We start from the raw sequence: 922,746 nt of genomic DNA, 5'->3' as shown, positions 1-922,746 counted from the left end.
TCCTGCGCGCGTGGCGTGCGATCGATCGGTTCGACGGTCGCGCCGAGCTCTCGACGTGGCTCTACCGCATCTGCATCAACGTCTCGCTCAACACGCTGCGGCGCCGGAAGCGCGTGGACGCCGCGGACATCTCGGATCCGCGAGTGCCCGAGCCGGCGGCGGATCCGACGCAGGGACAGAACGATCCGCGTCATTCGGCGCAGGCGGCGCAGCTCTACGGTCGCCTCGCGAAGGCGCTCGACGACCTCTCGCCCTCGCTGCGCGCGACGGTGGTGCTCGTGCTGCTCGAGGGCGTGCCGCAGAAGGAAGCGAGCGAAGTGCTCGGGTGCTCGGAAGGGACGATCGCGTGGCGCGTGCACGAGGCGCGTCGGCGCTTGCGGCTCGTGCTCGGTGATCATCTCGAGGAGAGCAGCGACGAAGGCGCTGCGGTGAGCGCGGCAGCGACGGGGAGGCGCGCATGAGAGACGATCTCCAGCGGCGCATCTCCGCGGCGCTCGACGCGCCCGGTGGGATCGACGGTGATCCCGGCCTGCGCGAGCTGCTCGACGGTGATCCGCAGGCCGCGGCGTACGCGCACGACGTCGCGCGCCTCGGTCGGCTGATGCGCGAGTGGCCGCTGCCCGAGCCCGACGACGCCGCGTTCGAAGCGCTCGCGTCGCGCATCGAGCAGCGCCTCGACGAGACGCTCCCGCGCGGCGTGGACGTGACCGGCGCGCCGCAGTTCGACGACGACGACGATCTGCGCGACGCGACGGCGGGCTTGCTCGGGCCGGTGATCACGAGCGGCGAGTTCCAGGTCGAAGAGCTCGAGAGCATCCCGCCGGTGGCGCCGGTGGTCGTCGCGAAGGCGACCGGAGCGCCGCCGCCTCCGCCGAGCGCGCGTCCGGTGGCGCCGCCGGTGGCGCGCGAGATCCCGAAGCTCGCGCCCGCGTCGGATCAGGCGAGCGATCGTCTGTCGTTCCCGTCGATTCCTCCCGCGCCCGGCGCGTCGTCGCTGCAGCAGGCGCCGGTGGTCCCGCTGCGCAAGCGCGGTCGATATCAGTGGCTCGCGGGGCTCGCGGCAGCGGCCGCGGTCGGCCTCGGTGTCTTCACCAGCACGCAGATCTACCAGGACGCACCGGGCGCGGAGCGCGCGGCCGTGCCCGCGCAGACGGTCGCGCCCGCCGCGACGCCGACGGTCGCGCCCGAGGAGGCCGCGTATGCGGCGCTCGCGGAGGAGGCGGCGCCCGCGCCGATCACGCCGATGCCGGCCGCGCCGATGCAGCGGCGCGCCGAGCCGATCGGCGCGCCGCAGGCAGCGCCTCCGCCCCCGCCGCGTCCCGGCGCCGCCGCAGCCGCGGCCGAGGGCTACGCGCTCGACGGGCCGCACGGGATGTTGGGCGGCGCGCTCGCGTCGGGCGGCGCCCCTGCCGACGAAGCGCCCGTGCGCGCGCGCGCTCGCCGGGCGCTCGCCAGCGACGACGCGTACGCGCGTGGCGGCGCGGGAGGTGCGGGCGCGCCGGCATCCGTCAGCGAGGCGCCGGCGACCACCGCGACCGCGCGCGCCGATCAGGGGGCAGCTGCGCGCAGCGCCCCGCGCGCGCAGGTCGCCGCTGCGCCCGCCGAAGCGGAGCTCGACGCGGATCTGCCCGCGACGCCCGATCGCGGCGCGGTGCTCGCCGCGATCCAGGCGGTCGAGCCCGCCGTGCGCGCGTGCGCGGAGGCCGAGCACGGTGTCGCGTCGGTGCGCATCGTGGTCGCCGGCACCGGCCGCGTGACCACGGCGACCGTCGGCGGGCAGTTCGCGGGCACGCCGGTCGGGAGCTGCGTCGCGCGCGCCGTGCGCACTGCACGATTCCCGCGCTTCGCGAGCGAGCGCTTCGAGGTCACGTACCCCTTCCAGCTCTGATCGCTGTCGCGCGTTCGGATCAGGTACCTTTCCTCCTCCGTGGGCGAGCCCGTCCTCTTCGGCAGCTACGAGCTGCTCGATCGCATCGCCGAGGGCGGCATGGCCGAGGTGTGGCGCGCGCGCTCGCGCGGTGTCGCCGGCTTCGAGAAGACCGTCGTCATCAAGCGCGTGCTCCCCTCGCTGATGGCGAAGCCAGGCTTCGCGGATCTGCTGATCCGCGAGGCGAAGATCGCCGCGCGGCTCTCGCATCCGCGCATCGTCCAGATCTTCGATCTCGGCGAGGAGAACGGCTCGTACTTCATCGCGATGGAGTACGTGAGCGGGCGCGATCTCGGACAAGCGATGTCGCACCGCGGCGGCCCGCAGGGCGAAGGGCTCTCGCTGCCTCTGCGCGTGTGGATCGTCGCGGAGGTCGCGGGCGCGCTCGACCACGCGCATCGACGTCGCGGCGACGAAGGACGCCCGCTCGCGATCGTGCATCGCGACGTCTCGCCGCAGAACATCCTGCTCGGCTACGAGGGCGAGGTGAAGGTCGCGGACTTCGGCATCGCGCGCGCCGACGAGGCAGGTCTCGGGCGCGGCGAGGACCCGAAGATCCTGCGCGGCAAGTACGCGTACATGTCGCCCGAGCAGGCGCGCGGCGAGCCGCTGGATCGCCGCAGCGACGTGTTCTCGCTCGGCATCGTCCTCTACGAGCTGCTCGTCGGGAAGCGGATGTTCCGCGGGCGCAGCTCGCAGGAGACGCTCGCGATGGTGCGCGCGGCGCAGGTGCCCGAGCTCGACGCCGCGAAGCTGGGCGTCGACGACGCGCTCGCGCGCGTGCTCGCGCGCTGTCTCGCGCCGCAGCGCGACGATCGCTACGCATACGCGAGCGAGCTCTACGCGGATCTCACGCAGTGGCTCTTCCGGCGCGGCGAGCCGGTCGGGCAGCCGATGCTCGCGGCCGCGATGGAGCGGATGTTCCCGCCGGAAGACGCGATGTCGCCGAACAAGCTGCGCGTCGACGTGCTGATGCGCGCGTACCAGGACGCGACGTCGATCAGCCTCGCGGGCGCGTCGCTCGCTGCGCCGGTCGCGGAGGCGAGCACCGACGAAGCGGGCGGGCAGCGCACCGCCGCGATGCCGAGCTCGCGGCGCGTGAAGGTCGAGCGGCGGCGTGTCGCGCTGCTCGCGGTGGAAGAGCGCGACGGAGAGATCGATGCGTTCGCGGCGGCGTGTGACGCGGCCGGCGGGAGCGTGCTCGGGACGCAGCACGGGATGCGGCTCGCGCTGTTCGGGCTCGCGGCCGGGGTGGAGCGCGGCGAGGTGCACGCGGTGCGCGCGGCGCTCGAGCTTCGTCGCGCGCTGCGCGCCGAGGGCGGCGTCGAGCCGGTCCCCGGGATGACCGTGATCGACGGCGAGGCGCGCGTCGTCGAGGGCGTCACGACGGATCCCGAGCCCGAGCTGATCGAGCGTGCGCGCGCGCTGCTCGACGGGGCGATCGGCGGTGAGATCCGCGTCGAGCCCGAGCTCGTCGAGGAGCTCTCGCATCACTTCCGCATGGACGAGCGCCCGATCGTGCCGGGCGCCGGGCGCATTCCGATCGTCGAGGGCTATCGCGCGCGCGCCGAGCGCAACGCGAGCGCGCTACGACGTCGTGCGCCGCTCGTCGGTCGTCGCGACGAGCTGCGCCGGTTGTCCGAGGCGATCGTGGAGGTCGCCGCGGGCGCGCACCGCGTCGTGCATCTCGTCGGGGAGCCCGGCGCGGGCAAGTCGCGGCTGCTCGCGGAGATGCGCGCCCTCGTGACGCCGCGCGACGTGCACGTGGTGACCGGTCGCGCCGACGAGGCGGGCGCGGATCGCCCGTTCGCCGCGCTCGCGGAGCTCGTCGGCGATCTGTGCGGCGTCGAGCCCGACGACACGCCGAGCGAGCGCTTCGCGAAGGTCGAGCGCATCCGCGTGCTCGGCCTCTCGCCGCGCGAGGCGCGGCTCTGCGGCGAGCTGCTGGGCCTCGCGTATCCGGTCGCGCCGATCGAGCGCCCGGGACGTCCTCGCAGCCTCGAGATCGTGGTCGCGATCCGCAAGGCGATCGACGCGCTCGCACACGAGCGGACGGTGCTCGTCGTGCTCGAGGATCTGCAGTGGCTCGACGACTCCACGCGACAGGTGTTGCCGCTGCTGATGCGCGGACTGAGCCGCGCGCGCGTGATGGTGGTGCTCACGCGACGGCCGGGCGCGCTGGTGCCGCACCTGCCGGGGATGATCGTGCGGCTCGCGCCGCTGCCACCCGACGCGGCAGGGCGGCTCTTCGCGGCATCGCTCGGCGCGCGCGCGATCGAGCCCGAGCTGCTCGACGCGATCACGCGCGAGACCGGCGGCAACCCGGAGTGGATCGAGCTCCTCGCGTCCGACGCGCGCGATGCGGCGTCGGTCGCGGTCGACGCGGGCATCGTGAGCGCCGTCGCGCCGCTGCCGACGACGGTGTCGAACGCCGCGCGCAACCGGATCGGCGCGCGGCTCGGTCAGCTCCGGCCGATCGATCGCGCGATGCTCACGACCGCGGCGATGATCGAGCCGCCGATCCCCGTCGATCTGCTGTGCGCGGTCGAAGGGCTGGTCGGCCACACGGGCGTGCCCGCGCTGCGTCGCCTGCTCGCGCGACGGCTGCTCGTGGCGAGCGAGCACGGCGCGAGCGAGCACGAGCCGACCGGCCGATGGGGCGGCGACGACGGCGCAGGCGCGCGGCCCGAGCGCGTGTCGTTCCCCGGCGCGATGATCGCGCGAGCCGTGCGCGACGCGCTCGACGCGCAGGAGCAGCGACGCCTGCATGCGCGTGTGGTCGCGACCCTCGAGCGCATCGGCGCGGCGTCGACGCCCGAGGGGATGCGCCGTCTCGCGTTCCACGCCGCGCGCTCGTTCGATCGCCGTCGCGCGCCCGAGTACCTCGAGGAGGTCGCGGCGCACGCGGAGTCGCGCGGTGCGCCCGGCGAGGCTGCCGACGCGCTCGCCGAAGCCGCGCGCGTCCTGCGCGAAGAGGGCGACGATCGCGAGGGCGATCGCGCCGTCGAGCTCACGCTGCGCGCGTCGAGGCTCGCGATCCAGGGCGGCCAGGTCGAGCGCGCGCGCGCGCTGCTCGACGAGCTCGCGAGCTCGCACGGCGCGCACGGCCGACCTGCGACGCGCATCGCGATCGCGCTGGCGCGCGCCGAGGCGGCGATGCGCGTGGACCACGCAGCCGATGCGCTCGCGGCGCTCGAGGAGATCGATCCCGCGCTCGTGCAGGCGCCCGTCGCGTCGCGCGCGTCGGTGCGGCTCGCCGCTGGGCGCGCGCTGATCGAGCTCGGGCGCACGGACGACGCGATCGCCACGCTGGTCGAGGCGGTCGCCGCGTTCCGCGAAGCGAACGACGGAGCGGGCCGCGGCCATGCGCTCGCCGTGCTCGCGCTCGCCGAGGCGCGCGCCGATCGTGCACGCGCGGCCGACGACACCGCCGAGGAAGCGCTCGCGGTCGCAGCGCGTCTCGGGCACGCCGATCTCCGCTACGCCGCGCTCGCCGCGATGGGCGCGGCCGAAGAGGCCGCCGGCGATCTGCGCGGCGCCGCGGCGCGCACGCGCGAGGCGCTCGAGGTCGCGACGCATGCCGCGCTCGAGGCGGAGCTTCCGGTCGCATCGCTGCGCGCCGCGCTCGCGTCGCTCCGCGCAGGCGAGGGCGTCGAGGCGGCGCAGCGCGCCGAGCAGGCGATCCGCCTCGCCCGGAAGCGCAGGCTCGAGCGCATCGTGCTCCTCGGGAGCGCAGTGCAGGCCACCATCGCGGTGCAGGAGCATCCCGACGCGTCGTTCGTGCCCGCGATCGTGCGCGCGATCGATCGCCTCGAAGCGCTCGGCCGTACCGGCGATGCCGCGCTCGCCGTCGAGCTGCTCGCGCTCGCGCATCGCGCGCTCGGCGACGAAGGCGCGGCGAGCCGTGCGCGCACGCGCGGCGCGGATCTGGCGCGTCGTGCGGGATGGCTCTCGCTCGCGCACACGCTCGAGCGCGCGTCGTCGTCGTGAGCGCGCGTGATCGCGTGCACGATCTCGCGCGATCGCCGTTTGACTCCGAAACGACTGCAACTTAGTCTGCCGGCCCCGCCGAGACCGTGCGGAACAGGCGCGAGCGATGACGGAAGAGAACGGTACCGTGACCACGACCGACGGCGGCGAGCGCAACGCTCCGCCGGCTGAGAACGCGCCCGAGCGCGAGCGCACCGAGGCGACCGCGGTCGAGGCGCAGCACACGCAGTCGAGCGCCGACGAGCAGGGCGAGACCGACGGCGGCGAAGGCGACGAGTCGGAAGGCGAGGGCGAGGCCGCTGTCGAAGGCCAGCCCGGCGCCGAGGGCGCGAAGCGCAAGCGTCGTCGTCGTCGCCGCAAGAAGGGCGCGGGCGAGACGTCGGCGGGCCAGGTCGCGGCCGAGGGCGCGACCGGCGAAGGCGCGACCGAGGGTGGCGCGGCGCAGCCGCAGCAGCCCCGCGAGCCGAAGAAGGAGCCGCACCTCCCGTTCGCGCGCTTCTTCGAGGGACGCGATCGCGGCGATCGCCGCCACGCGTTCTCGGTCGGCGAGATCGTCGCGGGACGCGTGCAGCGCGTCGAGCACGGCGCGTCGGTGATCGACCTCTTCGGCAAGGCGACGGCGTTCGCGCTCGCGAACGAGCCTCGCGAGGTCCCGATGCCCGCGCCGGGCACCGAGGCCGTCGAGACCGAGGAGAGCGAAGAGGCCGCGAGCGCGAACCTCGCGCAGGTCGGCGACGCGGCGGCGCACTTCGAGGGCGCGGTCGGCATGCCGGCGAGCGAGGCGCTCCCCGAGCAGCCGGCGCCGGAGGGCGAGCAGCCCGTCGGCCCCGGGCCCGACGGCATCTGGGGCACCGCGGACGATGCGCCCGCGTCGGTCGACGCCGCGCGCGTCGCCGCGGCGGCGCACGAGCTCTCGGCGCTCGGCGGCCCGCAGGAAGAAGGTCAGCCCGCGAGCGCGAGCGAGGCCGGCGGCGTGGAAGCGCCCGAAGAAGCCGCGCCCGAGGCGCCCGAGGAGGAAGCCGCGCTGCTCGAGGTGGGCACGATCTTCCGCGGTCGCGTCGCGGCCGTCGCGGAGAGCGGCCACGTCGCGATCCACAACAAGCTCGCGACCCGCGCCGAGGCGCGCCTCAAGCTCGCGAAGGCGCGCGAGGAGCACCGCCGCGTGTGGGGCCTCGTGTACGGCTTCAACCGCGGTGGCTTCGACGTGCTCGTCGAGGGCGTTCGCGCGTTCTGCCCGGTCTCGGGCATGACGACCGAGCACCTCGAGGATCCCGAGACGCTGCTCGGCCGTCGGCTCGAGTTCTCGGTGCAGCAGGCGAAGAGCGGCCATCAGGGCATCGTCGTCTCGCGCCGCTCGATCCTCGAGAAGGAAGCGCGCAAGCGCGCGAAGGAGCTGCGCCGCTCGCTGCAGCCTGGCCAGCGCCTCAAGGGCCGCGTCACGCAGGTGCGCGACTTCGGCGTGTTCGTCGACCTCGGCGGCGTCGAGGGCCTCGTGCACATGAGCGAGCTCTCGTGGGATCGCGCGGTTCGTCCGAGCGACGCCGCGAAGCCCGGCGACGAGGTCGAGGTGCAGGTGCTGCGCGTGACCGAGCCGCAGGGCCGCAAGGACCGCGACGGTCGCATCGCGCTCTCGCTCAAGGCGCTCGCGGCGGACCCGTGGGACGTGCACCTGCAGGGCCTCGAGGAGGGCCAGGCGCGCAAGGGCAAGGTCACGCGCACCGCGGAGTTCGGCGCGTTCGTCGAGCTCGCGCCGGGCGTCGAGGGCCTGCTCCACGTGACGGAGCTCGGGCGCGACCTCAAGCACGCGAACGAGCGCATCAAGGAGGGCGAAGAGGTCTTCGTCGTCGTCGAGCGTCTCGACAAGCGCGCGCGCCGCATCTCGCTCTCGAAGATGAGCGACGCCGACGCGAAGCTGTTCCAGGAGGGACAGCTCGAGACGGGCGGCGGCGGCAAGGTCGTGCGTCCGGGCGCGAACCTCAAGGTCAAGGTCGAGCGCGTCGAGCCCGGCGGCCTGCACGTGCAGGTCGAGGGCGTGCTCGGCCGTCGCGGCCGCGGGTTCATCCCGAACGTCGAGATGGCGACCGAGCGCGGCACCGATCACCGCAAGAAGTTCCCGCCGGGCACCGAGCTCGACGTGAAGGTGATCGGCACCGATCGCGACGGCGGCCTGCGCCTCTCGCGCAAGGCGCTCCAGCAGGACGAGGAGCGCCGCGCGATCCAGGACTATCGCAAGGACGCGGCGCGCAAGGGCTTCGGCACCTTCGGCGACCTGCTGAAGAGCAAGCTCGGAAAGCGCTGATCGCGCTTGCGCGAGGGCCGGCCGTGCAGTAAGTAGCCGGTCCCTCGCGCAGCACCAGATGCGAGCAGGATCGGGCGTTTAACTCAGTGGTAGAGTGCCACCTTCACACGGTGGAAGTCGCTGGTTCAAATCCAGCAACGCCCAGACAGTGAAACGGGGCTCGTAGCGTCAGCGCGCTACGGGCCCTTCGTCTTTCCGTCCCGTCGCTTCTCCAGCCGTTCGTCTCTCCGCTTCGTCGGGCACGTCCTCGACGCGCGTGAGAACGAGCGCGCCGCGCGCGCGGAAGCGCTCCACCTCGTCGTCCGCGCCCTTCGACGGACCGCCGACACGCAGCACCGCGTCGCAGCGCTCGGTGAGCGCGAGCGAGACCGGCATCATCAGCTCGTCGAAGCACTGCGCGCCTGCGACCGCGATCATCGGCAGCGCCATGTTCACGCCGATGATCGGCACGTGACCGCGCCGGAAGACCTCGACCGCCGCTTCGTTCATCACGTCGAGGTTGCGCTGCCGATCCGCGTCGCTCCGCGCGCCCGACGTGTACGGCCCCGAGATCATGATCCACATGTCGAGCCGTACGCCCGCGCGCGCTCGATCATCCCGGCGCTTCGTGCGCGTGCTCGTGGGCCTCCTCGACGGTCTCGACCGTGCCGCGACGCTGCAGCACCGTCATCGCGGTCCAGCAGAACAGCGCCCACGCGAGCCCGAGCGTCCATCCCGCGAGCACGTCGCTCGGAAAGTGCACGCCGAGCGCGACGCGGCTCACCCCGACGAGGAACGTGACGAGCGCCGCGACGCCGACGATGTACGCGCGCAGCCGGCGTCGCTCGACGAGCCGCGCGAGCAGCGCTGCGAGCGTCAGATAGACGACCGCCGAGAGCGCCGAGTGCCCGCTCGGAAAGCTCGTCGTGCTCACGATCGCATCCGCGACGAGACGCGGTCGCTCGCGCGCGAAGAGCTCCTTCAGCAAGAAGGTCCACGCCGTGCCGCCGAGCGCCGCGACGAGCACCAGCACCACCGCGCGATGCAGCTTCGAGAGCGCGAGGAACCCGACCACCGCGGTGGTCACGAGGGTGAGCACCGTGATCGATCCCAGCGCCGTGACGTCGCGCGCGATCTCGCCGAGCGTCGTCGAGCCCGCGACCTCGCGCGGCGCGTCGGGCTCGCGCACCCATCGGATCACCGCGTCGTCGAAGACCTGCGTCCCGCCTTCGCCGACCTCGTCCGCGACCCACGCGAACACCCAGAGGGCCGAGACCGTCGCGAGCATCACGAGGAGCAGGCGCAGATCGGTGGGCCGCAGCTTCATGCGCCACCTCGCGCGGCGCGTCGTCGTCGCGTGACCTCCACGCTCTCGCTCATGAGCGCCGATCGCGCGAGCCCAACGAGAGACGTGAACGTGCTCGGCGAGGCGCGCGGAACCGTGGCCGCACGCCTCGCCGAGGGTGATTGGTGGCGTGGCACCGCGCCGTGTCCTGGCCAGGCGCCCCGGTGCTCGCCGCGCACTCAACTAGCCGCAGCTCACCGTGACGACAAGCGACGCGTCGGCGACGTGCGGGCGACGGCTCTCGGGCGTGTGGTAGGGTCGCGACGTGCGCTTCGTTCGCTGCCTCACGTCCGCACCGCTCGTCCGATCCGCGCTCACCGTGCTCTCGCTCTCGGGCCTGGTCGGCGGCTGCGGCGGTGGCGAGCACGCCGACCTCCGCATCGAGCTCGCGCCCACACCCGAGCCCGGCAGCACCGATGGCGATCGCGAGTGCGAGCCCGGCTCCGACGCGGCGTTGCCCGCCGAGGTCGATTGCGTGACGGTCACCGCGTGCCGGCGCGAGGGCGCGAGCTGCCTTCCCGTCGAGGTGCTGCGCCCGTCGGACTCGCGCGACGCGCGCACGACCGAGCTGCGCTTCCCACGCGAAGGCACGGGCGGTGATCTCGCGTTCGATCTCGCGCTCGAGGAGGGCGCCGATCACGAGATCGAGCTCCGCGCGTACGCCGACGGAGTGCCCTACGCGCGCGGTCGCGCCGAGGGAGTGCGCGCGGGGCAGGACACGATTCGGGTGCGGCTCGAGCCCTACGGCGTGTGGTCGTGCGCGCCGCCGCGCGACGACGGAAGCGCACCTGTCGCACGCGCGCTGCACGCCGCGGTGGCGGTGCCCAACGGCGACGTGCTGCTCGTCGGCGGCGTCACCGGCGAGTCGGTGCAGGCGCTCTCGGTCGAGGGGGGCGCGCTGCTGCAGCGCACGATCGAGGTCTACGACGCGTCGGAGGCGCGCTTCGTCCAGATCGACGTGACCGATCACGACGGCAGCGAGGGATTCGGCGCGGTGTTCCATCGCGCGCTGTTCCTCGACACGCTCGCCGACGGTCGCTACCGCGTGCGCGTCATCGGCGGGTTCACCGCGCGCGATCAGCCCGGCGCGCGCTTCGACGCGATCCAGGGCCTCACGAACTACAGCTCGCCGATGCTTCCCGGCGCGCGCGCCGAGCATCGCGACTCCGTCGATCTCCTTTACGATCCGCGCACCCGCGCGATCGAGGTGCAGCTCGTCGATCCCGGCGTGGTGCGCCGCGCAGGGATGAACGGCGTGAGCGAGCCGGACGCGTCGGGGCTCGTGGTGGTCGCGCTCGGGCTTCTCGATGGCGGCGGCACTGCGCTGCGCCCGAGCCCGATGATCTCGGGCCAGTGGTACTCGCTCGCGCGTCAGGTCTCGCCCGTGACGGCGATGCCGATGCTCGCGCCGCGCTTCGGGCACACCGCGTCGCGCCTCTCCGACGCGAGCGTGCTGGTGTGGGGCGGCGACGTGACCCAGGCGACCGTCGAGGACGTCGCGGCGAACGCAGGCGAGGTGCTCGGCAGCGGCGCACGCGCGATCGCGAGCACGCCGGATCTGCCGCCGCCGACGGCGTTCCACACCGCGACCGCGATCCGCGGCGGCGTGCTGATCGCGGGCGGAATGGAGATCGCGCCGGTCGCGGGGATGTCCGGCGGCGTCAGCACCACCGCATCGACGCGCCCGCTCACCGTGATCTCCGCGGACGGCGACGGAATGCTGCGCGGCGTCCCGGTGAGCTACGACGCGACCGCGTGGCCCACGCCGAGCATCCATGCGGCGACCGCGCTGCCCGGCGGCTCGGTGATCGTCAGCGGCGGCGCGCTGCGCACGATGCCAGCGGGCGCGCCGTCTCCGTCGCACCTCTGGGCGACGGACGCGGTGCTGCTCGTGTCGCGCGACGAGGCCGACGCGTACGTCGCGCAGACGCTCGCGCGCATGATCGGAGCGCGCTGGGGACACGCGATCACGCCGCTGTCCGGCGGGCGCGTGCTCGTCACCGGCGGCTTCGTGCGCGACGGCGGCACCCTGCGCGCGATCTCGAGCGGCGAGACGTTCATCGTCGAGCCGGCGCCGCCGCCGATCTCGAGCTGCGAGGGGCAGACGAGCGGCGATGCGGGCACGCAGGACGGCGGCGTCGCCGGCGACGCGTCGATCGCGCCCGACGGGGCCATCTCCGACGACGCGAGCGTGCCTTCCGACGACGCCGCGATCACGCCCGCGGACGACGCGGGAGCGTGACTTCGCGCCACGTGCGCGCGCGCTCCCGACAGCCTTGACGCCGCCGCGACGCGGGTGCCAAAGACCGTGCTCCAGCACGGAGGAACCATGTCGAAGCGTGAGGTCTTCATCGTCGCCGCCGCTCGCACGCCGATCGGCTCGTTCCAGGGCGCGCTCGCGGAGGTCCCCGCCGTGCGTCTCGGGGCGACCGCCATCAGCGCCGCGCTCGCGCGCTCGGGCCTGAGCGCGGACGACGTGCAGGAGACCTACATGGGCAACGTGCTGACGGCGGGTGAGGGCCAGGCGCCCGCGCGTCAGGCCGCGCGCTTCGCGGGCATTCCCGATCGCGTCCCCGCCACCACCGTCGGCAAGGTGTGCGGCTCGGGCCTCCAGGCCGTGATCCTCGGCACGAAGTCGATCCTGCTCGGCGACGCCGACGTGGTCGTCGCAGGCGGCATGGAGTCGATGAGCCAGGCGCCGTACCTCCTGCCCCAGGCGCGCGGCGGCTTCCGCATGGGCAACGGGCAGGTCGTGGACTCCATGATCCACGACGGCCTGTGGGACCCGTACAAGAACTTCCACATGGGCGTCGCGGGCGAGCTCTGCGTGAAGGAGAACGGCTTCACGCGGAAGGAGCAGGACGACTTCGCGATGCAGTCGTACCAGCGCGCGCTCTCCGCGATGGAGAAGGGCGAGTTCGCCGCCGAGATCGCCGAGGTGCGCATCGAGGGCAAGAAGGGCGACGCGGTCGTCGTGAAGGAAGACGAGGAGCCGCGCCGGGCGAAGCTCGACAAGATGGGCTCGCTCAAGCCCGCCTTCGATCCCAAGGAGGGCACGATCACCGCGGCGAACGCGTCGAAGATCAACGACGGCGCGTCGGCGGTGATCCTCGCGAGCGGCGAGACCGTGAAGAAGAAGGGCCTCACGCCGATCGCGCGCGTGGTGGGCTACGGCGCGCACGCGCAGGCGCCCGAGTGGTTCACGACGGCACCCGTCGGCGCGATCGAGAACGCGCTCGCGCGCACCGGGCTCGCGGTCGGCGACGTCGATCTGTTCGAGGTCAACGAGGCGTTCGCGGTGGTCGCGATGGTGACCGCGAAGAAGGCGGGCATCGATCCCGCGAAGATGAACGTGCGCGGCGGCGCGGTCGCGCTCGGGCACCCGATCGGCGCGAGCGGCGCGCGCGTGCTGACGACGCTCGTGCACGCGATGAAGGATCGCAGCGCGAAGCGCGGCCTCGCGACGCTGTGCATCGGCGGCGGCGAGGCGGTCGCGGTCATCGTCGAGCGCGTGTGAGCGCGAGGAGGCGAGGGCGCGAGCGGAGCCTCGCGCTCTCGTGATCGTCGTGGACGCGGTGATCGGCGCGTGGGCGAAGTTCCGGGTGTCGCGCTCGCTCGAGCCGAGCGGGCGCGAGGACACGGTCGATCTCGACGAGCTCTGCGCGCAGCTGCGCGAGGTGTTCGTGCGTCGCGCCGGGGGCGACGCGGCCTCGCGCTTCGCGCTCCCGGAGTCGCTCCGCAGCTGGATCGAGCTCGCGGGCGCCACCGCGTGGAGCGATCCGGACGGCTGGGTCTGGCTCGGCGCGGCGCGCGATCTCGCGCGGATGATCGACGAGCGCTGCGACATGCTCGGCATCGAGGTGCCGGCGCGGCGCGAGCTCTGGCTCGTGATCGGCTCGTGGTCGGACGCGCACGACTGGATGATCTGCGTCGATCGCGGCTCGTCTCGCTTCGGCGTCGTCGCCGACTGGAACGACACCCATCCGTGGTGGGACGCGAGCGCCGAGCCGGAGCGGACGTGGCCCGATCTCGTCGCGTTCTTCGCACGCGCCGACCTCGACGAGGAATCCGAGGAGGACGACGCCTGAGCGTGTGATCGCGCTCTTGTTCGGCCCCGGACCTTCGGTGATCCTGGGCGCCGACATGGGCGCGGTCCCCGTCTCGATCGGATCTCTCGCCGGCGTGCGCGAGCTCGCCTCGATGCGCCGCGACGAGCTCGTCGCGATGGGCGAGGAGACGGCGGATCTCGCGCGCGTCGTCGACCTCGGGGTGCCCTTCGGCGCGATCTGGGTCATCGGGCTCTCCGACGACGCCGAGGGCAAGACGCTCGCGGCGGTGACCGCGGCCCTCGCGCTCGATCTCGCGCGCCCGGTCGTCGAGCTCGGCGCGTTCTTCCGGACCCACGCGCTCGCATCGCGCTGCCGCAGGCTCTGGCCCGCGACGATCGCGCTGCGCCGCGGTGACGACGTGCGCGCCCGCGTGCACGAGCTCTTCCGCGTGCTCGAGTCGCGCGAGATGCTCGTCGCGATCGGGGGCGTCACCGTCGCCGGCGCGCGCACCGAGGTCGGCGTGCGCGTGACGGTGCGAGACGAGGGCGCGAGCGGTGTCGCGGCGAGCGTCGATCCGCGCACCGGTGACCCCGACGTCGTCGCCGTGTGGTCGGAGCGCGGCGCGCCCGCGCTGCTCGATCGCAAGACGATGCGGCCCCTGAGCGACGCGCCGAGCGATCTGCGCGCCGACGTCGTCGAGCGCGCCGCCGATCTCGCCGATCGCGCGCAGCTCGCGCTCGGTCGTCCGGTGGAGCTCGCGTTCGGTCACCTGCGCGGACGGCTCGTCGTGCTCGGCGTGCGCCCGCTCGCGCTCGCGCCGTGCTTCACCGAGGCGCCGTACCGCCGCGTCGCGCTGCTCACCGCGGACGAAGGGCCGATCGCGCCGCTCGCGATCGACGCGCTCGATCGCGCGCTGCGCCGCGCCGACGACGATGCGCCGCGCGTCCTGCGCATCTACGCGCGCGCCTACCGTCGCGTCGAAGCGCGCATGCCAGGCGCGCCCGCGATCGACGGTGCGTCCGCGCTCGCGCGCGCCACGCAGATCGCGTCGGACCTCACGCGTCCGGTCGCCGCGGTGCGCGCGTTCGAGGAGTCGCTCGAGGCGCGCCTCGACGAGATCGATCGTGCCGCCGCGGATGCACGCACCGGCGTCGAGATGCTCGCCGGGCTGCGCGAGCACCAGCGCGTCGTCGTCGATGCGCTCTCGCTGCTCGAGAGCGCGCGCGTCGCGACGCTCACCGCGGTCTCGGTGCTCGAGGCGACGTGCGGCACGCTCCCGCGCGAGGCGGTGCACGCGCTCGCCGCGCTGCGCCGGACCCGCGCGCGTCGTCGCGTCGACGAGCGGCTGCTCCGTCTCGCGCGTCATCTCGTCGATCAGCTCGGCGAGATCCCCGAGGCGCACCGGGTCCCCGCGGCGCTTCGTCGCCGCTGGGACGAGGTGAAGCTCGAGCTGCGCGACGTCCGGCCGATCGGCGTCGACGTGCGCCCGCTGCCGTACGGCGCGAGCGATGCCGCGCTGCGCTCCGCGCTGATCGACGCGCTCCGCACGGTCACCGACGCCGAGGAGACCGCGCGTCGCGAGGCCGTTCGTCGTCTGCTCGCGACGGCGCGCGGTCGTCCGCTCGGCCGGATGCGCGAGGGCATCGCGGGCACGCTCTCGATGGGCCTCGCCCAGCTCGCGGACATCAAGGGCCGCATGGGCGAGGCGCTCGCGATCGCGCTGCTGCGGCTGCGCGCGTCCGCCTCGAACGTCGGCGCGCACCTCGTCGATCACGGCATGCTCGACGATCCCGACGACGCGCTCTACCTCGGCCTCGGGGAGATCGAAGAGGCGGTCGGCGGCGAGCCCGGCGCGTACGCCTCGCGCGTGCGGCTGCGCCGCGAGGCCGACCTGCGGTGGCGCGCGCTCGAGGCGCCGCGCCGGCTCGCCGCGCGCGCGTGAGCGGCACGCTCAGGTCCCCAGCGCGCCCTCTGCCTCGATCAGGCGGATCATCCACGCGCGGATGCGCGGCCAACCGTGGATACCGACCGAGTTCGTCTCCTCGTAGTGATCACCCGGCGCTTCGTTCACGTACGGCACGCCGGCGCCCAGCTCGTAGTCGAAGTCGGGCACGAAGTATCCGAGGAAGTCGTTCGTGAGCCCGAGCAGCCACACCTGCTCCGCGTCGGGGCGACGCTCGAGCAGACGATCGCGGAGGAACGGTCCGCTCGGCGCCATCGAGAGATCCGGCGGGTTCTCGTCGTCTTCGTCGATGAGCGCGTCGCAGCCGCCCGGCGTGTAGTCGCACGGCGCTTCGTAGCCGCCGACGAGCTCCGCGGGATCGAGCTCGCCCGGCGCGGTCAGCATCGTCGCGCGGCCCACGTCGATCAGCGCGAGCTCGGTGAGCACGTCGGGCACGTTCCCGTAGCGCTCTCCGATGCGGCGCGTCTCGTCGTAGTTGTAGAGCGCGCGCACGAACACCCCGGCGCCGTACGCGATCTGGTAGCGGAGGTTCTCGACGGTCACGTAGACCTGCAGGCGATGGAACGCGAGGTCCGCGCTCTCCTCGAGCGTCGTGCCCTCGCCGCGGATCGCGTCGAGCGCGATCACGCCGAGCTGCGTGCCCACCACCGCCGCGTGCTCGTCGCCGTCGTCGCCCTCGAGCGCGGTGCCGTCCCAGCGCTCGATGCGCAGCCCGTTCGGGCCGATCTGCGATCCGAGCGCGCCGTTCACGAACACCGTCACGCCGCCGACGCCCGCGACCGGCGTGCCTTCGGGCCCGACCTCGACGCCTTCCTCGATGACCTCGCGCATCCAGTGCGGCCAGTCGCTCGAGAGGCGCGGGTTGCGCGAGCCCTGGTACTCGGGGTGCGACGCGAAGTTGATCATCGTCCCGATGGTGGTGCCGCTCCCGGGTGTCGCGACGTCCGCGGTGCCGTGCGCGACGAAGCGCAGGATGCGGATCTCGTCGTCGATCACGTTCGGATCGCGGTTGTCCCCGACCCAGCGGCGCACGTCGCCGCGATCGCGCAGGCGGACGTCGGCGTACTGCACGTTCGCGCGCTGCATGCCGGCGAGCGCCTGCTCGATCGCGGCGACGCTCTGCTCGCGGACGTAGCGCTGGTAGTCGTCGGAGATCCCGGTGTCGTTGAGCGTCGGGCCCCAGATGCCGATCGTGTCGCGCGCCTGGTGCACGTGCGTCGCGGAGACGACGACGTAGTCGACGTCGAGCCCTGCGGCGTCGACGGCGTCGCGGATCAGCAGGTTCTCGTCGAGGAACCAGCCGACCACGTCGAGCGCGACGAACGCGATCGTGACGTCGCCGTTGCGCAGCACGAGCGCGCGCGCCCACTGCGGGTTCATGACGCTCTGCGCGGCGCGCGCATTGCCGAACCCCGCGATCCACGCAGCGTCGAACACGTCGTCGCCGTCGCGATCGTCGAACGGCTCGCTCTCCGGATCCCACTTCGAGTCGCCGTTCGTGTCGGTGAACGTCTCGAAGCCGACCGGCGTGATCTCGAGCGCGGCCGCGCCCGCCTGGAGCTCGCCGTCGCTCCCCGCGGTGCAGCCCTCGTCACCGGGACAGCGCTGCTCCTCGGCCGGCGGTCGCTCCATCCAGGCATCGGGCGGCGGCGGTCCGGCGTCGGTGGGACCGGCGTCCGGAATGATCGCGCCGTCGTCGTCGCCGCACGCGATCAGCACCGGCGCGGCACAGAGCATCGCGACCGCGAACAGGCGGAACATCGTGGCCTCCGGGATCGATCGATGCTGCGGGCGCCGCGCGATCCCGTTCAAGAGTCACGAACGGCCAGCCGAGCGGCTTGACCGGCCCGCGGGCACGCTGGTACGCCCCACCGACTCGTGGAGGCGACAGTGGCGGAGATCCGGATCTTCGGCGTGATCGGAGCGGGCCAGATGGGCGCGGGAATCGCGCAGGTCGCGGCGCAGACTGGCTACGAGGTGAAGCTCCTCGACGCGAGCGCGGCGCTCGCCCAGAAGGGCCGCGACGGCATCGCGAAGCAGCTCGCGAAGGCGGTCGAGAAGGGCAAGCTCGCGAAGGAAGACGCGGACGCGGCCGTCGCGCGCATCGCGGTCGCGGACGGCTACGGCGATCTCGCGACGTGCGACATCGTGGTCGAGGCCGCGACCGAGAACCCCGAGCTCAAGAACAAGATCTTCGAGAGCGCGGACGCGGCGATGAAGCCGGGCGCGATCCTCGCGAGCAACACGTCGAGCATCTCGATCACGAAGCTCGCGGCGCGCACCAAGCGCCCGACGAACGTGATCGGAATGCACTTCATGAACCCGGTGCCGGTCATGAAGCTCGTCGAGATCATCCGCGCGCTGCAGACGAGCGACGAGACCTACGCGACGACGAAGGCGCTCGCGGAGCGGCTCAACAAGACGGTGATCACGAGCAAGGACAGCCCCGGGTTCATCGTGAACCGCATGCTGATCCCGTTCCTCAACGAGGCGTGCTTCGTCCTGGCCGAGTCGCTCGGCACGCCCGAGGACATCGATCAGGGCGCGAAGCTCGGGCTCAACCATCCGCTCGGCCCGCTCGCGCTCGCCGATCTGATCGGGCTCGACACGTGCCTCGCGATCGCCGAGGTGCTGCACCGCGAGCTCGGCGACGACAAGTACCGCCCGGCGCCGCTGCTGCGGAACTACGTCGCGGCGGGCTGGCTCGGCCGCAAGACGGGCCGCGGCTTCTACACGTACGAGTCGAAGTGAGGGACGACGTGGCCAACCGATCGTACGTTCGGCTCGAGATCGACGGCGCGCTCGCGACGCTCACGATCGACCGCCAGGACAAGCTCAACGCGCTGAACGCGCAGGTGATCGCGGAGCTGCACGACGCGGCGCGCGAGGTTCGCACCACACGCGACGTGCGCTGCCTGATCGTGACCGGCGCGGGCGAGAAGGCGTTCGTCGCGGGCGCGGACATCAGCGAGATGAAGGAGATGCGCCTCGATCAGGCGCGCGCCTTCGCGCAGGCGGGCCACGCGGCGTTCGACGCGCTCGAAGCGCTGCCGTTCCCGGTGATCGCGGCGGTCAACGGGTTCGCGCTGGGGGGCGGCACCGAGCTCGCGCTCGCGTGCGACTTCATCTACGCGAGCGAGAAGGCGAAGTTCGGGCAGCCCGAGGTGAAGCTCGGCGTGATCCCGGGCTTCGGCGGCACGCAGCGCCTGCTGCGCCGCGTCGGCAACGCGCACGCGCGCGAGCTGATCTACACGGGCGCGATCATCGGCGCCGACGAGGCGCTGCGCATCGGCCTCGCGAACCGCGTGCTCCCGCACGGCGAGCTGCTGAGCGCGGCGCGCGCGACCGCGGCGACGATCGCGCAGATGGGCCCGCTCGCGGTCGCCGAGGCGAAGAAGGTGATGCGCGAGGGCGAGGGACGTCTGCTGCGCGACGCCAACGCGCTCGAGATCGACGGCTTCGCGGGCTGCTTCGAGACCGACGATCAGAAGGAAGGCATGCAGGCCTTCCTCGAGAAGCGCGCGGCCGCGTTCAAGGCCGAGTGATCCTCAGCGCGGCGTGACCGGCGGCCCGAGGACACCGTCCCAGGGCTGCCACGTCGACGCGAGCGTCGCGTTCGGGTGGAACACGAGCTCGTGGATCACGCCGTCGCGCTTGGTGTCCTCGAGCCGCGCGAGATCGGCTTCTTCGAACACGACGTCGACGCCGCGATGGCGATGGACCTCGACGTAGTAGTAGTAGCCGACGACCTGCTTCACGACCTCGAAGCGCGCATCGCGCGAGATCGCATCGAGCAGCGGCTCGAGCGCGACGCGGCGACGATCCGAGAAGAGCACCACGTGGTTGGTCGCCGTGGTGCGCGGATCGGTCTTCATGAGCTGGCGGAACACGACGTTGTCGACGCCGAGCGAGCGCGCGAAGTCGAGGTACTCGACGATGTGATCGAGGGTCTCGATCGCGCCGCTCACGAGGACGCACGAGAGGCGGACGCGCGTGCCGGCCGCGCGCGCGCTCGCGACGATCTCGCGCAGATCGCGCGGGGTCGGCGCATCGGAGAAGCCCATCAGCTTCGCGTTGCGCGCGTCGTCGGGATGCGCGCGGCTGATGTTCAGGTGACGCACGCCGGTCGAGGTGATCCACTCGAGCACGGTGCGTCCTTCGCGCACGTCGAAGAGGCCGGAGCCGTTCGTCGTGATCGTGCGCTTGCGCGCGCCGCGCTCGGCGAGCAGGCGCAGCACCCGCGGAAGGCGCGCGTCCTTGCTCGGCTCGCCGCCGGTGATCGACACGCTGGGATCGAGGGGCTCGAGCGCGTCGAGCACGCGCGCGAGGCCATCGAGCCAGCGCGCGTCGTCGTGCTCGATCGTCTTCTGCGCGTCGAGCGCAGTGCCGCGCGACGCGGGGCGCAGCTCCTCGACGCAGAACGCGCAGCGCGCATTGCACTGCTGCGCGCTGTAGATCGAGAGGTTCGCGTTCGCGTAGATCGTGCGCGGCTGGCCCCAGAGCTCGATCGTGCGCGTCGCGCGCGCGGTGCTGTTCGTCGCGAGATCGAACGCAGCGCTCTTCGCGCGCCGATGGCGTAGGTCGATCATCGGAGCACCCGCATCGCCTCGGAGCGCGCGATCAGATCGGGCCCGAGCACGCGACCGTCGGGGCTCACGAAGCGGAAATCGTGGCCCACGAGGTGTGGCGGCTCCCACGAAGCCTCGTCGCGCGCGAAGCCGTAGCGCTGGAGGAAGAACACGTTCGCGTGGGGGAGCAGGCCCGCGTCCTCGATCGCGCGCACCACGCGGGCATCGTCGTCGTCGACGCCGCGGCGGCGACGCACGTTGAGCACCAGCAGTCGATCTGCACCGAGCTCCACGATCAGGTCGCGCATCGAGCGCGCGAGCGCGACGAGCCCGGGATCGTGCTCGAGCAGGTGATGGTTGACCGAGAGCTTGATCGTGATCGGCGCACCGAGCCGCGCGATCCATGCGCGCAGCCGCTCCCGATCGCGCGGGATCACCGCGCCGTTCGTGCAGAGCACGACGCGCGTGCAGCGCGGATGCGCGCGCATCCGATCGACGAACGAGAGCCACTCGGGGTGCGTGGTCGGCTCGCCGCCTTCGAGCTGCACCTCGAACGCGCCGTGCTCGGGCAGCGCCGCGATCAGATCGTCGAGCATCAAGAACGTCGATCCGCGCGGCGACGAGCACGTGCTGCACCACGGACAGCTGCGGTTGCAGTGGTTCGTGAGCGTCGCGTAGACGCGATGCGGGCGGCCCTCGTACGGATGATCGAGCGGCTTCATTCGTCGAACGGGAGCTCGCTCCGGTAGGGCAGGACCTTGCCTTCGCTGCGATCTCCGAGCGCCGCATCGAAGCGCACCTCGATGCCGACGTCGCCGAACAGCGCGACGAGCGCGTCGTGGATCGCGCGCGCATCGACGCCGCCCGGTGCGGCGCGCACGACGAGGTCGATCGAACGATCGGCGCGCTGCACGAGCGCGTGCTGCACGAGCGGGAAGGGCCGCAGCGCACGCCCGACGTCGACCGTGTTCACGAGCGCGCCGTCGTTCGCGCGCAGCGGCACCGGTGCGCGGCCCTCGAGATCGCAGAGGCGCGGCGTGGGATCGCCGCAGGTGCACCGCGCGCGCTCGATCCGGGCGAAGTCCCCGGTGCGATAACGAAGCAGCGGCACGAACGGATTGCGCCCGCCGGTCACCGTGACCTCGCCGCGCTCGCCATCGCGCATCGGCGCGCCCTGCTCGTCGACGATCTCGACGTGGACGTCGGGGCTGAGCACGTGATGGCCACGACCGTCGCGACACGCGTACGCGAGCGGCCCGGTCTCGGTGAGCGAGTACCAGTCGATCACCGGGGCGCCGAAGTGCGCGCGCAGACGATCGCGCAGCGCGTCGCTCATCGCGACCGCGGTCGTGAGCAGCGCGCGCGGGCGCGACGTGATCCCGACGCGCATCGCCTCCGCGAACGAGATCGGATCCCCGGTGAGCAGGCGCGGCGCGAGATCCGCGAAGAAGTCGACGGGATCGCGCTCGCGATGCCACTCGCCCGCGCTGACGTTGAGCTTCGCGAATCCCGTCCCGCCCCACGCCGAGAGCGTGCACGCGTACGTCACCGTGCTGCGCTGCGCGCCGACGTTGAATGCGCCGATCTCGTCGGCGCCGCACGGCGCGTCCACGCCCCAGCGCTCGAGCGCGACGCGCACCAGCGGCAGATAACACGACGCGGCGCGCGCATCGTGCGGCACGAGCAGCGCGTGCCCCGTCGTGCCCGCCGTGCGGTACACGATCATGCGCTCGAGCGGCGCGTCGTCGGGCACGAGGAGCTCGGGACGGAGCGCGAGATCCTCGCGCGACGACGTCGCGATCTCGGAGAACGAGCGCGCGAGATCGATCCCCTCGCGGATCCGCGCGCGAAAGATCGGCACGCGATCACGCATCGATCGCAGCCACGCGATGACGCGCTCGGGCGGCGCATCGCTCGGATCGTGCGCGAGGTCCTCGCGGCGTGAACGCAGCGTCGCTTCGAACGCCGCGATCGCGCGGAGATCCTCGCCGTCGATGCGATCTCCCGCGCGCCATCGCCAGATCGGCGCGCTCGGATGCTGCTCGATCCGTCGCACCCGCGCTGCTGCGCGCGCATCGGCGAGCGGCGAGAGACGCAGCAGCTCGGGCGAGGGCGGCTCGAGCTCGGTCATTCGCGCGACACCTTCGCAGCGGCCTCTTCGGCCGCCTTGCGCGCCATCTCCACGCGCACTCTCCGCGCTCGCGCCTCGGCCTGCCGCGCGGCCTCGATCACCCGCGTGCGCTCGACCGAGTCGAGCGACGAGAGACGATCGCGCGCCTGTGCCTCGGTCTCGCCGTCGGGCACCATCTCGAGCGCGAGCAACGCGCGACGCGCGAGCTCTTCGCGTCGCTCGGGATCGCGCACGAAGAGCGAGGCATCGACCAGCGTCGCGAGCTCCTCGAGCTCCTTCGCGAGCAGGAACGCGAGCATCGCCTTCGCGAGCTCGGGCCGTCGCAGCGAGGGCTCGTGGAACAGCCACGCGGCGATCGCGCGCAGCCGCAGCAGGTTCGCGCGCGACGCGTGCGCCTCGTCGAGCGGTGTCAGCGATGAGCGATCCATCGGCTGTCCCGACACCTCCCAGAGCACGTCGCCGACGATCGCCGCGACGTCGATCACGCCGCTCGCGCCGATGCGCGGCGCCGCGAGGAAGTCTTCCGGCGTCTCGGCGAGCCGGCGCACGAGCGTCGCGATGTCGGGCCCGCTCTTCATCGACGCGCGCGATGGTACCGCGAACGCGCGAAGGCACGCGCGAACGCGACGAGCTCCTCGAGCGCGCGCACGTGGTGCACGTCCCAGCCGTCCTGCCGCATCCGCGCGACGTCGGCGGCATGCGAGCTCGGATCGAGGCGCAGCACGTACGTGCCACCGCCGCGCGCTCTTTCGATCGCGTCGCGCGCGATCGACCACCCGCTGCGGCCCTCGCGCTCCGCGCCGAGATGCCCGAACACGTCGGAGTCGGTCACGACGAGCACGTGCACCGCCCTGCGGCGCGTGGGCCAGTCGTCGGCGAACGTGTCGCGCAGGCGATGGATCCCGAACGCGGTGCCGGTGCCGAGGTACGACGTCAGCAGCTTCATCACGGTGCGAGCGTCACGCTCGAACCCCGGCGTCGAGATCGTCCGACCCGGCTCGCCCGAGAGAACGACCTTCACGCGCGCGCCCGCTCGCAGCGCCGAGAGCGCGAGCACCGCGCCCGCGACGATCGCGTGGCTGTGCACGAGCCGCGGGTTGCCCATCGATCCCGAGCAGTCGATGCCGACGTACAGATCGAGCGGCTCGCGCGCGGGATCGGCGCCCGGCGACTCGCCGTACGTGCGCTCCATCGTCGTCACGCCGGGGATCACGACCGGGCTGCGCACGACGCTCTCGACCCAGTCCACACGCTCGATCGGCGATCCCGGCTCCCACACCTCGAGCCCCTCGGGCTGCGGCTCGGTCGCGCGCGGGCTCTCGCGCCGCGGGAAGGGCACGAGGTGCGGCCGCGCCTGCTCGGTGTAGTAGCGGATCGCGACGTCGTCTTCGTCGGTGTACGCGCCGATCGCGCGCAGCAGATCGCCGTACTCGCGCGGCCCGCGCGGCGTCTTCGTGCCCGTGCGCATCACACCGCGCGACCGCGGGCTCGCGCTCGGAGTCTCGTCGCGCGGCGTGTCGCGGCCGGTGACCTCCGGATCCTCGGCGGGATGCAGGACGTCGTCCTCGCCCTCGTCGACCTCGCTGAGCCCGTCGACCTCGCCGCCCGCGCCGATCGACTCGGTGTCGTTCAGGATCGCCCACCGCTGTCGCGCGCCTGCCGCATCGTCGGTGAGCAGGTGCCCGAGCAGCAACGACGCGAAGCGCCCCGCGCCGCGCACGAAGTCCTTCGAGTACGCGCGCACGACGCGCGCGGCGAGCTGCGCGTCGCCCTCGAGCTGCATCCCCTCGGGCGTGCTCGAATCGACGCGCTCCGCGAGCGATCCGCGCGTGAGCCCCCACAAGAGCTCGTACGTGCGCAGGTAGATCCACCACACCGCGTTCGTGCGCTCCGCGAGCCCGAGCGCGCGATACACCGCCGCCATGTCGACGCCCGCCGAGCGATGCAGGCGATCGTTGATGAGCAGATCGCTCCACAGGTTCGACACGAACGGCGCGAGGTGCTCCCGCGTCGGCAGCGCGCGCCGCACCCGCGCGATCACCCGCGCGTGATCCGAGAGATCGCCGGGACAGTACACGTGGTGCCCGATCTCGTGCGCGAGCACCGCGAGCGCGTGCGACTCGAGCCCCTTGTCGACGATCTGCGCGAGGTCGATCGCCACCGCGTGATCGACGAGCCGAATCAGCGCGAACGCCGTCGACATCTTCTCGCGCTCGAGCTCCTCGCGCGTCACGCAGATCCGCGGCGCAGAGAGGCGCGTGTAGCGGCTCCAGCACGCGAGCGCGTCCTCCCATCGTGCGAGCCACTTGGCGCGCAGCGCCTCGAGCTCGCTCACGTCGACTCCGCGAGCCCGATCACGCACACGCGATGCGAGCGCTCGGGGATCGCGATCAGCGTGCGCCCGATCGACGCCCACGACGCGACCGGCACCGGCACGAGCGGCGCGGGGCTGCGCGCGCCGAAGCCCGCGACGCGCCCGTCGTGCATCAGCGCGAGCGCATCGCTCGTCGTGGTCTCGCTCGCATCGCTCGACGCGCTCGCTTCGAGCGACACGCCGTAGCGATCGGCCCACACCACGAACCGCTCGTCGCCCACGGTCGCGAAGAGCCGCCCGCCCCGCACCTCGGCGCGCGGCGGGGCGACGAACGGGCCGCCGAGCCCGCGGAAACCGCCGACGATCGCGGCGCGCACGAACACCGGGTCGGCTGCGCCACGCCGCGCGAAGCGCGAGGGCATCGACCACTCGTCCGCGCGCAGCTTCGCCACGATCTCCGTGATCGGCGCACCGTCGTGCGATGCGATCACCGCGCGCGCCACGCGCTCGGGGAGCCGCAGCAGCGCATCGAGCGCCGCCGCGCGCAGCATGGGCACGCCGGCCTGCCATGCCGCGACCACGAGCGCGTCGCCGAGCGCATCGCGATCATCCTCGAGCGCGCGCGCGATGCGCGCACAGCTGCCTCGCCACGCGTCCAGCGACGTTCCGAGCACGCTCGCCACGCGGAACGTCGCGTTCACCACGATCGCGAGCGTCCGGCGCGGCGCGTCCGCGATCACCGGCGCGAGCCCCACGCCGTTCGCGCACAGCACGTCGACGACCGCGGGCCGCGTACGGTCGAGCTCGCGCGCCACGACCTCGAGGAGCACGTCGTGCACCGCGTCCGCCGCCGCGCGCGTCCGCGACGCGTCGAGCGCGTGCACCGCGCGCACGATCGGATCGCCGACCTCGACGAGGAGCGTCGCGAACCGCGCGCCATCGATCGACGGGAACGCTCGCTTGATCGTCGCGAACCGCGCGTTGTGCCGCTCGCGACCTTCGCGCAGCGCGTCCGCGAACGGCCCCGCGATCATCATCGCGCCCCGCCCCTCCACGTGAGCCAGCGCAGGTAGTTCGTGTAGCGCTGGTGCACGTACTTGAGCACGAGCGCGTCGTCGAAGAGCGGCCCGTACAGCTTGCGCCCCTTCGCCTGCTCCGCGAGCGTTCGCTCGATCGTCACGAGGCGCGCGCGGACCTCGCGCTCGTCGAGCCCTTCGAGCCCCGCGCGCATCTGCGCGAGGAGCGCGCCGACGGGATCGTCGCGATCGAGATCGAGCCGGTCGTACTCCGCGCAAGAGAGATCGAAGAGCTGCCGGATCCACGCGATGCGATCCACGCGATAGACGTCGTTGCCCGCGGCCTCGAAGAACGGCGAGTCGAGATCGGGCACGAGCTTGTCGTGCAGCACGAAGGGCAGGATCTGCCGCACGTCCTCGAGCGACACCTCGCGCGCGCCGCGGAAGTACGCCATCGCCTTCGTGAACACGAGCGACGTCATCAGCGCGCGCACGCTGAGCCCGTTCTTCGTCTGCGAGCCGAGGTCCTTCACGCGATCGCGTCCCTCGTCCTTCGCGATCACCGCGTGCCACTCGACGTTCGAGAGCTTCAGCGTGTCCTTCGTCTTGTACTCGAACTGCGCGCCCGCGGGCTCGCACAGCTCGAACTGCGACGCGAAGAACTCGAGCCGCCGCCGGATCGCGGTCGGGATCACGACCGCGCGGATCTCCTTCTCCGCGCGATCGAGCTCGGCCGCGGTGAACACGATCTCGGGCGGCACCGCGCGCGCAGGATCGACGCCCTGCTCCATGCGCGCGAGCAGATCACCGAGCAGCCGCGGGTTGAAGTGCAGCGCCTTCACCACGACGTCGATGCGATCGCGCAGCGCCTCGATCACTTGGTACGTGCCACCGCCCGCGTCGTCGTTCGCGGTGAGGTACCAAGCGCTGTCCGGGCACTCGTAGATCTGATCGAGCACCTCCGCGTAGCCGTCGGCCATCACGGTCAGCAGCGCGCTCTGCGTGCGCGTCGGGATGCGGTTGTACTCGTCGACGATCTTGACGCGCATGCCGAGCCACTTCCGCCACGCGATGCGGATCTGCTCGGGATCCTCGGCGTTCACGAGATCCTTCGGCAGCGGGTTGCCGAGCAGATCCATGACCGTCATCTGCGGCTGACCGTGCTGGATCGCGCGCTGCACGTCGCGGATCGAGTAGCCCGCGATGACGCCCATCAGGATCGCGCTCGCTGTTTTCCCGCGCCCCGGCCCACCGACGAGCAGACATCGTCGCCGCACCGCGAGGTTGAGCAGCGGCAGCAGCACGAACGACGAGTAGCTCTGCCCGCTCGGCAGCACGAGCCGGCTCTTCGCGTCTCCGAGCACCACGCTCGCGCTCGGCCCGTCCTGGTACTCGATGTCGTAGAAGGGCGAGAGGATCGCGCTGTTGACGAGCCAGAAGTACGCCTGCCGCAGCTTCTCGTCGATCGCGATCTCCGCGTGCTCGAGCGCGATCGCTCCTTCGAGCGGCGCCGAGTAGAGATCCGCGACGTCCCAGTCGCGCGGCCCTGCTGCGGGCGTGGGGAGCGTCGGTGCCTGCGAGACCTTGCCGAAGCGCGTCATCCGCGCGCGAGCGTACCAGCGTTCATTCGCGCGGCGGGTCGTCGGCGCCGTAGCCGCACTCCGTCACGAGCGTCGGCGGAAGGTGCCATCCCCCGAGCTCGAGCGGACGCCACGGGTCGTCGTACGCGACGCGCGAGCGCTCGCGGAGGGCCTCGTCGAAGCGCGCGCGCGCGCTCGCACAATCACCTCGCGCCGCGGCGAGCTCGGCCTCGAGCTCGAGCACGTTCGCGCGCGGCGCGCCCATCCACGCGGCGAGATCGAGCTCTCGCGCTGCGCGATCCAGATCCTCGTCGCGCCGCGTCTCCCACGCCGACGCGAGCATCGCGGTCGAGTCCCACGGATCGATCCGCAGCCGCGTCCATGCGTCGCCCGCGAGCGGTGCGTCGTCGATCGCGATCGCGGTCACGTGCTCGACCAGCAAGAACGTCGTGACGAGCCCCGCGCCGATCGCGAGCCCCACGATCGTCCCGACGCGCGTGCGCGGCGGGGCAGGGCGGGGCCCGGGATCGCGCCCGCACGCGACGAGCCGGTCGTAGAGATCGGGATGCACGCGACGCGCGCCCGTCGTCATCGGTGCGCGCGCGTCCTCGTGGATCTTCGTGAGCGCGTCCGCGAGCGCCGCGGAGCCCGACGTCGATCGAGCGCGCGCGTCGGCGCGCTCCTCCATGCGCCGCGCGAGGCGCCGCACGAGCAAGATCCCCGGCACCGCGATCACGATCCCGAGCGCGATCGCGATCAGCGCGCCGTCCGGGTGCAGCGCGCTCCCGATGCGCACGCCGGTCGTGAGCACGAAGATCAGCGTGATCGCCGTCCCGAGGCGCGCGCTCGCGACCCACGGCCCTTCGCTGAGGTGCCCGGCCTCGTGCGCGAGCACCGCGCGCAGCTCGCTCGGCGTCAGCAGTGCGACGATGCGATCGGTGACGATCATCGTGCGCGCCCACGGGATCGCGGCGGCGTTCGCGAGCCGCGTCGTCGGCATCCGGAGGACACCCGCGAGCCGCACGCCTTCGGCCTCCGCGGCGGCGAGCGCGATCGCGCGCACGCTGTCGCTCGCGGGCACCATCGCGCGCGTCGCGACGCTGAGCGCGAGCCCACCGAACATCGCGCCGAGCGCGACGACCACGAACGCGAGCGCGACGACCTCCCAGCGCACGGCGTCGCCGTCGACGACCGGCAGGCGCGACGCGAGCCCCGCTGCGACGATCGGCCCACCGACGAACGGCACGATCCGCAGCCGCAGCGCGATGGTCTCCCGCACGTCGCGCCACGTCCGCGATCGCTCCTCGATCAGCCGCCCCACACCGCCCGCGCAGAACGCCACGATCGCGCACACCGCGCCGAAGAGCTCGGCCGCGATCGTCCCCGGCGCATCGACGAAGCGCGGCCCGAGCGCGGTCGCGCCGAGCATCCACGCGAGCTGGATCTGCACGATCCCCACGACGAACGCCGCCGATCGAAACGGCGCCACGGCCCGCGCCTCCTCGCGCCGATCGTCCGGCAACCGCCGCACCAGCACGACCCACATCACCCAGGCCGTGAAGAGCGGCACGAGCGCGCACAGCACGAGCGACCCGATCGGCCGAGCCAGCGCTTCTTCGATCGGGATCACCTCGCCCATCACACGCTCGGTCTACGGTGCCATCCCGCGAGTTGCTCGTCCGCCACGAACGCGCTTCATTGCCCCTCGATGTCGCACGAGAACGCGGACGCCGCGACGGTCGAGGGGTTCGGCCAGGAGTGGAGCACCTTCGACTACGCGGAGGACACCGAGGAGCTCCGCCGCGCCTTCGCGAACTACTTCGCCGTGTTTCCGTGGCACGAGCTCCCGCCTGCGCCGGTCGGGATCGACGTCGGGTGCGGCACCGGTCGTTGGGCGCGCTACGTCGCGCCGCGCGTGGGGCGTCTCCTCTGCGTCGATGCGAGCGCGGATGCGCTCGCGGTGGCGAAGCGAAACCTTCGCGACCGGCCCAACGTGGAGTGGGTGCACGGCACGATCGAGCAGTCCTCGATCCCCGAGGACAGCCTCGACTTCGCGTACTCGCTCGGCGTCCTGCATCACATCCCGGACACCGAGGGCGCGCTGCGCGCCGCCGTCCGGAAGCTGAAGCCGGGCGCGCCGATGCTCGTGTACCTCTACTACGCGCTCGACAACCGCCCGCTCGCGTTCCGCGCGCTGTGGCGCGCGAGCGACGTCGTGAGGCGGACGATCAGCCGCTTGCCGTTCCCGCTGCGGCTCGGCGCCAGCGAAGCGATCGCGCGCACCGTGTACTGGCCGCTCGCGCGCGGCGCGGCCGCCGCCGAGAAGCTCGGCCTCGACGTCTCGGGCGTTCCGCTCTCGCACTACCGCGACAAGAGCCTGTACATCATGCGGACCGACGCGCTCGATCGCTTCGGCACGCGGCTCGAGAAGCGCTACTCGCGCGCGGACGTCGAGCGCCTGCTCCGCGCCGCAGGGCTCGACCGCATCGAGTTCCACGAGGGCGAGCCCTACTGGTGTGCGGTGGGCCGCCGCGTGCGCTGATCACGCGAACGTCGCGATCACCGGCGCGTGATCCGAGGGCTGCTTCCCCTTCCGCTCCTCGCGATCGATCCGCACCTCGAGCAGCCGCTCCGCGAGCGGCGCCGTCACGTCGACGTGATCGATCCGCAGCCCGTCGTTCTTCGGGAACCCGAGCATCTGGTAGTCCCAGTAGCTGTACAGGTTCCCCTCCTCGGGCCGAAGCCGGCGCAGCGAGTCGATCAGCCCGACGCCGCGGATCCGCTCCAGCGCGGCGCGCGCATCGGGGCGGCACAGCACGGTGTCGGCCCACTTCTCGACGTTCTTCACGTCGAGGTCGGTCGGCGCGACGTTGAAGTCTCCGCACAGCGCCAGCGCCTCGTCGGGCGTGTGCTCGGTGCGCAGCTTCTTCTCGAGCCGCGCCATCCACGCGAGCTTGAACGCGTACTTGTCCGAGTCGGGCGTCCCGCCGTTCGGGAAGTACGCCGAGTAGACCCGGATGCCGTGCAGTCGCGCCGAGATCAGCCGCGCGTGCCCGTCCTCCTCGCCGTCGCCCATTCCGCGGCGTACATCCTCGGGCGCGGTGCGGCTCAGGATCGCCACACCGTTGTAGGATTTCTGTCCCAGCACCGCGGCGTGGTATCCCGCGGCTCGGACCTCGTCCCACGGGAACTTCGCCTCCTCGAGCTTCAGCTCCTGGAGGCATAGGACGTCGGGCTCGTGCCGGGCGAGCAGCGCCAGCAGACGATCGTGGCGAGCCCGGATCGAGTTCACGTTCCAGGTGATGATCTTGATAGGCACCGGCCGGGTACTACCTCGGCGCTCGGCGGCGGGGAAGAGCGCCGCTGAACGTGCGCGGCGGGCGCAGCAACGAGTCCTTCCAGGAGCCGGAAAATGCGCGGATTCCGTCGCGTTGACGAAGCAGAAGGTCGCCGATATAGTCGCGGCACCTCTGATCAGAGGAGGGGTGGGATGCGTCTTGGCCGCGGCAGTCTGCTCGCGCTGATCCTGACAGGAGCCCTCGGCGGCATCGGATTCGTCGCGGCGCAGGACGCGGCGACAGGCGAGGAGACCGACACGGACGAGACCGGCGAGATCGCGGCGCGTCGTCGCGCCGATCTCAGCCCCGCCGAGCAGATCGCCGAAGCCCAGCGCATCCAGGAGCGCGGTACAACGCTGAGCCGTCGCGTCGGCTCGATGCTCGACGAGGCGCGCCGCGAAGGCGACGTGATCCGCGTCACCTGCCTCGACGACAAGCTCACGCAGATCAACGCGCACCGCCGCACGCTCACCGATCGCGTCGAGTCGCTCCAGACGGCGAGCCAGGTCGGCGACGAAGGGCGCCGCAACCACGAGTTCACCGTGATCTCGGTGCTCGCGCAGAACCTCGACCAGCTCGAGCGCGCGGCCAGCGAGTGTATCGGCCAGGACATCTACGAGACGGGCGCGACCCGCATCACGACCACGATCGACCCCGCGACGCCGGACGAGGATCCCACCGTGATCCCCGAGGTGCCGGAGGCCGACGTGCCGTTCATCCCGCCGCCTGCCAGCCCCACCATCTGATACCGCCCATTCGAGGCACGCACCCGCCTACTCGAGGCACGCACTGAGGGGTCGGCAGTTTCGTTGCCCCGACGGAGCCCCGCCGGATGAATCTTCGACAGATTGGCTTTGCCCTCGCGATCGCAGCGCTCGTGATCGCGTCCACCGCGAGGACAGCCGCAGCGCAGGGATGGCTCGAGGATCGCGATCGCGCCGAGGGTCCAGGCATCCGCCTCGGTGATTTCGAGCTCCACCCCGGCATCGGCCTCGAGGTCGGCTGGGACTCGAACGTGTACTACACGAGCGACGATCCTGCGCCGGGGCTCCCGCAGCGTGTGGACAGCGCGATCCTCAGGGTGACGCCGCACCTGCTGTTCTCCACGCTGGGTGCGGAGCGCCGCGCCGAAGGCGAGGGCGCTCCCAGCGAGCCGCCGGTCGTGCAGTTCCGCGGCGGGCTCTCGGCGTCCTACTACGAGTTCTTCGCCGACGAACGCCGCCGCAACGTCGCGATCGACATCGGGCTCAACCTGTCGATCCTCCAGGGACGCCCGGTCTCGTTCACGCTGTACAACCAGTTCGGCCGCTCGATCCGACCGTTCACGGAGAACACGTCGAATGTCTCCTACGCCCGCATCCGCGAGGACGCGGGCCTCCAGGTGATGTTCTCGACGGCCGGCCAGATCCTCCAGGTGGGCGTCGGCTACGACTTCGGGCTCGACTTCTTCGAGGACGAGCAGCTGCAGTACGGGAACACGTTCAACCACGCGATCACGCTGAGCGAGTCGTTCCGGTTCCTGCCCCAGACCGCGCTCGTCCACACCACGAGCGTCATCATTCGCGACTACTACCAGCCGCCGGGCGCGGGGAGCGATCGCCCCGCGCAGCTCGACAGCGTGCGGCTCAACTCGATGCTCGGTGTGAACGGCGCCATCACGAACGAGATCTCGTTCATGGTGCAGGGTGGCTACGGCGCCGGCTTCTTCGAGAGCATCGGGACCACGTACGACCAGGACTTCGACACGTTCCTGGCTCGTGCGGAGCTCCGATGGCGCCCGATGCAGTCGTTCCGCCTGAGCTTCGGGTACGACCGCAGCGTGCACCCGTCGTTCGTGGGCAACTACTACTCGCAGGATCGCGGGTACATCAACACGCAGATGATGTTCGGCGGCGCGTTCCTGCTCGGCGCCGATCTGAGCCTCGCGTACTACGACTTCGGGCAGATCGTCGCGCCCGACGGCGTGACGCCGATCGGCAACTCCACGGAACGCACGGACGTGCGGTTCATCGGATCGCTCTTCGCCGAGTACCGCTTCACCGAGTGGCTCGGAGTGAACGGTACGTTCCGCTACACCGGCAGCTTCACCGACTTCTCCTACGACGTCCCGGTCGGCGGCGGTGCGGTCGTCCTCGACCCGGCGCAGTACAACAAGATCGAGCTCTGGCTCGGCGTGCGCGTCTTCTACTGATCCGTCGGCTCGGCGGATTCGCGCTCTGGCGCTGAACAGATCTCGCTTTCGATGCATCTTTCGGGCTCGATGCGTCCGGCCGCGTTGCTGTCGTTTCTCGCGTTGGGTTTCTTCGCGACCTCGTGCGGCCCCTCCGGCCGCATCGAGCGGCCGCCGACCAGTGGCGAAGAAGACACCACGCTCGGAGCGAGCGACGTGTTCGACGTGCGCGTGTTCGGCGAGGAAGAGCTCTCGGGGACGTACCGCGTCGCCCAGGACGGCACGATCGACTACCCGTTCATCGGACGGATGGAGGTCGCGGGGCTCGAGCCCTACGAGATCGCCGACCTCGTCGAGGGCCGGCTGCGCGATGACGGATACCTCGTGAACCCACAGGTCTCCGTGTTCGTGCAGGAGTACAACTCCAAGCGGATCTCGGTGCTGGGCGCGGTGCGGAATCCCGGGAGCTTCCCGATGCAGAGCGGGCTCACGGTCGTGCAGGCGATCAGCCTCGCGGGCGGCTTCACGAGCCTCGCGAATCGCGACGGCACCACGGTGTCGAGGCGCGTCAGCGGCGAGACTCGTCGATTCGCGGTCCCGGTCGACGCGATCACCTCGGGACGCGAGGGAGACTTCTCGGTCCAAGCGCAGGACATCATCTACGTCCCGGAGCGCATCTTCTGAGGCGCGGGTGGGGCGCCCCTCGGACCCGCGCATGCGCTCTCGGAACGGCCGCGAAACGCGAGAGCGCGTCGCGCTCGTGGCCCTCGCTGGCGTGATCGTCGTCTCGCCCGAGCTCATGGGCGGGGCGACGCCTGGGGCGCTGCTCGCGATCGTATTGCTCGCGATCGCGGCTGCATCGAGCGCGGTGTGGTTGCTCTCCGCGACCTCGAGCGGCTCGTTCGTGGTGGGTCGCGGCGTCGCGCTCGCGGTCACCATCGCGCTCTCGCTCACGATCCTCCAGGCGGTGCCGCTCCCGACCGCGTTCTCCGATCGTTTTTCGCCCGACGGTGTCGACGCGCGCGCATCGATCGCCGCGCTTGGGATCGACGCGCCCTCGTGGTGGCCGCTCTCTGCGTCGGAGATCGCCACGCGTTCGCAGATCCTCGTGGGACTCGCGATCATCTGCGCGTTCTCGGCGGCCACCGTCCTCTGCAGTCGAGGGCAACGGGAGTGGATCGTTCGGCTGGGCGCGACCTCGACGCTGCTCGTCGCGCTCGTCTCGCTCGCACACGTCGCGCTCGATCTCAGGGCGCCGTTCGGCATGCTTTCCGAGCCGTGGTGGAACACCCCGTTGATTGGGCCGCTGCTCAATCCGAACCATCTCTCGGGGTTCGTCGCGATGGGCGTGCCGCTTTCGCTCGCCGCCGGCCTCGACGCGCGCGCACGCCCCGCACGGATCGGCTGGTTCGTCTCGGGCGCGATCAGCGCTGGCGTGGTCGTGGTCTGCGCGTCGCGCGGAGGCATCGCGTCGCTCGCGATCGGCGTTCTCACGCTCGCGGTGCTGATCTTCGCGCGCCGGCGAGCGCTTTCCCGGCGCGTGCTCCTCGCGTCGCTCGGCGGCATCGCGGTTCTTTCGATGGCGGCGTTGGTGGGCGTCGCCCTCGTGCTCGACTGGCTGCGACACGAGCTCGAGGGCGGGTCGTACGAGAAGCTCCGACTCGCGGCGCGAGGGCTCGAGCTCGCGCTGACGCACCCCTGGCTCGGCGTCGGGCGCGGCGCGTTCAGCGCCGCCTTCGTCAGGCTCTTCGGCACCGACGAGCGCATCGATCACCCCGAGAACATCGTCGTCCAATGGACGAGCGAGTGGGGCTTGATCGTAGGCATCGCGCTGCTCGTCACGCTCGCAACCGCCTGGGCGCGAGGGGCGCTCGCAGCACGCTCTCCGGCGCAGACGGGCGCGCTCGCGGCCGTCGCGTCCATCGCGGCGCACGATCTCGTCGACTTCGCGCTCGAGATGCCGGGCATCGCGATCGTCGCCTCGGCCGTGCTCGCGGCAGCGATCGCGCCCTCCGCGCGCCGGGAGGAGGCCGACGACTCGGTCGCGATCTCGTCTCGCACGCTGGCTGCGCTCGCGGGCACGGCGTTCGTCGCCGTCGTCGCGCTGGGGCCGAGCATCGTCTCGCTCGATCAGCGCCGACTGCAGAACGAGCTCCTCAGCGCGCTTCGTCGTGGGGACTTCGAGACCTTCGATGCGCGGATCGTCGATGCCGTACGCGCCCACCCCAGCGAGCCCGTGTTCACGCTCCTCGGCGCGCACGCCGCAGCGCGGCGCGGCGACGAGCGCGTGGCGCTCTGGTTGAACCAGACGATGCGGCTCGCACCGGGCTGGCACGAGCCCCACCGGATCGCCGCGCGCTGGCTGACGCGTAGGGGTGCGCTCGAGCAGGCCTGGCTCGAAGTGCGCGAGGTTCGCGATCGGCTTCCGACGGTCGCGCCTCGCGTAGGCTGCGACGTGCTCGCCGCGAGCCCCGACCCGTCGCTCGCCATCCGCGTGTTCGGGCACGACATGGCGCTCCTCGATGCCCTCGCGTCTTGTCCCGGTCTGCCGGACGAGTTCGTGGCGCAGCTAGATGCTGCGTTGGTGGCCTCCGGGCTCGCGGGACCCCGCGTGCGTCGCGCGCGGCGAGCGATCGCCGCTGGGCGGCCGGCGGACGCGCTCGGTGAGCTCGACGGTGTGGCCGGCACCCCGACCCCGAGCCCGCAGGTGGCGTTCGTCCGCGCGGAAGCGCTCCTCGCGCTCCAGCGGCCCTCGGGGGCGGCCGAGGCGCTCGAGCAACTCCGAGCGCACGGCGAGGCCGAGCAGGAGCGGCTACGCCGGCTCGCGGAGGCCCGCGCGGCAGCGGGTGACGCCGACGGTATGCGCGACGCGGTGCGGGACCTGGTGGCGAGCGCATCGGGCGCGCCGGCTCGAGTCGCGGCGGCGCGGATGCTGCTCGCGCGCCTCGAACGACGGATGGGAAACCACGGGCGCGCGCTCCGCGCGCTCGAGGAGGCCCACCGCGCAGATCCGAGCTCCAGCGCGCTCGACCAGATCGCGAGCCTCTCGGACGAGGTCGGAGACGTCGCGCGCGCCCGTCGCGCGCGCATGGAGATCTGTCGGCGCGACGGACGCACCAGCGCCGCATGTGCTCCTCCCGGAGTCGAATGATCCCGGAGATTCCCGCAACTCAGGGTTGCTTGACTCGTGTCTCGAACGAGAACACCTTCGCCGCCGGTCGCGGATGAGCGCCTCCCCCGAGAAGCCGAATAGCGCGGCGCGGGCGCCTCGTGCGTCTGCGGCCAATCTCGGCGAGATCCTCCGAGGGCTGCGCAGCTATTGGTGGCTGGTGCTGCTGCTCGGCGCGGGCGTCACGGCGATGGCAGCGGCATGGAGCGTGCGGCAGCCCAGGATCTACGAGGCGTCCTGCACGATCGAGTTCGATCCGAACCCTCCGCGTCCGCTGGGCCGCGACATCGAAGACGTCGCGACGCCGATGACGAACTTCTGGCTGAGCCGGGAGTTCTTCGCGACACAGGAGCGGATCCTCGGGAGTCGGGTCATCGCCGAACGCGTCGTGCAGCGCCTGGAGCTGCATCGCGACCGCACGTTCCTGACCGACCCGAGCTCGGTTCCTGCGAACTGGGACGGGATGTCGGTCGAGACGGCCGCCGCGCTGCTGCAGGGCCGACTCACGATCGAGTCCGTCCAGGGCACGAGGCTCGTGTATCTGAAGGTCCGCGACACGCGTCCTGACCGCGCCGCGCTGATCGCCAACACGATCGCCGACGTCTACATCGAGAAGACGCTCGAGGACCGCATGGGGGCCACGGTGAGCTCCCTCGAATGGCTCGGAGGGCAGCTCGACAACCTCCGGACGCAGCTCGATCGATCCGAGCTCGCGCTCCACGAGTTCAAGCTCGACCACAACATCCTGTCGGTATCGCTCGAGGACCGGCGCAACCTCGTCGCCGCGGAGATCGAGCACTTCAACACGGCGCTCACGGAGGCGCGTGCGAACCGCATCGCGCTCCAGGCGCGCGTCACGAGGCTTCGAACGCTGCTCGCCAGCGGAGACATCGAAGCGCAGGCGAGCGCTCTGACCGAAAGCACGACGGTGCAGGAGCTCCACGGCGCGCTCCGCACCAAGATCGCGGAGCGCACGGGCCTCGAGGAGCGTTACGGCGCGCGTCACCCGCGCATGACCGAGCTCGACGCGGAGATCGGCGCGCTTCGCGAGCAGCTCCAACGCGAGACCGCGGCGATCCTCCGCTCCGCCGAGGCGGACGTCCGCGAGGCGACCGCGCTCGAAGCGGGGCTGCGCGGAGCGGTGGATCAAGCGCAGGCGGCCGGGCTCGAGCTGAACCTCCGCGAAATCGAGTACTCGCGTCTGAACCGGGAGCGCGAGAACAGCGCGAAGCTCTACGAGGTCGTGCTGCAGCGGACGACCGAGGCGGACATCACGCGCGCGCTTCGCACGACGTTCGTGCGCATGGTCGACCGAGCGCTCGTTCCGACCAGCCACGTGAGCCCGCGGACCACGACGAACGTCGGCATCGGCCTCGCGTTGGGGCTCGCGCTCGGCCTCGCCCTCGCGTTCGGCCTCGCGCAGCTCGACACGCGCCTGCGTTCGCCCGATCAGATCGCCGAGCTCGGAGCGACCGTGCTCGGCGTGCTGCCGCTGATGTCCGAGCCAGACGCGCGCAAGAACGGGACGCAGCGCCCGCGACGACGCGCGACGGTCGTCCAGGGCGCGAGCAGTCGAGATCTCATCGCGCATCATCAGCCGCTCTCCGCGGTCGCGGAGAACTTCCGAACGATCCGCACGAACCTCGTCTTCATGGAAGGCGAGAAGCTCCATACGCTGGCGGTCACGAGCGCGAACCCACGCGAGGGGAAGACGACCGTGACGGCGAACCTCGCAGTGTCGCTCGCGCAGAGCGGCAAGCGCGTGCTCGTGATCGACACCGATCTCCGGCGTCCGCGCGTCCACCGCGCGTTCGGCGTGGCGAACCGCGTCGGGTTGACGAGCTACATCGCCGGGCAGAACGACATGCGTTCCATCGTGCAGAGCACGATCGTCCCCGGTGTCCACGTCATCCCGTCCGGCCCGATCCCGCCGAATCCCGCAGAGCTGCTGCATCGTGAGCGCTTCAAGGAGTTGCTCGAGGAAGCGCGACGTGAGTACGATCTGGTGATCTGCGACTCGCCCCCGCTCGGTGCGGTGATCGACGCGGCGGTGCTCGGGCCGCAGGTGGACGGGATGGTGGTCGTCGCGCGCGTTCGTGAGACGACCAGGCATGCGGTGCGCGCGGTCTTGCAGCAGCTACGCGACGTCGGTGCGAACGTCGTGGGCGCGATCGTCAACGGGTTCGACCCGCGCTCCGGCGGCGGTTACGGCGGCGGCAACGGCTACTACAACTACTACTACCAGTCGAAGGGCGGGTACTACGTCTCCGACGAGGCGGCGCCCGCCGAGGAACGCTCCAGCGATCCCGACGGCGAGGACGAGCGTCGTCCTCGCGCCTGAGCCGAGCGATGTGCGGCATCTCGGGGATCTGGTCGATCGAAGGTCGCGGGGACGCGCTCCGCGCGCGTGCCGCGGTGATGCGCGACTCGCTCGCCCATCGCGGCCCTGACGACGCGGGCGAGTGGGAAGACGCGACGTGCGGGCTCGTGCTGGGCCAGCGACGCCTGTCGATCCTCGACCTCTCGCCGCTCGGGCATCAGCCGATGATGTCAGCGTCCAGCCGATACGTCGTCGTGTTCAACGGCGAAATCTACAACCACCTGCGCATTCGCGAGGATCTCCCGGATGCCCGGTTCCGCGGCACGTCCGACACCGAGACGCTGCTCGCTGCCATCGAGCGCTGGGGCCTCGAAGGCGCGCTCTCGCGCTTCGTGGGGATGTTCGCGATCGCGCTGTGGGATCGCGAAGCCCGCACACTCCAGCTCGTGCGCGATCGCGTCGGGATCAAGCCACTTTACTGGGGTCGCACGACGCGCGGCGATCTTCTGTTCGGCTCGGAGCTCCGCGCGCTGCGGACGCACCCTGAGTTCGACACGACGATCGATCGCGAAGCGCTCACCGCGTACTTCGAGACGAGCTGTGTCCCGGCACCGCTCTCGATCCATCGCGCCGCGCGCAAGCTCGAGCCCGGGACGATCCTCACGTTCCATTCGCCGCGGCGCGATCCGCGAGCGACGCGCTACTGGCGCGTGGAGGATGTCGCACGCGACGGAGCTCGCGACTGGCTTCGCGATTCCGAGCCGGAGATCCTCGAGCGGATCGAGGAAACGCTGCGGGACGCGGTGCGCCTGCGCCTTCTGTCGGACGTACCGCTCGGCGCGTTCCTCTCGGGGGGCATCGACTCGTCGCTGGTCGTCGCGATCGCGCAAGAGCTCTCCACCGAGCCGCTCCGCACGTACTCGATCGGCAGCACGGACGCGGCGTACGACGAATCCGGGTTCGCGTCGGAGGTTGCGCGTCGCCTCGGGACGCGCCACACGGCGCTCACGGTCCGCGACGCCGAGGCTCGTGAGATCGTGCCTCAGCTGGCATCGATCTACGACGAGCCGTTCGCGGATAGCTCGCAGATCCCGACGTTCCTCGTCTCGCGCCTCGCGCGCAACGACGTCACCGTCGCGCTCTCGGGCGACGGCGGAGACGAGCTCTTCGGCGGGTACAACCGGTACTTGTGGGCACCGCGCCTCGCGCGCGTTCAATCGGTCCCGCGTACTGCCCGTCGGGTCGCTGCGGCCGCGCTCGAGCTGCTGCCGACGAGCGCGTGGGACTCCGTCCACGCGCACCTCAGTCCTCCGCTGCCGCCTGTGCGGCTCGTCGGCGACAAGCTGCACAAAGGCGCGCGAGCGCTGCGCACGAGCTCGCTCGACGAGATGTACGCCGCACTGCGAAGGCAGTGGTGGCCGTCGCCCGTGCTCGACGTGCTGACGCACGACGAGTCCCCGCGCACTGGTCGGATGGTGGACGCGGCACATGCGCTGATGGTCCGCGACGCGGTCGGCTACCTCCCGGACGACATCCTGACGAAGGTCGACCGCGCGAGCATGGCCGTCGCGCTCGAGGCGCGGGTTCCGATCCTGGATCACCGTGTGGTCGAGCTCGCGTGGCGTGTGCCGATGCGGATGAAGATCCGCGACCGCAAGGGCAAGTGGGCTCTCCGCGAGCTGCTCGCGAAGCGGCTTCCTCGTGACGTGTTCGAGCGTCCGAAGACCGGCTTCAGCGTGCCCGTCGGCGCGTGGCTGCGAGGTCCGCTGCGCGACTGGGCCGAGTCGCTGCTGGACGCGAAGTCGCTCGCGTCCGTGGGCCTCGATGCGCGGCTCGTGCGCACGCGCTGGAAGGCGCATCAGGAGGGCCCGGCCGACGCGGGTCTCGCCCTCTGGGACGTGCTCGCATTCGCGGCCTGGCACCGGGAGATCACGCGAGGCGCACGCGCGGAGCCGCGAGACCTGTCCGCGAGGAGCTCGGCGTGATCGCGGTCCTGCTGAGCGTCGTCTTCGCGGTCACCGTCTACTTCGCGCCCCAGGCCGTTCTCCCGCCGGAGGAGGCGCGGAAGTTCGGCGTCGTGCTGCTGCTCGGATTCCTCATCCGAATGGGCGCGGCTGTGTTCCTCCGTGAAGTACCGCTGTTCTCGCACGGCGCTTCGAACACCGCAGACGCGGGCTTCTACGAGTTGGCCTCGGGGATCGTCACGCAGATCTGGTTCGGTCAGGGCTATCCGTCGTTCATCACCGCCGACGAGATCAACATCCCGCAAGCGCGCAACGCGATGCTCGCGGTCAACGTCTACGCGCTCGTTCATTACCTGAATGGTGGTGAGATGTCGCGAATGGGCTGCGTCGCGATCAACGCGCTCGTCGCGTGCATGACGTGCCTGCAGCTGGTTCGTCTCGGCGTGACCATCGGCGGATCCAGCGCGGACTCGCGTCTCGTCGGGGCCGCGATGCTCTTCAGTCCCGGCTTCGTCTTCCACACGGCCGACCTCTTCAAGGACGGTATCTCGGCGCTGCTGGTAGTCACTGCCGTCGTGTCGGCCTTCCGGCTCGCGGAGCGGTTCACGATCTCCGACCTCTGCATCGGCGTCGTGTGCCTCTTCGGCACGTGGTACGTGCGGTTCTATCTGGTGTTCTTGGTCAGCGCGCCACTCGTCTTGAGCCTGCTCGGGATCCGTTCGGGCTCAGCCGCGCGCGCCGTCATCGCGCTCGCCTTCGCGTTCGCCGCTGCGGTGGCGATCATCGGTCTGACGAGCGCCGCGGACGAAGCGCTCGAAGTCGGGCTCGACACGTTCGAGACGGCGACGTCGGCGAACGCGCGGGACTACAACGCACAGGGCGGCTCGGGAGTTCGCTTCGACGACTCGAATCCGTGGGTCTCGTTCCCACTCCGATTGCTCTACACGCTGTTCTCACCGTTCCCCTGGCAGTCGGGATCCCTCGGATTCCAGGGCGGCAAAATCGACGCGCTGATCTGGTATTTCTTCTTCTACCGCGGCGCCCGTGCGGCGCGCGTGATGTGGCGCGAGGACCGAGGCACGCTGGTGATGTTCCTCGTCGTCCTGATCCCGCTCACCGTCGCGTACGCCACAACGATGGCCAACGTGGGCCTGATGCTCCGACAGCGCATTCCGATCGTGATGCTCGGCTCGGTGCTCGCGGTGCGCGATCGTCGGCGCCAGCGCGCGATCGACGAGTCCGCTGGTGGTTCTTCGGTGAGCTCGCCGTTCGATCACGGGAGCCAGGCCGCCGCATGAGACCGAAGCTCTTGTTCGTCGTGAACGAGGATGCGTTCTTCGTATCCCACCGCCTCGAGATCGGAACGGCCGCGCGAGACGTCGGGCTCGACGTCGTCGTCGCCGCGGGTCCGGGCGGAGCGCGAGCGACCCTCGAGTCGCACGGGCTCCGCACCGTGGAGCTTCCGTTCGATCGAGGGGGGCGCTCGCCGACACGCGATGCTCGAACGCTCGCGCGTCTCGCCGACCTTTACGCGCGGGAGCGTCCGACGCTCGTTCACCACGTCACGATCAAGCCCGTTCTGTACGGCTCGATCGCGGCGAAGCTCACCGGCGTGCGCGCCGTGGTGAATGCGATCAGCGGGCTCGGGTTCGTCTTCTTGTCGCAGCACCTCTCCGCCCGCGCTCTCCGGGTCGGCGTCGAGGTCGCCTACCGAGTGGCCCTGTCGGGGCCTCGTGTGCGCGTCGTGTTCCAGAACGCCGATGACGAGGCGCTCTTCGTGTCGAGAGGGCTCGTCGACGCCACTCGCGCAATCAGGATCCCCGGTTCGGGCGTCGATCTCGAGCGCTTCGCCGAGCGCCCACCGCACCGCGCAGAGGTTCCGCTCGTCGTCCTTCCGGCGCGATTGCTCTGGGACAAGGGCGTCGGAGAGTTCGTCGATGCGGCTCGTTCCCTACGCGCGCGAGGCGTGCGCGCGCGGTTCGCGCTGGTCGGCGGCGGCTCGACCAACCCGGCGAGTGTTCCGCCGGCTCGCGTCCGGGAATGGGTCGACGAAGGTCTGATCGAGGCCTGGGGGCACCGCACCGACATGCCGGACGTGCTCGCCGAAGCGAGTCTCGTCGTGCTTCCTTCGTATCGCGAGGGCTTCCCGCTCGCGCTCGCGGAAGCGTGCGCGGTCGGCCGCGCGTGCGTGACGACCAACGTGCCCGGTTGTCGCGACGTCGTCGACGACGCGTGTGGTTGGCGCGTGCCCGTTCGGGATGCGCCGGCGCTCGCAGACGCGATCTCCGATGCGCTGTCCGATCGAGCGAGGCTCGAAGCGATGGGGCGGCGAGCGGCGCAACGCGCGCGTGACCGGTTCGGACGAGGTGCGATCGTCGCGTCGCATCTTGCGCTCTACGAAGAGCTGCTCGGCGACGCCTGGCCGCGAGCTACAACCATGTCGCCGCAGGAGCGTCGCGCCGTCGGGAGAGTGGGAGAGTGAAGGTACTTCACGTTCAGAAGCTCGGTGGCATGGCGGGTTCGGAGCGGTATCTGCTCGAGATCCTGCCTGCGCTCCGCGCCGCAGGGGTCGACGCCCGCTTCGCCGCGCTGGTGACGGCTGCCGACCGCTCGCGGAACGACGCGATGTACCGCCGACTTCGCGCCGCCGAGGTTCCGTACTACGTACTCCCGCTCGGCCGGGTCCCGCGCGCGAGCGACGTCCTCGGCCTCGCTCGCCTCGTGCGCGACGAGCAATTCGACGTCCTCCACACGCACCTCGTCCACGCCGACTTCGTCGGCGCCCTCGCGCGTCCCGCACTGCCGCGACGCGTCGCGCGCGTCTCGACGAAGCACGGCTACGAGGAACGCTTCACCAACGAGCACGGCTTCGACCCTCGACGCGTTCCACGCAACGCGTATCGGACTGCGTGCTGGGTCGCCGAGTCGCAGGTCACGGCGTCCTACGCCATCTCGCGTGGGCTTCGCAGGCTCTTCGTCGAGTCCGGCATCGCGCGGCGGGAGATGGAGGTCATCCACTACGGGTTCGACTTCGCCGCCGCGCCGATGCAGCCGCGCGCCGAGCATCGTCTCGGAGCTCCGCAGATCACGATGGTAGGGCGCCTCGTCGGCTTCAAGGGCCATCGCCATGCAGTCGACGCGATGGTCCACGTGCGTCGCGCGCATCCGAGCGCGAAGCTGGTGATCGTGGGCTCGGGTCCGCTCGAAGACGAGATCCGTGCGTCGATCGCGGCACGAGGTCTCTCCGAGAGCGTCGTGATGACGGGTTATCGCCCGGATGCCGCTGCGTTCATGGCCGCGTCCGACGTCGTGCTCGTGCCGTCGATCTCGGAGGGGTTGGGTGTCGTGTTTCTCGAGGCGTTCTCGGCCGGAACGCCGGTCGTGGCGTTCGACGTGCCGGCGTCGAACGAGATCCTCGACCACGACGAGACTGGGCTGCTCGTGCGTCCGTACGACATCGACGCCTATGCGCGTGCAGTGAGCGCGCTGCTCTCGGATGGCGCGCTGCGCGAACGGCTGGCAGCAGGTGGGGCGCACAGACTTCGCTCGTACTTCACGCGGGAACGCATGACGCGCGAGACGATCGCGTTCTACGAGCGCGCATCGCGACGCGCGCGAAGCGAGCGGCACGCAGCCGCCGCGCCTGCCGCTTGACCATGGGACCCCAGCATGGTTCCGTTCGGTCCTCCTCGTTGAATCCTCGCTGACCGGCTGCAACGAACGAGAGCGCCGAGATGTGGACGGATCTTGCCATCGCCGCGGGCGTCGGGCTCGCGGTCGCCGGGATAGCGACTCCTGCGGCTCGGGCTCTCGGTCGAAGGCTCGGCGCCGTCGACCAACCCGGCGGGCGCCGCGTGCACACCACGGCCACCCCACGCATGGGAGGCCTCGCGGTCGTCGCGGGGTACGTGACGGCGCTCGCGTGCGTCGCGGCGTGGGACGTTCACCAGGGACGCGCGTTCGCGGGCGCGCCGACGCCGATCCTCGGCTTCCTGGTTGGCGGCCTGCTGCTCGCGGGCGTCGGCGCCGTCGACGACGTCCGGGCGCTCGGAGCGAAGAAGAAGCTCGCCTTCCAGAGCATCGCGGCGAGCGTCGCGTGGGCCGCGGGCGCGCGGATCGAGGCCTTCGACCTGCCGTGGATCGGCAGCTTCGAGTTCGCGCCGGTAGCGAGCTACGTGATGAGCGTCGGGTGGATCCTCGCGTTCGTGAACGCGATCAACCTCATCGATGGGCTCGACGGCCTTGCGAGCGGGATGGTGTTCTTCGCTGCGATCACCAACACGATCGTCGCGCTCACCACGGAGAACCATCTCGCGGCGGTGTTGAACGTGGCGCTCGGTGCGTCCGTGCTCGCGTTCCTCTACTACAATTTCAACCCCGCGACGGTGTTCCTCGGCGACACCGGAAGCATGTTCCTCGGGTACGTCCTCGGGGCCTCCGCGTTGCTCAGTGGGCGGCAGAAGGAGAGCACGGTCGTCGCGCTGCTCGTGCCCGTCGTCGCGCTGGGGGTGCCGCTCACGGACACGCTGTTCACGATGCTGCGTCGCTTCCTCGAGCGCCGCCCCATCTTCTCCGCGGATCGCGGGCACATTCACCATCGACTGCTCGACCTCGGGTTCACCCACCGTCGCGTGGTGCTGCTGCTCTACGGGATCAGCGTGCTGACGTGCGTCGCCGCGATTGCCGCGGCGTTCGGCAAGGACTGGCAGGTCGGTCTCGCGCTCCTCGCAGCGGTCTTGGTCGTGCTCGCGAGCGCCCGGTTCGCTGGCTATTTCCGCCTGCGCGTTGTGCGCGAGGCGTCGGAGGTCGCGAAATCCCAGGTCCGCAACCGCATCGCGCTCGCGCTCGCCGGGAGCCACACGACGGCGTCGGAGTATCTGTGCCGGCTCTCGACGGTCGTTCTGGAAGTGGACGGGTTCGTGCGGTGCGAGCTCGTGCGTGACGAGCAGGTCCTGTGGAGCTGGCAGGACTCGCACGAAAAGGTCGCGCACCCGAACTCGTACGAGTACGTGTGGAACGTCGACGAGCGCACGTGGCGTCTTCGTTTCTTCGTCGACCCGGACCTGGCGTCCAGCACCGAGATCGAGCCGCTCCTCCAGCTCACGGGAGAAGTCGCCGCGCACATCCTCGCGCGCGACACGTCGTGGCGAGCGGTGGTCCGCGAGTCCCGGCCTGCGCTGCAGGCGGCCACGCGCGTCACCGCGGCGCCGCGCGAGGGCGAGCCGCTCGGCGCTTCGTCCGGCGCGGACGCCTGAGGCGGGTCGGATCGACGCCCCTCGATGCGCAGGCTCGCGCTCCTCAGGTCGATCGGGACCTACACGCTCCTCGGGTTCGTGCCGGTCGCCACGAACCTCGTGGTCGTGCCGATCTACCTACGGCATCTGTCGGTCGAGGAATACGGCCTCGTCGGACTCGCCAACGTCGCGTACACGTTCACGCTGCTCGTGACGGGGCTCGGGCTGCCCGAAGCGTACGGCCGCTTCTACTTCGAGAAGCACAACGCAGGTCGCGAAGGCGGCGGCCGGCTCCTCGGCACCGTGCTCGCGGGCGTCACCCTCAGCACGGCGCTCGCCGCGATCATCGCGCTCGTGTGTGGGCCGCGCCTCTACGATCTCGCCTGGCCGTCGCTTGCGTTCGAGCCGTACGGGTGGTGGATCGCAGTGTCCGTCGGTGGAGCAACGCTCCAGCAGCTCGCGTTCCTCGCATTTCGGAACGCCGAGAACCTCCGCATGGCGGCGCTTGCCAGTCTCCTACCGTTCGCCGGAGGCACGATCGGCACGTACGTCGCCGTCGCTTCGCTGGACGGTGGCGCGGAGGGCGCCGTCTCTGGGCGCGCGCTCGGGTACCTCGCCGGCGCCTCGCCCGCGCTCCTCGTCCTCGCGTCGAGTCTGCCGCTGCGCGTCCGTATGCCGCAGTTGCGAGAGCTGCTCGAGTACGGCCTTCCGATCGTCGTGTATTCGCTCTTGAATCACGTGCTCTTCCTCGGCGATCGCCTGCTCTTCGAGAGGTGGACGGATCTCGAGACCCTCGCCGTCTACGTTCTGGCGGTGACGATCATCTCGCCCGCAGACATCCTCGCGAATGCCGTCTCGCCCGCAATCGTGCCGCGAATCTACCGCGGATGGTCCGCCGGGGACGCGCGCGTCGATGTCGATCTACAGCGCATCTACGAAGGTCTGTTCGCGATCCAGGTGATCTTGCTGTGCATCGCGCTCACGTGCGCAGGCCCGGTCGTGACCTGGCTCGGCAGCGGCGAGTACACGGCATCGCTGCCATACCTGCCGTTCCTCGCGTTCGCTCACCTCTTCCGGGTCCGCTATCTCTATTTCTCGATGCCGCTCTTCTTCCACAAGCGGACTCGTTTCCTTCCGCTGATGACGCTGGCGTCGATCGGACTGGGCCTCGCTGCGGCCTATGCCGGGTTCCGATGGTTTGGCCCGGTCGGAATCACGGTCGGAGTCATCGCTTGGAAATTCTCCCAGCAGGCGCTCGCGCACGTCTTCGTCGTGCGGAGTGGATTGATGCGCGCAGCGGGGATGCCGAGGAGCACGATCCTGAGTTGCCTGTTCCTCGCCTACGTCGCGGCGAGCTACGCCGCGGATTCGACACCGGCCGTCCTGTGGGGCGGCGCCGCGTTTCTCACCGCCGCGTCCGCGCTCGTGCTGGCTCGGGTCCTCGCGGCGCATGGGGCGCTTCCTGTACACCGGGGCTCCGCGTGACGAACGACTCCCGCGCGAACCTGCCGAACGGTTTCCGGCTGCACCAGATTCTCTTCGGGGGGTTGGGCGGTCACGCGAGTGTCGCGCTCTCGTTGATCAGGAGCACGCCGCAGTTGCAGCACTCGGTCACGTTCTTCGGTATCGACGCGCCGCGTTCCGAGCACGTCGAGCTCTGTCGCGCTCGACAGGTCGCGTGGACGGGGGTGACGAAGCGTCCCGGTCTCGACCCGCAGTCGTTGCGCTCCGTCCTTGCCGATCTCCGCGCACGTCGACCCGACGTCGTGTTGGTCCACTCGCCGACCACGGTGCCGGCGGCGCTCGCGCATCGGCTGTCGACGGGCGTTCCCTTCGTCGTGGTGGATCACACTCCGAACTCCGCGAAAGAGCGCAGAGAGTGGATTGCGCTCGCGATGAGCCTCGTCGCGTCCGACTCCGTCGTCTTCCTCACGCCCGTGTTCCGCTCGGAAGTTCGCGCGCGCCTTGGAGTTGTGGTCGATCACGCACGAACGACCGTCATCCCAAACGGCATCGACACCGAGCGTTTTCGGCCCGCTCCGCGCGCCATCGGGGACTCGAGTCGCATCGTCGTATCGATGCTCTCTCGCTTCACGCCGCAGCGTGACCACGCGACGATCATCTCCGCCATCGAAACGCTCGTCGCGCACGATACCAATCTGCGCGCACGGCTGAGAGTCGTGCTCGCCGGCGACGGGGAGACGCTCGGCTCGATTCGAGCGCTCGTCACGAGCCGTGGGCTGGACGACGTGATCACGACACCAGGCGTGCTCGACGAGCCGAACGTCGTGAAGCTGCTCCACACGTCCGATATCTACGTTCATTCGTCCCTGGCCGAGACGATGAGCACGTCGGTGATGCAAGCGATGTCGACAGGGTTGCCCGTGGTCGCGACCCGCATCACGGGAATGGACCTCCTGATCGACGATGGACGCAGCGGCGTGCTGTTCACACCGGGTCGGGCTTCCGAGCTCGCCTCGGTCGTCGCCGGCCTGATCGGCGATCCGCACCGGCGCACGTCGCTGGGCGCCGAAGCGCGCCGTGAGGCGGTCGAGCGCCTTTCTGCCGCGCGAATGGCCGCCGACTATCAGCAGCACCTTCGAGAAGCGGTCTCGCGTGGCTCGACGTCGGTGAGTCGCTCTGCCGAGAACGGCGGAGCTCGAGTATGAGCGAGGAGCAATGTCCCTTCAGAGGATGATCGACAAGACGCTGCCCGTCCGAAAGGCAGCTTTCCGGTTCCTCGATCGCCGTGGGCTCCGAGGCGTTCTCGGTGGCGGGGTCAGTGTCTATAGCCTGCTCCGACGCGGCCGTGGAGTCTGGGTGACGCCGGAGAATGGGCTGTGGGTCCATCGGTTCGCCGATGGCTATCTCGTCAATCGCGTCATCGATACGACTCTTCTCGAGACGATCGACTACGTCGCCCGCGACACCTTTCTCCACGGTTTGACCGTGAGCCCGGGTGATGTCGTCGTCGACGTCGGCGCGGGCGTCGGCACCGAGGTCCTGACGTTCTCACGGCTCGCGGGTCCGGGCGGTCGCGTGCTCGCCATCGAAGCCCACCCAGAGACCGCGCGCGCGCTGCAACGCACGGTGATGCTCAACCGTCTTCGTCAGGTCGAGGTGATCGCCGCCGCCGCGACGGCGAAGGAGTGCGAGCTCTCGATCACCGACGACGAAGATCACATCAAGAGCCAGGTGCGCTCCGACGCGTCGTCCGGCGCCCATCGTGTGCCCGGAAGGCCTCTGGCGACGCTGCTGCGGGAGCGAGGCATCGAGCGGATCGACCTCGTGAAGATGAACATCGAAGGCGCCGAGCTCGACGCGCTACGCGGCATGGGCGCGGCGCTCGCGAACGTGCGGCAGGTGGCGATCAGCTGCCACGACTTCCTTGCGCCGGAGTCCGCCCCGCACGACTGGCGACGCACGTTCGACGGCGTGCGTGAGTTGCTGAGCGACGCGGGCTTCGAGCTGTGGACCAGGGAAGCCGACGAGCGCCCCTGGGTCCGCCACACCTGGTACGGCAGGCGTCGAACCTGATGGGCGAACCGCCGAACCGGCTCGTCTCGATCGATCTCCTGCGCGGCCTGTGCGCCATCGGTGTCGCGGTGTATCACGTGACGAGCTGGTTGCAGATCGCGCACCTCTACAACCTCGGCCTGTACGGCGTGTACGCGTTCTTCGTCATCTCGGGTGCGAGCATGACGCTCGCATACGACGCGCGCTTCGAACGCGGCTATTCGATCTCGAGATTTCTCGCTCTGCGGTGCGCGCGTCTTAGTCCGCTCTATGTCGTGGTCTGCGGGTACGTTGTACTCGTCGCGCTCGTAACGGGCACTCTCGACAGCAACCTCCTGAGCAAAGCCGCGCTGAACGTTACGTTCCTATTCGCACTAGCCAACCCAGGCGAAACGTCGATCGTCGTCGGCGGGTGGTCGCTCGGAATCGAGTTCATCTTCTACCTCCTGTTCCCAGCCCTGATCGCGCTCTCGCGTGAACGGGCGTACTCCGTACTCGTGGTCGCCCTCGTGATGTTCCAACTCGGGTTCTTGAACCTCGTACTCCGGGGCGACACGTCGTTCGCGGACAATTGGGGTCGATACACGCAGTTTGGGTCGTTCGCCGGGTATTTTGCGGTTGGAGTCTGGATCGGCCGACGACGGCTCCGAAACGCGAGCGATCGTGCCGACGTGAGGCTCGCGGTGGCGATCTCGGTTTCCGCCGCGGTGCCTCTAATCATCGCGCATGGAACCAGCTCCATCGATGCGCTGGTCGGCGTTCGCGGAACGCTGATGACGCTCTGCACGCTCGCGCTCGTCGCCAGCGTTGCGGAGGTCGACGTCCGGGGGGCCTCGGCACGTGCTGCCGACGTGCTCGGTGAAGCAAGCTATCCGCTCTACTTGCTACATCCGATCGTCTTCGCTCTGCTCCGCTCCCGTCGCATTCTTGGCACGTTTGCTGATGCGAATCCTCTCGTATTTACCGTTGTTGTGCTTGCGGTTTCGTTCGCCCTTGCGCTGGTCGTTCACCGACAATTCGAACGGCCGCTCCTCCGGAGAGCAAAGACGCTGTTCGGCTGACTGCCACCGAGATAGTCAATGCGTTCGCGATCTAGGCTTCACGACCGCAGCGTTCCGAAACTCGCGATCGTCGTCTGGATCGCGTCGCCCAGACGTGAAGTCGCGGTGCCGTCGGTCGAGTGGAAGTAGTCGCGGACAAAGGTGTCGAATCCAGAGCCTTCCTTCTCGATCGAACCGAAATCCACGTGTTCGGGATCGTCATCTAGGTCGCGCATCACGACCGCGACGCCGAGCGCTGCAAGGCGCCCAACGTCGTCGTGTGGAAACGCCCCGATGATGCAGAGCCTGTTCAGGAGAGCTGCGGGGATCATCAACGTTGAGGGCATCGAAAAGACGACCTGTGCGTCGCGCATGATCGCGGGAAGGTCGCAGTCTCGAAGCCACTCGACGTCAGGCCACGCAGGCCGCCAATCGTCTGCATAGCTCTCCGGGTGAAGCTTGATCAGTAGGCGTTGCCCGCGAGCGGCAGCGTACGCTCGAAGTCGCTCGTAGCAGGCGACCACCTCATGGCGCTCACGGAGGATCTTGCCCCACCGATTGCCCGTGAGGGGGCTATCGACGAGGAGCACGTGCCTACGCTCGCGCGCTGGCGGACGTTGGAACTCCAACAGATACGCATCGTACTCCGGGTTACCAATGAAGTACGAGGAACTCGCGGTCGCGCCGTGAATCTGCTCGTAGACTCGCGACGCACGCGCCGTGTAGCGGATGAACGAGTCAGGTAGTCGGAATCGGCCGCGCATCCTGACGCTCGCTTCCAGCGTGCCAACGCGTCGCGCGAGCAGCAGATATCCGACCGCCGCCGCGAGGCTCGGCCACCTCGTTGGAGTCCCGGATTTCAACAAGAATGAGATCGAATCGCGGCCACCACCCCCAGGCACCTGTGCTACGGGCTGAGAGCGCCAGTTGCGATGCACCGCACGATAACCTTCGAGATCGAGAAATAGCCCATGTTGGTACAGGATGGTCGGGATTCCGAGTGACTGGGCGGCGAGGTTCGTCGCGATCGAACGGGCGTCGTCGATTGCCATGAACAGGACGGCCTCGGCGTGGAGGGCGCAGAGCATCTCGCGCGCGGACGAATAGTCGTCGAAATACGCCCTAGGCAGGTCCGTATGAATCGACTCGGCCGCCGATCGACGGATCGAGCTGACGAAGACGAAATCGAAGCGCTCTCGAAGCGATTCGAACGCGGTGACGAATCCTCGTCGGTAGTAGGGCCAGCACAGGACCACTCGCGGCCTGTGCCCGGGCGAGAAGGGCGGGGGTCGCATCGAGCGTCTATCTCTTTCCGTCAACGGCGACGGCGCGGTACGCGCGATAGAGCGCGGACGCCATGCGCAGATCCTCCGGCTCGTCGATGTCGACGGCGCGATGCCACGGCATCGGGTGGAATCTGTGATCGGGCCCGTAGAACGTGCGCGCTTCGAGGAGCGCTTCGGTTCTCGCGATCCACGTCGCCCCGGTCGGGCAGTAGATGGGCTCGAGATCCTGAGAGCGCTTGAGGCGCTCGGACGGGAAGAGCGGCGCGGGACGGCCCTCCGCGTCCAGCCGCACCGCCCACCACGCGTGCGCCCATCCCATGTCGAAGCAAGAGATCTGGAAAGCAGCCCCGGAGCGCTCGAAGTGCTCGACGCCATCGCGGATGTCGTCTGCGTTGCGCAGCGGACACGCGGCGAAGAGTTGGACGACGACATCACACTCCAGTCCCTCGGCCGCCAGTCGCTCGATCGCGCTGATGGTTGCGAGGCTCACGGGTGAGTGATCGTCCGCGTAAGCCTCGCGCAGGAAGGGGACCTCGGCGCCCGCTCGTCTCGAGATCTCGGCGATCTCCTCGTCATCCGTGCTGACGATGATGCGATCGAAGAGGCCGCATTCGCGTGCCGCGTCGATCGTCCACGTGATCAGCGGCTTGCCTTCGAGCTCGACGACGTTCTTGCGGGGAATGCGCTTCGATCCGCCACGTGCCGGGATGAGCGCGAACCGACGCTGCGGGCTCATTCGACGACCTCTGCCCGCTCGGCACGCTCTGCGAGCTCCATCACCTTGAGAAGGTGGAGCGAGTCGGAGAGCGTCGCTGCGGCGCTCGCGCGACCCGACACGAAATCGAGGAAGTCGTTCATCTGTGCTCGATAGAAATCGAAGGGCACTTCGCCCGCGCGATGGAGCTCGATGGCCGCGCCATCGTAGGGCGTGAATCGCACGACACCCTCGGTGAACGAATAGTCGAGCCGGCCGCGTGTGCCCTGGATCCAACCGTGTCGACGATAGGACGGCGACAGATAGTCGAGATCAACCATCACCTGCGCGCCGCACTTCGTTCGGAGCACGAGAGCAACACTGTCGTCCACGTCGATCTCCAGATCGGAGAGACGCGCGACATCGCCGGTCACGCTCGCGAGGCGACCCATCCAGTGGAGCACGAGGTCCAGCTCGTGCGAGATCGTACGCAGGACTCCGCCACCGAGATCACGCCGGGCCGAGTATTCGGTCCGGTAGTCCGCGTCCGGATGGAACTTCGGCAGATGTTGCCCGAACGACAACTGCGCGCGGACGACTCGACCCAGCCGCGCGCCTTCATCAGCAAGGATGGCGTGCACCGCTCGCACGAGGGGATGGAAACGCAGGCAGTACGCAACACGAATGCGATCGGCGGCCGCGACCACTGCGTCGGTCAGCTCGCTTCGGTGCGCGACGAGCGGCTTCTCGACGAGCGCCGGAAGGCCGGGTACGGACGCGACGCGCGTCAGGGCCTCACCGTGGAGCGCCGTCGGGGTGGCGACGATGACGCCGTCGAGTGACGACGACCAGAAGCGCTCGGCATCTCGCTCCTCGACCACGAACGAAAGATCCGAGGGCAGCTCGCGCGCTGCTCCACGCCCGCTCCGCAGGGCGACGACACGATCGACACCGACGTCCTTCAGACAACGAGCATGGCGACGACCGATCGAGCCCAGGCCGACGATGCCGATCGTGACGCTCATCGTCGCCCCGCTTCGATCAGCCGTACGATCGCTCGTGTCTCGTCGCGCGCGATCGGAACGCTGCGCTCGGCGATCGAGGTCACGAACACTCGGAGCGCTTCGCGGAACGCGGTGAACGAGTCGGAGAACACGAGCGACGCATCGCCGGCGCTCCCGAGCACGTGAATGCGGATCGCCGAAGGCAGCGACGACGTCGTCGTGAAGCGCACGTCGAGCCCGTCGGGAAGCGCCACGTCGAGATGGTCGAGCGGACCACGTCGAAGGCGGCTCGCTCGCGCGTCCGCCCACGAGACGTCGGAGAGCTGGGCGACGACGGTCTCGATCCCGTGCACCGCGTAGGTGTCCCAGTACTTCGGGATCACCGCGTGCACGAGGCGCGGCTCGCCGACCTTTGCCGGGTCCCAGCGGAGCTCCGACGCGTAGCGCAGGGCCGAGCACGAGTAGATCTGACCGTCGTAGCGCTGCATCGCGAGCAGCGCGTCGAGGTCGCGCTCGGTGAGCGCGATCGGTTTGTCGACGTAGACGGGCAGCCCTGCATCGAGGAACGGTCGCGCGAGGCTCGCGTGTTGCGCAGCGTCATCGCGCGCGAGCAGCACGGCGTCGATCTCGCCCAACATCAGCTCCGGACGGTCCACGACCCGCGCGATGCGCGAGGCGCGCGCGACGTGCTCCGCAATCGCGCGCTCCTGCGCCCATACATGCGTCACGCGCGCGAGCGCCCCGAGAGACTCCTCCGGGAATCTCCGGAGCCGCAGGTACGCCGGAATGGCGGGGAACGGACACTCCGCCATGTGCTCGGCGTCGTAGCCATTGAAGATCGCCGACCAAGAATACGGGTGACCGTTGCCGTCCGAGAGCCCGAGGATCCCGAGTCGAAGCGTCACGTCAGCTCCAGTTCGTCGGCAGCAGGATTCGTTCGTCGTCGAGGGCGAGCCCGCGTGTCGCGTCCTCCACCGCGCCTGCCTCGAACGACCGGTCGGCGGTCCGAAGGTGCTCGCAAAGGTGATCCACTCCGTCCACACCCACGACCGCGGCATCGATGCCGCGGTGTGACAGCACGAACGTCAGCGCGATCTCGATCGGCGTCGCCTCGAGGTCGGCGGCGATCCTCCCGAGCGCTCGCAGCGTCGGTAGGATCGCTTCCAGTCGCGACGGGACCCGCTCTGCCGGCAGCGTCAACAAGCCCTGGAGGAACACGGATCGTGCGTGGACCTCGACGCCGCGCGCGCGCAGCTCCCGGAGCAAGGGCTCGAACCGACGATCGACGACGCTGAAGGGGATCTGCACGAGATCGATCGGCACGCTCGACCGCAGCACGTCCTCGAGATCCTGGGGCCGGTAGAACGAGACGCCGATGCGAGCCGTTGCTCCTCGCGCGCGATGCTCTGCGAGCGCCTGGAAGACGGCGGGGTCTCGTCGGAACGTCGCCACGTCGTGGAGAAGCACGGCATACGGGGTGACGCGGAGCCTTGCGAACGACTCCGAGAGGCGCGCATCGACCTCGTCAGCCCGCGTGTTCGCCGGAAGCTTCGTGACGACGCGGAATGCATGCTCGGGCGGCATGCTCTCGCCGAGCACGCGCTCGCTGTCGCCATAAGCGATGGCCGTGTCGAGCGTGCGCACGCCCGCGTCGTGGGCGCGCGCGAGGATCTCGCGAACTTCGTGCGGGAGGACCTGGCCTCGCTGGTTCGCGATGCCGTAGCCGAGCCCGAACTGCACCGTGCCGAGCGCGAGCTTGGCGATCCGATCGGACACGCTCACTCCAACGCGTCCCACGTAAGCCGCGTGCCGCGCGGGAGGTCTCGACGCGCGGTGCGCCCGAGCACCTCGGGCAAGTACTTGGGCGGAAGCCCGTAACCAGGGCGGATCGCGCGGACGTTCTCGCTCGTGAACGCCTCTCCCGCGCGCACGTCCTTCACGACATAGAGCGAGCGACGGAACGCGACGTTCTTCTCCTCGCTCACCTCACGCGCATACGTGATGTTCCCGACTGCTTCCCAGGCGGTGCGGCAGCCTCGTACGAGCTCGGCGAGCTCGGCGGGCTCGAGCGAGAACGCAGAGTCGGGGCCGCCATCGGATCGCCGCATGGTGACGTGCTTCTCGATGAACGCAGCGCCGAGCGCGACCGCTGCTGCCGCGACCGTCGTGCCCAGCGTGTGATCCGAGAGCCCGGTGACGACGTCGAATGCGTCGGCCATGTGCGGGATGGTCCGCAGGTTCGCGTCGGTCGCCGGCGCCGGATACGCGCTGATGCAGTGCAGGACGATCAGCTCACGCGCGCCGTTGCTGCGCGCCGTGTCGACAGCCTCCTGGATCTCGCCCAGGTTCGCCATCCCGGTCGAGATGATCATCGGCTTGCGCGTGCGCGCGCAGCGCGCGATCAGCGCGAGGTCGATCGCCTCGAACGACGCGATCTTGTACGCCGGCGCACCGAGCTCCTCGAGCAGGTCGACTGCGGTCTCGTCGAACGGAGTGCTGAACACCGCGAGGCCGAGCTCACGAGCTTTCGCGAACAGCGCGGCGTGCCACTCCCACGGCGTTTGTGCCTCCTCGTACAGATCGTAAAGCGAATATCCGTCCCACAGGCCGCCGCGGATCTGGAAGTCCTCCTGCGGCGCATCGATCGTCATCGTGTCGGGCGTATACGTCTGGAGCTTCACAGCGTCCGCGCCTGCCGCCTTCGCGGCCTGCATGATCTCGAACGCGCGGCCGATATCGCCGTTGTGATTCGCAGAGAGCTCGGCGACGACGTAGGGCGGGTCCTGCGTCGAGATGCGGCGACCAGCGATCGTAACGGCTCGCATGCGTTATCTCCTGGGCGTCGGGTCAGGTCGGTGAGGTCAGGGGTCGAACGAGGAGCCAAGCGGATACGCCCGCGACGACGGTGTCGGCCTCGTACGCGAACCCTGCGCGCTCGAACGCCGCTCGCGAACGTAGATTGTCGCATCGAATGAACGCGCGTACGCGGCGCGCTCCGGAGCGCCATGCGACTCGCGCGACGCCGGCCTCGATCACGCGCGCGGCCAGCCCGCGGCCACGATGCTCTGGCGCGATCGTGATCCCGATATCGACCACGTCGGCTTCGGACCTGTCGAATCGAACCAGGCCGATGTCCCGCTCCTCGCGGTCGACGGCGATCCACAGCCATGCGTCCGCGCTTCGACGCTTGCTGGCGAACCAGCGCAGGTGATCGTCGAGCGGAATCGGCGCGCTTTGGAAGGAGCCACCGCGCGTCCCCGGGTCGTTCGCCCAGGCGTGGAGCGGCGTACCGTCTTCGGCGCGCACGGCTCGCAACCGCAGCTCGCCCGCGTCGAGGTGCATCGCAACGCGAGCGGCGCCTTCACCGTCGATCAGTTCCTGGCCGCGTTGCGCGAGCTCCACTCGTGCCGCGCGCGATGCGACGAGGTGCGCGAGGGCAGCACGGACCTCGGAGGACCCGAACTGCTCTGCGGATCCGAGCGCGTGTGCGATTCCCAGGCGCGCGGCCGACCGGAGCACGGGCTCTTGGTTCGGCGCCGTCGAAACGAGCGCTGTCGGCGTACCGAGGTAAGCGAGCTCCCAGGTCGTGCTTCCCGATGCGGCGATCGCGAGATCGGCCCGCGCGAGGCGCACGGGAACGTCCGGAGGATCGACCAGCGTCTCGACACCGGGATCCGTGGTGGAGCGCGCGGCGAGCAGGGTTGCGTCGGGATTCGCCGCGCCGACGAGCGCAGTGATCGTGAGATCGGGCGAGATGCTCGCCAGCAGCTCGATCGCGCGCGTGGTCAGACGCGCGGGGTCGGCGCCCCCGAAGGTGACCAGCGCGCGGGACGCGCGCTCCGGGTGGATTCGATCGGAGCGCGGCGACGAGAGGAACTCGCGGCGGAGCATCGCGAAGCGCGCGCCCGCGAGCACTGCGCCGCTCGCGCGCGGGTAGAGCGATTCGTGTCCGTGCAGGTTCTGGTTGAGCACGTCGCTGGCGATCGCCTCGCGAGAGCCGTCGTCGTCGATCACGAGCGTGCGGTGCCCTGCGCGCGCCAGCTCGTCGGCATACGGCGAGCCGATGTGGTAACCGTCGACGACCACGGCCCGCGGGGCGATCTCGCCCAAATTGCGCATCGTTTCCTTGAGTTCGTCACCGTCTCCGGTGCCGCGAGTCCCGATGACCTGAACGTGCTCGCGCGCGAGGCGCTCCGCCACGCGCGGTGGCGACGACGTCAAGAACACGACGCGCCCGCCGCGCTCCTGCCACGCCTGCGCGAGGGCGAGCGAGCGCAGCACGTGCCCCACACCAATCCGAGGTCCGGCGTCCGCGCGGACGACGAGCACCGGCGCGGTCATCGAGCGAGCGCGGCCGCGATCACGTCCGCGACGCGATCGACGTCGGCGTCTTCCATCGCCGGAAAGAGCGGCAGGCTCAGGCACCCGGCGTAGTAGCGCTCCGCCCCGTCGAACGACCCGCCGGAGAGCCCGTTCGCGACGAAGTCGGGTTGGCGGTGGACCGGGATGTAGTGGACCTGCGGGAGGATCGCGGCCTCTCGCAGCGCGCTGTACAGCGCGAGTCGGCGTGCCGCGACCGACTCGAGCGTCTCTCCGTCTCGCGCGACCAGCCGTGCCACGTACAGGTGGTACGACGACGTCGCCCCGGCGCGAACGCGGAGTGGCACGATGCGATCCGCGAGCGGGGCGAGAGCCCTGTCGTAGCGCGCCGCGAGCTCCCGACGTCGCTCGACGAAGCGCGCGGCCTTGCGCATCTGCGAGAGGCCGAGCGCGCACTGGACGTCGGTGATGCGGTAGTGATAGCCGAGCGTTCGCTGCTCGTAGTACCAGGGCCCCTCGTTGCGCGTGAGGCGCGCAGGATCCTTCGTGATCCCGTGAGTGCGCAGCTCGAGGAGCTCGCGGTACGCGCCCTCGTCGTTCGTGACGATCGCGCCACCCTCGCACGTCGTCACGTGCTTGACGGGATGGAACGAGAAGATCGCCATGTGCGCGTGCGATCCGCTGCCCGCGCGATGCACGCGACCTCCGTGCTCGTAGCTCGCGCCGAGCGAGTGCGCGGCATCCTCGATCACGATCGCGCCGAGCTCGTCCGCGAGCGCTCGCACCCCCGGCAGATCGGCGACCGTGCCCGAGAAATCCACCGGGATCAGCACGCGCGCGGGGTGGCCCGCCCGCGCGAGGTCGTCCGCGGCGGCGCGCATCGAGTCCACTCGCACGAGCGCGGTGTCGGGATCGACATCGGCCAGGCGAGGTGGTCCGCCAGCGTACCGAATCGCGTTCGCGGAGGCGACGAACGTGATGTCCGACGTCACGCCGCCCACGCCCGCCCGCACGCCGGCGGCGAGACATGCGAGGTGGAGCGCCGCCGTGCCCGACGCGACCGCGACGGCGTACCGCGCGCCCGCCAGCTCCGCGACTGCCTCTTCGAAGCGAGCGACGGTCGGTCCCTGCGTGAGCCAATCGCCGCGAAGCGTCTCGACGACTGCCGCGACGTCATCGTCGTCGATCAGCTGCCGACCGTAGGGAAGAAGCCGCTGGCTCACGTCACCACGCCCAGCGGTTGGAGTCGAGCCACGCGCGCGTGCGGCGCAGGCCCTCTTCGAGGCTCGTCGTCGGCTCCCATCCGAGAAGCTGCTTCGCCTTCGACGCGTCTGTGCAGAGCCGCATGATCTCGGCTTGCGGGTGATCGTGCGGCACCCGCTCGACGACGTTCGAGCCCGTCCGGCAGAGCTCCGCGAGGTCGCGGACTGCGATGTCGCGGCCCGTGCCCGCGTTGATCACCTGGCCTTCGGCCGCGTCGCTCGTCGCGGCGCGCACGACGAAGTCGGCACAGTCCTCGACGTACAAGAGGTCGCGCGTCTGCTCGCCCGTGCCCTTCACGAGCAGCGGCTTCCCGGCGAGATCGCGCTGCAAGAAGATCGACACGACGCCGCCCTCGCCGTTGCTCTTCTGGAACGGTCCGTACGTGTTGAACGGGCGGACGACGGTGACCGGCAGCCGGTACGCGTGGAAGTACGACAGCGCGAGGTGATCCGACGCGATCTTCGACGCTGCGTACGGCGACGCCGGTCGGAACGGATGCGTCTCGACGATGGGCATGGACGAGGTCGCGTACACCATGCACGTCGACATCACGACGACGCGCGGACGCCGATCACGCAGGCGCGGCACGTCGCGATCGAAGTCGAACTGTCGCGCATCGACGTCGAGCCCGTTCCGCGCGAAGTACTCGCGGCGACACGCCTCGAGCACGCGGAACGTCCCCTCGACGTCGTTGCGGAACGTCGGGTAGGGGTCGTCGATCGACTTCTGCACGTGGATCGACGCGCCGAGGTGCAGCACGAGGTCCCACGGCCCGCGCTGGAACACCCGGGCCAGGGTCTCGGGATCGGCGAGATCACCGTGGACCAGACCCGCGAATCCCGAGCGCCCCTCGAACTCCCGCAAGTTCTCGCGGCGGCCGTTGCTCAGGTCGTCGAGCGCGAGCACCTCGTGCCCGTCGTCGAGCAGGCGCTGCACCACCCAGCGCCCGATGAAACCCGCTCCTCCCGTGATCAGACAGCGCATCTCAGCTCCTCGGCGCGAACGGATCGAGCACTCGGGTCTCGCGCAAGTACGCGACGATGTCGTCGCGCGTCATCAACCGGTCGTTCCCCGAGTGCCACTCGCGATCGACGGGACGACCGTCGGGGAAGTCGCTCAGCTCCGGGCGGTCGACGTAGCGCGTGTCCGGCGGCGGCAGGATCACGAGCAGCGCGTCGAGCTCCAGGGCGCGCGGGCGCTCGTCGGCGGAGAGGAGCTCTTCGTACAGCTTCTCGCCGGTGCGCGCGCCGGTGCGAACGATCTCGCAGCGACCGCCCGCGAGCAGCTCCGCCATCGCGTGCGCGAGATCCGCGATCCGCAGCGCGCGCATCTTGGTGACGAAGACCTCGCCGCCCTTCATCCGCGCACCCGCCTGGAGCACGAGCTCCGCGGCTTCCTCGATCGTCATCACGTAGCGCGTCATCGCGTCGTCGGTGAGCGTGAGCGGCTCCTGCCCGAGGAGCTGGCTCGCGAAGATCGGCAGGACCGATCCGCGCGACCCGATCACGTTACCGAACCGCACCGACGCGAAGCGCGTGCGGCGCGGGCCGCGGATCTGGTTGGCGGCGGTGACGAGCCGCTCGCCCATCATCTTCGAGGCCCCCATCACGTTCGTGGGGTTCACGGCCTTGTCCGACGACGTGAAGATCACGCGCTCGACGTTCGCGTCGAGGGCGGCGCGGAGCACGTTGTCGAGCCCGACGAGGTTCGACTGCACGACCTCGAACGGGTTGTACTCGCCCAAGCCCACGTGCTTGAGCGCGGCGGTGTGGAACACCACGTCCACGCCGCTCATCGCGAAGCGCAGCCGATCGAGGTCGCGGATGTCGCCGAGCTGCGGCGCGACGTGACCGCGACCGTGCAGCCGCTGGTGGAGGAAGAAGAGCTCGCTCTCCGCGTGATCGAAGGCGCGCACCGCCTTGGCGTGAGGAGCGAGCCGGGCGCAGAGGGCCGAGCCGATGGTCCCGGCGGCGCCGGTGACGAGGACGGTCTTGTCTTTCACATACGCGGGAACGGGCACGCGATCTCCTCGATCCACGACTGTTGCGGGTCGACCCGCCGACGTTCGGCCGGCCGGTGTACCACGGTGCGGTCGCGGGCGGCCAGGCGACGAGCGGGCACACCGCGCGCGTCGCGCGCCGCCCGATCCCGATGTGCGCTCATGCGCGTGTGGGCCGCGATCATGCACCCTCGGGTCGACACGGCGCGCCGCGCCCGCTCCGTGCCTCGAGCCGCCGCGGTGGTGCGGAGCGCCTAGCATGCGAGCGCAGATGGCCGGCGCGGTGGACGCCTTGAGCGCGCAGAGGGTCGGCGGAGGAATTCCACCCGTCGGTCTTCTGCAGGAGGGTCGCGGCTGGAAATCACACCGCCGACTTTTCTGCACGACGCCCGCGGTTCGAACCAACTCAGACCGCGAACCCTTCTGCAGAACGTGCGCGGTTCGAATTCAGACGGCGGACCCTTCTGCAGAACGTCCGCGGTTCGAATTCAGACGGCGGACCTTCTGCAGAACGTCCGCGGTTCGAATTCAGACGGCGGACCTTCTGCAGAACGTCCGCGGTTCGAATTCAGACCGCGGATGCTCTTTTCTGCGCAACGGGTCCGCCGCCGCTCCGATGGAGCCCCTCGTGAGCATCGCAGCCGTGGTGGCTGCGCTCGCGAAGGAGAAGCGCCCGTGTCCATCATCCTGAATCCGCCCGACTTCCGCGCTTATCACGGCCTCCGCGTCGGCGCGCAGTACGCGAAGCCGGTCGCGCGTCAGCTGTTCAACGTCGCGCCGGACGACATCACGCCGGACGAGCGCAAGGCGCTCCGCGTGGTCGTCGCGGTCGGCGATGACGTGCAGTCGGTGTTCGCCGAGCGCGATCGCTTCTCGAGCGCGCGCCTCCAGCCCATCCGGATCTCGTTCATGAACTACTGGGCCGCGCTCCACGGCGTGCTCGATGCGAAGGCGCGCCTCGGCGACGCGTTCGGCGACGAGGGCGCCCGCGCGCGCGCGGTCCTGGCCGCGTACTTCGCCGACGGCGTCTCGTTCTCCCGGCTCGACGCGCACGCTGCGTGGTTCGAGGGGCAGCGCCGCCTCGATCGCATGAGCGACGAGGAGACCGCGGACGAGGTGGAGGCGCTCGCCGGCGCGGCGGTGTTCGCGGCGGTGAAGGCCGGCACGGCGGCGATCGGAGAGGCGATCGGCGTGGGGAAGGCCACGCGCGCGTCGGACGTGCCGAGCGCGACGGCGCTGCAGGAGACGCTGGCGAAGTTCTCGCGCGCCGTAGGCGCGTACACGCGGCTGCTCGCGGCGAAGGTCGACGAGGAGGACGCCGCGTCGATCGAGAGGTTCCGCCGGGCCGTGGCTCCGATCGACGACTACCGCGCCATGCGCGGGAAGGAGAGCGGCGCCGGCGCTCCCAGCGAGCCGCCGGTGGTCGAGCCGACCGAGCCCGGCGAGCCGGCGACCCCGGCGGACGAGTGAGGGCGCTCCGGCGGAAGGCACGGCGACGCGGCTCCCGGGGCGCGACCCCGCGGAGCCCCGCGCTCGTCGCACGAGGAGGACAGCGATGACGAACGGCGATCGAGAGCCAGCCCCGCTGGCGTGGAAGACGGTGATGCTCGTCGAGAACGACGAGCCGCTCCGCGCGCTCGGCGTGCAGATCCTCCAGCTCGCGGGCGCCGAGGTGATCGCGTGCGATGGCGCGGAGCAGGCGAGGGTGGTGCTCGCCGACGCGGTGCCGGACTACGTGATCACCGACGTCGAGCTCCCGGACGACGGCGGACGTGCGCTCGCTCGCGAGCTGCGCGCGCAGCCGGATCTCCAAGGCGTGTTCGTGGTGGCGCTCGCGCCGCCCTCGCTCTCGCGCGCGTCCCTCGACGAGACCTTCGACGCGGTGATCGAGAAGCCGAGCGGGTACGAGCACGTGGTGACGACGCTGGGCTCGCTGGTCCTGCCCGACGACGCCGCGCCGAGGCGCGTGCGCGCGCGGGTCGCCGACCGTGTCTTCCTGCGCGACGGCGGCGACTCGCTCGGGCTCGTGCAGCTCGTGCGCGACGAGGGCTTCGTCGCGCACGTCGAGCGCCTCGGACCGACGTTCGTCCCGGCGGACGCGGTGGCCGCGCGCCACGAAGGAAAGGTCCTGCTCGACCTGTCGCGGCTCGACGACGAGCTGCGGGCGGGGCTGCTCGCCACCGATCAGGCGCGATAGAACTCGCGGTACCAGTCGACGAACCTCGAGATCCCCACCTCGATGGTCGTCGCGGGCTTGAACTCCACGTCGCGCTCGAGGTCCTCGACGTCCGCGTACGTCGCGGGCACGTCGCCGGGCTGCATGTCGAGGAAGCGCTTTTCGGCCTTCTTGCCGAGCTTCTCCTCGAGCACCTCGATCAGCTTCATGAGCTCGACCGGCTCGTGGTTGCCGATGTTGTAGACGCGCCACGGCGCTGCGCTCGATCCGGGATCGGGCCGCGCGCCCGACCACTCGGGGTTGCGCTGCGCGGTGCGATCCGCGATGCGCACCACGCCCTCGACGATGTCGTCGACGTACGTGAAGTCGCGGCGCATGCGCCCGTGGTTGAACACGTCGATCGGACGCCCCTCGAGGATCGCCTTCGTGAAGAGGAAGAGCGCCATGTCCGGGCGACCCCACGGGCCGTAGACCGTGAAGAAGCGCAGACCCGTCGTCGGCAGCCCGTACAGATGGCTGTACGTGTGGGCCATGAGCTCGTTCGCCTTCTTCGTCGCGGCGTAGAGGCTCAGCGGGTGATCGACGTTCTGGTGCACCGAGAACGGCATCTCGGTGTTCGCGCCGTAGACCGAGCTCGACGACGCATACGCGAGGTGCTTCACGCCGTGATGACGGCAGCCCTCGAGGATGTTCACGAACCCGACGACGTTCGCGTCGACGTACGCGTGCGGGTTGACGAGCGAGTACCGCACGCCCGCCTGCGCCGCGAGGTTGATGACGACGTCGAAGCGCTCCTTCGCGAAGAGCGCGGGCACGAGCTCGCGATCCGCGATGTCCCCGCGGACGAAGCGAAACCCGGGTCGCCCTTCGAGGCGCGCGAGGCGCGCTTCCTTGAGCGTCGGGTCGTAGTAGTCGTTGACGTTGTCGAGCCCGACGACCTCGTCGCCGCGCTCGAGCAACCGCAACGACGTGTGGAACCCGATGAACCCCGCAGCGCCGGTGACGAGGTACTTGGTCACAGGCACCAGTACGTGAGACCGCGGGGCAGCTTGCTCGCGTCGAGCGCGCTCTTCACGTCGACGACGATGCCGCCGTCGCGCACGTGACGCGAGATCGCGGGGCCCGAGAGCTCGAGGTACTCGCGGTGCGCCACCGCGAGGATGAGCACGTCGAGGTCGCGGAACTTCTCGAGCGACGAGAGCTCGAGACCGTACTCGTGCTGCGCCTCTTCCGCTTCGGCGCGCGGATCGTGGATCAGCGGCTCGACGCCGAACTGCTTCAGCTCCGCGATGATGTCGGGCACGCGGCTGTTGCGGAGATCGGGGACGTTCTCCTTGAACGTGAGGCCGAGGATGCCGACCTTCGCGCCCTTCACCGCGACGCCCGCGCCGATCAGGAGCTTCACGGTGCGCTGCGCGATGTACGCGCCCATGCCGTCGTTGATGCGACGGCCCGCGAGGATGACCTCGGGGTGGTAGCCGACCGACTGCGCCTTCGACGTCAGGTAGTACGGATCGACGCCGATGCAGTGACCGCCGACGAGACCGGGCTGGAACTTGAGGAAGTTCCACTTCGTGCCCGCCGCCTCGAGCACGTCGCGCGTCCGGATGCCGAGCCGATCGAAGATGAGCGCGAGCTCGTTCATCAACGCGATGTTGAGATCGCGCTGCGTGTTCTCGATGACCTTCGCGGCCTCCGCGACCTTGATCGACGGCGCGCGGTGAACGCCCGCCGGGATGATCGCCTCGTACGCCTTCGCGACGCGCTCGAGCGTCTCCGCGTCCTCGCCCGACACGACCTTCGTCGTCGTCTCGAGCGTGTGCTGCTTGTCGCCCGGGTTGATGCGCTCGGGCGAATAGCCGAGCCGGAACTGATCGCGCGAGAGGCCCGAGACGCGCTGCAGGATCGGCGCGCAGATGTCCTCGGTGACCCCGGGGTACACCGTCGACTCGTAGACGACGATCGCGCCCGGCTTGAGCAGCTTCCCGACGCTCTCCGACGCCTTCACGACCGGCGTGAGATCGGGCTGACGGTTCTCGTCGATCGGCGTGGGAACGGTGACGACGAAGAACGTGCCGTCGGTGATCGTCGCGGGGTCCGCGGTGAAGCGGATCGTGGAGCGCTTGAGCTCCGCGGGATCGACCTCGTTCGTGCGATCGATGCCCTTCACCAGCTCGTCGATGCGGCGCTGGCTGATGTCGAACCCGACGACGCCCTCGAACTGTCGGGCGAACGCGAGCGCGACCGGCAGGCCCACGTAGCCGAGGCCGACGACGACGATCTTCTCGTTGCTCTTCATGCTCCCTGCTCGCTCTCTCATGTCAGCCGGCGCGGACGCCGATCCCCTCGTAAGTGAAGCCCATCTGGCCGAGCTGGTACGTCGACCAGATGTTGCGCCCGTCGAGGAGCAGAGGCCGGCGCATGGTGGTGCGCAGGCGCTCGAAGTCGGGGTTGCGATACTGGCCCCACTCCGTGACCAGCACGAGCGCCTCGGCGTCTTTCGCGGCCGCGTACGGATCGGTCGCGAGCTCGACGCGATCGCCGTAGCGAGCGCGCGCGTTGTCGAGGCCCTCGGGATCGTGCGCGACGACGTGCGCGCCGTCGGCGAGCAGCGCGTCGATCAGCGTGAGCGCGGCGCTGTCCCGGATGTCGTCGGTGCGCGGCTTGAACGCGATGCCCCACAGCGCGACGCGACGCCCTCGCACGTCGCCTTCGAAGTGGTGCCGCAGCTTGCGGAAGAGCACGCCCTTCTGGCGCTGGTTCACGAGCTCCGTCGCGACCGCGAGATCGAGCTCGAGCCCGTGCTCGCGCCCGGTGTGCACCAGCGCGTTCACGTCCTTCGGGAAGCACGAGCCGCCGTACCCCGGGCCCGCGTAGAGGAACTTGGGCCCGATGCGCGCGTCGGTGCCGACGCCGAGGCGCACCTGGTGCACGTCCGCGCCGACCTTCTCGCAGAGCGCGGCGATCTCGTTCATGAACGAGATGCGCATCGCGAGCATCGTGTTCGCGACGTACTTCGTCAGCTCGGCGCTCGCGGGATCCATCCACACGATGCGATCGCGATCGAGACACAGCGGGTGATAGAGGCGCGCCATCACATCGCGCGCGAACTGATCCTCGGGGTCGACGCCCACGACGATGCGATCGGGCCGCAGGAAGTCGTTGACCGCGTCGCCTTCCTTGAGGAACTCGGGGTTCGACACGACGTGCACCGCGTGCGGCGCTTCACGCACGAGGCGCTTCACGCGCACGTTCGTTCCGACGGGCACGGTGCTCTTGCAGACGAGCACGCACTCGCGCGTGGCGTGCTGTGCGACCGCGAGCGCGACCGCGTCGACCGCGCTCAGATCCGCGCCGCCGTCGGGGCGCATCGGCGTGCCGACACCGATGAAGATCACCTGGGCGTTCGCGATCGACGTCGGCACGTCGTCGGAGAACGCGAGACGGCCCTCGGCGACGTTGCGCGCGACGAGCTCGTCGAGGCCCGGCTCGAAGATCGGCATCTCACCGGCGCGGAGCTTCGCGATCTTCGTCGCATCGATGTCGGCGCACACGACCGTCGCGCCCGTCTCGGCGAACCCCGCGCCGCTGACGAGGCCGACGTAACCCGTGCCGACCATGCAGACCTTCATGCCGAAGCCTCCGATCGCTGCGGCTCGCTGGTGTGCCGCGCGAAGTACTCGATGGTGCGCGCGAGCCCTTCGCGAAGCGGCACGCGATGACGGAACCCGAGGCGCTCGCGCGCGACCGTGAGATCCGGACGGCGCTGCGTCGGATCGTCCGCGGGCAGCGGGCGATGGACGATCGGCGATCGGCTGCCGGTGAGCTCGCGGACGAGCTCGGCGAGCTCGAGCATCGTGAACTCGCCGTCGTTGCCGATGTTGACGGGACCCGTCGTGTCGGGGTGCTGCATCAAGAGGAGGAAGCCGTCGATCAGATCGCTGACGAAGCAGAAGCTGCGCGTCTGCTTGCCCTCGCCGTAGACCGTGAGCGGCTCGCCTCGCAGCGCCTGCACGATGAAGTTGCTCACGACGCGCCCGTCATTCGGATCCATGCGCGGGCCGTACGTGTTGAAGATGCGCACGATGCGCACCTCGAGGCCGCGCGTGCGATGGAAGTCCATGCAGAGCGACTCCGCGACGCGCTTGCCCTCGTCGTAGCAGGCGCGCGGTCCCAGCGTGTTGACCGAGCCGCGGTAGGTCTCGGGCTGCGGGTGCACCTCGGGGTCACCGTAGACCTCGGACGTCGAGGCCTGGAAGAAGCGCGCGCCGTCCGCGCTCGCGCGCTCGAGACCGTGGAGCGTCCCGAGGAAGCTCGTCTTCGTCGTGAAGATCGGATCGCGCTGGTAGTGCGGCGGGGACGCCGGGCAGGCGAGGTTGAACACCCAGTCGAAGCGACCGCCGAGCGCGGGCAGCGGCTCGATCACGTCCTGCTCGACGAGCGAGAAGCGCGCGTGCGACCGGAGATGCGTGAGGTTGTCGCGGGTGCCGGTGTAGAAGTTGTCGAGGGCGACGACCTCGTGACCGAGCTCGAGGAGTCGGTCACAGAGGTGCGACCCGACGAACCCGGCTCCGCCGGTGACGAGGGCGCGCTTGGTCATGAATCAGCGGGTTTCGTAGACGCTGCCGGCGGGCTCTGCAACCAGCGTATATGTCCTCTGCGAATGCGGTCGAGGGAGTTCGTCGGAGAGCCGAGAGGGCGCGTGTGAGCATCGGAACGACGTTCGCGACGCTGCGACGGCTCGGTGGGGCGCGTGGCGAATGGGCGCGCGCTGGCGCGCTCGGCGCGCTCGGCGCCGCGGCGGAGATCGGGCTCGCGCTGGCATTCGCCGGGCTCGCGCGGGGCGCCTCGGAGGACGCAGCGTCGATCGCCGAGCTCTGGACGATCGCGCTCGCGCTCGGTGTGGCGGCGGCGGCGAGAGCCTGCGTGGGGATCGCGATCCACCACCTCACCGGGACGAGCGCGATCGAGGCGTCGCGCGCGCTGCGACGAGTGGGCCTGGACGTGGCGTTGCGTGCCGATGCTCGCGGTCTCGAGCCCGCGACCGACGTGCTCTCGCGATGGGTCGAGCGCGTGCCTCGCGCGGCACAGGCACGGCAGGCATCCGTTGGGTTGGTCGCGTGGTCGGTCCAAGCCGTGTGTCTCGGTGCGCTCGTCATCGCGAAGGCACCGTCGGTCGGGCTCGCGATGATCGGCGTCCTCGCGGCGAGTGGGGCGATCGCGGCGGTGCTCGCGCGCCGCGTGCGCCGCATCGCGCGCGGGCTCGCGCCGGCGCAGCGCCGCATCGCGGCGACGCTCGAGCGCGCGACGCGACGCGCGTGGGAGATCCGGGCGCTCAGGACCGTATCGATCGAGCGCGCGCGGCTCGCACGCGAAGTCGACGCGCACGCGGACGAACAGCGGCGCGTGGCGGCAGCGAGCGCGCTCGCCAGCGCGTCGCCGCTGCTGCCGGCGCTCTTGGCGATCGGCGTGCTCGCCAGCCTCGGGCTCGTGTCGGGTGTCGCGCTGCCGGACCTCGTCGCGATGCTGTATGCGCTCGTGCGGCTCGCGTCGTCGCTGACCGCCGCCGGCCACGCGATCGGCGCGTTGTCCGCGGCGGGCCCGGCGCTGGAGGAGATCGCTCGCGAGGTGCCGCTCGAGACGGCGGGAGCCACACCGTCGCACCGAGCGAGCAGCCCGCCGTGCGCGCTCTCGCTGGAGTCCGTACGGGTCGAGATCGGCGAACGTGTGGTGCTGCGCGACGTCAGCCTCCAGGTCGCGCCTGGACAGGTCGTCGCGCTCGTCGGCCCGAGCGGCATCGGCAAGACGACGCTGCTGCGCACGTTGCTCGGTGTGATCGAGCCCTCGCAAGGGCGGGTGTCCATCGATGGTGCGGCGCCCGCGCTGTGGGCTGGCCGCGGCGGACGACTCGGGCTCGTCACCGCCGAGCCGCTGCTGTTCGCTGGGACCCTCCGCGAGAACGTCGCGTACGGAAGCTCGGACATCGCAGACGACGCGCTGCTCGACGCGCTCGCACGCGCCCGAGCGTCGAGCGTCGTCACGCGGGGCCTCGACCGCGTGCTCGGCGAGGGAGGGGAGGGGCTCTCGAGCGGTGAACGTCAGCGCGTCGCGCTCGCTCGCGCGCTCGCCGCCGAGCCGAGCTTGCTCGTGCTCGACGAGCCGACGTCGGCGCTCGACGTCGCGCTCGAGCGTGAGATCGCGGCGTTGCTGCGCGAGTCTTCCGGTCGATGCACGGTGCTGGTCGCGACGCATCGCGCAGCGCTCCTGGGCGCGTGCGATCGCATCGTCGAAGTCGTTCCCGGCGATGATGGAGCGACGCTGGACGAGCGCGGCCGCGAGGCGACGAGCGCATGAACGAGCACGCGAAGCTCAGGCTTGCCGCCCGCGCCGTCGCGCGCCGCGTCGCTGGCCGCATGGTGGTCGTCACGCTGCCCGGTCTCGAGACGCGCGTGCTCAACGAGGTGGGCGCGCGCGTCGTCGAGCTCGCCGACGGGCGCACGCTCGGTGAGATCGTCGAGGTCGTGGCGAGCGAGCTCGACGCGGACCGTGAGGTCGTGCGTCGCGACGTCCGCGCGTTCGTTCTCGACCTCGTGCGCGAACGAGTGCTCAGCGAGGACGCGTAGCGAGCCACGCCCGCAGCGCGCGCGCGATCACCAGCGGATCGAGGAGGGCGTCCGGGCCGGCGACGAGTCGCGCGGCAGGGACTGCCGCGAGGTCCGCGAGGATATCGATCATCGCGTCGCGATGCGGCGCCCCAGGCACCACCGCGAGCGCGCTCGATCCGAGCAGCGTCGCGAAGACGGCAGCTGCCTCGACGGGCTCGATGGAAGTCCTCGCGCCTCGATCGATCGTCGGCAGCACGACCGCGTCGATCCGCGCGGGCGGTGCGTCGCGCGGGTCCGGAAGCCGTGCGCGGAACTTGGAGACGCTCCCATCGAAGACGGCCCCGAGGACATCGAGATCGGGATGCGCCGCGAGCGTCGTGTCGCTGACGTGAGGAGGGCGCCGGACGGGCCACACGACGCGGTCCACATCGACGTACGCGGCGTCGTCGCACACCAGCACGCCGCCTCCGCGAGCGACCGCGAGCGCCGCGCTCGTCTTCCCCGATCCCGACCCGCCCGGCATGAGCAACGTCGCTCCGTCGAGGCACACGACGGCCGCGTGGGCGTGAGCGAGCCCGCCGTGTGCAGCCACCACGTGCAGTGCAATCGATGCTGCGAGCGCGCACGGTCCCTCTGCGCGGCCACGCAGTCCTTTCGGCGTGACCCGCAGATCGGCGCTCGGGCTCCACACGCGCACTGCGTCGAAGGGCTCGAAGACGAGGCGGACAGGGCCGTAGAACGCCGCGTAACGCTCGGGCGCGATGCCGACCGGGCCTCGGTCCACGATCCACGGAAACGTCGCGACGTCATCGGAGCGCGTCGTGGCGGGCAGATGTTCGAGCCCGCCCGTCGCGCCCGGGAGCGCGTCGGGCACGTCCCACGCGACGCTCAGCGCGCCGAGGCGAGCTTCACCCCGCGACATCCGAGCCGACGACGTCGATCAGTCCGAGCTCGTGCAGCTCCGCGAGCCAGCTCTCGACATCCGTGCGTGCAGTCTCGAAGCCCACTTCGAACTCGCGGGCCAGCATGCTCGCGAGCTCCTCGAGCGTCGCGGGCGCGCTCAGCGCGGACCACAGCGCCTCGCCCGTCTCGTTCAGCGTGAAGTACGCCTTCGAGGCAGGGTCGAGGACGACCCCACCTCGCGGCAGCTTCGTGTGGATCGCGCGCGTCGAGGCGCGCCAGCGGCGGGTCACGTCAGCGCGCGTCGACGGGCTGCTGGGGGCGGGGATCTCCGACCGGGCTGACGAACAGGCCGCTCGTGCTCAGCGGGCCCCAATTCGTCGGCGTCGCGTAGTAGGCGACGTAGCCCGCCTCGGTGTCGCTCGGGTACGAGAGGCCGAGGCGCTGATCGCCGCTCTGAACCGCACCGGCGAGCGGAACGAACGCGGTGTCGGGCATCAGCTGAATCGTGCTCGCCACCCAACAGCGGCGAAGGTCGTTCGCCGCGGGCGTCGCGATCGGCGCCCCGGTATCGCAGACGTAGATCTGCGTCCCCGGCGCGCTGAAGCCGGACCAGCTCTGCGGCGGAACCAGACCCGCGGTGGCGTTCCCGCGGAAGGCCACGAAGCGGCCGCTCGGCGAGAGCGTCGGGATGCCGTAGGTGTTCGGGCCCGCAGTCACCGCGGTCCCGCTCGGGTTCGCGGTCACGACCTCGAGCCCGCCGACACCCTCGGCCGAGCTCGCGCGCACGACACGCCCACAGCTGTCCGTGCAGAACGCCACGACCGAGCCGTCGCCGGAGATCGCGGTGTGCGACGGCGCGGTCACGGCCGGCGTGACCGGGTACACGACGACCGAGCCGGTCAGCGACTCGCTGTGGTCGTAGACGTACACGTCGGGCGCCGCGTCGGTGTCCGCGGCCGGATCGAGCCGCCCACCACCGACGAACACGATGCGCTGTCCGTCGTCGCTCACGTCCGCGAAGCGAACGCTATCGCCGGTCGCGGCGCACGGCGCGTAGCGCGCCGTCGTCGGCGCGTAGAAGTCCGAGCCCCGGATCGCGCTCACGTGATGGATCTCGCCGGTCGTCGAGTCGTAACGGTAGACGTCCGGGCACCCGCGACCGTTCGGGACGGTCTGGCCCGCGAGGTTGCGTGCCTGGCTCTGGAACACGAGGACCGTGCCATCGCTGTTGAGCCGCGGGAGCCGGCTTGCCTGGTTGCCCGCGCCGCCGCCCGTCGCGGTCGAAATCAGTGTAGGCGTACCTCCCACACCGTAGTCGTAGCGGTAGATCTGCGACAGTCCGAGGCACCCGGCCGCCTCGTACGCCAGCACCGCGCCATCGTCCGAGAGGTCGAGGTTCAGCACGCTGCAGCCGGCGTCGAAGGTCGACAGCGAGCCGGTGCTCAGGTCCTTGCGATGGACGATCGCACCGACGACGTACGCGGCGTACTGGCCGTTCGCGGAGAGCGCGATCGGACGGCCAGCGGTCGGGATGATCGCGGCGTTCGAGGGGTAGGCGCCCGCACCAGGATTGTCGCGCACTCCGTTGCTGAGGCTCGCGCGCACCGTCGGCGTCACGAGGAGCCCGCGCACCTGCACCAGGAAGCGGAACGTGAACTCCGTGCCGGTCGTCGTGCCACGGAACGCCCACCGCATCGTGACGCTGTTCGCGATCGAGCTGCTCCCACGACCGAGCTCGCCGAAACGGAACAGCCCGTTGGGGATGGTCGGCTCGCCGAAGCCGAAGTCCGGCGTCGCGATCTGCGCCCCGTTGGGGACGATCTCGACCGACGTCGTGGTGCCGTTCGGCGTGAGCTCGATGAGCTCGGCGTACGCGCGCTCGATCTGCTGGCCCGGGTAGAGGTTCCGCAGGCGCACACCCTGACAGATCCCCGAGAGCGAGCCCGTCGGCGGGCTGCCGCACGCGGCGACCCACGAGCCCGACGTCACCGTGCCGTTGATCACCGTCGCGCGCTGGCCCGCGACGTTCGAGAACGCGACGTAGCCGCCGCCAGTGCAAGACGTGGTCGTGCACGACTGGGACGGGATGTCGACCAGCGGCTCCGCCGCGACGCCCACGATGGGGTCCGCGTCGACGCGGCCATCCGGCGTCAGGAAGCGATAGCTGAGCTCCTCGCCGTCGAACTCACCTTCGATGAGCTGGATGACCGGCAGGTCGTCGACCTCGACCGGGGCTGGCAGGGTCGGCTCCGCTCCGTCGGGCGCACACGCGACGAGCCCGGCGGGAAGCCCGACGAGCGCGAGGATCACGGCGACTGCGCGACACGACGAGTGACGTTGCATGCGATTCTCCCTCCGGCGCTCCGGTACCCAACCCCAGTTGCACGCCAGCATAACACGTTCACAGAAAATTCGATGCAGGGTGTTCCCGGCCTGCGCGCGTGCTCAGCGCGCCACCGGAAGCGAGCGCTTCGCGCTCCTGACGCGGTGTAGCGCACCCCGCCAACGTGGCCGCTCGGCGGACGGTCCATCACGGCCATCGACCGACCAGTGAGGGCGGCCGAACCGCCGCAGGCACGAGTTGCAGGCGTGGTGGCGCCAAGGGCCCGCATCGTCATCCGCGGCGCGAGCGAGGATCGCTTTCCGTTGGATCTCGGCGAGCGCTCCACGGACGAGGCGCAGCCCACTCGCGACGTCGCCGGCGACGCTCGGATCGACACCCTGGTGCGGGACCTGGGAGTGCAGGCAGCAGAGCGTCAGCCGGCCGTGCACGTCGACGTGCAGGGTGTCACCGCGGAGCGGACCGCACAGTGCGCCGGGCTCGTCCGCCGACGGCCAACCCGTGGTCGTCAGCACGGGGATGGACCGGCGCGCGCGCAGCGCTCGCACCCGCGCGTCCACGATGCGCCACTCGTCCGGCTCGAGGCGAAGCTCGTCGTCGAGCGGTGTGCCGGTCGCCTGCATCGCGCCGAATCGGACCCATCCGGCACCGAGCGCCTCGGCCTCTTCGGCGATCGCCTCGAGCTCGTCGACGTTTCGCGCGTGGACCGTGGTCGTGATCCCGAACGGCACGCCGAGCGCGACGGCGACGGACGCTGCGCTCAGCACCTCGCGTCGCTGCCCGGCGCCGCGGAGAGAGTCGTGCGTGGCGTCGCTGGCGCCATCGAGGCTCAACGCGATCCACCGACACGCATCTCGTCGCGCCGGCACTTCGTCGAGCCAGCAGGCGACACGGTCGAATCGGCGGCCGTTCGAGACCATGTCCCAGCGCATGCCGTACGCGACCGCGAGATCGAGGATCGCGGGGAGCTCGGGGTGCAACGTCGGCTCGCCGCCCGTCAGCGAGACGTGCCGGATCCCGAACTCGGAGGCGGCCTCGGCGAGCACGGCCGCGATCGTCGACAACGGAAGGTCGACCGGCTGCGCGCCCGGGTCACGCAGGCAGTGATCGCAGTCGAGCTGGCAGCGGTCCGTCAGGTGCAGCCCGACGCGCTGCACCCGCTCACTCCTCGCCGGGACCGAAGATGTCCTCGGTGCCCGAGGTCGGTTGCAGCGTGTTCGAAGCGATCGGAATGCGGCGCTCGATCCGCGGCGACTCGTACGCCCTGCGACCGGTCGGCTGAGCCTGGGCGTCCTGCGCCGCGCGGCGCTCCTCCGCCTTCTTCCCCTCGCGCATCGTCGCCCCGTTCTGCATGGACCCCGTAGTTGTGTCAAGAGAGGCAATCGTTCGATGGACGAGCGCGAAATCGCTGCGGCGATGACCGTGGTCGCGGGCCGCGAGCTCCTTGCGCGCGCCGCCGACGCGCTCTCGGTCGTGGGCGTCGTGCCGGTCGCTCTGAAGGGCGTCGTGCTCTCCGCGCTCTCGGAAGGATCGGGCGCGCCCCCGCGCCCGATGTCGGACGTCGACATCCTCGTCAGGCCTCGCGACCGGCGAGTCGCGGAGCGCGCGCTCGCGGCCGCGGGGCTCGAAGAGATCGCGCGCTCCCCCGTCGCGACCACGCTGCGCGCGAGAGATCTCCGGCTCGACCTCGATCTCCACACGGCGCTGGTCGAGCCCGAGCTCTTCCGTCTCGATACGGACGATCTCGTCGAGCGCGCGGCGGATGCGTCCTCGCTCTTCGGACGGCCGGTCCGGATGCTCGAGCGCCACGACTTCTACGCGCATCTCGTGGCGCACTTCGCGCGGAACCGGTCGAACGCGCACGACCGGCGACATCTACGCGACTTCGCGGTCGTCGCGCGCGCGCTCCCGATGCGGCCCGACGACGTCGCGTCGCACCTCCTCGAGCGGGGGCTCGCGCGCGCGGCGCGGTACGCGCTTACGCTTGCATCACGCCGCGGCGACGAGTTCGCCGCGCACGTCCTCTCCAGGCTGCCCCGAGATCGCGTGGGCGCGCTGGTCGCACGCAGCGCCGAGCTCTGGCTCGCGACGCACGCGGGCAACGCGCCGCTCGCCGTGCCCGCGCTCCACGCGCTCAATCGTTCGCTCCCCGCAGGCATGCGCTCGCTCGGCGCGCATCTCGCGCGGGGTCTCGCGTCACGCGCGCGGCGGGTGCTCGAGCGTGCGCCGGAAGCGCGGTGATCGAGGCTCGAGGAACGGCACGCCTGCGAGCTCGACCCACGCGTGGCCTTTCGCGACGTCGTCCTCGTCGATCCCCATCACGAAACGCGGCGCGTGCCCCGCTTCGTGGAGCAGCGCGTACCGCGCGAGCGCTCGGAAGAGGCACGTGTCCGACCCGACCGGCCAGTGGCGCGCGACCCGCTCTCCGAGCCTGATGGCTTCTGCGACGTCTTCTCGCGTCGCGGGCACGCGTCGCGACGAGCCATCGAGCGAGGTGAGCAGCGCGTCGAGCGGGTCCGAGCGGTAGCGGTGCGCGAGCTCGATGCGCAGCGCGACGTAGCGCACTGCGCACCGGGCGCGCCGGACGGCCTTCGCGATCAGCGGCAGCCCTGCGTGCGCGTCTCGATCACCGGCGCACACGCCGCCGAGCAGCTCGCGATGAACGCCGCCGACGCGCCGCACGCGGGAACGGTCGCGGACTGCCAGCCCGTCGTCGTGGTGCACGCTCCGGCCGAGCCGACGCACGAGCCCTGAGCTTCGTACTGCGGCGTCTCGCTGTAGTCGCAGTCGAAGTCGAACGCGACGATCCCGTCGACCGCCGGCGTCGTGAAGAACCCGGTCACCCCCGTGTGCGCTCGCGTGTCGCCATCGGCGCAGTCGAAATCGTCGAACTGCGGCGGCCGCGACGTCCACACGGGCGAGGCGGTCGTGCAGCCGGTCGCACCCGGCGTCGGGGCGGTGCAGCCATCGACGCTCGGCGCGGACTCCACGGCCCAGCCGTCGCCGTCGCAGTCGGGATAGAACGTGCCGGTGAGCATCTCGTCGATCGCGTCGTCACAGTCGTTGTCCTCGGCGTCGCACGCCTCGGTCGCACCCGAGTGGCGCAGCGGGTCTGCGTCGTTGCAGTCGGTGCACGCGCCGTCGCCGTCGCCGTCACCGTCGACGGGCGTGTAGACGCATCCCGTGGCTGCGTCGCAGCTGTCGGTCGTGCAGTCCATGAGGTCGTCGCACGTCAGAGGCGCTTCGGACGGTGCGCACATCCCGTCGACGCACTGCTCCTCACCATCGCAGCGATCGGCGTTCTGGCACTCGGCGTCCGTCGTGCAGAAGCCGCCGCCGTCGAAGGGGCCGCCGTCGAAGCCGCTGTCCGTGCCCCCGCCGTCGCTGGGGCCTGCGTCGTCGGATCCCGCGTCGACGGGACCCGAGTCGAGGGGGAGCGCGGCGTCGACCGCGCCGGCGTCCGCCCCTCCGTCGGGCGTGGCGGGCGCGTCGTCGTCTCCACAGCCGGCGATGAGAGCGAGAAGCGCGGCGAGAACGATTGGCGTGCGGATCGACATGGGGCCTCCCTCGGCGTTGCGACGTCAGTCGAAGCAGCGACGATGTAGCAGACGCGGGCGGGCCCGCGTGATCCGTGTGGCCCGCTCAGCGCGAGGGCGCGGGCAGCTGCGCGCGGGGATCGCTCACCGGGCTCACGAACACCTGGAGGTCGCTCGTCGCGACGGCGGCCCAGCCGGCACCATTGGTCTGATACGCGACGTAGCAGGCCTCCTCCTCGTCGCCGCACGCCATCGCGGTGCGCCCCGCGCCGACCGTGGCACCGCCGAGGATGCTGAAAGCGCTCGTCGCCGTCGGCTGGAACGTGCTCGCGACGAAACAACGCTCGAGCTCGATCGCCGCCGAGCCCATGTCGCAGACGTAGTACTGCGTACCGCTCACGAGGAACGAGCTCGTCGACGCGAGGTTCGTGTAGCTGCTCCAGAACCCGACGAAGCGGCCGTTGCGGGAGAGCGACGGCCACGGCGACGCGAACGACGGACCCGTCCCGTTCACCTCGGTCGGGCTCACCGTCACGCGCTCGACGGTCCGACTCGCCGTCGCGCCGCTCGCCGACGAGCGGCGATAGACGTGGCGAGTGCCGCTCGTCGTCGGCGTCCCCGTCGAGACGTTCGTCGCGAGCGACGAGAACGCGATGAACGCGCCGTCCGCGGAGATCGACGGGTGATCCGACGCTGCACTGAGCTGCGTGTTGTTGTGGCGGAGGCTGACGCGATGGACGTTCGTCGTCGCGCCGCCGTGGCGGTAGACGTAGACGTCCGACGCGTTGTTGGTGTCGCCCGTCACGAGGGTCGCCCACGAGCCGCGGAAGACCACGGCGCTTCCATCCGCGCTCACGTCGGGCGCTTCGCCGGCGTTCGCGGCATCCCAGCCGGCGAATCCGGCGACCGCGTTGGGCGCCGTGCCCGCGCGTCCGCTCACGTGCGTCGTGGTCCCCCCGGCGAGGTCGCGGCGATACGCGTCGACGCACAGACGGAACAGCGGGAACCCGAAGAACTCGAACGCGGGCGTGCCCGCCACGAGATCGAACGCGTTGCTCTGGAATACCACGACCTGGCCGTTCCCGCTGATTTGCGCGCTCGTCGCAGCCTGGTTCGCGTACCCACCTGCGGTGTCGGCGCTCGCGAGCGTGGTCGTCCGCGCGGCGACGTCGCGCACGTAGACCTGGGTCGTGCTCGTCGCGCCCAGCCCGACGAGATCGCAGCCCGAGCTCTCGAACGCGATGCGATTCCCATCATCGGAGATGCTCGGGTTCGTCGACGTGCAGCCGGTCGCGATCGTGTCGGTCCCGTCGATGCGCTCGACGACAGCGCTCTCGCCCGTCGTCATGTCGTGGCGGACGACGTACTGACCGCCCGTCTGGCCGTGCAGCGACGAAGACGCGGTCGTGTACACGACGTAGCGGCCGTCCGCGGACATGTCGATCGACGATGCGCCGACCGTCGCGCCAGCGGTGCGCGCCGGATAGTCCGTCGCGGGGTCGTCGTTCCCGACGACGCTCGCGCGACGCGTCGGGGACACCAGGTGCCCGCGCACCTGCACGAGGAAGCGGAACGTGAGCTCCGTTCCCGGCGGCGTCGCACCGTGGAAGACCCAGTGCGTCGTCGGGCTCGTGGTCGCGGTGCCGTTGCGCCCGATCTCTCCGAAGCGCCAGAGACCGTTGCTGACCGCAGGCGCGAGCGAGAAATCGGGGACCGCCGCGAACGGCTGCGCGGGCACGCTGACGCTGGTCGTCGCACCGGTCGGCGTGATCGAGATCAGCTCGGCGTACGCGCGCTCGATCTGCGTCGCGTAGAGGTTCCGGAGCCGGACCTGCTGGCACACGCCGGACGTCGGGCTCACGGGGGCGGCACCGCAGAGCGTGGGGTCCCACGTGCCGACCGCCGTGCCGTGAGTGACCGTCGCACGGCCACCCGCGACGTTGGAGAACGCGACGTAGCTTCCGCCGGTGCACGTCGCGGTGGTGCACGAGCGCGAAGGGATGTCGACGAGCGGCGCCGTGACCACGCCGTCGAGCTGCTCGCTTTCGTCGAGCTCGAGCGTGCGGAACGTGAGCTCGTGACCGTCGTACTCACCCTCGATCAGCGCGACGACTGGCAGCGGCGCGACGGGCGGGTCGATCGTTGGGTCCCCCGCGTCGGGAGCGCCGAAGCATCCGACGAGCAACGCAGCGCTCGACGCGCGCAGCCACCAGCCATTCTTCCGTCCACGCTGCTCCGGTCGCCCCGACATCACGGCCTCCCGAGCGCGAATCCCGCCGATTCGAGCTCCCCATCAGGGAAGCACGGGAGCTACGCCGGATCCAGTGCCGAGCGACGAATCTGCTCACACCGTCGCAGGGAAGTCAGCGACATCGCTGCACACGCATCTCCAGGCGCTCGCCGCATGCCGCGTCGCAGCCCACGACGAACGAGCCCTCCGCGCCGCACACGGGCACGCCGGTGGCCCAGCCGGGCGTGTGCTCGCAGCCGGTCCCGACGCTCGCGCACTCCCCGGATGCCGTGCTCTCGAACGTGATCCTGCCGTCGCAGTCGAAGTCGAACTCGAGGCCGGTCACGTGCCGGAGCAGCGGCGACGCGAACAGCTCCGACTGGCCCGAGTGAGCGCGCGCGTCGGTGTCGTCGCAGTCGTACGACGGGTCGCTCGGCGCGTTCGTGATCCACGCCGCGCCGGCAGCGCCGCAGCCGGTCGTCGCCGGATCGGGCGCAGCGCAGCCGGTGTACGTCGTCGCGTCGCGCGGCGCGTGGCCATCGTCGTCGCAGTCGGCGAAGTACACGTCGATGCCGTCTTCGTCGATCGCGAGGTCGCAGTCGTCGTCGCGGTCGTTGCAGACGTCGAGCGCGCCCGGGCGCACGTCGGGATCGGCAGGTGCGCAGTCGTTGCAGTCGTCCGCGCCGTCCGCGTCGGTGTCGGGCGCGACCATCGCACAGCCGCTCGACGGTTCGCAGAGGTCGAAGCTGCACTCGGCGCCGTCGAAGCATCCGAGCTGGGCGCCCGGCACGCATGCCTCGTCGACGCAGCGCTCGATTCCGTCGCACACGTCGGCGTTCGAGCAGTCCTCGTCCGACGTGCACTCGGCGGGATCCGCGCCGCCGTCGTGATCGCTCGCATCGCCAGCGGGCGCTGCATCCGTCGGCGACGCAGCGTCGCGCGGAAACGCCGCGTCCATCAGCCCGGCGTCCGTCGGGACGGCGCCGTCGTCGTCTCCGCAACCAGGCTGGACGAGCACCAGCAGGAGGAGGATCGAGCTCCGAGCGAGCCAACGCACTGCGAGCGCAGTCTACGCTCGAACGTGTGATATCCGTTCGACGAATGCGCGCGATGGTGTTCGCCGCGGGGCTCGGGACGCGACTGCGGCCGCTCACGGACGTGCTCCCCAAGCCCGTCGTGCCGCTGTTCCATCGCCCGCTCTGCTGGTTCGCGCTCGATCATCTGCGGCGCGCCGGCGTCACGGACGTCGTGCTCAACACGCACCATCTCGCGCAACGCGTGGAGGAGGAGGTCGCGAGCGCGCCGCGCATCGACGGGCTCGCGGTGCGGTTCGCGCACGAGGGCACGCTGCTCGGCACCGGCGGCGGCGTGAAGCACGCGATCGCCGTGCAGTCGCGCGCGCTCGGGCGCGAGGTCGCGGACGACGACGTGGTGATCGCGTTCAACGGCGACATCTCGTTCGCGCCCGATCTGCACGCGGCCATCGCGCTCCATCGCGCGAACGGTGCGCTCGCGACGATGATCGTCCGCGAGGATCCCGACGCGGCGCGCTTCGGTGCGATCGAGATCGACGAGGAGCACTCGGTCCGCCGCATGCTCGCGCGTCCCGACGGAACGCTGCGCGCGACGATGTTCACCGGCGTGCACGTGCTCTCGGGTCGCGCGCTGCGCGAGCTGCCGGACGAGGGGTGCATCGTCCGCCGCGGGTACGTGCCGTGGCTCGCGCGCGGCGCGCGCATCGCGGCGCACGTGGAGCGCGCGCCGTGGCGTGATCTGGGCACGCCGCGCGAGTACCTCGCCGCGCATCTCGACGTGCTCCGCGGCGCGCTCGCCTGGCCGGGCCTCGATCCTGCGCGCGAGGCCGTGCACGCGAGCGCGACCGTCGGCGCGAGCGCCGTGCTGCGCGAGACGACCATCGGCGCCCGCGCGTGCGTCGCCGAGGGCGTCACGCTCGAGCGCTGCGTCGTGTGGCCGCGCACGCGCGTGACCGCGTCCGCGCGCGACGCGGTGCTCGCCGGCGCGCACTGTGTTTCCGCGCTGTAACGAATGCCCCCACTGGTGCCGATTGCGTGAGCGATGGCAGTCTCTGTGGTTGCGTCGGAGTGGACGTCCCCATTAGCGTCCCCCGACTCGACGCGTGGGGGCTCAATGCGTTCTTCACTTCTGTTCTCGTTCGTCTCGTGCTCGCTGATCGTGTCCGTGGGGTGCACCGAGCCGGTGGGTGGCGGAGGCAGGCCACGTGACGGCGGGATGACGCCACCGGACGGCCAAGGCGCGACGCCGTGCACCGCCGGTGGTCCGGCTCGGATCTGCCTCGGGGCCGAGGAGGTCAGCTGCAATCCGGACGGCACGGAGTCCGGACGGCGCAACTGCAGCGAGACGGGTGGCACGTGCGCGCCCGGAATGGGCTGCGTCGCCTGCCTTCCCAACCGCGGCATGTGCGACGGCGACACGCTGCAGCGCTGCCGGCCCGACGGCTCGGGCTACGACGTCGTCGAGACGTGCGACGCCTCGGCGGGCCTCGTGTGCAACGCGACCAGCGTGACGTGCAGCTCACCGTGCGCCGACGCCGAGGCCGCGAACTCGTACATCGGCTGCGAGTACTGGCCGGTCACGACGCTGAACTCGCAGGTCGCGTCCGACTTCCCGTTCGCCGTCGTCGTCGCGAACCCGCAGTCGAGCGCCGCACAGGTCACGGTCACGCGCGGCACCGCGATGGTCCGCACGGTGACCGTCGCGCCCGGCGCGGTGCAGACGATCGAGCTGCCGTGGGTCACCGAGCTCAAGCAGCAGTTCTCGCAGACCGATCAGATCGAGGAGTCGACGCTCCTCCGCGGCGCGGCGTACCGCCTGCGCTCGTCGCTGCCGGTGACGGTCTACCAGTTCAACCCGCTCGAGTACCGCATCGCGCGCGACTGCGCCGACGAGTCGCCGCTCGACGACGGCTTCGGCGACGGGCAGTGCTTCTCGTTCACCAACGACGCGTCGCTGCTCCTGCCGACGCACGCGCTGACCGGCAACTACCTCGTGACCTCGGTCGCCACGCGTCACATGCGGATCACGCCGATCAACTTCGGCACCGAGGGCACGCCGCAGGAAGGACAGAGCCCCGGGTTCCTCACGATCGTCGGCGCCTCGGATGCCGCGACCGAGGTGTCGATCACGTTCAGCGCGCACGTGCGCGCGTCGACCGACGGGATGGTCCAGGCGTTCACGCCCGGCCAGACCGGCATGTTCACGCTCAACGCGGGTGACGTGCTGCAGCTCGTCGCCTCGCGCCCCGCGTCGTGCACGCCGTTCGGCGCCGCGGACATGCAGGGCTCGGTGCTCGCGGGACGCCGCGTCGAGTACTGCACGGTCGGCGCCGAGTACGATCTCACCGGCACCGAGATCCGCGCGACCGGCGGCCGCGTCGCGGTGTACGGCGGCCACAACTGCGCGTTCATGCCCGCGAACCGCTGGGCGTGCGATCACCTCGAGGAAGCGCTCTTCCCCGAGGAGGCGTGGGGACGCGAGGCGATCGTCTCGATCACGCAGCCGCTGATGAACGAGCCGAACGTCGTCCGCATCATGTCCGCGCGCGACGGGAACATGATCACCTTCGATCCCGCTTCGACGCACGCGGCGGTCACGCTGAACCGCGGTCAGACCGTCGAGTTCGAGGCGCGCCAGAGCTTCCGCGTGTCGGGCACCGAGGCGATCAGCGTCGCGCAGTTCCTCGTCGGCCAGAACTACCCGGGCATCAACGCATCGATCGGCGACGTGGGCGATCCGTCGATGTCGCTCGCGATCCCGACCGATCAGTACCGCACCGAGTACACGTTCCTCGCGCCGAGCACCTACGTGCGCAGCTTCGTGAACGTCACCGCGCCGATGGGCGCGACCGTGACGCTCGACGGCACGAACGTGCTCGGGTTCCTCCCGGTCGGCGGCACCGGCTTCGGCGTGGCGCGCGTCGAGATCACCGGCGGCGCGCACACGATCACGAGCTCGCAGGAGTTCGGCATCGTCGTGTACGGGTTCGGCCAGTACACGAGCTACATGTACCCGGGCGGCCTCGACCTCGAGTCGATCAACGAGCCCATCTGATCGTCACGTGATCACGCGCGACGGCGCGCGATCACCTCGAAGGTCGTGTTCTTCGCGAGCACGCGCTTCAGGTGGTCGACGCGCCGTCTGCGTTTCGGCGCGGGCTCGGGATGCAGCGCGCGGTGCAGGATCTCGAGGTCGTCGCGCGCGACGAGGCGCTCTGCGTCGCGCGCCGTGAGGTGCACCGTGTGATCGGCGAACGGGCCACCGAGATCGCGCGGCAGACCGACGTGCGTCACGAGGCCGTACGCGCGCGACAGCACGTCGTAGATCGCGTGGTGCACGTGCACCGTGAAGTAGAGGACGCCGCCCGGAGCGAGCACGCGCACGAGCTCGTCGACGATCGCGGCAGGGCGCTCGGCGTGATCGATCACGTTGTCCGAGACGACGAGATCGAAGCGCGCATCGTCGAACGGCAGGCGCTCGCCGTACGCCGCGATCGTCTCGGCGCGCGACTGCCACGGGAAGAGCGCGCGGTACTCGTCCGCGAGCGGATCGACACCGATCGCGCCCCGCACGCCGAGGAAGAACACGTGCCCGTGCGCGCCCGAGCCGACCTCGAGCACGCGCGTGCTCGCCGTGATCGCGACGTGCGGCGAGAGCGTCGCGACCAGCGCGCTCGTCCGCGCGCTCATGATCCGCTCGATGCGCTCGTGGTCGCGCGCGATCGCCGATGCTTTGCGACGCTGGTAGTCGAGCTGTCGCTCGATCGCGCGCGCCGCGCGCTCCGAGCTCGGTCTCGCGCGCAGCTCGCCGACCCCCTCGCGCAGGCGACGGAGCGCGGAGATCAGCCCTTGCCGATCCACTTCGCGAGCACGACGGTGACGTTGTCCGGTCCGCCGTTCGCGTTCGCGCGCTCGATCAGCTTCGACGCGACGCCCTTCAGATCGTTCGAGGACTGCGCGATCTCGCCGATCTCCTGATCGCTCACCGGGCCGCAGAGCCCGTCCGAGCAGAGCAGGTAGACGTCACCGGGCTGCGGCGGATCGAGGCGCGTGTCGACCTTCACGGTCTCCTTCATGCCCAGCGCGCGCACGATGACGTTCTTGTGCGGGAAGTTCGCGATCTCCTCCTCCGTCAAACGCTTCATCTTGATGTAGTCGTTGAGGAGCGAGTGATCGTCGGTGAGCTGCTCGAGCTTGCCCTGCCGAAGGCGATAGACGCGCGAGTCGCCCACGTGCGCGATGAGCACTCCGTCGTCGATCACGAGGATCGCGACGATCGTGGTGCCCATGCCGCGCAGGCGCGGCTCGCGCTGCGCGGCCTCGTGGATGCGCAGGTTCGCGAGCTTGATCCCGGTGATCAGCCGGTTCTCCTCGTACCCGCGCGCCTTGTCCATCTTGTACGGCCAGGTCGCCTCGGGATCCTGCGACGTCGCGGAGAAGAACTCGCGCAGCGTCTCGATCGCCATCTTGCTGGCGACCTCACCGGAGGCGTGTCCGCCCATGCCGTCGGCGACGAGGTACAGACGCTCGTCGTCGATGAGGTCGTAGGCGTCCTCGTTGTGAGTGCGCTTCATCCCGACGTTGGTCTCGCCGGCGACGAGAACACGAGCACTGGACGCCACTTCGCGGTTCCCTCCGTTGAGCCCGTGAACGCTAACGCGGCGCCACGAACGCAGTCAATCGATGATCCAGCGCGCGATGACCGATCGGTCGCTCAATTGCGCCGCGCCGCTTCCGCGCGCTCGGCGGTGCTGCGCGCGTCGTCGCGCTCCGCATCGCGCGCCGCCGCGGCCTGCGAGCGCGCGACCTCGGCCGCGCTGATCCGCGCGGGCACGCCGTAGCGGACGATGCAGTAGACCGCGCGGAACGCGTCCTTCAGCCCGATCTTCTTGCCCTCGGCGTAGGTGCGGCCGTGGTAGCTGATCGGCACTTCGTAGACGCGCACGCCGAGCCCCGCGACCTTCGCGGTGAGCTCGGGCTCGATGCCGAAGCGGTTCTCCTCGAGCGTCAGCTGCTGCAGCACCTCGCGGCGGAAGACCTTGTAGCAAGTCTCCATGTCCGTGAGGTTCAGGTCGGTCAGCATGTTGCTCAGCGTCGTGAGCATGTGGTTCGCGACCGAGTGCCAGTAGTAGAGGACGCGGTGCGACCCGCCGCCCGCGAAGCGCGATCCGAACACGACGTCCGCGCGATCCTCGAGCAGCGGCTGGAGCAGCTTCGGGTACTCGTTCGGGTCGTACTCGAGGTCGGCGTCCTGGATCAGCACGAAGCGCCCGCGCGCTTCCTGGAACCCGGTGCGGAGCGCCGCGCCCTTGCCGCCGTTCTGCGCGTGGAGGACCACGCGGACGCGCGGGTCGAGCGCGGGACCGCGGGTGAGCAGGTCGCGCGTTCCATCGGTGCTCCCGTCGTCGACGACGACGACCTCGATCGACTCGACGGGCGAGCGCAGCACGCGCTCCAGGCACGAGTGGATGGTCCCGCGCTCGTTGTAGCAGGGGATCACGACCGAGAGGACGGGCTCGCTGCTGGGCATGGACGCGGCGAGGCTAGCCGCTCGCGTGCGCAGTGGCCAGAGCCGGACGCCGTCGTGATCGGGCGCGCGGTCGTGGTAGAGGGAACGTCCCGTGAGCGCGTACGACGAGGAGCTGGCCGCGATCGCAGCGATGGTGCGCGAGCACCTCGCGTGGGAAGAGGGCATGGGCGGCGCGGCCGTGCCGTGGGCCGACGCGACGGAGAGCGCCGTGCCGGTCTCGCCCCCGCAGGGCGCCGCGACGGCCGACGTCGCAGGAGCGCCGGCGGAGGTTACGCGGCACCCGGCCGAGGTTACACGGCACCCGGCCGAGGTCACACGGCACCCGGCGGAGGTCGCACGCCAGCCCGAGGCAGTCGCACGCCAGCCCGAGGCAGTCGCACGCCAGCCCGAGGCAGTCGCACGCCAGCCCGACGCAGTCGCACGCCAGCCCGACGCAGTCGCACGCCAGCCCGACGCAGTCGCACGCCAGCCCGAGGCAGTCGCGCCGCAGCCGGCGGCCGCGACGCGTCACCCCGCGACCCCCGCATTCGAGCCGGCGGCAGCTCCCGTCACCGCGCTCGCGCCCGAGCAGAAGCATCGCGCGCTCGAGGTGCTGGCCGCCGAGGCCGCGACCTGTCGCGCGTGTCGTCTGTGCGAGGGGCGGACGAATTCCGTGTTCTCGCGCGGCACGCCGATCACCGAGATCGCGTTCGTCGGCGAGGGGCCGGGCTACCACGAGGACCAGCAGGGCTCGCCGTTCGTCGGGCCCGCCGGGCAGCTGCTCGATCGCATGGTCGCCGCGATGGGCTTCGACCGCGACGCGGTCTACGTGTGCAACGTCGTGAAGTGCCGCCCGCCCGAGAACCGCACGCCGCTCCCCGACGAGGCCGGCGCGTGCGAGCCGTTCCTCGCGAAGCAGCTCGAGATCGTCGCGCCGAAGGTCATCGTCGCGCTCGGGCGCTGCGCCGCCGAGAACCTCGGGTGCGCCGAGCCCGGTCGCTCGTGGCGCGGCATGTGGGGCACCTGGCGCGGCGTGCCGGTCATGCCGACGTACCACCCCGCGTTCCTGCTGCGCTCGCCCGAGATGAAGCGGCCGGTGTGGGAGGATCTGCAGAAGGTCCTGCAGCGCCTCGGGCGCCAGGTGCCGCCGCAGGGCTCGCGAAAGGGCTGACCGAGGGCTACATCATCCATCGATGATCCGTGCTCCCCGACCGCAGACCGCCGACGACGACGAGCTCCCCGGGCTCCCCGACATCGCCGGCGACGACGAGCCCGCGGGCGATCTCGGGCTCGGCCTCGCGGACGACATCGACGAGGGCGACGAGGGCGACGAGACGGTGGGGCTCGACGTGTCGACCGGCGTCGAGGGCGAGGAGGACTTCCTCGACGCGCTCGACGACGACGACGCGGACGAGAGCTGGGACGCGGCCGAAGAGCCGCTGACCGAGGATCCCGAGCTCGACGAGGGCGAGGAGGGCGGCTGGACCGAGGGCTCGGAGGCCGCCGAGGCGCCCGGGTGGGACGCCGATCTCGACGACGCGGATCTCGACGAGGAGCGCGAGCCCTCGCTGGTGCGGGACGCAGGCGAGGAGGGCGTCGAGGAGCGCCTCGACGCGCTCGACGACGACGACGCGCCGGTCGGTCTGCCGGCGTCGACGCCGAGCCGCGAGGACGAGCTCGCGGACGATCTGGAGCTCGAGGGGGAGGGCGAGATCGACGCGCTCCCCGGCGCCGACGAGCGCCCCGAGCACCCCGCGCTCTCGCTGCCGCGCATGCCCGCGACGTCGCGGTGGCTGGGGCCCGACGACGACGCGATCCTCGCGATCGGCGGCGGCTTGGCGGGCGGACGCACGCTCTACCGGATCGAAGGCGACGAGGTCTCCGAGATCGACGCGATCGGGCTCGATGGGGACGAGCCGACCAGCCTCGTGCGCACCGCGTCGGGCGCGCTGCTCGTGGGCCTGCAGCTCGGCGGCGTCGCGCGCTCGACCGACGGCGAGCGCTTCGAGCCCGTCGAGGCGCTGCGTCGCGGCGAAGCGACGAGCGTCGGCGCGTTCCACCTGCTCGCGGAGCCGCACGCGGGCGGGGTGCGCCTCTGGGGGCTCACGCGCGGCGGCGCGCTCGTGCGCAGCGACGACGAGGGCGCGACGTGGTCGCGTCCGCTGATCCCGGGCGCGGTGCTCGCGGTCGGGCACGACGTCGAGGGCGGGGTCGTCGGCGTGCTCGGCGCGCGCGGCGGCGCGATGCGGTTGATCCGCACGCGCGACGGCGGGCGCTCGTGGCGGAACGTCGCCGGTCCGACGATCGCGGGGCTCCCCGACGAGCACGAGATCTTCGTGGCGGCGCTCGGCCCGATCGTGGTGCTCACGACCGACGTGCCGGGGCTCGCGCCGTACGTCACGCGCGACGACGGGCAGCGCTGGGAGGTGCTCGACGCGCTGCGCGACGCGGGCGCGATCGCGCTCGCGGCGGAGCCCTCGGGCGCGGCGCTCTACGCGGGCGTGCTCGCGGAGGGGACCGATCGCGGGCTCGTGGTGCGCGCCGCGATCGCGACCGGCGAGCGTCCTTCGATCGTCGTCGATCTCGAGGAGGTGCGCGCGAAGCACCACGTCACGGGGGCCGGCGATCCCGAGGGCGATCAGCGCGTGCACGCGCTCGTCGTGGAGCGGCGTGACGAGGAGACGACGCTGTGGATCGGCAGCGGCATCGGGCTCGTCCGCACGAGGGTGAAGATCGCGTGAGCGACGTCGGGCGGCGCCTGGTCGAGCGCGTGCGTCGCGGCGCGGCGCCGGGCGAGGACGCGCTGCGCAAGACGCTCGGCGTCGGCGGCGAGGCCGACGATCGCGAGGTCGCGCGCGAGCTGGTCGCGACGATCGCGCGGGGCGCGCTCTCGGACCTGCGGGTGGGCGAGCCCGAGGACGCGCGCCCAGCCGCGAGCACGCCCGTCGACGGGTCGTTCCTCGGTCGTCTCGCGGCGCGGCCCGGCGAGGATCGGCCGTGCATCGCCGAGCTCGACGACGTGCCCACGCTCGTCGCGGTGCTGCGCGGCGGGAGCTTGCAGCAGCGGCGCGCGGCGGCGCTCCGGTTTCGCGAGATGCTCGAGCGCGGGGACCTCGACGACGCGCGCATCGGCGCGATCGAGCAGGTGCTGATCGGGCATCGCGATCCCGACGTCGCGTTCGAGGTCACGCGCGCGCGTGCTGCGCTGCCGGGCGAGGTCGGCGACGAGGCGCGCGACGAGGACGAGCCGTGGGCCGAGCTCGTGAAGAAGCTCGAGCCGGAGATCGCGCGGTTCTGGGAGGGCGAGACCACGACCGAGCCGATCGCGGAGCTGCCCGGCGAGCAGCGCGCGTGGATCGGGCTGCGTGCGCGGCTCTTGCCCGATCGCGTGATCGCGCACCTGTCGGCGGTGCTCGAGGGGAGCGACGGCGCGTCGGATCTCGCGTCGCGCCGCGCGCTGCTGGAGTCGCTGCGGTGTGCGGGCGATCCACGCCTGCTGCCCGCGCTGGTGTCGTTGCTCGAGAGCCGCGTGCCCGAGCTCGTGCCCGATGCGGCGCGCGCGCTGGCGCGCATCGACGATCCGCGCGCGCGTCCGGCGCTCGTCGCGGCACACGAGCGCAGCGTGGTCGATCTCGAGCGCGCGGTGCTCGCGGGCGCGCTCGCGCTGGCCGGTGATGCGCGCGGGCTCGCGTATCTGCGCACGCTGCTGCGCGGCGACGATCCGCGCGTCGTGCTCGCGGCCGCCGAGGCGATGGAGTGGGCCGCGACGAGCGAGGACGTCGAGCTGCTGATCCGCATGCTCGATCGGCGCGACGCCGCGCTGCTCGGCGTGCTGGTGCGCGCGCTGGGGCGCATCGGTGACGGTCGCGCGCTGCGCGCGCTCGAGGCGCTGCGCGATCGCGAGCCGCCGAGCGCGCTGCTCGCCGACGTCGAGGACGCGGCGGCGGCGATCCGCGCGCAGATGGATCTGCGCGGCGAGGAGCCTCCGGTGCCCGCCGAGCCGAGCTCGCTCGCGACCGCGGCGCGCGCCGGCGTCGTCGCGCGCGGCGCGGAGGAGACGTTCTGGGCGCGGCTGCAGGGCCGCTTCGATCTGCTGCTCGGTCGGCTGTGGCTCGCGATCGGCGCGGTCGGGCGCGCGATCGCGTGGTTCGAGCTCGCGGCCGCGCGACGCCCGCGGTGGCCGGAGCCGCTCGCGGCGATCGCGCTCGCGCACGTGCGTCAGGGCGAGCCGGCGCGCGCGCTCGGCGCGTTCCGCCGCGCGATCGAGGCCAACCGCGCGTGGGTGGAGCACGAGCGTCCGGTGGTGCGCACGCTCGCGGGCGTGGTGCTGCGGCGCGCCGAGGAGATGGAGCGCGCAGGTCGTCTCGACATCGCGCGCGGGCTGCTCGACGAGGTGCTCGATCTCGATCTGCGGCGCGTGCCGAGCAACGTGCGCTTCGAGCTGCGACGCCGCCGCGAGGCGCTCGCGTCGTCGGCGTCGGTGGAGGCCGCGTGAGCCTGCGCGACTCGGCGCGCCGCGCGCTCGGCGACGATCCGATCACGGTGCCGTCGATCACGCTGCCCGACGCGCCGCGCGGCGGGAAGGCGCGCACCACCGATCGGTTCTCGATCCCGCCCGAGGCGACGCGCGAGTCGAGCGTGGAGCGCGTCTCGCTCGACGTGCGCGTCGAGGGGCGCGTGGAGCAGGTCACGCTCGTGCTGCGCGATGGCGAGCTCGCGTGGTCGTGCACCGACGGCAGCGCGGGGCGCGAGAGCTCGGGCGCGCCGTCGTCGCCGTGGGTGCGCGCGGCGCTCCGCTGGGTGCTCGCGGAGGCGCGCCCGGAGCCGCAGGTCGCGCGCCCGCTGCGGCCGGTGCCGAGCGCCGCGGGCGACGAGCTCGTGGACCGCGGACGACGTCTCGCCGACGCGCTCGACGACGTGGTGCTCGCGGTCGTGCGCGCGGGCATCACGGGACGCGACTCGCCGAGCGTGCGCGAGGCGCTCGATCGCGTCGCGCGTGGGATGGTGCCGGTGCCGAACCCGGTGTCGCGGTGGATCGGGCGGCTCGAGCGCGCGATGGGCGCGGGCGACGCGCGCACCGTCGCGCGGCTGCTCGACGGCGCGACGCGCGCTGGCGACGATCTCCGCGGCGCGCGCACCGGGCCGATCGGACGCGCGCGTGCGGCCGCGTGGCTCGGCGCGCACGGCCCATCGGAGCTCGAGCGCGTCGTCGATCGCGCGATGATCGAGCTCGCGCGCGAGTCGCTGGACGGGATCCAGCGCGCCGCGATCGAGCGCCGCTACCTGCTCGATCTCGCGACCGGCGAGGTGCTCTGCGAAGAGCGCGCGCGCAGCGCGACGCCGCCGTCGCTCGGGCCGTGCCCGCGGTCGCTCTTCGTCGGGCTCGCGGAGATCGAGGAGGGCCCCGCGCCGCGGCGGGTGCGCATCCTCCAGTACACGGTCGCGATCGACGTGCAGCCGAGCGAGCTCGAGAAGGCGCTCGCGCACGCGGTGCGTCGCGCGTCGATGCTCGTCGACGTGTATCGCGAGGCGCTCGCCGCGTCGCCCGCGCTCGCCGAGCCGGTGCAGCTGATCGGGTGCACCGGGGTCGAAGACGGGTTCCTCGTCGACGCGGTCGGCGAGCCGATCCCGATCGCGCGCGACGAGGATCCCGGCGCGGCAGCCGCGCTCGATCTGCTCGCGAAGGAGCGCCCGCCGGCGTGGATCGTCGGGCGGCTCGTCGATCTCGAGGGCGCGGTGCGGGTGGTGCCGTGCGCGTGCGGCGACGCGTCGAGCGTCGCGCGGCTTCGCTGACACGAATCGCAGTGGGGCCGTGACGCATGCGCGCGTGTCGCTGTATCTTCGGCCGTCTTTCCGGGGGTGGCCGATGCAGTGGCGCTGGTTCGCGGTGTGGGCGATCGCGGGGCTCGGGTGCGTGTCGGGGGCGAGCGAGCTGCCCGAGCGCGACGATGCGGGGCGGCGACGCGACGCATCGTCCGCCGGCGACGCCCAGCCATCCGACGACGACGCGGGCAGCGGGGTCGACGCGGGCACGGAGCTCGACGCGGCCACCGAGCTCGACGCGGCCACGGAGCTCGACGCGAGCGAGACGCGTCCCGACGCGGGATCGCACGACGACGACGCGGGCGCGGTCACGGCACCGCCCGTGATCGACGGCGTCGTCGGCGACGACGAGTGGGCCGGGGCGAGCTCGGTCGCGAGCACCGTCGCCACCGTGTGGGCCGGCAACGAGCTCCGCCGCATGCGCGCGATGCTGCGCGACGACGGGCTCTATCTCGCGATCGAAGGGCGCATCGACGCGAACGCACCGACGAACGCGATCACCGTCTACGTCGATCGGGCGCTCGGCACGACCGAGGGCCTCGCGCTCACGGCGATGAGCGACACCGACGGCGCGATCGACGACGCGCTCTCGCCGTCGTCGGCGTACGTGGTGCCGAGCGGGTTCGTCGCCGATCTCGCGTGGGCCACGAACGCGATGTCGCGCACGGCGTCGGGCTCCGACGCGCGCACCGGATGGCGTGACTTCGTGCGCGCGAGCAGCCCGTCGGACTTCTTCTGGATCACCGCGAACGACGCCCCGACGACGTGCGGCGCGGACGCGTGCGAGACGTTCCTCCCGCGCGCCGTGCTCGATGCGGGCATGGGCGCGGCGCGCCCGCGCACCGTCGCGCTCTTCGCGCGCATCGCGAACCACGACGGCGCGCAGTCGCCGAACCAGACGCTCCCGATGGACGATCCGAGCGCCCCGCGCACCGTCTCGGTGCTGCTCGAGCTCGAGGAGTGATCACATCCCGCGGAAGCGCTGCTCGGGCCCGGCGGGCGCGTAGATCTGGATCGCGCGCAGCGGGCGCGTGCCCGCGCTGCGGAACGAGTGGAGCGTGCCCTCGGGCACGTAGATCGCGACGCCGGGGCGCACCGCGATCTCCTGGTTTCCGAGCCGCATCGTGCCCTCGCCGTCTTCGAACAACAGCACCTCGACGGCCTCGCCGTGTCGGTGCTCGGGCACGGTCACGTCCGGCGGACCTTCGAGCCACGAGAGCGCACCGTGCTCCGCGCCGGCACCGTCGGTGTCGAGCAGGATCCGCACGTCCATGCGCCCGCCGGGCGCGCGCAGCGGCGGCGTCGTCGCGACCGAGCCGATGCGCAGCGGCCGCACCAGCGGATCGTGATGCGACGCGGCGATCGCGCATGCGTCACCGCGCGGCGCGGGTGCCCGCGCGGCGCCGGTGCCCGCGCGACGCGCGACCGCCATCACGGTGCGCACGCGCGTGGTGCCCGGGTTCACCGCGAGACCGTCGCCCTCGGGGCCGAAGCGCACCGCGTCGCCGGCGTAGAGCGTCGCAGGCGCGTCGCTCGTCGCGATGCCGGTGCCCGTCGCTTCGAGCTGTCCGGCGCGCACGAAGAGGATCACGTCCTGGCACGTCGTCGCGGGCGGGCGGAACGCGTGGCCGGGCGGGAGCTCGAGCGTGGCGAGCATCACGCGCTGCGGCGACGCCGGCGCGATCGCCCACTCGTGCGCGTCCCACGGCGACGGCTCGGGGCGCGGGACCGCGACGACGGAGTCGCGGCTGAGGTAGAGGCTCCTTCCGCTGCCCGACGAGTCCGCGCTCGCCGGCATCGCCGCAGGCGCGGAGGCGGCCTCGGACTCGACCGAGACGCTCGCTTCACCGCCGCCCGACTCGCGCGCGCTGACTTCCTCTCCGCGCGCGTCTCGCGGTGTGTAGCCGCCGCAGCCCGTGATGCCGACCGGCGCGAGCGCGAGGAGCGCGAGCGCGATGCGATGCGCCCGCGTCACGTCGTCGCTCCGCCGCAGCTCGATCCCGCGCCCGCGGTGCACCCGAAGCAGTGCCGATCGATCTCGATGGTGCGCGCCTCGAGCGCCGCGCGATCGAAGTCGCGCACGTGTCGCGGCGCCGACGCGTGCACCGGCATCTCGAGCATCTGGTTGAAGTCGCAGTCGTAGAGCGTGCCGTCCCAGCCGATCGAGATCGTGCTCCGGCACATGACGCCGCGCGCCGCCGCGGGGTTGAACGCGGCGACGAGCGCATCGAGGTAGCGCTTCAGGTTGCCGGAGCTCTCGAGCCACTCGAGGTAGCGGCTGATCGGCATGTTCGTGATCGTGTAGAGCGCGTCGAAGGACACGTCGTGGCGCTGCTTCATCTCGCGCTTCCACTCCGCCTCGAGCGAGGCCTGCGCGCCCGGCAGGAACGCGCCCACCGGGTTGGTCACGAGCACGAGGCGCAGGCCGGATCGCCCGTCTCCGTACCCGACTTCGTTGAGACGGCGGAGCGCGCGGATCGATCTCTCGTGCACTCCGTCGCCGCGCTGTCGGTCCGTGGAGAGGCGCGCGTAGTGCGGCAGCGAGCACACGACCTCGACGCGATGCTGCGCGAAGAACTCGGGGAGATCGCGGTGCGTCGGGGTCTCGAGGATCGTGAGGTTGCAGCGATCGATCACGTGCCGCCCGAGCGCGCGCACCTGCTCGACGAGCCACCGGAAGTGCGGCGTGAGCTCCGGCGCGCCGCCCGTGATGTCGACGGTCGGGATGTCGGTGCGCGCGAGCGCGTCGAGGCAGAGCTGCATCGTCTCGCGGCTCATCACCTCGCGGCGATCGGGCCCCGCGTCGACGTGGCAGTGCCGGCAGGTCTGGTTGCACAGCTTGCCGACGTTGATCTGCATCACGTCGATGCGCGCCGCGCGCAACGGGCTCCCGAGCGCGTCGTCGAACTCGCGCGCGATCGGGAGCGAGCGCAGCAGCGCGCGCTGTGCCTCGGAGCTCGCGAGCGGAGCGCCGCGCGCGCGGAGCGTCGGGAGCGACTTGGGCGAGCTCACATCGAGATCCCGTTCGCCTTGTTCCGCATCTGCACGCCGTGCACGAGCGACGCGCCCCCGCGGATCGCCGCCGCGACGTGCACCGCCTCGGTCATCTGATCGAGATCCGAGCCCTTCTCGAGCGCGTCCTTGCTGTACGCGTCGATGCAGTACGGGCACTGCACCGCGTGCGCGACCGCGAGCGCGATCAGCGACTTCTCGCGCGCGCTGAGCGCGCCGTCCGCGAAGACCGCGCCGTACCAGTCGAAGAATTTCTTCGCGAGCTCGGGCGCGTTCTCGCCGACCTCGCCGAAGCGTCCCAGGTCGTGCTCGTCGTAGTAGTGCGGGCGGTGCATCTCGAGATCCTCCGTGTGCGCGCAACGTACCCCGGGCCTGCTGCGAATTGGGAGCGTCGCGCGAGGTCGGGCTAGCGTCGCGGGCGTGGTGCCCTCCGGCCTCGACAGCACGCTCCAGGATCCCGATCCGTCGCCTCCGGCCGTGCGTCGTCGGGGCGGGAGCGGGGTGCACGCGATGCGCGCGCCGCGGAACCGGTGCGCGACGTGCGGGCAAGACTTCCCGCCCTCGTACGTGGTGTGCCCGCGGGACGCGACGCCGCTCGGCGTGGCGGGGCAGGGCGGCGATCCGCTCGTCGGCGTGGTGCTCGCGGGCACGTACCGTCTCGCGCGCACCATCGGCCGCGGCGGGATGGGGCGGCTCTACGAGGCGGAGCACACGCGGCTCGATCGCCGCTTCGCGGTGAAGGTCCTGCACGAGTCGCACGCCGACAAGCCCGAGGCCGTGCGGCGCTTCGAGCGCGAGGCGAGCGCGCTCGCGCGCATCCGATCGGACTTCGTGCTCGACGTCGTCGACGTGCTGCGCACGAACGACGGGCGCACCGCGATCGTGACCGGCTTGCTCGAGGGCGAGGATCTCCAGCGACGCCTCGATCGCTCGCAGCGTGTCCCGCCCGCGGAGGCGATCGCGATCGGACGTCAGGTCTGTCGCGGGCTCGCGGCGGCGCACGCGGCGAGCGTGGTGCATCGCGATCTGAAGCCCTCGAACCTGTTCCTCGAGGCCGCGCCCGACGGCCGGCTCGCGGTGAAGATCCTCGACTTCGGCGTCGCGAAGCTGAGCGGCGAGGACGAGATGACGCGCACCGGCGTGGTGCTCGGGACGCCCGCGTACATGGCGCCCGAGCAGGCGCGCGGCAGCTCGTCGGCGGATCCGCGCAGCGACGTGTACGCGGTGGGCGCGGTGCTCTACCGCATGCTCACCGGGCGCATGCCCTACGAGGGCGCCGACCCGGGCGCGACGCTCGCGCGCCTGCTGATCGAGCCGCCGCCGCGGCCCCGATCGATCGCGCCCGACGTGCCGGTCGCGCTCGAGGTCGTCATCCAGCGCGCGATGGCGCGCGACCCCGCGGAGCGCCCCGCGAGCGCGCTCGAGCTCGAGGCCGCGCTCGCCGCGCTCGCGACGCTCGAGGACGCGCCCCTCGCGAGCGTCGGCACGATGCGCCCCGAGCGCGACGACCCGAGCACGCTGGCGTTGCCCCAGGGCACCATCGAGCGCGCCGAGCACATCGAGCGCGACGCGAAGCGCGCGCGACCGCTGGCGGCGCTGCTCGCGATCGTCGCGTGCATCGCGTGTGGCGCCGCGACGGCTGCGCTCCTCGGCGCGATCGCCTCGTGGCCCGACGGTGCGCTCGGCGCGGGCGAAGCGCGCGTCGCGCTCTCCCGCGCGCTCGCGATCGTCGGGGGCCTCGCCGGCGCGATCGCGTGCGCCGTGGGCACCGCGCGCTGGCTCCAGCCGCGCTGGTCGAGCGCGCCCGCCGTGCAGCACGCGAGCGCGCGCCTCGCGGCGAGCGTGCAGATCGGGCTCTCTCTCGCGGGAGGCTCCGCGCTGCTCGGTCTCGCGCGCGCGGCGATCGCCGGAGCGCGCTTCGAGCTCTCGCCCGCGATGATCCTCGCGGTGGTCGCGGCCGCCGCCATCGCGTCGCTCGCCGCGCTGCGCCGCAGAGCGTGACGTCTTTGCGTGTGGCGCGACGACGCGCCGCACGTGCGGCGCATCGTCCTTCTCGCGCGCCCGCCGTCGTGGACCGAGGCCCCACGAACCCGGGCACGCCGTCTGCCACGCTCCAGCCGCGACACCGAGCTCGCACTGCGAGCGATCGACGCGCCCGGCGGTGCGATGGAGCACATCCCTCACCTCGATCAGCTCGCGCTCGTCGCCGGCCTCGGCGTCCTGGTGTCGGTGCTCCTCGCGAAGCTGAAGCTGCCGCCGGTCGCGGGGCTGCTCGTCGCCGGCGCGCTCGCCGGGCCGCGCGGCCTCGCGCTCGTGGCCTCGACCGAGGCGATCGCGGCGCTCGCCGAGATCGGCGTGATGTTCCTGCTCTTCTCGATCGGCCTCGAGCTCTCGCTCGCGCGGCTCCGCGCGATCCTGCGCGACGCAGCCGTCGGCGGCGTGCTGCAGGTGACGCTGACGATCGCGGTCACGTTCGTGATCGCGCGCGCGCTCGGGCACGACGCAGCCGCGGCGGTGCTCTTCGGGTTCGTGTTCGCGCTCTCGAGCACCGCCATCGTGCTTCGCGCCCTCACCGAGCGCCGCGAGCTCGACGCGCAGCACGGGCGCTTCGTCGTCGGCGCGCTGATCCTCCAGGATCTGTGCGTCGTCCCGATGGTGCTCGTCGTGCCGGTGCTCGCGCGCGGCGGCGAGGCGATGGACGCCACCGTCGCGATCGCGTGGGCGCTCGTGAAGGCCGGCGTGCTGGTCGCGGCGGTGCTGCTCGTGTCGCGCTGGCTCGTGCCGCGCGCGCTCGCGTGGGTCGACGCGAGCGGGAGCCGCGAGGTCTTCCTGCTCGCGGTGCTCGGGCTCTGTCTCGGCACCGCGTGGCTCACGTCGCTCGCCGGGCTCTCACTCGCGCTCGGCGCGTTCCTCGCGGGAATGATGCTCGCCGAGACCGACTTCGGCGATCGCGCCCTCGGTGACGTGCTGCCGCTCCGCGACGCGTTCGTCAGCATCTTCTTCGTCTCGCTCGGGATGCTCTTCGACGTCGAGGTCGTGCTCGAGCACCCGCTCGTGATCGCGCTGCTCCTGCTCGCGTTCGTGGTGGGCAAGCTCGTCATCGCCACGTTCGCCGCGCTCGTCATGCGGTTCCCTGCGCGCGCTGCGTGGCTCGCCGGCGTGGGGCTCGCGAACTTCGGCGAGTTCGGCTTCGTGCTCGCGAACGTGGGCCTCGAGCGCAACGTGATCGCGCCCCACGACACCCAGCTCCTGCTCGGCGCCGGCATCCTCAGCATGTTCCTCACGCCCGTGCTCTCCGGGCTCGCGCCGCGCATCCCCGCGGAGCGCGCGCTCGCGCCGTTCGCGCGCCTGCTGCGCGCGCGTCCGCTGCGCGAGCTCGAGGTCTGCCCCACGCGCTCCGGGCACGTCGTCGTCGCGGGCAGCGGCCTCGGCGCCCGGCTCGTCGCGGACGCGCTCGCGCGGTGCGGCATCGGGCACGTCGTCATCGACTCCGACGCGCAGAGCGCGCGCACCGCGCGTGATCGCGGCGAGGCCGTCGTCTACGGCGAGCCGACGAGCCGCATCGTGCTGGCGCACGCCGGCCTCGCCTCCGCGAGCGCGCTCGTCCTGGTCGGCACCGATCCCTCCGCGGTCGGGCGCGCGGTCACCGCGGCGCGCGCGATCGCGCCGAAGGTCCCGATCCTCGTGCGCGCCCACTACGTGCGCGAGGGCGCCGGCCTCGAGGAGCGCGGCGCGAGCGACGTCGTCTCGGACGAGGTCGAGACCGGCGTCGAGATCGTCGCGCGCGTGCTCCGCCGGCTCGAGGTGCCGCGCAACGTCATCGAGGCGCGCCTCCGCGAGGCGCGCAGCGAGCTCCCCGAGGACTGTGCGCGGCGCTCCTCGACGCTCCCGCGCAACGTGCTCGGCGCGTCCGCCGAGCTCTCGAAGATGAAGGTGGACAGCCTCGAGATCCACCCGGGCTCGCACGCCGAAGGGCGCACGCTCGTCGACCTCGATCTGCGCCGTCGCTCGGGCGTCACCGCGTTCGCGCTGCGGCGCGACGGCGGCATCGTCGACGCGCGCGAGCTCGCGACCACCGCGCTGCACCACGGCGACGTGCTCTTCGTCGTCGGGACCACCGAGGCCGTGCGCGCCGCGGGCGACGTGCTCTCGCACGGCGAGGAAGCGTCCGCCGAGATGCCTTGATCACGTCGATCAACGGATCTCGTCGAGCGACCAGAACGCGGGCCTCGGCAGCGCGCGGAACGCGGCGAGCAGCTCGCGCGCGTCGGCGAAGCGCTTGCCGGGGTTCTTCGCGAGCGCGCGCGCCACGAGCTCCTCGAGCTCCTCGCGGAACACCACGTCGTCGCGCATCGCGGACAGCGCCGGCGGCGCCTGCAGCGCGTGCGCGCGCAGCACGTCGACCACCTCCTCCGCGACGAAGGGCCAGCTCCCCGTGAGCAGCTCGAAGAGCAGCACGCCCGCGGAGTACACGTCGCTGCGCGCGTCGACGCTCGGCCCGAACACCTGCTCGGGCGCGACGTACGCGGGCGTGCCCACGAACGTCCCGCGCGACGTGAGCGTCGTCTCCGCGCCGAACGCGACGCGGTCGTGGAACTTCGCGAGCCCGAAGTCGAGCAGCTTCGCGTGCGGCGCGCCGCCCGGGCCCTCGCCGACGATCACGTTCCCGGGCTTCACGTCTCGGTGGAGGATCCCCACCTCGTGCGCGTGGGCGAGCGCCGAGATCACCTGATCCGCGATCGCCAGCGCGAGCGCGGGCGCGAGCCGCGCGCGCTGCAGCATGTCGTCGAGCGACACGCCGGTCGCGAGCTCGGTCACGAGGTACGTGCCGAGCGGATCGACGCCGAGATCGAACACCTCGAGCACGTGGGGATGGCGCAGCGCCGCGAGCGCGCGGCCCTCGCGCTCGAGCCGCTTCGTGAGCTCCTCGGTCGCCGCGCTCGCGGGGATGATCTTGATCGCGACCGCGCGCCCGTCGGGCTCGCGCGTCGCGCGGTGCACCGAGCCCATCGTGCCCTCGCCGATGCGCGCCTCGATGCGGTAACGACCGCCGACGAGCGTGCCGGTCGCGATCTCGTCGGGCATCGAGGAGAGAGAGTACACGCGCGCGTCAGGGCGCGCTGGCCGCGGGGAAGGGCGGTGGCGTCGTCGCGCCGCGTACGTCGACGACGCGCAGCGAGCCCGCGGTCGGGGCCACCGCGACGGAGGAGCGGCTCGGCCCCGCGCCGCTCGTGCCCCACGCGCGCCAGTGCACGACGTAGCCGTCGGCGTGCTCGTCGGTGAGGCTCGTCGACGTCGCAGGCACGCCCGACGACGCGGCGCACGAGACCGCGCCGAAGAGCGCGCGATCGCGCGCGTAGTCGCGCCCGAGCAGCGTCCCGCGCGACATCGTCTCGGCGCGTCCCGCGCCGATCGCGACGCCGACCCACGCGACGCAGCCGCTCGTCGGCGCGACGCCCGCGGGCGGGCTGATGAACCCGGTGCTCCGCGCCGCGTGGAACTCCTGCACGATCTCGTCGCGCGGCTCCCACCCGCGCGCGCGCCACAGCGCTTCGGCCTCCGCGTGCGCGAGGACGATCTCCGCGCCGAGCCCGGTCGCGCTCACGTCCGACGGCGTGATCCCCGGCAGCTGCCACGCCGCGATCGTCGCCATCCCGGTGCCCGTCGCGCGCACCGACGTCGCGCCGCACGCGGCGATCGCGACCACGCTCGGATCCGACGCCGCGACGGCGCCCGCCGGCCCGTCCACCGCGAGCAGGCTCGCGTTGCCCACGCCGAGCACCGCGACGATCCCGCACGCGCCCTCGAGCGCGCCGATCGCCGCTTCGAACGGAAGCGACCGTCCGCGCGCGTCGTCCGCGACCTGCACCTGCACGTAGCCGCGCGCCGCGAGCGTGTCCTCGAGCGCGACCCGCGCCGCGTGCGCGTCGGGCACCGCGGGCATGGCGTACCCGGGACGCGCGCGCGTCGCGTCGCGCCACGCGAGCTCCTCGATCGCCGCGGCCGCGCCCGCGAAGGGCTCGCTCGCCGCGGGGACCGGCGCGATCGCGCTCGGCACGCACGACGTGCACGAGCGCGTGCACGTGGCGACCAGCGTCAACGACGCGAGGCACAGCGCGCCGAAGATCGCCCCGATCGCGAGCCCCGCCCCTCGTGGTCCGACCTTGCCCGGCTCTCCGCGCGCCATCGCCGCGAAGCATACGGAGATCGCGGGTCCCACGGAGGGCCCCCGACACGTGGCGGGAGCGCTCCTGCGATTCGCAGGGAGCGCCCGGACACGCGGCGGCGACCCTCCTGCGACCTGCAGGGAGCGCCCGGACGCGCGGCGGCGACCCTCCTGCGATCTGCGGGGCGCGCCCGGACACGCGGCGGCGAGCCTCCTGCGATCCGCGAGGCGTGCCCGGACGCGCGGCGGCGACCCTCCGGCGATTCGCAGGGAGCGGCCGGACACGTGTCGGGAGCGCTCCTGCGGTTCGCAGGGACCCTGCCGCCGCGTGTCGGGGCTCGCCCGATCGTTTCACGCGTGCTCGCGGCCGCTCGACGCCGCGCGTGCGTGATCGGGTGGTGATGTCGTGGAGGACGATTCGCGATATGAAGGCGCCCGCATGGCCGCGGACTTCCCCTCGTTGCTCACCGACGACGATCTCCACTGGTTCAACGAGGGCACGCACGCGCGCCTCTACGAGAAGCTCGGCGCCCATCCAGGCGTGGTCGGCGGTGTGTCCGGGACGTTCTTCGCGGTGTGGGCGCCCGACGCCGAGCGCGTCTCGCTCGTCGGGGACTGGAACGGGTGGGACCCCGCCGCGCACCCGATGCGCGCGCGCGGCAGCTCGGGCGTCTGGGAGACCTTCGCGCCCGGCGTCGGCAAGGGCGCGCTCTACAAGCTCCACATCCAGTCGCGCCACGGCGGCTATCGCGTCGACAAGGCGGACCCGTTCGGGTTCCTCCACGAGTGCCCCCCGAGCACCGCGTCGATCGTGTGGGACCTCCACCATCGCTGGGAGGACCACGACTGGATGAACGCGCGCCCGCGCGGCAACGCGCTCGACGCGCCGATGTCGATCTACGAGGTGCACCTCGGCAGCTGGGCGCGCGTGCCCGAAGAGGGCGATCGCATGCTCGGCTATCGCGAGATCGCGCCGCGCCTCGCGGACTACGTGGTCGAGCACGGCTACACGCACGTCGAGCTGATGCCCGTGATGGAGCACCCGTTCGGCGGCTCGTGGGGCTATCAGGTCACCGGCTACTTCGCGCCCACGCATCGCCAGGGGAAGCCCGAGGACTTCATGTACCTCGTGGATCACCTGCACCAGCGCGGCATCGGCGTGATCCTCGACTGGGTCCCCGCGCACTTCCCGACCGACGAGCACGGGCTCGGCTACTTCGACGGCACGCACCTCTTCGAGCACGCCGATCCGCGCAAGGGGTTCCACCCCGACTGGCGCTCGTTCATCTTCAACTACGGCCGCCTCGAGGTGCGCTCGTTCCTGCTCTCGAGCGCGATGTTCTGGCTCGACCGCTACCACGCCGACGGGCTGCGCGTGGATGGCGTCGCGTCGATGCTGTACCTCGACTACTCGAGGTCCGAGGGCGAGTGGATCCCGAACCCGCACGGCGGGCGCGACAACGTCGAGGCGATCTCGTTCCTCAAGCAGCTCAACGAGCACGCGTATCGCGAGCACCCGGGCGTGCAGACGATCGCGGAGGAGTCCACGGCGTGGCCGATGGTGTCGCGCCCGACGTTCGTCGGCGGGCTCGGCTTCGGGCTCAAGTGGGACATGGGGTGGATGCACGACTCGCTGCGCTACCTCTCGCACGACCCGGTGCACCGCCGCTGGCACCACAACGAGATCACGTTCCGCGCGCTCTACGCGTTCAACGAGAACTTCGTGCTCCCGCTGAGCCACGACGAGGTCGTGCACGGCAAGGGCTCGCTCCTGAACAAGATGCCGGGCGATCGCTGGCAGAAGTTCGCGAACCTGCGCCTGCTCTTCGGATGGCAGCACGCGCAGCCCGGCAAGAAGCTGCTCTTCATGGGCGGCGACTTCGGCCAGTGGCGCGAGTGGGATCACGACACGAGCCTCGACTGGCACCTCGCCGAGGAGCCGCCGCACGCCGGGCTGCGCCGGCTCGTCGCGGATCTGAACCGGCTCTACCGGAGCGAGCCCGCGATGTACCGCTTCGACTGCGAGCCCCGCGGGTTCCAGTGGATCGACGGGAGCGACGCCGAGCACAGCGTCGTGTCGTTCCTGCGGCTGGGCGACGAGCACGAGGCGCAGGTGCTCTGCGCGTTCAACTTCACGCCGGTGGTCCGTTACGGGTACGGTCTCGGCGTGCCGCGCGGCGGACGCTGGGTCGAGGTGCTGAACACGGACGCCGAGATCTACGGCGGCAGCGGCGTGGGCAACCTCGGGGGCGTCGAGGCGCAGCCCGGCGGGCTGCACGGGATGTCGCACCACGTCGAGCTCACGCTGCCGCCGCTCGCGTGCGTGATGCTCCGAGGCCCGACGTCTTGATCGCGTCGATCGACCCATGAGCCGATCGAGCGCCACCGGCGTGCGTATGTCTCGCTCCGTGCACGAGCGTCGCGCCCCGAAGGGCTGCCGTCGGTGATCGTATGAGCGGCCCCAAATACATCTGCATCCACGGCCACTTCTACCAGCCGCCCCGCGAGAACCCGTGGCTCGAGGCGGTCGAGCGGCAGGACTCGGCGTACCCCTTCCACGACTGGAACGAGCGCGTGTTCGCGGAGTGCTACGGGCCCAACGCCGCGGCGCGCATCCTCGACGCGCACGGGCGCATCGAGCGCATCGTCAACAACTACGCCTCGATCTCGTTCAACTTCGGGCCGACGCTGCTCTCGTGGATGGAGCAGGCGCAGCCCGAGGTCTACGACGCGGTGCTCGCCGCCGATCGCCGCGCGCGCGAGCTGCGCGGCGGGCACGGCTCCGCGATGGCGCAGGTCTACGGGCACGTGATCCTCCCGCTCGCGAACGAGCGCGACAAGCGCACGCAGGTGATCTGGGGCGTGCGCGACTTCGAGCGTCGCTTCGGGCGCGCGCCGCGCGGCATGTGGCTGAGCGAGACCGCGGCCGACGTCGCGAGCCTCGAGGCGCTCGCGGAACAGGGCATCCGCTTCACCGTGCTCGCGCCGAACCAGTGCCGCCGCGTTCGCGCGAAGGGCTCCGCGACGTGGCTCGACGTGAGCGGCTCGCGCGTCGACACGCGCCGCGCGTACGAGGTCGCGCTGCCGAGCGGGCGCTCGATCGCGGTCTTCTTCTACGACGGCCCGACGTCGCGCGCGGTCGCGTTCGAGCGACTGCTCGACGACGGCAAGACCTTCGCGCGGCGGCTCGCGTCGGTGCTCGACGATCGCGTCGAGCCGCAGCTCGTGCACATCGCGACCGACGGCGAGAGCTACGGGCACCACCACCGCTTCGGCGAGATGGCGCTCGCGTACGCGCTGCAGACGATCGAGCGCGATCCCGACGTGCGCCTCACGACGTACGAGGAGTTCCTCGATCGCCACCCGCCCGAGTGGCAGGCCGAGATCGTCCCGAACACGTCGTGGAGCTGCGCGCACGGCGTCGAGCGATGGCGCGCCGACTGCGGGTGCAAGACGGGCGGTCCGCCGCAGTGGAGCCAGGCGTGGCGCGCGCCGCTGCGCGCGGCGTTCGACTGGCTGCGCGATCAGCTCGTCGAGGTGTACGAGCGCGAGGCGCTCGGCCTGCTGCGCGACCCGTGGGCGGCGCGCGACGACTACGTCGACGTCGTGCTCGATCGCGGCGACGACGCGCTGCGCCGCTTCTTCGGGAGGCACGGCGCGCCGCGGCCCGAGGGCGCGCTCTCGCCGCGCGAGGTCGTGCGCGCGCTCGAGCTCCTCGAGATGCAGCGCCACGCGATGCTCATGTACACGAGCTGCGCGTGGTTCTTCGACGATCTCGGCGGGCTCGAGACCGTGCAGTGCATCCTCTACGCGGCGCGCGCGGTGCAGCTCGCGACGGAGATCGCCGGCGACAAGTTCGAGGCGGGCTTCCTCGCGCGGCTCGCGCGGGCGCGCAGCAATCGCCCCGAGCTCGGCGACGGCGAGCGCATCTACGTCGAGCGCGTGCGCCCCGCGATGGTCGATCTGCGAAAGGTCGGCGCGCACTTCGCAGCGAGCTCGCTGTTCGAAGAGTACCGGGCGCGCGAGCGCGTGTTCGGGTTCGACGTCGACGTGACGGATCGCGAAGAGGCGCGCGCGGGTCAGGCGCGCATGTCGATCGGCCGCATGGAGGTGCGCTCGCGCGTCACCCAGGCGAGCGAGGATCTCGAGTACGCGGTGGTGCACCTCGGCGATCACAACCTCAGCGGCGGCGTGCGCGCGTGGCAGGGCGACGCCGCGCACGCGTCGCTGCACAACGCGCTGCGCGCGGCGTTCGGTCGCGCCGACATCGCCGAGGTGCTGCGCGCGCTGGAGCGCTCGTTCCCGAACGCGACGTACACGCTGCGCACGCTCTTCCGCGACGAGCAGAAGAAGATCCTCGACGAGGTGCTCGCGTCGACGCTCGAGGGCGTGGAGCGCGACTACGAGCAGATCTACGCGCAGTTCGCGCCGCTGATGCGCTACCTCGCGAGCCTCGGTCAGCCGGTGCCGAAGGCGCTGCATCAGGCCGCCGAGTACACGCTGACGGCGCGGCTGCGGCGCGAGCTCGAGCGCGGCGCCGGCGTGGATCTCGAGGGCGCGCGTGCGCTGCTCCAGGAGGCGCGCGACGCGGGCATCGTGGTGCAGCGGGACGAGCTCGGGCTCGCCGCGCAGGCGTCGCTCGAGGAGCTGCTCTGCGATCTCCAGCGCGACCCCGACGATCGCGAGCTGCTCGAGCGCATCCGCGCGATCGCCGCGTTCGCGGGCGAAGCCGAGCTGCGCTATGCGCCCGCCGTGGCGCAGAACCGCTTCTACGCGATGCGCGAGACCGTGTACGTCGCGCGCCGTCGCGCGCTCGGGCCCGATCAGCGCCCCGAGAACGACGCGTGGCTGTGCGCGTTCGCGGAGCTCGGCGCGCAGCTCGGTGTGAAGGTCGACGGATGAGCGATCCGAAGAAGGACGACGACGCGCTGCGCGTGCCCGCGGCCGCGCCGCTCGAGGCGCAGATCGGCGCCGCGCTGCCGCGCTTCGTCGCGGTGATGCGGCGCTTGCTCGGGCCCGGCGGGTGCCCGTGGGATCGCGAGCAGACGTTCGAGACGATGCGTCCCTTCGTGATCGAAGAGGCGCACGAGGTCGTCGACGCGATCGATCGCGCGTCGCCCGACGCGCTGCGCGAGGAGCTCGGGGATCTGCTGATGCAGATCGTCTTCCTCGCGGAGCTCGCGCGCGCGCGTGGATGGTTCGGCCCCGACGACGTGGTCGACGCGATCAGCGACAAGATGATCCGCCGTCATCCGCACGTGTTCGGGGACGCGCAGGCGTCGACGCCCGCAGAGGTGCTCGAGCGCTGGGAGCGCGACAAGGCGCGTGAGAAGGGCGCGTCGGGCGAGCCGAAGGGCGCGCTCGACGGAGTGCCCGTCGCGATGCCCGCGCTCCTGCGCGCGGTGCGCGTCGGCGACAAGGCCGCGCGCGTCGGCTACGACTGGCCCGACGCCGAGGGCGCGCGCGCGAAGATCGACGAAGAGCTCGCGGAGCTCGACGAGGCCGCGGCATCGGGCGATGCGACGCGCACCGAGGAGGAGCTCGGTGATCTGCTGTTCGCGCTCGCGAGCTGGTCGCGCAAGAAGACGATCGACCCCGAGGCCGCGCTGCGCGGCGCGCTCGATCGATTCACGCATCGCTTCCGCGACGCCGAGCGCATCGCGAACGAAGAAGGGCGCCCGCTCGCGGAGCGCAGCGCGGACGAGCTCGACGCGCTGTGGCGACGCGTGAAGGCGCGCGCCCGCTGAGGCCATTCAGCCTCCGAACGCGAACGTCCCATCCCCGAACGTAGGACGTGAACACGCATCGTGGGCGGAAGCATCCAGCTCATGTCGCTGTTCGCGCAACGAACGCACACTGCTGGCGCGGGCTGGTCTATGCTGCTCGCTGTGCCCGCGTACGTGATCCGACTCGGTCCGCAGCGCATCCGCCTGTACCCGGGGGTTTCGCGCGTCGGTCGCGACTCGCTCTGCGAGATCCAGCTCACCGACGAGTCCGTCTCGCGTCGACACGCGACGATCCGCGTCGACGAAGAGGGCGCGAAGCTCTCCGACGACGCGAGCCGCAACGGCGTGCGCGTGAACGGAGAGAAGATCCGCGGCGCGCATCTGCTGCACGACGGCGACAAGATCCGCGTCGGCACCGTCGAGATGCAGTTCGAGGTCGAAGACGAAGCGACCGACGCCGGTCTCTTCGGCGCGGGCACGCGACCGCTGCCTCGACCGGGATCGGGCGAGCCCGATCCGCTCGCGGCGCTGAGCCCTCGCGAGCGCGAGGTGCTCGCGCGCCTCGCGCGCGGCGAAGCGCATCGCGACATCGCGGAGGCGCTCGACGTGAGCACGAAGACCATCGAGACCTACCGCGCGCGCATCGGTGAGAAGCTCGGCGTGAAGGGCCGCGCCGACCTCGTGCGCCTCGCGCTGCAAGCGGGTCTGCTCTCGCCGGATCGCTGATCGTCGCGCGAGCGCCACCTCGAGCGCGGACACACGCGCGGGGTGTACGGGTTCTCCCGGATACTTCGATCGCTGGTGGAATGACAGTTCTACCGTGCGATGCTGCCACCGCTCCGTTGCGCCGGTCTGGTGCTCGCGCTCCTCGTCTGGGCGCTCGATCCGAGACCCGCGCGCGCCGACGGCAGCGCCCTCGATCAAGCGATCGAACACGTCGAGAACGCCGACTTCGCGAGCGCGCTCGCGGCGTTCGAAGAGGCGGAGTCGGCGTCCGACCTCACCCGCGACGATCTCGTGCGTCTCTACGCGCATCGCGCGACCGTGCACTTCGCGCTCGGCGAGCAGCGCGCGATGGAGGCCGATCTCGCGCGCCTCGTCGCGCTCGATCCCGACGTCACGCTGCCCGCGTCCGCGCCGCCGCCGGTGCACGAAGCGCTCGAGCGCGCACGCGGTGACGTGCAGCCACCCACGCTCCGCGCCGATGCGGTGCCGACGGGCGCCGGCGTCGAGGTCCGCGCGCGCGCCGAGGAGCACGGCGCGGATCTCGTGCGCGGGCTCCGCGCCTGGGCGCGTCGTGATCGCGACGGGGAGGACGCGTGGCGGCGCGGAGATGGCGGCGCGATCGCGGTCGAAGCGTCGCCGGGCGAGACCGTGCTCTGGTACGCGGAGGCGATCGGCCCCGGCGGTGCGGTGCTCGCGAGCGAGCGCTCGCGCGTCGAGCCCGGCGCGCTGATCGTGCCCGAGCCGCCGCCCGCGCCGAGCGGCGGCAGCGACGACTCCACCGCGTGGTGGCTCGTCGGCGGTGGCTCCGCCGCGGTCGTCGTGGGCGTGATCGTCGCCGTGGTGGCGGTGGTCGCGACGACGGAGCCGAGCACGACGCTCGGCGGACCGACCCTGGTGCCGTGACGTGAGGACGCTGTGATGACGCCGGCCGCCTCGGACGAGCTCCGCGAGATCGCGATCCCGCAACCCGCGCCGGCCGCGCCTCCACCGACCGTCGGCCGCTATCGCGTGTGCGGCGAGATCGCGAGCGGCGGCATGGCGAGCGTCTACCTCGGCGTGTCCGAGGGCGAGACCTCGCCGGGCGCGGTGCGCGCGATCAAGCGCGTCCATCCGCACCTCGCGCGACAGCGCGCATTCGTCGAGATGTTCGTGGACGAGGCGCGCATCAGCGCGCGCATCAAGCACCCGAACGTGTGCGAGGTGCTCGAGTGGGGCGAGGCCGACGGCACGTTCCACCTCGCGATGGAGCTGCTCGCGGGCGAGCCCGTCGTGACGCTGCTGCGAAGGCTCAAGAAGAAGCCGCAGCTCCTGATCGATCCGCGCTGGCATCGCTGCGTCGCGCGAATCGTCGCGGGCGCGTGCGCGGGACTGCACGCGGCGCACGAGCTGACCGACGACGAAGGCGAGCCGATGTTGATCGTCCATCGCGACATCTCGCCGCACAACCTCTTCGTCACGTGGGAGGGCACGGCGAAGGTCGTCGACTTCGGCGTCGCGAGCGCGAAGCACCGGCTGCATCACACGACCACCGGCACGGTGAAGGGCAAGTTCGCGTACATGTCCCCGGAGCAGCTCCAGGGGGCGAAGGTCGATCGACGCGCGGACGTGTGGGCGCTCGGCGTGGTGCTCTGGGAGCTGCTCACGGGGCGCCCGCTGTTCCGGCGCAACACCGAGAGCGAGACGATCTTCGCGGTGCTCAAGGAGAAGGTGCCGACCTTCGCGAGCGTGCGACCGCAGGCGCCGGAAGCGCTCGAGCAGATCGCGCGTGCCGCGCTCAAGCACGATCTCGCGCGCCGTACGCCGACCGCGAAGGTGATGCAGGACGCGCTCGAGGCGTGGCTCGCGGCGCAGGGCGGCTTCGAGGCGAGCGACGTCGCGGCGCTGCTCGACGAGCTCATGCCCGGCGAGCGCGACGCGTACCACGCGTGGTTGCAGAAGGCGCTCACCGGCGGGAACACGCTCACGCCGCAGCGCGAGGCCGAGCTGACCGCGCCCGCACCCGCCGCGACCGGGAGCGCGCGCGTCGAGCTCGACGATCAGTCGATGATCCAGCGACGCGCCCAGCGAGGGCGCGCGCGATGGATTCTGCTCGGCGTCGGCGTCGGGCTGCTGATGTCGATCGGCGGAGGCGCCGCGGCGTGGGAGCTCGCGCGCGGATCGAGCCGCGACACGACCTCGGTCGGGACGACCGAGCGACCGCCCGTGACGCACGCGCCGGCGCCTGCGGTCGAGCTCCCGCTCGCTGCTGCGCCGCCGATCGACGTGACGCCGGTGCCGAGCACGCCCGCGCTCGCGCCGACACCGCCCGCCGCCGAGGCCGCGCCGATGGTCACGGCCGAGCGCCCCGCCGCGCCCGCGACGGCGGTCACTGCGGTCCGTCAGGCCGCGCCGCGTGCCGCGCGGATCGCCGCACGCGCCGTCGCCGACGGAGACGACGACGGCTCCGGCGTGGGCTCGCTCGACGTCGCGACGCCGGGCGGCTGGGCCGAGGTGTGGCTCGACGGACGTCGCCTGGGTCACACGCCGGGCCGCTTCGAGCTGCCGGTCGGTCGGCACACGCTCGTGCTGCGCCCGGGAGGCGGCGGCGAAGAGCGGCGCGCCGCCGTTCGCATCGTGGGCGGCCAGCTCGCCCGCCTGCGCGTCGAGCTCGCGGAATGATGCGCGCCACGTTCGCCCTCCTCGTCGCGATCCTGCTTCTCGCGTGCGAGCGCACCGAGGAAGTGCCGTGGGAGATCCGGAGCGCGGATCCGAGCGCGCTCGAGAGCGCCGCGGTCATCGAGACCACGGTGCGCCGCGGCGGCTGTGAGGGCGTGCTCGTCTATCGCGAGTCGATCGCGCCCGATCGCCCGGGGCCGCGACCGCAGGTCGGCCGCGGCCTCCACGGCTTCGCCGCCGAGGTGCGTGATGCCGAGTGCCGTCCCCTGGTGCGCGGCTGCGTCGAGCGCGATCTCCCGCTCCGCGCGGGCGAGCGCGTCGAGCTCGTGCTCGAGCGCGTGCTCCCCACCGCCGCGTGCGCGGCGAGCGCGTGCGTCGATGGCACGTGCACCGATCGCGACGCCGGCGCGGTCGAGACCGGCGATGCCGGGACGCACGACGCAGGCATGCAGGACGCGGGCGTTCCGCCCGACGGCGACGGAGGCACGACGACCGAGGACGCCGGCGCGGAGGACGGCGGGATCGGCGTCGATGCCGGCGCGCCGCCCGACGCTTGCGATGGCGCCGAGTGGTCGGGGCACTGCTACAGTTTCCGTAGCGCGACCCACGACTGGTCCACCGCCGAGGCCGCGTGCGTCGCGTGGCGCGGGCACCTCGTGAGCATCGGCGGCCCGGACGAAGAGGCGTTCGTGCGCACGCTCGCGGGCGGCGCGACGTACTGGACGGGCCTCAACGACCTCACGGTCGAAGACATCTTCACGTGGGTCGACGGAAGCTCGTCCTCGCACCGCCACTGGGGCCCCGGCGAGCCCAGCGGCAACCCTCAAGCGCACTGCGTGCTCGACGACCCGACGACCGACGGCTGGGCGCTGCGACGCTGCCGCGAGCTCCAGGCGCACGTCTGCGAGCGCTGAGCCGCCGCCCTTCGCGCCCACAGCGGAGTGCGCCGCGCCACGGACTCGTGGTCCGATGTCGCCAACCACGGAGTAGGTCCGCGGGATCACTGGATCTTTCCCGGCACGACGGCACGCCCCGCCGCGCGAACGTGGCCACTTGGCCTTCCAGGATTGCTGGAATCAGGACTGACGGTCTAGGCTCGCGCCGTGGCCCGAATCCTCCACATCGAGGACGACCCCAAGAGCCGCTTGCTGGTCCGCAAGATCCTCGTCGCCGCGGGGCACGAGGTCGTCGACGCAGGCACCGGGCTGGAGGGCATCCGCCTGGCGGGCGAGGTCAGCCCCGAGCTCGTGCTCGTCGACATCAACGTGCCCGATCTCGACGGCTACGAGGTGACGCTGCGCTTGCGCGGGATCCCGCGCCTCGCGGGCGTTCCGATCGTCGCGATCACCGCAGAGGGCGATCGCGCGATGAGCCTCGCGGTCGGCTGCGACGGCTTCCTCGAGAAGCCGATCGATGCGCGGCGCTTCCCGAAGCAGATCGAGAAGTACTTACGTGGGCACCGCGAGCGCGCCGAGGACAACACCGGCGAGATCCACCTGCGCCAGCAGTCGCATCGCATGGTCGAGCGGCTCGAGAAGAAGATCGTCGAGCTCTCGCAGGCGAACACGCGCCTCGAGGAGATGATGCGGCTGCGCCGCGAGTTCCTGCGGAACCTGTCGCACGAGCTCGCGACTCCGATGACGCCGGTGGTCGGCTACCTGAAGCTGCTGCTCGGCGAAGAGCTCGGTCCGCTCACGCCGGTGCAGCGCAAGGCGCTCACCAGCGTCGACGCCGCGACGTCGCGCCTGCGCTCGCTGATCGACACGCTGCTCGACGTCAGCTCGCTCGAGACCGGGCGCCTCCACTTCTACGCGCGCGACTACGACTTCGCGCAGGTCGCCGCCCGCGCGATCGACGAGAGCAAGCCGCGCTTCGACGATCGGCGCCTGACGCTGCGCGACGGCCGGAGCAAGGAGGCGCTGCTCGGGACGGGCGATCCCGACAAGCTGCGACGCGCGATGGCGCACCTGCTCGACAACGCGGTGAAGTTCACGCCGCCGGGCGGCGAGGTCGCGATCGCGGTGCAGCGCGTCGCGGGCGCGACGCCCGAGGATGCGTCGTACGAATTCGTCGTCGCGGACAACGGTCCGGGCGTGCCGCCCGATCGCATCGCGAAGATCCTCGAGCCGTTCTATCAGGTCGACGGATCGGTCACGCGACAGCACGGCGGCGTCGGGCTCGGCCTCGCGTTCGCGCGTCGCGTGGCGGAGGCGATGGGCGGCGACGTGGCGGTGCACAGCCCGCCGAGCCCGGCGCTCGCGGCGCGCGGGCTCACGGGCACCGAGGTCGTGCTGCGCGTGAAGGTCCGCCCGCGGATCCCGGCGAGCACGCATCCGATCGAGTAGATCGATCGGGTGCGCATCTACCTCGATCACCACGCCGCGACGCCGCTCTGCGAAGGCGCGCGCGGCGCGATGGACGAAGCGCGCGAGCGAGGGTGGGCGAACCCGGCGAGCGTGCACGCCGCGGGTCGCGCGTCGCGCGCGCTGCTCGAGAAGGCGCGCGATCGCATCGGCGCTTCGATCGCGGCGACGCCGGCGGAGATCGTGCTCACGTCGGGCGGCACCGAGGCGTGCAACCTCGCGGTCCGTGGGCTCGCGCGCCCGGGCTCGCACGTGATCACCACGACGATCGAGCACCCCGCGATCGCGATGAGCGTCGAGTCGATCCCGGGATCGCGCGTGACGCGGCTCGCGGTCGCGCGCGGGCGTGCGCCGACCGCGGACGAGGTCTCGCGCGCGATCACCGGCGACACCTCGCTCGTCGCGGTGCAGTGGGTCAACCACGAGACCGGCACCGTGCTGCCCGTCGCCGAGATCGCTGCGTCGTGCCGCGCGCACGGAGTCGCCTGCGTGATCGATGCGACGCAGGCGCTCGGGAAGATCGCGATCGACGTGCGCGCGATCGGCGCGACCGCGATGGCGTTCGCGTCGCACAAGATCGGCGGTCCGGCAGGCGCGGGGGCGCTCTGGATCGCGCGCGACGCGCCGGAGCTCGCGTCGCTGATCGTCGGTGGTGCACAGGAGCGCGGGCGGCGCGCGGGCTCGCCCGACGTGATCTCGCTGTCGGGCTTCGGCGGTGCGTGCGCCTCGATCGACGAGCGGCTCGCGGCGATGCCGACGATCGCCGCGCGTCGGGATCGGATCGAGCGCGCGCTCGAGGAGCTCGGCGCGTCGATCAATGCGCGCGAGGGCGAGCGGGTCGCGACGTGTGTGAGCGCGAGCGTTCCCGGGTGGCGCGGCACCGCGCTCGTCGCGGCGCTCGATCTCGAAGGGCTCGAGGTCGCGAGCGGCGCGGCGTGCTCGTCGGGGCTCGATCGGCCCTCGCCCGTGCTCGCCGCGATGCACGAGGACGAGCCCTGGCGTGCGAGCAGCGCGCTGCGGATCTCGCTCGGGCCCGAGACGAACGACGCGATGATCGATCACGCGATCGCCACGCTGCGTCGCGTGCTGCCGCGCGCCTGAGAGACTTCAGATCGCGTCGAGGTTTCGATCGATCGGATCAGCGCGCGTCGCGATTCGGATCGCAAGTGCGCGAAAGAAGATCGAAATCGATCGCGTGCTCTCGCGCGATCGAGCGTTCGCTCGAATGGAACGCGAGGGATCCAGATGTTCAGCGGTCGCATTGACGATCGCGCGCCGTTGCGCCAGGTCGAGCGCGGTGAGCGGTCCCGAGCGCGTGTTGGTCGCGATGAGCGGCGGTGTGGACTCGTCGGTGGCAGCGGCGCTGCTGCGCGAGCAGGGGCACACGCTCGTCGGCGTCACGCTGCACCTCTGGGACGCGACCGGCGAGAGCAAGGTCGGTCGGTGCTGCGCGCCCGAGGATCGCGACGACGCGCGACGCACCTGCGAGGCGCTCGACATCCCGCACTACGTGATCGACGAGCGCGAGGCGTTCCGGACCGAGGTCGTCGATCCCTTCCTCGACGCGTATCGCGGCGGCACCACGCCGAGCCCGTGTGTCGCGTGCAACCAGTACGTGAAGCTCGGCCGGCTCGCGCAGCTCGCGGATCAGCTCGGATGCACGAAGATCGCGACCGGGCACTACGCGCGCGTCGAGCTCGATCCCACGGGCCCGGTGCTCCTGCGCGGCGCGGATGCGAGCAAGGATCAGAGCTACTTCCTCTACGGCGTACCGAGCTCGATCCTCGCGCGCCTCGTGCTCCCGCTCGGCGGGATGACGAAGGATCGAACGCGCGACGAGGGCCGTCGCCTGGGCGTGCCGAACTGGGCGAAGAAGGACTCGCAGGAGCTCTGCTTCGTGCCCGACGGTGACATCGGCGGGTTCGTCGAGCGCGAGGCGGGCGCCGGCACGGCGGGCCGGATCGTCGACGAGACCGGCGCCGTGCTCGCCGCGCACGACGGCGTGCAGCGCTTCACGATCGGACAGCGCAAGGGCCTCGGGCTCGCAGGGCCCGCGCCCGATGGCAAGCCGCGCTACGTGCTTCGGATCGTGCGCGAGACCGGCGACGTGATCGTCGGCGGCGAGGACGGTCTGCGCGCGGACGCGCTCACCGCGCGTCACGTCACGTGGATCGGCGACGCGCCGCGCGAGGCGTTCGAGGCCGAGGTGCAGATCCGTCACCGCCACGCGGCGTCCCCCGCGCGCGTCGAGCCGACCGCGGACGGGTTCGTGGCGCGCTTCGCCTCGCCCCAGCGCGCGGTCGCGCCCGGTCAGGCGGCCGTGGTGTACGTTGGACCGCGCGTGGTCGGTGGTGGCACGATCGCCTGAGATCATGCGCGCGCTGCTCGGGATCGGGATCGCGACACTGCTCGCGTCGTGCTCGGTAGGACAGGGCACCGGCGAGCTCGTGGGATCGGTCGTCGATCCGCTCTGCGAGCTCGACGAGCCCGCGTACTCGCTGCGCCCGACGTTCTTCTCGGCCGACGTGATCGAGGATCGCGGCGACCCGGACGACGACATCGCGCGGCGGCTCTCGCTGCGCATCCAGCGCGGCAGCTTCCGCGAGGGCGAGAGCGACGGGCTCGTGGTGCTCGTGCAGGACGCGAACGAGCTGCAGCGCACGTCACTCGGAGTGCCGATCCCGCTCACCGCGCTCGCCGAGGCGCCGGTGAAGATGACGCTCTACCTCAACGAGACGTGCGACTCGGGGTTCCCGCGCGAGTTCTGGCGCATCCCGCTGATCCTCCAGGCGTACTCCGGCACGATCACCTTCGACGCGATCTACGCGCCCGACATCGACTCGACGCAGACCGAGATCAGCGCGACGTTTACCGACGTCGTGTTCGACGATCCCGAGCGCCCTGGCGAGCGCACCGCGCGCGTGTCCGGGAGCTTCACGTTCTTCTACCAGCGCGGGCGTCCCGCGCAGACCTTCCCGTAGTGAAGTCGATCGAAGGGCGCGTCCGAGGGCTCGCGAAGGACGGCGACGCCGTGGTCGAGACCGAGCGCGGGCTGGTGTTCGCGCCCGGCGGACTGCCCGGCGAGCGCGTGCGCGTCGAGGACGTGCGCAAGGAAGGCAAGCTGCTGCGCGCGCGTCGCCTGGTGGTGCTCGAGCCGTCGGCGTCGCGCGTCGAGCCCGCGTGCGCGCACGTCGCGCGCTGCGGCGGGTGCCCGTGGATGCACGGCTCGGCGGAAGCACAGGCCGAGGCGAAGCGCGCGACGGTCGAGCGCGCGCTCGCCAAGGTGCCGCGCGCGTCGAGCGCGGTGTCGCTCGCGATCACGCAGCCCACCGCGATGTTCGCGTATCGCGGCCGCGCGCGGCTCGCGTGGAAGGGTGGGGCGCTCGGCCTGCGCGCTCGGCGCGACGAGCGCATCGTCGACGTCGAGCGCTGCCTCGTGCTGCGCCCCGAGCTCGACGCGGCGCTCGCGCTCGTGCGCGCTCGGCTGCGCGCGCACCTGTCGGGATCGGGCGAGATGCAGCTCGCGATCGGCGCGGGCGGACGCGCGGTGATCGTGATCGAGACCGACGCGGTGCTCCCGCGCGCGGCGTTCGCGGAGCTCGAGGCGATGGTCGCGGAGGGGACCGTCGCCGGCGCGAGCGTGCGCGCGGGCGGTGCGAGCGTCGCGACGCGAATCGGCGATCCCCGCGAGGTCGGGCGCGACGTCGAAGGTCGCGTCATCCACGGCGCGATCGGCGGGTTCAGCCAGGCCCACGACGAGATCAACGCGGCGCTCGGCGCGCGCGTGATCGCGTGGGCCGAGCCCCAGGGCGCGCGCGTGCTCGAGCTCTACTGCGGGCACGGCAACCTCACGCTCGCGCTCGCTGCGCGCGCTGCATCCGTGCGCGCCGTCGAGCTCTCCTCGGGCGCGACCGAGGCGTTGCGCGAGAACCTCGCGGTGCATGATCTCCGCGCCGAGGTGATCACCGCCGACGCGCTCGCAGGCGTCCCGACCGGCAAGAAGGAGCGCGTCGACGTCGTCGTGCTCGATCCTCCGCGCACCGGCGCGAAGGAGGTGATCGATCCGATCGCCGCGCTGCGCGCTGCGCGCGTCGTCTACGTCTCGTGCGATCCCGCGACGCTCGGCCGCGATCTCGAGCGCCTCGCGACCCACGGCTACGTGCTCGCGCGCGTCGAGGCGTTCGACATGTTCCCGCAGACCGCGCACGTCGAGACGGTCGCGCTCATGATCCCGCGCGCTTCGTCGTGATCATCGCGCGCAGCGCCTCGGCTGCGTGCGACAACGCCGCGCCTCGTCGCCAGAGCACGCGATAGGTGACCGGCGGCAGCGCGCGCAGAGGCCGCGCGTGGAGCCCGTTCGGTACGCGACAGAACGCGTTCACGATCGCGAGGCCCAGGCCCATGCGCGCGAAGTGCGCCATCAGCTCCCAGCCCTGCGCCTCGACCGCGGGCGACCACACGAGCCCTTCCGCCTCCATCGCGCGCGCGATCGCATCCCGGTGCGGCGCGCCGATCGGAGGGACGATCAAGCGCTCGCCCGCGAGGTCACGCAGGCGCAGCGCGCGCTTGCGCGCGAGCGGGTGGCGCCTCGGGATGAGCACCTTCGCGCCGACGTGCGCGAGCGCCTGCGCCTCGAGGTCGTCGGGAACGCTCGCGAGCGCTGTGACCGCGAGCTGTGCCTCGCCGCGTCGCACCGCCTCGAGCGCGGTCGGCCCGGAGCGCGTCAGCAGGCGCAGCGGTGCGAGCGCCTTCCCGTGGAACGCGCGCACGGCGGGCCCCAGCAAGTACAGGAACGCGCCTTCCCCCGCCGCGAGGACCACCGGCTGAGAGCTCGCGCCGGCACGCAATTCGTCGCGGAATCCGCGGATCCGCGCGTCGGTCTCGCGGGCGAACGCGAGCACGCGCACGCCGTCCTCGGTGAGCTCCACGCCGTGCCCCACACGCCGGTAGAGCGGCACGCCCAGCTGCTCGGAGAGGCGCGCGATCTGCCCGTGCAGCGTCGCCTGCGAGACGTGCAGCGCGCTCGACGCGCCCGCGAAGGTGCCGTGCTCGGCGAACGCGACGAACGCGCGGAGGAGGTCGAGATCCATCGTTCGGATTCTCCGATCGATCGTCGGGATTCTTCAACGGACGCGAATCCTCGTTCCGCCCAGCTTCGATGCGGACGAAAGGACGTCGCGAACATGAATCGACATCTCCCGCTTCCGCCCGGTGCGCGCCTCGGCGTCGACATCGGTCGGGTCATCATCGGTGCCACCGCCGACGACGGCACCACCGACACGTCGTTCCTCTCGGGCAGCGAGGACGACGCGCTCCGCACGCCACCCGTGCCCGGCGCGTTCGAGACGATCGCGCGGCTTCACGCGCACCTCGAAGGGCGCGTGTGGCTCGTCTCGAAGTGCGGCCCGCGCATCCAGGCGCTCACGCGCCGCTGGCTCGCGCACCAGGGCTTCCACGACGTGACCGGGATCCCACCCGAGCACGTGCGCTTCTGCCGTGAGCGCAGGCAGAAGCGCGAGCACGCGCTCGCGCTGGGGCTCACCTGCTTCGTCGACGATCGCCTCGACGTGCTGCGTCACCTCGAGGGCGTCGTGCCCGCGCTCTGCTGGTTCGGCGTGCAGCGCGATCCCGCGCCCGACTGGGTCGTCGCGACGCGCACGTGGCGCGACGTGCAGCGCGTCCTACTCGGGGATCCCGAGGTGCTCGGCGGGCACGTAGTCGACGAGCCACACGCGTGAGCCCGGCGCGCGCGAGAAGCGCACGCCGCGCGCATGCATCGCCGCGGCGCGGACCTCGATCACGATCGGCGGTCCGCGCCGCGCGCCCACCTCGATCGCGTCCTCACGCGTCTCGGCGAGGTGGACGTGACGGCGCGCGCCCGGCACGAGCCCCTTCGCGCGGATCGACGCGAGCCGCGCGCGGATCGTGCCGTGGAACAGGATCTCCGGCGGGGCGATCGCGGGATGGTCGACGTCCACCGCGACCGAGTGCCCGTGCAGCGCGCGGATGCGCGAGCCCTCGAGCTCGAAGCGCTTCTTGCCCGGCATCGCGAGCACCGCGTCGAGCTCCTCACGCGTGATCCCGAGCGCATCGAGCAACGCGTCGACGTCGGTCCATCCGGCGCCGTCGAGCGTGATCCCCACCGCGCCGGGGCGATGGCGGAGCGCCCACGCGAGGCGCTTGCTCAGCTCGATCGAGGGCATGCGGGGTGCAGCGATCGCGGGCCGGAGGACGAGTATGCAGAAGGTCCGAGACATCATGACCCGCTCGCCCGCGTGCTGCAGCGCCTCGACGTCGCTCGAGGAGGTCGCGCGCATGATGATCGTGCACGACTGCGGCGAGATCCCGGTGCTCGACGACGTGGGCACGCCCATCGGCGTCGTGACCGATCGCGACATCGCTTGTCGCACCGTCGCGCAGGGCAAGAACCCGCTCGAGATGACCGCCGGACAGGTCATGTCGAGCCCGTGCGTGACGGTGAACGTCGACGACAGCATCCACGAGTGCTGCGAGGTTCTCGAGTCGAACATGATCCGGCGCGTGCCGGTCGTGGACTCGAAGGGACGCTGCTGCGGCATCGTGTCCCAGGCCGACGTGGCGCGCGCGGGCGACGAGCACGAGACCGCCGAGCTGCTGCGCGAGATCTCCCGGCCGCTGCAGGCGACGTCGACGTTCATCTGAGCACGAATGGCGCGAGACATCGCGCCACGTTCGTCACGCGCGCTCGTCTGCCTCGTCGTCGCGCGGGCGCGCGGCCTCGGGCGGGATCGTGGCGATCGCCTGCTCCGGGAGGTCGCGCACCGGTGGTGCGCCGTAGAGCGGGATCGGGATGTCCCCCGCGTCGACGCCCGCATCCCGTCCCGCGTCGCGCGGCGTGCCCGCGTCGGCCACCGGCGTCGCGGCGTCCTCGCGCTGCGCGGCGTCGTCGCGCGCGCTCGCGTCCTCGCTGCCGAGGTCGGTTCGCGCGCCGCACGCGCTGACCGTGATCCCCAGCGCGACGACGCGCGCTGCGCGCCCGAGCCCGCGCGGAACGAGGCTCGCGCGCGGCCTCGCCCACCCGACGGCGAGGTCGACCCCGCACATCGGACAGCGTGGCTCGCGGACCGCGACGTGGCGGTGGCAGACAGGGCAGGGCTCGAGCGCGCGCATGCGCCGACGCTGCCACGGGTCGCGCCTCCCGATCCAGCGAGCGGACTCGCGCACATGCCTGTTTGCCCTTTTGCGCCCGAGGGGTTAGCGATCGGCCGCGATGAAGTGCCCCTTCTGCGGCACCCTGGACAACAAGGTGATCGACTCCCGCCTCTCGCAGGGCGGTGAGGTCACGCGCCGGCGTCGTGAGTGCGAGGGCTGCGCGCGCCGCTACACGACCTACGAGCGCGTCGAGCAGGTGCTTCCGCTCGTCGTGAAGAAGGACGGCCGGCGCGAGCCCTTCGATCGCATGAAGATCCTCGGCGGCGTGCGCCGCGCGTGCGAGAAGCGCCCGGTCTCGCAGGAGTCGCTCGAGCGGCTCGTGGATCGCCTCGAGCGCGAGCTCGTCGAGACCGGCGAGAAGGAAGTGCCCTCGTCGATGATCGGCGAGAAGGCGATGGACGCGCTGCGCGAGCTCGATCCCGTCGCGTACGTGCGCTTCGCGAGCGTCTATCGCTCGTTCGCCGACCTCCACGAGTTCATGGCGGAGATCGCGCAGCTCCTGCCCGACGGCACGCCGAAGCGCGAGAGCTCGTCGTCGTGAGCGCACCGGTCGCGTCGTTCGACGAGCGCATGATGGACCTCGCGCTCGCCGAGGCGCGCAAGGGCCGGACCGCTCCGAACCCTCACGTCGGCGCGGTCATCGTGCAGGGCGGCGAGGTCGTCGGCGTCGGGCACCACGAGCGTGCAGGCGAGGCCCACGCCGAGGTCGTCGCGATGCGCGCGGCCGGCGATCGCGCGCGCCGCGCGACGCTCTACTGCACGCTCGAGCCGTGCAACCACCACGGGCGCACCGCGCCGTGCACCGACGCGATCCTCGCCGCGGGCATCGCGCGCGTGGTCGTGGGCTGCGTCGATCCCGCGAAGCACGGCCCCACCTCCGGCGCGGCGCGGCTGCGCGAAGCGGGCGTCGAGGTCGTGCTCGGGGTGCGCGAGGCGCAGGCGCGCGAGGTGATCGAGGACTTCGCGTGCCTCGTCGTGAAGAAGCGCCCGCTGGTGATCCTGAAGGCCGCCGTGACGCTCGACGGACGCATCGCGTCACGCACCGGCGACTCGAAGTGGATCACCGGCGAGGACGCACGCCGCGAGGCACATCGACTGCGCGATCGCGCCGACGCGGTGATGGTCGGCGTGGGCACGGTGCTCGCGGATGATCCGCGCCTCGACGTCCGCATGGTCGAGGGCCGCGACCCCATCCGCGTGGTGCTCGACACGCACCTGCGCACGCCCGAGAGCGCGAAGCTCGTGGCGCACGGCTCGTCGCGCCCGACGTGGATCGTGCATGGCCCGGACGCACCGAACGAGCGACGCGACGCGCTCCGCCGCGATGGTGTCGTGCTGATCGAAGCGCCGCTCGAGGGCGAGACCGTCGACGTCGCGTGGACGCTCGCCGAGCTCGGCCGTCGCGACGTGATGCGCCTGCTCGCCGAGGGCGGAGGGCGCGTGCACGGGGCGCTGCTGGATCGTGGCCTCGCCGATCGGGCGGAGATCTTCGTCGCGCCCGTGGTCCTCGGGGATCCCGATGCTCGGCCCTTGGCAGCGATGCACGATCCCCCCATGCAGATCGCGAGCGCGTTCCAGCTCGCGGATCTCGAGATCGATCGGCTCGGACGCGACGTTCGCTTCCGCGGTCGTGTCACCAGAGGCCCTCGGGAGGCGTGATGTTCACGGGTCTAGTCGAAGAGATCGGCACGGTGCGGGACGTCCAGCGCGGCGCGCTCGGATCGACGATGCGCATCGAGTGCCCGTGGCGCGACCTCGTGCTCGGCGAGTCGATCGCGGTGAACGGCGTGTGCCTCAGCGTGACGACGATGCCGGAAGGCGGGTTCACCTGCGACGCGTCGGCGGAGACGCTCGAGAAGACGACGCTCGGTGCGATCACGCGCGGCACGAAGGTGCACCTCGAGCGCGCGCTGCGCGCCGGGGATCGCTTCGGCGGCCACGTCGTGAGCGGGCACGTCGACGGCGTCGGCAAGGTCGCCGCGAAGACGCCGCTCGGCGACGCGCTGAAGGTCGAATTCGAGGTGCCCGAGGTGCTCGCGCGCTTCCTCGCGCCGAAGGGCTCGATCACCGTCGACGGCGTGAGCCTCACCGTGAACGGCGCGACCGGCACGCGCTTCGACGTCGTGCTCGTGCCGATCACGCGCGAGAAGACGCTGCTCGATCAGAAGGACGTCGGCGCGCCGATCAACCTCGAGGTCGACGTGCTCGCGAAGTACGTCGCGCGCCTCCTGGGCAACCCGGGCGTCGACGGCGTGCCCCCGCAGAACCCGCCCGGCGCGGGCGGTGGAGGTGTCACCCTGGATCTCCTGGGTCGCACCGGATTCCTTTGATTCGCAACGAACGAGAGACGAGGTCAACGATGCGTCGCACCGCGATCGAGAGAGTCCACCGTGCCCTCGAGGACATCCGCGCCGGTCGGATGGTGATCCTCGTCGACGACGAGGACCGCGAGAACGAGGGCGACCTCGTCATGGCCGCCGAGAAGGTCACGCCCGAGGCGATCAACTTCATGGCGAAGTGGGGCCGCGGCCTCATCTGCCTGACGATCACCGACGAGCACGTGCGGCAGCTCGATCTGCCGATGATGGTCGACGACAACCAGTCGCAGCGCTCGACCGCGTTCACCGTCTCGATCGAGGCACGCCACGGCGTGTCGACCGGCATCAGCGCCGCGGATCGCGCGCACACGATCAAGGTCGCGATCGCCGAGGACGCGCGTCCCTCCGACATCGTGAGCCCCGGCCACGTCTTCCCGCTCAAGGCGCGCCCGGGCGGCGTGCTGCAGCGCACCGGTCACACCGAGGGCTCGGTGGATCTCGCCCACCTCGCGGGGTTCCGCCCCGCGGGCGTCATCTGCGAGATCATGAACGACGACGGCACGATGGCGCGCATGCCCGATCTCGTCGAATTCGCCGAGAAGCACGGGCTTCGCATCCTGTCGATCGCGGATCTGATCCAGTACCGCCTCGAGCACGAGCAGATGATCGAGAAGCGCCTCGACGGCGAGCTCGCGCTGCCGAGCGGCAAGCAGTGGCGCGCGCACCTCTTCGTGCAGAAGCACGACCAGCGCGAGTTCCTCGCGCTGACGCTCGGCGAGATCGACGAGAGCCCGACGCTCGTGCGCATGCACACGGGCAGCGTGCTCGGCGACGTGTTCGACGTGCGCAGCCGCGGGCGCGTCGCGATCGACGACGTCGTCGCGCGCATCGAAGAGGAAGGGCGCGGCGTGATCGTGTTCATCCCGGGCCCGATCGATCTCGAGTCGGATCTCGCGCAGCGCCTCGGCAAGCAGGTGAAGCCGAAGCACATGGACAGCGGCGAGGTGCTCCGCGAGTACGGCCTCGGCGCGCAGGTGCTGCGCGCGATCGGCCTGCGTCGCATCCGCCTGCTGACGAACCGTCCGCGCCGCATCGCGGGCGTCGACGGCTACGGCCTCGAGGTCACCGAGCAGCTCGTGGTGAGCGAGGACGCCGCGCTCAGCGGCGAGATGGACGCGCCCGAGCTGAAGCACTGAGCTTGCGGGAGGGGTCTTGGAAGACCCCTCCCCCCGACCGGCAGAGCCGGATCGGGTCCCCCCACCCTGAACACTGCGCGCGGGGCCCCAACCCCGCTTGCTCGCGCTCGAGCGACGAGCCGATGCACCGCAGCGCGTCGACGCACGTACGCGCGCGCTCGTGCTCGTCCTCGGCGTGCACGAAAGCGCGGCGTGCGTTAGACACGCGACCCGAGGGAGTGATGCCTGACATCCTGGAGATCGAGGGGACGTTCGAGACGCCCCAGGGCGCGCGCTTCGCGATCGTCGTGTCGCGATTCAATCACTTCATCACCGATCGACTCCTCGAGGGCGCGCTCGACGGTCTCCGCCGCCACGGCGTGCCCGACGCGAACGTCGTCGTCGCGCGCACGCCCGGCGCGTTCGAGCTCCCGGTCGCCGTGCGGCAGATCGCGTCGAGCAAGAAGGTCGACGCCGTCATCGCGCTCGGCGCGGTGATCCGCGGCTCGACGCCGCACTTCGACTACGTCGCCGGCGAGGCCACGAAGGGCTGCGCGCAGGTGATGATGCAGACCGGCGTGCCCGTGATCTTCGGCGTGCTGACGACCGACACCATCGAGCAGGCGATCGAGCGCGCCGGCACGAAGGCGGGCAACAAGGGCTGGGAAGCGGCCCTCGGCGCCATCGAGATGATCAACCTCCGCCGCGCTCTGGAGAAGGCCGGCTTCTGAGCGCGCACGCGCTCGGTCCGGGTCCGACGACGATGAGCTCCACCGCGCGCACCGGCTCGAGGCGCAAGGGCCGCGAAGCGGCGCTCCAGATGCTCTATCAGATGGAGGCATCGGGAGTGCGCGCGGAGCAGGCCATCCACCTGTTCTGGGCCAACCTCGGCTCGTCGCGCGAGGGCGAGGACTTCGCGAACCGGATCGTCCGCGGCTGCGAGACCGAGGGCGACAAGATCGACGAGATCATCCGCAAGGTGAGCCAGCACTGGCGGCTCGAGCGCATGACGCGCGTCGATCGGAACATCCTGCGCCTCGCCACGTACGAGCTGATCGCGATGGAGGACATCCCGCGACGCGTGACGCTCAACGAGGCGGTCGAGCTCGCGAAGCGCTACGGCAGCGACGGCAGCGCGGGGTTCGTGAACGGCGTCCTCGATCGCATCGCGAGCGATCTCGGCAAGGACTGAGCGCGCGTGGAGCTCCGGTTCGTCGCGCCCGACCTCCGCGCGCTCGACGGGCTCCGCTCCGAGGCGCTCGCGCTCCCGTTCTTCCAGGACGAGCGCCCCCTGCGCGGCGCCGCGGGGCTCGTCGACTGGCGCCTCTGCGGACGACTCTCGCGCTTGCTGGTGCGCGGTCGCATGCGCGGCGCGCTCGGCGAGCGCGTGCTCATCCCGGCGCGCCCGCGCCTCGCGTTCGAGAAGCTCTTCCTGTTCGGCCTCGGGCCGCGCGCGGCGTTCGACGAGACCGCGTTCGTCGCGTCGGTCGACGACGTGCTCGACACGCTCGAGAAGATGCGCGCGCGCACCGCGGTGATCGCGCTGCCCGGACGCAGCCTCGAGCTGGTGGGCCCCGAGCGCGCGCTCGAGCTCTTCTTGTCCGCGGCGCGTGACCGCCACGAGCACGACGAGCTCACGCTGATCGAGCCGCTCGACGCGCAACGCTCCATGATCCCGGTGCTCGAGCGCGCGCGGCGCAAGGCCCGCGCCCTCGAAGGCGGAGCCTGACGCGCGACGCCACGGTGCTCACCTGACGAGCCGTGCAGAAGCTCGGCTCGGGGATCGCGTTCGTCGGTGCGATCGACCTCGCGCGCAACCACGAGTACGCGAAGCTCGTCGAGCTCCTCGGCCCTGCACAGCTGATCGGCGCTCCACCCACGCGCGTGGACGAGGACGACGAGTGGTCGTTCCAGACGCGCGCGATCCTGCGCCCCGAGCTCGGCGCGCGCCTCGGCCTCGAGCTCTCACGCGCGTTCGTGTTCCCGGTCCGCAAGCTGCGCTCGACGTTCGCCGACACGATCCTCGTGGGCCGCGCGAGCACCAGCGACGTGTTCGTCGACGACGCGAGCATCTCGAAGCTCCACGCGCGCATTCGGCGGCAGAGCGACGACGCGTGGACGATCGCCGACGCCGGCTCGACGAACGGCACCGCGCTCGGCACGCGCGCGATCGACGGCGAGGACACGTCCCTCCCGTACGGCACGCGCCTGCGGATCGGGAAGTGGTCGTTCCGCTTCGAGCGCCTCGACGGCACGCTCGCGATCCTGCGGAACGGATCGACGTGACGCGCCCGCGTCCCGCGGCTCGCCACCCGGCACGTCGCGATCGTGAGATAGTCCGCGCGCCCTCATGCGTGCGACACGTCTCTCCGCGATCTTCGTCCTCCTCGCGCTCGGCGCGTGTGGCGGCGCCGGCCTCCGCGCCGCGCGTCCATCGGCGCCCGAGCCGAGCCCCGCGCCGCCGCTCCTCCCGTGGCAGGCGCAGCGTCCCTCGGTGCCCACGATCGAGTCCCCGCTCGTCGTGCTCGCGGGAGGCACCGTGCTCACCGCGACCGGCCGCACCATCGAAGACGGCGTCGTCGTCATGGAGGACGGGCTCGTCCGCGCCGTCGGTCCGCGCAGCGAGATCACGATCCCCGAAGGCGCCGAGGTGATCGACGTCTCCGGACGCTTCGTGACGCCCGGGATCATCGACACGCACTCGCACATGGGCGTCTACCCCGTGCCCGAAGCGCAGGCGCACGAGGACGGCAACGAAGCGACCGCCCCGGTCACGCCGCACGTGCGCGCGTCCGACTCGTTCTGGCCGCAGGATCCCGCGCTCGCGCGCGCGCTCGCCGCCGGCATCACGACGATCCAGGTGCTGCCCGGCAGCGCGAACCTGATCGGCGGCGCGGGCGAGACGTACAAGCTGCACCTCGGCCGCACCTCGAGCGAGATGGAGCTGCCCGGCGCGCCCGACACGATGAAGATGGCGTGCGGCGAGAACCCGAAGCGCGTCTACGGCGGCCAGCACCAAGAGCCCTCGACGCGCATGGGCAACGTCGCGGGCTATCGACGCGCGTTCCAGGAAGCGATCGAGTACGGCCGCTCGTGGAGCGACTGGCAGGAGACCTACCGCCTCTGGTCGATCCGCCAGGAGCGCTGGGCGCGCTGGCAGAGCGAGCAGACCGAAGAGCGCGACGCGAGCGAGATCCCGGGCGCCGGAGGGGAGGGCGCAGGCGACGATCCCGGCGCGCCCGAGGAGCACCCCGAGGATCCCGGCCCGGCGCCCGCGCCACCCACGCGCGACTTCGGTCACGAGCTCCTGCTCGGCGCGATCGAGGGCCGCGTTCTCGTGCAGATGCACTGCTATCGCGCCGACGAGATGGCGCGCATGATCGAGATCGCGCGCGAGTTCGGCTTCCGCATCCGCGGCTTCCACCACGCGGTCGAGGCCTACAAGATCCGCGACCTGCTCACGGCCGAGGAGATCTCGATCTCCACGTGGGCCGACTGGTGGGGCTTCAAGATGGAAGCCTTCGACGCGATCCCCGAGAACCTCGCGCTGCTCACCGAGGCGGGCACGCGCGCGGTGCTGCACTCGGACTCGCCGATGCTGATCCAGCGGCTCAACCAGGAAGCCGGTAAGGCGATGGCGGCGGGCCGTCGCGCCGGGATCGAGATCACCGAGGACCAAGCGCTGCGCTGGATCACCACGAACGCCGCGTGGACGCTCGGCATCGACGAGATGGCGGGCACGCTCGAGCCCGGACGCATGGCCGACGTCGTCGTGTGGTCGGCGAGCCCGTTCTCGGTCTATGCGCACGCCGATCTCGTGTTCGTCGACGGCCTGCGCGAGTACGACCGCGCGCGCGACGGCGCGTCGCGCGACAGCGACTTCGAGCTCGGCCTCGATCTCCAGCTCGAGCAGGACGGAGGTGCGCGATGAAGCTCCGCGCGCTCGCGGTGATCGCGTTGTTGGCGATCACGACCCCCACGTCGGCGCAGCGCCGCCCGACCACGACGATCGCGATCACCGGCGCGACCGTGCGCCCCGGCAACGGCCCGCCGATCGAGAACGCGACCGTCATCGTGCGCGGCGATCGCATCGATGCGGTCGGCGCGGGCCTCGCAGCCCCGGCCGGCGCCACGGTGATCGACGCGACCGGCGCGGTGATCACGCCCGGCTTCGTCGCGACGATGACCGCGCTCGGCCTCGAGGAGATCGAGCTCGAGCGCGCGGCCCGCGACACCGGTCCCGAGGACGACGACGCCGACGCGATCCGCGCCGCGTTCTCCGCCGCCGACGGGTACAACCCGCTCTCCACGCTGATCCCGGTCGCGCGCTTGGGCGGGATCACGAGCGTGACCAGCGTGCCCGAAGGAGGCCTCGTCCCGGGCACGAGCGCGTGGGCCGATCTGCTCGGCCCCTCGTCCACGGTGAGCACCGACGCGGTGCTCACGCCGCAGCTCGCGCTCCACGTGAGCCTGAACGACGAGGGCATCGACGCCGCGGGCGGCGCGCGCTCGAGCGCGATCACGCGGCTGCGCGAGCTGCTCGACGACGCGCGGCTCTACGCCCGCCAGCGCGCCGCGTTCGATCGCGGTGACTTCCGCGACACCGACGTCAGCCGCCTCGATCTCGAGCGCGTCGGCGAGGCGCTCGCCGGCCGCATCCCCGTCGTGATCAGGGTGTCGCGCGCGATCGACGTCGTCCGCACCATCGCGCTCGCGCGCGAGTACGGGCTGCGCATCGTGCTCGCGGGCGTCGAAGAAGGATGGATGGTCGCGCCGCAGATCGCGGCCGCGAACGTGCCCGTGATCGTGCAGGCGATGACGAACCTGCCCGAGCGCTTCTCGCGCCTCCACGCGCGCTACGACAACGCCGCGCTGCTCTCGCGCGCCGGCGTGCGCGTGATGTTGATGTCGCCGGGCGCGTGGGACGCGCGGAACCTGCGGCAGGAAGCGGGCAACGCGATCGCGTGGGGCATGGATCCCGATGCCGCGCTCGCCGCGGTCACGTCGCTGCCCGCCGAGGTCTTCGGGATGCGCGAGCACGGCGTGATCGCCGCGGGGCGCCGCGCGAACCTGGTGGTGTGGAGCGGCGATCCGTTCGAGACGACCAGCGCGCCGACCCACGTGATCGTCGCGGGGCAGGACGTGCCCCTTCGGTCCCGCCAGACGCTGCTGCTCGAGCGCTATCGATCGCTCGACGCGGTGCCCCGAGGCTGGACCGGGACGGTCGCGCGCGACCGCTCGGAGTGAGCGAGGCGGCCGTTGGGGCGGTCGGGGTCGACCGCTCGAACGGTCACTGGTGACCGTTCGCGAAAACGGGGCAATTCTCCTTGAGAAATGGCCCATTCGCGCCGCAACTTCGCGCTCGCGAGCGCGAATTCGTGCTGCGAGCTAGCGCTCGAGCGCTTCGCGCAGCAGCCCGAGCGCGCGCGTGTGGATGCGACACGCCCAGCTCTTCGAGATCCCGAGCTCCGCGCCGATGTCGTCGAGGTTCCGACCCTCGAAGTACATCCCGTTGACCACGATCCGCTCGCGCTCGGGCAGCGTCTCGAGCGCGGTGCGCACGCGCTGCTTCTCGTGCGCGCCGATCAGCTGCTCCTCGGGGCTCTCGCGCGTCGCTTCCTCGTCCTGCCCGACCGCCGCGAGCATGAACGTCGCGGTGATCTTGCCGAGGATGTCGTCCACCGCGGCGAGGGTGGCCTCGACGTCGGCGCGCGCCTCGGGCGTCGTCGCGCGCGCTTCGCCCTCGGCCTCGATCGCCCAGTCGATCGCCTCCGCCGCGCGCCGCTTCTGATGGATGCGCCGTGGCAGGTACGCCATCTTGCGCACGCCATCGAGGATCGCGCCGCGGATGCGGTAGTACGCGAACGTGCTGAAGAGCACGCCTCGCGTCTCGTCGAACCGACCGCGCGCTTCGAGCAGGCCGTGGTACCCGAACGCGATCAGGTCGTCGAGCTCGCACGTCAGATCGAGCTCGGCGCGCACGCGAAGCGCGATCTTCCGCACCAGGGGTGCGTGCTCTTCGACGAAGCGCTGGTCGTCGGTCTGCCCCACGCGCTCGTAGGTACCACGCGTGCGCCGCGATCGTCGAGAGTCGCTCGTTGCGCGCGTCGGACGTGCGCGCGACGATGCCGCCGCGATGATCCTCTCCGACCGCGACATCGAGGCCGCGCTCGACGCGCGCCGCATCGTGATCGATCCGCTCGTCGACCGCGCGGTGCAGATCCAGCCGTGCTCGGTGGACCTGCGGCTCGGCTCGCGCTTCGCGCTGTTCCGCAGCTCGGCGACGCCGTTCGTCGATCCCGAGCTCGACGATCCCGACACGCTCACCGAGATCGTCGAGGTGGAGGACGGCCAGCAGTTCGTGCTGCACCCCGGCGAGTTCGTGCTCGGCAGCACCGTCGAGCGCGTCGAGGTCCCCGACGATCTGCTCGCGAAGGTCGACGGTCGCTCGAGCCTCGGGCGGCTCGCGATCCTGATCCACGCGACGGCGGGCTTCATCGATCCCGGGTTCCGCGGGACGATCACGCTCGAGCTCTCGAACGTCGGTCGCCTGCCGGTCGCGCTGCGCCCCGGCATGCGCATCTGCCAGATCAGCTTCGAGACGCTGAGCTCCCCCGCGCAGCGCCCCTACGGCGACGCGCGCCGCAGCAGCAAGTACCAGGACCAGAGCGGACCGACTCCGTCGCGCATCAAGCGCGACGCGCGCTAGGACAGGGATCAAGATCGGCTCGCTGCCGACGCGCCCTTCCGTACGCGTGCGCCGCACGCTCCCGGCCGGGCCCGCCGGCAGCGAGCACTCCCGCTGGCGTCACGCCCCGTCGTCGTCTTCCGGGCGATCCTTCGGCGGCGGCGGGATCGACGAGGGCTGGCTCGGGCGATCGCTCTCGCGCTCCGCGCCCGACGGCTCCGGCTTCCGGCGCAACCGCACGCGGTGCACGCGCCGGGCGCGGACGTCCTCGACGATCATCTCCCAGCGACCGAGATCGATCACGTCACCGGGGCTCGCGAGACGGCCGAGGCTCGCGACGACGTAGCCGCTCACCGTGTCGCCGCCCTCGATCTCCGGGATGCGCTGATCCGTGAGCTCGAGCTCGTCGATCGGAACGGTCCCGTCGACGATCAGCGTTCCGTCCTTCGCGGGATGGATGCGCGTCGCGATCCCCATCGTGATCTCGTCCTGCAGATCGCCGACGATCTCGGTCACGACGTCCTCGAGCGTCACGAGGCCCGCGGTGCCGCCGTACTCGTCGACGACCAGCGCGATCGGGATCTTCGTGCGCTGGAACTGCTCGAGCACCTCGCCGACGGTCTGACCCTCGGGGACGATCAGGATGTCGCGCTTCAGGCTCGCGATGCTCGGCGGACGCTCGCGCCCGCCCGCCATCAGCAGATCCTTCACGTACACGTAGCCGATGACGTGATCGGGATCGCCGTCCTGGCTCACCGGATACCGGCTGAACCCGAAGCGGCGGACCTTCGCCATCCACTTGTCGTAGCCGTCGCCGACGGAGAGCACCTCCATGTCGACGCGCGGCACCATGATCGCGCGCACCGGGCGATCGGTCGCGCGCAGCACGCGCTCGAGCAGGTCGCGCTTCTTGCCCTCGAGCTCGTCGAACGAGGCCTGGATGACGAGGCGCAGCTCTTCGAGCGAGAGCTTGCCCTCGGCGTGCTGCGGCGCGGGCAGGCCCATGAGGCGCAGCACGAGGTTCGACGTGCCGTTGAGCACCCAGAGCGCGGGGTACGACGCGTAGAAGAACGCGCGCATCAGCAGCGAGCTGTGCCGCGCGACGTCCTCGGGGCGCTGGATGGCGAGCGACTTCGGGACGAGCTCGCCGACCACGATGTGCAGCGCCGAGATGATCATGAACCCGGCGGTGACGGCGACGCCCGACGCGGTCTGCTCGTCCACGCCGAGCGCGTGGAGCGGCGGCGCGAGCAGGCGCTCCATCGCGGGCTCACCCAGCCATCCGAGGCCGAGCGACGCGAGCGTGATCCCGAGCTGCGTCGCGCTCAGGTAGGCGTCGAGGCGCTGGGTGATCGCGTAGGCGCGCGCGGCGGAGGGATCGCCCTCGTTGGCGAGCGCCTGCAGCGCGGTGGGACGCACCTTCGCGAGCGCGAACTCCGCCGCCACGAAGAACGCGTTGGCGAGCACGCACAGGAGCGCGGCGAGCAGCGCGAGCACGGCCCCCCCGGACTAGCGCCCCTGCGGGCGCGTGTCGATACCCACCGGGAACAGCGCGATCCCCACCGGGCGCACGGTGATGATGGCGACCGTGGCGCGAGCGCGGCCCGAGAAGACCGCGCTCGCTGGGTCCGGACCGGCGCTCACAGCTTGTGGAACGGGATCGGCGACCGCGCGCCGCCGCTCGAGGTGGGTGCGGTGCCGGGCGGCGGCGCGAGCGAGGGATCCACCTCGCCGTCGAACACGGCGATCGCCGCCGACACGCGGTCGAGGCCCGCCTGCGTGGCCGCCTCGCGCTGGAAGACCTGCACCGCGCGAGCGAGGCGAAGCCCGAGCTGCTTCCCGAGATCGATCTCGCGCTCGAGGAACGCCTCGAACGAGCCGTAACCCTTGACCTCGTAGAGCTTCCGCTCGTCGATGTCCTTCAGGATCAGGCCGATGTCGTAGAAGCTGCGCTGCAGCGAGCGCTTGAGGTTGCGGATGTTCGCCGTCGCCGTCGCGAGCGCGCCGATCTTCTGCTTGAGCTCGTCCGCCCCGACGGGCGTGCGCACCGTGAGGCGCGGCGCGGTGGGCTTCGCGAGGCCCGCGGCGGGCGCAGGCGGAGGCGGGGGCTCGCTGCCGGCAGCCTTGTCGGCGGCGACGACCTTCTCGGCCTTCTCCGCCTTCTCGGGCTTGGCGACCTTTTCGGGCTTGGCCATTGTCTTGGCCGGCTGCTTCGGCAGGGGCGTCGCCTTCTTCGCGGCCGGGGCGGGCGCCGCCGGCTTCGCCGCGGTCTTGGGCGCAGCCTTCACGCTCTTCGCGGGCTTCTCTGCGGGCGCCTTGCTCGAGACGGACTTCTTCGCCGGTGCTGCGGGCGCCCGACCGGGCTTGCTCGCGGCGCTCTTCGCTGCTGCGGTGCTCTTCTTCGCGCTCGTCACCACCTGCCGCCTCCCCCTCCTCGGCGTGGGCCCTGGAGTCCGGGTGCTCCCGTGACGCGCATACCACTCTTGAAACAGGGTGTAAAGAACGTGTGCAGCGCGCGCCGTGCCAAATCGTATGAGGGCGAATGAAACTCCGAGAAAACGTCCGGGAGCGGTGAGGCCCCTGCCGATCGGGGCCCCGCCATCGCGATCTAGGCCCGGATCTGGACGGACGCGAGAAGGCCGGAGCGCCCTCTCGGATGCTCCGGCCTCCTGAAGGGTGACCGAACGGTCGGCGGGGGAGGGCGCTACTCCTCGCCTTCCTCGCCCTCGATGCCGAGGTGGAACCAGTCGTCGCCCGTGCGCGGCGTCTCCATGAGCGTCCCGTCCGGCGCGTCGCGCCGCACGATGAACGTCCGCCGCGACAGCACCTCGTCGTTCTCGCGCGCCACGACGATCACGACGTTCACGCCCGGACGCAGCGGCACCTCGGTGTCGAAGCGCACCTCGCGCGGGTCGGTCGCGTCGCGGTTCGAGACGTAGAAGACCTTGCGCGTGCCCACGAAGACGTAGGCGTCACGCACCTGCAGATCGTCGCGCACGATCGCGCGGATCGGCACGCGGTCCGCGGTGGTCGTGAGCATGCCCGCGACACCCTCGACGTCGATGCGCGGCGGCATGTGGTCCATCAGCGGCGTCACGCGCGCGCCCGACGCCGCGCGATCGGTCGTCACGTCCGACGACGCGACCCAGCCGGGGCGCCCCTCGCCGAGATCGACGCGCACGAAGCCCGAGAGCTCCGCCTGCGCCGGCAGCGACGCCGCGCCGCCTTCGACGCGCGCCAGCGTCTGCGAGTCCGCCGCCGGACGCTCGCGCACCGCCGCACCGTCGCGCAGCGTCACGCGACCGCGACGCGGCGTCGGCGCCGCGCCGCTCGGCGCGATCGGCACGTCGACGCGCTCGACCATCAGCTCGCGCAGGCTCACGTCCGCGACGCGCGCCTCGAGCCGAACGCTGTCGCGCTCGAAGTCGGGCAGCACCTCGAACGTGAAGTGGATGAGGCGCTCCTCGCCCGGCGGGATGCTCTCGAGCTCGAAGCGTCCCGCGTGGAGCAGCACGCCCTGACCGGCGCGGCTCTGCAGGTTCGCCTGGGTCTCGTAGGTGCGGCCCTGACCGGTGTTGCGCACGCGGAGGTACACGCTCGCCGTCTCGCCGCGCTGCACCAGGCCGTCGCCGTTGCCGCGCACGTCGTCCGCGACCTGCACCTGATACGCGAACTGCGGGCGCGGCAGCGCGCGGATCTGCGTGCGGATCTCGGTGCTCGGCGGCGCGTGGCCGTGCGCTTCCGAGAACTCCACGCGGATGCCGTCCGCGCGATCCGGAACCTCGCGCGGCACCACGCAGGTGCGGCGCTCGTTCTCGGTCGTGCAGATGCCGAGCGTCGTCGACCACTCGCGCGTCTGGCCCGGATCGAGGCGACCGAAGACCAGCTCGCGGTGGTTGAACAGCGCGAAGTCGCTGCGGGTCTGCGCGCGCAGGCGGTACAGCGGCGCGCTGCCGGTGTTGGTCACGCGCACGCGCAGCTCGAGGTTCTCGCCCGCCGTGATGCGGTTCTCCGGCGCGTTGGTCGTGACCTCGACCTGGACCGGGCTCGCGCCCTGATCCGTGCCCTCGTCCCAGTTCACGCCCAGGCGCTCGAGCTCGCGCGCCGCGGTCGACAGCTCCTGCCCGCGCAGGCGCTCGATCACCGGCGTCGCGTCCTCGATCATCTGGCGGCGGTTGCCGCGGCGGGGCGCGCCTTCACGCGTCGAGTGCACCAGCACCTCGCGCGCGAAGCGGAGCAGGAACTCGTCCTCCTGCTCGTTCTCCTCCTGGTCCTCGGGGCGCGCTTCGCGCAGACGCTCGCGCGTCTCGACCGGCAGGTAGTAGCGCATCACCACGGCCGACTCCTCGCCGTCGCGCGCGCTCGTGTTCGTCAGGTGCTGGTCGAGGTCCGCCTCGCGCACGTAGCCCTGGTCGACCTCGAGATCGAGATCGGTGCGGTCGACCGTCATCGGATCGATCGCGATGTCGGGCACGATGCCGACGCCCTGGATCGAGACGTCGCCCGGCGTGAGGTACTGCGCGATGGTCAGCTTGAGCGCCGAGCCGTCGTCGTAGTTGTAGAGGACCTGCACGCTGCCCTTGCCGAACGTCCGCTGTCCGACGACCAGCGCGCGATCGTGGTTCTTCAGCGCGCCCGCGACGATCTCGCTCGCGCTCGCCGAGCCGCCGTTGACCAGCACGATCATCGGGTACTCGGGCTCGGTGCCCTCACGACGCGCGCTGCGCTCGTCGCGCTGCGACGGATCGCTCGAGCTCGTCGTGACGATGATCCCGTTGTCGAGGAACGCGTCCGCGACGCGCACCGCCTGATCGAGCAGACCGCCCGGATCGTCGCGCAGGTCGAGCACCAGGCCGCGCATCCCCTGCGCGTGCAGCTGCGCCAGCGCGCGCGTCATGTCCTCGAACGTGTTGCCCTGGAACGAGTTGATCGAGATGTACCCGATGTTCCCCTCGAGCATCCGCGACTCGACCGACTCGATGTGGATCACCGCGCGCGTCAGCGTGAACGGGCGCGGCGTGCTCCAGCCGCCCTGTCCCTCGCGCGTCACCCACACCTGCACGTTCGAGCCCGGCGGGCCGCGCAGGCGCGACACCGCGTCCTCGAGCGGCATGTTCAGCGTGCTCTCCTCGCCGATGCGCACGATGCGGTCCATGCGGTTCAGCCCCGCGCGCGACGCGGGCGTCTCGGGCATCGGACGGATGATCGTGAGCTGTCCGTCGCGGATCGAGATGACGATGCCGAGGCCGCCGAACTCGCCTCGCGTGCTCATCTGCATCTCGGTGTACGTCTCGGGATCGAGCAGCACCGAGTGCGGGTCGAGCGTGCGGAGCATGCCGTTGATCGCGGCATACTCGATGTCGCGGAGCTCGACGTCCTCGTCGCGCAGGTTCGCCTGCAGGAACCCGAAGATCTCGCGCCAGCGGTAGCTGAGCGCCCACGGGCTCGTGACGTCGTCGACGCGGAAATTGCGCGACGCGCCGTACACCGTGACCCCGACCTCGTTCCCGCCGTCCTCGTAGTGCACGAGCACCGGGGCGACCGTCTGCTGCACCGCGTTCAGGCCCCCGAGCAGCATCCGCTGCGGGCTCACGCGCTCCGGGTCGACGTAATGATCCTTCACCTGGAGGATCACCCGGTTCATGACCGTCAGCTGGGTGAGGTCGTAGGGCTCGCGGCTGCGCACCTCCTGGGCGCGCGCCGAGCTGTCGATGTCGAGATCGAGCCCGTTGCGATGCGGCCAGACGTAGGTGAGCCCGACCGCGGCGCCGATCGCCAGGGCCGCGAGGCTCGCCCCCGCCAGTCGTGCTCGTGCCTGAGGGGACTGCCACAGGGGCTTGCGCTGGTCGTTCATTCGGTTGTCGTCTCGGACTCGCGCTCCGGCTCGAAGCGTGGGTTTGGAGTATAGGTGTCGCGCCCGAGCGCGGCCAAGCTGCTGGATTTCCGGGGAGGCTTCGTGACAGTGGGTGCGGAGCCCGGGGCGCGCTCGCGAATTGGAACGGCTCGGTCCGGAGCGGGAGAGCGGAACCTGGAGACGCGTGACGCTGTCCGGAAGTTCCCCTCGGGCGAGATGGACCCGGGCGATGGAGGCGTGTGAGCGACGACGGTGAGGAAGAGGTCGCCCGCGCGTTCCGGCCGGGACGACGCCCCGGTTGGATCGCGGCGGGCCTCAACGCGACGCTCGCGCTGATGTTGCTCGGGATCCCCTACGTGCGCGGCAAGCTGCGCGCGACCGACGCCGGCGCGCACTACGCCGCGCTCGCGCAGTGCATGTACGGCGGGCGCGCCGTCGACGAGCCCGGCCTCGCGCTGCCGCCCGGCGATCGCGAGGCGTTCGCGGCGCGCGTCGCCCGCGCCGACGCGTCGTGGCCGGAGCCCTGCATCGCCGAGCTGCGCGCGATGCGTCCCGAGCCCGTCATCTTCCTCTTCCCCTCGCCCAAGCAGGCCGAGGAGGATCTGCGGCGCGCCATCGATCAGGCCGAGGCCGAGCTCGTCGCGCTCCAGCGCGCGCGCACCGAGGAGGGCGGCGTCGGCGCGGTGCCCGAGCGCCCGCTGCGCGCGCTCACCCAGCTGCGCTCCGCGCTCGCGAACCTCTTCACCGCGTCGGACGTCACCGTCGATCCGAACGCGCCGGCGATCGCGCTCGACGCCGATCCCACCATCGTCGCGCCCTCGCGCATCCCGACGCGCACCGCCGCGAGCGGCGTCACCCAGGTGCGCCCCGAGCCCGGCGGCCTCCGGGCGATCACCAGCGACGGTCGCAGCGTCTCCGAGGCCGCGGTGCGCGACGGGCGCGTCGACTTCACCCAGGTCCGCCGTCCCCCCGCGGTCCGCGGGATCACGCTCGGTCCCGAGAGCGGCTTCCTGCTCTGGATCACCAGCGAGACGACGTGCGCGACCGACGCGCAGCACTGCGCCGCGCGCCTCCTCGGCATCGCGCCCATGCGCGACGTGAGCGAGCCGACGCCGCGCTGGTGGGTCGCGGCGCATCCCGCGGGACGCATCGATCGTGCGGTGCGCGTGGAGCCGGGCGGCGTGGTGCGCGTCATCGCGGTGGGGGAGGGCGGGGAAGGGCGCGAGATGCGCCGCTTCGTGCTCGATCCCGACGCGCCCGAGCCGGCGAGCGAGGACCAGGTGACGCCGATCGTCGCGAGCGAGCGCGTCGCGCTCGACGATGCGATCGACGCGCTGCTCGTGCCGGGCGGCGTGGTGCGCGCGTGGCGCGATGCGGGCGCGCTGTGGATCGCGGGCGCGGGGATCGAGCCCGCGATGGAGGTCCCGCTGCCCGGCGAGGGCGAGGAACGACCCGCGCCGCGCCAGGTCGCGCTCGCGCGATGCGGCGCGTGGACGGCGGTCGCGATGCCCGACGGCGTCGTCGTGCTCGACGGCGCGCGCGCGCTCGCGCCGATCACCCAGGCGCTGCGCGAGCCGGTGCTCGGCGCGTCGCGCGAGGACGACGCGGTGCGCATCGCCTGTCACGACGAGGGAGCGGACCTGCTCGCGATCGATCGCCGCCGTCGCGTGCTGCGCTGGGCGTGCACGACCGAGGGATGCGGCGAGCCGCAGGTGGTCGCCGAGGGCGCGAGCCAGATGGACGCGGCGCACGGCGGCGGCACGACGCTCGTCGCGTGGACCGGCAACGCGCAGCGCCCGCAGGTCCGCGTCGCGCGGGTGCGCGGCGACGTGATCGGCGCGCCCGAGGTGCCCGCGCCGTGCTGGGCGGGGCCGTCGGGCGGCGTGGGCGAGGGGCTCTGCGGCCCGCCGACGGTCGTCGCGGAGGGCGAGCGCGTGCTCGTGACCGCGCGGGATCCCCAGCTCGGCGACCTGCTGGTGCTCGAGCTCGCCGACGTCGGCTTCGCGCGCCTCCCGGGGCTGTGATCCGCCGCGCGGGGCGACCGCGCGCCGTATCTCCGTGGCGGCCCCGGACGTGTGGCGCGACCGGCGATCGCGTCCCGATCGTGGCCCCCGACGCGCGGCGGTGAGGGCGATCGCCGCTCGATCACGCCCCTCGACGCGTGGCGGGCGCCGCGATCGCGTTCCGAGCACGGGACCGGACGCCCGGCGGCAGCGCTCCACAGGATCCGATCACGCCTCGCGACGCGCGGCGGGGGCCTTCCACGGATCTCGATCGACCCTCCGGACACGCGTCCGGGGCCGTGATCGAGACCCGATTTCCGCTGCCGCCACCCGTCCGGGGCCACGATCGGACGACGGAGGGCCTTTTCGCCGCGCGAAGTTGACCGGGGCGCTCGGTTGGTGCGCGATCACGCCGGGCCGGAAGGAGGGCCCTCCGTCATGCAGATCCCCGTTCGCTCCACACCCGTGCAGCGCTGCGTGTCCCTGAGCACGTTCGCGCAGTCCGCCCTGCGCCGCTACGCGACGTTGTTCGCGCCCACGCCGGACGTCGCGGCGCGGCTCGAGTCGCTCGCGGCCACCCTCGCCGAGGCCACCGACGCGCTGACGACGCGCCAGGCCGCCTACCACGCCGCGGTGCTCGCGCTGATCGCGCCGCGCGTCGAGGTGAAGCTGATCGACCTGCACGCCGACACCGTCGTGCGCAGCGTCAAGCGCATCGCCGAGGAGGCCGGCGCCGCCGGCGCGGTGTTCCCGGCGGGCATCCAGCCGATCGTGAAGCCGGTCGGCGCGACCGAGGTCGCGGCGCTGCGCACGCTCGAGGGGCGCATCGCGTCGGCGACCGCGTGGCGCGATCGCGAGGCGCAGCGCGCGCGCATCGAGGCGGTGCGCGCCGACTACGATCGCGCGCTGCTGAACCGCCGCGACGCGCTCGCCGCGTCGTCCGACGCGCGCGCGCTGCGCGACGACGCGAAGGAGTCGTTCCTCGACACCTACGCGGCGGTCGCGGGCGCCGTGCGCGAGCTGTTCCCGCGGGATCGCCAGCGCCAGGACGTGTTCTTCGACGAGGTGACCGCGCCGCGCAGCGAGGCCGACGACGACGAGCCCGACGCGCCCGCGGCGTGACGCGCGCGATGGGCGTGGATCGGGTTCGGTATACTCGCCGGCCATGTCCACGCCCATCGCGATCCGCGCGCCTCTCGTCGGCCGCGAGGCCGAGCTCGCCGAGCTCGACGAGGCCCTCGCGCGTGCGCTCGGCACGGGTCGTCCACAGGCGATCACGATCATCGGCGGCGCCGGCGTCGGGAAGACACGCCTGCTCGACGAGTTCCTCGCGAAGGTGCGCGCGCGCGAGCGCCGCGTGCGCACCTTCCGCGGCGCGGCGCGCGAGAGCGGGCCGGCGTACGGCGTCGTGCAGCGCATCCTCCGCGCGCGCTTCGGCATCGTCGAGGGCGCCGATCCCGACGTGCAGCGCGAGGCGGTGCGCGCCGCGGTGACGGAGATCCTCGGCGACAAGCGAGTCACCGAGTTCCTCCACTTCCTCGGCGCGTTCCTCGATCTCACGTGGCCCGAGTCGCCGTTCACCAAGGCGTTCGAGGACGACCCCGAGCAGTTCGCGCGCATCGGTCGCGCGGTGCTGCGGCGCTTCGTGGAGGTCGACGCCGCGGTCTCGCCGCTGGTGCTGGTGTTCGAGGATCTGCACCTCTCGAACGACGACAGCCTCGAGCTGGTGCGCACGCTGCTCGAGTCGATGCACGACGCGCCGGTGCTGATGATCGTGAGCGCGCGCCCCGAGCTGCTCACGCGGCGCCCCGAGTGGGCCGAGAGCCACACGAAGCTCGAGCTCGCGCCGCTCAAGCCCGACGACGCCGCGCAGATGATGCTGCACCTGCTCGAGCCGACCGGCGATCCGCCGGAGGAGCTGGTCGACGCCGCGGTCGACATGGCGGGCGGCAATCCGTACCTGCTCGAGCAGATGCTCCGCACGTACGTCGCGAGCGGGACGCTGATCCCGCGCGCGGGCGGGCGCTGGGACGTCGACCTCGATCGGCTCGACGACGCGCAGCTGCCGCTCTCGGTCGACGACGCGATCGCGGCGCGCATCGCGTCGCTCACGCCGGCGGAGCGCGCGCTGCTGGAGATGGCGGCGGTGATGGGCGGCGTGTTCTGGCTCGGCGCGCTGGTCGCGCTGGGGCGCCTCGGCAAGAAGGCGCCGGAGCTCTGGGGCGGCGCCGAGGATCTCGGGGCGCACTACCGCGATCTGCTCGCGGGGCTCGCGGAGCGCGACTACGTGCTCGCGCTGCCGGACTCGTCGATCGGCAGCGAGCCCGAGGAGCTCGCGTTCAAGCACAACCTCGAGCGCGAGACGCTGTATCGCCTGACCAGCGCGTCGCAGCTGCGCCGCTACCACCGCGAGTTCGCGGAGTGGCTCGAGCTGCGCCTCTTCGAGGGCGCGCAGGCGGATCGTGTCGAGGAGCACTGCGAGATGCTCGCGACGCACTACGAGCGCGGCGGCGCGCCGCGGAAGGCGGCGGAGTACTTCCTCGCGGCAGGGGATCGGGCGCGCGCGCGCTACGCGAACGCGAAGGCTGCCGACTACTACGCGCGCGGTCTCGAGCTTCTCGGCGAAGAAGACGTCGTGGGGCGCCTCGAGGCGTACCACCACCAGGGCGACGTCCTGCAGCTCGCGGGTCGCAACGAGGAGGCGATCGCGAGCTTCCGCAAGATGCTCGAGATCGCGTGGCGCCTCGACTTCAAGAGCAAGGGCGGCGCGGCGCACAACCGGATCGGGCGCGTGTACCGCGCGATCGGTCAGCTCGAGGAGGCGATGCGCCACCTCGGCACCGGGCACGCGCTCTTCGACGCGGCCAACGACTCGCGCGGCGTGGCGAGCTCGCTCGACGACGTCGGCAAGGTGCACTGGATGCGCGGCGCCTACGAGCCCGCGGAGCGCTTCATGCGGCGCTCGCTCGAGATCCGCCGCGAGCTCGGTGATGCGAGATCGATCGCGCTCTCGCTGAACAACCTCGGGCTCGTCTACCAGGACAGCGGGCGCTTCGAGGAGGCGCAGGAGGCGTTCCAGGAGGCGCTGCTCATCCGCCGCGAGATCGGCGACCTGCCGGGCATGTCGCAGACGCTGAACAACATCGCGACGATCCACCAGGACAACGGCGATCACGCGCGCGCGAACGAGCTCTGGCGCGAGGCGCTCGAGTACGCGACGAGCGTCGGCGATCGCATGCGTCAGGCGGTGATCCTGACGAACCTCGGCGAGAACGCGTACCGCCAGGAGCAGCCCGAGGACGCGATCGCGGTGCTGCAGAAGGCGGAGGCGATCTCGAGCACGCTCGGGGATCGCATCCTCGAGGCGGAGATCCTCCGCGGCCTCGCGAAGGCGCACATGCTGGTGCACGACATCACGACGGCGCGTGACTTCATCGCGCGCTCGGTGGCGCTCTTCGAGAAGACGCGGAGCAAGCCGTTCCTCGGCGTCGCGCTGCGCACGGCGGGCGAGATCGCGGCGGCGGGCTCGTTCGGTGGCGGCGAGCACCAGCGCGCGAAGCACGCGTTCGAGCAGTCGGTGCGGATCTTCGAGGAGCTCGGCAACGAGGTCGAGCTGGCGCGGAGCTGCGAGGCGTTCGCGGCGTTCCTCGAGAGCGATCCCGACGCGAAGAACGATCCGGTGCGCGCCCACGAGGCGCGACGTCTTCGCACGCGCGCGGTCGAGATCCAGGAGCGGCTCGCGGCGAGCGGGAGCGACGACGCGCTGCCGCCGCTCGAGGGGGAAGAGACGTCGCCCGGGACCGTGCTCGCAGGGTGACGCGACGGCTCGCGCCTCGAGGGGCGCGAGCCGTCGTGGTGGGCTCACGGGCACTCGCCGTAGACCGGCAGCGTCGCGCTCATGTCGACCGGGTCGGGCATCTCGACGGTCGCGGGGAACGACACGGTGACGACGCCGCTCGTCGCGCTCTCGTCGTCGAACGTGACGCGCGTCTCGCGCTCCGCGACGTCGTCGAACCAGAGCGCGCCGTTGTCGGGGTAACACGCGTCGCGCGCCCACTCGACCTCGCGCGCGTCGTAGGTCGTGGTGACGGTGGTGCCCTCGACGGTGATCGCGCCGTCGATGGTGCGCGACGTCGTGGTCGGGCTGAGCGTCGCGTCGCTCGACACGTGCACGGCCTCGGCGCCGCCGGTCACGTCGAGGTCGAGCGCGACGTTCCACTCGAAGCCGTCGGCGGTGCGCAGCGTCGTGGTGCCGTCGAGCGTGCGGTCGTGGACGAGGAGATCGTCGAGCGTGAGCGTCAGGACGAGGTCCTCGCCGTCGCGCGACGCGACGATCTCCATCGAGCCCGCGGTCGCGCCGCCGGGCGCGATCCAGACCGGCGGGGGCGCCTCGGGATCCTCGGGCGGCGGGAGCTCGCAGCCTTGGCCCTGGATGGTCGCGGACACGGTGGTGCCGTCGAGCGTGACGGTCCCGCAGGTCGACACCACGCGCAGCGCGCTGCCGTGGATGTTCCCGGCGACCGTCTCGACCGCGCTCGTCGGGACGAGCGTGCCGAGCTCGCCGAGCGCGTCGACGACGTCGAAGACGAGCGCGGTCGCGAGGAGGCCCTCACCGCCGCGCACCACGCCCGCGGTGTCGAGCTCGGGCGCGGCGGGCTCCTCGGAGCCGCAGGCGCCGAGGGTCGCGACGAGCGAGAGGGACAGGACCGAGCGGGTGAGCGACGAAGAACGACTGGGTTGCATCGCGCGGAGCATAACGAGGACGGTCGCGCGCGCGCCGTGGAAACGCACGCTCCGCCGGCCTCCCGACGCGCACGAGATGCGCTACACCGTCGCCCCTGTGTCCGCCGCGCCTGCGATCCCTCCCGACGCGATCCCCGAGGCCGTGATCGATCTCTGCGAGCGCCTCGCGCGCAGCGGCTACCGTGCGTGGGTCGTCGGGGGATGCATCCGCGATCTCCTCATGGGCGAGCGGGTCTCCGACTGGGATCTCGCGACCGACGCGACGCCCGAGGACGTGATGCGCGTGTTCCGGCGCACGGTGCCCACCGGGATCGCGCACGGCACGGTGACCGTGCTCCACCGCGGCGGGCACTACGAGGTCACGACGCTGCGGGGGGAGGGCGCGTACACCGACGGGCGCCGGCCCGACAGCGTGCACTTCGTGTCGGACATCGAGGAGGATCTCGCGCGGCGCGACTTCACGGTGAACGCGATCGCGTTCGATCCGCGCCACGGAGAGATCGTCGATCCGTGGTGTGGCGTGCACGACCTCCAGCATCGCGTGGTGCGCGCGGTGCGCGATCCGCGCGAGCGGTTCGGCGAGGACGGACTGCGCGTGCTGCGCGCGGCGCGCTTCGTCGCGACGCTCGAGTTCACGCTCGATCCCGCGACCGAGGCGGCGATCCCGCCGACGCTCGAGACGTTCCGCAAGGTGAGCCCGGAGCGCGTGCACGACGAGTGGGTGAAGGCGCTGACGAAGGCGCGCGCGCCGTCGCGCGCGTTCGACGTGATGCGCCGCACCGGGATGCTCGCGATCAGCGGGCCCGCGATCGCCGCGCTCGACGACGAGGCGTTCGCGCGCACGCTGCGCCGCGTCGACGCCACGCCCCGCGCGGTCGCGCTGCGCGTCGCGGCGCTGCTCTGGGACGCGCCGGGCGATCACGACGCGTGGATGCGCGCCTTCCGGTTCTCGAACGAGGTGCGCGAGCTCGCCGCGCACCTGCTGCGGGCGCGCGGCGTGGAGGGCGCGGAGGCGTGGAGCGACGCGGACGTGCGGCGCTTCGTGCAGCGCGCGACGAAGGCGCACGTGGACGCGCTGCTCGAGATCGAGCGCGCCGATCGCATCGCGCGGGGCGCGCCGACGGCGCTCGTCGATGCGCTCTGGGCGCGGGCGCGCGCGCAGCTCGAGGCGAACGTGCCGCTGGTCGCGGGGGATCTCGCGATCGGCGGGAAGGACGTGATGAGCGCGCTCGGCAGCGGCCCCGGTCGCCACGTCGGGCGCATCCTCGCGGCGCTGCTGGCGCGCGTGGTGGAGGACCCGTCGTTCAACACGCGCGAGCGACTGCTCGCGCTGGTGCCCGAGGTCGCGAAGGAGCTCGCGTGAGCGGCTGGGTCGATCTCCACTGCCACTACCTGCCGGGCATCGACGACGGAGCGCGGACCGCCGACGAAGGGCTCCGGATGCTCGCCGGGCTGCGGGATCTCGGCTGGTCGAAGGTCGTCGCGACGCCGCACATCCGCACCGCGATGTTCGAGAACCGCGCGCCCGGTCTGCGCCGCGCGTTCGAGGAGATGAAGGACATCGTCGCGGGCGCGGCGCGCATGCCCGAGCTCGCGCTCTCCGCGGAGCACTACTGCGACGACGTCTTCTGGGATCTCTTCGTGCGCGGCGAGGCGCTGCCGTACCCCGGCGAGCGCGCCGCGCTGATCGAGTTCCACTACGACGCGTGGCCGCGCAACGTGGAGCGCCGGCTCTTCGACATGCAGGTGCGCGGCGTGCGCCCGGTGATCGCGCACCCGGAGCGGTACGCCGCGCTCTTCCGCGAGACCGATCCGCTCGACCCGCTGCTCGACGTCGGCGCGCTCACGCTGCTCGACGTGATGTCGCTGGTCGGGCGCTACGGCGAGCGCCCGCGGCGCGCGGCGGAGCGCATGCTCGAGGAGGGCGCGTACGACGCGGCGTGCACCGACACCCATCGCCCCGACGACGTCGCGATCGTCGAGCGCGCGGTGGAGCGCCTTCGCGCGCTCGTCGGCGCCGAAGAAGCCGAGCTCCTGCTCGGATCTCATCCGCGCGCGATCCTCGACGGCTCGTACGAGCCCTGACGATTGGACGACGGCGCGCGAGCCGTTCGGCCACGCTGGAGCATCGATCCCGACGCGCGGGACACCCACTCGACCGGATCCGCCCCCCCGAGTATCACTCCCCGTCTTCTCCGGATGTCTTCGACCGCGACGACCGAGAGCGCTTCGAGCGCGCCCACCCCCGTGACCGCTTCCCTGCCGCCGGCGCCCGCCACTGGTCCGACGTCGGAGCCCTCCTTCGCGCGTCGCGTGCTGCCGAAGCTCGGCATCTCGCTCGCGCTCGCGGGTCTCTTCGTGTGGCTGCTCGAGCGGGGCGGCATGCCGCTGATCCCGCCCGCCGACGCGTTCGCCCGGGTGCGGTGGTTGACGCTGCCCGCGTACGTCGCGCTGCTGCTCGTGACGCACTTCTTCCGCGCGAGCCGCTGGCGCTTCCTGATCGCGCCCGTGAAGAACGTGCCGTTCCGCGAGACGATCGTGCTCAACTGGATCGGCTTCTTCGCGATCTTCGCGCTGCCGCTCCGGCTCGGCGAGATGGCGCGCCCCGCGCTCACGAAGATCCGCCAGGGTGTGCCGATCTCCGCGGGCTTCGGGACCGTCGCGGTGGAGCGCGTGATCGACGGGCTCGTGACGAGCCTCTGCGTGGTGTGGGCGCTCGTCGCGCTGCCGCATCGCGACGTCGACGATCCGATCGCGCGCAGCCTTCCGTATTACGGCGGGCTCGCGGTGAGCGTGTTCGCGGCCGCGATGGTCGGGCTCGTGCTCTTCCTGTGGCAGCGCGCGCTCGCGGTGCGGCTCGTCGACTGGACGTTCGGCCTCGTGAGCAAGCGGCTCGCGTCGAAGGTCGCGGAGAAGGTCGCGAGCGTGGCCGACGGAGTGCGCTCGATCGCGGTGCCGAGCCTCGCGGCCGGGTTCGTGATCGAGACGCTCGTGTACTGGTTCGTGAACGCGCTCGGCATGTGGCTGCTCGGCTGGGGCTGCGGGCTCGACATGGGCTTCGGGCACGCGGTCGCGGTCATGGGGATCCTCGCGATCGGGATCCTGCTGCCGGCGGGCCCGGGGCTCTTCGGGAACTTCCAGCTCGCGATCTCGGTGGCGCTGAAGCTCTTCTTCGCGGAGTCGATCGTCGGCGCGGAGGGCGCGGTCTACGTGTTCCTGATGTACGTGACCCAGGCGCTCGTGATGACGCTGACCGGCGTGCTCCCGCTCTACGCGCTGCGGCTGCGGTTCTCGGATCTGCTCAGCGCGCGCGCCTGACCGTCGGAAAGTTGCGAGCGTCGCGCCGGCTCGTGTAACGGACGAGCTCGTGATGCGTCGTCGTTCGTTCCTCGCGGGCGTGCCCGCAGCGCTCGCGGTCCTCGCAGCGCCGCGCATCGCACGAGCGCGCGTGCAGACCGACTACGCGTACGCGTGGGCGCAGGTCTGGCAGGCGTCGGTGCGCCTCGTGCGCGTCGATCTCGGCTGTCCGATCACCGATCGCGACGAAGAGATCGGCTACGTGATGTTCGACTACGCCGACGCGGGGCGAACGCACGCGGGGAGCATCGAGCTCGTGCGCACGACGGGCAGTGACGGCATCGAGCGGGTGAGGGCGGTCGTGCAGATTCCCTCGATGCCGTCGTGGGTCGAGCGCATGCTCCTCGACCGTCTGTCGCGGAAGCTCCGCGAGGACTTCGGAGAGCCTCCGCGGCTCGCGCGCCCGGTGAGATCGGAGCGCGAGCGCCCCCCCGAAGACCCCGCCGAGCCCAGCGATCCGCCGGGCGAAACGCCTTCTCAGTGACTTTGCGCATAATGCGTTGACGCATCGGAGAACGCGCGTACTCTTCGCGCCCCGTGGCCCTGATCGTCCAGAAGTTCGGCGGCACCAGCGTCGGCTCGATCGAGCGGATCAAGAACGTCGCCCAGCGTGTCGCTCGTGCCCGTGCGGCCGGCGACGAGGTCGTGGTCGTCGCGAGCGCGATGTCGGGCGAGACGAATCGCCTGCTCGCGCTCGGCGCGCAGATCACCAAGCACCCGAACGAGCGCGAGCTCGACGCGCTGGTCGCGACGGGCGAGCAGGTGTCGGTCGCGCTGCTCGCGATCGCGCTCGAGTCGATCGGCGTGCCGGCGCGCTCGTTCCTCGGGCACCAGGTCCGGCTGCGCACCGACAGCGGGTTCACGAAGGCGCGCATCAAGGGCCTCGACGCCGACGTGCTGCTCGGGACGATCCGCGATGGTCGCGTGCCGATCGTCGCGGGGTTCCAGGGCGTCGACGACGCGGGCAACGTCACGACGCTCGGCCGCGGCGGCTCGGATACCACGGCGGTCGCGATCGCGGCGGCGCTCGGACAGGGCGTCGCGTGCGAGATCTACACGGACGTCGAGGGCGTCTACACGGCGGACCCCAACGTCTGCAAGAACGCGAAGAAGGTCGGGCGGATCAGCTACGAGGAGATGCTCGAGCTGGCCTCTCTCGGCGCGAAGGTCCTGCAGATCCGATCGGTGGAGCTGGCGATGAAGTACGCGGTCCCGGTGCACGTACGCTCGAGCTTCTCGGACGCCCCCGGCACGTGGGTCGTCGGCGAGGAGGCCTCGCTGGAGTCGGTCGTCGTCGCGGGTGTGACGAGCGACAAGAACGAGGCGAAGGTGACGATCCGCGACGTGCCCGATCAGCCGGGCCGCGCCGCGTCGCTCTTCGAGGCGCTCGCGGACGCGCGCATCTCGGTCGACATGATCATCCAGAACCCGAGCGCGACCGCGGGGACGAACAAGGGCACCACGGACATGACGTTCACGGTGCCCAAGGGCGACGTCGACAAGGCGCGCGAGATCGCGAAGAAGCTCTTCGAGTCGCAGGGCATCGACGTCGACGGCGACGTGGTGAAGGTGTCGATCGTCGGCCTCGGCATGCGCTCGCACGCGGGCGTCGCGGCGAAGATGTTCCGCATCCTCGCGGACGAGGGGATCAACATCCAGGCGATCAGCACGAGCGAGATCAAGGTCTCGTGCCTGATCCACTCGAAGTACCACGAGCTCGCGGTGCGCGCGCTGCACGACGGGTTCGGGCTCGGCGACTGAGCCCGCAACGATGCGTGGGGCGCGCTCGATGGCGCCCCGCGTGTCGACCGCTCGTCGTCCCACGTCGTCTCCGATCGCCGCGCTCGGCGTCCTGCTCGTCGCGGTCGCGCTGGGTGTGCTCGCCGCGCGGCATCGCTCCGCGCGCCCTCCGGTCGCCGCCATCGAGCTCGCGCCCGAGCCCGAGGAGACGCGCGAGGCGGGCCCGCTCGATCTGAACGTGGCCGACGCCGACGCGCTGCAGGCGCTCCCGCGGATCGGCCCCGCGCTCGCGCGTCGGATCGTCGAGGATCGCGAGGTGAACGGCCCGTTCGCGAGCGTCGAGGATCTCGATCGCGTACGTGGGATCGGCCCGGCGACGATCGAGCGTCTCCGCGCGCTGGTGCGGGTCGGCGACCCGACGTCGTCGCCCGAATGACGCGCCGCGCTCGCTTGCGCGCTCCCGGCGCCGAGCGTAGACCGACCGGCTTCTCACAGAAGCCAGGGGATTTCACCGCATGCGCGCCATTCGTACTTCAGCGAGCCGTGCTTCCTTCGCCGCGCTGCTCGCGTGCACCACGATCTTCACCGTCGCCTGCGGCGACGACGACGGGACCTCGAACGACGCCGGCACCGGCATGGACGCGGCGCGCTCCGACGCGTCGGCGCCCGCGTGCACGACGACCGGGCCGGAGAACACGGCGGCAGCGTGCAGCGACGGCTGCGACAACGAAGCCGATCCCGATGGCTTCGCCGATTGCGACGACCGCGACTGCTGCGGCGTGCGGAGCGACTGCCCGGCGACGACGTACTGCGGCCGGCAGCAGGACGGCGGCACGGTGATGGAGTGCGAGACCCCCGGCGATGAGAACACGGCGGCGGCGTGTAGCAACGACTGCGACGACGACGGGAACGGGTTCGCGGACTGCAACGATTTCGACTGCTGCGATCTCCGCAGTGACTGCCCGGCGTCGACCGCGTGCGGCCGCTCGACCATGCGTGACGGCGGGATGCGCTGCGACGCGGGTGGCGGCGTGGAGAACACCGCCGAGCTCTGCGACAACGGCGTCGACGACGACTGCGACGGCTTCGCGGACTGCGAGGACTTCGGCTGCTGCTCGCGCGTGAGCTGCGGCGCGGAGACGGCCTGCGGCCGTCGCCCCGACGGTGGTCCGCGCCCCGACGGTGGCAACACGGCGTGCGAGACGCGCGGTCCCGAGAACACCGTCGAGGCCTGCATGGACGGCTGCGACAACGACGGCAACGGCTTCTTCGATTGTCGCGACCGGAACTGCTGCCTCGTGCTCGAAGCAGGCGGGATGCGCTGCACGACCGGCTTCTGCTCCACGTTCAATCCCGGCACCGTGAACCTCTGCCCGGGCGACGACGTCACGATGCCGCCCGAGCGTGAGGCGACCCTCGCCGCGTGCAGCAACGACTGCGACGACGACCGCAACGGGTTCGAGGACTGCGGCGATCGCGGCTGCTGCCTGATCCGCTCCGCCGGCGGCTCGGCGTGCGGCGCGGGGACGTACTGCGCGACGTTCAACCCGGGCATGGTCAACCTGTGCGCGGGCGACGACGTCACGATGGATCCCGGCACCGAGAACACCGCCGAGACCTGCGGGAATTCGTGCGACGACGACCGCGACGGCTTCGAGGACTGCGAGGACCGCGACTGCTGTGAGGTCCGCACCGATTGCGGCGCGAGCACCTACTGCGGCATGCGCGACTGAGATCGAGCGACGCGAGAGCTCGAAGGACGCCCCCGAGCGAGCCACGCTCGGGGGCGTTCTCGCGTTCGGGGCAACGCTCGGCAGCGCGCGACGATGAGCGCGCGACCCATGACCAGGAGGACCTCGTGGTGCGATTCCGTTCGACGCCATTCGTGATTTCGCTGTTGCTCGCGACCGGAGGGTGCGAGACGCCGCTCGCCTGTGGCGAGAACCTCACGTACGACCGCGCGCAGCACCTGTGCGTGTGCCCGAACGGCGGGACGCATCGTGACGGCCTCTGCTACCTGGACGGCAGCGTCACGCCCCTCGACGGGATGGTCCTCGGCGACGCCGCGCGTACCGACGAAGACGCCGCGACCGACTCGGGCGACGTCGACGGCGATGGTTGCGTCGAGCGCACGTTCCATCGCGATCAGGACGAGGACGGCTTCGGCGATCCCGCTCGCACCGTGTCGGCGTGCGAGGCGCCCGACGGCTACGTCGTCGACGCGCGCGACTGCGACGACGCGTGCCGTGATTGCACCCCGTCCGGCACGGAGACGTGCGACGGCGGGGGTCACGACGAGGACTGCGATGGGCGCGTGGACGAGGGCCTGGCGCGGCTCGGCGCAGTCGTGCCCGTGATGGAAGGACGCGACAGCGGTTTGGAGTACCTCGCCTCGCCCATCGCGGCAGTCCCCGGCGTCGACGGCGAGACCATCGTGATCTGGAGCTGGGCAGAGCGGCAGACGGCCGGCGACCGCGACTACCTCTACTTGCAGCGCGTCGGAGCCGACGGGTCGCCCCTCGGCGCGCCCGTCGAGCTCTTTGGGGCGGAGGCGCTCGCGATGCTCGACGTACGTGTCGCCGCGTTCGCGCACGCGGGTCAGCTCGTGGTCGTCACGGCGACGGTCTTCGAGTTCGAGTGGCCGCGGATCGCGCTCGGTGTCCGTTCGCTCGAAGACCTCTCGGTCGTGCACGAGTCGCGTGTGGTCCGCCGCATCAACGAGGCGGTGACGACCGATCTCCGCACGATGGGCGAGCTCGCGGTCACGCCGCTCGACGATCGCGACGCGCTCGTCGTGCTGAGCGTCGAAGGCAGCACGTACGCGTTCGTCAGCGCGTGGAGCCCTCCCGTCGCGACGGCGACCGTCGCGCCGCTCCCCACCCCGCTCGGGACGGGCTTCGAAGGCGTCGATCTCGCGCCGGCCGGCGCAGGTCGGGCGCGCATCGCGTTCGGCGACGGCACGCATGTTCGCGTGGGCTTCGTCGATGGCGGGGGCGCGCTGTCGTCGACCGTCCCGCTCGGTGCGGGCAGCCGTCCTCGCGTCGTCGAAGCGAACGGCCGCATCGGCGTGCTGTACGCGGACGACAGCAACCGCGCGCGTTTCGCGTCGTTCACGGACGCAGCGCCGCCGGTGCCGGAGTCGGCCCTCGATCTCGGCGCCGTGGTGAGTGGCTCGGGTCGCCTCGCGCTCGCCGGCTTCGATGGCCGCGCAGAGTGGTGGGCCGCGCGCGTCGAGCAGCCGACCGTCGGTCGCAACCGCACGCGTCTCCACAGCCTCACGCCGCAGGACGACGGGTACGCGGTCCAGGACCTCGACCTGGGCGTGCCCGTCACCGGGACTCAGCGCGTCGTGGCGGCGCTCTCGAGCCCGGCCGCGGTGCTCTCGGTCGTCGGCGACACCTCGCTGCGCGCGGCCCGCTACGGCTGCGAGTGATCGTCAGATCTCGAACAGCATCTGCGCTCGGAGGATCGCGGTGATCCACACCGGGTCCGCCGGGCGCGGCGGCTGATCGCCGAACGACGTGAAGAGCACGTACGGGCGCACCTCGACGCCGATCGCCCACTCACGCGAGAGCAGCCAGTCGAGCCCGACCACCGCGTGGCCCGCGAAGTCGATCCACGCGTCGGTCGTGCCCTCGCGATCCCAGATCGAGACCGGCGCGTCGACGCCGAGCCCGAAGAACGGCACGAGCTCGAGGATGTCGATCAGGTACACCAGCTCGACCCCGACCGACGCGCGGTGCAGCAGCGCGTCGTCCACGTGGAGCGCGTACCCGGCGAGCGCCCGCACCTCCCACGTGTCGTCGAGCCCGAGCGACCCCTCGAGCTGCGCCACGAAACCGTGGTGTGGCAATGGATTGTCGCTCGCGACGGCGGCGTACCCGACGCCGAGCGCGAGGCCGATCTGGTCCTCGTAGGCGCGGGCGCTGGACGGGCAGAGCAGGGCGGCGGCGATCGCTGCGACGAGGCAGGTGGGTACGGCGCGCACCGCCGTCGTATGTCCCCCGTCCGTGGTGCTGTCGAGTCCACGTCGGAGGCCGCGAATCCTGCTCGGGCCGCGAGTTGCAGGTGTTTGGGGCCGCGTGTAATGTCCCGCCCTCGCGCCGGGCCCCGCCCGGATCGCGCGTGATCCGAGCGCTGCGCCGCCTTCCGCGACGGGGTGCTCGAGACCCGCGCGGCGCCCCACCGACGAACGACGGCGCGCGAGCGTCCGAGCCGGCCCCGCCCGGCGACCCAGGTCCTGGAGAGAAGCGTGCCCACCGAGCAGCAGAAGGACAACGAGGAGCGCGAGGGCGGCGAGCCGCAGACGCGCTCCGACGGAGCCGAGGACGACACGTCGGAGGAGACGCGCGAGGCGAGCGCGTCCACCGAGGACGGCGAGGCGGGCACCGGCGACGAGGACGAAGGCGAGGCCGAAGAGGCCGCCACGGCGAGCGGCGTCGCCCCCGTCTCGACCGCGAAGAAGCCCGCGGCCCGCAGCGGCAGCGCGGGTGCACGCCTCGCGGCCGCGAAGGCGGCCAAGGCGGCCAAGAAGGCCGCCAAGAAGGCGCAGCTCGCCGCAGAGGGCGCCCCGACCGACGAGCTGGCGATGACCGGTGGCGGCGCGCCCGCGAAGGCCCCCGAGGAGGTCCTGAAGGAGTCCGCGATCGGCGTCGCGGCCTCGAAGGCCGGCGAGTGGGCGCAGGCGAACCGCCAGATCGCGGTCGGGATCGTCGGCGTGCTGATCGTCGGCGCGCTCGGCTGGGTCGGCTACTCGTGGTGGCACGCGTCCCAGGCGCACGCCGCGGGCGCGCTGCTCACCGAGGCCGTCGAGATCGCGAACGCCGAGGTCGTGCGCGAAGGCGAGGAGCGCCCCGAGCCGGTCGAGGGCCGCGAGGAGGAGCGCACGTTCGCGACGCGCGAGGCGCGCGCCGAGGCAGCGCTCGAGGCGTATCGCCGGGTGCTCTCGGAGGCGGGCGGGTCCGACGCCGCGCGCTGGGCGCGCCTGGGCGAGGCGAGGGCGCTCTTCGACCTCGGCCGCAACGAGGACGCGCGCGGCGCGTACGAGACCGCGCTGCGCGAGGCCGGCGGCGATCCGATCGTCGCGTGGCGCGCGCTCGAGGGCATCGGCTTCACGTACGAAGCGGACCAGCAGTGGGACCAGGCGATCGAGCAGTACCAGGAGCTGCGCTCGATCGAGGACGGCGCGTACGAAGCGCCCGCCGACTACCACATCGCGCGCATGCGCATCGCGAAGGGCGAGCGCGTCGAGGCGACGACCGCGCTGCGTGGCCTCGTCGAGCGTCTCCGCGAGGAGTCGAGCGAGGGCGAGCCGGCGTTCCCGTACGTGATGGCGCAGGCCGAGGTACGGCTCCGCGAGCTCGATCCGGGCTCGGCCTCGAGCAGCTCGCCGATGATGATCGGGCCCGAGGGCGCGCCGGGTGGCTCGGGCGGTCTTCCGCCGGGCCTCGAGGGGATCGATCCGCAGATCCTCGAGCAGCTCCGCCGTCAGCTCGGTGCGGGCGGCGCGGGCGAGGGCGCGCCCGGCGAGGGCGTGCCCGAGTGAAGCGGGCGCTCGCGGCGCTGGTCGGGATCGGGGTCGGCGCCGCGTCGCTCGGAGCGTGCGGCGGCGCGCCGATCCCACTCGGCACGTACGACGAGGCCTACGACGCGCCGCGCGGGCGCACGCGCGAGGGCCGTCTGCCGATCCGCTGGACCAAGCGGATCGCGCCGGAGGACGAGGGACCGTACCTGCCGATCGAGCGGTCGGTGCCCGCGCTCGACGCGCGCGCCGATCGCATCTACGTCGGGTCCAGCGCCGGGGCGCTCTGGGCGCTCAGCGGCGCCGGCACGGAGATTTGGATGTATCAAGCGGGCGGCGCGATCGGCTCGCAGCCGCTCGTCGATCCCGACCGCGACGAGGTCTACGTCGCCAGCGACGACGGGCGCCTGCACGCGCTCGTCGCGTCGACCGGCGAGGTGCGCTGGCACGCCGAGGTCGGTGGCGCCGTGGGCCGTCCGCCGGTCGCGAGCGACGACGCGATCTACATCATCACCGACGCGGACGTGGTCACCGCGTTCGATCGGTCGACCGGTGAGGCGCTCTGGCGATACCGACGTGAGGCGCCCGAGGGCTTCTACGTGACCGAGCACGCCGGGCTCGCGCTCACGGAACGCCAGCTGATCACGGGGTTCACCGACGGTGTGGTCGTCGCGCTCGATCCGCGTGATGGCGCCGTGCTCTGGGAGCGCGACACCACCGCGGATCTGCGCACGACGAGCGACACGATCCGGTTCACCGACGTCGACACCACGCCGCTGGTGATCGGCGACACCGTGTACGTCGCGTCGTTCGCGGGCGGGCTCTACGCGCTGGAGCGCTCGAGCGGCTCGGTGCGCTGGCTGCGCGAGGAGCTGACGGGGATCACCGGGCTCGCGGAGGCGCCCGGCGGGCTCGTGATCGCGAGCTCGGGAGACCTCGGCGTGATGGCGCTGCGCGCGACCGACGGGGAGCGCGTGTGGACCAGCCGGATCGGACGCGGATCGCCGACGGTGCCGCGTGTCGTCGGCGACGTGGTGATCGTCGGTGAGAGCGAAGGCGGGCTCCTGACGCTTTCGCTCGGGCGTGGGACCGAGCTGGGCCGCATCGAAGCCGGACACGGGTTCGCGGCGCCTGCGGAGTTCTCCGAGGGGCTCGGCGGCGTGGTGTCGAACTCGGGGACGCTCTTCGTCTTCCGGCTGCTCTGAGTCACCAGAGGTCGTAGGCGACGTCGACGTGGAGCTCCTTGCCGTCGAACGGCGGGAGCTCGAGCCCGTAGAGAACGTCGGCCACGCACGAGCGCATCTCGACGTCGTCGGTCGGAGCCTGCCAGTCCGGGAGCTGGACCGACGAGACCAAGCCGTGCGGGGCGAAGACGAGTGACGCGCGGAGCGTCCCGCCGCGCGTCGCACCGACGCACCGCTGGATCGGGTCGCTGGCGCTCGCGAGCGTCTCGGCGAGGAGCGCGCCCGAGCGTGTCGGCGCCGGCGCTCCGACGATCCGCGCGCGTGGCGCCGACACGCAGCCAGGAAGCAGTAGCCCCGACGCCACGAGCGCGGCGACGACGACGAGCCTCGGTTCCATCAGCGAGGCACGTTGCTCCGTGGGGCGCGCGAGCAAGTCGCCGCGCGCGCGTCGCGAGACGGCGTGGGCCACTCCCCCGCGCCCACGCAACGAACTTCGCAGAAGATGGATTATGTCAAACGACGACCCGGGAAAAGCCCGACGATCCGCGCCACGCCGCCGCGCTCACTCCTTGCTGCCGAGGAGCAGTTTCGCGAGCGCGGTCGCGTCCACCCGCGCCGTCGAGACGAGCGCCTCGAGCAGCCCGCGACCGAGGCGCGCGACCTCGAGCAGCTCCTCGACGCGCTCCTTCTGCATCGCGATCCGGCGCCGCTCCACGTCGTCGCGCGGCGTCTGATCCGCCAGCGCGCGCAGCCCCTCTTCGAACGCCAGGATGGCCTCGTGGATCTCCACGAGCTCACGCTCGCGCAGCACCCGCGAGACCATCTTCCAGAGGCTGTTCTCCGCCGCGAAGTGCTCGGCGCGCGAGCCCTGCACCCAGACGCGCTTCACCACGCCCCAGCGCTGCAGCTCGTTGAGCGTCATCGACACCGAGCCGCTCGACAGCACGAGCCGCTCGCGCAGGTCGCGCGACGTGAGCGGCTCGTCGCTGAGGTGCAGCACGACCCACACCCGGCCCATGTTCCGCTTGAAGCCCCAGAACTCCATCAAGCGGCCGACCGCTTCGGAGACGATCCGCTCCGCGGGGCTCATCGTCGAGACGTCGCGTGTGCCCTCGTCGCTCACGTCGAACGCGTCGTCTCGCCCGCCGCGGGATCAGTCCCGCGCGAGCTCGATGTAGAAGCCGTCGTAGGCCTCGGCGTAGTCCTCGTCGCCCGCCGCGAACACGACCATGCGCACGTTGCCGCGCTGCAGGCCGCGCAGACCGATCGGCAGCACGAGCGCCGACGTGTCCGGCGGAGGCTCCTCGGGCAGCGCCTGCGGCTGCTCGCCCTGCGCGCCGCCGCCGACCGCCTGCTCGAGCAGCTGATCGATGCTGCCATCCGCCGCCGGCTGCTCGCCGCCCGCCTGCGGCGCCTGCTGCTGCGGCTGCGCGGGCTGCGGCTGGCCGGGCACCTCGGTGTCCGACTCCTCCGCGCGCGTGCTCGCCGCCTGGGCCGCCTGCGAGATCGGCGCGATCGGCTCCGGCACCACGTCGATCGCGCGCGCGCCCGTCGCGACCTCCGCGATCACCGGCTCGAGGCGCTGCATGGCCCACTCGATCGCGGCCATGCGCTGCGACGGATCCTCGTCGGTCACGAGCGTGCGGTTCTCGAGCTCGTACCAGCGCGAGAAGCCCTTGTTGGGCAGGAGCACCTCGACGCGCTGGACGCGCCCGCGGTCCAGGTGGAGCCGCAGGAAGACGTGCATCTCGCGATCGATGCGCGTCGCGCCCGGCACCGGGATCACGTAGCTCGCATGGTAGTGCTTGAGGCAGCCCTGCGGGTTGCACACCGGCGCCGGCGCCTGCCCGAACGCTTGCGAGAAATCGGGGTTCGCGCGCGCGACCGCGGAGATCGGCTGACCGAAGTTGCGAATGCCGAGCAGGGTGCGCGTCCAGAACGTGACCGCGCGCGTGACCCACAGCCGGCGCTCTTCCGCCGCGACCGCGCGCTGCTCCTGCTGGACCTCTTCGACGTGCTCCTGCTCGACCTCACGGCGCTCTTGCACCGTGCCGAGCGCCGCGAGGCGCTGCTGCGCAGCCTCGACGTGCGAGCCGTCCGGGTAGACCGACAGATAGAACTGGAGCCCCTCGCGCGTCGAGTTGCCCTCGGTCCAGATCGCTTCCTCGTGCTGCGCGCGCTCGGCGCGGACCTCTTCGATCCACAGGCCGCCCGGATAGTTCGTCGCGTAGCGCTCGAGCGCCGCGAGCCGATCGTTGCGCTCACGCGCCTGACGGACGCCGCGGTAGCTCGCGTACTCGTCGTGCGTCGCGACGGTCGCGCATCCGCTCGGAACGACCCCGAGGAGCGCGCCCGCGATCGCGAGCACCGAGATCCCGCGCTGCAGGGACTTCGCGGCGGTCAGACCGCGCACGGAGAAAAACCGCATGTCAGATCCCCTCCGGTTCGAAACCACCGCCGGATCCACCGCACACAGCTTGGCACTCGGGGAGCGAGATGTCGTCGGTGCCGACGCGCATGGGATCGACCAGCGCGCTGAAGCACGCGTCGACCGTCGACTGCGTCGGGTTGCACCCCGGGCCGAAGTTGAAGCCCGAGCACATCAACGGGATCTGGCCGACGCACGCCTGGTATCCCGGCTCGTCGAGGCGACCCGCGACGCGATCGCGCGCGCACGTGCGCTCGTTGTAGCCGCGGCAGTACTCCTGCGGATCGACGCTGCTCCCGCCGCTGCTGCACCCCGACACGTAGCCGGGCGTCGGCGCGCCGACGAACATCGCCATGATCAGGACCACTGCTGCACGCAGCAGGAAGTTCGCGCGCGGGCTCACGGAAGCACCTCGTACTCGAACATCAGACCGATCTCGCCGCTCACGGTCGGCCACACCATCGAGTCGCCTGCGAAGAACATCGCACCGTTCACCGCGGCGTACGCGCCGAGGCCGGTGAGGAACTTGAAGACGAGGCCGACCTGGAGCTCGAGGCCCCAGTTGAAGTCGGTGCTCGCCTGACGCGACGTGCCGGTGACCGCGGAGAGCGCGAGCGGCACGCCGAAGTGGCCCATCAGCTGGAACCACTGATCGAACCAGTAGCGGAGGAAGTAGCTCGGCGTGAGCACCCACTGGCCGAACGCGTCGATGCCGAGGCCCGCCGTGCCGTCGGGCGTCAGGTTCGTCCCGATGCCGAGCCCGGCGCCGTGCTGGAGATCACCGTCGCCTTCGAAGAACCAGCCGCCGCGCAGCTGGAGGTACGGCGGCGAGAAGCGACAGCCCTCGCGACCAGGCACGCCGGGATCGCAGACCGCCGCGTGCGCGAGGATGCGGACCGTGCCGCCGACGCCGAGCGACGCGAAGGCCTGACCGTAGTGGTGGTACGCGGGACGCTGCGCGCCCTCGCCTCCCTCGCCGCCCTCTTCGCCCCACGCGCGCCCGCCGCGCGAGCGGCCGGCCTCCTCGTGCTCTTCGGGCGGACCGTCCTGCGCGCGAGCGATCGTGGGCGCGAGACCCACGCAGGCGATCGCCAGCATCAGTGGGAGCGCACGGTAGGCGCAGGTCGTTGCATTTCGAAGCGAAAAAGCCTGGAGCCTCGACACGGTGGCGGACCCTAGATGAGCCTCCTGATGGGGTCAAGCGAGGCCTATGCGTGCTCGCAGGGCCGAAAACGTCGTGGTAGACCCGCGGCCGTGTCGAGGTTCCTCGCGGGGTTCGCAGCGGCGACGGTGGTCTGGGGCAGCGCAGCGGCCGCGCTGCACCTCGCGCTCGGATGGGGGCCTCCGAGCGAGCCCGAGGAGGTCGTCGAGATCGCGGACGCGACCGAGGTCGCCGCCGCGCCCGAAGAGACGACGAAGCGACGCGGCGGACGGCGCTCGGGGCGGCGCGGATCGCGCGGCGCCGAAGGCTCGAGCGCCGAGAGCGTGCCGCGCGGCGACGCGGTCACCGGCGACGATCTGCGCGAAGGCGAGATGCGCGTGATCGACGGCGAGGGCACCGGCGGCGAAGAGCAGCTGAGCGGCGCCGAGATCGACGCGGCGTTCGACGGCGCGATGGGACGCATCCGCCGCTGCTTCGTGCTCGCCGCCGGCGACGATCCCGTGACCGGACGGCTCACCTTCGGGCTGCGGATCGCGGGCACCGGACGCGCGACCGCGGTGAGCCTCAGCGGGCCCGCCGTCGTGACCACCGGCGACTGCGGCGAGTGCCTCCGCGACGCGGCGCGCGCGATCCAGTTCCCCCGCTTCGACGGGCCGGAGATGGTCGTGCGCTATCCGATCACGCTCGAATGACGAAGACGCGCGACGAGTGGATCGCGCGCGCGGTCGTGGTCGTCGCGGCGATCGCGACGTTCGCGCGCGGCGTGGGCGGCGGGCTCGTGGAGAGCTGGGACGACGGGCGCTTCCTCGTCGAGAACGCCGACGCGCGCCACGTCTCGTGGGACGCGCTCGTGCGCATGTGGAGCGGGCCGCGCTTCGAGGCGTACCAGCCGCTGCACCTCCTCTCGTACTGGATCGACGTGCCGTGGGCGGGCCCGAGCGCGCCGGTCGTGCACGCCGTGTCGCTCGCGCTGTGGTGCGGCGCGCTGCTGCTCGTGCTCGCGCTGTTCCGGAAGCTCGGGCTCGCGCTCGTGCCGGCGGTGATCGCGACGCTCTTCTTCGGGCTGCATCCGGTGCAGGTCGAGGCCGTGACGTGGGCGACCGGGCGCAAGGACGTGCTCGCCGTCGCGCTCGCAGCGGGCAGCGCGATCGCGCATCTGCGCTCGGAGCGCTGGCGCGATCGCGACGCGTGGATCTCGCGCGTCCTGTACGTGCTCGCGGCGCTCACCAAGACGATCGTGCTGCCGCTGCCGATCGTGCTGTTCGCCGCGGACGTGCTGCTGCGCAAGCGTGACGCGCGGAGCGCGCTGATCGCGCAGCTGCCCTCGCTCGTCGTCGGGGCGGGGCTCGCGGCGATCGTCGTCGCGCTGTGGAGCGAGAACGAGATGATCCGCACCGGCGGCTCGCCCTCGCTCGTGCTCGCGACGTACGCGCACCACCTCGCGACCGCGCTCTGGCCCGCCTCGGTCTCGCCCATCTACCCGCTCGCCCGCGAGGAGGCGCCGAGCCTCGCCCGGACGCTCGTCGGGTGCGGCGTGATCGTCGCGACGATCGTCGTCGCGTGGCGCGCGCGCGAGCACGAGATCGGGCGACGCGTGCTCTTCGGGATGATCGCGTTCGTGGTGCTCCTCGCGCCCGTCTCGAACGTCCTTCCTCTGCACTTCCAGTGGCACGACCGCTACGTCGTGCTGCCGCTGCTCGGGCTCGCGTTCGTGCTCGGCGCGTGCGTCGACGCGCTGCGCGCGAGCCGCGTCGTGGTCGCGATCGCGGCGCTCGCGTGCGTCGCGCTCGCGCTCCGGACGGTCGCGTACGAGGGCGCGTGGGCGAGCGATCTCGCGCTCTGGCAGCACGCGGTGCAGGCGCAGCCGCGCGCGTTCTACGCGTGGCTGAAGCTCGGTGAGGTGCGCCGCGACGCGGGCGATCACCGCGGCGCGCTGCGCGCGTACCAGGAGGCGATCGAGATCGCGCCGCAGCTGCGCCTCGGGCACGGCGCGTTCATGTCCGCGCTGCTCCTGCGCGAGGAAGCGCGCCGCGACATCACGCCGTCGCGCGCGACCGACACCGCGCAGCGCTTCATGGTGCGCATGGACGATCCCGTCGCGCTGCGCGAGCTCGCGGGCGAGATGGCGCAGCTGGGCTACCGCGACGGAGTCACTTACGCGCTGGCGCGCGCGCTCGACATCGAGCCGATCTCCGACGAGCGCCTCGAGCGCGCCGCGCAGGTGCAGCTCACGCAGGGCAACGAGTGGCTCGCGCGCTTCTATCTCTCGCGCATGGGCCGCAACCCCGTGATCCCCGAGGTCATCCGCTACGTCGAGCGCGAGCGGGCCCGGGAGCGCGCCGAGGACGAGGCCGTGCCCTCGCCTGCGCGCGCTCCCAGCGAGACCGAAGAGGCTACTCGCCCTTGAACACCGGCTTGCGCTTGTGCGCGAACGCCGCGAGCGCCTCGAGGCGATCCTTCGACGCGAGCGTGCGCTCGTAGCAGAGCCGCTCGATCGAGAGCCCTTCTTCGAGCGGCTGATCGGCGGCCGCGTCGATCGCGGTGAGCGCCGCGGAGATCGCGATCGGCGCGCCGGTGAGCAGCGGCTGCGCCCACTCGATCGCGGCGTCGAGCGCGCGCTGCTCGGGCGCGGCGAGGCGCTGCACGATCCCATAGGCGAGTGCCTCCTCGGCGCTCAGGCGACGCGCGAAGAGGATCAGCTCCTTCGCGCGCGCCGGTCCGAGCTCGCGCGTCAGGCGCTGCGTGCCGCCGGCCCCCGGGATGATCCCGAGCGAGGTCTCGGTGAGCCCGAGCTGCGACGTGCGCGACGCGATGCGCAGATCACACGCGAGCGCCAGCTCGAGCCCGCCGCCGAACGCGACTCCGTCGATCGCCGCGATCACCGGCACCGGCAGCCGATCGAGATCGCGCAGCGAGACGCGATAGAGGCTGAGGAAGTCGCGCACCTCTTCCTCGACCATGCCCTGGCGCTCCTTGAGATCCGCGCCCGCGCAGAACGCCTGATCGCCCGCGCCGGTCACGATCACCGCGCGCAGCGTCGGATCCTTCGCGCCCTCGCGCGCGAGCCGACCGAGCTCGCGCACCACCGATCGCGACAGCGCGTTGCGGCGATCGGGACGATCGATCGTCCAGATCGCGAGCGCGCCACGGCGCTCCGCGCGCACGCCCACCGATCCACCCGCCGTCTCGATCTCGCGCTCGACCTGGTTCGTCATCCCGCGCGCCCTACCCCGCGCGGCGCGAACCGGTCAAGCCTCGATGGGAGTGCTCGGCCGCGGAGGGGCCGCACGGGAGCGTGCGGAGCACGCGGACGGGAGGGCCCGCCGTGGCCGAGCCGATTTTGCTCACCTCGATGGGAGTGCTCGGCCGCGGAGGGGCCGCACGGGAGCGTGCGGAGCACGCGGAGGAAGGACCCGCCGTGGCCGAGCCGAGGTTTGGAGATCACCACGGCGTCTCGACGCGGAAGCACCCGCCGGGCAGCTCGCAGAACGACTGCAGCTCGGAGCCCTGCTCGCTCGTCGTGACGACCGCGATCACCGTGATCGCCACCGCGATCGCCACCGCGCCGCCGCCGATCGCGATCCACGTGACCGGCTCCTCGTACCACTCGGTCGTGTCCGGCGTGTCCGACAGCATCTCGGGCGGCAGCGCCTCGAGCGTCAGCTGCAGCTCCTCGCGCGTGCCGGCGCGCGCTTCGATCTGCCGCACCACGTCGGCGTAGCCGCGATGCGCGACGCGCAGCGAGTGCGCGCCCTCGAGCAGATCGAACTCGACCGGCGTGTCGCCCATGAAGTCGCCGTCGACGTAGACGTGCGCGCCCGGCGGCTCGGTCGTGACCGCGAGCACCTGCGACAGAGGGAACAGCTCGACCGAGACCTCGGTCCGCTGCCCGGCCGCGACGTGCACGACGTCGGTGAACTCGGTGTAGCCGGCCATGCGCACGCGCACGGTGTGCGAGCCCGGCGCGAGCGTGATCGGATCGAGCGGCGTGGTGCCGACCGGCTGCTCGTCGACGAACACCTCGGCGCCCGCTTGCGTCGCCTGCAGCGCGAGCGTGCCCTGCGCGGGCGCGCGTGGAGTGCGACGTCGCTGCGCGTCGACCGGCGCGGACCACACGAGCACGCCGAGGAACGCGACGAGCGCAGCACGAAGGGCGAGCACGCGCCTCATCGTACGGGCGATCACGACGCGAGATCCACCACGACGGTTTGCTACCCTCCCGCGACGATGAACGCCGCACTCGATCCCGCCGACGATCTGATCTCGTACGTGAACGCGTCGCCGACGCCCTGGCACGCGGTCGGCGAGACGATCCGGCGGCTCGAGACCGCGGGCTATCGCCGCCTCGACGAGGCCGAGAGCTGGAGCGTGAAGCCCGGCGATCGCGTGTACGTCGTGCGCGCGGGATCGTCGATCGCGGCGCTGGAGATCGGCGATGCCGCGCCCGAGACCGCGGGGTTCCGCCTGATCGGCGCGCACACCGACTCGCCGAACCTGCGCGTGAAGCCGAACGCGCAGCTCAAGCGCTCGGGGCAGCACCAGATCGGCGTCGAGATCTACGGCGGCGTGCTGCTCTACACCTGGCTCGATCGCGACCTCGCGCTCGCCGGTCGCGTGATGGTGCGCGCGGGCAACGCGCTCGACGCGCGCCTCGTGCGCTTCGACCGCGCGATGCTGCGCGTGCCGAGCCTCGCGATCCACCTCGATCGCGCGGTGAACACCGAGGGGCTCGTGCTCAACGCGCAGAGCCACATGGTCCCGCTGCTCGCGCTCGAGTCGGGCGGCGCGCTCGACTTCAAGGCGCTCCTCGCGGACGCGGTGCGTCGCGACGGAGAGAGCCTCGCCGCGGGCGACGTGCTCGCGTTCGAGCTCTGCGCGTACGACGTCGTGCCCGCGACGCGCGGCGGCGTGCGCGGCGAGTACGTGTTCGCGCCGCGCCTCGACAACCTCGCGTCGTGCCACGCGTCGCTCGCCGCGCTGCTCGACGCGCCCGCGGCGCCGCACGTCACGCGCGGCGTGTTCCTCTTCGACCACGAGGAGGTCGGGAGCATGAGCGCACAGGGCGCGGACGGGCCCTTCCTGCGCGACGTGCTCACACGCGTCTGCGAGGCGCACCCGAAGTCGTCGCGCGATGCGCTGCCGCGCGCGCTCGCGCGCTCGTTCTTCGTGTCGGCCGACATGGCGCACGCGCTGCATCCGAACTACGCGGACAAGCACGAGCCCCAGCACCAGCCGCAGCTCGGCGGCGGCCCGGTGATCAAGTCGAACGCGAACCAGCGCTACGCGACCGACGCCGAGGGCCAGGCGCGCTTCGAGATGTGGTGCGCCGAGGCGGACGTGACGCCGCAGCGCTTCGTGACCCGCACCGATCTCGCGTGCGGCAGCACCATCGGGCCGATCACCGCGGCAGGGCTCGGCATGCGGGTGGTCGACGTCGGCAACCCGATGCTCTCGATGCACTCGTGCCGCGAGATGAGCGGCGCGGCCGACGTCGCGAAGATGATCGCGGTGATGCGCGCGTTCTTCACCGCGCACAGCTGACTCATCCGCGACTCGAACCGATTTCGACCCAGCTCGAGCCGGGTCCGCGGGCACCCAAACCGATTTCGACCCAGCTCGAGCCGGGTCCGCGGGCACCCAAACCGATTTCGACCCAGCTCGAGCCGGGTCCGCGGGCACCCAAACCGATTTCGACCCAGCTCGAGCCGGGGTCCATTCGGTTCGAACCGATTTCGACCCAGCTCGAGCCGGGGTCCATTCGGTTCGAACCGATTTCGACCCAGCTCGAGCCGGGGTCCATTCGGTTCGGCGACTCCGCGGACCAGCTCGAGGTGGGGTGCCATCGGCTCGGCGGTGCGCAGAGCAGCGCGCGCCCGACGTCGCGCGACGCAACGGGTCGCGCGGGCAGCGCGAGCCGGCCTGGAATCGGTCCCGACGATCAGCGCTCGGCGATCGGGAGCGCCGAGAGCTCGCTGATGCGCTCGCGCACGTCGTCCATCAGCGTGTCGAGCGGCGACGACGTGACGACCTCCGGCGGGATCGGCTCGCCGACGTGGATCACGACGCGCCCCGGCACGGCCGCCGCGGCCTCGCGCGGCCAGACCGCGCGCGAGCCGCGGATGCCGACCGGCACGATCGGGACGCCCGCCTTCCGCGCGAGGTGGAAGCCGCCCTTCTTGAAGCGCTGCACCTCGAGGCGCGCGCCCCGCGTGCCCTCGGGGAACACGAGCAGCGGGTTGCCCGGGCGCAAGCGACGCGCGGCGTCGTCGATCGTCTCGATCGCGCGATCGTGCTTCGCGCGATCGATGAACACGTGCCCGCCGGTCTCCATGATCCGACCGAAGAGCGGCACCGCCTGGAGCTCGCGCTTCGCGAGGAACACCGGGAGCACCGGCAGCGCGAGGAAGAGCGCGACGACGTCGGCGTGGCTCTGGTGGTTCGCGAGCAGCACGCACGGTCGATCACGCGGGACGCGATCGACGTCGTGCGCCTCGACCTCCATGCCCCAGCCGCGCGCGAGGCCCTGCGCCCAGAGCCGCGTGTGGCGCTCGAGCGCCTTCGCGTCTCGATGCACGGCTTGATAGCCGAGCGCGTACGAGCACATCACGCCCGTCCAGGAGAACGTGATCAGCGCGTTTCCAGCGAGGCGCGCGCGCACGGGCGGAAGATACGCGGCGGCGGGCGCAGCGAGCAACGATCCGCTACAAGGCGCGCGATGCGTTCCGTCGTCGTGTCGCTCCTCGCGTCGATGCTGCTGCCAGCGATCGCCGTCGCGCAGACGACGGGCGACGCGCCCGAGGTGCCTGCCGAAGAGGCCGCGCCGACGCCGGAGGCGGCGACCTCGGAGACGACCGCGCCCGAAGCGCCGGCAGCGGAAGCGACGGCGCCGGACGCGTCCGCGGCGGCGCCCGAAGCGCCGGCGGCGGAGCCGCGCGTCGCGCCGAAGGTCGCGGTGATCGTCGTCGGTGATCCCGATCCCGTGCTCGTCGCGAGCGCGGTGGAGATCGAAGCGCGGCTCGCGCTCTCCGGCGATCTGCGGCTCCCGTCCGACACCGCGCTGCGCGCCGCGCTCCGCGGCGATGCGGGCGCGCCGGAGGACGGGCTCGACGAGGTGCGCCGCGAGCGACGTCGCCTCGGGCTCGGGGAGTCGAGCGATGCGCCCGTGCTCGCGCGGCTCGGACGTCGCGCCGGCGCGGTGCTGGTCCTCGCGCTGCGGGAGGGCGCCGAGGGGCCGGAGGCCGTCGCGCTCGACGTGCGCACCGCGCAGTTCTTCGAGGGAACACTGCCGCTCTCCGAGCTCGATCCCGAGCGCGTGCTGCCGTTCGTGACGCGGCGCGCGCGCGCCGCGGCGAGGGGCGCGGCCGCGGCGCCGACCGAGCCGACGACGACCGAGCTCCCGGCGCCCGAAGTGCCGGCCGCGGCCACCCAGGCGGACGAGCCCGAGGACGAGCCCGACTGGTTCGAGCAGCACTGGCCCTACTTCGCGGCAGGTGGGCTGCTCGCGGCCGCGATCGTGTTCGTCGTGGTCGTCGCGGCGGACGGCGGGGACCCTCCCCCGATGCTACGGTTTCAGCCCGGCGTCCCGATGGACTGAGCGGCGCGCCGGGGCCGACCGGCATGCGCCTGCTGTCCTCGCTGCTGACCGCGTTGCTCGCGTTCTTCGCGCTCGTCTCGAGCGCGCGCGCGGACGATCCTCCGGTCCCGAGCGACGTGTCGCTCGCGCACTTCGAGGCGAGCGCGCTTCCACCCGCGCCCGAGGGGTTCGTGACGCGGGTGGTCGGCGACGTGCGCTGGGATCATCCGCGCGCCGCGAGCCCGCTGGTCGACGAGCTCGTCGCGACGCTGGGGCGCGAGTGGCCGCGCATCGAGCGTGAGCTCGGGGCGGAGATCGACGATGCGCTGGTGATCCGCATCGCGCGCGATCCCGACGAGATGGCCGCGCTCGCGCCGCCGAACGCGCCGCCGCCCGCGTACGCGGTGGGCGTCGCGTACCCCGCGACCGGGCTCGTGCTGCTGACGCTGAGCGCGCCCAGCACGTGGGAGCGCCCTTCGGTGCCGCAGGTGCTCACGCACGAGCTCAGCCACGTCGCGCTGCATCGCGCGGCGGGGGGACGTCCGGTGCCGCGCTGGCTCTCGGAGGGGCTCGCGATCCACCAGGCGCGCGAGCGCTCGTTCGAGCGCGTGCAGACGCTCTGGGAGGCGACGGTGCGCGGCACGCTGCTGCCGCTCGACGATCTGTCGCGCGGGTTCCCGGCGCAGGCGCACCGCGTGAGCGTCGCGTACGCGGAGAGCGCGGACTTCGTCGAGTGGCTCCGGCTGCGCGGCGGGGACGACGCGCACTTCCGCGAGCTCGTGTCGCGCATCGCGCGTGATCAGCCGTTCGAGACGGCGGTGTCGCAGACGTGGAGCGCGGGGATCGGGCAGCTCGAGCACGAGTGGCGCGAGGGGCTCGCCGAGCGCTACGGCGCGATGCCGCTGCTGCTCGGGACGGGGCTCATCTGGGCGCTGATCGGCGTGCTCGTGCTGCTCGCTTGGTGGCGCCGGCGGCGCGATGCGCGACGCACGCTGGAGCGCTGGGGCGCCGAGGAGGAGCGCGCCGCGCGCGCGGCGGCCGTGGCGCGCATCGCGGTGGTCACCACGGCGCGTCCGGTGCGCGACGATGCGCCGGCTCACGACGCGCCCGCGGATGGAGCGCCCGCGGACGGGCCGCGAGCGGCGGACGGGGCGCGAGCGGCGGACGACGAGGACGACGGAGACGACGACGCGAGCCCGCCGCGTGATGCGAGGGGCCCGCGTGATCCGCACGTGCCGACGATCGTCTGGGAAGGCCGCAGCCACACGCTTCATTGAGCGTGTGAGGCGCGTGCGGGCTCCCGGAGCGTCAGCCCTTCTTCTCTTCGGGATGAATCGGGAACTTCGGCGTGCCGGCCTTGGTGCGCTCGCGCTTCTGGGCGCGGCCCACCGTCGCGCGCTTGGCGCGGCGGCGACGCTCGGTCTGCTTCGTATTCGAGACCATGGTGCGGGTACTCCTCCAGGAGGCGCGGGGTCTAGTCGAGACTCGGGCCGCAGTCAACCGTCGCAATGCGCGCGGACGAGCTCGCGGTATCGCTCGAGCAGGCGGGCGGTGATCGGGCCCGGGCGCCCTTCCCCGATGCGCACGCCGTCGACGCCGACGATCGGGACGACCTCGCGCAGGCTGCTCGTGAGGAACGCCTCGTCGGCGCGCTCGAGATCGCGCGGGAAGAGGACGGTCTCGCGCCAGGGCACGCCCAGATCGTCGGCGGCGCGCAAGACGTAGCGACGGGTGATCCCGCCGAGGATGCCCATCGAGAGCGGCGGCGTGCGCACCTCGCCCGCGGTGACGACGAACACGTTGCTCGTCGTGCCCTCGGAGATCTCGCCGCCGGCGCCGACCATCATCGCCTCGTACGCGCCGCGCTCGCGCGCGGTGGAGAGCGCGAGCATGTTCGCGACGTACGCCGAGACCTTCGCGCCCGCGGCGCGCGTGTGATCCGTCGCGCGCTCGACGCGCACCGTCGCGACCTCGACGCCGCGCGTGTGCAGGCCCTCGGGCCACGGTGAGAGCGGCGCGGCGATGACGACGCGCAGCGGGTGCTTCGCGGGGGCGGGATCGATGTTGAGGGGCCCGCGGCCGCGCGTGATCACGATGCGCACGTAGCACTCGGGCTCGCCGGAGCGCGCGATGGTGTCGGCGATCTCGCGCTCCAGCGCGTCGAGCGAGACCGGCACGACGATGCCGAGCCCCTCGCACGATCGCGCGAGCCGCTCGAGGTGCTCGCGCCCCGCGAACGGCACGCCGCCGTAGGTGCGTACGACCTCGAAGACCGAGTCGCCGAAGAGGAAGCCGCGATCGAGCACCGAGACCGTCGCGTCGGCCTCGGTGCTCGGTCGCCCGTCGATCGTGATCGCGAGGGGCACTCAGCTCTTGAGCGACGAGAGCAGCGCGCTCGCCTGGCGGTGCCCGCTCTCCTCCGCGAGCGCGCGCTCGAGCATCGAGATCGCCTTCTTCGGATCGCCCTGCTTCGCCGAGATGTCGCCCAGGTAGAAGTAGACGTCGCCCTTGGTGATGCCGGACTGGCCGTCGAGCTTCTGGAGCAGCAGCGCGCGGAACGTCTTCTGCGCGCGATCGTAGTCGCCGGTCGTGTAGCAGAGGCGGCCGAGGTCACGGAGGATCTGCACGTTCGTGAGATCGACCTTGAACGCGGCGTCGTACGCGTTGAGCGCGCCCGTCGTGTTGCCCATGCCCTCGAGCGCCTGGCCGAGGCGGTGCTGGTAGAGCGCCACCTCCTTGCTGCGGCGCGTGCCGTACGACGCGATGATCTTCTCGAGCACCGGGATCGCGTCGCTCTGCCGCCCGGCCGCGATGTAGAGGTCGCACAGCGGGAGCAGGACGTCGCGGTTGTCGGGCTCGAGCTGCACCGCGCGCTCGAGCCAGCTCGCCGCGCCCGCGGCATCGCTCAGCTTCGTCGCGTGCAGATCCGCGATGCGCTTGAAGAGCGCGATGCGGTCCGCGGGCTTGGTGAACGACGCTTCGTCGAGCGCGAGCATGTGGGCGAGCTCGGCCCAGCGCTGCGTGCGCTCGTAGAGCGCCTTGAGGCGCGTGCGCACCTCGGCGTCGCTGGGATCGTCCTCGTGGAGACCGCGGAGGGCGCGCTCGGCGCGCGCCTGGTCGTTCAGCTTCGACGTCGCGAGCTCGACGAGGCGGAACGACTCCTCGCGGCGCTCCGCGGGCGCGAGCGTGGGCAGCAGGCGCTCGATCGCGTCGGCCGCTTCCGCGTGACGGCCGGCCGCCGCGTGCAGGCGCGCGAGGGCGCGCAGCGAGCCCTCGCGCGAGGGATCGCGGTCGAGGATGCGCTGGTGCACCTCGGCCGCGGCGTCGGTCTCGCCGCCCGTCTCGCGCGCCTCGGCGAGACGCCCGAGCACGTCGAGCTCGGTCTCCGCGTCGCGCGCGTCGGCGACGCGACGCTCGAGCAGGTCGACGAGCTCGGCCTGGCGGCCGTCGGCCGCGTAGAGCCGCTCGAGCTCGTCGAGCGCGTCCGCGTTGTGCGGATCTTCGCCGAGGATCTCGTGCAGCTGCTCGATCGCCTCGGCGCGGCGGCCGAAGCGGGTCTCGGACAGGCGCGCGAGGCGCACGCGCGCCGCGATGCGGTCCGCGGGCGTCTCGGCGATGTCGAGGCGACGCTGGATCAGCTCCTCGAGATCCGACCAGCGCTCGGCGCTCTCGTAGAGCGTCTCGAGCTCGCCGATCGCATCGAGATCGGTCGCGACCTCGTCGATGACCGCGCGCCACGCCTCGATCGCGCGCGCCGGGTCGCCGACCGGACCGGCGAGCGCGTGCGCGAGCTGGCGGCGCAGCTCGACGCGGCGATCGGGATCCGACTCCACGTCGATGCGGCGCTCGAGGAGCTCGACGACCTCGGGCCACGCGCCCGCGCCCATGCGCAGGCGGATCAGATCGTCGAGCGCGAGGGCATCGCTGCCGTCGGTCTCGAGGATCGCGTCGTGGAGCGTGATCGCCTGGGTCGCGTCGCCGAGCGCGCTCTCGGCGAGACGCGCGGCCTCGCGGAGGCGCTCCTTCTTCGCGAGTTCGTCGTACTCGACCTCGGACCACGCGCGCAGCGCGGCGACGAGCTCGGCCTCGCGGCTCGGTGCGCGCAGCAGCTCGACCAGCTGGGCGTGCGCGTCGGCGGTCTCACGGTCCGCGGCGATCGCGCGGCGGAGCGCGCCCTCGGCGGCGCCGGGGTCGCCGAGCCGATCGCGGTACCAGCCCGCGGCACGCAGCTCGAGGTCGCGACGCGTCACCGCGTCGAGATCGTCGCCGCCGCTCGTCACGCGCTCGATCAGACCGCGCAGCGACTCCCAGCCGCTCACGATCGCCGCGAGGCGCTCGAGCTCGCCGAGGAGGCCCTCGTCGCGGCGATCGATCTCGAACGCGCGGACCGTCGTCGCGAGCGCGGCGCTCGGGTCGCGCAGCTCGTTCTCCTGCAGCTGCGCGAGCTCCTGGAGCAGCGCGACGCGCTCGCCGCCGTCCTCGGCGAGGCGCACGCGCACGTCGTAGAGCGCGGCCATCTTCTGGGTCGAGCTCGTGCGACGGTACGCCGCGTCGAGCGCGTCGACCGCCTGCGCGGCGAGATCCTCGTCGGCGAGCAGGCCCTCGACCGCGCCGATCGCGCGCGGCTCGTCGGGCTGCGCCTCGAGCACCTCCTGGAACGACGTGAACGCCGCGTGGCGATCGTTCTGGCGCTCCCAGCGCAACGACCCGAGGCGCACCAGCAGATCGATGCGCGCGGCGCCGTCGTTCGCGAGCTGCACGCGGCGCTCGAGCACCTCGGCGAGGTCCGGCCACGACTGCGACTTGAGGTAGAGACGATCGAGCGCGCCGAGCGCGTCCTCGTCGTCACCGACCTGCTCGAGCGAGCGGCGGTACGCCTCGATGGCGCGCGCGTCGTCGCCGAGCTTCTCCTCCGCGATGCGCGCGAGGCGCCCGTAGAGGTTCTTCGCGATCTCGGGATCGAGCGCCGACGAGCCGCGCGCGGCGAACACGTCCGCGACGCGATCCCACGCGCCGAGCTGCGCCGCGAGGCGCTCGAGATCGTCCGCGGTGCGCAGGTCCGAGGGGTCCTCGGCGAGCGCGCGACGGTACGACTCGAACGCGGCGTTCGCATCGCGACGACCCTGCTCGTGCACCTCCGCGAGCGCACGCAGACCGTCACGCTTGTCGATCGGATCACCGCTCGCTTCGGCGGTGAGCTCGAGCACCTGCGCGAGATCGTCCCAGCGGCCCTGCTCACGCAGGAGCGGGAGCAGGATCTCCGACGCGGCCTGGCGGTGATCCTCGAGACGCACGATGCGAAGCAGTGAGGCGAGCGTCGCCTCGTGCCGCGGATCGATCTCGAGCACCTGGCGGTACGACTCGATCGCCTCGGGCGTGTCGTCGAGCTCGCGCTCGAGGACCTCGGCCGCGCGGTGCAGCAGCGTCACGCGCGCGGGCGCGTCGCTCGCCATGCCCGCCTGCAGCCGCAGGTTCTCGAGCAGCTCGGGCCACATCGCCTGGCGCTCGTAGAGGCGCGCCAGCGACGTGACCGCCGTGGTCTCGCCGGGCTGATCCTCGAGCACGCGCACGAACGCTTCGATCGCGGTCTCGGCGTCGCGGAGGAACTCCTCCGCGAGCTGACCGAGGCGCAGGCCGACCTCGGCGCGCAGCTCGGGCTCCTGCTCGAGCTCGACGCGGCGCTTGAGCACCTCGGCGAGCGAGGCGTGGTCGTTCGCGTCGCTGAAGAGACGATCGAGCGACTCGAGCGCGACCGCGTCGTTCGGATCCTCGGCGACCGCCTGCTTGTAGATGACGATCGCGCCGCCGCGATCGCCGAGCAGGTCCTCCATCACCGAGCCGGCGCGACGCAGCAGCTCGCCGCGCTCGACCGGGTCGTAGGAGCGATCGACCTTGCGCTTGAGCACGTCGACCATGCCGCGCCAGTCGCCGACCATCGTGTGGAGCGCCTCGAGCGCGTCGAGCGGGCTCGCGTCCTCGGGGTCGTGCTCCGCGAGACGCTCGTACGTGACGATCGCGGCGCGCGGGTCGCCGCGCTTCTCGTCGTGGAGGCGCGCGACGGTGCCGAGCAGCGAGCTCGTGGTCGCAGGATCGGTGCTCGCTGCGATCGCCTGCTCGTACGCGATGACGAGCTCGTTCCAGATCTCGAGCGTCGCGCCCAGGCGATCGACCTCGGCGCGCACTTCCTCGTTGCCCGGATCGAGCGCCATCGCGCGCGCCATCGCGTGGAACGCGAGCGAGCGATCACGCCCGCGCTCCTCGTGGAGGCGCGCGATCTCCTGGAGCAGCCGCACGCGATCGAGCGCGTCGTCGGACAGCGCGACCTGCGCCTCGTGCACCGCGATGCGCTTCTTCCACTGATCCGTCGCCTGGTAGATCGGCTCGAGGATCTGGATGATTCGCAGCTGGTGCTCGGGGTCGGTGACGAGCCGCTCGAGCTCGGTCACCGCGGGCAGGTGACGCGGATCGTCGCGCGTGACGTCCTCGAGCAGATCGATCGCGGCGGTCTTGTCGCCGAGCTTCTCCGCCGACAGCACGGCGAGGCGGTGCTTCAGATCCGCGGCCTGCTTCGCGTCGGTCGTGAGATCGATGCGGTGCCGCAGGTGATCCGAGAGATCGTGCCAGCGCTCGCGCGACGTGAGCAGCGCGTCGAGCGCGACGGTCGCGCCCGCGTGCGCCGGCTCGATCGCGATCACCTCGCGGAACGCCTCGATCGCGCGATCGGGCTCGTCCTTCTGATCGCGCAGCACGAGCGCCGTCTTCTCGAGGAGCGACACACGATCGGCATCGCTCGGCGCGACCTGCGCCTGCTCGTCGTAGAGCTCGAGCAGCGAGTCCCACTGCGACGTGCGGCGCAGCAGCGACTCGAGCGCGCGGAACGTGCTCTGGTCCTCCGGCGAGAAGCGCAGGGCCTTGCGATACAGCTCCGCGGCCTTCGCCGCGTCGTTCGTGCGCTGGTCGTAGAGCTGCGCGGCCATCACCGCGAGGCGCTGCGTCGTCTCGTCCTCGACGCCGCTCTCCTCGATCGCGCCGCGGTAGGTGTCGGCGAGGCGATCCCAGCGCTCGAGCACCTTCGCGAGACGCGAGAGCGTCTCCCACGCGCCCTCGTCGCGCGGGTCTTCCCGGAAGAGTCGCGCGTAGACCGTCATCGCGCCGTCGAGATCCTCGAGGTAGTCCTCGTGGACCTGACCGAGGCGCTGCAGGAGCGCCTTGCGGCCCTCGAGCTCGGTCTCGCCCGAGAGGCGCGCTTCGAGCGCCTCGACGACGCGCGGCCACGCGAGCCGCGTGAGATAGATCGGCTCGAGGATCGCCGCCGCCGAGGCGCGGTGCTCCTCGTTCGTGCGCATCAGATCCTGGAGCTGCTCGACCGTCGGCTCGTGGGGCGCGCCGAGCGAGAGCGCCTCGCGGAACTGCTCGATCGCGGTCGAGACGTCGTCGAGCTTCTCACGGTGCAGCCGGCCGAGCTTGAAGCGCACCTCGACGGCGAAGCCGACGCGCTGCTCGAGCATGCGTTCGAAGAGCGCGGCGAGATCGCTCCAGCGCTCCGCGTTCGCATAGAGCCGCTCGAGCGCGACGTACGCCGGCGCGTGCGCCGGGTCTTCGCTGAGGACCTGCTCGAGCGCGTCGATCGCGGAGGGCAGCTCGCCCGTCTTCGTCTCGCAGAGCTCGGCCTGACGCATCAGCAGCGTCACGCGATCGCGCCCGCTCGCGAGCTCCGACTTGCGGCGGAGCACGTCGAGCAGCGCGGCGTGATCGCCCGCCTCCGCCGTCATCTGCTCGAGCGCGTCGAGCGCGCCCGCGTGATCCGGCTGGTGATCGAGGATGCGCTGGTAGTACCCGCGCGCGAGCTCCGGGTCGTTCAGCCGACGACGCGCGGTGTCCGCGATCTTCCGGTAGCTGTCGATCTGCAGTTCGCCGTCGCCCACGTCGGGCGCGACGTCGCGCAGCAGCGCCACGTAGTCCGCCCAGCGATCGCTCGACGCCGCGAGCCGCTCGACCTCGGAGAGCAGCACGTTCACGTCGGGCTCACCGAGCCCGGCGCGGAGCGCGCGCGACGCGAGATCGAACGCGCGCCCCGGCTCGTTCAGCCCGATGTCGGCGACCTCCGCGGCGCGACGGAGCGCGCTGAGGCGCTCGCTCGGATCGTCGGACTCCGCGAGCACGTCGAGCGCGTCGAGCAGCGCGGGGTACGAGCCCTGCGCCTCGAAGCGCGGGCGCAGCACGCGCGCGGCCGCGAGACGCGAGCTGCTCGCGGGATCGCTCATCACCTCGCGGAGCGCGGTGACCGCGCCCTCGTGCGAAGGCAGCGAGTCGAGCACCTCCGCGTACGTCTCGATCGCGCGCTCGAGCTCGCCGGTGCGCTTTCGCATGAGCTCGGCCGCGTGGAAGCGCAGCTGCGCCTTCTCGGCCGCGCCGGGAACGAGGTCGTGCACCATCTGCACGACCTCGAGCAGATCGCTCCAGCGCTCCGCCTGCTCGTAGAGGCGCGTGAGCGCGGCGAGCGCCGCGTGATCGGGCCCGAAGCGCTCGATCACCTCGTTGTACGCGACGATCGCGTTGTCGCGATCCGTGAGCTTCTCGTCCCAGATCGCGCCGATGCGCAGCGCGATCTGCTTGCGCTCGGTGTCGCCCGACGCGAGCGCGTCGCGGCTCTGCAGGACGCCGATCAGCGGCTGCCAGCGCGCGAGCTGCTCGTACAGACGCTCGAGCGCGGCGAGCGCGCCCACGTCGTCGGGATCGAGCTCGAGGCGCTCGTTGTGCACCGCGATCGCGCCCTCGAGGTCGTTCTGCTTGGTCTCGAGGAGCTCGGCGAGGCGCACCAGCAGCGCGCGGCGCGTGCCCGCTTCGTTCTCGAGCTTCGCCTGGCGGCGCAGATCCGCAGCGAGCTTCGCGTGATCGCCGCGCGAGCTGTGGATGCGCTCGAGCGAGCGCGACGCGCGAAGGACCATCTCGGGATCGTCCGACGCGACCTCGACGAGGCGCTCGTACGCGCGCTCCGCGCGCTCGACGTCGGCGAGCTTGTCGTCCCAGAGCGTCGCGACCTCGAGCAGCAGCTCCGACTGCAGCGAGGGCTGGCCCTCGACCGAGTCGATCGCACGCTCGAGCACCGCCGCGCGGCGCGCGTCGGCGCTCTGCATGGTCGCCACGCGCGCGAGCTCCGCGCGCGCGCCGCCGTCCGCGGGATCGCACTCGACCGCGCGCGACCACGCGCCGAGCGCGGCCTCGTTGTTCGCGAGACGGTTCTCGTGGATCTCCGCGATGCGCGTCAGCAGCGAGAGGCGCGTGCCGGGATCGTGGATCTGCTCGAGCTGCACCTCGAGCACGCGCGCGAGGTCCGCCCACGCGCGGCGCTGCTCGTGCACCGGCTCGAGGATCAGCGCGATGCGATGGCGCTGCTGGCGATCGCTCAGCAGGCGCTCGAGCGCGCTGCGCGCGCCCTCGTGATCACCGTCGAGACGGATCACGGCCTCGTAGCGATCGACCGCCTGCGCGGGCTCGCCGAGCTTCGACTCGTGCAGCGCGCCGAGGCGGAACGTGAGCGACGTGACGTCGCCCGTCCCTTCGATGATCTCCTGCTCGAGCAGCGCGGCGAGATCGCGCCAGCGCTGCGTGCGCTCGTAGAGGCGCTCGAGCGCGCGACGGCTCGCGGCGTGGCCCGGCTCGAGCTCGAGCACGTCGCGGTACGCGCGGATCGCGAGCTCGGGATCGTCGATGAGCTCCTCGAAGAGGAAGCAGACCTGCAGCAGCAGATCGAGCTTCGCGTCCGCGTCGACGGTCTGCGCGATGCGGTTGCGATAGAGGACCTGCAGGTCGTCCCAGCGCTCCGCGTTCGTGTAGAGCTCCTTCAGCGCGAGGAAGCTCGGCTCGCTCTGCGGATCGCCCGCGAGCACGCGGCGATGGAACGGCTCGGCGTCCGCCGGACGTCCGAGCACGACGTCGTAGATCTGCGCGACCTTCTCCGCGAGCCGCGTGAGATCCTCGGCAGGCATCTCGCCCGCTTCGATCGCGGTCGCGATCGCTTGGGCGAGGTGCTCGTGCTTGTGCGCGCGATCCGCCGCCGCGAAGAGGCGCTCCCAGATCGACTGGTCCGCGGGCGCGTCGAGGAACGCGCTCTCGAGCGCGGCGTACGCCGACTCGGGATCGTCGACGCGGCTCGAGCTCAGCTCCGCGAAGCGGAGGCGCAGCTGACGCTTCTCTTCCGCGTCCGTCGTCGACGCGAGGCGGCGCTGCACGCTGGCGCGCAGCTTCGACCACTCGCCCGCCGCTTCGTACGCACCCTCGAGCAGGCGCGCGACCGCGTCGCGCTGCGCGGCATCGAGCGCGTCGCCCGCGAGGAGCGTCTCGAGCGCCGCGATCGCGCGGCGGTCCGCCTTGCGCGACGCGAGCACGGTCGCGAGCTCGTCGATCGCCGCCGCCACGTCGGGCGTGCGCTCCACGAGCAGCTCGCCGATGCGCGTCGTGAGCTCGACCTTCTCGTCGTCGCTCTGCGCGAGCTCGCGACGCTGCTTCGCGAGCTCGATGACCTCGATCCAGCGCCCGGCGCGCTCGGCGAGCCGATCCAGCGCGAGCAGCGCCTCGCGATCGCTCGGATCGATCGCGAGCGCGGCGCGCCAGTGCTCGGCCGCCGACGCTTCGTCCCCGAGCTCGCTCTGCTCGAGCTTCGCGAGCTCGTGCAGCAGCACCCAGCGCTCGGTCTCGTCCATCTCGTGCTCGATGCGCGCGAGCAGCAGACCGCGCAGCGCGCTCCACCGCGAGCCGCTGCGATAGATGCGATCGAGCGACTTGATCGCCTCCGCGTCGTGCGGATCGTCGGCGACGATGTCGCGCAGCTGGGCGATCGCGCGCTCGACGTCGCCGAGCCGCTCGCCCGCGACACGCGCGATCGAGCGACGCAGCCACAGGCGCTCTTCGCTCGGCGCCTTCTCGAGCCGCGCCGCGAGCGCGTTCGCGAGGCGATCCCACGCGCTCGCCTTCTCGGTCGCGCTCCACAGCGCATCGCGCACCTCGCTCGAGGCCGGTGCGAGCGTCCACGCCTCGAGCTGATGGCGGAACGCCGCCTGCGCGTCGTTGAGGTGATCACCCGCGATCACGCGCAGCCGCGAGAGCAGCGCGACGCGCTCCTCGATCTCCTGCGGATCGATCGCCGCGAGCACTACCTCGTAGAGCGCGGGGAGGCGGCTCCACTTCTCGTCCTTCTCGTAGAGCGCGATCAGCTTGCGCGCGGCGCGCTCGTTCACCGGGTCCGCCGCGAGCACGCGCTCGTAGCTGCGGAACGCGCGATGCGGCTCCTCGATGCGCTCCTCGTAGACCGCGGCCGCGCGGAACGAGAGCGCGATCTTCTGCTCCGCCGAGTCGCTACGATCGGCCGCGTTGCCGAGCACCTCGGCGAGTCCGTCCCAGTCGTTCTGCTCGGCGTAGAGCGCTTCGAGGCCCTCCCAGTCTCCCGCCGCGACGAACGACTCGCGCAGCGTGCGCAGCGCGCGTCCGTTCTTCGGATCCGCCGCGAGCACGCGCTTCCACGCGCTCGCCGCCTTCGCGGGATCCTTCGCCTGCTCGCCGTAGAGGATGCCGAGCTTCGTGAGGAGCTTGATGCGCTCCTTGTCGTCCGGGGCCGCGCCGTTGTTCTCCAGCGCGCGCACGCGTCGCTCGAGCACCTCGCCGAGCGTCGACCAGTCCTTCTCGCGCTCCGCGAGCTTCTCGAGCGCGTCGAGCGCCTCGGCGTGCGAGGGCTCGTGCCCGAGCACTTCCTTCCACAGCGAGATCGCGTCCGCGTGACGGTGCAGGCGCTCACCCGCGACGCGCGCGAGCTCGATGCGCATCGCGTGGCGCGCGTCGGGATCCGACGCGAGCTCCGCCTCGGCGCGCTGCACGTCGAAGAGCTGCTTCCACGCGCGCTTCTTCGTGTAGATGTCCTTCAGCTGCGCGAGCGCGTCGCGGTTGCCCGGATCGCGCTCGATGACGAGCTCGAGCGGGCGCGTCGCCTGGTTGTAGTTCGCGAAGCGCTCGATCCAGAGACGCGCGACGCGCATGTAGAGCGCGACCTGCTCGCGCGGCTCCTTCGCCGCGTCGGCCTTGCGCGTGAGCACCTGGATGAGGTCGTTCCAGCGACCCATCTGCTCGTACGTCGCGGCCAGCGCCTCGAGCGCGTCGCCGTCGTCCGGCGCGAGCGCGAGGATCGCGTTCCAGCTGTTGATCACCATCACGTCGAGGCGGAGGTGATCGCGATAGATCACCACCATCTCGCGCAGCAGCGCGACGCGCTCGCTCACCGAGTCCGCAGGGAGCGAGTCGACCTCGCCCTTCAGCACCTCGACGAGCGCGTTCCACTTCTCGGTCTGGCGATACAGCTCGCGCAGCGCGCGCAGCGCCTCGGGGTTGCGCGGATCCTGGCGCTGCACCGTCTTCCACGCGTCGATCGCGCGATCGGCCGCGCCGCTCGCCTGTGCCGCGCGCGCGAGCTCGACCGAGAGCTCGACCTTGAGGCGCGCGTCGGTCGTCACGCGCTGCGCGTCGCCGAGCACGGTGAGCAGCTTCGCGTGATCGCCCGTCTGCGGGAGGTGCTCGCGATAGAACGCGAGCATGCCCGGGTGCGCGGGCTCGACCTTGCGCAGGCGCGCGAAGTACGGCTCGGCCTCCGCGGGCGAGCCACGGAACCGCCAGTGGACCATGCCGATCTGCAGCAGGATGCCCTGCTCGCTCTCGAGCTTCTGACGGCCGCGCAGCGCGTCGTCGTAGAGCGCGACGAGGTGATCCCACTGCTCGCGCTGCGTGAAGAACTCGACGAGGAAGCGCATCGCCTCGGGGTGGCCCGGGACGAAGTCGAGGATGCGCTCGTAACACGCGGCCGCGCGCTCCGCGCTCTCGAGGCGACGCCCGAGCACGCGCGCTGCGCGCAGGTAGAACCCGATGCGATCGTCGCGGCTGCGCGTCTTCTCGGCGGCGTCGAGCAGCACCTGCGCGAGCTCGGCCCACTTCTCGCGCTTGCGCAGGATCTGCTCGTAGAGCTTGTTCGCGCGGGGATCGCCGGCGTCCGACTCGAGCGCCTGCAGGAAGAGACGATCGGTGTCCTTGTCGCGGCCGCGCTTCTTGTGCTTCCAGACGAGCGTGCCCGCGCTCGCGAGCAGCGAGGTGCGCAGGCTCGCGTCGCTCGACGTCTCCGCCTCGTCGACGAAGCGCTTCGCGATCTCCTTCCAGTTCTGCTCGGACGCCGCGAGCGCATCGATCGCCTCCGCGATCTCGTCGTCGCCGGGGCGCAGCGCCTTCGCGCGCTCGTACGCGGCCATCGCGGCCTCGTCGTCGAGCAGCTCCTCGCGGTGGATCCGCGCGAGCTCCTTGCGCAGCTGCGCCTCGCGATCGGGATCCTGCGCGCTGAGCGTCGCCTCCAGATCGAGCAGCTGTGCGGCCGTCCACGTCTCGGCGCGCTCCTGGTGACCGCGTCGTGCCGCGCTGATCAGGCGCAGCGGGTCGGATCCCAGTCGAGCGGCGTCGCCGCTCTCGATCGCCTCGCGCAGCTCACGCAGCGCTTCGGAGTGATCGGGGTCCTCCTGGAGGAGACCGAGCAAGTGGGAGACGTCGAGCACGGAGTTCTCCGGACGAGAGGTGGCGTCGCGCGCGGCCCCTCCCCGGAGAGCGCCGCGAGCGGAACGGCAGGGCTCGGTAAGCTCGCGAAAACGCTAAGGTTCCCGGCACCTGGACAAACGTCGGGCCAGGGCGGAGCCCGATGGTAAGGGGGTTCGATTCCGCGAGGCAAGCACGGACTTCGCAGCGCTCCGAACGGTCCGGACACCCCTGCTCGAACGACCAGCGTCGTGGTCGACGGACGCGAGAAAGCCCCCGGGAGAGGTCCCCCGAGGGCTTTCGTTCGACACGATCGTGCGCGCGTCAGAACAGCATGATCGCGCCGGCCGCCCCGAGCGCGGCCCACGTCGTCCACCCGATGACTTGGTGCACCGCGGCGACGGTCTGCATCGAGTCGTAGTCGTTGGTGCGATCGCCGAACCAGTTGTTCGCGAGGCCGATGCCGATGAACGTCTGCGCGAGCATGCCCGCGAGGTGCACGAGCGCGAGCACCGAGTGGATGCGGATGCGATCGGAGTACGCGCCGCGGCCCGTGAGCACCTGGTTCGGATCGTTCACGAGGAGCCCGATCGACATCGCGAGGGTCGTCGAATAGAGCGCGGTCGTGACCACGGCGGACACGAGGTGCGGGTACGGTGTGCCCCAGCACTGGTCCTGACCGAAGATCGCGTTGCCGGTCGCGCACGGGTTGTCGTCGCGCCCGTTCCCGAAGCCGTAGAGGTTGTAGTACTGGACGAGCCCGAGCCCGACGGTGACCGTCATCGCGGCCCAGGTGACGATGCCCATCGCGCGGTGGACCTGGCCGAGCTCGGCGCGCTGGCGCACCGCGTTCGCGTAGGCCTCTTCTTCCGCGTCCTCTTCGCTCTGCGCGTCGCGCGCCTGGAGCAGCTGGGGCAGTGGCAGCGTCGCGTCGATCTCGACGACTTGTCCGGGCGCGAACCACGCTCCGCTCTGGAGCGTCGGCGCCTGGAGCTGCATGCCGAGGAATGGAGACGCGAGGAGGAGCGCGGCGAGTCCCGACATGCCGCGCAGCTTACTCCATGAATGCGATGCGCAAGCGCAAAGAAGGTCAGTGGCGCAGGGAACGAACGCCGGCCTTGTGGACCTTTCCAGGAAGGTCGCGCCCGACGACGGCCTTCGCGACCTGACCGGCCGTCCAGAGCTTCTCGAGATCGACCCCGGTCTTCACGCCCATCCCGTCGAGCATGAAGACGAGATCCTCCGTCGCGACGTTGCCCGCCGCGCCCGGCGCGTACGGACATCCGCCGAGCCCGCCGACCGACGCGTCGAAGGTGCGGATGCCGAGCTCGAGCCCGACCACGACGTTCGCGAGCGCGGTGCCGCGCGTGTCGTGCATGTGCATCGCGATCTGCGGGATCGAGAACTCGCTCATGAAGAGCCGGAGGATGTCGCGGGTCTGCTTGGGCGTGCCCACGCCGATCGTGTCGCCGAGCGAGATCTGGTAGCAGCCCATTTCGACCAGCCGATGCGCGATGCGCAGGCCGGCGCGCGGATCGATCTCGCCCTCGTAGGGACAGCCCCAGAGCGTCGAGACGTAGCCGCGCACCCGCAGGCCCGCCTTCACCGCGGGCGCGATCACCTCGCCGAACGCCGCGAGCGTGCCCTCGACGGTGTTGTTCACGTTCTTGCGGTTGTGGGTCTCGCTCGCGCTGATGAACACCGCGATCTCCGGGATCTTCGTCGTCAGCGCGCGCTCGAGGCCCTTGGCGTTCGGGCACAGCGCGCTGAACGTCACGTCGGGCACGCGCGGCAGCAGGCCCGCGACCTCGTCGGCGTCGGCGAGCTGCGGCACCCACTTCGGCGAGACGAAGCTCGTCGCCTCGATGCGCGTGAGGCCCGCCTGCGCGAGCGCCTCGATCAGGCGCAGCTTGCGCGTGGTCGGCACCGTGACCGCCTCGTTCTGAAGGCCGTCGCGCGGCGAGACTTCGTAGATCGAGACCGAGTCGGGGAGCGCGTCGAAGAGCATGGCGAGAGTCTCTGCCTCCATTTGGATCGCGGGTCACTCACATCGCGTGAGCCAACCCGATCGCTTCGTAGGGATCCCTGATGCGCGCGAGGCCCGTGCGGTAGTGCGTGTCGAGGAAGTCGAGCCACGCGGCGACGCCGACCTCCGAGTCCGCGACGTTGCCGTGGGTCGCGCGCTCGCCCTCGGCGACGAGGTCGAACTGGAGGAGCCCTCCGCTGGCAGCACCGTCCGCGAAGTTGCCCTCGATGGGGCCGCGCACGAGCTCGAAGCCCGGCTCGGGGCGCAGAAGCGGCTCGACGATCGGGACGCCGATGGCGCGGGCGAGCGCGTAGCTCGCGACGTTGGGCACGATCTCGTCGTCGAGCACGACGCCGACGAGGATGCTCGGCGTGGTCGCGCCCGCGACGGGCAGTCGATCGCGCAGCAGATGCGGCCCGTAGCTCGCGGGATCGCCGCGATCGAGCACGGTCTGCAGGATCGGGAAGAAGCGCCGCACGTCACCTCGCGTCGCGCCTCGCGGTCGCAGGAGATCGATCAGCGACCCGAACTGCGCTCCGTCGCTGATGATCGCGGAGACGCGCCCGCCCGGGACGACGAGCAGGCCCGCGCCGTAGTCGCTCGAGAGCGCGAGCAGCTCGGGGCCCATGAGGCCGCCGAGCGAGACACCGAGGTACACGATGCGCGTGACGTCGAGCTCGGGCGCGCCGTCGTCGTCGAGATCGGGATCGCTCACGAGGAGCTGCGTGAGCTGCAGCTTGTCCCACGTGCTCTGTCGGAAGTGTTCGCGCAGGCGGGCCGCCTCGAGCGCGCGCTCGTCGAGATCACCGACGCCGAAGAACGCGAGCAGCGTCTGGACGTCGCTGCGCTCCGCTCCCTCGGTCGTCGGGTGCTCGCCGTGCTGGAGCGCGTCGATCGCGACCGTCGCGTACCCGAGCGGCGCAGCGAAGCGCCCGAGGCGCTCGGCCTGCGAGCGCGATCCCGTGAGGCCGTGCCCGAAGACGAGCACCGGGAACGGCCCCTCGCCCTCGCGCGGGAGCCACATCGTGTTCGGAACGGTGTACGTCGCGCGCGGTGTCGCGGGCTCACCGCGCGGGCGACGCATCACGCCGTCTTCCGGGTCGCGGTAGTCGTAGGCCTCGAAGGTGGTCTCGCAGCGCGTCCACGAGGTCTCTTCGACGCAGGTCGGCGTGCTCGCGTACACGTGCTCGTGCGTCGCGACGTCGGTCGCGACCGCGACCGAGTCCTCCTCGATCGACTGCGTCGGGAACGCACTGATCGCCACGAGCTCGTCCGCGCTCGCGATCGCGCCGAGCGCGACGAGCGCATCGATCGCGGCGCGCGTGTCGTCGTCGGGCGACGCGATCAGCGCGCGCATGTCGCGCGAGGGCTCGAGGCATCCGCGCGCTGCGTCGGTGAGCGCGCGCGTGACGAACGCGGCGGCACGCGCGTGCGGCGGGAGCGGCGTCAGCGGCGCGAGCAGCAGCGTCGTTCCCTCGTCGGTCGTCGTGGCGATCACGGGCACGACGCGCGCGGGGCCCGGCTCGATCACGACGAGCCCGAGCCCGTCGCGCGGGATCGCGTCGACGTCGAACGCGCGCCCGAACTGGAAGAACGCCTCGGCGTTCACGCCGAAGCCGTCGATCTCCGCGAGATCGATCGTGAGCGTCGGCAGGTACGAGCCGAGGCGCGCGACGAGATCGGGATAGCGCTCGGGGTCGAACTGCAGGCGACGACCGGTCTCGGTCGTCGCGTCGTCGACGAGCAGCGCGGGCTCCGGCCAGCGCGTGATGCTCGTTCCATCGCGCTCGTAGAGCAGCTCCGTGCACGCTGGGCCCGCATCGACGGGCGCTCCTGCGTCCGTGAGCATCGCATCGCTCGCCTCGCACCCCGCGCACACGAGCGCGACGAGCGCCACCCGCGCCAATCCTCGCATCGGATCAGCGTACGTCGGTGCGCGTGATCGAATCGACGTCGCACTGGTAGCGACGGAGCGCGACCTCACGGCCCGAGGGCGCGGCGACGAGGATCGCATCGCCGGTCCACACCGCGCGCGAGCCCTCGGGCGCGACCGACGCGGGCAAGAGCCCCTCGATGCGCGACACCGCTTCGACGAGCTGCACGCGCATCGCGCCGAGCTCGATCGTCGGCCGCCCCGACGCGCACACCACGCGCGGCTCCGCGGCGCGCGCCGTGCCCAGCAGATCGCCGCGCGGCCCGACCTCCTGTGCCGCGACACCGTCTTCGCAGCGCGCGATCGCGATCGCGCCGCTCGCACCGGGCGCGATCCCGATCGGCGCGCATCCTTCGACGACGTCGGGCGCCGATGCGAGCGCACCGCCTCCGCCGCGATCGATCGCGTAGAGCGTCGTCGTCGGGGCGCCCTGCTCGGTCACGTGGCACGCGCCGTAGAAGAACGCGCTCCCGCGCGCGAGGCCGCCGACGACCAGCGGATCACAAGGCTCGCGCACCTCGTTCACGATCGTGTCGCGCCCACCGCTGCCTTCTCCGTCGCCGATCGCGGCGAGCGCGAAGCGCGCACACTCGCCCGCGCTCGCCTGGCAGGGCCCGGGCGGCGCGCGCACCACGATCGCCGTGGAGCCGTCGTCGCGACCCCACGCAGCAAGCCGGCCGCGCGTGCTGCGGTCGTACGCGCCCGCGACCGTCGCGCCCAGGTCACGCACGGGCGCGAACGCGTCGACCCCCGCGCTCGCGATCGTCGCGTGGGCGTGCACGATCGGGCCGGTGCGCGCGACCCACGCGACCGCGACGCGAAGACCCGCGGCTGCGACCACGAGCTCCTCGACCGAGCCGGGATCGTCCCCGCCGCCTACGAACGCGACGTCCGACACCACGACCTCGTGGCCACGCACGCCGCCGATCGGATCGAGGGCGATCGCGCGCACGCCGCCTCCGTCGTCCGGCGTCGCGCCCCACGCGAGCGCGGCGCCTTCGGGCAGCGCGACCAGATCGAACGATGCTCGCGACGAGATCGCGCGCGCCGCGACGACCGGCGGCGGAGGAGGCGCCGGCGCGACGGGCGGCGACGGATCCGGCGCGGCGCTCTCTCCACCGCATGCGACCAAGACGACGGAGAGGACGAGCCAGCGCATCGCGCCGAGCGTACTCGTCACCTCGGCTCGCGCGCGAGCAGCGCGCGATACTCCGCGAGCCGCGCGCGGTACGACGCGGCGCCCCCCGACGCGAGCACCGCGCGCTCGAACGACGCGAGCGCCTCGTCGCGACGCCCGAGCTCGTGCAGCAGGATCGCGCGGCCGACCAGCACCGGCGCGACGTCCGGCGTGCGCTCGAGCAGCGCGTCGTACGCCGCGAGCGCCTCGTCGTAGCGACGCTCGTTGATCAGCGCCGCCGCGAGCCCGAGGCGCAGCCCCGCGTGCTCCGGGAAGCGCTCCACCCCCGTCTCGAATTGCCGGAGCGCGCCCGCGCGATCCTCGGCGTGCCAGCGCGCCATCGCGAGCGCGTTCCACGTCTCCGCGTGATCGGGCGCGAGCTCGAGCGCGCGCTCCAGCGCCGGGATCGCGTCGGTCGAGCGCCCCCATCGCAAGAGCCGCGTCCCGAGCACGCGCCACGGGCGCGCCGCGTCGGGCTGGACGCGGCACGCCATGCGATACGCCTCGAGCGCCTCGTCGTAGTTGCGCTGCAGCTCCCACGTGTTGCCGACGAGGATGCGCGGCGTCGCGCTCTCCGGCCGCAGCGCCGCGACGCGCGTGAACGCATCGCGCGCGCGCTCGAATCGCTCCGCCGCCATCTCCGCGCGCCCGAGCGCCATCCACGTCCCGGGCTCGTCCGGATGCTCCTCGGCAGCGCGACGGTAGTGGCGCGCCGCGACCTCGAACTCCCCGCGCCGCATCGCGCTGCGCCCGTCGTGCATCGGCCCGCCCGCGCACGCAGCGAGGAGCACGCCGATCATCACCACGATCGCTCGATGTCGTCGGAGCACGGCGCGCCGCAGTCTCGCACGCAGCGCATCGCGCGCGCGTGATAACGTGCGCGCGATGGCCGCGCGGATCCTCGTGTGCGACGACGAGGCCAGCCTCCGCGAGATGCTGGGTGTCCTCCTGCGTCGCGCCGGCTACGAGACCGAGCTCGTCTCCGACGTCACCACCGCGCGCGCACGGGTCGCGACCGCCACGCCGTACGACCTCGTCATCACGGATCTCGCGCTGCCCGACGGCACCGGCATGGACGTCCTCGCTGCCGCGCGCGAGCGCGACGACGCGCTCCAGGTCGTCGTCATCACCGCGTTCGGCAGCACCGAGAACGCGGTGCAGGCCATGCGGCTCGGCGCGTACGACTACATCCAGAAGCCGTTCCGCAACCACGAGCTCCTGGTGCTGCTCGAGAAGGCGCTCGAGAAGCGCAAGCTCGCCTCCGAGAACCGCGTCCTGCGCGCGCGCGTCGCGGAGCAGGAGAAGCCCGTCCCCGGCCTGCTCGGCAGCTCGCCGGCGATGCGCCGCGTGATGGACCTCGTCCGGCGCGTCGCCGGCGCGCGCACGAGCGTGCTGATCACCGGCGAGAGCGGCACCGGCAAGGAGATGGTCGCGCGCGCGCTGCACCAGCTGGGCGAGCGCGCGAGCGGCCCGTTCATCGTCGTCAACTGCGGCGCGCTCCCCGAGGCGTTGATGGAGAGCGAGCTCTTCGGGCACGAGAAGGGCGCGTTCACCGGCGCGACGCAGCGCAACGAGGGCCTCTTTCGCGCCGCGGAGAGCGGCACGCTGTTCCTCGACGAGATCGGCGAGCTCGCGCCCGCGCTCCAGGTGAAGCTCCTGCGCGTCCTCCAGGAGCGAAAGGTCCGCCCGGTCGGCGGTCAGCGCGAGATCGAGACCGACGTGCGCGTCGTCGCCGCGACGAACCGCGACCTCGAGAAGGAAGTCGCCGAGGGTCGCTTCCGCAGCGACCTCTTCTACCGGCTGAACGTCATCCGCCTGCAGCTGCCGCCGCTCCGCGAGCGCCCGGAGGACGTCCCCGCGCTCGCCGAGCACTTCCTCCAGAAGCACGCCTCGCTCGCGGGGAAGACCCTCCGCTACTCGCCCGCCGCGATGCGCTGGCTCGCGGCCCACGACTACCCCGGCAACGTCCGCGAGCTCGAGAACGTCGTCGAGCGCGCCGTCACCCTCGCGCTCGGCGAAGAGGTCACGCTCGACGACCTGCCCGAAGGCGGCCCCCAAGTGGGCAAGGCGACCACCCTGCCCTCCGCCGACATCGCGCCGGGGTTCGACATCGATCGCTGGCTGGGCGAGCTCGAGAAGGGGCTGCTGCTCCGCGCGCTCGAGCAGACGAAAGGCAACCAGACGGCGGCCGCGCGCCTGCTCGGCACCACATTTCGCTCCTTTCGCTACCGTCTGCGCAAGTTCGGCCTCGCCGAGGGCGACTCGAGCGACGACGAGAAGTGACCAAAAACGTCAGTCCGCTCCGCATCGAGGTGACGAGATTCGACACTCACTCGAATCCTGCACCCCATGATAGGCTCGCACCCCGTGGAGCGAGCATTGCTGCGAGCCGCTCCCGGAGGAATCCCGCGAATGACGCGAGCCCCCACGAAGCGCCGAGCGGGCTTCACGCTGCTGGAGCTGATGATCGTCGTCGCGATCATCGGTGTGCTCGCAGCAGTCGCGATCCCGGCCTTCAGCGGCTATCTGCAGCGGGCTCGCACCGAAGAGGCGTTCCGGATGCTCGGCGAGATCCGCCAGCGCCAGGAGTCGTACCGCGTCGAGTTCGGGCAGTACGCGAACGTTCCGACGTGGAATCCGTCGGATTACGGCAGCGCGAGCACGCTCCACGCCTGGGACCCGACGGCAACCGGTTGGGCTCAGCTGGGCGTCTCGCCCGATGGCCTGCTGCGGTTCCGCTATCGCGTGCGGGCCGGGACTCCCTCGCAAGCGTCCGGGGTCACGGGGGTCGGTGGGAACTCGTTCTGGTTCGTCGCCCAAGCCGAAGGCGATCTCGACTCGGACGGCAACCTCGTCGGGTTCGAGACCTACAACGGCTGGAATCGGGTCTACGTCTCCGCCGGAATCGACGGCCCGTACCTCGCGCAAGGCTGGGAGTGAGCCGATGGGCCGCGCGCGCTATCGTCGCGGGTTCACGCTGATCGAGCTGATGGTCGTGGTCGCGATCATCGGCGTGCTGGCCGCCGTCGCGGTGCCCGCGTTTCGAGCGCAGATGATGCGCGCCCGGACGACGGAGGCGGTGCAGACGCTCGGCGCGATCCGGCAAGCCGAGGACTCGTACTACGGCCTCTACAGCCAGTACGCGGGATCGCTCGGCTGGAACCCCGCGTCGATCCCCGCACCGAACACGGTCGGATCCTTCGACGTCGCGGCGAGCGGATGGGAGGATCTCGGCGTCGATCCGGAGGGCCCGGTGCGGTTCCGATATCGCGTCTGGACGGGTGGCCCGGGGACGCGCCCCGCCCTCGACGGCGCACCGACGTCCGGCGCCGGCGCTGGGATTCCCGGGTTCAGCGGCGCCGAGTACTGGTTCGTGACGCAGGCGCAGGCCGACCTCGACGGCGACGGAACGACGGTGGTCTTCGAGGGCTACTCGATCAGCGACCGCGTCTTCGTCTCGCGCGGCATCGGCGGCTCGTACCTCGAAACGGGCTGGGAGTGACCACGCCGTCCTTTTCCGCTCCGTCGGCACGACCATTGCTGAACGGGAGGACGTGGGTGGCGCGGCAGCCGCCTGGGAGTGGAAGGACGAGAATGCGCAACCTGATTCAGATCGCGAACAAGCGGAAGGCCGGCTTCACCCTCATCGAGCTCATGATCGTCGTGGCGATCATCGGCATCCTCGCCGCCATCGCGATTCCCGCGTTCGTCGGCTACGTCCGGCGCTCGAAGACCTCCGAGGCGGGCAGCAATCTCCGCAACCTCTTCCAGGGCGCCGCGTCGTACTACCAGAACGAGCGCTGGGACATGCAGGGCGTCGTGCGCGGCACGTCGGCTGCCTCGAGCGCGTGCACCGTCGCCGGCGGCGCCGTGACGACCAACGCGCCGGGCACCGGCAAGACGCAGATCGACGACTGGGGCATGGAAGCGGAGTCGTTCACGGACATCGGCTTCACCATCGCCGACCCGATCTACTTCCAGTACCAGATCCAGGGCTCGACGGACAGCTGCGCGCACATGGGTGGCGAGAACCTGTACTCGTTCCGTGCGATCGGCGACCTCGACGGCGACATGACCCAGAGCCTCTTCGAGCTCTCGGCCGGCTCGTCGGGCGACAACGAGCTGATGCGCGCCCCCGGTCTGTACGTCGAGAACGAGCTCGAGTGATCCGCTGAGCAGCTCGCTGCCTTACGATGGAGCCCTCCTGCATCGCAGGAGGGCTCTTGCGTTTCCGCTGCATGCGCACCGTCCGACGAACCCTCTCGATCGCGCTGGGTCTCGCCGCTGCGGCCGGGCTCGGCTCCGCGCTGCGCTCGCGCTCGCTGGACCACTTCGTCGCGAGCCAGACGTACGAGGACGTCTACTACCTGCCGCCACCGAGCTGGCTCCCGGTGTTCTCGCTCGGCTGGGACGAGGCGCTCGCCGATCTGTTGTGGGCTCGCGCGTTGGTCTACTTCGGCGAGGAGATGCAGCAGCGTGGCGCGCTCGAGCACGTGTTCGACTACACCGACGCGATGCTCGAGCTCGATCCCGACTTCGACGCCGTCTACACGTGGGTCGCGACGGCGGGCCTCTACCGCCCCCAGGCGATCACCGCGGACGACGCACGCCGCACGATCGAGTATCTCCGTCGCGGCCACCAACGCTTTCCGGACGACGGCGACCTGGCGTGGACGCTCGGCGCGGCGCTCGCGTTCGAGCTCCCCGCACTGCTCGACGACGAGCGCGAGCGCGACGCAGCGCGCGTCGAAGCGGCCGAGTACTTGATGATCGCGGCGCGACGAGGCGCCGGGCCCGAGTGGTTGGCGATGACGAGCGCATCGCTCCTCTCGCGCGCAGGGCGCGCCGAGGCGGCCGCCGCGCACCTCGAGGAGATGTTCGCGCTCACAGAGGACGAGCAGACGCGGGGGCAGCTCGCAGATGCGATCGCCGAGCTCCGCTCGTCGGCGTACGCCGAGGCGCTCGCCGAATCGAATCGGGTCGAGGACGAGCGCAGAGCGCGCGAGATGCCGTACGCGTCGCCGACCTTCTATTTCCTCGTCGGGCCCGTTCCGGTCGTGGACTGGCGGACGAGCTACCGCGACGGCTTCGCCGCCTCGGCGTTCGCGGACGAGCGGGAGATCGTCGAGGCGATCAGCGCGGGGACGGAGTGACGTCGGGCGCGTCGGGCGCGGTCGACGCCGATGTCGAGCTGCCTCGCGGCGCGATCCCGAGATCGATCCGGAGGTCGCTCGCTGCCGCGGCCAACGTCGCGCGCGCATCCTCGAACCCGTCGTTGCGTCGCCATGCTTCGAGAATCACCTGCTGCGCGAGCTGCGGGCGGCCATCGCGCGCGTGGAGACGAGCCAGCGCGATCGCGGCGGCGCTGTTCGTCGGCTGAAGCGTGAGCGCCCGGTTCAGCGCCACCCACGCGAGGCCGCCGTTGCCGCCCGCGAGCGCTCTCTGGCCGAGGTCGGTCCAGTTACTCGCCTGGCGCCACCTCGCACGCACGGCCTCCTCGGCGAAAGCCTCGGCGCGCGCGCTCGCGCCTGCTCGCTGGGCGCACTCGGCGACGGTGCGCGCGAGCTCCGGCGTCGTCGCGGCGAGGCGCGTCACGGCAGACGCCTCGAGAATGCCGTCACAGCCACGATCGACGTACGCGCGCACTGCGTCGCGCAGCTCGCGCTCCGGCGGGTACCCGATGCCGTCCGCGATGGCGAGCGTCACGCGGAGCGTCGCCAAGTCGCGCATCGCGAGCGCGGACTCGAGCATCGCCCTGCCCTCGGTGGGTTGGACCGCGCGCGAGATCGCGCGATCGAGCAGGGCTTCGTGCATGCCTTCGGCGAGCCGGAGTCGGTCGAGGAGCGCCTCCGCATCCGGCGTGCCCGCTCGCTCGTACGCCGCGATCGCGCCTCCGACGTCACCACGCGCGTCTGCGAGTCGCCCTTCGAGCATCGCGCGGTCTCCGGAAGAGAGCGCGAGCGACTCGAGCGATGCCGCGATCGCTCGCAGCGCGCGCGGACGCGACGTCGCGGTTCCGATGCGCTCGCTCGTGACGCGCGCGACGTCGGACGAGGCGGCGAGCGAAGCTCCCGGCGCGAGCCACGGCGCATGCGCACGAGCGACGTCGAGATCGCGCAGCTCGAAACGACGCGTGTTGCTCAGCTGCGCGAGGCGGAATTCGAGGAGCGGTCGGTCGTCTCGGATGCGCTCTGCATCGCGTCCGAGGGCTCGAGCGCTCGCGGCGTCCAGCTCCAACTTCGCGCCGAGGCGCGGCACCGACGAGAGATCCGCAGCGCGCAGCAGCGCCGCCAACGCCGGCTCCTGCATCCGCGCGGCGCTGCGGTCCCAATCGAGATCGGAACGCGTGGCGACGAGCACCAGACTCGATCCTTCGACGACGAATCCGTGCACGTTCGGGAACACGTCGCTCAGCGTTCCGAGCACGCTCCGCAGGTTCGCCGCATCCATCCGGAACACGTTGAGCCACAGCGCGAACGCGCCGCCCGGATGCAGCGCGCGCGCGACCTCTTCGAAGAACTCGGTCGTGTAGAGCGCGCTCGATCCGGCGAGCCACGGGTGCGACGGCTGCGAGATCACGGCGTCCAGCGATCCGCTCGGCGCGAGCGCGATCCGGTTCCGCGCGTCGTCGATGTGCAGCGTGACGCGCGGATCGTCGACCGGGAACGGTCTGCCGCGTGCGTCGTGGAGCAAGCGCGCGGCATCGACGACTGCCTGCTCGAGCTCCACTGCCTCGACGTGCTCGAACCCACACGCGAGCGCCATCGTCGTCGTGTGGCCCGCGCCGATGCCGACGATGAGTACGCGCTCGCGCTGCTCCGCGAACAGGCCAGGGAGCGCCCCGAGCAGGACGAGCTCGTGACCGAACCCAGGATCGCCAGCGCTGAAGCCCGACTCCGGTCGACCGTCGTTGTAGAGCGCCAGCCCGGTACGCGTCCGGCGGACGGTCACCGTCGTGTTCCGGCCCTCGCGGAGGAACACGAGCTCGTCGCGCCACGACTCGCTCGGTCCAGCGATCATGGCCTGCAGTGGCTGCTGCGCAGCGCCGAGGAGGTACGGCAGCGACAACGTGGGGCGCGCCGCGAGGACGAGCGCGAGGAGCACGAACGGGCCGGTCATCGCGCCGACGCGGGCGAGCACGCTGCCGTCGACGGACGAGCGCAGCGCGATCGCGCTCGCGAGCGCCGAGAACGTAGCGATCGTGAAGAGCGTCGCCTCGACGCCGATCGTCGGGACGAGGAAGAACCCGGTCGCGAGCGCACCGACGAGGCCACCGATCGTGTTCGCGGCCAGGAGCCGACCGCTCGCGCCCGCGGAGTCGGTGGTCCGCTCCGCGGCCATCGCCCACGTGAGCGGGAGCCCGGTGCCAGTCACGATCGCGAGCGGGAAGAGGATCGACGCGGACGCGAGGAGGAGGACCCAGGTCTCGTGCGGCACGATGTCCAGCTCGCCGCGCGCGAGCGGGATCACGCGCGGAAGCTGCGGCACCGTGATGACGGCGAGCGCAGTGACGAGGATCGCGAGGCTCTGGAGCACTCCGAATGCGACGCCCGCACGCACGCGAGCGACGATGCGTCGTGCGAGCAGCGCGCCGATCGCGATGCCGAGGAGGTAGTTCACGAGCATCGCGGCGAACGCGCCGGTCGTGCCGTGCACGATGATGCGGAGGACGCGCGTCCACACGACCTCGCTGCCCAGCGCGATCGCGCCGGACAGCGTCGTGAGCACGAGCTCGATCCCGAGCTTCGCGCTGCGACCCGTGTTCACCTTCGCCGACGCGCCCGCATCGCTCTCCGAACGAGGCACGTCGCGACGCATCCACAGCATCGCGATCGCGGCGGCCGCGATCCCGAGCACCGCGGCCGCGATCACCGACGCGCGCGTGCCGAGCTGTGGGATCAGCCAGAAGCCGCCGAGCGCTGCGCCCGACACGGCGCCCAGCGTGTTGGCCGTGTACAGCGCCGTCACGCTCCCCGACCAAGCCTGCTGCGGCATCAATCGGGCGAGCACCGGGAGCGTCGCGCCCATCGCGATCGTCGGCGGAAGCAGCGCGGCGGACGCGAGCGAGAAGCGCACGAGCGAGATCATCTCGAACGAGAGCGACCCGCCGAGGCCCGCGTACGCGTCGTGCAGCCTCGGCATCAGCGGAACGGACGCGAGGGCGTACGCCGCGACAGCGACCTCGAGCGCCGCGTACGCGACCGCGGGTCGAGCGAGCCGCCCCGCGATCCGGCTCGCGAGCGCGCTGCCGACGCCGAGCCCGAGGAAGAAGCAGGCGAGGACGGTCGCGACGGCGAGGTCACTGACGCCGAAGACGCGATGGAGCATCCGCGTCCAAGCCGACTCGTACAGAAGCGCAGCCGCGCCGGAGCAGAGCAGAGCTCCGTACAGCGGGAGCGTGTTCGTTCGCATCGCCGCGGATGGTATCGGATGCGCGGCAGCCGGCGCGACGCTTCACTCGACGCGATCGCGCACGTACAGGATGCCGATCGGGACGAGCTCGCCAGTCTGCGGATCCGCGGCGGCGCGACGCTCGAACACGGAGCGAACCCCGTCGCCGTCGAGATCGCCGTTCGCGCGGAACGTGACCAAGTACGTGCCCTCTGCGCTGCGCAGACCGCATCCGTCCGTCGCCGGCTCGAACGCGTAGCTGAATCGCACCGGTCGCTCGGGAGCGAAGCCGAGCGCGGTCCAAGTCGCGGCGTCGAGCGTCGAGCCGTCCCACGCGACCTCGACCGGCTCCACACTCGGCGTCGCGGGCGTCGGACCTGCGGCCGGAGGCAGGCAGTGCCGCGCGGGGCCGCGCTCCGTGTCGTGCTCCGCGGCGAAGTACGCCGCAGCGCGCATGTGCATCAGGGCCAGGTGCTCCGATGCCTCGGAGATCTTGCTGAGGCGCAGCTGCCGAACGTACGTCGGCACGAACGCGGCGAGCAGGGAGCCGACGACCGCGACGACCGCCGCGACCTGCAGGAACGTGGCGCCCTCACGCGCTCGTCGTCGTCGTTCGCCGCTGGGGTTGCGGGCCCGCATCGGCCGCGATCATGAGCGGAGCCGGCGCGAAGTGCACGCGGGCTCCGTCTCCTCACCCGCCGGGCTGCAGCGTCAGGATCTGACGCTCGGTCTCGCCGGCGCGGATCTGCACCTGCACGGTGTGTCGGATGTTGAACTCCGAGTTCACCAGGAGAAGCGTGTGGCGACCCGCGGGCAGCGAGATGCTCGTCTGCGGCGTGTTGCCGACGAGGCGCCCGTCGACGAACACCTGCGACCACGGCCGCGTGTTCACCATCAGCGTGCCGTTGCCACCCGCCGCGGGACGCTCCTCGCTCGCCGCCGCGCCGCCACCGCTGCTGTCGCCGCCGCTCTCCGGGTCACGACGCGGCGTCGCGATGCGCACGCCACCACCACCACCGCTGCGCTCGACGCGCTCCAGCGTCGCCATGTGCACCGCGTTCGCCTGGCCCTGCGGCAGCACGAGTTCGGCCTCGTAATCGCGATGTCCGCCGAGCTCCATCTCGACGCGCCAGCCCGCGCCCGTCACGTCGACGTCGGTCGTCACCGGCGTGCGGCCGACGCGACGCTCCTCGGTCCCGCGCACGAGCGTCACCTGCGCGCCCGAAGGCTCCGACGTGATCTCGACGCTCACCGTGCGCAGCGTCAGCACGGCCGGCGGGAGCGCCATCACCTGGCCCTCGCCGAGCGTGATCTGCGTGAGCCACGGCGCGTAGCTCGTGCCGTTGTCGACGCGGATCTGATAGGTGCCCGGCTGCAGATCGGTCACCTGCACCGGCGTGCGCTGCGCCAGCTCGCGATCGCCGACGAACACGCGCGCGCCCGCCGGAACGGTGCTCAGCGTGAAGCCGGTGCCCGCCGTCGCCGGCGCCGTCGCGGGCACGCTCGTCGTGCCCTGCGCGGCGATCCCCGCGACCGCCGGGCCCGTGGCCGGCGATCCGCCCGCGACCGGCACGAGCGCGACCGGCGGCAGCTGCAGCTGCGCGGCCGACTCGATCGTCACGGTGGTCGCCCACGTCTCGAACCCGAGCTTGCGCACTTCGACGAGGTGCTGACCGGGCTCGACGTTCGCGATGACGAACGGGCTCGACGTCGACGACTGCACGACCTCGCCGTCGAGATAGACGACCGGATCCGACGGCGTCGTCGTGACGGTGATCGTGCCCGGCTGCGAGCGCAGGAACACGAACCATCCGCCCGCCGCGAGCACGCCGACGACGAGCATGCCCGCGAGGCCGAGCAGTGCGCCGCTCACACCGCCGCGACGCTCCGGCTGCTTGCGCGTGACCGCCGTCGGCTCCGGACCGATCGACGGCCCCTGCGAAGGCGCGGGCTGCGACGGAAGGTTGTCGAAGGGCGACGGCGCGCCCATCGGCGCCGGCGTGTGCGCGGGAGCGTACGGGCGCGCAGCGCCTGCAGCAGGACGCGACGGCGAGGACGGCGCGGGCGCGGTCGCCGGCGGAAGGTCCTGCATCAGCGCGCCCTGGACGCCGTCGGGCTTGTCGTAGATCTGGGTCGAGAGCTCTTCCTCGTCCCAGTCCATGTCGAGCCCGGGCGCCTTGCCCTGCGAGGCCTTGCTCTGCACGGGCGCGGACATCTCCTGGCTCGTGCTCGCGCGCGGCGGCGGAGGCGGAGGCGCCGACATCTCCCCGCTCGTGCTCGAGCGCGGCGGCGGCGGAGGCGGCGGCCCACCCGACAGACGCGGCGGCGGAGGCGGCGGCTGCATCGCGGGCATGCCCGTCATCGTGCGCTTCTGCTGGTTGCGCGGGCCCGGCGGCTGATGTGCGCTCACGTTCGCGGCCTGTGCCTGGAGCTGCGGGGGATGCGTGTGCTGCGGGACCGGCACCGAGGGCTGCGAGGCCTCGATCGGCTCGAGATCCGCGAACGCCTCGAGCCCCGAGCCACCGCTCGACGACGACGACGCGCGGCCGAGCGATCCGTCGGCCTCCATGCGCCGGTACTCCTCTTCGCGCGCGCTCTCCTTCGCGATCTCGTCGGCGAAGGCCTTGCGCATGTACGCGCTCAGATCCTTGCGCGAGAAGAAGTTGCCGCTCGTGTACATGAACGACTGCAGGTCGTCATGCAGATCCATCGCGGTCTGGTAGCGATCGTCGACGTCCTTCGCGAGCGCCTTGAGGACGATCTGCTCGAGCTCTTCGGGGATCCGCCGGTTGTAGGTCGACGGCGGCATGATCTCGACGTTGCGGACCTTCTCGAGCGTCGAGAAGTCGCTCTCGCCGACGAACAAGCGCTCACCCGTGAGGAGCTCGTAGAGGACGATGCCGACGGCGAAGATGTCGCTGCGCCGATCGAGCGGCAGCCCGCGCACCTGCTCGGGCGACATGTACCCGAACTTGCCCTTGAGGATGCCGGCTTGCGTGCGGCCCGCCTTGCCCGCGGCCTTCGCGATGCCGAAGTCGATCAGCTTCGTCTCGCCGTCGTAGCTGATCAGGCAGTTCTGCGGGCTGACGTCGCGGTGGACGAGGTGGAGGTCGCGACCCGCCGCGTCCTTCTTGTTGTGCGCGTAGTCGAGGCCCTCGCAGATCTTCATCGCGATGTAGCAGGACATCGGGACGGGCGTGGTCTCGCCGCGCTTGCGCGCTCGGTCGAAGATCGCGCGGAGGTCCTTCCCGTGCACGAACTCCATCGCGATGAAGAAGGACTCGCCGACTTTCCCGAGATCGAAGATCTGCGCGATGTTCGCGTGCGTCAGCTGGACGCTGATCTTCGCCTCGTCGATGAACATCGTGATGAATTCCTGATCCTCGGCGATGGAGGGCAGGATTCGCTTCACGGCGACGAGCCGCTCGAAGCCCTCGACGCCGAAGGCCTTCGCTTTGAAGACCTCGGCCATGCCCCCGACGTTGATCCGCTCGAGGAGCACGTACTTGCCGAACGGGATGGGCTTCTTCATCGCAGTCTCGATCCCCGCCTGCGGCGCCCGGAGTAGGTGACGACCTCGACGCGAGCCGCACCCCCGGGAACTCTCGGGAAAGGCGGCCCATAGTACTGGTCCTGCGCAGCGCAAATCAACGGTGGGTCCCCCGTCATCGGCTCATGAGTCCGAGAGGGACCTCACGGCCTGTGACGTCGGACCACCGAGCGGGCGCGCCCTTTGGCTCCGGTTCGAGACGCGATTATTGCGGCGAGGTTTCCTCGCCCTCGGCCTCGCGGCTGAAGCGCGGAGGATGGTCGGGGAAGTAGCGGACCCGTTGTCCCTGCAAGTATCCCCAGCGCGAATAGGGCATCGGCGCGTTGTCCGGGAAGATCACCTCGGCCGCGGCGCGCTGCGCGGCATAGAGCGCGAGCGCGGGCTCGGCGGACAGATCGCGCGCGGTCTCTCCGTCGGGCGCGGCGGCCCCGCCCTCCCCCGCGAGCGCGAGGCGGACGTCGTCGCCGAGCGCGATCGCGTCGGTCACGCCGGCGCGCGTCAGCGCGGCGCGCACGTCGCCGCCCTCGGCGTAGACGAGGAAGCCGTCGCGATCGACGCCCACGGCCGCAGCCGCACCGTCGGCGAGCGGCGCGCCGGAGAGCAGCACGAGATCGTCGGGCCCTGCGCGCCCGATCGCGATCTCGTGGCCGATCGACGCGCGGGTCGCGTAGAGCGAGATCGCGCCCGAGCTCGCGCCGGTGAAGCCGCCGAGCAGGCGCGGCGCGTCCTCGCCCACCGCGCGATGGAGCGGCGCCGGCACCGCGCGGCGCGGATCGATGCGCACGATCCACGTCTCGGCGCTGCGCGTGCGCGCGAACGCGTACGGCCAACCGGCGTGCGGAAGGCCCGTGCTCGAGAAGCGCCCTTCGCTCTCCGTCGCGCCCGCGAGCGCCGGTCCCGGCAACGTCGGGCGCAGCGTGAGATAGAAGAAGTCACGCGGATCGCGCGCGAGGTAGCGCGGGAATCGCATCGCCATCGAGCGCACGGCCTTGCGCCCGCGCACGCGCCAGCCGGGCGACTGCGGGAGCTCGCCGTCGTGCTCGTACTCCGCGTGGACGCGCTGCACCGGCGGAGGCGCGTCGTCGCCGGTCGCGCCCTGACGGTACGGCCGGAAGAACTCGAACCCGCAGTGCCCGCTGTTCATGTCGAGGTGCATCGCGCGCGCGCAGCGCGCCGAGACCATCGCCTGGCCGAGCGCCTCGGGCCCCAGCGAGCTGCCCCAGAAGAACGCGAGGAAGCCCTCCTGCGTGAGGCAGAGCCCGCTGCGATACGTGAAGGTCTGCTCCTCGCTCTCCTGCGGAGCCGCGCCCCACCACCAGCGCTCCCACGGGTTCCACACGCCGTCCTCGACCATCGTGGTGAGGTTCTGGCGCATCTCGATCATCCCCTCGGGGATCTGCCGGTTCGCGAGGTTCTCGTCGAAGTACTGACCGCGCCAGCTCGGTGCCGGCCAGCTGCCCATGCCGACCGTTCCGTCGTCGAACACTGCGACGGTCGCGGCCCACGGCTTCGGCGGGAGATAGACGCGGCGCTCGGCCATCATGCCGAACTCGCCGTGCATCGCCTGGAAGCCGCCGTTGAACGCGGCGACGAGCGTGCGGACCGTGCGCTCGTCGCGCGGGATGCGGCCCTGACCGACCTCGCCCGTCGCGCTCTGCGGCTCGCGCGTGCCGGGCACGACGCGGAGCTGCACCTGCCGCGGATCCCACATCGTGACGTAGACGCGCACGTACGGGCGCTCGACGTCGGGCCGCACGAAGCCCTGCACGAACGCGGGCGGCGCACCCGGGTACTGATTGACGAACGGATCGTCGATGACGGGGATCCACTCGCCCTCGCCCGCGACGGGATCATCCGTGATCACCGGCTGCATCGCGGGCGGCGGCCAGCCGAGCTCGGCCTCGGCGGCCGTGAGCAGCGCGCGCCGCTCCTCGCTCATCTGCGCCTGCACGTCCTCGCGCGTCACGCCGAGCTCGGCCGCGACCGCTTCCTGCGTGTCCTCGCCGCCGAGCAGCGCGTAGCGCGTGCGATCCCACCAGTCCTGCACCGCGAAGACGCGGTTCTCGAGCCACTCGATCGGCTCGGGGCCGACGAACGACAGGTTGCGCACGGTGTCGACGACCCACGTGATCCCGCCCGGCTGACCCGGCACGTGCTCCTGCACGTCGACGCGCTCCGCGCCTTCGCGCAGCGCGAGCGTGGCGAGCTCGAGCTCCATCACCGTGTGCTCGCCCTCGATGAGCGCGACGTGCGTCGCGTCGGCGCGCAGATCGGCGTCCGAGCCCGTCTCGTGGCGCTGGTAGCGCACGCGACCGAACCCCGCGGTGCGTCCCGTCTCCTGCAGGTTCGAGATCGCGTGCTGCACGCGCTGCACGGCGGTGAACGAGGCCGTCGCCTCAGGGTCCTCGCCGCGCAGATCGAGCACCGTGAGCGCGTCGATCTGATCGCCGGTGCGCGAGAGGAAGACCGCGTGATCGCCGGCGCGCGAGAGGCGCTCTTCCGCGGAGCTCGCGCTCTTCGTGAGGTTCGCGACCGACGTGACGTCGAGCACCGCACCGCCGCGACCGGGGCGCACCTCCGCGTACCAGACGTCGTCGAGCTCGCCCTCGGCGTGCGCGAGGAAGAGCGCGGGGCGGAGCGCCCACGGCCCGTCGTCCTCTGCGAGCCACAGCACCGTGTCCGGATCGACGCGGAGCCCGTCGCGCGCGAGCACCGTCGCGAGCGAGGCCTCGGGCGAGCCCGAGCTCGCCCCCGAGATCGCGTAGCGGACGCCGGCGAGCACCACGAGAGCGAGCAGCAGCGCGCCGAGCAGGCGGCGGCGGGGGCGCATCCAGCGGGCGAAGGGACGTCGCGGGGTGGGCGCGCCGGCCGGCTCGGAGGGCGCGGACTCGCGGGCGCGGAAGGCCGCGTGCGCGCTGCGAGAGCTCGTCGACGACATGGCTGGCGGGGCGCGAGGTAGCACGCTGCATTCCGCTCGGCAGCACCGTCCCACCGGTCCGGTGAGCCGATCCGGGCCCGACCTGGACACTTGGTGACGAGGGGACCCGTGAGTTCCCAAGGGATCTCTCGGTTGATCGCTCCTTCCGATGACGGCAAGATGCCGGCCCCGAGCGTGTTGCGGGCCGAAAAGCTCGCGTAATTCGAAGGTTTCAGAATGCGCATCCAGACGTTCCTGGCCGTGCTGCTGGCGGCCACGCTGGGCTTCTCGGCGGTGATCGCCTCGCCCGATCGCGCTTCCGCGCAGCAGCCCCGACAGCGCGGCCAGCGTCGCGCCGCGCAGTCCGCGCAGCCGAGCGAAGGCACCGCCGAAGGCCCCATCGCACCCGCGCCGACGATCGCCGACCTCGGCACGATCGTCCCGCGGCTGCAGAGCACGAACCCCGACGAGGTGCGCGAAGCGATCGACCTGCTGAGCGTCATCGATCGCCGCGAGGTGGTCGCGCCGCTCGCCGATCTGCTCCGCTCGGGGCAGCCCGACGCGATCACGGATCGCGCGCTCGAGGCGCTGCGCGGCCTCGAGGACCCGACGTCGCTCGACGTGCTCACCGAGTTCACGCGCCACCGCCGCGTCGGCGCGCGCCGCCGCGCGTACCAGGCGATCGCGGCGATCGAGGACCGTCGCGTCACGACGCTGCTCGAGCAGGGTCTGCGCGACAGCGATCGAAGCGTGCGCGCGGCCGTCGCGCTCGCGCTCGGCAACATCGGATCGCGCGGCTCGGTCGACGTGCTCTTCCGCGCGTTCGATCGCGGCGTGGTCGAGGCCGCGGTCGCGATCGGCAAGCTCGGCGACGGGCGCAGCGTCGAGCGCTTCTCGCAGCACCTCGGGCAGCAGCCGCTCTCGGTCATGCTCAGCGGCTACGAGCAGTTCCTGCGCCGCACCGACATCGACGAGGACGTGAAGGTGCAGATCGTGAACCGGCTCGGCGAGGTGTCCGGCCGCACGGTGCGCGAGTTCCTCGCGCAGGAGCTCACGCGGCTCGGCGATCGCGATCGCAGCCGCTACAGGCAGGTGGTGCAGGACACGCTGCGCCGCATCCCGGTGGACGGAGACACGCGGCGCACCACCACGGTCGGTGGGCCCGGGGCGCCGGCCACCTCGACGACGACGGGAGGTGCGCAGTGATCTCGCTGCGTCGGGTCTCGATGCTCGCGCTGATCGCCGCGCTCTCGGGCTGCGGTGGCGGCACGCAGGCGGCGTTCAGCCATCAGTTCGCCGACAACCAGGCGGAGGACTTCGCGGCGGTGCTCGAGCGCCTGCCCGAGCCGCGCCCGCACGAGCGCCCCGAGAACGCGCTCGGCGAGCCGCTCGTGGTCGCGTCGACGCACGGCGAGGGCCGCCGCGTCGTCGCGCTCGCGCCGGACGGCACCGAGCGCTGGTCGCAGGCGATCGACACGCAGACGCGCCCCGAGATCCTCGGCGACGTCGTGCTGGTGAGCGATCGGCAGCAGCTCGTCGCGCTCGATCTGCGCACCGGCACGCAGCGGTGGACGCAGCGCCTCGCGGACCTCGCGTACGTCGGCGCGACGCGCGACGGCGACACGATCTACTACGCGGCGACCGTCGGCGCGCTCGGTGGCGCGCGTCGCGTCGGCCACGTCGCGGCGGTGGACGCGCAGACCGGCGCGGAGCGCTGGCGCCACGAGGTGCAGGGCGTGTTCGGTCAGCCCGCGGCGTCGGGCGGCATGGTGATGGTGCCCTGGGAGCGCCAGAACCTCGCGATCCTCGACGAGACGACGGGCACCGAGCTGGCGCGTCTGCGCTCGACCGACGACGTCCTCGCGTGGACCTTCGACGACCCGACGGGCATCTACTACGGGCACCGCAGCGTCTACCGCATGACGCACCGCTCGGTGAGCGGTCAGCGCGCGGAGTCGACGCACCGCGAGCTGCCGATCCCCGAGCTCCCCGTCCTCCACGAGGGCGAGGTCGCGCGCGAGGTCGAGCTCTTCGACGACGGCTTCCTCCCGAAGCCCGGGACGCGCAGCGCGCGCGGCCGCATCCGGCTCTACTTCACGCCGGGTCAGACGGCGTCGCCCGAAGAGGTCGCGATCCTCGGCGACACCGTCTACTTCGTGTACTACCGCTACGCGTTCGCGTACGACCTCGAGGGGAACATGCGCTGGGCGCGCATCCTCGAGCAGGACGTCATCGGCGCGCAGGCGACCGCGGACGGGCTCTTCGTCGTCGGCGAGCAGGGCCGCATGCGCGTGCTCGATCGCGAGAGCGGGCTCGACCGCTGGGCCGGCGGCGCGGAGCTGCAGCTCGCAGCGGTCTCGCTCGACGTCACGGGCTTCACGGCGGGCGCGGCGCCCGAGGGTGAGGCGCCTTCGCTGCGCGCGAGCCTCGCCGCGATCGCGGTCGACCCCGACAACCGCCTGGTGCCGGCGCGCGCGTACGCGATCCAGCAGCTCGCGGCGATGGAGGAGCCGGAGATCACGCGCGACCTGCTCGATCTCTACGCGCAGCAGTCGATGCCCGGCGCGCTGCGCCAGGCGATCGGCAACGCGCTCCGTGCGCGCCGCACGGGCAGCGAGCATCTCGTCGAGGCGCTCGCGCGCCGCTACGACTTCCTCGAGGACACGCAGGCGCCTCCGCTCGAGGTGATCGTTCCGTCGCTCCTCGAGATGCGCGCGACGCAGGCCGTGCCCGGCCTCGTGCAGCAGATGAACGACCACGAGACGCCCGCGGCGGTCCTGCCGACGGTGGTGCGCGCGGTGGTCGAGCTCGGCGACGCGTCGGTCGTGCCCGCGCTGCGCCAGTTCCTCGTGCTCTATCACGCCGACACGACGTTCGCGGAGCACTCGCAGGCGCTCGCGGCGGCCGCCGAGGGCGTGTTCCGACACGGGGGCCCCGAGGGCCGCGAGATGCTGACCGCGCTCGCCGCGGAGCCGCGCACCGTGAACGCGCTGCGCGAGTCGATCGGCGGGTACTTCGAGGCCGAGCGCCAGCAGCAGGAAGCGCTCGCGCGACGGGAGGCCGAGGAGGCCGAGCGCGCGGCGCAGGAGGCGGCGCGTCAGGAAGAGGCGGCGCTGCCCGGCCGGCTCACGCAGGAGCAGATCGACCAGACGTTCGCCGCGCACGTCGACCCGCTGCGCGAGTGCGTCGCGGGCGAGATCGCGCGCAACCCGCTCCTCGGTCAGGTGCGCCTCGTGTTCATCCTGAACAACGACGGTCACGCGCAGGAGATCGGCGTCGCGCCGAACACGCCGGAGCTCGTGCAGTGCATGCAGGAGCGCGTCACGGCGATCGAGTTCCCTCGGTTCCGCCAGCGCCGCATGCGCGCGTCGTTCGTGATCCGCGTGCGCGGCGGCGCGGGCGAGGAGACGGCGGCGCCGTCCCAGTCCGAGATGGCCGCGATCCCGCCGGGCTCGCCGTGGTGGACGTGGTGGCAGCGTCGCGCGTCGACGAGCGCGCCGGCCAGCACCGAGCCGGTCGCGCGTGCGTGGTGGGAGCGCCGTCCGGCGCCCGTCGCGCCCACGCCGCCTCCCCCCACCGGCCCGCAGGTGCCGGTCGCCGGCACGACGACCGCTGGCGGCGGGAACACCGCGACGACGACCGGCGGCGCAGGCGCGTCGGGCGGCAGCGGCGCGTGGTGGAGCGGAGCGGGCGCGGAAGAAGGTGGCGACGAAGCGGCCCCCGAGGAGGCCCCGAAGCGCCTCCCGCCGCCGAGCCGACGCCTCCTCCGCCGCCGCAGCGCGGTGCCCGTGGCCGTCGTGGCCGCGCGCAGGCGCCCGAGGCGGCGCCGACGCCTCCGGCGGCCCCTGCGCAGCCCACGCCGCCCGCTGCGGCGCCTCCGCCGCCGGCCCAGCCCACGCCTCCTCCGGCCGAGGAGAACCCGTGGTGGGCCCCCGCCGAGGGCTGACGTGACCCGGATCGGGCGCCGCGCGTCGCGTGGCGCCCGATCAGCGCGCCGCGCGCAGGGCGCGAGCCGCGCCGTTGATCGCGCACGCGACCTCGTTCGACACGCGGATCAGCGGCTCGGGCGCGCCGTGCGCGAAGCGATCCGGGTGCAGCGTCGCAGCGAGCTTTCGCCACGCCGCGCGCGCTTCGTCGGGGCGCGCGCCGCGCGGGAGATCGAGCAGCGCCTCGGCGCTCGTCGCGCGGCGGATCTCGCGCGACTTCCGGGCGAGCAGCGAGAGCGTGTCGCGCCCCGGCGGAGGCGGCGCCGCGCCCTCGAGCACGCGCAGCGCGAGCAGGAGTCGGAACGCACGGTCGCTCCCGCGGCATGCGCGCTCGAGCGCATCGAGGGTCGACGGGCGGCGCAGCACGGCGGCGAGCGCTTGCTCGTCGGGCCAGAGCGGCGCGCCGCCGACCAGCGCCTCACCGAGCGGCGTGAGGACCAGCGAGCCCGCACCGATTCGATCACGCACCGAGGGGACCGTCGCGCCCGCGAGCGCATCGCGCATCGCACCGAGCAGGAGCTCGCCGGCGCGGCTCGGCTCCTCGTGCGCGCGAGCGCGCGGTGCGCACCGCTCGAAACGCAGCTCGACTCCGTCCCACGCCGCGATCGATCGCACTCGAGCGCGGAGCTGCACGCGCAGCGCGTGGCTGATCGCGCCCTGCCCCGCGAGCCCCGCACGCACGACCGCGTCCCCGACGCGCACGCCCGATCCGCGCGTCGCGGCGGCGCGTTCGACCGCGGCCGCATCGACGCCGGATCCGACGAGCAGATGACCGAGGCGCGGCGCGGACGCCGACGGCGCATCGATCGCGATCACTCGGCCCTCGCGGATCACGATCTTCGCGCGGCCCTCGCGCGCGCTCGCCTCGAGCTCACCGCTCGCGCCGGCACGCTCGAGCATCGTGAGCGCGCGAGCGAGCGACGCAGCGGCAGGCCACACGGTCATGCGCGTCGGATACGACGTTCGCGATCACGACGACAAGTTTTCGTCGAGCCGCGTGCGCGCCTCGAGCACGCCGCGCGTCGGCTCAGCAGCGGGCGTAGCGCGGATCGTCGGGCTTCAGCGCGAGGACGACCTGGATGTCGTCGAAGCGCTCCGAGACCGCACGCGCGCTGACGCCGTAGCGGCGCGCGACCGACGCGCGCGTGACTCCGTCGAGCCCGTGCAGGCGTGCGATCGCGTACTCGATCGCGGCGGCGCACACGTCCGGCTTCGGCGCGCGCGGGGCGCGCTCGTCGCGACGCGATGCGCGTCCTTCACGCGAGCCACGCGTCTCGCGGTAGTCCACCCAGAGACGTCGCGCGCGCGCCACGTGCTCGGGCGTGAAGCCACCATCGCGCATCACGCGCTCGAGGATCGGAAGGACCGCGTCCTCGTCTTCACCGCGGACACGGACCCCGGGCTCGGTGCGCGCGCGCGATTCACCACCGCGCGTGCGCTCGCCCGTCGGGCGCGGCGTGCGTCGCTCCGCGCGTGCTTCGCTGCGCGACTCGACCTCACGACGCGCGTCGGCCTCGCGCGGACGCGACGACGTCGACGCCGCACGGCCCGACGACGCGCTGCGCGCCGGCGATGCTCCACGTGCGCGCTGCTGCTGCTCGACCGGCGCGCGACGCGTGCGCGGGTCGCCTTCTTCTTCCGGTGCGCCGCGCTCGATCCACGCGAGCAGCTGCTTGTGCTCGCGGTTGCGCGGCTCGCCTTGCACCGCGACGGTCGCCGTCTCGCGCGCGTCGTCGATGCGACCGAGCCGCGCGAGGCAGTGCGCGAGCGATGCCGCGATCTCGTGCTCGGGCGGGTTCGCGGCGCGATGCGCGAACTCGAGATGACGCAGCGCGGTCGCCGGCTGATCGAGCGCGACGTCGAGAAGGTGACCGAGGTTGTGGTGGTACCAGGGGTTGCGCGGCGCGAGCGCGAGCGCGCGACGGTAGGCGGACACGGCCGAGCGGAAGTTCGCGAGCAGCGCGTGCGAGAGACCCATCAGCGCGTGCACGACGTCGTCGTCGGGATGCGCGCCGACGACCTTCCGCAGATGCAGCAGCGCGCGCCACGGATGATCTTCGATCCGGTACTCGGCGAGGTGGCGATGCGCGAACACGCTCGCGTCGCTTCCGTCGGGCGCGAGGCTCACGATGCGCTCGAGCAGCGGCTCGACCACACGACGTCCCTGCGCAGCGGCGATCGCGCGCTCCGCCTGCTTGCGCAGACGCTCCACGGCGCTCTCCTCCGACCTCGCGCTCATGTGGATCAGCGTATAGACCGATGCCCCCCGCAGGGCAAGCACGGCACTCGCGCGTTCAACGTCGACGGACGACCGCGACGAGGAAGCCTCCGAGCGTGCGCAGCATCGATCGGCTCGCGTGCTCTTCGGCGCGCGCGAAGAGCGTCGAGACGAGCGGAACGCGATGCACGAACGCAGCGGGCGTGACCACCCGAACACCTCGCATGTCGACGAGCTCGGTGCCCCTCGGGAGCATGCGACGGATGGCGCGCGGCGAGTCCCAGCGCGTCTCGACGTCGGCCTCGGTGTGCGCGCGACCGATGCGTCGCGCGCCCGCGAGACGACGCGCGACGTAGCGCAGGCTCCACGCGTTGTAGAACTCGAGCAGCATGTGCCCGCCGGGCCGCGTGACGCGCGCGATCTCCTCGAGCGCGCGCTCGATCGCCGGCACGTGCGCGAGCACCTTGAACGAGTAGACGACGTCGAAGGACGCGTCGCGGAACGGCAGCGCCGTCGCGCTCCCACGCGCCACGTCGAGCCCGCGTGCGCGAGCCTGCGCGATCATCCCCGCGGAGAGATCGACGCCGACGCAGCGCGCCGCGTGCGGCGCGACGCGTGCGAGCACGAGCCCGGTGCCGCAGCCGACCTCGAGCACGTCGGCGTCGCGCGCGTGATCGATCACGATCTGCGACTCGAGGCGATCGACGAGCGCGTGATAGCCCTCGTCGCGACCGCGATCGTAGGTGCTGCTGAAGTCGTCGTAGTAGCGCTTCGCGCGCGCGTCGTGAGCGCTCATCGCAGGAGCTCGTCGTAGAGCGACTCGTACGCCGCGGCCATCGCGCGCGGATGGTGGCGTCGCTCGGCAGCGTCCCTCGCGCGGGCGCCGATCGATGCGCGCGCGCTCGCGTCGTCGAGCCATCGACGCAGCGCCTCGACGAGGGCGTCGCGAGTGGGCTCGATCGCGAGCGCGGCTCCGTCGTCCGCGAGCTCCTCCGCGGCGCAGCGCGATGCGACGATCACCGGGCGCGCCTGCCACATCGCCTCGATCAGCACGAGCGGCAGATCGACCTTCGCGCCGAGGTCGCGCGTCGGCAGCGCGACGACGTCGGCCGCGCCGAGCAGCGCGAGGATCTGCGGCGTCTCGCCGATCCATCGCACGCGGGACGCGACACCGAGCTCCTCCGCGCGTGCCCGCAGCGCGCGCTCGGCCTCGCGCGAGCGCTCGCTCTTCTGGCGGTACGCGAGCGCGAGCACCACGTCGCGCAGCGAGGCGAGCGACTCGATCAGGTGCGTCGCGCCATCACCGCGCTCGAGGTCACCGGGGAACACGATCAGCGGCGCGTCGCGCGGGAGCTCGAAGTGCGCGCGCGTCGCGCGTCGTGCGTCGTCGCTCGGCACGTCGATCGGCGCGACCGCGGGCGCGATGCGCACCACGCCCCGCACGCCGGCATCGCGCACCCGCGCTTCGGTGTGTCGCGAGAGCACCACCGTGCGATCCGCGAACAGCACGCGTCGTGCGTCGAGATCGTCGCGCGGCGCGCTCGACACCGTGTGCACCGTCGGACGTCGCCGCGCGCGCGAAAGCGTCTTCGCGACGATCGACGTGCGCGGGTTCGGCTGGAAGAAGAAGTGCGCGACGTCGCCCTCCCCCACCGCGACGCGCGCGAGCACGCGCAGCGCCTCGCGCGGCGGCAGCGCATGACCGCGCGCGTGATCGCCGAACGTGCGCTCGACCTTCGCGCGCGGCGGGCTGAACGACGAGCCGCGTGTCGCCATCACGATCGGGACGTGGCGCTCCATCGAGCCCGCGAGGTCCCTCACCAGGGTCTTGCTGCCATCGTTCCACGGAGGCTCGATGGGCTTCGAGATCATCAGGATGGTCGCCATCGCTCACGCAGGATCGGATACGTTTGACCCCGACCCACCCCTGCTCTAGAGGTCCAGCGTGGTCTATCACGGCGGCCCCGAGGACGACGACGAGACGCTCGCCGCGGGCGAGGACGAAGGCGCCGCGCTCGACGAGGACGACGAGCTCGAGCCCGACAACGAGACCACGCTCGAGTCGGAGCCGCCCGATCGCGCGCACGGAGAGAGCCGTCGGAAGCGGCTCGAGCGCATCCTCCCCGAGATCCTCAAGCGCGCGATCGAGAAGGGCCTCGAGACCGGCATCGGCACGCTGACGAACAGCCGCGAAGCGCTGCAGGGCGTCGTCGGCAAGGTCGAGCTGCCGAAAGAGGTCGCGAGCTACGTCCTGTCGCAGGTCGACGAGACGAAGAACGCGATGGTGCGCGTCGTCGCGCGCGAGGTCCGCGAGTTCCTCGAGGCCGCCGATCTCGCGAAGGAGCTCCAGCGCGCGCTGACCAGCCTGTCGTTCGAGATCCGCACCGAGATCCGGTTCATCCCGAACGACGCCGGCGGCGTCACGCCCGACGTGAAGGCGCGCGTCGGTCCCACGACGAAGCAGCGCGGCCGCCGTCGCGGGCTGCGCCGGCCTTCTGCCGAAGCGCAGGAGCCCGAGGACGGCGGCGAGACCTGATCGTGATCACTCCGGGCGCTGCTGGCGCAGCTGCTCGGCCGCTTCTTCGCGACGGCGGCGCATGCCCTCGAGCGTGCGCAGCTCGCTGGGCCCGGGGCTCGCGCCGCGACCGACCGCGGGCTCGCCCGGCGGAAGCTGCGGCGTCGTGATCCGCGCCGACGCGGCACCACCCTCGACGCGCTGGATCAGCACGCGCGCGATGCGCACCGGCGTGAGCGGTCGGTTGTCGGGATCGCCGCTCTGCGGCACGCGCGCGATCATCGCCACGACGTCCTCGGGGCGGCACTGACCGAACACCGTCGCCGTGCCGTCGAGCTGCGGCGCGGGGCCGTCGAGCACGTAGAACTGCGCGGCCCCGGTGTCGCGTCCTTCGGTCGTCGCCATCGCGAGCCGCCCCGCGCGATCGTGCGCGAGCGTCTCGTGCGGCTCGAACGGGATCGTGTAGCCGATCGTCCCGCTGCCATCGCCGAGATAGTCGCCGCCCTGGATGACGAACTCGGGGATCACACGGTGGAACGTCGTGTCGCGGTAGTACGGCTGGCGACGCCAGATCCCCGCGCGCGCGTCCCACCACGCGCGCCGACCGCGCGCGAGACCGATGAAGTTCGCGACCGTACGCGGCGCGCGATCCGCGTAGAGATCGCAGAACAGCGTGCCGAGGTCGGTCGAGATCTCCGCGACGAGCTGCCCGTCGATCGGCATGCCCTCGACCGCCTCGTCGAGCGTGAAGTCGCCGCCCTCGGGATCGGGCTCGGTGGGCTCGCGCACGAGACGATCCGGCGTCTGCTTGGTCGCGCTGCGCGCGCCGGTCCGCCCCGCGAACACGATCTGCTCGCCGTCCTCGGTCACGCCGATCGTCGGCTGCTTCGTCGCGCTCGCGCCGCCGCCGCCCTGCTCGCCCGTGACCTCTCCGCCCGACGTCGCGCCCGTCTCGCACTCGCAGCCGTACAGGCCGCTCAGCGCGATCACCGCTGCGATCACCGCGTTCCCTCGACGCATGCTCACTCCCACTCCTCGATCACCAGGTCGTCGTCGTCTTCGTCTTCGATCGCTTCGTCGTCGTGTCGCCCGCTCGCGGCGGGCACCTCGCCGACCTCTTCGAAGCGCACCTCCGCGCCGACCTCGATGCCGTGCGCGCGCGCGAACCCCGCGTTGACCTCGAGCACGAACTGCGAGACGCCCTCGACCTCGCGCGGGTCGTCGGTCCGCGGCTCGGCGTTCTCCACGATGCCGAGCACGCGCATCCCGCTCGTGATGAAGATCATGTCGAGCGGGATGAACGTGTCGCGCATCCAGAAGCTCCGCTGTCGCTCCCGCGCGAACAAGAAGAGCATGCCGCGCTCGGGCGCGAGCTCGCGCCGGTACATGAGCCCGTGCGACGTCTGCGCGGGCGTGCGCGCGACCTCGACCTCGACGGTCACCGGCTCCGCGCCTTCGCGCGCGAGGATCACGCGCGGACGCGGCGGCGCCTCGCGCTGCGCGCGCTCGTCGTCGCCGCTCGCCGGAGCCGGCGCCGCGCGACGCGGCTCGTCCGCGCTCCCCCCGCGCGAGGCCTCGCCTCCCGAGCATGCGGCGATCATCGCGAGCGCAGCGGTCACGGCGAGCGTCCTCGTCATCCGGGTGGGCGTGTCGACAGTGGAGAGCGCGCCCTCGTACCACGGACCCGCGCGCGATGCCTCTCTTTGGGTCGTCGGGCGCGCCCGCGTGCGGCGCGCAGAGTATATAGACGCGCCATGCCCCTCGGCCGGGTCTATCTCCTCGGCGCCGGCCCCGGCGACCCCGAGCTGATCACACAACGCGCCGCGCGTCGGCTCGGCGAGGCCGACCTCGTCCTCTACGACGCGCTCGTGCACCCCGAGCTGCTCGACCTCTGCCGCGACGACGCGGAGAAGACGTTCGTCGGCAAGCGCGGCGGGCGCGTCAGCGAGCGACAGAGCGCGATCAACGAGCGCATGATCGACGCCGCGCGCGCCGGGCGCGTGGTGGCTCGCCTGAAGGGCGGCGATCCCTATCTCTTCGGCCGGGGCTCCGAAGAGGCCGAGGCGCTGCACGCCGCGGGGATCCCGTTCGAGGTCGTGCCCGGTGTGCCCTCCCCGATCGCCGCGACCGCGTACGCCGGCATCTCGCTCACCCATCGCGCCGCATCGAGCAGCGTCGCGTACGTGACCGCGACCGAGTCGCCCGAGAAGGATCGCTCGAGCCACGACTGGACCAAGCTCGCGACGGCGACCGAGACGCTCGTCATCTTCATGGGCGTGCGCGCGCTCGAGTCGATGATGGCGCGCCTGATCGAGCACGGCCGCGCCCCCGAGACGCCCGCCGCCGTGATCCAACAAGCGTCGATGCCGAAGCAGCGCACGATCGTCGGCACCGTCGCGACGATCGCGCAGCTCGCGCGCGAGGCGAACGTCGGCATGCCGGCGCTCACCGTCGTCGGCGAGGTCGTCAAGCTGCGCGACGCGCTGCGCTGGTACGACGTGCAGCCGCTCTTCGGAAAGCGCGTGCTCGTGACGCGCCCCGAGGATCGCTCGCTCGGCCTCGCGCGCCTGCTGCGCGACGAAGGCGCCGAGGCGACGTGCATCCCCGCGATCCGCATCGCGCCGCCCGAAGATCCCGACGCGCTCGCGCGCGCCGTGCGCGAGGCCTCCACGTACGACTGGCTCGTCTTCACCAGCGCGAGCGGCGTCGACGCGTTCTTCGACGAGGTCGATCGCCAGCAGCGCGATGCGCGCGTCGTCGGCAGCGCGCGTCTCTGCGCGATCGGGCCCGCGACCGCGTCGTCGCTGCGCGCGCGCGGCCTCCGCGCCGACGCGGTGCCCACCGAGTTCCGCGGCGAAGGCGCGGCGAAGATCCTCCTCGATCACCACGCCGGCGATCTGCGCGGCGTGCGCGTGATGCTCCCGCGCGCCGCCGTCGCGCGCGAGGTGCTGCCCGACACGCTGCGCGGCGCCGGCGCGCACGTCGACGTCGTGCACGCGTATCGCAACGTCCCGCCCTCGCCCGACGACGAGGCCGCGCTGCGCGCCGCGATCGAGGCGCACGAGCTCGACGTGATCACGTTCACCGCGCCCTCCACCGTCGAGAGCGTCGTGCGCATCCTCGGCGAGAACGCGCCGGCGCTGCTCGCCTCGTTCACGATCGCGTCGATCGGTCCGGTCACCACCGCGGCCGCGGAGAAGCTCGGCGTGCGCGTCGACGTGACCGCGCCGTACTACACGAGCGAAGGCCTCACGCGCGCGCTGCGCGAGCACTTCACCCGCTAGGAGCCTCCACGCAGATGCGCACCGTGCTTCTTCGCTTCGCGCTCGCGACGCTCGTGCTCGCGGGATGCGGGCTCACCCCACCGGGTGAGATCGTCTTCATCCCGCTCACCGATCCGCTGCTGGCGCAGCAGGTCGTCGACGTCGACGCGACCACCGGTGAAGTGCGCTCGTGGGCGAGCGCGCCGCTCGACTCCGAGGACGACCGCTGGATCCCCTACCCCGGTCGCGTCCGCATCCAGGTCGATCACGATCTCGGTCGCGCGCCCAACGGCGTGCTCGTCTATCTCTCGTTCACCGAGGACGGGCGCACGCCTGCGCTCGCTGCCGGTGACCTCGCGCGCATCGAGGTCTCGAACGAGGAGCACGTCGTCGTGTGGAACGACACGAACGGGAACTACTTCGCGCGGGTGGTCGTCTTCTGACGTCTCCGCCATGACCCCGTACCGCACGTTCGAGCACGACACCTACAACGAGCGCAGCGCCGCGCTGCTCCGCTCGGTCGGCATCGTGGTCGTGCTGCTCTCCGTCGGCGGGCTCGCGCTCGCCCTGCGCAACTGGGTCGGACTGCTCTTCTCCGTCGCCGGGCTCGCGGCGTGCGCCGGCTGGGTCGCGCTCGTGGGCCGCTCTCGGCGTCGCGCGCGCGGCACCGTCTCGCTCCGGCTCGAGCCCGACGCGCTCCGCCTCGCCGACGGCGCGACCACGATCGAGCTCCCGTGGTCCGACGTCTCCGACGTCGCGGTCGACGAGGATCGCCTCGACGTCCGCATCACGCGCCGCGACGGCGATCCGCTGCGCATCGAGCCCATGTTCCGCGGCGCCTCGGTCTACGATCTCGCCGACGCGATCTGCGCGGCGTGGCGCGCGTCCACCTCCGCGACCGACCGTTCGGGCAGGTAAGCCCCGCTCACAGCGGCATGGCGAGCCGCCGCGGCGGGAACGATGCTGCGAGGACGGTGCGCGGCGCTCGCCACCGGTTACACTCGCTCTCGCTTTTTTCGCGAGGAGACCGTGGCAGATCCCTTCGATCCCGACTCCGGCGTCATCACCGAGACGCGGTCCGAGAAGAAGGTGCAGCGGCCGCGCATGTACCGCGTGCTGCTTCACAACGACGACTACACGACGCGCGAATTCGTCGTCGAAGTCCTCAAGTCCGTGTTCCGCCACACCGACGCGGAGGCGGTCCGCGTGATGCTGCACGTCCACTACAACGGCGTCGGCGTCGCGGGAGTGTTCACGCGCGAGGTCGCGGAGACCAAGATCGCGATCGTCGAGCGGCTCGCCAAGGAGCGCGAGTACCCGCTGCGTCTCTCGATGGAGCCCGAAGAGGACGACGACGGCGACAAGAAGTAGAGGTCGGCGCGCATCGACGAACGAGACCGCCGCCTTAGAGAAGAAGCCTCAGGAGAACGATGGCCACTCCGATGATCGCGAAGGAGCTGCAGGCGACGCTGCGCAAGGCCTACGAAGAGGCTCGTCGCATGCGGCACGAGTTCGTGACGCTCGAGCACCTGCTGCTCGCGCTGTGTGATGACCCCAAGGCCGCGAAGGCGCTGGACGCCTGTCGCGCGAACCGACACAAGCTCCGCAAGTCGCTCGCCGAGTGGCTCGAGAACCACCTCGAGGCCGTGCCCGACGAGGACGGCGACGAGCTCCAGCCGCACCAGACCATCGCCGTCGAGCGCGTGCTCCAGCGCGCCGCGATCCACGCGATCTCGTCCGAGATGAAGCAGATCGACGGCGGAAGCGTGCTCGTGCAGCTCTTCCACGAGCGCGACTCGCAGGCGGTCTACCTGCTCTCGCAGCAGGGCGTCTCGCAGTTCGATCTCAAGCGCTACGTGAGCCACGGCGCCGGCCCCGAGGGCGACGCGTCGGGCGCTGGGTCTTTCGGAGAAGGGGAAGAGGACGAGAGCGACGACGCGGGCCTCGGCGACGAGGACGAGGAAGGCGGCGGCGCCGCGCGCGATCCGCTCAAGGCCTACACCGTCGATCTCAACGCCGAGGCGCGCGAGGGCCGCATCGATCCGCTGATCGGTCGCGACCTCGAGCTCGAGCGCACCATCCAGGTGCTCTGCCGGCGCCGCAAGAACAACCCGGTGTTCGTCGGTGAGCCGGGCGTCGGCAAGACGGCGATCGCCGAGGGCCTCGCGCTGCACATCGTCGAGGGCAAGGTCCCCGAGGTGCTGCGCGGCGCGACGATCTACTCGCTCGACATGGGCTCGCTGCTCGCGGGCACGAAGTACCGCGGCCAGTTCGAGGAGCGCCTCAAGGGCGTCATCAAGAAGCTCCAGGAGCACGAGGACGCGATCCTCTTCATCGACGAGATCCACACGATCGTCGGCGCCGGCGCGACGACCGGCTCGTCGATGGACGCGTCGAACATCCTCAAGCCCGCGCTCGCGAGCGGGAAGCTGCGCTGCATCGGCAGCACGACGTTCCAGGAGTACAAGGGCAGCTTCGAGCGCGACCGCGCGCTCGCGCGCCGCTTCCAGAAGATCGACATCGGCGAGCCCAGCATCGACGACTCGATCCTCATCCTCGAGGGGCTGCGCTCTCGCTACGAAGAGCACCACGGCGTGAAGTACCTGCCGGGCACGATCGAGGCCTCGGTGAAGCTCTCGGCGAAGCACATCGTCGAGCGGCTCCTGCCGGACAAGGCGATCGACGTCATCGACGAGGCGGGCGCGCAGGATCGCATGCGCAACGAGCGCACCCGCGAGGTCACGCTCCGCGACATCGAGCGCGTGGTCGCGAAGATGGCGCGCATCCCCGAGAAGACCGTCTCGGCGGGCGAGCAGGAGCGCCTGCGCGACATCGAGGCGGACCTCAAGCGCGTCGTGTACGGACAGGACGACGCGATCGCGAAGATCGCGAGCGCGATCAAGCTGTCGCGCGCGGGCCTGCGCACCGGCGACAAGCCGATCGGCAACTTCCTCTTCAGCGGCCCCACCGGCGTCGGCAAGACCGAGCTGGCGCGGCAGCTCGCGAAGACGCTCGGCGTCGAGCTCATCCGCTTCGACATGAGCGAGTACCAGGAGCGCCACACCGTCTCGCGCCTCATCGGCGCGCCGCCGGGCTACGTCGGGTTCGATCAGGGCGGCCTGCTCACCGACGCGATCCGCAAGCAGCCGTACGCCGTGCTGCTGCTCGACGAGATCGAGAAGGCGCACCCCGATCTCTTCAACGTGCTGCTCCAGGTGATGGACCACGCGACGCTGACCGACAACAACGGTCGCAAGGCGGATTTCCGCAACGTCGTGCTCATCATGACGACCAACGCGGGCGCGCAGGACATGGCGAAGCGCGCGCTCGGCTTCGGCGCGGGCGTGGAAGGCGCGGATCTCAGCAAGGCGAAGCAGGCGATCGAGCGCACGTTCTCGCCCGAGTTCCGCAACCGGCTCGACGCGTGGGTGCTCTTCGGCGGGCTCTCGCGCGACGTGATCCTCAAGGTCGTCGACAAGGAGGTCGGCCTTCTTCGCGCGCAGATCGCGGAGAAGAAGATCGAGCTCGAGCTCACGAGCGCAGCGCGCGAGTGGCTCGCCGACAAGGGCTACGACCCCGCGTTCGGCGCGCGTCCGATGGGCCGCACCGTCGAGCAGTTCCTCAAGAAGCCGCTCGCGGAGGCGCTGCTCTTCGGGCCGCTCAAGGAAGGCGGCACGGTGGTCTTCGACGTGGTCGAGAAGGACGGCGAGACGACCGTCGCGCCGAAGTTCGTCGACGTGAAGACGACCATCGAAGCATGATCGTCACGGCCCGTCCGTGCCGGTCTATCTGCTGACGAAAGAGCTGGTGTTCCCGCCGCCCGAGGGCGCTTCGCCCGAGGGCGTCGTAGCCATCGGCGGCGATCTGAGCCCGGAGCGGCTGCTGCTCGCATACGCGCAGGGGATCTTCCCCTGGCCCAGCGAGGGCATGCCGCTCCTGTGGTTCTCGCCCGAGCCCCGCTTCGTGCTCGAGCCGTCGAGCGCGCACGTCCCGCGCTCGCTGCGCAAGCGCGCGAAGAAGGGAGACTTCGAGATCCGCTGCGACACCGCGTTCACGCAGGTGATCACCGGGTGCAAGCGCGCGTATCGCCCCGGTCAGCGCGGCACGTGGATCACGCGCGAGATGGTGCGCGGCTACGAGCGCCTCTTCGAGCTCGGCTACGCGCACAGCATCGAGTGCTGGATGAACGGCGTGCTCGCGGGCGGCCTCTACGGCGTGTCGCTCGGCGGGATGTTCTTCGGCGAGTCGATGTTCGCGGAGGCGCCCGACGCATCGAAGCTCGCGTTCGCGACGCTGCTCGGCAACCTGGTGCACTGGGGCTACGACCTCGTCGACTGCCAGGTCCACACCGAGCACCTCGAGCGCTTCGGCGCCGAGGACTGGCCGCGGAAGAGGTTCCTCGACGTGCTCCACCGCTCGCTCGCGAAGGAGACGCGACGCGGGAAGTGGACGTTCGAGCTCGACGCGGTCGACGCGATCGCGAAGCTCCGCGAGGGCTGACGCCGAGACGCGAAGATCTCGGTCGTTTTCGACTCGTTCGCGCCCGAGGGCGCTGATAGCTTCGCGGCCAAATGAGACCAGGCAGTTACGTGGTCGCGGGATTGACCGCAGCGTCCTCACTCGTGCTCGCCGGATGCGTCATGTCGCTCTACGACTGGCGCTCGGCCGTTACCCAGACTGCGTCGATCCGGCACTCGTGCCCGCGCGAGCAGATCGCGATCGTCAACGACCACTCGCAGAACGGCTACTCGCGAATCGTCGAGATGGACGTCTGCGGCGAGCGGCGCGTGTATCAGGATCTCGGCGGAACCGAGGGACACGCGTGGATCGACCAGACGCCAGCAGCTCCCGCGGAGCGCGGTGATGCAGGGTGCCGCGAGGTAGCAACCCAAACTCCTCAGTCCGAGAGCCTGTTCGCCGCAACGGTCCGCGCGCGAATCGCCGAGCGCGCAAGTGCGATCCTCGTCTGCACGGACGCGCCCGTGGCCGTCGAGGCTCGCTGGGGAGCAGCAAGCTCGACCAGCGTGGCACTCGGCGCCCGTGGCGTGTCGGACCTCACCATCGACCAGTGCATCAGTGCTGCGATCGGTGTGATCGACGTGCCGCCGGGGACCCCTCCCGGGCAGCTGCTGCATCCCGTCGCCAACTGACGCGCGTACGATGCGACGCGATGCGCTCGAGCGACACCTTCTTGGGCGATTTCGACGCATTCCTGCGCGAGACACTGGCGCTACCGGCACTGGGGACCCGCACGATCGTGCGACTCGTCTATCGACCGACATTCGCCACTGAGATCGCGCTCGTCATCGAGCGCGACGACGAGAGCCGGGCGACGGTCACCGCGCACACGCTCGACCGCTCGGCGTACGGCTGCTTCCATGCCCGCCGGTTCGGCACGACGCGCCCGGATCGAGCCGATGACTGGATCGCGCCGCAGCTCCTCCGCGAGCGCTTCGTGCTCAGCGGAGCGGACGCCCTCGCGCGCGACGTGCACGCGCGCAGCGCGCTGCCCGAGGTGATCGAGCACGGTCCGAATGTCGTGTGCATCGACGGGATGATCATCGAGCTCGAGACCGCCACGCGTCGCTGGTTCCGTCGCGCTTGCGAGAGGAACGACCCGTGCGTCGCGCTGGCGCGACGCCTGCTCGGTCTCGCGTGGCAGCGCGCCGAGACCGATGCGCGCGACCGACTACTCGGCGCGCTGCGTCACTTCGACTGAGCGCGGTCACGGCGGAACTGGCGCGGGCAGCTCGACCATCTCGACGTCGCCGTCGCGCGCGACGAGATCGACCTCGTCGCCTTCGATCCGCATCACGAGCACCGCGCCCGTCCCGCGCTCCCGCATCTCGAGCCGCGGAGGATCGCCCGCGATCCGCGGGCGATCGAACCCCGTCGGGAACCACGTCTGCCCGAACCGCTCGAACGCGTCCCCGCGCCGGCGGTACGCGACGAGCACGTAGTCGCCCGGCGCCTCCTCCCGCACCAAGACGCGGATCGGGACTCCGTCATCGTCTTCGAAGGCCAAGACCTCGGCGCCAATCGACGCGCTCAGCGCATCCAGCCCCCGCTCGTCGGTACGCAGCGCAGCGGGCGTCCGCCCCGCTCGCAGCTCGCTCTCGTGGTGCACCGCATACGCGAGCAGGGCAGCGACCGCGACCAGCGCGATCACGAGCGCACGCGGATCGAAGTGCAGTCCGCCGCCACGTTCGTGCTCGGGCCCGCCCTCTTCGCTCACAGCGTCTTCACGCGCCCTGAGGGCGCCCCCTGCTCTCTCAACCCGCGCCACAACTCGCGCGGATCGCGCCCCGTCGCCGCGATCACCTCCCACTCGAGCGACTCCTCCTCCGGCTGCGCGATCAGCACCACCTGCACCGGCTGCTCTCGCTCGAACCGGGCGATGTCCACCTCGCTCGCGCCCGCTGCGCGCGCCATCGCGACGAAGTCGACGCGCAGGTACCGCAGCGCGAACCACATCAGGTGGTACCAGGCGTGCGGCAGCGCGAGCACGCGCCGCGTCACCTCGATCCAATCCGCGTACGCCAGCGTCGTCCACACGAACGCCGTCGCGTGCTCCGCGCCGTGCACCGGCTTCGCGGTCGACTTCGTCGCCATCGCCGCGACCATCAGCGGGATCGCGCCGACGTCCGCGACCTTTGCCGCGTATCGCGCCCCGACGTCCTCCTCCTGGTTCCAGCTCGCGATGATCCGCGCGAGCAGCGCCTCCGCGCTCACCACCACGCGGCGATCTCCGCGCGGTACACGTACGCCAGGCCCGCGCACGCGAAGAACACCACGCTGAACGCCAGCGCGAACGGGTCGAAGCGCAGGTCCGCCGGTGACTGCTTCACGACCCCGAGTCTACTTCGCACGCCTGGTGCGCGCCGACCTCGCCCGCTTCCTCGTCGGTGCACGCGCGCCATCCCCGGCCCAGCGACACCCCCGACGCGGCCCACCATCGCGCGCCCGTCTCCTCGTCCACCACGCACGTCGGCTCGAGCACCGGCTCCTGATCGGCGCGCGCGCAGATCGAGACTTCCTCCTCGACCGTGCACGCGCGCGCCACGTCGACGGCGCGCGCGCTCAGCACGTAGCACTCCGAGGGACACCCGTTCTCGCCGATCCACGCGTCCTGACACGGCGTCCCACACGCGCAGAGCGCCATCGCGATCGCCCACGCTCGCATCGCGCTCACGAAGAGCACGCGCCGCGCCTCCGTCTCCGAGCGCGGTCTCCCTCACTCCGGATCGCTCGCGTAGGCTCGCGCGCATGGCATCGAAGATGGTCTCGGATCGCATCGCGTCGGCGCGCGCGGTGCAGGGCTCCCTCGAACAGAACGCGGACGCGATCGCGACACGCATCGCCGCGCGGTTGCGCCCGCACCTTCGTCCCGGTGAGCGCATGCCCGACGTCGCGCTCCTCGCGCAGCTGATGGGCCGCGACATCGCGGCGCGCGCCGACGCGATGCAGCGCGCCGACCGCGCCCACGACGTCGAGCTCGCGGACGACGCCGGCCCGCGCAGCGCGCGCGACGAGCGCGCCGCCGAGGTGCGCGAGGTCTACGTCGATCTCCGCAACACCGTGCTCTCGGCGTACCCCGAGGAGGCGCTCTCGCTGCTGCACCTGCGCGAGCCCGCGTCGAGCGTCCCGAGCGTCCTCGCCGAGCAAGCGCACGCCACGCGCGCGGCGCTGCTCGATGCGTCGATCAAGCTGCCGAAGCCGCGCCGCAAGGGCACCAAGCTCGACCGCGACGACTACGCGCAGGAGCTCGGCGAGAGCGCGCTCGCGCTCTCGAAGGCGCTCGCCGACATCGAGCGCGAGACGAAGGAAGCCGACGTCGCGCTCGCCGCGAAGACCAGCGCGATCGACGCGTTCGACGACGCCTTCGGGCTCGAGGTCCCCGCGCTCTCGTCGCTCTACGCGCTCGCCGAGCAAGAGGTGCTCGCCGCGAAGCTCCGGGTGAACCCGAAGAAGCGCGGAACGCTCGTGGGGACGCCGGGAGGCGACCCCGCGACGCCGAACGACGGCGATCCCGGCGAGGAGTGAATTCCGCGGCGACGAATCGCCTCCGGCGGGCGCCGGAGGCGATCCGCGAATCGCGACACGCAGTCGGGCGGTAATTTCGGCGATCCGCGGGCCCCGAATCGCCTCCGCCGACCGCCGGAGGCGATGGCGCGCCGCAGAATCGCCTCCAGCGGGCGCTGGACGTGATTCGTCGCTGCAGAATCGCGATCCGCGGCCGAAAACGGGGTTCTCGATGAGAGTCGACGTGCTCGCGGTCGAGCGAGAGGACGAGGACGGCCCGCGCTGGGCCGTGATGTCGACGGCGCTCGGCCGGGCGCGGCTGCGCGTCCATCCGCGCTGCGCGTCGCCCGCGCTCGGCGCGCAGTCGATCGAGCTCGACGTGGACGAGCGGCTGGAGCTCGGCGGCAACGCCCAGCGGACCGACGAGCGATCGCCGCGATGGACGCAGCACGACGACGCGATCGAGTGGATCGGCTCGGTCGAGGAAGTCGAGGACGAGGGGCTCGTCTACCTGCGGCTCGCGCCCGATTGCCTCGTGACGATCGAGGCAGCGCCCGATGCGTTCGTCGCGGGCGAGTGGCTGCACCTCGCGCTGCGCGCACGCTCCGTCACGGTCTGCGCGTTCGGCGTGTAGCGCGGCGGGCGCGTCTGGTAACGTCGCGCGCCATGAAACCAGGGACGTTCTCCGTCGCCGCGTTGGCGATCACCCTCTCGCTCTCGATCGCCGGTTGTTACGACTGGCGGCGCGGCGTGACCGAGACCGCGTCGGTCCAGCACTCGTGCCCGCCCGAGCGGATCCGGATCCTGAACGACAACGGCAACGGCTTCGCGCGCACCGTGCAGATGGACGTCTGCGGCGAGCGCCGGGTGTACCAGGACGTCGGCGGAGCCCAGGGGTTCGTCTGGGTCGATCAGACGCCGGTGAGCGCCGGCGGCGAGAGCGCGCCGCGGGCCACGGCATCGGCGCCCCCGCCGCGGAGCGCCCCGCCTCCCGCGACGACGTCGATCTCGACCCAGAGCGAGAGCCCGTTCGCGACGACCGTGCGCGCGCGACTGCAGGATCGCGCGAGCGCGATCGTCACGTGCACCGGCGGGCCGGTCGCGATCCAGGCGCGCTGGGCGCCGACGTCCCCGACCGTCGAGCTCGCGGCGCGCGGCGTCAGCGATCCCGCGGTCGCGCAGTGCATCGGTGCGGTCGTCGGCGCGATCGAGGTGCCCGCCGGGACGCCTGCCGGCGAGCTGCTGCACCCGATCACGAACTGACGCGCGCTCTCCACGCCGCGGCGTGGAGAGCGCTTGGCGCGTCAGCGGCTCGCGATGCGCGTCAGGTGGCGCACCAGCGTGGGCACCTCCGAGAAGAACGGCGAGTGATCGGTGCGCATGCGCAGCACCTCCTCGCACGGCGTCGCGGCGACCATCGCGCGCTGGGCCGCGATCGAGATCGCCTGGTCCTCGAGGCACTCGACGTAGAACCGGCGCACGCTGCCGAAGCCCTCGCTCGTGAGCGAGAGCGGCGTGACGATCGGCGCGAGCGGGTTGACCTTCAGCAGCGAGCGCGCGAGCTGCACGTGGGCGTCGCTGCACCGGTGATAGAAGATGTCGCGGATCTCCGAGCGCCGGACGTCGATCGTGCCGGCGCCGGGATCGGGCAGGAGGTTCGGCGTCGCGAGCGAGCCCGCGTCGGTCGACGCGACGTCGAAGAGCGACTGTCCGTCGCGCAGCAGGAACGCCGTGAGGTAGACGAGCTTGTCGATCTTCTCCGGCAGCGCCTCGGCGACCGTCGAGATCACGACGCCGCCCATGCTGTGGCCGACGAGGACGACCGGCTCGTCGAGCGCGTCGATCACCGAGATGACGCGGCTCGCGTAGTCGTCGAGCGTGACCGTGCCGGGCGGCGCGGCGTCGATGCCGTGCGAGGGCAGATCGACGACCGTCACGCGGTGCCCCCAGCGCTCGAGCTCGGGCACGACCTCGTACCAACACCAGGCGCCGTGCCACGCGCCGTGCACCAGCACGAAGTGCGCGCCGCGACCGTGCCCACCACCGCGATGCGCGTGCGCGCGCGATGTGCCCAGCGCCGCGGCGCCGGTCATCGCGGCGGTCGCGGCCGCCAGCTCCACGAACTGCCTGCGGGATGTCCCCTTCGTTCCTTCTTCGCTCATCGGCGCTCCTTTCGTCGTCATCGCAGCGGCGCGGCCGTGCCCGACTTGCGCCGCACCTCGTAGAGCAGCGTGCGGAGCATCGGCAGCGACGCCTTGCGGCGCTCCTCGAGCCACGCGACGCCCGCGTCCTCGTCGGCGAGGAAGCCCATCTCGTAGTTCGGGCTGCGGTGCATCCACGAGAACACCGTCAGCACGCCGCGCAGCATCGCGTTGCTGTTCACGAACGCGACGTGCGGGTCGTAGTCGGGCGCGCCGGTGAGCTCGGTGAGCCGCGCGCGGGTGCGCGCGTCGGGGCGCTCGAAGTCGTTCGCGAGGAGCATGATCGCGGGGCGCGCCCCGAGCTTCTTCGACCACCCGATGACGTCCTCGACGTCCTTCAGGTGCTGGTCCCACTCCGCCGCCGTCGGGCGGCTCGGATACCAGACCGCCAGCCCGAGCCGCTCGTCCCTCGCGCTCACGTACATTCCGCTCGCCTCCCCGGTGCGTCGCGTCTCGAGACGGCGACTTCCGGACGAGGCTAACAAAAACGAATCAGCGTTCGCAGAGGGCCCGGCGCACTTCGCTGCGCGCGTCGCAGCGGCGCACCGGATCGTTCGTGCCGACGAGGAAGCGCAGCGCGATCACGTTGCGCTGCGCTTCTTCGTCGCCGATGCGGCGGTAGCACGCGAGCGCCTCGCTCCACGCGCCGCGGCGCATCGCGAGCGCCGCGCGGGCCCGCCACGCGTCGAGCTCGTCGGGCGTCCTGCGCGTCAGCTCACGCAGCGCGCGCGCGGCCTCGTCCATCGCGCCCATGCGCTCGAGCGTCTCCGCGAGGCCGACCCACAACGGGCCGTGATCGGGGCGTCGCGTCACGCCGGCCTCGAACGCGCTGCGCGCATCGCCGAGCGCGTCGCGCTCGAGGAAGACGCGCCCCAGCCGCTCGTACGAGAGCGCGTCGTCGGGATCGGCAGCGATCGCGTCGCGATACCACCCGATCGCCGAGCCTCGATCTCCCGCGGCGCGCAGCGAATCGCCTTGCGCACGGTGCTGGGCGGCGATCTCCTCGCGCGACGCGCGCATGTCGCGCTGTGCCTCGATCCGAGCAGGAGCGATCGCGATCAGGAAGAGCGCTGCGATCACGCGGGCCACCCGGGGGTCATGACACGCGAGAACCCGGGTCGCGACGCGCGTGGGGTCTGTCTATACTGCGCCGATTTTTCGCCCGGAGCGCCCGTGAACCGTCGTGCCTTGATCGATCAGAAGCGCATCGCGCCCTACGTGGCGTTCGTCCTGTCGGGCGCGTCGAGCCTGATCTTCCAGACGATCTGGACCCGCATGCTGCACCACGTGTTCGGCGCGACCTCGGTCGCGATCAGCACGGTGCTCACGGTGTTCATGGCGGGCCTGGGGCTCGGCACCTGGATCGCGGGGCGCTTCGCGCATCGCATCAAGCACCCGATCTTCGCGTACGCGATCGCCGAGGTCGGCGTGGCGATCTGGGGCTTGCTGATCCCGTTCATGGTCGCGTCGGACGGCTGGCTCGCCGACGTGAACGCATTCCTCCGGCAGTCACTGGGCGCCGAGAGCACGACGTTCATGATCGCGCGCTTCCTGTGCGTCGTGCCGATCCTGCTCGTGCCCACGACGCTGATGGGCACGTCGCTACCCCTGCTCTCGCAGCACTTCGCGCGCACCGAGAAGGACCCCGAGGTCGTCAGCGCGTACGTCGGCACGCTCTACTCGGTGAACACGTTCGGCGCGGCGTGCGGCCCGCTGCTCTCGGCGTTCGTGCTGATGCCGAACGTCGGCCTCGGGATCACGAACGTGGTCGCGTGCTCGCTGAACCTCACGCTCGCGCTGCTGATCGTGGCGTTCCGCGAGCCGCTGATCGGCAGCAAGTGGGGCAGCGGTCAGAAGATCGAGTTCCTGCCGGGCAAGGAGCCGGTGGCTGACGAGCCCGCGCCCGAGCCGGTCGCGGTGAGCGAGCTTGAGCCCGCGGAAGCCGCGCCCGCGAAGAAGAAAAAGAAGAAGAGCGCGGAGGCCGCGGCGAAGGTCGACGCGCCGGTCGCGAGCGCGGAGCGCGAGGTCTGGATCCCGCCGATCGCGCGCAAGATGGCGTTCATCGCGTTCGCGCTGAGCGGCGCGGCGGCGCTCTGTTACGAGGTCGTCTGGTCGCGCGCGCTCGCGATGACGATCGGCTCGTCGATCTACTCGTTCGCGCTGATCCTCGAGACGTTCCTCATCGGCATCGCGAGCGGCTCGGCGGCGATGAGCGCGCTGATGTCGCGCGGTCGCGCGCCGCTCGGCGGCATCGGTGTCGCGGCGTCGCTCCTCACGCTGATCGCGATGGCGCCGTGGGCGATCGACATCCAGATCGGCGACGGGCGCACGCACGGCGGCGACATCCCGACGTGGATCGCGGTGTCCGTGCTGCCGCTCGTGCTGATCGTGCTCGTCGCGGTGTACGGCATCCGCAAGGCGCAGCAGGAGCAGGCGCTCGTCGAGATGGCGGACGTGCGCACGACGCGTCCCGACGCGTTCGCCGCGCCCGGCGTGATCATGCTGCTGGTCCCGCTGACCTGCGCGATCCTGAACGCGGCGTACTTCTCGTACGGGTACCTGCCGAAGATCCTCGCGTCGGTCGTCGCGTCGCTCTGCATCATGCTCGGCTGCGCGATCTCGCTGCGCCGTCATCCGGTGCTGCTGCTCGCGATCATCCAGCTGCTGATCGCGGGCGCGACGACGGTCTCGTACGTGTGGCAGGACGAGATCCCGTACGCGTTCGCGCAGCTCGTCGTGTCGATCGGGGACCTGCCCGATCACGTCGGCACGGTGCAGCTCTTCATGTTCTTCACCGCGGCGCTCTGCACGCTGCCGGCGACGCTGGGCATGGGCGCGATGTTCCCGCTCACGCTGCGCGTGTGGACCGCGGGAGGCAGCGGCGTCGCGCGCGACGTCGCGACCGTCTACACCGGCAACACGCTGGGCTCGATCGTGGGCTCGTGGCTGCCGGGCTTCGTGCTGCTCCCGCTGATCGGCATGGAGCGCACGCTGCACGTCGGCATCGCGCTGAACATGCTGCTCGCGCTCGGCATGCTGATCGCGGGCGCGGCGGAGCCCGACACGGAGACCGAGGCGGACAAGGCGAAGCCGCGCACGAAGATCTCGCCGATCGTGTCGCTGATCGTGCCGCTCGTGATCCTCGCGGTCGCGACCGGCGTGGGCCTGTGGATGGTCGGTGACGACGCCGCGATCCGCACCGCGATCGGCCTCGGCGCGGGCGCGACGGCGCTCTTGATCGTCGGGCTCTGGGGCCTGCTGCGCGTCTCCGAGCGCGACCGCGCCGATCGGAACGTGAAGCCGCCGACCTCGGCCGAGCTGCCGACGTGGCACGCGGTGACGGTCTACGTGCTCTCGCCCGCGATCCCCGCGCTGCTCGCGCTGCTCTACGTGGGCACCCACCGCCCCGACTCGATCATGCGGTGGAACCTCACCCAGATGACGCTCGGCGTGTTCCGCGTGTCGCTCGCGGAAGGGATGCTCGATCCCGAGTCGTGGGGTCAGCCCGATCTCGTCTACTACCACGACGGTCTGAGCACGACGGTCTCGGTCGAGCGCTGGGGACGCCACTACGCGCTGAAGAACAACGGCAAGGTCGACGCCTCGAACGGCGACGACATGCCGACGCAGATCACGGTCGCGGCCTACCCGCTGCTGATGCACCAGAACGGCCCGCAGGATCTCGACGTCGCGGTGGTCGGCTTCGGCTCGGGCGTCAGCGTCGGCACCGCGCTCTCGTTCCCGGTGCGCACCGTCGACGTGATCGAGCTCGAGCGCGCGATCCCCGAGGCGGCGCGCTTCTTCCAGGACGTGAACTTCCTCGAGTACACGCGCGACACGTTCCCCTACGTCGAGATGGATCGCCTCGAGATCATCAACGACGACGGGCGCAACTACCTCGCGTCGACCGATCGCCAGTACGACGTGATCATCAGCGAGCCGTCGAACCCCTGGATCACCGGCGTCAGCGATCTGTTCACGGTCGATCACTTCCGCATCACGAAGCGGCGGCTCCGTCCGGGCGGCATCTACTGCCAGTGGGTGCAGCTCTACGAGATGAGCCCGGAGAACATCAAGACGATCTACCGGACGTTCGCGTCGCAGTACCGCTACGTCGTGGTGCTCGCGGCGGACGATCGCTCGAGCGACACGGTGATGCTCGGCTCGGACGCGCCGCTCACGTTCGATCTCGAGCGCATGCAGCGCGTGTGGGAGACCCCGCAGGTCGCGGACCGGATGACGGTGCACGACCAGCTCGAGCGCGCGTACCTGCACTCGCCGTTCGACATGCTCGCGCGCGTGCTGCTCTCGTCGAAGGACGAGATCGAGGTCTACACGCAGATCGAGCGCCGCCAGCGCGGCGGTGAGTGGCACGTCGACTACGCGTCGACGAACACCGGCACCTGCGACGCGCCCGGCTGCGTGCGCGAGCCGGTGGTGCTCAACACCGACGACAACGCGCGCATCGAGTTCGCGGCGCCGCGCGATCTGATCGGCTTCGAGCGCTTCGAGGGCTACCTCGCGACGATCTACTCGCCGGAGTGGCCCTTCGGTCGCCTCGAGGATCACGTGCGCGGCTTCGGCGAGGGCGACGCGCGCGCGCGCAACCTCGCGGAGCTCGCGATGTCGCTGATCGGCCACGGGCGCTACGAGGTCGCGGCGCACTTCATCGAGCTCTCGCAGCAGGCGGGACGCGCGAGAGAGACCGCGGTCGCGCTCGAGGTGCTGACGTACTTGCTCTCGAGCGAGCACGAGCCGCGGGTGCGCATCGAGGAGCCGGTGCCCGGGCCCGAGATGGATCGCGCGAGCGCGGAGCAGCTGGTGCGCGGCTTCGAGCGGGTGCGCTCGGCGATCGATCGCGCGCAGTGGGGCGCGGCGCTCGGCGCGATGGAGGACATCCCGTCGCCGCTGCGCATGCACAGCGGCCCGGCGATGCGCTTCCTCTACGGCTACCTGCTCTACAAGGCGGCCGACGGATCGTTCGCGCAGTACCGCGCGGCCGCGGAGCAGTTCGACGATCTGATCCGCACCGACGAGGACTACGTCACCTCGCACCCCGAGGTGTTCTACTTCCTCGCGCGCTCGCGAGACTCGCAGGGCGAGTACAGCGAGGCGCTCGACAACATGCGCCTCTACGTCGAAGCGCGGCTCACGTCGTCGCACGCCGACGCCCTCGAGGCGCCCGAGGCGCCCGAGGGCGAGGCGCCCGCGAGCGACGCGGCGGGCGAGTCGGACAAGACCGAGCACGACGACGCGACGCGCGGGTGAGCACTGGCGGGAGTGCTCGTCCCGCTGGTCCCGGACGGAAGCGCGCGAAGCATGCGGACGGCAGGGACCGGCGGGCGAGCCGATGTTCGACACCCCGTGATCCGGGGATGCGCGCACCGCGCAGGCCGGATCACGCGCGCGGCGCGGATCACCTGAGAGTCTGCACAGGACGCTGCGCACTCGGTCCGAGTGCGTAGCCCGCTGCGCAGCGATCGCGGCACCGAATGCGAAACCTGGTACGCAGCGCACGTGAAACCGGCCGGTCGGCCGGATGAAACTGCGGCCTAAGTGCCTGAAAATACACGTTCATCGCGTCCACAAGGCCCGTGGCACGTGTGGTGCTCAAGGGGCGGCCCGAGGAGGACGAAGACTTCATGAGCCAGCCGACCGCCAGCAGCGCCCCCCAACAGCAGGGCCCGCGCGCGCTGCGCATCCTCGCGAAGTCGGTGTTCCGCGAGCTGAAGAGCAGCGGCTACAGCCGCTCCGACATCGTCGCGTTCGCGACCGAGATGCTCGCCCTGGTGACCACCGATCTGCGCGAAGAGGCTCCGTCGGAAGAGATCGCAGCCGCCGAGTGACGCTCGGCGCGCGATCCCCGCGAGCATGACGAAGGGAGCCCACGGGCTCCCTTCTTCGTTCCGTCCTTCAGCCGACCCGCGCGAGGCGCGCCGCGCTCGAGTACGCCTCGTGCGGCGAGCGCGCGGGATCGTCGAGCTCGACGAGCGACGAGCGCAGCTGTGCCGGCTCGTGCGTGGGCGGCAGCGACGTGACCACGCGCGGCGTCGTCGAGAACGTCGAGATCCACAGATCGCGCACCGTCTCGAGCGGCGTCGTGAAGCCGCGCTGACCGATCAGCGCGCGCGAGGTCGCGAGCGCGGCGCCCGTCATCCACGCGAGGTTCGCGCGCAGCGGTCCGGTGCGCCCGTGGTGCCGCGCGAAGTAGCGCGCACGCGACTCGAAGTAGTAGCGAGGCAGGCGCTTCGGCATGCCCTCGCGCGTCGAGAACCCCGACGATCCACCGCCGAGATGGATCACGCGCGCGCTCGGCCAGTAGAGCATCTTCCAGCCCGCGGCGCGCACGCGGCGGCAGTAGTCGGCGTCCTCGAAGTACATGAAGAAGCCCTCGTCGAGCCCGCCGATCTCGGCGAGCACCTCGCGGCGCACGAGCACGCACGCGAAGCCGAGCCACTGCGGGTGGAACGGGCGCTCCGCGCTCGCGACCGGCGTGGGCACGCGCACCCTCGAAAGGAGGCGCGACACGATGCCGGTGCTCGCCGCGACCTCCAGCTCCGAGATGGGCGTGTGATCGCGGAACGCGCTCACGTCGAGCTCGCCGTCCGCGGTGTCGAAGCGCGGTCCGACGAGGCCCGCTTCGGGATGCGCGCGCATCCCCGCGACGAGCGCGTCGAGCGCGCCGTGCGAGACGATCGTGTCGCTGTTGAGCAGCACGTACGCCTCGGCGGGACAGTGCACGCGCGCGTGGCGCAGCCCGAAGTTGTTGCCCGCGGCAAACCCTCCGTTGACGGGCGAGCGCAGCACCGTGGCCCAATCGCTCCAACCGCGCTCCTCGATCGCGCGGTCGATGGCATCCGCGGAGCCGTCGCCCGACGCGTTGTCGACGACCAGGACGCGACGGCGCGCACCGATCTGCGGCGCGAGCGACGCGATGCAATCGAGCGTCAGCTCGGGCGTCCGGTAGTTGAGGACGACGATCGTCAGCTCGAACGGAATCACGCGCACACTCCTCCTTCGCGTCCTTCGCGCGCCACGCCGCTCGCGCGGCGCGTCCCTCGTGAGGTGGTCGAGCGAGCCACGCTCGTGCCCCGCGCCGCGCCGTGGCTTGGCGCGAACGAGGGGTCACGACGGCAGCGAAGCAGCGAGCTCATCCGGTCCTCCGCATCAGATGGGCACGTATCGCGCCGGAGTCATCCGTCGGAGCCCGCGGGCGCACCACGCCACACGGACTTCTTGCGCGACACGCCCAACCAGCTGAGCAATCGCCGGGCCCTCGCGTCGCTCCCGAGCGCGCGTCCACGACACGGCACACACGACACGGCGTCCGCGCTCACAAGCCCCAGGAACGGGGGTCACGCGCGCGCCTCGCCTCGCGCTCGCTCGTGGCTCGCACGCCACGATCGAGAGGCGTGCTGGCACGCGAGGAGTGGGCTCCGCGGCCTCGGGGCCTACCTTGACCGCGCCGAAGGGCGAGGGCTAGATTCCGCGCCCCTTCGGCAATCCCAGCATTTCACGCGTCGATCGAGCCGTTCTCGGGCGCGACGCGCGAGGGATCGAGAAGGCATCCCGAAGGAACACAGGAGTCGAATCATGGCGACCCGCATCGCGATCAACGGCTTCGGCCGAATCGGACGTTGCGTCACGCGCGTCCTCGTGGACACCAAGAACGCGGACCTCGAGCTGGTCGCGATCAACGACCTGACGGATCCCGCGACGCTCGCGCACCTGCTCAAGTACGACTCGGTGCACGGCCGCTTCGACGCGTCGGTCGAGGCGGGCAGCGACTCGATCTCGGTGAACGGCAAGAAGATCCCGATCTTCGCGAAGAAGGATCCGGGCGAGCTGCCGTGGAAGGACCTCGGCGTCGACATCGTGCTCGAGTGCACGGGCCGCTTCCGCGACAAGGCGGGCGGCGAGAAGCACATCGGCGCGGGCGCGAAGCGCGTGATCATCAGCGCGCCCGGCGAGAAGGACATCGACGGGACGTTCTGCATCGGGATCAACAGCGACAAGTACGACCCGAGCAAGCACCGCATCGTGTCGAACGCGTCGTGCACGACGAACTGCCTCGCGCCGATCACGAAGGTCATCCACGAGGCGTTCGGGGTGATCAAGGGTCACATGGTGACGGTCCACTCGTACACGAACGACCAGAACCTGCTCGACCTCCCGCACAAGGATCTGCGCCGCGCGCGCGCGGCCGCGCTCTCGATGATCCCGTCGACGACCGGTGCGGCGAAGGCGATCGGCCTCGTGATGCCGGAGCTCAAGGGCAAGCTCGACGGCACGTCGATCCGCGTGCCCACGCCGAACGTGTCGCTCACCTGCCTCACCGCGCACGTGAGCAAGAAGGTGACGAAGGAAGAAGTAAACGCGGCGCTCGAGGCCGCGGCGAACGGCGCGCTCAAGGGCATCCTCGGCTTCGAGAAGCAGCCGCTCGTGTCGAGCGACTACATCGGCGATCCGCGCAGCTCGATCGTCGACGCGGCGCAGACCTCGGTGGTCGGTGACGACCTCGTCGAGGTGCACAGCTGGTACGACAACGAGTGGGGCTTCTCGCACCGCATGGTCGACCTCACCGCGCTCATCGCGAAGAAGGGCGTCTGAACATGTCGCTCGAGGGGATTCGCAGCGTTCGTGATCTTCCGGTCGAAGGACGGCGCGTGTTCGTGCGCGTCGACTTCAACGTGCCGCTCGAGGGAGGCAAGGTCGGCGACGACACGCGCATCCGCGCGGCGATCCCGACGCTGCGTCATCTCCTCGAGCGCGGTGCGCGCGTGGTAGTCGCGTCGCACCTCGGCCGTCCGAAGGGCGCGCCCGATCCGAAGTACTCGATGGAGCCCGCGGCGCAGAAGCTCGCGGAGCTGATGGGCGTCGAGGTGCTGCTCGCGGACGACTGCGTGGGCGATGGTCCGCGCAAGGTCGTGCAGGATCTCCGCGAGGGGCAGATCGCGTGCCTCGAGAACCTCCGCTTCCACGCGGAGGAAGAGAAGAACGACGCGCAGTTCGCGGCGGAGCTCGCGAAGCTCGGCGACGTGTACGTGAACGACGCGTTCGGCGCGGCGCATCGCGCGCACGCGTCGGTCGCGGCGCTGCCGAAGCAGATCCGTGATCGCGGCGCCGGCTTCCTGATGGAGGCCGAGCTCGACGCGCTCGGGAAGATCAGCAAGGGCGAGGTGCAGCGGCCCTACGTCGCGGTGCTCGGCGGCGCGAAGGTGAGCGACAAGCTCGCGGTGCTCGAGGCGCTGCTGCAGAAGGTCGACGCACTGATCATCGGCGGCGCGATGGCGAACACGTTCCTCGCGGCCAAGGGCGCGTCGATGGGCAAGAGCCTCGTCGAGCAGGACAAGCTCGCGCTGGCGCGGACGATCATGACGCGCGCGGGCGAGCGCAAGGTGGACCTGCTGCTCCCGGACGACTTCGTGGTCGGCACGGGACTCGACGCGACGTCGGGGCGCGCGGCGCTGCCCGACGAGATCGGCGCCGAGGAGATGGCGCTCGACATCGGGCCGAAGAGCGTCGAGGCGTTCTCGAAGAAGCTGCGCGGCGCGAAGACGGTGTTCTGGAACGGCCCGATGGGCCTGTTCGAGAACGAGGCGTTCGCTGCGGGCACGCGCGCGATCGCGAAGACGATGAGCGAGCTGTCGGGCGCGTTCACCGTCGTCGGCGGTGGCGACAGCGTCGCGGCGGTGCAGGAGACCGGTCTCGCCGACAAGTTCGGGCACGTGTCGACCGGCGGTGGCGCGTCGCTCGAGCTGCTCGAGGGACGCAAGCTGCCCGGCGTGGACGCGCTGCGATGAGCGCGCGGAAGAAGCTGGTCGCGGGCAACTGGAAGCTCCACCACGATCGCGCGGCGAGCGTCGAGCTCGCGAAGGCGATCGCGGCGGGGCTTCCGTCCTCGCAGGTCGAGGTCGTGATCGCGCCGGTGTTCACGTCGCTCGACGTGGTCCGGGGCGCGATCGCGGGGACGTCGATCGGGCTGAGCGCGCAGGACCTGCACTGGGACGACTCGGGTGCGTTCACGGGCGAGGTCTCGGCCCCGCTCCTGAAGGACGTCGGCTGCACCCACGTGATCATCGGGCACTCCGAGCGGCGTCAGCTCTTCGGCGAGACCGACGATCGCGTGAGCAAGAAGCTCGGCGCCGCGCTGAAGCACGGGCTCGTGCCGATCGTGTGCGTCGGTGAGACGCTCGAGGAGCGCGAGGCCGGACGCACGCTCGAGGTCGTGCTCGGGCAGATCGACGCGGCGCTCGCGGGCATCACGAAGGACGCGCTCGCGGGCATCGTGATCGCGTACGAGCCGGTGTGGGCGATCGGGACCGGGAAGGTCGCGAAGTCGTCGGACGCGCAGGAGGTCCAGGCGGCGATCCGCAAGCGCATGAGCGAGCGGATCGACGCGGGCGCGGCGCAGAAGACGCGCATTCTGTACGGCGGGAGCGTGAAGCCGGACAACGCGGCGGAGCTGATGGCGCAGCCCGACGTGGACGGCGCGCTGGTCGGCGGCGCGTCGCTGAAGGCCGCTTCGTTCCTCGCGATCGTGAAGGGTGCCCTGCCCGCTTCGTGAGGAAGCTGGAACGCACGCCTGACCCTGCTATGTTCGGCCGTCCGTCGGTCTGGGAGCCCTGTCGATGTATCTCTTCGTGTCGATCGTCTACTGCCTCGTCTGCGCGTTCCTGATCTTCGTCGTGCTGCTCCAGCAGGGGCGTGGCGGCGGCATGGGCTCGGCGTTCGGTGGCAGCAGCCAGACCGTCTTCGGCGGTGCGGGCGCGGGCAACATCCTCACGCGGATCACCTCGGTCTGCGCGGGGCTCTTCATGCTGCTGAGCGCGCTGCTCGCGTACATGTCGTCGAGCAGCGACTCGACCCTCGAGGACGTGACGCGCGAGATCGAGGAGCGTCAGAGCGCCGCGGTGACGGCCGAGGACGAGCCCGGTGAGGCGGCGCCCGAGGCGGGTGAGACGCCGGCCGCGGCGGAGGGCGTGCCGACCGAGGACACGGTCGACCCGGATGGCCTCGAGGGCGATCCGCAGACCGGTCAGCCGATGGAGGCCGCGCCCAGCGAGGGCAGCTCCGATCCCGCCGCGGCGTCGCCGACGGCGATCGCGCCCAGCGCCGAAGCGGCCCCCGCGGCGGAACCTGCTCCGGCGGCGGACCCTGCCCCGGCCGCCGAGCCTGCCCCGGCGGCGGAGCCCGCGCCCGAGGCGCCGGCGGCGGAACAGCCCGCGACGCCCTGACCCACAGCACGGCCATCCACACGACGGCGTCGGCTCGAGAGAGCCGGCGCCGTTCGCGCTTTCGCGGCCTCGAAACGAGCCGATCAGTCCGGCATCGGGATCGGACGCGACGACTCGAGGGCGATCAGCGCGCGCTCCGCGGCCTGCATGTAGTCCGCGTGCCCGTGCTCGGCCGCGAGGCGCAGGACCTCGCGCAGCGCCGCCCTCGCCTCCTCGGGCTCGCCGCGCGCCTGGTCGATCATCGCGAGGTAGTAGCGGCCCTGCACGAGGTCCCAGACGAGCCCGCGCGCGTCGGCGAAGTCGTTCGCGTCGACGACGTGGCGTCGCCCCTCTTCGCTCCCGAAGCGCATCGCGTCGATGAAGCCGAGGATGCGCATGTCGCCCATCATCAGGCTCTCGTAGCCGTGATCGCGCGCGAGCTCGTACGAGTAGCGCAGCGACGCGAACGCGCGCTTGTAGTCGCCGAGCCGGAGGTGCGCCTCGCCGACGTTGTGCGCGTTCACGGCGGCCTCGTACGTGAAGCCGTACTCCTTCGCGAGCTCGAGCGCGCGCTCGCCCACCTCGATCGACGCGGCGTAGTCGCGCGCGAAGAAGTGCACGAGCGACTCCATCTTGAGCAGCTCGCACTCGGTGAAGCGATCGATGCGCGCCTCGGTGAGACGCCGCGCCTCTGCGAGCGCGCCGAGCGCCGCCTGGCGGTTGCCGGTCGACGAGTACGCGAGCGCGAGCGGCACGAGGCAGCGCACCTGCGCCTCGACGTCGCCGGTCTCGCGCGAGAGCGTGAGCGTCTGCTCGAAGAAGTGGATACCGCCCCGGTGATCGCCGAGCCGCATGCACGACTCCGCGGTCGCGAGGACGATGTCCCGGAAGAGCGCGCGATCGTCGAGCTGCCGCGCGATGTCGCCGGCGCGATCGAGCCAACGACGTCCTTCGTCGACGCGATGCGCCGCGACCAGCAGGCGACCTCGCAAGAGCGACAAGCGCGCGATCCAGTCGCGACGATCGAGCGCCTCGGCGAGCTCGACGCCGCTCGCCATCCGCGTGATGCCGCGCTCGAGCGCGCGCGCCTTCCAGCACAGCTCGCCGATGCGCTTGTAGAGCGCGAGCATGCGCTCGCGATCGGGCACGGCCATCTGCGAGAGCAGGTCGATCGCGCGCTCGAACGATTGGACGGCGCCCTCGTGCGCGAGCTCGCTGACCATGCGCTCGCCGGCGCGCACCAGGTACTCGACGGCCTTCGCGCGATCGCCCGCCTCGCGCCAGTGCGACGCGAGGCGCTCCGCGAGCTCGTCGAGGCGCTGCGGGTGGAGGCGCTCGAGCGATGCCGCGACCGCGCCGTGGATCTCGCGTCGCGTCTCGAGGGTCAGCCCCTCGCGTAGCACCTCGCCGACGAGATCGTGCGCGAACGCGAGCTCCGTCGCGCCCGCGCGCGCCACCAGGCCGCGTCCCTCGAGCACCGCGAACGCCTCGCTGACGGTCGTGACCTCTTCGCCCGCGACGTCCGCGACGAGCTCCGCGTGGAAGCGCGCGCCCGCGACCGCGGCGATCTGCAGAAAGTGTCGATCCGCGACGCCGAGGCGCGAGAGCCGCGCGCCGACGATGCCGCGCAGCGTCTTCGGGACCTCGACCTCCGCGACGTCCGGTCGATAGATCACACGACCCGAGCGCACCTCGACGGCGCCCGCGTCGGTGAGCGCCTTCACGTACTCCTCGACGTAGAGCGGGTTCCCCGCGCTCTTGCCGGTGACCTCGCGCAGCAGATCGATCGGCACCTCTTCCGCGGCGAGTCGCGTCGCGGTGAGCCGCGCGATGTCGTCGTCGCTCATCGGGCCGATCGTGAGCTCGTGATACGTCGGCGCGCCCTGCCAGCCGTGGACGAAGCCGGGCCGATACGCGAGCACCACAGCGATGCGCGCCTCGCGCCCGTCGCGGATCAGCGCGTCGAGCAGCATCTGCGACTCGTCGTCGAGCGACTCCGCGGAGTCGAACGCGAACACGGTCAGGCGATCCTGCGCGAGCTTGAGCGCGACGCGGCCGATCGCAGGACGCAGCGCGCGCACGAGCGGGTCGGATCCTTCAGGCAGCGGTCCCGCGCCGAGCGCCGCGCCGATCGCCGCGACGTCCTGCTGCACGAGGCCGAGCTCGCGCAGTCGTCCGACCTTCGCGTCGCGCTCGTGGTCGGGCTCGAACTCGTCGACCCCGAGCACCACGCGCATGATCTCGGTGATGCCCGAGAGCGGAACCGTGCGGCCGTGGCGCGCGCACGTCGCGATGTACATGCCGACGTCGTGACCGCCGAGCTTCAGGCGACGTCGCGTCTCGAGCAGCAGGCGCGTCTTGCCGACGCCCGCTTCGCCCGCGAGCCCGAGCATCTTGAGCTTGCCGCGGTTCGCGAGCGCGAGGATCTCGCCCATCTGCCGCAGCTCTTCGCGGCGTCCGACGAATTTGCCCGACGCGTCGGGCAGATCGCGCTCTTCCTCGAGCAGGTGCGGCGGGTCGTCGCCGTCGCCGTGGGGCAGCGTGAGGAAGAGGCCCGCGATGATGCGCTGCGCGGCGGGCGAGACGAGCACCTGACGCGTCGCCGCGCGCGACGCGAGCGTGCGCGTGCTGTCGAGCAGACGCTCGAACGCTTCGTCGCGGATGGGCTCGCCCGCGAGATCGACGAGGATGCGCCCGCAGTCGATCGCGACCTGCACCGGCACGTCGGGCGTCCCGGTCTGCGTGCCGGTCGCCGCCGCGCGCACCAGACGCAGCGCACAGCGCGCGGCGGACTCCGAGTCACGTCCATCGGGATCGCGCACCCCGAAGAGCAGCGCGACCGCGGGCACGTCGAGCGCGCGCGGAGGCTCGTCGATGCGCACGCCCCCGTAACGACGCGCGAGCCGCTCGACCACCTCGTCCGCGACGAACGACGCCGACTCCGAGCGCATCACGAGCACGGTCACGTCGCGACGCTCCGCGGTCGGACGCGCGACGCCGGTGCTCCCGCGACGCGGCTGCGACTCCGATCCGCTGCTCGACGGGCCGCTGCGCGTCGCGCGCGAGAACGGCACCTGCACGGGCGTCGCGGAGGGCGCGTACGCGCCCTTGCTGCCCTCTTCGTCGAACATCGCGCGCAGGCGCGCGGCATCGCGCTCCTGCTCGTGCGCTTGGCTCACCTCGCGCAGGTCCTGCAGGTAACGCGCGAGGTCGTGGCCTCCGACGCGGCGACCGCTCGCGTAGAGGAACTGAACGAGATCCTCGTACAGACGGCCTGCGTTGGCGTGGCGCAGCTCGGGCTGCGGCGCGAGCGCGCGATCGACGATCGCCGCGAGCTCGTCGGGCACGTCGGGCACCACCGTCTTGAGCGGCGGCGCGTCGCCTTCGCGCACCCGGCGCAGCGTCTCGTAGGCGGACTCGTGCTGGAACGGGCTCTCGCCGCTCAGCGCCTCGAACAGCACGATGCCGAGCGCGTACAGATCGGTGCGCGAGTCGACGTTCTCACCGCGCGCCTGCTCCGGGCTCATGTACGCGTACTTGCCCTTGAGCACGCCCTCGTCGGCCGCGTCGTCGGCGATCGTCTTGGCCTTCGCGATGCCGAAGTCCGTGAGCTTCACCTCGCCTTCGAACGAGAGCAGCACGTTCTGCGGCGAGACGTCGCGATGCACGATGTGCAGCGGGCGCAGGCTCGCGTCGCGACGTCGGTGCGCGTAGTCGAGCCCCTTCGCGAGCTCGCTCACGACGAACACCGCGAGCTCCTGCGAGAGCGGGCGCTTGTAGCGCGCGCCGCGGCGCAGCACCGTCGCGAGGTCGTACCCCGCGACGTACTCCATCGCGATGAAGTAGGTCTCGTCGGCGCGCCCGAGGTCGAACACCTGCACGATGTTCGCGTGCGAGAGCGTGACCGCGATCTTCGCCTCGTTGATGAACATCTCGACGAAGCGAGGGTTGCGGCTCAGCTCCGGCAGGATGCGCTTGATGACGAGGATCTTCTCGAAGCCCTCGACGCCGTGGGACTTCGCTTTGAACACCTCGGCCATGCCGCCGCGCGCGAGCAGCTGCAGCAGCTGGTACTTGCCGTAGACGACGGGGGCGAGCTCGGGCGGCATCGGGAGCGCGGCCGAGGGCTTTCGCTCGATGCGATCCCCCCCGAATCCGATCGAACGAGCATACCGCAAACGTCTCTGCGGATCGCCAGTTCTCGTGTCGCGCGCGATGCAGTTTCAGGACGCGCTGGCGGCCACCGCGGCGCCCTCGCCCGACACCGTGCCCTCGGTCTCGTCGAGGAACTGCAGGTGATGTAGGCGCGCGTAGAGCCCGCCCTTCGCGATCAGCTCGTCGTGCGTGCCGATCTCGGCGATGCGACCGCGGTGCATCACGACGATCCGGTCAGCATTTCGGATGGTCGAGAGGCGGTGCGCGATGACCAGCGAGGTGCGACCACGGAGCAGCGCTGCGACCGCGTGCTGGAGGCGCGCTTCGGTCTCGCTGTCGACGTTCGCCGTCGCCTCGTCGAGGATCAGGTACGGGCGATCGAGGTACAGCGCGCGCGCGAAGGCGAGCAGCTGTCGCTCGCCCGCGCTGAAGTTCGCGCCGCGCTCGTCGATCTTCACGTCGAGCCCGCCGCGGCGCTCGACCATCGGCCACGCGCCGACGCGGCGGAGCGCGTCCTCGACGCGCGCGACGTCGGGGGACTCCGCGAACGCGCTCACGTTCTCGAGGATCGTCCCCGAGAACAAGAACACGTCCTGCGGCACGACCGCGAAGCGGCTGCGCAGCGTGTCCGGATGCAGCGCGCGGACGTCCTCGCCGTCGACGAGCACGTGGCCGCGCGTGACGTCGTAGAGGCGCAGCAAGAGCGCGGTGAGCGTGGTCTTGCCCGCGCCGGTCGCGCCGACGATCGCGATGGTCTCGCCGCGATGCACGTCGAGCTCGAGGTCACGCACGACGGGATGTCCCGCGCGATACGCGAACTCGACGTCCCGGAACGCGAGGGCGACACCCTCGGGCACCTTCGGGACCTCGCCGACGTCGAGGCCCTCGGGCGCGTCGCGCTCGTCCATGTCGAGCAGCGCGAACACGCGCTCGGCGGCGGCGAGCGACGACTGGAGGATCGTGTACTTCTGCGAGAGCTCGCGGATCGGCACGAAGAAGCGCTGGATGTACTCGTAGAACGCGACGACCGTTCCGACGTACGCCGCGGACGAGGTCGCATCGAGCACGCCGCTGCGCACCGACGCGTACCAGAGCACGAGCGCGACGGTGATCGCGGAGATCGACTCGACGATCGAGAAGAGCAGCGCGTCGTAGCGGATCGAGCGGTAGTTCGCGTCGCGGTGGTGCGCGTTGATCTCGCGGTACTCGCCGAGGCAGTCGCGCTCGCGACCGAACGCCTGCACGATCGCGATGCCCTGCACCTGCTCCGCGACGTACGCGTTGAGCTGCGCGATCGTCGCGCGGATCTCGCGGAAGGCCTCGCGCATGCGCTTGCGGATCGCGTTCACCGCGAGCGCGAGCGGAGGAAGCGCGCAGCACACGACGAGCGTGAGCCGCACGTCGAGGTAGAGCATGAAGCAGACGATGCCGACGAGCGTGACGACGTCGGCGATCGCGAGGACCGCGCCCGACGCGAAGAGCTCGCCCATCGCGTCGGAGTCGTTGGTCACGCGCGTCACGACGCGACCGACCGGCGTCTTGTCGAGGTAGGCGAGCGGGAGGCGCTGGACCTTCTCGTACGTCGCGGCGCGCAGATCCGCGATGGTGCGCTGACCCCCGAGCTGCAGCGCGTACTGCTGCGCGAAGCGCGCGACGAAGTCGACGACCACCGCGATCCCGAAGAAGAGCGTGACGCGTCCGAGCATCGTCGCGCTGCGATCGACGAGCGCGGAGTCGATCGCGTCGCGGATCAGCAGCGGCTGCACGAGCCCAGCGAGCGCGCTCACCGGGACGAGCAGGAACGTGATCGCGAAGAGCACCCAGTGCTTGCGCGCCCACGGCACGAGACGCTTGAGCAGCGCCAGGTCGTAGGTCTTCTCGCCGCCGCCCGACTCGAGCGGCGGACGAACACGATCGCGCGTCGTCGTGGTGTCGCTGCTCATTGGAGCGCCGAGATCTCCCGCTCGAGGCGCTGTCGCGCCGCGAGCCGCGCGTAGAGCCCGTCCTTCGCGACGAGCTCGTCGTGCGTGCCGTGCTCCACCACCCGCCCGTGATCGAGCACCACGATGCGATCGGCGCGTGACGCCGCCGCGATGCGGTGGGTGACGAGCACCAGCGTGCGCCCTTCGGCCGCCCGCTCCAGCGCCTCGAGGATCGCGGCCTCGGTCCGCGCGTCGACGGCGCTCATCGGATCGTCGAGCACCAGCACGCGCGGATCGTTGAGCAGCGCGCGAGCGAGCGCGAGGCGCTGCTTCTGTCCGCCGGAGAGCTGCACGCCGCGCTCCCCGACGACCGTCGCGAAGCCCTCGGGCATCGACTCGATCTCGTCGAGCACGCACGCCTCGCGCGCCGCGTGACGGATGCGCTCCTGGGCGTCCGCCGCGTCGGGATCGTCGAGCGCGAACGCGAGGTTCTTCTCGACCGTCGTCGAGAACAAGAACGGCTCCTGCTGCGCGTAGCCGACGCGATCGCGGAGGTCGCGCAGCTGAAGGTGCGTGACGTCGTCGTCGTCGAGGAAGACGCGCCCTTCGGGCGTCGGCAGGAGGCGCGGCAGCAGCGCGGCGAGCGTGCTCTTGCCGCTGCCCGTCGCGCCGACGACCGCGAGGCGACCGCCCGCGGGCACCTCGAACGCGATGTCCTCGAGGACGCGGCGCTCCTGGTACGCGAACGTCAGCCCGTCGACGCGCAGCGCGCCCGCGTGGCCCGCGCGCTTGGCGTCCGGCGCCTCCTGCACGTCGGGCTTGCTCTCGAGGATCTCGCCCACGCGCGCGTACGAGGCGCGGCCGCGCTGCAGGATCGAGAGGATGTAGCCGAAGGCCAGCGTGGGCCAGAGCAGCTGCCCGAGGTACGCGTTGAACGCCGCGAACTCGCCGACGGTGAGCGAGCCCTCGAGCACCATCGCGCCGCCCTGCCACACGACGATGAGCGTGCCGACCGACGAGAGCCCGAAGAGCACCGGCCACATCAGCCCGCGCAGCGTGACGAGCGCCATGTTGCGATCGACCGCCTCGGCGTTGACCTTCGCGAAGCGCGCGCGCTGGTGCGGCTCGAGCCCGAGCGAGCGCACGAGGCGCGCGCCCGCGACGTCCTCCTGCACGCGCTCCGCGAGCTTGCCGATCACCTGCTGCGCGGCGCTGCTGCGCTTGAAGAGCGCACGCGCGAAGCCCGCCGACGAGAGCGCGATGAACGGATACGGGATCAGCGCGAGGAGCGTGAGCCGCGGCGACGTCGCGAACATCAGCGTGATCGCCGCGACGAACGCGAGGATCGAGTTCACGACGTTGAGCCCCGCGAAGCCGACGAGCAGGCGCACCTGCGCGAGGTCGTTCGTCGCGCGGCTCATGATCTCGCCGACCGACATGTGCCGGAAGAACGACGGACCGAGCGCGTGCAGTCGCTCGAGCAGCGCGTTGCGGAGGTCGTACTCGACGTCGCGACCGACGTTGAAGATCTGGATGCGCGACGACGTGCGCACGACCCACGCGACCGCCGCGAGCCCGATGACCCAGAGCGCCATCTCCTGCACCTGGGCGAGCTGATCGGCGCGCAGCGCGTCGAGACCGAGGCGCAGCATCCACGGGATGGCCTTCTCGGCAGCCTGCGTGAGGAGCAGCAGCGTGAAGCCGAACGCGAGACGTTTCGCGTACGGCCTCACGGTCTCGCTCAGCGTTGGCGCGCGCGCGCTCGTCGATTGATCGTGACCGGCCACGGGCGCGGTCTCTTTGGCACCGGCGATCCGAAACGGCAATCCCTGGCTCGACGGAAGGATGGAGCCCCGCAGCGCGCACACGCGCACCGCGGGGCTCCCTCGCGATCACCTCAGCGACGACGCCGCGCGCGCCACGTCGCGAGCGCCGCGAGCAGACCGATCGCGAGCAGCCCACCACGCGCGCCCTGACCACGGCCCGGCGCGCTGCACCCGCACCCACCGCTCGCGGGCGGGCGGCAGATCGACACGCTCGGATCGTCGGTCGCGACGCACGAGAACCCGTCCGGGCACGGCGCGCCGAGGTTGCAGATGCGCGTGCAGTACGTGTCGTCGTCCTCGACCGCGCAGATGCCGCCGAGGCAGTCCGCGTTGGTGTCGCACTCGCTCCCGAGGCCACCGCTGTCGGGCACGCACACGGAGGTGTCGCCCGCGGCGAGACAGCTGAAGCCCGTCGGGCACGGCGCGCCTTCGCCGCAGCGCTCGGTGCAGAACGCGTCGCCGTCGACGACCGCGCACAGGCGCGACGTGCAGTCGACCTCGACCTCGCACGGATCGCCGAGCGCGCCCGAGCGCTGACACGAGCCGCAGCCGGGCACCGAGCCGAGCTGACACGAGAAGCCGTCGGTGCAGCCGCTCGCGCCACCGGGCGTGCACGGCGTCGAGCACCGCCCGCTCGCGCAGTAGAGCGACGCGCACTCGGTCGCCGCGCTGCACGACTCACCGATCGCGCGCGTGCCCGCGGTGCCCTGCACGCACACGCCGCCGCCGCCGCCACAGCTCCCGGTCGCCTCGCCGCTGCAGTACCAGCCGCCCGGGCACGACGCGGGATTCAGCCAGTCGCACGACTGGGAGCAACGCCCCGCGAAGCAGAGGCCCGACTGGCAGTCGGTGCCCGCGCTGCAGTCCGCGCCGATCGGTCCGCCGGTCGTCGGCCGGGGCTCGCACATGCGCGTCGTGGTGTTGCAGCGCTGCGTCGAGGAGCACTGCGAGTCCGACGTGCAGCCGGTGCTCGTCGACGTGCAGCTCGGCTGACCGCCGGAGAGGCGCACGCATTGCCCGCTGCCGCCGACGTTCACGCAGGTGTCCGAGCCGCACTGCGCGCTGCTCGTGCACGCGCGCCCGCAGAACGCGCCCGCGCCGCCCGGGTACTGGAGGCACGCGCCGTTCGTGCAGTCCGCCTGGCTCGAGCAGGGCGAGCAGACGTCGCCGTCGCCCGTCATCGTCACGCAGGTGCCGCCCTCGCAGACCTGGCCCGACGGACACCCCGTCGTGGTGCAGTCGGAGGTGCCGCTGCGCGGATAGAGCGCGCAGATGCCGTTCTGGTCGTCGGTGCGCAGCGACGAGGTGCCGCCCGAGTACGCGTAGTACATCGCCGCGCTCGAGTCCGACGAGTGATCGAGGCCGTAGTAGTGGCCCGCCTCGTGGAGCACGATCGAGTAGGCGTTCACGCGGTTCCCCGAGCCGGGGCTCGTCGTCCACGTGTAGTTGACGCCGTTCATCTCCATGTCGGCTTCGGTGATGCTCGTCCAGAACTGCGGCCGAGTGACGCCGATCGCGTTGCTGTCGTAGGGCCAGCCGCTCTCGAGCCAGCCGATGCTCGAGTTGCGATCACCCGGCGTCGGGCGGCGCGTGGTCGAGCCGCGATACTCGGTGGTCAGGCTGGTGCACGACACGCGCGTCCAGTCGTCCATGCCCTGGCGCACGATCGACTCGGTCATCGCGAAGCCGCCGAGATCGGGCGAGCCCGCGTTGTGGAGCTCGTACGGTGCGGCGCCGGACCAGACCGGGCGGCGCGAGTCGATCGGCGCCCACGCCGACGCGACGTCCGCACCGAGCGCGATCACGAGCGCGAGCGCGGCGAGCGCGCGGCGGTTCATCGCGCACCTCCGCCCAGCGCATCGCCGGTGGTCGGGTCGGTCTCGATCTGCTCGAGCGTCGCGCGCACGAACGCGAGGAAGTCGGCGAGGCGCATCGCGCGCACGCCGCCGTGCTCGATCGCCATCGGGCCGCTCGCCCACGACGCGAAGCCGATCGACGTGGTGTCGCGCACCACGACGTCGTCCGCGCCGGGCACGCCGCGGCGGATGCCGAAGCGCCCCTGCACCATCGCGAACGTGCGCAGCGCGCCCTCGGGCGTGCGGCGCAGGAACACGACGACCTCTTCGCCGCGCGCGTACTCGGGCGTGCCCGCGATGCGCATCGCGACCTGCGACGTGACGCCGCCGATCTCGTCGATGCGCACGAGCTCGCCGCCCGAGCCCTTCACCCACTCGCGCACGCGCAGCGTGGTGATCGTGTGCGGCTCGGCGCCGCCGTCGGGCAGCATCACGAGACGCGCGCCGACGTCCTCGACGACGCCGACGACGATCACGTCCGCGTCGCGCACCATCGCCTCGAGCGGCACCTCGACCATCACGGTCGCGCGCGCCCGTGGCTGGAAGAGAGTGGCCGCGACCACGATCGACAGCGCGGCGAGCGCGATGCGCGCCCCCGCCCAACGCAAGCTCCCCATCACGCCCTCCACCATCCCGCGGGCGCCGTCCCGCCCGCAGGAAAATTGCGGGCGGAACTCTATCAACTCCGTCAAGCGCCGCGAGAGCGCGTCCGCTCACTGCACGATCTGCGCGCTCAGCCCCCCGCGCGCGCGGAGAGAAGAGTGCCGCGCTCGATCACGCCCCAGCTCTTGTGGTTCTTGCCCGCGAGCTGCGTCAGGCCGAGCGCCTCGTAGAGCGCCGGGATGGCCATGAGCACGCCCGGCGCGGCGCGGAGCGCCTTCTCGAGCGCGTCGCGCACCTCCGGGAGCGGACGGTCGCCGGGGATCAGGAGCTTTCCGAACACGGCGCGATGCTCGGTGGGCGCTTCGTGCTCGTGCTTGGTGAGCACCTCGCCCGCCGCGCAGCGCGCGCAGACCTGCTCGACGCGCTGGCCGTGGACGTAGAGCACGACGCCCTCGGGGAGCTGCTCTCCGAGCGCCCTCACCTGCTCCTCGGTCTGCTCGAGGGCGAGGAAGCGGAAGCGACGCTCGTCGCCCGGCTTGAGCACCGCGAGCATCGGGAACACCGGCACCGCGCGGCCCTCGTGCGGGATCGTCCCGGTCGGCGCGGCGTCCCAGAGCACGACGTCGCCCCAGTCGGCGATCGCCTCGCGGAACGTCGGGCTGCGCACGACGCCGTGGAGCGGCGAGAGCGGCTGGACCCACACGCGCTCGAACGAGGCGGCCGCGTCGGGCACGAACGCCGCCAGGCCGTGCCCCGGGCCGCGCGTGGGCACGCGGAGCTGCGCGGGCGCCAGGTCGGGCACGAAGGGCAGGCGCTCGGGCGCGGCCTCTGCGGCGTGTCCCAGCGCGCGCAGGGCGGCCGCGGCCTCCTCGCCCTCGCCGGCGCCGATCGCGGCGCCCGCGAGGTGGAACAGCACCGGGCGGCGATCCCCGAGCTTCTCGCGCGCCTTCCGGAACGCCAGGAGCGCCGCGCGGAAGCGCCCCGCCCACTTGTGGCAGAGCCCGAGATCGACGAGCCACTCGCCGCGGGCTCCGTGGCGCGCGATCGCACGCTCGAAGGCAGCGGCGGCATCGGCGTCGCGCGCCGGTCCGAGACGTCGCAGCGCGTTCGCGTACGCGATCGTGAGCGCGCCGCCGCGATCGGCGTCGGCAGCGGCCTCGGGCGGGAGCGTCGCGAGCAGACGCTCCGCGTGCTTCGCCGCGACGCTCGCCGCGCCCTCGCCGATCGCCGGCTCGTCGAGCGGGCGTCGCTCGTCGACCCGCACCAGCGCGGTGATCGCCGCCGCCGCGAGCGCGGGATCCCCGGCGCCGAAATGCTCGAGGATCGCGGTGAGGTCCTCCACCGCGCCGGGCCGCGAGGGCGACGCCTGGAGGAGCACCGACCATGCGGAGGCGACCTCGGGGTCGCGCGTCAGCGAGGCGCGGAACGGTTCGAGGTGGGACCAGGCGGCGTCGGCGCTGCGCTCGGCGAGCGCGCGCTGCATGGCGGCCTCGAGCGCGTTGGGCTTGGAGGACATCGAGGACCGCGAGTATGGGGCGAGGCCGAGGCCCCGCCACCCGTGGTCACTGCTGGAGCGTCGCGGTGGTCTCGCCGCTGAGCACGCCCGGGCCGACGGTCACGCTCAGCCGGATCTGATCGCCCGCGCGATGCGCCGCGATCGCGGTGCGCAGCTCGTCGACGTTACGCACCGGCACGCCGTCGACGGCGGTGATGATGTGCCCGGTCCACGCCACGCCGAGGCGCGCGACGAGCGGAGGCGGCGGCTCGGCCGCGCCCAGCAGCCCGGCACGCTGCGCGGCCGAGCCCGGCATCGTGCGCTGCACGCGCACGCCGACGTAGCCGCCCTGATCCCAGTTCTCGCCGACGACGCCGAGGTCCATCTGCTGCGCCGGCGCGGGGTCCGGCGGCGTCGGGGTCGCCGCGGTCGCGGTCGTCGTGGTGGTCGTCGTCGTGGTCGTCGTGGTGCTCGCCGTCGCGGTGCCGGTGCGGCGCGTCTCGCGCACGCGATCGAGCACCTCCGAGACGTAGTTCGCGGGCACCGCGAACCCGATGCCGTGCGAGCCGCCGGTTCGCGAGAGGATCGCGGTGTTGACGCCGATCACGCGGCCGCGGCGATCCACGAGCGGTCCGCCCGAATTGCCCGGGTTGATCGGCGCGTCGGTCTGGATGAGCCGGCGCGCCATGCCGCCGCCGATGCCGGGCACGTCGCGGCGCGCGCTGACGATGCCCTGGGTGAGCGTGCCGTCGAGCCCGAACGGCGAGCCGAACGCGAGCACGGTCTGACCGACCTCGACGCGATCCGAGTCGGTGAGCTCGAGCGGCGGCGAGGGAACGGTGCCGCCCTGCACCTCGAGGATCGCGAGATCGTGGCTGGGATCGATCTCGATGATCGACGCGCTCAGCGTCGTGCCGCTGCCGAAGCGCACCTGCACGCGCCCGCCGCGCCCGCCGCCGGCCTCGACGACGTGCGCGTTGGTGATGATCCAGCGCTCGCGCCCGACGACGAAGCCCGATCCGCTCGACGGGCCCGCGACGACCGTCACGGTGCTCTGCTGGAGGCGGCGCGCGATCGCGATGCGGCGCTCCTCGGTCATCGCCTGCGCATCGGCCGGCGCGGGGAGGAACGTCGTGAGGGCGGCCGCCGCGGGCGCGCACGCGCTGAGGACGAGAGCGAGCGTGCGAGCCTTCCAATGGTCGATGCGGCGGCCAGGCGCGGTCATTCCAAACCTCCGGAGATGGTTCCCCACGGACACCGCGCGAGGCCTCCGACTTGGGCCGCCCCGGGGCTCCTCGACACGACAAGCGTACGCCGTTCCAAGTTCCCGCGCTCCCTGTCCCGACGAGCAGGAGACGCGCCTCCGTCGCGACCGGGTGACAGAGCGCTCTTGACCAAAGCGCCCGCGCCCCGATAGACGGGCGTGGCATGGCGGACGATCTCGGCGCGCGCCTGCTCCGCGCGGGGTTGGTCACCCGGGATCAGCTCGCCGAGACACTTGCGACCGCGCCAGCCCACGGCGGCGCGCTCGTCTCAGCGCTGGTCGCGCGCGGGGTGCCCGAGGACGCCATCGCGGGCTTCTTCCTCGCGGACGGATTCGGGCCGCTGATGGAGGCGGACGACCTCGCGAAGGCCGATCCGGGCGCGCGGAGGAGGCTCCCGGGCGCGATGGCGTCGGACCTCCTGGCGATGCCTGTGCGCTCGAGCCCGGCGGGTCTCGTGGTCGCGATGGCCGCGCCGTCGGACCGCCACGCGGTGCGGGAGATCGCGCGGGTCGTCGGGAGCGACGTGCTGCCCACCGTCGCGTGCGTGCGCGCCCTGCGTGCGGCGATCGGTGACGCGTACCCCGATCAGGCGAAGCAGGATGCCGCGGGCTCGGAGCCCCCGCTGGACGACCGCCCGACGCTCGTCGAGTCGGAGCCGCCGGTGCTCGAGCTCGTGCGGCGGCGGACGTCCGGGGAGACGCCGGCCGCGGGCACCGCGCCGCTCGGTCCGCGGCTGATCGTGGAGGACGACGAGCCCGCGCTCCCGCTGGTGCGCACGAAGCCGCAGCACACGCCGCCGCGCGGCGTCGAGGCGGTGCCGGCGCCGGTCGCGTCGAAGGTCGTGAGCAAGGCGTTCGCGCGCCCGGAGGGCGTGCGGCGCATGCAGATCCCCGCAGCCCCGGTGCGCCACGAGGGGCGCGGGACCGCGGAGTACCCGGCGATGAAGGACGACCCCGAGCCGACGTCGACGCCCTCTCCTCCGCCCTCGACGCCCTCTCCTCCGCCCTCGACGCCCGCGGCCGAGCCCTCGACGCCTGCGCCGCCGACGCCCTCGTCGCTCACGCCGCGCCCGACGAGCATCGTGCCGCCCGAGCACGAGCGCTGGGACTTCGGTGGCCCATCGAGCTCGTCGTCCCCCGCGCCGCCGCCGCGCAAGCTCACGCCGAAGGTCGGACCACGGGCGCGCAGCGAGCTCCCGAGCGCGCGCTCGACGCTTCCCGAGGTCGGCACCGTGCTCGCGGCGATCCGCGGCGCGCCGGATCGCGACTCGGTGGTCCGCCTCGCGTGCGAGGGCGCGGTGACGGTCGCGCGCACCGCCATCTTCCTCGCGCTGCGCAAGGGCGTCCTCAAGGGCTGGGAGGGCACCGGCGGAGGTCTCACCCACGACGCGGTGCGCAACCTGTGGATCCCGACGACGAGCGCCTCGATGCTCAAGGACGTCGTCGAGCATCGCGAGGCGTACGTCGGTCCGTACGGGACGGCGGTGGCCGACGGGCTCTTCCGCGCGGCGGTCGGCAGCCGCGGCGGCGACGTCGCGCTGCACCCGGTCGTCGTGAGCGATCACGTCGTGGGCGTGCTGTGCGCGGACGACGTGCTGCCGGTGCCCATCGCGCGACAGCGGATCGAGCTGCTCGCGCACGCGGTGGGCGAAGCGTTCAAGCGCATCATCGTGGAGCGCAAGGGCTGACGCCGACGCCCCGCGTGGCTCACGCGAGCTGCGAGTCGCGCAGCGAGAACGACGCAGCGTGCGAGCGCACGGTCCGGAGCAGCGCGTCGAGCGCCTCGGCCGCGTCCGCGAAGCGCGCGGCGGGGTCCCAGCGCAGACAGCGGGCGATCACGCGCCCCAGCGCGCCGAGCGTCGAGCCCGCGAGCGCATGGTCGACCGCTGCGTCCCCGAAGGACGCGACGTCGCGCACTCGCTCGGAGACGGGATCGGGGCGCGTCCCGAGGAACATCTCGTGGAGGATGACACCCAGCGAGTAGACGTCGGCGGCAGGCGTGCTCCCGCTCTCGAAGAGCGCCTCGGGCGCCATGTAGCAGGGGGTGCCGATGATCACGCCGGACCGCGACGGATCGTTCGCGTCGACGCCGTGGATCGGGCTCGCGAGCCCGAAGTCGACGAGGCGCACGCGCGGCGCGTCGGGCTCCTGCTCGATCAGCACGTTGCTGGGCTTCAGATCGCCGTGGACGAAGCCGCACCGATGCACCGCGCGCACGGCGCGCAGGACCTGGATCGCGAGATCGAGCGTACGCGCGCGATCGATCGTCGGATCGCGCAGCTCCTCGTCGAGCGAGCTGCCGTCGACCCACTCGAGCACGATCGCGGGCCCGGCTCGGCCGGTCTCGACGACGTCGAACACGCGCGGGACGCTCGGGTCGTCGATCAGCGACATCGTCCTGGCCTCGGCGACGAGCCGCGCGACGAGATCGTCGTGCGAGCGGATCCGCTGGGACTGCGCGACCTTGAGCGCCACCTGTCGCTCGTGTCGCAGGTCTCGCGCGCGGAACACGATGCCCATCCCGCCGCGGCCTGCGACCTCCGCTACGAGATAGCGAGCCGCGACGACCATGCCGGGGCGCACGAGATCGTCGCGATGCTCCGAGCGGCGTCGCTTCGGTGCGCGATCGACCTCGGCTCGAGCGACACGGCGATCACGGCCCGGCAGGAGGCGCGTCGTGAGCTCGCTGTCGATCGCGTCCATCCGACTCAGCACGCGCAACGCCTCGCACTGCTCGGGTCGGTCTTCATCGATGTTCGTCCCACCTTCGACTGGTGTCGATCGATTGGAGGGACGGCTCTGTCTCGTCGGTCGCGAAAGTGCGCTCGCGCACGCGCGCAGCGAGCGGATGACAGGACGAGCGTCGCGCGCGTACCGTCGGTTCGTGGCACGTCGTCGTAGGGTGTGGTCCGCGCTGCTCTTCGCGATCAGCGCGCTCGTCGGATGCGGATCGTCGATGCACGCGGGGTCGACCGCCGGCGGAGGCGACGAGCAGTGCGGTCGCTGCGAGGCGTGGAACGAGGCGGATCGCGTGTGCGTGCCGTGCCTCGGCCGCGACGAGCCCGGCAGCGAGTGCGTCTGCGGGCGCTGACTAACGCTGCGTGAACGCGTCGGCGACGCGCGAGGCCGCGACCGCCGCGGGGATCGCGCGCGATGCGACGTCGCGCTCGAGCTGCGTCGCGAGCGCGCGCACCGCGGGATCGGCGTGGAGACGGTGTCGCAGCTCGCTCTCGACCGCGCTCCACATCGCGGCGATCTCCTGATCGCGACGGCGGCGGTCGAGCTCGCCCACGCGCTGGAGCGTGTCGCGATGGCCTTCGATCGCGCGCCACACCGCGTCGACGTTCGTGCCTTCGAGCGCGCTCGCGGTGAGCACGGGCGTGGTCCACCCGGGCGTCGCGGGCGCGAGGTAGCGCAGCGCGGCCGTGAGCTCCGACGACGCGCGCTCGGCCGCGGCGATGCGCTCGCCGTCGGCCTTGTTCACGACGACGACGTCCGCGAGCTCGACGATGCCGCGCTTGATGCCCTGCAGCTCGTCGCCCGAGCTCGGCAGCCAGAGCAGCACGAACGTGTCGACCATCGCCGCGACCGCGGTCTCGCTCTGTCCGACGCCGACGGTCTCGACGATCACCACGTCGAACCCTGCGGCCTCGCAGACGAGGAGCGCTTCGCGCGTCTTGCGCGCGACCCCGCCGAGCGCGCCGCCGCTCGGGCTCGGTCGCACGAACGCGCGCTCGTCGCGCGAGAGCTTCGCCATGCGAGTCTTGTCGCCGAGGATCGATCCGCCGCTCTTGCTGCTCGTCGGATCGACGGCGAGCACCGCCACGCGCTTGCCTTCGCCCGTGAGCCGCGTGCCGAGCGCCTCGAGGAACGTGCTCTTGCCCGCGCCGGGCACGCCCGTGATCCCGACGCGGATCGCGCGGCCCGAGAACGGCAAGAGCCGCGTGAGCAGCGCCTCGGCGCGCGCGCGATGACGCGCGGCGTTGCTCTCGACGAGCGTGAGCGCGCGACCGAGGACCGCGCGATCCGACGAGCGCACTCCGTCGACGAGCTCGTCGATCGAGAGCTCGACGCGCATCAGTGCCCGAGGTGCTTGCCGAGCAGCGCGAGCAGATCCGCCGCGGCGTCCGGGATCACCGTGCCGGGCCCGAAGATCGCGGCGGCGCCCGCGTCGCGCAGCGACTGGTGATCCTGCGGCGGGATCACGCCGCCCGCGACGATCAGGATGTCCGCGCGGCCGAGCTTCGCGAGCGCGTCGCGCAGCTCGGGCACCAGCGTGAGGTGGCCCGCGGCGAGCGAGCTGACGCCGACCACGTGCACGTCGTTCTCGACCGCCTGGCGCGCCGTCTCGTCGGGCGTCTGGAAGAGCGGCCCGATGTCGACGTCGAAGCCGAGATCGGCGAACGCGGTCGCGATCACCTTCTGCCCGCGATCGTGCCCGTCCTGGCCCATCTTCGCGACGAGGATGCGCGGGCGACGACCTTCCTTCTCCTCGAAGCGCGCGGCGGCCACGCGGACGTCCTGCACGCGATCCTGCTGCGCGCCCATCTCGCCTCCGTACACGCCCGAGACGACGCGGATCTGCGCCTCGTAGCGACCGAAGACCTTCTCCATCGCGAGCGTGATCTCACCGACCGTCGCGTGCGCACGCGCGGCCTCGATCGAGAGCGCGAGGAGGTTGCCGTCTCCGCTGCGCGCACAACGCGTGAGCGCCTCGAGCGCGGCCTGGGTCCTCGCCTCGTCGCGCTCGGCGCGCAGCTTCTTCAGGCGCGCGATCTGCGCCTCGCGCACCGCGCGGTTGTCGACCTTGAGGATCTCGATCTCGTCGTCCTGCTCGGGGCGGAAGACGTTCACGCCCACGATCGGGCGCTCGCCGGAGTCGATCCGCGCCTGGGTCCGCGCCGCGGCCTCTTCGATGCGCAGCTTCGGGATGCCGGCCTCGATCGCCTTGGTCATCCCGCCGAGCTTCTCGATCTCCTCGATGTGCGCCCACGCCTTCTCGGCGAGCTCGTGCGTGAGGCGCTCGACGTAGTAGCTGCCGCCCCAGGGATCGATCGGGCGCGTGGTGCCGCTCTCGAGCTGCAGCACGAGCTGCGTGTTGCGCGCGATGCGCGCGCTCGCGTCGGTCGGCAGCGCGAGCGCCTCGTCGAGCGAGTTCGTGTGCAGCGACTGCGTGTGGCCCTGCGTCGCGGCCATCGCCTCGATGCAGGTGCGCACGACGTTGTTCCACACGTCCTGCGCGGCGAGCGACCAGCCGCTCGTCTGGCAGTGCGTGCGCAGCGCGCGCGACTTCACGTCCTTCGGATCGAACTTCGCGACGATGCGATCCCAGAGCAGGCGCGCGGCGCGCAGCTTCGCGATCTCGACGAAGAAGTCCATGCCGATCGCGAAGAAGAACGAGAGACGCGGCGCGAACTCGTCGACCTTCATGCCCGCGGCGATGCCGGTGCGCAGGTACTCGAGGCCGTCGGCGAGCGTGTAGCCGAGCTCGAGATCGGCCGTCGCTCCGGCCTCCTGCATGTGGTAGCCGCTGATGGAGATCGAGTTCCATTTCGGCATGTTCTTCGCGGTGTACGCGAAGATGTCGCCGATGATCCGCATGCTCGGTCCGGGCGGATAGATGTACGTGTTCCGGACCATGAACTCCTTGAGGATGTCGTTCTGGATCGTCCCCTGGAGCTCGGATTGCGGAACGCCCTGCTCTTCCGCGGTCACGATGAAGAGCGCGAGGATCGGCAGCACCGCGCCGTTCATCGTCATCGAGACGCTGATGCGATCGAGCGGGATCGAGTCGAAGAGGATGCGCGTGTCGAGGATCGAGTCGATCGCGACGCCCGCCATGCCGACGTCCCCGCTGACGCGCGGATGATCGCTGTCGTATCCGCGGTGCGTCGCGAGATCGAACGCGACACTCAGGCCGGTCTGGCCGGCGGCGAGGTTGCGGCGATAAAACGCGTTCGAGGCCTCGGCCGTGGAGAAGCCGGCGTACTGCCGGATGGTCCACGGGCGCTGCACGTACATCGTGGGGTACGGGCCGCGGACGAACGGCGCGAAGCCGGGCATCGAGCCGAGGTGCGGCAGATCGCGCGCGTCGTCGGGCCCGTACTCGCGATGGACCGCGATGCCCTCGGGCGTGGTGCGCACGACGGCGGGGTCGGCGGCGCGCGCAGCGGTCGCTGCGTCGTCGTCCCACGAGAGCGAGGCGAAGTCGGGGATGCGGCTCATGACGAGGCCTTCGCGAGGAGCGTCTCGGCGAACGCGACGACGTCGGCGCCGAGAAAGACGAACGCGTCGACACCCGCATCGCGCAGCGCCTGCTCGTGCGCGCCGGGCTTGGCGGCGACGCCGATGGCCTTGGCACCGGCCGCGCGGAGCGCGCGCACGGCGGCGGGGACCTCGACCGGCAGCGCGGCGTCGGGCGCGGCGAGGATCACGATCGAAGCGTCGCCGAGGGCATCGTCGGTGAACGCGACGACGTCGTCGGGGAGCCCGGAGATGGCGAGGATCTCGCGCGCGAAATCGACGCGCGCAGGCGGGCACGCGTCGAGAGTGATCACGCGCGCGGCATGGCGTCGGGCGCGCGCTCGGAGCGCCTCGAAAGCCGCCGAGTCATGCAGCGACCCGTGCTCGAGCGGCGGCGCGGGCTCCTTCGTCGGGAACCGGCTGACGCCGACGATAGGCTTACGCCGCGTCGCCACCGCAGCGCGACGCGCCGCGCTCGCGCGTTCGATGCGCGATGCACGAACCGCCGGCGTGTCTCCGCCTTCGCGCTCGATGGCACGGAACGACTCCCAACCTGCGCGCGTGAGCGAATCCGTGAGCGACTCGACGAAGTAGCTCCCGCGCGCGGGATCCGCGACCGCGCCGAGGTGCGACTCGAGCGCGAGCACGAGCGGCAGGTTGCGCGCGAGCCGGCCGGTGCGCGCCGCAGCCTCGTCGCACGCGACCGCATCGGCACCGCCGATCAGCCCAGCGGCGATCGCGAGCGTGCCGCGAAGGAGGTTGTTCGACGCGTCGAGCTCCGCGAGCTCGCGCGCCGACGTGCGCGCGGCGATGAACGGACGGCTCCGCGCGCCGCACACGCTCGCGATGCGATCGACGAGCCGGCGCAGCGCACGCAACTTCGCGATCTCACCGAAGAAGTCCGTGCCGAGCCCCACCGCGAACGTGGTCGCGCGGACGCACGCATCGACATCGAGCCCGCGTGCCTCGAGCGCGCGCAGCGCGCGGACCCAAGACGCGAGGGCGAGGCCGAGCTCGTCGACCGCGTCCACGCCGAGCTCGCGGTAGAACGAGACGTTGACGCCGAGCGCGGCACGACCGGCGCGAATCGCCGCCTCGATCTCGGCAGCGCGAAGCACGTCGACACCGGACACCGAGCGCACGTGCGATCGCGCGAGCGACGCGCCCTGCGTCCCGACCGCGAGCACCTCGAGCCCGTCGATCGCCGGCAGCTCCGGGATGTCCTCGAGCGGCGCGTCGAGCCATACGAACGTCGCGCCCTCACGGCGCTGCGCGTCGAGCGTCGCCGCATCGGCGCGGTGGAGCACCGGCCCGACGAGCGGGCTGCTCGGGGCCCACGGCACGCCCTCTTCGCTCGGTCGATCGCGCTCCGTGTAGAGCGGCTCGATCGCGATGCCCTCGAGCGTCGTGCCGACCAGCGAATCGAACGGCGCGCCCTTCAGCCCGCGTTCGACGAGGGCGCGCCAGCGCTCGAGATCCTGATCGGCGTGGCTCGTCACCGCTCCTCGTCGTCCTCGTCCGACTCGTCCTCGTCGGACGCGTCCCGATCGTCCTCTTCTTCCTCGCGCTCGTCGAGGTCGAGGTCCTCGTCTTCTTCGTCCTCTTCGGGCGCCTCGAGCTCGTCCTCGCCGATCTCGACGTCCTCGAGCGCGACGCGCTCGTCCGCGTCCTCGGCGGTCTCCTCCGCGAGGGCCTGCGCCTCTTCGTCGGCCGGCGCCTCGGGCTCGGCCGCGATCTCGCCGGCGCTGGTCGCCGCCTCCGCGACCTCGGCCTCGCTCTCCTCGTCCTCTTCCTCGCCGCCCTCGGCGCCCGCCGCGCCCTCGCCTGCGGCGGCCTGCTCCGCGCCCCCACGGCCGCGGCGACGACGACGACGACGACGCCCACCGCGCTCGCGATCGCCGCCCTGTTCCTGCTGGGGCTGCGCCGGCTGCATCGTCTCGGGCGTGGCGCCGACCTCGGTGGTGATCTCGGCCGCCTCGGCAGGCGCGGCCGCTTCTTCGGTCACGGCCTCGGGGCTCGGCTCGCGCTCCTTCTCGCGCCCGCGATCCCGGTCGCGATCTCGATCCCGCTCGCGGCGTTCGTCGCGCTCTCGATCTCGATCACGATCCCGGCGCTCGTCGCGATCACGACGACCCTCCTCGCGATCACGACGACCCTCCTCGCGATCGCGCTCGCCGCGCACGACCGGCTCGGGCCGGCCACGCAGCGCGTCGAGCAGATCGAGGTCGATCGCGGAGATCGGGATCGACACCGGCACCAGGCCGATGCGCCGCGACTCCATCGCCTCCGCCAGCGCGCCACCGTCGTAGAGCGCGACCGGCAGGGTGCCCGCGACCGCTGCTTCTTCACGCGCGCCCGGCGACACCGCGCCGGTGCTCACGATCCACGCCGTCGACGCGCTGCCGTAGTGGTGCAGCGAGCCGCGCATCTCGACGACCTTCTCGCGCGCGATCTCGCGCCCGTCGCGCAGGACCAGCACCGCGACGCGGGTCTCCTCGGGGCCGCGACGGATGACGCCCGCGAGGTGGATCTCCTGCGCCGAGCTGCCCGGGCGACGCACCGCGCGCAGCCCCGAGACGCCTTCCGCGTTGAGCCACGTCGCGAGGATCTCGACGAACCCGGCCGTCGGGAGATCCTGCAGCTTGCGGAGGAACGCGCGACGCACCTGGTCGCGCTGGCGCTCCGCGAAGCGCACCACGTCCTTCTCCTGGCGGACCGCGTCGCGCGGCAGATACCAGTCGACCAGCGCGACGCGCCCTTCGACGTAGCGGAAGCGAGCCCGCTCGTGGCGCTTCGCGTCGGCGCGGATCGCCGCCGCCACCGTCGGCGCCAGCGCGGCGGCATCACCCACGAGACGTCCGCGCCGCACGAGCTGCTCCGCGATCTGCGCGTAGCTCAGCGGCTGCATCTCGCCCGACGAGAGCACCGACCCGACCGCGTCGGCGAGGTCGCGCCCGAGCAGATCGTCCTGCGCGGGCTCACGCGCGAGATCCACCTGCGGCAGACGCCCCGGCCGCTCGCCCCGGTCACGGTCGCGATCCCGATCCCGATCCCGATCCCGATCCCGATCACGATCCCGATCGCGCTCGCGATGCCGGTCTCGATCGCGATCCCGCTCCCGATGCCGCTCACCGCGGTCTCGATCGCGCTCCCGATCGCGCTCGCGCTCACCGCCACCGCGGTGCTCGGCGCGCTCGCCAGCCTCGGCCTCGGCGCCGCCCTCTTCCTTGCCGCGACGGCGACGGCGACGACGGCCGCGACGGCCCTCCTCGCCCTCTTCTTCTTCCTCTTCGTCGAGCCCCGCGAGGATCGGCTGATCGTCGTCCTCTTCTTCGGGGAACACCTCGGCGCCCGGCATCGCGCGACGCGGCGCGACCGACGGCGGCGCGGCGACCACCGGCTCGGCCTCGCCGCCTTCGCTCGGCGGTGCAGCCTCTTCGGTGCCGACCACGACGGGCGCGCTCGACGTCGGCTCGGGCTTCTGCGGCGAGGGCGGCGGCAGCGCGCTCAGGTCGATGTCCTCGTCGGAGTCGGCCAGCGCCATCATCTCGGCGGTGAACTCGCGCAGCGCGAAGACGCCGGGCTTCACCTTCAGGATCGGCTCGTCGCCGCGGTCCTTCTTCACCATCGTCGCGAGCCGCGAGCTCATCGTGAGCTCCGGCGCCTTGCCGACGTGCGAGAGCAGGTTCCGCTCGATCGCGAGCTCGGTGATCTTCTTGTAGTGCAGGGGGCGGCCGACCAAGCGGAGGATCTCGACCGCAGCTTCGGTGAAAGTCATGGAGTCTCGGGGCTGCTCGGCAGGGCGGGGCGACTTCGGTGCACAACCGCTGCGCGAGGATGTTCCTGGAAGCGCCCGAGGCGCGAATCGTCGCGCGCGTCGAGCGCGGATCCGCGCCCGTTCGGGCGGCGCGACGCTAACAGAGGGGCTCGGACGACGCAACGGCGGGACACCCACGTGAGGGCCTGGGACCCACCCACTTCGATTGACAGGCGCGGGCCAGCGCCGTACCCCGCGCGCCGTGCTCACGAGGGTCCCCGTCGTCGCGGCCGTGCTCGCCCTGGTCCTGCCGGGGTGCTGCGTGAACCCGTTCGTCGGCACCGACACCCACGTCGCGCCCGACGCGCCCGGCAGCCCGGAGCGGGAGACGCGCGGCTCGCTCGAAGAGCACGCGCCCGCGCCCGATCCGCGCGACGGCGATCAAGACGGACCGGGCGCCGGGTTCGACATCCGACTGGTGCGCGTGCAGCCCGGCATCCACCTCGGCACCGAGCAGCTCTGCGACGTCGCGGCGGCAGGACGGCTCGAGCCGATCGAGCTCGACGAGCAGGGCGAGTCCCCGGAGCAGTACTCGACCGGCGCGACGCAGCGCATGTCGGTGCAGTGCATCGCGCCGACCGGAGCGAGCTGGGCCGATCTCGCGTTCACGCCGACGAACGTCTCGCACGCGCCGGAGGTGCAGCCCGGCGCGCGCGTGCGCGTCCGGATCCACAGCGCGGACTCGGGCTTCTTCGACTATCCGATCGTCGACTTCGTCGGCATCGCGGGACGCGCGCCGGAGCGGACCATCGAGGGCGGGCGCATGCTCGGCCCGACCGCGGTCCCGACGGGCTTCGATCTGCGCCAGATCGGCGGCGATCCCGCGCTCGTCGGCAGCACGCAGCAGTGCGCGGTGAGCCATGCCGGCGACATCGACATCCTCGAGGCGCGCGACGCGCGCCGTCGCAGCTATCCGGCAGGCATCCAGAACCGCATGACGATCAAGTGCCGTCACGCCGGCGGCGAGGAATGGGCGGACCTCGTCTTCATGCCGGCGCAAGCGCGCGCGGCGCTGCACGTGGGGCGCGGCGACGTGATCCCGGTGACGGTGGTCTCGCGCAGCGGTGGGTTCAGCGACTACCCGGTGCTCCAGTTCGCCGGTGAATGAGGGTTTGCCGGCGGAGGGGCGGTCTGATACCAACGCCGGCTTCGTCGATCAGGTGCAGGTTTTTTGACGGTGGTGATCGAGACGCGTAAGGGGTGGGCATCGGGCTTCGATCGCGTGTCCCCTCGGACGCGGGAGCGAGACCCCCGGAACCCCGGTTTCGCTTCGATTCCTGCAGATCTCGGCGGGTGGCGCGAGGTCTGCGACACCATCCCGCGCGGCCCAGCGCCGCGAACGGGCGCGGCTCGTCCATCGCGGACGGTCGCGCCTCGCACGGAGGAGCTCGGCGTATGAAGAGCGGTGGCAAGCAGTTCGGGCGCGTCGGTGTGCTGATGGGGGGCCTCGGCGCCGAGCGCGACATCTCGCTCGCGACCGGTGAGGCGATCGCGAAAGCGCTCGAGGAGCGCGGCCACGACGTGGTGCGCGTCATCGTCGATCGCGACGTGGACCGCGTGCTGCGCCAGACCCCGATCGACGTCGCGTTCCTCGCGCTGCACGGCACGTACGGCGAGGACGGCTGCATCCAGGGGATGCTGGAGATGATGGGCATCCCGTACACGGGATCCGGCGTGCTCGCGAGCGCGCTCGCGATGGACAAGCTGAAGAGCAAGGAGCTCTTCCGCCTCTACAACGTGCCGACGCCGCCGTACTACGTCGCGGAGTCGGATCAGCTCGACCGGCTCGAGGAGCTGCACGGCTCGTTCGGCTTCCCGGTGTTCGTGAAGCCGCGTCGCTCCGGGTCGAGCGTGGGCGCCGGCAAGGCGAACGACATGGCCGAGCTGCGGGCGCGCTGTGAGGATGCCGCTCGCTACGACCGGTCGATCCTCGTGGAGCGCTTCGTCGCCGGTAAGGAAGTGCGCGTCGCGGTGCTCGACGGGCGCGCGCTCGGTGCGATCGAGATCGTGCCGAAGGGCGAGTTCTACGACTACCGCAGCAAGTACTCGAAGGGCCGCAGCGAGTACCACTTCCCCGCGCGCCTCGCGCCGACCCGCTACAAGGGCGTGCTCACGCTCGCGGAGCGCGCGCACCGTGCGCTCGGCTGCGAGGGCGCGACGGGCGTCGATCTCCTCGTGACCGAGGGGGAGAACGAGTACGTGCTCGAGGTCAACACGATCCCGGGCATGACGCCGACGTCGCTCCTTCCGAAGATCGCGGCGGGCGCGGGCTACGACTTCGGGGATCTCTGCGAGGCGATCCTGTCGCGCGCGGCGCTCGGCGCGCCGTCGGACGCGGAGCGCGACGAGGACGGCGCGGTCGGCGACGGCGCGGCGGTCGTCGCGGCGGAGTGATCACTCGCGCGGTCGGATCTCGATCGCGTAGTCGCCGGCACCGCCGAGCGCGGTGATCGTCACGTCGAGTGTCGCGGGATCGCCGCAGCGCTCGACGCTCGGCGTGCGTGACTCGTCGCGTGAGACGTCGTGCACCTCGAGCGCGAGGCGCGCGATCGAGCCGGTCTCGGGGCGCGCGACGACGTCCACGCATCCGCGCGGGACGCGCACCCGATGTGCGGCGACCTCGCCGCGCGCCAGCGTCCCGCGCGCCACGCGACGACCAGCGCTCGCGGCGATCACATCGCGCGGCACGGCGCCGAGCCAGAGCCCGGCCGCGCCACCGAGGCGCTCGTCGTCGCCTTCGGCGATGGTGATCGAGACCACGCCCTCTGCGTCGCCGCTCCAGAGCTCGATCGCGCGCTCGACGTCCTCCGTCTCGCAGCGCTGCAGCACGTTCTGCGACGCGTCGGCGTCGGCGAGCGGCCGCCCCGCGAGATCGAGCAGGCGCATCGCGACGCTCGCGAGCGGCGCGCGCGGCGTCGCGATCACCGCGAAGCAGCGGCCCGCGCGAGCACGCAGCGGCACACGCACGCGCTGGTCGCGCGCGAGCGTGACCTCGAGCGGCGCTGCGGTGATGTCGAGGCCGCGACGCAGGAGCGCGATCTCGAGCTCGCCCCGCGCCTCGCCGTCACGCGCGACGCCCGGCGTGCCCCCGAGCTCGCGCGCGACGACGTGCAGCGCGTCGCTCGGGATCGCGAGCGACGAGACGAGCACCGCGCCCGAGCCGTCGTACGCGTCGAGCACGAGCCACGCGCGCGACGGAGTGCTCTCCGTCGCGCAGAAGACGATCGCGGGGTGCGGATCGGGCGCGACGTCCTCGGTGATCAGCGCGCCTTCGGGCGTGTAGAGGCGCGCATCGAGATCGCGCATGCCGCTGGACGCGAACGTGGCGAGCACCGCGCACGCGCCCGCGGGCAGCTCGAGCTCGAGCGCGCGTGAGCCGCGCGCGGCGAGGAAGAACCGCGCTTCGAGCGCGGTCGAGGGGGTCGCGTCGTAGGGCTCGAGCCGCGCCGAGAGCGCCCGAGCGCGTACCGCGAGCGCGTCGGGATCGCGCGACCACGCAGGCCCGGCGAGCTCGGCGTCCCTCGTGGCGCTCGGGGTCGTCGGCGCTTCGATGCGCGGCTGCGCGCCGCACCCGAGCAGCATCACGGCGATCGCGATCACCCGCTTCACGGAGCCCCCGTCACGAGCAGGAAACGTCCGGTCGCGTCCTGCGCGCGCACCTCGACCCGCAGCGTTCGCGCGTCGTCCGCGCACGACCACACGACCGGGATCGGGCCGCGATCCACCGAAGGCGCGCCCTCGTCCCATCCGACGAGCCGCCCCTGCGCGTCCGCGACGCGCACGTCGAGATCGCCGCCCTCGAGCTCGCGCGAGCGCAACGCCGCGATCGCGACGCATCCGGCGCCGGCCTCGACCTCGAACGCCTGCGCCCCGCGACCATCGGCGAGGCCCCACGCGATCGCCCGTGGCGTCATCCCGCGCGCGCGCAGCGTCGCCGCGAGCTCGACGCTCTCCACCGACGCGCGTGGATCCACGCGCGCCTCGTCGAGCGGCTCGCCCTCGACCACACGATGCCGCAGCGCGTACGCGCCCGTGCCCGCGCGCGCCTGCACCTGCACGACCACACTGCCCGCCGCGCCGGGGCAGAGGACGACGCTCGCGTCGCGCCTGCGCCGATCGTCGCGCGCGATCTCGCGACCATCCGCGCCGATCACCACGAGCGAGAGCGCGCGCACGTCGGGCCCGCCGATCGCGTCGATGCGATGACACCCCGCGCGATCGATCGCGACGCGATGCAGCTCGGTCGCGCCGGGATCGAGCCATCCGCGCGCTGCCGCGCCCACCGCGCGCCAGCCGATCGCGCGCGCATCCGCGTCGTCGATCGCGCGCTCGAGCGAGCGCATCGCGGGTGCCTCGCCCGCATCGGTCAGCGGTCGTCCACGCCCGGCGGATCGCGCGAAGCACGCACCGACCTCGCGGCCCAGCTCGGGCGCGCGCTCCGGCCCGTCGTCGATCGCGAGCACGCGGACCTCACCGCGCCCCGCGTGCACGTGCGCCACCGCGGCGACCACGAGCCCCTCGTCGCCGCACGCGCGCACCCAGCCCCAGGCGCGCGGCTCGACGTCCTCCTCGATCACGTCCCCGCTCGTCGTGTGCGCGAGCAGATCGACGTCGCGCACGCCCGCGCTCCCGAAGGCGAGGAACGCGACGCAGCCGTCGCGCGCGAGCCGATGCTCGACGACGTGGCTCTCGCGCTCGAGCAGGAACGCGCGACCGCTCGCGACGACCGGCAGCGACTCGCGCGCCGCGCGCTCGCACGCCTCGACGTCCTGCGCCCGCGCCTGCATCGCGAGCGACATCGCGACGAGGATCGCGACCGCAACCCTCAAGGCGCGCCGCCCTCGAGGATCGCGAACTGCACCTCGCCGCCGCCGTCGCCCGCGATCGCCTCGAGCCGCAGCGGCGTCTCGAGCTCGCCTGCGCAGCGCGACACCGTCGCGTGCGACGAGGGCCCGGCCTCGCTCGCGACCAGCGCGCCCGTCGGATCGCGCAGGAACAGATCGACGTCGTCCACGCCCTCCGCGCCCGCCGCCGCGATCGCGATGCAGCGCCCCGCGGGGATCACGACGTCGCGCGAGAACGGCGTCGAGTCCGCGAGGCTCGCGGCGAAGCGCTCGATCTCCACGTAGCCGCGCGCCCGCGGGCCCGCGGTCGCCTCCTCGAGCCGCAGCCCCTGCACGCCGGTGATCGCAGCGGGCGCGCCGAGCACCGCGAGCGCGTACCGCCCATCGCGTCCGTACGCCTTCACCGCGACGCGCAGCACCGTCGCCTCCGCGCGGCACGCGCGCACCCGCGCGGTGGCGTGCATCGCGGTGTCCGCGTCGAGCTCGCGACCGGTCGCGTCCGCCAGATAGAGATCCACGTCCATGCCGGCGTGCGACGCCGACGCGACGATCAGCGCGCACCCCGGCCCGGCCACGACCTCGTGCATGCGCGTCTCGCCCGGCGCGATCGACGCGTCGCGGCTCGCGAACACCGGCGCCGAGAACCCGCGCGCCGCGAGCTCCGCGGCGAGCACACCGAGCGCGACGTCGGGCGCCGCCGCCTCGCTCCGCTCCGCGTCGAGGGCGCCCGCGATCTCCTCGGGCTCCTGCCGCGCGAACCCCGCGGCGGGCGCGGCGAGCACCATCACGCCGATCGCGCCTTCTCCCTCGAACGCACGCGCCTCGACGATGAAGAGCCCCGATGCCTCGGGGCAGTGCTCGACGGTCGGCTCGGCGTCGGTCCCGAGATCGCGCCCGACCTCCACGCCACCGGGATCGAACAAGAAGAGGTCCACGTCGCGCGTCCCGGCGCCGCCGCGCGCGGTCGCGACGTAACACTGCCCACCCTCGAAGCGCATCGGCATGCGCAGCGCCCCGCCCTCGCCCACCCACTCCACGCGCGGCGCGTCGACCGGCGAGAGCCCGCGCGCCCGCAGCGCGCTCCGCGTCTCCGCGAGCCGCGCCTCGACGTCGGGGAACGGCACCCGCGGCGCGAGCACGTCGTCGAAGAGCCCCTCGAACCCGTCGCCCTCGCCGACCTGGCTGTGCATCTCCGCGATCGACACCGAGCCCGTGCCGTCGCGCGCCTCGATCGCCAGATAGAACGGCGCGTCGCGCCCGCCTCCGGGCTCGCGATCCGGGCACACGTGCACCAGACCGCCCTCGCCCGACACGTCGTCGCGCGCGGCCTCCTCGCCCTCTCGGTCGTAGAGCGTCAGCCGCAGATCGCGCAGCGCGCTGCTCGCGAGCGCGACGAACGTCGTGCAGCTTCCCACCTCGAGATCGAGCGGGAGCACCACGCCGCGATCCTCGATGACGAACACACGCGCCGTCGGGGATCGCTCCTCGTACCCACGCGCGACCATCCGCTCGCGAAGGCGCGCGTGACGGCGGCTGAGCGCGTCGAGCGGTCCTTCCGCGCGCGGAAGGCTTCCGACGATCGGCGCGTCCTCGTGCTGCGGCTCCTGGCACGCGATCAGCGCGCACACGAGCGCGGCGAGCCCCGCGCGTCTCACCCGGGATCCCGCTCCGTCGGCGCGACCGCGGGCGCGACGGCGCGCAGCACGTCGTCGACCCGGAACGCGATCCCCGTCGGTCCGCGGAACGTGCGCGTCGCGTAGAGCCCGCTCCCCGCGGACGCGCGCACCGCGACGAAGTACGTGCCGTTCTGCGCGGGGCAGAAGCGCAGCGCCGCGATCGGCCCCTGCTCCGCATCGCGCGCGACCTCGGCGCCATCACCGTCGAACACGCGCAGATCGAGCTCGCGCATCGCGCTCGATCCGACGCCGAGCGCGACGTAGCAGCTCCCCGTGCGCATCGACGTCGAGCGCACCTCGGTCGCCTGCTCGAGCAGGAACCCGCGCGTCGCATCTCCGTCGGCCGTGAACCCGCGCGTGCGGATCACGCGCGACGCGGACTCGAGCATCGTGTCGACGCGCGGAGAGCGGAACTCCGCAGCGCGCGGCGGCGCTGCGATCCCCGCGTCCGGCGCGGCCGTGCTCGTCCCACAGCCGGCGAGGACCAGCACGATCGCCGCGAGCATCCCGTCTGCGCGCATCCCGCGGACGGGGTTAGCACACGCATGCGCGCGCAGCAGAGCAGCGGGAGAACAGCGCTCAGCCCGGCGGGAGCTGCAGCGGCGCGCCGCCGCCCGCGGTGCCGCCTCGCCCGCGCTCCTCGATCTCCGTGATCGCCTGGTCGATCGAATTCCGCATCGCGCCGACCTCGGAGCCGCGACGACGACGCAGCGAGGGCACGACGAGCGCGTCGCCGACCTGACCGAGCGACTCGATCACGCGCTGCCGCACGTCGCGCGAGGGATGCTCGAGCAGGCGCACCAACGCGTCGACCTTCTCCGGCCCCTGCAGCGCGGCGAGCGACGAGACCGCCTCGACGCGCTCGTCGAGATCGTGCGCGTCGTTCCGCACGTACGCCTCGAGCGGCTGCACCGAGGACGCGTCGCGGATGCGCCCCAGCGAGCGGATCACGTCGAGCCGCACGCTCTTCTCGGGGTCGCCGAGCAGCCGGATCAGCGCCGGCGTCGCCCGGGTGTCGCGGATCACACCGAGCGCGAGCGCGGCCCACTGGCGCGCCGAGCCGTCGGCGTCCCCGAGCAGCTCGATCAGCGCGGGCACCGCCGCGGGATCGGGCAGGCGCCAGATCGCCGCCGCGGCGACGACCCGCACGTCGACGACCGGATCACGAAGCGCACGCACGAGATCCGGCACCGCATCGCGCGTCCCGAGCCGACCCAGCGCGCGCCCCGCCGACGCACGCACGCGCCAGTCGGTGTCGTTCCGGATCATCTCGCGGAGCACCGGCGAGATCTGCTCGCGCTGGCGATACGCACGACGCCCCAGCAGATCGGCCGCGGACGCCCGCTCCTCGGGCGATCCGTTCCGCAGCTGCGTCATGGCGGTCTGGTACTCCTCGTCGCTCATGCTCTGCGCATGCACGACCGAGGGTGCGATCGCGATCGTCGCGGCGACCCCGCACGGGACGCCCATGCACAACGCGGCCGCGATCACGAGACGCCGCGCCCACGTCCCGGGCGTCCCACGGCGCTCGATGGGTCGCGACCCCACCTCGCGCGACGAGAGCATCGTGTTCGAAAGCATCGTGTCCCCCATCGCCGGGACGCGGTGCATCGACGAGCGCTCGGCTCGAGCGGCGTCCCCGGTGCGATGGTACCACAGACGCCTTCGCGCCTTGGGTGATTCACCGACGCGCGGGAGCGACGCGTTCGCGGCCGTCCGGCGCGAACGACGCGGACCTCACCGCGTCCTGCAGCTCGGGGAACGCCGAGAAGTGCCGCAGCAGCACGAGCGCGCGCTCCTGCAGATCGTCGACCGCGGCCTCGCGCTCGGCGCCGAGCTGCGCCGCGCGCTCCCGGATCGCGCCGAGCTCGATCTCCAGCTCCGCGCCCGACGTGCCGAGCCGTCCTTTCAGCTGGGAGATCTGGAACCGCAGATCGTCGCGCTCTCGCTCGCACACCGCGATCTCGCGGAGCGCGGTCGTGACCTGTGCATCGATCTCGATCCACTGCGCCGCGATCCCGCCCACCTCTCGAAGCGTGGACGCGCTCTCGCGTGACACCGTGGCGCCGAGCGTGTGCAGGCCGCGCATCATCCGCGCGAGCTTCGCCTCGCTGTCGACGAGACGACGTCGCGCGTCCGAGAGCACCGACGCGAGCTCGTCGAGCCTGCCGAGCGTGCGCGACTCGTCGCGCCCCAGCTCGCCGATCGCGCGCCCCACGCGGAGGCGCGTCGCGCGCGACGCCGCTTCGCGCTCCTTCGCCTGCTCGGTCACGCCGTGCAGCTCGCGCTCGAGCGTGCGCACCTCGGCGATCCGCGACTGCAGCGCGTCGATCGAGGGCACGATCCACTCGGGCTCGGTGTGCCCCGGGTACGCGCGCGAGACCATCTGCCGGAACACCGTGACGCGCTGCTCCCACGTGCCCGGCAGCACCGACGCGACCGAGTCCGCCGGCAGCGAGAGCGACGGCACGCGCGGCGCGGTCTCGCGGTTGATCAGCGTGTCGCTCCCCGGCGCCGCGCTGCGCGGCGCGGGCAGGCGATCCGCGATCCGACGCAGATCCTCGAGCAGGTGGTACGCGTCGCGGTGCCTGCGCTGCGGCTGCTTGTCGAGCAGCTTCGCGACGACCGCGTCGAGCTCGGGCGGCACTCCCGGCGCGCGCGTCGACGGCAGCGGCGCGGGCTCGCGCATGTGCTTCAGGATCAGATCGGGCGTCGTGCCCTTGAAGGGCGGCGTCCCGGTCAGCATCTCGAACAGCACGCACCCGAGCGCGTAGAGATCCGCGAGCCCGGTGAGCGGCGCGCCGCGCGCTTGCTCCGGCGCCATGTACTCGGGCGTGCCGAACACCGCGCCGCTCGCGGTGAGCCGCAGCTCGCCCTTCATGTGCGCGAGCCCGAAGTCGAGCAGCTTCACGAAGTCGCGGCGCGTCGCGTCGGCGACGAGATAGATGTTCTCCGGCTTGATGTCGCGGTGCACGACGTCGAGCTCGTGCGCCCGCGCCAGCGCGCTCGCGCACTGCATCGCGATGTCGATCGATCGCGAGACGCCGAGCGGACCGCGCGCGATCTCCTCCGCGAGCGCGATGCCCTGGAGGAACTCCATCACCAGGAAGACCTGCCCGTCGGTCTCCCCGAAGTCCATCACGTCGATGATGTTCTCGTGATCGATCCGGTTCGCGGCCTTCGCCTCGCGAAGGAAGCGCTGCCGGTTCGTCACCTCCGCCGAGAGATCGGGCAGCAGGAACTTCAGCGCCACGTCGCTCGCGCTCGACGCGTCGCGCGCGCGGTAGACCACGCCCATCCCGCCCGCGCCGATCTTCTCGACGACGAGGTAGCGTCCGACGATCGTCCGGCCGAGCAGCGGATCGGGCAGCTCGAGGAGGCGCCCGCCGTCGAGCGGGCACGTCGTCGGCGTGCCGCGATATCGAGCGCCGCAGAGCTCGCAGATCCTCACGCGGTCTCCCTCGCCCGGCGACTCCTGCGTCCGGAAACCGTCGCCGGGAGGTCAGGGTACATTCTCCCGCAGCGCGCGGGCAATCTCTGCACGGGAGATTCTTGACAACGCCGATGGGGGAATCCAAAACGGTCCCTTGGCTCCGCATTTCTCGCGCGAAAGCGCGCGGTTCGGAGCTCCGATTCCCACAAGGAGCGGCGGTGAAGCTCTCGAACAAGGGCCGTTACGGCGTCCGCGCGATCTTCGACATCGCCTTCCACAACGAGGGGCGCGCCACCCAGATCAAGGAGATCGCGGAGCGCCAGGCGATCCCGCCGCGCTTCCTCGAGCAGATCTTCCAGGACCTCAAGCGCGCGGGGCTCGTCGCGTCGCGCCGTGGTCCGCGCGGCGGGTACCAGCTCGCGAAGGCCCCCGCCGAGATCCGCCTCGGCGACATCGTGCGCGCCCTCGAGGGCCCGATCGCGGTGTCGGCCCCGAAGGACGATGCGAGCGCCCAGGAAGGCGACGCGACGAGCCGTCAGGTGACCGAAGAAGCCTTCGCCGAGGTCAGCAAGCGCATCGAGGCGTGCTTCGACGACGTCACGATCGAGGATCTCTGCGAGCGCGGCGAGGCGCTGGGGTATCGCCGCCGTCCGCCGAGCCGCTACGTCTACGTGATCTGAGATGGAGCGGCGGAGCGCGCGCGAGGTCGCACCGGTCGTCGACTCGGTGCTCGATCTGATCGGCGAGACCCCGATGGTCCGGCTGCGACGCATCGCGCGCGGCGGGAACGTCTGGGCGAAGTGCGAGCACCTGAACCCGGGCGGCTCGGTGAAGGACCGCATCTGCCTCGCGATGATCGAGCGCGCCGAGCGCGAAGGACGGCTTCGTCCCGGCGACACCGTGGTCGAGCCGACGAGCGGCAACACGGGCATCGGGCTCGCGCTCGTGTGCGCGACGAAGGGCTATCGCCTCGTGCTCACGATGCCCGCGAGCATGTCGCTCGAGCGTCGCCAGCTGCTCAAGTCGTACGGCGCGCAGATCGTCCTCACAGAGCCCGAGCGCGTGATGGAGGGCGCGATCGCCGAGGCCGAGCGCATCGCGCGCGAGCGCGGCGCGTTCATGCCCTCGCAGTTCGACAACCCCGCGAACCCCGCGGTGCACGAGCGCACCACCGCCGACGAGATCCTCCGCGCGATGGAGGACGAGCCGATCGACGCGCTCGTCGCCGCGGTCGGCACCGGCGGCACCGTGAGCGGCGTGGGGCGCGCGCTGAAGCAGCGCTGGCCCGACGTGCGCGTGATCGCGGTCGAGCCCGAGGCGAGCCCGGTGCTGCGCGGCGGCGTCGCGGGCCCCTCGAAGATCCAGGGCATCGGCGCGGGGCTCGTGCCGGGCAACTTCGATCGCCGCGTCGTCGACGAGATCCGCGGCGTCGACGATCGCGTCGCGTGGGACACCAAGCTGCGGCTCGCGCGCGAAGAGGGCCTGCTCGTCGGGATCAGCGCGGGCGCGAACGTCGCGGTCGCGATCGACGTCGCCGAGCAGCTCCGGAGCGTCGTGCGCGATCGCGAGCCGAACGTGATCACGATCCTCTGCGACACCGGCGAGCGCTACTTCTCGCTCGAGGCTCACTTCGCCTCGTCCGACAGCCATGCCGAGTGAGCGACACAGCGTGCTCGTGATCGGCGCCGGCGGGCTCGGGTGCGCCGCGGGGATCGCGCTCGCGCGCAGCGGGCTCGAGCTCGACGTCACGCTCGTCGATCCCGATCGCGTCGAGCGCAGCAACCTCCACCGCCAAGTGCTCTTCGACGATCGCGACGTGGGCCACTCGAAGGCCGAGCGCGCCGCCGAGAAGCTGCACGCGCTGTCCGGCGGCGCGATCACCGCGCGCGGCGTGATCGATCGCGTCGACGTGACGAACGCCGAGCAGCTCGCGCGCGCGCACGACGTCGTCGTCGAGGGCACCGATCGCCACGAGTCGAAGTTCCTCGCCGCCGACGCCGCCGCGCTCGCGCGCACGCCGGTCGTGCACGCGGGTGTCGTGCGCTGGGCGGGGTGGGCGATGGCGAGCACGCCGTTCGAGAGCGCGTGCTTGCGCTGCGTGTTCGAGGACGTGCCGAGCGGCGAGGTCGAGACGTGCTCGGAGGCCGGCGTGATCGGCCCCGCGGTCGGCGTGATGGGCGCGCTCGAGGCCGCGCTCGCCGTGCAGATCCTCGAGGGACGCCGCGAGGTCGCGGGCGTCCTCCATCGCTTCGACGCGCGCACCGCGAGCGCGCGCACCAGCCGCGTGAAGTCCCGCGCGAGCTGCCCGCTCTGTGGAGAGCGCGCGACGATCCGCGCGCTCGATCGAGAACGCTACGCCGCGCCCGCGTGCGCGACGTGATGGAGAAAACAGCCATGACGATCAAGGTCCGCATCCCCACCCCGCTCCGCACGCTCACCGGCGGTCAGGACGAGGTCAAGGCCGAGGGCACCACGGTGCGCGCGGTCATCGATCACCTCGAGGCGCAGTACCCCGGCCTCAAGGATCGCGTCTGCGACGACAAGGGCGTGCGCCGCTTCGTGAACGTGTTCCTCAACGAAGAGGACATCCGCTTCCTCGACGGCCTCGACAGCGCCGTGAAGGCCGGCGACTCGGTCGAGATCATCCCCGCGATCGCCGGCGGGTGATCGTCGATGCTCGCGCGATCGCGTCGCATCGCGGACGTCACGGAGGCGGTGGGCAACACGCCGCTCGTGCGGCTGCGTCACCTCGAGGCGAAGGAGTGCCCGGGCGTCGAGCTCTGGCTGAAGCTCGAGTACTGCAACCCGGGCGGCTCGGTGAAGGATCGCCCTGCTCTGCAGATGATCCGCGATGCGATCGCGAGCGGTCGCCTCACCCCCGACAAGATCCTGATCGACAGCACGAGCGGGAACACCGGCGTCGCGTACTCGCTGTTCGGCGCGGCGCTCGGCATCCGCGTGCAGCTCGTGATGCCGAGCAACGTGTCGCAGGCGCGCAAGGACATCACGCGCGCGTTCGGCACCGAGCTGATCCACAGCGATCCGATGGAGGGCTCGGACGGCGCGATCCGCCTCGTGAAGAAGATCGTGGACGAGAATCCGGACCGCTACTTCTATCCGGATCAGTACTCGAACGCGTCGAACCCGCGCGCGCATTACCTCGGCACGGGGCGCGAGATCCTCGAGCAGGTCGGCGATCGCCTCACGCACTTCTGCGCGGGGCTCGGCACGACCGGCACGATGATGGGCACGACGCGCCGCCTGAAGGAGCGCTCGCGCGCGATCCAGTGCGTCGCGCTCGAGCCCGCCGAGGCGATGCACGGCCTCGAGGGGCTCAAGCACATGGGCAGCTCGATCATCCCGCCGATCTACGACCCGACGATCTTCGACGAGATCCTGCCGGTCCCGACCGAAGAGGGCTGGGACATGGCGGACCGCATCGCGCGCGAAGAGGGCCTGCACGTCGGGCACTCGACGGGCGGCAACGTGTGGGGCGCGATCCAGCTCGCGAAGCGCGTCGAGCGCGGGTGCGTCGTCACCGTCGCGTGCGATCGCGGCGATCGCTACTTCGCGCCGATGCGATGGGAGAAGCGCTATGCCTGGTGAGAAGCCGTGGATCGAGGGTGACCTCGCGATCACGAAGAGCGCGATCGACGCGATCTACGCGCACGCGAAGGAGACGTATCCGAGCGAGTGCTGTGGGTTCGTCTCGGGCCCCGCGGAGGACGCGGCGCGCTGCGACGAGGCGGTGCGCGAGGTGAACGAGGCGGACAAGTACCACCGCCTCGACCCGGAGCGCTTCCCGCGCACGTCGCGCACGTACTTCAAGATCCACGAGCTGCGCGCGGCGCGCGCGTTCGAGCGCGGCGAGGCGAGCGGCAGGCCGATCAAGGTCATCTACCACTCGCACTGCGACGCGGGCTCGTACTTCAGCGCCGAGGACGCGGCGACGTTCGCGTCGGAAGGCGCGCTGATGTGGCCGTGCGCGTTCGTCGTGGTGAGCGTGATGAACGGCGAGCCGAAGGGCCATCAGCTCTGGGTGCACGTCCCCGGGACGAACGAGTTCCGCGAAGCGCCGATCCGCACGATCGACGGCTGAGCCGCGCGAGCTCGGGCCGCGACAGGAGTGCTCGCGGCGACGGGCGTGTCGGGCACGGATGGGCGCTGGCTGCGCAGTGAGCCGTTGAATTCGGCCGGAAAACGCGATTCTGCGGCGCCGGATCGCCTCCAGCGCGCGCTGGACGCGATTCCGCGCAGCGGAATTGGCTCCAGTGGCCAGAAGAGCCAATTCTCGCGCCGCGAATCGCGGTAATTCCGCCCCGACTGCGTGTCGCGGATCGCAGATCGCCTCCGGGGCGCGCCGGAGGCGATTCGGCGGCGTGACATCGCGTTCTCGGCGCCGAGGAAGCGACTCGGCGCCCCGACGTCGCGTGCGCGCTGCGCTGGACGGGTGCGGGCGGCGGCGCGGCGCCGCTGGGAGACCGCGGCGCGGCGTGGCCCCAAACGCATCGCCCCAAACGCATCGAGCCCGCGCTCCCTTCGGGAGGCGGGCTCATCTCGCCTTGCGGCGGGACTGCGATCCCCTCGGAAGGGATCAGCTCTGGGGCGCCGCGTCCTGCTCGACGTTGCGGCTCTGCTTGAGGCGGGCTGCCTTGCCCTCGAGCTCGCGCAGGTAGTAGAGGCGGCTGCGGCGGACGGCGCCACGGCTCACGATCTCGAGCTTCTCGATGCGCGGCGAGTGCTGCGGGAAGATGCGCTCCACGCCGACGCCGAAGCTGACCTTGCGGACGGTGAACGTCGCGCCGATGCCGCCGCCGTTCTTGCGGATGACGACGCCCTGGAAGACCTGGACGCGCTCCTTCTCGCCCTCGCGGATGCGGTAGTGGACGCGCACCTGGTCGCCGGCGCGGAAGGTCGGGAGCTGCCGCTGGAACGCGGCCGCGATCGCGGTGATCTTCGGAACGGTATTGGACATGTCGGACGACTCTCGAAGGGGCGCAGTGACTAGCATCGCGCCCTTGCTCAGTCAATCGCGAGAGCCCAAACACAGCCACACCATGCTCGAGATCGGACAGCAAGCCCCCGCGTTCTCCGGACGCGATCAGAACGGCCAGGACGTGCGCTCCGAGGATCTCCTCGCGAAAGGCCCGGTCGTTCTCTACTTCTACCCGAAGGACTTCACGCCCGGATGCACGCGCGAGGCGTGCATGTTCCGCGACGCGTTCGAAGATCTCCAGGGGCACGGCGCGACGATCGTCGGCGTCAGCGCGGACAGCGGAGAGAGCCACAAGCGCTTCGCCGAGCGCTACCAGCTGCCCTTCTCGCTGCTCTCCGATCCCGATCGGAAGCTCGCGCGCGACTACGCGATCGTGCGCCCGCTCGGGCTCGGCGCGCGGCGCGTGACCTTCGTGATCGGGCGCGACGGGAAGATCCGCGGCGTGTTCCACCACGAGATCTCGATGTCGCGCCACGTGACCGACGTGAAGGATCTGCTCACGCGGATGCAGGGCGACACGAGCGCGACGGCGGCGCGCTGATCAACGATCGCCGAGCAGGCGATCGAACGTGATCGCGGCCGCGGCGCGCACCGAGAGGTGGTTGTAGTCCGAGCCCGGCTGGATGGGCGCGAGCACCACGTCGGCGCGATCCATCAGCGTCGAGTGCAGCCCGTGCGCGGTCCCGAAGAGGATCAGGACGGGCCGCGCGCTCGACGCGAGCAGCGCGCGGCCGTCGGCCCACGACGTGAGCGTCTTGCCGGGCGGCGCCTTCGCGGCGGTCACCCAGAGCGCGGGCGCGCTGCCCTCGCGCTCGGTGATCGCGGCGATCGCGGCGTCGACGCTCTCGATCGGCGCGCAGATCGACAGCGCGCGCGTGCGCTCGGGGACGCGACGTGCGCCCGCGCCGTGCGCCCAGTGATCGAGGATGCGCTCGACGAGGAGGCGCTGCGCCGCGATCGGCGACACGACCCAGTAGCCGGCGAGCCCGAACGTGCGCGCGCTGCGCGCGAGATCGTGCACGTCGACGTTGGTGATCGCCGACGCGATCGGGTGCCCCGCGCGATCGCGCACCGGGTGATGCACCAGCGCGCAGTGCACACGCGCCGTCACGCGCCCTCTCCTTCGCGGCGGATCGCGTCGAGCAGCTTCTGCTCTTCGGCGTCGGGCGGGAACGTCTCGAGCAGATCGGGACGCCGCGCGAGCGTGCGGCGCAGCGACTCCTTCTTGCGCCACTTCGCGACCTGCGCGTGGTGCCCGCTGAGCAGCACGTCGGGCACCTTCTCGCCGCGGAACTCCGCGGGACGCGTGTAGTGCGGGTACTCGATGCGGCCCTGGGAGTGCGACTCCTCCCCGATCGACTCGGGGTTGCCGAGCACGCCCGGGAGCAGGCGGCCGACGGCCTCGACGATCACCATCGCGCCGACCTCGCCGCCCATGAGCACGAAGTCGCCGAGCGAGATCTCGCGATCGACGCGCGTGCGCGCGCGCTCGTCGACGCCCTCGTAGCGGCCGCACACGAGCGTGAGCGCCTTCTGCGTGCTCGCGAGCTCGCGCGCGACGCGCTGCGTGAACGGCTCGCCCTGCGGCGTCAGCAGGATGCGCAGCGGGCGCGCGCCGCCATCCTCGCGCGTGGCTTCGCGCGCCTCGGCGGACTCCATCGCGTCGACCAGCGGGCCCGGCATCATGACCATGCCGCTGCCGCCGCCGTAGGGCGCGTCGTCGACGGTGCGGTGGCGATCCTTGGTGAATTCGCGCGGCGTGATCGGGTGGATCTCGATCGCGCCCGACTCCACCGCCTTGCCCACGAGCCCGGTGCGCACGAACGACTCGAGCATCTCGGGCAGCACGGTGACGACGTAGAAGCGCATCTTCATCCTGCGGCGGGGTCGACGGGCTCGAAGTCCGCGGTGTGCGCGACCTCGATGCGGCCACCCTCGACGTCCACGTCGATCACGTAGGGCTCGATCAGCGGGATCTCGATGACGCCGCGCGCGGTCGGGACGCGCAGGCAGTCGACGCTCGGATACGCGAGCACTTCGTCGACGACGCCGAGCTCCACGCCGTCCTCGATCACCCGCAGGCCGATCAGATCGACGTGGTAGACCTCGTCCTCGTCGGGCTCGGGCATCCACGCGCGGCGCGCCGCGATCTCGGCGCCTCGTAGCGCCTCGGCCTGCTCGACCGTCGTCACGCCCTCGAGGCGCAGCACGTCGGCGTCGCCGCTGCGCTTGCTGCCGAGCACGGCGTGCTCGCGGTCGCCGGACTTCGCGCGCACCACGACGCGCTCCAGCTCGAGCAGGAGCGGCGAGTCGGGGTTGAAGCGGTGGACGCGGACTTCGCCGCGCACACCGTGCGGTCGCGTGATCGCGCCGAGGACGACGAGGTCGTCGCTCTCGGCCCGCAGGTCGCGCCCCACGGTGGTCGCCTCGTTACTCGAGGATCTCGAGGATCGCGCGCTTGCGCAGGCGCGCGGAGGTCGCGGCGAGCAGCGTCCGGATCGCACGCGCGGTGCGCCCGTCCTTGCCGATCACCTTGCCGAGGTCGTCCTCGGCGACCGAGAGCTCGTAGACGGTCGCGCGATCGCCGTCGACCGCTTGCACGCGCACCTCGTCGGGCTCGTCGACGAGGTTGCGCGCGATGAACGTCAGGAGCTCTTCGAGCTTCGGCTCGTCCATGGACGACGAAGCGCTCAGGCGATCGCCTGGGTCGCGCGGCGGTAGTCGTTCAGCACGTGGCGGACGCGCGTCGACGTCTGCGCGCCCACGCCGACCCAGTGGTCCACGCGGCTGAGGTCGATGCGCGCGCTCTCGATCGGCTTGGCCGGATCGTACGTGCCGACCTGCTCGAGGAAGCGCCCGTCACGCGGGTTCTCCGAGTCCGTGACGACGACGTGGTAGTAGGGGCGCTTCTTGGTGCCGAAGCGAGCGAGCCGGATCGTGACCATCGATATGCCTCGAGAACAGAGCGTCTAGAACGCAGAAGCGCCCAGGACGGGCGCCGAAAGGGTCGCGAAAGCTAGCGGAGGGTCCTCGGAGCGTCAAGGACGTGCCCCGTGAGCGTAGGTGGTCAGCGCGGTGGCCAGGCGCTAGAACGGGGCGCGATGTCGATTGCCTCCGGCTCTCGCCGCGCGATGCTCGTCGGTCTCGTCTCGCTGATCGCCCTCACCCTCGCGGGCGCATCCTGCTCCGGCGGCGCACGCGAGACGACGCCGAGCGCGCCCGAGGTCGCCGAGGCCCGGCTGCCGCGCACGGATCTGCGGCTGCTCGTGGTCACCGACATGATGGGCTACCTCGAGCCCTGCGGCTGCACGAGCCGTCCGCTCGGCGGGATCGATCGCCTCGCGGCGGCGGTCCGCGCGCAGCGCAGCGGCGACGTGCCGACGCTCTTCCTCGCGGCGGGCGATCTCTTCTTCGACGGGACGTCGCACGGGGTCGAGGCCGCCGAGGCGGCGACGCAGGAGATCTGGAAGGCGGAGACGATCGCCGACGTGCTCGGCGGGCTCCAGCTCGCGGCCGCGGTGCCCGGGCCGCTCGATCTGCGCTTCGGCGCGAGGACGTTCGATGCGCTCGCCGAGCGCGCGTCGTTCCCGTTGCTCGCAGCGGGCGTGCAGATCGCGCGCGACGCCGCGGATCCGAGCACGCCCGCGGCCGCGCCGCGCGCGCTGCAGTCGCGCGTCGTGCGCGAGGTCGGCGGGGTGCGCGTCGGGATCGTCGGGCTCTCCGAGATGACCGACGTCGCGGGCGTGATCGCGAGCGAGACCGATCTCATGGAGGCCGCGCGTCGCGAGGTCGCGGCGGTGCGGAGCGAAGGCGCGCAGCTCGTGGTGGTGCTCGCGCGCGCGCAGCGGCGCACCGTGCGGCGCATCGCGAGCGACGTGGAGGGCATCGACTTCGTGGTGCAGGGCGGGCTCGACACCGCGGAGCCGCACCTGCCCGCCGACACCGGCGCCGCGACGATCCTCCACGCATCGCACCACGGGCAGGGCCTGCTCGTCGTCGATCTCGCGCGCGGTGAGCGCGGCGTTTGGATGGACGCGAGCACGTGGACGCGCACCGCGGAGCGCGATCGGCTGCGCGCCGAGGCGGACACGCTGCGCGCGCGCATCGGTGAGTGGGAGCGCGATCCCAACGTCTCGGAGGCCGACGTCGTGCAGCAGCGCGCGCGCCTCGCCGAGCTCGAGGAGCGCATCCGCGCGGTCACGCGCGCGCCCGAGGTCGTAACGCCGGCGTTCGCCGCGCGCTTCGTCGAGCTCGCGCCCGAGGCCGAGCGCGACGCGACGACCACCGGCGTGCTCGATCGCTACTTCCGCCGCGTGAACGAGCACAACCGCGAGGCCTTCGCGTCGCTCGTGCCGCGCCCCGCGCCCGAAGGTCAGCCGAGCTACGTGGGCACCCAGGCGTGCGGCAGCTGTCACGCGGAGGAGCTCGCGTGGTGGCGCACGACGATGCACGGCCAGGCGTACCGGACGCTCCAGGAGCGTCACAAGGAGTACAACCTGAGCTGCGTCGGCTGCCACGTCACCGGGTACAACCAGCCCGGCGGATCGACGGTCGCGCACGTGGGCCCGCTGCAGGACGTCGGATGCGAGAACTGCCACGGGCCGGGCTCGCAGCACGTCGCCGATCCGCAGGGCGCGCTGGTGAACGTGCGGCTCGACGCGCCCGAGGAGGTCTGCGTGCGCTGCCACAACACCGAGCACAGCGACCGGTTCCACTACCCGACGTACCGACGGATGATGATGGCGCCCGGGCACGGAATGCCGTCGGCGCCGGCGCAAGGCGCCGCCGCGGAGGGGAGCTGACGTGCGCGGCGCGCTCGTCATCGCGGCGCTGATGCTCGCGGCGTGCGGCGCGCAGCGAGCACGCAGCGAGCACGCGAGCGACGACACCACGACGACCAGCGCGACACCGGTCGTGCTCCCGGTGAGCGACTGGCGTGCGGCCTACGTCGATCGTCGCGCGCTGCGCACGATGGAAGGCGCGGCGAGCTACTACCACGACTCGCTCGCGGGCCGGTCGACGGCGAGCGGCGAGCCGTACGATCCGACCGAGTACACCGCCGCGAACCGCACCCTGCCCTTCGGCACCGTGCTGCGCATCGTGCGCATCGACACCGGGCGCTCCGTGATCGTGCGGGTGAACGACCGCGGGCCCTTCGGTCGTCGCCGTCGTCTGCTCGATCTCTCGCGCGCCGCCGCGGAAGAGCTCGGCATGATCGAGCGCGGCGTGGTGCGCGTGCGCGCGGAAGTGCTCGAGCTCGGCGACTAGACGACGAGCCCGAGCACCAGGCCGATCAGGAAGATCACCAGCGCGAGCGCGACGATCATCGGCAGCGTGCGCAGCGGCTCGGGGACGCGATCGAGCCACGGCCTCGGCCCCGGTGGCGCGCTGGTGCGGCTCGAGAGCGTCGTGCCCGCGTGGATCGCGGCGTGGATCTCCGGGAGCGAGATCGCGGGCTGCGTCGTGCCCTCCGACGAGTAGTCGAGATCGGTCGCGCGGCGCGCCTGCGGCACCTCGATCGAGCTGACGATCTCGGTGCGCCCTCCTTCGAGCGGTGCGACGTCGAGCTCGTCCTCGCTCGGATCGAAGCGCACGCCTCCCGCGAACGGCTCGAGCGCACGCGCGAGCACCGCGACCGACTCCGGGCGCGACGTGCGCTCGCGGCTCAGCGCGCCACGGATCAGCGCATCGAGCTCGACCGGCACGTCGGGGCGCATGCCGCGCAGGGGCGCCGGCGACTCGTGCATCACGAGGCGGAACAGATCGGGCAGCGTGTCGGCCTCGAACGGCACGCGCCCCGCGATGCCCTCGTAGAGCATCACGCCGATCGAGTAGACGTCGCCGCGCGCGTCGACCTTGCCGGGCTCGAGGATCTGCTCGGGCGCCATGTAGAGCGGGCTCCCGAGGAACACGCCGGCGTGCGTGAGCTCGCGCCCGTCGACCGGCTGCTTGAGCTTCGAGATCCCGAAGTCGAGCACCTTCGCGCCGCCCGGCCATCCGCGTCGTGGCGCCGCGAGGAACACGTTGTCGGGCTTCAGATCGCGGTGGACGATCCCGCGCTCGTGCGCCGCCGCGACCCCCCGCAGCGCGGGCATCAGCGTCGCGATCACGCTCTCGACCCGATGCGGCCCGCGCGCGAGGAACGCGCTGAGCGGCTCGCCGGTGAGCAGCTCCATCGCGAGGAAGAGCGTCCCGCGCTCGCGCCCCGCGTCGAACACCGCGACGACGTTCGGATGATCGATCTCCGCGGCGGCGCGCGCCTCGCGCAAGAAGCGCGCGGTCAGCGACTCGCTCGACGCGAGATCGGGGCGCAGCCACTTGATCGCGACGCGCTTGCCGGTGAGCTCGTGCGCCGCCTCGTACACCACGCCGGTCGCGCCCGAGCCGAGCACGCGCGCGATCACGTAGCGCCCTCCGACCCGCTCGCCGGGCCGCGGCAGATCCTCGTGCTCCAAGCCCTCGAGATCGCTCACCGGGCCCGAGTCTGACTCGCGTCAGCCGTGCCGTACCAGCTGGAGCAGCACGTCGGGCATCACCGGCTTGAGCAGCCAACGATCGACGAGCCCCGGCTCGGCGCGATCACCGAGCTGCTCGCGCGCGTAGCCGCTCATCGCGACGAGGCGCATGCGGCACTCCGGGTCCTCGGCGCGGATGGCGCGCGCGAGCGTGAATCCGTCGAGCCCGGGGAGCCCGAGATCCATGAGCACGAGATCCGGGCGCTCGCGCAGCGCGATCTCGAGCCCGGAGCGCCCGTCCGCCGCCTGCAGGACCTCGAGCCCCGCGTGCTCGAAGTAGAGACGGATCATCTCTCGCACGTCGTCGTTGTCCTCGACGACCAGAACCCGCCGGAGCGCTGTTGCGCCCGTGCTTGCTTCGGACATCTCCGTCGCATCTAGACGCATCCGAGGACCCCCACAAGCAGGCCGCTCGTGACGTGGACGCCCCACCTGAGGCACGGGGTCGCGCGCCTCGCAGGCGCAGGTCGCTGGATCCAGCACGCCTCTCACGTGGCTCGGGGCTTGCCTCGTTCAGGACCCTGCGGCGGAGGAACGGAGGTCATGCAGCTCGAGGGCATCACGGCGCTCGTCGTCGACGATCACAGGGACACGCTGGAGCTCGCCGGGATGGTGCTCGAGTGGGACGGTGCTCACGTGCTGGAGGCCAAGTCTGCGGAGGAAGCCCTGAAGTTGCTGGATCGGAACGTGGTGGACGTGGTGGTGTGCGACATCTACCTGCCCCGGCTCGACGGTCGCGCGTTCGTGCGCGAGCTGCGCCGGAGGCACGATCAGAAGCGCGAGATCCCCGCGCTCGCGGTCTCGGGCGACGCCGATCCCGAGCGCGTGCAGCTCGCGCTCGACGCGGGGTTCGACAAGTTCCAGGCGAAGCCGCTCGACACCGACGTGCTCGTCGAGCAGGTGCGCAGGCTGGTGGGACGGTGAGCGACGGCGCCATCCGCACGCGCGCCGCGCGGGTGCTCGTCGTCGAGGACGCGCCCGACCTGCGCGCGCTCTACGTCACCTGGCTGCTCGCGCACGGCTACGACGTCGACGAGGCGTCCGACGGCCGCCGCGCGTGGGAGCGCATCCGCGCGGAGAGGCCCGACGTGGTGCTCCTCGATCTCGGCTTGCCGACGATCGACGGTCAGCGCGTCGCGACGTGGCTGCGCCTCGATCGGCAGCGGCGCGCCCCCGCGGTGATCGTGATCACCGGTCAGCTCGAGCCCGACGCGATCCAGGCCGCGCGCGACGCGGGCGTGGACGCGGTGCTCTTCAAGCCGTGCGGAGAAGCCGAGATCACCGCGGCGATCGAGGCGCAGCTCGCGCGCGCGTCGCAGGCGGACGAGCGCGCGGGGTCGAGCACGGCGTGAGCGCAGCCGACGTGATTCCCGCACACGGTCTGGAGCACGCGGCTATCCTGGGGGCTCGATGCGCAAGAGGACGCAGTCCCGTGTGGCGCGGATCGCAGTGCTCCTCGAGGGGGAGATTCCGCGGGTGGTGACGACGATCGCGCCGGGGGCCGACCTCGCGAAGCTCGCGCGCGAGCTCCTCCACTCGCGACCGAACGGCACGCGGGTGGTCCTGCGGAACGCCTGGGGCGAGCCCGTGCTCGAGTGGACGCGCGCCCCCGACGGAACGATCGACGAGCACTACCGCGCCGCGGCCGTCATCACCGCGCCCTCGAGCCCCCCGGCTTCGTGGCTGCACGACGACGAGATCGGAGAGCGCGAGGACGAGGAGTAGCGCGCTCAGGCGAGCCGGCGCGCCGCGCGGACCGGCGCGAGCGCCCGCTCGATCGCGACCAGCAGACCCGCGGGCGAGACCGGCTTCTCGAGGATGCTCGCGAAGAGCTCGCGGTCGGGGATCATCACGTCGTGGATGGAGCGCGTGAGCAACACGACGCGCGGCGCCTGGGCTCCGTGCTTGTCGCGGAGGCGCGCGCAGAGCGTGGTCGCGTCGAACTCGCCCATGCGATGGTCGGTGATCACGGCGTCGAAACGGACGGACGCCAGGACGTCGAGGGCCTCGCGTGGCGAGGTGAAGCCGCGCGCGCGGAAGCGCGCTCCGGCGAGAGTCCGCAGGACGAGGTTCACCCGCGGTGGTCGGTCGTCGATCACGGCGACCCGAGGCTGGCCGATCAGCGAGTCGGTGGTGTGCACGATCGCCGCCACATCGACGCGTGCACGCACGCCACAACGCTCCACGCCCAGGGGCACGCTTGCACCGCGCGGCCCGGCTCGGGTAGTACTGCCGCTCTCCGGAGGTCCCCCATGCGCTCGTCCTGGCTCCCGTGCTCGCTCGTGATCGCCACCCTCCTCGCGCTCGCCGGCTGCAGCGGAGCGGGAGCCGTGGGCGAGGCGTGCGAGCGTCCGGGGAGCACGGAGGACTGCGTCGACGACGCGGTGTGCGCGACGGATGCGTCGGAGACCGGGGACCCGGCCGATCCGGTGTGGGAGACCTACACCTGCCGCGCGGTCTGCGTCGACGAGAGCGACTGCCCCGAAGGCCAGGAGTGCCGCGGCGTGACCGGCGCGTTCGCCACGCGCGCGTGCCAGCCGCTGCGCTGAGCTCTCTCGGACACGGAATCTCCGAGCGCGTGCCGCCCTATCCGAAATCCGAGAAGAGCGCAGCGCAGATCGTCGCGGCCGCGACGCGGGTGCTCGCCCAGAAGGGCTACGCGCGCACGTCGCTGCTCGACATCGCGCGCGAGGCCGGGATGTCGAAGGGCGCGCTCCACTATCACTTCCCGACGAAGGAGTCGCTCGTCGAGAAGGTGCTCGAGAACGCGCTCTCGACGATCACCGACCGCACGCTCTCGGCGTGGGAGCAGGCGGCGAGCGACCCGTTCCAGGTCGACCTCTTCGAGGCGATGCGCACCGCGATCCGCGAGCTCTGGGAGGTGCGTCGCACGCGCACCGACGAGGTCGCGGTCATCGCCGATCTGCTCGCCCAGGCGCTCTACGATCCCGCGCTTCGCCCTCGCCTCGCCGAGTACTACCGCACCGCCGCCGAGCAGGTGAACGAGCGCCTCTTGCCGAACCTCGCGCGCGTCGGGCTGCGTCCGAAGGTCGCGCCCGAGCTCCTGCCGCGCATCCTCGTCGGGCTGCTCGACGGGCTCGTGATGCAGCACTTCGTCGACGATCACGCGATCGACTCGGGCGAGCTCGTGAAGGCCGTCGAGTCGATGGCGGGCGCGCTGTTCGAGCTCGCGCCGCCTCCTTCGTCATGAGCGATCCCTTCGACCCGATCCTCGCGCAGGACACCGCGGTCGCGATCCTGCGCGCTGCGGTGACGCGCAATCGCCTGCCGTCGGCGTACCTCTTCGAAGGGCCGAGCGGCGTCGGCAAGCAGAAGGCGGCGATCGCGCTCGCCCAGGCGGTCCTCACCGCCGACGTGCCCGAGCCTTCGCGCGCCGAGGTGATGCGCCGCATCGCCGCGGGCACCCACCCCGACGTGCGCCTCTTCCGACCGCGCGACGAGGGCGATCGCAACATCCAGGTCGACACGGTGCGCGAGCAGATCCTGCCCTTCGCGCAGTACGCGCCGTTCGAGGCGAAGCACGCGTTCCTCGTCCTGCCCGAGGCCGACGTCTCGTTCCCCGAGAACCACCCCGAGGGCGCGAACGCGCTGCTCAAGACGCTCGAGGAGCCGCGCCCCGGCGTGCACTTCGTGCTGCTCGCCGAGCGCCCCGATCGCCTGCTCGTCACGATCCGCTCGCGGTGCCAGAAGGTCCGCTTCGCGCGCCTTCCACCGAGCGCGCTCGCGACGATCCTCGATCGCGAGAGCGCCGACGCCGCGCACCGCACCGCCGCGATCGCGCTCGCGGATGGGCGCGCCGATCGTGCGCTCTCGCTCTCGAAGGAAGGCGCGGCCGACGCGCTCCTCGACGGCGCGCTGCGCATCGACGAGGTCACGTCGCGCGGCGTGCCCGGCGAGCTGATCGGGCTCGCGGAGGAGCTCGCGAAGAAGGCCGACGTCGAGCACGTCCTCGACGCGCTGAGCACGTACTACCGCGACGTCGCCGCCGCCGCGCTCGGCGTGCCCGACGAGGCGCTCGCGTTCCGCCACCAGGCCGAGCGCATCCGCGCGCGTGCCGCCGCGGTCGGCGCCGATCGCGCGGCGCGCGCGTGCGAGCGCATCCGGGACGCCGAGGAGCGCCTCGAGCAGAACGCGAACAAGGAGATCCTCCTCGGTCGCGTGCTCTTCGAGATCGGCAGGTAGAAGGGCTCTGGCGCGCGCGCGGTGCGCATGTACGCTCGGCGTCCCTCGACGCGCGAGCAGCAGAGCGATGCAAGCGAAGCCCTTCTACGTCACGACGCCCATCTACTACGTCAACGGCAAGCCCCACATCGGGCATGCCTACTCGACCGTCGCCGCCGACGTGCTCACGCGCTACGCGCGGGTGCGCGGGCGCAACGCGCGCTTCCTGACCGGCACCGACGAGCACGGGCAGAAGATCGAGCGCGTCGCCGCCGAGCAGGGCCTCCCCCCGGCCGAGTACTGCGACCGCATGATCCCGGCGTTCCGGCAGTGCTGGGAAGCGCTCCACTGCGAGTACGACGACTTCATCCGCACCACGTCGCCGCGGCACATGCAGTTCGCGGAGGAGATGTGGCGGCGCTGCGAGGCCGCCGGCGACATCTACCTCGGTGAGTACGAGGGCTGGTACTCGGTCGCCGACGAGACGTTCTACACCGAGAAGGAGCTCGTCGACGGCAAGGCGCCCACCGGCCGTCCCGTCGAGCGCGTGAAGGAGCCGAGCTACTTCTTCCGGCTCTCGAAGTACACCGACAAGCTCCTCGCGTTCTACGAGTCGCACCCCGACTTCGTGCGCCCCGAGGGCCGCTTCAACGAGGTGAAGTCGTTCGTGCGCGAGGGGCTGCGCGACCTCTCGCTCTCGCGCACCACGTTCCGCTGGGGCATCCCCGTGCCCGGCGCGCCCGACCACGTGATGTACGTGTGGTTCGACGCGCTCTCGAACTACATCAGCGCGCTCGGCGGTGATCGCGCGCCGCTCTACGCGGAGTTCTGGGAGCCGAACGCGCGCGCGGTGCACCTCGTCGGCAAGGACATCCTCCGCTTCCACGCCGTGTACTGGCCCGCGTTCCTGATGAGCGCCGGGCTGCCGCCGCCGTCGCAGGTCTGGTCGCACGGCTGGATGACGGTGAACGGCGCGAAGATGAGCAAGACGGAGGGCAACTTCCTCCCGCCCGAGCCCATCGCCGACGCGGTCGGCGCCGACGCGCTCCGCTACTACCTGATGCGCGACATCGCGTTCGGTCAGGACGGCGACTTCAGCCACCAGAACCTGCTCGCGCGGTATCACGGCGATCTCGGCAACGGGCTCGGCAACCTGCTGAACCGCATCGTCTCGAGCATCGTCCCCAAGAGCCTCGAAGGCCGCATCCCGCGCATCGACGCGAGCGCGCTCGGAGATCGCGAGAAGGAGCTCGTGCAGACCGCGGAGCGCGCCGCGAAGCGCGCGGGACAGCTGCTCGACGACATCGCGCCGCACCGCGCGCTCGAGGCGATCTGGGAGCTCGTCGCGGCGGCGAACAAGTACGTCGATCAGACCGAGCCGTGGCAGCTCGCGAAGAAGGGCGACACCCGGAGGCTGGAGGAGGTCTGCTACGCGGTGCTCGAGTCGCTGCGCTGGCTGAGCGTGATGCTCTGGCCCTTCCTGCCCGAGAAGGCCGACGCGATGCGCACGCAGCTCGGCCTGCCGGCGCTGATGCCGACGGTCGGGCTCGACGCGTGGCCGAGCGCGTGGGGCGGGCTCGTCGGGGGGACCAGCGTGCGCCCCGGCGCGCCGCTCTTCCCGCGCTTCGACGAGGACCAGCAGCGCGCGATCTACGAGCGCCTGGGCGCGCCGTTGCCGGACGCGCTGAAGAAGACGTCGGCGGGCACGCCCGCCGCGAAGAGCAAGAGCGAGAAGAAGATGGAAGCGAAGCCCGAAGCACCGAAGAAGGAAGCCGCCGCCCTGCCCGAGGGCGTGATCTCGATCGACGATCTCGTGAAGGTCGACATGCGGCTCGGGCTCGTGAAGAGCGGCGAGCGCGTGCCCAAGAGCGACAAGCTCCTCGAGCTGAAGGTCGACATCGGCGAGCCCGAGCCGCGCACGATCCTCGCGGGCATCGGCAAGCACTACGAGCCGGAGCAGCTCGTCGGCCGTCGCATCGCGGTGGTCGTGAACCTCGCGCCGCGCGCGATGATGGGCCGCATGTCGCACGGCATGGTGCTCGCGGTGAGCGACGACGCGGGCCTCAGCGTGCTCTCGCCCGACAAGGAGATCACCCCGGGCGTCAAAGTGAAGTGATCGGATGTTCGTCCCTCCGCCGCTCGCGCCCACGGTCGAAGCTGCGCTCCGCGACGTCGCGGCGCGCACGCCCGAGGCGCGCGCGGCGGCGCTCGAGGTGCTCGCGACCGTCGAGACCGACGAGCTCCGCGCCCGCGCGATCGAGGCCGCGCGCACGCGGCTCGACGACGAGGCCGCGGTGGTGCGGGTCGCCGCGCTCGTCGCGCTCGGACGCCTTCGCGACGACGCGTCGATCGACGCGATCCTCGCGAAGCTCGAGCGCGACGAGGACCCGGTCGTGCGCGAGGTCGCGCTGATCGCGTGCGCCGAGATCGGCGGTGAGCGCGCGCTCGAGGCGGTGATCGCGGCGCTCGGCGATCCGCGGCCCGAGGTGCGCTTCCAGGCCGTCGCGGCGATCGCCGAGCTCTCGCCGGAGCGCGCGCCCGGCCACGTGATGAGCCGCCTCGACGACGACGATGCGCGGGTGCGCGCCCACGCCGCGAGCTCGCTCGCGCTGCTCGGTGATCGACCGGCGTCGCGCGACGCGCTCGCGGCGCGGCTCGACGATCCCAGCGCCGAAGTGCGCGCCGAGTCGGCGCTCGCGCTCGCGACGCTCGGCGACGATCGCGCGATCCCGACGCTGCGCCGCTTGCTCGACGATCCCGAGCGCGGCCTCGCCGCTGCCGAAGCGCTGGGCTCCCTCTCGCCGAAGGGCGCGGCGCGCGACGATCTCGCGCGCATCGCCCGCGCGTTCCTCAAGCCGCTGATGCTCAAGGCCGCTGCCTCGGCGGCGCTCGCGCGCGCCGGCGACGAGCGCGGCGTCGAGGGCCTGCGCAGCGTGCTCAAGGCGCTGCGCGCCGACGGGCGCACCTACGCCGTGGTCGCGATCGGCGAGCAGCGCATCGCCGCGCTGGTGCCCGAGATCGTCGCGCTCGCGGATCGCCCGCGCGGCGCCGATCCGGTCGCGATCGCCGAGACGCTCGCTCGCTTCGCAACCGACAGCACCGAGGCGCGCGCCGCGCTCGAGCGCCTCGCGGCGCGCGACGACGAGGCCGGTGCGCGCGCGAGAGAGCTGCTCGCGTGACCTCGCGATCCGTGGCACCAGATCGTCCGATGCTGCGCCGTTCGTTCGTCGCCCTGCTCGCCCTGCCCGTCTTCGCGTCGAGCGCGCGCGCCCAGGACGCGACGGTCACCGGCACGATCGAGCGCATCGACACCGCGCAGAACGCGATCGTGATCCGCGCCGCGAGCGGCGAGCGCACCGGACGGCTGAGCCCGCAGACGCTGATCACGATCGACGGCTTCCCCGGCGACGTGCGCGATCTGCGCCCCGGCCAGCAGGTCTCGGCGCAGTTCGCGCTCACGCGCGGCGGCGCGACGCGCTCCGACGTCGTGCGCATCGACGTCCGCACCCGTTGACCCCTGCCGGAGTGCTCGTCCGACGGTCCCGGACGGGAGCGCGCGAATCGCGCGGACGGGAGGGCCGGCGGGCGAGCCGAGCTGTGATCCCTCGACCCCATCCACGTTCGGTGACGTACTCGGGCGAGCGTGCGTCTCGAGGCGGTGCAGGCAGTCTCGCGACCAGGAGAATCCGTCTTTCGACGGGAATTCTGCTCTCGCGACGAGCTCCGGCGTGCCAAGACCGGAATTCTCGCCTCGCGACGAGTCGCGAGCGTGTCGCGACGAGAATTTCCGTCTCGCGACGAGCTCCGGCGTCTCTCGACCGGAAATCTCGCCTCGCGACGAGTCGCGAGCGTCTCGCGACGAGAATTTCCGTCTCGCGACGAGCTCCGGCGTCTCTCGACCGGAAATCTCGTCTCGCGACGAGTCGCGAGCGTGTCGCGACGAGAATTTCCGCCTCGCGACGACGCGCTTCAGAGCACCACGAGGTCGTCGCGGTGGACGATCTCGTCGCCGCCGTGGAAGCCGAGGATCGACGCGATGTCCCGCGTGTTCGCGCCCGCGAGCTTCGCGACGTCGCGCGTGCCGTAGCGCGCGAGGCCGCGCGCGATCTCCGCGCCCGCCGCGTCGCACAGCGTCACCGCGTCGCCCGGCGAGAAGTCGCCGCGCACCCCGATCACGCCCGCGGGCAGCAGCGAGCGCCCGCCCGAGCGGATCGCCTTCGCCGCGCCCTCGTCGAGCAGCAGCGTGCCGCGCGGGCGCAGCGTGAACGCGATCCAGTGCTTGCGGCTCGCGAGCTTCGCGCCGAGCGGCGCGATCAGCGTGCCCACGTCCTCGCCCGACACCACGCGCTCGAGCGCGCGACCGTCGCGCGCGTCCGCGATCACCACCGGCACGCCGCGCTTCGCGGCGCGTCGCGCCGCCTCGAGCTTGCTCGCCATCCCGCCGGTCCCGAGATCGCTCGAGCTCGCGCCGACGAGCGCGAGCGCCTCGCTCACGTCGCTCACGAGCGGCACGCGCTTCCCCTCGCGATCGAGCAGGCCCTCGACGTCGCTCAGGAGCACGAGCAGATCCGCGCCCGCGAGCGTCGCGACCATCGCGGCGAGCTGGTCGTTGTCGCCGAACTTGATCTCCTCGACCGCGACGGTGTCGTTCTCGTTGATCACCGGCACCGCGCCGAGCTCCCACAGCGCGTCGAGCGCCGCGCGCGCGTTCAGGTAGCGCTCGCGATCCGCGAGATCCGCGTGCGTTAGCAGCAGCTGCGCGACGGGCACGCCGTAGGGCGCGAACGCCTCTTCCCACGCGCGCATGAGCCGGCTCTGCCCGACGGCGGCGCACGCCTGGAGCTGCGCGATCTCCGTCGGACGTTTGTCGAACCCGAGCGCGCTGCGCCCCAGCGCGATCGCGCCCGACGACACCACGAGCACCGCGCGACGCTCCGCGCGCAGCGCGGCGATCTGCTTGGCGAGCGCCTCGAAGCGAGGCCCGCTGCCGTCGCCCACGAGCGACTTGCTGCCGACCTTCACGACCACCCGACGCCCGTCGGGCGCCGTCCGCTCGTTCATCGCGCCAGCTCTCCGGAGCGCGCGGCGATCGCCGCGTCGAAGTGATCGCGCATGCGCTGCACGAGATCGTCGGGCGCGTCGGCCGCGCCGTCGAGCAGCGCGTCGACGAAGCGCTCGACCGGGCCGCGCCCCTCGGTGTCGAGCTGGAACGCGGCCTTCGCGGCGCGCGCGATCAGCTCCGCGATCCCGACCGGCACGGTGCGCAGCGCCTCGAGCCCGGAGTCGGCCCACGCCTGCTCCATCGCGCTGCGCACGATCGTCGCCTCGAGCTCGCCGAGCGGCGCGCCCACGCGGCGATCCGACGTCGCGAGGTAGTGATCGAGCAGCAGCGCCGAGAGGAACGTCGCGGTCGCGTCCTCGATGCGCGAGGCGATCCGGATCGGCGCGAGCGCGCGCGTGATCGCGGAGCGCAAGAGGCGCGCAGGCGCGCTCCCGAGCGGCGACGAGAGCCCGGGGCGCGCGAGCACCGCGCGTCCCTCCGGCGTGAGCCGCACGCCGCGACGCGCGGCGACGCGACGCATCGCCGAGCCGCGCGCGAGCTTCGCGAGGATCGCATCGACGAACGGCACCGGCACGACCGACGCCGCGCCCGCGACGGCCGCGTACACGACGACCCCGCCGGTCGCGGGACGCGCGAGCGCGCGCGGGGTCTCGCGCACGATCTCTGCGGCATGGAGATCCGGCTCGGTGGTCACCTCGGCGTCGATGACGCTCGCCTCGTTCTCTCGCTCGATCGTCACGCGCGCCAGCATAGCCTCGCGGAAGAGGCGCGACGACCCGCGCCGTTGTGTCTACCATCGGCACCTCGATGCTCGCGTCCGAGCTCCCCGCGTGGATCGCACGTCTCGTCGCGTTCGTCTTCGGCGCGCTCTGGGGCAGCTTCTTCAACGTCGCGATCTACCGCTGGCCTCGCGAGATGTCGGTGGTGAGCCCGCCGAGCCACTGCCCCGCGTGCGGCAAGCCGATCCCCGGATGGCGCAACGTGCCGCTGCTCGCGTACCTCTTGCAGCGCGGCAAGGCGGGGTGCTGCGGCGCGCGGATGACGCCGCGTTACTTCCTCGTCGAGCTGCTCTCGGCGGTGATCGCGGTCGCGATCGCGGAGCGCTTCGTGGTGAACGCCGCGCCGATGACCGAGCTCGGCGAGGCCGCGATCGAGACGCTGCTGTGGTTCGTGTTCGCGGGCGGGCTGATCATCGCGACGTTCGTCGATCTCGAGTGGATGGAGATCCCCGACGAGGTGTCGATCGGCGGCACTGCGCTCGCGCTCGCGACCGCGACGTGGCGGCCGAGCGTGCCGCTCGAGGAGGTCGTGCTCGGCGCGGGCGCGGGGTTCCTCGTGGTGCAGCTGCTGCTCGTGTGGAGCTGGGAGCGCCTCACCGGCGAGCGCGGGATGGGCGAAGGCGACTCGAAGCTCGCGATGTACATCGGCGCGTTCCTCGGGTGGCGCGGGGCGCTCTTCGCGCTGGTCGCGGGATCGTTCCAGGGCATCGTCGCGTGGGCGATCGCGCGCGCGGCGGGCGCGAAGATCGGACCGAGCGCGGATCACTCGCACGAAGAAGACGTCGCGAGCACGAAGCGCGAAGGTGAAGCGGCGAAGGGAGCGGAGGAAGGGGACGAGGAGGAGGACGCCCCGTCGCGTCGCATCCCGTTCGGGCCGTTCCTCGCGCTCGGCGCGATCGAGTTCCTCTTCTTCGGAGGCGCGATCGTCGACTGGTACCTGTCGTTCTTCGAGTGAGCCGAATCGGCTCGCCTCAGCCGATCCGCACGATCCGATGCACGGCGACGCCCTCGCCCACCCGCGGCGCGACCACGCGGTCCTGCGTCTCGGCGAGCGGATCGAGCGGCGGTGCGATCGCGATCGAGAGCCCCTTCGGACGCCGGCCCATGAGCGTCGGCTCGTCGTCGTCGAACAGCGGCGTCTCCTCGGTCGGCGGATCGACCGCCACGTAGGAGCGTCGCGCCTCGCGCGCGTCCGCGATGTCGCTCACGTCGCGGCGCACGGTCGCCTCGCCGGCGAGCGGCGCGTCTCCGCGCGCGATCATGAGCTCGAGATCGCGCACCTTCGCTGCGAGCGCGACGCGCGCCGGGTTCAGCGCGAGCAACGTCCGGTACATCTCGAGCGCGCGCTCGAGGTGGCCGCTGCGCAGCACCAACTCCGCTTCCTGCTCGGGCAGCAGCACGCCGGTCGCGACCTCGTCGTCCCACTCGTTCTTCGGGGGCGGGACCGGCGTCGTCTTCGCGCCGGGCACCCAGCCCTCGCCGGTGGGTCGTGCCTTGCGCTTGTCGAGCCACCCCGCTGGCTTCGGCGGCTCGCTCGCGATCGCACCCGTCTCGCCGCGCGCATCGATCACGCCGCGCAGCGCGATCAGATCGCGCAGCCGCTCGCGCGCGACGTGATCGTTCGCTTGCTCGAGCACCATGCGCCGCAGCGCACGCTCGGCCTCGGCGAGATTGCCCATGCGCATCTGGAACACGACGAAGCCCTGCCCCGAGAGCGGCACCGTGCCCTTGCTCGCGACGGGCGGCTCGTCGCCGATGCGCTCGGTCGCCGCGACGATGCGCGCGAGCACCGCGACGATCTCCGCGCTCCCCGAGACCTCGGAGGGCGCGGCGCGCGCGATCGCGAGCGCGCCGGGGAGATCGCGATCGGCCACGCGCTCGGCGATCGCGGCACGCAGCGGCTCGGGCAGCCGCGCGATCGCGACCTCGTCCGACGCGCCCGCCGCCGTCGGCGCGTGCACCGAGAACCCGCGCAAGAGGCGCGCGGCGAGCGGCACCCGGGCACGCAGCCACGGATCGCAGAGCGCGAGCTCGCGCTCGAGCGGCTCGATCGCCGCGACCGCTCCCGCGATCGCCTCGTCCCACCGCGCGCGCTGCGCGCCCGCCACCGACGGTGGGGGCGCTTCGAGCACCTGATCGAGCGCCGCGGCGAGCTCGACGGCGCCTTTCGCCGCGATGCGCGCGCCGCGCGCCACCGCTCGCGCCTCGACGAGCATCCCGGCCGCGGCGAGCGCCTCCGCGAGCCCGGCGTCGAGCATCACCATCGGCCCGCTCGGGCTGTCGTGTGGCCGCGCGCGCATCGCGCCCAGCAGAGCCTCGCAGCGCCCGCGATCCGGCCCGGGACGTCTCGCGGCGGACTCGAGCAGCAGCATCGCGTGATCGCGCGCGCCCTCCGCGACGAGAGCGCGCGCGACGTGATCGATCGGCGGCAGCGGCATCGCGCGATCGATCCTACACGAGCGCGATCGACGTGATCCGTCTTCCGCTCAGGCGGGCGCGTTCGGCAGCGGGCGGAACCAGCGGAGCACGAGGATCAGATCGATCACGACGAACGCGATGCACAGCAGCACGAGCCCGAGCGCCCACGCGTACGACGGCGGGCTCTCGTCGACGAGCACGACGAACGACTCCGCGCTCGCCGGCGTGCCCATCTCGTCCGCCAGGTGCGCCTGCACGCCGCGCATGCGCGCGCCGAGCTGACCGAACGTCACGAGCCGCCCCGCGAACTCGGTGCGGCCGCTGCGCGCGAGCGACTCCGGCATGTGCACGAACACCGTGCGCTGCCCGGCGAGCGGGAACACGACGTAGCTCTCGCCGGTCACGATGCGCTGGTAGCGCACGGTGGTCGACGCCATCGGCGTGCCCGCGACGCGCACGAACGTGTTCGTCTCGAGCGTCGCGGGATCGATCGCGGTCACGCTCCCGAGATCGCGCGCCTGCCCGGTCGCGAAGAAGTACGCGAGGTCGAAGCGCAGCGAGGTCGCGAGCGCGATCGACGCGACCACGACCATCGCCATCAGCGTGAGCGTCGCGATCCGGCGGCCCGACGGTGGTGCGGGCAGCGCGAGGAGCTCGGGATCGATCTCGTCCCCCGCGCGGCTCCCGCCAGCAACGCGTCCGCTGGTCAACGTCGGGCCCTGGGGCATGCCCAGCGGCGTCTGGTCGGTACGTGCCACGCGCCTTGTGACACCGGTCTAGGCGAAAGGTTCGTGATTGTCGAGAGTGTCGGCTCGGAGCGCGGACGGAACGCGAAACGCCGGATCCCTGGAGGAATCCGGCGTTCGTTCCGGTGCGGCTGGAACCGGGCTCAGGCCTGGGCGGCCTTGGCGGCCTTGCGCGCCGCCTTGAGCTGATCGACCAGACGCGGCGTCGACATGCGCTCGAGGCGGGTCTTGTACCCCTCGTCCTTCGAGCGCTTCTCCGCCTCGAGGATCGCCGAGATCAGGCCGCCGCGGCCGCCGAACTCGCTCTTCACGCTCGTGAGCACCGCGTGGAGGTGCAGGAGCTTCTTGTTCGAGACGCAGTCGAGGCCCTTGTCCCCGTCCACGCGGTCGATCCAGAGGTCCCCCTGGGCGAGCTCCTTCACCGCGGAGACGAGACCGGCCTTGTCGTTGAAGCGTTCCTTGACCTGCGCGAGCGGCGAGCTCTTCATGACGGACTGACTCCTGAACCTCGAAGGGCGCGTGGGTTAGCACGCACCGTGGCGACCGCGCAAGCGACGAGGACGCGCTGCGCGACGCTCGTTGTAACCCGCCCGGGAGCGGTCCACCATCGCCGACTCCCATGAGCACGCCGGAGTTCGTCCACCTCCACGTCCACTCCGAGTACTCGATGCTCGACGGCGCGATCCGCCTCAAGGCGCTCGCGAAACGCGTCAAAGAGCTGGGCCAGAAGGCGGTCGCGCTCACCGACCACCACAACATGCACGGCACGCTGCAGTTCGTCTCGGCGTGCAAGGGCGAGGGCATCAAGCCGATCGTCGGCTGCGAGATCAACGTCCAGTCCGCGCCGCGCGGCGAGCACAAGCCGTGTCAGCACCTCGTGCTGCTCGCGGGCAGCCAGGAGGGCTACCTCAACCTCGCGCGGATCGTCTCGCTCGGGTTCGTCGAGGGCAACCACGACGGCACGCCGCGCGTCGATCTCGAGGTGCTCTCGAGGTACTCGAAGGGCCTCGTCGGCACGACGGCGTGCATGGGCGGCTTCCTCGCGCAGGAGGTGCTGCTCAAGGGAGAAGACGCGGGACGGCGCGCGCTCGCGTCGCTGCGCGACGTGCTCGAGCCCGGCAGCCTCTACGTCGAGCTGCAGGATCACGGCTTCCCCGAGAGCGCGCCGCTCAACGAGGTGCTCGTGGAGCTCGCGCGCGATCTCGCGCTGCCGCTCGTCGCGACGAACGACGCGCACTACCTCGAGCGCAAGGACGCGCGCGCGCAGCTCGTCCTGCAGTGCATCGGGGCGAGCCGCGCGTACGTCGACATGGAGCGCGCGCACCACGGCAGCCACGAGCTCTTCCTCAAGTCGAGCGAGGAGATGGTGGAGCTCTTCCGCCACGTGCCCGACGCGATCAAGAGCACGCTCGAGATCGCCGAGAAGTGCGGCGGCGCGTGCGACCCGAAGAGCAAGCCGAAGCTGCCGCGCTTCAAGGTGCCTGACGGGATGACCGAGGCGGACTTCCTCCGCCATCGGGCCCACGAGATGCTCGAGGGGCGCTTCCGCGAGATCGCGGAGACGAACCGCCTCATCAACCACGACGAGTACCGGAAGCGCCTCGACTTCGAGCTCGGGACCATCATCCAGATGGGCTTCCCGGGCTACTTCCTCATCGTCCAGGACTTCATCAACTGGGCGAAGGATCACGACATCCCGGTGGGGCCCGGACGTGGCTCGGGCGCAGGCTCGCTCGTGGCGTACGCGCTGCGCATCACCGATCTCGATCCGCTGCAGCACAGCCTCCTGTTCGAGCGCTTCCTGAACCCGGAGCGCGTGTCCATGCCCGACTTCGACGTCGACTTCTGCATGGACAACCGCGACAAGGTCATCGACTACGTCCGCGGCAAGTACGGCGACACGTCGGTCGGGCAGATCGCGACGTTCCACCAGCTCAAGAGCAAGAGCGTGGTGAAGGACGTCGGTCGCGCGCTCGGCATGCAGCCGCAGGACACCGCGCGCATCGCGTCGATGGTGCCCGACCCGGTGCAGGGTAAGACGGTGCCCATCGCGAAGGCGATGGAGCAGGAGCCCAAGCTCAAGGCGGCGTACGAGGAAGACGCGCAGATCACGGACCTCCTCGACACCGCGATGACGCTCGAGGATCTGAACCGCCACGCGGGCATGCACGCGGCGGGCATCGTGATCAGCGAGGGCCCGCTCTGGGATCACGTCCCGGTCTTCTGCCCCGAGCCGAACGTCTACGTCACGCAGTACCACAAGGACGACGTCGAGTACGCGGGCCTCGTCAAGTTCGACTTCCTCGGCCTCAAGACGCTCACCGTGATCGACATCGCGGTGCGGCTCATCAACCTGAGGCCGGACCGCAAGGACGATGCGTTCGATCTCGCGCGCATCCCGATGGACGACCGCGCGACGTTCGCGCTGCTGCAATCGGGCGAGACGACGAACGTCTTCCAGCTCGAGTCGCAGGGCATGCAGAACCTGTTCAAGAAGCTGCGCCCCGACTTGTTCGAAGACATCGTCGCGGCGGTCGCGCTCTATCGACCGGGCCCGCTCGGCACCGGCATGGTCGACGACTTCGTGCAGCGAAAGCACGGGCGCGTGAAGGTCGAGTACCCCGACGCGTGCCTCGAGCCCGTCCTGAAAGACACGTACGGCGTCATCGTCTATCAGGAGCAGGTCATGGAGATCGCCCGCACGATGGCGGGCTACACGCTCGGCGGCGCCGACCTCCTCCGCCGCGCGATGGGCAAGAAGAAGGCGGAGGAGATGGCCAAGCAGCGCGCCACGTTCATCGAGGGCGCGCAGAAGAACGGCCACACCGCCGAGCAGGCCGGGAAGATCTTCGACCTCGTCGACTACTTCGCGGGCTACGGCTTCAACAAGTCGCACTCCGCGGCGTACGCGCTGATCACTTATCAAACTGCTTATCTGAAGGCGCACTACCCGGTCGAGTTCGTCTGCGCGACGCTCAGCGCGGACAAGGACAAGATCGACAAGGTCGTCCGCACGGTCGCGGAAGCGCGCTCGATGGGCATCACCGTGCTGCCGCCAGACGTGAACGAGTCGCAGATCGACTTCGCGGTCGTCTACGACCCGGCCGAGCACGCGCCGAAGCGCCGTCCGGATCGGCCGGTGTCGATCGGCGGCACGCTGCGCGATCCGATGCGCCCGAAGATCCGGTTCGGGCTGGGCGGCGTGAAGGGCATCGGATCCAACGCTCTCGAGGCGCTGTTCGAGGCGCGCGTCGAGGAGAGCAAGGAGAAGCCCTTCACGGATCTCTTCGACTTCACCGGGCGCGTCGATCTGCGCCGCGTGAACAAGGGCGTGCTCGAGGCGCTCGTGCAGTCGGGCGCGTTCGACGCGCCGCACGACGCGATGAAGATCTCGCGCGCGCAGGCATTCGCTGCGATCGAGGCGGCGCTCGAGCGCGGCAAGCGCGTCAGCGCGGATCGCGCGAGCGGCCAGACGTCGCTCTTCGGGCTCTTCGACGCGACGGCGAAGGCGAGCGTCGATCGCGCGACGAGCTCCGCGTTCCCGCAGGTGAGCGCGTGGGACATGCGCGAGTTGCTGCAGCGCGAGCGCAGCGCGCTCGGCTTCTACGTCTCGGGGCACCCGCTCGATCGTTATCGCAGCGAGCTCGCGCGGTTCGGCAACGCGAGCACCGCGACGCTCACCGGGCGCGACGACGGCACCGAGATCCGGCTCGGCGGCGTCGTCGAGGGGTATCGCGAGCGACCGACCAAGACGGGCGGCAAGATCGGCTTCTTCCATCTCGAGGACGCCGACGGGCGCGTCGAGGTGATCGTGCGCGATCGCGAGATCGAAGGCGCGCGCGAGGTGCTGCAGGCGGGCGAGCCGATCTATCTCGAGGCGCGCCTCCGCTGGGAGCGCGATCGCGACACGCCCGAAGAGGAACAGGGCGCGCCCGAGCCGAAGCTCACGCTGATGAACGTGAAACCGCTCGCGCAGGCGCTCCGCGAGCGGACGAAGGCCGTGCGCGTGAAGGTGTTCGTCGAGCGCGTCGACGCGAAGAAGCTGCGCGCGCTGCGCGACACGCTGAAGCAGCACCCGGGGCCCTGCCCCGTCGGCCTCGAGCTCGCGAGCGTCGAGCGCTGGAGCGTGTCGGTGCCGGAGGTCGGCCTCAGCGTGGAGCCGAGCGACGCGCTGCTCGCATCGCTCGAGCGGCTCTTCGGCGAGAAGATCGTCGAGCTCCGGTGAGCGCTGCCCGAGCGGCCGGTGCTCACGCGCGCGCGACGATCATCAGCGAGTCGTACTTCTGCGCGTCGGGCGCGAACGCGGTGCGCGCGAGCAAGCCCCACGCGCGACGCGCGCTGTTGCGCGCGAACACGCTCGTGCCGCGCGCGGAGAGCGCGTCGTGGATGCGCTGCTCCTCGTTCACCCACGGCTCCGCGATCTGCCGGTAGTAGCCGGTGTAGCGGACCTCTTCGACGCGCAGCTGCTGCGCGCTGCACAACGCGCGCAGGCTGCTCTCGCTGAAGAAGAGGAGGTGGCGCGGCACGTCGAACCACGCCCACGCCGGCCCCGATCGCTCGAGCGCGCGGCACGTGTTGTTCGGCACCTCGCACACGAAGCGCCCCGACGGCTCGAGCAAGCGCGCGACGTTCCGCATCGCGGCGACGGGATCGATGCAGTGCTCGAGCACGTGGATCATCACGACGACGTCGAAGCGCTGACCCTCGAGCGCCGCGGGGAGCTGCTCGGCCGTCCCCTCGTGCACCTCGAGGCCGCGATCCCGCGCGATCGCGCGCGCCGCCGGGTCGATCTCGACGCACGTCAGGTGATGCCCGAGGTCGCGCATCCGTCCGGCCGCGAGGCCGTTGCCGCAGCCGATCTCGCAGATGCGCAGCGGGGGCCCCGCGAGCACGTCGGCGAGCGCGTCGTGCGTGGGCTTGCTTCGATCGACGCGCCACGCGAGGTGCTCGCGCACGCGCTGCTCGATCGTGCGCCGCCGTGCGCCGCCCCAGTGCGCGTCGTGCGTGTAGTAGTCGACGTCGTACGCGCGAGCGACCTCGTCGGGCGTCGGGCTCGGGTGCACCATCCCGAACGCGCAGCGGTCGCACCAGTAGGTCATGTACTCGGCGCGCTCGACGGGACGTCGCCAGTCGCCGGGGACGCGCAGCCACGGGCGCATCGGGTCACGGGAGATCGGACAATTCGGGGTGGGACCGCGCACGTCCCTTCGTACCCGCGGTCCAGGAGCGCACGCAAGAGCGGCGAGGGATCTCCAGCCACAAGCGCGAACGCGAGCCGCGGAAGTCCGCGGCTCGCGTCGTCGTTCGCGAGCTCGAAGCGCGCCGGGCTCGCTCAGGCGGCGAGCGGAAGCGCCATCGGACGGGCCGCCGGCGCGCGCTCGCTCACGACCTCGACACCGCTCGCCTGGAGCTGGTCGCTGACGATCTGCGCGAGCGCCTCCATCGCGAGCCGCGTGCGCGGCGTGCCGTCGAGGTGCAGGCGCCCCGCGAACGGCATCCGCGAGGTGAGCGCACGCACGACCAACGCACGCGCCGCGAGCACCTCGGGGTCACACGCGAGACCGCCGACGAGCACCGCCTCGTCGACGACCGTCTCGTGCTGCATCTCCGCGCGGACGCGCGCCGCGAACGCGCTCGCGGACTCGGCGGGACGCTGCGCGAGGATGCGGACGTCGGCGCCGGTCGAGCACAGCTGGTCCATCCAGCTCTGCCACTCGCTGTCGCGCTCTGCGACCAGCACCACCGTCGTCGTCTCGCCCATGATCTCCTCCGCCGCCTCTTGGTGTCCGCGCTGCCGCTCCGTCTCGGCGCCTCGTGAGCGCCTGCTCGTTCGTGGAGGTCCCTGTCAGCAACGCACGTGCCAGCGAACTCTCGCGAGGTCTGCTGCATTCCGCCCCCGATCGAGCGCGGCCGGAGCGCCACACCTGTGTCGCGGCGGTCGGGGCCTTTTTTCGCGTGCGCCAGGGCTCACCGCGGCTTCGGACGTCCGAGCTTCGCCGGAGTTCCGTCGCACTTCGGCGCCGAACGTCGGATGCGCTGCGGCGCACGTCGTGCGCCGTGGGTGTGCGGTGGCGAGTGACGTAGCCACCATGACAACCGTGGCATGCGGTTCACGTCCGGCGTGCCACTGCGTCAACCGGCTGGCAGGCGCGGCACAACGGGTGGCGTCACGTGTTTGACGCAGCGCGTAACCCACATCCCACTCTCCTTGACCGATCGCGCGCGCCGGAGTAAAGGCTCGCGGCTCTCCCGAGGGCCGTTAGCTCAGCCGGCAGAGCAGCGGGCTTTTAACCCGACGGTGGCAGGTTCGAGCCCTGCACGGCCCAAACACCCCGCGCCCTCGTCATAGGGAGCCGGGCGCGCGAGCCAGAGCGCGTCAGAGCCCGTCCGAACAGAAGTACCACCGTCCCCATCGTCTAGAGGCCCAGGACTCCACCCTTTCACGGTGGCTACGAGGGTTCGAATCCCTCTGGGGACGCTCCGCCACTTCCGGGCGCGCCGACGGCGCGCAAGTGCAGGAAGACACTCGCGATTTGCGGGGTTCCAAACGCCTCGCTGTCGAAGGTCACGCCCGCGGGGAACACGGTCGCTTGAAGGGCTCGCGCCCTTGGAGTCGAGCCGCGTCCACAGTACGCCGAGGTCGGTGAGAACGCGCTCGGCGGAGGCCAGCAGCTCCGGCGCGTCGAACAGCACGTTCCCGCTCGCGAGCACCGTCTTCACGTGCTCGAACCCCGCGCGCTCGAACGCGCGCGAGCTCTCCGGCATCGAGGCGTTCATCGGCGCCACGCCGCGGAGGAGCGCTGCATAGCGTGCTCTCCGTGGGGGCATGTTCGTGCTCGGCGGAGGGCGCTCACGCGAGCGGCGCGCCCACGATCTCCGCGGCGTCTTCCGGCTTCACGCCGGCGAGCGTAGCGCTTCCTCGAACGCGCTCCGCGTCGCCTCGTCGAAGAGCACGACGCGGATCTCGTCGAGGGCCCACGCGCGCTCGCGCACCACGGACGCGGCGACGTTCGCCGCTTCGGGGCTCGGATAGCCGTACACGCCGCAAGAGATCGCGGGCAACGCGATGCTGCGCAGCGCGTGCTGCTCGGCGAGCACGAGCGAGCTACGGAACGCCGACGCGAGACGCACGGCGTCGCTCGGCGACCTGGAGTATCGCGGGCCGACGGTGTGGATGACCAGCGCGCCGGGAGCTCGAAGCCCGGTGTGATGCGGGCCTCGCCCACCGGACAGCGAACGCCGGGGGACACCTCGGGCAGCGCGCGGCAGCCCTCGAGCAGCTTCTTCCCCGCGGCGCGGTGGATCGCGCCGTCGACCCCGCCGCCGCCCAGGCACGCGACGTTCGCCGCGTTGACGATCGCGTCCACGTCGGCCCTTCGTGATGTCGCCGCGGACGGCGGTGATGCGTAGGGACATGGCTTCTCCGGGACGAGACGGGCGGAGTCTCCTCGACCGAGGCCGCGGCGTCTCGGGCGCCGAGAGCCCCGGGGCCGTTCGGGCTTGTCCCCGACCGCGGATCCGCGATCCTCGGGCGTCGTGACGTCTTCACCCGCGCTCGCGCTGCCGCTCTCTCGTTTCTCGCGCTTCGAGACGTGCGAGCTCGACGAGGCGTCGTCGGTCTACAGCCGGATGACGGCGCCGGTGCGCATCCACAAGGTCTCGAGCAGAGAGGCTTTCGGTTGGCGCGCGCACCAGCTCGCGCTCGGTCCACTGACGCTCTCGACCCACGAGACCCAGGGCCGCTCCCTCGCCGACTGTCCGGAGACGGACACCTATCTCTTGTCGTTCGCGTTGAGCGCGGCCTCGGTGGAGGCGACGACGGGTGACGGAGTCGTCCCGATCGTTCGCGGCCGCACGGGCCTGCTCGCGCATCCGCGCCAGTGCAGCCGCGTGAGCGTCGAGTCCGGCAGTCAGATCGTCCAGCTGAACATGCCGCACCACGCCGTGCGCGACGCGATGACGACCTTGACCGGCGTGGCCTCGGGCGAGGTTCGATTCCGGCCGCGTGTGGAGCTCGACGCGGCCGAGGTCACTCCGCTCCGGGCGCTGCTCTCTCACGTGCTGAGAGAAGCGGACGAAGAACACCCTTCGTTCGAAGGGGCGGGCATGGGAGAGCGGCTCGCAGAGGCCCTGTTGTTCAAGCTGCTGCTGACCCAGCCCCACAGCCACGCGCGGCTGTTCGTGCGCACGGAAGCGGCCGAGCCGGCGCACGTGCGACGTGCAGCGGAGTTCCTCGAGGCGAACGCCGATCGGCAGGTCACCATGGCACACCTCACGCAGCTCACCGGCGTCGGCGCGCGCTCGCTGCAGGCGGGCTTCCGCAAGCACCGAGGCTGCTCGCCGCTCGAGTTCGTCCGCGCGCGTCGCCTCGAGCGTGCCCGCGTGCGGCTGCTGACCGACGACGTCGCGAGCTCGGTGACGGACGTCGCGCACGATGCGGGCTTCACGCACCTCGGTCGGTTCAGCGTCAGCTACAAGGCGCGGTTCGGCGAGAGCCCCATGCAGACGCGCGCGCGGCGCTGGGTGCCTGTCGGCTGACCGAGCGCGCCGGCGGTGCGCCTCTCGTGCTGCTTCGCAATTCGGATAGCGGCGGCCGGAGGGCGCGCTGACCATCGCCGCCATGCTTTCTGCGTCGCGTGCACTTCGTGGGTCCGTGCTGCTGGTGCTCACCGTCGCCCTCGCCTCGGGGTGCGGGTCGGACGCCGCTCCCGACGGAGGGACGCCGCCCGAGGGCGACTCATCGATGCGCGACGGCGGCCTCGACCCGCTCCTCGACGCCGGCGTCGATCCCACGCTCGACGCCAGCCCGACGGGCGACGCCGGCAACGCATGCAGCACCGATCCCTGCGGCGACGCCAACTGCACGCCTCTCAGCGACGGCGGCGTCGCGTGCTGTCCGCCTCCGCTCGTGGGGGCGCGCTGCGACATGCTGGACTGGTGCACGACGAGCCCGTGCATGAACGGCGGCGCTTGCACGCACATCGACGAGCGGAGCGTTCGCTGCGACTGTGTCGAGGGCTTCGTCGGCCGGCTCTGCGAGCACCCCGACCCTTGCGAGGCGAGCCCCTGCTCGAACGGCGGCACGTGCGCGCACACCGAGGACGGCGCCTTCGCGTGCACGTGCCCGGCCCCGTACGTCGGTGACACGTGCGGGAGCGTGGACCTGTGCACCACGAGCCCGTGCCTGAACGGCGGCACGTGCACCCCGGAAGGCGAAGAGGGCTTCCGCTGCGCGTGCGCCCCGGGCTTCCTCGGCGACACGTGCGCGCGCATCGACGAGTGTCTCTCGAACCCCTGCCTGAACGGCGGCACGTGCACCAACGGAGTCGATGGCTTCACGTGCGCTTGCCCGCCGGGGTACTCGGGATCGACGTGCCTCACCAACGTCGACGACTGCCCGACCCCCGACCCGTGCCTGAACGGCGGCACGTGCGTCGATGGACTGGACGACTACGACTGCGACTGCGCGCCGAGCTTCGGTGGCGATGACTGCTCCGTCTCGTGCAGCGGCGCGACGGCCACCGCCGTCGTCGACGGCGACTGGACCGCGCCCGCCACGTGGGGCGGGGTCGTTCCCTCGAGTGGCACCTTCGTCGTGATCCCCACGGGACGCACCGTGACGATCCCCGCCGGCGTGACGGTGCGCTCCGTCGGCTGCGCAGGCATCAGCGTCTCCGGCACCCTCGTGAACCGTGGCCACCTCACCGCGGACCGGGTGCTCAACCTGCGCGGGCCGAGCCCGGCCGTGGCAGCGACGCTGCGGAACGAGGGCACGCTCGTGCTCGACGATGGCTTGTCGAGCACCGCGGGCCTGGCCGGGCTCTCGGTGTTCGTCAACGCCGCCGGTGGCACCTTCACGACCCGCGGCAGCGTCACGTTCAACCGTCTCACGAACGGCGGCACGTGGACGATCGCGGACGGCGCTGCTGGGTGCACGAGCAACACGTCGTGCGCATTCGACAGCTCGGGAACCGTGACGGTCGCCGCAGGCGCCGTCCTCGACGTCAGCGTCCCGCCCGTGCAGACCGCGGTGAGCAGCGGCAGCCTCGTGAACCACGGGACGTTCCGCACGAGCCGCGTGTTCGAGAACCGCGGCATCTTCGAGAGCACCGGCAGGATGGAGACCATCTTCGATGGGGAGATCGGCTGTTCCTTCACCAACGGCGGGACGGGCACGCTGACGAGCTCGGGGACGATCGACTCGAACTGCCCGCTCGCGAGCCACGGCGCGTTCACGAACACCGGCATCCTGGACGCGCGCGGTGTGATGCGTGCCCACGGAACGTTCACGAACGAGGCCAGCGGTGTGATCCGCGTCGCGGGCCTCACGGAGCTCTTCGGCGCGTTCGTGAACCGAGGACGGCTGAGCGCGCAGCCGGACGGGAGGGTGTCCATCCAGAGCGGCACGCTCACGAACCACGGCACGATCTCCGTCGTGGGGCGGTTCCAGGCGCAGGAGGGCGGCACTCTGCACATCGTCGCGGGCGGTCTGCTGGAGGCCTTCGAGCCGATCGGCAATTGGGGCACGTACGACGTCGAAGGGACACTCGTGGTGGGCGGAAGCCGCGGTCATCTCAACAACCAAGGCACGGTCCACCAGCGCTGTGGCAGCACGGTGAGCCTGTCTCGCGGTGGGGAGTCGTGGGGCGGCAATCCCGCGATGGTCGAGTCGCCCTGTCCGTGAAGCGCGCGGCGCGTGCCATCCGTGTCGCTTCGCTTTCCGGATAGCGGCGCCGCACTGCGAGGCAGAGCCTCGGCCCATGCCTTCGACTCGGTTCCTCGCGTCTGCGCTCGTGCTCGTGGCCACCGTCGCGCTCGGAGGGTGTGACTCCGACGTCACTCCCGACGATCGCGACGCCGGCTCGCTCCCGACGCGAGACGCATCGCCTGGTGACGCATCGTTCCTCGACGCGTCGCCCCACGATGCATCGCGGGCTCGCAGTGACGGCGACGCCCCGAGCCCGTGCGACACGGACCCGGGGCCGTGCGGCGTCGGCAACGGCTGCGAGCCCGACGACGAAGGCGGCTTCGTCTGCACGTGCACGCCGCCGCTCGCGGGCGAGCGCTGCGAGGTCGTCGACGGGTGCGCGGGGACGCCCTGCGCGAACGGCGGCACCTGTGCCCCCGACGACGAGCGCGGCTACGTCTGCACCTGCGCGGCGGGGTTCTCGGGACCGACCTGCGAGACCATCGACGTCCCCTGCCCGAGCGTGAATCCGTGTCTGAACGGCGGCACGTGCGTCGATGGTGTCGGCGCCTACACGTGCGATTGCCTCGAAGGCTTCGGCGCCGACGACTGCTCGGTCGCGTGCGGCACGGCGTCGACGGGCGCCACCGCCGTCGCGGACGGCGACTGGACGGCGGCGGCCACGTGGGGTGGCGTCGTCCCCTCGAGCGGCACCTTCGTCACCATCCCCGAAGGCACCACGGTGACGATCCCCGCCGGCGCGGCGGTGCGCTCGTTCCGATGCGCGACCGTCACCGTGACGGGCACGCTCGTGAACCGCGGTGAGCTCATCATCGACGGCACGCTCGTCCTGCGCGGGCCCGACCCCGCCACCCCGGCGACGTTCACCAACGAGGGCACGCTCGTCCTGCGCCACACGCTCACGACCGGCGCGGCGGAGGGCCCCTCGGCGTTCGTCAACGCGTCGGGCGGCACGATCACCAGCCACGGGACGTTCGGGCTCCATCGCTTCACCAACGAGGGCACGTGGACGGTCGCCTCGGGCACCGTCGAGTGCACCAGCCGAGACTCGTGCGCGTTCCTGAACGCGGGGACGATGACGCTCGCGGCAGGCGCGACCTTCGACGCGAACGTCTCCGCGGGGGAGAGCGCCACCAACACCGGCACGCTCGTGAACCACGGGCACATCGACACCAGCCGCCGCTTCGAGAACCGCGGCACGCTCACGAACACCGGCACGCTCGACACGTACACCGATGCCGCCGTGTCGTGCGGCTTCACGAACGCCGCTGCAGCGACGCTCGTCAACGCGGGCGGCATCCGGCTGCACTGCCAGCTCACCAACGCCGGCACGATCACCAACACGGGCAGCATGCAGGTCAACGCCGATCGGGGGAGGCTGCTGAACGAAGGAACGCTGACCAACGAAGTGGGCGGCGCCATCGAGAGCTACGGCGCGCTCGACAACGCAGGCACCTTCGTGAACCGGGGCGACCTCGACCTGCACGCCGCCGACATCGGCATGACCAACACGGGCACGCTCACCACCCACGGCATGCTGACGGTGGGCGGTCGGTTCCGGATGCTCGCCGGCGGCACGGTGATCATCGCCGTCGGGGGCAGTCTGGAGACGAGCGTCGGCGTCGGGAACTGGGGCACGCTCGACATCTACGGCAGCCTGACGACCTGGGCGCCGGAAGGAGGGCTCTCGAACTCCGGCACGGCTCATGAGCGCTGCGGGAGCACCGTCCTCCGCGCGAGCGGCGCCCCGGGCTGGACCGGCACGCCCGCGATCGTCGAAGCGCCGTGCCCTTGAAGGCCGCGGGACCCTCGACTGCGCCCGGAGCACCTCGACGTGCTCCGCGGATGGCTCACGTCGACCTCCTGCGCGGCGTGGCGATGCTCGCGCTGCGAGCCCTCGCAGCTCGGCGAGCACCGCGCGGATCTGATCGGCGAGCGTCGACTTCGGGCTGCGCGCAGGCGCCGCGATCCAGCGCTCGAAGGCCTGGACGAAGACCGTGATGCCGATCTCCGAGGCGAGGCGCGCGGTCTGCGCGGGCACGCCGCGCGAGCCCGGACGGCGCCGCGGCGACCGCGCTCACGACGAGCCCCTCGAGCTCCTGGGAGCCCGAGAAGAGCACCTCGCGCTCGTCGGTGAAGCGCCGGAAGAACGTGCGCTCGGTGAGCCCCGCCCGCGCGGCGATGTCGCCCACCGTCGTGTGCGCGTAGCCGCGCTCTTCGCCGTCGAACGAGACGGGTCACGAGGACTCGGCGAACCGGGAGCTACGCTGCGAGCGAGAGTGCGCGGGTCACGAACGTGTCGGGTCCTACTGGGGACGCTTTCCTGTCGCCGTCGCTGCCGCTCAGCGGCAGCGCAGCTCCGCGCACGTTCCGGCTTGGCAGGTCCGGCTGGCGCACTGGATGTCGCGCTCGCACGCGGCGCCGGCGTCACGCGGGGCGACGCATCGTCCCACGCGCCGATCGCACACGAGCGCCGGCGCGCACTCGGCGCTCGTCGGATCACCACAGGGAGCGCCCGGCGCGCCGTCGGTCACGCGCGCGCACGTGCCGGCTTGGCAACGCATCCCGCGATCGATCGGACAGACGCGCGCCACGCCGTCGCACGCCTCTCCCTCATCGACGAGCATCGCGCGCACGCACCGCGACGCCGAGCACGTCAGGCCTGCGCCGCAGACACGGCCGGGCGCGCACGCACCGCCCTCCTCGAGCGGTTCGACGCAGCGCTGCGTGTCACCGACGACGGCGCAGACGAGCCCGTCCGTGCAGCGCCGATCGATCTGAACGTCGCTCTCGGGATTCCCCATGCGACCGCAGCGATCGCCGGCGACGCTCGCGACGCTGACGACGATCTCGCGGCACGTCCCGCTCGTGCCCGTCGCGTCGGGCATGCACTCGACCATGTGATCACGAGCGCGCGTGCACGCATGGAGCTCACCGAGCGAGCACGCATCACCGACGTCCGCCGCGACGGTGCACACCCCGGGACAGCTGTTCTCGGGATGCGCACAGTGCGCATCCCGACCGCACTCGACCGTCGTCCCGCACGCCGCGCCGATCGGAGCACGCCCGACGATCACGTCGCGGCACGGAGGGCCCGCGAGCGCGAGCTCGACGCGATCACACGTCGTGGCGAGGTGCTCGATGCACGCGGCTTCGCGCGCGGGATCGATCTCGGCCGCGCCACGCTCCAGCGCCGCACCGTAGAACCCATAGAAGCGCTCGAGGACAGGCACGCAGTCCGCGTACACCGCGACCCACGACGCGAGATCTCCGCAGCGCGGCCACCGACCGCACTGCGCTCGCGCGATCGCGCGCACCCAGCGCTCGGCGGGCGACGCGCTGCCGCCGTCGGACGGCACCTGCGCGTCCTCGTCCTCGCTCGCCGCGTCGTGCGAAGCATCGATCGGCTCCGCCGCGTCAGCAGGAACGAACGCGTCCGCCGGAGCATCGAGCCCGGCGTCGATCGCCGCGCTCGGCTCGCCACCACACGCCGCAAGCACGATCGCGAGCATCGCGCGGGTTGCGCGGCTCATCGGCACAACGCTTCCGTGCAGAGGCCGTCGCGGCAGGTCCAGCTCGCGCACTGGGTGTCGTGCCCGCACGGCACGCCCGCGGGCAGCGGGACCGCACACTCGCCGATCGACCGATCACACTGCAGGCCTTCGTCGCACTCGGCGCTCGACGGATCGAAGCACGAATCCCCCACGCGCCCTTCGGTGAAGCGCGTGCACACGCCGCCCGCGCACTGGAGGCCGAGATCGAACTGGCAGACCCGCATCGTGCCGTCGCACGCGCCGCCTTCGTCGGTGACCACCTCGAGCCGCTCACAGCGCTCCTCGAGGGAGCACCCGAGACCGGGGCCACAGAGCAGGCTCGATCGCGAGCAGCGGCCTCCCTCGGGGACCTGCACGACGCACCGGTTCTCGCCGTCGAGAGGCGTGCACACCATGCCGTCGCCGCACGTGCGGAGGATGTGCACGTCGTCGTCGGCGTCGCCGATGCGGCCGCAGCGATCCCCCGGGGTGCGCGTGACGTCGCGCAGGATCTCGCGGCAGATGCCGCGCGTGAAGTCGCCGGTGACGGGATCGCACACGACCCCGTGTTCGCGCGCGCGGGTGCAAGGCGCGAGCGCGCGCGGATCGCACTCGTCGCCGACGTCGGGAGCCGCGGTGCACACCCCCGGGCACGCACCGCCAGCGTGCGCGCAGACCGCGTCGCGCCCGCAGTCGAGGCTCGTGCCGCACGCACCTCCGAGCGGCACCGAGCCGACGAGCGCGTCACGGCAGGGCGGGTGCGCGAAGTCGAACGCGGGCCAATCGCACGACGTCGCGAGGACCTCGCGGCACGCGGCTTCGCCCGCGGGATCGACCTCCACGGTCCCGCGGTCGAGCCCGTCCGCCAGCTCCGCGAGCGGCCTCGACTGCGTCGCGACGCAGTCCGCGAGCGAGCCATACACCCGCGCGTTCTCACCGCAGCGCGGCCACTGCGCGCACCACGCCTCCGCGACCTGCCGCACCCAGCGCTCGGCCGGTGTCTCGCTGCCCGCGTCGGCCGTCGAGGCGTCCTCGACGACTGCTGCGTCGACCGGCGCGTCGTCCGGCACGAACGCGTCGACGACGGGCGCGTCGGTGCCCGCGTCGGTGATGGGCGAGACCGGGTCCGATCCACACGCGGCGAGGAGCAGGACGGAGCACACGAGCAAGCGCGACATGACGCGCACGGTATGCGTGCACGGTTCGAACGCGCACCTGGGGAGATCCGCAGGGAGCGACGACCTACGGAGGTCCCCAGGTCCCGAGATCGCGCGCCCCGCGTAGGGTGCGACGCGATGCTCAGGAATTGGATGGTGCTCGTGGTGGCGCTCGTCGGATGTGGATCGAGCGCGACGGACGTGATCGACGCGGGTCGCGACGTCGCAGTCGACGCGCGCGTCGAGGACGCGCAGACGACGGATGCGCCGGGCGACGCGGCTCCCGATGCGCCCTCCGACGCGGGTCGCGACGCCGGCCCTGCGTGCGGCGACGGCGTGATCGACGAGGGCGAGGCGTGCGACGACGGCAACGACCTCGACGCCGACGGCTGCGAGGCCGACTGCACGCTGCCCGCGTGCGGCAACGGCATCGTCGATCCCGGCGAGCTCTGCCTCGGCGCGCCGAGCATCGTCGACGTGCGCGATCCCGGCGACGGCGCGCTGGCCGACCTCGATCACGACGGCGTGCTCGAGCTGCTCGCGTCGGAGTACGACCCGAGCAGGATCGTGCTCGTGCGCGTCGTCGACGGCGCGCCGACCGCGGAGCGCTTCGAGGGCGGGCTCGGTCCCTCGCGCATCACCGTCGGTCGCATCACCGCGGACCTCGCCGCGATGGCGTGGATCGACACGCGCACCCCGCAGATCTCGGTGAGACCGCTCGCCGCGAGCGGCCCCGCGGAGCCGATCACGACGCTGAGGCTGACGGGCAACGCGCACGCGCTCGACGCGGCCGATCTCGACGACGACGGCGACGACGATCTCGCCGCGCTCGTCCATCCGTTCCCGTCGCAGCCGTACGTCGCGCTCTTCCGGAACGACGGAGGCACGCTGACGGACGCGCCGGGCTTGGTGCTCGCCGATCGCGTCCCGAGCGATCTGATCGTCGCGGATCTCGAGGGCGACGGAGCGCCCGAGATCGTCGTGTTGCTCAAGGACTCGTTCGACACGCCGAGCATGCTCGCGACCTTCCGCGGCAGCGGCGCCAGCAGCGCGGCGACGTGGACCCGGACCGACTCTCCCGTGCTGCCCTGGGCGGACCGGATCGCGAGCGGTGACGTCGATGGCGACGGCGACCTCGACCTCGTGCTCTCCGGTGCGTCCGGTTACCAGCTCGTGCGCGCGAACGAAGGTGCGCTCGACGTCGGTGAGATCGAGACGATCCCGGGCAGCGTCCGCATCGTGACGCTCGGCGACGTCGATCACGATGGCGACGTCGATCGCGTCGCGCACTGGGAGGACAGCTCGCTCCACATCGACAGGAACGACGGCACGGGGCTCTTCGTGCCCGATCCCCCGCTCGTCGGCGTCGGCAGCGTCCCGCGCGCGATCCTGATCGGCGACGTGAACGGAGACCTCGCGCACGACGTGATCACGATGGTCGCCGGCAGCGACGCCATCGTCCTGCTGCTCTCGAATCCGTGACGCACGGCAGCGGCCACCACGCGCACGTCGGTCCACCTCGCGCACCCTCGGGCGCGGCGCGATCCAGATGCGGACGCGGTCGGGCTCGAGCTCGTAGCGCACGCGCAGCGGCTCGGGGAACGCGGGTCTGAACGTCGCGTGGTGGCCCGCCGCGTAGCTGAGCAAGAACGGCTCGCAGGGCCGGAAGGGCGGCGGGATGCGCGTCGAGAGCGCGATCACGTCGCAGTGATCGTGCACCTCGTGCTCGAAGTGACACGCGCTTCCGCGGCGACGTGTACGAGATCGTCATCTCCGACCGCGCGCTCCAAGGTGACCCCCAACGACGGCGTGAGCGAGATGAGCCTCGTCGCGCTGGCTCGGCGCGCACTGGTCGCTCTGATCGCGCCCTGGGGTTCTCCTCAGTTCCTCGGCGCGTCGCACCTCCAGCACCGTCCACCCGTGATCGCGCGTCGAGACGTCTTCGCGATCACGGGAGGCTCGATGGCGATTCGAACCGGATGGGAGCGCGCGCTCGTCGCGTGCGGTGTGATGCTGAGCGGCTGCGTCGCCGACGTCGGCGACGCGGAGCTCGGCGTCGCCCGCGAGGCGCTCTGCCCGCCGTACACCGAGATGGTCGCAGGCGGGTGCACGCCGACCCCGACGTTCGTCGGCGGGGTCGAGCTCTGGCTGCGCGCGGATCGCGGCGTGATCACCGCCCGTGATCGCCGCCGCGTGACGCAGTGGCAGGACCAGTCGCCGAACGATCGCCACGCGGTCGCCACGGTGAGCGGCACCGGCCCGGCGGCCGTCGTCCCCGGGCTGATCGAGCCGCGCCACGCGATTCGGTTCGTGCCGAGCGGCGCGTGGTCGGTCGCGACGCAGGACACCGGGATGCTCACCGTCGATCTCTCGCCGATCGCCGGCGCGCACGGCGTCACCGTGATGGTCGTCGCGAGCCGCGAGAGCGAGACCACGAACGATCACGTGCTCGGTGCCGGCGTGGGCACGACGGGCTGCCCTGCGGGCGAAGGCGGCGCGTTCTTCCTCGGGTACAGCGACGCCGATCACGCGACGATGGACACGAACTGCCGCGCGCTCGTCGCTCAAGCGTGGTTCGAGCCGCTCCCGCGGATCCTCACCGGGATCGCCTCGCCGGTGCCGCTCTTCGGAGACGGACACCTCCGCGAGCTCTACGCCGGTCCCTACGAGCACGTGCACGTGCTCGATCCGTACGAGCCCTTCGTCACGACGGCACCGCTGCTCGACGGTCGCATCGGGCGCGGCTTCGGCAGCACCGGGACCGACACGCGCTTCGACGGCGACGTGCACGAGATCGTGATCTTCGATCGCGCGCTCGAAGGTGAGCCGGACGACCTCTCGAGCGAGCTCGGCCTCGCGACGAGCTGGCTCCGCCGTCACTGGGGGCTCTGATGCGCGCGCTCGCATGCACCGCGCTCGTGGCGGCACTGCTCGCCGGATGCGCGCTCGACGTCGGCGATGCCGAGCCCGGCGCCGAGGAGCTGGTCGTCGTGCCGCCGCCGGATCTGCCGAGCTGTCCGCCGCACATGGAGCTCGCGAGCGGCAGCTGCACGCCGACGCCGTCGTGGGTCGGCGGGCTCGCGCTCTGGCTGCGCGCCGATCGCGGCGTCGAGACCACACGCGATCGCCGCACGATCACGCGCTGGCGGGATCAATCGTCGGCGCACCGCGACGCGATCGCCGCCGCACCCGGCACCGGTCCGATCGCGATCACGCCGGGCCTCCTCAGCCCGCGCCCGGCGGTGCGCTTCACGCCGACCACCGCGTGGTCCGAGGAGACCGCGGATCACGGCATGCTCGCGCTCGAGCTCGCGACGCTGCTCGCGTCACCCGCGGGCTTCACCATGTTCGTCGTCGCGCGCACCGAAGACAGGCCCGGCGCGGTGCTCGGCGTCGATCACGGTCACGCAGCGTCGTGCTGGAACGGCGCCGTGCCCGGGCTCGCGCTCGGTTGGCGTGTTCGCGCCGAGGTGACGCTCGACGGAAGCTGCGTCTCGACGACCGCGCCGATCGAGATCGATGCCGGCCCGCACGTCCTCGGCGCATCGGTCGAGACGATCACGCTCCCGATGGGCGGTGCGACCGACCTCGTCGCGATCTGGGCCGACGACCAGCCTGTCGGCGGCACGTTCACGCCAGGCGTGCGGGTGCTCTCGAGCCTCTCGAGCGAGGCCAGGATCGGCCGGGGCGGCATCGGCACCAGGGACTCGCGGCTCCACGGCGACGTCTACGAGATCGTGATGTTCGATCGGGCGCTCTCGGGGGTGCGTAGCGATCCCGCGAGCGAGGTCGGGATCGTGACGCAATGGCTGGAGAGCCACTGGGGCCTCTGAGCGCCGCGCGGGGACCCGGTGGCGCGTGATCGACGCCGCGCGCGGCCCCGCGCAGACTCGGTCGAGCATGGCCGACGACCTCTCGTTCTCCCGCGCCGGCGCCGAGCATCTCCCGCGCTTCGAGCAGATCCGCGCCGCGGCGTTCGCGCCGGTGTTCGCGTCGTTCCGCGCCATCCTCGGCGACGAGCTCTACGAGCTCGTCCAGGCGCGCGACGACGCCGCACAGCCTGCCCTGCTCGCGTCGATGCTCCAGCCCGACTCGGGCTGGGAGGTCTACGCCGCGCAGCGCGCCGCGATCGTCGTCGGGTTCGTCTCGGTCCGCCTCGACCCCACCACGAAGGTCGGCGAGATCGGCCTCAACGCCGTCGATCCCGATCACGCCGGCCACGGCATCGGCACCGCGATGTACGACTTCGCGCTCGCACGCATGCGCGAGGCCGGCATGCGCGCCGCGACCGTCGGCACCGGCGGCGACCCGAGCCACGCGCCCGCGCGTCGCGCCTACGCGAAGGTGGGCTTCGACGCCGCGATCCCGAGCGTGTGGATGTCCCGCATCCTCTGATCCCGCGCGCTATATCCTCGCTCGTGTCCCGCCCCGCTCCGAGCCAAGCGCCCCGCGGCATCGCGCCCGAGCTGCTCCTCTCGCAGGTCCGCAACACCGCGCCGTACGTCTTCGACGAGGGCGTGATCGACACGCCGCCCGCGACCTTCGTGCGCGAGCTCGATCGCGCGATGCCCGCGTCGCTCTCTCACGCCGAGTACTTCCGGCTCTGCGTCAGCGCGCACTACCTCACGTGCGCGACCCCGGTGCCGACCGACGTCGACAACCAGATCCGCCGCAAGCTCTGGGCGCCCGGCCTGCCGCTCGTCACCGCGCTCGAGATGGGGCGCCTCGTCCTCGAGAGCCGCGGCTGGGACTTCACGCCGCTCACGAGCCGCGCGAGCTACGGCGCGAAGGGCACGGAGTGGGAGCACGTGCCGCTGCACGGACACGCCGGCGAGTGGTTCACCGTCGCAGCGGGCGCGTACGCCGCGCTCGGTCAGTACCGCGCCGCCGACGCGAAGACGCTGCGCGCATCGCTGCTCGAGGCGATCGCGCGCGAGACCGAGCAGCACTCGCAGATCTTCGGCTCGCTCTGGCGCGCGAAGGACGGAGTCGGCGCGCTGCTCGCGTCGGTGAGCATCGCGCACAACTTCGGCGATCTCGATCGTGTGATCGACATGTGGGATCTCCCGATCACCGACCCGCTGCGCCGCGACTTCCACGGGCTCACGACCTCGCCCTTCGACGCCGAGCGCAACCTCCGCCACATGGGCCGGCTCTGGACCGCGGGCGAGCTCTACAAGTCGGTGATCGACGGCTCGTCGATGGCGCTCGAGAACCACCGACACTTCGCGCTGCGCAAGCCGCGTGGGCTCCGCGCGCGCCCCGAGCTGCGCGTCCCGCTCGGGCCCTTCTTCGACGCGTGGGGCGCGCGCGTCGCGACGATGCTCGAGGGCGAGAGCCTGCTCGAGACGATCGACGCGCTCGTCGCCGGATGCGAGCGCATGCCGACCACCGCGGGCTACGCGCGCGCCCTCCACGCGATCCGCGAGGCACGCCCCGAGCTGCACGAGCGCTCCGACGCGCTCACCAAGAGCGCGCACTTCCGCGCGCTCCTCGAGACTCCGCGCGACGTGTTCGAGGCGCGCTGGAACGACGCCGCGCTCACGCTCCTCGACGAGATCCCGGGCCGCGCCTAGTCGCTAGAACGCCTGGCCCCACGTCAGCGCGACGCGCGTCACGTCGAGCCCGTTGGTCCGCACGTAGTGCGCCCCCTCGAGCTCCAGCCAGCTGCCGCGGTCGTAGATCCAGCGCAGCGCGCCGCCGCCCTCGATCGCGACGAGCTCCGCGAGATCGGAGTCCGCGGTGCGCGGCCCGGGCGCCCCGTCGTCCTGCAGCAGCGAGGTCCAGAGCCACGGGGCCGTCTGCGTGTGCACCCGCGCGTCCGCGCGGATCCACAGCGTCCCCGGGATCACGTACTGCGTGATCCCCAGCTCTCCCGTGTGCGCGACCACGCCGAGGTCGTCCGCGTAGAGCCGGTACGCCGCCTCGCCGAACGTCATCGTCTCGAGCACCGCCTGGCGCAGCGTCGCGCGCACCGCGTAGCGCGCGCGGGTGTCGGGGAGCACCTCCGCCGCGCGCCCACCGGCGAGCGTCGGCACCGAGCCCCACGTCGTCGCGAGCTCTCCTGCCTGCAGCGTCGCGCCGCCCGCGAGCTCGATCATCGTCGTCGGCGAGAGCAGCTGCGCGAGCGACACGTTGAACGTCGCCGCCACGCGCCCGCGCTCCTCGGGCGTCGACCCGTTCGGCAGGATGCGATCGAGGTGATCCGCGATCACGTCCGCCGACACCACGAGCGTCGCGTTGTCCTCCGCGAGCTCGCGCGCGATCGAGAGCCCCACCGTGCCCGAGCGCAGCGTCTCCTCGACGTTGCCGCCCCAGCGCGCGGTGACGCGCGTGTCCGCGTCGAGCGCGAACCGGTGCGCCACGTGGAGCCCCACCGCTTCGTTCACGAGCGATGCCGTCGACACCGCGTCGAGCGCATCCGCCGACGCGCTCGTCACCACGTCGATCGGCACCGTGATCTCGTGGACGGTCTCCCTGCCCTCGCGCAGCCGCGCGTAGAGCGCGGGCTGGTACACCTCGAGCGCCTCGCTGCCCGGCGCCCGCGGATCGTCGCTCGCCTGCGACTGCCATCCCGCCCCGCGCTGCACGAACGTCGCGAACCGCGCCTCGAAGCGCTCGAAGCGCAGCCCCTCGTCGTCCTGCGACGACGCGACCCCCGGCACCGCGAGCAGCACCACGAGCAGCGCGGCGCTCACCGACCCGCGCACCACCCGCCGAGCACGACGCCCGTTCTCCAGACACGCCCGCCGACGACCAGCGTTCTCGAGACTCGCCCGCCGCCGACGACACCCGTCCTCGAGACGCGCGCGCCGCCGACGACACCCGTTCTCCAGACGCGCCCGCCGCCGACGACACCCGTTCTCCAGACGCGCCCGCCGACGACGAGCAAGGGGGCGTAGGGGCCCCCGCGCAGCGCCGCCGGAGGCGGCGGCCGGGGTTCGAAAGGGGGCGGAGCCCCCTTGGGCAACTAATTCCCGCACGCGCATCCGCCCCCCGCGCTCGTTCCGTCGCCGCCCGCCGCCGCCTCGCGCGACGTGTACAGCTGCCGCCGCGAGCGCACCGCCAGCGCGCGCGACGCCGGGTCCATCGCCGGATCCACGAACGCCCCGCGCTGGTACGCGGGCACCACCACGCACCCGCTCGCTGCCCACGCGATCCCCAGCGCCACCACGACCACCCCGCGCGCGCTCACCGCGCCGCCTCGCTCGCGCGCAGCGACACGATGCTCAGCGCGTCCGCCTCGACCGGGATGCGCTCCGACGCGATCCGCTCGCTCGCGCGCCACACCTCGACCCGCAGCGACCCGCTCGGCGGCAGGTTCACGATCGCGAAGCGGCCGCTCGACGACGTCTCGGTCCCTCCGCTCGTGAGCGCCCCGGGCACGTCGGACGGCGACACCAGCAGGCTCCCCGCCGTGATCTCGCGCCCCGCGTCGTCGACGATGCGCGGCACCACGCCCGCGAGCGGCGCGCCGTCCGCCCCGCGCACCACGCCCGCGACGTGCCCGCGCCCGTCCTGCGCCGTCACGCCGGCGTCGCGGAACATCGCCGCGAGCACGACGCGCGGCACCGTGTGCAGGCGCAGCGGCCCCGCCCCCGGCTCGACCACCGCGCCGCTCGCGATCGTCCGCACGAAGCTCGCGTCGGGCATCACGCGGTACGCGAGCCGCGCCCCCGCCGCGAGCTCCGCCACCAGCGCGCCGTCCGCGCCCGAGCGCAGCGCCACGCACGCCGGCGCCGCGCACGCGTCTCCAGCCGTCGGCGCACCCTCGACGAAGAGGTGCACCACCGCGTCGCCCCGCCGCGCGTCGGGCGCGCCGTACGGCACCACGACCAGCGCGCGTCGCGCCGCCGCCTCGCCGCCCGCGCTCCGCGTCGCCGGGGGCACGCTCTCGGGATCCACACACCCGCCGTGCGCGAGCGACAGCGCCAGCGTGACGGCGATCGGAAGCAAGCAATCGGTCTTCATGCGCGAGACCTAGCGAGCCCACGCGCCACCGACTCGACCGCTCCGGACGCGCGACCGTGCCGGAGCGGACACGCTATCCTCGGAGCGCGTGCCGAGCACCGTCCGCACCGACGCGGTCGAGCAGATCCTCGCGATCGCCGAGCGCGCCGGCCTCGATCGCGCCGCTCTGCTCGCGCGCGCGCGCATCCCCGGCGACGTGCTGCGCGGCGGCGGCGGGCGCATCGCGGTCGAGCGCCTGCACGCGCTCTGGCACGCCGTCACCCGCGACGCGGGGCGCGCCCTCACCTCGAAGGTCGCCGCGCACGCGCGCGTCGAGGGCTTCGGCCCCTACGGCTTCTCGATCCTCACCGCGCCCACCGCGCTCGACGCGCTGCGCACCGCGACCGAGCACTACCCGGTCATCAACGACGACGGCCGGTGGAGCGTCGAGCTCGGCGCCTCGCGCGTCGTCGCGCGCTGGGCCCGCGCGGGCGCCGCCACCGCCGGGGTCGACGCGGCGAGCGAGTCGATCGTCGCGCACTTCGTGCTCGGCCTGCGCAGCATCGTCGACGGTCCGATCCGCGTCGACGAGGTGCGCTTCGCCCACGCCGCGCCGCGCGGCGTGCGCGCGCTCGAGGAGGTGCTGCGCGCGCCGCTCGTCTTCGACGCGGGCGAGAACGCGATCGTGCTCCCGCGCGCCGACCTCGACGCCGTGCCGCGCCTCGCGTCGGCGCCGATGCACGCGTTCGTCACCGGCTTCGTCCGCGACGAGCTCGCTCGCATCGCCCCCGAGCGCACGTTCGTCGATCACGTCGCCGACGCGCTCGCCGCGCGCCCCGACGCGCGCGCGAGCCGCATCGCCGCCGAGCTCGGCGTCACCGAGCGCACCCTCCGCCGGCGCCTCGCCGACACCGGCACCTCGTTCCGCGCGCTCGTCGACGCGCGGCGCGCCGCGATCGCCCTCGACCGCGTCGAGCACACCGACGATGCGATCACGCGCATCGCGATCGAGCTCGGCTTCACCGACGCGAGCGCCTTCGCCCGCGCGTTCCGCCGCTGGCACGGCCGGAGCCCCTCGAAGGTGCGCGACGCGCGCTGAGCCGCGCCGCCACCCCCGACGCGCAGCACGGGTACCTGCGTTGCACGCGAGCGTCTCGCCGACCGGAGGAGAGACGATGGCGAGCGACTACGACGAGTACGAGCCGGGCAAGCCGTTCCCGGGCCGCATCGGGATGACGGTGGACGAGTCCACGCCCGCCTGGCCCGCGTACCGCCGCGCGAAGGACGGCGCGCCCAACGTGCTGATCTTCGTCCTCGACGACGTCGGCTTCGGACAGCTCTCGTGCTTCGGCGGCCTCTGTGAGACGCCGAACCTCGATCGCCTCGCATCCCGTGGCCTGCGGTACACGAACATGCAGACCACCGCGCTCTGCTCGCCGACGCGCGGCGCGCTGCTCACCGGCCGCAACCACCACACGCTCGGCCTCTCCGCGATCACCGAGCTCTCGATGGGCTTCCCCGCGCACAACGGGATGGTCGGCTTCGAGCACGGCTTCTTGTCCGAGATGCTGCTCGAGCACGGCTACAACACGTTCGCCGTCGGCAAGTGGCACCTCGCGCCGCCCGAGGAGACCACGCAGGCAGGCCCGTTCACGCGCTGGCCGCTCGGTCGCGGCTTCGAGCGGTACTACGGCTTCCTCGGCGGCGACACCGACCAATGGCACCCCGATCTCACCGAGGACAACCGTTCGGTCACGCCTCCGCGCACGCCCGAGGAGGGCTATCACCTCAACGTCGATCTCGCCGACCGCGCGATCCGGATGATCCAGGACGCCGACGCGAGCGCGCCCGAGAAGCCCTTCTTCCTCTACTACGCGACCGGCGCCGGGCACGCGCCGCACCACGTCGAGAAGTCCTGGATCGATCGCTATCGAGGCCGCTTCGACATGGGCTGGGACGCGTACCGCGAGCAGGTGTTCGCGCGTCAGCTCGAGCTCGGCGTCATCCCCGCGGGCACCACGCTCTCCACGCGCGATCCCGACGTGCCCGCGTGGGACACGCTCTCCGCCGACGAGAAGCGGATGTACGCGCGACAGATGGAGGTCTACGCAGCGTTCCTCAGCCAGACCGACCACCACTTCGGCCGCATCCTCGACTACCTCGAGCGCATCGGCGAGCTCGAGAACACGCTCGTCGTCGCGATCTCCGACAACGGCGCCAGCGCCGAGGGCGGCGTGCACGGCACGTTCAACGAGATGCTCTTCTTCAACGGCGCGCCCGAGCGCCTCGAGGACAACCTCCGGCACTACGACGACTGGGGCGGCCCCGACACGTTCCCGCACTACGCGTGGGGCTGGACGTGGGCCGGCGACACACCGTTCCGGCGGTGGAAGCGCGAGACCTATCGCGGCGGCACGAGCGACCCGTGCATCGTCTCGTGGCCGCGCGGCATCCCGGCCTCGGGCGAGATCCGCACGCAGTACCTGCACGTGATCGACATCGTGCCGACGATCCTCGAGACGCTCGGCCTCGAGCCCCCGAGCACGATCCGCGGCGTCACGCAGTCGCCCATCGAAGGCGTCAGCTTCGCGCACACGCTGCACGACGCGGCCGCGCCGACCAAGCACGTCACCCAGTACTTCGAGATGTTCGGACACCGCGCGATCCATCACGACGGCTGGCGCGCGGTCTGTCCGTTCCCCGGTCCGAGCCTCACCGAGGGCGCCAGTCGAGGCTGGCTGTTCGGCAGGACGTCCCTGACGCGCGAAGTGCTCGAAGAGCTCGACCGCAGCGGCTGGGAGCTCTACCACCTCGACGAGGATCCCTCGGAGACGCGCAACGTCGCCGCCGAGCACCCGGAGATCCTCCGCAGCATGACCCGGCGCTGGTACGTCGAGGCCGGCCGGTACGGCGTGATGCCGCTCGCGGCGGGCGACGTCGCGCGCATGAACGTCCCGCGGCCGACGGTCGCGCGCCCGCGCGACCGCTACGTGCTCCAGCCCGGCGGCGCGCCGATCCCGTTCGCCGCCGCGCCGCGCATCTACAACCGCCCGCACAGCATCACGGCGAAGGTGCGCATCCCCGCGGGCGGCGCCGAGGGCGTCCTCCTCGCGCACGGCAATCGTCACGGCGGGTACTCGCTCTACGTCGCCGAGGGCCGGCTGCACCACGTCCACAACTACCTCGGGCTCCACAAGATGAAGGTCAGCTCGAACGTCGTGCTGCCCTCGGGCGAGCACACGCTGCGCTACGAGTTCGAGCCCACCGGCGCGCCCGATCTCGCCGCGGGCAAGGGCGTGCCGGGGCGCAGTCAGCTCTACCTCGATGGCCGCCTCGTCGGCAGCGCCATGCTCCCGTTCACCGTGCCCAACGTCTTCGGCATCGCGGGGCTGAGCTGCGGGCGCGACCACTACGACGCGGTGGTTCCGTCCGAGTACCGCGCGCCCTTCCCGTTCACCGGCGAGCTCGTCGAGGTCGTGATCGACCTCTCCGGCGAGCTCACGCGCGACCACCAGCGCGACATCGATCGCCTGATGGCGCAGCAGTGAGCTTGCCGGAGTGCTCGTCCCGCAGGTCCCGCACGGGAGCGCGCGAAGCGCGCGGACGGTAGGGACCGGCGGGCGAGCCGATCTCTCTGCCGGAGTGCTCGTCCCGCGGGTCCCGCACGGGAGCGCGCGAAGCGCGCGGACGGTAGGGACCGGCGGGCGAGCCGATCTTTCTGCCGGAGTGCTCGTCCCGCAGGTCCCGCACGGGAGCGCGCGGAGCGCGCGGACGGTAGGGACCGGCGGGCGAGCCGATCTTTCTGCCGGAGTGCTCGTCCCGCGGGTCCCGCACGGGAGCGCGCGAAGCGCGCGGACGGTAGGGACCGGCGGGCGAGCCGATCTTCTGCCGCCTTCGAGTCAGCGGAAGTAGTACATGAACCCGGCGGCGCCGAGCAGCCGTCCGCCGATCGACACGCTCTCGAAGTCGCCGTCCATGAAGAGCAGGTTCGCGCCGATCGTCGCCTCGAGCGCGATGTTCCGCCCGATGAACGAGCGGATCTTCGCGCCGGCGAGCGCCTCTCCGAGCACCTGCAGCTGTCCGCCCGCGGGCTCGATGTACCCGACGCCTCCGCCCACGCCGAGCGAGAAGTCCGCGATGGGCCCGCGGTGGACCGGGAAGAACACGCGCACGGTCCCGCGCACCGAGCTCTCGAACGCGTCGGACAGGAACACGCCGAGCAGCGCATCGACGTGCAGCACGCCGAGATCGTAGGTCGCGGCGAACGCGCCCGCGCCCGCCGTCGGCGCGGGCGCGAGCAGCACGACCTGCGTCCCGAGCCCGAACACCGGCACCGCGAGCTCGGGGACCGTCGTCGGCTGCGGCGGCTGCGCGGCGGTCGCCGGAGCGGCGGCACGCGCGTCGGCTGGAGCGTGCGCGTCGGGCGATCCCTCCTGCGCGCGAGCGCGCCCGGCGAGCGCCGCGATCAGCGCCGCGGAGAGGACCCATTCGACGGGACGTCGCATCGTCGGGTCCGACAGGAGCGAACGCCGAGCCAGCTGCGCCCCGGCGCGATCGCCCGTCATCGCGCTCACGACGTCCCTCGATCGCGATCCTCGCGCACGCCGCACGAGCCCGCGCGCGGAGAGGACCGCCGCCGCGTCCTCACGCGCGCGGTTCGCGCGATCGACGCGCTCCGAGCCGGGCACGTGAGTTGCGCGAAGCGCTCTCGTGACCCGACCTACCCCCAGCGCGGTCGTCCCTGCATCGGCCATCTGCGCCTGCGTGCTCCTCGCGGCAGGCTCCGCGCTCGCGCAGACGACACCGCTCCCCGCCGAGGATCCGCACCCCACCGCACGCTCGGCGCGCAGCGTCGGCGGCCACGCGTACTCGGAGTTCGAGAACATCGAGCTCCCCTTCGTCGCGACGCGCGTCACGAGCCGCACCGGCATCGGCGTCTCGCAGTTCGAGCTGCGCGGAGAGCGCGTGCCGCGGCGCGACCTCGAAGGTGATCTCGCGCAGCTCGATCAGCGGTTCGTCCTCGGCATCGCGCTCACCGAGTGGCTCGGGCTCGAGGTCGGCGTGCACGGCGGCGCGATCGGCGGCATCGACTACGACGCCGGGCTCGTCATCGGCGCGAACGGGTTCGGCGGCGGGCGGCTCTCCGGCGTCGTGCGCGTCGTCGAGACCGACGCGTTCCTCCTGTCGCTGCGCGTCGACGTCACCGCCGGCGCCGCGGCCGGCATCGCGCCCGCGCGCACCGTGATCCCGCTGCTCACCGGACAGCGTCCGCCGGAGAGCCGCCTCCGCTCGCCCGACTTCTCGGGCAGCCGCGGCACCCTCGGAGGCTCCGTCACGGGGGTGCTCACGGCGACCGAGTGGCTCGGCTTCGCCGGCAGCTTCCGCGCCGAGGCGCGCCGCGTCGAATTCGACGACGTCGAGGACGACGAGGGCTGGCTCGGCGGCGCGCTCGGCGCGTCGTTCAACTTCGGATCGCTCGGCGTGCCGCTGCAGATCCTGCTCGGCTCGCGCGTGAGCTGGAGCTTCGCCGACGAGATCGACGACCTCGCGCTCTCGATCGTCGAGCCGGCCGACGAGGTCGTCGTCGAGCCCGAGCTCGGCTTCTACTACTTCGATCCGAAGCTGCCCGAGCTCGAGGTCGGCCTCAGCACGTCGTTCGCGTTCTCCGACGAGACGCGGCGCGGGCGCGTGGGCCTCAACCTCGCCTATTGGTTCTGACCGGCGACTTGCGCGCCCGCGCGCGCCGTCGATACCGTCGCGCGCATGGCCACCTCGAAGAAGACCACCCGCAAGGCGACGACCGCGCGCCCTTCCCCCACCGTGCAGATCGCCGAGCGCTCGCTCGCCGCGCTCGCGCCGCTGCGCGAGCCCGAGCGCGCGGCGTTCCTCGCGCAGACCACACCCGAGGATCGCGCCGCGTTGGGCGCGCGCACCCGCGCCGACGGCGTGCTGCGCGACCTCGGCCCGCTGATCGCGCACATCGACGCGAGCGTCGCGAAGTACGGCACGACGATCCGCTACGGCGCGCCGCGCCGCGCGTTCCTCGCCCAGACGACGCTCGAGCTCGCCGACGCGCTCGCTACCGCGACGGGCAAGCGCGACGGCGCGACCTCGGCGTCGGCGCAGCGCAACGCGGCGCTGCGCCGCGGGCGCGCGGTGTTCGGCGATCTCGCGCACGCGCTCTCGTCGATCGCGCGCGGCAGCGCCGAGGCGGCGCGTCTCGACGCGGTCGAGCGCGACTTCGATCACGAGGACACGCTCGCCCGAGGTCTCCGGCAGCTCGCGGAGCTCGCGCGTGGTTGGATCGAGCGCGCGCGCACCGACGAAGCGGCGCGCGCGCTCGTCGCGGGCGCGCACCTGACCGAGGCGGACGTCACGAGCGCGGAGCGGGCCGCCGAGGCGCTGCTCACCGCCGGCGCCGATCGCGTCGGCTCGGGGCGCGCGAGCGCGAACGATCCTCCCGAGGTCAACGTCCTCGAGGGCATCGTGCTCGCGGAGGCGCGCGAGGCGTGGCGCGCGTTCGAGGCGGCGCGCTCGAACCACCCGTCGATCCCGCGGCTGCCGCTGGGCACCGCGCTGCGTCAGGTGATCGGCACCCGCCCGAAGCGCGCAAAGCCGAAGCCCGCCGCGCCCAAGACCTGAAGCGCTCCCCACGCCGAGCGACCGGCTCGCGTCCGAGCCGGTCGCTTCGCGTCTCGCGTCGCGGCCGTGCTTCGCGCGCTGGCCGCTGCGCTTCCCGCGTCGTCCGCTTCGCTTCTCGCGGCGTGGCTGTGCTTCGCGCGCCGGCCGCTGTGCTTCGCGCGCCGACCGCTTCGCTTCTCGCGTCGTGGCTTGCTTCGCGCGCTGGCCGCTTCGCTTCTCGCGTCGTGGCTTTGCTTCGCGCGTTGGCCGCTTCGCTTCTCGCGTCGTGGCTGTGCTTCGCGCCCCGGCCGCTTCGCTTCTCGCGCGCTCGCGTCGCTGCTCGTGCCCGTCGGGTCGCGGCTCGGCGGAGCGCCTGGCCTCGAGGCACGCTCGATCGCGTGGCGGACCGAGCCGGTCACCACCAAAGATCGCGCGATGGACGACACGAGCTTCGAGCCCGCGCGACGCGGGCGCACGCGCCTGCCGAGCGGGCGGTTCCTGGGCTGGTCGGAGCAAGGGCCGGAGCACGGCGCGCCCGTTCTCTTCTTCGGCGGCGCGGGCACGAGCAGCGCGCTCTCGATGCGGCGCGAGGACGTCGAGCGCGCCGGCGTGCGGCTCGTCGCGGTCGATCGTCCGGGGCTCGGCGCCTCGGATCCGCTCGCGGGGCGCACCCTCGCCGACTGGGTCGAGGACGTGCGCGACTTCGTGATCGCGCGCGCGCTGGGCTCGCCCGCGATCGTCGCGTTCTCGCAGGGCGCGCCGTTCGGGATCGCGTGCGCGGCCGACGAGATCGGGCGCTCGCTCGTGATCGTGTCGGGCACCGACGAGCTCGCGGCGCCGCACCTCGCGGAGCTGCTGGTGCCCGACGTGCGCGGCATCGTGCAGCGCGTCGCCCGCGATCCCGAGGGCGCCGAGGCGTTCTTCCGCGGGATGACGCCTGCGATGATGCGCCAGATGGTGCTCGCGATGATCGGCGACGCCGATCGCGCGGTGTACGCCGACCCGGCGTTCGACGCGGCGTACCGGCGCGCGCTCGACGAGGGCTTCGCGCAGGGCGGCGAGGGCTACGCGCGCGACACCGTGCTCGCGTTCGGCGCGTGGCCGTTCGACCTCGGGCGCATCTCGATGCCGGTCTCGCTCTGGTACGGCGCGGAGGACACGAGCCCGGTGCACTCACCGGACCTCGGCGCGTCGCTCGCGCATCGCATCCCGAGCGCGCGCCGCACCGTGATCGACGCCGCGGGCGGCGCGATCCTGTGGACCCACGGCGAGGCGATCCTCGCCGCCATCTAACGACGACGACGGCGCGCGGCCACGACGAGCGCGAGGGCCGCGATCCACGGCAGCACCGAGCTGCTCGCGCGCGCTGCGATCGAGCATCCGCCCGACACCGGCGGCGGCGGTGTCGTCGTGCTTCCGTCGAGCCGGCTCACGCCGCCGTCGCGGCGCGGCGTGCCCTCGCCGACGCAGAGGCCGAGATCGCACATCTGACCGTCGGGGCAGAGGTCGCTCTCCTCGTCGGTCGCGCCGTCGCAGTCGTCGTCCCACGCGTTGCAGGTCTCGACGCCGGGATCGCCGGGCATGCAGTCGCGCTCGTCGCACGAGAGCGACGCGCGCGCGCACATGCCGACGCCGCAGACCGGGCGCACGCGCTCGTCGACGCGTCCGTCGCAGTCCTCGTCGCGCCCGCCGCAGACCTCGGTCGCGCCGGGGTTCGTGCCGGGATCCCGATCGTCGCAGTCGTCGTTGCCGACCCCGTAGCCGGGGCGATCGCAGCCGGTCACGGGATCGCCCTCGCGCCCGCCCCAGCCGTCGCCGTCGGCGTCGGGATAGAGCGTCGCGGTCGCGGTGCCCTCGTCGACCGTCTCGTCGCAGTCGTCGTCGCGGCGGTTGCACGCCTCGGTGCCGCCGGGGTGCGCCATGCCGTCGTTGTCGTCGCAGTCGTCGTCGCGCGCGGACCAGCCGTCGCGCGCCTCGCACGCGGTGATCGATCCGCGCGAGGCCGCGCCGTATCCGTCGCCGTCGAGATCGCCGTAGAACGTCGAGCCCGCGCAGCCCCACACCAGGCTGCGGCGGATCGTCGCGCCGCCGTCGCCGCGCGAGCCGCCGTCGCGGTTGGCCGACATGCCGCCGATGGTGAATTGCACGTCGCCCGTGCCGCTCGGGACGACGTAGTCGACCTCGAACGTGACCCAGCCGCCGCTCGCGGTGCGCGGCGTGCTGTGCACGATGACGTCCTCGCCCGTCGCGCGCGTGCCCTCGCCGACGGTGCGCAGCGAACCGGGGCCGCTCGTCGCGATGCGGAACCCGCCGGCGCTGCCGTTCACCGCTTCGATCTCGATGCGGATGCGCGCCGTCGAGCCCGGCGATGGCATCGCGGGCGTCGAGGTGAAGCGCATCATCGGCGCGCGCCCGCCGGAGTGACAGCCCGAGCAGTCGGCGACGTCGATGCCGCGGCCGTACGCGTGAGCCGTCGCGCTCGCGACCCAGATCGAGCCCACGAGCAGAAGACCCACGCTCCACCGCTGGCTGGTCATCCGGCGCGAGCGTATCGCGCGCCGCGCGATCGCGCATGCGACGGCGCATGGCGGGGTGGCGGCGGGTGGCGGGCGGGCCCGCCCGATCGCGGTGCGAAAACCGTTGGAACGCGTCGCGCGGAGCGCGGTCGTGCGCTTGCTCGTGGGCCGCGCATGGACCGAACGACGACATGGGTGTGCGCGGCGATGGTGGTGCTCGCGGGCTGCGCGGCGGAGTTGGACGAGGGCGAGGCGAACGACGGGGGACCGGACGGCGTGATCGTGATCGACGACGCGAAGCTCGACGCGCTGAGCGAAGCGCGCGTGCGCGCGGAGGGGCTGACGGTGTGGATCGATCCCGCGATCGACGGGCGCGTCGAGGGCGGCGTCGGGCGCTTCGTCATCGCGGGGCGCGCGTCGCGCGACGTGCTCGAGGTGACGAGCGCGCGCGGCGTGACGCGCGTCGTGTCGGCGCGTCGCTTCGAGGTCGAGCTCGACGAGGACGAGATGTCCGAGGTCGTGATGGGCATGCCACTGCGCGTCGCGCTGCGCGCCGCGCGTGCGCCCCACGCGCGCTACGTGGTGCGGCTCCGGGTGCGGCCGCGCATCGGCGCGGGGAGCGGTGAGCGCGAGGTGGCGATCGCGTCGGGGCTCTCGCCGGTGTGGATCGACGGCGGCGCGCGGTATCGAGGCGCGGTCACGCTCGGCAGAGCGCTCTCCGAGCCGCGGATGATCGCGCCGTCGGGCGGAGAGATCGCGCTCGTGGGCGAGATGCCGGTGCTGCGCTTCGATCTGCGGTACGACGACGTCGCGCGCGCGGCGTCGGATCGCAGCGCGCGCCTGGTGGTCACCGCGCGTCGTCGCAGCGGCATCGTGCGCCGCACCGCGGAGGTCGAGCTCGTGGTCTCGGAGCTCGCGATCACGCACCACGATCCCGACGCGGTCTGGCCCGACGACGTCTGCGCGGCGGACGTGCTGGTGTGCCTCGAGGACGCCGGGCGCGACACGTCGGTGTGTGGCGACGCGTGGCGCGTCACGCGGTGTCGCTTGCCATCGCGCTTCGTCGGTGATCTGCGCGCGCACTTGATCGAGTGGTACGCGGTGCACGAGGGCGACGTGCGCGCGGCGGGCGGCGCGACGCTCGCAGAGGCGCAGCGCGCGATCGAGGCATCGCGCGTCGAGGAGCTCCGCCACACCGACGACGATCCTCACGGGCACGATCGCGCGACGACGCGCGTGCTGCGACACCCCGACGTCGTCTTCCCCGGCAGCGACCGGGTGTGGCACGGCGCGTACGCGCGCGAGAGCGGGGATCTCCTCGAGATCTACGCGTTCGAGTGAGCTACACCGAACGAGTGCGGCACCACGTGTACCTCGTGCCGGGGTTCTTCGGGTTCGCGAACTTCGGCGACTTCCGCTACTTCGCGCACGTCCGGGAGCACCTGCTCGCGTGGACGCGGATGCGCGGCGTCGACGCGGTGATCCACTACGCGCCGACGTTCCCCACGGCGTCGCTGCGCCGGCGCGCGGGGCGGCTGGTGGAGATCATGGCGGAGACCTCGGGGGACGGCGGGCCGATCCACCTGATCGGGCACTCGACCGGCGGGCTCGACGCGCGGCTCGCGGTCGCGCCGCGCGCGTCGCTGCACTGCGCGGTCGATCCCGAGTCGGTCGCGTCGCGGGTGCGCACCGTCGTCGCGGTGACGTCGCCGCACTACGGCGCGCCGACCGCGGCGTTCTTCACGAGCCTGCTCGGGCAGCGGCTGCTCTTCCTGCTCTCGCTGGTCACGATCTACGCGATCCGGGTGGGCACGATCCCGCTGCCCGCGCTCGTGGTCCTCGCGAGCGCGCTGGGATCGACGGGCGCAGGCAGGCTGGTCGCGGGCGGTGTGATCGAGCAGGTCTACGATCTCGTCATCAAGGACTTCAGCCCCGAGCGGCGGCTGCAGATCGAGCAGGTGTTCGCGCAGGTGCGCAGCGATCAGACGCTGCTCGTGCAGCTCACGCCCGAGGGCCTCGATCTCTTCAACGCGCTCGCGACCGAGCGCGACGGAGTGCGCCGCGGGTGCGTGGTCGCGCAGGCGAAGCCGCCGACGCTGGGGCGTCAGGCGCGCGTGGGCCCGAGCCCGACGAACCAGGCGATGTACAACGTGTACCGCGCGCTGTACGCGATCGCGTCGTCGCTCCCCGAGCACCTGCTCCCGGCGCCCGACGACGCGCAGGCGAAGGTGCTGATCGATGCGTACGGCCGCATCCCGAGCGCGAAGGGCAACGACGCGATGGTGCCCACGCGCTCGCAGGTCTGGGGCGAAGTGGTGCACGCCGCGTGGGCCGATCACCTCGACGTGATCGGGCACTTCCACGCGCCGCACCGTGCACCGCTGCACGTCGACTGGATGCGCACGATGAGTGACTTCGGGCAGCGCGAGTTCGAGGAGATGTGGGACGACGTCGCGCGCTTCGCGTTCTCCACGTGAGCCCGAGAGGGCGTGGCAGCGCCCGCCGCCGGGGCTACCTGAGAGAGAGCCGCTCTGTATGGTGGGCGCGTGAGCCACGGGACCGAGACCAGCTTGCTGCGCGAGCTCGCGCGGCCGTGGAACCTCATGAGCCTGGTGCGGCTGCCGCTCGCCGTGGTCGCGCTGCTCGTGCGCGCGGAGCCGCTCGCGGTGCTCGCGCTGATGGTCGTGGCCGGGATCTCCGACGCGCTCGACGGAGTGATGGCGCGGCGCGCGCACGCGGATCCGAAGCTGGGCGAGTGGCTCGACCCGGTCTGCGACAAGGTGTTCGTGCTCGCGGTGCTCGCGGGCGTGTGGATCGAGCGGCAGCCTCCGTGGTGGCTGCTGGTGCTGACCGCCACGCGCGAGATCCTGGTGGTGCCCGCGGGCATCACGCTCGCGGTCTCGGTGGGGACGTTCCGCTCGCGCATCGAGTACTGCGCGCGGCCGAGCGGGAAGGCGACGACGGTGGCGCAGTTCCTCGTGCTCGGCGCGCTGCTCTTCGACGTCGATCAGGTCGCGCTGCCCGCGGCGATCGCCGCGGCGGTGCTCGGGCTCGCGGCGGGTGTGGAGTACGGCGTGCGCGCGCGCGCGTGCCTCGATGCGCCGAGGGGCACGCCGGCGGCGGGCGCCGCGGAGTAGCCGAGCGGCTCAGCGCGACGCGAGGGTGGCGAGGCGCTCGTCGCTCTCGCTGTCGGAGGGATCGAGACGGCGATCGATCGCGTACGCGGCGCGCAGATCCTCGCGCGCGCGGACCGGCGCGAGGCGCGCGATCATCGCCGCGTCCGCGGCGCTCTCCGCGATCCAGAGCTCGTCGACGCGCAGCACGACGGGATCGAGCGCGCTCAGGGCGGCGACGGCATCGCGGACGTCGCTCGACGCGCGCACCTGCGCCGCCTGCGCGGGATCGTTCGACGCGTGATGGAGGATCGCGACGACGGAGAAGCGGCGGCGCTCGGCCTCCCAGCGCACGCGGAGCGATGCGTCGCGCAACAACGCGCGCGTCACGTGCGCCTGCGCGAGCATCGACGACGCGCCGAGCTCGGGCCACGCGGCGGCCGCCTCGCGGTACGCCGCGATCGCGAGGTCGACGTCGGCGTCGCGGCTCTCGGCCCTCACGGTCGCGCGCTCGAGGAGCGCGTTCCCGCGGATCGTCAGGAGCGCGGCGACGGCGCGCGGATCGCGACCTCGACGAGCGCGCGCCAGTCGATCGTCGGCATCGGCGAGCGCGCGCTCCGCGTGCACGAGGATCTCGGCGTCCCACTCGCCGCGCTCCCACGCCGCGCGCTGCTCGTTCACCTCGAGCTCGCCGACGCGCGCGATGCGCGCCTCGAGATCGACGAGCGCGCTCGGATCGCCGCAGCGACGCAGCAGCGCGAGCTCGCGCTCCCAGGCGCCGGCGCGCCGCGGAGCGAGCACCTGCTCCTGGTGCGTCAGCTCGATCGCGCGGCGGATGCCGGGATCGTCGCGCAGCGCCGCGATCACCTCCGCGCGGTGCGCGCCCGCGGTCATGATGCCGAGCAGCGCGTCGGCCTGGCTGCGATCGAGGCGCAGCGCGCGCCCGTCGAGCCATCGCGAGAGGACGCGCAGCGTGCCGCGGAAGCGATGCGCGTCGGCGAGGTTCGAGATCGTGATGCTCTGATCCGGCGCGAGGCGGACCGCGCGCTCGAGGCGATCGAGCGCGGCATCGAGGTGCGAGGGATCCGCGGTGGCCTCGTAGCGCGCCCCGAGCGCGACCGCGGCGTTGTTGAGCGCGGGCATGTCGCGATCGCCCGCGCGATCCCAGTCGCGCGCGACCTCCGCGAAGAGGCGGTCCGCGTCGTCGTAGCGACGCTCGCGCAGCGCGCGCTGCCCGCGGACGTCGGTCAGCCGGGTGCGCACCTCGGGCGTGTCCTGCGGCGCGCGGGCGAGCCACGTCTCGGTGTCCTCGATGCGGTCCGCGAGGATCGAGAGCAGCATCGCGGCGCGACCTGCCTGCGGCTGCTGTCCGCGCTCGTACACGCCGGTCGCGACCTCCCTCGCGCGCGGCTCGAGACCGAGCTCGCGATACGCGCGCGCGACCTGGAGCGCGAGATCCTCGTCGCCCGAGGCGAGCACCGACTGGAGCTCCTGCTCGCCCTGCCCTTCGCGACCGAGACGGTAGTACACCTGACCGAGCCCGAGGTGGTACGCGGGGACGCTCGCCGCCTCGGCCTGGATCGCGAGGAAGAGCCGCTCCGCATCGGCGAGCGCGCGATCACGCTCGGCGCCACTGCGCTCTCCACCGCGGCGCAGCTCGATCATCGCGAGCTGGAGCACCGACGGAACGATCGGCGCGATCGCTTCGTAGCGAGCGCGCGCCGCGCCGAGCTCGGGATCGCGCGAGAGCTCGCTCGCGAGGTGCTCGGAGACGATCGCGCGGGTCTCGTCGTCGCTCGCGACGCGCAGGCGCGCCTGCACCTCGGGCGGGCCGAGCCCCATCTCGAGCCGCGAGACGAGGGACTCGGTGCGCTCGCGCTCGATGCGCGACATCGCCTGCTGGGCCTCGCGCAGCTCGCCGAGTCGCGGCATCACGCGGCGCGCGAGGAGCGCGCGCGCATCGTCGAGGTGCCCCACGTCGAGCTCGGCGGCGGCGAGGCTCGCGAGCGCGGTGGGCGCGAGCACGCCCGGGCTCCCGAGCGCGCGGAGCGTCGCGGTGGCGGCAGCGCTGTCGCCTCGTGCGCGCGAGAGATCGGCGAGCGCGGCGACGCAGTCGTGATCGTCGGGGAAGCGCGCGAGCGACGCGCGGAGGAGCGCTTCGTCGCCCGACGCCAGGGCGGCCGCGCGCTCGGCGTCGGCCTGCATCGCGTCGGCGGCGGCGAGCGCGTCGCTCACGCGATCGCGCAGCGGCAGCGTGTCCATGCGCGCAGCGCTCGCCCACGCGCGGAGCGATCGCGACGCGGCGAGGACGAGCGAGGGCGACGCGATCACGCGCTCGACGATCGGCGCCGCGGCGCGCACGCCCGCTTCGTCGAGCCCGCTCGCGACGTGCTCGTCGAGCGCCTCGAAGGGCCACTCGGGCGCGAGGCGCTCGCCGAGCGCGCGATGGAGAGCGCTCCGCCGCGCGTCGAGCGGCGACGACGGTGTGGTGACCGCGATCCCGCGCTCGACGACGGTGAGCGCGGCGCGCAGCGAGCGCTCGTCGCGCTCGCCGAGCTCGCTCGCCCACGCCGCCACGCGCTCCTGGAGGTGTCGCTCGGGCGCGCCGCTGCGCGCGTACTGCGGCACCGACTGCCAGCGCGTCATCGCGCGGTCGAACGCGTCGAGCCGATCCTCGGTGAGCGGCGTCGGAACGGTGCTCGCGAGCACATCGACGTAGCGCACGCCGACGGCTTCGCGATCCGCGAGATCGAGATCGTACCCCGCGCCCGCGAGCAGTCCGTCGTACGCCGCGAGCGACGCGTCCACGTCGCCGCGCGCATCGACCGCACGAGCGTCCTCGAGCGCGATCGCGGCGAGGCGCGACGGCGAGCTCAGGTAGCTCGAGACCGCCGTCGAGACGACGCCGAGCACGACCGCGGCGAGCAGCGCCCAGCGCCACCCGCGCGCGAACGCGGAGAGCGGCTCCTTCGACAAGAAGAGGTACGAGCCGTGGCCCTGATCGATCACGCGGTACGCGCCGAGCGGGAAGATGGGGACGAAGAGCGCCGAGATGCAGTGCGTGGTGACGTACGAGCCGTCGTCGCGACGATCGCGCTCGCCGTAGATGCCCACGCCGAACCCGTTGACGCGGAAGAGCGCGGGCGCGCCGTTCGTGAGCGGCCGCGAGCCGTTGAGCACGGTCTCGATCAGCTTGCGGAGACCGGCGTCCTTCGCGGTGCGCCGCGCCTCGCGCAGGATGCGATCGCCCACGTCGAAGTCGCCCTGCCGGTGGTTCCAGCGCGCACGGCACAGCGCGAGGTGCGTCGCGGGCTCGCGCATCGCGCCCTCGAGCTCCTCCGCGACGAGGCCTCGTGGACCGAGCTTGTGCGCGGCGCGCAGCAAGCGCACCGCGCCGCTCTCGTCGGCGGATGCGCGCACGATCGCGCTGAGCTCGATCGCGAGGAACGCGACGTTGTCGGCGACCTTCTCGCGGGCGCCCGGCGGCAGCTCGATCGCGAGCGTCGCGAAGCTCGCGATCACCTCGTCCTCCATCCGACGCCGGAGCTCGGTGACGTGGTTGCGCAGGCGCGGCCAGTCGGCGCGCGCAGGGTCGGGCTCGTGATCGCGGTGATCGACTGCCTTCGCGACCGCGTCCATCGCTCGGGTCAGCGTCTGGATCGGATCCATGCGAGGGAGGGCGTACGCTCACCTCGCGCGCGCCCTCCCCTCACGGCGCGCGGTCGAGCACCGCGTAGCGGAACCCCGCGCGGATCAGCGCGGGCACGAGCGCGCCGGGCACCTCGCGGGCGTCGAGGATCTCGGTGCGACCGTGCTCGTTCTCGTCCGCGAACACGAGCCAGCGGAGGCGATAGCCCGCGCCCTGCCAGCGCGCGCGATCGAGGCCGTAGAACATGTCGAGGTCGGGCTCGATCCAGCACGCGACGAGATCGGGACGCCGCCCGAGCACGTAGTCGGGATCGTACGCGTCGTGACCGACGTCGAAGCGCGTGCGCTCGCGATGCGCGAGCTCGCGATCGTTCAGCCCGAGCATGTCGATCGCGCGCAGGCCCGAGAAGAACGGAATCTTGCCCGCCGCGTCGACCGCGATCGTCGCGCCCTCGGGCGCGTGCTCCGCGAGATGACGACCGAGCGCGACCCAACGATCGGTGCGCGTCGTCGTGTAGCGGAAGCGCAGATCGAACACGCACGGGAGCAGGTGAACGAGGACGAGCGCGCCGGCGATCGCGGGCGTCCATCGCGCGAGGCGGCTCGTGCTCGCCGCGATCGAGAGCGCGAGCGCGCTGCCGACGAGATAGAGCCCGACGAGGAAGCGCTCCTGGAAGACGTCGCCGCCGACCCACACCCAGTACGCGACGACACCCGCTCCGAGGAACGCGGCGTAGCTCGGCACGAGGCGTCCGCCGCGACGCGCGAGCACCCACGCCGCGCCGATCGCGACGAGCTCGAGCGCGAAGCCCTGCTGCGTTGCGACGATGCCGAGCTGCACGATGCCTGCGGGCACGCGCATCCAGAACGGCGCCGAGACCTTCGCGTAGTAGGTGTTGGGAAGGACGTCGCCGTAGTACGAGAGACGGAACGCGAGCACGGCGGCGAACGCCAGCGCACCTGCCGCAGCGAGCGCGCCCGCGACGCCGAAGTGTCGGCGCAGCGCGAGGAACACGACGGCGATCCCGACGCCGATGAATCCATCGGCGCGCACGAGCACCGCGCAGATCGCGATCGAGGCCATCGCGACGAGCTCGATGGGACGCGCACGATCGCGCTCGGCCATCGCGTCGACGATCCTCCACAGCGCGACCTGCAGGAGCACGACGACCGGCGTCTCGAGCCCGGACGCCACCGCGATCCAGAGCGCGGGCTGGATCGCGACCACCCACGGCGCGATCACGCGGAGATGCGCGGGCAACACGCGCCGCAGCCACGACGCGACGAGCGCCGCGGCACCGAGCGCGGCGAGCAGGTTGAGCCCGACCGCCCACGCGATCACTCCGTCGCGACCGAGCAGCGCGAGGCCGGGCACGCAGAGCAGCAGATACCCGAGGTTCGTGAAGCCCTCGACGCGCTCGCCCGCGTTGAACACGAGCCCGTCGCCCGCGAGCAACCGCTCGGCATAGCGGAACGAGATGAACGCGTCGTCGCTGCCGAGCGCGTGTCCCGAGAGGTCGGAGTGCGAGTACCCGAACGACGCGTGCGCGATGCACGCAGCGGCGAGCGCGACGCCCGCGAGCGCCCACGAGATCCGCTCCGCGCGCGTCCAGGCTGGTGCTGACTGCGTGACCAAGCGCCAGAGCTTAGGAGACGCCCCGGCCCGGGCAAGCGGCTCGAAAATCGGCTCGCCCGCGTGTCCCTACCGTCCGCGCGCTTCGCGCGCTCCCGTCCGGGACACGCGCGACGAGCACTCCGGTAGGGAGTCGAAATCGGCTCGCCCGCACGTCCCTACCGTCCGCGCGCGCTTCGCGCGCTCCCGTCCGGGACACGCGGGACGAGCACTCCGGTAGGGACTCGAAATCGGCTCGCCCGCACGGCCCTACCGTCCGCGCGCGCTTCGCGCGCTCCCGTCCGGGACACGCGGGACGAGCACTCCGGTAGGGACTCGAAATCGGCTCGCCCGCACGGCCCTACCGTCCGCGCGCGCTTCGCGCGCTCCCGTCCGGGACACGCGGGACGAGCACTCCGGTAGGGACTCAGATCTCGAGGGCGAGCGCGAGCAGATCGTCGCTGCGCTCGACGTCGCGCACCCACGCGTCGGGCAGCGCACCGAGCCCGGCGCGCGCACCGGCGAGCGCGCCCGAGAGCGTCGCGAGGCTGTCGCTGTCGCCGGGGCTGTTCGCGCCTTCGAGGATCGCGCGCTCGGGATCGTCGGGCGAGCGCGCGAAGAGGTAGACCGCGGCCGCGATCGCCTCGTGCGCTGCCCAGCCGCGCAGTCGATCGAGCGTCGTCTCGGGCGCGACGCCGCCATCCGCGTCGTCGAGCGCCTCGGCCATCATCACCGCAGTGCGCGCGCTGTACCGCGCAGCGGCGGCGATCATCTCGCTGAGCACGACGCGCGTCGGATCGCCGCGCAGCACGCGCGCCACGCCGATCGCCATCGCCGCGCTGGCCGCGAGCGCGATCGGATCGCGATGCGTGAGCTTGCTGTGCGCGACCGACCACTCCTCACAGCGCGAGAGATCGTGGGCGTAGAGCAGGCCGAACGGATACGCGCGCATCACCGATCCGCATCCGCCCGCGGTCGGTCCACCGGCGCGCGACCAGTGCTCACCGCGCGCGAGCGCGCGCGACCCGCTGAGGCACGCGTTGCCCGGCGCGCGATGTCCGCCCTGCGGGCGCTCCGCCCACTCCACGAACGCACGCGCCATGTGCTGCATCGTCGCGTCGAGATCCGCGCCCTCGCGGCGCGACCACAAGAGCGAGCGCAGCACCGCTTCCGCCATCTGCGTGTCGTCGGTGTACGGCGCGAAGCGCTTGCCGCCGCGCTCCCAGTAGAGCTCGAACGCGGTCACGCCGTGAGGCGGCCACTTCCGGCGGATCGCCTCGAGCGACATGAACTCGGTGGGGTGCCCCATCGCATCGCCGATCGCGGCGCCGAGCACCGCGCCGCCGACCGCGGAGGCACGCGGAGAGAGAGCGCGCGCACGCGGCGTGGCGGGACGGATCTCCGGCGGGATCGTCTCGCGGATCGCCGCTTCGGGGAGCTCGGGACCGAGGTCGTCGTCGTCGAGCTCGCGCGCGCTCCAGAGATCGCCCTCTTCGCCGTCGTCGATGGCACTCGCCGACGCGACGTGCTGCGCGATCTGCTCGAGCCACTCGCGCTGCGCGTCGCTGCTCGCCACCTTGCGCCCACGCAGCTCGCGTGTCGCGCGCAGCGCATCGTCGAGCGCGCGCCCGCTGCGCACCTGCAGCGCGACTGCGATGGTCCCCGCGCGCCCCATCCCTTCGCGCGAGACGAGCACGACCTTCGCGTCCTCGGAGACGTGCGACTCGATGCGCTCGAGCACCTCGTGCGCGTCTTCGCAGGGCGCGCCCTCGGGCACGATCGGGAGTCGGATCACGACGAGCTCGCGCTCGTCCGCGAGATCCTCGATCGCGCCGTACCCGCCGCGCGCGCGCTCCTCGTCGGTCGTCAGGTCGACGAGCACGTCGGCGCCCTCGGCGCGCAGCGCGTCGAGATCGCTCGCGAGATCACGCGACCACTCGATGCCGGTCTCCGCGATCTCGACGACGCCGGGCGCGTGCGCGACGCCGATGCGCGGCTCGACCCACGTGACGCGCATCGGATGCGTGCTCGACGTGACCTTCGCGGGCGCATCGGCCACGACCGTGCCCGGGCTCGACTTCGTCGGACGCGCGACCTCGGCGCCGAGCAGATCGAGCTGCATCGTCCCGTCCCCGCTGCCTCTTCGCTCTCCCATCGATTCCCCCGATCAGAGATCGCTGCGCCGACCTTCGAGCGCGCGCTCGAGCGCCGGGAAGAGCCGCGGCCCGAGCGCGGGCTCGACCATCACCGCCCACGCGACGCGCCCACGAAGGTACGACGCGAAGCTCGGACGACCGTCGCGGTTCTGGCTCTCCATCCCGAAGCGAGCGCAGTTGTACAGCAACGCGCGGAGCGCGCGCTTCTCGTCGCGCGGCAGACGCACTGCGCGGTTCACCACGACGCCCGTCACTTCCTGGCGCGCGCCGCGGCGCATGACGCGCGTCTTGCCCTCGTGCTCGGCGAACCCCTCGCTCGCGATCACCTTGCGCACCATGCCGAACAGCGACGCGAGCTTCGTGGGATCGTCGCCCGAGAACGTGAGGTCGTCGGCGTAGCGCGTGTACGTGAACCCCAGCGCGCGCGCGATGCCGCGCAACCGCGCATCGAGGCGGCGGCAGATCAGGTTCGTGATCGCGGGGCTGGTGCACGCGCCCTGGGGCAGCACGCGCGCGCCGAGCGCGACGTGGTAGCGCTGCCCGTCGAGCTCGGCGGGCACGCGCGGCGGCTCGGTGCACAGGAGCGCGAGCACGGTCGCGACCTGCTCGGAGTAGCCGAGCTTCGCGAACAGGCCCTTCACGCGGCGGAACGAGATCGTCGGAAAGAAGTCGCGCAAGTCGAGGTTCACCACGACCGCGCGCCCGACGTGCGGCCGCGCGTTGCTCACGACCGAGCGCTCGCGCACGAAGCCGTGCGCCTCGTCGCTCGGCGCGATTCGTTGGAGCACCAACGATTGCACGTTCTGCTGTGCCTCGGCGAGCGCGGGCTTGGGCGCCGAGATCGCGCGAATTCCGCCGGTCTTCTTGGGGATTCCGTAGCGGTGGTAGTGCACGAGCGTCGCGCCGCGACGGTGGAACGTCAGCCAGCGCAGCTTCGCGATCGAGATGCCGAGCGCGCTCGCGACGTCGCGCGCGTCGCGCCAGATCGGAAGTCCGCACGCCTCGAGCGTCGCGACGTCGCTCTCGACGTCGTGCAGCCCCGCGCTGACGCCGAGGCCCGCGTAGACGAGGCGCTCGGCGCGCTGCGCGCGCCATGCGTCGGCGCGCTGCTTCGCCTCCGCGATGCGCTCGGCCTTCTTCGCCTTGCGACGCTCGCGGCTCTCCTTCCAGCGCCGGATGCGCTCGCGCTGCAGCGCCTTCTCGGGCTTCTCGCCGTCGCTCGCGATCTTCACCAGCGTCGCGAGCTCGGCGTCGAGCTCCGCGCGCTCGACGATCTCGCCCGGCGGATCGCCCGGCACCGGCTCGTGCACGGGCCAGAAGCCGAGCGTCTTCATGCGCGAGAGCGCGGTCGCGTCGTCGAGCGACGCGAGGACCGCTTTGACGAGCGCGGCCTTCTGCGGGTCCTTCTCGTCGCTCATGCGAGCGCGTTCCTGCAATCCGTCGAGGACGAGGGGCCGGGGCGCCTACGAAGAGCCCTGGGACGGGACCTGTCCACCATAGGGTCCCGCGGCCCTGCCGATGCCCGCGGGGACCGGAGGTCCCCAACCAGCTGCGGGCGGGCAGGGCCGTGGGACCCGGGTGCCGACCGGGCCCGTGACGAATGGAGAGCACGTGAGCCTGCGCGGCGTTGCACCGCACCGATGGCTAGGCCGTTGCGCGTGATGAGCGCGCTGGGCTCCCCGACCCCTCGTCCTCGACGCACTGCGCGCGTCACGACGACGATCCTTTCTTCTTCGCCTGATCCTCCTCCTCGAGCTTCGCCATGTGCGCGAGCCGCAGCGCGAGCACGTGCTCGCAGGGTCCCTTGGTCAGCCCGTGCTTCTCCGCGAACACGCACGTGCAGCTGGCCTCGAGGATCTGTCCTTCGTGATCCACCGCGAGCAGCGGGCGCACCGGCGGACCGCTCTCTCCGCGCGCGCTGCCCGAGAGCTTGTACCCCATCGACGTCGGACGGCGCGCGATGATCCGTACGCCGCCGTGGTCGATCATCTCCTTCGCGGTCTTCGCCTTCGGGCTCGACTCGATCTCCGCGACCTTCGCCTCCGCGATCGCCGCGCTCGCCGAGAACGGCACCAGCAAGAGATCGCGATGGCGATGCAGGCCGCTCACGACGTCGTACATCGCGCGTCCCGCCTGCGCGAGGATCGAGAGCGCGCTGCGCGCCTTCTCGACGCCGAGATCACAACGTGCGGCGATCTCCGCGTCGGTCGCGCGACGGGCATCGCGCAGCGCGCCGTAGACACGCGTCAGCTCGTCGGCGTTCGTCGGCAGGCGACGCGTGAGCAGATCGAACTTCGCCTGACCGCCGGCCCAGTCGTTGTCGGTCCAGCCCGACAGCGCGAGCGTGAACGTCACGCGTCCACCGAGATCACACACCCAGATGCTCGGCAGGCCGGAGCCCGCGAGGAATACCTGCACGCGCTCCGCGAGCGGCAGCACGCGCTCGAGCACGCGCAGTCGATCGCGGCCCCACGTGCGGATCGAGCGCTCCTTCGCGCCGTGGAACCTGCTGATCGGCGAGCCGGTCACGAGCACGTCGAAGGGCTCGATCAGGATCTTCGTGCGCTCGCCGGGCGTGAGCTGCCAGCGCAGCGAGCGCGGTGACGCCTGCGCGCGTCGAGCACGGATCACGCGGATCACGTTGTAGACGTCGACGGGCGCGAGCTCGACGCGCTCGAGCCCCATCGACATCAGGCCGTGCACCTGGAGGAAGCCCGCGAGCCAGCCCTCGGGCATCGTGATCTTCTTCTCGTGCACCGACCGCGCGGTCTCGGGCAGCGCCGCGATCGTCTCGGCCTCGAAGCCACCCGGCGCGATCTCGAACCGCGTCGCGCGATAGCTGCGCATCCGATCGAAGTGATCGTGCAGGCGCGACGAGAAGTCGACGTTCGTCGTGCCGTGCTCGATCGCGTCGATGCGCGAGAACGCCGCGTGCCCCACCGCGAGCCGCGCGTAGCTGCTCTGATCGCGCGAGAACGCCTCGAACGAGAGCTCGTCGGGGTGCACGGTGACCACGGGATCGAGCACCAGTGAGCGCTCGAGCTCGTCCTCGATCGCCCACTGCACGTACGCGCGGCGCGCCTTCTCGAACGACGCGCGACGCTCGGCGCGGGCCCGATCGAGCTCGCCGATGCGCAGCTGGATCTCGCCGAGGCGCGCCTTCGCGTGCGTGCTCTTCGCGGCGAGCCCCGCGAGGAACAGGCGGTCCTGCTCCGCGAGCCACGCACGGAACGCGGTGCGATCGCGCGGGTGATATCGGAAGTCGCTGACCGCGACGTCGTAGAGCGCGGCGAGCCCCTCGCGCAGCGGGAGCACGTCATCGAGCTCACCTGCGAAGTACGTCGCCTCGCGCAGCGTGCTCGTCGCGAGCGCGAGGCGCGCGCGATCGCCGCTCGCGACGGCACCGCTGCGGCCCGCGTACTTGTACGCGAAGGACGTCGCAGTCATGCGCCCTCCGTCGAGAGCGCGCTGCGCACCTCGGGGAAGCGTGTCTGGATCGCGGCGAGCCCGACGATCACGCGCTCGAAGTCGCGCACGGTGCGCGTGCGCAGCACGCGATCGAGCAGCGATGCCGCGAGCGCGCCCTGCTGCGCGTCGAGCTGCCCGCGCGTGACGAGGAAGTCGATCGCGCGGCGCTTCGTCGCCGCATCCGCGCGCACTTCGAGCAGCACCGTGCGGAAGAACGCCTCGCATCGCGCGAGCGGCACGTACCCAGGGCGCAGGTGCTGCGTCGCGAGCTCCATCGCGAAGGCACGCATCGCGCGCTGCGGGTGCTCGATCAGCCGGAAGAGCACGGCGTCCGCGTCGAGGCGATCGAACGATGCGAGCACGAGCTCGCGCCCCAGCGCCTGCACCTCCGCGTGGTTGGAGTCGCAGAGCGCGATCACCGCATCGAGCCCGTGCTGCTCGACCGTGATCAGCGCGCGCAGCCGCGCGAGCGCGGGACGCCGCACGTCGTCCCAGCGCGACTCCGCGAGCGTGTAGAGCGGCGTCGGATCGGCGCGCAGCTCGCCCTCGGCCGCATCGAGCAGCGCGACGGCGGCCTCGCGCACCGTCGCGACCTCCGAGTCGGCGAGCGCGGTGAGGCGCGGCAGCCCGATCAGCGCCAGCGCCTCGGGTCGACCCGCGAGCAGCCGCCCCGCGACACGCTTCGCCGCGTTCCCGCCGCGATCGATCCACGCGATGAGCTCGGTCGACGAGAGCACGCTCGCGACCTCGTCTCGCAGCGCGCTCGCGAGCAGCTCCGCGATCGACGCGAGCCGATCGTCGTCTCCGCCCTCACGCAGCCGATCGACGAGCCGCTTCGCGATCGCCATCCGCGCATCACGCGCGGCGTCGCGCAGCGCGCTCGCGACGATGCTCGCGATCTCGGCGCGCGCGACCGGGCGCTCGCGATCGAGCAGCCGCAGCACGCCCTCGGGATCGCCGGACCACGCGAGCCGCGAACGATCGAGCAGCGCGGCGCCCCGCGCGCGCACCGACGCGCTCTCCGAGTCGAGCAAGCGCGAGAGCAGCGCGAGATCGGGCTTCGTCGCGTCGAAGCGTCGCTCGAGCTCCGCGAGCGCGACCGCGACCACACCCTCGTGCTCCGACGCGAGCAGCGACGCGATGTCGCCGTTCTGCAGGCGCTGGGCGAGGCCGGGATGACGCGCGACGCCTGCGAGCGCGAAGTCCTGCACCTCGCGCAGCCGTCCCCCGACGAGCGCTCGCAGGTACGCGTCCGGGCGCGCGTCCCAGAGCTCCGGGAACGCCTCTTCGCGCACGCTCGCGACGGCCATCTTCGCGGCCGCGCTCGCGAACCGCGTCTTCAGCGTGCGGTCGTCGAGCACCACGCGCGTGCTGCGCGCGAACAGAATTCGTTGGAGCTCATACGAATGCGCGAGCGGCCCGAAGAGCCCCTGCTCGGGCGCGCGATCCTCGGGCCGGTACGCGCAGAGCACCTCGGCCGCGATCTCGGCGTAGCGCTCGGGCCTCCACTTCGCGATCCGTCGCAGGTAGCGCCAGCACGCGCGCATCGCCCAGCGCTGGGTCTTGCGACCGAAGACGCGCGTCGAGCGCGTCTCTCCGTCGAGCCCCGACTTGAGGCTCGCGCTCTTTCCCTTGGTGCTCCGTGCGCGCTGCTCGATCGCGTGCGCGATCAGCGCGAACGTCGCCGCGTCCTCGCGCAGCATCGCGCGCTTCAGCACGCTCTTCGCGTAGCGCCACACGTGCGGCGCCGACACGTCGGACGCGCGCAGCATCCGGCGCGCGGTCGCGACCAGCGCAGGCGTGCCCGCCTCGTAGAGCTGATCCGCCACGATCCCGACGCGCGCCTTCTCGAGCGCGTCGATCACCTCGAGCAGCGGCGCCACGTTGCTCTTGCGCAGGTCGTTCTCGTCGAGCGCGCCGATCGCCTGCGCGATGCTGGGCGGCAAGCGCTTCTGTCCCGCGGCGCGCGCTTCCGCGAGCCCCTCGGCGTCGCCCAGCAGCCGCAGCGCCTCCACGCCCGCGCGTCGCCGCGAGAGCAGCTTCTTGCTCGCGAGCTCGCGCGTGATGGGGATCGCCGCGGGATCCCCGATGCGCCCGAGCGCCTCGACGATCGAAGGCAGCTCGGGCCCTTTCGTCGCGGCCGCCGCGAGCAGCGCCGGCACGACCGCGCGCTCGCGACGCCAACCGAGCGCGATCGCCGCGCGCGCACGACGCGCGGGATCCGACGACGAGAGCGCCTCGATCAGCTCCTCGTGCACCGAGGGCGTGAACCCCTCGCCGAGCAGCGCGCGGACCACGTCCTCGGCGCGCGCGTCCGCGAGGTTCGTCGGATACGGCCCGTACACCGTCCCGCTCGAGAGCGACCCCGGCGCGATGCCGCGCGCGACGCGGATCAGCCACTGTCCCTGGAGTGAGCCAGCGCCCGGCTGCGCCGAAGACGGCTCGACGGAGACGACCGCGTAACGATCGTCCCCGGTCGGACGCCGGAATCGTCTCGTCGGGATCACTTCAGCGAATCCGAATCGTCGTCGCGATCATTCGTCGTCGCTGAAGTCTTCGTCGTCCTCGAACTCCGAGTCGTCGAAGTCCTCGAGCGCACCGCCGATCGTCGGCTTCGACGGGGTGATGCCCATCTGCGAGAGGCCCGGCGCGGCCTTCTGCTTGTACTGCGTCGACGTCGGTCCGAGGTCGCCGAGGATGCTCTCGAGCGCCTGGCGCACCGCCGCGAAGTCGGTGAACGCGTGCTCGCGGAAGAGGTCGTACGCGGTCCACATCAGGTCCGCGCAGATCTCCGCGGGCACCCTCCCCGTGTTCGCACCGAGGCCCGGCAGCGCGACCGATCGGATCGTGCCCGGCTCGACCGTGTTCTGGATGTGCACCGCCTGGAACGCGGCCGCGCACGCGAGCGCGACGTTCATCGTCGCGCTGATGTCCTCCGACGACGAGACCATCGTCGGCGTCGAGATCAGGAAGCGCGGCTGCACGCGCTCGGTCGGCGTGCACGCTGCGTGGCCGACCGGCATGCGTCCCGCGTAGCGATCCTTGATGGTGCGCTGCAGCGTCTTCTCGATGCCGACGCCGAGGTAGTTCTTGATCACGAGATCGAGCCCGCCGTCCATGCGGCCCGCCGAGTTCGTCGGCGAGACCCATGCGCTGGTCGACATGTCGAGCATCGAGCCGTGCACGATCTCGACCTCGGGGTTCTCCTCGAAGGTCGCGCGCCACGCCTGGATGACCTTCGGGTTCACGTCGCAGAGGACCACTTTGACGAGCATCGCTGCTTCTCCTCTCACGCCGTGAACTCGACGAGGTACTCGAGCCGCTGCTGTTGCGTGCGATAGACGACGTACTCGTCGTCGGCGAACTGCGACGACGTGCCCGGCTTGTTGCGCACGCCGTGGCACGAGTCGAAGCCCTCGGGCGGGCCGTTCAGCCCGTAGGTGATCTTCGTGTACTCGGCGGTCTTGCCGAGCGCGACGCGCGCGACGCTCATGAGGCGCGTGCCCTTCTTGCCGGGCGACGTGTAGAACGCGCTCGTGCACGCCGCGTCGCCGAAGTAGATGCCGTTGCCGAGCCAGCCTGCGTCGGTGCGCTTCACGCCCATGCTGACGACGATCTTCGGCAGCAGGATCCCGCGCGAGAGGATGCCGACCCAGTTCTTGATGCGCGATCCGTGGAAGAGCATGCGGTGGTTGCCGATGCCGTCGGTGAACGCGTCGTGCTCGCCGGCGCGCTTCAGCGTCATCACGTTGCGCACCTTCACGCTCTTGCTCTTGATCTGCGAGCGCTCGACGTAGTCTGCGATCTCCTTCCACGGCCCGGTGCCCGGCTCGATCCAGCCGATCTCGCAGTTGAGCGCCTTGTACTTCGCGTCGATCTCCGAGTCGTAGAGGACGCTGCCGCCCTCGCCGTTGACCTGGAGCATGTCGCGCATGAGCTGCAGCGTCTCCTGCTTCGCCGCGAACTCCTCGAGCGAGTCGAGCACCGCGGCCTGGATCTCCGCGCGCGTGCGGCCGAGGCGGTGCGGGATCGCGGAGTAGAAGTCGCTCGACAGACGCGAGAGCTCCGCCTGCGCCTTCGTGCCGCGCTGCTCGAAGACCTTGAACGCGTCGTTCAGGATCGCCTCGCCGCGCTCGATCTGTCCGATGGTCAGCACGCCGAGCGGCGTCTCGATGCCGTGCGCGGTGATCTTCGCGGCGACCGTCGACGTCAGCGCGTTCGTCGCCTCGTCGTAGACGTACTGCAGCATCGACTGCACGCCGGGCGGCAGCGTCGACTTGGGGATCGCGGCGCGCTTCTCCTTCTCGCCCTCGATCTTCTCGAGCGTGCGCTCGTCGATCTGCCCGCTGCTCGTGCCGCGCGCCTTGTGCGAGCCGATCTTGCTCGAGGCGAGCGACACCTCTTTGTAGCCCTTCGAGGCGGCGGTCTTCTCGCGATAGATCTGCGCGTAACACGCGTCGGCCGAGGCGAGATCGTCGAAGTAGCGGCTCTCCTTCGCGCCTGCGTTCGGGTTCGTCTCGAGGTCGTCGGTGCGCCCGTAGTGCGTGAACACGCGGTACGCGTTGCCCGCGCGGTGCAGCTCGATGCCGTAGTACTTGTTGTTGTTGTTGACGACGTCGGTGAGCTGCAGGACGGCGCGCTTCACGATCTCGAAGTCGCCGGGGAACGAGGGCTCCCCTGGGCTCCCCAACTTCCACGCCTTCGCCTTGGCCATCCGCTCGCCCTCCCTCGCTCCGTTCGAGCCCGCAGAGCGGCTCTACGGAGCGTCGCCGCAGCAGCTTCCTCGAAACGCGCGCGACGCCGCAAGCGGTACTCTCTCGCGCGGATGAGAGACGAGCTCGACGCGCTCGACGCGCAGATCAGGCACCACGAGGCGCGCTATCGGGCGGGCGCGCCCGAGATCCCCGACGCGGTCTTCGACGATCTCGTGGAGCGCCATCGCGTGCTCGCAGAGCGGCTCGGGATCGCGATCGACGCGCGCCCCGGCGCCGATCACACCGAGGGGTTCGCGAGCGTCGTGCACGAGGTGCCGATGCTCTCGCTCGACAAGCTCTCGCATGGTCGGCGCGACGAGCGCGGCGCGCCGATTCCGATGCGCGACCAGCTCGCGGCGTGGATCGCCCGTCGCGCGATCGAGCTCGCGATGCCCGAGGACGCGATGCCCGCGCTCACCATCGAGCCGAAGGTCGACGGCATCTCGATCGCGCTGATCTACGAGCGCGGAGAGCTCGCGCGCGCGATCACGCGCGGCGACGGCACACGCGGCGACGACGTGACGAAGCAGGTGCGCGCGACGGGCGCGGTGCCCGATCGCATCGCGATCGATCACGGCACGATCGAGCTGCGAGGCGAGCTCTACTGGCCGCGCGATGCGTTCGAGCGGCACAACGCCGCGCTGATCGCTGCCGGCGAGGCGCCGCTCGCGAACCCGCGCAACGGGTGCGCCGGCCTCGTGAAGCGCAAGGACGTGCGCGGGCTGCGCGAGGCCGGGCTCGCTTGTTTCCTCTACCAGCTCGCGCGCGCATCGGACGACGTCGCGGTGCCGCGCACGCAGCGCGGTCTGCTCGCTTGGCTGCGCGATCTCGGGGCGCCGACGTACGCCGATCTCGCGACGCACGTGACGACGCTCGACGAGGCGATCGACGTCTGCGAGGCCTGGACCGCGAAGCGCGCGTCGCTGCCGTTCGAGATCGACGGCATGGTGCTGAAGATCGACGATCGCGACGCGCACGCGCGGCTCGGTGCGACGAGCCACCATCCGCACTGGGGCGTCGCGTGGAAGTTCCCACCCGAGCGACGCCTCACGCGCGTGCTCGGGATCACGGTGACGGTCGGCAAGTCGGGCAAGCTCACGCCGGTCGCGGAGCTCGCGCCGGTGCGCCTCGCGCAGACGACCGTGGTGCGCGCGAGCCTGCACAACTTCGTCGAGCTCGAGCGCAAGGACGTGCGCGTCGGCGACTGGGTGGCGGTCGAGAAGGCGGGCGACATCATCCCGCAGGTCGCGCTCGCGGAGCACGCGCTCCGCGCGCCGGGCACCGCCTCGTTCACTGCGCCGAGCGTGTGCCCCTCGTGCGGCAGCGCGCTGGAGCGCGAGGAGATCTTCCTCTTCTGCACGAGCCCGCGCTGTCCCGATCAGCTGCGCGAGCGGCTCGCGCACTTCGCGTCGCGCAAGGCGATGGACGTCGAGGGGCTCGGCGACTCGGTGGTCGATCAGCTCGTTACGAAGCTCGCGGTGCGCACGCCGGATCAGCTCTTCGCGCTGCGCGCGCGTGATCTCGCGCAGCTGGACCGCATGGGCGACAAGAGCGCGCAGAAGATCGCGGAGCGCATCGCGGGCGCGAAGGAGCGCGGGCTGACGCGCCTGCTCCACGGGCTCGCGATCCGTCACGTGGGCGAGACGCTCGCGCGCGATCTCGCCCTTCACTTCCGCACGATGGACGCGCTGCTCGCGTTCGCAGAGCGCTACGTCGCGGGCGACCAGGGCGCGATCGCGGAGGTCGCGCCCACGAGCGGGACCGGCGTGATCCCGGGGCTCGCGCGACGGAGCGCGGACGTGATCTTCGCGGTGCTCGCGTCGCCCGCGATGCGCGACATCGTGCGCGGCCTCGCGTCGCACGGCGTGAAGCTCGATGCGGTCGAGGAGCGCGCGATCGCGGTCGAGGGCGTCGCGGGCAAGACGTTCGTGCTCACCGGGACGCTGCCGGGCCTCTCTCGCGAGGCCGCGAGCGCGCGCATCCGGGCCGCGGGCGGCCGCGTGTCGAGCTCGGTGAGCAAGAAGACCGACTACGTCGTCGCGGGCGCCGAGGCGGGCACGAAGCTCGAGCAGGCGCAGAGCCTGGGCGTCGCGGTCCTCGACGAGAGCGCGCTCCTCGCGCTGCTCGCCGGCACGGGCGCGTGACGGGCGCGGCGCGTGGTCGACAAGAAGAGAGCATGACACCCATCCGTGATTCGCTGATCGCGCCGCCGTGGCTCCCCACGCTGCTCGCGATCGCGTCGCTGCTCGTGGTGCTGCCGATCGAGGCGTTGATGCTGCTCGAGCTCGCGCGAATGGGCTCGCTCGCGAGCGTGCTCTCGATCGAGCGCCTCTTCGTGCTCGCGATCCCGCTCGCGCTTGCCGCACCGTTCGTCCTGTACGCCGCGTGGGCATGGACGACGCCGTCGCCGCTCGTGATCGACCGCGCGGCGGGCAAGCTGCGCCTCGGCCGCGCGTCGATGGACCTCGCGCAGATCACCGGAGTCACCGTCGTCTCGACGCGCATCGCGGTCGAGGAGCGCAAGGCGCTCGACCTCGAGTGGGACCTCGTGATCAAGCGCGGCGTCGGCGCGCACGCGATCGCGCTCCTGCCGTCGCGCCGCGAGATCCGCGCGGATCGCATGAAGTGGCCGATGCGCATCGGCGCGCAGCAGCTCGCGCGCGTGCTCGGTGTGCCCTACGTCGACGGCTGATCGCGATCAGCGGCACTCCGGAGGGAGCTCGCACTCGTTCGCTTCGAGCAGCGCGTCCTGCACTGCCTCGCTCTGCGCGGCGACACAATCCGCGTAGCAGTCGCAGTGGTACTGCGAGCCACCGTCGCAGACCTCGATGGTCGGGCACGCGTCGAGGCACGCACCCATCGTGCTGCCGAGCTCGTCGATGCGACTCCAGAGCTCGCCGCACGTCGTGGTCGCCGCGCGACACGCTTCACTGCACTGCGCGTCTGACGCCTGCGCGGCGCAGACGAGCTCGCGGACGCGATCGGGAGGGCTCGTGCTCGAACAACCAACGAGGGCGAAGACGAGCGCTGGGAGCAGGGTTCGGATCATGCGCGCGAGCGTGTGCGAAGCGCCCGCGTCACGCCACCTCGAAGTCCTTGCAGAACACGACTCGCTGATCGCTCTCCGCGTCGCGCGGCGCACGGTGCTCGTCGGTCGGGTATCCGTGCGCGCACGCGTCGCGCGTGTCGTCCCAGAGCGCGCAGTCCTCGCAGTGCAGCTTCAGCACGTAGCGGACGCGCTCGTCGCGGAACACGCGGTCGACGGGGAGCTTCACGCGATCAGCACGCCTCGAGCTTGTCGACGCGGCGCTGGTGGCGACCGCCTTCGAACTGTTGACCGAGGAACGCCTCGAGGATCTCGCGCGCCAGGCCCGGACCGACGACGCGGGCGCCCATGCAGAGCACGTTCGCGTCGTTGTGCCGGCGCGACATCGCGGCGCTGTAGGGCTCGCTGCACACGACGGCGCGGATCTGCGGGAGCTTGTTCGCCGCGATGGCCATCCCGACGCCGCTCCCGCAGATCAGCACCGCGAACCGGTGCTTGCCCTCCACGATCAGCGATGAGGCACGGCGGGCATAGTCGGGATAGTCGACCGAGGCAGTGTCGTGCGTGCCGAGATCCTCGAACGCGCGGCCGAGCTCCTGGAGCGCGGCGACGATCTCTTGCTTCAGCGGCAGTCCGGCGTGATCACAAGCGATGACGATCGAGTCCGACGACGACATGCACGAGCTCCTGGCAAGCAGCGTACCCGACTGAGCGTTGCGCCATCCTGGGTTGGCGTTCGCCGTCGTCGGGTGCCCAACCCTGACCCACGTTCGGCTCGCGCGCAGCCGTCGGCTCACGTGGTGCGAACGACCGGGATCGGCCGGCCCGCTCGCAAGCTCGAGACGCGCGGCTGGAGCCCGTCGCCCCGCCCCTCGCAAGCTCGAGACGCGCGCGCGGCTGGCTCCCCGCCCGCGACCCGCTCGCAAGCTCGAGACGCGAGCGGGCTGGGGCCCCGCGCGCAGCGCGAAGCGGCCGGGGTCGAGGGGGGGCGGAGCCCCCCGGGAGAATCAGTGCTTGCCGAAGGCGAGCGTGACGTTCGTCCCGCCGAACCCGAAGCTGTTCGAGAGCACCACGTCCATCGAACGACGACGCGCCTCGTGCGGCACGAGATCCATGCCCTCGGCCTCGTCGTCGGGGTTCTCGAGGTTGATCGTCGGCGGAACCGCGCCGTCGCGCAGCGCGAGCACCGCGAACACGGCCTCGATGCCGCCCGCCGCGCCGAGCAGGTGCCCGGTCATGCTCTTCGTCGCCGAGATCCAGACGCCGTTCGCGTCCTTCTTCCCCAGCGCGCGCTCGCCGAAGATCTTCTTGAGCGCCTGCAGCTCCTGCTTGTCGCCGGTCGGCGTGCTCGTCGCGTGCGCGTTGACGTAGTGCACGCGCTCGAGATCGATCTTGCCGTCGCGGAGCGCGTTCTTCATCGCACGCTGCGCGCCCTCGCCCTCCGGGGCCGGCTGCGTCAGGTGGTACGCGTCGCTCGTCGCGCCGTAGCCGAGGATCTCGCAGAGGATGTTCGCGCCGCGCGCGATCGCGCGCTCGCGCTCCTCGAGGATCATCACGCCCGCGCCCTCGGCCATCACGAAGCCGTCGCGGTCACGGTCGAACGGACGGCTCGCGCGCTGCGGCTCGTCGTTGCGCTCGCTGAGCGCGCGCATCGCCGTGAACCCGCCCACGCCGAGCCCGCTGATCGTGCTCTCCGCGCCGCCCGCGACCGCGACGTCGATGTCGCCGCGCTGGATCCAGCGGAACGCCTCGCCCACCGCGTGCGCGCCCGACGAGCACGCGCTCGTCGTCGTGTAGTTCGGGCCCTTGAACCCGTAGCGCATCGAGACGTGACCCGGCGCGAGGTTCGAGATCGCCGCGGGGATGAAGTACGGCGAGATGCGGCGGGGGCCCTTCTCGAGCAGCGTCTCCTTCATGCGCTCGATCAGCTCGAGACCGCAGAGACCGACGCCGATGAACGTGCCGACGCGCTCGAGGTCGTCCTCCGAGAGCGGCGTCGCGAGCAGGCCCGAGCGCTCGACCGCCTGCACGGACGCGCCCATCGCGAGGTGGATGAAGCGATCGCCCTCGCGGAGCCGCTTCTTCTCGATGTACTTCTCGGGATCGAAGTCGAGGCACTCGCCGGCGATGCGGCACGCGAACGTGCTCGCGTCGAACCGCTGGATCGGCCCGATGCCGCTCTTGCCTGCGAGCAGAGCGTTCCAGGTGGTCTCGACGTCCGCGCCCACCGGGCTCACCGCGCCCACTCCCGTGACGACCACCCTACGCATCTTCCGCCTCTCCGAAGGTTTCAGGCTGGGTCTCGGTAAAGACCCAGCCTGTTCCAGAGTCGCTCCGCTCTGCGGAGGATCTGCCGACTCACCTGTACGGCGAGTCGGACCCGATCACTTCTTGGTACGCGTCGAGATATAGGAAATCGCGTCGCCGACCGTGCGGATCTTCTCGGTGTCCTCGTCGGGGATGTCGATCTCGAACTGCTCTTCGAACGCGAGCACGAGCTCCACGATCGCGAGCGAGTCGGCGCCGAGGTCGTCGATGAACTGCGACTCCGGCTTGATCTGCGCGACGTCGACGTCGAGCTGCTGCGAGACGATCTCCTTGACCTTGTCTGCGATCTCCATGCTCGGTCCTCTCTTGCTCCGACCGCCTGAATCCTTGCGCCAGACGCTCCGCCCTCGGAGCGCTGCGCGTGCTCACACGTACATGCCGCCGTTGACGCGGATGGTCTGACCCGTGACGTACGAGGCCTCGTCGCTCGCGAGGAAGACGACCGCGGCGGCCACCTCCTCCGCCGTGCCCTGACGCCCGAGCGGGGTCTGGGCGACGATCGCCTGCTTCGCCTGCTCCGGCAGGCTCGACGTCATGTCCGTCTCGATGAAGCCGGGCGCCACGGCGTTGACCGTGACGCCGCGCGAGGCGTACTCCCGCGCGAGCGTCTTCGTCAACCCCAGCAGCGCGGCCTTGCTGGCCGAGTACACGGCCTGCCCGGGGTTGCCCGACTCGGCCACGACGCTCGACAGGTTGATGATGCGGCCGCGCTTGGCCTTCATCATCGGGCGCATCGCCGCCTTCGCGCACCAGAGCGAGCCCGCGACGTTCGTCGAGAACGTCTTCTCGAGCTCCTCCGGCTTGATGCGGATCAGCAGCTGGTCCATCGCGATCCCCGCGTTGTTCACGAGGATGTCGAGGCGCCCCTTCCGCTTCACGAGGTCGGTGACCGCTTGGTCGCACGCCTCGGGATCCGCCACGTCGAAGCGGATGATCTCGCCGTCGCCGCCCGCCGCGCGCACGACGTCGAGCGTCTGCGCCGCGGCGCTCTCGTTGCTCGAGTAGTTGATCGCGACGTACGCGCCCTGCTTCGCGAGCGCGACGCAGCACGCGCGGCCGATCCCGCGCGAGCCACCGGTGACCAGCGCGACTCTGTCCTTCAGATCGAACACGTTCCCTCCGGTCGACCGCCCCCCCGGCGATCGGGATCCGATCCGATCAGGACTCGCTCTCGGCCTGGCCCTTGTCCTTCACCTGACGGCCGCCGTAGTGGCCGCAGGCCTCGCACACCCGGTGCGGGACCGTCATCGCGCCACAGTTGGCGCAGGCGACGATCGTCGGGGCGGCGACCTTGTCGTGGTTCGCGCGACGCATGTTGCGCTTGGAACGGGTGGTACGGCGCTTCGGAACGGCCACGGTGGATCCTCCTCGGGTGGGCTCGGCTCAGGAGCCCTTCTTCTTCGTCTTGTCCATCAGGTCCATCAGCGGCGCGAGGCGCGGATCGACCTTCTTTCCTTCGTGGATCGGCGCCTCGTGGAGGTCGGCCGGGCCGCGGATCGCGGCGGGGACCTCGAGGCCCGTGCAGGTCTCGCTGCAGAGCGTCTGCATCGGGACCTCGAGCAGCACGTGCTCGCGCACGAGCGCATCGAGGACGACGGTGTCGCCGCGATAGAACTCGGTGTCGAGCTCCTCGGGCGTCAGGTCCTCTTCGTCGGCGACGGGACGAATCGTCTCGCCGCGCGCGGTGAACAGCGCGGTGACCGCGGTGTCGACCGGGACGTGCGCCTCGCCGAGGCAGCGCGCGCACTCGGCGATCAGGTGCGTCTTGACGCGGCCGCGCACGACCACGTCCTCGCCGGTCTTCTCGACCCAGACGGACACCACGCCGTCGGGCTGCGCGGGATCGGCCTTGAGCGCGTCACCGGGCTTCGCGTCGGCCAGACCGAGCGATGCGTCGAGCCACGCGCGGCGGAGCGGGAAGTCGTACTGCTTCCCGCCCGCTTCGAGCTCGAGCACCTTGATCTCGAATTCCGCCATGACGCTTTGGTGACCGCAAAGGGCCCCGAAAAAGGGCGCTAGGTATAGAAGAGGCCTTCGGGGAGTCAAGGAGAGTCCGGGGCAGGCGTCGTGCCGATTCCCGAGGGCCCGATCGTGAGCAGCAGAGGGCGGCTCGGCGCGCGGCTCCCGTCGGCGCGGACCAGCTCCGGACCGGCGAGCGCAGGGGCGAACGCGGTCACGGCGTCGTCGCTCGAGAGCACACGGCCGGCGTGCGACTCCGGCCACGCGACGAGCGCGTGTCGCGCGCCGATCGTGCTCGCGAGCGCCGCGATCGAGGGGCTGCCCGCGTCACCGCCCTCGGCGCCGATCGCCGCGGGAGCGGCCCACGAGAGCAGGATGCGTCGCTCTCCTTCGCCGGGATCGCCGAGCGCATCGGCGATGGCCTCGGCATCGTCCGCGCCGAGGCCGCACGCGGTGTCGGCGCGCGCGTACCGGCCCTCGGGAGCGCCCGCGGCGGGCACGAGCACGAGGTGTGTGCCGATGCGCACGGAGCGCAGCGCGGAGACGTCGATCACCCGGTCACGCGCGGGCTCCTCGAGCGCGTCGAGCGCGGCGCGGAGGTGCGCGGGATCGTCGCGCCCTCCCGCGAGGATCAACGTGGGGATCGAGAGCTGCCCGAGCGCTGCGACGTTCGCGGTGGCGGTGGCCTCGTCGTCGCCGAGCGAGCCGATCACCACGAGCAGCCGCGCCGGGCCGAGCGCGTCGAGCGCGAGCGGATCGCGGAACGGTGCCGGGCCGCGCGCGAGCGCGATCGGGAACGACTCGGGGAGCCCCTCGATCGCCAGCGAGCGGTCCTCGATGCGCCACGTGAGATCACCCACGCGAGCGCTGCGGGCGGGAGGCGGGTCGGCGATCGCGCAGCGCGCGTAGGGCGTCGGGCCGCCCGCGAGCGGAGCCGCGGCGCCGCACCCGCACGACGAGCAACAGCCCGGCAGACAGAGCAGCAGCGCGAGAGCGTACCGGCGCATCGCGCGCGGTGCGTAGCACAGTCACAGCAGCGAGAGCTGCGATCCGATCACGCGATCGCCGTCGATGCCGACCCCCTCGAGCGCGAGGAGCACGCGCTTGCGCGGAAGACCGCCGGTGTAGCCGCCGATGCGCGAGCCCTGCGCGATGATGCGATGACAGGGCACGACGATCGGGATCGGGTTCCTCGACATCGCCATGCCGACGGCGCGCATCGCGCGAGGCGACCCGGCGTCGGCCGCGAGCCCCGCGTACGTGCGCACCTGCCCGCGCCCCACCGCGCGCAGCGCGGACCAGACGCGGTTCTGGAACTCGGTGCCGCGCAGATCGACGTCGAGCGTCGCGGGATCGATCGGCGCGCCCGCGTCGAACGCGCGCAGCGGATCGGCGAAGCGCGCGGGGACGTCGCTCGCGCTCGCGTCGCGCGGCACCTCGGGCAGCCAGCGCACGCGCGCGTCGTGATCGACGTCGAGCGCGAGCTGCTCGATCCACACGAGGCCGTGCGCGCTCCACGCGAGGTGCAGCCGACCGAGGTGCGCGAGATCGAGCATGCCCCACCCCGGGGTGATAGGTTGCTCGGCAGTCGTGCTCGCCGCGGTCCGCATGCTGTTCGCGATCGGGATGACGATCGCCGCGATCGGGTGTGGCCCGAGTCTACGTCGCGTGCACCGCAGCGAGGTGTACTTCGAGCGCTGCTACGCAGCGGATCTCGATCGTCGCGTGCCGGTCGAGGAGCGACGCGCGTGCTGGCAGGCGTGGGCCGCGCACTGGCAGGAAGGTCAGGACCCGGCGCGCATCGACTACGTGCGCGAGCGGCTCCTCCGGCTCGATCCCGAGCGCGCTGCGGTCGTCGCGCTCGCGACGGGCGGGAGCGACGCGGACCCGGTGCCGCTCACGGAGACGAGCCCGGCGATCGCATCGGAGGCCCAGCACGTCGCCGAGGCCTCGAGCACGAGCGCCGACGAGCCGGTGCGCGCGCCCGAGCCGGCGAGCGTCGACCTCGGCGCGACGCCGCCCGTCGAGCGCGCGCCCGAGGTGACGCCGAGCGATGGGCGCCAGGCCGAGCTCGTCGGATCGCCCGAGGCGCCGCGCTCGACGCCGAGCGCGCGTGAGCGTCGTGCGTCGCGCCCGGCGGTGATGCCGATCGTCGAGCCCGCGCACTGCGCGGCGGCGTGCCGGCCCTCGTGGCTCGCGTGCACGGCGCGCTGCGACGAGTTCGATCGCTTCGCGTGCGAGCGCGCGTGCCGGGCCCAGCTCCGCACCTGCGCGCGCGCGTGCTATTGACGCGCCGCGCGCAGGGTTTGCGGGGCGGTCACGCTCCGTGACATCGTTCGGCCCCGTCTCGACCCGCGCCCGCCACACCGCCCGCTTAGAAGCTTCTTCCGTACTGCACGCGAGCCGTTCGCGCGTGCCCTCCCCGGGGGATCCCGATGGTGGAAATGCTGCCCTGGATCGTGCTCGGTTGCGCGGTGTTCGCGTACGGTTTCTTCGGGCTCGGCGCGATCGCGACGCTGCGGCACACGAGGAGACGCGCGCGCGCGATCGCGAACGATCGACTGCCAGCGGTCTCGCTGCTCAAGCCGCTCAAGGGGATCGAGGAGTCGCTCGAGCAGAACCTCGAGTCGTTCTTCACGCAGGACTACGGCGGGCCGATCGAGATCGTGTTCGCGACCGCCGAGCCCGACGACGACGCGCTCCCGGTCGCGCGTCGCGTGGCGGCGCGGTACCCCGAGATCAGCGTGCGGTTCGTGCTCTCGGATCCCGAGTACGGCCTCAACCCGAAGGTCGCGAACCTCGCGGGCGCGCTGCGCGCGGCGAAGCACGATCTCGTGCTGCAGAGCGACGCGAACGTGCGCGCGCGACCGGACTACCTGCGCCGCGTGGTGAGCGAGCTGATCGAGGAGGACGGCGCGCTGCTCTCGAGCATGGTCGTCGGCGTCGGCGAGCGATCGCCGGGCGCGGCGATGGAGAACCTGCAGCTCTCGGCGATGATCGCGCCGTCGACGTGCTTCGCGCTGCGCTACTTCGGCGTGACGTGCGTGATCGGCAAGTCGATGCTGTTCCGCCGCAGCGTGCTGGACGAGCTCGGTGGGCTCGAGCGCGTGAAGGACGTGCTCGCGGAGGACTACTTGCTCGGGCGCGCGTTCGAGAAGGCGGGCCGCAAGGTGATCCTCTCGACGACCGTCGCGGAGAACGTGAACCACGACGTGACGATCGACCGGTTCATGAGCCGCCACGCGCGATGGCTGAAGATGCGCGCGGTGATCCACCCTCCCGCGTTCGTCGCGGACGTGTTCGCGAACCCGGTGGGCCTGGCGGTGATCGCGACGGTGCTGTCGGGCTTCGACGTGCGCTTCGTGGCGGCGCTGCTCGCGCTGGTGATCGCGAAGGCGAGCACGGACGCGATGCTGCTGCGCCGGACGCGCGGCGAGGCGATGCCGTGGAAGCTGCTGCTCTGCGCGCCGCTGAAGGACGTGCTGCTGCTCGCGATCTGGCCTTATGCGGCGATGTCGCGGTCGATCGAGTGGCGGGGGACGCGACTTCGGCTCGGGTGGCAGACGAAGCTGCGGCCCGATGACGGGGCGTTCGCGGTTCGGATCGCTCGGCGGCTGATCGGCCGCGCGGGGTGAGGTCTCGGCCCGGGCGGGGGGCACGGGGGCCTCGCTAGTCCTCGCGGATCGTCGTCATCGCGGAACGGGCTCGCGCTTCGCGCCTCGCCTCGATGGCGATGGGCTCGCCGCTCGGCCATCGTCGCCGCAGCCGACGTCGCACCGTGCGCGTGCACGTGCTCGTTCCACGTGCTCGTCCACGTGCCACCTGCGCGTGCTCGGTCACGCCGTCACGCGTGCGCGCGGCGCGTGCCGCGACGATCACGCCGTGCGGCGGGCGCCCTGGGGTGCGAGCGTCGCGAGGAAGCCCTCGATCGCTTCGCGGACCGCGTCGGGCTGCTCCCACGCGCTCAGATGGCCCGCGCGCGGGATCTGCACCAGACGCGCGCCGCGGATGCCCGAGACGATGTCCTCGGAGCGCGCGCGTGGGGTCGCGACGTCGTCGGCGCCCACCACCACGAGCGTCGGCGCCTCGATGCGCGGAAGCTGCGGGCGCAGGTCCTCGCGTCCGAGGATCACCGCGTCGACCGCGCGGCGGATCGACTCGCGATCCATCGACGCGACGCCGCGCCGGAACGCGTCGACGATCGGGCGGTTCGCGCGCAGCGAGTACGGCGAGAAGTAGATCGGCTCGAGCCGATCGAGCAGCGGTGGGATCGGGCCGAGCACACGCGAGATCATCGCCATCGCGCGGTACGCCGGGAGCTTCTCCGGGACCTCGCGGTCCGCGTTGCCGTCGATCAGCACGAGCCCCGAGATGCGCTCCGGCGCCCGCAACGCGAGGCGCATGCCGACCATCGCGCCCCACGACAGCCCGCACCACACCGCGCGGCGCACGCCGCACGCGTCCAGCACCGCGAGCGCGGCGTCGACGTTGTCGTCGAGCGTGTACGGCTCGCGCACCCGCGCGCTCCGACCGTGCCCCGGACCGTCGATGTTGATGACGCGATGCGCGCGCGAGAGCTCCTCGGGGATGGAGCTCCACATCGCGCCGCTGCAGAGCACCGAGGGCCAGAGGACGATGGGCGATCCTTCGCCTCGCACGTCGACGTAGAGCCGCCCGCAGCGTCGCGTCTCGACCAGCATCGAGCGAGAGGATAGTCGGAGTCGAGCACGGGACGAGCGAGATCGATCCATCCTCGTGGCGTGACCTCCTCACGCATCGTCTCGCTCCTTCCTGCCGCGACCGAGATCCTGTTCGCGCTCGGCGCCGGCGAGCGCGTCGTCGGGGTCTCGCACGAGTGCGACTTCCCGGAGACGGCGCGATCACTGCCGCGCGTCACGCGCACCTCGATCGATCCGCACGCGTCGTCGTCGGCGATCGACGCGGCGGTGCGGGAGCGCGCGGTCGCGGGGCTCTCGCTCTACGACGTCGACGAGGTGCTGCTGCGCGCGCTCGCGCCCGACGTGATCGTCACCCAGGACGCGTGCGCGGTGTGCGCGATCCCGTCGGCCGAGGTGCACGCCGCGGCGTGTCGGGCGATCGGCCGCGACGTCGCGATCGTCTCGCTCGCGCCGCGCACGCTCGACGACGTGCGAGAGGACGTTCGCCGCGTCGCGACGGCGATCGACGCCGACCCCACCCGCGTGATCGATTCGATGGACGCGCGGCTGCGCGAGGTCGCGAGCGCGCGCGGTGCGACGCGCGGCGTGCTGGTGCTCGAGTGGCTCGAGCCTCCGATGGTGGCCGGGCACTGGACGCCGGAGCTCGTGCGCGTCGCGGGGGGCGCGCCGGTGCTCGCGCACGAGGGCGCGCCGACACGCGCGATCGCGTGGAGCGAGATCCACGCGGCCGCCGACGCGATCGAGGTCGTGCTGCTCGCGCCGTGTGGGTTCCCGATCGCGCAGACCGAGCGCGAGCTCGACGCGGTGAAGGCGAAGCTCGGCCCGCTCGCGGATCGCCCGCTGTGGATCGCGGACGGCAACGCGTACTTCAACCGGCCGGGGCCGCGCATCGTGGAGACCGCTGCGATCGTGTGGAGCGCACTCCATCCCGAGCTGCCGTCGCTGGCTCCGGCGGGGAGCCTGCGTGCAGTGATCTGAGGCTCGCACGCGATCCGCCGCGCCGCGTCGAGAGGCGGACGGTGCCGCGACGTGACGACTCGTGCCAGGACGGGATGCCGCGGCGCGCACCGCGTGCCGTCCTGTGGCAGGACGAGGCTCGGAAGCGCGATCCGGGTGCCGTCCTCCCGCAGGACGAGGTTCGGAAGCGCGATCCGCGTCTCGTCCTCCCACAGGACGAGGTTCGGAAGCGCGATCCGCGTCTCGTCCTCCCACAGGACGAGGCTCGGAAGCGCGATCCACGTCTCGTCCTCTCGCAGGACGACTCGCGGGCGCGAGATCCACGCCTCGTCCTCCCGCAGGACGGCTCGCGGCGCAGCGGATCGCGTCGCGGCGCGCGGCCGAGCGCGCCCCCGCGACCGGCCCGCGGGCGCCGCTCAGTGCGCGGCGCCCCACGTCGTGCCGAAGCCCATCTCGACGACGAGCGGCACCTGCAGCGGGAACGCGGTCTCCATCTTCTCGCGGACCAGCTTCGCGACGGCGTCCTTCTCGTCGGTCGCGACCTCCAGCACGAGCTCGTCGTGCACCGTGAGGATCATCCGGCTGCGCAGCGCGCGCGCGGCGAGCTCGTCGTGGATGCCGATCATCGCGCGCTTGAGGATGTCCGCCGCGCTGCCCTGGATCGGCGTGTTCTTCGCGATGCGCTCCGCCGCGAAGCGCAGCGCGCGGTTGCGGCTGTCGATGTCGGGCACCACGCGCTTGCGGCCGAGCAGCGTGCGCACCGCGCCGGTGGTGCGCGCCTCGTGCACGAGGTCCTGGAGGTACCGCGTGACGCCGGCGTAGCGCACGAAGAACGCGTCGATGTAGCGGCGCGCCTCCGCGCGATCGATGCGCAGGTTGCGCGCCAGCGCGAACTCGGTCTGGCCGTAGATCACCGCGAAGTTCACGGTCTTCGCGCGGCCGCGCATCTCGCGCGTGACTCCCTCGGGCTCCACGCCGAAGAGCGCGGTCGCGGTGCGCACGTGGACGTCGGCGTTCGTCGTGAACGCGTCGACGAGCTCCGCGTCGCCGCTCGCGTGCGCGAGCACGCGCAGCTCGATCTGCGAGTAGTCGGCGCTGAGGATCTCGAAGCCGTCGGCGGCGACGAACGCGTCGCGGATCGCGCGGCCTTCGTCGGTGCGGATCGGGATGTTCTGGAGGTTCGGATCGCTCGAGCTCAGACGGCCGGTCGCCGCGACCGCCTGGTTGAAGCGCGTGTGCACGCGCTGGTCGGCGGGATCGATCTGGCGCGGGAGCGCCTCGAGGTACGTGCCGCGCAGCTTCTGCAGCATGCGCAGCTCGAGGATCGCGTCGGGCAGCGGGTGCATCGGCGCGAGCTCCTCGAGCACCTCGTGGTCGGTGGAGCGCGAGGTCTTGGTGCGCTTGATGACCGGGAGCTTCAGCTCGTCGAAGAGCACGCTCTCGAGCGCGCGCGGCGAGCTCACGTTGAACTCGTGCCCGGCGGCCTCGTGGCAGCGCTTCTCGAGCTCCTTCACGCGCGCCTCGGCGCCGACGTCGAGCTGCGCGAGGTGCGCGGTGTCGATGCGCACGCCGCACTGCTCCATGTCGGCGAGCACGCCCGCGAGCGGCATCTCCATCGAGCGCATCAGCTCGCCGAGCGCCTCTTCGTCGAGCCGCTGTCGCTGGAGCGCCTCGAGGTCGAGGATCAGCGCGGCGCGCGTGGTGCCCGCGGCCATCGCGCGCTCGACCTCGAGCTCGGAGAGGCGCGGCTTCTGTCCGCGCACCTTCGGGAGCATCGACTCGAGCGACGCGAGATCGTCGCCGAGGTCGAGGCGCGCGACCTCCTCGATGCCGTGCGCGTGGCGCTCCGCGTCGAGCAGATAGCTCGCGATCATCGTGTCGAAGTCGTCCTCGCCGATGCGGATGTGCACGCCGCGCCGCGACCAGACGAGGGCCTCGCGCTTGAGATCGTGCGCGCGCTTCGCGAGCTCGCGGTCCTCGAGCACCGGGCGCAGCAGCTCGGTCACCCGATCGAGCGCGAGCTGATCGGGACGGCCGAGATAGACGTGGCCGATCGGCGCGTACGCCGCGCGCGCCTCGACGCTCTCCGCGACCTCGTCGACCTCACGCCACCCGAGCGCGACGCCGACGACCTGGGCGCGCAGCGGATCGTCGCCCTCGATCAGCGTGTGGATCGCGACGCCGCCGCTCGCGCGCGCGGCATCGAGCGCGGCGCGGAGCGCGTCGAGGTCCCCGGCGAGCGCGCTCTTCACCGCGAGGCGCGGCGGCGCAGCGCCCTTGGGCTTGGTGACGATCTCGGCGCGCGCGGCGGGCTTGCTCGGCGCGGTCTCGAGCGCGCCGCGCGGGACCTCGCGGCCGAGCGTGCGCTCGAGCTCGTCCTTCGCGCGGTGCAGCTCGAGATCGGTGAAGAGCTGGCGCAGCTTGGGCACGTCGGCGCCGCCGTAGCGGAGGCGCTCGAGGTCGAGGTCGATCGCGACGTCGTCCTTCAGCGTGACGAGCTGCTGCGAGAGGTACGCCTTGTCCTTGTTGGCGATCAGCTTCTCGCGGATCGACTTCTTGTCGACGGCGTCGACCTGCGCGTAGATGCCGTCGAGCGTCTCGTACTGGCCGAGCAGCTGGACCGCGGTCTTCGGTCCGACGCCGGGCACGCCGGGCACGTTGTCGCTCGAGTCGCCGGTGAGCGAGAGGTAGTCACGCACCTGCTCGGGGCGCACGCCCATCTTCTCGACGGTCTCGTCGGGCCCGTAGACGCGATCGCGCATCGAGTCGAGCATCACGACGCCGTCCTGGATCAGCTGCAGGAGGTCCTTGTCGGCGCTCGCGATGACGACGGTGAGGCCCATCGCGCGCGCCTGCTTCACGACGGTCGCGATGACGTCGTCGGCCTCCATGCCCTCTTCGGCGAGGCACGGGATCTGGTAGGCGTGCGCGATCTCGAGCACGCGATCCGCTTGCTGCTCGAGGTCGGCGGGGCGCTCTTTGCGGGTCGCCTTGTAGTCCGGGTAGATCGCCTTGCGGAACGAGGGCGCGCGCGAGTCGACGGCGACCGCGAAGTACGTCGGGCGTCGCTGCGTGATCAGCTTGTTCATCATCGCGGTGACGCCGTGCACCGCGTGCGTGGGCTCGCCCTTGCTGTTCGAGAGCGGAGGGACGGCGTGGTACGCGCGGAAGACGTACCCCGACAGATCCATCACGTAGAGCGTCTTGGGATCGCCCGGAGGCGGGAGGACCGCAGCGGCCATGAGGCGCGCAGACTAGCTGACGGAATGCGAACGGCCCGCGTGGGCGGGCCGTTCGGGTGACGACGTGATGTCAGTGAAGACAGGAGTGCTCGTCCCGGAGGTTCGGCAAGGGAGCGCGCGGAGCGCGCGGACGGGAGGGACCTCCGGGCGAGCCGATGTTCGGGTCAGCTGATCAGTCGGTCTGGCCGACCGCCGAAGGCGGCGCGGTTCCCTCGGTGCAGCCGTAACCCAGCTCGCGCAGCTGCGCGCAGAGCACGGGATCGATCTCGATCGACTCCGTGCCGAGCTGCGTGCGGGCGCGCTGATCCGCGCTGAGCCAATTCCCGCGATCGATCGCGCCGAGGTACTGGCCGATCAGCACGCGCAGGTAGCGCGCCGCGATCGGGTGGCGGTTCATGTCGAGCTCGCGCTGCTCGCCGGGGTCGCTCTGCAGGTCGAACATCGTCGGGTTGTGGCCGCGGAGGATCAGCTTCCAGCGACCGGCGCGGATCGCGCGGCGATCGTCGAGGAAGTCGCTGAACGCGACCTGGGGGCCCGCCGGGATCTCACCGCGGAGCTCGGGCGTGAGCGCGCGCCCCTCGGCGTTGCGCAGACCCTGGACCTGCGCGAGCTCGAGCACCGTCGGCGAGATCTGCATGGTGCTGACGGTGTGCGCGACGCGCTGCGCGGGGACGACGCCGGGGCGCCAGAAGATCAGCGGGACGTTGATGAGCTCCTGATAGAGGCTGTGGCCGTGGCCCCAGCTGTTGTGCTCGTTGAACTCCTCGCCGTGATCGGAGGTGATGACGAGCAGCGTGTCCTCGCCCACGCCGAGCTGCTGGAGGCGCTCGAGGAAGCGGCCGAGCTCGCGATCGTGGTAGCTGATCTCGCCGTCGTGGAGCGCCTCGAGGCGGCGGCGATCGCTCGCGTCGAACGTGACCTCGGGCGGGTTGCGCTTCGCGCGCTCGAGCAGCTCGCCCGTCATGCGGGGGCGCACCTGGCCCGCGTAGTCCGTACGCGAGTCGTACATCGAGAGGAACTCGGCCGGCGGGTCGTAGGGGACGTGCGGATCGATCGTCTGGATGTAGACGAAGAAGCGCTCGTCCTTGTGCTGCTCGATGAAGTCACCCGCCTCGCGGAAGACGTCCTCGGCCTCGGTGCTGCGGTTGTCGCGGATGTAGTTGACGTAGTGGTCCCAGCCCTGGCGGAACCCGAAGCGATCCGAGACGTAGCCGTTCGCGAGGAACGAGCCGGTCGCGAAGCCCGCGCCGTCGAACACCTCGCTGACGAGCTCGGCGCTGTCGGGGACGCGCGCGGCGTCGGTCTTCGCGCCGTGGGTCGAAGGCGTGAGGCCGGTGAGCACCGACGCGACGCTCGGCTTCGTCCAGTTCTCCTGCGACTGCGCCGCCTCGAAGACGGTGCCCTCCTGCGCGATGCGCTCGAGGACCGGCGTGCGCACGCGCGACTGCGGGTTGAACGGGCGCAGCTTGCTCGCGCGCAGCGTGTCGATGAGGAGCACGACGACGTTGCGCACCGGGCGGAGCTCCGCGACCTGCGGGGGCGCCACCATGATGCCGGGGACCGACCACGCGACGCGGCCGCCCTCGCCCGTGCCCTCGGCGATGAGCTCGAGGCGCACGACCTGGCCCGCGAAGCGCGTGAGGTCGACGTTCTGATCGTCCCAGCGGTTGCCCACGGCGGCCGAGTAGACCTCGGCGGCCTCGCCGCCCTCGGGCTGCACGACGATGCGCGCGCGCGCGCCGGCGACCGTGCCCTCGCCGCCGACGCCGAGCACGAGGCGACCGCCCTGCGGGACCTCGAGGTGATACGTGACGGTGGTGGGGGCGCGCACCGCGATCGCGCGGCGCTCGGTGCCGCCGACGTCGATCTGCGCGACGAGCGCCGCGAGATCGGGCGCGAGGAAGCGCTCGCCCTCGGTGGGCGTGCCGGGGATGAAGCGGATCGAGCTGACCGCGACCGAGACGTTCTCGTCGCCGACGCGCGTGGTGCCGCCGAAGCGGAGGAGCAGCGCGTTCTCGCCCGCGCGGATCATGTCGGCGGGGATCGCGATGTCGTAGTCGCGGAACTCGGCGCCCTCGGCGAGCTGGATGCCCTCGGGGAGCGAGCGGTTGTTGACGAAGACCTGGAGGCGCCGCGAGCCGATCGGGCGCATGCGGACGCGCATCGTCACCGGGCCGGCCTGGCGCATCGAGAAGTACACGCGCGACGCGTCGGTCGCGTGGGTGAACGTCTCGTCGCCGTCGGCGCCGTCCGAGCCCCAGCCGGTGCGCCAGTGGCCGATCGTGTACTTCATGCGCGCCGGCGTGCCGAAGTCGACGTAGAGGCCGTGGTGGTCGACGTCGGCGAGGTGCGCGATGTCGAGCAGGTCCTGCTGCATGCGCAGCGAGGCCGCGGCGGCCGGGGCGGCGCCCTGGGGGCCCGCGGCGGCGGCGGTGTCACTCTCGGCGCTGCCCTCCGTGCTCGCCTCGGAGCTCGGTCCACATCCGACGAGACCGGCGATCCCCGTGCTGATCGCGATCGCGAGCAGGCAGAACAGCTTCGTGCGCGACATCATCCCTCCGGCGCCCGCCTTCGGGACGTCGGAGCGCGCCGGCAGCCGGAGCCGGGCGCTGCACCGGCGTTCCCTGTGAGCGCGTGCAGTGGCCCCGCGGATAGCACGGGCCGTGATCGAGCGTCAAACAAAGGGCGAACGGCCCGGGTCTCTCGCGCGATTCCGGTCAGGGCGCGGCGACGCGGCGGGTGCGGCCCGGGGCGACGTGCACGAAGCGGAACGACGAGCCGTCGCCGCGGAGGAACGTGATCTCGTGGACGCCTTCGGGGAGCGCGAGGGCGACCGGGTCGGCGCCGACCGAGAGCTCGCGGTCGCCGATGCGCACACGCAGGGGCGCGCCGCCTTCGAGCGGAGTGACGAGGACGACGCCCTGGTCGGGCGTCGCCTCGACGCCGAGCGCGGGGTCGATGCCCGCGAGATCTTCGCCGTAACTGCGAACCTGGGTCGCAGGAGTGGCGGGCTCCGGCGCGGTGGAATCGGGCGTGGTGGGCTCCGCTGCCGTGGGCTCCCGGGTGGGCGCGGACGCGGTCGCCGGCGCGACCGGGGTTGCTTCGGGCGGGGCCTCGGCGTCCGCGTCGGCGGACGTCTCGGGCGTGGAGTCGGCGACGGGGCCGGCGATCAGGTTCCGGTAGGCGACGAACCCCGCGAAGGCGAGCACCGCGAGCAGGATGGCCCAGCCGAACCACCCCATGCCGCCGCTCTCGGACGGCGCAGCCGCGGCCGCGGGGGCAGGCTTCTTCACGGGCGTGCTGGGCGGCGGCATCAGCGGGGCCGGCGGCTTGGGCTCCGCCGCCGGCGGCGGCTCGGGCGGAGGCTCGGGGGCAGCGGTCGCGGCCGGGCGCTCCGGCTCGGGCTCGGGCTCCGGAAGGCTCGCGGAGAGCGCCTCGAGCGACGTCTCCTCCTGCTTCTTGCGCGCGAACGGGTCGATCTCCGGCGCGTCCAGCTCGAGCATCCCGGCGCTCGGCTTCGGAGGCTCGCTCGCCATGCGATGCGCCTCGGCGACGATCTCGCCGGTGGTCTCTTCGCTCGAGAGCCAGCTCAGCTCGGGGCCGCTGCTCTCGTCCTCGACCATCGCCGCGGCGACGTCGGGCGGCGCGGAGGGCAACGAAGGCGGCGCGAGCGTCGACGCGCCCTCGCCCGGGACCAGGCTCGGCGTGCGCATCGGCAGCTCGATCTCGCCGCGCGCCGCTCCGGCGGCCGCGATGCGGTCCTCGCCGTCGGGGCCGCGCACCGCGAGGATCGCGCCCTGACGCGCGAGATCGAGCATCGCCGACTCGAGCTCGTGCGGCGCGACGCTGCCCTCGGTCAGGAGCGCGCGCGGACCGCCCGGGCCGCGGAGCTTCGCGACCATCGCGCGCAGCGCGTCGGGGGACGCGCGCAGCAGCGACGCGAGCACGTCGTCGTCGAGCTCCACGTGCGCGGCGAGCGCGAGGCCCTTGCCCGAGACCGCGTCGACGAGCGCGCCGATCGCAGCCGCGCCCTTGCGGAGCACGGCGTCGAGCGGCTCCTTGATGCTCGCGCGGACCGGGCCCTCCGCGTCGGCGATCGCGAAGCGACCGGCGGTCGCGCCGAGCAGCGGCACGAGCACGCGCGGCCCACGGCTGAACGATCCGTCGCTGGCGGTGCGCGTGAGATCGACGAGGTTGCCGGCGCGCAGATCGATCTCGAAGAGGTTCCACGCGTCGCGGACGGTGATGCGCGCGTCCGGGCGATGCTGCGCCGCGGTCTGGATCAGCGGGAGGATGCCGATGCGCTCGAGGCGTCCGCGCACGTCGCCTCCGGCGCGGAGCTGCGCCTCCAGGCGGGCGCGGGGACGCAGAACGTCGCGAACGCACTCGAGGATCTGCTGCGCGCCGGATTCCTTGCGCAGATAGCCGCTCGCGCCGGACTGCAGCTCGCGCATGCGCTGGAGGAAGTCCTCCTTCCACGAGAGCAGGATGACGGGCACGTCGGCGAGCGCGGGATCGCGCTTGAGCTCGCGGGTGAGCGCGAAGCCGTCGAGGCGCGGCATGAGGATGTCGCTGACGACGAGGTCGGGGCGGCGACGTCGCGCGATGTCGAGGGCCTCCGCGCCGTCGCTGGCCTCGTCGACGACGACGCCTTCCTCGCGGAGCAGGCCGGCGAAGAACCAGACGACGGCGGGATCGTCGTCGACGACGATCGCGTGGCGGTCGCGGAGGCTCACCGGCGCGGACTTCGGCTCCGGCGTGTCCTCCTCGTCGACGAGCGCGAGGAACGCGGGGCCACCGGGCGCGCGGTCGTCTCGGAAGTGGAGGCGTCCTCCACTCCGCTGAGCGAGGTGCGCGCGGACGCGGCCGATCGCGGACCAGGCGGCGGCGAGGACTTCGGCGCCGTCGCCGAGCGGTACGCGGAGATCGCGGCCGCGATCGGCGCTCTCGACGAGGCCGCGCTTGACCTCGTCGGCGATGCGGGAGGCGACCTCTTCGATCGTGTGCTCGCCGGCGAGGCCGGCGACGCCGCGCCCGCCTTCGCCGGTGAGGCGTGCGAGCGTGGTCTCGAGCGCGGTCGCGTCGAAGGGCTTGAGGAGGACCTCGTCGGCGCCGCGCTCGCGCAAGGCGATCGGGTCGACGGTCGCGCTGGCGGGCGCGAGCGCGATGACGGGCACGAAGTCGGTGAGGGGATCGTCGCGGAGACGGCGGACGAGGTCGACGCCGGTGCGAGAGAGGACGGTGTGATCGACGAGCACCGCGTCGGGCGCGCTCGAGCGGGCGAGGCGGAGCGCCTCTTCGGGGTCGGCGGCCCCGAGGACCTCGAAGCGCTCGGCCGGGAGCACCGCGCGCGCCCTCGCCTGCCACTCGGCGGCGTCGACGACGAGGATGCTGAGGACGTTCTGGACGGCACGCGCCGGCGGGGGCGCCGGGACCGCGACCGGGGGCGGCGGCGACGAGCGCGGGGTGATGAGGATGGGGGTCGGAGACTCAACGTCGGTCGCCGTGGGAAGGCCGCGCAGGGTCGTCGCGCGCTCGCGGAGGGGGCGCGGGCGCTCGCTCTCGCGCGCGGGCGGCGCCTCGCTGTCGGAGGGCGGCGGCTGGGTGGCCGCGCCGGCGAGCTCGAGCGTGTTGCGGCGCGGTGCGGGGGCGCGCGGCACGCGGGGTGCCGCCGGGATCTCGACGTCGGCGGGCTCTTCGTCGCCGTGGACATCGGGGGTGGGCTCGGCCTGACCGAGGAGCGGGAGCGTCGCGGCGAGGGACGCGAGCGCGTCGAGATCGGCGCCCTCGAGGGCGCGCTTCTCGTCGCGCGCGCGATCGAGACGGGCGATCGCGTCCTTGAGCGCGTTGGTGAGCGGCGCGATCTGGAAGACCTGCGCAGAGGCGTAGAGCGCGTGGAGACGACGGCGGAGCTCCTCGCGAGGACGCTCCTCGGCAGGCGTCGCCGCGAGCAGCGCGATCGAGCCGCGCAGCTCGCCGGCCTTGCGCGGAAGACCGTCGACGAACCGTGCGCGGGCAACGCCCAGCGGCGTCGGACGAGAGCTCTCGGAACCCATGAGGCGCGCATCCTAGCAGTAGGTCGATCGATGCCGCGATCCGGAGCGTGCCTGGGGGGTTGCCGGTGGCGGGGTCGTCAGGGGTCGGCCGTCAGGCCGCCGACCCACGTTGCGTTTCTCTCGCGAATCCGTCAGCAACCCACCGGCACGCCGCGTGCGCTCCGGCTGTTCCGTGACCCAGCCTCGTCTCATCGAGCCCGGCGCCGTGTACCTCATCACGCGGCGCGTGCTGCACCGCTATCACTTGTTCGCGCCCGACCCGCGGATGAACCGCATCTTCCTCTACACGCTCGCGGTCGCAGCGGCTCGCGCTGGCGTGCTCGTCCATTCGGCCGTGCTGATGAGCACGCACGAGCACCTCGTCGTGTCGGATCCCGAGGGTCGGTTGCCCGAGTTCCTCCACTACCTCCATCGACACGTGGCGCTCGCCACGAAGGTCCTGCGGCGCTGGGATGGCGCCGTCTGGGACCACGAGCCGACGAACGTCGTCGAGCTTAGAACGCCAGCAGCAGTCGCCGAGAAGATCGCGTATGCGATGGCGAATCCGGTCGCCGCAGCGCTCGTGAGGCGCGCCCACGAGTGGCCGGGCGTCACGACGCGACCGCAGGATCTCGGGCGCGCTGCGTGGCGCATCGACCGACCGTCGGAGTACTTCACGCGCGACGACGAGAGGTGGCCCCCGAACGTCGTCCTGCGCCTCGAGATGCCACGCGCGGCGCACGAGCTCGGCATGAGCGACGACGAGTTCCGAGCCGTCGTCTCGCAGGAGCTCGAGGCGCAGGAGGCGACGGCGCGCTCCGAGGTCGGCGAGCGCGGCGGCGCGTTTCTCGGCGCAGATCGATGCGCGAAGCTCTCTCCGTTCCGACGCGCGCGTTCGGAGGAGCCAGCGCGCTCACTCGTGCCGACGTTCGCGACGGGACGCGGCAACCGCGACGCCCTCATCGCGGCCGCGGAGCGCGTTCGCGCGTTCCGGCTCGCGTACCGACATGCGTTCGAGTCGTGGCGCCGGGGACGCAGGGACGTGCCATTCCCAGCGGGAACTTGGTTGCTGCGGCGCCAACACGGCGCGCTCGTCGCGCCGACGCGCTCGGCGGCCTGATTCTCTCGCCTGCGCTCATGCCGGCGGTGCACGCGTCCGCGTCGCGCCGCCTCGCTCTATTGCGCGCACGTGGTTCGCGGTCGCGGCACTGTCTCCGCGAAGCGGCGTGTGTTGCCGTCGCACCGCACTTCTTGCGTGCGAGCAACGGGAGCCGAGCTGCGCAACGCGCGACGGCCTGCACGCAAGCTGCGAGCGGCCGCGAGCGCGCAGAACGAACGTGGGTCAGTCCCGATCGCACGACTTCGGCCGCCTCCCAGCGGCCCCCCGGGCCGCGTCGCCCGCGGCCAACGTGGGTCAGCGCTCGACCACACTCCGCACCGCGCCAAGTTGCGGCCGACCCGCTCGCGCCGTACACGACGCGGCTACCATCCGTCAGGGCAGGAAGAGAGCGCGCGATGAGGTTCGTCGACGAGGTCACGGTCGAGGTGAAGGGAGGCGACGGCGGCAACGGCGCCGTCGCGTTCCGCCGCGAGAAGTTCGTGCCCTTCGGCGGCCCGTCCGGTGGCGACGGCGGCGACGGCGGCGACGTCGTCTTCCGCGCCGACGAGCGCCTCTCGACGCTCCTCGACCTCCGGTACCGCCGCAAGCTCATCGCCAAGAACGGCGAGAGCGGCCGCGGCAAGGATCAGTACGGCGCGGCCGGCGAGGACCTCGTCGTCCGAGTCCCGATCGGCACCCAGGTCTTCGACGCCGAAACCGGAACCCCGGTCGCCGATCTCGACGCAAACGACAAAGAATTCATCATCGCCCGCGGCGGCCGCGGCGGCCGCGGCAACATCCACTTCGCGACCCCGCAGGATCGCGCCCCGCGTCGCGCCGAGCCCGGCGAGCCCGGCGAGCAGAAGAAGCTCCGCATCGAGCTCAAGCTCCTCGCGGACGTCGGCCTCCTCGGGTACCCGAACGTCGGCAAGAGCACGCTCATCTCGCGCATCTCGCGCGCCCGCCCGAAGATCGCGGACTACCCGTTCACCACCCTCGTCCCGAACCTCGGTGTCGCCGCCATCGGCGAGCGCAGCTTCGTCGTCGCCGACATCCCCGGCATCATCGAGGGCGCGGCCGAGGGCGCCGGCCTCGGCCATCGCTTCCTCAAGCACGTCGAGCGCACGCGCGTCCTCCTCCACATCCTCACGCTCGATCCCGATCCCGATCGCAAGCCGCTCCAGGACTACGACGTCCTCCTGAACGAGCTCGAGCGCTTCGACCCCGAGCTCGCCCAGCGCCCGATGATCGTCGCCGTGAGCAAGATCGACATTCCCGACGTCAAGAAGCGCGTCTCCGCGATCCGTCGCGGCATGAAGACGCGCGGCGTCGACAAGGTGCTCGCCTTCTCCGCGGCGACCGGCGAAGGCATCGACGAGCTCCTCCACGAGATCGTCCGCGTGCTCGACGCGCACCCCGTCGCACCGACGCCGCGCGCACAGCCGCTCGGCCGCCCCGGCCGCGCGACCAGCGAGCTCGACGACGAAGGCGACGACGTCGGCGGCGACGTGGAGTACGTGGAGTGATCACGATCCCGCGCGCCGTGCTCGCCGCGTGGCGCGCGGAGTCGGCGCGCATCACGCCGATCGAGATCGGCCTCATCAACCTCACGTTCCGCGTCGATCGCCCCGAGGGCGCCATCGCGCTCCAGCGCCTCCATCCGATCTTCGCGGGCGAGGTGAACCTCGACATCGACGCGATCACCGCGCAGCTCGAGCGCGCCGGGATGCGCACGCCGCGCCCCGTGCCGACGAACCACGGTGGGCTCTGGCTCGAGCACGAAGGCGTCTGGCGCGCCCTCACCTGGCTCGACGGGAGCGTGCACACCGAGCTGCGCAGCCCCGCGATCGCGCGCGCCGCCGGCGCGCTCGTCGGTCGCTTCCACCGCGCGCTCGAGCACGTCGAGCACCGCTTCCACTTCACGCGCCCCGGCGCGCACGACACCGCGCGTCACCTCGCGAAGCTCGACGCCGCGCTCACCAGCGACGGCCCGCACACCGCACACGCGCGCCCGATCGCCGAAGCGATCCTCGCGCATGCGCGCGAGCTCGCACCGCTCGCGCCCACGCGCGCCCGCATCATCCACGGCGACCTCAAGATCTCGAACGTGCTGTTCGACGAGCAAGGCGCCGACGCACGCGCGCTCCTCGATCTCGACACGATGGCGCACGGCATCGTCGCCCACGAGATTGGCGACGCGCTGCGCTCGTGGTGCAACCCCGGCGGCGAGAGCGCGGAGGACGCGCACGTCGATCCCGCGATCTTCGAGGGCGCGCTCGAGGGCTGGAGCACGTCGATGCGCGGCGCGCTCGACGCCGACGAGATCGACTCGATCGTCCCCGGTCTCGAGACCATCGCGCTCGAGCTCGCGACGCGCTTCGCGACCGACGCGATCGAGGATCGCTACTTCGGATGGGATCGCGCCCGCTATGCGTCGCGCGTCGAGCACAACCGCGTGCGCGCTCGCTCCCAGCTCGCGCTCGCGCGCTCGGTGCGCTCACACCGCGCCGCGCTCGAAGCGATCGTCTCGCGCTGCTTCCGCTAGTCTCGCGCGCGGATGCCCTATCCCGCCGATCCCTCCGCGCGCACCGCGATCCTCGATCTGCTCGGCTCGGTCTGGCCGCACGTCCCACCTTCGGTGGAGCACGCGTCGCGGTGGGGCGCGGACTGGTGCGAGGTCTCGACACCCTTCGTGCGCTGGGAGGATGCACGCGCGCTCTCGCTCGTCGGCGTGCTGCGCCTGCCGATGCGCGTGAACGGCCGCGACGTGACGCTCGCCGGCATCCACGGCGTCTGCACGCGCGCCGCACATCGCGGACGGGGTCTCTTCCGCAGCGCGATCGACGAGGCCCTCCGCTTCGCGGAGCGCGAGATCGGCGAGACCGCGATCCTCTGGACCGAAGAGCCCGCGATCTACGAGCGCTTCGGGTTCCGCCGCGCGTTCGAGCAGATCGCGACGCTCGACGTCGACGTCACGCCCGTGCGCGACGCCCGCTCACGCCGCCTCGATCCCGATCTCGACGAAGACCTCGCGCTCCTGAAGCGCATGCTCGCATCGCGCGCGCCGGTCTCCGATCGCCTCGCCACGCGCGAGCCCGGCTGGCACTTCCTGATCGACCTCGCGCTGCACGGCTCGCTCGCGCCCGCGCTCGTGCACCTGCCCGCGCTCGACGCGATCGTCGCCGTCGAGGATCGCGGCCGCGCGCTGCGCATCCACGACGTGATCGCGCCGCGCATTCCCGACGTCGGCGAGCTCGTCGCGCACCTCGGCGGCGCACCGTGGGGCGTGGAGATCGCGCTCACCTGCGACCTCCTCTGCCCTCGCGCGCACGACTCGATCCCGCACGACGCGACCGACGTGCTCATGGTGCGGGGCCCGCTCGACGTGCCGCCGCCGTTCGCGCTCTCGTCGCTCGTGCGCTGCTGACGTCAGCGCTGCTCGCGCACGCTCTTCGCCGTCTGCCCGAAGAGCACCTTCTTCGCGTCGTCGTCCATCTTCGGCACGCGCAGCTCCTTCCCGACCTCGAGGCCGCGCTTCACCGCCTCGCGCGCTTCGATCGTGCGGAACCAGCGCTCGAGGTGCGGGAAATCCGAGAGCTGCTGCCCCTGCGCCTGCCACGGCACGACCCACGGGTAGATCGCGATGTCGGCGATGGAGTACTCGCCTGCGACGAACTCGCGATCCGAGAGCCGCCGATCGAGCACGCCGTAGAGGCGGTTCACCTCGTTCGTGTAGCGATCGATCGCGTACGGCAGCTTCTCCGGCGCGTACTGTCGGAAGTGGTGCGCCTGGCCCGCCATCGGCCCGAGCCCTGCCACCTGCCACGCCACCCACTGCAGCACCTCGTACCGCGCGCGCACGTCACGCGGCACGAGTCGCCCCGTCTTGTCCGCGAGGTACTGCAGGATCGCGCCCGACTCGAAGATCGCGAGCGGCGCACCACCGCCGGGCGGGTCGTCGTCGACGATCGCGGGCATCCGGTTGTTCGGGCTGATCGCCAGGAATTCGGGGCGGAATTGCTCTCCGCGCCCGATGTTCACCGGCTTCACCGCGTACGGAAGCCCGAGCTCCTCGAGCGCGATGGTGATCTTCCAGCCGTTCGGTGTGGGCCAGTAGTACAGGTCGATCATCGCCGCGAGCATCGGGTTGCGATGCGTCGACCGCAAGGCCGCATCCGGCAGCGCGTTGTAGAATGAGCCGCGATGGTGGTGTCGGAGGAAGGGGTCGCGCTGCGCGCCGGAGACGTACGCAGCGCAGAGCTCCTCGAGACGCACCTCGCGCGCGTGCTGCGCGTGCTCGAGGCAGAGCGCGCCACCGGCGTGCTCGACGTCGACGCAGGCGGACTGCGCACGACGTTCTACCTGCGCGAAGGTGCCATCGTGTTCGCGGAGTCGGGCACCGTCGGCGAGACGCTCGGCCGCGTGCTCGTGACGCGCGGTGTGATCACCGACGCGCAGTATCGACAGATCCTGCGCCGCATGACCGACGCGCTCGTGCACGACGAGCTGATGCGCTTCGGTGAGGTCGCGATCGAGCTCGGGATCCTCTCGCCCGATCAGGTCTCCGACGGGTTGCGCGCGCAGATGCGCATGCGCGTCGTGCGATGCCTGCAGCTCGATCAGGCGCGATGGATCTTCCGCGACGACGCCGACGCGGTCGCGTCGGTCGCGCGCTTCGCGGTGCAGCTCCCGGCGGTGCTGCTCGAAGCGCTCTCCGAGCCGCAAGAAGCCGCGCGATGGGCGATGCGGCTCGCCGCGCACGGTGAGCTCGCGATCGTGCTCGCCGCGCCGCCGAGCGAGATCGCGACGCGGCTCGGTGTCGGCCCCGCGGAGCTGCGCATCGTGCGTGCGCTCGATGGCCACCAGCGCGTCGCCGCGGTGCTCGTCCCCGACGCGCCGGATCTCGAGCCGCGCGCCGCGATCCTCGCGACGCTCCTGCTCCTCGATCTCGCCGAGCTCCGCACGATCACCTCGGTCACGCAGCAGCGCCCGCAGCGCGCGCCCGAGCCCGCGAGCGCCGAGGTGATCCGCCCCGCGACCGACGACGTCGCCGCGCGCGCGAGCGGTGCCGCAGCGCGCCTTCGCGACGAGGTCGAGCGCCGTCGCCACGCAGCGCCCACCGCGCGCCGCGAGGAGACGCGCACGCGCCTGTCCGCCGAGGAGCGTTACGCCGAGGGACGCCGCTGGCTGCGCGAGGGCAAGCCCCAGCTCGCGCAGCGCGAGCTGCGCGCCGCGGCGGAGGCCATGCCCGACGCGAACGAGTACCGCCTCGCCGAGGCGTTCGCGGACTGGCTCTGCGCCGACGACGACGTGCTCCGCGCCGCCGCGCACGACGTGCTCACGCACTGGATCACCCAGACGCTGAAGGCCGATCGCCGCAACGCGCTCGGGCACTACGCACAGGGCCGCATCTTCGCGGCCGCAGGCGATCACGCGCAGGCGCTCAAGGCGTTCACGATCGCGAGCAAGCTCGACCCCAGCGACGTCGAGGCCGCGCGCTGGGTGCGCGTCACGAAGCAGCGCGCCGGCGCGCGGTGATCGCCGCAGCGAAGTGAGCCCGACTCACTTCTCGCGCGACTCGATGCGCGTGATCGCCCACGCCGCGGCGTCGCGCACCGCGTCGTCCGCATCGCGCTCGCGCGCGTCGCGCAGCACCGGCAGGTGCACCTTGCCTCCGACGTTGCCGAGCACGATCGCCGCGTTGCGCGCAGCGCCGGCCCGCTTGAGCCGTCGCACCGGCGAGCCCAGCGAGTACGCGTCGAACGTCGCCTCGTCCATCCGCAGCACGCTCACCGCGTCGTGATCGCGCCATCGTGCGTCGGGCGCGAAGGGCTCGGTCGTCGCGGGATCGGGCGGCGCAGTGCGCGTGAACGGGCACACGTCCTGGCACACGTCGCAGCCGAGGAACCGATCGCCGATCCCCTCGCGCAGCGCCTCGTCGATCGCGCCCTCGTGCTCGATCGTGAGGTACGAGATGCAGCGCCGCGCATCGAGCTCGCGCGGCCCGACGAACGCGCGCGTCGGGCACGCGTCGAGACATCGCGTGCAGCTCCCGCAGCGCTCGCCCATCGGCGCGTCGGGCTCGAGCTCCGCCGTCGTCACCACCGTCGCGAGCAGCACGTGCGAGCCGAGCCCCGGGATGATCAGGCAGCAGTTCTTCCCGATGAACCCGAGCCCCGCGCGCACCGCCCACGCGCGCTCGAACACCGGCGTCGAGTCCGTGCTCCCGCGCGCGAGGTGACCCGACGCGCGAAGCCAGTCGGCGAGCTTCTTCGCGCGCTTGCCGATCACGTTGTGGTAGTCGCGACCGCGCGCGTACCGCGCCACGACACCCGGCGCGGGCCCCACGCGCTCCTCGTGACGCGCGTACGGCGTCGCCATCACGATCACGCTGCGCGCGCCCGCGAGCATCCGCTCGTCGCGCGGATCCACGCGCACCTCGCACGTCTGCTCCATCCACGCCATCGCCGCGTGACGCCCTTCGGCGAGCCACGCGCGCAGCCGCTCGCCCTCGGGCCCGAGCGCCTCCGCGCGTGCGATCCCGATGCGCGCGAACCCGAGCTCGCGCGCTCGCGCCTTCACCTCGTCCGTGAGCGTCACGTCACTCGCCCGACGGGATCTCTTCGGGCGGCTCCCCGCGATCGACCACCTGCGCGCCCGTCCCGGAGCCATTGCGCAGCATGAACGGCCTCGCGTTCGTCGGGTGGCACTGGCGCGGGCTGCGATCGAAGCGCCAGTGCAGCCAGGCGCGTCCGTCGCCGCTCAGGATCGCGTCGGGCGGCTGCGGGAACGGCTGCGCGCGCATCACCGAGTTGAACGCGCCGAAGTCGAACAGGATGTTGCCGCTCGTCGCGACGATGCCGACGCGATGCACGGTGCCGTCCGGGTTCACCGAGATCTCGAGCGTGGTGTTGAGCGACATGTCGTTCAGTCCCTCGCTCGCGTCGGGACCGATGCTCGCGAGGTAACGATCCGCGAACTCGCGGTGGATGCGCCGGTGCATGTCCGAGAGGAACGTCGCGAACGGCGAGGCCGCCGCGTCGAGCGCGGTCTGGTTCCCGGGGCGCACCTCGCTCACGAAGTTCTCGATCGCCGCGCGGAACTCCTGCCAGCGCCGCTCGCGGCTCGCACCGCGCGATCGCGACCGACGCTCCTCGAGGCGCGCCTCGCGCTGACGCCGTAGCTCCTCCTCGCCGTAGATCGACTCGAACTGCGACCACGAGAGCGGGCTGCCCGGACCGCCACGCACGCCGGTCTCGCCGCCGCGACGCGCACCGCCGCGCGTGCGTCCCGAGCGACCGATCGCGAGCCCCTCGCCCGCCTCGCCCCGCCCGCGTCCTTCGCGGCGCGCGCCGCCCGCCTCGCCCTCGCCGCTGCCCTCGGGCCGCGTCGTCGCGCGCGGGCGCGTGATCGTGAACGACCCGAAGCCGTCCGAGACCGTGATCGTCTCCTGCTCGACCGGCGCGCCGCCGCCCATCGCGCGCGCGCCGCCCTCTTCGCTGCGCGCGCGCTCGCCCTCGCGCGCCTCGCGATCGTGGCCGCGGTCCATGCTCTCCGCGCCCGCGGCGGTCGGTCGCCGCGAGGTGGACGCCTCGCGCTCGCGCGGCGGGGGTCGCTCCGTCTCTTCGGGCAGCGCGCGACGGCGGTCGTCGCCCTCGACGTCGCGCATGTCCGCGATCTCGTCTTCCTGCGCGTTGCCGGGCTCCTCGGTCGGGGCCTCCACCGGCTCCTGCTGCGCGCCCGGGCTCGGCTGGGCGTCGTCGCGGACCATGTTGGTCACGCTCGCGACCGTCTCCTCCTCGACGTCGCGCGACTGCTCGGCCGTGAAGCGCGCGTCGGGCGGGGGCTCCACGGGCGGGTCCTCGTTGTGCTGCACGATCGGCGTGCGCTCGTCGGGCGGCGGAGGAGGAGGCGGCGGCGGAGGCTCGGCCGCAGGCACCGGGACCGGCGGAGGCGGCTCGGGCTCCGGCTCGGGCGCGCGCTCCGGCTCGGGCTCGGGCTCGGGCGGCGGCGCGCGTCGGCGACGGCGCGGCGGCTCGGGCGCGGCCTCCTCGACCGGCGTTTCTTCGTCGGGCGGCGTGTCCTCGACCGCCGTGGCGGTCTCGTCGGGGAGCGCTTCGCTCGGGATCTCCGACGGGTTGGGCTCGAGCAGCGAGATCTCGATCGGCCGGCTCGGTCCCGGGCTCGGCTCGCTCTCGAGCAGCCGCGCGAGCACGCCGAGCCCCGCATAGATCGGCAGGTGGATCGACACCGAGCCCACCAGCGCGATCGCGAGCACGATCGCAGGCGGGACCAGCAGCGCTCCACTGCCTCGCGGACGTGCCGGCGTGCCCTTGGGGACGCGCTCGTCGTCCGGAGTGCGCGGCGTCGTGCTCACGAGCTGAGTCCGTGGTTCGGCGTAGCGGGCGCGCGATGCGCGAGCAAGCAGAGCAGCCCCACCACCGCACACGTCGGGCCCGCGAGCCGCTCCGTCCAGAGAGGCGCTTCGCGACGCCCGAGAACGACGACGCCGCGACCCGGAGCGGGCCGCGGCGTCGTTCGAGCCGTGCTGCGACGGTCGGTCAGCGAGGCGGGCGCACGATCACGCGGCCACCGCCACCACCGCCGCCTCCACGCTGCGGCGGCGGGGTCACGACCACGCCACTGCTGCGGCGCTGCTGCGGCTGCTGCACCACCACGCCCCCACCACGCGGCGGGCTCACCACCACGCCTCCACCACGCGGCGGCGGCGTCACCACGACGCCTCCACCACGCGGCGGCGGCGTCACGACCACACCACCACGCGGCGGCGGGCTCACCACCACGCCTCCACCACGCGGCGGCGGCGTCACGACGACGCCTCCGCGCGGCGGGGGCGTCACCACGACCGTGCCCTGCCGCGGCGGCGGCTGCACCACCACGCCGCCGCGATAGGCCGGCTGCTGCACCACCACGCCGCCTCGGTACGGCGGCGTCGCGACGACCGCGCGGCGCGGCGGCGGAGGCGACACGATCACGCCGCGCCCGTCACGCCAGCCGCCCTGGATGTACACGTAGCCGCTCCCGCGGCGCTCCCAGCGCGGCTGCACGAACGCGTAGCCGGGGCGCGGCTCGATCCAGTAGCCGTCGACCCACGCGTACTGGTAGCCGTCCCACTCGTAGTGGCCCTCGACCCACACCGCGCCCTGGTACGGCGCGGGGCTCTGCGCGTAGGTCACGGTCGCGACCGGCGGGGGCGGCGGATCGTAGACGACCACGCCCGCGCGTCCGCGCGCGACGGTGGCGTAGCAACCGGCGTTCGCCATCGCGAGCACGAGGACGGCTCCCGTGACGATCCGGCGCAGGAACGAGCTCATCGTGACCTCCAGTCCACGTCCTCGGTGCTCGAGAACGGGGTGTCATCTTCCCCAAGCAATGCGGGTGCCTGCCTCACGTGGCGAGTGGCCCCTCTGGCGTTACGAGAATCTCCGAGAGGCGCAACGCGGCACCCTGGAGTCGGTGTGGGTTGCATCGCCGTCCATTGCCATGCGCATCATCGGCGTCCACGAACGAGCCCCCGGAGGAAGGAACCGCGATGGCCGAGAGCCGCGATCAAGAGTCCCTCGCCCACGAGTCGATCGACGCCCCGACGCGCGAGCTGCTTCAACGCTTCGGGTGGGACACGCAGAGCTTCGAGGCGCTGCGCGCACGGCTGCGCGCCGGCGCCGCGGAGTCCGACAACCACATCCGCGGCCGGGTCGCACCGCCCGAGCAGGGCGACGTCATCACACTTCCTGCGCCAGGCAGTGCCGCACGCAGGGCGCTCGAGGCCCGTGGGCGCGAGGCGCTGCGCACTGGGCTCGTGGGCGCGGTCGTGCTCGCGGGCGGCATGGCGACGCGCTTCGGCGGCGTCGTGAAGGCGGGCGTCGAGGCGGTCGAGGGCCGCACGTTCCTCGACCTCAAGCTCTCCGACGTCGCGCGGCTCGCGGAGCGCGAGGACGCGCGCATCCCGATCTACGTGATGACGAGCTTCGCGACGCACGACGAGGTCGAGCGCCTCTCGCGCGCGCTCGAGACCCCGCGCGCGCCGGTGCGCTGCTTCCCGCAGTACATCTCGCTGCGCCTCGCGCCCGACGGCTCGCTCTTCCACGAGCCCAGCGACGGAGCGCTCTCGCCCTACGCGCCGGGCCACGGCGATCTCAGCTTCGCGCTGCGCCGCGCCGGGCTGCTCCAGGACTTCGTGCAGAAGGGCGGACGCTTCCTCTACATGTCGAACGTCGACAACCTCGGCGCGACGCTCGATCCCGCGGTGATCGGCGCGCACCTCGAGTCGGGCAAGCAGATCACCGCCGAGGTCGTGCGCAAGGAGAAGGGCGACAAGGGCGGCGCGCCCGCGCGTGTCGACGGCGTCGCGCAGATCGTCGAGTCGTTCCGCTTCCCGGACGGCTTCGATCAGGACTCGATCCCGGTGTTCAACACGAACTCGTTCGTGCTCGACGCGACCACGCTCGATCGCGACTTCCCGCTCACGTGGTTCGTCGTGCGCAAGAAGGTCGAGGGCGCCGAAGCGATCCAGTTCGAGCGCCTCGTCGGCGAGCTCACCGCGTTCCTACCGACCGCGTTCCTCGAGGTCGAGCGCCAGGGCGCGGACGGTCGCTTCCAGCCGGTGAAGGATCCGCCCGAGCTCGAGCATCGCCGCGCGGAGATCACCGCCCTGCTGCGCGCACGCGGCGTGCTCTGATCCGCGCGTGAGGTCTCGTCTTCTCTTCGCGCTGCTCCTCGCGGTGGGGTGCGGCGACGATCCGGTGCGCATCCTCGACGGCGCGTGCGCCTTCGCGGACGAGCACCGGATCGCGATCCCCGATGGTCCCGTGATCGACGATCTCGCGATCGCGAGCGACGGCGACCGCGTGCTCGCGGTGTGGTCGGAGCGCGCGGGCGCGTTCGTGCGTGCGCTCGATGCGCACGGCGCGCCGTCGGGCGAGGCGACGCGCATCGGACCTTCGTGCGAGGGCGGGCTCGCGGCGGTCGTGCACGACGGCGCGTTGCACGTCGCGTGTGGTCGGCGCGGTCGCGAGGGACGCGACGACGAGGGCGGCGTGCAGCTCTACGTCGTGCGCGAGGGCGCAGTGAGCGCGCGCGCGTCGCTCGGCGCGATGGGCCGCGACGGCAGCGGCGTGTCGGTCGCGATCGACGCGCAGGGCGCGCCGTGGCTCGGATGGCAGGAGGCCGAAGGCGCGGTGAGCGAGGCGTGGATCGCACGCGCGAGCGACGGCGCGACGACGGAGCGGCTCTCGTCGCCGCGCTTCCGCGCGTCGCGCCCTGCGCTGCTCGCGAGCGGCGATCGCGTGCTCGCGACGTGGGCCGAGACCTGGCTCGACCGCGACGGCGACGTCGAAGGGCGCGTGATGCTGCGCGCTGGCGCGCGTGCGGCGCGTCCAGTCGCGGATCTCGCGTTCGACGCCTCGCTCCCGATGCTGCGCGACGGCGTCGCGGGCGACGTGGTGCTCGGGTTCCGCGATCGACGCCCCGGAGGGTCGCGACCGCGCTTCCAGATCGCGCGCGTGCAGAGCGACGCGACCGCGATCGATCGCATCGAGAGCGCGGCGCACGCCAACGCGACCGGCGCGTCGACGACGATCGCCTGCGGCGGGGACGTGTTCGTCATCGCGCCGCGCACCCACTCGCGCACCGAGCGGCTCGTCAGCGTGCGTCGCTACACGCGCGAGCTCGAGGCGCGCGGCCCCGAGATGCAGATCTACGAGCACGGCGCCGCGTTCGAGCACGCGGACGCGACGTGCGTCGGCGATCACGTCGTCGTGCTGTTCGCGTCGCGTCGCAGCCAGCTCCAGCAGCAGGGCTCGGTGCGCGCCGTCGCGGTGAATTGCGCGTCCGAGTGACTCAGCGCGCGACGAGGCGACCGCCCGAGTACCCGTAGGTCACCGCGCGGTCGCGCCACGGGAGCAGCGGCGGCGCGATGCCGTCGGTCGACGGCGTGTCGCCCCACGGCCAGCTCGACGCGTCCCACCCGCGCGCGGTGCCCGGCCGGATCTCGAGCGTGCCGTTGCCCGCTCGCACTTCGTTCTCGACGCGGCGTCCCGACTGCTCGCGCGCGACCTCGCGCTGCAGGATCGCCGGGAACCCGACCGGCGTGAACTGGAACACCAGCAGGACCTCGCGGCGCACGTCGCCGATGTTCTGCCGCACGCGCATCAGGATCTCGTGTCGCGGATCGCCGGTGATCTCCGCGGTGCGCACGTCGAGCACGTCGCCCGCCGCTTGCGCGGGGATCTGGAAGTGGAACCAGCCGCTGCCGCTGCGGAACCCGGGACCGACCACGACGAGGTCGCGCCCGTACACGACGACCTCCTCCTCCTGCGCGTCCGCCGCGACGTTCGCGCGCACGCGGAACGTCGGTCGCGCGTCGCGCAGCCCGCGCTCGCGACGGAACGCGGCGAGCAGATCCTCGACGCCGGGGGGAGGCGGCGTCGCGGGCGCGGCGCTGGTGGTCGTCGTCGCCGTGGTGGACGCGCGCGCCGTCGTCGCGGGGTCGACGTAGCGCGGGTTCGGTCGCTCCGAGACGCGCGCGAAGCGCGAGCCATCCCAGCGGTACTCGCGCGAGAGCACCGGCCCCCACGGCACGAGGATCGGCTCCGCGTCGGCGGCAGGTGCCTCTTGCAGCGTGCTCGCGTCGAGGCCCTGCGCGCGCCCGCTGCGCGCCTCGATCGTCGCGGGCTGACCACGACGTCCGGCGCGCACCTGCACCGCGGACTCGACGCTCCCCGCGCCGGTCGCCTTGCGCGTCTCGATCGCGAACGCAGGCACGATCTGCGCGGTCGCGAACGAGAAGACCTGCCAGAGATCGCGCGAGCCGCGGTCGTCGCTCTGGCGCAGCGTCACCACGAGCTCGCTCTTGCCGTCGCCGGTCAGATCGACGAGGCGCGGCTCGCGTACGTCGGCCGCTGCGGCGATCGGCAGCTGCACGAACGAGAAGCCGCGGCCCTCCTGCCACCCGGGGCCGGTCACGACGAGGAAGCGATCGACGATCGACACGCGCTCGGGCTGCGCGTCGCCGCCGACGTCGCCGCGGAGATCGTGCGCGGGCCGCGCGCCCTCGAGCTGGCGGCTCGCGAGGAACGACTCGAACGCCGCGGTCTGTCCGCCGCTCGGCGCGAGCGTCGGCAGTAGCTCGAGGTGGGCGCGATCGACCGCGGCGAACGTCGGCTCGCTCTCGACCTCGGGACGCGCCGCCGAGTCGACGTCGCGCAGGCGCACCGAGCCGCGCCCTTCCTGCCAGCGCGCGCTGCCGGGGATGGCGTTCCACGGGATGAATGCCTCGACGACGTAGCCGCCGCGCGAAGGGCCCTCGACGATCTGCGCGCCGCGCGCGTTGCCGGGACGGCCGAGCCCGCCGACGCCGACGCGCGCCGCGCTGCGCCCGGTCTCGCCGGCCCAGAGCCAGATCTCGACGCCGTCGAAGCCGCGACCGCGCGGCATCGCGAGGGTGACGACGACGGCGTCCTCGTCGGTGCCCGGGCTCGCGGTGCGGATGAGCCGCTCGTCGCGCACCTCGGCGCCGACGTAGAGACCGCCGCCGTCGTAGGCGAGCGCGACGCGCATCGAGGCGTCGCTGCCCTCCCCCACGTCGAGGAAGCGCACGTCGCGCCACTCGCGCAGCGAGCCGTCGACGCGGAGGCTGGCGCCCTCGCCCACCTCGGTGATCGGCAGCGCGACCTGGGCGTCGGCGCGGGGAGCGAGCGAGAGGATCGAGGCGAGGACGGCGAGCCCGAACGGTGCGCAGCGCATCGGGCGAGGGACGTTATCACAGCGGACGCGCTTCATTCGGGTGAGCGTGGGCGGGTCACGCTCACGCTCACCCGCGCGCCCGCTCACGCCGCGGGGGCCGGCTCGTCGGTGTCGGCGTCGTCCTCGCTCGCGTCCTCGCTCGCGACGGCGTCGCGGATGCGGTCGAAGAACGCCTCCTGGCGCGCGCGGTCGCGCGGGAAGGCCGCCTTGATCTGCCCGGCGACGGCCGCGTAGACGTCGAGGAACGACTCCTTCGCGTCGTCGCGCAGCGCCCGGGCCTGCACCGTCGCGACGCGCGCCGCGGCGCGCGCGTCGAGCGCGGCCTGGTAGTCGGCTTGGATCGCGTCGATGCGGGCGCGCTGCACGTCGCGCTCGGCCCACGAGCTCGTCGCGGCGATGCGCGCCGAGAGCACCACGAGCGCGGCCACCTCGGAGGGGCCCACCGGCTTGACGATCGGCGTGACCCCCTCGGGGAACACCGAGCTCGCGACGCCCGCATCGGCGCAGGCGCGCTGGACGCTCTTGACGATCTCGTCCGCGCGCACGTCCACCAGGCGGACGCGGCCGCGTGGCTCCACGAGCGCGAGGATCGCGGCCTCGTAGGCGCGCTGCGAGGCGACGAGGGTCGCGAGCGACGCGCTGACGGTGGTCGCGAGCGACTCGAGGTGGGCCCGGACCTCGGGCGCCGGCTGGAAGACGGACGCGTAGTTGCGGAGCGTGGCGGCGAGGTACGCGGTGAGCGCCTCGCAGCGGGCGACCGGTGTGTTGCGAGTCGGCAGCTGCATCGGGAAGGCCCCCCCTCGGGCCTGCGCGAATGCCACCAGGGTCCGCGAGGCGTCGCAAGAAAGCCGCGCGCCGCTCGTGCGACACGCGCGGCGCGGCAGGAAGCCCGGCGGGCGCCGGCTCGCCGTTCCTCGGGCGTGGCCGGAGCGCTGCCGCCCTGGGATCACGGTCGCGAGGCGTGGCAGGAAACGCTCCCGGCCGGCCCCGCGAGCTCGCGAGGCGTGGCAGGAAACGCTCCCGGCCGCGCCTCGACGCCGCGCGACGACGGGGGGACCATCGCGATCCACGGCTCGCGGATCGCACGGGCGCGCCGGCGATGTTGCGTGCCGCACCTCGCGGCGCCGGAGCTCCACCCGCGACGCGGTCGATCCGCTCGCGAAGAGCAGTACGTCATCGCTCGGAGCGACGACGACAGCGACCTCGGCTCAGGAGCGCACGGTCGGGAGCGGGACGCGGACCTTCTTCTTCTCGCCGCGCAGCGCGAGCTGTCCGCACGCCGCCGCGATGTCGTCGCCCTTGCGGCGACGCACGAAGTTGGGCACGCCCTGCCCGCGCAGCGTCTCCTGGAACGCGTCGACGGTCTCCCAGCTCGGCGCGCGCAGCGGGTTGTCGTCGACCGCGTTCATCGGAATGAGGTTGACCTTCACCGGGATGCCGCGGAGCAGCTTCGCGAGCGCCTTGGCGTCGCCGGTGGACGCGTTGACGCCCTCGATCAGCGTGTACTCGATCGTGATCCGGCGGCGCTTCGGGAGCGGGTAGCGCTTGAGCGCGGCGAGGAGCTCGGCGAGCGGATACTTCTTGTTGATCGGCATCACCTCGCTGCGCCGCTCGTCGCTGGTCGCGTGGAGCGAGATGGCGAGCTGCACCTGACCGCCGAACTCGGTGCCGAGGCGATCGATCTCGGGGACGAGGCCGCTCGTCGACACGGTGACGCGGCGCTTGCTGAGGCCGAGCCCGTCGGGATGGCAGAGCAGCGTGAGCGCGCGCGCGACCGCCGCGTAGTTGTGCAGCGGCTCGCCCATGCCCATGAAGACGACGTTGCGCACCCGCTCGCCGCTCGCCTCGAGCTGGTCGCGACCCGCGAGCACCTGGCCGACGATCTCGGCCGCGCTCAGGTGGCGCTTGAAGCCCGCGATCCCCGACGCGCAGAAGGTGCACGCCATCGCGCAGCCGACCTGCGAGGAGATGCACTGGGTGACCCACGCGCTCGTGGGCTCGACGTCCTCGGAGTCGTCCTCGGGCGTGTAGCCGTCGCCGGGCTGCGTGCTCTTCATCGGGATGAGCACGGTCTCGACGGTGCGCGCGTCGGGCAGCGAGACGAGCAGCTTGCGCGTGCCGTCCTCGCTCTCGTGGGCCTGCGCGATCGAGAGCGGAGGCACGAGCGACTCGTCCGCGAGCTTGCGACGGAGCGACTTCGGGAGATCGGTCATCTGCTCGGCGTCGAAGACGCCGCGCTGATGCAGCCAGCGGAACACCTGGAGCCCGCGGTACTTCGGCTCGCCCCACGACTCGAGCACCGCGGCCCACTCCTCGGGCAAGCGCTCGAGGGGATGGGCGGGAGGAGCGAGCTCGGGACGAGGGAGAGTCGACATCGGCCGCGATCTGTGCGGCGCCGGTCGCGCGGCGGCAACTCGCGCACCCGCGCGATCACACCGAGAGCCCCGCCAGCCCCTTGCCGACGAGCTGCACGCCGAAGATCAGCAGCACCACGGTCAGGATCGCGGCGTTGTTCTGGACCAGCCACGACTGAGCCTGGCCCAGCGCGCGCTCGGCCCGCTCGCCGCCCCCCAGCCGATAGAGCACCGGCCCCGCGACGGAGAGGCTCGCGAGGCCGGTGAAGACCGCCACGCACACCGCCGTCTCGGAGGCGGACATCTCCACCTGCCCGATGGTGGATCCCGCCGCGCCCGCGAGGGCCCAGTTCTTCGGGTTCGCGGCGGAGAGGAGCAGCCCTGCTCGCACGGCGTTCCTCGGCGAGTACTCGTCGACCGACGCCATCCACTTCGGCATCTCGGCGGTCTCGCCGGGGCCCGGGCGAGCTCGCCACTTGCGCAGCGCCGCGCCGAGCAGCGCGACCCCGACCAGCAGCTTCACCCAGCTCACCGCGGCGCTCGTCGCGTCCTCCGACGCGCTCGCCGCACCATCGGCGACCAGCGCGGCGACGGTCGTCAGGAGCCCGATGCCGACGATCCACGACGCCGCGAACGCAGCGCCGTTCGCGCGGCCGCGGCGGGAGAAGAGCGTGAGCAGCGTCGCGATGATCGGCACCGGAAACACGCCGATCCCGACCGCGAGGGGCAGAACGTCACCAATGACCGCGGTCGCCGCCGGCACGCCGCGTCACGCAGCAAGCCCCACACCGCGCGACCGCGCGTGCCCTCGCCCGGATCGATCAGGGCGAGTGCGCAGCAGAGCCCGGATCGCGAGCGCCTGGGCCGCGGCGAAGCGCGGACCAGGCGCGAGCCATCTCAGCCCCTACCCACCGAGACGGCAGAACCGCGGTACCGGGCGCGGGGCAGTGGGTCCGCCACCCTCGTGCGACGGGGGCCGCCGAGGCCGACCACAGACTGATCGAAGCATCGCGGCAAACGCGCAACGCGCGCGCCGCGATGCGCCCACCGCTTCCCGAAGCTCACTGCGTTTCCCGTGGCAGCCCGCGAGCACCCGGGTGGCGGACCCACTGCCCCGCGCCGCTCGCCGAGACGCTACACGGCCACTCCGAAATCTCTGAGAGCAGCATTGAGCGACGTCTTCTTGTCCGTGCTCTCGGTGCGCTTCCCGATGATCAGCGCGCACGGCACGCCGAACTCGCCCGCCGGGAACTTCTTCGGGCGCGTGCCCGGGATCACCACCGAGCGCGCCGGGATGCGACCGCGCGTCTCGACCGGCTTGTCGCCCGTCACGTCGACGATCGGCGTCGACGCGGTGAGCACCACGTTCGCGCCGATCACCGCCTCGCGCTCGACGTGCACGCCTTCCACCACGATCGCGCGCGAGCCGACGAAGCAGCCGTCCTCCACGATCACCGGACGCGCACCGGGCGGCTCGAGCACGCCGCCGATCCCGACGCCGCCCGAGAGGTGCACGTCGCGACCGATCTGCGCGCACGAGCCGACCGTCGCCCACGTGTCGACCATCGTGCCTGCGCCGACCCACGCGCCGATGTTCACGTAGCCGGGCATCAGCACGACGCCCTTCTCGAGGAACGCGCCGTAGCGCGCGACCCCCGGCGGCACCACGCGCACGCCCGCTTCGTCGAGCCCGTGCTTGAGCGGGATCTTGTCGTGGAACTCGAAGGGCCCGATCTCGATGCGCTCCATCGCGCGGATCGCGAAATAGAGCAGCACCGCCTGCTTCACCCACGCGTTGACCGTCCACTCGCCGCCCTCGCCCGGCGGGTTCGCCACGCGCAGGCGGCCTTCGTCGAGCGCCGCGATCGCGTCGAGCACCGCGACGCGATGCGACGTGTCGTGCAGGTGTGAGCGGTCGGCGAATGCGGCCTCGATCAGCGGGCGAAGCGAGGTCGGATCGGGTGCGTGGCTCGACATGTCGTTCGTCCTAGCAGGCGCGCGCGAGCCGAGGAAGCCCGCCCCTCGGACCAACGACGGAAAAGACGAACGCCACGCACGCGATCGCAGCCTGAACGATCGCGTGGTGGCGCACGTGGGAACGCGGCCGGTGTCGCCACGGCCGCCCGAGCCGACTGACGTCAGCTCGGCTTGTTCATGTTCTGGCGAGCGTTGCCCTTGAGCTCCTTCGCCTTGCCCTCGGCGGCCATCTGCTCGTCGTCGATCACCTGGCCGATGCGGTTCTTGGCCTTGCCGATCAGCTCTTCGCCCTTGCCCTTGGTGCGCTCGGCGGCCTTGGCGGCCTCCTTCTGCGTCTTGCCCTCGAGCTCCTTGGCGTGGCCCTCGGCTTCCATCCGCTCGTTGCCGGTCAGCGCGCCGACGTTCTTCTTGATCTTGCCGCCGAGCTCCTTGGCGGAACCCTCGCCGCGGTTGGTCTGGTTGTTCGCCATCGCTCGTCCTCCTCGTGCCCTTCGACAGAGCACGGCGCATGCCGGAAAACCGACGAAAACCCGAGCGATTCCGTGCAGGCGCCCGGAGCCGATCGGGACGATGCGCCCCACGCCGCGATCACTCGCGGCGGAGCGCACCGATTCGGCGTCATGCGCGCAGGCGCGACCAGCTTCGGAGGAAGTTCTCGCCGAGCACGCGGCGGATGCGGTCCTGCGTCCAGCCGCGCTCGAGCATGTACGCGACGAGGCGGTAGTACGCGTGCGCCCCGTCGCGGAGATCGGGCGGCGGGATGATCGCGCCGTCGTAGTCGCTGCCGAGCGCGGCCGCTTCTTCTCCGCCGGCCCGGATCACGGCCTCGAGGTGATCGATCACGCGGCGCCCGTCGCGCACGCCGCGACCGAGGAACGCGTGGTGGAAGATGACCGCGACGACGCCGCCGGTGTCGGCGACCGCGCGGATCTGATCGTCGTCGACGTTGCGCCACATCGCGTGCACGGCGCTCGCGCCGGTGTGCGTGACGATCAGCGGCTGCGCGCGATCGTGGACCTCGACCGCGTCCCAGAAGCCCTTCGGGCTGACGTGCGCGAGATCGACGAGCACACGCGCGTCGTTCAGGCGCTTCACCATCTCGCGGCCCGCGTCGGTCAGGCCGCGATCGCCGCGCAGGCGCAGCGGGCTCGACGTGTCGCCGTAGATCGAGTTCGAGAGGTGCACGAGCGTCACGCGGGTGATGGCGCCGCCCGCGATCGCGCCGACGCGATCCTCGGCGCCCTCGAGCGCATTGCCGCCCTGCACCGCGAGCAGCGCCGCGTGCTTCCCGTGCGCGCGCGCCGCGCGGTACTCGCTCGGCGTGCGCACCACCGCGATCGATCCGCTGCGCTCGAGCGTGCTCTGCAGCGCGGCCAGGTTCGCCTCGAGCAGCGCGGGACGCGCTCCCGCGCCGCGCGCGATGTTCGTCGCGATCGACCACATCGCGCCGGTGAGCCCGCCCTCGAGCGCGCGCGGCACGTCGAGGTGCCCGAAGAAGCGCCCGCCGAGCGGCCCGAGCCGATTGCGCGCGAGCAGGTCGTAGCCCCAGAGGCGCGGCGGGATGAACGACTCGAGGTGCAGATCGATCACCTCGCACGACCACGCGAGCTCGACCGCTTCGCGCGGAACCCCCGCGGCGCGCGCCACGTCGCTCGCATCGCGACCGCTCGCGCGCGCCACCACCGCGCTCATCGCGACACGCCGAATTGCACGCGGTGCCCGCCGAGCGCCGGGAGCTCCGCGACGAAGCGGCTGCCGTCGACGCGCGCGGGCCACATCTGCCAGCGCGTCTGCGTCGCGCCACCGAGGTGCGTGTCCCCGACCTCTTCCTCGTGACCGAGCGCGAGATCCGCGGGCTGGAACCCCGGGGGCAGCGCGATCGCGGGCGCGGAGACGCGGAACTGACCGCTCGCTGCGCGCAGCGCCGGCGAGATCTCGAGCACGGGGCCGAGCGGGCGCTTGGTCTCGTCGTCCCACGCCTCGCGCGCGTCGGGCGCGACGTGAAAGTGGATCTCGACGTCGCTCGACAGCGCGCCCGCCGGGATCTCCAGGCGCGCGCCGTTCGCGAGCTCGAGCGTGCCGCCCGACGATCCCACGGTCGCGCTCACCTCGCGCTCGCCGCGCGCGCTCACCGGTCCGCGATGCACCGGCGCAGCGGGCGCGCGCTCTTCGACGGGCATCGTCTGCGCCGTCGTGCTGCTCGCGCTGGTCCCGCCACCACACGCACCGAGCGCGAGCGCGCCCCCGATCGCTCCCACCATCCAACGTCGTCGCATCATGGGCTTTCCCCTCCCGTGTGCTCCCGAACGTGATCCCCTGGGCGTGTCGCGCGAGCGAGTCGCGATCGACACATCGCCAAGCATCCTACTTCCTGCGACGAAGCCATGCGAGCAGGCGTCGAGAAGCCGTCGTTGACCGCGCGCAGCGGGCTTTGGCAGTCTCCCGTTCGTGTCGCTCCGCGCTCGTGCCGCCGCGCTCGTCGCGCTCTTCGGATGCGTCGGATGCGGCACGGTCGATCTCGGCGACAACATCGTCCCGCCCGACCTGATGCTCGACGAGGACTTCTTCTACTGCCGCATCCAGCCCGAGGTGATCGAGCCGCAGGGCTGCGCGGGCGGTGGCGCGGGCGAGATGGGCATGTGCCACACCGCGCGATCGGCGCTGCGCCTGGTCGACACGACCGGCATCGCGCCGCCGACGTGCGCGGAGGATCGCGTCGAGGGCACGGTGCCGCCGGAGTACGTCGAGAACTTCCAGGCGGTGCAGTTCACGGTGCAGAGCGATCCGCTCTCGAGCCCGTTCTATCGACGTCCGACGGGGCTCGACTCGCACCCGCGCGTGATCTTCCCGGAGACCTCGCCCGAGGCGGATCTGATCGCGACGTGGATCGCGCGAGGTGGGCTCTGATGCGCGCGCTGCTCGCGCTGATGATCGCGCTCGCGGCTCCATCGATCGCGCACGCGCAGGATCCAGCGCCGAGCGCGGAGAGCACGAGCGCCGAAGAGGACGCGCCCGTCGGCGTGTTCGCGCGCGTGATCGTCGATCGCACCGTGATGCGCAGCGGGCCCGGCGCCGCGTTCCGCGGCGTGCGCAGCGCGCGTCGCGGCGACGTGTTCCCGATCGTCGAGCGCGGCACGCGCGGCTACTGGTTCCGCGTCGAGCTGCCCGACGCGACCCACGCGTGGATCTCCGGCGACGCGGTGTACACGCACGAGCTCTCCGCGGACGAAGCGTCGCAGGGACGCTTCCTTCCCGAGGTGTTCGCGCCCGCGCCGCTGCTCCAGGCGACCGGCGAGCTGCACTTCGGCTTCGGCGTGCTCGGCGTGAACGACCCGAACGGGTTCATGACGATCCGCCCGACGATCTACTTCGCGCCCGAGATCGGCATCGAGGCGACGCTCGCGGCCGCGGTCGGCGAAGGCGGGCGGCTGATGATCGGCACGCTCGGCGGGCTCGTGAACGTGTTCCCCGACTCGCCGGTCGTGCCTTTCCTCGGCGCGGGCGGTGGGTTCGTGGTCAGCGATCCCAACGCCGACTCGTTCTTGTTGCAGTCGGGCGTGACCGGCGCGCTCTACGCGGGCGGCGGCCTCCGCATCGCGTTCCGCTATCGCATCACGCTGCGCCTCGAGGCGCGCGCGTGGGCGATCTACGACGAGAACCGCTACGTCGCGCAGGAGGAGCTCAGTGCAGGCTTCACGGTCTTCTTCTGAGCGCGCGTGGCTCGTGCTGGTCGTCGTGCTCGCGAGCACGATCGCCGGGTGCGTGACGGTGCGGCCCGAGGAGCGCGAGTTCCTGGCCGATCCCGCGATGACGTTCGGCTCCGAAGGCGAAGCCGGCGCGCACGAGGCGCACGTGCTCTCGAACCGCGAGGGCAGCTACGGCGCAGCCGGCGTCACCGGCGGCGGCTGCGGGTGCAACTGATGGCGCGTGCGCTCGCGATCGCGTGCTCGCTCGTCCTGGTGATCGCGAGCGTCGCGTCGGCGCAGAGCGGCGAGATCGGCGTCGCGGGCACGCTCTACCACGAGGGCGGCGGTCCATTGAACATGACGGTCGTCACGCCCGGCGTGCGCGCGTCCGTCGATCCCATCGAAGAGCTCACGATCCGCGCGGGCTGGGAGGCCGACATCGTGAGCGGCGCGAGCGTCGCGGTCGTCGACGCACCGTCCGCCGAGGTCGACGTGATCTCGACCGCGACGCAGCTCTTCGACTTCCGCAACGTGATCTCGGGCGGCGCGGAGGTGCGCAGCGACTACGGCTCGATCCGCGCCGGCTACGCGTACGGGTTCGAGAACGACTACCGCAGCCACGCGATGACGCTCGGCGCGCGCGCCGAGGCGTTCGAGCGCACGGCCGCGTTCGATCTCTCCTATGCGCGCGGCTGGGACGAGGTCTGCGACGTGTTCCAGCCGCGCAACCAGGAGCCGGTCGATCGACGTCGCCTCGCGAGCTCCGAAGGATGCTTCGGCGACAGCGAGGATCTCACCGAGCGGCCGGTCGAGCTCCAGACGTTCCAGGGCTCGTGGACCCAGGCGTGGGCGCCGATCTTCACGACGCAGCTCACGATCACCGCGCAGCTCGTCGACGGCTTCCAGAGCAACCCGTATCGCGCGGTGTGGCTCGGCCGCACCGCGGCCCAGGAGCACCACCCCGACTTCCGCGCGCGCTACGCGGCCGCGCTCGGCGCGCGGTTGTGGCTCCAGCCGCTCTCGGGCGCGCTCCAGGCGAACGTGCGCGGCTATCGCGACACCTGGGACGTCACGAGCATCACCGCGGAGCTCGCGTACGAGCAGGTGATCGAGGGCTCGCTGCGCATCCGCGTGCGCGGCCGCTACTACAACCAGACCGGCGCCGCGTTCTACAGCGACGACTACGCGCTCGCGCCGCGCGGTCAGTACTTCACCGGCGATCGCGAGCTCTCACCGATGTGGAGCACGCTCGTCGGCGCCCAGATCGCGTACACGATCTCGTCCGGTGCCGAGGGCGCCGCGCTCGGATTCCTGCGCTCCTTCGATCTGCTGCTCAAGGGCGACTGGCTGCACCACGATTTCCCGAGCTTCCACTATGGTCGCGTCGCCGTGCCCAACGTCGACGGGCTCATCGTGACGCTCTCGCTGGAGGCTGCGTTCTGATCATGTCGATGCTCCGCTCCTTGCCGCTGGTGCTCGCGGCGCTCTTGTCGCTCGCGGGATGCAACCGGCGCGGCTCTCTGCTCGATCAGCCTCCCGCCGCGCCCGGCGATGCGACGCGCCCCGGCGCACGTCCTCCCGGCGGCGCACGCGGCAGCGCGAGGCCGCCCGCGGGCACGAGCTGCATGGGCCGCGAGGACTGCCCCAGCGATCAGATCTGCGTCGATCGCGTGTGCCGCTATCGCGACACGAGCGTCGCGGGCGAGATCCTCGCGACCGCCGCGCGCGCGCAGGTCGAGGCAGGCGACTGGGAGGGCGCGATCCGCACGTTCGATCAGGCGATCGAGCACTACGACACTGCGCACGCGCCGGTGCCGCCCGACATCCTCTGCGGCTCGGCGTCGCTCGTGCTGCGCACCGCGTCGGACGCGGAGGGTCGCGAGCGCGGCGCGCGACGCGCGGATGCTTGCTTCCGTGCGTCGCTCCCCGGCTCGCCCGAGCGCGAAGAAGTGCGCCGCGCCGTCGCGCGCCTTCGCTTCGAGGGGCTCGACACCGCGCTCTTCGATCGCACCGAGCCCGCCGAGCGCTTCTTCACCCAGGAGCCGAGCCGCCCGACGGTCGACGCGCTCGCGATCGACGTCGAGCTCCCGGAGAGCGAGGACCCCGGCGTCGCGCAGGTGCGCGAGCAGCTCGCGGGCGAAGCGGCGCGCCGCGCGATCGCGGAGTGCTTCATCCAGGACTGGGAGCTGCGCCACGAGCGCAGCGCGTCGGCGTCGCTGATCGTTCGCTACGCGACGCGCCTCCACGACATGGGCACGTACGACAGCTACGAGCCGACGATCACCGTGGAGAAGACGACGGTCGCCGAGGACGGATTCGAGCCGTGCGTCGCGCGCTCGCTGTCGGGCGCGCTCACGCCGCCGCGCGCGAGCCGCGTGGTCGCGTGGCAGACCGCGATGTCGATCACGGCCAGCGTCCAGTGAGCTCCGTCGCTCGCGTCTGAGTGACGTTTGCCTCGATCGCGGCAAGAGCCTATTTTCCGCCGGCTCCGATGACGACGAAGCAGCACGCGTGGGCCGTGATCATGGCGGGCGGCTCGGGGACGCGGTTCTGGCCGCTCTCGCGCAAGGCGCACCCGAAGCAGCTCCTTCCACTGGCCGGGAGCGACGCGTCGCTGCTCGCGGAGACGGTGCGCCGGATCGCGCCGATCATCCCGCCGGAGCGCGTGGTGGTCGTGACGGCGGAGCACCTCGCGGAGGCGACGCGCGCGGCGCTGCCGAACGTGCCCGCGGAGAACGTCCTCGCGGAGCCGGTCGGTCGCAACACCGCGCCGTGCGTGGGCTGGGCCGCTGCGCACGTGAAGCGTCGCGATGCGGACGGCATCGTCGCGGTGCTCGCGGCCGATCATCACATCGGCGACGAGCCGGGCTTCCTCACGATCCTCGAGCGCGCGCTCGGCGCGGCCGAGCACGGCGAGCTGGTCACGCTCGGCATCAAGCCCACGCGCCCCGAGACCGGCTACGGCTACCTCGAGGTCGGCGAAGAGCTCGGGCCCGGCGTGTACCGCGCGCGTCGCTTCGTCGAGAAGCCGAACCGCGCGCGCGCGGAGCAGTTCCTCACGTCGGGCTCGTTCCTCTGGAACAGCGGGATGTTCTTCTTTCGCGCGAGCTCGGTGCTCGACGCGATCCGCATCCACCTGCCGGGGCTCGGCGCGGCGCTCGATCGCTTCGACGACGCGGCGAAGCAAGGGCGCGAGCAGGACGTCGTGCGCGCCGAGTACGCGACGCTGCCCTCGATCTCGATCGATCACGGCGTGATGGAGAAAGAGGATCGCGTCGTGGTCGTGCCCGGCGACTTCGGATGGTCCGACGTCGGCAGCTGGCTGACGGCGTGGGAGCTCGCGTCGAAGGGCGCGCAGAACAACGCGGTCGCGCCCGGCGGATCGAGCGACGACGTGGTGCTCGTCGACGCGGCGGGCTCGTACGTGCGCGCGCCGCAGGGCAAGGTCGTCGCGCTGATCGGCGTGCGCGATCTCGTCGTGGTCGACACCGAGGACGCGCTGCTCGTGGTCCCGCGCGATCGCGCCCAGGACGTGCGCGCGGTCGTGGACGCGCTGAAGGCGCGCAAGCGCGAAGACAAGCTCTGATTCGACGCCGCGATCGCCGATCGCGAGCCCGTGGGAGACGCTGATGGCCTCGATCCCGAATCCGTTCGTGTTCCGCGAGTACGACGTGCGTGGTGTCGCCGATCGCGATCTCACCGACGACTTCGCGCTCTCGCTCGGGCGTGCGCTCGGCACGTTCTGGGCGCGTCGCGGACAGCGTCGCGTCGCGGTCGGTCGCGACTGTCGGCTGAGCTCGCCGCGCCTGCACGCCGCGCTGGTGCGCGGGATCCTCGAGACCGGCGCGCAGATCACCGACGTCGGCATGGTCCCGACGCCGCTGCTCTACTTCAGCGTGTTCCACCTCGGGCTCGACGGCGGCGTGCAGATCACGGGCAGCCACAACCCGCCCGAGGACAACGGCTTCAAGATCATGAGCGGCAAGGGGACACTCTCCGGCGAGGAGATCCTCGAGCTGCGGCGCATCATCGAGCAGGACGACTTCGCGATCATCGGCGAGCGCGCGATCGGCGCCCCCGGCACGCGCACCGAGCTCGACATCCTGCCGGCGTACGAGGGGTTCGTGCGCGGCAACGTGAAGATGGCGCGCACCGATCTGCGCTTCGCGATCGACGCGGGCAACGGCGCGGGTGGGCCCGCTGCGGTCGCGGCGATGCGCGCGGCGGGGCTCGAGCCGATCGCGCTGCTCTGCGATCCCGACGGCGCGTTCCCCGAGCACCACCCGGATCCGTCGCTGCCCGAAAACCTCGAGATGCTCGTCGCGACCGTGCGCGAGCTGGGGCTCGAGCTGGGCATCGCGTTCGACGGCGACGCGGATCGCATCGGCGTGATCGACGCGCGCGGCGACACGCTCTGGGGCGACAAGCTGATGATCGTGTTCGCGCGCGACGTGCTCGCGCGGCGGCCCGGCGCGGCGATCCTCGGCGAGGTGAAGTGCTCGCAGACGCTCTACGACGACGTCGCGAAGCACGGCGGCCGGCCCATCCTCTGGAAGACCGGGCACTCGCTCATCAAGAAGAAGATGAAGGAGGAGCACGCGCTGCTCGCCGGCGAGATGAGCGGGCACGTGTTCTTCGCCGATCGCTACTTCGGCTACGACGACGCGATCTACGCGGCACTGCGCCTGCTCGAGATCGTGGCGCGCAGCGATCGCCCGCTGCACGAGCTGCTGCACGACGTGCCGAAGACGTTCGCGACCCCGGAGATCCGCGTCGACTGCCCGGACGATCGCAAGTTCGGGATCGTCGAGCGCGTGCGCGATCACTATCGCAAGACCCACGACGTCATCGACGTCGACGGCGCGCGCATCCTCTTCGGCGAAGGCGCGTGGGGCCTCGTGCGCGCGTCGAACACGCAGCCGGTGCTCGTGCTGCGCTTCGAGGCGAGCACGCCCGAGCGGCTCGATCGGATCCAGCGCGAGGTCGAAGCGCTCGTCGCGCAGGCGAAGGAGGGCTGAGCATGTCGTCGCGCGCGATTGGTCTGTCGCCGGAGCTCTACGACTACGTGCGCGCGTGCATGCCGCCCGAGCACCCGGTGCTCGCGTGGCTGCGCGAGGAGACCGCGAAGCTCGGCGGGATCTCGCGCATGCAGATCGGCAGCGATCAGGGCCAGCTGATGCAGATCTTCGTGCGCATGCTCGGCGCGCGGAAGGTGCTCGAGATCGGCTGCTTCACCGGGTACAGCTCGACCGCGATGGCGCTCGCGATGGCGCCGGGCGGGCTGCTGATCACGTGCGACGTGAGCGAGCAGCACACGAAGCTCGCGCGGGAGGCGTGGGCGCGCGCGGGCGTCGCGGATCGCGTGTCGCTGCGGCTCGCGCCGGCGCTCGAGACGTGCGACGCGCTGATCGCCGCGGGTGAGAGCGGGACGCTCGATCTCGCGTTCATCGACGCCGACAAGCGCAACTACGAGGCGTACTGGGAGCGCTGCATGACGCTGCTGCGCCCGGGCGGCGTGGTGCTCGTCGACAACGTGCTCTGGGGCGGCTCCGTGATCGATCCGTCGATCGACGACGAAGACACTCGGGCCATCCGCCGTCTCAACGGGAAGGTCGGTCGCGACCCTCGCGTAGCCAGTGCCATGATCGGCATCGGAGATGGGCTCACGATCGCCGTGCGATCGTGAGCGGGACGCGCGGGCGCAGCCGACCGTTCCGGGGTATCGAGCGGGCGTTTTCGCCAGGGGGTCCGAGATGAATCGTCTCTTCGCCGGTCTTGTCCTCGCCGCGGGTGTGCTCTGCGCGAACGCGGCGAGCGCGCAGGTGGTCATCCAGGGTGAAGGTCAGGCGGGCGGCGTGTACGGCCAGGGCACGGTGTACGTCGCGCCAGCGCAGGGCCAGCCGCAGCAGCTCCAGCCGCAGCCGCAGGCTCAGCCGCAGCCGTACGGCTCGCCGTACGTCGCGCAGCAGCAGGCGCAGCCGCAGCCGGTCCGCACGGTCGTGCACACGTCGCCGACGATGGCGCTGCTGGTGCCGGGTGTGATCGCGCTCGGCGCGGGATGGCTGATCCACGGTCTCGGCAGCCTCGGTGTCGCGCAGCAGTGCGTCTCGCTCGAGTGCCCGGAGGATCTCGACACGTGGACCGGGCTCGGCTGGATCCCGGTCGCGGGCCCGTGGCTCGCGTACGGTCTGACCGACTATCTCGGCGACTACGCGTGGTTCAACATCCTCTTCGGGATCGTGCAGGGCGTGGGCGCGGTGCTGACCGTGCTCGGCGTGGCGATCCAGCAGGAGTGGGAGGAGGCGATCTACGTCGATCTCGGCGAAGGCGTGCGCCTCGCGTTCGATGGTGGCGGGAGCCAGGTCGGCGCCACGCTGAGCTGGTGAGCGCCGGAACGCTGAACGGCGTCATGGTGCGATCGGGGCGCGTTGTGTGCGTGCCACGCAACTTTCCTGCGGCATCCGAAGGTCGCGAATTCGAATCGTGCTCTTGCTCAGTGCTCGCGAGGCAGGTATCCGTTCGGTTGCGAGCCATCACATGCGACAGCCAATTCGGTCACTCTCTCTGTTCGTGGTCGCGTCCACGATCTTCGCCTGCAACGGCGAGCGACTCGATGCACATGCGCCAGTGTCGGCGACGCTAACGCCCGCGGACGCGATTGTCGCGACCGCCGCCGTCGGAACGATCGCCGCGACTGCCGATGTCGATCCTGACGGCAACTTCACGTACGCGATTCCGGTCCAGGTGCCGCCAGGGCGAGGAGGCGTCCAGCCCGCCCTCGCGCTCCGGTACTCAAGTAGCGGCGGGGAGTCGGCCCTCGGCGTTGGCTTTTCGCTCACCGGCGTGTCGGCCATCAGTCGGTGCGCACGCACGTTCGCACAAGACGGCGAGCGTCGCTCCGTCTCCCTCACCGACGAAGACCGGTTCTGTCTCGATGGAGATCGGCTCGTCGTCGAGCCCGGATCAACGTACGGCGCGCCCGCGGCGAGGTATCGCCCTGCAACCGACGCGCTGCGACGTGTTCGTGAGCTGCCGCGAGACTCGGCCGCAGTAGCTGGCCCAGCTGGATTCCTTGTCGAGCTCCCCGATGGTCGACGACGCGAGTACGGGGCCACCGCAAACGCTCGCGTCGAGGTTCCGCTCGCGAGTGGACGTGTCGCAGAGACGTGGCTCCTACAGCGCGAGTACGACCTGATCGGCAATCTGATCGAGTACCAGTACCAGCACGTCACGCCATCCGGTCACCGCCTCGGAAGCGACGTAGTCGTCGGTGATCTCGTTCGCATCTCGTCGATTGTCTACACCGGGTTCCGCGTTGACGCGGACACGATCGAAGCGGGAGACCGCCGAGTCGACTTCGTGTACGCGGCGCTTCCGCGTCGAGCAAGCATCGGTGAGCCATTCTCACCTGACCTGGACCCCGGAGCCGCCTCCGGTGGCGGACTGATCGAGTCAGCGACGCCTTCCGACGGCTTCCGTCACGGCGTTCTCTGGTGGGCGCCGTCCGTGTTCCCACTCGAGCGAATCGTTACCTCCGTCGCCGGGCAATGGGTACACGAGTACCGACTCCGCGGCGGAGAAGATCCGCGTTCCCATCGATACAGACTCGACTCCGTCCAACTCTGTACGAACGCGCCTCCGGTGACCGCAGCGGACCACGACACGACCGGTGCAGTGTGTCTCCCTCCCACGAGGTTCGGATGGCGTGAGCGGTCGGTGGGCGATCGCGGGCCAAACGCACCCACCGACAGCGTGCGTGATCCTCGCTACGACGAAGCCACGTTCCAGCGCTGGGACATGGTTTTCAACCGATTCGTCGGTCGACCGCGCTTCCAGTGCTCGGAACCCGGTTCCAATCCAACTCCCTGGCTGGCGTTCGTCTCCGGCATCTTCCCGTTCGGTGCTACGGGCGAACAAGAGCGGTGGTGCCACGACTTCAATCCGGTCTTCGCACTGGACGCCAACGGCGACGGGGCCGACGATCTGATGTATCGCGCCGCCGTCAACAATTATGACGAGTTCCGAGCCAATGTTCGATGGGGGCGCCCCAGCTCTCGGCTTTCGCGGTCCCTGTCGGCGTCCAGCGTTCCGTTCCAGGAGACGACATTCGTATCGATCGACACCGACGGGCGCGGCTACTTTCTGCCGAACGTAGATGAGTCGGTCGAGGTCATCGATTGGAACACCGATGGCCTCGACGACGTAATCGCGTACCTGGAAACGGTGCCGCCTAGACCGGACCACGTGGAGATCGCCGCGTTGATCTCCGACGGCACCGGGAACTTCGAGGCAGTCGGGTCGGGCCTCGAGCTGAACTTCTGGTCGGACAGCGAGCCGTGGGCATTCGGTGTCGAATTCCTGGACTTGAACGGAGACGGCCGTAAGGACGTCGCGTTCTGCGAAGTCGACCCCAGCACTTCCGTCGACTTCGGACGACATCACTGGAGTGATTTCGACGGACTGCGCGGACATTGGGCATTCGCGCTGCGGACCGACTCCGGTTTCGAGGCGCCTACTCACACGGAATCGCCCACTGAGTGCGCGTGGGAGTACGGCCGTGCGCTCTCGTCGAACTTCGATTGGGACGATCCGATTCGCGATCGTCCGACTCTCGCGCGTCACCCCGTCGTCGCCGACTTTGACGGCGATGGTGCCGAAGAACTACTCATCGCTGAGCCCTACGAGAGTGGAGGTGGGGTCGACGACTCCTTCCGTCGGGTGCTGAGGTGGGACTCCGCTGCTGGCACTGCGGTCGTCGAAGACACCAACGTGAGAGGCGGAGATTGGATTCCGGTCGACCTCAATGGCGACGGGAACCACGACCTCGTCAGCTCTCACTGGCACGATCGGGATGCCTCGCGCCGCCTGATCGGATGTGTGCCGGGGCTGTCGGATCCTCAGGCAGCGTGCCTCCAACGTGCCATCTCTATGGGTGACGGTACTCGCTTCGCAATGAACACGGACGACCCATACCTGCCGCTGCGACGTCGCGTCCGCACAAGCACTCACGGGTCGACTACCAGCACCTATCGCGTGCCGCTTCGGATGCTCGGATTCGACCTCAACGGCGACGGCCGAGGCGACCTCCTGGCGTCCACGCTGCCGCGTAACGGCACGAACGTCTTCGAGGACTGCGACCCGAACGTCCAGGACTGCGCGAATCCGTGGGACGGCTGGTTCTGGCGGTGGGAAGATGAGGAGATTTGGACGCTCGACTCGCTGTCCAGTCACGACCTCGTCGAATACCCCACCACAGCGGTCCTCGACGCTCTGCGACGGACCGACGATCACGCGTGGTGGAACCCCTCGACGATCGCTCTAGACGGCGACGGAGACGGCGCGCTCGATCTGCTTCAGTACATCACTCGCGATAAGGATGCCGGCGAGTGGTATCGGACGCCGATGACGTTCTTCCACAACGTACGAAGCGAACCGCCGTTGATCGAGAGCATCGTCGACGGTCTGGGCGCGCGGCGCGAGATCCTGTATCGCAACCTGTCCGATCCGACCGTCTACACGCCTGGGCGTTCGTGTACTTATCCCCAGCGTTGCGTGACCAGTTCGCGAATCGTCGTCGCGGGAACGCGCGACGATGACGGCTTGCTGGGGACGCGTGAGCGCGCGTATCAGTACGAAGACGGTCGCGTCGACCTCGAAGGCGGTGGCTGGATCGGGTTCGCTCGGGTGCTGGTCCGAGACTCGACATCGGGAGTGACGGTCGAGACGAAGTACGACAACGAGACGCGCGACGCGAGCACCGGAACGTATCCGCGAGCGCGTTCACCGCATCTCGTGAGGACGTGGCGCTCCGCGACGCCGGACCCCGAGACGTCCACCGTCTTCGAGGGCACCGTTGTGACGACCGAGCGAGTCACGGCACACCCGATCGCGGGAGTCGTTCAGGTTCGAACGCAACACATCACGGAGGAGCGGTACGAGAGTACGACCCTCCCGTCTGCCGGGATGGACCCGTTCGCTCACCTGTCGCCGGAGCGGACGCGGACGATCGAATACGATGAGTTCGACGTACTCGGTTTTCCGAGCGTGTCGATAACCACAGAGGGATCAGCAACCCGGACGGTGCGGACCGACTGGGTGCACGACACAGTGGCGACGTGGCAAGTCGGGCGCGTCGATCGGCGTCGCACGCAGATGAGCACGGGCGCGACCGGCTGCGACCGAGACCAGACCGAAGACTTCGACTACGACTGGGCGATCGGTCGACTCATCACGTCAATTCTCAACGACACTGATCCTGCGACGAGAGTTCGCACCACGTACCAGTTCGATTTCGACCGCTTCCACAACCTCGCTCAGGTCGAGACCGTAGCCGACGGCGAAACACGAACCGTCACCGTGGCATGGGATGGGACGGGTTATTTCCCGACGGCGACCACGAACGCTCTCGGACACGAAACCTTCGTTCATTTCGAACCAACACGTGGACTCCTCTACGAGACGGTGGATCCGAACGGCATCTCCTCGACGCGTCAGTTCGACGGGTTCTCGCGTCCGCGTACGACCTGGTCCGAGCTCGGTCCGGCGAGTGAGGTGAGCTACGAACGAAGTGCTGTTTCGGGCGTCGCGTACGACGTTCGGACGACTTCGAATGTTGCCGGCGCAGAAGTGATCTCGTTCGATCGGCTTGGCCGGCCGATCGCCCGAGAGACGAGACTCCGCGACGCGTGGTCGCGCACCGACCTTGCGTACGATCATCGCGGCAGGGTCGCGTGGGTGACCGAGCCACACGATCCGGTGGAGACCAATCCGCCGCAGACGACCTACCACTACGATGAGCTCGACCGGATTCGACGGGTGGAGAGTCCGATTGCGGGCCGGGCAATGGAGTTCAGTTACAAGCCGGGCCGCACGATCATCCGCAATGCTCTCGGCCACACGTGGGAACGCGTAGAGGACGAGCGGGGACTGCTCGCGAACGTGATCGGTCCCGACGAGCTCGTCGGCACGTCCTACACGTACTGTGCGGCGGGCGAGCTCCGGTCCGTGACCGACGTCGACGGCAATCACGCCGACATTCTCTACGACGCATTGGGACGGCGCGTCACGCTGATCGATCCTGACGCGGGCACGTCGCACTTCGCGTACGACGCGTGGGGGCAGCCGCAGCTCATCACCGACAGCGAGCAACGCAAGACGAGCTTCACGTTCGACGCGCTCGGTCGGATGGTGGAGCGGTGGCGGGAGTCAGATGGCGTGGTCGATACGTGGGAGTGGGATACAGCGCTTCTCCCCAACGGCTCGCCCGCCCTCGGGCTTCTGCACTACACGCTCAGTGGTGACGGCGTACGCGACGAGATCGAGTACGGCGATCTCGGTCGCGTCAAGTGGACTCATCGAACCATCGACGGGGAGACTCTGTCCACGGGATTCCGCTACGACGACCTCGGCCGACTCGAGTTCGTCGAGCACCCCACGCTGTTCTCCGGGACCCCTGTCGTCGTCCAGTACCATCATGACGACGACAGCGGACAAATCACCGCGGTTACGGGCAACTCCGGTGAGCAGTTCTGGAGACTCGTAGACCAGAGTGCTCGTGCACTACCGCGAACCGAATTGATCGGTTCGATCGAGCGATCGACCTCGTACGGGCCTACCGGCGAGGTGGAGAGCATCCAAAGCCACGTGCTTGGCGACGTGCTGCAGGACCTCACTTACCAGTACGACGCCCGGGGACTCCTCACGTTCCGTGCTGATTCGCTGACCGGACGTGAAGAAACGTTCGTTCACGATCCGCTCGGCCGCGTCCACTCGATCTCCGAAGAGGGCAACGAGCGCGACTATTTCAAGTACAGCAGTTCCGGGAACCTCGAGTTCACGCACGACGCCGAGATCGAGTACCCGCTGCCCGGTGAACCGCGCCCCCATGGCGCGCGAAGGATCAGCTATTCCGACGGAACCGAGGAGGAGCTCGAGTACAACGACGCTGGCGAAGTGCTGATGGCTGGCACTCTTCAACTCGAGCACAACCAACTCGGCCTGCCTCGACATGCGTGGGGTCCGTCGGGCGAGGTGACGTTCGACTACGATTCGAGTGGTGCGAGGGCCCGACGGGTGACGGACAAGTCGCACTCCGTCTGGTATTCCGGTGCGTGGGAGCGCGAGTCGACCGATCAGCAGACCGTCGAGCGCGTGATGATCTCTACGCCCGCGGGCGTCGTCGCACAGGTAGAGACCGTCAGCGATGGATGGAGTACCGAGCGGCGCACCAGGTGGCTCCTCGCTGACGCGCAAGGCTCGGTGGAGACCTCGATGCTCGACGGCGAAGGGCCAAAACACCACCGGTACGATGCGTTCGGAGGGGTCCTCGACGAAGCGGGTCACGTCACCGGAAGAGCGCCCAGCGACGACGTGCGGAGCGGCTACACCGGCCACGAGCACGACGCCGATCTCGGAATCATCAACATGGGTGGGCGCTGGTACCATCCGCGCCTTCGCCGGTTCCTGTCACCCGATCCACTGAGCGGTGGCGATTCGCAGCGTCTGAATCGGTACTCGTACGTCCGAAATAGCCCGTTCGCGCTGATTGATCCGACGGGGTGGGACGAGACATGGATCCACGCGTGGACGATGCCAGCGCGACCCACGCGCGACGGACGCGCTCGGGAGATCGAGGGCTGGTACAACCCGTCGTCCGATTCCGCCGACACTTCGGCCCCGAGTGACTCGGGAACCGCAGAAACTGCGGGTGCTGGCGCCGCAGGCCAAGCATCGAATTCCGACGCGACCGCCCCTCTGGTGACGCACATCGAGGGCCCCCGGGCTGGCGCACGACTGCACGTTCCCCCCGGCTATGGCGAGCCAGCGGGCCGCGACCTCCAGGAGGCCATGGTATCGGCGGGCGGATTCGCCGCTGGGGCCGCCGAAGCCGTCGTGACGGGGGTGGTCGGCCTCGGGGTGGCTGCAGGCACCCTCGTATTCGCTCCGCCCGTGTTCGTAGTCGGCGCGTTGTACCTCGGATACGCGACACTCACAGGCTTGGACGAGGCGTACGACGGCTTCCTCGAGACGTTCGAGAAAGCATCCGTTCCGAACGCGCCGCTCGAGTACCATTTCGAAGCAAGCCGGGCGCTCGGCGGGCTCGTGGGGCAGGTGTGGGCGGGCCCGATCATCGAAGCTGGGTTCGCACTCGCGGTTCCAAGGATCGCTGCGCTCGCAACCCCTATCGCGGAACAGGGTGCCGTACAAGGCGCAGTACGCGGTATCAACGACTTGGGCGGGGTCGTTTCTAGCGTCGAGAATCCGGCTGGCGGACTGATCGTAACCGCTCAGGGCCGGGTGCGAGGAGGCGATTTCGCAGGACACGTCAACACAGGCTTGATGAGAGGAGGCCCCGTCGACATCCTTACCGGGGTTCATGGCAGCGAAGCCGGCGTGATGAGACCTGACGCAGCACTGCTGGCGGAAGATCTGGCGACGTGGGGCGGAACCGAGGGGGTAAATATCCACGATATTGCGCTACTATCTGTTTCGGAGATCTCGGCGATGCTGGAAGGACCGGGAACAACGATCGGTGCTTTCTGCAATAGCGGCGCCTGCTTACGACCGCTCATGAGTCGGTAAATGACCCATTTCGAGGACCTTTCCGCGTACACCTACTTTCCTCCGGACGCACCCGGCCCGGAGACCATGAACGTTGGATGGCTGGACGCGGCTCACGATTTCCCCACGGAGGAACCCTCCCCCGCGTTCCTTGAGAAGCTCTGGGCCTACTGCAGGGTGATCGTGAACTCGACGCGCGGCCTGCACGACTGCGAACTGTGCGCGCGCCCTGAAAACACATTCTTCAAGCGCGACGCCGGGCTGCTGCTGGGCTCTGGTGAGATCCGCGTCTTCTCGCCCGAAGGCGACGTGTTCGCCGCTCCGAACCTCATCTACCACTACGTGAACGACCACAAGTACCGTCCGCCGCTCCAGTTCATCCGCGCCGTTGCGGAAGGTCCAGTTCCCTTCAGCGACGAATACAGTCGCCTCCTCGACGCGATGGGGCTCATCTGGCGCGAGAACCCGCTGCGGGAGGGAGGGCTCCGACCGTTCAAGCTCGTCCAGACGGCGGACGGCATCAAGAAGGTGTTCGTCGACGAGTGACGGTGCCGATCTCCGCGTGAAACATGGCGCGTGCGGCGAAGGCGGTGCCGCACCGAGCGCTCAGCGACCGCGCTGCGGCGCGAGCGGTCTCAGCGTCACCTCGACGTCGGCGGTCTTCGTGCCGTCCTCGCCCTCGCGCCAGTCGCTCGGCATCACCGGGACGCGCTCGAGCGCGTGGCCCTCGCGGTAGACGAGCAGCTCGACCACCTCGTCGGTGCGAACGTTCTGCACCGTGACCTGCGGCGTGAAGCCGACGAGCAGATACACCTTCGCGCCCGGCGGATTCGTGACGACACGGATCGAGCCGAGCTCGGGGCCGGGCGCGCCCAGCGCGTCGCGCGGCAGGCGCGTGTCGCCGAGCACCATGCGATCGGGCGGCATCGCCTGATCGCCGGTCTGCATCGCGAGCTCGTAGCGCGGGCCGTCCGCGGTGCGCTCCCACTGCGCGTCCGCGGGCACGATCGCACGCGTCGGCGCGCGACCGTCGGCGATCGCGACGAGCTCGTACGCCATGCCCGTCGGGAGCTGCGTCGCCATCGCGGGTCCACGCCCGACGAACATCAGCACCTGCGCGCGATCCGGCGTGCTGCGCACCGTGAGCGTGCCGAAGCGCGCGCGATGGGCGCGCAGCGCGGCTTCTTGCTCTTCGGGCGTCGGGCCCGCGGGCGCCTCGGGCGCGGGCGGGCGACCGAGCGCGACGTCCACGAGATCCGGGCGCATCAACGCGACGCCGGCGATCGCGAAGAGGATCACGACGACGAACGCGAGCCCCCAAATCAACCCGCCGCCGCGGCCCGTGCTCTTCGGGGCCGCTTCGAACTCGTCGAACGACGGAGGCGCCTTCGCGCGCGGCTTCGGCGGACGCTCGGACTCGATCGCCGGTGCGGGCTCGGGCGCGGGCTCGCGCACGCGCGGCGCGGGCTTCGCGATCTCCTTCGGCGTCGTGCGCTTCGGTGCCGCGATCGCGGCGAGCTCGGGACGCGGCTCGTCGAGCGTGATCGCATCGCTCGGCGCTTCGTGACGCACGCGCGGGATCGGCGAGATCACCGCGCCCGGCGGCGGCGTGACCGAGAGCGGGTGCGGATCCTTCTCGGGATCGGCGAACGGATCCGAGAGGTCCGCGGGCGGCGCGCTGAACGCGGGCGCCGCGAGATCGGGATCCGACATTCCGCGCGCTCCCGCCGGCGCAGCGGGCTTCTTCGCGGGCGCGCCGATCAGATCGTCGAGCGCGTCGTCGAGCTGATCCTCGGGCACCTCGTCGAGCGCGCTCTCCGCCTGCGATGCCGCGCGCCGCGCTTCGCGGATCATGCGCGAGAGCACGCGACGCGACGCGCCGCGGTTGAGCGGCACCAGCGACGCCTCGAGCTCGTCGCGCAGCCGCTCGAGCGCCGCGGGCCCGCTGCCCGCGCCGTGCTCCACGAGCCCCACCAGCACCGGGGGCACGCCCGTGCCCGACGCCACGAGCAGCGTCGCGAGCAGCGCGATCACCGAGCGCGCCGCTTCCTCCGCCGACGCGCTGTTCGGCGGCGCGAACACCGACACCGTTCCGTCCTCGGCGATGCGCACGTCGCCACCGCGTACGATCGCGGGACCGCGCAAGAGCGCCTCCACCGTCTCGAGCGCGACGAACGCGCCGATGTCCGACGGGATCCGGATCCTCCGCGACTTCAGGGACGCGACGAGATCGTCGATCGTGACGCCGAGCAGATCGTTCATGCCTTCGCAGCGGGCGGCCGAACGCGTACCCCGCGCGCCGAAAGGTACTGCTTCACCTCGCCCACGGTGAAGACGCCGTCGTGGAAGACGCTCGCGGCGAGCGCCGCGTCGGCCGCGCCCTCGACCAGGCCGGCCCGGAAGTGCTCGAGCGTGCCCACACCGCCCGACGCGATCACCGGGATCGACACCGCCTCGGCCACCGCACGCGTGAGCGCGAGATCGAAACCTTCCTTGGTGCCGTCGCGGTCCATGCTCGTCAACAGGATCTCACCCGCGCCGCGCGACTCCACCTCGCGCGCCCACGCGACCACGTCGAGCCCCGTCGGGTTGCGACCGCCGTGCGTGAAGACCTCCCAGCCGCCCTCGGCGCGCCGACGTGCGTCGATCGCCACGACCAGCGCCTGCGCGCCGTACGCGCCCGAGATCGCCTCGATCACCTCGGGTGTCTTCACTGCGGCCGTGTTCACCGCGACCTTGTCCGCGCCCGCGTGCAGCAGATCACGCGCGTCACCGCGCGTGCGCACCCCGCCGCCGACCGTGAGCGGTACCGCGAGCGCCTCCGCCGTGCGCTCGACGACGTCGATCAGGATGCGCCGCGCGTCGCTCGATGCCGTGATGTCGAGGAACGTGATCTCGTCCGCGCCCTCGCGGTCGTATCGCGTCGCGCACTCGACGGGATCACCCGCGTCGCGCAGCCCGACGAACTGCACGCCCTTCACGACGCGCCCGTCCTTCACGTCGAGGCACGGGATGATGCGCCGCGCGACCATCAGCGCCCCTCCGAGAGCGCGGCGAGCGCCTCGGGCAGCGTGAACGCGCCCGCATAGAGCGCGCGCCCGCACACCGCGGCGCGCACCCCGGCGCGCGCGAGCTCGAGCAGGTGCGCGATCTCGCCGATGCCGCCCGACGCGATCACCGTCGCGCTCACCGCCGCCTGCAGCGCCGCAGTCGAGTCCACCGCGGGCCCGAGGCGCGTGCCGTCGCGATCGATGTCCGTGTAGAGGATCGCCGCCGCGCCCCACGCGTCGACGCGCCCCGCGAGCTCCTCGGCGCGCACGCCGCTGCCCTTCTCCCAGCCCTCGATCGCGACCTCGCCGTTGCGCGCGTCGATCGCGATCACCAGCCGGCCCGGGTGCTTCGCGCACAGGTCCGACACCACGTCCGGGCTCTTGATCGCGGCCGTGCCCATCACGACACGCTGCGCGCCTGCGGCGAGCCATCGCTCGGCCGCGCGCGCATCACGCACGCCACCGCCGACCTGCACCGCGATCGAGGGCACGCTCGCCACGATGCGCTCGACGAGCGCCGCGTGCGCCGCGTCACCACTGCGAGCGCCCTCGAGATCCACGACGTGCAGCCGCTTCGCGCCCTGATCCGCGAAGCGCTTCGCCTCCGCGACCGGATCGTCCGCGTAGACCGTGACCTCGTCGTAGCGCCCCTTGTGCAGGCGCACGACCTTGCCCTCGAGCAGGTCGATCGCCGGGATCAGCTCCACGCGCCCTCCACGTATCGCGTCAGCAGCGCGTGCCCCGCCGCTCCGCTCTTCTCGGGGTGGAACTGACACGCGAACACGTTCTCGCGCGCGACCGCCGCGCAGAACGCTCCACCGTGATCCGCCGTCGCCGCGATGATCCCCGCGTCCTCGGGCACGCACACGTACGAGTGCACGAAGTAGAACCAGCGCGGCTCGGACGCGAGCATCGGATGCGGTGCGCGCGGAAGCGCGAGCTCGCTCCAGCCCATGTGCGGGACCTTGAGACGCTCGCCGCTGGCATCACGGAGATCACGCGCGAAGCGCGCCACCGTGCCACCGAAGATCCCGAGCCCCCCGGCGCCCGGCGCTTCCTCGCTCGACGCGAAGAGCGCCTGCATCCCGAGGCAGATCCCGAGGTACGGCCGACCGCTCGCGACGAACGCGCGCACCGCGCTCCCGAGCTCGCCCTCGAGCGCGCTCGCACAATCGCGGAACTGCCCCTGCCCCGGCACGACGAGGCGCGGAGCCTTCGCGATCACCTCGGCATCGCTGCTGATCCGCGCCGACGCGCCCGCCCGCTCGAGCGCGCGCGCGACGCTGCGCAGGTTGCCCATCCCGAGGTCGACGACGACCACCTCTCGCGTGGCCGCGCTCATTCGGTCAGCGTCCCCTTCGTCGACGGGAGCACGCTCGCGGCGCGCGGATCGATCTCGCTCGCGTCGCGCAGCGCGCGCGCCAGCGCCTTGAACGAGATCTCGATGATGTGATGGAGGTTGTCGCCGGCGTGCTTGTAGAGGTGCAGGTTGCACTGCGCGCCACGCGCGAAGCCCTCGAAGAAGACGTCGGCGAGCTCGGTGTCGAAGCTGCCGACCTTCGCCTTCGGCAGGTCGATCCGCGACTGGAAGAACGTGCGCCCCGAGAGATCGATCGCGCACGTGACGCACGCCTCGTCCATCGGGAGCGTCGCCGAGCCGTAGCGACGAATGCCGCGCTTGTCGCCGAGCGCGTCGGCGACGCAGCGACCGATCGTGATCGCGAGGTCCTCGGTCGTGTGGTGCCCGTCGATCTCGACGTCGCCCTGGGCGCGCACCTTGAGGTCGATCATCCCGTGACGCGCGAGCTGCTCGACCATGTGCGAGAGGAACGGGAGCGGCGTCTGCACGTCGTACTGCCCGGTGCCGTCGAGGTCGATCTCGACCTCGATCCGCGTCTCCTTCGTGATCCGCTCGAGGATGGCGCGCCGCGTCATGGAGGGCGGCAATCTACCTCGCGCGAAGCCTCTGCTCCACTTCGGCGAGCCGCGCCTGCAAGAGGGCGTTCTCGGGCTCGTGCTGCATCGCGAGCTTCAGGTTGAGCCGCGCGGTCGCCCAGTCGCCCTTCTTGAATGCTTCCGTCGCCTTCTGCGCGAACGGTCGCGCGCGCGGCGAGCGGATCGCGAGGCCGCCCGTCCCTGGGCCGTTGCCGCGATCGGTCTTCTCCTCGGGGTCGAGGCGGAGCTTGCCCCGCGCGCGCTGCGCCTCGTAGATGCGGCGCTGCTCGGGGTCGAGCAGCACGCGATACGCCTCGGCGCCGCGGCGGTAGATCTGCGCCGCGCGCTCTTGTTTCTCGGGCGGCGCGCCTGCGAACCGATCGGGATGGTACTTCGCCGCGAACGCGTGGAACGCGCGCCGGACGTCGTCGATCGTCGACGTCGGCTCGACCTGCAGCAGGTCGTAGTAGTCCAATTGGTCCAACCGGTCGTCGCTCATCCGACCATCTGCTGCTGACGCGCCGCCATCTTCTGGATCTCGGCGTCGCTCATCCCGCCGACGAGCTGGATGCGGATCGACTGCTCGCGCCCGGTGTCGAGATCCTTCGCCTTCACGCCCAGCGTTCCGTCGGCGTCCATCAGGAACGTCACGCCGATCTTCACCGCGCCGCGCAGCGCCTGCCGGAGCCCGGAGAGCTCGATCTCGCCGAGCGGCTGATTGTCCTCGAGGCGGCGCGACTCTCCCTGCACCACACGCACGCGCACGCTGTCCTGCATGTCCGTCGCGGTCGAGAACACGCGCGTCTGCTCGACCGGGATCGCGGCGTTGCGCTTGATGACGTGCTCGCAGTACCCGCCGACGGTCTCGACGCCGAGCGAGTGCGGCGTGACGTCGAGCAGCAGCGGCGGGCGCACCGAGGCCGGCGGAGGCGGCGACGACCAGCCGCTCGCGATCGGCTGCGTCGGCTGCGCCGCCGGGAGCGCCGCGGGCGTGTCGTCGGTGCGGAACTGATGCGTGGGCTCGCGCGCCTTCACCTGGGGCGCGCTCGGCGGGTCGCGGAACTGGGGGACCGGCGGCGCCACGACGGCGCTCGCGGGCGCGGGCGGAGGCACGGGGCGCGGTCCGTCGGCCTTGTTGCCCACGACGACCGAGCGCGCCGCGACGACACCGGGGATCGCGGCGGCGGGCGGCGGCGGCTTCGGCGCGCTCTTCGCGGGCATCGGCGGCGGAGGCGGCACCGCGGCCGGCTCGTTCTTGCCGGGGAGCGGCGGCGGCGGCGACGAGCGCTCGAACGGGGATCGCCGCACGAGCGTCTCGTCCTCGTCGCTCGTGCGCGGTCCGAGCCACGAGTCGTGCGCCGCGGGCGCGCTCGGCGCCGGCACGCGCGGCGGCGCGGGCGGTTGCTCGCGCGGCTGGAACGCAGGACCGACCGGGCGCTGGGCCGCGATCTCTTCCTTGAGCTCGGTGCGCCGCTGCACCGCTTTGAGCTCGGTCTGCGTCACACGCTTGAGCGCGACCTTGCCGAGCGCGGCGGGCGGCGGCACCGACGCGCTGCTCCCGCGCAGCGCCCACCCCTGCAGCGCCGCGCCCTGCGCGACGACGAGGTCGGGATCGATCGTCGAGAGCGGCTCGCGCCCGAAGTAGTCCGCGACCATGCGCCGCACGATCGGCATGCGCGTGCTGCCGCCGACGAGGATCACGTTGTCGAGCTGCGTCGGCCGCAGGCCCGCCGTGCGCATCGCCTCCTCGCACACGTCGAACGTGCGCGAGATCAGCGGGCGCACCATCTGCTCGAGCGCGTCGCGCGCGAGACCGAACGTGAGATCGAGCGAGACACCGCCCTCGCCGTACGCGAGCTCCTCGACGCGAAGGTGCACTTCCTCTTCGCTCGAGAGCTGGCACTTGCTCCACTCCGCCGCGGCGCGGAGGCGCTCGTAGGCCTGCGGATCCTGGCGCGGATCGAAGCGGTGATGCGCGAGGAACGCGTCCGCCATCTTCTCCGCGATCAGCACGTCGACGTCGTCGCCCCCGAGGAACGTGTCGCCCGCGGTCGCCATGACCTCGAACACGTCGCCCGCGAGCTCGAGGATCGTCACGTCGAACGTGCCGCCGCCCATGTCGTAGATCGCGATGCGCTCGCGCGATCCGCGCCCGTAGCCGTACGCGAGCGCGGCGGCGGTGGGCTCGTTGAGGATGCGCAGCACCTCGAGCCCCGCGATCTTTCCCGCGGCCTTCGTCGCGCTGCGCTGCAGCTCGGTGAAGTTCGCGGGCACGGTGATCACCGCGCGCGTGCACTCGGTGCCGAGCGCCTGCTCCGCGATGCGACGCACCTCGCGCAGCACGAACGCGCTGATCTCCGGGAGCGTGTACGCCTCGCCGCGCGCCTGCACCGTCACGCCCTGGTTCGGCGCCTCGGTGAGCGCGAACGGGAAGCGTTCCTGCGCGCGCTGCACCTCGATGCCGCGGAACGGGCGCCCGATCAGGCGCTTCACCGAATAGATCGTGTTCTTCGCGTCGAGGAGACGCCGCTCGCGCGCCGGGTACCCGACGAGCACGTCACCCGCGGGATGGAACGAGACGACGGAGGGGATCAACCGGTTCCCCTCGGCGTCCATCAGCACCTGCGCGCGTTGGCCCTCCGCGACGGCGACGACGCTGTTGGTGGTGCCGAGGTCGATTCCGAGAACGGGAGACGCCATGAGCCGAGACTTCGACCGAGCAGTCTACCTGAACATCCGGCCGAAGATCTCGTGCCCGATCAGGCCTCCGGCAGCGTGGCCAGGACCTCGTCAATCCAGCGATTCACCTGCTTCGGGAAGGGCCACATCCATCCGTACGCGGGGCTCGTGAACTGCTTCAGCACGTGCGCGCGCATCTCCGGTGAGCGCGCCCTCGCAGGGCCCCACACCTCGGCGACCGCCCGGAACGTCTCGGCGTACGCCTCCCACTCGATGCGCGCGCGACCGTACGCGAGCCCGAGCGGGAAGAACGGCAGCGCGTAGAGGACGCTCATCAGCAGCATCCCATACCGACGCGACTGACGGAGGTGCACGGCCTCGTGCCGCATCGTGACGTATCGCTCGCGCGGATCGCGCTGCTCCCACTCGGTCGGCGTGTAGATCGTCCGACCGAGCACCGTCGTGTAGCGCGTGAGATAGGCGGACTGCCCACCGAGCGTGACGATCTTCAGCAGCCGATCGATCACGATCGACATCGTGTGCCCGCGCTTGCTGATCACGCGCAGCCCCGGGAATTCGCGCTGCAGCGATTCGACGTACGCGCGATAGAGCTGCTCGCTCACGCGAAGCTGCCCTGGCGTCGCTCGAGCCCGTCGTCGGGGATCTCGTACCAGTCGCCCTTGTCCGCGACGTGGATGTGCATGCCGGCGCGCAGCCCCGTCGGCGCTTCGAGCGATCCCGCGGTCACGCCGCGCACCTTCGAGGCGTCGTGCTGCCAGAACAACATCGTCCCGCACGTGCTGCAGAACCCGCGCTGCACCTCGTCCGACGAGCGATACCAGCGGAGCGCGCCGCTCGGATCGTGCAGCACGATCGAGTCGGCGATCGCCGTGGTGTACGCGCCCGCGTAGCTGTGCACGCGCCGGCACATCCCGCAGTGGCAGAACGAGATCTCGCGCATCGGCGCGCGGACCTCGTACGAGACCGCACCGCACAGACAGCGGCCACGTCCATGCACCGAGCTCGATCCGGAGGCGCTCATTCGGGATCTCCTTCGAATCTCGCGAGCCCGTCGTCGGCGAGCTCGTAGTAGTCGCCCTTGCTCCCGACCCAGATGTGGCTCTCGACGCGCACGCCCGTCGGCGCATCGAGCGAGCCCGCGGTGACCTCGCGCTCGCTCTCCGTCGCGCGCTCGAAGAACAACCCTGCCCCGCAGTGCCCGCAGAACCCGCGCTGCACGTCATGCGACGAGCGATACCAGCGCAGCGCGCCCTGCGGATCGTGCACCACGAACGCGTCGCGCTCCGCGCTCGCGTACGCGCCGACGTGCGAGTGCTGGCGACGACAGATCGAGCAGTGGCAGAACGACAGCGCGCGCAGCGGCGCGCGCACCTCGTACGAGACCGCGCCGCAGAGGCAGCGTCCCGTGTGGTGCGCGCGCCCCGCGTCGCTCATGCGTCCTCGCCCGGCCCCTCGTCGCCCGGCGGCGGCATCGACTCGCCGAGCTCCGGCAGCGGCGCCGGCTCGCCCTCCTCGGGCTCCGCGAGGCGCTCCACGTCGACCACGCGCTCGTCGCCCGACACGCGGATGATGCGCACGCCCTGCGTGTTGCGGCCGGCCTCGCGGATCTGGTGCACGTGCGTGCGGATGATCTGCCCGCCGTTCGTGATCACCATCACCTGATCGTCCGGGCTCACCACACGCAGCGCGACGAGCTCACCGTTCCGCTCGCTCGTCTCCATCGCGATGATCCCGAGGCCACCGCGGTTCTGCATGCGCCACGTGGAGTTGCCCTCCGCGTCCTTCAGCGGCGTGCGCTTTCCGTAGCCGTTCGCGCTGATCGCGAGGACCTGCTTCGACTCGTCGTCGATCACGTCCATGCCGATCACGCGATCCCCCTCGCGCAGATCGATGCCGCGCACACCGCGCGTGTCGCGGCCCATCGGGCGAACGTCCTCCACCTGGAAGCGGATCGACATGCCCTTCGCGGTGCCGATCAGCACCTCGCTCTTCACGTCGACGATGCGCGCCGCGAGCAGCTGATCGCCGTCCTCGATCTGCACGCCGATGATGCCGCTCGAGCGCATGTTCGCGTACGCGCTGAGCGCGGTGCGCTTCACCGTCCCGCCGCGCGTGCACGTCAGCAGGAAGTGCTCCTCGTCGAACTTCTCGACGGGCACGATCGCCGCGATGCGCTCGCCCTGCGGATCGACCGCGAGCATGTTGTTCACGTGCCGTCCGCGCGACGCGCGCGACGCGACCGGGATCTCGTAGACCTTCTTCGCGTAGGCCTTGCCCTTGTCGCTGAGGAAGAGCAGGTCCGCGTGCGCGTTCGCGACGAAGAGCTGCGCGACGAAGTCCTCCTCGCGGAGCTCCGCGGCGCGCGTGCCCTTCCCTCCGCGGCCCTGCGCGCGGTACTCGGTGAGCGGCACGCGCTTCAGATAGCCGCCGTGCGTCACGGTGACCGCCATCGGCTCGTTGGCGATGAGATCCTCGATCGAGATGTCGCCCTCGGCCGCGACGATCTCGGTGCGGCGATCATCGCCGTGCTTCTCGCGGACCTCCTTGAGCTCGTCGACGATCACGTCGAGCAGGAGCGCTTCGCTCCCGAGGATCGCCTCGAGCTTCGCGATGAGATCCGAGAGCTCGCCGTACTCGCCCGCGAGCTTCTCGCGCTCGAGCCCGGTCAGGCGCGCGAGGCGCATCTCGAGGATCGCCTTCGCCTGGCGCTCGCTGAGGAAGTAGTCGCCGCGCGCCTTCGCCGCGGTGATCTCGTTCTCGGGGCGCCCGGCGCGACGCACGAACTCCTCGAGCCCCTTGAGCGGCAGCTTCATCAGGCGATCGCGCGCCTCGTCCTGATCGCGCGACTCGCGGATGGTGCGCACGACGAGGTCGACCTCGGTGGTCGCCATGCCGAGCCCTTCGACGAGCTCGCGCTGCTCCTTCGCCTTCCGCAGATCGAAGCGCGTGCGCCGCGTGACGACCTCGCGGCGATGCGAGATGAAGATCTGGATCGCCGACTTGAGGTTCAGGACCTGCGGCTGACCGTGCACGATCGCGAGGCAGTTGACGCCGAACGTGCTCTGCAGCTGGGTCTGCTGGTACAGCTGGTTCAGCACGATCTGCCCGGGAGCGTCGCGCTTGAGCTCGATCACGACGCGCATGCCGTCGCGATCGCTCTCGTCGCGGAGATCGCTGATCCCCTCGATCTTCTTCTCGCGCACGAGCTCCGCGATCTTCTTGAGGAGCTCGGCCTTGTTCACCTGGTACGGGATCTCGGTGACCACGATCATCTCGCGGTCGTTCTTGCCCGGCATCGGCTCGATCTCGGCGCGCGCGCGCATCACGACGCGGCCGCGGCCCGTGAGGAACGCCTGGCGGATGCCCGAGGTGCCGTAGATGAAGCCGCGCGTCGGAAAGTCCGGGCCCTTCACGCCGAGGAAGCCGTTGGCGTCGTCGTTCGCCATCAGCTCGTCGATCGTGATCTCCGGGAAGCGGATCACGCGGATCGTCGCGTCGACGATCTCCCGCAGGTTGTGCGGCGGGATGTTGGTCGCCATGCCGACCGCGATGCCCGCCGATCCGTTGACCAGCAGGTTCGGGATGCGCGACGGCAGGACGCTCGGCTCGAGCTCGGCGTCGTCGTAGTTCGGACGCCAGTCGACCGTCTCCTTGTCGATGTCGGCGAGGATGTCGGTCGAGATCTTCGAGAGGCGGCACTCCGTGTAGCGCATCGCCGCCGCGGGATCGCCGTCGACGCTGCCGAAGTTGCCCTGGCCGTCGATCAGCGGGTACCGCATCGCGAAGTCCTGGGCCATGCGGACCAGGGCGTCGTAGACCGACGCGTCGCCGTGCGGGTGGTACTTGCCGAGCACGTCGCCGACGACGCGCGCGCTCTTCTTCGGCGCGCTGCCGGCGCGGATGCCTTGCTCGTGCATCGAGTAGAGCACTCGGCGATGCACCGGCTTGAGCCCGTCGCGCGCGTCGGGGATCGCGCGTCCGACGATGACGCTCATCGCGTACGCGACGTACGAGGCGCGCATCTCGTCGTCGATCGAGTGGGGGATCGTCTGGCTGGCGTTGGCCATGAAAGGGTGATCTCTCCGCGGGGACCACGGCGCACCGGGCTCGGATCGAGCCGGCTCTCGCTGCGATCGAAGGGCGGCACGGTACCACGTCGACCAGTCTTTTCCTACACGCGTACGCGCGTAGGCGTACGCGCGCACGCACGCGTGAGAGAGAGGTCGGCCTGCCAACGGAGTTGCCGCCGTCGCACCGTGGCGCCCACGCGATCCGGTAGGATCCCGGCCCGAGCTGCGGGTGGCACCTCGGTTGCCATCGATGAAGAGTCGGCTCGCCACTCTGGTCCGACGAGCACTTCCAACGACCGAGTGAAAAGTCGAAGCGCCGAATGCGACCCACCCGCACGACCGTGGAGACCCTCCGCCGCAGCCTCCTGCGCCTCGTGGCGCCCTTCGTGCTCGTGGTCGGCCTCGCGGTCGGCGCGCCGGGCTGCGCGGCTCCCACGCTGCCCCTGCCGCCGCCGACGGCCCTCGTCTCGGCGCCCGACGAGGACGGCTTCGTCGAGGTGAGCGGCGTGTCGCGCCCGCTGGCGATCGTGATGGGATTCAACGAGGACCGCCGCGCGGGTGTCATCGCCGAAGCGGGCGAGGACGGCGCGTACTCGCTGCGGATCCAGGCGAGCATCGGTGAGACGATCACCGTCTGGCAGATGGTCGGCTCCGATACGAGCCAGCTCGTCTCGCGCGTGGTTCCGGATCGATAGCGCATCCCATTTGTTGACCACGCTGTCCTACATCGCCTACACCGCTTTACACGTAGGCGCGTGGAGGCGGCGATGGACAGCGCGATGCGAGATCTCGATCGGGTGCGGGAGCGCGACGAGGGCGAAGGCGCCGGGCGGCGCATCGCGCTCCTCGGGCTCGCGGGGATCACGACGGTCGGCGTGGTGCTCTCGCTGTGCTTGCAGGTCGGCACCGGCACCGCGGAGGACGCGGCGGCCGACTCCGATCCCCTCGCGCGCCTCGATCGCGCGTCGGGCCTCGCGCCCGCGGAGCCGTGCCTCGACGACGAGCGCGAGCAGGCCGCGCGCGACGACGAGGACGAGATCGATCCCGTCGCGCTGACGTTCCCCGCGACGCTCCAGGGCGACGATCGCCCCGAGGTCCACGCCGCGCTCGCCGCGGCGGCCGCCGAGCTGCGTCACCCCGATCCGCTCCCCGGCACGGGCGTACCGACGATCGCGGCGCCGATCGTCCCGGTCACCGCGGCCGAGCTCGCGGAACGCCTTCCCGCGGCGCTGCCCGCCGCGATCGCGGCCGGCAGCGGAGGCTCGCTCGCGCGCGCCGCGGCGGTCGATCCGATGCTGCAGGGCGCGCTGCCCGAGGCGCGCGTCGGCGAGGCCGCGCCCGAAGGACGCGACGGCGAGTACACCGTGCAGGTCATCTCGTACGACAGCCCCGAGGGCGCGCAGGCGTTCGCCGCGGGCCTGCGCGCGCGCGGCCATCGCGCGTTCGTGCTGCGCGCCGAGGTGGAGGGTCGCGGGGTCGTGTACCGCGTGAGGATCGGTCCCTTCGAGACGAACGCGGAGGCGCAGACGTACCGCCGCCAGTTCGAAGAGACCGAGCGGATGAACACGATCGTCGTCCGCCGCCGCGAGCAGTGATCGCGGTACCATCGCAGCCCGAATGGACGAGTCGGTCCTCCAGGGGCTGCTGAAGAAGGGCGTGCAGTACAAGGCGAGCGACGTGCTGCTCAAGGTCGGGCAGCCGCCCGCCTTCCGCGTCAGCGGCGTCCTCCACTACCTGCAGGGCGACAAGCTCCAGCCGCAGCACACGCGCGAGCTCGCCGAGGTCGTGCTCAAGCGCTCGCGCTACAAGGGCACCGTCGACGATCTGCAGCAGTACGACACGTCCTATTCGATCCCGGGCGTCGGTCGGTATCGCGTCAACGTCTATCGCCAGCGCGGCTCGCTCGCGCTCGCGCTGCGCTCGATCCCGCTGAAGATCCCGACGTTCGAGGAGCTGCGCCTGCCGGCGATCCTCCCGCAGCTCGCGGAGCTCGAGCGCGGGATGATCCTCGTGTGCGGCGCCGCGGGAAACGGGAAGTCGAGCACGCTCGCGTCGATGATCGGGCACCTCAACGCGACGCAGCGCGTGCACATCGTCACGATCGAGGATCCGATCGAGTTCATCCACGCCGACAACCTCGCGTCGGTGTCGCAGCGCGAGATCGGGATCGACACGCCCGACTTCGCGACCGCGCTGCGCGCTGCGCTGCGCCAGGATCCCGACGTGATCCTCGTCGGCGAGATCCGCGACGAGGAGACGATGGACATCGCGCTCAAGGCGAGCGAGACGGGCCACCTCGTGCTCTCGACGCTGCACACGCCGGACGTCGCGCGCACGGTGGGCCGCGTGCTCTCGCTCGCGCAGAGCTCGGATCCCCAGGAGACGCGCGAGCGCTTCGCGGACAACGTGAAGGCGATCCTCGCGCAGCGCCTGCTGCCCGCGGCGGACGGACGCGGCATGGTGCTCGCGCTCGAGCTGCTCGTCGTGACCGGCACCGCGCGCGAGACGATCCGCAAGCCCGAGGGCAACCCGCCGCTGAAGGACATCATGGAGCGCGGCGCGCATCCCTACGGGATGCAGACGTTCGAGATGCACGTGCGCGAGCACGTGAAGAACGGCCTCGTCACGGTCGAGACCGCGCGCTCCGCGCTGGGCTGATTACTCGGCCGCGCGGGCGGCACGCTGCTGGCGCGGACGCGTGACGAGCCAGTGCCGCAGCGCCTCGCGCGCGACGAAGCTCGCCTTGATGCGCCACTCGGGCCTGTTCACGACCAGCGCCGCGACGGCGATCTGCGGGCGATCCGCGGGCGCGAACCCGACGAACCACGTGTAGCCGCGATACGGGCGCTCCGCGCTCAGCGTGCCGGTCTTGCCCGCGACGCGAATGCCCGGGAGGAACGCGTTGCCGCGCTCGTCGTGGAACGCGCGCCGCGCGGTCCCGTGCGAGACGGTGCGCTGCATCATCCGGTTGAGCGCGCGCGCGCTGAGCCGTCCGATCACCTGACGATGCACCGCGGGGCGCTGCTCGTACGCGACGTGCCCTTCCCCGTCGATCAACGACTCCACGATGCGCGCGCGCGGCATCGCTCCGTCGTTCGCGATCGTCGCCGCGATCAGCGCGCCGTGCAGCGGCGACAGGCGCGAGTGCCAGAAGCCCGCGGCGGCGCGCGCGCGCTCGAGGCGGTCCTCGGGCACGTCGATGGGGCTCGGCGTGGTCGGCACGTCGAACGGCAGCGCCTCGCCGAACCCGAACGCCGACGCGTAGCGCTCCATCGTCGCGGGCTCGAGGTGGCGATCGGAGAGCTTGGCGAACACCGCGTTGATCGATCCGCCCATCGCGTCCTCGAGCGTCGCGCAGAGCGTGTCGCGCCGCGGATCGTCCTCGAGGTGCTCGCGCAGCAGGCGGCTGCCGCCGCCGTGATAGCAGACTCGCGTCGTGGGCCCGACGCCCGCGTCGATCAGCGCCGCGCCGGTGATCACCTTGAACACCGAGGCCGCCGGCGCGCTCGGGGCGAGCACGAGATCCTCGGCATCGGCCTCCGCGCTCGAGTGGCTCACGTACGCGAGCACGCGCCCGGTCGAGGGCTCGATCGCGACCAGCGCGCCCCACGGCACCTCGTAGCGCTCGAAGAGCCCCTCCATCTCGCCCTGCAGCCCGGGATCGAGCGTGAGGATCGCGGTCGAGCCGTCGGCCAGATCGCTCACCAAGGTCCCGTCGACGGCGCGATGCGCGCGGGGATCGAGGGCACGCAGCGCGCGTGGGGGGCGCGCCGCGGGCGCGGTGGTGCGCTCCGGGCTCGACGCACGCGCGGCGCGGCGCGGCGCGGCGTCGATCGGATCGTCCGCGTGGGTCGGCGAGACGTGGATCGATCCCGTCGCGCCGATCATCGCGATCGCCACGAGCAGCCGCGCGATCCGGGACCTCACCATGCACGTCAACGTCGCAGCTCGCCGATCCGTGAGTCAACAAAGCGACCGTCTGGACGCCCGCTTGCGCTGCAACTGTTCTTTCGCGATGATCACGCCTTCATGGAGGACGAGCGGACGACCAATCCGAACAAGACGGTCGTCACGGTCATCTCACACCCGTCGAAGAAGGCGGGCGGGTCTCGCGAGGCCTGCCTCGTCATCATCTACGGCGAGGACCTCGGGCGCCGCGTGCCGCTCGGCGAAGAGCCCTGCGTGATCGGCCGCTCGAGCAAGTGCGACGTGCAGGTCGATCAGGAGAGCGTGTCGCGCAACCACGCGCGCATCTCGCGCCTCGGCGACGGCTACACGATCCGCGACCTCGGCTCGACGAACGGCACGTACGTCAACGACGAGCTCGTCGACGAGATCGTGCTGCGCGACGGCGATCAGCTGAAGATCGGGCGCACGATCTTCAAGTTCATCGTCGGCGGCAACATGGAAGCGCAGTATCACGAGGAGATCTATCGGCTGATGACCGTCGACGGTCTCACCGAGCTCCACAACAAGCGCTTCTTCACCGAGTCGCTCGAGAAGGAGATCTCCCGCGCGAAGCGCTACGAGCGCAGCTTCTCGCTGGTGCTCTTCGACATCGATCACTTCAAGAAGATCAACGACACGTACGGGCACCTCGCGGGCGATGCGGTGCTGCGTCAGCTCGGTGCGCCGGTGCGCGGGCGCGTGCGGCGCGACGACGTACCGGCGCGCACCGGTGGCGAGGAGTTCGCGGTGATCCTGCCCGAGGTCGGCAAGGACGGCGCGGCGCTGCTCGCCGACAAGCTGCGGCGCGCGGTGCAGGACAGCACGTTCCGGTTCGAGGGCACGATCATCCCGGTGACGATCAGCCTCGGGGTCGCGGAGTGGACCGAAGGCGTCGTCGACCCCGCGGAGCTCGTGAAAGAAGCCGACGAGAAGCTCTACGAAGCGAAGCGCGGCGGCCGCAACCGCGTGTGCAGCTGAGCGCGTGGCGATCGTCCTCGAGTACGCGAGTCTGTTCGTCCGGCGCGGCACGCTCGAGGCGTCGTATCCGGGAGGCTTCGACGCGTTCTGGGCGGACTGTCGCAGCGCGAGCTTCGTCGCGGACGATCAGCTCGCGCGGGTCGGAGCGATGTCGTCGCGCGATCTCGGGCTGATCGCAGCCGACGTGCGGCGACGCGCACCTGCGATCGCCGACCATGAGATCGCGATCGCCACTCGCGAGCAGAGCACTCGGCGTTGGCTCTCCATCGGCGAGATCGAAAACACCATGTGTGTGTGGCTGGTGGACACCGAACCAGGGGCGCAGTTCGCTGCGTGCACCGGCGAGATGCTCATGCAGGGCGACGATGCGCTGCAGGCAGCAGAGCTGGCGAGTCGCATCGGCGCGCTGCGTCCTCTCGGCGAGCGCGCGCTCGTCGTGCGCGGCGAAGCCGCCGTCGAGCTCGACCTCTGGGAGGACGCGCCGGTCGTCAGTGTGACCTCGTGCTTCGGTCGCGTCGCGGGCTTCGGCCCCGACGCTTCTCTGCGCGACGAGCTCGTCGCCGAGCTCGTTCGCGCTGGATGGCGACGAGCGCCACGACGGTGAGCGTCAGCGCACGACCGCGAGGCCGCGCTTGCCGTCCTCGCGCATGTGCACCGGGGACGCGAGCGTTCCGTCGAGCACGATGTTCTTCGCGCCGTCGTAGCGGCCGAACGTGAGCACGCCGGTCGGGCACGTCTGCACGCACGCGGAGCAGCGCACGCACTGCGGGTCCTCCATCGGCGCGCCGCGCTGCGCGAACGCCATCACGTCGATGCCCTGGTGGCACGCGCTCGTGCAGCGGTTGCACGAGATGCACTTCTTCTTGTCCGCGAAGATGCGGAACAGGCCGAACGCGCGCTGGTAGACGTGCATCAGCGCGGCGAGCGGGCACGCGAAGCGACACCACGTGCGGCCGCTCATCCAGAAGTACAGGCCGACGCCCAGGATGCCGGCGAAGAGGATGTCGACCACGTGGTAGTAGTCGAGCGGGATCCAGAGCATCGACAGGTTCGATAGCCCGGCGCGGAACCATCGACCGAACAGATACCCGGGCCACGATCGCGGCTGGATCCAGCTCACCACGCGCAGGAAGAGCAGCACGAACACCGCGCCGAGCACGACCTGCCCGAGCATGTTCAGTCGGTTCCAGAACGGGCCGTGCGGCATCTTCTCGCGATGCGCATCGCCGAGCGTCTCGGCCAGCGCACCGCACGAGCAGATCCACCCGCAGTACGCGCCCTTCCCCCAGCGCCGCACGATCAGCGGGATGATCACGAACGTCTGGACCAGCGAGATGCCGAGCCAGAGCCACATGGGCCGCTCGGTGAACACGTTCCAGATGAACAGCGGCCACGCGAGCACGAGGCCGAACGCGCGCCAGTACTCGCGACCGTGCCCGTACTCGACGCGCGGAAAGAGGCCATCGGCGAGCGCGGCCATCGCGCCCGCGTCGAACACGCCCGCACGACCGAGCAGCGGGAGCACGAAGTACGGCAACACGAAGAGCGGGATCAGCTGCACGAGCGTCAGCGTGATCGTCTGCTTCGTGACGTAGGGCGTGCGTCGTCGTCGGATGCGCGCGATGCCGAAGCCGAGCACGGCCGCGCTGTACGCGGTCGAGTACCAGAAGCCTGGCTCCTCGAGCGAGATCGTGATCGTGTGCAGCGCCGATCCCGCCGCGGGCGCGAGCGCGTCGCCGATCCCGAACGGGAACCAGCCGCGATCCTGGAACGTGCGCGTGAGCGCACCGCCGGACTTCCACGTGTAGACGAACGTGCAGAGCGCGAGGAACGCGATCATCGAGACGATCGCGCGCGGGCTCCATTCGCGCGCGATGCGGACGCGCGAGCGACGCAGGAGCTCGAGCGGTGCCTCGCGTCCGAGCATCGCGAAGACGCGATCGATCTCGGGCGACGTGCCGTCTTCGAGATGCACGCGCGTGGGCTCGATCGCGCGCACCCGCGTCCCGAGGCGCAGATCGATCGCGCGCTCGGCGCGCACCGCCTCGGCGTTCTCGTGCTTGGCGCGCGCGAGATCAGCGCCGCGATGCACCATCGTGACCTTCGCGCCCTCGCGCGCGAGCGCGAGCGCGGTCTCGCACGCGGAGTCGCCACCGCCGACGACGAGCACGCGCTCCCCGCGATGATCCGCGGGATCGTAGAGGCGATGGTGGACGTGCTCGAGATCCTCTCCCGGCACTCCGAGGCGCCGGGGATCGCCGGTGCGCCCGATCGCGATCAGCACTCGGCGGGCGTGCACCGGCGCGCCTTCTTCGAGGTGCACCGCGAGCACGGCGCCGTCGCGCTCGACGTGCGTCACGCGGCCTGCGCGCGGCTCGATCGCGTGCGCGATGCGCTGCGCCTCGAGCTCGTCGATCAGCGTCTCGCGCACGCCGGCCGCGACCTGCATCGCGCCCTCGGGCCGGAGCTCCGTCGGGTACGTGAAGATCGGCTTGCGCGCCGGGAGCTCGTGCACGGTGTCGAACGCGCGCGACGCCTCGATCACCTCGGCACGCAGCCCGCACGCGCGCGCCTCGATCGCCGCCGCGATGCCGGCGACGCCGCCGCCGACGATCACGAGATCGAGCTGCGCGCGATCGCGCTGGGGGTCCCGATCGAGCTCGCGGGAGAATGCGCGCACCGCCCGCACCGCGGAGTCGATCGCGAGCTTGAGCAGCGGCACGCCCGTGAGATCGCCCGCGATGCGCAGTCCGGGCACGTCGGTCGCGCCGTCCTCGCCGACGATCGGCAGACGCTCGACGCCGCCCGCGGGCCAGCGGGTGTGGAGCCACCGTGCGTAGCGCGCGAAGGGCATCTCGTGACGTGTACGGCGCGCGCCTGGGCGCCGTTTCGCGGGCCGATACTACAGCGTTCGAGTCAAGAATCAAACGCCGTGATTCGCAACGGGATCACGGCCGATCCGGGAGATTCCACGGTTCGCCGATTGACAATCTGCGGACACGGGGACCAGACTCCGGCCATGCGCGAAGCGCTTCGACTGGTCCCCTCGCCTTCACCCGAAGGCGCGACAGCGCTGGACCTGGATGCGGTCAACGCGCGGTTCGAGGGCGCGTCCGCCGAGGACGTGATCGCGTGGGGGCTCGAGACGTTCGGCGAGTCGATGATCATGAGCTCGAGCTTCGGCGCGGAGAGCGCGCTGATGCTGCACCTCGTGACGCGCGTCGCGCCACGCATCCCGGTCGTGTTCCTCGACACCGGGTACCTGTTCCCCGAGACCTACCAGTTCGCCGAAGAGCTCGCGCAGCGCTTCGATCTGAACCTGAAGGTCTACTCGCCGAAGCTCACCGCCGCGCGCATGGAAGCGCTCCACGGGCGGCTGTGGGACGGCACCGAAGAAGAGATCGCGCGCTACGGCCGCATCACGAAGGTCGAGCCGATGGACCGCGCGATCTCGGAGCTCGGCGCGCGCGCGTGGGTCGCGGGGCTGCGTCGATCGCAGACCGAGTTCCGGTCGAGCCTCCGTCACGTCGAGCTGCAGGACGGCACGTACAAGATCCATCCGATCCTCACGTGGTCGCGCGACGACGTGAAGCGCTACATGGTCGAGCACGACCTGCCGTACCACCCGCTCTTCCACTACGGCTACCGGTCGATCGGCGACGTGCACTCGACCTCGCCGACGACGCTCGATCAGGACGAGCGCGACGGGCGTTACCTCGGCAGCAAGAAGGAGTGCGGCATCCACCTGCCGCGCACGCCCGAGGCCGACGCATCGCTGAAGAGCTCGGGGCTCTGACCCCCATCGGGCCCGGCGGGGATCGAACCCGCACCCGCATACACGAAGCAGGCGTCTTGGGAAACGCGCTTCCCTAGCGACCCGGGATCTCCGTGCCATTCGGTGCATCCGCAACCCTGCCCACACCCCACACCCAGCGCGTACGCCGGTAGCAGGTCGCATGCGGCCTTTTACAGTCCGGTTCTGCCGTTTTCCGGTGCTCTGTCCGTTTGAGCTACGGGCCCGCGGACGCGCAGAGCAGCGCGTGTGCCGCGCAGAAGCGCGCCGTTTCCAGCGATCTGCACGATACGCTCGGATAAGCGCCTATCTTTGAAACGGATAGATCGATCCGAGCGCCAGGATGCCAGTCAGCTCGTCGAGCGCGCGGCGCGACTCGTCGAGCAACGACGGGTCCGCGAGATCGCGCGGCTCGAGGCGATCGCGATAGTGCTTGGTGGCCCACGCGACGAGCACGTCGTACGTCGGCTCGTTCATCCAGCACGTCCGGCGCACCGCGGCGATCTCCTCCGGCTCGAGCACGACGCGCAGCCGTAGGCACGCCGGGCCGCCGCCGTTGCGCATGCTCTGGCGCAGATCGAACACCTTCACCTCGGAGAACACGCCCTCGTCGACGAGGCGATCGAGCAGCTTCGCGACGGGCGCGACCTCGCGGCACTCCTCGGGGGCGACGAGGATGCGACCACCGCCGGGCAGCGTGAGGATCTGCGAGTTGAAGAGGTAGCTCTTCACCGCGTCCTCGACGCTCACCTCCGACGCGCGCACCTCGACGGCCTCGAACCCGGGAACGCGTGCGGCGATCGCGCGGAGCACGTCGTCGCGATCACGAAACGCGAGCTCGTGGAAGAAGAGCATCTGTCCATGCCCGACCGCGATCACGTCGTTGTGGAACACGCCCTGATCGATCACGTCGGGGCTCTGCTGCACGAAGAGCGCGCGCGCGTCGTCGAGCCCGTGGAGGCGCGCGATTGCCTGTGATGCTTCGAGCGTCTGTCGCGCCGGGAACTTCTTGGGCGCGCTCGGATCCGCACCGATCCCGCGACGGCCGTAGACGAACAGGTGCAGCGCGTGATCGCCCGAGACGAGGCGCGTGTGGTTCGCCGCGCCCTCGTCGGCGAACGCCTGGCCCATCTCGAGCGGCTCGTGCACGACGAAGCGCGACTCGTCGGAGAAGATCGCGCGCAGCGTGCGCGTGGTCTGCGCGGGCTCGATCGCGCGGTGCGGGCGATCGATCAGGTTCGCGGGCGTGAAGTGCACGCGCGCGTCGCGCGTATCGGCGCTGGGCGCGATCGTCGCGGCGTTCGCGGTCCACATGGACGACGCGGAGCAACAGAGCGCGAGCAACATCGGCGCGTCCTTCGCGGCTCGCTCGATCACCTGCGCGTCGGTCGCGCCCGAGAGCCCGAGGCGACGCAGCGCGTGCACGTCGGGTCGCTCCTGCGGCGGAAGGATGCCCTGCGGGATCCCGAGGTCCGCGAGCGCCTTCATCTTCGCGAGACCTTGCAGCGCGGCGGTGCGCGGCGAGCTCGTGCCGCCGAGGTTCGAGGTCGACGCGACGTTGCCGTACGACAGGCCCGCGTAGTTGTGAGTCGGGCCCACGAGCCCGTCGAAGTTCGCCTCGGTCGCCTTGGCCGTCATGCGACGCGCATGGTAGCGCCGGTCTGCGAGGGACGATGAACGCTCGTTCGGATGCCGCGCTGCACGCGTTCCTGGAGGCGACCGCGCACGTCGTGGCTGAGCCCGAACGCAAGGTCGTCTTCACGCGTGACGCGATTCCGCCGCCGCCGTCGCGCGTCGCGCTCGGACGGCTGGTGATCCTGCGCGGGCACCACGCGTATCACGGCTACACGCAGTCGCAGTGCGACGCGCTCCATCTCCTCGCCGAGCGCGAGACGTGCCGTGCGCTCGGCCTGCTGCTGCTCGCGCGCCTCTTCCACCCGAGCGGCACGCCGGCACGCATCGAGCTGACACATCCCGCGAGCGAAGTGCGCGCGCTGCTGCTCGACTACGACCTCGCGCTCAGCGGCCGCGGCGTGCTCGGCTATCGCACTCGCATCGAGTCGTGGTCGTGGTGGCCGTGCGCGAGCGAGCGATATCCGGTCTCCGATCAGCGCGTCTGGCCCGAGATGCTGCCGGCGCTGAGCCTGACGAACGAAGCCGATTGTATCGGCGACGACTGGAGTCGGCGCGACGTCGTGCGCTGCGCGGGCACGGACACGGGGAACGTGCTGCTCGCACGCGTGCTCCTGGATGCGTGCGTGGCGGGAGGTTCTCCGGAGATCCACCTCGAGAGCGCGCTCGGCTTCGGCGGTGTCGCGCCGGGAAGCGCGGAGCTCTCGATTTGGCTGCCGGGGAGCGTCCGTTGGCGCGAGGAGTGGTTCGTCGACGCGCCCTGACGCGCGTGGTAGCGCGCACGCATGGAGCCGCGGATCTCGGTGCTGCTGCCGTACCGCGACGTCGCGGAGACCATCGACGAGGCGCTCTCGAGCGTGCTCGTCGATCGCGAGGTGCCGATCGAGGTGATCGCGATCGACGATGCGTCGCGCGATGCGAGCGCGGCGAAGGTCGCGGCGTTCCGCGATCCGCGCGTCGTGATGGTGCGCGGCGAGGGCGCCGGGATCGTGCGCGCGCTGCAGCTCGGGATGGCGCATGCGCGCGCGCCGTTCCTCGCGCGCATGGACGGCGACGACGTGTCGCTGCCCGGGCGCTTCGCGGCGCAGCTCGATGCGCTCTCGCGTGATGCGCGGCTCGCGGTGATCGGCGGGCGCGTCGAGGCGTTCCCCGCGCACGTCGTGCAGGACGGGATGCGCCGCTACATCGCGTGGATGAACGCGCTGCTCACGCCGGTGGAGCACGCACGCGATCTCTTCGTCGAGGCCCCGCTCTGCCATCCCTCCGTGATGATCCGGCGCGACGCGCTCGAGCAGGTCGGCGGGTATCGCGACACCGAGTGGGCCGAGGACTACGACCTCTGGATGCGCCTCGACGCGGCCGGTTGGTCGCTCGCGAAGATCGAGCGCGACGTGCTGCGCTGGAGAGAGCGCGAAGGTCGCCTGACGTTCACGGATCCTCGTTATTCGCTCGAGCGGCACCGCGCGCTCAAAGCGCGATTCCTCGCGCCGAAGCTCGCCCACATCGCGCGCGGCCGCGCGCTCACGTGCTGGGGCGCGGGACCCACGGGGCGCCGCTTCGCCCGCGCGCTCGAGCAGGAGGGCGTGCGCTTCTCCCGATTCGTCGACATCGATCCGCGCAAGATCGGGCGCATCGCGCGAGGCGCGCCGATCGTCGGTCCCGACGTGATCGATCGGGCGCGCGAGCTGATCGTCGTCGCGGTCGGCGCGGAGGGCGCGAGGGCGCTGATCCGCGCCGAATTGACGTCGCGCGGGTGGATCGAAGGAGACGAGTTCGTCTGCGCGGCGTGATGCCGCTCACGCCCGTATAATGCGCCGCGTCATGGGCTACGAAGCGCGGTTCCGCTGTGTCGCCGGTTGCGCGGGCACCTATCCGCTCGATCAGGTCATCTATCGCTGCCCGAGCTGCGGCGAGCTGCTCGAGGTCGCGCACGACCTCGAGGCGCTGCGCGATCGCAGCGCGGCCGCGTGGATGCGGCTCTTCGACGAGCGCTGGATGAGCACGCGCTGGCCCTACGGCAGCGGCGTCTGGGGCAAGAAGGAGTGGGTCGCGCCCGGCGTGCGCGACGAGTGCGTCGTCTCGATGGCCGAGGGCGGCAGCAACCTCTTCTGGGCCGAGCGCTACGGGAGCTCGCTGGGCGTCGGCGACCTCTGGCTCAAGCTCTGCGGCAACAGCCACACCGGGTCGTTCAAGGACCTCGGCATGACGGTGCTCGTCAGCGTCGTGCGGCAGATGATCACCGACGGAAAGCCGATCCGCGCGATCGCGTGCGCGTCGACCGGCGACACCTCGGCCGCGCTCGCCGCGTACTGCGCAGCCGCGGGGATCCGCGCCGTGGTGCTGCTGCCCAAGGGGAAGATCTCGACCGCGCAGCTCGTGCAGCCGCTCGCGAACGGCGCGCTCGTGCTCGCGCTCGACACCGACTTCGACGGGTGCATGGCGCTCGTGCAGAAGCTCGCGGACGAGCCCGGGGTGTACCTCGCGAACTCGATGAACTCGCTGCGCCTCGAGGGCCAGAAGACGGTCGCGCTCGAGATGGTGCAGCAGTTCGACTGGCAGGTGCCGGACTGGGTGATCATCCCCGGCGGCAACCTCGGGAACGTGTCGGCGCTCGGCGCGGGGTTCGAGATGATGATGACCCTCGGGCTCATCACGAAGCGGCCGCGCATCTGCGTCGCGCAGGCGCAGGCCGCGAACCCGCTCTACCGCGCGTACAAGCAGGGCTGGGACTCGTTCGAGGCGATGACCGCCGAGCCCACCGAGGCGAGCGCGATCCGCATCGGCAACCCGGTGTCGGTGCGTCGCGCGATCCGCACGCTCAAGGCGTTCGACGGAGTGGTCGAGCAGGCGAGCGAAGAAGAGCTCTCCGAGGCGGCCGCGGCCGCGGATCGCACCGGCACGTACGCGTGCCCGCACACCGGCGTCGCGCTCGCCGCGCTCGAGAAGCTCGTCGCGCGCCGCGAGATCAAGAAGGGCGATCGCGCAGTCGTGATCTCCACCGCGAACGGCCTGAAGTTCACCGACTTCAAGGTGCGCTACCACGAGGGCCGCATCCCCGGCACGAGCGGGCGCGGGCGCAACGTGCCCGTCGAGCTCCCGCCCGACTACGAGGCCGTGAAGCGCGCGGTGCTGAGCGACCTCGACCGCAGCGCGAAGTGACGTGAGCCGCTACCTCGACCGGTCGAGGTAGCGCGCATCATCCGCGGACGGCTGCGAGCGCCTCGAGCGTCGCGCGATCCTCGCGGCGCAGGCTCACCAGCCGCACGCGCACGTCGAAGCGCCCGTCCTCGCGGCGCTTCGAGCCGATCGTCTTGCCGCTCAGCGAGAGCGCGCCCGCCTCACGCGCGAGCGTGATCGAGAGCGGCGCGCCGGGCGCGTACGCGCGCTCGATCACGACGTGCAGGACCTCGCCCGCGAACGCGAGCGCCTCGCCCTGCCCTCCTTGGGCGATCGTGATCGCGCCGAGCGTCATCGCGCCTTCGCTCCCTTGATCGCGGCGCGCGCTTCCTTGAGGTCGACCTCGCGCTTGAGCTTCTCGCGCTCGTCGCCCTGCTTCTTGCCCTTGCCGAGCCCGAGCTCGACCTTGACCCAGCTGCCCTTGAAGTAGAGGCGCACCGGGACGAGCGTGTAGCCCTTGGTCGTGATCCGGCCCGACCACTTCTCGATCTCGCCCGCGTGCAGCAGCAGCTTGCGGGTGCGCCGGGGATCGTGGCCGAACGCGGTCGCGGGCCCGTACGGCGGGATGTACAGGTTGTGCAGGTACACCTGCCCGTTCTCGATACGCGCGAACGCGGCCTCGAGATCGGCGCGACCCGCACGCAGGCTCTTCACCTCGGAGCCGGTGAGCACGAGGCCCGCTTCGAGGCGCTCCTCGAGCTCGTAGCGTTGGGTCGCCTTCGGGTTGCGCGCGACGAGCTTCTCGCCGGGCGCGGCACCCTTCTTCGCGTTCTTCACGGACATATCGACGGCGCCGCCCCTGCAGCGGCCTCTGCACATAGCACCGGGAAGAGCGAACGCACCACTGCGCGTCATACTCGGCCGCCGTGCGCCTGCCGCTGATCCTCGCGCTGACGATGCTCGCCGGGTGCGGCGGAGGACAGCGCTCGGTGCTCCCCGACTACAGCGAGTGGATGCACGCCGGTGTCGATCCGCGCGCCGAGGCGGACGCGATCACGGCGGGGCTCGCACGCGCAGGGTACGAGGCGCACGCGCGGATCGAGGGCGAAGCCTGGGTCGCGATCGACGCCCGGCGTGGCGAGGAGCGCGCGATCCGCGTGGTCACGTCGCGCGGCGCGGCGCTGGTGCTCGACTCGCACGAGGCGGATCGCGTGCGGGTGCGACACGGCGAGATCGAGCTCGTCCCGCCGCCGCGCGCGCCCAGCCACGATCTCGACGGCGACGGCCACGACGAGATCGTCGTCGCGCGCGTCATCGAGGGGCGCACGTGCATGCTGCCGTTCCGGATCGATGCCGAGGGCGCGATCGCGCCGGTGCCGCCCGACTACGGCGAGCTCGCGGACGAGCACGTGTGCATCGAGTCGTTCCGGGACGTCGACGGGAACGAGCGCATCGAGGGCATCGCCGTGCTCCGCGCGCGCGCGCTGACGCGCGGCGACGTCCCGGAGGTCGAGGTGCCGCTCGAGCTCGACGAGCACCATCGATTCCGCGTCGGTCCGCCCCCGGTGCGGTGGGTCGAGGAGCAACGCCGCGCCCGCGACGAAGAGCTCGCGGCAGCGCTGCAGGACGCGGATCCCGAGCGCGTGTACCGGATCGCGATCGAGCTCGCGATGCTCGCGCGCGTGAGCGGTGGCGACCGTGACGCGCAGATCACCGCGTTCGACGGCGCGATCTCGCGCGTGGTGCTCACCGAGGCGATCGCGCGCGACGTGCGCATCGCGCGCGACGTGATCGCGCGCAGCTGGGATCAGCCGAGCTGATCGAGGAACGCGAGCACCGCGCTGGTGAACGCGTCGTTGTCGTCGCCCGCGACCATGTGCCCGACCTCGCGCACGTCCTGCCACCGGGCGCGCGGCGCGATCGAGACGAGCTCCCGCGCGAGCTCCTCGGAGACCACGTCGCTGTGCCCACCGCGCAGGAGGAGCAGCGGCACGTCGAGCACGCGCGCTGCGTCGTGCAAGCGCGCGCCGTCGAGGATCGCGTCGACCTCGAGCCGCTCGAGCAGCCGAGGGTCCCAGTGCCACATCCAGCGCCCGTCCTCACGCTGCCGGAGCACGCGATGGAGCCCTTCGATCGTCGGCGCCGCGCGGCGATGCGGCAGGTAGCGCGCGATCGCGGCGCGCGCCTCGTCGAGCGAGTCGAACCCGTCCTGCGTCGAGCGCATGAACCCGACGATGCGCTCGACGCCCTCCCCTCGCGCGCGGAGCGCGATGTCGACCAGCACGAGCGCGCGCACCGGGCGCGCTCGCTCCGACGCGACGAGCAGCGACACGATCCCACCGAGCGACGCGCCGACGAGCACCGGGGCCCGCGACGTCTCCGCGGCGAGCGCGTCGACGAGCGCGCATCCGTCCTCGACGAACGCGTCGATGCCGTAGTCGCCGTCGGACGGGCGCCCGCTCTCGCCGTGACCGCGCAGATCGGGCGCCCAGACCCGATGTCCGCGCGACGCGAGCGCGTCCGCCGTGCGGCCCCACGACGCGCCGGTCTGCCCTCCTCCGTGCAGGAGGAGCACGCCCGTGCCCTCGCTGGGCCCCGACGCGCGCACGTGGAGCACGACACCGCTCGGCGTCTCGACCTCCATCGCTTACCTCGATGGGTCTAAGTTGCATGGCTACCTCGACCGGTCAAGGTAAGCGGCGATGACGCGGCAACGGCTCCCTCCCGATCAGGCGCGCGAGCGCATCCTCGACGCGGCGGAGAAGCGCCTGCGCGACGGCGGGCTCGACGCAGTGCGCGTGCAGTCGATCGCGCGCGACCTCGGGATCACGGACGCCGCGATCCACCACCACTTCGAGGGAAGGCAGGGCCTGCTCGAAGCGCTGCTGCGTCGCAGCGGGCGTCGCCTGAAGGAGAGCCTGCGAGCGATCGACGCCGCCGATCCCGACGTGATCGTCGAGAAGATGGCGCAGGCGTACGACGACGAAGGGCTCGCCGAGCTCGCGATGTGGCTGCACCACGCGGGCTGGCGCGAGGGCGGCTCGGGCACGCTGAGCGCGCTCGTCGAGACGGCGCACGCGGCGCGCGAGCGATGCGGCGTGCGCGTGGAGCTCGAGGACACGGCGCGCGCGATCGCGTGGCTGCACCTGACGCTCGCGACCGAGCCGCTCTTCGGAGGCGCGGTGCTGCGCAGCGTGGGGCTCTCGTCGGCGAAGGCGAGCCGCGGCGCGCAGCGCGCGTGGGTCGCCGAGGCGATGCGGCGCCTGTTGTTCGGCGGCACGCGTTGAGGCGCGCGTCAGCGATCCGCGCCCGCGAGCGCGATGACGTGCACCTCCAGCGCGCCCGCTTCGCGGAGCGCGCGTGCCGCGTCGGCGAAGGTCGCGCCCGTGGTGCGCACGTCGTCGATCACGAGCACGCGGCGTCGTGACCCGCGAATACGCGCGACGAAGCAGCCGCGCACGTTGTTCGCGCGATCCGCAGCGCCGAGCCCCGCTTGGGCGGGCGTGTCGCGCGTCCTCCGGAGCGCGCCGGCGTCGAGCGGGACGCCGAGCCGTGACGCGACCGGCGCGGCGAGGAGCGCCGCTTGGTTGAAGCCGCGCTCGCGCAGGCGCTTCGGGTGCAGCGGGATCGGCACGACGGCGTCGATGCGTCCCGCGAACGGCGCGCACGCATCCGCGAGGAGCGCGCCGAGCGCGGCGACGTGATCGGTGCGCCGCGCGTACTTGAGCCGGCGCAGCGCATCGGCCATCGGGCCGCCGAACTCGTACGCCGCGTTGGCGCCGCGATCGGGCGTGAGGCGCTCGATCAGCACGTCGCACGCGCCACACAACGCGTTCACGCCCGGAGGGAGATCGAGATCGCACCCCGGGCACGTCCGCGGTGCGAGCAGATCGAGCAGACCGTTCCACGCGACGTCGAGCATGGCGCGCTCGTCGGGCCGAGCGCCGCGTGCGTTGCGATCAGTGCGAGTACGGCTCGTTCCGCAGGATCGTGAACGCGCGGTAGATCTGCTCCGCGAGGAACAGCCTCGCGAGGCGGTGCGGCAGGATCATGTCGCTCAGCGAGAGCTTCAGATCCGCCGTGTCCGACACGCTCTTCGGCAGTCCGTACGAGCCGCCGATCACGAACGCGAGCGCGGGCACCGCGCCGATCTCGCACTGCTCGACGTAGCGCGCGAACTTCTCGCTCGTCATGCGCCGGCCCTCGACCTCGAGCGCGACCACGCGCGCGCGCGCCGGGATCGCCTTGCGGAAGCGCGCCTCGACCTCGGACGTGCTGCCGTCCTCGAGCTCGATCTCGTCGAGCTTCGCGTAGCGCTTGATGCGCTTCTCGTAGTCGTCGATCGCGTCGCGCAGGCCGCGCTCCTTCACGCGGCCCACGGCGATGATCGCGATCTTCATCCGCGCGACGCGGGCGCCGGACCGGGCACCGTCACGCGCGCGGCGTCGATCCAGAGCGACTCGAGGTCGTAATAGCCACGCACGTCGTGGTGGAAGATGTGGACGACGACGTCGCCGAAATCCATGAGCACCCACGCGCCGCCGGGCAGACCCTCGACGCCGAGGCACTTGTTCTTGGTCTTCTGCTCGACGTCCTCCGCGATGCCGCGCGCGAGCGCGTTCACCTGACGATCGCTCGTGCCGCTCATCACGACGACGTAGTCCGCGTAGTCGACCTTGCCCGCGACGTCGATGATCTCGACGTTCACGGCCTTCTTGTCGAGCGCCGCCTCGGCCACCGCGAGCGCCACGCCGCGCGCGACTTCGTTCGCGCTCGGCGCCGCCTTCGGAGCGGCCTTGGTGCGCGTCGTGCGCGTCTTCGGCGCGGCGGGCTTGCTCGCTGCCTTCTTCGTCGTCGTCTTCTTGGTCGCGGCCGTCTTCGTCGCCGCCGTCTTCGTCGCGGCCTTCTTCGTCGCGGTCTTCTTCGTGCCGCTCGCCCCGTTGCCCGTCTTCTTGCGCGCCGTCGCCACTCGATTGCTCCAATTCGTCCGCGCGCGTCAGCCGCGGACCTGCCCTTCACCGTACGCGATCCACTTCCGCGTGCAGAGCTCTTCGAGGCCCATCGGGCCGTAGGCGTGCAGCTTCGTGGTCGAGATGCCCATCTCGGCGCCGAGCCCGAGCTCGCCGCCGTCGTTGAACCGCGTCGACGCGTTCACGAGCACGCAGCTCGCGTCGACCTCGCGGATCCATCGCTGCGCGTGATCGTAGCGCCGCGTGACGATCGCCTCGGTGTGCAGCGAGCCGTGCTTCGCGACGTGCGCGAGCGCGCCGTCGATGCCGTCCACCACCGCGACCGAGAGCACGAGGTCGAGGTACTCCGCGTCCCAGTCCTCGTCCGTCGCTTCCTTCATGTCGGGCGCGAGCGCGCGGGCGCGCGCGTCACCGCGCAGCTCGACCTTCGCGGCCGTCATCGCGCGCGCGACGCGCGGCACGAACTCCTTCGCGCACGCGGCGTCGACGAGCAGCGTCTCCATCGCGTTGCACACGCCGGGGCGCTGCACCTTCGCGTTGAGCGCGATCTTCTCCGCGAGCTCGAGGTCCGCGTCGCCGTCGACGTAGACGTGACACACGCCCTTGTAGTGCTGGATGACCGGCACCGTCGCGTTCTCGCTGACGTACCGGATGAGCCCCTCACCTCCGCGCGGGATCAGCAGATCGAGCACGCCGCTCAGCTTCACCATCACGGCGAGCGCGGCGCGATCCGTCGTCGGGATCAGCGTCACCGCGGCCGGGTCGAGGCCTTCTTCTTCCAGGGCGCGCGCGAAGAGCTGCGCGATCGCCGCGTTGCTCCGCGCCGCTTCCGAGCCGCCGCGCAGCAGCACCGCGTTGCCGCTCTTCAGGCAGAGCGCCGCGGCCTCGGCGGTCACGTTGGGGCGCGACTCGTACACGATGCCGACGAGTCCGAGCGGCACCTTCATGCGCCCCACGAGCAGCCCGTTCGGGCGGCGCACCATCTCGTCGATGCTGCCCACCGGATCGGCCGCACGCGCGATCTCCTCGCACGCGAGCGCCATCTTCTCGATGCGCGGGCCGTCGAGCGTGAGCCGATCGATCATCGCGGCCGAGAGCCCGGCCGCCTTGCCGCGCTCCACGTCGGCGCGGTTCGCCTCGATCAGCGCGGGCGTGGACTCGCGGAGCAGCCGCGCCGCCCGCCCGAGCGTGGCGTTCTTGCGCTGCGTGCTCGCGATCGCGATCGCACGTCCGGCCTGCTTGGCGCGCTCGGCGAGGCGCCGCACCTCGGTCGCGAGCCCGTTGTCGGTCTCCACGCGCGCGAACCTAGCACAACGGTCCGGCCTCGCTGCGTCCCCGCCGACGCGCCTCTGCGCAAGGATCTGCGCACCTGGTTTCGCACGGAGCGCCTTGAAATCGGGCGATCTCGCGTCACAACCTCACCGCCTTCGGCGTCCTCGGGGCGCTGATCACGCGCGGAAGAACACGATGGAACCGAGCCAGACCGCCCCCTCCGAGCGTCCCCTCGCTGCGTCGCAGCGCGTCGCGCCCGATGCCTGGCCGCCTGGTCGTCGCAGCGCGAAGGAGCTCCTCGCCGCGGCGAAGGAGTTCGGCAAGGAGGACCGCGCGCGCAGCTGGTTCCACGTCGTCGAGACGTTCGGCGTGCTCGCTGCGCTCTCGGCGACGACGATCGCCGCGCCGTGGCTCGTGGTGCGCGTGATCGCCGCCGTGGTGATGGGGCTGACGATCGTCCGCGCGTTCATCCTCTACCACGACTACATGCACAACTCGCTGCTCCGCGGCTCGAAGGTCGCGAAGTGGATCATGTACGGGTTCGGCGTGTACGTGCTGACGCCGCCCAACGTCTGGCGCCAGACCCACAACTATCATCACGCGAACACCGCGAAGATCGTCGGCTCGCACGTCGGCTCGTACCTGATGGTCACGACCGAGATGTGGAAGCAGATGACGCCCACGCAGCGCCTCGTCTACAAGGCGTACCGTCATCCGCTGACCATCTTCTTCGCGTACTTCACCGTGTTCTTCTACGGGATGTGCGTGAGCTCGTTCCTGCGGAACCCGAAGAAGAACTGGGACTCGGCGCTCGCGGTCGTGCTGCACGTCGCCGCGTGGATCGCGCTGATCGCGCTCGCGGGCTTCGAGGTGTTCTTCGTCGCGTACTTCCTCCCGCTCTTCGTCGCGACGATGAGCGGCGCGTACCTCTTCTACGCGCAGCACGACTTCCCCGAGATGCACGTGCAGCCGCGCGAGACGTGGGAGTACACGCGCGCGGCGCTCGAGAGCTCGAGCTACATGAAGACCGGGCCCGTGATGGCGTGGTTCACCGGGAACATCGGCTACCACCACGTGCATCACCTCAACCCCGGCATCCCGTTCTATCGGCTGCCCGAGGCGATGGCGTCGATCCCCGAGCTGCAGAGCCCGAAGGGCACGACCTCGCTGCACCCGCGCGACATCGTCGCGTGCTTCCGGGCGAAGCTGTGGGACGCGGAGCAGAGCCGCATGGTCGGGTACCCCGAGGGGACCTGATCGCATCGAGACGAGCGCTCGCGCTCCGGCGCCCTCTCCGCTCGAGTCGAGATGAGATCTCGGGCCTCGGCGCCCTCTCCGTTCGAGTCGAGATGAGATCTCGGCCTCTCGACGCCCTCTCCGTTCGAATCGAGACGAGATCTCGGCCCTCGACGCCTTCTCCGTTCGAAACGAGATGACGATCCGAGGCTCCGACGCCTTCTCCGTTCGAAACGAGATGAGATCTCGGGCCTCGACGCCCTCTCCGTTCGAATCGTGACAACGATCCGGGGCTCCGACGCCTTCTCCGTCGAATCGAGATGAGATCCCGGGCCTCGGCGCCCGCTCCGTCCGAATCCTGACGGCGATCCGGGCGCGCGAGCGCGCGTGAGTCCTCTCGTCCTGCGTGCACGGGGCGCGTGGTAACTCCCCGCGCATATGACGACCGCTCGCACGATCCGCGCGCCGCGCGGCACGACGCTGCGCTGCAAGGGATGGGCGCAGGAAGCCGCGCTGCGCATGCTGATGAACAACCTCGATCCCGAGGTGGCCGAGCGCCCCGAGGACCTCGTGGTCTACGGCGGCACCGGCAAGGCGGCGCGCAGCTGGGAAGCGTTCGACGTGATCGTGCGCGAGCTCGAGCGGCTCGGCGACGACGAGACGCTGCTCGTGCAGAGCGGCAAGGCGGTCGGGAAGTTCCGCACGCACGCGGACGCGCCGCGGGTGCTGATCGCGAACTCGCTGCTCGTGCCGAAGTGGGCGACGTGGGAGGAGTTCCGCCGCCTCGAGGCGATGGGCCTGACGATGTTCGGCCAGATGACGGCCGGCTCGTGGATCTACATCGGCACGCAGGGGATCCTGCAGGGCACGTACGAGACCTTCGTCGCCGCGGGCGTGCAGCACTTCGGTGGCCAGCAGAGTGGTGGCAAGCAGAGTGGTGGCCCGTGGAAGGGCCGCTGGATCCTGAGCGCAGGGCTCGGCGGCATGGGCGGCGCGCAGCCGCTCGCCGCGACGATGGCGGGCGCGTGCTTCCTCGGCGTCGAGATCGATCCGTCGCGCGCCGAGAAGCGGAAGAAGGACCGCTACGTCGATCGCATCACGTCCTCGCTCGACGAGGCGCTCGCGTGGATCGACGAAGCGCGCAAGAAGGGTGACGCGCTCAGCGTCGCGCTCGTCGCGAACGCAGCGGACGTCTACCCCGAGCTCGTCGCGCGCGGCATCACGCCCGACTTCGTGACCGAGCAGACCGCGGCGCACGATCCGCTCGTCGGCTACGTCCCGCCGGGGCTCACGCTCGATCAAGCGGCCGCGCTGCGCCGCGACGATCCCGAGTCGTACGTCGCGCGCGCGAAGCAGGGCATGGCGATCGAGGTGCGCGCGATGCTCACGATGGTCGAGCGCGGCGCGTTCGCCTGCGACTACGGGAACAACATCCGCGCGCACGCGAAGGACGTCGGCGTCGAGCGCGCGTTCGACATCCCGGGCTTCGTGCCGGCGTACGTGCGGCCGCTCTTCTGCGAAGGAAAGGGCCCGTTCCGCTGGGTCGCGCTGAGCGGCGATCCCGAGGACATCGAGGTGACGGATGCGGCGGTGAAGGAGGTCGTGCCGAACGATCCGCACCTGCACCACTGGCTCGACATGGCCGAGGAGCGCATCGCGTATCAGGGCCTGCCCGCGCGCATCTGCTGGCTCGGGTACGGCGACCGTCATCGTGTCGGGCTGAAGTTCAACGAGCTCGTGCGCACCGGGAAGGTGAAGGCGCCGATCGTCATCGGTCGTGATCACCTCGACTGCGGATCGGTCGCGAGCCCGAACCGCGAGACCGAGGCGATGAAGGACGGCAGCGACGCGATCGCCGACTGGGCGATCCTCAACGCGCTCGTGAACACGTCGTCGGGCGCGACGTGGGTGAGCGTCCATCACGGCGGCGGCGTGGGCATCGGGTACTCGCTGCACGCGGGCATGGTCGTCGTCGCCGATGGCACCGACGCGGCGGCGAAGCGGCTCGAGCGCGTGCTCACGAGCGATCCCGGCATGGGCGTGATCCGCCACGCGGACGCCGGCTACGAGATCGCGATCGACACCGCCGAGAAGAAGGGCGTGCACGTCCCGCATCGGTCGCGATGACGCACGATCTCGTCATCCGGAACGCGCACGTCGTGACGTGCGCGGGCGCGGGCCCGAGCGCGAAGGAGCGCCTCGGGATCGTGCCCGACGGCGCGATCGCGATCCGTGGAGATCGCATCGCGTGGATCGGCGCGGACGCGGATCGACCGCGCGATGCGGCGCGCGAGATCGATGCCGGGCGGCGGGTGGTGCTGCCGGGGCTCGTCGACGCGCACACGCACCTCGTGTTCGCGGGGACGCGCATCGACGAGCTCGCGCGGAAGATGGCGGGCGAGGACTATCGCGCGATCGCCGCGTCGGGCGGTGGGATCGCGGCGAGCGTGCGCGCGACGCGCGCGGCGAGCGAGGACGAGCTCTTCGCGCGCGCGAAGGCGCGTGCCCTCGCGATGCGCGCGTGCGGCACGACGACGGTCGAGGTGAAGAGCGGGTACGGGCTCGACCTCGCGACCGAGACGCGCCTGCTCGCGGTGGGTCGACGCCTCGCGCGCGAAGGCGTGGTGAGCACGACGACGACGTTCCTCGGTGCGCACGCGATCCCGCCCGAGCGCGCGGGCGATCGCGAGGGCTATCTGCGCGACGTGATCGACGTGATGATCCCCGCGATCGCCGAGGCGAAGCTCGCGGACGCGTGCGACGTGTACCTCGACGAGAACGCGTTCACGCGCGACGAGGCCGGCCGCGTGCTCTCGGCGGCGAAGGCGCGCGGATGGTTGCTCAAGGCACACATCGGACAGTTCCGTGATCTCGGCGGCGCGGAGCTGCTCGCGGAGCTCGGCGCGCTCAGCGGCGATCACCTCGAGGACGTGTCGGACGCGGGGCTGCGCGCGATGGCTTCGGCCGGCGTGCGCGCGGTGCTGCTCCCGGGTGCGTGGCGGACGCTGCGCCAGAAAGCGCCCGACGCTGCGCGGATGCGCGCCCACGGCGTCGCGATGGTCGTCGCGACGGACTGCAACCCGGGCACCTCGGCGTGCGTCGATCTGCCGCTCTGTGCGGCGCTCGCGGTGCGCGACGCAGGGCTCACGCTCGAAGAGGCGCTCCTCGCGATCACCGTCGAGGCCGCGGGCGCGCTGGGGCTCGCGGATCGCGGCCGGATCGCGGTCGGCGCGCGCGCCGATCTCGCGTGTTACGACGAGTCCGATCCGCGCGCGCTCGCGTACGCGCTGGGCGGAACCCGCGCACGCTGGATCGCGCTCGGCGGACGCGTGATCGAAGACGCGGATCGGACCGGACACGATCGCGCCCTCTGGTAGAATCGCACTCGTGTCCGACCTCGAGCTGCACGAGATCGACTACGAAGCCGCTTACTCCGGTTACCTCGATCGCTTCTCCAAGCGCTTCGGCGAACGTCCCGAGGGCGCGTTCGTCAAGTTCGGCAAGCACATGGTCCAGAAGCTCCCGCGCGGCGAGTTCCCGCGGCGGCTCGATCACTACGTGCAGCTGCACCGCGCGGTGAAGGACATGCTCGAGACGGGCTCGACCATCAGCGACGCGCTGGTGCTCGACTTCGTCGAGGCGAGCGCGTGGATCGGCATCCAGGCGCCGGACATGTACTCGATGTTCCGCGGTGAGCTGGGCGATCCGAAGCTCGCTGCGCCGAACCTCGACACCACGGTCGATCACCGGATCTCGACGCAGCGCACGCTTCCCTCGAGCGAGGACCCGCTGCGCTCGACCGCGCGCGATCTGCCGTCGTCGCGCGAGCGCTCGCCGATGACGAGCAGCAGCGAGCTGCGCGCCGATCTGACCGAGCCCGAGATCCACGTCGGCGGCTCCGCGGACGAATGAGCTGCGACATACTCGCGGCATGACACAGTCCGTTCGCGCCCGTGTGATCGCCGGTGCGCTCTTCCTCGTCACGGCCGCGCTCGGCAGTGGCTGCGATCTGACGACGAAGCACTGGGCCGAGGAGACGCTCCGCGACGTGCCCGGGCAGACGCTCTCGCTGATCGCGCCGCACGTCGACCTCACGCTGCGCTTCAACGAGGGCACGGCGTTCAGCGTCGTGCGCGATCTCGGCGCGGCGCGCGCGGTGCTCGGCGGGCTCGCGCTGGTCGTGGCGATCGCGCTCTTCGTGATGGCGATCCGCTCGCCCGAGAGCCGCATGCGCGCGCTCGCGCTCGGCCTCGTCGCGGGCGGAGCGATCGGCAACGGGCTCGATCGCATCACGCGCTCGGGCGTCGTCGACTTCGTCGAGATCCACTATCCGTGGGGCGGCAGCTGGCCCGCGTTCAACGTCGCCGACGTGCTCGTCGCGGTCGGCGCCGCGCTGCTGATCCTCGATGGGTGGCGCGCCGCGCGCGCACATCAGTCGGCGGGCACGCCGGGGATCGGATAGCCGCGCCACAGCCAGAGCAGCGTCTCGGGGAGCGTCTGCCGCACCACGCGTCGATCGACGTGCCCCGCGTCCTCCGACCAGAGGAAGCGGTAGTGGTAGCCACGCTCCTCGAGCACGTCGGACATGCGGCGGTTCGCGTCCATCCAGTCGTGCAGTCCGTCGCTCCCGAAACGCAGATCGTTCTCGCCGACCTGCAGGAACACGCGGATCGGCTTCACCGCTTCGTCGCGGATCATGTGCTCGTGGTACTCCCACGCGCCGCGCGGGTGCTCGTCGTCGCGGTGCTGCGCGACGAACGTGCCCGAGTACGTGAGCACGCGTCGATAGAGCTCGGGATGGAACCACGCCATCGTGAAGGCGCACGCGCCGCCCGAGCTGCCGCCCATCGTCGCGCGACCTTCGGGGTCGCTCGTGAGGCGTAGATCCGGGTAGTCCGCGCGGATGTCGGGGCGCATCGGGATCAGCGGCAGGACCTCGGTCTCGATGAAGCGCGTGTAGTGATCGGACACGCGATCGTACTCGAGGCCTCGCTCGCTCCCCGGGCCGTCGCCCGGGCCCGGATTGATGAAGATGCCGACGACGTGCGGGAGTCGGCCCTGATGGATCAGCGTGTCGAGGGCGGCGGTGACGTCGGCGACGTAGCCGCCGCCGTCCTGGATCACCATGAACGGCGCGTCGGTGCCGTTCACGTACTGGCGCGGGACGTAGATCCAGAGATCGCGCGTGTAGCGACCGGTGACGCCGGGATAGATCTCGCTGTCCTCCGACTGCATCGAGAAGCGGTACACGCGGCCGCGCGGCGCGTCGTCGGGGACGCGCATCTCGGGCGCGTCGGCGTAGCTCGGGCCGATCGTGAAGTCGCCGTCGCCCTCGGTGCCGGGATCCATCACGGTCGGCGGCGGCGGGCCGGCGTCGATCGTCGGCGTCGAGGCATCTTCGTCGGGGACGAACGCGTCGATCGTCGCTGCATCGCTCGGCGCACCGGCATCGCGTGGAGGCGCGGGTGTCGCGGCGTCCTCCGCGCGCGGGAGGTCGCCTCCGAGATCACCGACGCATGCCGCGAGGAGGAGCGCACAGACCGGAGCGAAGCGGGCGAAGCACGCGGCGACGTCGTTCAAAGGGCCTCCTGCGCGAGCGCGCGCGTGTCGCGCTCAGCAGGTCGCGTGCCCTCGTCGCGCGCGTGGTGCCGCGAGGCGCCGGCCCTGTTTTCGGCGGATTCTCGGAGCGATCACCGCGAGGTCGAGCGGAGCGCGGCGCGCGCCTCGGCGCACCGCGTGCTCCGCTCCGCGATCAGATCCCGCGCGGCACCGTCTCGAGGTTCTCGATCTGATCGAGCGCCCAGCGGATCAGCGCGCTGCGCGTCATGCGGCGGTGGCCGCGCGCCTTGAGCGCGGCGACCTTCTCGTCGAGGCGCGCGAGGTCTTCCTTGTACATCGAGATGCAGATGATCTCGTAGTGGTCGGGCTTCGGCTTCTGGACGCGCTTGCGCTTGCCGCTGCTCGGCTCGGCCTCGGGCGTGGTCTTCGCGACCGTCCGGGACGGCGTCTCGGCGCGATAGAACGTCTCGCGCAGGACCTCGCGCACTTCTCCGTCGTCGAACAGCTCGCGCACGGCGCGCGCGTGAGGATCGGCTGCCATCGTCACGACTCCTTCAGCTGGCGGCCAGGGCGACCTCGCCGGTGTGCCCCTCGTGGCGGTCGAGCAGGCGCGTGTCGCCGCGGAGGCGTCGCACGTGCTCGACGAGGACCGAGTAGTCGAGCGCGCCGTGGCTGTCGGGCGCGTACTCGAAGATCGTCTGCTTGGCGCTCGGCGCCTCGCGCAGCTTGGTGTTCACGCGGATCGGCGGCAGGCAGCGCTCGCCGAAGTGATCCTGGAGCGCCGAGACCGAGTCGCGCGCGATCTTGTTGCGCACGTCGTAGAACGTCGGGAGCACGCCGAGCAGCGCGACGTCGTGCTTGAGCAGCTCACGCACGTGCTTGAGCGTGCGCAGCACCTGCTTCACGCCGACGAGCGAGAGGTAGTCGCACGAGACCGGCACGAGGATGCTGTCCGCGTAGACGAGCGCGTTCTGGTTCATCAGCGAGAGCGCGGGCGCGCAGTCGAGCACGACGACGTCGTAGCCCGTGACGCGATCCCCGAGGCGCTCGCGCATCACGCGATCACGATTGGGGCGCGTCGCGAGGTGGAGCTCGGCGGCCGCGAGCAGCTCGTTGGAGGTCAACACGTGCAGGCGATCGTCGACGGGCACCGCGGCGTCCATCGCGTTCACGCCGTGGACGAGCACGTGATAGAGCGTCTTCTCGCCGCGGATGCCGAGCGACGCGCCGACGTTGCCCTGACCGTCGGCGTCGACGAGCAGGACCTTGTTGCCCGCGGCGGCGAGACCGGCCGCGAGGTTCACCGCCGTCGTCGTCTTGCCGGTGCCGCCCTTGTGGTTGAACACCGCGATGCGTCGCGGTCCGCTCGCGACGGGCGCGCCCGCGCGGTTCACGCGCAGCACGCCGGCGCGCGCCGCGTTGCGGCACTCCATCGTGCAGAAGTGCGTCGGTGCGCCGTCCTTCACCTGCACCTGGAACGGGTACTCGAGCGTGAAGCCCTTCCCGCACACGTCGCACTTGCAGCCTGAAGCATCGGCGCCTGCGCCAGCGGCGCTCGTCGCGGTGGTACCCACGGACGAGTAGCCGAGGCTCGCCTGCTGACAGCCCTGCGAGCAGAAGTAGTGGAAGGTCCCGTGCTCCTCGCGCACCTGGTAGCGGAAGCGGACCTGGAACGAGCGCTCGCACACGGAGCACGTCGAGAGCGGTGTGTCGACCACGCGCGTCTCTCCTCGAGGTGGCGGCGCGCGACCCGTTCGTGCGCCTCGCACCCGGATGCCGGAACGCGCGCGAGAAATCAAAAAAGTGACGAGCCCGCGTGCGAGACTCTCGACATGCGCGGTCTCTGGATTGTCCTCGCACCGCTCATCGCGAGCTGCGGCGCCTCGTCGACCCGGATCGCGACGCCGCACACCGCGAGCTTCCCGACCGAGCTGCACGGCTTCCGCTTCGGCATGAATGTCGACGAGGCACACGCAGCGTGCGCGGGCGAGTGGCACGCGACCGACGTGATGGCCGCCGACCCGGCGCACGGGCTGCCGCGCGCTCGCTCCGCGTTCTGCACGCCGCCGCTGCGCGAGTGGTCGATCGATCTCGATCTCCGCGGAGATCCCGAACGGCTCGCGGTCATCGGCGAGACCCGCAGCGGCTCCGATGCGGCGGACGCGCGCGGCGCGCTCGACACCGCGCGACGCGAGCTCGAAGCGAGCTACGGCGCGCCGACGCGCGTACGCCGCGGTGCGTACTACGAGTGGGAGATCGAGGGCGGTCGGATCGCGCTCGTGCGACACGCGCCATCGCCGTGCGGTCTCGCGCCCGGCTGGGCGATCTCCGTGGTCTACGAGCCCTCGCGGTGAGACCGCGCGACGCCGTCGCCAACCCCGCGACAGCACGCGCTCCGCGCGCGTCTGCGCGGTCCCGGATCGGCCGCTGATTCGGCACCGCAGACGCCCGCAGCGCCGGATCCGCCGCTGATTCGGCACCGCCGCCGCCTTCCGACCCGCCGACCACGAAGACGATCGTCTCTCTTTTCTCCGCGCTCGAGCGCGGAGCTGGCGACGTGGTGCTCCTCTTCTTCCTGCTCTCCTCGACGGGTCGAATTCGGTAGGGTTCCGCCCCCAAGGAGGATCGATGCTCGAGCTCGAAGGGCTCCACGTGATCGTGACGGGCGGCGCAGGCGCGCTCGGGACCGCAGTGACGCGACGGCTGGTCGAGCTCGGCGCGCGCGTGCACGTGCCTGCGTTCGACGAGGCGGAGGCGCAGCGCTTCGCGCTCGCGTCGGACCCGCGCGTGTCGGTGCGCGTCGGGTTCGATCTCAGCGACGAGGTGCAGGTCGAGCGCTTCTACGCGCACGCGCCGTCGATCTGGGCGTCGATCCAGCTCGCCGGGTCGTTCTCGGGCGGCGGCATCGTCGAGACCACGCCCACGACGCTGCGCCGTCTGCTGAGCTCGAACGCGATCAGCAGCTACCTGTGCTGCCGCGAAGCGGTGAAGCGCATGCGCGAGCAGGACGGACGCGGAGGTCGCCTGGTGAACGTCGCCGCGAAGCCCGCGCTCGTGCCCAGCGCGAACGTGTCGGCGTACGCAGCCGCGAAGGGCGCGGTCGCAGCGCTCACGCAGTCGCTCGCGGAGGAGCTCCGACCCGAGGGCATCTGGGTGAACGCCGTGGTTCCGTCCACGCTGGACACGCCCGTGAACCGCGCCGCGATGCCGAGCGCCGACTTCACGCAGTGGCCGAGCGTCGAGGACGTCGCGGAGACGATCGTGTTCCTCGCGTCGCCGCGCAACCGCACCACGAGCGGGGCGTTGATCCCGGTCTACGGGCGCGCCTAGGAGCGATGGACATGACCACGAAGAACGCCCCTCCCCTCCAGCTCGTCGCGCCGTTCCTCGAGGCGACGAAGGACGAAGCGCCGGCGCTCGCCGAGCAGATCGCGGCGCTCGACGATCGCGGCCAGCGCCAGCTCGCAGGAGTGCTCGGCCGCTTCGGCGGCGGCGCGCGCCACGAGCTCCACGCGGGTGATCGCGTGCTCGCGCGTCGCCTGCTCGCGCCGCTGCGCCACGTCGACGCGGATGCGCTCGAGACGCTCAACAAGATCCTCGACTACCTCGATCTCGATGCGAACGGGCGCCTCGACGAGGACGAGATGACGCGCTGTGCGGAAGCGATCGAGCACTTCGCGCGGCTCGTCCCGCCCGCGCATCAGGTGAGCCGCGCCGAGCTCGAGACGCTGCGACGCGTGCTGCGCGCGCTCGACGCCAACGACGATCACCGGCTCGACGCGAAGGAGCGCGACGCGTTCTTCGAGGGCGTGCGCGACCCCGAGGCGCTCGTCGCGCGCCTCGAGGCCGATGGTCGCCTGACGCGCGCGTGAAGGCTCAGGGAACGATCGTGCGGTGGACGACCACGGGCCCGGTGCCGTCGCTGCACACGACGGTCGGCTGCGTCGTCTCGAAGCGCACGGTCTCGCGCTCGTACGCGTAGGTCAGCGGCACGCGCAGCGCGACCGCGTCGGAGGGCTCGACGACCATGATCGTCGGGCTCGTCGTCGCGGTGCGCCCGGTGCACGCGAAGAGCCCGGCCGCGTCGAGGATCTGCCAGGTGCCCGCGTTCGTGTCGCTCTGCGTCTCGAACATCACGACGACGCGACCGCGCCGCACGAACGACTCGAGCGCGCGGCTCCAAGCGGCGCCCCACTCGCGCAGCTCCGCGTCCGTCGACGTGCTCTGCGCGTAGATCACGAACGCGTCGGCGTCGGCGAGCTCGTACGGCACCTCGGCGGGGTGCTCGACGACGATGCGATCCCACGTGCGCCCGATGTTGTTCGCGACGAGCTGGATCGCCGCGTCGGTGCCGAGGCGCGACGCGCGCGTCGAGCCGCCCTCGAACACGACCACGCGCGCCGGGCTGCCTCGCGCGAGGAACACGGCGTTGCCGGCGAGGCGGCGCATGCCCGAGCGGCTCGAGACGTAGTCGTGGCCGATCGCGACGACGTGGCCCGCGAGCGCGTCGGAGCACTCGCCGTCGATGCAGATGCCCGACGCACAGACGACGCCGCAGCCGCCGCAGTTGTCGGGATCGCTCGACACGTCGATGCAGCGCGCGCCGCAGCGCACGAGCGGCGCGTCGCACGTCGCGGTGCACACGCCGTCGGCGCAGACCTCGCCGGCCTCGCACACGATGTCGCAGCCACCGCAGTGGATCGGGTCGGTGCGGCCGTCGACGCACATGCCGTCGCACTCGATCTCGCCGAGGTCGCAGCCCATCGGGCCGCCGCCGTCGCCCATCGAGCCGTCGCCCGTCGATGCGTCGTCGACCGCGCCGTCCTCGACCGCGCCGTCCTCCATCGCGCCGTCGATCGCGGAGTCGCGCTCCTGCGTGCCGCCCTCCGGGATCCGGCGGCCCGCATCGCCGTCGATCGGGACCTCGGCGTCGAGCTCGTCGTCGCCCGCGTCGCCCGCATCGCGCACGCCGGCGTCCATGCCGCCCGCGTCCATCCCCGCGGCGCACTCGAGCTCGGTCGTGCAGCGATCGCCGCAGCGCACGAGCCCGTCCGCGCACTCCGCGCCGACGATCGCGTCGCACCCGATCAGCGTCGCGAGCAGCGCGATGACCAGACCCGCACGCATCACGGCGTCTCTCCTTCCGGCGGCCCGCTGCGCGCGACCACGACGAACTCCACGCGACGGTTGCGCGCGTGCGCTTCCTCGGTGTCGCGGGTGTCGCGCGGTCGCTGCGTGCCGTAGCCGACGACCTCGATGATCTCGCTCGGCATCCCGAGCTCCACGAGCTCGTCGCGCACGTGCTCGGCGCGACGCTCGCTGAGCTCCTGGTTGTACTCGGCGTCGCCGCGCGTGTCGGCGTGGCCCTCGACGCGCACGCGCATCCACTCGGGGTGCTGCCTGTAGAGCTCGACGATCGCGGCGAGCACCGGCTGCGCCGAGTGCTTCACGCGCGCGCGCTGGAAGTCGAAGAGCACCGTCTCCTCGAGCACGATGCGATCGTCGATCATCTGGATGAGGCCCTCGTCGGGGCAGCCGTCGTCGTCGTCGACGCCGTTGACCACCTCGGCCTCGTTGGGGCACGCGTCGCGCGGATCGAGGAACCCGTCGCGATCGTTGTCGAGCTCGGGACAGCCCTCGTCCTCGAAGCCGTCGAGATCCTCGGGCTCGATCGGGCACGGGTCGCTCGCGTCGGGGAAGCCGTCGCGATCGTTGTCGAGCTCGGGGCAGCCGTCTTCGTCCTCGAAGTCGTCGTCGTCCTCGGGCTCGTCGGGGCAGCCGTCCTCGTCGTCGTAGAGACCGTCGCGATCGCGATCACCGCGCGGCGGGACCTCGGGCGGCGGAGGCGGCACGCGTCGATCGAAGAAGACCCACTCCATGCCGACGGTGAGCAGGTACGCCGGACGATCGTCGAGCGGATCGTCGAAGTGCATCACGTGCTGGAAGCGCGCGAGCGGGCCGAGGCGCACGTCGTCGATCTCGAAGTCCCAGCCGAGCCCGACCTCGAACCCGGGGCGCACGATGTCGCCGGTGAGCACGCCGCCCGCGTCGATCTCGATCCACGCGCCGCGCGCGCGCTGGAGGTCCGACGAGAACCATCCTTCGGGGCGCAGCCGCAGGCCGATCGTGAGCGCGTAGGCAGCGCCGACGCCGGGATCGCGGAGCGACGTGTCCGCCGGCGGCGGACCGTCCGAGAGCAACAGCCCTCGCAGCCGGAACGTGGGGATCAGCCACTCGTTCACCGGCGTGTGCAGCGCGAGAGCGAGCGTGCCTCCCGGCCCGAAGCGCTCGCTCTGCGGCGACGCGAGCGGGATCGTCACGCCGCCCTCGACGCCGAGCAACACGGGCTCGTCGGCGCGCGCCGTCCGCGCTAGCGACGCGACGAGCGCGATCGCGAGGAGCACGAGAGACGAGCAGCGCGCGGCGCGCCGCCGCGGAGGGCAAGTCACCCGTTCATCGTATCGGAATCGCGCGATGCGACGGAAGAAGAAGTTCGCGTACAGCGCGACGTTCCGTTGACACTAGAAACAGCGCCGCGCGCTCCGAGCGGGGGGATTCACCGCAGAGATCGCAGAGAACCGCAGAAGAGAGAGAGTGTCTCTCCCGACCTCTGCGGCGCTCCGTGGCCCCCTGCGGTGGAATCTCGAGCGCGCGTGCGTCAGACGTCGAGCGCTTCCGAGTCCGCCTTCGGAGCGCGCTCCATGATGAAGCGGAAGCGCTGCGACGCGTCGCGGCCCATCAGCTCGTTCAGCACGCGATCGGTCTCGAGCTCTTCGTCGATGATCACGCGCAGCGCGCGGCGCTTCTTCGGATCGAGCGTCGTGACCTTCAGCTGATCCGGGTTCATCTCGCCGAGGCCCTTGAACCGGTTGATCACCGGTTTGACGTTCTTCGGCAGCGTCGCGAGGATGCGCTCCTTGTCCGCGTCGTCGAGCGCCCAGTGCGTCTCCTTGCCCGCGGTGATCTTGTAGAGCGGCGGCTGCGCGATGTAGACGTGCCCGCCCCGGATGAGGCCCGGCAGCATCCGGTAGAAGAACGTCAGCAAGAGCGTCGCGATGTGGTGCCCGTCGCTGTCGGCATCCATCAGCAGGAAGATCTTGCCGTAGCGGAGCTTCCCCGCGTCGAAGTCCTTGCCGAGCCCGCAGCCGAGCGCGGACACGATGTCCTGCAGCTCCTTGTTGCCCATCACGGCCGCGTTGTTGGCGCGCTCCGCGTTGAGCACCTTGCCGCGCAGCGGGAGGATCGCCTGCGTCTTGCGGTCGCGTCCCGCCTTCGCCGAGCCGCCTGCGGAGTCGCCCTCGACGAGGAACAGCTCGCTCGTGCCCGGGTCGGTGCTCGAGCAGTCCGCGAGCTTGCCCGGCAGGTTGAGCCGGTGGCTCACCGCGGTCTTGCGCGAGACCTGCTGCGACGCCGCGCGCGATGCCTCGCGAGCGCGAGCCGCGAGCACGATGCGTGCGACGATGTTCTCCGCGACCGACGAGTTGTGGAGCAGCCACTGCTCGAGCGCGGTGCGCACCACGCCCTCGACCTGGCCCGCGACCTCGGGGTTGTTGAGGCGGTCCTTGGTCTGCCCCTGGAACTGCGGCTCCGCGACGTAGACGCTGACGAGCGCGACCACGCCCTCGCGGATGTCCTCGGCGGTGATCGTCACGCCCTTCGGCTCGATCTTCTTCGCCGCCATGAACGCGCGGATCGCCTTGTTCAGCGCGCTCTTGGTGCCCGCCTCGTGCGTGCCGCCGTTCCCCGTCGGGATGCCGTTGGCGAACGTCAGGATCTTCTCGTCGGGCGACTCGGTCCACGTCAGCGCGAGCTCGAGCCGCGGCTCGTCCTCGCGCTCCAGCGTGAACGGCGCGGGCTGGATCGCCTTCTGGCCGCGCTCCGCGACGAGCTTGCCGAGGTACTCGACGATGCCGCCCGGGTGGTGGAACTCCCAGCGCTCGTGGGACTTCTCGTCCTTGAGCGTGACGTGCAGGCCCTTGTGCAGATAGCTCTTGGCCTCGAGGCGCTGCTTGATCACCTCGAGGTCGAACGTCTGCTTGCCGAAGATCTGCGGGTCCGGGCGGAAGTGGATCTGCGTGCCGCGCTTGCTCGTCTTGCCGTTCTTCTTGAGCTTGCTCGTCGGCGCGCCGCGCTCGAACGTCTGCTGGAACTCCTCGCCGCCCTTGCGCACGTAGGCGATCAGGTTCTCCGAGAGCGCGTTCACGACGCTCGCGCCGACGCCGTGGAGACCGCCCGAGACGCGGTAGTTCTTGCCTTCGAACTTGCCGCCCGCGTGGAGGATCGTGAGGACGATCTCGAGGCCGGTCTTCTTGAACTTCGGGTGCACCTCGAGCGGGATGCCGCGCCCGTTGTCCGTGACCGACACGCCCTTGTGATCCGCGTCGAGCACGACCTCGATGCGATCGGCGTGGCCGTTGATCGCCTCGTCGACCGAGTTGTCGAGGATCTCCCAGAGCAGGTGGTGATAGCCGGTCTTCGCAGTGTCCCCGATGTACATCGCGGGGCGCTTGCGCACCGGCTCGAGCCCCTCGAGGACCTCGAGGTCCGTCGCGGTGTAGTCGCCGCCCTTCGGAGGGCGCACGCTCGCGGCCTTGCCGTTCACGTTCGGGCTCGCCATCAACCCTTCTCCTCGAGGCTCGGGACCGTCGGCTCGACGGGATGCACGCGGACGGCGCGGCCGCGCTTGAAGAGCTCGCTGCCCTTGTTGCCGCGCGCCACGAGGTGCGTCCACACCGTGATCTCGTACGTCTTGCCGTTCTCGTGCTCGAGCACGAGCGGCGCGTGCGAGTCCTTCATCAGGCGCGCGCCGAGCACCGCGTCGTTGGGATCGTCGATCTTGATCAGCTTCACGCCCTTGCCCGCGCCCGCGAGGATCGGCACCTCGTCGGCCATGCACACCAGCGCGTGGCCCTCGGCGGTCGCGCACGCGAGCTTCTCGTCGCCGCGGCACACGTCGACGTAGACGACCTCGTCACCACCCTTCGGGAAGTCCGGCGTGAGGCGCACGTACTTGCGGCCCGCGCGCGTGCTCGGCTCGCGATGCGCGCGCAGCGAGAAGCGCATGCACATGCCGCCCTTCGTCACCGCGAGCGCGTACGGCGGCTGCGGCTCGGGCGCGTTCTCGATCTCCGGCGGCACGTCGAGCTGGCGCGGATCGAAGCTCAGCATCTTCACGATGCGCTCGCCGTCGGCGAGCTTGAACATCGTCTGCACCGGGTTGCCGTAGCCGGTCGTCGCCTGCACGTCGACGATGCGGCACACGTAACACGCGCCGAAGTTCGAGAAGAACGCGACGCTCGCCTTCGTGCTCCCGAAGACGACGTCCTGCACCGCGTCGCCCTCTCGCACGCGCGTGCTCGCGAGGTCCTTCACGCTGCCCTGGCGCTTCACCCAGCCCTGCTGGCTGAGCAGCACGAACGCGTCCTCTTCGATGATGAACGCCTCGGCGTCGTACTCGGGCTCGTTCGCGTCACCGACGATCTTCGTCGCGCGGCGATCGGCGTACGTCGTCTTCAGCTCGAGGAGCTCGGCGCGGATCAGCTTCCAGCGCGCGGCCTCGCTCGAGAGCAGCTGCTGGAGGCGCTTCGCCTCCTTGCGCTTCTCCTCGAGCTCCTCGCGGATGATGTTGATCTCGAGCTGGGCCAGTCGATAGAGGCGCAGCTCGAGGATCGCGTCGACCTGCTCCGCGCTCAGCTCGAAGCGCTTCATCAGCTTCTCGGCCGCGTCCGCCTTGTTCTGGCTCTTGCGGATGATGCGGATCGTCTCGTCGAGCGCGTCGAAGATCGTGACGAAGCCCTCGAGGATGTGGATGCGGCGCTGGACGACCTTCAGGTCGTACCCGAGCCGGCGCACCACGACCTGCATGCGGAAGTCGAGGAAGTGCCGGAGCATCGCCTTCAGATCGAGGCGCTCCGGCGCAGGCACCTCGCCGCTCGCGCCCTTCACCGGCACGAGGCACGTCAGGTTCACCTGCACGTTCGTCGACAGCGGCGTGTGCTTGAAGAGGTACGCCATCACGAGCTGCGGATCGGTGCCCTTCTTGATCTCGCAGACGACGCGCGTCTCGTCGGTCGACTCGTCGCGCACGTCGAGCAGCACCGGCAGCTTCTTCGCGATGATGACCTCGGCGATCTTCTCGACGACGGTCTTGCGCTCCACCGCGTACGGGATCGACGTGATGATGATCTGCGGGTTGCCCTTCGCCGGCTCTTCGAGCTTCCAGGTGCCGCGGACCTTCACCGAGCCCTGGCCCGTCGTGTAGACGTCCTCGAGCTCGCGCTTGGTCGAGATCACCTGGCCGCCGGTCGGGAAGTCGGGGCCCTTGATGAACTTCAGGATCCCCTTCACCGCGAGGTCGGGCTCGTCGATCACGGCGATCGTCGCGTCGATCACCTCGCCGAGGTTGTGCGGCGGGATCGAGGTCGCCATGCCGACCGCGATGCCCGAGCTGCCGTTGACCAGCAGGTTCGGGAAGCGCGCCGGGAGCACGACCGGCTCTTCCTCGACGCCGTCGTAGTTCGGCCGGAAGTCGACGGTGTCCTTGTCGAGCTCGTTCAGGAGCTCGCCCGCGGCGCGCGAGAGCTTGCACTCCGTGTAGCGCATCGCGGCGGCGCCATCGCCGTCGGCGTTGCCGAAGTTGCCCTGCCCGTCGACGAGCGGCACGCGCAGCGTGAACGGCTGCGCCATGCGCACGAGCGCGTCGTAGATCGAGCTGTCGCCGTGCGGGTGGTACTTACCCATCACCTCGCCGACGACGCGCGCGCACTTCACGTAGCGACCGTCGGCGCGCACGCCGCCGCGATGCATGCCGTAGAGGATGCGGCGCTGAACGGGCTTGAGGCCGTCGCGCACGTCGGGGAGCGCGCGAGAGGTGACGACCGAGAGCGCGTAATTGAGATAGCGCTTCTGGGTCTCCTCGGAGAGGGATGCGTCCTGGATCTGCATATTCGATGGGGGAGGCGGGGGCCGACCGGGCGCTTGTGGAGCTCCGGGCGGCGAGTCGAACAGCGAGAGCTGATTGCGCGGTTGCGTCATTCGAGCCACGCGCTCCTGGACCTGCGTTCAGGCCCGGACGGGCGCTCATAGCAGGGTTTTCGGCGACGACGCAAGGAACCGGCTCGGGACGTTGCGACGCGGCCAGGAGGCTTCCGACGCGCCCCGCGGGCCGTCGATGACGTGTTTCGAGAGCTTCCGACGCGCTCCGGGAGCTTCCGACGCGCTCCGGGAGCTTCCGACGCGCTCCAGGAGGTTCCGACGCGGGCTGGATCGGCCGGCGGGGCGCGTCGGAAGCACTTCGGGCGCGTCGGAAGCGCTTCGCTGACGGCACGCTGTCACGCGCACGCGCAACATGGCCCGCGAGGAGGACGCCGATGCAGCGGGATCTCGAAGGAAGCATCGCGGTGGTCGCGGGCGCGACGCGGGGCGCGGGGCGCGGGATCGCGGTGGCGCTCGGCGAGCGCGGCGCGACCGTCTACTGCACGGGGCGCAGCGTGCGCGGGGCGATCGCGACGGCGGGGCGCAGCGAGACGATCGACGAGACCGCGGAGCGCGTGACCGCAGCGGGCGGGCGCGGGATCGCGGTGCGGGTCGATCACACGCGCGAGGACGAGGTGCGCGCGCTCTTCGAGCGCGTGGAGCGCGAGTCGGGGCGGCTCGACGTGCTCGTGAACGACGTGTGGGGCGGCGACGCGAAGATCGACTTCGGCAAGGCGTTCTGGGAGCTCGACCTCGCGAAGAGCGCGGGGCTGATCGAGCAGGCGGTGTGGTCGCACGTGATCACGTCACGGCACGGCGCGCCGCTGATGCTGCGCGCGAGCCGCGGGCTGATCGTCGAGGTGACCGACGGAGACTCGCTGTCGTACCGCGGGAACCTCGTCTACGACCTGGTGAAGACGAGCGTGGTCCGGCTCGCGATGGGCATGGGGTACGAGCTGCGTCGCACCGGCATCGCGACGGTCGCGGTGACGCCGGGGTTCCTGCGCAGCGAGGCGATGCTCGAGAATTTCGGGGTGACGGAGGCGAACTGGCGCGACGCGATCGCGAAGGAGCCGGACTTCGCGGTGTCGGAGACGCCGATGTTCGTGGGGCGCTGCATCGCCGCGCTCGCGGCGGATCCGAGCGTGAAGGCACGCTCGGGCCGCGTGTACGCGTCGTGGACGCTCGCGCGCGAGTACGACGTGCGTGACGTCGACGGCACGCGCCCCGACTGGGGCGCGCACTTCGCGTCGAAGTACGGCCCCGCGAGCCCGTGCGGCGAGGCCGTCTACGCCGAGGTGAACGGCGGGATGTTCGCGACCGTGTACCCCGACTGGCCGAAGGTCAGCGGCCAGTGAAGCGGCCTTCGCGCCGCTCGACGAAGGACATGAGCCCTTCGCGCGCGTCGTCGGTCGCCATCAGCTTGCGCGCCTGATCGAGCAGCGCGCGCGCCGCGGCGGGCTCGCCCTCGTGCTCGGCGATGCGCGCGCTCTCGAGCGTCGCGTACACGCCGAGCGGCGCCTGCTTCGCGATGGTCTCGGCGATCGTGATCGCGCGCTCGGTCTGCTGTCCCGGCGCGACGACCTCCTGCACGAGACCGAGGCGGAGCGCTTCGTTCGCGTCGAAGGTGTCGCCGGTCAGGAGCCAGCGCATCGCGTTGCCCCACCCGGCGCGCGCAGGGAGACGAATCGTCGCGCCGCCGAACGGGAAGATGCCGCGCTTGATCTCGATCTGACCGCACTTCACGTCGCTCGCGGCGATGCCGACGTCGCACGCGAGCGCGAGCTCGATGCCGATCGTGAGGCAGTAGCCCTGGATCGCGATCACGACGGGCTTGGTGCGCACTCGGCCGCGGAGGCCGAGCGGATCGACGCAGCCGTCGGGGAAGAGCGCGGCGCCGCTCGCGACGGCGGGACCGACCTCGGCGAGATCGAGGCCTGCGGTGAAGTGATCGCCGTTCGCGTGCACGATCGCGCAGCGCGCGTCGGGATCGTCCTCGAACGTCGTGTACGCCTCGGCGAGCTCGCGCAGCATGAGCAGGTCGAACGCGTTGCGTTTGCTCGCGCGATCGAGGGCGATGCGGGCGACGTGGCTCTTCGTCTCGTAGCGGATGCGCTCTGCCATGTCGGTGAGGTACGCGAGCGCGCGGCCGGGATCAACGACTACACTCCGCGGGCTCGATGCGGCGCATCCACGTCGTCCTGAACCCGAATTCGCGCAAGAACCGCGGGCGTGATCGCGTCGCGCGGCTGCGTGAGATCCTGGGCGAGCGCGGCGAGGTGCACGTCACGAGCGCGACCGAGGCGATCGCGCCGCTGCTCGAGCGCATCCTCGACGACGACCTCGCGTGCCTGGTGTCGGACGGCGGCGACGGCGCGCTGCACTGGGCGCTCAACGCGGCGCTGCCGATCGTGGCGCGCAGCAAGCGCGCGCTGCCGATCGTGCTGCCGACGAACGGCGGGACGATCGACTTCGTGGCGCGCAAGGCGGGCGTTCACGGGCGCGCGGAGACGCTGATCGCGCGGCTGGTGCGCGCGATGGATCGCGGCGCGCTCGAGACGGTCGAGGTGGGCTCGCTCGAGCTGCGCGGCGTGCACGTCGGGGGCACGCCGTTCCAGCGCATCGGGTTCGCGCTCGCGGCGGGCGGCGTGGGGCAGCGCTTCTTCGACAAGTACTACGCGGATCGCGAGCCGGGCGCGGGGACGATCGTGAAGGTGGTCGCGCGCACGATCGCGTCGCTGGCGCGCGGCGGCGAGTACGCGCGGGACGTGTTCCGACCGCATCGCGCGCGGGTGTGGATCGACGGCGAGGAGGTCGCGACGACGACCCACGGCGCGATCCACGCGGGCGCGTTCGACGTGAACCTCGGCGGTGTGTTCCGCGTGTTCCCGCTCGCGCGCGAGCTGGGGGCGCTGCACTTCCAGGCGGGCGCGATCTCGCCCGCGCAGATCGTCGCGAACGTGCCGCAGCTCGTGCGCGGCGGCGCGATCCGGGCGCCGGAGATGAAGGACGTGCGCGGGCGCGAGATGGTGATCGAGGTGATCGGCGACGAGCCGCTGCGCCCGGTGATCGACGGCGAGATCTACGAAGGGCTGCGGCGGCTCGAGGTGCGTCGCGGGCCGGTGGTGCGCATCGCGCGGATCTGAATGCGCATCGGGCCCTACGAGGTGATCGCGCCGCTGCGCAGCGGCGGCATGGCGAGCCTGGTGCTCGCGCGACGGATCGGCGCGCGGGGCTTCGCCCGGCTCGTCGCGATGAAGCGCGTGCACGAGCACCTCTCGGACGATCCCGCGATGATCCGGCGGTTCGTCGACGAGGCGCGACTGTCGTCGGCGATCGCGCATCCCGCGGTCGTGCGCGTGGAGGATCTCGTCGAGCACGAGGGCGAGCTGCACCTCGTGATGGAGCACGTGCACGGCGTGACGCTGGGGCGCGTGATGGATCGGCTGCGTGCGCGCGATCGACGGATGAGGCCCGAGGTCGCGGTCGCGATCGCGGCGTGGATCGCGGAGGGGCTCGAGGCCGCGCACCAGGCGCACGACGCGGAGGGACGCTGGCTCGGGCTGGTCCATCGCGACGTGAGCCCGAGCAACGTGCTCGTCGCCGCGAGCGGGCACGTGAAGCTGATCGACTTCGGCATCGCGAGCGCGCGCGTGCGCGAGCACGAGTCGACGATGGGCCACGTGCTCGGGAAGCTGCGCTACGCGGCGCCCGAGCAGCTGCGTCGCGATGCGGTCGATGCGCGCGCGGACGTGTACGCGCTCGGCGTGCTGCTCTGGGAGATGCTGACGTGCGAGGCGCTCTTCACGGGCGGTCACGATGCGCTGTCGTCGGGGCGGCCCGCGATCGATCCGCCGAGCCGCCACGCGCCCGAGGTGAGCGAGACGCTCGACGCGGTGGTGCGCGAGGCGCTCGCCGAAGATCCGTCGCGACGGATCACGAGCGCGCGCGCCCTGCGCGACGCGCTGCGCGCGAGCACGCCGGAATGTGCGGCGATCGGCGCGCCGGAGATCGCGGCGATGCTCGAGGCGCTGGTCGGCGAGGAGCTCGCGCGCGCGTCCGACGAGCTGCCGGTCGACGCGCGCACGAGCCCGGGCCCGGTGAGCACGAAGGCGCTCGATCGGATGACGATCTCGCGCACCGCGCCGGCGCCGATCGTGCGCGCGAAGAAGAAGCGCGCGAGCACGCCCTGGGCGACCTACGCGATCGTCGTCGCGGGCCTGATCGTGGGCGTGATCGCGGGCGCGCTGCTCGCGCGCTGAGCTCGTCTGCTGCGACTTTGGATCGAGCATCTTCGATGCTCGAACGTCACAGCAGTCGCGCTCAGGTCACGAGCTCAGCGCTGGTCGTCGGACAGTGATCAGCGCAGGCCGTGCTTCTTGAGCAGCTCGAGGAGGTACGCGCGATCCATCTTCGCGCGGCGCGCGGCCTCGCTCGCGTTGTTGCGCGACGCGGTGATCAGCGCGCCGAGGTACGCGCGCTCGAATGCGTCGAGCGCGGCCGCGCGCGCCTCGCGGTAGCTGCGGTCGACGTCGACCTGCATCGCGGGGCTCGAGCTCGCGGCGCGCGGCGCGGCCTCGTCGAGCTGCAGCTCGCCGAACGCGAGCGCGCTCTCCACGACGTTGCGCAGCTCGCGCACGTTGCCGGCGAACGGATGGCGTCGCAGCGCGTCGAGGCTCCTCGCGTCGAACGGCACCGCGGCGGGATCGCCGGTGAGCTGCGCCGCGAAGTGACGGGCGAGCGGCTCGACGTCCTCGGTGCGATCGCGCAGCGGAGGCAGCACGAGCCGCGCGGCGGCGAGGCGGAAGTAGAGATCGGCGCGGAACGATCCGGCGTTCGTGGCCTCGCGCAGGTCGCGATGCGTCGCGGCGACGACGCGCACGTCGACCGCGATCTCGCGCTCTCCACCGACGCGGCGGAACCGGCGTCGCTCGAGCACGCCGAGCAGCGCGGGCTGGAGCTCCGCGGGTAGCTCGCCGATCTCGTCGAGGAACACGGTGCCTCCGTCCGCGCGCTCGAAGGCGCCCACGTGACGGCGGTCCGCGCCGGTGAACGCGCCGCGCTCGTGCCCGAAGAGCTCCGACGCGATCAAGGTCGGCGCCATCGAGCCGCAGTCGACGACGACGAGCTCGCGATCGCGCCGCGGAGAGAGCGCGTGGATCGCGCGCGCGATCACTTCTTTTCCGGTGCCGGTCTCGCCGAGCAGCAGGACCGACGCGCTCGTCGGCGCGATGCGATGCAGCGCGCGCACGATCGCTTTCATCGCGGCGCTCTCGGCGACCACGCCGGGGATCGCGGCAGGATCGAGATCGCGCGCGACGACCTCGCGCTCGGCGCCGTCGTCGACGGCGATGACGGTGTCGCCGAGGCGGAGCTCGGTGCCCGACGCGACGATCGCGCTCTCGATGCGCACCGCGCCCGCGATCGTGCCGTTCGAGCTCGCGAGATCGCGCACCCGGATCCCCTCGGGCAGCGCCGCGAGCTCGACGTGGTAGCGGCTCACCGTGGGATCGCGCAGCCGGAGCTCGTTGCCCTCGCTGGTGCCGATCGCGAGCGTCGCGCCCGCATCGCAGCTCGTCTCCGCGCCTGCGTCGGGCCCGCGCACGACGCGGGCGCGAAGGGTGCGAACGCGTCGCGGCGGCTTGCGCGGCGCACGAACGGTGCCGTCGTCCTCGAACACGTGTCCCTCGAACTGATGGTAGCCGACGGATCGGGTACCATCAGCGCCGTGAGGCTGCTCCCGCTCGCGCTCGCGGCGGCGATCGTGATCGTGTCGTTCCCAGCGCGCGCGCAGGTCGGTCACGTGCGCGAGCGCTTCCGCGAGGGCGTGGCCGCCGCGGAAGCAGGCCGCTGGGAGGCCGCGCTCGAGGCGTTCGAAGAGGTGTACGCGCTGCACCCCGCGCCCGCGGTGCTGTTCAACCTCGCGGGGGCGCTCGCGCAGAACGGACGGCTGCGCGAAGCGGCCGACGCGTATCGGCGCTTCGAGCGCGACACGCCGGACCCATCGCTGCGCGCCGCCGCGGAGCGTGAGCGCAGCGCGGTGGAGGCGCGTCTCGCGTTCGTCGACGTGCACGCCGAGGGCATGCAGCCCGGCGATCGTCTCGCGCTCGACGGCGACGTGCTCGGCACGCACGCGCGCTACGAGGCGCTGCCGCTCGATCCCGGCGAGCACGAGGTCGAGGTGCGCCGCGGCGAGCGCCGCGTCGCGAGCGAGCGCGTGGTGATCGGCGAGGGCGAGCGGCGCGAGATCGTCGTGGTCGTCGCGCCACCCGAGGCGCTGGTGGTGGAGCCGGTGCGCGAGGAGCCACGCGGCGAGCAGTGGTTCGAGTCGCCGGTGCTCTGGACGATCGTCGGCGTCGTGATCGTCGGCGCGGCTGTCGGCGTCGGCGTCGGACTCGCGACGAGCGCGCCGCAGGGACCCGACGCGCCGCTCACGGATCGCGGCCCGCTGGGGGTGCGATGAGGCGCGTCGCGCTCGCGATGCTCGCGCTGCTCGCGGCGTGCAGCGAGCCGCGCTCGTACCTCGTCGTGGTGATCGATGCCGAGCCCGCGTTGCGCGCGGAGGTCGACGCGATCGAGGTCGCGATCCGTGGCTCGACCGAGCAGCGCCCGGTCGAGCGCATCGATCCGGCGATCGACCCGCTGCCGCTCACGATCGGGCTGGAGGCGCAAGGCGCGCTGACGCCCGTGATCGTCGAAGCCCGCGCGCTCGGCGGCGCGACCGCGAGGGTCACGCGCCGGGTGCGCACCGGGTTCGTGCGCGGCGAGATCCGCACCGTCCACGTGCGTCTCGAGCACGCGTGCCTCGACGAGCCGTGCGACGCGATGCGCACGTGCATCGCTGGGACGTGCGTCGACGACGCCATCCCGCCCGCTTCGCTCCCGCCGTGGACCGGCACGATCGACGACGCGGGCACGCCCCAGGACGTCGACGCGAGCGCGCCCTTCGACGCTGCGATGCCGCTCGACGCCTCCAGCGAGGACGCGAGCACTGCAGACGCGCGCACCGAGGACGACGCGGGCCCGCCGCCGCTCGAGCCGATCCCGGGCCCGATCGCGGCAGGCCAGGACCACACGTGCGCCGTGAAGGACGCGCGGCTGTGGTGCTGGGGCGGCTCCGACGAAGGCCAAGCGGGCGCGGCGAACGGCACCGCGGCGGTCGAGCTCGACATCACGCGCGTCGCCGGCGTCTGCGCGGGCATGCGCTTCACGTGCGCGTGGACGCTCGAGGGCGAGGCGTGGTGCGTGGGACTGATGAACGGCGCGACGGGGCCCGTGTTCCGCAGCGCGAGCAAGAGACCGCTGATGCTGCCCGCCGGCACGCGCGCGCGCATGATGGCGTGCGGCTACGACCACGCGTGCGCGCTGCTCGACGACGGGCGCGTGACGTGCGCCGGTCGCGGCACCGAAGGGCAGCTCGGCGACGGGCTCTCGCTCGACGCACCGCCGAGCGCACCGGTGATCGCATCGCTCGACGCCGCGGCGGTGCGCATCGGAGCGGGCGAAGGACAGACCTGCGCGCACCTCGAGGATCGCCGCGTCGTGTGCTGGGGCGACAACGATCTGCTGCGCGCCGGAGGGCCGATGTCGTTCGCCGAGATCGCGACGCCGCGCGACGTCGACTCGATGCCCGTCGAGCTCGCGAGCACGGGCGCGCTCGCGGGCGGCGGAGGCCACACCTGCGCCGTCGCGGGCGGACAGCTCTACTGCTGGGGCGCGAACACGCACGGCGAGCGCGGGTGTCTCCCGACGAGCCCCCGCGCGGTCGCGACCGCAGTGCCGGGCGCGACGACCGGCGCGTCCGAGGTCGCGCTCGGGCTGGATCACACCTGCGTGATCCTCGGCGGCGCGGTGCACTGCTCGGGCGACGACTTCTACGGACAGACGGGGCGCGATCCCGCGGGCGGCACGACCGACTGCACGATGGTCGCGGTCACGCAGCTCGCCGGAGAGACGGCCACCCACGTCGCCGCCGGGCGCTTCCATGCGTGCGCGATCCTCGCGGGCGGCGACGTCGCGTGCTGGGGCCACAACCAGCGCGGGCAGCTCGGCGCCGGCGGCGCGGACGGCTGGATCGTGCGGCGCTCGCGCCTGCCGTGATCACGGGAGATCGGTGAGGATCGGCGTGCCGTGCACGACCGAGGGCGCGCGCGGTGTGTCGTCCTCGCGCTCGCGCGCGGGCGTCGTCGCGCGTCGGCGGCGGGTGCGTCGTGCGCGCGGCGTCGTGTCCTCGATCGCGTCGGGCGCGACGACGATCTGCGCGACGCCAGCGTCGGCGGGCGTGATGGCCTCGACCACCACCGGCGGCGCGATCGCGTCCGGGAGTGGCGCCTCGACCGCGCTCACGACGGGCGGCGCGCTCTCCACGACGCGCTCGGGCTCGCTCGCGAACCACGTCCCTGCCGCTGCGCCGATCGCGACCGCGACGAGCGCGAGCGCCACGCGCCCGCCGACGCGCCGCGCCGACGTGCTCTCGCTCGCCACCGACACGTGGCTCGCGCTCGCCGGCGCGGTGAGCGTCGCGAGCACCTCGTCGACCGAGCGCGGACCGCGCGCGCCTTCCCCCGCGAGCGCGCGCGTCGCTTCGTCGGGAAGCTCCGCGATCACACGCGCGAGGTCGTCGCCGACCGCGCTCTGCACCAGCTCTGCGATCGCTTCGCTCTCGACTGCGAGCGCCTCGGGCACCGCCGCCGCGAGCGCGCGCCGCATCTCGCGCACGGATGCGAACCGCCCCTCGCGATCCCGCGCCAGCGCGCGCATCACGACCGCCTCGAGCGCCGGCGAGACCGCCGTCGCGTACGTGCGCGGCGACTCGACCTTCGGATCGGCGGCCGCCTTCAGCATCTCGAGATCGCCCGCCGAGGCGAGCATCCGCCGGCCGGTCAGCATCTCCCAGAGCATCACGCCGAGCGCGTACTGATCGGCGCGCGCATCGACGTCCTCGGCGCGCGCCTGCTCCGGCGCCATGTACGCGATCTTGCCCTTGATTCCGGCGCTGCTCTCCGCGTCGCCGAGGCGCGTCTTCGCCACGCCGAAGTCGATCAGCTTCACGTGGCCCTGCACCGAGATCAGCACGTTCTGCGGGCTCACGTCGCGATGCACGATGTCGAGCGCGCGGCCCGCCTCGTCGCGCGCGTCGTGCACCGCGGCGAGCCCTTCCGCGGCCCGCATCGCGATCGCGACCGCGGCGCGCACCGAGAGGCGTCGCTCGCGCTTGCTCAGCGTGCGCAGCAGCTGCGACAGCGAGCAGCCGTGCACGTACTCCATGACGAGATAGAAGAGCCCCGCGCTCTCGCCGAGCTCCTCGACGTGCACGACGTTCGGGTGCGCGAGGTGCGCCGCGATGCGCGCCTCGTGCACGAACATCCGGATCATCGCGGAGCTCTCGGAGAGGCCCGCGCGCACCACCTTGATCGCGACGAGCTTGCGGAAGCCCGCCGCACCGCGACGGCGCGCGAGGTAGAGCGAGGCCATCCCGCCCGTGCGCAGATGCGCGAGGACCGTGTAGCTCCCGAGCGTGTCGGACGGCTGGAGCACCGCGGAAGCACGACCCTACGGAGGTCGCGTTCCGCATGCAACTGCGGACCTCAGTAGTCGGAGAAGCCGTCGTCGAGATCGGTCGCGCCCGCGGCGAGCCGCTCGACATCCGCGAGCACCGCGTCGAACGTCGCGTGGTCCTCGCCCCGCTCCGCGCGGTCGAGCCACACCCGCATGTCGCGCACGCCCGCGAGCGTCTCGTCGCGCCGGTAGATCGTCCCGGTGCGCGCGAGCTCGTCGCGCACCATCAGCAGCGCCATGCGCGCGGTGTTCGCGAGCATGCGCGCGCGCGGCGCGGACCGCGGATCGCTCTCGGGCGGCTGGTGGAAGCTCGTCTCCACGTGCTTCGTGATCACGAACGGGCGCGGGCTCGCCCATCGTCCGTGCCCCGCGAGCGCGATGCCCTCGGCGTGCATCCACGCGCCCTCGTCGACGCGCGCCTTCTCGACCATCAGCCGCGCGACGAGGAACGCGTGGTGGACCTTGTGACGCGGCAGCAGACGCGCGAGGAAGTAGTCGCCGGTGATCGTCGCGCGCGCGTCCTCGGTCGCGATGATCGCGGGGTCGTACTGCCAGCCGATCCAGAACCAGCCGCGCGCGAGCTGCTCGCTCTGCTCCATGCGCGCGCCGTCGCCTTCGATCAGCGTCGCGTCGACCTCGGGCGGCAGGATCATGCAGGGCGAAGGGGTGTCGCAGTGCAGCGGGTTCTGCCGGACCGCGTCCCCGACGATCCAGAACGGGTTGCGCGCGATCGCCCGTGCGCGCAGCGGCACGCGCGCCGCGCCTCGCGCGCCTCCCCACGGATCGAGCGGCGTGGTCGCTCGCGCGCGGAGCATGTGCGAGACGAGCTGCACCGAGAGGTACTTGCGGCGCATCAGCTCGTTCGCGAGCGGCGTGCCCTCGACGATGCCGTCCGCGTCCCACGGCTCGCTCAGCGCGTCGACGCGGTCGTACCAGGCCCAGAAGCGCGCGGGCGTCGGCTCCGCGAGGTACGCATCGATCAGCGCGTACCACTCGTCCTCCATGCCCTCGCGCGGCTCGCGCGCGATGCCCGGGATCCACTCGGTGATGACGCGACGGTCCTCTCCGTGGAAGCCGTCCTCGGTCCAGCGATCCGCGAGCACGCCGACGCGCAGCGTGCGCAGATCGATCGACGCGAGCTGCTCGGCCGCGGCGCGCGCGTCGTCGACGCTCGTGATCGGCGCGCCGAGGATGCGGAGCTCGTGCTCGTCGCGCAGCGACTCCATGAACGCGGTGTCGCGGCGATCCGAATCGAGCCCCGGCGTCGGCGTCGTGCTCGGCGCGAGCGGCTCGAAGCCGGGCTGCAGCGGGCGGAAGCGATCCGGGTGCAGCGGTCGCGCGATCGCGTGTCGCTCGCGCTGCGCGTGGACGAGCGCGACGATCGCGCGCGCGTCGTCCTCGCTGACGTGCGGCGACGCGCGGCGGAGGATCGTCGCGTCGGAGTACCCGATCGCCGCGAGGTCGATCGCGTCGGGCGCGTGGCATCCCGCGCAGCTGCCGCGCGGACCGCGGGCTCGGAACGCCTGCATGCCGCGCGCGATCACCGCGTCGAGCTCGGCGTCGCTGCGCGCGCGCGTCGGGTCGTAGCCCGCGCCACATCGCGGATCGCCGCTGCTCGTGATCGATCCACCACGCAGCACCGCGTAGTCGCGCGCGAGCACCTCGTCGCTCACCTCGCTCGCCGCGAAGCTCGGCATCGCCTCGGGCCCGGTGCGCACTGCCGCGACGAACGCGTCGAGCGTCGCGACCTCGCGCAGCGACGGGAACTCGGCGCCGCCCTCCCCGCGCGCGCCGTGGCACCCCGCGCAGCGCTCGCCGAACGACGCGGAGAGCGCCCCCTCGGACTCGATCACCGGAGGACACAGGATCGACTCGGGGTACGGCAGCGCGATCGGATCGCGCGGATCGATCGGCGTCGGCGTCGAGCCTCCATCGACGCTCGGCGCGATGCCACCGTCGCGCGCGATCGGTGGATCGCCCGGCGACACCAGCGCGCCCTCGCACCCGACGAGCACGACCACCACGAGCACCGCCAGCGACTTCGGCATGCGCGCCCACCGAGCAACCGTCGCGCCACCGAATCACCAAACGTTTCCGCCACTTCCGCCTGCGGCTCCGGCCCGCACCCGAGGGCCCGCCCCTGTAGGCTGCAGCCTACGATCGCGCGCCGCGCCCCGCGTTTCGCGACGAACGTGTGATGGCGTGTGCGTTGCTGAACGAGCGGCTCGGAGGTGCTCCGTGAACCGCTCCGCGATGCTCGCCGCGCTCGTCTCGCTGCTCGCGACCGCATGCACCGGCAACGTGATGGACGACGGCGAGACGAACGACGCCGGTCTCCCACCGCTCGACGACGGCGCGACCCCGACGATGCCGCGCGACGGCGCGACGCCCGACGCGCCCACCACGCCGCCGCCCGACTTCGTCGATCCCGATCCCGCCGACCTCGAGCCCGGCGTCACCTGCGGCTCGTACGCGACCGGCCCGACCGACGTGGTCCCCGTCGGCACGCAGTACCGGGCGCCCGAGCTCGAGGGCCCGCTCCCCACGCACCGCGCGTGGAGCTCGGTCGGCTGGGACTTCCGCAACGCGTTCCCCCACTCGAACAACCTCTACATGCACCCGATCAGCGCGCGCGCGGAGCGCGACGGGCTCGGCGTGCGCCACCTCCCGACGCCGAGCACCACGCCCGACGGTCGCTTCTACGAGCACATCCTCCCGATCCCCGCGCAGCTCGACGCGCTGCGCATCGGCGTGCAGGGCCTCGACGCGCCCGACACGCGCCTCGCGGACCACAGCGACTGGACGTTCACCGCGCGCTGGAGCGACGGCACGCGCGAGCTGCGCGCGACGCTCGGCTCGGGCCTTCCGTTCGCGTATTTCCGCGTGCGGGGCGGCGCGGCGCGCGTCTCGATCAACGCGGCGTTCCGCGCGGGCGCGCGCATCGTGCTGCGCGAAGGGCCGCGTCTCGTCATCGAGATCGAGGGCGTGCGCTACGCGATCTTCGCGCCGAGCGGCGCGACGTGGCGCGACGGCGCCGAGGGCGAGCTGCTCGCGGATCTCGGCGGTCGTGATCACCTCTCGCTCGCCGTGCTGCCCGATCACAGCGACGACACGCTCGCGCTCTACACCGAGCACGCGTACGCGTTCGTCGACGACACGCGCGTGCGCTGGGCCTACGACGAAGCGCGCGGCGAGGTGCGCGTTCGCTACGAGGCGCACGCGACGGCCGTCGAGCCCGGCGCGAGCGACGTGCCGCTGATGGCGCTCATGCCGCACCACGCGCGCCACACGGACGCGCGCGTCGCGGACCTCTTCTACGCGTCCCCGCGCGGTCGCCTCCAGGTGCTCGAGGGCAACGCGTTCGAGACGCGCGTGCCCTTCCGCGGCGTGCTGCCCGCGCTGCCGCTCGCCGATCGCGCGCACGACGCACGCCTGCGCACGCTGCTGCGCGAGGTCGATCTCGACGCCGCATACCCCGCGCCCTCGTACGCGACCGGCAAGCTGCTCGGGAAGTACGCCGAGCTCCTCGTCGTCGCGGAGCAGCTCGGCGAGACCGCGATCCGCGATCGCCTGCTCGCGCGCCTGCGCCAGGGCCTCGAGCAGTGGCTCTCGCCGAACGACGGTGGGCCCTCGCGCCTGCGCTATCTCGACGCGTGGGCGACGATCGTCCCCGAGCCCGCCGACTTCGGCGCGGCGACCGAGCTCAACGACCACCACTTCCACTGGGGCTACCTGCTGCACGCGGCGGCGCTCGTCGCGCTGCACGATCCCGCGTGGGCCGAGGCGTGGGCCGGCTCGCTGCTCTGGCTCGTGCGCGACGCGACGAGCCCGCTGCGCGACGATCCGATGTTCCCGTTCCTGCGCACGTTCGACCCGTGGGAGGGCCACTCGTGGGCGAGCGGTCACGCGGGCTTCGCGCACGGCAACAACCAGGAGAGCTCCAGCGAGTCGATGCACTACTCGAGCTCGCTGATCCTCTTCGGCGAAGCGACCGGCAACCGCACGCTGCGTGACCTCGGCGTGTACCTCTACGCGGTCGAGGCGACGTCGATCGCGGAGTACTGGCTCGACGTGCACGACGACGTGTTCCCCGACTCGTTCGATCACCCGGTGGTCGGCATCGTGTGGGGCGCGGGCGGCAGCTACTCGACGTGGTGGACCGCGGAGCCCGAGGCGATCCACGGGATCAACCTGCTGCCCTTCCACGGCGGCTCGCTCTACCTCGGTCACCACGCGGCGCACCTCGGTCGCACGCTCGATCACCTCGTCGAGATGAACGGCGGGCCCGAGGGCACCGGCGGCGGCCCGGACGACTGGGTCGACGTCATCTGGCTCGCGCGCGCGTACGCCGATCCCGACGACGCGTGGGCGCGCTACTCGGCGCGCGCCGACAGCTATCCCGTCGAAGCCGGACAGACCCGCGCGCACACGCTCCACACGCTCGCGACGCTGCGCGATCTCGGTCGCGTCGACGCGACCATCGGCGCGAGCGCGGCGACCGCCGCGGTGTTCGATCGCGGCGGGACGCGCACCCACGTCGCCTATCACGCGGGCTGCGAGGGCACGCGCACCGTCACGTTCGGCGACGGCACGAGCGTCGAGGTCCCGGCGCGCACGCTGATCGCGCAGCGCGGCGGATCGACGGTCGCGACGATCTCGCTCGGCACGTGCACGGCGGGCCCGCCGCCGACCTGCCCGTGATCAGCGCGTCGCGTGCGCGAGCGCTTCGCTCTCGTCGGTGAACACGGTGAAGACCGCGGTGCCGCGCTCCTTCTCGATGCGCTGCACCTGGAGGCGCCCCACCGCGCTCTTCACCAGCACCGACACGCTGCGGAACGGGCGTAGCAGCGTCGCGCTCGACTCCGACGCGAAGCGCTCGAACTCGGGCTCGCTCCGTGGGCGCGCGGCGCGCAGATCGAGCAGCACCCCGTGCGAGCGACGCTCCACCGTCGCGAGCGCGATCGCGAGCGACGCGTACGACGCGCGCGCGTGATCGATCGACTCGAACGCGCGCTCGGTGCGCGCGAGCCGCACCAGGGATCGCGCCGGATCCACCCACACCTCGAAGTAGTCGTCGCGATACAGCATTCGTCCGAGGGTCCCTACTTGGGCGCCGCCGCCCGGCGTGGCAAGGCCAGCCGGAGTGCTCGCTCGCGCAGGGCACGCACGGCAGCGTGCGGGCACGCGGACGGAAGGGCCCTGAGCGGGCGAGCCGATTTTCGGTCACGCCCGCGCCCGCTCCAGTGCCTCGAGCAGGGCGCCGATGTCGGGCGCGTCGATCGTCGTCGTCCCCGACAGCGCGGGCGCGGTCGTCACGACCTGCAGCTGCGATCCGCTCACGCGCGCGGTGACGACGTACGCCCAGGGCACGGTGATCGTCACGGCCGCACGCGGCAGGACGCGCTCGAGCACGCTGAACGCGCCCATCCCGCCGCCGCCCAGCGCGAGGATCCCGAGCGCGGCGACGCCCTTCGTGATGTCGACCCCAGCGAACATCGCGTCCGCGATCATCACCGCCGTCACCACGACGACGAGCATCGCGACGACGCCAAGCACGCACGCGAGCACCGTCGCGAGCCCGCCGCGCCGGCGCGTCGCGCGGATCGTCATGCCCTCGCGCGCGGCCTCGATCGTCCCCGCGCCCTCGAGCCCGGCGTCGACCTCGGGCGCCGGGATCGCGCCGCGCACGAAGCGCACGTCGAACGTGCTCACGCCGCCGCTCCGCGCGCCGCGCGCCACAGCCCGACCAGTCGCTCCGCGACCTCGCGCGCCGGCACGGGCACCGCCTTCTGACCGAGCTGCACGCGATACCCGACGGTCGTGCCGCGCCGCTGCACCTCGACGATCGTCGGCGCCGGCACGTCGCGATAGAGCACCGCGTCGCGCACCGCGCCGCGCACGATCCACACCGCGCCGTGCTCGCAGAGCCTCCACTCCGGCTTGCCGCGCACGTCGCGCACCCCGCCGACCAGGATCGCGAGCCCGATCAGGTTCCACGTCCCGATGCAGCCGAGCCCGGCGATCATGTCGCCGTTCACCTCGCTGCCCAGCGACGCATCGCCCGCGAGCACCGCGATCACCGGGAAGAGCCCGATCGCGAGCGTCACGCCGCCGCCAATCACCCCGCCCCACCCGACCGACATCGGGTCTGGGTACGCCATCACCACTCGACCGAAGCGCGGATCCGTCGCGTCCATGCGCGCGACGCTATGCCGCGCAGCGGCCGATCACCAGAGGGGGACGGCGATCACAGCTCTTCGTGGATGACCCAGCGCGAGCGCGGATGACGCATGCGCGCGTGGCAGCGGATGCCGCTCGGTCGCTGCCGCACGTCGTTCCACGTCAGCGGATCCATCGGCGTGAGCGAGCCGTTGCGATGGCGGATCCCCGGCCGCCAGAGCGCCGCGGGATCGCAGTTCTGCCCCTGGAAGATCAGCTCGAAGTGCACGTGCGGGCCGCGGCTGATCCCGGTCGAGCCGACCTCCGCGATGATCGCGCCCGCGGGCACGCGCTCGCCGGCGACGACGAAGTTCACCGAGTTGTGCGCGTACATCGTGACCCACCCGCCGGGATGCACGATCAGCACGGTGTTGCCGTAGCCGGGGATCTCGTCGCCCGCGTAGCCGACCACGCCGGGCGCGCTCGCGCGCACGTTCCAGCCGATCTCACCCATGATGTCGGTCGCGAGGTGATACCCACCCTCGCCCGAGCCGTAGCCGCGCACGAACCACCCGTTCGCGACCGGCCAGCGCAGCGAGCCGGGCAATCGATCGCGCCCGAACCCGCGGCTCGCCTCGCGCAGCCACGTCGGCTGCACACGACCGTGCAGGAGCGCGCTGCCCGCCTGGTGCGAGCCCATCCCGAGCCGTCGCGCCGCCGCGAGCGCCCGCTGCTGCGCGCCGCTGAGCACGCGCCGCATGCGCCCCTGGGTGTCGCGCTCGACGCCCGGCACGTAGAGCGTCGCGCCCTCGCGCAGCGAGCTCGCCTCGTCCGGCGACAGGCGGTTCGCCGCCATGATCTCGGCGACGCTCACGCCGAACGATCCCGCGAGCGACCAGATGGTCTCGCCGCGCTGCACCGTGTGTCGGAACCCGCGAGGCTCGCGACGCGACGGCGCCTCGCGTGCGGCGCGCTCGGCCGCGCGCTCCACGTCGCGCGACGTGATGCCCGGCACCTGGATCGGCTGACCCGGACGCAGCAGGCGCACCGCGTCGTCGTCGAGCTCGTTGCGCTCGAGGATCGCCGCGGCCGACACCTCGTAGAGCGTCGCGACGTCCCACAGCGTCTCGCCCTCGGCGATGCGATGCCACGCGGCGCCCTCGATCTCCGGCAGCGGCGCCGCCGCCGCCGCCGCGCGCTGCTCCGCGGTCTCCACCACGACCGGCGCGCTCGCGCCGGGGATCCGCAGCACCATCCCGCGCCGCAGCCGCCGCACGTCGCGATCGCGCAGACGGTTCGCCGCCATGATCGCCTCGACGCCGACGCCGTAGGCGCGCGCGATGTCCCAGAGCGTCTCGCCCTCGCCGACCGTGTGATCGATCCCTGCGGGAGGCTCGTCGCTCGCGGCCTCGACGGTCGGCTCGACCGGCGCCGCCTCGACCGGGCGGAGGCCCGCGTCGGGCTGGGTCTCTTCCGCGCCACCACACGCCACGAGCGCGATCAGCGCGAGCGCCGCGCCCACCGCGGCGATCGAGGGAACCCAACGCATCGGAGGCCCCCGTATAGCACGCGATGCGGTAGACCTGGTCGATGCGGCCGATCGCGCTGACCATCGCCGGCTCCGATCCCTCGGGAGGCGCGGGGATCCAGGCGGATCTCAAGACGTTCCACCAGCACGGCGTGTACGGCACCGCGGTGATCACGCTGCTCACCGCGCAGAGCACGCGAGGTGTGACGCGCGTCGACGTGTGCGCGCCCGACCTCGTCCTCGCACAGCTCGACACCTTGCTCGACGACCTCGCGCCCCGCGCCGCGAAGACGGGCGCGCTGGGCTCGGCGGCGGTGGTGCGCGCGGTCGCGGACCGCGCATCGCGCTTCGCGTTCCCCCTCGTCGTCGACCCCGTGATGATCAGCAAGCACGGCGCGCCGCTGCTCGACGAGGACGCGCGCGGCGCGATGGCGGGCGAGCTCATGCCCGTCGCCGCGCTGTTCACGCCGAACGCACACGAGGCGAGCGCGCTGACCGGCATCGACGTGCGCACCCGAGACGACGCGAGGCGCGCCGCGCGCGCGCTGGTCGAACGAGGCGCGCGCGCCGCGCTGGTCAAGGGAGGCCACGTCGAGGGCGATCCCGTCGACGTGCTCGCGACGCGCGACGGCGCGCTGATCGAGATCGGCGGCGAGCGCATCGACACGCCGCACACCCACGGCACCGGCTGCACGTACTCGGCGGCGATCGCGGCGCACCTCGCGCAGGGCGCGACGCTCGAGGACGCGATCCGCAGCGCGAAGGCGTGGCTCACCGACGCCCTGCGCAGCGCGCCCGGCATCGGCCACGGCGTCGGCCCCGTGGAGCACTTCGCGGCGGTCACCGCGCGCTGACGCGAGCCGCGCTACCATCGGCGCGCATGTCGATGCGCGCTCTTCCCTTCGCGATCCTCGCGCTGCTGCTCGCCGCGTGTACCGCCGATCGCACCGCGATCCTCGTCGAGGTCACGTCCGCGGACCTCAACGCGCCCGAGGACGTCGACGAGCTGCGCTTCGAGGCGGTCTCGGAGCACGGCGGACGCATCGACAGCCGCCACGCGATCCAGGAGACGTGGCCGCACTCGCTGACGATCGTCCCGCCCGAGAACGAGCGCATGGGCTCGCTGACGATCACGGTCACGGGCCTCAAGGCGGGCGAGCCCGTCGTGCGCCGCGTGGTCGGCACGTCGTTCCAGCGCGACGCCACGCGGCGCGTGATCGTGACGTTCACGCGCGACTGCCTCGGCGTGATCTGCGAGGAGGGCGTCGACTGCACGGCCGGCCGCTGCGCCGGCGGCGGCGAAGCGGACGCCGGCATGCCCGACGCGGGCAGCGACGCGGGCGTGACGGACGCCGGCGACGTCGACGCCGGCACGATCGACGCGTCGGTCGACGACGGCGGCGTCGACGGTGGCGCGACCGACGCGGGCCACGACGGCGGCAGCATCGACGCCGGCATGGCCGTCCCGTGCACCAGCGCGGCGTGCATCGGCCTCGTGGTGATCTCCGAGGTCTCGCCGCAGGGGCCGCCCGGCGCGAACGCCGGCAGCGACGAGCTCGTCGAGCTCTACAACCGCAGCGAGATGCCGGTCGACGTCGGCGGCCTCGTCGTGCGCTACGCGTCGGCGAGCGGCTCGGTCTCCGATCGCATCGTGATCCCGACCGGCACCGTGATCCTGCCCCACGGCTACCTCCTGATGGCGAGCGCGAACTACACCGGCACGGTCGCGCCGGACGTCACGATGCGCTGGGGCCAGGGGCTCGCGACGAGCGGCAGCATCCTCCTCACGCTCGCCGATCGCGCGACGCGCATCGACGCGCTCGGCTGGCGCACCGGAACGACGGCCGTCACCGAGGCCGAGGGCGCGGCCGTCACGATCACGTCGGCCACGCTGTCGATCGAGCGCCGCGCGCGCGGCACGTCGACCACCGAGTCGATGAGCGCGGGCGGCGAGGACGAGCTCGCCGGCAACGGCTACGACACCGGCGACAACACCTCGGACTTCGTCGTGCGCACCGTACGCGACCCGCAGAACGCCGCGTCGCCGCGCGAGCCCTGAGGCGCCGTCCTCCCGCGCGCCGGCCGGGTTGCGCGACCCGCTACGATGTCGCGCGGGAGGGCAGCCATGAGCTCCAAGCAGGTCGCCGATCGAGACAAGTCCGCGCGCGCCGTCGTCGCCGCGATCACCCAGCACCGCGCCGCCGTCGAGGCCGCCATCACAGCCACGCTCTCGCCGTACCTCGAGCGCGGCGAGCGCATGCCCGACGTCGGGTTCCTGCTCGAGCTCGTCGGTCGCCGCGTCGCCGCGCTCGCCGGCGATCTCACCGCGGCCGATCGCACCCACGAGCGCGAGCTCGCGGACGACGCCGCGCCCCGCACGCGCCGCGACGAAGCGGCCGCGACCGTGCGCCGGATCGTCATCGCGCTGCGCGCGACCGTCGAAGGCAACTACGGCGACGCGGGCCTCCAGGCGCTCGGCCTGTGGGACCCGCCCTCGAGCGACGCCCACCAGCTCCGCCTGCAGGGCGAGTCGCTCGTGGAGGCGCTCCTCCGCGCCGACGTGGTGCTCCCCGCGCCCGAGTCGGACGCGATCGCGCTCGATCGCCGACGGCTCGCGGCCCGCCTTCGCGAGCCCCTCGACGCGCTCGGCGCCGCGCTCGCCGACGTGACGCGCGAGGAGAAGGAGGCCGACGCCACCCAGCTGGCGAAGAACGCCGCGATGGACGCGCACGATCACGGCTTCCCGCGGCTCGCGGGCCTGCTCGCAGCGCTCGCGCGCGCCGCCGGCCTCGACGACCTCGCGGCGCGCATGCGCCCGTCGGGGCGCCGCGCCGGGACACTCGCCGGTCCCGAAGAGCCCCCGCCCAGCTCCTGAAAACCGCGTGATCTCGGGGACCTGCGCGCGTCTCCGGGCGAAGGACGGTCCGGGCGCGCGGCGATCCTCGATTTCGCACCAAAAAACGTGTCTGGCCCGGGGCCAGACGCGTTTTTTGGTCAGAAAAGGCCAGTCTCCCGCGGACAGACGCGTTCGCCGGCCCGCGAAGGGCTCGGGTCGCCGCGAAGGTGAGACGTACCCTCGCAAGACGCGGACGGCTCTGGTACCGTCGCTCCACGCGATGACGACCGTCACCGAGGCGGCCAAGCGTCTGGGGCTCGACCCGCACTCTCTCGAGAAGGCGGAGCTCGAGGACCTCCGGCGCGACCCGGTGCTGGCGCAGCAGTTCGCTCGTCGGCTCGCTTCGATCGCGCGCGATCTCCTCCCCGGGGCCGCGCTCTCGGTCGAAGACCTACGCGACATCCTCGAGGTCGCGGTCCAGGGCGCCCGCGCCCAGGAGCGCATCGTCGAGGGTCGCTACCTGCGCAAGCGCGTGCGCGAGCAGTGCGCGTACGCGGAGCGATACGGCGAGAGCTTCGCGCTCGTCGTGCTGCGTCTCGAGAACGAGCCCGAGCCCGGCGTGTACTCGGCCGCGGTGGAGCACGTCGTCGAGAAGCTGCGGCGCTCCGACATGGTCACGCTGTATCGACGTCGCGTCGCGATGCTGCTGCCGCGCATCGTCCCGGCGGCGCTCGATCCGCTCGTCGCGCGCATCCGCCAGCGCCTCGACCTCACCGCGGGACAGCCGGTGGTGGAGCGGACCGACACGCTCGTCTACCCGAGCGAGCTGCACCGCGACACCCAGTCGGTGCTCGACTGGCTCGAGGACGCGCTGCGCACCGACTGAGCCGCATCCCGATCGACGGCTCGTCGCATCGCGAACGCCGAGAAATACAGGGCAAAACGCGTGCTCTGGCTTGCTCGGCGGCGCGCCGGGCACATACACTCGAGGCCTTGCGATCGCTTCGCTCGCTCCTCGCGACCGACGCGTCCCGTCGCGCTCGTCTCCGGCGCGCGAGACGCCTCGCGGTGCCGGCCGTCCTGGTGTTCGTCGGCGCGCTGCTCGCCTTCCGCGGAGAGCTCTTCGCCGCGGCGGAGCGCGCGCCCGCGCGACCCGTCTCCGCGCCGGAGCGCGAGCTCCCGCGCCTCGGTCGCGCGATCGCGATCGACGATGCGTCGGGCCGCGCGCTCGCGCGCTTCCACGCGGCGCTGCGTCGCGCCGAGGCCCACGAGGGCCAGGCGCGCATCGTCGTCTGGGGCGCCTCGCACACCGCGGGCGACGAGTACGCGGGGATGCTGCGGCGCGCGCTCCAGGAGCGCTTCGGCGATGCGGGCCCGGGGTTCGTGAGCCCGGTGAAGCCGTTCCGCGGATGGAACCATCGCGCGGCGCACGCCGACTCGGGCGGCGCGTGGCGCGTGCTCCGCGGGGATCGCGGGCCGGTCGGCGAGCGCTACGGGCTCGCCGGGTACGCCGTCGAGTCGCAGGCAGGCGGCGCGTGGGCGAGCCTCGACACCGCGCGCGCCGAGACCGGGCCGCGCCACGTCGGCAGCTACGAGGTGTTCTTCCTGGAGCAGCCGGGTGGCGGTCGCTTCGAGGTGCGCATCGACGATCGGCCCGCCGCGGTGGTCGACACCGACGCCGAGGCGACGCACGCCGGATACGCGCGCTTCCGGGTGCGCGACGGCGCGCATCGCGTGACGGTGCGCGCGATGGACGACGCGCCGGTGCGTGTCTTCGGCGTCGCGATGGAGCGCGATCGATCGGGCGTGGTGCTGGACACGCTCGGCATCCCGGGGTCGCGCGCGCGCTCGCACCTGCGCTGGGACGACGCGCTGTATCGCGAGCACCTGCGGCGGCGGCGTCCCGATCTCGTCGTGCTCGCGTACGGCACCAACGAGAGCGAGGACGTCGACGTGCCGCTGCGCCGCTACGAGAGCGACCTGCGGCGCGTGGTGCGTCGGGTGCGCGGCACCGCACCGCAGGCGTCGTGCCTGCTGATCGGACCGAGCGACCGACCGCTCGCGCAGGCCGACGGGACGTGGGGGCCGCGCCCGCTGACGCAGGGCGTGATCGACGTGCAGCGACGCGTCGCGGCCGAGCACGGCTGCGGCTTCTTCGACCTCGTCGCGTTCATGGGCGGCCCGATGTCGATGCTCGAGTGGGTCGCGTCGGATCCGCCGTTCGCGCGCGAGGACCACGTGCACCTCACGTGGCACGCGCACCGACGCCTCGCGGAGGTGCTCGAAGCCGCGCTGCTCGAGGGCTACGACGCAGAGTGATCGTCAGGACCGCTTGCGCAGCGCGTCGATCTCGGCGCGCAGTCGCGCGAGCTCCGCTTCCGCCGCAGCCGCGCGCTCCGCTTCGGTGCGCGCACGCTCCGCTTCGGTGCGCGCACGCTCGGCCTCGATGCGCGCGCGCTCGGCTTCCGCGTCGCGCTCGGCCGCGATCTGCTCGGCGAGCGCGCCGAGCTTGGCCGCGAGATCGCGCGGGGTCAGCAGCTCCGCGCTCGCGCGATAGAAGCGGAGCCGCTGGGCCTCGATCACGAGGTCGAGCTCGAGCACCTCGCTCGCGTAGCGCCCGAGCTGCGGCACGATCGGCACGTAGGCGCGCGCGCTCGGCGAAGGCAGCCGGAACCCGGCGAGCCGCTGGCGAGCGCGGTCGTAGACGAAGTACTCGGGGATGCCGAGGCGCGCGTACCGCGCCACGTTGCGCTCCGCGTCCTTCTTGCGGTCGCCGCCGACGTGGACCTCGAGCACCCAGTCGAGGCCCTTCCCTTCGGCGCTCACGACCCACTTCATCCACTCGCGCACCTCGACGTCGCGCACGACCAGCACGTCGGGCGCGAAGCGAGGCTCGTCGGGGTAGTAGGTCGTCAGCTCCGCCGCGACGTAGACGCTCTTGCCGAGCCGGCGGAACCACTCGCGCAACGTCTCGCGCGCGTCGTTCTTCGCGTCGTAGTGCGCGTCACCTTCGGGCGGCGACATCTCGGCGTCGGTCATCGCCGCGGGCAGGGACTCGACGACGGCGGCGCGCTCCGCGCTCGACATGCCGTCCCACGCGTCCTGAGGAGGCGCGCGAGGGGGCTCCTCCGCACGGGGATCGACGTCGCGGCTCACGGGCGAATGATAGCGCGTCAGTCGAGGTACCAGAGCCAGCCCTCGATGCGCGCGAGCGGCACGAACGGGAGCTCCCAGAGCACCGTCGCGTCGTCGCCCGCGCACACGCGGTGAATCTCGCTCGCGCTGCCGTCGAACGACACCTCGTGAACGAGTCGGTGCGAGGCGCGCGCGGCGCAGTACGCGCCCAGGTATGCGACGACGACCATCGTCACGAGCCCGACGATCGCCGCGCGATCACGATGTGTGCTCATGGCACGCGATCGTGATCGCGCGTGATGGCGCGCTCGTGGCGATCCCGAGGAGCTATCGCGCGCAGAAGCCTTCGTAGTCGATGTACTCGTGGATCGTCGGGCTCGATCCGCAGACCGGGCACTCGGGATCGCGACGCAGCTTCAGCGTGCGGAACTGCATCTTCATCGAGTCGTACGTCAGCAGGCGGCCGACGAGCGGCTCGCCCTTGCCGAGGATGATCTTGATCGCCTCGGTCGCCTGGATGGTCCCGATCACGCCGGGGAGGATCCCGAGCACGCCCGCCTCCGCGCAGCTCGGCGCGAGGTGCGCGGGCGGCGGCTCCGGATAGAGGCAGCGATAACACGGGCCCTTCTCGGGCCAGAACGTCGTGACCTGTCCGTCGAAGCGGAAGATCGATCCGTGGACGACCGGGATCTTCTTCCAGACGCTCGCGTCGTTCACGAGGTAGCGCGTCGGGAAGTTGTCGAGGCCGTCGACGATCACGTCCCAGCCGTGATCGAACACCTCGTCGACGTTCGCGCTCGTGAGCCGCGACTGGAAGGGGATCACCTTCACGTCGGGGTTGAGGTTCTGCATCGTGCGCGCGGCGCTCTCGACCTTCGGCGTGCCGACGCGATCGGTGCCGTGGAGCACCTGACGCTGCAGGTTCGACGCGTCGACCGCGTCGTTGTCGATGATGCCGATCGTGCCGACGCCCGCCGCCGCGAGGTAGAGCGCGGCCGGCGATCCGAGACCGCCCGCGCCGAGCAGCAGCACGCGCGCGTTGAGCAGGCGCTCCTGCCCGCGCTCGCCGACCTCGGGCAGGAGGATGTGGCGCGAGTAGCGATCGAGCTGCGCGGGCGTGAGCTCCGCGGGCTTCTCGAGCGGATAGCCGAGATCCTTCCAGCGCACGAAGCCGGGGTTCGCGCTCTCGACGTGCTGGTAGCCGAGCTCCGCGAGCGTCTTCGCGGCGAACGCGCTGCGCACGCCGCCCGCGCAGTACACGACGATCTTCGCCTTCTTGTCCGGGAGCTTCGACTCCGCCTGCATCTCGAGGAAGCCGCGCGGCACGTGCAGCGCGCCGGGCACGTAGCCCTGCCGCCACTCGTCCTTCTCGCGCACGTCCACGAAGACGTATCCTTCGCGCGCCTCGAGCCGGCGCTTCATCTCCTCGAGCGAGACCTGCTGCACCGAGCCCTTCACGTCCTGCAGCAGATCGGCGTACGTCCTGGCCATCCGGAGATTCCCTCGTGAAAAGTGCGGGAACTATGGTGGCGCAGCGCCACGAGCGTCAAGGAGCGGATCGGATTCCCCCGCGCGCGAATGGGAAATGGACCCCTGTGGAGTCGCGGAGGCGACAAGCGGTACAGTGTCGCGGGATGGAGGCCTTGGCTTTTCGAGCGCTCGCGGCGCGGTGCAGGCGTTCGTCGTGCGATCGCCGTCCAGCCCGCGACGAGCGACGACACGGCGCGAGCGAGCGCTGCGCGGCGAAGCTCCGGCTCGCGATGGCGCTCGCGCTCGCGACGCTCTCGGTCGCGTGCGGGCCCGCGCCGCTCGACGACGCCGACGCGTCGACGCCCGCGGTCGACGCAGGCGCGCCCGACGCCGGACCGCCGCGCGCGATCTTCGAGGTGCCGCGCACCGGCGACGAGCCGCTCCTGGATCTGCCGTGGCCGAGCGATCTCCGTCGCACGAGCGAGGGCACGATCGACGTGCGCACGTTCCCGAACCCGCGCGGCAATCGCCTCGTGCAGCGCTACGTCGACGCGGCCACCGCGCGGCTGCGCGGCTTCGGGACGAACGGCGCGATCTACTTCCGCTTCTCGCGCGCGATCGATCCCGCGAGCCTGCCCGTGAGCCCCGAGGCCAGCGTGCGCGAGGACGCGAGCGTGTTCGTCGTCGATCTCGATCCCGAGAGCGACACGTACCTCGAGCGGCATCCGATGGTCGTCGTCGCGAACGAGCGCGCGACGATCTTCTGGCCCGCGAGCTCGATCGCGCTGCGGCCGGTGCACGGCATCCCGCTCGCGGGCGGGCGCCGCTACGCCGCGGTGGTCACGCGTCGCGTGCGCGCCACGACCGGCGAGACGCTCGCGCGCGACACCGATCTCGAGGCGATGATCGCGGGCGGCGGCGACGCGACGATCGAGACGGCGCGCGCGACGTACCAGCCCGCGCTCGATGCGCTCGCCGAGGCCGGGATCGCGACCGACGACGTGCTCTCGCTCGCGGTGTTCACGACGCACGATCCCGTCGCCGAGCTCGCGCTGTTCCGCGACTGGATGCACGCGGAGTATCCCGCGCCGACGCCGCGCGACGCGACGTGGATGCGCGTCGATCGCGCGTCGTACACCGAGCTCCGCGGCACGTACGGGCCGGTGCCGATCTTCCAGGAGGGCGAGCTGCCCTACGCGTCCCAGGGCGGCGCGATGGAGCCCGGCGCCGACGGCGAGCCCGTCGTGCACGGCGAGTACGACGCGCGCTTCGCGCTGACGGTGCCGCTCGGCGAAATGCCGGAGAGCGGCTATCCGCTGGTGCTCTACGCGCACGGGACCGGCGGCGACTATCGCTCGTTCATCGACGACGGCACGGGCACGCGACTCGCGGCGGCGGGCATCGCGACGATGGGCATCGATCAGATCCACCACGGCGCGCGCAACCCGACCGGGGGCTCGCCGGAGATCCTCTTCTTCAACATCCAGAACCCCGACGCCGCGCGCGACAACAACCGCCAGAGCGCGCTCGACATCGTGCAGCAAGCGCGCGTCGTGCCCGGGCTCGTGGTGCCGATGCGCGTCGCCGATCGCGCCGGGCGCGAGATCCGCTTCGACCCCGAGCGCGTGTTCTTCTTCGGGCACTCGCAGGGCGGGCTCGTCGGGCCGGTCTATCTGGGCATCGACGACGGAGTGAGCGCGGCGGTGATCAGCGCGGGCAGCGCGGTGCTCGCGTACGCGCTGCTCGAGAAGGAAGAGCCGATCTCGATCCCCGACGTCGTGCGCGTGGCGCTCCAGCTCCCGGGCGTGTCGGTGCAGGATGCGTTCGAGTCGGAGCACTTCGGCTTCGAGCATCCGGTGATCACGCTGGTGCAGTCGTGGATCGACGCGAGCGACGGCTCGAACTTCGGGCACCTCGCGTTCGCGTCGCCGCGACCGGGGTTCGCGCCGAAGAGCGTGCTCTCGACCGAGGGCCTGATGGACGAGTTCTCGCCGCCGGGATCGATCGAGGCGCTCGCGACGTCGATGCGCGTGCCGCAGGTCGAGCCGGTGGCGCGCAGCATCCCGGCGCACCGTCTGCTCGGCATCGCGGCCGTGAGCGGCGCGGTGAGCGCGAACGTCGCGGGCGGGCAGGCGACGGCCGGGCTGCTGCAGTATCCGTCGGAGGGGCACTTCGCAGTGTTCGACGACACGAGCGCGCAGGCGCGTATCCGCGGGTTCCTGGAGTCCGCGGCGGCCGGTGCGCCGGCGATCCCCGCACCCTGATTTCGATCCACGGAGGCCGAGGCGGATGCGAGCGCGAGGCGGCGAGAGACGGGCGATGCGGTGGCTGTGGGCGATCGTGGCGTGCGCGATGATCGGGAGCGGCTGCGCGACCGGCAGCGGCGGCGTCGAGGACGCGGGCCGCGGCCAGGACGGGGGCAACCTCGACGGCGCGGTGGCGGACGCAGGTCGCGACGCGGGACGCGACGCGAGCGTCGACGCGATGGTGATCGACTCGGGCCCACGCGACAGCGGGATGCCGATCGACTCCGGCACCGACGCCGGCGGGATGGACTCGGGGCCGCCGACCTGCCCGCCGACCGCGACGAACCTCGCGATCGTCGAGGTGATGATCCGGACGGAGACCGGCACCGAGGATCGCGGCGAGTGGATCGAGCTGCTGAACGCCGGAGACTGCCTCGTCGATCTCGGCGGGCTCGTGATCTCGAGCCCTCCTGCGACGTACACGATCCCGGCGGGTCACGTCCTCCCGGCGGGCGCGCGCTTCGTGCTCGCGCAGAGCACCGTCGCCGCCGAGAACCGCGGGCTCGTCTACGACCTCTCGTACACCGGCTCGGGCATCGTGCTCGACAACAGCGGCGACACGCTCGAGCTGATCGCGGGCGGGACGACGATCGACTCGGTCACGTGGACGTCCGCGACGAGCGTGTTGAAGTACTCGACCGAGTTCCCCGACTCGCGGCCGATCGCGGAGAACGCGTCGATGAGCAACTGGTGTCCCGCGAGCATGAGCGCGACGTACTCGAGCACCGCAGGCGGCCCGTATTACGGCACGCCGGGCGCGCCGAACGGCGCGTGCCCGTGACGCTCCGTCAGCGGATCATCGGCGCTGACAGGCTGACACGACGTCGTGGCTGGCCATCGACATCGTGGCAGCTCGACGGCTCGTGCACCTCGCGCGGAACACGCGCGATCATCGAGAAAACAAGGCCGGATCGCGCGTGGTCCGGCCCTTGCTCGACGGGCGTGCTCGGGAGGTCCCGATGAACGTCGAGCGAGAGACGCGTGCCTGCCAGCTGGTCGACTTCGAGCGCGAGGTGCTTCGCCACCGACGCGAGCTCGTCGGCGCCGGTCTCCGACTGACCGGCTCACGCGCCGAAGCGGAGGACCTGGTGCAGGACGCGGTCATGCGCGCATGGACCTTCTGGCATCGCTTCGAGCCGGGCACGAACGGGCGCGCGTGGATGCATCGCATCCTCCTCAACACGTTCATCAACGGGTATCGCCGCAAGCGCCGCGAGCGCGACATCCTGCAGGCGGTGCACGCCGAGGAGCTGCGCGCGCAGGGCTGGGACGGCCACATCGCGGACGCGCCGGGCGAGTCGCTCGGCGACGAGGTGCAGGCCGCGCTCGACGCGCTGCCCGAGGACTTCCGGCGCGTCGTGGTGCTCGTCGATCTCGAGGAGCGCTCGTACCGCGACGCCGCCGACGCGATCGGCTGTCCGATCGGCACCGTGATGTCGCGCCTGCACCGCGCGCGTCGCGCGATGAAGCGGAAGCTCGAGGAGTACGCGGACCGCGAAGGCTACGTCGCCGAGGCGGCGTGAGCGCGCGACCGCGCGAGCGCGTGCGGCACGGCGTCCGCGACCTCGCGCGCGAAGAGCCCACGATCCGCGACCGCGGCGAGCTCCCCGGCCATCGCGTGCGCGAGCACGCCGGCACACGCCGCGTCGAACACGTCGCCCTCGCTCGCGCTCGCGAGCATCGCCGCGATCACGCCGCTCAGGACATCGCCCGTGCCCGCCACGCCGAGCGCCGGCGTCCCCGCGGGGCACACGGCGAGACGCTCGCGTGACGCGATGATCGTGCGCGCGCCCTTGAGCACGACGACCTGCCCGGTGCGCGCCGCGAGCTGCTCCGCGGCGTGATAACGCGCGGCCTGGACCTCGGCGCTCGTCGTGCCGAGCAGACGCGCGGCTTCGCCGGGGTGCGGCGTGAGCACGCGCGGCGCGCGCGCCTTCGTGAGCACGGTGGGATCGCCGGCGAGCGCACTGAGCGCGTCGGCGTCGAGCACGAGCGGGATCGTCGCTTCGATCGCGACGCGCGTCGTGTAGGCGCGCGCGGTCGCGTCGAGGCCGACGCCGGGGCCCAGCACGCCCGCGTCGCGTTGCTCGCACTCTCGGAGCGCGGCGGCGACACCGGCTTCGAGCGCCTCGGGGATCTCGCTCGTCATCAGCTCGATCACCTTCGTGTCGAGCGCGGCGCGCGCCGCCCCGCGCGCGGCGAGCGTGACGAGCCCCGCGCCCGCGCGCATCGCGCCGAGCCCGGAGAGCAACGCCGCGCCGGTGCGACCCGGCGAACCCGCGAAGATCGCGACGTGCCCCGCGCTGCCCTTGTGCGCGTCGGCGGCGCGCCGCGGCACGAGCCGCGCGAGATCGAAACGCTCGAGGAGCGACGCGCGCGCGTCGCGCGGCGCGGGCACACCGATGTCGACGAGCACGACGTCGCCCGCGTGATCCACGCCCGGGTGCTGGTGCAGCCCGCGCTTGTGCGCGGCGAACGTCGCGGTCACGCGCGCGGGCAGCACGACACCGAGCACCGCGCCCGTCTGCGCGTCGAGCCCGCTCGGGAGATCGAGCGCGAAGGACGGCACCTCGGTCGCCGCGAGCCGCTGGATCGCGTCCGCGCGGAACCCGTCGATCACGCGATCCAGACCGGTGCCGAAGAGGCCATCGACGATGACGCTCGCGCGCGCCGCGAGCGACTCGAGGTGCTCGAGATCGCTCTCCGCGACCGCGCGCACGTCGACGCCGAGGCCGCGCAGCGCGTCGAGGTTCACCCTCGCATCCCCCGCGACCTTCGCGGGATCGCCTAGCACGACGCACTCCGCGCACACGCCGCGCACGAGGAGGTGCCGCGCGACCACCCACGCATCGCCGCCGTTCTGCCCGAGCCCCCCGACGACGAGCGGACGACGCAGCCGATCCGCGAACCGCGCGCACAGCACGTCGGTCGCGCCGCGCCCCGCGTTCTCCATCAGCACGAGCCCGGGCACGCCCGCCGCGATCGCCTTCGCGTCGATCGCTCTCGATTCGTCTCGTCCGACGAGCGGCAGCATCGCCCTGCCCGCTTACCGCAGCTGCTCGCCCTCTTCGATCGCGCGCAGGAAGCGCTGCACCGCGCGATCGAGACCGACGAGCACCGCGTCCGAGATCAGCGCGTGGCCGATGTTGAGCTCGACCAGCTCGGGCACGAGCGCCACCAGCGACACCACGTTGCGCGCGGTGAGCCCGTGCCCCGCGGCGACCTTCATCGACGGTGCGTGGATGCGCGCGTAGCTCGCGGCGCGCGCGAGGCGCTCGAGCTCGCTCGTCGAGTGGCCGCGGCGCGCCTCTTCGGCGTAGTCGCCGGTGTGCAGCTCGATCATCGCGGCGCCGGTCTCGATCGACGCCTGCACCTGATCCGCGTCGGGATCGACGAACAAGCTCGTCGGGATGCCGCTCGCGTCGAGGCGCTCGCGCACGCCGCGCAGCGCGGCGAGCTGACCGCGCACGTCGAGCCCGCCCTCGGTCGTGCGCTCCTCGCGGCGCTCGGGCACCAGCGTGACGAGATCGGGCCGCACCTGCAGCGCGACGCGAACCATCTCCTCGGTCGCCGCCATCTCGAGGTTCAGCATCGTCTTCACGGTGCGGCGCAGCACCTCGACGTCGCGCAGCTGGATGTGCCGCCGATCCTCGCGCAGATGGACCGTGATGCCGTGCGCGCCCGCCCACTCGCAGAGCATCGCGGCCTCGACGGGATCCGGGTACTCGGTGCCGCGCGCCTGACGGATGGTCGCGACGTGATCGACGTTGACGTGGAGACGAACGCGCATGGGTCGCGCGAATGTAGCACCCACGTGCTCCCACGACGGAGCGTGCCAAGTGGACCACTGGGGCTACACGTCGAGGACCAAGCCGTCCTCGGCGAGCACGAGCTCGCCCGTGTAGCCCGCGGCGCGCACCTCGCCCGCGACGTCGACGTCGTCGCACTGCGGATAGAAGTGCGTGAGCACCACGCGCGAGAGCTTCGCGTCCACCGCGGTCTCCGCGGCCGTGCGCGTGTTGAGGTGCTTCGTCGTCGCGCGCGACGCGGGATAGCTGCACTCGAGCAAAGCCACGTGGGCGCCGCGACACAGCGCCGTCAGCTCGGGGCACTTGCCGCTGTCGCCGCTGAACGCGAGCACGCGCCCACCGCACGTCACGCGCAGCCCGAGCGAGCCGGCGACGTGGAGCACCTCGCGCGCGTCGATCGTGAACGGCCCGACCACGCGGCGATCCCCGTCGCGCAGCTCGATCACCTCGCGCATGCCGAGAGGATCCATCACGGCGCTGCCGTAGAGACCTTCGAGCCCGTCGATCAGCGCGTGGTGCCCGACCGGGCCGAGCATCGCGAGCGGCGTGCGCACCGGCGGATCGGGCACGTTGCGACCGAACATCACGGGCGCGAGATCCGCGCAGTGATCGACGTGGTGGTGCGTCACCACGATGCCGCGCACGCGCTCGAACGTGATCCCGAACGCGGGCCATCGTCGCGTGCTGCCCGGACCGCACTCGATCAGCAGCACCTCGCCGCTCGGCGCGATCAGCGCGTAGCCGCTCGCGCCGCGCCGCGGATGCGGGATCGCGGTGCCGGACCCGAGGATCGCGAGCTTCAGACGTAGTCTCCGCTGACGCGCACGAGCGTGTGGTGCTCGTGCGTTCGCGCGAGCACCACGTCGACGGTCTCGGTCCGACACTGCGCGTGCCACACCAGCAGGTGCGCGACGAGCCGGATCAGATCCGAGTCGTGCAGGTGCGGCGCGCGGTCGAGCAGTCGCACGCCCCACTGCTCGCGCCCCTCGAACACCTCGGCGCGCGCGATGGTCGTGCCCGCCTCGTCGACCACGTCCCAGTGCTGCTGGGCGCGCGTCGAGACGTCGTCGACGCGCGCACCTTGTGGAGGGACGCGCTGGTAGCGCATCCGATCGAGCGCGAGCCCCGTCCCGTCCATCGCCCCCTCCACTCGACAGAAAGGCCGTTCGCTACGGCTCGTAGCGACGCCGCAGCAGCTCGCCGATCGCGTCGCGGATCGACGGCTCGGCGTAACCGACCTGCTTCTCGAGCCGCTCGACGGTGCCCTTCGCGCGCGCGATGCGCTCCGCGTCGAGGTGCGCCGTCTCCGCGTTCACCGTCGCGATCACGTCGCGCGCGATCTCGGCGAGCTGCTTCTTGCGCTTGCCGTACGTCGCCTCGCGCACCTGCTGGATGTAGCGCGGGAAGAGGCGCGGATAGCTCACCTTCTCGCCGGGATGATCGAGCGCGTGCGCGGCCACTGCGCTGATGAGATCGCGCCGGAACGAGTCGTTGTTCCGCTGCACGCCGAGCATGCCCTCGACGTTCTCCATCAGCTTCTGATCGGGCTCCTCGTACTGCCCGGTGACCGGGTTGTACACGCGCTCGCGCTTCACCCAGTTCGAGACGTGCGTGACGTACTTGTCGAAGAGATCGAGGTACTGCGTCTCTTCCACGAGGCCGGTGCTCCTGCGGAACTCGTCGTCGACGCGATCGAGCCAGCGCTCGCGCACGACGTCGACGAACCCGCGGTGATCGTGGTAGCCGCCCTCCGGCGTCTCCTTGAGGAAGTCGTAGTCGTCCGCCTCGCAGAGCTCGCGGATGCGCGCGAGCACCGCGAGCGGCGAGAGGCACTTGAACGCCGGGTCCTGCGCCGCGTCGAGCAGCAGCACGCGGATCTCGCGCGGCGACGCGCCGGTCGAGCCCTCGTAGTTCGGCCAGGTGTCGGTCTCGTGCTTCACCTCGGCGAAGTTCGCGCGGAGGATCTGCGACTCTTCGTTCGAGAAGCGGTTCGGGATCACGAGGTCCGCGTAGTACTCCGCCTTCTCGATCGGCGTGAGCGACGACGCGAGCTGCCCGAGCTTCTTGTTCTCGTAGCTCTCGGTCTGCGGGCGACGGAGGCGCGTGAGCGTGGCCCAGAGCGCGGCGACGTACGTCGCGTGCGGCGCGACGTGCGTGCGCACCTGCGGGACGATCTGCGCGTCGTAGATGCCCTGCTCGGCCTTGTAGTCGAGGAGGTACGGGACGCGCACCAGCGAGAGCCGGCCGCGGAACGAGCGGTACTCGTGGTGCTCGCGGAACGCCTTGAGGTGGATGTCGTTCGACGTCGAGACGAACACCGCGTTCAGCGGGAGCACGCTCTGCGCGAGCGCGATCTCGCCCTCCTCCACCGCGAGCAGCAAATAGCGCCACGCGTCGAGCGGACGCTTCAGGAGATCGCTGAACTCGAGCAGGCCACCGCTCGCGTCGACGAGCTCGCCGTGCGTCTCGTACAGCGAGAGCGACGCGAGCGACGCGGGCAGCGCCGCGAGCGAGCGATCCATCGTGATCTGTCGCTCCTGCGCGTCGACGGCCATCTGCGGGCCGACCGTCACGGCAGCCTGGCGATAGCGCTCCGACACGTAGAAGCGCTCGACGCGCACGTGCGCGAGCACGCGGCGCAGGTCACCGCGATACGCCGTCAGGAGCGCCTCGAAGATCTGCTTGTTCTTCGCGCCGAGCTGGCCCTCCATGACGAGCGCGGTCGGCACCTCCTGGATGTTCGCGGCTTCGTACGCGTCGCGCACCAGGCGACGGCGCTCGGGGCGCGGCAGGAGCAGCAGCGGGCTCTCGCGCAGCTCGCTCACCATGCGCAGATCGATCTGCGCGTCGGGCAGGTGCGCGAACGATCCGTCGCGCATCATCGAGTCGTCGTTCGAGCCGAAGCCCACGGTGCGACCGTCGCGGCCGCGCGGGAAGATCCACGAGAAGACGTAGAGCGCGCCGTCGTCGGTCTCGGAGTACGCCTCGAGGCCCTTCATCATGCAGTGCACGAAGGTCGTCTTCGCGCTGCCGTTCGGGCCGTGCAGCATCACGAGCTTGTTGATGCGGCCCTCGCGCACGAAGTTGCCGAGCACGCGATAGAACGCCTGCTGGATGTCCTCGTGGCCGACGAGGTAGTCGTGGCGGCGGCGCCCGTCGGTCTCCTTCAGGAACGCGAGATCGAACAGCTTGAACCGCGTCTGCGGGCCACCGGGCTTCGATAGCGTCTCCTTGCCGAAGTGATCGAAGCAGTCGCGCAGGTAACGCGCCGCGTCGCGGCTGTGACGCCAGGGGTGCTGGCGGAAGAGCGCGAGGTACTCCTCGAAGGAGAGCACGCGCTTCTGCGACGCGAAGCGATCGCGAATCGAGGCGCCGATGCGCTCCAGGACTTCCGAGCTGTCCAGCTTGGGGCCGTTCTCCATGCGGTTCGGCGAGCTCCGTGTCGGAAGGTTTTGGGGACCGAGAGCGCCGCCTCGACGCATCGAGGCGATCGCGATCACGGCGCGGCGATCACTGCGTCGCGGTCGCGCCCTCGGCGGGCGCGGCGGCGCCGCCGACCGGCAGGACGAGCGCGAGCGTGCGGCAGTCGGGCATGCACGACTCCGGCGTGCACACCGCGAAGTCGACCTCCGCGACGACGCGGTGCTCGCCCGCCGCGCGCGCGGTGAAGGGCACCTGGAAGCGTGCGCGCGGCTCGACCATCTCGGCCGCGTCGTCGGGCCCGAGCTCGGCGCGCTGGAACGCGACGTCGCCGGGGCCCTGGAGGCGGATCGCCATCGGGTACTGCGTGTTCACGTGGTAGTTGCCGCGCGGCGTGAGCGCGATGTCGAAGCGGCCCTCCTCACCCGGTGCATAGGGCCCGCTCGCGGTCGCGCGAAGCTCGAACGACGGATCCTCCGCGACCTCGCGCGCCGCCGCGGGATCACCACAGCCTCCCCCGGGCGCGGGCGCCTGCGCGGTGGTCGGCGCGCCGCTGCCTGCGCCCTCGGGCGCCGGGGCGGGCTCCGCCGCGCGCTCTTCGCCACCGCACGCCACCATCGCGAGCGCGCAGAAGAGAGCGCCCACGGCACGAACGACTCCGCGCATCCTGACCTCCACCATCTGTTCGCTACGTAGCACACCGGGCCGCGACACCGGTACCGTGACACCCATGCGATGGCTGCTCGCCGCGACGCTCCTGACCGCGCTCGGATGCGGCGCGTCGAGCGTGCCGTGCGCGTCGTCGCTCGCGTGCGGCGAGGGGCGCGTGTGCGGCCTCGACGGGGCGTGTGGCGGCCTGCCGCCGAGCGCCGGGCACGCGGCGCATCGTGCGCCCGAGAGCTGGGCGATCACCGAGGACGGCGCGCCTCGCGCGCTCGAGCGCGGCGACGACGCGATCACGATCGGCGGCGCGCGCCACGGCGCGCTGTGGCTGCGATTCGATCCCTTGCTCGACGCGCCGGAGCGCGCGGTGCTCGTGCTGCACGCGCCCGATCCCGCGACGCGTCGCGCGCGCGAGGGCACGATCACGATCACGCGCCCCGATGGTCACGAGCTCGCGCGGGCGCGCGTCACGACGGGCGCGGCACGCCCGATCACGATCACGATCCCCATCGAGGCACAGCGCACGATCGAGCTCGTCGTGCGCGCCGATCACGCGCTCACGGTCGCGACGCCGCGACACCTCGAGCCCCGTCGGCGCCCCCGCCTCGAGCTCGTGCTTCGATAAGCACACATCGAAGCGCGCCGGACGAGCGCGTCAGAAACGTGGTCGCCGACGGCCGCCGCCAGACCATTTCGTCAAAAACGGCAGCGTCGACACCCGCCGCCAGACCATTTCGTCAAAAACGGCAGCGTCGACACCCGCCGCCAGACCATTTCGTCAAAAACGGCAGCGTCGACACCCGCCGCCAGACGATTTCGTCAAAAACGGCAGCGTCGACACCCCCCGCCAGACGATTTCGTCAAAAAGGCAGCGTCGACACCCGCCGCCAGACGATTTCGTCAAAACGGCATCGTCGACGACCGCCGCCAGACGAGCTCGTGTGCGCCGGGAGGGCCCAATCGATCGGATCCGGCCGCCGCAAGAGAGCAAGCGGGGCTGGGGCCCCGCGCGCAGCGTTTGGGGAGGGGGGCCCCGATCCGGCTTCGCCGGTCGGGGGGAGGGGTCTTCCAAGACCCCTCCGGCAGCTCAGTACAGGAGCGTCGCGCTGATCGTCGTCGGCAGCTCCGCCATGCGCTGGCAGAGCTCCTCGCCCACGCGACGCGCCGTCTCCTCCGACACGTCCATCACGAGGTAGCCGATGTTCGCGTCGGTCGCGAGCACCTGACCGACCACGTTCGCGCTCGCCTCCGACACGATGCGGTTCACGTCGCGCAGCACGCCCGGCACGTTGCGGTGCACGTGCGTGAAGCGGTGCACGCCGTCGCGCTTCGGCAGCTCGGCGTTCGGGAAGTTCACCGCGCCGTTCGTCGCGCCGTACTTGAGGAAGCGGATCAGCGTGTTCGAGACCTCGTGACCGATCGCGACCTGCGCCTCCGCCGTCGAGCCACCGATGTGCGGCGTGAGCACGACGTTGGGCAGGCTCTGCAGCTCGCTCACGAAGCGACCGTCGTTGCCCTCGGGCTCGACCGGGAACACGTCGATCGCCGCGCCGCCGAGGTGACCGGTCTTGATCCCCTCCGCGAGCGCCGGGATGTCGACGACGGTGCCGCGGCTCGCGTTGATCAGGTACGCGCCCTTCTTCATCAGCGCGATCTGCTTCTGCCCGATCATGTCCTTCGTCGACGGCGTCTCGGGGACGTGCAGCGTCACGAAATCGGACTTCTCGAGCAGCTCCTCGAGGCTCTGCGCCGCGCGGTTGTTGCCCATCGGCAGGCGCGCCGACACGTCGAAGAAGAGCACGTTCATGCCGAACGCCTCGGCGAGCACGCCGACCTGACGACCGATGTGCCCGTAGCCGACGATGCCGAGCGTCTTGCCGCGGATCTCGCGCGAGCCCTCGGCGCTCTTCGTCCACACGCCGCGGTGCATCTCGTTGTTCCGATCGCCGAAGCGACGCGCGAGCATCACGATCTCGCACATCATCATCTCGGCGACGCTGCGCGTGTTCGAGAACGGCGCGTTGAACGCCGGGATGCCGCGACGGTTCGCCTCGTCGAGCGCGATCTGGTTCGTGCCGATGCAGAACGCGCCGATCGCGCGCAGCCTGTCGGCGGCCGCGAGCACCTTCGGCGTGATCGTCGTCTTGCTGCGCAGGCCGACCGCGACGACGCCCTTGATGCGCTCGCAGAGCTCGTCCTCGGGCAGCGCCTTCTTGAGGAGCTCGACCTCGAAGCCCTCGGCCTCGAGGTTCGCGCGCGCGTCGGGGTGGATGTTCTCGAGGAGCAGGATCCGTCCGGCGTCGGTCATGGCGTTCGCGCGTGCATGTGCGCGTGTTGACGCGACGTGTCAAGGGCGCGCCCGACACGTCGCGGGGAGCCAATCAGCGCGTCGCGGTGCCGCTGTTCCCGTGGGTGTCGGTCACGGTCAGCGAGGTCCAGCTCGCAGGCGGCGAGAGCGTGCCGCGGCCCGACGCATCGAGCGTGATCTCGGTCGGCGCGCCGCCGTCGAACGCGACCTCGATCGTCTCGCCGCGGAGCGGCGCGGGGCGCGTCGCGCCGCTCTCGAGGTCGAGCAGTCGATACCCGAACGGCGCGCTCGCGCTCACCTCGATCGACGTGTCGCTCACGACGACGCCCAGCGTCGCCGGCGAGACGCGGAACGGCTCGCTCGTGATCTCGTAGCCCGGCCCGACCACGCGGAAGCGATACGCCCCCACCGGCGCGCCGCGACGAGGCGCGAGCGGGTACGTGCCCGCGGCGTCGTCGAGCCAGCCCACCGCCTGCCACTCTGCGGCCCAGTAGTGCGTGCGCGCGCCGTCGCCCGAGAGCGGATCCGGAGTCCACGTCAGCAGCACGTCGCCCTCGCCCACCGCGCGGCCGCTGGGGCGCGCCACCGTCTCCCAGGTGTCCGTCGCGGTCTCGCGCTCGATCGTGACCACGGGTGATCCCGCGAGCGGGTCGGCCCCGATCCACACGAAGTACGCGGACTCGAGCCGCGCGACCTCGAGCGGCTGCGCCGCGACCGGACGACCGCGGCGCGTGAGCAGCGTCGGCGGCACCGAGCTCGGCACCGTGCCCGCGAGCGGCGCGGCGTCGGGCTCGAGCGCGTCGTCCATCACCGGCACCTGCACGCGCGTGGTGCCGCCCTCGGTCGCGTCCTCGCGCTCGGTCGACATCGCGAGCGGGATGAGGCGCGCGGCCTCCTCCATGATCGCCTCGCCCTCGAGCGGGCCCCAGAACGTGATCGTCGGCTCGTAGCCGCCGCGCAGCCAGTCCTCGGCGGTCATCATGTAGCCGCCGTGATCCTGCGCGTAGCCGACGACGATCGTGTGATCCGCGTCGACGCTCGAGAGCTCCCGCAGGCGATCGACGAGCAGCGTCACCGGCTCGCCGGGCAACGTGACGAGCACGAAGTCGCCGATGCGCGCCGCGCTCACCGTGGTGCGCGTGGTGTCGCAGATCGGCGGCTCGTCGAGCGTCACGTCGAGCGTGCTCTCGAAGATCGTGTCGACCTCCTGGAGCATCAGGCAGCTCGGGTACGGCGTGTCGTCGAGGTCCGCGACGCCCGGCATCTGCGCGAGCGAGAGCACGAGGTCGCCGCTGCAGAGCGCGGCGCCGTAGGGCGCGTTGAACTCGTCGATCGGCGAGATCACGCGCGTGCGCGTCTCGGGATCCTCCCAGATGCGCCCGTCCGCCTCGCGGCGCAGATCGAACTCCGCGTACGAGAGCGCGCCGTCGCGCACCGTGAAGCGCTCGTGGCCGGGGCCGCGCGGCACCGAGCGCGAGACCATCTCGAGCTCCGCGCTCTCGCGCATCGACTCACCGGCGCTCGTCCACGCGGCGACGATCGCGGCGCGCGCGTTCCATCCGACGCTCTCGACACGCGCGTAGTCGCGGCACAGCGGGCCGCGGCAGTGCCCGTCCTGGCAGGTCTCGAGGCCCTCGCACTGCTCGTCGCTCGTGCACGTCGCGCCGAGATCGCACTGCGTCGCGCCCTCGAGCCCGACCGGCGACACGTCGCCCGCCGCGCCCTGCAGGTGGATCACGACGACGCGATCCTCGAACGCGCCCTCGAGCACGCGCTCGATCGCGCCCGGCGCGTCACCGCTGATCATCGGGTTGTCGGCGTCGAGCACCGTGCCGTGGATGCCGAACACCGGGATGACCGCGATCGGCGTGCCGTCGGTCTCGTCGACGCGGATCACGAAGAGGTCGTCGTCGTCGTGGCGACCGCCCGCGAGATCGTCGTTCTCGCCGCGACGATCGCGGTTGACGCGATCCTCGGGATCGAACCCGCCCTGGTGCGCGATCCCGACGCGTGCCGGACGGCGGTTCGCGAGCGCTTCGCGCGCCGCGGCCTCCATGTCGGCGAGGATCGCGTCGTAGGCGGTGCGGCGGAACGCGCCGAAGCCGACCTGCATCGCCGAGTGCCCGGTGTAGTTCGCGAACGCGCTGTGCGAGTGGCTGACCGCGAAGAGCACCTTGCCGCTGAACGCGGGGCCGAGGCGCGCCTCGAGCTCGTGGGTGAGGCCCTGGTACGCGACGCCGAGCTCGGCCTTCACGATCAGGATCGTCTCGTCGCCCGCGGGGCTCGCCTCGTCGTACGTGCCGCTCGTGATCGCGACGACGCGCACGTGCGGCCAGGTCTCGATGCCGACCGAGGGCGCGAACGAGCCCGCGAGCTCCGCCTCGCGATCGTCGACGTAGCCGTCCGAGCCGAAGTTCGCCGAGCGCGAGGTGTACGCGCCGAGCGTCACGCCGAGCGGGATCGAGATGGGGCGCTCCGCCGCGCCCGCGCTGAGCGTCCCCGCGCTCACGGTTCCGCCGGCGCGCGCCGTCGCGGGCATCTCCACGTACGTGCAGTGATCGGTCGACGGGGGCGGCGCGGGTGGACCGCCGTCGACGGGCCCCGCGTCGGGAGCGACGACGTCGTCGTCATCGCCGCACCCGAGCGCGAGCGTCGAGACGAAGGCGAGACACAGGGCCCAGCGTGCGATCGACCTATGCGGCACGGCGACTCCCCTCGGCGGCCCGTCGTGAAGGAAGGACGGGGCGATGGCCATCCTAGGAGGACGCACAACCACGCTTCAATTGGCACTTCCGGCCCGGAGTCGAGCGACGCGTATGTCTCTTGCTCCGCAGACCTCGCCTCCCATACGCTGCTCCCCAGGAAACTACGCGTGCGAAGGGTCAGCTCCGGCCTCACCGACGTCGGTCGTAGGCGTGTCTCGAACGAAGACGCCTTCGGCCTCGACGACGAGCTCGGCCTCTACGTCGTCGCCGACGGGATGGGTGGTCACGCCGCGGGCGAGATCGCGAGCCGTGAGGCCGTCGACAACGTCATGGCGATGGTGCGCCGGCAGCGCGACGTGCTCACCGCCGTGCAGCAGGGCGATCGCAGCCCCGAGACGATGCGCCGCGTGCTCCGCGTCATGGAGAGCGCGATCCAGGCCGCGACGTACATGGTCTTCGCGATCGCGGAGAACGAGCCCGAGCAGCGCGGCATGGGCACGACGCTCTCGAGCCTGCTGGTGATCGGCGACGTCGGCATCACCGGGCAGGTCGGCGACAGCCGCGTCTACCAGGTGCGCCACGGCCAGGTCACGCGCCTCACCGAGGATCACACGCTCGTCGCGTGGCAGGTGAAGCAGGGGATCATCTCGGCGGCCGAGGCCGAGCGCTCGCCGCACAAGAACGTGATCACGCGCGCGGTGGGAAGCCGCGACTACGTGCAGGTCGACACGCACGTCGTCGACATCCAGCCGGGCGACTCGTTCCTGCTCTGCTCCGACGGGCTGCACGGCTACCTCGAGGACCACGAGATCCCGGCGATCGTCGACCTCGGTCCCGCGGTCGCGACGCGGCACTTCATCGAGCTCGCGAACAAGCGCGGCGGCCGCGACAACATCACCGCGCTCGTGATCGAGATCCTCTGACTGGCCCGAGCGGCCAGCGCGGAGACCGGGAAATCCGCGAGTGAGCGCGCTCATACGCGCATTCGGGGAGCGAGCGGTGCGCTCGATACTCTCGCGCGAGCTCGTTTGAGCTCAAACGATCTCCCGGAGGCTCGGTGATGACGCCGCCCCGCTCGCTTCGACTCGCGTTCCTCTCCACCCTGCTCGCGCTCGCCGGATGCACCGAGGGCACGAACCGTCCACCCGGGCGCGTCGACGACGGCGGCACCGGCCCGGGCCCGATCATCGAGGGCATCTGCTCGAGCACCACCGACAGCGACGGAGACGGCCTCTACGACGCGATGGAGGGCACGTCCGACTGGGACGGTGACGGCACCGCGAACCACCTCGACACCGACTCCGACGGCGACGGTCTGCTCGACTCCGCGGAGTCCGGCGGGCTCGGAGGGTGCCGCGCGCGCAACAGCGACGACGACGCGATCGCCGACTACCTCGACAACGACTCCGACAACGACGGGCTCTCGGATCGCGAGGAGACCGAGCGCTACGAGACCGATCCGCTGAACCCCGACAGCGACGGCGACGGCTACATCGACGTCGCGGAGGTCGCGACCGGCCACGACCCGAACGATCGCAACGACGGCATCCCCGAAGACGACTTCTACGTCGTGCTGCCGTACCGCGGCGATCCCCAGGAGCGCGAGCTGCGCTTCGGCACGACGGTCCGTCAGGCCGACGTGTTCTTCATGATGGACCGCACCGGCTCGATGGGTGACGAGGTCGATCGGCTCAAGAGCTCGCTCGACACGGTCGTCGCGCAGATGACCGCGACGATCGACGACATCGGCGTCGGGTTCGGCGGGTTCGCGGGGTTCGGCGGTCGCGCGGGCGGTCCGTGCATGACGCTGCCGGTCGTCGGCGAGGTATGCGGCGAAGGCGACAACGGCGACGTGCCGTTCAACCTCTACGGCGTGATCACGACCGACCTGACGCGCATGCGCAGCGACCTCGCGATGATGGAGGCCGATCAGGGCGGCGCGACGTGGGCCTCGAGCAACGAGGCGCTCTATCAGGCCGCGACCGGCGAGGGCATCGCGCCGTGGGTGCCGATGCAGCGCTGCACGGCGGTGCCCGACGAAGAAGGTCGTCGCTACGGGTACCCGTGCTTCCGCCCGGGCTCGCTGCCGATCATGGTCGTGCTCACCGACACGTCGTCGCGCAACGGGCCGCTCACAGCGGGCGTCTCGGGCGGCACCTACACGCCGTCGAACTTCACGATGGGCCCGCCGCCGCACACGTACGATCAGACGCTCGCGTCGCTGCGCATGATCGGCGCGCGCGTGATCGGCGTGCTGAGCGGCACCGAGGTCAGCAATCCGACCCCGCAGGCGCAGTTCGAGACGTGGGCGCGCGAGACCGGCACGGTGTACGCCGACGGGCGCCCGATCGTGTTCAACATCTCGGGCAGCGGCGCGGGCCTCGACACGTCGATCGTCGAAGCGATCCGCGTGCTCGCCGAGGAGACGCCCCAGAACATCAGCGCCGTTCCGTACGACGGCGAGGATCTCCCGGCGCAGGATCCGCCGATCGACGCGACCGACTTCATCAAGGCGATCACGCCCGTGCGCCTGCTGGAGGACGGCGTGCCGACGGTGACGTGCCCGATGGCCGAGCGGTGCGACGACTGGGTCTTCTACGGCGTCGCGCCGGGCGACGTCGTCGAGTTCCGCGTCACGTTCCGCAACGACTTCGTCGCGCCGCGCGCGACGACGCAGCTCTTCGAGGCGCGCATCGTCGTGCTCGGCAACGGCGTGGCGGAGCTCGACGAGCGCGACGTGGTGATCATCGTGCCCGCGGGCTCGGAGCCGATCCTGATCTGATCACACGTCACGTCGGACGTCGGCGACGACGCGACGCTCGCGCATCGCGGCCTCGTACGCGCCGAGGCTCGCGATCACGGGCGCGGCGTCGACCGCGAGCGCTGCGCGATCGACGACGTGCGCGCAGCGGATGAGCCCTTCGCCCTCGACGAGCCAGACGCTCACGCGGTCGACGCCGAGCGCGCGCTGGGTGATCTGCCCGGCGCGCGCGAGGGCGCTCCCTTCGTCGTCGACGCGGAGCTGCGCGAGACGGAGGCGCGCTTGCTCCCCGGCGCGCCAGCGGGTGGAGAGGGAGTCCTCCATGCTGGACCCGGCGTACGCCCTCCGGGCGTCGCTCGCAGGCCGCTCAGCGCGTGCGCGCGCCCGGAGAGGACGTCTCCGGCGGCGGAGCGATCACCGTCGCGTCCGCGGCGCTCGCCGGCGGGCGATCGATGCCGGGCCGGCTCTCGCTCGCGGGCACACCGAGCGCGACCTCGCGGAAGTGGAGGAACAGGCTCTGCCCGATCGAGAGCACCGGGACGGCGAGCAGCGCGCCCGTGATGCCGAAGAAGTGCTCACCCGCGAGCAGCGCGAACACGACGAGCACCGGGTGCACCTTCGCGGCGTCGCCGAGGATCTTCGGGTTGAGGAGGTTCGCCTCGACCTGGTGGATGCCGATGATCCACGCCAGCACGAAGAGCGCGACGCCGAACCCGTCCTGCAGCCCGACCACGACCGCGGGGATCGAGCTGATGATCGCGCCGAAGATCGGGATGATCGAGAGCACCGTCGCGATCAGCGTGAGCAGCGGCCAGTAGTCGAGGCCCGCGATGTAGAAGCCGATGCCCGAGAGCACGCCGTTGACGAGGCAGATGACGAGCTGCCCGCGCACCACGCCCGCGAGCCCGCGATCGATGCGGCTCAGCAGCACGTCGAACATCGAGCGGCGATCGGGGCGCACCAGCTGGCGGAAGAACGCGAGGATGCTGTCGGCGCTGATCAGCAGGTACGCCGAGAGCATCAGCATGATGAAGAAGCGGAAGATGCCGCCGACCACCGCCGCGATGAACGACTGCGCGGTGCGCAGCGCCGACGCGACGCTCTGCTCGCCGTGCGCGAGCTCGCCGCGGAGCGCCTCGGTGAGCTGCACCGAGAGGTCGCGGCGCGCGGCCTCGCCCGTCGCGGCCGCAGGCCCGACCACGTAGTGCCCCTCGCCCTCTTGGCGGATCTCGACGCCGGTGTCGGGCAGCACGATCTCGTAGCCGCCCTCGTCGCGCGGCACGACGCGGATGCTGCGCACCGGCTCGGGCACGTTGGGCTCGGGGGCGCTGACCGCGTCGGGCTCGTCGGGGCTCGGAGGTGCTTCTTCTTCGACGGCGCCGAACGAGCTCGTCGCCGAGCGCAGCGTGCGGTCGAGCTGAGGCAGCCACTCGTCGCGCAGCGTGCGCACGGTGCGCGGCATCTCGCGCGAGAGCTTCTGGATCTCGGAGACCACGAGCGGCGCGCCGATCACCACGGTCGTCGCCATCGCACCGAGCAGCGAGAGATAGAGCACGAGCACCGCGGCCCAGCGCGGCGTCTTCCGCCCACCGATGCGCACGCGCTGCATGCGCTCCACGAGCGGCGCGAAGACGTACGCCACGATCAGCGCGATCGCGAACGGCGCGAGCACCTCGCGGAAGACCCAGAGGATCCCCACGACGAGGGCACCCGTCACCGCGAAGAATGCGATGCGCCGGCTGCGCGAGCCGGGCCCGCTCTGGCCCGTCAGGAGCGACGGCGGGTCAGGTCTCTCCACCAATCCCGCCTATACGCTGTTCGTCTGGAATCGTCCACGACCGCTTTTTCTTCTCGCGGGAACGGAACGACGAGTACACCTCGTTCGCCCGCAGTGAGCGACGAGACGAAGCGCGGAAAGGCTCTCGCCTGGACCAGCTCCGCCTATTTCGGCGAGGGGCTGCCCTTCAGCTTCCTGCACCAGCTCGTCACCGAGTACCTCACCGCGATCGGCGCGCCACCATCCGTCGTCGGCTACACGTCGTGGTTCCACCTGTCGGTCACCGCGAAGCCGCTGTGGAGCCCGCTGATCGACCTCTTCGGGACGCGCCGCGGGTGGATGATCGCGCTGCAGCTCGTGCTCGCGGTCGGGATGGTCCTGATGGGCGCGATGGTCGCGGGCGGCGGCGGTGCGCTCGAGACGCCGTGGCTCTTCTGGGGCGCGCTCGCGGTGCTCGCGGCCGTGCACGCGACGCACGACATCGCGTGCGACGGGCTCTTCATGGTCGCGCTCGATCGGCGCGAGCAGGCGCTCTACTCGGGCACGCGCATCGCGGCGTATCGCATCGCGATGTACGTGGGCTCGGGCGCGCTCGTGGTGCTCGCGGGGCGCGCGGGATGGACCGCGGCGTTCACCACGGCGGGCGCGCTGATGGCGCTGACTGCAGCGATCAATGCGTGGCTCGTGCCGCGCGTCGAGGATCGCGACGGGCCCGAGCACGTGCAGCCGAGCGCGTCGGGGTTCGGCGCGGCGTACCGCACGTTCCTCGCGCAGCCCGAGGCCGTGCGCGTGATCGTGTTCGTGCTGACGTACCGGCTCTGCGACGTGCTCACGTTCGCGATGGCGCCGGTGCTGCTGCGCGACCTCGGGATCGGCACCGAAGCGCGCGGCGTGCTGCGCAGCATCGGGCTGACCGCGAGCATCGGAGGATCGCTCCTCGCCGGAGGACTGCTCGCGCGCGGTGGGCTCGAGCGCTGGCTCGTGCCGTTCACGTACGCGATGGCGATCCCGTTCTATCTGCTCGTCGCGTGGCTGCGTCCGTCGTTCGAGTGGATCGTCGTGGTGTACACGCTCGAGCAGCTCGCGGGCGCGCTCGCGGGGACGGCGCTGCCGGTCTTCCTGATGCGGCGATGCAAGCGCGCGTTCTCCGCGTCGCACTACGCGTTCTTCTCGGCGATCACGGCGCTCACCGCGACCGTCGCGGGCGGGCTCTCGGGGCACGTCGTCGAGGCGCTCACGGCGGCGTTCGCGGCAGGCGCAGCCGACGCCGCGAGCGCGCGCGCCGACGCGCTGGTCGCGTTCTTCGCGCTCTGCTTCGTCGCGGCGCTGCCGGCGGTGTTGCTCGTGCACCTCGTGCCGACGGCGCCCATCGAGCGCGAGGCCTGAAAAACGTCGAGGGCCGGAGCGCTCTCGCGCATCCGGCCCTCGCCTTCGCTAGGAGCGAGCCTCTCTTCAGAGGCTCAGCTCACTGCCGAGCTGCTCGCTCAGCTCACTGCCGAGCTGCTCGCTCAGCTCACTGCCGAGCTGCTCGCTCAGCTCACTGCCGAGCTGCTCGCTCAGCTCACTGCCGAGCTGCTCGCTCAGCTCTCCTCGTCCTGCCCGCCGACGCCGAGGCCGCCGAGCTTCTGCTTGAGCACGTCGCCCAGCTTCGCGCCGCCGGTGCTGCGCGACGGACCGGTCGGACGCGCGGCCGGCTCGGCCGAGCGCTCCTCGCCGTACTTCATGACCGGCGTGCCCTGCTCCAGCTCCATCTTCTTGAGCGAGAGCGTGATGCGGCGGTCCGAGGGGTTCACGTCGATGATCTCGGCGCGAACGATCTGGCCTTCCTGGACGATCTTGCGCGGATCGTCGATGCGGTCGTACGAGAGCTCGCTCATCGGGACGAGACCCTCGACACCACGCTCGAGCTCCACGAACACGCCGAAGTCGGCGATCGAGATGACGCGGACCTCGAGCATCGTGCCGGCCGGGTAGTCCGACGGGATGCGCGTCCACGGATCTTCGTAGAGCTGCTTGATGCCGAGCGAGACCTTCTTCTCGTCGTGGTTGATCGAGAGGATGATCGCCTCGACCTCGTCACCCTTGCGGTAGACGTCCGCCGGGTTGTTGATGCGCTGCGTCCACGAGAGGTCGCTCTTGTGGACCATGCCGTCGACGCCCTCTTCGATGCCCACGAAGACGCCGTAGTCGGTCACGCTGCGGACCTTGCCGCGGATGATGTCGCCCGGGTTGTACTTCTGGACGAAGATCGACCACGGATCGGGCTCGAGCTGCTTGAGACCGAGCGAGATGCGCTTGTTGACCGCATCGACGTCCAGGATGGCGCACTCCACCTCCTGGCCGACCTCGAGCACCTTCGACGGGTGCTTCGGCTTCTTCCACGACATCTCGCTGACGTGGATGAGGCCTTCGATGCCGGGCTCGAGCTCGACGAACGCGCCGTAGTCGGTGATCGAGACCACCTTGCCGCTGATGCGCATGCCCGCCGGGTAGCGCTCCGCCGCGGTGTTCCACGGATCGTCGATGGTCTGCTTGAGACCGAGCGAGACGCGCTCCGTCTCCGCGTTGTACTTGAGGACCTTGACGGTGACCTCGTCGCCGACGTTGAACACTTCGGACGGGTGGTTGACCCGGCCCCAGCTCATGTCGGTGATGTGGAGGAGGCCGTCGATGCCGCCGAGGTCCACGAACGCACCGTACTCGGTGATGTTCTTGATGACGCCGGTGACGACCATGCCCTCTTCGAGGTTCTGCAGCGTGCGGGCCTTCAGCTCGTCACGCTCCTTCTCGAGGAGCACGCGGCGCGACAGGACGATGTTGCCGCGCTTCTTGTTGAACTTGATGACCTTGAAGTCGTAGGTCTGGCCGATCAGCTTGTCCAAGTTGCGGACGGGGCGGAGATCGACCTGCGATCCGGGAAGGAACGCCTTCACGCCGCCGCGGATCGTGACGCTGAGGCCACCCTTCACGCGCGCGGTGATCGTTCCCTGGATGAGCTCGTCGCGCTCGCACGCGGCGCTGATCTCGTCCCAGACCTTGAGCTTGTCGGCCTTCTCCTTCGAGAGGAGCACGAGGCCGTCGTCGGTCTCCTTGGACTCGACGAACACGTCGACCGCATCACCCGGCTTGACCTCCGCCGCGCCGCTCGGGCCGACGAACTCGGAGATCGGGATGACGCCCTCGGACTTGTAGCCGATGTCGACGACGACGTTGTCCTTGCCGATCGCGATCACCGTGCCCGAGACGATCTCGCCTTCCTTGAGCGAGTCGGCCTTCGCGACGGAGGCCTCGAAGAGGGCCGCGAAGCTGTTCGGGTTCGGGGCACGGGTCTGGATCTCGGACTGGGGCATTGGTTGGGTCGGGGACCTTTCTGATTCGGTACGGTGAGGGTCGTGCTGGGAGCCTACCGGGGATACGCGAGCGAGGACGCCGGTACGGGCCTGAATCGAAGACCCGGGGGTCGGCGCGTCGTTCGCGGGCTCGAGTGCTGCTGGCCCGGAACAACGCTTCGCCCCGGGGGCGTACCCTCGGGGCGACCTACTCGCGCGGTGGAGCCCGCGCGCGCGTACGAGACGCGAACACGGGGACCGGAGGGGTAGCGCGGCGCTCCTAGGGTGTCAATCGCTGCGGGTGCTGCTCGCACCACGTACGATCCCCACGAGCGTCTCGACGACCGCGTCGAGATCGAGCGCGGTCGTGTCCACCGTGATCGCGTCGCGCGCCGGCTTGAGCGGCGCGATCGGGCGCGTGGAGTCGCGGCGATCCCGCTCTCGGATCTCGGCGAGCACCTGATCGATCGGCTGGGCGGCGCCACGTGCCTGGAGCTCGGCGGTGCGACGGCGCGCGCGTTCCTCGTCCGACGCGGTGAGGAAGACCTTCACCTCGGCGTCGGGGAACACGACCGTGCCGATGTCGCGCCCTTCGAGCACCACCCCACCCTCGGCGCCGAGACGACGCTGCAGATCGAGCAGCGCCACGCGCACGTCGGGGTGCTGCGAGACGATGCTCGCGCCCTGGGAGATCTCGGGCGTGCGGATGTCGCTCGAGCGATCCTCGCCGTCGACGATCACGCGTGATCCCTCCTCGCTCGGCTCGAGCGCGAGCGGGAGACGTCGCGCGAGTGATCCCAGCCCGGGCCCGTCGTCCCACGAGATCCCTATCTCGCGCGCGGCGAGCGCGATCGCGCGATAGAGCGCGCCGGTGTCGACGAGCGTGTACCCGAGGCGTGCCGCGAGACGGCGCGAGACCGTGCTCTTGCCCGCGCCCGCGGGGCCGTCGATCGCGACGACCAGTCCGCGCGCGCGCGGCGTCACGCCGTCTCCTCGACGATGTCGGCGCCGAGCGAGCGCAGCAGGTCGGCGAACCCGGGGAAGCTCGTGTCGACGCAGCCGACGTCCTGGACGATCGTCTCGCCCTCGGACGCGAGGCCGAGCACCGCCGCGGTCATCGCGATGCGGTGATCGCCGTGGCTCGTCACGCGCGTCGCGCGAAGCGCACCGGTGCCGCCGTGGATCGTCATGCCGTCGCGGAGCTCGACGCAGTCGACGCCCGCGTCGCGCAGCATGTTTGCGGTGATCGAGAGGCGATCGCTCTCCTTCACGCGCAGCTCCTCGGCGTCGCGGATCTCGCTCGCGCCACCGGCGCGCGTGCAGATCGCGGCGAAGATCGGCACCTCGTCGATCATGCGGGTGACGAGCTCGCCGCCGAGGCGCGTCGGGCTGTACGGCGCGTGGCGGACCACGACCTGCGCGATCGGCTCCATGCCCGCGGCGTCACCGCGCGGCGTGATGAAGATCGGCGCGCGCATCGCGCGCAGCGCGTCGAGGATGCCGGTGCGCGTCGGGTTCGTGCCGACGTTGTCGATCACGATCTCGCTGCCCGGCACGAGCAGGCCCGCCGCCATGATGAACGCCGCGCCGCTGATGTCGCCCGGCACGTCCCACTCGAAGCCGTCCCAGCGGCGATCCCACTCCTCGGGATCGAGCACGACCATCGGGCCCATCGTCTGCAGCGGGACGCCGAGCGCGAGCATCATGCGCTCCGTGTGATCGCGCGAGAGCGTGGGCTCGGCGACCGCGGTCGGACCGTCGGCCCAGAGGCCGGAGAGCAGCAGCGCGCTCTTCACCTGCGCGCTGGCGATCGGAGACTGGTACTCGATGCCCGTGAGCTTCTCGTCGGGGAGCAGCGGCGCGACCGAGAGCGGCGGATAGTGCTCGCCTTCCTTCGCGCCCTTCACGCCCGCGATGTGACCGCCGCGCGCGCGCAGCGGATCGACGATGCGCCTCATCGGGCGGCGCGTGAGGCTCGCGTCGCCGATGAGGCGCGTGCCGAACTTCTGCGCGACGAGCACGCCCGCGAGCATGCGCATCGTGGTGCCCGAGTTGCCGCAGTCGAGCACGCCGCTCGGCATCTTCAGACCATCGAGACCGACGCCGGCGATCTTCGCGGTCACGCCCGTCGCGGGCTCGCCCGAGAACTCGATGCGCGCGCCCATCTGCCGCATGGCCTCGGCGGTCGCCGCGTTGTCGAGACCGCCCGAGAGACCGCGCACCGTCGAGGTTCCCTCCGCGAGCGCACCGAAGAGCAGCGCGCGATGGCCGATCGACTTGTCGCCGGGGACGCGGACCTGACCTCGCAGCGGACCGCTCGCGCGGACACGCCATCGCTTCGTCTCGGAACCGGTGCTCGCCATGTCTTCTTCGCGGTCTCGGGGTGAGCGTCGCGGCGAGGCCGCGGCGGGCACGAGGGTGACAGAAATCACGCGCGCGCGCTCCCGTGGTCGCACGCGTCGCGGGGACGCGGCCTACCGGATCGACGAGGCGATCAAGGACGCGGATACGAGCCGAGGACCTTGAGGTGGCGCGCGCGCGCCTTCACCTCGTCGATCGCGGTGAGCACCGCGCGATCGCTGCCGTGCCCGTCGAGCTCGACGAAGAAGACGAGGCGCCACGCGCTCGATCGCGCGGGGCGGGACTCGAGGCGCGTGAGGTTGATCCCGCGCTCCGCGAAGGGCTGGAGCGCCGCGTAGAGCGAGCCGGGATCCTCGCTGAGCGCGAGCACGATCATCGTGCGATCGGCGCCGGTGCGGCGCGGCTGCTGCTGGCCGAGCACGACGAAGCGCGTGGTCGCGCCGGGATCGTCCTCGACGTGCTTGCGCACCAGACGAAGCGTGTCCGCCACCGGACGCTCCGAGCCGCGCTCGGTGCGCATCGGGGCGGGTCGCTCCGAGCCGATCCGCAGCGTCGTGCCGAGCTCTCCGAGCAGCTCGCTGCCCAGCGCGGCCGCGCCGTGATCCTCGAGCGCGAGCTGCGCCGCGACGACGCCGCTCCGCACGTCGAGCAGGGTCGCGCGCGGGAACTCCGCTTTCAGCGTGCGCTCGCACGCCGCGATGGTCGTCGCCGCGCCGTAGATCTTCTCCACGTCGCCCGCGTTGCCGGTGCGCGACCAGAGGTGCCACGCGTTGACCGCGCTGACCTCGCCGATGACCTTCGCGTGCGTCTCGACGAGGCACGAGAGCGTCGCGGAGAGCGCGCCGTCGGTCGAGGTCTCGAACGGCACGACGGCGTGCGCGGCGCGGCCGCGATCGATCTCCGCGAACACGTCGGTGACGTTCGCCATCGCGCGCACCTCGGCCTGCGAGCCGAACCAGCGACGCGCGGCGAGGTGCGTGAGGCCCGCCTCGGGGCCGAGCACCGCGACCTGCACCGGCGCGATCATCGCGGCGCAGACGCCGAGCACCTCGCGCACCACGGGCTCGAGACCGTTCTCGGGGAACTCGCGCCGGAGCTCGCGCACGCGCGTGAGCACCTCGGCCGCGTTGGGGAGCACGTGGTAGCCCTCGGGGTCGCGCTCGCGCAGCGCGACGTATCCACGAACCGCTCGCGCTCTCGCATCGAGCGCAGCCACGAGATCGGCGTCGGCCTGCTCCAGCGCGGCGCGGATCTGCGCCATCTCGTCCCGCGAGTCAGCCATCGTCGGGCATCGTAGCGCCCGGGCCCTTTCGGGCCAAACGAAAGGCTGCGCTGGATCAGCGCTTCGCGAGCAGCGATCGCAGCTTCGAGAGCGCGACGAGCGCCTCGATCGGCGTCATCCGATCGGGGTCGAGCTCGCGCAGCGCGCGCTCGACCTCGGAAGGCTCGGGCGGAGGCGGCGCTACGGATTCCGTAGCGGGCTGCGCGACGCCGAAGAGATCGAGCTGCGGGACCTCGGCGCGCACCCGCTCGCGCAGGCTCGCCTTCGCGCCCGCGGCCGCATCCGTCGCGCCGCTCTCGAGCCCGCGCAGCAGCGTCTTCGCGCGCTCGAGCACGCGCTCGGGCGTGCCCGCGAGGCGCGCGACCGCGACGCCGTAGCTCTTGTTGCTCGCGCCCGGGACGAGCCGGTGGAGGAACACGACGTCGCCCTGGTGCTCGCGCGCCGCGACGTTGAAGTTGCGCACGCCGGGGCGCGTCCGCTCGAGCTCGCAGAGCTCGTGGTAGTGCGTCGCGAACAGCGTGCGGCACCCGATCACGTCGTGGAGGTGCTCGGCGACGGCCCACGCGATCGCGAGCCCGTCGTAGGTGCTCGTGCCGCGGCCGATCTCGTCGAGGATCACGAGCGAGCGACGCGTCGCCTCCCGGAGGATCGTCGCGGTCTCGCGCATCTCGACCATGAACGTGCTCTGGCCGCGCCCGAGATCGTCGCTCGCGCCGACGCGCGTGAACACGCGATCGACGAGGCCGATGCGCGCGCGCGTCGCGGCCACGAACGATCCGAGCTGCGCCATGATCGCGGCGAGCGCGACCTCGCGCATCGTCGTCGACTTGCCCGCCATGTTCGGCCCGGTGATGACGAGCAGGCGCTGCGCCTCCGCGTCGATCGCGACGTCGTTGGGCACGAAAGAGCCCGCGGCGGCGAGCGTCTCGACGATCGGATGGCGGCACTCGACGAGCTCGAGCGAGAGCGACTCGTCGACCTCGGGGCGCACGTAGCCGCGGCGGTGCGCGACCTCGGCGAGCCCCGCGTGCACGTCGATCTCCGCGAGACGGAACGCGAGCGCGCGCAGGCGATGTGCTTCGGCGCCCGCGCGGCGGCGCACGTCCTCGAAGATCTCGGTCTCGAGCGCCTTGAGGCGATCCTCGGCGTTCAGGATCTTCGACTGCAGCTCCTCGAGCTCGTCGGTGGTGTACCGCTCGCCGTTCGCGACGGTCTGCTTGCGCCGGAAGTGCGACGGCACGAGGTGCAGGTTCGAGCGCGTGATCTCGACGTAGTAGCCGAAGACCTTCGTGAAACGAATCTTCAGCGAGGCGATGCCCGATGTTTCGCGCTCGCGCGCCTCGAGCGCGAGCAGGACGTCCTTGCTCGACGTCGAGAGCGTGCGCAGCTCGTCGACGCGCGCGTCGATGCCGTCCTTGATCACCGGGCCCGCGCTGGGCACGAGCGGGAGGTCCTCGACGAGCGCGGTCGAGAGGAGCGACTCGACGTCCTCGCACACGTCGCGCGGCACGAGCGCGGCGAGCACCTCGTCGTGCTGCGCGCCGAGCGCGTCGACCACGCCGATCGCGCTACGAAGGCCCGCGCGGATCGCGCCGAGGTCGCGCGGGCTGGCGACGCCGAGCTCGGCACGCGTCGCGAGGCGCTCGAGATCACCGATCTCCGAGAGCGCGCGGCGCAGCGCGCGACGGCGCTCGGGATCGAGCACGAACGCCTCGACCGAGTCGTGACGGCGACGGATCGCCGCGACGTCGGCGAGCGGCGCGAGCAGCCGGCGACGCAGGAGGCGCGCGCCCATCGGCGTCGAGGTCTCGTCGAGCAGCGCGAGCAGCGAGCCCGCACGATCCCCCGAGAGCGTGCGCACGAGCTCGAGGTTGCGCACCGCGGTGTCGTCGAGCGCGAGCTGCGCGCGCGGATCGTACGGCTCGATCGCGCGCACGCCGATCGCCGCGCGACCTCCGGTCGACACGCGCGCGTACTCGAGCGCGACGGCGCACGCCTCGAGGGCGGCGCCCGACAGCCGCGACGACGCATCTCCGATCGCGGCGTCGTCGAGCGCGATCGCGAGCGCGGCGCGTCGATCCGCGGGCGTCGCGTGCTCGGCGACGCGCGCCTTCGGGAGCGCGCGCGCGAGCGCGGCGTGGGTCTCGCCGCCGCGCACGACGAGCACCTCGCGCGGGTCGAGGCGCAGAACCTCGGCGAGCATCGCCGCGCCGCCGCTCACGGTGCACGCGCGCAGCTCGGCGCGAGTGAGCTCGAGCGCCGCGATCCCGAACGTCTCACCCTCGCACGCGACCGCGACGAGCGCGTTGTCGGTGCGCGCATCGAGCGCATCGGGATCGAGCGCCAGCCCCGGCGTGACGACGCGGACGACCTCGCGCGGGACGATGCCCTTCACCGTCGCGGGATCGGCCATCTGCTCGCAGATCGCGACCTTGAAGCCCTTCTCGAGCAGTCGCGCGAGGTACGACGCCGCCGCGTGGTGCGGCACGCCGGCCATCGGGACCTCGCGTCCGTCGATGCCCTTGCTGCGCGCGGTGAGCGTGAGGTCGAGCGCCTTCGACGCGATCACCGCGTCGTCGAAGAACATCTCGTAGAAGTCCCCCATGCGGAAGAAGAGCAACGCATCCGGGTGCTGCTCCTTCGCACGGAAGAACTGCTGCATCGCGGGCGAGTGGGCGCCCTCTTTCGCCTTCGCCACGTCGACCTCCTCGGCGGGCGCGATGCTACTCGATGAAGAACTCGGGCCTCACCGGCTCGAGCTCGATCACCACGAGCCCACGGCGCAGCTCGTCGAGCGCGTAGAGACGGTCCGTCAGCGCGCTGAACGACACCTCGGTCGGGAGCGTGAGCGTGCGACCGCCCTGCGGCAGTGCGCCGAGATCCGTCGCGAGCTGCGACGGCACGTCGCCCACGTCGAACGTGATCGCCTGATCGACGATCACCGCGGGACGCGCGCGCGTGAAGTCGAGCGTGAAGCGCAGGCTCGGCCCCTCGTACGGCACGCCGAGCTCGGCGCGCGCGCTGAGCGTGGGGTCCTGCGTCGTCTCCACCACGCAGTTGCCCGCGTCGCTCACGACCACGCGGTGCGCGAACCCGGTGCGCGAGCCGACGACCGCGTACCGATCGAACACCCGCACGTCGAACGAGACGAGCTGGTCCTGGTAGCAACGCAGCAGCAGCTCGACGTTCGCGCCCGCGCGATCGAGCACCTCCGCGTCGGGCTCGAGCACGATCGCCGAGGCGTACGGCGAGCGCACGCCGCCCGCCTCGCCGGCGCGCACCTCGGCGATCCGCACCAGGAGCGCCTCGGGCGTCTCGCCCTCGTCGACGCCCGCGAGCGCGCGGCACTCGGGATCGTCGGCGGTCGCGTCGGGCAGCTCCGCGGTGATCGCGACGAGATCACCGGGGTACATGAACTCGGGATCGGCCTCGGTCAGGCCTGCGGCGCCCTCGGGGCCGAGCACGCCGCGCTCGCACAACGGGATGCGCGTCTCGAGCGCGATCCGACCGTCGTCGAGCGTGCGGAAATTGCCCGCGATGCTCGCGGTGCTCGGGATCACGCCCTGCCACGTCAGCGCCCACGACTCGGCGGCCGCGGTCCAGGGATCGGTCGACGTGCAGATCAACGGGTTCGGCGCGCCGAACACCGGCGCGATGCCGTCGGGGTCGGCGCAGGGGTTCGACAGAAAGCTCGGGACCGCATCCTCGTCGGGCACCGAGCCCGAGGCCGAGAAGCGCAGCGTCGAGCCCGAGACCGACGCGACCGGCGACTCGGTGAGCGACACCGGGTCGGCCACGCGCGTCGCGATGCGCGGGCGATGACGGCGGATGAACGAGTACTCCTGCCCGCCCTGGAACGAGTTCTGGCAGTCGGTCCCGCTGCGGCACGTCGCGTCCTCGTCGAGAACGTCGATGTACCGCAACGAGCCGTCGGAGAGCGCAACCGACACGAACACGCCGCGCAGGTTGTTCGCGGACGGATCGATCGTCGCGTCGTCGTAGTCGCAGATCCCGCCCGCGCCGCGGCGATCGATCGTCGCGATCGCGCGCGCCGGCGCGCGGAACGGCACGCGCAGCACGCGCCCGGTCGACTCCGCCGCGACGGGCACGAGCTGTCGCGCCGCCTCGTCGATCACCATCACCGAGCCGTCGCGCGCGTCGATCGCGTACACGTACCGGCGCGTGGCCGACGGCGTGTCGAGCCGGTCCGGCACCGGCGGCGTGAGCGTCAGATCGAGGATCGGACCGTCGGTGCGGATCCCGTCGGCGAACGCGCGCGTCGCGAGGTCGTAGCGATAGATGACGGAGCGCGCGGCGTCGCCGATCAGCAGCGCGATCGCGTCGCCGTCGTCGTCGCGCGCGACCTCGATCTCGAGCGGCTGCGGCGCGGGCAGCGGATCGGGATCGGTCTCGACGACCACCGTCGGGGGCGGCGTGGCGAGCTCGGGGAGCGTCAGGCCCGTCGCGGCGCACAGCGCGAGCGTGGCCGCGTCCTGCGGGGGATCGGTCGTCTCGCCGAGCGTCGGATCCGACGACGGCTCCGTGGGCGCGACCGGGAGCGCGTCGGGCAGCGGGATGATCTCGAGCGCGCCGAAGTGGCAACCGGTGTCGTCCGACGTCACCGGCACGCGCCCGATCACGCCGTCGTCCGGGAGCGTCACGTAGAGCTCGCTCGTCGCGCCGTCGTCGTGGATCACCAGCGCGTTCGGCCGACCGGTGCGCCCCTCGCCCGCGAGCGAGAGCTCCTCGGTGGCCATCCCGGTGCCGAGCGACTCCTCGCGGAAGCGCGCCGTCTCCACGGCCGAGAGGCTGCTCGATCCACGGTTCGCGACCCACGTGCACAGCGGATTGCGACGCGACACCGCGAGCCCGACCGGCACCTCGCCGACCTCGACGAACGTGAAGCCGGGCACGCGGCGATCGCTGTCGATCACCACTGGCGGATCGGCGCTGAGATCGACCGCCGCGACCTCGCCGCGCGTCTGCTGCGTCACGAGCGCGAGCAGCGTCCGCTCGCCGGCGCCGCTGCCGCTCGCGCACTCGCTCTGCGCGACCGGACGATCGCCGTCGAAGCACACGAGCTCGATGCGCGCCGGGCGGTTGAACGCGCGCGGCGGCGCGACGTTGACGGCCTGCGTGCAAGCGCCGCAGAGCGCGAGGAGGAGCGCGGGAACGACCTTGAGGCGCACGGCGGAAGCTCGCTTCATCCAGAGAACGGGCTGGGCGCGTCGGGATCACCGAGGTACGCGATCAGCCGCGGAGACGCGCCGGTGCGGAGCGGCGAGAGGTCGACGACCCCGATCGTGTTGTTGCGGAAGTTGATGACGAACAGCAGCTCCCGCGTTGCGTCGTACGCCATCTCGAACGGGCCCGCGAGCCCCGCGACCGTGGCGATCAGCCCGAGCTCGGGATCGATGACCGAGACGTTGTTCGCGTCGTAGCAGCTCGCGAGGAGATACGTGCGCTCGCGCGCGGGGATCGGCCCTTCGTCGCCATCGGGATCGAACGGCACCACGACGCGCTCGAGCCGCGAGGGCCCGGACGCGACCGCGAAGATCTCACCGAGCGGCGCGAGGTTCGGCGCGACCGGCGGCACGCGGAAGTCGACGGTGATCACGGCCTCGGGCCGACGCGCGAGCACCCACGCGCGATCGACGCCGACGTCGAACGCGATGTCTCGCGTATCCGATCCCGTGCCTCCGTCGTCCAGCCCCGCGAGCGTGATGCGGTTCACCACCGCGAGGCGCGTGTCGACGTCCGACACGATCGGTGCGACCGCGACGAGATCGCGCGTCGGGCGCGAGCTCGGCGGCGCGCTCGTCAGCCACACTGCGCCGCTCTCGGGATCCATCTCGGCGCTGACCACGTCGGTCGGCAGCCCGTCGATCACGTCGAACAGCGTCGGCTGACCGCGCAGGTCGTCGAGCAGCAGGCTGCCCGAGCCGTTGCGGTGCGCGATCACGATCGCGTCCGCGTCGCCGCCTCCCACGAGGTCGCGCGGGACCACCGCGAGCGCGACGGGATCGGTCGGGAGCGAGAGCTCGCGCGACACCGGCGCGACCGCGACGGTGTTGTGGAGGTCGTCGCACGCATCGCCCTCGCCGCAGCCGAAGAGGCCGTCCGCGAGATCGATCCACGTGAGCCCGCCGCGCCCGCTGCGCACCGGGAGGTAGATGCGATCCTCCGAAGGCCCGACCGCGATCCCGTCGGCGTGCGACGGGATGCGCACTTCGTCCTGGAGGAAGACCTCGGGGCGCTCCTCGATCTGGATCTCGCACGCGGGGCGACCGTCCTCGCCGCAGTCGACGCCGAGGTCGTCGACGCCCGCCACCGCGTCGTCGATCGCGGTCTGGAGCTCGGCGAGGCGCCACGACTGCACCGAGCCCGACGCGTAGCGCACGTCGAAGTTCGAGCTGACGACGAGCAGGTAGTCGTCGTCGTTCGTCTCGGGCGCGCCGTCGACCACCGCGAGCGCGATCGGGAAGTTCAACGTCGCCGCGGGCAGCGGCACCCCGGGGTTGTCGAGGTCACACCCGGCGATCGCGATCGCGAAGACTGTGATGGTCGCGGCGTTTCCGATGCCGCAGCGCTCCGCCCGCATGAGGCGCGGACCCTACTGCGAACACCGACTCAGCGCCAGGGGTCCAGAACCTCGCTCTGACCCACGCCGTGGTGCTGCGCGGGCTGCGTCGTGTGCTGCTGCGGAGCAGTGCCCGCCGACGATGCCTCCGCCTGCCGGCGACCCCCACCGCCGCTGCGGCGACGCTCCGCGACGAGCGCGATGCGGACCTGCGGGGCCGTGAGCGACGAGAGGCGCACGTCCTGGCTCTGGAAGCCCGGCTTGCGCAGCGACACCTCGAGCGTCTCACCCGCCGCGGGACGCGGCAGATCGAACGGCGTGTTGCCGAGCAGCTCGTCACCGCGCCAGACCTCGACGCCCTCGGGATCGCTCACGAGGTGGATCGTCGGCGAGACCGCGGGCGCGGCTTCACGCGCCGTCCCCTCGACGTCGGTCGACGTGCCCTCCGCCGCGGCGATGCTGCCCGCGCCGGTCTCCTCGGGCGTCGGCGGCGGCGTGACGGGCGGCGTCGGCGGGGTCGGCGGCGGCGTGCTCACGACCGGCGTCGTCGTCTCCGCGACCGCGGGCCGCTGCGACATCACGAAGGCAGCCGTGCCACCGCCGACCAGCAGCATGAGCACCGTGGCGATGCCGACGATCATCGGGAGCTTGCTCTTCGGCGGCTCGGGCGCGACGTCGCCGACGCCCATGCGCATCATCGACTGCACCGGCATGCGACCGGTGCCGTCCATGCGCGGCATCGTCCCGTCGCGACGCGGCATGTTCGCGCCCGACGCGCGATCGACGCCCTCGACCACCGCGCGCGGTGTGAGGCCCTGCTCGAGCGCGACGAGGTCCTCGCGCACCTCCGCCATCGACTGGTAGCGAGCGTCCGCCGACTTCGAGAGGCACTTGAGGATCACCGCCTCGAGCCCCGGCGGGACCTGCACCGGCGGCGGCAGCTCGTGCGGCGCGATCGGCTGCTCGTACATGTGCTTGGTCAGGATCCCCATGAGGTTGTCGGCGTCGAACGGCACGCGGCCGCACGCCATCTCGTAGAGGATCACGCCGAGCGCGTAGACGTCGGTCCGGTGATCGACGTTGCTGCCCGCGCACTGCTCGGGCGACATGTAGTGCGGCGTTCCGAAGACCTGGCCCGCCTTCGTCAGCTTGCTCGACGCGCCGCCCACCTTCGCGATGCCGAAGTCGAGCACCTTCACGAAGTCGACGTCGCCACCTCGCTTGATGAGGTAGACGTTGTCCGGCTTCATGTCGCGGTGGACGATGCTGCGCTCGTGCGCGGCACCGAGCGCGTCGCAGAGCTGCTTCGCGATGTGCACCACGCGCTCGGGCGCCATCGGCGCGCCGCCCTTGTCCTGCGGCGACTCGATCGCCTTCGTCAGCGACACGCCGTCGAGGAACTCCATCACGAAGTAGGTGGAGTTGTCGGGGAGCGTGCCGAAATCGCTGATGTCGATGATGTGCTGGTTGCCGATCGCGCTCGCGCTCTGGGCTTCCTGCTGGAAGCGCGTGAGCACCTCGGTGTCGCGCGAGACCTCGGGCTTGAGCACCTTGATCGCGAGCGGCTTGTTCAGCATCGCGTGGCGCGCGCGATAGACGAGGCCCATGCCGCCCTCGCCCAGCACCGCCTCGATGCGATAGCGCCCGTCGAGCGTGCGGCCGATGAGCGGATCGGGCGGCGGGATCGACGGCGGGCGGTCCTCGACGAGATGGAGGTGCTGTGCCTTGGCCTCGTTGCCGTTGGTGCTCATTCCGCCACCCGGTGTCGATGAAGCGTTCGAAGGAGAAGCGCGCCCCGAACGATGTACGCGTGCGACGCGCGAGATCTCTACGCGGGACTCGACACGACGGATGTACGGCCGAGCCCCATTCTCGATTCACGCGACGCGCACGCGACTCGAACGGCCGAGACGAGCGTTCCAGACGGTGCTTGGTGCGTCAAGCGTGGGTTCCTGATTGCAGCGACGCCGGAACGGCCGAATGGCGCCGCGCATCCGACCTCTGGATGGCCGCGAGCTTTGGGCCGTTACAGCAGGCGGGCGATCGCGTCTTCCCAGCCCGGCGTGGCGAGGTCGCGCGCCCACTCGAGCACCTCACGCGCTTCGGGCAGCGCGAACGTCGTCGCGAGGGGGAGCGCGCCCGCGAACACGCGGCCCGTCGCGCCGTCGAGGGTGATCGTCTCGGGCACCGGCACCACCACGCCCGCAGGCCGGCGCACCTCGGCGTACGCGTGATCGACGTCGACACGCACCTCGCTCGCCGAGACGATGCACGGGCGGCCGAGCGCGCGCGCGATCACCGCCGCGTGCGAGGTGAGCCCACCCGACGACGTGAGGACGCCCGCCGCGGCGCGGATCCCGGGCGCGTCCTCGGGGCTGCACTCGGGACGGATCAAGATCGCAGCTTCGCCCCGCGCCGCGAGCTCGACCGCGGCGGTGGGATCGTAGACGGCACGTCCGGAGACCGCGCCCGGGCTCGCGGGCACGCCGATCGTCAGCGGAGGCTCGGGCAGCTGATCGTCGGGCGGCAGCGCGCGCGACACGAGCGCGTCGATCGCGCGCGGATCGAGACGCGCGAGCGCGGTCTCGCGATCGATGCGCCCCTCGCGAACGAGATCGACCGCGACACGGATCGCGGCGCGCGGCGAGCGCTTCGCGGTGCGCACCTGCAGCAGCCACAGCGTGCCGTGCTCGACCGTGATCTCGAGATCCTGTGCGTCGCCGTAGCGCGCCTCGAGCGCCATCGCGATGCGCTCGAGGTCGGCGAACGCCGTCGGGCTCTGCCGCTCGAGGCTCTCCGCGGCGCGACGTCCCGACGCTGCGGCCGAGAGCCCCGCCGGCGACGCGCGACCGCCGACGACCTCGTCGCCCTGCACGCGCGGCAGGTACTCGCCGAAGAGGTGCTTCTCGCCGGTGACCGGGTGCCGCGTGAACGCGACGCCGCTGCCCGACGCGCCGCTCGCGTTGCCGAACACCATCGCTTGCACGACGACCGCCGTGCCGAGCGCGTCGTCGATGCGCTGCGTCGCGCGGAAGTCGCGCGCGCGATCGCGATCCCACGACGCGAGGATCGCCTCGATCGCCATGCGCAGCTGCGCGCGCGCGTCGTCGGGCGGGAGCACGCCGGCCTCGCGCAGCGTCTGCTCGTGGCGCGCGATCTTCGCCTCGAGATCGGCAGGCGTGATCGGCGGCGGAGGCGTGGTCGCGCGTGCCGCGACACGAACGCCGGCGCGCGGATCGAAGCGCGTGCGCGAGAGGCGACCGACGACCGCGCCCCACGACTCGAGGAAGCGACGGCGCACGTCGAGCGCGACCGCCCGATCGCCGAGCTGCGCCGCGAGGCCGTCGACGCTCGCGCTCGTCGCGCCCACGTCGAGCAGCGTGTCCAGCATGCCGGGCATCGAGACCGGCGCGCCCGATCGCACGCTGACGATCAGCGGCGCGCTCGCGTCTCCGAGGCGCTTCCCGGTCGCGCGCGCGAGGTGCTCCAGGCCCGCATCGAGCTCCGCGTCGAGCTCGGCCGGGAGCGCGCCGGTCGCGCGCCAGGCGCGGAAGAGATCGATCGAGAGCACGAAGAAGGGCGGCACGGGCAGCCCTTCGTTCGACGCGTCGATCAGCCCCGCGGCCTTCGCGCCGACGCGCGCGACGTCGGCCGGAGCACCAGCGCCGGGCACGACGAGGAACTGCACGTCACGCCCCGCCGAGCAGATGGAAGTGCGCGATGCGCGTCATCGTGCGCGCGATCGCGCCGAGCAGGCGCAGTCGGTTGTCGCGCACCTTCGTGTCGTCGACCATCACGAACACCTGGTCGAAGAAGCGATCGATCGGCTCGCGCAGCTCCTTCGCGACGAGCGTGAGCGCCGCGACGTAGTCGCCCGACTGCGTCGCGCTCTCGACGCGCGATCGAATCTCCGAGAAGCGCGCGGCGAGCGCGCGCTCCGCCTCGTGATCGAAGAGCGCGGGATCGGGATCGCCGCTCGGCGCGTCCTTCGCGATGTTGTAAGCGCGCTTGAACGCGACCGCGAGCGACTCGTACGCGGGCATCTTGCGCAGCTCGGCGAGCGCGCGGACGCGCGCGGCGAGGTCGCGGATCGAGCGCCCTTCCCACGCGCCGAGGCACGCGTCGACGAGATCGACCGGGTGGCCCTGCTGCTCCGAGAGCAGACCGCGCAGGCGCGTGCGGAAGAACTCGTCGAGCTTCGCGAGCACCTCGTCCTTCGCGCTCAGCTTCTTGCCCTGCGCGTCGTACGCCCTCCACGCCGCGGCGAGCACGTCGCGCAGATCGACGTCGATCGGGCCCTCGAGCGCGGTGCGCGCGATCGCGAGCGCGGCACGACGCAGCGCGAACGGATCGGCGCCGCCGGTGGGCACGATGCCGATGCCGAAGCAGCCGACGAGCGTGTCCGCGCGATCCGCGATCGAGAGCGCCGCGGAGAGCGGCGCGGAGGGCACCGCATCGCTCGCGGACTTCGGCAGGTAGTGATCGCGGATCGCGTCGGCGACGTCGGGCTCGACGCCCTGCTGCTGCGCGTACCAGCGGCCCATCAGGCCCTGCAGCTCCGGGAACTCGCCGACGATCAGCGTGACGAGATCCGCCTTCGCGAGCGGTGCGGCCTTCACCGCGCGACCGTCGTTCGACAGACGGGCGGCGAGCTCGCCGACGCGCACCGTCTTCTCGCCCACGCTCCCGAGCTTCGCCTGGAACACGATGCCGTCGAGCTTCGGGACGCGAGCCGCGAGCGGCGTCTGGCGATCGGTCTCGACGAAGAAGCGAGCGTCCGCGAGCCGCGGGCGCAGCGCGCGATCGTTGCCGTTCGTGACGGTCGCGGGATCGAGCGCGGTGTTCACGACCGCGAGGTAGCGCGGCATCAAACGATCCGCGCCCTTCGCCTTCACCGCGAAGTAGCGCTGGTGACCGCGCATCACCGCGACGATCACCTCGTCGGGCAGCGAGAGATACGCCTCTTCGAACGAGCCCGCGATGACGTGCGGCTCCTCGACGAGCGATGCGTTCTCCTCGACGAGGAACTCGTCGGGCACGAGATCGCCGCCGATCTCGCGCGCCTTCGCTTCGAGGCGCTCGATCATCACGCGACGACGCTCGCGCTCGTCGGCGAGCACGTGCGCATCACGCAGGATCGCGAGGTACGCGCCGGCCTCGGGGATCTCGATCTCGCGCGCGGCGAGGAAGCGATGGCCGCGGGTGCGCGTGCCCGACGCGATGCCCGCGAACTGCGTCGCGATCGCGTGCTTGCCGTGCAGCGCGACGAGCCAGTGCACCGGGCGTCCGAACGCGACGTCGCCCTGCCCCCAGCGCATCGACTTCGGGAACGGGATCTTCGCGATCGCATCGGCGAGGATCGCGGGCAGCACCTCGCTCGCGGCACGGCCGGTCTCGCGACGCGTGACCGCCGCGTACTCGCCCTTGTCGGTCGTGACGACGCGGATCTGATCGACCGCGATGCCGTTCTTCTTCGCGAAGCCCTCGGCCGCCTTCTTCGGTCGACCGTCCGCCTCGAAGGCCGCGGCCTTCGGCGGGCCGAGCACTTCTTCTTCGAGGTCGGTCTGACGATCCGCGACGTCGTTCACCAGCACCGCGAGCCGTCGCGGCGTGCCGTACGACGACGCGGAGCCGTGCCCGATGCGCGCGTGATCGAGCAGCTGCGTGAGGATGCCCGGTAGCTCCTTCAGCGCCTTCGCGACGAACGAGGCGGGGAGCTCTTCGGTGCCGATCTCGAGCAGGAGATGCGCAGTCATGACTCGTCTGCTCCGATCACTTGGCGATCAGCGGGAAGCCGAGCTTCTCGCGCTGCGCGTAATACGACTCGCACACTGCGCGCGCGATGTGTCGCACGCGACCGATGTAGCGCTGTCGCTCGGTCACGCTGATCGCGCCGCGCGCGTCGAGCACGTTGAAGTAGTGGCTGCACTTCACGACGCAGTCGTAGGCGGGGAGCACGAGTCGCTGCAGCGGGTCCTCGATCTCGAAGACGAGCTGATTGCCCTTCTCCTTCTTCTTCGCGAGGCCGAGGAGCTGGTGGCACTGGTCCTCGAAGCGATCGAAGAGCTCGAAGTGCAGCGGCACGTCGGCGCGCTCGAAGTTGTAGGTGGACCACTCCCACTCTTGGCGCTTGGCGATCTCTCCGTACTTGATGCCGCCGCCCCACTCGACCGAGTAGATGTCGTCCTTGTCCTGCAGGTACATCGCGATGCGCTCGAGCCCGTAGGTGAGCTCACCGCTGATCGGCTTGCAGTCGATGCCGCCGACCTGCTGGAAGTACGTGAACTGCGAGATCTCGAGGCCGTCGAGCCAGACCTGCCATCCGAGGCCCCACGCGCCGAGCGTCGGAGACTCCCAGTCGTCCTCGATGAAGCGGATGTCGTGCTTGCTCGGGTCGGTGCCGATCGCGCGGAGCGACTCGACGTAGAGCTCCTGGATGTCGAGCGGCGACGGCTTGAGGATCACCTGGAACTGGTGGAACTGCTGCAGTCGATTCGGGTTCTCGCCGTAGCGACCATCGGTCGGACGGCGCGAGGGCTCGACGTACGCGACGTTCCACGGCTCGGGGCCGATCGCGCGCAGGAAGGTCGCGGGATTGAACGTACCGGCGCCGACCTCGGAGTTGTAGGGCTGCACGATGAGGCAGCCGCGGTCCGCCCAGAACCGCTGGAGTGCGAGGATCAGCTCCTGGAAGGTCTTCATGGTGTCCGTGGAGTGCAGAAGAGAAATGCCGAGCAGAGGCTGACGAGCGATCAGTCGTCGTCGTCGTCGTCGTCGTCGTCGTCCGAGTCGTCGTCGTCCGAATCGTCGTCGTCGTCCGAATCGTCGTCGTCGTCCGAATCGTCGTCTTCGTCCGAATCGTCGTCTTCGTCCGAATCGTCGTCTTCGTCCGAGTCGTCGTCTTCGTCCGAGTCGTCGTCGTCGTCTTCGTCCGAGTCGTCGTCTTCGTCCGAGTCGTCGTCTTCGTCCGAGTCGTCGTCTTCGTCCGAGTCGTCGTCTTCGTCCGAGTCGTCGTCTTCGTCCGAGTCGTCGTCTTCGTCCGAGTCGTCGTCTTCTTCGTCGTCCGACTCGGCGTCCGCGCGCGACGCGAGCTCTTCCTCGCGCTCCGCCGCGGGCTCGTCCTCGGCGGCGCGGTCGGTCCCGAGCTCCAGCTGCTCCGCGCGCGCTCGCTCCGCGACCTCTCCGTCGAGCTCCTTCGCGGCCTCTTCGAGCTCTTCGTCCGAGTACTCGCGCTTCTCCACCGCGATGTCGGCGATGCCCTCGATCGCCTCGCCCGTGCGGCGCTGGAAGAGCGCGCGGCTCTCCTCGTTGAGCTCCGAGTACTCCTTCAGCGTCGGGAGATCCGAGAGCGACGCGAGCCCGAAGAACTCGAGGAAATACGGCGTCGTGCCGTAGAGCAGCGGCCGTCCGGGCTCGTCCTTGCGTCCGATGATCTTCACGAGGTTCTTCTCGAGCAGGACCTTCATCGCAGAGCCGGAGTCGACACCGCGGATCTCGTCGACCTCGGGACGCGTGATCGGCTGCCGATACGCGATCATCGCGAGCGTCTCGACCTGTGCGCGCGTGAGGCGGACCGGCTTGCGCGCGACGAGCTCGCGCACGAACGGCGCATTCGCGGCGGCGGAGCGGAACTGGAACCCACCCGCGACCTCGATCAGCTCGATGCCGCGACCGCGATAGTCCTCGATGAGCAGATCGAGCAGACGCTGCACTTCCTTCGTCGTCGAGCCCGCGATCTTCGCGATGCGGTTCGCAGCAAGCGGCTTGTCGCTCACGAAGAGCAGACTCTCGATCACGCCCTTCAGGTGATCCGCGCCCACCGAGAGCGGCGGGGCCTTCTCGAGGCCCGGTCGATCCTCGGTGTCTTCGCCGGGGAGCGTGGCGCTCTCGTCGCCGCTCGCTTCGTCGAGGCCCAGCGCGCGCGCGAGCGCGGGGTCGACCGGCGCGAGATCCGCGTCGGTGTCCGTCGGCGCGTCGGTCTCGACGTGGCTCGCCGGCGCGCTCTCCTCGTCCGAAGTGGTCTCGAGCGGCTCGGCGTCGGGGCTCGACGCGTCCGCGTCCGGCACGAGCTCGTCGCCCTCGGAGTCTTCGACTGCGCTCGCCTCCGCGAGCACGCGCGCGACGATCGCGTCCGCGACCTCGTCGACCGCGTTCACGACGTCCTGGTCGTCCGGCGAGAGCGGGGTCTCTTCGGCAGCGCTCGTGTCGACGCCCTCGTCGGTGCTCACGTCGTCTTGCCCGGAGCGGGGCTTTCGCTTGCGCGGGCGGCTCATGATTCGGGGGTCTCGGGCTCGGCGGGGCGCGGATCGTGCGCAACGTCGCGGTCGGAATCAAGGAGCGCGAGCTCGTCGTCGGGCGCGTCGAGCTCGGGCTCGAGCGCGTGCGCGGTGTGGTCATCGGACGCGCTCACCGCATCCGAGCCGGTCTCGCCGATCGAGAGGTCCGTCGGGCTCTCGACTGCCGAGGCTTCTTCGAAGGCCGAGGCTTCTTCGACCGCCGAGGCTTCTTCGACCGCCGAGGCTTCTTCGACCGCCGAGGCTTCTTCGACCGCCGAGGCTTCTTCGACCGCCGAGGCTTCTTCGACGGCCGAGGCTTCTTCGAGTGCCGAGGCTTCTTCGACTGCCGAGGCTTCTTCGACGGCCGAGGCTTCTTCGACGGCCGAGGCTTCTTCGACCGCCGAGGCTTCTTCGACGGCCGAGGCTTCTTCGACGGCCGAGGCTTCTTCGACGGCCGAGGCTTCTTCGACGGCCGAGGCTTCTTCGACGGCCGAGGCTTCTTCGACGGCCGAGGCGCGTTCGACTGCCGAGGCGCGTTCGACTGCCGAGGCTTCTTCGACTGCCGAGGCTTCTTCGACTGCCGAGGCGCGTTCGACTGCCGAGGCGCGTTCGACTGCCGAGGCTTCGTCGACTGCCGAGGCTTCGTCGACTGCCGAGGCGCGTTCGACTGCCGAGGCTTCTTCGACTGCCGAGGCTTCTTCGACCGCCGAGGCTTCGTCGACTGCCGAGGCGCGTTCGACCGCCGAGGCCTCTTCGACCGCCGAGGCCTCTTCGACCGCCGAGGCCTCTTCGACCGCCGAGGCCTCTTCGACCGCCGAGGCCTCTTCGACCGCCGAGGCCTCTTCGACCGCCGAGGCCTCTTCGACCGCCGAGGCCTCTTCGACTGCCGAGGCTTCTTCGACTGCCGAGGCTTCGTCGACTGCCGAGGCTTCTTCGACTGCCGAGGCTTCTTCGACTGCCGAGGCTTCGTCGACTGCCGAGGGTTCTTCGACCGCCTCCGCAACGTTCTCGATCACCGACTCGGCCGCCGCGACACTCGCGACAGCCTCGTCGGCATCCGGCGCGCGCTCGCTCCCGGGATCCGACGCGCTCGTCTCCTCGGCGCTCGCGCTCTCCTCGTTCCCGTCCGCGTCGAGCACGCGATACTCGAGGTGAATCGGCGCAATCGGCTCGCTCTGATACACGCGCGCCAGACGTCGCTTCGCCATCTCGAGGATCGCGAGGAACGTCACGACGACGTCGTACATCGACTTCACGTCGTCGAAGAGCTCGTCGAACGTGCAGCGCCGCTTCGTCCGCAGTCGCTCCGCGAGCTGCGACATGCGGTCCTGGATGCTCACGCCCTCGGCGGTGATCTGGAACGCGAGGTCCTGCTTCGCGCGCTTCAGCACCGCCTGGAACGCGTCGAGCAGCTTGAACAGCCCGACGCCCGCGAGCGCCGCCGGCCCCGTCGCCTCCGGCGCCTCCATCCCGCGCAAGAACACGTCGCGGCCCTGCACGCCGCGCGCGCCGAGGTCCTCCGCAGCCGCCTTGTACTTCTGGTACTCGAGCAGCCGCCGGATGAGCTCCTGGCGCGGGTCGATCTCTTCTTCGTCCGCGCTCTCTTCCGCTTCGGCCGCGGGATCCGGCGGCAGCAGCGACTTGCTCTTGATGTGCGCGAGGGTCGCCGCCATCACGAGGTACTCGCTCGCGATGTCGAGGTCGAGCCTCTCCATCACGCGGATGTACTCGAGGTAGCGCTCGGTCACGAACGCGACCGGCAGGTTCACGATGTCGAGCTCGTGCTTCTGGCAGAGGTGCAGAAGCAGATCGAGCGGCCCCTCGAAGCTCGGCAGCTTGAGCTGGAAGTTCGGATCCAGCGGCTCGGGCGTGGACGACGAGGACGACGACATCGCGGGGCTCGTGCACGCGATCGCGCGACGACGAGCGGGTCCGTGTACCCTTCCCGTTCCCCGGAGTCAAAGGGCGCACGTGGGTGCGCGTGTTCGCCCCTCCACCCACTGCAGCCGCCATGACACGCGCGTCCCGGTCATCGGGGTGACACGCGCCGTTTGCGCGAGGGTCCCTCGTGGCATGACGAATGCTGATTCCTCGGGCATGACCCCTGTGGAGCGCGCCCGGGAGCGTCTCGTGCTCCCCTTCGACCGCGGTTCCTTCGCTCGCGACGCGGTCGACTCGACGGTCGCGTACGTGGGCGTCGAGCACGCACCTCCGGGGGCGTCGCGCACGCGCCGCTCCGCGGACGGCGCAATCGCGCTCCAGACGCGCCTCGCGGGACGCGTCGGCGACGTGGGGCCGCAAGGCTTCACCGTGGAGCACGCGGGGTTCCCGGCGCGCGTGCGACACCTGCTGCCCGCGGCGCTCGAGCTGCGCGCGCTCGCAGGCCACGACGTCTCGCTCGAGCTCGAAGAGCGCCTCCACGCGGGTCGCTGCACCGTGGACGCGCGTGTGCGCGACCGCGACGACGGCGCGCTCGTGCTGTGGACGCACGACGGCGAGCTCCCCGAGGATCGCGTCGCGCACGGGCTCGCGCTGCGCATGCGGATGGGCGACGAGGCGCGCGGCCTGGTGATCGCGCACCGCGGTGGTCTCGTGATCGTGCGCGCGCCGAGCGTCGTCGCGGTCGAGACCGAGGTCGGTCCGATGCTGTTCGTGGTGATGCGGCTCGGGGACGACGACGTCGCGTTCGTCGCGCTCGCGCACTGAGAAACGAACGAGCCCGCGAGGAGCGCTCTCCTCGCGGGCTCGTGATCGGTCACTCGTGATCGGCGTCAGGGGAACGGAAGCCCGCCGTCACCGAGACCGGGGAAGCCACCACCCCCGCCGCACGCGGTGCGGAACGTCGGCGGGAATCCGCCGCCCAGCTCGGGGCCGCAGCTCGGCGGCTCGGCGGGCGTGCCCGGGATGATGGCGAGCGGCACGCCGCAGATGTCCTCTTCGCCCGTGCACGTGGTGCCGCACCCGCCGCAGTTCGCCTCGTCCACGGTCACGCACGCGCCGTCGCAGCAGATCTCACCGCAGGACGCGCCGAACGTGCCCGACGTCGGGCGGTCGCACGCCTCGGTGCCGCCGCAGAGGCACTGCCCGGCGACGCAGGTCTCGCCCGCGCCGCACACGTTGCCGCAGCTGCCGCAGTTCGCCGCGTCCGTCATCGTGTCGACGCAGCCCGTCGAGCAGCACGCAGTGCCGCCGGTGCACGCCACGCCCGCCGACGCGCACTGGCACGCGCCGCCGATGCACGACTCGTTCATCGCGCAGGCATTGCCCGGCGCGCCGCAGTTGCGCGGATCGTTCGACGTGCTGACGCACGTGAAGCTACCCGCCTGGCTGACACAGAGCTCGCCCTCGCGGCACTGATCCTGGATCGCACCGCACATGCAGCGCGGCGCACCCATCGCGGCGCCACCCGGGATCGAGCACGCGCTCGCGCGCTCCTCGTCACACGCGATGCCGCAGCCGTTGCACGAGTCGAACGACGGATCGCTGCGCCCGTCGCCGCCGAGCGCGTAGCCCACGCGCGACACGCAGGTCGTCCCGCAGCAGCGCTCGGTCGAGCCGCACGCCGGACGGCAATCACCGCCGGAGCCGCCGTCGCTCGGCAGGCCGCCGTCGCCCTGCACGCCGGGCACGCACGCCGCCTCACGGCAGATGCCCGACGGACACTGCACGCCGCATCCGCCGCAGTTGTTCGGGTCGTTCACGATGTCGCGACAAGCGATTCCATCGCTCGCGCTACAGCACATGTAGAACGTCGGGCACGCGGGATCGCACTGTGGATCCCCCCCACCGTTCGAACAGCCGGCGATCCCCGCGGCGAGCGCGAAGAAGCCTGCGAGAAAGCCAGTCCGTTGCATCCAAGCGACGTTCATCTCGTACATCTCCACGGCTGCGAGGCTCACGCGAGCTCGGGCAGCGTACGCAATCGCGCACAGCGGCGGAAAGACGCCCTCGGAGGTGTTCTTGAGCGATCTCACTGCACGATGAGCCGTCGCACGGAGATGCGTGTCCGGACCGGCCAGCGCGCGTCCGATCAGGCGTCGATCGCGGCGAGGACGGCGTCGACGTGCCCGTCGACCTTCACCTTCGGGAACACCTTCTTCACCGTGCCGTCCGGGGCGATCACGACCGTGCTGCGGATGATCCCCATCGACTTCTTGCCGTACATGTTCTTCTCGCCCCACGCGCCGTAGGCCTCGATCACGCGTCCTTCGCGATCGCTGAGCAGCGGGAAGTCGAGCGAGTGCTTGTCGCGGAAGCGGCAGTGCGACTCGATGCTGTCCTTGCTGACGCCGAGCACGATCGCGTTGCGCTTGCGGAGCTCGTCGCGCGCATCGCGGAACTGGTGCGCCTCGAGCGTGCAGCCCGGGGTGTCGTCCTTCGGATAGAAGTAGACGACGACGTTCTTGCCGCGCAGCGCGGAGAGCGAGACGTCGTCGCCGTCGCTCGAGGGAAGCGTGAAGTCGGGCGCGAGCACGCCTTCGCGCAGCTTCGCGTCGACGTTCGCTGCGGCGCTCGTCGCCTTCTTCGCAGGGGCTTTCTTCGCGGGTGTCTTCTTCGCCGTGGCCATGCGCGCGAGTCTAGTGGCGCGCTCGGCTCGCGTGCGAATGAGCAAGCTCACGAACGCCGGGGGCGCACGGCCCCGCCCGTTGACCAGGTTTCGGCACTGTCGTATTGCGCCCGCTCGTTCGGGGCGGCGAGCAGCTGGCCGTGATTCGGGGGCGGAGCCCCGCTGAGGAGGATGTTCGGATGGATCGGATGGCACTTCGACTTGCGATCGTGTGCGTCGCGCTGGTGGGCCTGGTCGCGTGCGGCGACGACGACTCGCCGATGATCACATTCCCCGACGGCGGCGGCACGGACGCGGGCGGCGGCGGTGGCAGCGACGCGGGCCGCACCGACTCGGGCACGCCCGACACCTGCCCGCCCGGCACGGGCCGCGCGCCCACCGGCAACGTCTGCGCGGCGGCGACCGCGACCTGCATCGAGAACGCGATGACGCAGGCGGCGTACGAGGCCTGCATCGACGGCGATCCGGCCGGCGACGACTGTGCGGGCTGCATCAGCAGCGAGCTCATCGCGACCTGCTCGGCGACGGGCATCTGCGACAACGAGTTCGGCGAGATCGGCTGCTGCCTCCAGGAGGAGTGCGCGAGCGCGGCGGATCAGAACGCGTGCATCACCGCGGCGCTCGACGCCGGCGGCGCGTGCGAGGGCCGCTGGAACATGTTCGTGTCGTGCGCGAACACGGCGGCGAGCGCCGGTCGCTGCGGCACCACCGACCTCTGCTTCATGGCGGCGGCGGGCTTCGCGCCGAGCTTCGACGCGCGCAGCTTCCCGTACTTCCCCGGGCTGCTCGAGTCGGCGCGCGCGCAGTGCGGCGCGCTGCTCCAGTGAGCCGCGCTCGATAGTCGGCGCGATCGCAGAGAACGATCGCAGACGAAGAGGCGACGATCTCCGGATCGTCGCCTCTTCGCGTCTCGCGGGAGCACGTTTCGGGTTTGCAGTTGCGGCGCGCGGGCCCAAGCTCGCGGCGATCGATGTCCGCACGCACCGTCATCGTCGGCGACGTCCACGGCTGCCTCGACGAGCTCGAACGACTGCTCGCGCAGCTCGGCCTGACGCGCGACGATCGGCTGGTGATGGTCGGTGACCTCGTCGCGAAGGGACCGGAGTCCCTTGGCGTGGTGCGGCTTCTCCGCGAGGTGGGCGCGCAGTCGGTGCTGGGCAACCACGACGCGAGCCTGCTCCGCCTCCGGCGCGACCCGAGCGCCGACGTGAACGACGCGCTGAAGAAGACCGCGCGCAAGCTCGACGAGGCGGACTGGGCGTGGCTCGAGGCCCTGCCCTACACCATCGCGCTGCCGGATCATCGCGCGCTGGTGGTGCACGCCGGGCTCGTCCCGGGCGTCTCCCTCGCGCGGCAGAAGCCCGAGGACATGCTCACGATGCGCGCGATCCGCGAGGACGGCACCGCGAGCAAGCGACTCGAGGAAGGCACGCCGTGGGCGCGGCTCTGGGTCGGGCCGCCGCACGTGTACTTCGGACACGACGCCGTCACGGGCCTGCAGCAGCATCCGTTCGCGACGGGCCTCGACACCGGCTGCGTGTACGGCGGTCGTCTCACCGCGTGCGTGCTGCCCGCGCGCGAGCTCGTGTCGGTGAAGGCGAAGCGCGTGTACGCGGAGCCGGGCAAGGCGATCGCGGCGCGCCACGCGAGCGAGAGCCAGAAGCCCAAGAAGAAGTGAGCGTGAGCGATCCTCTGCGCGTCCGCGTCGGACCTCGATCGAGCCTGGCCCCCGAGCGCGCGCTCACCGCGCGCATCTCGAACGATCACGACGGCACCCCGCGCGAGGTGATCGTGGTGCTCGACGACTCCGGCGCGCTGCGCGCGTACGTGAACCGCTGCAAGCACCTGCCCATCCCGATCGACGGGGGCTCGCGTCGGTTCTTCGACGACGAGGGGCGACACCTGATGTGCGGCACGCACGGCGCGCTCTTCCGACGCGCGGACGGTTACTGCATCGAGGGCCCGTGCCGCGGGCGCTCGCTCGATCGCGTGGAGATCGAGGTCGACGAGAGCGGGACGATCTGGGCGCTCGGTTGAGCTACGATTCGTCCCCGCATGAGCAGTCGTGCCGCGTCGGGCCCGGGCGGGACCGTTCGTCTCGAAGATCCGACCGATTTTCGCGCGGAGGTCGCGCGCGCGATCAAGACGCGACTGGCGCCGGTGCTCGTCGTCATCGCGGGGCCCGACCTCGGCACGTCGCGCCGCCTCGATCGCACGCTGACGATCGGCCGCGCGCCCGACGCGGGGCTCTCCCTCGCCGACACCAGCGTCTCGTACATGCACGCGCGCATCGAGGATCGCGGCGATGCGTGGGCCGTGGTCGACCTCGGCAGCACGAACGGAATGCGCGTCGACGACCTGCCTTGTCGCGAGGCGGTGCTGCGTCCTGCGACGAAGATCCAGGTCGGGACGACGGTGCTGCGCTTCGAGGTGCAGGACGAGGACGACCAGGCCTACGACGAGATGCTGCAGCGCCTGATCAGCATCGACGATCTCTCGGGGCTCTTCGTGCGGCGCCGCTTCGATCGCGAGCTCGCGCAGATGATCACCGCGGGGCGTCAGGCGAGCGAGCGCGTCGCGCTGCTCGTGATGGATCTCGACGGCATCAAGCGCATCAACGACACCCACGGGCACCTCTTCGGGGCGCACGTGATCGGCGAAGCAGGACGGCGGATCGCGCGCGCGCTCGCCGGTCAGGTCGGCGCGATCGCGTGCCGGTTCGGCGGCGACGAGTACCTCGTCGCGGCGCCCCGGCTCGACACCGAGGGCGCGCGCGCGCTCGCGGAGCAGCTGCGCAGCGTGATCGCCGACGAGGCCTATCCGAAGGACGACGTCGAGCTGCGCGTCGGCGTCAGCATCGGGCTCGCCGTGTTCCCCGACGAGGCAGCCGACACGCAGCGGCTCTTCCAGCACGCCGACGAGGCGATGTACCGCGCGAAGCAGTCCGGGAAGAACCGCGTCAGCCGCTGACGCGCTTCAGGTGCCCGCGGGCGACGGATGGCGCGCCTCGAACGCAGCGCGCGTCGAGAGCGGGCCCACCGATGTCCACGGCTTGTCCTCGCTCGAGCGCAGCACGCCGCGCCGATGCGTGAGGACCTCGCAGCCGGTGCGCGTGACCAGCACCGTGTGCTCGAACTGCGCGGACAGCGAGCGATCGCGCGTCACGACCGTCCACTGGTCGTCGAGCATCTCGGTCTCGAAGTGCCCGACGTTGATCATCGGCTCGATGGTGAAGACCATCCCCGCGCGAATCCGCTGCCCCGCGCCGCGCTTTCCGTAGTGCGGCACCTGCGGCGGCATGTGGAACTCGCGGCCGACGCCGTGCCCGACGTACTCGCGCACCACCGAGCAGCCGCGGCCCTCCGCGTACTCCTGGATCGCCGCGCCGATGTCGCCGATGCGCGCGCCGTCCTTCACCTGCGCGATGCCGAGCTCGAGGCAGTGGCGCGCGGTCTCCGTCACGAGCTTCGCTTCCGCGCTCGGCTCGCCGATGTAGAAGGTCGCGCTGGTGTCGCCGTGGAACCCGCGGAAGTACGTCGTGACGTCGACGTTCACGATGTCGCCGTTCTCGAGGCGACGCTTGCCCGGGATGCCGTGGCAGACGACCTCGTTGACGCTCGTGCACACGCTCTTCGGGAACGGACGCGGCGCGCCCCCGGGCTTGTAGTTGAGCGGCGACGGGATGGCGTCGTGCGAGACGATGAACTCGTGCACGAGCGTGTTGACCTCGTCGGTCGTCATGCCCGCGCGCAGCTTCTCGCCGACCATCAACAGACAGTCCGACGCGAGCTGACACGACGCGCGCATCCGCTCCAGCATCGAGGGCGTCATCAGCTCGACCGATCCCACGTCTTCTTCTGCCTCCGCAGCGATTGCATCTAGCGCAACGGTTCTCGCGTGACCAGTGGGGCGCGCGCTTCTCTCGTGCTTGTGCACGCACGCGCGCTCGTGGAAGGCTCGTCCCGTGAGCGTGGGCGCCGGCGATCCGATCGTGGGGCGCGTGCTCTCGGGGACGTACCGCGTCGAGGCGCGCCTCGGTGCGGGCGGGATGGGCGCGGTGTACGCCGCGCGTCACGTCCGCACCGGCAAGGCCTACGCGGTCAAGGTCTTGCTCCCGGAGCTCGCGGCGCGCACCAGCGCGCTCGATCGCTTCCGTCGCGAGGCGCACGCGCTCGCCGCGCTCGGACACGCGCACATCGTCGCGATCCACGACTTCGATCAGACGCCCGAGGGCATCGCGTTCCTCGTGATGGATCGGCTCGAGGGCGAGGATCTCGCGGCGCGCCTGCGGCGCGGTCCGCTGGCGCACGACGTCGCGCTCTCGATCGCGGATCAGATCGCGTCGGGGCTCGAGGCCGCGCACGGGATCGGGCTCGTCCATCGCGATCTGAAGCCCGCGAACGTGTTCCTCGCGCGCGTTGCCGGCGTGGGCGAGCGCGCGGTGCTGCTCGATTTCGGGCTCGCGAAGAGCCTCGCCGAGGATCCCGTGGGCGCCATCACGTCGACCGGCGTCGTGATGGGAACGCCCCACTACATGTCGCCCGAGCAGGCGCAGGGCGCCGCGCTCGACGCCCGCACCGATCTCTGGTCGCTCGGCGTCATCCTCCACGAGATGCTGAGCGGTCGCCCGCCTTTCGAGGGCGCGACGATGGCGTCGCTGTTCGTGCAGATCCTCACGCACCCCACGCCCTCGCTGCGCGCGCGTGGCGTCGTCGTGGGCGACGCGCTCGAGTCGCTGCTCCAGCGAGCGCTCGCGAAGAGCCCGAGCGAGCGCTTCCCCGATGCGACGAGCTTCCGCCGCGCGCTCCACGCGGTCGGCAGCGGCGCGCACGTGCTGGTGCCGCCGACTCTCGCCGCGACGCCTGCCACGCGCGCGACGCCCCAGGGCATCACGCCGATGGGCAACGCGTTCGCGACGACGGGCACCGGGCGCGAGCCGAGCAGTGCGCCGACCTCGCGCGCGTGGTGGGTCGCGCTCGCTGCGCTCGTGACCCTCGGCGTGATCGGCACGGGAGCGACGATCGCGGTCGCCCTGATCGCGACGTCGATGCGCGCGAGCGAGACACGGGCGAGCGAGCCGCTCGCGAGCGCGCCCGCTCCGGCCCCGGTGATCGATGCCGGCACGATCGCAGACCACGACGCGGGCGTGATCGCGACCGCCGACGAGCCCGATGCCGGCGCGCCGATCGAGGTCGCGACGACGACCCGCACCCGCGCTCGCAGCACGCGCCGCGCAGCGCCCGAGCCCACCCACGACGAGCCTGCATCGAGCGGCAACCCCGTTCCGCCCGGGCTCGACACGAGCGCGCCGGGCGCGGCAGAGCGCGTCGCCGCGCGCCCGTTCATCTCGAGCGGCGACTGGGCGGGCTGCGTGCGCGCGCTGCGCGGCGCACCGCCGACGCGCGAGGTGCTCTGGGATCGCGCGAGCTGCTCGTTCCAAGCGCGCGATCGCGCGGAGCTCGAGCGCGCATGCGCCGCGCTCGATCAGCGCTTCGCGGGATCGCCGCAAGCGCGCGGCTGTCAGGGCCTCCTCAGCGCGATGGCATATCAGTAGACGGAAAAGAAAATGGGCCTCGAAGGGGGCGACCTTCGAGGCCCGGCTCGACACGCGGGGCGAACGCGCATCGAGCGGTACGAGCGTGTCCCGGAGGCAGATGGGACGCGCTCGCGCATGAGAACGGTGGGCCTCGGAGGGGGCGACCTCCGAGGCCCGGCTCGGCGCGCGGGGCGACGCGTACCGAGCGGAGCGAGCACGTCCCGGAGGCAGATGGGACGCGCTCGCGATCGATGCTCAGTCGAAGTCGAGCTCGGCTGGATCCTTCTCGGCTTCTTCGACGCGGCGCTCGAGGTTCGCGTCGGCGTAGAGATCGTCGAGCGACCAGCCGAGCTTGATGTCGGTCCGGATCTCTTCGCGCTCGAACTCCTCGATCGAGTGGTAACGCTTCGGTCCACGCATCGTGATCGACTCCCCTGCTCGGCGGCGCAGCGGTCGCGACTCCAGCGCTGTCATCTGCGCTGCGCGACCACGTTGTCCTACATGTGCGCTTGTCTACCACTGACGATCGCGAGGACAAAAAAAGGTGCAACGCGAAGCGGTTGAAGCGGATCTCACGCCCTGATAAACCGGTCGCCCCTATGGCCGAGGTGCTCGCGATCGCGAACCAGAAAGGCGGCGTCGGTAAGACGACCACCGCCGTCAACCTCGCCGCGAGCCTCGCCGTCGCCGAGCAGCGCGTGCTGCTCGTCGACATGGACGCGCAGGCCAACGCGACGAGCGGCCTCGGTCACGCGCCGTCGTCGATCGAGCGCGGCACGTACGAGGTGCTGATCGGCGAGGCCGCGCTGCGCGACGTGCTGCTCGAGACCGCCGAGCTCCCGACGCTCAAGGTCGCGCCGACCACGCCGGATCTCGCTGCGATCGAGACCGAGCTCGCCGATGTCGAGGATCGCGTGACGCGCCTTCGCGAGGCGCTCGCGACGGTGCGCGACGACTTCGACTTCATCCTCGTCGACTGCCCGCCTTCGCTCGGCCTGCTCACGCTCAACGCGCTCGTCGCGGCGGACGCGGTGCTCGTGCCGATGCAGTGCGAGTACTACGCGCTCGAAGGGCTCTCGCGCCTGAGCGGCACGATCGAGCGCGTGAAGAGCGTGCTCAACGAGCGCCTCCACGTGAACGGCGTGCTCCTCACGATGTACGACCCGCGCTCGAACCTCGCGCGCGAGGTCGCCGACGAGGTGCGCAAGCACTTCCGCGTGTTCGAGACGGTGATCCCGCGCAACGTGCGGCTCGCGGAGGCGCCGTCGCACGGCAAGCCCGTCATCCTCTACGACGCCGGATCGCGCGGCTCGCACGGCTATCTGAGCCTCGCGCGCGAGCTGCTCGGCGCATCGTCCGAGGCGGCATGAGCCCGGCGGATCCGAAGCAGGGCAAGCGGCTCGGCCGCGGTCTCGACGGCCTGCTCGGCCCTGCGACCGCGACGTCGTCGTCGCCCGGCACCACCAAGGCCGCGCCGCCCGCGCCGCGTGACCCGGTGAGCGCGGCGATCGAGGACGTACACCCGAACCGCGCGCAGCCGCGCACGCGCTTCGACGAGGCGAAGCTCGACGAGCTCGCGCAGTCGATCCGCGAGCTCGGCGTGCTCGAGCCGATCCTCGTGCGCAAGCGGCCGCAGGTCGCGGGCGAGCCCGCGGGCGGGTTCGAGATCATCGCGGGCGAGCGTCGCTGGCGCGCGGCGCAGCGCGCGGGGCTGCGCGAGGTGCCGATCGTCGTGCGCGAGCTCTCGACGCAGACCGCGTTCGAGGCGGCGATCGTCGAGAACCTGCAGCGCGAGGATCTCAACGCGGTCGAGACCGCGCGCGCGCTGCAGCGCCTGATCGACGAGCACGGGCACACGCAGGAGACGATCGCCCAGAAGGTCGGCAAGGACCGCACGACGATCGCGAACTCGCTGCGCCTCCTGAAGCTCCCGCAGAACGTGCTCGAGCGGCTCGAGAACGGCGAGCTCAGTGAAGGCCACGGGCGCGCGCTGCTCGGCGCGCCGAGCGCGGCGCAGATGTCGAAGCTCGCGAAGCTCGCCGTCGAGAAGGGCTGGAGCGTCCGCGAGACCGAGCGTCAGGTGCGCGCGGCCGCGCGCGCGAGCGAGCCCGCGAAGGAAGGCGAAGAGACGGCCAAGACGAGCAGCGCGAACGTGCGCGACCTCGAGAACCGCCTGAGCAAGAGCCTCGGCGCGCGCGTCACGCTCTCCGACCGCAAGGGCAAGGGGCACATCGAGATCAACTACTCGAGCTACGACGAGCTCGATCGGTTGCTCGCGAAGCTGCTCTGAGCGTCCCCGGGAGACGCCTCGCCCTGCACGACGGCTCCTGGTCACCTCTGATCGCTGAATCGCGCGCGAGCGCGCGCCGTCGAGGTCCCATGCGAGAGCGACTGCTCGTCCTGGCGCTCGCGATCGTCACCACCGCGTGCGGCGGCGGTGGCGAGAGCGTGCGACCGACGGCCGCCACACCGGACGGCGATCACTGGGAGTCGGTGCAGGACCTCCGCTTCGTCGCGCCTGCGCGCTGCGCGACCGGACCCTTCGAGGTGCGCTTCCCCGCGCGCGAGATCACGTGGGCGCGGCGGCTGACGATCGAGGCGTACGGCCCGCGGCGAATCCCGCTGCACTACTCGATCGTGCGTCGCGACGGCGACTCGATCCGCAGCGAGCTCAGCGGCTCGTGGGACGACGTCGGCCCCGAGGCGCACGCGAGGTGCCGCGGTGACGTGACCACGACCATCGCGGCGCCGAGCGCGTCGAGCGCATCGGGCGGCGAGATCCTCCGCGCGTCCGACGCGGTCACGCGGCCCGGCGATCCCGCGGCGCCCGAGCTCGCGCTCTCCGCGATGCCCGAGCTCGTCCCTCACGCCGGCGAGCCCGACGGGTACGTGGTCGCGCTGAGCCAGGGATACGCGTACTTCACGCGCGGCGTCCCGACGCGCTACGCCGACGGGATCCACACGTACCAGTACGACGACACGCCGCGCGACGCGGCCGCCGAGATCGTGGTGCGCATCTGGCTCTCAGCGCCGGGCGATCTCGACGGCATCGTCTTCCGGTTCCGCGATCAGGATCTCGTGCCCGACGGCTCGCCCGAGGAGTACGCCGCGCGCTTCGCGGCGCGCGTCGAGAGCGAGCGCGTGCGGGTCGCGGAGCACCACGCGACCGTGCGCGCCGAAGAAGAGCGCGAGGTCGCGCGCTGCCAGCGCGAGCCCGAGGAAGCGCGCTGCGTCGCGCGGCGCGTCCAGCACCCCGGCCAGCCGCCCCCGCCGCCGCTCGTCGAGCTGCAGCCGCCCACGCCGTCGGCGGACGTCGACTGGGTGCCCGGGTTCTGGCGCTTCGATCAGACGCTGCTCGACTACGTCTGGGTGCCCGGCACGTTCGTGTTGCGCCCCGCGCCGCCGCAGCCCGCGCCCGAGGTGGTGGTGCGCGCGCCCGAGCCGCCGCCGCCTCCGATGCCGCCGCCTCCGCCGCCGGAGCCGACCGCGACGCGCGAGATCGACGTCGCGATCCCGCCGCCTCCTCCGCCGCGCGCCGAGGTCATCCCCGTGCCGCCGCGTGTGCCCGGCGTGGTGTGGGTCGCGGGCGCGTGGCGCCTCGAAGGTCGCGCGTGGGTCTGGGTGCCCGGTGCGTGGCAGCTCCCGCCGAGCGCGGGCGCGCGTCCCATCGCACCGACCGTCCGCGAGCGCAGCGGCGTGCGCATCTACGTGCCCGGCGGCTGGATCGACATCCGCTGACTCGTTGCCGGAGTGCTCGCGTCACTCCTTCGGCGCGAGCTTCTCCTTGAGCGCCTTCATCGGCGTGCCGCCGAACACGCGCGTGTGCACCGCGAGCCAGTCGGGGAACTCGGTCCCGAAGAGGAAGTCCATCGTCGCCGCGACGAACCCGTAGTGCCCGTCGAAGCGCGCGTGGTGGAGCGAGTGGTACGAGATCGGGTTCGACCAGAGCAGCGTCGTCGCGCGCGTGCTGCGCGCGGGCATGATCTCCGCGTTCGCGTGGCCCGCGATGTTCCCCGACCAGTGCACCGCGAGGAACACGAGCCATCCGCCCGCGCCGAGCACCCCGAAGTGCGAGAGCACCACCGGCGGCACGAGCATCATCACGATCCACCCGATCGCCTCCGCGGGATGCATCGAGAGGCCCGTCATCGGCGTCGTCACGAGCGACTCGTGGTGCCAGCGGTGCATCCAGAAGAGCGCCTTGCTGTGCATGGCGCGATGCATCGCGTAGTAGCCGAGCTGGAACGTGTACCAAGGCACGAAGAAGCCCGCGATCTCCGCGATCCAGCCGCTCGAGAACTGCATCGCGCCGCTCGCGAGCACGCCCGCGAGCACCGGCACGAAGAGCAAGTGGAACAGCGCGGTGCCGATCATCTCGTGCCGCAGCTGACCGCGCTTGAGGGGCACGTCGAAGACCTTGCGGCCGCGCTTCCACGCCGCGCGCTCCGCGGCGTACCCGCTGACCAGACCGATCACGGTCAGCGACGCGCAGAGCGCGAAGCACGCGATGAGGAGCTCCCCGTACGACCTCGCCGCGATCAGGTCGTTCAGCGACACAGCGTTCATGGACCGCGAGTCTGGAGCCTATCGATCGATAGGTCCAGACCCGTTCACCACGACGCGCGGCGCTCCGCGGCGTCGACCGTGTTCGAGAGCAACATCGCGATCGTCATCGGCCCGACGCCGCCCGGCACCGGCGTGATCCACGACGCGCGCTCCGCCGCGCCCGCGTATTCCACGTCTCCGATGAGCTTCCCGCTCGCGCTGCGGTTGATGCCGACGTCGATCACCACAGCGCCGTCCTTGATCCAGTCGCCGCGCACCAGCTCGGCCTTGCCCACCGCCGCGATCACGATGTCGGCCTCGCGCACCCGCGCCGCGAGGTCCTTCGTGCGCGAGTGCGCGAGCGTGACCGTCGCGTTCTTCGCGACCAGCATCGCCGCGATCGGCTTGCCGACCAGCGCGCTCCGACCGATCACGACCGCGCGCGCGCCCTCGAGCGCGACGCCGGTGTGCTGCAGCAGGCGCATGCAGCCCCACGGCGTGCACGGACGCAGACCCGGACGGTCGCTCCACAACAAGCCGGTGCTGATCGGCGTGAGCCCGTCGACGTCCTTGCCCGGCTCGAGCACGTCGATCACGCGCTGCGAGTCGAGGTGCTTCGGCAGCGGCAGCTGCACGAGGATCCCGTCGACGTCGCGCGCCGCGTTCAGCTCGCGCACCTTCGCCTCGAGCGCGTCCTGCGTCGTGTCGCTCGGCATGCGGTGCACCGCGCCGCGGATGCCCACGGTGCCCGCCTGCTTCTCCTTGCTGCCGACGTAGACCTGGCTCGCCGGGTCGTCGCCCACGAGCACCACGTCGAGCCCGGGCGCGCGCCCGTGCTTCTCGACGAACGCCGTCACGCGCTGCGCGACCTCGGCCTTCACCTCCGCCGCGATCGCCTTGCCGTCGATGATCTTCGCCGCCATCACGCCACCTCGATCCAGAAGGTGAAGCGCGCACCGTCGACGTCGGTCTCGTGCTTCGTGCCCGCGCCGATGCCGCGATCCATGCGCGTCGCGAGCACCTCGCCCGCGACGTACGCGCCGTGCTCGCCGAGCGCGGTCGCGAGCTCGCCCTCCGCCTCCCACGCGAGCGCGATGCGCGCGTCGAACGCGAGGTCCATCGTCTTGCGCGCACCCTGGATCTTGCTCACCGCCTCGCGCGCCATGCCCTTGCGGCGCAGCGCGTCGTCGACGTGCGTGTCGAGCACCACCACGCGCCCGCGATCGCTCGCCGCCGCGAAGCCTTCCTTCGCGCTCAGCCGGATCTCGACCTCGCTCGCCTCGAGCTCGACCGTCGTCTCGGGGAGCGCGAGCACGATCTTCCCGTTCGACTCGAGCTCGCGATAGAGCGCGCTGCCGTCCGCCTTGCCGAGCGCCGCCTTGCACGCGGGCACGTGCTTGCCGAGCTTCGGCCCGAGCGCGCGGAAGTTCGGCACCAGCTGGAACTGCACGATCTTCTCGGGCTCGCTCGTGAAGCTCAGCTTCTCGACGTTGAGCTCGTCGACGATCGCGTCCTGGAAGCGCTCGACGGTGCGGCGATCCGACTCGTCGGTGACGACCACGATCGCCTCCGCGAGCGCCTGACGCACCTTGAGCTTGCCCTGCGCGCGCACCCGCGCGCCGAGCCCCACGATGGCGCGCGCTGCGGCCATGTCGCGTCGCAGCGCGTCGTCGCGGCGCTCGTCGTGCGGCTTCGGGAAGTCGGTGAAGTGCACGCTCGCGGGCGCCTCGGGATCGTCGGTGCGCACGAGGTTCTGGTAGAGCGACTCCGCGAGGAAGGGCGTGAACGGCGCGATCAGCTTCGCGAGATCGACGAGCACCTCGTAGAGCGTCGCGAACGCCGCGCGCTTGTCCGACGAATCTCCGCTGGCCCAGAAGCGCGCGCGGCTGCGCCGCACGTACCAGTTCGACAGCGACTCGATGAAGTCGGAGAGCGAGCGCGCCGCGGGGTGCGTGCGATAGGCCTCGAGGCTGCCGCGCACGTCGCGCACCGTCTGATCGAGCTCCGCGAGGATCCAGCGATCGAAGTCGCTGCGCTCCGAGATCGGAGGCCGCGGCATCGACGGAGTCCATCCGTCGATCGACGCGTAGGTCACGAAGAACGAATAGACGTTCCAGACCTTGAGCAGGAACTCCTTGATCGCCTCGACCGCGCCGCCCTCGAACCAGCGGTTGGTCTGGCCCGGGACGCTCTGCGCGTAGAGCGCCCAGCGCACCGCGTCGGCCCCGTAGAGATCGAACATCTCTCCCGGGTCCTTGTAGTTCTTCTTGCTCTTGCTGAGCTTCTGGCCCTTCTCGTCGGTGATCAGGCCGAGCACCACGCAGTTCTTGAAGGGGTGCGGATAGCCCTCCTTCTCGAACAGCATCGTGCTGATCACGAGCAGCGAATAGAACCAGCCGCGCGTCTGATCGACCGCCTCGGTGATGAAGTCCGCGGGGAACTCGCGCTCGAACTGCGCCTTGTTCTGGTGCGGATAGCCGTGCTGCGCGAAGGGCATGCACCCCGAGTCGAACCAGCAGTCGATCACCTCGGGGACGCGGCGATAGACGCCGGGCTCGCCCGGGTTCTCCCACGTCACCTCGTCGACCCACGGCTTGTGGACCATCAGGTGATCGCTGAGCGACGGATTGGCCTCCTTCGCACGGTGCCAGTGATCGAACGCGCGCGGGTTCTTCGCGAGGATCTGCTCGACGGAGTCGATGCACTCCATGCGCCCGGTCTGGTCGTTGATCCAGATCGGCAGCGGCGTGCCCCAGAAGCGCTCGCGGCTGAGCGCCCAGTCGACGTTGCTGCGCAGGAATTCGCCGAAGCGCCCTTCCTGGATGTGCTCGGGCTCCCAGTGGATCGTGCGGTTGTTCTCGATGACGCGGGAGATCTCCTGCGTCGTCCGGATGAACCAGCTGCGCCGCGCGTACTGGATCAGAGGATCGGTGTCGCGCCGCCACGAGAAGGGATATTGGTGGCGATAGACTTCCTCTTTGAACAGCAATCCACGCTGCCGGAGATTGCGGATGATGTCGCGGTCCGCCTCCTTGCAGAAGCGACCCGCGAAGTCGGTCACCCGCTCGTCGAAGGTGCCATTCGGGCGGACGAGCTGGAGAAAGCCCAGCCCCTGCTGCTTGCAGACCTTGAAGTCCTCTTCGCCGAACGCGGGCGCGACGTGCACGATGCCGGCGCCGCTCTCGAGCGTGACGAAGTCCGCCGCGATCACGTGGTGCGCATGCTTCCCATCAGGAGCAGAGCCTCCTTCGGGCTCGGCGTACGAGAACGGCGGGACGTACTTGGTCCCGAGCAGGTCCTTGCCCTTCTTCGTCTCGACGACGCGATGCTCCTTGTCGCCGAGCACCTTGCCGATGAGCGCCTGCGCGAGGATCAGCCGCTCTCCCTCGACCTCGACGACCGCGTAGTCGAAGTCCTCGTGCACCGCGAGCGCGATGTGGCTCGGCAGCGTCCACGGGGTCGTCGTCCACGCGAGGAACGACGTCTTCTCCGCGCCGACTCCGCTGTCGGAGAGGACCGGGAACCGCACGAACACCGACGGGTCGTCGACCTCTTTGTAGCCCTGACCGACCTCGCCGCTCGACAGCGCGGTGCCGCCCTGCGGCCACCACCAGACGATCTTGTAGTCCTGGTAGAGCAGGCCCTTGTCGAAGAGCGTCTTGAGCGCCCACCACACGCTCTCGACGTACGGCTTGTGGAACGTGACGTAGGCCGCGTCGAGGTCGACCCAGAACGCGATGCGCTGGGTCATCTTCCGCCACTCGTCGATGTAGCGGAACACGCTCTCGATGCAGCGATGCGTGAACGCCTCGACGCCGTACGCCTCGATCGCCTGTCGCCCGCTGATCCCGAGCGCCTTCTCGACCTCGACCTCGACCGGCAGACCGTGGGTGTCCCAGCCGCCGCGCCGCGGGACGTGCCAGCCCGTCATGCTGCGGTAGCGGAGGAACACGTCCTTCATCACGCGCGTCAGCACGTGACCGGGGTGCGGCATCCCGTTGGCGGTCGGCGGGCCCTCGAAGAAGACGAAGGGAGGCTTGCCCTCGCTCGACTCGACCGAGCGCTCGAAGATGCGCTCGCGCTGCCAGAGATCGAGGAAGCGGCGCTCGAGATCGGGGAACGAGACCTTCTGCGGAACGGGCTCGAAAGGCATGGGGGCGTGGATCTATCACGCCGCGGCCCGGAGGGCGCAGCAGCGCTTGTGCTTCCGCCCACTGCCGCAGCGACAGAGCTCGTTGCGCCGGATCTTCGGCTCTGCGCGCTTCGCGGTCCGCCGCACCACGCCGCACTCGCGCAGGTGCGGCGCCAGCCACGTCGTGACCTCGGCGATGCTGCGCGCCGGCAGCATGCGATCCGCCCACTCGTTCGGCAGGAAGAGCTCCTCGGCCGACGCCCGCGCGAGGAACGGGATCGCGATCGCGACGTGCATGATGGCCTCGCCGTTCCCCTGCGCCAGCCACGTGTGCGGGACCGCGCCGTACGCGATGCGCGCCACGTCCTCGCTCACCGCCGCGACCTGCTCGTCGCTGACGTCGCGGGTGCGGTGCCAGCAGCGCGCCGCGAAGAGCCGTCCGTTCTCGATCAGCGCCGCGTCGGACGCCTCGGGTCGGTCGATCGCCAGCTCGCGGACGAAGCCGCCCATCCCGTGCGCGAGGTCCTGCTCCTCGAGGACGTGTCCTCCGGCATCGCGCAGCGGCTTCGTGAGCGCCTTCGTCGCCTCGGCGCGGAGCTTCTGCGACGAGCACGCGACGATCCCGAGCCCCATCTCGCGGAACACGGGCGCGGCGCGCCCGACCGGGCCGCTCATGCGCTTGAGGCGCGCGAGCGACGCCCTCGGGTTTCGCTTCAGCGTCCACAGCGCGCGCATCGCATGACAGAGCGTCCCGGTCATGAACTGCAGCTGCGCCTGCGCGAACACGCCCCGCTGCACGGCCTCGGTGAGCGGGTCGTCGTCCTCGAGCAGGTCGCCGGGGTCGACGAAGAGCGACAGGTGCGTCGCGCCCCAGACGAGATCGCCGTACGCGAGCACGAGCTCGCCCTCGTCGTCGCTCAGCCGATCGAGCCGCAGCATCGCGACGCGCCCGAACGCCTCGCGCGCCGTCCTCGCGAGCTCGAGGTAGATGCGCTGCAGCTCGCCCGCGATGATCGGCTGCACGCGCGCGAGCACCGCGGCGTCCTCGCGCCCGACCCGCGGCCCGCGCTGCTGCATGCGCACGAGCACGCGCGCGGCCTCGCCCTCCCCGTCGTTGTCGCGCAGCCAGCGCAGGTGCGCGAGCTCGTCGCGCATCCGCTGCACGCGCGACGCGCCGACGTCGAGCCGCTCGCGCGAGACCACGGGCAGGTCGCCCGGGCGCATGCCCTTGCCCAAGCACGTCACGAAGCGACCCTCGCGCGTCACCACGACGAAGGGCCCGTCGTGCGGATCTTCGAGCGAGAGCGCGACGCGCGACGCGCCCTCGGGGATGCGCGCGGCGTCGAGCACTGCGCGGAGCAGGTCGGCGTCGCGGTAGAGCGTGAGCGCGAGCTCGACGTGAGCATCGGAGACGCGATCGAGGCGGCGGAGGAAGTGAGCAGCGTGTCCCATGCACGCCCAATCGGGCCGGCCCGGGCGCGCGTTGCGTACGATTTTTCTCCGCGGCGCGCTCAGTCCGGATAACGCGCGACGTACGCGCGGCCCGGCACCGCGCCGCTCGGCTCGCAGAGCATCGCCGTGGTCGGACGCACCGTGCCGGTGATCTCGCAGGTCGCGGGGTTCACGCTGATGCGCACCCGCCCGAGGCCTCCGGCGCCGCCCGGCGCGCCCGCCGGGTTGCCGCCGCCGCCCGCGCCCGCGGGGCCGGCGCCCGCGCTCACCGTGCCGCGCAGCACCAGCGCCGGCGACGCGAGGTACACCACGCCGCCCGATCCGCCGCCGCCGCCGCACTGGAACGCGTTCTGGTTGCCGCCCCGCCCACCGTCGGCGCGCACCGCGCCGCCTTCGCGGATCTCGATGCGCGTCGCCGACGCGATCCGCACCGCGCCGCCGCCTCCGCCGCCCCCGCCGGAGCCCGCGAGGAGCGAGCCCGAGAAGAATCCCCACCCGCCGCCACCGCCGCCCGATCCCGGCCGGAACGTCGTCGCCACCGCGAGGTCCGCGGCCGCGTCGGCCCCGATCGATCCGCCGCCGCCGCCGCCGCACACACCGCCGGTGCCGCCCGACCCGCCGGCGTAGGGCGCGCCCAGCGCGAGCCCGCCGCCCTGCCCCGGCCACGCGGCGGTGGTCCCCGCCGCGCCGCCGCCCGGCCCGCCGCCGGCGCCGCCGTTGGTGCTGACGCTGCCGGATCCTCCTCCGCCGCCCGCGGGCCCCCCGCCACCGCCGCCGCTGACGCCCTGGTAGCCGCCCGCGCCGCCGCCCGCGGCGCCGCCGAGGCCGCACTCGCTCGTCGGCGACGCGTCGGCGCCCGCCGCCCCCATCCCGCCGCCTCCCCCCGGCGCGCAGCGCCCGCTCGCGGCAGCGACCGCGTGCCCCGTCGCGCCGCCGCCGCCGTTCGTCGCGGTCGTCGCGTTGCCGCTCGCCCCGAACCCGCCCGCGCCGCCGCTCGCGTCGATCGCGCCCTCGACGATCACGTCGCCGGTCGCGCGCAGATCGAGCACGCCCGTGCCGCGCACCCGCACCGTCACGCCGGGCCGCACCCGGATCGTCGTGAAGTCGTAGACGCCGGGATCGAGCACCACGTCGGCCTCGGGATCGAACGCGCCGTCCTCGCCCGAGCTGCGGAACGCCCCGCGCACGCACACGCGCCCGACGCACGCCTGATCCGCGGCGCACGCCACGCCGCACCCGCCGCAGTTGCGCGCATCGTCGACGATCGGCGTCTCGCAGCCGTCGGTCTCGATGCGGTTGCAGTCCGCGCGATCGGCGTCGCACGTGATCCCGCAGCGCGCGTCCTCGCACGTCACGTCGGCGTAGGGGCGCGCCCGGCAGCGCAGCCCGCACTCGCCGCAGTTGTCGGGGTCGCTCGCGACGTCCGCGCCGCACCAGCCTGCGTCGGGCGGCCCGCCGTCCATCCGCACGCCGCCGTCGGGCAGCGCGGCGCAGCCGTCGTCGACCATCCCGTCGCAGTCGTCGTCGCCGTCGTTGCCGCAGCGCTCGCCCGCACGCGGGTTCACCTGGGGATCGCCGTCGTCGCAGTCGGGCTCCTCGATCGACGCGCCGCACGCGGCGTCGGCGAAGCCGTCCTCGTCGTCGTCCTCCCAGTCGTTCGTGCCGAGCGCGAAGTCCGCGAGCCCGTTGCAGTCGTCGTCGACGCCGTTGCAGACCTCGGCGGCCGCGGGGTGGCGCGTCGGGTCGTCGCCGGCGCAGTCGAGCGGGACGATCGACGCGCCCGCGACCGGCGTGCACGACAGCGTCGATCCCCCGGGCACGCCGAATCCGTCGCCGTCGGTGTCGGGGTACCAGCGCACCTCGACGGTCGCCTCGTCCACGCGGGTATCGCAGTCGTTGTCGACGGTGTCGCAGAGCTCCGGCATCGCGGCGTGGCGCATGCGGTTCGTGTCGTCGCAGTCGTCGCCCTCGAGCGCGAAGCGCCGGGTGCCCGGGCACGCGCGCATCGGCGCCGCGGGATCGCCGTGGCCGTCGACGTCGAGATCGGCGAACCCCGCGACCGAGACGTTCTCGTCGATCGCGCCGTCGCAGTCGTCGTCGAGCCCGTTGCAGACCTCGGGCGAGCCCGGCTGCACCGAGCGCCGCGCGTCGTCGCAGTCCTCGCCGCGGCTCGTGATCTCGCCGCCGATCTCGTTGCGGCAGCGCATGTCGTCGAGCCCCTCGCGATCGACGTCGCGCGCGCCGTAGGTCGCGGGGTCGCAGTCCTCGTCGACGCCGTCCGCGTCGCAGATCTCGACGCCGCCCGGGAAGCGCCGCGGGTCCTCGTCGTCGCAGTCGTCGCCGCCGCACTCCGTGCGCTGCGCGCCGTCTCCGTCGACGTCGGGATCGAGCGAGCACGAGGGCGCGCACTCGTCGTCGTCCTCGCTGCACGTCTCGTCGGCCTGGCACGCGGGCGCGGTGGTGCAGACCTGATCGACGCAGCGATCGACGCCGGTGCAGAAGAGCCCGTCGTCGCAGTCCGAGTCGTCGTCGCAGGCGCGCCCGACGTCGCTCGCGTCGAAGCCGGCGTCGGAGGGCGCTGTATCGTCGTCGCCACACGCGACGAGCACCGAGAGCGAGAGGACCAACAGCCAGCGAGCGCGCATCGCGCGCGAGGATAGACCAACGCACGTCACCTCGCGCGGGCGCAGTGCGCGGTGGTCTCGCGCACCGAGTCGAGCTCGCGCGCCGCGATCGTGCGGGTGGGTGATCGCGGACGAGAACACCCGCCGGGAAGCGCGCGGGTGGGTGATCACGGACGGAAACACCCGCCGGGAAGCGCGCGGATGGGTGATCACGGACGAAAACACCCACCCGGAAGCGCCCGGGTCGGTGATCACGGACGAAAACACCCACCGGGAAGCGCGCGGGTGAGTGATCACGGACGGAAACACCCACCGGGAAACGCGCGGGTGGGTGATCGCGGACGGAAACACTCGCCGGGAAGCGCGCGGGTGGTCGATCGCGCGGATCGACCACCCGGGGATCACTCCGCGGCGGGCGGCGGGCGATCGCCCGCGTCGTCGTCCTCGTCGCGCCCGCGGCGGGGCGCGCGCAGGGTATCGAAGAAGAGATCCTGCTGCTCGCGATCGCGCGGGAAGCGCTGGCGGACGACGCTCGCGGACACGTCGTACGCGCGGCAGAAGTCGTCGCGGGTCGCGAGCTCGTTCGCGTAGGCCTGTCCGAAGGCCTCTGCGGCGGTCGCGCGGGCGGCGAGCGCGGCGTCGAGGCTCGCCAGGGCGTTGGTGAGTCGGGGCAGGTGCTCGGTGCGCAGCGGCTCGGCGGCGCCGAAGGCGGTGAGGCGCTGGAGGACGCGCCGGGCGGCCGCGCTCTGAGCGGCGGCGCGCGGCGTCACCTCGGCGGCGAGCCCCGACGGGAAGAGCGCGCTCGCGATCTCACCGCCGCGGCCGCGATCGAGCGCCTCGGCGGCGCTGCGGAGGGCGCGCAGCTCGAGCTCGACCTCGCGCTCGGCGAAGCGCACGAGGACGCGCGGCTCGATCATCCCGAGCTCGGCCGAGGCGCGGACCGCGGCGGCAGCCACCAGCGCCGCGTGCACCGGCTCGAACGACGCGACGAGATCCGCGAAGGCCGCGCCCGCACGACGGAGAGCGGCAAGGTGGAAGCGCCCCAGTGGGTCGAGGCGCGAGGAGGAGAGATCGGGAGTGGGCATCTGCATGCGAGGGACGCTCGCACGCCCGAGCCCCCGCGCGGAAGGCCACCGGAGGAGCCGTCCCAGCCGATGGAGTGACCGCTCGTCGCTCGCGGTGGCGCGATCTCGAGAACGTTCTGGGTGCTCACCGTGAGGCTTCGGCGTGCACGTTCGGTCGAGCTCGGCGAGTCTCGTGGGCGTGTACACGCTCTATCGCGAGAACCCCGCCGTCTTTCTGGCGCTCGGCGCCGTGAACGGGAGCGTGATGTTCGGGCTCGCGCTCTTCACGCTCTGGCGCGGCGGATGGCGTGCCCGGTTGTGGTCCGCGGCGTCGATCTGCTTCCTGATCGCGACCGCGGTGTTCGCGGCCGGTGTCCTGTCAGCGGCCGATTGAGCTGCGCGCCGAGCTTCCACGCCGGAGTGCGTTCGATCGATGCGCGCTGCGGCGCCTCCAGCGCCCGAGCGCGGCGGCCCACGGCGCGAGATGCCAGCACCACCCGTGAGCTCCGCGCCGTCGCTATCGCGCCGTCGCTCCGCATCACCACGGCTCCTCGGGCGAGACGCGAAGCGCGAGCCCGTTCGAATCGGCTCACGAAGCCGAAGGCGAGTCGGTTCGAGTCGGCTCACGAAGCCGAAGGCGAGTCGGTCTGCGCGGGGTCGAGCGAGGACGCGGAGCGGGCTCGAGCGACCACGCGCTCTCCTCCACCACGAAGAGAGCCGCGCCCTCCCTCCTCGCGCGCGGCCGAGACCTCACCCGCAGGGCGGGGGGCACGGGGGCCGAGCGATCCCGCAGCGGCCTCCCGACGCCGACCACGTTCGTGCCCGGTCCGCAGCGCGCGCGCAGCGCGCGACGCGGACGCCCCCGCCACCCGACGCCGCGCGCTCATCGCCCGAGATCCGCGAGGACTAGCGAGGCCCCCGTGCCCCCCGCCCCCGCCGAAGCCTCACCCCGCGCGAAGAGACCGCCGCTGCAGCACCGGCCACAACGCAGCCGCAGCCACCACGATCACGATCCCGACCCACTGCGAAGTCGACAGCACCCCGACCCCGCCACGGTCGTCGGCCCGGAAGAACTCCAGGACGAACCGCAGCACCGCGTACGCGATCATCGACACGCAGAAGACGTGTCCGTCGAAGCGCTTCCGCGGCTCGAACCACCCGATGATCACGAACGCGATCACCAGCGACCCACCCGCCTCGAGCAGCTGCGTCGGGATCACCGGCAGCGACGCATGCGACGGATGCTCGAGCAGGTGCGCGCGCCACTGCGCCTCGCTCGCGGGCGACCACGCGGGGAACGACACGCCGAACCACGCGTCGGTCGGCTGCCCGAAGCAGCACCCGCCGAACCAGCACCCGAGCCGCCCGAAGAAGAGCCCGAGCGGCAGGATCATCCCCGCGAGGTCCAGCGTCTTGATGCGCGGAAAGCCTTCCTTCCCGAGGAAGTACATCGCGTACCCGATGCCGAGCACCATGCCGCCGTACCAGGTGAGCCCGCCCTGCCAGAACTTCGCCCACGCGAAGCAGTCGGCCTCGGTCGGACGGCACACGCTCGCGGCCGCGTCCCACGCGCCCTGCACCCACTCGCTGTCGCACTGCTCGCGCGTGATGTGCCACTCGACCTGCGACGGGTCCGTGCAGAGGTGCACGTAGTCCATGAAGAACCCGTCGAAGAGCACGTGCGCGAGGCGCGATCCCGCGACCCCGGTGATCAGCGAGATCAGCGCGAGGTCGATCAGCACGTCGTAGTCGCGCTTCTCCCGCTTGGCCCAGCGCACCGCGAACCACGTGCACGCGGCGAACGCCGCCATGAGCATCGCGAAGTACGCGGGGATCGCCTCGTCGAAGACGTCCGCCGCGAGCGCGCCGGCGCCCACCAGCAGCGCGCCCCACAGCACCGGCTTCACGTCGAGGCCGCGCCGCGCGCGCCCGACGGCGAGCGCGGCGACGAGCACCACCGCACACACCGCCGCGATCAGGCGCCCGTCGAACGTGGGGATCACGCGGCCGTCATTCTCCGGCTGCTTCGCGCTGCTCGCCAGCCCCGGCGTCGGCGGTCTTCGCCTTCGGCGCGGCCTTCTCGTCGACCTTCGCGGGCTCCTCGCGACGGAAGCCGTCGATCAGGAGGAGCACGACGCCGACGGTGATGGCGATGTCGGCGACGTTGAACGTCGGGTAGTCGAACGCGTCGCGCCAGTGCCAGTGGATGAAGTCGACCACGTACCCGTAGCGGATGCGGTCGATCAGGTTCCCGAGCGCGCCCGACACGACGAACGGCACGCTCCACGCGAACCACGGCCCGCCGCGGCCCTGGATGAACAGCCAGAGGAGCACGAGCGTGGCCGCGGTCGCCGCGACGCCGAAGATCGTGGTGCGCACGCCGGTCGGCGCGTTGCGCAGGAGGCCGAACGCGGCGCCGCAGTTCTCGGCGTACTCGAGCTCGAACACGTCCTCGATGACGACGAGCCCGGGCCGGCGCGCGCGCTGGTAGCGGATGTAGCCGTCGTCGTCGGCCGCGCAGACCTCGGGGCGCTCGCCGGTGCGCTCGGTGCTGAGCGCACCCTCGGCCCACGTCTTCGTGCCGATGTCGAGCGCGACGAGCGCGATCGTCGACACGATGCACGCGGCGATCAGCGCGTTCGAGCGGCGCGTCGTCGTCGGCGCCACGTCAGTGCCCCGGGTGCTCGGGATGAGCGGCCGCCGGCGACGGCGACGAGGCCTCGCGATCGGCGCGCGTGAAGAAGGGGCACCCCGGCAGCATGGTGAGCATGCCGAGCGCGAGCAGGACGAACAGGACGCGCATGTGGCTCCGGCCCGACCGGAGGGAGCGGCCGAGCGGCTCGTCGTGTAGCAGAGCGAGAGGCCGTCGCAAAGACCGAAGAAACGCGCGCATCGCGCGGAGATCGGGCCGTTCGTGCGGGTCGTGCGCCGCCGGCCGGACGGTCGGACGCAGCGCGCCGCGCGTCGTGTGTCACGCCGGCGCGGAGCGCTGCCGACGAGTGCTGATCGCCGCGTGACACACGCGTTTCGTCGAGCTTTCCTGCTCATGTAACACGGCGTGTGACGATTTTTTCTTGACCCGAGTCACGGCGTGACACAGAACCCGCTCGTGACCGCCGAGCGCGACGACGAGACGCCGCCCCCCTCCGCCGACGCGGCGGACGAGCCCGCCGAGCGCGCGAAGAAGGAGCGCGTGCTCCACACGCGCGTGCCCGCCGTGCTCGAGCAGGAGCTCAAGCGCCTCGCGACGAACCTGAAGATGCCGGTGTCGAACCTGGTGCGCGCGATCCTCGAGGACGCGCTGGACGCGGTCGACGCGGTCGGTCAGCGCGCCGAGGGCGAGCTCCACGGGATCGCGGAGCGGCTGCGCGTCCAGCGTGATGCGCTGCGCAGCACCGCGGTGGCGCGACCGGCGCGCACGCCGGCGGATCCGTCGCAGCCGGCGTGCCCTTCGGCGAGCGTGTCGCTCGAGGGCGTGATCGGGTTCCAGTCGTTGGTCCTCGTCGCCGATGCGACCTGCACCGCGTGCGGTCGCACGCTGCGCAAGGGAACCAAGGCGTGCCGCGGGGTGCGCGAAGAGCCGGGCCCGAGGGTCCTCCTCGGGCCGGAGTGCGAGCTGCTGCCGAGCGGTCTCGCAGAGGAGGACGGAACATGACGAGCGAGAGCCAGGATCGCGAAGCGACGATCGAGCAGTGCGTGGGGAACGTGGTGCGCATCGGCCGCCTCTGGGCGGTCTACGGGCTCGAGGTCGGGCGCGCGGCGCTGCGCACGAGCGCGGAGACGCTGCGCACGACGTCGGAGCTGCTCGGGAGCCTCGCGAAGCAGCTCGACGAGCAGCAGGCCGCGGCCGAGGCGACCGCGAGCACGGCGCCCGCGACGACGACCGACCAGCACGCCTGAGCCGCGGGCCCTCCGCCGGCGAGCGCGCCGGCTGACTCACAGCCCCGCGAGCCAGACGCGGGCGCGCATTCCGAGCTCGGTGGTGTAGCCCACTTCGACGTGCCGGATGTCGCCCTCGCGATCGACGTAGAAGCTCGTCGGGAACGCGCGCACGCCCCAGCGCTGCGCGAGCGTGCCGCGTGGATCGGCGACGATCCGCGTCGCGTCGAGCTCCGTCTCGGACTCGATCCACGCGCGCACCTCGTCGGGTGAGCCGGACGTCGTGGCGATCGCGATCACGTCGTGATCGCGTGCGACCGCTGCGACGTTCGGCTCCTCGGCGCGGCAGACGCCGCACCAGCTCGCCATGAAGTGCACGATCACCGGGCGCTCGAGGTCCTCGAGCGAGACGGGCGTGCCCGCGAGGTCGCGCGCGTCGAGCGCGGGCGCCGGGCCGCTCGGGAGATCGCGCGTCTGCCATGCGCGCACCGCGACGAGGATCGCGATCACCACGAGCGCTTCGAGCAACCAGCGACGCCAGCGCTTCGCAGGGGCGGTGGGCTCGCTCATGCCCGCTGGTATAGCTACCCTCTGCGCAGTGGACGACTCGCGCGGCTCTCGGATCGACGCGGTGCGCGGTGCGCCGAACGTCGGGACCGAGATGCGCATGGGACGCGACGAGCCGCGCTTGCCGAGCCACGCGCTCGCGAGCGCGTGGTCGTCGCTCGTGCCCGCGCTCTCGCTGATCGCGCCGCGCGACGCGAGCGCGGCGTATCGGCTCTTCTGGACCGGGCGCGGCGAGAACGGGTTCCGCGACTTCGCGCTCGCGCGCGACGCGCACCTGATCGTGGGGCGCCACTCGGCGTGCGACGTGGTGCTCGCGAGCGACGGCGAGCTCTCGCTGAGGCACTTGTTGATCGTGCCGGCGCGCGTCGAAGGCGGCGCGGGGCTGCGGCTCGTCGATCTGCAGGGATCGATGCCGATGCACCTCGACGACGACTCGGCGCAGCGCTCGCTGCTCGCGCAGGGGCCGTTCGCGGTGCGGCTCGGTCGCTACGTGATCGGTGGGTTCCCGATCGGGCCGGGACAGCCGGCGCCGCCGCACGATCTCCCGCGCTCGGAGCGCGTGGACGAGAGCGCGGAGGACGCGCCGGTGCGCGAGGCGCCGGCGAGCGCCTCGCACGGTCACGGCCCCTATCGCGAGGCGGCGGTCGGTCGGTCGCGCACCGTGATCACCGCGCTGCCGCGGCCGATCACGATGGTCGCCGAGATCGCGAGCGGGAGCGCGACGCCCGATGCGGTCGGGCTGCTCGGTGCGGCGCGTGACGGAGAGCGCGCGCGCATCACCGTCGGACGTCGCGCGCTGCGCGCGGGCGTGCTCGTGGGGCGCGCCGACAAGTGCGACGCCGGGCTCAAGGCGCTGCTCACGATCCGCGTCTCGCGGGTGCACGCGGTGGTGATCGAGATCGACGGGCGCGTGATGCTCTACGACTGCGCGTCGACGAACGGGACGATGCTCGCGGGACGTCGGGTGCGCGCGGTCGAGCTCGACGTGGACGCGCCGGTGGTGCAGCTCGCGGGCAGCGACGGCGTCGAGCTGCGCTGGACCGCGCTTCGTCGCTAGCGGTCGCGAGGAGGAGCCATGAGCGTGCGCGTCGAGAAGGACGGGGAGATCACGATCGTCGTGATCGATCGTCGCGAGGCGAAGAACGCGGTCGATCGCGTGACCGCGGACGCGCTCGCCGACGCGTTCCGCGCGTTCGACGCCGACGAGACCGCGCGCGTGGCGGTGCTCGCGGGCGATCACGGGACGTTCTGCGCGGGCGCGGATCTGAAGGCGTTCTCGCGCGGGACGCCGAACCGGATCGCGCCCGACGGCGACGGTCCGATGGGCCCTTCGCGCATGCTGCTGCGCAAGCCGGTGGTCGCGGCGATCGCGGGGCACGCGGTCGCGGGCGGGCTCGAGCTGGCGCTCTGGTGCGATCTGCGCGTCGTCGAAGAGGACGCGGTGATGGGCGTGTTCTGCCGGCGCTGGGGCGTGCCGCTGATCGACGGAGGCACGGTGCGCCTGCCGCGGATCGTGGGGCTCGGGCGCGCGCTCGATCTCATCCTGACGGGTCGCGCGGTGGACGCGCAGGAAGCGCTCGCGATGGGGCTCGCGAACCGCGTGGTCCCGAAGGGGCGCGCGCGCGAAGAAGCGGTCGCGCTCGCGAAGCTGATCGCGAGCTTCCCGCAGACGTGCATGCGCGAGGATCGGCTGAGCGCGTACGAGCAGGACGGGATGTCGATCGACGCCGCGCTGGCGAACGAGCTGCAGCACGGGATGAGGTCGCTCGCGGACCCGGAGATGATCGCCTCGGTGATGCGCTTCGTCGGCGGCGCGGGTCGCGGCGGGAAGCTCGAGTAGCGCTCACGGAGGATCGCTGCGGAAGATGACCGCGCCCACGTCGTCGGCGATGCGCGGGAGGGGCACGACGCCGTAGGCGTACCAGCGGCCGAACTGCGCGACCTCGCCGGTGAAGCCGCCCGGGCTGCGCGCGAAGCCGGCGTTTCGGGCGGCAGCGTCGGGCACGATCGTGTCGAGGTCCGCGGGCGTGCCGTGGTGGTGCAGCTGGTCGCCGCGGTAGAGGTAGACCCAGAGGATCAGGCCCTCGCTGATCTCGCTCGCCTGGTCCGCCTGGAGCTGGCGGCCGACCCGCTGCGCGGTGCGCCACAGCGGCGTGCCCGCGAGCACCGCGCCCACGATGCGACCGTCGCGCGTTCGCGCCGGGGCGACGTAGAGCACCGTCTGCGACGGAGGCTGATCGGGGATCAGCGCGGGGAACTCCTCGAGCTCGTAGCCCGACCAGCCTTCTTGCAGCGCGCGACGCACCATCGGGAACGCCTCGCCCGCGTCGAAGCCCGCCATCGGGTCCGGCTCGGCGTCGCGCGCGACGACGATCCCGTTCGCGTCGACCGCGGCGACGAACGAGATCGGCGAGATCATCAGCTCCTGGATCCCGCGCGGCGGCTGACGCAGCAGGTGGAGCGCGGTGCGCATCTCGCGCTGACGGCGCTCGGGATCCTCGACGAGGAAGCCGCGCGCGAGCTTCGTGCCCGCCTGCTCCACGCCGCGCACGCCGCGCTGGAGGTCGTCACGCACGATCTCCTGCACGCGCCGCGCGTGGGTCTGGATGATCTCTTGCTGCGCGTGCTGCGCGCCCTCTTCGCACGCGACGAGCGCGAGCACGCAGACGAGGAGCGCGAGAGGCGATGTGAGGCGATGCATGCGCCTCGGACGGTACACGATGCGCGCTCGCGCGCGGAGGTGCGGTCAAGGACGGACGGAACGCGGCCATGCACGCCAACAGAGGGCACGACGTGGGAGCACGCCATGACCGTGTACCGATCGAGTGGCGGGACGACGGTCGTACGCGGGGTGGGTGCGATGGCGAGACCGCGTGATATCGTCACCCCCGTGTCCCGCAGCTCCGCGAGACCACCGTCCATGCCGCGGGTGGTGGACGGGAAGTTCCGCCTCATCGAGACCCTCGACGGTGGGACAGACACCGTTCGTTTCCTCGCGGAGCACACCGGCATCCGCCGCCAGGTCGAGCTCGAGACGCTCGCGCAGGGCGTGCCCTGGCCGGGCCCCGAGGCCGAGCGGCTCCTGCGCGAGGCGCGCGCGATGGGCTCGGTGTCGCACGCCGCGATCCAGAGCGTCGTCGACTCGGGCACCGATCCCGATGGGCGCCCGTACGTCGTCTACGAAGCGCTGCGCGGCGTGCGCGTCTCGGAGCTGCTCGCGCAGACGCCCGGCGGGATCGGCGCGGTGCGCGCGGGGCGAATCGTGCTCGGCGCGCTCGAGGCGATGCGCGCGATGCATCGCGCCGGGGTCGTGGTGCGTGGGCTCGGCCCCGAGAACGTCGTGGTGCTCCCGCCGCGCGACGACGACGAGGACGAGCCCGTGAAGCTGCGCGCGCTCGAGCGCGCAGCGTTCCTCGCGGAGCCCGCGCCGCGCGACGAGATCCCGTACACGCCGTGGATCGCGCCCGAGATCCGGCGGGGCAGCGCGGGGCTCGATCCGCGCGTCGACATCTACTCCGCGGGCATGATGCTCCGGCACCTGATCACGGGGCGCACCCAGTCGATCCATCCGGTGCCCGACACCGCGCGCCGCGCGATCGAGCGCGCGACCGCGGAGGATCCCGACGAGCGCTTCCCCGACGTCGACGTGCTGATGCAGGCGGTGTCGCTGCTCGTGCCGAGCGAGGGCCGCAGGCCGCGCGACGAGATGCCGACGCCGCAGGATCCGCTCGCCGCGGACCTGCACTGGCTGTCGATGCGGCGCACCACGCGCCACGGTCAGCGCACCGCGCCCGAGGGCGTCGCGAAGATCCACCTGCTGCCGGTGCTGCTCACGATCGAGGCGATCTATCGGCGGCTCGGCGAGGACGCGTGGTCGCAGCTCGCGACCGAGGTGCCGGGCGTCGACGATCTGCTGCCGGGCTCGGGCAACACCGAGCTGCACCTCGCGACGGGCGTGAAGATCGCGCTCTTCGCGCAGATCGTGAGCGCGGCGGACGCGATCGCGGGGCGCGGCGATCTCTCGATGCTCACCGAGATCACCGAGGCGGTCGCGCATCGCGGGCTGCGCCGGCTGCTCCCCGATCTGCCGAGCCCGATGGTCGTCGAGGCGCTGATCGACGGGTTCCCGTACGTGTGGTCGCGCATCACGCGTCAGGGCACCGCGATGGTGCTCGAGCGCGACGCGCGCTCGGCGCGCCTCGCGGTGCGCGATCAGGCGCAGCCCTCGCTCGAGCTCTCGGGGTTCGTCGCGGGCCTCCTGCGCGCGGCGATTCGCCAGAGCGGCGTGCGCGAGTGCGACGTGACGCTGACGTCCTGCGAGGCGCTCGGCGACGCGCACGACGTGTATCGCGTCGAGTGGAAGGCGTGACCTCGTCCGCGAAGGTGTGAGCGTCAGCTCGGCTGCGTGAGCCGTTCGCGGTCGCGCGGAGCACGCGGACCGTACCCTCGGTCGGGCGGCCCTTTCGCTTCCGATTCGTCGCGCCCGTGCGATACGCTGCGACCGCGGCGTGGACCTCGCGGGACGCACTCTCCTCGGCAAGTACCGCATCGACGGCCAGCTCGGTCAGGGCGGCATGGGCACGGTGTGGCGCGGCGCGCACGTCGTCACCGGGCGCAAGGTCGCGATCAAGGTCCTCGACGAGCGCTTCCTCTCGAACGTGAACGTCGTGCAGCGCTTCGGTCGCGAGGCGCGCGCGGCGAGCGCGATCCAGCACGAGGGCATCGTCGAGGTCCTCGACCTCGATCAGACCGAGGAGGGCCTGCCCTTCCTCGTGATGGAGTTCCTCGAGGGCGAGACGATCAGCTCGCGCATCGATCGCAAGAAGCGCCTCTCGCAGGACGAGGTCGTGCGCATCGGCGTGATGCTGCTCGAGGCGCTCGAGGCCGCGCACCAACACGGCGTCGTCCATCGCGACCTCAAGCCGGACAACATCTACCTCGTGCCCGCGGGGCGTCGCGGCGAGATCGTGAAGATCCTCGACTTCGGCATCTCGCACAAAGACGACGAGGCGCAGGCCAAGCTCACGATGACGGGCTCGGTGCTCGGGACGCCGCACTACATGTCGCCCGAGCAGGCGATGGGCGAGACCACGCTCGATCGCCGCGTCGACATCTACGGCGCGGGCGTCGTGCTCTACGAGTGCCTCGTGGGCGACGTGCCGTTCGACGCGCCCAACTACAACAAGCTGCTGCGCGTCATCCTCGACGAAGAGCCGGTCCCGCCGAGCAAGCGCGGCGCGATCGTCGACGAGCGGGTGGAGCGCGTGATCCTCCGCGCGATCGAGAAGGAGCGCGACAAGCGCCCGCAGACCGCGCGCGAGCTGCTCGAGGAGCTGCGCGCCGCCGCGCGTCCCGTGTCGGCGCCCGCGCCGCGTCGCACGGCGTCCGCGAGCTTCGCGAAGCCGAGCGACGTGCCGCGCACGCCGACGCCCACGCCGCGCCCGGCAGCCGTCTCCTCGGCCGTGCGCCCGCGCGAGGCGCCGAGCTCGAGCTCGTTCGATCTCGCGGTCGGCGACGAGCTCGAGGGGCTCGCGCTGCAGCCTCCCGCGAAGCCCGCCGCCACGAGCGCGCCTCGCACGCCGCTCCACCTCGACGCGAAGAGCGGCAGCACGAGCCTCGACGCGCTCGACGATCCGCTCTCGGCATCGAGCTCGCTCTCGCTCGAGCTCGACGAGAGCGCCCTCCCCGCGCGCGCGCCCGCCTCGGGCCAGCAGCGCATCATCATCGAGCGCAACGCGAGCGACCGCAGCGGCACCGATCACCGCGTCGAGCGCGCCGATCCGCGCCCGATCGAGCGCGCGGTGTCGGAGCGATCGATCCCGGCGCAGCGCGCGACCGCGTCGTCCACGAGCACGCCGCGCATGGCCGCGACGCGCACGAGCAGCGACGCGGTCGCGCGCGCCGTCGCGCCGACACCGCCGGTGCCGGCGCGCTCCGATCCGCCCTCGCGCGCGACGAGCACACCGCCCTCGAAGGCGCCCCCCGCGCCCGGCGCGCGAGAGCGCTGGAGCGAGCTCTCGGACGGAACGCGCCGCGCGATCGTGCTCGGCATCGTCGGCCTCGTGCTGTTCGTCGGCATCGTCGCCGCGGTGCGCTTCATCGTGCGGCCCGGCGAGGAGCTCCCGCCGGGCGCCGACGTCGCGACGGGCGACCCCGTGGTGCCCGCGACGCCCGATGCGCCCGTCGCGCGCGACTGGGTGCTGATCGAGGTCGACGGTGTGCCTCCGGGCGCGCAGCTCCGGCTCGACGGATTGCCCGGCGCGACGCTCCCGCTCCGCGTGCGTCGCGGCGGGGCTCACGTGCTCGAGATCCGCGCGCCGGGCTACGAGGATCGACGCCTCGAGTTCACGGCCGAGCGCAACCTGCGCCTGCGCGCGGATCTGCGCCCTGCGGTCGGGACGACGCAAGAGCTCCCGTAATCCCGCACCGCGCGCACTTTCCGGCGCCGCGATCCGCGTGCTAGTCGTTCGCTCCCATGTCGCGCGACGAACGTTACACGCCCGCCGAGATCGAGCCGAAGTGGCAGGCCTTCTGGGAGAAGGACCGCACCTTCGCGACCGACGAAGATCCCAACAAGCCCAAGGCGTACGTCCTCGACATGTTCCCGTACCCGTCGGGAGCGGGCCTGCACGTCGGACACCCGGAGGGCTACACCGCGACGGACATCGTCGCGCGCTACCTCCGCGCGAAGGGCACGGCGGTGCTGCACCCGATGGGCTGGGACGCGTTCGGTCTGCCCGCGGAGCAGCACGCGATCAACACCGGCACGCACCCCGCCGAGACGACGCAGAAGAACATCGCGACGTTCAAGCGTCAGCTGAAGTCGCTGGGCTTCTCGTACGACTGGGATCGCGAGGTCGACACGACCGATCCCGAGTACGTGAAGTGGACGCAGTGGATCTTCCTCGAGCTGTTCGATCGCGGGCTCGCGTACCAGGCCGAGCTGCCGGTGAACTGGTGCCCCGCGCTCGGCACCGTGCTCGCGAACGAAGAGGTGAAGGACGGCCGCAGCGAGCGCGGCGGTCACCCGGTGTTCCGCGTCCCGCTGCGCCAGTGGATGCTGAAGATCACGGCGTACGCCGATCGACTGCTCGAGGATCTCGCGGACGTCACGTGGCCCGAGGGCACGCGCGTGATGCAGGTCGAGTGGATCGGCCGCAGCGAGGGCGCCGAGGTCGACTTCGCGATCGACGGGCACCCGGGCAAGAAGGTCGAGATCTTCACGACGCGGCCGGACACGCTGTTCGGCGCGACGTTCATGGTGCTCGCGCCCGAGCACCCGCTGGTCGCGGAGATCACGACGCGCGAGCACACCGTCCAGGTGCAGCAGTACGTCGAGCGCGCGAAGCGGCGCAGCGAGCGCGATCGCCGCGAGAACAAGGAGAAGACGGGCGTCGCGACCGGCGCGTACGCGATCAACCCGGTGAACGGGCGGACGATCCCGATCTGGATCGCCGACTACGTGCTCTGGGGCTACGGCACGGGCGCGATCATGGCGGTGCCGGGCCACGACGAGCGCGACTTCGAGTTCGCGAAGAAGCTCGGTCTGCCGATCGCGCGCGTGGTGCACGAGGCGGGCAGCGATCCGAACGCGCCGCTCGAGACGGCGTTCGTCGGCGAGGGCCTCGCGTGCCACTCGGGCGCGTACGATGGTTTGAGCACCAACGATTTCAAGAAGCGCATCACCGCGGATCTCGAGCAGCGCGGCGCCGGCAAGAAGCGCGTCGAGTACAAGCTGCGCGACTGGATCTTCTCGCGTCAGCGCTATTGGGGCGAGCCGTTCCCGATCTACTTCCCGGTCGAGTGCGACGGCGATCCGCGCGCGCTGCCGAGCGAGAATGTGAAGATCGACTTCTCGAAGCCGATCGCGGTGTCGCGCGAGGAGCTGCCGGTGCGCCTGCCGGACCTCGAGGACTTCAAGCCGGGCGACGATCCCGCGGGGCCGCTCGCGCGCGCGAAGGACTGGCGCTTCTTCCAGAAGGACGGCCAGTGGTACGCGCGCGAGACCAACACGATGCCGCAGTGGGCGGGCTCGTGCTGGTACTACCTGCGCTTCATCGATCCGAAGAACCGCGAGCGCATCTTCGACCCCGAGAAGGTGAAGCGCTGGCTGCCGGTCGACCTGTACGTCGGTGGCGCGGAGCACGCGGTGCTGCACCTGCTGTACGCGCGCTTCTGGCACAAGGTGCTGTTCGACGCGGGGCTGGTCCCCGTGGCCGAGCCGTTCGCGAAGCTCGTGCACCAGGGCATGATCCTCGGTGAGATCGAGTACACGACCTACGTCGCGGCGGACGGCGTGTACGTGAGCCGCGAGAACGTCGTCGAGAAGGCCGATCCCGTCGGCGGCACCGAGCATCTCGACGAGCGCAACGGGGGCGGCGTGCAGCCCGTGCGCGTGAAGGAAGAAGAGATCGAGAAGCGCGGCGGCGAGTTCGTGCTCAAGGCGCACCCGAACGTCGCGGTCGACGCGCGGGCGCACAAGATGAGCAAGTCGCGCGGCAACGTGATCAACCCCGATCACATCGTGCAGCAGTTCGGTGCGGACTCGCTGCGCCTCTACGAGATGTTCATGGGCCCGCTCGAGGCGACCAAGCCGTGGTCCACGAGCAGCATCGCGGGCGTGAAGCGCTTCCTCGATCGCGTGTGGACCGTGTCCACGCGCACGCTCGACGAGGCGCCGCCGAGCGACGCGCTCGAGCGCACGCTCCACAAGACGATCCGCAAGGTCGGCGAGGACATCGAAGGGCTGCGGTTCAACACCGCGATCAGCACGCTGATGCAGCTCACCAACGAGCTCTTCGCGATCGAGCAGCCGCCGAAGCGCGCGATCGAGGTGCTCGTGCAGCTGCTGCACCCGCTCGCGCCGCACATCGCGGAGGAGCTGTGGCAGCGCGTCGGTCACGCGCAGAGCGTGCAGCGCGCGCCGTGGCCGCAGTTCGATCCTGCGAAGTGCGTCGATGCGGAGATCGAAGTGCCCGTGCAGGTGAACGGGAAGGTGCGCGGCCGCGTGAAGGTCGCGGCCGACGCGAGCGCCGACGTCGTGGTCGCGGCGGCGAAGGCCGACGAGGCCGTCGCGAAGTGGCTCGAGGGCAAGCAGCTCGTGAAGGAGCAGTACGTCCCGGGACGCATCCTCACGATCGTCGTGAAGTAGCGCGCGAGGGGCGCGATCCGGACGCATGCGCATCGACCGCGGTGACGTGTTCTGGGTCGCGCCCGACGACGCGAATGGGTACCCGCACCCGCACGTCGTGGTGCAGGACGACGTGCTCAATCACTCGCGCATCACGACGGTCGTGGTGTGCGCGCTGACGACGAACCTGCACCGCGCGAGCGAGCCGGGGAACGTGCTGCTCGAGCCGGGTGAGGCGAGCCTGCCGAAGCAGAGCGTGGTCGTCGTCTCGCAGATCTCGTCGGTCGAGAAGAGCCGCTTGGGCGCGCGGATCGGAGCGCTCTCGCAAGCCCGCGTGGATCAGATCCTCGCGGGCCTGCGGTTCCAGCAGCTGTCGTTCTTCGAGCGCTGACGCGCGCTCAGCTCGGGTCCCAGGTGCAGCCGATCTGCGTGTCGCAGGTCTGCTCGTCGAGCAGCGCGCAGCGCGTGATCTGGCCGCCGCAGACGCCGCCGTAGAAGCACCCGGGCTGTGTCTCGCAGGTGTCCTCGTCGAACGTCGCGCACTGGCGCTGAGCGCCGCCGCAGCGGCCGAGGCCGTCGTTCCAGGTGCAGCCGGCCACGGCGCTGCAGTCGTCGGGCGTGGGCTGCTCGAAGCAGCGCGCCGGCACGCCGAGGCAGCGCGGGATGACGACGCAGCCGATGCCGATCTCGCACGCCGGCACGTCGCGGCCGTAGCAGGTCACTGCGTTGCCGCGGCAGTCGGGGACGTCGGCGTCGATGGGCTGACCCGCGTCCTCCGCGGGTGTGCCCGCGTCGTCGTCGTCGGGCGACGACGCGTCGACGACGGCAGCGTCGAAGGTCGCGGCGTCGACGGCGGGGCCGGCGTCCGTCGTGGGATCGCCGGCGCCGGCCTCGTTGCCGCACGCGGTGAGGAAGAGAGAAGCGACGAGCAGATGCAAGAGAAGGTGTTGCACGGTGAGTGCAGACGATTGGCGGTCGCGCGCGCGCTCCGTCACGCCGCGCTCAGCGCGCGACGTCGTACTCGCAGTGCCCTTCTCCGTTCAGATGGCCGACGCTCGTCGCGGCTGCGATCACGAACGCGCGGAGATCACCCGATGCGAGCGGCGTCGCGCCGGGATCGTAGGTGACGCCCAGGGGCTCGCCGTCGATGCCGCGCAGATCCGCAAGCGACTGCGACGCGAGGTCGTCGAGCGTGATCACGCGGTCCTCGCCGGCGGCCGCGGCCCACGCCTCGAAGCGCATCTCGGGCTCGGCACCGAGGTCGTCGAAGAACACGTGATCGAGATGGAACGTGAGCTCCGTGTCCGCGACGCCGCCCTCGGGCACGACGATGCCGAGCGTTCCGTCCTCGAGCTCGCAGCGCACGTTGTCGACGTCGAGCGGAAGCCCGAGCGAGAGCTCGTACGCGCCGTGCTCGGGGTGCGTCGCGCGGCCCTCGAGCAACATCGACCAGCCCGCGTCGCTCATCCGCGTCACGTGCTCGCTCTGCACGCCGCCGATCGTGCGCGCGCTCGCGGTGGGCGGCGCGATGCGCCAGTCGAGCCGCTCCCATCGACGCGCGGCGAGGGCCTCGAAGCGCCATGCCTCGATCTGTCCTCCGTGGAGATCGGCGACCACGGGATCGACCTCGAGCGCGACGCGCTCTCCGTCGCTCCCGGCGATCGAGAACGCGACGACGGAGGCCAGCACACGATCGAATTCGAGCGACCATCCGTCGGCGAACGCGATCGTCTCTCCGTCGATCTCGAGCGGCCATCCGCGCTCGGCGGCCTCTTCGCCGCCGACCCGCACCGCGAGCGTCCCGCGCGCATCGCCGCACGCCGCGAGCAGACATGCCATCATCGCCAGTCGTTTCACTCCATGCCTCCTTCCGGATCCCACGTCACGACGAACGCCCGCGCGTCGCGGATGCCGAGCGACCACGCGAGCGCGTACGACGCCTCGTCGAAGCGCGCCTGATCGAGCCACCGGTCGACGGAGATCGACACGTGGAGCGCGCCGAGCTCGTCGATGCTCGCGTCGAGCGGAAGACCTTCGAGCCGCAGCCCGCCCGGCACGACGAGCTCTCCCGCGATCACGACCTGCTCGTCACCGCGCGTCGCGACACCACGCACCCGCGCGACGACGTCGGACTCGCCGAGCTCGAGATCGATCGCGCGCGCGGGCCCGGCGCTCCCGTGCGCGATGCCGATCTCGGTCGGCTCGGGCGCGAGCGCGTCGAGCTCGATCGGGCCGAGCAGCTCCGCGCGCACGCCGCGCTCGAGCGCGTGCCCGCCGTGCGCGCGCGCGACCGGCGACGAGAGGAGCTGCGACAGCGCGTCGTCGTCGGCCGCGAGCACGCGCAGCGCGCGAAGCGTGACGCTCGCCTCGTCGAGCACGACGTCCCAGCCCGTGCTCGTGGTGAACGTCGCCGGCGCGCTCGCGCGTGCGACGACCGGGAACACGACGGCGCGCCCGCTGGTGCCCGCGCACGCGAGCACCGCGAGCACCGAGAGCGCGATCGAGAGCACGGCGAGCGAACGTCTCATGGGATCTCCTCCGCGATCCCGCGCAGGGGATCGCTCTCGTCGATCAGGAGCGCGAGCGTGATCAGCGCGGCGCGTGGCGCGCCCGCGGCGGCGTGGAGCTCGGGCAGGCGCGAGGGCGTCGCGCCCGCGTCGAAGCTCGACGGGTAGAAGAAGACGTTCTGGTCCCAGCCCGCGTCGAAGAGGTTCGTGATCTGCGCGCCGACCTCGACGATCCGCCATCGCACCACGATCCCGACGTCGACGAGCGCGAACGCCGGCGCCACGCGACCGAGCGGGAGCGGGCGCTCGCCGAGCGCGCCGATGCCGAGGCCTCCGCCGATCGTGATCGTCTCGCCCGCGATCGTGATCGCGTGGTGCGTCGCGACGTCGAGACGCAGCGTCCAGCGCGGCACGTACGGCAGGCGCTCGTCGCTCGTGAAGTCCTGCCACTCCGCGCGCTCCGCGAGGAGGAACGCCTCGGTCCACGCGCCGCTCGCGAGCACGTCGAGCCAGCGCGCGACGCGCAGGCGCGCCGAGGCGAGCGCGCCGAGGCGGCTCGACGCACCGGCGTCGACGTTGCGCGCGCGCTCGGGGTCGAAGACGAGCTCGCGATCGACGTGGGTGTGGAACGCGGCGAGGCGCGCATCGAGCGCCCACGCGCCCTGCTCGGCGAGGCCCAGCGCGAGCGCGCTCTCGATCGCGATCGCGCGCGCGAACGGCGCCCGCTCTCCGTCCGAGAGCGCGACGGCATCGGACGAGCGCGCGCCGACGCCGGCGCTGCTCTGCCACTCGAGCCACGGCGCGAAGCGAACGCGTAGCGTGCCTCGCGGCTGCAGCGAGATGCCGAGCGCGTCGGTGGTGCGGAACGGCAGGCGCTCTCCCTCGCGATCGCGCTCGGGCTCGGTGTGATCGGTCGTGGTGTACGCGAATCCATCGGCGCGCAGCGCGGCGCGGAGCGCGATCCAGTCGGCGAAGTCGAGCTCGGCCGCGACGTGCGCACCGACGTGGGTGATCGCGATCGCATCGTCGAAGTCGGCGCGGTAGGGCGCGCCGTCGGACGCGCGGAGGCGCAGCGCGCGCGTGGTTCCCGCGTCGTGGCGCGCGATCCACCCGAGCTCGAGGTGCTGCGGACGATCGTCGAGCGCGCGCGTCGTCGCGCGATAGCTGCCGCGCAGGCCCGCCTGTCCGGTCTCGTACTGCTGATCGACGAGGTCGCCGCGCGGATCGAGGAGGAAACCCGTGAAATTCTCGCGCATGCGGAGGCGGCGCCAGCCGCCCCAGATCGTCTGCTCGAGGCGCGTGCCCGGGCGCGTCCACGACAGTGTCGCGACCAGCATCGCGCGCGACGACGTGCCGCCCTGGGCGTCGTCGTACGCGCAGAGGCGCTGGGCGCGATCGCTCGGTGCACACGGCAGCGTGCGCGCGGCCACGTCGTCGGCGCGGAGCACGCCGGCGGAGTCGAAGTCGGCGAAGTGCGCGAAGCCGAGCAGCGCGATGCGGACGTCGGACGAGACGACGTGCTCGTAGCCCGCGTTGAGCGCGAGCGACGTGGACGCGCGATGGCGACCGAACCCGCGCGCGTCGCGGAGATCGACGGCGGCGAACGTCCCGCGCTCCGCGCCGACGGGCGCCCACGAGAGCAAGAGACGGCGCGTGTCGAACGAGCCGAGCTCGCCCTGCACGCGCAGGCCGCGAGCGCGCACGCCGAGCCGGTGCTCGACGCTGCCGGCGAGCGCGAAGTCGGACTGCTCGGGCGCGAACGGGCCTTCGGTGACGCGCAGCGACTCGACGAGCTCGGGGATCACGAAGTGCGTGTCGGCGTAGCCGTGGCCGTGCGCGTTCGACGGCTCGTTGATGGGCACGCCATGGACGAGCACCGCGAGATCGCGCCCTTCCCCGGCGTCGAAGCCGCGGAGCAACACGGTCGACGCGTGGTACGCGCCCGCGTGGTTGAGGAGGAAGAGGCCGGGCACGAGCGTGAGGAACGACTCGGCCGTGCGACGCGGGACGATGCGGAACGGCGCGAGCGGGAGATCGGTGACGAGCGGTGGTGCAGGGGACGCGACTGCGCGCGCGTGGAAGACGGGCGGGGGATCCGAGTCCGAGGCCGACTCCGAGTCCGAGGCGGAGTCCGAGGCCGGCGGCGCGTCCGGTTGCGCGCGCACGACGACGCACGGCATCGCGAGCCATGTCGCGACACCCAGGATCGTCAGGGCGCGCGCTCGCTGCGCGCGCGCTCGTGCCACTCCGCGTTCCACGCTCGTTCCTCTCGGCCGCTCGCCGCGCGTTCGCGCAGCTCGCGAGCTCGTCCGCGATTCGTTCCGATGCGATGCGCACACGCGCGCTCACGCGCGCCGCGGGGAAGCACCGCGATGCGATGCCGTCGTCGCGACGCAGCGCGCGACGGTCACGCGGGCGCGCGCGACCACGTCGATGCCCGCGCGGCGCGCTCACCCGAGCACGCATGCGCCACGCACGTCGTCCGGCTCACGCGTGCGCGCGCGGCGGGCCCCTCGCGCGCGCTCGCTCGGCGCGCGCCGTGGGTGCCGCCTGCGCGTCGCGCTCTGGCGCGACGATCTCCGCGATGCACGGGCCGACCAGCGCGCCGAGCACCGGTGCCGGCGCGAGCGCTGCGACGCCTCCGTGCTCGAGGCTCCCTGCGCCGTGATCGGGCGCCGGTCGCTCGTGTCGCTCGCTCGCGCCGTCGTCTTCGTGGCAGACGCCGTCGTGGCAGTGCGTCGCCGCGCGCGCGCCGTGCTCGTGCGCGCCGAGCGACGCGTGTCGCGCGAGGTGCAGCGCTGGGCCGACCTCGAAGCCGACGAGCCACGCGAGCGCGAAGAGCAGCGCGGGGATCTCCCGCGCCCTCTCCTTCACGCTCGCCCGCGACCCGTGCCGCACGCGCGCATTCTCGCGCGCATTGCCCGGCTCCGCGCAAGCCCCTCGCGCGATCAGCGCCGCTCGAGCTCGTGCAGGAACGCGTCGGCCCACACTTCGGGCGTGCTCCGGCGCACTCGCTCGAGCATCGGCGCGTGCCGCGCGATCCGTTCCTCCGCGGGCATCTCCAGCGCGCGCACGAGATCGCGCGCCATCCCGTCGCGGTCGTGCGGGTTCGTCAGGATCGCGCCCTCGAGCTCGTCGGCCGCACCCGCGAACCTCGACAGCAACAGCACGCCCGGGCTCGTCGGATGCTGCGCCGCGACGTACTCCTTCGCGACGAGGTTCATCCCATCGCGCAGCGGCGTGACGTACCCGACGTCTGCCGCGCGATAGAGCGCCGCGAGCTGTCCGCGCCCGTACGAGCGATACACGTACCGCACCGGCATCCAGTGCGCCTCGCCGTGCTCGCCGTTGATGCGGCCGACGAGCGTCTCGATGGCGCGCCGCTGCTCCGCGTACTCCGGCACGTCGGCGCGCGAAGGCACTGCGACCTGCAGCATCGAGACGCGACCTCGCCACTCGGGATGCAGCTCGAGCATCCGCCCGAACGCATCGAGCCGCTCGACGATGCCCTTCGTGTAGTCGAGGCGATCGACCCCGAGCACGAGCCTGCGGCCGCGCAGCGCGGCCTGCAGCTCCGCGATCTCGCCCTCGGTCGCGGCGTCGATCTCCTCGAACGGCGCGGCGTCGATCCCCAGCGGGAACACGCCGACGCGCACCTCGCGCCCGTCGACGCGCACGCCCGACGACGTCGCGGTCGCGCGCGCGAGCTCCTCCGCGCATCGCACGAAGCTCTGCGCGTAGCGCCGCGTGTGGAACCCGACGAGATCGAACGCGAGCATCCCGTCGAGCAGCGCGCGCGACCACGGGATCGTCTCGAAGAGATCGAGCGCCGGGAACGGGATGTGGAGGAAGAGCCCGAGCGGCCCCGAGTGCCCGCGCGCGCGCATCGAGGCCGCGACGAGCAGCAGGTGATAGTCGTGCGCCCACACCGTGCCGCCCGGCGCGACGAGCCGCGTCGCCATCTCGGCGAACACGTCGTTCACCTCGACGTACGCGCGCCACTCGCTCTCGTCGTAGCGCGCGCGCCCCGGGAAGCCGTGGAAGATCGGCCAGAGGCTGCGGTTCGCGAACCCGTTGTAGAAGCGGGTGTGCCACTCGGGATGGAAGTCGAACGACGCGCGCGCCGGCGTCGACGACGCATCGACGGCGAGCTCGAGCGCGCCGGGACGCCGCCCGCCGCTCCACCCGAGCCACACACCGCCGCGCGCCGCGAGCGCGGGCGCGAGCCCCGACACGAGGCCGCCGACGTTGCGCGCGCGCTCGCTCTCGCCCGCAGCGGCGCTGGGCGCGTCGGGCAGCCGGTTCGAGATCACCAGGAACGACGCGCGCGCGTCGGGCGCGGTGCGCGGGAGCGGCCGCGGGATCGCGAGCTCGCCGCTGGGATCGACCTCCTGCCGGGCGCGCAGCAGCGTACGCAGGAACGAGCGCACCGCGCGCGGATCGTCGAGCCTCGCCTTCGCGCGTGTCGGACGATCGGCGTCGCCCACGAGGATCGGCACGTCCTCGTCGCGCAACGCCGCGAACGTGTCCTCGTCGGTGCGATCGTCCCCGAGCGCGACGAAGCACGATCCCGGGGGGACGTGCCCGCGCACCCACTCGACCGCGCTGCCCTTGTGCGCGCCGCGGTGCCGTACCTCGAGCACCTGATCGCCCTCGAGCAGCTCGTACTCCGGGTGCTCGCGCGCCCAGGTCTCGATCGCGTCCGACGCCTCGACGATCAGCGCCTCGCGCTCGCTCTCGGCCACACGCCGGAAGTGCAGCGTGACCGACCACGTCTTCCGCTCGACGAGCGCGCCCGCGCGAGGTCGCGCCAGCGCGCGGAGCGCGCGCTCGATCGGCGCCGGATCCGCGCCGTGGAGCTCGAGCTGCGCCCACCCGCTCTCGTCGCGCCGCCACGCGCCGTGCTCGGCCGCGAGGAGCACGCCGGGCACGTCGCCGAGCCGCGCCTCGAGCTCCTCGCGCTTGCGCCCGCTCACCACCGCGACGGTGACGCCCGGTGTCCGCGCGAGCCCGGAGACCAGCTCGTGCGTGGGCGCGTCGACGGTCGCCTGAGCCGGTGTCGCCGCGAACGGGATCAGCGTGCCGTCGAGATCGAGGATCAGCGCGACGTGCGGCGCGCGCGCGATGGTCTCCAGCAGCTTGGGGCCTCGTGCGTCCATGAGGGTGCCCCGACAGTCATGGTCCCCGCGCGCGCGATGTCACCCCACGCGCGCGGGGAGGGCCGATCGTTTGAGCTCCAACGATCTCGATCGCGCTCAGACGCCGCCGTTGCCGAGGCACGCCCGCGCCGCGCCGACGTGCACGCGGCCCATCGTGCCGTCGCCGCGCACGTAGGCGTAGACGATCGTGATCACCGCCCCCGTCGCGCCGAGCGGCTGGAACACGAAGTGCGCGGCGGTCTCGATGATGTTGCCCACGCCCGGCGCCGGGATCTCGATCGGCGTGATCTCCTCGGCGAGCGGCTCGGTCTCCACGCTCGCGAAGCGCAGCGACGTCGCGCCCACGCCGGGATCGCCCCAGAGCAGGCCGAACGCGGTCTCGCTGAAGCGCAGCGAGCTCATGGTCACGCGCCCGTCGCCCCACGGCATCGCGTACGTCTGCGCGGTGTCGAACGCGCAGCCCGCGAGCACCGCGCCGGGCGCACAGAGCCCGCGCATGATCTCGAGCTGGCTCGCCTCGGGCACCAGCACGGTGTACGCGACCTGCCCTGCGGTCGGGCCGCGCAGCACGTGCACCGCGGGCTCGCCGGTGAGCGGCGCATCGCGCGGAACGATGCGCGTCGCGTTCGGCTCGCCTTCCGACGCGCCGTTCCACACCACGATGCCGTCGGCATAGCCGGAGAACACCGCGGCGCGCCCGTCGGAGTGCGACCAGCGATCCTCGCCCGCGTCCGGCGAGATGCGCGTGATCGTCCCCGAGCCGGGCTCGATGCGGACGAGCCCGCGCCGGCGCGTGCCTGCCTCGAGCCACGAGCCGATCACCGCGACGTCGTAGCTGGTCGCGTTCGGATCCTCGGCGGGATGCACGAGCGCAGGCTGGCTCTCGATGCGGAACGAGGGGAACTGCGTCGGATCCGGCACGATCACCTCGTCCGGCGCGCCGTCCACCTCGCCGTCGACCGCGAACACGGCGCCGCGCGCGTGGAGCGCGCCCTCGCCGTCGGTGAAGAGCGTCCCGACGAAGCTCGTCTGCGTCACGTCGCTGACCTGATGGTCGTAGACGATCGTGTTCGCGCCCGGCGGCAGCGGCTGCTCGACGAGCTCGTGCAGCGCCTGCGACGTGAGCGTCTCGTCGCCGATCGTCGGCTGCGACACCAGCATGGTCCCGCGGCCGTCGTCGATCTGCCAGAGCACGAGCGCGCGCGGGCTCTCACCACCGAACGCGCGCACGCTCAGGCGGTGCGGGCGCTGCGTCGGGCCCTGGATCGGCCGCGCCTCGATGAAGCCGAGCTCGTCGACCTCGGTGTTGAGCTGGAGGTTCACCGGCGCGGTCGAGGCGCACGCCTCGTCGACGCCGTTCGCGCAGATCGGCGTGGCGCCCGGGTGGATGTCGGCGTCGTCGTCGTCGCAGTCGATCGGCGTCTCGGGCGAGCACTCGGCGATCTGATAGCCGTCGCCGTCCTCGTCGCACGCGTCGCACTCGCCGTCGTCGCACCACTCGCCGTCGTCGCACTCGTCGTTGGTCTCGCAGGGCCTCGGCGCCGCGTCGTCCGGTGCTTGCGCGTCCGCGGCGGCGGCGTCGCTGCCGCCGGCGTCCGCCTGCCCGCCCCCGCCCGTGTAGTCCGAGCCGTCGAAGAGCACCGAGCACGCGGGCAGCGTCATGCCCACGAGCGCGATCGCGATGGAGGTCCTCAGCGCGCGGCCCATCAGAAGCTCCCTCCGATCACGATCCCCGCGCCCTCGCGCGATGCCATCGGCACGACGTCGATCGCCGCGCGCTCGCTCGTGTCGGCCTCGCCCGGGCCGACGATCAGGAAGATCACGCCGACGGCCGCGCCCGCGAGCGCGACGCCGAGCCCGACGTCGGTCACCGCCGCGAACGCGCGCATCGTCGACAGATCGCCGTCCGTGCAGGAGCGCGTCGCGCCGCATCCGTTCGAGAGCGACGAGTCCTCGGCGATCGTGAGCGGGCCGAAGATCACCGCGGTGAGGAGCCCTGCGGCCGCGACCGAGAAGCCGGCGATCGCGGGCACGTTGAGCGGTGCTTCGCGCGGCGGCACGGGCGCGATCGGCTCCGTCGTGGTCGTCGTGCTCGTCGTCTCCACGGCGGTCGTGGTGGTCGTCGTCGGCTCCGCGGTCTCGGTGGTCTCGGGCGACGGCTCCGGCTCGGGCTCGCCCGCCTGCTCGCGCGCGATGCGCTCGCGGAGGTTGCGCAGTCGGATCTCGAGGTTCGCGCGGTTCTCGATCTCCGCGACCTCGGCGAGATAGCGCTCGAGGTAGCTCGCGGCCTGCGGGAGATCGCCGAGGTTCTGGTAGCAGAGCGAGAGGTTGTAGAAGAGCTGCGGACGGTGGCTCAGGTCGTACGCGCGCTGGAACTCGCGCAGCGCGTCCTCGTACTCGCCGGCCTCGTAGTACGACGCGCCCGACTCGAAGTGGAGCCTCGCGCGCTGATCGTCCTGCGCCTCGGCACCCGCCGCGATGCACGCGACGGCGCACGCGCACACCATCGCCGCGACCCATGTGTTCGTCGCTCGAAGCAAGTCGTCGCCTCCCTCGCCGCGATGATAGTCCGACGCTTCGTGCGGTGAACAGGTACACGAATGATGCCGGCGGAATTTCCGCGATTGGCCCACGCGACCTCGCGCGCGCGTCCGATGGCGAGGCTTGCTCTCGTTCGAACGCGCGCGGCACCATCTCGCCGCGCCATGCGTCACCGCGATCCACCGCGCGATCCCGACGCCGAGCCCGCGCCCGACGACATCTTCGCGGACTTCGTGCGGCGCGCGAACACCGAGTGGGTCGCGTCGGTCGAGGCGCTGCTGACCGAGCCCGATCCGACGACGCACGAGGTCGACAGCGACGAGGTCGTCGCGCTCGACGAGCTCACCGACGAGCACGAGCCCGCGACGAGCGATCGCGGCACCGATCGCATCGTGCTCCTCACGAACCAGAAGTCGCAGCCACCGCCCGAGCCCGAGCGCGATCCCGAGCAGACGGTGCGGCGCAGCGAAGCGGAGATCCTCGCGTCGGCTGGGCCGCGCGCGCGCCGCAAGCGCGCGCGTGCATGGCGGAGCGCGGTGCAGGAGCGCTCCGAGACGACGCAGCGCGTGGAAGCCGCGCGCGTCGTGCCCGACGTCGCGTCGGTGCCCCCGCCGCCCCAGCTCCCGCAAGAGGGCAGCGAGGACGGGCAGATCCCCGCGGGCGAGCTCGATCGGAAGCTCGCCGACATGGACGTGCTGCTGCGCTACGGGCACGCAGCGCAGGTCGGCGCCGAGCTCGAGTCGCTGCGCCTCGTGTACCCGCGCGATCTCCTCCTCCTGCGCCGCATCGCGGAGCTCTACGTGGCGCACGAGATGCGCGGCGCTGCGCTCGAGGCGCTGTTCGCGCTCGCGCACGCGCTCTTCGAGCGACGCAACGTCGAGGGCATGAAGCAGGCGCTCGAGCAGGTGCGTGTGCTCGATCCCGACAACGGGCGCGCGGCGCGCCTGCTCGCGCTCCTGGCGCGACGTCCCGAGTCCCAGCCGCCCTCGCGACGCTGAGCCGGCACGCGCGGTGCTCTCGTCGGCGCGGGGGGTCTCGCGATGCACGGAATGGCACGCCGCAGGACGACGATGGGCGCGCTCGCGCTCGCCGTGATCACGAGCGCGATGCCCTTCACGCTCGGATGTCCGGCCGAGTACGACGGCCCCGCGCCCAGGACGGCATCGAGGCTCCTCTCCTTCGACGCGGGCGAGGCGGTCCACGTGACCATCCTCGCGAGCGCTGCCGGAATCGCGCGCGGCGACACCGGGCTGCGCATCGCCGCGAGCCTCGAGGACGCGTCCCACACGATCCTCGTCGTGCCCGACGACGAGCCGCTCGACGCGCTCGTCGAGCAGTCGACGAGCTCGAGCGCCGTGATCGAGATCGACCCGGCATCGCTCGCGACCCTCTGCCCGTCCCGCGAGGTCGACTGCACGATCGGCCTGACGATCCAGGCGTCGCACGCGACGAACGGCTCGGTCGACGCGTGGCTCCGGCCGCAGACCGGCTCCGACGACGGCTCGAGCACGCTCTCGATCTCGCTCGACGAGTGAGCCGCGCCGCCGGCGTCGCCGCGTGGCAGAATCCGCCGCGCGGAGGTTCCGTCGGACGGGCGCATGCGCGAGCGCGAGAAGGTGGTGTTCATCGGCGGCGCGGGCCATTCGGGCTCGACGCTGCTGGGCCTGATGCTGGGCGCGCACCCGGAGGTCTTCTACGCGGGCGAGGCGCGCAAGAGCCTCTTCCTCGGCGACGAGAGCAAGCCGCTCAAGAAGCGCGTCTGCAAGCTGTGCGGGCCGAGCTGTCCGATCTGGGGCGAGCTCGGCCGCGCGCCGGGCGAGGACCTCTACGCGACGCTCGTGCGCCGCACGGGGCGCCGCATCGTCGTCGACTCGACCAAGAACCTCTCGTGGACGGGCGAGCAGCTCGAGACGCTGTCGCGGCGCGACGTCGATCGACACCTGATCTTCCTCGCGCGCGATGGACGCGCCGTCGTGTGCTCGCGCCTTCGCAAGTACCCCGAGCGAAGCGCGCGCGAGCACGCCGAGGACTGGGCGGCGCAGATCCGCGCGACCGAGGCGCTCGCCGCGCGCTTCCCGGGCACCGTGCTGCGCGTGCGCTACGAGGCGCTCGCGTCCGCGCCCGAGCCCACGATGCGCGAGGTCGCGACGTTCCTCGGCGTCGACTACGCGCCCGCGATGAGCGCGCCGTGGACCACCGAGCAGCACCCGCTCGGCGGCAACAACGGCACGCAGTTCCTGATGCGCGGCAACGAGGGCGGCGTCGTCGCGCTCACCGACAAGACGCGCGATCACTACGGCGCGCATCCGCGCGGCATCGTCCTCGACCTGCGCTGGAAGCGCGAGCTGAGCGACGACGCGCGCGCTGCGTTCGACGAGGTCGCCGGAGACCTGAACCGCGCGTACGCGTGGGGTGAAGAGAGCACGTGAGAGCCAGCATCGAAGAAGGCGTCGTCGAGACGCTCCAGGGCACCTACGCGCCGCCGGGCGCGCGACCGATCGAGCTCGTGTTCCGCACCGTCGGAGAGCGCACGAGCGACCTCGCGCTGCAGCTCGCCCTCGAGCACGTGAAGCCGACGCGCGCGCACGTGATCCGCGACGTGAAGCCCTTCGCGCTCGCGGTGCGCAAGATGCTCGAGATCGAGCACCACTGCGATCACGTCGTCCACATGGACGCGGACTGCCTGATCCTCGAGGACATGCGTCCGTTCCTCGACGCGAACACGCTCCCGTACGTCGACTGCTACGTGCGCGATCGCTTCCGCGGCCGCATCCACTGCGGCGTGCACGTCACGCGCATCGACGTGGTCGACAAGATGCGCGCGATTCCCGAGCCGCTCGACGATCTCGCGTACGTGCTCCGCCCCGAGTCGCGCCTGCGCAACATGGCGCTCGCCGAGCTCGCGCTCGAGAAGCAACTGAAGAGCTTCCACATCCTGCACGACCACTTCCAGCGCTACACCGACATCTTCGCGAAGTACGCGCTGCGCGAGCTGCGGAGCCGCACCGAGTTCCAGAAGAAGCGCCTCGCCGCGTCGATGGCGCGCTGGGGCGAAGGCACCGACTACGACGTCGCGCGACGCGCGGTGCAGCACGCGGCGAGCACGGTGCCCGAGGACGCGAAGGCGAAGCACGTCGAGCTCTACATCCGCAACCTCCCGTACATCGCGGAGGTCGAGGTCCGGAACATGGGCCTCGAGCAGAGCGGACAGGTCACGATGGAGGAGGTCGAGGCAGCGGTGAACGGCGATCCGACGAAACTTGGTCCGGCACCCAAGAAACCGAAGGTCTTCGGGCTCGGCCTCTCGCGCACCGGCACGCGCTCGCTCACCGCGGCGCTGCACGTGCTCGGCTTCGACACGGTGCACTACCCGACCGATCGCGCGACGCTCGACACGCTCGTGCGCGGCGACGCGCGCTTCCCGCTGCTCGATCACTACGACGGCATGACCGACATCACGACGGCGCCGTACTTCGAGGACTTCGACCGTCTCTACCCCGGCAGCAAGTTCGTGCTCACCGTGCGCGACACGCCCGCGTGGCTCCAGAGCTGTCGCAACCACTGGACCGGTCGCTCGGCGTACGAAGAAGCGTCGACGAGTGATCCGATCGCGGCCGAGGAGCACCGCGTGCACATGGAGATCCGCCGCTTCCTGCGCGCGGCCGTGTACGCGAGCTACGAGTTCGACGAGGCGCGCTTCGAGCGCGCGTATCGCCGTCACGTCGAGAACGTCACGCGCTACTTCGCGGACCGGCCCGACGATCTCCTCGTGCTCGACATCGCGCGCGGCGACGGATACGAGAAGCTCGCGCCCTTCCTCGGCGTGCCCGTGCCCGAGCAGCCGTTCCCGCACAAAGGAAAGCGGCTGAGCGAGCGCATGGCAGAGAAGCACGCGAACCTCGAAGTCGACGATTGAGCACGACCGGCTCGAACGGCGGCGGGCGCATCGCGGCGAGCCTGTGGGTGCTGCGGCTCGCGTTCCGCGCCGCCCCGCGCGCGACGATCGCGATGGTGATCTGCACGATCGCGATCGGCGTTCTCCCCGCGGCCGCGGCGTACGTGGGCAAGTGGATCGTCGACACCGTCGTGCTCGCGCTGCCGCTGCGCGAGACCGGCTGGGGCCAGTACAAGCCGACGCTGTGGATGCTCGTCGCGCTCGAGGGCTCGCTGATCGGCCTGCTCGTCGCGGCGCAGCGCGCGCAGAGCGCGGCGCAGGCGATCCTCAAGACGCGCATCGCGAACCGCGTCGCCGAGATGATCCTCGCGAAGGCGACGACGCTCGAGCTCGCGCACTTCGAAGACCCCGAGGTGCACGATCGGCTCACGCGCGCGCGGCGCGACGCGGGCGTGCGCCCGTACAACCTCGTGACGGGCGTCTTCGTCGTCTCGCGCAACCTCGTGACGCTCGCGGCGTCGATCGTCGTGCTGCTCGGGCTCTCGTGGTGGGCCGTGCTGCTCGTCGTGCTCGCGGGGCTGCCGGCGTTCGTCGCGGAGCTCTCGTTCTCGCAGCAGATCTTCGATCAGCAGCGCAAGCGCACGCCGGAGCAGCGCGAGCAGGCGTACCTCGAGGCCGTGCTCACGCGCGAGGACTTCGCGAAGGAGGTGAAGCTCTACGAGCTCGCCGAGCCGCTGCTCGATCGGTTCCGCACCATCGCGCTGCGCATCGAGCAGGAAGAGCGCGCGATCACGCTGCGCCGGAACTGGTGGGGCACGCTGCTCAACCTGATCGGCACGGCCGCGTTCTATCTCGCGTACGCGTGGATCGTGCGACGCACCGTCAACGAGCACCTCACGCTCGGTCAGATGACGATGTACCTCGTCATCTTCCGGCAGGCGCAGCAGGGCGTGACGCAGGGGCTCGCGAGCCTCGGGATGATGCTCGACGACCACCTCTACCTGCGCGACCTCGAGTCGTTTCTCGCGCTCCCCGTCACGACGATCACGGGCACGAAGACCGAGGGTCGCGATCCGAGCGCCGGGCTCGTCGTGAAGAACCTCTCGTTCACGTACCCGGGCGCGACGGTGCCCGCGCTCGAGAACGTGTCGTTCGCGATCGCGCCTGGCGAGATCATCGCGCTCGTCGGACAGAACGGCTCCGGCAAGACGACGCTGATCAAGCTGATCACGCGCCTCTACGACGTGCCGCGCGGGCGCATCTTCCTCGACGGGCTCGACGTCTGCGAGTGGGACGTGCACGCGCTGCGGCATCGCTTCGCGCCGGTGTTCCAGGACTTCGTGCGCTTCCGGATGAAGGCGGGCGAGAACGTCGGCGCGGGCGACGTCGAGCACTGGCACGACGAGCAGCGATGGATCGACGCGGCGAAGCTCGGCCTCGCGCACGAGTTCGTGTCGGAGCTGCCCGAGGGCTACCACACGCAGCTCGGCAAGTGGTTCAAGGGCGGCCAGGAGCTCTCGGGCGGTCAGTGGCAGAAGATCGCGCTCTCGCGCGCGTTCATGCGCGAGCGCGATGCGATCCTGGTGCTCGACGAGCCGACGAGCGCGCTCGATCCCGACGCCGAGGTGAAGATCTTCGAGCACGTGCAGCAGACGCGCGGGCAGCGCATGGCGCTGCTCATCTCGCATCGATTCGGCTCGGTGCGGATGGCCGATCGCATCGTGGTGCTCGACGAGGGCCGAGTGGTCGAGCAGGGGCCGCACGACGCGCTGATGGAGAACGAAGGGCTCTACGCGCGCCTCTTCAAGCTGCAGGCAGCAGGCTATCTGGGGCGCAACAGCCTCGCACCCGCGCGCGAAGCCGACGACGACGCGAGCTGATCGATCGCCGTCGTCGGATTCTCTGAGGAGAGCAGGAGGAGAAGGAAGCCCACGTCGATGAGTCTTCCGCACGACGTGCAGCATCCATCGTGCTCGACCGGAGAAATCACCGCAGAGATCGCTGAGAGCCGAGCAACTCTCCTCTGCGGCCCTCGGCGGCCCTCCGTGGTGAATTCCATGTTCGAGCCCCCGCGGATGGATCGCGTCGGCAGGCGGGCCCATGTACGTGGTGTTCCTGGGCCTTTCCTGCTCTCCTAAGAAGTCCCCGTCTCCGCGTCAGAGCTCGAGCTGCATGCCCATCTCGACGACTCGATCGGGCGGCAGTCGGAAGAAATCGGTCGCGGGGCGCGCGTTCCTCGACAGGAACGAGAAGAGCACCTTGCGCCAGTGCGCCAGTCCCGGGTTCTTCGTGATCACCAGCTTCTCTCGACCGAGATAGAAGCTCGTGTCCTCGGGCTTCGTGTGCAGCCCTTCCTCGTGACAGGCACGCAGGATGTCCGTCACGCGCGGCGACTGCATGAACCCGTAGTGCGCGGTGACCTGGAAGAAGTTCTCGCGCAGTCGCTCCACCTTCACGCGCTGGCTGCGCGGCACCGTCGGCACGTCGTCGGTCACGACGCTCAGCAGCACGACCTGGTGGTGCAGCACCTTGTTGTGCTTGAAGTGATGGAGCAGCACCGGCGGCGTGCCGCCGAGCTGCGACGTCATGAACACGGCGGTGCCGGGCACGCGCAAGGGATCCTTCGCGTCCACCTCGTCGAGGAACTCGTCGAGCGGTCGCGAGCGCTCGCGCAGGAAGCGCCCCACGCGGTCCCGCCCGGCCTTCCACGTCGTCAGGATCGCCAGCATCACCGCCGCGGTCGCGATCGGGAACCAGCCGCCGTGCGGCAGCTTGTCGACGTTCGCGAGCAGAAACGGGATGTCGACCGCGAGCATCAACGCGCACAGCACGCCTGCGCGCGTCGCGCCCCACCAACGGCGCGCGACGATGAAGAAGAGCACGCTCGTGATGGTCATCGTGCCCATCACCGACATGCCGTACGCCGCGGCGAGGCTCGAGCTCGTCTGGAACACCAGCACGAGCGCGATGCACGCGACCATCAGCAGGCGGTTCATCTCGGGCACGTAGATCTGGCCTTCGGTCTCGCTCGACGTGTGCCGCACCTCGAGGCGCGGCAGGTACCCGAGCTGGATCGCCTGTCGCGTCAGCGAGAACGTGCCGGAGATCAGCGCTTGAGATGCGATGACGGTCGCGAGCGTCGCGAGCAGCACGAGCGGGATGCGGAACCCGTCGCCGACGAGGCCGTAGAACGAGTCCTCCGCGCGCTCCGGGTGCTCGAGCAACATCGCGCCCTGCCCGAAGTAGTTCAGGATCAGCCCGGGCATGACGACGCTGAACCACGCGTTGCGGATCGGCGTGCGCCCGAAGTGCCCGAGGTCGGCGTAGAGCGCCTCGCCACCGGTGATGCACAGCACGACGCTGCCGAGGATCCAGAACCCCTCGAGCCCGTTCCGCACGAAGTACGAGACCGCGTGGTGCGGCGAGAGCGCGCCGAGGATCTCGGGGTGCTGCGCGATCCAATAGATGCCCATCGCGCCGAGCGTCACGAACCACACGACCATCACGGGCCCGAACACCGCGCCCACGCGCCCGGTCCCGCGCTTCTGCGCGAGGAAGAGCACGACGATGATCACGAGCGCGAGCGGCACGACGAAGCGCTGCATCCCGTGCGCGACGCCGCCGATGCCCTCGACCGCGCTGAGCACCGAGATGGCCGGCGTCAGCATGCCCTCGCTGCACAGCAGCGAGGTGCCGAAGAGCCCCATCAGCACGAGCACCGTGGGGCGCGCTCCACGCTTCGGCAGCGCGAGCGCGAGCAGCGCGAGCGTGCCGCCCTCACCGCCGTTGTCCGCGCGCGTCACGAACCCGAGGTACTTCACGACGATGACGAGCGTCAGCGTCCACACGAAGAGCGAGAGCACGCCGTAGACGTTCGCCTGCGTCGGCGCGACCGCGTGCGGCCCGTGGAAACACTCGCGGAGCGCGTAGAGCGGGGAGGTGCCGATGTCTCCGTACACCACGCCGAGCGCGCCGAGGGTCAGCGCCAGCGCGCCCGTGCGGTGGTGATGCCTCCCGTGCGAGTGCGCGCCGGAGTGCGACGGCGAGGCGCTGCTGGCTGCGGTGTCGGCCATGTCAGAGCTCGAGCTGCATGCCGATCTCGAGCACGCGATCGGGTGGCAGCTTGAAGTAGTCCGACGCGGGACGCGCGTTCCTCGACAAGAACGTGAAGAGCACCTTGCGCCACTGCGCCATGCCCGGGTTCTTCGTGACCACGAGCTTCTCGCGACCGAGGTAGAAGCTCGTCTTCTCGGGGCGCGTCGCGAGCCCGTGCTGCTTTTCCGCCGCGCGCAGGATCTCGGTCACGCGCGGCGACTGCATGAAGCCGTACTTGGCGGTGACGCGATAGATACCGTGCCCGAGATCGTCGACGGTCACGCTCTCGTCCTTGGGCACGAAGGGTACGTCCTGCACCTGGATGCTGAGCAACATGATCTGCTCGTGCAGGACCTGGTTGTGCCGATAGTGGTGCACCAGGACCGGGGGCGTTCCGTTCGCGGATGCGGTCATGAACACCGCGGTGCCCTTCACGCGGAACGGGCTCTCGCGCTCGATGCGCGGGATGAACTCGTCGAGCGGCACCGAGCGATTCTGCAGGAATCGCGCGACGCGCTCGCGTCCCTTCTTCCAGCTCGTCATCACCGCGAGCACACCGAACGCGACCACGATCGGGACCCATCCGCCGCTCGCGATCTTGACGACGTTCGCTCCGAAGAACGCGAGATCCACGATCAGCATCGGCACGCACACCGCGAGAGCGCGCGCCGTGCCCCACCACTTACGCACGACGACGTAGAACAACACCGTCGTGATGCCCATCGTGCCGGTCACCGCGATGCCGTACGCGGCGGCCATGCGGCTCGAGCTCTCGAACGCGATCACGAGCGCGATGCACGCCACCATCAGGATGCGGTTGACCTCGGGCAGATAGACCTGCCCTTCGGTCATGCTCGACGTGTGGCGGATCTCGAGGCGCGGCAGATAGCCGAGCTGGATCGCCTGGCGCGTGAGCGAGAACGCGCCCGAGATGAGGGCCTGCGACGCGATCACCGTCGCGAGCGTCGCGAGGATCACGAGCGGGATGCGCATCCACCCCGCGGCCATCGAGAAGAACGGCGCGTGCGCGTGCTCGGGATGCGCGAGCAGGAGCGCGCCCTGCCCGAGGTAGTTGAGGATCAGCCCGGGGAACGCGACCGCGAACCACGCGAGCACGATCGGTCGCCGGCCGAAGTGGCCCATGTCCGCGTAGAGCGCCTCGCCGCCGGTGATGCACAGCACGACGCTCCCGAGCACGAGGAAGCCGACGAGCTGATGGCGCGCGAAGAAGATCACCGCGTGGTGCGGCGAGATCGCCGCGAGCACCTCGGGATGCTGCGCGATCTGCACCGCGCCGAGCGCGCCGATCACCACGAACCACAGCAGCATGACCGGGCCGAAGATCAGCCCGACGCCGCCGGTGCCGCGCTTCTGCGCGAGGAAGAGCACGACGAGGATCGCGATCGCGATCGGCACGATCCACCGATCGAGCGCGTGCCCGATGCCCTCGATCTGCTCGATGCCCTCGACCGCCGACACGACGGAGATCGCGGGCGTCAGCATGCCATCGGCGTAGAGCAACGACGCGCCGAAGAGGCCCATGAGGACGAGCGCGCCGACGCGCGCGCCGCCGCGCTTCGGCAGCACGAGCGCGAGCAGCGCGAGGATCCCGCCCTCGCCGCCGTTGTCCACGCGCGTGACGAACACGATGTACTTCACGACGACGACGAGCGTCATCGCCCACACGAAGAGCGAGAGCACGCCGAGCACGTTCTCGTGCGTCGGCGTGATCCCCGAGGACTCGTGGAAGCACTCGCGCAGCGCGTAGAGCGGCGAGGTTCCGATGTCCCCGTACACGACCCCGAGCGCGCCGAGCGCGAGCGTCCCGAGCGCACCGTGGTGGTGGTGCCCGACGTGCGGATCGCGCGTGGTCTCGCTCGTCGTGGTCCCGCTCGCACCACCGGACGGTGGGCCGGCGCTCTCGGTGCCTGGGGTCGCTCCCGACATGGCGGAGCGCTCTACCCCCGCGCCTCGGAGCGCGCAACACACGGGGCTTCCCCCGCTTGCTGCGGTGATCCACGGATGCTACCGGCCGGGACGGGAGCGCGGTGAGGCACCCAGAGAAGTGCGCCAGAGGATGCTCGCTTCGTTATGCTGCGCTCACTGCTTCGTTCGGGGTTCGGTCGCAGCGCGCGCGTGTCTGCGCGTTGCTCGGGAGCACGCTCGGCTCCCGGAGGGTGCTCTCGCGATGAGACGTGATCTGCTCCTCTCCATCGCGCTCGCGGCCGTCGCGCTGTCGAGCGTCGTTCCCGTGACCGCTGCCTTTCCTTCCGTCGCGCGCGCGCAGACCGAGACGTGCGTGATGCTCCCATCGCCCTCGACGACCGCGCCCGAGAGCGCGCGCGAGCAGGTGCAGGCGATCGTCACCGAGGAGCTGCGCGAGCACGGCAACGTCGTGCTCGGCCCGCGTGACGCGCAGCTGCGCATGATGGGACAGTCGGTGCGCGACTGCGCGGCCATCGACTGCGCGGCGGCGGTGAATCGCTTCCTCGGGACGGGGTTCGCGGTGCTCACCGAGATCGCGTGGGTCGGCGGGCGGATCACGATGGTGAACGTCGCGCTGATCGGCCTCGAGGACGGCGAGTCGGTGGGCGGACAGGCAGAGGTCGTCGCGGGTGACGTCGCGGCTGCGACGCGCGCGGCGTTCACCGCGGCGTGGGATCGCTGGGCCGCTGCGCAGCAGGGCTACATCGTCGTGACCACGACGCCGCCCGGCGCGTTCGTGGAGCTCGACGGTGCGTCGCTCGGTCGGTCGCCGATCCGCCGGCTCACGCGCTCGGGCGTGCACACGCTGCGCGCGACGCTCGAAGGATATCGCTCGGTGACGCGCGAGATCACGATCGACCGCCACGAAGAGCGCGAGATCGCGATCACGCTGACGCCCGGTGAGGGCGAGGACCCGACGCACGGCGGCGGTGGCAGCGCAGCGGGCGACGTCATCGGTGGCGAGCAGCAGACGACGCTGCCGCCCGTCGAGACGCGCGACGAGCCGCACTGGTCGAACTTCCTGATCGGCGGCGGACTGATCGCGGCGGGCCTCGGCGCGCTGATCTCGCCGGTGTGGACGCTCGCGGTCGAGGGCGACGCGTGGGGCGACGAGGGCACGGAGTACGTCAGCTTCGGCGCGCAGAGCGGCGTGCTGATGGGCGTCGGCATCGCGGCGATCGTCGGTGGCGCGGTGGTGATGATCGTGCAGCCGGTGACGACCACCGTGACGGTGTCGCCGACGAGCGCGGGAATCCAGGTCTCCGGTCGTTTCTGAGAGCACGGGAGTCGAACGAATGAGTCGCTTCTCTCATCTCGCTTGGTTCGTGCTCGCGGCGGCGATGCTCGCGGGTTGCCCCGAGACGACGAGCTGCCCCGAGGGACAGCGGTACTTCGGCGCGGAGTGCGTCCCCGGACTCGACGGTGGCCACGACGGCGCGCAGGAACCGATCGACGCGGGGCCCGACGCCGGCCCGTGCGCGGGTGAGTGCGATCTCGACCACTGCGACGTCTCGAGCGGACGTTGTCTCGAGTGCCTCGGTGACGACGAGTGCACGAATGCGAGCGCGCCTGTCTGCAGCGTCGGCGAGTGCGGCGATTGCACGACGGACGATCAGTGCTCGCGACTCGGGCTGCACGAATGTCACGAAGGCGGGTGTGTCGACTGCACGCCCGAGACCGAAGAGGCGGTCTGCCCGCCTGCGTTCGTGTGTGACCCGGCAGACGGGAGCTGCTCCGAGACCGCCGTGCGCGGCATGGTGGGCGCGTGCGGCGCGTGCATCGCGGACAGCCACTGCGGCGAAGGATTCGACTGCGTCCCGATGAACTACATGGGAACGCCGCGCGACGGCGGCTATTGCCTCCGTCGCCTGTCGCTCGGCTGCTCGCGGCCGTACAGCGTTCCGATTGCGGGCCGCAGGACGCTCTCGGGCAAGACCGGCGAGATGTACTGCGGAATCGACGAGGCGGTCACGACTTGCGAGGCAGTGCTCGTGTTCGGCGAGGACTGTCCCTCTGGGCTCGCAACCGACTGCACGTCGGCTCCGGGCGCGGTCTGCGGGACCGTCGCCGGGATCGCCAACACGTGCACGTATGCCTGCGCCGACAACCTGCAGTGCCCGATGCTCCGCACCTGCCCGGATGCGTCGGACTACTGTGGAGGACCGAGCTGACCTGAGCCGCCAATGCGGTTGGTTGACTTCGCGTCGGGACAGGCGCACGCAACGACGCGTTCGTCAGCAACTAGGAGGCTCAGATGGTTCGGAAAACAAGGCTCACGCGACTCGTCACTGCGATTGCGGCGTTCACGCTGTTCGTATCGATCCCCGGTTCAGTGCACGCAGCCGTCGGCTACATCTGCCGCGTCAGCTATCGGAACTCGAACACGCACCCCGCGTTCGGGCAAGCTGGTAGCCTCTTCGTCGAGACGTACTCGCAGCCCAACTGCGGGGGCACGTCCGTCGAGGGCGCGTATCTCTGCTCCAGCGGTGGCAACCCCGAGTGGTGCGGCCCCGCGCAGTACCACATGAACGGCGACGAAATCCGCACGCTCCTGCTCGCGCTGCAGGCACACGCGGCATCAGCGGGGCGGGTATCGCTCACCACGGCACGAACGGACCCCGGCGGGGTCGTGTACGTTCGACACGTCTCGTTCCTCGGGAATTGAGGAAGGGCAGTCCGTCCCGCGCCAGCACCGGGTCGGACTGCCCTGCGTCGGGCGATGGAGGCGCGCGTCGACGCGCCTTCCGATCAGCTCACTTCTTCTTGCCCTTCTTCTTGCCGCCGGCCTTGCCCGGAGGACGACCACGGCGCTTCGGAGCGGCCTCGCCGCCCTCGCTCGCGCTCGCCGACGCGCCGCCCTCGCCCGGGTAGTACTTCGTCGCGCGCTTCTCGCCCTCGGTGCGCACCGCGCCGCGCTGCACGAGCTTCTTCATCGGACGCGCCAGCTCCGCCGTCGCGAAGCCGATCGCCTTGCCGATCGCCTCGATTCCCTGACCGGGATTCGTGCGCACGAAATTCTCGAGCGAGCCCTCGAGCTGCGCGAGCTCGTCGGCAGTCCGCTTCTCACCCTTCTTGCGCGACTTCGCCGCGCGCGCCTTCGCCGACGGCGCCGCGACGGCGGCTGCCGCGCCATTGCCGGCCGCCGACTTCGGAGGACGGCCCGGACCACGGCGCACCGGAGCGCCACCGGTGCCCAGCGCGCTGGCCACCGCGTCCAGCGCCTGCTTGCGCACGAGCTCGTTCAGCTCGGATACGAACTTCTCGATGCGGGCTTCGATCTCTTGCGTAAGGCTCATCTGCGCTCCGTTCCGTCGTCGCGACTCCGAGCTCGATTCGGCTGCTCTCGGCAATACGCCCCGTCGATACCGGTCGTCCGTCGGCCGACGAGAGGAGAGAGTGGCCGCCCTGCTCGAAGGGTTGTTCGTGAGTGAGCGAATCGCGACGATTTCCCAAGTATTCGATTCGAGAGTGCTTGTCAATGTGCCAGCGTAGGAGTCGTGTGAGACTGAAAGCCCGTTCCGGCCACGCTATCCTCGCCTCATGCGTTTCCTGCACACGATGCTGCGCGTTCGAGATCTCGACGTTGCATTGGATTTCTTCGTCACCAAGCTCGGTCTGCACGTACTCCGGCGCACCGACCACGAAGCGGGGAGATTCACGCTCGTGTTCCTCGCGACCGGCGCGGAGCACGACTCCGCGCAGATCGAGCTGACGCACAATTGGGATCAGGAAGAGCCCTATCCGACGGGGCGCTTCTTCGGACATCTCGCGTTCGAGGTCGACGACATCCACGCGACGTGCGCGCGCCTGCGCGACTCCGGAGTCGTCATCCATCGTCCGCCGCGCGATGGTCGGACGGCCTTCGTGAAGTCGCCCGACGGCCACTCCGTCGAGCTCCTGCAGCGCGGAGGCGCGCTGGCGCCGATCGAGCCGTGGAAGTCGATGTCGAACGTCGGTGAGTGGTGACATGCCCGAGATCGTCTCGAACGGACTGACGCTCCACTACGACACGTTCGGCGACTCGCGCGATCCCGCCGTGCTCCTCGTGATGGGGCTCGGGACGCAGATGATCGCGTGGCGCACCGAGTTCTGCGAGTCGCTCGCGTCGCTCGGTCTCCACGTCATTCGATTCGACAATCGCGACGTCGGGCTCTCGACGAAGATCCACGGCGCGCCCGTGCCCTCGATCGCGCGCACGCTCCTGCTCCGCACGTGGGGCGCAGCGCGGCCGGCATATACGCTCTCCGACATGGCGCGCGACGCCGTCGGCGTGCTCGACGGGCTCGCGATCCGCGCGGCGCACGTGGTCGGAGTGTCGATGGGCGGGATGATCGCGCAGACGCTCGCCATCGAGCATCGCAGTCGGACTCTCTCGCTCACGTCGATCATGTCGAGCCCGGGCGACTACCGACTGCCGCCTCCGACGCAGGCCGCACGCGCGATGCTGCTGCGCCCGGTGCCTCGGACGCGCGATCAGGCGCTCGATCAGGTCGTCGAGCTGTTCCGCGTGATCGGCAGTCCGAAGCACTTCGACGAGGCACGCATTCGCGCGCGCGCCGCGGAGTCGTACGACCGCTCGAGCTATCGCCTCGGCACGGCGCGCCAGCTCGATGCGATCCTCTCGTCACCGCCGCGCTCACCCGCGCTGCGAACGCTGGAGATCGCCGCGACCGTCGTGCACGGCGCGCTCGATCCGCTGGTGCCCATCGCACACGGTCGCGCCACCGCATCGGCGATCCCGGGCGCCGATCTGCGCGTCATCGACGACCTCGCGCACGACCTGCCCGAGGCGCACTGGCCCGCGCTGATCGACGCGATCTCCAAGACGATCGAGCGCGCCGCCTGACCCGCAGGCGACGCGCTCGTGCTCGAGCTTCGGAGTCGATCACTCGAACATCGCCCGCCGGTCCCTACCGTCCGCGCGCCGGGCGCGCGCCCGGCAAGGAGTCAGCCCGGCAGACGCTTGCGCGTCGTCCAGAACTCGGCGACCGCGCCCACGCGATCCGGGCCCTTCGCCGACTCCTCGTCCGCACCGACCACGAGGAAGCCGATCGCGTCCTCGCGCCCGAGGCGCACCTGCAGCTTCGCGAGATCGGCCGGCGAGAGCGTGCCCTCGCGCACCAGCACGATCACACGATCCGCGAGGCGCGCCGCGCGGCGCAGCGTCGGCCCCTCCATCGCACCGGTCCACGCGAGCGCGACGGCCTGCTCGTGCGGCGCGCGCGACTCGGTCGCGTCGAGCGCGCGGTGCTTCGGCGGTCGCGCGTCGAGCATCGTCGCGCGCCCGGCCTCGGGATCGACGTCGCCGAGGATGCGCATCGCGAGCATGAGCACCGCGTCCTGCTTCGCCGGCGCCTCCGCGCGCACCTCGAACGGCTGCGGCGCGCCGCGACCATCGTCGACGGTGCCGCTGACGTGGATCGTGCGCTGCTCCGCGCTCGCCTCGGCCGGCGGGCGCGTCCAGACCGCGGCCGCCGTGCGCACCGGCTCCTCGCCGACGCGCACGATGTTGCCGACGCGCACGTCCTGCCCGACCAGCACCGTCGGCGCGCTCAGGGTGAAGCGCCCGGAGATCTTCCGCGAGCGCGGCGCCTCGGGCAGCACCGGCAGCTCGGTCGACGGCTCGCTCCCGGTCGGGTTGTCCATCATCAGCTGCACGGTCGCGCGCCGCACGCGCGTCGACGGATCGCTCTCGCCGCTCGCGCTCGCCGCGTCGACCGGCGCGGGCGTCACGATCATCGGCATGGGCAGCGTCGGGCGGTGGCCCGGCACCCGCACGTCGTCGGGCAGCAGCGCGCGCGGAGGCTCGCTGCGCGGCGACTCGTCGACGTCGAGCACGCCCGCGGCGAGCCACGGCGCCTCGGCGAGCTTCGCAGCGAACTCGGTGGCGAGGTCCTTCTCGTTGGGCGTCGCGGGCACGACGAGCGTGCGGCCCGCGGCGTAGGTGCCGAGATCCTCGAGCTCGGCGACGAGCAGATCGAGCGCCTCGGGCTCGCGCGGCCACGTCGTCGTGCCGATCACCGGCGCATGGCCCCACCACGCGACCTCGGCCGCGGTCTGCGTGCGCGGCCCGCCGCGCTCGCGGAAGAACACGAGACCGAACGCGACCAGCAGCGACAGCATCGGCGGGAGCACCCACGCGAGCAGCCGGTTCTTCGACGGCAGCGGCGAGTCCGCGAGCGCGGCGCGCGCCGTGACGTGGAAGCCCGGAGGCGGATCGCCGAGACGGTCCTCCGCCTGCGCGATGTCGCGACGGAGCGCCTCGACCTGCTGCTCGCCGATGCGCACTGCCGCGAGCAGCAGGCTCGCCTGGCCCTCGAGCTCGGTCAGCTCGCGCACGCGCTCGCGCGCCTGCTCCGCGAGGCGGCGCAGCCCTTCCTCGCGCTGCGCCGAGGTCGCGCGATCCGCCGCCGCGATCGCGACGTTGCCCTCGAGCTCGTCGCGGATCGGGTTCGTCGACGTCGTCGCGTCGGTGCGCAGCGCACGCCCACCGCGACGCCGCTCCTGCTCGAGCGTCGCGACGCGCGCCTCGAGCCCCTGCACCGTCGGGTGATCCTGCGTGTAACGCGCCCTCGCGCGCGCGAGCTCGGCGCGCGCCTCGGCGAGCTCCGACTGCACGAGATCGGTGCTGCTCGCGCTCGACGTCGTCATCGCAGGGAGACGCCGCGCCTCGCGGCGCAGCACGTCCATGCGCGCGGCCGAGCTGATCGCCGCCACGCTCTCCTCGTCCGCCTCCGCGCTCAGGCGTGCGGCCTCGGTGATCGCGGCCTCCTGCTGCGCGCTGAGGTCGGTGATCCCGTGCTCCTGACGGAACGCGTCGTACTCGCTGCGTGCGTCGGCGAGCTGTTGCTCGGCCGCGGTCAGCTCGAGCCGGCGCAGGCGCGCGCGCTCGGCGAGGCGCGCGCGCTCGCTCTCGCGCCGCACGTCGAGGAACGAGTCCACCATCGCGTTCGCGAGGGCGGCCGCCCCTTCGCGCGATCCATCACGCGCGGTCACGCGGATCACGCCTGCCTGGCGATCCTCCTCCGCCTCGACGCGGCGCGCGAGCGCCTCGACGGTGCCGTCCGCCCCCACACGCGCCCGCACGGCGGCGAGCGTCGAGGGATGCATCATCAGCTCGGCGCCCTCGCTGAGCGCGTTCTGCGACGCCCAGGGGTCGGCTGGATTGGGCTCGACGTCGGCGACGACGAGCGCTTCGCTCTCCCAGGTCGAAGGAACGACGAGCATCGCGACGATGCCGCCGACGAGGAGACCGCCGAGCGCCGCGGCTCCGAGCACGCGCCATCCACGGCGCAACATCCCGAGGATCCACGAAGGATCGATGGGCGTCCCTGCGCGCTTGGGCGCTTCTCTTGTGGCCTCGTGCCTCACGGTCGCGGTCGAGAGTGCTTGCATAACCATGCCCCGCGGCAAGCTCAGCAAGAAGTGGGCAACCCTCGTTCGAGACGGCCACCGTGGTACCGTCTCGCGTGTACGGAGGGGCAGATGGCGGAGAAGACGAGCTCGGGGACCGACCGCGAGATCACACAGCGCACGATGCGTGTGGGGATGCTCGCCCTGATCGCGGCACTCTGCGTCGCCTCGATCGCGGACTGGATCCACCACGATCTGTCGACGATGTTCGTCCTGGTCATCGCGCTGATCGGCATCGGCACGCGCGGGGGCGTCCTCGACTCCGTGTTCGTCGTCGGCGTCGAGGCGGCCGCGGTCGTGATGCTCGCGGTCGCGACGTTCGCGTCGTCCGATGCGTTCCTCCACGCCGCATCGGCGACGGTCGCGGTGATCGCCATCGGGAAGATCGCGATGCTGCAGATCGTCGCGCCTGTGGCCGCCGACGGAACGAAGAAGGAGCGGCCCGCCTCCGCGCCGGAGACCGAGACCGCTCCTCCTCGGAGCGACGCTGCGTGATCACGCGTTCACGCCCGCATCGTGAGCACCCGTTCGGCGGTGCTCACTTGTTGGGCTGAGGCGTCATGCGCAGGTAGGGGCGGAGCTCCTTCCATCCCTTGGGGAACTTCTGCTTCATGACCTCCGGGTCCTTGAGCGACGGGACGATCACGACGTCGTCTCCGTCCTTCCAGTTGCCCGGGGTCGCGACCGAGTGGTTGTCGGTCAGCTGCAGCGAGTCGAGGACGCGCAGCACCTCGTCGAAGTTGCGCCCGGCGCTCGGCGGATACGTGAACGTCGCGCGGATCTTCTTCTTCGGGTCGATGAAGTAGACGGAGCGCACGGTGATCTTCGGATCGCACTCCGGATGCACCATGTCGTAGAGCTTGCTGACCTTCTGATCCCCGTCGGCGAGGATCGGATAATTCATCTTCACGCCCTGCGTGTCCTCGATGTCCTTCACCCAGCCGAGGTGCGAGTCGACCGGGTCCACGCTGAGCGCGATCACCTTCGCGTTGCGCTGCGCGAACTTGTCCTTGAGGCGCGCGACGAGGCCGAGCTCGGTGGTGCAGACCGGCGTGTAGTCGGCGGGGTGCGAGAAGAGCACGACCCACTTGTCGCCGGCCCACTCGTGGAATCGAATGCGGCCCTCGGTGGAGTCCTGCTCGAAGTCGGGCGCGGTGCTGCCGATGTGGAGACCCATCGTCGTCGTTCCTCCTGCGCGTCGAGAGATTCTCGACTTGTCCGATGTGGAAATATCGCGAGGATCCTGGATCCTCAACCATTCCAACGTCAAGAGCCGTTGGGAAAGCCTTCGAGATCGAGCTCCAGGAGCTCCGAAGGCGCGCCCGGATCGTCGCGATCGACGACGACCAGCGCGCGCTTCCCGGTGGCGCCCGGCACCCACGCGAGCCCCTCGCACTTGCCCACGAACGGCGCGCCGTCGGGCGTCGTGACGAGCGCGTAGCGCGCCTCTCCGCGCGCGTCGATCACGCCCATCGCGACGCCGACCACCACGCCGTCCTCGATGGCATCGGGCGACGCTTCCGCCGCCGCGAGGTACGCGATCGATCCGCCCGGCGCAGGGCACGCATCGGTGAACGTGAGGCGCACGTCGGACACACGACCGAGATCCCATTGCACCACGTCGCGCAGCGCCGGCACCGGGCGCGTCGGATCCGCGATCCACGCGAGCAGCGCGCGCAGATCGAGATCGCCCATCGCGTCGATCGGCACGAGGTCGCCGTGCGGCGCGCCGTTGCCGCGCTGGAAGATACGCACGCGATCCCCGCCGATGGGCGCCGCGCCCTCGATGTTCATCTCGCTCCCCGCGAACTCGATGCGCGCGCGCAGGCTCGCATAGAGCGACTGCGCCTCGACCACGCGCGCACGATCCGCGTCGCGCTCCAGCACGACGAGCCGCTCGCGCGCCGGGAGCGATCCCGAGCCCCACGCGACGAGCACCTCGCGCCCATCGCACGTGAGCACCGAGCACGCCTCGAGGTCGAGCTTCTGCTTCTTGTTGCCGCGAACGGCGTCGAACTGCCGCGCGCCGTCGACGACGTGATCGAGCGTGATCGACGACACGTGCGCGAGCGATGCGTCGAGCAGCGCGAGGAAGCTCGCATCGTCCTGCGCGATCACGAGCCGCGAGCCGAGCCACGCGAGCCCCGAGCCCGAGCGCACGTGCGCCGGTCGATCGATCGCAGGGTCCGCGCCCGCGTCGTAGAAGAGCTCGCGCCGTGTGCGCACCATCGCGCGCATCGAAGGGTCGAGCCGTGCGACGCGACGCTCCGTCATGCGCGCCCTACTCCGCCGGCATCGCGGCGAGCTCGCGCTCGTCGTGCGGCGCGGGCTCGATGCCCATGCGCCGCGTGATCAGGTCGTGCGCGACGTAGACGAGCGGCGTGAGCATCACCGCGACGATGATCTTGTAGAGATAGCTGGTCCCGAAGATGACGAGGATGTCGCTCGTCGAGCGCAGCCCCGCGAGGCACCCGAACGTGACGACGAACGTGTCGACCACCTGCGAGACCGCGGTGGAGCCGATGGCACGCAGCCAGAGGTGCTTGCTCTCCGTGATGCCCTTCACGAAGTGGAACGCGTGGATGTCGACGATCTGGCTGATCAGGTACGCGACGAGCGACGCGACGAAGAGCCGCATGCTGATCCCGAACACCGCGTCGAACGGCTCCTGACCGACCGGGCTGCCATCGGAGACCGGCAGCGTGCGCGACATGTAGATCAGCGAGAACGCGACCACGAGCATCGCCATGCCGATGCCGGTCATCATCCGCGCGCCAGGTCGGCCGTAGTACTCGTTGACGATGTCGGTCAGTAGGAACGCGATCGGGAAGGTCACGGTCCCGACCGACATCTCGAGCGCGCCGACCTGGAAGTACTTCCCGGCCACGATGTCCGCCACGAGCAAGCACGTGACGAAGAGCGCGACCAGCACGAGGAAGAGCTGGTGTCGGGTCGAGAAACGCAGCACGGAGCGAGCACGCTAGGGCGATGCGCGGCGAGGCGCAAGGACCGTGACCGCGGCCGCGTAGACCTGCTCGATCGGTGGGCTCGCTGGCCCCGCGGGGCGAACGAGCACGCGTGACTTTTCTGTGCGAAGGTACGCGCCGAGCCGGATCGGCGGGTACCGGCGTCGCGCGAGAGAGCGCGGCCGGATAGGAGTCGTCGCGGATGTTCGAGTCGTTGGAGATGCCCGTGCTCTGGGCGGGCTTCCTCGTGTTCATCGGAGCGATGGTCGCGATCGACCTCGGCGTGTTCCATCGGACGACGCGCGAGGTCACGTTCCGCGAGGCCGTCGCTTGGACGCTGGTCTGGATGACCTGCTCGGCCGTCTTCGCGGGGCTGCTGTATTTCCTCCCCGGGTTCGGCTCGCGCGCGACCGGCGAGTACCTGACGGGCTACCTGCTCGAGCTCGCGCTCTCGGTCGACAACATGTTCGTGTTCGTCGTCATCTTCAGCACCTTCGCGGTGCCGAAGGCGTACGAGCACCGCGTTCTCTTCTGGGGCATCGTCGGCGCGGTCGTCCTCCGCGGCGTGTTCATCGGGCTCGGCGCCGCGATCATCGCGCGCTTCCACTGGGTCCTCTACATCTTCGGCGTGATCCTGCTCTGGACGGGCGGGCGCCTTCTCTTCGCGGGCGGCGAGGACGAAGAGGCGGACATCGAGCAGAGCGGCGCCGTGAAGCTCGTGCGGCGCGTGCTCGGCGATCGGATGACCGACACGTATCGCAAGGACCGCTTCTTCGTGGTGGAGAACGGCAAGCGCCTCGCGACGCCGCTGCTCCTCGTGCTCTGCGTGATCGAGCTCTCCGACGTGGTGTTCGCGCTCGACTCGATCCCGGCGATCTTCGCGGTCACGACGAACCCGTTCATCGTGTTCACGTCGAACATGTTCGCGATCCTCGGGCTGCGCTCGATCTACTTCGTGCTGTCGGTGCTGCTCCCGATGTTCCGGTTCCTGAAGACCGGCGTCGCGCTCGTGCTGCTCTTCATCGCGGTGAAGATCCTGTCGATGGATCTGATCCATCTGATCGGATGGGATCACTTCCCGACGTCGATCTCGCTGACCGTCGTCGCGACGCTGCTGATCGGATCGATCGTGCTCTCGAAGCTCCTCCCCGCGCCGCCGGAAAAGGAGAAGAAGGAGCACGAGCCGAAGAACGAGGGCGAGGCGCGCGCGAGCGAGTGACGCTCACTCGCTCGTCGCAGGAGCGAGCCCGGAGCCGAGCGACGCGCGCACGATGCGACTCAGCGCGCCGCGCGCGTCGGAGTCGGGGCGCGGGATGCAGCGCACCTCCGGGCCCTCCGCGGCGCAGCGCGCCTGGGGCGGATCGTCGCCGATGCGCGCGAGGCGTGCGGCTTCTTCCTCGCTCGTCGCGCGCACCACGAGCTCCGGCGGCGGGAACAGGCGCGCGCCCATCGCGCGCAGCGGGTCCGCGAGGTAGCGCTCGACCGCGGGCCAGTCGTGGCGCGCGATCCACGCGTCGCCGCGAGCGATGCGCACCCGTCCGATGCCGAGCTCGCCTTCGAAGCGGAGCGTGCGCTCGACCGACGGCGTCGAGATCGACGTGAGCACGACGTCGATGGTGAGCGGTCCCGGCGCGAGGGCCGACTCGATCGACGCCCCGAGGCGCAGGAGCGCATCGATGGACGCACCACTACCGGCGAGCGTCGCGCGATCGGCGAGGTGCTCGAAGCGGAGCACGGGCGCGTCGTCGCCGGTGACCGCGCGCGCACCCTCGGCGAGCGTCCCGCGCACGACCACGAACACCGAGAACGGCCCGGGATCACCGCCGAGCTCGGCGAGCCAGGCGAGCGTCGCGGGGAGCGCCGCGATCGGCGCGCCGGCACCGCTCGGCATCGCGCGCAGCGGCATCGCGCGACGGGTCACCGCGCGTGCGTGCGTCCACGCGCTCTCGGCGAGCTCGTGGGTCGCGCCGGCGGCACGCAGCGCCGCGAGATCACGCGCCGCAGCGCGCGCCGTCGTGTCGTCGGGCGCGAGGCCGTCTTCGCGCATCGCGCTCGCGGCATCGTCGAGCGCGCTCGCCTCGTCGGGCGTGGCGAGCGCTCGCACGAGCGATGCGATGCGCGCCTCGCGTCTGAGGCCGCGCCACGTCTCGCGCGGAGCGGTGCCGGTCGCGAGCGCGGCGTCGATCGTCTGCGCGGCGCCCGCGGGATCGTCGAGCTCGTCGAGCTGCACACGCACCAAGCGCCGCGCGAGATCGAGGGCGTCCGCCGGACGCGTCGCGAGGTGACGCGTGGTCGCGGCAGAGAGCAACGTCGCGAGCTCGTCCGCTGCACGTCGTCGTCCCTCGCCGTGCAACCGCGCGAGGCGCTCTTCGCGCAGCTGCACCTGCTGCCGCACGAGCGGCAGGCTCTCCACGTCGACGTCGTCGAGCGCGCGCGTGCGACGCGCTTCGTCGCGGCGGCGGTACGCGGCGCGCTCGATGCGCTCGTCCTCGAGCAAGAGCTCGAGCTCGGCCCACGAGATCGCGCGGAGCGTGACGACCGTCGCGCCGCGACGATCGACGTCGATGCCGCCTTCGATCCCCGGCACGAGCCGCAGCGACTCGAGCGCGCGCATCGCGGCGCGCTCGCTCTCGAGCGCGTCCTCCACGCGCTGTCGCAGTCCGTCGTCGGTCGGCTCGAGGATGCGTCGCTGCACGCAGCCTTCGGCGCGCGCCTCCTCGCAGTCCTGTCGCGACACGTCGAGCTCGACCGCCGAGGGCCACGCGATCGCGAGATCGACACACGGCGAGCCACCCGCGCGAGCTTCGCTCGGCGCGCCGCGCTCGATCCGCAGGGTGCGCCCGTCGAGCATCGACGCGCGCGGCAGATCGCACTGGTCCGCGCGACACGGCTCGCCCTCCCAGCGCACGCGCACCGGCAGCGCGGCCTCGAGCTCCTCGCGCCGCTCGCCCTGGCCGCCCGCGAGGCTCAGCAGCGTCACGCTCTGCGCGCGACCACGCTCGTCGAGGCGGCGCGACGACGCGTACGCGACGATGCGCAGATCACGAGACCACGCGAGCACGTCGCCCTGCGACGCGTGCAGGATCAGCGGGCGACGACGATCCGCGACGAGCGAAGGTCGCGCGACCGAGCAGCGATCCGCGCTCGAGGGCAGCAGCATCGCGAGGCGCGTGGCCTCGTCCAGCGTTGCAGTCTCCTCGCGCGCGGTGGTCTCGCCGTCGTCCTGCGCTCCACCGCAGCTCGCGACGAGCGCGAGCGCGGCTCCGAGCACGGCACGGACGACGCGGACCACGAACGAACAGAGTAGGACGCGGAGGGAGCCGTCGCGAGCCCCTCCGCGTCCTCGTCACTCACACGTCGTAGCCGGGGAAGAACCAGCCGATCTCGAACTTCGCCGTGTCCGGGCCGTCCGAGCCGTGCGTCGCGTTCTCGCCGACGTTCGCGCCGTAGAGCTTGCGCACCGTGCCCTCCGCGGCCTTCGCCGGGTCGGTCGCGCCCATCAGCTCGCGCCACTTCGCGATCGCGTTCTCGCCCTCGAGCACCATCACGACGCACGGCCCGCGCGTCATGAACTCGACGAGCTCGCCGAAGAACGGACGCGCCTTGTGCACGTGATAGAAGCCCTCCGCGATCGGACGGCTCATGTGCATCATGCGCAGCGCGCGGATCTTGAGCCCGTTCTTCTCGATGAGCGCGAGGATCGCGCCGATGTGATTCTTCTCGACCGCGTCGGGCTTCACGATCGCGAACGTCTTCTCGGTGGCCATGGTGAGCTCGTTCTCCTTGATTTTCGGCGCCGCCTATAGCGCAAAAGCAACACTGCGGCTCGTGCAAAAGCAACGAAGCGTCCCGTCGTAAATCGACGGGACGCTTCGTGTGTGTGAGCAGCTGAATCGGGAATCAGCTCACAGGAGCGACTTCAGCGTCGCGCCCATGTCGCTCGGAGTCGGCGCGATCTTCACGCCGGCCTCGATGAGCGCCTTCTGCTTCTCCGCCGCCGTGCCCTTGCCGCCGCTGATCACGGCGCCCGCGTGGCCCATGCGCTTGCCCGGCGGCGCGGTCACGCCCGCGATGAACCCGGCGACCGGCTTCTTGAAGTGCTTCTTGATGTACTCGGCCGCGCGCTCTTCCGCGCTGCCGCCGATCTCGCCGATCAGGATCACGCCGTGCGTGTCGGGATCCGCGTTGAACATCTCGAGCACGTCGACGAAGTCGGTGCCGTTCACCGGGTCGCCGCCGATGCCCACCGCCGTGCTCTGACCGAGCCCGAGCGACGTGAGCTGGTGCACCGCCTCGTACGTCAGCGTGCCCGACTTCGAGACGACGCCGATGTGGCCGGGGCGGTGGATGTGGCCCGGCATGATGCCGATCTTGCACGCGCCCGGCGTGATGATTCCCGGGCAATTCGGGCCGATCAGGCGCGTCTTCGTCTGCGAGTCGAGGACGCGGCGCACCTTCAGCATGTCGGTGACCGGGATGCCCTCGGTGATGCAGACGACGAGGTCGACGCCCGCGTCGATCGCCTCGAGGATCGAGTCCGCCGCGAACGGCGGCGGCACGAAGATCAGCGAGCAGTTGGCGCCGGTCTTCTCGACCGCGTCGACCATCGTGTCGAAGACGGGCGCCTTCTTGCCGCTGGTCTTGCCCTCGAACGTCGTGCCGCCCTTCCCGGGCGTCACGCCGCCGACGATCTTCGTCCCGTAGGCCATGCACATGTCGGCGTGGAATCCACCCGCCGAGCCCGTGATGCCCTGAACGACGACGCGCGTGTTCTCTCCGACGAGAATCGCCATGAATCAGCCCTTCCCTGCGAGCGCGACGATCTTCTGCGCGCCGTCCTTCATGTCGTTCGCAGGCGTGATCGCGAGGCCCGACTCCTCGAGCATCTTGCGACCGAGCTCCACGTTCGTGCCCTCGAGGCGCACGACGAGCGGCACCTTCAGACCGACCGCCTTCGTCGCGGCGATGACGCCCGCGGCGATGACGTCGCACTTCATGATCCCGCCGAAGATGTTGACGAAGATCCCGCGGACGCTCGGGTCCTTGGTGATGATCGTGAACGCCTCGGTGACCTGCTCCTTCGTCGCGCCGCCGCCGACGTCGAGGAAGTTCGCGGGCTGACCGCCGAAGTGCTTGATGATGTCCATCGTCGACATCGCGAGGCCCGCGCCGTTGACGAGACAGCCGATGTTGCCGTCGAGCGCGACGTAGCTGAGACCGGCCTGCTTCGCCGCCGTCTCGACCGCGTTCTCCTCGCTCGCGTCGCGGAGGTCTTCCCACTCCTTGTGCCGGAAGCTCGCGTTCTCGTCGAAGTTCACCTTCGCATCGAGCGCGACCGCGGTTCCGTCCTTCAGCACGCAGAACGGATTGACCTCGACCATCGAGCAATCCTCGGCGACGAACATCTCGTAGAGCTTGCCCGCCATCGCCGAGAACTGGTTGAGCGTCTTGCCGCTCAGACCGAGCGCGAACCCGATCTTGCGCGCCTGATAGGGCATCAGGCCGGTCGCCGGATCGATCCACACCTTGAGGATCTTCTCGGGCGTCTCTTCGGCGACCTTCTCGATCTCGACGCCGCCTTCCGTGCTCGCCATGAAGAGCACGCGGCGCACTTCGCGATCCACGAGCATCGCCATGTAGATCTCGCGCTCGATCGCGAGGCCCTGCTCGACGTAGAGGCGCTGCACGACCTTGCCCTTCGGGCCGGTCTGCGGCGTTACGAGCGTCGCGCCGAGGAGCGCCTTCGCCGCCTCTTCGGCCGCGGCAGCGCCCTTCACGACCTTCACGCCGCCCGCCTTGCCGCGACCACCTGCGTGGATCTGCGCCTTGACGACGACGACCTCGTTGCCGGTGTCGCTGATGAGCTGCTTCGCCGCGGCCGCCGCCTCGGGCACGGTGAACGCGGGAATGCCCTTCGGCGTGGGGACGCCGTAGCGCTGGAAGATCTGCTTTCCCTGATACTCGTGGATGTTCATCAGAGCTTCGCCGAGTCGTTGATGAGCCCGCGGACCGCCTCGGCGCTCTTGTCGAGCATCGCCTTCTCTTCGGCGCTGAGCGCGATCTGCACGACCTTCTCCACGCCCTTGCCGCCGACGATCACCGGCACGCCCATGTAGAGGTCCTTGTAGCCGTACTCGCCGTCGAGATAGGTCGCGCAGGCAAGGAGGCGCTTCTGGTCCTTGAGGTAGCTCTCCGCCATCGCGATCGCGCCCGCCGCCGGCGCGGTGTACGCGCTCGTGCCCATGAGCTTCACGATCTCGCCGCCGCCGTTGCGCGTGCGGTCGATGATCGCGTCGAGCTTGTCCTTCGCGACGAGCTGCGTGACCGGGATGCCGTTGATCGTGCAGGCGCTGAGCACCGGCACCATCGTGTCGCCGTGGCCGCCGAGGACGAGCGTGCGCACTTCCTTCACGCTCGCGCCCGCCGCCTCGGCGATGAAGCACTGGAAGCGCGCCGAGTCGAGCACGCCCGCCATGCCGACCACGCGCTCCTTCGGGAAGCCCGTGACCTTCTTCATCTCGTAGACCATCGCGTCCAGCGGGTTCGAGATGACGACGACGAACGCGTGCGGCGCGTGCTCCTTGATGCCGGCCGCGACGCTGCGGATGATCTTGAGGTTGATCGAGAGGAGATCGTCGCGGCTCATCCCGGGCTTGCGCGGAACGCCGGCGGTGACGATCACGACGTCCGAGCCCGCGATGTCCTTGTAGTCCGCGGTGCCCGAGACCTTCGAGTCGAAGCCGTCGAGCGCGCCCGTCTGCATGATGTCGAGCGCCTTGCCCTTCGCGACGCCCTCCTTCTCCGGGATGTCGAGGAGGACGGCGTCACCGAGCTCGCGGCGCGCGACGAGCATCGCGAGCTCGCCACCGATGTTGCCCGCACCGATGATCGCAATCTTGTTCCGCTTGGCCATTCTGAAGCTCCTCTCGACTCTCTCGGATCAGCCCATGTGCTTGATGATCGCGTCTCCGAACTCGGAGCACTTGATCTGCTTCGCGCCCTCCATGAGACGGGCGAAGTCGTAGGTGACCGTCTTCGCCGTGATGGCGCCCTCGACACCCTTGATGATCAGGTCGGAGACCTCGTTCCAGCCCATGTGGCGGAACATCATCTCGCCGCTGAGGATCACGCTCGACGGATTGACCATGTCCTTGTCGGCGTACTTCGGCGCAGTGCCGTGCGTCGCCTCGAAGATCGCGTGGCCCGTCACGTAGTTCGCGTTGCCGCCGGGCGCGATGCCGATGCCGCCGACCTGCGCCGCGAGCGCGTCACTCAGGTAGTCGCCGTTCAGGTTGAGCGTGGCGATGACGTCGAACTCGGTCGGACGCGTCAGCACCTGCTGCAGCGTGATGTCGGCGATCGAGTCCTTGATGACGATCTTGCCCGCCGCGATCGCCGCCTTCTGCTCGGCGTTCGCCGCGTCCTCGCCCTTCGCTTCCTTGGTGCGCTCCCACTGGTCCCAGGTGTAGACCTGGTCGCCGAATTCCTTCTCCGCGAGGGCGTAACCCCAGTTCCGGAAGGCGCCCTCCGTGAACTTCATGATGTTGCCCTTGTGGACGAGATTGACGCTCTTGCGCTTGTTCTCGACCGCGTACTTGATCGAGGCGCGCACGAGGCGCTCGGTGCCTTCCTTCGAGACCGGCTTGATGCCGATGCCGCTGCTCTCGGGGAAGCGGATCTTCGAGTAGGCCTTCGGGAACTGCTCCTTGAGGAGCGAGAGGAACTTCTGGTTCTCCGGCGTGCCCGCCTCGAACTCGATGCCGGCGTAGATGTCCTCCGTGTTCTCGCGGAAGATCACCATGTCGACGTCCTGCGGGCGCTTCACCGGCGAGGGCACGCCCTCGAACCAGCGCACCGGGCGCAGACACACGTAGAGATCGAGGAGCTGGCGCAGCGCGACGTTGAGCGAGCGGATGCCGCCGCCGATCGGCGTGGTCAGCGGGCCCTTGATGCCGACGAGGTACTTCTTGAAGTCCTCGATGGTCTGGTCGGGCAGCCAGTTGTTGAACTTCGTGAACGCCTTCTCGCCCGCGTAGACCTCGTGCCAGACGATCTTGCGCTTGCCGCCGTAGGCCTTCTCCACGGCCGCGTCGAAGACGCGCACGCTCGCCTTCCAGATGTCGCGACCGGTTCCGTCGCCTTCGATGAACGGGATGATCGGGTCGTTCGGGACGTTCAGCGTGCCGTCCTTCGACATCGTGATCGCAGTGCCGTGCGTGGGCGCAGTCATCGGAGTCCTCCTCGGGGATGCTGTCGTCGCGTCGCGGCGCCCGCGTGAGGGCGGCGCGGCGAGCGTGAGCGCGTGATGGCGCGCGCGCCTGGGCCGGCGCGCGGGCCGCCCTTGTACCACGAACCAGGCCGCCGATCGTGCGACCCGGAGCGCGCGCCCCCGAGGCTTGGCCCCGATTGTGAGCGCTGTCACGCGAGACCACGATTCTTCTCGCGTTTCCGGAGTGTTTCGCGTGGTCGCCTACCCTCGCGGATGGTAGCGGCGGTGCATCGAGGAGAGGTGCTCGCCGGTGACGTGCGTGTAGACCTGGGTGGTCGTCACGTCGGCGTGCCCGAGCATCGTCTGCACCGCGCGCAGGTCCGCGCCGCCGAGCAGCAGGTGCGTCGCGAACGAGTGCCGCAGCTTGTGCGGGCTGATCGGGCGCGAGATGCCCGCGGCGAGCGCCCAGTGACGCACGCGCGCGAAGAAGTTCTGGCGCGTCATCGGCGTGCCGAGCTCGGTCACGAAGAGGAAGCGCGACGAGTCCGCGGCCCAGCGCCCGCGGACCTCGCTCTTCCAGCGCTCGATGCGGCGGCGCGCGGGCGTGCCGAGCGGGACGATGCGTCGCTTGCGCCCCTTGCCGAACGCTTGGACGAAGCCGGTCTCGAGGTTCACGTCGCCGAGCTCGAGGCGCACGAGCTCGCTCACGCGCAGGCCCGCGGCGTACATCGTGTGGAGCATCGCGGCGTCGCGGATACCGAGCGGCGTGTCGTCGAGATCGGGCGCGCCGAGGAGCGCGAGGATCTCGTCCTTCGAGAGCACGACGGGGAGCTTGCGCGGCAGGCGCGGTGAGTCGACGAGCTCGGTGGGATCGCGCGCGACGTGCTTCTCGGAGAGCAGCCACTTGTAGAGGCCGCGCAGCGACGAGAGATATCGGGCCTGCGAGCGCGCCGAGAGCTCGGACTTCGAGAGCGCGTAGAGGAACCCACTGATCGCGGCGCCGTCCGCGCTCGCGACGTCGAGCGACTCGGACTCGAGGTGTCGCGCGTAGCGCGAGAGATCGGTCGCGTACGCCTGGATCGTCGCGGCGCCGAGCCCGCGCTCGACCTTCAGATGCGTGAGATACGCGTCGACGAGCAGGTCGCTCTCGGACATCGCGCGGATCGTCGCACGCACGCCGACTCGAGAAGAAGAATTGAACCACGGAGGGCCGCAGAGGACCGCAGAGAGATTTCGTTCTCCTCCGCGGCCCTCCGCGGCCCGCTGCGGTGAATTCTCTCCTGCCTCACGGCTCCGGCGGCGGTACCTTCCGACCCGCATGATCGAGATCACGCTGCACGGCCGCGGACCGAACACGATGTCGCTCGCGATGCTCGAGTCGTTCGAGCGCTCGCTGGATCAGGCGCACGAAGAGCCGCTGATGATCACCGGCGCGGGCGATGCGTTCTCCGCAGGCCTCGATCTCGACGAGCTGCGCGTCGCCGATGCCGCGCACGTGACGAAGCTGCTGATCACGATGGAGCGCGTGGTGCGGAAGCTCTTCCTGCACCCCGCGCCGACGATCGCGAAGGTGAACGGACACGCCGTCGCGGGTGGATGTCTCGTCGTGCAGTGCTGCGACTGGCGCGTGTGCGCCGACGATCCGAGCGTGCGCATCGGGATGACCGGCGTCGCGATCGGGCTCACCTACCCGCCCTTCGTGCCTGCGGTGTTCGCGCAGCGCGTGCCGCCGCCGCACGTCGAGACCGTGCTGCTCGGTGCGGATCGATACGCGCCGACCGACGCGCTGCGGCTCGGATTGGTCGATGAGCTCGCGCCGCGTGAGCGCCTCCACGAGGTCGCGCGCGCTCGGCTCGATGCGCGCGCGAAGCTGCCGCGCCACGCGTACGGCTCGACCAAGCGCGCGCTGCGCGAGCTCGCGTACGCCGTAGCGGAAACGCAACGCGAGCGTTTCGAAAACGAAGTGCTGCCCGCGTGGACGGGCAAGCTCGCCGGGCGCGCTCAGTAGTACTGATCGACCGAGATGTAGAAGCCGAACGGCGGACGATCGTCGCACGCGCCGTTCGCGAACGCGCACGGCGGATCACCCTCGATCCACCGCCCGAACGGAACGCCGAAGTCGAGCGCGAGCACGCCCGGCTGGATCCCCGCGTACTCGTAGTGGACGCGCAGCCCGACGCCCGCTTCCGCAGCACCGACGACGTCGCGACCGTCGCTCGTTCCGAGCACCGTGCCCGCGCCGAGCCACCACGCGAGCTGGAGCTCGCGCGCCCAGATGCCGTGGAAGACGTTCCACGCGAGGTCGGTCACCGCGGTGAACCGATGCTCCGCGACACCGTAGACGACGCTCGTCCCGAGCAGCTCGTCGTTCGCGTATCCGCGCAGCCCGTATCGCCCACCGATCGACTGTCGATTGGCATCCACGACGGGATTGATCGACACGCCCGCGTGCCCGACGAGCACGATCGCGTGGAGGTTGCCGATCCCGATCGTGCCCGAGAATCGCGCGCTGATCCGGCCCGTCGCGCCGAACGTGCCGTCGTCGAGGAACGTGGCAGTCGCCTGTCCCTGCACCAGCACCGACAGGCCCTCTCGCCAGTCGTAGAGATAACTGCGCGTGTCGAGATAGAGCGAGAGATCCGCGTCCGCCGCCCAACCGCCCGGCACGTCGGGGCCGCCGAAGCCCTGGTGCACGTTGTAGAAGCCGACGCCTCCGCCGACCGTCACCGAGCGACGATTCGTATGCACCTTGGGCCCGACGCCCTGCAGATATCGAATCCGTCCTCCGGTGCGCGCAGCCGTTCGCAACAGGCGCAGATTGAACGTGTGCTCGAGATCGTATCGCTGCCTCAGCACGACATCGATCAAGCCGGTCACGTTGCCTTCGCTCGCGAGGATCTCGAACGCGAACCCGGTGAACACCGGAGGACGCCACGGTTGATCGGTCGCGTCGTCGGCGCGCGGATGTCCGTCGGCGATCGCCGCGCTCTGGGGCACGCGCTGTCTCGGATCGATCGTGACCGAGCGCCGCTCGGCGTCGGTCTCGATCACGACCTCACCGCGCTCGCCCGGCGCGTCCCACACGCCGATCGTGCGCGCGCCCGTCGCGTCCTCGACCTCCACCTCCACCGGCTCGACTCGGCTCGCGCCCTCGCGGAGCACCTCGATCACGTGGCGCCATCGACCGTCGGGCAAGCGCTCCGAGCGCATCGCGCCGAGCCGGTAGTTCGTCTCGAGGCGCGGCGTGTCGAGCCACGTTTGGAGGCGCAGCAGCGCCGCCGGATCGACGCGCTCGAGCGCGGCGCGGACCGAGCGACGACCGTTCGCGATCATCGCGACGAAGCGCTCGAAGGCGCGCGGCTCGAGCACGTCGCGCGCGCTCTCGAGCAGACGCAGCCCGCGCGCGTGGGGCACGCGCGCACGGCTCGGCTCGTCGCGATACGGATCGGGCTCGTCGATCGCCGAGAAGTACACGTCCTCGAACGCGATCTGCGGCGCGTAGAGCAGCTGATCGATCGCGGGATGGAACGCGAACGCGGAGAGCAGCTGCTGCGGCGTACGCGCCTGCGACGAGCGACGCACCTCGTCGAGCTCGAGCAGCACGACGCCGCGCAGATCCTCGGTCCACCCGCGATCCGCGACGGGATCGATCGCATCCGCGATCGGCTGCGCGAGCAACGCCAGGATCGCGCGACGCAGCGCGCGCAGATGGAACGCTTGCACCACGTCGACCGGGAACACCTGCGCGAAGCGGTCGGACACGATCACCGCGCCCGGTGCCGTCGCGGCGAGCTCGGTGCGCGTGGGCACGTCGAGCAGATCGATGCGCGCCGGCACCGCGATCCCGAGCCAGCGCGCCGTCGCGATCGCGGGCTCGAGCGCTTGCCGCATCAGAGCCACGCGATCGACCGCGACGAGATCCGCGAGGCCCTCGGCGCCGCGCACCTCACGGCCCGGCGCGACATAGATCGGCTCGAACGAGGTCCAGGCCACGGCGACGCCCGCGACGCGCCCGGTCCACCGATGCAAGCGCGACGCGAGCAGCGCAGGCACGTACGGCACCTCGCGCTCGACGCTCGTTCGCGTGCGCGCGACCTGCCCCGCGAGCCACAGCTCGCCGTCGTCGAGATCGACCGACACGCGATGCGGGACGACGAAGCGCCATCCGTCGTCCTCGCCGACGACCAGCGGGTACCACGGCCCCGCGAGCGCGACCGTGCCTCCGTCGCGCCCGAGCCGACCGAAGCGCGCGGGCACGCGGAGCCGCATCGCGATCACGATCTCGATCGTGCGCTCCGCTCCGCTCGCGATCGGCACGACGAGATCACCACCACGCGCGTCGCGCCCGCGATCACCGCCCTCCTCGCGATGCCATCGCGGCTCGATCTCCGCGCCGTCGATCGTCACGCGATCGATCGCGACCTCGCCGTGCTCCACGTCGCCCGGATACAGCCATCGCCAGGTGCGCTCACCGAGCGCGCGCGGCGCCACCGACAAGCGATCGGCGTACACCCAGAGGCGCACCTCGGGCTCGCCGTCCTCGACGCGCACCCTCACGCGCTCCTCGATCGTGATCGCGCCTGCGTCGCGATCGACGCGCGCGCTCACCTCGTAGCGCTCTGGTTCCGCGGCCTCGGCGATCGTCGCGCTCCACACGAGCATCGCGATCGCGACGAACCACGTGCATCGCGGCGTGCGTGGTGCGAGGCTGGTCGTGCGCAGATGAACCAACTGGATCTCGTCTGGCCCGGCGTGGTGGTCGTGCTCTCGGTGGCGGGAGCGATCGTCGTGCGTGTGGTGGCGGCGCAGGCGGAGCGCGCCACGAGGGCACGTCATCGCCGTGTCATCGACGAGGTGTGGCACGAACGTCGTGGTGCTGCCGATCGCGAACGTGCGAGCGAGACCTCGACGAGCGCGCAGGATTCGTCGGCGAACGCGAGCGCACCGCAGCGATGATGCTTGACGTTCGACGACCGGTGGAACCAAGGTTGCTAAGATCGCGAAGGCCTCGAACGAGGCTCTCGCGTCAGAGGTCTCCGAGACGGAGCGCTGGAGCCCTCGTTGCGACCGAACGCGCGTCGCGTGCGCAGCACGGACGCGTGCTTCGGATCCGTCCACCCCATCCCCCCGGAGGAAACGCATGGGACGTCTGATCGGGTACATGGCGAACCGGACGGACCGCCTGGCGGACGCGCTCACCGAGGAGAGGGTCGCCGTCGGCCCTGCGTCCGACATCGATGCCGACGCGTGGGGCATCGGCTTCTATCAGGGCGGCGAGGTCCTGCACAAGAAGCGGCCACGGTCGGATCGTGACCGCGAGTCGCTCTCGTGGAGCGAGGTCGCGGGGAACGTGCGCAGCGATTGCGCCGTCATCCACTTCCGCACCGCGACCGTCGGCGACTACCGCTCCGAGAACACGCATCCGTTCCGGATGCGCCAGTGGCTCTTCGCGCACAACGGCACGGTCAGCGGCTTCGACGCGGTGCGCGAGGCGATGCTCGAGCCGATGCCCGACTTCCTGCAGCGGAACATCCGCGGCACGACCGACAGCGAGCACGTCTTCCACGCGCTGCTCTCGTTCCTCCACGACCGCGGCCAGCTCGACAACCCCGACATCGACTCGAAGATCGTGCTCGGCGCGATCCGCTCGACGATCGCGCTGGTCGATCGCCTGGTCTCGGAGATCGGCGCGCCGCCGGCGACGCTCGGCTTCGTGCTCACGAACGGCCGCCAGATGTACGCGGTGCGTCGCGGCGGCCCGATGCACTTCGTCGAGCGCGATCTGCTCGGCGAAGCGCGTAGCCCGGCGAGCACGTTCCGGTACGTGATGGTCGCGAGCAACGGGCCCGAGGCGCCGCCCGACTGGCGTGCGCTCAAGGAGGGTCAGGCGCTCGTGATCGGGCGTGATCTCTCGACGTCGATGGTCGATCTCTGAGCGCTGTGTGGACTGGCTCGCGGACTGATCGCCGCGATCCTTTTCACCACGGCGCCCGAAAAGCGCGCCGGTTCGTGGAGCGATGCCCCCGAATCGTGATAGGACCTCGCTGACATGAGCTCGACACCGCGCGTCGCCTTCGTGGGCTCGGGAGGAGCGACCAAGGGCATCGCCCACCTGGGCGTGCTCAAGGCGATGGAGGAGCTCGGCCTCGCGCCAGACGTCTTCGTCGGCGCGAGCACGGGCGCGATCGCGGGCGCGTTCTTCGCGGAAGGCTTCACCGCGGATCAGATGGTCGACTGGCTCCGTCCGTTCTGGGTCCGCAACGACAAGGACGGAGCGCTCAAGGGCCGCTACTTCCTCGGCGCGCCCAACAAGGATCAGTGGCGCTCGCCGGGATGGCTCACGAGCGGGCTCTTCTCGATCGATCGCTTCGAGCGCTTCCTGCGCGATCGGCTGCCGGTCAACGACTTCCGCAAGCTCACGCGCCCGCTGCTCGTGACCGCGACCGACGTCGACGGGCGCGGGCGCGTGGTGTTCGGCAAGGGCTACCTCGACGACGTTCCGATCAGCCAGGCCGTCGCGGCGAGCTCGTGCGTGCCGGTGCTGTTCCGGCCGTATCGCATCGGCGATCGCTACTACATGGACGGCGAGCTGGTGCGCACGCTCTCGATCGATCTCGCGGTCGAGGCGGGCGCGGACGTCGTCGTGATCTCGAACGTGTACCGACCGCACGTGACGCGCCCCGGCGAGACCTCGCTGGTGCACGGCGGCGTCGGCGCGATGATCCGGCAGACCGCGAACGTGATCCTGAGCGAGAAGGAGAAGCGCGGGATCGACCTGATCCATCGCCTCTATCCGCACCTCACGATCCTGAACGTGTCGGCGGACCTCGGGCGCTATTCGTTCCTCGATCGCGGCAACGCGCGACACCTGCTCCAGCGCGGCTATCGCGAGGCGCTCAAGGTGCTCGCGGCCGCGAAGCAGCGCGGCGTGTTCGACGTGCGCTCGAACGTGCGCACGATCGGCAAGGCCTAGGCGGTCTCGCTCGCGATCCAGGCGAGATAGCCGTCGGATCCGCGGGTGACCGGGAGCGCGACGATCTCCGGCGTCTCGTACGGATGATTCGCGAGCACGTGATCGCGCACGCGCTCGAACAGCGATGCGCGCGTCTTGATCAGGCACTGCGCCTCGGCGTCGATCTGCACCTCGCCCTTCCAGCGATAGATCGAGCGCAGGCCGGGGATCACGTTCACGCACGCGGCGAGGCGCGCTTCGACCAGCGAGCGCCCGAGCGTCTCGCCCACTTCGACGCTCGGCACGGTGCAGAGGATCACGATCGCGTCGTCGCTCATGCGCGCAGCCTATCGCGCGATGACGCGCGGATCTTCTCCGGGCCGCACGACCACCGCGCCGTGTCCGTCGCGCGCGAGCTCCGCGAGCGGCTCGCGGCCGGCGCTGGTCACGGCGAAGCGCACGACGAGATCGCCCGGCTGGAGCTCGGACGCGAGCGGCTCACCGGAGATGAGGCTCGCGACCGGCTCGACGCGGATCGACTCGACCGCGATGAGGTCCTCGAGGCGCGCGTCGGGCGCGAGCCGCGCGACGCGGGCGCGCGTGAGCAGCTGCGCGGCGACGGCGCTGCCCGAGCTCCGGGTGCGCGTGCGCCCCGCGCGCAGCGAGCTGCCGTGGAACACCTCCTCACCGAGCGTCGCGACGAGCGTCTCGCGATCGCCCTCGATGATCGCGGTCACCAGCACGAAGAGCAGCTCGCGCGCTTGATCCTCACCGCCCGCGGCGACCACGCCGACGAGCTCGCCGGTGCTGGGCGTGCTCTCGGGCGCGGGCACGTGCGCCGGTGGATCGCGGTGCGTCGAGGGCGCGCTCGGCGCGCGCACGGGGGGCACGCTGGGCGCACACCCGATCACGAGCAGCGCGATCGCCGCGCGCGCTCGCGCGAGCATCAGTCCGGAGGCGCCGAGCCGCGCATCGCGCGGCGGTTCAGATCCGAGAGATGACGGCGCACGTCGGTCGCGAACGCGGCGCGCGGCCAGCGTCGCAGGTACGTGCGCATCGCGGCGCGCGCTTCGTCGATCTCGCCGAGGCTCTCCGCGCACTGCGCGAAGAGCAGCAGCCCGTCGTCCTGCAGCTCGCGATCGACCGTCTGCTCCGCGACCTCGGCCGCGTACTGCTTCGCGAGCGTGTCGTTGCCGAGGTGACGCAGCGCGCGCGCGAGCTCGAGGCGCACCGCCGGGATGTGCGTGCCGTCGTCGTCGAGACGGATCGCTTCCTGGAACACCTCGGCCGCTTCCTGGTATCGCCCGGTGCGGACGAGATCGAGGCCGTTCTGGTACGCTTGCACCGAGAGGTCGACTTGGAACCGGTCGATCATGTCCCGGAAGAACGCGGACTCGGCCGGCGAGAGCTGCTCGCGGCGGATCTCCGCGTACTGCTCGACCGCTTCGGCGCGCCGGCGCTCGCGGATCAATCGGTAGAATTGCGCGGCCTGGACCTCGGCGTGCGCCCGTCGCTCGGCGCGCTGTCGCTCTTCGTCGATCTCGCGCTGGAGCGCGTCGACGCGCTCCTGCAGCTGCGCGGACGTCGTCTCGTACTCGCCGATGCGTGCGGACGTCGCGAGGTACAGCCCGCTGAACGAGAGCACGGCGAAGAGCACGTACGCGACCCACGAGTTCCAGTTGAACCGGCGCTCGTACCCCGCCTGGCGCTTCGCGATCGACTTGATGTCGGCGGCGAGCGAGTTCGTGAGATTGCTCGTCTTGATGACGAGCCCTCGCGACTCGATGATCTCGCGCTTGATCTCGCGGATCTCCTCGTCGACGTCGGCCATGAGGAGCGCGGGTTAGCGTCTCTGGACGGCCGCTGCAAGCCCGACACCGACTCCGCGTGTCGCCCTGCGCGGGGCGCCACGCGGTCATTGCCAACGCTTGACGCTCTTTCGGAGCGGGCGTAGAAGCGCCCGACTCGAGAGAGAAGGAGAACTGCCGAACATGCTCCGTATCGCTCGCTCTGCCCTCCTCGCCATCGCCTTCACCACGCTCGCCGCGTACGCCGCGGGCTGCGGTGGCGCGCGCACGTTCACGGTCCGCGGCTCGCAGCGCGACCCCGGAGCCGACGGTCGCGTGCAGGTCGAGCGCATCGACGGCGGCAACCAGCTCATCACCTTCTCCGGCACGAACATGACGCCGCCCGATCGCCTCGGCTCCGGCTTCACGCGCTACGTGCTGTGGGTGCGCACCGGCTCGGCGCCGGCCAGCATGGAAGCGAACGTCGCGTACGACCCGAGCTCGCGCACGGGCCGCGCGACCGCGACCACGCCGCACCAGCGCTTCACCGTCATGATCACCGCCGAGCGTGCGACGGAGACGTCGACCCCGAGCGACACGGTGATCTTCCAGCAGAACGTCAGCCAGTGACGTTCTGATCGACGGCCTCGCGGGGTTACATCTCCGCGAGGCCTCGCTCTCGACTCGCTCTCTCAGCCGCGGAACGCCAGCCATGTACGACACGTCCGACATCCGGAAGAACCTCAAGGTCATCCTCGACGGCGCGCCTTGCGTCGTGATCGACTTCCAGTTCGTGAAGCCCGGCAAGGGTCAGGCGTTCACGCGCACGAAGCTGCGCAACATGCTCACCGGCAACGTGCTCGAGCGCACGTTCAAGAGCGGTGAGAAGCTCGCCAAGGCGGACCTCGAGGTGCGTCAGATGACGTTCCTCTACCCCGAGGGCGATCGCTACGTCTTCATGGACATCGAGAGCTACGAGCAGAGCTTCCTGACGGCGGAGCAGCTCGGCGACAGCCGCTTCTATCTCGTCGACAACATGCAGGTCGAGATCCTGCTCTGGAACGAGAAGCCGATCGGCGTGACCCCGCCGACGCACGTCGATCTGAAGGTCGTCGAGACCGAGCCCGGCTTCAAGGGCGACACCAGCACGAACACGCTCAAGGCCGCCAAGATGCACACCGGCGTGACCGTGATGGTCCCGCTGTTCATCAACGAAGGCGACGTGCTGAAGATCGACACGCGCACCGGCGAGTACGTCGAGCGCGCGAAGAAGTGATCCGATGCGCGCGAGCGCGCGCGTGATGATCGACGAGCTGGCCCGCGTCGCGGCACCGAGCACGGTGTGCGTCGCGGGCCGCGTCACGTTCGTGGGCCCGGATCGCGTGCGCGTGGAGGACGCGAGCGGCGCGATCGGGATCGAGCTCGCCGCGTGCGCCCCGCCGCCCGACTACGCGTGGGTGCGCGTCGAGGGCGCGTGGGACGGATCGCAGATGCGTGCTCTGAGCGTCGATGTGCTCAGAGCACCCATCGGCGAGCGCTGGCGCGTGCACGGCGAGTGGGTGCGCACGCACCAGGACGCGCGCCGCAGGATGACGCTGCTGACGCAGCGTGCGGCGATCGTGCGCGCGGTGCGCGGCTGGCTCGACGGCGCGGGGTTCGTCGAGGTCGAGACGCCGAGCGCGGTGCCGAGCCCGGGGCTCGATCTGCACCTCGACGCGTTCTCGCTCGGCAATGCGCGCGAGCCGCGCTGGCTGATCACGAGCCCCGAGTACCAGATGAAGCGGCTCCTGAGCGGCGGGCTCGAGCGCATCTACCAGCTCTGTCGCTGCTATCGGCGCGGCGAGGAGGGCTCGCGACACCAGCCCGAGTTCACGATGCTCGAGTGGTATCGCGCGCTCGCGGGCTCGGACGACGTGATGCGCGACACCGAGCAGATGGTCGCGCACGCCGCGCGCACCGTGCTCGGCACGACGCGGGTCGAAGGAGAGCGCGGCGCGATCGAGCTCGCGGCTCCGTGGGAGCGACTCACCGTCGACGAGGCGTTCGAGCGCTACGCGGGCGTGCGCGTCGCGGACGTGCTGCCGGACGAAGAGCGCTTCTTCCGGATCCTCACCGAGACGATCGAGCCCGAGCTCGGTCGTGCGCGCCCGGTGTTCTTGATCGAGTGGCCCGCGAGCATGGCATCGCTCGCGCAGCTGCTGCCGAACGGGCGCGCCGATCGGTTCGAGGCGTTCGTCGACGCGATGGAGCTCTGCAACGGGTTCGGCGAGCTCACCGACGCGGTCGAGCAGCGCGCGCGCTTGCAGCACGATCAGCGCGCGCGTGAGGCGCGTGGTCTGCCGGTGTATCCGCTCGACGAGCGCTTCCTCGCCGCGCTCGAAGAAGGCATGCCGCCGAGCGGCGGCAACGCGCTCGGTGTCGATCGGCTCGTGATGCTGCTGCTCGGAGCGCGCGACATCGACGATGTCGTCGCGCTCTCCGCGGCGCGGCTGTGATCCTCGCTCCGACATCCGCGATGAAGGCGAGCGCTCCTGGTGGTCATTCCCTCTGCACCAGGAGGTTCGGATGCGTGGAGTCTCGCTTCGTGTGCTCGCGGTGCTGCTCGGGATGGCGCTCACGTCGGCGTGCAGCGCGACGGTGGTCCGAGGCAGGAGCGCGGGGCACACGACGGTGGACGCACGGCGCGGAGACAGCCCGCGTCGCCTCGGTGTGCCCGCGGACTCGCGCTCGCGCAGCGGTCGCGGTGAGAGCCCGCCCGGCCACGCGCGGCGCGACGACGATCGCGGCCGCTCGCGCAGCGATCGCGGACAGAGCCCGCCGGGCCGAGGTCACGGGCGCGGCGGACGCGACGACCGCTGATCGCGCGACGACGATCCGATCGCACGCGAGCCACACCCAGGGCAGCGAGTTGTAACGAGGCGGCGTGCGCCACACGATGGATCGTCGTGGTCTCGAAACACAGCGACGTGATCGTGGCGATCGTCGCGCTGCTGACCTGCGGCTGTGGGGGCTCGCTGCAGGTCCGCGCGACGGTCGAGACTCCGCCAGAGCTCCCGATCCGCGTGTTCCCCGAGGTCGCGATCGTGCACGGCACGGCGCCCGAGGACTTCGACGTCGCCGACGCGCTCGCGCATCACCTCGCCGCGAGCGCGCGCGACGGACTGCGCGTGGAGCACGTCGACGAGGACGGGCTCGAGCGACGTCGCGCGAACGGCTCGTTCGGTCCCGCGAGCGCGATCATCCGCGTCGACACGCACGTGGTCGAGACCGCGCGGCCGTCGTTCCTCTCGCGGCCAGACACCGTGTGCACCACGTGGGGGTGCAACACGGTGCGACGATCGGTGGTCGAGGATCTGCCCGTCGTCGTCGGGCGCGTGATGCTGCGCGTGAGCGAGGCGCGCACCGATCGGCTGCTGCAGGAGCTGACGATCGAGGAGCGCGAAGAGGGCTCGGATCCGCTCTCGATGCGCATGCGCATCGTCGAGCGGCTGCGGCGTCGCGTGATCGGCGCGGTCGATCCCGGCGAGCGACAGCTCGACGTCGAGCTCGTCGACGTCGACGACGCGGAGGTGCGCGCGGCGCTGCAGGCGGTGCGCGAGGGACATCCGCGCGAGGCGCTCGCGACGCTCGAGCGCGTCGTCTCGCGGCGCACGTTCGAGCAGCGCAGCGACGAGCAGCGCGCGCGCGTGATGTTCGATCTCGGTCAGGCGCGGCGGCTCGCGGCGCGCGCGTCGGGTGAGCCCGACGTGGACTCGCGCCTCGAGGTCGCGGAGCGCACGATCCGCGACGCGCTGATGCTGCACCCCGAGGCGACGTTCGCGCGCGCGCTCACGCAGCTCCGCGAAGAGCGCGCGGCCCGGGAGCGCATGCGCGCTCACCGGGCCGCTGCTTCGCACAACTTCGCGCTCGATCGTGGGCCCGCGGTGCCTCCCGCGCCGCCGGGCTACTCCGCGCTCGCGCCGTCGCGACCGCGGTGAGCGATCAGAGCCCCGTCGCGATCACCGCGTAGAAGAAGTTCAGGCACATCTCGTCCTGCGTGCCCTCGCCCCACGTGACGGTCTCGTCGCGCTCGCTCGTGTCGTACGTGCACGTGATCCGCATCGAGTCGAGCGACGAGATGCGGATCGGCTCCTCGTAGAAGTACGCGAGCTGCCAGTTGAAGTCCCAGCGCGGCACGTCGATCAGGCACTGCTCGGCGCCGGCGTTCGCGATGTGATCGACCTGCAGCTGCCTGCCGAGCGTGTGCATGTGCGGGAACATCCCGTAGATCGTGATCGGCAGGTTGATGCCGCGCGTGAAGTCGGAGAGGTCGACGGTCTCCGACGTCGACACCGACGACATGCGCGGGCCGATCGACATGTCGTAGTCGCCGAGCGGGATGATGCGCGCGCGCGTCGCGCTCGGTGCGGTCTGCAGCTCGACGCTCGTCTGATCGGGCTCGTTGCCCGCGAGCAGGTTGTAGTGGACCTGGATGATCAGGGGCAGGCCGCCCGTGAGCTCCACGCCCGTGCCTTCGGGGAACGTCGTCGCGCCACCGCCCGGCGCCCAGAGCACGACCGGGAACGCGTTGACGTTCGACGCGCCGAAGCACGTGTAGCCGGGGCCCGCCTCGTTCGCGTCGAGCTGGCGCGCTTCGTTCGCCGCGTCGGCGTTCGTGGGCGCGTAGACGATCACGTGATGCACGATCGGCGCGTTGCCGGGGTGCACCTCGTAGCCCGTGAGGAACGTGGTCGCGTCCGGCCCGTCGACCACGAAGCAGCGGTAGTCGTCGGTCGAGGAGTCGTCCGGCGTGTAGACCTCGGTCTGGATCATCGAGACCGTGCCGGTGAGCTCGGGGAGCGGAGGCACGGTGGGCGGCGGCGTCGCGGGATCGCCCTCGGGCTCGCCCTGCTCGTCCCACGCGGCGAGCGTCGCGATCTCGCGATCGGTGAGCCAGCGCGCGTCGCGCCACGTGTGGCACTCGCCAGAGTTGTCCGCGAGGAACGGCGGCATGATGCGATCGCGCGTGACCTCGGCGATGCGCGTCGCGAACGTGCGCGCGCTGTCGTAGCTGTCGAGAACGAGCGGCGCGACGCCGCGACGTGACAGCTGACGCAGTTCTCCGCGAGGATCGGCCGGACGTGGCCGTAGTAGGTCACGTCGCCGATCGGGCCTGCGTCCTCGTCGCCCGGGTCGCCGCCACCGTCGACGCCACCGTTGCTGGCGTCCACGCCGCCGGTGCCGGCGTCGGTGTCGGTACCGCTCGCGTCGTCGTCACCGCACCCGGTGAGCGCGAGCAGAGCGCCCGCGAGCACGAAGGTCGATCCCACCCTGAGCCGAGTCATCGCTCCACCTCCACGTACCCCACGCGCACGCTAGAGGAGTTGAAGGGTGTTCAACAAGGCTCCGAGGTGAGATGTCGAGACGTGGCGATGCGGCGCGCCCTGCGATACGAAGGCCGCCGTGAAAGCGGTGCGCGCGACGCTGCAGACCCTCGCGGTGCTGCTCGGTCTCTGGGCGGTGCTGGCGATCGTCGGGCTCGTCGCGGGCGTGCTGCCCTTCGCGGGGCTCGGGGGTGAGACGGCGAGCGACGCGCCGATCGAGAGCGCGGACGCGGGCGTCGCCGAGGTGGACGCCGCCAGCGAGGTCGATGCCGCCGTCGTCGAGGCGGACGCGGGGGCGCTCGAGATCGACGCGGGCCCGCCCGCGCCCGTGCTGCCGCGCTTCCGCCGCGATCGCTGGATCGTGTGCCCCGAGCCGGCGATTGCGCCCTCGCTCGCCGCGATCGATCTGATCGGCGACGCGCACGCGGAGCTCGCGGTCGGGTGCGGCGATCGCTGGGAGATCATCGCGATCACGAACGACGTGCCGCTGCGCGTCGCGCGCGTCGACGCGCCCACGAGCGACGCCGAGTCGGCGCCGATGGCCGGCGCTGCGCTCGCCGCGGACTTCGACGCGGACGGCGCGCGTGATCTGATCCTCCCGCTCGCGTTCTACGGCGCTGGCAGCGCGACGCGCGGCGGCGGGCTCTACGTCGTGCCGCGCGATCGCTTCGGCGGGTTCGACAACCCGCGCGTGCTCGCGCCGATCGCGGCGGTCGGCGTGGTCGCGGGCCTCGTCGACGAGGGCGACGCGATCGATCTCGCGGTGGTGCACCGCGCGAACCCGTTCGCGCGCCTGCCGAGCGAGGTCTGGGTGTTCGCGGGCGGCGCGTCTCCGGCACGACGTGCGGTGCTGCGCACCGCGGTCGGCGCGCAGAGCGCGGGCCTCGTCGATCTCGATCGCGACGGCAAGCTCGACGTGATCGTGACCTCGCCCGACGAGGGCCGCGCCGACGTCTTCTTCGGGAGCGGCACCGGCCCCTTCCCGCGCCACCACACGCTCACGATCCCCGGCGCGTCGGGCGTCGCGATCGGCGACGTCGACGGTGACGGCGCGAACGACGCGCTGATCGAGGCGAGCGGCGTCGTCGTGGTGCGCGCGCGACGCGCGAGCGAGGGCGAGCTCGAGGTCACGCGCATCGACGCCGCGCCGCCGACCGCGCGCGAGATCACGACCGCGCAGCTCGACGACGATGCCGCCGCCGAGATCGTCGCCTGGGACCACCCGCGCCTCGTCGTGATCGACACCAACGCGGACGGCGCGTTCGAAGCCCTCACGCGCCTCGAGCTCGGCCCCGGTGAGCTCGGCCCGCGCCGCCACGTGCTCGCCGACGTCGACGGCGATGCGACGCCGGAGCTCGTGCTGCTCGGCGTGAGCGCGATCGACGGAGTGCGCTCGCTCGAGCTCGTGATCGTCCCGAGCGCGGAGCGAGGCGTCGTCGACGTCGGCGATCGCCGCGACGTGAACGACGCCCCGCTGCGCCTGCGCGTCCCGCTGCCCGACGCGCAGGCCCCATGATCACTCGGCGGCGACGATGCGCATCACCTCGCCCGTCACGAGGTACACGGTGTAGAGCTCGCCGTCCTCGTCCTCGCCGAACGAGACGAGGCCATAGCTCGGCAGCGCCGTGCGCTCGAGGCCCGGCACGGCTTCGGGCCCGCGCGTGATCTCTCCGTCGCAGTAGCGAAGCCCACGCACGTACTCGTCGGCGCTCGAGTCACCGTAGAAGTAGACGCCCCGCAGTCCGGGGATCGCCGAGCCTCGGTAGACGTAGCCGCCGACGATCGAGATGCCGTCTTCGTGCGTGTACTCCGCGACCGGCGGATGGTGCGTCGTGCCGGCCACCAGGTTACGCCCGTTGCGGTTCGGCGACTCGCGCGAGCCTTCGTAGATCGGCCAGCCGAAGTTCACACCGGGTGCCGTCTCCGAAGTGACCACGCTGATCTCCTCCCAGGTCTGGTTGCCCACGTCGCCGACCCAGAAGTCGCCGTTCTCGCGGTCGAACGAGAAGCGCCACGGGTTCCTCAGGCCGAGCGCCCAGATCTCGCTGTCGGCGAACGGGTTGTCGGCGGGCACCCGCGCCTCACCCGGGGCGCTCACGTCGAGACGGAGGATCTTGCCGAGCAGGCTCGAGAGGTCCTGCGCGCGGTTGTTGGGGTCGCGCTGGAGCCCGCCGTCGCCGATGCCGGCGTAGAGGTAGCCATCCGGACCGAACGCGAGCATGCCGCCGTTGTGGTTCCCCGCGTCGTCCGGGATCGACACGATCTCGGTGACCTCGTCCTCCGCCACGTCGGGAACGCTGCTGCGCGATCCCTCGGCGATGACGTTCCGCCACGGCGCACCGTTCGGCGTGTACGCGATGAAGAACCGACCGTTGGTCTGGTACTGCGGGTGGAACGCGAGGCCGAGCAGCCCCCACTCGTCGCCGCCTACGGGTGCCCTCGCGCCGAGACGACTCGCGACGTCGAGGAAGTCCGCATCCAGCACCGCGCCGTCGCGAACGATCCGGATCCGGCCGCCGCGCTCCACCACGTAGAGGTCGGTCGAGCCGGGCGGCTGCGTGACGTACAGCGGCGACGAGAACGTCTCGCTCGTCACCGGGACCATCGTCAGCGCGGGGATCGGCGCGTCGCAGTCGACCGCGGGCGCGCCGGAGTCCGGAGCGCCCCCGTCCGCGCCGGCATCGGTGCGGCCGCCATCGGTCCCGGGTGTCGCGGCGTCCTGCTGCGACACCGGCCCGGCGTCCGAAGGATCGTCGTCTCCGCCGCCGTCGCCGCACGCGACGACGAGTGCGGCATGCGCGAGCACCGCCCACAGTTTGCGAGTGATCATCTGCGCATCCTACTCGACGTCCCTTCAGGCGAGGACCCGGCCGGACGCGCCTCGAGCCACGGGGAGCGCTCAGCGTGCACACGTCGCAGCGAACGTCTGTGCGTGCGCCGACGATCGTGCGCCGGCGTCCTCGACGATCCACGCGACCGCCAGCCATGGCGTGGACCCCGGGCTCGCGTCGAGCGCCAGCGACGCGATCCGCGCGCCGTCGGGCGCCGTACCGAGCGCGATCTCGCGCCCGCCGGAGGGCGCGTCGAAGGGCGCACGATTGCCCCGGAGCACGCGGAGCATCACGCGCTCGCGTCCGTCAGCGCCACGCTCGGCGCTGAGCACCACCGCGCGGCCCCCGAGGACGTCGACGTCCGCATCGAGCACCCGCGCGGCACCAGTGACGAGCTCGGCGCTCTCGCCGACGGCACGGCAGGCCCAGCGATCGCAGTCGACCTCCACGAAGCGCACTCGATCGTCGACGGGATAGGTCAGCCAGCCACGCGCCGGCATCGCGTCGCTGCCCGGTGCGACGAACGCCGCATCGATGTCGCCGGTGCGACCGGGCGTCCGCATCGTCCCCGCCGACGCGCCACTCGCCGAAGCGTGCCACCAGACGATCTCGCCGAAGCTCGAGCCCGCGACGAGCACGTGCTCACCGATCCGAGCGAGGCGCGTGCCCTCGTCCGCGTCGCCGACCTCGGCGTCGACGTCTTGGTAGACGTTGACGTAGAGGTCCTGTTCGAGGGCGACGAGCCCCGTCGATGCATCCGCGCGCTGCTCGCGCACGACGTGCACCACGTCGGTCATGACGCTCGACGGCAGGTACGCGGCCGGCGCGGTGCGCCGCCGGCAGCCCGAGCTCACACCGGTCAGCGCGGCGGCACGATCGCCGTCGCCTTCGAGCATCGTGATGGCCCGTGCGAGCCCACCCGCCTCCGCCAGCACGACGCCGATGATCGGCACCACGCCGGACATCTCTCCGCGTGTGTCGAACGCGACGCTCTCGACCGCGCCGGATTCGGGACAAGCCTGGCGCGCAGCGTCGGTGAGCGAGACGTCGGTGCGCGCGTCCAGCCGCTCGACCTCGAAGCGGTGGAGCAGCGCGGGCGCGGAGCCCTCCCCCATCGTCGCGACGAGCGCGACCGGCGGGCTACCGGCCGCGCGGCGTACGTCGACGGCCAGCGCGGGACGGAGCACGACTCCCTCGCGAATCGTCTCACTGCCGCTCGAGCGGGCACAGAACACGCACCGCCGGGCGACGCACTCCACGAGCCCGGGGGCATCGCAGTCGAGCGCGGTCTCGCACTCGGGCGCGCTCGGCGGCCCTGCGTCGCCCACCGCGGCGTCGTTCGCCGCGGCGTCCGCCCCCGCATCGCCCGTCGTCGGCCCGCCATCCGCGCTGACGCAGGTGCCGGTGTCCGTCGGCGTCGTCCCGGCGGGACAGACGCATCGCCCTTCGTCCGCCGACCACCGGAGCTCCCCGCACGCGTAGCCACCGCACCCGATGGAGAGCAGCGCCGTGAGCGCGACCGAGAGCCCCTTCGTTCCCCTCATGTGAACCTCCCGCGCCGCTTCTCGACCCGACCCGCACCCCGGTTGCCGCAGTGCGCGCTCCACCGGATCCAACTCCCGACTCGAGCTGGAGCGCGGGCGCTCGACCCGAACCAGCTCGCGAGTCGAATCCGGTCGTGCGCGCTCGACCCCATCCAGCTCGCGAGTCGAATTCGGTCGTGCGCGCTCGACCCATCCAGCTCGCGAGTCGAATTCGGTCGTGCGCGCTCGACCGATTGTTCTGATTTCGCTCGACGGCCTCCTCAGGCGTCGTCGACGTCGGGGACCGGCGTGTCGGGACCGCCCGCTTCGCCGGCCTCGCTGGGCGGCCGCGTCGCGGCAGCCGCGCGTGCTTCGGCGATCGGAGCGAGCGCCATGCGGATCGCCGCCGCCGCCTCGTCGCTCACGTCGTCGTAGACATCCGCGAGCCGGAGCGCGTACGCGCCGATCGCTCGATGCACGGCGCGCATCGCCTGGAGCACGTCGGCGATCGGCGGCTCGGGAGGCGCGTCGCCGCGCATGCCGAGCGCGACGCCGAGCGCCTCGTGAGTGTCCCGCACCGCGCGGAGGAACGCCGCGCCCGCGAGCCGTTCGAGATCGCGCGCGAGCCCCTCGGCTTCGACGAGATCGAGCTTCTGCTGCTGCACGGCCCACTGCGCGGGGAGCGCCAGACGCGTGAAGTCCAGGCGCGTCGGCAAGAGCAGCGCCATCAGCTCCGCCGCGCGCGCCTCCGCGCCGATGCCGCTCCACGCCTCGAGCCGCGCGAGCAGCGAGGCCCACGCCGCGTCGCTCGCGAGATCGAGCGGGCGCACCTTCGTGCGGCCCTTCTCGCGACGTTCGGCATCGTCGCGCGCGGCCCACGCGCGCTGGAGCTCGAGCACCGCGGCGCGCAGCGTGCGCGCCTTCGATCGGACGCGCGCGAGCGCGTCGCGGTCGCGCGCATCACGCGGCGCGGGGACCCGCGCGAGGAGCTTGACGGCCAGCGCGACGGTGCTTGGGGCATCGAGGATCGGCGCACGCAAAACAGCGCCATCGAGCTCGGGGCGATCGAGGATGTCTGTGGGCATGGAATCACCTCCGCGCGCAGCGGAGCACCAGGAGGCGCGCGCTGTCAAACACCGCTAGGCTCCGTGGTGATGACGCGTTCCGCGCGCGCGATGTCGTACGGGGCGGCGGTGTCGCTGCTCGCGCACCTGGCGATCGCGTGGCTGCTCCCGACGCTCTCGGCGACCCGCACCGACGCGGCGGACGCGCCGGCAGAGCTCGCGATCGACGTGCGCTTCTCGGACGAGGCGGGCGACGGCACCGCCGTGCGCGTGCCGGGCGCGGCGACGCCGCTCGAGCCGGGCGGCGCCGATCCCGAGCACAACGTCGACGCGCGCGATCGCGGTCAGGGCGGCGATCGCACCGGCGCGCAGCGCGTGATCCGCCTGCTCCCGCGCGCCGATCAGGTGACGCTGAGCGACGCGCCGATGAACGCGCTCGGCGTCGGGCAGACCCAGCGCATCGAGACTGCCCGCGATCGCGCGACGCGCGAGGATCGACGCGCGACGCCGCACCCCGCCGACGATCCGTTCCTCGCGTCGGGCGACGGAGAACACCCGGAGCGCAGGCCCGTCGCGCGCGTCGACGCCGCGCCGGGCGCGCGTGTCGCGCCCGAAGCAGGCACGCGCGGCGCGCCGATCGCAGGCAGCGAGCGCGTCGTGACCGCGGACTCGGGATCGACGCGCGGCGGCACGAACGAGGGCGCGCTCACGACCGAGCCGAGCGGTGCGGCGAGCGACTCGCCGGGGCGCGGGATCGTCCGAGGGCGTGGCGCGCGCGCGACGGAGAGCGCGCGCGTCGCGCTCGGGCGTCCGACCGTCGACGAGGCTGCCGCGGCCACGCCCTCGGAGTCGCGCGATGCGCGCGTGCGCGACGACACCGACGCCGAGCTCCTCGCCGCGCGGATGATGCAGTCGGTCGTCGAGTCGACGCAGCGACGCGGCGAAGAAGACGGCGAAGGGCGCGGTGGCGCGCGCGGCCTCGGCGCGCCGGGCACGGGCGGAGGACGTCGGGAAGGCGGACGCGCGCGCGCGCTCGGCCCCGGCGACGGCGCGTACGACGCGCTCGACACGAGCGACGGTCGCTATCGACGCTGGTTCGTCGAGACGCGGCGGCGCATCGAGAACGCGATGGTGTTCCCGCGCGAGCGCGCGATGCGGATGGACCAGGGCACGAGCGTGGTCGAGCTCGTCGTGCGGCGCGACGGAACGCTCGCGCGCGCGCCGCGCGTCGTGCGCTCGAGCGGGTTCGACGACTTCGACGGCGCGGCGATCGCCGCGATCCGGAGCACGATTCCCTTCTCGCCGCTGCCCGACGATCTGGTGCCCGGGCGCGAGAGCCTGCGCATCCGGATGCCGCTCGAGTTCTCGAACCCGATGGTGCGTTGATCGTAGAGTCGCGCGGTGCGCGTCCTGGTCCCGCTCGCCGGCGTCGTGCTGATCGCGCTGCACGCGTCGCTCTACGCGGGCTACGTGATCGACGACGCGTGGATCTCGTTCCGCTACGCGCGTCACCTCGCGCACGGGCTCGGGCTCGTGTTCAACGAGGGCGAGCGCGTCGAGGGCTACACGAATTTCCTCTGGGTCGTGCTCGCGGCGCCGTTCACGTCGATGCGCGTCGAGCGCGTGATGGCGGGCATCGGGCTCGCGTGCGCGTGCGCGACGCTGGTCATCGCCGTGCTGCGCGCGCGCCGCGACGATCCGAGCGCGCGCTTCGCGGGCGTGCCCACGGCGCTCGGTCTCGCGTGCATGCACGGGCTCGCTTTCCACGCCGTCGGAGGGCTCGAGACGCCGCTCTATGCGCTCCTCGTGCTCGTCGCGTCGCTGATGCTCGCGGACGGGCGCGCCCTGCCCTTCGCGATCGCGACCACGCTCGCGTTCCTCACGCGCCCCGAGGCCGCGCTGCTCGGGCTCGGCGGCACGCTGTTCCTGGCGCATCGCTCGAAGCGCGACGGCGCGCTCGCGCTCGGCGCATTCGTGCTGCTCGTCACGCCGTACCTCGTCTTCAAGCTCGCGTACTTCGGCGCGCTCCTGCCCAACACGCTGCACGCGAAGCCGCCGGGGCTGGTGAGCGGCGCGCGGTATCTCGCGCGCGAGCTGCTCCCCGCGATCGCGCTCGTCGTCGCCGCGATCGTGGGCGCGCGGACGAACGAGCGCCATCGCGTGCTCGTCGTGATCGCGCTCGCGTTCCTCGCGGCCGTGCTCCTCGAGGGCGGCGACTGGATGCCCGGTGGGCGCATGATCGTGCCCTGGCTCGCGCCGCTCTTCGTCGCCGCGGATCGCCCCATCCGCGCGCTCTTCACGAGCACGCATCGCGCGCGCGTGATCGCCATCGTCGCGGTGCTCGCGATCGTGCCGTGGCAGATCGCGCGCAGCGCGGAGCTCGTCATGGGCACCCGCGCGCGCGTCCCGATCGACGCCGCGCGCATCGAGCTCGCGGATCGCCTCGCGCACGAGGACGTGCGCTCGATCGCGCTGCTCGACATCGGCCTCGTCGGATGGCGCGCCGAGCACGCGCGCATCGTCGATCTCGGAGGGCTCGTCGATCGCACGATCGCCGCGTCACCGGGCCCGCACGGCGCGAAACGCGCCGATCTCGACTACCTCGAGTCGCTCGCGCCGGAGGTCGTGATCCTCACGTCCGCACGAGACGCGACGCGCGATGCCGAAGGACGCGTCCACGTCGGCGCGCGCTTCGTCGCCGAGCAGCACCTCGAAGAGAGCGCGTGGCTGCGCGAGCACTACGAGCACGTCGAGACGCGCACCCCCGCGCGCGTCTACCGCATGCACGTCTTCCGACGACGTCTCGACTAGCGCATCAGCAGACGACGCCAGTCGGGCGGCAGGTCGAGATAGCCCTCGCCGTGCAGGTAGTCGTAGAGCGCGTCGTTGATCGCGCCGCAGATCTCGGTGTGGATGCGCGGGTCCTGCACGAAGAGCAGCGTCGCGTCGCGGAACTGCTCGGTCGACTGCGACGCGCGCCGCGTGATCGGCTCCTGCACGTTGAGCACGAGGTGCTCGAGGAATTTCCGATCGAACACCGCGCGGAAGCCGTGGAACTTCTCGGCGGTGATCTTGTATCCGAGGTCGTGATCGTGGGCGACGCGCGACTCGCGCACGACCTCCCAGCAGAACTCGCCGAGGTTCTTCGGGAACACCTCGAGGAAGAAGTGCGTGAGCACCTCGCGATAGATCGCGAGCAGCCGCTCGAGCTCGGGCGTCGTCTTCGAGAGGAACTCGTTGCAGAGCTGGCGCTGGAAGCTCTGCAGCTTCTCGATCGCGCGGTCCCGCACCGCGGGCTCGCTCACCGGCATCGACTCGAGCTCTGCGAGGATGTCGATCTCGTGCTGCTTGAGCGCGAAGTAGAGCGCCTGCTCGGGCCACGTCGCCGCTGGCAGCTCGCGCCCGTCCTCGGCCAGGCGCGCGTAGAGCTCGGAGTTGAAGAAGAGCTGCGTGATGCGGCGCTGCACCTCTTCGAGCTTCCGCGTGAGGAACCCCGAGCGCTTCTTCGAGAACAGCTTCTCGAGCAGCTCGCGCAGGTTCTGGATCAGCTCGATCTCGACCTCACCCTGCGGTCGCGTGCCCGCCTGCGCGCTCGCGAGCGCGCGCAGCTCGGCGACGACCTGATCGGTGATCGCGTCGAGCTCCGCGTTCGTCTTCAGCTCGGCGTTGTAGTACTGCACGCGCGCGCGCAGCTGCTCGTCGCGCAGCCGCAGCGCGGCGCCGGCCTGGAGGATCATCGCGCGCGTCGATCCCGGCGGCGCTTGCGACGCCGCTTGCGCGAACGGCTGCGGAGGCGGAGGAGCCGGCGCCGCTTGCGCCGCACCACCACGCAGGCCCGCGAGCGGCGGAGGAGGCATCCTCGGGATGGCGCGCGGCGGGAGCGGCGGTGGCACGCGGGCGGGAGGCTTCTCCATACGTGCGCCGATGGTACATCGACGCGTGGTCGCCCCGTGCGCCTGCGCGCGGTCGCCGACAGACTTCACGGTGATGAGTCGGCGTACGTCGGACATCTCGCCCGAACGCGCAGCATCGCTGTCGCGCCACCGCACCTTCCGTTGGAACGACGGAGTCGACGTGAACGTGTACGACGCGGTGGAGACGTGTGACGAGGGCCTGCGCTGGTATCGCTGGTCGCATCGCTTCGGCGAGCGCGGCGGTCGCGTGGACGAGGCCCTGCAGACGTTCGACGCGTTCCTCCGCGACGGCCCGCTCCGCCCGGCGCCCGCGACCACGGTCTCCGCGATCCGCGCGTGGATCGACACGAACGTCGCACACGACTGATCGAGGACGATGCGACGACGACGCGTGGTGCTCCCGTCCGGCCTCGAGGTGCACGTCCGTGCGCCCGAAGGCGCGGTGCGCGACGACGACGTCGTCGACGGCACACGCCTGCGCTTCGGGCGTGCGATCGCGACGCTCCTCGCGCCCGGCGTCGTCGAGGGCGCGGACGTGCTCGCCCTCGCGATGCGCGACTTCCACGTGCTGCGCGACCTGCTCCTCCGCACCGGCGCGATCGCGCCCGAGCCCGACGACGACGCCCGCTGTCGCAACTGCGACGCGCCGCTCGCGTTCGATCCGCGCGAGCTCGATCCCATCGAGCTCGAGACCGCGCACGCGAGCGCGCCCTCGCCTTCCCTCGATCCCGCGCCGCTCCCGAGCCCGGTGCGCCTCCCGCGCGGCGGCATCGCGAACGAGATCACGATGCGCCCGGTCACGCTTCGCGAAGCACGCCCGCTCCTCGAGGCGCTCGCGCGAGACACGCCGTATCGAGTAACGCCGCGCCTGCTCACCGCGATGGGCGTTCTCGCGCTCGGTACGCTCGATCGTCCGGTGCTGATGGCGCGCGTGCTCGGTCGCGCGAGCGATGCCGTGTGGGCCTCGGTGGAGCAGCGATACCTCGAGCTCAACGCGGCGCCGCCGCTCGTCGCGCCCCTCGCGTGTCCGGCGTGCGGCACGCTGCACGAGGTCGTCGTGCCCACGCCCGACGAGCTCGATCCCGACGCGACGCGCACCGAGCGCGACACCGGCGCGCCGTTCCTCTCGGAGCACGAATTCGAGCGGCTCGTCGAGCGCCTCGCGCCGGCGATCTACGAAGCGCGCGGCGTGCGCATCGAGGCCGTCCCGCCGCGTGTCGAGCCCGGCGTGCCTGCGACCGACATCGCGGGTGAGCCGCTGCTCGGCAGCTACGAGCCTCGCCAAGAAGTGGACGCGGCCGGCTACACCCAGCTGGAATTCGTCGTGACGCTCTACTACCGGACCTTCCGCCGCGTGTGGGAGGACGAGGGCTCCTACGATGTCGAAGCCGAGATCCGCGAGACGCTCGATCACGAGCTCGAGCACCACCTCCATCACCTCGCGGGCCACGATCCGATGGACGCCGCCGAGCGCGCCGAGGCCCGCCAGGAGCTCCGCGCCCTCTACGGCGATCGCCGGCTCGCGAAGCTCGCGGCGCGGGAAGCGGCGCGCGATCTCGGTCAGTTCGTTCGCGTGACGTGGCCCTTCTTCGTGCTGATCGCGCTCGCGCTCGGCGCGGCGGCCGGCTTCGGATGGATTCGTTGGTGATGCCCCGATTGCGCAGCCTCCCTCCCTGGTCACAGACGGTCGGCTTTGACGCTGACGCCGGTCATCGCGTACGCTCGTACGAGCACGCCGGATGAATCCAGTGGCGGACGACTCGCTCGATTGGCTCGCCGGGCTCGGCCTCGTGGTGATCGAGGAGCGCCTCGACGGCTCCGCGCGCTCGATCGGCCCGGGCGGCGCGAGCATCATCGAGCGCTTCGACGTCGCGCTCGCGCGTGCGACGCACCTCACCGGCAGCGACGCGCGGCTGGGCGCGCTCATCCGCCAGGCACGCGCGAGCGGGGCCGCGATGGTCGAGCTCGCGGGCGCGCGCATCGGGCTGCACCGGCGCGGCGATCGCCTGCTCGCGATCGTCGTTCCGCAGGACCGCACCTCCGCGAGCATCGTGCACGAGCTCGCGAACGCGCTCACCGGCATCGCGGGCTGGACGCGCCTCGCGACGACCGCGGGCCCGATGCCGGAGCGCGCACGCTCGGCCGTCGAGGTGCTCGATCGCGCGACGAACGACGCGCTCGACACTGCGCGCACGCTGCTCGCGTCGCTCCAGGGGCACGCGGAGATCGGTGAAGGCAGCGACGTCTCGGACGTGGTCGGCGCCGCGATCTCGATGCTGCGCCCGCTCTCGGACGACAAGGACATCGTGGTGCGCGCGAAGCTGCCCACCGGGCTGCGCGCCGCAGCGCGTCCCGCAGAGCTCCGCGCGATCGCGACGAACCTGATCAAGAACGCGATCGAAGCGCTCGAGCCTGGCGGCGAGATCGTCGTCGCGGCGGACGCAGCCGACGATCGCGTCGTGCTCACCGTCGTCGACGACGGGCCGGGCATGGACGACGCGACGCTCGCGCACATCTTCGACCCGTTCGTGACGCACAAGGCGAGCGGCACCGGGCTCGGGCTCGCGTTGGTGCGCGACCTCGCGCAGGCGCGCGGCGGCGACGTGCGCGCGGAGAGTGGTCGCGGCCGAGGCGCGCGCTTCGTGGTGCGACTTCCCGCGCTGCTCGACGCGCGCGCGGAAGCGCGCGAGCGACGTCAGAACCTGCGCGGCAGCGGGGTGCGGCGTCGCTCGACCGCGCCGCTCAAGCGCCCGATCCGCGTGCTCGTCGTCGACGACGACGAGTCGCTCCGCGGCATGGTCACCGCGACGCTCGAGATCCGTGGCGCGAGCGTCGTCGCCGTGCCCGGCGTGCACGAGGCGATGGCCGTCGATCAGACCTTCGATCTCGCGCTCGTCGATCTCTCGCTGCGCGACGGTCGCGGCGACTGCCTCCTGGCGTGGCTCCGCGAGCAGCACCGCACGCACCGCGCGGTGCTCATGAGCGGCGCGCCGGTCACGCCCGACGAAGTGACCCACGCCGACGAAGTGCTCCGGAAGCCGTTCACGCTCGAGGATCTCGCGGAGGTCGTCGATCGCGTCGTGCGCGCCGGCGCGCGCGCCCCGCGCGATCGCTCGCGCGGGGCGTGACCGTCGATCACGGCGTGCGGAACAGCTGCAGCCCGTACTCGCCGTAGCCCGAGTACGCGAGCGCGCGCACGAAGAACGGGCCGGTCCAGCGCGGGCAGATGGTGTCCTGTCCGACGCCGAGCACCGGGAAGTTGTCCGTCGCGGTGTCCTGCGCGATCGGGTTCCCGTTCTCGTCGACGATGAAGAGATCGAGATCGCTCATCGTCGGCCCGCCCACGCCGATCAGCCGATAGCAGCGCCCCGCCTCGAGCACCGCCTCGAAGCTCTCCTCCTGACCCTGCTGCAGGTAGCCGTGATACAGCGGCGTGTCCGGCACCATGTCGGGCGCGAACTGCTGGTAGCGAACGTTCATGTGCTGCGCGACGAAGTCGGGCGCCGCGGGCGCGCCCTGCGCCGGCGCACCGACGACGTACACGGTCTGGCCGCCCGACGTGGCACCGCCCTGCGACACGTCGACCTGCACGCGCTCTTCGGTGCGACGACGACCGCACCCCGAGGCCACCAAGAGAACTGTGAGAGCGCCCAGCACCGTCACGATTCGTCTCATCCGATTGCTCCCTCCTCCAGCCCCGCAGGATTCCGCCCAGGACCGTGGCGCGATTCTGCGATAACCTGCCCGCGTCGCGGAAGCGCTCCGATCGATGGCGAAGAACGTCCCGCACCAGAGCGTCCCGACCGGCTCGGTCGAGACGTTCCCGACCTTCGGCGACGACGCGACGGATCCCACGCCGGGCCTCGTGCTCGTCTACTCGCGTCTCCACCGACAGCTCCCCTCCGCGGTCGCGTTCGTCGATCCGCTGACGACGATCGGTCGCGAGGCGGACAACGACCTGTCGATCCCCGAGCCCGCGGTGTCGCGCTACCACGCGGTCGTCGAGCGTCGCGAGGACGGCTGCTGGCTCATCGACAAGGGCTCGACGAACGGCACGATCGTCAACGGCGCGCGCACCCACGGCGCGCGGCTCGCGTCGCAGGATCTCGTGCGCGTCGGGGACGCGGTGTTCCGCTTCGCCGATCGCGGCGTGCTCTCGTACAGCGCGTACCGCCTCGACGGCAGCGTGATCGCCGCGATGCGCCCGGTGCGCCACGCGATCCGCTCGCAGCTCGTCGGCGGCTGCCAGATCGATCTGCTGCTCGAGCGCGTCGAGAAGGTCGCGAAGACCGGCCTCGCGTGCGTGATCCACGGCGAGAGCGGCACCGGCAAGGAGCTGCTCGCGCGCACGATCCACGACGCGAGCGAGCGCCGCGGCCCGTTCCAGGCGATCAACTGCGCCGCGCTGCCCGCGAACCTGATCGAGAGCGAGCTCTTCGGCTATCGCAAGGGCGCGTTCACCGGCGCGACGCAGGACAAGCACGGCCTCGTCCGCGCCGCGCACCTCGGCACGCTCTTCCTCGACGAGATCGGCGACATGCCGCTCGAGGCCCAGGCGAAGCTGCTGCGCGTGCTCCAGGAGCGCGAGGTGCTGCCGATCGGCGCGACGCAGCCCGAGCGCGTCGACGTGCGCGTCGTGTGCGCGACGCACCGCACGCTCGAGGCCGAGGTCGCGGCGGGGCGCTTCCGCGGTGATCTGCTGGCGCGCCTCCGCGAGTTCTCGGTGCGCATCCCGCCGCTGCGCGAGCGACGCGAGGATCTGCACCCGCTCGTGCTGCACTTCCTGAAGCGCGCGGGGCGCCCCGAGGCGACGGTCACGCTGCCGTTCATGCTCGGCCTCGCGCAGTACGCGTGGCCGTACAACGTGCGCGAGCTCGAGAGCGCGGTGAAGCTCGCCGTCGCGCTCTCCGACGGCCACGACATCGACGTGCGCCACCTGCCCGAGACCGTGCAGCACGCGCTGCGACAGCCGCCCGCGGCGAGCCGTCCCGTCGCGCAGCCGTCGCTCTCGAGCCCGACCACGCAGCCGGACCGCGCGCGCTTCGCGGCCGCGGCCGCGCCGAGCTCGCGCCTCGGCACCCCGACCGAGGCCGAGCTCCGCGAGATCCTCGCGCGCCATCGCGGCAACATCGCGGCGGTGGGCCGCGAGCTCGGCAAGGAGCGCATGCAGGTCCACCGCTGGCTGAAGCGCTACGCGATCGACATCAACGACTACCGCGGCTGACGTCGTCCTACACCACTGCGTGCGTCCGCTCTCGCTTCACGCACGCACGGGCTGACGTCACTTCCTGCACGTGCGGGCGGACGCGCACGACGCACGCGCTCGATTTCCGCGACGTTTCCGCGGAGTCGCTGCGGGCACGAGCGTTGCGAATGGCGCGCGCCGTGCGCAAGTCGTTCCCACTGCGCCTGCTTGAACCGCCCCGAGCGGACGTCTACCCTCTCGCCTTCGGTGAGCCGGGGGAGGCATTCGTCTCCAAAGGCCGCGGGGTGAGCATGCAGCAGGGAACGAGCGGTTCGCAGTCCGCAGCATCCTCTCAGATCACCACGAACGCGACGCACGCGTCGCCACACGACCGACCCGTCCTCCTCGAGCGCCGCAACTTCTCGCACGCACCTCCGGTGATCGGCAGCGCGCCCAACGCGTGCGCCGGCCGCGAGAGCGAGATCGCGAAGCTCATGGAGAGCTATCGCCGCATCGCGCAGCACCGCGACCGCGAGCGCCTCGTGCTCCTGCAGGGCCCGGGCGGCATCGGGAAATCGCGCATCCTCGGCGAGCTGCGCGGGCGCATCCGCCTCGAGGGCGGCGTGGTGCTCGAGGGTCGCTGCGAGCCCGGCCGCGCGTTCGGTCCGTTCGCGGAGATCGTCGATCGCGCGCTGCGCTTCCTCGACGAGGTCGGCGTGGTGCCGAGCTCGGATCTCGACGGCCTCGCGTGTCGTGCGGGCTGTCATCGCCTCTGGCACCAGCACGGCGGGCCCGAGCCCGAGACGTCGAGCGCGATCGATCCCAACGGCGCGCCGCCGGAGATCGCGGCGTTCGAGAAGCGCCTGCGCTTCTTCGACGCGATCCACCAGCTGCTGCGCGACGTCGCGACGGTGCGCGCGCCCGTGCTCATCCTGCATCACCTCGAGCGCGCGGATCGCGGCACGCTCGAGCTGCTCTCGTTCCTGCTCGATCTCGCCGGCGATCACGGGAGCTTCGCGGGCCAGAACGAGCCGACCGCGCTGCGCATGATGGTGGTCGCGTCGCTGCGCGACGACGTCGCGCCGGCGCATCCCGAGGCGATCGAGACGCTGCGCGGACACGACGCGGCGGAGCGGGTCCCGGTCGGCGCGCTGGACGCGCAGGGCGTGCGCGCGTTCCTCACGAGCGAAGAGGCCATCGCGCGCGTCATCGAGCGCACCGGCGGCAACCCCGAGCTGATCGAGCTCCTGCTCGAGGCGGACCCGCTGACGCCGCGCGCGCGCATCGAGCGTCGCCTCGCGCGCCTCACGCCGATCGCGCGCGAGCTCGCGGGCGCGCTCGCCGTGCACGCGAGGCCAGCGTCCCTCGAGACGCTCGCGGCGATCGCGGGTGTGCCGATCGAGGCGGCGGCGCGCTCGGAGCTGCCGTCGTTCGATCTGCTCACGCGATCGATCGTCGACGGTCACGTGCTCTTCGCGTTCGAGCGCGAGAACGATCGCGAGACCTGCTACCAGCTGTTCTCGCCGCGCGAGCGCCGCGACCTCCACGCGCGGTGCATCGACGTGTGCAGCGCGCGCCTCGATCTGCAGGAGGCGGTTCGCCACGCGATCGCGACGGGCGACTTCGCGCGCGCATCGGATCTCGCGGTGGCGGCGGCGGCGTCACTCGCGGCGCGCCACGCGCACGCCGAGGCCGCGGCGCTGCTCGAGTCGCTGCTCCAGGCGAACTCGGGCGCCGGCAAGGGCGCGACCGAGCTCCCGCTCGTGATCCGCGAGGAGCTCGCGGATCTCTATCGCATCGCGGGCAACTACCGTGGCGCGCTGGTCCATGCGCGCGCGGTGCGCGACGCGCTGCCCGAGGATCCCGCGGCCGCACGCCGCGTGGGCTATCTGCTGACGGTTGCTGGCGAATTCGACGCGGCCGCCGAGCCGCTCGAGGCGGCGCGCCGGCTCGCGACCGCGCGCGTCGACGCGGGGCTCGCGACCGGCGCCGAGGTCGCCGAGGTCGAGGCCCAGCTCGCCGAGCTCGGCTACCAGCAGGGCAACTACGACGCCGCGCGCGAGTGGTCCGAGGCGGCGCTCGAGCGCGCCCGCGAGGCCGGCGCGCTGCGCATCGAGATCCACGCGCGCAACACGCTGGGCAAGCTCGCGCTCGCGCAGAAGAACCCCGCGGTCGCGGCGGAGCTCTTCGAGCAGAACCGCGTTCTCGCCGCGCGCTCGGGGCTCGGGCACCAGGAAGCGCAGGCGCACACGAACCTCGGCGTCGCGATGCTGCTGCGCCGCGAGCTCGGCGCCGCGGAGCAGGCGTGCAAGCGCGCGATCGAGGTCGCGACGCGCGCCAGCGACACCCGCGATCGCGCGATCGCGACCGAGAACCTCGCGGTGCTCGCGCACCTCGCGCGCGACTACCGCCGCGCGCTGTCGCACTACCACGTCGCGGTCGGGCTCCTGAAGCGCCTCGGCAATCGCGCGATGCTCGGTCGCGTCGCGAACAACCTCGGCGAGCTCTACCTCTCGCTCGGTGACCGGGCGCGCGCTCGTGCGCTCTCGGATCTCGCGGCGCACGTCAGCGGCACGAGCGGTCCGCCGCTCCGCACCGCGCAGCGCCTCCGCCTGCGTGGCCGCATCGAAGCGGCCGACGGCAACGTCGGGCTCGCGCGCCAGAGCTTCGAGAGCGCGCTCCTCGCGTTCCGCTCGCTCGGCGACGCGCGCGCCGCCGCGGATGCGCAGCTCGAGGTCGCGAAGCTCGCGCTCGCCGACGGCGACGTGCCGAAGGCGCGCGAGATCCTCGCGTCGCTGCCCGTCGAGGACGCGCCCCAGCGCGCCGCCGAGGTCGCGATCGTCGCGGCCGATCTCGAGCGCGCGGCCGGTGGCGAGACCGTGCTCTCCGCGCGTCGCGCCGTCGAGCTCGCGGAGAAGGCGGGCGACGACGAGCTCCTCCTGCCGGCGCTCGTGCGCTTCGCGCGCGCGCTCGGTGACGCGGGCGATCTCTCGCACGCGGCGCGCGTCCTCGAGCGCGCGCAGGACGTCGACAAGAAGCTCGGCGCGAACGTGCCCGAGGAGGCGCTCGCCGCGTGGCAGGAGCGCCCCGCGCGCATCGAGCTGATGCAGGTGCAGGCGAAGCTCGCGTCGGCGTGGGCCGCCACGTACAACGCTGGCGGCCGGCACGACTCGGTGCCGCCGCCGCGCGCGCTCGCACCGCGTGGTCGCCCGGTGATCGCGGAGACCGGCGCGAGCGACCCGCGCTTCGAGAAGTGGCGCAAGCGCTACCCGAACATCGCGGGCTCGTCGACGGCGGTCGCGAGCGTGATGTCGGTGCTCGACAAGGTCTCGAACTCCGACGCGATCGTGCTGATCCGCGGCGAGAGCGGCACCGGCAAGGAGCTGATCGCCGAGGCGATCCACAACAACTCGGCGCGCGCGACGAAGCCGATCGTCAAGGTCAACTGCGCGGCGCTCGTCGAGACGCTCCTGCTCAGCGAGCTCTTCGGCCACGAGAAGGGCGCGTTCACCGGCGCGCAGAGCCGCAAGAAGGGCCGCTTCGAGCTCGCCGACGGCGGCACCATCTTCCTGGACGAGATCGGCGACATCTCGCCCAAGACGCAGGTCGCGCTGCTCCGCGTGCTCCAGGAGCGCGAGTTCGAGCGCGTCGGCGGCACCCAGCCGATCCGGGTCGACGTGCGCATCGTCGCCGCGACGCACCGCGACCTCGAGCGCATGGTCCGCGAGGGCACGTTCCGCGAGGACCTCTACTACCGCCTGCGCGGCGTCACCCTCGAGATGCCGCCGCTGCGCCGTCGTCTCGACGACCTGCCGGAGCTCTGCGGACGCCTGCTCCAGCGCATCGCCGAGGAGCGCGACGAGACGGCGAAGCGGATGTCGTCGGCGGCGCTCGATCTGCTCGGCGGTCACCGCTGGCCGGGCAACGTGCGCGAGCTCGAGAACGTCCTGCGCTCGGCGACGCTCTTCGCCGACGGCGAGGAGCTCGTCCCCGAGGACTTCGCCGCGTTCGCCGACACGTTCCAGGCGCCGGACCCCGAGGTCGCGACGCTGCGCGCAGCGACGACGACCAGCGCCGGTGGCACGAGCCCCGGGACGATGGCGGTACTTGGAAGCGACTCCGTTCGGGACGACGCATCGAGCGCGGACGGAGAGGACGCACCGATCGAGATGCTCGTGTACGAGCGGGTCCGCGGCGGCGCGACCTCGCTCTTCGAGATGAAGAAGATGCTCGAGCGCGAGTGCATCGTGCGCGCGCTCGAGGAGACCAACGGGAACATCACCCGTGCCGCGGCGCTCTTGGGGATGAAGCGTCCGCGCCTGTCGCAGCTCGTGAAGGAGTACGAGCTCGGGGACTTGGGGAAGTAGGGGACCATGATCGAATCGAAACGCATTTGGGGAATCGTCCTCGCCGCGGCGCTCGCGGCGGGTGGTTGCGTCGGGAGCGGCGCACCGGGCGTGTCGTCCGATCAGCTCCTCGTGGACGAGGGCGAGGAGCTCGGCGCGATCGAGCCCGAGGCGTGCGAAGAGGCCGAGTCGGGCTGTGAGGGCCTGCTCGCGCGCGGCGTGCAGTTCGCGATCGTGTCCGCCGAGTTCGGGCTGATCGCGGCGGTCGAGTCGGATGGCGACGTCGTGTGCGTCGACACCGTCGAGGCCGTCGAGGAAGAGCTCTCGGAGAGCGGGCGCATCGACGAAGCGCACGACCTCGTCCGGGCGTTCGAGGCGTCGCTCACGCCCCCGACCGCGTTCAGCGTGCGCGCGGGCGATCCCGACCCGGAGCCGAACCTCGGCTTCCACCGGGTCATCCTGCGCGGCGATCCCGACCCGGAACCGAACAGCGTGCCCTGAGCCCCACCCCTCCTCCGAGCTCGATGAAGCCCGCGATTCCCGAGTGGAATCGCGGGCTTCGCAATTTCCGGCCGATCGTCCTTGCGCCGCTGCAGAGGATCCCGTAGTGGTATGACCACTCGACTGGCTAAACCAGTTGGGCTCTCGGAGACCGCATGGCCCCTGCCGATCCCCGCAAGCGCGCCGCCGTCGAGGCCGCGAACCGCATCCGCGACGAGATCCTCACCGGGCGCTACCCGTCGGGCTCGAGCCTGCCCGGTGAGCGCGAGCTCTCGGAGCAGCTCGGCGTCTCGCGCCTGACGCTCCGCTCCGCGCTCGCGCACCTCGAGGCCGAGGGCCTGGTGCGCCCGTATCACGGCTCGGGCACGCGCGTGCTCGACTTCCGCGAGCACGGCGGGATCGACCTCCTCGGGTACCTCGCGCGACTCGCGTTCGAAGGGCGCGTGGTGCCGATCGACGTGCTCGCGGATCTGCTCGAGCTGCGTCGCTCGGTGGCGGTCGACGCGGTGGGGCTCGCCGCCGAGCGAGCGACCGCCGAGGAGATCCACGCGATGCGCGAGCACCTCGCGATGCAGGCCGAGCTGATGGACCAGCCGCGCGCCTTCATGCAGGCCGACATCGCGTTCGCGCGGCGCGTCGTGCGCGCGACGCACAACCTCGCGTTCGAGCTCATCTACAACACGGTCGCGCGCACGCTGGAGAGCAACGCGGGCCTCGAGCTCGCGTTCTTCGCGAACGCGCCGCAGACGCTGCGCGTGTACGCGCGCTTGATCGACATCGTCGAGAAGCGCGAGGCCGAGCGCGCGCGGCGCGCGACGCGCGCGCTGCTCGAGCGGCTCGATCGCACGACGCTCTCGCGCGTCGGCGCGTTCCTCGGGATGACGGTGCGCGAGGGCGCGCACGACGGCGACACGGATCACGAAGCGGAGGAGGAGCTGCGATGAACGGGTGGGCGGCGCTGGTGCTCTCGAGCTTCGCGCCCGCGGACGACGCGGGCGGTCTGGTGAAGAGCGGCGACGAGATCGACTGGGGCGCGGCGTGGACGCGCTTCACGTCGACGATGAGCGCGAAGGGTCGGCTCGGCGCGTACGCGGGGCTGGTCATCTGCGTGTTCGCGCCGCTGCTCGCGATGGGGCGCTTCGCGACGATCGCGCGGCTCTCGATCACCGAGCGCGCGCGCGCGCTCGACGTGCTGCTCTCGCATCGCTCGTTCGCGATCCGCGAGCTCACGCTGCTGCTGAAGATCGTCGCGTGCATGGCGATCTTCCGGTCGAGCGCGGCGCGCGAGCGCAGCGGCTACGATCGTCCGGTCGGCTCCGCGAAGCTGCGTCTGCCGACGCTCGCGACGGAGGCGGCGTGATGGCGCAGCAACGCATCGACGACGCCGCGGACTTCGTCATCGTCGGCACCGGCGCGGGCGGCGCGACGGCAGCGCGTGTGCTCGCGGACGCAGGGCTCGACGTCGTGCTGCTCGAGGAAGGCCCCGAGATCCCGCTCGCGGATCGACGTCGCGAGGCGCTCGACGCGATGAGCGTCGCGGTGCGCGACATGGCCTCGCAGACGACCGACGGCATCCATCCGATCCCGCTGCTCCAAGGGCGCGTCGTCGGCGGCAGCACCGCGATCAACTCGGGGATCATCTGGCGCCTGCCCGACGACGTGCGTCGCGACTGGTGCGAGCGCTTCGGGCTCGAGAAGCTCGTGGACGAGACGGAGATGGAGCGCGTCTTCGCGCGCATCGAGGACGAGCTCGGCGTGCACGAGACCGAGGGCGAGCTGCTCGGCGGCAACAACACGCTCATGGAGCGCGGCGCGCAGGCGCTCGGCCTTCCGGGGCGTCGCATCCACCGCAACACGAAGGGCTGTCAGGGCAACAATCGTTGCCTGCAGGGCTGCCCGGTCGGCGCGCGGCAGAGCATGGACGTCTCGTACGTCCCGCGTGCGATCGCGGACGGAGCGCGCCTGCACTCGAGCTGTCGCGCGACGCGCGTCGTGTTCGAAGGACGTCGCGCGGTCGCGGTGCGCGGCACGGTGCACGATCCGAAGACGCGCGCCCGCGTGGGCTCGTTCGAGGTGCGCGCGCGTCGCGGCGTGATCGTCGCGGCGAGCGCGATCTGGACGCCGGTGCTGCTGCAGAACAGCGGGTATCGCCATCCGCTGCTCGGCGAGCGCTTCCAGGCGCATCCGGGCGCGGCGTTCGTCGGGCGCTTCGACGAGCCGGTGAACATGGGGTTCGGCGCGGCGCAGGGCTACGAGGTCCCGATGCGCGATCGCGGCTACAAGCTCGAGTCGCTCGGGATGCCCGCGGAGATGCTCGCGGCGCGTCTTCCGGGCGCGGGCGCGGACTGGTCGAAGCGCCTCGCGAACCTCGGCCACTACGTGCAGTGGGGCGGCCAGGTGCGCATGGAGGCGCTCGGTCGCGTGCGCGCGCGCTGGTTCCCTGGAGCCAGCGGCGGCGGCGTCAGCGTGAAGTACGAGCCGACGAAGCGCGACATCGCGAAGCTGCACGACGCGCTCGTGCTCACGGGCCGCATGATGCTCGCCGCGGGCGCGAAGGAGATCCATCCGGGCGTCGCGGGCTTCCCCGACACGATCAGCACCGAGGCCGAGCTCGACGCGTTCGCGCGTCACCCGCTGCACCGCAGCCAGGCGCACCTCGTCGCGTCGCACCTCTTCGGCACCGCGTGCGCATCGCGCGATCCGAAGCTCGGCGTCGTCGACGACGAGCTCGCCGCGCACGGCGCCGAGCGCCTCTACGTGATGGACGCGAGCGTGTTCCCGACGAACCTCGGCGTGAACCCGCAGCACTCGATCATGGGCGTGGTGTGGCGCGCCTCCGAGATGCTCGCGCAGCGTGCGAGCCGCGCCGCAGCTGCCTGATCGCACGGGAGCGCCGGCCCGAGCCGGCTGATACGATCGGCGCGACGTGGATCTCCGGACCCAGATCTCGCTCGTCGCGTCGATCCTCTGCTTCGCGCTCAGCGCGGTCGTGCTCCTGCGGCCGCGCAAGCGCCGCGTGCACTGGCTGTTCGCGCTCTTCGACGGGACCGTCGGTGCCTGGTACCTGACGACGTTCCTCGCGCGCTTCGAGGGCGGCGGTGCGTTCTGGGAGCGGCTCAACCTCGTGTGGGCCGTGCTGCTGCCGCTCTCGGCGGTGCAGTTCTTCCGCGCGTTCCTGCAGAGCGACTCGAGACGATCGGGGCAGCTCAATCACACCGCGATCTTCCTCGCGATCGGGATGATCGCGGCGATCTTCACGCCGCTCTACCGCGCGCTGGTGCTCGGCACCGCGGTGTTCGTCTACGTGTTCGTGCTGCTCGCGGCAGCGCTCGTGATCGTCTATCGCGCGGGCCGCCGCGCGCGCTCGCGCTTCGATCGCGCGCGCCTGCTCTACCTCGCGCTCGTCGGCACGTTCGCCGCGGTGTTCACGCTCGCCGAGTACCTGCCCTACGTCGGCCTCGACATCCCGCCGGTCGGCACGGTGCTCATCCTCGTGTTCCTCTACGTGCTGTCGCAGTCGATCCTCAGCTCGCGCATCCTCGATCTCTACGAGCTCGGCGCGCGCCTCGGCGTGCTGACCACCCTCGCCTTCTCGCTCGCCGGGATCCTCTGGGTCCTCGTCGCGCTCGATCCCGGTCACTTCTTCCTGCACTCGGTCACCGCCGCGCTCGTGCTGATGCTGCTGACCGAGCCGGTGCGCTCGAAGATCGAGCAGCAGATCTCGCAGCTCTTCTTCCGCGAGCGCCACGACTTCGAGCGCATGGTGCTCGACCTCCGGCGTCAGCTCGCGAACGTGCTCTCGCAGGACGATCTCGTCCGCAGCGTGGTCACCGCATTCGAGAGCTCGCGGCGCCTCACGCACGGATCGATCTACCTGCTCGACGCCGATCGGCAGGGCTACGACCTGATGGGCCACGTCGGGGCCGAGCCCGCGCGACGCGTCGAGCTCGCGCCGGGCCGTCCGTTCCTCGATCGCATGCGCCGCGACGAGGCGCTCGTGCTCGAGAACCTCGAGCGCGAGCTCGACGAGCGACGCGAGCTCGGCGAGGACGGCGAGGCCGAGACGCTCGCCGAGATCATCGGCACGATGGAGTCGATGCAGGCCTCGGTCGCGGTCGCGCTGCGCGGGCCCGACGAGAGCTACGGGCTCATCTGCATCCGCGACGAGCGCCTCCGCGACGCGTACTCACCCGAAGAAGTGCAGCTGCTCAAGGGCCTCGCCGCGCAGGCGTCGATCGCGGTCGAGAACTCGCGCCTCTACCAGCGCATGAAGGAGCGCGATCGCCTCGCGGCGCTCGGCGAGATGGCCGCCGGCCTCGCGCACGAGATCCGCAATCCGCTCGGCGCGATCAAGGCGAGCGCGCAGTTCCTCGCCGAGCCCGCGCCGCGCGACGAGAGCACGCGCATGGACGACGGCGCGCGCGAGTTCCTCGACATCATCGTCGAGGAGGTCGATCGCCTGAACCGCGTCGTGTCGTCGTTCCTCGACTACGCGCGTCCTTCGCAGCTCGGCGACGTCACGCCGATCGACGTGAACGCGACGGTGCGCCGCACGCTCCAGCTGCTCGGTCCGCAGTTCGGCGCGGGCGTCGAGTCGTCGCTCGATCTCGACGCGGAGGTCCCTCCGGTGCGCATCGACGCCGAGCGGCTGCGCCAGGTGCTCATCAACCTCGCGCTCAACGCGGTGCAGGCGATGGAGGGCCACGGGCGCATCGAGGTGCGCACGCGCGGCGTGTCGCGCGGCGACGAGCGCTGGGTCGAGATCCACGTCGCGGACACGGGGCCCGGCATTCCGCAGAAGATCCTGAAGAACCTCTTCGTGCCCTTCGTGACCACGAAGGATCGCGGCACCGGCCTCGGCCTCGCGATCTCGCAGCGCATCGTGAGCGCGGCCGGCGGGCTGATCGAGGTGCGATCGAGCGCGGGCATCGGCACGACGTTCGTGGTGCGCCTGCCCGCGCACGTCGAGGAGCGACGCGCGCTGCCGGTGCTCGATCAGGGCAGGATCGGCGCGGGGGCGACCGGGAACTCCGCGCCCGCCGAGGGCCTCGTGGGCGGCGGCGACGGGCTCGGCACCAGCGCAGATCGCGGCGCGGTCGCGGGCGAGCGCGCGAGCAGCCTCGCGAGCAATCGATAGAGCCGCACGTCCTCGCGCGCGATCGATCCCGGCTCCATGTCGGAGTCCTCGAAGAGCGCGTCGTACGCGCGGACCGCCGAGCCCTCACCGCGCTCGCGCGTCGCGTCGGGCAGCAGGTATCGCCACGTGCCGAGGTGATCGAACGCGACGCCGTGCTCGGGCGTGAACGCGCGCTCGACGAACGCCGGCGCGCGGCTCCCGAGCGAGCCGTCCTCGTCGAGCAGATAGACCTCGACGTCCATCGTGCGCAGCTGCGCGTCGAGCGGTCCGCCCATCGCGGCCTCGCGCTCGCTCCAGCGCTGTCGCGCGACGATCGACGCCGTGAGGAGCGCGCGCGCGATCGAGCTCCCGCGCGCCGAGCGCCAGAGCCGAGGACGCTCTCCGTCCTTCAGCATCACCATCACCTCGACGTTGCGGATGCGGCGCAGCGGCTCGGGGAAGCTCTGGACGCGCGGCGGTCGCGCGCCGCCGAGGATCGCGCGCGCGACGTACGCGAGCGCGAAGTCGTGCGGCGCGTGCAGCACGAGCCCGGTGCGCGGCACGTAGAACGCGGCGCTCGGCGCGAGATAGACGGCCTGCAGCTGCTCGAACGAGTCGTACGCCCGCAGCCGATCGCGCAGCGGCGCGCTCTCTTCGGCCTCTTCCTGCGGCGCGCCGCGGCCGTCGGCGACGAGCCCTTCGATGCCGCTCTCCGAGAGCACGCGCGCGAGCGCCGCTTCGTCGCTCGCGTCGAGCGCCGCGTCGAGCCCCGGCACCTCGCTCGCGCGCACCATCGTCGTGCCCTCGGGCCGCAGCCGCGCGAGGTCGTCGGCGCCGACCACCGCGACGCGCCCGCGGTCCTCGAGGAAGCGCACGAGGTCACCCGTGCCCTCGACGCCGGGGCGCCACAGGAGGTACGCGACCACGGCGATCAGCGCGCCCACCGCGAGCACACCGAGGACGCCGAACGCCCACGTTCGGGTGCGCCCTGCGGGGTCCTGCTTCACGCGCTCGCCTCTACCCGATCCGCATCCGCGGGGCCAGCCCCACGCGCCGTGAGGTCGCTCGCGAGTTGACGCGTCGCGTCGGTCGATCGCAAGTGGATACGCGTAGTTCCCGCGCTAGATGAGAGCCGCTCCGCCGCCCTCGCGGCCACATGACTTCGCGGCGATCAGTCCGCGAACCAGCAAGCACCGACGACGGGCCTCGATGGCCCTCGATCCGCTCACATCAGGAGGCTCCCGTGATCATCGGCGTTCCGACGGAGATCAAGACTCGCGAGTACCGCGTCGGCATCAACCCGGGCGGTGTTCGCCAGCTCACCCGCGCCGGGCACGAGGTGCGCATCCAGAAGGGCGCCGGGATCGGCGCGGGCATCGCGGACAAGGACTTCGAGGCCGCCGGCGCGCGCATCGTCCCGACCGCCGCGGACGCGTGGTCGGCCGAGATGGTCATGAAGGTGAAGGAGCCGCTCCCCGAGGAGTACGGCTACTTCCGTCCGGGGCTCATCCTCTACACGTACCTGCACCTCGCGCCGCTGCCCGAGCTCACGAAGGAGCTCATGGCGAAGAAGGTCCGCGCGATCGCGTACGAGACCGTGCAGAACGCCGACGGCTCGCTCCCGCTGCTCCGCCCGATGAGCGAGGTCGCGGGCCGCATGGCGACGCAGGTCGGCGCGTCGTGCCTCGAGAAGGAGCGCGGCGGCAAGGGCCTGCTCCTCGGCGGCGTGCCCGGCACGCGTCGTGGTCACGTCGTGGTGCTCGGCGGCGGCGTCGTCGGCGCGCACTCGGCGAAGATCGCGGTCGGCATGGGCGCGCAGGTCACCGTGCTCGACGTCGACGGCACGCGGATGAGCTACCTCGAGGACATCTTCGGCGCGTCGATCGAGACGCTCTACTCGAACCCGACGAACATCGAGGAGACGGTCGCGGGCGCGGACCTCGTGATCGGCGCGGTGCTCGTCGCCGGCGCGAAGGCGCCGAAGCTCGTCGACGAGGATCTCATCAAGAAGATGAAGCCCGGCTCGGTCGTGGTGGACGTCGCCGTCGACCAGGGCGGATGCATCGCGACGTGCCGCCCGACGACGCACGACCACCCGACGTTCGAGCTCCACGGCGTCATCCACTACTGCGTCCCGAACATGCCGGGCGCGGTCTCGATGACGAGCACGTTCGCGCTGACGAACGTGACGATCACCTACGCCGAGCGCATCGCGCGCGAGGGCGTCGTGAAGGCGATCAAGAGCTCCCCCGCGCTCGCGCTCGGCGTGAACGTGTGGGACGGCGCGTGTGTCTACCAGGCCGTCGCCGAGGGCGTGGGCGTGGAGTACACGCCGCTCGATCGCGTGCTCTGAGCGCGTCTCGATCGAGAGAGAAGGCGCGGGCCGAAGGGTCCGCGCCTTTTCGCGTTTTCGAACCGACGACCACGACCACGACCACGACCACGACCACGACCACGTCGACGTGATCGTGGTCGTGAACGTGGTCGTCGTCGGTCGTTCGTTCGCTCGCTCAGTACGAGACGCCCGCGCCGACGTCGACGCGCCACTGGCGCGGCAGATCGCTCGGCAGCGACTCGTCGAGATCGCTCGGCGCGAGCAGATCGAACGCGAACGCCGCCGTCAGCGCGAACCACTCGTAGCGCACCTGCGATCCCACGAAGAGCCGCACGCGCGTCGAGCGCAGGCTCGGGAACACGACGTTGTGGTTGAAGTCCGCGCCGCTCCCGCGGCAGTACGGCGGATCGTCGCTCCCGGTGTGCCCCTCCACGCCCGGCGGGATCGGATCGGGATCGCACTCGCGGAACGCATCGACCTCCGGCGTCAGATCGACGAGCTCGCTGTCCGCGAACACCCACGCGATCTGACCGCCGAGGTACGGCGAGATCTCCACCGTGTCCGCGACGATGATGCGCTCGCCGATCGACACGTCGACGGCGGGCACCGTCACGTTCACCTCGGAGTCGCCGAGCAGCGTCTGCACCGAGCCACGCACCGAGAGCGACGGGAAGTACGCCGACGCATGGCGATCCCGCAGGCCCTCGAGCAGCGACCACCGGACCTCCGCGCCGAGCGCCCAGTACGACGTGTTCACGAGGAACCCGACGTTCGTCCCGATCTCGAACCCGAACGGCAGCCCCTTGCGCACGTTGAAGCGCGACCACGCGAGCACGCCGTCGACGAAGCGATTGCGATCGGTCCCGGTGTCGCCCTCGGTGCCGCGCGCCCAGTAGTCCGCGCCCGAGTCGATCCCGGTGATCGACGACTCCACGCCGAAGTAGATCCCGCGCATGCCGCGCGTGTGCGCCGGCAGCAGGATCGGCGGGATCAGCGCGCCCGCGAACTGCGTCGCGAGCCTGCGCCACGCGTCGTCGTCGGCACAGACGAGCGCGCCGTCGACGTTCGGGCACACGCCGCCTTCGGATGGAACGCTCAAGCGCGAGAGCGCGAGATCCATCCGTTGCGCCTCGGCGCGCGACCCGATCGCGAGCACTCCGATCGCGACGGCCATCGCAAGCGTCCAAAGCCTCATTCGGCCGCGACGCTATCGCCGCGCGCGCCGACGCGTCAAGCGACGCGCCCGCTCATTCCGTCGGCGCGCCGCCTCGGATCCACGCGGCCACGCGCGCGATCTCGTCGCGGCTGAGCGCGTGGTCGCCCGCATCGCCCGGGGGCGGCATGCGCTCGCCCGCGACGTGCGGGTCGCCGAGCAGCTTGTAGACGAGATAGCTCTCCTCGGGCCGCCCCGCGCTCCCGAACACCTCGATGCGCGTCATCCCGCCGAGCCCGGTCACGACGGCGCCGGCGCGCGGTCGCTCGCCGGTCTGTCGCGACGCGACGCGGATCGCCGTCGAACGCACGCCCTCCGCGCTCCCGAGATCGAGCCCGAGCACCGACGCCTCGCCGCCGTGGCACTCGCCGCAGCGCTGCGCGAGCAGCGGACCGATCTCGCTCCACGGCGGGACCTCGTCCGGCGGCGCGCTCGCCGCGCGCCCGGTGCGGAACACGACGACGTGCCGCTGCGCGACCACGCCGTCGAGATCGCGCACGCCCTCGACGCGCAGCTCCCATCGCGCGTCGGGATCGAGCTCGCTCTGCGGCACGATGCGGAGGCCGGGCAGCGTCGGATCCGCGTGCACCGCGATCGGCACGACGCGCGCGCCCGAGACCACCCGCACGCTCGCCGCGCTCACGCTGCTCGGCGCGAGCGGACGATCGAACACGACCTGCATCCGCGCCAGCCGATCGACGTCGTCGGCTGCGGGCGCGGGAACGGTCGCGATCACACGCGGCGCCGAGCCGTCCGGTGCGGGCTCGTTCGGCACGTCGCACGCGACGGCGATCACGAACGCCGCGAGGAGCACGGCCCGGCGCGTCAGTCTCCGTGTCTCCTCAGCTCTCGCTGTACATCGAGAGCTGCTGCCGGATGACGTCCTCGCTGACGCCTTCCGGGATGTACTCCTTCAGGCAGTCGGCGAGCGTCACGAGCATGTCGTCGACGCCCTTGTCCTCGATGAGCTTCGCGAGCAGCGCGCGCGCTTCGCGGGAGTCGTCCTCGCGCAGGAATTGCCTCACCTGCTCGATCGTGATCTCGCCCGAGAAATCGATCTGAGCGTTCTGTAGAAGAAAGCGAGCGAGTTCCTTCACGACGCCGTCCTCCCCAAAGAGCCTTTGGGTGCAAATCGCCTCGGTGCACCGGAAGATTCCGAGAGACACCGACACGGGCGTTAGTTTGTAGTCCCGTCAACGCGCGGATGGCAAGGAAAAGGATGTAGGATGGCGGCTCCGTGAGCCGTCGCCCCGGAGGCGCTGTCGCCGAGCGCCCCTCCTCGCGTGCGGTCGGATCCTGTAGGAGGCTGCTCTGGACACCCCGCGCATCCGCGTGCTCGTGACCGCGTTCGCCGCCGTGCCCGGCTCGAGCCCGCACGGCGCCGCGCTCCTCGCCATCGCCGCGGCCGTGCGTGGCGACGTCGACCTCGTGACCGTCAAGACCGAGCTGCTCTCGCACGTCGAGCGGATCGGCGACGCGCGCATGTTCCGCGTCCCGGTGGGCGAAGCGGGCGCGCTCGAGCAGCGCGTGACGTTCGATCGCGCGGTCGCGCGGCAGCTCGAGGCCGAGCCCTACGACGTCGTGCACGTGCGCGGCCCGTTCGAGGGCGCGATCGCCGCGGATCGCAAGCACGCGTTCGGGTTCCAGCTCGTCTACGAGATGGCGACCTTCCCCGACGAAGCGCTGGGCGCGGAGGTCGAGCGCCGCTGGAGCGAGGCCCACGCGAAGAGCATCGAGCACGCCGATCTCGTGCTCGTCCCCACCGAGGCCGCGCGCCGCGCGGTGCTCGAGAGCGTCCCCGCCGAGCGCGTCGTCGTGCTGCCGCCGGGCATCGACGTCGGCAGCTTCGACTGGCGCCCCGCGTCGCACGAGTCGGTGCCGCGCCTGCTCTATCTCGGATCGTTCACCGCGGACCGCGATCTCGCGACGGTGCTGGGCGCGCTGCGGCGCGTGGTGCAGACGCGCCCGGTGCGCGCGCTCGTCGCGGGCGAGACCGATCGCCATCGCCGCGAGCAGATGCGCGCGATGGTCGACGCGTTCCAGCTCGGCGGCGTCGTCGAGGTGCGCGGGGAGCCGCCGCCGCGAACGCTGCCGAAGATCATCGCGGGCGCGGATCTCTGCCTCGCGCCGGCGAGCGAAGCGCCGCGCTTCCAGTCGCTCGGCGATCTGCCCCAGCCCTTGCTCGAGTACCTCGCGTGCCATCGCCCGGTGATCGCCGCGGGCGTTCCCGGCGTGAGCGACGCGCTGCGCGACGAGCAGGACGGCCTGCTCTATCCGCCCGGCGACGAAGGCGCGCTCGCCGACGCGATCCTCGAGATGCTGCGCGACGAGTCGCTGCGCGACCGCACGACCGAGTCCGGCTATCGCCGGGTGCGCGAGCTCTTCTCGAGCGGCGCGCGCCGCCGCCGGATCGCCGAGATCTACGAGCGTCTCGCGCCGGGATCGCAGGACGCCGATCCCTGGGACGAGAGCTTCGAGGACGGCGAGACGGGCGCGCTGCAGGTCGCCTCGATCTCGTCGCTCGTCACGCCGGACACCGGCGATCGCGATCACGCCGTGCACGAAGAGATCGGCGCCGACAGCGAGGAGCCGACGACCCACAACGCGCTCGTGATCACCGACAGCCAGAGCGCGATCGAGCTCGACACGAGCGAGGTGCTCGTCGTGAAGACGCAGCCGGGCGAGGAGATCACGCGCGACATCCCCGCGCACCTCGACACCGATCCCGGCCTCCTGCCGATCGACACCATCGCGCCCGAAGCGACGCGCCGCACGACCGACACGGACCCGGGCTGATCAGCGACAGCGCGCGCGCAGCTCTTCCACGTCGCCGTGGCACGTGATGCACGCGCGCGCGTTCGTCTCGAGCGCGCCGCGGCACGACATCGCGAACCCCGGCGGGTGCGGGCTCACCCCCGCGCCGATCCCGCGCGCGCCGTGGCACTGCACGCAGTCCTCCTCGGCGTGACAGCTCGCGCAGCTCTGCATCGATCGCACGGCCTCGAGCGCGTGCATGTTCGGGCCGCGCACCCAGACCGCGGCGGGCGGGTGCCAGCGATCGCGGGTGCGCACGTCCGGCGCGGCGATCGGCGCGATCCCGAGGCGTCCGTGGCACTCCGCGCAGAACTGCGAGATCGTGTGGCAGCTCGTGCAGCGCCCGCCGCTCGTGCCGAGCTCGCCGTCGCGCCGCGCGTAGACCGGGTGCACCGTGAGGAAGTCGCTCGGGTGCACGCGCCGGGGTCGCACGCGACCGTCGTGGCAGTCGGTGCAGTCGCTCTCGGTGTGGCACTGCGCGCAGAGCGGGCCCTGATCGGCCGCGACCCAGCGATGACGCACGAGCCACTCGTGATCGTGGCGCATCCCCGCCATCCAGCGCGGCGGGTTCATCCAGCCCTCGGGCCATCGCGCGCGCAGCTGTCCGGACGGGCTCGCGACGTGACAGCCCTCGCACTCGAGCGGGCGCGGCGCAGCGGGCACGTCACCGAGCCCGCTCGGGGCATGACAGCGGAAGCAGTCGCGCATGGTCGGCAGGTGCGCGCGCGTCGCGAGGCGGGCGTCGGGCACTCCGGCGTGACAGTCGACGCACGTCTGGCCCGCCTGCACGTGGGCGCGATGCGAGAAACGCAGGCGCGCCGCGGGAACATCGGACACCGGCGCGATCGGCGCGCCCGCGTCGCTCGCCGGAGGGACGAACCCCACGTGGCAGGTGCCGCACGTCTCGATGGTCGGCGTCGCGCGATCGATCTCGCGCGCATGACACGGCAGGCACGTATGCTCCGCGGGGATCAGGCGATCGGCGGACGACTCGCTGGTCGGCGCGCCCTCGTGGCAGCGCGCGCAGTCGAGCTCGCGATGCGCGGCGAGCGAGTGGTCCATCCGCAGCGCGATGCGCTGCGGCGGATAGATGATCGTCGAGCGCCCGAGATCGCGCGGCCGCGCGCTCGCGCTGCGCTGTCCCGTCGTCCGCGTGCTCGTCAGCCCGAGCACGAACGCGAGCGCGATCCCGATCGCGACGACGTACCGCAGCGCCCTCATCGCCAGGTCTCCACGCGCAGCCACGCGATCAGTCGGAACCGATTGCCGACCACTCGGCTCGCCGCGTGCTGCAGCTCGACGAGGATCGACGCCTGCTCGGTCAGATCGAAGATCGCGTCGATCGACTCGCTCACCACCGTCCCGTAGAGGTCCTGACGCAGCGGATCGTCGAAGTGCCACACGCTCACGTGCAGGCCGAGCGCGATCTCCGGGATCAGCCTCCGCTGCGCGTCGATCGACACGCCCGCGACCGGACCGAGCGAGCCGCTCCACGCGAAGCCCGAGAGCCCGGCATCGATGCGCTCGATGCGCGCGCGCGCCCACGCTTCCACGCCCGCGTCGTAGTCCTCGCCCCACGGCTCGCCGAGCTCGGCGTGACGACCGCGCAGCGCGCCCCCGAGCTCGAGATCGTCGCTGAGGCGCACGCTCCCGCCGAGCCGCGCCTCGTCGATCGGCGCGGTGCGGAACCACGCCCAGATCGTGCCGGGATCGAAGCGCGGCACGTGGCGCTCGACCGATGCGCGTGCGCTCCAGATCCCTTCGCGCAGCTCGATCGCGCCGAGCGCGTCGATCACCGTCGTGTCGAGCAGATCGAGCACGCCGATCGTCTCCATGCGCAGCAGCGGGATCGGCTGCGACGTCGCGCTCAGCGACAAGCGCGAGAGCACGGTCCCGTCCTCCTCCCACGCGTGGCGGACGCCCGCGCCGAGCTGCAGCCACTCACCCGGCCCGCCGCGCACCCGCGCGCCCACGACCCAGGTGTCGACGCCGGGATCCGTCCACGGCGCGACCGTCGCGTCGACGTCGCTGCGATCCACGCGCATCGAGCCCTGGGGCTCGAACGCGGGCGTCCCGACCAGGCTCGTGCCTCGCACCATCAGCCCCGCGTACGCCTCGGCGGAGATCCACGACCACGGCGCGATCCGAGCGCTCACTCCGTCGAGGCGCACGAACCCGATCGGATCGACCTCGAGCTGCCGCCCGACGCGCGCCCCGATCCCGAATGGCAAGCCGTCGACCGCGACCCAGAGCATCGGCACGTCGATCAGCGATGGCGACGTGAGCGGCTGCCATCCGCCGGTCATCTCGCGATCGTACGCGCGCACGCAGAGCTCGCCGCCGACGAGGCAGTCCTCGCCGAAGTCGTGGTAGAGCCGCAGCCGCACGCTCGCCGAGAGGCGAACTCGCCGCCCATCGGGCTCGGGCTCGCCGAGCGGCTGCACGAGGCGCAGCCCGAGGTTCGACGTGAAGCGCCGGCGCGCGAGGAACGTCGTCGTGCCCGGCGCGCGCACCTCGTAGACCTGGAAGCTCGCGTCGCTGTCGAGCTCCACGTCGAGCGCGCGCGCCGATGGAACGACGAGCGCGAGCATCGCCGCCGCGAGCGCGGCGGCTCCGAACCGCCGCGTCACTCGCTGCGCTGATCGCTCGAGCGTTGCGTGGAGAAGCGCGTCGCGAGCGCGTCGTCCCAGGAGTCCGCGAGGCGCCCGACGCTGCGGATCGCAGCGTCGACCTCCGAGGCATCGAGATCGCGCAGCGCGCGCTCGCTCACGACGACCACGTCGCCGCCGAGGAGGCCGAACGCCGCGCCGACCAGCTCGCGCGCATTGAGCTCGAGCACGTGCTGGAAGAGCGCCGCACGCTGCGCGTCGGCCGCGGGGATCTTCACCACCGGCGCCGCGATGCGGAGCGATCCCTCGCGTCCCGCCGCGGGCGCGTGCACCGCGACGACGATGCGCGCGCTGCCGCGCCGGAGCACGTACGACGCGACGTCCGCGTCGCCTGTCAGCTTCGCGCTCGCCGCGTCGATCCCGAGCCGCCCGATCGCCTCTTCCACCAGCGTGATCGCTCGCTTCGTGTCGTCGTCGGCTGCCATCGTCACCGCTCCGCGAGCGGCGATTCGACGATGCGCGAGGATCGAAGTCAAGGCGAGGCTCGACGCGATCGATCGCGGATGACAGAGAGAACGTCGCCTTGAGCCCCGAGTCGATCGTCGAGCGCGTCGTGGCGCGGCTGCCGGAAGCGGAGATCGCGCGCGCACAGGCCGAGTTCCACGCTCTGACGGGCCCGTTCGCGCCGGGCGAGCCGTTCTACGAGGAGCGGGTGCGCGCGTTCCTCGACTGGCTGGTGATCGAGCGCCACGAGGGCGCCGCGCTGCGCGCGTTCGCTCCTTCGCTCGCGCCGGCCGAGCAGCCGCTCGCGCGCGCGATGCTCGCGTCGATGCGCAGCCTCTTCCGCGTCACCGACCAGCGCGGCGACGACGGGCCCATCGTCGAGTGCCTGCTCCACGGCGCGCGCTTCGTGGTGCGGGGCGACGAGCTGCCGGGCTCGCGATTGACCGCGGGCGACGTGCTCGACGGACGCGCGATCGGGCTCGGCGGTCGCGTGATGCTCGCGCCCGGTCCGGTGTTCCATCCGCGCGAGGCGCACGAGGCGCTCGCGTCGCTGCTCGAGACCGCGCGCGCGGCCGGACGCTGCGACGGGACCCTGCTCGATCCGCTGCTGCGCATGCGGATGCGGCTCGACCGCTTCGAGAGCATCCGCGCGAAGCACATCTATCGCTTCGACGCGCTCGATCGGACCGAGATCCTGACCGCGCCCTGGGCGGCCGACGCGTCCGGCTGATCGAGCGGAGATCGGCGCCGGAGTCGGGCGAAATCGTGGTGGCGCGGCCTGTTCTCGCGCCACTCGCGCCAAACGGTCGTTTCGCGCGACAAAAAGTCCCCAGGGGCCCGAAATGGCCATTCGGCGCGACAGAAAGTCCAAACTCGCGCGAAATGGCCATTTCGCGCGAGTGGGGAACCTCTCGTACAGCGTCACCACCACGCCGGGGGTCCCCAGGGGCTCGAAACGGTCATTTCGCGCGAGATGACCAGCAGAATCGTTGAGGAATCGCCGAAAGCGCGGAGCCCGCGGCGTTTCCACCGCGGGCTCCGGGTCGGACCGGCTCGTAAGCCGAGTTCTGTTCTCTCCCCGCGTCGCCGCGGAGCGAGTGGCGATCATTCCTCTAGGACGCGCGTTGCCGCGTGCCTCCAGCGACACACCCGGGAGCTTCGGACGGGCCGTCCTCTCGTGCCTCCGTGGAGCCTTGCGGTGCCCCGGAGACACAGCGCTCCCCTATTCGGTCTTGCTCCGGATGGGGTTTGCCGTGCAGCCGCTGTCACCAGCGGCCCGGTGAGCTCTTACCTCACCGTTTCACCCTTGCCGCGATGCCTCTCTCGCGAGAGGGGGCGGCGGTCTGCTCTCTGTTGCACTGTCCTCGGGGTCGCCCCCACCGGCCGTTAGCCGGCATCCTGCCCTGTGGAGCTCGGACTTTCCTCCCGCGTGCCCGTCTTTCGACGGTGCGCCGGCGATCACCCGAGCCGCTCCGACAGCGGCGCACTCTGTAGCGTCTCGCGCACGACGCAAGCACGGACGTCGGCAGGAAATTCGACCGGGCGATCCCGCGTCCGTAGGGTCGGCCGCGATGCGTCGCGTGCTCGCGATCGGCCTCGTCGCCTCGCTCGGCGGACTCGCTGCGTGCGGAGGAACGCCCGAGGTATCGAGCGAGCCCGACGCGGCGGTCGTGGTCGCGCCGGCACCGACCCCGCGCGCGCCCGAGCCGGCCGGAGCGCCGGGACCGACGATCGCGGTCGCCGCGGGCACCGTGCTCGCGGGGAGCGCGCCGGGCACTCCGTTCCGGCGACCGTCGCGCGAGGCGGACGAGATCTCGGTCGAGCTGCCCGCGTTCGCGATCGATCGGCACCCCTACCCCAACGAGCCCTTCGCGCCGCCGCAGCTCGTGACGAGCCGCGCCGAAGCGGCGTCCCTCTGCGAGGCGCGGGGCGCGCGCCTGTGCACCGAGCTCGAGTGGGAGCGCGCCTGCGAGGGCGACGCGCACGACCGCTTCCCCGGTGGACGCACCTGGGACGCCGACCGCTGCAGCCAGGATCGCGCGGCGTGCGCGAGCGGGGTCGGCGCGATGCGCATGGGCGAGACCGCGCCCGAGTGGACCGCGAGCGATGCCGCGGAGTCGCTGGTGCGACGCGGACGCTCGGCGGTGCTGCGCGGGAGCTACGGCGATGCGCCCGTCGACCAGCATCGCTGCGACGCGCGGGTGCTCGAGGTGCCGGAGGGAGCGCCGGCAGCCGCGTTCCGGTGCTGCCACGGGCCCGCGCCGTCGGTGCGATACCCCGACGTCGATCGCCCGCGCGAGGTGGTCGATCTGACGCTCGAGCGCGACGCGATCCGTGCCGCGCTGCGCAGCGTGCCCGAGCTCGCGCCGTATGCCGACGACTTCGAGCCGTATGGCGAGGCGGACGGGGATCGCGCGCTGGCGTGCGCGGGCGTCGACCGTCGCGCGCTCGCGGGATGGGAGCTCGCGCCGGGGCCCTTCGCGTGGTCGCCGTCGCCGGGCGAGGCGACGTGGGTGGTCGCCGGGCGCGGCGGTGGGTCGTCGCTGCTCGCGGTGCTCTACGTGCTGCCGGGAGATCGCTTCGCCCACGCCGCGAGCTTCGTGCTCGAGGGCGAAGACGCGCCGATAGGCGTGGCGCGCACGCCTCCTTCGCGCGGCGAGCTGCAGTGGAGCGCGTGCTGGGGCCGCCCCGGCGACGGCGGGGTCGTGCGCTTCGGCGAGGACTCGATCGTGCGCGTGATCTCGCACTGACGCGCGCCGCCGGGCGCGCTAGCGTGCCCGGCGATGCGTTTGATGCGGCTCCGCCACGGCGGTCTCGACTACTGGGCCCGCCTCTACGACGACGCCACGGCGCGGCTCTGGACCGCGGCGCCCTGGGAAGGCGGGACCGAGACCGACCGGCTCGTGCCGATCAAGAAGGGCGCGATCCTGCCGCCGGTGACGCCGAGCAAGATCGTGTGCGTCGGGCGCAACTACCGCGAGCACGCGAAGGAGCTCGGCCACGAGGTCCCGCCCGAGCCGCTGCTCTTCATGAAGCCGCCGAGCGCGCTGCTCGCGCACGAAGGCACGGTGCTGCTCCCGCCGCAGTCGAGCCGCGTCGAGCACGAGGGCGAGCTCGCGGTCGTGGTGGGCGCGACGCTGCGCCGGGCGGACGTCGCGACCGCAGCGCGCTCGATCGGCGGCATCACGTGCGCGAACGACGTCACGGCGCGCGATCTCCAGCGCAAGGACGTCCAGTTCACGCGCGCGAAGAGCTTCGACACGTTCTGCCCGATCGGGCCCTGGCTCGAGACCGAGCCGGGCGAGCTCGCATCGCTCTCGCTCCGCACGCGCGTCAACGGCGAGACGCGCCAGGACGGGCGCGTGGCCGACATGGTGTGGCCGGTCGCGGAGCTGCTCGCGTACGTGTCGTCGGTGATGACGCTTCTGCCGGGCGACGTGCTGCTGACGGGCACGCCCGCGGGCGTCGGTCCGCTGGCCGCGGGTGACGTCGTGGAGGTGGAGATCACGGGCGTCGGCACGCTCACCCACCGCGTCGCGACCGAGCCGGCGTGAGTTTCCTGACGGGAACGCTCGCGTCGCGCCTGCCGCGCCCGTTACGGTGAGCCGCGGTTCAGCGCGAAACCGTCGAAGAAACGCGCATCTGCCGGATGGCACGATGCTTGTTGGCGCTGGCGCGACCCCGGAGCCCCCGTGACCCGCAGCACCCCATCGCTTCTCCTGGCGCTCGCCCTCGTCGCGACCCCCGGCTGCTACGCCTCGCACGAGCACGACCCGTTGCTCCTGCCCGACGGCGCTCGCCTCGACGGCGGCCCACGCGACGGCGGACGTTTCGACGGCGGCCCCGACTTCGACGCCGGCCCCGACTTCGACGGCGGCCACGAGCTCGACGGCGGCGATGCCGGCGACGGCGGCGGCGACGCCGGGATGCGCTGGGACGCATCGGGCCGTGACGCCGAGCCGCCGGTGGGCGGTCCGCCCGACCCGACGACGTGCCGTATCGTTCCCGAGATCCACCCGTTCGACGATCCGGTGCTCGAGACGCGCTGGCCCGAGCGCGGCGGCACGATGTCGGACCCGGCGAGCTGGCACGTCTGCGCGACCCCGCTCGTCATCGATCTGACGCCGAACGACGGCGAGGACCTCGAGCCGGTCGTCGTGTTCGTCTCCTACGACTCGCTCGGGAGCGGCTCGGAGTACGGCACGCTGCGCATCTGGGATCCGCGCACCGAGACGACGATCAGCTATCCGACCGCGACCGGCCCGATGGGCCCGTTCGGGCCGCTCGAGCCCTCGACGAACCTCGCGGCGGGGGACCTCGACGGCGACGGCGACAACGAGATCGTCGGCATGGGCGTCGACTCCGGGACCTTCGCGTTCCACCACGACGGCACGCTGATGTGGGAGTCGGCGTATCCCTCGGCGCTCGAGCGCGGGACGCGGTGGTCGCGGACGATCGGCGGTGCGATCAGCCTCGCGGATCTCGAGGGCGACGGAACGGTCGAGGTCGTCATCGGGCGCACCGTGCTCGAGGGACGCACCGGCGCGCACCGCTGGACGGCGCCCTCGGCGACGACGACGCGCGGCGCGAACGACATCCTCGGCCCGATCTCGTGCGTCGCGGACCTCGACGGCGACGGCGAGCAGGAGATCGTCGCGGGCCGGACCGCGATGCGCGCGAACGGCAGCGTCATGTGGGCCCAGACGGCGATGGGCGACGGGCTCTGCGCCATCGCGGACATGGGGTTCAACCCGGGCCCCGAGATCGTGCTCGTCTCGCAGGGCTTCCTCTACGTGCTCGACGGGCGCACCGGCGAGATCAAGTGGGACCGCGTCATCGAAGGTCGCGGCCGTGATGCGCTCGGCGGCGCGCCGACGGTCGCGGACTTCGACGGCGACGGGCGTCCCGAGATCGGCGTGGCACACGGCGCGGCGTACGGCGTCTACGACCTCGACTGCGACCGGCGTCGCCCCGAGATCGGCTGCGGCGGCGTGGGCGTGCGCTGGACGTCGAACACCGAGGACGACTCGTCGGCGGCGACCGGCTCGAGCGTGTTCGACTTCAACGGCGATGGCCGCGCGGAGGTCGTCTACAACGACCAGTTCTTCTTCCGCGTGTACGACGGCTACGCGGGCACCGAGCTGTTCCGGCAGATGAACTCGTCGCGCACGCGCACCGAGAACCCGGTGATCGCGGACGTCGACAGCGACGGCGACGCGGAGATCGTGTTCACCGCGAACTCCGAGGCGACGTTCCTCCAGCGCCCGACGGACCGCACGACGGACCCGGGCGTGGAGATCTGGGGCGACGCCCGGGGCCGCTGGGTCGGCGCGCGGCGCATCTGGAACCAGCACGCGTATCACATCACGAACGTGACCGAGGGCGGGCACATCCGGAGCCCCGAGCCGGGCAGCTGGACCGTGCTGAACGCGTATCGCCAGAACCTCCGCGAGGGCGGCGACGTGCTCGTCGTGCCGGATCTCTGGGGCGGGCGCGGCCAGTACGAGTGCGTGGGCCGCGGGCGCGCGCGGGTGCGCATCGACGTGCAGAACTGGGGCCTCGAGCGCGTCGGCGCGGGGGTCGTGGTGCGCGTGTATCGCGGCCGGCCGAGCGCCGGGATGGTCGTCGCGCAGGCGGAGACGACGGGTGTCCTGCTGCCGAACGGCGGGTCGGAGACGGTCGAGGTCGAGATCGCGCTGAGCGGCGACGTGGTCGACTACTGGGCCGTGGTCGACGACCCGGAGGAGCCGGCGGGCGGCGCGATCGCGGAGTGTCGCGAGGGGAACAACGAGGTGCTCATCTGGCGGCCCGCGTGCCCGTGAGGCGCCGGTCGCTTGATGCGCGCGGCGCCCGAGGCTAGTCGTTGCGCCATGAGCGAGCCGCGTGACGACGACGAGGGGCGGGACGAGTCGGAGAAGGGTCCGAGCCCGGCGGACGCGAAGAACGAGCTCTTCGCGGCCCTCGGGCACATGAAGAAGGCAGCCGAGCTGCTGGTCGCGGCCGCGGACCCCGCCGTCCGCAAGGCGGCGACCGAGGCCGAGAAGGCGCTCGAGAAGGTCGGCAAGGAAGCGGAGCCGATGGCGCGTCAGCTGGGCGCGGAGCTCGGCAAGATGACGCGCGGGCTCGTGGACGCGCTCGAAGGCCGCCGCGGCAAGAGCGAGACGCCGCAGCAGAGCGACGACGAGAGCGAGGTCGAGCGCCTCGAGCGCGAGGCCGAGCGAGACGACGAGAAGAAGCGCTGATCGGGCGTCGCGTTCACCCGCGGACGCGAGCTGCGATCATGGCTTAGGCTCGCCGGATGGGACTCCTGACCTTCAGCATCAACGTCACCCTGGATGGCTGCGTCGACCACCAGGAGGGCGTCGTCGACGACGAGACACACGCCTTCTTCACCCGCCTCATGGACGAGGGCGGGGCGATGCTGTGGGGCCGCGTCACCTACGAGATGATGGAGAGCTACTGGCCGGCGGTCGCCCGCGGCGACGTGGAAGCGCCGCCGGCGATGCGCGAGTGGGCGGTCAAGCTGGAGGCCAAGCCGAAGTACGTGGTCTCGTCGACGCGAACGGCCTTCCCGTGGACCAACAGCCACCACATCGCCGGCGACCTGCGGACGGGCGTGCAGAAGCTCAAGGACGCGACCCCGGCAGGCGTGCTCCTCGGGAGCGGCAAGCTCGCGACCGAGCTGGACCGGCTGGATCTGATCGACGAGTACAAGTTCCTCGTCCACCCCAGGATCGCCGGCCACGGCCCGACCCTGTATCAGAGCGGGCTGCCCAGCACGCGACGGCTCGAGCTGGTCTCGTCGAAGCCGCTCCGCTGCGGCGCGATCGCAGTGCACTACCGGCGCGCGCGCTGACTCGGAGCGAGTCGACGCGGAAGTGCGCTCGAAGCGCGGCACGCCCTCCCCGCGTGCCGCGTCAGCCCCGCGCGCTCAGAGGCAGTAGTCCTTCAGCCGCGCGACGTCCTGCAGCGCCGCGAGCTTCGCCAGGCCGGCCGTCTCGACCTGGCGCACGCGCTCGCGCGTCAGGTTCATGATCTCGCCGACCTCCTCGAGCGTGATGCCGCCGCGGTCCGCGATGTCGAGCGCGCAGGTCTCGGTCATCTCCCAGACCTCGATGTCCGTGAAGTTCACCTTGATGCTGCCGCGCACCGGGTGGACGTCGAGGTACAGGTGATACTTGCACGACACGAACGGGCACGGCCGCTCCATGTCGATGCACTCCGCGCGCGTCGTCGGCTTCCAGTAGTCGGTCTCGGGGTACAGCATCTTGCCGCGGTTGAGCTCGGCCTTGCTCAGCCGTCGGATCGAGATGGTGCGCGCGCGCGCGCGATTGCGGCGCTTCCGGCGGCCCTTCTCGTCGCCGTCCTCCGCGTCCTCGTCGGTCTCGGCCGCGAGCGCGAGCGCGAGTGAGCCGTCGAGGGCGGGTGGCATCTCGCCCGCTCCGTCCTCGTCCCCTTCGCCCCCGAAGTCGCCCTGCTCGAGTTCGTAATCGAGCTCCTGCTGCTCCGACATCGTTGCCTCCGCCCTTCGCTCGTTCTTCCGTTCGCCGCCCCGCCTCGCCCGCGGAGCGACGCCCGCCCACTCAGACCGCAGCCCGCGCCATGCGGGCGCGCATCGACATCCGCTGCTCGATCGCGTCGAGCGTCTCCATCAGCGACACGCCCAGCGCGCGCGCCTCGGCCAGCTGCTTCTCCGCGAGCGCGTCGCCGCCGCGATCGGCGATGCGCCGCTCGATCGCCGACCACACGCGGTCGAGGTTGCGCCCGAGCTCCTCGACGTCGCCGCGCACGAAGAATTCGCGCTGGATCTCTTCGATCGTGAAGCCCTGCGCCATCAGGCGGCGGATGGTCTCGATCCGCCCGATGACCGTCGCGGGATAGAGCCCCTGCGACCCGCGGTGCTTGCCCTTGCGTCCCACCCGGACGCTGCGCGGCAGCAGCCCGAGCTGGACGTACTTCCGGAACGTCGCCTCGGTGAGCCGATCACCGCCCTGATCGAACCAGTCGACGATCTGCTGGACCGCGAGGCCCTGCGGATGCGCGCGCTCGAACGCCCGGAGCGCCTCTTCGCTCCGCACGCCGACGCCCGTCTTTCCGCCGATCTCGCTCACCAACGTCCTCCGGTCCGGGCCCGTGTGTCCGGGAAAGCACCCGCTGCTCGAATCCCCCGATCGAGCGTCAGTCGAGGTCGCCTCGCGAGAGGAATCACCTCGAGCGCGAGCGAATGTATTCCATTCGAGAGAACGCGCCAAGAAAAATGCGCAACGCGGGGACACCGCGCGTTTTGCGCGGTTTTCAGCGCCTTTTCGTGGAGCGCACCGAACGCGAGACGGTCTCGATCGCGCGCCGTCGTTCCATTCACGCGATCGCCGTCTCACGAAGGCGATCGTATCTTCGGCGCGCCGATCGACCGATCTCCACGCGTTCCTTGCGATCGCAGGATGCGCACGGCAGGCTGCCGCGCGTGATGCCCGCTGCGCGACGCGCCTTCCTCGCGGTCCTGGTCGCGTCGCTCGCGGTGGCTTGCTCGTCGGCGCGAGGAGATCGGCGTACCGGACAGCGCTGCGCCGACGACCGCGAGTGTCAGCGCGGCCTGTGCGTCGCCGGGGTGCGCGGCGAGGAGCCCGTCTGCACGGTCAGCTGCGCGTCGGACGGCGAGTGCCCGCAGGGCTGGACCTGCCACGGCGTGACGCAGGCGAACGTGCTGGTCTGCGCGTCCGGCGGGGCGACCCCGTTCGATCCGACCGGCCAGCATTGACCGGACGCGCGGACGCGGTGTAGCCCCGCACGATGGACCCGCGCGCCTGGCGACGTTTCCGCCGGAACCGGGGCGCGATGGTGGGCCTCGCGCTGGTCGTGTTCGTCCTCTCGACCGCGATCTTCGGGCCCTTCGTCGCGCCGGCCGATCCCGACCACCAGTTCGCCGAGGGGCTCCTCGAGGACGGCACGCCGCGCGCGCCCGGCGGCGCGATGGTGCTCGGTGCCGACACGCTCGGGCGCGACGAGCTCTCTCGCCTGCTCCACGGCGGGCGCGCGTCGCTCGGCGCGGCGCTCTCCGCGACGATCATCGCGGTGCTGATCGGGCTCTCCGTCGGGACGATCGCGGGCTACTTCGGCGGCTGGCTCGACTCGCTGCTGATGCAGCTGGTCGACGTGATGCAGTCCCTGCCCTTCCTCTTGATCGCGATCACGGTGAACCGCGTCGTGAACAGCCCCTCGATCGTCGTGCTCGTGGTGCTGCTCGGCGTGCTCTCGTGGACGACGCTCGCGCGCGTCACGCGCACGAAGACGATGCAGGTGCGCGAGCTCGAGTTCGTGCAGGCGGCGCGCGCGCTCGGGATGGGCGAGTGGCGCATCCTCGCGCGCCACGTGCTCCCGAACGTGACGGGCCCCGCGATCGTGATCGGCACCACGCTCGTCGCGAACACGATCCTCGTCGAGTCCGCGATGAGCTTCCTCGGGCTCGGCGTGCCCGCGCCCACGTCGACGTGGGGGACGATGCTGCACGACGCGCAGGACATGATGTCGCTCGCGCCGCGCCTCGTGCTCTATCCGGGCCTGCTGATCGTCGCGACGGTCTTCGGCTTCAACCTGGTCGGCGAGGGCCTGCGCGACGCCCTCGACCCGAAGGACTGAGGAATGTCCAGACATCGGCTCGCCCGCTCAGGGCCCTCCCGTCCGCGTGCTCCGCACACTCCCGTGCGGGCCCTGCGCCGGCGAGCACTCCCGAAGGACTGAGATGGCCACCCCTCGCGCCAAGAAGCGCCGCGACACCGAGAGCGTGCTGGGGCTCGCGAGCCTCGCCGTGCTCGCCGCGATCGTCGCCGTGGTCGCGCTCTTCCTGCCGCCGATGCCGACCGAGCCCGCGTTCGCCGGCGCCGGCCACGAGGAGCCGCAGCGCGGCGGCACCTTCGTCGCGTTCCACGAGTCCGACGTCGCCGGGTTCGATCCGCTCGTCGACTGGAACGCGATCTCGAACGTCGGGCTCAAGCTGATGTTCGAGGGGCTCGTCGAGCACGACTCCGATCTCAACATCGTGCCGCGCCTCGCGCGCGAGCTCCCGGCGATGAGCGACGACGGGCTCGTCTACACGTTCCGCCTGCGCGACGACGTGCGCTTCCACCACGGGCGCGCGCTCGTCGCCGACGACGTGCGGTGGTCGCTCGAGCACATGATGCACCCCGACACCGCGTCGCCGGGCGCGACGTTCTTCTCGCTGATCGACGGCTTCGACGACTACCGCGCGCGACGCGCCGAGCACGTGCGCGGCATCCGCGTCATCGACGAGCACACGATCGAGATCCGCCTCTCTCGCCCCGATCAGGCCTTCCTGCACTCGATGGCGATGTGCTTCGCGTTCCCCGTGCCGCGCGAGAACTACGAGCGCTGGGGCAGCGAGGTCGGGCAGCACCCGGTCGGCACCGGCGCGTTCGAGCTCGAGGAGTGGGAAGCGGGCGTGCGCGTCTCGTTCCGGCGCAACGACGACTTCTATCGCGAGGGCGAGCCCTACCTCGATCGCGTCGTGCTCGAGCTGAACCTCGGGCGCGGCCCCGCGTTCATGCGCTTCCTCGCGGGCGACATCGATCACATCCATCGCTTCACGCCGACCGACTACCTCTGGTTCCGCCGCCAGGGCGCGTGGCAGTCGCACGCGGTCACGAACGCGCAGGTCGACATCTGGGGCATCGAGATGAACACCGAGCTCGAGCCCTTCACGAACCGTCACGTGCGGCGCGCGGTCGGCTTCGCGATGGATCGCGATCGCTGGAATCGTCAGCGCGCGGGACGACTGCGCACCATCGGTCAGCCGATCCCCGAGACGCTCCGCGCGCACGATCCGAACCTCCCGGGCGCGCAGGTGCACGACGTCGCGCGAGCGCGCGAGGAGATGGCGCTCGCGGGACATCCCGTGCGCTGCACGCCGCGCGGCGAAGGCGTCGAGGGCGAGGACTGCGTCGCGGAGGGCCTCGAGGAGGAGCTCGATCTCTGGATCGGCGAGGGCCCGACCGGTCAGGCGTACGGCGTCCTGGCGCAGCAGGATCTCGCGACCATCGGCATCCGCGCGCGGCTGCGCCCGGTGTCGTTCCCGGTGTACCTCGAGCAGACGGGAAGACCGCGCACCGCGACGATGCTCTTCGGCGGCTGGTCGATGGACTTCCCCGACCCCGCGAGCATGCTCGAGCCGCTCTATCACTCGCGCTCGGCGAGCGACACGAGCTCGAGCAACCGCGCGTTCTATCGCAACCCCGAGCTCGATCGTGTGCTCGACGACGCGCGCGTGGAGCGCGACCCCGAGCGGCGCATCGCGCTCTATCGCGAGGCCTCGCGCATCCTCGTCGACGACTCGCCCTGGGCGTGGCTCTTCTCGAACACGAAGTACGAGGCCTGGCAGCCCTACGTGCGCGGCTTCCGGCCCAACCCGGTGTGGGACGAGATGTATCGCGACGTGTGGCTCGACCTGCCGCGCCGTCGCGTGGCGCGCGCGCTCGATCGTGCGGGCGCGCGATCGTTCGCGGCGCTCGCGCCGTTCGGAGCGGCGCGATGACGTCGCTGCTCGCGCGAAGGCTGCTGCGCGGCGTGCTCGTGGTGTGGGCCGCCGTGAGCCTCGTGTTCTTGCTCGCGCACGGCGCGGGCGATCCCGCGGTGTCGATGCTCGGCGCGCGTGCGACGCCCGAGCGCGTGCAGGAGTTCAACGTCGCGCACGGGCTCGATGCGCCGCTGCACGTGCAGTACGCGCGCTTCTGGGGCGGCGTGCTCACGGGCGATCTCGGGACGTCGTGGCGCGACGAGCAGCCGGTCGCGCGCGTGCTCGGGACGCGGCTTCCGCGGACGATGTTGCTCGGCGGCATGGCGCTCGTCTTCGAGGTGATCATCGGGCTCGGCATCGGCACGCTCGCGGCGCTGCGGCGCAACGGCCCGCTCGACACGCTGGTGATGGCGATCGCGTTCCTCGGGATCAGCGCCCCGACGTTCCTGACCGGCCTCGTGTTCCTGCAGATCTTCGCGTTCCGGCTCGGCTGGTTCCCGGTGGGCGGCTACGGCGTCGACGCGCTCGATCACGTTCGGCACGCGATGCTCCCGGCGCTGACGCTCGCGATCGTCGGGGCCGCGACGTACGCGCGCATCATGCGCAGCGAGATGATCGAGACGCTGCGCCAGGACTACGTGCGCACGGCGCGCGCGAAGGGCCTCTCACCGATCCACGTCGTGCGCCACGCGTTCCGCAACGCGCTCCTGCCGATCGTCACGCTGCTCGGCCTGTCGACGCCGCTGCTCGTCTCGGGCGCGGTGATCACGGAGACGATCTACGGCTGGCCCGGCGTCGGCCGTCTGGCGGTCGAGTCGATCTCGAGCGGCGACGTCCCGATTCTGCTCGGCGTCGTGCTCGTCGCGTCGATCGCGGTGCAGCTCGGCAACCTCGGCGCCGACCTCGCGGTGGCGCGCCTCGACCCGCGCATCCGCCTCGACGGCGGCTCCCGCTGAGGAGCGCGGCCCGAATCTCCGAGATTCGCGGATCACCCCGGAGCCGCCCGGCGAATCTCCGAGATTCGGCGATCGATTTCAGAATCGACCGGCGAATCTCCGACATTCGCCAACCGATTTCAGAATCGACCGGCGAATCTCCGACGTTCGCCAACCGATTTCAAAACCGACCGGCGAATCTCCGACATTCGCCAACCGATTTCAAATCTGGTCGCCAGCATCGGCGATACCGGTCACCGGATTTGAAATCGCCCGGCCAGTACCGGCGATACCGGTCCTCGATTTCGAGAACGCACGGCGCTCGTGGGGCCTCTCTCCGAAGGTTTTTGAGGAGAGCAGGAGGGTTAGGAAGACCACGGCGATGCACGTGACCGCTCGCCGCTGTGCGCAGAGCCACCCCACCGGGTTCTGGCGAATGAGCGCGGTGCAGGCCGCGCGGCGGCGCGTAGCCGACGGCGCCGAGGAACGGCGCGCCCAGCGAGGCACCCAGAAGAACCACTCACGTGGTCTTCCTTCTCCTCCTGCCTTCCTCAAAAAACGTCCGATCGCGCCGCGTGCGCAGCGAGGCACCCAGAAGACCACTCACGTGGTCTTCCTTCTCCTCCTGCCTTCCTCAGATGATCCGATGGCCCAGCGCGCGCATCGAGGAAGCGAGAAGACCACTCACGTGGTCTTCCTTCTCCTCCTGCCTTCCTCAGAAGGTCCCCTCGCTCAGAAGCCGATGCAGGCGCCGCCGACGCAGATCTGCAGGCCGCTGCAGCGCATGCCGCATCCGCCGCAGTTGTTGCGGTCGCGATCCGTGTTCACGCAGCGCCCCGCGCAGAGCGACGTCGGCGGCGCGCACGCGCACGAGCCGCCGATGCACGACAGCGTCGGTCCGCACTCGCGACGGCACGCGCCGCAGTGCAGCGGGCTCGTCGTGATGTCGGTGCAGAACCCGTCGCAGATGATCAGCGAGCCCGGGCAGCGACACGCGCCGCCGCTGCACGGGATGCCGTCGGGGCACGTCACGTCGCAGTCGCCGCAGTGGTCGGGGTCGATGCTCGTGTCGACGCACTCCGTGCCGCACAGCTCGCGGTCCGGCGGGCACGCCGCGATGCGGCACATGCCCATGTCGCAGACCTGGTTCGGCGCGCACGCGATGCCGCAGCCGCCGCAGTTGTTCTGGTCGGTCTGCGGGTCGACGCACGACGCGCCGCAGGTGATGCGCGGCGCCGGGCACGGCGTGCCGCACATGCCGCCGGTGCACACCGCGCCGAGCGGGCACGTCAGGCCGCAGCCACCGCAGTTGCGCGGATCGGTCGCCGGATCGACGCAGCCCGAGCCGCACTCGAGCAGCGGCGGATCACAGAGCGGACGGCACATCCCCTCCTGACACGAGCTGCCCGGCGCGCAGACGTTGCCGCACATCCCGCAGTTCGCGTCGTCGCTCTGCGGATCGACGCACTCGTCACCGCACTGGAGCCGCGGCGGCATGCAGCGCGTGTCGACGCAGCGGCCCGCCTCGCAGATCTCGCCGGTCGCGCACTCGCGACCGCACGCACCGCAGTTCTCGGGGTCCGTCGAGAGGTTCTCGCAGCCCGTCGTGCACAGCGACTCGCCGGGATCGCACGGCAGGAAGCAGGTGCCGCGGCTGCAGATCTCACCCGTCGCGCAGCGGCGCCCGCACGCGCCGCAGTTCGCGGGATCGATGCGGAAGTCGGTGCACGAGCCCATGCACTCCACGAGCGGCGCGCGGCAGGTGCGCACGCACGAGCCGAACTGGCAGAGCTCGTCCGCCGCGCAGACGTTGCCGCACTCGCCGCAGTTCCGCGGATCGGTCGTCACGTTCACGCACGTGCCGCCGCAGCGCTCGGTCGGGAACGGGCACTCCGAGAAGCAGGTGCCGAGCACGCAGCCCGCGCCCGCCGGGCAGTCGTTGCCGCAGTCGCCGCAGTGGCTCGGGTCGCTCTGAGTGTCGACGCAGTCGTCGCCGCAGAGCGTGCGCGGCGCGGTGCACGTGGCGGCGCACATCCCGGCGTTGCACACGGTGCCGGCGGGGCAGTCCATGCCGCACGCGCCGCAGTTCTCGGGATCGCTGCGCACGTCGACGCAGACGCCGCCGCAGTCGCGCAGCGGGGCTTCGCACTCGCCGCGGCACTCACCGCCGCTGCAGCGCTCCTCGTCACCGCACGCGTTGCCGCACTCGCCGCAGTTCGCGGGATCGTTGCGCAGGTCGACGCACGCGCCCTCGCAGATCGCGAGGCCGGGGTCGCACACCGCGCGGCACTCGCCGCCCTCGCACTGCGAGCCCTCCTCGCAGATGGTGCCGCACTCGCCGCAGTTGAGCTCGTCGGTCTGGAGATCGACGCAGCCACCGGCGCACTCGCTCCGCGGCGGGGTGCACGACGCGCTGCACTCGCCGTCGTCGCACACGAGGCCTTCGTCGCACGCCTCGAAGCACGCACCGCAGTGCTCGGGGTCGCTGAACGGATCGACGCAGCGCTCGCCGCAGCGGACGAGATCGTCCGGGCACGTCGGCGGGCCCGCGTCTCCCGCGTCGCGACCGGCGTCGACGCTGCCGTCGAACGTGCCGCCGTCGAAGCCGGGCTCGGGCACTGTAATCAATGTGGTGCGGCCGCACGCAGACGCGGCGACGAGGACGCACAGGGAAGCGAGCGCACGGGCGAAGCGAGGCGACATGGCGAGAATCCTGCGCGCTGGACGGCGCGTGCTCAAGAGACCGCGCGTGGACGCGCACGTCCACGCGCACCGGGCGCAGCGTCAGCGCTTGCGCGGGCGGAGCGGGAACACCTTGCGATCCCCCTCGTGACGCGGGGGGAGGACCTCGAGGAAGTCGAGGCGGATCACCTTGCGCACACCCGACGGGAGCCGGATGCGCAGCCCTCCGTCCTCGTCCTCGCCCTCGACGCGGCAGAGGCCGAACTGACGGTGATCGACGAAGTCGCCCTTCTGCGGGATCGGCTCGTCGAGGAACGAGGTGTCGCGCTCGCGCGCCTCGGGGATCGGCACCGCCTTCGGCGTGGTGACGTCCGGGATCAGCGGCGGCGGGCTGGGCGGCGCACGCCTCGCGGGCATCGCGGCCGCGCGTTTCTCGGCCTCTTGCGAGACCGCGGCCGCGACCGCCCACGACACGCCGCCCCCGGTCGCGGCGGCCGGCGTGGCGGCCGCGGTGCGCGAAGCGGGCTGCTCTTCCTCGGGCTCGTCCTCGTCGTCCTCGACGACCGGCGCGGGCTTCGGGCGCGCGAGCTCCTGGGTGCGCTCGCCGGCGCGCGCGAACACGCCGCGCACGCTCGAGCCCTTGAACAGCGAGAGCCCGGTGGCCGCCTCTTCGTCGCGCTCGAGGCGCACGTCCTCGTAGACGTCGAACGCGAACTCGAGCGCGTACACGCGCGCCGACGCGACCGTGCCGCCGAGCGTCTCGAACGTGCCCGGCCCGGTCTGCCGCGCGACCATCACGTGCAGCTGGACCCAGGGCGGCCCGTTGCGGATCGAGACGTTGCCCTCGAGCGAGAGCACGGTGAGCGGACCTTCCACGCGACGCGGCGCACGCCACGCCTCGCGCTCGGGATCCCACTCGGTGAGCTCGACCCACTCGAGCATGCCCGCGCCGTGGATCCACGCGGCGCGGATGCGCTCGTGCTCGCAGAGCTGACGAAGGGTGGCGATCACCTCTTCGCCGCGCTCGAGCCGTCCCACGAAGCGACGCGCGATGCGGCTCTCGAAGACGATCATGCGCGGCTGCGCATAGCACCACCCTCGCCAAGCGCCACGACCCGCGGTACAAGCGCGCGCATGTCGTCGTCGAAGATCGTTCGCATCGAAGAGCTCGGCGCCCACGTGGGCGAGAAGGTCACGCTCCAGGGCTGGCTCTACAACAAGCGCTCGAGCGGCAAGCTGCACTTCCTCGAGGTGCGCGACGGCAGCGGCATCTGTCAGTGCGTCGTGTTCAAGGGCGAGGTCTCGCCCGAGCTCTTCGCGCGCGCCGATCACCTGACGCAGGAGACGAGCCTCCGCGTGACCGGCACGGTGCGCGAGCACGGCAAGCTGAAGGGCACGTTCGAGGTCGGCGTCGCGGAGCTCGAGGTGCTGGCGGAGCCGGCGCGCGAGTACCCGATCTCGCCGAAGGAGCACGGCACCGACTTCCTGATGGACAACCGCCACCTCTGGCTGCGCAGCAAGCGCCAGTGGGCGATCCTGCGGGTGCGCGCCGAGATCGTCGCGGCGGTGCGCGACTACTTCGACTCGAACGGGTTCACGCTCGTCGACGCGCCGATCTTCACGCCCAACGCGTGCGAGGGGACGAGCAACCTCTTCTCGACCGACTATCACGGCGACCCCGCGTACCTCACGCAGTCGGGCCAGCTGTACATGGAGGCGGCAGCGGCGGCGCTCGGCAAGGCGTACTGCTTCGGCCCGACGTTCCGCGCGGAGAAGAGCAAGACGCGCCGGCACCTCGCGGAGTTCTGGATGGTCGAGCCCGAGGTCGCGTTCCTCGATCTCGACGGCGACATGGATCTCGCCGAGGACTTCCTCGTCAGCGTCGTGTCGCGCGTGCTCGACAAGCGGCGCAAGGAGCTCGAGATCCTCGAGCGCGACACGAAGCCGCTCGAGCGCGTGCAGAAGCCCTTCCCGCGCATCCGCTACCACGAGGCGATCGAGATCCTGCGCAAGGCGGGCCACGACGCGAAGGTCGGCGACGACTTCGGCGGCGACGAGGAGACGGTGATCTCGCAGGGCTTCGATCGCCCCGTGATGGTCCACCGCTATCCGATCGACCTGAAGGCGTTCTACTTCAAGCGCGACCCGAAGGACCTCTCGCTCGCGCTCAACGTCGACGTGCTCGCGCCGGAGGGCTACGGCGAGGTGATCGGCGGGGGTCAGCGCGAGGAGGACCTGAGCAAGCTCGAGCAGTCGATCGACGTGCACAAGCTGCCGCGCGAAGCGTTCGAGTGGTACCTCGACCTGCGCCGCTACGGCTCGTTCCCGCACGCGGGCTTCGGGCTCGGCATCGAGCGCACGGTCGCGTGGATCTGCGGTCTGCCGCACGTGCGCGAGACCATCCCGTTCCCGCGCATGCTGAACCGCCTGCACCCCTGAGGAGAACTTCTCCAAGGAGAGCAGGAAGGCAGGAGATGAGGACGCGAAGACTCCTGCTTTCCTCACTTCCTGCTCTCCTCAGAAAACTCCCGACTCTCTTCTTGCTGACCGAGGGTCAGTGAGATATCTGACCCCTGGTCGCTTGCGCGGACTGGTCATACCAGGCCAGAACCGCTCCTGACTGGAGGTGGCGCGTGAAGGTTCGTCTCGACCCCGAGTGGAGCCTGCTGCTCGAGCAGTACAAAGGCGATCATCAGGATCGTCGCAACCAGCTGACGCACATGATCGGCATCCCGATGATCCTCGCGAGCCTCCCGCTCGCGATCAGCATCGTCGGCCTGCCCGTCGCCGTCGGGCTCTTCACGGTCGGCTGGGGCTTCCAGTTCGCCGGGCACGCGTTCGAGGGCAACGACCCGGCGTTCTTCGGGGATCGCCGCAACCTCGTGGTCGGCGTCATCTGGTGGGCGCAGAAGTCGGGCCTCATCGAGCTCGAGCACGCCGTCGCGGCCTGATCGGACGTCCTTCGAGCGCGGCCTCCGATGCTTCGTGCGTCGGGGGCCGTTCGCGTTCCGTCGGGGGTGCGCGCATTTGCCGCACTCCCGGTCGCGCGCATCGCGCACGATGACGAGCGCATGAGATACGACGCCATCATCGTCGGCGGTGGGCCCGCCGGGCTCTCCGCCGCGCTCCAGCTCGGACGAGCGCGCAAACGCGTGCTGCTCTGCGACGTGACGCCCGCGCGCAACGCGCGCGCCGAGCACGTGCACGGCTTAATGACGCGCGACGGAACGCCTCCCGCGGAGCTGCGCGCGATCGGGCGCGCCCAGCTCGCGCAGTACGACGTCGAGATCCGCGACGGCGTGCGCGTCACGCGCATCGACGGCGAGCTCGACGCGTTCCGCGCGACGCTCGCGGACGGAAGCACCGTCGACGCGCGGCGCGTCGTGCTGTGCAACGGGATGATCGACGAGATCCCCGAGCTGCCCGGCATGCGCGAGCTCTGGGGACGCTCGGTGTTCCAGTGCCCGTACTGCCACGGCTGGGAGATCCAGGATCGCGCGTTCGCCGCGCTGCTCGCGGGGCCCGAGTGGGCGATCTTCGGCGCGTTCTTGCGCGGCTGGTCGAAGGACGTGATCGCGTTCACCGACGCGCGCTTCGAGGTGCCGAGCGACATGCGCGAGCGGCTCGAGCGCGCGAACGTGCGCATCGAGGAGCGGCGCATCCGCGCGCTCGTCGGCGAGGGCGACCGGCTCGTCGCGATCGAGCTCGAGGACGGAACGCGCGTCGCGCGCGACGCGCTCTTCATGAAGCCGCCGCAGCGACAGACCGAGCTCGTCACGCAGCTCGATCTGGCGCTCGACGATCACGGCTACGTGCGCGTCGATCCGGAAGGTCGCACCAGCGTCCCGGGCATCTTCGCGGCGGGCGACCTGACGACGATGCAGCAGAGCGCGATCCTCGGCGCGGCCGCGGGCGCGCGCGCCGCGTACGCGCTGAACCACGAGCTCACGCTGTCGACGTACTGAGCCCGATCATCGGCTCGCCTCGGTCCCTACCGTCCGCGCGCTTCGCGCGCTCCCGTCCGGGACCTGCGCGACGAGCACTCCGGTAGGCGATCAGGGCTCGCGGCGGTCTTCTTCCGCGAGCCGCTTCTCCTTCTGCTCCACGGCGTCGACGAAGATCTTCACGTACTCGCCGGCGCTCGTCAGCGCGAAGAACACGCTGAGGTAGAGCAGCGCGAGGCCGATCTCGTGGAAGTCCGCGTGGACCTGGAAGAAGAAGAAGTCGATCGCGAACGCCTGGTGCAGGATCAACATCAGGATCGCGACCATCTGCAGCGCGGCCTTCTCCTTGCCGCCCTGCCCTGCCGCGATCGTCACGCCCTCGCTCATCGCGATGACGCGCAGGCTCGTGATCGAGAGCTCGCGCGCGACGATCAGGATCACGGCCCAGGCGGGCACGCGACCGATCGCCGTCATCGCGACGAGCGTGCCCATCACGAGCAGCTTGTCGGCGAGCGGATCGAGGAACTTCCCGAGCACGCTGACGAGCTTCATCCGGCGCGCGAGGTAGCCGTCGATGAAGTCGGTGATCGCGCTGACCGAGTAGACGATCGCCGCCCAGAAGTTCCCTTCGGGCGTGCCCTCGGTGATGAGCCAGAGCACCGCCGGGATCAGCACGATGCGCAGCATCGTGAGGAGGTTCGGCAGGTTGAGCGCGTCCTCGCGGATGCCGGTGCGCTTCTGCACCACGACGCGCGGCGCGGCGGCAGCGGGCGCGTGAGGCGTGGGCGGATGCTCGGCTGTGCTCATCGGCGGCATTCGTCGCGAGAGGCCTAGAGTCATACCAGGCGCGCGGAGCGCGTCGATGCGCGCACGCGTCATGGAATGGTCACGCCGACGCGATCACACCAGGAGAATGGTCCCGTCGCCGCGCAGCGCGAGGATCGCGTCGCCCTCGGGATCGCGCACCGCCTCGTCGAGCGGGAAGAGACGGCCCGTCCATCCGAGGAGCGACTCGGGCGCGACGCGCACGTCCTCGCCGGTGCGGACCGACACGGCGGTCGGTGGGCGCGGCAGACGCAGGACGAGCGAGCCGCTGCCGCGGAAGAGCGCGAGGCGCCCCGCGCCCGCGTGCTCGGGCAGACGGCCGCTCTCGAACGTGACGCGATCGTCGAACGCCGCGATGAAGCGCTCGACGACGTAGAGCACGTCGTCGTCGATGCGCAGCGCCTGGAAGCGCTCGCCGGCGCGCGGCGTGATCACCGCGAGGAGCGGGCCCTGCCAGCGCAGGATCGGCTCTTCGTCGCCGAGGCGCTCGTCGGTCGGACGGCGGAAGCGACGCGTGACCGGGCCCGACGTCGGCGTGCCCCGCACCAGGCGCACGCCGGTCTCGCGCGCGTGGAGCGCGCCTTCGGTCGAGAGGAGGAGCGCGCCCGACGACGACACGACGAGGGGCTCGCCGCTCGGCACCGAAGGCGCCCACCAGTCGAGCAGCGACGCGAGCGACATCGGCGCGTCGGCCGGCGTCGGGCGCGTCGGGTGCGCGCTGCGCGGGATCGGGTCGGCGCCTGCCTCGTGCACGCGCCATTGTCCGGTCGCCTTGCGCTCGTGGGCCGCCTCGCGCGTGGTCTCGAGCACGAGCGACGCGTCGTCGCCGAGGCGACCGATCGCGGCGTCCGCGGTGGTGCGCACCTCGGTGACCTCGCGATCGTCGGCGCGCACCTCGGAAGGCGGCACGTCGAGCACGCCGGCGGAGCTCGCGACGAGCTCTTCCATGCGGCGCGCCATCGACGCCTGTCCGCCGCGCGCGAACGCGTCGCGCGCCTCCTGGAGCTTGCCGAGCCGCCACTTGATGAGCCCGACGTAGCCCCACGCGCGCGCGTGCTCGGGGTCGACCTCGAGCGCGCGCCGCAGGTGATCGAGCGCGTCCTCGGGCTGCCCCGTCTTGAACAGCGCGAGGCCGAGGTTCACGCGCAGCGTCGCGTCGCGCGGGAAGGTGCGCACGAGGCCGCGCCACAGCTCGATCGCGCGCGGGTACACGCCGAGGCGGAAGTAGACGCCGGCGAGGAGATCCTGGCCCTTCGCGTCGGCGGGACGATATGCGAGGGCGCGCTCGAGCTGCTCCTTCGCCTCGACGACGCGGTTCTCGAGGAGCAGCTCGCTCCCGCGCGAGAGGTGGAAGAGGAAATCCTCGTCCCATCCGACGTCGCCTCCCGGGTCGATCGGGAGGCGCGCGTGCGGTGGCGCCTGCGGGGGCGTGCTGTCCTCGGCCATGCGGGTACGACGAGAGGCCCGAGGGTATGCAGGGCGCGCCTCGATGTCGAGGTTCGTGCGCGATGCCGCGGGCTTGGGAGTGTGTCAGAACGGCCCGCGATGCCCGAGAAGCTCGTCGCGATCCCGCTCTCCGTCGCGATGCTCGTGAGCGCGACGGCCGTGGCCGACGACGACGCGGGCGTGGCGCCGCGCGTGCGGTGGGAGCGACCTCCCGAGGGCACGATCGAGCGCGGGATCTTCGGCGTGCCCGAGTGGTTGATCGTGGTGGTCGGCGCGCTCGTCGTCGCGGCGTCGGCGCTCGCGCTGGTGCGCGCGATGCGGAGGTCGCGATGAGCGAGCCGAGCACGACGAGCGCGCCGCCGACGCGCGGCCTCGCGCGGCGGATCATGCTGGGCACGGTGCTCGGCGCGATGGTGTTCGCCGGGCTCTCGCTCTACGGCGACGTGCGCGCGCTGGCGGCGAACCTCTCGACGTTCGCGTGGAGCACGTTCGCGCTCGCCCTCGCGCTCGCGAGCGCGAACTACGGCATCCGCTTCGTGCGCTGGCAGTACTACCTGCGCGCGCTCGACGTGCACGTGCCGGCGGGCGAGAGCCTGCTCGTGTTCCTCGCGGGCTTCGTGATGAGCGTGACGCCGGGCAAGCTCGGCGAGGTCTTCAAGTCGTTCCTGCTGTGGGAAGCGCGCGACGTCTCGGTCGCGCGCACCGCGCCGATCGTGCTCGCGGAGCGATTGACCGATCTGCTCGCGCTCGTGGCGCTCACCGCGATCGGATCGCTCTTCTTCGATCAGGGCGCGGTCATCGCGGCGATCGGCGGCGCGCTGGTGCTCTCGGTGATCGCGGTGGTGTCGATCCGTCCGCTCGCGGAGCTCGCGCTCGCGATCGCGGCGAAGCTGCCGGGCTTGAAGCGCATCGCGCCCCGACTGCGCGAGGCGTGGGAGGCGCTCGCGACGCTGGTGCGCCCCGCGCCGTTGGTGATGGCGACGCTGCTCGCGACGTTCTCGTGGGGGCTCGAGTGCATCGCGCTCTGGGCGATCGTGCGCGGCTTCGAGGGCGCGACCATCGAGCTCGGCCCCGCGTCGCTCGCGTACGCGGCGTCGACGATCGCGGGCGCGCTCGCGATGTTGCCCGGCGGGCTCGGCGTGACCGAGGCGGGCATGGCGGGCTCGCTCCAGGTGCTCGGCGTGGGCGTGACCGCGTCGATCGCGACCGGCGCGACGCTGCTCGTGCGGCTCGCGACGCTGTGGTGGGCGGTCGTCGTCGGCGCGATCGCGCTGTTCGTGCTGCGACGCACCTCGCGGAAATGAGCCCGGCTCACTTCTAGGGCGCGGCCCAGCCCGACGCGTCGCATGCATCGAGCACGGCGGGGAAGCGCGCGCGCCACGCGGCCTCGTCGTGCGCGGCGCCCGGTGCGTGCACGTAGTGCAGGTGGACTCCGTCGACGTAGCCCGCATCGCGCAGCACCTCGCGCATCTGCCGCGTCTCGCAGTAGTTGTCGCGACCGTCTCCGTCGTCGTCGATGCCGTCGCCGTCGGAGTCGACACAGCCGCTGCCCGCGCTCCCGCCGGAGTCGAGGTAGATGGCGACCGCGGGACGTCCGCTCCAGCGCGCGATCAGCGTGTCCGCGCCGCCCGCGCGCCCGATCGAGCCCCAACCCAGCGTAGACGACAGACCCGCGACGCACCCTGCGAGCTCCGGCCGCTGCGACGCGATCCAGATCGACACGAGTCCGCCGAGCGAGCTCCCCGCGATCATCAGCGAGCGCCCGCTCGCGACGATGCCGTAGCGCGCACGCACGAAGGGCAGCACCTCGTCCTCGATCATGCGCAGGTAGTCCGCTGCGCGTCCGCCGGTCGTGCTGCCGCCGATCACGTCGGTCACGTGCGTGTACGCGCTCATGCGATCGGGCGCGTTGTCGATCGCGATCGCGACGACGTCGCTCCATCCTTCCCGCGCGAGCGTCGCGTCGACCTGCCAGCCGCCGAAGAGCGCGCCCGGATCGAACACGTTGTTGCCGTCGTGCAAGAGCAACGTGCGCACGCGCGACGCGCCCTCGCTGCGTGCGACGAACCCCGCGGGCAGCCACGCACGCACCGCACGCGGCGCGTCGAGGAACGCCGAGTCGAACGCGACGAAGCGCTCGAGGTGCGGCGCATCGCTCGGCGGGCGCACCCATCCGTGCTCACCGAAGTCGTCGTATCCGTACGCGAGCGACTCGAACGGCGCGCGATAGACGTCGGGCTCGCCCCACCACTTGTACTTCGCGCCGATCGCGCTCGCGACGAACGTGCTCTCGTCGATCACGACGAACCAGTGCGCGCCGCTCGCGGCGCGCGTCGCGACGTGCGCGCTCGTCGACCACGCGTTCACGTCTCCCACGAGCGACACGCGCGGAGGCGATCCGTCCCAGCGCGTCGCGAACAGCCAGCGTCCGTCCTCGCGCACCGGCCACCCGTCGCGGAGCGCGACATCGCGGAGCGCGGAGTCGACCCGCGCGACGTCCGTCTCGCTCGCGAGCAGCTCGACGAGCGCGTCGATGCGCGACTCGCTCGACGCGTCGATCGCCTCCGCGGCGTCGACACCCGCGTCGCGCGGGATCTGCGCGTCGACCCGCTCGATCACGCGCGCATCGACGACCGCCGCGTCGTTCGGCGCGGATGGGCCGTCACCTCCGCAGCCCACGACCAGCGCCACCGCCCAGAGCACAGTCACGCACGCCCGCGTCACGGGCTGCGATGCTACGCGTTCTTCACGGCGTGTGCACCGGGTCGGGCGCGCCCGGCGGCTCGAACAAGCGCGGCGGCAGCGGCTCGGTCACGCGCTCGGCCGGGACGAGGCCCATCATGTCGCCGAGCACGACGTCGTTCTCGTCCGTGTAGATCGGCTCGCGACCGTAGATCGTGTAGACGCGCACCCGGCGCCCGATCGCCGGGTCGTCGCGATCCTCGACACGGCGCAGCGTGACTTCTCGGATCACCTCGATCGACTCGCGGATGTCGAGGACGTGCTCGCGCAGGCGACCGCCGACGGGCAGCTGCGCGCGCTGGATCCACATCGTGAGCAGCCCGCGGCCCGGCCCGATGATCGCGCGCGGTCGCTCGCCGCGCAGGAGGAAGTGCTCGAGCCCGCCTTCGTCGGTCTGCTGCGTGAGCGCCACGCGCGGCGTGCGCAGCTCGAAGCGCCGCAGGTCGATGCGCTCTTCACCGGGGCGTGCTCCCGGCGACACGATGCGCTTCCACGCGCGCAGCGGGAGCTGCGTCTCTTCGTCGTAGACGACGTCGAGATCGATGCTCGACATGTCCCAGCTCTGATTGCCGGTGAACACGCGCACGCAGTCGCGGCGCCGCACCTCGAACGTCTCGATCAGCGAGCGCGCCTGCATGACGGGACCGGCCCGCAGCGCGCCGCGCGCGATCACGTCGCCCTCGGGCAGCGCGTCGCGACCGCACGTCGGATATCCCTCGTCGCTGCCCTCGCTCACGCGCTCGCGCGGCAGCGGGATGCACGACGTCGCGATCATCGTCGCCGCGAGCACGACGGAGACGACGACGCCCCGCGGGATCCCGCGGGGCGCCGGTCGTCCGCATCGACGTTCTCGAACGAACGCAGCGGAGCGCTGGCTCATTGCCAGTCTCTAGGGCCGATCAGTGGTGCTCGCCGCTCGGCGTCGCGCCACCTTCGGCCGGCGCGTCGACCTCCGGCGCGGCGATGCCGGCCTCGGGCTCTTCGCCGGCGATCACGTGGTCGATGCCGCCGGGCGCGCGCTCACCGGTGTCGGGGCGGACGTAGACGCCGTTGAACGGGTCGGTCTGCCCGCGGTACGCGGTGTCGTTGATCGTGTAGGCGAGGAAGATCCCCGCGAAGAGCACCGAGCCGACGAACACCAGCGCGTTGAAGCGGTTGTCGTCCTTCAGGTGCATGAACCACGTGACGACGAGCGCGGCCTTGCTCGTCGCGATCAGCATCGCGAGGCCCAGGTTGAACCCGCCCGCGCCCGCCGGCGTGCCGGGGCGGATGAGGCCGTCGATGTCGAGATAGCTCGTCGCCACCGTGATGATCGTGAGCGCGATCAGCCCGAGGAAGACGGCCACGTAGAGCTTCACCGGGTGCACGTGGACGTGCACTGCGCCCTCGTGATGCGGGTCTTCGGCGTCGTGGAAGTCGGACTTCATGATCAGGCCCTCAGATCAGGTAGAGGAGCGGGAAGAGGTAGATCCAGATGAGATCGACGAGGTGCCAGTACAGCGCGGCGAGGTCGACGGGCGTCCAGTAGTCCTTCGAGAACTCGCCGCGGTTGTTGCGCCACATGATCCACGCGAGGATCCCGATGCCGATCGCGACGTGCAGACCGTGCAGACCGGTCAGCATGAAGTACACGCCGAAGAACACGTGCGTGTGCGCCGGGAAGAGCGCGTGGCCGTGCTCCAGGTGCGGGTGCCAGTACTGACCCGGCAGCAGGCCGTGCTCGATCTTCGCCGCGTACTCGAAGTACTTGATGATCAAGAACCCGAACGCGCAGAGGATCGTGATGCCGAGGTAGAGGTTGACCTCGTTCTTCTTGCCGAGCTGCGCCGACCGCACCGAGAGCGCGGCGGTCAGCGAGCTGAAGAGCAGCACGATCGTGTTGATGCCGCCCATGATCTTGTCGAGCTGGTGCGACCCGGCGGCGAACGCCTCCGGGTACTGCTGACGGATCACGGCGTACGCGACGAAGAGACCGCTGAAGAACAGGATCTCCTGCGCGAGGAAGGCCCACATGCCCAGCTTGGCCGCCTCGAACTGCTGGACCGGCATGTCGAAGTGGTGCTGGAGCCACTTCGGCGCCGCATGGCTGTGCGCGCCATGCGAGCCGTGCGCGTGCTCGTCGTGCGCCGCGCTCTCGGTGGTCGGGGTCGCCATCGATCAGCCCTCTTCCTTCTCGGTCTTCGCGGTCACGCGCTCGACGCGGTCCTCGGGGAAGCCCGTGTAGAGCTCTTCCTCGGTCGCGAGGTGGTAGTCGTACGGGCCGCGCGTGACGATCGGCGTCTCGTGGAAGTTGTGCGCGATCGGCGGGCTCGAGGTCTGCCACTCGAAGGCCGCGCTGCCCCACGGGTTCGGCGGGCTCTTCGGGCCGCGCATCAGCGACTGGATGAACATCCAGAGCATGATCACGAAGCCGACGCCGAGGATGTACGAGCCGAACGACGAGAAGCCGTGCAGCGGCTGGTACTGGTCGAGGTAGTCGTAGTAGCGGCGCGGCATGCCGTGGCTGCCGAGCAGGAACTGCGTGAAGAACGTGACGTTGAAGCCCGTGAACACGAGCGAGAACGCGATCTGCGCGAGCCGCTCGTTGTAGAGCTTGCCCGTCATCTTCGGCCACCAGTAGTGCAGGCCGCCGACGAACCCGAACACGGTCCCGCCGACCATGACGTAGTGGAAGTGCGCGACGACGTAGTAGGTGTCGTGCAGGTGGACGTCGGTGACGATCGTCGCGAGCGGCAGACCGGTCAGCCCGCCCACCGTGAAGAGCACGATGAACGCGAGGCCGTAGAGCATCGGCGACTCGAACGAGACCGAGCCCTTGTAGAGCGTCGCGACCCAGTTGAAGACCTTCACGGCCGAGGGGATCGCGACGAGGAAGGTCAGGCCCGAGAACACCATGACGGCGTACTCGCTCATGCCCGCGACGAACATGTGGTGGGCCCACACGAGGAACGCGAGCAGCGCGAGCGCCACCGAGCTCATCGCGACGAACATGTAGCCGAAGATCTTGCGGCGGCTGAAGGTCGCGATGAGCTCGCTGACCACGGCCATGCCGGGCAGGATCATGATGTAGACGGCCGGGTGCGAGTAGAACCAGAAGAAGTGCTGGAAGAGCACCGGGTCGCCGCCGAGGCGCGGGTCGAAGATGCCCAGCGTGAGCGCGCGCTCCATGATGAGCAGGAGCAGCGTGATCGCGAGGACCGGCGTCGCGAGCACCTGGATGACGCTCGTCGCGTAGATCGACCACACGAAGAGCGGCAGGCGCTTCCAGTGCAGGCCGGGCGCGCGGAGCTTGTGCACCGTCGCGATGAAGTTGACGCCGGTGAGGATCGACGAGAAGCCGAGGATGAACGCGCCGAGCGTCATCGCGATGACGGCGGTGCCGGTCTGCGTCGAGTACGGCGTGTAGAAGGTCCAGCCCGTGTCGACCGCGCTCGTGACGATGCTGAAGAGCGCGAAGATGGCGCCGAACACGTAGATGTAGAACGACGCGAGGTTGAGCCGCGGGAACGCGACGTCCTTCGCGCCGAGCATCAGCGGCAGGAAGAAGTTCCCGAGCGCCGCGGGGATGCTCGGGATGATGAAGAGGAACACCATGATCGCGCCGTGGAGCGTGAACGCCTTGTTGTAGGTGTCCGGGTCCACGATCGTGCGGCCGGGCCAGAGCAGCTCGGTGCGCACGATGAGCGCGAAGATGCCGCCCGCGAGGAACGCGGTGAGCACCGCCACGAGGTACATGATGCCGATGCGCTTGTGGTCGAGCGTCATCGCCCACGAGCGGAAGCCGCTCGACGCGCGGAGGTAGTCCGCGTCGTCGTGCGCGTGATCGTGCGAAGTCGGGTGGGTCGCCCCTGCCTGAGCCGTCATCGTCGTCTCACCTAGGCTGGTACTGCGGATTTCTCAGAGCGTCTGCAGGTAGGTCACGAGCGCATCGAGCTGCTGCTCGCTGAACCGGATGTTCGGCATCACGGGGTTGAACCCCTCGACCACCTGAGCGCGCGGCTCGAGGATCGAGTGCCGCACGTACGCCTCGTCGACCGACACGGTGGAGCCGTCCTGGAGGCGCTCCTGGCGACCGAAGAGACCGTGGAGGTTCGGGCCCGCGAGCTGCGGCGCGCCCTCTTCGCGCGCGTGGCACGCGGTGCAGCCCTTCTGCGAGAACAGCTGCTCGCCCCACTCGGGCGGCGTGCACGGATGATCGCCGCACATCGGGGGCGGCGGGTTCGTGATGAACTCCTGGAAGTCCTCGGGACGCTGCACGAGGATCTGCGCGTACATCGTCGCGTGGCCCGCGTTGTCGCCCCAGCTGCCGCCCGCGCCGCAGTACTCGGTGCAGAAGACCTGGTTGCGATACCAGACGCGGCGCGCGTCGGGACGCGAGAGATCACCCTCGGGCGTCACGTCGGTGCGTTCGATCGCCTCGAACCACAGCGAGGTGAACATGCCGGGGACCGCGTCGCGCTTGATGCGGTAGTCGGGCACGTAGAACGAGTGGAGCACGTCCGACGACGACATGATGAGTCGCACCGGCTGCCCTGCGGGCACGTGCAGCTCGTTGTCCTCGGTGATGCCGTTCGGATGCTCGAACTCCCACGCCCACTGACGGGCGCGGACGCGAACGTTGTAGGCGTCGTCGGGCGCGTTCGCCTGGACCATGTACGCCTGGAAGCCCCAGTGGAACATCAGCACCAGCAGGATCAGCGGTGCGAACGTCCAGAAGAGCTCGAGCGCGTTGTGGTGCCCCGTCGGCTCCGACTTCACGCCGGGGCGACGGCGATACGCCCACATGAAATACAGCGTCGCGGCGATGATGCCGACGAAGAACACGACGCTGATCCAGAAGATGAAGTCGTAGACCCAGTCGACTTCCGGCGCGAACGTCGAGAGCTGCGGGGGCAGCTGCGTCGTCGGATGGGTGATGTATTCCTGCTCGTCCATCGGTCAGCTCTCTCGCGGGCGCGCAGCCGCGCTCGCGTCGGTCGTCGTAGCTACGTCGGAGATGGAAGGCGCGGCGGTCGACGTCTTCTTCGAGGCGCCGCGTCGGCGCTCGCGGCGCCAGAACGTGAAGAGGAACCCGCCGAGGATCAGCACGGTGAGGACGCCGCCGCCGCGCATGATGCGCCACGCCGCGAGGACGTAACGACCGTCGCTGTGATCCCAGCGATAGCAGTAGAGGAGCGTCGCGCGGATCACGCGCTCGGCGGTGGCAAGGTGGTTTCCCTCGCTCGCCTCCGCGAGGCCGATGCGCACGTCGTTGAACGGAATCTCGAGCCCGTAGAGATATCGCGACGGCGCGCCCGAGGGCTGGAGGATGACCATCGCGCCGGGATGCGCGAACTGCTGCGTGCGCTCGTCCCAGTGGTAGCGGTAGCCGACCGCGTCCGCGACGCGACGGATCTCCTGCTCGGTGCCGCCGAGGAAGTGCCAGCCGCGCTGCGCTTCGTCGCGGCCGTAGCGGCCGAGGATGCGCGCGCGCGCGTCGCGCAGCGTGTCGCCCTGCGTGTCGCGCGGATCGATGCTCAGCGTGACGACGTCGTACTCGACGCCCGCGGTCCACGGCTGCTGCTGGAGCTGATCCGCGAACGCGCGGAGCGCCATGTCGCAGAAGCTCGCGCACTGGTGATAGACGAGCGTCAGCACGACGGGGCGCTCGCCGTCGAAGAAGTCGCCGAGACGAACGCGACGCCCCTCGTGATCGACGAGCACCGCGTCCATCGGGACCGCGCGCTCGAACTGCTCGTCGACACCGACGCCGGGGATCTCGTCAGGCACGGTGCCCGCCGGGATCTCGGGACGAATCGGCGCCGTCTGGGCGCGCGCGATCGAGCTGCTCGCTCCGAGGAGGAGCGGCAGCAGCGCGATCGCAGCAGCCAGGCGGGTCGACATCGTTCGAAGAGTCTCGGGTTCTGAGAGCAGTCAGCGGGAGAGGGAAGGAATCACTCCGCCGGGGGAGGCGCGGCTTCCGCCGGCGTCGCTGCACCTTCGGCGGGCGCCGCCGCGGGACGAGGACGACGCGCGCGAGGCGCCGCCTCGGCCGCCGGAGCGGCCTCCGCGGGCGCAGCCGCAGCTTCCGCCGCGGGCGCCGGAGCCGGCGCAGCCGCACCTTCGGCAGGCGCCGCACCCTCGGCGGCCGCCGCACCTTCGGCGGGCGCAGCACCTTCGGTCGGCGTCGCACCGTCGGCAGGCACAGTGCCGGGCTCGCCCTCGGCAGGCACCGCCTCGACCGGGGTCGCCTCGGGCGTCGGCGCAGCGGCGGGCGCGAGTGCCGCAGGGAGCTCGCGCGGGAGCTGCTGCCACCCGCGAAGCGGATCGAGATCCTGCGACGCCGCCGGGCGGATCAGCGGGAACGCGCCGCGACCACGGCGACCGAGCTCGTCGATCGCGCGGTCGACCGGCATCGCACCGCCGCGCAGCGCTTCCCGCTGCGACTCGCGGTACTCCGCGAGCTCGGCGGTCGTCCGGCTCTCCTCGATGTTCTCGCGGCGGCGATCACGCCGGCTGACGTCCATGTACGAGTCGAACACGTACTTGAGGCCGATGAGCGTGATCACCGCGAGCACGGTGTACGTGAAGATCACCCGGTTGCGCGGCGGCGTGTCGTCGGGACGCGGGCGAGTGGCCGGGACCGCGTGGGTCGGCGTCGTGTCTTCGTGCGCCATGTCAGTGGACCTCGAGGTGGATCGAGCGCTCGAGCCGCGGGTCGCCCACCGGGATCAGCGGGTGCCGACCCATCAGGAGGAAGACCACCGTGAGATAGATGCCGCCGACCGCGAAGAGCGCCGCGAGATCGACCCAGTGCACCGAGAGCTCACCGGGGCTCACGTACGGCATCACGAGCCAGAAGATCTCGACGACGTGCGTCACCAGGAGCCACGCCGCGCCGAACGCGAGGATCGGCAGGCGTCGCTTGATGTTGCGCGACATCAGCAGGAAGAACGGCACCACGAAGTGGGCGACGACCATGACCAGCGAGAACGTGCGCCAGCCGCCTTCCCAGCGAATGTGGTAGTACGTCGTCTCCTCGGGAATCGACGCGTACCAGATCAGCATGTACTGCGAGAAGCTGATGTACGCCCAGAAGACGAGGAAGCCGAAGAGCAGCTTGCCCACGTCGTGGAAGTGCTCGGTCGTCACCGCGTCGCCGAACGCGCCCGCCTGCTTGAGCCCGTACATCGTCAGCACGAGCGTCGCGAGGCTCGAGACCGCGCTCACCGCGAAGTACTGCACGCCGAAGATGGTCGAGAACCACGTCGGCTCGAGCGACATCATCCAGTCGAACGCCGCGAACGTCAGCGTCAGACCGAACGCGAAGGTCGCGGCCGGGGCGAACGACTCCATGCGCTGCGTGAGCGTGAGGTCGCCCTTCGCGACGTCCTGCTTCGTCGAGCGCGAGAAGAAGAAGAACGCGAGCAGCGCCCAGATCACGCCGTAGAAGATCGCGCGGCCGATGAAGAACGGCTGGTTGAGGTACGCGAGCTTGCTGCGGATGACGTCCGCGTGCGCCTCGTGGTGCGGGTCGTGGTGCTCGTCACCGTGCGCCGCCGCGCCACCGTGCTCGCCCGCGCCACCGTGCTCGCCCGCGCCACCGTGCTCGCCCGCGCCACCGTGCTCGCCCGCGCCACCGTGCTCGCCCTCATCGCCGTGACCGCCGGCGCCGTGCCCGTGGTCCTGCGCGCTCGCGACCGACGCGCCGATCAGGCTCTCGCCGTGCTGCTCACCGTGCTCTTCGCCGTGGGGCTGCGCGTGCTGCGACTCGCGCCAGTAGTGCATCCACGGATAGAGCTCGTCCATCTGCGCGAGGATCGGCAGCGCGAGGATCGCCATGACGGGCAGGCCCATCATGAAGAACTCCGCGGTGCGGCGGATGCTGACGCCCCACCCCGCGCCCGTCAGGTGCTGACCGAGCACGAAGAAGAGCGAGCCCAGCGCGATGGCGAGGAACGTCATCACCGCGAAGAGCCACGAGAACGCGAAGCGATGCGGGTCGCTCGTCCAGCCGATGATGCTCGCGAGGAGCCCGAGGCCGCCGAGCGCAGCGCTCAGCTTCCACGCGTTCGCCCACGCACCGTCGCGCGGCAGGCGGTAGGTCGGCTTCGCCGGCGGCTCACCGCCGGTCTTCTTCTTCGCGGCGCTCATCGAACCGTCTCCGTCGTTCCCTGCGCGGGCGCGAGCGCTGCGGTGCGCGCGTCCGACTGGCTGAGCTGGAGCGCGCGAACGTACGCGACGATCGCCCAGCGATCCGCGACGGGGACCTGCGCGCGATACGCGGGCATCGTGCGGATGCCGTTCGTGATCGTCGCGTAGATCTGACCGTCGGGCGCGTGGCGCAGGCGGTCGTCGTGGAGGTTCGCGGCGGCGAACGTCGCGCCGATCGACTCGGCGCGCTGGGTGACCATACCGCGCCCGTCACCCGTGTACGCGTGACAGGGGCTGCAGTAGATGTCGTAGCGCGAGTGGCCGCGCTCGAGCAGCGCATCGAGACCACCGGCGCCGCGCACGACGTCCTCGGGGATCGTCATCACGTAGCCGCCCGCGTCGTCGACGCCCTCGGCCACCGCGGGATCGATCACCATCTCGCGCGCGATCGTGCCCTCGACCGGCGGGCGCATCGTGCGTCCGTCCTCGAAGTAGCGCGACGCTTCCTGCGCGTCGTAGCGCGGCATCTCGTGCATGCCGCGGAGCGGGACGATCGGCGGCTCCGACGAGGTCTGGCCGCGGCACGCGCCCAGAGCGAGCACCAGGCTCGCGGCGGTGAGCATCCGGCGGACCATCACGCTTCCTCCTGGATGAGCTCGAGGTGCGACGCACCGAGCGACTCGAGCAGCGCGCGCGTGTCCTCGAGGTCGAACTTCTCGTCCGCCGCCTCGATCGAGATGAAGAAGCGGTCGTCCGTCGCGCGGTCGAAGCGGTCCGAATAGAAGACCGGGTGGTGGTGGCGCGGGAGCTGGTTGAGCCCGAGCATCCCGAACACGGCGCCGAACGCGCTGAGCAGGATGGTGAGCTCGAACATCACCGGCACCATCGACGGGAACGCGCCCGGCGGCTTGCCGCCGATGACGAGCGGGTAGTCGATGCCGTTCGTCCACATGATGAGCGAGAACGCGACCGTGCAGCCCGTGAGACCGCACGCGAGCACGATCCACCCGAGCTTCGAGTCGGGCATGCCCATCGCCTTGTCCATCCCGTGCACCGGGAACGGCGTGTGGACGTCCCAGCGCTTGTAGCCGGCGTCACGCACCTTCTCGGCCGCGTGCATCACCTTGCCCGGGGTCTCGAACTCGGCGAGGTAGAGGAGCGGACGCTTCTGCGTCGCGCGCTTCGACTCGCGATAGCCTTCGTCGTCGTGATCGTGATCGGATGCCATCTCAGGCCTCCCCGGTCTTCATCACCGCGGGACCGCGCACCGCGGGGGCGTGCTCGTGATCGTCGTGGTGGTCCTCCGCGTGCGGATCGGCCTGCGGCAGGACCATCTTCACCTCGGCGATCGCGATCATCGGGATCCACCGGATGAAGAGCAGGAAGAGCGTGAAGAAGAGGCCGATCGACCCGAGGTACGTCGTCCAGTCGACGATCGTGGGCGAGAAGTTGCCCCAGGAGCTCGGCAGGTAATCGCGGTGCAGCGTCGTCACGATGATGACGAAGCGCTCGAACCACATACCGATGTTGACGAGGATCGACGCGACGAACATCCACGGCAGGTTCGTGCGCAGCGACCGGAACCAGTAGGTCTGCGGCACGAGCACGTTGCACGTGATCATCGACCAGTACGCCCACCAGTAATCGCCGAAGGCGCGATTGAGGAAGACGTAGCGCTCGTACGGATTGCCCGAGTACCAAGCGATGAAGAACTCCATCGCGTACGCGTATCCGACGAGGCTGCCGGTCGTGAGGATGATCTTGTTCATCATCTCGAGGTGCCGCATCTGCACGAGGTCGTGCAGGTTGAACACCGTGCGAGCGATGAGCAGGAGCGTCATGACCATCGCGAAGCCGCTGAAGACGGCGCCCGCGACGAAGTACGGCGGGAAGATCGTCGTGTGCCAGCCGGGCTCGACCGACGTCGCGAAGTCGAACGAAACGACCGAGTGCACGGAGAGGACGAGCGGAGTCGAGAGCGCCGCGAGGATCAGATACGAGCGCTCGTAGTTCGACCAGTGACGATTCGAGCCGCGCCAGCCGAGCGCGAGGAATCCGTACACGAGCTGACGAACCTTGTTCTTCGTCCGATCACGCAGCGTGGCGAAGTCGGGGATCAGACCGACGTACCAGAACAGCAGAGAGACGGTGAAGTACGTCGAGACGGCGAACACGTCCCACAGCAACGGGGACTTGAAGTTCGGCCAGATGTTCATCCCGTTCGGGATCGGCAGCGGATAGTAGATGTGCCACGGACGACCGGTGTGGATCGTCGGGAACATCAGTGCGCAGATGACTGCGAAGATCGTCATCGCTTCGGAGAAGCGGTTGATCGCAGTGCGCCAGTACTGCCGGAACAGGAAGAGGACTGCGGAGATCAGCGTGCCGGCGTGACCGATACCGATCCACCACACGAAGTTCGTGATGTCCCAGGCCCACGCGACGGGGCTGTTGTTGCCCCACACGCCGATGCCGGTCCACAGCAGGTACGCGAGCGTCGCGCCGAGAAGACCGGTGATCGAGACCGCGATGCCGAAGAGGATCCACCATCCTCGCGGCGCCTTCGTCTCGGTGACTCGACTGACGATCTCCGTGACGTCGTGGAACGACGTGCCGGGAGTCGCGAGGTAGCCCTCGCCGAGCTCCCTGATGGGCTTGCTCCCAGCCATCACACCATCTCCGGGTTCGGGTTCCGGATGCGACCCGCGTAGGTCGTCCGGGGCTGCGTGCCGACGTCGGCCAGCACCTTGTACTGGCGATCCACGTGCGCCCAACGCGTCACTTCCGCGTCGGCGTCGTTGAGGTCACCGAAGAAGATCGCGTTGCTCGGGCACGCCTGCGCGCACGCGGTGATCAGCTCGCCCTGGCGGATGCGGCGACCCTCGTTGTGCGCGTGGATGCGCACCGACTCGATGCGCTGGATGCAGTACGTGCACTTCTCCATCACGCCGCGCATTCGCACGCTGACGTTCGGATTGAACTGCATGCGCTGCAGCTCCGGCACGTCACCCGCGTACGCGAGGTAGTTGAAGCGACGGACCTTGTACGGGCAGTTGTTCGCGCAGTAGCGCGTTCCGATGCACCGGTTGTAGGCCATCTCGTTGATGCCCTCGGGCGAGTGCACCGTCGCGTTGACGGGGCACACGTTCTCGCAGGGGGCCTCTTCGCAGTGCTGGCAGGCCATCGGCTGGAACGCGACCTCGAGGTGGTCCTCGTCGACGACGTCGTAGACGGTGTCGCGCGCGGCCCACGGATCGATCTGGCGCTCCGTGAAGTAGCGATCGATGCGCAGCCAGTGCATCTCGCGACCGCGCGCGACCTGCTCCTTGCCGACCATCGGGATGTTGTTCTCGGCGATGCAGGCGATGACGCACGCGTTGCAGCCGGTGCACGTCGTGAGGTCGATCGTCATGCCCCACGCGTGGCGCGGGGGCGCGTCGTCCGGCGCCTGACGACCCTCGGGCAGCAGCGACCAGCTCGTGCCGCCCTGCGCGGGCGGCTGCGGCTCGGTGTAGTCGACCTCCTCCCAGAGCGGCGGAGTCGTCGGCGTGGGGATGCCCCACTGACCGAAGTCGGGCTGCGCGATGTACTCCTCGACCGTCGCGTCGATCGCGAGCGGGCGGCCTTCCATCGAGTGGTGCTCCTGCTGGAGCGAGATCGCGGAGCGACGGCCCGCGCGCGACACGCGGTAGCCCGCGCCGAACCAGAAGGTCTCGGCGAGGCGCGCCGGGTAGACGTCGACGCCGTGGTCGTTCGCGTACGTGCCGCCGCGCGTGCGGCCCCAGCCGAGCGAGAGGACGACGCAGCGGTCCGCGGTGCCCGGCACGATCACGACCGGGATCTCGATCGCGTCGATGCCGTCGCGCTCGATGCGCACGACGTCGCCGTTGCGCACGCCGAGCTGGCGCGCGGAGCCCCACGAGATGAGCGCGGCGTTGTCCCAGCTGACCTTCGAGATCGGATCGGGCAGCTCGAGCAGCCACGGGTTGTTCGCCCAGCGGCCGTCGAGGAGCTTGTTGTCCGGGACGAACGAGACTTCCCAGCTCGACTCACCGAGCTCCGCGCGCTGACCCGCGCCCTGCTGCACGGCCTGCGAGACCGTCGCGCCGTTCGGCGCCGCGTCGCGCGCGAGCGTCGTGGGCGAGCCCGCGACAACACCACGCTGCAGCGCCGCGCGCCACGCGCGATCGAACGCGTCGCCGGGCGCGATCTGCGCGAAGGTGCGGCGCACCGCGTGGTACGCGCGCCAGCTGCGCTCACCCGACGCGAGCCCGACGAGCTCGATCGCGTTGCGCCCGCCGCGGAGCGGCGCGATCAGCGGCTGCTGGATCGCGTACGCACCATCGAGCGCGCGGTGGTCGCCCCAGCTCTCGAGCTCGTGCGTCTGCGGCAGGTACCAGTCGCAGAGGATCGACGTCTCGTTGTCGTGCGACGAGAGGTGGATCTTGTTCGCGACACCCGCGAGCGCGTCGCGGAACCCGAGGTCGTGCGGCGCGTCGTAGACCGGATTGCCGCCGAGCATCACGAGCGTGCTCACGCGGTTCGCGCCCATGTCGGCGACGAGCGCGCGCAGATCCGCGTTCGGATCCTGCGCACCTTCACCGTGAGCCGCAGCGTCGAGCACCTCGTGCAGCGCGATGGTCTGACCGAGGTTGTCGAGCGCCGCGTTGAGCGCGTGCGCGAGCGCGTGCACCCACGCGGGCTGGCGCGCGCCGACGACGATCGCCGAGCGGCCGCGGTTGCGCGCGAGGTCGCGCGCGATGGCCTCGACGTTCACGCCCTCGAGCGCCGCCGGCTCACCGAGCCCGCCCTGCACCGTCGAGACGTCCACGCCCGACGCGCCGAGCGCACGAGCGAGCGCGCGCGCGAAGGTGCCGACGTCCTGCGACGCGACGCGGATGCGGTGATCCGCGTTCGCGCCGGTCACCGAGACGCCCGGCTCCACGACGTAGAGGCGGTTCATCTCGCGCGCGCCTTCCGCGTTCATGAAGCGGCGGCCATCGGCGAACAGGTGCTGGAAGCGCGGATTGCCGCTCTCGGTCAGCAGGAAGTCGCTGTCGAGCGAGACGATCACGCGAGCGCGCGAGAAGTCCGGCACGGTGTGCAGCGGACGCCCGTACGCGATGCGCGCGCCCTCGAGCGCGTTCCAGTCGGAGATCGGCGAGTACGAGTGGAAGCGCGCCTGGGGGAAGCGGCCCGCGAGCGCCTGCTTCGCCGCGACGAGCGTCGGCGACGTCGTCGGCTCCATCAGGAAACGGAGGCCCTCGCCCGCGCTCGCCTCGAGCCCGCGGAGGTGCTCCGCGAAGAACTCGTCGAAGTCGCTCCACGACGACGCCGCGCGCTCGTCGCCCGCGCCACGCATCACGTGGGCGCCGCGATCCATGTCGTAGAGGTTGAGGATCTGCGCCTGCGTCTGCAGGTCGGTGCCGCCGTGCTGCGGCTCACCGCGCTCCTCGGCGCCGGGGTGGCTGCCGGGGTGCAGCGAGTTGCCCTCGATCTTCGTCGGGCGCCCCTCGTGCGACTCGACGAGCACGCCGATGACGTCGCTGCGGCGCGGCAACACCGTCGCGTAGTGCAGCGGCACGCCCGGCACGACGTACTCGGGCTGGCGCGTGTACGGCAGGATGTGCTCGACGGGACGGCGCGCACAGCCGCTCATCGCCGCCGCAGCCGCCGCCGCGCCCGAGAGCGTGAGGAACTGGCGTCGATTGACGCCGCCCTTGCTCTCGCTCGAGTCGGCGCTCTTCTTCCCGATCGTGATCAGGTCGCTCTTCTCGACCTGCACGCCGGGCTCGCTCGCCGCGAGCTCCTGGAAGCGCTTCGGATCCAGGCGCTCCTCGATGCTGCGCCACGCGAGCGGCGCGCCCTTCGGGAGAGCGTTGGAGTGGGTGATCGCAGGACGCTTGCTCATCGGTGGCACCCCGAACAGGTCTCCGGCGGCAGCGCGTAGCGGGCGTACGTGATCTCCTCGCCCTCCTCGCGCTCCCACGCCATGTTCGTGATCTCGCTGACCGGCCGGAGGTTCGGCTCGGGGTTGCGGTGACAGTCGAGACACCAGCTCATCGAGAGCGGCGTCTGGTTCGTCACCACTTCCATCTGATCGATGCGGCCGTGGCACGTGGCGCAGCCGACACCGATGCTCAGGTGGATCGAGTGATCGAAGTACGCGTGGTCCGGAAGGTTGTGGACGCGCACCCACTCGATCGGCTCGCCGGTCTCCCAGCTCTCACGCACCGGCGCGAGCGCCGCGGACTCGGTGCGCACCACCGAGTGGCAGCCCATGCAGGTCTGCGTCGGCGGGATCATCGCTTCGGGCGACCGCTCCACGTTCGCGTGGCAGTAGCGGCAGTCCATCCCGAGCTGGCCCGCGTGCAGGCGATGGCTGAACGGCACCGGCTGGACCGGGGCGTAGCCGACCTGCGTGTTCCAGTACGAGAAGTAGTAGGCGACGATGAACGTCACCACGCCGCCGCCGACCGCGAGCGCCACCGCGGCGACCAGAGGCAGCAGGTTGAGGGACCTCGGGAATATCTGCATGTCGCGCTCGTTCGCCCCTCGACTCGGGGCTCAGCGGACCGCTGCCGCGGCCGCTCCTGGGCTGGCTAAGGGGAGCTGGCTGGAGGAGAGCTGACCGAGGAGCGCGCCACTACCGGTCGGCGGGCGTGCTCCTTAGGAAAGAGTCTCTTCACGAAGAAGAGCGGGAGTCTCTCGCTGCGCGAGCGACTCCATCCCTCCGCGAGAGCGCCACTGCATCAGTGGCGGGCTCGGGAGAGGCGATGTCGGGAGAGAGGCGGTCTCTGCGAAACAGCCCCGCGAAGGCCGGGAAACACCCGGTCCGTCGTGGATGCCGTGCCTCGGGGTCCTCGGGGCGGCCGCTATATACGCGGAGCGCGGACGACGCACAACCGAGATCGAGGCAGTTTGCCCTCAGGGCGCGTCCGACAGAACTCTGGACACCTCCTCCGCATGCGTGGGGCAGTCGCGCGCCAGCACACGCAAGTGCACTCTTCCGCGCTCGTCGTTCGTGCGTGCGATGACCGCCGCCGGGGAGATCTCGACCGCATCGCCGCGCGCCTCGTCCGCGCTCGGCGGCAGATCGGCGCGGATCGCGACCAGCATCCCGTTGTGGAACTCGAAGCGCGTCTCGCGATCGAGCGACGCGCTCGGACCGCGGATCAGCGTCATGTCCGGCCCGACGATCTCGGTGCGCCAGCTCGCCTGCGCGCCCTCGTCGAAGCGCTGTCGCACCTGATCGGCGGTCATCCCCAGCCGTGCGCCGCGCAGGCTCGCCGCCGTCTCCCCCGAGCCCTGCAGCATCGAGGAGATCAGCGCGAACAGCGCGAGCATCGCAGGCACGAGGACGATCAGCGGGTACCACCAGCTCCACCCCTTCTCGGGCTCGTTCCTGTCGTCGGGAGGACGCGGAGACATCGTTCGGCTCCCACTCTCCGGGCGCGCCTCGCTCGTCTCGGGGCGGGGGCTAGGGTCTTCCCGCGCGGCGGTCAATGGCGCGTCGGAGCCGTGCGAATTCGCGACGTTCCACGCGCGACGGCGCACCGATCTACCCGGCGCACGGGGTTCGTCAAGAGCTCCTGCGCGAACGGTGGGGTCGGTAGAAACCGGAGCGGAACGAGCCGCGGAGGGACTAGAGTTGCGCGCGTGAGGATCAGCCGGCCTCCTCCTCCGCCGCCCGCGCCGCCTCCCCACAGCCGCTTCGGGCCCTACACGCTCGCGGATCGCATCGCGGTCGGCGGCATGGCGGAGGTGTTCCGTGCGCACGAGCCGCGCGCGGTGGGCGATCCGCGCGTCGTCGTCGTGAAGCGGATGCTGCCCGCGCTCGCGAGCGAGCCCGGTGCGCGCGCGATGTTCGAAGAGGAGGCGCGCCTCGGCGGTCTCGTCGAGCACGACAACGTCGTGCGCGTGCTGGGCTTCGGCGACGAAGCGGGGCAGCCCTACCTCGCGCTCGAGTACGTGCCGGGGCTCGACCTGTGGCGGCTCGCGCGCTGGCTGACGCGCCAGGGGCGCACGCTGGGCACGGAGCTCGCGGTGTTCGTGACCCGCGAGCTGCTCGCGGGGCTCCACGCGGTGCACGAGACGCACGATCGCGATGCTCGCCCGCTCGGCCTCGTGCATCGCGACGTGAGCCCGTCGAACGTGCTGCTCTCGGTGCACGGCGACGTGAAGCTGGGCGACTTCGGCATCGCGCAGGCGCTGCTGCGCGAGTCGTACCCGCAGGCGACGCTGACCGAGCGCGCGAAGGGCAAGCTCGGCTATCTCGCGCCCGAGCAGGTGCGCGGGCTGCCCGCCGATCGCCGCGCCGACGTGTTCGCAGCCGCGGTGATCGCAGCCGAGCTGCTGATGGGACGTCCGCTCTTCGCGGGCGGCTCGGAGCTCGCCGTGCTGCTCGCGATCCGCGACGGCGATCTCCGCGCGTTCCACGAGCACGGCGCCGGGCTGCCCGAGGGCCTGCGCGCCGCGGTCGTCGCCGCGCTCGCCGCCGATCCCGACGCGCGCACCGCGACCGCCGCGATCCTGCGCGACGCGCTCGCGCCGTACGAGACCGGGCCGGTGAGCGCGCTCCGCGCGCAGCTCGCGGGGCTCGTCGGTGAAGCGCACGGCTCGCGCAAGCCCTCGGGCGCGTACCAGGTCGCGGTGCGCGGGCCGAAGACCGCGCCGCCCGGCGACGATGACGCCGACGCACCGGCGACGCGCGACGCGCCCGAGCTCGCGTACCTCGTGCGCACGAGCGACGGTCGCACGGAAGGACCGCTGTCATACGCGAAGCTCGTCGAGGCGATCGCCACCCGCCGCTTCGGGCTCACCGACGCGATCGCGCTGCAGGGAGGCGCGTTCGCGCCGCTCTCGTCGCACCCCGATCTCGTGCGTCACCTGCCCACGTCGAGCCTGAGCGATCGCACCGCGCGACAGGAGCCGGTGCGCGAGCCCGATCGCGCGTGGTCGCTCGAGGACGGCTCGATCGTCGGCGTGATGACCAGCGTCGTGCTCGCGCGCGAGACCGGCCTCTTGCTCTGCGAGCAGGGCGGCGTGCGCAAGGAGATCTACCTGAGCAACGGCGTGCCGGAGTTCGTCACGTCGAACCTCGCGACCGAGCTCCTCGGTGAGTTCCTCGTCGCGCGCGGCGTCATCTCGCGCGGCGAGCTCGACATGGCGCTCGCGGTCATGCCGCGCTTCGAGGGACGGCTCGGCGACACGCTCACCGCGCTCGGGCTCGTCGAGCCGGTGCACCTCTTCCGGCAGATCGCGGCGCAGGTGCAGGAGAAGCTGCTCGAGCTCTTCACGTGGCCGTCGGGGCGCGCGACGTTGTGGCGCGGCGTCGCGCGACCGCAGAGCGGCTTCCCGCTCGGCCTCGATCCCTGGCGCATCGTGATGGACGGCATCGATCGACGGCTCGCGCAGGGCATGGACGATCCGCTCGCCGCGCATCGCGGCAAGTGGGTGCTCGCGTCGGGGCCGAACGATCTCGAGGTCGCGCGGCTGCCGCTCGCGGTGCGCTCGGCCTACCGCCGCGCCGCGCAGCCGCTGCCGATCGCCGACCTCGATCGCTCGCTGAGCGATCCGACCGGTCGCGATGCGCGCGCCGGGCGTCGCGCGATCGCGCTGCTGCTCGCGATCGGAGCGCTGTCCGTGCACGACGGGCCCGGCGCTTCTTGACGAGGATCCCCCCCGCTGATAACCCCCGCCCGGAGCCGACGGCCGTGGGCGCGCGATCGCAGACGTCACGAGGTCCTCGCGAGCGCGCAGACGTGGCCGGTTCGGCCCCGAAGCGCGCGCGCGAGCACGCCCCCGCGCCCGCACGATCGACGCTCCCGCTCGCGCCGCCCGCGGGCATGCGCGACCTGCTCCCGCCCGACGCGAGCGCGCGCAAGCGCCTCGCGCGCGCGGTGTCCGACTCGTTCGCGCGCTACGGCTACGAGCTCGTCACGACGCCGATGTTCGAGCACGCCGACGTGATCGAGCGCGGCCTCGACACCGTCGATCGCCGCGAGCTGCTGCGCTTCGTCGACTCCGACACCGGCGAGATCGCGCTGCTCCGTCCCGACATCACGCCTCAGATCGCGCGCGTCGTCGCGACGCGCCTCGCCGATCGCCCGCCGCCCTATCGCCTCGCGTACGAGGGCAGCGTGTTCCGGCGTCGTCGCGGTCGCGCGCGCCGACAGCGACAGATCGCGCAAGCGGGCGTCGAGTGCATCGGGCTCTCGGGCCCGGGCGCCGACGTCGAGGTGATCGAGCTCGCGTCGCGCACGCTCGAGGCGCTCGGTCTCGTCGCGCACCGCATCGAGCTCGGGCTCTCGCCGGTCGCGCGCACCGTGCTCACGACCGTGCCCGAGGCGCTGCGTGGTGAAGCCGCGGACGCGCTCTCGCGCAAGGATCGGAGCGCGCTCGAGGTGCTCGCGGAGCGCGCCGGGCTGCGTGGGCGTGCGCGCGCGACGCTCGTCGAGATGGTCGATCTCTGGGGCGGACGCGAGGTGCTCGACGCCGCGCGCAAGCTCTTCCCGGGCCGCGACGCGGCGGCGCGGCTCGACGCGCTCGCCGACGTGCACGCGCAGCTCGTGGCGCGCGGGCTGCGCGATCGCCTGGTGCTCGATCTCGGCGAGGTGCGCGGCTTCGGCTACTACACCGGGCCGAGCTTCACGCTGCTCGCGGAGGGGCCCGGCGAGGCGCTGGGCGGCGGCGGGCGCTACGACGATCTGCTCGCGCGCTTCGGCGCGCCCTTCCCTGCGACCGGCTTCGGGCTCGACCTCGATCACCTCGAGTGGGCGCTCGCGTCCGCGGGCGCGCGCATCGAGGATGCGGGCCCGGTGCGCGTCGCGATGCGCGGCGTCGATCCGCGCAAGCTCGCCGACGTCGCCGATGCGCTGCGCAGCGCGGGGCTCGTCGTCGCGGCGCTCCCGGAGTCGGACGACGACGACGCGGCGCTCGCGTTCGCGCGGGCGTGGGGCTACGACGTGGTGGTCTCGGTCTCGGCGCGCGCGGCGAGCGCGCGCCGGGTACGGGACGGAGCGACGAGGAAGATCGCGCTGGGCCAATCGGGCCGCGGCGTGGCAGCCGACGAAGCGTCCGCGATCGAACGCTGGGCGCGAGAGACGCGCGGGTAGTACGACGCGCGAGCCGAGGTGAGCCGATGGCGATGGTCGTGGTGGTCGGCGCTCAGTGGGGCGACGAGGGCAAGGGCAAGGTCGTCGATCGATTGACCGCGCAGGCCGACGTCGTCGTGCGCTACGGCGGCGGCGCGAACGCGGGCCACACGCTCGTCGTCGGTGGCGAGAAGGTCGTGCTGCGGCTCATCCCGTCGGGCGCGCTGCACGCGAAGGCGAAGTGCGTGCTCGGCCCCGGCGTGGTGATCGATCCCGAGGTGCTCGTGCAGGAGATCGCGACGCTGCGCGCGCGCGGCCTCTTCGGCGAGGGGCGCCTCTTGATCTCGGATCGCGCGCACGTCGTGCTGCCGCACCACGCGACGATCGACACGCTGCGCGAGAGCGGCCCGGGCGCGATCGGCACCACGAAGCGCGGCATCGGCCCGGCGTACGAGGACAAGGCGGGCCGTCGTGGGATCCGCATGGCGGACCTGCTCGACGCGGCGCGCTTCCGCGAGCGGCTCGAGGCGAACCTGGAGGCGTGGCGCCCGGTGATCGTCGCGCTCGGCGGCGAGATGCCGGCGATCGACGAGATCGTGAAGCGCTACGGCGAGCTCGCGAAGGAGCTCGGGCCGCACGTCGGGGACGCGAGCGCGGCGCTCGCCGAGGCGCGCGAGCAGGGCAAGCACGTCCTGCTCGAGGGCGCGCAGGGCACGATGCTCGATCTCGATCACGGCACGTTCCCGTTCGTGACGAGCTCGACGGTGATCTCGGGCGGCGCGTGCGCAGGCGCGGGCATCGCTCCGACGCACATCGATCGCGTCATGGGCATCACGAAGGCGTACACGACGCGCGTCGGCGGCGGGCCCTTCCCCACCGAGCTGCACGGCGAGGCCGGCGAGGCGCTGCGCAAGGCGGGCAACGAGTACGGCGCGGTGACGGGGCGTCCGCGTCGCTGCGGGTGGCTCGACATCGCGGTGCTGCGGCACGCGGTGCGCGTGAACGGCATCAGCGAGCTCGCGGTGACGAAGCTCGACGTGCTCTCGGGCCTGCCGAAGATCGCGCTGGGCGTCGCGTACGAGCTCGACGGCAAGCGCATCGACTTCCCGCCGCCGAACCGGCTGGCCGACGTGACGCCGATCTACGAAGAGCTCGAGGGCTGGAGCGGCGACCTGTCGACGTGCCGCACGCTCGGCGAGCTGCCGGCGTCGGTGCGCACGTACGTGCGGCGCATCGAGGAGCTCACGGGCGCGCGCGTCACGATGCTCGGCGTCGGCGCGGACCGCGACTGCACGATCGAGACGGACACGCCGTTCCGCCCGCGCTGAGCGTCGCGGACGAGCGTCGCGGCGCTGCAACACACACTGGCGCCGTCACTGGCGGGCGTTGCAGCGCCGCAACACACGCCCGCGCTTCGTCCAGCGGCCGTTACGGCGCCGCGATGCACATCCGCGCCGCCACCGGTGGCCCTCGCAGCGCTGCAACACACGCTCGCGCCGTCACCGGTGGCGCTCGCAGCGCTGCAACACACGCTTGCGCCGTCACCGGCGGCCGTTGCAGCGCCGCAACACAGGCTGGCGCCTCGCGCGGTCCCACCAGCGATACGCGCGTGAGACTGATCGACCACGACCACGACCACGTCCACGTCCGCGCCGTCGTCGAGAACATGTTGTCGGCCCTGGGGCACGACGCTGCGCCCGAGCGCGAAGCCCTCGCCGCATGCCGACCAGCGCTCGCGGTCACCTCACCGACCGCCGCACGAGATCGCGAGCGGGGCCCCGCTCGCCCGTGGGGCACGACGCTCGTGCCCGACGACTACCGGACGGACGACGAAGCCCCCGCCGCACGCCGACAGCGTGCGAACGGGGGCCCCACCTCAGAAACTCAGCCCTGCGGCTCGAACACGAACGGGAACTGGTACGTGACGCTGCCGCCCTCGGGGCCCGGATTGAACCGGAAGCCCTGCACGACGCGCGTCACGCACGAGCCGACCGAGTCGCTGCCGATCGTGTTCTCCACGACGCGCACGCCGGTGACGCTGCCCGTCTCCTGGATCGTCAGCGAGATCTTCACGCGCCCCGACAGCGTCGGGTCGGCGCGCAGCTCGCGCTCGTAGCAGGCGCGGATCGCCGACTGGCGGGTCTGGATCATGCGGATGACCACGCGCGGGTCGAAGTCGCCGCTGCCCGACTCGTCGTCGACGTCGCTCGGCGCGCGGAAGCGACCGCGCACCTGACGCTCCTCGACCGCGCCGCCCTCGCCGCGCGCCGTCGTCGCGCCGCCCTTCACCGCCGCGAGGCCGCCGAGGCCCTCGGTCGCGCCGCCGACGCGCCCGCCGCCCGAGCGCTCGCGCAGCGTGCCGCCGCCGCTCGACGTCGCCACGCCGACGCCTTCCGCCTGCGCGAGGATGTCCTCGGCGCTGCCGGTCACCGCGCCGCCCGCGAGCACGTCCGCGAACGCTCCGCCCTCCGAGCTCAGCGCGCCGAGCAGGAGCTGGTCGACCTGCGCCGCCGCGGCCTCGGCCGCCATGCGCGCGTCGCTGTCCGCCGCCGCCTGACGCTCGCCCTGCGTCTCGCCCGGGGTCGACGACGAATCACCGCTCGGCTGACGCGTCGGCGTCTCGGCGACCTCCTCGGTCGGCTCCTCGGTGGGCGCCTCTTCGGTCGGCGCTTCCTCTTCCTCGACCGGCGGGGGCTCCGGCTCGTTGAAGATCATGTCCGCGAGGCGGTCGTCGATCGTCGCGAGCGTGGGCTGGATCGGCCAGTCGGCGTTCTCGAGGAAGATGATGAAGCCGAAGTGGCTCATGAACGAGAACATCACGAAGGCCGTGAACAGCCAGTCGATGCCCGCGATGAACCCGCCGACGACCGCCGCCGGGAGCTGAGGCCGCGGCTGCACCGGCGGCGGCACGACGAACTGGAAGAGCAGCGTCGTGTCGCCGATGACGACCTTGCCGCGCGAGGTGTCGCTGAGCTTGACCTGCCAGTGCTGGCCCGCGTTGCGCGCCGCGCCGCTCGCGCGCAGCTGCTCGAGCTCCTGGACACCGCCCGGCAGCCCCACGCGGCCGCGCATGTCGGCGGTGAAGTTCAGGATGTAGTCGGCGCCGACGAGCTGGAAGAGCTCGAAGCGCGGCGGCATGCCCGGGACGATGAAGTGATTGCGCTCCGAGCTGCCGACCGAGACGGTCTCGCGCTGCCGGATGATGCGCTCTTCGACGATCTTGCCGCCCTGGATGACGCCGATGCGCAGGACCTTCGGGCCCGAGGGACGCACCTGGACGGCCTGCATGGCCATCGTCATCGCGCCCGGACGTCCGGCGGCCTTGCCCCCCTGCTGCTGCGGTCCCTGCGGCGTGGTCATCGTTGGTGTCTTCCTGATCCCCGCTCCGGCCCTCTCGCGGTGCCGGTCGGCGGTGTGGTCGGTGCCCGTTCGGGCGTGTGACCACGGATGTCGACGGAGGTTCCCGTGCCCCTCGTGAGACGAGCCGGACGATATCACTCGGCCGGTCGCATGGTCCAGCTGGTGAGAGGGCTAGCTGCCCCTCACGGCGCGCGCCCGGTCGACGGCCCGGTCGCACTCGTCGATCAACCGGCGCGCATGTGCGCGCAGCGTCATCCAGGAGCCGAGGGCGAACGACGATCCACCGACGCCGAGCGCGATCGAGAGCGCGGCGTGCGACAGGCCGATCGCCGAGACGCGGCGAGGATCGAGCGCGAGGAGCCCGTGATCGCCGGAGTGGACCCAGCTGAGCGCGATCGCCGCGCCGACGAAGCCGAGGAACGTCGAGAGCGTCGCCCCGATCCGGATCGCCTGCAGGCGCGAGGTGATCGCGGCGCGTGCGTCCGCGAGCGACTCCTCGAGCTCCACGTCGATCGAGCGCGCGTCGGCGCGCCACAGCGGGGCGAGCGCCCGCCCCACGAACGTGCCCGCGATCGCGTCGACGATCGCAGGGCGCGTCTCCTCGGGCGCGCTGCGCAGCGCCTTCACCAGCGGATCCACGTCGACCGGCCCCGAGACGCAGAGCGCCCGGAGGCGCTCGACGACGAGCGCGACCAGGCCCACCCAGCAGACGATCTGGACCGCGTGGAAGACGGTCAGAACGGCTCTCGCTGCACGCTGCGCACGACCTCGCGCGTGAAGCTCGTGCGGAGATCGAGCACCTCGTAGCCGATGCTCGAACGGTTGAGGATGTAGAACGCGTTCGGCTTCTGGACGCGACCCTCGATGCGGATCTCGTCGAGCTGGATGACGCGCGGCTGGCGCGCCGCGCGACCGCCGCCGCGCGCCTGCGCCTCGGCATCCGTCGGCGCGAAGAGCACCGCCCCGAAGAGCCCGAGCCCGAGCAACAGTCCGAGACGCGTCATTCCGTGCCTCCGCCTTCCGTGGTCCCGCCCTCGCCGCCACCCTCGGCCGCCTGGCGCGCGGCGCGCTCGGCCTCGCGCTGACGCCGTGCGGCGTCGCGCTCGATGCGGCGCTGCTCGCGCTCGATCTGGCGCGTGATCTCCTCGAGGTACGCGGTGGACGGGTCGTCGCGCGCGAGGCGCGGTCCCATCAGGTCGCGGTACGCGCGGAACTCCTGCTGCGCGCGCTGCAGCGAGGTGAGCAGGTCGCTGCCCGGCATCTCCGCGCCCGCCTCGAGGTAGAGCAGCGCGAGCCCGTAGTGCGCCTCCGGGCTGCGCGGGCTCGTCGCGACGACGCGATCGAGCTCGTTCTTGCTCTTCTCCCACTGCTTCGTCGCGCGGTACGCGTTGCCGAGGCCGAGGTGCACCTCGGGCACGTCGGCGACGAGGCGCGCGACCGCCTCGAACTGCTGGACGGCCTCGGGATAGTTCGCGCCCGCGAGGAGCTGGAGCGCGAGCGCCATGCGCGCGTCGGCGTAGTCGGGGCGCAGCTCGACCGCGCGACGATACGCCTGGAGCGCCTGACCGAGCTGGTTCTGCTCCTGGAGCATGCGCCCGCGGAGGAACTGCACCTCGGCGTGGTTCGGGTCGATCGTGACCGCCTGGTCGAGGATCGACTGCGCGAGCTCGGTGCGGTTGCGGCGCAGGTTCGCCTTCACGAGCACGAGCATCGCGGGGACGAAGCGTTCGTCGCGGCGCAGCGCGGTGCGCGCCGCCTGGATCGCTTCCTCGGGGCGGTTCGCGTGGATGAGCGCCTCGCCGTAGAGAGCCTGGATGTGGAGGTTGCGCACCCAGCGGCGCGCGAGGGGCTCCATGAACGCGACCGCGTCCGCCGCCTGGCCGCGACGCACGTAGATCGTGACGATGCCCTCGGCCGCGCGCTCGTAGTCCGGCTGGATGCGCAGCGCCTGGCGGTAGTAGTTGAGCGCACCGTCCGCGTTGCCCGCGCGATCGGCGAGCACGCCGAGGTTGTAGGCGGCGCGGAACGCGTTGGGGTCGGTGCGCAGCGCTTCCTCGAACGCGCGGCGCGAGCCCTCGGTGTCGCCGCGCTGGCCGGCCTCGATGCCACGACGGTACGCGGACTGCGCCGAGCCGCTGACCGGACGCCGCGGCGGGAGCGGCTCGCCGCTCTCGACCTCGGGGCGGCCCCACGGGCTCTCCTGCTGCGACGTGGGCGTCTGCGCGGTGCCGCCGGTGGTCGGCGCGGGCGTCTCGTCGGCGCCGCCTTCGAGATCGTCCTCGTCGTCGCCCTCGGGCTCGCGCGAGCCGGGCGGCGACTCGACGTCGCCACGATCGGCGCGATCGTCGCGGCCCTCGTCCTCGCCGCCCGACGTCTCGTCGTCGCGATCGGCGGTGGTGCCCCCCTGCTGCTCGCACGCGGGCAGCAGCGCGCCCGCGCTCAGCAGCAGGCACCCGCAGAACAGCGCGATCGCGCTCGAACGCGCCCTCGCCATCACTCCTCCTCCCGCGCGAGCGGAGGCGCCGCGATGTCCGTCGTCATCGGCAGCGTACGTCCCGCACGTGCACGCGCGAACTCGCCAGGCGTGTACGCCGCGAACGAGGGGTCGCGCTGCTGCTCGGCCGCGATGCATTCGGCGATTCGCTCGTCACCGTACGCCTGGAGGCGGTCGGCGGCGAGCCGCGTGTACTCGTTGTCGATCGAGCCCGCGCGCGCCGCGCGCGCAGCGAGCGCATAACGCGCGATCGCGAAGCACTCGATCGGACGCACGCGCTGATCGAGCGTCTGCTGGATGCGGTCCTGCACCTGGACGCGCACTTCCTCGCGGACGTCCGCGCTCGCACCGCGCACCCGGCGCTGGAGGTCCGCGGGCATCACGAACGGCGTGTTGAGCACCGCGCGCGCGAGCACCTCGTACACGCGTCCCTGTCGCACGAACGCCGCGATCGTCCACGTCGGACGCCCGTAGTCGAGCACCGGCGCGTAGCCGGTCACGAGCGTGTTCGCGCGCGCCGAGCCTTCTTCGATCTGACGCGCGACGCTGTTCACGTACGCCTCGAGCGTCGCCGGGCTGCCGGGGTTGATCGCGAACGTCTCGAACGCCGCCATGTTCTCGTCGACGATCGTGAAGCGCGCCTGCGCGGCGTACTCCGCCGCGATCGATCCGCGCTCCTGACCGGCGCGCGAGAACGCGTCGACGACGTCCTGCAGCGCGGTGCGGTAGTCGCGCGTCTGACGCAGCTCCTGGCGCGCCTGCGCGATGCGCCAGTACGCGGTCACGAGCAGCTCGCCCGCCGCCGCATCGCCGCGGTAACGGTCGATGAACGCGCGCATCTCGCGGATGGTGCCGTTCCAGTCGCGGCGCTTGAACGCCATCTCCGCGACGCGGAAGCGCGCGCTGCGCGCGACGTCGGGCGGCGTGCCCTGCGCCTCGGCGGCGCGACGGTAGTAGTCGGCCGCGCGGTTGTAGTCCTGCTGGTACTCGAGGATGCGCGCCGCGTTGATCAGCGCGTCGGTCCGCGTCTCTTGGATCCCGGGATCCGTCGAGCTCGCGAAACGCGGCGAGTCCGCGAGCACGCGGTAGCTCTCGATCGCGCGCTCGTAGTCGAAGAACCGGTTCGCGGTGTACGCGAGGCGGAAGTACGCAGTCGCGAGGATCGAGTCGAGCCGCTGCTGCTGCTCGGGCTCTTGTGCGCGCACCGGACCGACCTCGTCGACCACGCGCTGATAGACGCGCGACGCCGACTCGTACCGGCTGGTGCACTCGAGCGCGACCGCCGCCTGGATGAGCGCGCGCGGCGCGTCCGCGTGGCGCGGATCGTCGTTCACCGCGTTGACCATGTCGGTCGCGGACTGCTCGAAGAGCTGCACCTGCTCGGCCGTCGGCGCCTCCGGGCAGAGCTGCTCCTGCGGGAGATCACCGCGCGCACGCTGGTAGAGCTCGAGCGCGCGCTGGAACCGGATGTTCCCGAGGTCCCGCGTCACGAGACACTGCGGGTTGTCCTGGTTCGCCGGGTCGTTGCAGTCGACGGCGCTCGGCGCGCTCGCGTCGGGGCTGAACGTGCACTGGCGCTGCTGGAGATCCCGCGCGAGGCGCTCGACCTCCTCGGTGTCGCCGAGCTGGACCGCGATGTTGCGCAGCGAGATCCAGGCGACCTGGCCCTCCTCGCTCGCCTGCGGACCACGGCATCGCTCGAGGTAGATGCGGCGGAAGCGCTCACGGGCCTGCTCCCACCAGCCGTAGTTGTAGAGGAGCAGCGTGTTGTTGTAGTCGTACGCCGCGCGCACGCCCTCGCGGTCCTGCGCCGCGGGCACACGCGCGAGGTAGATCTCGCGCGCCTGCGCGACGCGCTGCACGAGCTGCGGCATCTCGACCGGTCGGACGCGCGGCGGCGGCCCCGGGTCTACCGCCGGCGGCTCGTCGCGCACTTCGATCTCGCCGCGACGCTGCGCGTCTTCGAGCATGTACTGCAGCGAGAGCACCACGCGACGCGCCGACTCGCTCAGGTAACGATCGTCGAGGTTCGAGTCGCGCACCGCCGCGTACTGCGCGGCCGCCTGCTCGTATTGCTGCGACCAGAAGAGCGCGTCCGCGAGGTTGTACTGGAGCTCGTACGCGTTCGGGCTGTTCGGGTACTGCTCGATGTACTGCTGGTAGCCCTGCGCCGCGACGTTGTACTCGGCGATCGCCTCCTGGAGCATCCGCTCGTCCTGGTTCTCCAGGGCGAGACGACGCATGCGCTGCGCCTGCTGGTGGTGCTGGATCGCGGCGTTGATGATCGACGCCTCGGCCAGCTGCTCCGCGCGACGCTGCTCGATCGGATGATCGAGGTTCGCCTCCCACCACTCCGAGCCCTGACCGTAGTCGGCGAGCTGGAAGCGCTCCTCCTGCGCCTCGCGCATCCGCCCGCGACGCTCGTGGGCACGCGCGATCTGGTTCACGATCTCGGGCACGCGGTGGTGCAGCGGCCAGCGACGGATCGCGTACTCCCAGACCTCGATCGCCTCGTCGTAGCGGTCTTCCTCGAAGTAGATCTGGCCGAGCTGGAAGTAGATCTCGACCGTCCACGGTCGATCCTGCGGCATCAGCTCGGGGTTCTGGATCCGCTGGAACCCGGTGGGCTGACCCTCGTCGGGATCCGGGATCTGGTCCTCGTTCCAGTCGTCGTACGCGAACGTGATGCCGAGGTACTGCACCGCCTCGGCGCGCAGCTCCGAGCCCGCGCGGCCGGTGCGCTCGTACTCGCGATCGGACCAGTCGATCAGCTGGACGAAGTGCTCGATCGCCTCGGGGTAACGGCTGCCGCGGTAGTACGCCCAGGCGACCTTGTAGAGCGCGAGGTTGTAGTTGCGGTCCTCGGGGTCCGCGAGGACCTTGCGATACGCGCTGATCGCGCGCTCGAGCGCGTGCGGCTCGTAGTCGAAGTCGAAGTGGTACTCGCCGATGCGCAGCCACGTCTCGCTGACGAACTCCGCGCCCTCGGTGACCGGCTGGCAGTCGGCGTAGGGATCGATGAACGGCTCGTCGGCGCCGCTCTGCGGCGTCGGATCGAGCGTGAGCGCCGGGTGCGCCTCGGGGCCGAGCGGGCTCGCGGTGCCCGCGTCGCCCTCACCCGTGGTGTCCGGCGTGGGGAGCGACTCGCCCGTGTAGTGGTAGCGGTTCGCGCAGACGAGGTTGAGCCAGGCGAGGCGCGCCTCGGCCATCTCGCCCATCTCGTTCAGGCAGTAGCCGATGAGATAGTAGACGCCGTCGATCCGCCGGTAATTCGGGAAGCGGCGCACGAGCTCGCGATAGAGCGAGATCGTCGGCATGTAGTCGGGGTGCCCGGACTCGGGCGTCTGCCCCGCGAGCGCCGCGTCCTGGAACGCGATCGCGCTGCGCTCGTAGTAGAGCTCGCCGAGCCGGAACATCGCGTCCGGCGTGTACGTCGGGTCGTCCGGGTAACGGCGGACGAAGCGCTCGAACAGGCGGATCGCGCGCTCGCGCGCCTCGTTCTGGAGGCGCTCTTCCTCGCGGATCTGGCGCGCGTAGCCCTGCTCGCGCTCGCGCCGACGCTGCGTGTACTCGCGGCGCAGGATCGAGCGGATCGCCTCGCGATACGACGTGCCCGTCTTCGTGAAGCGACCGACCTCGGCCTCCATCTCGCGGAGCGCCGCGACCTGCTCGGCGCTCGGCGGCGGGCGGTCGTCGCGGATGCGGCGATCGGTGGTGTCGAGGAACGCGGGGAGCGGCACGTCGACCGTGCCCGCCCAGGGCGCGGCGGCGTCGCCGGTGGTCGTCGCGGTGACGCCGCCGTCGACGCTCACCGTTCCGAGCGGCACGCCACCATCGGACGCGCCTGCGTCCTGCGCACCACCGTCCTGCGCGAGCGCGCGCGGGGCGCTCACGAGCGCGGCCATCGCACCGAGCAAGGCCGCCGAGACACGGAACGACACGCGCGTGCGAATCACGGCGTCTCCTCTTCGGCGTCGTCTTCGGCCGCCGCACCGCCACCGCCCTCGTCGGTGATCTCGCGGAACTCGTCGTCGAGCGAGCGCAGCTCCTGCGAGCGCTCGCGCGTCAGCATCTCGACGCGCATCCGATGCTCCTCACGCTCCGCCCACGCCACGTCGATGCGGCCGACGTCGGCGCGCAGCACGAGGTCGTAGAACCGCTGCTGGACGCGGCGGAAGTTCTGGTACGTGACCGCGCCCACGACCTCTTCGGCCTCGCCCTCGAGCTGGCCGAGCTCGCGTCGATAGCCCTCGATGCGCCCCGACTCCTCGTCGACCTGCGCGCGGATGGACGCGGTGCGCTCCTCGACGATTCGGTCGATCTCCGCGTCGCGCGCGTCGAGCTGGCTCTCGAGCGTCGCGATGCGCCGGAACGTCGGCTCCATGCGGCTCGATCCACCACCGAGCCGGCGCTCCTCCCCGACCAGGCGGGCATGCTCGGCGCGCAGGCGCTCGTGGCGCTGGTAACGGTCGTCGCCGACGCCGACCTGCAGGCGTCCCGCCTCGATCAGGATGCGGAGCTGGCCGATCTCGGTGCGGTAGTCGTCGATCGCCTGGCGCTGCTGGCGCAGCTCGTTCGCGACCGCCTCGTCACCGCTCGCGTCGCGCGTGCCCGACGTGTCCGCGAGGTAGCGCTCCGTCGCGGCGATGCGCGCCTCCATGCCGAGCAGCTCGACCTCCATGCGCGACAGCTCGCGCTCGAGGCGGCGATAACGACCGACGACCTCGCCGTCCATCTCGGCGAAGTCCTCCTCGCGCGTCGGCATCCGATCGATGAAGCGCTCGATCTCGCGACGCCGGGCGCGCACTTCCTCGAGCTCCGGCGTGGCGGCCGCGCCGCGCGACTCGAGCGCGATCGCGCGCTGTCGCAGGCGCAGCACGCGGTTGCGGAAGCCCGTCGTCAGCTCGCGCTGGCGGCGCAGATCCGCGAACACCGCGACGCGGTTGGGCTGCGAGAGCGCCGCGGTCAGGCGCTGCACGAGCAGCGACGTCTCGGTGACGAGCTGACGCGCCTCCGCGAGGTCCTGGAGCACGCCGAGCGCGCGATCCATGTCGCCCTCCATGCTCGCCCAGCGCTGCGCGAGCGGCGGCAGGAACGCGTTCGCGTCGAACGTCTGCATGTTCTCGCGGACGAGCTGACGGAAGTAGCCGATCGGGTCCGCCTGGTGCTCCGCGAGCATCTCGTCGAGCTCGCGTCGCACCGGCCCGAACTCGCGCGCGACCTCGCGGAACACGCGGTTCGCCTCTTCGAAGCGGCCGTTCCGCAGCAGGAGATTGCCGCGGAGGATCTTCGCGTCCGGGAGGAAGTGCGAGTCCGGCGCGGCGACGGCGAGCACCTCGAGCGCACGCTCCGCGCGCGTCGCGTCGCCCATGCGGATGTACACCCACGCGATCTCGTAGAGCGCTTCGTCGAAGTTCGCGCTCGTACGCGGGATCGCCTGGTACGCCTCGACCGCCTGCTCGAGCTGATCGGTCTCGTAGTAGAGCCGGCCGAGCGCGAGCTGCGTCAGCTCCGAGACCTGGATGTGCTCCTGCGTCGTGGCCGGCGCACGCAGCACGCGCGTGAACGCCTCGATCGCCTGCGGATACTGCTCGCGCAGCGTGTGGATGACGCCGATGAAGTAGCGCGCCTGCGGGTAGTACGGGCTGCCCTCCTGGACCGCCTCGAACGCCTGGCGCGCCTGGTCGAGCGTCGCGAGATCGATGCCCGTCGTCGCCGGATGACCGGTGTCCTGCGAGCCGCCGGGAGCGCGAAGCACGTCGTCGGCGGGCACGGCGCGATTGTAGAGGTACTTCGCGCGGAAATACGTCGTCGCTGCCTCGATCTCCGAGGGCGGCAGCCGGTTCAGCTGGGCGAAGACGTCGTCGATCCCCTCGAAGTCGCGGGTGTGGATCGCGATCTCGATGAGGCGCCCCAGCGAGCGCTGGATGAAGGGCCGGAACCCCGGCTCGGACGAGTGCGAGAGCACCTCGCGGAAGCGGGTGCGCGCCCCGAGGTAGTCGCCCGCGCGGAAGAGCGAGTCGGCGAGCAGGAAGAGCGCGTCGGGGAACGCCGCGTGCTGCGGGTAGTTGTCGACGATGTCCGTGAAGATGATCGACGCGCGGATGTAGTCCTGGAGGCGGTAGAAGAGCTCGCCGTCGGTCAGCCGCTCCTCGACGAACGTCGCGCTGCGCAGGCTCTCGCTGCGCAGCGGCTCGCTCATCAGCGCCGCGACCTGACCCTCGAGCCCGACGAGCTCGCGCTCGATCGCCTCGTCCTCCTGCGCCTGCGCGACTGGCGCGAAGAGCACGCCCGCGAGCAGCGCGCTCGCGACGAACGACACCGCACGCCGAGACACGACGCGCACCGATGCGCGCTCGCTCGGGCCCCGCTCACTCGCGGCCGCCCGCTCCCCGGCGACTCGGCGCAGCCACGTCCGCGGCTGCTGCGTCATCACTCGCCCCCTTCGCCCTCGGCACCGGCCGGCGCGGCTTCCTCGCCGCGGCCCGTCCCCTCGACGTGCTCGACGTACCGCACGGCGGGGCGCTCCTCGAGCGGCGCGGTGGGACCGCCCTTCTCGTAGCCGACGACGCGGATCGTCATGCGCTTGCCCTCGGGCGCGCTGAACGTGTAGCTGCTGCGCACGCGGAAGCGGTAGCCCTTGAGGTACGAGAAGATGCCGTACCCGTGGCCGCGATACTCGAGGTTCACGGTGATGTTGTGCTCACCGGGGACGATCGAGCCGTTGTAGATCTCGAACTCCTGCTGGTCGCCCAGCGTGCCCTCTTCGTCCGCCTTGCTGAAGAGGCGCGCGCCGTCCAGCGCGTAGACCGCCTTCACCAGGCGGTACGAGGAGCTCATCCGGTTCTCGTGGATGATGACGGCCTGCGCGCCGGCGACGACGCCGCCGAGGACCGTCTCGGCGAGCAGCGAGAGGCGCGCCTTGCTGCGGAAGATCTGCTCCTTGAGCGCGTCGATGCGCTGCTCCAGGTCGCGCAGGCGCACGGCATACGTGCCGGCGTCCATCTCCTCGGTGCCCGTCGTCGTCGCGGCCGCGTCGGTTCCGGTCGCGGCGGGCTCGCCGCTGGCATCAGGGGCTGCCGTGGTCGTGGCTGTACCGGTCGTCGGCGAGGTCTCGCCTGTCGTGGGCGATCCGTCCTGCGCGACAGCGAGCCCGGCGACGAGCGTGGCGAGCGCCACGGACGTCCACAGCGCCATCACCCTGCGCATGCAATCTCCTCTTTCTACGCACGGGGCGGCGACGCGTCCGGCCCCTCAGCAGCGCCCGCTCCCCCCTGGAGAAAGCGGGCAAGTCGAGAACCAGCTTCCGTGGAGCGCACGGCACGGCTCGGAACCTCGAGACCGTTGTCCAGGGAAGCGCAGAAATTCAGTCGTGACCCGAGCCCGGTGAGCCGTGAGACGCAGATCGGCACCCGAGCACACACTCGTGCTCGGCTTATACCAACGCCCCGGGAGGGGGTCAACGCACTCCCGGATCGCGCGGAAGTGCTGGTCATGTCTCGCGCATCGCTAGAATGCGCCCCGGCCATGAGACCGTTCTCGCCGCTCGCGCGTCGGACGCGAACACGACGCCTCCCGGAGAGCGGAGGCCGAGCGTGAGCGGTGTGCACGACGGGCTCTCCGACGAGGAGCTGGTCCGGCGCTTCAACGACGGGGACGCGGCGGCGCTCGAGGAGATCCTGCGCCGGTATCAACGTCCCCTCTTCAACTTCATCCTGCGCTCGGTCCGCGATCGCGACCGCGCGGAGGAGCTCCTCCAGGACGTGTTCCTGAAGGTGGTGCAGAGATCCTCGGAATTCCAAGGGAACTCGAAGTTCAGCACGTGGCTCTACACGATCGCGAGAAATCTCTGCATCGACACCAGCCGGAAGATGGTCTTCCGGCGGCATCGTTCCCTCGACGCCCCGCTGAAGGCCGACGAGGCCGAGGGCGCCACCCTGCTCGATCGGGTGGCGAACGAGGGCCCGGCGGCCGATCGCGCGGTGATCGGTCAGGATCTCCAGGCGCGCATCGCGGCGGCGGTCGAGGAGCTCCCCGAGGAGCAGCGTGAGGTGTTCTTGATGCGCGAGCTCCAGAACATGGCTTTCAAGGAGATCGCCGACATCGTCGGGGTCCCCGAGAACACGGTGAAGAGCCGGATGCGGTACGCGCTGGAGCGGCTCCAGCGCGCGCTCGCGGAGTACGAGGACTACGTCAGAGAGCTGGAGCGGTGACCGACAGCAGCGAACAGACGCCGTTGCCGTGCGAGTCGGTCGAGGACCGGCTGCTCGAGCTGGTGTACGGCGAGCTCCCCGACCGCGAGGCGCGCGACGTGCGTGCCCACGTGTCGGGGTGCGAGGGCTGCGGGCGCTCGTTGGCGCGGCTCGAGGGCGGGCGTGCGCTCGCGCGGAAGATGGAGCCGGTCGAGCCGCGGGCGGACCTGCTCGATGCGGTGCGGGCAGCGGCGCGGGCGAAGGCGGCCGAGACGGTCGCGCGGGTGAGCGCGCCGGCGGAGGCTCCGGCCGCCGCGGCGGCACAGCGGCGCCCGAGAGCGTCGGAGGCGCCCGCCGAGCGCGGCTGGTGGACGGACCTGCTGCGGTGGCTGGGCTCGATGGCGATGGGCCCGCAGGTCGCGATGGCGACGCTGCTGATGTTGATGATCGGCATCGGCCTGTGGTCGCTCCCCGCGCTGCGCGGGCGCAACGAGCGCGCGAGCACCGACGCGCTCGTCGAGCCGGATCCGGCGGGCGAGGTCGGCCCGTCGCGCGCGCTCGAGCCGGCGGAGCCGCTGGCGTTCGACTTCGATCCGCGCACGCGCCGTCTCGCGCCGGTCGGTGAGGTCGTCGAGCCGGAGGTCGCCGAGCCCGCGGCACCGGCGCCCACGACGCGGCCCGGTGTGGCGCCGGTCGTGCCGGTGGAGCGGCGGACGACGACGACGCGCGAGGCGCCCGAGCAGCAGCTCGCAGCGCGGTCGCAGCGGGTCGAGAGCGAGCCGCTGGCCGGCATCGAGCAAGACGTCGCGCCGGGCGAGGCGGTCGGAGCGGTGGTCGACGGTCCGCTGCCCGAGCCGCGCGCGGAGGGAACGACGTCCGCGTACGCCGCGACCGAGGCCGAGCGCGCACCGGCGGTCGCGCCGAGCGCGCCGCCGCCGGCCACGACCACGCCGCGCTATGAGTCGCGCGACGAGGTCCCGCGGCCCGACCCCGACTCGGACGCGATGCTCGCGGAAGCCCTGCACCGTCAGGCGCAGGCGTCCGCGCGACAAGGCGCGTACGGCGAGTGCGTGCGGCAGTACCAATCGCTGCTCTCGCGTCATCCGCGCTACGCGGACGCGGGGCGCGCGTGGCTCGAGCTCGCGGAGTGTCAGCGCCGCTCGGGGCGCGTGGCGGACGCGCAGCGCTCGCTCGAGCGCGCGCAGACGATCCCCTCGGTGCGCGCCGACGCGACGCGCGAGCTGTCCCGCATGCGGATCGAAGAGCGCGCGGTCGAGGCGGCGCCGGCGACCGCATCCGACTCGCCCTGAGCCATCACGCGCCGAGCAGACGCCGGAAGCGACGCACCAGCGCCGACGACTCGCGCAGCTCGGTGCCCGCCGCGTCGAGGGCACGCGCGAGGCCCTCTTCCAGCGTCGGCGCGATCGTCAGGTGCGCGGGGTCGAGGCGCGGGCGCGCCGCCGCGAGCCATCGCGCGTCGATGCCCGTGAACACGCACGCGACGCCGATGAGGCGCGCCGCGACGTCGAACCCGAGCACCGCCGCGGCGAGATCCTCGGTGGGCTCCTGCGTGATCGCGACGTGCACGAGACACGCGAGCGCGTCGGCGTCGAGCAGCACGCGCGCCGCGCGATCGAGCGCCGGCGAGAGACGATCCGCGTCGTGCTCGCCGGCGACGACGAGCGCGAAGCAGCGCGGCGCGATGCGCGAGGGCGCGAGCGCGTCCGCAGCGCGCGTCGCGGCGTCGTCGTGCACACGCTCCTCGATCGCCGCGCAGTAGCCCTCGACGATCACCGAGCGCAGCGACGCGATCACCGCGGGCGCAGGCGGGCGATCGAGCGCGACGAGCGCGGCCTCGAGCGCGTCGACGAGCACCAGCGCGACGCTCGGGGTCGCGCGATGGAGCGAGGCACGCCGCCCGAGGAGCGCGCCGAGCGCGAGCGCCTCGCGGAACTCGAGCGCGCGGGGATCCGCGCCCGCCGCGCCGATCGCGAACTCGAGCGCTTCGATCACCGGCCGCGCCTCGAGCGCGAGGTCGTCGATCAGGCGAGCGTCCTCGCGGAACGGAACGCGCAGCGTGCGCCGGAAGATCTCGAGCGCGCGATCGAGAGCGTCGGCCACGAGCGCGATCGTACCGGGACGCGCTCCACGAGGCGAGAAAGCAGGGCGCGCAGAAACACCGGACCGGGAAGCGCGCGTGCTAGCTTCGGCGTCGATCGCGAGGAGGCTGGAGATGGCGATCGTCGTTCAGAAGTACGGCGGCAGCTCGGTCGCGGACGTCGAGAAGCTCGGGCGCGTCGCCGACAAGGTCGTCGCGGCGCGGCGCGCCGGCGAGGACGTCGTCGTGGTCGTGTCGGCGATGGGCAAGACGACCGACCAGCTCCTCGCGCTCGCGAAGCAGGTCGACGAGACGCCGCCACGCCGCGAGCTGGACATGCTGCTCACGACCGGCGAGCGCGTGTCGATGGCGCTGCTCTCGATGGCCATCCAGAAGCGCGGCGTCGACGCGATCTCGTTCACCGGATCGCAGAGCGGGATCATCACCAACGATCGGCATTTCGACGCGCGCATCATCGAGGTGCGGCCGCATCGCATCGAGGACGAGCTCGCGCGCGGCAAGGTCGTGATCGTCGCGGGCTACCAGGGCATGAGCTACCGGCGCGAGATCACGACGCTGGGGCGCGGCGGCAGCGACACCACCGCGATCGCGCTCGCGGCGGCGCTCGGCGCCGCGCGCGCCGAGATCTACAGCGACGTGGACGGTGTGTACTCGGCCGATCCGCGCGTGGTGCCCGAGGCGCGCCATCTGCCGGAGCTCACGTACGAGCAGATGCAGGAGATGGCCTCCGTCGGCGCGAAGGTGCTCAACGCGCAGGCGGTCGAGTTCGCGCGGCGCGCGGGGATCGCGATCCACGCGCGGTCGACGTTCCAGCCGGGGCGCGAGAGCGTGGTGCGTCGCGCGGTGGACGGCGGTGGGACCGCGGTCATCGGGCAGAAGGGGATCGTGCGAGCGCGCGTCCGTGACGCGAGCGCGCTGCGCGATGCGCTGGCGATCGCGAGCGAGTACGCGCTTCCCGCGCGCGACGTGTCGCTCGAGAGCGAAGGCGCGACGATGGTGCTCGCGACGTCGCTCGCGCCCGACTGGGCGGCCACGCGCGCGCGGCTCGAGCGCGAGGTGCCGGGCATCGCGATGGAGAGCGGGCTCGGTGCCGCCTCGATCGTCGGCGGCGCGGTGAGCGAGGCGCTGCTCGACGTGATCGCGGCCCTCGGTCGTCGCGAGATCGTGGCGCGCGGCGTCGTCCAGAACGCGACGCGCATCTCGGCGTTGGTGCGCGAGGACGACGTGGATCGCGCCGTGCAAACGCTTCACGAGGAGATCGTCGCGAAGGAGTAGCGCCATGAGCCGAGGTCGACGCGCGTGCACGCTGGGAACGCTCTTCGGCCTCGTCGCGTGCATGGGCGTCACCATCGCCGCGGCGCAGGGCCACGGCGTGCGGCTGCAGCTCGGCGACGTCGCGGGTCTCGGCGGTGGATCGAGCTCGGGGTTCGTGTCGATCCCGCGCGAGTCGATCACGGTCGAGCTGCTCGAGGGCACGCCGTGCGAGGGCGTGCGGCTCGCGGGCACTGGACCCGTCGAGAACGCAGCCGCGCGCGCGATGCACCTCACGATGACGCTGAACGCGACGGCGACGCAGGGACGTCTCGGCGTCGGCGCGTGCCCCGGCGCGACGATCGCGATCGAGCTCGCGGACGGGACCACGCTCGAGCTCGACGACGGGGAGCTCGATCTGAGCGAGGTGGATCTCGACGACGGGCGCGTGGAGGGGAGCTTCACCGGCACCGGCACGCGCTTCGGCGAGCTGACGACGATCTCGGGCGATTTCCGGCTCGCGTTCGCGCCGCTCCGCGCCGACTGAACAGGCGTGGTACACGTTGGCCTCATGGCCGAGACGATCCTCGTCGTCGACGACGAGAAGAACATCCGCCGCACGCTGCGGATGGTGCTCGACGCGGAGGACTTCGAGACGCTCGAGGCATCGAGCGCGGAAGAGGCGATCGAGCTCCTCGGCGCGCACGACATCGACCTCGTGATCCTCGACGTGCGCCTGCCAGGCATGAGCGGCATCGACGCGATCGCGGAGATGCGCACGCGCCGCGAGGGCCTGCCGATCCTCGTGATGTCGGGGCACGGCACGATCTCCGACGCGGTGCTCGCGGTGCAGCGCGGCGCGCTCGACTTCCTCGAGAAGCCGCTCGATCGCGATCGCGTGCTGGTCTCGGTGCGCCACGCGGTGCGCACGTCGAAGCTCGAGCGCGAGGTGCGCGCGCTCAAGCAGGACGCCGAGACGCGCTACGAGATGATCGGCACGAGCGCGGTGATGCGCCGGCTCTACGTCGAGCTCGAGAAGGTCGCGCCGACGCGCGGTCGCGTGCTGATCACGGGCGAGAGCGGCACCGGCAAGGAGCTGATCGCGCGCGCGATCCATCGGCTCAGCCCCCGGCGCGAAGCGCCTTTCGTGAAGGTGAACTGCGCGGCGATCCCCGCGGAGCTGATCGAGAGCGAGCTCTTCGGCTACGAGCGCGGCGCGTTCACCGGCGCCCAGGGGCGCAAGAAGGGCCTCTTCGAGCTCGCGCACGGCGGCACGCTCTTCCTCGACGAGATCGGCGACATGTCGCTCGCCGCGCAGGCGAAGGTGCTGCGCGCGCTGCAGAGCGGAGAGATCACGCGCGTGGGCGGCGAGAGCGCGATCGCGGTGGACGTGCGCGTCGTCGCGGCGACGAACAAGGATCTCGAAGAAGCGGTGAAGCGCGGCGAGTTCCGCGAGGATCTCTTCTTCCGGCTCGCGGTGGTGCCCATCCGGAGCCCGTCGCTCCGCGAGCGGCTCGAGGACGTTCCCGCGCTCGCGTCGTCGTTCCTCGACGAGTTCTGGCGCGAGAACGGGATCCGCCCGAAGCCGATCGATCACGGCGTGCTCGACGCGCTCGGGTCGCGGCCGTGGCCGGGCAACGTGCGCGAGCTGCGCAACGTCGTCGAGCGCATGGCGATCCTCAGCGGTGATCGCATCACGGTGGGCGATCTGCCGGAGATCCCACGCGTGCCGGTCACGCCGGGCGCGGTGCCGCTCGCGATGCCGAGCACGCCCGCGCCGTCGAGCGCGAGCGCGCTCGCGTCGAACGGGAGCGAGACGCTGCGCGAGCATCGCGATCGCGCCGAGCGCGAGTACATCCTCGCGACGCTGCGCGCGTGCGAGTGGAACATCTCGAAGGCCGCGACGCTGCTCGGCGTCGAGCGCACGAACCTCCACAAGAAGATGCGCGCGCTCGGCCTGCGCCGAGAGTGACTCGGCTGCGACGGAGCGCGTCAGACCGCGGGAATGCTGGAGCGGCGCGCGAGCTTCGCGCGCAGGAAGCCCGCGAGCTCGTCCATCGAGTACGGCTTCGGCACGAAGCCGATCGCGCCGACGGCCGCGCGCTCGATCTGACGCTCGGTGAGGTGGTACGCGCTCGTCAGCACCACGCGGACCTCGGGGTGCCGCATGCGCATGCGCCGCGCGAGGTCGAGCCCGTTGATGCCGGGCATCATCAGATCGACGATCGCGATGTCGGGGCAGTTGTGCTCGAGCCACTCGAGCGCGTGCTCTCCGTCGCGCGCCTCGCTGACCGCGAACCCCTCGAGACGAAGCCCGATCGCGAGGCTACGACGATGGTTCTCCTCGTCGTCGACGATCAGGATGTGCGGTGCAGTGACTCCCACCACGTCCGGCGGTTCTCCAGCGGGCATCGGCTCGCGGCGCGAGGCTGCCCGAGAGGTCAGGGAAGACGGCAAGAGCGAAAGTAGCGGGAGGAGCGCGCCCCGGGGGTCTGGGGGGGCAGCCACGGAGCGCGGCCTCCCTGGGTCAGCCGTTCAGCAGGTGATGTGCCATGTGGAAATTCGATGGAATCTCGCGATGCGCACATCATCGCCGCCGCACGACTGCAATCCCGGCGGACCCTTCGCTTTCAACTCTGAAAGTCGCTCAGCTGTGCACGTTGAGGCGCTTCATCTTGCGCCACAGCGTCGTCGCGGAGAGGCCGAGCACCTCGGCTGCCTTCTCCTTGTTGCCGTCGACGTCGCGCAGGACGTTCTGGATGGCGTCGCGCTCGGCGCGATCGACGACGTCCTGCAGCGTCTGACCCCCGCCGCCGCTCGCCGGCGCCGACGCGGGCCGCGACTGCTGCTCGAGCGGCACGATGTCCTCGAGCCGGACCTTGCCGTCGACGGAGAGCGCGACGCCCTGCTCCACCATGTTCTCGCACTCGCGCACGTTGCCCGGGAACTCGTAGCGCGTGAGGTAGTCGACGACGCCTTCGCCGAACTCGACGCGCCGCCGCATCTTCTTCGCGTACTTCTCCTTGAAGAACTCGGAGAGCAGCGGGATGTCCTCGCGGCGCTCGCGCAGCGGCGGGAGCATGAAGCGCGCGACGTTGAGCCGATAGTAGAGGTCCTGGCGGAAGCGCTTCTCCGCGATCGCCTCCTGCAGGTCCTGGTTCGTCGCGGCGATGATGCGCACGTCGACCTGCACCGGCTTGTTGTCGCCGAGGCGGCGGATCTCGCCTTCCTGGATCGCGCGGAGCAGCTTCGCCTGGAACGCGGGCGGAGTCTCCGCGATCTCGTCGAAGAAGAACGTGCCGCCGTTCGCCTCTTCGAAGAGGCCCTTGCGCGTCGCGACCGCGCCCGTGTACGCGCCGCGCACGTGCCCGAAGAGCTCGCTCTCGAGCAGCGTCTCGCTGATCGCGGCGCAGTTCACGCTCACGAACGGCTTGTCCGCGCGTGTCGAGTTCACGTGCACCGCGCGCGCGACGAGCTCCTTGCCGGTGCCGCTCTCGCCGGTGATCAGGACCGTCGTGTCGGTGGGCGCGATGCGCACGATGCGCGCGAGCACGTCGCGGATCGCGGCGCTCCGGCCGATGATGTTGTCGAAGCCGTAGCGCTCGCGGAACTCCGCGGCCATCGCGGAGACCTCGCCCGCGAGGGTGCGCTTCTCGACCGCGCGATCGACCTTGACCAGCAGCTCTTCTTCGCTGAACGGCTTCTGGATGTAGTCGTACGCGCCGATGCGCATGGCCTCGACCGCGCTCTCGATCGTGCCGTACGCGGTCATCACGATGACCTCGGTGAGGTGCGAGACCTCCTTCACGTGCCGGAGCACCTCGATGCCGTCTCGCCCGCCCATCTTCAGGTCGGTGAGCACGAGGTCGTAGGTGTCGGTCTGCACCACCTCGCACGCCTCTTCGCCGTCGGCGGCTTCCGATACGTCGTGGCCAGCGCCACGCAGCATCAGAGAGAGCGTCGTGCGCATGTTGCGCTGGTCGTCGACGACGAGGATCTTCGCCATGAGGGCCTCTAGGTGTAATGCCCTCGCGCTCGCGGCTCAATCCTCGGTGTCGAACGTCGGCGGAGGGCCCATCGGAATGCGCTGCTGCGCGTCGACCGCGCGATCGATGGCGCGCCGCAGATCCCCGAGCTCCCGCTCGGATCGGTGAGCGCTCCAGCCCGCGAGGACGAGCGCGACGAGCGCGATCGCGAGCGCCGCTGCGGCGAGCCCGCGTGCGAGGGGATCGCGGCTCACCCTGCCCCGCCCGGCTGGGTGCGCCCGGGCGGCGACGCGCCGCGCTCGACGTACCCGCGCGCGTCGCGGCGCACCCGCACGAACGCCGGCGCGCCCACGAACGTGCCGGTCGGCGCGTCCAGGTTCCACTGCGCGCCGTCGTGCTCGAGCTCGAGCACCGGCACGACCTCGTAGATGCCGGCGTCGTCGAACGTGCCCTCGGGACAGAACGCGCGCGCATCGAGCGTGAAGCTCGGCCCGCCGCGCGCCGAGAGGCGCTGGAAGAGATCCGCGGGGACCGCGCCGCCGCCGTGCGGCATCGCGCACTCGACGTCGGCGTCGGGCCCGTGCACGCGGAACGAGAAGCGATCGGGGCGCACGTACGCGCGAGCACGTCCTTCGCGGGCTCGCACGCGCACCGAGAACGTCGTGATCGAGCGCGCGTCGCGATCCGACATCACGACACGCACGCGCGCGCTCGGGTCGGGCTCGAGCGCACGCGGCATCGCATCGAGGTGCACCGTCGTCGGACCGAGCTCGCGGTGATCGACGGGAGGCTCACCGAGCACGCGCAGCGTGACGTCGCCGCGACGCGCGCGACGCGGACCGAACGTGACCGCGACGTCGCCGCCCGCGCTCAGCGCATCGAGGGCGCGGCCCCAGCAGTACTCGCGCAGATCGATCCACTCCTGCCAGGTCTGCCCCGCTTCGAGGCGCACCACGCGGTCCGCGTCGAGGCGCGCCGGACGCTCGGGGTGCTCGCACGTGAGCGCACGGCGCGCGCCCTCGGGCCGCACCTCGATGCGCAGCAGGCGTCGATCCGCGTTGAGCTCGATCGGCGCGCTCGCGCGGATCGTGAGCACGCGACGGAACGGCGTGTCGCCCGAGATCGTCGCCAGCGAGAGCTCGGCGGGCGGCGGAGGTGGAGGCTCGCGACGACGACGCTGCGCGCTGCTCGTCGAGGGCAGCGCGATGCTGATCGCGAGCACGAGCGCGAGGGGGATCGCGTTGCCGATCACTTGAGGATCTCCTCGATCGCGCGCCGGACCTCGTCGCGGACCTCGCGCGGGAAGCAGAGCCGCGGGCGCACGATCGCTTGGTCGCGGAGGCGCTGCAGCGGGAACGAGATGTCGCCGAGACGACGCAGCGGCTGGTGCCGCAACAGCACCCAGAGGCCCTTCGCGGGGTCGCTCTCGTCCTCCGCGTACGGCACGTCCTCCGCGACGTCGAGGAAGACCTGGAGGTCCGCGCGGATGCCGCGGCGCTCCGTGATCTCCGCGGCGCGACGGCGCGCTTCTTCCCAGATCGGCTCGGAGCCCGGCTCGTCGGGGAGCGGCACCGTCTTCGGCAGCTCGCGACGACGGAGCCGACGCGCGAGATCGGCGAGCACCGCGTCGCGATCGCGCTCCCACTCGCCGATGCAGTGCACGAGGATGTTGTCGTCGAGCTCGAGATAGCGCTCGAGCGAGAGCGGCTCGCCGAGCACCGCGGCGCGCATCGCGTGCGGCACGACGCTCGGTCCCGTGCCCTCGCGGATCAGCTCGGCCACCCGCACGAACATCGCGCGCACCAGGCACTCCGCCGCGCGCGTGGCTTTGTGGTGATAGACCTGCTGATACATGAAGTGCCGCGCGAGGAAGAATCCCTCGATCGGCGGCAAGCCCTTGCGGCCCTCGATCGCGAGCCCCCAACCACCGCCGGGCAGCTCGGCGAACGCGAGCGCGCGCAGCAGCCAGTCGAGATCGTAGATGCCGTACGCGACGCCGGTCATGTGGCTGTCGCGCAGCAGATAGTCGCAGCGATCGACGTCGAGCACGCCGCTCACCGAGGACGCGAGCCAGCGCTTGTCGTGCGTGCCCTGGATGAGCGCGGCGACACGAGCGGGCATCGCGGAGTCGAACGCGACGAGCGCGCGATGCACCTCGGTGGACTCGTCGAGGAGGATCTCGACCGTCCACTCCTCGTGCGCACGCGCGTGCGGGAGCACCTCTTCGAACAGGTGCGAGAAGGGCCCGTGCCCCACGTCGTGCAGGAGCGCCGCCGCGAGCCCCTCGCACGACGCACGCTCGTCGAGGCGCAGATGCGCGGGCACTCCGTCGCCGTCCTGTCGCGCGCGCACGCGCTCCTGGAGGCGCGCCATCACGTGCGTCGCGCCGACCGCGTGCGCGAATCGCGAGTGCTCGGCGCCGGGGAACACGAGCGACGTGAGGCCGAGCTGACGCACGCGACGCAGGCGCTGCACCTCGCGCGTGTCGAGGAGCGACTGCACGAGGCGCTCGGCGTCGCCCTCGAACGCGACGAGACCGTGGACGGGATCCCGGAGGATCATGGCGCGCGCGTCATAGCACGGGCGCGTCGAGCACACGTGCTAGCGTCGGACCGCGATGCGACGTGCCATCCCCCTCGCCGCGGTCCTGCTCTGCGTCTCGCTCCTCGCGCGCCACGACGTGCGCGCGCAGGAGGCGCCGATCGTCTCTCCGCTCGCGACGTCGCTCTCGCAGCTGGTGAGCGACGCGGGGTTCGGCGAGACCGTGAGCGTGACCGTGGTCGACGCGGCGAGCGGGCAGACGCTGTTCTCGCACCAGAGCGAGATCGCGCTGAACCCCGCGTCGAACATGAAGCTCGTCACCGCGGCCGCTGCGCTCGCGCGGCTCGGCCCCGAGTTCCGCATGCGCACCGCGCTCTACGGGCGCGTCGAGGGCGACGGCGTCGCGACGCTCTCGCTGCGCGGCTTCGGCGATCCTTCGCTCACGCAGGCGGACCTCGTCGAGCTCGCGCGCGATCTCGCGGACCACGGCGTGCGTCGCGTGGGCGAGGTCGTCGTCGACGCGACGTACTTCGAGGGGCACCTGCTGCCGCCCGCGTTCGATCAGCAGCCGGGCGAGGTCGCGCCGTTCCGCGCGGCGACGGGCGCTGTGTCGGTCGACGCGAACGCGTACACGCTGCGCGTGCTCCCGGGCGCGACGGTCGGCGCGCCGGCGCGCGTGCGGCTCGACGGCGCGGGCTACTTCGCGCTCGAGAGCACGATCACGACGAGCGACTCGGGGCAGCCGTCGATCGTCGCGATCCAGCGCGATCAGGGCGAGCACATGCAGCTCGCGCTGCGCGGAACGATGCCGATCGGCGTGACCGGCGTGTCGTATCGCCGTCGCATCGAGAACCCGCTCGCGTGGGCGGGGCACCTCACGCGCGACGCGCTCGCGGCGGCAGGGATCCGCAGCAACGATGCGGTGCGCATCGCCGCGACGCCCGACGACGCGGCGCTCCTCGCGCAGCACTCGTCGGAGCCGCTCGCGGAGATCCTGAGCGCGATGGGCAAGCAGAGCGACAACTTCGTCGCCGAGATGGTCTTCCGCGTGCTCGGCGCGGAGCGGCACCGTCCGGGCCGGGTCGAGGACTCGGTGGGCGCAGTACGCGACGTGCTGCGCGACGCGGGCGTCGAGCCCGATCGCGTGCAGATCGTCAACGGCTCGGGGCTCTTCGATGGAAACCGGATCGCGTCGGGCGACCTCGCGCGGCTGCTCTCGTGGATGTACCGGCAGCCCGGATTGCGCGCCGAGTACGTCGCGCACCTCGCGATCGGCGGTGTCGACGGCACGCTGGCGGGGCGCCTCCGCGATCTGCCGCGCCCGCGCATCGTGCGCGCGAAGACGGGCACGCTGAACGACGCGATCGCGCTCAGCGGGTACGTGCTCGGGCCGGACCCGGATCGCGCCGTCGCGTTCAGCGTGATCGTGAACGGTGCACGCGGCCGACACGGCCCGGCGCGCGGGCTCTGCGACGGAGTCGCGCGCGCGATCGCGCAGCAGCTCTGGGCTGGACGCTGAGCGCTCCTGGCGCGCTCGTCTCGGCGCTGAGACCTGCCCGCTTGCACGGGTGAAAAGCAACACGAGCAGAGCTGAAACGAAGAAGCCCCGACCGTCTCCGGTCGGGGCTTCTTCTTCGTGGACGATCGCGCTCGCTCGCGATCACTCCTTGATCTGCCGACGGATCTTCGCGAGCGCCTGCTCCTGGAGCTGACGGATGCGCTCGCGCGACAGGTTGTACTTGTCGCCGATCTCCTTGAGCGTGAGCTCGTCCTCGTCGTCGAGGCCGAAGCGCCAGCGGAGGATGCGCGCCTCCATCGGCGAGAGCGTGTCGAGAAGGCGACGGACCTCGTCGCTCCACGTCTTGCTCACCAGCTGCTCGTACGGCGTCGGGACGTTCTCCTGCTCGAGGAAGTCGATGAACTTCCGGCCGTCCTCGTCGTTCACGGGACGGTCGAGCGAGAACGGAGTCTCGGCCCAGTAGCCCTTGATCTTCTCGAGCTTCTCGGCCGCGATGCCGGTCTCCTTCTCGAGCTCCTCGGGCGTCGGCTCCTGGCCGGTGCGGGTCGCGATCGCCTGCGTCGCGCGCGCGACACGGTTGTACGTGTCGAGCATGTGCACCGGGATACGGACCGCGCGGCCCTTGTCCGCGAGGGCGCGCGAGATCGCGTGGCGGATCCACCACGACGCGTAGGTGCTGAAGCGATACCCACGGTTGTGATCGAAGCGCTCGACGGCCTTCATCAGGCCGATGTTGCCCTCCTGGATCAGGTCGATCAGCGGGAGGCGGCCGCGGTTGTAGCGTCGCGCGATCGACACCACGAGGCGGAGGTTCGCCGCGACGAAGCGGTTCTTCGACGCCTGCTGCGCGTCGCGCGCCTCTTCGACGCGCTGCAGGTACTTCTTGAACGCCGGCGTGAGCTGCACGCCGTCGACGACCAGGTCGCGCTCCGCGGCGAAGTCACCGGCGGCGCGGTGCACCGCGCGGTCCGACTCGTTCACGAAGATGCGGTCCGAGTCGAGCAGGCGCATCGTGGTCGAGAGCGCCGTCGCGGTCTCGTCCCACTTGTCCTGCTCCTTCTTCGCCATCTTGCCGGGCGTCTTGCCCTTCGTGGCGCCCTTCGCGAGCTTGCGGAGCGAAGCGAGCTCCGGGAGCGGGTGCTCGGTGACGAAGCGCTCGATCGTCGTCGCGACCGTGTCGACGGCCGGCGGATACGAGAGCAGCGCCTCCCAGTAGCCGATCTCCAGCCGCTCGACTTCCTTCGCGGCCTCGATCTCTTCCTGCGGCGTGAGCACGCGGTGCCCCGCCATCTCGCGGAAGTAGCGGCTCAGCGTCGAGTCGCCGCCGCCCTGGCGCTCCATCTCCTTGAGCGCCTTCTCGGCCTCGGCCTGCGCCTCGGCGAGCTGCTCGGGATTCGGCTCGTCGTCGAACGACGGCTCGTTCTTCTCCTCCAGCTCGGCCTCGTCGTCGTCGCGGCTCGCCGGCGCCGCGGTCTTCGCCGCGCTGCCCGTCTGCGATGCCGATGCTCCTGCCTTGCTGGCCATGGCGTCCCTCTTCTTCTCGCGCCCGGGCTTTCCCTTCCCCGGCGCGGCCTCGATCTCGCTGCTGCCGCGGCTCTCGAGCTCGCTCTCGTCGGCGCCCAACTTCTTGGCGCCCTTCGCCATTCCGGCGGACGCCGCGGTCTTCGCGGCGCTCGGCTTCGTGCTCCCCTCGGCCACCACCCTCGATCCCTCCCGCGACGACTTCGCCGATCCGTCCTTCGCGGTCGCGACGTCCTTCGAGCCGCTGGACGCGGCCACCGTCGCCTTCGAAGACACCGGCGTCTTCGGAGGCGTCGAGGAGGCGCGTCCAGTGCCGTTCGAGGCTGCACGGGACGTGCCATTGCGTGCACGCTTGGTCACAGGATCACCTCGAGGCGGGAGCAGCTGGTCGACATCTCGGTTCTGAGTGGCGTCGCTCGCGGGGTTCGGCTCATGAAGCTAGGCTCGGCGTCCTTCGGGCGGGAACGCCCTTGGGTAGGTGCGTGGGGATCGACGTACAACAAGCGCAACCCCGTTGGATTCCGGGTCCGCCTCCGACGTTCGACGAGGCGCTCGGAGGGGCCGTGACACTGCGCGAGCAGGACAGACGGATCAGGCCCCACGGGGCGATTGCGATCGCTCGATCCGTCGGCGCCGGGGACGGCGTCGCAACCGGTCCCGACGCGCGATTACTCCTTTCCTCGCGAAAGCACAACACCTTCGTGCAACCACTCGAACGATTCCGTCGGTCCCGCAGATCGCCGGCCACGCGAGTGGCCGGCGACGGCGACTTCCGTGGCCGCCACGCGTCGTACGCGCACGCAGCCCACGTGCCGGCGCTCGTCGTGCTCGCGCTCGGCCTCGTGCTCTCCCTCGCCGCGACCGCGAGCGCAGCGCCCCTGCCGGTCGACGGCGCCGTGTCTGTGGGGCTCCCGCCGACGCGAGTCCATATGCACGTCGAGGCGACGGACCAGGGCACGCGGATCCGGGCCCGAGCGGGCGCGCACGGCGCCGAGGTCACGCTGCCCGGGGTGCTCGCCGAGGCGGACGTGGAGCGCGTCGCGCTCTCCGGCGGCGCATCGGTGGCGCTGGTGCGAGGGCGCGGCGAGGGGGGACGCGTCGCGGCGCTGATCGTCGTGCGGCGCGGTCGACCGGAGATCTCGTGGACGGGCCGCCTCGACATGCGCGGGGATCCCGGCGAGCGCACGAGCGACGTGCTCGACGTGAGCGATCGGACCGGCGACGGCGTGCCGGACGTGGTGGTCGGGCAAGCACGCGAGGGCGTGGGGCTCTGCGGTGAGCCGGCGGCGATGCTCTATCCGCGCGCGCTCGATCCGGCGAGCGGCGCGCTGCGGCCCGTGGTGCTGCGGCGGGTCGGCGCGGGCGAGGAGGTCGCGGTCACCGCGACGACCGAGAGCCCGGGGCCGACGGGCGCGCCGGTGGTGCGGGCGCTGCGCGCGGTGGGCGCGTCGAGCGCGCTCGGGGTCGACGAGGACGCGCGGGCGCTCGGGCCGCCGAACGCGCTGGTCGATGGACGCGAGGAGACGTACTGGGCCGAGGGGCGCGGCGGCGCGGGGGACGGTGAGCTCGTCTCGCTGCGCTTCGGGGCCGGGATGCCGATCCGGGCGGTCGCGATCACGGCGGCGCGCGCCGAGAGCGTTCGGGCGCCGCGCGCGCTCTGGATCGTCGGGGATGCGGGGCCGCGGCTGCGGGTGACGCTGCCCGAGCGTTTCGAGGGACGCGCGTGGATCGTGCCGCCCGCGCCGCTCGCCTGGTCGTGCTTCGCGGTCGTGCTCGCGGATCCGGGAGGCGACGCGGGCGCGCGCACCGGGATCGCGGAGATCGAGGCGTTCACCGACGTCGATTTCGGCGCGGGGATGGACGCGCTGGTCTCGGAGCTGGTGCGCGACGGCGAGGGCGGCGATCGCGCGACGCAGTGGCTCGGACGGCTCGGCGAGCGCGCGGTGGTGGCGCTCGATGGCGCGTGGGAGCGCCTCGGCGCGCGCGGGCGCGTGCGCGCGGTGCGGGTGGCATCGGAGGTCGCGGGTGCGGGCAGCGAGCCGGCCTTGGCGTTGCTCGCGCGCGCCGCGGCCGACGAGAACGAGGAAGTGCGGGCGGCGGCGCTGGGAGCGCTCGTGGAGCGTCGCGCGGAAGGCCGGATCGCGGACCTCGCGGCGCTCGCCGGGGCAGCCGGCGAGGACGCGGCGGCGCGGCTGGAGCGGAGCGAGCGAGCGTTCCCGATCGCGCCGCTGCTCGACGCGGTGCGCGCGGAGGGTGGCAGCGAGCGGCCGCGGTTGCGCGCGGCGCTGGCGCGCGGCGTGGCGCTCGGCGGCGATGCCGCGCGCGGGGAGATCGAGGCGGCCGAGCTCTCGGTCGCGGCGCGCGCGTCGTTGGCGCTCGGGCTCGCGGAGAACGAGGCCACACGCGCTGCGGCCGCGCCGCTGGTCGAGCGCGCGGCCGCGGAGGCGAGCACGTTCGCGGACCGCTGGCGCACTGCGCGCGCGGCGGCGCACGTGGAGCGGAGCGCCGGCGTCGAAGCGACGATGCAGACGTGGGCGCGCGAGGCGGAGGAGTGGATGCTCCGGAGCGCCGCGGTGGACGCCCTCGGCGCAGGCTCGGTCGACGTGCTGCGCGAGCGCGCGCTGTCGGACGCGTACCCGCGGGTGCGCATCGCGGCGGTCGAGCAGCTCGCGCGTCATGGCGCGCTCGAGAGCGCGACGGCGAGCGCCGTGGCGCGCGATCGCTGGCCGATGGTGCGCGTCGCCGTGCTCGATGCGAGCGTGGCTGCGGAAGGCGGGCGCGAGCGCGCACGCGCGGCGCTGGACGACGACGCGCAGCTCGTCCGGCGTCGCGCCATCGAGCACCTCACGAGGCTGCGAGATCGCGGTGCGTGGCCGGCGATCGAGCAGCGACTGCGCGACACGCGCGAGTGGCCGATGGTGATCGACGCGGCGCTCGCGTACGTGTCGGAGCTCTGCGTGGCCGGCGCGGGTGAGGCCCTCGTCGAGGTGATCCGGCGCGGTGCGCGCGAGGGCGCGTGGGAGCCGAACGTCGAGAACGCGGGGCTCGCGCTGCGCGTGCTGACGCGGCTGGGCGGCGCGGCGCTCGAGGACGGACGCACGGTCGCGATGCGCGGCGGCGAGTCGCTGCGGGCCGCGGTGGAGGCATCGCGCACGTCGACCGAGGAGACCTGCGCGGCGGGTCCGGAGTGAAGTGAAGGGTTCCCACGGTTTGACGTGCGTGGTAGCGTCCGGCTCGCTCGCTGGGTCGCGTGCACCCTCGAGCGGGGAAGACATGAACCGTCAGTCGATGCGAGCGCGGATCGGATGCGTCCTGGCCCTCACGCTGGCCCCTCTCGGGCTGAGCGCGTGTGGTGAGCAGGCGGCCGCGGATCTCCAGATCGAGCGTCTACCCGACGTGAGCCCGAGCCTGCCGAACGTTCCGACCATCCCGCCGCCGCCGCATCCGGTGACCTATCCGGACAGCAGCTACAGCGTGTACGGCGTGCGTCGGCGCGAAGGCGTCACGATGAACACGGACGTCGCGGTGACCGGCTACATCGTGGAGATCTACACGCCGCCGGAGTGCGAAGAAGGGCGTACCTGCCCGACGCCCGCCGCGCCGCACCTGTGGATCGCGGACACGCGCGGCGAGGCGGACGAGTCGAACCGCCTGATGATCGTCGGCTACGCCGAGAACCAGGCGCAGATCGACGAGGCGGTCGAGCAGGCGCGTCGTGGCCGCTACGAGCCGCCGGATCCGGAGACGGGCCTGCTGCCGATCCCGACCGACTTCTTCGTCGGCAACAAGGTGAAGGTCAACGGCCGCTTCACCCGCATCTCGGGCAGCGGCTTCAACGTGAGCGAAGGCCTCCTCGAGTACCGCGGTCACGAGACGCTGGAGCAGTCGCCGGAGGCGCAGGCCGCCGCGACGCAGCGCCGTCGCTGAGCGCGTCGAGCGACGATGAAGAACGAACGCCTCCGAGCGCGAGCTCGGAGGCGTTCTGCGTTTCTCCGTCGATGGATCAGGGCTGGTAGTCGAGGAACGCGCGAACGACCGCGGCGCCGAGGCGGAAGCCGACGGCGAGGTCGCTGCGGCGCGCGTGGTACCAGCCGTCCGCGCCCGCTGCGCCCGGCGCACCGACGCGCAGCTCGTACTGCTCGGGGCTCCCGCTGCGGCGTCGGATCTCGAGGACCAGCACCGGGCTCGCCATGCCGTCAGCGGGCGCGGGCTCGCCGTAGCGCGTGGTCCCCACCGCGCGCATCGACGCGAGACGGTCGAGGATCAGCGTCGTGCGCGCCTCGTCCGCGGGGCCCTGGCCCGCAGTCCATCCGTCGCCCTCGCGGCGCAGCTCGACGCGCTCGCCCCCGCGCACCAGCGCGAGCGACTCGAGCTCGGACGACTCGACCGCGAGCAGATCGCGGCTCGCGAGCGGGCCCTCGAGGCTCTCGATCAGCTCGCTCGCGACGACGAGCACCGCGGGATCCTCGCCGAGCTGCGCGAACGCGCCGCCCTCGGTCGCCGCGCCGATCCGCAGCACGAGCACGCGCGGGGGCGTCTCCTCTTCGTCGGCGTGCTCGCCGTGCTCGTGGTCGTGCTCGTCCGCTCCGTCGTCCTCGTCGGGCAGCGCGCCCTCGAACGTCGCGGTGACCACGAAGCGCGGCCGCTCGAGGCCGTGCTCCGCGCTCGCGCGATCCGCGACGAACCGCACCGCCGTCAGCGACGCGATCGCGCGCACCACGTCGCGCGTCACGACGCCATCGGCCGCGATCTCGACCGGCGTCGTGACGCGCCACTCGGTCCCGCGCTTCTGCACGCGCTCTTCGACGCCCTCGCGGAGCACGACGAGGTCCTGCGCGTTCGTCTCGACGTCGCGCACCAGACGGCGATCGCGGAACCGGATCGCCGGCGCCGTGAGCAGCTCGACCGCCGCGAGCGGGAACCGTGCGATCTGCGGATCGTCGCCACGACGGACCCACACGCCATCGCCGTCGGTCGTGCCCAGCGCCACGCGCTCGCTGCGCTCCTGATCGCTGCGGTGCAGCGTGATCGTGGCGCGGGGCGCCGCGAGCCCGCGCGCGCGCAGCGCTTCGTCGGTCGCGGGCTCGTACGCGAGCGCCTCGAGCGCGCGCATCTCGCGCGTCCAGTCGGCGACGGCGTCGTCGTCGGCCGCGCGCGCGTCCTCGCCCTGCACGATCTGCCAGCTCATGTCCTCGCGGCGCAGCTGGTAGTCGGCGTCGCCGTCGATCTCGGCGCGCTCCATCTCGTCGTCGCGCATCGCGACGAGCCGGCTCTCGCGCAGTCGATCGACGCCGAGATCGAGCGTCGAGATCGACTCCGCGGTCACGCACACGATGGGCCCCTCGTCGCCCACCCTCGCGACGACCTCGGCCTCGCGGCCCGGGCACGCACCGCCGATGCGCAGCCGCAGCGGCGCACGGTTCGCCTCGTCCTCGGCGCGCTCCCGACGGATCACGAGCTCGCGCGAGGGCTGATCGAGCCCGTGACGCGCGAGGTCGCCGTCATCGAGGAAGCGCGTCGCGCGCACCTCGCGCGTCATCGAGAAGATCTCCTCGAGCGACGCCGTGCGCGCGAGCGCCTCGTACGGCTCGCGCAGCATCCAGCCACCCTCGGTGCGCTCGACGCGCGCGCGCTCCTGCTGCGTCGAGAGCTCGACCGCGCTCACGTCCGCGCTGCGCACCGAGTCGAAGAGCTCCTTGCGGCGGAAGTGCGCGACGTCGTGCTGCAGCGCCTCCACGAAGTCCTGGCCGACGACGAACGCCTCGCCGGGCCGATCCGAAACGCCGACGTAGACGCCGTCTCCGCGCGGATCTTCGCCGCCCAGCACGACCGTGACGTCCTCGCCCGCGACGGTGAAGCGCACCGTAGCGCGCGGCTCCGCGAGCCCGAAGCGCGCTCGATCCTCATCCGAGATCCCGCTCAGCGAGCGGCGCGCCTCGAGCCACTCGAGCGACGAGAGCAGCTGATCGACCGCGTCCTGATCCGCATCGCTCGCGATCGGCGCGGTGAGCTGCCAGTGCCCCAGCTCGAACTCGTCGAGGTCCTCCTCGCGGTCGCGATGCAGCACGATGCGGGTCTCGCCGCTCACGAGCTCCACGTCGCTCACGCGCGGCCGCACGAAGCGCTGCAGCACGCGCCCGCGCCGCGCCTCGAGCTCGCCGGTCGAGAGCATTCCGCTCTCGAAGATCCCGATGAAGAGCGCCATCGCGAGCGCGATGACGCCCAGCACGATCGTCGTTCGCTTGGACATCCGTTCGCTCTCAGGAACGCCGGTTCCACCACACGGCGAAGCCGAGGAAGAAGATCGCCGCGGGCAACAGCACGACCACCCGGAAGCCGAGCCCGTCGACGTCCTCCTGGCTCATCCGCACGGGTCGCGCCTCGACGCTCCGCCCGGGCAGCTCGATCAGCGCTTCGCGCTCCGTGAGCCAGCCGACGATCGCGCTCGCGAGCTCGTAGTTCATGACCTCTTGGAGGCCGAGATACTGCGAGTCGAGGAAGTCGGCGTCACCCACGACCACGACGCGCCCGCCCTCGCGGTCTTCCGCGGCGTCCTCGGTCTCGCCCTCGGGGGCCTCGCCGAGACGCTCGACGCGCGTCGCGACCGCGATCGAGACCGGGCCCGCGAGATCCGCGTCGTCGCGCGACGGCTCGCCGCGCTGGATCATCTGCGCGAGCTCGGTCTCCGCGAACGACGACTCGCTCGTCGAGAGCAGCGTCGTCGCGCGATCGGGATCGACGGGACGCACCGAGCGCGCGATCTGGAAGAGCACACCCGCGGGCGGATCGCGGAACGGGCGGGTGATCGGATGATCGCCCCAGCTCGCCACGAGGTACGGCCCGATGGGCGACGTCGCGCTCTGCGGCAGGAAGCGCGGATCGAGCTCGAGCACGAGCGAGCGATCGATCCGGATCCCGAAGTCGCGCAGCACCTCCTCGAGGCCCGTCGCGGTGATCTGCTCGTCGCGCAGCTCCGGGTCAGCGGCGACGAACAGGTTGCCGCCGCTCTGCACGTAGCCGCGGATCAGCTCGGCCTCGGCGCTGGTGAACGCAGTGGTCGGGCCCACCACGAAGAGCGCGTCGCAGTCCTCGGGCACGCGCTGCGCGCCGCGCGTCTCGAACGGCTGGATGTCGAGGTTGTCGCGGCGCATCTGGTCCTGCAGCGCGCCGAGATCGCGCTCCGCGCCGCGGCCGAGCGTCCACTCGCCGTGGCCCTGCGTGACGCAGACCTTCGTCGGACGTCCCGCGGTGACCTCGAGCAGACCGCCGGTGAGCGCTTGCTCGGAGCGCACGTCCACGCGCGCCTCGCCGGCCTCGAGCGCGTCGAAGTCGACGCTCACGAGATCGTCGCGACCGATCTTCCACTGGCGATCGCCGCTCTCGAGCACGACCGCGACGTCGCTCCCGAGCACGCCGCCGCCGAGGTCGGCATGGCCGAGGCGAAGGCGCTCCGCGAGCACGCGGTACTCGCCGGGCTCGCGATCGGGATCGACGAAGTGCAGCGTGATGCGCTGCGACTCGGCGCGATAGCGCTGCAGCAGCTCGCGCAAGTCCTGGTAGTTCGGCTCCGCCGACGAGAGCACGAGCCACGCATCGACGTCGTGATCGAGCTCGCGCAGCACCGCGCGCGTGCGATCGGACAGCGTGAACACGCCCTCGCTCGTCCAATCCCACCGCTGGTAGTGGCGGAAGGACAAGTAGTTGCCCATCAGCGCGATCGCGAGGACGAGCAGCGAGGCGACGACGACGTTGGTGCGTCCCTCGAAGCGCCGCTTCGACGCCGCGTCGTCGCGCGCGCTCTTCTCCGCGGTCTCCTTCGGCTCGGGCGTGCGCGTCTTGTCGGAAGTCATCCTTCGTACCTCCGCGCCTCGAGCACGCGCACCGCGACGAACAGCGCGAGCGCCGCGGTCGACAGATCCCAGACGAGATAGCGGGTGTCGACGACGCCCGTCGCGAACGCGCTCATCTGGCCCCACACGCTCACGTACTCGAACACCTCGCGCGCACCGTCGTCGGGGAAGACGAACTGGCCGAGGCCGATCATGAAGTGCCCCGCGACCGCGAGGAACGTGAGCATCGCGGCGACGATCTGGTTGCGCCCGATCGCGCTCATCAGCGTCCCGACCGACATCCACGAGAGCCCGAGCAGCAGCAGCCCGAAGTACGTCGCGCCGAGCGCGCCGAGATCGACGTCGCCGAAGCGGCTCGTCAGCCACGCGTACATCAGCGTCGGCACGAAGAGCGCGGACCAGAACACCATCGCCGCGACGAACTTGCCGAGCACGATCGCCGTCTCGGACACCGGCGCGGTGAGCAGCGGCTCGATCGTCCCGGCGCGGCTCTCTTCGGCGATGAGGCGCATCGTGAGCAGCGGCACGATCACCAGCAGCGGCATGTAGAAGAGCGTCGTGCCGCCGAAGTACTGGGCGAGCAGCCCCTCGCTCGCCGCGCCGGCGGTGAGCGGCTGCCCCGCAGCGAACGCCGCGAGCAGGTAGAACTCGAAGCCGCAGATCACCATCCACGCGGTCAGCACCACGTAGGCGAGCGGCGAGACGAAGAACGAGACGATCTCGCGCTTCGCGATCGTCCACATCCCCCTCACGACGCCGCCTCCTCATCGCTCGACTCGTCGGTGCTCGCGGGCGGCTCGGGCTGCGCGGCCTCTTCGGTCGTCAGGCGGCCGAACACCTCTTCGAGCGAGCCGACGGTCTCCGGCCTCAGCTCGCGCAGCACGAGCCCGGTCCTCGCGAACGCCGCGAAGACGCGCTCCGCGCCCTCCCCGAGCTCCTCGACCGCGACGCGCGCCCGCACCCGCCCGTCGCCGAGCGCTTCGACGCTCTCGATCGCGCCCACGCCCTCGACGCCTTCGAGCGCTCCGCGCAGTTGGTCGTGCGTCGCGCGCGCCTCGATCACCAGCACGTTCCCACCCGCGATCGCCTGGCGCAGCTGGTCGGGCGCGCCCTCTCGCACGACGCGACCGCGATGGATGATCACCACGCGATCACACGTCGACTCGACCTCCGGCAGGATGTGCGTCGAGACGAGCACCGTCTTCTTGCCCGCGAGCCCTCGCACCAGGTCGCGCACCTGTCGGATCTGGTTCGGATCGAGGCCCGCGGTGGGCTCGTCGAGCACGAGGATCGGCGGGTCCGCGACCAGCGCGTCCGCGAGCCCCACGCGCTGCCGCGTGCCTTTGCTGAGCTGCCCGATGATGCGGTCGCCCGCTTCCTTCACGCTCGCCTGATCGAGCGCGATCTCGATGCGCTCCTTGATCGCGCGCGACGCGACGCCCTTGAGCTCGGCGCGGTACCGCAGGTACTCGCGCACCCGCATCTCCGGGTAGATCGGGCACGCCTCGGGCATGTACCCGATGCGCTTCTTCGCCTCGATCGGCTTCGCGAGCGCATCGATGCCGTCGATGCGGATCGCACCGCCGCTCGGCGCGAGGAAGCCGGTCAGCATGCGCAGCGTGGTGCTCTTTCCCGCCCCGTTCGGGCCGAGGAATCCGACGATCTCGCCCTTCCCGACGCGGAAGGAGACGTCCTGCACGGCGGTGCGCGGTCCGTATCGCTTCGTGAGGTGCTCGACCTCGATCACGGTGCCTCTCGGGTTCGCAGGGATCGGACCTGCTCGCAGCGAGCGAGCGGGGTTGTGCGGCGACCCCGTACAACGCGCGCGCGGAGCAAGCAAGGGCGAGCCGCTGCCGTTTTCTGGACCGGCGATGCGCGACGACGCGAGGCTGGCGCTCGCATGTCGATCGTCGCTGCTGCGATCCTGGTGATGCTCCTCGGGCAGGACCTGCTCGCCTGGGCGAACCGCCGACGCTGATCCGCCTGAATGGGGCGAGAAGGCGCCGCAACGGTGGGACGAACCCGCCGCGGTGCCATGCTATCGTCGCTCCACGCGTCTCCGATCGACGCCCTTCCCCTCCCCGTCGCGGGCTCCCGCGACGCGAACGGTGCCGTCGCTCGCGCGAAGGTGCCGAAGCAGGCAGCACCTGGAATGGATCCGGAACGCGCGCTGATCGAGCGAGCGCAGGCGGGAGACGCGGCAGCGTTCCGCGAGATCTTCCGCAACCACCGCAGCGACGTGTCGCGGGTGGTGTTCCGGATGATCGGCCCCGGGCCGGAGATCGAGGACGTGGTGCAGGAGGTCTTCCTGCACGTGTACCGCTCGCTGCCCTCGTTCCGCGGCGAGTCGCGGTTCTCGACGTGGCTCTATCGCCTCGCGGTGAACGTCTCGCGCATGCACCTGCGCAAGGGGCGCTCGAGGCCGCGCTTCACCGACGTCGAGGTGCCGGAGGGCCCGCAGGACGGCGCGCCGCACGAGACCCCGGACGTGATCGTCGAGCGCCAGGAGCGTGTGCGAACGCTCTATCGCCTGCTCGATCAGCTGAGCGACAAGAAGCGCGAAGTGCTGGTCATGCACGACTTCGACGGAGTGCCCGCGAAGGAGATCGCGGAGATCGTCGGAGTGCCGGTGCTGACCGTGCGCACGCGGCTCTTCTACGCGCGCAAGGAGCTCTACGCCGCGATGACGGCAGAGCCGAGCCTCGCGCAGGTGATGGAGGTCCTCGTCGCGCAGCTGCCGGGCAAGCCGCGCGCGAAGGCGGGCGAGGACGCGCTGCGCGCTCCGCCCGAGGTGCTCGACGACGAGACCAGCCGGGAGAGCCGACCGTGATGGGCGAGAGGGAGCACTCGCCGAAGATCGGAGCGCTGCTCGCGCTACAGGAGCGACGTCTGTCGGCCGCAGGGCGCGCGCGCATCGAGCGACACCTCGCGGGCTGCGACGTGTGCCGTCAGGCGCTCGCGGCGATGGCGCTCTACGACCGGATCGCCGACGAAGCGCGCGACGAGGCGCCGCCGGAGCTCGACTGGTCGCGCATGGAGCTCGCGCTCGAGCGCGAGGTCGAGAAGATCGCGGAGGCGCAGTGCGCGACGAGCCCCGAGGGTGCGACGCGCTCGTCGTCGGCTCCCGGGCGGACCGCCGCACCGTCGGCGCCGATGCGCGGACTGAGCGCGAGGTCGTCGCCGGCCGCGCGGCGCGCAGCGTGGGGCGTCGCCGCGCTCGCGGCGGCGGGTGTGCTCGCGTACGTCGCGACGCGGCCGCCGAGCGCGCCCGAGATCGCCCGCCCGACGCCGCCCGCGCCGATGATCGAAGCGCCCGCGCCGGAGCCGGTGGACCCCGAGGTGATCGCGGAAGCGGCGCCGCTGGCCGCGACGGTGACGTTGGTCGCGGGGCGCGGCGCGGAGGTCGTCGCGGCCGATGGGACGACGCGCGCCGCCGCGGTCGACGACGTGCTCGCCGACGCGACCACGCTGCGCACCGACGACGCGAGCGAGGTCCACGTGCGGCTCGCCGAGGACACCGGCGTGATCGCGTACCCCGCGAGCGAAGCGCTGCTGACGCGGCTGCGCGAGCGCGACGTCGAGATCGATCTGCGCGCGGGCACGCTCGCGGCGTCGACGGGCGGGCCGCTCTTCGAGGGAGAGTCGCGCTTCGTGGTGATCGCGTCGGAGCACCGCTTCGAGCTGCGCGTGACGCGCGCGGAGGTGGTGCTCGACGAGGGCGGCGTCGTGCGGCTCGCGGTCGCCGAGGGCGAGGTCGAGGTGCACCGCCCCGACGGGCGCGTCGAGATCGTTCGCGCGCCGGCGCGCTGGAGCAGCGCCGAGGTCGGTGAGGTGCCGCGGGTGCGCGAGCCCCACGGCATCGCGGACGCGGACGCGGGCACGGGTGTGCTGCACGTGCGCCACCCCGGGCTCGTGCGGTGGCAGATCGGCGACGTCGAGGCGCAGGGCGCGGGCGAGCTCGCGATGCGCGTGCGCCCCGGCGAGCTGAACATCGGCGGGTTCGACAGCACCGGGCGCGCGTTCCGCACGGTCGTCGTGGTCGGCGAGGACGGCGTCGCGCTCGACGCGACGGATCTGCAACCGCAGGCGCCGCGGGTGCGCGAGGGCACGCTGCCCGAAGCGGAGATCCGACAGACCGTGCAGCGCGGGCTGCCGCGGCTTCGGCAGTGCTACGAGCTCGGCATGCGCGAGCGGCCGGACCTCGAGGGCCGTCTCACGGTGCGCATCACGGTCGGGCTCGACGGGTCGGTGTCGCGGGCCGAGGTGGTCGGCGGGGACGTCCCCGAGGGCCTCCAGCAGTGCGTGCGGAACTACGCCGAGCGCTGGACGTTCCCGCCGCCGTCCGGTGGGTTCGTGCGGTTCGACGTGCCGCTGGCCTTCGGCGGCCGCTGAAGCGCTGCAACGGGCTGTCCGCTTTTTGGATCTGTGATCCTACACGCGCCTACACTGGCGCCATGTTGGGTCGAGGACTGCCGATCGTCGGGCGCGTGCTGCTCTGCGCGAGCGCGCTCGCCGGGGGCGCGCTGCTCGCGCACTTCACACGTCCCGTGGCGCATCCCGCGGTGCACGCGATGGTCCGCGAGGACGTCACGCCGCCCGAGCCCGTCGACGAGCCGATCGACGTGGCCGAGATCGCGCCCGCGCCCGACGAGCACGACGAGCCCGTCCAGCCGCTCGACGGCATGGGCGCCGATCTGCGCGAGGGCATGGTGATCACCGGCGGCACGCCGCATCGGATGATCCTGTTCTCCTTCGACGACGGGCCCGACCATCGCTACACGCCGGGGCTGCTCGACACGCTCGACGCGCTCGGCATCCGCGCGATGTTCTTCCTCACCGCGCGTCGGTTCGAGGGCACCACGCCGCGCGAGCGCCTGCTCGCCGACATCGCGCGCGACATCGTCGCGCGCGGGCACATCGTGGGCAGCCACACGATGGATCACGTGCAGCTGCCGCTCCTCTCGCACGAGGATCTGCAGGAGCAGGTGCTCGGCACGGAGCGCGTGTTCGAGAACGTGCTCGGCGCGCGCCCGTGGCTCATCCGTCCGCCGGGCGGATCGCGATCGCCGCGCATCGACGCGTGGCTCGCGGAGCGCGGCTACACGCAGGTGCTCTGGAACCTCGGCACCGGCGACTTCCAGGTCCGCACGAGCGACGACGTGGTGCGCACCTTCACGCGCGTGCTCGAGCGACGCGAGCGCGAGAACGGCGAGCGCGGCGGGATCGTGCTGCTGCACGACATCCACGAGTGGAGCGTCGAGGCGCTGCCGCGCATCGTGCACGAGCTCGAGGACCGCAACTGCGCGCTGCTCGAGGCGGGCGAGGAGCTCTACGACGTCGTCGACGATCCGCGCCCGTTCTTCACGACGCGCGGCGAGGCGAGCGCGTCCGAGGAGGCGCCGCCCGCGATGCCCGAGCCCGCGTGGCTCGAAGCGCGCCAGGCGCGGCTGCGCGCGGACGCCGAGGCCCGCTGCGCGCGTCTCGCGATGCGCTGAGCCTGGCCGGAGCGCTCGTCCCGAAGGCCCGGACGAGCGCGCTCACTCGGCCTGCTCGGCCACCCCGCCGCGCAGGCGCTGCACGAGCGTCGCGATCGCGACGAGCACCGCGCCCGCGAGCACGCCGGTCACGAAGTCGATCAGCGTCGGGACCGCCCAGGCGAGCGGCCCCGCGTGCGTCGCGAGATCGACGATGTGCTCGAAGCCCGGGATGCCGTGGGTGAGGATCCCGCCGCCGACGAGGAACATCGCGATCGTCCCGGCGACGCCGAGCCCTCGCATGAGCCACGGCGCGCCTCGCAGGATGCCGCCGCCGATCGCGCGCGCCACGCCGCTCGACTTCGCGCGGAGCGCGAGCCCCGCGTCGTCGAGCTTCACGATCGCGGCGACGAGCCCGTAGACACCGACGGTCATCACCGCGGAGATCGCCACGAGCACGGCGACCTGGTGCCCGAAGGACGCGTGCGTGAGCGTGCCCAGCGAGATCACGATGATCTCCGCGGAGAGCACGAAGTCGGTGCGCACCGCGCCCTTGATCTTCTCCTTCTCGAACGCGACGAGATCGACCGCGGGATCCGCGACCGCGTGCTCGTGCGCGGCGTGCTCGGGCTCGTCGCGGTGCGTGAGCTTGTGCCAGACCTTCTCGAACCCCTCGTAACAGAGGAACGCGCCGCCGATCATCAGGAGCGGCGTCACGGCCCACGGCGCGATCGCGCTGATCGCGAGCGCGACCGGGACGAGGATGGCTTTGTTGACGATGGATCCCTTCGCGACCGCGAAGACCACCGGCAGCTCGCGATCGGGCGAGAGTCCGGTGACCTGCTCCGCGTTCAGCGCGAGGTCGTCCCCGAGCACGCCGGCCGTCTTCTTCGTCGCGACCTTGGTCATCGTCGCGACGTCGTCGAGCAAGCTGGCGATGTCGTCGATCAGTGCGAGTAGGCTCGTTCCTGCCACAGTCCTGGAACGTAGCCCCCGCAGCGCACTGCGGCATTGAACCCGCTCGCGCGGCGTGGCCCAATCGCGGCCATGAACCTCGCGACCCAGGTCTGCGGACACTGCGGCTTCGAGAATCCGCGCGCGTTCCGTGCGTGCGCGGGCTGCGGCCAGGCGCTGGGCGCGGCACCGAGGCCGAACGGTCGCGGTTATCTCGGGGGGCACGGAGAGCGCACGATCGTCGGCGTCGGGGGCCCGTCGATCGACACGCGCACGACGGATGTCGGCGACAGCACGCCTCCACCGGTGCACGTCGAGGAGTCCGAGCCCTCGCTGGTCGGGCAGCACGACGCGTCGGGCGCGATCCGCACCGGCATCGAGACCTCGTTCCGGCGCGGCGTGCCCACGCTCGTCGCGCTCGAGGGCGGCGCGGGATCCGGGCGCACCCGCCTGCTCTTCCACGCGGCCGAGCTCGCCGCGCGCATCTCGCCCGAGGTCCGTGTGATGTACGGCCTCTGCCGCGAGGGCGACGGCCCGAACGCGCCGATCTCGCGCATGATCCTCGAGCGCTTCGGCGTGACTCCGTCGAGCTCTCCGAGCGCGGTGCGCGGGCAGATGGCGACGATCGTCGCCGAGACGCTGCGCTCCACCGATGCGATCACGGTGAGCGAGACCGCGCACCTGCTCGGGCACGTGTCGGGCGTGCCGTTCCCGGACTCGCCGTTCCTCATGCCGCTCGAGGATCGCCCCGAGGAGCTGCGGCGCCGCGCGCGCGAGGCGTTCGCGCGCTTCGTCGAGGGCGACGCGAAGCAGCGCCCGATCCTCGTGCTGCTCGACAACGTGCACCTCGCGGAGAACGACGCGTGGGATCTCCTGCAGGTGATGCTCTCGGTCGACGCGCCGATCGCGGCGGTGATCGCGGGCGAGCCGCCGGTCGGGGATCGCGCGGCGCAGCTGCGCGCGGCGGGCGGCGTGGTGTCGGGGCCGATCGCGCCGCTCGCGGAGAGCGAGATCGGATCGCTGCTGCACGTGTTCCTGCCGACGCTGCGCCACGCGGGCGAGCCCGTCGTCGCGGCGCTCGCGTTCCGATCGCGCGGAAACCCGGGCGCGCTGCGCGAGCTGGTGTTCGCGCTGCTCGAGGCGGGGTTCTTCAAGCGCACCGATGCGGGGCTCGTCGCGGACGTCGCGCAGCTCGAGGGCGGTGGGCTCCCGGTGACGATCGAGGACGCGATCGAGGCGCGCCTCGCGCGGCTCGACGATCTCGAGCGCGCGACGCTCGATCGCGCGGCGGTGGTCGGCGAGGTCGCGAGCGATCGCGCGGTGCTCGCGCAGATGCGATCGGAGCGCCGTCCTCCGGGCAATCGCGCGAACCCGGCGACGCTGTGGCCGGACGACGAGGACGAGGTCGCGCTCGCGACCGCGCTGCTGCGCCTCGAGGAGAAGGGCTTCCTCGAGCGGCTCGAGGAGACCGAGCTCGCGGGCGGTCACGAGTACCGCTTCGTGCACTCCGAGACGCGCCACTTCGTGTATCGCGCGCAGCCCGCGGAGCTGCTCGCGCGGAGGCACGCGACGGTCGCGCACTGGATCACGGTGACGCTCGAGCTGCAGCGCGACGGAGTCGCCGCGATGGCCGCGCCGCACCTCGAGAAAGCGGGCATGGCGAGCCGCGCGGGGCGCGCGTACCTTGAGGCCGCAAAGGACGAGCTCGCGACGATGCACACGCAGAGCGCGCTGCGTCACGTCGAGAAGGCGCTCGAGCTGATCCCGGCGGACGAGATCTCGCGGCGCATCGACGCGCTGCACGTGCTCGGCTCGCTCCTCACGACGCTCGGCCGGTACGACGAGGCGACGAGCGCGTTCGCGGAGATGCTCGAGGTGAGCTGGCGCGTGGGCGCGCGCGGCAAGGGCGGCGCCGCGCTCAACCGCATCGCGCGCGTGCACCGCATGCGCGGCGAGGAAGAGCAGGCGCGCGCGCTGCTGATCCGTGCGCTCGAGCTCTTCCGCGCGGCGGAGGATCTGCGCGGCGTCGCGAGCACGCTCGACGATCTCGCGCAGGTCGAGCGACTGCGCGGCGATCTCGAGGGCGCGCTCAACGCCGCGACCGAGGCGCTCGCGATCCGTCGCGGCCACGGCGACGCGCGCGGCGAGGCGGTCTCGCTGACGACGCTCGGCCTGATCGAGCACGCGCGCGGCAACCTCGATCTCGCGGAGCAGAGCTTCCGCGCCGCGCTCGAGATCCGCGAGTCGATCGGCGATCGCGCGGGCGTGATGCAGTCGTTCAACACGCTCGGCATCGTCGCGTTCGAGCGCGGCGACGCGGATCGTGCGGAGGCGGCGTGGCGCGCGGCGCTGCAGGAGGGCCGCAAGATGGCCGACCGCCGCACCCAGACGTTCGTGCTCAACAACCTCGGCGAGGCGCTGGGCAAGGCGGGGCGCGTCGACGAGGCGCAGGCATCGCTCGAGGAGGCGCGCGCGCTCGCGCACGAGCTCGGGGATCGCCGCGCGATGGCGGAGATCGAGCGCAACCTCGGGCTCGTCGCGCTGCGTCGCGGCGACGAGCGCGCGGAGTCGATCCTCCAGCGCGCGCTCGCGATGGCCGAGGAGTACGGCGCGAAGGAAGCCATCGCGCTCGCGCACCGCGCGGTGGGCCAGCTGCGCGCGGAGACGATCTTCGACGCGACCGGTCAGATCGATCGTCGCGCCGAGGAGAGCTTCCTCGTCGCCATCGATCTGTTCCGCGACATCGGCAACGAGAAGGACGCGGCGCGCGCGCTGTCGGATCTGGGCCAGCACCTCGTCGAGCGCGGTGATCTCGACAGCGCGAAGGAGCGCCTGCGCGAGGCGCGCGCGATCATGCGGCGCATCGGGCTCGCGGAGCTGGAGCGCGTCGAGCGGACGCTGCTCGAGCTGGGATGAAGGCACGGCTCGCGATCGCCGTCGTGGTGCTGGGCGGCGCGGCGATCGCGGGGCTCGCAGCGCGCGGCGTCGCGGCGGATCTCGCGACGCCGCGCGATCTGCACGAGCGCGAGTACGTCGGGTCGGGCGAGTGCCGTCGCTGTCATCCGGTCCACCACGAGTCCTGGTCGCGCACGTTCCACCGCACGATGACGCAGGACGCGCGCGCGCCGGGGGCGGTGCTCGGCGCGTTCGACGGTCGCAGCATCGAGTACGGCGGGATCACGTCGCGCATGGAGCGCGACGGCGCGCGCTTCGTGATCACGAGCGAGCGCGACGGCGGAGCGATCGAGCGCGTCGAGATCGATCGCACCGTCGGGTCGCATCGATACCAGCAGTACCTCGCGCGCGACGGTGACGCGTGGTGGCGCCTGCCGATCGCGTGGGACGTCGCGGAGCAGCGCTTCTTCCACATGAACGCGGCGTTCCTCACCGCCGATCCCGAGGGGCTCGAAGAAGGCGAGATCGCGCTCGAGGATCATCGCCGGCACGTCACGCGGTGGAACGACAACTGCGTCTTCTGTCACAACGTCGCGCCCGATCCCGGGCTCGATCCGATCACGCGGCGCTTCACCACCGAGGTCGCGGAGCTCGGCATCGGATGCGAGGCGTGCCACGGACCGGGCAGCGAGCACGTCGCGCGCAACCGCGATCCGCTGCGCCGCTACGTGCTGCACGGAAGCGACGAGCCGGACCCGACGATCGTGTCGCCCGCGCGCCTCGATCCCGCGCGTCGCGCCGATCTGTGCGGACGCTGTCACGGGCAGCGCATCACCGACGACGTCGATGCGTTCCTCGCGCACGGCGACCCGTTCGTGCCGGGCGACGATCTCGCGCTCTACTCGAGCCCGCTCTGGCACGACACGGTGCTGTCCGAAGGAACGCTGGCCGAGCGCGAAGGGGTGTTCGCCGCGCGATTCTGGGGCGACGGAACGCCGCGCCTCACGGCCTACGAGTACCAAGGCCTGCTCCAATCGCGATGCGCGAGCGAGGGCGCGCTGACGTGCACCGCCTGCCACGGCATGCACGAGGGCGATCCGCGCGGGCAGCTGCGCGCGTTCGAGGGCGACACGATGTGCGCGGGTGCGTGCCACGCCGAGCTCGCCGATCGCAGCGCTGCACGGCAGCACGCAGGGCACGCCGACGTTCGCTGCGTCGACTGCCACATGCCGCGCATCGTGTACGGCGTGCGCGACGTGCATCGCAGCCACCGCATCGACGTGCCGCGTCCGATCGAGAACGCGGACGCCGGTCGCACCGACGCGTGCACGCTGTGTCACCTCGAGCGCGGCGATGCGCTGCTGACGATGGGCATCGGTGGAGACCCGGTGCAGCGCGCCGTGATCGCGGCCGCGGCGGGGCGCGACGAGAGCGCGGCGCCGCGCGCGACGCGCCTCGGGGCGCTGCTCGCGACGATGCGCGACGATCCGTACCCCGCGATCCGCCACCTCGCATGGCGCAGCGTTCGCGCGCTCGTTCCGTTCGACGCGAGCGCGTTCACCGCGACCGATCCCCGCGACGCGCGCATCGCCGCGATCGCGCGCATCGAAGCGCAGATCGGCGAGCCGATCGAGCCGCCCTTCCCCGAGCGCCTCGCCGCGCTGCGCGCGCTCGCGCGCGACGTCGCGATCGAGATCGGCGAATGACGATCGACGCACGACGACGCGCATGTCGCCGGCTCGGGTGGAGCGCGCTGCTCGCGTGGGCGCTCTTCGGGCTCGCGCTGGAGGCGATGCACGGCTTCAAGATCGGCGCGTACCTCGACGACGCGCTCGCGCGCGAGCTGCTCGTGCTCGCGCACGCGCACGGCGTCGGGCTCTCGCTCGTGGTGCTGGTGTTCGGCGAAGCCGGCGCGCCGCTCTTCGAGCACGACGATCACGGCGCGACGCGCGCGCTCCACGCCGGCGCGATGATCGTCCCGTTCGCGTTCGCGCTCTCGTCCATCGCGCATCCCGAGGGCGATCCCAACGTCGTCGTGTGGCTCGTCCCGATCGGCGCGCTGCTCGTCGTCTACGCGCTGGCGTGCGCTGCGCTCGCGAGCTGGCGTCAGGGCAGCTCGACGAGGCCCCACGACTCGTAGACGCGCGCGTAGTCGTTGTCGGTGGGATCGCCGACGTCGTTGAGCCATCCGCCCCACGCGACGATCGCGAGCACGACCGACGCGACCAGCGCGCCCGCCGCGAGGGGCCGTGCGCGCGCGCTCACGCGCGGCACCCGCACGCCGAGGAGCCTCGCGGCGCGCGAGAGCCCGAACAGCGTGTGATAGAGGCCCGCGCTCCCGAGCAGCAGGAAGTACGGATAGAAGAACACCGGCTGCCACCAGAGCGCGAACGACACCGAAGGCCCACCGGTCACGATCCCGTACGCGAGCGCGATGCCCCGCTCCGCCGCGGTGTGCCCGACGATCACCGTCGCGAGGAACCACCCCGACCAGCGATGCGCACGCGCCCACACGTCGGGCTTCGCGGCGGTGCCGCGCCGCCGTCGATCGAGCGCGAGCATCACGCCGACCACGACGTGCACCACGAGCGGCACGAGCATCACGCCGAACTCGATCAGCGGGTGCGTGTAGATCGGCCGCATCCACGACGCGACCGCGTCGAATGCGCCCGGGATCGGCGCGAGCAGCACGTTCACCAGGTGCGCGAGCGCGAACGTCGCGAACGTCGCACCGGAGATCGCCTGCACGAGGAGCAGGCGCTTGCGAGAGCGTTGCATGCCCCCTCCACGCTCGAGCGGCGCGAAAGGTTATCGACGCGTATCGTGCGCTCGATGGACCCGCGCGTCCGCGAGGCGCTCGAGCGCGAGCGCGCCACGATCTGGGGCGTCTGCTACCGCATGACCGGCAGCGCGAGCGCCGCGGACGATCTCACGCAGGACACGCTGGTGCGCGCGCTGGAGCGCCCGCCTGCGGATCTCGACGCGCCGCTGCGGCCGTGGCTGGTGCGCGTCGCGGTGAACCTCGCGCGCGACGCGCTGCGACGCCGCAAGCGCGAGGCCTACGTGGGCCCGTGGCTGCCCGAGCCCGCGCTCACCGACGCGAGCATCGACGAGGTCGAGCGGCGCGAGATCGCGTCGTACGCGCTGCTCGTCGCGATGGAGCACCTGACGCCGCACCAGCGCGCGGTGCTCGTGCTGCGCGACGTGCTCGAGCTCGGCGAGGCGGAGACCGCGGAGGCGCTCGAGTCCACCGTCGGGAGCGTGAAGGTCGCGCTGCACCGCGCGCGGAAGACGATCGCGGAGCACGCGCCCGCGCACACGCTCTCGCGCGAAACGCGCGTGCAGAACGGCGTCGCGCTCGCGGCGCTGCTCGAGGCGCTCGCGCGCGGCGACGTCGAAGCGACGCGTCGTTTGCTCGCGGTGGACGTGCGCATCGTGCAGGACGGCGCGGGGCGCGTTCGCGCTGCGCTCGTCCCGGTGGTCGGCATCGAGAAGGTCCTCACGTTCCTCTTCAACCTCGCGAAGATCACGCCGCCGCCGATCGAGACGCGCTGGATCGAGCTCAACCACACGCCCGCGCTCGACGCGCGCCTGCCACCGCGCCCGCCGCCGATCGCGAATCGCGTCGTCATGTGGGCCGAGCTCGACGCGGAGGGCGGCATCGCGGTGCTGCACAACCTCGTCGCGCCCGAGAAGCTCGAGCGCCTCGACGCGCGCATGGGGCGCTGACCGCCACGAAATCTCCTCGGCGTCGAGAAGAGCACGCCCGATCTCGCGCGCAATGCTCGTCGGATGAAAGCGCGCATCCGCCCGTCGATCGCCTCGCTCGCGTTCCTCGCCCTCGCCGCGTTGCATGCGTGCAACGTCCGGTACGAATGGCGCGCGACGGACGCGCTCTTCGTCGCGTGCCCGGCGCTCGCGGCGTTCGCGTGTCACGCGCCGTGGCTCGGCGCTCACGTGGCGGTGCGCGCGGTGGCGTGGCTCCACGTCGTGCTCGCGGGGCTGGTCGCGATCCTGGGCGGCCGAGCCGAGGCGGCGGGGGTGACGCTGCTCGGCGCAGTCGCGCTCGCTGCGCTCGGCGCCCACGCGCACGAGTCTCGCGCGAGCGCCGCGGGCTTCGAGCCCATCGCCTATCGTCGCGCATTCCTCGCCGCGACCACCGCGTCGTTCGCAGTCGCGATGGTCCAAGGAGTCCTCGCGGTGGGAACGATCTCGAGCTCGTCCGATCAAGTCGAGGGCGTGGTGTCGATCGTGATCGCGTCCGGGCTGGTCGCCTCGGCGCTGCTGGTGCTGCGGTTGCGCGCGGCCGGCGTGCTGCTCGGCATCGCGGTCGCCGCGCTCGCCATCGTGGGCGCGTGCGTCGAGGCGCGCTGGGGGCGCGAGATCCTGGGTCCGATCCAGGCCGTGCTCTGGACGATCGCCGCCCTCCCCGCCCTCGCGCTGGCCGCGCCGATCGCGTGGTCCCGCCTGCGCCCGGTGCGAGCCCCGTCGACGAGCGCGCCCTCGCGCTTCCGCTGGTCCACCGTGCTCGCGATCGTGATCGCGCTGCACGCGTGTGCGTCCGCGCTCACGCGTGCGTCGTTCTGATCGTCAGGCGCGCTTGCGACCGAGCACGCGGTAGATCGGCAGCCCGTCCTCGTCGGCGCGGACCTCGCGGTTCGAGCGCGCCCCATACGGGTTCGCCTCGCACGGCTCGATCACGAACGAGCCCTGCGCCGCGATGCGCTCGCGCATGCCCTCGGCGCGATCCTCGACGTCGCTCTCCACGAAGAGCTCGCCGCCCGGCGCGAGCAGCCGCGCGACGTGATCGAGGAACGTCTCGTCGACCACCTTCCGCTTCTCGTGGCGCTTCTTCCACCACGGATCCGGGAACAGCACGAACACCCGCGCGAGACATCCGTCGGGCCCGCACCGCGGGAGCACGGCTCGCGCGTCGGCGCGCAGCGCGACCGCATTCGTGATCCCCTCGCGCGCCCGGCGCTCCTCGACGAGGTGCGCCCACTTCGCCTTGATCTCCATCCCGATGATCCGCGACCCCGGTGCGGCCCGCGCGCGCTCCATCAGGAAGCGCCCGCGGCCGAACCCGATCTCGAGCTCGAGCGGGCCCTCGCCGGGCACGAGGGTGCGCAGATCGACGTCCCCGTCGGGCACGGTGCGCGCCATCAGTCCGTAGCGAATCGGAGGCGGCGTGGTCACGGCGGGCGCGAGGTACGACGGGGCGCGCCCCTCCGCAACTCCATTCGCGCCCCCCGACGGCGCGCAAACGCCCGTGCACGCTGCGTTCTTGACCCCGAGGCCGAAACGGTCGTATCCAAGTCGCGGCGACAGCTCGTCGCTTCTCGTGTGCTCTCGGAGGCTCGCTTGCCGAAGATCCTGGGCGTCGACGACAGCGTGACGATGCGCCGCATCCTCGAGATGACGTTCGGAGGCGATCCGTCGACGTCGATCTCGACCGTGGACGACGGAGACGCGGCGATCCGCTGGGCCACCGAGCAGGGCGTGGATCTCGTGCTCGCGGACGTGTCGATGAGCGGCACCGACGGCTACGAGGTCGCGCGCGCGCTGCGCGCGAACCCCGCGACCCAGAACGTCGCCGTCGTGGTGCTCGCGAGCCAGCACTCGCCCTACGACGCCGAGAAGGGCCGTCAGGCCGGCGTCGACGATCACGTGCTGAAGCCGTTCGAGACGCAGGCGCTCCTCGACAAGGTGCGCGACGTGCTCGGCCGTCCGCGCGCCGCAGCGGCCGCCCGTCCCGTCGCCGCCGCACCCGCCGCGCCGCGCCCTGCGGCGCCGGCGGCGCCCGTGGCCGCGCCCTCGCCTCCGCGCCCGCCGTCGCCCGGCGTGCCCGGCGTCGTCGCGCCGCCGGCCCAGCGTCCGCCGCAGCAGCGCGCGACCGTCGCCTTCGGCCCGCCCGCCACCTCGGGCGCGCGTCCCGCGACCGCCGCGCCGGTCGCGCCCGTCGCGCCTGCGCGTCCTGCACCGATCCCCGCGGCCGCGCCCGTGCCCGGCCCGGTGTCGGCGCGCAAGCCCGCGCTCGAGCTCGCCGACGACGACGCGCTCATGTCTTCCGCGCCCACGCCGGCGCCCGCGCCCGCAGCGCCCGTGATGGCGCGTCCGGCGGCGCCCGCTGCCGCCGCGACCGCGGCGACCGCGGCGAACGGCGAGATGGCCGGCAAGCTCGAGGGCATGGGCCTCACGCCCGATCAGGTGCAGGGCGTGCTCGCGCTCTCGCGCGAGGTGATCGAGCGCGTGGTGTGGGAAGTGGTCCCCGATCTCGCGGAGACGATCATCCGCGAAGAGATCCGTCGGCTCACGTCCTGATCGCTGCGCGCGCGCGTGCTATGCGTCGCGTCCGCTCCGATGGCATTCGGAGCGCACACGAGCACGCGCATGAGCAAGCCCTTCCGCACCATCGATCCCGAGACGCTTCCTCCCCACTTCGACGCCGGCGCCGCCGAGGCGCGCTGGGACGGTGTCTGGGAGAAGGCGGGCATCTACCGCTGGGACCCCTCGCGCGGCCGCGACGAGACCTTCGTCGTCGACACGCCGCCCCCGACGGTCTCGGGCTCGCTCCACGTCGGTCACGTGTTCTCGTACACGCAGACCGACATCCTGGTGCGCCAGCGCCGCATGCGCGGGATGAACGTCTTCTACCCGATGGGCTGGGACGACAACGGCCTGCCCACCGAGCGTCGCGTCCAGAACTACTTCCACGTGCGCTGCGATCCCGCGCTGCCCTACGAGGGCGAGGCGTTCGCGGCGAGCCTCGAGCAGGCGAGCGAAGAGAAGTCGAAGAAGGAGCGCCCCGCGATCGTGTCGCGCCGCGCGTTCATCGAGCTCTGTCAGCGCGTCACCCACGAGGACGAGAAGAAGTTCGAGGAGCTCTTCCGCCGCATCGGGCTCAGCGTCGACTGGACGCAGACCTACGCGACGATCGACGACCGCTCGCGCACGCTCGCGCAGCTCTCGTTCCTCGACCTCTTCGAGAAGAACCACCTCTACAGCATCGAGGCGCCGACCTTCTGGGACGTCGACTTCCAGACCGCGGTCGCGCAGGCCGAGATGGAGGATCGCGACAAGCCCGGCGCGTTCCACCAGATCGAGTTCGGCGTCGAGGGCAGCGACGATCGCTTCGTGATCGCGACGACGCGCCCCGAGCTCCTGCCGGCGTGCGTCGCGGTGACCGCGCACCCCGACGACGAGCGCTTCAAGAACCTCTTCGGTAAGCGCGCGATCACCCCGATCTTCAAGGCGCCCGTCCCGATCTTCCCGAGCGAGCTCGCGGATCCGAAGAAGGGCACCGGCATCCTGATGGTCTGCACGTTCGGCGATCAGACCGACGTGCAGTGGTGGCGCGAGCAGGGCCTCGCGCTGCGCGTGATCGTGCAGCGCGACGGACGGCTGCGCCCGGTCACCTTCGGCACCGACGAGTTCCCCTCGCTCGATCCCGACGCGGCGAACGCGGCGTACGCCGAGCTCGTCGGCAAGAACGTCACCCAGGCGCAGAAGCTCGTCGTGGAGAAGCTGAAGGATCCTTCGGCTTCCGCGACCGGCCGCGGCGCGCCGCTCCAGGGTGATCCCAAGCCGATCCAGCACGCGGTGAAGCACTACGAGAAGGGCGATCGCCCGCTCGAGCTCGTCATCTCGCGCCAGTGGTTCGTGAAGCTGATGGCGCAGAAGGACGCGCTGCTCGAGAAGGGCGACGCGATCCAGTGGCACCCCGAGTTCATGCGCTCGCGCTATCGCAACTGGACGGAGAACCTCGGGCTCGACTGGTGCGTGTCGCGGCAGCGCTACTTCGGCGTGCCGATCCCCTGCTGGTATCCGATCGGCGCCGACGGCGCCGTCGACTACGACCGCCCCATCCTGCCGTCGCGCGAGCAGCTGCCGGTCGATCCGCTCTCGCACGCGCCGAAGGGCTACGACGAGTCGCAGCGCAACCAGCCGGGCGGCTTCACCGGCGATCCCGACGTGTTCGACACCTGGTTCACGTCGTCGCTGACGCCGGAGATCGGCTCGCGCTGGCTGCTCGAGCCCGATCGCCACGCGAAGCTCTTCCCCGCGGATCTGCGCCCGCAGAGCCACGAGATCATCCGGACCTGGGCGTTCTACACGATCGCGAAGGCGCTCCTCCACGAGGGCACGGTGCCCTGGCACCACGTCGCGATCAGCGGCTGGATCCTCGATCCCGACCGCAAGAAGATCAGCAAGTCGAAGGGCAACGCGGTCACGCCCGTCCCGCTCATCGAGGACTACACCGCGGACGCGGTGCGCCACTGGGCCGTGAGCGCGCGGCTCGGCACCGACACCGCGTTCGCGAGCGAGCAGGAGATCAAGACGAAGAAGTGGCGCTCCGGCCTCGAGGGCAAGCGCCTCGTCACGAAGCTCTTCAACGCGGGCAAGTTCGTCCTGCAGCAGAGCGCGGACGCGCCCGCGAGCGGGCTCGGGATCACCCACGAGCTCGATCGCGCGTTCGTCGCCGAGCTGCGCGCGCTGATCGAGTCGACGAGCGCGAGCTTCGCGGAATTCGACTACGCGGGCGCGCTGCACGCGACCGAGCAGTTCTTCTGGTCGCGCTTCACCGACACGTACCTCGAGCTCGCGAAGATCCGCGCGCGCGGTGACGTGGGTGATGCGGCGGGCCGCACCAGCGCGGTCGCGACGCTGCGGCTCGGACTGAACGTGCTGCTGCGCCTCTTCGCGCCGGCGCTCCCGTACATCACGGAAGAGGTCTGGAGCTGGGCCTTCGCGGAGGAGAGCGGGCACGCGAGCATCCACCGCGCGCCGTGGCCGACCATCGCGGAGCTCGGCGACGTCGGGATGCCGAGCGACGCGGGCGCGCTGCAGTGCGCGATCGACGCGCTCACCGCGATCAACAAGGCGAAGACCGAGCGCGGCGCGAGCGTCGGACGCGTGGTCGATCAGCTCGAGCTGCGCATGAACGAGGAGACGGCGGGGCGCGTGAACAGCGTGCTCGACGACGTGCTCGCGAGCGCGCGCGTGAAGTCGCATCGCATCGTCACGCGCCCCGGCGACGGCTTCGAGATCGGCGAGATCGCGATCGCGCCGAAGGAGCCGAAGGAAGCGACCTGATCAGCGCGCGAAGAGCGCGTTGAGCTCGGGCACCGGGATCCGCTCCGCGAACATCGCGGACGTCCGGTGCCCGAGCAGCTCCGTCGTCGCCCTGCGCACCGTCGCGAGCGCGGCCTGCGCGAGCCCCGTCCCCACGCTCACGCGGCGCACGCCGAGCGCGTGGAGCTCGCTCATCGGCGCGCGCTCGGGCATCGCGAGCACGTTCAGCGGAGCGCGCGCCGCGGCCGCGATCGCCGCGATGTGCGCAGCGTCGACGAGCCGCGGCACGAAGAGCCCGTCGCACCCCGCGGCGACGTAGGCCGTGCCGCGGCGGATCACCTCGTCGACCGCGTGATCGCTCGGCACGAGCCCGCGCAGGTACACGTCGGTGCGCGCGTTCACGAAGAGCTCGACCCCGCGCCGCGCCGCGACCTCGCGCGCCGCATCGATCTTGCGGGCGAGCACGTCGGGCGCATCGCTTCCGTCCTCGAGGTTGATCCCGATCGCGCCCGCGTCGATCACCGCGTCGATCAGCTCGGGCACGTTCCCGTAGCCGCGCTCCACGTCGACGCTCACCGGGATGCGCACCGCGCGCACGATCTCGCGCACGGTCGACACGAGCACGTCGACCTCGAGGTGCTCTCCGTCGGGCACGCCGTGCGCCCACGACATCGCGGCGCTGCTCGTCGCGATCGCAGCCGCGCCGCATTGCTCGACGAGACGCGCACTGCCGGCGTCCCATGCGTTCGGCAGGACCAGCAGGTCCCGCCCGTGGTGGAGCGCGCGAAACGTCCGCGCGAGATCACGCTGTGTGCTCGTCATGCGGTGCACGTAGCGCGAACGTGCGCCCGCATCCGGCCGCTTTCGGACCTCGATGCGCGCTCACCCGCCGGTCGTCGCGACGATGCAGCGCCCGCTCTCGCAGCGCGCTTCGAGGCCCTCGAACACCGGCGCGCACGGCGGGCACGTCAGCACGGGATCGCACACCAGCGCGTTCAGCGAGCCGCGCTCCGGGTTGAACGCGATCGTCTCGCCGACGCCGAGCAAGCCGCACGCGCAGCACTGCGCGGGCGCGAGCGTGCACTCGTCGTCGCCCGTGCACTCGGTGAGCGCTTCGACGTGCAGATCGAGCGCGACGCACTCGCCCGCGCGGCACGTCGCGATCAAGTACGGGTCGAGCTCCATCACGCAGCCCGGGCACGCGACGGGATCCGCGCATGCCATCGCCTGGTGCTCGTCCACGTCGTCGCGGTGCACCGCGATCATGTCGTCGGGCGTGGGCGCGCCGCACGTGCCGCAGCAGCTCTCGGGCAGGAGCACGCACTCCGACGGCACGTCGCACTCGCCGGACACGCTCGCGTCGGGACGAGCACCGGAGTCCGCGCGCGCGCTCGCGTCCACGCGCGCGCTCGCGTCCATCGCGGTCGAGCCCGCGTCGTCGCCACCCTCGTGCGATTCGCTGCACGCGACAGCGAGCACCAGCCAGACCGCGATCGTCCGCACGCGCATCGTCCACCTCGTGAGCACGAGGATGCCACTCCCGAGGCGCCTACTTGAATCGATCATGCGCGCCTTCGTCCTCGACCACGCCGCGCCCGTGCTCGATCGTCCGCTGCACGCGCGCGACGTGCCCACGCCCGAGCCCGGTCGCGGCGAAGTGCGCGTGAAGGTCCGCGCGTGCGGCGTCTGCCGCACCGATCTCCACGTCGTCGAAGGCGAGCTCCCCGCGCGTCGGCCTCGAATCACGCCGGGCCATCAGATCGTCGGCGTCGTCGACGCGATCGGCCCCGACGTCGACGCGACGATGCGCGGCGCGCGCGTCGGTGTCGCGTGGCTGCATCGCACCTGCGGTGGCTGTCGCTTCTGCGTGCGCGGGCGCGAGAACCTCTGCGAGCGCGCCGACTTCACGGGATGGACCGTCGACGGCGGGTTCGCCGAGCACACGATCGCGCCCGCCGACTTCGTCTACCCGATCCCCGATCGCTTCGACGATCTCGCGGCCGCACCGCTGCTCTGCGCGGGGATCATCGGCCATCGATGCCTGCGCACGACCGGCATCGAGCGATGGGACGGCGCGCGCCTCGGCATCTACGGCTTCGGCGCAGCAGGTCACGTCGCGATCCAGATCGCGCGAGGCCGTGGCGCCGAGGTCTTCGTGTGCACGCGCGATCGCGCGCGCCACCAAGCGCTCGCGCGCGTGCTCGGCGCGTCGTGGGTCGGCGACACGCTCGACGCGCCGCCGGTACCGCTCGACGCCGCGATCGTGTTTGCGCCCGCGGGCGAGATCGTCCCCGCGGCGCTCGCGCATCTCGAGCCGGGCGGCACGCTGGTCCTCGGCGGGATCCACATGAGCGACATCCCGTCGCTCCCGTACTCGCGCATCGACCGCGAGCGCGTGATCCGCAGCGTCGCGAACAACACGCGCGACGACGGCCGCGCGTTCCTCGGCGAGGCCGCTGCGCTCCCGGTGCGCACCCACGTCCAGCGCTACCCGTTCGAAGGCGTGAACGACGCGCTGATCGCGCTGAAGCACGACGCGGTGCGCGGCGCCGCGGTGGTCGTGCTCCAATGAGCACGCATGAGCCCCGACGCCTTCCACGACGCGCGCGAGCGCATGGTGCGCGCCCAGATCCTCGGGCGCGGCGTGCTCGACATCCGCGTGATCACCGCGATGCGCGCGGTGCCGCGCGAGGAGTTCGTCGCGCCCGCGCAGCGCGCGAGCGCGTACGCCGACGGGCCGCTGCCGATCGGCGAGGACCAGACGATCTCGCAGCCCTACGTCGTCGCGGCGATGCTCGCGGCGCTCGATCTGCGCGGCGACGAGAAGGTGCTCGAGATCGGCGCGGGTTCGGGCTACGCGGCGGCGCTGCTCGGCAAGTGCGCGCGCGAGGTGTGGGCGCTCGAGCGCATCGCCTCGCTCGCGGAGCAGGCACGCGTGTGCATCGAGCACCTCGGCTACGCGAACGTGCACGTGCAGCGCGGCGACGGAACGCGCGGCCTTTCCCAGCACGCGCCGTTCGACGCGATCCTCGTGTCGGCGGGTGGACCGCGCATCCCGCCGGCGCTGCTCGATCAGCTCGCGCCCGGCGGACGTCTCCTGATGCCGGTCGGCGGCGACGAGCAGCGGCTCGTGAAGGTCGAGCGCGATCGCGAGGGCGCGCTCCACGAGACGCGCATGGAGCCGGTGCGCTTCGTCCCGCTGATCGCCGGCTGAGCGCCGCGGTCGGCCGGGCTCGAGCTGAAATCGACCTGAGAGAACTTCGATCGTCGCTCCTGGACCTGAAATCCAGTTTCGGCGACCCGAGTTGCCCATCCCTGGACCCAGAATCCAGTTTCGACGACTTCGATCGTCCAGCGACGCCTCAGAATCGGTCGAGGGCGATCGCGATCGTCGCCTCTCGGCCGTCCGATCGACTTCGACGACTTCGGTCGCCTCGCGACGCCCTGACGCCGCCGCCGGACGATCGCGATCGTGCCGGCACCGTGTCACGGCGATCCAGCACGTCGGCGGTCACCCGAGGCTCAGCCGACGCGTGCGCGAAGCGAGGACGCGAGCTCGCGCGGCAGCTTCGCGAGGTGCGCCTCGACCTGGACGCGCGGGATCGCCGCGAGGACGAACGCCGTCATCATGGCCCGCTGATCCTCGGGCGTGCGCGTCACCGACGCCGCGCCGATTGCGCGGAGCTCGGCGTCGCTCACCACCGCACGGATCCGGTGCTCGAGCTCGAGCTCCTCGACGCGGGTGTGCTCGAGGTAGCTCGCGGTGAGCTGGCACGCCGCCGTGTAGAGCGCCGAGCTCGGCGCGTCGTCGATCGCGGTCGAGAACGCGTCGATCATCGCGTCGATCTCGGCGTGCGCGCGCCGCATGCGATCGAAGACGTCCGGTGCGCGCGTCTCGAGCAGAGGGAGCACGAGCGTGTCCTCGTTGTCGCCGTGCTGGCGGAGGAAGCGGACGACGTCCCGCGCGAGCCCACGCTCGGGCCGTGACGCCGCGGGCGCGTCGGCGGCGCGGCCGAGCGCGAGCGCGAGCTCGAAGAGCGCCTTCCGGATTCCCTTGTGGACGTGGGTGAACAGGTCCGGTGCGGTGTCGGTCGCCATCGTTCGCCTCCGCGAGCGAACGTGCGCCGTCCCGAGCGCGCCGACTTGGACGGATCCGACGTGTCAGCGCGCGCGACCCCGCAGCCACGCGCCCGGAGAGGTGCCGAGGAAGCGGCGGAGGTCGCGGTTGAAGTGCGCCTGGTCGTAGTAGCCGGCGTCCAGCGCGACCTCGGTCAAGCGCGTGCCGGCCGACGCCGCCGACAGCGCACGCTCGAAGCGGCGGAGCGACGCGTAGCGCCGGGGCGAGAGGCCCACGACCGCGGCGAAGCGCCGCTCGAGCTGGCGCTCGCTGGTGCGCAGCGTCGTCGCGAGCCGCGACACGAGCGGCGCGTCGCCGGGATCCGCGCCGCGCTCGATCAGCGCGAGCGCGGCGCTCACGAGCGGATCGCGCGCCGCGTGCAGCCCGGCGATCAGGTCCTCGACGACCGCGACGCGCGCGGGATCGTCGACGGCCTCGGCGAGGCGCTCGGTGACCTCGGCGACGCGCGCGCGCGGCAGCAGCGCGTCGAGCGCGACGCTGCGCCCCGTGAGCTCCCCGACCGGCACGCCGACGCAGCTCGCGCCCGTCGGCGTGAAGCGCACGAGCACCGAGCCGGTGCCCGGCTCATAGGCGTAGCGGCGCACCCGATGCTGCAGCCCGGTGACGCCCGCGAGCGTGAGCGGGCCCTCCTCCGCGTGCACGCGCCCGCGAAACTGCAGCCCCAGCACGACGTGCGTGCTCGGCGGGATCTCGACCTCCGGCGCGTCGCTCGCGATCACGTCGATCGTCGCGACGCGATTCCGCAGCGCCGCTCGAGGCGCGAAGCGCGAGCCCATACGACTCACGCTAGCAGGCTCACAGCAAAGGCGAGAACAGGCGGCCCATGCCCTCTTTGATGCGCGTGATCACCGGGCGCCCGCGCCACGTCACCAAGCTCACCCGCTCGGTGCGCGCGAGGTCCTCCTCGAAGATCACCTGCAGCGCGCGCACGATGTCCGCGTCGTAGAGCACCGCGATCAGCTCGAAGTTCAGGCGGAAGCTGCGCACGTCGAGGTTCGCGCTGCCCACGGTCGCGATGCGCCCGTCCACGATCATCGCCTTCGTGTGGAGCATGCCCGGCAGGTACTCGTGGATCTGCACGCCCGCCGCGAGCAGCTCGTCGTAGAAGCTGCGCCCCGCGTGGAACGTGACGCGATGGTTCGACTCGCGCGGCACGATGACCTTCACGTCCACGCCGCGCAGCGCCGCCGTCTGCAGCGCGACGAGCACCGCACGATCGGGCACGAAGTACGGCGTCGCGATCCACACGGTGCGCCGCGCCGACGCGATCGCCGCGAAGAGGAGGCGATGGATCTGCTCGACGCGCTCGTCGGGCCCGGACTCCACGATCTGCACGATCGCCTCGCCGCGCTTCGGGATCTCCGGGAAGAACGCGGGCAGCGTCAGGTCCTGTCGCGCCGCGAAGAACCAGTCCTCGACGAAGATCTTCTGCAGGTCGGTCACCGCGGGCCCGTCGACGCGCAGGTGCAGATCGCGCCAGTCGAGGAACATGTCGCCGACGTTGAGCCCGCCGCAGAACCCGACGACTCCGTCGACGATCATCAGCTTGCGGTGGTTGCGCAGGTTGATCGTCGCCGCGCGCCGGATCGGATCGAGCGGGAAGAACGGCTTCGCGATCCCACCCGCGCGACGCAGCGCGCGGCACGCGGGCCCGAGCCCCACGCTGCCGTATCCGTCGTAGAGCAGGCGCACGCGCACGCCGCGCTTCGCTGCCTCCACGAGCGCGTCGAGCACGCGCCGTCCCGTGCGATCCGGCCGGAAGATGTAGTACTCGAGGTGCACGTGATCGCGCGCCGCCGCGATCGCCTCGATCATCGCGTCGTACGTCGCGGGCGCGCCGACCAGCACGCGCACGTCGTTGCCCGCGCGGATCTCGCCGCGCCCCATGCGCGCCGCGAGCCGCATCACGCCCTGCTGCTCCTCGGGCTGCGAGCCGATCACGCGCTCGCGCTCTTCCTCCTGCGCCGGGAACGCGCCCGCGATGCGGTCCTCGATGCGCTCGCGCATCGGCGCGGTCTCCGCGACGCGACGCCGCATCGGACGGCGGATGCGATCACGGCCGAGGTACCAGAAGAGCACCACGCCGGCGACCGGCACGAAGAGCAGCACGAAGATCCACGCGAACGTCGCCGCGGGCTCCTTCTTGCGCAGGAGCACCATCGGCACGAACGCGATCGCGAGCACCTCGGCCGCGGTCGCGATGGTCGACACGACGTGCGACCACGAGAGATCGAGCCCCTCCCCCACGCGCGCGTTCTACCACTCGGCGCGCTTGCCGCGCGTGCCCACGTCGCGCGACACTGGCCGTTCTCCCATGGACGACGGCCTTCGTACTGCGCCCGAGACGAGCGCAACCCACTCCCACGAGCGAAACCCGGGCACCGAGCTGCACCTCGACTGGGTCGAGGACGTTCGCGTCAACAAGAGCGCGGTCGAGCGACGCTGCGCGACGCTGCCGGGCCGGCGCACCGTGAAGAAGGAGTGGCAGATCGCGTGGCTGCTCAAGGCGATCACGCTGATCGATCTGACCACGCTGGCGGGCGACGACACCCCCGGCAACGTGAGAAGGCTCTGCGCGAAGGCGCGCCAGCCGGTCCGTCGTGATCTGCTCGAGGGGCTCGGCGTCGCGGATCTGCCGATCACGACCGGCGCGGTCTGCGTGTATCACGACCTCGTGCGCACCGCGGTCGAGTCGCTCGAGGGCACGAGCATCCCGGTCGCGGCGGTGAGCACGGGCTTCCCCGCGGGCCTCACGCCGCTCGACGTGCGGCTCGAGGAGATCCGTCGCTCGGTCGCCGACGGCGCGAAGGAGATCGACATCGTCATCCACCGCGCGAACGTGCTGACCGGCGACTGGCGCACGCTCTACGACGAGGTCCGCGCGATGCGCGCCGCGTGCGGCGCGGCGCACATGAAGGCGATCCTCGCGACGGGCGAGCTCGCGACGCTGCGCAACGTCGCGAAGGCGTCGATGGTCTGCATGATGGCGGGCGCCGACTTCATCAAGACGTCGACCGGCAAGGAGGGCGTCAACGCGACGCTGCCCTTCTCGCTCGTGATGGTGCGCGCGATCCGCGAGTATCGAGAGCGCACTGGCCACGTCGTCGGATACAAGCCCGCCGGCGGCATCCGCACCGCGAAGCAAGCGCTCGAGTACATGGCGCTGATGAAGGAAGAGCTCGGCCGCGACTACCTCGAGCCCGACCTCTTCCGCTTCGGCGCGAGCGCGCTCCTGAGCGACATCGAGCGCCAGCTCGAATTCCACCTCACCGGCCGCTACTCCGCGTTCAACCGTCATCCCATGGCGTGAGTCCGAGATCGCAAATGGACGGGAATCTCATCAAGCGAGTGTTCGAGACGATGGAGTACGGACCTGCGCCCGAGGCCGACGGGCCCGCGAAGGAGTGGCTCGATCGGCACGAGCGTCGATTCGGGCACTACATCGGCGGCAGCTGGCGCGCGGCGAACGAGCACTTCGCGGCGGACAGTCCGCGAAAAGGCGAATACTTCGCGACGAACGCGCCGGGCCGCAAAAACGCGAAGCTCGCCGACGTCGCGCAAGGCACCGACGCCGACGTCGACGCCGCGGTGCAGGCCGCGACGAAGGCGCTGCCCGCATGGCAGAAGCTCGGCGGTCACGGCCGCGCTCGTTATCTGTATGCGATCGCGCGCCACGTGCAGAAGCACGCGCGCCTGCTCTCGGTGCTCGAGTCGCTCGACAACGGCAAGCCGATCCGCGAGTCGCGCGACGTCGACGTGCCGCTCGTCGCGCGCCACTTCTATCACCACGCGGGCTGGGCCCAGCTGATGGAGACCGAGCTGCCCGACAGCGCGCCGATCGGCGTCGTCGGTCAGATCATCCCGTGGAACTTCCCGCTGCTCATGCTCGCGTGGAAGATCGCCCCCGCGCTCGCGATGGGGAACACGCTGGTGCTGAAGCCCGCGGAGTTCACGCCGCTCACCGCGCTGCTCTTCGCCGAGATCTGCCACGAGGTCGGGCTGCCTCCCGGCGTCGTGAACATCGTGACCGGCGACGGCCGCACCGGCGCCGCGCTCACCGCACATCCGGGCGTCGCGAAGATCGCGTTCACGGGATCGACCGAGGTCGGTCGCATCATCCGCAAGGCGACCGCGGGCACCGGCAAGAAGCTCTCGATGGAGCTCGGCGGCAAGTCGCCCTTCGTCGTCTTCGAGGACGCGGATCTCGACAGCGTCGTCGAGGGCGTCGTCGACGCGATCTGGTTCAACCAGGGTCAGGTGTGCTGCGCGGGCTCGCGCATCCTCGCGCAGGAGAGCGTCGCGCCCGAGCTGCTCGCGAAGCTGCGCGCGCGCATGGAGACGCTGCGCGTCGGCGATCCGCTCGACAAGGCGATCGACATCGGCGCGATCGTCGCGCCGGTGCAGCTCGAGCGCATCCAGGAGCTCGTGAAGCAGGGCGTCGACGAGGGCGCGTCGCTGTGGCAGCCGAGCTGGAGCTGCCCGACCGACGGCGTGTTCTATCCGCCGACCGTGCTGAGCGACGTGCAGCCCGCGAGCACCGTCGCGCAGGTCGAGATCTTCGGCCCGGTCGTCGTGTTCATGACGTTCCGCACGCCGGAGGAAGCGGTCTCGCTCGCGAACAACACGACGTACGGCCTCGCCGCGAGCGTGTGGACCGAGAGCCTGAACCTCGCGCTCGACGTCGCGCCGAAGATCAAGGCGGGCACGGTGTGGATCAACTGCACCAACGTGTTCGACGCGGCGAGCGGCTTCGGCGGCTATCGCGAGAGCGGCTACGGGCGCGAAGGCGGCAAGGAAGGCCTCTACGAGTACGTGAAGCCGCGCTGGATGGCGGAGACCAAGCGGGCGAAGAAGGACGCGAAGAGCGCGGCGAAGCTCTCGCCCGCCGCGACCGGCCTCGCGCCCGCGCCGCAGCCCGGCGACAACGGTCTGCCCGCGATCGATCGCACCGCGAAGCTCTACATCGGCGGCAAGCAAGCGCGCCCCGACGGGTCGTACGTGCTGCCGGTGCTCGATCCGAAGGGCCGCGTCGTCGGTCACGTCGGCCAGGGCAACCGCAAGGACGTGCGCAACGCGGTCGAGGCCGCGCACGCCGCGAGCGGATGGGCCAAGCAGACCGCGCACCTGCGCGCTCAGGTCCTCTACTACCTCGCGGAGAACCTCGAGGCGCGCAGCGCGGAGCTCGCGGATCGCATCGCGGCGATGACCGGCGATCGCAAGCGCGCGCAGGCCGAGGTGAAGAAGAGCGTCGAGCGCCTCTTCACGTACGGCGCGTGGGCCGACAAGCACGACGGGCTCGTACACGCGACGCCGCACCGCAACGTGACGATCGCGATGAACGAGCCGATCGGCGTGATCGGCATCGTGTGTGGCGACGCGTCGCCGCTGCTCGGTTTCGTGAGCGCGGTCGCGCCGTGCATCGCGATGGGCAACACGGTGGTCGTGGTGCCGAGCGAGCGCGCGCCGCTCGCGGCGACCGACCTCTATCAGGTGTTCGACACGAGCGATCTGCCGGGCGGCGTGGTGAACATCGTCACCGGCACGCGCGACGAGCTCGCGCCGGTGCTCGCGGCGCACGACGGAGTCGACTCGATCTGGTGCCTCTCGGACGAGGGCCCGCTGGTCGCAGCAGTGGAGAGCGCGAGCGCGGGCAACATGAAGCGCACGTTCTGCGGTGAGCGCGACTGGATGGACGACGCGCAGGGCGCAGGCCGCGAGCTGCTGCGCGAGGCGACCCAGGTGAAGAACATCTGGGTTCCCTACGGCGAGTGAAGAATTTCCTCTGAGGAGAGCAGGAATTCAGGAGAGTCTCTCCTGCTCTCCTCAGCGGCCCTTCGTCTTCTTCTCGAGCCCCCATGCGCTTCCTCCTCATCGCGCTCCTTCTCTTGCTCTCCGCGTGCAACGGGGCCGATGGGCCGAGCGCCGCGGAGAGCGATCTCCTCGTGACCCTCGACTCGATCTGCGAGGCCGCGCATCGCTGCCGCGACTCGTACGCGGGCACGCCGCCCTTCATGAACGTCTACGGCAATACGCTCGCCGAGTGCGGCTCGACGAACGAGATCGTCGCGCGCATCGCGGGCGACGCGATCACCGACGAGCGCACGCGCTACGACGCCGACGAGAGCGCCGCGTGCCGCGCCTACGTCGACTCCGTGCAGTGCGATCGCCTGTGGAACGGCGGCGCCGAGCCCAGCTGCGACGCGATGCTGATCGGCCTCGCGCCCGCCGAGAGCCCGTGCACGTTCGGCTGGGAGTGCGCGAGCGACCGCTGCACCGCCGAAGCGCTCTGCGATTGATCAACCGACGCGCGCCACGAAGCGCTCGATCGCCGCGACGCAGTCCTCGGTGGCTTCGACCTGCGGGTAGTGCCCGACGTCGAGCGCGACGATCTCCGCGTCCGGTCGCGCCTCACGGGCCCACGCGAGCACGTGCCCTCCCGACACCGGATCGCGCGTCCCCCACACCAGCGCGATCGGCACCGAGCGATCGCGGAACGCGGCGCGCCATCGCTCCGCGTGCACCCTCCGCTCGGCGATGTAGTGCAAGAGCCGCGGCGCGCGCGCCGCGTGCGCGCGCACCCCGCGCCAGTGCTCGTCGACGTCGAAGCGATCCATCCGCGTGATCAGCCGCGCCATCGATCGCGCGAACGTCCGCTTGGTCACCAGCACCGGCGCGAGCCACGGACCGAGCGGCCCCGCGAGCAGCTTCTGCACCGGCAGCGCGCGATGCAGCGTCGGCTCGATCGCGCCGTTCATGAAGACGACGCCGTCGATCTCGATCCCCGAGCGCGCGCCCTCGCGCCGTCGCGCGAGCAGCTCCTGCGCGACCGACACCGCGTAGTCGTGCGCGACGATCACGCACCGCGTGATCCCGCTCGCGCGCATCACACGCTCCGCGAGATCGCACTGCGCCGCGTAGTCGATGCGCGCGACCGGAGGCGTCCCACCGAACCCCAGGAAATCGAACGCGACGCACCGGAAGCGCGTCTCCAATCGCGCGATCACGTCCGCCCAGTCGAAGCTCGTCGTCGGGAACCCGTGGAGGAAGACGAGCGCGCGCCCTTCCCCGCGTTCGCGCAAGAAGACCCGCATCCCGTCGAGCTCGATCTCGCGCCCGCTCGCGCGCCACGCCTCGTATCGCATCGCTGTCGCTCTCCTCGCCCAATGGTCAGGGCCCGTGCTGCTCGCGCTGCGGTAGGCTGTCTCGCACGTGGCGCGCAAGAAACCCTGGTGGATGAAGCAGGAGCAGCGAGACCTCGCCTCGCTCCTCCGCGACCGCGAGCAGCTCCTCGCCGCGCTGCGCCACTCGGCGCGCACGTTCGGCCTCGTCTGGAGCACACACCGCCCGCTCGGCGCCGCGCTGCTCGCGCTCGGCGCGCTCGGCGCCGCGCTTCCAGCCGGGATCGCGTGGACGGGCCACTGGATCGTCGACGCGATCCAGCGCGCGGTCGAGCACCCCGAGGCGCGCCGCGAGGTGCTGATCGCGGTCGCGGTCGAGCTCGCGCTCGTCCTCGCCTCGAACGCGATCAAGCGCGTGCAGAGCGTCGTCCACGGCCTCCTCCGCGCGCTCGTCGCGGAGCGCGCGAACGAGATGATCCTCGAGAAGGCGCTCGACCTCGAGCTCGTCGACTTCGAGAACCCGAGCTTCTACGACACGCTCTCGCAAGCCCGCCAAGGCGCGTCGCACTACCCGCTCGGGCACGTCATGAACGTGCTGAGCCTCGCGCAGAGCGTGCTCGCGCTGTTCGGCCTCGCCGCGCTGCTGATCCCGCTCTCGCCGCTCGCGGTGCTCGTGCTGATCGTCGCCGCGATCCCGCAGTTCGTCGTCGAGACGCGCTTCAGCCGCGACGCGTTCCGGCTCTTCCGCTGGCGCTCCGAGGAGACGCGCAAGCAGAACTACCTCGAGACCGTCCTCGCGAGCGCCGATCACGCGAAGGAAACGAAGCTCTTCGGGCTCGGCGACATGCTGCTCGAGAAGTACCGCGCGATCTTCTGGAAGCTCTGGAAGGAAGACCGCGACCAGACGATCCGCCGCGGCGCGTGGGGCCTCGCGATCGGCGCGCTCGGCACGCTCGCGTTCTACGGCATCTACGCGTGGATCGCGTGGCAGGCGGCGCAGGGCGCGATCTCGCTCGCGGACATGACGATGTACCTGCTCGTGTTCCGCCAGGGCCAGGACACGCTGCGCAACGTCTTCTCGGGCGCCTCCACGCTCTACGACGACCTGCTCTACCTCGACGCGTTCTGGGAGTTCCTCGATCACCGCGACGAGGAGGCCCCGCGCGGCACCGCGACGAGCGGCCCGGACCCGAGCGACGGAGTCCGCTTCGAGAACGTCTGGTACACGTACCCCGGCGCGAAGGAGCCCGCGCTGCGCGGCGTCAGCCTGCACCTGCCGCCGCGTCGCAAGCTCGCGCTCGTCGGCGAGAACGGCGCGGGCAAGACGACCATCATCAAGCTCCTGACGCGGCTCTATCGCCCGACCGAGGGCCGCATCACGCTCGACGGCCTGCCGCTCGACGAGTGGGACGAGCGCGCGCTGCGCCGTCGCATGGGCGTCATCTTCCAGGACTTCGTCCAGTACCAGTGGCTCGTCGGCGAGAACATCGGCGTCGGCGACGTGAGCGCGTTCGACGACGAGGCGCGCTGGAAGGAAGCCGCCGAGAAGGGCTCCGCGAGCGACTTCGTCCCTTCGCTCCCGAAGGGCTTCCACACCCAGCTCGGCCACTGGTTCGAAGACGGCCAGGAGCTCTCGCTCGGGCAGTGGCAGAAAATCGCCCTCTCGCGCGCGTTCATGCGCCGCGACGCGGACATCCTGGTGCTCGACGAGCCCACGGCGTCGATGGACGCAGAGGCGGAGGCGCGCATCTTCGCCCGCTTCCGTGCGCTCACCGAGCAGCGGACCGCCGTCTTGATCTCGCACCGGTTCAGCACGGTGCGTATGGCGGATCGCATCGCGGTCATCGAGGGCGGCGTCGTGATCGAGCACGGATCGCACGACGAGCTCATGGCCCTCGGCGGTCGCTATGCCCGTCTGTTCACGCTACAGGCCCAGGGCTATCGATGAGGCCCCGCCTAGACACTTGTCCTCTCACCAGTACAGGGTTTTCTACCTAGGGCCTTCCCCAGGGCGTACGATTACGCGACTATCGGATGAACATGCACGCTGACACGAACTCGCTATTGGGCAGCGAGCCGGTGGAGACCCACCCGATCATCAAGGCGCTCTTGCGCTTCGGCTACTCGATCGAGTGGCACGGGGAACCAGGGTCGCGGCTCTGCATCGTGAGTGACCCGGACGAGACGTTTGAGGGACGCGGCGTAGACGACCGCAAGGCCTTCGAGGAAGCGCTCGCCCGGCTCGCGCCGTCGAAGATCGCGCGCGCGCTGATCGAACGCGCCGCGTCGCAGATGCCACGCGCCGCGGGAAGCGCGGAGGTGCAGGTCACACCGCGCCCCGATCTGATGCCGCGGCTGGAGCTCGAGCACACCCCGGCGCCCCCGAGCGGACCGCGCGACCTCAAGGCGATCCTGAGCGACCTGCAGACGGTCGCGGCGCGCGTCGAGGCTGGCATCCCCGAGGCCGCGCTGATGGCGCCGCCGCTCCAGAAGCTGCACGTGCTCGCGTGGATCTCGCGCGCACGCGCGCTCGAGCACGAGGCCAACCGCAACCGCTCGGCCTCGGACGCGACCGGGGCCATCGCACGGCGGCTGACGACGCTGTGCAAGACGTGGTGGCCCGGCTCGGTGCGAGCGCTCCAGCTCGATGCGACGCCCGAGCGCGCCACGCGGGAGCAAGGCCTCCCGCCCGCGACCAAGTGGCTCGACGTCGCGGAGACCGCGGAAGCGCGCCTCGAGCAGCTGATCGCGGAGCCCCCCTCGGACGACGGATGGCGCGACACCGCGGCCCTCTCGGCGCCGCCCGACGACGCGAGCCGCGAGATCGCGCTGGCGATCCGCATCATCGAGCGCCTCGTCGGCCCGATCGACACCCCGCCGGGCAACGACGCGCCCCGGCCGCTCGCGTCGAACGACGAGCTGCAGCTCGAGGACGCGGCTGCGCGCCTCCGCTGGGCCCGCCACGTCGCGCCCGACCCGGAGCGCTGGGGCGCCGCGATCGGGCGTCTGCGTTGGCTCGTCGCGCAGAAGCGCGGCAGCCAGCGCCTCGCGCGCTTGCTCGACCCGGGATTCGTCCCGCGCCCGAGCTGGGATCACGAGGCCGGCGCTGCTCGTTCGCGTCTGGTCGCACTGACTCCCCCTCCCGATAGTGGCCCCGAGCTCATGAAATGGCTCACGGCGACCTTCGATGCGATCGACGGTCCGACGCTGGCGAGCCGATTGCGCGAGCAAAAGACGGTTTCCGGGGCCCCGGCGGCGCCTCTGATCCTGTCGATCCAGGAGGGCGACCTCCCGGCCGGCGATCGCCGTCTGCGCCGTCGCCTGCGTCAGCTCCACGCGCTGATGACCGGCGGCAAGGCAGGTGAGTCGACCACCTCGACGCAGGAGATGACGAGCACGGGCGAGCAGCCCGTCCTCCACGTCGACGACGAGGCCGCCGCCGCGCGTCCCACCCACGACGAGCGCATCTTCACGCGCGTGCGCGCGAAGCTGCCCGAGGCGGCCGCGCTCTTCGTGAGCAACCGCGAGGACCCGATGCTGCGCGAGCGCCTCGAGAAGGCGCTCGGATGGCAGATCGAGTGGTCGACCGCCGAGCCGCGCCGCGTCGCGGCCATCGCCGGCGCGATCGGGCGCGGGAAGTATCGCGTCGTGCTCAGCGCGACCGGCTTCCAGGATCACTCGACCGACATCGCGCTCGCGCGCGCGGCGCAGTCGAGCAACACGCTCTACGTGCGCGTGAACCGCGGTCGCGCGGCGGCCTGTGCGCGCGCTCTGGCGCGCGAGCTCGGCATCCGCACCGACGACGGCGAAGAAGAGCGCGCGGCGGGCTGATGGCCCATCGACACGGCTGATGCATCGGCAGCGACCCATCACGCAGCGTGATGGGTCGCTCGCTCAGCCCCCGCTTTCCAACACGACGGGAGCCGCCGCGCGCGGCCGCGCGACCGCCCAGGCGATGACCCCGAGCGCCGCGAGCGCCGCGAGCAGCATCGCGACGACGATCCGCGCGCGCCGGGCACGCTCGGTCTTCGCCATCTCCTCCGCGTCGAGCTCGGCGTCGGCGGTGAGCTGCAGCGCGTGCATCTCCTCGCTGCGGGTGCGCATCCGCGCCGGCGTGGGGCGCGCGTCGAGCGGCGTCCGGTCGAGCGCCGGCTCCTTGCTCGACTCGCCCGGGAAGAGCGCGCCGAGCCACGCCGCGATCTCGCGCTCGCCGATCGGCTCGCCGCGCGTCGCGAGCCACGCGTCGAGCGCGCGCGCCATCTCGTCCGCGCTCGCGTAGCGCGCCGCGCGATCCTTCGCGAGCCCGCGCTGCACGATCTGCTCGAGCTCGATCGGCACGTCCGCGCGTCGCTCCCGCACCGAGGGCACGCTGGGATCGACCACGATCGCCGCGACCGTCTCGAACTCCGAGTCGCGCTCGTAGAGCGACTCGCCGGTGAGCAGCTCGAACGCGCAGAGCGCGAGCGCGAACACGTCGCTGCGCCCGTCGAGCGTCTCGCCGCGATACTGCTCGGGCGAGATGAACGCGAGCTTGCCCTTGAGCACGCCCACCTCGGTCTTGCGCGGATCGATCACCGACTTCGCGATGCCGAAGTCGATCAGCTTGGGCACGCCGTTCCACCCGACGATCACGTTCTCGGGCGTGACGTCGCGATGCACGATCCCGAGCAGCCTCCCCGCGTCATCCGTCGCGACGTGCGCGTGGTGCAGCGCGCTCGCGAGGCTCGCGACGATGCGCGCCGTGATCGCGATCGGCACGGCGCTCCGCGTCTCCTTCGCGCGCGCGATCACGCGGCGCAGCGAGGGCCCGCGCACCCACTCGAGCACGAGGTGGAACGCACCGCCCTCGTCGCCGAAGTCGTGCACCGCGCAGAGGTTCGGGTGCGAGAGGCGCGACGTGAGCCGCGCTTCCTGCACGAACGCCTCGACCTTCGCGGCATCCGACACGACGTGCGGGAGCAGGCGCTTCACGACCACGCGACGCGCGACCTCGCGCGGACCGGTCGCGCGCGCGACGAACACCTCGGCCATGCCGCCGCTCGCGAGGCGCCCGAGCACCTCGTAGCGGCCGATGCGCCCGACCGGGAGCACGTCGCTCACGCCCAGCGCGCCTCGAACGGCAGGCTCACGATGTCCACGCCGTGCGCGCGCCCTTCGGGGCTCGGCGCGAGCGACGTGCAGCGCACGTTCTTGCCGCCCGCCATGCCGAGCAGCACCTCGACGTACGGCTCGGACACCGCCGCGTACCAGTCCGTCAGCGGGCGCGGCAGTCCGCGACGCAGCGTGCGGATGTAGCCCTTCGAGCTCTCCTCGACGATCACGTCGCCGAAGTCGAAGTACTGCGCGATCAGGCGCTGCAGCCGCCCGCCGATCATCTCGGGCGTCGTGAAGCCGAGCAGCCAGCGATAGACGCCCTTCACGTCCTCGTTCGCCTGCCAGCGCGTCCGCTCGCGCACGAACTCGAGGTACCCCGTGCGCATCACGCGCGCCGCGCCGATGCCGACCATCGCGAGCGGGAACACGTCGTAGCGCGTCGACGCGAGGAACGGCTGCGAGAAGAACTTCGTGACGTCGGGCCGGCCGAGCGCGGCGAGCACCGCCGCGTGCCCGCCGGGCACGATGCGATCGCAGTACTCGACGTGACCGCGGTACGCGACGCCCTTGATGTGGAAAGGCGACTGGCCGGGCGGCCACGGGATCTCCATGAGCCCAGCGATCGCGCGCTCGTCGACCTCGTTCACGGCGTCGATGGTAGCCGAATCGTTCGGTGGCGCGAGGGTTGGCATCGAGTCAGGCTGGCCCGCGAAATGAGCGAGTTCCTGCGTTTCCACGGGACCGACAGCTACCTGACCAACGAGGCCCTCGAGGCCGCCGTGAACTGCGCGCTGGTGCTCCAGCGGCCGCTCCTCGTGAAGGGCGAGCCCGGCACCGGCAAGACGCTGCTCGCGGAGGCGATCTCCGCCGCGCTCGGTCTTCGCCTGCTCACGTGGCACGTGAAGAGCACGACGCGCGCGCAGGACGGCCTCTACGTCTACGACACCGTGCAGCGCCTCTACGACTCGCGCTTCGGCGACGGCGACGTGAAGGACATCCGCCGCTACATCAAGTACGGCCCGCTCGGTCAGGCGTTCGCGTCGAAGGAGCGCGTGGTCCTCTTGATCGACGAGGTCGACAAGGCGGACATCGAGTTCCCGAACGATCTGCTCCACGAGCTCGATCGCATGCGCTTCCGGGTGAACGAGACCGACGACGAGATCGCCGCGTCGCACCGCCCGGTCGTGATCATCACGAGCAACAACGAGAAGGAGCTGCCGGACGCGTTCCTCCGTCGCTGCGTCTTCCACTTCATCGACTTCCCGGACCAGGAGCTGATGAAGCGCATCGTCGCGGTGCACCACCCCGACGTCGACACGCAGCTCGTCGATCACGCGCTGCGCGTCTTCTACGAGCTCCGCGACATGAAGCGCCTGCGCAAGCGCCCGAGCACGAGCGAGCTGATCGACTGGATCGCGGTGCTGCGCGCGTCGGGCCTCAGCGACGTGCGCCTCGAGGGCAAGGTGCCCTTCCTCGGCACGCTGCTGAAGAAGGAGCAGGACCTCGCGACGCTCGCCGATCAGCTCGCGGGCGGTCGTCGCTTCCGGTCCTGAGACGAGGAAATTCCTCTGAGGAAAGCAGGAAGGCAGGAGAGAAGCAGCCGTTCTCTTTCCTCCTGGATTCCTGCTCTCCTCAGCGACCTCTTCTCCTCGTGCACCGTTGGCGTGCAGCACGCCGGCGAGGGAGACTTCGAGCCGTGATCGTCCCCTTCCTCTACGTGCTCCGCAGCCAGAAGGTGCCGGTCGGCACCACGGAGGTCATCCAGCTCGCGCGCGCGCTGGAGGCAGGGCTGCACGACTCGTCGCTCGACGGCTTCTATCACGTCGCGCGCGCCATCCTCGTGCACTCCGAGGCGCACTACGACGCGTTCGATCAGGCGTTCGCGCACCACTTCCGCGGCGCGGAGCTGCAGGCGAAGGAGCTCCGCAAGGAGCTGCTCGAGTGGCTCGAGGAAGCGATCGAGCGCCCGACCGAGCTCACCGACGAAGAGCGCGCGATGCTCGAGCAGTACGACCTCGAGACGCTCAAGCGCATGTTCGAGGAGCGCCTGAACGAGCAGACCGAGCGCCACGACGGCGGCAACCGCTGGATCGGCACCGGCGGCACCTCGCCCTTCGGCAATTCGGGCGCCGCGCCGCGCCCCGGCATTCGCGTCGGCGGCCGCGGCGGTGGACGCAGCGCGGTGCAGATCGCGCAGCGCCGCGCGTGGCAGGGCTATCGCGACGATCTCACGCTCGACGTGCGCCAGATGCAGGTCGCGCTGCGCAAGCTGCGCGCGTTCGCGCGCGAGGGCGCGCAGGACGAGCTCGACATCCAGGGCTCGATCGACGCGACGGCGAAGAACGCGGGCGAGCTCGAGGTCGTGCTGCGCCCGCCGCGTCGGCCCAACGTGCGCGTGCTGCTCGTGATGGACGTCGGCGGCTCGATGGAGCCGTACGCGCATCTGTGCTCGCGCCTCTTCAGCGCGGCGAGCAAGGCGACGCACTTCAAGGAGCTGCGCCACTACTACTTCCACAACTGCGTGTACGGCCACGTCTACGAGGACGAGAAGTTCACGAAGCCGAAGAAGGTGCGCGATCTGCTCGCGGAGTGCGGCCCGCACTACAAGCTGATCATGGTCGGCGACGCGCTGATGGCGCCGTACGAGCTGCTCCAGTCGGGCGGCTCGATCGACCTCGGTGACGAGAACCGTGTCGAGGGGATCCGCTGGCTCCAGACGCTGCAGGAGCACTTCGAGCGCAGCTGCTGGCTCAACCCCGAGCCCGAGAAGTACTGGAGCGGCAACACGATCGAGTACGTGAAGAACGTGTTCGACATGTTCCCGCTGACCGTCCACGGGCTCGGCGAGGCAGTGGGTCACCTGACGAAGGGCAAGGGGCTCCGCAAGGCCGGCTGAAGCGGGTCGCCGATCCGGCTCGGGAACGGGATCGCGATCCGGGAGCGAACGTCCACCGCGAGGTGCGCGGCGGATCGTGATCCGCGCGCGGATCCTACGGCGTCCCACGCTTGCGCCCCTCACGCGCATCGGGTAGGTACCGCCCTCGCAAAACCGCCTCTCTCCGCGGTTTTCCGTCTCTCCAGCGTACCGACCGATGAGCACCCTGCGCGCCGTCAAGGGAATGAACGACGTCCTCCCCGAGGCGATCGCGCGCTGGCATCGGGTGGAGCGCGCGTTCCGGGAGATCTCGACGCGCTACGGCTACACCGAGGTGCGCACGCCGATCGTGGAGCCGACGCAGCTCTTCGTGCGCTCGATCGGCGAGGCGACCGACATCGTCGAGAAGGAGATGTACACCTTCGAGGATCGCGGCGAGGGCATGCTCACGCTGCGTCCCGAGGGCACCGCGGGCGCGGTGCGCGCGTTCGTCGAGCACGCGGTGAGCGGCCGCGAGCCGATCTCGAAGTGGTCGTACCTCGGCCCGATGTTCCGCCGCGAGCGACCGCAACGCGGGCGCTATCGCCAGTTCTGGCAGGCGGGGCTCGAGTGCTTCGGCGATCCCGGACCGCACGTCGACGCGGAGATGATCGAGCTCGTCGTGACGCTGCTCGCGTCGCTCGGCGTGCAGGACCTCGAGGTGCTCGTGAACTCGCTCGGCTCGGGCGACACGCGCGCGCGATATCGCGATGCGCTCACGAAGTATTTCGAGCCGAATCGCGATCGGCTGAGCCCGGAGTCGCAGCGTCGCCTCGTCGCGAACCCGCTGCGCATCCTCGATAGCAAGAGCCCGGTCGATCGCGAGCTCTCCGCGGGCGCGCCGAGCCTGCTCGAGTTCCTCGACGACGCGGATCGCGAGCACTTCGACGAGCTGCAGCGCGCGCTCACCGCGCTCGACGTGAAGTTCCGGGTGGAGCCCACGCTCGTGCGCGGGCTCGACTACTACTCGCGCACGCTGTTCGAGGTGCAGGGGCGCGGTGGTGAGCTCGGCGCGCAGAACACGATCTGCGGCGGCGGTCGCTACGACGGGCTCGTGAAGGAGCTCGGTGGGCCCGACGTGCCGTCGATCGGGTTCGCGGCGGGCATCGAGCGGATCCTGCTCGTGATGGGCGGCGAGGATCGTGCGCCGACGATCGACGTCGCGGTCGCGGTGGCGGACGCGGCGCTGCGCGTCGATGCGTCGGTGCTGCTCCGCGATCTGCGCGCGGCGGGCCTCGTCGCGGACGGCGATCTGCGCGGGCAGTCGCTCAAGAGCCAGCTGCGCCGCGCGGACAAGCTCGGCGCGAAGGTGGTGCTCGTGCTGGGGCCTGCGGAGACGGAGCGCGGCGTCGTGCAGCTGAAGGATCTCGCGGCGCACAGCTCGAGCGAAGTGCCGCGCGCCGAGGTCGTCGCGCGCGTGCGCGACCGGGTGCGGGAGAGCGCGTGACGGACGCGACGCGCGCCGACGTCGCGGCACTGGGGTGCCGCCCAGGCCGGTGCTGCGCTCCAGCGCGAGCGCTGCTCGTGATCGCGCTCGCGTGCGCGATGCTCGGCGTCGTTCCATGCGCGCGCGCGCAGGACGCGGGCGTCGACGAGGAGCAGGTCGAGGACGAGGCCGCGCTCGAAGAGGACGAAGAGCCCGCGGCCGAGGCCGAGGAAGAGCCCGCCGCCGAGGAAGAAGAAGGCGAGGGGTTCCGCGAGGCCTACGGCGACGAGGACGAGACCGCCGAAGGCGAGGCCGCGGAAGAGGCCGGCGAAGCGGAAGAGCCCGAGGCCGAAGAGGAAGCGGAACAAGGGGCCGAGACCGAGGGCGACGACTCGATCCCCGAGCCGCAGACCACGCGCTTCGTCACCGAGCCCCCGGTCCCGGCGGAGGGCGACTTCCAGCTCGCGATCCCGCCGGTGCTCGTCGAGCGTCGCGGCGGCATCGCGACGACCGCCGTGTTCCCGCTCTTCTATCTGCGCGAGTCACCCGACACGTCGGAGCTCGTGATCCCGCCGATCTACCACCGCGAGGGCGTCGAGCAGGGCGACGTCGTGTTCCCCGCGTTCTGGTGGTTCCGCGGGCCGCAGTGGCACACGCTGATCATCCCGCCCTTCTGGCACCACGACTCGCCGGAGGGCCACGACATCGGCGTCGCGCCGCTCTTCATGTCGGGGCGCCACCAGCGCTCGTACTACCACGTCATCCCGCCGCTCCTGACGGTCGGCTGGGGGGACGAGGACGAGGACTACCTCTTCGCCGGCGCGCTCTTCTACCGACTGCGCATGCGCGACGAGGAGCGCTGGGGCGTCTTCCCGTTCCTCTGGTGGAACGACACGCCGAACGAGCAGTACCAGTTCGTCGCGCCGTTCGTGTTCCGCCACCACAACGCGCGCACCGAGCAGACGCTCACGATCGTCCCGCCCGGCTTGTTCTATCTGAGCGAGCAGCCGCGCGAGAGCTGGTGGGGCATCGCCGGCCTCCTCCATCACGACGAGGGCCCGGGCTTCCACTCCACGACGATCCCGCCGCTGCTCTTCCACTTCAGCGAGGATCCGAACGCGTTCCGGCTCACGACGCCGCTCTTCGCGTACATCCGCGAGCGCGACTCGGAGACGCTCGTCACCTGGCTGTACCAGATGCATCGCGGCGCGACCGAGGCGGACATGGTCGCCCCGCTCTTCTTCTGGATCCGCGATCCGCGCGATCGCAGCGAGACGCTCGTCATCCCGCCGCTGCTCTTCGCGCGATGGACGAGCCCCGCGTACGCCAACACGATCGTCTTCCCGTTCTTCGCGCACTTCGACGAGTACGGGCGCCATCAGACGTGGATCACGCCGCTCGTCGCGAACACGCGCGACCTCGAGCACGGCGACGAGACCACGTGGATCGCGCCGACCGTCCAGATCTCGCGCTGGCGCGACGGCGAGGCGTTCAACATCCACCCGCTCTGGTACTACGAGCACGTCCCGTCGCACCGGCACTACGTGTTCGCGCCGTTCTGGTTCGACTTCGAGCAGTACGAGCGTGGCGATCGCTACACCGTCGCGTTCCCGTTCTACTGGCGCTTCCGCGAGGGCGTGACCGAGACGCAGCTCTTCCTGAACACGTACTTCCGCCGTCGCGAGTGGCGCAACGAGCAGCGCTGGGAGTACGAGTTCCACTTCGCGCCGCTCTTCGACTACGGCCAGACCAGCGCGGGTGAGCACTGGTGGCGCGTGCTCTACGGCCTCGTGGGCTGGGAGCACCGCAATCGCCACGACCGCCTGTGGCTCTTCTACATCCCGATCGACTTCGGCCACGCGCCGATCCAGCCCGCGGAGCCGCGCCCCGAGCCCGCGAGCGAGAGCGCGCTGTCGATCCCGACGTACACGCTGCAGTAGCGGGCGCCCGATCGTTCGCGTCGGGCGTGCGCGGACGTCAGCGCTTCGGCGTCGGGCCGCGCACCGGAGGGCGCTCCTCGTCGAGCGCGCGCTCCTGCTCCGGCGTCATCGTCGGCGGCGCCTCGCTGGGCGCGGTCGGCGGCGCGTCCCCGCCGCTGACGATGCTCACCCCACCCTGCGGCGCCGGCGCGAGCGCCGGCTGCGGCGGCGCGTACTCGCCCGGCGCGAAGTCGACGTACGTGTAGTGGTAGCCGTCGCCCACGCCGCTCGTGACCTGCGGCGCCACCGACGCGCGCATGTACATCACGAGCACCATGTCGCGCCCGCGGCGCTCGAGGCGCGCGCGCCGCACCGGCGTCTGGAAGTGCTGCGTCTCCAGCCAACGCGCGGAGTTCGCCAGGTGGATCCCGGTGTTCGGGAACACGATCTCCACGCGCTCCGGCGTCGTGTGCACGCGCGTCGTCACCGCCGCGGTCGTCTGCACGAAGAAGCGCGAGCTCCCGTCGGCCTGCATCTGGAACCCGGGCCACGTGAGGATCGCCGCGCGCGCCCGCCGCGCCGCGCCACGCCGCGCCAGACGCCCCGCGGCCGGCGGCGGCTGCGCCCCACCGGGCACCACGCCCTCGTAGCCCGAGGCCGGACGCTCCTGGGCGCGCGCCGCCGCGGGCACGACCAGCAGCAGCGCGCACGCGAGCGCGAGACGGAGGAGGCGTCGCACGGAACGATCGTAGGCGAGCGCTCACCATCGGCGCAAAGAACGTGCACCGGCGGCTGTTACAGTACGCGCGATGTCGGCCGACGCGGCGCTGCGGTGGACGTGGTGCGCGATCTACGGATTCGCGGCCGTGTACTACCTCGCGCTCTGGGCGCGCACGCATCGCCGCGATCCCGAGCACGCGTCGTACGCGTGCATCTGCGCAGGGCTCGCGATCCACGCGGCAGGCGCGGCGCTCCTCTGCGACGCCGCCACGCTCTCCGCGGGCACGCTCGCGGTGCGCCTGCAGTACGCAGGCTCGATCGCGGCGAGCGCGTTCTTCGTCGACTTCACCTCGCACCTCGTCGAGCGCCCGCGCCGGCGCGTCGTGCTCGCCGCGTACGCGGTCGCGGCGCTCGGCCTCCTGCTCGACGTCACCGGACGCCTCGTCGACCCCGCGCGCTCCACGCTGCACGCGCCGATGGCCACCGATCTGCCGCGCGTCGCGATCGAGCCGTCGCTGCGCGTCGAGGGCATCGTCGTGCTGGTCGTCAGCATCGCGTTCGGGCTCGTCGCGGTCGCGGCGCTCGTGCGCTCCGCGCGACGCGATGCCGACGCGCGCCTCGTGCTCGTCGGCGTCGTCATCACGTTCGCCGCCGGCATCCACGACATGGTCGTGCACGGCCTCGGGCTCGGCAGCCAGTACGTCGCCGAGCACGCGGGCCTCGCGCCCTCGATCGCCGTCGGCATCGTGCTCATGCGTCGGTTCGTGCGCGCCGCGCGCGAGCTCGAGCAGCGCACCGACGAGCTCGCGCGCAGCTACGACGAGCTCCGCCAGACGCAGGAAGAGCTCGTTCGCAAGGAGCAGCTCGCCGCCGTCGGCGAGCTCTCCGCCGTGATCGCGCACGAGGTCCGCAACCCGCTCGCGATCCTCAAGAACGCCGTCTCGAGCCTGCGCCGCCCGACGCTCACGCACGTCGATCGCGGCGTGCTCCTCTCGATCCTCGACGAGGAGACCGATCGCCTCAACCGCCTCGTCCGCGATCTCCTCGCGTACGCGCGCCCGGTTGCGCCCAAGGGCAGCTCGGTCGAGGTCGAGCCGCTGGTCACGCGCGCGTTCGAGCTCGCGTGCGGCGGACGTCGCGAGCACACCGACGTGCACCTCGAGCTCGAGCTCGACGGCGCGCCGTCCGCGGTGCTCGGCGACGCCGAGCTCCTGCGCCATGCGATCGTCAACGTGATGGACAACGCGCTGCAGGCGATGGGGCCCCGCGGTCGCCTGCGCGTCGAGGCCACGCCCACCGCGCTCGACGCGCGCCCGGCGATCTCGCTCGCGTTCACCGACACCGGCGAGGGCATGGACACGCTCGTGCGCGCGAAGGCGCTCGATCCCTTCTTCACCACGCGCCCCGCGGGCACCGGCCTCGGCCTCGCGATCGTCGATCGCGTCGTGAAGAACCACGGCGGCACGCTCTCGATCGAGAGCGCGCCCGGCGCCGGCACCACCGTCACCCTCACGCTCCCGGCGGTGAGCGCGTGATCCCCACGAGCGCCGTCGTCTGCCTCGCCACCGCGGGCGTCTACCTCTTCGTCGCGGCGCACTTCGGCGGGCTCTGGGCGATGCGCCGCAACACGCGCGAGCACGGCCTCTTCGCGGTGCTCTGCGTCGTGCTCGCCGCGTTCGCGCTCGGCGTCGCGTGGCAGCGCACGACGCAGACCGTCGCCGAGGCCGTGCCCGCGCAGATGCTCATCTTCACGTCGGTCTCGCTCGCGATGGCCGCGTACGCCGCGTTCTGCGAGCAGGTCGGCGGGCGCGGCCTCGCGGTGCCCACGCCGACCCCGGTCGAGCGCCTCGCGTGGGTCGTCGGCGGCATCGGCGCCGCGATCACGCTCTCCGGGCTCTCGCTCGATCCCGCGGTGCCTTCGGTGCACTGGGACGGGCGCCTCACCTCGCACGGCGGCCACGCGATCCCGCAGCTCCTACCACTCGGCTGGGCCGGGCTCGTCGGAGGGCTCGCCGCGACCACCATCGCCGTCGCGCGGCTCGGGCGCCGTGCGCTCGCCGATCGCGATCTGCGATCGACCTTCATCGCGGCCTGCTTGCCGGTGCTCGTCGGCATCGCCGACGCGGTCGAGCGCGCGTACGGACCGGGCACGTCGATCGCGAGCGCGCTCGCGCCGCTCACCGCGGTCGTCGGGATCACGTGGGCGCTGCTCGGGCGCATGGGGCGCGTCGAGACCGAGCTCGCGGCGCGCACCGAGGAGCTCGCATCGAGCTACGACCGCGTGCGCGAGGCGCAGCAGGAGCTCGTGCGCAAGGAGCAGCTCGCCGCGGTGGGCGAGCTCTCCGCGGTCATCGCGCACGAGGTGCGCAACCCGCTCGCGGTGATCCGCAACGCGGTGTCGGGCCTGCGCCGTCCCGAGCTCAAGGCGGCCGACGTCGAGACGCTGCTCGTGATCCTCGACGAAGAAGCGGATCGCCTGAACCGCCTCGTGCAGGACCTCCTCGCGTACGCGCGGCCCGCGGAGCCGACGCCGGAGTCGATCGAGCTGCCGCGCATGCTCGAGCGCGCCGTCGAGCTCGCGCGCGAGGGCCAGTCGCACCGCAAGAACATCGAGTTCGAGCTGCAGTTCGACGAGACCGTCGCGAGCATCGAGTGTGACGCCGCGCTGCTGCGCCACGCGCTGATCAACATCGCCGATAACGCGATCCAGGCGATGCCCGAGGGCGGCACGGTCTCGGTGCGCGTGCGCGCGACCGAGCTCGACGGGCGCCCCGCCGTCGCGATCGACTTCCACGACGAGGGCGAGGGCATGGACACGCTCGTGCGCAGCAAGGCGCGCGATCCGTTCTTCACCACGAGACAGACCGGCACCGGCCTCGGCCTCGCGATCGTCGATCGCGTCGCGCGCGTGCACGGCGGGCGGGTCGAGATCGAGAGCCGCCACGGCCAGGGCACCACGGTGACGCTCGTGCTGCCGCGCCAGCGCGTCTCCCTGGCGCTGCCGGGCTCGTTCTCCTGACGTCACCTCTCGAGCGGGGTCGCTCACGCGTTCTCCTCGCGATGCTCGTGACGTCGTCTCGGGTGTTCCACCCGGTCGCGCGCGGATGACGACCGGCTCGTGGTCGTCGCGATCGCGAGCGGTGGGTCGCGCGAGCGCCGGTGGTCCACCGAGGACCATGCCGACTCCCTCGGTGGGAGTCCGGGGATCACACCGAGCGCTCGCGAGGATCGCTCGAGGGGACGAGCGCGGACCGCGCGCAGGACGAGCGCGGACCGCGCGCAGGACGAGCGCGGATCGCACGGTGGTCGAGCGCGGACCGCACCACCCTCCCAGCTCGTAGACGGTCGGCGCGGATGCGCGAAATGCCAGGAGAAACGCGCGATCTACGCGTCGCGATCGACGAAGATCGGGCTCGACCAGGCCATCTCGCCGTCGTCCTGCACGACTTTCGCGTACGCCCAGCCCGCCTCGAGCTCGCACTCGACGCGCGCGCGTGCGTTCGCACCACGCGCGGTCGCGATCACGCCGCGCGCGCTCACGATCGAGAGCTCGCGGATCGTGCTCGTCCCGATCGCCTCGGCCTCGATGCGCACCGGCGCGCTCGCGCGGACCTCGCTGCCCATCGGGAGCGAGCCGTTCGCGATCACGTCGAGCAGGATCGGCACGCCGCTCGTCGCGTAGCAGCGTCGCTCTCGAATCGCGTCGAGGATCGCGTCGCGCGTGCGTGCCTTCGCCTGCACCGCGGTGAGCCCGGTGCGAAACGGATCGCGCTTTCGCGCCACGCCGTGATGCCAGAGCAGGCCGTGTCCGTCGCTGCACGCGATGAAGCCGAAGCGATGACCGCGCCGCAGCACCTCCTCGACCATCTGATCACGCAGATCGCCGCGCGCGCCGAGCGGATGATCCGCGGTCAGGTAGCAGCCGTGGCAGGAGCAGATCTCCCAGACCGGCTGGCCGTCGGGATCGTGCGCGCTTTCGTCGGCGCCGGTCCATCCGACGTGATGCGGCACCGCGAACCCGCCGAGCGCCTTCACCGCGTCGACGAGCGCTTTGCCCTCGGGCACCACGTCGCGCGACACGATCGGCAGGCCGGTGCACGGCAGGTACACGACCTTGTGGCCGGGGCCCGGATGACGTCGACCGGTCCACTCGTAGGCGATCAGCGTCGCGAACGATCCGGGATCGTCGTGGCGATCCGCGACCGACTGCAGATAGCCCCACTCGCCGGGCCCGATGCGCTTGCCGAGGAACGACTCGTGATCCGTGAGCGCGACGAAGTCGTCGCCGTAGCCGTAGCGCGCGCGCAGATAGGGCTCGTCGGCGACGCCGCATCCGTCGGAGTGCGCGCTGTGCTGGTGGATGTCGCCGAAGAGCGTGGCGCGCGACCAGCGCGCCGCGGGATCGGGGGCGTCGGGCCGACGCGGCGCGTCGCGGCGCGGGCGTGATCCCTCGTGCACGACGCGCGCGGGCACGAGCGCGGGTCGTCCGCCGCGCGGCGCGTCGATCGCCTCGATCACGATGCCCTGCTTCTCGCGTCGCGCGGTGAGCGCGCGCCCGGCGCCGATCGCGCGCACCGCGACGCGACGCCCGCGACATCCCCAGCCTTCGTCGGCGCCCAGCGCGACGCGGGGGCCCCAGCCGCTCGCGTCGAGATCCTGACGGTAGAAGCGATGCGAGCCGCGACCGAAGAGCGCGATCGCTCCGTCGTCGCCGACGAGCATCGACGGGAGCTCGAAGCCTTGCTCCTCGCCCTCGCGGTCGCGATCGCGCTCGCGCATCGGCGCGGCGGGCTCGAGGACCTCGCCCTCGCGCGTCACGAAGCGCAGCGCGATCCACTTCACGACGTCGGGCGCGCCGTCGTCCTCGCGGAGGTCGTGGTGGAACGCGATCCACGCTCCGTCGTCCGTCGCGACGATCGCGGGCGCGGCGACGATCGCGCTCGCGTCCCACGCGATCACCGGGCCGCGCGATGCGCCCTCGACGATCACGCTTCCACGCGCGCCCTCGCGCACGATGCGCACGCGCCACGCGCCGTCGCGCGCTTCTTCTTCGCTGCTCGGCGCGTCGGCGACGCGCGGCGACGATGCGTCGTGCGTGAGGCCGGAGAGCGCGCTCGAGCGCAGCAGCTCGCGCGGCTCGGACGCGAGCTCGCCGTGCGCTTCGAGCGCGACGACGACGTGGGCCTCGCCCTGCTCGTCCCAGCGCAGCACGTGGAGGTCGGCGACCGAGCTCGCGCCCGGCGCGACGAGCCGCGGATCGCGCAGGTAGCGCCCTTCGCCGTGCGTCCAGAGGGCCATGTGTCTCCGATGTCACGCGGGCCCGAGCACGTCCACTTCCCGTCAGGTCGCGCGATCGGATCGTGGTACACCGGTGACTCCCATGTCGGCGGAGGCGATCGACGACGCGCTGCAGGTGCTGCTCGGACGACCGGAAGGGACACCGCCGCTGGCCGCGCTGCGCATCCGTCCTGCGACCGCCGAGGAGCTGCGCGAGAGCACGACGGGCGAGGTGATGCTCGGCGAGAGCCTCGCGGCGGACACGCTCGCGCCGATCGAGGGCGGCCTCTTCTGCGAGCGCATCTTCGGCTCGCTCGGCGCGGCGGAGCCGACTCGCGCGGCGTACCTGAGCGTGCTCGAGCCGCCGCTGATCCGCGCGCGCGAGGACGACGTGCTGCCGCCGCGCGAGCGCCTCGAGCGCTTCGGACGGATCACGCTGGCGGAGCCGATCGATCATCCGCTGCTCACGCGCGCGTCGTGGAGCGAGCTGCTCGGCGAGGCGGGGCTCGAGTCGTGGCCGCTCGAGGTGCTGCCGGTGCTGCCGCCCGATCTGCGCGCGGTGGTGCCGGTGGAGGGCGGCGAGCGGATGCGCTTCGCGGTGAGCGATCTGCACGAGCTCTACCGCGAGGTGATCCAGGCGAACGCGCGGCTCGCGCGCGTGAAGCAGCTGCGGGTGCCGCCGAGCGTGCTCGAGGTGGAGCAAGGGAGGCTCGCGGTCGCGATCGCGCAGCTCTTCGACAACGCGTCGACGACGACGCCCAAGCTCGGCCCGGCGGGCCGGCCGCTGATGGGCATCCTCGGGATGCTCGCGCATCCGTCACGACCGCTGTGGGGGACGCTCGCGGAGCTCGACGGGATGGTCGCGCGCGGCGTGGTGCGCACGTTGGCGCCGCCGCTGGCGAAGCGGAGCCTGCTGGTGCTGTGGCAGCTCCGAGGGCTCGCGCTGATGATCGACATCGTGGCGGAGCCGCCTAGCGACTCTGGGGTCGCTACGGTCCACTAGACACGCGAGCAGGCCGAGCGATCAGATAGCCCTGCCCCAGCTCGCACCCGATCTCGAGACACACGTCGCGCTCGCCCTGCGTCTCGATCCCCTCGGCGAGCACTCGGATCCCGAGGTCGCGCATCACGCGCGTGAGCGCCGCCACGAGGTCGCGACGCGCCGGGCTCTGATCGATGTCGCGCACCAGCGAGAGGTCGAGCTTGATGAAGTCGGGCGGCACCTCCGCGAGCTCGCGCAAGCGCGACTGCCCCGCGCCGAAGTCGTCGTACGCGATCTCGATCGCGCGCTCGCGCAGTCGCTCGCGCAGCCGGCCCATCGCCGAGAGATCGGTGATCGTGCTCTCGTGGATCTCGATCACCGTCAGCCGCCCCCGGCCCACGCGCTGCGACGCCTCCGCGAGCGCGTCGATCAGCGAGTCGTCCTCGAGCTCCGCGGGATGCACGTTGAGGAAGAACCGCAGCCCGTCGCCCGCGAGCAACGGCGCATCCGCGAGCTGCACCTCGCGCAGCAGACGGCTCAGCTCCGCAGCACGTCCCTGCGCCTCCGCGCTGCGGAAGAGCTCGCCGATCGATCGTGGCGGCTCACCGATCTCGCGCGGCACGTCGCTACGACCGAGGCACTCGTAGCCGCGCAGCGCGCCGGTCGCGAGATCGACGATCGGCTGGAACACCGCGTGGACGCGACGCTGCGAGATCGCGAGCGCCAGGTCGCGCACGCCCACGAGCTCACCGCCGCTCGTGCCGAGGACCGTCGCATCGTCGCGCTGTGACGTCGCGCGCCCGAGGTGGAACGAGAACGAGCGGTTCGCGACGTGCACCACGTCGCCGGGTCGCAGCCTCCGGGGCTCGGTCACGCGCTCGCCGTTGACGAACGTGCCGTTGCGGCTGCCGAGATCACGCACGACCCACGTGTTGCGGCGACGATCGATCTCCGCGTGCTCCTTCGAGACGCGCGTCGAGTGGATCACGAAGTCGGCCTCGGACGCGCGCCCGATGCGGAACGGCAGCCGCTCGAGCGTGATGCGGATCGGATCCTCGTCCTCCGCCGCGCGGTGCTCGAGCCAGGGCACCGACTCGCCCGTGTCGTCCGCCTCAGCGTCGCTCACGCGGCCCATTCTAGTGCGTTTTCCGGGTGGACGTCGCCACCGTGACGCGCCCCGACACCCACGTCGGATGGATGCGCAGAGGACCGCCGCGCACGCGCAGCCACGCGAGCGTGAGCACGATGCCGAGCATCATCGCGCCGAGCCCCTCGAGGCCGGCCTCGGGCCCGAACGCGCCGCCGGTCGCGACGTCGGGGCCGAGCTCGTCGCGGCGCAGGATCGCCCCCTCGTCGAGCCACGTCTGCCCGCTCACCTGCATGCCGAAGAGGTTCTGGAACAGGTTCCACCCGAGGTGCGCGCCGATCGGGATCGCGAGATCGCCCTGCACCACGAGCCCGAGCACGAGGAAGAGCCCGCCGAACGCGATGTACGCGGTCGCGATCACGCTCGCGTTGGGGTTCATCGCGTGCGCGACGCCGAAGACGAGCGACGAGATCACGACCGCGATCGTGATCGCGACGTCGGGTCGCACCGCGCGCGGCAACATCTCGCGCAGGTTCGGCACCGGATAGCCGCGGAACACGACCTCCTCGATCAGCGCGACGGCCACGAACACCGTGAGCGTCGAGCCGAACGCCGGCGCCGCGGCGACGAGCGCGTCGTCGGTCTCGTGTCGGAGCGCGTAAGCGCCCCAGCCGAGCGCGAGCTCGAGCCCAGCGATCGCGCCCATGCAGATCGCGCCGAGCACCACGCCGAACAGCACGTCGACGAGGTACCCGCGCCGTGGCGAGAGCCCGATGTCGCGGATCGGTCGACGATCGAGCGCCCACGCGCAGAACGCGCCCACCGCGATCACGCCGAGCACCTGCGCGGAGAAGCCGACTGCGCGCGCGCCGAGCGACCCGCCGAGCCACGACCCGAGCATCGAGGTCGCGAAGAGCACGACGAGCACGAGCACCGCGAAGATCGCGAGGCGCACGAGCGCGCGGAAGCGTCGCTCTTCGGCGTTCCAGATCGGCCACGCCGCACGCGCGAGGAAGGACACGCGCGCGAGCATAGACCCACGCGGCCCGATCGACCCGTGCTCAGCCTCTGCGGAGCTGCTCGAGACGCGTCAGGCGCGCGAAGTCGGGGCTCGGGCCCGCGCCCGCGTGCTGCGATCGGAACCACGCGAGGTAGCCGTCGAGCACCGCCTTCGCGTCGGGGAACGCATCGAGATCGACCTCTTCGATCCGATCGATCACGTCGTCGCTCAGCATCATGCCCTGGCGGCGATGCAGCGTGAGCACCCACGCGACCCACTCCGAGCCGCCGACGAGCCGCGCGAGGCGCACCGCGAACTGCGCGATCATCGACACGTGCGCGGGATCGAGGCGCTCGCCCGCCGCGAGTCGCTCGTCGACCTCCTTCGCAGCGCGACGCATGAGCCGCTCGGCCTCGAGCGCCTTGCCCGACGCGAGCGCGCGCTCGATGACCTCGCCGAGCAGCTGGAACGTCCAGCTGCGCTTCGGCTCGACCATCACGCCGCTCATCGTGTCCTCTTCGCTCGCGGGCGGCGCACCGCAGTGCGGGCACTGCGGAGAGCCCTCGGGGTACGGCGTGTTGCACGAGTGGCAGACGCGCATGTAGCCCGTCGGACGCGCCGCGCGCTGCTCCGCGCGCACGACCGCGAAGACGAGCTCCTGCGTGCCGATGCGGATCCGATCGCCCTCGCGCAGGACCTGCTCGCCCTTGATGAGGCGACCGTTCACGCGCACGCCGTTGCGGCTCCCGAGGTCCTGCACCGTCGCGGTGTCGTCGTGGATCACGACGCGCGCGTGACGACGCGAGATCAGCGGATCTTCGATGGTGATGTGACAATCCGGGCTGCGGCCGATCACCACCTCGGGGCCGACGAGATCGAACTCCTGTAGTAGGAATCGCAGCCGAAAACGGGGCACAAGCACCTCGAGCGCGGCCTGCAGGATAGTGCAGCGCGACTTCAGGGGTAAAGACGAAAACCCGCGCGGAACACCGCGCGGGTCTCGTTCTTCGCTCTGATGCGTCGCGTCAGAGATCCATGCCGGCGAACGGATCGTCGGGATCCCCACGGCGCTGCGACGAGCTCGATCCGCTCGACGACGAGCCCGAGCTCGACGACCCCGATCCGCTCGACGACGTCGTCGACGCGGTCGTCGCCGCGCCTTCGGCGGGCGCGTCCTGACGACGACGGATCTGACCGGTGATGCGATCCGCGACGTCGGCGTGGCGATCGCTCGCGCTCTCGCTGCCGCCGGGCTGCGCATCCTCCTCGCGCGTCACCGACTCGACGAGCGCGTGGCCCTCGCCACCGCGCTGCACGGTGTGCGTGCGCAGCTGCGGGAGCTGCTGCAGCGTCGCCTTGTCCTCGAACACCAGGCAGAAGAAGCCGTAGAAGCGCGTCTGATCGATCGCGCGAAGGCGCGTCGACGCGTCCTGCCACTCGATCCACTGCGAGGGCGCCCTGCCCTCGACGAGCGCGCCGCTGCGCTGCACGCCGCGACCGAAGCGCCCCTGGATCGCCTCCGAGAACTGATCGAACGTCGCGCCCGCGAACACCGCCGCGTCGAACGCCTGGTACACCTTCCACAGGCGATCGTTGATGAAGAAGTAGAAGCGCTGCGAGTGCGTGGCCTCGTCGCGCCAGAGCATCATCGACTCGTTGTTGCCGTGCGTGAACTCGTCGCGGATGAAGGCGGTGTCCCAGCCGCTCGCCTGACCGCGGAAGCGCACGTAGCTCGAGCGGAGACGGCGCGTCTCCTCCTGCATCTGACCGCGCAGGCGATCCTCTTGGATCGCGTCGGTGCGCGCCGCCTTCTGGAGGCGCTCGCGGTAGCCCGTCTCCACCTGTCCCTTGAGGTGGTTGAACGTCTCCTCGGGGGTCATGCCCCAGCGGAGGTCACCGAGCGCCGGTGCGATGGCCGCGCTCTGCGGTGCTTCTTCGGGCGCTGCCGCCGCCGCGCCGCGACGGCTGCCTCGACCTCGACGCCCGCGCTGCGCCTCCGCGTCCTCCGCCACGAAGAGCGATGCCGCGATGCTCGCGACGCAGCTGACGAGCGCGAGACCGACCAGAAGCTTTCGACGATGCGACCGCATCCCGTCCTCCGTCGCTCGCGGCGGTGAGTCCGCGAGCCGCAAACACCTGGGCGCGGCAGCATACACGCCGTCGCGCGCGTGAAACAGTCCCGTGCCCGCGTCGGGCCTGCGACGAGGCACACGCGGACGTGATTCATCGGACCCGCGAGCGACCGCGGTCTTGGCCGCTCAGTTCCCGAGGCCGCCGACGGCGCCGCCGAAGAACGGGAACAGGTTCGCGAGGTCCTCGTCGTCGAAGCGCAGCATCGCGCCGAGGAAGATGTCGACCGTCCTCTCGTTCAGGAAGTCGTCGACACCGCCGAGGATGTAGAGGCTCGACACCAGCTCGAACGACGCGCGGACGCGCACGCGCGGGAACTGCGAGTACCCGAACTGGAAGATGTCGGCGTTGATCTCGAGCCGCTCGTCGAAGAAGTTGAGGTCGACGCCGAGGCCGCCGCTCGACTCGAGGATGCCGAAGCGGAACGTCGCGAAGTAGACGCGCTGCGCGAGCATCAGCGTGAAGACGAGCTGCTCGGTCGTGGTGATGCGCGTCTCTTCGTAGAACTCGGGCTCGCCGTCGGGCGGCGGGCTGCGCCGCACCTGCGTCGTGGTGATCTGCGTGCGCCCGCGCGGATCGTCGATCAGCTGCACGAGGAAGTAGCGGCCCTCTCGCGGGAGGATGCGGATCGAGAAGTAGTTCTTGAACGTGTTCGCGAGGAAGTTGTACTCGCTGCGCAGCTCCATGATCGTGCGCAGGCGGACGAAGCTGCCGAGCACGTCGCTGACGCCCTCGACCGTCGTCTCGACCTCGTCGATCAGGTGCTCGTCGGTGGTGAGACGACCGAGCGTGCCCTCGCCCGCCGCGGTGCGCTCGGTGATCTCGCCCACGTCCGCGAGCACCAGCTCGAGCTGCTCGCTCGCGCGATGGATCGACGCGATCGTGTCGTCGACCTCGCCGACGCCCTGATCGATGTCGGCCTGGTTCGCCTCGACGACCTCGCGGATGTCCTCGGTGACGCGCTGGATGTCGCGCAGGATCTCCTCGAGCAGCGGGCGCGCGTCGGCCGTGATCGCCTCGATGTTCTGCAGCGTCGCGCCGACCGACTCCTCGTTCGCGCGGATCGTGCGGTTCACCGCCTCGAGGGCCTCGGATAGGTTCCGCAGCGCGCTGGCCATCTGTTGGCCCGCTTCGTCGGTGCCGAAGCTCCGTTCGAGCTGCGCGGACACGGCGCGCACCGAGCTCGCGATCGCGCCGACGTCGGTCATGATGTCGCCCATCCCCGGCGTCTCTTCGACGACCATGATCTGGTCGCCGTCCTCGAGGCGCGGCTGGGTCGCGGTGCCGGGGTGGATCGCGAGCAGGTACTCGCCGAGCAGCGAGGCCGAGACGCGACGCACGCTCGCGTCCTCGTAGAGCTCGACCTCGTCGTCGATGACCATGTCGACGCGCGCCTGCGCGCCCTGGAGCGTGATGCGCTCGATGCGACCGACGGTGATGCCCGCGATCGTCACGCGCGACTTCGTGATGAGCCCTTGGGCGTCGTTGAAGAGCGCGTAGACGCGGTAGCCGCCGCCACGCGTGCTCGACTCGTCGACGGCGCGATAGACGAGGAACGCGGCGACGAGCGCGGCGACGACGAGCGCCCCGACACGGGCGGCTTTCAGCTGATCGCGCATGCGGGAAGGAAGCGGGGCAACTCTATTCTACTCCGCACCGATCGTCGCCTTTGCGCGCGCGCGCGACTCGAGGAGGTGCAAGATCGCCGGCAGCGCGAGCAACGAGGAGATCACGCACGTCACCTCGCCGAGCGACATCGCGAGGCCGAACGAGTTGAGCGCGCGGTTCGCCGACGTGTAGAGCGACACGTAGCCGATGAGCGTGGTGAGCGAGCAGAGGATCACCGCGCCGCCGGCGCCCTCCAGCGCCGCGCGCGCCGCGACCACACCGTCGCCGCCGTGCGCCTCCTTCTCCTCGAGGAAGCGCTTCACGTAGTTCACGCCGTACTCCACGCCGATCCCGAAGGTGATCGGGAACGCGATCATGTTCAGGAAGTGGAGGCGCGCGCCGGTCGCGGCGAGCAGCCCGATCATCCACAGCACGCCCGCGAACATCGAGACGAGCGCGAGCGCGCGCTCGCGCTGACGCCGGAACGTGAAGAGCAGCAGGACGATCGTCGCGACGAACGACGCGCCGATCGCCTGGGGGCCGTCCTCGAAGATCGTCTGCAGCAGATCGCTGAACACCACCGCGACACCGGCCACCGCGGGGCGCGCGCCGCGCTCGGTGCGCACCGAGCGCACGGCGGTCGACCACGCGATCATGTAGCGACCGTCCCAGGTGTCGCGCCCCTCCGCGTGCTCGACGAACACCAGGCGACCGAGCGTGCCGTCGCGCTCCATGAACGGACGCGACACGCTCGTGGGCAGGTCCTCGGGGCGCACCGGAGCGATGCGCTCGGGCGGCACGTGCTCGTCGATCTGACGCTGTCGATCCGCGCTCACGTGGGGCCGCACGTCGAGGAGCAGGCGCCGCAGCTCGGCGATCACCGGACGCTTCGCGTCCTGATCGCGCGGCATCAGGTCCTCGATGGTGCGCACCGCGCCGATCACGTTCGGATGGTTCTCGCCGTAGCGCTCGAGCTGCGCGCGGAGCGACGCGACGTCGTCGCGGGTGGGCGCGAGGATCGCGAGCGCGCTGCCGGTGCGCGTCTCCTCCACGGTCTCGCCCATCCACGCGTTGATCTGCGCGACGCGGCTCTCCTCGCCGCGCTCCGCCTGAAGATTGCGGAAGTCGTACTCCAGCGGATCGCCCGCGATCGCGAGCCCGACGCCGATCGCCGAGACGAGCGAGAGCAGCACGCACACGACCAGCGTCGCGCGCGGCCGATCGAGCGCGAGCTTCGCGAAGAGCACCCCGTACACGCCCTTGAGGCGCTTCTCGCGGTCGCGGAACACCATCGGACGCCAGCGCTCGCTGATCACGACGAGCACCGGGAGGATCGCGTACGCCGCGACCCAGCAGAGCAGCATCCCGAGCGCGCCGATGAAGCCGAAGTCGCGGAAGCCGCGGTAGTCCGTGACGAGCAGCGAGCCGTACGCGAGCGAAGCCGCGAGCGCCGCCGCGAAGGTGCCCGCCCACGTGCCTTCGTGCGTGGCGCGGATCGCGCCGACGACGTCGCGACCCGCGCGCCGCTCCTCGAAGTAGCGACCGAGCCACATCACGCTCGAGTTCACGCCGTTGCCGACGATGATCGAGCCGAGGAACGCGCTCGACGCGTTGAGGTAGTCGACGACGAGCTCGGCCGCGGCGAAGGTCACGAGCGTCGGCGCGACGAGCGTGAGCAGCAGGAGTACCGCGGCGCGCCACCGCATGAAGAAGACGAAGATCGCCGCGAGCATCAGGACGATCGTGACGATCGTCGAGCTCCGCACCGCTTCCTCGAGCGCCTCGTTCTCCTCGCGGACGTCCATCAGGTCGCCGCCGTAGTCGATGCGCAGCGCGTCCGACTCCCATCCCACACTCGTACCCGCGCTGCGCGACGCGCTCGCGCGCGTGCCTCGGATGTCGTCGGCCTCGCGCTCGATCGCCGCGATCAGCCGATCGATCGCGCCGCTCTCGCCACCGCGGATCCCTGTGCGCACGAAGACGAAGACGATCGGCTCCTCGGGGTGCTGGTAGAAGCCCTCGGGGAAGCGATCCATCGCGCGCCGCGCCTCGTCCGCGTCGCGCTCGATGCGCTCGATGACCGCCTCGGGATCCGGCGGCGCGTCGTCGCCGAGATCGATGAAGAACGGGTTCGCGCGCGCGCGCTCCCAATCGAGCCGCTCCTGCAGCGCGTCGCGGATCGCCACGAGATCGTCGAGGTCCGCATAGAGATGGCGATGCTCCGAGACGAAGCGCTCGAAGTCCGCGACGTTCCAGTCGACCGACGCGACCTGGAGCGCGTCCATCGCCTCGATGCGCGGCGCGAGCGCGCGCGCGAGCTCGCGCGCCTCGCGCACGTCGGTGCCCTCGCTCGCCGTGATCGCGAGCGCGAGCGTCGACGTGCCCCCGAAGCGCGCGCGGATCTCGTCGAGGTCGCGCACCGCGGGCGCGTGCTCGGGCAGCAGCGCCTGGAAGTCGCTGTCGAGCTCGAGCTCCGAGACGAGCGGGAGCGCGCCGAGCGACAGGAGCAGCGCGACGACCGCGAACGCCCACGGCCGCGCGTGCTGCGCGCGCGCGAGGCGCGCCCAGCTCATGGCGCCCTCAAGGCTCGACCGTCGCGCCGTCGTCGACGGCGACGTCGGCCGGGCTCGCCTTCCAGAGCGCGCTCACGATCAGGCACGTCCCAGCGAGCGAGAACTGGCAGATGCGCGCGACGAGCGCGATGCCGATCGCCCGCGCGGCTTCGTTCTCGAGCCCGAGCGCAGGCGCGAACAAGCGATACGCGCCCTCGGTGATGCCCACCTGGTTCGGCACCATGTCGCCCATGCCGGCGCCGACGAGGTGGATGCCCTGCGAGACGAGCGCGCTCACGATCGTCAGCGAGCCGCCGACCGCGAGCAGGATGAGCCCGTACTGCAGCGTCTGGAACACGCGACCGATCGCGGTCGCGACGATCGCGGGCGACCACGGCGTGTCCTGACGCAGCGCCGCGTCGAAGCTCGTGCCGTGCGCCGCGAGCATCGGCACGCGACGCCCGAGCCACTCGCCGAGCGACGACTTGCGGCTCGCGAGCACGATCGCGCCGCCGATCACCGCGGTGATCAGGCCGTTGCCGACGATCGCCCAGAACAGCGGGCTCTCCGCGACGGGCATGTCGACCGCGAGCGCGACGCCGATCGCGCACGGGATCGAGATGATCGTGTTGCCGAGCAGCGTCGCGGCCTGCAGGCGCGTCGCGGCCGCGGCCGCGCGCGCCGCACCCCCGACGTACGGCGAGAGCCCCGCCGCGCGCGCGACCTCACCGCCCGCGCGCCCCGCCGGCAGGAGCTGCATCACGCCGTACTGCAGGAACGCGGTGCGCACCCAGACCGCGGTCGGCACCCGCCGTCCGCGCTCGCCCATGAGCCCGCGCAGCGCGACGACGTCCATGCCCATGAAGCAGCACTCGAGCAGCACGATCAGCGGGATCCACGGACCCGCCTGCACGAGCGTCTCGAGCACACGATCGGGACCCGCCTCGCGCACGAGCAGCACGACGGCGGTCACGCCGAGCACGAAGAGCAACGCGCGCCCGATCCGCTTGATCCAACGCCAGCGCGCGCTCCCCTCCTTCTCCGTCGAGCCGGAGGTGATCGAGGGCGCAGCGGCGGGATCCGAGTCGGGCGCGCTCATCGTGACGTCGTCAGCCCTTCGCGACCTGCACGAGATCGGCGCGGTGCTCCCAGATCTTGCGGAACGCGTCGGCGTACGCATCGACGGTCGCCGCGTCCTGCGCGATCAGCGGGCACGTCTGCGAGAAGAGCACGATCGACGAGTCGAGCAGGCGACGCGACGTCGGGAAATTCTCGGGGCGATAGTTCGCCTTCACGCGATCGACGTCCCCCGCGCTCCACGGGAAGCCCTTCCCGTAGCCGCGCAGATCCTGGAACACCGGGTACGCGGGCATCGGATCGCTCTGCCACATCACGACCTCGGCGCCCTCGGCCGCGAGCGCCTTGCGCACCGCGTCGCGCATCTCGGTCGGGCTCAGATCGACGCCCGCCGCGACGGGGTCGATCCATACGCGGTACTTATGGAACACCGTCGTTCGATTCGCGGGAACGATGGGAGGCGTGACGCCCGGAAGCTGCGCGAGCGCCTTGCCGAGCCGCAGCCCGTTCTCCTGCGCACGCGCGGTGCGCTCGGGCAGCTTGCGCAGCTGCGCGCGCGCGAACGCCGCCATCATCTCGTTGCCGCGGTACATCGAGCCGATGCCCGTCGACACGTGCGTGCTGCCGTCGAGCGGACGCTCCGCGTTCCACTTGCCGGTGCCGACACGCGCGAGGTTCTGCGCGAAGTTGCGGATCTTGTTCGCGCGATCGAGCGCGTCCTCGTCGTTCGTGACGTAGACGCCGCCCTCACCCGCCGACAGGTTCTTGCTCGACTGCAGCGAGAAGCCGCTGCCCGCGTCGTAGGTGCCGACCTTCTTGCCGCCGTAGGTCGCGCCGTGCGCCTGCGCCGCGTCCTCGATGATCGCGATGCCGCGCGGCTTCACCACCTCGGCGATCGCGTCGAGATCCGCGGGCATGCCGTGCACGTGCACCGGCATGATCGCCTTCGTCCGCGGCGAGATCGCGGCCTCGAGCTTCGACGCGTCGAGGTTCCCGTCCTCACCCACGTCGACGAAGATCGGGATCGCGCCCTGCGTCACGATCGCGAGCGCGGTCGCGACGAACGAGTACGCGGGGATGATCACCTCGTCGCCCTCGCCGATGCCGAGCGCGCCGATCGCGACCTGCAGCGCGCTCGTGCCCGAGTGCGTGAGCAGCGCGTGCTTGGCGCCCTGGAACGCGGCGAACTCTTCCTGGAATGCGCGGGCCTCGGGCGCTTCCGAGCCGCTCATCACACCACGATCGAGCACGGCCATGACGGCCTTGCGGCAGTCGTCGTCGACGACCGGCCACTTGCCGTGTCGACTCCGATCGATCACCGGCGACCCACCGAGAACCGCCAACTTGCTGCTCATCGAGAGACCTCGTTCCGGGCTGGAGAGACGAACGGGCCCGTCCACGATGACGCAGACGGGCCCGTAATTCACGGCGAGCTGCGGAGAGCTCGCCTCGTAGCGCTGACGGGATGCTCGCTCTGGGATCGACGTTCAGCCCGGAGCGAGGATCCCGCGCGGCGGTACGAGGAGACACCGGAGCGGAGCTCCGGCAGGGAATCCGATCACTTCTTGTCCGCGTGCTCGCGGCACCACTTCATGAGCATGCGCTCCTGCTCGAAGACGTCGTGCTCCGCCTTCTCGCCCTCGCCGGTGTACGGCGACTTGAAGTAGATCGAGAGCTGGCGCTGGATGCCCTTCTCGCCGCGCGCCTTCGCGACCTCGACGAGCCGGACCATGTCGAGGACCAGCGGCGCCGCGAGGATCGAGTCCTGGCAGAGGAAGTTGATCTTCATCTGCATCGGCACGCCGCAGAAGCCGCCGATGTCGATGTTGTCCCACGCTTCCTTCGCGTCACCGCGGGGCTTGTAGTAGTGGATGTGGACCTGGTGGTTCTCGACGCGGTAGCCGACGATCGAGTCGAGCACCGCCGCCTTCGACAGCACCTTGGTCTTGTTCGACGCCGGGTTGTCCAGCACGAGACCGTCGTTGTTGCCGAGGAAGTTGACCGAGTACCAGCCCACGACCTTCAGGTTGCGCAGGCGGAACATCGACGCGAGCGCCGTCTTGAGCAGCGTCTGGCCGGTCTTGCCGTCCATGCCGCAATAGGGATTGCGGAGCTCGTTCGCCTGCTCCTGCAGCGCCGGGATGTTCGTGAGCGACGGCGCGAAGTTGCAGTACGGGACGCCGAGCTTGTTCGCGACGTAGAAGTAGCGCATCGCGGGCGCGATCGCCGAGTGGTTCTCGTCGAGGCCCTTCTCGAACGCCGCGAGCGTCTTGTGGACGTCGAGGAGCTCCTGGTAGCGCTCGGTCGACGCGAGGTTGACCATCACGACGGTCTCGCAGTTGTTCGCCTTCTTGAAGTCCGTGATGGTCTTCTCGATGTGGGCGAGCTCCTCGCGGAAGTTCTTCACCTTGACGACGTTGTCGCCCTTCGCGTTCGCGGCGTACTCACCGCTGAACACGGCCGGCCACGGCTTGATCGCCTGGAGCTTGTCCTTGACCTGATCGAGCTGCGCGTCGGGGAGCACGCCGTGGTGCTTCGTGGCCGCGTAGACGTCCGAGAACTGCAGGTCCCAGCCGCCGAAGACGATGTCCTCGAGCGCCGTGAACGAGAGGTGATCGAGGATCTGCTCGCCGGGCGCGGGGTTGCCGGGCTCCGTGAGCATGCCGACGCGCGGCGCGAGGCCGCGGACCATCAGCTCCACACCCGCGATGACGGTGGAGGCGACGGCGCCGTTGACGCCGACGATCACGACTCCGAGCTTCTTACCCATGTCTTCTTCCTCTGTTCCTTCTCTCGCGTACTTCGTTCGTGTTCGCGGCGTCGAGTCTTCGCGAAGACCGCGGTCACCGGGAGAGCGAGCGGCGTGCTCGCGAAGGCCCGGGCGCAGCCTTTGGGTCGGCTGCGGCCCCGTGCTTGGCTCGAAAATCAGCTCTGGACGTAGGTGCGCAGGAGCTGCTTGCGCTCGTCGTCGAGGATGCGCGGGAACTTGCTCTGCACGCTCGTGTTCCCGATGTCCTTCATGAAGCGCTTCACCGAGCCGGGCGGCAGCGCGACGAGCTCCGGCGCGAAGATGCCGACGTCGTCCTTGCGGTGCTCGCGATAGACGCGGTTCTGCTGGCAGAGCCCCTCGTCGAACGCGCGGGCGAACGCCGCGAGATCGGCGGGCGCGTGGCCCGGCTCGAACTCGGCGAACAGCACGTAGCGCGAGCGCGCGGTGCCGTTCACGCCGACGTCCGCGGCGCAGCCGTAGTCGACGGTCGTCGCGGGGATCGCGGTGAGCGCGTGCTCGACGGCGCGCTGGATCTCGACGTGCGTCGTGAGCTCCTGCGTCGTCGACAGACAGCCGCTCACGCGGCCCGCGAACTCGATGCGATACGGATCGGTCGACGTGAAGCGCACGAGATCGCCGAGGCGATACGAGTAGAGCCCCGAGACCGTCGTGACGTGGATCGCGTAGAGCTTGTCCTTCTCGACGCCCCACAGCGGCACGCGGCGCGCCCACGGCCCGATGTTCGTCAGGTCGCTCGCGTCCTCGACCGGAACGAACTCGTAGAACACGCCGCGATCCGGGATCATCAGCATGCCGCGCTCACCGCTGTGATCGCTGCACGCGAAGATGCCGCCCTCGGTCGCGTTGTACGTGTCGACGAGCACCACGTCGTCGCGGCCCATGCGCTCGCGGATGACGGGCATGTACGGATCGGCGCTCACGCCGCCGCCGACGAGCACGCGGAGGTTCGGCCAGAGGTCGCGCACCGAGTCGGCCTTGCGACCGCGACGCGCCGCCGCCGCGAGCAGCTTGTCGAACAGGATCGAGAACCAGCAGGTCGTGCCCGCGACGGCGCGCACGTCGTGATCGAGATAGCGGTCCGCGATGCGCTCGAGCTTGTAGTCGTAGTCCGCGATCTCGCGGATCTCGGGCTCGGGGATCTGACAGACCTTGGTGAAGGCGGGCATCTTCACCGACTGCAGCGACGGGTTCGTCGTGATGAAGACGGGGCCTTCCTTGCGCATCGTCGTCGGCGGGAAGAGCCCGAGCGTGTAGCCGCTCGTGAAGTCGTCCTCGCCGCGCCAGACGAGGTAGCGGTACATCGAGTCCGCCGCGCTGCCGCGCTGGAACGCGACCTGACGCTCGGCGATCGGGAGGAACTTCGGCTTGCCCTTGGTCGAGCTGCCGCTCGAGTTGCCGAAGTACTTGATCTTCTCGGGGACGAGGATGCCCGTCTCGCCCGTGCGCATCGCCTCGAACGCCGGCGAGTGCGAGTCGTAGTCGCCGACCGGCACGCGCGCCGCGAACTGCTCCCACGAGCGAATGTCGGCGAAGCCGTGGCGACGACCGAACGTCGTGTTCCGCGCGTGGTCGACGATGCGGCGCAGCTGCTTGGTCTGCACCTCCTCGACGTTGCGCAGGGCGCGATCCCACAGCGCGACGCGCACGCGGGCGGCCATGAGGAGCGCCTGACCGACGCTGCGGGGATACGCGCTGCGCTTCAGCGTGCGCGACCCCTGGTGATCGACCGATCGCGTGCCCAGGTGGTGGCCGTTGCTCACCGTCGTCGTCCCGTGCAGTGAGGCCGAGACGGCGCTCGGACTAGACACCGCGCTCGGATCCGACACCGTGCTCGAACCGGACACCGAGCTCGAATCGATCGTGCTGCGTGCTTCCATCTGGCCCTCTCGGCTTGCTCTCTCCAGGCCCGGGCGGCGCGCGGGTCTAGCCTCACCGGCGCGAACGCGCCAACCGTCTCGGTCCTCTCGACGCCGCGCTCGAACCACGAGCGATCAGCGAAAATCCCAAGAATCAGGCCCGCAAGAAAGCGGGCGACTATCCCACTTCTCCGGGCCGCCGCAAGTGCGGCCCCGCCCGATGCTCGACACCGTCGATCGGCGGGAGCGACACGTCGCCCGCGAGCGCGCGCGACAGACGCGCGTGCAGCCGACCGTTGCTCGCGAGGATGCGACCGGCGTCGAGCGCGACCGGTGACCCGTCGAAGTCCGTGACGAGACCGCCCGCTTCGCGCACGAAGAGCGTGCTCGCGCCGACGTCCCACGGCTTCAGCCCGAGATCCCAGAACGCGTCGTACGATCCGTCGGCGACCATCGCGATCTCGATCGCGCTGGCGCCGCAACGTCGCACGCCGTGCGTCGCCGCGTCGAGCGCGAGGAACGCACGGTAGTTGTTGTCGCCGCGGCTCGCGCGCCAGGAGGGAAATCCCGTCGAGAGCAGCGCGTCGTCGAGGAGCGTCGTCTGCGACACCTGACAGCGCGCGCCGTTGCGGGTGACGCCGCCGCCGCGCGTGGCCGACCACTCGAGCGAGAGCGCGGGCGCGATCACGATGCCGACGACCGGCTCGCCCTCGTGCACCAGCGCCATCGAGACGCAGAAGAAAGGATGCCCGTGCGCGAAGTTCGTGGTGCCGTCGAGGGGATCGACGAACCACGCGAGCGCGCCGCCCTCCCCGCCGCCCTCTTCGCCGACGATGGCGTGCGAGGGGAAGCGCGCCGTCAGCTGCTCGCGGATGAGCGACTCGCTCGCGAGATCGGCGTCGGTGACGAGATCGCTGCGCGACTTCGACCGCACCTCGGGGGTGCCACGCCATCGGTCGGCGAGCACCTTCGCCGCGGCGCGGGCCACGGGCAGGGCGTCGCGGAGGATGGTGTCGAGGTCGTTCGCGTCGAGCGTCATCGGGGAGGTCGCGGCGCTCATCAGCAACGGGCGGGCCAGCGATCCGGACACGCGTACAGTGCTCGGAGGCGGGTCCCTTTTTCGGCTGATCGGCCGGAAATCGGTCCGTCGCCCTGCGAAGCGCGGGGTCCACAGTGTGAAACGGCGGCGACGTGGAGCCTGTCACACGCGAAACGCGCTACGCACAAGCGCGCAGCGTGCTTCGCACTTCGCATGTCCGAAGGCTTCGCCGAGCTCGCGATCCGTCGACCTCAGCGCTCGGCCAGCTTCGCCGAGCTCGCGATCGTTGATCTCAGCGCTCGGCCAGCTTCGCCGAGCTCGCGATCGTTGATCTCAGCGCTCGGCCAGCTTCGCCGAGCTCGCGATCGTTGATCTCAGCGCTCGGCCAGCTTCGCCGAGCTCGCAATCCGTTGATCTCAGCGCTCGGCCAGCTTCGCCGAGCTCGCAATCCGTTGATCTCAGCGCTGGGCCAGCTTCGCCGAGCTCGCGATCGTTGATCTCAGCGCTCGGCCAGCTTCGCCGAGCTCGCGATCGTTGATCTCAGCGCTCGGCCAGCTTCGCCGAGCTCGCGATCGTTGACCTCAGCGCTCGGCCAGCTTCGCCAAGCTCGCAATCCGTTGATCTCAGCGCTCGGCCAGCTTCGCCAAGCTCGCCATCGGTCACCCTACGGGTCGAGCAGCTTCGCCGAAGCCGTGAGCAGTCCGTGCGCGCGGAACCCAGGACTGGGAGTCCAGACGACTCGTCGTGACGGTCCGCGTCTCGCTCGCTACCCTCGCGCGCGATGATCTCCCGGCTCGGCGCGCTCGTTCTCTTCGTCCTCGCGCTCGGCTGCACCGAGGATCTCCAGCTGGGTGGGCTCTGCGCGTACGACAGCGACTGTCCCTCCGGGCTCGTGTGTGGCTTCGGGCGGTGCCGCGCGGAGTGCCGGCAGAGCGTGGACTGCGACCCGGGCGCGATGTGCCTCGTCGACGAGATGGGCGTGGGATCGTGCTCGGTCGTCGAGGACGTGTGCGAGCGCGACGAGCAGTGCCAGGGGGGCCTGCGGTGCGCGCTCGGGCGGTGCGTCGACGCATGCGAGGTCGACGGCGACTGCGCGCAGGGCGATCAGTGCTGGAGCGTGCCCTCGCTCGACATGGCGATCTGCGTGGACCCGCGCGCGCGGCCGGAGGCCGGTATGCCCGTCGAGCTCGACGGGGGCGCGGAGGTGCCCGACGCGGGCGTGGACGGCGGGCCGAGCGACGCCGGGATCGACGGCGGAACGTGCCGAGGGCCGGCGTGCGATCCGGTGCGGCGCGTCGCGCTGGGATGGCAGCACGCGTGCGCGGTGACCGAGTCGGGCCGCCTGTGGTGCTGGGGACGCGACGTCGCCGCCGAGGCCTCGGGCGTGCGCCCCGACGCGCCCGAGTGCGGGATCGAGTACTGCCGCGCGCGACCGGTTGAGGTGCTGCCCTTCGAAGAAGGGCGCGGCGCCGTCGATGTCGCGCTCGGCGACAGCTACTCGTGCGCGCTGATGGAGGACGGGAGCATCCAGTGCTGGGGCGGCGCGCGACCGACGCCCGAAGCGCTCACGCGCACGCCCGCCCTCGTCGAGCTTCCGCCCAACGGGGAGCCCGTGCGCGACGCGATCGCGATCCGCGCGGGACGGCGTCATCTCCTCTTCGAGCTCGCCGAGGGGATCTACGGCGCCGGAGAAGGAACGCGCGGCGAGCTGCAGGGCGCGGACGGGCCGACGCCGGTGCGCATCGACGATCGTCCGACGTCGAGCCGCTTCGCAGCGGGCGCGTTCTTCAGCTGCTCGGTCGAGAGCGGCGTCGCGTCGTGCTGGGGATCGAACCGCTTCCGTCAGCTCGGTCGCGCCGAGCCGATGCCGGCGGAGGGCGCGTTCGATCCGCAGCCGTCGCCCGTCGAGTCGATCGGGATCGGCGCGGTGGTCGATCTCGTGGTCGGGGGTCAGCACGCGTGCGCCGAGGACGCGGACGCGGTGATCACGTGCTGGGGCCACTCGCGCGACGCGTCGCCGACGCTCGCGGTGCCTGCGCGCGTCATCACCGGCGGCGCCGTGCTGCGCGATCTCGCGAGCGCGTCGAGCGCCGATCACCAGCTCACGTGCGCGCGCAGCGAAACGAGCCCGTCGCGCGCGTACTGCTGGGGGCGCCCCTCGTCGCCGAGCTTCTATCCTGCGGGCACCGTCGACACGACGCGCGCGGTCGCGATGTGGCCGTCGATGCTGGGCGACGTCTCGCAGGTCGCGACCGACGGCGCGACGGCGTGCGTGGTGAGCGGCGGAGACGTGCTCTGCTGGGGTGACAACTCGGCGGGTCAGCTCGCGCAGGGCGACGGCGCGGCGCACGACGGACCGGTGCGCGTCCGCTGGTGAGAGCGCGCGGCGATCGGTCCGCGAACCAGCGGACAATTCCTCGCTGAATCCGCCGCGCGCGCCCTTGCGGCGCGCGCGAGCGCCGTGCTAGGCAGCCCGACCGACGATGTTCGAGACCTTGACCAAGGGGTTCCGCGCCGCGCGGAACCGTCTCGCGGGCCTGACCGAGCTGAACGAGGAGAACCTCGAGCCGGCGCTCCGCGACGTGCGCCTCTCGCTGCTCGAGGCCGACGTCGAATTCGGCGTCGTGAAGCGTTTCCTCGGCCGCGTGAAGGAGTCGGTGATCGGCGAGACGATCACCAACGAGGTCGAGGCCAAGGGCAAGAAGATCAAGATCGGCCCGGCCGAGCGCTTCATCAAGGCATGCCAGGACGAGCTCGTCGGCATGATGAAGAGCGAGGGCCCGGCGCTCGTGCACGCCAAGGCCCCGCAGCCGACCGGCATCATGATGGTCGGCCTCCAGGGCTCCGGTAAGACGACCACGTCGGGCAAGCTCGCGCGTCTTCTCGAGTCGCAGGGGAAGAAGCCGCTCCTCGTCGCGGCCGACGTGCAGCGCCCGGGCGCGATCGAGCAGCTCAAGGTGCTCGGCGAGCGCCTCTCGATCCCGGTGTTCTCGATCCCCGGCGGTCGCCCCGTCGACATCTGCACGAAGGCGATCGACCACGCGCGCAAGCTCAAGCGCGACGTGATCATCTACGACACGGCGGGCCGTCTCGCGGTCGACGAGCCGCTGATGGTCGAGCTCCAGCAGATCAAGACGAACACGAAGGCGGACAACGTCTTCATGGTCGTCGACGCGATGATCGGTCAGGACGCCGTGAAGACGGCGGCCGCGTTCCACGAGCGCCTCGGCCTCACCGGCGTCGTGATGACGAAGCTCGACGGCGACGCGCGCGGCGGCGCCGCGCTGTCGATCCGCGAGGTCACGGGCGCGCCCGTGAAGTTCGTCGGCATGGGCGAGGGCCTCGACAAGCTCGAGGAGTTCCGCCCCGAGGGCATGGCCAGCCGGATCCTCGGCTTCGGCGATGTCGTCGGCCTGATGAAGGACTTCGAAGGCGTCGTCGACCAGAACAAGGCCGAGCAGGACGCCAAGCGGATGCTCGAGGGGCGCTTCACGCTCCACGACTTCCTGGAGCAGATCCGCATGCTCCAGAAGATGGGCCCGCTGCAGGACCTCTTCGAGAAGCTGCCCTTCTTCGCCGACAGCGTGCCCGAGGGCTTCCAGGTCGACGAGAAGGAGCTCAAGCGCGCCGAGGCGATCGTCAGCTCGATGACGAAGCGCGAGCGCATCGAGCCCGAGCTGTTCACGAAGGACAAGGGCCGCATCCAGCGCGTCGCGAAGGGCTCGGGGCGCAGCGACAAGGACGTCGTCGATCTGCTCCAGCGCTTCTCGTTCATGAAGCAGATGATGGGCGACATCGGCCAGCAGGCCGGGCTGCTCCAGCGCCTGCCGGGCATGAAGCAGATGGCGATGGCCAAGCGCCTGAACGAGATGGTGCGCACCACCGGTCTCGAGACGAACCCGATGATGTCGTCGCTCGCCGATCAGCTGCTCGAGGCGGCGGTCGCGGGCGAGGGCCCGATGGCCGCGATGATGCGCGGCCAGGGCGCGCCGAAGGCGATCAAGCCCGGCGACAAGAACAAGAAGAAGCACCTGCGCAAGCTTCAGAAGCAGGCGCGCAAGAAGTCGCGCAAGTGATTGTGAGCGCGGGGCCGCGTGCTCCGCGCAGGGAAATCGAGATCACGATGAAGAAGAGCGTCCTCGTCTTCCTTGTCGCTTCGCTCGCGATCGCTTCGCTCGCGATGCAGGCGTGCGTCGAGCAAGCGCCCGAGCTCAGCGCGGCGGAGCGCGAGCAGCTGCGCGAGAACATCTCGCGCGAGGCGCCGCATCCGCAGCACGAGCTCGACATCAACTTCGAGAACCGCGTGCGGCTGATCGGCTACGACGTCAGCACCGAGACGGTCACGCCGGGCCAGGCGTTCACGATCACGTGGTACTGGCACGCCCAGCGTCAGCTCGACGGCGGCTGGCAGATCTTCACGCACCTCGCGGACGGACGCGGCGAGAACCGCGTCAACGAGGACACCAACGGCGTCGTGCGCCAGCTCTACCAGCCGGGGCGCTGGCGCGAGGGCGAGTACATCGAGGACCCGCAGACGATCACGCTGCCGGCCGACTGGGGCTCGGATCAGATCGTCTTCTACCTCGGGCTGTGGAACGGCCCGCACCGCCTGTCGATCTCGCGCGGACCGAGCGACGGCGAGAACCGCGCGCGCGCGGCGCAGCTGAGCGTCGCGGCCGGTCCCACCGCGCAGGCCGCGCCCGAGGAGCGCCCCGCGCCGCCGCCGCCGTCGATCCGCGCGGAGCACGCGAGCACGCCGGTGCGCATCGACGGTCGGCTCGACGACGCCGCGTGGCGGGTGCCCGCGTCGACGGCGTTCGTGAACACCGTCACCGGCGCGCGCGGCGAGGTGCCCGCGACGGTGCGCACGCTCTGGGACGCGCAGAAGCTCTACGTCGCGTTCGAGGTCGACGACACGTTCCTGCGCAACACGCTCGAGGGTCGCGACGCGCACCTCTGGGAGCAGGACGCGGTCGAGATCATGGTCGATCCCGATGGCGACGGGCGGAACTACTTCGAGCTCCAGGTCTCGCCGACGGGCGAGGTGTTCGACACGCGCTACGACAGCCGTCGTGTCCCCGGTCCGATCGGTCACGCCGACTGGAACGCGGCGATCGAAGCGGCCGTCGCGACGCGCGGCACCGCGAACGACGACGGAGACGACGAGGGCTACAGCGTCGAGATCGCGATCCCGTGGAGCAGCTTCGTCACCGCCGACGGGACGGCGATGACCGCGCCGCCCGCGGAGAGCACGTGGCGCATGAACTTCTACGTGATGGACACGACGCGCAGCGGATCGCGCTCGTCCGGTTGGTCGCCGACGCTCGAGCGCGACTTCCACGTGCCCGCGCGCTTCGGTCGCGTGACGTTCGGACCGGCGCCGGTCGCCGCGGTCGAGCCCCCGGCCGAAGAAGCGCCGGTAGCGGCGGGTCGCGTCATCCAGATCTCGCCCGACGCGCAGCGTCAGCTGCGGCGCGCGATCGCGGCGGGCTCGCGTCCGTCGCCCGAGGTCGTGCGCCGGCACGGGTTCGAGCCGCTGCCGGAGTGAGCGCTCAGCAGAAGTCGCCGCCCGCCGGCGAGATGATGCGCCCCGGATCGATGCCCGCCTGAGTCAGCACGCGCGACCAGCGCTGCTCGGGATCCACGTCGAACACGATCGACGGATCGAGATCACCCGGCAGCCACGCGCCCTGACGGAACTCCGCGTCGAGCTGACCCTCGGCCCACCCCGCGTAGCCGAGCGCGAGCATCGAGCGACGGGGCGCGCCCTCGCGCGCGATGCGCTCGAGCAGGCGGCGCGACGCGCTGACCGCGAGGCGATCGTGGACGACCAGCGCGTCGTCGAGATCGGCGCTCGGCGCGTCGTGGGGATCGAAGAGGATCCACCCCGACTGCGGCGCGACCGGCCCGCCCGTGTAGATCGGCAGCGAGTCGCCGTTCGACGAGTCCAGACCGAGCGCGTCGACGACCTGACCGAACGAGAGCGGCGACGGGCGGTTCACCACGAAGCCGAGCGAGCCGTTGGGCCCGTGCTCGACCAGCAGGACGACGCCGCGCGAGAAGTTCGGATCGCGCAGGGTGGGCATCGCGACGACGAAGCCGGGCGCGAGATCGTTCTGCACGAGGTGCGATCCTGCCAGAGCGGCGCGACGGATGTCGAGCGCGCGCGAGCCCTCCTCGTGTCGAGGAGCGCCCGCGCGCGTTCGTGTGCTCAGCGCGCGATCAGCGGATCAGGTTGCGCTCTTCGGCCTCGGTCTTCGCGCGCTCCTTCGCGGCCTTCGCGCCTTCCTTCACCGAGTCGATCGCGACGTGGCGCGCCTCGTCGGCGATGCGCCGAGCACGACCGATCACCTGCTCGCGGCGCTGGCCGAGCAGCCGATCCTCGCGCCGCGTGTGCGGCAGCGCGAGGCCGAGCCCGATGCCCGCGAGCAGCGCGATCGCGCCGAACGCGATCGGGTTGGCGTCGAACGCCTCGTTGCTCGCGTCACGCGCGCGGTACGCGCGGTCGCGCGAGCTCTCCGCGAGCACGCGGCTGCGGTCCTTCGACCGCGACGCGAGCTGCGACGCGCGCCCCTTCACGTCCGACGCGAGGTGCGACGCGCGCCCCCTCACGTCCGACGCGTAGTGCGACGCGCGGTCGCGCGCATCGTGCGAAGCGCTCGAGAAGCGCCCCTTCATGTCGCGCGCTTTGCTGCCCACGCGGTCACGCGCCATGCGCGCGCGATCCTTCGCGGACCTGAGACCGTCGCTGGTCGTGGTCTCCTCGAACGTCTCGCCGAACGTCGTCTGCGTCGTCGACTCGCGCATCGAGCTCGGGATCGGGCCCATCACACCGGTCGCGTAGTCGACCGTCTCGTCCACCTCGACGTCGACGTCGAGGTCGACCAGCGGCTCCACGTCGAGCTCTTCGCTCGCGCGCAGCGGACGGAACGTCTCCCACACGAGCCAGCCCGCGCCGAGCCCGATCATCGCGACCGGGATCGGGTTCGCGCGCACCGCCGCGCCGAAGTCCGTCCCGACGCGCGACGCGTTGGACTTGACCATCGTCGCCGTCTCGCCGACGCGCTCCGCGAGGAGATCACGCGTCTCGTACGCGCGCTCCTTCAGGTGATCGCGCGTCTCGTACGCGCGCTCCTTCAGGTGATCGCGCGTCTCGTACGCGCGCTCCTTCACGGTCTCGCGGACCGCGTTGCGCGCGTACTCGGGCGTCAGCTTGCCCTCGATCGCGTCGATCTCCGAGGAGATGCGCTGCCGCGTGTCCTCGATGTCCTTCCGGATGTCGTCGATGTTCTCTTCGTTGTCGCTCATCGGACCGCCTCCCGCACCATACGGACGTCGTTCTTCACACTCCGGATCGACTCCTTCGGCGCGAGCTGCTCGCTCTGGAGCCGGTTCTTGCCCATCACCATCGCGGTCACGCCGGCTGCGATCAGCACGAAGCCGACGAGCAGCGCCGCGAGCCACGCCGGCATCACCAGCGCGAGCGCCAGCACGAGCGCGGCGGTGAGCGAGAGCAGACCGAGGTACGCGATCATCCCGCCCGCGCCGAGCACGATGCCCTGACGCTGCGCGGTCGTGATCTTCTGCTCGGTCTCCGCACGGAAGAGCTGCGCTTCCTTGCGGATCAACGTCATCGAGTCGTTCGAGAGATCGCGCAGCAGCTGCGGCAGCGAGCGATCGTGCATCGCCGCGCCGTCGCCGGTGCTCGTGATCGTCTCGCGCGTCTCGTTCCCACGCGTGTAGACCTCCACGGCGTCCTCCGATCAGCTCTGGTTGTCGCCGCCGCCGCCCGACGAGCCACCGAACGTGCCGCTCGGAGGCGAGTACGGATACGAGGTGCTCGGCGTCTGCGCGCTCGGGTACGACGAGCCGAACGACGAGCTCGGCGTGTTGCCGGGCGTCGTCACCGGCGTGCCCACGGGCTGCACCGGCGCGGTGACGACCGACTCGGCCTCCGGATACCCGGTGCCCACGTCGTAGCCGCCCGTCGCGTAGCCCTCTTCGACGTTCACGCCGCCGGGGCTGCTCTTGAAGAAGCGCCCGAGCACCATGCCGACGGCGAACGCGCCGCCGAGGAAGAGCGCGGGCTTCGTTCGCGCGAAGCGCTCGACTCCGTCGACGAGATCGATCGCCCGATGGTCGCGCAGGTAGCGCGACGCGCGCTCGATCTGATCCCCGAGCGTGTCGGCGTACTGTGAGAGCTCGGCCGACTGCTCGTCGCTCCGGAGGTTGTCGCCCGCTCCGCGCACGGCGTGCGCGATGTGCTCGAGCTGCTCCGCGAGTCGATCCTTGCCGAGCTCCGCGAGCGAGCGGATCTGCTCCTTCGCATTCTCTGCCTGATGCTTCGCCTGCTGCTCGAGGTCGCTCCTCGACCCCAGGCTGCCGGACGTCGGCTGCCCGATCCGGTTCTCGAGTTCCACCACTTCGACCTCCGCGAGTGAAAACGCGAAGGGGGACTTCGCAAGCGGAGTGCCGAAGACGCGTACATCTCTCGACACGGTGCATCGTGCGACCCCGCAGGAACGGCGCGGGACACGTCGCCCCGTCAGCGACGCACGAGCACGACGTAGAAGTACGAGTCAGTCCACGGAACCACGCGCTCCACGCGGAAATTCTCGTGGAGCCACGCGCTCGCGGCGAGGCGACGCTCGACGGGCTCGCCAGCGAGCCCCGTGACGCTCCCGTCGCGATCGATGCGCGGCGCCACGAACGAGCGCAGCACGATCACCGACGCGCCTCGGGCCGCGAGCAGCTCGGGCTCGACCGGTTTGTCGAGATGCGCTCCAGATCGACGACCGATGGTGGGATCGGTGATCCCACCGAGATCGACGACGTCGAACCCGCCCGTCCAGGGCAGGTAGCCCACGTCGACGAGCGCGACCGGACCATCTCCCGCGAGCCTGGCGAGATCCCGCGCGAGCGACGCGCCGACGCGGGCGCGCGTCTCTCCGATCTCTCTCGCGCGCGGGATCTGCACGAGCGCGTCGACCGCGGGCACGACGATCGCGAGCACGACAGCGGCGATCGCGATCCGCCTGCGCAGCCCTCGCGTCAGCGCGATCGCGCGCGCGCCGCCGATGCCCGCGAGCAGCGCGTACGCAGGCACGATCGGCGCGAACAGGCGGAACCCCGGCATCCAGTCGCCGCCCGCGATCGCCACCGCGGCGACGTGCGCCACGAGCGCGAGCCCGAGGAAGCGCAGCGTGCGCGCGCGACGCGCGGCGCGGAACGCGAGCAGCGCGCCGCCGCCGAGACCCGTCACGATCGCGAGGGCGCGCGCCACGTATCCGATCCCGCGCGCGAGCTCGCCGGGCTTCGCCTGCCACGCGAGCGGGATCGCCGATCCGAAGAGCGCGATGCGGAACGCGACGATCGAGAGCGCACCCAACGCGGCGATCGACAGCGCGATCTTCGCCTCGCGTCGATCGCGCGCGGCGCACGTCGCGATCAGCGCGGCGGCGAGGATCGCGGTCTCGGGCCGGAGCCACGCGAGCGCGGCGATCGCGGCGCCGAGGATCATGCCGCGCGGCGCGGGTCGCGCGATGGCAGCGAGGCACGCGATCGTCGCGGCGAGCGCCGCCATGCCCGTCTCGAGCCCCGCGACGCTCCAGATGCCGAGCGTCGCGCCGCTTCCCGCGATCAGCGCGACGAGCCAAGCGCTCGGGCCGCCCAGCGCATGCCGCGACGCCGCGCGACACGCGAGCGCGGCGGCGAGCGCGCCGCATGCGAGGCCGACGATCTTCGACGCGATCAGCGCATCGAGCCCGAGGAGCTCCGCGATCACGCCGGGCACGATCGCGAGCGGCCCGGTCACGCCGTCGGTGGCGGGCCCGTCGATCATCGTCCAGCCGAGCCCGTGCGCGAGCCGTCGCGCGTAGCGCGCGAGCACGTACGCGTCGTCGACCGTGTAGTCGAGCGCGGCCGCGCCGATCGCGACCACGAGCGCGGCGGCGAGCGCAGGCGGCGCGGCGCGCGCGCGATCGACGTGCCCCCGATCGAGCGGTGCGTTCGTCATCTCGGGTATGCTCGCTCCGGCCCTCGACGCGCGCGGCGATGGAACCCGGCACCCGCATCGGCAAGTACGTGATCGAGGCCCGCTTGGGCGAAGGGGGCAACGGCACCGTGTACGCGGCGCGCGACGGAGTGCTCGGCCGTCACGTCGCGTTCAAGGTGCTGCACCCGCACCTCGTCTCCGACGCGCAGATCGCGGCGCGCTTCCGACAAGAAGCGCAGGCGATGGCCCAGCTCAACCATCCCAACGTCGTGATCGTCCACGACTTCGTCGGCGAGGCCAACCGATGGGCGATCGTGATGGAGCTCGCCGTGAACGGCGAGACCCTCGGATCGCTGATCAAGCGCGCGGGACGCCTCGATCCGGCGCGCGCGGCTCGGCTGTGCACGCAGGTCGCGGCGGGTCTCGGTCATGCCCATGCGCGCGGCATCGTGCACCGAGACGTGAAGCCCGCGAACGTCCTCGTGCTGCGCGACGGGGGCAGCGAGGTCGCGAAGATCACCGACTTCGGCATCGCGCGCGTCGCGAACGGAGAGCGACGCACCCAAGCGCAGCTGACGCTCGGGACGCTCTGGTACATCGCGCCCGAGCAAGCACAGAACTCGAGCGTCGACGCGCGCGCCGACGTGTACTCGCTCGGCGCGACGCTCTACGAGGCGCTCACCGGGAGCGTGCCCTTCCCTTACGACAACGCGGCGCGCGTGCTCGCCGCGCACATCTCGGAGATGCCGCGCCCGCCCTCGACGCGCGCGCCCGGGATCCCCGAGGTGCTCGACGAGCTCGTGCTGCGCTGTCTCTCGAAGAACCCCGACGAGCGCCCGCGCGACGGCGATCAGCTCGCGGCGCTGCTCGGCGCGATCACCCAGCGCGCGGCAGCGATTCCGTCGACGCAGGTCGCGAGCGCGCCGGCGATCCCACAGCCTGCGCCCGTCCCGCCGGCCGCGGACGTCGCGCCGCCCGGGCCCGCAGCGCCGGCGTCGCGCCTCACGCGCGAGGACAGCCAGGTCGGGATGTGGATCGGCATCGGCGGGCTCGTGCTGCTCAGCAGCGTGTGCCTGCTCGGGAGCTTCCTCTGCGTGCTGACGGGCTTCCTCCGCTGAGGGCGCGCTCCTCGCTCCTCGACACACACGCGTGACATCGCGCACGCGAGACCTGCTACCCTCCGCACGCGATGCTCCGCACGCGCGTCGTCGCCGGCTGGACCTCGTCGATCGTGCTCGCGCTGGTCTTCGCGACGCTCGTCACGATGTTCGCGCGCATCGAGGTCTTCGTGGAGCCGCTCCGCGTGGTCCCGGGCGAGCCTGCTCCAGTCACGCTGCGCCTCGCGCCCACGCGCATCCACGCGACCGAGGACGGCCACGTCCGTCCGATCCGCATGATCGCACCCCGCGTCGCGCGCGGTGAGATCGTCGAGGATCCGGTCACCGCAGCGCTCGTGACGTCGTACGAGGAAGCGCGCCGCCCGCCGCGCGCCGACGAGATCCTCGGGCTCTTCGCGGTCTACTTCTTCCTCGGCCTCCTCGCCGCGACGTGGCTGCGCATGCTGAGCCCGGGGCGCGGCGCGCTGATGCGCACGCAGCTCGGTCTGCTCGGCATCACGCTGCTGCTCGTCTCGTACGCGAAGCTCTATTTCCTGCTCACGGACGCAGCGACGACGCTCGTCCCGATCGGCGCGCTCTCGCTGTGGGTGCGCGTGTATCTCGATCGCCGCACTGCGTTCATGATCGCGCTCGTCGCGAGCTGCGTCGTCGCGTCGATGGCGGACTTCGATCCCATCGCCGCGGTGGTCTTCCTCGCGTGCGGCATGAGCCCGGTGCTGCTCGTGCGCGATCGCAAGAAGACGTGGACGATGCTGCCCGCGGGCGTCGCCGGCGGCATCGCGGGCGCTGCGCTCTTCGCGGCCGCGCGCGTGCTCTTCGTCGGCGAGTTCGATCTCGACGCGGAGCTCGCGCAGCCGCTGCGCTCCGACTTCCTCGGCGCGCTCGCGTCGGGCCCGCTCGCCGGCATCGTCGCGGTCGGGTTCCATCCGCTCTCGTGGCGCGCGCTCGGCGCGGTGTCGCGACAGCGCTTGCTCGAGCTCTCGGATCTCGATCAGCCGCTGCTCCGCAAGATGGCGAAGGAAGCGCCGGGCTCGTGGGAGCACGCGCGCGCGATGGCGAACCTCGCGGAGGCCGCCGCGAACGCGATCGGCGGCGACGCGCTGCTCACGCGCGTCGGCGCCTACTACCACGACCTCGGCAAGACGATTCAGCCGAAGCTCTTCGTCGAGAACCTCACGCGCGGCGAGCAGACGCCGCACGCGCAATACGAGCCCGACGTGAGCGCCGACGCGATCATGGCGCACGTCGTCGAGGGCACGAACATCCTGCGCCGCGGCGGCGTGCCCGAGCCCGTCGTGGAGTTCGCGTACACCCACCACGGCACGAGCGTGATCGAGTTCTTCTGGCACAAGACGCTCGAGGCCGGGAACCCGAAGGGCCGCGACGAGTCGTTCTTCCGCTATCCCGGCATGCGCCCGCGGACGAAGGAGACGGCGATCCTCATGCTCGTCGACTCCATCGAGGCCGCGTCGCGCACGATCGACCCGCCGGAGCGCGACAAGTTCGAGGAGATGGTGCAGCGCATCGTCTTCGTGAAGCTGCGCCAGGGTCAGCTCGACGAGTCGGGGCTCACGCTCGCGGACCTGCGCACACTGACGACGCAGCTCGTCGACACGCTCTGCAACGTGCACCACTCGCGCATTCGCTATCCGTGGCAGGACCGGAAGGACAAGGGCGAGAAGCAGCTCCCCATCCCCGGCGCGGCCACCGAGGAAGAAGTCGTGCGCGCGCGCGCCGAGGCCGAGGAGCGCGAGGCCGACGCCACCCCCGAGAGCGAGACGCGCCCGACCGACAACGCACCCGAGGATCACGACGACCATGACCACCACTGATCGCAGCTTCATGAAGTCGCTCTTCGGCGGGGTGATCGAGCAGGACCTCGTCTTCCCGTATCCGGAGCTCAAGGCCGACGAGCGCGAGAACCTCTCGCTGATGCTCGACAACGTGCAGAAGTTCTGCGAGACGCGCGTCGACTCCAAGAAGATCGACAAGGAGCACACGATCCCCGAGGAGGTGCTCGCGGGCATGAAGGAGCTCGGGCTCTTCGGCCTGTCGATCCCCGAGGAGTACGGCGGCCTCGGCCTCAGCACGACGTCCTATGCGCGCGTGATGCAGGAGGTCGCGGCGTACGACGCGTCGCTCGCGGTCACGATGGGCGCCCACCAGTCGATCGGCTGCAAGGCGATCGTGCTGCTCGGCACCGAGGCGCAGAAGCGCAAGTACCTGCCGCGCCTCGCGAGCGGCGAGCAGGTCGCCGCGTTCGCGCTCACCGAGCCCGGCGCGGGCAGCGACGCGGCGAGCATCACGACGCGCGCGGAGCTCTCGCCCGACGGCGAGCACTACGTGCTCAACGGCTCGAAGATCTGGATCACGAACGGCGGCTTCGCCGACGTGTTCACCGTGTTCGCGCGCACCACCGAGCTCGATCCGAGCGCGAAGCCGAAGATCACCGCGCTGATCGTCGAGCGCGCGCACGGCGTGAAGAACGGCCCGAACGAAGAGAAGATGGGCATCCGCGGCTCGTCGACGACCGAGATCTTCTTCGACGACGTGCGCGTGCCGGCGGGCAACGTGATCGGCGAGGCGGGGCGCGGCTTCAAGGTCGCGATGGAGGTGCTCAACAACGGGCGCCTCGGCCTCGCGGCGGGCTGCGTCGGCGCGAGCAAGCGCCTGATCGACATGGCGACCGAGCGCGTGAACGAGCGCAAGGCGTTCGGCCGCAGCATCGGCGACTTCGGGATGATCAAGGAGAAGATCGCGCGGATGGTCTGCGAGACCTACGCGCTCGAGTCGATGACCTACCTGACGACCGGGCTCGTCGACGCGAAGGTCGCCGACTACTCGGTCGAGAGCGCGATCTGCAAGGTGTTCGGCAGCGAGACGCTGTGGAACGTCGTGAACGAGACGCTGCAGATCGCCGCGGGCATCGGGTACATGGTCGAGTACCCGTACGAGCGCCTGATGCGCGACTCGCGCATCAACATGATCTTCGAGGGCACGAACGAGATCCTGCGCGCGTTCATCGCGCTCGCCGGCATGCAGGGCCCGGGGCGGCAGCTCGCGGAGGTCGCGCGCGCGATGCGCGAGCCGATCAAGGGCTTCGGCCCGCTCAGCGAGTACGTGATCCAGCGCGCCCGCAGCGTGATCGGCCGCGAGCGCCTCAGCCGCGCGCACCCGGTGCTCGCGCGCGAGACCGTGCTCTTCGAGCAGCAGACCGCCGCGCTCGCCGCGGCGACCGAGCGCGTGCTGCGCAAGCACGGCAAGGACATCGCGGAGAAGCAGTTCGTGCAGAAGCGCATCGCCGAGGTCGCGATCGATCTCTACGCGATGGCGGCGACGCTCTCGCGCACGACGCGCGCGATCGAGGCGCGCGGCGAGGAAGGCGCGCGCCGCGAGATCGAGCTGTGTCAGGGCTTCGCGGTGATCGCCGAGAAGCGCCTCGCGGATCGTCTCGGCGAGATGGAGCGCGACAGCGACGAGCTGCTCAAGAGCATCGCGACCCGCGCGTACGAGGACCGCGGGTATCCGCTCGACATCGTTTGAGCACCAACCTTCTCGCTACCACACGAGCGCGCTCACGAGCACGATCGGCCACGCCCACAGCGCCAGCCCCGCGACCCACCACGCCGCGAGCCGCGCCACGTCCGCCACTCCGGGCTCGATCTCGCGATCGAGCCCGAGCCGCTTCCGCGCATCCTCGACGCGCTCCTCGAGCATCCGCTCGTCGAGCTCGCTCGCCGCATAGAGGCTCTGGCTCCGTCGCCCCCGCGCGAACGCGGCGAGCACCGCGCGCGGCGCGATGAACACGCCGTACTGCATCGCGAAGAGGTTCAGCACCCACGCCGCGAGGTGCCCACCGCATCCCGCGCCGATCTCCCACGCCGCGATCTCCGACTCACCGGTCCAGTCCGCCGCGTACCCGGTGAGCACGTGGTGCAGGTCGTGGAGCTTCACCGCGCGCCGCCGCGCATCGCTGTTCGGAAAGCCGATCGGGACGCCCGCGATCTTCTTCAGCTCGACCCACGTCGCTTCGTACCCGCCGTCGCCGAAGCCCCACGCGTCGAAGTACTTCTTCCGCGCTTCGCGGAGCGAGAGCGTTCCTTCGTAGACGACCGTTCCTGCTGCTGCTTGCACGATCCACCCTCCTCTGCGAGGCCGCGCACCAAGAGCTCGAGCGACGCGCGCAGGTGCGCGCGCGCCGCGTCGACGCTCGGCAGCGACCCACCGAGCCACCCCATCAGCGCGAGGATGTAGAGGCCGAACACCGTCACCGCCGCGAGCATCGACGGCGCGTCCGCGCGCACCGCGCCCGCCTGCTTGTGCTGCTCGATGCGCTCCGCCAGCGCGCCGACGAACGCGGCGTCGATCTCCTCGCGCGCGCGCCGCGCGCCGTCGGACGCGAACGCGAGCTCCTTCACGAAGATGCGCGCGAGCTCCGGATCCTTCGCGTACATCGCGAAGAAGCGCCCGAAGATCGCGTCGAGCTCGGCGATGAGACCGCCCTCCGTCTGCAGCCCGAGCGCCTGCGCGGACGTGCGACGGATGCGGTCCTGGAAGACCATCGCGACGAGATCGACCTTCGTCGGCGCGTAGAGGAACACCGTCCCCTTCGCGATGCCGGCGCGCTCCGCGACGGCCTGCGTCGTCGTCGCGTCGAAGCCGCGCTCCTTGAAGAGCGCGGCCGCGGCCTCGCGGATCGCCGCTTCCTTCTCCGCCTTCTTGCGCTCGCGGAGCCCCGCTCCGTCGTGCTCGTCGCGATTCATGACCCGAGTCATTTATGACCGTGGTCACTTTCGTCGTCAAGCACTGGCGCGTGCGGCCGCCACTTGCGGCCGATCCGGCGAACGTGGACGATCCGACTCTTCCTCGGAGGTCCCGCTCGATGCATCGCTTGCCGTTGATCCTCGTCGCCGCGCTCCTCGTCACGAACGTCACGGCCTGCGCGTCGGGAGGAGGAGGCGGCGGAGGCGGAGGCGACGCCGACGGCGGCCCGACGACCGTCGACTCCGGACCGCGCGAGGACGGCGGCACCACGCGGCGCGACGCGTCGACCGGCACCTGCGGCGAGGGCCAGCACGCGTGCGGCGGCGGGTGCATCGACGACCTGCCGAACGAGCCCGCGAACGGCTGTCGTCTCGGCTGCGGCGAGGCGTGCCCCGCGCCGCCCGGCATGGGCACGACGATCTGCAACGCCGCCGGCGGGTGCGACTTCGAGTGCACGCCCCCGTTCCATCGCGACGGCGATGCGTGCGTCTGCGTGGCGCGCACGTGCGAGGAGATGGGCGCGATGTGCGGCGCGCCCGACGACGGCTGCGGCACGCCGCTCGACTGCGGCACCTGCGGCGCGGGCGGCTCGTGCATCGACGGCCGCTGCGCGTGCGCGCCCGACGCCAGCGAGCCGAACGAGTCGCACACCACCGTGTCGAGCCGCGGCACCTACGCCGACTCCGACGATCCCGACTTCGCGATCACGATGGTCAACCTCGACGACGATCGCGACGAGGACTGGTTCCGCTACGAGATCACCGACAGCAACACCGACAACGCGGTGATCACGGTCACGCTCGACGACATCCCCGCGGGCAGCGACTACCGCCTCGCGGCCTATTACGACTGCGGCTCGGATCCCGACCTCACGACGTGCACCGCGGGGACCGCGGACAACATGGTCGGCCGCGGATGCACCTCGGACGCTGCGGGCACGGCGAGCGAGACCGTGACGCTCGACACCGACTGCGATCGCTTCCTCAGCTCGAACGACAGCGGCGCGCTCTTCGTGCGCGTCACGTCGAGCACGTTCGGCGGCAGCTGCGAAAACTACAGCGTGCAGATCCGGGTGCGCTGAGCGGCGCGACGTTCAGCGCTCGCGACGTACGCGCGACACGAGCTTCGGCGGCTCGAGCCGGCCATCACCCGGGTCGAGCCGCGCGTCGTGCCGCGCGATGACGCGCAGGTTCACGACGTTGATCAGCACGTGCGCGACGATCGGCCCTTCGAGCGCGCCGGTCAGCTCGAACACCCCGCCGAGCACGAAGCCCATCACGACCGCCCACACGGTCCACGGCAGGAGCTCGCGGCGCGGCGCCACGTGCAGGAGCCCGAAGCCGATCGACGTCCCGACGTAGCCGAGCCACGGCTGCAGCGCCCCACGGAAGAGCAGCTCTTCCGCCACCCCGCTCGCCACGCCCAGCAGCACGAGCTGCGCGCCGCTCGCGCCCTCGAGCAACGTCTTGAGCTCGGTGCGCAGCGCGCGCGCCCAGCGCGTCCGCGCGAGCAGCGAGCGCGTCGACGTGATCGTGATCACGGCGATCACCAGACCGAGGCCCATCGACACGATGCTCGCCGCGCCGCCGAGGTCGAGGATCGCCGACGGATGTCTCGCGATCATCGGTCGCCCGAGCGCGACCCCGAGGCCGAGCGCCACGACGATCGTCGCGGCGTACGCGATCAGCGCACCGGTGATGCGTCGGCGGCTCACGAGTGTTTCCTCGCACGAGACGTGAGATGCAGCGTTGACACCCCCGCCCCACGCGACCTACACCAGCGGCCCCACGCGATCGATCTGTCCACCCAGTTCCTTCTCGGGCAAGATCCGTCACCCGAGGTCCACGAGGCCTTTCTCCCGCGCACGCCTCTCCCACGGACGACGTGCGCGTGACGAGGGCCGCCGCTCCTCGGGCTCGTAGTCGATGGAATACCACGGTCACGACGAAGCGCCGCGCATCCTGGTCGTCGACGACGAGAAGGTGATCCGCGAGATCCTCGCGGACTTCCTCTCGATGGAAGGCTTCTGGGTCCGCACCGCGGAGGACGGAAGCGCCGCGCTCGTCGAGCTCTCGCGACACCACTACGACCTGGTCCTCAGCGACCTGAAGATGCCCAACATGGGCGGGCTCGAGCTGCTGCAGGCGATCAGCAAGCACACGCCCAACGTCGTCACGGTGATCATGACGGGCTTCGGCACCGTCGAGACCGCGATCGACGCGATGAAGCGCGGCGCGTACGACTACATCCTCAAGCCCTTCAAGGTCGAAGAGGTCGTCCACACGATCCGCCGCGGGCTCGAGAAGCAGAAGCTCACCGCGGAGAACCTGCGCCTCAAGGAGTCGCTCTCGCTCTACAAGGTGAGCGAGGCGATCGCCGCGTCCCTCTCGCTCGAAGAGGTGATGCACACGGTCACGGACGCCGCGATCCACGAGCTCGACGCCGATCAGGTGTCGATCGTGCTCAAGGACGGGATGGGCGGCTTCTTCGAGCGCGGCCGCGAGCTGCACCCGGACTTCCGCCCGGTGTCGGAGCTCGCGTCGCTCGATGCGAGCGCGCTCTCGCGCTTCTTCCAGGAGGACCAGCCGCTGCGCGTGCACGGCTCGCAGGTCTTCGACTACGTCAAGGCGAGCGAGACCGGCATGAAGCCGCACTCGCTCGTCGTGTGCCCACTCCGCATGCGCAAGGAGAACGTCGGCTTCCTCGGCGTCTTCAGCTACACGCGCGGCAAGAAGTTCGACGAAGGCCAGCGCAAGCTCTTGCTCATGGTCGCGCACCGCGCCGCGGCCGCGATCGAGAACGCGAAGCTGTACGAGGACCTCAAGGCGACGTTCCAGCAGACGATCAAGGGCCTCGCGAGCGCGATCGACAAGATGGATCGCTACACGTCGGGCCACTCGGAGCGCGTCGCGGCGTACGCGCAGATCCTCGCGATCAAGCTCGGCCTGCCCGAGGAGCAGGTCGAGATCGCGCGCCAAGCCGCGCTGATGCACGACATCGGCAAGATCGGCTGCGTGATGAACCTGAACAAGCCGGGGAAGCTCTCGCAGGAGGACTACGAGGTCTTCAAGCGACACCCCGACTTCGGGCGCGACATCCTCGAGCCGATCACGTTCCTGCACCCGCTGATCCCCGGCGTGCACCTGCACCACGAGCGCTGGGACGGGCGCGGCTACCCGCTCGGGCTCAAGGCGCAGGAGATCCCGCTGCTCGCGCGCATCATCTCGGTCGCGGACACGTACGACGCGATGACGAGCGACCGCGCGTATCGCAAAGCGCTCCCGCACGACGTCGCGGTGAACGAGATCCTGCGCTGCGCGGCATCGCAGTTCGATCCCGACTGCGCGCACGAGTTCCACGAAGCGATCGAAGCGGACCGCGAAGAGAAGCAGGCGAACGGCGAGCCCGTTCCCGAGTGACGAGCCTTCAGGAGAGCCTTTCTTAACGAAGGCAGGAGGGTTGGGAAGACCACGTCGGTTTCCCCCTCTCCTGTTCCTCCTGGTCTCTTCAGAGGAAATTCAACCGCAGAGAACGCAGAGAGCCGCAGAGATCGGAGAAGAGCCCTCTTCTCATCTCTGCGGCTCTCTGCGGTTGATCCTCTTGCTACGAATTTCGTAGCGCTACGGATTTCGTAGCGCTCAGCGCGGAGAGGTCGTCACGTGCAGCTCGTAGTCGGCGCGGTTGCCGCGGCCGCCGTCGCGCACGTACACGACGTACCAGCCCGGCTCCACGACGCGCCCGACGGCTTCGCTCGACGCGCGACCGCGCGCTGCATCGAGCACGCGGGCGCGCGCATCGCGCAGCTCGAGATCGAGATCCGTGCGATCCGCGTCGCCACCGCTGCCGCGGATCACGAGGCGCACCGAGAGCATCGAGCGGCGCTCGACGCGCACGCGGTACGCGCGGATCGCATCGAAGCCGGTGTCGGGGCGGTTCGCGCCGCCGCTCGGGGCTGGCTGCGTGAGCCCGTCGATCTTGCCCTGCGCCGCTTCGCCCGCGCGCAGATCGAGCGGCCACGGCGCGATGTCGCCCTCGGGCAGCACCGACGGCGGCTCACCCGTGCGCGCGAGCATCGTGCGCACGCCGCTCTCGGGCACGCGCCCGCTCGCGACGAGGTAACGCAGGAACGTCGGCAGCGACGGGAACGCTCCGTCGACGCGCGCGATCTCGATCATCGCCTGGAGCAGCGGCGCCGCGCCGAGCGCGATCCCATCCGCGTCGTCGTCGGGCAGCGTCCCGTCGCCATCGGCGAGATCCCACAGCACGCCCGCGACGCTCGTCTCCGAGCCCATGCCGCGCGGGCCCATCGGCGTCTCGAGGCTCTCGTCGACGCGCATGCGCCCGTGCGGCGCGAGCCCGATCGTGTCGCGATACGCCGGCGCGCCGAGCACCGCGGTCGCGAACCACGTCGCGCGCCCCTCTTCCCACGCGAGCCCGGGATCGATCAGCGCACCACGCGGGTGCTGACCGCCCACCGAGGAGTCGCCCGTGAGCCGATCCATCACGAAGTGACCGAGCTCGTGCAGCACGATCGCTTCGTCGTGCTCGTCCGTGTCGCTCGTCGCCTGCGCGCCCGGATCACCGCCGAGCAGCTCGACGCAGAAGCGTCCCGATCCCTCGGGACGCTCACCGCGGTAGTAGCTCCACTCGCGCGTGACGCCGCGATCCCAGTACGCATAGACCGGCGGCAGCGCGCGGCCCGACCACGCGCGCACGGTCTCGATGCCGCGATGCATCGTGTCGAGCAGGTGCAGCGCGCCCGCGAACGAGCCCTCGTGATCGCGCGCGACGATCGTGATCTCGCTCGCCGACGCCGGCACGCGCACCGCGTGGATCTGCGCGCCCTGCGCATCACGCGTGACGGTGACCTCGTCCTCCGCGGTCTGCGCGCGGACCTCGACGAGCGCCGCGTTGCCCGGCGCCTGCACCTCGAAGCGACCATCCGGCGTCGTGCGCGTCTGCACCAGCGCGCGGCCGTCGCGATCGAGCACGCGGACGACGATGCCTCGCGACGGGCGCAGCTCGAGCTCGTTCGAGAGCCCGCGCGGCGTCGGCGTCCGCGCCTCGAACATCACGGAGCCGCGCAGCGCGATCGGCGCGACGTTCCGCACGTCCATCACCCGCGCCGGGCTCGCGCCGCAGCTGGTGAGGATCGCGGCGAGCGCGCCGGTGATCAGCCGAACGACAAGAAGCGCTGAGGCAGACTCTCCGCGATGCGACCGACCAGCTCGCTGAGATGCGAGCCGTCGCGGAGAAAATCGTAGTCCTCTGCGCGGACCAACAGCTTCCGAGAACGGTCCCACGATTCGAAGAACGCATCGTACCTGAGACTCAGGTCTTCGAGATACGAGATCGGGATCGAATCCTCGTAATCGCGGCCACGTCGTGCGATGTTGTCGCGACAGCTCGCCACCGAGCGCTGCAGGTAGACCAACAGGTCCGGCGGACGCACATCGGCGAGGAGCTGCGACGCGAGCATCCGATACGTCTCGAAGTCGCGATCGTCCATCGCGCCGCGTGAATGCAGGTTCGCCGCGAAGATGTCGGCGTCCTCCCACGGCGTGCGATCCCAGATGGCGCTCGCGCCCTCGTCGATCACACGGCGCGTGTCGATGACTCGTTGGGCGAGGAAACGCAGTTGAGCGGGCAGCGCATATCGCCGCATGTCGCCGTAGAAGTCGGCGAGATACGGGTTGGCCTCGGTGCTCTCGAAGAGCCCCACGAAGCCGAGCCGCGACACGAGCCGGTGGGTGAGCGTCGTCTTGCCCGAGCCGACGTTGCCCGCCACCGCGAGCAGGACCTGACCACCCACGCGGGTGACGCTAGCACGCCCTTCCCGCGATTGACGCCACGGAGGAAAGTCCCGTAGTCTCAATCCATGTCGCGGGGTCCCGGCGTGGGCCCGAGAGCGACGCGGCTCCAAAGGAACGGAGCCGAAGGGGTCTCGAACTGCAGGGGTCGTCAGGGCGCATCGTGCAGGACTCCGACATCAAGACGCGCGTCACGCCGCTCGAAGAGCTCAAGATCGGGAGTCGAGCGGGCAACGATTGTCTCGTCGTCATCTACTCGAGCGACGCGCGCCAGTTCGGTAAGCGCTACGTCCTCGAGCGAGACACGCTGACGATCGGCCGCGGACAGGAGAACGTCGTCGTCCTCGACAACGACTCCGTCTCGCGTCGCCACTGCCGCATCGAGCGCCGGAACACGTCGTGGTACGTCGTCGATCTCGACTCGACGAACGGCACCTACGTCAACGACGACCTGGTCAAGGAGTACCAGCTGCGTCGTGGCGACCAGGTGAAGATCGGCGACACGATCATGAAGTACCTGAGCGGCGCCGACGTCGAGGCCCAGTACCACGAGACGATCTATCGGATGACGATCGTCGACGGGCTGACCGGCGCGCACAACAAGCGCTATCTGCTCGAGACGCTCGAGCGAGAGATCCCGCGCTCGCGTCGGCACGCACGGCCGCTCTCGGCCGTGATGTTCGACATCGATCACTTCAAGAAGATCAACGACACCTACGGCCACCTCGCGGGCGACTACGTGCTCAAGGAGCTCGCGACGCTCGTGAAGAGCCGGCTGCGCCCCGACGACATCTTCGCGCGCTACGGCGGCGAGGAGTTCTGCGCGCTGCTTCCCGAGACGCCGGTGCCGGGCGCGGGGGCGATCGCGGAAGACCTGCGTCGTCGCGTGCAGGAGCGTCGCTTCACGTTCGAGAACGAGGTGATCCCGGTGACCGTCTCGCTCGGCGCGGCGGAGCTCGCGCCGGAGATGGACGTGACCGCGTTCCTCAAGGCCGCCGACGAGAAGCTCTACGAAGCGAAGCGCAGCGGACGCAACCGCGTCTGCATCTGAGCTGCGTTGCCCCGGGGGGCTGCGCGCCCCCCTGTCGACCCCCGGGCCGCGCGCGGGTCCTCAACCCGCTTGCCGGGGCGCGCGATGCGCGGCGCCGAACGTCCGCGGGTCCTTACCCGCTTGCGGGGCGCGCGCTGCGCGGCGCCGAACGTTCCGTCGACCTCGGCCTCGGCGCGCGCGGGGGTGAGCTCGCGTCACCGAGCGCGATGAGCGCGGGCGCGAACGGGCGCGCACACGTGCGTGAACGCTGCTGGTCGCGCGGCGGCGCATCGCCCGTAGGGGTGTCCGTGTTCCAGGGGCTGCCGCGCTGGCCGGCATTCCGGGGTCGAAAGGCTCCGATTCGCTCCTGCAATCGTGTCGGCGCTGCGCGTTGTGGCACACGCTCCCACGAGGGCGCCGGAATTGCGGGCGCGAGAAGCGCGGGCTCCGAAGCGCGGACCGCCCTCTGGTGACGTGGCACGTCTGTCGCTAGATGTGGCCTCAGAGCCCATGCGCGTCATCAGCCAGGCCAGCACCCACGTCGGTCGCCGCGAGAACAACGAAGACGCGTTCTGCGCAGACGACGCAGCAGGCCTCTACGTCGTCGCGGACGGGATGGGCGGCTACGAGGGCGGCGAGGTCGCGTCACGCACGGCCGTCGACACGTTGCGCAAGTACTTCGCGCGCATGGCGCCCGACGGCGGGCTCGGGCTCGAGGACGCGACCGACGATCACGCGCTCGCGCGCGGACGGATGGACCTCGCGCTGCGCATCGCGCACCGCGAGATCTGTCGGAAGAAGGTCGGCCTCCTCGCGCAGATGGGATCGACCATCGCGTCGGTGGTGCTCCAGCAGGATCACGCGCTCATCGCGCACGTCGGCGACAGCCGCGTGTACCGGATGCGCGGCGGGATCTTCGAGGCGATGACGCGCGATCACTCGCTCTACGCGGAGATGGAGGCCGCGGGGCGCATGTCGCTGCCGCCGCGCCATCAGTGCAGCTTCCAGCACGTGATCACGCGCGCGCTCGGCGTGCCCGGCGACTCGCGTCCCGACCTGCGCATCGAGCGCGCGGAGGTCGGCGACGTGTTCGTGATCGCGAGCGACGGGCTCACCGACGTGCTCGAGGACGAGCAGCTCGCGCGCTGGGTGCTCGTCGAGCCCGCGGAGACGCTGACCGAGCGGCTCGTCGAGGCCGCGCTCGCGGCGGGCGCGCACGACAACGTGACCGTCGTGGTCGCGCGTGTCGTCGGATAGGCGCCTGGCATACGCTGGGCAGGCCGCGCATTTAACACCTCATGAGCCTGATCATCTCGTGGGTGGCGCTGACGCTGTCGTTCTGGGTCGCCTCGCTGCTGCTGCCGGGCTTCAAGATCAAGGGCGGCGTCGGGAGCCATCTGGTCGTGTCCGCCGTGTTCGGCACGCTCAGCTTCTTCCTCGGCTGGGTGCTCTACACGGCGATCGGGATCGGAACGCTGGGCATCGGCTTCCTGCTCTCGTTCCTCACGCGGCTCGTCGTCGCGACGATCCTGCTGCTCGCGACCGACAAGCTCAGCAAGCGCCTGTCGATCGACAAGGCGAGCACCGCGTTCCTCGCCGCGCTGATCACGTCGGTGATCGGCACGGGCGTGGAAGCGGTGCTGCACCGCGTCTTCTGAGCGATCAGCCGAAGTCGCGACGGATGCGGAGCAGATCCGCGATCGAGTGCGTCGCGCGCAGCGCGTCGTACGTCGGATCGAGCACGAGGTCGTCGTCGCGCAGCTGGCCCGACTGGTAGCCCGCGACCATCGCAGCCCACCACGCATCGACGTCGGCCTGCGTGGGGATCGCGGTCTCCTGCGCGGGCCACGGCTGCGGTATCAGGATCTCGCCGCTCCGCGCCGCTGCGAGGATCGCGTCGCGCGCGCTGCGATCCTCGGGGTCACGCGACTGCGGCTCGAGGTTGTCGAGCGCGCGCATCAGCGACTCGCGCTGCTTGCCTTCCGGCACCGTCGGGAGCGCGCGCGCGATGACGTACGCGACGCGCGAAGGCGTCGTCCCGCGCTGCTCCCAGACCTGCTCGGGCGTGCGCTTCGCGAGGCGCCCTCCGCTCTCCGCGATCGCGTCGAGGTCGCCCAGGATCGACGCGATCTTCAGCGCCTCCCAGTCGGCCCACGGGATCGCGGGCACGCAGCGCGCGCCGCGCAGGTACGACGCGAGCGCCTCCTCGGGACGACCCGCACGACGGAGCGCATGCCCGACCGTCACGTGCGCGATCGACACGTCGGGCTCGATCTCCACGTGCCGCTGGCCCTGCCGCAGGTACTTGTCGAGATCGAACGGCGTGCCGCTCTCGGTCGTCCACTCGTTCACGCAGAGCCGGCACCAACCATCGAACGTGCGATGGACGAGCCGCACCTCGCCGCTGTCGGGGTCGTAGTCGACGATCGGCCACGTGTCCGCGACCGGCGCGGCGCTGCGATCGAACGCGAGCACGGTGCCGTGCTCGGTGCGATGGAAGGGCAGCAGCAGATCGGGATCGAGGAACGACGCGGCGCGCTGCGACGCGACCTCCTTGAGCGCGGCCTCGATCGTCGCGCCGGGCCCGGGCGCCGCGGTGAGCAGCGTGCCCGCGGGCGTGACCGCGCCGTTGAAGCGACCGAGCACGAGCCGGAGGTCCGCGGGGAGCGGCGAGCCCACGTGGTGCTCGATGGCTTGGATGTCTCGCGCCTGCGCGGGCGGCTGCAGCGCGAGCCCCGTCTGCTCGCGGTGATCCTCCATCCAGCGCACGAACTCTCGCACTCCCCGATGCATGGCGCGCGAGTCTACTACGGCGGCCCGGCATCCCTGGCGCGCGTCATCGCGTGTCGCACACGAGCGCACTTTCTGGCCGTCTCCGGACGGTGCGCGCTAGCATCGGCCGCGATGCGACGGGCCCTCGGACTCGTGTGCCTGCTCGCGCTCGCGGGCGCTCCGCTGTGGTCGGCGCGCGCGCGAGCGCAGGAGGCGGAGCCAGCGGAGGAGGCGATCCCCGGCGTCGAGGGCGAGGAGTCGCCCGAGCTGCGCGCGCTGCGCCTCGCCGAGCTCGAGATCTTCGGGCGCGACCAGGCGATCGTGGAGATCACGCCGCAGATGCCGCGCCCCGTGCGGCTGAGCGTGCCCGACGCGCTGACGAGCGACGCGCCGATCGCCGGCGTCGACACGGGCGCGACCGGTCGCGCGCGCGATCTCTCGTGGCTCGAAGGGCTCACGCTGCCGGACATCCCGGTGCGCTGGGACGAGCGCGTGATCCGCTACCTCGAGTTCTTCCGCGACGACCCGCGCGGACAGCAGCTCATCCGGAGCTGGATGCGTCGGCTCGATCGCTTCGGGCCGACGATCCGTCGCACGCTGCGCGAGCAGGGCCTGCCCGAGGATCTGATCTACGTCGCGATGATCGAGAGCGGCTTCGATCCGCGCGCGCGCTCGGGCGCGGGCGCGGTCGGGCTCTGGCAGTTCGTGTCGCGCACCGGCGCGGAGTACGGGCTCACCCAGGATCACTGGGTCGACATGCGCATGGATCCCGAGGCGTCGACGGGCGCGGGCGCGCGTTATCTCGGCGCGCTGCAGCGTCGCTTCGGCACGTGGGAGCTCGCGTTCGCCGCGTACAACATGGGCTACGGCGCGCTGCTGCGATCGATCCGGAAGTACGACACGAACGACTACTGGGAGCTCTCGCACCTCGAGGCCGCCCTGCCCTTCGAGACGTCGCTCTACGTCGCGAAGGTGATGGCGTGCGCGATCGTGGGGCGGAACCCCGAGCGCTTCGGGGTCGGCGACATCGTGCGCGAAGATCCGATCGCGATCGACGTGGTCGAGGTGCCCGGTGGGACTTCGCTCGGGCCGATCGCGCGCGCCGCGGGCACGACCGTCGAGGAGATGCATCGCCTGAACCCCGCGTTTCGTCGCGACCGCTGTCCGCCGGGCAGCGAGCGCGTCGCGGTGCGCATCCCGGGCGGAACCCGCAGCGCGTTCGAGCGCGCGTGGGCGCGCATCCGTCCGAGCGATCCCGTCGAGCGCAGCTACGTCGTGCGCTTCGGCGAGGACCTCGCGACGATCGCGCGGCGCCACGGCGTGACCGAGCGCGAGCTGCGCGAGATGAACGAGCTCGCGGAGGAGGATCGCGTCGGCGTCGGGCTCGCGATCGTGGTGCCCGCCACCACGGTGCGCGCGAGCGAGCGCGCGAGCGAGCCGCCGGTGATCGCGATCCCGCCGGGCACGTTCGAGTACGCCGATCGACGGCGCGTGTTCTATCGCGTGCAGCGCAGCGATCAGCTGCGCGAGATCGCGCGCTTCTTCGGCGTGACGCTCGACGAAGTGCGGCAGTGGAACGCGATCGATCCGCGCGCTGCGCTGCAGGAGGGCATGTTCCTGCAGCTCTTCGTGCCGACGCGCATCGACCTCGGTCGCGCGATCGTGATGAGCGCCGAAGAGGTGCGAACGATCGTGATCGGGAGCGAAGAGTTCTACGAGCACCACGTGCGCCAGGACGGGCGCGTGCGGCTCCGCTATCGCGTGCGCACCGGCGACACGCTCTCGGAGATCGCGGAGCGCTTCGGGCTCTCGACGGGATCGATGGCGCGCATCAACCAGATCGCGCGCGAGGCGACGCTGCGCGTCGGGCAGGAGCTCGTCGTGTACTGCGAGCCGGGGCGCGTGCCCGCGGAGATGCGCGATCAGATCTCGAGCGAGCCCGTCGTGGCGCGCGCCGAGCCCCACGCGGAGACCGAAGAGGCCGAGGCCGAAGAGACCGAAGCGCAGGAGCCCGAGGCCGAAGCGCCCGACGCCGAGATCGAAGCGTCCGCGGAGCCCGATCCCGCGGGCTAGACTCCGCGCGTGCTCTCCATCGCAGACGCGCTCGAGTCGATCCTCGCTTCGATCCCGACGCTCGGCGCCGAGCGCGTCTCGCTCGACGATGCGCTCGGTCGGGTGCTCGCCGCGCCCGTCTTCGCGCGCCACGACGCGCCGCCCTTCGACGCGAGCGCGATGGACGGCTGGGCGGTGCGCACCGCCGATCTCGCGAGCGCGAGCGATGCCGCGCCGATCGCGCTCGAACCGCGCGGCGAGTCACGCGCGGGCGGCGAATGGCCCGAGGCGATCACGGCGCGCACCACGATGCGCATCTTCACCGGTGCGCCCGTGCCCGAGGGCGCCGACGCGGTGGTCATGCAGGAGGACGTCGACGCGTATGACGGCGCCGTGCGCTTCCGCCGTGTGCCTGCGCCCGGCGCGCACGTGCGCGCGCGGGGAGAGGACCTCGCGGTCGGCGCGGAGATTCTGGCACTCGGTGCCAGAATCGGCGCGGGTGAGACCGCGCTGCTCGCGAGCCAGGGCGTGACGAGCGTCGACGTGCTGCGCGCGCCGCGCGTCGCGGTGCTGGTCAACGGTGACGAGCTGCGCGACCCCGGTGAGCCCGCGCGCCCGGGCTCGATCTTCGACTCGAACGGGCCGACGATCGCGGCCGCCGTGCGCGAGGCAGGCGGCGTCGCGATCCGCATCCCGCGCGCGCCCGACGAGCTCGAGGCGCTCACCGCACGCGTTCGTGAAGGGCTGCGCGCCGACGCGCTCGTGGTGTGCGGCGGCGTGTCGGTCGGCGATCACGATCTCGTGCACCTCGCGCTCGCCGCCGCGGGCGTGGAGGCGCGCTTCTGGAAGGTCGCGATGAAGCCCGGCAAGCCGCTCACGTTCGGGCTCGCAGCCACGACGCCGGTGTTCGGACTGCCCGGCAACCCGGTGAGCGCGTGGGTCACGTTCGAGCTCTTCGTGCGACCCGCGTTGCGCCGGATGATGGGCGATCCGCGCCCGTTCCGTCGCGTGATCGACGTCGAGCTCGGGCACGCGCATCGACGCTCGACCGGTCGCGTGGAGCTCGCCCGCGCGCGGCTCGAGTGGCGTGATGGGCGCGCGATCGCGTCGATCGGGGCGAAGCAGGGCTCGGGGTCGACGCAGTCGATCGCGAACGTGGACGCGCTGCTGATCCTGCCCGCCGACGTCGGCACGATCGAGCAGGGCGCGCGCCTGCGCGCGATGCTGCTGCGCGACGCGTCGGACGCGAGCCCGTTCGCGTGATCACGCGCGCTCGCGCAGCAGCCGTCCGGTGTGCGACGCGGGCGCGTTCGTGATCTCGTCGGGCGTGCCCGCGACGACGACGCGACCACCGCCCGGCCCGCCCTCGGGACCGAGATCGATCACCCAGTCCGCGGCCGCGACCACCTCGAGCGCGTGCTCGATGAGCACGACCGTGTTGCCCTGCTCGACGAGATCCTCGAGCACGCCGATCAGCACGTCGACGTCCGCGAGGTGCAGCCCGGTCGTCGGCTCGTCGAGCACGTAGAGCGTGCGCCCCGTCGCGCGTCGTGCGAGCTCGCGCGCGAGCGCGAGGCGCTGCGCTTCGCCACCGGAGAGCGTCGTCGCGCTCTGTCCGAGCGTGAGATAGCCGAGCCCCACCGACGCGATCGCGTCCAGCCGATCGCGGATCGCGGGCACCGCGCCGAGCAGATCGCGCGCCTCGCTCACCGTCAGGTCGAGCACGTCGGCGATCGACAGCCCGCGCCACTTCACGTCGAGCGTCTCGCGATCGTAGCGACGCCCGCCGCACACCTCGCACGTCGCGAGCACGTCCGGGAGGAACTGCATGTCGATCCGGACGACGCCCTCGCCCTTGCACGTCTCGCAGCGCCCGCCCTTCTGGTTGAAGCTGAAGCGCCCCGCGTCCCAGCCACGCGCGCGCGCCTCGGGCAGCGACGCGAAGAGCTCGCGCAGCGGGCCGAAGATCCCCGAGTACGTCGCGGGGTTCGAGCGCGGCGTGCGACCGATCGGACGATCGTCGATCGCGATCACACGATCGAACGCGTCGAGCCCCTCGACCTTCGCGCGCACCGTCTCGCCGCGCGCACCGTTGATCACCTGTCGCGCGGCCTCGAGCAGCGTGCCGACGACGAGCGACGACTTGCCCGCGCCGCTCACGCCCGTGACCGCGGTGAGCACGCCGACCGGCACGCGCGCGTCGACGCCGACGAGGTTGTGCAGCGTCGCGCCGCGGATCGTGATCCATCCGCGCGGCGCCCGCGGCGTCTTGCGCGCGCGGCCCACGCGTCGCTTCCGCGCGAGGAACGCGCCCGTCAGCGACTGCTCGTCGCGCGCGATCTCGTCGGGCGTGCCGACCGCGATCACACGTCCGCCCTCGGTGCCCGCGCCCGGGCCCATGTCGATCACACGATCGGCGGCGCGCACGACGTCGAGATCGTGCTCGACCACCAGCACCGTGCTGCCGCGATCGCGAAGGCGACGGATGGTCTCGATCAAGCGCCCCGTGTCCCGCGGATGCAGGCCGATCGAAGGCTCGTCGAGCACGTAGAGCACGCCGACCAGCGCGTGCCCGATGCGCGTCGCGAGGCGGATGCGCTGCGCCTCGCCGCTCGAGAGCGTGCCCGCGGATCGATCGAGCGACAGATAGCCGACGCCCACGTCCGCGAGGAACCGCAGCCGCGATCGCACCTCGCGCAGCAGCGGCTCGGCGACCTCGGCCTGTCGCCCTTCGAGCGTCAGCGCGTCGACGTGCGCGCGTGCGTCGTCGATCGAGAGCGCCTCGAGCGCGCGGATCGAGAGCCCACCCACCGTCACGCCGAGCGCCTCGGGGCGAAGCCGCGCGCCGCCGCACGTCGGGCACGTCCCGCGCGCACGGAACTTCGCGAGCTCCTCCGCGACTCCTTCGAGCGCTTCGTCGTCGTCCTCGCCGCGACGCGCATCGAGCTCGACCCACTGTCGCTCGAGCGACGCGAGCACGCCCTCGATCTTCTTCTTCGACGCGACGAGCCCGTTCAGCACCGCGTCGCGCATCTCGGCGGAGAGCGCGCTCCACGGCGCGTCGACGTCGATCCCCGCCTTCTTCAGCGCGCTCACGCGATCGCGATAGGCCTTCTCGCGCGGCGCGCCCCACGCCACGATCGCGCCCTCCGCGATCGTCTTCGACGGATCCGGCACGACGCGCGCTTCGTCGAAGCGCTCGAGCTCACCGAGACCTCCGCACGTCGGGCACGCGCCCTCGGGCGAGTTCCACGAGAACGTGCGCGGCGCGATGGGCGGCAAGAGCACGAGATGCACCGGGCACGCGTGGCGCTCGGTGAACAGCATCGGCTCGCCGTCCTGCGGCACCACGCGCACGATGCCGCCGCCGAGCCGCAACCCGAGCTCGATCGAGTCGGACAGGCGCTGCCGCACTCCGTCCTTCACGACCACGCGATCGACCTGCACGTCGAGGTCGTGCGCGACCTTCGCGTCGAGCGAGATCGTCTCGCCGAGATCGCGCACCGCGCCGTCGATCACGACGCGCACGAAGCCGTCCTTGCGCAACCTCGCGAGCTCGCCCGCGAGATCGCCGACCACGCCGCGCGCGATCGGCGCCTGCACCACCACGCGCGCGCCTTCACCCAGCGCGAGCGTGCGATCGACCATCTCGGGAACCGTCCACGCGCTCACCGGACGACCGCAGATCGGACAGTGCGGCTGACCGACGCGCGCGTAGAGCACGCGCACGAAGTCGTGGATCTCGGTGACCGTGCCGACCGTCGATCGCGGGTTGCGCGCGGGCACTTCCTGGCGAACCGCGATCGCCGGCGAGAGCCCCTCGATCACGTCGACGTCGGGCTTCGGCAGCTGCTCGAGGAACTGTCGCGCATAGGTCTGCAGCGACTCGACGTAGCGTCGCTGCGCCTCCGCGTAGATCGTGTCGAACGCGAGCGACGACTTGCCCGATCCGCTCGGCCCGGTGACGACCGTGAGCGCGCCGCGCGGCACGTCGACGTCGACGTCGCGCAGGTTGTGCATCCGCGCGCCGCGAACGACGATCGCGTCCTTCTCGCTCACGGGCTCCCCGCGAGCACGCGCGCGCAACGCGCCGCCGCGATCATGCCCGCGGCATCGGCCTCGTCGCGCGCCGCCGCGTCGTAGGCGACCCCGTGATCGACGCTCGCGCGCACGAAGGGCAGCCCCCACGTGACGTTCACGGCGGCGCCCCAGTCGAGCAGCTTCGACGCGATCGTCGCCTGGTCGTGCATCATCGCGACCACGCCGTCGATCGCGCCCTCTGCCGCGCGTCGCAGCGCGGTCTCGGCGGGCACGATCCCGATCAGCGAGAGACGCCCCGATGCGTACGGCTCCCTCGTGCGCGCCGCATCGACGGCGGGCGCGATGACGCGCGCTTCCTCGTCGCCGAACATGCCGCTCTCGCCTGCGTGCGGGTTCAGCGCGGCCACCGCGACCTTCGCGCCGTGCGGGCGCCCGAGCCGCGCGAGCGCCTCGCCGAGGTGCACCGTCGCGCGCTCGACGCGCTCCTTCGTGATCTCCCGCGGCACGTCGCGCACCGCGAGGTGCGTGGTCACGAGCGCGAGGCGCAGCCGCGGACCGAGGAACAGCATCGTGACCTCGTCGTCGCGCAGCCCGGCGCCGCGCGCGAGGTGCTCGGTCTGCCCGACGAAAGGCGTGCCGGACATCGTGACGGCTTCCTTGCTCGTCGGCGCGGTCACGAGCGCGCGCGCGTGGCCGTCGCGGACCGCGCGCGTCGCCGCATCGAGCGCGCGCAGCTGCGCGGCGCCGACCTCGCGCGACGGCGAGTGCTTCGCGATCGCCGCAGGATCGACGCGCCCGGTGTCGACGATCGCGATCTCGCCCGGCGCGAGGGCCACGGCGTGCGGCACCACGCGCACGCCGGGGAGCCGCGCCGCGAGCTGCGTGGCGTCGCCGAGCACGAGCACGGCTTCGCCCTCGCGCGCGATCTCGAGCGCTGCGACGGCCGAGACCGCCGGCCCGACGCCCGCGGGATCGCCCGTCGCGAACGCGAGCGTCACGGGGCCTTCATCTTGTAGCCGACCCCGCGCACGGTCTCGATCGGCTTCGCGGCGCTCGCGAGCTTCATGCGCAGGCGGCGGACGTGGATGTCGACGGTGCGCGAGCCGCCGTAGTAGTCGACGCCCCACACGCGCTCGAGCAGCTGCTGGCGCGAGAAGACGCGGCCGCGGTGTCGCGCGAGGAACTCGAGCAGCGCGAACTCCTGGTGCGTCAGTTGGATCAGCCGGCCGTCGACCAGGACCTCGTGCGCCGCGCGATCGATCACCAGCGGGCCGAGCTTGAGACGCTCCGAGTCGGAGTACTCGCTCCGGCGCCACTCCGCGCGCCGGATGCGCACGTAGAGCTCGACCGGGAGGTACGGGACGAGGACGATGTCGTCGAACGTGTCGCTGGGGTCCAGCCGCTGGAGCGCCGGTACGGTCACCGCGGCGAGGATGGGGACCTCGGCGAGCGGCGGCGCGGCGCGCAGGCGGCCCAGCGCGGCCCGCCCGGCCTCGACCTGATCCAGCACCTCCACGAGGACGGCTGCGGGGGGATCCTTCCCGAGCACCTCGTCGTGCTCCAGTGGCTCCCAGAGATCCGCCGCTCGGACTCGACATCCGAGCTCTCGGAGCACTGCCAGGCCGCCCTCGCTCCGCTCGATGAGCTGGGGACTGCCCACGACCAGAATCCACATGAACGCACCTCGCCGGCACCGGCTGCAGGGGTCGCGCTGCAGTGCGTCATCTACCGCCAGGCCCGCGAGTTTGCAATCGGAACAGCCACGCGGCTTGACCGGCTGGAGCCACGGTTGTTACATCCAGGCTCCCACGAGGGGGTGCCGGGTTGACGCAGCGACGTTGGAAGCTCGTGGTGACGGGGCTCGGGAGCTCCGCTTCGCTCCACGAGGTCGTCGTCGAGGCGGGCGATTGGATGACCGCGCTGACGCGGGCGCGCGGCCAGATCGGCGAGAAGGGTGGCGTGCCGCCCGGCGCGAGCTGTGCCGTGGCACCGGATGGCAAGGTCACGATCCTCGACGCGGTCTCGCGGCGTCAGTACGCGCTCGCTCCGACGGAGGAAGCGGCCGCTGCGCCGATCGCAGCCACGCCGTCGCCCGCCCCGGTGGAGCTCGCGAAGCCGAAGAAGGCGTCGAAGCAGACCGTCGCGTACATGCCCTCTCCCCTCGCGTCACCGGCGGCGCCCGCACCCGCCGCACCGGCCGCGGCGCGGTCGGCGGCGGCGCCCAAGCCCGCTTCGGTGCCGGCGCCCGCGGCCGTGAGCGCCCCGGAAGCACCGTTCCGTCCGAACCAGACCGTCGCCTACGCGCCCGCCGTCGCGCCGGCAGTGGCTTCGCCGGCAGTGGCCCCGCCGGCAGTGACCTCGCCGGCAGTGACCTCGCCGGCAGTGGCCCCGCCCGCTGCTGCGCCGACGCCCGTGGCATCGGCGCCGATCGCGCCGCCCAGCGCCGCGGCCACGGCCGAGCCGCTCAAGAAGAAGTCGCCGAAGCACACGGTGGCCTACCTGCCCGGCGCGGGAGAGCTCACGGCGAAGCCGGCACCGCAGCCCGCAGCTGCACCCCCGCCTGCGGCGCCCGAGCCCGCGGCGGCACCCCAGCCCGCAGCGCCCGAGCCCGTGTCCCAGCAGCCCACCGCTGCACCCCAGCCCACCGCTGCACCCCAGCCCGCCGCCGCGCCGCAGGCAGCGACCGCGGCCGTCGCGCGTCCCCCGTCGGCGCCGCCTCCGGCGCGGGCGTCGCAGCCGCCGCCCGACGGCGCCGAGCTGCTCTACGCGCGCGACGGCGAGCCGACGGCGGAAACGCCGCTCACGTATCGCGAGCGCACGTTCGTGGTCGACGCCGGGACCTCGCCCGACGACGCCGAGATGATCGTGCGCCGTCGCTTCGCGCAGCTGCGCGAGGAGCTCGAGAGCCGCCCGAAGGGCAAGCTCGTCAACATCGCGGTCTTCGATCACCGCTGGGAAGGTCGCCCGCAGAGCCCTCCCCTCGTCGTCCTCCAGTGGAAGGACTGGCGCGGCGAGCCCGAGGTGCAGCGACCCGCCCCCGCGACCCCGTCGCAGCCGCCCGCCGCGCTCTCGCGCCCGATGTCGCAGCCTCCGGCCGCACCGCCCGTCGCCCGCGCGCCTTCCGAGCCGCCCGCCGCCTTCGCGCGTCCGAGCGAGCCCGCGATCCCGCCCGCAGCCCCGGTGCCCAGCGTCGCCGCGCCGGCTGCGCGCCCGCGCACCACCACGCCGGCCCCCGACGACCGTCTGAGCCAGGCATTCGAGGCGCTCCAGGACCTCTTCTTCCTCGGCACGCCGCTCGAGGGCGCCGACTTCGTGCTGAACCTCCTCGCGGACCTCGTCCCGAGCGAGGCCGCGAGCGTCTGCCTCTACGACATCAACAGTGACGAGCTGCGCTTCGTCGCGCTCCGCGGCCCCGGCGCCGACGAGCGCAAGGGCGAGGCCATCCCGCTCGGCGCGGGGCTCATCGGCGCGACCGCGAACGACTACGCGCGGCCGACCCTCTTCGAGCAGGTCGCGAGCGAGCCGCGCTTCGACGCCGCCGTCGACGGCCGCGTCGGGCTCGAGGCTCGCACGATGGCGATCGTCCCGGTGTTCCACCAGGGTCGCCTCCAGGCCGTCGTCCAGCTGCTCAACCGCGAGGAGCAGGCGCAGTTCGGCAAGGGCGACGCGAACGTGCTCGGATACGTCGCCGAGAAGCTCGGCGAGTTCCTGCACCAGTCGCGCCTCTCCGAGCGCCCGCCCCGCTGAGCTCAGCGCGCCGGCTGTCCGAGCAGCGCGACGATCTCGCGCTCGAGGCGGTCCGCATCGCCGCTGCGATACCCGGCGTGCACGTGCCGCACGATGCCGCCGCGGTCGATCACGAACGACGTCGGCATGCGCGCCGGGCGGTAGCGATTCGCGATCGCGTGCCCCTCGTCGAACACCACCGGGAACGACAGGCGGTGACGGCTCGCGAACTGCCGCGCGTTGTCGACCCGCTGGTCCTGCGAGATCCCGATGATCGTCAGGCCGCGCTCGCGGTACTGGTTGTACAGCCGCTGGTAGACCGGCATCGAGTCCGCGCACGGCTCGCACCACGACGCCCAGAAGTCGACGACCACCACGCGCCCGCGCAGGCTCGCGATCGTCACCTGGTTCCCCTGGAGGTCGCGCATCCCCAGCTCGGGCGCGCGCGCCCCGGGGTCGAGCGCCATCGCGCTCGCCGCGATCGTGAGAGCGAACAGCGCGAGGACGACGGCGACGGCGCGGCTCATGGCCCGCTTCGACGACCCGAGCGTGGCCCGATTCACTGATCGAGCTCCTCGCGCACGTACGCCGGCAGCGACGTCGGCGGCTCACGGAAGCGACGCCCGTTCACGAAGAACGTCGGCGTGCCCTCGACGTTGAGCCGCCGCCCCTCCTCGCGATCGCGCTCGATCGCGGCCTGCGTCTCGGGCGAGTGCAGGTCCGCGTGGAAGCGCTCCATGTCGAGCCCGAGCTGCTGCGCGTAGCGCTCGAGATCCTCGTCCTCGAGCGCGCGCTGGTGCTCGAAGAGCAGGTCCGCCATCTCCCAGAACTTCCCCTGCTGCCCCGCGGCCACCGCGGCGCGCGCCGCCGGCATCGCGCGCGGATGACCGCTCAGCGGGTAGTTGCGGAACACGACCTTCACCTGGCCCTCGAAGTCGCGCAGCAGCTCCGCGAGCAGCGGGTGCGCGCGACCGCAGTACGGGCACTCGAAGTCGCTGAACTCGACGATCGTCACCGGCGCCATCGGCGCGCCGCGCATCGGGAAGCCCTCGCTCTGCACCTCGACCGCGGTGTCGCGCCCGTAGCGAAGCTCGTAGAGCTCCTCGATCTCCGAGCGCTCGTAGCCCTCCGCGATCAGCCGCGACACGTAGCGCGCCGCCGGCACGCACGTGCGGCACGCGCGGCCCTCGTCGGCGCAGCGCGCGACGCTCACCGGCTCGCCGCACGGCGAGAGCAGCGCGTTCACGAGGTCGACCCACACGCGGCGCTCGGCCGCCGTCAGATCCCCGAGGTCGACCGCCTCGAGCCGCTCGACGCGCGGGCCGCTCGGCGCGCGCGAGCCGCCTTGCTGCTGCGCCTCGCCGGACCCCGAGCCGGAGCCCTCGCCGCTCGTCTCACCGTTGCGCGCGCCGCTGCAGCTCGCGCCGATCGACAAGAGCGCCAGGGCACAGACGAGGCCCATCGGCGCGATTCGGATGCTGGACCTTCCTCGCATTTTCGGCGCGCATGCTACTGCACGTCGCGCGATTCTGCGAACGCGGTGCGCGACGTCCCAGCCGGTCGCGCGGCGCGCGTGATCGGCGCCGCGCTGGGCGCGCCTCGCCGCGCGATCTCGAGCACGTAGCGCGCGCACAGCGCGGGCACGTGCTGCGCGAGCCGCCCGTACGCCTCGCGCCCGCTGCCCGCGAGCGCGCGGAGGTACGGCATCCCGAAGAGCACGCGCAGCCAGCGATGCGGGTGCCGCCCGTACAGCCGATCGGCGAGGCGCGCCTGGAACCACAGGTTGCGGCCCTCGGCGGTCGCGAGGAACCCCGTCTCGTACCCCGCGATCGTCGCGCTGCGATCGTCGAGCGCGCGGCGCAGGCGCGACGCGGCGTAGCTCGCGATCTCGAGCGACGGCGCGATCCCCTCGCCGAGCAGCGCGTCGATCCCGAGCGCCTCGCCCACCAGCACGAGCCCGGGGCGATGCCCCTGCACGCCCGCGTCGAAGTAGCGCTCGGGCCAGCCGTGGATCTTCGAGTCGACGAGCCGGTACCCGAGGCGCGCCGCGTAGTCCTCGGTCCAGCGCCGCAGCACGTCGCCCGCGACCACTCCACGCCCGTCCATCACGCCGATCTTGAAGAGCCCGTCGCGCCGCGCCGGATCGGGGAACGGGAAGACCCACGCGTACCCGGGGATGCCGTCGAGGATCGGATCGAAGTCGAAGATCAGCGTGCCCGGCTTCGTGTCCGCCGACACCGGCTCGAACACCGCCTCGACGAGGCGCCCGGTGATCCCGCCGCGCAGCCCGCTCGCGCGGCGCGACAAGCCGTTCGCGCCATCCGCGCCGACGACCCACTCGAACGTCTCGGTCGTGCTCCCGCTGCGCACCCGCCAGCCCGACGGCGCGGGCTCGAGCGCCGTCACGTTCGTCTCCTCGCGCACCTCGACGCCGCGCGCGCGACACGCCTCGAGCAGCGCGAGATCGAGCTCGCCGCGATCGAACACCCACTGCGGCCCGCGCTCGCGCACCTCGAAGGCGCCGAGCTCGCAGCGGAACTCGAGGCCGTTCGTGGTCCCGCCGCCCTCGGGCCGCGCGCCGAGCACCCGCGCGATCCACTCGGTGCCGCGCACCGTGATCCCGCCGCCGCACAGCTTCGGGCGCGGAAAGCGCGCCTTGTCGATCAGCACGAGATCGCCGGGATCGACGCCCGCCGCGATCAGCTCGAGGGCGGTCGCGGTGCCGCCGGGGCCCGCGCCGAGGATCGCGATGCGCTGAGGTCGTCCCATTCGCGGGGCGAAGATGTCCGCGGGCTCCAGGCCTGGTCAAACCGCGCGCGCGCCGCGGGAGGAGGCCTCGAGGGTTCGCGCGATGCGCCCGCAACGTGGAGGGACCCATCGAGGGTTCGCGCGATGCGCCCGCGACGTCGAGGAAGCCATCGAGGGTTCGCGCGACGCGCCCGCAACGTCGAGGAAGCCAGCGAGGGCTCGATCGTTCCACGCGCGCAACGATCGAACCTTCGACGGGGCCTCACGTTGCAGGACGGGAACGATGCGACGACCGACGTTCGTTTTCGTTGCGTTCCTGGAACGGAGGAACCAACCAAGCATTCGATCGTTCCGCCACGGGAACGGAAGCGACCCTCCGAGGTTCCCAAGAGCTCACCGCTCGACCGAAGAACCGTCCGACGGTTCCGCGGAGCTCACCGCTCGACCGAACGACCCTCCGAGGGTTCCTCCGAGCTCATCGCTCGACCGAGCCACGTTCGAGGGTTCCCCGGAGCTCGCCGCGCGGCGAAAAAGAACGGTCCGAGGGTCCCCGAAGACAGACGGCAGAAAGACTGTACTGACACGTCAGTCTAGTTTTGCTAAGCACCCGGCCGTGCGAACGGCAGCGTTCTTCCGGCTCGAGGGTGCGCTCTCGGACTCCCCGGCGTGGGCCGGCGCGTTGTGGCTCGCGTCGAACGCGCCCAGCGTGCGTCGGCGGCTCTTCGGCATCGGCGGCGTCGCGCTCTCGGCGGCGATGGCCCAGCGCGATCCCGCGATCACTCGCCACGTCGCGTGGTCGACCCTGCGCGGCTTCAGCGAGGACCGCCTCGTCGTGCTCGGCGACGACTACGCGCGCGATCGCGTGCTGCCGTCGATCAAGCCCGACGCGCGGCGGCTCGTCGACGAGGCGCGCGCGAGCGGCCGCGTGCTCGTGCTGATCAGCGAGTCGATCGACGCGATCGTCCAGCCGGTCGCGGACGCGCTCGGGTTCGAGCTCGTGATCGCGAACGCGCTCGAGATGGACGGCGCCGAGGCGACCGGTGTGCTGCGCGAGCCCGTCGTCGGCCCCGAGATCGATCCCAAGCGGCTGCGCGAGCTCGCGGCGCGTCACGAGATCGATCTCGCGCGCTCGTGCGGGTACGGCACGTCGCGCAGCGACGGCGTGCTGCTCTCGCTCGTCGGCCTTCCCTGCGCGGTCGATCCCGATCGCGAGCTGGCGCGCGTCGCGCGCGATCTCGACTGGCCCGTGGTGCGCAGCGTGCGCGAAGAGGAGACGCGATGAGCATTCGTGAGGAGCTCCGCGGCAAGCAGGTGCTGGTCACCGGCGTGACCGGCTTCGTCGCGAAGGTGTGGGTCGCGTTCCTGCTCGAGCGCGCGCCCGAGATCGGACGCATCGTGCTGCTCGCGCGTGGCAAGCGCGGCCAGAGCGCGGCGTCGCGCGTGCAGCGCCTCTTCGAGCGCTCGCCGTGCTTCCGCCCGCTGCGGGAGCGTCACGGCGAGGGCTTCGGCGCGTTCCTCGCGTCGCGCATCGAGGTCGTCTCGGGCGACGCGCGCCGTCCGATGCTCGGCATCGACGAGCGTGTGCTCGAGGATCTCCTGCCGCGCCTCGACGCGATCGTGCACATCGCGGGGCTCACCGACTTCGTGCCCGACCCGCGCGACGGCGTCGCGGTGAACGTGCGCGGCGCGCAGCACGCGGCGGATCTCGCGGCGCGCACCCGCGGCAAGCGGCTCGTGCACATGAGCACGTGCTTCGTCGCGGGTCAGGGCTCGCGCGTGGTGCCCGAGGAGCTCGTCGCGGGCATCGCGCCGAACGGGACGCGCTTCGATCCCGAGGGCGAGCTGCTCGCGATCGACTCGGTGTGCGCGGCGATCGACGCGCGCCTCGACAAGGACGATCCCGCGGCGGCGCGGCGCGAGCGCATCGACGCGGGCACGCGCCGCGCGCTCGCGCTCGGCTGGCCGAACCTCTACACGTACACGAAGGGCCTCTCCGAGCACCTGCTCGCGATCCGCGAGACCGATGATCCGAGCAGCAGTGTCGCGATCACGATCGTGCGCCCCTCGATCGTCGAGTGCGCGCACGAGACGCCGTTCTCCGGATGGAACGAGGGCATGAACACCTCGGGCCCGCTGGTGTGGCTCGTGGGGACGCCGCACCGCCGCATGCCGTTCGCGCCGAAGCACCACTTCGACGTGGTGCCCGTCGACAGCGTCGCGCGCGGCACGACGCTCGCGCTCGTCCACGCGCTGCGTGAGCGCGCCGGGCGCGGGGTGCGCGGCGTGTGGCAGCTCGCGTCGTCGGATCACAACCCGCTCACGCTCGGTCGCGCGCTCGATCTCTCGACGCTCGCGCGCCGGCGCCAGTACGCGAAGAGCGACGATCCCTTCGAGCGCTTCGTGCTCGCGCACCTCGAGAGCGTGCTCGCGTCGCGCTCGGCGAGCGACGACCTCGTGCTGCCCACCGCGCGCAAGGCGACGCGCGCGCTGCGCGACGCGCTCGTCTCGTTCGATCCCGAGCACTACCTGCCCTCGTCGCTGCGCGAGCGGTTCGGCGAGGGCCTCGCGAAGCGCGCGCAGCGCGCCGCGAAGTCGCTGGGCAACACGTCGCGCACGATCGGCCAGGTCGAGCAGATGCTGCGCGTCTATCAGCCGTTCGTGTGGGACGACGATCTCGTGTTCCGCACCGACACGGTGCGCGAAGCGAGCGCGATGTTGGGCGACGAGGATCGCGCGCTCTTCGGCTTCGACGTGCACACGATCGACTGGCGTCGCTACTGGCTCGAGGTGCAGATCCCCGGGCTCGACACGTGGTCGCTGCCGCTCTTGAAGGGCGAGCGCGCGCCCGAAGATCCGGCGTGCGTGATCACGCCCGCGCTGCGCGAGCTCGTGGCGCGCGAAGCGGTGCGCCCGGTGGGCGCGCCGTCCGCGATGGTCGCGATGGGAGAGGAAGCGGAATGACGATCTTCGTAACGGGCGGCACGGGCTATCTCGGCTCGTACGTCGTGACGCGCCTGCTCGAGCAGCACGACGATCGGCTGCTGCTCATGGTGCGCGGCAAGTCGCGCGACGAGTCGGTCGCGAAGCTGTGGAACGGCCTCCAGCTCCACATGGACGCGGCGAGCTTCCGCGCCGCGCTCGAGCGCATCGACTTCGTGTCGGGCGACCTCACGATGCCGGGGCTCGGCATCACCGGCGACGAGCGCCGCCGCGTGACCCAATCGGTCGACTCGGTGCTGCACATCGCGGCCTCGCTCAATCGGAAGAGCGAGAAGGCGTGCCTCAACTCGAACCTGCGCGGCACGCTCAACGTGATCCAGCTCGCGCGCGACGTCGCGAGCGCGCGCGGTGGGCTGCGCCGGTTCAGCCACGTGTCGACGGTCGCGGTGTGCGGCCACCGTGATCGCGAGGACGTGACCGAGGACGCGTCGATCGACTGGAACCGCAGCGACTACGACCCCTACGGGCGCACGAAGAAGTTCTGCGAGCACATGGTCCGCGAGCTCCTTCCCGACGTGCCCAAGACGTTCTTCCGCCCGTCGATCGTGATGGGCGACTCGCGCCATCCGCGCACCACGCAGTTCGACATGGTGCGCGCGACGTGCCTGCTGATCGACGCGCCCTTCGTGCCGATGCGCGCCGACGCGCGGGTCGACATCGTGAACGCCGACTACGTCGGCCGCGCGATCGCCGACATCCACGTGAAGGAGTCGCCGCGCTACGACTGCTATCACCTCTCGAGCGGTCGCGCGTCGAAGCGCGCGGCCGAGATCGACGCGGTGCTCACCGAGAAGATCGCCGGGCGTCGTCCCGCGCGCTTCGCGCCGCGCCTCGAGAAGCCGTTCGCGTCGCTCATGAACGGCATGGCGGGGCTGCCTCGCTCGCAGGCGTCGCTCGTCGGCTCGCTGTTCAAGGTGTTCATGCCGTACATCACGTTCGACACGGTCTTCGTGAACGATCGCGTGTGCGAGGAGCTCGGCGAGACGCCGGTGCCGTTCACCGAGTACTGCGCGGGGCTCTATCGCTGGGCGAAGGAGCACGACTACACGTTCCCGTACGTCGCGTTGCCTGCGGCGCCGAGCGTCGAGCACGGCACGAAGAACGGAGCGGGCGCATGGGCCTGACCGGCAAGCTCCTCGCGCAGCTCGCGGGCAAGGCCGCGAAGACGGCGGCGAAGCGCACGAAGGAGGCGCTCGATCCCGATCGCCTGCTGCAGCTGACGATGGAAGGTCTCGTCGAGACCGCGCGCGAGCGGCACGAGACCGATCCGTCGCCGCGCTGGCGTCCGGGCGAGCCGATCAAGCTGCTCTTCGCGGGCTACGTCGGCACGCGCAACACCGGCGCCGACGTGCGCGTCGAGGAGATGGTGCGGCAGTTCCGCCACCTCTTCGGCGACGAGCACTGCGACCTCTCGATCCTCACGATCGATCCCAGCAAGACCCGCGGGTACTTCAAGACGGTCAAGCAGGTCCACGTCCCGCAGATCTTCCCGAAGTTCCTCTTCGATCAGGTGCGCGCGCAGCACGGCGTGATCGCGTGCGAAGGCTCGATGTTCAAGAGCAAGTTCGCGAGCGCGCTGACGACGATGATGGCGGGCGCGCTCGGCCTCGCGGTCGCGGAGGAGAAGATCGCGGTCGGCTACGGCGGCGAGGCGGGCGCGATGGACGCGTCGCTCGAGGACATGATCCGCCGCACCCTCGGGGAGCGCGCGCTGGTGCTCACGCGCAACGACGAGTCGAGCGCGATCCTCGAGCGGCTCGGCGTGCCGACGCGCGTCGGCACCGACACCGCGTGGACCTACGAAGGCGCGCCCGACGAGCTCGCGGAGAAGCTGCTGCGGCGCGCGGGATGGGACGAGAAGAAGCCCGTCGTCGTGGTGTGCCCGATCCATCCGTTCTGGTGGCCGGTGAAGCCGGATCCGCTGCGCGCCGCGGTGCACGGGCTGACCGGCGCGTACGAGAAGAGCCACTTCGAGTCGATCTACTTCCACGAGAGCGGGCCCGACGTCGACGCGCGCTTCGATCGCTACATCGCGGGCCTCGCGGGCGCGCTCGACGACTTCCGGCGCGCGCACGACGTGTTCCCGGTGATCGTCGGGATGGAGGCGCTCGATCGCAGAGCGTGCGAGGCGCTGCAGGAGAAGCTCGCGCGCCGCGGCAAGCCCGCGATGTTCGTCTCCGACGAGCACGAGTACCGCGAGATCGTCGCGGTGCTGCGGCGCGCGTCGCTCATCGTCTCGTCGCGCTACCACGCGCTCGTGTGCTCGATGCCGGCCGCGGTGCCGAGCGTGGGCGTCACGATGGACGAGCGCATCCGCAACCTCATGCGCGATCGCGGCCAGCGCGATCTGCTGCTCAACGTCGACGACGAGGCGCTCGACGAGCGGCTCTTCGAGGCGATGCACCGCGCGTGGTCGGACCCGGACGCGTCGCGCGTCGCGATCGAGCGCAGCGTCGCGCGCAACCTCGTGCGCCAGGGCGAGATGGGCGTGCACCTCGTCGATCACGTCCGCGCGCACCACCCGCGCTTCCCGTTCGCGAGGCACCTCGGATCGAGCGAGACCGGCGGCGACGGCGATCCGATCGCACACCTGCCGCCGCTCGCGGCGCGGCAGCGGCTGATCCTCGAGCGCTGGCGCGCGGCCGAGCTGGGAGAGCTCCAGGCATGAGCTTCGTGGACGTCTTCCTCGCGAACCTGAGCGAGCATCCCGATCGCGCGTTCGTCACCGAGGTGTTCTGCACCGGGCTCGCGCCGGGCAAGGAGCGCCTCGTGCCGACGCGCGGCGGACGCCTGCGCGAGATGATCGAGCAGGCGCGCCACGCGCTGCGCGCAGCCGGTGTGAAGCCGGGTGATCGCGTGGTGCTCGTCGCGCCGAACTCGGCGCGCTGGGTCGCGTGCGACGTCGCGATCCTCGCCGAGGGCGCGACGTGCGTGCCGATGTACGCGCGCCAGGCCGCGAGCGAGCTCGTCGCGATGATGCGCGACTGCGATCCGCGCGTCGTGATCGTCGACGGCGCGCCGCTCGCGGACGCGATCGCCGCGCACGCGCCGCCTGCGCCGATGATCCAGCTCGACGCGCTCTTCGCAGGCCACCCGCCGAGCGCGCTCGAGCCCGCGCGGCGCGTCGAGGCGAGCGACGTCGTCACGATCATCTACACGTCGGGCTCCAGCGGCGAGCCCAAGGGCGTGATGACGAGCGTCGCGAACGTCGAGCACATGCTGCCGGTGCTCGACGCGAAGCTGCGCGAGCTGACGGGCACGAGCGGCGGGCGCGATCGCGTCTTCCACTACCTGCCCTTCTGCTTCGCGGGCTCGCGCATGGTGCTCTGGGCGTGCCTCTTCCGCGCGAACGGCTTGTTCCTGTCGACGAGCCTCGACGACCTCGCGCGCGAGCTGCGCGTCGCGGCGCCCGAGTACTTCCTCAACGTGCCCGCGCTGCTCGAGCGCGTGCGCGCCGGCGTCGAGAAGAAGCTCGCCGAGCGCCCGCTCCCGGTGCGCATGCTCTACGAGCGCGCCATCGAGGCGTTCCGTCGCGAGCGCGCGGGCATCGCTCGCAAGCGCGATCGCGCGCTGCTCGCCGCGGCGAAGAGCGCGCTCTTCCCGAAGATCCGCGAGCAGATCGGCCACCAGATCACCGGGCTGATATGCGGCTCCGCGCCGCTCGCCGAGGAGACCCAGGCGTGGTTCTCGGACCTCGTCGGCATCCCGGTCTACCAGGTCTACGGGCTCACCGAGACCACCGCGATCGTGTCGATCGATCGCGTCGACGGAGTCGTCCCCGGGCGCGTCGGTCATCCGATCGCGGGCTGCGACGTGCGGCTCGGCGATCACGGCGAGCTGCAGATCCGCGGGCCCAACGTGTTCCGCGGCTACTTCCGCCGCGACACCGCGACGCGCGATGCGTTCACCGACGACGGCTGGTTCCGCACCGGCGATCAGGCGACGATCGACACTCGCGGTCTGCTGCGGATCATCGGGCGAGTGAAGAACATCCTCGTGCCGAGCTCGGGGCACAACGTCGCGCCCGAGCCGATCGAGCAGATGATCATGGAGCGCGTGCCCAGCGCGTCGCACGCGGTCGTGATCGGGCACGGTCGCCCGTACCTCGTCGCGCTGCTCGCGGGGACCGGAGATCGCGCGGCGATCGATCGTGCGATCGACGAGGTCAACGAGGCGCTGCCGCACTACCGCCGCATCCGGAAGGTCCACGTGCACGACGACCCGCTCACGATCGAGAGCGGGATGCTCACCGCCAACCAGAAGCTCCGGCGCCACGAGATCGAGGCGCACTTCGCGCGCGAGATCGACGCGCTCTACGCCTGACGGCTTCGAGGAACATCGTGCGCTACGACGGAACGCAGCTCTCGTTCGACCTCGGGCACGGCGGCGTGCTCGAGGTGCGGCTCCATCGCGAGCCCTGCAACGAGATCGGGCTCGTCATGCTGAGCGAGGTCGAGCGCGTCGCCGAGGCCGCGCACGCGCCGGGCGTGCGCGCGATGGTGATCACGAGCGCGGTGAAGCGCGGCTTCTGCGCCGGCGCCGATCTCCGCGAGCTCCATCGCGAGAACGCCGCGCGCGCGAGCGAGCCCGTCGAGGCGCGGGTGCGCGAGGTGCGTCGCTTCCTCGATCGCATCCACGCCGCGTTCGACGCGATCGATGCCGCGCCGATCACGACGATCGCCGCCGTGCACGGCGTCTGCTTCGGCGGTGGGTTCGAGCTCGCGCTCACGTGCGATCTGATCGTCGCCGACAAGACCGCGCGATTCTGCTTCCCCGAGCTGCGGCTCGGCTTGATCCCCGGCTTCGGCGGAATCCCGCGCCTCGAGCGCGATCTCGGCAACGCGATCATCCGTGATCTCCTCCTGACGGGGCGCAGCCTCGGCGCGGCGCGCGCGCAGGCGATCGGCCTCGTCTCGCAGCTCGTCGCGCCGGGCGAGCACCTCTCGGTCGCGCACCGCGTCGCGCAGCAGGCGTGCCGCTTCGACGGCCCGACGACGAAGGTCGCCAAGGCTTTCCTCAAGCCGATCCCGAAGGACCGCCTCGCCCGCGAGAAGGACGTGTTCTGCGAGCTCTTCGCCGGCCCGGTGGTCGCGAAGGCGCTCGCGCGCTTCGACGCCGACACCTCGGCGATGCCCTACCTCCCCGCGCCTCCCTCGTCCGAACAGCAGGACCCCGCATGAGCACCGCCAACGACGTGCTGCCGCGCCTGATGACCCTCGCCGCCGAGCGCTTCGGAAAGCGCGCGAGCGAGCTGCGCCCCGCCGACGATCTCTTCGACGCGCTCGGCATCGACAGCGTCGAGGCGATGTCGCTCGTCACCGCGCTCGAGGAGCGCTTCGCCATCGAGATCCCCGACTACGAGGTGCAGGACGTGCGCACGTTCGAAGAGCTCGCGACCGTGATCGCGCGGAGGGTCTGAGCCGCGATGATGATCCCGCCCGAAGGCTACGACTCGCTCGGCGCGCTGCTGCACGACGCGCTCGTGCAGTGGAAGAGCGAGACCGCGCTGATCGAGGTCGATCGGCGCGCCGAGAAGAAGCGCCTCACGTACCTCGACGTGCGCCGCGAGGTCACGCCGGTCACGCGCTGGCTCGCGGATCGCGGCGTCGGTCCCGGTGATCGCGTCGCCATCGTGATGAGCAACCAGGCGCGCTGGCCCATCGCGGCGATCGCGCTCTTCGCGCGCGGCGCGGTGATGGTCCCGCTCGACTACAAGCTCTCGGGCGAGGAGCAGGTCGCGCTCCTCCGCCACGCGGGCGCGCGCGCGCTGATCACCGAGCACCCGCTCCTGCGGCGCATGAAGGACCTGCCCGCGATCGACGTGCTGGTCTCCGAGGCGCCCGACGCGAGCACGGCCGCGACGCGCTGGGAGGATCTGCCCGACGACGTCGTCGCGCCGCCCGTCGAGCCGCGCACCCGCGGCGACGCCGCGAGCATCGTCTACTCGTCGGGCACCGGCGGGCGCCCCAAGGGCTGCGTGCTCACCCACGACGCGTACCTCGAGCAGCTCGGCGCGCTCATGCGCCTCTTCCCGATGCGCCCGGGGCACAAGACGTTCTCGGTGCTTCCGACGAACCACGCGATCGACTTCATGGTCGGGTTCCTCGGTCCGTTCGCGTGCGGCTCGACCGTCGTGCACCAGCGCACGCTGCGCCCCGAGTTCCTCGTGTCGACGATGCGCGAGCACCGCATCACGCACATGGCGCTCGTGCCGCTCCTGCTCGCCGCGTTCGAGCGCGCGATCGACGAGAAGATCGACAAGCGCCCCGCGTGGCAGCGCGCGGCCCTCGGGCTCATCTCGCGCGCCAACGCGGAGCTCACCCGCGCCAAGCCCGACGTGTCGCTCAGCCGCTCGCTCCTCGGCGGCGTGCACGAGCAGCTCGGCGGCTCGCTCGAGCTGCTCTTCTGCGGCGGCGCGTTCGTCGATCGCCGCCGCGCCGAGCGCTTCTACGAGCTCGGGATCCCGGTGGTGATCGGCTACGGCCTCACCGAGTGCTGCACCGTCGCGACGGTCAACGATCTGCGCCCCTTCCGCGCCGACTCGGTCGGCCGCGCGGTGCACGGCGTCGAGGTGCGCGTGCACGCGCCGAGCGACGACGGCGTCGGCGAGGTGTGGATCCGCGGGCGCACCGTGATGCGCGAGTACTGGAACGACGCCGAGCTCACCGCGCGCACGATCACCGAGGACGGCTGGCTGCGTACCGGCGATCTCGGATGGCTCGACGCGAGCGGGCACCTGCACCTCGTCGGTCGCAGCAAGAACATGATCGTGACCGCGGGCGGCAAGAACGTGTACCCCGAGGACGTCGAGTCGGCGTTCGAGGGCGTCGCGTGCGAGGAGCTCGCGGTGTTCGCCTCGGGCTACGTGTGGCCGCGCCACGCCATCGCCGGAGGACACGCGCTCACCGAGGAGCAGCTGATCGCGGTGGTGCGCACCAAGGGCGCGCTGCGCGACGCCGAGCGCGAGATCACCGCGCGCAACCGCAAGCTCCCCGAGCACAAGCGCGTGCACGCGGTGCTCGCGTGGAGCGAGTCGTTCCCGCGCACCGCGTCGATGAAGGTGAAGCGCGAGGCGCTCGCGGAGCAGCTGCGCGCGGGCGCGCGCCCCGAGCAGCTCGTCGCGCTCGAGCGCGCGAGCGCTGCAGTGATCGGAGGCCTGTCGTGACGAAGTGGTTGGCGATCGTGAACCCGGCGGCGGGCGGTGGGCGCTGCGGCGAGCGCGCCGACGAGGCCCTCGAGACGCTGCGGCGCGGCGGCATGACGATCGACGTGGTGCGCACCGAGTCGCCCGGGCACGCGACCACGCTCGCGCGCGACGCCGCCGCGAGCGGGCGCACCCACTTCCTCGCGGTCGGCGGCGACGGCACCACGTTCGAGATCCTCAACGGGCTCTTCCCGCGTCGCGAAGGCGGCGAGCCCCCCACGGTCGCGATGCTGCCGCTCGGCACCGGCAACTCGTTCCTCCGCGACTTCGGCATCGAGGGCGCCGAGGCCGCGATGGCCGCGATCCTCCGCGCGGAGGAGCACCCCTGCGACGTGCTGCGCATCGATCACGCGCGCGGCGTGCTCCACTCGATCAACATCGTCGGCGTCGGCTTCAGCGCGGACGTCGGCGCGCTCACGAACCGCCGCTACAAGCACCTCGGCGCCGCGGGCTACGTCGTCGCCGTGCTGCGCACCGCGATCGGCCTGCGCTCGCCGACGTTCCCGCTGCGCATCGACGGCGGCGCGCTCGACGCGCGCCCCGCGATCCTCCTCTCGTTCTGCAACAGCCGCTGCACCGCGGGCACGATGCGCATGGCGCCCAACGCCGAGGTCTCCGACGGCATGCTCGACGTGATCCGCATCGGGCCGCGCTCGCGCCTCTCGTTCGTGTCGGCGTTCCCCAGCATCTTCGCGGGGCGCCACGTGCAGAAGGAGGGCGTCGAGGAGGCGCGCGCCAAGCGCGTCGAGCTCGAGCTCGATCACGAGGTCGACACGATGATCGACGGCGAGGTGCTGCCGCTGCGCCTCCGCTCGATCGAGGTCGTGCCCGGCGCGCTGCGGGTGATCGCATGAGCGCGGTGCGCACCGAGGAGAGCGGCACCCGCGACGTGCCGCCCGTCCCTTCCGCGTCGCTGCGCTCGCCCTCGCTCGCCGACTACGCGAAGTCCGCCGCGCTCTGGGCCGCGGGCCTCACGTACTTCGTGCCCGCGTCGGCCGGCATGGTGCTCACGTGCGCGACGCTCGGGCTCGATCGCTCGCTCGCCTACCAGCGCTGGTACGCCGACTGGGTCATCCGGCTCACCGGATCGAAGTGGCGCGCGCACGTGCACCCCGACGTCGATCCCAAGCGCCCGTGCGTCTTCGTGCACAACCACACGAACCACTTCGACTTCGTGCTCATGCACAACGCGACGCCGCACTACAAGCGCGGGCTCGAGCTGGAGTCGCACTTCAAGTACCCGGTCTACGGCCCGATGATGCGCATCCGCGGCGGCATCGCGGTGAAGCCCGGCGTGAAGGGACAGACGCCCGAGGTGCTCGCGAACATGCGCGAGGCGCTCAAGGACGGGCACGCGATCCTCACGTTCCCCGAGGGCCATCGCACCACGACCGGACGGCTCGGTCCCTTCCGCAAGGGCGTGTTCTTCCTCGCGCGCGATCTCGAGATGCCGGTGGTGCCGGTGACGGTGACCGGCGCGTACGAGCTGATGCGCAAGGGGAGCCTGATGATCCGGCCGGGGCACGAGCTCACGGTGCACGTCGATGCGCCGATCGAGACCGCTGGCATGAGCGACGACGAGGTGCCGCAGCTCGTGGATCGCGTGCACGCGCAGATGTCGAAGCACATCGACGACTACTGGCGCGCGAAGGGATGGCCCGGATGAGCGCGCCGGCGCGCCGCGACGGTGCTCACGACGAGCCGCCGCACGACGGACGCAGCACGCGCGCCGCGGCGATGCGCGAGTCCCGCCGTCGTGCCGTGCTCGACGCGAGCCTCCGCGTGTTCAGCGAGAAGGGCTACCACGCGACGCGCATCAGCGATCTCATCGAGGCCGCGGGGATCGCGCGCGGCACGTTCTACCTCTACTTCGAGAGCAAGAACGCCATCTTCCACGAGCTGCTCGATCAGCTCCTCGAGCGCATCCGCGCGTCGGTCGACGGAGTCGACACGCGCGTCGACGCGGCGCCGCTGCGCGAGCAGCTGCTCGTGATCGTCCGGCGCGTGCTCGCGACGTTCCACCAGCACCCCGAGCTCACGCGGCTCGTGCTGCGCAGCGCGCCGGGGCTCGACGACGAGGTCGATCGCAAGCTGGCGGCGTTCTACGGGCAGCTCCACGCGTGGCTCGCGGTGTCGCTGCAGAACGCGCAGGCGCTCGGCCTGATGCGCGTGCTCGACGTCGACTTCGTGTCGTGGTCGGTGATCGGCGCGGTGAAGCAGATCGTCGAGCTCTCGCTCGAGCGCCGCGAAGGCGCGGATCTCGACCGCGCGACGCGCGCGCTGCTCGATCTGCACCTCGACGGAATGCTGCTCGCGCGCTGATTTCGCGCCGTGCTAGCGTCCGCGCTCGAGGCTATCCCGATGCGCGTCCTACCAGTCGTCTTCGCCACGCTCGCGTTGTCTCTGTTCGCACCCCGCGTGAGCGCACAACGGCTCGAGGGCGAGCAGTCGATCGTCCTGCCGGAATCGGAGCCGCTGCACGCCAGCGTCGTCACGTTCGCCGGGGACGGCACCGAGACGGTGATCGTCTACACGGACCGCACGTCGCCCCCCGGGACCAGCCGGTTCGCGGTCCTCTCCGCCGACCACGCGCTCGTGCACACGCCCGACGTGCTCCTGCCGCTCGCGACCGGGCGCCTCGTCTGCCAGTCGGGCGCGTGCGTGCTGGTCGCGCGGGACACCTCGCGCGGCGTGCTGGCCGTCCGCTTCCGGACCGATGGAACCTCGGTCGACAGCGCTCCCCTCGTGCTCTCCGCGACCGCGAACACGTACTACGAGCCGCAGATCGCGCGCACGGCGACGGGCTACCTCATCGCGTGGCGCCAGTGGGGCAGCGGCGTCGGCGGACTCTTCGTGGTGCCGTTGCCGCTGGCGGGACCACCCGGCACGCGAGTCACGCTCCCGGACGGCGATCCGTTGCTCGATTGCCATGCGTCGGGGTGCCTCCTGGCGCGCACCGCCCAGTCCACGACGTCCCTGCAGCGCCTGACCATCGAGGGGGCCCCCATCGGCGCACCCATCGAGCTCGGGGAAGCGACCGGCTACGTGAACCTCCTCGCGAACACCGGCGTGGACTACGTCGTGGCCGAGGGCTCGCTGATCAGCCCCCCGCCCCGACGGTGGCGCGTGGCGTACGACGGCACGATCACGCCCGTCGCGAGCGCCCAATTGCGTGCGTCGAGGATCACCTGCGACGGAGCCGGTGGGTGCTTGCTCCTGGGCACGCCGCGCTGGTGGAGCGCCGACGACACGATCGTGAGCGCAGCGACGAGCGGCTCGTTCCAGGCGGCGCACTGTGCTGCACCTCGTCGGTGCACCGCGCTCGCCGCGTACGGCGCCGAGCTCCACACGGTCACGTTCGACGGAGCCACGCTGCAGGTCGGCGAGGGCGTGCCCTTCCCCCAGCCGTCGGGCGCGCGCGTCCACGGAGCCCCGCTCGCCCTGGCGCACGACACGACGGGGCACCTCGTCCTCTTCGGTCAGCACGGCCGCGACGACGGCTCGATCGGCGCAGCCGTGATCCGCGGCGCGACGCCGGCAGCGATGGCGACGACGACGGGCCTCACGACGTACGGCAGCGCGCGCGCGTGGTTGGCGCGCGGCGACGGAGCGTACGGGCTGCTGGCCCACCGCAGCTCGGGCGTCGACTTCTTCCTGCTGGACGACGCCGGCGTGCCCACGTTCGGACCGCTCGCGATCGTTGGGAGCGCGAACGGCGCGGCGATCGCTTGGAACGGAACGCACTACCTCGTCGCATGGGCGACGTACAACGAGCTCCGCGTGCAGCGGCTCGACGCGATCGGCCAGCGCATCGACGACGCGCCACGCGTCCTGCGCGGCGGCAACGTCTCCGCGCTCGACGTCGCGTGGGACGGCGCGCAGTGGCTCCTGCTGACGCGCGAAGGCAACTCGCGGCTGAAGGCGATGCGGCTCGCCGAGGACGGCTCTCCCCTGGACGCGCCGACCGGCTTCCTCGTCCGCGACTTCGTCGGAGCGGACGCGCGCTTGGCGTTCGGGCGCGACACGTACCTGGCGGTGTGGCGCGACACGCTCTCCGGCGGCACCGCCGTGCTCCGCGCGGCGCGGATCACGCCCGCCGGCGAGGTGCTCGATCTCGGCGGTGACGTCGTCGCGACGCTCCCGACCACGACCGCGACGACCGCCGTGACGTTCGACGGTGCGCGCTTCGTCGTCGGCTGGTCGACGCTCCACGCTGCCGCGCCCGACGGCACGACGCGCGTGAGCGTGCACCTCCGGTCGGTCTCCGTCGACGGCGCGATGGGTCCGGTGATCGACGTCGTGAGCGACGTCGATCTCCGAATCGGCGGAGAGCTGAGCGGCGCGCCGCTGCCGCTCCTGGCGCTCGACTCCGCGGAGCCCGGACGAACGCTCGTCGCCTACACGCGCCAGACGTCGGCGCTCGCGGAGGCGCCGGTGCGCGTGCGCGCGCGCCTCTTCGTCGACGACTCGATGGGCGCCGCGTGCACGACCGACGCGGACTGCGCGAGCGGCGCGTGCAGCGGCGGGATCTGCTGCGAGCGCGCGTGCGACGGAGCCTGCGAGGCGTGCGGGCTCGACGGGCGCTGCGCCGTCGCGGAGGCCGGCGCGGTCTGCCGCGACGCGGTGGGCGCGTGCGACGCGCCCGAGATGTGCGACGGGACGTCGAGCACGTGCCCCGATCTCGTGATCCGCGACTGCGACGGTGGGCTCGCCCTGCCGGATGCCGGGCCGGCCGACGCCGGCACGATGGCCGACGCCGGCACGATGCCCGACGTGGACGCGTCGGTCGTCGAGCCGCCGGACGCCGGCGCGCCGACGTCGGAGCCCGACGGTGGCGTCGTCGCGAGCGCCGGCAGCGCCGGGTGCGCGGTGTCGCGCGCGTCGGGCGATGGCGGACCCTGCACGCTCCTCGCGATGCTCGCGGCCCTCGCGCTGCTGCTCCGGCGACGCAGCACCACGACGCGCTGAGGCGTCGCGCCCTCCGCGTCCGAGGACACGACAAAAACCGTCGTGAATCCGACCCCCTGGACTTCCTCCGTCCACTCCGAAGCTTCCTGCGCCGGTCCCGGAGCTTCCTCCGCGCGTCCCGCGGCTTCCTCCACGCGCGCCGCGACTTCTTCCACGCGGGCCGCGACTTGCTCCACGCGGGCCGCGGCTTCCGCCACGTGGCCCGCGACGTCCTCCACGTGCGCCGCGACGTCCTCCACGCGGGCGGCGACGTCCTCCACCGACCGCGCGACCTGCTCCGCGAGCGCGGCGACGTCCTCCGCGCCCTCCCCCACTCCGATCGGCGCTCCGTGCGTCTCGCGCGCTCGTCTCGCGAGGTGCGCGGACGCCGCGGCGACCACCTCGGTCACCGCGGCGTCGCCTCGCGTGTCGGTGCTCAGCGCTCGGTCGGCGGCTCCACGCCGGGATCGGTGTCGTCGTCACGCTTGCGACGCCGCTCGGTCGTGAGCGGGCGGAAGCCGTAGTCGCGCAGGTCGTGATCCCGCTTGCCGTCGGGGAGGTTCGCGTAGAGGTGCTCGCGGGTCGCGGCGAGCACCGCGCGCGCCTCGCGCAGCGTGGTCTCCTTCAGCGACACCGCGCGAGAGAGATCGGCGCGCGACGTCGTGGTCGCACCGATCACCGCGTTCATGCTCGCGAGCGCGCTCTGCACCGCCTCGGAGACCACCGGCGTGAAGAGCAGCTCGCGCTCGGGCGCGGCCTCCGGCAGCGCCGCGAGCCGCGCGTCTTCGGCCGCGGAGAGCCCCAGCGCGCGCAGCACGCCGCCGAACGTGTCGGGGTTCACGCCATGAACTCCGTACGCGCGGGCCACCGCGGGGTTGCGCTCCCCGGCGCGCGACTGGAGGTGCGAGTCCACGCGCGCCAGCGCGCGGACTCCCGCCGCGAGCGCGTCGCGCCCCGCGCGCGTCGCCTCGAGCTTCACCAGCTCCGACGCCGACACCCCCGGCACCTGCACGCGAACCTCGGCGAGCACGGCGTCGAGCCGCGCCCGCAGCGCCGCTGGCAGCCGCACCGACTCGCGCGTGCGCCGCTGCGCCTCGGTCTCGGTCACGCCGTCGGGCGGCGTGGCGAGCGTCGCGTCCGCGCCGGCCACGACCTCGAGATGGATGCGCACGTCGTCCGGCTGACCGGAGTCACTGATCCCCGCCATGAGCTTCTCCCCTTGTGCGCGCCGGCCCCCACGGATGGCGCGCGCGACGAGTAGAGCGCTCGCGGCGCGAGCACGTCAATGCGCGCTCGCGTCGATCACCACGCGCGGCTCAGCGCGGGCGCGGCGCTGCCCGTCGCGGCGCGCGCCTGCGCGATCGCGCGCAGCACGTCGTCGCGCGACAGCGTCGCGATCGGCGCGATCCACTCGACGAGCTCGCCGCCCTTCGAGAACACGCGCGTCGGGTACGGCGCGCGCGTCATCAGCGCGAGGCCCGCGGTGGCGGTGCGCACCGCCGCGGGGAGGAACCCGTCGCCGTCGACGAGGTACCCGTGCGCGCAGTGGCTCGCGCCGAAGCGCTTCATCAGGTTCGCCGAGGCCTGGCGCGCGGTGTCGTCGAACGACATCGAGACCGTCTTCTCGATCACGGTGATCGACGCGTACTTCCGATCCGAGCTCTCGCGGAGCACGTCCTCCACTGCGCGCTCGATCGCCGCGACGGCCGACACCGTCACGTGCGCGCGCCAGACCGACACGACGAGGCGCGGCGCGCCGAGGAGCGCCCACTGCGGCGTCGCTTCGAGGATCGGCAGGCTGCGCATCGGTCGGCGAACATACGTGACGCCTCCGCGCGCGGGAAGATCACCCGCGCGAGGGATGGCGCCGCTTCTTCGCGCTCGCCCACGCCAGCGCGCCGAGCGCGCACAGGGCGATCATCGCGACCGCGACCGCGATCGCCGCGCCGAGCGAGAGCGTCGGGCCGATCACGCGCGCGAGCCCGATCCCCGCGACGTAGAGCGCCAGCAGGTGCGAGACGTAGAGGAAGAGCGTCTCGCTGGCGATCGTGCGCAGCGCGCGCGGCAGCGCGACCACGCGCGCGCTGGCGATCGCGAGCACCGCCGCGACCATCGCGACCGCCGCGAGGCGCACCAGTGAGAACCCAGGCGACGCCGAGTAGAGCAGCGCATCGCTGGGCCGCGCGATCAGCGCGTCGACGACCACCGACACCACCGCGATCACCGCCGCGGCGATCACCAGCCTCACCCCGGCGCGCGCGCCCGACGTGCGCGCGCCGTCGGGCAGCGCGATCGCGCCGAGCACGACGCCCGCGAGCACGAACCCGCTCCACGGCGAGAGCGGGAAGAGCGAGCCGCCGCTCCGCGAGACGTAGTTGCACACGAGGCGCAGCGCGCTGCCCTCGCACTCCACCCGCGCCGCGAGCGGCGCGAGCGCGATCGCTGCCACCGCGAGCGCACCGCTCGCGATCACCACGTGCGAGGCGCGCCGCGCGAGCGCGCACATCGCCTCGAGCAGGAGCATCGTGACGCCGATGCACTGCAGCACGTCGACGATCATCGCCTCGTCGATCGCGCGCCGCGCGAGCTCGGGGTCGCCGCTCAGCACGCCCGCGGGCGCGTGCAGCAGGTACCCGATCGCGATCAGCATCGCGGCGCGCCTCACGCGCCGGGCGCGCGCCGCGCGATCCGCGCGATAGGTCTCCCAGCGCGCCAGGCTCGAGAGATGGAACGACACACCCGCCGCGGTCATGAACCCGACCGCGGTCAGGCCGCGCACCCAGGTCCAGATCTCGAAGCCGCGCCCGCCGCGCCACGCGTCCGCGAGCAGCGCGTCGATCACGTGCCCCTGGATCATCTGCACGCTCATCACGAGCCGCAGCAGATCGACGAAGTGCGCGCGCGGCGCAGCCTTCCGCTCCGTCGACGGAGCGACGTCGGTGACGCTCATCGCAGCTCGCGCACGACCGCGGCGAGCGCGTCGAGCGAAGGACGCGCAGCGGGATCGGGCCGCACGCACTCCGTCGCGATCGCGACGAGCGCATCGGGCGGCGGCGCATCGAGCTGGCCGCAGATCTCGCGCACCGTCGCGCCGAGCGCGTAGACGTCCATCGCGAAGTGCGCGGGCGCGCCGGCGCGCTGCTCGGGCGGCATGTACGCGAGCGTGCCCTCCGCGAGCCCGTGCGGCGACGCGCCCGCGTCCCCGGTGCGCTGCGCCGTGCCGAAGTCGGTGAGCACCACACGACCCATCGTGCGCAGCAAGAGGTTCGAGGGCTTCAGGTCGCGGTGCACGACGCCGCGCGCGTGCACGTACCGCAGCGCGTCGATGGCGCTCTCGACCCACGGCAGCACCAGCTCGCCGCGGATCGCGCCCTTGCCGAGCCAGGTCCGGATCGAGCCGAGCTCGAGGTTCTCCATCGCGATCGCGCCGAGCGTCTCGTCGACGTCGAGCACGCGGATCACGCCCGGGTGCTCGAGCGACGACGCCATGCGCGCCTCGAGCAACAAGCGCTCGCGATCGGCGCGCCCGCGGCGGTGATAGACCTTGAGCGCGACGGGACGCGCGAGCTGCGTGTCGTCGGCGAGGAACACCGTGCCCGCGCCGCCTCGGCCGAGCTCGCGCAGGAGCTTGTAGCGGCCGCGCGCGAGCGCGCCGTCGGCCATCAGCGTCGCGCCCTCGTCGCGGCGCGGCATCGCCTGCTTCTCGCGCAGCCGCGCGACGCGCTCTCTCGCGCGCGGATAGTCGAGATCGCGCGCCACGATGCGCTCGTAGAGGGAGAGCGCGCCGCGCGCGTCGCCGCGTCGCTCCGCGATCTCGGCAGCGAGCATCCATCCGTCGAGCGGCGCGTCGGGCTCGCGCAGCATCGGCGCGAGCACCTCCCACGCGGTGCTCTCGTCACCACGCGCGTCGAGCCGCTCGGCGACACGACAGCGCAGATCGCTCATCCCGCCGCTCGCGAGCACGCGCCGCGCGAGATCGATCGCGACGACCTCGCGCCCGGCGTCACAGAGCCGCTCGAACGCCTCGATCGCGATCGCCTGATCGTCGGTGCCCGGCTCGGCCGTGCGCTGCGCGAGCGCGACGAGCTTCGCGGCCTCGCGCTCGAACGGATCTTCGGTCTCGGGCGGCGGCGTGCTCGCGACCACCGGGGCTTCGTGCTCGGGCTCGACCACCGGCTCGTCCGCGACGAACCACCCGCGCATCCGGCGCCACACGCTCACGCGAGCACCTCGACGCGCACCCCGCCGACCGTGATCACGTCGCCGTGGAGCAGGTCGACGCCCGCGGCGACGTTCTGCGCGCCGAGCACGACGCTCACGCCGGGATCGGGCTGCATCACGGCGCGATCGTCGACGAACACGAACGTCGCCTGCAGCCCCGCGACGCGCAGCTCGGCCTCGCCCGCGACGACACGCTCACCGCGATCGAGACCACGCACCACGTCGATCGCGATCCCCTGCGCGCCCGGGCTCACGCGCAGCGACACGTCGTCGCCGAGCCCCACCTCGGTCGGGCCCGAGAGCGCGATCTCGCCCGCGACGGGCACGCCCGCGATCAACGTGCCGTTTCGGCTCCCGAGGTCGCGCACCACGACCGCCTCGCCGCGCCGCGCGATCTCGCAGTGACGCCGCGACACCGAGCCGCCGCGCACCACGACGTCGGCGTCGCTGCGCCCGATCACCGCGGGCAGCGAGCCCACGAGCCCGACGCGCGCACCGCCGACGTCGAGGCGCAGCCGGCGCCCGCGCGGCCACTTCTCCTCGATGCGGCGCAGCATCTCCGCGATCGACGGATCGCTCGGCGCGAGCAGCGTCGCTTCGCGCAGCGCACGACGCGCGACGTCGCGCGCGCCGACGCGCGTCGCCATCTCCTGCTCCGAGACCAGCCGGCGCAGCCGCGCGTCGCGCTGCTCCTTCGCGTGCGTCGTCTCGAGCACCTTCTCGAGCCGCTCGATCTCGCCGGCGTGCTCGAGACATCGCGCGAGGTCCTCGCCCCGCCCGAGCAGCTCGTAGCAGTCCGCCGCGTCGACCCACTTCTCCGCGCGCTCGAGCCGCTCGGCCGCGTCGACGAGCTTGCGCTTCGCGTCCGCGCTCACCGCGCCGCGCTCGCGCGCCGACTCGAGCACCGCGACGCCGATGCGCGCCTCGAGGTCACGACGGCCGTCCTCGCGATCCGGCGGCATGAAGCGCAGCGCGTCGACCCACGCCTGCACCTTCTCCTCGACGTTCTTCGCCTGCTCGCCGAGCCGCGTCATCAGCTCCGCGGCCTTCCCCGGGTCGCCCATGTCGACCCACAGGTACGCCGCCTTGCGCAAGTCGCCCTGCACCTCGGCGTCGAGGGCTTGGCGTGCGCGCGTGTCGAAGAGGCGTCGGAAGAAGCTCACTGAGTCCTTCGGCGAGGTGCGTTCAGACCGTCATCGTTGACACCGAGCGGATCCATCCACGACGATCCGACGCTCCTCGCACGCATCTTTCCCCGGAGGCCCCTACGTGAGCAACCGTCTCGGCGAGCTCCTCGTCCGCGAGAAGCTGATCAGTCTCCAGCAGCTCCGGACGGCCCAGGACGAAGCCAAGCGCACCAACTCGTCGCTCGGCTACACGCTCGCTCGCATGGGGTACATCTCGGACCAGGAGATCACCGACTTCCTGAGCCAGCAGTACCGCGTCCAGTCGATCAACCTCGAGGAGTACGAGATCGACGAGGACGTGCGGAAGATGATCTCGCAGGAGGTCTGCGAGCGGCACAAGGTCATCCCGGTCTCGCGCTCCGGCTCGTCGCTGATCGTCGCGATGGCGGACCCGTCGAACCTCCACGCGATCGACGACATCAAGTTCCTCACGGGCTACAACGTCGAGCCCGTCGTCTCGTCGGAAGCCGCGATCCTCAAGGCGATCGAGCGTTATTACGCCGCGCCGGAGATCTCCTACGACCAGATCATGGAGGGCTTCGACGAGGAGGAGATCGAGGTCGCCGGCGAGGACGACGACATCGCTCTCGGCGACCTCGAGCGCGCGAGCGAGGACGCGCCGGTCATCCGCCTCTGCAACGCGATCCTGCTCAACGCGATCAAGAAGCGCGCGAGCGACATCCACATCGAGCCGTACGAGAAGAAGCTCCGCGTCCGCTACCGCATCGACGGCGTGCTCGTCGAGGAGATGACGCCGCCGCTCAAGCTCAAGAACGCGATCGCGTCGCGCATCAAGATCATGAGCTCGCTCGACATCGCCGAGCGACGACTGCCGCAGGACGGACGCATCAAGCTCAAGCTCGGCAAGGGCAAGGAGATGGACTTCCGCGTCTCCGTCTGCCCGACGATCTGGGGCGAGAAGATCGTCATGCGTCTTCTCGACAAGTCGAACCTGCAGCTCGACATGACGAAGCTCGGGTTCGACCAGAAGGCGCTCGACGACTTCAAGTGGGCGATCAGCCAGCCCTACGGGATGGTGCTCGTCACCGGCCCGACCGGCTCGGGCAAGACGACGACGCTCTACTCCGCGCTGACCGAGCTGAACCAGATCGACACGAACATCAGCACCGCGGAAGACCCCGTCGAATACAACCTGATGGGCATCAACCAGGTGCAGATGCACGACGACATCGGCCTGAACTTCGCGGCCGCGCTGCGCTCGTTCCTGCGCCAGGACCCCGACATCATCATGGTCGGCGAGATCCGCGACTTCGAGACCGCGGAGATCGCGGTGAAGGCCGCGCTGACCGGCCACCTCGTGCTCTCGACGCTGCACACGAACGACGCGCCGAGCACGGTCTCGCGCCTGCTCAACATGGGCGTCGAGCCGTTCCTCGTGACCGCGTCGGTGAACCTCGTCCTCGCGCAGCGCCTCGCGCGGAAGATCTGCGAGCACTGCAAGCACGAGATCCAGATCGACCACGCGGGCCTGAAGACCGCGGGCTTCTCCGACGCGGACATCGCCGCGGGGATCCGCGTGATGAAGGGCGCGGGCTGCCGCGAGTGCAACAACACCGGCTACCGCGGCCGCATCGCGCTGTACGAGGTCATGCCGTTCGGCGATCGCCTCAAGGAGATGGTGCTCCAGGGCTGCTCCACCGCGGAGCTGAAGGACGAGATGATCCGTCAGGGCGTGCAGACGCTGCGCATGGCCGGGCTCACCAAGGTGAAGGCCGGCATGACGTCGCTCGACGAGATCATGCGCGTCACCGCAGCGGACCGGAGCTGACGCTCGCGAGGCGCTCCTCGGAGGGCGCCTCGTCCGAGCCGAGCTGCGGGCGCGTGATCACGCCCGAGCGCCGGTCGCGATCACCCTGCTGCGCGATCCACGCGTCGATGCGCCAGCGGACCTCCTCCGCGACCGCGCAGACGTTCGGCTCCTGCAGCAGCGTGAGGTGATCGCCGGGGACGTCGACGATCTGCACGGCGCCGAACACCGCGTCGCGCCATCCGAGGCGCGCCTCGTGGTGGAAGCGAGGCGTGTAGTAGACGTCCTCGGTCGCGCGGAAGACGACGATGTCGCCCTCGTACGGCTTCGGCTTGAACTCGAGCGCGAGCTCGATGTTCTCGAGCGCCGCCTGGAGGTGCGCGTCCTCGTCCTGCAGCGGCACGCCGGCCGCGCGGCGCCAGCGGAGCATGCGGGAGCGCATGGCGCTGCGCTCGCGCTCGACGCGCGCGAGGATCTTCTCGCGCACGTACTCGGTGCCGCCCTCGAGGAGCTTCTCGACGTGGCGCCGCGCGCGCTCGACGGGCGAGACCCACTCGACGGGCATCGGTCCGATCGCGTCGAGCATGCCGACCATCGCGACCTCTTCTCCGGCGTCGACGAGCAGTCGCGCCATCTCGAGCGCGGTGAGCCCGCCCAGCGAGACCGCGAGCAAGAAGTAGGGCCCGCGCGGCTGGAACCGCCGCAGATCCTCGACGTAGAGGCGCGCGTACTCCTCGACGGAAGGCTTGCGGCCCGGAGGCATCGCGAACTGCGCGGAGAGCCCGTAGATCGGCTGCGCGGGCCCGAGCCGCTGCGCGAGCGCGCGGTAGTACGAGCAGCCCGCGCCGAGCACGTGCACGCCGAAGATCGCAGGGCGCGAGCCGGTCGTCTGGATCGGGATCAACGAGGGCGCGACGCTGCGCACCTCGCCGCGGCGCATCGCGTCCGCGAGCGCCGCGACGCACTGCGCCTGCAGCAGCGCGCCGAGCTCGATGGTGTGCCCGGTCTTGCGCGAGATCGCGTCGGCGAGGCGCAGCGCGAGCAGCGAGTGCCCGCCGAGATCGTAGAAGCGATCCTGGATGCCGATCCCGCGCACGCCGAGCGCGTCCTCGAAGAGCGCGAGCAGCGTGCGATCGAGCGCGTCGCGCGGGCCCGCGCTCGGCGCCTCGGAGGCCGTGACGAGCTCGGGCTCGGGCAGCGCGCGCTCGTCGATCTTCCCGCCGCTCGCGATCGGGAGCGCATCGAGGAGCACGAAGCTCTTCGGCACCATGTACTCCGGCAAGCGATCCGCGAGCGCGGCGCGCAGCGCATCGGCGCTCGTCGATGATCGGGGCACGACCCACGCGACGATGCGATCGGCGTCGCCGATCCGTCGCGCTCGCACGATCGCGTCGCGCACCGTGGGCAGCGCGCGCAGCGCGGACTCGATCTCGCCGAGCTCGATGCGGAACCCGCGGATCTTCACCTGGTGATCGGCACGCCCGAAGAACTCGATCACGCCGCGCGCGTCGATGCGCGCGAGATCGCCGGTCGCGTACATCGTGCCGCTGCCCGCGAACGGATCGGGGACGAAGCGCGACGCGTCGAGCTCGGCGCGCGCGTGGTACCCGAGCGCGACCGTGGGCCCACCGATGAACAGCTCGCCGATCGCGCCGTCGGGCACGATCTCGCGCTGCGGGCCGAGCACGTACGCGCGCGCGCTCGCGAGCGGACGACCGATCGGGATCTCGCTGCCCATCGGACGCGGATCGCGCTCGGGGTCGTAGACCGTGCAGCTGATCGTCGCCTCGGTCGGCCCGTACGCGTTGAGCAGGCGCGGCGCGCCGGGCAGCGAGCGGAACGTGTCGAACGCGCGCGCGGACACCTTCTCGCCGCCGATCACCACGAGGCGTACGTGCGCGGGCAGGCGCGTGCCGTCGCGCTCCATGCGGTGCACGAGCTCGTGGAAGAACGCAGTCGGCAGGTTCAGGACGGTGATGCGCTCGCGCGCGATCTCGTCGAGGAAGACGTCGAGCGACTCGCTCGCCGCATCGCTGCGGAGCACGACGCACGCGCCCGCGAGCCACGTCGGGTAGACCTCCTCGAGCGCGACGTCGAACGCGGGCGACGCGAATTGCAGCGCGCGATCGTCGGGGCCGAGCTCGTACTCGCGCATCACCGCGCGGTCGTGCGCGAGCAGCGCGCGATGCGGCACCAGCACGCCCTTGGGCTTGCCGGTCGAGCCCGACGTGTAGAGCGAGTACGCGACGTCCTCTCCGCTCGGCGGCTCGGGCGCGACGCCGGCTTGACCGCGCGCGAGCACGTCCGCGACGCGCATCGTCGGCACGTCGGCGTCGAACGGCGCGCGCTCGCCCGCGGCGATCACCATCGCGACCTTCGCGTCCTCGATCACGTCGACGAGCGACGCCGCGGGACGGCGCAGATCGAGCGGCACGAAGGCCACGCCCGCCTTGAGCGCACCGAGCTGCGCGATGAAGAGGTCGAGCGAGCGCGGCAGCGCGAGCGCGATCTTCGCGCCCCGCGTCGCGCCGAGCGCGGCGAGCCCCGAGGCGAAGAGATCCGAGATCTCGTCGAGCTCCGCGTAGCTCAGCGTGCGCCCGGCGGCCTCGATCGCGAGGCTCGCACCGCGCTCGCTCACGACACGACGCAGCACCGCGCCGTAGCCGTCGCGATCGGGCGCGATCGGGAACGCGGGCGCGCCGCGCGACGCGAGCGCGCGCACCTCGTCCGCCGGGATCATCGCGAGCTCGCCGAGCGCCGCCGAGGGCCGCTCCGCGAACGAGCGCAGCAGCGTCACGAGGTAGCGGAGGATCGCCTCCGCGTGCTCGCGCTGCACGCGCTCGGGATCGTGCTCGAGGCGCATCACGAGGTCGCCGTCGAGGTAACACGCGAGCGTGATCGGTCCCGAACCCTGCTCGTGGAGGCGACAGTCGCGCTCTCGCCACGCACCGCCGAGCGCACGCAGCGCGGTGCCCAGCAGCGAGGTCTCGAACACCACGATCACCTCGCAGAGCGGGCGCCCGCGCGGGATCTGCGAGAACGTCTGCACCAGCGCGAGCGGCGTGTGCTCGAAGGGCCGCACCTCGAGGTGCTGGCGCCGGATCTCGGCGAAGTAGTCGAGCGCCGCGAGCTCGGGCGTGACCGTCGCGCGCACCGGCACCGTGTTGATGAGGCACCCGACGATCTGCTCGCCGCCCGGCACGAGATGACGGCACGCGCGCGTCGATCCGATCACGACGTCGCTGGTGCGCGCACCGCGCGCGAGCACCACCGCGAGCGCGCCCTGCACCAGCGTGTTGAGCGTGAGCCCGCGCGGCCTGCCGATCGCGTCGAGCGCAGCGACCAGCGCCGCGGGCAGGCGCGCCTCGACCTCGACGTGCCGCGGCGTCTCGGTGCGCCCGGTCGGCGCCGGCGCGAGCCACGGGAGCGCGGCCGGCTCGCGCAGCCCGTCGAGCAGCGCGCGGAAGTACGCCTCGGCCGCGGCCGCGTCGAGCTGTGCGAGCGCGTCGACGTGCGCGCGGAACGGCGTCGGCTCGGGCAGCGTGATCGTCTCGCCGCGCGCGCTCGCGTCGTAGCGCGCGAAGACCTCTTCGATGACCGCGCGGCTCGAACGACCGTCGAGCAGGATGTGGTGGAACGTCCAGATCAGCGCCTGCTCGTCCGCACCGAGATCGACGAGCGCGAGGCGCCACGCCGGCCGCGAGAGGTCGAGCCCTGCGCGCCGATCCTCGTCGAGCAGCGCCGCGAGCCCGCGCTCGACGTCTCCTTCGATGCGCGGTCGATCGAGGCGCACCTCGAAGCGCGGGTGCACGACCTGACGCGGCTCGTGCCCGTCGAGCGCGAAGGACGTGCGCAGCGCGGCGTGCCGGTCGGCCACGCACTGCCACGCGCGCAGCAACTGCTCGTCATCGAACCGTGGCGCGCGCACCACGAGCTGCTGCACGTCGACCATGCGCCCGCGAGACAGGCGCGCCTCGACGAGCATCCCGCCCTGCATCGGAGCGAGCGGGTACGTCTCCAGGATGTCGGGATCGCGCGTCAGCATCGGGCCACATGCATCGGAGGCGTACGTGTTCGACGTCATCACAATGGACCGAGCGCGTCAACGCGGACCCGACGAGCGCGGGGAGATTGTCCCGCTAGGTGAGCGCGGCGCGCGCGTGTGAGGTTGCGTGTGGAGCGTCCGCCGACCGTCGGCCCCCCGCGCTCAGAAGGTCGGTTTCCAGACCATGAGCGCGAGGCAGACGGCGAGCAGACCGCACGCAGTCATCCCGGCGCGGGCGCTGCGGCGACCGTCTTTCCCGACCGCCCAGAGCACGACGTTGATCGAGAGGAGCGACGCGGTCGCCGCCCCGACGATCCACGGAGCGACGAGCGACACGCCGCCGCCGAACGCCATCGCCCACCCGGCGATCCACACCGCGCCGAAGCCCGGGCCGGCGACCGCGTAGGCGAAGCGCTGTCGGTCCTCCAGCGCGAGCGGCACGAACGCGCCGACCGTCCCCGCGGCGAGCGCCGCGACCGCGATCAGCTTCACGAACCGGAGCACGAGCAGCAGCTCGATCGGGAAGAGCGGCATCGCGAGCGCTTCTCTAGCGTCAGGTCGCCCCCACGGCGAGCGCTCCCGCCGCGAGCAGCCCGTTGTAGACGAGGTGCGCCACGCACGGCACGAGCGTCGAGCCGCTCGCCGCGCGCATCAGGGTGAAGCCGAGCCCGGCGACGAGCACCGAGACGAAGCCGCCCCAGTTCCCCCAGTCCTGCGGGGCATGCGCGATGGCGAAGAGCAGCCACGCGCCCGCGATCGCGACGAGCTCGCGACGCGCGCCGCCCGGGCCGCGCAGCGCGCCGTAGACGAGGCCACGGAAGAACACTTCCTCCGCGATCGGCGCGACCACCGCGAGCGCCGCGAACGAGAGCATCCCGCTCGGCCAGCTGACGAACGCCTCGACCGGCGCCTCTCCGGTCGACGGAACGAGCGCGAGCGCCACCCGCGCGACCAGCGAGAGCACGACCCCCGCGACCGGCGCGAGCACGAGCCAGGCGACGTTGAACGGCAGCGCGAGGCGTCGGGCGCGCGGCGGGTCGCCGACCCACGCCGGCGCGTGCGGAGCGCGCACGAGACCGAGCGCGGCGGTGCGCGCGCCGTCGACGCTCGGACGCACCAGCGCGTACGCCACCGCGATCTCGGTGGCGGCGAGGGCGAGCCCGCCGAGCAGCCCTGCAGTCGGTCCTCCAGACCCGAACGCGCCGATGACGACCCCGGTCGCGAGCACCACCGCGACCCCGAGCGCCGCGCGCAGTGCGCCGCGCGGCGCGGCGTCGTGGGCCTCGACGGGCGCGCGCGCGCTCATCAACAGGACGAGCGCGATCGCGATCGCCAGCGCGCCGAGCACGATGCCGAGATCCCCCTGGCCGAGCGGGCTCCGCGCGAGCACCCGCGCGCGCACTTCGATCCCGTCGATCCCCGGCTCGCGCGCGAGGTCGATCGCGACCGGCACCGCGTCCTCGTCGATCGCCAGCTCGCGCACGCGCGCGAACACCACGCAGGCGCCCTGCTCCGAGCGCGCGACGCCTTCGAGCAGTGCGGGATCGATCGCGAGGCCGAACATCTCCTCGGCGCGATCGCTGCGCACGACGGCGATGCGCCCGGCGCCGCTCCACCGCAGCGCGTCCATCGGGTCGCGCGCGCAGAGCTCGAAGGTCGCGTCGTCGCCGCGCAGCAGACGCGTCTCGAGCAGGCGCGACGATCCTCCCGCCGTCCACGCGCCGACCGCCTCGAGCTCGCGCGCCTCGAGCCCGCTCACCCGCGCGAACGCGGCCCCGAGCGCGATCACGAGCGCGACCGAAGCGACCACCAGCGCCGAGGAGATCGCGCGCGACACGCCGTCATCGTACCCAGCCGGCGAGGCGATTGGCACGATTCTGTACGGCCGTTGCCGCGATCTGAGGGTGCCGCCCGCGATCCCGCGCGCTGCTCGACCGCGACGGAAACGGCCGAATTCGCGCGTCCACGAACGCGGACAGCGAATTTCTTCGTTCGCCGGATCACGAGTGATCCCGTATGGATCAATCGCTATTCTCGACGTGACGTGACCATCGGTGAAAATACGTTGCGTGTCAGTGCTTGTCTCGTGCGCGATCCTCGCGTAGATCGCTTCCCATGCGCATCAGCAACTCGTTCTCGGAAGGCGAGATCCAGGTCATGGATTTCATCCTCACGACCCTCCTTCGCGGCGGCACGCCGAACATGGCGGTGCGGAGCAAGGATTTCGCGTCGTTGTGCCGCAAGGTGCAGTCGATGAAGTCGCGCGCGGCGGACGTGAAGACGGGCGCGCCTGTCAAGCGCGGCGAGCCGGCGCAGTCGTCGGTCGGCGTGATCGGCGCGGCGGACGACTCGGTCGACGAGAGCGCCGACGACTTCCGCGACGTCGGCTGAGCGCGGGACGGGATCGCGCGTGATCCGCCCGTGAATCACGCGCGATCGTCGAGGCGACCAAGGGATCGCACGCGCGTCCCGTCTTGACGCGGGGGCGGCGCTCCACTAAGCGCGCGCACCGTATGACGTCCCCGAGCGAGCGAGTGAGCGGGAAGGCGGACGTGATCGTCCTGGCGGGAGGCCGGGTGATCGACCCGAGCACGGGTCACGACGGCGAAGCCGACGTGGTGCTCGAGGGTGGCAAGGTCACTCGGGTCGGCCGCGATGCCGCCCGAGGGATCGAGGGCGCTGCAGTGCGTCGGATCGACGCGCGGGGACGCTGGGTCGTCCCCGGGTTCATCGATCTGCACGTGCACTTCCGCGAGCCCGGCCAGGAGTACAAGGAAGACATCGCGTCGGGCCTGCGCGCCGCGGCCGCGGGTGGCTTCACTGCGGTGTGCGCGATGCCGAACACCAAGCCGGTGAACGACAACCGCGCGATCACCGAGCAGATGGTCGCCCGCGCGAAGGAAGCAGGCGGCCCGCGCCTCTTCCCGTTCGGCGCGATCACGCTGGGCAGCAAGGGCGAGCAGCTCACCGAGATGGCGGACATGAAGGACGCCGGCGCGGTGGGCGTGAGCGACGACGGCCTCTGCGTGATGAACGCGGCCGTCATGCGCCGCGCGCTCGAGTACGCCGCGACCTTCGACCTGCTCGTCTCGCAGCACTGCGAGGACCACCACCTCACGGCGGGCGCGCAGATGCACGAAGGTGCCATTTCGACGAAGCTCGGGCTCCGCGGATGGCCGCGCGAGGCGGAGGACGTCATCGTCGCGCGCGACCTCGTGCTGAACCAGCGAGCCAAGGCGCGCTACCACGTGGCGCACGTCTCGACGAAGGGCGCGGTCGCGCTGATCCGCGAGGCGAAGGCGCGCGGGCAGCGCGTGTCGTGCGAGGTGACGCCGCATCACCTCCTGCTCACGGATCACGAGCTCCTCGGGTACCGCACGGCGTGCAAGGTGAACCCGCCGCTGCGCGAGGCCGAGGACGTCGAGGCGATGGTCGAAGCGCTGCGCGACGGGACCATCGACTGCGTCGCGACGGATCACGCACCGCACAGCTCGCTCGAGAAGGACTGCGAGCTCGCGGCCGCATCGCCGGGGATGATCGGGCTGGAGACCACGATCCCGCTGCTGCTCGGGCTGGTGCACCGCGGTGCGCTCTCGGCGACGCGCTTCGTCGAGGCGCTCACGAGCGGACCTGCCCGAGTGTCGGGGATCCGCGGAGGCTCGCTGCGCGTCGGTGAGCGAGCGGACGTGACGGTGATCGACCCCGAGACGCGGTGGACGGTCGGGCGCGAGACGCTACGATCGAAATCCCTGAATTCTCCGTGGCTCGGCAAGGAGCTGCGGGGTGCGTGCGCGATGACGATCGCGGCCGGAGAGGTGGTGTTCGAGCGATGACGCGGCGGAACGCGCGGAAGGCCTGGATCGCGCTGGCGGACGGGACGGTCTTCGAGGGATGTGCGGCAGGCGCCGACGGCGAGACGACCGGTGAGGTCGTGTTCACGACGGGCATGACCGGGTACCAGGAGGTCCTCACGGATCCCTCGTACTGCGGACAGATCGTCGTGATGACGGCGCCGGAGATCGGGAACACCGGCGCGACGACCGAGGACGACGAGGCCGGCAAGCCGTGGGTCGCGGGGTTCGTGATGCACGAGCTCTCGCCGATGGCGAGCAACTGGCGCAGCCAGGAGACGCTCGACGCGTACCTCCGGCGCCACGGCGTGGTCGCGATCGACCGCGTCGACACGCGCGCGCTCACGCGGCACATCCGCGACCACGGCGCGCAGGCGGCGGTGATCGGGACGAGCTCGCCCGAGGCGCTCGTCGCGAAGGCGAAGGCCGCGCCCTCGATGGCGGGTCAGGACCTCACGGGCGCGGTGACGACGCGCGAGCCGTACGTCTGGGCCGAGGGCGCAGGCGTGTGGCACGTGCCCGAGGGCGAGCCGACGCGGCACGTGGTCGCGGTCGACTTCGGCGTGAAGAAGAACATCCTGCGCTGCCTCGTGGACCACGGGTGCCGCGTGACGGTCGTGCCCGCGACGACGAGCGCGAAGGACATCCTCGCGCACGATCCCGACGGCGTGTTCATCTCGAACGGCCCCGGAGACCCGGCGGCGGTCGCGCACGGGATCGAGACGGTGCGCGAGCTCGTCGGGCAGAAGCCGCTCTTCGGGATCTGCCTCGGGCACCAGATGCTCGCGCTCGCGCTGGGCGGGAAGACCTACAAGATGAAGTTCGGCCACCGCGGGCTGAACCACCCGGTGAAGGATCTCGCGACGGGCCGCGTGGAGATCACGACGCAGAACCACGGGTTCGCGGTCGACGCGGAGTCGCTCGCGGGCAAGTGCGACGTGACCCACGTGCACCTGAACGACGGCACGTGCATGGGCCTCGAGCACCGCGACAGCGGGGCGTTCTCGGTGCAGTACCACCCCGAGGCGAGCGCGGGACCGCACGATGCGCGGTACCTGTTCAAGCGGTTCGTGTCGCGGATGGATAGCGCGAAGCGCTGAGAGCACGGCCGAGCACGCGCAGGCGGCACGTGGACGAGGCACGCGGGACGAGCACGTGCACGCGCACGTGTCTCGCCTGCGGGCCGCGTCGTGATCAGCCCTCGCGGGCGAAGCGCTCGAACTCGATCCACTCGCTCGCGAGCGCTGCGCAGGCGCGCTCGCTCAGGATCGGGATCTCGTAGGGTGGTGCGAGGGCGAAGTCGCTCCCGTCGTGCTCGGTCACGACGAGCACCGGCCAATCGCGCGTCCACCGCTCGGGTTGGCAGATCCGGATCGGCCACGCTGACCCTGGTACCGGGATGGCAATGACCTCCGGGACGGCGAGGTCGATCGGACGCGGTGGGCGCTTCTCGATGCGCGCGCGACCGGTCGGCACGATCGCATGCAGGTCCCGCATCGACCGCGCGAGCTCCTCGTCGTGCGGCACGGCGAGGATGTAGTCCTCGGGCTCGCCGTGCGCGGGGTCCTCCTCGGGATCCTCGGCGGTCCGATCCCACGTCTCCCAGCTCGACCACACGATCCGTGTCTTGTGCACCGGCGTGAAGGACAGACCACTCAGCCCGGAACGCTCGAGCGCACCGCGGACATCGTCGTTCACGAGGATGTTCCCGGGGTACGTGATCGGCGGAACGAACGGACCCGTTCGCTCGAGTGGGATGCGACCGTCAGCACGGCGCGGCGCGTGCGTCGTCATGCCGTGCACCAGGATCGCGCCGTAGTCGCCCCATGGCGCAACCGCGCGCGGTTGGTAGAGCGGGTCGAGAGCCATCGCCGGAGCGTAGCGCTTCGTCGCGCGTCATCGCGCTCTTCGGCGCGTCACGAGCCACACGAGCGGCGCGAGCGCGAGCCACCAGCCCGCCCCAGCGCTTCGCGCGCCCGCGCGGCAGCCGCACCCTCCCCCGCCTTCGAAGTCCGTCGTGCCCGCGTCCATCGTCGGCTGCACGCCGGCGTCGATCTCCTCCACCGGGCACGCGCGCGGCGACGCGCCCAGCGCCACCTCGACGACCTCCATGTCGAACGGCTCGTCGCCGCCGTGCTCGCGCCACGCGTCGTACGCGACCTGGCCCCAGCTGCGCCCGCCGAGCGCGGGGTCCGCGCTCGCCGGCGCTTCGTCGCGCAGGAACTCGACGTACTCGCGCGTCGTCGCCTGCATGCGCAGCCGCGCCCGCAGCGTGAGCGTGCCCTCGCCGCAGAGCTCGCCGAGCGTGTAGCTCGCCTCGTCCCAGTGGCGATAGCCGCCCGCGCCATCGCCGTAGTCACGACCGAGCGGCGCTGCGTCGATCTCCGCGGGCGGCGCGAACCCCTCCGGCGGGATGCGCGTGTCCTCGATCAACGTGTCGTTGAGCACGAAGTGGAAGCTCTCTTCGCCGCGCACGCCGAGCTTCACCTCGTACGTGCGCAGCTGCGCGTCGCGCTCGAGCGTCGCGGTCTCGTCGTCGTAGCGCCCCGAGCCCGCGACCACGCGCCCCGTCGCGTCGACGACCTCGATCTGCAGCCACACCCGGCGCCCTTCCGGGTACCCGGTGGGCAGCTTGTGGCCGCTCTCGTTCGTCACGCGCACCGTCGCGGTCGCGACGTCGCCCTCGAGCGCGCTCGACGTGATCTCGACCGTCGCCGCCTCGCGCAGCATCGACTCCGCGCGCATCGCCGAGCGCTCGAGGAACATCGCCGCGTCCGCGTCGTGCTCGCGCACGCTCGCTGCGATCGCGCGCGCCTGCCACGTGCTCGCGCCCGCGAGATCGTGGCGGCTCATCTCGGGTCGCGCGTCGAACGCGACGTCGTCCGACGCGCGCTGCGCGACCTCGGGCATGTGGCAGCTCTGGCAGGTCTCGCCGCGCGCCGAGAACGCGCTGTGCTGCCACTCCGAGTACGTGCGCTCGATCGCGAAGCGACGTCCCGTCGGCTGCATCGCGCCGTCTTCGAGCCGGAAGCCGTCGTGCAGCGGGTTGTGGATGTCGTGGCACGAGCCGCAGAGCGCACCGCTCGACAGGTACGGGTCGAGGATCGTCGGGTGCCGCGGGTCCTCTCCCTCGGCGTACTCGTAGGGGCCGCGACGCGCCTCGCCCGCTTCGCCGTCGGCGAGCAGCAGCTGCGCGTTCGAGATCATCGCGGCGTCGGGCGGCTCGGTGATGCGATGGCAGACCATGCATCCGATGCCGTCGCGATCCGCCGACAGCGAGCCGTCGTCGGGGCGCAGCCGCTCGGGGAACGTCGGGTTGCTCGCGTGGTACTCGGGGAGCGAAGAGCGCCCGCCGAGCCACGCGTTCGGCGTGTGGCACCGCAGGCAGAAGTCGCTCGCGCCGGGCACGTCTTCTTCGGCGATCGCGAGCGCCGCGAGCACCACGGGATCACGCGCCGCGTGGCTCATCATCGAGCCCCGCCACGAGTCGTAGGGCTCGTAGTCGTCGTCGGCGGCGTACGCGCTGTGGCACATGCGGCAGGTGCGCGACGACTGGATCGGCAGCGTGATGCCGTTCTCCTCGCCCACGGGCTGCGTGCCTGGTTGGAAGATCTGCGCGCTCGCGGTCGACGACACCGCGAGCACGATCAGCACGACGAGAGTCCGACGCACGGTCGTCGAGGATAGCGGATCGATCTCGACGTCACCCCGACCTTGCCCCGCCCAGCGCGCCGGTGCGACGCTCGCCGCGACCAAGGGGGGCTCGATGGCCAGGACCGACGCTTCGGTGATCAGGCTCGCGATCGCGTACAACAAGATGCACGACAACGGGCTGCTCGAGCGGCTGCCCGAGCCGCTGCGGGGCGACGCCGTTCCGCGGCAGATCGCCGAGCACGAAGCGGCGCTCGGAGGCCGCCGCGGCGCCGGGGCGATGGAGAGCGGCGCGGTCGGCGAGGCCCAGCGCATCTACGCGAGGACCGAGCGGCTCCTCGTGCGGGTGCGGCATGCGGTGCTCGCGGCGTACGACGATCCCGACGACCCGCGCATCGACGCGATGGGCGCGCTCGGCGTCGGCGCCAACCAGAGCGAGAACCAGGGACGCCTCGAGAACCTCGCCGCGACGCTCGCCGACCCGGTGGCGCGCGGAGAGATCGCGCTCGTGCCCGACCTGCTGCCCGCGGCGCTGGGAGAGCACGCCGCCGCGCACAAGGCGATCAACAAGACCAAGGGCGGCACGACGGCGGATCGACAGACCGGCGCGAAGACGCTCGACGAGGAGCGCGCCGACACCCGCGAGATGCTCAAGCGCGTGAAGGGCTTCCTGATCTCGCAGCTCGGCGAGGAGTCGCTCGGCCAGTACGGCTTCGGTCTGCCCGCGCCGGCGACCCGCCCTCGGCTCAAGAAGAGCGAGCCGACCCCCGCGACGTGACGATCGATGCAGCGCGGCGCGCAGCGGGCGGACGGAGCCGCACCGCGCGCGCCGCGCCCCGTCCTGCCGCAGGACGAACGGCGGCTCCGAGATCCGCGCCCCGTCCTCCCGCGGGACGACACGCGGCACCGAGATCCGCGCCCCGTCCTCCCGCGGGACGGCGCGCGGCACCGAGATCCGCGCCCCGTCCTCCCGCAGGACGGCACGCGGCACCGAGATCCGCGCCCCGTCCTCCCGCAGGACGGCACGCGGCAGCACGATCCGCACCTCGCCCTCCCACAGGACGGCACGCGGCGGCGCGATCCGCGCTCCGTCCGCCCGCAGGACGGCACGCGGCGGCGCGATCCGCGCTCCGTCCTCCCGCAGGACGGCACGCCGCGGCGACGCCGTGGGCTCCGCGTCACGCCCCGCGCGGGTACAGATCCTCGACGCGCTCGCGCTCGCGGATCACGCGGTACGCGTCGCCCTCGACGATCACTTCCGCCGCCAGCGGGCGCGCGTTGTAACGGGTCGCCATCGCCGCGCCGTACGCGCCCGTGCTGCGGATCAGCAGCAGGTCGCCGCGCTGCACCGGCGGCAGCGGGCGATCGAGCGCGAGGAAGTCGCCGGTCTCGCACACCGGCCCGACGATGTCGGCCGCGGTCACGTCGCCCTCGCGCGCCCGCACCGGGACGATCGCGTGGTACGCGCCGTAGAGCGAGGGGCGCAGCAGCTCGGTCATCGCCGCGTCGACGATGACGAAGCGCTTCGTGCCCTGCTCCTTCACGTAGAGCACGCGCGTGAGGATGCCGCCCGCGTCGCCCACCATCGCGCGCCCCGGCTCGACCACGATCTCGAGATCGAGATCGCTCGCGCCGCCGCGCTCGATGCCCGCGCGGATCGCCGCGCCGAACGCGTTCCACGGCGCGTAGGGAGCGTCCTCGTCGCCGTAGTGGATCGGCCACCCACCGCCCGCGTCGAGCGCGCGGATCGGCGCGCCCGCCTCGGCGCACTCCTTCGCGAACGCGGCGACGATCGCGACCGCGTCCTCGAGCGGCTTCGCGCCGCCGATCTGCGATCCGATGTGGCACGCGATGCCCTCGAGCTCGAGCCCGTCGCTCTCCACGATGCGCGGGAGCAGTCGACGCGCGACGTCGAGCTCGAGCCCGAACTTCGTGCCGTGGATCCCGGTCGCGATGTACGGGTGGGTGACGGGATCGACGTCCGGGTTCACCCTCAGCGCGATGCGCGCGGTGACGCCCTTCTCGCGCGCGATCGCCTCGATCACGTCGATCTCGGGCTCGCTCTCGACGTGGATCGCGCGGATGCCCGCATCGAGCGCGTACGCGATCTCCGCGTCGCTCTTGCCGACGCCGCTGAACACGATGCGCTCGGGCGGGATCCCCGCGGCGAGCGCCCAGTAGAGCTCGCCGCCCGAGACCACGTCCGCGCCGGCGCCGAGCGACGCGAGCAGCCGGAGGATCTCGGGGTGCCCGTTCGCCTTCATCGCGTAGCAGACCATGTGCTTCGCGGGCGCGAGCGAGGCGTCGATCGCGCGGTACGCACGCTCGATCGCGCTCGCCGAGTAGACGTGCGCGGGCGTGCCCACTTCCTCGGCGATCGTCGACAGGCCCATGCCGTCGATCGCGAGCTCGCCCTCGTCCTCGTCGTGCACGAAGTGCGCGCTCGGCGGCACGTCGGCGCGCGTTCCCTTCGCGCCCATCAGCGTGCTCCCTCGATCGCGCCCAACGCCGAGCTCTCCTTCGCCCAGTCGACGCCGCGCGCGACGAGCCGCTCGCGCAGCGCCGCGATCTGCGACGAGACCTGCTTGCGCGCCGGACCACCGAGCACGTCGCGGCGCTCGATCGCGGTCTCGGCCTCGATGGCGACGAAGATCGACTCGTCGAACGAAGGATGCTCGGCGCGGTACTCGTCGAGCGTGAGCTGCGGGAGCGTCTTGCCCGCGTCGACGCAGCGCTTCACGAGCCGCCCCGCGACGTGGTGCGCCTCGCGGAACGGAACGCCCCGCGCCGCGAGCCAGTCGGCGATCTCGGTCGCCTCGACGAACCCCTCGACCAGCGCCGCGCGCATGCGCTCGCTCTCGAAGCGCGCCGTCGCGAGCGCGCCCGCGAGCACGTCGAGCGAGTCGTCGATCGTGTCGAACGCGTCGAACGCCGGGCGCTTGTCCTCCTGCATGTCGCGGTTGTACGCGAGCGGCAGGCCCTTCATCAGCACCAGCAGCGACACGAGATCGCCGATCACGCGGCCCGACTTGCCGCGCACCAGCTCGGCCATGTCGGGGTTCTTCTTCTGCGGCATGATCGAGCTGCCGGTCGTGAAGCGATCGCTCATCTCGACGAACGCGAACTCCTGCGCGCTCCAGAGCACGAGCTCCTCGCTGATGCGCGAGAGGTGCACCGCGCAGATCGAGAGCGCGGAGAGCGACTCGAGCAGGAAGTCGCGATCCGAGACCGCGTCGATCGAGTTGCGCATCGGGCGCTCGAAGCCGAGCTCGCGCGCGGTGTGCGCGCGGTCGATCGGGAACGTCGTGCCCGCGAGCGCCGCCGCGCCGAGCGGCGCCTCGTTCATGCGCTTCGCCGCGTCCTCGAGGCGACCACGATCGCGCTCGAGCATCTCGCACCACGCGAGCAGGTGATGCGCGAGGCGCACCGGCTGCGCGCGCTGCAGGTGCGTGTAGCCCGGCATCACCACGTCGATCGTCCCCGCCGCGCGCACCGACAAGACCGCGATCAGCCGGTCGATCTTCGACGCCGTGCGCGCGCACGCGCTGCGCGTCCAGAGGCGCATGTCGGTCGCGACCTGATCGTTGCGGCTGCGCGCGGTGTGGAGGCGTCCGCCCGCTTCGCCGATGCGCTCGGTGAGCAGCGCCTCGACGTTCATGTGCACGTCCTCGCGATCGGCGCGCCACGTCATCTCGCCGCGCTCGATCTCGCCGCCGATGCGCGCGAGGCCTTCTTCGATCTTCTTCGCGTCGTCGGCGCTGACGATCCCGCGCGCCGCGAGCATGCGCACGTGGGCGACGGATCCGCGCACGTCCTCGGGCCCCAGGCGTTGATCGACGTCGACGCTCGCGTTCACGCGCGCTGCGACGGAGTCGAGCTCCTCCTCGAATCGACCACCCCAGGCCTTGTCCGACATCCGCGCTCCGTGCCTCCGAAAAACGCGCCGACTCTTGAGGATCGGCGCGCGCGGTTCAACTGGAATGCGCGATAGACCACGGCGCGTTCGCGGGCCTGCCCACGCGGACGGGGTCGGGGCATCGCGCACACGCTATGCTTTCGGTCCCAACGCTCGCGCGGTCGCGACCGTCTCACAGACTGTTCAAAATCGGCTCGCCCGCTCAGGGCCCTCCCGTCCGCGTGCTCCGCACGCTCCCGTGCGCGCCCTGCGCGAGCGAGCACTCCAGCTCGACAAACCTCATGATCCCCAGCCCGCTCCTCCGAGCCGTCGGCCGCGTCGCGCGGAGGCTGCGTGCCCAGCGCGCGGCGGACGCAGCGACGACGGTGGGGCTCGCCGGGCTCGGTGTCGCGGCGCTCGCGCTGCTCGCGGGGAAGACTGGCGCGCTCGGCGATCGCGAGGCGCGCGTGCTGCTCGTGATCGCGGTCGTGATGCCGTGTGTCGCAGCACTGATCGCGGCTCTTCGTCCGGTGCCGCGCCTCGTCGCGGCGCGTCTGCTCGATCGCACGCACGCGACGAAGGGTCGCCTCGCGGCGGCGCTCGAGCTCGCGAGCTCGGACGAGAAGAGCGAGTGGACGCGCGCCGCGCTCGAGGATGCCGCCGCGGCCTCGGCGTCGCTGCGTCCGGATCGTGCGGTGCCGTTCCGCGCGCCGCGCGATCTCGCGTCGTTCGCGGGCCTGAGCGTCGCGGTCGCGCTGCTCGCGTCGCTCGAGATCCCACGGCGCGTCGAGATCCCGATCGCACGCGGCATCACGCCGGTCGTGCTGCACGACGACGATCTCGACGCGTTCGAGGATCGGATGCGCGCGATCACCGACGCGCCCGACGTCGCGCCCGAGGTGCTCGCGCAGGCGGACGCGCTCAACCGCGTGCTCGAGGACCTCGCGGATCGGCGCATCGATCGCAGCGAGACGCTGCGTCGCTTGGCGGAGCTCGAGGAGCGCATCGAGGCCGCGCGCCCGGCGGGCGACGAGCACCTCCGCGACGAGCTGCGCGCGATGGGCCAGGAGCTGCGCCGCAGCGAGCTCGCGCAGGATCTCGCGGAGGCGATGCGCGAGGGAGACGCGGCGCGCGCCGAGCTCGCGATGCGCGAGCTCGCGTCGCGGATGCGCGAGGATCGCCCCGATCGCGCGGAGCTCGATCGCCTGCGACGCGCGCTCGAAGAGGCCGCGCGCGAGCGCGAGGATGCGGGCGAGGACGAGCTCGAGCGCCGCGAAGAAGAGATGCAGCGCCTCCTCCAGCGCGAGCAGGCGGCGACGCCCGAGCAGCAGCAGGAGCAGCAGCGCCTGCTCGAGCAGCGACGGCGCGAGCTCGATCGACTGCGCCGCGAGCACCAGGAGCGACAGGAGGCACGTCGCGAGCTCGATCGACTGCGCCGCGAGCTCGAGCAGAGCGCCGAGTCGATGCAGCAGCAGGACGAGCAGTCGCAGCAGCAGACGAGCGATTCGATGGAGCGCGCCGCGGAGGATCTGAACCGCATGGCGCGCCAGCAGCTGACGCAGGAGCAGATGGAGGACATCGCGCGTCAGGCGCGCGAGCTGCGCGAGCTGATCCGTCGCCAGCGCGAGCAACAGCAGCAAGCGGGCGGACAGGGCGAGGGACAGCAGGGCTCGCAGGGCCAGGGGGGCGAGGGCCAACAGGGTCGTCAGTCGAGCCCGATGGATCGCTTCGTCCTGCGCGCGCGCGGTCAGGGTGGCGGACAGGGCACGCCGATCGTCGCGCCGGGGAGCGGCGCCGAGGGTCGGCAAGGTCAGAGCGCCGGCGGTGGATCGCAGCAAGGCGCGCAGGGCGGTGCGGGCGCGGGCGCGCAGGGCGAAGGCCAAGAAGGCGGGAGCAGCGGCGGCCGAGGCGAAGAGCAAGAGGCGCTCGCGGTCGGTCAGGGCGGCGACGCACAGCTCGAGATCCCCGGGCTCGGCGGACAGCAGGGCGAAGAAGGCGGCGCGGGCGGACAGGGCGAAGGCACGATGCCGGGCGGTGGTGCCGGCGCCGAGCACGCACCCGCCTCGCTCGACGATCCCACCGGCCTGCGCGAAGGCGGTCGCACCGTGCAGGTGCGCGGCGAAGCGCGTCGCGGCCCCTCGCGCCCCGAGGTGATCCGCACCGCCGCGCAGCGCGGCTTCGCGACGCGCGAGTACAGCGACGTCTACGGCGAGTACGCGGATCACGCGGAAGAGGTCATCGAGCGCGATCGCGTGCCGCCCGGCTACCGCTTCTACGTGCAGCGTTATTTCCAGCTGATCCGTCCGCGCGACGGACTGCAGCCGAGCGACAGCGAGAGCGAATGACTTCGAAGGACATCGAGAAGAAGGTCGCCGCGTTCCAGGCGGACGTGACGAAGGTGCGCGAGACCGTCGGCAAGCGGATCGTCGGTCAGCGCACGATCCTCGACGGCGTGATCACGTGCCTGGTCGCGGGCGGCAACGCGCTGCTCGAGGGCGTGCCGGGGCTGGGCAAGACGATGCTGGTGCGCTCGCTCGCCGAGGCGCTGCACCTGCGCTTCTCGCGCATCCAGTTCACGCCCGATCTGATGCCCGCGGACCTGCTGGGCACCACGGTGATCGCGGAGAGCGCGGGCGGCGCGAAGAGCTTCGAGTTCCGCCCCGGCCCGGTGTTCGCGAACATCGTGCTCGCGGACGAGGTGAACCGCGCGACGCCGAAGACGCAGAGCGCGCTGCTCGAGGTGATGCAGGAGCACCGCGTCACGATCGGCAACCAGACGCATCGCCTCGAGGAGCCGTACTTCGTGCTCGCGACGCAGAACCCGCTCGAGATGGAGGGCACGTACCCGCTGCCCGAAGCCCAGCTCGATCGCTTCTTCTTCAAGCTGCACGTCGGCTTCCCGTCGCGCACCGAGCTGCACGACATCCTCGATCGCACCACCGGCGAGCACGAGCCCGCGATCGAGCCGGTGCTCGACGGAGAGCGGATCCTCCAGATGCGCGCGCTCGCGCGCGAGGTGCCGGTGCCCCGGCACGTGCAGGACTACGCGATCCGTGTCCTCGAAGCGACGCACCCCGATCGCCCGAGCGCGCCCGAGAAGGTGAAGCGCTTCGTGCGCTTCGGCGCATCGCCGCGCGGCGCGCAGGCGTGCTTGCTCGCGGCGAAGATCCACGCGCTCGTCGAGGGACGCTACGCGGCGACGATCGAGGACGTGCGCGCCGTCGCGATCCCCGCGCTGCGCCACCGCGTGATCCTCGGGTTCGAGGGCGAGGCCGAGGGCGTGCGCAGCGACGTGCTGCTCGAGGACGTGCTCGCGAGCGTGCCCGAGACCGTGAAGGGCTGATGTTCGGCTGGCTGCGGAAGCAGGGGCCGATCTCAGCGCCCCGCGCGATCGACGACGACGCGTTCGACGAGGAGTTCCAGCGTCGGCTCGAGGCGCTCGCGATCGCGTCGCGTCGTCTGGTCAGCGGGCGCATGCGCGCCGAGCGTCGGTCGCAGAAGACCGGCGCGGGCATCGAGTTCGCGGATCACCGCGAGTACGCGCCGGGCGACGACTTCCGCCACCTCGACTGGAAGCTCTACGGACGCAGCGAGAAGCTGCTGCTCAAGCTCTTCCAGGAGGAAGAGGACCTCTCGGTCTACCTGCTGCTCGACACGTCGGGGTCGATGCAGTTCGGCGCGCCGCAGAAGCTCGCGTACGGCAAGCGCATCGCGGCGGCGCTCGCGTACGTCGCGCTCTCGACCCTCGATCGTGTCTCGGTGCTGACCTTCGCCGACGTGATCGGCGCGCGGCTTCCGCCCACGCGCGGCAAGAGCCGCATCTTCAAGGTCTTCGAGTTCCTCCGCGGCACGCGCCCCGAAGGACGCACCGGCATCGAGGGCGCGATGCGCGCGTTCGCGGCGCAGCACAAGCGTCGCGGGGTCGCGATCGTGATCAGCGACCTCTACGATCCCGCGGGCTTCGAGCGCGGCATCGACGCGCTGCGCTACGCGCGCTTCGAGCCCTTCGTCATCCAGCTCGTCGATCCCACCGAGGCGCGCCCGCCGCTGCACGGCGACGTGCGCCTCGTCGATCGCGAGACCGGCGAGTCGCGCGAGGTGACGGTCACGCCGCGCGTGCTCGAGCGGTATGCCGCGGCGCACGCGGCGTACCTCGCGGGGATCGCGTCGTACTGCGCGCAGAAGCAGGTGCCGCACGTCGTGATCGAGACGAGCACGGCGTGGGACGACGCGGTGCTCAGCGTGCTCCGGCGCGGGGGGCTGCTCGGCTGATGCTCGAGTGGACCGGGCTCTCGCTGGGGCAGGTGCTCGCCACGCTCGGCGCGTTCGGCGCTGCGGTGTTCGTGCTGTACCTGCTCAAGCTGCGGCGACGCCCGGTCGAAGTGCCCTTCGTGCGGCTCTGGCACGACGTGCTCGCCGAGCAGCGCACGACGCGCCTCTTCTCGTCGCTGAAGCGCATCCTCTCGCTGCTGCTCGCGCTCTCGATCGTCGCGATGCTCGCGATCGCGCTCGGAGATCCTCGGTGGATCGCGGGCCGCGACGACGGACGCACGCTCGTGGTGCTCGTCGACACGAGCGCGTCGATGGGCGCGACCGATGTCGAGGGCGGGCGCATCGAGGCGGCGCGCCAGGCGGTGCGACGTCGCATCGCGGCGATGGGCGCGGACGATCGGATGATCGTCGCGTCGATGGGCGCGAGCACGGTCCCGCTCGGCCCGATCGACGGCGATCCCGAGGTGCTCGAGGAGGCGCTCGATCGGCTCGAGGCGCGCGACGTCGCGGCCGATCTCGCGCGCGGGCTCGGCTGGGCGCTCGACGTCGCGCGCGGCGCTCCGAGCGCGGAGATCGTGATCGTCTCCGATGGTCGGCTCGACGCGCCCGGTGAGCTCGTCGAGGCGCGCGCCCGCGAGAGCGGCGTCCCGGTCCGCTGGGATCGCGTCGGCGAGACCGAGACGCGCAACGTCGCGATCACCGCGTTCGCGGTGCGGCGCTACCCGATCGACAAGAGCCGCGCGCAGGTGCTGATCGAGCTGTGGAACCCCGGCGCGAACGCCGAGGAGATCGAGCTCACGCTCCTCGGCGACTCGCACGAGGGCGAAGGCGTCCCGCTCGACGTGACCACGATGCGCCTCGGCGCGGGGGAGCGCGCGACGCGGCTGTTCGAGAACGTCACCGGCGCGGATCGCACGCTCGAGGCGCGCATCCGGCTGGCGGACGGAACGCAGGACGACCTCGCGGCCGACGATCGCGCGTACGCGCGCTTGCCCGAGCGACGTCGCGCGCGCGTGCTGGTCGTCGCGGAGGACGACATCTACCTCGAGGCCGCGCTGCTGCTCGACGAGTACCTCGCCGTCACGCACGTCACGCCGGCGCAGTTCCCGCCCGAGGGCGAATTCGACGTCGTGATCTACGAGTCGTTCGTCCCGCCGCAGCCGCTCGATGCGCCCTCGATCTGGCTCCATCCGCAGCCCGCCGCAGGCGTGCAGGGGCCGCTCGTCGTCGAGGGCACGATCGAGCGTCCGTTCTTCGATCGCCTCGAGCGCGATCATCCGCTGCTCGCGTTCACCAGCCTGCGCGACGTGAACATCGCGGAGGCGCTCCAGGTGCGCGTCGAGCCCGGTGACGTCGTCGTCGGCGCCGACGCGCGCGGCCCCTTGCTCGTCACCGGCACGCGGAACGGGCGCGGCTTCGTCGCGCTCACGTTCGATCCGCGGCGCAGCGATCTCCCGCTGCGCGTCGCGTGGCCGCTGCTCCTGCTGCACGCGATCGACTCGTTCGTGGAAGAAGCGAGCGGGCACTTCTCGTCGTACCGCACCGGCGAGCCCTGGTACGTGCCGGTCTCGCCGAGCGCCACGCGCGCGACGTTGATCGACGACGGGTCGGAGCGCCCGGTGCCGATCGTCGATGGACGCGCCGTCGCGACCAGCGAGCGCGCGGGGTTCCATCTGCTGCTCACCGACGGGCCCGACGCCGAGCACCTCGCGGTCAACCTCGGGCCGAGCGGTGAGGCCGAGCTCGCCGTCGCGGCGACGATGCCGATCGCCGGCGAGCCGAGCGATGCGCCGACGATCGTCGATGCGCCCGTGCGCGGCGAGCCGTGGGCGTGGCTGGTCCTGATCGCGTTCGGGGTGCTCGCGATCGAGTGGGTCACGTTCCACCGGCGGTGGACCGTATGACGCGCGGCTTCGTCGTCCGCCTCGTGCTCGCGGTGATCGCCGCGATTGCCATCGCGGCGTCGATCGTCGCGGCGACGAGCGCGCCGATCACGTGGACGATGCGCGGCGAGGAGTGGGAGCTCCTCGCGCCGCGGAACCTCGCGCTGCTCGCGGTCGCGCCGCTCTTGCTGCTCGGCGGGTGGCGCTCGCTCGCCGATCTGCCGCGCGCGCAGCTCGCGCTCGGGTACGTCGTGCGGCTCGCGCTGCTCGCGCTGCTCGCGCTCGCGCTCGCGCGCCCCGCGCGCACCGCCGACGCGACGCGCGTCGCGGTCGTGTTCCTCGTCGACGTCTCGGACTCGGTGAGCGACGCCGATCTCGCTCGCGCGCGCGAGCGCATCGACGCCGCGTGGCGCGCGCGCGGCGAGGACGTCGTGCGCGTCGTCACCTTCGCGCGCGACGCGCGCGTGCTCGAGATCGACGACGAGGTCCCGCCGATCGCGCGCCACGACGACGGCGCGGGCAGCGATCTCGCGTCCGCGCTCCAGCTCGCGTACGGGCTCTATCCGCCCGGTCACCTGCGCCGCGCGGTCGTGCTCAGCGACGGCGCGCAGACCGAGGGCGACGCGCTCGCCGAGGCGCAGCGCGCGGCCGAGCTCGGGGTGCGGATCGATCACGCGCCGTTCACCGAGGGTCCTCCGGGCGAGATCGCGATCACGTCGCTCTCGCTGCCCGACGCGCTCCAGGCGGGCCAGCCGTTCACCGTCCGCGTGCGCGTCTTCGCGAGCCAGCCCACGACCGCGCGGCTGCGCCTCTACCAGGGCGAGACGCTCAACGGGCTCGACGGAGTGCGCGACCTCGAGCTCGCCGCCGGCGACAACGAGATCGCGCTGCGCTCCGTCGTGCACGTGCCGGGGCCGGTCACGTACCGCGCGGAGCTCGAGCCGCGCGGCGACGATCGCTTCCAGCCCAACAACCGCTTCGCGACCACGGTGGTCGTCCCCGGTCGTCCTGCCGTGCTCTACGTCGAGGGCACCGCGAGCGCGGCGACGCACCTCGCGCGCGCGCTCACCGCGGGCGAGCTCGACGTCGACGTGCGCTCCCCGCGCGCGATGCCGACGTCCGCGGCCGAGCTCGAGCGCTTCGACTTCGTGATCCTCTCCGACGTGCCCGCGGATCAGGTGAGCGCGTCCGCCCAGGACGCGCTCGATCGGTTCGTGCGCAGCGGCGGCGGGTTCCTCATGGCGGGCGGCGAGCAGTCGTACGGGCTCGGCGGATGGCGCGGCACGCGCGTCGAGCGCTTGCTCCCGGTGCGCATGGAGGGTGAGCGCCGCCGTGATCAGCCGTCGCTCGCGCTCGCGCTCGTCATCGATCGATCGGGCTCGATGAGCGGCGAGAAGATGGAGGCCGCGAAGCAGGCTGCGCAGGCGACGGCCGAGCTCCTCTCCGCGCAGGACTACCTCGAGGTCGTCGGCTTCGACGCGCAGGCCGAGCGCATCGTGCGCATGCAGAGCGCGGGCAACCGCATCGCGATCCAGCGCGACATCGGGCGCATGGCACCGCGCGGCGGCACCGCGATCTTCCCGGCGCTCGACACGGCGTTCCAGGATCTCTCGATCACGCGCGCGCGGCTCAAGCACGTGATCCTGCTCACCGACGGGCAGACCCAGGAGAGCGGCCTGCCGGAGCTCGTCTCGGTGATGCGCGCCGAGGGCATCACCGTGACCACGGTCGGCATCGGCGCGGACGTGAACCGATCGCTGCTCACGCAGCTCGCCGATCTCGGCGGTGGTCGCAGCTACTTCACGACCGATCCGCGCAACGTGCCGCGCATCTTCATGCAGGAGACGACGACGGTGACGCGCAACGACGTCGTCGAGGACTACGTGCGCGCGCGGGTGGTCGCGCCCGCGGACTTCCTGCGCGGCGTCGACGTCGCGAGCGCGCCCTTCTTGCGCGGCTACGTCGCCACGCGCGCACGCCCCGCGCCGGCGCAGGTGATCCTCGAGAGCGAGCTCGGCGAGCCGCTGCTCGCGCGATGGCGCGTCGGGCTCGGCTGGTCGCTCGCGTGGACGAGCGACGTGAAGGCGCGCTGGTCGGCGGACTGGCTGCGCTGGGGCGCGTTCTCGCGGTTCTGGGTCCAGCTGGTGCGCGAGCACATGCGCGAGCGCGAGCGTCACGAGCTCCCGATGCGCGCCGAGGTGATCGGCGACGAAGCGCGCGTGGTGGTCGACGCGATCGGCGACGACGACGAGTTCGTGAACGGCCTCGCGTCGACGCTGGTGGTCGAGGGCCCGATGGGCGCGCGGAGCAGCGACCGCATCCGCGAGGAGCACGTGCTCCGGCAGACCGCGCCGGGCCACTACGAAGCGCGCTTCCCGCTCTCGAGGTACGGCAGCTTCGTGCTGCGCGCGGAGCACCGGCGCGACGAGCGGATGATCGCCGAGAGCACGAGCGAGCTGGTGCGCCCGTACCCGCGCGAGTACGCGAGGCTCGAGCCGGATCTCGCGCTCCTCGATCGCATCAGCGACGTCGCGCGCGGTCGGCGCGATCCGAGCCCCGACGTGCTGTTCGATCCCGCGGGCGAGTCGGTCCGCCGGAGAGAAGAAGTCTGGAGCCCGCTCCTGTTCGCGGCGCTCGCGCTGTTCGTGCTCGACCTGCTGCTCCGCCGCGTGCGCTTGCTCGATCGCGGCTTCCGCGCGCCCCGCTGAAGCGCGAGCCCTCGGAGCTCCACGGGCCCGCCCGGCCGCGGCCAGACGCTCCGATCGTCGCGCGGCGCGTTCGCGAAGGCTCCCGGTCGCGCTCCGGCATCTCCGGATCACGCTCCGGCAGCCAGGACGCGATCCGGAGATCACCGGACCACCGTCGTGGCGCGCCGAGCACGTCCCGGCGATCACCGGACGCCGTCTCGGGCGCCCAGAACGCGATCCGGAGATCGCGAGACGCCGTTCCGACGCGTCGAACGCGCGCCGCAACGCGTTCGAAAGCACCTCCTGGCGCACCGAAGCGCGATCCGGAGATTCCGGGAAGCCACCGAGCGCGCCGGAACGCGATCCGGAGGACCACCGGCACCCATTCCGGCACACCGAGTCTCATCCGGAGCTCCCGACGACCGCTCGGCGGAAACACCGAGCAGCCTGCTCACCACGACGTGACGCCGATCACGCCGAGCTCGCTCGCGCGGGTGAACGCGGCGCGCCGCTCATCGACCGCGAGTCGCACCGCAGCGCCCAGCGGGGCGAGGCCCGAAGGGCGAGCCCGACCAATTCGGCTCCACGATGCCCGAAGGGCGAGTCGGTCCGCGTGAGGACACGAGCGCGCGAAGCGCTCTCGCGTCCTCACGCGTCCATCCAACACACCGAGGTCGTGCACCCACCGCGCGCGGCCGAAGCGCTGCCAGCCGGGGCGCGGGGTGGGGGCCCGCGCGCAGTTCCGCAGCGCCGACCAGCCTCCGCGAGCGCTCCGAATGCTCGTCGGCGCGAGGCGCTCCGCGCATCGCACCGACGAGAGTCCGGCCATCGACCACCACGACCGCAGCAGGACGCAATCGCGAGGACTGTCCGAGCACGGGCCCCCACCCCGCGCCCCACACCGAAGCCCTACCCCGCGCGGAGATCACACCCGAAGAGCAGGCTCGTGCAGCGCCAACCACTTCACGAGATCGGCCCGCCGAACCATCCCCCTCAGCACCCCACCCCGATCCACCACCGGCACCTGATCGATCTCCCGACGAGCCAGCCCCTCGAGCGCCTCTGCCGCGCTCGCCTCCGCGTCCACCATCACGAGCCGAGCCGCCGGCGTCATGATGTCCGCGACGCGCGCGTCGCCCCAGTGCTCGCGCGGCAGCTTCCGCACGTCGCTCATCGCGACGATGCCCACCAAGCGCTCGCCTTCCATCACCGGGAAGACCGCTTGCTCGCTGCCCATGAAGCGCTGGTAGACGAGCTCGTCGATCGGCGTCCACGGCCCGACCACCTCGAAGCGCGTCCTCATCAAGCGCGCGACGGGCACACCCTCGAGCGCCTCGCGCACCACGACCTGCTCGTACCCGCTCCGCGCCGCGCTCGCGAGGAACCATCCGATCAGCGCGAGCCAGATCCCCGAGCCGACGTTGCCGCCGAGCATCGACACGACCCCGAGCGCGACCAGCGTCATCCCGAAGAGACGCCCCGCGCCCGACGCCCATCGCGTCGCGCGTCGCAGGTCGCCGGTCGTCCACCAGAGGATCGCGCGCAGCACGCGGCCGCCGTCGAGCGGGAAGCCCGGCACCATGTTGAACATCGCGAGCGCGACGTTCACCGGCCCGAGCCACAAGAGCAGCGTCGCCACCGGATCGAGCGACGCGTACGCGATCTCGGGATCCTCCGCGAAGCGCTCGATCGCATCGCCCGCGAGCGCGGTCCCGAGCACGATCGATCCGATCCCGATCGCGAGGCTCACGATCGGTCCGATCGCCGCCATGAAGAGCTCGGCCTTCGGCGAGCGCGGCTCGCCCTCCATGTGCGCCATCCCGCCGAAGAGGAAGAGCGTGATGCGCGAGACCGGGATGCCGAACATGCGCGCGACGATCGCGTGCGAGAGCTCGTGCAGCAGGATCGACGCGAAGAAGAGCACCGCCGCCGCGAGCGCGACGCTCCACACGAGCGCGCCGCTCCACTGCGGATGCCACTGCGGCAGCACGCCCGCGCCGAGCTGGAACGCGACCAGCGCGAAGATGATCAGCAGGCTCCAGTCCGCGACGATCTGCACGCCGAACGCGCGACCGAGCGGGATGCCGCCGCCCTTCTCGCGACGCGCTCTCGCGCGTGCGCGCGGCTCGTCGCGGCGTTCGGGCTCGTGAGCGCCCCAGGTGGAGCTCGGGGCGTGCGTCGTGCTGGCCATCGTCTCGTCGTCGCTCCCGCGCGCTCGTCATCAACGCGCGTGCCACGTCGCGCGCGATGCGAGACGCCGAGGTGACGCGACGCACGTGAGGCGGCTCGCCGCGCGCCGCGCGCGACGCGTATCCTCGCGCTCACGATGGCTCGGACGCTCACGATCCTCGCGCTCTCGATCGCGCTCACCGCGTGCTCGTCGGGCACGTCTCCGCTCGATGCCGGGCAGGGCGACGCGCAGACGCGCGAGCTCGACGCGCAGACATCCGAGCTCGACGCCCGGACGCCGATCGACGCGCCGATCACCGACCCCACGCTCGTCGCGCTCGATCACACGCGCGAGCTGCGCGGCGTGTGGGCGCCCTCGGTCTTCAACCTCGCGTTCCCGTCGCGCACCGGGCTCACGCGCGCGCAGCTCGAGGCGGAGATCACGCGCATCCTCGACACGCTCGAGTCGATGCGCGGCAACGCGGTGTTCCTGCAGATCCGCCCGGAGTCCGACGCGCTCTACGCGTCGGAGATCGAGCCGTGGAGCCGCTTCCTCACCGGCACCCAGGGCCGCGATCCCGGGCTCGATCCGCTCGCGACGTGGCTCGAGCGAGCGCACGCGCGCGGCATCGAGGTGCACGCGTGGATGAACCCGTACCGCGGCATGACGAGCACCTCGGTGACCACGGCCGAGAACCACGTGACGCGCACGCTCGCGCGGCACACGCGCACGGTGGGCTCGATCCTCTGGCTCGATCCCGGCGCGCCCGAGGTGCGGCAGCACATCGTGCGCGTCGTGCGAGACGTCGTGGCGCGCTACGACGTCGACGGCATCCACTTCGACGACTACTTCTATCCGTATCCCGGCAGCGGCACGCTCGACGACAGCGCCACGTACGAGGCTTATCGCGACGCCGGGGGCACGCTCGCGCACGGCGACTGGCGACGGCAGAACGTGCACGACCTGGTGCGCGAGGTGTCGCTCGCGATCGCCGAGGAGCGTGACGACGTGCGCTTCGGCATCAGCCCGTTCGGGATCTATCGCCCCGGCATGCCGCCCGGCATCACCGGGCTCGACGCGTACGAGGCGATCGCGTGCGACCCGCTGCCGTGGATCGAGAACGGCTGGGTCGACTACGTCGCGCCGCAGCTCTACTGGCCGACCACCCAGACCGCGCAGGACTTCGATCGCCTGATCGAGTGGTGGGCCGGGCGCGCGATGGACGGGCGCACGATCCTCGCGGGCATGAACGTCGTCGGCATCGAGGGCGACGACGATCGTTGGACCTCCAACGAGTTCGCGGCCGAGATGGACGCGGTGCACCTGCACCTCGGGCGCGGCGTGTCGGGATCGATCGCGTACACCGTTCGGCCGTTCCTCACGAACCACGAGGGCATCACCGACCTGTATCGCGACGAGCTCTGGACCTCGCCCGCGCTCACCGGTCCGCTCGCGGGCGCCGATCCCGCGACGCGCCCCGCGCCGCCGACGCTCACGCGCGAGGGCGAGCTGGTCCTCGTCGCGCACGACGATCGCGACGCGCTGCGCGCGTTCGTGATCTACGAGCGCGCCGAGGGCGAGAGCGCGCACCACGTCGCGCGCATCGTCGCCGCGAGCACCGAGACGATCGAGCTCGACGCCGCGCGCGACCCCGCGGTGACCGCGGCGGATCGACGCGGGCTCGAGAGCCTCGCGCGGCGCCTCCCGTGAGCGGAGCGGGTTGACACGTCTGGCATCCTTGTCGCCGCAATGGATGGCGTCCAGGGGTGGGCCGTCCGAGCGACGCTCGCGTGTCTGCTCGGGCTTGCGGGGATGACGGGGTGCGGCGGCGGCGATCAGGGCGTGAGCCCGTTCGACGCCGGGACACCATTGCTCGGTCCGGACGCGGGCCGCGTCGATGCCGGGCGCGTCGATGCCGGCCGCGACGACGGCGGCCGCGGCGAGGAGGTCGACGCGGGCGGCGGGGGGCCCGACGCCGGACCGCCTCCGCCCGACGACCTGCGCTTCGTCGTGATGGGCGACACCGGCGAAGGCAACGAAGGCCAGCGCGCGGTCGCCGTCGCGATCCGCGATCTCTGCGCGCGCGAGGGCTGCGACTTCGTCGTGCTGCTCGGCGACAACATCTACGAGGTCGGCGTGACCTCGGTCGACGACGCGCAGTGGCAGTCGAAGTTCGAGGAGCCCTACCGCGACATCGACCTTCCGTTCTACGCCGTGCTCGGCAACCACGACTACGGCGGCGCGATCATCCCGGGCAGCGGCGACCAGTGGGATCGCGGTCCGATCGAGGTCGAGTACTCGGCGCACAGCGATCGCTGGAGGATGCCGGGCACGCACTACACGCTGCGCTTCGGCAACGTCGGGTTCGTGATGCTGGACACCAACAGCATCTTCTACAACGACGCGCGCTACGGCGATCAGGCGGGCTGGTACGACGGCGCGGTGGACGAGCTGCGAGAAGAAGGCGCGGAGTGGATCCTCGTCGCGGGCCACCACCCGTACCGCTCGAACGGCTCGCACGGCAACGCGGGCAACTACGAGTCGCGCATCGGGATCCCGAACCTCATCCCGCCGATCAACGGCGCGAACGTGCAGCGCTTCTTCGACGATCACGTCTGCGGCACGGCCGACGTCTACTTCGCCGGGCACGATCACAACCGCCAGTGGATCGACGAGCCCGAGGCGCTCTGCGGCACGACGATGATCGTCAGCGGCGCGGGCGCGAAGCTCACCGCGTTCGCGCGCGAGGACAACACCACGCTCTTCCAGGACGACCAGCGCGAGGGCTTCCTCTACGTCGTCATCGAGGGAGATCGCTTCGTGGGACGCTTCGTCGATCGCGACGGGCGCACCGATTTCGAGCACACGGTCACGCGCACGTCGCGCTGAGGTTCGCTCGTCCAAAACGGGGCTTTCACTCGTTGCCCCCCTCCCCCCCTCGTGTTACGAGGGCGGCCGGCAATCATGGAGAAACGCGCTCTCCGTCTTCTTCTCGCGCTCGCGATCGCGATCTCGAATCCATCGCTCGCATCGGCTCAAGCGACCGACGAGGAGGAGCTCGAAGAGGACGTCGTCGAGACCGAGCCAGGTGCTGACGACGAGGAGGAGCCGCGGCTTCGTCCGCCGAGCGTCGAGCCGATCGCGATCCCCGACGAGGAAGACGCCCCGACCGAAGAAGAAGAGGTCGAGGAAGAGGCCGTCGAGGAGGAAGAGGAGCCCGTCGAGGAGGAGCCCGCGGAGGACGAGGAGCTCCCGTCGCCCGACGCCGCGGACGAGCGCCTCGACCTCGGTGGTGATCCGACCATCGAGCCGTGGACCACGCCGCAGACCGTGTTCGAGCTGCACGGCTACATGCGGATGCGCGGCGAGTTCCAGGATCAGTTCTCGCTCGGCCGCGGCGCGCCCGGCAGCTTCGGCACCGACGAGGTCGACTACCCGTTCGAGCTCTTCATCCCGCGCGACGACGTCAGCGTGTCGGGCCCGATCGAGGGCGGCTGCCGCGGCGGCGCGAGCACCGAAGAGAGCCCGTGCGATCAGCGCGCGCTCGCGTTCGCGAACATGCGGCTGCGCCTCGAGCCGACGATCCATCTGAGCGACGACGTGCGCGTCCGGATGCAGGTCGACGTGTTCGACAACCTCGTGCTCGGCTCGACGCCCGAGGGCTACGGTCTCGGCAGCGACTACTTCGGTCGGAGCGGCGAACGGTCCTACGACTCGACGTTCACGCCGTGGACCTCGTTCTCCGGGTCGCAGCGTCCGTCCAGCGCGGGGTTCAACTCGTGGCAGGACAGCATCATCGTCCGCCGCGCGTGGGCGGAGGTCCGGAACCGCGGCCTCGGTGAGCTGCGCTTCGGCCGCATGGGCAACCACTGGGGCCTCGGCATGATGGCCAACGGTGGCACCGGCATCGACGCCGACTTCCAGAGCGACGTCGATCGGATCATGGCGATCACGCGCCTCGTCGGCTTCTACTTCTTCGGCGCGTGGGACTTCGCGTCGGAGGGCTTCCTCTACGAAGATCCGCTCGAGAACCGCGTGCCCTTCGACTGGGTCCGCAACGACGACGTCGATCAGTTCACGTTCGGCGTGGCGCGTCGCGCGACGCCCGAGGAGCAGGAAGCGGCGCTCCAGCGCGGCGACGTCGTGCTCAACGGCGGCCTCTACTTCGTCTACCGCACGCAGAACCTGACCAGCGAGGGCATCCGCGACCCGCTCAATCCGAGCGCGGAGCCGGTGCTGTTCCGGCGCGGGTTCGAGGTGTTCGTCCCCGACATCTGGGTGCAGTTCCTCTACGAGAACCTGCGCCTCGAGGCCGAGGCCTCGATGATGATCGGCACGATCGACAACGTCTTCCGCCCGACGCTCGGCGACGAAGACGGCTTCGAAGGCCCGACGAACGACATCCTCTCGTTCGGCTTCGCGTTCGAGGGCGAGTACCACCTGCTGAACAACCAGCTCGGCATCTACTTCAACGCCGGCTACGCCTCGGGCGACGCGGACGTCGAGGGCCTGATCGGCGACCAGCAGGGCGGCATCTACGAGCAGCAGCCGCGCTCGGGCGCGAGCACCGATCGCAACCTCACCGCGTACTCGTTCCACCCGAACTACCGCATCGACCTCATCTTCTGGCGCACGATCATGCGCCAGATCTCGAGCGCGTATTACTTCCGCCCCGGCATCAGCTACGACTTCATCCGCTCGAGCTTCGGGCAGCTGCTCGGCGCGCGCGCGGACGTGGTGTGGAGCCGCGCGTCGGAGGCGGTGCAGACGTGGGGCAACCAGCCCGACCTCGGCGTCGAGATCGACGCGCAGGTCTACTACCGCAGCGAGGACGGGCCCGACCTGCTCGACGGCTTCTACGCGTCGCTGCAGTACGGCATCTTCTTCCCGCTCGGCGGCCTCGGGTACCTGCCGGGCGACGAGCCCGCGGCGGACAGCCCGTTCCGCGGCGGACAGAACGCGCAGACCCTGCGCCTGATCCTCGGCGTCCAGTACTAGCCAGGCCGCCTCCGCGGCGTTTCCGGTTGAGACTCGGCAAGATCAGCGTCGGTTCGAGTCGCTTCGCTCCGAAGGTGATCGGCCGTCTCGTTCGAGTGGCTTCGATCGGTCCGGGCCTCTCGGCCCTATGAGCTGACCCAGTGACCGCTCCGCTTCGATTGATCCCGCTCGGTGGCCTCGGCGAGATCGGGATGAACTGCATGGCCATCGAGCACGGGGACGACATCCTCGTGCTCGACTGCGGCGTGACGTTCGACTCGCGCGGGCTCGGCATCGACCTCGTGCACGCCGACTTCGGCTACGTGCTCGATCGCCGCGAGAAGGTACGCGGACTCGTGCTCACCCACGGGCACGAGGACCACATCGGCGCGACGAGCTGGTTCCTCCGCGATATCCCGGTGCCCGTGTGGGGCCCGCCCTACGCGCTCGCGCTCGTGAAGCAGCGCATCGCGGAGCACCCGTTCCACGACATCGAGCGCCTCGATCTCCGCACGATGCAGCACGGCGTCGAGTACGCGATCGGCCCGTTCTCGTGGGAGCTGTGGCGCGTCACGCACTCGATCCCCGACGCGCACGGCATCGTGATCCGCACGCCGGTCGGCACGATCGTCCACAGCGGCGACTTCAAGATCGATCGCGATCCCCCGCCCGGCGATCACATGGACCTCGCGCGCATCGAGGAGATCGCGCGCGAGGGCGTGCGCGTGATGATGTCGGACTCGACCAACGCGCTCACGCACGGCCACTCGGGCGGCGAGCGCCAGGTCGAGCAGAGCCTCGAAGAGCTCGTGCGCAACGCGCGCGATCGCGTCGTGATCGGCCTCTTCGCGTCGAACGTCGGGCGCATCCGCGCCCTGCTCGACGTCGCGCGCACGACCGGTCGCAAGCTGATCCCGATGGGCCGCTCGGTCGACACGCACCTGCGCATCGCCGAGGAGCTCGGGGTCATCACCGATCCCCACGACGTGCTCGTCCCGCGCGACCGTGCGCGCAACATCCCGCGCGAGCAGTGCCTCATCGTCGCGACCGGCTCGCAGGGCGAAGGGCCCGCCGCGCTGCCGCGCCTCGCGAACGGCACGCACCCGGACCTCGAGCTCGGCGCCGGCGATCTCGTGATCCTCAGCGCGCGCATCATCCCGGGCAACGAGCGCGCGGTGCTCGAGCTGATCAACACGCTCGAGCGTCGCGGCATCTCGGTGGTGCATCGCGGCAACGATCCGCGCGTGCACGTGAGCGGTCACGCCCACCGCGACGAGCAGCGCGAGCTCATCCAGCTCGTCCGTCCGCGCACGTTCGTTCCGGTGCACGGCACCTTCATGCACCTCAAGGCGCACGCCGAGATCGCGCGCGACGCGGGCGTGCCCGAGGTCTTCTTCTTCGAGAACGGTCAGGTCATCGAGCTCCACGAAGATCGCACCGAGCTCGCGGAGCGCGTGCACTCGGGCCGCGTGCACATCGATCACTTCGAGCCGGTGCAGGAGCGCGTCATCCGCGATCGCACCCTGCTCGCGCAGCTCGGCGTCGTGTTCGTGTCGCTGCTCTGCGATCAGCGCGGGCGCATCCTCGACGATCCGCAGATCGTCTCGCGCGGCGTGATCGACGAGGACGCCGACTACGATCTCCTCGAGGATCTGCGCGACGACGTGCGCGACGCGGTCGAGACGATGCGCGTCCCCGAGGATCGCATCAGCGACGAGCTGCTGCGCGATCAGGTGCGCCGCGCGGTGCGGCGCTTCTTCGGTCGCGAGCTCGGCCGCAAGCCGCTCGTCTACGCCACCATCGCGCGCGTCGAGACCCGTCGATGAGGGCTCGCATCGCGTCGTTCGCGATCGCCCTCGCGCTGACCGGATGCGGCCCGTCGGCGCCCCCGGCCGACGACGCGAGCGATCTCGCGCTCGAGCCACGCGAGATCCTCGGCGGCGAGATCGTCGAGGGCGCGGCCGAGGTCGCGGGTCGCTCGCTCACCGAGGACGAAGCGCGCGCGTTCGAGCCGCTCCTCGCGGCGGCGCAGCGCATCCGCCAGCTCCGCTTCGTGCGCCCGGTGCCCACGCGGGTGCAGACGCAGGACGACATCGTCGCGTTCGTGCGCGCGCACATCGAGCGCGACGAGCTCGAGCACGCGCGCGTCTTCTACGTCGCGCTGGGCCTGCTCGCGCCGGACCTCGACGTCGAGCGGATGATCCTCGCGGTGATGGGCGAGCAGATCGTCGGCTACTACGACCCCGAGGCCGGCGTGATGGTGGTGCGCGAGGACGTCGTCGGCGAGCTGCGCCGCGGCGGCGCCGATGCGCGCGATCAGAGCGCGCTCGTGCTGGTGCACGAGTACGTGCACGCGCTCCAGGATCAGCACCTCGGACTGCGCGAGCAGCAGGAGGAAGAGCGCTCGATCGACGGCGAGAACGCGTTCGCGTCGCTGGTCGAGGGCGACGCGACGCTCGCGATGATCGGCTGGATCGTCGACGCGCAGGGTCATCGGCTCAGCACGCTCACGCGCGATCCGACGATCCTCGCGAACATCGTGCGCACTTCGCCCGCGGTCGCCGGCGGCGCCGAGCTCGAGCGCGCGCCGGCGATCGTCCGCGCGCCGCTGCTGTCGCGGTACCTCGATGGCCTCGTGTTCACCGCGCACCTCCACGGCAGCGGCGGCTTCCGATGGATCGACGACGCGTTCCGTCGTCCGCCCGAGTCGACCGAGCAGGTGCTGCACCCCGAGCGCTACCTGAACCGCGAGCGCCCGGAGACGATCGCGCTGCCTGCGTTCGACGAGCTGACCGACGCGGGGCTCGAGGTGCACGACGAGGACACGCTCGGCGAGCTCGAGATGGGCGTGTACTTCGCGCTCGGAACGGCGACCGATCGCGAGACCGCCGCAGCGACCGGCTGGGGTGGCGATCGCATCCGCGTCTATCGCGGACCGAACGGCGCGACGTCGGCGGTGTGGTTCACCACGTGGGACGACGAGCGCGAGGCGGTCGAGGCCGAGGCCGCGGCATCGCGCGTGCGCGATCAGGTGCCCGAGCCCCAGCGCGCATCGCATCTGGTGCGTCGCGTCGGCCGCGCGCTGCTGATCCTGCGCGACGTCGATCCGTCGCTTCAGCAGGCGGTGGTGGACGACTTCGATGCGTTCGCCGCATCGCTCCCTGCCACGCCGGGGCGCATCGAAGGCTGATTCGACGGGTCAGGAAGACGACGTCGAGGAGTCCTGCTCGCGCGAGAGACGCCGTTCGGATCAACCGCAGAGGGCCACGGAGGGCCGCTGAGGGCCACCGCTGCCGCTACGAGATCCGTAGCGCTACGAATTTCGTAGCACCCCACTCTCCTGCTCTCCTTCCTTCCTGCTCTCCTCAGAAATTCTCCGATCCGAAGCTCCTCACTTGATCACGGCGAACGTCTGCTGGTTCATCGCCACGACGTTGCCCTGCTCGTCCCAGAGCTCGCGCATCTCGAGTACCCAGCCCTCGTGCGCGACCGGCGTCCACGCGCGGTACGCGAACGTCCCCGTGGGGTCGACCTCGCGCAGATCGCACAGCACCTGCATCGTGAACGCGACGGTGCCCATCGGGCGCGGCCCCGCGCTGCGCGAGAAGAGCGTCGGCCACCACGCGTCGAGCATCGCGGCGCACCACGCGGCGTCTGCCTTCGCGCCGGGCTCGCGCATCCTCACCCAGCCCTCGCAGCACGCGGTCGCTCCGCTCGTGAAAGGCAGCGGCCCGACGTTGCGATACTCGAAGGCCTTCGAGAACGGCGGCCCGAACGCGCTCATGTCCACGGCGGGCACGTCGCGCCACGGCGTCATCCGCGGCGCGCTCGCCTCGACGAAGCCCTCGCTCCCCGCACGCGCCTTGGCGCTGACCGCCACGCAGTGCGCGCGCAGCTCGTCGCCCTGCGTGAGCCGCGCCGCGACCGTCGACTGCCCCGAGCCCGCGCGCAGCGTCTCGACCGCGATCTCCGCCGCACCGACCAGCGTCGCGCCGGGCAGCTCGACGGTCAGCGAGCGCACCGTGCGCTCCGGGTCCGCGACGTGCTCGTCGATGGCGCGCACCATCGTCGCGATCACGAGCCCTCCGAACGCCCCGCGTCCCTGCTGCCACCCGTCCGGAACGGTCCACTCCCAAGGCCCCGCGGCCCCCCTCCGCGGCGTGCTCAGCGCTTCGAAATTGCTCATGCGCGCGGGAGCTTGATGTCACCGTCGCATCGGCGCGACCCGGTTCTTGACGCTCACAGAGCGTAGGGCTAGGTACCCGCACTTCGGTCGGGCAAACCTGCCTTCGTCGGCAAGGCCGCCTTCCAACGCCCGCCCTCACAGAAAGCGCGCACGGAGCCATGCAGTCGCAGGTCAGCGAGATCGATCCCGTCACCGTCGAGATCCAGGTCGAGGTTCCCTGGGATCGCGTCCAGAAGAATTTGGACGAGACGTTCACGAAGCTGCAGCGGACCGCGCGCATCAAGGGCTTCCGCCCGGGCAAGGCGCCGCGCAACGTGCTCCAGCGTCTCTTCTCGAAGGACGTGCAGGCCGAGGTCGTCTCGAACCTCGTCGAGGAGAGCGTCGTCCAGGCGGTGCAGCAGCACTCCATCCCCGTCGTCTCGCAGGCGATGATGGACGCGCGCCCCGAGCTCACGCAGGGCCAGCCCCTCACCTTCAAGGTGAAGTTCGAGGTGCGCCCGAAGGTCGAGAACCTCGAGACGACGCTCGAGCTGACGCGCACGCCCGCGACCGTGAGCGACGCCGAGATCGAGCAGGAGATCGAGCGCCTCCGCCAGCAGCACGCGATCGTGCGTCCCATCGAGGGCGAGCGCGCCGCGCAGAAGGGCGACGTCCTGATCATCGACTACGCGGTGACGATCGACGGCGAGGCCAAGCCCGACATGAAGGGCGAGAACCGCACGGTGAACCTCGGCGAGGGTCGCCTGCTCGACGAGATCGACGCGGGCCTCGTGGGCGCGAAGGTCGGCGAGAAGAAGAACATCGAGATCGCGCGCGGCGACGATGACGCGAACAAGGAGCTCGCGGGCAAGAAGGTCGTGTTCGAGGTCGACGTGAAGGAGCTGCGCGAGCGCGTGCTGCCCGACGTCGACGACGAGTTCGCGAAGGACGTCGGCGAGTACGAGACGCTCGCGGACCTCCGCACGAAGCTGCGCGCGCGCCTCGAGGAGAGCGCGAAGGCCCGCAGCGAGAGCCAGCTGCGCGAGCAGGCCGTCGAGAAGCTCGCCGAGAAGAACCCGATCCCGGTCCCGCCGTCGCTCGTGGATCAGCAGCTCCGCGCGATGCTCCAGGAGTACATGCAGATCATGCAGATGCTCGGGCAGCAGCCGGACTTCGGGAAGGACGGCTTCGACGAGATGCGCAAGCGCGCGGAGACGAAGGTCCGCGCCGCGCTCCTGCTCGGTGAGCTCTCCCGCAAGGCCGAGATCAGCGTCGCGGCCGACGAGGTCGAGGCGAAGATGCGCGAGATGGCCGAGAAGACGGGCAAGCACATCGCCAAGGTCAAGGCCGACTACGCGGGCGAGAAGCGCGAGCAGCTCGAGACGCAGATCCTGGAAGACAAGCTGATCAAGCACCTGCTCGAGCGGGCTACGATCACCGACGCCGCGCCTACTTCTTCGGAGAGCGCCGCTTCCGCCGCGGCCACCTGAGCGCTAGTTTCCTTCCCACGCGCCGACGCTCGCCGACGCAGGAGCATTTCGCCGATGAACGACCGTCCGATCGACCCGGCACGCATGACGTACTTCCCGCACGTCTACGAGACCACGCACCGCGGTGAGCGCGCGTGGGATCTCTGGAGTCGCCTCCTCCGCGATCGGATCATCTTCCTCGGCAGCGAGATCAACGACGACGTCGCGAACGTGATCATCGCGCAGCTCCTGATCCTCGAGGGCGAGGATCCGGACAAGGAGATCACGATGTACATCAACAGCCCCGGCGGCGTGATCACGTCGGGGCTCGCGATCTACGACACCATGCAGTACGTGCGCTGCCCGGTGTCGACGGTGTGCCTCGGTCAGGCCGCGTCGATGGGCGCGGTGCTGCTCGCGGCGGGCACCAAGGGTCGTCGTCGCTGCCTGCCGAACTCGCGCGTGATGATCCACCAGCCGCACGGCGGCGCGCGCGGCCAGGCGACCGACATCGAGATCCAGGCGCGCGAGATCCTCCACCTGCGCGGCCGGCTGAACGAGATCCTCGCGAAGCACACCGGCCAGTCGATCGAGCAGGTGAAGAACGACACCGAGCGCGATCGTTTCCTCGCCGCGAACGAGGCCAAGGAGTACGGCCTCATCGACGAGGTCATCGCGCACCGGAAGCAGCTCTGAACCACGCGCTCGGAGCGTGCCCCTCCCTCTTCACGGGAGGGGCTCAACTCACCGGCCACCCGCGTTGCTACCGCGGAACGCCGGCACTAGACTCTCTCGGTGATTCTCGCGGTCGGGTGCGGCGCCGTCCTCTCGGAGGACGCGCGGCTCCGATCGAGACGAACGTCGCATCGAGAAGCTCAATTTTGCTCAGAGCAGGGGACGGGTCGGACTGATGCCGGTCGATCGTAGGCGCGACGAGGGTCACGGGAATCTGCAGTGCTCTTTCTGCGGCAAGTCGCAGAAGGAAGTGAAGAAGCTCATCGCAGGGCCGACGGTCTACATCTGCGACGAGTGCATCGCGCTCTGCAACGACATCATCGCGGAGGAGGTCGACCGCGAGGACTCGTTCCAGAGCGGGACGCCGCTGCCGAAGCCCAGCGAGATCAAGGCGGTTCTCGACGAGTACGTGATCGGACAGGAGCGCGCGAAGAAGATCCTGTCGGTCGCGGTCCACAACCACTACAAGCGCATCGACTCGCGCGTGGGGCAGGACGACGTCGAGCTGCAGAAGTCGAACATCCTGCTGATCGGCCCGACCGGCACCGGCAAGACGCTGCTCGCGCAGACGCTCGCCCGCGTGCTGAACGTGCCGTTCGCCATCGCGGATGCGACGACGCTGACCGAGGCGGGCTACGTCGGCGAGGACGTCGAGAACATCATCGTCCAGCTGCTCCAGAACGCCGATCACGACGTCGAGCGCGCGCAGCGCGGCATCGTCTACATCGACGAGATCGACAAGATCGCGCGCAAGGGCGACAACCCGTCGATCACGCGCGACGTGAGCGGCGAGGGCGTGCAGCAGGCGCTGCTGAAGATCATCGAGGGCACCGTCGCGAACGTGCCCCCGAAGGGCGGCCGCAAGCACCCGCAGCAGGACTTCCTGCAGGTCGACACGACCAACATCCTCTTCATCTGCGGCGGCGCGTTCGTCGGCCTCGAGCAGATCATCGAGCGCCGCATCGGCGAGCGCTCGCTCGGCTTCGGCGCGGACGTGCCGAGCAAGAAGGACAAGCGCCTCGGCGAGGTGCTCGCTCAGGCGCAGCCCGAGGATCTGATCAAGGCGGGCCTCATCCCGGAGTTCGTCGGTCGTCTGCCCGTCGTGGCGACGCTCAACGAGCTGACCGAGGAAGCGCTGATCGACATCCTCACCCAGCCGAAGAACGCGCTGGTCAAGCAGTTCCAGAAGCTGTTCGAGATGGACGGCGTGCGCCTCAAGTTCACCCGCAGCGCGCTCCAGGCGGTCGCGCGCGAGGCGCTCAAGCGCAACGCCGGTGCACGTGGTCTCCGCGCGATCCTCGAGAACGCGATGCTCGAGACCATGTACGACATCCCGGCGCGCTCGGGCGTGAAGGAAGTGCACGTCAACGACGACGTGATCCTTCGCGGAGAGAAGCCGCTGATGGTGCTGGAGAAGGAAGCCGGCCTCGCGTGATCCCTCCCGCGTGTTTCTCGGTGCCGTGATCGACGGCAACCGTGATACACGCATGAAGGGCCCTTGGTACGGCCTGATCTGATCGGGGGGAGGAGCGAGCGGATGTTCTTCAACAAGAGCGACAACGGCGGGGCGCCGAAGAAGCAGCGCGTGCTTCCGCTGCTGCCCCTGCGGGACATCATCGTGTTCCCGCACATGGTCGTGCCGCTCTTCGTGGGCCGCGAGAAGTCGATCGCCGCGCTCGAAGAGGCGATGGCGCAGGACAAGGAGATCCTGCTCGCCGCACAGAAGAAGGCGAAGACCAACGATCCGACGCCCGACGACATCTACACGATGGGCACCGTCGGATCGATCGAGCAGATGCTGCGCCTGCCCGACGGCACCGTGAAGGTGATGGTCCTCGGCAAGCGTCGCGCTCGCATCAAGAAGTTCGTCCCGAGCGACGACTTCTTCCTGTGCGAGGTCGAGAACGTCGAGGACAAGTACGTCGCGAGCGTCGAGCTCGAGGCGCTCACGCGCAGCGTGCAGTCGACGTTCGAGACGTACGTGAAGCTGAACAAGCGCATCGCGCCCGAGACGCTGATGCAGGTTCAGACCATCGACGATCCGGTCCGGCTCGCGGACGCGATCGTCGTGCATCTCTCCGCGGTGAAGCTCCACGACAAGCAGGAGATCCTGGAGACCACCGATGCCGCGAAGCGGCTCGAGCGCCTGTTCGAGCTGATGAACGCGGAAATCGAGATCTTGAACGTCGAGAAGAAGATCCGTTCTCGCGTCAAGAAGCAGATGGAGAAGACGCAGAAGGAGTACTACCTCAACGAGCAGATGCAGGCGATCCAGAAGGAGCTCGGCGAGCGCGACGAGTTCAAGTCTGAGATCCAAGAGCTCGAAGAGAAGATCAAGACGAAGAAGCTCTCCAAGGAAGCCGAGGGCCGCGTCAAGAAGGAGCTCCGGAAGCTCAAGATGATGCAGCCGATGAGTGCGGAGGCGACGGTCGTCCGCAACTACATCGACTGGGTGCTCAACCTCCCGTGGGAGGACAAGAGCGAAGAGAACTACGACATCGAGGCCGCGGAGCGCATCCTCGACGAGGACCACTACGGCCTGAAGAAGGTCAAGGAGCGCGTCCTCGAGTACCTCGCGGTGCAGGCGCTCGTCCGCAAGCTCAAGGGCCCGGTGCTCTGCCTCGTGGGGCCGCCGGGCGTCGGCAAGACGTCGCTCGCGCGCTCGATCGCGCGCAGCACGGGCCGCAAGTTCGTGCGCCTCTCGCTCGGTGGCGTGCGCGACGAGGCCGAGATCCGCGGCCACCGCCGGACGTACATCGGCGCGCTCCCGGGCCGCATCATCCAGAGCCTGCGCAAGGCCGGCGCGAACAACCCGGTCTTCCTGCTCGACGAGATCGACAAGATGTCGAGCGACTTCCGCGGCGACCCGGCTGCGGCGCTGCTCGAGGTGCTCGACCCCGAGCAGAACAAGTCGTTCAACGACCACTACCTCGATCTCGATTACGACCTCTCCGACGTCATGTTCATCACGACGGCGAACTCGCTCGGCGGCATCCCGATGCCGCTGCGAGACCGCATGGAGATCATCGAGCTCAGCGGCTACACGGAGTTCGAGAAGCTGAACATCGCGGTGCGCTACCTCGTGCCGCGACAGAAGCAGGAAGCCGGGCTCGAGCAGGCCGACGTCGATCTCACCGAGAACGCGATCCGCACGATCATCCATCACTACACGAAGGAGTCGGGCGTTCGTAACCTCGAGCGCGAGATCGGCAGCGTGTGCCGCAAGGTCGCGCGCCAGGTGCTGAAGGATCAGCAGCAGGGCAAGACCGGGCTCAGCTATCGCATCGCGGCGAAGAACGTCCCGCAGTACCTCGGTGTCCCGCGCTTCCGCTCGAACAAGACGAGCGAGCACGACGAGGTCGGCCTGACGAACGGCCTCGCGTACACGACGTACGGCGGCACGATCCTCGAGTGCGAGGTGAGCGTGGTGCCCGGCAAGGGCAAGCTCGTGATCACCGGCCTGCTCGAGAAGGGGATGCAGGAGTCCGCGCAGGCGGCGATGAGCTACATCCGCTCGCGCCAGCAGATGCTCGGGCTCGCGAGCAAGAGCGAGGACGGCGAGGACTTCCACTCGAAGGTCGACGTCCACGTGCACTTCCCCGAGTTCGTTCCGAAGGACGGACCGAGCGCGGGCGTGACCATCGCGACGTCGATCGCGAGCGCGCTGATGAAGATCCCGGTGCGCCGCACGGTGGCGATGACCGGCGAGATCACGCTGCGTGGGCGCGTGATGCCGATCGGCGGGCTCAAGGAGAAGATGCTCGCGGCGCATCGCGCGGGCATCCAGACGATCCTCGTGCCGCGCGAGAACCGGAAGGACCTGCGCGAGATCCCGAAGCGCGTGCTCAACGCGATGCGCGTCGTGCTCGTCGAGCACATGGACGAGGTGCTGCGCGAGGCGCTCGTGCTCAGCGATCCCGACGCGGTCTTCGGCAAGCGCGTGCGCCCGATGGAGTACGTCGGCGGGCGTCTCGTGGAGCACGGTGACGGCGGCGAGGGGCCCGGCGAAGGCGTCCCGACGCCGACGGTCGAAGCGCCCGGCGCGCAGCAGTAACGAACCCACAGCCAGCGAAACGAAGCGGACGGGCAGGTTGACGCAGTGCGTCGACTTGCCCGTTCTGCGTTGTCCTGTATCTCTGCCGGCCGTGCGGGAGCCACGCTTCACCCGAGCGCCGCTCGTGAGCCGGATCCGTGAGGTGCGCTCGCTCGCGCCCGCCGAGATCGACGCGATGTGGACGCTCTTCTCGCGTCACTACGACGACGTGACGCGCGAGACGTTCGAGCGCGATCTCGCGCGCAAGCAGCACGTCATCCTCCTGCGCGCTGCGTCCGACCCGGGCGGTGCGATGTCGCGGCAGATCGTCGGGTTCTCGACGATCGAGGTCGATCGGCGCGTCGTCGGTGGGCGCGAGGTCGTGTCGATCTTCTCGGGCGACACGATCGTCGAGCGGCGCTACTGGGGGACACGCGCGCTGCACCGCGCGTTCTTCCGCTTCGTCATGGCGCTCAAGCTCGCGAGCCCGACGGCGGCGGTGTACTGGTTCCTGATCACGAAGGGCTACAAGACGTATCTGCTGCTCACGCGGAACTTCCCGGAGCACTGGCCGCGTCACGATCGACCGACCCCGCCCTGGCAGCAGACGATCCTCGACGAGCTCGCGACGCGGCGCTTCGGCGATGCGTACGACGCACGCCGCGGCGTGCTGTGCTTCGCGGACTCGGGGCACGGACGGCTGCGCGCGGACGTCGCGCCGATCGATGCCGCGCTCGCGTGTGATCCCGACGTGCGCTTCTTCGTGGAGCGCAACCCCGGCGCGCCGCGCGGCGACGAGCTCTGTTGCCTCGGCCGCGTGGGCGTGGGGCTCGCGATGCAGTTCGGTCGGAAGCAGCTCGCGCGCGCGCTCGAGGGCGCCTGATGTTGCTCTCGGCGTTCCACACCGCGTGGATCGGCTCGATGCTCCCGGCGCAGCGGCGCTTCGCGCGCGCGCTCGCGAAGCCGCGCGAGACACAGCTCGCGAAGCTCGAGGCGCACCTGCGCGCGCATGAGGCGACCGCGTACGGTCGCGCGCACGGCTTCGAATCGGTGCTCAGAGCACACGATTCGCTCGGCGCGTGGCAGCGTCGCCTGCCGGTCGCGCGATGGGACGCGCTCGAGCCGTGGATCGACCGCGTCGCGCACGGCGAGCCGCGCGTGCTGAGCGTCGAGCCGCCGCGCTGCTTCGAGCGCTCGGGCGGATCGACGTCGGCGACCAAGCTCCTGCCGATCACGGCGCGCTTCTTGGCCGAGATCGGCGAGGCGACGTCGTCGTGGCTCGTCGATCTGCATCGACGTCATCCGCTGATCGGCAGGCGCAGCTACTGGTCGATCTCGCCCGTCGCGCGCGCTGCGCAGCGCACGCCGGGCGGCATCCCGATCGGGATGAGCGACGACGCCGAGTATTTCGGCAGCATCGCGCGCGACGTGATCGCGCGCTCGATGGCCGTGCCGTCGCACGTCGCGAGCGCGCCGGACGTCGACACGTGGCGCAGCGAGACCGTGCGACACCTCTTGTCGGCCGGAGACCTCGCGCTGATCTCGGTGTGGTCGCCGAGCTTCCTGACGCTCTTGCTCGAGTGGACCGAGGCGAACCTCGACGCGCTCCTCGGGACGATCCCGGTGCGGCGCGCGGAGTCGATCCGTCGTGGGCTCGATCGCGAGGGGCGCTTCGTCGTGGAAGCGCTGTGGCCGGAGCTCGCGCTGATCTCGTGCTGGGCCGATGGGCCCGCGCGCGCCCTCCTGCCCGTGCTGAAGCGCTTCGTCGCGCGCACCACGATGCAGCCGAAAGGACTGCTCGCGACCGAGGGCGTGGTGAGCGTTCCGCTCGGCGACGAGGAGAGCGCACCGATCGCGATCACGTCGCACTTCCTCGAGTGGATCGATCTCGACCATCCGACGCGCGCGCCGCTGCTCTCCGACGCGCTGCGCGTGGGCGGCACGTACTCGCCGCTGCTCACGACCGGCGCGGGCCTCGCGCGTTATCACCTCGCGGACGTCGTGCGCGTCGTCGGCATGGAGCGCGCGACGCCGCGCATTCGCTTCGAGGGCAAGCTCGATCGCGTGAGCGACGTCGCGGGCGAGAAGCTTCACGCGTCGTTCGTCGAGCGCTGCGTCGACGACGCGCTGCGCGCGACGATCGGCGACCCTCGCTTCGTGCTGCTCGCTCCTCGCGAGCGGCCCGCGGGCTATCGCTTGTACGTCGAGAGCGAGGCCGACGAGGGCTCGTTGAGCGAGCTCGCGAACGCGCTCGATCGCGGGCTCGCCGCGTCGCACCCGTACTCGTACGCGCGCGACCTCGGACAGCTCGCGCCGATCGATGCGCGTCGGGTCGCGCGCGGCGAAGCGCGGTACCTCGAGGTGATGATCGCGCGCGGCCAGCGCGCGGGAGACGTGAAGCCCTCGCGTCTCGACACCAAGGACGGCTGGGACGCGATCTTCGGAGTGCCCTCATGACGAGCATGCGAGCGCGCGCGGGACGGCTTCGGGATCATTGGTACGTCGCCGCGCGGAGCGACGAGGTCACGACCAAGAAGCCGCACGGCAGCGTGATCCTCGAGGAGCCGCTCGTCCTCTTCCGTACGTCGAAGGGGCGCGTCGTCGCGCTCGAGGATCGCTGCGCGCATCGCAACGCGAAGCTCAGCGAAGGTGACGTCTTCGACGATCGGCTCGGCTGCCCGTACCACGGCTGGACGTACGACTGCGAAGGTCGCCTCGTGAACGTGCCGAGCGAAGGGCCACGCTCGCTCCCGGTGCTCGAGTGCAGCGTGCCTCGCTTCCACGTGCTCGAGCGCTACGGGCTCGTCTGGGTGTGGATGGGCCACGGCGCGCCCGACGGAGCGCCCTTCGTGATCCCGCACTTCGACGCCGAAGGACGCAGCGACGAAGAGGGCTGGGGCGGCTACTGGATGACCACGGACTTCGCGAACGGGGTGACGAACCTCGTCGAGAACTTCATGGACGTCCCGCACACGGTCTTCGTGCACAAGGGCTGGTTCCGCCGCACCGCGAACAAGAAGATCAAGACGCAGGTCGAGCGCACGAAGGACAGCGTCCTCGTCACCTACGATCAGCCGTCCGACAGCATCGGGTTCACCGGGCGCATCCTGAACCCGAGCGGCGCGCCGATGGTGCACACCGACAAGTTCTACATGCCGAACGTCACGCGCGTGGACTACGACTTCGGCGGTGAGCGCGGGTTCGTGATCACGTCGACGTGCACGCCGCGCGGTCCGTTCGACACGCGCGTGTACACGCGCATCAGCTATCAGCTCGGTCGCTGGAACCGTCTCGCGCGGCACCTCCTCCCGCCGTACACGCGCGAGGTGATCCGACAGGACGTCGTGATCATGCGGAACCAGGGCGACAACCTGCAGCGCTACGGCGGCGCGCCGCGCTTCCTCTCGACCGCGGCAGACGTGCTGCACCAGCACATCGAGGCGCTGCGCGATCACGCGACGCGCGGCGAGGATGCGCCCGAGCCGCGCGTCGACGTGATCGAGATGTGGATCTAAACGAGCGCCATCTCGAAGCCGGGCGCGCGATCGAGCGTGATCGGCGCGCCCTCGTAGCCCGCAGCGTGCACCGAGTAGAGGGTGATCGGGACGCTCTCCACGACGTACGGCCGCAGCGCGGCACCCAGCGCGAACCGTGCGTACTCCGGGAGCGCGACGAAGTGCGCGCGCTCGTCGCGCGTTCGGTCGCGGACGAGATCGATCATCGCGCGCAGCACGTCGGGTCGATCGACCTCGAGGTGCGTGAGATAGAGGATCTTCATGGTCTCGCCGTCGCGCGGGATGCGCATCCACGGCTCGAGCACGCGCCCCGCGAGCGCGAGGTGGCGCGGCACGCGCGACACGAACGTCTCCTTCGCGGCGCTCGGTGACCACGGCGCGACACAGCCGACGATCGCGCCGCGCGCGTCCTCCGCGATCACGAAGCGCTCGATCGAGTGCCCCGGCCACGCGCGGAGCCGGCGCGCGAAGTCCCCGCGATATCCCGCGAATCGCGCCTTCTGCCGCGCCTCGTAGAACGCCGCGAGCGACTCGTGATCACGAGACGTCGCGGCGCGCACGCGCACGTCGCGGAGCCGCGGGCGCGGCCAGAGCGGCCATCGAGCGAGCACGCTCTGCATGCGGAACGGCGCGAGCGGCAGGTACGTCGGACCGCCCTTCCCTCTCCGATCGATCAGCGCCGCGCGCGCGAGCGTGTTCGCGTCCATCACCGCGGTGACGAACACCGACGCTCCGTCGAGCTCCTCGATCTCGCTCGCGCGCGCGACCAGCGCGCCGTACGCGCGGCGCCACGACACGAGCAGCCGGCGATCCTGCGCGATGCGCAGATCGCCGAGGTACGCGACCTTCACCGGGGCGCCGTGCGCCCATCCGTCGCGCACCGTGATCGTGCCGACGCCGCCGATCTCGCCCGCGCGCTCGCACACGATCACGAGGTGACGATCGCTCTGGCAGCGCAGCAGCGCGAAGAAGTCGGGCCCGCGTCGATACCCCACCTCGAACGCCGCGGTGCCCATCGGACGTCGATCGTAGAAGCGCACGATCGCGTCGTTGTCGGCCTCGGTCGCGAGGCGCGCGCCCGGGACGCCCTCGAGGATCTCGGCGATGCGCACGTCAGAAGTAGCGCTTGTCGAGCGCGGCGAGCTCGGCGTCGTTCGTCGGGAACGGACGCGGCGGGAGCGCCATCAGCAGCACGCGGTACCAGAGCGGCTGCGTCTCCTTCGGATCGCTCGCGCCGCGGAGCTCCTGCCACGGCATCGACGGGTGTCGGTGGTGCGTGAGGTTGTAGTTGAAGCTCAGGAAGAGCACGCGCACGAGCCAAGGCGCGCGCAGGTTGTACGTGCCCTCGATGACGTGGATCGGCGTGCGCAGGTGATAGACCCACTGCAGCCACGACCACGTGAACGCGAACGCGACGTACGCCGGCACCAGCGTCGCCGTCGACCACGGGCCCCACGCGAGCAGTGCGCCCCAGAACGCGTAGAGCACGAGCGCCTCGAGGCGCATCCGCGTCCAGTCGCGCTCCTTGAACTGCTCGAACATCGCGGCGTACGTGTTGAACCGCTTGGTGCGCGCGAGGAAGCGCACGAAGCGCCACGGGATGAAGAACGAGATCAGCGGGAACACGAGCCCGCCGAGCCACAGCCCGCCGCAGATCGCGAAGTAGTAGAGCGCGACCTTGAGCGCCGGCGCCTCGCCCGGATGGATGAACTCGCCGCGCTCCGCTTCGCTCCGGTTGCGCACGTGGTGCCCCCAGTGGTGCACGCGGTGGAGCGTCGCCGAGGTGCCGAAGAGCGTGCTGCCGACGAGCCCGATCGCGTAGTCGATCGCGGGCACCCAGTGCGCGTTCCGATGGAAGTGCTCGTGCATCATCGTGAACACGCCCTGCATCAGCAGGCAGAAGAGCGCGATCAGCGCGATGCGAAGCGCGACGTACGGCGCGAGCTCGACGGCGGTGAGCACCACGGCCCAGCCGAGCACCTGAGCACCGAGCACGACGAGGTTCTGTGTCCCGTAGCGCCCGCGCGAGCTCACGACGGGCTCGGTGCGCGGGACGTTCTCGCTGCCCGGAGCGTCTTTCATCGGTCGCACGGGGCGCGAGTGTGGGAGCGCGACGCGTGCGCGCGCAAACGGTCGCTTGCGCACGTGGTGAAAACGCGGGAACCCTCGCGCGTGCAGACGTCCGCTCGATGGCGCCCCGAGGGCTTCGACGCGTTCCGCGCGCTGTACCCCTCCACGCCGACGTTCGCGCTGCCCGAGCTCGCGACGACGAGCGAGTTCGCGGCGCGATGGGCCGCGCTCTCGAAGCTGCGCGAGGACGCGTGGCCCACGATGCTCGCGCCGGTCGTCGACCGCATCGCGGTGGTGTTCGTGCGCGGGTACCTCGGCAACTGGATGCCGGGGAACCTCATGGCGCCGACCCGCGCGCTGCGCGCGCTCGGCATCCCGGTCGTGCTCCATCGCAGCGCCGCGGAGGGTCCGATCGCGCGCAATGCGCGTCTCCTGGGCGACGCGATCCGCCGCGACGTCCCGAGCGATCGCGCGCTCGTGATCGCGGGGCACAGCCGCGGAGGGCTCGAGGCGCGATGGCTCGTCGCGCACGACGACGAGCTCGCGAAGCGCACGCACGTCGTGCTCACCTCGCAGACGCCGCGCGGCCCTTCGCCGGTGCTCGAGAGCATGCTGCTCGGCGCGCACCGCGCGACGCTGCGCGCCCCGCATCGCCGCATCGCGGAGGGCGTGCAGCGCGTCGGGCTCCACGCGATCGGCGCCGCGACCGGCGGTCGCGAGCTCACCCGCGAGGGCGTCGCGCGCGTGGTCGACACGCTCGCGCGCGCCGGCGACGTCACGCGCGTCATCCAGACCGCGTCGTGGTCGAGCGTGCCGACGACGTGGCTCGACTCGTTCCACGAGCGGCTCGGCGAGATCGCGCCCGGGCGCGCGCACGACGGTCAGTTCTTCCTCGACGATCTCGTGTGGCCCGGCCTGCCGCACGTGCTCCTGCCGCACCTCGATCACGCGCAGCCCGCGATGGGCGGTCACGGCTTCGATCACGTCCGGTACTGGCTCGTGATGCTCTCGCTCGCGCTCCAGCTCGAGGTGCCCCGATGAGCGCGCACGATCCCGAGCTCCACGATCCCGAGCTGGACGACGCGCACCTCGTCGACGATCTCGAGTCCTCGCTCGACGCGGCGCGCAGCGAGACGAAGCTCTCGCGCAGCGCGGTGCCACGCGAGCTGCTGCGCACCGCGACGCGCTCGGGCCTCTTGCGCATGGCGCTCGAGGAGTGGGCGATGCTCGCCGTGCTCTGGACCGCGATGCTCCTGACGCCGTGGTGGTGCTACCCGGTGCTCGCGCTGCTCGTCGCGGGACGCCTGCACGCGCTCGGCATCCTCATGCACGACTGCTCGCACATGCCCATGCGCGACAAGGACGTCGTGGTGCGCGTGCTCGAGGTGCTCTGCGCGTACCCGATCGCGACGACGATGAACGCGATGCGCTACCACCACCTGCGCCATCACCGCGACAGCGGGATGCGCAGCGATCCGTACTTCAAGGCGAACCTCGAGGGCCGCCCGCTGACGTACGCGCTCAACGTGCTGCGCGGCGCGGTGCTCATCCCGTTCTGGACGCTGCGCGTGCCCGTCGGTCTGCTCGCGGTCGTGTGGCCGCGCGCGCGCAACGTCTACGGGCGCGTCTGGCTGCAGGACCGTTCGGGCAAGGACCTCACCCACTCGCGCGAGGTCGTCGACTGCGGTCGCGCCGAGCTCGGCCAGGGCGTGTTCCAGGCGCTCGTCGTCGCGGCGTGGATCGCGTCGCCGCGCGAGGTGCTCTTCGGCTACGTGATCCCGGTCACGATCACCGGCCTGCTCGCGGCGTGGCGCCTCTTGCAGGAGCACAACTACGTGCGCGCCGAGGATCGCAGCCTCGCGACGATCCTCGCGACGACGAACGATCATCACCTGCGCTGGATCGACAAGCTCGTGCTCGCGCCGCGCAACATCGGGCACCACGTCGCGCATCACCTGCACCCGCAGGTCGGCCTCGAGCACCTGCCCGCGCTGCGCGCGTGGTACGTCGAGCGGTTCCCCGATCGTTATCCGCGCCCCCAGTGATTGCGCGCGTCGCGGTCGCGCGTAACGCTGCGTCCGCCCGGGCGGGTAGCTCAGCGGCAGAGCAGAGGTTTTACACACCTCGGGTCGCAGGTTCGATCCCTGTCCCGCCCATCGTCGCGACCGCGTGCCCCAGCGTGCGCGGCGTCCCGACCCACCCGCGCGTCGAGCGGGCCCACCTCCACGCGGGGCTCGCTTCACGTCAGGGGTCGGGACGTGCCAGAGCACGGCTTCTTCGATGGGGTCCAGGCCGGGCTGGTCGAAGTCCGCCACGGTCACCCCGTCGAGCACGGCCGATCCGCGGAACGTGCCCGCGACCCACACGAACGGCGCCGCGCTCGCGTCGACGCCGCGCAGATCGGCGACGCCGGTGAGCCAGTGCTCGCGCAGCGTCAGGTCGGTGCCCAGCGACGCCGCGAAGCCCTGCCCGCCCGGCCACGTCCGGCCGACGACGTAGAGGTGCCCCGACGCGTCGACGTCGATGTCGCTCGCGGTGTGCGCGTCGGCGATCTCGATCACCGTCGCGTCCTCGAAGAGACCGTCGAGCGAGAAGCGCGCGACCACGATCGCCTGCGATCGCGTCGAGCGGATCTCTCGCTCGCCGAACCGCAGGCGACCGTACACGACGCCGGCGACGAACACGTTCGACGGGCCCACGGTGAGGCCGAGGAAGCCGTCGTTCTCGGTCGTGCTGCGCGTGTCGTCGACGTGCGCCGCCACGTAGCGCCAGACCTCGCCGCCCTCCGGGTCGTAGCGGGCCACGAACGCATCACCCTCGGAGTCTCCTTGGTACCCGAGGTCCCCCGGCGTGTAGCGATGGCCGCCCGACGTCACGAAGCCGCCCGCCGCGTCCGGCGCGACGTCGAGGGGATGACCGGCCGCCAGCCCGCGCAGCATCTCCGTCGATCCGTCCGCCGCGTCGAGGCCGATCGCGTACGCGCGCAGGCCCACGCCGCCGGGGTTCTCGAGCCTCAGCCCGTCCACGACCAGCTCGGTGCCGCCGTAGACGCCGGTCGCCACGACGCGACCGGTCGACGTGACGATCACGTTCGCGAGCTGATCGCTCGCGCTCGTGCTCGAGATGCGGCGGAACCACCGCAGCGCACCATCGGGCGCGTAGCTGACGACGAACGCGTCTTGGCTCGTCGGCCGATCGAGCGCGCCGCCCACGCACCACGCGCTCGCGACGCGGCCCACCGCGTACGCGTTCCCCGCCGCGTCCGAGGCCACGTCGAACACGTACGCGTCGGTGCTCCCGAAGCTCCGCGTCCACCGCGGCACCCCGTCGGCCCCGACGCGCGCGACGAGCGCCTCCTCGCGGAAGTCGGTCCACAGCGAGCTCGGGTTGTCGTAGTAGCCCGAGACCAGCGCGTCTCCCGACGGAGTGATCGCCACCCGATCGAACGCGTCGACCCCCTGCGTGCCGTACCGCAGCGCCCACGCGTCGCGCGGTGCGACGACGGGCTCCTCGATCGGCGTGAGCGCGTCGAGCTCGGCGACCCATCCGCCGCCGGCCGCGACGATCCCGTCCCCGACGCCGAACGACGCGGGCTGCTGGTTGCCCGGCTGGGCGAGCACCGCCGCGGCGACGAGGACGCCGGTGGCCGGCTCGAGCCGGTGCACCACGACGTCGGCGAGCATCGGCGCGGGGAGCGGCGGCTGGGCGCGGTCGTACGAGCCCGCCGCGAAGAGCTGACCTCCCGAGTCGAACGCGAGCTCGAACGGCGCGGCGACCGCGCCGAGCCTCCGCGCCCAGCGCAGGCTCCCGTCGCTCGCGAACGACGCGACGAGGCCCGCGTAGAAGTCCGTGCCTGCGACCAACGACTCGCCGCCGAGATGCACGGCGCTGTGGAACGTGCCCGACAGGACCACGTCGCCCGCCGCGTCGATCGCCACGTCGCCCATGTCCTCGCGGCCCGGCCCGTCGACGCGCGCGACCCAGCGAGGCGCGAGGCTCCCGTCGAGCGCGAGCACGAGCCCGTCGGCGTCACCGCCGACGCGATCGATCGACACGCCCGAGCCGAGCTCGAGCGCGCAGCTCTCGAACGTCCCGGTCACCACGACGCCGAGCGCGCCCAGGGCCACGCCGGAGGCCTCCTCGTCGAGCTCGGCGCCGAACGACGCGAGGTGCGAGACGCCGCCCGCGTGATCGAGCAGCGCGACGAACGCGTCCTCGCGCTCGCGGCCGACCACCGATCGTCCACCGAGCGACAGCGTGCCCGCGGGCCCCGAGAACGCGCCGAACGTCCCGACGACCGCGATGCGCGCCGCGTCCACGGCGAGATCGTAGGCGTACGACGACGCCCCGCTCGCGCGCGCGATCCACACGAGCGCGCCGCTCGTGGAGAGGCGCGCCACGAACGCGTCGGACCCGCCGCCGTGCGTGGCTCCGTCGATCACGACGTCGCCCGCGACGCGACCGGCGACGACGAGATCGCTCCCGACGCGCGCGACCTCGACCGCGGTGTCGAAGCCCGCGCCGCCGAACGACCATGCGCTGGTGATCCCGCCGCGGTCGTCGACGCACACGACGAACACGTCGTAGCTGCCGCGCGACACGAGCGTGCGCGTCGCGTCGACGCGCAGCGTGCCGCCGAACCCGCCGGCGACACACGTTCCGTCGGGCGCGACGCTGACGCCCCCGATCGTGATCGCATCGGAGGCCGGGGCCGTCGACATCGACAGCGCCCACGGCGCGGTCGAGCCCGCGTCGACGCTCCCGCCGGCGTCGGCCGCGCCCGCGTCGCTCGTCGCGGCGTCGACCTCCCCGGCGTCGATCGACCCCGCGTCGATCTCGCCCGCGTCGATCCCCTCCATGCCACCCGAGTCCGGCGGGAGGACGCGGGCGTCGACGCGCTCGCGCCCCGCGTCTCGCTCCGCGCTCGCGTCGAGCCCGGCGCGGCCTCCATCCGAGCCCGCGTCGCCGGCGCTCCGGACGTCGTCACACGCGACGAGGCACAAGACTCCGACCCAGACCCACGCGCGCATCGGCGCACTCTACCGTGCGACCGCCGGCGCACATTCCCCGGCGCCGCGCTGCGTGACGCGGAGCGATCGTCGCCGCGGCGCACCGGCGTGAGGTCGCGACACGCATCGGGCACGTCGGGCGCCGCCCGGCGCGACCGCGCTCCGTGCTCCGGACGTCGCACCCGCCGCGCGGCGCGACCGCGCTCCGCGTTCCCATGATCGCCCCCGACGCGTGGCGCGAGCGCCCGACGACTTCCGATCGCGGCTCCGGACGCGTGTCCGCGCCCGCCGTCGGCTTCCGATCACGCGTCCCGCCGCGTGTCCGGTGCCTCCCGCGAGATCCGATCACGCGCCCCGACGCGCGTCCGGTGCCTCCCGCGGAATCCGAGGGCGAGCCCCGACGCGTGTCCGGTGTCGCCCGCGAGACCCGATCACGTGCCCCGACGCGTGTCCGGTGCCTCCCGCGAGATCCGATCACGCCTGCCGCCGCGCGTCCGGTGCCTCCCCGTCCCGCGGCGCGCGCTCACGCCGCGGATTCCGGCCCTTCCTCGTGATCCGACGCCTGTCCACGCCGGCCAGCGCATCGCGGCCGATTCCGCCACTGCCGGTCCACGACGCCTGCGCTGTATCCTCGCGCGCATGCGCTTCTCTGCTTGGTCGTGGGTCGCCCTGCTCTCCGCGCTGCTGCTCGTCGCGTGTGGCGACGACGACGACGGGAGCGTCGATCCCGACGCCGGCACGCCCGACGCGGGGCCCTCGTACCCCGCCGAGTGCGAGAACGTGAGCCCGATGGACTGCCTGCTCCCGTGGCCGTCCAGCCGCTACCTCGCCGAGGACGAGACCACCGCGACCGGCGTGCGCATCGAGATCCCCGAGGCCGCGATGCCGCTCAACTCGCGCGCGGTGCCGGTCGACCCGACGATCCTCTCGCGCTTCGACGGGTTCAGCCCGGCGACGTCGATCATCACCGCGTTCGACGACGTCGATCCCTCGAACCTGCCGGACGAGGAGCACATCCAGGACAGCCTCGCGCAGGGCTCGCCCACGGTGCTGATCGACGCGGAGACCGGCGAGCGCGTCGCGCACTTCGCCGAGATCGACACGTGGGACTACATCGATCCCGCGCGCCGTCCGCTCTACATCCGGCCCGCGGCGCGCCTCGCGCAGCAGCGCCGCTACCTCGTCGCGATCCGCGATCTGCGCCACACCGACGGCAGCGCGATCGAGCCCTCCGCGTACTTCCGCGCGCTGCGCGACGAGACGCCGCTGCCCGACGCGAGCGACATCGAGTCGCGCCGCGCGCACTTCGAGGACGTCTTCACGCGCCTCGAGACCGCGGGCGTCGAGCGCGCGACGCTGATCGAGGCGTGGGACTTCCAGACCGGCACCGACGAGCTCGCGTGGCACGACACGATCTCGGTGCGCGATCAGGGCCTGCGCGCGATGGCGACCGACACCGCCGCGCCGCGCTGCACGGTGACCGAGACGCGCGACGCGCCGCGCGCCGAGATCTGGCGCGAGATCGAGGGCACGGTGCGCGTGCCGCTCTTCCTCGGCGGCACCGATCCCGACTCGCACGAGGAGTCGGTGCTCAGCCGCGACGGCGACGGCGAGCCGGCGCAGAACGGCTGGGCCGACGTGCCGTTCATCATCCGCATCCCGAACAGCGTGCGCGCGCGCGTCGCGGCGGGGGGCGAGCCGGTGCGCCTGCTCGACTACGGGCACGGCCTCTTCGGGGATCGCTACGGCGACGGCGGGACGGTGAGCCGCACCATCGAGGCGAACGAGATGGTCTCGGTGCAGATCGACTGGTGGGGCTGGTCGCGCCTCGACGTGACGCGCGTCGCGCAGACGCTGCAGAACTTCTCGCTGTTCACGTCGTTCGGCGAGCGCGCGGTGCAGGGCGTGGTGAACCACGTGTTCCTCCACCGCGCGTTCTCGGTGGAGGGTGGCTGCGCCGAGCTCGCGGAGCTGCAGATCCCGCTCGACGCGGGCGGCACCGCGCCCGCGATCGATCGCGAGGAGCTCTACTACTACGGCAACAGCCAGGGCGGGATCTTCGGGCTCTCGCTCGCGGGGATCGCGGTCGACGTCGATCGCTTCGTGGTCGGCGTCGGCGGGATGACCTACTCGATCATGATCCCGCGCTCGTCGAACTGGGTGACGTACGGCAGCATCATGGAGCTCGGCTACCGCGACCCGCTGCAGCGCTCGATGCTGATGGTGATGGCGCAGTCGCTCTTCGATCTCGCGGAGCCCGCGACGTACGCGCCGCACGTGCTGAGCGATCCGCTGCCGTGCGCCGACGACGTGTGCGCGTCGGGCGCGACGCCGCTCAAGCACGTGCTCTCGCAGATCGGGCGCGACGACGCGCAGGTGCCGAACGTCGCGGCGCACATCGCGGCGCGCACGATGGGCATCGGCTACGCGAGCCCGGCGCCGTACGAGCCGTGGAACATGGAGGCGCTCACCGCCGACATGGGCGCATCGCTCGGCACCGACGCGATGGTCGTGTTCGACATCCCCGAGGTGCCGGTGCTGCCGCTCGGCACCCGCAATCCGGGCGGCGACAACCCGGCGCACAGCGGGGTGCGCGAGTCGCCGGCGGCGGTGGAGCAGATCGATCTGTTCCTCCGCCCCGACGGCACCGTGGTGCAGACGTGCGACGGCGTCTGCGACCCGACCTGACGTCCTGCCACGGACGAGCGAGCGAACGAGAGAGCAAGCGGGGCTGGGGCCCCGCGCGCAGTGTTCGGGGCGGGGGGACCCGATCCGGCTTTGCCGGTCGGGGGGAGGGGTCTTCCAAGCCCCCTCCCGGAAACGAGGATCAGCGCTTCCGGCGGGACGCGATCCAGGCGTCGATCGAGTAGCGGCCGGGGCCGGTGATCATCAGCGCGATCGCCGGCACGAGGAAGAGGAACGCGTGCTCCTTGTCGCTCCACGGGTCCGCCGCGTGGGCGACGAAGACCGCGACGAGCATCGTGAACGCGAACGGGATCGCGGCGAGGCGCGTCCCGAGGCCGAGCGCGATCAGCACGCCGCACACGAGCTCACCGAAGATCGCGAGCGCGAGGCTCGGCACCTCGCCGAGGCCGAAGGGATCGGCGAAGCGCGGCTCGGGGCCCATGAAGCGCTCGAGCTTCGGCCATCCGTGCGCGATCGCCATCGTCATCCCGACGCCCGCGCGCAGCACGAGCAAGCCCACCGAGGGCACCACACCGACCTCGAACCGCGCGTCGCTCTTCGTCACTCGTCCGCTCCTTCGACCGGGTACAATCCCGCCCCGTCATGTTGTCGGGCGCCCTCGGCGTCCACCCCGAGCTCGTGGGAGCGCAGTGTTGACCGAAAGCCCCGTCCTCGGGATCGACCTCGGGACCACGAACTCCGTCGTCGCGATCACCGACGGACAGCACGCGCGGGTCCTCGCCGATCCCGACGGGAACCGCCTCGTGCCCTCGTGCGTGTCGTTCACGCCCGAGGGGCAGGTGCTCGTCGGTCACGCGGCGCGCGAGCGCAGGCTCGTCGACGCCGAGAACACCGTGTACTCGGTGAAGCGCCTGATCGGGCGACCGTTCACGAGCCCCGAGGTGCAGCGCGCGCGCGAGCGCTTCGCGTTCGCGATCGAGCCGAGCCGCACCGGCGGCGTGCAGGTGAAGGTCCGCAAGGGCACGTACGCGCTGCCCGAGCTGAGCGCGCTCGTGCTGCGTCACCTGCGCGAGGTCGCGGAGGCCGCGCTCGGCGTGGAGTGCAGGCGCGCGGTCATCACGGTGCCCGCGAACTTCAACGAGCTGCAGCGCAGCGCGACGCAGGCCGCGGGCAAGGTCGCGGGTCTCGAGGTGCTGCGGATCATCCACGAGCCGACCGCCGCGACGCTCGCCTACGGCTACGGGCGCGACAAGCCCGAGACCATCGCGGTGTACGACTTCGGCGGCGGCACGTTCGACATCACGGTGCTCGATCTCGATCGCGACGTGTTCGAGGTGGTCTCGACCGCGGGCGACACGTTCCTCGGCGGCGACGACATCGATCTCGCGATCGCGGAGCTGATGGCGGACGCGTGCACGAAGGAGCACGGCTACGACGTGCGCGGCGACCTGCAGGCGTTCGAGCGGGTGCGCGCGGCGGCGGAGTGGGCGAAGTGCCAGCTCTCGAGCGTGCCCGAGGCGGAGCTCACGCTCGAGCAGCTGTTCACGAAGCCGGGCGGGCTGATGCGGCGCGCGGAGACGATCGACTTCACGTTCCGCATCACCGCGGAGGAGCTCGAGGCGCGGATGCGCCCGCTGATCGCGCGCACGTTCGACGTGGTCGCGGACGCGCTGCGCGAGGCGGGGCGCAGGCCGCGCGAGATCGACAACGTGGTGCTCGTCGGTGGCTCGACGCGCATCCCGCTGGTGCGGCGCATGGTCGAGGAGCACTTCGGGCGCGCGCCGCGCGCGGACATCGATCCCGATCTCGTGGTCGCGCAGGGCGCGGCGATCCACGCGTGGACGCTCGCGGGCAAGCCCGCTGCGTCGATCGCGCCGGGCGCGCCGCCGGGAGGACGCGCGGCGCTGCGCAAGGGGACGCTGGCGTCGGGCCCGCGGAGCGGCGAGCTGCCGAAGCAACCCGCGTTCGCGCCGCCGCCGGTCGCGGTGCCGAAGCCGCGCCTCGTGCCGCCGCCGTCGGCGCTCGCGCTCGGGGCGCGCAACGTGGTGGTGCCCTCGCCCGCGTCGCTCGCGGGGCCCGACTCGATGCCCGCGCCGCCTCCGGTCGATCCGTTCGCGCGCACGTCGCTCGAGCTCGGGCCGAGCAGCGTCGCCGTGCTCGCGCCGCCCGCGCGCGTCGGGACGACGTCGGACTCCGGGCTGCTCGAGCTCGACGATCCGCTCTCGCGCGGCAAGCCCGCGACGCGCGAGAACGCGACGCCCGCGCGCCGCCCGATCGAGGTCGCGGTGCCGGCGCCGATCGACGCGCCTTTCGCCGAGCCGACCGCGCGCCCGATGGTGGCGGCGAACGTCGACGCGCCGTTCGATCTGCCCGAGGCGCCGCGCAAGAAGCCGCGGCGCGACGCGACCGTGCCGTTCGGCATCGGCGTATCGTCGTCGATCGACGCGCCGTTCGGCGACGAGCCCGCGAGCGCACCGACGCGCGACGCGCTCGCCGAGGGCATCGCCGCGCTCGACGCGCCGCTCGGCCTGCCCGAGCCCGCGCCGATGGTGCGCGACCCGCTCGATGCCGGGATGTTCGAGGTCGAGCTCGAGTCGGTGCCGCCCGACGCGCCGCCGGTTCCGCCGCCTCCGCCGCCCGCGCGTCTCGCGCCGCCGCCTCCCCCGCCGCCGCGAAGGCCGCCGCCGACGCCGATCCTCGAGATCGAAGAGCCCGCTCCGATCGTGCTCGAGGAGCTCGCGCTCTCCCCCGACGACTTCGCGATGCCCGCGAGCGAGCCGCCCGCGCAGGATCCTCGGCTCGCGCCGCACGTCCCCGAGCTGCCGATCGCGACCGCCGCGCCCGCGCCGCTGCTGATGGACGTCACGCCGCTCTCGCTGGGGCTCGAGACCGCGGGCGGGTTCTGCGCGCCGATCGTCCCGCGCAACGCGCCGGTGCCCGCCGAGAAGTCACGCGTCTTCTCGACGGCGCGCGACGATCAGGAAGCGGTCGAGCTGCGCATCTGCCAGGGCGAGTCGACGCGCTTCGCGGACAACGAGCTCCTCGGCACGCTGGTGTTCGACGGCATCCGGAAGGCGAGGCGCGGCGCGGTGCGCATCGACGTCAGCTTCCTGCTCGACGCGAGCGGGATCCTCGACGTGCGCGCGACCGATCTCGACACCGGGCGCGCGCAGCACACGCGCATCCACCTGCAGGGCGGTCTCGACCCGGCGGAGATCGATGCGATGCGCCGCCGCCAGGAGCGCGAGCTCGCCTGATGTCGACCGACGATCGCCTCGATCAGCTCGACTACTACACGCTGCTCGGCGTCGCGCGCGACGCGAGCGCCGAGGACGTGAAGCGCGCGTTCCGCGCGTTCGCGCGTCGTTATCACCCCGATCGTTTCGCGGGGCAGGACGGCGAGAAGGTCGCGCGCGCCACACGCATCTACCGGCGCGGCAGCGAGGCGGTGCAGACGCTGAGCGATCCCACCGCGCGCCGCGCCTACGACGCCGTGCTCGCAAAGGGCGAGCTGCGCCTCAAGAGCGACGCGCGCGCGCCGGTCGAGCCCGCGCCCAAGGCGACGCGGCGCGAGCCCGAGCCCGCGAAGCCCACGCTGCAGTCCCCCACCGCGCGCGCGTTCTTCACGAAGGCGCAGGACGCCGCGCGCGCCGGGGATCTCCAGACCGCGTGGCGTCAGATCAAAGCGGCGATGCAGCACGAGCCCGGCAGCCCGATCCTCGAGCAGGCGCTGCTCAAGATCGAGCGCGCGATGCGCGGCTGGTGATCACTCGCGCAGCAGGACGTCGCAGTAGTAGCGGATGCGCTTCACCAGCGCGCCGTGCGGGCGCTGGTGGATGTCCTTCTTGAGCGCGAGCATGACCTTGCGCTGGATCGTGTACGCGTTGACGACCGGCTTCGGCGCCTCGACGCCGCTCACGCCGCCCGACTCGACCTCGCGCACCGCGTCGAAGACGCGCGCGCGCGGCCAGCCCCACGTCTCGAGATCCTCGTCGCTGACGCGCTCGATCATGCGCTCCGCGAGCGCGCGCTTCTTCGTGTCCTTCGCGAGCTCCGCGGCCCACTTGTGCAGCGAGTCGGTCACCGGGCGCGAGTGCTGGCTCACCGTGATCGGATCGCCCGGGCCCTTCTTGCTCTGGAAGCGCTCGCCGTAGTTCACGGCCTCGGGCTCGTTCTCCACGTCCATGTACGCGAAGACGCGCTCCATCTGCGCCTCGGGCGCCTCGACGAGCGTCTCGTACTTCACGTGCACGAGCGGCACCGGACGCTCGCGCAGCATCTTCGCGATCGCGGGGACGTAGCGCTCGACGAGCGGGTTGAACTCGTGCGCGCGCGCCCAGTCGCCGTCGAAGAACGAGTTCGCGAAGCTCGAGAAGATCGCGAGCGGATGGCGCGTGAGCACGACGTACTTCGCGTGCGGATAGAGCTTCGTCAGGAAGGGCAGCACCAGCGCGTACGCCGGCGTCTTGTCCATGAAGTAGCGCTTGCCGCTGGGCTCCAGCATGCGGCCGTACATCGTGTCGGCGTACGCGCGCAGCGCGTCGAGGTAGTCCTCTTCGCCGCGCGGCAACGAGCTCACGAAGAGGCGGATCGCCTCGGCCGAGTTGATGTGATCGAAGGGCGCCTTGTCGACCGTGTCGTAGAAGCCGAGGTACGCCATCGGCGTGATCAGGTGCGGCTCGGGGTGGGTGAAGACCTCGCTGTGCGAGCCGATCATCCGCTGCAGCAGCGTCGAGCCGCTGCGCGGCGGAGAGACCACGAAGAGCAGGCGTTCCTGAACGGACGTCATGGCCCCCTCTGGTGGCTCGGCGCCGCGATCCGGTCAAGTTTTCTCGGTGCGCCGAGGTATGCCCGGTTGCTCGGGCCCCCATCGTCGGCAACGGTTCGCGGATCATGGACCGCCCGCTCGCGACGGCCCCGCTCCTCCTCGCGCTGCTCGTCTTCGCTCCCACCGGAGCTCCAGCGCGCGCGCAGGACGCCGCGGAGACGTCGCCGTCGATGCAGCGCACGGCGCGCTCGCTCTACGAGGACGGAGTGCGCGCGGCGCGCGCGCGGCAGTGGCCCGAGGCGCTCGACGCGTTCGAGCGCTCGTACGCGCTCTACCCGCGCCCGATCACGCTCATGAACCTCGCGGGCGCGCAGCGTCAGACCGGGCGCCTCGTCGCGGCGAGCGAGAGCTACCGCCGGTTCCTGCGCGACGCGAGCGAGCGCGAGCGGAGCGACTACGGCGCCGCGATCGAGAGCGCGCTCGCGGCGATCGACGCGCAGATCGCGCACGCGACGCTGCGCGTCGACGGCCTGACCAGCGCGGACCGCGTGCAGCTCGACGGCGAGGCGCTCGACGCGCACGCGCTCGGCACCGAGATCGCGCTCGATCCCGGCGAGCACCGCGTCGTCGTCGCGCGCGCCGAGCAGACGCTGCTCGATCACCCGTTCACGCTGCGCGAGGGCGAGCGCGCCGAGGTCGCCCTCGAGATCCCCCGTGCGCCCGTTCGCGAGCCCGTGCCCGCGCCGGCCGAGGTCGCGCAGACGGCCGTGCCCGCGCCTCCCACGACGATCCCCGCGCTGCACACCGAGCCTGCGAGCCACGACGACCCGACGCCGTGGATCATCGTGGGCGTGAGCGCCGGCGTCGTCGCGATCGGCGTCGCCATCCTGGTGGGCGTGCTCGTCTCCGAGGGAAGCGGCGGCCAGCTCCCGCCGGGCACCGAGCCTCCGATCCGACTCTGAGGGAGCGCCAGCATGTCCACGACGCGAAGCATCCAGACGAGCCTCGCGATCGCCGCGCTCGTGCTCGCGGCGTGCGACGCCGCGCCGACGGCGATCTACCTCGTCGTCGACACGAACCTCGAGGTGTCGCGCGAGGTCGATGCGCTGACGATCCGCGTCGAGCCCGATCACGATCAGCCGATCGAGCGCGACGTCGATCTCACGAGCGCGGCGCGCCCGGTGCGCGTGCGGATCGATCCGCGCCAGGGCCACGAGGACGCGTCGCTCCGGCTCGTGCTCTCCGTGGGCGACGGCGACACCGCCGTGCTCACGCGCACCGTGCGCACCGCGTTCGTGCGCGGCTCGGTGCGCGAGCTCGTCGTGTCGCTCGATCGCGCGTGCCTCGGCGTGCGGTGCGACGCGCCGGACGAGACGTGCATCGCGGCCACGTGCGCCGACGATGCGATCGACGCGCGCGGTCTCGCGACGTGGGACGGCGACGAGCCCGAGGTCGAGTGGAGCGACGCGTCGGTGCCGATGCACGACGCGGGAGAGCGCGACGCCGGCGCCGTCGATGCGGGACGCGACGCGGGCGCGCCGTGCCCCGATGCGGGCGTGACCGACGCGGGCACCGCCCCGACGTGCGGCGAGCGCGCGTGCCCGACCCCGCGCATCTGCGCCGAGGGTGTGCCCGACGCGGGCCCGCTCTGCGAGCCCGGTCCCGGCGAAGTGCGCGTGCTGTCCGCGGGCCCCGAGCACCTCTGCGTGATCGGCCAGCGCACGAACGGACGTCGCGTGCTCTCGTGCGTCGGCTCGGACGAGCACGGCCAGCTCGGCGGAGCGCCGCTGCCCTACGAGAACCGCCACCCCGCGGAGCAAGGGCACGTCGTGGTCATCGACGGGCTCGGCGACGATCCGACGGCAGTCGCCGCGGGCGACACGTTCACGTGCGCGGCGCGGGACGGCGAGATCCGCTGCTGGGGCGAGGGCGCGGCGGGCTGGGGCGCGACACCGGGCTGCGGTGCCCGCGCCGAGCTCTCGGTCGGCACGCGCACGGTGACGGCGCTCGACGCGGGCCACGGCTACGCGTGCGCGCTCGCCGACGGTCGCGTGATGTGCTGGGGCAACGGCGACGAGCGCGGCAACCCCGCGGTGCCGCGCGCGGGCCAGCCCCTCGAGATGTTCGAGGAGGCGCCCGCGTTCACCGGCATCGTCGTCGGCGCGCGCCACGCGTGCGCGTGGACCGCGACCGGCGAGGCTTGGTGCTGGGGCGCGAACGAGCGCGCACAGCTCGGCGACGGCACCACGAGCGCGTCGAGCCCGCCGGTCGAGGTCACCGTCGCCGACGGCCCGGTGCGCGCGATGGCCGCGGGCGGCGCGCACACGTGCGCGCTGATCGGCGCGAGCGCGCCCCATCGCGTCGAGTGCTGGGGCAGCAACTCGCGCGGCCAGCTCGGCGTCGACCCGACCAACCCCGCGCCCGTCCCGAACGGCGTCATCGTCCCGCTCGATCTGCCCGCGACCGCGATCGGCGCCGGCCTCGAGCACACCTGCGCGCTACCGACCAACCAGTACGTGAGCTGCTGGGGCAACGGGGACGACGGTCGCGCGGGCGTCGCGCCGCCGCGCTCGGCGCCGGTCACGCCCGACGAGGCGAGCGTCGACGCCGTGGTCGGCGCGATCGCGGTCGCGGACGAGCACACGTGCTTCCACGTCACCACGTCGATCACGTGCGCGGGCGCGGGCGGCACGTTCCGCATCCCCGAGGACTACTGGTGGGCCGAGGTCATCGGCTCGCTCTGGTGATCATGGCTCGTCTGCGTCTCCGCTCGGCGCTCGTCCTCGCGGCCCTCGCGCTCGTCGCGTGTGACGCCGCGCCGACCGCGCTCTACCTCGTCGTCGACACCGAGCTCGCGGTGCCCGCGGAGGTCGACACGCTGACCATCCGCGTCGCGCGCGAGGACGGCGACCCGGTGCTGCGCGAGATCGATCTCGCCGCGAGCCAGCGCCCGGTGCGCGTGCGCATCGATCCGCGCGAGGACGCGCAGGACGCGCCGATCCGCATCGCGCTCGCGGTCCGCCGCGGCGGCGACGACGTCGTGACCCGCACCATCGCGACGCGCTTCGTGCGAGGCAGCGTCCGCGTGCTCGCAGTGCTGCTCGAGCGCGCGTGCGTCGCGCCGAGCTGTGGCGACGAGCGCACGTGCGTCGCCGGCGACTGCGTTCCGCCCGAGCTCGATCCGACGACGCTGCCGGTGTGGGATCCGCGCGACGAGCCCGACCTGCCGACCCGCGACGCGGGCGCGATGGACGCGGCCACCTCGGACGACGACGACGCAGGGATCACGGACGTCGACGCCGGACCTCCCGACGCGTGGATCGATCCCGAGTCGCGCAGCGTCGCGAACGTCGACGATCTGATCGACGCCGTGCGCTGGGCGGACGCGCGCGCCGGCCACCAGACGATCCTCCTCGCCGCGGGCACGTACGAGCTCCCCGACGTGCTGGTGATCGATCAGCCGATCACGCTGCGCGGAGCGAGCCGCTGCGGCGCGGTGCTGCGGAACGACGGCACCAGGCGCGTGCTGCAGGTCACCGACGGCGCGGTCACGCTCGACGGCCTCACGATCACCGGCGGTGTGCAGACCGACGGGCACGGCGGCGGGCTCCTCGTGCAGAGCCCCGCGGTCGTCACGCTCGAGCGCAGCTGCGTCGTCGGGAACGCAGCGAACGCGGCCACGATGGAGGCATCCGGCGGCGGCATCGCGGTGATCCGCGGCGGGCGGCTCACGGTGCGCGACAGCGACATCGTCGAGAACGGCGCGGGCCAGCAGGGCGGCGGTCTGTTCGTGTGGGACGCGACGGTCGACCTCGTCGACTCCGACGTCTCGCGCAACCGCATCACGACCGACCGCGACTACACGTCGGGCGCGGGCATCTCCTCGATCAACTCGCAGCTCACCCTCGATCGCTGCCTCGTCTCCGCCAACGAGACGGTCGCGACCGCCGCGCGCGCCGCCGACGGCGGCGGCCTCTACGCGTTCCAGGGCAGCGTGCGCATCGCGAGCTCGACGTTCGCATCGAACCGCGCGCACTACGGCACCGCGATGCTCGTGCAGGACGTGACCGTCGCCATCTCGCACTCGACGATCGCGGGCAACACGTCCACGCAGCCGAACGGACGCGCCATCTGGAGCCCGAGCCACATGGGCTTCACGCTCGAGGGCTCGATCGTCGCGAACAACTTCTCGAGCGCGAGCACGCGACTGAACTGTCACGCCACGATCACCTCGCTCGGCGGCAACGTCGCCGACGAGCTCCCGGGCGAGGCGGACTTCGACTGTGGCATGCAGATCGGCGCGGCCGGCATCGACCGCGTCGGCGACCCGCGCCTCCTCCCGCTGCAGGATCGCGGCGGCCCCACCGAGACGTTCGCCCTCGACACCGGCAGCGCCGCCATCGGCTTCGCCGGCGACGAGTGCCCGGACGTGGACCAGCGCGGCGTCGCACGAACTCCGCCGTGTGACTCCGGCGCGTTCGAAACGGAGTGAGCCACCGCGCAGGTCGTCCGTGCGGTCGCGCGCGCGCCCGTGGTAACAACGAGGTTTCCCACAGAGGAACCTCCATGCAGCTCAAGGTCGTCGAGACGCCGAAGGACGAAGCCCCGCGCGCGGTGAAGCCGCCGGTCGACCCCTCGACGCTCAGCCATCGTCACCTCCTCGAGGGCGACTTCTGGCGGCGCATCCCTGCCTACGCGAACGTGAGCGAGGCCGAGTTCCTCGATCACAAGTGGCAGATGAAGCAGACGATCACGCGCGTCGACAAGCTGCTCGCCGCGCTGCAGGGCCTCGTCTCGCCACAGTTCATCGTCGACGCCGAAGAGGGCTTCCGCCACGCGCCGATGGCGGTCCGCGTCTCGCCCTACCTCCTCTCGCTCGTCGACTGGACGAAGCCCTACGAGGATCCGCTCCGCCGCCAGTTCATCCCGCTCTCGTCGACGCGCCTGCCCGATCACCCGCAGCTGCGCTTCGACTCGCTCAACGAGCAGGGCGACGCGCCGGTGCAGGGCCTCACGCACCGCTATCCCGACAAGGCGCTCTTCCTCGCGCTCGACACCTGCCCCGTCTACTGCCGCTTCTGCACGCGCAGCTACGCGGTCGGCCCCGACACCGATCAGGCCGAGCTCGAGAAGCTCTCGCTCAAGGCGAACGCGCAGCGCTGGGAGGCGATCTTCACCTACGTCGCGTCGCGCCCGGAGCTCGAGGACATCGTCATCTCGGGCGGCGACTCGTACAACCTGCGCGCCGATCAGATCCGCGAGATCGGCCACCGCCTGCTCGACATCCCGCACGTCGCGCGCATGCGCTTCGCGACCAAGGGCCCGGCGGTGATGCCGCAGAAGATCCTGACCGACGACGAGTGGTTCAAGGCGCTCGTCGAGGTCGTGCACCGCGGCCGCTCGATGGCGAAGGACGTGGTCCTCCACACGCACTTCAACCATCCGAACGAGATCACCGGCATCACGAAGCGCGCGATGGATCGCCTCTTCGGCGAGGGCGTCACGGTGCGCAACCAGTCGGTGCTCCAGCGCGGCGTGAACGACCAGGTCGAGACGATGACGACGCTCGTGAAGCGTCTCGCGCACGTCAACGTGCAGCCCTACTACGTCTACGTGCACGACCTCGTGAAGGGCGTCGAGGAGCTGCGCACGACGGTCGACACCGCGGAGTACCTCGAGAAGTCGGTGCGCGGCACGACCGCGGGCTTCAACACGCCGACGTTCGTCGTCGACGCCCCCGGCGGCGGCGGCAAGCGCGTGGTGCACAGCTTCGAGCACTACGACCGCGTGACCGGCATCTCGGTCTACACCGCGCCGAGCGTGAAGCCCGGCCAGTTCTTCCTCTACTTCGATCCGATCCACCTCCTCCCGGAGGCGGGCCAGATGCGTTGGAAGGACCCGGCCGAGCACAGCAAGATGGTCCAGGAAGCGCTCGACCGCGCCCAGGCGCGCGCACGTCGCTAGAGCTCCGATCGATGATCGATCGTGCTGCCACGCGCACCGTGGCAGCACGGGTCGCTCACCAGAAGCGCGACTCGTCGCAGACCGGCTCGGACGTGGCGTACACACGCGGCGCGTCGAGGCACGCGGCGTAGCAATAGCGCTGAGGACGATCGCTCGGCACGCGCCAGCGCCAGCACGCGTCCACGACGAGGTCCGCGGCGTCCGCGGAGCCCTCGTTCGAGCACCCGGACTTCTCCGGCCCGCGCTGGTACCCGGACGGGCACTCCGGCACCGCCGGCACGTGGGCGCACGACGCGAACTCCGGCTCGCGCACGTCGCGGCAGCTGTGCATCACGTCGAGACACGGATCGAACGACACGAGCCGCTCTCGGTCGCCGGTTCCGGGCAATGGGCACACCCCACCCTCGACGCCGTTGCCCGAGGGGACGAGCAGCGGCTCGGCGTCGAGCACGGCGTCGCTGCGCTGCGACACGCAGAAGAGCTCGTCACGCGCATCGATCGCCACGACTCGCGTCGCGCGGGTCGCGGTCAGCGAGCCGGGCGGGCACGTCCCCGCAGCGTCGGGCGCGAGCAGCGCGTCGGGATCCTCGGGGTCGAAGCAGAACGGTCGATCCCAGCACCACGCGCAGGTGCAGACGCCGGAGATCAACGTCGGTCCCTCCGGCGCTGGGCCGGCGCATCCCGTGAGGCTCGCGAGCACGATCGAAGCAAGGGCGAAGCAGCGCACGCATCGGAGTCTCCGCGGCCCGTACCGCCCCGGTCAAACCGCGCTCACGCCCGCGCGGTGCGCTCGCCGTCGCGCCCGTCGTCCTTGCGCTTCACCTCGGCCATGCGACGTCCGACGAGCCCCTCGAGCAGCTCGATCGGCAGCGGGAACACCGTCGTCGAGTTGTTCTCCGCCGCGATCTCCACGAGCGTCTGCAGATAACGCAGCTGCAGCGAGCCCGGCTGCGTCGCGAGCACCTGCGCGGCCTCCGCGTACTTGTGCGACGCCTCGAACTCGCCGTCCGCGCTGATCACCTTCGCGCGCCGCTCGCGCTCCGCCTCCGCCTGTCGCGCGATCGCGCGGCGCATCTCCGCGGGCAGCTCGACGTGCTTGATCTCGACGCCGGTCACCTTGATGCCCCACGGGTCGCTCGCCGCGTCCATGATCACCTGGATCTTCGCGTTCAGCTTCTCGCGCTGCGCGAGCAGGTCGTCGAGCTCGTGACCGCCCACCACCGAGCGCAGCGTCGTCTGCGCGAGCTGGCTCGTCGCGTAGTCGTAGTCCTCGACCTGCAGCACCGACTGATCGGGATGCACCACGCGGAAGTAGATCACCGCGTTCACCGTGCACGACACGTTGTCCAGCGTGATCACCTCCTGCGGCGGCACGTCCTTCACGCGCGTGCGCAGGTCGATCACGACCATCCTCACGAACGGCGCGAACACGAGGCGCAGCCCCGCGCCCTTCACGCCCTGGTAGCGCCCGAGCAGGAAGAGCACGCCGCGCTCGTACTCCTTCACGATCCGGATCGACGACACGAGGTACCCGAGCACGATCAGCGTCGCGACCGCGAGCCCGATCGGCAGTCCCATCCCGATCATGCGAGCGCTCCTTCCAGTTCCTCCGCCGCGATCACCCGCAGCGTCAGCCCGCGCACCGCGATCACGCGCACCTGCGTTCCTACCGGCAGCGGCACGTCGCTCACCGCGCGCCACGTCTCGCCGTGCATCCGCACCGCGCCGCCGCGCGCGTCGATCGCCGACTCCGCGGCGCCGACCTCGCCGAGCATCGCCTCGACCCCGGTCACGCTCGGCCGCGCCCTCACCCGCCGCACCGCGACGCCGAGCACGATCGCCGCCGCCGCGACCACGACCGCGAGCGGCACGACCACGCCCCACGACACGCCGACGCTCTCGTCCGCGTAGAACGTTGGATCGGCGTGATCCACGAGCAGCGCCGCGCCCGCGACGAGGCACGCCGCGCCCGCCGCCGCGAGCAGACCGGCGCTCGCCACGTGCAGCTCCGCCACGAAGAGCGCGAGCGCGATCCCGACCAGCGCGATCCCGCCGATCGTCACCGGCACCACGCCGAGCCCGATCGCCGCGAGCAGGAAGCACATCGCCCCGAGCCCACCCGCGATCCCCACGCCCGGCGTCGCGAGCTCGATCATCAGCGCGAAGATCCCCATCACCAGCAGCGCGTACGCGATCGTCGGATCGCCGAGCAGCGCGAGCGAGCGCTGCGGGATCGTCATCTCGTGCTCGATCACGTCCGCGCCGCGCGTGCGCAGCGTCCATCCCGCGACCTCGCGTCCGTCGATCGCGTCGAGCAGCGCGCGCTCGGGCCCGACCACGAGATCGATCACGCCGAGGCGTCGTGCCTCGTCCGCCGTGGCCGCTGCGCTGTCTCGCACCGCCGCCTCGGCCCACGCCACGTTGCGCCCGCGCTCCTGCGCGATGGCGCGCGCGAGCGACGCGGCGTCGCTCTCGATCTTCCGCGCGTGCTCGCCGCGCGCCTCGCGCCCGTCGAGCGACACCGGATGCGCCGCGCCCGCGCTCGATCCCGGCGCCATCGCCGCGACGTCCGACGCGAGCAGCACGAACACGCCCGCCGATCCCGCGCGCGCCCCGCCCGGCGCGACGTGCACCACGATCGGCACCCGCGCGTCGAGCAACGCGCCCGCGATCCGACGCGCCGGCTCGATGTGCCCGCCCGGCGTGTCGACCCGCACCAGCAGCGCGCAGCCCTCGCGCTCGGCGCGCGCGATCGCGTCCTCGAGGTACGTCGCCGTCCCCTCGCCGACCACGCCGTGCAGCTCCGCCGCGAGCACGCACGTGCCCTGCGCGCGCGCCCTCGCCGGCGCTGCCGCCAGCACCAGCGCGAGCACGAAGAGCCCCGCGCCCCACCGCGATCGATCGGTCACGCGCGACGTCGATGCATCACGCGCACCCGAGTCGCTCAGCGGCTCGCGACGAGCTGCACGTCGAGCTCGGTCGAGCCGCCCGCGCCCACGTAGATCTCCTGCTCGAACGCCTCGTATCCCGGCGCCCACACCCGCACGACGTGCGGCCCCGGCACCAGATCGATCACCAGCGGCCCGAGCCCCGCGGGCGCTCCGTCGATCTCGATCTCCGCGCCCGGCGGCACCGAGCGGATCTCCACGCGCCCGCTCACCGCCGCGTCGCTCGCGATCGATCCCGCGGCGATCACGTCGAGGTCGATCTCGATCTCGCTCCCGCCGCGCACCTCGACGTGCTCGCTCGCGATCACGAGCGCACCGCGCCGCAGCTCGACGACGTGCGTGCCCCGCGCGAGACGCACGCGATCTCCGCGCACCGGTCGCGCGTCGACGTGCACCACACCGCGCTCGTGCGCGCGCACGATCAGCGTGCCCTCGCTCGCGTCGACGGGAGGCGCGCACGCCGCCACCAGCACGAAGACGATCCACCCCGCCCGCATCATCGCCCGACGGTACTCCAGCCCGCACCGCGCGGGGCGAATCCACGAACGGCGACTTGTCTCACGCGCGCGCTCCTCGGCACGGTCGCGTGCATGGCTCAGACACCCACGCTCCGGACTCCGGTCCTCAAGATCCTCCGCGTCGCCACCTTTCACGACGAGGCGCTCGCGACCTTCTCCGACGCCGAGCACGCGCGGCTGCGCGCTCGCAACGAGACCGCGACCACGCAGCTCGCGACCTGCCGCGACGAGTACGAGGCTTCGGTGCTCGCGCTCTCGCGGCCGCGCGCCCGCGTCGCGATCGTCGATCGCGCCGCCGACCGCGAGATCGATCTGCTCGACCTCGCGGTGCGTCACGCCGACGGCGGCAAGCCCGGCGCCCTCCACGACCGGATCTTCCCGCGCGGCAAGACCGCGATCGTGCAGCCGGTCGGGGCCACCGAGGTGGCGGCGCTCGGCGAGCTCATCCGCGCCCTCGACGCAGGCGGCGGCCCGCTGCGCGACGAGTGGCTGCCGCGCATCACCGCGGCGCGCGACCGCTACGAGAGCGCGCTCGCCGACCGCGAGCGAGCCCGGGGCCTCTGCGCGGTCCGACGCGCGGCGCTCGACGAGGCACGGCGCGTGTGGATCGACTGCTACAAGCAGAACCAGGGCGCGCTGCGAGAGCTGCACGCCTCCGACAAGCGCACCTTCGAGTCGTTCTTCGACGACGTCGATCCTCCTACCGGGAGCGGCGGCGAGAAGGACGAAGGCGATCCGAGCGACGGAACCTGAGCCCGCAGCGGCCCCGATCGCGCGTCCGTCTCTCCGCCACGACGGACCGAGCGCTCGATCGGGCGCCGCAGGGTCCCGGATCGCACCGCGATGACGCTCGGGGTGCGATGTCCGGACGCCGGACGCGCATCCCCGAGCGCTCGAGGCGGCGTGTACGGCATGCGGATCGCGCTGCCCGAGCGCTCGAGGCGACGTGTCCGGCATCCGGACGGCGCTGCCAGAGCGCGCTGGGGGAACATTCCGGATCCCGGACGGCCCGCCCCGAGCGCTCGGAAGGACGTGGAAGCACACCGGAATCGCGATCGGGGTCGCTCTGGGCGGACCTTCCGGCCGCAGCACCACGACCGACGAAGCGCCAGCTCACGACGAGACCACGACGAAGGAAGGGTACGCGCCCCCGCAGCGTCGGCGCGCACCTGGTCCGAGGTCATCGGCGCGCCGCGAAGGACATCCGACAACAAGGCGTTCCGTCGTCGAGCTTGCCCGAGCGCGTGAGCTCGCCAGCGACGAGCTCGTCGAGCGCGACGTGCTGCGCGAGTCGCGCGGTGAGCGTCGCTGCATCGTCGGCGCCGGAGCCGTGCACGACGATCTCGGTGAAACGCGCGGCGGCGACCAGCGCGAACGGCACGTTCTCGTCGATCTCAGAGCTCCCACCGACGTCGCACTTCCCGCGGAGCTCGACGATGAAATCCGAGCGTTCGCTGCCGCGAATCGACAGCGAAGCCTCTGGGATGTCGCGGTGCTCGAAAACGTAGAAGTTGCCATTCGGCTCTCCGGTCTCTTCGTCGAACCGCGACGTCCACGCGAGGCGGACCTCCCCGAGCTCGCGCCAGCTCCGGATCGCGCTGTGGAACGCGTGCGATGCGGCGGGCGCCCAGTGCTCGCCGTCGTGCACCAACGGCTTCGCGTGGACCTCGACGAACCAGAGCACACGAGGCGGCGCCCGTTCGGGCGCGTACTTCGTCATCCAGTACGGATCATCGAGCTGCGCGGAGATGGAGGCTTCCGCGATCTCGAAGGTCAGCGGTCCCAGCGTCAGGTGGTCGCGGCTCGGCGTCATCACGCGAGTGTGCACGTTCGACGCGGGACCTCGAAGCGCGCGAGCCACCCGTCGTTGCGACGGTGTCGCCGACGCGCCGGCTCGTGTGTCGGTCCTCGCGATCGGCGTCGTGGCGGCCGAGGCCTACCGTTTGCCGCGCCGCAGGCGCGCGACGATCACCTGGGACTCGCCGTCGACGCTGAGCGGGCCACGCTGGAAGTCCCCCCAGCGCTCCACCATCTCGAAGCCGTTGTAGTGCAGCAGCGCCTCGAGCTCCGCCGGGAAGAACTGCCGGTGTGCGAGCGGGAGCACGCGCAGGTCGCCGGGATCGTCGGGGTTGCGCAGCACCGACGTGACCATCTGGATCTGCGTCGCGGGATCGAACTGGAACTGCTCGCCGTACTCCCACTTCCGTCCGTCGCTGGGATCGACGATCGGGCGCGCGCGGTACTGGCGGTGAGGGTCGCGCACGAACGCGCGGAAGTCGGGCATCAGGACGTCGAACACGAGGCGCCCGTCGCGCGGCATCAGGTGCGCGCGGCACGTCGCGAGCGCGGCCTCGACGTCCTCGCGGCGATAGAGGTGCATGAAGACGTTGAACGGCGCGATCACGAGCCGGAACTTCCGGCGCAGCCGCAGCGAGAGCAGATCGCCCTTCACGATCGAGACGTGCTCGCGCGCCGCGATCGGCTGCCGCCCGAGGCGCTCGCGGAAGCGCGCGAGCATCGAGTCCATGCGATCGACCGCGACGACGTCGATGCCCTCGCGCGCGATCGCGAGCGCGACGCGCCCGCTGCCCGCGCCGAGCTCGAGCACGGACCCGCCGATCTCGCGCGCCATCTCGACGTAGAAGCGCACGTCGTGCTTCCGCCGCGCGTACGTGTGGTCGTAGAGACGCGCGTCGACGTAGTGCGACTCCGATCCGTGCCGCAGCGCGTGCTCGCTCGGTCCTTCGCGCTTCATTCGTCCGCCAGCTTCAAGAGATCGGGCACGTCGGTGAGCACGCGCCCCGGGACCATGCGCTCGACGCGCCAGCGCTCGCCCTCGCGCACCACCTCGAACTCGACCTCGCGGCGGTACGGCTGGCTCATCACGTCGTATCCCGCGATGCCGCGGAGCGCGATGCGCTGGTCCGGCTCGAGCGTGTCCGACTGCTGGAAGAACATCGTGAGCGGCGCGCCCGCGAGCGCGAGCCACGCCTCGCGCGCCATCTCGCGCTCCTGCGCGTCGAGCTGGGCATCGCGCGCCTGCTTCTCGTGCACTCTCGCGCGCGCCTCGCCGACCGCGATGCGCTCGGCTTCGTCCCACGCGCGACGTCGCCACGCGTCGTAGAACGACTCGGCGACGGCCTCGGGGGTGCGATCGTCGATGTGCAGCTCGGCGGCCTGGGGCGCGCGCTGGGTCGTCTCGACCGGGGCCTGCTCGGCGCGATCGCGCGCGACCATCCAGGCGAGCACGCCGATCACGATCATCGAGCTCGACGCGGCGAGCACGACCGGCGTGGGGAGTCGATCGCGCTTCACGCGCGCCTCCGCGCGAGCAGCACGTCGACGATCTCGGCGAAGCCGCGGCCGCGCGCCTCGCGCGCGACGAAGCGCGGCGCGACGGGGAGCGCGCGGAGGTGATCGCGGACGTTCGCGACCCCTGCGGTGTGGGCGAAGAACGAGAACGCGGCGGCGTCGTTCCCCGAGTCACCGACGAACAAGAAGCGCTCGCGGAGGCGCGCCTCGTCGACGCCGAGCACGTCGCGAACGGCGCGCACGGTGCCGCACGCCTTGTCCCACGCGCCCGGCATCGCGTGGGCGTGCACCGTGGAGACGACGGCGCGCGCGCCGCACGCCTCGATGATCGCGACGAGCCGCGCGATGCGTTCGCGCGAGAGGCTCACGGTCTCGCCCACGTCGAACGCGAGGTCGCAGCGGCGCAGCGGCTGATCGTCGGCCTCGCGCACGTCGGGCATCTCCTCGCGGACCCGAGCGCGAACCCGCGCGAGCACGTCGTCGCTGCGCTGCGCGTCGAACCACCCGCGCCGCGCGACGCGCCCGTCGCGCCAGATCCACCCCGCGCCGTTCTCCCCGACCGCGAGATCGATCGGCCACAGCAGCGCGACGGGCTCCATCCACCCGAGGGGACGACCGGTGACCGCGATGCGCGCGAGCCCGGCGTCGCGCAGCCGGAAGAGCGCGGCGTACGCCTCCTGCTCGACGATGCCGCCCTTCGTGAGCGTGTCGTCGACGTCGAACACCACGCCCTCGATCGCCCGCGCGCTCTCGGCGCTCAGCTCGTCGATCGATCGCATCAGGTCACCCGGAAGAACGCGGCCTTGAGGTAGCGCCCTTCCGCGAACGCGGCGGGCACCGGGTGATCGGGCCCCTGCTCGCCCATGTGGAGCAGCGTCAGATCACGCCCGGCGTCGCGCGCGCCCATCGTCGCGACGCGCACGAGCTCGTCGGGCGTCATCGCGGCGGAGCACGAGCAGCTGACGAGCACTCCGTCGCGCTCGGTGACGCGCGCGGCGTCGGCGTTGAGGCGGCGATAGGCGCCGCGCGCGCGCTCGAGGTGCTTCACGGTCGGCGCGAGCTTCGGGGGATCGAGCACGACGAGATCGAAGCGCTCCTTCTTGCGCGCGAGCTCCTCCATGCGGTGCCGCGCGTCGGCGCGCTCGAACGTGATGCGGTCGCTCATCCCGTGGTGGTGCGCGAGGCGCGACGCGGTCGCGATGGCGACCGGCGAGCTGTCGACGGCGATCACGCTCTGCGCGCCGCCGCGCGCGGCGAACATCGCGAACGCGCCGACGAAGCTGTAGAGGTCGAGCACGCGCGCGCCCCGCGCGAGGCGCTCGACCATCGCGCGGTTCTCGCGCTGATCGAAGTAGAAGCCGGTCTTCTGCGTGATGGTCGGCTCGAGCGAGACGTCGAGCCCGCGCTCGCGCAGCTCGAGCGCGTGGGGATCGGGCCCGCGCACGACGCCGGTCTTCGCCTCGAACCCCTCACGCTGCGCGGCCTTCTCGCTCGCGACCTCGATGACGGTCTTCACGCGCGCGACGCGCGCGACGTGCGCGAACACGTCCGCCTCGCGCAGCTTCATCCCGATGGTGAGCAGCTGGACCGTCGCGACGTTCCCGAGCACGTCGACGATCAGCCCGGGCAGGCCGTCGCCCTCGGAGTGCACGAGCCGGTAGCCGGTGGTCTCGGCGCTCGGGAGACCGAAGCGCGCGCGGAGCGCGGCGGCGCGCTCGATGGCGCGACCGATCGACGCACCGTCGAGCGGATCGTTCGCGTCGCGCGTGGCGATGCGCACCGGGATGGCCGACTTGGGCGACCAGTAGCCGCGCCCCTGGAAGCGCCCTTCGGGGTCGACGACGTCGACGACGTCGCCCGCGCTGGGCGCTCCGTCGACCCTCGCGATCGCCTGCGCGAAGACCCAGGGATGCCCAGCCCAAACCGGCTGAACCCGGCCTCGCGACAGCGTCACGGTCGTCACGCGCGCGACTCTAGTACATGGTCCGCGCGCTTGCCGCGACCGCGGCACCCGGGTAGCTTGGGAACAGTTTCCCGGTAGTGGAGGACCACACGTGCCGAACCTCGGAATGGGCGAGCTGATCGTCATCCTGCTGATCGTGCTGCTCGTCTTCGGCGCGAGCCGTCTCCCGCAGATCGGCGAAGGTCTGGGCAAGGCGATCCGTGGCCTGAAGCGCGGCCTCAACAGCGACGACGACATCGAGGTCACCTCGAAGGACAAGCGCGTCGCGTCGAAGAGCGGCGCGGACGAGCTGTCGAAGGACGAAGTCGCCGAGGCCGAGGTCGTCGAGCGCAAGCGCTGAGCGCTCGCGAGCTGCGCGCGACACGCAACGGGCGCAGAGCTCAGTGGATGGTGCGCGGACGCGCGGCGCGCGCGCAGGCTTCGCGCAGCTGATCGTGGAGCTCGGGTGAGCCCGCGATCTCGCGCGCGTCCTGCGCGTTGAGGTGCGGCACCATCGAGAGCGCGACGTCGAGCGGCGTGTACGGATTGCGCGCGAGCGCGAGACGCACGCCGTAGCGGACCATCCATCGCGACGAGCGCGCGACCTCGCGGAGCACGTCGGGCACGATCGGCCGCTTCGCGCAGAGCCGCACGACGTCGGGCTCGGTGATCGCGGGGTTCGCGAGCAGGATGCGGATGACGTCCGGATGCGGATCGCGGAGCACACGCGCGAGCAGATCGCGATCGCGCCGGCGCGCGAGCGACTTGCGCTCGCCGAGCGTGATCGGTCGGCCTCGCCCGAAGTCGGGCACGGTCGAGGCATCGTCGTCCGCGGCGCGCGCACCGGGCTCCGGGCGCAGCCGGCGGGCAGTGTCGACGTCACCACGCGCGACCGCGGCCTCGGCGATCGCGATGCGGAGCTCGTCGCACTCGCGCGCGGCGAGCGCCACGGAGACCAGGAGCATCAGCCTCGCGGACGCGTCGTCGCGAGCCTCTGCGCGCGCATCGATCTCGGCGATGACGGCGGCGCTCGCCTCGGGCCCGATGCGCGCGAGCTCGTGGCGCAGGAAGCCGACCGCCACGTCGCGATCCGCGATCCCGTCGACCACGCGCACCAGGCGCCGCGCCTCGAGGCCGACCCTCATGAGCTCACCGAGCGCGGGATCATACCGCGGACGAGCGACCTACCCGCTTGGGTCATCCACGGCCGGTGGGGCTTGACGCGTCGCGTCGACTCTGGCAACTGGAGAATATCCCCGTGAGTGTGACGCCTCAGCATCCGTCCGACCGCCCGACGCGCCCGCGCGTCATCAAGCGCTACGCGAACCGGAAGCTCTACGACACGCGCGACTCGCGCTACGTGACGCTTCAGCAGATCGCGGAGTACGTCCGTGGGGGCGAAGAGGTCTCCATCATCGACAACACGACGAAGGAGGACCTGACGAACGTCACCCTCGCTCAGATCGTGTACGAGGAGGAGCGCAAGAACGCGCCGGCCGGTGAGGACGCGCGTCGCGCGGGCTCGTCGTCGCCGAGCGTCGGCGCGCTCCGCACCCTGATTCAGCAGGGCGGCGAGCGGTTGATGTCGACGCTGTCGAGCACGGCGGTCGGCAAGCTGATCGTCCGGCGCGAGCCGGGCACGGGCGCGGAGACCGAGGTCGAGGAGACGCTCGCCGCGGCGGCCGCGCCGAAGTCGGAGCGCCCGGCCGAGAAGGAGAAGTCCGACGAGGCCGCGGGGCGCAAGCTCCTCGTCGGCCCGAAGGAAGCGTGGGACGAGCTCCAGCGCCTCGCCGACGACCGCATCAAGTCGGTGCTCGGCGCGGCGGTGAGCCACGTGCACCAGCTCCAGGGCGAGGTGAAGCGCCTGCAGACGCGCATCGAGGAGCTCGAGCAGAAGCTCGTCCAGCTCAGCGCGCGCGACGCGAAGCACGGCGATGGCCCGATCGATCGCGCGGCGAACGAGCGCGGCGTCGGCGAGCGTGGGGACGAGCCCGAGGCCTGAGCGTCGCTCCGGCCCGATCCGCGCAGCCCGTCGCACCAGCGCCCCTACCCCGAGCGCCGCCCTGCCCCGAGCACGGCGGCGCTCGTCGTTCCGTCGCGGCGCGACGAGATTCGGACTGAAATCGGTTCTCGCGGCCTTCCGTGGCCCGACCGCATGGCTACCGTCGCGGCCCACGACATTCCGGAGCCGAGTGGTCCGTACTCCGGAATGAGCCACGACGACCGGGGGTTCGGGATGCACGTCCCGATAGCCCCGGGCGGCTCGTGGCAACCGTGGGGCACCGGTTCGAGCGGCTCCGGGGACGACCCGGACCGCAGGCCCCAGAAAGACTGCGATGGCCCTGAGCGACGACACCCCGAACCCCCTCCGTGACGAGTTCGCCAAGGAGGCGCTCGTCCACCTCGACTCGCTGTACGGCGCGGCCCTCCGGCTGACCCGCTCCGAGTCGGACGCGGAGGATCTGGTCCAGGATGCCTTCCTGAAGGCGTATCGCTTCTACGACCGCTTCGAGCCCGGCACGAACCTGCGCGCGTGGCTCCTCCGCGTGCTCACCAACACGTTCATCAACAAGTACCGGCGCAACACGCGCGAGCGGCGCGTGCTCGACGGTGACGAGGCCGAGCCCGTGGGTGACGGCGTGATGAGCCGCGCCGCGATGCGCGCGCTGACCGATCCGGTCGGTGACGCGATGCGCCCGCTGGTCGTGAAGGAGATCCAGAACGCGCTCGACGAGCTGAGCGACGAGCATCGCCTGATGATCGTCCTGGCCGACGTCGAGGAGCTCTCGTACAAAGAGATCGCCGACATCGTCGGGTGCCCGATCGGCACCGTCATGTCGCGTCTCCACCGCGCGCGGAAGCAGATGCAGCACAGGCTGGTCGACACTGCAGTGCAGATGGGGATCATCGACGACAAGACCGAGGGCACGAGCGAGCCGATCTCGCTCGAGGCCTACCGTCGCACGCGGGAGGTGGCTGGATGACCCCGTGTCGCGTCGTCCGCCGGCACCTCGACGCCCTGGTGGACGGCGAGCTGGATACGAGCGCCCAGGTGGAGTTCGACAGCCACCTGGCCAGCTGCCCCGTGTGCCGTGAGCACGCGGCGTTCGCGCGCTCGGTGAAGCAGACGATCAAGCAGGAGCTCGGGACCGTGAAGGCGCCCGAGCACCTGCGTCTGCGTGTGTTGACCGCGATCCAGTCGGCGCCCCCGCCGCGCTCGGTCACGCCCGCCGCGATCACCGAGGAGACCGTGAGCGCGGCTCCGTCTCCGCGACGCGAGCCGCGTCGTCGGCGCGGGCTGCGGGTGTGGATGCTGCCGGCGCGTTACGCGGTGCCGGCCGCCGCCGCGGCGGTGTTCTTCGTGGCGCTCGGCGCGCGCACCGACGACGGCGAGGCGGACGAGGCGGCGGTCGCGGCGACGACGATGCCGCTCTTCGAAGACGTCGTGCGCCGGCACTCGAGCGATCATCCCGCGGAGGTCGCCGGGCCGCCGCAGCAGGTCGTCGGTTGGTTCCGCGGCAAGCTCGAGTTCCCGGTGCGTCCGGTCGAGTTCGATCGCGCGGACGCGCGGCTCCTCGGCGCGCGCCTGTCGAACATCCGCGAGCGCGATGCCGCGGCGTTCTACTACGACGTGCGCGGACATCGCGTGACGGTCGTCGTGTTCGAGCGGCCACAGCGCGCGATGCCGGTCCAGATCTTCAGCGGTGCGCAGCGCGTCAGCCTGCACGGGCGCGAGCTCTACTACCGACAGGTGCGCGGCTACACGGTGCCGGTCGTCGAGCACGACGGGCTGACCTACGCGTTCACCGGTGATCTCGACCGTCAGACGATGATCCAGCTCGCCGCGTCCGCGCGCGTCCAGCACTGAGCTCCCCGGGGCGCCCGTGCGTGCGCGCGGCGCCGGCTGCGCGAGCGCCCGAGCGGGGCTCCGCCGCGCTCGCGACGCGTGCTCGACGTGGCTCGAAATCGGCGAAAAACGAAGGAAAAGCGGGGCGTTCACCCCATTTCCAACGTTGACACGTCGGAGCGCGCCCTTCTATCCTCTCGGGCTCTACGCCCTTCCACGAGGGCGCCCGGTCCGAGGAGCTCATGGGCAAGCGCATCCTGTTCTTCGAGAGCGACGCCGATTTCGCGAACGAGGTGAGCGCGAGGCTCAGGCGGCACGGGGCGAACGTCGAGATCACGGATGACGGGAACGCGGGCGTCGACCGCGCCTCGCAGGAGCGTCCCGACCTCATCCTGCTGACGATCGAGCTCCCGCAGATGAACGGGTTCCTCGTCTGCAAGAAGCTCAAGAAGGCACCGGAGACCGCGTCGATCCCGGTCATCATCCTCTCGAGCGAGGCGACCGAGGAGATCTTCGAGCAGCACCGCAAGCTGCGCACGCGCGCCGAGGACTACCTCCGCAAGCCCATCTCGGTCGACGATCTGGTGGAGAAGGTCGGCGCGCTCGTCGCGCTCGATCCCCTCTCGCTCGAGGTGTCGTCGGCGGAGCCGATCGGCGATGCGGACGTCGAGGTGGCGCTCGAGGCCGAGGATCCCGAGCCGACCGACATGCTCTCGCGCAAGAACGTCGACGACGAGATCGATGCGTTCGCGGACAACGCGTTCGACTCGCTCATGCTCGACGGCGGCGAGGACGAAGCGACCACCGTCGGCGTGATCCCGCCGGGCCTCCTCGCGCCCAGCGCCGCGAAGAAGGCCGAGCCCGCTCCGGCGCCCGCACCGCCCAAGCCCCCGGCGGGACGCAGCGCGCCTCCGCCCAAGCCGACCTCGATCGCGACGACGCCGCCGCGCGTCGCGGCGGCCGCGCTCCAGACGCCGAAGCCCGCGAGCATCGCTCCGACGCCGAAGGCCGCGAGCGTCGCCCCGCCTCCGCCCGCGGTGGACGAGAGCGCGCTCGTGGAGCTGCGCGAGCGCGTCGCCGCGCTCGAGACGCAGCGCACGGCCCTCGAAACCGAGCGTGCGACGCTCGAGACGGAGCGCGCGACGCTGCGCGACGAGGTCGCGGACGCCAAGCGCAAGCTCGACGAGGCCGAGGAGAAGGCGTCGACGCTGCCGCGCAAGCAGGCCGAGATCGAGCGCCTCGAGCGCGAGGTCGCGGACCTCAAGAAGACCGCCGCGTCGGCCGCGCGCGGAGGCGGCATCTCGAGCCGCGAGTTCCTCGATCTGCGCGAGGCGCTGAACAAGAAGGACAAGGAGATCCTCGACCTCAAGGATCAGGTCTCCGCGCGCGACAAGCAGCTGCTCGATCTCCGCGACAAGAACCTCGGCCTCGAGCGCGAGAAGGCCGACGCCAGCGACAAGCACCTCGAGCTCGAGCGCGAGATCGCGGACCACAAGGATCGCATCGAGGCGCTCTCGTCCGACAAGGACGCCGCGAACAAGCGCGCGGAGGACACGAAGGCGCGGCTCGAGCGCGCCGAGGCGAAGGCGAAGAAGATCGGCGACGAGCTCGACGCCGAGAAGAACGCGCGCGCGGCGGACGTCGCGCGCCTCGCCGAAGAGAACGCGGCAGCGCTCGAGGCGATGCGCGAGGAGAACGCGAGCACGATCGCGGATCTCGAGCGCCGGTTCGAGGAGCAGACGGCCGAGGCCGAGGCGGGCCATGCGGTCGCGCTCGACGACGCGCGGCGCACGCACGAGGCCGCGACGGCGAAGCTGCGCGAGGAGCACGAAGGCGCGCTGGCGTCGACGCGCGCGGCGGCAGCCGCGGCACAGCAGCAGGCCCTCGCGGCTGCGGCTGCGGCGCAGGAGCAGGCTCTCGCGACGTTGCGCGCAGAGCTCGAGCGGCAGCGCGAGGACGCGCTCGCGGACGCCGCGCGCGACAAGGACGCGGCGCTGACCGATGCCGCGCGCAGCAAGGACGAGGCGCTCGCGGAAGCGGCTCGCGCCAAGGACGCGGCGCTCGGCGAGGCGACGCGCGCGAAGGACGCTGCGCTCGTCGCGCTGCGCACCGAGCTCGAAGGCGCGCATCGAAAGGCGACCGACGACGCCGAGCGCAAGCACTCGGGTGAGATCGCGGCGCTCGGCCGCAAGCTCGCGGAGGCGGAGTCCAGCAACGCGGTGACGCTCGAAAAGCTCGAGCAGACTCAGAGCGATCTCGACGCGACGAAGGCCACGCTCGAGAGCACCGAGGGCGAGCTCGCGCAGACGAAGGCGACGCTCGCGACGACGCGCAGCGAGCTCGACGCGACGAAGGCGGCGCTCGCGAGCACGCGTGGAGAGCTCGACGCGACCAAGGGCGAGCTCGACACGACGCAGAGCGCGCTCGACGCGACGCGCGGTGAGCTGAGCGCGACCAACGAAGAGCTCGGTGAGACCAAGGCCGCGCTCGACACGACGCGCGGAGAGCTCGCGCAGACGAGCGCCACGCTCGACGCGACGCGCGGACAGCTCGCGGCCACGCAGGGCGAGCTCGAGTCGACCAAGGGCGAGCTCTCGACCACGCGCAACGAGCTCGCGACCGCCAAGAGCGACCTCGCGACCGCCAAGAGCGACCTCGCGACCACGCGCGGCGAGCTCTCGTCGACGAAGGCGGCGCTCGAAGCGACCGCGGCCGAGCTCGAGAGCACGAGCGCGGAGCTCGAGACCACGAAGAGTGTGCTCGCGACGACGCGCGGCGAGCTGGCATCGACCGCCACCGAGCTCGAGCGCACGCAGGGTGAGCTCGCGGCCACGCAGGGCGAGCTCGCGGCCACGCAGGGTGAGCTCGCGGCCACGCAAGGTGAGCTGGTCACGACGCAGGGCGAGCTTGCGTCGACGCAGGAACAGCTCGCGTCCACGCGCAGCGAGCTGGCCGCGCGCAACCGCGAGCTCGACGACACGAAGGCCGCGCTCGCGAACGCGCGCGCCCGCATCGAGCAGATCGAGTCGGTGTCGGCCGAGCAGGCGCGCCGCATCCAGTCGCTCGAGACGAGCGAGCGCTCGCTCACCGGCAGCCTCGCGAAGGCGCGCGGGAAGATCGACACCGATACGCAGCTGCTCGAGCGCGCGCGCCGCGCGCTGGCGATCAGCTTGAGCCTGCTCGAAGACCAGAAGGCGAATCGCCCCGACGACGCGTGAGCGCGGAGCTCGCGAGCGCGCTGGCGCGGGCCACGATCGCGGCCGTCGATCCGCGCGCGTGCACGCGCGACGCGCTCCGCCGTGAAGGCGCGCGCGCACGTGGCCCGTGGACGGTGCTCGCGTTCGGCAAGGCCGCGCGCGGCATGACCGAGGGCGCGCTCGACGAGCTCGAGGTCGAGCGCGGCATGGTCATCGCGCTCGATGGCTCGCCGTTCGCGCATCCGGCGATCACGGTGCGGCGCGGCGCGCATCCGGCACCCGCGACGGACGCGGCGGAGCACGGCGCGGAGATGGAGGCACTGGCGCGCTCGCTCGGCGCCGGCGACCGAGCGCTCGTGCTCGTCTCGGGCGGCGGCTCGGCGATGCTCGAGCGACCGGTCGAGGGCGTGGGCATCGACGAGATCGCGCGCGTCGCGCGCGCGCTGATGCACGCGGGCGCCGACATCGCGGAGCTGAACGCGGTGCGTCGCTGCCTGTCGCGGCTGAAGGGCGGCGGGCTCGCCGAGGCGCTCTTCCCGGCCGAGGTGCTCGTCGTCGTGATCTCCGACGTGACCGATGGGCCGACCTCACTCGTCGCGTCGGGGCCGTGCGCGCGGCCTGCAGCGTCGCCCGATCCGCGCGAGGTGATCGCGCGGCGCGGCGTCGAGCCGCTCCTCTCGCCCGCGGCGCGTCGCGCGATCGCGACGCGCGCCGAGCACCGCATCGGCGACGACGTGCTCGC

759 protein-coding genes, 4 tRNA genes, 1 other RNA gene and 3 pseudogenes (2 of these 767 running past the window's edge) are annotated in these 922,746 nt (G+C 71.7%); 382 read left to right on the top strand and 385 right to left on the bottom strand.

The features are described 5' to 3' along the window. From DB32_RS20490 to DB32_RS20470, 5 genes are all read left to right on the top strand, one after another. Positions 1-461: the 3' portion of an RNA polymerase sigma factor gene (locus DB32_RS20490; protein WP_169791498.1), read on the top strand. Its footprint begins 160 nt before the window's first position; 461 of the gene's 621 nt are visible here — the last part of the coding sequence; its start codon lies beyond the left edge, outside the window; the stop codon is at positions 459-461. Further along, on the top strand, positions 458-1,888 hold the full coding sequence (locus tag DB32_RS20485; RefSeq protein WP_053234341.1) for a hypothetical protein: 1,431 nt from the start codon (positions 458-460) through the stop codon (positions 1,886-1,888). Before DB32_RS20490 ends, DB32_RS20485 begins: the two co-directional genes overlap by 4 nt. A 39-nt stretch (positions 1,889-1,927) precedes the next feature. Then, on the top strand, positions 1,928-5,917 hold the full coding sequence (locus tag DB32_RS20480) for a serine/threonine-protein kinase (protein ID WP_053234340.1): 3,990 nt from the start codon (positions 1,928-1,930) through the stop codon (positions 5,915-5,917). A gap of 106 nt (positions 5,918-6,023) precedes the next feature. Next, positions 6,024-8,216, top strand: a complete 2,193-nt coding sequence (locus tag DB32_RS20475) for a S1 RNA-binding domain-containing protein (RefSeq protein ID WP_053234339.1) — start codon at positions 6,024-6,026, stop codon at positions 8,214-8,216. A 72-nt stretch (positions 8,217-8,288) separates the two neighbouring features. Continuing rightward, a tRNA-Val gene (locus DB32_RS20470) sits at positions 8,289-8,360 on the top strand. 24 nt (positions 8,361-8,384) lie between these two features. On the opposite strand, the gene DB32_RS20465 is transcribed toward DB32_RS20470, so the two are convergent. Further along, positions 8,385-8,771 (bottom strand): DUF4406 domain-containing protein, encoded by a 387-nt coding sequence (locus DB32_RS20465; protein ID WP_157069225.1) that lies wholly within the window; start codon positions 8,769-8,771, stop codon positions 8,385-8,387. A gap of 37 nt (positions 8,772-8,808) precedes the next feature. After that, positions 8,809-9,522, bottom strand: coding sequence for a phosphatase PAP2 family protein (locus tag DB32_RS20460; protein WP_053234337.1), 714 nt, complete (start codon positions 9,520-9,522; stop codon positions 8,809-8,811). A 283-nt stretch (positions 9,523-9,805) separates the two neighbouring features. Here DB32_RS20460 and DB32_RS20455 point away from each other — a divergent pair, with 283 nt between their 5' ends. The 4 genes from DB32_RS20455 to DB32_RS20440 all read left to right on the top strand — a co-directional run bounded on the left by DB32_RS20455 (position 9,806) and on the right by DB32_RS20440 (position 15,531). Then, on the top strand, positions 9,806-11,782 hold the full coding sequence (locus tag DB32_RS20455) for a Kelch repeat-containing protein (RefSeq protein ID WP_053234336.1): 1,977 nt from the start codon (positions 9,806-9,808) through the stop codon (positions 11,780-11,782). Between the two features lie 87 nt (positions 11,783-11,869). After that, the gene (locus tag DB32_RS20450) at positions 11,870-13,057 is read left to right on the top strand and encodes a thiolase family protein (RefSeq protein WP_053234335.1); all 1,188 of its coding nucleotides are present in this window, start codon (positions 11,870-11,872) and stop codon (positions 13,055-13,057) included. A 40-nt stretch (positions 13,058-13,097) separates the two neighbouring features. Beyond that, on the top strand, positions 13,098-13,628 hold the full coding sequence (locus DB32_RS20445) for a hypothetical protein (RefSeq protein WP_053234334.1): 531 nt from the start codon (positions 13,098-13,100) through the stop codon (positions 13,626-13,628). Between the two features lie 4 nt (positions 13,629-13,632). Further along, positions 13,633-15,531, top strand: a complete 1,899-nt coding sequence (locus DB32_RS20440; protein WP_053234333.1) for a hypothetical protein — start codon at positions 13,633-13,635, stop codon at positions 15,529-15,531. A 9-nt stretch (positions 15,532-15,540) separates the two neighbouring features. Here DB32_RS20440 and DB32_RS20435 read toward each other — a convergent pair whose 3' ends face one another. Then, the gene (locus DB32_RS20435) at positions 15,541-17,313 is read right to left on the bottom strand and encodes a hypothetical protein (RefSeq protein WP_157069224.1); all 1,773 of its coding nucleotides are present in this window, start codon (positions 17,311-17,313) and stop codon (positions 15,541-15,543) included. 117 nt (positions 17,314-17,430) lie between these two features. Between DB32_RS20435 and DB32_RS20430 the strand changes: the two genes are divergently transcribed. Both DB32_RS20430 and DB32_RS20425 read left to right on the top strand, forming a co-directional pair. Beyond that, positions 17,431-18,303 carry a 3-hydroxybutyryl-CoA dehydrogenase gene (locus tag DB32_RS20430; RefSeq protein ID WP_083457550.1) on the top strand — a complete coding sequence of 291 codons (873 nt, stop codon included), beginning with the start codon at positions 17,431-17,433 and terminating at the stop codon, positions 18,301-18,303. A gap of 8 nt (positions 18,304-18,311) precedes the next feature. Beyond that, on the top strand, positions 18,312-19,097 hold the full coding sequence (locus DB32_RS20425) for an enoyl-CoA hydratase/isomerase family protein (protein ID WP_053234331.1): 786 nt from the start codon (positions 18,312-18,314) through the stop codon (positions 19,095-19,097). A gap of 3 nt (positions 19,098-19,100) precedes the next feature. Here DB32_RS20425 and DB32_RS20420 read toward each other — a convergent pair whose 3' ends face one another. The 8 genes from DB32_RS20420 to DB32_RS20385 are packed head-to-tail and all read right to left on the bottom strand — an operon-like array spanning position 19,101 to position 28,800. After that, positions 19,101-20,141: a radical SAM protein gene (locus DB32_RS20420; RefSeq protein WP_083457548.1), complete on the bottom strand. Its 1,041-nt coding sequence runs from the start codon at positions 20,139-20,141 to the stop codon at positions 19,101-19,103. Next, the gene (locus tag DB32_RS20415; protein WP_053234330.1) at positions 20,138-20,842 is read right to left on the bottom strand and encodes a radical SAM protein; all 705 of its coding nucleotides are present in this window, start codon (positions 20,840-20,842) and stop codon (positions 20,138-20,140) included. The genes DB32_RS20420 and DB32_RS20415 overlap by 4 nt, the downstream gene beginning before the upstream one ends. Continuing rightward, positions 20,839-22,251, bottom strand: coding sequence for a phenylacetate--CoA ligase family protein (locus tag DB32_RS20410; RefSeq protein WP_053234329.1), 1,413 nt, complete (start codon positions 22,249-22,251; stop codon positions 20,839-20,841). The genes DB32_RS20415 and DB32_RS20410 overlap by 4 nt, the downstream gene beginning before the upstream one ends. Further along, positions 22,248-22,829 (bottom strand): hypothetical protein, encoded by a 582-nt coding sequence (locus DB32_RS48375; protein ID WP_053234328.1) that lies wholly within the window; start codon positions 22,827-22,829, stop codon positions 22,248-22,250. Before DB32_RS48375 ends, DB32_RS20410 begins: the two co-directional genes overlap by 4 nt. After that, complete coding sequence (locus tag DB32_RS48370; protein WP_075097963.1) at positions 22,826-24,586, bottom strand: vWA domain-containing protein; 1,761 nt, start codon at positions 24,584-24,586, stop codon at positions 22,826-22,828. Before DB32_RS48370 ends, DB32_RS48375 begins: the two co-directional genes overlap by 4 nt. After that, complete coding sequence (locus DB32_RS20395; protein WP_157069222.1) at positions 24,583-25,602, bottom strand: hypothetical protein; 1,020 nt, start codon at positions 25,600-25,602, stop codon at positions 24,583-24,585. The genes DB32_RS48370 and DB32_RS20395 overlap by 4 nt, the downstream gene beginning before the upstream one ends. Next, positions 25,599-27,182 carry an AAA family ATPase gene (locus DB32_RS20390; RefSeq protein WP_053234326.1) on the bottom strand — a complete coding sequence of 528 codons (1,584 nt, stop codon included), beginning with the start codon at positions 27,180-27,182 and terminating at the stop codon, positions 25,599-25,601. The genes DB32_RS20395 and DB32_RS20390 overlap by 4 nt, the downstream gene beginning before the upstream one ends. Positions 27,183-27,204: 22 nt before the next feature. Then, entirely contained in the window at positions 27,205-28,800 is a 1,596-nt protein-coding gene (locus DB32_RS20385; protein WP_053234325.1) for a M48 family metallopeptidase, read from the bottom strand. A 69-nt stretch (positions 28,801-28,869) separates the two neighbouring features. Between DB32_RS20385 and DB32_RS20380 the strand changes: the two genes are divergently transcribed. Further along, positions 28,870-29,703 (top strand): class I SAM-dependent methyltransferase, encoded by an 834-nt coding sequence (locus DB32_RS20380; protein WP_053234324.1) that lies wholly within the window; start codon positions 28,870-28,872, stop codon positions 29,701-29,703. On the opposite strand, the gene xth is transcribed toward DB32_RS20380, so the two are convergent. After that, positions 29,704-30,474, bottom strand: coding sequence for an exodeoxyribonuclease III (xth, locus tag DB32_RS20375; protein WP_053238879.1), 771 nt, complete (start codon positions 30,472-30,474; stop codon positions 29,704-29,706). 99 nt (positions 30,475-30,573) lie between these two features. On the opposite strand from xth, the gene DB32_RS20370 reads away from it, so the two are divergent. The 14 genes from DB32_RS20370 (at position 30,574) to DB32_RS20305 (ending at position 49,933) form a co-directional block, all read left to right on the top strand. Continuing rightward, entirely contained in the window at positions 30,574-31,245 is a 672-nt protein-coding gene (locus DB32_RS20370; RefSeq protein ID WP_157069221.1) for a hypothetical protein, read from the top strand. Positions 31,246-31,331: 86 nt separating this feature from the next. Then, entirely contained in the window at positions 31,332-32,690 is a 1,359-nt protein-coding gene (locus DB32_RS20365) for a porin family protein (protein ID WP_157069220.1), read from the top strand. A gap of 102 nt (positions 32,691-32,792) precedes the next feature. Beyond that, positions 32,793-33,353 (top strand): polysaccharide biosynthesis/export family protein, encoded by a 561-nt coding sequence (locus DB32_RS20360; RefSeq protein ID WP_169791497.1) that lies wholly within the window; start codon positions 32,793-32,795, stop codon positions 33,351-33,353. 76 nt (positions 33,354-33,429) lie between these two features. Continuing rightward, on the top strand, positions 33,430-35,820 hold the full coding sequence (locus DB32_RS49620; protein ID WP_157069219.1) for an O-antigen ligase family protein: 2,391 nt from the start codon (positions 33,430-33,432) through the stop codon (positions 35,818-35,820). 73 nt (positions 35,821-35,893) lie between these two features. Continuing rightward, positions 35,894-38,179, top strand: coding sequence for a polysaccharide biosynthesis tyrosine autokinase (locus DB32_RS50165; protein WP_075097567.1), 2,286 nt, complete (start codon positions 35,894-35,896; stop codon positions 38,177-38,179). Positions 38,180-38,187: 8 nt separating this feature from the next. Then, positions 38,188-40,143 carry an asparagine synthase (glutamine-hydrolyzing) gene (gene asnB, locus DB32_RS20345; RefSeq protein ID WP_075097566.1) on the top strand — a complete coding sequence of 652 codons (1,956 nt, stop codon included), beginning with the start codon at positions 38,188-38,190 and terminating at the stop codon, positions 40,141-40,143. Next, positions 40,140-41,420, top strand: a complete 1,281-nt coding sequence (locus DB32_RS20340) for a hypothetical protein (protein WP_053234318.1) — start codon at positions 40,140-40,142, stop codon at positions 41,418-41,420. The genes asnB and DB32_RS20340 overlap by 4 nt, the downstream gene beginning before the upstream one ends. Further along, positions 41,417-42,604, top strand: a complete 1,188-nt coding sequence (locus tag DB32_RS20335; protein WP_075097565.1) for a glycosyltransferase family 4 protein — start codon at positions 41,417-41,419, stop codon at positions 42,602-42,604. Before DB32_RS20340 ends, DB32_RS20335 begins: the two co-directional genes overlap by 4 nt. Before the next feature lie 29 nt (positions 42,605-42,633). Continuing rightward, complete coding sequence (locus DB32_RS20330; protein WP_053234317.1) at positions 42,634-43,776, top strand: glycosyltransferase family 4 protein; 1,143 nt, start codon at positions 42,634-42,636, stop codon at positions 43,774-43,776. 80 nt (positions 43,777-43,856) lie between these two features. Next, positions 43,857-45,377 carry a glycosyltransferase family 4 protein gene (locus DB32_RS20325; RefSeq protein ID WP_083457544.1) on the top strand — a complete coding sequence of 507 codons (1,521 nt, stop codon included), beginning with the start codon at positions 43,857-43,859 and terminating at the stop codon, positions 45,375-45,377. Between the two features lie 24 nt (positions 45,378-45,401). After that, entirely contained in the window at positions 45,402-46,841 is a 1,440-nt protein-coding gene (locus tag DB32_RS20320; protein ID WP_053234315.1) for a lipopolysaccharide biosynthesis protein, read from the top strand. Continuing rightward, positions 46,838-48,025, top strand: a complete 1,188-nt coding sequence (locus DB32_RS48365) for a glycosyltransferase family 4 protein (protein ID WP_053234314.1) — start codon at positions 46,838-46,840, stop codon at positions 48,023-48,025. Before DB32_RS20320 ends, DB32_RS48365 begins: the two co-directional genes overlap by 4 nt. A 25-nt stretch (positions 48,026-48,050) precedes the next feature. Further along, positions 48,051-48,893 carry an FkbM family methyltransferase gene (locus DB32_RS20310; RefSeq protein WP_169791496.1) on the top strand — a complete coding sequence of 281 codons (843 nt, stop codon included), beginning with the start codon at positions 48,051-48,053 and terminating at the stop codon, positions 48,891-48,893. Continuing rightward, on the top strand, positions 48,893-49,933 hold the full coding sequence (locus DB32_RS20305; protein ID WP_053234312.1) for an acyltransferase family protein: 1,041 nt from the start codon (positions 48,893-48,895) through the stop codon (positions 49,931-49,933). Before DB32_RS20310 ends, DB32_RS20305 begins: the two co-directional genes overlap by 1 nt. Before the next feature lie 38 nt (positions 49,934-49,971). On the opposite strand, the gene DB32_RS20300 is transcribed toward DB32_RS20305, so the two are convergent. The 10 genes from DB32_RS20300 to DB32_RS20255 are packed head-to-tail and all read right to left on the bottom strand — an operon-like array spanning position 49,972 to position 60,481. Beyond that, positions 49,972-51,168: a hypothetical protein gene (locus DB32_RS20300; RefSeq protein ID WP_053234311.1), complete on the bottom strand. Its 1,197-nt coding sequence runs from the start codon at positions 51,166-51,168 to the stop codon at positions 49,972-49,974. A 46-nt stretch (positions 51,169-51,214) separates the two neighbouring features. Beyond that, on the bottom strand, positions 51,215-51,934 hold the full coding sequence (locus tag DB32_RS20295) for an acylneuraminate cytidylyltransferase family protein (protein ID WP_053234310.1): 720 nt from the start codon (positions 51,932-51,934) through the stop codon (positions 51,215-51,217). Further along, the gene (locus DB32_RS20290; protein ID WP_053234309.1) at positions 51,931-52,917 is read right to left on the bottom strand and encodes a Gfo/Idh/MocA family protein; all 987 of its coding nucleotides are present in this window, start codon (positions 52,915-52,917) and stop codon (positions 51,931-51,933) included. Before DB32_RS20290 ends, DB32_RS20295 begins: the two co-directional genes overlap by 4 nt. Further along, the gene (locus DB32_RS20285) at positions 52,914-53,801 is read right to left on the bottom strand and encodes a Gfo/Idh/MocA family oxidoreductase (RefSeq protein ID WP_053234308.1); all 888 of its coding nucleotides are present in this window, start codon (positions 53,799-53,801) and stop codon (positions 52,914-52,916) included. Before DB32_RS20285 ends, DB32_RS20290 begins: the two co-directional genes overlap by 4 nt. Position 53,802: 1 nt before the next feature. Then, a complete protein-coding gene (locus DB32_RS20280; protein WP_169791495.1) occupies positions 53,803-54,672 on the bottom strand; it encodes an aldo/keto reductase in 870 nt (289 codons plus the stop codon). 2 nt (positions 54,673-54,674) lie between these two features. Next, complete coding sequence (pseI, locus tag DB32_RS20275) at positions 54,675-55,721, bottom strand: pseudaminic acid synthase (protein ID WP_053234306.1); 1,047 nt, start codon at positions 55,719-55,721, stop codon at positions 54,675-54,677. Between the two features lie 22 nt (positions 55,722-55,743). After that, positions 55,744-57,237, bottom strand: a complete 1,494-nt coding sequence (gene pseG / locus DB32_RS20270; RefSeq protein ID WP_053234305.1) for a UDP-2,4-diacetamido-2,4,6-trideoxy-beta-L-altropyranose hydrolase — start codon at positions 57,235-57,237, stop codon at positions 55,744-55,746. Further along, positions 57,234-58,439, bottom strand: coding sequence for a UDP-4-amino-4,6-dideoxy-N-acetyl-beta-L-altrosamine transaminase (pseC, locus tag DB32_RS20265; protein ID WP_053234304.1), 1,206 nt, complete (start codon positions 58,437-58,439; stop codon positions 57,234-57,236). The genes pseG and pseC overlap by 4 nt, the downstream gene beginning before the upstream one ends. 1 nt (position 58,440) lies before the next feature. Further along, positions 58,441-59,463, bottom strand: a complete 1,023-nt coding sequence (locus DB32_RS20260; protein WP_053234303.1) for a dTDP-glucose 4,6-dehydratase — start codon at positions 59,461-59,463, stop codon at positions 58,441-58,443. A 1-nt stretch (position 59,464) separates the two neighbouring features. Next, complete coding sequence (locus DB32_RS20255) at positions 59,465-60,481, bottom strand: SDR family NAD(P)-dependent oxidoreductase (protein WP_205627065.1); 1,017 nt, start codon at positions 60,479-60,481, stop codon at positions 59,465-59,467. A gap of 672 nt (positions 60,482-61,153) precedes the next feature. On the opposite strand from DB32_RS20255, the gene DB32_RS20250 reads away from it, so the two are divergent. Both DB32_RS20250 and DB32_RS20245 read left to right on the top strand, forming a co-directional pair. Further along, complete coding sequence (locus tag DB32_RS20250) at positions 61,154-61,948, top strand: hypothetical protein (RefSeq protein WP_053234301.1); 795 nt, start codon at positions 61,154-61,156, stop codon at positions 61,946-61,948. Positions 61,949-62,033: 85 nt separating this feature from the next. Beyond that, on the top strand, positions 62,034-62,675 hold the full coding sequence (locus tag DB32_RS20245; RefSeq protein WP_053234300.1) for a response regulator: 642 nt from the start codon (positions 62,034-62,036) through the stop codon (positions 62,673-62,675). Here the strand turns inward: DB32_RS20245 and DB32_RS20240 are convergent. The 4 genes from DB32_RS20240 to DB32_RS20225 are packed head-to-tail and all read right to left on the bottom strand — an operon-like array spanning position 62,663 to position 67,254. Further along, the gene (locus DB32_RS20240) at positions 62,663-63,673 is read right to left on the bottom strand and encodes an NAD-dependent epimerase (protein ID WP_053234299.1); all 1,011 of its coding nucleotides are present in this window, start codon (positions 63,671-63,673) and stop codon (positions 62,663-62,665) included. The two genes, DB32_RS20245 and DB32_RS20240, sit on opposite strands and share 13 nt — an antisense overlap. Continuing rightward, positions 63,670-64,953 carry a nucleotide sugar dehydrogenase gene (locus DB32_RS20235; RefSeq protein ID WP_053234298.1) on the bottom strand — a complete coding sequence of 428 codons (1,284 nt, stop codon included), beginning with the start codon at positions 64,951-64,953 and terminating at the stop codon, positions 63,670-63,672. Before DB32_RS20235 ends, DB32_RS20240 begins: the two co-directional genes overlap by 4 nt. Before the next feature lie 22 nt (positions 64,954-64,975). Then, positions 64,976-66,286, bottom strand: coding sequence for a UDP-glucose dehydrogenase family protein (locus DB32_RS20230; protein ID WP_053234297.1), 1,311 nt, complete (start codon positions 66,284-66,286; stop codon positions 64,976-64,978). Next, positions 66,283-67,254: a UDP-glucuronic acid decarboxylase family protein gene (locus DB32_RS20225; protein ID WP_053234296.1), complete on the bottom strand. Its 972-nt coding sequence runs from the start codon at positions 67,252-67,254 to the stop codon at positions 66,283-66,285. Before DB32_RS20225 ends, DB32_RS20230 begins: the two co-directional genes overlap by 4 nt. A gap of 104 nt (positions 67,255-67,358) precedes the next feature. Between DB32_RS20225 and DB32_RS20220 the strand changes: the two genes are divergently transcribed. Continuing rightward, entirely contained in the window at positions 67,359-69,008 is a 1,650-nt protein-coding gene (locus tag DB32_RS20220; RefSeq protein ID WP_053234295.1) for an ATP-binding cassette domain-containing protein, read from the top strand. Next, complete coding sequence (locus tag DB32_RS20215; protein WP_053234294.1) at positions 69,005-69,277, top strand: PqqD family protein; 273 nt, start codon at positions 69,005-69,007, stop codon at positions 69,275-69,277. Before DB32_RS20220 ends, DB32_RS20215 begins: the two co-directional genes overlap by 4 nt. Here DB32_RS20215 and DB32_RS20210 read toward each other — a convergent pair. The 4 genes from DB32_RS20210 to DB32_RS48360 all read right to left on the bottom strand — a co-directional run bounded on the left by DB32_RS20210 (position 69,261) and on the right by DB32_RS48360 (position 73,660). Further along, positions 69,261-70,181, bottom strand: coding sequence for a phosphoenolpyruvate carboxykinase (ATP) (locus DB32_RS20210; RefSeq protein WP_053234293.1), 921 nt, complete (start codon positions 70,179-70,181; stop codon positions 69,261-69,263). The two genes, DB32_RS20215 and DB32_RS20210, sit on opposite strands and share 17 nt — an antisense overlap. Continuing rightward, positions 70,168-70,452 carry an HPr-rel-A system PqqD family peptide chaperone gene (locus DB32_RS20205; RefSeq protein ID WP_053234292.1) on the bottom strand — a complete coding sequence of 95 codons (285 nt, stop codon included), beginning with the start codon at positions 70,450-70,452 and terminating at the stop codon, positions 70,168-70,170. The genes DB32_RS20210 and DB32_RS20205 overlap by 14 nt, the downstream gene beginning before the upstream one ends. A gap of 1 nt (position 70,453) precedes the next feature. Then, positions 70,454-72,505 (bottom strand): TolB family protein, encoded by a 2,052-nt coding sequence (locus DB32_RS20200; protein WP_157069217.1) that lies wholly within the window; start codon positions 72,503-72,505, stop codon positions 70,454-70,456. Between the two features lie 102 nt (positions 72,506-72,607). After that, positions 72,608-73,660 (bottom strand): radical SAM protein, encoded by a 1,053-nt coding sequence (locus tag DB32_RS48360; RefSeq protein ID WP_053234290.1) that lies wholly within the window; start codon positions 73,658-73,660, stop codon positions 72,608-72,610. Positions 73,661-73,709: 49 nt separating this feature from the next. Between DB32_RS48360 and DB32_RS20185 the strand changes: the two genes are divergently transcribed. Beyond that, positions 73,710-74,744, top strand: a complete 1,035-nt coding sequence (locus tag DB32_RS20185; RefSeq protein WP_075097564.1) for a nucleotidyltransferase family protein — start codon at positions 73,710-73,712, stop codon at positions 74,742-74,744. Here the strand turns inward: DB32_RS20185 and DB32_RS46900 are convergent. From DB32_RS46900 to DB32_RS20165, 4 genes are all read right to left on the bottom strand, one after another. Further along, positions 74,700-75,068 carry a lasso peptide biosynthesis B2 protein gene (locus tag DB32_RS46900; protein WP_169791494.1) on the bottom strand — a complete coding sequence of 123 codons (369 nt, stop codon included), beginning with the start codon at positions 75,066-75,068 and terminating at the stop codon, positions 74,700-74,702. The two genes, DB32_RS20185 and DB32_RS46900, sit on opposite strands and share 45 nt — an antisense overlap. Before the next feature lie 32 nt (positions 75,069-75,100). After that, positions 75,101-76,060 carry a putative metal-binding motif-containing protein gene (locus tag DB32_RS20175; protein ID WP_053234282.1) on the bottom strand — a complete coding sequence of 320 codons (960 nt, stop codon included), beginning with the start codon at positions 76,058-76,060 and terminating at the stop codon, positions 75,101-75,103. An 85-nt stretch (positions 76,061-76,145) separates the two neighbouring features. After that, positions 76,146-78,290 (bottom strand): TolB-like translocation protein, encoded by a 2,145-nt coding sequence (locus DB32_RS20170; protein ID WP_053234280.1) that lies wholly within the window; start codon positions 78,288-78,290, stop codon positions 76,146-76,148. Between the two features lie 112 nt (positions 78,291-78,402). Next, the gene (locus DB32_RS20165) at positions 78,403-79,326 is read right to left on the bottom strand and encodes a putative metal-binding motif-containing protein (protein WP_053234279.1); all 924 of its coding nucleotides are present in this window, start codon (positions 79,324-79,326) and stop codon (positions 78,403-78,405) included. 44 nt (positions 79,327-79,370) lie between these two features. Here DB32_RS20165 and DB32_RS20160 point away from each other — a divergent pair, with 44 nt between their 5' ends. Together DB32_RS20160 and DB32_RS20155 are read left to right on the top strand one after the other, a co-directional pair. Continuing rightward, entirely contained in the window at positions 79,371-80,312 is a 942-nt protein-coding gene (locus DB32_RS20160) for a nucleotidyltransferase family protein (protein WP_053234277.1), read from the top strand. A gap of 207 nt (positions 80,313-80,519) precedes the next feature. After that, positions 80,520-82,358 carry an IgGFc-binding protein gene (locus DB32_RS20155; protein WP_157069214.1) on the top strand — a complete coding sequence of 613 codons (1,839 nt, stop codon included), beginning with the start codon at positions 80,520-80,522 and terminating at the stop codon, positions 82,356-82,358. A gap of 11 nt (positions 82,359-82,369) precedes the next feature. Here DB32_RS20155 and DB32_RS20150 read toward each other — a convergent pair whose 3' ends face one another. The 3 genes from DB32_RS20150 to DB32_RS20140 form a co-directional block, all read right to left on the bottom strand. Next, on the bottom strand, positions 82,370-83,164 hold the full coding sequence (locus DB32_RS20150; protein ID WP_053234270.1) for a class I SAM-dependent methyltransferase: 795 nt from the start codon (positions 83,162-83,164) through the stop codon (positions 82,370-82,372). After that, a complete protein-coding gene (locus tag DB32_RS20145) occupies positions 83,146-83,877 on the bottom strand; it encodes a Stp1/IreP family PP2C-type Ser/Thr phosphatase (RefSeq protein WP_053234268.1) in 732 nt (243 codons plus the stop codon). The genes DB32_RS20150 and DB32_RS20145 overlap by 19 nt, the downstream gene beginning before the upstream one ends. 140 nt (positions 83,878-84,017) lie before the next feature. After that, a complete protein-coding gene (locus DB32_RS20140) occupies positions 84,018-84,833 on the bottom strand; it encodes a glycosyltransferase family 2 protein (protein WP_075097563.1) in 816 nt (271 codons plus the stop codon). A 91-nt stretch (positions 84,834-84,924) separates the two neighbouring features. On the opposite strand from DB32_RS20140, the gene DB32_RS44345 reads away from it, so the two are divergent. The 5 genes from DB32_RS44345 to DB32_RS20115 all read left to right on the top strand — a co-directional run bounded on the left by DB32_RS44345 (position 84,925) and on the right by DB32_RS20115 (position 91,599). Continuing rightward, positions 84,925-85,983: a uracil-DNA glycosylase gene (locus tag DB32_RS44345; protein WP_075097562.1), complete on the top strand. Its 1,059-nt coding sequence runs from the start codon at positions 84,925-84,927 to the stop codon at positions 85,981-85,983. A gap of 22 nt (positions 85,984-86,005) precedes the next feature. Next, complete coding sequence (locus DB32_RS20130) at positions 86,006-87,553, top strand: hypothetical protein (protein WP_053234265.1); 1,548 nt, start codon at positions 86,006-86,008, stop codon at positions 87,551-87,553. Further along, complete coding sequence (locus DB32_RS20125; RefSeq protein ID WP_157069213.1) at positions 87,550-89,307, top strand: HEAT repeat domain-containing protein; 1,758 nt, start codon at positions 87,550-87,552, stop codon at positions 89,305-89,307. The genes DB32_RS20130 and DB32_RS20125 overlap by 4 nt, the downstream gene beginning before the upstream one ends. Next, positions 89,304-90,605, top strand: coding sequence for a hypothetical protein (locus tag DB32_RS20120; RefSeq protein ID WP_053234258.1), 1,302 nt, complete (start codon positions 89,304-89,306; stop codon positions 90,603-90,605). The genes DB32_RS20125 and DB32_RS20120 overlap by 4 nt, the downstream gene beginning before the upstream one ends. A gap of 73 nt (positions 90,606-90,678) precedes the next feature. Further along, positions 90,679-91,599 (top strand): hypothetical protein, encoded by a 921-nt coding sequence (locus DB32_RS20115; protein ID WP_053234256.1) that lies wholly within the window; start codon positions 90,679-90,681, stop codon positions 91,597-91,599. Here DB32_RS20115 and DB32_RS20110 read toward each other — a convergent pair whose 3' ends face one another. From DB32_RS20110 to DB32_RS20100, 3 genes are read right to left on the bottom strand one after another with little or no spacing between them, the layout of a single operon-like run. Beyond that, positions 91,600-92,610, bottom strand: coding sequence for a cupin domain-containing protein (locus DB32_RS20110; RefSeq protein ID WP_157069212.1), 1,011 nt, complete (start codon positions 92,608-92,610; stop codon positions 91,600-91,602). Then, positions 92,607-93,647 carry an arsenosugar biosynthesis radical SAM (seleno)protein ArsS gene (arsS, locus tag DB32_RS20105; RefSeq protein WP_053234252.1) on the bottom strand — a complete coding sequence of 347 codons (1,041 nt, stop codon included), beginning with the start codon at positions 93,645-93,647 and terminating at the stop codon, positions 92,607-92,609. Before arsS ends, DB32_RS20110 begins: the two co-directional genes overlap by 4 nt. Further along, complete coding sequence (locus DB32_RS20100) at positions 93,644-93,982, bottom strand: arsenosugar biosynthesis-associated peroxidase-like protein (protein ID WP_053234250.1); 339 nt, start codon at positions 93,980-93,982, stop codon at positions 93,644-93,646. Before DB32_RS20100 ends, arsS begins: the two co-directional genes overlap by 4 nt. 85 nt (positions 93,983-94,067) lie before the next feature. Here DB32_RS20100 and DB32_RS20095 point away from each other — a divergent pair, with 85 nt between their 5' ends. Both DB32_RS20095 and DB32_RS20090 read left to right on the top strand, forming a co-directional pair. Then, on the top strand, positions 94,068-95,648 hold the full coding sequence (locus tag DB32_RS20095) for a serine/threonine-protein kinase (RefSeq protein WP_053234248.1): 1,581 nt from the start codon (positions 94,068-94,070) through the stop codon (positions 95,646-95,648). Between the two features lie 165 nt (positions 95,649-95,813). Next, positions 95,814-97,832 (top strand): monovalent cation:proton antiporter family protein, encoded by a 2,019-nt coding sequence (locus DB32_RS20090; protein WP_053238877.1) that lies wholly within the window; start codon positions 95,814-95,816, stop codon positions 97,830-97,832. 9 nt (positions 97,833-97,841) lie between these two features. Here the strand turns inward: DB32_RS20090 and DB32_RS20085 are convergent, their stop codons facing one another. Together DB32_RS20085 and DB32_RS20080 are read right to left on the bottom strand one after the other, a co-directional pair. Further along, positions 97,842-98,732, bottom strand: a complete 891-nt coding sequence (locus DB32_RS20085; protein WP_053234247.1) for a serine/threonine-protein kinase — start codon at positions 98,730-98,732, stop codon at positions 97,842-97,844. A 25-nt stretch (positions 98,733-98,757) separates the two neighbouring features. Further along, on the bottom strand, positions 98,758-99,834 hold the full coding sequence (locus tag DB32_RS20080; protein WP_053234245.1) for a hypothetical protein: 1,077 nt from the start codon (positions 99,832-99,834) through the stop codon (positions 98,758-98,760). Positions 99,835-100,252: 418 nt separating this feature from the next. Between DB32_RS20080 and glgB the strand changes: the two genes are divergently transcribed. The 12 genes from glgB to DB32_RS20020 all read left to right on the top strand — a co-directional run bounded on the left by glgB (position 100,253) and on the right by DB32_RS20020 (position 115,532). Next, the gene (gene glgB / locus DB32_RS20075) at positions 100,253-102,163 is read left to right on the top strand and encodes a 1,4-alpha-glucan branching protein GlgB (RefSeq protein WP_053234243.1); all 1,911 of its coding nucleotides are present in this window, start codon (positions 100,253-100,255) and stop codon (positions 102,161-102,163) included. A gap of 101 nt (positions 102,164-102,264) precedes the next feature. After that, positions 102,265-104,715, top strand: coding sequence for a DUF3536 domain-containing protein (locus DB32_RS20070; RefSeq protein ID WP_053234241.1), 2,451 nt, complete (start codon positions 102,265-102,267; stop codon positions 104,713-104,715). Continuing rightward, on the top strand, positions 104,712-105,560 hold the full coding sequence (gene mazG, locus DB32_RS20065) for a nucleoside triphosphate pyrophosphohydrolase (protein ID WP_053234239.1): 849 nt from the start codon (positions 104,712-104,714) through the stop codon (positions 105,558-105,560). Before DB32_RS20070 ends, mazG begins: the two co-directional genes overlap by 4 nt. 81 nt (positions 105,561-105,641) lie before the next feature. Then, the gene (locus DB32_RS20060) at positions 105,642-106,265 is read left to right on the top strand and encodes a LuxR C-terminal-related transcriptional regulator (RefSeq protein WP_083457528.1); all 624 of its coding nucleotides are present in this window, start codon (positions 105,642-105,644) and stop codon (positions 106,263-106,265) included. A 99-nt stretch (positions 106,266-106,364) separates the two neighbouring features. After that, positions 106,365-107,168 (top strand): hypothetical protein, encoded by an 804-nt coding sequence (locus tag DB32_RS20055; protein ID WP_053234235.1) that lies wholly within the window; start codon positions 106,365-106,367, stop codon positions 107,166-107,168. 15 nt (positions 107,169-107,183) lie between these two features. Next, entirely contained in the window at positions 107,184-108,923 is a 1,740-nt protein-coding gene (locus DB32_RS20050) for a serine/threonine-protein kinase (RefSeq protein WP_053234233.1), read from the top strand. Beyond that, complete coding sequence (locus tag DB32_RS20045; protein WP_169791493.1) at positions 108,923-109,834, top strand: C-type lectin domain-containing protein; 912 nt, start codon at positions 108,923-108,925, stop codon at positions 109,832-109,834. Before DB32_RS20050 ends, DB32_RS20045 begins: the two co-directional genes overlap by 1 nt. A 189-nt stretch (positions 109,835-110,023) precedes the next feature. Continuing rightward, entirely contained in the window at positions 110,024-111,265 is a 1,242-nt protein-coding gene (locus DB32_RS20040; RefSeq protein WP_053234229.1) for a hybrid sensor histidine kinase/response regulator, read from the top strand. A 9-nt stretch (positions 111,266-111,274) separates the two neighbouring features. Next, entirely contained in the window at positions 111,275-112,384 is a 1,110-nt protein-coding gene (locus DB32_RS20035) for a cysteine desulfurase family protein (protein ID WP_169791492.1), read from the top strand. 196 nt (positions 112,385-112,580) lie between these two features. Next, positions 112,581-113,651, top strand: coding sequence for a tRNA 2-thiouridine(34) synthase MnmA (gene mnmA, locus DB32_RS20030; RefSeq protein WP_240481227.1), 1,071 nt, complete (start codon positions 112,581-112,583; stop codon positions 113,649-113,651). 4 nt (positions 113,652-113,655) lie between these two features. Beyond that, positions 113,656-114,264, top strand: a complete 609-nt coding sequence (locus DB32_RS20025) for a hypothetical protein (protein ID WP_157069210.1) — start codon at positions 113,656-113,658, stop codon at positions 114,262-114,264. Then, complete coding sequence (locus DB32_RS20020) at positions 114,264-115,532, top strand: class I SAM-dependent RNA methyltransferase (protein WP_053234224.1); 1,269 nt, start codon at positions 114,264-114,266, stop codon at positions 115,530-115,532. Before DB32_RS20025 ends, DB32_RS20020 begins: the two co-directional genes overlap by 1 nt. Here DB32_RS20020 and DB32_RS20015 read toward each other — a convergent pair. Continuing rightward, a complete protein-coding gene (locus DB32_RS20015) occupies positions 115,507-116,373 on the bottom strand; it encodes a LysR family transcriptional regulator (protein WP_053234222.1) in 867 nt (288 codons plus the stop codon). The two genes, DB32_RS20020 and DB32_RS20015, sit on opposite strands and share 26 nt — an antisense overlap. A 93-nt stretch (positions 116,374-116,466) precedes the next feature. Here DB32_RS20015 and DB32_RS20010 point away from each other — a divergent pair, with 93 nt between their 5' ends. Beyond that, the gene (locus tag DB32_RS20010; protein WP_053234220.1) at positions 116,467-117,021 is read left to right on the top strand and encodes a hypothetical protein; all 555 of its coding nucleotides are present in this window, start codon (positions 116,467-116,469) and stop codon (positions 117,019-117,021) included. On the opposite strand, the gene DB32_RS20005 is transcribed toward DB32_RS20010, so the two are convergent. Next, positions 116,965-117,486, bottom strand: coding sequence for an RNA 2'-phosphotransferase (locus tag DB32_RS20005; RefSeq protein ID WP_053234219.1), 522 nt, complete (start codon positions 117,484-117,486; stop codon positions 116,965-116,967). The genes DB32_RS20010 and DB32_RS20005 overlap by 57 nt on opposite strands. A 34-nt stretch (positions 117,487-117,520) precedes the next feature. Here DB32_RS20005 and DB32_RS20000 point away from each other — a divergent pair, with 34 nt between their 5' ends. Continuing rightward, positions 117,521-117,964 carry a CBS domain-containing protein gene (locus DB32_RS20000; protein WP_053234216.1) on the top strand — a complete coding sequence of 148 codons (444 nt, stop codon included), beginning with the start codon at positions 117,521-117,523 and terminating at the stop codon, positions 117,962-117,964. A 33-nt stretch (positions 117,965-117,997) separates the two neighbouring features. Here DB32_RS20000 and DB32_RS19995 read toward each other — a convergent pair whose 3' ends face one another. Next, entirely contained in the window at positions 117,998-118,366 is a 369-nt protein-coding gene (locus DB32_RS19995; protein WP_157069209.1) for a hypothetical protein, read from the bottom strand. Positions 118,367-118,532: 166 nt separating this feature from the next. On the opposite strand from DB32_RS19995, the gene nrdR reads away from it, so the two are divergent. The 10 genes from nrdR to DB32_RS19945 all read left to right on the top strand — a co-directional run bounded on the left by nrdR (position 118,533) and on the right by DB32_RS19945 (position 127,214). Continuing rightward, complete coding sequence (gene nrdR / locus DB32_RS19990) at positions 118,533-119,015, top strand: transcriptional regulator NrdR (RefSeq protein ID WP_053234213.1); 483 nt, start codon at positions 118,533-118,535, stop codon at positions 119,013-119,015. After that, the gene (ribD, locus tag DB32_RS19985; RefSeq protein ID WP_240481226.1) at positions 119,012-120,133 is read left to right on the top strand and encodes a bifunctional diaminohydroxyphosphoribosylaminopyrimidine deaminase/5-amino-6-(5-phosphoribosylamino)uracil reductase RibD; all 1,122 of its coding nucleotides are present in this window, start codon (positions 119,012-119,014) and stop codon (positions 120,131-120,133) included. Before nrdR ends, ribD begins: the two co-directional genes overlap by 4 nt. After that, entirely contained in the window at positions 120,133-120,804 is a 672-nt protein-coding gene (locus tag DB32_RS19980; RefSeq protein WP_075097960.1) for a riboflavin synthase, read from the top strand. The genes ribD and DB32_RS19980 overlap by 1 nt, the downstream gene beginning before the upstream one ends. Positions 120,805-120,833: 29 nt before the next feature. Further along, positions 120,834-121,988 carry a 3,4-dihydroxy-2-butanone-4-phosphate synthase gene (gene ribB, locus DB32_RS19975; protein WP_053234212.1) on the top strand — a complete coding sequence of 385 codons (1,155 nt, stop codon included), beginning with the start codon at positions 120,834-120,836 and terminating at the stop codon, positions 121,986-121,988. 221 nt (positions 121,989-122,209) lie between these two features. After that, positions 122,210-122,698 carry a 6,7-dimethyl-8-ribityllumazine synthase gene (gene ribH, locus DB32_RS19970; protein WP_053238874.1) on the top strand — a complete coding sequence of 163 codons (489 nt, stop codon included), beginning with the start codon at positions 122,210-122,212 and terminating at the stop codon, positions 122,696-122,698. 32 nt (positions 122,699-122,730) lie between these two features. Then, positions 122,731-123,159 (top strand): transcription antitermination factor NusB, encoded by a 429-nt coding sequence (nusB, locus tag DB32_RS19965; protein WP_053234210.1) that lies wholly within the window; start codon positions 122,731-122,733, stop codon positions 123,157-123,159. Positions 123,160-123,165: 6 nt separating this feature from the next. Continuing rightward, complete coding sequence (locus DB32_RS19960; RefSeq protein WP_053234208.1) at positions 123,166-123,696, top strand: M17 family peptidase N-terminal domain-containing protein; 531 nt, start codon at positions 123,166-123,168, stop codon at positions 123,694-123,696. Between the two features lie 32 nt (positions 123,697-123,728). Next, positions 123,729-124,253, top strand: a complete 525-nt coding sequence (locus DB32_RS19955) for an FHA domain-containing protein (RefSeq protein WP_053234206.1) — start codon at positions 123,729-123,731, stop codon at positions 124,251-124,253. A 64-nt stretch (positions 124,254-124,317) separates the two neighbouring features. Next, positions 124,318-125,898, top strand: a complete 1,581-nt coding sequence (locus tag DB32_RS19950) for an amidohydrolase (RefSeq protein WP_053234204.1) — start codon at positions 124,318-124,320, stop codon at positions 125,896-125,898. After that, positions 125,895-127,214 (top strand): amidohydrolase family protein, encoded by a 1,320-nt coding sequence (locus tag DB32_RS19945; protein ID WP_053234202.1) that lies wholly within the window; start codon positions 125,895-125,897, stop codon positions 127,212-127,214. Before DB32_RS19950 ends, DB32_RS19945 begins: the two co-directional genes overlap by 4 nt. 141 nt (positions 127,215-127,355) lie before the next feature. Here DB32_RS19945 and DB32_RS19940 read toward each other — a convergent pair whose 3' ends face one another. Continuing rightward, on the bottom strand, positions 127,356-128,018 hold the full coding sequence (locus DB32_RS19940) for a sigma-70 family RNA polymerase sigma factor (RefSeq protein ID WP_053234201.1): 663 nt from the start codon (positions 128,016-128,018) through the stop codon (positions 127,356-127,358). Positions 128,019-128,103: 85 nt separating this feature from the next. Here DB32_RS19940 and dcd point away from each other — a divergent pair, with 85 nt between their 5' ends. Then, positions 128,104-128,676: a dCTP deaminase gene (dcd, locus tag DB32_RS19935; RefSeq protein WP_053238873.1), complete on the top strand. Its 573-nt coding sequence runs from the start codon at positions 128,104-128,106 to the stop codon at positions 128,674-128,676. Positions 128,677-128,775: 99 nt separating this feature from the next. On the opposite strand, the gene DB32_RS19930 is transcribed toward dcd, so the two are convergent. Together DB32_RS19930 and DB32_RS19925 are read right to left on the bottom strand one after the other, a co-directional pair. Beyond that, positions 128,776-130,152, bottom strand: a complete 1,377-nt coding sequence (locus DB32_RS19930) for a hemolysin family protein (RefSeq protein ID WP_053234198.1) — start codon at positions 130,150-130,152, stop codon at positions 128,776-128,778. A 143-nt stretch (positions 130,153-130,295) separates the two neighbouring features. Further along, positions 130,296-130,850 (bottom strand): hypothetical protein, encoded by a 555-nt coding sequence (locus DB32_RS19925; protein ID WP_157069208.1) that lies wholly within the window; start codon positions 130,848-130,850, stop codon positions 130,296-130,298. Here DB32_RS19925 and DB32_RS19920 point away from each other — a divergent pair. Continuing rightward, positions 130,843-131,124, top strand: coding sequence for a hypothetical protein (locus tag DB32_RS19920; RefSeq protein WP_157069207.1), 282 nt, complete (start codon positions 130,843-130,845; stop codon positions 131,122-131,124). The two genes, DB32_RS19925 and DB32_RS19920, sit on opposite strands and share 8 nt — an antisense overlap. Positions 131,125-131,359: 235 nt before the next feature. Here DB32_RS19920 and DB32_RS19915 read toward each other — a convergent pair whose 3' ends face one another. After that, positions 131,360-134,509: an MXAN_5808 family serine peptidase gene (locus DB32_RS19915; RefSeq protein ID WP_053234192.1), complete on the bottom strand. Its 3,150-nt coding sequence runs from the start codon at positions 134,507-134,509 to the stop codon at positions 131,360-131,362. A gap of 239 nt (positions 134,510-134,748) precedes the next feature. Between DB32_RS19915 and DB32_RS19910 the strand changes: the two genes are divergently transcribed. From DB32_RS19910 to DB32_RS19895, 3 genes are all read left to right on the top strand, one after another. Next, positions 134,749-136,533: a hypothetical protein gene (locus DB32_RS19910; protein ID WP_053234190.1), complete on the top strand. Its 1,785-nt coding sequence runs from the start codon at positions 134,749-134,751 to the stop codon at positions 136,531-136,533. Positions 136,534-136,950: 417 nt separating this feature from the next. Next, on the top strand, positions 136,951-137,634 hold the full coding sequence (locus DB32_RS19900) for a hypothetical protein (protein WP_157069206.1): 684 nt from the start codon (positions 136,951-136,953) through the stop codon (positions 137,632-137,634). A gap of 43 nt (positions 137,635-137,677) precedes the next feature. Then, the gene (locus DB32_RS19895; protein WP_053234184.1) at positions 137,678-140,329 is read left to right on the top strand and encodes an ATP-binding protein; all 2,652 of its coding nucleotides are present in this window, start codon (positions 137,678-137,680) and stop codon (positions 140,327-140,329) included. Positions 140,330-140,373: 44 nt separating this feature from the next. Here the strand turns inward: DB32_RS19895 and DB32_RS19890 are convergent, their stop codons facing one another. Then, positions 140,374-141,255, bottom strand: a complete 882-nt coding sequence (locus DB32_RS19890; RefSeq protein ID WP_157069205.1) for a hypothetical protein — start codon at positions 141,253-141,255, stop codon at positions 140,374-140,376. Between the two features lie 97 nt (positions 141,256-141,352). On the opposite strand from DB32_RS19890, the gene DB32_RS19885 reads away from it, so the two are divergent. From DB32_RS19885 to DB32_RS19845, 8 genes are all read left to right on the top strand, one after another. Beyond that, on the top strand, positions 141,353-142,618 hold the full coding sequence (locus DB32_RS19885) for a CCA tRNA nucleotidyltransferase (protein ID WP_240481225.1): 1,266 nt from the start codon (positions 141,353-141,355) through the stop codon (positions 142,616-142,618). Further along, a complete protein-coding gene (locus DB32_RS19880; protein WP_053234178.1) occupies positions 142,615-143,340 on the top strand; it encodes a tyrosine-protein phosphatase in 726 nt (241 codons plus the stop codon). The genes DB32_RS19885 and DB32_RS19880 overlap by 4 nt, the downstream gene beginning before the upstream one ends. Before the next feature lie 162 nt (positions 143,341-143,502). Continuing rightward, positions 143,503-144,573, top strand: coding sequence for a lysylphosphatidylglycerol synthase transmembrane domain-containing protein (locus DB32_RS19870; protein ID WP_169791491.1), 1,071 nt, complete (start codon positions 143,503-143,505; stop codon positions 144,571-144,573). A 52-nt stretch (positions 144,574-144,625) separates the two neighbouring features. Beyond that, positions 144,626-145,096, top strand: a complete 471-nt coding sequence (locus DB32_RS19865; RefSeq protein ID WP_053234175.1) for a hypothetical protein — start codon at positions 144,626-144,628, stop codon at positions 145,094-145,096. 53 nt (positions 145,097-145,149) lie between these two features. Further along, positions 145,150-146,373 (top strand): aspartate kinase, encoded by a 1,224-nt coding sequence (locus DB32_RS19860; protein WP_053234174.1) that lies wholly within the window; start codon positions 145,150-145,152, stop codon positions 146,371-146,373. A gap of 40 nt (positions 146,374-146,413) precedes the next feature. After that, positions 146,414-146,788, top strand: coding sequence for a ComEA family DNA-binding protein (locus DB32_RS19855; protein WP_205627063.1), 375 nt, complete (start codon positions 146,414-146,416; stop codon positions 146,786-146,788). A gap of 79 nt (positions 146,789-146,867) precedes the next feature. After that, a complete protein-coding gene (locus DB32_RS19850) occupies positions 146,868-148,085 on the top strand; it encodes a hypothetical protein (protein WP_157069203.1) in 1,218 nt (405 codons plus the stop codon). A 128-nt stretch (positions 148,086-148,213) separates the two neighbouring features. Further along, positions 148,214-149,785 carry a hypothetical protein gene (locus DB32_RS19845; RefSeq protein WP_157069202.1) on the top strand — a complete coding sequence of 524 codons (1,572 nt, stop codon included), beginning with the start codon at positions 148,214-148,216 and terminating at the stop codon, positions 149,783-149,785. A 3-nt stretch (positions 149,786-149,788) separates the two neighbouring features. Here DB32_RS19845 and DB32_RS19840 read toward each other — a convergent pair whose 3' ends face one another. Next, complete coding sequence (locus DB32_RS19840; protein WP_053234166.1) at positions 149,789-150,340, bottom strand: hypothetical protein; 552 nt, start codon at positions 150,338-150,340, stop codon at positions 149,789-149,791. Positions 150,341-150,604: 264 nt separating this feature from the next. On the opposite strand from DB32_RS19840, the gene DB32_RS19835 reads away from it, so the two are divergent. Continuing rightward, positions 150,605-151,897 (top strand): YfgM family protein, encoded by a 1,293-nt coding sequence (locus DB32_RS19835; protein WP_157069201.1) that lies wholly within the window; start codon positions 150,605-150,607, stop codon positions 151,895-151,897. Continuing rightward, the gene (locus DB32_RS19830) at positions 151,894-153,078 is read left to right on the top strand and encodes an outer membrane protein assembly factor BamB family protein (protein WP_053234161.1); all 1,185 of its coding nucleotides are present in this window, start codon (positions 151,894-151,896) and stop codon (positions 153,076-153,078) included. Before DB32_RS19835 ends, DB32_RS19830 begins: the two co-directional genes overlap by 4 nt. Position 153,079: 1 nt before the next feature. On the opposite strand, the gene DB32_RS19825 is transcribed toward DB32_RS19830, so the two are convergent. The 5 genes from DB32_RS19825 to DB32_RS19805 form a co-directional block, all read right to left on the bottom strand. Continuing rightward, on the bottom strand, positions 153,080-153,454 hold the full coding sequence (locus tag DB32_RS19825; protein ID WP_053234158.1) for a hypothetical protein: 375 nt from the start codon (positions 153,452-153,454) through the stop codon (positions 153,080-153,082). Positions 153,455-153,619: 165 nt separating this feature from the next. Beyond that, positions 153,620-154,180: a GbsR/MarR family transcriptional regulator gene (locus tag DB32_RS19820; RefSeq protein ID WP_083457523.1), complete on the bottom strand. Its 561-nt coding sequence runs from the start codon at positions 154,178-154,180 to the stop codon at positions 153,620-153,622. Between the two features lie 30 nt (positions 154,181-154,210). Beyond that, positions 154,211-155,485: a hypothetical protein gene (locus DB32_RS19815; RefSeq protein ID WP_053234156.1), complete on the bottom strand. Its 1,275-nt coding sequence runs from the start codon at positions 155,483-155,485 to the stop codon at positions 154,211-154,213. A gap of 1 nt (position 155,486) precedes the next feature. Then, on the bottom strand, positions 155,487-155,888 hold the full coding sequence (locus tag DB32_RS19810; RefSeq protein ID WP_053234155.1) for a hypothetical protein: 402 nt from the start codon (positions 155,886-155,888) through the stop codon (positions 155,487-155,489). Beyond that, a complete protein-coding gene (locus tag DB32_RS19805; protein ID WP_053234153.1) occupies positions 155,885-156,583 on the bottom strand; it encodes a hypothetical protein in 699 nt (232 codons plus the stop codon). The genes DB32_RS19810 and DB32_RS19805 overlap by 4 nt, the downstream gene beginning before the upstream one ends. Before the next feature lie 156 nt (positions 156,584-156,739). Between DB32_RS19805 and DB32_RS19800 the strand changes: the two genes are divergently transcribed. After that, positions 156,740-157,339, top strand: coding sequence for a hypothetical protein (locus DB32_RS19800; protein WP_053234152.1), 600 nt, complete (start codon positions 156,740-156,742; stop codon positions 157,337-157,339). Further along, positions 157,336-159,054, top strand: a complete 1,719-nt coding sequence (locus DB32_RS19795) for a hypothetical protein (protein ID WP_053234150.1) — start codon at positions 157,336-157,338, stop codon at positions 159,052-159,054. Before DB32_RS19800 ends, DB32_RS19795 begins: the two co-directional genes overlap by 4 nt. Here DB32_RS19795 and DB32_RS19790 read toward each other — a convergent pair. After that, positions 159,041-159,862 (bottom strand): enoyl-CoA hydratase-related protein, encoded by an 822-nt coding sequence (locus DB32_RS19790; RefSeq protein WP_053234149.1) that lies wholly within the window; start codon positions 159,860-159,862, stop codon positions 159,041-159,043. The genes DB32_RS19795 and DB32_RS19790 overlap by 14 nt on opposite strands. Positions 159,863-160,088: 226 nt before the next feature. After that, positions 160,089-160,808, bottom strand: a complete 720-nt coding sequence (locus DB32_RS19785) for a PEGA domain-containing protein (RefSeq protein WP_169791490.1) — start codon at positions 160,806-160,808, stop codon at positions 160,089-160,091. Between the two features lie 66 nt (positions 160,809-160,874). On the opposite strand from DB32_RS19785, the gene DB32_RS19780 reads away from it, so the two are divergent. Continuing rightward, on the top strand, positions 160,875-162,188 hold the full coding sequence (locus DB32_RS19780; protein ID WP_053234147.1) for a M18 family aminopeptidase: 1,314 nt from the start codon (positions 160,875-160,877) through the stop codon (positions 162,186-162,188). Between the two features lie 397 nt (positions 162,189-162,585). Here DB32_RS19780 and DB32_RS19775 read toward each other — a convergent pair whose 3' ends face one another. Next, a complete protein-coding gene (locus DB32_RS19775; protein WP_157069199.1) occupies positions 162,586-163,305 on the bottom strand; it encodes a lysophospholipid acyltransferase family protein in 720 nt (239 codons plus the stop codon). Positions 163,306-163,362: 57 nt separating this feature from the next. Between DB32_RS19775 and DB32_RS19770 the strand changes: the two genes are divergently transcribed. Both DB32_RS19770 and DB32_RS19765 read left to right on the top strand, forming a co-directional pair. Continuing rightward, a complete protein-coding gene (locus DB32_RS19770; protein WP_053234143.1) occupies positions 163,363-164,241 on the top strand; it encodes a hypothetical protein in 879 nt (292 codons plus the stop codon). A gap of 23 nt (positions 164,242-164,264) precedes the next feature. Further along, positions 164,265-165,497 (top strand): peptidase MA family metallohydrolase, encoded by a 1,233-nt coding sequence (locus tag DB32_RS19765; RefSeq protein WP_053234141.1) that lies wholly within the window; start codon positions 164,265-164,267, stop codon positions 165,495-165,497. A 31-nt stretch (positions 165,498-165,528) separates the two neighbouring features. Here the strand turns inward: DB32_RS19765 and DB32_RS50010 are convergent, their stop codons facing one another. The 8 genes from DB32_RS50010 to DB32_RS19730 form a co-directional block, all read right to left on the bottom strand. Then, complete coding sequence (locus tag DB32_RS50010) at positions 165,529-165,663, bottom strand: hypothetical protein (protein ID WP_275935484.1); 135 nt, start codon at positions 165,661-165,663, stop codon at positions 165,529-165,531. A 53-nt stretch (positions 165,664-165,716) separates the two neighbouring features. Continuing rightward, the gene (locus tag DB32_RS19760; protein WP_053234139.1) at positions 165,717-166,586 is read right to left on the bottom strand and encodes an aminotransferase class IV; all 870 of its coding nucleotides are present in this window, start codon (positions 166,584-166,586) and stop codon (positions 165,717-165,719) included. Beyond that, complete coding sequence (locus tag DB32_RS19755) at positions 166,587-177,800, bottom strand: tetratricopeptide repeat protein (protein ID WP_053234138.1); 11,214 nt, start codon at positions 177,798-177,800, stop codon at positions 166,587-166,589. Positions 177,801-178,101: 301 nt separating this feature from the next. Next, positions 178,102-178,821 (bottom strand): hypothetical protein, encoded by a 720-nt coding sequence (locus DB32_RS19750; RefSeq protein WP_053234135.1) that lies wholly within the window; start codon positions 178,819-178,821, stop codon positions 178,102-178,104. 46 nt (positions 178,822-178,867) lie between these two features. Further along, positions 178,868-179,785, bottom strand: a complete 918-nt coding sequence (locus tag DB32_RS19745) for a hydroxymethylglutaryl-CoA lyase (RefSeq protein ID WP_053234133.1) — start codon at positions 179,783-179,785, stop codon at positions 178,868-178,870. 37 nt (positions 179,786-179,822) lie between these two features. Continuing rightward, the gene (locus DB32_RS19740) at positions 179,823-181,700 is read right to left on the bottom strand and encodes a hypothetical protein (RefSeq protein WP_157069198.1); all 1,878 of its coding nucleotides are present in this window, start codon (positions 181,698-181,700) and stop codon (positions 179,823-179,825) included. A 22-nt stretch (positions 181,701-181,722) separates the two neighbouring features. After that, entirely contained in the window at positions 181,723-182,895 is a 1,173-nt protein-coding gene (locus DB32_RS19735) for a hypothetical protein (protein ID WP_157069197.1), read from the bottom strand. A 17-nt stretch (positions 182,896-182,912) separates the two neighbouring features. Continuing rightward, the gene (locus tag DB32_RS19730; RefSeq protein WP_157069196.1) at positions 182,913-183,743 is read right to left on the bottom strand and encodes a tetratricopeptide repeat protein; all 831 of its coding nucleotides are present in this window, start codon (positions 183,741-183,743) and stop codon (positions 182,913-182,915) included. 55 nt (positions 183,744-183,798) lie between these two features. Between DB32_RS19730 and DB32_RS19725 the strand changes: the two genes are divergently transcribed. The 5 genes from DB32_RS19725 to DB32_RS19705 all read left to right on the top strand — a co-directional run bounded on the left by DB32_RS19725 (position 183,799) and on the right by DB32_RS19705 (position 188,066). After that, positions 183,799-185,196, top strand: coding sequence for a sigma-54-dependent transcriptional regulator (locus tag DB32_RS19725; protein WP_053238871.1), 1,398 nt, complete (start codon positions 183,799-183,801; stop codon positions 185,194-185,196). Between the two features lie 129 nt (positions 185,197-185,325). Then, on the top strand, positions 185,326-185,853 hold the full coding sequence (locus tag DB32_RS50005; RefSeq protein WP_053234125.1) for a type IV pilin protein: 528 nt from the start codon (positions 185,326-185,328) through the stop codon (positions 185,851-185,853). 4 nt (positions 185,854-185,857) lie between these two features. Continuing rightward, a complete protein-coding gene (locus tag DB32_RS50160) occupies positions 185,858-186,415 on the top strand; it encodes a type IV pilin protein (protein ID WP_053234123.1) in 558 nt (185 codons plus the stop codon). A 92-nt stretch (positions 186,416-186,507) separates the two neighbouring features. Continuing rightward, entirely contained in the window at positions 186,508-187,080 is a 573-nt protein-coding gene (locus DB32_RS50000) for a type IV pilin protein (RefSeq protein ID WP_053234122.1), read from the top strand. 71 nt (positions 187,081-187,151) lie between these two features. After that, a complete protein-coding gene (locus tag DB32_RS19705; protein WP_053234120.1) occupies positions 187,152-188,066 on the top strand; it encodes a hypothetical protein in 915 nt (304 codons plus the stop codon). Here the strand turns inward: DB32_RS19705 and DB32_RS19700 are convergent. The 4 genes from DB32_RS19700 to DB32_RS19685 form a co-directional block, all read right to left on the bottom strand. Then, entirely contained in the window at positions 188,047-191,325 is a 3,279-nt protein-coding gene (locus DB32_RS19700; RefSeq protein ID WP_053234118.1) for a fused MFS/spermidine synthase, read from the bottom strand. The genes DB32_RS19705 and DB32_RS19700 overlap by 20 nt on opposite strands. Before the next feature lie 42 nt (positions 191,326-191,367). Then, positions 191,368-191,943 (bottom strand): hypothetical protein, encoded by a 576-nt coding sequence (locus DB32_RS19695; RefSeq protein ID WP_053234116.1) that lies wholly within the window; start codon positions 191,941-191,943, stop codon positions 191,368-191,370. A 52-nt stretch (positions 191,944-191,995) separates the two neighbouring features. After that, entirely contained in the window at positions 191,996-194,836 is a 2,841-nt protein-coding gene (locus tag DB32_RS19690; protein WP_053234114.1) for a serine/threonine-protein kinase, read from the bottom strand. Positions 194,837-195,059: 223 nt separating this feature from the next. Further along, a complete protein-coding gene (locus tag DB32_RS19685) occupies positions 195,060-197,684 on the bottom strand; it encodes a hypothetical protein (RefSeq protein WP_157069195.1) in 2,625 nt (874 codons plus the stop codon). A 324-nt stretch (positions 197,685-198,008) separates the two neighbouring features. On the opposite strand from DB32_RS19685, the gene DB32_RS19680 reads away from it, so the two are divergent. Both DB32_RS19680 and DB32_RS50280 read left to right on the top strand, forming a co-directional pair. Further along, the gene (locus tag DB32_RS19680; RefSeq protein ID WP_053234110.1) at positions 198,009-198,977 is read left to right on the top strand and encodes a HEAT repeat domain-containing protein; all 969 of its coding nucleotides are present in this window, start codon (positions 198,009-198,011) and stop codon (positions 198,975-198,977) included. 20 nt (positions 198,978-198,997) lie between these two features. Continuing rightward, a pseudogene (locus DB32_RS50280) lies at positions 198,998-199,636 on the top strand (outer membrane protein assembly factor BamB family protein); the annotation flags it as partial. A gap of 2,121 nt (positions 199,637-201,757) precedes the next feature. On the opposite strand, the gene DB32_RS50275 reads toward DB32_RS50280, so the two are convergent. The 4 genes from DB32_RS50275 to DB32_RS19660 all read right to left on the bottom strand — a co-directional run bounded on the left by DB32_RS50275 (position 201,758) and on the right by DB32_RS19660 (position 205,862). Beyond that, on the bottom strand, positions 201,758-202,657 hold the full coding sequence (locus tag DB32_RS50275; protein ID WP_420820942.1) for a J domain-containing protein: 900 nt from the start codon (positions 202,655-202,657) through the stop codon (positions 201,758-201,760). Positions 202,658-202,784: 127 nt separating this feature from the next. Continuing rightward, entirely contained in the window at positions 202,785-203,996 is a 1,212-nt protein-coding gene (locus DB32_RS19670; RefSeq protein ID WP_053234105.1) for a tetratricopeptide repeat protein, read from the bottom strand. A 55-nt stretch (positions 203,997-204,051) separates the two neighbouring features. Beyond that, complete coding sequence (locus DB32_RS19665; RefSeq protein WP_053234103.1) at positions 204,052-204,771, bottom strand: class I SAM-dependent methyltransferase; 720 nt, start codon at positions 204,769-204,771, stop codon at positions 204,052-204,054. After that, positions 204,768-205,862, bottom strand: coding sequence for a glycosyltransferase family 4 protein (locus tag DB32_RS19660; protein ID WP_053234101.1), 1,095 nt, complete (start codon positions 205,860-205,862; stop codon positions 204,768-204,770). Before DB32_RS19660 ends, DB32_RS19665 begins: the two co-directional genes overlap by 4 nt. Positions 205,863-205,920: 58 nt before the next feature. On the opposite strand from DB32_RS19660, the gene DB32_RS19655 reads away from it, so the two are divergent. Continuing rightward, positions 205,921-206,511, top strand: coding sequence for a hypothetical protein (locus DB32_RS19655; protein WP_053234099.1), 591 nt, complete (start codon positions 205,921-205,923; stop codon positions 206,509-206,511). 6 nt (positions 206,512-206,517) lie between these two features. On the opposite strand, the gene DB32_RS19650 is transcribed toward DB32_RS19655, so the two are convergent. Further along, complete coding sequence (locus DB32_RS19650) at positions 206,518-207,510, bottom strand: peptidylprolyl isomerase (RefSeq protein ID WP_053234097.1); 993 nt, start codon at positions 207,508-207,510, stop codon at positions 206,518-206,520. A gap of 2 nt (positions 207,511-207,512) precedes the next feature. Then, positions 207,513-208,127, bottom strand: a complete 615-nt coding sequence (locus DB32_RS19645; protein WP_075097561.1) for a DUF192 domain-containing protein — start codon at positions 208,125-208,127, stop codon at positions 207,513-207,515. A 117-nt stretch (positions 208,128-208,244) separates the two neighbouring features. Here DB32_RS19645 and cobA point away from each other — a divergent pair, with 117 nt between their 5' ends. The 8 genes from cobA to DB32_RS19605 all read left to right on the top strand — a co-directional run bounded on the left by cobA (position 208,245) and on the right by DB32_RS19605 (position 215,472). After that, positions 208,245-209,774 (top strand): uroporphyrinogen-III C-methyltransferase, encoded by a 1,530-nt coding sequence (gene cobA / locus DB32_RS19640; RefSeq protein WP_053234095.1) that lies wholly within the window; start codon positions 208,245-208,247, stop codon positions 209,772-209,774. A gap of 14 nt (positions 209,775-209,788) precedes the next feature. Next, positions 209,789-210,196, top strand: coding sequence for a hypothetical protein (locus tag DB32_RS19635; RefSeq protein ID WP_053234094.1), 408 nt, complete (start codon positions 209,789-209,791; stop codon positions 210,194-210,196). Positions 210,197-210,206: 10 nt separating this feature from the next. After that, positions 210,207-210,671 (top strand): hypothetical protein, encoded by a 465-nt coding sequence (locus tag DB32_RS19630; protein ID WP_053234091.1) that lies wholly within the window; start codon positions 210,207-210,209, stop codon positions 210,669-210,671. Positions 210,672-210,782: 111 nt separating this feature from the next. Further along, positions 210,783-211,124 carry an ATP-dependent Clp protease adaptor ClpS gene (locus DB32_RS19625; RefSeq protein ID WP_053234090.1) on the top strand — a complete coding sequence of 114 codons (342 nt, stop codon included), beginning with the start codon at positions 210,783-210,785 and terminating at the stop codon, positions 211,122-211,124. A 59-nt stretch (positions 211,125-211,183) separates the two neighbouring features. Then, a complete protein-coding gene (gene clpA, locus DB32_RS19620) occupies positions 211,184-213,514 on the top strand; it encodes an ATP-dependent Clp protease ATP-binding subunit ClpA (protein WP_053234089.1) in 2,331 nt (776 codons plus the stop codon). Positions 213,515-213,530: 16 nt separating this feature from the next. Further along, positions 213,531-214,253, top strand: a complete 723-nt coding sequence (gene aat / locus DB32_RS19615; protein WP_053234088.1) for a leucyl/phenylalanyl-tRNA--protein transferase — start codon at positions 213,531-213,533, stop codon at positions 214,251-214,253. 140 nt (positions 214,254-214,393) lie between these two features. After that, positions 214,394-214,903: a hypothetical protein gene (locus tag DB32_RS19610; RefSeq protein WP_053234086.1), complete on the top strand. Its 510-nt coding sequence runs from the start codon at positions 214,394-214,396 to the stop codon at positions 214,901-214,903. Between the two features lie 20 nt (positions 214,904-214,923). Then, entirely contained in the window at positions 214,924-215,472 is a 549-nt protein-coding gene (locus DB32_RS19605) for a hypothetical protein (RefSeq protein WP_053234084.1), read from the top strand. 6 nt (positions 215,473-215,478) lie between these two features. Here DB32_RS19605 and DB32_RS19600 read toward each other — a convergent pair whose 3' ends face one another. From DB32_RS19600 to DB32_RS19590, 3 genes are all read right to left on the bottom strand, one after another. Continuing rightward, positions 215,479-215,988, bottom strand: a complete 510-nt coding sequence (locus DB32_RS19600) for a hypothetical protein (RefSeq protein ID WP_053234081.1) — start codon at positions 215,986-215,988, stop codon at positions 215,479-215,481. After that, positions 215,985-216,491 carry a hypothetical protein gene (locus DB32_RS19595; RefSeq protein WP_053234079.1) on the bottom strand — a complete coding sequence of 169 codons (507 nt, stop codon included), beginning with the start codon at positions 216,489-216,491 and terminating at the stop codon, positions 215,985-215,987. The genes DB32_RS19600 and DB32_RS19595 overlap by 4 nt, the downstream gene beginning before the upstream one ends. Positions 216,492-216,597: 106 nt before the next feature. After that, positions 216,598-216,936: a hypothetical protein gene (locus tag DB32_RS19590; RefSeq protein WP_157069194.1), complete on the bottom strand. Its 339-nt coding sequence runs from the start codon at positions 216,934-216,936 to the stop codon at positions 216,598-216,600. An 83-nt stretch (positions 216,937-217,019) separates the two neighbouring features. Between DB32_RS19590 and DB32_RS19585 the strand changes: the two genes are divergently transcribed. From DB32_RS19585 to DB32_RS19575, 3 genes are all read left to right on the top strand, one after another. Further along, positions 217,020-217,796, top strand: coding sequence for a hypothetical protein (locus DB32_RS19585; RefSeq protein ID WP_053234074.1), 777 nt, complete (start codon positions 217,020-217,022; stop codon positions 217,794-217,796). A 211-nt stretch (positions 217,797-218,007) separates the two neighbouring features. Then, the gene (locus tag DB32_RS19580) at positions 218,008-218,409 is read left to right on the top strand and encodes a hypothetical protein (protein ID WP_053234072.1); all 402 of its coding nucleotides are present in this window, start codon (positions 218,008-218,010) and stop codon (positions 218,407-218,409) included. A gap of 32 nt (positions 218,410-218,441) precedes the next feature. Next, entirely contained in the window at positions 218,442-219,038 is a 597-nt protein-coding gene (locus tag DB32_RS19575; RefSeq protein WP_157069193.1) for a hypothetical protein, read from the top strand. 41 nt (positions 219,039-219,079) lie between these two features. Here the strand turns inward: DB32_RS19575 and DB32_RS19570 are convergent, their stop codons facing one another. The 3 genes from DB32_RS19570 to DB32_RS19560 form a co-directional block, all read right to left on the bottom strand. Further along, positions 219,080-219,937, bottom strand: coding sequence for an alpha/beta fold hydrolase (locus DB32_RS19570; protein WP_169791488.1), 858 nt, complete (start codon positions 219,935-219,937; stop codon positions 219,080-219,082). 17 nt (positions 219,938-219,954) lie between these two features. Beyond that, positions 219,955-220,395, bottom strand: a complete 441-nt coding sequence (locus tag DB32_RS19565) for a hypothetical protein (RefSeq protein WP_157069192.1) — start codon at positions 220,393-220,395, stop codon at positions 219,955-219,957. 73 nt (positions 220,396-220,468) lie between these two features. Continuing rightward, positions 220,469-221,065, bottom strand: a complete 597-nt coding sequence (locus DB32_RS19560; protein WP_157069191.1) for a tetratricopeptide repeat protein — start codon at positions 221,063-221,065, stop codon at positions 220,469-220,471. 84 nt (positions 221,066-221,149) lie between these two features. On the opposite strand from DB32_RS19560, the gene DB32_RS19555 reads away from it, so the two are divergent. After that, a complete protein-coding gene (locus tag DB32_RS19555; RefSeq protein WP_169791487.1) occupies positions 221,150-225,244 on the top strand; it encodes a spermine/spermidine synthase domain-containing protein in 4,095 nt (1,364 codons plus the stop codon). 335 nt (positions 225,245-225,579) lie between these two features. Then, positions 225,580-225,822, top strand: coding sequence for a hypothetical protein (locus DB32_RS19550; protein ID WP_053234060.1), 243 nt, complete (start codon positions 225,580-225,582; stop codon positions 225,820-225,822). 67 nt (positions 225,823-225,889) lie between these two features. On the opposite strand, the gene DB32_RS19545 is transcribed toward DB32_RS19550, so the two are convergent. Further along, positions 225,890-226,978: a glycosyltransferase family 2 protein gene (locus DB32_RS19545; RefSeq protein WP_169791486.1), complete on the bottom strand. Its 1,089-nt coding sequence runs from the start codon at positions 226,976-226,978 to the stop codon at positions 225,890-225,892. A 591-nt stretch (positions 226,979-227,569) separates the two neighbouring features. Between DB32_RS19545 and gap the strand changes: the two genes are divergently transcribed. From gap to secG, 4 genes are all read left to right on the top strand, one after another. Then, the gene (gap, locus tag DB32_RS19540; RefSeq protein WP_053234055.1) at positions 227,570-228,586 is read left to right on the top strand and encodes a type I glyceraldehyde-3-phosphate dehydrogenase; all 1,017 of its coding nucleotides are present in this window, start codon (positions 227,570-227,572) and stop codon (positions 228,584-228,586) included. A 2-nt stretch (positions 228,587-228,588) separates the two neighbouring features. Beyond that, a complete protein-coding gene (locus DB32_RS19535; protein WP_053234053.1) occupies positions 228,589-229,779 on the top strand; it encodes a phosphoglycerate kinase in 1,191 nt (396 codons plus the stop codon). Beyond that, positions 229,776-230,543 (top strand): triose-phosphate isomerase, encoded by a 768-nt coding sequence (tpiA, locus tag DB32_RS19530; RefSeq protein WP_053234051.1) that lies wholly within the window; start codon positions 229,776-229,778, stop codon positions 230,541-230,543. The genes DB32_RS19535 and tpiA overlap by 4 nt, the downstream gene beginning before the upstream one ends. A gap of 64 nt (positions 230,544-230,607) precedes the next feature. Continuing rightward, a complete protein-coding gene (gene secG / locus DB32_RS19525; RefSeq protein WP_053234049.1) occupies positions 230,608-231,213 on the top strand; it encodes a preprotein translocase subunit SecG in 606 nt (201 codons plus the stop codon). 83 nt (positions 231,214-231,296) lie between these two features. Here secG and DB32_RS19520 read toward each other — a convergent pair whose 3' ends face one another. The 7 genes from DB32_RS19520 to DB32_RS19490 form a co-directional block, all read right to left on the bottom strand. Further along, complete coding sequence (locus DB32_RS19520) at positions 231,297-235,301, bottom strand: serine/threonine-protein kinase (RefSeq protein ID WP_053234046.1); 4,005 nt, start codon at positions 235,299-235,301, stop codon at positions 231,297-231,299. Positions 235,302-235,415: 114 nt separating this feature from the next. After that, positions 235,416-237,290 carry an ABC transporter ATP-binding protein gene (locus DB32_RS19515; RefSeq protein WP_083457515.1) on the bottom strand — a complete coding sequence of 625 codons (1,875 nt, stop codon included), beginning with the start codon at positions 237,288-237,290 and terminating at the stop codon, positions 235,416-235,418. Continuing rightward, positions 237,287-239,002, bottom strand: coding sequence for an ABC transporter ATP-binding protein (locus tag DB32_RS19510; protein ID WP_169791485.1), 1,716 nt, complete (start codon positions 239,000-239,002; stop codon positions 237,287-237,289). The genes DB32_RS19515 and DB32_RS19510 overlap by 4 nt, the downstream gene beginning before the upstream one ends. Positions 239,003-239,166: 164 nt before the next feature. After that, complete coding sequence (locus tag DB32_RS19505) at positions 239,167-240,933, bottom strand: matrixin family metalloprotease (protein ID WP_053234042.1); 1,767 nt, start codon at positions 240,931-240,933, stop codon at positions 239,167-239,169. Then, complete coding sequence (locus DB32_RS19500) at positions 240,930-241,568, bottom strand: hypothetical protein (protein ID WP_157069189.1); 639 nt, start codon at positions 241,566-241,568, stop codon at positions 240,930-240,932. Before DB32_RS19500 ends, DB32_RS19505 begins: the two co-directional genes overlap by 4 nt. A gap of 116 nt (positions 241,569-241,684) precedes the next feature. Next, entirely contained in the window at positions 241,685-243,070 is a 1,386-nt protein-coding gene (locus DB32_RS19495; RefSeq protein ID WP_157069188.1) for a hypothetical protein, read from the bottom strand. 46 nt (positions 243,071-243,116) lie between these two features. Beyond that, entirely contained in the window at positions 243,117-244,274 is a 1,158-nt protein-coding gene (locus tag DB32_RS19490) for a S1C family serine protease (RefSeq protein WP_053234036.1), read from the bottom strand. A 203-nt stretch (positions 244,275-244,477) separates the two neighbouring features. On the opposite strand from DB32_RS19490, the gene DB32_RS19485 reads away from it, so the two are divergent. Then, the gene (locus DB32_RS19485; protein ID WP_053234034.1) at positions 244,478-246,001 is read left to right on the top strand and encodes a GspE/PulE/PilB domain-containing protein; all 1,524 of its coding nucleotides are present in this window, start codon (positions 244,478-244,480) and stop codon (positions 245,999-246,001) included. A gap of 19 nt (positions 246,002-246,020) precedes the next feature. Here the strand turns inward: DB32_RS19485 and DB32_RS19480 are convergent, their stop codons facing one another. Further along, positions 246,021-247,016 (bottom strand): serine/threonine-protein kinase, encoded by a 996-nt coding sequence (locus tag DB32_RS19480; protein WP_053234032.1) that lies wholly within the window; start codon positions 247,014-247,016, stop codon positions 246,021-246,023. A 181-nt stretch (positions 247,017-247,197) separates the two neighbouring features. Between DB32_RS19480 and DB32_RS19475 the strand changes: the two genes are divergently transcribed. Then, on the top strand, positions 247,198-247,404 hold the full coding sequence (locus tag DB32_RS19475; RefSeq protein ID WP_157069187.1) for a hypothetical protein: 207 nt from the start codon (positions 247,198-247,200) through the stop codon (positions 247,402-247,404). Here DB32_RS19475 and meaB read toward each other — a convergent pair whose 3' ends face one another. Genes meaB through DB32_RS19455 form a run of 4 tightly spaced genes read right to left on the bottom strand, consistent with a single transcriptional unit; the run spans position 247,405 to position 254,496 of the window. Next, the gene (meaB, locus tag DB32_RS19470) at positions 247,405-248,391 is read right to left on the bottom strand and encodes a methylmalonyl Co-A mutase-associated GTPase MeaB (protein ID WP_053234029.1); all 987 of its coding nucleotides are present in this window, start codon (positions 248,389-248,391) and stop codon (positions 247,405-247,407) included. After that, the gene (gene scpA / locus DB32_RS19465) at positions 248,391-250,538 is read right to left on the bottom strand and encodes a methylmalonyl-CoA mutase (RefSeq protein WP_053234027.1); all 2,148 of its coding nucleotides are present in this window, start codon (positions 250,536-250,538) and stop codon (positions 248,391-248,393) included. The genes meaB and scpA overlap by 1 nt, the downstream gene beginning before the upstream one ends. Beyond that, entirely contained in the window at positions 250,535-252,055 is a 1,521-nt protein-coding gene (locus DB32_RS19460) for a methylmalonyl-CoA mutase family protein (protein ID WP_053234024.1), read from the bottom strand. Before DB32_RS19460 ends, scpA begins: the two co-directional genes overlap by 4 nt. Next, complete coding sequence (locus tag DB32_RS19455; RefSeq protein ID WP_157069186.1) at positions 252,052-254,496, bottom strand: HTH domain-containing protein; 2,445 nt, start codon at positions 254,494-254,496, stop codon at positions 252,052-252,054. Before DB32_RS19455 ends, DB32_RS19460 begins: the two co-directional genes overlap by 4 nt. Positions 254,497-254,575: 79 nt before the next feature. Between DB32_RS19455 and DB32_RS19450 the strand changes: the two genes are divergently transcribed. Both DB32_RS19450 and DB32_RS19445 read left to right on the top strand, forming a co-directional pair. Then, complete coding sequence (locus tag DB32_RS19450) at positions 254,576-255,481, top strand: hypothetical protein (protein WP_053234022.1); 906 nt, start codon at positions 254,576-254,578, stop codon at positions 255,479-255,481. 287 nt (positions 255,482-255,768) lie between these two features. Beyond that, a complete protein-coding gene (locus DB32_RS19445) occupies positions 255,769-256,767 on the top strand; it encodes a D-alanine--D-alanine ligase (RefSeq protein ID WP_075097560.1) in 999 nt (332 codons plus the stop codon). Here DB32_RS19445 and DB32_RS19440 read toward each other — a convergent pair whose 3' ends face one another. The 6 genes from DB32_RS19440 to DB32_RS19415 form a co-directional block, all read right to left on the bottom strand. Next, positions 256,768-257,982, bottom strand: a complete 1,215-nt coding sequence (locus DB32_RS19440) for a hypothetical protein (protein ID WP_053234020.1) — start codon at positions 257,980-257,982, stop codon at positions 256,768-256,770. Next, positions 257,979-259,202: a hypothetical protein gene (locus DB32_RS19435; RefSeq protein ID WP_053234018.1), complete on the bottom strand. Its 1,224-nt coding sequence runs from the start codon at positions 259,200-259,202 to the stop codon at positions 257,979-257,981. The genes DB32_RS19440 and DB32_RS19435 overlap by 4 nt, the downstream gene beginning before the upstream one ends. Continuing rightward, a complete protein-coding gene (locus DB32_RS19430) occupies positions 259,199-260,872 on the bottom strand; it encodes a hypothetical protein (RefSeq protein WP_053234016.1) in 1,674 nt (557 codons plus the stop codon). The genes DB32_RS19435 and DB32_RS19430 overlap by 4 nt, the downstream gene beginning before the upstream one ends. Beyond that, positions 260,869-261,414 (bottom strand): hypothetical protein, encoded by a 546-nt coding sequence (locus tag DB32_RS19425; RefSeq protein ID WP_053234014.1) that lies wholly within the window; start codon positions 261,412-261,414, stop codon positions 260,869-260,871. Before DB32_RS19425 ends, DB32_RS19430 begins: the two co-directional genes overlap by 4 nt. 58 nt (positions 261,415-261,472) lie before the next feature. Next, positions 261,473-262,474, bottom strand: a complete 1,002-nt coding sequence (locus DB32_RS19420) for a HEAT repeat domain-containing protein (protein ID WP_169791484.1) — start codon at positions 262,472-262,474, stop codon at positions 261,473-261,475. A 100-nt stretch (positions 262,475-262,574) separates the two neighbouring features. Next, the gene (locus DB32_RS19415) at positions 262,575-264,344 is read right to left on the bottom strand and encodes a serine/threonine protein kinase (protein WP_053234010.1); all 1,770 of its coding nucleotides are present in this window, start codon (positions 264,342-264,344) and stop codon (positions 262,575-262,577) included. 200 nt (positions 264,345-264,544) lie between these two features. Here DB32_RS19415 and DB32_RS19410 point away from each other — a divergent pair, with 200 nt between their 5' ends. Genes DB32_RS19410 through DB32_RS19385 form a run of 6 tightly spaced genes read left to right on the top strand, consistent with a single transcriptional unit; the run spans position 264,545 to position 268,425 of the window. Then, a complete protein-coding gene (locus tag DB32_RS19410; RefSeq protein ID WP_053234008.1) occupies positions 264,545-265,006 on the top strand; it encodes an RrF2 family transcriptional regulator in 462 nt (153 codons plus the stop codon). 1 nt (position 265,007) lies between these two features. Beyond that, positions 265,008-265,985 carry a cysteine synthase A gene (cysK, locus tag DB32_RS19405; RefSeq protein ID WP_053234006.1) on the top strand — a complete coding sequence of 326 codons (978 nt, stop codon included), beginning with the start codon at positions 265,008-265,010 and terminating at the stop codon, positions 265,983-265,985. Further along, positions 265,975-266,706 (top strand): HesA/MoeB/ThiF family protein, encoded by a 732-nt coding sequence (locus tag DB32_RS19400; RefSeq protein WP_053234004.1) that lies wholly within the window; start codon positions 265,975-265,977, stop codon positions 266,704-266,706. Before cysK ends, DB32_RS19400 begins: the two co-directional genes overlap by 11 nt. 14 nt (positions 266,707-266,720) lie before the next feature. After that, positions 266,721-266,993, top strand: a complete 273-nt coding sequence (locus DB32_RS19395) for a ubiquitin-like small modifier protein 1 (protein WP_053234001.1) — start codon at positions 266,721-266,723, stop codon at positions 266,991-266,993. 6 nt (positions 266,994-266,999) lie between these two features. Further along, entirely contained in the window at positions 267,000-267,932 is a 933-nt protein-coding gene (locus DB32_RS19390) for a PLP-dependent cysteine synthase family protein (RefSeq protein ID WP_053234000.1), read from the top strand. Continuing rightward, positions 267,922-268,425 (top strand): M67 family metallopeptidase, encoded by a 504-nt coding sequence (locus DB32_RS19385; RefSeq protein ID WP_053233998.1) that lies wholly within the window; start codon positions 267,922-267,924, stop codon positions 268,423-268,425. The genes DB32_RS19390 and DB32_RS19385 overlap by 11 nt, the downstream gene beginning before the upstream one ends. A gap of 495 nt (positions 268,426-268,920) precedes the next feature. Here the strand turns inward: DB32_RS19385 and rplS are convergent, their stop codons facing one another. Continuing rightward, on the bottom strand, positions 268,921-269,301 hold the full coding sequence (rplS, locus tag DB32_RS19380) for a 50S ribosomal protein L19 (protein WP_053233996.1): 381 nt from the start codon (positions 269,299-269,301) through the stop codon (positions 268,921-268,923). Between the two features lie 82 nt (positions 269,302-269,383). On the opposite strand from rplS, the gene DB32_RS19375 reads away from it, so the two are divergent. Further along, entirely contained in the window at positions 269,384-269,863 is a 480-nt protein-coding gene (locus tag DB32_RS19375; RefSeq protein WP_053233995.1) for a peroxiredoxin, read from the top strand. Here the strand turns inward: DB32_RS19375 and DB32_RS19370 are convergent, their stop codons facing one another. From DB32_RS19370 to rpsP, 5 genes are read right to left on the bottom strand one after another with little or no spacing between them, the layout of a single operon-like run. Further along, positions 269,864-270,433 carry an RNA methyltransferase gene (locus tag DB32_RS19370; RefSeq protein ID WP_053233993.1) on the bottom strand — a complete coding sequence of 190 codons (570 nt, stop codon included), beginning with the start codon at positions 270,431-270,433 and terminating at the stop codon, positions 269,864-269,866. Further along, positions 270,430-271,197, bottom strand: coding sequence for a tRNA (guanosine(37)-N1)-methyltransferase TrmD (trmD, locus tag DB32_RS19365; protein WP_240481224.1), 768 nt, complete (start codon positions 271,195-271,197; stop codon positions 270,430-270,432). The genes DB32_RS19370 and trmD overlap by 4 nt, the downstream gene beginning before the upstream one ends. Further along, on the bottom strand, positions 271,194-271,739 hold the full coding sequence (gene rimM, locus DB32_RS19360) for a ribosome maturation factor RimM (RefSeq protein WP_053233990.1): 546 nt from the start codon (positions 271,737-271,739) through the stop codon (positions 271,194-271,196). The genes trmD and rimM overlap by 4 nt, the downstream gene beginning before the upstream one ends. A 13-nt stretch (positions 271,740-271,752) precedes the next feature. Further along, a complete protein-coding gene (locus DB32_RS19355; protein WP_053233989.1) occupies positions 271,753-271,998 on the bottom strand; it encodes a KH domain-containing protein in 246 nt (81 codons plus the stop codon). 14 nt (positions 271,999-272,012) lie between these two features. Beyond that, on the bottom strand, positions 272,013-272,267 hold the full coding sequence (rpsP, locus tag DB32_RS19350; protein ID WP_053233987.1) for a 30S ribosomal protein S16: 255 nt from the start codon (positions 272,265-272,267) through the stop codon (positions 272,013-272,015). A 156-nt stretch (positions 272,268-272,423) separates the two neighbouring features. Here rpsP and DB32_RS19345 point away from each other — a divergent pair, with 156 nt between their 5' ends. Beyond that, on the top strand, positions 272,424-274,124 hold the full coding sequence (locus DB32_RS19345; protein WP_157069184.1) for a multiheme c-type cytochrome: 1,701 nt from the start codon (positions 272,424-272,426) through the stop codon (positions 274,122-274,124). Position 274,125: 1 nt separating this feature from the next. After that, positions 274,126-274,590, top strand: a complete 465-nt coding sequence (locus DB32_RS49105; protein ID WP_205627062.1) for a septal ring lytic transglycosylase RlpA family protein — start codon at positions 274,126-274,128, stop codon at positions 274,588-274,590. Here DB32_RS49105 and DB32_RS19335 read toward each other — a convergent pair. Then, positions 274,587-275,795, bottom strand: a complete 1,209-nt coding sequence (locus DB32_RS19335) for a serine/threonine-protein kinase (RefSeq protein ID WP_053233982.1) — start codon at positions 275,793-275,795, stop codon at positions 274,587-274,589. The genes DB32_RS49105 and DB32_RS19335 overlap by 4 nt on opposite strands. A 21-nt stretch (positions 275,796-275,816) precedes the next feature. After that, positions 275,817-276,203: a response regulator gene (locus DB32_RS19330; RefSeq protein ID WP_053238868.1), complete on the bottom strand. Its 387-nt coding sequence runs from the start codon at positions 276,201-276,203 to the stop codon at positions 275,817-275,819. A 177-nt stretch (positions 276,204-276,380) separates the two neighbouring features. On the opposite strand from DB32_RS19330, the gene DB32_RS19325 reads away from it, so the two are divergent. Genes DB32_RS19325 through DB32_RS19315 form a run of 3 tightly spaced genes read left to right on the top strand, consistent with a single transcriptional unit; the run spans position 276,381 to position 277,562 of the window. Then, positions 276,381-276,761, top strand: a complete 381-nt coding sequence (locus DB32_RS19325; protein ID WP_053233980.1) for a response regulator — start codon at positions 276,381-276,383, stop codon at positions 276,759-276,761. Next, complete coding sequence (locus DB32_RS19320) at positions 276,758-277,189, top strand: response regulator transcription factor (protein ID WP_053233978.1); 432 nt, start codon at positions 276,758-276,760, stop codon at positions 277,187-277,189. Before DB32_RS19325 ends, DB32_RS19320 begins: the two co-directional genes overlap by 4 nt. Positions 277,190-277,247: 58 nt before the next feature. Next, positions 277,248-277,562 carry a hypothetical protein gene (locus tag DB32_RS19315; RefSeq protein ID WP_157069183.1) on the top strand — a complete coding sequence of 105 codons (315 nt, stop codon included), beginning with the start codon at positions 277,248-277,250 and terminating at the stop codon, positions 277,560-277,562. Positions 277,563-277,567: 5 nt separating this feature from the next. Here the strand turns inward: DB32_RS19315 and DB32_RS48350 are convergent, their stop codons facing one another. Then, the gene (locus tag DB32_RS48350; RefSeq protein ID WP_169791483.1) at positions 277,568-278,008 is read right to left on the bottom strand and encodes a response regulator; all 441 of its coding nucleotides are present in this window, start codon (positions 278,006-278,008) and stop codon (positions 277,568-277,570) included. A gap of 81 nt (positions 278,009-278,089) precedes the next feature. On the opposite strand from DB32_RS48350, the gene DB32_RS48345 reads away from it, so the two are divergent. From DB32_RS48345 to DB32_RS19280, 6 genes are all read left to right on the top strand, one after another. After that, positions 278,090-278,386 (top strand): hypothetical protein, encoded by a 297-nt coding sequence (locus DB32_RS48345; protein WP_053233974.1) that lies wholly within the window; start codon positions 278,090-278,092, stop codon positions 278,384-278,386. Positions 278,387-278,415: 29 nt separating this feature from the next. Beyond that, positions 278,416-279,048 (top strand): TetR/AcrR family transcriptional regulator, encoded by a 633-nt coding sequence (locus DB32_RS19300; protein ID WP_157069181.1) that lies wholly within the window; start codon positions 278,416-278,418, stop codon positions 279,046-279,048. Continuing rightward, entirely contained in the window at positions 279,045-280,040 is a 996-nt protein-coding gene (locus tag DB32_RS19295) for a DNA polymerase III subunit (RefSeq protein WP_053233970.1), read from the top strand. The genes DB32_RS19300 and DB32_RS19295 overlap by 4 nt, the downstream gene beginning before the upstream one ends. A 67-nt stretch (positions 280,041-280,107) precedes the next feature. Continuing rightward, entirely contained in the window at positions 280,108-282,135 is a 2,028-nt protein-coding gene (gene metG / locus DB32_RS19290) for a methionine--tRNA ligase (protein ID WP_053233968.1), read from the top strand. 4 nt (positions 282,136-282,139) lie between these two features. After that, positions 282,140-283,198: a HEAT repeat domain-containing protein gene (locus DB32_RS19285; RefSeq protein ID WP_053233967.1), complete on the top strand. Its 1,059-nt coding sequence runs from the start codon at positions 282,140-282,142 to the stop codon at positions 283,196-283,198. Between the two features lie 29 nt (positions 283,199-283,227). After that, the gene (locus DB32_RS19280; RefSeq protein ID WP_053233964.1) at positions 283,228-283,533 is read left to right on the top strand and encodes a hypothetical protein; all 306 of its coding nucleotides are present in this window, start codon (positions 283,228-283,230) and stop codon (positions 283,531-283,533) included. A gap of 455 nt (positions 283,534-283,988) precedes the next feature. Here the strand turns inward: DB32_RS19280 and proB are convergent, their stop codons facing one another. Next, a complete protein-coding gene (gene proB, locus DB32_RS19275) occupies positions 283,989-285,080 on the bottom strand; it encodes a glutamate 5-kinase (RefSeq protein ID WP_053233963.1) in 1,092 nt (363 codons plus the stop codon). Then, positions 285,077-285,820, bottom strand: a complete 744-nt coding sequence (locus DB32_RS19270; protein ID WP_157069180.1) for a hypothetical protein — start codon at positions 285,818-285,820, stop codon at positions 285,077-285,079. The genes proB and DB32_RS19270 overlap by 4 nt, the downstream gene beginning before the upstream one ends. A gap of 68 nt (positions 285,821-285,888) precedes the next feature. Between DB32_RS19270 and DB32_RS19265 the strand changes: the two genes are divergently transcribed. Further along, positions 285,889-286,815 (top strand): prepilin peptidase, encoded by a 927-nt coding sequence (locus tag DB32_RS19265; RefSeq protein WP_053233958.1) that lies wholly within the window; start codon positions 285,889-285,891, stop codon positions 286,813-286,815. Between the two features lie 16 nt (positions 286,816-286,831). Here DB32_RS19265 and DB32_RS19260 read toward each other — a convergent pair whose 3' ends face one another. The 3 genes from DB32_RS19260 to DB32_RS19250 form a co-directional block, all read right to left on the bottom strand. Then, positions 286,832-288,298: a hypothetical protein gene (locus tag DB32_RS19260; protein WP_053233956.1), complete on the bottom strand. Its 1,467-nt coding sequence runs from the start codon at positions 288,296-288,298 to the stop codon at positions 286,832-286,834. A 48-nt stretch (positions 288,299-288,346) separates the two neighbouring features. Next, positions 288,347-289,036 carry a hypothetical protein gene (locus tag DB32_RS19255; protein ID WP_053233954.1) on the bottom strand — a complete coding sequence of 230 codons (690 nt, stop codon included), beginning with the start codon at positions 289,034-289,036 and terminating at the stop codon, positions 288,347-288,349. Positions 289,037-289,167: 131 nt separating this feature from the next. Beyond that, a complete protein-coding gene (locus DB32_RS19250; RefSeq protein ID WP_053233952.1) occupies positions 289,168-289,512 on the bottom strand; it encodes a hypothetical protein in 345 nt (114 codons plus the stop codon). Between the two features lie 131 nt (positions 289,513-289,643). Between DB32_RS19250 and dnaE the strand changes: the two genes are divergently transcribed. Continuing rightward, positions 289,644-293,249 (top strand): DNA polymerase III subunit alpha, encoded by a 3,606-nt coding sequence (dnaE, locus tag DB32_RS19245; RefSeq protein WP_053233951.1) that lies wholly within the window; start codon positions 289,644-289,646, stop codon positions 293,247-293,249. A 22-nt stretch (positions 293,250-293,271) separates the two neighbouring features. Here the strand turns inward: dnaE and DB32_RS19240 are convergent, their stop codons facing one another. Further along, positions 293,272-294,183 (bottom strand): class I SAM-dependent methyltransferase, encoded by a 912-nt coding sequence (locus tag DB32_RS19240; RefSeq protein WP_053233949.1) that lies wholly within the window; start codon positions 294,181-294,183, stop codon positions 293,272-293,274. Between the two features lie 173 nt (positions 294,184-294,356). After that, complete coding sequence (locus tag DB32_RS19235) at positions 294,357-294,785, bottom strand: hypothetical protein (protein WP_053233947.1); 429 nt, start codon at positions 294,783-294,785, stop codon at positions 294,357-294,359. Between the two features lie 492 nt (positions 294,786-295,277). Between DB32_RS19235 and DB32_RS19230 the strand changes: the two genes are divergently transcribed. Together DB32_RS19230 and DB32_RS19225 are read left to right on the top strand one after the other, a co-directional pair. Then, positions 295,278-295,350, top strand: a tRNA-Lys gene (locus DB32_RS19230). 79 nt (positions 295,351-295,429) lie between these two features. Continuing rightward, positions 295,430-295,502, top strand: a tRNA-Glu gene (locus DB32_RS19225). Between the two features lie 416 nt (positions 295,503-295,918). Here the strand turns inward: DB32_RS19225 and DB32_RS19220 are convergent. Beyond that, positions 295,919-296,391: pseudogene (locus tag DB32_RS19220) on the bottom strand (macro domain-containing protein). Positions 296,392-296,560: 169 nt separating this feature from the next. Here DB32_RS19220 and DB32_RS19215 point away from each other — a divergent pair. The 3 genes from DB32_RS19215 (at position 296,561) to DB32_RS19205 (ending at position 301,527) form a co-directional block, all read left to right on the top strand. Then, positions 296,561-297,562 (top strand): AraC family transcriptional regulator, encoded by a 1,002-nt coding sequence (locus tag DB32_RS19215; RefSeq protein ID WP_053233945.1) that lies wholly within the window; start codon positions 296,561-296,563, stop codon positions 297,560-297,562. A gap of 115 nt (positions 297,563-297,677) precedes the next feature. Continuing rightward, positions 297,678-299,708: a hypothetical protein gene (locus DB32_RS19210; RefSeq protein ID WP_053233943.1), complete on the top strand. Its 2,031-nt coding sequence runs from the start codon at positions 297,678-297,680 to the stop codon at positions 299,706-299,708. A gap of 76 nt (positions 299,709-299,784) precedes the next feature. Then, the gene (locus tag DB32_RS19205; RefSeq protein ID WP_053233940.1) at positions 299,785-301,527 is read left to right on the top strand and encodes a calcium-binding EGF-like domain-containing protein; all 1,743 of its coding nucleotides are present in this window, start codon (positions 299,785-299,787) and stop codon (positions 301,525-301,527) included. Between the two features lie 55 nt (positions 301,528-301,582). On the opposite strand, the gene DB32_RS50270 is transcribed toward DB32_RS19205, so the two are convergent. The 3 genes from DB32_RS50270 to DB32_RS46895 form a co-directional block, all read right to left on the bottom strand. Continuing rightward, positions 301,583-301,924 (bottom strand): hypothetical protein, encoded by a 342-nt coding sequence (locus tag DB32_RS50270; protein WP_053233939.1) that lies wholly within the window; start codon positions 301,922-301,924, stop codon positions 301,583-301,585. A 150-nt stretch (positions 301,925-302,074) separates the two neighbouring features. Next, entirely contained in the window at positions 302,075-303,265 is a 1,191-nt protein-coding gene (locus tag DB32_RS19195) for a hypothetical protein (protein ID WP_157069179.1), read from the bottom strand. Then, entirely contained in the window at positions 303,262-304,443 is a 1,182-nt protein-coding gene (locus DB32_RS46895; protein WP_053233934.1) for a hypothetical protein, read from the bottom strand. The genes DB32_RS19195 and DB32_RS46895 overlap by 4 nt, the downstream gene beginning before the upstream one ends. 117 nt (positions 304,444-304,560) lie before the next feature. Here DB32_RS46895 and DB32_RS46890 point away from each other — a divergent pair, with 117 nt between their 5' ends. The 5 genes from DB32_RS46890 to DB32_RS19165 all read left to right on the top strand — a co-directional run bounded on the left by DB32_RS46890 (position 304,561) and on the right by DB32_RS19165 (position 309,998). Continuing rightward, entirely contained in the window at positions 304,561-305,904 is a 1,344-nt protein-coding gene (locus tag DB32_RS46890) for an FG-GAP-like repeat-containing protein (RefSeq protein ID WP_157069178.1), read from the top strand. A 480-nt stretch (positions 305,905-306,384) separates the two neighbouring features. Then, a complete protein-coding gene (locus tag DB32_RS19180) occupies positions 306,385-307,314 on the top strand; it encodes a hypothetical protein (RefSeq protein WP_157069177.1) in 930 nt (309 codons plus the stop codon). Continuing rightward, positions 307,314-308,255, top strand: coding sequence for a hypothetical protein (locus DB32_RS19175; RefSeq protein ID WP_053233928.1), 942 nt, complete (start codon positions 307,314-307,316; stop codon positions 308,253-308,255). Before DB32_RS19180 ends, DB32_RS19175 begins: the two co-directional genes overlap by 1 nt. Before the next feature lie 67 nt (positions 308,256-308,322). Then, the gene (locus DB32_RS19170) at positions 308,323-308,817 is read left to right on the top strand and encodes a GNAT family N-acetyltransferase (RefSeq protein WP_053233926.1); all 495 of its coding nucleotides are present in this window, start codon (positions 308,323-308,325) and stop codon (positions 308,815-308,817) included. A 23-nt stretch (positions 308,818-308,840) separates the two neighbouring features. Beyond that, on the top strand, positions 308,841-309,998 hold the full coding sequence (locus DB32_RS19165) for a hypothetical protein (protein ID WP_053233923.1): 1,158 nt from the start codon (positions 308,841-308,843) through the stop codon (positions 309,996-309,998). A gap of 3 nt (positions 309,999-310,001) precedes the next feature. On the opposite strand, the gene DB32_RS19160 is transcribed toward DB32_RS19165, so the two are convergent. The 3 genes from DB32_RS19160 to DB32_RS19150 all read right to left on the bottom strand — a co-directional run bounded on the left by DB32_RS19160 (position 310,002) and on the right by DB32_RS19150 (position 312,393). Beyond that, the gene (locus DB32_RS19160; RefSeq protein WP_157069176.1) at positions 310,002-311,132 is read right to left on the bottom strand and encodes a DUF3570 domain-containing protein; all 1,131 of its coding nucleotides are present in this window, start codon (positions 311,130-311,132) and stop codon (positions 310,002-310,004) included. Between the two features lie 260 nt (positions 311,133-311,392). After that, the gene (locus DB32_RS19155) at positions 311,393-311,617 is read right to left on the bottom strand and encodes a DUF4266 domain-containing protein (RefSeq protein ID WP_053233919.1); all 225 of its coding nucleotides are present in this window, start codon (positions 311,615-311,617) and stop codon (positions 311,393-311,395) included. Next, the gene (locus DB32_RS19150; protein ID WP_053233917.1) at positions 311,614-312,393 is read right to left on the bottom strand and encodes a hypothetical protein; all 780 of its coding nucleotides are present in this window, start codon (positions 312,391-312,393) and stop codon (positions 311,614-311,616) included. The genes DB32_RS19155 and DB32_RS19150 overlap by 4 nt, the downstream gene beginning before the upstream one ends. 88 nt (positions 312,394-312,481) lie before the next feature. Between DB32_RS19150 and DB32_RS19145 the strand changes: the two genes are divergently transcribed. Further along, a complete protein-coding gene (locus tag DB32_RS19145) occupies positions 312,482-313,471 on the top strand; it encodes an AraC family transcriptional regulator (protein ID WP_053233915.1) in 990 nt (329 codons plus the stop codon). Positions 313,472-313,547: 76 nt separating this feature from the next. Continuing rightward, positions 313,548-315,920 (top strand): arylsulfatase, encoded by a 2,373-nt coding sequence (locus DB32_RS19140; RefSeq protein WP_053238867.1) that lies wholly within the window; start codon positions 313,548-313,550, stop codon positions 315,918-315,920. A 351-nt stretch (positions 315,921-316,271) separates the two neighbouring features. Here the strand turns inward: DB32_RS19140 and DB32_RS19135 are convergent, their stop codons facing one another. Further along, the gene (locus DB32_RS19135) at positions 316,272-316,877 is read right to left on the bottom strand and encodes a hypothetical protein (protein WP_157069175.1); all 606 of its coding nucleotides are present in this window, start codon (positions 316,875-316,877) and stop codon (positions 316,272-316,274) included. 259 nt (positions 316,878-317,136) lie between these two features. On the opposite strand from DB32_RS19135, the gene DB32_RS19130 reads away from it, so the two are divergent. From DB32_RS19130 to DB32_RS19120, 3 genes are all read left to right on the top strand, one after another. Further along, positions 317,137-318,090 carry a hypothetical protein gene (locus DB32_RS19130; RefSeq protein ID WP_053233911.1) on the top strand — a complete coding sequence of 318 codons (954 nt, stop codon included), beginning with the start codon at positions 317,137-317,139 and terminating at the stop codon, positions 318,088-318,090. Positions 318,091-318,135: 45 nt separating this feature from the next. Beyond that, positions 318,136-319,014: a hypothetical protein gene (locus DB32_RS19125; protein WP_053233910.1), complete on the top strand. Its 879-nt coding sequence runs from the start codon at positions 318,136-318,138 to the stop codon at positions 319,012-319,014. A gap of 414 nt (positions 319,015-319,428) precedes the next feature. Next, positions 319,429-320,286 (top strand): alpha/beta fold hydrolase, encoded by an 858-nt coding sequence (locus tag DB32_RS19120; protein WP_053238866.1) that lies wholly within the window; start codon positions 319,429-319,431, stop codon positions 320,284-320,286. Here DB32_RS19120 and DB32_RS19115 read toward each other — a convergent pair. Next, a complete protein-coding gene (locus DB32_RS19115) occupies positions 320,283-321,530 on the bottom strand; it encodes a putative metal-binding motif-containing protein (protein WP_053233908.1) in 1,248 nt (415 codons plus the stop codon). The genes DB32_RS19120 and DB32_RS19115 overlap by 4 nt on opposite strands. 153 nt (positions 321,531-321,683) lie before the next feature. Between DB32_RS19115 and DB32_RS19110 the strand changes: the two genes are divergently transcribed. From DB32_RS19110 to DB32_RS19100, 3 genes are all read left to right on the top strand, one after another. After that, positions 321,684-322,850 carry a hypothetical protein gene (locus DB32_RS19110; RefSeq protein ID WP_053233906.1) on the top strand — a complete coding sequence of 389 codons (1,167 nt, stop codon included), beginning with the start codon at positions 321,684-321,686 and terminating at the stop codon, positions 322,848-322,850. Further along, on the top strand, positions 322,847-323,986 hold the full coding sequence (locus DB32_RS19105) for an esterase/lipase family protein (protein WP_053233904.1): 1,140 nt from the start codon (positions 322,847-322,849) through the stop codon (positions 323,984-323,986). Before DB32_RS19110 ends, DB32_RS19105 begins: the two co-directional genes overlap by 4 nt. Before the next feature lie 69 nt (positions 323,987-324,055). Continuing rightward, entirely contained in the window at positions 324,056-324,646 is a 591-nt protein-coding gene (locus DB32_RS19100; RefSeq protein ID WP_053233902.1) for a CDP-alcohol phosphatidyltransferase family protein, read from the top strand. A gap of 9 nt (positions 324,647-324,655) precedes the next feature. Here the strand turns inward: DB32_RS19100 and DB32_RS19095 are convergent, their stop codons facing one another. From DB32_RS19095 to DB32_RS19060, 8 genes are all read right to left on the bottom strand, one after another. Next, positions 324,656-328,291: a hypothetical protein gene (locus DB32_RS19095; protein WP_053233900.1), complete on the bottom strand. Its 3,636-nt coding sequence runs from the start codon at positions 328,289-328,291 to the stop codon at positions 324,656-324,658. 40 nt (positions 328,292-328,331) lie between these two features. Further along, positions 328,332-329,906, bottom strand: a complete 1,575-nt coding sequence (locus DB32_RS19090; RefSeq protein WP_053233899.1) for a hypothetical protein — start codon at positions 329,904-329,906, stop codon at positions 328,332-328,334. Positions 329,907-330,309: 403 nt separating this feature from the next. Then, positions 330,310-332,037 carry an ADP-ribosylglycohydrolase family protein gene (locus DB32_RS19085; RefSeq protein WP_157069174.1) on the bottom strand — a complete coding sequence of 576 codons (1,728 nt, stop codon included), beginning with the start codon at positions 332,035-332,037 and terminating at the stop codon, positions 330,310-330,312. A 12-nt stretch (positions 332,038-332,049) separates the two neighbouring features. Further along, positions 332,050-333,456: a reverse transcriptase family protein gene (locus DB32_RS19080; RefSeq protein WP_053233895.1), complete on the bottom strand. Its 1,407-nt coding sequence runs from the start codon at positions 333,454-333,456 to the stop codon at positions 332,050-332,052. Between the two features lie 292 nt (positions 333,457-333,748). Further along, positions 333,749-335,485: a hypothetical protein gene (locus tag DB32_RS19075; RefSeq protein ID WP_053233893.1), complete on the bottom strand. Its 1,737-nt coding sequence runs from the start codon at positions 335,483-335,485 to the stop codon at positions 333,749-333,751. Beyond that, positions 335,482-338,013 carry a HEAT repeat domain-containing protein gene (locus DB32_RS19070; protein WP_053233892.1) on the bottom strand — a complete coding sequence of 844 codons (2,532 nt, stop codon included), beginning with the start codon at positions 338,011-338,013 and terminating at the stop codon, positions 335,482-335,484. The genes DB32_RS19075 and DB32_RS19070 overlap by 4 nt, the downstream gene beginning before the upstream one ends. Before the next feature lie 27 nt (positions 338,014-338,040). After that, the gene (locus DB32_RS19065; protein ID WP_075097558.1) at positions 338,041-338,781 is read right to left on the bottom strand and encodes a macro domain-containing protein; all 741 of its coding nucleotides are present in this window, start codon (positions 338,779-338,781) and stop codon (positions 338,041-338,043) included. 14 nt (positions 338,782-338,795) lie between these two features. After that, the gene (locus tag DB32_RS19060) at positions 338,796-340,220 is read right to left on the bottom strand and encodes a WGR domain-containing protein (RefSeq protein ID WP_053233891.1); all 1,425 of its coding nucleotides are present in this window, start codon (positions 340,218-340,220) and stop codon (positions 338,796-338,798) included. A gap of 111 nt (positions 340,221-340,331) precedes the next feature. Here DB32_RS19060 and ligA point away from each other — a divergent pair, with 111 nt between their 5' ends. Together ligA and DB32_RS19050 are read left to right on the top strand one after the other, a co-directional pair. Continuing rightward, a complete protein-coding gene (gene ligA / locus DB32_RS19055) occupies positions 340,332-342,404 on the top strand; it encodes an NAD-dependent DNA ligase LigA (RefSeq protein ID WP_053233890.1) in 2,073 nt (690 codons plus the stop codon). A 32-nt stretch (positions 342,405-342,436) separates the two neighbouring features. Next, the gene (locus tag DB32_RS19050) at positions 342,437-342,952 is read left to right on the top strand and encodes a hypothetical protein (RefSeq protein WP_157069173.1); all 516 of its coding nucleotides are present in this window, start codon (positions 342,437-342,439) and stop codon (positions 342,950-342,952) included. Between the two features lie 6 nt (positions 342,953-342,958). On the opposite strand, the gene DB32_RS19045 is transcribed toward DB32_RS19050, so the two are convergent. The 10 genes from DB32_RS19045 to DB32_RS19000 all read right to left on the bottom strand — a co-directional run bounded on the left by DB32_RS19045 (position 342,959) and on the right by DB32_RS19000 (position 349,149). After that, positions 342,959-343,309, bottom strand: a complete 351-nt coding sequence (locus DB32_RS19045; protein WP_053233888.1) for a hypothetical protein — start codon at positions 343,307-343,309, stop codon at positions 342,959-342,961. Between the two features lie 28 nt (positions 343,310-343,337). After that, positions 343,338-343,535, bottom strand: a complete 198-nt coding sequence (locus DB32_RS19040) for a hypothetical protein (protein WP_053233887.1) — start codon at positions 343,533-343,535, stop codon at positions 343,338-343,340. 4 nt (positions 343,536-343,539) lie between these two features. Then, positions 343,540-343,983 carry a ribose 5-phosphate isomerase B gene (gene rpiB / locus DB32_RS19035; protein WP_053233886.1) on the bottom strand — a complete coding sequence of 148 codons (444 nt, stop codon included), beginning with the start codon at positions 343,981-343,983 and terminating at the stop codon, positions 343,540-343,542. A gap of 330 nt (positions 343,984-344,313) precedes the next feature. After that, positions 344,314-345,576 carry a beta-ketoacyl-ACP synthase II gene (gene fabF / locus DB32_RS19030; protein ID WP_053233885.1) on the bottom strand — a complete coding sequence of 421 codons (1,263 nt, stop codon included), beginning with the start codon at positions 345,574-345,576 and terminating at the stop codon, positions 344,314-344,316. A 114-nt stretch (positions 345,577-345,690) separates the two neighbouring features. Next, positions 345,691-345,927 carry an acyl carrier protein gene (locus DB32_RS19025; RefSeq protein ID WP_053233884.1) on the bottom strand — a complete coding sequence of 79 codons (237 nt, stop codon included), beginning with the start codon at positions 345,925-345,927 and terminating at the stop codon, positions 345,691-345,693. A gap of 72 nt (positions 345,928-345,999) precedes the next feature. Next, positions 346,000-346,746, bottom strand: coding sequence for a 3-oxoacyl-[acyl-carrier-protein] reductase (gene fabG / locus DB32_RS19020; protein WP_053233883.1), 747 nt, complete (start codon positions 346,744-346,746; stop codon positions 346,000-346,002). 46 nt (positions 346,747-346,792) lie between these two features. Further along, positions 346,793-346,990, bottom strand: a complete 198-nt coding sequence (gene rpmF, locus DB32_RS19015) for a 50S ribosomal protein L32 (protein WP_053233882.1) — start codon at positions 346,988-346,990, stop codon at positions 346,793-346,795. Between the two features lie 27 nt (positions 346,991-347,017). Then, on the bottom strand, positions 347,018-347,611 hold the full coding sequence (locus DB32_RS19010) for a YceD family protein (protein WP_053233881.1): 594 nt from the start codon (positions 347,609-347,611) through the stop codon (positions 347,018-347,020). A 65-nt stretch (positions 347,612-347,676) separates the two neighbouring features. Next, the gene (locus DB32_RS19005) at positions 347,677-348,600 is read right to left on the bottom strand and encodes a hypothetical protein (RefSeq protein ID WP_053233880.1); all 924 of its coding nucleotides are present in this window, start codon (positions 348,598-348,600) and stop codon (positions 347,677-347,679) included. Positions 348,601-348,621: 21 nt separating this feature from the next. After that, positions 348,622-349,149 (bottom strand): methylated-DNA--[protein]-cysteine S-methyltransferase, encoded by a 528-nt coding sequence (locus DB32_RS19000; RefSeq protein WP_053233879.1) that lies wholly within the window; start codon positions 349,147-349,149, stop codon positions 348,622-348,624. A gap of 34 nt (positions 349,150-349,183) precedes the next feature. Between DB32_RS19000 and DB32_RS18995 the strand changes: the two genes are divergently transcribed. Beyond that, positions 349,184-349,882, top strand: a complete 699-nt coding sequence (locus DB32_RS18995) for a hypothetical protein (protein ID WP_157069172.1) — start codon at positions 349,184-349,186, stop codon at positions 349,880-349,882. Positions 349,883-350,037: 155 nt separating this feature from the next. Then, positions 350,038-351,228, top strand: a complete 1,191-nt coding sequence (locus tag DB32_RS18990) for a glycosyltransferase (RefSeq protein ID WP_053233877.1) — start codon at positions 350,038-350,040, stop codon at positions 351,226-351,228. A 240-nt stretch (positions 351,229-351,468) separates the two neighbouring features. Here the strand turns inward: DB32_RS18990 and DB32_RS18980 are convergent, their stop codons facing one another. Further along, entirely contained in the window at positions 351,469-352,293 is an 825-nt protein-coding gene (locus tag DB32_RS18980; protein ID WP_053233875.1) for an alpha/beta fold hydrolase, read from the bottom strand. 60 nt (positions 352,294-352,353) lie between these two features. On the opposite strand from DB32_RS18980, the gene DB32_RS18975 reads away from it, so the two are divergent. Then, positions 352,354-353,250: a TroA family protein gene (locus tag DB32_RS18975; RefSeq protein ID WP_053233874.1), complete on the top strand. Its 897-nt coding sequence runs from the start codon at positions 352,354-352,356 to the stop codon at positions 353,248-353,250. A 395-nt stretch (positions 353,251-353,645) separates the two neighbouring features. On the opposite strand, the gene polA is transcribed toward DB32_RS18975, so the two are convergent. The 3 genes from polA to DB32_RS18960 all read right to left on the bottom strand — a co-directional run bounded on the left by polA (position 353,646) and on the right by DB32_RS18960 (position 362,527). After that, positions 353,646-356,471, bottom strand: coding sequence for a DNA polymerase I (gene polA, locus DB32_RS18970; protein WP_053233873.1), 2,826 nt, complete (start codon positions 356,469-356,471; stop codon positions 353,646-353,648). Positions 356,472-356,643: 172 nt separating this feature from the next. Further along, positions 356,644-359,022 (bottom strand): sulfatase, encoded by a 2,379-nt coding sequence (locus DB32_RS18965; RefSeq protein ID WP_157069171.1) that lies wholly within the window; start codon positions 359,020-359,022, stop codon positions 356,644-356,646. Positions 359,023-359,188: 166 nt separating this feature from the next. After that, positions 359,189-362,527: a response regulator gene (locus DB32_RS18960; protein ID WP_053233871.1), complete on the bottom strand. Its 3,339-nt coding sequence runs from the start codon at positions 362,525-362,527 to the stop codon at positions 359,189-359,191. Between the two features lie 172 nt (positions 362,528-362,699). Here DB32_RS18960 and DB32_RS18955 point away from each other — a divergent pair, with 172 nt between their 5' ends. From DB32_RS18955 to DB32_RS18940, 4 genes are all read left to right on the top strand, one after another. Then, positions 362,700-363,626, top strand: coding sequence for a hypothetical protein (locus tag DB32_RS18955; protein WP_053233870.1), 927 nt, complete (start codon positions 362,700-362,702; stop codon positions 363,624-363,626). A 395-nt stretch (positions 363,627-364,021) separates the two neighbouring features. After that, positions 364,022-365,131 carry a GTPase ObgE gene (gene obgE / locus DB32_RS18950; protein ID WP_053233869.1) on the top strand — a complete coding sequence of 370 codons (1,110 nt, stop codon included), beginning with the start codon at positions 364,022-364,024 and terminating at the stop codon, positions 365,129-365,131. Beyond that, on the top strand, positions 365,128-366,150 hold the full coding sequence (locus DB32_RS18945) for a phosphotransferase enzyme family protein (RefSeq protein ID WP_053233868.1): 1,023 nt from the start codon (positions 365,128-365,130) through the stop codon (positions 366,148-366,150). The genes obgE and DB32_RS18945 overlap by 4 nt, the downstream gene beginning before the upstream one ends. Positions 366,151-366,162: 12 nt before the next feature. Further along, positions 366,163-367,032: a GNAT family N-acetyltransferase gene (locus tag DB32_RS18940; protein ID WP_053233867.1), complete on the top strand. Its 870-nt coding sequence runs from the start codon at positions 366,163-366,165 to the stop codon at positions 367,030-367,032. 2 nt (positions 367,033-367,034) lie between these two features. On the opposite strand, the gene DB32_RS18935 is transcribed toward DB32_RS18940, so the two are convergent. After that, positions 367,035-367,736, bottom strand: coding sequence for a glutathione S-transferase N-terminal domain-containing protein (locus tag DB32_RS18935; RefSeq protein WP_053238865.1), 702 nt, complete (start codon positions 367,734-367,736; stop codon positions 367,035-367,037). A gap of 72 nt (positions 367,737-367,808) precedes the next feature. On the opposite strand from DB32_RS18935, the gene DB32_RS18930 reads away from it, so the two are divergent. Then, positions 367,809-369,143 (top strand): DUF4388 domain-containing protein, encoded by a 1,335-nt coding sequence (locus tag DB32_RS18930; RefSeq protein WP_053233866.1) that lies wholly within the window; start codon positions 367,809-367,811, stop codon positions 369,141-369,143. Positions 369,144-369,167: 24 nt separating this feature from the next. Here the strand turns inward: DB32_RS18930 and queG are convergent, their stop codons facing one another. From queG to DB32_RS18915, 3 genes are all read right to left on the bottom strand, one after another. Next, positions 369,168-370,205 carry a tRNA epoxyqueuosine(34) reductase QueG gene (queG, locus tag DB32_RS18925; RefSeq protein WP_053233865.1) on the bottom strand — a complete coding sequence of 346 codons (1,038 nt, stop codon included), beginning with the start codon at positions 370,203-370,205 and terminating at the stop codon, positions 369,168-369,170. 1 nt (position 370,206) lies between these two features. Beyond that, complete coding sequence (locus tag DB32_RS18920; protein WP_053233864.1) at positions 370,207-371,982, bottom strand: TonB C-terminal domain-containing protein; 1,776 nt, start codon at positions 371,980-371,982, stop codon at positions 370,207-370,209. Between the two features lie 184 nt (positions 371,983-372,166). After that, entirely contained in the window at positions 372,167-372,940 is a 774-nt protein-coding gene (locus DB32_RS18915; RefSeq protein WP_053233863.1) for a YXWGXW repeat-containing protein, read from the bottom strand. Positions 372,941-373,158: 218 nt separating this feature from the next. Here DB32_RS18915 and DB32_RS18910 point away from each other — a divergent pair, with 218 nt between their 5' ends. Together DB32_RS18910 and DB32_RS18905 are read left to right on the top strand one after the other, a co-directional pair. Then, positions 373,159-374,304 carry a UTP--glucose-1-phosphate uridylyltransferase gene (locus tag DB32_RS18910; protein ID WP_053233862.1) on the top strand — a complete coding sequence of 382 codons (1,146 nt, stop codon included), beginning with the start codon at positions 373,159-373,161 and terminating at the stop codon, positions 374,302-374,304. Between the two features lie 7 nt (positions 374,305-374,311). Continuing rightward, positions 374,312-375,463, top strand: a complete 1,152-nt coding sequence (locus tag DB32_RS18905) for a hypothetical protein (protein WP_157069170.1) — start codon at positions 374,312-374,314, stop codon at positions 375,461-375,463. Between the two features lies 1 nt (position 375,464). On the opposite strand, the gene DB32_RS18900 is transcribed toward DB32_RS18905, so the two are convergent. The 8 genes from DB32_RS18900 to DB32_RS18865 form a co-directional block, all read right to left on the bottom strand. Further along, entirely contained in the window at positions 375,465-377,369 is a 1,905-nt protein-coding gene (locus tag DB32_RS18900) for a DOMON domain-containing protein (protein WP_053233860.1), read from the bottom strand. A gap of 83 nt (positions 377,370-377,452) precedes the next feature. Next, the gene (locus DB32_RS18895; protein WP_053233859.1) at positions 377,453-378,154 is read right to left on the bottom strand and encodes a hypothetical protein; all 702 of its coding nucleotides are present in this window, start codon (positions 378,152-378,154) and stop codon (positions 377,453-377,455) included. 423 nt (positions 378,155-378,577) lie between these two features. Further along, positions 378,578-379,744, bottom strand: coding sequence for a dual-specificity RNA methyltransferase RlmN (rlmN, locus tag DB32_RS18890; RefSeq protein WP_053233858.1), 1,167 nt, complete (start codon positions 379,742-379,744; stop codon positions 378,578-378,580). 55 nt (positions 379,745-379,799) lie between these two features. Further along, a complete protein-coding gene (locus tag DB32_RS18885; protein WP_053233857.1) occupies positions 379,800-380,486 on the bottom strand; it encodes a GAP family protein in 687 nt (228 codons plus the stop codon). A 371-nt stretch (positions 380,487-380,857) separates the two neighbouring features. Continuing rightward, a complete protein-coding gene (locus tag DB32_RS18880; protein WP_053233856.1) occupies positions 380,858-381,700 on the bottom strand; it encodes a 2,3,4,5-tetrahydropyridine-2,6-dicarboxylate N-succinyltransferase in 843 nt (280 codons plus the stop codon). 161 nt (positions 381,701-381,861) lie between these two features. Then, positions 381,862-382,170, bottom strand: a complete 309-nt coding sequence (locus DB32_RS18875) for a CsbD family protein (RefSeq protein ID WP_053233855.1) — start codon at positions 382,168-382,170, stop codon at positions 381,862-381,864. 148 nt (positions 382,171-382,318) lie between these two features. After that, a complete protein-coding gene (locus tag DB32_RS18870; protein WP_053233854.1) occupies positions 382,319-383,392 on the bottom strand; it encodes a dipeptidase in 1,074 nt (357 codons plus the stop codon). Next, on the bottom strand, positions 383,389-383,979 hold the full coding sequence (locus tag DB32_RS18865) for a hypothetical protein (protein WP_053233853.1): 591 nt from the start codon (positions 383,977-383,979) through the stop codon (positions 383,389-383,391). Before DB32_RS18865 ends, DB32_RS18870 begins: the two co-directional genes overlap by 4 nt. 169 nt (positions 383,980-384,148) lie before the next feature. On the opposite strand from DB32_RS18865, the gene DB32_RS18860 reads away from it, so the two are divergent. The 11 genes from DB32_RS18860 (at position 384,149) to DB32_RS18810 (ending at position 399,492) form a co-directional block, all read left to right on the top strand. Then, on the top strand, positions 384,149-384,607 hold the full coding sequence (locus DB32_RS18860; protein ID WP_053233852.1) for a hypothetical protein: 459 nt from the start codon (positions 384,149-384,151) through the stop codon (positions 384,605-384,607). After that, entirely contained in the window at positions 384,607-385,410 is an 804-nt protein-coding gene (locus DB32_RS18855) for an SH3 domain-containing protein (protein ID WP_053233851.1), read from the top strand. Before DB32_RS18860 ends, DB32_RS18855 begins: the two co-directional genes overlap by 1 nt. Continuing rightward, on the top strand, positions 385,385-385,621 hold the full coding sequence (locus DB32_RS46885) for a DUF4266 domain-containing protein (RefSeq protein ID WP_157069169.1): 237 nt from the start codon (positions 385,385-385,387) through the stop codon (positions 385,619-385,621). The genes DB32_RS18855 and DB32_RS46885 overlap by 26 nt, the downstream gene beginning before the upstream one ends. Then, positions 385,621-386,829, top strand: coding sequence for a DUF3570 domain-containing protein (locus tag DB32_RS18845; RefSeq protein WP_053233849.1), 1,209 nt, complete (start codon positions 385,621-385,623; stop codon positions 386,827-386,829). Before DB32_RS46885 ends, DB32_RS18845 begins: the two co-directional genes overlap by 1 nt. Positions 386,830-386,837: 8 nt before the next feature. Further along, positions 386,838-387,809, top strand: a complete 972-nt coding sequence (locus tag DB32_RS18840) for a hypothetical protein (protein WP_157069168.1) — start codon at positions 386,838-386,840, stop codon at positions 387,807-387,809. Positions 387,810-387,877: 68 nt separating this feature from the next. Beyond that, positions 387,878-388,972 (top strand): mannose-1-phosphate guanylyltransferase, encoded by a 1,095-nt coding sequence (locus DB32_RS18835; protein ID WP_053233847.1) that lies wholly within the window; start codon positions 387,878-387,880, stop codon positions 388,970-388,972. Positions 388,973-389,015: 43 nt separating this feature from the next. Further along, positions 389,016-390,404: a phosphomannomutase/phosphoglucomutase gene (locus DB32_RS18830; RefSeq protein WP_053233846.1), complete on the top strand. Its 1,389-nt coding sequence runs from the start codon at positions 389,016-389,018 to the stop codon at positions 390,402-390,404. 2 nt (positions 390,405-390,406) lie between these two features. Continuing rightward, positions 390,407-391,072, top strand: a complete 666-nt coding sequence (locus tag DB32_RS18825; protein ID WP_053233845.1) for an O-methyltransferase — start codon at positions 390,407-390,409, stop codon at positions 391,070-391,072. 67 nt (positions 391,073-391,139) lie between these two features. Next, on the top strand, positions 391,140-391,772 hold the full coding sequence (locus DB32_RS18820; protein ID WP_053233844.1) for a hypothetical protein: 633 nt from the start codon (positions 391,140-391,142) through the stop codon (positions 391,770-391,772). A gap of 184 nt (positions 391,773-391,956) precedes the next feature. After that, entirely contained in the window at positions 391,957-398,967 is a 7,011-nt protein-coding gene (locus DB32_RS18815) for an RHS repeat-associated core domain-containing protein (RefSeq protein ID WP_169791481.1), read from the top strand. Beyond that, positions 398,968-399,492 carry a DUF7919 family protein gene (locus tag DB32_RS18810; RefSeq protein ID WP_053233842.1) on the top strand — a complete coding sequence of 175 codons (525 nt, stop codon included), beginning with the start codon at positions 398,968-398,970 and terminating at the stop codon, positions 399,490-399,492. A gap of 60 nt (positions 399,493-399,552) precedes the next feature. Here DB32_RS18810 and DB32_RS18805 read toward each other — a convergent pair whose 3' ends face one another. The 11 genes from DB32_RS18805 to gyrA are packed head-to-tail and all read right to left on the bottom strand — an operon-like array spanning position 399,553 to position 410,698. Beyond that, the gene (locus DB32_RS18805) at positions 399,553-401,208 is read right to left on the bottom strand and encodes a peptidase associated/transthyretin-like domain-containing protein (protein WP_053233841.1); all 1,656 of its coding nucleotides are present in this window, start codon (positions 401,206-401,208) and stop codon (positions 399,553-399,555) included. Next, entirely contained in the window at positions 401,205-401,978 is a 774-nt protein-coding gene (gene hisF / locus DB32_RS18800) for an imidazole glycerol phosphate synthase subunit HisF (protein WP_053233840.1), read from the bottom strand. The genes DB32_RS18805 and hisF overlap by 4 nt, the downstream gene beginning before the upstream one ends. Then, positions 401,978-402,703: a 1-(5-phosphoribosyl)-5-[(5-phosphoribosylamino)methylideneamino]imidazole-4-carboxamide isomerase gene (gene hisA, locus DB32_RS18795; protein ID WP_053233839.1), complete on the bottom strand. Its 726-nt coding sequence runs from the start codon at positions 402,701-402,703 to the stop codon at positions 401,978-401,980. The genes hisF and hisA overlap by 1 nt, the downstream gene beginning before the upstream one ends. Further along, on the bottom strand, positions 402,694-403,338 hold the full coding sequence (hisH, locus tag DB32_RS18790) for an imidazole glycerol phosphate synthase subunit HisH (protein ID WP_053233838.1): 645 nt from the start codon (positions 403,336-403,338) through the stop codon (positions 402,694-402,696). The genes hisA and hisH overlap by 10 nt, the downstream gene beginning before the upstream one ends. Continuing rightward, entirely contained in the window at positions 403,335-403,931 is a 597-nt protein-coding gene (hisB, locus tag DB32_RS18785) for an imidazoleglycerol-phosphate dehydratase HisB (protein ID WP_053233837.1), read from the bottom strand. Before hisB ends, hisH begins: the two co-directional genes overlap by 4 nt. Positions 403,932-403,944: 13 nt before the next feature. Continuing rightward, entirely contained in the window at positions 403,945-404,430 is a 486-nt protein-coding gene (locus DB32_RS18780) for a J domain-containing protein (RefSeq protein ID WP_083457483.1), read from the bottom strand. After that, positions 404,427-406,631, bottom strand: coding sequence for an Hsp70 family protein (locus DB32_RS49990; RefSeq protein WP_053233835.1), 2,205 nt, complete (start codon positions 406,629-406,631; stop codon positions 404,427-404,429). The genes DB32_RS18780 and DB32_RS49990 overlap by 4 nt, the downstream gene beginning before the upstream one ends. Positions 406,632-406,690: 59 nt before the next feature. After that, on the bottom strand, positions 406,691-407,233 hold the full coding sequence (locus tag DB32_RS18770; protein ID WP_053233834.1) for a hypothetical protein: 543 nt from the start codon (positions 407,231-407,233) through the stop codon (positions 406,691-406,693). Further along, on the bottom strand, positions 407,230-407,652 hold the full coding sequence (locus DB32_RS18765; protein ID WP_053233833.1) for a GFA family protein: 423 nt from the start codon (positions 407,650-407,652) through the stop codon (positions 407,230-407,232). Before DB32_RS18765 ends, DB32_RS18770 begins: the two co-directional genes overlap by 4 nt. Then, entirely contained in the window at positions 407,649-408,065 is a 417-nt protein-coding gene (locus tag DB32_RS18760) for a GFA family protein (protein ID WP_053233832.1), read from the bottom strand. Before DB32_RS18760 ends, DB32_RS18765 begins: the two co-directional genes overlap by 4 nt. Next, a complete protein-coding gene (gene gyrA / locus DB32_RS18755) occupies positions 408,062-410,698 on the bottom strand; it encodes a DNA gyrase subunit A (protein WP_053233831.1) in 2,637 nt (878 codons plus the stop codon). The genes DB32_RS18760 and gyrA overlap by 4 nt, the downstream gene beginning before the upstream one ends. Positions 410,699-411,042: 344 nt before the next feature. Here gyrA and DB32_RS18750 point away from each other — a divergent pair, with 344 nt between their 5' ends. The 3 genes from DB32_RS18750 to DB32_RS18740 all read left to right on the top strand — a co-directional run bounded on the left by DB32_RS18750 (position 411,043) and on the right by DB32_RS18740 (position 413,359). Continuing rightward, a complete protein-coding gene (locus DB32_RS18750) occupies positions 411,043-411,396 on the top strand; it encodes a hypothetical protein (protein WP_053233830.1) in 354 nt (117 codons plus the stop codon). An 84-nt stretch (positions 411,397-411,480) separates the two neighbouring features. Next, positions 411,481-412,296, top strand: coding sequence for an SPOR domain-containing protein (locus tag DB32_RS18745; RefSeq protein WP_157069166.1), 816 nt, complete (start codon positions 411,481-411,483; stop codon positions 412,294-412,296). Positions 412,297-412,318: 22 nt separating this feature from the next. Continuing rightward, positions 412,319-413,359: a type IV pilus twitching motility protein PilT gene (locus DB32_RS18740; RefSeq protein WP_053233828.1), complete on the top strand. Its 1,041-nt coding sequence runs from the start codon at positions 412,319-412,321 to the stop codon at positions 413,357-413,359. On the opposite strand, the gene DB32_RS18735 is transcribed toward DB32_RS18740, so the two are convergent. Continuing rightward, positions 413,360-414,631: a penicillin-binding transpeptidase domain-containing protein gene (locus DB32_RS18735; protein ID WP_083457481.1), complete on the bottom strand. Its 1,272-nt coding sequence runs from the start codon at positions 414,629-414,631 to the stop codon at positions 413,360-413,362. A 99-nt stretch (positions 414,632-414,730) separates the two neighbouring features. Between DB32_RS18735 and DB32_RS18730 the strand changes: the two genes are divergently transcribed. After that, complete coding sequence (locus DB32_RS18730; RefSeq protein WP_053233826.1) at positions 414,731-415,627, top strand: GGDEF domain-containing protein; 897 nt, start codon at positions 414,731-414,733, stop codon at positions 415,625-415,627. Between the two features lie 4 nt (positions 415,628-415,631). Further along, positions 415,632-416,231: a hypothetical protein gene (locus tag DB32_RS18725; RefSeq protein ID WP_053233825.1), complete on the top strand. Its 600-nt coding sequence runs from the start codon at positions 415,632-415,634 to the stop codon at positions 416,229-416,231. Between the two features lie 3 nt (positions 416,232-416,234). Here the strand turns inward: DB32_RS18725 and DB32_RS18720 are convergent, their stop codons facing one another. Next, positions 416,235-418,481 (bottom strand): NAD(P)-binding domain-containing protein, encoded by a 2,247-nt coding sequence (locus DB32_RS18720; protein ID WP_053233824.1) that lies wholly within the window; start codon positions 418,479-418,481, stop codon positions 416,235-416,237. Positions 418,482-418,646: 165 nt separating this feature from the next. On the opposite strand from DB32_RS18720, the gene DB32_RS18715 reads away from it, so the two are divergent. Next, positions 418,647-419,423, top strand: a complete 777-nt coding sequence (locus DB32_RS18715) for a phosphoadenylyl-sulfate reductase (protein WP_053233823.1) — start codon at positions 418,647-418,649, stop codon at positions 419,421-419,423. 7 nt (positions 419,424-419,430) lie between these two features. Here the strand turns inward: DB32_RS18715 and DB32_RS46880 are convergent. Further along, positions 419,431-419,647: pseudogene (locus DB32_RS46880) on the bottom strand. 79 nt (positions 419,648-419,726) lie between these two features. Beyond that, positions 419,727-421,058 (bottom strand): N-succinylarginine dihydrolase, encoded by a 1,332-nt coding sequence (astB, locus tag DB32_RS18710; RefSeq protein ID WP_053233822.1) that lies wholly within the window; start codon positions 421,056-421,058, stop codon positions 419,727-419,729. A 35-nt stretch (positions 421,059-421,093) separates the two neighbouring features. Between astB and DB32_RS18705 the strand changes: the two genes are divergently transcribed. Genes DB32_RS18705 through thrC form a run of 3 tightly spaced genes read left to right on the top strand, consistent with a single transcriptional unit; the run spans position 421,094 to position 424,211 of the window. Further along, entirely contained in the window at positions 421,094-421,816 is a 723-nt protein-coding gene (locus DB32_RS18705; RefSeq protein WP_053233821.1) for a hypothetical protein, read from the top strand. 21 nt (positions 421,817-421,837) lie between these two features. Beyond that, a complete protein-coding gene (locus tag DB32_RS18700) occupies positions 421,838-422,842 on the top strand; it encodes a glycosyltransferase (protein WP_053233820.1) in 1,005 nt (334 codons plus the stop codon). A gap of 31 nt (positions 422,843-422,873) precedes the next feature. Next, the gene (gene thrC / locus DB32_RS18695; protein ID WP_053238864.1) at positions 422,874-424,211 is read left to right on the top strand and encodes a threonine synthase; all 1,338 of its coding nucleotides are present in this window, start codon (positions 422,874-422,876) and stop codon (positions 424,209-424,211) included. Between the two features lie 37 nt (positions 424,212-424,248). Here the strand turns inward: thrC and DB32_RS18690 are convergent, their stop codons facing one another. Next, a complete protein-coding gene (locus DB32_RS18690) occupies positions 424,249-424,524 on the bottom strand; it encodes a hypothetical protein (protein ID WP_053233819.1) in 276 nt (91 codons plus the stop codon). Continuing rightward, entirely contained in the window at positions 424,521-425,006 is a 486-nt protein-coding gene (gene smpB, locus DB32_RS18685; protein ID WP_240481222.1) for an SsrA-binding protein SmpB, read from the bottom strand. Before smpB ends, DB32_RS18690 begins: the two co-directional genes overlap by 4 nt. Before the next feature lie 89 nt (positions 425,007-425,095). On the opposite strand from smpB, the gene DB32_RS18680 reads away from it, so the two are divergent. Further along, the gene (locus DB32_RS18680) at positions 425,096-425,989 is read left to right on the top strand and encodes a hypothetical protein (RefSeq protein WP_053233817.1); all 894 of its coding nucleotides are present in this window, start codon (positions 425,096-425,098) and stop codon (positions 425,987-425,989) included. Here the strand turns inward: DB32_RS18680 and DB32_RS18675 are convergent. Beyond that, positions 425,977-426,813, bottom strand: coding sequence for an alpha/beta fold hydrolase (locus tag DB32_RS18675; protein ID WP_075097556.1), 837 nt, complete (start codon positions 426,811-426,813; stop codon positions 425,977-425,979). The genes DB32_RS18680 and DB32_RS18675 overlap by 13 nt on opposite strands. A gap of 58 nt (positions 426,814-426,871) precedes the next feature. Here DB32_RS18675 and DB32_RS18670 point away from each other — a divergent pair, with 58 nt between their 5' ends. After that, the gene (locus DB32_RS18670) at positions 426,872-427,456 is read left to right on the top strand and encodes a TetR/AcrR family transcriptional regulator (protein WP_053233816.1); all 585 of its coding nucleotides are present in this window, start codon (positions 426,872-426,874) and stop codon (positions 427,454-427,456) included. A gap of 8 nt (positions 427,457-427,464) precedes the next feature. On the opposite strand, the gene DB32_RS18665 is transcribed toward DB32_RS18670, so the two are convergent. Genes DB32_RS18665 through DB32_RS18650 form a run of 4 tightly spaced genes read right to left on the bottom strand, consistent with a single transcriptional unit; the run spans position 427,465 to position 430,434 of the window. Beyond that, positions 427,465-428,091 (bottom strand): ComF family protein, encoded by a 627-nt coding sequence (locus DB32_RS18665; protein WP_053233815.1) that lies wholly within the window; start codon positions 428,089-428,091, stop codon positions 427,465-427,467. 37 nt (positions 428,092-428,128) lie between these two features. Then, positions 428,129-428,569, bottom strand: coding sequence for a 23S rRNA (pseudouridine(1915)-N(3))-methyltransferase RlmH (locus DB32_RS18660; protein WP_053233814.1), 441 nt, complete (start codon positions 428,567-428,569; stop codon positions 428,129-428,131). Further along, positions 428,566-429,138, bottom strand: coding sequence for a ribosome silencing factor (gene rsfS / locus DB32_RS49580; protein ID WP_075097555.1), 573 nt, complete (start codon positions 429,136-429,138; stop codon positions 428,566-428,568). Before rsfS ends, DB32_RS18660 begins: the two co-directional genes overlap by 4 nt. A 27-nt stretch (positions 429,139-429,165) precedes the next feature. Next, positions 429,166-430,434: a glutamate-5-semialdehyde dehydrogenase gene (locus DB32_RS18650; protein WP_053233813.1), complete on the bottom strand. Its 1,269-nt coding sequence runs from the start codon at positions 430,432-430,434 to the stop codon at positions 429,166-429,168. A 172-nt stretch (positions 430,435-430,606) separates the two neighbouring features. Between DB32_RS18650 and DB32_RS18645 the strand changes: the two genes are divergently transcribed. From DB32_RS18645 to lspA (DB32_RS18625), 5 genes are all read left to right on the top strand, one after another. Continuing rightward, a complete protein-coding gene (locus DB32_RS18645) occupies positions 430,607-431,668 on the top strand; it encodes a fatty acid desaturase family protein (protein ID WP_083457479.1) in 1,062 nt (353 codons plus the stop codon). Between the two features lie 417 nt (positions 431,669-432,085). Beyond that, a complete protein-coding gene (gene hutU, locus DB32_RS18640) occupies positions 432,086-433,774 on the top strand; it encodes a urocanate hydratase (protein WP_053233812.1) in 1,689 nt (562 codons plus the stop codon). Further along, a complete protein-coding gene (gene hutI / locus DB32_RS18635) occupies positions 433,771-435,024 on the top strand; it encodes an imidazolonepropionase (RefSeq protein WP_075097554.1) in 1,254 nt (417 codons plus the stop codon). The genes hutU and hutI overlap by 4 nt, the downstream gene beginning before the upstream one ends. Positions 435,025-435,034: 10 nt before the next feature. Further along, positions 435,035-435,559, top strand: coding sequence for a hypothetical protein (locus DB32_RS18630; protein ID WP_053233811.1), 525 nt, complete (start codon positions 435,035-435,037; stop codon positions 435,557-435,559). Between the two features lie 19 nt (positions 435,560-435,578). Further along, complete coding sequence (gene lspA / locus DB32_RS18625; protein ID WP_075097553.1) at positions 435,579-436,109, top strand: signal peptidase II; 531 nt, start codon at positions 435,579-435,581, stop codon at positions 436,107-436,109. On the opposite strand, the gene DB32_RS18620 is transcribed toward lspA (DB32_RS18625), so the two are convergent. The 3 genes from DB32_RS18620 to DB32_RS18610 form a co-directional block, all read right to left on the bottom strand. Continuing rightward, the gene (locus DB32_RS18620; RefSeq protein WP_053233809.1) at positions 436,079-437,227 is read right to left on the bottom strand and encodes an alpha/beta hydrolase; all 1,149 of its coding nucleotides are present in this window, start codon (positions 437,225-437,227) and stop codon (positions 436,079-436,081) included. The two genes, lspA (DB32_RS18625) and DB32_RS18620, sit on opposite strands and share 31 nt — an antisense overlap. A gap of 172 nt (positions 437,228-437,399) precedes the next feature. Further along, positions 437,400-437,747 (bottom strand): hypothetical protein, encoded by a 348-nt coding sequence (locus tag DB32_RS18615; protein ID WP_053233808.1) that lies wholly within the window; start codon positions 437,745-437,747, stop codon positions 437,400-437,402. 13 nt (positions 437,748-437,760) lie between these two features. Further along, complete coding sequence (locus DB32_RS18610; RefSeq protein WP_075097552.1) at positions 437,761-438,924, bottom strand: ParA family protein; 1,164 nt, start codon at positions 438,922-438,924, stop codon at positions 437,761-437,763. A gap of 114 nt (positions 438,925-439,038) precedes the next feature. Between DB32_RS18610 and DB32_RS18605 the strand changes: the two genes are divergently transcribed. From DB32_RS18605 to DB32_RS18595, 3 genes are all read left to right on the top strand, one after another. After that, positions 439,039-439,560, top strand: coding sequence for a hypothetical protein (locus DB32_RS18605; protein WP_053233807.1), 522 nt, complete (start codon positions 439,039-439,041; stop codon positions 439,558-439,560). Between the two features lie 274 nt (positions 439,561-439,834). Further along, positions 439,835-440,536, top strand: coding sequence for an SDR family NAD(P)-dependent oxidoreductase (locus DB32_RS18600; RefSeq protein WP_053233806.1), 702 nt, complete (start codon positions 439,835-439,837; stop codon positions 440,534-440,536). Positions 440,537-440,547: 11 nt separating this feature from the next. Continuing rightward, positions 440,548-441,078, top strand: coding sequence for an EF-hand domain-containing protein (locus tag DB32_RS18595; RefSeq protein WP_157069165.1), 531 nt, complete (start codon positions 440,548-440,550; stop codon positions 441,076-441,078). A 4-nt stretch (positions 441,079-441,082) separates the two neighbouring features. Here the strand turns inward: DB32_RS18595 and DB32_RS18590 are convergent, their stop codons facing one another. The 4 genes from DB32_RS18590 to DB32_RS18575 all read right to left on the bottom strand — a co-directional run bounded on the left by DB32_RS18590 (position 441,083) and on the right by DB32_RS18575 (position 448,150). Then, the gene (locus DB32_RS18590; RefSeq protein ID WP_157069164.1) at positions 441,083-442,336 is read right to left on the bottom strand and encodes a hypothetical protein; all 1,254 of its coding nucleotides are present in this window, start codon (positions 442,334-442,336) and stop codon (positions 441,083-441,085) included. Then, complete coding sequence (locus DB32_RS18585; protein WP_053233803.1) at positions 442,333-443,610, bottom strand: OmpA family protein; 1,278 nt, start codon at positions 443,608-443,610, stop codon at positions 442,333-442,335. Before DB32_RS18585 ends, DB32_RS18590 begins: the two co-directional genes overlap by 4 nt. A gap of 254 nt (positions 443,611-443,864) precedes the next feature. Continuing rightward, positions 443,865-445,823 carry a DNA gyrase/topoisomerase IV subunit B gene (locus DB32_RS18580; protein ID WP_053233802.1) on the bottom strand — a complete coding sequence of 653 codons (1,959 nt, stop codon included), beginning with the start codon at positions 445,821-445,823 and terminating at the stop codon, positions 443,865-443,867. Next, positions 445,823-448,150, bottom strand: a complete 2,328-nt coding sequence (locus DB32_RS18575; RefSeq protein WP_053233801.1) for a DNA gyrase/topoisomerase IV subunit A — start codon at positions 448,148-448,150, stop codon at positions 445,823-445,825. Before DB32_RS18575 ends, DB32_RS18580 begins: the two co-directional genes overlap by 1 nt. 425 nt (positions 448,151-448,575) lie before the next feature. On the opposite strand from DB32_RS18575, the gene DB32_RS18570 reads away from it, so the two are divergent. Further along, the gene (locus DB32_RS18570; RefSeq protein ID WP_053233800.1) at positions 448,576-449,538 is read left to right on the top strand and encodes an SDR family oxidoreductase; all 963 of its coding nucleotides are present in this window, start codon (positions 448,576-448,578) and stop codon (positions 449,536-449,538) included. Here the strand turns inward: DB32_RS18570 and DB32_RS18565 are convergent. Next, positions 449,525-450,304 (bottom strand): crotonase/enoyl-CoA hydratase family protein, encoded by a 780-nt coding sequence (locus tag DB32_RS18565; protein ID WP_053233799.1) that lies wholly within the window; start codon positions 450,302-450,304, stop codon positions 449,525-449,527. The genes DB32_RS18570 and DB32_RS18565 overlap by 14 nt on opposite strands. Before the next feature lie 56 nt (positions 450,305-450,360). Between DB32_RS18565 and DB32_RS18560 the strand changes: the two genes are divergently transcribed. Together DB32_RS18560 and DB32_RS18555 are read left to right on the top strand one after the other, a co-directional pair. Then, on the top strand, positions 450,361-451,326 hold the full coding sequence (locus tag DB32_RS18560; protein WP_053233798.1) for a diacylglycerol/lipid kinase family protein: 966 nt from the start codon (positions 450,361-450,363) through the stop codon (positions 451,324-451,326). Continuing rightward, positions 451,327-452,442, top strand: coding sequence for a serine/threonine-protein kinase (locus DB32_RS18555; protein ID WP_053233797.1), 1,116 nt, complete (start codon positions 451,327-451,329; stop codon positions 452,440-452,442). It abuts the gene before it with no gap. Between the two features lie 98 nt (positions 452,443-452,540). Here the strand turns inward: DB32_RS18555 and DB32_RS18550 are convergent, their stop codons facing one another. Continuing rightward, positions 452,541-453,860: a sigma 54-interacting transcriptional regulator gene (locus DB32_RS18550; RefSeq protein ID WP_053233796.1), complete on the bottom strand. Its 1,320-nt coding sequence runs from the start codon at positions 453,858-453,860 to the stop codon at positions 452,541-452,543. 48 nt (positions 453,861-453,908) lie between these two features. Between DB32_RS18550 and DB32_RS46875 the strand changes: the two genes are divergently transcribed. Together DB32_RS46875 and DB32_RS18540 are read left to right on the top strand one after the other, a co-directional pair. Then, positions 453,909-454,643, top strand: coding sequence for a tetratricopeptide repeat protein (locus DB32_RS46875; RefSeq protein WP_169791480.1), 735 nt, complete (start codon positions 453,909-453,911; stop codon positions 454,641-454,643). Beyond that, complete coding sequence (locus DB32_RS18540; RefSeq protein WP_053233794.1) at positions 454,640-456,280, top strand: RCC1 domain-containing protein; 1,641 nt, start codon at positions 454,640-454,642, stop codon at positions 456,278-456,280. The genes DB32_RS46875 and DB32_RS18540 overlap by 4 nt, the downstream gene beginning before the upstream one ends. Here the strand turns inward: DB32_RS18540 and DB32_RS18535 are convergent, their stop codons facing one another. Both DB32_RS18535 and DB32_RS18530 read right to left on the bottom strand, forming a co-directional pair. Beyond that, a complete protein-coding gene (locus DB32_RS18535) occupies positions 456,281-457,717 on the bottom strand; it encodes a serine/threonine-protein kinase (RefSeq protein WP_053233793.1) in 1,437 nt (478 codons plus the stop codon). 50 nt (positions 457,718-457,767) lie between these two features. Next, positions 457,768-459,786 carry a c-type cytochrome gene (locus DB32_RS18530; RefSeq protein ID WP_053233792.1) on the bottom strand — a complete coding sequence of 673 codons (2,019 nt, stop codon included), beginning with the start codon at positions 459,784-459,786 and terminating at the stop codon, positions 457,768-457,770. A 190-nt stretch (positions 459,787-459,976) separates the two neighbouring features. On the opposite strand from DB32_RS18530, the gene DB32_RS18525 reads away from it, so the two are divergent. Then, entirely contained in the window at positions 459,977-462,439 is a 2,463-nt protein-coding gene (locus DB32_RS18525) for a glycosyl hydrolase (RefSeq protein WP_053233791.1), read from the top strand. Here DB32_RS18525 and DB32_RS18520 read toward each other — a convergent pair whose 3' ends face one another. The 4 genes from DB32_RS18520 to DB32_RS18505 form a co-directional block, all read right to left on the bottom strand. Beyond that, positions 462,440-462,826 (bottom strand): hypothetical protein, encoded by a 387-nt coding sequence (locus DB32_RS18520; RefSeq protein WP_053233790.1) that lies wholly within the window; start codon positions 462,824-462,826, stop codon positions 462,440-462,442. A gap of 135 nt (positions 462,827-462,961) precedes the next feature. Next, the gene (locus tag DB32_RS18515; protein ID WP_157069159.1) at positions 462,962-463,450 is read right to left on the bottom strand and encodes a hypothetical protein; all 489 of its coding nucleotides are present in this window, start codon (positions 463,448-463,450) and stop codon (positions 462,962-462,964) included. Continuing rightward, positions 463,447-463,935, bottom strand: a complete 489-nt coding sequence (locus DB32_RS18510; protein ID WP_053233788.1) for a hypothetical protein — start codon at positions 463,933-463,935, stop codon at positions 463,447-463,449. The genes DB32_RS18515 and DB32_RS18510 overlap by 4 nt, the downstream gene beginning before the upstream one ends. Positions 463,936-463,985: 50 nt before the next feature. Further along, positions 463,986-465,446 (bottom strand): LysM peptidoglycan-binding domain-containing protein, encoded by a 1,461-nt coding sequence (locus tag DB32_RS18505; RefSeq protein WP_083457474.1) that lies wholly within the window; start codon positions 465,444-465,446, stop codon positions 463,986-463,988. 41 nt (positions 465,447-465,487) lie between these two features. Here DB32_RS18505 and thiD point away from each other — a divergent pair, with 41 nt between their 5' ends. The 5 genes from thiD to DB32_RS18480 all read left to right on the top strand — a co-directional run bounded on the left by thiD (position 465,488) and on the right by DB32_RS18480 (position 470,580). Further along, entirely contained in the window at positions 465,488-466,279 is a 792-nt protein-coding gene (thiD, locus tag DB32_RS18500; RefSeq protein ID WP_053233786.1) for a bifunctional hydroxymethylpyrimidine kinase/phosphomethylpyrimidine kinase, read from the top strand. Between the two features lie 26 nt (positions 466,280-466,305). Beyond that, positions 466,306-467,484 (top strand): lamin tail domain-containing protein, encoded by a 1,179-nt coding sequence (locus DB32_RS18495; RefSeq protein ID WP_053233785.1) that lies wholly within the window; start codon positions 466,306-466,308, stop codon positions 467,482-467,484. Between the two features lie 66 nt (positions 467,485-467,550). Continuing rightward, positions 467,551-468,300 (top strand): hypothetical protein, encoded by a 750-nt coding sequence (locus DB32_RS18490; RefSeq protein ID WP_053233784.1) that lies wholly within the window; start codon positions 467,551-467,553, stop codon positions 468,298-468,300. 241 nt (positions 468,301-468,541) lie between these two features. Then, on the top strand, positions 468,542-469,147 hold the full coding sequence (locus DB32_RS18485) for a hypothetical protein (RefSeq protein WP_053233783.1): 606 nt from the start codon (positions 468,542-468,544) through the stop codon (positions 469,145-469,147). A 182-nt stretch (positions 469,148-469,329) separates the two neighbouring features. After that, the gene (locus DB32_RS18480; protein WP_157069158.1) at positions 469,330-470,580 is read left to right on the top strand and encodes a GDSL-type esterase/lipase family protein; all 1,251 of its coding nucleotides are present in this window, start codon (positions 469,330-469,332) and stop codon (positions 470,578-470,580) included. Between the two features lie 3 nt (positions 470,581-470,583). Here the strand turns inward: DB32_RS18480 and DB32_RS18475 are convergent, their stop codons facing one another. Genes DB32_RS18475 through moeB form a run of 3 tightly spaced genes read right to left on the bottom strand, consistent with a single transcriptional unit; the run spans position 470,584 to position 472,887 of the window. Continuing rightward, complete coding sequence (locus DB32_RS18475) at positions 470,584-471,417, bottom strand: Uma2 family endonuclease (RefSeq protein ID WP_053233781.1); 834 nt, start codon at positions 471,415-471,417, stop codon at positions 470,584-470,586. A gap of 17 nt (positions 471,418-471,434) precedes the next feature. After that, on the bottom strand, positions 471,435-471,671 hold the full coding sequence (locus tag DB32_RS18470; protein WP_053233780.1) for a hypothetical protein: 237 nt from the start codon (positions 471,669-471,671) through the stop codon (positions 471,435-471,437). 52 nt (positions 471,672-471,723) lie between these two features. Beyond that, entirely contained in the window at positions 471,724-472,887 is a 1,164-nt protein-coding gene (moeB, locus tag DB32_RS18465; RefSeq protein ID WP_053233779.1) for a molybdopterin-synthase adenylyltransferase MoeB, read from the bottom strand. Positions 472,888-473,156: 269 nt separating this feature from the next. Here moeB and DB32_RS46870 point away from each other — a divergent pair, with 269 nt between their 5' ends. The 3 genes from DB32_RS46870 to DB32_RS18450 all read left to right on the top strand — a co-directional run bounded on the left by DB32_RS46870 (position 473,157) and on the right by DB32_RS18450 (position 476,695). Continuing rightward, positions 473,157-475,130 carry an alpha/beta hydrolase gene (locus DB32_RS46870; protein ID WP_053233778.1) on the top strand — a complete coding sequence of 658 codons (1,974 nt, stop codon included), beginning with the start codon at positions 473,157-473,159 and terminating at the stop codon, positions 475,128-475,130. 55 nt (positions 475,131-475,185) lie between these two features. After that, complete coding sequence (locus DB32_RS18455) at positions 475,186-475,953, top strand: lamin tail domain-containing protein (protein WP_157069157.1); 768 nt, start codon at positions 475,186-475,188, stop codon at positions 475,951-475,953. 178 nt (positions 475,954-476,131) lie between these two features. Next, positions 476,132-476,695 (top strand): sigma-70 family RNA polymerase sigma factor, encoded by a 564-nt coding sequence (locus tag DB32_RS18450; protein WP_075097951.1) that lies wholly within the window; start codon positions 476,132-476,134, stop codon positions 476,693-476,695. Here DB32_RS18450 and DB32_RS18445 read toward each other — a convergent pair. From DB32_RS18445 to DB32_RS18420, 6 genes are all read right to left on the bottom strand, one after another. Further along, complete coding sequence (locus DB32_RS18445) at positions 476,674-478,206, bottom strand: bifunctional ADP-dependent NAD(P)H-hydrate dehydratase/NAD(P)H-hydrate epimerase (protein ID WP_053233776.1); 1,533 nt, start codon at positions 478,204-478,206, stop codon at positions 476,674-476,676. The two genes, DB32_RS18450 and DB32_RS18445, sit on opposite strands and share 22 nt — an antisense overlap. Before the next feature lie 12 nt (positions 478,207-478,218). Then, positions 478,219-478,962, bottom strand: coding sequence for a pyridoxine 5'-phosphate synthase (locus DB32_RS18440; protein ID WP_053233775.1), 744 nt, complete (start codon positions 478,960-478,962; stop codon positions 478,219-478,221). 63 nt (positions 478,963-479,025) lie between these two features. Further along, on the bottom strand, positions 479,026-479,865 hold the full coding sequence (locus DB32_RS48340) for an MBL fold metallo-hydrolase (RefSeq protein WP_275935482.1): 840 nt from the start codon (positions 479,863-479,865) through the stop codon (positions 479,026-479,028). Continuing rightward, entirely contained in the window at positions 479,781-480,119 is a 339-nt protein-coding gene (locus DB32_RS48335) for a hypothetical protein (protein ID WP_053233773.1), read from the bottom strand. Before DB32_RS48335 ends, DB32_RS48340 begins: the two co-directional genes overlap by 85 nt. Before the next feature lie 31 nt (positions 480,120-480,150). Continuing rightward, a complete protein-coding gene (locus tag DB32_RS18425) occupies positions 480,151-482,403 on the bottom strand; it encodes a PrkA family serine protein kinase (RefSeq protein WP_083457470.1) in 2,253 nt (750 codons plus the stop codon). A gap of 88 nt (positions 482,404-482,491) precedes the next feature. Beyond that, positions 482,492-483,046, bottom strand: a complete 555-nt coding sequence (locus DB32_RS18420) for a hypothetical protein (RefSeq protein ID WP_053233772.1) — start codon at positions 483,044-483,046, stop codon at positions 482,492-482,494. 85 nt (positions 483,047-483,131) lie between these two features. Between DB32_RS18420 and DB32_RS18415 the strand changes: the two genes are divergently transcribed. Continuing rightward, positions 483,132-483,689 (top strand): hypothetical protein, encoded by a 558-nt coding sequence (locus tag DB32_RS18415; protein WP_053233771.1) that lies wholly within the window; start codon positions 483,132-483,134, stop codon positions 483,687-483,689. A gap of 462 nt (positions 483,690-484,151) precedes the next feature. Here the strand turns inward: DB32_RS18415 and serA are convergent, their stop codons facing one another. Together serA and DB32_RS49985 are read right to left on the bottom strand one after the other, a co-directional pair. Further along, complete coding sequence (gene serA / locus DB32_RS18410; protein ID WP_053233770.1) at positions 484,152-485,372, bottom strand: phosphoglycerate dehydrogenase; 1,221 nt, start codon at positions 485,370-485,372, stop codon at positions 484,152-484,154. Between the two features lie 73 nt (positions 485,373-485,445). Then, complete coding sequence (locus tag DB32_RS49985) at positions 485,446-488,076, bottom strand: neutral/alkaline non-lysosomal ceramidase N-terminal domain-containing protein (RefSeq protein WP_053233769.1); 2,631 nt, start codon at positions 488,074-488,076, stop codon at positions 485,446-485,448. Between the two features lie 168 nt (positions 488,077-488,244). Between DB32_RS49985 and DB32_RS18400 the strand changes: the two genes are divergently transcribed. Together DB32_RS18400 and DB32_RS18395 are read left to right on the top strand one after the other, a co-directional pair. Next, positions 488,245-489,000: a PP2C family protein-serine/threonine phosphatase gene (locus DB32_RS18400; protein WP_053233768.1), complete on the top strand. Its 756-nt coding sequence runs from the start codon at positions 488,245-488,247 to the stop codon at positions 488,998-489,000. A 137-nt stretch (positions 489,001-489,137) separates the two neighbouring features. Next, positions 489,138-490,859, top strand: a complete 1,722-nt coding sequence (locus DB32_RS18395) for a hypothetical protein (protein ID WP_053233767.1) — start codon at positions 489,138-489,140, stop codon at positions 490,857-490,859. Here the strand turns inward: DB32_RS18395 and DB32_RS18390 are convergent, their stop codons facing one another. After that, positions 490,860-491,162 (bottom strand): hypothetical protein, encoded by a 303-nt coding sequence (locus tag DB32_RS18390; protein WP_053233766.1) that lies wholly within the window; start codon positions 491,160-491,162, stop codon positions 490,860-490,862. It abuts the gene before it with no gap. A 43-nt stretch (positions 491,163-491,205) separates the two neighbouring features. After that, positions 491,206-492,636: an AI-2E family transporter gene (locus DB32_RS18385; RefSeq protein ID WP_053233765.1), complete on the bottom strand. Its 1,431-nt coding sequence runs from the start codon at positions 492,634-492,636 to the stop codon at positions 491,206-491,208. Positions 492,637-492,729: 93 nt separating this feature from the next. Here DB32_RS18385 and DB32_RS18380 point away from each other — a divergent pair, with 93 nt between their 5' ends. After that, complete coding sequence (locus tag DB32_RS18380; RefSeq protein WP_053233764.1) at positions 492,730-494,001, top strand: MFS transporter; 1,272 nt, start codon at positions 492,730-492,732, stop codon at positions 493,999-494,001. 194 nt (positions 494,002-494,195) lie between these two features. Here the strand turns inward: DB32_RS18380 and DB32_RS18375 are convergent, their stop codons facing one another. The 13 genes from DB32_RS18375 to DB32_RS18315 all read right to left on the bottom strand — a co-directional run bounded on the left by DB32_RS18375 (position 494,196) and on the right by DB32_RS18315 (position 516,335). Further along, positions 494,196-495,965 carry a 30S ribosomal protein S1 gene (locus DB32_RS18375; RefSeq protein WP_053233763.1) on the bottom strand — a complete coding sequence of 590 codons (1,770 nt, stop codon included), beginning with the start codon at positions 495,963-495,965 and terminating at the stop codon, positions 494,196-494,198. A gap of 267 nt (positions 495,966-496,232) precedes the next feature. After that, a complete protein-coding gene (gene cmk / locus DB32_RS18370; RefSeq protein ID WP_053233762.1) occupies positions 496,233-496,928 on the bottom strand; it encodes a (d)CMP kinase in 696 nt (231 codons plus the stop codon). Next, positions 496,925-498,307, bottom strand: a complete 1,383-nt coding sequence (aroA, locus tag DB32_RS18365; RefSeq protein WP_053233761.1) for a 3-phosphoshikimate 1-carboxyvinyltransferase — start codon at positions 498,305-498,307, stop codon at positions 496,925-496,927. The genes cmk and aroA overlap by 4 nt, the downstream gene beginning before the upstream one ends. Before the next feature lie 131 nt (positions 498,308-498,438). Further along, positions 498,439-499,587, bottom strand: a complete 1,149-nt coding sequence (locus DB32_RS18360; RefSeq protein WP_083457467.1) for a bifunctional chorismate mutase/prephenate dehydratase — start codon at positions 499,585-499,587, stop codon at positions 498,439-498,441. Positions 499,588-499,642: 55 nt separating this feature from the next. Continuing rightward, positions 499,643-502,285 (bottom strand): DNA mismatch repair protein MutS, encoded by a 2,643-nt coding sequence (gene mutS, locus DB32_RS18355; RefSeq protein WP_240481221.1) that lies wholly within the window; start codon positions 502,283-502,285, stop codon positions 499,643-499,645. Positions 502,286-502,310: 25 nt separating this feature from the next. Continuing rightward, positions 502,311-504,794: a hypothetical protein gene (locus DB32_RS18350; protein WP_157069155.1), complete on the bottom strand. Its 2,484-nt coding sequence runs from the start codon at positions 504,792-504,794 to the stop codon at positions 502,311-502,313. Then, positions 504,791-506,188: a YncE family protein gene (locus DB32_RS18345; RefSeq protein ID WP_053233758.1), complete on the bottom strand. Its 1,398-nt coding sequence runs from the start codon at positions 506,186-506,188 to the stop codon at positions 504,791-504,793. Before DB32_RS18345 ends, DB32_RS18350 begins: the two co-directional genes overlap by 4 nt. Positions 506,189-506,217: 29 nt before the next feature. After that, positions 506,218-507,918 (bottom strand): serine/threonine-protein kinase, encoded by a 1,701-nt coding sequence (locus DB32_RS18340; protein WP_053233757.1) that lies wholly within the window; start codon positions 507,916-507,918, stop codon positions 506,218-506,220. A 275-nt stretch (positions 507,919-508,193) separates the two neighbouring features. After that, entirely contained in the window at positions 508,194-509,855 is a 1,662-nt protein-coding gene (locus tag DB32_RS18335; protein WP_053233756.1) for a PEP/pyruvate-binding domain-containing protein, read from the bottom strand. 1 nt (position 509,856) lies between these two features. Beyond that, positions 509,857-511,923, bottom strand: coding sequence for a glycine--tRNA ligase subunit beta (gene glyS, locus DB32_RS18330; protein WP_053233755.1), 2,067 nt, complete (start codon positions 511,921-511,923; stop codon positions 509,857-509,859). Between the two features lie 16 nt (positions 511,924-511,939). Further along, positions 511,940-512,869: a glycine--tRNA ligase subunit alpha gene (locus DB32_RS18325; RefSeq protein WP_053233754.1), complete on the bottom strand. Its 930-nt coding sequence runs from the start codon at positions 512,867-512,869 to the stop codon at positions 511,940-511,942. A 50-nt stretch (positions 512,870-512,919) separates the two neighbouring features. Continuing rightward, entirely contained in the window at positions 512,920-514,395 is a 1,476-nt protein-coding gene (scpB, locus tag DB32_RS18320) for an SMC-Scp complex subunit ScpB (protein WP_169791479.1), read from the bottom strand. A 41-nt stretch (positions 514,396-514,436) separates the two neighbouring features. Continuing rightward, a complete protein-coding gene (locus DB32_RS18315) occupies positions 514,437-516,335 on the bottom strand; it encodes a segregation and condensation protein A (RefSeq protein WP_053233752.1) in 1,899 nt (632 codons plus the stop codon). A 238-nt stretch (positions 516,336-516,573) separates the two neighbouring features. Between DB32_RS18315 and DB32_RS18310 the strand changes: the two genes are divergently transcribed. After that, complete coding sequence (locus tag DB32_RS18310) at positions 516,574-517,149, top strand: hypothetical protein (protein ID WP_157069154.1); 576 nt, start codon at positions 516,574-516,576, stop codon at positions 517,147-517,149. Between the two features lie 65 nt (positions 517,150-517,214). Here DB32_RS18310 and DB32_RS18305 read toward each other — a convergent pair whose 3' ends face one another. Together DB32_RS18305 and bcp are read right to left on the bottom strand one after the other, a co-directional pair. Then, positions 517,215-518,144 carry a hypothetical protein gene (locus tag DB32_RS18305; protein ID WP_169791478.1) on the bottom strand — a complete coding sequence of 310 codons (930 nt, stop codon included), beginning with the start codon at positions 518,142-518,144 and terminating at the stop codon, positions 517,215-517,217. Between the two features lie 329 nt (positions 518,145-518,473). Beyond that, positions 518,474-519,010, bottom strand: coding sequence for a thioredoxin-dependent thiol peroxidase (bcp, locus tag DB32_RS18300; protein ID WP_083457466.1), 537 nt, complete (start codon positions 519,008-519,010; stop codon positions 518,474-518,476). Between the two features lie 188 nt (positions 519,011-519,198). Here bcp and DB32_RS18295 point away from each other — a divergent pair, with 188 nt between their 5' ends. The 4 genes from DB32_RS18295 (at position 519,199) to DB32_RS18280 (ending at position 521,980) form a co-directional block, all read left to right on the top strand. Next, positions 519,199-519,837: a hypothetical protein gene (locus DB32_RS18295; protein WP_157069152.1), complete on the top strand. Its 639-nt coding sequence runs from the start codon at positions 519,199-519,201 to the stop codon at positions 519,835-519,837. A gap of 143 nt (positions 519,838-519,980) precedes the next feature. After that, entirely contained in the window at positions 519,981-520,688 is a 708-nt protein-coding gene (locus DB32_RS18290) for a metallophosphoesterase (RefSeq protein ID WP_053233748.1), read from the top strand. 2 nt (positions 520,689-520,690) lie between these two features. Beyond that, complete coding sequence (locus DB32_RS48330; protein WP_169791477.1) at positions 520,691-521,047, top strand: Rieske (2Fe-2S) protein; 357 nt, start codon at positions 520,691-520,693, stop codon at positions 521,045-521,047. A gap of 18 nt (positions 521,048-521,065) precedes the next feature. Then, positions 521,066-521,980 (top strand): GGDEF domain-containing protein, encoded by a 915-nt coding sequence (locus DB32_RS18280; RefSeq protein ID WP_053233746.1) that lies wholly within the window; start codon positions 521,066-521,068, stop codon positions 521,978-521,980. Positions 521,981-521,986: 6 nt separating this feature from the next. Here the strand turns inward: DB32_RS18280 and map are convergent, their stop codons facing one another. Next, complete coding sequence (map, locus tag DB32_RS18275; protein ID WP_083458522.1) at positions 521,987-522,841, bottom strand: type I methionyl aminopeptidase; 855 nt, start codon at positions 522,839-522,841, stop codon at positions 521,987-521,989. Between the two features lie 133 nt (positions 522,842-522,974). Between map and DB32_RS18270 the strand changes: the two genes are divergently transcribed. After that, entirely contained in the window at positions 522,975-524,564 is a 1,590-nt protein-coding gene (locus DB32_RS18270; protein ID WP_157069151.1) for a serine/threonine-protein kinase, read from the top strand. Positions 524,565-524,801: 237 nt separating this feature from the next. Here DB32_RS18270 and DB32_RS18265 read toward each other — a convergent pair whose 3' ends face one another. After that, complete coding sequence (locus DB32_RS18265) at positions 524,802-524,966, bottom strand: hypothetical protein (protein ID WP_157069150.1); 165 nt, start codon at positions 524,964-524,966, stop codon at positions 524,802-524,804. Positions 524,967-525,145: 179 nt separating this feature from the next. Here DB32_RS18265 and DB32_RS18260 point away from each other — a divergent pair, with 179 nt between their 5' ends. From DB32_RS18260 to DB32_RS18250, 3 genes are all read left to right on the top strand, one after another. Continuing rightward, positions 525,146-525,916 carry a ParA family protein gene (locus tag DB32_RS18260; protein WP_053233743.1) on the top strand — a complete coding sequence of 257 codons (771 nt, stop codon included), beginning with the start codon at positions 525,146-525,148 and terminating at the stop codon, positions 525,914-525,916. Further along, positions 525,913-526,836 carry a ParB/RepB/Spo0J family partition protein gene (locus tag DB32_RS18255; RefSeq protein WP_053233742.1) on the top strand — a complete coding sequence of 308 codons (924 nt, stop codon included), beginning with the start codon at positions 525,913-525,915 and terminating at the stop codon, positions 526,834-526,836. The genes DB32_RS18260 and DB32_RS18255 overlap by 4 nt, the downstream gene beginning before the upstream one ends. A gap of 89 nt (positions 526,837-526,925) precedes the next feature. Further along, positions 526,926-528,284 carry a YXWGXW repeat-containing protein gene (locus DB32_RS18250; protein ID WP_053233741.1) on the top strand — a complete coding sequence of 453 codons (1,359 nt, stop codon included), beginning with the start codon at positions 526,926-526,928 and terminating at the stop codon, positions 528,282-528,284. A 21-nt stretch (positions 528,285-528,305) separates the two neighbouring features. On the opposite strand, the gene DB32_RS18245 is transcribed toward DB32_RS18250, so the two are convergent. Genes DB32_RS18245 through DB32_RS49980 form a run of 5 tightly spaced genes read right to left on the bottom strand, consistent with a single transcriptional unit; the run spans position 528,306 to position 537,320 of the window. After that, positions 528,306-529,112, bottom strand: a complete 807-nt coding sequence (locus tag DB32_RS18245) for a sterol desaturase family protein (RefSeq protein ID WP_083457464.1) — start codon at positions 529,110-529,112, stop codon at positions 528,306-528,308. A gap of 44 nt (positions 529,113-529,156) precedes the next feature. Beyond that, positions 529,157-530,014 (bottom strand): bifunctional methylenetetrahydrofolate dehydrogenase/methenyltetrahydrofolate cyclohydrolase FolD, encoded by an 858-nt coding sequence (gene folD, locus DB32_RS18240; protein ID WP_053233739.1) that lies wholly within the window; start codon positions 530,012-530,014, stop codon positions 529,157-529,159. Continuing rightward, positions 530,014-533,244, bottom strand: coding sequence for an isoleucine--tRNA ligase (gene ileS / locus DB32_RS18235; RefSeq protein WP_053233738.1), 3,231 nt, complete (start codon positions 533,242-533,244; stop codon positions 530,014-530,016). The genes folD and ileS overlap by 1 nt, the downstream gene beginning before the upstream one ends. A gap of 15 nt (positions 533,245-533,259) precedes the next feature. After that, on the bottom strand, positions 533,260-534,675 hold the full coding sequence (locus DB32_RS49100) for a YecA family protein (RefSeq protein ID WP_053233737.1): 1,416 nt from the start codon (positions 534,673-534,675) through the stop codon (positions 533,260-533,262). Positions 534,676-534,734: 59 nt separating this feature from the next. Further along, positions 534,735-537,320 carry a MopE-related protein gene (locus DB32_RS49980; RefSeq protein ID WP_053233736.1) on the bottom strand — a complete coding sequence of 862 codons (2,586 nt, stop codon included), beginning with the start codon at positions 537,318-537,320 and terminating at the stop codon, positions 534,735-534,737. 100 nt (positions 537,321-537,420) lie between these two features. Here DB32_RS49980 and DB32_RS46860 point away from each other — a divergent pair, with 100 nt between their 5' ends. Next, on the top strand, positions 537,421-537,588 hold the full coding sequence (locus DB32_RS46860; RefSeq protein WP_157069149.1) for a hypothetical protein: 168 nt from the start codon (positions 537,421-537,423) through the stop codon (positions 537,586-537,588). Positions 537,589-537,700: 112 nt separating this feature from the next. Here DB32_RS46860 and DB32_RS18220 read toward each other — a convergent pair whose 3' ends face one another. After that, entirely contained in the window at positions 537,701-538,390 is a 690-nt protein-coding gene (locus DB32_RS18220) for a hypothetical protein (RefSeq protein ID WP_053233735.1), read from the bottom strand. Between the two features lie 136 nt (positions 538,391-538,526). On the opposite strand from DB32_RS18220, the gene DB32_RS18215 reads away from it, so the two are divergent. Next, a complete protein-coding gene (locus DB32_RS18215; RefSeq protein ID WP_157069148.1) occupies positions 538,527-538,757 on the top strand; it encodes a hypothetical protein in 231 nt (76 codons plus the stop codon). 550 nt (positions 538,758-539,307) lie between these two features. Here DB32_RS18215 and DB32_RS18210 read toward each other — a convergent pair. From DB32_RS18210 to DB32_RS49975, 3 genes are read right to left on the bottom strand one after another with little or no spacing between them, the layout of a single operon-like run. After that, positions 539,308-540,366 (bottom strand): prolipoprotein diacylglyceryl transferase, encoded by a 1,059-nt coding sequence (locus DB32_RS18210; protein WP_053233733.1) that lies wholly within the window; start codon positions 540,364-540,366, stop codon positions 539,308-539,310. A gap of 7 nt (positions 540,367-540,373) precedes the next feature. Further along, a complete protein-coding gene (gene lspA, locus DB32_RS48295; RefSeq protein WP_053233732.1) occupies positions 540,374-541,030 on the bottom strand; it encodes a signal peptidase II in 657 nt (218 codons plus the stop codon). Position 541,031: 1 nt separating this feature from the next. After that, positions 541,032-541,166 (bottom strand): hypothetical protein, encoded by a 135-nt coding sequence (locus tag DB32_RS49975; protein WP_275935481.1) that lies wholly within the window; start codon positions 541,164-541,166, stop codon positions 541,032-541,034. A gap of 288 nt (positions 541,167-541,454) precedes the next feature. On the opposite strand from DB32_RS49975, the gene DB32_RS18200 reads away from it, so the two are divergent. Both DB32_RS18200 and DB32_RS18195 read left to right on the top strand, forming a co-directional pair. Continuing rightward, positions 541,455-542,018, top strand: coding sequence for a hypothetical protein (locus DB32_RS18200; RefSeq protein ID WP_053233731.1), 564 nt, complete (start codon positions 541,455-541,457; stop codon positions 542,016-542,018). Beyond that, positions 542,015-542,263: a hypothetical protein gene (locus tag DB32_RS18195; RefSeq protein WP_053233730.1), complete on the top strand. Its 249-nt coding sequence runs from the start codon at positions 542,015-542,017 to the stop codon at positions 542,261-542,263. The genes DB32_RS18200 and DB32_RS18195 overlap by 4 nt, the downstream gene beginning before the upstream one ends. Before the next feature lie 36 nt (positions 542,264-542,299). Here the strand turns inward: DB32_RS18195 and DB32_RS18190 are convergent, their stop codons facing one another. Continuing rightward, positions 542,300-542,812: a redoxin domain-containing protein gene (locus tag DB32_RS18190; protein ID WP_053233729.1), complete on the bottom strand. Its 513-nt coding sequence runs from the start codon at positions 542,810-542,812 to the stop codon at positions 542,300-542,302. Between the two features lie 28 nt (positions 542,813-542,840). On the opposite strand from DB32_RS18190, the gene DB32_RS18185 reads away from it, so the two are divergent. After that, positions 542,841-543,866: an FHA domain-containing protein gene (locus DB32_RS18185; protein WP_053233728.1), complete on the top strand. Its 1,026-nt coding sequence runs from the start codon at positions 542,841-542,843 to the stop codon at positions 543,864-543,866. A gap of 18 nt (positions 543,867-543,884) precedes the next feature. Beyond that, positions 543,885-544,649, top strand: a complete 765-nt coding sequence (locus DB32_RS18180) for a crotonase/enoyl-CoA hydratase family protein (protein WP_053233727.1) — start codon at positions 543,885-543,887, stop codon at positions 544,647-544,649. 3 nt (positions 544,650-544,652) lie between these two features. Here the strand turns inward: DB32_RS18180 and DB32_RS18175 are convergent, their stop codons facing one another. Then, positions 544,653-545,510, bottom strand: a complete 858-nt coding sequence (locus DB32_RS18175) for a hypothetical protein (protein WP_053233726.1) — start codon at positions 545,508-545,510, stop codon at positions 544,653-544,655. A 219-nt stretch (positions 545,511-545,729) separates the two neighbouring features. On the opposite strand from DB32_RS18175, the gene DB32_RS18170 reads away from it, so the two are divergent. From DB32_RS18170 to DB32_RS18155, 4 genes are all read left to right on the top strand, one after another. Continuing rightward, positions 545,730-547,178, top strand: a complete 1,449-nt coding sequence (locus DB32_RS18170; protein WP_169791476.1) for a protein kinase domain-containing protein — start codon at positions 545,730-545,732, stop codon at positions 547,176-547,178. Positions 547,179-547,317: 139 nt separating this feature from the next. Next, positions 547,318-549,228, top strand: a complete 1,911-nt coding sequence (locus DB32_RS18165; protein ID WP_053233724.1) for a protein kinase domain-containing protein — start codon at positions 547,318-547,320, stop codon at positions 549,226-549,228. Positions 549,229-549,284: 56 nt separating this feature from the next. Further along, positions 549,285-551,960: a leucine--tRNA ligase gene (leuS, locus tag DB32_RS18160; protein ID WP_053233723.1), complete on the top strand. Its 2,676-nt coding sequence runs from the start codon at positions 549,285-549,287 to the stop codon at positions 551,958-551,960. A 25-nt stretch (positions 551,961-551,985) separates the two neighbouring features. Further along, entirely contained in the window at positions 551,986-552,330 is a 345-nt protein-coding gene (locus tag DB32_RS18155) for a type II toxin-antitoxin system PemK/MazF family toxin (RefSeq protein ID WP_053233722.1), read from the top strand. Positions 552,331-552,337: 7 nt separating this feature from the next. On the opposite strand, the gene DB32_RS18150 is transcribed toward DB32_RS18155, so the two are convergent. The 8 genes from DB32_RS18150 to DB32_RS18115 form a co-directional block, all read right to left on the bottom strand. Continuing rightward, positions 552,338-552,892, bottom strand: coding sequence for a hypothetical protein (locus tag DB32_RS18150; RefSeq protein WP_169791475.1), 555 nt, complete (start codon positions 552,890-552,892; stop codon positions 552,338-552,340). 49 nt (positions 552,893-552,941) lie between these two features. After that, the gene (locus DB32_RS18145; protein ID WP_157069144.1) at positions 552,942-553,796 is read right to left on the bottom strand and encodes a hypothetical protein; all 855 of its coding nucleotides are present in this window, start codon (positions 553,794-553,796) and stop codon (positions 552,942-552,944) included. After that, positions 553,793-554,467, bottom strand: a complete 675-nt coding sequence (locus DB32_RS18140; RefSeq protein WP_157069143.1) for a hypothetical protein — start codon at positions 554,465-554,467, stop codon at positions 553,793-553,795. Before DB32_RS18140 ends, DB32_RS18145 begins: the two co-directional genes overlap by 4 nt. Further along, positions 554,464-556,626: a TonB-dependent receptor gene (locus DB32_RS18135; RefSeq protein ID WP_157069142.1), complete on the bottom strand. Its 2,163-nt coding sequence runs from the start codon at positions 556,624-556,626 to the stop codon at positions 554,464-554,466. Before DB32_RS18135 ends, DB32_RS18140 begins: the two co-directional genes overlap by 4 nt. Before the next feature lie 307 nt (positions 556,627-556,933). Next, positions 556,934-557,344, bottom strand: coding sequence for a hypothetical protein (locus DB32_RS18130; RefSeq protein ID WP_053233717.1), 411 nt, complete (start codon positions 557,342-557,344; stop codon positions 556,934-556,936). A 50-nt stretch (positions 557,345-557,394) separates the two neighbouring features. Then, positions 557,395-559,605, bottom strand: a complete 2,211-nt coding sequence (gene otsB / locus DB32_RS45370; protein ID WP_053233716.1) for a trehalose-phosphatase — start codon at positions 559,603-559,605, stop codon at positions 557,395-557,397. A gap of 96 nt (positions 559,606-559,701) precedes the next feature. Further along, a complete protein-coding gene (locus DB32_RS18120; protein WP_053233715.1) occupies positions 559,702-561,312 on the bottom strand; it encodes a MopE-related protein in 1,611 nt (536 codons plus the stop codon). Beyond that, the gene (locus DB32_RS18115; protein ID WP_157069141.1) at positions 561,312-562,145 is read right to left on the bottom strand and encodes a tetratricopeptide repeat protein; all 834 of its coding nucleotides are present in this window, start codon (positions 562,143-562,145) and stop codon (positions 561,312-561,314) included. Before DB32_RS18115 ends, DB32_RS18120 begins: the two co-directional genes overlap by 1 nt. 165 nt (positions 562,146-562,310) lie before the next feature. Here DB32_RS18115 and DB32_RS18110 point away from each other — a divergent pair, with 165 nt between their 5' ends. The 5 genes from DB32_RS18110 to DB32_RS18090 all read left to right on the top strand — a co-directional run bounded on the left by DB32_RS18110 (position 562,311) and on the right by DB32_RS18090 (position 567,921). Beyond that, positions 562,311-563,144, top strand: coding sequence for a hypothetical protein (locus DB32_RS18110; RefSeq protein ID WP_053233713.1), 834 nt, complete (start codon positions 562,311-562,313; stop codon positions 563,142-563,144). Positions 563,145-563,195: 51 nt separating this feature from the next. After that, a complete protein-coding gene (locus DB32_RS18105; RefSeq protein ID WP_157069140.1) occupies positions 563,196-563,681 on the top strand; it encodes a hypothetical protein in 486 nt (161 codons plus the stop codon). Positions 563,682-563,744: 63 nt separating this feature from the next. Then, positions 563,745-564,575, top strand: coding sequence for a sulfotransferase family protein (locus DB32_RS18100; protein WP_053233711.1), 831 nt, complete (start codon positions 563,745-563,747; stop codon positions 564,573-564,575). Continuing rightward, positions 564,572-566,062, top strand: coding sequence for a sulfotransferase family protein (locus DB32_RS18095; protein WP_205627061.1), 1,491 nt, complete (start codon positions 564,572-564,574; stop codon positions 566,060-566,062). The genes DB32_RS18100 and DB32_RS18095 overlap by 4 nt, the downstream gene beginning before the upstream one ends. Beyond that, positions 566,059-567,921 carry an ABC transporter ATP-binding protein gene (locus DB32_RS18090; RefSeq protein ID WP_053233710.1) on the top strand — a complete coding sequence of 621 codons (1,863 nt, stop codon included), beginning with the start codon at positions 566,059-566,061 and terminating at the stop codon, positions 567,919-567,921. The genes DB32_RS18095 and DB32_RS18090 overlap by 4 nt, the downstream gene beginning before the upstream one ends. A gap of 276 nt (positions 567,922-568,197) precedes the next feature. On the opposite strand, the gene DB32_RS18085 is transcribed toward DB32_RS18090, so the two are convergent. Both DB32_RS18085 and DB32_RS18080 read right to left on the bottom strand, forming a co-directional pair. After that, positions 568,198-570,114, bottom strand: a complete 1,917-nt coding sequence (locus DB32_RS18085) for a potassium transporter Kup (RefSeq protein ID WP_083457460.1) — start codon at positions 570,112-570,114, stop codon at positions 568,198-568,200. Position 570,115: 1 nt separating this feature from the next. Beyond that, positions 570,116-572,083 (bottom strand): potassium transporter Kup, encoded by a 1,968-nt coding sequence (locus tag DB32_RS18080; protein ID WP_083457459.1) that lies wholly within the window; start codon positions 572,081-572,083, stop codon positions 570,116-570,118. Between the two features lie 241 nt (positions 572,084-572,324). On the opposite strand from DB32_RS18080, the gene DB32_RS18075 reads away from it, so the two are divergent. From DB32_RS18075 to DB32_RS18065, 3 genes are all read left to right on the top strand, one after another. Continuing rightward, entirely contained in the window at positions 572,325-573,398 is a 1,074-nt protein-coding gene (locus tag DB32_RS18075) for a PEGA domain-containing protein (protein ID WP_053233709.1), read from the top strand. Positions 573,399-573,417: 19 nt separating this feature from the next. Further along, entirely contained in the window at positions 573,418-574,293 is an 876-nt protein-coding gene (locus DB32_RS18070; protein WP_053233708.1) for a hypothetical protein, read from the top strand. A gap of 83 nt (positions 574,294-574,376) precedes the next feature. Then, a complete protein-coding gene (locus tag DB32_RS18065; RefSeq protein WP_157069139.1) occupies positions 574,377-574,787 on the top strand; it encodes a hypothetical protein in 411 nt (136 codons plus the stop codon). Positions 574,788-574,875: 88 nt separating this feature from the next. Here DB32_RS18065 and DB32_RS18060 read toward each other — a convergent pair whose 3' ends face one another. After that, positions 574,876-575,418 (bottom strand): hypothetical protein, encoded by a 543-nt coding sequence (locus DB32_RS18060; protein ID WP_053233706.1) that lies wholly within the window; start codon positions 575,416-575,418, stop codon positions 574,876-574,878. A gap of 244 nt (positions 575,419-575,662) precedes the next feature. Between DB32_RS18060 and DB32_RS18055 the strand changes: the two genes are divergently transcribed. Continuing rightward, positions 575,663-576,088, top strand: coding sequence for a VOC family protein (locus DB32_RS18055; RefSeq protein ID WP_053233705.1), 426 nt, complete (start codon positions 575,663-575,665; stop codon positions 576,086-576,088). Position 576,089: 1 nt separating this feature from the next. Next, positions 576,090-576,968 carry an alpha/beta fold hydrolase gene (locus DB32_RS18050; protein ID WP_053233704.1) on the top strand — a complete coding sequence of 293 codons (879 nt, stop codon included), beginning with the start codon at positions 576,090-576,092 and terminating at the stop codon, positions 576,966-576,968. Positions 576,969-577,069: 101 nt separating this feature from the next. On the opposite strand, the gene DB32_RS18045 is transcribed toward DB32_RS18050, so the two are convergent. Next, positions 577,070-579,523: a GumC domain-containing protein gene (locus DB32_RS18045; RefSeq protein ID WP_157069138.1), complete on the bottom strand. Its 2,454-nt coding sequence runs from the start codon at positions 579,521-579,523 to the stop codon at positions 577,070-577,072. A gap of 84 nt (positions 579,524-579,607) precedes the next feature. Between DB32_RS18045 and DB32_RS18040 the strand changes: the two genes are divergently transcribed. Then, positions 579,608-580,030 (top strand): hypothetical protein, encoded by a 423-nt coding sequence (locus DB32_RS18040; protein WP_053233702.1) that lies wholly within the window; start codon positions 579,608-579,610, stop codon positions 580,028-580,030. Between the two features lie 43 nt (positions 580,031-580,073). Here the strand turns inward: DB32_RS18040 and DB32_RS18035 are convergent, their stop codons facing one another. From DB32_RS18035 to DB32_RS18025, 3 genes are all read right to left on the bottom strand, one after another. Further along, entirely contained in the window at positions 580,074-580,712 is a 639-nt protein-coding gene (locus DB32_RS18035) for a peroxiredoxin (RefSeq protein WP_053233701.1), read from the bottom strand. An 89-nt stretch (positions 580,713-580,801) separates the two neighbouring features. Further along, positions 580,802-581,809, bottom strand: a complete 1,008-nt coding sequence (locus DB32_RS18030) for a DUF6929 family protein (RefSeq protein WP_053233700.1) — start codon at positions 581,807-581,809, stop codon at positions 580,802-580,804. A gap of 7 nt (positions 581,810-581,816) precedes the next feature. Next, the gene (locus DB32_RS18025; protein WP_053233699.1) at positions 581,817-582,503 is read right to left on the bottom strand and encodes a queuosine precursor transporter; all 687 of its coding nucleotides are present in this window, start codon (positions 582,501-582,503) and stop codon (positions 581,817-581,819) included. Between the two features lie 200 nt (positions 582,504-582,703). Here DB32_RS18025 and DB32_RS18020 point away from each other — a divergent pair, with 200 nt between their 5' ends. Next, a complete protein-coding gene (locus tag DB32_RS18020) occupies positions 582,704-583,720 on the top strand; it encodes a TerC family protein (RefSeq protein ID WP_075097548.1) in 1,017 nt (338 codons plus the stop codon). A gap of 3 nt (positions 583,721-583,723) precedes the next feature. Here the strand turns inward: DB32_RS18020 and DB32_RS18015 are convergent, their stop codons facing one another. The 7 genes from DB32_RS18015 to xerD form a co-directional block, all read right to left on the bottom strand. Beyond that, the gene (locus DB32_RS18015) at positions 583,724-585,793 is read right to left on the bottom strand and encodes a hypothetical protein (protein WP_053233698.1); all 2,070 of its coding nucleotides are present in this window, start codon (positions 585,791-585,793) and stop codon (positions 583,724-583,726) included. A gap of 58 nt (positions 585,794-585,851) precedes the next feature. Further along, positions 585,852-586,268, bottom strand: coding sequence for a nucleoside-diphosphate kinase (gene ndk / locus DB32_RS18010; RefSeq protein WP_053233697.1), 417 nt, complete (start codon positions 586,266-586,268; stop codon positions 585,852-585,854). A 138-nt stretch (positions 586,269-586,406) separates the two neighbouring features. Next, positions 586,407-587,294 carry a succinate--CoA ligase subunit alpha gene (gene sucD, locus DB32_RS18005; protein ID WP_053233696.1) on the bottom strand — a complete coding sequence of 296 codons (888 nt, stop codon included), beginning with the start codon at positions 587,292-587,294 and terminating at the stop codon, positions 586,407-586,409. Between the two features lie 3 nt (positions 587,295-587,297). Then, the gene (gene sucC, locus DB32_RS18000; protein WP_053233695.1) at positions 587,298-588,476 is read right to left on the bottom strand and encodes an ADP-forming succinate--CoA ligase subunit beta; all 1,179 of its coding nucleotides are present in this window, start codon (positions 588,474-588,476) and stop codon (positions 587,298-587,300) included. Then, complete coding sequence (mdh, locus tag DB32_RS17995) at positions 588,476-589,414, bottom strand: malate dehydrogenase (protein WP_053233694.1); 939 nt, start codon at positions 589,412-589,414, stop codon at positions 588,476-588,478. Before mdh ends, sucC begins: the two co-directional genes overlap by 1 nt. 27 nt (positions 589,415-589,441) lie before the next feature. After that, positions 589,442-590,731, bottom strand: coding sequence for an NADP-dependent isocitrate dehydrogenase (icd, locus tag DB32_RS17990; protein ID WP_053233693.1), 1,290 nt, complete (start codon positions 590,729-590,731; stop codon positions 589,442-589,444). Between the two features lie 240 nt (positions 590,732-590,971). Next, positions 590,972-591,865 carry a site-specific tyrosine recombinase XerD gene (xerD, locus tag DB32_RS17985; protein ID WP_053238854.1) on the bottom strand — a complete coding sequence of 298 codons (894 nt, stop codon included), beginning with the start codon at positions 591,863-591,865 and terminating at the stop codon, positions 590,972-590,974. Between the two features lie 163 nt (positions 591,866-592,028). Here xerD and DB32_RS17980 point away from each other — a divergent pair, with 163 nt between their 5' ends. Next, positions 592,029-592,718 (top strand): enoyl-CoA hydratase/isomerase family protein, encoded by a 690-nt coding sequence (locus tag DB32_RS17980; protein ID WP_053233692.1) that lies wholly within the window; start codon positions 592,029-592,031, stop codon positions 592,716-592,718. On the opposite strand, the gene DB32_RS17975 is transcribed toward DB32_RS17980, so the two are convergent. Then, positions 592,712-595,696, bottom strand: coding sequence for a hypothetical protein (locus DB32_RS17975; protein WP_157069137.1), 2,985 nt, complete (start codon positions 595,694-595,696; stop codon positions 592,712-592,714). The genes DB32_RS17980 and DB32_RS17975 overlap by 7 nt on opposite strands. Positions 595,697-595,850: 154 nt before the next feature. Here DB32_RS17975 and DB32_RS17965 point away from each other — a divergent pair, with 154 nt between their 5' ends. Further along, a complete protein-coding gene (locus DB32_RS17965) occupies positions 595,851-596,645 on the top strand; it encodes a class II glutamine amidotransferase (protein ID WP_083457457.1) in 795 nt (264 codons plus the stop codon). Between the two features lie 114 nt (positions 596,646-596,759). Further along, on the top strand, positions 596,760-597,683 hold the full coding sequence (locus tag DB32_RS17960; protein ID WP_053233688.1) for a patatin-like phospholipase family protein: 924 nt from the start codon (positions 596,760-596,762) through the stop codon (positions 597,681-597,683). Here DB32_RS17960 and cutA read toward each other — a convergent pair. Genes cutA through DB32_RS17945 form a run of 3 tightly spaced genes read right to left on the bottom strand, consistent with a single transcriptional unit; the run spans position 597,680 to position 599,493 of the window. Beyond that, positions 597,680-598,000 (bottom strand): divalent-cation tolerance protein CutA, encoded by a 321-nt coding sequence (gene cutA / locus DB32_RS17955; protein WP_053233687.1) that lies wholly within the window; start codon positions 597,998-598,000, stop codon positions 597,680-597,682. The genes DB32_RS17960 and cutA overlap by 4 nt on opposite strands. Before the next feature lie 9 nt (positions 598,001-598,009). Further along, positions 598,010-598,609: a hypothetical protein gene (locus DB32_RS17950; RefSeq protein WP_053233686.1), complete on the bottom strand. Its 600-nt coding sequence runs from the start codon at positions 598,607-598,609 to the stop codon at positions 598,010-598,012. Beyond that, entirely contained in the window at positions 598,609-599,493 is an 885-nt protein-coding gene (locus tag DB32_RS17945; protein WP_053233685.1) for a tetratricopeptide repeat protein, read from the bottom strand. Before DB32_RS17945 ends, DB32_RS17950 begins: the two co-directional genes overlap by 1 nt. 160 nt (positions 599,494-599,653) lie before the next feature. Here DB32_RS17945 and DB32_RS17940 point away from each other — a divergent pair, with 160 nt between their 5' ends. From DB32_RS17940 to DB32_RS17920, 5 genes are all read left to right on the top strand, one after another. Continuing rightward, the gene (locus tag DB32_RS17940) at positions 599,654-600,079 is read left to right on the top strand and encodes a hypothetical protein (protein ID WP_053233684.1); all 426 of its coding nucleotides are present in this window, start codon (positions 599,654-599,656) and stop codon (positions 600,077-600,079) included. 82 nt (positions 600,080-600,161) lie between these two features. Beyond that, positions 600,162-600,725, top strand: a complete 564-nt coding sequence (gene efp / locus DB32_RS17935) for an elongation factor P (protein ID WP_053233683.1) — start codon at positions 600,162-600,164, stop codon at positions 600,723-600,725. Between the two features lie 4 nt (positions 600,726-600,729). Further along, positions 600,730-601,944: an EF-P lysine aminoacylase EpmA gene (gene epmA, locus DB32_RS17930; protein WP_053233682.1), complete on the top strand. Its 1,215-nt coding sequence runs from the start codon at positions 600,730-600,732 to the stop codon at positions 601,942-601,944. 70 nt (positions 601,945-602,014) lie between these two features. Beyond that, positions 602,015-602,308, top strand: a complete 294-nt coding sequence (locus DB32_RS17925; RefSeq protein WP_157069136.1) for a hypothetical protein — start codon at positions 602,015-602,017, stop codon at positions 602,306-602,308. A gap of 86 nt (positions 602,309-602,394) precedes the next feature. Next, on the top strand, positions 602,395-603,426 hold the full coding sequence (locus DB32_RS17920) for a hypothetical protein (protein ID WP_053233680.1): 1,032 nt from the start codon (positions 602,395-602,397) through the stop codon (positions 603,424-603,426). Positions 603,427-603,430: 4 nt separating this feature from the next. On the opposite strand, the gene DB32_RS17915 is transcribed toward DB32_RS17920, so the two are convergent. Continuing rightward, positions 603,431-604,441 (bottom strand): monooxygenase, encoded by a 1,011-nt coding sequence (locus DB32_RS17915; RefSeq protein WP_053233679.1) that lies wholly within the window; start codon positions 604,439-604,441, stop codon positions 603,431-603,433. Between the two features lie 450 nt (positions 604,442-604,891). Here DB32_RS17915 and DB32_RS17910 point away from each other — a divergent pair, with 450 nt between their 5' ends. Continuing rightward, entirely contained in the window at positions 604,892-606,328 is a 1,437-nt protein-coding gene (locus tag DB32_RS17910) for an FG-GAP repeat domain-containing protein (RefSeq protein ID WP_053233678.1), read from the top strand. Here the strand turns inward: DB32_RS17910 and DB32_RS17905 are convergent, their stop codons facing one another. From DB32_RS17905 to DB32_RS46855, 3 genes are all read right to left on the bottom strand, one after another. Next, complete coding sequence (locus DB32_RS17905) at positions 606,329-607,642, bottom strand: PQQ-dependent sugar dehydrogenase (RefSeq protein ID WP_053233677.1); 1,314 nt, start codon at positions 607,640-607,642, stop codon at positions 606,329-606,331. Positions 607,643-607,711: 69 nt separating this feature from the next. Then, complete coding sequence (locus DB32_RS17900) at positions 607,712-609,187, bottom strand: hypothetical protein (RefSeq protein ID WP_053233676.1); 1,476 nt, start codon at positions 609,185-609,187, stop codon at positions 607,712-607,714. A gap of 260 nt (positions 609,188-609,447) precedes the next feature. Continuing rightward, positions 609,448-610,251, bottom strand: a complete 804-nt coding sequence (locus DB32_RS46855) for a hypothetical protein (RefSeq protein ID WP_157069135.1) — start codon at positions 610,249-610,251, stop codon at positions 609,448-609,450. A 69-nt stretch (positions 610,252-610,320) separates the two neighbouring features. On the opposite strand from DB32_RS46855, the gene DB32_RS17890 reads away from it, so the two are divergent. Both DB32_RS17890 and DB32_RS17885 read left to right on the top strand, forming a co-directional pair. After that, entirely contained in the window at positions 610,321-611,616 is a 1,296-nt protein-coding gene (locus tag DB32_RS17890) for a TonB family protein (protein ID WP_157069134.1), read from the top strand. A gap of 15 nt (positions 611,617-611,631) precedes the next feature. After that, positions 611,632-613,041: a hypothetical protein gene (locus DB32_RS17885; protein WP_053233673.1), complete on the top strand. Its 1,410-nt coding sequence runs from the start codon at positions 611,632-611,634 to the stop codon at positions 613,039-613,041. Here DB32_RS17885 and DB32_RS17880 read toward each other — a convergent pair. After that, positions 613,038-614,144 (bottom strand): hypothetical protein, encoded by a 1,107-nt coding sequence (locus tag DB32_RS17880; protein ID WP_053233672.1) that lies wholly within the window; start codon positions 614,142-614,144, stop codon positions 613,038-613,040. The genes DB32_RS17885 and DB32_RS17880 overlap by 4 nt on opposite strands. 73 nt (positions 614,145-614,217) lie before the next feature. Between DB32_RS17880 and DB32_RS17875 the strand changes: the two genes are divergently transcribed. The 3 genes from DB32_RS17875 (at position 614,218) to DB32_RS17865 (ending at position 617,272) form a co-directional block, all read left to right on the top strand. Continuing rightward, positions 614,218-614,511 (top strand): hypothetical protein, encoded by a 294-nt coding sequence (locus tag DB32_RS17875; RefSeq protein WP_157069133.1) that lies wholly within the window; start codon positions 614,218-614,220, stop codon positions 614,509-614,511. Between the two features lie 9 nt (positions 614,512-614,520). After that, the gene (locus DB32_RS17870; RefSeq protein ID WP_053233670.1) at positions 614,521-615,792 is read left to right on the top strand and encodes a metallopeptidase family protein; all 1,272 of its coding nucleotides are present in this window, start codon (positions 614,521-614,523) and stop codon (positions 615,790-615,792) included. A gap of 91 nt (positions 615,793-615,883) precedes the next feature. Beyond that, positions 615,884-617,272, top strand: coding sequence for an ATP-binding response regulator (locus DB32_RS17865; protein WP_083457454.1), 1,389 nt, complete (start codon positions 615,884-615,886; stop codon positions 617,270-617,272). Between the two features lie 7 nt (positions 617,273-617,279). On the opposite strand, the gene DB32_RS17860 is transcribed toward DB32_RS17865, so the two are convergent. Next, complete coding sequence (locus DB32_RS17860) at positions 617,280-617,819, bottom strand: hypothetical protein (protein WP_157069132.1); 540 nt, start codon at positions 617,817-617,819, stop codon at positions 617,280-617,282. Positions 617,820-617,913: 94 nt separating this feature from the next. Here DB32_RS17860 and DB32_RS17855 point away from each other — a divergent pair, with 94 nt between their 5' ends. The 8 genes from DB32_RS17855 to ald all read left to right on the top strand — a co-directional run bounded on the left by DB32_RS17855 (position 617,914) and on the right by ald (position 631,645). Next, positions 617,914-619,368 (top strand): sigma 54-interacting transcriptional regulator, encoded by a 1,455-nt coding sequence (locus DB32_RS17855; protein ID WP_053233667.1) that lies wholly within the window; start codon positions 617,914-617,916, stop codon positions 619,366-619,368. A gap of 161 nt (positions 619,369-619,529) precedes the next feature. Further along, the gene (locus tag DB32_RS17850) at positions 619,530-623,696 is read left to right on the top strand and encodes a sigma 54-interacting transcriptional regulator (protein ID WP_169791474.1); all 4,167 of its coding nucleotides are present in this window, start codon (positions 619,530-619,532) and stop codon (positions 623,694-623,696) included. Between the two features lie 6 nt (positions 623,697-623,702). Next, positions 623,703-624,176, top strand: coding sequence for a hypothetical protein (locus DB32_RS17845; protein ID WP_053233665.1), 474 nt, complete (start codon positions 623,703-623,705; stop codon positions 624,174-624,176). 155 nt (positions 624,177-624,331) lie between these two features. Next, complete coding sequence (locus DB32_RS17840) at positions 624,332-625,120, top strand: FadR/GntR family transcriptional regulator (protein WP_053233664.1); 789 nt, start codon at positions 624,332-624,334, stop codon at positions 625,118-625,120. Further along, entirely contained in the window at positions 625,117-625,536 is a 420-nt protein-coding gene (locus DB32_RS17835; RefSeq protein ID WP_053233663.1) for a hypothetical protein, read from the top strand. The genes DB32_RS17840 and DB32_RS17835 overlap by 4 nt, the downstream gene beginning before the upstream one ends. After that, a complete protein-coding gene (locus DB32_RS17830) occupies positions 625,536-627,056 on the top strand; it encodes a GMC family oxidoreductase N-terminal domain-containing protein (protein ID WP_053233662.1) in 1,521 nt (506 codons plus the stop codon). The genes DB32_RS17835 and DB32_RS17830 overlap by 1 nt, the downstream gene beginning before the upstream one ends. A gap of 46 nt (positions 627,057-627,102) precedes the next feature. Next, positions 627,103-629,313, top strand: a complete 2,211-nt coding sequence (locus DB32_RS17825) for an ATP-binding protein (protein ID WP_053233661.1) — start codon at positions 627,103-627,105, stop codon at positions 629,311-629,313. 1,222 nt (positions 629,314-630,535) lie between these two features. Then, positions 630,536-631,645, top strand: a complete 1,110-nt coding sequence (ald, locus tag DB32_RS17810; RefSeq protein ID WP_053233658.1) for an alanine dehydrogenase — start codon at positions 630,536-630,538, stop codon at positions 631,643-631,645. A gap of 157 nt (positions 631,646-631,802) precedes the next feature. Here the strand turns inward: ald and DB32_RS17805 are convergent, their stop codons facing one another. From DB32_RS17805 to DB32_RS17795, 3 genes are all read right to left on the bottom strand, one after another. Next, positions 631,803-632,801, bottom strand: a complete 999-nt coding sequence (locus DB32_RS17805; RefSeq protein WP_053233657.1) for a hypothetical protein — start codon at positions 632,799-632,801, stop codon at positions 631,803-631,805. 73 nt (positions 632,802-632,874) lie between these two features. Continuing rightward, positions 632,875-633,654, bottom strand: coding sequence for an Ig-like domain-containing domain (locus DB32_RS17800; RefSeq protein WP_053233656.1), 780 nt, complete (start codon positions 633,652-633,654; stop codon positions 632,875-632,877). A 28-nt stretch (positions 633,655-633,682) separates the two neighbouring features. Next, positions 633,683-633,937: a hypothetical protein gene (locus DB32_RS17795; RefSeq protein ID WP_053238853.1), complete on the bottom strand. Its 255-nt coding sequence runs from the start codon at positions 633,935-633,937 to the stop codon at positions 633,683-633,685. Positions 633,938-634,178: 241 nt separating this feature from the next. On the opposite strand from DB32_RS17795, the gene DB32_RS17790 reads away from it, so the two are divergent. Continuing rightward, positions 634,179-635,636, top strand: coding sequence for a glycosyltransferase family 4 protein (locus tag DB32_RS17790; protein WP_157069131.1), 1,458 nt, complete (start codon positions 634,179-634,181; stop codon positions 635,634-635,636). Here the strand turns inward: DB32_RS17790 and DB32_RS17785 are convergent, their stop codons facing one another. From DB32_RS17785 to DB32_RS17775, 3 genes are read right to left on the bottom strand one after another with little or no spacing between them, the layout of a single operon-like run. Continuing rightward, positions 635,637-636,875 carry a cytochrome c3 family protein gene (locus tag DB32_RS17785; protein ID WP_053233654.1) on the bottom strand — a complete coding sequence of 413 codons (1,239 nt, stop codon included), beginning with the start codon at positions 636,873-636,875 and terminating at the stop codon, positions 635,637-635,639. After that, positions 636,872-638,284 (bottom strand): hypothetical protein, encoded by a 1,413-nt coding sequence (locus DB32_RS17780; RefSeq protein WP_053233653.1) that lies wholly within the window; start codon positions 638,282-638,284, stop codon positions 636,872-636,874. Before DB32_RS17780 ends, DB32_RS17785 begins: the two co-directional genes overlap by 4 nt. After that, entirely contained in the window at positions 638,281-638,748 is a 468-nt protein-coding gene (locus tag DB32_RS17775) for a YbjN domain-containing protein (protein WP_157069130.1), read from the bottom strand. Before DB32_RS17775 ends, DB32_RS17780 begins: the two co-directional genes overlap by 4 nt. A gap of 98 nt (positions 638,749-638,846) precedes the next feature. Between DB32_RS17775 and DB32_RS17770 the strand changes: the two genes are divergently transcribed. After that, a complete protein-coding gene (locus DB32_RS17770) occupies positions 638,847-639,497 on the top strand; it encodes a hypothetical protein (protein WP_053233651.1) in 651 nt (216 codons plus the stop codon). Between the two features lie 310 nt (positions 639,498-639,807). On the opposite strand, the gene rnpB is transcribed toward DB32_RS17770, so the two are convergent. Next, positions 639,808-640,242, bottom strand: an RNA gene (rnpB, locus tag DB32_RS43920) — RNase P RNA component class A. 96 nt (positions 640,243-640,338) lie between these two features. Here rnpB and DB32_RS17765 point away from each other — a divergent pair. The 5 genes from DB32_RS17765 to DB32_RS17745 all read left to right on the top strand — a co-directional run bounded on the left by DB32_RS17765 (position 640,339) and on the right by DB32_RS17745 (position 645,623). Next, positions 640,339-641,517 (top strand): hypothetical protein, encoded by a 1,179-nt coding sequence (locus DB32_RS17765; protein ID WP_053233650.1) that lies wholly within the window; start codon positions 640,339-640,341, stop codon positions 641,515-641,517. A 33-nt stretch (positions 641,518-641,550) separates the two neighbouring features. Continuing rightward, entirely contained in the window at positions 641,551-642,321 is a 771-nt protein-coding gene (locus DB32_RS17760; RefSeq protein ID WP_053233649.1) for a fumarylacetoacetate hydrolase family protein, read from the top strand. 138 nt (positions 642,322-642,459) lie between these two features. Next, the gene (locus DB32_RS17755) at positions 642,460-644,589 is read left to right on the top strand and encodes an FG-GAP repeat domain-containing protein (protein WP_053233648.1); all 2,130 of its coding nucleotides are present in this window, start codon (positions 642,460-642,462) and stop codon (positions 644,587-644,589) included. 48 nt (positions 644,590-644,637) lie between these two features. Then, positions 644,638-645,009: a hypothetical protein gene (locus DB32_RS17750; protein WP_053233647.1), complete on the top strand. Its 372-nt coding sequence runs from the start codon at positions 644,638-644,640 to the stop codon at positions 645,007-645,009. Between the two features lie 56 nt (positions 645,010-645,065). After that, positions 645,066-645,623, top strand: a complete 558-nt coding sequence (locus DB32_RS17745) for a dihydrofolate reductase family protein (RefSeq protein ID WP_053233646.1) — start codon at positions 645,066-645,068, stop codon at positions 645,621-645,623. A gap of 75 nt (positions 645,624-645,698) precedes the next feature. Here DB32_RS17745 and DB32_RS17740 read toward each other — a convergent pair whose 3' ends face one another. Continuing rightward, entirely contained in the window at positions 645,699-646,280 is a 582-nt protein-coding gene (locus DB32_RS17740; protein WP_236605924.1) for a sigma factor-like helix-turn-helix DNA-binding protein, read from the bottom strand. A 70-nt stretch (positions 646,281-646,350) separates the two neighbouring features. Then, positions 646,351-646,878 (bottom strand): MerR family transcriptional regulator, encoded by a 528-nt coding sequence (locus tag DB32_RS17735; RefSeq protein WP_240481220.1) that lies wholly within the window; start codon positions 646,876-646,878, stop codon positions 646,351-646,353. A gap of 146 nt (positions 646,879-647,024) precedes the next feature. Here DB32_RS17735 and DB32_RS17730 point away from each other — a divergent pair, with 146 nt between their 5' ends. From DB32_RS17730 to DB32_RS17715, 4 genes are all read left to right on the top strand, one after another. Continuing rightward, positions 647,025-647,525 (top strand): hypothetical protein, encoded by a 501-nt coding sequence (locus tag DB32_RS17730; protein ID WP_157069129.1) that lies wholly within the window; start codon positions 647,025-647,027, stop codon positions 647,523-647,525. Between the two features lie 32 nt (positions 647,526-647,557). Then, positions 647,558-648,403 (top strand): ABC transporter permease, encoded by an 846-nt coding sequence (locus tag DB32_RS17725; protein ID WP_075097547.1) that lies wholly within the window; start codon positions 647,558-647,560, stop codon positions 648,401-648,403. Positions 648,404-648,506: 103 nt separating this feature from the next. Continuing rightward, the gene (locus DB32_RS17720; protein ID WP_053233643.1) at positions 648,507-650,312 is read left to right on the top strand and encodes an ABC transporter substrate-binding protein; all 1,806 of its coding nucleotides are present in this window, start codon (positions 648,507-648,509) and stop codon (positions 650,310-650,312) included. Next, the gene (locus DB32_RS17715) at positions 650,309-651,250 is read left to right on the top strand and encodes an ABC transporter permease (RefSeq protein WP_075097942.1); all 942 of its coding nucleotides are present in this window, start codon (positions 650,309-650,311) and stop codon (positions 651,248-651,250) included. The genes DB32_RS17720 and DB32_RS17715 overlap by 4 nt, the downstream gene beginning before the upstream one ends. Positions 651,251-651,961: 711 nt before the next feature. Here the strand turns inward: DB32_RS17715 and DB32_RS17710 are convergent. Continuing rightward, the gene (locus DB32_RS17710) at positions 651,962-653,932 is read right to left on the bottom strand and encodes an MXAN_6577-like cysteine-rich protein (RefSeq protein ID WP_083457451.1); all 1,971 of its coding nucleotides are present in this window, start codon (positions 653,930-653,932) and stop codon (positions 651,962-651,964) included. Positions 653,933-654,013: 81 nt separating this feature from the next. Then, positions 654,014-654,985: a PPC domain-containing DNA-binding protein gene (locus tag DB32_RS17705; protein ID WP_053233640.1), complete on the bottom strand. Its 972-nt coding sequence runs from the start codon at positions 654,983-654,985 to the stop codon at positions 654,014-654,016. A gap of 60 nt (positions 654,986-655,045) precedes the next feature. Between DB32_RS17705 and asnS the strand changes: the two genes are divergently transcribed. From asnS to DB32_RS17690, 3 genes are all read left to right on the top strand, one after another. After that, the gene (gene asnS, locus DB32_RS17700; RefSeq protein ID WP_053233639.1) at positions 655,046-656,350 is read left to right on the top strand and encodes an asparagine--tRNA ligase; all 1,305 of its coding nucleotides are present in this window, start codon (positions 655,046-655,048) and stop codon (positions 656,348-656,350) included. A gap of 194 nt (positions 656,351-656,544) precedes the next feature. After that, on the top strand, positions 656,545-656,862 hold the full coding sequence (locus DB32_RS17695) for a DUF962 domain-containing protein (RefSeq protein WP_053233638.1): 318 nt from the start codon (positions 656,545-656,547) through the stop codon (positions 656,860-656,862). Positions 656,863-656,982: 120 nt separating this feature from the next. Then, positions 656,983-657,876 carry an NAD(P)/FAD-dependent oxidoreductase gene (locus DB32_RS17690; RefSeq protein WP_157069128.1) on the top strand — a complete coding sequence of 298 codons (894 nt, stop codon included), beginning with the start codon at positions 656,983-656,985 and terminating at the stop codon, positions 657,874-657,876. A gap of 90 nt (positions 657,877-657,966) precedes the next feature. On the opposite strand, the gene pgsA is transcribed toward DB32_RS17690, so the two are convergent. Both pgsA and DB32_RS17680 read right to left on the bottom strand, forming a co-directional pair. Then, positions 657,967-658,662: a CDP-diacylglycerol--glycerol-3-phosphate 3-phosphatidyltransferase gene (gene pgsA / locus DB32_RS17685; protein ID WP_053238850.1), complete on the bottom strand. Its 696-nt coding sequence runs from the start codon at positions 658,660-658,662 to the stop codon at positions 657,967-657,969. A 93-nt stretch (positions 658,663-658,755) separates the two neighbouring features. Further along, positions 658,756-660,126: a tetratricopeptide repeat protein gene (locus DB32_RS17680; protein ID WP_053233636.1), complete on the bottom strand. Its 1,371-nt coding sequence runs from the start codon at positions 660,124-660,126 to the stop codon at positions 658,756-658,758. Between the two features lie 99 nt (positions 660,127-660,225). Between DB32_RS17680 and DB32_RS48290 the strand changes: the two genes are divergently transcribed. Beyond that, the gene (locus DB32_RS48290; protein WP_053233635.1) at positions 660,226-660,459 is read left to right on the top strand and encodes a hypothetical protein; all 234 of its coding nucleotides are present in this window, start codon (positions 660,226-660,228) and stop codon (positions 660,457-660,459) included. Further along, positions 660,456-661,430: a lysylphosphatidylglycerol synthase transmembrane domain-containing protein gene (locus tag DB32_RS17670; RefSeq protein WP_053233634.1), complete on the top strand. Its 975-nt coding sequence runs from the start codon at positions 660,456-660,458 to the stop codon at positions 661,428-661,430. The genes DB32_RS48290 and DB32_RS17670 overlap by 4 nt, the downstream gene beginning before the upstream one ends. Positions 661,431-661,443: 13 nt before the next feature. Here DB32_RS17670 and DB32_RS17665 read toward each other — a convergent pair whose 3' ends face one another. From DB32_RS17665 to DB32_RS48285, 15 genes are all read right to left on the bottom strand, one after another. After that, positions 661,444-662,835: an alpha/beta hydrolase gene (locus tag DB32_RS17665; RefSeq protein WP_157069127.1), complete on the bottom strand. Its 1,392-nt coding sequence runs from the start codon at positions 662,833-662,835 to the stop codon at positions 661,444-661,446. A 37-nt stretch (positions 662,836-662,872) separates the two neighbouring features. Continuing rightward, complete coding sequence (locus DB32_RS17660; RefSeq protein WP_157069126.1) at positions 662,873-663,643, bottom strand: hypothetical protein; 771 nt, start codon at positions 663,641-663,643, stop codon at positions 662,873-662,875. Between the two features lie 124 nt (positions 663,644-663,767). Then, entirely contained in the window at positions 663,768-664,295 is a 528-nt protein-coding gene (locus DB32_RS17655; protein ID WP_053233631.1) for a cytochrome C oxidase subunit IV family protein, read from the bottom strand. 10 nt (positions 664,296-664,305) lie between these two features. Beyond that, entirely contained in the window at positions 664,306-665,022 is a 717-nt protein-coding gene (locus tag DB32_RS17650) for a cytochrome c oxidase subunit 3 family protein (RefSeq protein WP_053233630.1), read from the bottom strand. A 3-nt stretch (positions 665,023-665,025) separates the two neighbouring features. Beyond that, a complete protein-coding gene (ctaD, locus tag DB32_RS17645) occupies positions 665,026-666,732 on the bottom strand; it encodes a cytochrome c oxidase subunit I (protein ID WP_075097546.1) in 1,707 nt (568 codons plus the stop codon). A 33-nt stretch (positions 666,733-666,765) separates the two neighbouring features. Further along, a complete protein-coding gene (locus DB32_RS17640; protein ID WP_053233629.1) occupies positions 666,766-667,803 on the bottom strand; it encodes a cytochrome c oxidase subunit II in 1,038 nt (345 codons plus the stop codon). A gap of 3 nt (positions 667,804-667,806) precedes the next feature. After that, positions 667,807-668,751, bottom strand: coding sequence for an SCO family protein (locus DB32_RS17635; RefSeq protein ID WP_053233628.1), 945 nt, complete (start codon positions 668,749-668,751; stop codon positions 667,807-667,809). Between the two features lie 50 nt (positions 668,752-668,801). Beyond that, positions 668,802-669,524 carry a hypothetical protein gene (locus DB32_RS49090; protein WP_053233627.1) on the bottom strand — a complete coding sequence of 241 codons (723 nt, stop codon included), beginning with the start codon at positions 669,522-669,524 and terminating at the stop codon, positions 668,802-668,804. A gap of 1 nt (position 669,525) precedes the next feature. Beyond that, positions 669,526-671,001: a hypothetical protein gene (locus DB32_RS45360; RefSeq protein ID WP_053233626.1), complete on the bottom strand. Its 1,476-nt coding sequence runs from the start codon at positions 670,999-671,001 to the stop codon at positions 669,526-669,528. Then, positions 670,998-671,636, bottom strand: a complete 639-nt coding sequence (locus tag DB32_RS17620) for a c-type cytochrome (protein ID WP_053233625.1) — start codon at positions 671,634-671,636, stop codon at positions 670,998-671,000. Before DB32_RS17620 ends, DB32_RS45360 begins: the two co-directional genes overlap by 4 nt. Beyond that, complete coding sequence (locus DB32_RS17615; protein ID WP_075097545.1) at positions 671,636-672,229, bottom strand: DUF3341 domain-containing protein; 594 nt, start codon at positions 672,227-672,229, stop codon at positions 671,636-671,638. The genes DB32_RS17620 and DB32_RS17615 overlap by 1 nt, the downstream gene beginning before the upstream one ends. Position 672,230: 1 nt before the next feature. After that, complete coding sequence (nrfD, locus tag DB32_RS17610; RefSeq protein ID WP_083457450.1) at positions 672,231-673,670, bottom strand: NrfD/PsrC family molybdoenzyme membrane anchor subunit; 1,440 nt, start codon at positions 673,668-673,670, stop codon at positions 672,231-672,233. After that, positions 673,670-676,912 (bottom strand): 4Fe-4S dicluster domain-containing protein, encoded by a 3,243-nt coding sequence (locus DB32_RS17605; protein ID WP_053233624.1) that lies wholly within the window; start codon positions 676,910-676,912, stop codon positions 673,670-673,672. Before DB32_RS17605 ends, nrfD begins: the two co-directional genes overlap by 1 nt. Then, on the bottom strand, positions 676,909-677,538 hold the full coding sequence (locus tag DB32_RS17600) for a cytochrome c3 family protein (protein WP_053233623.1): 630 nt from the start codon (positions 677,536-677,538) through the stop codon (positions 676,909-676,911). The genes DB32_RS17605 and DB32_RS17600 overlap by 4 nt, the downstream gene beginning before the upstream one ends. Positions 677,539-677,928: 390 nt before the next feature. Continuing rightward, positions 677,929-678,432: a hypothetical protein gene (locus tag DB32_RS48285; protein WP_053233622.1), complete on the bottom strand. Its 504-nt coding sequence runs from the start codon at positions 678,430-678,432 to the stop codon at positions 677,929-677,931. 228 nt (positions 678,433-678,660) lie between these two features. Between DB32_RS48285 and DB32_RS17590 the strand changes: the two genes are divergently transcribed. From DB32_RS17590 to DB32_RS17580, 3 genes are all read left to right on the top strand, one after another. Then, positions 678,661-680,673, top strand: coding sequence for a serine/threonine protein kinase (locus DB32_RS17590; protein WP_169791473.1), 2,013 nt, complete (start codon positions 678,661-678,663; stop codon positions 680,671-680,673). A 92-nt stretch (positions 680,674-680,765) separates the two neighbouring features. After that, complete coding sequence (hisZ, locus tag DB32_RS17585; protein WP_053233620.1) at positions 680,766-682,118, top strand: ATP phosphoribosyltransferase regulatory subunit; 1,353 nt, start codon at positions 680,766-680,768, stop codon at positions 682,116-682,118. 26 nt (positions 682,119-682,144) lie between these two features. Further along, positions 682,145-683,425, top strand: coding sequence for an adenylosuccinate synthase (locus DB32_RS17580; RefSeq protein WP_053233619.1), 1,281 nt, complete (start codon positions 682,145-682,147; stop codon positions 683,423-683,425). A 556-nt stretch (positions 683,426-683,981) separates the two neighbouring features. Here DB32_RS17580 and DB32_RS17575 read toward each other — a convergent pair. The 7 genes from DB32_RS17575 to DB32_RS17545 all read right to left on the bottom strand — a co-directional run bounded on the left by DB32_RS17575 (position 683,982) and on the right by DB32_RS17545 (position 695,160). Next, on the bottom strand, positions 683,982-685,457 hold the full coding sequence (locus DB32_RS17575; RefSeq protein ID WP_053233618.1) for an AgmX/PglI C-terminal domain-containing protein: 1,476 nt from the start codon (positions 685,455-685,457) through the stop codon (positions 683,982-683,984). Positions 685,458-685,628: 171 nt separating this feature from the next. Then, positions 685,629-686,159 (bottom strand): hypothetical protein, encoded by a 531-nt coding sequence (locus DB32_RS17570; protein ID WP_053233617.1) that lies wholly within the window; start codon positions 686,157-686,159, stop codon positions 685,629-685,631. A gap of 32 nt (positions 686,160-686,191) precedes the next feature. Then, a complete protein-coding gene (locus DB32_RS17565; RefSeq protein ID WP_053233616.1) occupies positions 686,192-686,461 on the bottom strand; it encodes a hypothetical protein in 270 nt (89 codons plus the stop codon). Further along, positions 686,458-687,951: a tetratricopeptide repeat protein gene (locus DB32_RS46845; protein ID WP_053233615.1), complete on the bottom strand. Its 1,494-nt coding sequence runs from the start codon at positions 687,949-687,951 to the stop codon at positions 686,458-686,460. The genes DB32_RS17565 and DB32_RS46845 overlap by 4 nt, the downstream gene beginning before the upstream one ends. Continuing rightward, on the bottom strand, positions 687,951-691,907 hold the full coding sequence (locus DB32_RS17555) for a tetratricopeptide repeat protein (protein WP_157069125.1): 3,957 nt from the start codon (positions 691,905-691,907) through the stop codon (positions 687,951-687,953). The genes DB32_RS46845 and DB32_RS17555 overlap by 1 nt, the downstream gene beginning before the upstream one ends. Beyond that, entirely contained in the window at positions 691,904-694,288 is a 2,385-nt protein-coding gene (locus DB32_RS17550; protein WP_169791472.1) for a tetratricopeptide repeat protein, read from the bottom strand. Before DB32_RS17550 ends, DB32_RS17555 begins: the two co-directional genes overlap by 4 nt. Positions 694,289-694,383: 95 nt before the next feature. Next, positions 694,384-695,160, bottom strand: coding sequence for a hypothetical protein (locus tag DB32_RS17545; protein WP_157069124.1), 777 nt, complete (start codon positions 695,158-695,160; stop codon positions 694,384-694,386). 386 nt (positions 695,161-695,546) lie between these two features. Here DB32_RS17545 and DB32_RS17540 point away from each other — a divergent pair, with 386 nt between their 5' ends. Then, positions 695,547-696,164: an RNA polymerase sigma factor gene (locus tag DB32_RS17540; RefSeq protein ID WP_053238847.1), complete on the top strand. Its 618-nt coding sequence runs from the start codon at positions 695,547-695,549 to the stop codon at positions 696,162-696,164. Continuing rightward, on the top strand, positions 696,161-697,453 hold the full coding sequence (locus tag DB32_RS17535; protein WP_053233611.1) for a zf-HC2 domain-containing protein: 1,293 nt from the start codon (positions 696,161-696,163) through the stop codon (positions 697,451-697,453). The genes DB32_RS17540 and DB32_RS17535 overlap by 4 nt, the downstream gene beginning before the upstream one ends. 4 nt (positions 697,454-697,457) lie before the next feature. Here the strand turns inward: DB32_RS17535 and DB32_RS17530 are convergent, their stop codons facing one another. After that, positions 697,458-698,264 carry a hypothetical protein gene (locus tag DB32_RS17530; protein ID WP_053233610.1) on the bottom strand — a complete coding sequence of 269 codons (807 nt, stop codon included), beginning with the start codon at positions 698,262-698,264 and terminating at the stop codon, positions 697,458-697,460. Between the two features lie 112 nt (positions 698,265-698,376). On the opposite strand from DB32_RS17530, the gene DB32_RS17525 reads away from it, so the two are divergent. The 3 genes from DB32_RS17525 to DB32_RS17515 are packed head-to-tail and all read left to right on the top strand — an operon-like array spanning position 698,377 to position 701,485. Next, a complete protein-coding gene (locus DB32_RS17525) occupies positions 698,377-699,537 on the top strand; it encodes an aspartate kinase (protein WP_053233609.1) in 1,161 nt (386 codons plus the stop codon). A gap of 4 nt (positions 699,538-699,541) precedes the next feature. After that, complete coding sequence (locus DB32_RS17520; protein ID WP_053233608.1) at positions 699,542-700,060, top strand: hypothetical protein; 519 nt, start codon at positions 699,542-699,544, stop codon at positions 700,058-700,060. A gap of 24 nt (positions 700,061-700,084) precedes the next feature. Continuing rightward, positions 700,085-701,485 carry a sigma-54-dependent transcriptional regulator gene (locus tag DB32_RS17515; protein ID WP_053233607.1) on the top strand — a complete coding sequence of 467 codons (1,401 nt, stop codon included), beginning with the start codon at positions 700,085-700,087 and terminating at the stop codon, positions 701,483-701,485. 20 nt (positions 701,486-701,505) lie between these two features. Here DB32_RS17515 and DB32_RS17510 read toward each other — a convergent pair whose 3' ends face one another. From DB32_RS17510 to DB32_RS17490, 5 genes are all read right to left on the bottom strand, one after another. Then, a complete protein-coding gene (locus DB32_RS17510) occupies positions 701,506-701,898 on the bottom strand; it encodes a response regulator transcription factor (protein ID WP_240481219.1) in 393 nt (130 codons plus the stop codon). Positions 701,899-702,160: 262 nt separating this feature from the next. After that, positions 702,161-703,519 carry a sigma-54-dependent transcriptional regulator gene (locus tag DB32_RS17505; RefSeq protein WP_053233605.1) on the bottom strand — a complete coding sequence of 453 codons (1,359 nt, stop codon included), beginning with the start codon at positions 703,517-703,519 and terminating at the stop codon, positions 702,161-702,163. Positions 703,520-703,555: 36 nt separating this feature from the next. After that, positions 703,556-703,753 carry a hypothetical protein gene (locus DB32_RS17500; RefSeq protein WP_053233604.1) on the bottom strand — a complete coding sequence of 66 codons (198 nt, stop codon included), beginning with the start codon at positions 703,751-703,753 and terminating at the stop codon, positions 703,556-703,558. Then, a complete protein-coding gene (locus tag DB32_RS17495) occupies positions 703,750-704,751 on the bottom strand; it encodes a hypothetical protein (protein ID WP_053233603.1) in 1,002 nt (333 codons plus the stop codon). The genes DB32_RS17500 and DB32_RS17495 overlap by 4 nt, the downstream gene beginning before the upstream one ends. After that, positions 704,748-706,061: an HD domain-containing protein gene (locus DB32_RS17490; protein WP_053238846.1), complete on the bottom strand. Its 1,314-nt coding sequence runs from the start codon at positions 706,059-706,061 to the stop codon at positions 704,748-704,750. Before DB32_RS17490 ends, DB32_RS17495 begins: the two co-directional genes overlap by 4 nt. 55 nt (positions 706,062-706,116) lie before the next feature. Between DB32_RS17490 and dacB the strand changes: the two genes are divergently transcribed. Beyond that, the gene (gene dacB, locus DB32_RS17485; RefSeq protein ID WP_053233602.1) at positions 706,117-707,559 is read left to right on the top strand and encodes a D-alanyl-D-alanine carboxypeptidase/D-alanyl-D-alanine endopeptidase; all 1,443 of its coding nucleotides are present in this window, start codon (positions 706,117-706,119) and stop codon (positions 707,557-707,559) included. A gap of 141 nt (positions 707,560-707,700) precedes the next feature. Here dacB and DB32_RS17480 read toward each other — a convergent pair whose 3' ends face one another. Beyond that, positions 707,701-709,083, bottom strand: coding sequence for a sigma-70 family RNA polymerase sigma factor (locus DB32_RS17480; protein WP_169791471.1), 1,383 nt, complete (start codon positions 709,081-709,083; stop codon positions 707,701-707,703). Here DB32_RS17480 and DB32_RS46840 point away from each other — a divergent pair. From DB32_RS46840 to DB32_RS17470, 3 genes are all read left to right on the top strand, one after another. Beyond that, on the top strand, positions 709,082-709,486 hold the full coding sequence (locus DB32_RS46840) for a hypothetical protein (RefSeq protein ID WP_169791470.1): 405 nt from the start codon (positions 709,082-709,084) through the stop codon (positions 709,484-709,486). The genes DB32_RS17480 and DB32_RS46840 overlap by 2 nt on opposite strands. Before the next feature lie 346 nt (positions 709,487-709,832). After that, the gene (locus DB32_RS17475; protein WP_053233600.1) at positions 709,833-712,271 is read left to right on the top strand and encodes a hypothetical protein; all 2,439 of its coding nucleotides are present in this window, start codon (positions 709,833-709,835) and stop codon (positions 712,269-712,271) included. 97 nt (positions 712,272-712,368) lie between these two features. Next, a complete protein-coding gene (locus tag DB32_RS17470; RefSeq protein WP_157069120.1) occupies positions 712,369-713,007 on the top strand; it encodes a hypothetical protein in 639 nt (212 codons plus the stop codon). A 76-nt stretch (positions 713,008-713,083) separates the two neighbouring features. Here the strand turns inward: DB32_RS17470 and DB32_RS17465 are convergent, their stop codons facing one another. From DB32_RS17465 to DB32_RS17450, 4 genes are read right to left on the bottom strand one after another with little or no spacing between them, the layout of a single operon-like run. Next, the gene (locus DB32_RS17465; protein ID WP_053233598.1) at positions 713,084-715,330 is read right to left on the bottom strand and encodes a DUF4340 domain-containing protein; all 2,247 of its coding nucleotides are present in this window, start codon (positions 715,328-715,330) and stop codon (positions 713,084-713,086) included. A gap of 10 nt (positions 715,331-715,340) precedes the next feature. Continuing rightward, positions 715,341-716,930: a GldG family protein gene (locus DB32_RS17460; RefSeq protein ID WP_053233597.1), complete on the bottom strand. Its 1,590-nt coding sequence runs from the start codon at positions 716,928-716,930 to the stop codon at positions 715,341-715,343. After that, a complete protein-coding gene (locus DB32_RS17455; protein WP_053233596.1) occupies positions 716,927-717,673 on the bottom strand; it encodes an ABC transporter permease in 747 nt (248 codons plus the stop codon). The genes DB32_RS17460 and DB32_RS17455 overlap by 4 nt, the downstream gene beginning before the upstream one ends. Positions 717,674-717,678: 5 nt before the next feature. Continuing rightward, entirely contained in the window at positions 717,679-718,677 is a 999-nt protein-coding gene (locus tag DB32_RS17450) for an ABC transporter ATP-binding protein (protein ID WP_053233595.1), read from the bottom strand. 405 nt (positions 718,678-719,082) lie between these two features. On the opposite strand from DB32_RS17450, the gene DB32_RS17445 reads away from it, so the two are divergent. The 3 genes from DB32_RS17445 to DB32_RS17435 all read left to right on the top strand — a co-directional run bounded on the left by DB32_RS17445 (position 719,083) and on the right by DB32_RS17435 (position 722,425). Continuing rightward, entirely contained in the window at positions 719,083-719,760 is a 678-nt protein-coding gene (locus DB32_RS17445; RefSeq protein ID WP_053233594.1) for an RNA polymerase sigma factor, read from the top strand. Further along, entirely contained in the window at positions 719,760-721,322 is a 1,563-nt protein-coding gene (locus DB32_RS17440; RefSeq protein WP_053233593.1) for an AgmX/PglI C-terminal domain-containing protein, read from the top strand. The genes DB32_RS17445 and DB32_RS17440 overlap by 1 nt, the downstream gene beginning before the upstream one ends. Before the next feature lie 62 nt (positions 721,323-721,384). After that, positions 721,385-722,425, top strand: coding sequence for a polysaccharide deacetylase family protein (locus DB32_RS17435; protein ID WP_053233592.1), 1,041 nt, complete (start codon positions 721,385-721,387; stop codon positions 722,423-722,425). A gap of 42 nt (positions 722,426-722,467) precedes the next feature. Here the strand turns inward: DB32_RS17435 and DB32_RS17430 are convergent, their stop codons facing one another. Continuing rightward, a complete protein-coding gene (locus DB32_RS17430; protein WP_053233591.1) occupies positions 722,468-723,379 on the bottom strand; it encodes a DUF808 domain-containing protein in 912 nt (303 codons plus the stop codon). Between the two features lie 72 nt (positions 723,380-723,451). Between DB32_RS17430 and DB32_RS17425 the strand changes: the two genes are divergently transcribed. The 3 genes from DB32_RS17425 to DB32_RS46835 are packed head-to-tail and all read left to right on the top strand — an operon-like array spanning position 723,452 to position 728,393. Then, positions 723,452-726,274 (top strand): tetratricopeptide repeat protein, encoded by a 2,823-nt coding sequence (locus DB32_RS17425; RefSeq protein WP_053233590.1) that lies wholly within the window; start codon positions 723,452-723,454, stop codon positions 726,272-726,274. After that, a complete protein-coding gene (locus DB32_RS17420) occupies positions 726,271-727,959 on the top strand; it encodes an ammonia-forming cytochrome c nitrite reductase subunit c552 (RefSeq protein ID WP_053233589.1) in 1,689 nt (562 codons plus the stop codon). Before DB32_RS17425 ends, DB32_RS17420 begins: the two co-directional genes overlap by 4 nt. After that, entirely contained in the window at positions 727,956-728,393 is a 438-nt protein-coding gene (locus DB32_RS46835; protein ID WP_053233588.1) for a hypothetical protein, read from the top strand. Before DB32_RS17420 ends, DB32_RS46835 begins: the two co-directional genes overlap by 4 nt. On the opposite strand, the gene DB32_RS46830 is transcribed toward DB32_RS46835, so the two are convergent. Continuing rightward, positions 728,360-729,031, bottom strand: coding sequence for a hypothetical protein (locus DB32_RS46830; protein ID WP_053233587.1), 672 nt, complete (start codon positions 729,029-729,031; stop codon positions 728,360-728,362). The genes DB32_RS46835 and DB32_RS46830 overlap by 34 nt on opposite strands. A gap of 54 nt (positions 729,032-729,085) precedes the next feature. On the opposite strand from DB32_RS46830, the gene DB32_RS46825 reads away from it, so the two are divergent. Then, complete coding sequence (locus DB32_RS46825) at positions 729,086-729,982, top strand: sigma-70 family RNA polymerase sigma factor (protein ID WP_075097937.1); 897 nt, start codon at positions 729,086-729,088, stop codon at positions 729,980-729,982. 63 nt (positions 729,983-730,045) lie between these two features. Then, on the top strand, positions 730,046-730,840 hold the full coding sequence (locus DB32_RS17400) for a hypothetical protein (RefSeq protein WP_053233585.1): 795 nt from the start codon (positions 730,046-730,048) through the stop codon (positions 730,838-730,840). A gap of 3 nt (positions 730,841-730,843) precedes the next feature. On the opposite strand, the gene trmB is transcribed toward DB32_RS17400, so the two are convergent. Then, on the bottom strand, positions 730,844-731,449 hold the full coding sequence (gene trmB, locus DB32_RS17395; RefSeq protein WP_157069119.1) for a tRNA (guanosine(46)-N7)-methyltransferase TrmB: 606 nt from the start codon (positions 731,447-731,449) through the stop codon (positions 730,844-730,846). A gap of 165 nt (positions 731,450-731,614) precedes the next feature. On the opposite strand from trmB, the gene DB32_RS17390 reads away from it, so the two are divergent. Together DB32_RS17390 and valS are read left to right on the top strand one after the other, a co-directional pair. Then, complete coding sequence (locus tag DB32_RS17390) at positions 731,615-732,574, top strand: response regulator (protein ID WP_240481218.1); 960 nt, start codon at positions 731,615-731,617, stop codon at positions 732,572-732,574. A gap of 69 nt (positions 732,575-732,643) precedes the next feature. Beyond that, entirely contained in the window at positions 732,644-735,346 is a 2,703-nt protein-coding gene (gene valS, locus DB32_RS17385) for a valine--tRNA ligase (RefSeq protein WP_083458516.1), read from the top strand. On the opposite strand, the gene DB32_RS17380 is transcribed toward valS, so the two are convergent. Then, the gene (locus DB32_RS17380; protein ID WP_053233582.1) at positions 735,347-736,147 is read right to left on the bottom strand and encodes an isocitrate lyase/PEP mutase family protein; all 801 of its coding nucleotides are present in this window, start codon (positions 736,145-736,147) and stop codon (positions 735,347-735,349) included. Between the two features lie 60 nt (positions 736,148-736,207). Beyond that, entirely contained in the window at positions 736,208-736,834 is a 627-nt protein-coding gene (locus DB32_RS17375) for a hypothetical protein (protein ID WP_157069118.1), read from the bottom strand. Between the two features lie 55 nt (positions 736,835-736,889). Between DB32_RS17375 and DB32_RS17370 the strand changes: the two genes are divergently transcribed. Together DB32_RS17370 and DB32_RS17365 are read left to right on the top strand one after the other, a co-directional pair. Then, positions 736,890-737,897 (top strand): zinc-dependent alcohol dehydrogenase family protein, encoded by a 1,008-nt coding sequence (locus DB32_RS17370; RefSeq protein WP_053233580.1) that lies wholly within the window; start codon positions 736,890-736,892, stop codon positions 737,895-737,897. Positions 737,898-737,903: 6 nt separating this feature from the next. After that, positions 737,904-738,539, top strand: a complete 636-nt coding sequence (locus tag DB32_RS17365) for a protein-L-isoaspartate(D-aspartate) O-methyltransferase (protein ID WP_053233579.1) — start codon at positions 737,904-737,906, stop codon at positions 738,537-738,539. Between the two features lie 308 nt (positions 738,540-738,847). Here DB32_RS17365 and DB32_RS17360 read toward each other — a convergent pair whose 3' ends face one another. The 3 genes from DB32_RS17360 to cls all read right to left on the bottom strand — a co-directional run bounded on the left by DB32_RS17360 (position 738,848) and on the right by cls (position 741,710). Beyond that, complete coding sequence (locus tag DB32_RS17360; protein ID WP_053233578.1) at positions 738,848-739,423, bottom strand: hemerythrin domain-containing protein; 576 nt, start codon at positions 739,421-739,423, stop codon at positions 738,848-738,850. Positions 739,424-739,486: 63 nt separating this feature from the next. After that, positions 739,487-740,239, bottom strand: a complete 753-nt coding sequence (locus DB32_RS17355; RefSeq protein WP_053233577.1) for an AraC family transcriptional regulator — start codon at positions 740,237-740,239, stop codon at positions 739,487-739,489. Positions 740,240-740,258: 19 nt separating this feature from the next. Next, entirely contained in the window at positions 740,259-741,710 is a 1,452-nt protein-coding gene (gene cls / locus DB32_RS17350) for a cardiolipin synthase (protein ID WP_053233576.1), read from the bottom strand. Between the two features lie 67 nt (positions 741,711-741,777). Between cls and deoC the strand changes: the two genes are divergently transcribed. The 3 genes from deoC (at position 741,778) to DB32_RS17335 (ending at position 745,759) form a co-directional block, all read left to right on the top strand. Then, positions 741,778-742,773, top strand: coding sequence for a deoxyribose-phosphate aldolase (gene deoC, locus DB32_RS17345; RefSeq protein WP_053233575.1), 996 nt, complete (start codon positions 741,778-741,780; stop codon positions 742,771-742,773). A 14-nt stretch (positions 742,774-742,787) separates the two neighbouring features. Further along, positions 742,788-745,235 carry an aldehyde dehydrogenase family protein gene (locus DB32_RS17340; RefSeq protein ID WP_053233574.1) on the top strand — a complete coding sequence of 816 codons (2,448 nt, stop codon included), beginning with the start codon at positions 742,788-742,790 and terminating at the stop codon, positions 745,233-745,235. 83 nt (positions 745,236-745,318) lie between these two features. Then, on the top strand, positions 745,319-745,759 hold the full coding sequence (locus tag DB32_RS17335) for a hypothetical protein (RefSeq protein WP_053233573.1): 441 nt from the start codon (positions 745,319-745,321) through the stop codon (positions 745,757-745,759). Here the strand turns inward: DB32_RS17335 and DB32_RS17330 are convergent, their stop codons facing one another. After that, complete coding sequence (locus tag DB32_RS17330) at positions 745,760-746,605, bottom strand: alpha/beta fold hydrolase (RefSeq protein ID WP_053233572.1); 846 nt, start codon at positions 746,603-746,605, stop codon at positions 745,760-745,762. 91 nt (positions 746,606-746,696) lie between these two features. Here DB32_RS17330 and DB32_RS17325 point away from each other — a divergent pair, with 91 nt between their 5' ends. Together DB32_RS17325 and DB32_RS17320 are read left to right on the top strand one after the other, a co-directional pair. Beyond that, positions 746,697-748,529, top strand: coding sequence for an ABC transporter ATP-binding protein (locus DB32_RS17325; RefSeq protein WP_053233571.1), 1,833 nt, complete (start codon positions 746,697-746,699; stop codon positions 748,527-748,529). A gap of 92 nt (positions 748,530-748,621) precedes the next feature. Then, entirely contained in the window at positions 748,622-750,412 is a 1,791-nt protein-coding gene (locus tag DB32_RS17320) for a hypothetical protein (protein ID WP_157069117.1), read from the top strand. Between the two features lie 63 nt (positions 750,413-750,475). On the opposite strand, the gene DB32_RS17315 is transcribed toward DB32_RS17320, so the two are convergent. Continuing rightward, complete coding sequence (locus DB32_RS17315) at positions 750,476-751,681, bottom strand: serine/threonine-protein kinase (protein ID WP_053233569.1); 1,206 nt, start codon at positions 751,679-751,681, stop codon at positions 750,476-750,478. Beyond that, positions 751,678-752,322: a hypothetical protein gene (locus tag DB32_RS17310; protein ID WP_053233568.1), complete on the bottom strand. Its 645-nt coding sequence runs from the start codon at positions 752,320-752,322 to the stop codon at positions 751,678-751,680. Before DB32_RS17310 ends, DB32_RS17315 begins: the two co-directional genes overlap by 4 nt. A 66-nt stretch (positions 752,323-752,388) precedes the next feature. Between DB32_RS17310 and DB32_RS17305 the strand changes: the two genes are divergently transcribed. The 4 genes from DB32_RS17305 (at position 752,389) to DB32_RS17290 (ending at position 757,955) form a co-directional block, all read left to right on the top strand. Then, positions 752,389-753,228: an AAA family ATPase gene (locus DB32_RS17305; RefSeq protein ID WP_053233567.1), complete on the top strand. Its 840-nt coding sequence runs from the start codon at positions 752,389-752,391 to the stop codon at positions 753,226-753,228. 143 nt (positions 753,229-753,371) lie between these two features. Beyond that, on the top strand, positions 753,372-754,571 hold the full coding sequence (locus DB32_RS17300; protein ID WP_053233566.1) for a vWA domain-containing protein: 1,200 nt from the start codon (positions 753,372-753,374) through the stop codon (positions 754,569-754,571). Between the two features lie 223 nt (positions 754,572-754,794). Continuing rightward, positions 754,795-756,036: a histidine--tRNA ligase gene (hisS, locus tag DB32_RS17295; protein WP_240481216.1), complete on the top strand. Its 1,242-nt coding sequence runs from the start codon at positions 754,795-754,797 to the stop codon at positions 756,034-756,036. Further along, entirely contained in the window at positions 756,033-757,955 is a 1,923-nt protein-coding gene (locus DB32_RS17290) for a hypothetical protein (RefSeq protein WP_157069116.1), read from the top strand. The genes hisS and DB32_RS17290 overlap by 4 nt, the downstream gene beginning before the upstream one ends. 37 nt (positions 757,956-757,992) lie before the next feature. Here DB32_RS17290 and DB32_RS17285 read toward each other — a convergent pair whose 3' ends face one another. Further along, positions 757,993-758,673, bottom strand: coding sequence for a hypothetical protein (locus tag DB32_RS17285; RefSeq protein WP_053233563.1), 681 nt, complete (start codon positions 758,671-758,673; stop codon positions 757,993-757,995). 70 nt (positions 758,674-758,743) lie between these two features. On the opposite strand from DB32_RS17285, the gene DB32_RS17280 reads away from it, so the two are divergent. Together DB32_RS17280 and DB32_RS17275 are read left to right on the top strand one after the other, a co-directional pair. Beyond that, positions 758,744-760,189: a sensor histidine kinase gene (locus DB32_RS17280; RefSeq protein WP_053233562.1), complete on the top strand. Its 1,446-nt coding sequence runs from the start codon at positions 758,744-758,746 to the stop codon at positions 760,187-760,189. Continuing rightward, complete coding sequence (locus tag DB32_RS17275; protein WP_053233561.1) at positions 760,186-761,673, top strand: two-component system sensor histidine kinase NtrB; 1,488 nt, start codon at positions 760,186-760,188, stop codon at positions 761,671-761,673. The genes DB32_RS17280 and DB32_RS17275 overlap by 4 nt, the downstream gene beginning before the upstream one ends. Before the next feature lie 365 nt (positions 761,674-762,038). On the opposite strand, the gene DB32_RS17270 is transcribed toward DB32_RS17275, so the two are convergent. Beyond that, entirely contained in the window at positions 762,039-763,952 is a 1,914-nt protein-coding gene (locus tag DB32_RS17270; protein ID WP_053233560.1) for a CehA/McbA family metallohydrolase, read from the bottom strand. An 82-nt stretch (positions 763,953-764,034) separates the two neighbouring features. On the opposite strand from DB32_RS17270, the gene DB32_RS17265 reads away from it, so the two are divergent. Continuing rightward, on the top strand, positions 764,035-764,934 hold the full coding sequence (locus DB32_RS17265) for a hypothetical protein (RefSeq protein WP_053233559.1): 900 nt from the start codon (positions 764,035-764,037) through the stop codon (positions 764,932-764,934). Here DB32_RS17265 and DB32_RS17260 read toward each other — a convergent pair. The 11 genes from DB32_RS17260 to DB32_RS17210 form a co-directional block, all read right to left on the bottom strand. Further along, positions 764,921-766,039 carry an EAL domain-containing protein gene (locus tag DB32_RS17260; RefSeq protein WP_169791469.1) on the bottom strand — a complete coding sequence of 373 codons (1,119 nt, stop codon included), beginning with the start codon at positions 766,037-766,039 and terminating at the stop codon, positions 764,921-764,923. The two genes, DB32_RS17265 and DB32_RS17260, sit on opposite strands and share 14 nt — an antisense overlap. Before the next feature lie 10 nt (positions 766,040-766,049). Then, positions 766,050-767,021 carry a CPBP family intramembrane glutamic endopeptidase gene (locus DB32_RS17255; RefSeq protein WP_169791468.1) on the bottom strand — a complete coding sequence of 324 codons (972 nt, stop codon included), beginning with the start codon at positions 767,019-767,021 and terminating at the stop codon, positions 766,050-766,052. Positions 767,022-767,061: 40 nt separating this feature from the next. Next, the gene (locus DB32_RS17250) at positions 767,062-767,922 is read right to left on the bottom strand and encodes an FHA domain-containing protein (RefSeq protein ID WP_169791467.1); all 861 of its coding nucleotides are present in this window, start codon (positions 767,920-767,922) and stop codon (positions 767,062-767,064) included. Between the two features lie 103 nt (positions 767,923-768,025). After that, positions 768,026-769,090 carry a hypothetical protein gene (locus tag DB32_RS49085; RefSeq protein WP_053233555.1) on the bottom strand — a complete coding sequence of 355 codons (1,065 nt, stop codon included), beginning with the start codon at positions 769,088-769,090 and terminating at the stop codon, positions 768,026-768,028. 168 nt (positions 769,091-769,258) lie between these two features. After that, on the bottom strand, positions 769,259-770,749 hold the full coding sequence (locus DB32_RS17240; RefSeq protein ID WP_053233554.1) for an MlaD family protein: 1,491 nt from the start codon (positions 770,747-770,749) through the stop codon (positions 769,259-769,261). A gap of 27 nt (positions 770,750-770,776) precedes the next feature. Next, positions 770,777-773,311 carry an efflux RND transporter permease subunit gene (locus DB32_RS17235; protein ID WP_053233553.1) on the bottom strand — a complete coding sequence of 845 codons (2,535 nt, stop codon included), beginning with the start codon at positions 773,309-773,311 and terminating at the stop codon, positions 770,777-770,779. Between the two features lie 7 nt (positions 773,312-773,318). Next, positions 773,319-774,389: a lysylphosphatidylglycerol synthase transmembrane domain-containing protein gene (locus DB32_RS17230; protein ID WP_053233552.1), complete on the bottom strand. Its 1,071-nt coding sequence runs from the start codon at positions 774,387-774,389 to the stop codon at positions 773,319-773,321. 10 nt (positions 774,390-774,399) lie between these two features. Further along, positions 774,400-775,722 (bottom strand): DegT/DnrJ/EryC1/StrS family aminotransferase, encoded by a 1,323-nt coding sequence (locus DB32_RS17225; protein WP_083457442.1) that lies wholly within the window; start codon positions 775,720-775,722, stop codon positions 774,400-774,402. A 203-nt stretch (positions 775,723-775,925) separates the two neighbouring features. Then, positions 775,926-777,137 (bottom strand): inositol-3-phosphate synthase, encoded by a 1,212-nt coding sequence (locus tag DB32_RS17220; RefSeq protein ID WP_053233550.1) that lies wholly within the window; start codon positions 777,135-777,137, stop codon positions 775,926-775,928. A gap of 155 nt (positions 777,138-777,292) precedes the next feature. Beyond that, complete coding sequence (locus DB32_RS17215) at positions 777,293-778,918, bottom strand: GH3 family acyl-acid amido synthetase (RefSeq protein ID WP_169791466.1); 1,626 nt, start codon at positions 778,916-778,918, stop codon at positions 777,293-777,295. A gap of 274 nt (positions 778,919-779,192) precedes the next feature. Beyond that, positions 779,193-780,104, bottom strand: coding sequence for an inositol monophosphatase family protein (locus DB32_RS17210; protein WP_157069114.1), 912 nt, complete (start codon positions 780,102-780,104; stop codon positions 779,193-779,195). A gap of 730 nt (positions 780,105-780,834) precedes the next feature. On the opposite strand from DB32_RS17210, the gene DB32_RS17205 reads away from it, so the two are divergent. The 3 genes from DB32_RS17205 (at position 780,835) to DB32_RS17195 (ending at position 785,601) form a co-directional block, all read left to right on the top strand. Continuing rightward, positions 780,835-782,430 (top strand): RCC1 domain-containing protein, encoded by a 1,596-nt coding sequence (locus tag DB32_RS17205; RefSeq protein WP_053233547.1) that lies wholly within the window; start codon positions 780,835-780,837, stop codon positions 782,428-782,430. Between the two features lie 106 nt (positions 782,431-782,536). Beyond that, positions 782,537-784,129, top strand: a complete 1,593-nt coding sequence (gene ffh, locus DB32_RS17200; RefSeq protein ID WP_053233546.1) for a signal recognition particle protein — start codon at positions 782,537-782,539, stop codon at positions 784,127-784,129. A gap of 47 nt (positions 784,130-784,176) precedes the next feature. Then, positions 784,177-785,601 carry a carbohydrate-binding family 9-like protein gene (locus DB32_RS17195; RefSeq protein ID WP_053233545.1) on the top strand — a complete coding sequence of 475 codons (1,425 nt, stop codon included), beginning with the start codon at positions 784,177-784,179 and terminating at the stop codon, positions 785,599-785,601. Between the two features lie 4 nt (positions 785,602-785,605). Here DB32_RS17195 and DB32_RS17190 read toward each other — a convergent pair whose 3' ends face one another. From DB32_RS17190 to DB32_RS46815, 5 genes are all read right to left on the bottom strand, one after another. After that, a complete protein-coding gene (locus tag DB32_RS17190) occupies positions 785,606-786,175 on the bottom strand; it encodes a YqgE/AlgH family protein (protein WP_053233544.1) in 570 nt (189 codons plus the stop codon). Positions 786,176-786,275: 100 nt separating this feature from the next. Next, a complete protein-coding gene (locus DB32_RS17185) occupies positions 786,276-787,361 on the bottom strand; it encodes a DUF3618 domain-containing protein (protein ID WP_053233543.1) in 1,086 nt (361 codons plus the stop codon). Beyond that, positions 787,358-787,804 (bottom strand): phage holin family protein, encoded by a 447-nt coding sequence (locus DB32_RS17180; protein WP_053233542.1) that lies wholly within the window; start codon positions 787,802-787,804, stop codon positions 787,358-787,360. The genes DB32_RS17185 and DB32_RS17180 overlap by 4 nt, the downstream gene beginning before the upstream one ends. A gap of 12 nt (positions 787,805-787,816) precedes the next feature. Further along, complete coding sequence (locus tag DB32_RS17175) at positions 787,817-788,473, bottom strand: hypothetical protein (RefSeq protein ID WP_053233541.1); 657 nt, start codon at positions 788,471-788,473, stop codon at positions 787,817-787,819. 125 nt (positions 788,474-788,598) lie between these two features. Next, the gene (locus DB32_RS46815; protein WP_053233540.1) at positions 788,599-790,068 is read right to left on the bottom strand and encodes a hypothetical protein; all 1,470 of its coding nucleotides are present in this window, start codon (positions 790,066-790,068) and stop codon (positions 788,599-788,601) included. A 38-nt stretch (positions 790,069-790,106) separates the two neighbouring features. Here DB32_RS46815 and DB32_RS17165 point away from each other — a divergent pair, with 38 nt between their 5' ends. The 3 genes from DB32_RS17165 to DB32_RS17155 all read left to right on the top strand — a co-directional run bounded on the left by DB32_RS17165 (position 790,107) and on the right by DB32_RS17155 (position 794,708). Beyond that, complete coding sequence (locus DB32_RS17165) at positions 790,107-791,165, top strand: serine/threonine-protein kinase (protein ID WP_053233539.1); 1,059 nt, start codon at positions 790,107-790,109, stop codon at positions 791,163-791,165. Positions 791,166-791,236: 71 nt separating this feature from the next. After that, the gene (locus DB32_RS17160; protein WP_053233538.1) at positions 791,237-792,997 is read left to right on the top strand and encodes an HDIG domain-containing metalloprotein; all 1,761 of its coding nucleotides are present in this window, start codon (positions 791,237-791,239) and stop codon (positions 792,995-792,997) included. Further along, the gene (locus DB32_RS17155) at positions 792,984-794,708 is read left to right on the top strand and encodes an acyl-CoA dehydrogenase family protein (protein WP_053233537.1); all 1,725 of its coding nucleotides are present in this window, start codon (positions 792,984-792,986) and stop codon (positions 794,706-794,708) included. The genes DB32_RS17160 and DB32_RS17155 overlap by 14 nt, the downstream gene beginning before the upstream one ends. A 467-nt stretch (positions 794,709-795,175) precedes the next feature. Here the strand turns inward: DB32_RS17155 and DB32_RS17150 are convergent, their stop codons facing one another. Beyond that, entirely contained in the window at positions 795,176-795,928 is a 753-nt protein-coding gene (locus DB32_RS17150) for a TetR/AcrR family transcriptional regulator (RefSeq protein WP_053233536.1), read from the bottom strand. Positions 795,929-796,047: 119 nt separating this feature from the next. On the opposite strand from DB32_RS17150, the gene DB32_RS17145 reads away from it, so the two are divergent. Further along, positions 796,048-797,010 carry a hypothetical protein gene (locus DB32_RS17145; protein WP_053233535.1) on the top strand — a complete coding sequence of 321 codons (963 nt, stop codon included), beginning with the start codon at positions 796,048-796,050 and terminating at the stop codon, positions 797,008-797,010. A 12-nt stretch (positions 797,011-797,022) separates the two neighbouring features. On the opposite strand, the gene DB32_RS17140 is transcribed toward DB32_RS17145, so the two are convergent. Continuing rightward, entirely contained in the window at positions 797,023-797,643 is a 621-nt protein-coding gene (locus DB32_RS17140) for a CPBP family intramembrane glutamic endopeptidase (RefSeq protein ID WP_053233534.1), read from the bottom strand. Between the two features lie 211 nt (positions 797,644-797,854). Here DB32_RS17140 and DB32_RS17135 point away from each other — a divergent pair, with 211 nt between their 5' ends. Further along, positions 797,855-799,348 (top strand): HD domain-containing phosphohydrolase, encoded by a 1,494-nt coding sequence (locus DB32_RS17135; RefSeq protein WP_053233533.1) that lies wholly within the window; start codon positions 797,855-797,857, stop codon positions 799,346-799,348. 219 nt (positions 799,349-799,567) lie between these two features. On the opposite strand, the gene DB32_RS17130 is transcribed toward DB32_RS17135, so the two are convergent. Together DB32_RS17130 and DB32_RS17125 are read right to left on the bottom strand one after the other, a co-directional pair. Further along, positions 799,568-801,046 (bottom strand): hypothetical protein, encoded by a 1,479-nt coding sequence (locus tag DB32_RS17130; RefSeq protein ID WP_053233532.1) that lies wholly within the window; start codon positions 801,044-801,046, stop codon positions 799,568-799,570. Between the two features lie 56 nt (positions 801,047-801,102). Then, entirely contained in the window at positions 801,103-801,717 is a 615-nt protein-coding gene (locus DB32_RS17125; RefSeq protein WP_169791465.1) for a deoxynucleoside kinase, read from the bottom strand. Positions 801,718-801,902: 185 nt separating this feature from the next. On the opposite strand from DB32_RS17125, the gene DB32_RS17120 reads away from it, so the two are divergent. The 3 genes from DB32_RS17120 to DB32_RS17110 all read left to right on the top strand — a co-directional run bounded on the left by DB32_RS17120 (position 801,903) and on the right by DB32_RS17110 (position 804,427). Further along, on the top strand, positions 801,903-802,790 hold the full coding sequence (locus tag DB32_RS17120) for a GGDEF domain-containing protein (RefSeq protein WP_053233530.1): 888 nt from the start codon (positions 801,903-801,905) through the stop codon (positions 802,788-802,790). A 489-nt stretch (positions 802,791-803,279) separates the two neighbouring features. Next, positions 803,280-804,026 (top strand): PP2C family protein-serine/threonine phosphatase, encoded by a 747-nt coding sequence (locus tag DB32_RS17115; protein ID WP_053233529.1) that lies wholly within the window; start codon positions 803,280-803,282, stop codon positions 804,024-804,026. A 41-nt stretch (positions 804,027-804,067) separates the two neighbouring features. After that, a complete protein-coding gene (locus tag DB32_RS17110) occupies positions 804,068-804,427 on the top strand; it encodes a phage holin family protein (RefSeq protein WP_053233528.1) in 360 nt (119 codons plus the stop codon). Between the two features lie 4 nt (positions 804,428-804,431). On the opposite strand, the gene DB32_RS46810 is transcribed toward DB32_RS17110, so the two are convergent. Next, the gene (locus DB32_RS46810; RefSeq protein WP_157069113.1) at positions 804,432-805,562 is read right to left on the bottom strand and encodes an SMI1/KNR4 family protein; all 1,131 of its coding nucleotides are present in this window, start codon (positions 805,560-805,562) and stop codon (positions 804,432-804,434) included. Between the two features lie 111 nt (positions 805,563-805,673). Between DB32_RS46810 and DB32_RS17100 the strand changes: the two genes are divergently transcribed. Both DB32_RS17100 and DB32_RS17095 read left to right on the top strand, forming a co-directional pair. After that, positions 805,674-807,614, top strand: a complete 1,941-nt coding sequence (locus DB32_RS17100; RefSeq protein WP_157069112.1) for a LysM peptidoglycan-binding domain-containing protein — start codon at positions 805,674-805,676, stop codon at positions 807,612-807,614. 9 nt (positions 807,615-807,623) lie between these two features. After that, positions 807,624-808,856, top strand: a complete 1,233-nt coding sequence (locus DB32_RS17095; protein WP_053233525.1) for a molybdopterin molybdotransferase MoeA — start codon at positions 807,624-807,626, stop codon at positions 808,854-808,856. Here the strand turns inward: DB32_RS17095 and uvrA are convergent, their stop codons facing one another. From uvrA to DB32_RS17080, 3 genes are read right to left on the bottom strand one after another with little or no spacing between them, the layout of a single operon-like run. After that, entirely contained in the window at positions 808,857-811,652 is a 2,796-nt protein-coding gene (gene uvrA, locus DB32_RS17090) for an excinuclease ABC subunit UvrA (protein ID WP_240481215.1), read from the bottom strand. Then, positions 811,649-812,632, bottom strand: a complete 984-nt coding sequence (locus DB32_RS17085; protein WP_053233524.1) for a PdxA family dehydrogenase — start codon at positions 812,630-812,632, stop codon at positions 811,649-811,651. Before DB32_RS17085 ends, uvrA begins: the two co-directional genes overlap by 4 nt. Further along, positions 812,629-813,309 carry a winged helix-turn-helix transcriptional regulator gene (locus tag DB32_RS17080; RefSeq protein ID WP_157069110.1) on the bottom strand — a complete coding sequence of 227 codons (681 nt, stop codon included), beginning with the start codon at positions 813,307-813,309 and terminating at the stop codon, positions 812,629-812,631. Before DB32_RS17080 ends, DB32_RS17085 begins: the two co-directional genes overlap by 4 nt. A gap of 149 nt (positions 813,310-813,458) precedes the next feature. Here DB32_RS17080 and DB32_RS17075 point away from each other — a divergent pair, with 149 nt between their 5' ends. After that, positions 813,459-815,381 (top strand): GAF domain-containing protein, encoded by a 1,923-nt coding sequence (locus DB32_RS17075; RefSeq protein WP_053233522.1) that lies wholly within the window; start codon positions 813,459-813,461, stop codon positions 815,379-815,381. Between the two features lie 2 nt (positions 815,382-815,383). Here the strand turns inward: DB32_RS17075 and DB32_RS17070 are convergent, their stop codons facing one another. Genes DB32_RS17070 through DB32_RS48275 form a run of 3 tightly spaced genes read right to left on the bottom strand, consistent with a single transcriptional unit; the run spans position 815,384 to position 818,129 of the window. Further along, entirely contained in the window at positions 815,384-815,887 is a 504-nt protein-coding gene (locus DB32_RS17070) for a TlpA family protein disulfide reductase (RefSeq protein ID WP_053233521.1), read from the bottom strand. A gap of 32 nt (positions 815,888-815,919) precedes the next feature. Further along, on the bottom strand, positions 815,920-816,822 hold the full coding sequence (locus DB32_RS48280; protein WP_053233520.1) for a DsbA family protein: 903 nt from the start codon (positions 816,820-816,822) through the stop codon (positions 815,920-815,922). Between the two features lie 47 nt (positions 816,823-816,869). Further along, entirely contained in the window at positions 816,870-818,129 is a 1,260-nt protein-coding gene (locus DB32_RS48275) for an NAD(P)/FAD-dependent oxidoreductase (protein WP_053233519.1), read from the bottom strand. A gap of 592 nt (positions 818,130-818,721) precedes the next feature. Here DB32_RS48275 and DB32_RS48270 point away from each other — a divergent pair. The 12 genes from DB32_RS48270 (at position 818,722) to DB32_RS17000 (ending at position 833,280) form a co-directional block, all read left to right on the top strand. Beyond that, positions 818,722-819,390 (top strand): HAD family hydrolase, encoded by a 669-nt coding sequence (locus DB32_RS48270; protein WP_169791464.1) that lies wholly within the window; start codon positions 818,722-818,724, stop codon positions 819,388-819,390. Then, positions 819,387-821,069 carry an SDR family oxidoreductase gene (locus tag DB32_RS17050; protein WP_053233517.1) on the top strand — a complete coding sequence of 561 codons (1,683 nt, stop codon included), beginning with the start codon at positions 819,387-819,389 and terminating at the stop codon, positions 821,067-821,069. The genes DB32_RS48270 and DB32_RS17050 overlap by 4 nt, the downstream gene beginning before the upstream one ends. Then, entirely contained in the window at positions 821,066-822,232 is a 1,167-nt protein-coding gene (locus tag DB32_RS17045) for an SDR family oxidoreductase (protein WP_053233516.1), read from the top strand. Before DB32_RS17050 ends, DB32_RS17045 begins: the two co-directional genes overlap by 4 nt. Then, positions 822,223-823,776: a polysaccharide pyruvyl transferase family protein gene (locus DB32_RS17040; protein WP_053233515.1), complete on the top strand. Its 1,554-nt coding sequence runs from the start codon at positions 822,223-822,225 to the stop codon at positions 823,774-823,776. The genes DB32_RS17045 and DB32_RS17040 overlap by 10 nt, the downstream gene beginning before the upstream one ends. Then, on the top strand, positions 823,773-825,431 hold the full coding sequence (locus DB32_RS17035) for an AMP-dependent synthetase/ligase (protein ID WP_053233514.1): 1,659 nt from the start codon (positions 823,773-823,775) through the stop codon (positions 825,429-825,431). Before DB32_RS17040 ends, DB32_RS17035 begins: the two co-directional genes overlap by 4 nt. A gap of 17 nt (positions 825,432-825,448) precedes the next feature. After that, positions 825,449-826,288, top strand: a complete 840-nt coding sequence (locus tag DB32_RS48265) for an enoyl-CoA hydratase/isomerase family protein (protein WP_053233513.1) — start codon at positions 825,449-825,451, stop codon at positions 826,286-826,288. Then, positions 826,285-826,527 carry an acyl carrier protein gene (locus DB32_RS17025; RefSeq protein ID WP_053233512.1) on the top strand — a complete coding sequence of 81 codons (243 nt, stop codon included), beginning with the start codon at positions 826,285-826,287 and terminating at the stop codon, positions 826,525-826,527. Before DB32_RS48265 ends, DB32_RS17025 begins: the two co-directional genes overlap by 4 nt. Positions 826,528-826,533: 6 nt before the next feature. Further along, complete coding sequence (locus DB32_RS17020) at positions 826,534-828,273, top strand: AMP-binding protein (protein WP_053233511.1); 1,740 nt, start codon at positions 826,534-826,536, stop codon at positions 828,271-828,273. Continuing rightward, positions 828,270-829,166, top strand: coding sequence for a diacylglycerol/lipid kinase family protein (locus DB32_RS17015; RefSeq protein ID WP_053233510.1), 897 nt, complete (start codon positions 828,270-828,272; stop codon positions 829,164-829,166). The genes DB32_RS17020 and DB32_RS17015 overlap by 4 nt, the downstream gene beginning before the upstream one ends. Next, entirely contained in the window at positions 829,163-829,978 is an 816-nt protein-coding gene (locus tag DB32_RS17010) for a lysophospholipid acyltransferase family protein (RefSeq protein ID WP_053233509.1), read from the top strand. The genes DB32_RS17015 and DB32_RS17010 overlap by 4 nt, the downstream gene beginning before the upstream one ends. Further along, complete coding sequence (locus DB32_RS17005) at positions 829,975-830,634, top strand: TetR/AcrR family transcriptional regulator (RefSeq protein ID WP_053233508.1); 660 nt, start codon at positions 829,975-829,977, stop codon at positions 830,632-830,634. The genes DB32_RS17010 and DB32_RS17005 overlap by 4 nt, the downstream gene beginning before the upstream one ends. Before the next feature lie 96 nt (positions 830,635-830,730). After that, complete coding sequence (locus tag DB32_RS17000) at positions 830,731-833,280, top strand: hypothetical protein (RefSeq protein WP_053233507.1); 2,550 nt, start codon at positions 830,731-830,733, stop codon at positions 833,278-833,280. Positions 833,281-833,695: 415 nt separating this feature from the next. Here DB32_RS17000 and DB32_RS16995 read toward each other — a convergent pair whose 3' ends face one another. The 5 genes from DB32_RS16995 to DB32_RS16975 form a co-directional block, all read right to left on the bottom strand. After that, positions 833,696-834,466 (bottom strand): hypothetical protein, encoded by a 771-nt coding sequence (locus DB32_RS16995; RefSeq protein ID WP_053233506.1) that lies wholly within the window; start codon positions 834,464-834,466, stop codon positions 833,696-833,698. Between the two features lie 95 nt (positions 834,467-834,561). Beyond that, positions 834,562-835,065: a hypothetical protein gene (locus DB32_RS16990; protein WP_053233505.1), complete on the bottom strand. Its 504-nt coding sequence runs from the start codon at positions 835,063-835,065 to the stop codon at positions 834,562-834,564. A 40-nt stretch (positions 835,066-835,105) separates the two neighbouring features. After that, positions 835,106-836,209 carry a heparan-alpha-glucosaminide N-acetyltransferase domain-containing protein gene (locus tag DB32_RS16985; protein ID WP_053233504.1) on the bottom strand — a complete coding sequence of 368 codons (1,104 nt, stop codon included), beginning with the start codon at positions 836,207-836,209 and terminating at the stop codon, positions 835,106-835,108. Beyond that, a complete protein-coding gene (locus tag DB32_RS16980) occupies positions 836,206-837,480 on the bottom strand; it encodes a serine/threonine-protein kinase (protein WP_053233503.1) in 1,275 nt (424 codons plus the stop codon). The genes DB32_RS16985 and DB32_RS16980 overlap by 4 nt, the downstream gene beginning before the upstream one ends. Beyond that, a complete protein-coding gene (locus DB32_RS16975; RefSeq protein ID WP_053233502.1) occupies positions 837,477-838,643 on the bottom strand; it encodes an FHA domain-containing protein in 1,167 nt (388 codons plus the stop codon). Before DB32_RS16975 ends, DB32_RS16980 begins: the two co-directional genes overlap by 4 nt. 106 nt (positions 838,644-838,749) lie before the next feature. Here DB32_RS16975 and pilB point away from each other — a divergent pair, with 106 nt between their 5' ends. Further along, positions 838,750-840,456, top strand: coding sequence for a type IV-A pilus assembly ATPase PilB (gene pilB, locus DB32_RS16970; protein WP_053233501.1), 1,707 nt, complete (start codon positions 838,750-838,752; stop codon positions 840,454-840,456). On the opposite strand, the gene DB32_RS16965 is transcribed toward pilB, so the two are convergent. The 3 genes from DB32_RS16965 to DB32_RS16955 all read right to left on the bottom strand — a co-directional run bounded on the left by DB32_RS16965 (position 840,434) and on the right by DB32_RS16955 (position 846,317). Beyond that, positions 840,434-844,519, bottom strand: a complete 4,086-nt coding sequence (locus tag DB32_RS16965; RefSeq protein ID WP_053233500.1) for a non-ribosomal peptide synthetase — start codon at positions 844,517-844,519, stop codon at positions 840,434-840,436. The genes pilB and DB32_RS16965 overlap by 23 nt on opposite strands. Before the next feature lie 123 nt (positions 844,520-844,642). After that, a complete protein-coding gene (locus DB32_RS16960) occupies positions 844,643-845,014 on the bottom strand; it encodes a hypothetical protein (protein WP_053233499.1) in 372 nt (123 codons plus the stop codon). Between the two features lie 19 nt (positions 845,015-845,033). Beyond that, complete coding sequence (locus DB32_RS16955; protein ID WP_053233498.1) at positions 845,034-846,317, bottom strand: CPBP family intramembrane glutamic endopeptidase; 1,284 nt, start codon at positions 846,315-846,317, stop codon at positions 845,034-845,036. Between the two features lie 278 nt (positions 846,318-846,595). Between DB32_RS16955 and DB32_RS16950 the strand changes: the two genes are divergently transcribed. The 3 genes from DB32_RS16950 to carA all read left to right on the top strand — a co-directional run bounded on the left by DB32_RS16950 (position 846,596) and on the right by carA (position 849,431). Next, complete coding sequence (locus DB32_RS16950; RefSeq protein WP_053233497.1) at positions 846,596-846,871, top strand: hypothetical protein; 276 nt, start codon at positions 846,596-846,598, stop codon at positions 846,869-846,871. A 122-nt stretch (positions 846,872-846,993) separates the two neighbouring features. After that, positions 846,994-848,313 (top strand): dihydroorotase, encoded by a 1,320-nt coding sequence (locus DB32_RS16945; RefSeq protein ID WP_053233496.1) that lies wholly within the window; start codon positions 846,994-846,996, stop codon positions 848,311-848,313. Continuing rightward, entirely contained in the window at positions 848,310-849,431 is a 1,122-nt protein-coding gene (gene carA, locus DB32_RS16940) for a glutamine-hydrolyzing carbamoyl-phosphate synthase small subunit (RefSeq protein ID WP_053233495.1), read from the top strand. The genes DB32_RS16945 and carA overlap by 4 nt, the downstream gene beginning before the upstream one ends. 94 nt (positions 849,432-849,525) lie before the next feature. On the opposite strand, the gene DB32_RS16935 is transcribed toward carA, so the two are convergent. Continuing rightward, the gene (locus tag DB32_RS16935) at positions 849,526-850,200 is read right to left on the bottom strand and encodes a hypothetical protein (protein WP_053233494.1); all 675 of its coding nucleotides are present in this window, start codon (positions 850,198-850,200) and stop codon (positions 849,526-849,528) included. A 27-nt stretch (positions 850,201-850,227) separates the two neighbouring features. Next, complete coding sequence (locus tag DB32_RS16930; protein WP_157069108.1) at positions 850,228-852,003, bottom strand: hypothetical protein; 1,776 nt, start codon at positions 852,001-852,003, stop codon at positions 850,228-850,230. A gap of 94 nt (positions 852,004-852,097) precedes the next feature. On the opposite strand from DB32_RS16930, the gene DB32_RS16925 reads away from it, so the two are divergent. Continuing rightward, positions 852,098-852,760 (top strand): hypothetical protein, encoded by a 663-nt coding sequence (locus tag DB32_RS16925; RefSeq protein WP_157069107.1) that lies wholly within the window; start codon positions 852,098-852,100, stop codon positions 852,758-852,760. 400 nt (positions 852,761-853,160) lie between these two features. Here DB32_RS16925 and lysA read toward each other — a convergent pair whose 3' ends face one another. Together lysA and argH are read right to left on the bottom strand one after the other, a co-directional pair. Beyond that, positions 853,161-854,462: a diaminopimelate decarboxylase gene (lysA, locus tag DB32_RS16920; RefSeq protein ID WP_075097541.1), complete on the bottom strand. Its 1,302-nt coding sequence runs from the start codon at positions 854,460-854,462 to the stop codon at positions 853,161-853,163. Beyond that, complete coding sequence (gene argH / locus DB32_RS16915) at positions 854,462-855,898, bottom strand: argininosuccinate lyase (protein WP_053233491.1); 1,437 nt, start codon at positions 855,896-855,898, stop codon at positions 854,462-854,464. Before argH ends, lysA begins: the two co-directional genes overlap by 1 nt. Positions 855,899-856,179: 281 nt before the next feature. Here argH and DB32_RS16910 point away from each other — a divergent pair, with 281 nt between their 5' ends. Genes DB32_RS16910 through DB32_RS16890 form a run of 5 tightly spaced genes read left to right on the top strand, consistent with a single transcriptional unit; the run spans position 856,180 to position 864,740 of the window. Then, complete coding sequence (locus DB32_RS16910; RefSeq protein WP_053233490.1) at positions 856,180-858,222, top strand: coiled-coil domain-containing protein; 2,043 nt, start codon at positions 856,180-856,182, stop codon at positions 858,220-858,222. Next, on the top strand, positions 858,219-859,220 hold the full coding sequence (locus DB32_RS16905) for an AAA family ATPase (RefSeq protein ID WP_053233489.1): 1,002 nt from the start codon (positions 858,219-858,221) through the stop codon (positions 859,218-859,220). The genes DB32_RS16910 and DB32_RS16905 overlap by 4 nt, the downstream gene beginning before the upstream one ends. Next, the gene (locus DB32_RS16900; protein ID WP_083457431.1) at positions 859,220-860,149 is read left to right on the top strand and encodes a DUF58 domain-containing protein; all 930 of its coding nucleotides are present in this window, start codon (positions 859,220-859,222) and stop codon (positions 860,147-860,149) included. The genes DB32_RS16905 and DB32_RS16900 overlap by 1 nt, the downstream gene beginning before the upstream one ends. Further along, positions 860,149-862,053: a vWA domain-containing protein gene (locus tag DB32_RS16895; protein ID WP_053233488.1), complete on the top strand. Its 1,905-nt coding sequence runs from the start codon at positions 860,149-860,151 to the stop codon at positions 862,051-862,053. Before DB32_RS16900 ends, DB32_RS16895 begins: the two co-directional genes overlap by 1 nt. Next, positions 862,050-864,740: a VWA domain-containing protein gene (locus tag DB32_RS16890; protein WP_053233487.1), complete on the top strand. Its 2,691-nt coding sequence runs from the start codon at positions 862,050-862,052 to the stop codon at positions 864,738-864,740. Before DB32_RS16895 ends, DB32_RS16890 begins: the two co-directional genes overlap by 4 nt. A gap of 904 nt (positions 864,741-865,644) precedes the next feature. On the opposite strand, the gene DB32_RS16885 is transcribed toward DB32_RS16890, so the two are convergent. Beyond that, positions 865,645-866,910, bottom strand: coding sequence for a site-2 protease family protein (locus DB32_RS16885; protein ID WP_083457430.1), 1,266 nt, complete (start codon positions 866,908-866,910; stop codon positions 865,645-865,647). 135 nt (positions 866,911-867,045) lie between these two features. On the opposite strand from DB32_RS16885, the gene DB32_RS16880 reads away from it, so the two are divergent. From DB32_RS16880 to DB32_RS16860, 5 genes are all read left to right on the top strand, one after another. Then, on the top strand, positions 867,046-868,599 hold the full coding sequence (locus DB32_RS16880; protein WP_053233486.1) for a glycoside hydrolase family 10-like protein: 1,554 nt from the start codon (positions 867,046-867,048) through the stop codon (positions 868,597-868,599). A gap of 102 nt (positions 868,600-868,701) precedes the next feature. Continuing rightward, the gene (locus DB32_RS16875; protein WP_053233485.1) at positions 868,702-869,778 is read left to right on the top strand and encodes a metallophosphoesterase; all 1,077 of its coding nucleotides are present in this window, start codon (positions 868,702-868,704) and stop codon (positions 869,776-869,778) included. A gap of 75 nt (positions 869,779-869,853) precedes the next feature. Then, entirely contained in the window at positions 869,854-871,887 is a 2,034-nt protein-coding gene (locus DB32_RS16870; RefSeq protein ID WP_053233484.1) for a TIGR04551 family protein, read from the top strand. Between the two features lie 140 nt (positions 871,888-872,027). Then, positions 872,028-873,692, top strand: a complete 1,665-nt coding sequence (locus tag DB32_RS16865; protein ID WP_053233483.1) for a ribonuclease J — start codon at positions 872,028-872,030, stop codon at positions 873,690-873,692. Continuing rightward, positions 873,689-875,056 (top strand): hypothetical protein, encoded by a 1,368-nt coding sequence (locus DB32_RS16860; protein WP_053233482.1) that lies wholly within the window; start codon positions 873,689-873,691, stop codon positions 875,054-875,056. Before DB32_RS16865 ends, DB32_RS16860 begins: the two co-directional genes overlap by 4 nt. A gap of 201 nt (positions 875,057-875,257) precedes the next feature. On the opposite strand, the gene DB32_RS16855 is transcribed toward DB32_RS16860, so the two are convergent. Then, on the bottom strand, positions 875,258-876,052 hold the full coding sequence (locus DB32_RS16855) for an acyl-CoA thioesterase (protein WP_053233481.1): 795 nt from the start codon (positions 876,050-876,052) through the stop codon (positions 875,258-875,260). Between the two features lie 158 nt (positions 876,053-876,210). Between DB32_RS16855 and tig the strand changes: the two genes are divergently transcribed. The 7 genes from tig to DB32_RS16820 all read left to right on the top strand — a co-directional run bounded on the left by tig (position 876,211) and on the right by DB32_RS16820 (position 885,783). Beyond that, positions 876,211-877,521 (top strand): trigger factor, encoded by a 1,311-nt coding sequence (tig, locus tag DB32_RS16850; RefSeq protein ID WP_053233480.1) that lies wholly within the window; start codon positions 876,211-876,213, stop codon positions 877,519-877,521. Between the two features lie 54 nt (positions 877,522-877,575). After that, complete coding sequence (clpP, locus tag DB32_RS16845) at positions 877,576-878,196, top strand: ATP-dependent Clp endopeptidase proteolytic subunit ClpP (protein ID WP_338054932.1); 621 nt, start codon at positions 877,576-877,578, stop codon at positions 878,194-878,196. Between the two features lie 214 nt (positions 878,197-878,410). Beyond that, on the top strand, positions 878,411-879,670 hold the full coding sequence (gene clpX / locus DB32_RS16840; RefSeq protein WP_053233479.1) for an ATP-dependent Clp protease ATP-binding subunit ClpX: 1,260 nt from the start codon (positions 878,411-878,413) through the stop codon (positions 879,668-879,670). Positions 879,671-879,772: 102 nt separating this feature from the next. Then, a complete protein-coding gene (gene lon, locus DB32_RS16835; protein WP_083457428.1) occupies positions 879,773-882,289 on the top strand; it encodes an endopeptidase La in 2,517 nt (838 codons plus the stop codon). 124 nt (positions 882,290-882,413) lie between these two features. Further along, on the top strand, positions 882,414-883,151 hold the full coding sequence (locus DB32_RS16830) for a hypothetical protein (RefSeq protein ID WP_157069106.1): 738 nt from the start codon (positions 882,414-882,416) through the stop codon (positions 883,149-883,151). Then, positions 883,151-884,725 (top strand): GH3 family acyl-acid amido synthetase, encoded by a 1,575-nt coding sequence (locus DB32_RS16825; protein ID WP_053233477.1) that lies wholly within the window; start codon positions 883,151-883,153, stop codon positions 884,723-884,725. The genes DB32_RS16830 and DB32_RS16825 overlap by 1 nt, the downstream gene beginning before the upstream one ends. Beyond that, positions 884,722-885,783: an aromatic ring-hydroxylating dioxygenase subunit alpha gene (locus tag DB32_RS16820; RefSeq protein ID WP_053233476.1), complete on the top strand. Its 1,062-nt coding sequence runs from the start codon at positions 884,722-884,724 to the stop codon at positions 885,781-885,783. The genes DB32_RS16825 and DB32_RS16820 overlap by 4 nt, the downstream gene beginning before the upstream one ends. On the opposite strand, the gene DB32_RS16815 is transcribed toward DB32_RS16820, so the two are convergent. Both DB32_RS16815 and DB32_RS46800 read right to left on the bottom strand, forming a co-directional pair. Continuing rightward, complete coding sequence (locus DB32_RS16815) at positions 885,780-886,895, bottom strand: hypothetical protein (RefSeq protein ID WP_053233475.1); 1,116 nt, start codon at positions 886,893-886,895, stop codon at positions 885,780-885,782. The genes DB32_RS16820 and DB32_RS16815 overlap by 4 nt on opposite strands. A gap of 1 nt (position 886,896) precedes the next feature. Further along, positions 886,897-887,865, bottom strand: a complete 969-nt coding sequence (locus DB32_RS46800; protein WP_053233474.1) for a fatty acid desaturase family protein — start codon at positions 887,863-887,865, stop codon at positions 886,897-886,899. A 90-nt stretch (positions 887,866-887,955) separates the two neighbouring features. On the opposite strand from DB32_RS46800, the gene DB32_RS46795 reads away from it, so the two are divergent. The 5 genes from DB32_RS46795 to DB32_RS16765 all read left to right on the top strand — a co-directional run bounded on the left by DB32_RS46795 (position 887,956) and on the right by DB32_RS16765 (position 895,550). Next, positions 887,956-888,894 carry an esterase/lipase family protein gene (locus DB32_RS46795; protein ID WP_053233473.1) on the top strand — a complete coding sequence of 313 codons (939 nt, stop codon included), beginning with the start codon at positions 887,956-887,958 and terminating at the stop codon, positions 888,892-888,894. Then, on the top strand, positions 888,891-889,898 hold the full coding sequence (locus DB32_RS46790) for a fatty acid desaturase family protein (protein WP_053233472.1): 1,008 nt from the start codon (positions 888,891-888,893) through the stop codon (positions 889,896-889,898). The genes DB32_RS46795 and DB32_RS46790 overlap by 4 nt, the downstream gene beginning before the upstream one ends. Before the next feature lie 39 nt (positions 889,899-889,937). Further along, a tRNA-Val gene (locus DB32_RS16795) sits at positions 889,938-890,009 on the top strand. 102 nt (positions 890,010-890,111) lie between these two features. Then, positions 890,112-893,081, top strand: a complete 2,970-nt coding sequence (locus DB32_RS46785; RefSeq protein WP_157069105.1) for a hypothetical protein — start codon at positions 890,112-890,114, stop codon at positions 893,079-893,081. 420 nt (positions 893,082-893,501) lie between these two features. Next, positions 893,502-895,550, top strand: coding sequence for a hypothetical protein (locus DB32_RS16765; RefSeq protein ID WP_053233466.1), 2,049 nt, complete (start codon positions 893,502-893,504; stop codon positions 895,548-895,550). A gap of 139 nt (positions 895,551-895,689) precedes the next feature. On the opposite strand, the gene DB32_RS46780 is transcribed toward DB32_RS16765, so the two are convergent. Further along, complete coding sequence (locus DB32_RS46780) at positions 895,690-896,112, bottom strand: DoxX family protein (RefSeq protein WP_075097540.1); 423 nt, start codon at positions 896,110-896,112, stop codon at positions 895,690-895,692. 88 nt (positions 896,113-896,200) lie between these two features. Between DB32_RS46780 and DB32_RS49970 the strand changes: the two genes are divergently transcribed. Together DB32_RS49970 and DB32_RS16750 are read left to right on the top strand one after the other, a co-directional pair. Further along, positions 896,201-898,765: an Hsp70 family protein gene (locus DB32_RS49970; protein WP_053233465.1), complete on the top strand. Its 2,565-nt coding sequence runs from the start codon at positions 896,201-896,203 to the stop codon at positions 898,763-898,765. Continuing rightward, positions 898,765-899,274, top strand: a complete 510-nt coding sequence (locus tag DB32_RS16750) for a J domain-containing protein (RefSeq protein WP_053233464.1) — start codon at positions 898,765-898,767, stop codon at positions 899,272-899,274. The genes DB32_RS49970 and DB32_RS16750 overlap by 1 nt, the downstream gene beginning before the upstream one ends. Here DB32_RS16750 and DB32_RS16745 read toward each other — a convergent pair whose 3' ends face one another. Further along, positions 899,275-900,297 carry a sulfotransferase family protein gene (locus DB32_RS16745; protein ID WP_053233463.1) on the bottom strand — a complete coding sequence of 341 codons (1,023 nt, stop codon included), beginning with the start codon at positions 900,295-900,297 and terminating at the stop codon, positions 899,275-899,277. Positions 900,298-900,401: 104 nt separating this feature from the next. Here DB32_RS16745 and DB32_RS16740 point away from each other — a divergent pair, with 104 nt between their 5' ends. The 4 genes from DB32_RS16740 to DB32_RS16725 all read left to right on the top strand — a co-directional run bounded on the left by DB32_RS16740 (position 900,402) and on the right by DB32_RS16725 (position 906,240). Beyond that, entirely contained in the window at positions 900,402-901,238 is an 837-nt protein-coding gene (locus tag DB32_RS16740) for a hypothetical protein (RefSeq protein ID WP_053233462.1), read from the top strand. 12 nt (positions 901,239-901,250) lie between these two features. Further along, a complete protein-coding gene (locus DB32_RS16735) occupies positions 901,251-903,023 on the top strand; it encodes an RCC1 domain-containing protein (RefSeq protein ID WP_053233461.1) in 1,773 nt (590 codons plus the stop codon). A gap of 2 nt (positions 903,024-903,025) precedes the next feature. After that, entirely contained in the window at positions 903,026-904,768 is a 1,743-nt protein-coding gene (locus DB32_RS16730) for a right-handed parallel beta-helix repeat-containing protein (protein WP_053233460.1), read from the top strand. Between the two features lie 74 nt (positions 904,769-904,842). Then, positions 904,843-906,240 (top strand): KamA family radical SAM protein, encoded by a 1,398-nt coding sequence (locus DB32_RS16725; RefSeq protein ID WP_053233459.1) that lies wholly within the window; start codon positions 904,843-904,845, stop codon positions 906,238-906,240. Between the two features lie 55 nt (positions 906,241-906,295). Here DB32_RS16725 and DB32_RS16720 read toward each other — a convergent pair whose 3' ends face one another. From DB32_RS16720 to DB32_RS16705, 4 genes are read right to left on the bottom strand one after another with little or no spacing between them, the layout of a single operon-like run. Beyond that, positions 906,296-906,967, bottom strand: coding sequence for a hypothetical protein (locus tag DB32_RS16720; protein WP_157069102.1), 672 nt, complete (start codon positions 906,965-906,967; stop codon positions 906,296-906,298). A 44-nt stretch (positions 906,968-907,011) separates the two neighbouring features. After that, complete coding sequence (locus DB32_RS16715; RefSeq protein ID WP_053238839.1) at positions 907,012-907,818, bottom strand: slipin family protein; 807 nt, start codon at positions 907,816-907,818, stop codon at positions 907,012-907,014. Between the two features lie 5 nt (positions 907,819-907,823). Further along, entirely contained in the window at positions 907,824-909,149 is a 1,326-nt protein-coding gene (locus tag DB32_RS16710; RefSeq protein ID WP_053233457.1) for an NfeD family protein, read from the bottom strand. A gap of 35 nt (positions 909,150-909,184) precedes the next feature. Further along, on the bottom strand, positions 909,185-909,688 hold the full coding sequence (locus DB32_RS16705) for a PEGA domain-containing protein (RefSeq protein ID WP_053233456.1): 504 nt from the start codon (positions 909,686-909,688) through the stop codon (positions 909,185-909,187). A gap of 90 nt (positions 909,689-909,778) precedes the next feature. Here DB32_RS16705 and DB32_RS16700 point away from each other — a divergent pair, with 90 nt between their 5' ends. After that, positions 909,779-910,459 carry a hypothetical protein gene (locus tag DB32_RS16700; protein ID WP_053233455.1) on the top strand — a complete coding sequence of 227 codons (681 nt, stop codon included), beginning with the start codon at positions 909,779-909,781 and terminating at the stop codon, positions 910,457-910,459. A 427-nt stretch (positions 910,460-910,886) separates the two neighbouring features. Here DB32_RS16700 and DB32_RS16695 read toward each other — a convergent pair whose 3' ends face one another. From DB32_RS16695 to DB32_RS16675, 5 genes are all read right to left on the bottom strand, one after another. Beyond that, entirely contained in the window at positions 910,887-911,519 is a 633-nt protein-coding gene (locus DB32_RS16695; protein ID WP_157069100.1) for a hypothetical protein, read from the bottom strand. A 123-nt stretch (positions 911,520-911,642) separates the two neighbouring features. Then, a complete protein-coding gene (locus DB32_RS16690) occupies positions 911,643-912,461 on the bottom strand; it encodes a class I SAM-dependent methyltransferase (protein WP_053233453.1) in 819 nt (272 codons plus the stop codon). Then, positions 912,458-913,021 (bottom strand): hypothetical protein, encoded by a 564-nt coding sequence (locus DB32_RS16685; protein WP_053233452.1) that lies wholly within the window; start codon positions 913,019-913,021, stop codon positions 912,458-912,460. The genes DB32_RS16690 and DB32_RS16685 overlap by 4 nt, the downstream gene beginning before the upstream one ends. Next, the gene (locus tag DB32_RS16680; RefSeq protein ID WP_053233451.1) at positions 913,018-913,797 is read right to left on the bottom strand and encodes an HAD family hydrolase; all 780 of its coding nucleotides are present in this window, start codon (positions 913,795-913,797) and stop codon (positions 913,018-913,020) included. The genes DB32_RS16685 and DB32_RS16680 overlap by 4 nt, the downstream gene beginning before the upstream one ends. Continuing rightward, positions 913,797-914,981 carry a class I SAM-dependent rRNA methyltransferase gene (locus DB32_RS16675; protein ID WP_240481214.1) on the bottom strand — a complete coding sequence of 395 codons (1,185 nt, stop codon included), beginning with the start codon at positions 914,979-914,981 and terminating at the stop codon, positions 913,797-913,799. The genes DB32_RS16680 and DB32_RS16675 overlap by 1 nt, the downstream gene beginning before the upstream one ends. Before the next feature lie 91 nt (positions 914,982-915,072). Here DB32_RS16675 and tatA point away from each other — a divergent pair, with 91 nt between their 5' ends. Beyond that, entirely contained in the window at positions 915,073-915,321 is a 249-nt protein-coding gene (tatA, locus tag DB32_RS16670; protein ID WP_157069099.1) for a twin-arginine translocase TatA/TatE family subunit, read from the top strand. 40 nt (positions 915,322-915,361) lie between these two features. Here the strand turns inward: tatA and DB32_RS16665 are convergent, their stop codons facing one another. Beyond that, positions 915,362-916,105, bottom strand: coding sequence for a hypothetical protein (locus DB32_RS16665; protein ID WP_053233449.1), 744 nt, complete (start codon positions 916,103-916,105; stop codon positions 915,362-915,364). A 65-nt stretch (positions 916,106-916,170) separates the two neighbouring features. Between DB32_RS16665 and DB32_RS16660 the strand changes: the two genes are divergently transcribed. The 5 genes from DB32_RS16660 to DB32_RS16640 form a co-directional block, all read left to right on the top strand. Next, positions 916,171-916,962, top strand: coding sequence for a polyhydroxyalkanoate synthesis regulator DNA-binding domain-containing protein (locus DB32_RS16660; RefSeq protein ID WP_169791463.1), 792 nt, complete (start codon positions 916,171-916,173; stop codon positions 916,960-916,962). A 334-nt stretch (positions 916,963-917,296) separates the two neighbouring features. Then, positions 917,297-917,944, top strand: coding sequence for a sigma-70 family RNA polymerase sigma factor (locus tag DB32_RS16655; RefSeq protein WP_053233447.1), 648 nt, complete (start codon positions 917,297-917,299; stop codon positions 917,942-917,944). After that, a complete protein-coding gene (locus tag DB32_RS16650; protein WP_053233446.1) occupies positions 917,941-918,828 on the top strand; it encodes a zf-HC2 domain-containing protein in 888 nt (295 codons plus the stop codon). Before DB32_RS16655 ends, DB32_RS16650 begins: the two co-directional genes overlap by 4 nt. Before the next feature lie 221 nt (positions 918,829-919,049). Then, positions 919,050-922,025, top strand: a complete 2,976-nt coding sequence (locus tag DB32_RS16645) for a response regulator (RefSeq protein WP_053233445.1) — start codon at positions 919,050-919,052, stop codon at positions 922,023-922,025. Next, on the top strand, positions 922,022-922,746 hold the 5' portion of the coding sequence (locus tag DB32_RS16640; protein WP_053233444.1) for a glycerate kinase type-2 family protein. The gene runs 541 nt beyond the window's last position; the window shows 725 of its 1,266 coding nt (coding positions 1-725); it begins with the start codon at positions 922,022-922,024; its stop codon lies beyond the right edge, outside the window. The genes DB32_RS16645 and DB32_RS16640 overlap by 4 nt, the downstream gene beginning before the upstream one ends.

Origin of the sequence: Sandaracinus amylolyticus, from assembly GCF_000737325.1 — a bacterium.
GTDB lineage: Bacteria > Myxococcota_A > Polyangia > Polyangiales > Sandaracinaceae > Sandaracinus > Sandaracinus amylolyticus.
Note: the sequence above shows the minus strand (reverse complement) of the source record. Positions and strands in the feature narration are given on the sequence as shown.

Coding starts and splice junctions, on each gene's coding strand:
- DB32_RS20485 (WP_053234341.1), top strand. CDS start 458: ATGAGAGACGATCTCCAGCGGCGCATCTCCGCGGCGCTCGACGCGCCC.
- DB32_RS20475 (WP_053234339.1), top strand. CDS start 6,024: ATGACGGAAGAGAACGGTACCGTGACCACGACCGACGGCGGCGAGCGC.
- DB32_RS20465 (WP_157069225.1), bottom strand. CDS start 8,771: ATGATCTCGGGGCCGTACACGTCGGGCGCGCGGAGCGACGCGGATCGG.
- DB32_RS20460 (WP_053234337.1), bottom strand. CDS start 9,522: ATGAAGCTGCGGCCCACCGATCTGCGCCTGCTCCTCGTGATGCTCGCG.
- DB32_RS20450 (WP_053234335.1), top strand. CDS start 11,870: ATGTCGAAGCGTGAGGTCTTCATCGTCGCCGCCGCTCGCACGCCGATC.
- DB32_RS20435 (WP_157069224.1), bottom strand. CDS start 17,313: ATGTTCCGCCTGTTCGCGGTCGCGATGCTCTGTGCCGCGCCGGTGCTG.
- DB32_RS20420 (WP_083457548.1), bottom strand. CDS start 20,141: ATGATCGACCTACGCCATCGGCGCGCGAAGAGCGCTGCGTTCGATCTC.
- DB32_RS20415 (WP_053234330.1), bottom strand. CDS start 20,842: ATGAAGCCGCTCGATCATCCGTACGAGGGCCGCCCGCATCGCGTCTAC.
- DB32_RS20410 (WP_053234329.1), bottom strand. CDS start 22,251: ATGACCGAGCTCGAGCCGCCCTCGCCCGAGCTGCTGCGTCTCTCGCCG.
- DB32_RS48375 (WP_053234328.1), bottom strand. CDS start 22,829: ATGAAGAGCGGGCCCGACATCGCGACGCTCGTGCGCCGGCTCGCCGAG.
- DB32_RS20395 (WP_157069222.1), bottom strand. CDS start 25,602: ATGATGATCGCGGGGCCGTTCGCGGACGCGCTGCGCGAAGGTCGCGAG.
- DB32_RS20390 (WP_053234326.1), bottom strand. CDS start 27,182: ATGACGCGCTTCGGCAAGGTCTCGCAGGCACCGACGCTCCCCACGCCC.
- DB32_RS20385 (WP_053234325.1), bottom strand. CDS start 28,800: ATGGGCGAGGTGATCCCGATCGAAGAAGCGCTGGCTCGGCCGATCGGG.
- DB32_RS20380 (WP_053234324.1), top strand. CDS start 28,870: ATGTCGCACGAGAACGCGGACGCCGCGACGGTCGAGGGGTTCGGCCAG.
- DB32_RS20370 (WP_157069221.1), top strand. CDS start 30,574: ATGCGCGGATTCCGTCGCGTTGACGAAGCAGAAGGTCGCCGATATAGT.
- DB32_RS20365 (WP_157069220.1), top strand. CDS start 31,332: ATGAATCTTCGACAGATTGGCTTTGCCCTCGCGATCGCAGCGCTCGTG.
- DB32_RS50165 (WP_075097567.1), top strand. CDS start 35,894: ATGAGCGCCTCCCCCGAGAAGCCGAATAGCGCGGCGCGGGCGCCTCGT.
- asnB (WP_075097566.1), top strand. CDS start 38,188: ATGTGCGGCATCTCGGGGATCTGGTCGATCGAAGGTCGCGGGGACGCG.
- DB32_RS20335 (WP_075097565.1), top strand. CDS start 41,417: ATGAGACCGAAGCTCTTGTTCGTCGTGAACGAGGATGCGTTCTTCGTA.
- DB32_RS20330 (WP_053234317.1), top strand. CDS start 42,634: ATGGCGGGTTCGGAGCGGTATCTGCTCGAGATCCTGCCTGCGCTCCGC.
- DB32_RS20325 (WP_083457544.1), top strand. CDS start 43,857: ATGTGGACGGATCTTGCCATCGCCGCGGGCGTCGGGCTCGCGGTCGCC.
- DB32_RS20320 (WP_053234315.1), top strand. CDS start 45,402: ATGCGCAGGCTCGCGCTCCTCAGGTCGATCGGGACCTACACGCTCCTC.
- DB32_RS20310 (WP_169791496.1), top strand. CDS start 48,051: ATGATCGACAAGACGCTGCCCGTCCGAAAGGCAGCTTTCCGGTTCCTC.
- DB32_RS20305 (WP_053234312.1), top strand. CDS start 48,893: ATGGGCGAACCGCCGAACCGGCTCGTCTCGATCGATCTCCTGCGCGGC.
- DB32_RS20295 (WP_053234310.1), bottom strand. CDS start 51,934: ATGAGCCCGCAGCGTCGGTTCGCGCTCATCCCGGCACGTGGCGGATCG.
- DB32_RS20290 (WP_053234309.1), bottom strand. CDS start 52,917: ATGAGCGTCACGATCGGCATCGTCGGCCTGGGCTCGATCGGTCGTCGC.
- pseI (WP_053234306.1), bottom strand. CDS start 55,721: ATGCGAGCCGTTACGATCGCTGGTCGCCGCATCTCGACGCAGGACCCG.
- pseG (WP_053234305.1), bottom strand. CDS start 57,237: ATGACCGCGCCGGTGCTCGTCGTCCGCGCGGACGCCGGACCTCGGATT.
- DB32_RS20260 (WP_053234303.1), bottom strand. CDS start 59,463: ATGCGCTGTCTGATCACGGGAGGAGCGGGTTTCATCGGGCGCTGGGTG.
- DB32_RS20245 (WP_053234300.1), top strand. CDS start 62,034: ATGACGAACGGCGATCGAGAGCCAGCCCCGCTGGCGTGGAAGACGGTG.
- DB32_RS20235 (WP_053234298.1), bottom strand. CDS start 64,953: ATGAAGAGCAACGAGAAGATCGTCGTCGTCGGCCTCGGCTACGTGGGC.
- DB32_RS20230 (WP_053234297.1), bottom strand. CDS start 66,286: ATGAAGGTCTGCATGGTCGGCACGGGTTACGTCGGCCTCGTCAGCGGC.
- DB32_RS20225 (WP_053234296.1), bottom strand. CDS start 67,254: ATGACCAAGCGCGCCCTCGTCACCGGCGGAGCCGGGTTCGTCGGGTCG.
- DB32_RS20215 (WP_053234294.1), top strand. CDS start 69,005: ATGAACGAGCACGCGAAGCTCAGGCTTGCCGCCCGCGCCGTCGCGCGC.
- DB32_RS20210 (WP_053234293.1), bottom strand. CDS start 70,181: ATGTCGCGGGGTGAAGCTCGCCTCGGCGCGCTGAGCGTCGCGTGGGAC.
- DB32_RS20200 (WP_157069217.1), bottom strand. CDS start 72,505: ATGCAACGTCACTCGTCGTGTCGCGCAGTCGCCGTGATCCTCGCGCTC.
- DB32_RS20175 (WP_053234282.1), bottom strand. CDS start 76,060: ATGTCGATCCGCACGCCAATCGTTCTCGCCGCGCTTCTCGCTCTCATC.
- DB32_RS20170 (WP_053234280.1), bottom strand. CDS start 78,290: ATGTCGGGGCGACCGGAGCAGCGTGGACGGAAGAATGGCTGGTGGCTG.
- DB32_RS20160 (WP_053234277.1), top strand. CDS start 79,371: ATGCGCGCGATGGTGTTCGCCGCGGGGCTCGGGACGCGACTGCGGCCG.
- DB32_RS20155 (WP_157069214.1), top strand. CDS start 80,520: ATGACGCCACCGGACGGCCAAGGCGCGACGCCGTGCACCGCCGGTGGT.
- DB32_RS20145 (WP_053234268.1), bottom strand. CDS start 83,877: ATGAAGCGCACTCACAACGAGGACGCCTACGACCTCATCGACGACGAG.
- DB32_RS20140 (WP_075097563.1), bottom strand. CDS start 84,833: ATGCCCAGCAGCGAGCCCGTCCTCTCGGTCGTGATCCCCTGCTACAAC.
- DB32_RS20130 (WP_053234265.1), top strand. CDS start 86,006: ATGATCCGTGCTCCCCGACCGCAGACCGCCGACGACGACGAGCTCCCC.
- DB32_RS20115 (WP_053234256.1), top strand. CDS start 90,679: ATGCAGTGGCGCTGGTTCGCGGTGTGGGCGATCGCGGGGCTCGGGTGC.
- DB32_RS20100 (WP_053234250.1), bottom strand. CDS start 93,982: ATGCACCGCCCGCACTACTACGACGAGCACGACCTGGGACGCTTCGGC.
- DB32_RS20090 (WP_053238877.1), top strand. CDS start 95,814: ATGGAGCACATCCCTCACCTCGATCAGCTCGCGCTCGTCGCCGGCCTC.
- DB32_RS20085 (WP_053234247.1), bottom strand. CDS start 98,732: ATGCCCGACGAGATCGCGACCGGCACGCTCGTCGGCGGTCGTTACCGC.
- DB32_RS20080 (WP_053234245.1), bottom strand. CDS start 99,834: ATGGCGCGCGGAGAGCCGGGCAAGGTCGGACCACGAGGGGCGGGGCTC.
- glgB (WP_053234243.1), top strand. CDS start 100,253: ATGGCCGCGGACTTCCCCTCGTTGCTCACCGACGACGATCTCCACTGG.
- DB32_RS20070 (WP_053234241.1), top strand. CDS start 102,265: ATGAGCGGCCCCAAATACATCTGCATCCACGGCCACTTCTACCAGCCG.
- mazG (WP_053234239.1), top strand. CDS start 104,712: ATGAGCGATCCGAAGAAGGACGACGACGCGCTGCGCGTGCCCGCGGCC.
- DB32_RS20060 (WP_083457528.1), top strand. CDS start 105,642: ATGTCGCTGTTCGCGCAACGAACGCACACTGCTGGCGCGGGCTGGTCT.
- DB32_RS20055 (WP_053234235.1), top strand. CDS start 106,365: ATGCTGCCACCGCTCCGTTGCGCCGGTCTGGTGCTCGCGCTCCTCGTC.
- DB32_RS20050 (WP_053234233.1), top strand. CDS start 107,184: ATGACGCCGGCCGCCTCGGACGAGCTCCGCGAGATCGCGATCCCGCAA.
- DB32_RS20045 (WP_169791493.1), top strand. CDS start 108,923: ATGCGCGCCACGTTCGCCCTCCTCGTCGCGATCCTGCTTCTCGCGTGC.
- DB32_RS20025 (WP_157069210.1), top strand. CDS start 113,656: ATGCGCGCGCTGCTCGGGATCGGGATCGCGACACTGCTCGCGTCGTGC.
- DB32_RS20015 (WP_053234222.1), bottom strand. CDS start 116,373: ATGGATCTCGACCTCCTCCGCGCGTTCGTCGCGTTCGCCGAGCACGGC.
- DB32_RS20010 (WP_053234220.1), top strand. CDS start 116,467: ATGAATCGACATCTCCCGCTTCCGCCCGGTGCGCGCCTCGGCGTCGAC.
- DB32_RS20005 (WP_053234219.1), bottom strand. CDS start 117,486: ATGCCCTCGATCGAGCTGAGCAAGCGCCTCGCGTGGGCGCTCCGCCAT.
- DB32_RS20000 (WP_053234216.1), top strand. CDS start 117,521: ATGCAGAAGGTCCGAGACATCATGACCCGCTCGCCCGCGTGCTGCAGC.
- DB32_RS19995 (WP_157069209.1), bottom strand. CDS start 118,366: ATGTGCGGGGTCGACCTCGCCGTCGGGTGGGCGAGGCCGCGCGCGAGC.
- nrdR (WP_053234213.1), top strand. CDS start 118,533: ATGAAGTGCCCCTTCTGCGGCACCCTGGACAACAAGGTGATCGACTCC.
- DB32_RS19980 (WP_075097960.1), top strand. CDS start 120,133: ATGTTCACGGGTCTAGTCGAAGAGATCGGCACGGTGCGGGACGTCCAG.
- ribB (WP_053234212.1), top strand. CDS start 120,834: ATGCGTCGCACCGCGATCGAGAGAGTCCACCGTGCCCTCGAGGACATC.
- ribH (WP_053238874.1), top strand. CDS start 122,210: ATGCCTGACATCCTGGAGATCGAGGGGACGTTCGAGACGCCCCAGGGC.
- nusB (WP_053234210.1), top strand. CDS start 122,731: ATGAGCTCCACCGCGCGCACCGGCTCGAGGCGCAAGGGCCGCGAAGCG.
- DB32_RS19950 (WP_053234204.1), top strand. CDS start 124,318: ATGCGTGCGACACGTCTCTCCGCGATCTTCGTCCTCCTCGCGCTCGGC.
- DB32_RS19945 (WP_053234202.1), top strand. CDS start 125,895: ATGAAGCTCCGCGCGCTCGCGGTGATCGCGTTGTTGGCGATCACGACC.
- dcd (WP_053238873.1), top strand. CDS start 128,104: ATGATCCTCTCCGACCGCGACATCGAGGCCGCGCTCGACGCGCGCCGC.
- DB32_RS19925 (WP_157069208.1), bottom strand. CDS start 130,850: ATGGCCAAGCCCGAAAAGGTCGCCAAGCCCGAGAAGGCGGAGAAGGCC.
- DB32_RS19915 (WP_053234192.1), bottom strand. CDS start 134,509: ATGAACGACCAGCGCAAGCCCCTGTGGCAGTCCCCTCAGGCACGAGCA.
- DB32_RS19900 (WP_157069206.1), top strand. CDS start 136,951: ATGCAGATCCCCGTTCGCTCCACACCCGTGCAGCGCTGCGTGTCCCTG.
- DB32_RS19895 (WP_053234184.1), top strand. CDS start 137,678: ATGTCCACGCCCATCGCGATCCGCGCGCCTCTCGTCGGCCGCGAGGCC.
- DB32_RS19890 (WP_157069205.1), bottom strand. CDS start 141,255: ATGCAACCCAGTCGTTCTTCGTCGCTCACCCGCTCGGTCCTGTCCCTC.
- DB32_RS19865 (WP_053234175.1), top strand. CDS start 144,626: ATGCGTCGTCGTTCGTTCCTCGCGGGCGTGCCCGCAGCGCTCGCGGTC.
- DB32_RS19850 (WP_157069203.1), top strand. CDS start 146,868: ATGCGCGCCATTCGTACTTCAGCGAGCCGTGCTTCCTTCGCCGCGCTG.
- DB32_RS19825 (WP_053234158.1), bottom strand. CDS start 153,454: ATGGAACCGAGGCTCGTCGTCGTCGCCGCGCTCGTGGCGTCGGGGCTA.
- DB32_RS19815 (WP_053234156.1), bottom strand. CDS start 155,485: ATGCGGTTTTTCTCCGTGCGCGGTCTGACCGCCGCGAAGTCCCTGCAG.
- DB32_RS19805 (WP_053234153.1), bottom strand. CDS start 156,583: ATGCTGGCGATCGCCTGCGTGGGTCTCGCGCCCACGATCGCTCGCGCG.
- DB32_RS19795 (WP_053234150.1), top strand. CDS start 157,336: ATGACGAAGACGCGCGACGAGTGGATCGCGCGCGCGGTCGTGGTCGTC.
- DB32_RS19790 (WP_053234149.1), bottom strand. CDS start 159,862: ATGACGAACCAGGTCGAGCGCGAGATCGAGACGGCGGGTGGATCGGTG.
- DB32_RS19780 (WP_053234147.1), top strand. CDS start 160,875: ATGAACGCCGCACTCGATCCCGCCGACGATCTGATCTCGTACGTGAAC.
- DB32_RS19770 (WP_053234143.1), top strand. CDS start 163,363: ATGCGTTCCGTCGTCGTGTCGCTCCTCGCGTCGATGCTGCTGCCAGCG.
- DB32_RS19765 (WP_053234141.1), top strand. CDS start 164,265: ATGCGCCTGCTGTCCTCGCTGCTGACCGCGTTGCTCGCGTTCTTCGCG.
- DB32_RS50010 (WP_275935484.1), bottom strand. CDS start 165,663: ATGGTCTCGAATACGAAGCAGACCGAGCGTCGCCGCCGCGCCAAGCGC.
- DB32_RS19750 (WP_053234135.1), bottom strand. CDS start 178,821: ATGTCGGGACTCGCCGCGCTCCTCCTCGCGTCTCCATTCCTCGGCATG.
- DB32_RS19745 (WP_053234133.1), bottom strand. CDS start 179,785: ATGCTCTTCGACGCGCTCCCCGACTCGGTCTCGATCTACGAAGTCTCG.
- DB32_RS19735 (WP_157069197.1), bottom strand. CDS start 182,895: ATGCGCTGGCTCGTCCTCTCCGTCGTCTTGGTCGCATGCGGTGGAGAG.
- DB32_RS19725 (WP_053238871.1), top strand. CDS start 183,799: ATGGCCGCGCGGATCCTCGTGTGCGACGACGAGGCCAGCCTCCGCGAG.
- DB32_RS50005 (WP_053234125.1), top strand. CDS start 185,326: ATGACGCGAGCCCCCACGAAGCGCCGAGCGGGCTTCACGCTGCTGGAG.
- DB32_RS50160 (WP_053234123.1), top strand. CDS start 185,858: ATGGGCCGCGCGCGCTATCGTCGCGGGTTCACGCTGATCGAGCTGATG.
- DB32_RS50000 (WP_053234122.1), top strand. CDS start 186,508: ATGCGCAACCTGATTCAGATCGCGAACAAGCGGAAGGCCGGCTTCACC.
- DB32_RS19705 (WP_053234120.1), top strand. CDS start 187,152: ATGCGCACCGTCCGACGAACCCTCTCGATCGCGCTGGGTCTCGCCGCT.
- DB32_RS19700 (WP_053234118.1), bottom strand. CDS start 191,325: ATGCGAACGAACACGCTCCCGCTGTACGGAGCTCTGCTCTGCTCCGGC.
- DB32_RS19695 (WP_053234116.1), bottom strand. CDS start 191,943: ATGCGGGCCCGCAACCCCAGCGGCGAACGACGACGACGAGCGCGTGAG.
- DB32_RS19690 (WP_053234114.1), bottom strand. CDS start 194,836: ATGAAGAAGCCCATCCCGTTCGGCAAGTACGTGCTCCTCGAGCGGATC.
- DB32_RS19685 (WP_157069195.1), bottom strand. CDS start 197,684: ATGCGCCCCCGCCGCCGCCTGCTCGGCGCGCTGCTGCTCGCTCTCGTG.
- DB32_RS19680 (WP_053234110.1), top strand. CDS start 198,009: ATGCGCATCCAGACGTTCCTGGCCGTGCTGCTGGCGGCCACGCTGGGC.
- DB32_RS50275 (WP_420820942.1), bottom strand. CDS start 202,657: ATGCTCGAGCGTGCCGGCGCGAGCGGTGAGCTCGAGGCGAGCGCGCGC.
- DB32_RS19670 (WP_053234105.1), bottom strand. CDS start 203,996: ATGAGCGCGAGGTCGGAGGAGAGCGCCGTGGAGCGTCTGCGCAAGCAG.
- DB32_RS19665 (WP_053234103.1), bottom strand. CDS start 204,771: ATGAGCGCTCACGACGCGCGCGCGAAGCGCTACTACGACGACTTCAGC.
- DB32_RS19660 (WP_053234101.1), bottom strand. CDS start 205,862: ATGGCGACCATCCTGATGATCTCGAAGCCCATCGAGCCTCCGTGGAAC.
- DB32_RS19650 (WP_053234097.1), bottom strand. CDS start 207,510: ATGCGTCGAGGGAACGCGGTGATCGCAGCGGTGATCGCGCTGAGCGGC.
- DB32_RS19645 (WP_075097561.1), bottom strand. CDS start 208,127: ATGACGAGGACGCTCGCCGTGACCGCTGCGCTCGCGATGATCGCCGCA.
- cobA (WP_053234095.1), top strand. CDS start 208,245: ATGCCCCTCGGCCGGGTCTATCTCCTCGGCGCCGGCCCCGGCGACCCC.
- DB32_RS19635 (WP_053234094.1), top strand. CDS start 209,789: ATGCGCACCGTGCTTCTTCGCTTCGCGCTCGCGACGCTCGTGCTCGCG.
- DB32_RS19630 (WP_053234091.1), top strand. CDS start 210,207: ATGACCCCGTACCGCACGTTCGAGCACGACACCTACAACGAGCGCAGC.
- clpA (WP_053234089.1), top strand. CDS start 211,184: ATGGCCACTCCGATGATCGCGAAGGAGCTGCAGGCGACGCTGCGCAAG.
- DB32_RS19610 (WP_053234086.1), top strand. CDS start 214,394: ATGTCGCTCTACGACTGGCGCTCGGCCGTTACCCAGACTGCGTCGATC.
- DB32_RS19605 (WP_053234084.1), top strand. CDS start 214,924: ATGCGCTCGAGCGACACCTTCTTGGGCGATTTCGACGCATTCCTGCGC.
- DB32_RS19590 (WP_157069194.1), bottom strand. CDS start 216,936: ATGCGAGCGTGGGCGATCGCGATGGCGCTCTGCGCGTGTGGGACGCCG.
- DB32_RS19585 (WP_053234074.1), top strand. CDS start 217,020: ATGGCATCGAAGATGGTCTCGGATCGCATCGCGTCGGCGCGCGCGGTG.
- DB32_RS19580 (WP_053234072.1), top strand. CDS start 218,008: ATGAGAGTCGACGTGCTCGCGGTCGAGCGAGAGGACGAGGACGGCCCG.
- DB32_RS19575 (WP_157069193.1), top strand. CDS start 218,442: ATGAAACCAGGGACGTTCTCCGTCGCCGCGTTGGCGATCACCCTCTCG.
- DB32_RS19570 (WP_169791488.1), bottom strand. CDS start 219,937: ATGAGCGAAGAAGGAACGAAGGGGACATCCCGCAGGCAGTTCGTGGAG.
- gap (WP_053234055.1), top strand. CDS start 227,570: ATGGCGACCCGCATCGCGATCAACGGCTTCGGCCGAATCGGACGTTGC.
- DB32_RS19535 (WP_053234053.1), top strand. CDS start 228,589: ATGTCGCTCGAGGGGATTCGCAGCGTTCGTGATCTTCCGGTCGAAGGA.
- tpiA (WP_053234051.1), top strand. CDS start 229,776: ATGAGCGCGCGGAAGAAGCTGGTCGCGGGCAACTGGAAGCTCCACCAC.
- secG (WP_053234049.1), top strand. CDS start 230,608: ATGTATCTCTTCGTGTCGATCGTCTACTGCCTCGTCTGCGCGTTCCTG.
- DB32_RS19520 (WP_053234046.1), bottom strand. CDS start 235,301: ATGCCGCCCGAGCTCGCCCCCGTCGTCTACGGCAAGTACCAGCTGCTG.
- DB32_RS19515 (WP_083457515.1), bottom strand. CDS start 237,290: ATGAGCAGCGACACCACGACGACGCGCGATCGTGTTCGTCCGCCGCTC.
- DB32_RS19505 (WP_053234042.1), bottom strand. CDS start 240,933: ATGAACCGCCGCGCGCTCGCCGCGCTCGCGCTCGTGATCGCGCTCGGT.
- DB32_RS19500 (WP_157069189.1), bottom strand. CDS start 241,568: ATGGGGAGCTTGCGTTGGGCGGGGGCGCGCATCGCGCTCGCCGCGCTG.
- DB32_RS19495 (WP_157069188.1), bottom strand. CDS start 243,070: ATGTCCTCCAAGCCCAACGCGCTCGAGGCCGCCATGCAGCGCGCGCTC.
- DB32_RS19490 (WP_053234036.1), bottom strand. CDS start 244,274: ATGACCGCGCCTGGCCGCCGCATCGACCATTGGAAGGCTCGCACGCTC.
- DB32_RS19485 (WP_053234034.1), top strand. CDS start 244,478: ATGGCGGACGATCTCGGCGCGCGCCTGCTCCGCGCGGGGTTGGTCACC.
- DB32_RS19480 (WP_053234032.1), bottom strand. CDS start 247,016: ATGGACGCGATCGACAGCGAGCTCACGACGCGCCTCCTGCCGGGCCGT.
- meaB (WP_053234029.1), bottom strand. CDS start 248,391: ATGCGCGTCGAGCTCTCGATCGACGAGCTCGTCGACGGAGTGCGCTCG.
- scpA (WP_053234027.1), bottom strand. CDS start 250,538: ATGAGCCGCATCCCCGACTTCGCCTCGCTCTCGTGGGACGACGACGCA.
- DB32_RS19445 (WP_075097560.1), top strand. CDS start 255,769: ATGAAGAGCGGTGGCAAGCAGTTCGGGCGCGTCGGTGTGCTGATGGGG.
- DB32_RS19425 (WP_053234014.1), bottom strand. CDS start 261,414: ATGCGCGCAGACGGGATGCTCGCGGCGATCGTGCTGGTCCTCGCCGGC.
- DB32_RS19420 (WP_169791484.1), bottom strand. CDS start 262,474: ATGCTTTCGAACACGATGCTCTCGTCGCGCGAGGTGGGGTCGCGACCC.
- cysK (WP_053234006.1), top strand. CDS start 265,008: ATGGAGCGGCGGAGCGCGCGCGAGGTCGCACCGGTCGTCGACTCGGTG.
- DB32_RS19400 (WP_053234004.1), top strand. CDS start 265,975: ATGCCGAGTGAGCGACACAGCGTGCTCGTGATCGGCGCCGGCGGGCTC.
- DB32_RS19395 (WP_053234001.1), top strand. CDS start 266,721: ATGACGATCAAGGTCCGCATCCCCACCCCGCTCCGCACGCTCACCGGC.
- DB32_RS19390 (WP_053234000.1), top strand. CDS start 267,000: ATGCTCGCGCGATCGCGTCGCATCGCGGACGTCACGGAGGCGGTGGGC.
- DB32_RS19385 (WP_053233998.1), top strand. CDS start 267,922: ATGCCTGGTGAGAAGCCGTGGATCGAGGGTGACCTCGCGATCACGAAG.
- rplS (WP_053233996.1), bottom strand. CDS start 269,301: ATGTCCAATACCGTTCCGAAGATCACCGCGATCGCGGCCGCGTTCCAG.
- DB32_RS19375 (WP_053233995.1), top strand. CDS start 269,384: ATGCTCGAGATCGGACAGCAAGCCCCCGCGTTCTCCGGACGCGATCAG.
- trmD (WP_240481224.1), bottom strand. CDS start 271,197: ATGAAGATGCGCTTCTACGTCGTCACCGTGCTGCCCGAGATGCTCGAG.
- DB32_RS19355 (WP_053233989.1), bottom strand. CDS start 271,998: ATGGACGAGCCGAAGCTCGAAGAGCTCCTGACGTTCATCGCGCGCAAC.
- rpsP (WP_053233987.1), bottom strand. CDS start 272,267: ATGGTCACGATCCGGCTCGCTCGCTTCGGCACCAAGAAGCGCCCCTAC.
- DB32_RS19345 (WP_157069184.1), top strand. CDS start 272,424: ATGTCGATTGCCTCCGGCTCTCGCCGCGCGATGCTCGTCGGTCTCGTC.
- DB32_RS19330 (WP_053238868.1), bottom strand. CDS start 276,203: ATGTCCGAAGCAAGCACGGGCGCAACAGCGCTCCGGCGGGTTCTGGTC.
- DB32_RS19325 (WP_053233980.1), top strand. CDS start 276,381: ATGCAGCTCGAGGGCATCACGGCGCTCGTCGTCGACGATCACAGGGAC.
- DB32_RS19315 (WP_157069183.1), top strand. CDS start 277,248: ATGCGCAAGAGGACGCAGTCCCGTGTGGCGCGGATCGCAGTGCTCCTC.
- DB32_RS48345 (WP_053233974.1), top strand. CDS start 278,090: ATGCGCTCGTCCTGGCTCCCGTGCTCGCTCGTGATCGCCACCCTCCTC.
- DB32_RS19295 (WP_053233970.1), top strand. CDS start 279,045: ATGAGCGATCCCTTCGACCCGATCCTCGCGCAGGACACCGCGGTCGCG.
- metG (WP_053233968.1), top strand. CDS start 280,108: ATGCAAGCGAAGCCCTTCTACGTCACGACGCCCATCTACTACGTCAAC.
- DB32_RS19285 (WP_053233967.1), top strand. CDS start 282,140: ATGTTCGTCCCTCCGCCGCTCGCGCCCACGGTCGAAGCTGCGCTCCGC.
- DB32_RS19280 (WP_053233964.1), top strand. CDS start 283,228: ATGCTGCGCCGTTCGTTCGTCGCCCTGCTCGCCCTGCCCGTCTTCGCG.
- proB (WP_053233963.1), bottom strand. CDS start 285,080: ATGAACGAGCGGACGGCGCCCGACGGGCGTCGGGTGGTCGTGAAGGTC.
- DB32_RS19265 (WP_053233958.1), top strand. CDS start 285,889: ATGCTCGCGTCCGAGCTCCCCGCGTGGATCGCACGTCTCGTCGCGTTC.
- DB32_RS19260 (WP_053233956.1), bottom strand. CDS start 288,298: ATGCCGCTGCCGCCGATCGATCACGTCGCGCGCGCTCTCGTCGCGGAG.
- DB32_RS19250 (WP_053233952.1), bottom strand. CDS start 289,512: ATGAAGAGCTCGCCGCTCGCGCAGGTCAAGGAACGCTTCAACGACAAG.
- dnaE (WP_053233951.1), top strand. CDS start 289,644: ATGAGCACGCCGGAGTTCGTCCACCTCCACGTCCACTCCGAGTACTCG.
- DB32_RS19240 (WP_053233949.1), bottom strand. CDS start 294,183: ATGCGCCCGTGGCTGCGCGTCCCCGGCGACTGGCGACGTCCCGTCGAG.
- DB32_RS19235 (WP_053233947.1), bottom strand. CDS start 294,785: ATGGGCGAGACGACGACGGTGGTGCTGGTCGCAGAGCGCGACAGCGAG.
- DB32_RS19205 (WP_053233940.1), top strand. CDS start 299,785: ATGCCTTCGACTCGGTTCCTCGCGTCTGCGCTCGTGCTCGTGGCCACC.
- DB32_RS19195 (WP_157069179.1), bottom strand. CDS start 303,265: ATGAGCCGCGCAACCCGCGCGATGCTCGCGATCGTGCTTGCGGCGTGT.
- DB32_RS46895 (WP_053233934.1), bottom strand. CDS start 304,443: ATGTCGCGCTTGCTCGTGTGCTCCGTCCTGCTCCTCGCCGCGTGTGGA.
- DB32_RS46890 (WP_157069178.1), top strand. CDS start 304,561: ATGCTCAGGAATTGGATGGTGCTCGTGGTGGCGCTCGTCGGATGTGGA.
- DB32_RS19180 (WP_157069177.1), top strand. CDS start 306,385: ATGGCGATTCGAACCGGATGGGAGCGCGCGCTCGTCGCGTGCGGTGTG.
- DB32_RS19175 (WP_053233928.1), top strand. CDS start 307,314: ATGCGCGCGCTCGCATGCACCGCGCTCGTGGCGGCACTGCTCGCCGGA.
- DB32_RS19170 (WP_053233926.1), top strand. CDS start 308,323: ATGGCCGACGACCTCTCGTTCTCCCGCGCCGGCGCCGAGCATCTCCCG.
- DB32_RS19150 (WP_053233917.1), bottom strand. CDS start 312,393: ATGAAGACCGATTGCTTGCTTCCGATCGCCGTCACGCTGGCGCTGTCG.
- DB32_RS19140 (WP_053238867.1), top strand. CDS start 313,548: ATGGCGAGCGACTACGACGAGTACGAGCCGGGCAAGCCGTTCCCGGGC.
- DB32_RS19135 (WP_157069175.1), bottom strand. CDS start 316,877: ATGCGACGTCCCGTCGAATGGGTCCTCTCCGCGGCGCTGATCGCGGCG.
- DB32_RS19125 (WP_053233910.1), top strand. CDS start 318,136: ATGGCCACCTCGAAGAAGACCACCCGCAAGGCGACGACCGCGCGCCCT.
- DB32_RS19120 (WP_053238866.1), top strand. CDS start 319,429: ATGGACGACACGAGCTTCGAGCCCGCGCGACGCGGGCGCACGCGCCTG.
- DB32_RS19115 (WP_053233908.1), bottom strand. CDS start 321,530: ATGACCAGCCAGCGGTGGAGCGTGGGTCTTCTGCTCGTGGGCTCGATC.
- DB32_RS19110 (WP_053233906.1), top strand. CDS start 321,684: ATGGACCGAACGACGACATGGGTGTGCGCGGCGATGGTGGTGCTCGCG.
- DB32_RS19095 (WP_053233900.1), bottom strand. CDS start 328,291: ATGGATCCGATCCAGACGCTGACCCGAGCGATGGACGCGGTCGCGAAG.
- DB32_RS19085 (WP_157069174.1), bottom strand. CDS start 332,037: ATGGGAGAGCGAAGAGGCAGCGGGGACGGGACGATGCAGCTCGATCTG.
- DB32_RS19080 (WP_053233895.1), bottom strand. CDS start 333,456: ATGAGCGACGAGAAGGACCCGCAGAAGGCCGCGCTCGTCAAAGCGGTC.
- DB32_RS19075 (WP_053233893.1), bottom strand. CDS start 335,485: ATGACTGCGACGTCCTTCGCGTACAAGTACGCGGGCCGCAGCGGTGCC.
- DB32_RS19065 (WP_075097558.1), bottom strand. CDS start 338,781: ATGCTCGTCAAAGTGGTCCTCTGCGACGTGAACCCGAAGGTCATCCAG.
- DB32_RS19060 (WP_053233891.1), bottom strand. CDS start 340,220: ATGGCCAAGGCGAAGGCGTGGAAGTTGGGGAGCCCAGGGGAGCCCTCG.
- ligA (WP_053233890.1), top strand. CDS start 340,332: ATGAGAGACGAGCTCGACGCGCTCGACGCGCAGATCAGGCACCACGAG.
- DB32_RS19050 (WP_157069173.1), top strand. CDS start 342,437: ATGACACCCATCCGTGATTCGCTGATCGCGCCGCCGTGGCTCCCCACG.
- DB32_RS19045 (WP_053233888.1), bottom strand. CDS start 343,309: ATGATCCGAACCCTGCTCCCAGCGCTCGTCTTCGCCCTCGTTGGTTGT.
- rpiB (WP_053233886.1), bottom strand. CDS start 343,983: ATGTCGTCGTCGGACTCGATCGTCATCGCTTGTGATCACGCCGGACTG.
- fabF (WP_053233885.1), bottom strand. CDS start 345,576: ATGCGTAGGGTGGTCGTCACGGGAGTGGGCGCGGTGAGCCCGGTGGGC.
- DB32_RS19025 (WP_053233884.1), bottom strand. CDS start 345,927: ATGGAGATCGCAGACAAGGTCAAGGAGATCGTCTCGCAGCAGCTCGAC.
- DB32_RS19010 (WP_053233881.1), bottom strand. CDS start 347,611: ATGGCGGAATTCGAGATCAAGGTGCTCGAGCTCGAAGCGGGCGGGAAG.
- DB32_RS19005 (WP_053233880.1), bottom strand. CDS start 348,600: ATGCGCCGGTACGCTCTCGCGCTGCTGCTCTGTCTGCCGGGCTGTTGC.
- DB32_RS19000 (WP_053233879.1), bottom strand. CDS start 349,149: ATGCTCGATCTCGCGCACCTCGGTCGGCTGCACCTCGCGTGGAGCGCG.
- DB32_RS18990 (WP_053233877.1), top strand. CDS start 350,038: ATGCTGCCCTGGATCGTGCTCGGTTGCGCGGTGTTCGCGTACGGTTTC.
- DB32_RS18980 (WP_053233875.1), bottom strand. CDS start 352,293: ATGCTGGTCGAGACGCGACGCTGCGGGCGGCTCTACGTCGACGTGCGA.
- polA (WP_053233873.1), bottom strand. CDS start 356,471: ATGGCCGCTGCGGTCCTCCCGCCTCCGGGCGATCCCAAGACGCTCTAC.
- DB32_RS18965 (WP_157069171.1), bottom strand. CDS start 359,022: ATGTCGCGCACGAAGCTGTTCTGCCTGCTCGCGATCGCGATCAGCACG.
- DB32_RS18960 (WP_053233871.1), bottom strand. CDS start 362,527: ATGGGTTCCGAGAGCTCTCGTCCGACGCCGCTGGGCGTTGCCCGCGCA.
- obgE (WP_053233869.1), top strand. CDS start 364,022: ATGAGGTTCGTCGACGAGGTCACGGTCGAGGTGAAGGGAGGCGACGGC.
- DB32_RS18940 (WP_053233867.1), top strand. CDS start 366,163: ATGCCCTATCCCGCCGATCCCTCCGCGCGCACCGCGATCCTCGATCTG.
- DB32_RS18935 (WP_053238865.1), bottom strand. CDS start 367,736: ATGATCGACCTGTACTACTGGCCCACACCGAACGGCTGGAAGATCACC.
- DB32_RS18930 (WP_053233866.1), top strand. CDS start 367,809: ATGGTGGTGTCGGAGGAAGGGGTCGCGCTGCGCGCCGGAGACGTACGC.
- DB32_RS18915 (WP_053233863.1), bottom strand. CDS start 372,940: ATGAGCTCGTTCCTGCGCCGGATCGTCACGGGAGCCGTCCTCGTGCTC.
- DB32_RS18910 (WP_053233862.1), top strand. CDS start 373,159: ATGGCCGAGAGCCGCGATCAAGAGTCCCTCGCCCACGAGTCGATCGAC.
- DB32_RS18900 (WP_053233860.1), bottom strand. CDS start 377,369: ATGCGCTGCGCACCGTTCGGGCTCGCCGTCCTCGCCTCGATCCTCTCG.
- DB32_RS18895 (WP_053233859.1), bottom strand. CDS start 378,154: ATGCAGCTGCCGACTCGCAACACACCGGTCGCCCGCTGCGAGGCGCTC.
- rlmN (WP_053233858.1), bottom strand. CDS start 379,744: ATGTCGACTCTCCCTCGTCCCGAGCTCGCTCCTCCCGCCCATCCCCTC.
- DB32_RS18880 (WP_053233856.1), bottom strand. CDS start 381,700: ATGTCGAGCCACGCACCCGATCCGACCTCGCTTCGCCCGCTGATCGAG.
- DB32_RS18875 (WP_053233855.1), bottom strand. CDS start 382,170: ATGGCGAACAACCAGACCAACCGCGGCGAGGGTTCCGCCAAGGAGCTC.
- DB32_RS18870 (WP_053233854.1), bottom strand. CDS start 383,392: ATGAGCGCGGTGGTGGCGCGCGCGAGCGGTCGCGATGCGAGCGACGTG.
- DB32_RS18865 (WP_053233853.1), bottom strand. CDS start 383,979: ATGATGCGACGACGTTGGATGGTGGGAGCGATCGGGGGCGCGCTCGCG.
- DB32_RS18855 (WP_053233851.1), top strand. CDS start 384,607: ATGCGCGCGCTGCTCGCGCTGATGATCGCGCTCGCGGCTCCATCGATC.
- DB32_RS18845 (WP_053233849.1), top strand. CDS start 385,621: ATGGCGCGTGCGCTCGCGATCGCGTGCTCGCTCGTCCTGGTGATCGCG.
- DB32_RS18840 (WP_157069168.1), top strand. CDS start 386,838: ATGCTCCGCTCCTTGCCGCTGGTGCTCGCGGCGCTCTTGTCGCTCGCG.
- DB32_RS18835 (WP_053233847.1), top strand. CDS start 387,878: ATGACGACGAAGCAGCACGCGTGGGCCGTGATCATGGCGGGCGGCTCG.
- DB32_RS18830 (WP_053233846.1), top strand. CDS start 389,016: ATGGCCTCGATCCCGAATCCGTTCGTGTTCCGCGAGTACGACGTGCGT.
- DB32_RS18825 (WP_053233845.1), top strand. CDS start 390,407: ATGTCGTCGCGCGCGATTGGTCTGTCGCCGGAGCTCTACGACTACGTG.
- DB32_RS18820 (WP_053233844.1), top strand. CDS start 391,140: ATGAATCGTCTCTTCGCCGGTCTTGTCCTCGCCGCGGGTGTGCTCTGC.
- DB32_RS18810 (WP_053233842.1), top strand. CDS start 398,968: ATGACCCATTTCGAGGACCTTTCCGCGTACACCTACTTTCCTCCGGAC.
- DB32_RS18805 (WP_053233841.1), bottom strand. CDS start 401,208: ATGAACGATCTGCTCGGCGTCACGATCGACGATCTCGTCGCGTCCCTG.
- hisF (WP_053233840.1), bottom strand. CDS start 401,978: ATGGTCGCGCGGCGCATCATCCCGTGCCTCGACGTGAAGGACGGGCGC.
- hisH (WP_053233838.1), bottom strand. CDS start 403,338: ATGAGCGCGGCCACGCGAGAGGTGGTCGTCGTCGACCTCGGGATGGGC.
- hisB (WP_053233837.1), bottom strand. CDS start 403,931: ATGACGCGGCGCGCCATCCTCGAGCGGATCACGAAGGAGACGCGGATC.
- DB32_RS18780 (WP_083457483.1), bottom strand. CDS start 404,430: ATGAGCGACGACCGGTTGGACCAATTGGACTACTACGACCTGCTGCAG.
- DB32_RS49990 (WP_053233835.1), bottom strand. CDS start 406,631: ATGGCGTCTCCCGTTCTCGGAATCGACCTCGGCACCACCAACAGCGTC.
- DB32_RS18765 (WP_053233833.1), bottom strand. CDS start 407,652: ATGAGCGCCTCCGGATCGAGCTCGGTGCATGGACGTGGCCGCTGTCTG.
- DB32_RS18760 (WP_053233832.1), bottom strand. CDS start 408,065: ATGAGCGACGCGGGGCGCGCGCACCACACGGGACGCTGCCTCTGCGGC.
- gyrA (WP_053233831.1), bottom strand. CDS start 410,698: ATGGCCAACGCCAGCCAGACGATCCCCCACTCGATCGACGACGAGATG.
- DB32_RS18745 (WP_157069166.1), top strand. CDS start 411,481: ATGCGAGATCTCGATCGGGTGCGGGAGCGCGACGAGGGCGAAGGCGCC.
- DB32_RS18740 (WP_053233828.1), top strand. CDS start 412,319: ATGGACGAGTCGGTCCTCCAGGGGCTGCTGAAGAAGGGCGTGCAGTAC.
- DB32_RS18735 (WP_083457481.1), bottom strand. CDS start 414,631: ATGGTGAGGTCCCGGATCGCGCGGCTGCTCGTGGCGATCGCGATGATC.
- DB32_RS18730 (WP_053233826.1), top strand. CDS start 414,731: ATGGAGGACGAGCGGACGACCAATCCGAACAAGACGGTCGTCACGGTC.
- DB32_RS18720 (WP_053233824.1), bottom strand. CDS start 418,481: ATGCCCTTCGCGCGCTACGCACGGTGGCTCCACACCCGCTGGCCCGCG.
- DB32_RS18715 (WP_053233823.1), top strand. CDS start 418,647: ATGCGCGAAGCGCTTCGACTGGTCCCCTCGCCTTCACCCGAAGGCGCG.
- astB (WP_053233822.1), bottom strand. CDS start 421,058: ATGACGGCCAAGGCGACCGAGGCGAACTTCGACGGGCTCGTGGGCCCG.
- DB32_RS18705 (WP_053233821.1), top strand. CDS start 421,094: ATGAACGCTCGTTCGGATGCCGCGCTGCACGCGTTCCTGGAGGCGACC.
- DB32_RS18700 (WP_053233820.1), top strand. CDS start 421,838: ATGGAGCCGCGGATCTCGGTGCTGCTGCCGTACCGCGACGTCGCGGAG.
- thrC (WP_053238864.1), top strand. CDS start 422,874: ATGGGCTACGAAGCGCGGTTCCGCTGTGTCGCCGGTTGCGCGGGCACC.
- DB32_RS18690 (WP_053233819.1), bottom strand. CDS start 424,524: ATGACGCTCGGCGCGATCACGATCGCCCAAGGAGGGCAGGGCGAGGCG.
- DB32_RS18675 (WP_075097556.1), bottom strand. CDS start 426,813: ATGGAGGTCGAGACGCCGAGCGGTGTCGTGCTCCACGTGCGCGCGTCG.
- DB32_RS18670 (WP_053233816.1), top strand. CDS start 426,872: ATGACGCGGCAACGGCTCCCTCCCGATCAGGCGCGCGAGCGCATCCTC.
- DB32_RS18665 (WP_053233815.1), bottom strand. CDS start 428,091: ATGCTCGACGTCGCGTGGAACGGTCTGCTCGATCTGCTCGCACCGCGG.
- DB32_RS18660 (WP_053233814.1), bottom strand. CDS start 428,569: ATGAAGATCGCGATCATCGCCGTGGGCCGCGTGAAGGAGCGCGGCCTG.
- DB32_RS18645 (WP_083457479.1), top strand. CDS start 430,607: ATGGAACCGAGCCAGACCGCCCCCTCCGAGCGTCCCCTCGCTGCGTCG.
- hutU (WP_053233812.1), top strand. CDS start 432,086: ATGACGACCGCTCGCACGATCCGCGCGCCGCGCGGCACGACGCTGCGC.
- hutI (WP_075097554.1), top strand. CDS start 433,771: ATGACGCACGATCTCGTCATCCGGAACGCGCACGTCGTGACGTGCGCG.
- lspA (WP_075097553.1), top strand. CDS start 435,579: ATGACACAGTCCGTTCGCGCCCGTGTGATCGCCGGTGCGCTCTTCCTC.
- DB32_RS18615 (WP_053233808.1), bottom strand. CDS start 437,747: ATGGCAGCCGATCCTCACGCGCGCGCCGTGCGCGAGCTGTTCGACGAC.
- DB32_RS18605 (WP_053233807.1), top strand. CDS start 439,039: ATGCGCGGTCTCTGGATTGTCCTCGCACCGCTCATCGCGAGCTGCGGC.
- DB32_RS18600 (WP_053233806.1), top strand. CDS start 439,835: ATGCTCGAGCTCGAAGGGCTCCACGTGATCGTGACGGGCGGCGCAGGC.
- DB32_RS18595 (WP_157069165.1), top strand. CDS start 440,548: ATGACCACGAAGAACGCCCCTCCCCTCCAGCTCGTCGCGCCGTTCCTC.
- DB32_RS18580 (WP_053233802.1), bottom strand. CDS start 445,823: ATGGCGAGCCCGAACGTGAACGGCAAGGCCGCGAGCGTGCGCCCTCCG.
- DB32_RS18575 (WP_053233801.1), bottom strand. CDS start 448,150: ATGCAGATCCAGGACGCATCCCTCTCCGAGGAGACCCAGAAGCGCTAT.
- DB32_RS18570 (WP_053233800.1), top strand. CDS start 448,576: ATGCAGCGGGATCTCGAAGGAAGCATCGCGGTGGTCGCGGGCGCGACG.
- DB32_RS18565 (WP_053233799.1), bottom strand. CDS start 450,304: ATGGCAGAGCGCATCCGCTACGAGACGAAGAGCCACGTCGCCCGCATC.
- DB32_RS18560 (WP_053233798.1), top strand. CDS start 450,361: ATGCGGCGCATCCACGTCGTCCTGAACCCGAATTCGCGCAAGAACCGC.
- DB32_RS18555 (WP_053233797.1), top strand. CDS start 451,327: ATGCGCATCGGGCCCTACGAGGTGATCGCGCCGCTGCGCAGCGGCGGC.
- DB32_RS18540 (WP_053233794.1), top strand. CDS start 454,640: ATGAGGCGCGTCGCGCTCGCGATGCTCGCGCTGCTCGCGGCGTGCAGC.
- DB32_RS18530 (WP_053233792.1), bottom strand. CDS start 459,786: ATGCCGAAGTCGCTGGCGGTGCTCGTGGTGGTCGTGCTCGTCGGGTGC.
- DB32_RS18520 (WP_053233790.1), bottom strand. CDS start 462,826: ATGCTGTATCGCGACGACTACTTCGAGGTGTGGGTGGATCCGGCGCGA.
- DB32_RS18510 (WP_053233788.1), bottom strand. CDS start 463,935: ATGGACGCGACGGATCCGCGCTTCGGTCGAGTGGTGATGGCGTACCCA.
- DB32_RS18505 (WP_083457474.1), bottom strand. CDS start 465,446: ATGCGTTGGGTTCCCTCGATCGCCGCGGTGGGCGCGGCGCTCGCGCTG.
- thiD (WP_053233786.1), top strand. CDS start 465,488: ATGCGGCCGATCGCGCTGACCATCGCCGGCTCCGATCCCTCGGGAGGC.
- DB32_RS18495 (WP_053233785.1), top strand. CDS start 466,306: ATGTCGATGCGCGCTCTTCCCTTCGCGATCCTCGCGCTGCTGCTCGCC.
- DB32_RS18490 (WP_053233784.1), top strand. CDS start 467,551: ATGAGCTCCAAGCAGGTCGCCGATCGAGACAAGTCCGCGCGCGCCGTC.
- DB32_RS18485 (WP_053233783.1), top strand. CDS start 468,542: ATGACGACCGTCACCGAGGCGGCCAAGCGTCTGGGGCTCGACCCGCAC.
- DB32_RS18470 (WP_053233780.1), bottom strand. CDS start 471,671: ATGAGCACACATCGTGATCGCGCGGCGATCGTCGGGCTCGTGACGATG.
- moeB (WP_053233779.1), bottom strand. CDS start 472,887: ATGGCCAGGACGTACGCCGATCTGCTGCAGGACGTGAAGGGCTCGGTG.
- DB32_RS46870 (WP_053233778.1), top strand. CDS start 473,157: ATGGCGCTCGCGCTCGCGACGCTCTCGGTCGCGTGCGGGCCCGCGCCG.
- DB32_RS18455 (WP_157069157.1), top strand. CDS start 475,186: ATGCGGTGGCTGTGGGCGATCGTGGCGTGCGCGATGATCGGGAGCGGC.
- DB32_RS18450 (WP_075097951.1), top strand. CDS start 476,132: ATGAACGTCGAGCGAGAGACGCGTGCCTGCCAGCTGGTCGACTTCGAG.
- DB32_RS18445 (WP_053233776.1), bottom strand. CDS start 478,206: ATGCTGCCGCTCGTCGGACGAGACGAATCGAGAGCGATCGACGCGAAG.
- DB32_RS18440 (WP_053233775.1), bottom strand. CDS start 478,962: ATGCGCGTTCGTCTCCACGTCAACGTCGATCACGTCGCGACCATCCGT.
- DB32_RS48335 (WP_053233773.1), bottom strand. CDS start 480,119: ATGGACGGGACGGGGCTCGCGCTCGATCGGATGCGCTACCAGCGCGTC.
- DB32_RS18425 (WP_083457470.1), bottom strand. CDS start 482,403: ATGGAGAACGGCCCCAAGCTGGACAGCTCGGAAGTCCTGGAGCGCATC.
- DB32_RS18415 (WP_053233771.1), top strand. CDS start 483,132: ATGCGATGGCTGCTCGCCGCGACGCTCCTGACCGCGCTCGGATGCGGC.
- serA (WP_053233770.1), bottom strand. CDS start 485,372: ATGACCGACGCCGGACGGATCCTGCTCCTCGAGAACATCCACCCCGAC.
- DB32_RS18395 (WP_053233767.1), top strand. CDS start 489,138: ATGACGCCGCCCCGCTCGCTTCGACTCGCGTTCCTCTCCACCCTGCTC.
- DB32_RS18390 (WP_053233766.1), bottom strand. CDS start 491,162: ATGGAGGACTCCCTCTCCACCCGCTGGCGCGCCGGGGAGCAAGCGCGC.
- DB32_RS18375 (WP_053233763.1), bottom strand. CDS start 495,965: ATGCCCCAGTCCGAGATCCAGACCCGTGCCCCGAACCCGAACAGCTTC.
- aroA (WP_053233761.1), bottom strand. CDS start 498,307: ATGGCGAGCACCGGTTCCGAGACGAAGCGATGGCGTGTCCGCGCGAGC.
- DB32_RS18360 (WP_083457467.1), bottom strand. CDS start 499,587: ATGGCTGACTCGCGGGACGAGATGGCGCAGATCCGCGCCGCGCTGGAG.
- DB32_RS18350 (WP_157069155.1), bottom strand. CDS start 504,794: ATGAAGCGAGCTTCCGCCGTGCGCCTCAAGGTCGTTCCCGCGCTCCTC.
- DB32_RS18345 (WP_053233758.1), bottom strand. CDS start 506,188: ATGCGGGCGGAGCGCTGCGGCATCGGAAACGCCGCGACCATCACAGTC.
- DB32_RS18340 (WP_053233757.1), bottom strand. CDS start 507,918: ATGAGCACCAACGGCAACGAGGCCAAGGCACAGCACCTCCATCTCGTC.
- glyS (WP_053233755.1), bottom strand. CDS start 511,923: ATGACTGCGCATCTCCTGCTCGAGATCGGCACCGAAGAGCTCCCCGCC.
- DB32_RS18325 (WP_053233754.1), bottom strand. CDS start 512,869: ATGAAGACCTTCCAGGAGCTGATCCTCGCACTCCAGCGGTTCTGGGCG.
- DB32_RS18315 (WP_053233752.1), bottom strand. CDS start 516,335: ATGTCGTCGTCCTCGTCGTCCACGCCCGAGCCGCTGGATCCGAACTTC.
- bcp (WP_083457466.1), bottom strand. CDS start 519,010: ATGGCCACGGCGAAGAAGACACCCGCGAAGAAAGCCCCTGCGAAGAAG.
- DB32_RS18295 (WP_157069152.1), top strand. CDS start 519,199: ATGGCACTTCGACTTGCGATCGTGTGCGTCGCGCTGGTGGGCCTGGTC.
- DB32_RS18290 (WP_053233748.1), top strand. CDS start 519,981: ATGTCCGCACGCACCGTCATCGTCGGCGACGTCCACGGCTGCCTCGAC.
- DB32_RS18280 (WP_053233746.1), top strand. CDS start 521,066: ATGAGCAGTCGTGCCGCGTCGGGCCCGGGCGGGACCGTTCGTCTCGAA.
- map (WP_083458522.1), bottom strand. CDS start 522,841: ATGACGCCCTCGATGCTGGAGCGGATGCGCGCGTCGTGTCAGCTCGCG.
- DB32_RS18265 (WP_157069150.1), bottom strand. CDS start 524,966: ATGCGTGGACCGAAGCGTTACCACTCGATCGAGGAGTTCGAGCGCGAA.
- DB32_RS18260 (WP_053233743.1), top strand. CDS start 525,146: ATGGCCGAGGTGCTCGCGATCGCGAACCAGAAAGGCGGCGTCGGTAAG.
- DB32_RS18255 (WP_053233742.1), top strand. CDS start 525,913: ATGAGCCCGGCGGATCCGAAGCAGGGCAAGCGGCTCGGCCGCGGTCTC.
- DB32_RS18250 (WP_053233741.1), top strand. CDS start 526,926: ATGCGAGAGCGACTGCTCGTCCTGGCGCTCGCGATCGTCACCACCGCG.
- DB32_RS18245 (WP_083457464.1), bottom strand. CDS start 529,112: ATGAACGCTGTGTCGCTGAACGACCTGATCGCGGCGAGGTCGTACGGG.
- folD (WP_053233739.1), bottom strand. CDS start 530,014: ATGGCGGCGAAGATCATCGACGGCAAGGCGATCGCGGCGGAGGTGAAG.
- ileS (WP_053233738.1), bottom strand. CDS start 533,244: ATGCCTTTCGAGCCCGTTCCGCAGAAGGTCTCGTTCCCCGATCTCGAG.
- DB32_RS49100 (WP_053233737.1), bottom strand. CDS start 534,675: ATGGGACACGCTGCTCACTTCCTCCGCCGCCTCGATCGCGTCTCCGAT.
- DB32_RS49980 (WP_053233736.1), bottom strand. CDS start 537,320: ATGCGCGCTCGCTGGCTGTTGGTCCTCTCGCTCTCGGTGCTCGTCGCG.
- DB32_RS18220 (WP_053233735.1), bottom strand. CDS start 538,390: ATGCAGATGCCCACTCCCGATCTCTCCTCCTCGCGCCTCGACCCACTG.
- DB32_RS49975 (WP_275935481.1), bottom strand. CDS start 541,166: ATGCGCGTCCTGTTCGTCCTGCTCGCGCTCGGCATGCTCACCATGCTG.
- DB32_RS18195 (WP_053233730.1), top strand. CDS start 542,015: ATGACGAGCGAGAGCCAGGATCGCGAAGCGACGATCGAGCAGTGCGTG.
- DB32_RS18190 (WP_053233729.1), bottom strand. CDS start 542,812: ATGAGCGAGCCCACCGCCCCTGCGAAGCGCTGGCGTCGCTGGTTGCTC.
- DB32_RS18180 (WP_053233727.1), top strand. CDS start 543,885: ATGAGCGTGCGCGTCGAGAAGGACGGGGAGATCACGATCGTCGTGATC.
- DB32_RS18175 (WP_053233726.1), bottom strand. CDS start 545,510: ATGCATCGCCTCACATCGCCTCTCGCGCTCCTCGTCTGCGTGCTCGCG.
- DB32_RS18170 (WP_169791476.1), top strand. CDS start 545,730: ATGCCGCGGGTGGTGGACGGGAAGTTCCGCCTCATCGAGACCCTCGAC.
- leuS (WP_053233723.1), top strand. CDS start 549,285: ATGTCGCGCGACGAACGTTACACGCCCGCCGAGATCGAGCCGAAGTGG.
- DB32_RS18155 (WP_053233722.1), top strand. CDS start 551,986: ATGCGCATCGACCGCGGTGACGTGTTCTGGGTCGCGCCCGACGACGCG.
- DB32_RS18140 (WP_157069143.1), bottom strand. CDS start 554,467: ATGAGACGTTCGCTCGCCGTGCTCTCGATCGCGCTCTCGGTGCTCGCG.
- DB32_RS18135 (WP_157069142.1), bottom strand. CDS start 556,626: ATGCCGTGCGTCGTCGTGCGCGCGCAACCGGACGCGCCGCCGGCCTCG.
- otsB (WP_053233716.1), bottom strand. CDS start 559,605: ATGGACGCACGAGGCCCCAAGCTGCTGGAGACCATCGCGCGCGCGCCG.
- DB32_RS18120 (WP_053233715.1), bottom strand. CDS start 561,312: ATGGGCCGCGCGCTGAGGACCTCCATCGCGATCGCGCTCGTGGGCATG.
- DB32_RS18110 (WP_053233713.1), top strand. CDS start 562,311: ATGCGTCACCGCGATCCACCGCGCGATCCCGACGCCGAGCCCGCGCCC.
- DB32_RS18105 (WP_157069140.1), top strand. CDS start 563,196: ATGGCACGCCGCAGGACGACGATGGGCGCGCTCGCGCTCGCCGTGATC.
- DB32_RS18100 (WP_053233711.1), top strand. CDS start 563,745: ATGCGCGAGCGCGAGAAGGTGGTGTTCATCGGCGGCGCGGGCCATTCG.
- DB32_RS18085 (WP_083457460.1), bottom strand. CDS start 570,114: ATGGCCGACACCGCAGCCAGCAGCGCCTCGCCGTCGCACTCCGGCGCG.
- DB32_RS18080 (WP_083457459.1), bottom strand. CDS start 572,083: ATGTCGGGAGCGACCCCAGGCACCGAGAGCGCCGGCCCACCGTCCGGT.
- DB32_RS18075 (WP_053233709.1), top strand. CDS start 572,325: ATGAGACGTGATCTGCTCCTCTCCATCGCGCTCGCGGCCGTCGCGCTG.
- DB32_RS18070 (WP_053233708.1), top strand. CDS start 573,418: ATGAGTCGCTTCTCTCATCTCGCTTGGTTCGTGCTCGCGGCGGCGATG.
- DB32_RS18065 (WP_157069139.1), top strand. CDS start 574,377: ATGGTTCGGAAAACAAGGCTCACGCGACTCGTCACTGCGATTGCGGCG.
- DB32_RS18060 (WP_053233706.1), bottom strand. CDS start 575,418: ATGAGCCTTACGCAAGAGATCGAAGCCCGCATCGAGAAGTTCGTATCC.
- DB32_RS18055 (WP_053233705.1), top strand. CDS start 575,663: ATGCGTTTCCTGCACACGATGCTGCGCGTTCGAGATCTCGACGTTGCA.
- DB32_RS18050 (WP_053233704.1), top strand. CDS start 576,090: ATGCCCGAGATCGTCTCGAACGGACTGACGCTCCACTACGACACGTTC.
- DB32_RS18045 (WP_157069138.1), bottom strand. CDS start 579,523: ATGGTTATGCAAGCACTCTCGACCGCGACCGTGAGGCACGAGGCCACA.
- DB32_RS18040 (WP_053233702.1), top strand. CDS start 579,608: ATGGCGGAGAAGACGAGCTCGGGGACCGACCGCGAGATCACACAGCGC.
- DB32_RS18035 (WP_053233701.1), bottom strand. CDS start 580,712: ATGGGTCTCCACATCGGCAGCACCGCGCCCGACTTCGAGCAGGACTCC.
- DB32_RS18030 (WP_053233700.1), bottom strand. CDS start 581,809: ATGACGGAGCGTCGCGTCGCACGGCTCGACCCTTCGATGCGCGCGATG.
- DB32_RS18020 (WP_075097548.1), top strand. CDS start 582,704: ATGTTCGAGTCGTTGGAGATGCCCGTGCTCTGGGCGGGCTTCCTCGTG.
- ndk (WP_053233697.1), bottom strand. CDS start 586,268: ATGGCCACCGAGAAGACGTTCGCGATCGTGAAGCCCGACGCGGTCGAG.
- sucD (WP_053233696.1), bottom strand. CDS start 587,294: ATGGCGATTCTCGTCGGAGAGAACACGCGCGTCGTCGTTCAGGGCATC.
- sucC (WP_053233695.1), bottom strand. CDS start 588,476: ATGAACATCCACGAGTATCAGGGAAAGCAGATCTTCCAGCGCTACGGC.
- mdh (WP_053233694.1), bottom strand. CDS start 589,414: ATGGCCAAGCGGAACAAGATTGCGATCATCGGTGCGGGCAACATCGGT.
- icd (WP_053233693.1), bottom strand. CDS start 590,731: ATGACTGCGCCCACGCACGGCACTGCGATCACGATGTCGAAGGACGGC.
- xerD (WP_053238854.1), bottom strand. CDS start 591,865: ATGTCCGAGAGCGACCTGCTCGTCGACGCGTATCTCACGCATCTGAAG.
- DB32_RS17980 (WP_053233692.1), top strand. CDS start 592,029: ATGATCGAGATCACGCTGCACGGCCGCGGACCGAACACGATGTCGCTC.
- DB32_RS17965 (WP_083457457.1), top strand. CDS start 595,851: ATGGGACGTCTGATCGGGTACATGGCGAACCGGACGGACCGCCTGGCG.
- DB32_RS17960 (WP_053233688.1), top strand. CDS start 596,760: ATGAGCTCGACACCGCGCGTCGCCTTCGTGGGCTCGGGAGGAGCGACC.
- cutA (WP_053233687.1), bottom strand. CDS start 598,000: ATGAGCGACGACGCGATCGTGATCCTCTGCACCGTGCCGAGCGTCGAA.
- DB32_RS17950 (WP_053233686.1), bottom strand. CDS start 598,609: ATGCTCGCGCGAGCGCGCGCGGCGATCGCGCTGCTCGTGATCGGGTGT.
- DB32_RS17945 (WP_053233685.1), bottom strand. CDS start 599,493: ATGGCCGACGTCGACGAGGAGATCCGCGAGATCAAGCGCGAGATCATC.
- DB32_RS17940 (WP_053233684.1), top strand. CDS start 599,654: ATGCTCCGTATCGCTCGCTCTGCCCTCCTCGCCATCGCCTTCACCACG.
- efp (WP_053233683.1), top strand. CDS start 600,162: ATGTACGACACGTCCGACATCCGGAAGAACCTCAAGGTCATCCTCGAC.
- epmA (WP_053233682.1), top strand. CDS start 600,730: ATGCGCGCGAGCGCGCGCGTGATGATCGACGAGCTGGCCCGCGTCGCG.
- DB32_RS17925 (WP_157069136.1), top strand. CDS start 602,015: ATGCGTGGAGTCTCGCTTCGTGTGCTCGCGGTGCTGCTCGGGATGGCG.
- DB32_RS17915 (WP_053233679.1), bottom strand. CDS start 604,441: ATGCCGCCGTTCCTCGCGGACAACTCTGGCGAGTGCCACACGTGGCGC.
- DB32_RS17905 (WP_053233677.1), bottom strand. CDS start 607,642: ATGATCACTCGCAAACTGTGGGCGGTGCTCGCGCATGCCGCACTCGTC.
- DB32_RS17900 (WP_053233676.1), bottom strand. CDS start 609,187: ATGAGGGGAACGAAGGGGCTCTCGGTCGCGCTCACGGCGCTGCTCTCC.
- DB32_RS46855 (WP_157069135.1), bottom strand. CDS start 610,251: ATGCCCACAGACATCCTCGATCGCCCCGAGCTCGATGGCGCTGTTTTG.
- DB32_RS17890 (WP_157069134.1), top strand. CDS start 610,321: ATGACGCGTTCCGCGCGCGCGATGTCGTACGGGGCGGCGGTGTCGCTG.
- DB32_RS17880 (WP_053233672.1), bottom strand. CDS start 614,144: ATGGAGAAGCCTCCCGCCCGCGTGCCACCGCCGCTCCCGCCGCGCGCC.
- DB32_RS17875 (WP_157069133.1), top strand. CDS start 614,218: ATGAGTCGGCGTACGTCGGACATCTCGCCCGAACGCGCAGCATCGCTG.
- DB32_RS17870 (WP_053233670.1), top strand. CDS start 614,521: ATGCGACGACGACGCGTGGTGCTCCCGTCCGGCCTCGAGGTGCACGTC.
- DB32_RS17865 (WP_083457454.1), top strand. CDS start 615,884: ATGAATCCAGTGGCGGACGACTCGCTCGATTGGCTCGCCGGGCTCGGC.
- DB32_RS17860 (WP_157069132.1), bottom strand. CDS start 617,819: ATGAGACGAATCGTGACGGTGCTGGGCGCTCTCACAGTTCTCTTGGTG.
- DB32_RS17855 (WP_053233667.1), top strand. CDS start 617,914: ATGGCGAAGAACGTCCCGCACCAGAGCGTCCCGACCGGCTCGGTCGAG.
- DB32_RS17845 (WP_053233665.1), top strand. CDS start 623,703: ATGATCGAATCGAAACGCATTTGGGGAATCGTCCTCGCCGCGGCGCTC.
- DB32_RS17840 (WP_053233664.1), top strand. CDS start 624,332: ATGGCCCCTGCCGATCCCCGCAAGCGCGCCGCCGTCGAGGCCGCGAAC.
- DB32_RS17835 (WP_053233663.1), top strand. CDS start 625,117: ATGAACGGGTGGGCGGCGCTGGTGCTCTCGAGCTTCGCGCCCGCGGAC.
- DB32_RS17830 (WP_053233662.1), top strand. CDS start 625,536: ATGGCGCAGCAACGCATCGACGACGCCGCGGACTTCGTCATCGTCGGC.
- DB32_RS17805 (WP_053233657.1), bottom strand. CDS start 632,801: ATGGCCGTCGCGATCGGAGTGCTCGCGATCGGGTCGCGCGCCGAGGCG.
- DB32_RS17785 (WP_053233654.1), bottom strand. CDS start 636,875: ATGAGGGCGCTGCGGTACGTCGTCGCGATCGGGATCGCGCTCGCGTTC.
- DB32_RS17775 (WP_157069130.1), bottom strand. CDS start 638,748: ATGGCAGCCGACGACGACACGAAGCGAGCGATCACGCTGGTGGAAGAG.
- DB32_RS17765 (WP_053233650.1), top strand. CDS start 640,339: ATGCGTCGCGTGCTCGCGATCGGCCTCGTCGCCTCGCTCGGCGGACTC.
- DB32_RS17760 (WP_053233649.1), top strand. CDS start 641,551: ATGCGTTTGATGCGGCTCCGCCACGGCGGTCTCGACTACTGGGCCCGC.
- DB32_RS17750 (WP_053233647.1), top strand. CDS start 644,638: ATGAGCGAGCCGCGTGACGACGACGAGGGGCGGGACGAGTCGGAGAAG.
- DB32_RS17745 (WP_053233646.1), top strand. CDS start 645,066: ATGGGACTCCTGACCTTCAGCATCAACGTCACCCTGGATGGCTGCGTC.
- DB32_RS17740 (WP_236605924.1), bottom strand. CDS start 646,280: ATGTCGGAGCAGCAGGAGCTCGATTACGAACTCGAGCAGGGCGACTTC.
- DB32_RS17730 (WP_157069129.1), top strand. CDS start 647,025: ATGCGCAACGCGGGGACACCGCGCGTTTTGCGCGGTTTTCAGCGCCTT.
- DB32_RS17725 (WP_075097547.1), top strand. CDS start 647,558: ATGGACCCGCGCGCCTGGCGACGTTTCCGCCGGAACCGGGGCGCGATG.
- DB32_RS17720 (WP_053233643.1), top strand. CDS start 648,507: ATGGCCACCCCTCGCGCCAAGAAGCGCCGCGACACCGAGAGCGTGCTG.
- DB32_RS17715 (WP_075097942.1), top strand. CDS start 650,309: ATGACGTCGCTGCTCGCGCGAAGGCTGCTGCGCGGCGTGCTCGTGGTG.
- DB32_RS17710 (WP_083457451.1), bottom strand. CDS start 653,932: ATGTCGCCTCGCTTCGCCCGTGCGCTCGCTTCCCTGTGCGTCCTCGTC.
- DB32_RS17705 (WP_053233640.1), bottom strand. CDS start 654,985: ATGATCGTCTTCGAGAGCCGCATCGCGCGTCGCTTCGTGGGACGGCTC.
- asnS (WP_053233639.1), top strand. CDS start 655,046: ATGTCGTCGTCGAAGATCGTTCGCATCGAAGAGCTCGGCGCCCACGTG.
- DB32_RS17690 (WP_157069128.1), top strand. CDS start 656,983: ATGAGATACGACGCCATCATCGTCGGCGGTGGGCCCGCCGGGCTCTCC.
- pgsA (WP_053238850.1), bottom strand. CDS start 658,662: ATGAGCACAGCCGAGCATCCGCCCACGCCTCACGCGCCCGCTGCCGCC.
- DB32_RS17680 (WP_053233636.1), bottom strand. CDS start 660,126: ATGGCCGAGGACAGCACGCCCCCGCAGGCGCCACCGCACGCGCGCCTC.
- DB32_RS48290 (WP_053233635.1), top strand. CDS start 660,226: ATGCCCGAGAAGCTCGTCGCGATCCCGCTCTCCGTCGCGATGCTCGTG.
- DB32_RS17670 (WP_053233634.1), top strand. CDS start 660,456: ATGAGCGAGCCGAGCACGACGAGCGCGCCGCCGACGCGCGGCCTCGCG.
- DB32_RS17660 (WP_157069126.1), bottom strand. CDS start 663,643: ATGATCGCGACGTCGTGCATCCCGCTGCCGCGCGAGCGCGTGAGCGAG.
- DB32_RS17655 (WP_053233631.1), bottom strand. CDS start 664,295: ATGAAGTCCGACTTCCACGACGCCGAAGACCCGCATCACGAGGGCGCA.
- DB32_RS17650 (WP_053233630.1), bottom strand. CDS start 665,022: ATGGCGACCCCGACCACCGAGAGCGCGGCGCACGACGAGCACGCGCAC.
- ctaD (WP_075097546.1), bottom strand. CDS start 666,732: ATGACGGCTCAGGCAGGGGCGACCCACCCGACTTCGCACGATCACGCG.
- DB32_RS17640 (WP_053233629.1), bottom strand. CDS start 667,803: ATGGACGAGCAGGAATACATCACCCATCCGACGACGCAGCTGCCCCCG.
- DB32_RS17635 (WP_053233628.1), bottom strand. CDS start 668,751: ATGTCGACCCGCCTGGCTGCTGCGATCGCGCTGCTGCCGCTCCTCCTC.
- DB32_RS49090 (WP_053233627.1), bottom strand. CDS start 669,524: ATGGCGCACGAAGACACGACGCCGACCCACGCGGTCCCGGCCACTCGC.
- DB32_RS45360 (WP_053233626.1), bottom strand. CDS start 671,001: ATGAGCGCCGCGAAGAAGAAGACCGGCGGTGAGCCGCCGGCGAAGCCG.
- DB32_RS17620 (WP_053233625.1), bottom strand. CDS start 671,636: ATGGTCCGCCGGATGCTCACCGCCGCGAGCCTGGTGCTCGCTCTGGGC.
- DB32_RS17615 (WP_075097545.1), bottom strand. CDS start 672,229: ATGGCATCCGATCACGATCACGACGACGAAGGCTATCGCGAGTCGAAG.
- nrfD (WP_083457450.1), bottom strand. CDS start 673,670: ATGGCTGGGAGCAAGCCCATCAGGGAGCTCGGCGAGGGCTACCTCGCG.
- DB32_RS17605 (WP_053233624.1), bottom strand. CDS start 676,912: ATGAGCAAGCGTCCTGCGATCACCCACTCCAACGCTCTCCCGAAGGGC.
- DB32_RS17600 (WP_053233623.1), bottom strand. CDS start 677,538: ATGCAGATATTCCCGAGGTCCCTCAACCTGCTGCCTCTGGTCGCCGCG.
- DB32_RS48285 (WP_053233622.1), bottom strand. CDS start 678,432: ATGTCTCCGCGTCCTCCCGACGACAGGAACGAGCCCGAGAAGGGGTGG.
- DB32_RS17580 (WP_053233619.1), top strand. CDS start 682,145: ATGGCGATGGTCGTGGTGGTCGGCGCTCAGTGGGGCGACGAGGGCAAG.
- DB32_RS17575 (WP_053233618.1), bottom strand. CDS start 685,457: ATGACCACGCCGCAGGGACCGCAGCAGCAGGGGGGCAAGGCCGCCGGA.
- DB32_RS17565 (WP_053233616.1), bottom strand. CDS start 686,461: ATGACGCGTCTCGGACTGTTGCTCGGGCTCGGGCTCTTCGGGGCGGTG.
- DB32_RS46845 (WP_053233615.1), bottom strand. CDS start 687,951: ATGGCGAGGGCGCGTTCGAGCGCGATCGCGCTGTTCTGCGGGTGCCTG.
- DB32_RS17545 (WP_157069124.1), bottom strand. CDS start 695,160: ATGCGCAGGGTGATGGCGCTGTGGACGTCCGTGGCGCTCGCCACGCTC.
- DB32_RS17525 (WP_053233609.1), top strand. CDS start 698,377: ATGGCGATCGTCGTTCAGAAGTACGGCGGCAGCTCGGTCGCGGACGTC.
- DB32_RS17520 (WP_053233608.1), top strand. CDS start 699,542: ATGAGCCGAGGTCGACGCGCGTGCACGCTGGGAACGCTCTTCGGCCTC.
- DB32_RS17515 (WP_053233607.1), top strand. CDS start 700,085: ATGGCCGAGACGATCCTCGTCGTCGACGACGAGAAGAACATCCGCCGC.
- DB32_RS17505 (WP_053233605.1), bottom strand. CDS start 703,519: ATGGCGAAGATCCTCGTCGTCGACGACCAGCGCAACATGCGCACGACG.
- DB32_RS17490 (WP_053238846.1), bottom strand. CDS start 706,061: ATGATCCTCCGGGATCCCGTCCACGGTCTCGTCGCGTTCGAGGGCGAC.
- dacB (WP_053233602.1), top strand. CDS start 706,117: ATGCGACGTGCCATCCCCCTCGCCGCGGTCCTGCTCTGCGTCTCGCTC.
- DB32_RS46840 (WP_169791470.1), top strand. CDS start 709,082: ATGGCGTCCCTCTTCTTCTCGCGCCCGGGCTTTCCCTTCCCCGGCGCG.
- DB32_RS17480 (WP_169791471.1), bottom strand. CDS start 709,083: ATGGCCAGCAAGGCAGGAGCATCGGCATCGCAGACGGGCAGCGCGGCG.
- DB32_RS17470 (WP_157069120.1), top strand. CDS start 712,369: ATGCGAGCGCGGATCGGATGCGTCCTGGCCCTCACGCTGGCCCCTCTC.
- DB32_RS17465 (WP_053233598.1), bottom strand. CDS start 715,330: ATGTCCAAGCGAACGACGATCGTGCTGGGCGTCATCGCGCTCGCGATG.
- DB32_RS17460 (WP_053233597.1), bottom strand. CDS start 716,930: ATGACTTCCGACAAGACGCGCACGCCCGAGCCGAAGGAGACCGCGGAG.
- DB32_RS17455 (WP_053233596.1), bottom strand. CDS start 717,673: ATGTGGACGATCGCGAAGCGCGAGATCGTCTCGTTCTTCGTCTCGCCG.
- DB32_RS17445 (WP_053233594.1), top strand. CDS start 719,083: ATGGATCCGGAACGCGCGCTGATCGAGCGAGCGCAGGCGGGAGACGCG.
- DB32_RS17440 (WP_053233593.1), top strand. CDS start 719,760: ATGGGCGAGAGGGAGCACTCGCCGAAGATCGGAGCGCTGCTCGCGCTA.
- DB32_RS17435 (WP_053233592.1), top strand. CDS start 721,385: ATGTTGGGTCGAGGACTGCCGATCGTCGGGCGCGTGCTGCTCTGCGCG.
- DB32_RS17425 (WP_053233590.1), top strand. CDS start 723,452: ATGAACCTCGCGACCCAGGTCTGCGGACACTGCGGCTTCGAGAATCCG.
- DB32_RS17420 (WP_053233589.1), top strand. CDS start 726,271: ATGAAGGCACGGCTCGCGATCGCCGTCGTGGTGCTGGGCGGCGCGGCG.
- DB32_RS46835 (WP_053233588.1), top strand. CDS start 727,956: ATGACGATCGACGCACGACGACGCGCATGTCGCCGGCTCGGGTGGAGC.
- DB32_RS46830 (WP_053233587.1), bottom strand. CDS start 729,031: ATGCAACGCTCTCGCAAGCGCCTGCTCCTCGTGCAGGCGATCTCCGGT.
- DB32_RS46825 (WP_075097937.1), top strand. CDS start 729,086: ATGGACCCGCGCGTCCGCGAGGCGCTCGAGCGCGAGCGCGCCACGATC.
- DB32_RS17400 (WP_053233585.1), top strand. CDS start 730,046: ATGAAAGCGCGCATCCGCCCGTCGATCGCCTCGCTCGCGTTCCTCGCC.
- valS (WP_083458516.1), top strand. CDS start 732,644: ATGAGCAAGCCCTTCCGCACCATCGATCCCGAGACGCTTCCTCCCCAC.
- DB32_RS17380 (WP_053233582.1), bottom strand. CDS start 736,147: ATGACGAGCACACAGCGTGATCTCGCGCGGACGTTTCGCGCGCTCCAC.
- DB32_RS17375 (WP_157069118.1), bottom strand. CDS start 736,834: ATGCGCGTGCGGACGATCGCGGTCTGGCTGGTGCTCGCTGTCGCGTGC.
- DB32_RS17370 (WP_053233580.1), top strand. CDS start 736,890: ATGCGCGCCTTCGTCCTCGACCACGCCGCGCCCGTGCTCGATCGTCCG.
- DB32_RS17365 (WP_053233579.1), top strand. CDS start 737,904: ATGAGCCCCGACGCCTTCCACGACGCGCGCGAGCGCATGGTGCGCGCC.
- DB32_RS17360 (WP_053233578.1), bottom strand. CDS start 739,423: ATGGCGACCGACACCGCACCGGACCTGTTCACCCACGTCCACAAGGGA.
- DB32_RS17355 (WP_053233577.1), bottom strand. CDS start 740,239: ATGGGCTCGCGCTTCGCGCCTCGAGCGGCGCTGCGGAATCGCGTCGCG.
- deoC (WP_053233575.1), top strand. CDS start 741,778: ATGGACGACGGCCTTCGTACTGCGCCCGAGACGAGCGCAACCCACTCC.
- DB32_RS17340 (WP_053233574.1), top strand. CDS start 742,788: ATGGACGGGAATCTCATCAAGCGAGTGTTCGAGACGATGGAGTACGGA.
- DB32_RS17335 (WP_053233573.1), top strand. CDS start 745,319: ATGCGCTTCCTCCTCATCGCGCTCCTTCTCTTGCTCTCCGCGTGCAAC.
- DB32_RS17330 (WP_053233572.1), bottom strand. CDS start 746,605: ATGCGATACGAGGCGTGGCGCGCGAGCGGGCGCGAGATCGAGCTCGAC.
- DB32_RS17325 (WP_053233571.1), top strand. CDS start 746,697: ATGAAGCAGGAGCAGCGAGACCTCGCCTCGCTCCTCCGCGACCGCGAG.
- DB32_RS17320 (WP_157069117.1), top strand. CDS start 748,622: ATGCACGCTGACACGAACTCGCTATTGGGCAGCGAGCCGGTGGAGACC.
- DB32_RS17305 (WP_053233567.1), top strand. CDS start 752,389: ATGAGCGAGTTCCTGCGTTTCCACGGGACCGACAGCTACCTGACCAAC.
- hisS (WP_240481216.1), top strand. CDS start 754,795: ATGAACGACGTCCTCCCCGAGGCGATCGCGCGCTGGCATCGGGTGGAG.
- DB32_RS17280 (WP_053233562.1), top strand. CDS start 758,744: ATGTCGGCCGACGCGGCGCTGCGGTGGACGTGGTGCGCGATCTACGGA.
- DB32_RS17270 (WP_053233560.1), bottom strand. CDS start 763,952: ATGGCCCTCTGGACGCACGGCGAAGGGCGCTACCTGCGCGATCCGCGG.
- DB32_RS17265 (WP_053233559.1), top strand. CDS start 764,035: ATGTCGGCGGAGGCGATCGACGACGCGCTGCAGGTGCTGCTCGGACGA.
- DB32_RS49085 (WP_053233555.1), bottom strand. CDS start 769,090: ATGCGGTCGCATCGTCGAAAGCTTCTGGTCGGTCTCGCGCTCGTCAGC.
- DB32_RS17240 (WP_053233554.1), bottom strand. CDS start 770,749: ATGCGCGATCAGCTGAAAGCCGCCCGTGTCGGGGCGCTCGTCGTCGCC.
- DB32_RS17235 (WP_053233553.1), bottom strand. CDS start 773,311: ATGAGCTGGGCGCGCCTCGCGCGCGCGCAGCACGCGCGGCCGTGGGCG.
- DB32_RS17230 (WP_053233552.1), bottom strand. CDS start 774,389: ATGAGCGCGCCCGACTCGGATCCCGCCGCTGCGCCCTCGATCACCTCC.
- DB32_RS17225 (WP_083457442.1), bottom strand. CDS start 775,722: ATGAGCAGCAAGTTGGCGGTTCTCGGTGGGTCGCCGGTGATCGATCGG.
- DB32_RS17220 (WP_053233550.1), bottom strand. CDS start 777,137: ATGGGTAAGAAGCTCGGAGTCGTGATCGTCGGCGTCAACGGCGCCGTC.
- DB32_RS17205 (WP_053233547.1), top strand. CDS start 780,835: ATGATCTCCCGGCTCGGCGCGCTCGTTCTCTTCGTCCTCGCGCTCGGC.
- ffh (WP_053233546.1), top strand. CDS start 782,537: ATGTTCGAGACCTTGACCAAGGGGTTCCGCGCCGCGCGGAACCGTCTC.
- DB32_RS17195 (WP_053233545.1), top strand. CDS start 784,177: ATGAAGAAGAGCGTCCTCGTCTTCCTTGTCGCTTCGCTCGCGATCGCT.
- DB32_RS17185 (WP_053233543.1), bottom strand. CDS start 787,361: ATGAGCGACAACGAAGAGAACATCGACGACATCCGGAAGGACATCGAG.
- DB32_RS46815 (WP_053233540.1), bottom strand. CDS start 790,068: ATGACGAACGCACCGCTCGATCGGGGGCACGTCGATCGCGCGCGCGCC.
- DB32_RS17165 (WP_053233539.1), top strand. CDS start 790,107: ATGGAACCCGGCACCCGCATCGGCAAGTACGTGATCGAGGCCCGCTTG.
- DB32_RS17160 (WP_053233538.1), top strand. CDS start 791,237: ATGCTCCGCACGCGCGTCGTCGCCGGCTGGACCTCGTCGATCGTGCTC.
- DB32_RS17155 (WP_053233537.1), top strand. CDS start 792,984: ATGACCACCACTGATCGCAGCTTCATGAAGTCGCTCTTCGGCGGGGTG.
- DB32_RS17150 (WP_053233536.1), bottom strand. CDS start 795,928: ATGAATCGCGACGAGCACGACGGAGCGGGGCTCCGCGAGCGCAAGAAG.
- DB32_RS17145 (WP_053233535.1), top strand. CDS start 796,048: ATGCATCGCTTGCCGTTGATCCTCGTCGCCGCGCTCCTCGTCACGAAC.
- DB32_RS17135 (WP_053233533.1), top strand. CDS start 797,855: ATGGAATACCACGGTCACGACGAAGCGCCGCGCATCCTGGTCGTCGAC.
- DB32_RS17130 (WP_053233532.1), bottom strand. CDS start 801,046: ATGGACGTGCGGAACGTCGCGCCGATCGCGCTGCGCGGCTCCGTGATG.
- DB32_RS17115 (WP_053233529.1), top strand. CDS start 803,280: ATGCGCGTCATCAGCCAGGCCAGCACCCACGTCGGTCGCCGCGAGAAC.
- DB32_RS17110 (WP_053233528.1), top strand. CDS start 804,068: ATGAGCCTGATCATCTCGTGGGTGGCGCTGACGCTGTCGTTCTGGGTC.
- DB32_RS46810 (WP_157069113.1), bottom strand. CDS start 805,562: ATGCATCGGGGAGTGCGAGAGTTCGTGCGCTGGATGGAGGATCACCGC.
- DB32_RS17100 (WP_157069112.1), top strand. CDS start 805,674: ATGCGACGGGCCCTCGGACTCGTGTGCCTGCTCGCGCTCGCGGGCGCT.
- DB32_RS17080 (WP_157069110.1), bottom strand. CDS start 813,309: ATGTGGATTCTGGTCGTGGGCAGTCCCCAGCTCATCGAGCGGAGCGAG.
- DB32_RS17070 (WP_053233521.1), bottom strand. CDS start 815,887: ATGAGCCGCGCCGTCGCCGTCGTCCTCGCGCTGTTCGCTCTCACGATC.
- DB32_RS48280 (WP_053233520.1), bottom strand. CDS start 816,822: ATGGGCCTCGTCTGTGCCCTGGCGCTCTTGTCGATCGGCGCGAGCTGC.
- DB32_RS48275 (WP_053233519.1), bottom strand. CDS start 818,129: ATGGGACGACCTCAGCGCATCGCGATCCTCGGCGCGGGCCCCGGCGGC.
- DB32_RS17050 (WP_053233517.1), top strand. CDS start 819,387: ATGAGCATTCGTGAGGAGCTCCGCGGCAAGCAGGTGCTGGTCACCGGC.
- DB32_RS17045 (WP_053233516.1), top strand. CDS start 821,066: ATGACGATCTTCGTAACGGGCGGCACGGGCTATCTCGGCTCGTACGTC.
- DB32_RS17040 (WP_053233515.1), top strand. CDS start 822,223: ATGGGCCTGACCGGCAAGCTCCTCGCGCAGCTCGCGGGCAAGGCCGCG.
- DB32_RS17035 (WP_053233514.1), top strand. CDS start 823,773: ATGAGCTTCGTGGACGTCTTCCTCGCGAACCTGAGCGAGCATCCCGAT.
- DB32_RS17025 (WP_053233512.1), top strand. CDS start 826,285: ATGAGCACCGCCAACGACGTGCTGCCGCGCCTGATGACCCTCGCCGCC.
- DB32_RS17020 (WP_053233511.1), top strand. CDS start 826,534: ATGATGATCCCGCCCGAAGGCTACGACTCGCTCGGCGCGCTGCTGCAC.
- DB32_RS17010 (WP_053233509.1), top strand. CDS start 829,163: ATGAGCGCGGTGCGCACCGAGGAGAGCGGCACCCGCGACGTGCCGCCC.
- DB32_RS17005 (WP_053233508.1), top strand. CDS start 829,975: ATGAGCGCGCCGGCGCGCCGCGACGGTGCTCACGACGAGCCGCCGCAC.
- DB32_RS16995 (WP_053233506.1), bottom strand. CDS start 834,466: ATGGCGGGGATCAGTGACTCCGGTCAGCCGGACGACGTGCGCATCCAT.
- DB32_RS16990 (WP_053233505.1), bottom strand. CDS start 835,065: ATGCGCAGCCTGCCGATCCTCGAAGCGACGCCGCAGTGGGCGCTCCTC.
- DB32_RS16985 (WP_053233504.1), bottom strand. CDS start 836,209: ATGAGCGTCACCGACGTCGCTCCGTCGACGGAGCGGAAGGCTGCGCCG.
- DB32_RS16965 (WP_053233500.1), bottom strand. CDS start 844,519: ATGACGTCGAACACGTACGCCTCCGATGCATGTGGCCCGATGCTGACG.
- DB32_RS16960 (WP_053233499.1), bottom strand. CDS start 845,014: ATGCCGCTCTTCCCGATCGAGCTGCTGCTCGTGCTCCGGTTCGTGAAG.
- DB32_RS16950 (WP_053233497.1), top strand. CDS start 846,596: ATGCGCATCAGCAACTCGTTCTCGGAAGGCGAGATCCAGGTCATGGAT.
- DB32_RS16945 (WP_053233496.1), top strand. CDS start 846,994: ATGACGTCCCCGAGCGAGCGAGTGAGCGGGAAGGCGGACGTGATCGTC.
- carA (WP_053233495.1), top strand. CDS start 848,310: ATGACGCGGCGGAACGCGCGGAAGGCCTGGATCGCGCTGGCGGACGGG.
- DB32_RS16935 (WP_053233494.1), bottom strand. CDS start 850,200: ATGGCTCTCGACCCGCTCTACCAACCGCGCGCGGTTGCGCCATGGGGC.
- DB32_RS16925 (WP_157069107.1), top strand. CDS start 852,098: ATGGCCAGGACCGACGCTTCGGTGATCAGGCTCGCGATCGCGTACAAC.
- lysA (WP_075097541.1), bottom strand. CDS start 854,462: ATGGGCGCGAAGGGAACGCGCGCCGACGTGCCGCCGAGCGCGCACTTC.
- argH (WP_053233491.1), bottom strand. CDS start 855,898: ATGTCGGACAAGGCCTGGGGTGGTCGATTCGAGGAGGAGCTCGACTCC.
- DB32_RS16910 (WP_053233490.1), top strand. CDS start 856,180: ATGATCCCCAGCCCGCTCCTCCGAGCCGTCGGCCGCGTCGCGCGGAGG.
- DB32_RS16905 (WP_053233489.1), top strand. CDS start 858,219: ATGACTTCGAAGGACATCGAGAAGAAGGTCGCCGCGTTCCAGGCGGAC.
- DB32_RS16900 (WP_083457431.1), top strand. CDS start 859,220: ATGTTCGGCTGGCTGCGGAAGCAGGGGCCGATCTCAGCGCCCCGCGCG.
- DB32_RS16895 (WP_053233488.1), top strand. CDS start 860,149: ATGCTCGAGTGGACCGGGCTCTCGCTGGGGCAGGTGCTCGCCACGCTC.
- DB32_RS16890 (WP_053233487.1), top strand. CDS start 862,050: ATGACGCGCGGCTTCGTCGTCCGCCTCGTGCTCGCGGTGATCGCCGCG.
- DB32_RS16885 (WP_083457430.1), bottom strand. CDS start 866,910: ATGGCCAGCACGACGCACGCCCCGAGCTCCACCTGGGGCGCTCACGAG.
- DB32_RS16880 (WP_053233486.1), top strand. CDS start 867,046: ATGGCTCGGACGCTCACGATCCTCGCGCTCTCGATCGCGCTCACCGCG.
- DB32_RS16875 (WP_053233485.1), top strand. CDS start 868,702: ATGACGGGGTGCGGCGGCGGCGATCAGGGCGTGAGCCCGTTCGACGCC.
- DB32_RS16870 (WP_053233484.1), top strand. CDS start 869,854: ATGGAGAAACGCGCTCTCCGTCTTCTTCTCGCGCTCGCGATCGCGATC.
- DB32_RS16860 (WP_053233482.1), top strand. CDS start 873,689: ATGAGGGCTCGCATCGCGTCGTTCGCGATCGCCCTCGCGCTGACCGGA.
- DB32_RS16855 (WP_053233481.1), bottom strand. CDS start 876,052: ATGAGCAATTTCGAAGCGCTGAGCACGCCGCGGAGGGGGGCCGCGGGG.
- tig (WP_053233480.1), top strand. CDS start 876,211: ATGCAGTCGCAGGTCAGCGAGATCGATCCCGTCACCGTCGAGATCCAG.
- clpP (WP_338054932.1), top strand. CDS start 877,576: ATGAACGACCGTCCGATCGACCCGGCACGCATGACGTACTTCCCGCAC.
- clpX (WP_053233479.1), top strand. CDS start 878,411: ATGCCGGTCGATCGTAGGCGCGACGAGGGTCACGGGAATCTGCAGTGC.
- lon (WP_083457428.1), top strand. CDS start 879,773: ATGTTCTTCAACAAGAGCGACAACGGCGGGGCGCCGAAGAAGCAGCGC.
- DB32_RS16825 (WP_053233477.1), top strand. CDS start 883,151: ATGTTGCTCTCGGCGTTCCACACCGCGTGGATCGGCTCGATGCTCCCG.
- DB32_RS16820 (WP_053233476.1), top strand. CDS start 884,722: ATGACGAGCATGCGAGCGCGCGCGGGACGGCTTCGGGATCATTGGTAC.
- DB32_RS46800 (WP_053233474.1), bottom strand. CDS start 887,865: ATGAAAGACGCTCCGGGCAGCGAGAACGTCCCGCGCACCGAGCCCGTC.
- DB32_RS46790 (WP_053233472.1), top strand. CDS start 888,891: ATGAGCGCGCACGATCCCGAGCTCCACGATCCCGAGCTGGACGACGCG.
- DB32_RS16765 (WP_053233466.1), top strand. CDS start 893,502: ATGCGCTTCTCTGCTTGGTCGTGGGTCGCCCTGCTCTCCGCGCTGCTG.
- DB32_RS16750 (WP_053233464.1), top strand. CDS start 898,765: ATGTCGACCGACGATCGCCTCGATCAGCTCGACTACTACACGCTGCTC.
- DB32_RS16745 (WP_053233463.1), bottom strand. CDS start 900,297: ATGACGTCCGTTCAGGAACGCCTGCTCTTCGTGGTCTCTCCGCCGCGC.
- DB32_RS16740 (WP_053233462.1), top strand. CDS start 900,402: ATGGACCGCCCGCTCGCGACGGCCCCGCTCCTCCTCGCGCTGCTCGTC.
- DB32_RS16735 (WP_053233461.1), top strand. CDS start 901,251: ATGTCCACGACGCGAAGCATCCAGACGAGCCTCGCGATCGCCGCGCTC.
- DB32_RS16730 (WP_053233460.1), top strand. CDS start 903,026: ATGGCTCGTCTGCGTCTCCGCTCGGCGCTCGTCCTCGCGGCCCTCGCG.
- DB32_RS16725 (WP_053233459.1), top strand. CDS start 904,843: ATGCAGCTCAAGGTCGTCGAGACGCCGAAGGACGAAGCCCCGCGCGCG.
- DB32_RS16715 (WP_053238839.1), bottom strand. CDS start 907,818: ATGGGACTGCCGATCGGGCTCGCGGTCGCGACGCTGATCGTGCTCGGG.
- DB32_RS16705 (WP_053233456.1), bottom strand. CDS start 909,688: ATGATGCGGGCGGGGTGGATCGTCTTCGTGCTGGTGGCGGCGTGCGCG.
- DB32_RS16700 (WP_053233455.1), top strand. CDS start 909,779: ATGGCTCAGACACCCACGCTCCGGACTCCGGTCCTCAAGATCCTCCGC.
- DB32_RS16695 (WP_157069100.1), bottom strand. CDS start 911,519: ATGACGCCGAGCCGCGACCACCTGACGCTGGGACCGCTGACCTTCGAG.
- DB32_RS16690 (WP_053233453.1), bottom strand. CDS start 912,461: ATGAAGCGCGAAGGACCGAGCGAGCACGCGCTGCGGCACGGATCGGAG.
- DB32_RS16680 (WP_053233451.1), bottom strand. CDS start 913,797: ATGCGATCGATCGACGAGCTGAGCGCCGAGAGCGCGCGGGCGATCGAG.
- DB32_RS16665 (WP_053233449.1), bottom strand. CDS start 916,105: ATGAGGGTCGGCCTCGAGGCGCGGCGCCTGGTGCGCGTGGTCGACGGG.
- DB32_RS16655 (WP_053233447.1), top strand. CDS start 917,297: ATGGCCCTGAGCGACGACACCCCGAACCCCCTCCGTGACGAGTTCGCC.
- DB32_RS16650 (WP_053233446.1), top strand. CDS start 917,941: ATGACCCCGTGTCGCGTCGTCCGCCGGCACCTCGACGCCCTGGTGGAC.
- DB32_RS16645 (WP_053233445.1), top strand. CDS start 919,050: ATGGGCAAGCGCATCCTGTTCTTCGAGAGCGACGCCGATTTCGCGAAC.